The following is a 922,746-nucleotide window of genomic DNA, read 5'->3' on the forward strand; positions in this document are numbered from 1 at the left end:
CCAGTGTCTGTCCGGCCCGCACGCCGGTGGAGACGCCGCGCAGAACGGTCTTGGAGCGGCGGCCGTGCCCGAAGGCGACGGTCAGGTTCTCGACCGCGAGCTTGTACGTTTCCTGTGTCATACGGCTTCACCTCGTACGGTCACGGAGCCTCCCTCTGGGGGGACACTCGCGGGTCGGCGGCCCTCGTCGGTGTCCTCGGACACGACGTGGCACGCCACTCCGTCCCGCAGGCGGGGAACACGCATGGTGCACCGTTCCTCGGCGATGTCGCAGCGCACCGCGAACGCGCACCCGGCGGGGCGGTCGGCCGGCGTGGGCGGCCGCCCCGGGATCGTGGCCAGCGGTGCCCGTGCCTCCCACTCCAGGTCCAGGTCCAGGTCCATGGATTCGTTGGGCTTCAGGCGCGGGCCGGCCGCCAGGAGAGCCCGGGTGTACGGGTGCCGGGCCCGGCCGGCGCGCAGGGCGGCGACCGGCAGCTCCTCGACCACGCGGCCCGCGTACATCACGACGACGCGGTGGCAGAGGGCGCCGACCACGTCGATGTCGTGCGAGATGAACAGGATGCCCGTGGACTGTTCGCGGTTGATGTCCCGCAGGAGATCGAGGACTTCGGCCTGCACGGTCACGTCCAGGGCCGTGGTCGGCTCGTCGGCGACGAGCAGCTTCGGGCCCGGCAGCACGGCGGACGCGATCATCGCACGCTGCCGCATTCCGCCCGACAGCTCGTGCGGGTACTGGCGCACGACCGCCGCCGGGTCAGTGATGCGTACCTTTTCCAACGCCGCGACGGCCATCGCACGGGCCTTGGTCCGGCCCACGCCCTGGTGGACCCGAAGCGTCTCCGTCAGCTGGCCGCCCATCCGCAGGGCCGGGTTGAAGGATGCCGAGGGATCCTGGTGGACGATGCCGATCTCGGTGGCGAGGCGCCGGGGGTCGGCGTCGTCGGCGGCCAGGTCCAGGTCCAGGTCCAGGTCGCCGAGTGTGAGCCGGGCCGCGCGCGGGGCCAGGCCGTCCGGCAGGAGGCGTGCCGCCGCCATCGCCGTGAGGGACTTCCCGGACCCGGACTCGCCGACCAGGCCGACGATCTCGCCGGGCATCACGTGGAAGGTCACGTCCTCCACCAGGCTTGTCCCGTCCGGGAGTTCGATGGTGAGGGCATCGACCGTGAGCAGCGCGCCGCCAGGGGCCCGGCCGGAGGGCTCGGGCCGAGGCCGTTCGCGTGCCGCGGGCTTGCCCGATACGGTCGCGCGAGGGTCGGCGCCTGCCGCCAGTCCGTCGCCCACGAAGCCGGCGAGGACGCCGGTCAGCGTGATGGCGACGGCGGGGCCGACCGCCTCGGCCGGGTTCGTGTAGAGCGCCTCCAGGCCCGTGTTGAGCAGCGCGCCCCAGTCGTACTGCGGTGACTGCACACCGAGGCCCAGGAACGACAGACCGGAGAGCGCCGTGAGAATGCTCGCGAACGCGACCGAGAGCAAAACGAGCAGCGGGCCGGAGATGTTGGGCAGCAGATGGCGGGTGAGAAGTCTCGACGGAGGCACGCCCATCAGACGGGCCGTCGTCACGAAGTCCCGCTGGGCGACGGAGGCTGCCATGTTGGCGGTCAGACGGGCGAAGGGGGGCGCGCCGCCCAGGCCGATCGCGACCACGGATGCCAGCGGGCCGGCCCCGAGTACTGCGGCGACGACGAGGGCGAGGATGAGCGCCGGGTAGGAGATCATCACGTCGATCAGGCGCAGCCCCAGTTCCCGTACGCGCGGCGCGGCCACCCAGATCGCGGTTCCGGCCAGGACGCCCGCGACGGCCGCGACGGAGGTCGCGGCGAGAGTCATCAGCAGGGTCAGACGGGTGGCGACCAGGACACGGGCCAACAGGTCCCGTCCCAGCGCGTCCGTTCCGAGCCAGTGCTCGGCGGAGATTCCCTGGCGGGCCGCGCCGGTCAGCTCGGTCGCCGCATCGTCCCACAGGAGCGGGGCGACGATGCCGAGCAGCAGGATCAGGGCGAGCCCGGTGAGGCCGGCCGGCAAGCCGGGGGTTCGACATATCCGCATGTCAGTGGCCCCCCTTTCCGGTCAGGGCGCGCGGGTCGAGCAGGCCGAGCACCAGGTCGACGAGCAGGTTCAGCACAGCGGCCAGCAGGCCGAGTACGAGAACGCAGCCCTGGATGACGGGGTAGTCGCGGGCGAGGATCGCGTCGACGACGCGCGTGCCCATGCCCGGCCAGGCGAAGACCGATTCGACGATCACGGTGCCGCCGAGGAGTGAGGCGAGGATCAGACCACCGAGGGTCAGGGTCGCGGTGAGCAGGTTGGGCAGGGCATGCCTGGTGTACAGGCGCAGCGGCGGCAGACGTCGGCCGCGCGCGGTGCGCATGTAGTCCTGGGCGAGGACGTGCGCCGCCTCGCGGCGCACGATGCGCGCCATCACACAGGTGCCGGGCAGGGCGATCGCGGCGACGGGCAGAATCAGCGAGGGGAGCGCCTCGGCTCCGGCGGCGGGCAGGACGCCCAGCGTGATGGCGAACAGCAGGACGAGGAGGGTGCCGAGGACGTACTCGGGCACCGCTCCGACGAGACCAGTGGCGAAGGTGAACGTGTTGTCCGTGCGCCGACGGCCGCGGGCCGCGACCGCGAGGCCCAGCGGCACGGAGAGCGCCAGTACCACCAGGACGGCGAGGAAGGCGAGTTCGGCCGTGAACGGCAGACGCGTGGCGATGATGTCGCCGACCGGCTCCCTTGTTTGGAAGGACAGGCCCAGGTCACCTCGGAAGAGGCCGCCCACGTAGTCCGCGAACTGCGTCGGGAGGGTCTTGTCGAGCCCGAGTTCGCCGCGTGTGCGTGCGATGTCGGCGGACGACGCGTCCGCGCCCGCCAGCGCGCGGGCCGGGTCGCCGGGGATGAGCCGGACCATCAGGAACGTCAGCACGACGAGCGTCGCGGCGACAGCGGCCACCCCGGCGAGGCGGCGCAGCAGATAGCGGCTGCGCGGGCCCGGAAACGATCCCCGCGCGCCGGCCCGGGACACGGAAGCTTCCTGAGACACGTGCGTGGGTGAGGTGGCGGGCATCAGCCGGAGACCCGGAGCGTCGACGGGTCGAGGCTCCCTGCCGGTATGGCGGCACTGACACCCTTGCGGAAGACGTAGTGGACGTTGACGGTGGCCAGCGGCACCACGTCGTTCCTCTTCAGGAGTGCGTCCTGTGCCTGCTGCCAGGCCGCGCACTTGGCGTTCTGGTCGACGGTGGTGGTCGCCGCGGCATAGCCGGCGAGGAACTTCTTGTTGTCGACGGCGCCGAAGTTCCGCCCCTTGGCGGGCGATTCACCCACGAAGTAGACGCCGCCGTTCGCCAGGCGTCCCGAGATCAGCGGGAAGACCGTGACGTCCCAGTCGCCCTCGTTGCCGAGAACCTGCGTGGCCCAGGAGGCGTTGTCCGCGTTGGTGAGCTTCACCTCCGCGCCCGCGGCACGCAGCGCCTCCTGCACGTAGGTGTTGCCCGCGCCCTGACCCACCGCGTTCGACCCCACGAGCTTGATCCTGACGCCCTTGAGGATCTTCTCGGCAGCGACCGCGTCGGTCGTGGTGAGCAGCGACGTGTCGGTGGAGACACAGGCCGCCTGCGCATCGACGTACGAGGTCATCTCCTGTCCCGCGCCGCCGAACACCTGGTTGAACGCCTTCGGGTCGAGGGCCTGGGCCACCGCCTTGCGGATTTCGGCATCGGCGCCGGGGTGCCCCGCGCGCTGGTTGAAGGCGACGAAGTTGCGTATCAGGGGCGCCGCCCTGACGCTGTGATCGCCGTTGGCGAAACGGGCGGCGTCCGGTCCCGTGAACGGGGCTACGTCCAGCGCACCGGTCTGCAGCTGGTTGGCGAGCGTGGACTCATCCTTGACCACCGAGATCCTCAGCGTGCCGGCCGGAGCGCCCGGGGGCATCGAGGCGTACCGAGGCCAGGCGTCGAAACCCTTGCGCAGCGTGAGCTCGTACGACGAGCCGCGCGCCGTCTTCGTCATCTCGTACGCGCCGGTGCCCGCCCCCGGAACGGCTCCCGCACCGAGGCCGTCCGACCTCAGGCCCGGGGCGCAGACGATGCCGGTGGCAGTCGAGCTGAGGCCGGGCAGCAGCTCACCCCAGGGAGTGCCGAGTTCGACGGTGACTGTGCCGGCCTTGTCGTCGCCGGTGATCGTGGTCTTGGAACCCGTATTGCCGGGACCGAACGTGAGCGCGGTGCCCGCGGACGTGGTCTGGTAGCGCTTGAGCGAGGCAGCCACCTGGGATGCCGTCAGTGGCTTGCCGTCCGAGCAGGTCACGCCCTTCTTCAGGGTGAAGGTCGCTCCGGTGGCGGACTGCTCCCACTTCTCCGCGAGCCGCGGCACGATCTTGCCGCCGTCGTCCAGGCCCACGAGCGTGTCGTACATCAGGCGGTGGAGTACGTAGTCGCTCGCGGCCGGCCCTTGACCGGGTCGAACGTCGTGACGTCGGAGGTCAGGCCGACCTTGAGAGTGCCGCCAGGGCCGGCGGACCTGCTGCCCGCGCCTTCGGCGGACGTGCCGGCACCCGTCGTGCAGGCGGACGCCAGGAGTGAGGTGGCGGCGACCACGAAGGCGCCGTGGAGGAACCGGGAACGGTGCATGTCGATACTCCCCGGGAACGGAGGGGCCACGGCGAGCCAGTTGGCCCGGCCGGACGGCGTGTGATGCGGGCTACAGAACAGCCCTCTTTCCCCCTGCTCTCCGAATTGCAAGAATCCGCTGACGGAGGCCCTCTTGATGCAAGAATCCGCAGCATCCCCCGCCCACCGGGGTGCAACCCCGCCGAGCGCGACACTCGACGAACTCGATCTCGCGTTGATCAACGCGCTCCAGCTGGCACCGCGCGCCCCCTGGTCCCAGCTCGCGGGGCCGCTGGGCGTCGACCCGGCCACCCTTTCGCGGCGCTGGGCCCGGCTGCGGGAATCCGGAGTCGCCTGGGTCACCTGCTACGCCGGACCCTCGCAGGTCGGCTACGGGGCGATGGCCTTCGTCGAGGTCAGCTGCCTGCCGCAGGCAAGGGCAGCACTCGCCGACCGGATCGCGGCCCAACCTCACGCGACCAGCGTCGAGCTCGTGGCGGGCTCATGCGATCTGCTGCTCACCGTTGCCGCGCCCTCCCTGGGAACCCTCAGCAACTATGTGCTGGCACTCGGCCGGATCCCCGAGGTGACCGCCACCCGCACCCACCTGGTGCAGCGGCTTCACCGCGAGGGCAGTGAGTGGCGCCTGGACTCACTCTCCCGGGGCCAGCGGCGCAGCCTCGAAGACGACAGCGGGGCGCGCCCCGGCACCGGCACCCTCTCCGCCGAGGAGCGGCGCCTGGTTCTCGCCCTCGCGGAGGACGGACGCCGCTCCGTCGCCGCACTGGCCGGGATCCTGGACCGCCCCGAATCCACGGTCCGCCGGCTGCTCTCGGGCGCCATCGGCAAGGGCAGGGCGGTGCTGCGCTGCGAGGCGGCGCATCTGTACGCGGGCTGGCGCACCACAGCCACCCTCTGGATGAGTGTTCCGCCCATGGAACTGGCTGCGGCTGCCGACGAGTTGGCCGCTCTGCGGAACACACGCCTGTCGGCGGCCGTCACTTCCGAGGCCAATCTGGCGGCCGTCGTGTGGGCGCATGGCATGGAGGACTTCGCCCGATTCGAGGCCCGGATCGCGACGCGGTTCCCGGCCCTGCGGGTCGTGAACCGGGCCGTCACCCTGCGCTGGGTGAAGCGGATGGGGCGCCTGCTGGAGGAGGACGGGCGCAGCGCGGGGTGTGTGCCGATGGAGGTCTGGGCGCCGGTGTGAGGGCGACGGCGGCGAAGCTGCGTATTCCCGCATCTGCGCACCGCGTCCGGAGGATCCGTGCAATACGAGCTCGCCGGTGTCCGCGCCTTTGATGCTGACGGCGCCACGCACCTCGCCGAGGAGTACGTGCACTCCACGCCAGACCGGAAGGACGCCCTCCCATGACCTCCAGCCCTCTCGGCACCGACCTGCCCTACCTCAGCGCCACGGACGCGCAGTCACTCTTCGCCAGCGGTGAGCTGTCCCCCGTCGAGCTGATGCGGGCCGTCATCGAGCGTACGGAGGAGGTCGAGCCGGTCATCAACGCCTTCACCGAGCGTCTCTTCGACGAGGCCCTCGCCCAGGCCCGGCACGCCGAGGACCGCTACCTCGGCAAGGGCGGCCTGGCCCCCCGCCCGCTGGAGGGCATCCCGGTCGCCGCGAAGGAGAAGCACGCCATCGCCGGCCGCTCACTCACCGAGGGCTCGCTCGTCCACCGGGACAACATCGCCACCGAGAACCATCCTGTCATCGACCGGGTCCTGGCCGCGGGCGGCATCGTGCACGCACGCACCGCCACCCCCGAGTTCTCCATCGCGACCTACACCCACAGCCGGCTGTGGGGCGTCACCCGCAACCCGTGGAACCCCGGCTTCACGCCGGGCGGCTCCTCCGGTGGCTCGGGCGCCGCACTCGCCGCCGGCACGGCGCTGCTCGCCACCGCCTCCGACATCGGCGGCTCGACCCGCGTGCCCGCCGCGTTCACGGGAACCGTCGGATTCAAGGCCCCTTACGGCCGCAACCCCGGCCTCGGCCCGCTGACCGCCGACCACTACCGCGGCGATGGCCCCATGGCCCGCACGGTCGACGACTGCGTCACCCTCCAGAACGTCCTGGCCGGCCCCGATCCGCGTGACCACGTCTCCCTGCGCCCGAAGCTGACCCTCCCCACGCGGTACCAGAATGCCGAGGGCTTGCGCCTCGCCCTCTGCGTCCGGCTCGGCGCCTACGACGTCCACCCCGAAGTCGAGGCCAACCTCCGCGCCACCGCCCAGGCCCTCGCCGACGCCGGGGCGCACGTCGAGGAGATCGAACTTCCCTGGACCCGTGAGGACCTGCTGACCGCGATCGCCGGGCACTTCTCCACGATCTTCGGCGCGGTCGTCACCGAGGTCGCCGACCGGCACCGCGGTCAACTCTCCTCGTACGCCGTGACATTCGCCGAAACGATGGCCCACGCCCGGACCCGTGTCACGTACCTGGACAGCCTGCGCGCCGAACAGCGCCTCCAGCGTCAGCTCTCCGAGGCCATGGCGCCGTTCGACTCCCTGCTCTGCCCGACGACGGCCGTACCGGGCTGGCACGCGGGCGACGACCTGGCCGACGAACGGCTCACCGTGAACGGCGAGGAACGGGGTGCCGCCCTCTGGTCCGCCATGACCGTCCCCTTCAACGTCAACAACCGCTGCCCGGTCCTCAACGTCCCGAGCGGTATGTCGAGTTGGGGAGTCCCCACAGGCGTCCAGATCGTGGGCCACACCTACGACGACCCAACCGTCTTCCGCGTAGGAATGGCCCTCGAACAGGCCCGCCCCTGGGCATTCACACCGGAACACCGCCCGATGCTGTAGCCGCGGCGGACCGCACTCTCGGCCACGTTCTGCTGACGTTTCATTTGGCGGTCGTGGGGGCGCCTCCCGAGGGGGTGAGCCGGCTCGTGCAGGCGCTGCCGGCAACGGAGACCGTGAAGGGTCGGCGCCGAGCTGAACCAATCCGGCATCGTCGGCCGGCGAGGCGCCGGCAGCAGACGAAGAACCTACTGGGCACTACGTACGTGTGGCTGAGTAAGACCGCTTGGCACCACGGAAATTCCCCGGCAACCTGCCACACCCGCGCAGCCAGAAGACCGTTTGAGCAGCGGCGCAAAGCGCCTGACGGCCCATAAGAACGAGCGTCGAATGAGCGCCAAGATGCCTCGGAGAGCGTCATTTCAGCGTCAGGACATCGCCCGCAACGCCCGCACCGCACACCACCCGAACCCGCGGTCAGGAGCCCTTGGCGGCGGGCCCCAGGATCGCCACGCACTCCACGTGATGCGTCATCGGAAAGGCGTCACGATGTGCCATCGAGAGAGAACGTGCAGGTCATCCCAGGTTTCGCAGTCCCGCCAGCGGGCTGTCGGACGTCCGGAGCGTCAAATGAGCGTCACAGCCGCAGAGCGGTCAGGCTGTACTCCGGACTGCCGGGAGGCAGTACACCAGTGCCGCGCTCGGCGGGGCCCAAGGCTAACTACGGCTCCCAAACGTGGGACAGGCACAGGTCGAGCGCAGCGTGCCGCCTTATCTTGATGGTCTGGTCGTAGGGAAGAGACAGTCGCTGCCCGAGCCGGGGCCGAAGCTGGCCGAGGGGCGGCCGCGAGTGCCGGACCGGCAGGCGGTTGTGCGGGATCCTGTTCGTGCTGCACACCTGCATCCAGTGGGAGTACCTGCCCCAGGAGCTGGGCTTCGGCTCGGGCATGCACCTGCTGGCGGCGCGTGGACGAGGCCGGGTTTGGGAGCAGTTGCATGTGCTGCTGTTGAAGAAGCTGCGGTCGGCGAAGCAGCTGGACCGGTCCAAGGGCGGATGGACTCCGCCCACGTGCGGGCGGCCCACAGGGGCCCAAAAGCGGTCCCAGGCCGGTCGACCGCGCACGGCCGGGCAGCAAGCACCACGTCCTCGTCAAAGGGCGGAGGCAATGCGGGCGAACTATCCGTGACGAGGCAGCCCCGCCGACGTGCGGCGGCAAGCAGAGACCGACGTGTTTGCTGCGGCAAGACCATGGTCAAGAAGTCCGAGCAGGCGCCCGGCGCGGGCCTGGTGGCCCTACGCTGAGCGGAGCCGTCCCGGTGGCGTGCCCCCGTGCCACCGGGACGGCTTTCGTGCAGTTCACGGAACACCATGACCACGAGCGGAACCGTGTCGCCATGGTGTTCCGTTGGCTGAGGTTACTTTGCAGAGTGATTGAGCTGCTTGCCGAAGAACTCAAGCAGCTTGGGCACCGCCTTGTTCACGTCCTTGTCGTACATGCTCATGTGAGTACCACCCGGGACGATGAAGAGTTCCTTTTCTGTCTTCGCCTCCTTGTACGCCCGATCGCTGTGCCACTTTGAGCCGGCCTCGCTACCAGCGATCAAGAGAAGCGGCTGAGTCAGCAAGGTATCGATCCCGTCGAAGGCGTCGAACGCGTAGATCTTGTCCATGCTGCTCTTCAGGAAACGGTTCGGCGAGTTTTCATGCTGCCACCTGTCCGCTTGCCTGTAGTACTCGCTGGCTTCCACCATATCGGGCTCGGTGACACCCTCAACCGAGTCGGGTACGTATGGAAGCATCGTGGGCTGAGCGCCGTTGGCCACCGCTGTGCGCTCCTGAGCGAGATCCTCAAGAGCGGCGCGCTGTTCCTCGGCAGTTCCCGTTCCCCTCCAGCCCTGACGGACACCGTCACCGTAATTGAACGTGGCCACGCCGGCGACAGCCTTGATGCGGTGGTCAGTCATCGTGGCGTTGATTGCGTATCCGCCGCCGGCGCAAATGCCGAGAGCTGCAATCTGCTCACGATCAACGGTGGGAAGCGTGGTGAGGTAGTCGACCGCGCTGCGTATGTCTTCTACCCGGTTCGCGGGGTCTTCGAGCAGACGTGGCTGCCCCTCGCTCTGCCCCTGATGGGACGCATCATAGGCCAGCGCGATGTAGCCCTGCTGCGCCATTCGGTAAGCGTAAAGACTTGCGGTCTGTTCCTTGATCCCGCCGGCGGGATGCACGACGACGATCGCCGGGTACTTCTTGCCCGGCTTCATCTTGGCCGGTGCGAACTGCACGCCAGCCATATCGAGTTCCCCGTTCTTGAACGTGACCTCCTTGCGCGTGATGGTGCGGTCTTCGCGGACCGCCCTTTCGAAGTCCGCCAAGCTGGTGATCGTAGCCTGGTTTGTGGTAGCGCCTGCATTGGCGTTTGCGGTAGCGCCCACGTTGGCAACCGTAACGCCCGAATTGGAACCCTCGCTGCTGGCGAATGCCAAGGGGGTTGCAAGGCTCGTCAGGGCGACACCAAGGGCCAAAACCCTCGTGGCCGTCAATATCCGCGTGCTGTGCGTCAGCCTGTTTGCCATCGTGTGACTCCTGAATCGCTGGGTTTAGTGGTCTTGGCCACTTCCAAGAAAACCGCTGGCAGGCAATGCGTGATTATCCTGCAGCGGTGGGATTGCTTTCCCAGGCCGGGGCTATGCTTTTCCCCCGCAAGCCATCCCGACATCCTGCTCGCCTTCTACTCAAGCAGCCGCAGACCCGGTATGGGCCGCTGGAAGGGGCCCCCTCCGTCCGGGGGTCTGTCAGTACCCCTTAGGTGTGGCACGAGGAGGGGCTGGCCTGGACGGCGCTGTCGGTGGACTACTAGCGCATGCCGTCCGCTCTCGCCGACAGGCCGGCGAACTGCCAGGAGACGGCAGCCCTGTTCGGCATGGACGTGGTGCCGGCCCGACGTTGACGGGGCGCTTCCCGAGGCCGACTGCCGACGGTCGCCTCCCGGGACGCCGCATCCCTCACGTCCGCTTCGGCGCGCCCGCATGCGCGTGCCGTCGTCGCAGATCAGGAGTTGTGACGCCATGTCGTCGTCCGTTGCTTTGCTCGTGACCGGTGCCAGTACCGGTCTGCTCGCCGGTTGTGCCTCGTGCGCTGCCGTCCAGGGGGCTGGCCGGGCCGCACCCGCCGCCGCACCGGCCCCTCGAAGACACCCACGGCGAACCCGCTCGCCCCTGTCGGGGCCTTCCTCGCGGAATCGGGAGTAGATGGCGTCGAACTCGCGGATTCGCTGGAGGACGGTCCTACGCGCGTGTCCGCTCAAAGGTTCGCCGGTCTCGATCTCCCAACGGGTACCGATGGCATCGAAGGCGAAGGTGAACCGGGTGCCGCCGCGCTCGGGCTGGGTGCGGTTCATCACGGCACCGTCAGAACGATCTGCCGCTGACGGCAGTGGCGATCGCCCACCATGGTGATGGGGACGATGTGGAATGCAATGGCTGCATCGGTCACTTAGTTTTCTGCCGGATTCGCCGCAACGATCTCGTCGGCAATGCCCCTGACGTGTATGGGCGGCAGGGGCGCCGGCGTGTCTGCCGGGGGCGGTACCGATCCCGCGGTGTGCGGTCGGTCAGCGCTCGATGGCGGCCATGTTCGCCTCGTCATGGCGGTCGCCGGCGGGTGGAGTGAGGTTGTTCAGTCGTTCGAGCTGCTCGGCGTTGAGCTCGATGCGGTCGGCGGTGGTGTTCTCCTCGACGCGGGCGGCGCGCTTGGTGCCGGGGATCGGGGCGATGTCGTCGCCCTGCGCGAGGAGCCAGGCCAGAGCGATCTGTGCCGGTGTGGCGTCGGCCTCGGCGGCGATGGCCTGGACTTCGTCGACGATGCGCAGGTTGAGCTGGAGGTTCTCGCCGGTGAAGCGTGGGTTGGTCTTGCGCCAGTCGTCGTCGGCGATGTCGTCGGTGGAGCGGAAGGTGCCGGTGAGGAAGCCGTGGCCGAGTGGCGAGTAGGGCACCAGGCCGATGCCGAGTTCGCGCAACAGTGGCAGCAGTTCGGCCTCGACGTCGCGCGTCCACAGGGAGTACTCGGTCTGCAGCGCGGCGACCGGGTGGATGGCGTTCGCGCGGCGGATCGTCTGGGTGCCGGCCTCGGACAGGCCGATGTGGCGCACCTTGCCCTCGGCGACCAGCTCGGCCAGAGCGCCGACGGTCTCCTCGATCGGGGTGTTGGGATCGACCCGGTGCTGGTAGAAGAGGTCGATGTAGTCCGTGCCGAGCCGCTTCAGGGAGCCTTCGACGGCGGTACGGATGTTCGCCGGGCTGCTGTCGAGGACGTAGGGTCCGCCGCCGGAGTGCGCGTACATGCCGAACTTCGTCGCCAGCACGACCTGGTCGCGGCGGCCCCGGAGGGCTTTGCCGACCAGTTCTTCATTGACGAAGGGGCCGTAGATCTCAGCGGTGTCGAGATGGGTGACGCCCAGGTCCAGTGCCCGGTGGATGGCGCGGATCGACTCGGTGTCATCGCTGCCAGCGCCGGCGTAGAAGGCGGACATGCCCATGGTGCCCAGGCCGATCCGGGAGACGTTCAGCTCACCCAGTGAGACGTGCTTCATCAGAGGACTCCGTTCTGTGCTTCCGTTTCAACGGGCGATCTCATGCCCGGTGTCGGGGCAGCGGCTCGCAGCCATCGCCTGCTGGGGGCCGCCTGTGACTGCCGTGATCAGAGCACTGGCTCAAGCCCCTCATCCAGGCAACCACCCACCGACCTCTGACGGGCCCGCATATGGGGTACGGCTCTTCCGGGGGTCCGCCAGTACCCCCCTCTCGGGGAGCAGGCCGGACAGGGCCGCCGCAAGCGGCGCCGGCCGCCCGCCGGGCCGGTTGCGTCCTGGATGTGGATGTGTTCAGTGCCTCAGCAGGTCCGCGGCGGCAAGGCTGAGGAGGCCGTCGTGCCACACAACCCCCGCGCAGATCGCGGACGACGAGCGAGGCGCCGGTGCCCAGGCCGCGCTGCCCGACGCCGATGACCGTCGCGCCCGCCGCCGCGCCGGCCTGCGCGCCCGCTGTGCTGTCCTCGAAGACGACGGTGCGGGCGGGGTCGACGCCCAGGTTCGCCGCGGCGGTCCGGTATCCGTCCGGAGCCGGTTTGCCTTGGCTGACGTCGTCGGCGGTGATGAGCACGGGCGGTGCCGGCAGTCCCGCTGCTGCGAGCCGTGCCCGAGCCAGGACCGTGACCCCGGAGGTCACGACCGCCCACCGGTCGCGTGACAGGCTCTCCAGCAGGGTGCCGGCGCCGCCCAGCGCGGTGGTGGTGGCCGCGGCCTCGACTTCGAGGCGGTCGATCTCGGCCAGGGCCGCCGGCCCTTCGTCGGGGTCGGTGACCGGCAGGGCGACGGTGTCGGCGGGCGGCGGCCGTGCACCATCGCGGTGACCCGCCCCGGGGCCAGGCCGCGTTCGCGGGCCCATCGGCTCCATGCCAGGTTGACGCCGTGATCGGAGTCGACGAGGACGCCGTCGTTGTCGAAGAGCAGGCCCTCGCATGGGATGTCGAGAGCGAGGCTGAGCGGTCATGTCGGGTCTCTCAGGTGGCGGGACGGTTGCGGTAGCGGCCGACGAGTTCACGGGCGGCCATCTGCATACGGGCCGGTGGGAGGCCCTGGGCGATGAGGGTCAGGTCATCGCCCGGCGGCAGCCAGGGGTCGTAAACCCGGAGCGTGGGCCGGAACGGTGCGAGGAGCCGGCGCAGGCTCCGGCCGAGGTTGCCGAAGCCGACCAGGCCGATGTCCGCGCCGTGCAGCAGTACGGCGTCGGCGTTGCCGTCGGAGACATACGGTTCCCGTCCGGCGCGGAAGGCGCGGTCCTCGCGGCTGATGCCCCGTGCCAGGTCGAGTGCGAGGCCGAGGGAGTACTCGGCTACGGCCTGGGCATAGGCGGGCCCGCAGCCCAGCACATGGATGCCGCGCTCGAAGCAGCCGGCGTAGTCGACGTTGGGGAAGAAGTTGCCCTCGACGTTCAGCAGGGCCCGCAACCGCGGGGCGCGCGAGAGGCGTTCGGCGGGCAGGTCGGGCTGCCCGATGATCGCGAAAGTCTCGGGAAGGGCGGCGTCGAGAGCCTGCTCGGAGGGGTCGTTCTCCAGATCGACGACGTGGAACCGGTCGTGGAGGCGGGCAAGGGCATCGGGAGTGAAGACGTGGTCTGCCCTCTGCGGCGCGGGCCGCAGGATGACGGTGCGCTTGGCCGTCTCCGAGCCGGCGTCGTTCATCGTGACTTTCTCCCGTTGAGGTGGGGGTCAGGGTGGTCGGTGGATGCGGCCGGTGCGGCCCGCCCGCAGCAGCGCACGTGCCTGCGCCGCAACGACCTGGTCCTCGCGCTCACCGCCCAGGGTTCCGTCGTACGGGCCCTCGCCAGGCAGGTGGAGAGTGCCGCCGAGGAGCCCTCTCGGACCGCCCACGACCTGGGCCACCGTGGCGGACCGACCCGCCACCACCTCGGCCAGGGCCGCGGTGCGATGGGGCTGCACCGCGGGATCCACCCGCTGTGTCAAGACCACGATCTCGCCACCGCAGGTCAGGCCCCAGCAAAGGCGTCGGAGTCCGAGCAGCCGAAACGCGTCAGTACCGGAGCACTGCCGGATTCGAGCGTCTCCTGGCACAGTTCGTAGACCGCTCCTCCACGCAGCCGCCGGAGACGCTGCCGATCACGTCGCCATCGGCGCTCACGGCGAGCGCGGTGCCGGGGGGCAGGGGTGCGCTGCCGCTGACGTCGACGACGGTGGCGAGGGCGAAGGGACGGGCTTCCCGGCACCAGGCGTACAGCGTTTCCGCGATGTTCAGCATGGACGGGTCTTCCTGAGAGGACGTGGTGAACGAGCCGCCGCCGCACCGCCGGGGGAACGGAGTTCGCGGCGGCGGCCCAGGTGTGCCCTGCGTGGCGGGGCGGCCCGCAGGGCAGTCGTGGCGAGCCCGAGTGTTCAGAGCAGGACTTCGGCCGTGATGGGCAGTTCGCGGATGCGGCGTCCGGTGGCGTGGAAGACCGCGTTGGCGAGGGCGGCGGCCACACCGAGCTGGACGACTTCGCCGATACCCTTGACGCCGAGGGGGTCGGCCTCGTAGTCCTCCCCGTCGAGGTAGATGGCCTTGAGGTCGGCGATGTCGGCGTTGACGGGGACGAGGTAGCCCGCGAGGTCGGCGTTCACGATCCGGCCGTCGCGGTGGTCCATGACCGTGTGCTCCAGAAGGGCCTGCCCGATGCCGCCGACCATGCCGCCGAGGGCCTGGCTGTCGGCGAGCTTGGGGCTGATGATGCGGCCCACGTCGTACACGCCGAGCATGCGCCGCACCCGGACCAGCCCGAGGCGGGCGTCGACGCCGACCTCGACGAAAACCGCGCCGTAGGAGTGCGCCGAGGACCGGTGGGACTCTTCGGGAGTGTAGGAGCCGAGCAGGTCGAGGTGGGTGCGGTGGTTGCGGGCCAGCAGCCGCTGGTAGGTCTCGCCGCGCGCGGGGTTGTCCTTCACCTGCAGCCGGCCGCCGCGTACGACAATGGTGTCGGCGTCGGCGCCGTACAGCGGCGAGTCCTCGTCCTCGACGGCGAGTTCGATCGCCTGCTTGCGCAGCTTGTCGCAGCCGTCCTGGACGGCGGAGCCGACCATGGCCATGGTCATGGAGCCGCCGTGCGGCGGGGTCAGCGGCATGCGGGAGTCGCCGAGCCGGAAGGTCACGTTGCGCATGGTCAGGCCGAGGGCGTCGGCGGTGAGCTGGCTCATGGAGGTGTAGGTGCCGGGGCCCATGTCGCTGGTCGCGGCCTCGACCAGGGCCGTGCCGTCGGCGTTAAGCCGGACCGACGCCTGGGCCGCCCAGTAAATGTGGTGGTAGACACCGGCGGCCATGCCGGTGCCGATCAGCCAGTCTCCGTCGCGGGTCGAGCGGGGCTTGGGGTTGCGGCGGTCCCAGCCGAACTCGCGGGCGCCGGTGGTGTAGCACTCGCGCAGCCGCCGGGTGGAGAACGGCAGTCCGTTCGACTCGTCCTCGGCCGGCTCGTTGCGCCGTCGCAGCTCGATCGGGTCGATGCCGAGTTCGTGGGCGAGTTCGTCCATCGCCGACTCGACGGCGAAGGAGCCGGTGGCGTAGCCGGGCCCGCGCATCCAGCACGGCGTGTTCACGTCGAGCGACAACTGCTTGCGCGACAGCACGAGCTTGACCGGGCGTCCCGTCTGACGGGCGGCGACGGCCGCGATGGTGACGTGCGGCCAGGAGCGGATCGCGCCGCCGAACCCGCCGCCGACGAACGGCGAGATGACCCGGATCGACCCCTGCGGGATGCCGAATACGGCGGCCAGCTCGGCCTGCGTGCCGGGCACCCACTGGGTCTTGTCCCACAGGGTCAGCCGGTTGCCCTCCCGGCGGGCGATGGTGGCGTGCGGCTCCATCGGGTTGTGGTGGTTGCGGCCCATCCGGTACGTCACGTCCAGCCGTACGGCCGCGGAGCCGAGCGCCTTGTCCGCGTCGCCGCGCGCGTAGGTGATGGGCTTCCAGGCCGGGCGGTCGGCCGGGTCGGCCAGCACGGTGCCGACACCTACGGCGGCCACCTTCGCCTCCTGGATCCGCCCGCCGCGTACGTGCAGGGCGACGGCGGCCGAGGTGAGGGCGAACTCGTACGACTGCCGGTCGCGGACCTTCAGATAGCCGGACTTGAGGGGGTGGGAGTGGGCCGGGGTCTCCACTGCTGTGACCAACTCTCCCTGCTTCAGGGCCTGTTCGAGGTTGCGGGTGCTGCCCGGCCGCAGCAGGAAGTCGGCGAAGGGGACGGTGCGTTCTCCGTCCGGGCCGAGCAGGTGGACGGTCGCGTCCGGCGCGGCGAATGCGACGGCCACGTCGGAGGGGTGGGTGGCCACGCAGTCCTCGGAGGTGCCGAGGATCGCGTGGGTGCGGTTGAAGCCTTCCAGCGCCGCGCAGCCTGAGCCGTTTGTTGCAGGCGGCGGTCACGTCGCGGAAGTAGGTGCAGCGGGTGCGCTGCATGATGTTGCCGCCGATGGTGGCCATGTTGCGCAGCTGGGCGGAAGCGCTCAGCTCCAGCGCCTGTGAGATCACGGGGTAGAGGTTGCGCACCTTGGGGCGGGCGGCGGCCTCGGCCATCCGCATCAGGGCGCCGATGCGCAGTCCGCCGCGCTCGGTCACCGTGACGTCCCGAAGGGGCAGGGCGGTGATGTCGACCAGTGTTCTGGGGCGTTCGACGGTCTCGCGCATCAGGTCGACCAGGGTGGTGCCGCCGGCGATGTAGCGCCCGCCGCGCCGGCCCGCGTCCAGGGCCTCGCGGGTGTCGGGGACTTTGGTGAAGGCGAAGGGGTGCATGGTGGCCTGCCCTACTTCCGGTGTGCGGTCTGCTGGACCGCGCGCACGATCTTGACGTAGCAGCCGCAGCGGCAGATGTTGCCGCTCATCGACTCCCGGATCTCCTCCGGCGAGCCGGTGTGACCCTCCTGGACGCAGCCGATGCCGGACATGATTTGGCCGGGGGTGCAGTAGCCGCACTGGAAGGCGTCCTGGTCGATGAAAGCCTGCTGCAGCGGGTGCAGTTCGTCACCGTCGGCCAGGCCCTCGATGGTGGTGACATCGGCGCCCTCCAGCCGGACCGCCAGCGTCAGGCAGGAGTTGACCCGGCGGCCGTCCACCAGGACCGTGCAGGCCCCGCAGGCACCGGCGTTGCAGCCCTTCTTGCTGCCGGTCAGATCCAGATGCTCGCGCAGCAGATCCAGCAGCGAAGTCCGGTTGTCGACTGTGACGGTGTGCCGCTCACGGTTGACGGTCAGGGACACCCGGCTGCTGGGCAGCGCGTCAGCGGCGGCCGCCTCCTCGGCGCCGAGCTCGAACGGTCCAGGGACCAGACCACCCACCACCACAGCACCCCCGACAGCGGCGGTCGTGGCGACGAACGTACGACGGGACGGACCCTGGGAGAGGAGGAAGAGGCGTATCACTCAGCTCACTAGACATGCGTACGCTTTCTGCTCGGTGGAAGGTCGATCGCCTTACTCATCGGCGCGCTGCAGGAGAACCGGCGTCGCCCACGACGCCTGGTGAAGGGCCGGCCCGCCCCGTCGTTCGGCGCCGACGGATGCGGCGTCGGCCTTTGAGGCTTTGTGCCGGCTGGGCCGCCGCACCGACCAGGCGCAGACCATCGTTGCCGGTCCGGTCCGGAAGCAGCCCGACGCTCGCGTCGCGGGTGTCAGCCGGCCGGCTTGTGTGTCTGTTCGGAGGTGCGCGGGCCGGTGGTGGAGGTGCCGGTCCAGCTGGCGAGGATACTCAGGGCTTCTGCGGAGGGGGAGGCGGGTTCCGGGGTGTAGATGACCAGGGTCTGGTCGGGGTCGCCTTCGACGGCCAGGGCCACGAAGTCGAGGGTGAGGTCGCCGACGAGCGGGTGGTGGAGGCGTTTGATGCCGGAGGTGTGGGCGATGACGTTGTGGTCGGCCCACAGGCGGCGGAAGGTGGCGCTGTGCAGGGACAGTTCGCCGATCAGCTCGGTGAGCTGCGGGTCGTCGGGGTGGCGTCCGGCGTACAGGCGCAGCGCGGCCAAGCAGTCGCTGGCGACCTGATCCCAGTCGGCGTACAGCGTGCGGGCGGCCTCGTCGAGGAAGACGAAGCGGGCGAAGTTGCGCTCGCGGCGGGGCCGGGCTTCGAAGTCGGTGTAGAGGGCGTAGGCGAGCCGGTTGGCGGCCAGGACGTCCGTGCGGCGCCCCTGGACCACCGCGGGGACGCTGAGAGAGTCCAGGGTCCGGTACAGGACCGGGTGGACCCTCTGCGGGGCGAGGGGGCGCTTGCGGCGGGTCCGGGCGGTGGTGGGCTGGGTGAGGTCGAAGAGGTGGGCGCGTTCGGCCTCGTCCAGCTGCAGGGCGCGGGCGACGGCCTCCAGGACGGTTTCGGAGACGCCCTGGGTGCGGCCCCGCTCCAGGCGGACGTAGTAGTCGACGCTGACCCCGGCGAGCTGGGCGACTTCCTCGCGGCGCAGTCCCGGCACGCGGCGGGCGCCGCCATGTGGGGCGAGGCCGGCCTGTTCGGGGGTGATCCGGGCCCGGCGGGTGCGCAGGAACTCACGGATCTCGCTGCTGCGGTCCATGGATCCACCGTACGGCGGCCTCCCGCCGCCGGGGCCCTTCAAAGGGGTACTGGCAGACCCCCTGAAGGGCCGTACCCCATACGCGGGCCCGCAGGCGGTCGACGGGTGGTTGTCTGGATAGCGGGCCGACGGTACGGCTCACGGCATCCGCAAGATGATCTCGATTTGCGAAGCGTGTGCGACACAGGCACACAGGAGATCGGCGGTGCCCCCGTTTCCCCTCACACCATCCGTCTGGAGAAGAGGACCATGCCCAAGGCATCGACACTGACCGGCACCGTCGCACTCATCACCGGCGCGAGCAGCGGGATCGGCGCCGCCACCGCCCGTCGGCTCGCCGAGGACGGGGCCTCGGTGGCGCTCGTGGCCCGCCGCAAGGACCGTCTGGAAGCTCTTGCCGCCGAGATCGTCAAGGCGGGCGGCACAGCGATGGTGGTGGGAGCGGACATCACCGACCGTAACCAGGCTGAGGGGGCCGTCGAACAGGTCATCGAGCGGTTCGGCCGACTGGACACGCTGGTCAACAATGCCGGTCTGATGCTCCTGGGCCCCGTCGTCGGCGCGGACGCCGAGGAGTGGGACCGCATGATCGCCATCAACGTCAAGGGCCTGCTCTACACCACCCGCGCCGCCCTGCCGCACCTGCTGAAGGCCGCAGAACAGGACCCGCGCCAGGTCGCCGACATCGTCAACATCGGCTCGTACGCCGGCCGCGTGGCGAGCAAGGGCTTCGGCGTCTACAACGCCACCAAGTTCGGCGTGCACGCCTTCACCGAGTCCCTGCGCCAGGAAGTCACCCAGCGCCGCGTGCGCGTCGGTGTCCTCGAGCCAGGCGCCGTGGAGAGCGAACTGGGCACGCACAACAAGCCCGAAGTCCGCGGCGAACTGATCGACCCCTACTTCGAGGGGACCGAGGTCCTCGCCCCCGAGGACATCGCCGACGGCGTCGCCTACATGGTCACCCGCCCCCGCCACGCCGCCGTCGGCGAGCTGTGGATCATGCCCACCGAACAGGCTTGAGCACCTCCACCGCCTAGCCGCCACAGCCGGCCTCCCTGGCCAACGCAACCCGTCAACCACCCCCCATACCCACCGGGCACCGCATGCGGCACCCGAGAAGGAATCCCTCATGAGCAAGGTCATTGTCGTCACCGGTGCCGGACGGGGTCTCGGCACGGACATCGTCCGCGAGGCCCTCGCGGCCGGGCATCAGGTCGTCGCCACCGGCCGCCGCCCCGAGGAGGTCGAGAAGACCCTGGGCGGGCCGCAGGACAACCTGCTGGTCACCAAGCTGGACGTCACCAGCCTGGACGACGCGCACGCGGCCGCGCAGGCTGCGGTCGACCGGTTCGGCCGCATCGATGTCCTGATCAACAACGCCGGGAACTTCTTCGCCGGGTACTTCGAGGAGATCTCGCCGGAGCACATGCGCCGGCAGATCGAGACCAACCTCTTCGGCCCGATGAACGTCACCCGCGCCGTCCTGCCCGTCATGCGCGCTCAGCGCGACGGCCACGTCATCACCATCTCCTCGCTCGCCGGCCTGGTCGGCACGGAGTTCACCTCCGCCTACGCCGCCTCCAAGTTCGCCGTCGAGGGCTGGATGGAAGCCCTGCACCACGACATCAAGCCGTACGGCATCCGCACCACGATCGTGGAACCCGGCTACTTCCGCACCGAGCTGCTCGTGGACGCCTCCACCACCTGGCCCGAGCCGACCATCGACGACTACGCCGAGCGCACCACCGCGACGGTCGAAGCCTGGAAGAGCATCAACGGGCAGCAGCCCGGCGACCCCGCCAAGCTCGCCCACGCCCTGCTGACCCTCGCCGGCCAGGACCAGCCGCCGCTGCGCTTCGTCGCCGGCGCCGACGCCATCGAGGGCGTCACGGCCAAGGCCCAGGAGCTTCTCGCGCAGGTCGAAGCCTCTCGTGAGCTGGGCGGCAACCTCGGCCACGACGACGCTGCCTGAGCGGCAGCCCGACCAGCGTGTGACCTCTTCCCCGAGCAGTGATCAAGGACAGGTGCCATGGAACACGTCACCGAGACTCCCACCATGCAGGCCCCGGCCGAGCGGTTCACCGGCGACGTCTACCTCAACATGATCGAGCCGCCTTCTGAACCGTCCCGCCTGGTCGCCGCCCTGGTGCGCTTCACCCCGGGCGCCCGCACCAACTGGCACTCCCACGTCCTGGGCCAGGTCCTGTACATCACCGACGCGTCGGCCTGGTCGGCACCCGCGGCGGCGATGTCGTACGCGTCAGCGCCGGCGAGACCGTCAAGTGCCCCGTCGGCTAGGAACACTGGCACGGCGCCACCGACACCAACCTCATGGCGCACATCGCCCTCGTGGTCGGTGACGGCAACGGCGACGGCACCACCTGGCTGGAGCCCGTCACCGACCAGCAACGCGGAAGCCCTTGCCGGCCGCCGCTGACCAGCCGGCCTGCCCGTCCCTCTCTCGCAGCTCGGCGCGCCGGGAGGGGGAGGGCAGTCCCGTCTAGACCACCGCAGTCGTGACCGCAGCCCTGGCCGAAGCCTTCGGCCAGGAACGAGTGATCACGCTCCCCCAGCCTCTGAACGCCGGCAAGACTTCGGGACCTTCGAACCGTGCTCGGGGCCCCCTCCGTCTTCTGGCACCTCGGTGGCACGAACCCGGCCCTCCACGAACTACTCGACGACACACCCGGCGCCACCCCGTCCCACAGCGCGCCCGTCAACCACTCCCCCCACTTCGCTCTTCTGCCCGAGCCGACCAACGTGGCCGGTACCACGGCACTGCTCGCCGCAGCAGCACACTGGCTCCGGCGGCGGGGTGCTGAAGGGATCGCCGAAACACGGACGGCAGGCTGGAAACGCCCCCGCGAGTGCGCCCCGGCCTGGACCGTCGTCACACAGTGTCACGCCTGCTCATGTGGGTGACCCGGGCCACCGCCCCATCGAAGCGTTAGGGCAGATCCCACACAGCAGGGCTCGCCCACAATCACGCACAGACCCCGACGCAGCTAACGGCTGTTCAGAACGTGCGTCATTCGTGCGTCAAGAACACGCCGAAGCACGGCGACTCGGCGCGCAACCCGCCGCCGAAGCACCGGAAACCGCAGCTCAGGCAGTGTGCTCCACGTCCACCTGTTGCACCCACCGGAAACAGGTGGAATCGACGGCCATTTCAGAGAAACCGCAGGTCAGGCGCCCTCTCGGACCGGCTCCAGGATCGCCACGCACTCCACGTGATGCGTCATCGGAAACAGGTCGAACGCCCGCAGCGTGCGCGGCTTGTAGCCGCCCTCGCGGAAGTACGCCAGGTCCCGCGCCAGCGCCGCCGGGTCGCAGGCCACGTACGCGATGCGGCGGGCGCCCAGGGACGCGAGGTGCCTGACCGTCTGCTTGCCGGCGCCCGCGCGCGGCGGGTCGAGGACGATCAGGTCCACCTCGGTGATCCGGGTACGCGGCAGGACCTGCTCCACCTTGCCCTGTTCGATGCGGACGCGGTCGAAGTCCTGGAGGTTGTGGCGGGCGTCCTCCACAGCGCGCTTGCCGGACTCGATGCCGAGCACCGCGCCCTTCTCGCCCACCCGGTCCGCGAGGGCCCCGGCGAACAGGCCCACGCCGCAGTAGAGGTCGAGCGCCATGTCGCCCTTGCGGGGCAGCAGGCCCTGCATCACGGCCTTCACCAGCACGTCCGCTGCCTGCGGGTGCACCTGCCAGAAGCCGCCCATGCCGACGCGGTACGTGCGCTCGTCCGCGCGCTCGCGGACGAAGGCGCGGCCGTGGACGCGGTGCACTCCCCCGTCCTTCTCGTCCACGCGCAGCACGGAGACCGGCTTGTCCAGTTCGACCAGGGGCAGCCGGCCGCCGGGGCGCGGGGTGAGGACGACCTGGCGGTCGTTCGAACCGGTCGCCGCGATCGCCTCGACCGTGGCCATCTGCGGCCACTCCCGCTTCTCGACGCCCAGTTCGCTGACGCCCGGCGCCGCGATCATGCAGTGCTCGATGGGCTGGACGTCGTGCGAGCGGTGCTTGCGCAGTCCGGCCCGGCCTTCGGCGTCGATCGCGTACTGCACGCGCGTGCGCCACGCGGGCACCTCGCCGGCCGGGACCTTGTCGCCCGGCGCCGGCATCACGGTGCCGTCCCAGCCGGCCTCCTCGGGCGTCAGGCCCGCGAGGCGCTTCAGCTGTTCGGCGATGACCTCGCCCTTGAGGCGCCGCTGCGCACCCGGCTTGGCGTGCTGCCAGTCGCAGCCCCCGCACTTGCCGGGTCCGGCATAGGGGCACGGGGCCTCGACGCGGTCCTTGGACGCCTCCAGGACGCGCACCGCGTCGGCGCGCAGGAAGCGGGAGTCCTCCTCGCCCTCCGTGACCCGGGCGACGATCCTCTCGCCGGGGAGCGCGTGCCGGACGAACAGCACGCGGCCCTCGTCGGTGCGGGCGATGCAGTGGCCGCCGTGCGCCACGGGACCGACCTCGACCTCGTACTCCTCCCCGATCAGCGAAGAATCAGGTGCGTTCTGCATGACGAGGTGACTCCAGAGGTGAGACGGGGGCTGCCGGAGCGGCAGCCCACCAGTCTACGTGGCCCGCAGCTCAGCTCTTGGCGGCCGGCTGCTTGGGGCGCTCGTCGACCGGACCGCGGCGCACCGAGCCGGGCGCGTTCCACTCCTGGCGCTTCCTGGCCCGCTTCTTCGCGACCTCGGAGGACTGGAGCTGGTACGGCACCGAGGTCACCATCACGCCGGGCGTGAACAGCAGCCGGCCCTTGAGGCGCAGGGCGCTCTGGTTGTGCAGCAGGTGCTCGTACCAGTGGCCGACCACGTACTCCGGGATGATCACGCTGACCGCGTCCCGCGGGCTTTCGCGGCGGAGGCTCTTGACGTAGTCGATGACCGGGCGGGTGACCTCGCGGTACGGGGAGTCGAGGATCTTCAGCGGGACGTTGATGCCGCGCCGCTCCCACTCGGCCTGCAGCGCCTTGGTCTCGGCCGGGTCGACGTTGATGCTCAGCGCCTCCAGCTTGTCGGAGCGCATCAGCTTGGCGTACGCGACGGCGCGCAGCGTCGGCCGGTGGACCTTGGAGACCAGGACGATCGAGTGCACACGGGAGGGGCGCACGCTGTCGTCGCTCGGCTCGTCGGGTGCGGCGATCTCCTCGGCGACCCGGTCGTAGTGCTTGCGGATCGCGGTCATCGTTCCGTAGAAGATCACCATGCCGAGCAGGGCGACCCAGGCGCCGTGCGTGAACTTGGTGGCGAGGACGACCACCAGCACCAGGCCCGTGAAGAAGGCGCCGAAGGTGTTGATCGCGCGGGAGCGGATCATGTGGCGGCGCTTGGCCTTGTTCCGCTCCGTCCTCAGGTGCCGGTTCCAGTGCCGGACCATGCCGGTCTGGCTGAGCGTGAAGGAGACGAAGACGCCGACGATGTAGAGCTGGATCAGCTTGGTGGAGTCGGCCCCGTAGATCCAGACGAGCAGTATCGCCGCGCCGGCCAGCAGCACGATGCCGTTGGAGAAGGCGAGTCGGTCGCCGCGGGTGTGCAACTGACGCGGCAGGTAGCGGTCCTGGGCGAGGATCGAGCCGAGGAGCGGGAAGCCGTTGTACGCGGTGTTCGCGGCCAGGAACAGCACGAGCGCGGTGGCGGCGGCGAGCAGGACGAAGAAGAACGTGCCGTCGCCGAAGACGGCGGCGGCGACCTGCGAGATCACCGGGTGCTGGACGTAGTCGGCGCCGACCGGGGCGCCGTCGACGATCAGGTCCGTGGCGGGGTTCTCGGCCATCTTGACGTCGGTGGCCATCGCGAGGCCGATGATGCCGCAGAACATGGTGACGGCCAGGCCGCCCATCAGCAGCAGCGTGGTCGCGGCGTTCCTGCTCTTGGGCTTGCGGAAGGCGGGGACGCCGTTGCTGATCGCCTCGACGCCGGTGAGCGCCGCACAGCCGGAGGAGAAGGCGCGCAGCAGGAGGAAGACGAGCGCGAAGCCGGCGAGGCCCTGGTGCTCGGGCTTGATCTCGTAGTCGGCGGTCGGTGCGCGCATGGTGTCGTCGAGGACGATGCCCTTGAAGGCACCCCAGAGGATCATGATGAAGACGCCGGTGACGAAGACGTACGTCGGGATCGCGAAGAGCTTGCCCGACTCCTTCACGCCGCGCAGGTTCATCAGCGTCAGCAGCACGATGATGACGATGGCGCTGAGCACCTTGTGCTCGACGACGAACGGGATGGCCGAGCCGAGGTTCTCCACGCCGGAGGAGATGGAGACGGCGACGGTCAGGACGTAGTCGACGAGCAGCGCGCTGGCGACGGTGAGGCCGGCCTTCGGGCCGAGGTTGGTGTTGGCGACCTCGTAGTCGCCGCCGCCGCTGGGGTAGGCGTGGACGTTCTGCCGGTAGGAGGCGACGACCGTGAACATCAGCACCACGACCGCCGCGGCGATCCAGGGGCTGAAGTGGTACGCCGACACACCCGCGATGGACAGGACCAGCAGGACTTCGCCAGGGGCGTACGCCACAGAGGAGAGCGGGTCGGAGGCGAAGACGGGGAGTGCAACGCGCTTGGGGAGGAGTGTTTCCCCCAGCCTGTCGCTGCGCAGCGCCCGGCCGATCAGGATCCGTTTGGGCACGTCGGTCAGTTTGGACACGGGGAGGATCGTAAGCGTTCGAAATGAGTCATGCCCACTTCCCACCCGGGCCTTAACGGAATCCTGTCTCCCCGTGACGCCCGGGTCCAAGGGGCGACCGCGCGTGTTTAGCTAGGGCGGCGGTCTGAGACCCTGGAGGGCCTTGACAGCGAGACAGGATCAGTGACAGCCGGAAGGACGGTCGTGCACATCGTCATCATGGGGTGCGGGCGAGTGGGAGCCGCCCTCGCGCAGACCCTGGAGCAGCAGGGGCACACGGTCGCCGTCGTCGACCAGGACCCCACGGCCTTCCGTCGCCTGGGATCGGGATTCGGCGGCCGCCGCGTCACCGGAGTCGGCTTCGACCAGGACACCCTGCGCGAGGCGGGGATCGAGGAAGCGGGCGCGTTCGCCGCGGTCAGCAGCGGCGACAACTCGAACATCATCGCGGCCCGGGTGGCGCGGGAGATGTTCGGCATCGAGAACGTGGCCGCGCGAATCTACGACCCGCGCCGCGCGGAGGTCTACCAGCGCCTGGGCATTCCGACGGTCGCGACGGTCCGCTGGACCGCCGACCAGATGCTGCGGCGGCTGCTGCCGTCGGGCGCGGAGCCGCTGTGGCGCGATCCGAGCGGCGGAGTGCAGCTGGCGGAGGTCCACACGTCGCCGGCGTGGATCGGCCACAAGGTCAGCAGGCTGCAGGAGGAGACGGGCGTACGTGTCGCGTTCCTCACCCGGCTGGGCGAAGCGGTGCTGCCGACGTCGCAGACCGTCTTGCAGGAGGGCGACCTCGTGCACGTGATGATGCGTACGGACGAGATCGCGAAGGTCGAGGCGGCCTTCGCGGAAGGTCCCGAGGAGGGCGGTCACTGATGCGGGTGGCTATTGCGGGTGCCGGCGCGGTGGGGCGTTCCATCGCGGGCGAGCTGCTGGAGAACGGGCACGAGGTCCTCCTGGTCGACAAGGCCCCGACCGCCATCTCGGTGGAGCGGGTGCCGCAGGCGGAGTGGCTGCTGGCCGACGCGTGCGAGATCACGTCGCTGGACGAGGCGGCGCTGCAGCGCTGCAACGTGGTGATCGCGGCGACGGGCGACGACAAGGTGAACCTGGTCGTGTCGCTGCTCGCGAAGACGGAGTACGGGGTGCCGCGGGTCGTCGCCCGGGTGAACAACCCCAAGAACGAGTGGCTCTTCAACGAGTCCTGGGGCGTGGACGTGGCCGTGTCCACCCCCCGCCTGATGTCGGCGCTGGTGGAGGAGGCGGTGAGCGTGGGCGACCTGGTGCGTCTCCTGCGCTTCAGCCACGGCGACGCGAACCTGGTCGAGCTGACGCTGCCGCCGGAGTCGGCGCTGGCGGGTACGCAGGTGGGCGACGTGGCATGGCCGGAGGACACGTCCCTGGTCACGATCATCCGCGGCCCCCGGGTCCTGACCCCGAGCACGGAGGAGACGCTGGAGGCGGGCGACGAACTGCTGTTCGTGGCGGCCCAGGCGCGCGAGGAGCAACTGGAGGACCTGCTCTCCGTCCGCCGCGAGTCCTGACGACCCGGCGGCACCCTCGCGCATACGGGACGGCCCGGAACCGATCGGTTCCGGGCCGTCCCGTATGCGCGAGCCGTTGAGGCTACGCGTCGCCGCCGTGGGTCTGTGCTGCCGCCTTGCGGGCCTTCTCCGCGCGTTCCTCCGCCTCCATCTCCGCGAAGACGTCGATCGGCGGCGGCGCCTTCGCCAGGAACAGCCAGGTCAGGTACACGGCCAGCAGGAACGGCGGGATCTTGAGAGTGACCAGGACCCAGCCCAGCTGCGTCGTGTCCGCCCACCAGTACAGCGGGAACAGGATCGCGCACTTGGCGAGCAGGATCAGGCCCCAGGCCCAGCTGGCCTTCGCGTACGCCTTCTTGCGGCCGGGGTTGCGGGTGCGCCAGGAGAGGTTCTCCTTGAACACCGGGCCGAGGATCAGGCCGATCAGCGGCACGCCCGCCAGCGTCGTGATGATGTACGCCAGCGCGAGCCCGAGCGTGTAGAGCATGCCCGGCAGGTAGAAGTCCTTCGCGTTGCCGGTCATCATCGCGAAGACGACACCGAAGGCCACGCCGAAGACGCCGCTGAAGGCGTGCTTCACGGTGTCCTTGCGCACCAGCCGGACGGCCACCAGCACCAGCGAGACCGCGAGCGCCGCGATCGCCGAGATGTGCAGGTCCTTGTTGATCGTGTAGATCGTGACGAAGAGCAGGCCCGGCAGGACCGTCTCCACCATGCCGCGCACGCCGCCGAACGCCTCGAACAGCGCCGCCTCGGTGACCGCCTTCGCGTCGGCGGGGCTCTGCGCGCTGTCCTGCTGCTGGTCGTTCGTCGTGGGGGTCGGCTTGTCGACAGACGTCACCGGCTACTCCTGTCCGAGCGGTCGGAGTTCGTATTTGGGATTGAACAGCACCCGGCGGCCGTGGCTCATGGAAATCCGGCCGGACGCGATCAGCCTGCGGCCCGGCTCGATGCCCACGATGGACCGGCGGCCGAGCCAGACGACGTCGAGCGGGGCCGTGCCGTCGAAGAGCTCCGCCTCCAGCGCGGGCACACCGGCCCGCGGACGAAGGGTGACGGTGCGCAAGGTACCAGTGACCCGGACTATCTGGCGGTCACCGCAGTCGCTGATACGGGTGCACCCCGACGCCTGGGCGTCCTCCTGGAGCTCCTCCGACTCGAGATCCTGCTGTGAGCTGGAGAGCCGGTCGAGCATGCGGCGGAAGCGGCCGGCGGGTTTCGACGCCCTGTTGTCCTTCGCCGCGTTCTCGGGACGGGGTACAGCACTCATACAGAAAGCCTACCGGCCCCCCACAGGGGCCGGATCAACGTTCGAAGCGGTACCCCATGCCGGGCTCGGTGACGAAGTGCTTCGGGTGCGAGGGGTCGGCCTCCAGCTTGCGGCGCAGCTGCGCCATGTAGACCCGGAGGTAGTTGGTCTCCGTCCCGTACGAAGGGCCCCATACCTCCTGGAGCAGCTGCTTCTGGCTGACCAGGCGGCCGGTGTTGCGGACGAGGACCTCCAGCAGATGCCACTCGGTGGGCGTGAGGCGTACGTCGCGTCCGTCGCGGTTCACCTTCTTCGCCGCGAGGTCGACGGTGAAGGTCGCGGTCTCGACGGTGACCACCTCCTCGCCGCTGCCGACGGGCTCGGCCCTGCGGACGGCGGCGCGCAGCCGGGCCAGCAGTTCGTCCATGCCGAAGGGTTTGGTGACGTAGTCGTCGGCGCCCGCGTCGAGCGCCTCGACCTTCTCGTCCGAGGAGTGGCGCGCGGAGAGCACCAGGATCGGCACCCTGGTCCAGCCGCGCAGCCCCTTGATGACCTCGACGCCGTCCATGTCGGGCAGGCCGAGGTCGAGAACGACGACATCGGGGTGACGGGCGGCGGCGATGTCGAGCGCGGTCGCGCCGTCGGGGGCCGAGTCCACCTCGTACTTGCGCGCCTTCAGGTTGATGACGAGGGCGCGGACGATCTGCGGCTCGTCGTCGACCACGAGCACCCGGGTCATACCGGTCCGCCTTTCTGCTGAGTGGGCTGGGAGGACTGCGACTGCTGTGCGCGCCGAGGGGCCTTGCCGGGCAGGCGGGCGCCGCGCGCGCCGCGCGGCGTCATGTCGCCGCCCGCGCAGGCAGTCCGGCGGTGCCCTTGCGGCCGTGTCCCGGCGCGGCGCACAGGGTGAGCACCATGGTCATGCCGCCGCCGGGGGTGTCCTCGGCGGTGAGCGTGCCGCCCATGGACTCGACGAAACCCCGGGCGACGGCGAGGCCGAGGCCGACGCCGGCGCCGCGCGGGGCGTCGCCGTAGCGCTGGAACGGCTCGAAGATGCGTTCCTTCTCCTCGTCGGGCACTCCGCTGCCGCGGTCGGCGACCCGCAGTTCGACCCGTTCCCCGAGAGCGCTGGCCGCGACGGTGACGGGGGTGCCGGCGGGGCTGTACTTGACGGCGTTCTCGACGATGTTGGCCACCGCCCGCTCCAGCAGTCCGCGGTCGACGGCCACCATGGGCAGCGACTCGGGGATGTCGAGGACGACGCTCTCCGGCGGTACGCCGGCCAGGGCGAGCGGGATCACCTCGTCGAGACTCGTCTCGCGGATCAGCGGGGTGACGGTGCCGGTCTGCAGACGCGACATGTCGAGCAGGTTGCCGACCAGGTGGTCGAGCCGGTCCGCGCCGTCCTCGATGCCGGCGAGCAGCTCGGCCTCGTCGTCCTCGGACCAGGCGACGTCGTCGGACCGGAGCGAGGAGACCGCCGCCTTGATCCCAGCGAGCGGGGTGCGCAGGTCGTGGCTGACGGCGGCGAGCAGTGCGGTGCGGATGCGGTTGCCCTCGGCGAGCGCCCGGGCCGCCTCCGCCTCCCCCACCAGGCGCTGGCGGTCGAGGACGACCGCGGCCTGGGTGGCGAACGCGGCGAGCACCCGGCGGTCCTCGGCGGGCAGTACGCGGCCGGAGAGAGCCAGCGCCATGTGGTCGCCGACGGGCATGTCCACGTCCGCGTCCTCGGGGCGGGCCGCGGGATCGGGTCCAGCGCTCGCCGTGCACGTCCACGGCTCGATGTCGCCGGCGCGCTCCAGGAGGGCCACGGACTCCATCGCGAAGGTCTCCCGGACCCGTTCGAGGAGTGCGTCGAGCGCGGTCTCGCCGCGCAGCACGCTGCCGGCGAGGAAGGAGAGGATCTCCGACTCGGCCCGCAGCCGGGCCGCCTGATGGGTGCGGCGGGCGGCGAGGTCCACGACGGAGGCGACCGCCACGGCCACCGCGAAGAAGATCACGATGGCGACGAGGTTGTGCGGCTCGGCGATGTCGAGGGTGTGGGTGGGCGGCGTGAAGTAGTAGTTGAGCAGCAGTGATCCGACGGCGGCGGAGGCGAGCGCGGGCAGCAGTCCGCCGATCAGTGCCGCCGCGACCGTGAGGAAGAGGAACAGCAGGACGTCGTTGGCGAGACCGGGGCCGTTCTCCATGCCCGTCAGCACCAGGGCCAGCAGCACGGGCGCGACGACGCCGGCGGCCCAGCCCGCCGCGATCCGGGAGCGGCCGAGCCGGGCGCCACGGGCACCGGGCAGGCCGCGCCCCTTGCCGGCCTCGTCGTGGGTGACGATGTGGACGTCGAGGTCGGGCCAGGAGTCGCGGGCCACGGTCGCCCCGACGCCGGGGCCGAAGAGGTACTGCCAGGACTTGCGGCGGCTGGAGCCGAGGACGACCTGGGTGGCGTTGACCCCGCGTGCGAACTCCAGCAGCGCGGAGGGCACGTCGTCGCCGATCACGTGGTGGAAGGTGCCGCCGAGGTCCTCGACCAGCGTGCGCTGGACGGCGAGTTCCTTGGGGGAGGCGGAGGTCAGCCCGTCGCTGCGGGCGATGTAGACGGCGAGGATCTCGCTGCCCGAGCCCTTGGCCGCCATCCGGGACGCGCGGCGGATCAGGGTGCGGCCCTCGGGTCCGCCGGTGAGACCGACGACGATGCGTTCGCGTGCCTGCCAGGTGGAGCGGATGTTGTGCTCGCCCCGGTACTGCTGGAGGTATTCGTCGACCCGGTCGGCGAGCCAGAGCAGGGCCAGCTCGCGCAGTGCGGTGAGGTTGCCGGGGCGGAAGTAGTTGGACAGGGCGGCGTCCACCCGGTCCGGCTTGTAGATGTTGCCGTGCGCCATCCGGCGGCGCAGCGCCTGAGGCGCCATGTCGACGAGTTCGATCTGGTCGGCTCTGCGGACCACCTCGTCGGGGACCGTCTCCGGCTGCCGTACGCCGGTGATCGATTCGACGACGTCGCCGAGCGATTCGAGGTGCTGGATGTTGACGGTCGATATGACGTCTATGCCGGCGGCGAGCAGCTCCTCGACGTCCTGCCAGCGCTTGGCGTTGCGGGAGCCCGGCACGTTGGTGTGGGCGAGTTCGTCGACGAGGGCGACCGCGGGGCGGCGCTCCAGCACGGCGTCGACGTCCATCTCGCTGAAGGCGGCGCCGGGGTGGGTGATCTCGCGGCGTGGCACCTGCTCCAGTCCGTGGAGCAGCTCCTCGGAGCGCGGCCGGTCGTAGTGCTCCACGAACGCGACGACGCAGTCCGTGCCGCGTTCCACGCGGCGGTGCGCCTCGGAGAGCATCGCGTACGTCTTGCCGACTCCGGGTGCCGCACCCAGGTAGATCCGAAGCTTGCCGCGTCCCATGGCCCCATTGTCTTCTCTGTGCCGCGTCACGCGGCGGCGTCGGCCGCTGCCCGCGCAGCGTCGACCTTACGTCGAACCGAGGGGGTGAAAGGGACGCCGGAGGACTCCCCGGTGCGTATTGACGCGATTCTGACGCGCCCGGCCCGTGCCGGCCGCGGCCCGTCAGTGCTCGACGATCTCCCCGTCGCGCAGTTCCAGCACCCGGTCCGCGAGGTCGAGCAGCTGGGCGTCGTGCGTGGCGACCAGGGCGGTGACCCCCTCGCTGCGCACGACGGCGCGCAGGAGCTCCATCACCGACAGCCCCGTCTCGGCGTCCAGCTGGCCCGTCGGTTCGTCGGCGATCAGCAGGGCGGGGCGATTGGCGAGGGCCCTCGCGATGGCGACGCGCTGCTGCTGGCCGCCGGAGAGCTCGCCGGGGCGCTGGGCCGCGTGGTCGGCGAGGCCGACGAGGGCGAGCATCAGCTGCACCCGCTCCTCCCGCTCGCGCGGATCCGCCTTGCGCAGGCGCAGGGGCACGCCCACGTTCTCGGCCGCGCTCAGGATCGGGATCAGACCGAAGGACTGGAAGATGAAGCCGATCCGGTCCCGGCGCAGCTCCAGGAGGCCGTTCTCGCCGAGCCCCGACAGGTCGATGCCGTCGACGGTGATCCGGCCCTCGTCCGGGGAGTCGAGTCCGCCGACGAGGTTGAGGAGCGTGGTCTTGCCGGAGCCCGAACGGCCCTTGAGGGCGACGAGTTCGCCGCGGGGGATCTGGAAGGAGACGCCGCGGAGCGCGTGCACGGCCGCGGCGCCGGTGCCGTACGACCGGCGCAGGTTCTCCACCCGCACCATCGGTGCGCCGGCCCGGTCACCGATGACGGCGGTGCCGCCGTGCGCGCTGCTGCTCTCGGTCATGCGTTCCCCCGTACGTCCTGAGCCTCCGGGCCACAGTATGTGCAGGGGCCATGCGGACGGGCAACGGCCGTGCGCGGAAAGGCGCGTGGGCCGCGGTTCCCTCGGAGGGGAATCGCGGCCCGCGCGCCCTTGTACGTCTGTCAGCGGACCTCGGTGATCTCGGGTCCGCGCTGGAGCTGGCCCATGCCTCCGGAGAAGCGGGATCCTTCCTGCGCCTCCTGCTGGACGCCCTCGGGCACCATCTGGGCGTCGTCCGGCAGCTTGAGGACGATCGGGTCGCGGGGCGCCATCGGGCCGTCGCCGCGCACGACGACGGTGTCCCGGAAGATCTGCTCCAGCAGACCGGCGGCCTGCGGCTGCACCGCGGCCTGCCCGGAGATCACGCCGCGCAGGAACCAGCGGGGGCCGTCGACACCGACGAAGCGGACGAGCTGTACGCCGCCCGTGCCGTCGGGCAGCTGCACGGGCACCTGCGCCCGCAGCTCCCAGCCGAGCGGACCCTCGACCTCGTCGATGATCCCGCCCTGCTGCGTGATGCCGGAGGCGATCTCCTCCCGGACCTCGCCCCAGATGCCTTCCTTCTTGGGCGCCGCGAAGGCCTGCAGCTGGATGGCGCTGTCGCGCAGCACGACCGTGGCGGCGACGATCGCGTCGCCGGCGACCTCGACGCGCAGCTCCATGCCCTCGACCCCGGGCACGAAAAGTCCGCCCAGGTCGACCCGGCCGTCGCCGGGCCTGGAGACCTCGGAGACGTCCCAGGGGCCGTCGGGCCGGGGCGCCGGCGGGAGGTTCACCCTGCGGGGCGCGCTCTCCTCGGCATCGGTGCCGAGCTCGTCCGACTGGTCGGCGACTCGCTCGGCCTCGCCCGCCGCCGTGTCCCCGGCGGAACCACTCTTCTTGCGACGTCCGAACACGTCACTGTCCTTCCCGGTCGGATACGACCGAAGCGTATCGATTCCCACCCGTAGTGCCGTCCACGGCGGCGTGACCGCCGGTGGACCCGAAGCCCCCCTCGGCCCGCGCCGAGCCGGGAAGCTCCGCCACCTCGTGGAAGCGCACCTTCTCGACCTGCTGGACGACCAGTTGGGCAATCCGGTCGAACCTTTCGAACCGCACGCTCTCGCGCGGGTCCAGATTGACCACGATCACCTTGATCTCCCCACGGTACCCGGCATCCACCGTCCCCGGGGCATTCACGAGGGCCACTCCGCAGCGCGCGGCGAGACCCGAGCGCGGATGCACGAAGGCCGCGTACCCGTCGGGCAGCGCGATGGACACTCCCGTGGGCACAACGGCGCGTTCGCCGGGGGCCAGCTCGATTGCCTCGCAGGTCACGAGATCGGCGCCGGCGTCGCCGGGGTGCCCGTACGCCGGGAGCGGGACCTCGGGGTCCACACGGCGGATCAGTACGTCGACGGGTTCACGCATCAGGGGTTCACCTCGAAGGCGCGGGCGCGCCTGATCTGGTCGGGGTCGGCCATGGCGGCCCGGATCTCCTCGGCACGGCCGTTGTCGATGAAGTGGTCGACCTTGACCTCGATGAACAGCGCACCCGCGCGGACGGCCACCGGTCCGTCCGGGCCGCCGATCCGGCCGGTGGCACGCGAGTAGATCTTGCGCCCGGCGACGGCGGTGACCTCGGCGTCGAGGTGCAGCACGGTGCCGACGGGCACGGGGCGCACGAAGTCGGTCTCCAGCTTGCCGGTCACGGCGATCACGCGCAGCAGCCAGTTCAGCGAGCCCAGCGTCTCGTCCAGCGCGGTGGCGAGGACCCCGCCGTGGGCGAGGCCCGGTGCGCCCTGGTGTGCGGGCCTGACGGTGAACTCGGCGGTGACGCGTACGCCCTCCTGGGCCCGGGCGGCCAGGTGCAGCCCGTGGGGCTGGGCACCGCCGCAGCCGAAGCAGTGGTCGTAGTGCGCGCCGAGGAGCTCGCCGGGGGCCGGGGCGTCGGGGTGCCGGACCGGTGCCGCGGCGTCGGCGGGCGGGGTCAGCGCCGTGGAGCCGGCCGGGGGGCCGGGCGTCGCCGCCTGGGGGTTCGCGTTACTCACAGGCGCAGACCTTACCCGCGCGGATACCCGCCGGTCGCGCCGTGCCAAGCTTGGATTCATGCAGCCTTCCGCCCCGCAGTACTCAGAACGCCTGACCGTGCCCCGTTCGTGGTGGGTCGTCACCGCTCTCGCCGGCGTCAGCGGCGGTCTGGTCGCGCTGCCGCTGGGGACGCTGCCGATGCTCGGCGGTCTGATCGGGGCGGCGGCACTCGCGGGGGCTCTGGTCAGCTCGTACGGCTCGGCCCGCATTCGCGTGGTGGCCGGCTCGCTGGTCGCCGGTGACGCGCGGATCCCGGTGTCGGCGCTCGGCACGCCCGAGGTGCTGGATCCGCAGGAGGCGCGTGCCTGGCGGTCGCACAAGGCGGATCCGCGGGCGTTCATGCTGCTGCGCAGCTATGTGCCGACGGCGCTGCGCATCGAGGTCACCGACCCGGCTGACCCGACGCCGTACGTCTACCTGTCGACGCGGCACCCGCAGGAGCTGGCGGCGGCTGTGACAGCCGTCCGCGCGGCCTGAACGGGCCTCCGAGCGGGTCGCTCAGCGCTCCGACGAGGGCGGGAGTCGCCGGGTCTCCCCCAGTACCTCCCCGGGCAGCGCGTCCTTCGGCTGCTCGAGCGGCGGGAGCTGCGGCAGGGCATCCCAGGGCACCTGCCTCCTGCGCAGGTCCGCGCGGATGTGGTCGGCGAGCTTCCGGGTGTCGCGGCGGTTCATCACCGCGCCGACGGCGGCTCCGACCAGGAACGGCGTGAGGCTGGGCAGGTTGCGCACCATGCGCTTCATGATCTGCTGGCGCAGCTGGCGCTTGAGCTGGCTGCCCATGGACGCGTTGTACGTCGACGGCTTGGTCACGTCGATCCCGCGCTCGGACGACCAGGAGTTCAGATACGCGGTGCTGCGGGCCTTGAGGCCGCCCGGCGGGCGCAGCCCGTAGACCTCGTGGAGCTCGGCGACGAGCTTGAGCTCGATCGCTCCGACGCCCAGGACCTCCGCGGCCAGCTCGGTCGGCATGGCGGGCGGCACGGGCAGCATCGCGGCGGCGCCGACACCGGCGCCGACGGTGGACGTCGCGTTGGCCGCGCCCATGACGAGCTTGTCGGCGAGCTCCTCGGGGCCGAGCCCGGGGAACTGCCTGCGCAGCGTGTAGAGGTCACGGACCGGGACGCGCGGCGCGTTCTCGATGAAGCGGTCGGTGAGGCGGGCCAGCGCCGCCTTGGCGCCCTGTCGTGTCTTCACCAGCGAGACCCTGGCGGTCGCACCGCCCCAGGCGACGCCCTGCCGCACCGCGGCCAGGCGACGCCCCGCCCGGCCCGCCGCTTCGAGCGAGGCCGAGCGGCCTCGCTCCACGTCGTGACCTGCGCCGTGCGGCAGCAGGGCGGCATCGTGCTCGGTGGACGCCGTGGCGTCCTGCGCCGGGCCCGAACCGCCCTGGTGCGCCTCCGGCGGCTTCTGACGCCGAAAGCGCCGCTTCCTGGACGGTGTCTCGCCTGCCACTGGCGACCTGCCCTCAGTCGCAGTCGCGGCAGATCGGCTGGCCGTTCTTCTCACGCGCCAGCTGGCTGCGGTGGTGCACGAGGAAGCAGCTCATGCAGGTGAACTCGTCGGCCTGCTTCGGCAGGACCCGTACAGCCAGCTCCTCGTTGGACAGGTCGGCTCCGGGGAGCTCCATGCCCTCCGCGGCGTCGAACTCGTCGACGTCGACGGTGGAGGTGGACTTGTCGTTCCGCCGGGCCTTCAGTTCCTCAAGGCTGTCCGAATCGACGTCGTCGTCGGTCTTGCGTGGGGTGTCGTAATCCGTTGCCATGTCGCTCTCCCCCTCTGGGTGTCTGCGGTGTCTCCAGCGCACGTAACGCGTGAGAGGCCGGACTTGTGCCCGACCTGAGGCGGAGATTTTGCCTCACATCAAGGTCTGTTACTCAATCGACACCCAACCGGACCCCTCAAGAGTGATCGGGTTGGACGGCGATGGGGACCGTACACGGTCCGCGGGACGCGCTGCACAGGCGCCACCCCGTGTACTTCCCGTGATCCCACCCCCCGGAAACTCAGACTTTGTCCGGCTTTCCGGCAGGATGTGCGGTCACGGAGAGTATATGGCCTGAAAATCGCTTCTGTGATCGATCGCACAACAGCGCCTTCGGGAGTGGGTCCCGAAAATTCCGCTTAAAGCGAACGTCCTTCAGCAGGTCAGACCGGCAGGGTGACACGCATCACAAGCCCACCACCCTCCCGGGGCTCCGCGATGATACGGCCCCCGTGGGCGCGCGCGACGGAGCGGGCGATGGAAAGGCCCAGGCCGACGCCCTTGTCGCTGCCCGTCCGCTCCTGCCGCAGCCTTCTGAACGGCTCGAAGAGGTTGTCGATCTCGTACGCGGGAACCACCGGGCCCGTGTTCGACACGACCAGGACGGCCTGGCCCTGCTGGACCTCCGTCGAGACCTCCACCCAGCCGCCGTCCTCCACGTTGTAGCGAACGCCGTTCTGCACGAGGTTCAGCGCGATCCGCTCCAGCAGCACGCCGTTGCCCTGCACCACGGCGGGGGCCCGCTCCCCGCGGATCTCCACGCCCTGCGCGTCGGCCTCGGCCCGCACCTGGTCGATGGCGCGCGCGGCGACCTCGGCCAGGTCGACCGGCTTGCGCTCGACGATCTGGTTGTCGCTGCGGGCGAGCAGCAACAGGCCCTCCACGAGCTGCTCGCTGCGCTCGTTGGTGGCCAGCAGCGTCTTGCCGAGCTGCTGGAGCTCCACGGGCGCTCCAGGGTCCGAGAGGTGGACCTCCAGGAGGGTGCGGTTGATCGCCAGCGGGGTGCGCAGCTCGTGCGAGGCGTTGGCGACGAACCGCTGCTGGGCGGTGAAGGCCCGCTCCAGACGGTCCAGCATCTCGTCGAAGGTGTCGGCGAGCTCCTTCAGCTCGTCGTCCGGTCCGTCCAGCTCGATCCGGCGGGTCAGGTCCGAGCCGGCCACCTGGCGGGCGGTACGGGTGATGCGGCCGAGCGGCGACAGGACCCGCCCCGCCATTGCGTAGCCGAAGGCGAAGGCGATGATGCTCAGCCCGAGCAGGGCGAACAGCGAGCGGCGCAGCAGGTCGTCCAGGGCCAGCTCGCGCTGGTGCGCGAAGCACGACTTCAGGGCGGCGTTGGCCTCGTCGGCCGACAGGCCCGTGGTCAGCGCCTCGCAGGAGTTGTCGGTCAGCTGGATCTTGCTCTCCGGCAGCAGCTTGAACGGAAGCCCGCTCCCGTCGTGCAGCGCCTGCGCGGTGAACAGATAGATGATCGACAGCAGCAGGATGCCCGCGATCAGGAACATCCCGCCGTACAGCAGGGTGAGCCGTATCCGGATGGTCGGGCGCAGCCACGGCCGCACCGGCTCCCTGGGGTCCCAGGTCGGTTTCGGTGGCGCCTCGGGGGGCGCGGGGACGGAGGCCATGCGGATCAGATCCGGTAGCCGGAGCCGGGCACGGTGACAATCACCGGCGGCTCGCCGAGCTTGCGGCGCAAGGTCATCACGGTCACGCGCACGACGTTGGTGAACGGGTCGGTGTTCTCGTCCCAGGCCTTCTCCAGCAGCTGCTCGGCCGAGACCACGGCGCCCTCGCTGCGCATCAGGACCTCCAGCACGGCGAACTCCTTCGGCGCGAGCTGGATCTCCTTCCCGTCCCGGAACACCTCACGGCGGTTCGGGTCGAGCTTGATCCCGGCGCGCTCCAGCACCGGGGGCAGCGGCACGGTCGTCCGCCGGCCGAGCGCGCGGACGCGGGCCGTGAGCTCGCTGAACGCGAACGGCTTGGGCAGGTAGTCGTCGGCGCCCAGCTCCAGGCCCTCCACGCGGTCGCTGACGTCCCCCGACGCGGTGAGCATCAGCACACGGGTCGGCATGCCCAGCTCGACGATCTTGCGGCAGACATCGTCGCCGTGCACGAGCGGGAGGTCACGGTCGAGGACCACCACGTCGTAGTCGTTGACCTCGATGCGCTCCAGGGCCGCCGCGCCGTCGTACACGACGTCGACGGCCATGGCCTCCCGGCGCAGCCCGGTGGCCACCGCATCGGCGAGCAGCTGCTCGTCCTCGACGACGAGTACGCGCACGTCGCTGTTCCTTCCTCCGAGCCCGTCCGGCGACGGGCAGGCCTTTGCACTGGCTGTGCGCATACATCCTGCCCGTTACGCGCGTAAACCGGCTGTAAGGCGGAATCCCGTTGCAAGAGCATCGGCGAATGAACCCGATTCCCGGGACAGTTGAGGTTTCCCTGAGGAAACGGGTGGGGAAGACGTCTGCACACCCACGATCACGCCTTGTAGTGGCGCAGCACGACCTGTTCCAGGGTTGATCACCCGCCTCTCGCCCCGGCGAGGGGGACCCCAGCCAGGCACACCCCCGTGCCACCGACCTAGCCGAGGGGGCGCATCATGGACGCTTTCACCGCGGGACTTCTGCAGCGCATAAAGGCTGCGGAGACCGACCTGACGATGGCGCGCGAGACGGGCGACGACTTCCTCGCCGACGTCGAGCTGGCCGAGCTGGAGGACCTGCGCCGGCTCGCCGCCGAGCACGGCGTCGAGGTCAGCGCGGCGTAGCACCGCTCCGAGCAGCACAAGGAACCCCGGCACCGCAGGACGGCGCCGGGGTTCTGTTTTTTCGTGGCTCGGCTCACCTCCGGGGCGCCTAAGACGGCGTCGACGATCGATCGTGCTCGGTCCTCGTTCCTCGGACCTCCGCGCTCCCCCAGCTACCGCTGGGAGGTGCCCCCATCCCTTTCGACGCCGCCGCGCCCCTTCGGCTCACTCGCCTCACCAGGCAGCCACGAGGCGGGCGAACCGAGCCACCAACAATTCAGTCGTGCCAGGCGCCCAGGTCCTCCAGGAGGGTCTGGAGCGGCTCGAAGACGCCCGGGGTCGCCGCGACCGTCAGGTCGCCGGAGGGGAGCTCGCCGGGGCGGCCGCCCGTGCGCGCGCCCGCCTCACGGGCGATCAGGTCGCCCGCCGCCAGGTCCCAGGGGCTGAGCCCGCGCTCGTAGTAGCCGTCGAGACGGCCCGCGGCCACGTCGCACAGGTCGATGGCCGCCGAGCCGCCGCGACGGATGTCACGCAGTTGGGGGATCAGCCGGTGCGCCACCTCCGCCTGGTGCGTGCGGACGGTCTGGACGTAGTTGAAGCCCGTGGACACCAGCGCCTGGTCCAGCGGCGGCGCCGGCCGGCAGCTCAGCCGCCGCTCGCCCAGGTACGCCCCGTTCCCCAAGGCCGCCTGGAACGTCTCCCCGCGCATCGGCGCCTCGACGACTCCCACGACCGTCTCGCCGTCGCGTTCGGCGGCGATCGACACGGCCCATGTGGGCAGCCCGTACAGGTAGTTGACGGTGCCGTCGAGCGGGTCGATCACCCAGCGCACGCCGCTGGTGCCGCTGCTCGACGCGCCCTCCTCGCCGAGGAAGCCGTCGTCGGGCCGGTGCTCCGACAGATAGCCGGTGATCAGCTTTTCCGCGGCGATGTCCATCTCGGTGACCACGTCGATGGGGCTGGACTTGGTCCGGGCGACCGCCAGGTCGTCCGGCCTGCCGTCCCGCAGCAGCGCGCCCGCCCTGCGGGCGGCTTCGAGGGCGAGGGTGAGCAGTTCGGACGTCAGAGGGTCGGTCACAGGGGTCTCCTTACGCGTAGGGACTGTCGGCGCCGGCGGCCGCGGGCTTCGGCGTCCGCGCCGGACAGCAGCCGACCGGGCAGAGGTCATGGCTCGCGCCGAGCGCCCCGAGGGCGCAGCGCTCGGCGGCGATGCCGCGCTCGGTGGCGGCGCGCTCCAGCACGAGGTCGCGTACGGCGGCGGCGAACCGCGGGTCGGCGCCCACGGTGGCGGACCGGCGCACGGGCAGCCCCAGCTCGGCGGCCTTGGCGGTGGCCTCGGTGTCGAGGTCGTAGAGGACCTCCATGTGATCGGAGACGAAGCCGATGGGGACCATGACGGCCGCGGGCGCGCCGGACGCGTGCAGCGCTTCGAGGTGGTCGCAGATGTCCGGCTCCAGCCACGGGATGTGCGGGGCGCCGCTGCGGGACTGGTAGACGAGCTTCCAGGGATGCTCGATGCCCGTCTCGTCCCGTACCGCGGCGGCGATCAGGGCCGCCACGTCCAGGTGCTGGGCCACGTAGGCGCCGCCCTCCCCGTGCTCCGGCTCGGGGCCCGAGGTGTCCGCGGCGGACGTGGGGATGGAGTGGGTGGTGAAGGCGAGGTGGGCGCCGGCCCTGACGTCCTCGGGCAGGTCGGCCAGCGAGGCGAGCACGCCGTCGATCATGGGACGGACGAAGCCCGGGTGGTTGAAGTAGTGGCGCAGCTTGTCCACCCGGGGCGCCTCGAGGCCCTCGGCGCGGAGGGTGTCCAGCGCGTCGGCCAGGTTCTCCCGGTACTGGCGGCAGCCGGAGTAGGAGGCGTACGCGCTGGTCGCGAGCACCGCGACACGGCGGTGTCCGGCGGCCGTCATCTCGCGCAGGGTGTCGGTGAGGTACGGCGCCCAGTTGCGGTTGCCCCAGTACACCGGCAGGTCGAGGCCGTGTCCGGCGAAGTCCTTGCGCAGGGCGTCGAGCAGGGCGCGGTTCTGGTCGTTGATGGGGCTGACGCCGCCGAACAGGAAGTAGTGCTGACCCACCTCCTTGAGCCGCTCTTTGGGGATGCCCCGGCCGCGGGTGACGTTCTCGAGGAACGGGACCACGTCGTCCGGGCCTTCGGGGCCACCGAAGGAGAGCAGCAGAAGGGCGTCGTAAGGAGCTGGATCACGCAGATCGGACATGGGATCGATCCTGCCACCCTCTGCCCGGCTCCGGCCGGGAGGCCCCCGCCACCGGGCGGGGATAAACCGCGGTGCGCGGACACCCGTTCGGCCGTAATCTGTGAAGGCTGCCCATACGCCTTACCGGAGTGCTCCTTGCCCAGTCCCTACCGCGCGATCTTCGCCGCCCCCGGCACCCTGGGGTTCTCCACGGCCGGCCTCCTCGGCCGGATGCCGCTGTCCATGATGGGCATCGGCATCGTCACGATGATCTCGCAGATCACCGGCCGTTACGGACTGGCCGGTGCCCTCTCGGCGACGCTCGCGATGTCCGCCGCCGTGCTGGGGCCGCAGATCTCGCGCCTCGTCGACCGGCACGGCCAGCGGCGGGTGCTGCGCCCGGCCACGCTGGCCGCCGTCGCGGCCGTCGCGGGTCTGCTGGTCTGCGCGCAGCAGGGCATGCCGGACTGGACGCTGTTCGTCTTCTCGGCCGCGGCGGGCTGCGTGCCGAGCGTCGGCGCCATGACGAGGGCGCGCTGGGCCGAGATCTACCAGGGCTCGGCGCGCCAACTGCACACCGCGTACTCCTTCGAGTCGATCATCGACGAGGTCTGCTTCATCTTCGGGCCGATCGTCTCGATCGGTCTGTCGACGGTGTGGTTCCCGGAGGCCGGTCCGCTGCTCGCCGCACTCTTCCTGCTCGTCGGCGTCTGGTGGCTCACCGCCCAGCGCGCCACCGAGCCGAAGCCGCATCCCGTCGAGCAGCACACGGGCGGCAGCGCCCTGCGCTCGCCCGGGCTGCAGGTGCTGGTGGCCGCGTTCGTCGCCACGGGTGCGATCTTCGGCGCGGTGGACGTGGTGACCGTGGCGTTCGCCGAGGAGGAGGGCCACAAGGCGGCCGCCAGCCTGGTGCTGGCCGTGTACGCGCTGGGCTCCTGCCTCGCCGGCGCCGTGTTCGGACTGCTGCACCTCAAGGGCGAGCCGTCGCGCAGGTGGGTGCTCGGCGTGTGTGCGATGGCCGTGAGTATGATCCCCCTCCAACTGGCCGGGAACCTGCCGTTCCTGGCCGTGGCGCTCTTTGTCGCGGGCCTTGCCATCGCACCGACGATGGTGACGACCATGGCCCTCGTCGAAGCCCACGTACCGCGCAGCAAACTGACCGAGGGCATGTCCTGGACCAGTACGGGGCTCGCGGTCGGTGTGGCACTCGGTTCGTCGGCCGCCGGCTGGGTGGTCGACGCGCACGGCGCTGCCGCGGGGTACGGGGTGCCCGGCATTGCGGGAGTGCTCGCGGCCGTGGTGGCGTTCCTGGGGTACCGCCGGCTGCGCAGGCCGGTGCCGACGCGGGAGGGACAGCGTGAGCGGGACTCGCAACAGTCCGAAGAGCGTGAAGAGCACGTGGCGTAACTGGGCGGGGACCGTCGCCTCGACACCGCAGCGCGAGGCCCGTCCGGCATCGGCGGACGAGCTCGCCGACGCGGTGCGCCGCGCGGCCGAGGACGGGCTGCGGGTCAAGACGGTGGGCAGCGGCCACTCGTTCACCGCCATCGCCGCCACCGACGGGCTGCTGATCCGTCCCGACCTGCTGACCGGGATCCGGCGGATCGACCGGTCGGAGATGACCGTGACGGTGGAGGCGGGCACTCCGCTCAGGCGGCTGAACGCGGCCCTGGCACGGGAGGGCCTGTCGCTCACCAACATGGGCGACATCATGGAGCAGACCGTCGCCGGCGCCACCTCGACCGGCACCCACGGCACCGGCCGGGAATCGGCCTCGCTCGCCGCGCAGATCAAGAGCCTCGAACTGGTGACGGCGGACGGCTCGCTGCTCACGTGCTCCGAGAAGGGGACCGCCGAAGAACGAGCGGTCTTCGCGGCGGCCCGCATCGGGCTCGGCGCCCTGGGTGTGGTCACCGCGATCACGTTCGCCGTGGAACCGGTCTTCCTGCTGACCGCCCGCGAGGAACCGATGCCCCTCGACCGGGTGCTCGCGGACTTCGACGCGCTCCACGCGGAGAACGAGCACTTCGAGTTCTACTGGTTCCCGCACACCGGCAACTGCAACACCAAGCGCAACAACCGCAGTGCCGGCCCCGCCGCCCCGGCCGGTGCCGTGCGCGGCTGGATCGACGACGAGCTGCTGTCCAACGGGGTGTTCCAGGTCGCCTGTTCGGTCGGTCGCGCGTTCCCGGCGGCGGTCCCCGCCATCGCCCGTATCTCCAGCAGAGCCCTGTCCGCCCGCACGTACACGGACATTCCCTACAAGGTCTTCACATCTCCGCGCCGGGTGCGGTTCGTGGAGATGGAGTACGCGGTGCCGCGCGAGGCGGTGGTCGACGTGCTGCGCGAGTTGCGGGCCATGGTGGACCGCTCGCCGCTGCGCATCAGCTTCCCCGTGGAGGTCCGCACCGCCCCGGCGGACGACATCACGCTCTCGACGGCGTCGGGCCGGGAGAGCGCGTACGTCGCCGTCCACATGTACCGGGGGACGCCGTACCGCTCCTACTTCACCGCCGTCGAGCGGATCATGACCGCGCACGCCGGACGGCCGCACTGGGGCAAGATCCACACGCGGGACGCCGCGTACCTCGCCGAGGTGTACCCCGGATTCGGCGAGTTCACGGCCCTCAGGGACCGACTGGATCCGGACCGGATGTTCCAGAACCCCTATCTGCGGCGGGTCCTGGGCGACTGACCGGAGCAGGGTCGGGGCCGCGGCGGCGGGCCGCTTCCCGCCGCGTCCGCGGGTGCCGTACGTGCTCGCTTCCCCGAACTCGCCCTCGGGCGGCGCGCTTCGCCCCCTCCGGCGGGCAGCCTGCGGATGTCCGGCCGTCGGCGCCGACAGGGGCTCGGCGGCCCTTCGGTCTCGCCTGGACGGTGGCTTCGCGCAGCCGCCCGCCGGTTCCGCCGAAGACGCACTGGACTCAGCGGACCGCCGCAGATGGCCACCACACCGACGACTCGGGCGCGATGACGGTCCCTTAGCTTCTGCCGCCCGCCTCTGTCCACCTGTCCGTCAGGTCGTGCACCAAGGAGTGACAGTTGGGCGTAGCGGATAGTTCCGCTTCTGCCGTTTCTGTGAAGCACAACACCTGGTCACCCCCGGTTCGGCAACCCAACTCCCACGGGCGGCGAGAAGTTCGGCGGCGCGGCAGTCCACCCCGATGGCCCGAATGGAGTACTGTGGCGAGCCCTGGGCCCAAGCACCCTCACGGTGTTCGGACCCCAGGTAGGGGGCCGAAAGCGGCGCTCGATCCGGCGGCGCCGCGGCACCGCACGGGAATCTATTGCTCAGAGTGAGCTCCGATCACTCTGAGTGGCAAATAGATAACCGTGCCATAACGGCGATCAAGGGCCTGTGCCCGACACGCCGGGCAACTCGGCAAGGTTGTGGCAGGCTGCACCCGGGCAGGCCACACTCGACTAGCGGAAGCAGCGACGCAGGTGACGTCGGCAGGCACCACCCGGGAGGTCCCCATGCCCGAACTGCGTGTCGTGGCCGTCTCCAACGACGGCACACGACTGGTGCTCAAGGCTGCGGACAGCACGGAATACACGCTTCCGATCGATGAGCGGCTGCGCGCCGCCGTACGCAACGACCGCGCCCGTCTCGGTCAGATCGAGATCGAGGTGGAGAGCCATCTCCGCCCCCGCGACATCCAGGCGCGCATACGCGCGGGCGCCTCGGCCGAAGAGGTCGCGCAGCTCGCCGGCATCCCCGTCGACCGGGTGCGCCGCTTCGAGGGCCCTGTGCTGGCCGAGCGCGCGTTCATGGCGGAACGGGCCCGGAAGACGCCCGTACGCCGCCCCGGCGAGAACACCGGCCCGCAGCTCGGTGAAGCGGTGCAGGAGCGGCTGCTGCTGCGCGGCGCCGAGAAGGACACCGTGCAGTGGGACTCGTGGCGCCGTGACGACGGCACCTGGGAAGTCCTGCTGGTCTATCTCGTGGCGGGCGAACCCCACTCGGCGAGCTGGACCTACGACCCGCCGCGGCGGCTCGTGCAGGCCGTCGACGACGAGGCGCGCGCGCTGATCGGCGAGACGGACGACACGATCGCGCAGGAGCCGAGCTTCCCGTTCGTCCCGCGCATCGCACGGCTGCCGAGGGACCGGCCGCTGGACCGTGCCCTGGACCGCCAGATCGACCGGCCTGCCGTGGGCCCCGTCGCCGATCCGGAGGAAAACGGCGAACGGGACTCGCTGACCAGCCTGTTGGAGGCCGTGCCGAACTTCCGCGGCGACATGGTCGTCCCGGAGCGCACGGCACAGCCGGAGCCCGCCGCGCTCGACCCGGTGCAGGAGCCCGAGGCCGAGGAGGAGCCGGTGGCTCCCGCGGCGTCGGCCGGCGCGGGGTCCGCGTACGCGGACGTGCTCATGCCGCGCTCGGTGGCGGGCCACCGCGACCGGCTGACCGGCACGACGGACCGTCAGGCCGAGGCGGACGGCGTCCGCCCCGGCCGCCGGGCGGCGGTGCCGAGCTGGGACGAGATCGTCTTCGGCACGCGCCGCAAGAAGCAGGAGTAGCGACAGAGGTTCGCCGAAGGGCCGGCACCGGTACGGTGCCGGCCCTTCGGCGCGCGCGGACGACCGCGCAGCGGCGGCGACCAGCCCAGCGCGGCCGCTTGCGGCGGACCCGGTCTCGTGACGAGCGGAGTTCAGGTCGGGCCCGGCCCATGGCCACCGAGCGCTCCCGTGCGGAGAGCGCCCGTTCCGAGCGGTGCCGGGGCTCGCGCCGCCGTACCGCGGCGGGCGTCAGGACGGGTTCGGGCCCGTGGCGACCGGGCGGGACGGGTCGCGTGACCACTCCGACCAGGAGCCCGCGTACAGCGCCGGGACGAAGCCCGCCAGCTCCAGCGCGACCGCCTGCTGCGCCGCGGAGACGCCCGAGCCGCAGTAGACGCCGACGGTCTTCGCGTCCTCGCCCGCACCGAGGCCGACGAAGCGCGCGACCAGCTGCTCGCGCGGCAGGAAGCGGCCCGCCTCGTCCACGTTCTCCGTGGTCGGGGCCGAGACCGCGCCGGGGATGTGACCCGCCACGGCGTCGATGGGCTCCACCTCGCCCCGGTACCGCTCCCCCGCCCTCGCGTCCAACAGCAGCCCCTCGCGGGCGATGTGTGCGGCGCCGTCGGCGTCCAGGAGCGGCAGCGCGCCCGGCGCCGGGACGAAGTCGCCCTCCGCGGGCTCGGGCACCTTCGTCTCCAGCGGCCCCGTCCAGGCGGCGAGTCCGCCGTCGAGGACCCGTACATCGGAATGCCCCGCCCAGCGCAGCAGCCACCAGGCGCGGGCCGCGCCCCAGCCCTTGTCGCCGTCGTACGTCACGACCGGCGTGCCGGCGCCGACGCCCGCGCGGCGCATCGCCGCGCCGAAGGCGTCGACGTCGGGCAGCGGGTGGCGCCCGCCCGCTCCGGGCGCCCCCGCCAGCTCCGCGTCGAGGTCGACGAAGACGGCGCCGGGGATGTGTCCGGCCTCGTACGCGGGCCTGCCGTGCGGTCCGCCGAGCTGGTAGCGGACGTCGAGCAGCACCGGCGGCGTCGGGCCGGCGAGTTCGGTCGCGAGATCAGCCGCGGAGATGATGGGTGTCATACAAGCCATCCTCGCGCACCGGGTCGCCGGACCGCACCGATCGCCGGACCGTCAACGCACTCCGACGCGGATGACCGGCGGCAGAACGGGCATGCTCCGGCGGGAACCCGCCACATCCGGCGCGGCCGGGACACAGTGGGCGCCCGGTGGTGAAAGCATCTGCTCGGGCGCACAGTCCTTCCGCACAACGGCGCGCCCGTCCCCGCACGGCCACCACGATGGTCCGAGGAGAGAGTGACGATGACCGAGGCGACTCGGCGCGCGCCCGGCACACCCTGCTGGGTGAGCCTGATGGTGCACGACCTTGACGCGACGCAGGAGTTCTACGCGTCGCTGTTCGGATGGGAGTTCACGCCCGGCCCGCAGCAGTTGGGCCCGTACGTCCGAGGGCTGCTCGACGGCAAGGTGGTGGCGGGGATCGGTCGCCTGCCCGCCGACCGTCACCTGCCGGTGGCCTGGACTCCGTATCTGGCGACGGACGACGCGGACGCGACGGCCGAGGCGATCAGGAGCGCCTGCGGCACCGTGGGCGTGGGCCCGCTGGTCGCCGGGGACGAGGGACGGCTGGCCATCGCCTCCGACCCGGTCGGTACGGTCTTCGGCGTCTGGCAGGCGGCGGCGCACACCGGCACCGCCGTCCACGGCGCGCACGGCACCCCGGTGTGGAACGAGCTGGTCGCCCGGGACACCTCGGTGAGCAAGTTCTACCAGGTGGTCTTCGGCCACGAGGCGCGGGCGAGCGTCCCCTCCGGCGCGGACGACTCCGCGGAGAAGGACCGTCTGACGCTGCTCGTCGGCGGCAGGCCGGTGGCGTCGGTGCACGGCGTCGGCAACGCGCTGCCGCGTGACCGCGGCCCGCACTGGATGACGTACTTCGAGGTCGAGGATCCCGACGCGGCGGCGCGGCGGGTCGTCGAGCTGGGCGGGCGGGTGATCCGGCCGCCCGGTCCGGGGACCGCCGGGCGCGAGGCGACCGTCGCGGACCCCGAGGGCGCGGTGTTCACGGTCGTCCGGACGGAACGCGGCTGAGGCGGATTCAGACGGCGGACGCGCCGGCGGCTCGTGGTCAGGCGCCACCGACGGGCAGGACGTCCGGGGACAGGGCTGCCGCGCGGGCCGTGGCCGCCGTCATCCGGCGCCGGTGGTGGCGCCGGCACAGCACCTCGTAACCGATCTCGTCCGGCGACTGGTTGACGTCGCCGACCACGACCTGCGCGCCCTCGACGACCATCTCGCCGCCGACGGTGCGGGCGTTGTGCGTGGCGCGCGCACCGCACCAGCACAGGGCCTCGACCTGCAACACCTCGACGCGGTCGGCCAGTTCGACGAGCCGCTGGGAGCCCGGGAAGAGCTTGGAGCGGAAGTCGGTGGTGATGCCGAAGGCGAAGACGTCCAGCTCCAGGTCGTCGACGATGCGCGCCAGTTGGTCGACCTGCTCGGGCGCGAGGAACTGCGCCTCGTCGGCGATCACGTAATCGCAGCGGCCGCCCTTGGAGAGCCGGTCGACGAGGTACGCGTAGAAGTCGAAGCCCACGGCCGCCTCGACGGCGTCCGTGACCAGCCCGAGGCGTGAGGACAGCTTGCCCTCGCCCGCACGGTCGTCCCGCGTGAAGATCATGCCCTGCAGGCCGCGCGCCGACCGGTTGTGCTCGATCTGAAGAGCGAGGGTGCTCTTTCCGCAGTCCATCGTTCCGGAGAAGAACACCAGCTCGGGCATGGGAGGTCGAGGACCTTTCGGGTCGTGGGAAGCGGTCGGCGTACGGAGGCTACGAGCGTACTTCGAGGAGAGGGACGAGCTGCTCGACGGGGGTCATGGACCCGTGCATGCCGACCATGGCCGACTCGTTCGGCTCGTTGACCGACGCGATGATCACCACGTCGTCGTGGGCCGCGGCCACGACGTCGCCGATCCGTCCGTACACCCGCTCGTCGACGCGGTCGCCGAACCAGCCCGCGGCGATCGCCTCGTCGCGCCCGGCCACCCAGAACTGCTCGCCGAGCACCTCCCGCCAGACCGCGAGCACATCGGACTCGGCACCCGGCACGGCGTAGACATGGCGGGCCCGGCCCTCGCCGCCCAGCAGGGCGACACCGGCGCGCAGTTCCCAGTCCTCGTCGAAGTCGATACGGGACTGCGCGCCCGAAGGGAATGTCGATCATGCCGTGGTCGGCGGTGACGTACAGTGCGGCCCGCGGCGGCAGTTGCTCGGCGAGGCGCTGCACCAGCCGGTCCACGTACATCAACTGGCCGCGCCAGGCGTCGGAGTCGACGCCGAAGCGGTGGCCCTTGCCGTCGACCTCGCTGTAGTAGGTATAGACGAGGGAGCGGTCGGCGGCGGCGAGCTGCTCGGCCGCCAGGTCCATGCGCTCCTCGCCGGAGAGGCGCCCGTGAAACGTTCCGCCGCTGAGCGCGATCTTGGTGAGGGGCGTCTGCTCGAACGTCGGCGAGGACACCTGGGCCGTGTGCACGCCCGCCTCGTCGGCGAGCTGGAAGACGGTCGGGTACGGCTGCCAGATGCGCGGCGGGGTCCAGGGCTTCCAGCGCAGCTGGTTCATCAGCTCGCCGGTCTCCGGATTGCGCGCGGTGTAACCGGGCAGACCGTGCACGCCGGGCGGCAGGCCGGTGCCGACGGAGGCGAGCGAGGTCGCGGTCGTCGCGGGGAACCCGGCGGTGATCGGACGCCCCGTGCCACCGCGCGAGGTGCCCAGCAGGGAGGTCAGGTACGGGGCCTCGTCCGGGTGCGCCAGGATCTGCTCCCAGCCGAGACCGTCGATGAGGAACACGCAGTTGCGGTCGGCGGGGGTCAGTTCCGGGATGCCCCGGCCGAGCCCGGGGACGCCCTGGCCTGCCGCCAGGGTGGGCAGCAGATCCGCGAGCGAGCCGCTGCCGTACTCGGGAACGGGCGCGGTGTCGAGTGCGAGCGGAGTGGGCTCGTCCGGCCAGACAGCACTCTGTGCGGGCTGGACCATCAGCGGGTGGCCGCCGTGGCTTCGGAGAGCGCCTGGGCGAAGGCGAGCGTCTGGCGCACGGTGTCGGGGCCGTCCCCCGCCTCGCTCACCCGCAGGCTGAGGTCGTCGGCGGTGGAGGTGCCGGTGTAGCCGTGGTCGGCGTCGCAGTTCGGGTCGCCGCAGGCGGCGGGCTCCAGGTCGATGCGGGAGACGGCGCCCCAGCCGATGGTGAGCACGACCTCACGGGGCAGTGTGCCGGGGGTGTACGACTCCGGGTTGGCGACGACCCGGCTGACCACGACGGACGAGATGCGGTCCAGCTTGACCGACTCGGTGGACGTGGTGGCGTACGGCGTCGGGGAGCTGTCGTCGGCGGCCTGCTCGTCGGTGTGGCTGACGATGAACCGGTTCGCCGTCAGGACGAGGACCGTGACATGGCGGCGGACCTCGTTGGCGTCGAACGTGGTCTCCTGGTGCACGACGTACGACGAGATCGGCTCGCCACCGACGGCGGCCTCCACCGCCTCGGCCACGAGGGCCGGGTAGTAGCCGCTGCGCTCGATCGCCGCGCGCAGCCCCTGGGTCGTCGTACCGGTCTTCGCCATGCCGTCCATCCTACGGGGCCTCGGGGGCTCCGAGCGCTCAGTAGCTGGGGAGCCGGCGGGGGCCCAGGTCGGTGCGCGGGGGTGGGGGTGCGAGGCGTACGGACGCGTCGAGCACGGAGAGGCCCTGCGGTGCGACGACGACCGGTTCGAGTCCGATCGACACTACTTCGGGGTGGTCGTCGACCAGCCGGGAGACCCGCAGCAGCAGCTCCTCCAGCGCGGCGGTGTCGACGGGCGCGGAGCCGCGCCAGCCGAACAGGAGAGGGGCGGTGCGGATGCTGCGGACCAGCTCGGCGGCGTCGCGGTCGGTGGCGGGGACCAGGCGGTGCGCGGTGTCGCCGAGCAGCTCGGAGGGCGGGCCCGCGAGTCCGAAGGACAGCACGGCACCGGCGGCGGGGTCGATGGCGGCGCGCACGACGGTGTCGACCCCGCGCGGGACCATCGCCTGGACGACGGGCTGGAGCTCGGCGGGCTTGCCGAGGGAGCCGGTCAACTCCTCGTACGCCTGTCGCAGTTGTGTCTCGTCGGCGAGATCGAGGCGTACGCCGCCGAGGTCGGCGCGGTGGCGCAGGTGGGGGGCGGTGGTCTTGAGGGCGACCGGGTAGCCGAGGCGCCGCGCGGCCTCGACGGCGGAATCCGTGTCCGAGGCGGGCAGCGCGGGCCGGACGCGGATGCCGTAGCGGGCGAGCAGCTCATGGGTGTCGGCCTGGCCGAGGGTGAAGCCGCGGGCGTCGCCGTCGTCGCCGAGCAACCGCTCGATCTGGGCGGCGGCACCCGTCTCGTCGATGTCGTCGTACTCGGGCACCCTGCCCGGCTCGGCTGCCTGCCGCCGCCACTGCGCGTACCTGACGGCCTCGGCCAGCGCCCGCACGGCACGCTCCGCGGCGGGATAGGCGGGGATGCGCCGCGTGTCGTCGCCGGGGGCGGATGTGCCAACGGTGCCGTGCGCGGCCGGGGCGGGGGTGCCCGACGGGTCGGCTGCGGGCCCCCGCGTGCCAGGGGCGGAGCCGCCGGCCGCGGCCTCTGCCGGGCCGCTGCCCGGACCGGGGGCGCGGGAGGGAGTGCCACTGGGGGCGGGCGTGCCCTGGTCACCGGCCGGGCGGCTGCCCGAGCCGTGGGGCGCGTCGGCCGATCGCGTCCCCCGTTCGCCTGGGGACGTGTGCCCGTCCGCGCCGGGCCGGCGTCCCGCGCCGGCGGAGCCGGACGGCCTGCCCGACACGCGGCCCCGCAGACCGAACCATGACCTGGAGCCGCCGGAGCGGGACGTCGCCTCGGCCGCGCGTCCGCCTCCGGCCGGCGACGCGCCCCCGTCCCCGTGCGCGTCCACCGGGGCGGAAACCCCCGCCCGCGGCTGCGCCGAGGCCGGTACCGAGCCACCGCCGGCGCCGGTCGCGCCGGCCTCCGCCGGCTGCGAGGCGCCCTCGTCACCCGGGGCGCTCTCCACGCTCCGGGCCTGCCGGTCCCCCGGCGCCGCGGCGGCAGCGGCAGCCGATGCGGCTCCCGGATCGGGCTGCCGGTCGTCCGGCACCGACGCGTCCTCGCCCCCGCGGTCCGCCCGCACCGACGGGCCACCGGCGCCCGTCTCGGCGGCGGCGGACGGCGGCGCGTCCGCGCGAGCGCGGGGGGCTGTGCTCGACGCCGCCGAGAGCGCGTCCGCCAGCGCGCCCATCTCGACGTGGACCACCGCCACCGGCTTCGCCGGGCTCGTGGCCGCCGCGTCGCGCAGGGCGACGGCCAGCACCTCGCCGTCGCCCGACTCCGTGACGCCGTTCTCACCGACCCACGGGATCGCCGTGACGACGACGGCGTCGCACGCGTCGTCCTCCAGCGCCCGGGCCAGCGCTGTGCGGAAGTCCGCCGGCGTGGCCTCGGTCGTGAGGTCGAGCGGCGGCAGCGGGCGCAGCCCCTCGGTGAGGCAGGCGTCGTACGCGAGGAGCCCGAGAGACTCGGAGTTGCCGAGGATCGCGACTCTCGGCCCGGCCGGCAGGGGCTGGCCCGCGAGCAGCAGCCCCGCGTCGATCAGCTCGGTCACGGTGTCGACGCGGATCACGCCCGCCTGACGCATCAGCGCGCCGACCGTCGCGTCCGGCATCCGCGTCACCGGCACCGCGTGCCCGGGCGGCGCGCTGCCGCTGTGCCGCGCGCCCTTGACGACGACGACCGGCTTGACCGCCGCCGTGCGCCGGGCGAGCCGGGTGAATTTGCGCGGATTGCCGAGGGACTCGAGGTAGAGCAGGGCGACGTCGGTGCCCGGGTCCTCGTACCAGTACTGGAGGAAGTCGTTGCCCGAGACGTCCGCGCGGTTGCCGGACGAGATGAACGACGACAGCCCCGCGCCGCGCCGGTGCAGACCCGCGAGCAGCGCGATGCCGATCGCGCCGGACTGGGTGAACAGGCCGATGCGCCCGGGCGCGGGGGACTCGGGGGCGAGGGAGGCGTTGAGCCGGACGGTGTCCGCGGTGTTGATGATGCCGAAGGCGTTCGGCCCGATGATCCGCATGCCGTACGAGCGGGCCTGGCGCACCAGTTCGCGCTGGCGCTCCCGGCCGGCCGCGCCGCTCTCGGCGTATCCGGCGCTCAGGACCACCAGGCCCTGGACGCCGTGCTCGCCGCAGTCGGCGACCACCTCGGTCACCCGCTCGGCGGGGACGGCGACGATCGCGAGGTCGACGGGCTCCCCGACCTCGCCGACCGAGCGGACGGCCGGAACGCCCTCCACCTCGGTGCGCCCCTCGGGGAAGGCGCGGTTCACCGCGTACACCCGGCCGGTGAAGCCGGCGCCCAGGAGGTTGCGCAGGGTGGTGCGGCCGACGCCGCCGGGCCGGCGGCCCACGCCGATCACCGCGATCGAGCCCGGCGCGAGGAGGCGCTGCACGGAACGGGCCTCGGCCCGCTGCTCGCGACCGCGCTGCACGGCGAGGGACTCCTCGGTCGGCTCGAGGTCGAGGGTGAGGTGGACGGAGCCGTCCTCGAAGCTGCGCTTCTGGGTGTACCCGGCGTCCCTGAACACCTTGATCATCTTGTTGTTGGCGGGCAGGACCTCGGCCGCGAACCGCCGGATGCCGCGCTCCCGCGCCACGGCGGCGATGTGCTCCAGCAGGGCGGAGGCGATCCCGCGCCCCTGGTGGGCGTCCTGGACGAGGAAGGCGACCTCGGCCTCGTCGGCGGGAGCGCTGGCCGGGCGGCCCTGTGCGTTGATCCGGTCGTAGCGGACGGTCGCGACGAACTCGCCCCCGACCGTCATCGCGAGCCCCACCCGGTCCACGTAGTCGTGGTGGGTGAAACGGTGGACGTCCTTGTCGGACAGGCGGGGGTAGGGCGCGAAGAAGCGGTAGTACTTCGACTCGTCGGAGACCTGCTCGTAGAAGCTGACGAGCCGGTCGGCGTCCTCGGTGGTGATGGGCCTGATGCGCGCGGTGCCGCCGTCGCGCAGCACCACGTCTGCTTCCCAGTGATCGGGGTAGGCGTGCTCCGACGAGGTCTGCATGGGCCAAGCGTACGGCCCAGTCACGGGTCGCGTGGGTGGTTGTGGACAGGCACCCTGAGAGGGCTCCGCGGGGCCCGTGACCACCATCCGGACGCCGACGGAAGCACGCCGGAGCGCATGAGAGACTGGTCTAGACAACTCGTTGAGACTCGAAGGGCAACACCATGGCTGAGCGTCGCGTCAATGTCGGCTGGGCCGAGGGCCTTCACGCCCGCCCCGCTTCCATCTTCGTTCGTGCCGCGACGGCCGCCGGCGTTCCGGTGACGATCGCCAAGGCCGATGGCAATCCCGTCAACGCCGCCTCCATGCTGGCCGTGCTGGGCCTCGGCGCGCAGGGCGGCGAGGAGATCGTGCTGGCTTCCGACGCGGACGGCGCCGACGCCGCGCTGGACCGCCTGGCCAAGCTTGTGGCCGAGGGCCTCGACGAGCTGCCCGAGACGGTCTGACCCTCCGACGCGATTCCGGCACTCCGGCCCGTCCGGCGGGCGCGCGAGAACCACGGCGAAGCCGCGGCGTTCCACGACTGAGGAACCCGCGGCTTTATCCGTTCCTGCTCCGTCTCGGCACAAAAGAATTCCGGCGAGCCGAAAGCAGGGCCCCGAGAAGACTCTCGAATAAACCCTTCTTGTATACGGCTCGATTGTTAATTACGGACGCTCGCAATGTTTACGGAATGTTGCGAAGTCCTCACCCGGTCCGGGCGTCGCAGCCGGTGCGCGGCCGCCGCCTTTTCCACGTGGAGTGCCGTGAGGGCCCGAGCCCTTTCCACGTCCCCGCGCGCCACCGCGTCCACGATCGCGCCGTGCTCGGCCCAGGACTCGACGGGCACGGCCGGCTGGTCGACGGCGTACATCCAGGCGATCTTGTGCCGCAGCTGGGTCAGCAGGGCCGTCAGCCCCGGACTGCCGCAGGCCTGCGCGAGCGTCTCGTGGAACCAGGCGCCCAGGGAGCGCAGGTCCTCGCCCTGCCCGCGGCGTGCTCTCTCCTGACCGAGCCTCACCAGGCCGCGCAGCACCTTGAGATGGGCCTCGGTGCGCCGCTGGGCGGCACGCGCGGCGCCGAGCGGCTCCAGCAGCATGCGGATCTCCAGCAGGTCGGCCGCCTCCTGCTCGGTGGGCTCGGCGACGTGCGCGCCGGCATGGCGGCGGGTGACGACGAAGCCCTCCGACTCCAGGGTCCGCAGGGCCTCGCGGACCGGGACGCGGGAGACCCCGTAGCGGCGCGCGAGGTTCTCCTCGGTGAGCCGGCTGCCCCGCTCGAACACACCGGAGACGATGTCGTCGCGGATCGCTGTGCATACAGAGTGCGCGGGAATGCGCATGTCCGAACCTCCGCTTTGATCCGCGCGAAACGCAGCCGATTGACTCGTGTCCGGTGACTCTATTCCAGTCCACGGGATTTTCCGATGGCCGACCGGAATCCATGGATATCTTTTGGCCGGAAACGACGTAATACGATCCCCGCGTCGCGCGTCGCCGGACCGCCGGAGACGGCCCGCGGCGCGAGAAACCTGCCGTCGGACACACCCGAGGCCCACGGCTCACATCCGGCCACAGGCAGAGGGACGGCCGCGGAGACCGCAGCACAGCCGCCCCCGGCAGCGCCAGAAACCGGCCGTGGGACACAGCCAGGGCCGCCAGGGATCCCGCCGACCGGGCCGGCGGGACCGCCTCGCGGTCGGGACGAGCGGTGCCGGACGCCGAGCGCGGTCGGCGGCAGGGGCGTCCGCCGAGCGGTACGCGGCGTGCAGCCGAACGCACCGGCGGCGGACGGTGAGGCTGCCGGGCGTCGGAGGCACCGTCGCCGAAGCGCGAAGACCCCCGGCGTACGCCGGGGGTCTTCGCGAGGACGCCGGGTCAGACGCTTACGCCGCGGGCGCGCAGATACGCGATCGGGTTCATGTCGGAGCCGTACTCCGGCGAGGTCCGGGCCTCGAAGTGGAGGTGCGGTCCGGTCGAGTTGCCGGTCGAGCCCGCGAGGCCGATCTGCTGGCCGGGCATCACCCGCTGGCCGACCGAGACATTGATCGACGACAGGTGGCCGTACTGGGTGTACGTGCCGTCGTTCATGCGCAGCACGATGTTGTTGCCGTACGCGCCGCCCCAGCCGGCCTCGACGACGGTGCCGGCGCCCACGGCCACGACCGACGTGCCGGACGCGGCGCGGAAGTCGACGCCGGAGTGGCTGCCGGAGGACCACAGGGACCCGCCGGCCTGGTAACCGGTGGTCACGAACGAGCCGGCGACGGGCAGCCGGAAGGAGTTCAGGCGGCGGCGCTCGGCCTCACGGGCGGCGCGCTCCTTGGCCTCGCGGGCCTCCTTCGCGCGCGCCTCGGCCTTGCGCTTCGCCTCGGCCTCGGCCTTCGCCTTCGCCCGGGCCTTGGCGGCCGCCTCGGCGGCCTCCTGCTTCTGGGCGGCGGCCTGGTCGGCGATCTCGTCGGCGATGGACCCCATGGAGACGATCTGGGTGAGGCCGGTGTCCTCGACCGAGGGCTCGGCGTCGGCGGCGAGCGCCGGGGAGGCGAGGCTTCCGATGACGCCGGTGGTGGCCAGAGTCGCGACGCCGGCGATGTTCCGGCTCCTGCGCGTCAGACGGCTCGGGGCACGGTGCTTCCCGGTGGCACGGGTGAACGCCATGAAAAGGCTGGTCCTTTCCTTCCTTCTCGCCTACCGGGTTAGCTGACGGGTTCGGAGCAGGAAGGTCTCCTACGGGCCCCTCCGCGCGGGCGAAGGCGTCCGATTCACCCCAGGGGACTGGGTCCCCGGCTCCCCGGGCTCGCGCCTGAAGGGGACTCGGCGATGACTGTCCGATGCCGCGGGTGCGGCGTGATCCAGGCGGACAGCCGGACCGACGCTAGGCAGGTCATCCGTCGATCACCAAACGGACAGCGCCTTTTGTAGCGCATGCCACAGGGCAGACAGGCCATCTCCCCAACAAGCCGGACATAGCACGGAACCCCGGCATACGACTCGAAGCCGGGGTTCCGTTTGGATGCATCGCACCCGTTCTGTGCGCCTCTTCTGATGCGCGGCTTTCGATCAGCCGCTGACGACGGTCACTTCACCGATCCCGAGCGCCCTGACCGGGGCCTCGATCTGCGCCGCGTCGCCGACCAGCACCGTGACCAGACGGTCCACGGGGAACGCGCTGACCACAGCCGCGGTCGCCTCCACCGTGCCCGTCGCGGCCAGGCGGGCGTACAACTGCGCCTGGTAGTCGTCCGGGAGGTGCTGCTCGACCTGGTCGGCGAGCGTGGCCGCGACCGACGCCGCGGTCTCGTACTTCAGGGGGGCGACGCCGACCAGGTTCTGCACGGCGACGTCGCGCTCGGCGTCGGTGAGCCCCTCCGCCGCCAGCGTGCGCAGCACCGTCCACAGGTCCTGCAGCGCGGGGCCGGTGTTCGGCGTGTCCACGGAACCGCTGATGGCCAGCATCGAAGCACCCGAGCCGTCCGGGGCGGACAGCAGCACCTGGCCGAAGGCCCGTACGCCGTAGGTGTAGCCCTTCTCCTCGCGCAGGACGCGGTCGAGCCGGGAGGTCAGCGTGCCGCCCAGGCAGTACGTGCCGAGCACCTGGGCGGGCCAGACGCTGTCGTGGCGGTCGGGGCCGGTACGGCCGATCAGCAGCTGCGTCTGAACGGCGCCGGGGCGGTCGACGATGAACACCCGGCCGGTGTCGTCGGCCGTGATCGCCGGCACGGGCCGGGTGGGCGCCTTGTCGCCCGTCCAGGCCCCGAGGGTCTCGGCGAGGACCGCGTCCACATCGATCCCGGAGAGGTCGCCGACGATCACGACGGTCGACGTGGACGGCCGAACGTGCGCCTCGTAGAAGGCCCGTACGGCCGCGGAGTCGATCCTCGCCACCGTCTCCTCGGTGCCCTGGCGCGGCCGGGACACCCGCAGGGACGACGGGAAGAGCTCCTTGGAGAGCTGCTTGGCCGCGCGGCGGGCCGGGTTGGCCATCTCGTGCGGGATCTCGTCGAGGCGGTTGCGGACGAGCCGGTCGACCTCGCCCGCCGCGAAGGCGGGGGCGCGCAGGGCGTCGGCGAGCAGACCGAGCCCCTTGGGCAGCCGGGATGCGGGGACCTCCAGCGAGACACGGACACCGGGGTGGTCGGCGAGCGAGTCGAGCGTGGCGCCGCAGCGCTCCAGCTCGGCGGCGAAGTCCTCGGCGCTGTGCTTGTCAGTGCCCTCCGAAAAGGCGCGGGCCATGATCGTGGCGACGCCGTCGAGGCCCTCGGGCTCCGCCTCCAGGGGCGCGCCGAGGAGGATCTCCACGGCAACGACCTTCTGGCCGGGGCGGTCGCAGCGCAGCACGGTCAGCCCGTTGTCCAGGGTGCCGCGCTCGGGGGCCGGGAAGGCCCAGGGCCGGGCGGTGCCGGGGGTGGGCTGCGAGTGGAAGTCCATGGTCACGGCAGCGTCGCTCACTGGTCCGCCCCCTTGTGCTCGTCGTTCTCGTCGGCCGCCGCGGCCTCGTCGCTGATGTCGCTGTCGTCGGCGGAGATGGGCTCGTAGACCAGGACGGCCCTGTTGCGCGGGTGCAGCCTGGCCTCGGCGACCGCCTGCACCTCCTCGGCGGTGACGTCGAGGACGCGCTGTACGGCGGTCAGCGCCAGCTGCGGGTCGCCGAACAGGACGGCGTAACGGCACAGTTCGTCGGCACGGCCGGCAACGGTGCCGAGGCGGTCGAGCCATTCGCGCTCGAGCTGGGCCTGGGCGCGCTCCATCTCCTCGGGCGTCGGGCCCTCGGCCGCGAACCGCGCGAGCTCCTCGTCGACGGCGGCCTCGATCTGCGGAACCTCGACGCCGCCGGAGGTCTTGACGTCCAGCCAGCCGAGCGACGGGGCACCGGCCAGGCGCAGCAGCCCGAACCCGGCGGCCACGGCCGTCTGGTCGCGGCGCACCAGGCGGTTGTGCAGCCGCGAGGACTCGCCGCCGCCGAGGACGGTGAGCGCCAGGTCGGCGGCGTCGCACTCGCGGGTGCCGTCGTGCGGGAGGCGGTAGGCGGCCATCAGGGCGCGGGCGGGGACCTCCTCGACGATCTCCTCGCGCAGCTGCTCGCCGATGACGTCCGGCAGGGTGCCGTCGCGCGGGGGCTGCTTGCCGTCGTGGGACGGGATGGAGCCGAAGTACTTCTCGATCCATGCGAGCGTCTGCTGCGGATCGATGTCCCCGACGACCGACAGCACCGCGTTGTTCGGCGCGTAGTAGGTGCGGAAGAAGGCGCGGGCGTCCTCGAGGGTCGCCGCGTCGAGGTCGGCCATCGAGCCGATCGGCGTGTGGTGGTACGGGTGGCCCTCGGGGTAGGCGAGGGCGGTCAGCCTCTCGAACGCCGTGCCGTACGGCACGTTGTCGTAGCGCTGGCGGCGCTCGTTCTTGACGACGTCGCGCTGGTTCTCCATCGACTCGTCGTCGAGCGCGGCCAGCAGCGAGCCCATGCGGTCGGCCTCCAGCCAGAGCGCCAGCTCCAGCTGGTGGGCGGGCATGGTCTCGAAGTAGTTGGTGCGCTCGAAGCTGGTCGTGCCGTTCAGCGAGCCGCCGGCGCCCTGGACGAGCTCGAAGTGGCCGTTCCCCTTCACCTGGGCCGAGCCCTGGAACATGAGGTGCTCGAAGAGGTGGGCGAGTCCTGTACGGCCCTTGACCTCGTGACGGGAGCCGACGTCGTACCAGAGGCAGACCGCGGCGACCGGGGTCAGGTGGTCCTCCGAGAGCACGACGCGCAGGCCGTTGGCCAGGCGGTGCTCGGTCGCTGTCAGGCCGCCGGAGTCGGCCTGAGCTGTGGCCGTGTGACCCATGGGCATGTACGTCCCTTCGATCGCGATGCTGAATGTGCTGCCAGACCTGCCACTGTATGCAAGCGTGCTGACACCTGGCGAAGTTCCCGGCCGCCGGTCGGCGTTGTTCGCCCGCTCGTGGGGGACGCGGCCGCGGGGCCGCGGCGGCCCCCGTACCCGGGTCGCGGTCCACGTTGTCAGCGGGACGGTCCACAATGGTCGGCGTCAGATCCAGCCTGGTACGTGAAGGAGCAGCAGCCGCGATGGCCCGCCGCAGCACGAAGACCCCACCGCCGGACGATTTCGAGGAGAGGATCCTCGACATCGACGTCGTGGACGAAATGCAGGGCTCCTTCCTCGAGTACGCGTACTCGGTGATCTACTCCCGCGCCCTGCCCGACGCCCGCGACGGCATGAAGCCGGTGCACCGCCGCATCGTCTACCAGATGAACGAGATGGGCCTGCGCCCCGACCGCGGCTACGTGAAGTGCGCCCGCGTCGTCGGCGAGGTGATGGGCAAGCTGCACCCGCACGGCGACGCGTCGATCTACGACGCCCTGGTGCGCATGGCGCAGCCGTTCTCGATGCGCCTGCCGCTCGTCGACGGCCACGGGAACTTCGGCTCGCTGGGCAACGACGACCCGCCGGCCGCCATGCGGTACACCGAGTGCCGCATGGCGGACGCCACCAGTCTGATGACGGAGTCGATCGACGAGGACACGGTCGACTTCCAGTCGAACTACGACGGCCAGGAGCGGGAGCCGGTCGCCCTCCCCGCCGCCTACCCGAACCTTCTGGTCAACGGGGCCTCCGGCATCGCGGTCGGCATGGCGACCAACATGCCCCCGCACAATCTGGGCGAGGTCATCGCCGCGGCGCGGCACCTGATCAGATACCCCCACGCCGACCTCGAAGCGCTGATGCGCCATGTGCCCGGCCCCGACCTGCCGACCGGCGGCCGGATCGTCGGCCTCGGCGGGATCAAGGACGCCTACGAGACCGGCCGCGGCACGTTCAAGATCCGCGCCACCGTGTCCGTCGAGACGGTCACCGCCCGCCGCAAGGGCCTGGTCGTCACCGAACTGCCCTTCTCGGTCGGTCCCGAGAAGGTGATCTCCAAGATCAAGGACCTGGTCTCGGCGAAGAAGCTGCAGGGCATCGCCGACGTCAAGGACCTCACGGACCGGCAGCACGGCCTGCGCCTGGTCATCGAGATCAAGAACGGCTTCATCCCCGAGGCCGTCCTGGAGCAGCTGTACAAGCTGACCCCCATGGAGGAGTCCTTCGGCATCAACAACGTGGCGCTGGTGGACGGCCAGCCGCTCACGCTGGGGCTGAAGGAACTGCTGGAGGTCTACCTGGACCACCGGTTCGACGTGGTGCGCCGGCGCAGCGAGTTCCGCCGCACCAAGCGCCGCGACCGGCTCCACCTGGTCGAGGGACTTCTCGTCGCCCTGCTCGACATCGACGAGGTCATCCGCCTGATCCGCTCCAGCGACAACTCCGCCCAGGCCAAGGAACGCCTGATCGAGCACTTCTCGCTGAGCGAGATCCAGACGCAGTACATCCTCGACACTCCGCTGCGGCGCCTGACCCGGTTCGACCGGATCGAGCTCGAGAGCGAGCGCGACCGGCTCAACAGCGAGATCGAGGAGCTCACCCGGATCCTGGAGTCGGACTCCGAGCTGCGCAAGCTGGTCTCCGCCGAACTCGCCGCGGTGGCCAAGAAGTTCGGGACCCCGCGGCGCACGGTGCTGCTGGAGTCCGCGGGCGTGCCCGCGCCCGCCGCGTCGCTCCAGGTCGCGGACGACCCGTGCCGCGTACTGCTGTCCTCGACGGGCCTGCTGGCGCGCACCGCCACCGGTGAGCCGCTGGAGGACCACGGCACCAAGCGCACCAAGCACGACGTGATCGTCTCGGCGGTGCTCACGACGCAGCGCGGCGAGGTGGGTGCGGTGACGTCGGCCGGGCGGCTGCTGCGCCTGTCCGTGATCGAGCTCCCGCAACTGCCGGACACGGCGTCCGACCCCAACCTGGCGGGCGGTGCTCCGGTCGCGGAGTTCCTGACGCTGGAGGCGGACGAGCAGGTCATCTGTCTCACCACGCTGGACGAGTCCTCGCCGGGCCTCGCGCTCGGCACCGCGCAGGGCGTGGTCAAGAGGGTGGTCCCCGACTATCCGTCGAACAAGGACGAGTTGGAGGTCTTCGCGCTCAAGGACGGGGACCGGATCGTGGGCGGCACGGAGCTGCGTACGGGCGAGGAGGACCTGGTCTTCATCACCTCCGACGCGCAGTTGCTGCGCTTCCCCGCCGCGCAGGTGCGGCCGCAGGGCCGGGCGGCAGGCGGTATGGCCGGTATCAAGCTGGCGGAGGGTGCGGAGGTGATCTCGTTCACCGCGGTCGACCCGGCCGGGGACGCGGTGGTGTTCACGGTGGCCGGCTCGCAGGGCACGCTGGACGAGGCTCCGACGACGGCGAAGCTCACGCCGTTCGACCAGTACCCGCGCAAGGGGCGCGCCACCGGGGGTGTGCGCTGCCAGCGCTTCCTGAAGGGCGAGGACATGCTGGTCCTGGCCTGGGCCGGCGCAACCCCGGCGCGCGCGGCGCAGAAGAACGGCGCACCGGCGCAGTTGCCGGAGCTCGACCCGCGCCGTGACGGCTCGGGCACGCCGCTGACGTCACCGGTCGCGGTCCTGGCGGGTCCCGCGAGCTAGAGCTCCTGGTCGGGGGTGCCGGTCCCGTCCGGCTCCCCCGGCTCGTCCACCCCGTCCGGCTGAGTGGGCACGTAGCGCAGGACGCCCCACATGCTGCGCTCGTCGGGGCGGTCCCCGGGTCCGCTCAGCGCGCAGGCCTCGATCTCCTTGCGGAGCCCTGCGGCGTCGATGCCGGAGCCGATGAGCACGAGCTGCGTCATGGGCGGCTCGCCGGCCGGCCAGGGCTGCGGGGAGAAGCGCAGGAAGCGCCCGACCGCGTGGACGGCGTACCGGTTGCGCGGATCCGCCGCGCCGAAGTCGACGAAGCCCTTGATCCGGTACAGCCCGGCGGGCCTGGAGTCGAGGAACGCCATGAGCCGTCGCGGGTGCACCGGTACGTCGAGGGCGACGCAGACACTGTCGTACGCGGCGTGCAGATGCCCCTCGTGCCCGTGGCCGTGCCCGCGGTCGTACGCCTCCGCGTACAGGTCCTCGAAGGAGAGCTGGCGGACCTTCTCCTCCTGTTCGGGCCGTACGGCAGGGTCCAGGAGCAGGGCGGGATCGACCCGTCCGTACTGCGCGGAGACGACGGGTGTGGCCCCGGCGAGCTCGGCGAGCGTGTCCCGCAGCCGCTCCTGTCCGGCTTCGTCCACGCGGTCGGTCTTGTTGAGGACGACGAGGTCGGCGACGGCGAGGTGCCGGTCGAGCTCGGGATGCCGGGCCCTGGTGTTGTCGAACTCGGCGGCGTCGACGACCTCGACGAGCCCTCCGTACACGATCCGGGGATTGTCGCTGGCGAGAATCATCCGCACGAGCTCCTGCGGCTCGGCCAGCCCGGAGGCCTCGACGACGATGACGTCGATCCGCGCCGAGGGGCGGGTGAGCTTGTCGAGATAGTCGTCCAGCTCGCTCGCGTCGACGGCGCAGCACAGGCAGCCGTTGCCGAGGGAGATCGTGGAACCGACCTGCCCGGCGACGGTCATGGCGTCGATCTCGATCGACCCGAAGTCGTTGACGACGACACCGATGCGGTTGCCGCCGTTGCGGCGCAGCAGGTGGTTGAGCAGCGTGGTCTTTCCTGATCCGAGGAAGCCCGCGAGGACGACGACGGGGATCTGCGACGTGCTCGGGCTCACTGCTGCACCTCGGACGGTTGGACTGCTCCGGCGGCCCAGGATAAGGGCGCACGTGAAGTGAACGATTGTTAGCAGCGCGTACCGGGCACACATTCGACACGGCCCCGGAGGGAGCGCCTCGGCGTTCCCTCCGTGCGCCGTCGTCTCCGCCTCCCCGCCGGTCAGAGCCGCTCGGCACTCTGGGAGTCAGCAGTCATGCAGTCGACGACCGCTCACCGGTGGGCTGCGCCCGCACTCCGCCCGGTCCGGTGCCCGGTCGCCTGTCTCGGGGGTTGACATGAGCACACAGGGAAATCGGCACCAGCGGGGGGTGGCGGCGGGTATCGCGCTGGTCATCGCCTCCGCGACCGGCGTGGTGGGACTGGTCGCCGCGCTCAGCCTCGCCATCAGTTCGACGATGGAGGCGCTCGCACCCGACACCGACGTCTCCGCCGCGAACGCCGTCTTCTCCGGCCTGGCCTTCGGCGCCGTCCTCGTCGCCCTGATCATCCAGCACGGCCAGCTCCGCCGGCAGAACTCCAGCCTCGCCACCCAGCTTCAGCACATGGAGGCCGCCAACGGCTACCAGCGGCGCGCCGACATCACGAGCCAGCACCGGCTCCAGTTCGAGCTGCTGTCCAAAGCGATGGACGATCCGGATCTCGCCGAGGTGCTCAACGCGTACGGTGACCACGTCCCGCCGGTGCGCCGGCGCCAGTATCTGTACGCCAACGCTCTCTACGGCAACCTGCTGCACGCCTACCGGATCGGCTCGACCAGCGAGCGGGACCTGAACGGTCATGTGAGGGTGATCTGCCGCAGCCCCCTCTTCCGCGAGTACTGGCGAGAGACCCGGCAGCATCGCGCCGAGCTGCCGTACGAGTCGGACGAGGCGAAACTGGGGCGGATGGTCGACCGGGTGATCGACGAACGCCCGGCGGGGTGACCGAGGAGCAAAGCCGTCGTTTCACCTGTGTGTAAACGGAGGCCGCAGTGGTCCGGTCGTGGCACACTGCGCCCCAGCCGTGTCACCCCTCTCCCACACACAAGGATCGGCGCCAGTGAAGATCGTTCGTAGGATCGGAGCGTCCCCTCGCGAGCGCGGAAGCCTGTCCGGGCAGACCTGCCCGGACATTTTCGAGCTCAGCGACGGCCGCTTCGCCGTGATCGGCACCGAGGCCACGGAAGACCTCGACAAGGAACTTCCCGCCGACGCCGCCCGCGCGGACTACGAGCGCATCGTGATCATCAGTCGCGAAACGCTCATCAGAGCCAAGGCCGACATCCCCGACGCGTAACGGCCGGCGGGGACCGCACGTGCTCGGCGCCGACCGGTGCCGAGCACGTCGTCGTTCCGGCCCCGTGAACCGCCTCGGCGTTCTGAACATGCCGAGTCCCCGGGGCGCTGAGAGGCCCGTGCGGGAATCGCCTCGTGCGGAGGCGTCGTGTGCGGGCCGGGTGCGGAATCGTCCATTTCGAAAAGCGGGCCGCGCCGTTTACCGTTCGTAGGCATGAGCCCCGTACCGACCGCCCCCGCCCGGCGACGGCGGTTCGGCTGGCCGCAGCGGGTCTTCTCCCAGGTCCTGCTCATGCAGCTGGCCATCGCCACCGGCGTCACCGCGCTGGCCACCGGCCTTTTCCTCGCGCCGCTCAGCTCCCAGCTCGACGACCAGGCGATGCGGCGCGCCCTGGCCATCGCGCAGACCACCGCCTCCCCCGAGCTCGCCGACGAGGTGACCGGCACGCGCCCGACCGCCGACGGCCCGGTGCAGAAGGAGGCCGAGCGGATCCGGGTCTCCACCGGCGCCGAGTACATCGTCGTCATGGACGACAACGGCGTGCGCTGGTCGCACACGTCACCCTCCGAGATCGGGCGCATCGTCTCGACCGACCCGAGCGAGGCTCTCGCCGGCCGAGAGGTGATGGAGATCGACAGCGGCACCCTGGGACGCTCCGCACGGGGCAAGGTGCCGCTCAAGGACGACGAGGGCCGGATCGTCGGGGCCGTGTCGGTCGGCATCGAGTACGACAGCGTCCGCGCCAGGCTGCTCGCCGCCATCCCGGGACTCATCGCGTACGCGGGCGGTGCGCTGGCCGTCGGCGCGCTGGCGGCCTACCTGATCTCCCGCAGGCTCCAGCGACAGACCCACGACCTCGCCTTCTCCGACATCTCCGCCCTGCTCGCCGAACGCGAGGCCATGCTCCACGGCATCCGTGAAGGCGTCGTGGCCCTCGACCGGACCGGCAGGATCCGGCTGCTCAACGACGAGGCACAGCGCCTGCTGGGGGTCGGCCCCGACGCCACCGGCCGGCCGCTGGACGAGGCGCTGGGCGAAGGCCGTACGACCGAGGTGCTCGCGGGCCGCGTCAGCGGCGAGGACTTGTTGACCGTACGGGGCAGCCGGGTACTGATCGCGAACCGGATGCCGACCGACGACGGAGGCGCCGTCGTCACTCTGCGCGACCGCACCGAACTGGAACAGCTGGGCCGGGAACTCGACTCGACCCGAGGCCTGATCGACGCCCTGCGCGCCCAGGACCACGAGCACGCGAACCGGATGCACACCCTCCTCGGTCTGCTCGAACTGGAGATGCACGAGGAGGCCGTGGAGTTCGTCACCGAGGTCGTCGGCGTGCACCGGGCCACCGCGGAGCAGGTCACGGAGAAGATCCACGACCCGCTGCTGGCGGCGTTGCTCGTGGGCAAGGCGACCGTGGCGGCCGAGCGCGGGGTGTCGCTGCGCATCGCGCCCGCGACGCTGCTGCCCGACCGGCTGGTCGATCCGCGCGGGCTCGTGACCGTCGTCGGCAATCTCGTCGACAACGCGCTGGACGCGGCAGCGGGCACGCCGGACGCGACGGTCGAGGTGGAGCTGCACGCGGAGGACCGCACCGTCGTCCTGCGCATCGCGGACAGCGGGCCCGGGGTCGCGCACGAGCGGCGTGAGCTGATCTTCACCGAGGGCTGGTCGACCAAGGAGCTGCCCGCGCACGGCAAGCGCGGGCTGGGGCTGGCGCTTGTGCGCAGGTTCGCCGAGCGGCAGGGCGGCGCGGCGGTGGTGAGCGAAGCCGCCGCGGGCGGCGCCGAGTTCACCGTCGTCCTGCCGGAGGCACTGACCGAGCAGCCGCTCGCGGCAATGGGGGCGGCGGAGATGCCGAGGGCCGCCGCCGAGACGATGCGAGAGACACGATGATCGACGTACTGGTCGTGGACGACGACGTCCGGGTCGCGGAGATCAACGCGGCCTACGTCGCCAAGGTGCCGGGCTTCCAGGTCGCCGCGATCGCCCACTCGGCCGCCGAGGCACTGACCCGTATCGCCGAGACGCCTGTGGATCTGATCCTGCTCGACCACTATCTGCCGGATGAGAACGGCCTCGCCGTGGTCCGGGAGCTGCGCCGTCTCGGCCATCAGACCGATGTGATCATGGTGACGGCGGCCCGTGACGTGGCGACGGTCCAGGACGCCATGCGTCACGGCGCCCTCCAGTACCTGGTGAAGCCGTTCAACTTCGCCGGGCTGCGCACCAAGCTGGAGGCGTATGCGACGCTGCGGCGCACCCTCGAGGGGGGCGGCGAGGCGGAGCAGGCCGAGGTGGACCGCATCTTCAGCACCCTGTCGGCGCGGTCGGTCGCGCCCGAACTGCCCAAGGGGCACTCACCGACGACGGCCGAAGTGGTGCGCCAGGTCCTGCTGACCGCCGAGGGCCCGCTCTCGGCCCAGGAAATCGCGGAACGGGCGGGGATGAGCCGGCAGACCGCACAGCGCTACCTGAAGCTGCTGGAACGGGCGGACCGCGTGCGGCTGAGCCTCAAGTACGGCGAGACGGGCCGTCCCGAACACCGCTACTCCTGGACGACCAGCGGCTGAACCTGCCTCCGGTGTGCGGTACGGGCAGGCTCGAACGCCACGTCACACCGCTTCCGACCGGAGGCCGGGCTGTCGACGGTCGGCTGCCGGCGGGACCGCTGCCGAGACCGCCGACAGGCCGCACCGGCGGCCCGCTACACGGCACCGGCCCCGGTCAGCGCCCGCACCTCGGTCTCGGCCTGCCGGGCCAAGTCCGGCGGCTCCGACGACGTGACAGTGCCGATCCAGCCCGCGAGGAAGCCGAGCGGGATCGAGACGAGCCCTGGGTTCTCCAGCGGGAAGACGTGGAAGTCCATGCCCGGGAAGAGCGCCTGCGGGCTCCCGGACACCACCGGCGACAGCACCACGAGCAGCACCGAAGGGATGAGACCTCCGTAGACCGACCACACCGCCCCGCGGGTGGTGAACTTCCGCCAGAACAGCGAGTAGAGCAGGACGGGCAGGTTCGCCGACGCGGCGACCGCGAACGCCAGCCCCACCAGGAAGGCCACGTTCAGGTCGCGGGCCAGCAGTCCGAGCCCGATGGCCACGGCGCCGATCCCGACCGCCGCGATCCTGGCGACCGCCACCTCGCTGTACCCTCCGCCCTCCCGGTCGGCCGGGCGTCGCAGGGTTGCGTACAGGTCGTGCGCGACCGAGGCAGAGGACGCCAGCGTGATGCCCGCGACGACCGCGAGGATCGTCGCGAAGGCCACGGCGGCGACCACCGCGAAGAGCACGGTGCCCCCGGTCGAGCCCGCTCCCCCGCCGAGGTCGAGGGCGAGCAGCGGCACGGCGGTGTTCCCGGCGGCGCTCGACGCCCGTACCTCGTCCGCGCCCACCACGGCCGCGGCACCGAAGCCGAGCACGATCGTCATCAGATAGAAGCTGCCGATGAGGCCGATGGCCCAGACGACCGAGTGGCGGGCGGCTCGCGCGGTCGGCACGGTGTAGAAGCGCGACAGGATGTGCGGCAGTCCTGCCGTGCCCAGCACCAGTGCCAGGCCGAGGCTGATGAAGTCGAGGCGCGCGGTCCAGTCGCCCCCGTACCGGAGCCCGGGTGAGAGGAACTCCCTGCCGCGTCCGCTGCGCTCGGCAGCGGAGTTGAGCAACTGGCCGATGTCACCGCCGAAACGCATCAGCACGAGCACGGTCATCGCGATCGCGCCCGCCATCAGCAGCACGGCCTTCACGATCTGGATCCAGGTGGTGGCTCGCATCCCTCCCATCGACACATAGATCACCATCAGGGCGCCCACGCCGACGACGGTCCACGAGCGCGCGGCTTCGCTCGTCCCGCCCAGCAGCAGCGCGACGAGGGACCCGGCTCCCACCATCTGCGCCACCAGATAGAGAACGGACACGGTGACCGAGGAAGTTCCCGACGCGATACGCACGCGTCGCTCCTTCATCCGGGAGGCGACGACATCGGCGAGAGTGAACCGGCCGCAGTTGCGTACCAGTTCCGCGACGAGGAAGAGAACGACGAGCCAGGCGACCAGGAACCCGACGGAGTAGAGCATTCCGTCGTAGCCGAACAGGGCGATGAGTCCGGAGATGCCGAGGAAGGAAGCGGCCGACATGTAGTCGCCCGCGATGGCGAAACCGTTCTCCATCGGGGAGAAGAGCCGCCCGCCCGCGTAGAACTCCTCGGCCGACCCGTGCCTGTGGCGGCTCACCCATGTCGTGATGCCGAGGGTGACGGCGACGAACGCGCTGAACAGCAGCAGCGCCAGTGCCTGGTGGTCGCCGCTCAACGCCCGGCCCCCCGAGTCATCTCCTGGGTGTCCCACCGCAGTTCGAGCGCCGCACCGTCGCGCCGCCGACCGGCATGGCAGGCATACGCCCAGGTCAGCAGAAACGTGGTGAGGAACTGGCCGAGTCCTGCCACCATCGCCACATTGACCGCGCCCGCGACCGGGCGGGCCATGAACTCCGGTGCGGTGGTCGCGGCCACCACGTAGGCGAGGTACCACAGGAGGAAGGCGAGGGAGGCAGGCACGACGAACCGCCGGTAGCGGCGGCGTACTTCCTGGAAAGCGGCGCTGCGCTGCACCTCAAGATAGATCTCGGCAGCGCTCGGGCCGGTCTCGCCCTGCTGCGCGGACGCCGGCGAGGTCACGGGGACCCGCCCACCGGTGCCGTCCACATCGCCCCAGCCGGAGGCCGGCGTGTCGTACCACGGGTCCTCGACCCGAACCGCCGACGCGCCTTGCCCTTCCTTCTCGTCCACGCTCAACTCTCCTTGTCAGCGAACCGTTTCGGCCCGCATGCACAAGAATGGACAAAGCGAGAAGATCTCGGACTCTTCTCCCAGGGCTCTTCACTCCATCAGGTGATGCCCGTCCCCGGTGGCTGAGCGAGCCCTTCCCGATAGGCGTACCGCACCGCCTGCGCGCGGTCGTGCAGACCGGCCTTCGCGAAGAGATTGTTGATGTGCGTCTTCACCGTCGCCGTGGAGATGCCGAGCCGACCCGCGATGTCCGCGTTCGCCAGGCCTTCGGCGATCAGGGTGAGCACCTCGCCCTCACGGGTCGTCAGACCGTCCGGCAGGCGGGGCCCGGCCGCCGGTGGCTCGGCGGTGACCTGTTCCAGCAGCCGCTGCTGCACGACCGGTGAGAGGCCCGCTCCACCCGCCATGACGTCCTGGACGGCCCGGACGATCTCGTCCCCGTCCGCGTCCTTGGTGAGATAGCCGCGCGCCCCTGCCCGCAGTGCCGGGAAGAGCGAGTCGTCGTCCGCGTAGGTGGTGAGCACGACGGCCTGTGTCGCTGGGTGCCCGGCGCGGATCCGGCGGGTCGCCTCCACTCCGTCGCAGCGCGGCATCCTCAGGTCCATCAGCACGATGTCGAGGGCCAGTTCGGCTACGAGCCGGACCGCTTACTCCCCGTCCCTGGCCGAGCCGACGACCTCGATGCCGGGCAGCAGACCCAGCAGCATCACGATGCCCTCGCGCACCACGGCCTGGTCGTCGGCGACGACCACTCTGGCGATCCGCCCGCTCATACCGGCACTCGCAGCCGCACCACGAACCCCTCCCCGTCCGGTCCCGCGTCCAGGGTGCCGCCGGCCAGTTCCGCCCGCTCGCGCATCCCCAGCAGACCGTATCCGGCGCCTGATGCCATGAGGTCACCGGTCTTCTGCCGTGCCCCGAAGTCACGCACCTCCAGGGCTATTTCCCCCTCCAGATAGGCCAGCGCGATGCGTACCTCGGCTCCGGGCGCGTGCTTGCGCACGTTGGTCAGGGCTTCCTGGGCGACTCTCCGCACGGCCTGCGACGCCTCGGCGGGAAGCTGCCGCCGCTCCCCCGTGACCTCGGTCCGTGCCCCGTCGGCGGCTGCCAGCTCGCGCAGGTAGTCCTCCACCGGCGCCATCTCGCCCCGCAGCGCCGACAGGGCCTGCCGGGTCTCGGCCAGCCCCTCCCGGGCCATGGCGCGCGCCGCGACCACCCGCTCAAGGAGCTTGTCCCGGAAGGGGCGCTCGGGGCCTCGCTCGATCTGCAGCCTGGCCGCCTTTCAGGTGCACGTGCTGCGCGGAGAGGCTGTGCGCGAGCACGTCGTGGATCTCCCGGGCGATACGGGCCCGCTCGGCGAGGCCCGCCGACGTCGCTTCGGCCTCGCGAGCCGCCCGCTCCTGCGGGAGAAGCCGGTACCCGGTGCCCTTGGCGTGGGCGTCGAGCCGCAGGGAGTAACCGGCGAGGACCACCGCCGCGGTGGTGACCCATGCGCCCCACCGGCTGTCGTCGGTGAGGGCGAACCCGACGCACTGCACGGCGACCGTGCCCAGCGCCGCGGCGAGCGGCATACGCGCCATGGCCATGACGCAGCAACTGATCCACAGCACCACCGCGGGAAACGTCGGCCCCGGCGGCGTAGGCTCCGGCCCCCACCGCGCACAGGACTGCCAGCAGCCCCAGCGAGGGAAGCAGCCGGTTGGCCAGCGTCGTCAGGTGGAAGCGCATGACGGCCGCTGCGCAGCCGGCGAGCCCGAGCGGCGGCAGCACAGCGCCCCAGCCGTGGAACGCACCCGATGCGTAGGAGCTGTACACGGCCCAGCCGGCCAGGCCGAGGAGCATGGCCATGTCCAGCGCGATACGCGCCTTCGGGATCCCGATCCGGGACAGCGCCTCGCGCGTCGGCCACTCGGTCCATCTGCTGCCGGGCACCCCTGTCCTCCTCCGTCCGCGCCGATGCTACGGAGGCGGGGGCCCGCGCCGGATCGGACCGGGGGAGGAAGCGGGGGTGGAGCCTGCCTCCACCCCCGGGTGGGCGTCAGGCGTCGATGCGGGAGCGGTCGAGGGTGGCCGCCGAGCTGGTGATGAACTCCTTGCGGGGTGCGACCTCGTTGCCCATCAGCAGGTCGAAGATCTGCTCGGAGGCCTCGAGGTCGCCGATGTTGATCCGGCGCAGAGTACGGTGACGCGGGTCCATCGTGGTCTCCGCGAGCTGGTCCGCGTCCATCTCTCCGAGGCCCTTGTAGCGCTGGATGGAGTCCTTGAAACGGACGCCCTTGCGCTGGAACTCGAGCAGCGTCTGCCGCAGCTCGTTGTCCGAGTACGTGTAGACGTACTTGTCCTGGCCCTTCTTCGGCTGGATCAGCTCGATCCGGTGCAGCGGCGGAACAGCGGCGAACACCCGGCCGGCCTCCACCATCGGCCGCATGTACCGCTGGAAGAGCGTGAGCAGCAGGGTCCGGATGTGGGAACCGTCGACGTCGGCGTCCGTCATCATGATGACCTTGCCGTAGCGCGCCGCGTCGATGTCGAAGGTGCGGCCGGAGCCCGCCCCTATGACCTGGATGATCGCACCGCACTCGGCGTTCTTCAGCATGTCCGAGACGGACGACTTCTGGACGTTGAGGATCTTGCCGCGGATCGGCAGGAGCGCCTGGAACTCGCTGTTGCGTGCCAGCTTGGCCGTGCCGAGCGCGGAGTCTCCCTCGACGATGAAGAGCTCGCTGCGCTCCACGTCGTCACTGCGGCAGTCGGCGAGCTTGGCGGGCAGCGACGAGGACTCCAGGGCCGTCTTACGGCGCTGCGCCTCCTTGTGCTGGCGGGCCGCGATGCGCGTACGGGCGGCGGCGACGGCCTTCTCCAGGACGGCGCGGGCCTGGGCCTTCGCGTCCCGCTTGGTGGAGGTCAGGAAGGCCTTGAGCTCCTTGGCGACCACGTTCGCGACGATCCGGTTGGCGGCCGAGGTGCCGAGGACCTCCTTGGTCTGGCCCTCGAACTGGGGCTCGGCGAGCCGAACGGTCACGACCGCTGTGAGGCCCTCCAGGGCGTCGTCCTTGACGATGTCGTCCTCGGCGACGCGCAGCAGCTTGGTGGAGCGCAGGACCTCGTTGACCGTCCTGGTCACCGAGCGCTCGAAGCCCGTGACATGGGTGCCGCCCTTGGGGGTGGCGATGATGTTGACGAACGACCTGACCGTGGTGTCGTAGCCCGTGCCCCAGCGCAGGGCGACGTCGACACCGAGCTCGCGGGTGACCTCGGTCGGGGTCATGTGACCGCGGTCGTCGAGGACGGGCACGGTCTCCTTGAAGGTGCCCTGGCCGTTCAGCCGCAGCACGTCGCAGACCGCCTTGTCCTGCGCCAGATACTCGCAGAACTCGCTGATCCCGCCGTCGAAGCGGAACGTCTCCACGCTCTTGCCTTCGCCGTCGCCACCCGCCGGGCCGCGCTCGTCGTGCACGACGATGGTGAGCCCGGGGACGAGGAAGGCGGTCTGCCGGGCACGCTGGTGGAGCGTCTCCAGGGAGAGCCTGGCGTCCTTGAGGAAGATCTGGCGGTCCGCCCAGTACCGCACGCGGGTGCCGGTCCGGGCCTTCGGCACGCGCTTGCCCTTCAGGAGCCCGTTGGCCGGGTCGAAGGGGGCGTCGGGGCCCGACTCGGTGAAGATGCCGGGCACGCCGCGCCGGAAGCTGATCATGTGGGTGGCGCCGCCGCGGTCCACCTCGACGTCGAGCCGCGCGGAGAGCGCGTTCACCACAGAGGCGCCGACGCCGTGCAGACCGCCGGAGGCCGCGTAGGACCCGCCGCCGAACTTGCCGCCGGCGTGCAGCTTGGTCATCACGACCTCGACGCCCGACAGGCCGGTCTTGGGCTCGACGTCGACCGGGATGCCGCGGCCGTTGTCCCGGACCTCGACAGACCCGTCCTCGTGGAGGATGACCTCGATGTGGTCGCAGTGGCCGCCGAGTGCCTCGTCCACGGAGTTGTCGATGATCTCCCACAGGCAGTGCATCAGGCCACGGCTGTCGGTGGACCCGATGTACATGCCGGGCCGCTTGCGGACCGCTTCGAGGCCCTCCAGGACGAGCAGGTGCCGCGCGGTGTAGTTGGAACCGTCACGGTCTGCGGTCAGCAGCGCTGTGGACGGCACGGACGTTTCGGCGGTCACGCGGTTCGCTCCTCGCTGAATTTCAGATGTGGCCAAGTGGGGTAAGGCCGGGGCGTCGGTCGCCGCTCAGAGCCTACCGAGGCCTGGTAGAGCCGATGTAACGCCACCCTCTTGATTTCTCATGCTAGTCCAGCATCGCATACGTGTTCGATCCCTCGATGGGGTGACGTGCACATCACGTTCCCTTCCAGGCATGAACCATTTAGGCTCCGGGCACGTCCTCATGAACAACCGGCAACCCAGCCGGGAGGGCCAAACGAGACAAGCAACGCGAAATCCGTAGAGCGAAGCAATACGGCTCATTCGCCGCCAACCGGCAGCAGACAGCCGCCTCGGAAAAAAATTCGAGGGAAAGCCCCGAGCGGGAACGTTTTCGGGCTGGTTGGATGTTGCACCTGGTACGACAGCTCGTCGAGCTAGAGAAGAGGCGACGTGACTACTGTTCTGACCCCCGCGAGCCCGCTGACGGCCGCTGACCGCTGCGACCGTTGCGGCGCCCAGGCGTATCTGCGCGTCGTCCTGATCAGCGGCGGTGAACTGCTCTTCTGCGCCCACCACGGCCGCAAGTTCGAGCCGGAACTCAAGAAGATCGCCGCGGAGATACAGGATGAGACGGACCGGCTGACGGCCGTTCCGGCCGGAGCCGGCGAAGAGGACCACTGAGACCTCGCATCCACGACGAGCCATGAGCCGGTCGAGGACCGGCGTCGGGCGGCTGCCCCCTGGACACAGGGAGCAGCCGCCCGCTCTCATACAGGGACCGCGGGGATGAACGCGGCAGCGGTCAGTGGCCGACCAGGACGTTCCCCCCGGTGACCAAGGGGGCGACCGTCGACACCCGGGTGTAGACCCCAGGTGCTTCCGGGCGGCCGCAGCCGCTGCCCCACGAGACGAGGCCGATGAGCCGCCCGCGTGCGATCAGCGGGCCCCCGCTGTCCCCCTGGCAGGCGTCCCGCCCGCCCTGCGGAGCCCCGGCGCAGAGCATGGTTGTCTTCATGTACCGGCTGCCCAGTCCGCCCGGGTAGGCCCGCTCACAGGTCGCGTCCGGCAGGACCGAGACGCGCGCCGCACGCAGCGTGGGCGCGTAGCCGCCCCCGCCCGTGGTGTCGCCCCAGCCGTACACGGTGGCCTCGGTGCCGGGCGCGTACACGTCCTCGCCCGCCTTCGCGACCGGGAGCACATTGGCACCCGGCAGAGCCTCCGAGAGCGTCAGGACCGCCATGTCGGCCGTGTTCGTGGCGGGGTCGTACGCCGACGAGACCTGGCTCGAGCGGACGGCGATCTCCCGTCCGCCCTGCCCGTCCAGCGCGGAGCGGCCGGAGATGACGCGCAGATCCCGCACGGCGCTCACCTCCTTGCCCAGCACGGCCCGGCTGAGGCAGTGAGCGGCGGTCATCACCTTCGTGGGCGCCACGACGACGCCCCCGCAGAACTGCCCGGCCCGCTTTGGGCCGAACCGGTCACGGCTGGACAGGGCGACGACCCAGGGACTCTCTCCGGCCTTCACCTCGAAGCCGCCGACGACCACGCGGTCGGCGGCTGCGGGCGAGGGCATCGCCAGTGGCGCCAGGACTGCGGCGGCGATGAGGGCCGGAACCCCGGCCAGTCCTCGGGCTGTGGGACGACGCATACGGCCTCCTGACTCTGCGTGAATGGTGTGCACCCAGAGTGGTGCAGGGTGCCCCCGACCGCACCCGCGAGAGAACCTGGACACGACAAAGGGCCCGGTCCCCCATGGGGGACCGGGCCCTTTCGCGGCATGGGCCGCAGGCGCGCCGACGACCTAGTCGAGGTAGTCCCGCAGCACCTGGGAGCGCGACGGGTGACGCAGCTTCGACATCGTCTTGGACTCGATCTGACGGATGCGCTCACGCGTCACGCCGTAGACCTTGCCGATCTCGTCGAGGGTCTTCGGCTGACCGTCGGTGAGACCGAAGCGCATCGAGACGACGCCCGCCTCACGCTCGGACAGCGTGTCCAGGACCGAGTGCAGCTGTTCCTGGAGGAGCGTGAAACTGACCGCGTCGGCCGGCACGACCGCCTCGGAGTCCTCGATGAGGTCACCGAACTCGCTGTCGCCGTCCTCGCCGAGCGGCGTGTGCAGCGAGATGGGCTCGCGGCCGTACTTCTGGACCTCGATGACCTTCTCGGGGGTCATGTCGAGCTCCTTGGCCAGCTCCTCCGGGGTGGGCTCGCGGCCCAGGTCCTGGAGCATCTGGCGCTGCACCCGCGCGAGCTTGTTGATGACCTCGACCATGTGCACCGGGATACGGATGGTGCGGGCCTGGTCGGCCATGGCGCGGGTGATCGCCTGACGGATCCACCAGGTGGCGTACGTGGAGAACTTGTAGCCCTTGGTGTAGTCGAACTTCTCGACGGCACGGATCAGACCGAGGTTGCCCTCCTGGATCAGGTCCAGGAAGAGCATGCCGCGGCCGGTGTAGCGCTTGGCCAACGAGACGACCAGTCGGAGGTTGGCCTCCAGCAGGTGGTTCTTGGCGCGGCGGCCGTCCTCGGCGATGATCTCCAGCTCGCGCTTGAGCTTGGGGGCGAGCTTGTCCGAGTTCGCCAGCTTGTCCTCGGCGAACAGGCCCGCCTCGATGCGCTTGGCGAGCTCGACCTCCTGCTCGGCGTTGAGGAGCGGGACCTTGCCGATCTGCTTGAGGTAGTCCTTGACCGGGTCGGCGGTGGCACCGGCGACGGCGACCTGCTGTGCGGGCGCGTCGTCCTCGTCGTCGTCGGAGAGGACAAAGCCCTTGCTCTCGCCTTCGGGCTCCTCTTCGTCACCCTTGGCGCCGGGCTGGACCTCGTCGAGCAGCTCTTCGCCCTCGACGATCTCGTCGTCCTTCTTGCCCGCGGTCTTCTTCGCCGCGGTCTTCTTGGCGACCGTCTTCTTCGCCGCGGTCTTCTTCGTCGCCGCCTTCTTGGCGGCGGTCTTCTTGGCGGGCGCGGCGGCCGCCGACTCGTCCGCCGTGACGTCGACGGTCTCGGGCGACGACGCCGCGGTGGCGGCGACGGTCTTGGCCGGAGCCGTCTTGGCGGCGACGGTCTTGGTGGCGGTGCGCTTTGCCGGGCTCTTCGCTGCGACGCTCTTGCGGGCGCGCTTCGGCGACTCCGCTGCACTGACCATCAGCGTCACACCCTCTTCCTCGAGGATCTGGTTGAGGCTGCGCAGAACATTCTTCCACTGGGTTGGCGGAATCTGGTCAGCCTCGAAGGCCCGACGCACGTCATCGCCGGCGATCTGCCCATCAGCCTTTCCCCGCTCGATGAGCGCCATCACAGACTCGGACTCGGCGATCTCCGGCGGGAGCGTACGGGATGTGCTGGCCGACACGAACAACCTCTCGGAACGATGGAAAACAGCTTCCGGCCCCACCCATGATCGGGCCGGAGCCGACGACCACCGGGCTGCGGATGTACCGGTGGCGCGGGCGGAACCTCGGAGCTGTCACAGCGCCGTCCCCGGCAGCTGTATTCCCTCCTCGGCTGTCACCTCTTAGGTCATCGCACGGTTTCGAGGAGCGTTACGCCCAATCCGCGTGGCCCGAGTCACACCGCATATGCCATGAAACGGCCAGATGGGGGCGTTCGTCGCACAGCGTGTCGCCGGATCCCGGCGGAATCCGGCGACACGCTGTGCGTACACCTCCGCACTCCCGACCGCCCTGGCGGTCAGTGCTCGCGCGGGGCGGGGACTACTCGTTCCGCTTCCGGGTGAACCGTGAGCAGTTGCCGCATGGCCGATTCGGCGGCCTGCGAGTCGCCCGAGGCGAGCGCTTCGGCGATACGGGCGTGCTGGGCCACGGCGGCTTCGTTCGGCCGTTCACAGCCCGTGACCGGCCCGCCGGACACCTGGAGTGCTGCGGACACGATCCCCGACAGGTGCTCCAGCATGCGGTTGCCGGCGAGCTGGATGAGCAGGGAGTGGAACTCGGCATCCGCCCGCGAAAAGGTGAGCCCGTCACCCTGGCTCAGGGCGTGCCCCATGATCTCGACCATGTCGGCCAGCCGCTGCTGGGCGTCGTCACGGCCGTGCCCGGCGGCGAGGCGGGCGGCGAGCGGCTCGATGGTCCAGCGCAGCTCGTTCAGCTCCCGGCGCTGGTCGTCACGCTGGGGGCCGAAGGCGCGCCACTCGATGATGTCGGGGTCGAGCAGATTCCAGTCGCTCACGGGGCGTACGCGAGTGCCGACATTGGGGCGGGCACTGACCAGGCCCTTGGCCTCGAGGACGCGCAGGGACTCCCGGACGACGGTGCGGGAGACCTCGAAACGCTGGCCGATCTCCTCGGGGACGAGCGGACGATCGGCGCCGAGGTCGCCGGAGACGATCATCTGGCCGAGCTGCTGGACGAGTTGACCGTGCAGACCTCGGCCGCGGCTGCCTGCCGCGCGGCGGGCGACCCGGCCCAGCTCCGCGTCCGCGCCTTCCCAGGAGGGAGGGCCGACGCGGTCGACGCCCGGCGACTCCGCGAAGGGGTATCGGTCGAGTTCGCCCGGGCCTGCGAGGCCGGTCTCGGAGGGGCGGGCGGCGGTCATCATGGTGTGCGCAAGGGTACTCACGCATCCTTTGTCGGCTCCGTTTCCGAGCCCCTTGAGGTCTTTGGTGAAAAGCACACGAAAGGGTGATCGGCGCTCACGCCGCAATTGACGCCTTATCGTAAGGAATCGGGCAGCCTCTAGGGAGATGCGGGCAGTTGGCGCCCGAGCGATCGGCCTTGATCACCAAGGCGCACTGCGTCGAACCACCATGGGCAGATACGCGCAGATCAGGGCCGACAACGACAACGCCAGTGCCGCTCCGCCAGGTTGTCCGATCACCTGAAGGGCCGCTGTCGGCCACCACTCCACTTCTCGCAAGGCAGCCGCAGCCAGGCCAGGTCGTGGAACCTGCCGGGAAGTCCGGCGATCGAACGGGCGGGCGGAGCCGGCAACGCGTGCTCGACGAGCGGCGCGATCAGCACCGGTACCGCGAGACCGCCGCGACGCCGGCGGCTGTGACGCGGAAGAGGCCCGCTGCGAGCAGCCCGGCCCAGGCGCAGCCCACGCACAGACCCACCCAACGCACCCCGAGGGACGGCAGTTTCGCGGGCTCGACTCCCAAGTCGGCTCCATAAACGAGACGCAGGGCCTGCATGTCGGCCGCCACCACTGCCGTCGCGATCACCAGGGCAGCGGCTGCGGTCACCGCGAGCTTCGCCAACAGCAGTCCCGCCCGCGGGCACCCGGTGACCCGGAGCGCGGCCAGAGCGGGGTGGCGGAACTCCTCGCCGTGGCAGGGCCGGCTTGTCGTCCGGACGCGTTGCCCGTGAGCCGGTGGTGCGGGCGGCGGGCGGCGACCCGCGAACGGAGGCGGGTGCGGGTGCGGGTGCGGGAGAAGTCACCCACGTCCTGCTCCGCGATCAGGCAGCCGGCGTCAATGGTGACTCGGTCGGCGATGCGGGCGGCCTCGTTGGAGTCGGCGGTGGTGCACAGGACCGTGCCGCCGCGTGCCGCGTGCGTGCGCGGCTGCTCGAAGATCCATCTGCCGTCACGTGACGAGAGGTCGCGGCAGGGCTCGTCGAGGACCAGGTCTGCGGGGCTCCCAACAGAGCGGCGGCGAGCCCGAGTCCCGGTCATTCCCCGGGAGAGCAGGCCCAGCTGCTCGTCGCGCAGGCCGCCGAGGCCCAGCGTGTCGATCAACTCGTCCGCACGCGATGCGGCCCCCACGGCGGCGCTCAGCATCCGCAGCCGGCTGCGCGCGGTCCACGCGGGATGCCCGGGCACGTCCCCGAGCAGCACGCCGACCTCGCGTGCGGGATCCGCGATGCGGTGCAGGGTGTTGCCCCTTGTCCGGCGCAGCCGCCGCACTCAGGGTGTCAGGCTGCCGCGTCCAGGGATCAGACCTCGGGGCGCAGCATGGGCGGGTTGAGCAGAGTGGCCCCGCCGGCCCGGAACAGCTGGGCGGGGCGGCCTCCCTGCCGGGTCGTCGTGCCGCCCGCGGGCACCAGGAAGCCCGGCGTACCGGTCACCTTGCGGTGGAAGTTGCGCGGGTCGAGGGCTACACCCCATACCGCCTCGTACACCCGGCGCAGCTCCCCCACCGTGAACTCCGGCGGGCAGAAGGCCGTGGCCAGCGAGGAGTACTCGATCTTGGAACGGGCGCGCTCCACACCGTCCGCCAGGATCAGCGCGTGATCGAAGGCGAGGGCGCCCTGCTGCTCGTCCTCGCGCGCGAAACCGTTCTCCTGGCCGAGCAGGTCCTCCACGGGGGCCCAGCGGGCGCTGTTCGCGTCGCCGCCGGCGCGGGGAGCCGGCAGGTCGGGTGCGAGAACGAGGTGCGCGACGCTGACCACACGCATCCGCGGGTCGCGCTTGGGGTCTCCATAGGTGGCGAGCTGCTCCAGGTGGGCCCCGTTGGCAGGCGCCGGGGACGCGGGGTCATGGGCGCACAGCCCTGTCTCCTCGGAGAGCTCACGCGCCGCCGCGGCCGCCAGGTCCTCGTCCGCCCGTACGAATCCTCCGGGCAGCGCCCATCGCCCCTGGAACGGCGGCTCACCTCGACGCACGACCAGCGCGCAGAGGGCGTGGCGACGCACGGTGAGCACGACCAGGTCGACGGTGACGGCAAAGGGCGGAAAGGCCGACGGGTCGTAGGGAGACATGCCGCGATCATAGTCGTCTGCCTGACGATAAACACACCCTTCCTGAGGTGCGACACCGGTTTCTTCGCCCCGTCCCGGGTGGTTGCCCAAGGCCGGTCACACCGCCAACTGAAGATCCTTCGCGGCCTCCTCGACCATGCCGAGACCGCTTGTTGACGCGGACGGCGAACGGTGCGCCCAGCCACGTTCGGACCGGAGATACGCAGCGCTCTGAGTGTCACGCTCCGCATCGGCACAGCACGGCTGTCCCCCTTGGTGCATCGGCCCGGATCCCGGCCGGGACGGGCGGGCGATACCGAGGGCTCGGCGCCCTGGTGTGCCGGACGTCCTCGTTCACGGCGTCATCGCCCGCTCCTGCTGCCGCGCTGCCCGCTACGCCTGCCGACGCGCACCCGGGCACCTTCGGAGTGGGGGCGGTGACGGGAGACGGCACCCGGCCCACGGGCGGCACGGGCGGCACGGGCGGCACGGGCGGCACGGGCGGCACGGGCGGCACGGGCGGCAGAACGAACCTGGGCGCGGCGCCGACGGTGACGGGGCCCCTCCTGGCCGGCGGCCGTCGCCCCCGTCGGGCGATCGGCCGATGACTGCTCGTCGCAGATGTCCCGCCGATCAGCGGCTGGACGGTCTCCAGCTGCTACGGCGACGGCCGCCGGAGCACCGCTCTGCGCCGGCCAGTCCTGTTCCTGACGCAAACAGTGCCGCAACGTCTCGGGGTCGAGACCCTCGTTGCAGGCCTGGTGGAGCAGGCGCGCGAAGACGTACTCGGGGTCTGCGCGGAGCGCGAGGCCGAGGGCGACCCTGGCCGCGGGCTCGTCGCCGAGGGACCACGACACCCATCCGGCGAGAGTCAGAGGCGCGGCGGCATGGCTGTCGTAGCTTCCGACACAGCGCCGGGACAGAGCACGCCACAGCCGAAGCGCGGGAGCGGCGTCGGGGCCCTCCATCCACTGAGCCGCGCGGTCCCGGGTCCGGCGGTCCTGAAGGCCGAGGATCAGCTCGGCTGCCTCCTGGTGGGAGATGAGCCGGTCGTCCACCGCGTCGGCCTCGCCCGAGGCGGCAGCCTGCGGTGTCCGGGGAGTCTGTGCCAGCCGGTCCAGCACGCGCCGGGCCAGCTCCAGGGTGTCCGCCGCCAGGCCACGCCGGCCCTGATCGTCCAGAATCCGGGGCACGAGGGCTGTGCCGGCCTGGTCGAGGGCCCGCTGCTGCTCCGCTGCCTCCTCGTCGGTCCAGGGCATCAGCCGAGCCTCCATCTCCCGCAGACTGCCCCGCACTTGGATGCCTGCGTAAGCGGCGGCCGCGGCCATCACCGAGGTGCCGGGGAGTGCGAGCGGCGTCCCGTCGGGCGGGCAACAGCGCGCGTCGGGACAGCAATAGGACCAGAAGCGGCCGTCGGAGATGCACAGCGCCTCGTACACGGGCACGTCGAGTGCCCCGCAGGCAGTGCGCAGCCGCTGGGCGAGCGGGCGGAGCCGCTCCATCACTCGCAGTCCGCTCTCGTCGTGGGCCGGTTCCTGGCAGAGGAAGACGACGATCCCGTCGGGGCGGGGCCCGCGGCGCTCGCTGCCGTGGATCAGACACTCGGCGAGCTGCTGCGCCACCGGCTCCCATTCGCGGGCCGAGCGGGGAATGCCGAGCCTGAGCCGGCCGCCGAACCGTCCCCGCCCTCCGTGCAGGGCGACCAGCACGATCGAGTCGCTCGGGTGGAAGCCCATCATGTACGGGAGGGCATCGGCCAGTTCGGCCGGGCTGCGCAGGGTGATCTGCTGGTCGTCGGCGGATCCGGCGGCGAAGTCGTGGTGCTTGTTCATGGCACGAAGGTCTCGCGGACGGGCGCCCGGCCGCGACCCCTGTGGATAACGTTATCCACAGACTGCCGGGCTCGTTCGCGCTTTGTCGGTGCCATCGGGTTGCATGGGGGCATGACCAACGCAGACCGTGCGGAGCTCAGGGCCGCCGCCGATGCCGTACTCGCACGACTCGTCAGTGACCCCTCGGGCTCCGCTCGCCTGCGCGAGGACCAGTGGCGGGCGATCGAGGCGCTCGTTGCCGACAAGCGCCGGGCCCTGGTTGTCCAGCGCACCGGCTGGGGCAAGTCCGCGGTCTACTTCGTCGCCACGTCGCTGCTGAGGGCGGCCGGGAGCGGACCCACCGTGATCGTCTCACCGCTGCTGGCGCTCATGCGCAACCAGGTCGAGGCCGCGGCCCGGGCAGGCATCCGGGCCCGCACGATCAATTCCTCGAACACGGAGGAGTGGGAGTCCGTCCAGACCGAGATCGCGGCGGGCGAGGTGGACGTGCTGCTGGTGAGTCCTGAGCGGCTGAACAATCCGGACTTCCGTGATCAGGTCCTGCCCCGGCTCGCGGCGGCGACCGGTCTGCTGGTGGTGGACGAGGCGCACTGCATCTCCGACTGGGGCCACGACTTCCGGCCGGACTACCGCCGGCTGCGCACGATGCTCGCGGACCTGCCGACGGGCGTTCCGGTGCTCGCGACGACCGCCACGGCCAATGCCCGCGTGACGGCGGATGTCGCCGAGCAGCTGGGCACCGGCGCGGGCACGGACGCTCTGGTGCTGCGGGGCCCTCTCGACCGGGAGAGCCTCAGCCTGAGCGTGCTGCAGCTTCCCGACGCCGCCCACCGTCTCGGCTGGCTCGCCGATCACCTCGGTGAGCTGCCAGGATCCGGGATCATCTACACGCTGACGGTGGCGGCGGCCGAGGAAGTGACGGCGTATCTGCGTCAGTGCGGTCACACCGTGGCCTCCTACACCGGCCGCACGGAGAACGCCGATCGCCAGCAGGCCGAGGACGACCTCCTCACCAACCGCGTGAAGGCACTCGTCGCGACGTCGGCGCTGGGTATGGGCTTCGACAAGCCCGACCTCGGGTTCGTCGTGCACCTGGGTTCCCCCTCCTCCCCCATCGCCTACTACCAGCAGGTGGGCCGGGCAGGCCGGGGGGTGGACCACGCAGAGGTGCTGCTGCTGCCGGGCAAGGAGGACGAGGCGATCTGGCAGTACTTCGCCTCTGTCGCGTTCCCGCCCGAGGAGCTGGTGCGGCGCACGCTGGATGTGCTCGCCCGGGCCGACCGGCCGCTCTCGCTGCCCGCCCTGGAACCGCTGGTCGAGCTCCGGCGCACGCGGCTGGAGACGATGCTGAAGGTGCTGGACGTGGACGGGGCCGTGCGCCGGGTCAAGGGCGGCTGGACGACGACCGGTCAGCCGTGGTCCTACGATGCGGAGAGGTACGCCTGGGTGGCCCGGCAGCGTGAGGCGGAGCAGCAGGCGATGCGGGACTACGTCCGTTCCACCGGCTGCCGGATGGAGTTCCTGAGGACGACGCTGGACGACGAGGAAGCCTCGCGGTGCGGCCGCTGCGACAACTGCTCCGGCGCGCGGTTCAGCGACAAGGTGTCCGCGGCGGCGCTGGACACGGCGCGTGGGGAGCTGGGCCGGCCCGGCGTCGACCTGGAGCCGCGGAAGATGTGGCCCACGGGGCTGACGGCTGTGGGCGTGAACCTCAAGGGCCGTATCCCCGAAGGCGAACAGGCCTTCACGGGACGGGCGCTCGGGCGCCTCTCGGACATCGGCTGGGGCAATCGCCTGCGTCCTATGGTCTCGCCTCAGGCGCCGGACTCCCCGGTCCCCGACGACATGGTCGGCGCGGTGGTGACCGTGCTCGCCGACTGGGCCAAGGGGCCGGGCGGCTGGGCTTCCGGTGCCGACGACGCGCCTGCGCGGCCGGCGGGGGTCGTGACCGTCGCCTCTCGTTCACGGCCCAGGCTGATCGGCTCGCTCGGCAGCCGCATCGCCGAGGTCGGACGGATGCCCCTGCTCGGTTCCGTCGAGTACGCGCCGGAAGCTCTGGAGTCGCGCTTCTCCCGTACGAACAGTGCCCAGAGGGTCCGCGCCCTGCATGAGGCGTTCGTGGTGCCACCGGAGCTCGCACAGGCCGTGTCAGGCGTCGACGGCCCCGTGCTGCTGATCGACGACTACTCGGACAGCGGCTGGACTCTGGCGGTGGCCACGCGGCTGCTGCGCCGTGCGGGCGCAAAGGGCGTGTTTCCGCTGGTCCTTGCTGTTCAGTCCTGACGAGGCCGGGGCAAGGGCGCGTGGAAGTCAGGAAGAAGGGAAGGATATGAGTCTCATACCCGTCGATTCCCGTCGGTCACGCCAAATTGCTCGTTGCCGCAACCTCACGCGCCAGGAAGAATTGAACTGCTCCCCGCGCAGGCCTGTTCGGCTCTGAGCGACCTGTTGCGGTGCGCCCTCACCCGACCCTGCCCGCACTGTGGGCGCGTATGCGAAGGGAGGACCGTGACCTTCGGATTCGCTTCGTCCGCAGCCACCTCGATCACCACTTCGGCCAACTCGGCCAGCCGCCTCGCTCGGCTGCTGGAGCCCGCCGAGTGGGCGGCGGCAGGAATACCGCTGCTGCGCAATCCGCGCGAAGTGGTCAGTGGGTTGCACACCCGGCACCGCCCGGCGCCTGCGACCGCTGTCGTCGCCGTGCTCGATCACGAGGAGCGACTGGCCGCGAGCGCCTCGTTCTCCCGGTGTTCGGTTCCGGTGGACGGCTGGGAGTTCCGCAATGCGCTGCTCGCCCATCTGCGTCGCGTCATCCCGCACGACCTGCGCCGCCGCACCCCGGTGCGCACCGCCGTCCTGCTCTACTGCCGTGAGGGCGACGAGCGCTGGACGGAGGAGGACGGGGCGTGGATGTGGGGGCTGCGTGACGCCTGCACGCTGCACGGGCTGCGCTGCGGCGCGTACATCACTCTGACGCGCGGCGGCTGGCAGGTCCTGGGCGAGGGACGTGGCGGCCGACAGCCCAACTCGACTTCGACGCCGGGCCGTCTGGCCGATGCCGGGGTCGAGGCCGACCCCGTTCCGCTGCGCACGGCCGGCGGAGCAGTGGACGCGCTGCGGCGCACCGCTGCTCGCTGACCGGGTCATCCACCGGCTGCCCGTCGTGGACAGGGCAGCCGGGTCACGACCGGACCTTCGGTCCGCGACCGCTGAGCGGTGTCAAACGCCTGCGCCCAGGGCGCTGTTGATCCTCTTCGGGTCACCGCACACGATCAGGAGTGCGGAGGCCTTGGCCATGGCCGCGGGCAGCGCTCGGGCGGCGGAGTCGTCGCCCCCGTTCACCGCGACGACCACGACGGGGCGGGCGGATGCCCGATCCATGGAGGCCGCGGCCGCGTAGAACACGTCGTCACGGGCGTCGTGCTGGGCCCAGTAGGCGGGCTCGCCGAAGGACAGCTCGTGAGCCGCCCATGGATGCAGGTCGCCCGTGGTGAGGACCAGGATGTCGCCGGGCACGCGACCGGAGTCGAGCAGCAGGTCGACCGCCTCGTCGGCGGCGTCCAGGGCGCCGTCCGCCGGAGCGGGGATGAGCTGGATCTGCGGTCCGGAACGATTCTCCTTCCGGGGAGGCTGGGGCTTCCCCGCAGCCGCCGACGGGCGCTGGGCGGGGGGCGCGGGCCTGGCCGGACCAGGTCCCGGGTGTCCGGGACGCGGCGAGGCCGCGGAACGCGGACCGGGTACGGGACGAGGGGTCGGCGCGGGGCGGCCTACGGCCGGTGTCACGCGGGGACCCTGGGCGCTCTCGTGAATCTGAGGCTCCTCGGGAATGAGAGGCATGGGTGGATGTCTATCAAATGCCGGTGTCGACGGCATCGGCGGGTGGGCACAAAAGTGCGACCCGGCTGTTGGCAGGGCGGGGTCAGAAGTCGAAGCCGAGCTGGCCCCCGTCTTCCAGTGCGGCCGCCTCCGGGGAGAGACGGACCTTCTTGAGGTGCCGCCACTGGGGCAGCGCGTCCAGGTAGGCCCAGGAGAGCCGGTGGTACGGGGTGGGCCCCAGCTCCCTCAGAGCCGCCTTGTGCACGGGCGAGGGATATCCGGCATTCTCGGCGAAGCCGAAAAGGGCGAACTCCTCCTGAAGCGCAGCCATCATGGCGTCCCTGCGCACCTTGGCTATCACCGATGCCGCGGCCACGGAGACGCACGACTGATCACCCTTGATCACCGTACGCACTCGCCAGGGCACTCCCAGGTAGTCGTGCTTGCCGTCGAGGATGACGGCGTCGGGGCGCACCGGCAGACCGTCGAGAGCCCGGACCGCGGCGAGCCGCAGAGCAGCGGTCATCCCGAGGTCGTCGATCTCCTCCGGCGCCGCATGGCCGAGAGCGTGGGCCGTGACCCAGGACTCCAAGTCACCCGCCAGCTCCGTGCGGCGCTTCGGGGGGATGAGCTTGGAGTCGGTCAGCCCGGCGGGCGGTCTGCGCAGTCCGGTGATCGCCGCACAGACGGTCACCGGCCCTGCCCATGCCCCACGGCCGACCTCGTCGATGCCTGCGACGATCTTGGCGCCTGTGGTCGCCCGGATCGAGCGCTCGACTGAGTGAGTAGGTGGTTCGTACGGCATGGCGCCAGCAAGGGTACGCCGCCGGAGGGGCCCTGCGACACCCGGATTCCCGTCGGAGCCTGCGCACTCCCCGTCAGCGGGTGGCCGGCCGCAGCAGCGGCACCATGACCTGGTCGATCATCTGGGCGATGTCCTCGTCCGGCCATTCGCTCCCGCACACTTTGGAGCGGTACATCAGCAAGCCGGGGATGACGTCGAACACCAGGTCACACGTGGCATCGGCTCGCACGTCTCCCCGAGCGACCCCGCGGCGGACCACCTCCCGGAAGAGGCGGTTGGACGGTTCGACGACGCGGTTCACGATCACTCCGTGGAAGCGTTCGGCGGAAGCGGAGTCGCATTCGTGAAGCACCGACCGCAGCGCGATGCCCGAGCGGGAGAACATGGCATCCCGCACCCGGCGGCAGAGTTGGTAGAGATCCTCGCGAATACCGCCGTGATCAGCGGCCTCGTCCAGCGTCGGCAGCCCCGCCTCCAGCGCGTCCGCGACCAGGTCCTCCTTCGACGGCCAGCGGCGGTAGACGGCAGCCTTGCCGGTCTGGGCGCCTGCGGCGACGCCTTCCATCGTGAGCCCGCCCCAGCCGACCGTGCTGAGCTGCTCCAGCGCGGCTTCCAGGATCGCTCGTTCCAGCACGAGCCCTCGCCGGCGCAGCGGGACCGGCGGGGCCTGCGCACCAGGGGCCCAGCGCGAAGTGGCCATGTTTTTCTCTCCGTTGGGGACTGGAGGTCTAGTGAACGCTTGCGTTCACTGACGGGGTCTCTCTACGGTTGACGGCAAAGTGAACGACTTCGTTCACTAACTCATGTGTGGGGGACTTGAAGTGACAACCTCTCAGTTGACGGCTCCAGACATACCGGGAGCGGCCCGACGGCAGGGTCGCCCCGGGATCGCTCTCGCGGTGATCGCGGCTCTCCAGCTCATGGTGGTCCTCGACACCACGATTGTGAACATCGCGCTCCCGCACATCCAAGGAGCGCTCGAGTTCACCACGACCCAGCTCTCATGGGTGGTGAACGCCTACACGCTCACCTTCGGCGGCCTGCTGCTTCTCGGTGGCAGGGCAGGTGACATCCTCGGCCGTCGCCGTGTCTTCGTGTCCGGCGTACTCCTGTTCACCGTCGCCTCGCTGTTGTGCGGAATCGCCCAGGAGCCGTGGCAGATGCTGGCCGCACGCGCCCTTCAGGGTGTGGGTGGCGCCATCGCCTCACCGACCGCGCTCGCCCTCATCACCACCACTTTCCGGGAAGGCCCGGAACGCAACCGCGCGTTCGGCATCTTCGCGGCTGTGTCGGCCAGCGGCGCCGCCATCGGCCTGCTGGCGGGCGGCACGCTCACCGAGTGGCTCGACTGGCGCTGGGTGTTCTATGTGAACCTGCCCATCGGTGTCCTGATCGCGCTGCTCGCTCCCGTCTTCATCAACGAGTCCGAACGCCATTCCGGCCGGTTCGACGTCTCCGGCGCGCTCACTTCGACGGTGGGCATGGCGTCCCTGGTCTACGGCTTCATCCGGGCGTCCGAGGACGGGTGGCGCGACGGGCTGACCCTGGGCGCGTTCGGCGTGGCCGCCGTCCTGCTCACCGCGTTCGTCCTGATCGAGCGCAGGGCCAGGGAGCCGATCACGCCCCTGCGCATGTTCGCCGACCGCAACCGCTCGGGCACCTACCTGATCATGATGAGCCTCTCGGCTGCCATGTTCGGGATGTTCTTCTTCATCGTGCTCTTCGTCCAGAACGTCCTCGGATACAGCCCCATCACCTCCGGACTGGCCTTCCTGCCGGTCACCGTGATGATCGTGACCGCCGCCGGGATCTCCTCGAAGCTGCTGCCCGTCCTCGGCCCCAAGCCCTTCCTCGTCGTGGGCGCCGTGCTCACCGGCGGCGGTATGGCGTGGCTGACCGCCATCAGCCCGGAGGCCTCCTACCTCGGAGGGATCCTGGGGCCGATGCTGCTGTTCGGCTTCGGCATGGGTCTCGTCTTCGTCACCGCAACGCTGACGGCCGTGTCGGGCGTGGCGCAGCACGAGTCGGGCGCTGCCTCAAGTCTGCTCAACGCGACGCAGATGGTCGGTGGTTCCCTCGGGCTGTCGATCCTCATGACCGTCTTCGGGACAGCCGGCCGGGCCGAGGGCGAGCGGCAGCTTCCCTCGTTCCTCGCCGAGTCGACTCCCGCCCAAAAGGAGGCGTTCGCCAAGACGCACGAGCTTCCGCCGCCGTGGGGGCACCAGGTGCTCGCCGAGGGGATCTCCACTGCCTTCTGGGCCGGGGTGGGACTGGTCGGGCTCGCGGTCCTGGCCGCGGTCGTCGTCATCCGCGTCCGCAAGAGCGACCTCGAAGCCCTGAGCGGCGCGGCAGGCCCGGGCGCGCACGCGGGCTAGACCCGGCCACCCGGACCGGTCCTGGTCGCCAGGTACGGCCGTGCGGACGGCCGGTACCGACAGGTGCGACCGGGTCCGGTCAGCCCGGCCCTTCGGGCAACCAGTCCGGAAGCGCTTCCGTCCGCTCCAGCCAGTGCGCGGGCGGCCGGCCCGCCTTGCCCGCCGCGACGACTCCGCAGGCGATCGCGCAGGTGGTGTCGACGTCCCCGCCGACCTGGGCGGTCGTCCAGAAGGTCTGCTCGAAGTCACCGAGGGACCTGGCGGCGGACCACAGCGCGAACGGCACGGTGTCATGGGCGCTGGTACGCCGGCCGCTGCCGAGCACGGCCGCCACGGTGCCTGCGTCGTCGTAGTCGAGCATGTCCCGCGCCCGTCGCAGCCCCGCGCCGACAGCACTGCGGGGAACCAGCGCGATCACACCGTCCAGAAGCTCCGTCGGCTCCGGCGGTCCGCCCGGATGAGCGGCCAGCGCGGCCGCTGCCGCGACCGCCATGGCGCCGACGACCGCCTCGCGGTGCTGGTGGGTGGTGTAGGAGGAGATCTCGGCCTGATGGGTCGCCTGCTCGGGATCGTCCGCGTACCAGGCTCCGAGCGGAGCGATCCGCATCGCCGAGCCGTTGCCCCATGAGCCCTGGCCCTTGAAGAGAGCGGCGGCCAGCTCCCGCCAGTCGCCTCCCTCCCTGATCAGCCGGAGCATCCGGTTGACGGCCGGGCCGTAACCGCGGTCGAAGTCGTGGTGTTCCGCGAACGAGCGGGCCAGTGCGTCCTGGTCCACGCGATGGTGCTCGACGAGCACCGCCAGCACGGAACAGGCCATCTCGGTGTCGTCGGTCCACTGCCAGACGGCGGGCGGCAGCTCGCGCCGCTTCAGCAGGGGATAGTTGGAAGGTACGAAGAACTGGGAGCCCAGGGCGTCTCCCACAGACAGTCCACGCAGGCTGTCCAGGGCGCGTGCGAAGCGCCGGTCGCGAGGGGAATCAGCGGTCATCTTCCTGCCACTCTATCCCGGTGACCCCGTACGGCTCCGGGGTCCGCCAGCGCTCGAACGGGCGGTCCAGCGCGTAGCGCCCGTCCTCGCACAGCTGCAGTATCCGGGTCTCCCCGTTGCCCGGATTGGAGAGTGACTCGAATTCCGCCACCGACCAGTGGAACCAGCGCATGCAGAACAGCCGCATGGTCAGCCCGTGGGTGACCAGCAGGACGTTGGGCGGATGGTCGGGCGCTTCGAAGCTGCGGTGCAGGCTCTCCAGGAACGCCCCGACACGGTCGTACACATCTGCACCGGACTCGCCTTGCGCGAAGCGGTAGAAGAAGTGGCCGTACGCGTCGCGGTACGCCTTCTGCAGCCGGACGTCCTCCCTGTCCTGCCAGTTGCCCCAGTCCTGCTCCCTGAGTCTCGGCTCCTCCCGGACCCGCACAAGCTCCGGATCGAGTCCGAACGCCTGGAAGGTCTCGTGTGTCCGGCGGTAGGGAGAGACGTAGACGCTGACCCGCTCGCGACCGAAGAGCTCCCGAAGCCGCGCCCCGGTCTCCTCCGCCTGCGCCAGCCCGAGCGCCGTGAGAGGAAGCGCATGATCGGGCTCGCGCTCATAGACCGTGTCGTCGGCGTTGCCCACCGATTCTCCGTGCCGGACAAGGACGATGCGTCGCGGTCGTGCCATGGGACGACCCTAGGCCCGCCCGTCAGCGGCCGAGGAGCCGGCCCGAGTCCATCCGGCGTATCCGCCCGTCGAAGCGCCGCCGCAGCTGCCGGTCGTGGGACACCACGACCAGCGCCCCCGACCACTGGGCCAGCGCCTCTTCCAGCTCTTCGACCAGGCCGAGGGCCAAATGGTTGGCCGGCTCGTCGAGCAGCAGAAGGTCCGCGGGCCTCGCGAGAAGCCGGGCCAGGGCGAGCCGTCGTCGCTGTCCCGCGGAAAGAGAGCCGACACGGACACGGAGATCGCGCGGGCGGAGCAGACCGAACGACAGCAGCAGCTCCGCCTGCTCCTCCTCGGTGGCGAGCGACAGGCCCCGCGCGAAGGTGCGCAGGACGGGCTCGTCGGGGCGGCTCACCGGTATCTCCTGAGCGAGGTACCCGATGGCTCCCTTCCGGGTCACCGAGCCGGTGTCGGGCCGCTGAACACCTGCCATCACCCGCAGAAGTGTCGACTTGCCCGCTCCGTTGCCCCCGTGGACCAGGACCTTCTCTCCCGCCGCCACCGCCAGCCGGTCGACGACAAGGCGGTCCGCCACCCTTACGTCCGTCAGCGTGACCACGTCGCCCTCCACGGCTCCCGCCTCCGGGCGGGCCGAGAAGCGCAGCGGCTCCGGAGGCTTGGCCACCGACGTCTCACGCAGTCTGCGCAGACGCTCCTGGGCGTTGCGGATCCGCCCCGAGACCGACGCCTGGACACGGCCACCGGCCCGGTCGTACGCCATCTTGTTGTTGTCTTTGATGGACCGGCCAGCGGCGACACCATGGGCAGTGGTTCTTGTGAACGCCTCCAGCCGTTCCGTCTCCTCGCGCCATTGCACGTACGCCTGCTCCCAGCGGCGCCGGGCCGCCGACTGCTCGGCGCGGAATCCCTCGTATCCCCCGCCGTATCGGACGAGCGCCCGCTGGTCGGCGTCGACCTCGATGAGGGAAGTCGCCACCCTCTCCAGGAAGGTGCGGTCGTGCGAGACGGCGACCACAGTGCCTCCGTGCGCGACCAGGGCGCCCTCCAGCCAGTCCAGAGCGGACTCGTCCAAGTGGTTCGTGGGCTCGTCGAGGAACATGACCTCCGGTCCCGCCGCGATGAGGCAGGCGATTCCCAGACGCGCCTGCTCACCGCCGGACAGGCTGCCCAGCCGCCGGCCGCGGTCGATGTACGCGAGGCCCAACCCGTGCATCGCCTTGTCGACACGAGCGTCCGCCTCGTAGCCACCGCGCAGCTCGAACGCGGTCAGGAGGTCGCCGTACTCGCGCAAGGCCGTGTCCTCTCCTGAGCCGAACGATGCCTCCAACTCGCGGAGCCGCGCCTCCATGGCCCGCACTTCGGCCAGCGCGGCGTCTATCGCGTCTCCCACGCTCTGCTCGGGAGGCAATTGCGGAGTCTGGGCCAGCAGTCCCGCGCCACGCTCGGCGACGACGACCACATCACCGACGTCCGGCGGCTCGACACCGGCGAGCAGGCGCAGCAGGGTCGACTTTCCCGCTCCGTTCTCACCGACCACACCGATCCGCTCCCCGGGGCGAACGGTCAGCGATGCACCGTCCAGTAACAACCGGTCGCCGCGGGCCACGGTCACGTCGCGCAAGGAGATCTGAGTCGGCAAGAGCACCCCCGTGAAGAAGCGGCAGGAGGCCGCATCGACTAATGCAACTCTTGTCGCATTACAGAGATTGTGCCACGATGAAGACAGCTAACGCAACAGGAGTAGCAATTGAATGACAAGACACCGGCTCCCGGCACCCAGCGCCCCGGCGGCCGCACCGCCAGGACCAGGGCGGCCGTCCGGGATGCCGTCCTGACCGGCCTCGGCGAGCACGGCTACCCGGGCCTCACCGTCGAATACGTCGCAGAGCATTCGGGAGTGCACAAGACAACGCTCTATCGCCGGTGGGGAGGCGTCGAAGGGCTGGTGGCCGATGCGCTCGACCTCGCCGGTGAGGACAGTTGGACCCCGCCCGACACGGGCAGCCTGGAAGGAGATCTTCATGCGCTGGCACGGGAGGTCGCCGAATCCTTCGACGACCCGGCAGCGGCGGCAGCGCCTGCCGCGTTCATCGCGGCGGCCTTCCAGTCCCGGCGCGCGGCCGACGCCCTGCGCGCTTTCTACACGGAGCGATTCAGACGGTCGGCGGCCGTCGTCGAGAGAGCGGTCGCCCGGGGTGAGGCACCTGCGGACACCGATGCGGGCGACGTCGTGCGCGCCGTGTCCGCACCGTTGTTCTTCCGGCTCTTCATCACCCGCGAGCCAATCGACCGGGCTCTCGCCGACCGGTCGGCCGCAGCGGCGATCGCGGCACTTCGCGCCGGTGTCTTCTCGGCACGCCGATCGACACAGGCATCGGCATCCACCGGAGCGCCGGCAGACGCCGGAGCCTGATCAGACGGTCCAGGACCGCTCCAGGTCCACGACGTCCCCGGCCAGTGCGGAGACGTCGGCCTCGGTCTGTGCGCGCAGGAGCAGCCGCTCGATGCGCTCCCTGCGGTACTTGCCGTGCTCCGCTGCGGCCAACCACATGGACAGCACCAGAAATTCGTTCTCCGGCGCCTCGCCAAACAGCCCCCGCACCATCCCCGGCGACCCGGCCATCGCGGGATTCCACACCTTCTCCTGCATGAGCGAGAAGTGCTCGACCCGGTCCTCGCGGACACGGCAGTGCGCGACCCGCACCACGTCCGCGTCCGTGAAGCGCGGCTCGAAGCCTGTCTTCACGTCGAAGCGGTAGTCGAAGAGCTTGGCCTGGATGTCCTTGTACGTGCCCGACTGCCCGGCCGCCAGCCGGTCGTGGGACCGCGCCATGAACGAGTCGTAGAAGGGGCGGCTCTCCCAGAAGGCGAACACATGGGCAACGTTGGGCCGTATCCGGCTCCAACCGCCGCCCTGCCCCCGGAATCCCGGCTCACCCAGCAGCCCCGCCCATTTCCGCTGCCCCCGCTCGAACCCTCGACGGTCCACCACGGTGCAGCGAATCCACTTGACCAGCACCGCGCCATCGTACGGCCCGGACCAGGAGGCCGTTCCCTGTCGACAGGAGTGCGTCCACCCGTGCGACAGTGCGCTGGGCATGCACCAGGCCGCCATTCCGTACCGTGCGCCCGCACCGCCCCGACACAATGATCACCATGACAGCGCTGCGCACCAACCCGCTCTTCGCCCGACTCGAATCCGCCGAGCGCGTTCTCGTCGCGGGCGCCGGCGGCGGTTTCGACGTCCACGCCGGGCTGCCGATCGCGCTGTCCCTCATCCATCAGGGAAAACGGTCCACCTGGCCAACCTCACGTTCAACGCCGTGGAAGGTCTTCCACAGGATGCCTGGCTCGCGCCCGACGTCGCCGCGACTCGAGGAGTTCCGCGAGGAGGTCGTACGGCAGCGGCCGCCTCGCCGCATCCCCCACTGAGCGACTACGGTCAACACCCGTAGGAGCGATGGACGTTACGGGGAGGGGAGATCCGGTGAGCAGCATCAACAAGGGGGTCCGGAAGGCCGAGGTGGCACTCAAGTGGGATCCGAGTCCGATGGGCGAGCCGCCCCACGACCTCGACCTGGTGGCCGCGACGTACCGGGCCGATGCCGCAGGTGAGCCGGCGTACGTCGTCCATTTCGACAGCAGGTCACCGGACGGGACGATCATCCTGGCCCGGGACAGCAAGACGGGCCAGGGATTCGGCTCCGACGAGGTGATGACGCTGGAGTTCGACCGGCTGGCGCCGGTGTACGAGCGTGTCGTCGTGGGGGTCGTCATACAGCAGCGCGCCGGCCGGAAGGTGTTCGGCGACGTCGCCAACACGCGGGTGCGGGTCCTGGAAGGCCATGAAGAGCTGGCGACGTGCGACTTCGCCGCGGTCGCGCAGTCCACGGCGGCCGTCGTCTGCGAGTTCACCCGCGGTGCGGCCGGGAACTGGCAGTTCCACGACTCGGTGCGCGGCTTCGACACGGACCCGCAGTCCTTCATCGGCCTGATGAGCGGCTGACGGCGGATCCCGTCGCCGCCCGAGCCCGGGCAAGCCGCGGACATACGGAGGCGGGGAGACCTCCTGGGAGATCTCCCCGCCCTCAGCGGATCGGCTGATCCGCTGCCCGTCGTGTCACACCGGCCGCATCACGGCACGTGTCGTACCGGCGCGTCAGCTGCAGCCGCTGGTGGAGCCGCAGCCCTCGCAGATGTAGCAGGAGCCCGCCCGCTGCATCTTCGTTCCGCACGAGAAGCAGAGCGGTGCGTCGGCGCTGATGCCGAGCTGCATCTCGACCAGCTCGGCCGAGGTGTGCGCCTGCTTCGGAGCCGGAACCTCCGCCTCAGGGGCGGCAACGGCCTTCAGCTCCTGCTGACGCGGAGCGGACTGCGCGAGACCCTCGACGTCGACCTCGTCGTCGGCCGGCTCGTAGGAGCCGGTCTCCAGGTGACGCTGGCGCTCCTCCGCCGAGTGGATGCCAAGCGCCGATCGCGTCTCGAAGGGCAGGAAGTCCAGCGCCAGGCGGCGGAAGATGTAGTCGACGATCGACTGCGCCATCCGCACATCCGGGTCGTCCGTCATGCCGGCCGGCTCGAAGCGCATGTTGGTGAACTTCGAGACGTACGTCTCCAGCGGAACGCCGTACTGCAGACCCACCGAGACGGCGATCGAGAAGGCGTCCATCATGCCCGCGAGGGTGGAGCCCTGCTTCGACATCTTCAGGAAGACCTCGCCGAGACCGTCGTCCGGGTAGGAGTTTGCGGTCATGTAGCCCTCGGCGCCACCGACGGTGAAGGAGGTGGTGATGCCGGGACGGCCCTTGGGGAGGCGCTTGCGGACCGGGCGGTACTCGACGACCTTCTCGACCGCGGCGCGGATCGTCTCCTCGGCCTTCTCGGTGACCTCCGCCTTCTCCTTCTCCTTCTTCTTCGCGGAGAGGGGCTGGCCGACCTTGCAGTTGTCGCGGTAGATCGCGAGCGCCTTGACGCCCATCTTCCACGCCTCGAAGTAGATCTCCTCGACCTCCTCGACGGTCGCCGACTCCGGCATGTTGACCGTCTTGGAGAGCGCGCCGGAGATCCACGGCTGGATGGCCGCCATCATGCGGACGTGACCCATCGCGGAGATGGAGCGCTCGCCCATCGCGCAGTCGAAGACCTCGTAGTGCTCGGTCTTCAGACCGGGCGCGTCGATCACGTTGCCGTGATCGGCGATGTGGGCGACGATCGCCTCGATCTGCTCCGGCTGGTAGCCGAGGCGGCGCAGCGCCTGCGGCACGGTGCCGTTGACGATCTGCATCGAACCGCCGCCGACCAGCTTCTTGAACTTGACCAGCGCCAGGTCCGGCTCGAGGCCGGTCGTGTCGCAGGACATCGCGAGACCGATGGTGCCGGTCGGGGCGATCACGGACGCCTGGGAGTTGCGGAAGCCGTTCTTCTCGCCGAGACGGATCACGTCCTGCCAGGCCTCGGTGGCCGCGGCCCAGATCGGCGTGTCGAGGTCGTCCATGCGGACGGCCGTGGCGTTGGCGTCGGCGTGCTGCTTCATGACGCGCTTGTGCGGCTCGGCGTTGCGCGCGTAGCCGTCGTAGGGGCCGACGACCGCGGCGAGTTCGGCGGAGCGCTTGTAGGACGTGCCGGTCATCAGGGACGTGATGGCGCCGGCGAGGGCGCGGCCGCCGTCCGAGTCGTACGCGTGGCCGGTCGCCATGAGCAGGGCGCCGAGGTTGGCGTAACCGATGCCGAGCTGGCGGAAGGCGCGGGTGTTCTCACCGATCTTCTGCGTCGGGAAGTCCGCGAAGCAGATCGAGATGTCCATCGCGGTGATGACCAGCTCGACGACCTTGGAGAAGCGCTCGACGTCGAAGGACTGGTGGCCCTCGCCGTTGTCCTTGAGGAACTTCATGAGGTTCAGCGAGGCGAGGTTGCACGAGGTGTTGTCCAGGTGCATGTACTCGCTGCACGGGTTCGAGCCGTTGATGCGGCCGGACTCGGGGCAGGTGTGCCAGTGGTTGATCGTGTCGTCGTACTGGATGCCCGGGTCGGCGCAGGCCCAGGCGGCCTCGGCCATCTTGCGGAAGAGCTCCTTGGCGTCGACCTCCTCGATGACCTCACCGGTCATCCGGGCACGCAGACCGAACTTGCCGCCGGACTCCACGGCCCTCATGAACTCGTCGTTCACGCGCACCGAGTTGTTGGCGTTCTGGTACTGGACCGACGTGATGTCGTCGCCGCCCAGGTCCATGTCGAAGCCCGCGTCACGCAGCGCGCGGATCTTCTCCTCTTCCTTGACCTTGGTCTCGATGAAGTTCTCGATGTCGGGGTGGTCGACGTCGAGGATGACCATCTTGGCCGCGCGGCGGGTGGCACCGCCGGACTTGATCGTTCCTGCAGAGGCGTCGGCACCCCGCATGAACGAGACCGGGCCGGAGGCGTTGCCGCCCGAGGACAGCAGCTCCTTGGAGGAGCGGATACGGGAGAGGTTCAGGCCGGCGCCGGAGCCGCCCTTGAAGATCATGCCCTCTTCCTTGTACCAGTCGAGGATCGACTCCATGGAGTCGTCGACGGACAGGATGAAGCAGGCGGAGACCTGCTGCGGCTGGGGCGTGCCGACGTTGAACCACACCGGCGAGTTGAAGCTGAAGATCTGGTGCAGCAGGGCGTACGCGAGCTCGTGCTCGAAGATCTCGGCGTCGGCGGGCGAGGCGAAGTAGTTGTAGTCCTCGCCGGCCTTGCGGTACGTCTTCACGATCCGGTCGATGAGCTGCTTGAGACCGGTCTCGCGCTGGGGGGTGCCGACCGCCCCGCGGAAGTACTTGCTGGTGACGATGTTGACCGCGTTCACCGACCAGAAGTCGGGGAACTCGACGCCACGCTGCTCGAAGTTCACCGAGCCGTCACGCCAGTTGGTCATGACGACGTCACGGCGCTCCCAGACCACCTCGTCGTACGGGTGCACGCCGGGGGTGGTGTGGATCCGCTCGATACGCAGTCCCTTGCTCGCCTTGGCTCCCTTGGTGCGGGACCCTCGTGCCGGGCCGCTCGTCGTCTCGGTCATGCCGCCTCCCATACATGGGCAAAAACGCCCTGAAGTGCCCAGATCTTCCCGTGGCACTGCTTGTGTCTGTTGTCCCGGAGCGCTGCGCAGCGCCCGTGACAGGTCATGTGCCGCCCGGAAGCGGGTGGAGATCCGTGACGCACGGCTCCGCCCGCTCGGCGGGTGCCGCTCAGTCGGCGGCGGTGGCGGGAACGGGGACCTCGACAGCCCCGTCGCTCCGCTCCTGTGCAGGGGGCCGTTCGTCGCGCAGCTCGGCGATGGCGGCCTCGAAGTCCTCGAGTGAGTCGAACGCCCGGTAGACGGACGCGAACCGCAGGTACGCGACGAGGTCGAGTTCCTGCAGGGGGCCGAGTATGGCCAGACCCACGTCATGGGTGGTCAGCTCGGCGCTGCCGGTGGCGCGCACCGCTTCCTCGACCCGCTGGCCGAGCTGAGCGAGGGCGTCCTCGGTGACCGGCCGCCCCTGGCATGCCTTGCGCACGCCGGAGATGACCTTGGTACGGCTGAAGGGTTCCGTCACACCGCTGCGCTTGATCACCATCAGCGACGCGGTCTCCACCGTCGTGAAGCGGCGGGAGCAGTCGGGGCACTGCCGGCGGCGTCGGATCGACGTTCCGTCGTCGGTGGTCCGACTGTCGACGACGCGGCTGTCAGGGTGCCTGCAGAAGGGACAGTGCATGGCTCCCAACCCCTCCTTCACAGCACGACCGAATAGCCTCAACTGGCTCGCTGAGCCCCCCGAAGCAGCCACAAGCATAGGCGATGCCCCGAGCTCCGACGGACCAGGGACCACAACTTCTGGGTGGCGGTCACAATCCAACCACTAGATCTGGGGTCTGAGTGCCTTCTCGGCCCGTAGAGCGTGTCGCGCGTCCCCCTGGAGGAAGCCGCCGCGCACGGGGCGTATGGCGGCAGTTCACGGAGCGCACACGACGCATCGAGCGCCGCCGTCGCGGGTGCGGCGGCGGGCGTCACCCACGAGCGAGTGCCAGACTGGGGCGGGCCCGGTCCCCTCGCCTCCAGCGGCGGAGGCTACCGTAGGTCTTCTCGTCGGCCCACCTTCCGGCGTTCGCACATACACCCAGCTGAGCGGCCACGTCAGGCAATCTGCGATTTTTCACTCGAACGTGTGTTTGGCGCAACCTTTCGAAACCAACTACCGTTGTCCAGCTAGGGAGACCATTCGAGAGGGGCCGACGTGACCACCACCGCTGACAGTGCCGCCATCACTGCCCAGGACCGCTCCCAGAACCGATTCGAGCCGGTGCATGCCATGAATGACGCAGCCAAGACCCCGGAGGGGCCCAAGCCCACCCGCTCGCTGCCCGGCCGACCTCCAGGGATCCGTGCGGACAGCTCCGGCCTCACGGACCGGCAGCGGCGTGTCATCGAGGTGATCCGCGACTCCGTGCAGCGGCGGGGTTACCCGCCGTCCATGCGCGAGATCGGCCAGGCCGTCGGCCTGTCCAGCACCTCCTCCGTCGCCCACCAGCTCATGGCACTGGAGCGCAAGGGCTTCCTGCGGCGGGACCCGCACCGCCCCCGCGCCTACGAGGTCCGCGGCTCCGACCAGCCCAGCACCCAGCCGACGGACACCACGGGCAAGCCCGCAGCCTCCTACGTGCCGCTGGTCGGCCGGATCGCCGCCGGTGGCCCGATCCTCGCCGAGGAGTCCGTCGAGGACGTCTTCCCCCTCCCCCGCCAGCTGGTCGGCGACGGCGAGCTGTTCGTGCTCAAGGTCGTCGGTGACTCGATGATCGAGGCCGCCATCTGCGACGGCGACTGGGTGACGGTGCGCCGCCAGCCCGTCGCGGAGAACGGGGACATCGTCGCCGCCATGCTGGAGGGCGAGGCCACCGTCAAGCGCTTCAAGCGGGAGAACGGCCACGTCTGGCTGCTTCCCCACAACGCGGCGTACCAGCCCATCCCCGGCGACGAGGCGACCATCCTCGGCAAGGTGGTGGCAGTGCTTCGGCGGGTCTGACGGACTCGCCGGCTCGGACCGGGCCCCGGGACCCACTGCGCCGGTCCCGGGGCCCTGCTGTGTCTCTACCGAACGGGAACGGTCCTCCAGTGTGGTGTGCCGCCCCCTGGGGGACCTCTGTGCCTCTCCCCGGTCGAGCCTGGGCCGTCGGGCTATTTGCCGTCGGCCTTGGCCGCCGCATCGATGGCAGCCAGCGACCGGCGCACCTGATTGCGGTCCGTCGTGTACCAGAAGTCGGGCAGGGAAGCCCGCAGGTAGCTGCCGTACCGGGCGTTGGCCAGCCTGGGATCCAGTACGGCCACCACTCCGCGATCCCCCGTGGCACGCACCAGACGGCCGGCGCCCTGCGCCATCAGGAGGGCGGCATGCGTGGCGGCGACGGCCATGAATCCATTGCCTCCGGCCTCCTCCACCGCCTTCTGCCGCGCGCTCATCAACGGGTCGTCCGGCCGCGGGAACGGAATCCGGTCCATGACCACCAGCTGGCAACCGGGGCCCGGGACATCGACGCCCTGCCACAAGGAGAGCGTGCCGAACAGGCACGTCTCGGGATCGCCGGCAAAGGTCTTGATCAGCTCGCCGAGCGTTTCCTCGCCCTGCAGCAGAATCGGCTTGTCGAGCCGCCCTCTCAACTCCTCCGCGGCCGCCTTGGCTGCCCGCATGGAGGAGAACAGCCCCAAAGTGCGCCCGCCCGCAGCCTCCACCAGCTCGGCCAGCTCGTCCATCATGTCGCCGCGCGAGCCTTCACGGCCGGGTGTCGCCAGGTGCCGGGCGACGTAGAGGATGCCCTGCTTGGGATAGTCGAAGGGCGAGCCGACATCGAGCCCCTTCCACTGCGGCACCTCCTCTCCTCCGGTGCCCTCCGGGGCGAGCCCCAGGGATGCCCCCACGCCGTTGAAGTCGCCGCCGAGCTTGAGCGTCGCGGACGTGAGCACGACCGACCGCTCCGCGAACAGCTTCTCGCGCAGCAGTCCCGAGACCGACAGCGGCGCCACCCGCAGGGACGCGCCGAAGCGGTCGTGCCGCTCGTACCAGACGACGTCGTACTCCGAACCGAGCGTGATGCGCTCGGCAACAGCGTGGATGTTCTCGACGGAGGCAAGCGCCTGCTTGCGCACCGCGTCCTCGTCCTGGACCGACTTGTCCCGGGTGGAGCCCAGCGCGCTGATCACCGTCCGCGAGGCGTCCCGCAGAGCCAGGAGTGCGTAGCCCAGATCCTCGGGGATCTCCTCGAGGCGGCCCGGCAGCGCCAGCTCCATCACACGCTCGAACGTCTCCGAAGCGGTCTGGAGCGCGTCCGCCGCCTTCTCGTTGACCAGTTTCGCCGCGCGGCGCACAGCCCGGTTGACCTGGCCGGGAGTGAGCTCGCCGGTGGCGACTCCGGTCACGCGCGAGACCAGTTCATGGGCCTCGTCGACGATCAGGACCTCGTGCTGCGGCAGGACCGGCGCCCCCTCGATGGCGTCGATCGCGAGCAGCGCATGATTGGTGACCACCACGTCGGCGAGCTTCGCCCGCTCCCTGGCCATCTCGGCGAAGCACTCCGCACCGTACGCGCACTTGGAAGCCCCGAGGCATTCGCGGGACGAGACGGAGACCTGACTCCAGGCACGGTCGGAGACACCGGGCGTGAGATCGTCGCGGTCACCCGTCTCGGTCTCGTCCGCCCAGTCCCGCATGCGCAGGAGGTCCTGGCCCAGCTTGCTCGTCGGCGCGGCGGCCTCGAACTGGTCGAAGAGACCCTCCTCCTCGTCCTGCGGAGCGCCCTCGTGCAGTCGGTGCAGACAGAGGTAGTTGGAGCGGCCCTTGAGCATGGCGAACTCGGGCCGCCTGCGCAGCAGGGGATGCAGCGCGTCGACCGTGCGCGGAAGATCGCGCTCCACCAGCTGGCGCTGCAGCGCGAGCGTGGCCGTGGCAACGACCACCCGCTCCCCGTGCGCGAGCGCCGGCACGAGATAGCCCAGCGACTTTCCGGTGCCGGTGCCGGCCTGCACCAGAAGGTGGGAATTGTCGTCGATGGCCTCGGCCACGGCCTCGGCCATGGTGACCTGGCCTGGCCGTTCCACTCCGCCGACAGCGGTGACGGCGGCGTGGAGGAGCTCGGGGAGGGATGACTTCGTCATAGCTCGACCAGCCTACGGGGCACCACTGACAACAGGATCACGCATCGGGCCCATCAGGCCATGCCAGCGGGTTCGGTACGGTGCCGTGCACGGCCGCGTGGGGGCGTTCGGGCCGGTCACGGTAGCCGTCGAGATGGAGCCTGTTGCGGTTCAGACACAGCCGGTCGATACGCTCCGTGAGCAGATCGAACAGCTCGTAACGCTCCTTGAGCTGGGGAAAGCGGGCCTGATACCTCAGGACCTCCGCCCGTACGAGTGAGAAGAAGCGGTCCTCGGCGATTCCCAGTTGCTCCTCGAAAAGCGGCGCGAGGTAGCGGAAGACACCCACGAACAGGCCCGCATGAATGAACTGGGTGAGGAACCCGGGCTCCTCGGTCAGCAGGATCCGGCGGACGTCGTCCGGCATCGAGGCGTGCTCCGGCAGCGGCCGGGCGCTGATGTTGACGTCGTCGACGAAATCCTTGATCGCCAGCCGCACCGGGACGTCGTGCTCGTCGTAGACGACGATCGCGTTCTCGCCGTGGGGGGAGAAGACGGTGCCGTAGCGGTAGAGGAAATGCAGCAGCGGAGGCAGGAGCGCGGCGAACAACCGCTGGAGCCAGACCTCCGGGGCGAGCCCCGACCGCTCGACGAGCTCCGCGGCGAATGCGCGGCCCCGCGGGTCGATGTGGAGCAGCGCTGCCAGGGTGCGGGCCCGTTCACCGGGGTCCAGGCGGGGCTGGAGCGGCTCGCGCCAGATCGCGCCGAGAAGTTCCTTGTACTGATAGGGCACGTCGTCGAGGCGGTCGTACAGAGGATGCTCGACGGTGACCGAGGCGACCTCGCCCAGGAGGATCACCCGGCACTCGTCGCGGAGGAACGGGTCGCCGTCGCGCAGGCCGTGCACCCAGGCGGTGACGGCCGGCGCGGCCAGGGTCCGTTCGGTGGGCAGACCGCGCCACACCAGAGTGTTCAGAACCGACAGCGGCAGTTTGACCATGTGCCGGTCGGGACGGTCGATGTTCACGAACGTGCGGATGGACTGCTGGGGCAACCGGAGGTCGCCGTCCTCCGGCAGCGGCACGATCTGCCGGCGCGCGATGGCCGCTGCGTACAGGGGCAGCAGCACCTCGTCCCACTGCCACGGGTGTACGGGGAGGAGGAGGTACGCCGCCGGATCCAGCCCTCCGGCGCGCAGAGCGGCCTCGAAACCCGCACGCACAAAGTCGTCGAGCTCGTGGCGGTAGAGGTCGTCCGGGGAGGCGAGGTGGGCGACGCCCCGGTAACGGGCGAGCGCGGAGCTGACGGCGATCCAGGGCAGTGCGGTGGGGCGGCGCGCCTCGGGGGCCCAGCGGGCGGCGTCAGCCGCGGAGAAGCCGATGCGGCCCTTGTTCAGGACGAGCCACGGATGTCCGGTCTGGTGCCCTTCGAGTTCGGCGTAGCCGAGGTCGGCCAGCTCGGCGGCGGTGACAGTGGTGTGGTCGAGCGCGGTGTCGGCGGTGAGCGTCAGGGAGAGTTCGCGCAGCAAGTGGCCGAGGGTGGCTCCGTCGAGGGCGAGGGTCTCCTTCGCTCGGGCGAGGAAGGCGAGCGGGTCCGAGAAGGGCTGCCCGTCCCATTCGACGGAGGCGGCATCCACGCGCCAGCTTCCGTAGGCACCGCGCCGCGCCAGAAAAGTCAGGTCCCCCGTGTCCCCGACGGTGAGGGCATAGCGACGGCGCGGTGCGGGGCGGCCGGAGACGGCGGAACGAGCGTCGTCGTGGCGGCCGCCCGGGCCGGCAGGCGATTCCGCGATCATCGGCTCGATGATCTCCTCGTAAGCGAACTCGCCGAGCATCTTCGCCAGGAGACGGCCGCCGGCCCGTTCCCAGCTCTCGCGGTCGAGGCCGGGCGGCAGGTGCAGCCGGGTCGACAGCGCATCCGGTCCGGCGGCTTCGGCGCATGCGGAGCCGGGCGGATCTATCGAGGCGGTGGGTTCGGTCGACGCGGTGGAGTCGTGGCTGGCAGGCGACTTCGGCACGGGGACTCCTCGAGGGGAACCGATGCGGTTCGAGCGGTGTAAGTAAGGCAGCGAGCTGTTCACAGCAGGTCCCGCAGACCGCGATCGCGGACCATGAGCGCGGCTCGCTTGTCGGGCAGGTCGACTTCGGCGAAGAAGCGGAAGCCGGCCCTGAGGAACGCGGATACGGAAGGGGTGTTGCGCAGGTCCGGTTCGGCGATGACGCGTGCACAGCGGGGGCGGCGGTCGAGTACGAGGTCGGCAACGGCTCTGAGGAGCACGGAGCCCAGACCTCGCCCACGGTCGGCGACGCCGCCGAGGAGGAGGTGGATGCCTGTGTCGTGCGGTCGGGCCGGGTAGTGGCGGGCCAGAGGGTCGAGATCGGCACGGTAGATCTCGAAGTAGCTCATGGGTGTGCCGTCGAGCACACCGAGACAGGGGAAGCTCCGGCCGGCTCCGTCGCACTGGCCGCGCAGGTGGGCGGCCGTGACGGTCTCGGGCCCGGCCAGGCCCCAGTAGGCGGCGACGGCCGGGTCGTTCATCCAGCGGGTGATCACGGAGAGGTCTCGCTCCGGGACGACGGGGACGAGGTGGAAGTCACCGGCGGGGGTGTTCACCGGCCCCCAGTCCGCAGGGGCGTCCAGCAGGTCCGCTGAGGTGTCCCACGGCTCCTGCGCGGCCGCAGGGACCTCGTGCGCGGGAGGAGTGCCGTCGCCCTCCTCATGGAGGGTCTCGAGGAACTCCTCGGGCAGCCGCAGGTCGAGGGTCTGCTCGGGGCCCGAGCCGGGCGGGGACGCCTCGTCCGTACCGGGGTCGGTCGCGGCTTCGCGGTGAGGCACGGCGACGGTCTCCTCTCGTCGTTCGGACGTGGTCAGGTCTTCGGCGTTCGGTGATCCGCACGGTGTTCAGGAAAGGAGCGGGTTGGTGATGGTGACGTAGACGGACTGGGTGTCGACGGGACCGACGAGTTCGTCGAGGCCGTGGAGACGGGTGAGCAGGTTGGCCTTGGAACGAAGGGTCGGGGCTTCGAGAAGCAGAGCCGGCAGCGGCGAGCCGAGGGAGGAATTGGCCGCCAGGAATCGCCGGAACGCGGCGAGGAGTACGCGTTCGTCGGCGAGGTGCTGCGCTCCGAAGGCGCCGATCAGGCCGAGCACGTTGTTGATGCCGAGGTAGTACGCGAAGCGCTCGTCCGTCACGTCGTCGGAGACGAAGGTATCGCTTTCGGCGCCGATTCCCGGGAGGCGGCGCTCCAGTTCGTCCCGGTGGGACTCACGGAAGTAGTAGCCCTGATTGTCCCGGTAGCGGCCGCCTGTCGGCCAGCCTTCGGGGTCCAGGAGGACGAGGGTGTTCTGCTGGTGCGCTTCCAGTGCGATGCCCGCGGTGGCGTCGAGCCAGAGCACGGGGCGTACGACGTGGTCCAGGTAGCGCAGGAACCACTCCGTGGCGACGGCGGGAACGGGCCGGCCTGTCCGGGCGGCGAGACACTCGACCGTGTCGGAGAGGCGTGAACGCGTGCCGGTGCGCCCGGGCCAGGGCCGCGGTGAGGTCAGGGCTGCGATGCAGACGGCGTCGTCGCTGTGGTGGAAGGGGTTGTGGCGCAGCATGACGTCGAGTCCGGGGACAGGTTCACCGTCGGGCGTGTCGACCGCGAGCCATGCCGGATCGCGCACGATGTCGAATCCGGGGTGCGCCGCCCGCCACTGTTCGGCGAGTCCGGTGCGGAGCAGCCGATGCACCTCCACCCCCCGGTGGAGTTCCTTGCGGAGGTTCTCCCGGCGGGAGTTGGTGATGCGCAGGCCGAGGGACAGCTTGAGCATCGCGGATGCCCCGGGGCGGTGCACGGTGCGGACGGAGGAGGTGGGGTGCCAGGGGTCGCCGTGGGAACCGAGGTCGTGGAGCAGGCCGGCGTCCAGCAGCGCGGCCACGGTGGGCCGGTGCCGGAGGTCGCGTGCCTGCCACGGGTGCAGGGGCAGCGCGGCGCAGTTGGCGGGGAGCTGGATGTCGCCGGCGAGGCGGGAGGTGAGCTGCTCGGCGGCGAGCGTGCGTCCTTGCTCGGTCCAGGCCGAGTCGGCTGCGAGCACCGACCGGTCGACTGCCCACCAGTGCAGCGGGAAGGCACCGTACAACTCCGGTGAGTAGATCAGGGCTTCGGCGTCGGAGAGTCCCTCACGGCTCTTCGGTGTGGGGTGGAGCGGGTGGCCGAGCAGGAGGGACTGTTCGGCGTCGAGGAAGAGGTCCGCGTCCTCTGGTGCGACGGGGTGCCTGCGCCGGTGAGCGATGAACTGGGCTGTGCGCCGGACGGAATCGGCTACGCGGCCGACGAGGTCGGCTCCGTCCGTGCCGCCGGCTTCCCGGCCGAGGAGCGCGGCCACGGTCACCGCGTCGGCGGTGGTGGCGTCGTGCGGGCTGCTTTCAAGAGCCGGCGGGCCGAAGCGGTGCCATCCGGAGGGTGACCAGTAGTGGACGGGGACGAGCAGGGCGGTCCCGCTGCCGTGGAGCGGAACGCGCAGGGTGTCGCCCTCGGGCTCGGCGAGGTTGTTCTCGCGCACCCAGCAGCGGAGCAGGTTCTCGACGGCGGCGGCATCGGCGGCACGGCTGGGATCCGGATGGTCGAGCCGGTCCCCCGCTTCGGGGGCCGTGGACACGTGCCGGGCGGTGGTCGGGGTTTCGTCGTCGAATCCTCCGGTCTGCTGGCGCGGCACCGTCGCCGCCTCGGCCGTGAGCGGCCCGCTCATTGCTCCGTGGGCACGGTGAGCGGCGGTGGGGCGGCCGTGGGACTCGGGCACTTCGGGTGCGGGGCTGGTGTTCACGGAGGCTTCCTTGTGACGGGGATCCGGGGATCAGTACGACTGCCCGCTGTCGGCGCGGCGTGGAGTGGAGCGTTCTGCGGCGGCCAGGGCGTCCGCGAAGCGGTCGAGGACGGCCACGGCCTGTTCGTCGGTGAGCGTGAGAGGAGGCAGGAGGCGCACGACGGCGCAGTGGCGTCCGCCGAGTTCGACGATGAGGCCGCGGTTCAGGCATTCCCGCTGGACGGTCGCGGCGAGCGCGGGAGCGGGTGGGGGGACGAGCGCGTCGCGGGCCGTGGAGTCGGGGTCGACGAGCTCCACGCCGATCATCAGGCCCCGGCCCCGTACGTCTCCGATGCAGGAGTGAGCGGCGGCGAGACCCTGGAGCCGGGCCAGCATGCGTGCGCCGAGGGTTGCGGCCCGCGCGGCGAGGCGGTTCTCGCGCACGTACGCGAGGGTGGCCGCTCCGGCCGCCATCGCCAGCTGGTTGCCGCGGAACGTGCCGGCGTGTGCTCCCGGCTGCCACGTGTCGAGTTCGGACCGGTAGACGATGACCGCGAGCGGGAGGGAGCCGCCGATGGCCTTGGACATGACCATCACGTCGGGCACGATGTCGCTGTGCTCGACGGCCCAGAAGGTGCCGGTGCGGCCCACTCCGGTCTGCACCTCGTCGGCGATCAGAGGGATGGAGCGGGCGGCGGTGATCCGGCGCATCCGCCGCAGCCACTCGTCAGGTGCGGGGATCACCCCGCCCTCGCCCTGCACCGGTTCGAGGATCATTCCGGCGGGGGCCGGCGCACCGCCCTTGGGGTCGTCGAGGAGGTTCTCGGTCCAGCGTGCGGCGAGTTCGGCGCCGCGTTCGCCGCCGATGCCGAAGGGGCAGCGGTAGTCGTGCGGGTAGGGAAGTCGTGTCACCCGGACGTCGGTGGCGCCGCCCGATGCGTCGAGGGCGCCCGCAGTCATGCCGTGGTAGGCGCCGGTGAAGGCGAGGACTCCGTTGCGGCCGGTGGCGGTGCGGACCAGTTTGAGTGCCGCTTCCACGGCGTCGGTGCCCGCCGGACCGCAGAACTGGATCCGGGCGTCGGAGGCGAGCTGGGGCGGAAGCGTGGCGAACAGCTCCGTGGTGAACGCGTCCTTGACCGGTGTGGCCAGGTCCAGGATGTGCAACGGCGCCCCGGAGTCGAGGACCTTCTTGATGGCTTCGAGGACGACGGGGTGGTTGTGCCCGAGCGCGAGCGTTCCGGCTCCGGAGAGACAGTCGAGGTAACGGCGGCCGTCGGCGCCCTCGATCGTCAGTCCGCGAGCGCGTACGGGCACGATGGGCAGCGAGCGCGCATAGGTGCGGGCGGCCGATTCGCGGAGCGACTGCCGGCGCAGGATGCCCTCGTGGGCGGCGGCCGGGGCGATCGGAGCAGGTTCGGTCACGGCCACGGCTGTTGGTCCTTCCACTGTCACGGTTGCGTTTCGCATGGGTACGGCTTCGGCCCTGCGACCGCTCGCTGTTGAGCCGCCCCCGTGTTCCCGCCCCTACCAACGACGCGGCGGGCCGGGGATCACGGCCGGGAGGAAGATCCTTGCGGCGGCGGAACCGTGGACCTGGTGCACGCCGTCCCCATCGGCACCGGCATAGTTGGGGGGCCGCACCCGGCGGTGAACTCCACCGGGGCGGCGGCGGACTCGTCCGCCGCCGGAAGTACCGGCATTGCCGGGATGTGGCTCAGTTCAGACGGAACAGCAGCACCGAAGTCCCAGGGGGATCACGAGATGCGACCCATTCGCCCGACGCTGGCAGCGGCGTCCCTTGCCGCCGTGCTGGCGCTGGCTGCCACCGCCTGCGGTCCGAGCGAGGACACCGCGGGCGACAAGCCGAGTGCATCGGCCGGTCAGACCGCCGATGACAAGATCACCATTCCGGACGATCTCAAGGAGCGGCTCAAGGAGCGCGGGATCGACCTGGACAAGTGGAAGAACGGCGAGTGGAAGAACTGGGACAAGGACAAGTGGCTGCGTGAGGCCAAGGACTTCGTCAACCCGATCATCGAGGACCTGTGGGACCCGGACCGCATGCGCGACGCCGAGAAGCCGCCGGCGAAGCCCGTCGACCCGGACATCTCGGGTGACGAGGGTGTCACCGACCCGACGCCGGAGCCCGTCGACGCCGTGCCCGTGAAGGCGCCCTACCACACGAGCGCCGCCGAGGCGGGCAAGGTCTTCTTCGACGGCCCCCAGGGTTCGATGGTGTGCTCCGCGACCGTCGTGCAGGACCCGGCCAACCCCGGCAAGTCGAACATGGTGTGGACCGCCGGTCACTGCGTCCACGCGGGCAAGAGCGGCGGCTGGTACCGCAACATCGCCTTCGTCCCGTCGTACAACGACGGCGCGCTGCCCACCTCGGAGCTGGAGAAGGCTCCGAAGGAGAAGATCGCTCCCCACGGCGTGTGGTGGGGCGACTGGGCCCAGACGTCCGAGCAGTGGATCGCCCAGGGTGCGGCGACCGGCGGCCAGGGTGCGCCGTACGACTTCGCCGTCATCCACGTCACTCCGGAGAAGGGCAGCACGGGCAAGTCGCTCGAGGAGACGGTCGGCGCCGCTCTGCCGGTCGACTTCAAGGCCCCGGCCGTGCCGGACATCAAGAGCATGACCGCTACCGGCTACCCGGCGGCTCCGCCGTACGACGGTCAGAAGCTGTTCCAGTGCGCCGACAAGCCGGGCCGGCTCTCGCTGAAGGCCGAGGAGCCGACGATGTACCGCATCGGCTGCACGATGACCGGCGGTTCCTCCGGTGGCGGCTGGGTGGCCGAGGGCCAGGACGGCCGGCCCGCCCTGGTGTCCAACACCTCCATAGGCCCGGTGACGGCCGGCTGGCTTGCGGGCCCGCGGCTCGGCAAGGAGGCCGAGGGCGTCTACACGGCGGTCAGCAAGAAGTTCGCGGGCCAGTGACCTGACACGTGCCTCGCGTGGCAACAGCGTCACGTGACGGCACCGCAGTCCTCTGACAGCAAGGGGCGTTCGGCCGGACGGCCGGGCGCCCCTTGCTCGTCACGTGGAGACTCGGTGGAGTTGCCGACCGGCCTCAACTGCGCGTCCACGCACCGGCTTAGAGTGGTGCCGCACCTGCGGCGGCTCCGGAAGGCCGCCCCTTCGCATGACACGCTCATGGCAACCGCGCACAGCGCAGACGCCGCCCGTGTGTCGCATCAGGCGCTGGTGCACCCGCGTTCATGGCACATTTCGCAAGTACTTCAGGGGGAATCGTTTCCATGCGATCCATACGTCCGCTGCTGGCTGCCGCCGGCCTCGTCTCGGCCCTCGCGCTGACGGCGACCGCCTGCGGCCCCGGCGAGGACAAGGCTGCAGACAAGCCCGCCGCCTCCGCGGAAGGCGCAGACAACAGCGGCGCAGACGCCGCACTCCCCGCCGACCTGGCCGACCAGCTCAAGGAGCACGGTGTCGACCTGGACAAGTGGAAGAACGGCGAGTGGAAGAACTGGGAGAAGGACAAGTGGCTGCGTGAGGCCAAGGACTTCGTCAACCCGGTGATCGAGGGCCTGTGGAAGCCCGAGCGCATGACGACGGCCAAGGCGCCTGCGAAGACGCTCTCCGCCGGTGACATCTCCGGTGACCAGGACGTCACCGACCCGGAGCCGCGCCCGGTGCGGGCCGAGGAGGAGAAGAAGCCCTACCACCGGAACGCCGCACCGGTCGGCAAGGTGTTCTTCGACGCCCCCGAGGGCTCGATGGTCTGTTCGGCGACGGTCGTCAAGGACCCGAGGAACCCGGGCCGGTCCAACCTCGTCTGGACCGCCGGGCACTGCGTGCACGCCGGTCGGGCGGGAGGCTGGTACCGCAACATCGCCTTCGTCCCCGCCTACAACGACAAGGGCAAGTCCCCCGCCGCGCTGGAGCACGCCCAGCCGCAGGAGATCGCTCCGTACGGCGTCTACTGGGCGGACTGGGTCGCGACCTCGGGCGAGTGGATCGACCAGGGCGGTCCGACGGGGGGCACCGGCGCCGCCTACGACTACGCCGTGATGCACGTGAAGCCCGAGCAGGGCTCGAAGTCCCTGGAGGAGACGGTGGGCGCCGCGCTCGACGTCGACTTCGAGGCTCCCGACGCCAAGAGCATCGGCACGATGGGCGCGTGGGGTTACCCGGCGGCCCCGCCCTACAACGGCGCGATCATGCACAAGTGCCTGGACCAGCCGGGCCGGCTCTCCATCGCCCCCGGCACGCCCACGATGTGGCGTATCGGCTGCACGATGACGGGCGGATCCTCGGGTGGCGGCTGGTTCGTCCGGCAGCCCGGGGGCAAGACGGTGCTCGTCTCCAACACGTCGATCGGCCCGGTCACCTCGGGCTGGCTCGCCGGCCCGCGGCTGGACCGGGGAGCCCAGCAGATCTTCACGACGATGAGCGAGAAGTTCGCGGGGCAGTAGGCATCTTCGAGCCGGGCGGATCATGCGGAAGGCCCGCCTCCCCGAGGGGAGGCGGGCCTTCCGTCCGGTCGCGGGCGCTGTGCCGCGTCAGTGGGTCGCCGGGACGTACGGGGCCAGTGCGGCGGCCAGCTCCTCGTGGACCCGCGCATTGAGCAGGGTGCCCTCCGTGGTGTGCTCCTCGGAGACGACCTCGCCCTCGGCGTGCACGCGCGAGACGAGCCCGCCCTGGGTGTACGGGACGAGCGCCTCGATCTCCACCTCGGGCCGCGGCAGCTCGGTGTCGATCAGAGCCAGGAGCTCGCCGATGCCCGAGCCCGTGCGAGCCGAGACGGCGATCGCGTGCCGCTCGATGCGCAGCAGCCGCTGCAGCACCAGCGGGTCGGCCGCGTCCGCCTTGTTGATCACGACGATCTCGGGCACGTCCAGCGCGCCCACGTCGCGGATCACCTCGCGCACGGCGGCCAGCTGCTCCTCCGGAGCCGGGTGCGAACCGTCCACCACGTGCAGGATCAGGTCGGAGTCGCCGACCTCCTCCATCGTGGAGCGGAACGCCTCGACCAGGTGGTGCGGCAGGTGCCGTACGAATCCGACGGTGTCGGCGAGGGTGTAGATCCGGCCGCTCGGCGTCTCGGCCCGGCGGACGGTCGGGTCGAGGGTGGCGAACAGGGCGTTCTCCACCAGGACACCGGCGCCGGTGAGGCGGTTGAGCAGCGAGGACTTGCCGGCGTTGGTGTAGCCGGCGATCGCGACCGACGGCACCCTGTTGCGGCGGCGCTCCCGGCGCTTGATCTCGCGGCCCGTCTTCATCTCCGCGATCTCCCGGCGCATCTTCGCCATCTTCTCGCGGATCCGTCGCCGGTCCGTCTCGATCTTGGTCTCACCGGGACCACGGGTAGCCATGCCGCCACCACCGCCGCCGCCCATCTGACGGGACAGCGACTGACCCCAGCCGCGGAGCCTGGGCAGCATGTACTGCATCTGCGCCAGAGCGACCTGTGCCTTGCCCTCTCGGGACTTGGCGTGCTGAGCGAAGATGTCGAGGATCAGCGCGGTGCGGTCGACCACCTTGACCTTGACGACGTCCTCGAGGTGGATGAGCTGGCCGGGGCTGAGCTCACCGTCGCAGACGACGGTGTCGGCTCCGGTCTCGAGCACGATGTCGCGCAGCTCGGTCGCCTTGCCCGACCCGATGTAGGTGGCCGGGTCCGGCTTGTCGCGCCGCTGGATGACTCCGTCGAGCACCAGGGCGCCCGCGGTCTCGGCGAGCGCCGCGAGCTCCGCGAGGGAGTTCTCGGCGTCCTGCACGGTCCCCGAGGTCCAGACGCCGACCAGCACGACGCGCTCCAGGCGCAGCTGTCGGTACTCGACCTCGGTGACGTCTTCGAGCTCGGTGGAGAGGCCCGCCACGCGCCGCAGAGCGGCACGCTCGGAGCGGTCGAACTGATCGCCGTCCCGCTCGGTGTCGATCTCGTAGCTCCAGGCGACGTCCTCTTCCATCAGGGCATCGGCCCGAAGGCTCTCGGTGCGCGTCTCCGCGAAGCTCTGCTCGTCCTGGGAAGGGGATGAAGAGGAGGTCATTGGATCCTTACGTCGATGGAAAGAGCGGTTGCGGGCGGGACGCCCGCAAGGGCATTGTGCCCCCGTACGCCAGTCACAACGTGTGACAGCCCCGGAAGATTCCCCCAGGGAGTCCCGCGGCCGGCCCTGTCGTCGGCCCGTCGATCGTCCCACGGGGCCGCCGGGGCCGTCACCCCGGTTTTCAGCGGGCGGCGCGGGCCTTCGGGGCCTCGCTGCGCCAGTCCGCGTGGCCGGGCATGGGCGGGGTCTTCTTCCCGTACAGCCATTCCTGGAAGAAGTCGCCGAGGTCACGCCCCGCGACATGGGATGCGAGCTGCGTGAAGTCCTCCGTGCTCGCCGTGGAGTCGCGGTGCTCGGTGACCCACTCGCGCTCCAGCCGTTCGAAGGCGGCCTCGCCGATCGTCTGCCGCAAGGCGTACAGGACGAGGGCGCTGCCGTCGTAGACCACCGGCCGGAAGAGACTGAGCTTCTGTCCGGGTGCCGGTGCCTGCGGGGCCGCGGGCGGCCCGCCGGCCGCTCGCCAGCCGTCGGAGAGGCGGTAGGCCTTCCTCATCCGTTCGACCAGTGGCTGCTTGGCCTTCTCCTCGGCGTACAGGGCCTCGTACCAGCTGGCGTGGCCCTCGTTCAGCCACAGGTCGGACCATGTGCGGGGGGAGACACTGTTGCCGAACCACTGGTGGGCCAGTTCGTGGACCATCACCGAGTCGACGTACCACTTCGGGTGGGCGGCGTTGGTGAACAGGGAGCGCTCGAAGAGCGACAGCGTCTGCGTCTCCAGCTGGAATCCGGTGTCGGCGTCGGCGACCAGCACCCCGTACGTCTCGAAGGGGTAGGCGCCGACCTTGTCCTCCATCCACCGGACATGGCCGGGCGTCTTCTTCAGCCACGGTTCGAGCTTCGCCTTGTCGGCGACGGGGACGACGTCGCGGAGGGGCAGTCCGTGCGGGCCCTGCCGCTTGACGACGGCGGACCGTCCGATGGCGACCTGGGCGAGTTCGGTGGCCATGGGGTGGCCGGTGCGGTAGATCCAGGAGGCCCTGGTGTCATTCCGGGAATGTGCGATCTGCCGTCCGTTGGCGACGGCCGTCAGATTCCTGGGGGTGGTGACGCGGAAGGTGAAGAACGCCTTGTCCGCGGGGTGGTCGTTGCAGGGGAAGACACGGTGCGCCGCGTCGGCCTGGTTGGCCATCACCAGACCGTCACCGGTGGGCACCCATCCGCCGGCGGCCTTGGCCCCGCGCGGGTCGCTGGTGTGCGTGACGGTGATCTGCATGCGCGATCCGGCGGCGACGGCGATGGAGGGCTCGACGACGAGGTCCTCGCCCGTGGACGCGAACTCTGCGGTGCTGCCGTTGACTTCGACAGAGTGGACCGTGCCACGGGCGAAGTCGAGGTTGATCCGGCCGAGCCGCCGGTTCGCCCAGGCGTCGATCTTGGTGACAGCGTCCAGGGGCTTGGTGTTGCTGCCCTCGTAGGTCAGGGCGATGTCGTATCCGATGACGTCGTAGCCGGGGTTGCCCAGCCGAGGGAAGAGGGGGTCGCCGATCCCTAGGGCGGTCGGTTCGGGCAGCGTCGCGGCGACGAGGGTGGCCGATGCTGCGGCCAGCAGTGCGGCACCCAGTCGGCGTCGGGGAGTGAGCAGCATGTCCTACCGCTACCAGCACGCCACGAGACGGCCGCGGCGGCGCGCGACAGCGGACCGCGCCCCCACCCGAACGAGGTCAGGCGGTCGAGGCCGGATACTGCGTCCTGCTCACGTCGTACACGCCGGGGACGTCGCGCATGGCGCGCATCAGGGCGGGAAGCCCGGCGGCGTCGGGAAGTTGGAGGGTGTACGTGTGGCGTACCCGCTGCTGGCTCGGCGGTTCGACGGTGGCCGAGACGATGGCCGCTCCCTCACCGGCGATGACCTCGGTGAGGTCGGCGAGCAGACGGGGCCGGCCGAACGATTCGGCGACCAGAGTGACCCGGCACTCGGCGGCGTCGCCCCAGCGCACGGCCACCGGAGCACGGCCGAGGCTCTCCATGCGCGCCACCGCGGCGCATTCGACGCGATGGACGGTCACGGCGCCCCCGCGCACCGCGAAGCCCGTGACGGTGTCGGGCGGTACGGGCGTACAGCAGCCGGCGAGCCGGACGGTCGCCTCCGGAAGACCGACGACGGCGTTCGCCGAGGCCGGCCGGTCGGCCGCGCGCGGAGTGGGGTGCCGGGGAGCGGCCGCCTGGGCGCTCGCACCCTCCGGGTGGCTCTCGAGCCAGCTGCTGATGGCGATCCGTGCGGCCGGGGTGCGGGCGTGGTCGAGCCAGTCCGGCGACGGTCCGGAGGAGGCGTCCTGGGCGAGCAGCACGTGCACGGTGTCGCCGTCGTTGAGCTGGGTGCTCAGCGTGGCCAGCCGGCCGTTGACCCGGGCGCCGATGCACGCGTGGGCCTCCTCGCCGTACTGGGCGTAGGCCGCGTCGACGCAGGTGGCCCCGGCGGGCAGGCCGAGCGCCCGGCCGTCGGCCCGGAAGACGGTGATCTCCTTGTCCTGCGCCAGGTCCGCGCGCAGGGAGGTCCAGAAGGTGTCCGGGTCCGGGGTGGACTGCTGCCATTCGAGGAGACGGGACAGCCAGCCGGGTCTGGTGGGGTCGGCGCGCTCGCCGTCGAGCGGCTCGGCGCTCTCGGTCGGCACGTACGGGTTGCCGAGCGCGACCACCCCGGCCTCGGCGACCCGGTGCATCTGGTGGGTGCGGATGAGGACTTCGGCGACGGCGCCGTCGGAGCCCGCGACGGCGGTGTGCAGCGACTGGTACAGGTTGAACTTGGGGGCGGCGATGAAGTCCTTGAACTCGGAGATCACCGGGGTGAAGCAGGTGTGCAGCTCGCCGAGCACCGCGTAGCAGTCGGCGTCGTCGGTGACCAGGACGAGCAGGCGCCCGAAGTCAGTGCTGCGCAGCTCGGAGCGTTTGAGGCAGACGCGGTGCACGGAGACGAAGTGCCGGGGCCTGATGAGCACTTCGGCGGTGATGCCGGCGTCGCGCAGCACGGTCCGGAAGTCCTCCGCGATAGCGGCGAGAGCGTTGCACGCGGTGGCGTTCTCGGCGATGAGGGCGCGGGTGCGCTCGTACTCCTCGGGGTGCAGGATCGCGAAGACCAGATCCTCCAGTTCGGTCTTCAGCGCCTGCACGCCGAGACGCTCGGCGAGGGGGATGAGGACGTCGCGGGTGACCTTGGCGATACGTGCCTGCTTCTCGGGGCGCATGACGCCGAGCGTGCGCATGTTGTGCAGCCGGTCGGCGAGTTTGATCGACATGACGCGGACGTCGTTGCCGGTGGCGACGAGCATCTTGCGGAAGGTCTCCGGTTCGGCGGCGGCGCCGTAGTCGACCTTCTCCAGCTTGGTGACGCCGTCGACGAGATAGGCCACCTCGGCACCGAACTCCGCCTTCACCTGGTCCAGCGTCACCTCGGTGTCCTCCACGGTGTCGTGGAGCAGGGACGCGGTCAAGGTCGTGGTTTCCGCGCCCAGTTCGGCGAGGATGAGCGTGACGGCCAGCGGATGGGTGATGTACGGCTCGCCGCTCTTGCGGAACTGGCCGCGGTGGGACGACTCCGCCAGCACGTACGCCTTGTGCAGTTGGGCGAGGTCGGCGTCCGGGTGGTGCGCGCGGTGCGCGTCGACGACGTGGCCGATCGCGTCGGGGAGGCGGTCGCGCCCGGTGGGGCCCAGCAGAGCGGCGCGCCCGATCCGGCGGAGGTCGATCCTGGGTCGGCCGCGCCTGCGACTGTGGGCACCAGGGTTGGCGGCCTCTGCACTCATGGGGCACCTCCGGCTGCTTCGACCGGCGGTGGAAGGTCAGATCGTGCCTCCGGGCCGGTGCTTGATGCTACCGAGCCCACCACGTGGCGCAGTGCCGCTCTCGCTCAGCGTGAAACGGATCACCCATTCGAGCGAAGCTCTACGCACTCACGGTTTCGAGGAGAGCGGGCTCGATGTACCCCTCGGCGACGATCACGGCCGGGCCCGTCATCTCGATCTCCCCGTCGGGACGTTCCGTGATGACGAGGCGGCCGCCGGGCAGGTCAACGGTGTACGCGACGGGGGTGCCGGTGACGGACGGGTCCACGCCGTCCCTGCGGGCAGCCGCGACGGCGACGGCGCACGCGCCCGTACCGCACGAGCGGGTCTCGCCGGACCCGCGCTCGTGCACGCGCATGGCAACATGGCGCTCGCCCCGGTCGGCGACGAACTCCACGTTCACCCCGTCCGGGTAGACCGATGCCGGGCTGAACGGTGGAGCCGAGAACAGGTTCCCCGCGTGGGCCAAGTCGTCGACGAACGCGACCGCGTGGGGATTGCCCATGTTCACGTTCCTCGCAGGCCAGCTGCGGCCGTCGATCGTGACCGTCACGCCGTCCTCGGGAAGCAGTGCGCGCCCCATCGAGACGGTGATGTCACCCGTGTCCGCGCCGGCGCCGGCGGCCTCCTTGGCGATGTGGACCCTCTTGACGCCGCCCCGGGTCGCCACGGCGATGTCTCCGGCCTCGACGTGGCCGACGCGCTGGAGGTAGCGGGCGAAGACCCGGACGCCGTTTCCGCACATCTCGGCGATCGAGCCGTCCGCGTTGCGGTAGTCCATGAACCACTCGGCCTCGTCCGCCATGTCCCTGGCCTCGGGGTGGGCCGCCGAGCGGACGACGTGCAGCAGACCGTCACCGCCGATGCCGGCGCGGCGGTCGCACAGCCTGGCGACGGCGGCCGCGGGCAGGTCGATGCCGTTGTCCGGGTCCGGGACGATCACGAAGTCGTTCTCGGTGCCGTGGCCCTTGAGGAAGGGGACGGGCGAGGTCTGCGAGGTGCTCACGTCCACCATCGTACGAGGCCGGTCCGACAGCGGGGCGCCCGGTGGGATCCGGACCGAGGGCCGTCGCCGGGCTGAAGCGGACGGGGCTGGGCTGGGCGCGCGTGGCGGTGCGGGGCGCGCGGGCCGGCGCTCAGCGCAGGCGCGCGACCCGCCAGACCGCGAGGGCGACGAGCACCGTGCCCACGCCGACGTAGAGCGCGATGACACGCCAGTCGGGGCGCTCGCCGGAGCCCCGGACGGGCAGGCCGGGCCAGGTGTGCCCGACGCGGCGGGCCGCCATCACACCCCAGCCGGCCGCACAACAGCTGATCAGCAGCCCGAGCATGGCGACGACCGCGCCGCCGTCCCCCGTACCGAAGGCGAGGGGAAAGGCGAACATGAGCGAGCCGATGGCGGCGAGCGCCACGATCGGGGCAAGCTGCCAGATGCGCAGGCGCCGCTGCGGACGGAGCTCCACCTCGACCTCGTCGGTGAGCACTTCCTGCTCGTCGGGACCGTCCGGGCTCAGCCCCGAGGTGCCTTCGGCGGCATCTCGGCGCTCCCGCTCGGTGTCGCGAGGGCCGGCCTCCATCGCCACGCGCCCTCCCAACTCGGACTCAGCTGTCGATCGATGCTCGATGATGGCACGCTCCAGGTGGCCGAACTGACGGGCGGAGCGTCCCGATGCCATCACGTGATCAGGCTGTGACCGCTCGTTCGATCAACGCCAGCGCATGCTGCGGAAGTTCCGCGCGGTCCTGGGCCGCGCCGCTGAGCCAGTGCACCCTCGGGTCGCGCCGGAACCAGGAGTCCTGGCGGCGGGCGAAGCGTTTGGTGGCGCGCACCGTCTCCTCGCGCGCCTGGGTTTCGGTGCACTCCCCCGCGAGCGCGGAGAGCACCTGCTGGTAGCCCAGGGCGCGGGACGCGGTGCGCCCTTCGCGCAGCCCCTGAACCTCCAGGGCGCGTACCTCGGCGACGAGCCCCGCCTCCCACATGCGGTCCACACGCAGGGCGATCCGTTCGTCCAGCTCGGGCCTCTCGACGTCGACGCCGATCTGCACGGTGTCGTAGACGGAGTCGTGGCCGGGGAGGTTGGCGGTGAATGGCCTGCCCGTGATCTCGATGACCTCGAGGGCCCTGACGATGCGCCGCCCGTTGCTCGGCAGGATCGCGCGGCCCGCCTCCGGGTCGGCGGCGGCGAGACGGGCGTGGAGCGCCCCGGAGCCGCGCACGGTCAGCTCCTCCTCCAGCCGGGCGCGCACCTCAGGGTCGGTTCCGGGGAATTCGAGGGCGTCGATCGCCCCGCGTACGTACAGCCCGGAGCCGCCCACGAGAACGGGGGTGCGGCCCTCGGCGAGCAGCCGGTCGATCTCCGCCCTGGCGAGCCGCTGGTACTCGGCGACGCTCGCCGTCTCGGTGACGTCCCAGATGTCGAGCAGGCGGTGGGGGACGCCTCCGCGCTCCTCGGCCGTCAGCTTGGCGGTGCCGATGTCCATCCCCCGGTAGAGCTGCATGGAGTCGGCGTTGACGACTTCGCCGTCCAGCCGCTGGGCCAGGAAGACCCCCAGATCGGACTTTCCGGCCGCGGTGGGACCGACGACGGCGATGACCCGCGGTGCGGGAGCTGCACTTCTCACCGCCCCAGTCTCGCAAACGCGGGCACCGCTCCCCGAACGAGCGAGGTGACGGCGGGTAGCCGGGGTCGTTGCCTGTTGCGAGGTTCCGGACGCCGGTTTCGGACCGGTACCCGCGAGCGGCGCAATGGGACGCTCCGGGTGGCGCGGAACTTCGCCCCCACGAGTACGCTATGGAGCAGATATGGGCGTTTTTTCATGGTTCCGCGGTAAGCCTGTGGCGACCGCCGAGGCGTCGGACCAAGAGGCCCCCCTCGCCACCGTGGCGACGGACCCCTCGGCCGGCGCCCCGTCCGACTCCGATGCCGGTGCCGACGGCACGCTCGGTGAGGGCACGGCCGCCACCGGGGTCGACATCCCCAAGCAGCAGTCCGCCGAGGGGGCGGCGGACAGCGAGGCCGGCGAAGGCGCCCGTAAGTAATCCCCGACAAGGGATGACGAGGGAAGGTGCACCATGGGCTTCCTGGACACCCTGAAGGCCAAGCTCGCCCCGGCCAAGGACAAGGTCACCCACCTGGCCCAGCAGCACGAGGGCAGGATCGGGCAGGGTCTCGACAGGGCCGCCAAGACGGTCGACGACAAGACCAAGGGCAAGTACAGCAGCAAGATCGAGACGGGCACAGGCAAGGCCAAGGAGGCCCTGGGCCGCATCGCGCACCGGGACGAGAAGGGCCACGGCACCACGCCGCCGACTCCCTGACGCGAACGACCGACGGCCGCGGAGCGTGTGCTCCGCGGCCGTCGGCGCTTGTTCGGGTCAGGACCAGGTCGCGACGAAGTAGCCCACCCCGTACGGCGCGTCCTCGTAGAGCAGACGCCCTTCCAGCCCAGCGCCCTCGGCTGCCCCCGCGAGCACCTGCCAGGAGGCACGGCCGGCGGCCTTGAGTTCCCGGGCCAGCGCCGCGTCCAAGGCCGTCAGCGCCTCGGTGTCCGCCGCGCCCAGCGCCCGCGCGGCCTCGCGGTCGAAGCCCTCCGCGCGGGCGTCGAGATAGCCCGGGGCCTTGAGCGTCCGGCAGGCGCTCCCGTCGCCCATCACCAGCATCGCCACCCGCTCGCTCCGTGCGGCGCCCTCGCGGCCGGCGGCGGCGCAGCGGTCACCGGCGAGCCGGTCGTCGACGCCGAGGCCCTCGACCGGAGAGGCGGCCCAGTGCGCATGTTCCAGCAGCCATGCCGCCACGGAGAGCGAGGGGGGCAGCTGCCGCTCCTGGCCGGGGCCCTCCCCCAGGCGTACGGACAGGTCCTCGCCGAAGCTCCGGAAGGAGCCGTGCGCGCCGGCCCGGTACGTGCCGCTTTCGGACCCGGCTGCCGGTCCCACCACGAGGAGCAGGCCGGGCCTGGCGGCGGCGAGCACTCCCAAGGCGTCGGAGCACGCGTCGCGGGCTGCGTCGAGTTCGGGCGCGGCTCCGGCAGCGATGTCGGGCACCAGGAGGGGCGGACAGGGGCACACGGCGGCGGCGACAAGCATGATCGGCAGCCTAGTGCGTGGGCACGCCACGGGTCGCCGACCCGGCGCGCCCCCTCGTGGGAGGCGCCGGTCCGCCGGCCTCCTCCCCTCGGCTGCACCCACCGCCCTTCCGTACGCGGGGCGCACCAGCCCCTCTGCCTGCGCCCGCGGATCGCTGCCGGCCGGCACGCGCGCGTCGTGCGTGTACCGGACACGCGCGAGGCGGCCAGCGGGTCGGCCCGCGGCCGCGGACGCGTCCGGCTCATGGAGTCGCTCCGCGGCACACGCGCGTGCCGAAGGCGACGTCCGCCGGAGGCCCGGCGAGCGGGTCAGTCGCAGCCGCAGCCCGGCGCAGCCGCGGCCGGCAGCGGTTCCGGAGCGCCGATCTTCGGCAGGCCGAGCATGACACCGGCCGGCTTCGCGGCCTCGGCCGCGTTGCGCTTGGCCCACGCGTCGCCCGCGCGGGTGCGGCGCACGGCCGTCACCGCGCCCTCCGCGAGCAGGTGGTGCGGAGCGGCGTAGGTGATCTCCACCGTGACGACGTCACCGGGGCGCACCTCGGTGTCCGGCTTGGTGAAGTGCACGAGGCGGTTGTCGGGGGCGCGGCCGGAGAGCCGGTGCGTGGCGCCGTCCTTGCGGCCCTCGCCCTCGGCCACCATGACCTCGAACGTGCGGCCGACCTGCTTCTTGTTCTCCTCCCAGGAGATCTCCTCCTGGAGGGCGACCAGGCGCATGTAGCGCTCCTGGACGACCTCCTTGGGGATCTGGCCCTCCATGGTCGCCGCGGGTGTGCCGGGGCGCTTGGAGTACTGGAAGGTGAAGGCGTTGGCGAACCGGGCCTCGCGCACGGTGTGCATCGTCTGCTCGAAGTCCTCCTCGGTCTCGCCGGGGAAGCCCACGATGATGTCGGTGGAGATGGCAGCGTGCGGAATGGCGGCGCGCACCTTCTCGATGATCCCGAGGAAGCGCTCCTGCCGGTACGAGCGGCGCATCGCCTTGAGGATCGTGTCCGAGCCCGACTGCAGCGGCATGTGGAGCTGCGGCATCACGTTCGGCGTTTCCGCCATGGCCGCGATGACGTCGTCCGTGAAGTCGCGCGGGTGCGGTGAGGTGAACCGGACGCGCTCCAGGCCCTCGATCGTGCCGCAGGCACGCAGCAGCTTGCTGAACGCCTCGCGGTCACCGATGTCGGAGCCGTAGGCGTTGACGTTCTGGCCGAGCAGGGTGATCTCGGAGACGCCCTCTGCGACGAGTGCCTCGATCTCGGCCAGGATGTCGCCTGGCCTGCGGTCCTTCTCCTTGCCGCGCAGCGCGGGGACGATGCAGAACGTGCAGGTGTTGTTGCAGCCGACCGAGATCGAGACCCAGGCGGCGTACGCGGACTCGCGGCGGGTCGGCAGCGTCGAGGGGAACGCCTCCAGCGACTCGGCGATCTCGACCTGCGCCTCTTCCTGGACGCGGGCGCGCTCGAGCAGCACGGGGAGCTTGCCGATGTTGTGCGTGCCGAAGACGACGTCGACCCATGGCGCCTTCGTGACGATGGTGTCGCGGTCCTTCTGCGCGAGGCAGCCGCCGACGGCGATCTGCATCCCGGGGCGCCTGGCCTTCATCGGCGCGAGGCGGCCGAGATTGCCGTAGAGCTTGTTGTCGGCGTTCTCCCGCACCGCGCAGGTGTTGAAGACGACGACATCGGCATCACCGTCGGCGCCCTCGGGCGCGCGGACGTAACCGGCGTCCTCCAGCAGGCCCGACAGCCGCTCGGAGTCGTGGACGTTCATCTGGCACCCGTAGGTGCGCACCTCGTAAGTTTTCGCACTCATCGCGCCAACCAGGGTACGGGGTCCCCGGGCCGCCCCGCCCCTGCCTTTGACGGCCCCTGACGCACGGCCCCCGTCCGCCGCCGGACCGCCCCGGCACACGGGCGCCGTCCGCACCGGACCGCCTGGGACGCACGGCCCCTGTCCGCACACGGACCGCCCGGGCGTGCGGGACCTGTCCGCGGCGGAGAGGCCTGGCCAGCACGGCCGGTGAGCTGGCAGGATCGCGCCATGTTCCCGGCCGGCCTCCGCATCAGCCGCCGTCGTGCCCTCGCGGGCTCGGCGGCCGCCCTCGTCGCCTTCGGGCTGCTGCTGTGGTGGCTGCTGCCGATCGGGCGGACGTCGCCGAGCGGGGAGCTCACCTTCAGCACGGGGTCGCGCAGCGGCGTCTACCAGCGCTACGGCGTGCTGCTGGAGCAGGCGCTGGCCAAGGACATGCCCGATGTGGAGGTCGACCTGATCACCAGTGAGGGCTCGCAGCAGAACCTCGCGCGCGTGGCGTCAGGCGAGGCGGACTTCACCATCGCCACGGCCGACGCGGTCGCCAAGTACAAGCAAGAGGGTCTGCCCGGCGCCGACAGGCTGCGCGGCTGCGCACGGCTCTACGACGACTACGTGCATCTGATCGTGCCGCAGCAGTCGCCGGTCTCGTCGGTGGGAGACCTGCGGGGCAAGGTGGTGGGCGTCGGCCAGCAGGGGTCGGGTGTCCGGCTCGTCGCCGACCGGTTGATGACCGCGGCGGGTCTCGATCCGGAGCGGGACATCACGCCCGTCCCCGCCGGGATCGACACCATGCCCGGGCGGCTGGAGAACGGCAGCCTCGACGCGTTCTTCTGGTCGGGCGGCCTGCCCACGAACACCATCCAGGAACTGTCCGAGCGGTTCGACGTCCGGCTGGTCCCGCTGGAACCGGAGCTCGTCGACAAGCTGCACGCCACGGGCGACACGACCAGCTACTACCGCTCCGCGGTGATGCCGGCGGACGCGTACATGCAGGCGCAGGGCGGGACGCCCGTGTCCACCGTGGCGGTCGCGAACCTCCTCGTGACCACGGAACGGACCGACGCGGCGATGACGGAGGGCTTCACGCGGACGGTGATCGACAGCCGCGATCACATCGGCAACACGGTGCACCCGGCCCAGCTGGTGGATCTGCGCACGGCGGTCTACACGGCCCCGTTGCCTCTCCACGAGGGCGCCAGGCGCTACTACCGGTCGGCCAAGCCGTAGCCGTCCGGGTGCCGGGAGGCGGGCATCACCGCCGGCCTCAGCCGCCCGGCGGCGTGCGCGGCACCCTCACCGTCACGCTCAGGCCGTGCGGCTCGTGGTGGGCGTAGTCGATCGAGCCGCCGCCCGCCGTCAGCAGCGCGCGGGCGATGGAGAGCCCGAGGCCCGACCCCTTCACGTTCTGGTGGCGGCCACTGCGCCAGAAGCGGTCGCCGATACGGGACAGTTCCTCGTCCGTCAGCCCCGGGCCGCCGTCCGTCACCACGATCGTGGACGCGGCGCCGTTCGACGCGACGTCGACGGCGACCGACTCCCCGCGCGGAGTGAACTTCAGAGCGTTGTCGATCACCGCGTCCAGGGCGCTGGAGAGCGCGACCGGGTCCACCCACGCGGTGACGGGCGCCGTGTCCCCGCCCAGCAGGACTCCCTTCCCCTCCGCGAGCGGCCGCCATGCCGCGACCCGCTCGGCGGCCAGCTCGCCGATGTCGGTCAGCTGGAGGTCGGCGGCGGCGTGCTCGGCCAGCGCCAGGTCCAGGAGATCGTCGAGCACCTGGGCGAGGCGCTTCCCCTCGGTGCGCACCGAGGCGATCTCCTCGTTGCCCTCGGGCAGCTCCAGCGCCAGCAGCTCGATGCGCAGCAGGAGGGCGGCCAGGGGGTTGCGCAGCTGATGGGAGGCGTCGGCGACGAAGGCCCTCTGCTGTTCGAGGACTTCCTCGACGTTGTCGGCCATCTCGTTGAAGGAGCGCGCCAGCCGCCTGAGTTCCGGCGGACCGCCCGCGGCGGCGACCCGCGAGTTCATCCGGCCCGTGGCGATGTCGTGCGTGGCCGCGTCCAGGACGCGTACGGGCCGCAGCACCCAGCCGGTGAGCCGGAACGCGGCGCCCACGGCGAGCAGCATCGCCGCGGACTCACCGGCCGCGATGAGCAGCCAGCCCCGCAGCACGCGTGAACGCAGCTGGCCGGTCGGCGAGTCGGTGAACACGACCGCGACGACGTCCCCGTCCCGGACGACCGGTGAGGCGACGACCAGCCGCTCGCCCCGCTGCCAGGGCCAGACCTGCGGCGGGTCCTGGCTGCGCCGGCCGGTGAGCGCCTCCTCGAAGGCCTCGTGCCCCTCGCCCTCCCCCGGCAGCGTCCAGGTCTGCGGCGCGCGCGCCATGGAGTCCATCTCGCGTTCGAAGACGCCCGCCCGTATGCCGTACGTGTCGTAATAGCGGTCGAGCTGCTCCTGGAGGGTGGAGCGGCGCTCGTCCGTCACCGACGGCCCCTTCGTGACGAACTGGGCCAGCGCCGCGAAGCGCACGGTGTCGTCGATCCGGTCGACGACGACGCGCTGCTGCTGGGCGGCCGCGATGCTCACGGCCAGCGGGAAGCCGAGCGCGAGCAGCACACCGGCCATGAGCACGATGAGCAGCGGAAGCAGTCGGGTACGCACCGGAACGGCCGGCCTTACGCCCCGGCGGGCGCGACGAGCCGGTAGCCGACGCCGCGCACGGTCTCGATCAGCGCCGGCATGCGCAGCTTGGAGCGCAGGGACGCGACGTGCACCTCCAGCGTGCGGCCGGTCCCTTCCCAGCTGGTGCGCCACACCTCGCTGATGATCTGCTCGCGACGGAAGACGACCCCGGGCCGCTGCGCGAGCAGCGCCAGCAGGTCGAACTCCTTGCGCGTGAGCTGGACATCTGAGCCGTCGACGCTGACGCGCCGGGTGGGCAGCTCGATGACGACCGCGCCGAGCCGCAGGGCGTCGTCCGTCGATCCCTGCGAGGCGTCATCGCCCGCTCCGGTGCGCCGGCTGACGGCATGGATACGGGCCAGCAGCTCGCCGGTGTCGTACGGCTTGACCACGTAGTCGTCGGCGCCGAGGTTGAGCCCGTGGATACGGGACCGGACGTCCGAACGCGCGGTCACCATGATCACGGGCGTGGAGGTGAGCTTCCGCAGCTTGCCGCAGACCTGGTAGCCGTCCTGGTCGGGCAGGCCGAGATCGAGGAGCACGACACCGAACGGCGGCTTGTCGGGGTGGCTGTCGGGGAGCACGGCCCGCAGCGCCTCCTCGCCGTTGCGGGCGTGGACGACCTGGAACCCGTGCCGCGCGAGCACCGCGGACAGGGCAGCGGCGACGTGGTCGTCGTCCTCGACGAGCAGCAGCCTCATGGGCCCCCTATGTTCATGCGTCATGGTCGTACGGTCGGCGACGCGGGATCTTGTGGACGTGAGCGTGACAGGGCAATGGCCCGGCACCTAACAGGGCATGAACGCCGATGCCCCCGCACCGAGTCAAGGGGCATCCTGTTACACAGGGGTTTCCGTTACCCACCCGGTACCCTGATCACCGCCCTGTTCACGCAGAGTGTCCGATTGCGGCCGGATCGTTATGCTCAATTTCCCCTCAGATGTAATGACTGTCGTCGCAGTGCGTGATTAGGGTCCTCTGCAACCGAGGAGGACGGAGCAAGAAGCCGATGAGCGGAGTGTCAGTGACCAAGGGCGACGAAGCCGTACCCGCTGCGGGCGACCTGGTCGTACTGAGCGACGTGAACAAGCACTTCGGCGCGCTGCATGTGCTCCAGGACATCGACCTGACGATCACCCGCGGCGAAGTCGTGGTCGTGATCGGACCGTCCGGGTCCGGAAAGTCCACGCTGTGCCGCACCATCAACCGACTGGAGACCATCGACTCCGGCTCGATCACGATCGACGGCAAGCCGCTGCCCCAGGAAGGCAAGGAGCTCGCACGGCTCCGCGCCGACGTGGGCATGGTGTTCCAGTCGTTCAATCTCTTCGCGCACAAGACCGTGCTGGAGAACGTGACGCTCGGCCAGGTCAAGGTGCGCAAGACGGACAAGAAGGCCGCCGAGGAGAAGGCGCGGGCGCTGCTCGACCGGGTGGGGGTCGGCGCGCAGGCCGACAAGTACCCCGCCCAGCTCTCCGGCGGTCAGCAGCAGCGCGTCGCGATCGCACGGGCGCTGGCGATGGGTCCGAAGGTCATGCTCTTCGACGAGCCGACGTCGGCTCTCGACCCCGAGATGATCAACGAGGTTCTCGAGGTCATGCAGCAGCTGGCGCGGGACGGGATGACAATGGTGGTCGTCACCCACGAGATGGGCTTCGCCCGATCCGCCGCCAACCGGGTCGTGTTCATGGCGGACGGCAAGATCGTCGAAGAGGCAACGCCCGAGGAGTTCTTCAGCAACCCGCGCAGCGACCGGGCCAAGGACTTCCTGTCGAAGATCCTTCACCACTGAGTCCTGGATCAGCTGATCCACTACTTCGCGTCAACATAGGGAAGTCACATCATGAAGCTTCGCAAGGTCACCGCCGCTTCGGCCACCGTGCTCGCGCTCGCCCTGTCTGCCACGGCCTGCGGCTCCGACAACGGCAAGGACAGCGGCAGCACCGGCACCTCCGGCGGCGACAAAATCACGGTCGGTATCAAGTACGACCAGCCCGGCCTCGGCCTGAAGACGCCGGACGGCAAGTTCACCGGCTTCGACGTCGACGTCGCGAAGTACGTCGCCAAGGAGCTCGGCTACGACGAGAAGGACATCGAGTTCAAGGAGACGAAGAGCGCCGACCGCGAGACCGCGCTGGCCCGCGGCGACGTGGACTTCATCGCCGCCACGTACTCGATCACCGACGAGCGCAAGCAGAAGGTCGACTTCGCCGGCCCGTACCTGCTCGCCCACCAGGACCTGCTGATCCGCGCCGACGACAACATCAGCAAGGGTGACGACCTCAACGGCAAGAAGCTCTGCTCGGTCACCGGCTCCACCTCCGCGCAGAACGTGAAGAAGGACTTCGCGCCGAAGGCCCAGCTGAAGCAGTACGGCACCTACTCCCAGTGCCTCGGCGCCCTCCAGAGCGGCGCCGTCGACGCGCTCACCACCGACGACTCGATCCTCGCCGGCTACGCCTCCCAGGACCAGTACAAGGGCAAGTTCAAGATCGCCGGCCTCAAGCTGAGCAACGAGAACTACGGCATCGGCGTCAAGAAGGGCGACGCCGAAATGGTCAAGAAGATCAACGCCGCCCTCGAGAAGATGGTCCAGGACAAGTCCTGGGACGCGGCCGTGACGGCCAACTTCGGCCCGGCCAACTACCAGAACGAGCCCGCCCCGAAGATCGGCAACATCGTTAAGTGAAGCAGGGCTGACGAGGCGCGCCGCCGCTGACGGCGGCGCGCCGCGCCCTCCTACACGCGGAAGCGCGGGAGATCGTGTTCGACTTTCTTGAAGGTTACGACTTGCTCGGGGCGTTCTGGATGACGGTGAAACTCACCGTCATCTCCGGAATCGGCTCCCTGGTGCTCGGCACCGTCCTCGCCGCGATGCGAGTGAGCCCGGTGCCTCTGATGCGCGCGTTCGGCACCGTCTATGTGAACGTGGTCCGGAACATCCCCCTGACGGTGATCATCGTCTTCTCCTCGGTCGGTCTCGCCGACACCCTCGGCATGACCCTGGGGGTTCCCGACGACTTCGAGGCTCTGCCGTTCCGGCTGGCTGTCCTCGGGCTCTCGGTCTACACCGCGGCCTTCGTCTGCGAAGCCGTGCGGTCCGGCATCAACACCGTGCCGGTCGGACAGGCGGAGGCGGCACGCGCTCTCGGTCTGAGCTTCACCCAGGTCCTGACGACCATCGTGCTCCCGCAGGCCTTCCGCTCGGTCATTGGTCCACTCACGAACGTGCTGATCGCGCTCACCAAGAACACCACCGTCGCAGCGGCCATCGGCGTCGCGGAGGCGGCTCTCCTGATGAAGGAGATGATCGAGAACGAGGCACAGCTGGTCCTCATCTCGGCGGTCTTCGCCTTCGGCTTCGTGGTTCTCACCCTTCCCACCGGACTCATCCTCGGCTGGGTCGGCAAGCGCATGGCGGTGAAGCGATGACGTCCGTCCTCTACGACGCTCCGGGCCCCCGGGCCAAGCGCCGCAACATCGTCTACACGGTCGCCTTCCTCGCCGCGCTCGTGCTGGGCATCTGGTGGGTCCTGAGCGTCCTGGGCGACAACGGGCAGCTCGAGTCGTCCCTGTGGAAGCCGTTCACCGAGGCTCAGGCCTGGACGACCTATCTCCTGCCCGGCCTCGGCAATACGCTGAAGGCAGCAGCCCTCGCCATGGTCATCGCGCTTCCGCTGGGTGCGGTCTTCGGCATCGCCCGGCTCTCCGACCACCGCTGGGTCCGCATCCCCGCCGGGGTCGTCGTGGAGTTCTTCCGCGCCATCCCGGTCCTCCTCCTGATGCTGTTCGCGAACCAGCTCTACGCGAACTCCGACGCCATCAGCAGCGACATCCGCCCCCTGTACGCCGTGGTCACCGGCCTCGTGCTGTACAACGCGTCGGTCCTCGCAGAGGTCGTCCGCGCAGGCATCCTGTCGCTGCCCAAGGGCCAGACGGAGGCTGCCAAGGCGATCGGCCTGCGCAAGGGCCAGACGATGACGAGCGTCCTGCTCCCCCAGTCCGTCACCGCGATGCTGCCCGCACTGGTCTCCCAGCTCGTCGTGATCGTCAAGGACACCGCGCTCGGCGGCGCACTGCTGGCCTTCACCGAGCTGCTCAGCGCTCAGGGCACGCTGGCCGCGAACTACGCGAACACCATCCCGAGCTTCATCGTCGTCGCGGTGATCTTCATCCTCCTCAACCTCCTGCTCACGAGCTTCGCCTCCTGGCTGGAGGGCAGGCTGCGACGGGCCAAGAAGAGCACGGGCGCGGTCCTGACCGCACCCGGCGGCGCGGAGGAGCCCGTCGGGGAGCCCGGAGTCGCCAAGACCGACAACGGGCGGGCCGTCTGACGGTTCATCGGATGTCCGACCGCTGAAGGGCGGTGGCCATATGGCCGCCGCCCCTCGCCGCACCCCGGTGTCGCTTGACGCAGGCAGCGGCAGTGAGTTGCATACGTTCTGTGATCGCGCACCGGGCTCCCTCCGCACTTCTTCGCACGACCCTTCGCGCCCGAGGAGTCACCTCGTGGACCCGGTGATCGTGGTCGGGGCGGGCCCGGTCGGCCTGGCCCTGTCCCTGGCCCTCGCGTCCCAGGGCGTCCCCTCCGTCGTGCTCGACGAGAGCAACGGAAAGGACGAGCCGCGCCCCGCCCGCACCGTCGTCCTGCGCGCGGACACGGCCGCCCTGGTGGAACGGCTCGGCTGCGGCACCCTGCGTGACGACGGCGTCCGTTGGACGGGCTGGCGGTCGATGCGGCGCAGGCAGGAGGTGCGGCACCTGCCTCTCGGCGACGGCCTCACGCCCGCTCCGCTGCATATCCCGCAGCACGCGCTCACCCGCGGCCTGCGGGACGCGGTCACCGAGCAGCGCCTCGTACGGCTCGTCACCGACAGCCGCCTCGACTCGCTGGAGCAGGACGGCGGCGGCGTCACCGCGCACAGCCGCGGCCCCTCGGGCACCTGGTGGCGGGGCAGCCATCTCGTCGGCTGCGACGGCGCCAGGTCGACGGTCCGCAAGCTCCTCGGCATCCGCTTCCCCGGCCGTACGGCGGTGGAACGCCATGCGGTGGCCGCCCTGCGCACCGAACTCCCGTGGTCCGGCGAGGCGTTGCTGCACCGCCGTCCGCCGTGGTCGTCGGGGGGCGACGAGGTCGTCGCGCGCCCCCTGCCGGACGGCGTGTGGCGCCTGGACTGGCTGCTGCCGCCGCGCGGCGAACTGGTCACCCCGGAGGCGCTGGTGGCCCGGGTGCGGGACACCCTGGCGGGCTGGTGCGGCAACACCCCGCCGTACGAGCTGATCGACACCGGCGTCTACACCCTTCACCACCGGCTGGCCCGCCGCTGGCGCGTCGACCGGGCCTTCCTCGCCGGCGATGCCGCGCATCTGCTCGGTGCCCTCGGCACGCAGGGGGTCGACGAGGGGCTGCGGGACATCGGCAACCTGGCCTGGAAGCTGGCGCAGGCCTGGCACCACGGGGCCTCCGACACCCTGTTGGACAGCTACCAGGACGAGCGCCGCACCGCCGTCGCCGCACGGCTTCGCGCCGCCGACCAGTCGCTGCCGATACTGCGCAGCGGCAGCGGTCTGCGGACCTACCTGCCCGGAGCGGCGCGTGGCCACGACACGATGCTCACCGACGGCCACCTCGGTCAGGGCGCGCTCGGCGCGCCCCCCGTCTACGGCCACTCGGTGCTCACGCCCGAGCCGGTGGCCCCGTCGGCCGCGGTCGCCACCGAGGCGGGTGCCCCCGTCGAGGACGTGCGGGTGACGGCTCCTGACGGCATGGCCGCACGTCTGTGGGACCGGCTGGGGCGAGGCCGCCTCCTCGTCGTCCTCGTCGCGCCGGGCACCGGCGTGTGGGACCGGCGGCACTGGGTGAGCGCCGGAGTGATGCCGAGGCTGGCGAAGGCCGTCGCCGGGCTTCCGGTCCCGGCGGAGTTGCTGGTGACGGAGAGCTATCCGGGCGCGGCGGCGCACACGGTGCTGCTCGTCCGGCCGGACGGGCATCTGGCGGCCGCGTTCGCCGGTGTACGGCCCGCCGAGCTGTACGCGGCGGCGGACACGGTCCGCGGCGGCGCACCGTCCACGGCTCGCACCGGCCGCACTGCGGACATCAATTGACCCTCGCGGGTGCACATGGTGTACTCCGGAGCGTGACCGACACCGATGTGCGCCTGTGGCGGAGGGTCCATATGGACCTCGTCCGCTACGCGGGCTGCGTGTGTCGCCCGTCCTGCTGAATCGCCTTCCCCGCGCCGTGGCCTGCTGTGCCCGCGCGCTCTCCAGCGAACTTCCAGGACGGTATCCGTGTCCCACCCTGTTCCCGCATCCACTGTCACCTCGTCTCCGCGCCCGGCCGACGCCCTCGAGCCGGGCGGGCCGACCGCCGCCGAGCTGCTCGACTTCGTACAGCGCGCCGCCGCCGACAAGGAACTGATCGCCTCCCTTCCGCGCGACCCCGAGGGCCGCACCTGGCTGCGGCTGGACGGTCCGCGCGGGAGTGAGGCCTGGTTGATCGGCTGGCCGCCCGGCACCGGTACCGGCTGGCACGACCACGCCGAGTCCGTGGGTGCGTTCGCCACCGCCGAGGGGCAGCTGACGGAGCACTCCCTGGCCGTCCGGCTTCCGGCGAGCGGCTGGAAGACCCTCGAACTGAACGACGGCGTGGACCGCGTGCGCCACCTGGGGGCGGGCCGGGCACGCGCCTTCGGACAGCACCACGTGCACGAAGTGCTCAACGAGTCGTCCACCCTCCACGCCGTCTCCGTGCACGCGTACTATCCGCCGCTCCCGCTGATGCGGCGTTTCAGCCGGTCGGGCGCGGTGCTGCGGCTGGAGCAGGTCGAGCGTCCGGAGGACTGGCAGTGAGTGAACACCCTGGCATCGACGAGCTGTTGGAGCGCATACGGGAAGGGCTGGTGCGCGTCGGGCCGCGGGAGGCGTACGAGGCGGCCGAGCACGGAGCGCTCCTCGTGGACATCCGCTACCAGGCGCTGCGCGAGCGGGACGGGCTGATCCCCGGCGCGCTGGTCGTGGAACGCAACGAGCTGGAGTGGCGGCTCGACCCGCAGGGCAGCCACCGCGCGCCGGAGGCGACGGGGCACGACCTGCGGATTGTGGTGATCTGCAACGAGGGCTACGCGTCCTCCCTCGCCGCGGCCTCACTGCACCAGCTCGGCCTGCACCGCGCCACGGACCTGATCGGAGGCTTCCAGGCGTGGCGTGCGGCCGGCCTGCCGGTCACGACGTAGGTCCGGACGCCGCCGGCTAGAACGCCGCCTCGTCCAGGTCCTCGGTGTCCTCGCCCTCCTCCTCGAGGGCGCGCTTGACCACCCTGAGCGCCATGCCCTCGGGATATCCCTTGCGGGCGAGCATCCCGGCGAGGCGCCGGAGGCGGCGGTCGCGGTCGAGGCCACGGGTGGCGCGCAGTTTGCGCTCGACCAGCTCCCGTGCCGTCGCCTCCTCCTGGTCCGCGTCGAGCCGGTCCACCGCCTCCTCGATCAGCGTGGCGTCGACGCCCTTGGTCCGCAGCTCACGGGCCAGCGCCCGGCGGGCGAGGCCACGGCCGTGGTGCCGCGACTCCACCCAGGCGCCGGCGAAGGCGGCGTCGTCGATCAGCCCCACGTCCTCAAAACGCGAGAGGACCTCCTCGGCCACCTCCGCGGGAATCTCCCGCTTGTGCAGCGCGTCCGCCAGCTGCTTGCGGGTGCGGGGCGTCCCGGTGAGCAGGCGCAGGCAGATCGCCCGCGCCCGCTCCCCCGGATCCTGGGGCGGCAGCGCCTGCTCGGCCCTCGACGAGTCGGCGCTGTCGCCCGGCCATTCGGTACGCCGGGCCATGGATCAGCCCTTGGCCGCCGCCGTCTTGGCCGACTTCGCCTTGGAAGCCGGTGCGGGGACCGACTTCGCCGCGTCCTCGGGCGTCGCCGCGCCTGCCGCGTCGGCGCCGGGCTCGGCCTCCGGCGCCTCTGGGCGGACACCGACGCCCAGCTTTTCCTTGATCTTCTTCTCGATCTCGTTGGCGAGGTCGGGGTTGTCCTTCAGGAAGTTGCGCGCGTTCTCCTTGCCCTGTCCGAGCTGGTCGCCCTCGTACGTGTACCAGGCGCCCGCCTTGCGGACGAAGCCGTGCTCCACGCCCATGTCGATCAGGCCGCCCTCGCGGCTGATGCCCTGGCCGTAGAGGATGTCGAACTCGGCCTGCTTGAAGGGCGGCGCGACCTTGTTCTTGACGACCTTGCAGCGGGTGCGGTTGCCGACGGCCTCGGTGCCGTCCTTGAGCGTCTCGATACGGCGGATGTCGATACGCACCGACGCGTAGAACTTGAGCGCGCGGCCACCGGTCGTGGTCTCCGGCGAGCCGAACATGACGCCGATCTTCTCGCGGAGCTGGTTGATGAAGATGGCCGTCGTCTTGGACTGGTTGAGCGCGCTGGTGATCTTCCGGAGCGCCTGGCTCATCAGACGCGCCTGCAGACCGACGTGCGAGTCGCCCATCTCGCCCTCGATCTCCGCCCGGGGCACCAGGGCGGCCACCGAGTCAATGACGATCAGGTCGAGCGCGCCGGAGCGCACGAGCATGTCGACGATCTCCAGCGCCTGCTCGCCGTTGTCCGGCTGGGACAGGATCAGGTTGTCGATGTCGACGCCGAGCTTCTTCGCGTACTCCGGGTCGAGGGCGTGCTCCGCGTCCACGAAGGCCACGGTGCCGCCGGCCTTCTGGGCGTTGGCCACCGCGTGGAGGGTCAGGGTCGTCTTACCGGAGGACTCGGGGCCGTAGACCTCCACCACACGGCCGCGGGGAAGGCCGCCGACGCCGAGGGCGACGTCGAGCGCGGTCGACCCGGTGGGGATGACCTCGATGGGCTCGTTCGGCCGCTCGCCCAGACGCATCACGGCGCCCTTGCCGAATTGCCGTTCAATCTGTGCGAGCGCGGCGTCGAGCGCCTTCTCGCGGTCGGTTCCTGCCATGGGTTCCACCCGATTTGCTTGAGTCGATCGCTTCACGTCAAAGACGCTAACCCCTGCCACTGACAATGGGCCCCGCCGTCCCTCCAGCCTGTGGATAACTCACGGGATTCCGCCGAGATCCGGGCCGGAACCCCATGAGAATGGATGTTCGATTTTGGTGTCAAGCGCACCACGCCGGTCGGCGCGACCCGCCCGGCGGCACAGCTCCAGGGTCCTCCGGTCATCCGGCGTGGCCAAGGACGCCGGTGGAAGAGGCCGTGCCACGGCCGGGCCGGTACCGGCGGGGCCGTCCGGCCGACGGCCCCGCGGCAGGTCACGCCTCCGGCGAGCTTCCCGGGCCGGACGCATCCGTGTCCCGTGCCCCCGGGCCGCGCCGCAGCGCGCCCCGGATCTGGGCGAGTGCCCGGCTCGCGCGTGGCCGGTGGTGTCCGTGCACACGCGGGTCGTCGGTCACGTCGTACCGCCGCACGTAGGCACCGAGGAACGCCTGGAGCGTCGCGATCGCAGGGATCGCGATCAGCGCGCCGACCGCCCCCAGCAGCGCCGTCCCCGCCACCACCGAACCGAAGGCGACCGCCGGATGGATGTCCACCGTCTTGGCCGTCAGCTTGGGCTGCAGCACGTAGTTCTCGAACTGCTGGTACACCACGACGAAGCCGAGCACCCACAGGGCGTACCAGGGGTTCTCGGTGAACGCGATCAGCATCGGCAGCGCGCCCGCGAGGTAGGTGCCGATGGTCGGGATGAACTGCGAGACGAGGCCGACCCACACTGCGAGCGCGGGAGCGTACGGCACCCCCAGGATCTCCAGGAGGACGAAGTGGGCGGCGCCGGAGATCAGCGCCATCAGTCCGCGCGAGTAGAGGTAACCGCCGGTCTTGTCGACCGCGATCTCCCAGGCGCGCAGCACCTCGGCCTGCTTGGCCGGCGGCAGGACCGAGCACAGCGCGCGGCGCAGCCGCGGTCCGTCGGCCGCGAAGTAGAACGAGAACAGGAAGATCGTCAGCAGCTTGAACAGCCCGCCCAGCACGGTCGCCGAGACGTCGAGCACTCCGCTGGCGCTGTTCTGCACGTATTTCCGCAGCCAGTCTGAGCGCAGCAGACTGTCCTGCACCTCGACCCGGGACAGCTCGGTGTGGAAGATGCCGTTGATCCAGCGGATGACGGAGTCGAGGTACTTGGGGAAGTCCTCGACCATGTCGATGATCTGCCCGGCCAGCATCGAGCCGAGCAGAACGACGAAACCGACTCCCACCACCAGCACCGCGATGAAGACCAGGAACGTGGCGAGCCCGCGGCGCATACCGCGCGCGGCCATGCGTCCCACGGCCGGCTCCACGGCGAGCGCCAGGAAGAACGCGATCAGGATGTTGATCAGCAGCCCGATGAGCTGGTGGAAGGCCCAGCTGCCGAGCTGGAAGCAGGCGTAGAGCGCGAGCGCCAGCACCATGGCGCGGGGCAGCCAGCGCGGCATGCGGACGGGACCGCCGTTCCCGCCGGCCGCGGTCGGCGGGGGCGTGCCCGGCGGTGTGGCGGCGGCGGTGGTGTCCCGCGCGGTCGCGTCCGCGGCGGTCTCGTTCTGGGGCTTCCTGTCGGTCCGGTCCACCAAACAAGTGTCCCGTACGCCCGTGACAGGGGGTGGTCCGCCCGGTGTCTCAGCGCTTGTCGGCGGGGATGTCCATCGCGGCGCAGACCCCGCGCCACACGTCCTTCGCCTCCCAGCCCGCGGCCAGCGCCTCATGGACCGTGCGGCCGCCGAGTTCGGCCATCACATGATCGCGTGCGAAGGAGTCGGCGTAGGCCGCGCCGAAGTGGTCGGCCATCCGCTCCCAGAAAATCGTCAACCGCATGCCCCCAGTATCCCGCCCCTGAGAGTGCAGCCCCGCCCGTCGGGCTTGCCTGAAGCCCTTTCCGCCCTACCGTCGGAACATGGCTGGAACCGGAGCAACCCATGAGGCCCCTCTCGCGTCTCCTCTCGCCCGCGCCGAGCACTTCATCTGGCTGACCGCCCGTGTCCTCGAACAGCGGCGGTTCGCGTACCACTTCCTCGGCGGCGGCTCGGACGCCGTCGAGACGGCTCTCGCCGCGTACCTCAACGAGGACGGCGGCTACGGCCACGCGCTCGAACCCGATCTGCGCGGCCCTGTCAGCCAGCCCCTGCACACGGCGCACGCCCTTCGGGTGCTGGACTCCATCGGCCGCTGCGGCGGTCTGCGCGTGGAGCGGATCTGCCGCTACTTCACGCAGGTCTCGACATCGGACGGCGCGCTGCCTGCCATCCACCCGTCCCAGCGCGGATATCCGGCCGCGCCGTTCCTCCCGATCGTCGACGACCCGCCGAGCGAACTGCTGGCGACCGGCCCGGTCGTGGGCCTGCTGCACCGCAATCAGGTGTGGCACGCCTGGCTGTTCCGGGCCACGGACTTCTGCTGGGCGGCCGTCGACGCCCTGGACAAGTCCCATCCGTACGAGATCGAGGCGGCGGTCGCCTTCCTGGACAGCGCCCCGGACCGCTCGCGCGCCGAGGCCGCCGCCGACCGGCTCGGCCGGATGGTCCGCGAACAGCGACTGGTCGCCCTCGATCCCCGCCGGCTCGACGACCAGCCGGTGGCGCCGGGCTACGCGCCCGGCGAGCACCACTTCCCGCACCACTACGCGCCCACGCCGGCCTCCCTGGCCCGCCGCTGGTTCACGGACGAGGAGATGGCCCTCTCGCTGGAGCACCTGGCGGCGCAGCAGGAGCCGGACGGCGGATGGCCGATCACCTACCGCGCGTGGGCGCCTGGGACGGCGCTGGAGGCCCGGCCGCTGGCGACCGTCGAGGCGTTGCGCACCCTCCAGGCGTACAGCCGTCCCATCGGATGATCCACCGGCCGGGCCCCGGCGCGCACGCGCGGATGACGACGACGGCCACGCGCGCGTGGCCGCTCAGCCCCCGAGCGCCCGTGCGCCCGCCGTGACCGCCACGGCCGCTCCGACGACGACCAGGAAGGGGGCACGCAGTACGAGGGCGACGGCTGCGGCGCCGAGGCCGGCCGCCCGTGCGTCGAGCACGAGGGTGTCCCCGACACTGAAGGTCTGCTGTGCGGTGAGTGCGGCCAGCAGGGCTACGGGCAGCAGCGCGGCCAGCCGCTGCACGAGCGGACGTTCCAGGGCGTCGGCGGGCACCAGCAGGCCGACGAGTTTGACGAGGTAGCAGCCGACGGCGGTCGCCGCGATCGCGATCCAGACGCTCAACGGTCCTCTCCCTTCCCACGGGCCGTACGCGCCGTCCCGTCGGTCTTTCCTCCGTCGTGTCCGCGGCCGGCGACCCGGTCCGCCCGACCGATCGCACGGCCCTTGAGCCACAGCACGGCGGGCGCGGCCAGCGCCGCCACCAGCACCGGCACTCCGGCGGGCAGGACAGGCAGGAATCCGAGTCCGAGCACGACCGCGAGCCCGGCCACCGCGCGCTCGGTGGCCGTGCGCAGCATGGGTGCGAGCAGGGCGAGGAAGACGGCGGGCCCGGCCGCGTCCAGTCCCCACGCGTCGGTGTCGCCGATGGCCTCGGCGCCCAGCGCCCCGAGAAGCGTGGTCAGGTTCCACAGCACGTAGAGGGTGAGCCCGGTGACCGTGAAGCCGATGCGCACACTGCGCCGTGTGGGCTGTGCGAGGGCGACGGCGGTGGTCTCGTCGATGACCCAGTGGGCCGCCAGCGGCCGCAGGAAGCTGGGCAGGGCGAGCAGCTGCGACAGCCTCAGCCCGTAGAAGGCGTTGCGCACGCCGAGGAAGAACGCGCCCGCGGCGGCGGCGAACGGGTTGCCGCCCGCTGCGATGGCGCCGACGAGCGCGAACTGCGAGGCGCCGGTGAACACCAGCAGACTGAGCGCGCAGGTCTGCAGAAGAGTGAGACCGGATCCCGCCGACGTCACGCCGAAGGCGAATCCGGACAGGCCGACGGCGATCCCGACGCCGAGTGCGTCCCGGACGACGGCCGAGTCCGGTTTGGTCACTCCCTGCGGCCCGGATCCCGGTGCCGCGGTCGCGGATATCTCTGGGTGAGCTGTCTGTTCTGCCACGTCAGGGACGTTACGCAAGCCTTCGGTGAGGCGTCTTGTACGTTCTTGCGCGTTCGCGCCGGTAGGCCCCGGGAGGCACGCCCACGATCCGGGTGAAGTGACGGTTGAGATGCGGCTGGTCGGTGAAGCCGACGGCGACGGCCGCCTCGGCCGGCGCCGTCCCGGCGTCCAGCAGGCGGCGGGCGCGGCGCACGCGCGCGTCCGTCAGCCAGGTGTGCGGCGGCAGCCCGTACGCGGACTTGAACGCGCGCAGGAGCGCGAAGGGACTGGTGCCGAGTTCCTGCGCGAGCTCCTCCAAGGACGGCGGCTCGGCCATCCGCTCCTCCAGGAGCTGTCGGGCGAGCTCCGCGGTGCGGGCCCCGGAGGCGAGCGGCGCGCGAGCGGGCAGCGCCCGGCCGTGGCGCCGCAGCAGCCGCGCGACCGCGATGCGCAGCACGCTGTCGGCCGCGAGCGCGTTGCCCTGTTCGGCGGCGCAGTGCACCTCGTGCACCAGGCGGGCGGTGTCCGGGTCCTCGACGATCGTCTCCGCGAAGCCGGCCGTGCCGCGCAGGGTGGTCACCTCCTCGGCGATCGTCGCGACCAGCTCGGACGACGGGTAGAGGGTCGAGTACACCCAGCCCTCGGGGACCCCCGCCTTCGCCGAGTGCGGCACCTCAGGGTTGATCATCACCACGGTGCCCGGCCTGGCACTGACCGTGCCGTCCGGCATGAGCACGTCCTCGATGCCGCGGCGAACGGCGCCGAGGACGAAGCCCTGGTGCGTGTGCCGGGTGAAGGAGTGACGCACATAGCGGGCCTGGAGCAGGTCCAGACCCGGTACGCCGGGGTACTGCCAGTGCCGCGCCCACTCGTCCTTCCGGTCCGGTGCCGCGTCGCTCTCCATACGGCAATTCTGCGCCGCCGGCCCGGCCCCTGACCTGCCCGTCCATGTCCTGGACACGGTTGTCAGTGGTCGGGTGCACGATGGGGGGCATGGCCAGGACTGCGCTCGACTCCTTCTCCCCCGCGACCCGAGGCTGGTTCACGGGGGCGTTCAGCGCGCCCACCGCCGCGCAGGAAGGGGCCTGGCGGGCCATCGGGGAGGGCTCGGACGTCCTGGTCGTGGCGCCGACCGGCTCGGGCAAGACGCTGGCCGCCTTCCTCGCCGCCCTCGACCGGCTCACGTCCACACCGCCGCCCGCGGAGACGAAGAAGCGCTGCCGCGTGCTGTACGTGTCTCCGCTCAAGGCGCTCGCGGTCGACGTCGAGCGCAATCTGCGCAGTCCGCTCACGGGAATCCGGCACGAGGCGGTGCGGCTGGGCCTGCCGGAGCCCGAGGTGCGGGTCGGCATCCGTTCCGGTGACACCCCGGCCGCCGAGCGCCGGTCGCTGGTCTCACGGCCGCCGGACATCCTCATCACCACGCCGGAGTCGCTGTTCCTGATGCTCACGTCCTCCGCGCGGGAGGCCTTGTCGGGTGTCGAGACGGTCATCCTGGACGAGGTCCACGCCGTGGCGGGCACCAAGCGCGGCGCGCACCTCTCCGTGTCCCTGGAGCGTCTCGACGCTCTGCTGCCGCGCCCCGCGCGCAGGATCGGCCTGTCCGCGACGGTGCGCCCGGTCGACGAGGTCGCCCGTTACCTGTCGCCGCAGCGCAGGGTCGAGATCGTCCAGCCGCCCTCCGGCAAGGAGTTCGACCTCTCGGTCGTCGTCCCCGTCGAGGACCTCGGCGAGCTCGGGGGCTCGCCCGCGGCCGACGCGTCCGAGGGGCCCGGGGAGAGGCCCTCGATCTGGCCGCACGTCGAGGAGCGGATCGCCGACCTCGTCCAGGCCCACCGCTCGACGATCGTCTTCGCCAACTCCCGCCGCCTCGCGGAGCGTCTGTGCAACCGGCTCAACGAGATCGCCTACGAGCGTGCGACGGGTGCTCCTCTGCCGGAGGACGGGCCTCCTCCGGCAGAGATCATGGCGCAGTCCGGGGCAGCCCAGGGCGCCCCGCCGCTCCTGGCCCGCGCCCACCACGGCTCGGTCTCCAAGGAGCAGCGGGCCCTGGTCGAGGAGGACCTCAAGGCGGGGCGGCTGCCCGCCGTCGTCGCCACCTCCAGTCTGGAGCTGGGCATCGACATGGGCGCGGTCGACCTGGTCGTCCAGGTCGAGTCACCGCCCTCGGTCGCCTCCGGCCTCCAGCGCGTCGGCCGCGCGGGACACCAGGTGGGCGCCGTCTCCACGGGTGTCGTCTTCCCCAAGTACCGCGGCGACCTGGTGCAGGCGGCCGTGGTCACGGAGCGGATGCGGACGGGCTCCATCGAATCGCTGCGCGTCCCGGCCAATCCGCTGGACGTGCTGGCCCAGCAGCTCGTGGCCATGGTCGCCATGGACACGTGGCAGTTCGACGACCTGCTGGCACTGGTCCGCCGTGCCGCGCCGTTCGCCTCGCTGCCCGAGTCGGCGTTCACCGCGGTCCTCGACATGCTCGCCGGGCGCTATCCGTCGGACGCGTTCGCCGAGTTGCGTCCGCGCGTGGTGTGGGACCGCGTGGCGGGCACGGTGACCGGCCGGCCGGGCGCGCAGCGGCTCGCCGTCACCTCCGGCGGCACCATCCCCGACCGTGGCCTCTTCGGGGTCTTCCTCGCCGGTGCCGACCCCAAGAAGGGCGGCGGCAGAGTGGGAGAGCTCGACGAGGAGATGGTGTACGAGTCCCGAGTGGGTGACGTCTTCACCCTGGGCACCACGTCGTGGCGGATCGAGGACATCACCCGGGACCGGGTGCTGGTCTCGCCCGCCCCCGGCGTCCCCGGCCGCCTCCCCTTCTGGAAAGGCGACCAGCTCGGCCGGCCGCTGGAGCTGGGCCGCGCGGTCGGCGCGTTCCTGCGCGAGGTCGGCGGGCTGGCGCCCGACGACGCCCGACTGCGCCTGGTGGCGGCGGGTCTGGACGCCTGGGCGGCGGACAATGTGCTGGCGTATCTCGACGAGCAGCGCCGGGCCTGCGGCCATGTCCCCGACGACCGCACGATCCTCGTGGAGCGTTTTCGGGACGAGCTGGGCGACTGGCGCGTGGTGATCCACTCGCCGTTCGGCGCGCAGGTCCACGCGCCCTGGGCGCTGGCGCTGGGGGCCCGCCTCGCCGAGCGGTACGGCATGGACGCACAGGTCATGCACGCGGACGACGGCATCGTGCTGCGGCTGCCCGATGCCGACCTGATGGGACTCGACCTGCTCGATCAGGACCCGGTCCACGTGGACACGGCGTACGACAGCGAGCAGGCACCGGTGGGAGCCGCGGACACGGTCTTCGACAAGGGCGAGATCAGTCAGATCGTGACCGACCAGGTCGGCGGCTCGGCCCTGTTCGCCTCGCGGTTCCGGGAGTGCGCGGCCCGCGCGCTGCTTCTGCCGCGGCGCAATCCCGGCAAGCGCACGCCGCTGTGGCAGCAGCGCCAGCGTGCGGCTCAACTGCTCCAGGTCGCGAGCGAGTTCGGCTCGTTCCCGATCGTCCTCGAAGCGGTCCGCGAATGCCTCCAGGACGTGTTCGACGTCCCCGGGCTCACCGAGCTCATGGGCGACATCGAGTCGCGCCGGGTCCGCCTGGTCGAGGTCACCACCCCCGAGCCCTCGCCGTTCGCCCGCTCCCTGCTCTTCGGCTACGTGGCCCAGTTCCTCTACGAGGGCGACTCGCCGCTCGCCGAGAGGCGCGCGGCCGCCCTTTCACTGGACTCCCGGCTCCTGGCCGAGCTGCTGGGGCAGGCCGAGCTCCGGGAGCTGCTCGACGCGGACGTCCTGACGGAGCTGGAGCGGGAGCTGCAGTGGCTGACGGACGACCGGCGGGTCAAGGACGCCGAGGGCGTCGCCGATCTCCTGCGCGTTCTCGGGCCCCTCACCGATGCGGAGCTGGTCGAGCGCGGTGGCGACCCGGCCTGGCCGCAGGAGTTGGCGGCCGCACGCCGCGCCATCCGCGTCCGTATCGCGGGCGCCGACCACTGGGCCGCGGTCGAGGACGCGGGCCGGCTGCGCGACGCCCTGGGCACCGCGCTGCCCGTGGGTGTCCCCGAGGCTTTCACGGAGCCGGTCAAGGACCCCCTCGGCGACCTCCTCGCCCGTTTCGCGCGGACGCACGGACCGTTCACATCGGCCCAGGCGGCGGCCCGCTTCGGAATGGGGCCGTCCGTCACGGAGGGTGGCCTGGCCCGTCTCGCCGCGTCGGGGCGCGTCGTCCAGGGCGAGTTCCATCCCGCGGGCATCGGACAGGAATGGTGCGACGCGGCCGTGCTGCGCCGTCTGCGCCGCCGCTCCCTGGCCGCGCTCCGGCACGAGCTGGAGCCGGTCCCGCCCGCCGCGCTCGCCGCGTTCCTCCCCCAGTGGCAGCACATGGGCAGCAACCGGCTGCGCGGCATCGACGGGCTGGCCCGCGCCGTCGAGCAGCTGCAGGGCGCCGCCGTCCCCGCCTCCGCGCTGGAGAAGCTCGTCCTCCCGTCCCGCGTCTCCCACTACAGCACCACGCTCCTCGACGAACTGACCACCACGGGCGAGGTGGTGTGGGCGGGCGCCGGCGCCCTGCCCGGCAAGGACGGCTGGGTCTCCCTCTACCTCGCGGACGCCGCCCCGCTCCTGCTTCCGCCGCCGCACCCCCTGGAGTTGACGGCCCTGCACGAGTCGGTGCTCGGCGCCCTGTCCGGAGGGTACGGACTGTTCTTCCGCCAGATCGCCGACCAGGTCCGCGCCACCACCCACCCCGACGCCACCGATCCACAACTCGCCGACGCTGTCTGGGACCTGACCTGGTCCGGCCGGCTCACCAACGACACCCTCGCGCCCCTGCGCGCCCTGCTGGGCTCGGGCCGCACGGCCGGTTCGACGGCCCACCGCGCCAAGCGCACGGTCCCCCGCGGCCGCTACGGCACCCTGACGGCGACAGCCCGCCCCACCTCTCGCTCCGGTCCGCCGACCGTGAGCGGCCGCTGGTCCCTGCTGCCGGCCGCCGAGCCCGAGCCGACCCACCGGGCGCACGCTCTCGCCCGCACCCTGCTCGACCGCCATGGAGTGGTGACCCGCGGCGCGGTGGCCGCCGAGGGCGTGGAGGGCGGCTTCTCCGCGACGTACCGCATCCTGTCGGCCTTCGAGGACAGCGGGCAGGCCCGCCGGGGCTACGTCGTCGAGGGCCTCGGAGCCGCCCAGTTCGCGATGGACGGCGCGGTCGACCGGCTGCGCGCCGCCTCCAGCGCCCGGGACCGGGAAGAGGGTCAGGCGGCACCCCACGCGGTCGTCCTGGCCGCCGCCGACCCGGCGAACGCGTACGGGGCGGCGCTGCCCTGGCCCGAGCCGCCCGAGGGCGCCGGGCACAAGCCGGGCCGCAAGGCCGGCTCCCTCGTCGTCCTGGTGGACGGCGAGCTGACGCTGTACATGGAGCGCGGCGGGAAGACGCTGCTCTCCTGGGTGACGGACCCGGAGGCTCCGGCTCTGCACGCTGCGGCCGCCGCCCTGGCCTCCGCGGCCCGCGAGGGCGCGCTGGGCACGGTGACCGTGGAGCGGGCCAACGGCTCTCCGGCCCTCACCTCATCCCTGGGCCGCGTCCTGGAGACCGCCGGGTTCCACGCCACACCGAGGGGGCTGCGCCTGCGCCCGTGACCCACGCACCGGCGTACGTCGGCACCGGCGCCCGTGGCCCACGCACCCGCCTCCCCACCCGACCGGCGCCCGTGCCCCACGCACCGGCGTACCTCCAGGCAGGCCCGGCGGCGACGGCCCACTCCCCGCCGTCGCGCATCATGGATGCCATGCCCGAAGGAGACACCGTCTGGCTGGCCGCCCACCGCCTGCACAGCGCGCTGGCCGACCGCGTGCTGACAAGATCCGATCTGCGGGTGCCCCGGTTCGCCACGGCGGACCTCACCGGCCGGACCGTCCTGGACGTCACCCCGCGCGGCAAACACCTCCTCACCCGCATCGAGGGCGGCCTCACGCTGCACTCGCATCTGCGGATGGACGGTTCCTGGCAGGTCTACGGGACCGGTGAGCGCTGGCGCGGCGGCCCCGCACACCAGATCCGTGCCGTCCTCGGCAACGAGGCGTACACGGCGGTCGGTTACCGCCTGCCCGTCCTTGAGCTGCTCCGCACCACCGACGAGGAGCAGGCCGTGGGCCATCTCGGCCCCGATCTCCTCGGCCCCGACTGGGACCCGGACACAGCGGTGGCCAACCTCCTCGCCGACCCGGCCCGCCCCCTCGGCGAAGCCCTTCTCGACCAGCGCAATCTCGCCGGCATCGGCAATGTCTACAAGTCCGAGCTGGCTTTCCTGGCCCGCGTGACGCCCTGGCTCCCTGTCGGCGAGCTGCCCGCCGACACGCTCGCCCGTCTCGTGGCCACCGCCCAGCGACTCCTCGATGCCAACAAGTCCCGTCCCGAACGGGTCACCACCGGCCGCCACGGCCCTGGGCAACGGCTGTACGTCTACGGCCGTGAGGGCCGGCCGTGTCCGCGCTGCGGCGCCCCGGTGCGCAAGGCCGACCAGGGAGACGGCAGCCGCGAGCGCCCCACCTACTGGTGTCCGCGCTGTCAGGCGGGTCCACCTGATTGACGGTCCGTCAGATATGGCCGTACGGTCCGCTCATGGGCCTCTCGGCGTACGACCTCAGCGGCCGGACCGCGTTCGTCACCGGAGCCGCGGGCGGCATCGGCCGCGCCTCGGCCATCCTGCTCGCCGAGGCGGGGGCCGTCGTGCACTGCGCCGACATCGACGAGAAGGGCCTCGCCGAGACCGCGTCCCTGATCCGCGGCACCGGCGGCACCGCCGTCACCCACACCGTCGACGTCACCGACCGGTCGCAGGTCAGGTCCGCGGTCGACAGCACGGGAGGACTCGACATCGTGGCCGCGATCGCGGGGATCATGCACACCAGCACAGTGCTCGACACCCGGGACGAGGACCTCGACCGTATCCTGGCGGTCAACTTCAAGGGCGTGCTGTACACCTGCCAGGAGGCGGCCCGCGCCATGATCGCCTCGACCGGTCGGCCGGCCAATGGTCCGCGGCCACGCGACACCGGCGAAAGCCGCAGCCGCGGCTCGATCATCACCATGGCGTCCGGAGCCGTCGACGCGGCCCAGGCAGGGCTCCTCTGTTACAGCGTGGCCAAGGCGGCAGTCGTCCAGCTCACCAGGACCCTCGCGACCGAGCTCGGGCCGCACGCCGTCCGCGTCAACGCGGTGGCCCCCGGGTGGGTCCGCACCCCCATGACGAACCGTCACGAGGCAAGGATCCAGGAGCAGGTCGAGGCGGCGCTCATCCGGATGTCGCCGCTGCGCCGCGTCGGCGAACCGGAGGACATCGCGCACATGGTGCTCCACGTGGCGGTCGGACGCCTCGTCGTTCACGACGGGTCAGATATTCCGTCCGAACGGCGGCGTCGCGATGCCCTGGTGACGCCGCCGCGGGCCGCCGAGACATGGACGGGCAGCAGGCTCAACCCCCAACCACCCGCCGCCACCGCCCCCTCGATGACCCCCGCGTGCTCCGGCACCAGAGCCAGCCGAAGGACGGCCCACCACCACACCGCGCCCGCCACGAGCCCGAGCAGCGCGACGGGCACGAGAACCGCTGTGCGTATCGCCATGCCGCCTCCTCCGGGCCACGCTAGCGGGGCGGGCACGATCGCCGGGAGGGCGCACGGGTGGCGGCGCCCGGCGCTCGAACGGCCGCGTCCGCCCGGCCGACCGGCACCGGCAGCCGCCGGAACCCCTCACCCAATGCCCTCATCCGCGAGCACCGCAGGCTCGGCATCGCGAACTCTCCGAGCCCCGCCGCCCGTTACACGGACTCCGCCTGGAACATCCAGGCATGCTTCTCCAGGTCGGCCGTCAGACCGATCAGGATGTCCTGGCTCACGGGGTCCGGCTTCTCCGTCGCGTCGATGCGTTCCCGCATCCGGCCGATGACCGCGCCCAGCGCGTCGACCAGGGTCCGCACCGCGTCCACGTCCTTGATCCAGCCGTCCGGCACGGATCCGATCGCGCTCTGCGCGGCCACCGTCGAGGCCCGCCCGTCCGGCGTCACACCGATCGCCGACGAGCGCTCGGCCACCGTGTCGGAGTGCTGACGCGCCGTGTCGACGACCTCGTCGAGCTGCAGGTGGACCGACCTGAAGCGCGGACCGACCACGTTCCAGTGGACCTGCTTGGCCACCAGGGCCAGATCGACCAGATCGACCAGCGCACCTTTCAGCGCGTCGCCGACCGTCTTGAGATCGGCCTCGGACAGAGGGCTCTTCACGACAGACATGCGTGTCCTCCCTTGGGGTACGCGACTACGCTCCACGATCGCACAACTACACAAAAGGGTCATTCGGGGGCAAGAAGAAGGCCCCGACCGGTACTCGCGTACCACTCGGGGCCTGCCTCAAACCCAGTCGTGCAGTGCCTTACGGATCAGGCGGCGACGACGTCGACCGCTTCCGTGGGCGCCTTGATCGTCACCCGCTCCGTCGGCACTCCTGCCACCGACGTCACGGGGACGGAATTGAGCATCGGGCGTACCGGTGCGGGCACCGGCTCGGTGGCGGCTGCCGACTCGGCCAGTTCGGCCAGAGACAGCTCGTCGCTCACCTCACGCATCAGCTCGGACATCCGTACGTCAAGCGCGTCGCAGATGGCGGAGAGCAGCTCGGAGGATGCCTCCTTCTGCCCCCGCTCCACCTCGGAAAGATAGCCGAGCGAGACTCGGGCGGACGAGGAGACTTCGCGCAGAGTACGGCCCTGGCGTTGGCGCTGCCGACGCAGCACGTCACCAAGCAGGCGACGGAGCAGAATCATCGGTGGCTCCCTCCTCGGACCGCGTAGCCGCATCCTTCTCGCCCCACCGTACCGCCTCGCGCCGCGGCCGTGCGGGGAGCGATGTCGTGTTCACTCAGGGCTGCAAACATCAAGTCCCCCCGTTCTGTTCCGTATCCTGTGTCCGCGCATTCCCGTGAAGTTCGTCAGAGAGCAGGTCGAGCACTCTGCGTACACTCTCTCTACGGATTTCCTCCCGGTCGCCGTTCAACCGCAATGCGGCCACTTTCCCGGCTCCGGAAGGTCCCGAAACGGCAACATAGACCGTGCCGACCGGCTGTCCGTCCTGCGGTTCGGGGCCGGCGACACCGGTGGTCGCGATGCCCCAGACGGCGTCCAGACGACCCCGTACACCGGCCGCCATCTGCGCCGCCACCTCCGCGTCGACCGCGCCGCGCTCGGCCAGAAGGGTCCCGTCCACGCCCAGCAGATCCCTCTTCAGGGGGGTCGCATAGGCCGTCACGGATCCTCGGAAGGACTGGGAGGCTCCTGGCACCTCCGTCAGCTGCGCGGCCACCAGACCGCCCGTGAGGGACTCGGCGACGGCCAGCGTCTCACCACGCTCCGCAAGCAGCGCCAGCACGCGAGCCGCCGTGTTCACCGGTCCGCGCCCTCGGCCCCGGTCCGCGCCGCCCGGGCCGCGCGCTCCTCCGCGAGCCCCTTGCGCCTCAGGACGATCGCCTGTCGCACGTAGTCGAGACCGGTGAGCACCGTCAGAACGACCGCGAGCGCCATCACCCAGAAGCGCAGGGTCGCCAGCGGACCGGTCAGCGCCAGGACGTACATGCCGACCGCGGTGCCCTGCGCGAGCGTCTTCATCTTGCCGCCGCGACTGGCCGGAATGACCCCGTGCCGGATCACCCAGAACCGCATGAGCGTGATTCCGAGCTCGCGGAAGAGGATGACGCCGGTCACCCACCACGGCAGGTCACCGAGAGCCGACAGACAGATCAGCCCGGCCGCCATGATCGCCTTGTCGGCGATGGGGTCGGCGATCTTCCCGAAGTCGGTGACCAGGTTGTACGTCCGTGCCAGATGGCCGTCGAAGATGTCCGTGATCATGGCGACGGCGAACGCCGCCCAGGCCCACGCACGCCAGGCGGGGTCGTAGCCGCCGTCCTGGAGCATCAGCACCACGAAGCCCGGCACCAGCACCAGGCGCACCATGGTCAGGATGTTGGCGATGTTCCACAGGCTGGCCTGGTTGACGGCCGCAGCGCCCAGCTTGCCGCCGGGCGCCGGCCTCCCGGTGCCGCCCGCAGCGGATGCCGGCACGCCGGTCATCTGCCCGCCTCCTCGCCGAGACACTGCGCGACCAGATCGACGCCCTCCGTACCCACGACCTTCGCCTCGACCATCCGGCCGGGCACTAGGCCCTCGGGGGAGGTGAACATCACCTGGCCGTCCGTCTCCGGCGCCTGGTGCGCGGCGCGCCCCACGGCGCCGTCCTCGTCGTCCACGCTTTCGACGAGTACTTCGAGGGTCTCACCCATGCGCTCCTCGGCGCGCTGCGCCGTGAGCTCCTCCGCGAGTCTCGACAGGTGCCCGAGGCGCTCGGCGATGACGTCCGCGTCGAGCTTGTTGTCGTAGGAGACGGCCTCGGTGCCCTCCTCGTCGCTGTAGCCGAAGACGCCGATGGCGTCGAGGCGGGCAGCACCCAGGAAGCGTTCCAGCTCGGCGAAGTCGGCCTCGCTCTCGCCGGGGAAGCCGACGATGAAGTTGGACCGCACACCTGCCTGGGGCGCCTTGGACCGGATGGTCTCCAAAAGCTCCCAGAAGCGCTCCGTGTCGCCGAACCGGCGCATGGCGCGCAGCACGCCGGGGGCGGAGTGCTGGAAGGACAGGTCGAAGTACGGGGCGACCTTGGGCGTCGAGGTGAGCACGTCGATCAGGCCGGGGCGCATCTCCGCGGGCTGCAGGTAGCTCACGCGGACGCGCTCGATGCCGTCGACGTCGGCCAGCTCGGGCAGGAGCGTCTCGAGGAGACGGATGTCGCCGAGGTCCTTGCCGTACGAGGTGTTGTTCTCGGAGACCAGCATGATCTCCTTGACGCCCTGCTCGGCCAGCCAGCGCGTCTCGCCGAGCACATCGCTCGGGCGGCGCGAGATGAAGGAGCCGCGGAAGGACGGGATGGCGCAGAAGGTGCACCGGCGGTCGCAGCCGGAGGCCAGCTTCACGGAGGCGACGGGGCTGGTGCCGAGGCGGCGGCGCAGCGGCGCACGCGGGCCGGACACCGGCGCGACGCCGTCGGGGAGGTCCTCGGGCGCCGGGGCGGCGTCACCGTGGCCGGGCAGGGCCACCTCGGTGGCCTGCTGGCGCTCCACGGGGCTCAGCGGCAGCAGTTTGCGCCGGTCGCGCGGAGTGTGGGCCTCCACGCTGCCGCCGCTCAGGATGGTCTGGAGGCGGCTGGAGATGTCGGCGTAGTCGTCGAAGCCGAGGACGCCGTCGGCCTCGGGCAGTGCCTCGGCGAGCTCCTTGCCGTACCGCTCGGCCATACAGCCGACCGCGACGACGGCCTGGGTGCGGCCATGATCCTTGAGATCGTTGGCCTCCAGCAGGGCGTCGACGGAGTCCTTCTTGGCGGCCTCGACGAATCCGCAGGTGTTGACGACGGCGACATCTGCGTCGGAGGCTTCCTCGACGAGCTCCCAGCCGTCCGCTGCCAAGCGGCCTGCGAGCTCCTCCGAGTCCACCTCGTTACGGGCGCAGCCAAGAGTGACGAGGGCGACGGTACGGCGTTCGGGCATGGACTCAAGACTACTTTGTCCCGGCCCGCGCCCCTGCCCCGAGGGTTCTCCGTACCGTCGGCCCCCGTCGTCCGCCCGTGGGCCGGGCGCTCCCGGGCCGGTCAGCCGGCCGCGGGGTCGCCCTTGGTGTAGGACAGCCGCTCGACGCCGCCCATCTCGAAGTCGCCCTCGACCTTCTTGCCGTTGACGAACAGCTCGATCGCGCCCGCGTTGCCGAGGATCAGATCGACGCGCTCGTCGTCCTGGAAGGTCTTGGACTCGCCCTTGAGCAGGGTGCCGTCGAAGAGCAGCTTGCCGTTGTGCGACTTGGCGGAGATCCAGCTCTTGGCGTGGGTGGCGGAGAGCTTCACCGTGACCTTGTCCTTGGGCACCGCCGCGATGGCGCTGTCCGAGGGGTCCGGCTTGGGGTCGGCCGGCTTGGTCCCGCCCGCCTTCGTCGGGGTGGGCTTGGCCTCGGGCGCCGGACCCTCCGCGACCTGGGTGCCCTGGCCGTTGCCGTCGCTGAAGAGCGTGAAGCCGGCGAAGCCGACCACGACGACGATGGCGGCGACCATGGCCGCGGTCCAGTTGGGCCGTCGTCGCTCGGGACGGATGCGTTCGGCTTCGAACAGCGGTGCGGCGGACGTCGGCGAAGGGCGCCCGCCGTGCTCGGCGTCGTACTGCTCGACCAGCGGTTCCGGATCGAGCCCGACGGCGCGCGCGAGCGTGCGGATATGGCCGCGCGCGTACACGTCGCCGCCGCAGCGGGAGAAGTCGTCCTCCTCGATCGCGTGCACGATGGGGATGCGCACCCGGGTGGAGGAGCTGACCTCGTCGACGGTCAGGCCGGCGCCGACACGCGCCTGCTGCAGGATGTGACCGATCGACGGCCGGGCGTCTTCGACGGAAGGCCGGTTGTCTTCGGGGGAGTTGCCGATGGACACGGGGGCGCCTTTCGAGCGTGTAGCCACCTGCTGGAGGTTCAGTCTATGGGTGGTACGAAAGGGTGGGGCAACCGGGCGGCGGGACTTTGTACGCCATCGGAATGGCCGCAGTTCCCAGGGGCGGAACACCGTTCTGTCCCTCCCTCCAACTTGACGTACGACCAAGGGAGACGGTTGCTCCCGAAACCCTTACGAGTGAGTCTCTCCCCGGATCACGGCGAGCACTCCATCCAATTCGTCCGGTTTCACGAGAACGTCACGCGCCTTGGACCCCTCACTGGGGCCGACGATGTTGCGCGACTCCATGAGGTCCATCAGCCGGCCGGCCTTCGCGAAGCCCACGCGCAGCTTGCGCTGGAGCATCGACGTGGAGCCGAACTGCGTGGAGACGACCAGCTCAGCGGCCTGGCACAGCAGGTCGAGGTCGTCGCCGATGTCCTCGTCGATCTCCTTCTTCTGCTTCGTGCCGACCACGACGTCGTCGCGGAAGACGGGGGCCATCTGGTCCTTGCAGTGCTGTACAACGGCCGCGACCTCTTCCTCTGTGACGAAGGCGCCCTGCATACGCGTCGGCTTGTTGGCCCCCATCGGCAGGAACAGCCCGTCGCCCTTGCCGATGAGCTTCTCCGCTCCCGGCTGGTCGAGGATGACCCGGCTGTCCGCGAGCGAGGAGGTCGCGAACGCGAGCCGTGAGGGCACGTTCGCCTTGATGAGGCCGGTGACGACGTCGACCGAGGGCCGCTGGGTCGCCAGTACCAGATGGATGCCGGCCGCGCGCGCCAGCTGGGTGATGCGCACGATGGCGTCCTCGACGTCCCTCGGGGCGACCATCATCAGGTCCGCGAGCTCGTCGACGATGACCAGCAGGTACGGGTACGGCTGGAGCTCTCGCTCGCTGCCCTCGGGCGGCTTGACCTTGCCGTTGCGCACGGCCTGGTTGAAGTCGTCGATGTGCCGGTACCCGTAGGCCGCGAGGTCGTCGTAGCGCAGATCCATCTCGCGCACCACCCACTGCAGGGCCTCGGCGGCCCGCTTGGGGTTGGTGATGATCGGCGTGATCAGGTGAGGGATGCCCTCGTACGCGGTGAGCTCGACCCGCTTGGGATCGACGAGCACCATCCGGACGTCCTCCGGGGTCGCTCTTATCATCACCGAGGTGATCAGGCAGTTGATGCACGACGACTTGCCGGAGCCGGTGGCGCCGGCGACCAGGACGTGCGGCATCTTGGCGAGGTTGGCCATCACGTAGCCGCCCTCGACGTCCTTGCCGAGCGCCACGAGCATCGGGTGGTCGTCCTCGGCAGCGTCCGCGAGGCGCAGCACGTCGCCGAGGTTGACCATCTCGCGGTCGGTGTTGGGGATCTCGATGCCGACCGCGGACTTGCCGGGGATCGGCGAGATGATCCGCACGTCGGGGCTCGCCACCGCGTACGCGATGTTCTTGGTCAGGGCCGTGATGCGCTCGACCTTCACGGCCGGGCCGAGCTCCACCTCGTAGCGGGTGACCGTCGGGCCACGGGTGAAGCCGGTGACGGCCGCGTCGACCTTGAACTCCATGAAGACGTTGGTCAGCGAGGCGACGATCGCGTCGTTGGCGGCACTGCGCGTCTTGCCCGGGCCGCCGCGCTCCAGCAGATCCAGCGAGGGCAGCGCGTACGTGATGTCGCCCGACAACTGCAGCTGCTCGGCGCGGGCCGGCAGGGGCTGGGACTCCTCGGGCGCCGGCTTCGTCAGATCGGGTACGGAGCCCTTGGCCGCGGGCTTCTGCGGCTCCGGCCCCACCTCCTCGGGCTCGCGCGCGGTGGGTACCTGCGAGGCCGCCCGCCGGCGCTCGGCGGTGACGTCGCGCGTGAGGTCGGCGACGAGCGGGGAGGGCGGCATGCCGTTCAGCACGGCTCCGTCGAGAGCTGCCGCCGCTGCCGCGGCGACGTCCACGGCGTCCATCTCGCGCCCCATGGCGGGCTGCACCGACGGCCGGCGCGGTCGTCTGCGCCGTTGGAGCGCCTCCTGCTCGGCGTGATCGGGGTCGTATGCGTCGGCCTCGTCCGGGCGGCGCGCGGCGGAGCGGCGCTGACGGCCGGGCAGGGACTCGCGCCACTGCTCGTCGTAGCGCTGGTCGTCGCGGGTGCCCTCATCTGGCTCGGGCGCGGCGTCCACCAGGCCGAGCTTGGAGCCGAGCAGGCGCAGGCGCTGGGGGATGGCGTTGACGGGAGTCGCGGTCACGACGAGCAGGCCGAAGACGGTGAGCAGCACCAGCAGCGGGACCGCCAGCACCTCACCCATCATGAAGATCAGCGGCTTGGACGCGGCCCAGCCGATCAGGCCGCCGGCGTCCTGCATGGCCTCGGTGCCGTCCCCGCGGCCGGGCGATCCACAGGCGATGTGGACCTGGCCGAGCACGCCGACGACGAGCGCGGACAGACCGATCACGATCCGGCCGTTGGCGTCGGGCTTCTCGGGATAGAGGATCAGACGTACGCCGATCGCGCCGAGCAGCAGGGGGACGAGCAGATCGAGGCGTCCGAAAGCGCCCGTCACCAGCATCTCGACGAGATCGCCGACCGGTCCGCGCAGATTCGACCAGGTACCCGCCGCGACGATGAGCGCGAGGCCCAGGAGCAGCAGCGCGAGGCCGTCCTTGCGGTGCGCCGGGTCAAGTCCCTTGGCACCGCGCCCTATCCCGCGGAACATCGCGCCCACCGCGTGCGCGAGGCCGAGCCACAGGGCGCGCGCGAGCCGGTACACGCCCCCGGTGGGGGACGGTGCGGGCTTGGGCGCAGTCGTCTTGCGGGCCGCGGCCTTCTTCGCCGGTGCCCTTTTCGCGGGTGCGGACTTCTTTGCAGCGGTCTTCTTGGCGGGCGCCGCCTTCTTCGCCGCGCCGGTCGTACGGCCGGCGCGCGGCTTCGCGGTGCCCGCCGTGCCCTGGGAACCCTTGCCGGACGTACGTGAGGCCATGGTGGTGAGGTTACCGGTGTTGACGGCAGCGGACACGTGTGCCCACTGCTTCACCCGTTCGTGTCGTGCCTGCAGCGGCGGTGAACTGACGCTCCCTCAGGGGCTGATGGCCTCTGAGGCGCCGCCCGCGATGAATCAGCTCTGGGACGGCAGCGTCGGCGTGCCCCCGCCGGTGCCGGGCTCCAGCGCGTCGAGCGCGCGGCGCAGACCGGTGAGCTTGCGCTCGAGATGGGCGGCGGTCGCCACCGCTGCGGCGTCGGCGGAGTCGTCGTCGAGCTGCTTGGACAGCGCCTCGGCCTGCTCCTCAACTGCCGCGAGCCTCGCCGAGAGTTCCGCGAGGAGGCCGGCGGGCTCGCGGCTGCCGCCCGATTCGGCCTGGCCGGCGCCCTCCAGCTGGAGCCGCAGCAGTGCCGCCTGCTCGCGCAGTTGGCAGTTCTTCATGTAGAGCTCGACGAACACCGACACCTTGGCGCGCAGCACCCAGGGGTCGAACGGCTTGGAGATGTAGTCGACGGCGCCTGCGGCGTAGCCACGGAAGGTGTGGTGGGGGCCGTGGTTGATCGCGGTGAGGAAGATGATCGGGATGTCACGGGTCCGCTCACGCCGCTTGATGTGCGCGGCGGTCTCGAAGCCGTCCATTCCCGGCATCTGAACATCCAGCAGAATGACCGCGAAGTCGTCCGTCAGCAGCGCCTTGAGCGCTTCCTCCCCTGACGATGCCCGCACCAGTGTCTGATCGAGCGCGGAGAGGATGGCCTCCAGCGCGAGCAGATTCTCCGGCCGGTCATCGACCAGGAGGATCTTGGCCTTCTGCACCATGCCCCGTCCTCCTCGCCCCGGCATGGGGTCTCTCCGGCTCGAAGAGCCGGAGGACGCACCGGGCGCCGCCCCAGGGGACGACTCCCTTGCGTCGCCCGTCCTTGTGCCGGTCATCGTAGCCGCACCCTGCCCGTCGCCACACCCTGTCACCGTGATGTCACTGTGCACGCACCAAAAACGTGGGGGGAGACCGAATAGTTCCCCGTAAGTCTCAGGCCCACACGCTTTCGAACGCGATCGATCAGCAACAACCTGCGGTTCGGGCGAGACCCGCTCACTTGGCGTTCATCCAGTGCTCCATCACAGAGAGGAGATGGTCGGGATCGACCGGCTTCGTCACATAATCCGACGCTCCGCACTCGATCGCCTTCTCCCGGTCCCCCTTCATCGCCTTCGCCGTCAGGGCGATGATCGGCAGACCCGCGAACTGCGGCATCCTGCGGATCGCCGTCGTCGTCGCGTACCCGTCCATCTCCGGCATCATGATGTCCATCAGTACGACCGTCACATCATCGTGCTGCTCCAGGACTTCGATGCCCTCACGGCCGTTCTCCGCGTACAGCACGGACAGGCCGTGCTGCTCGAGCACGCTCGTCAGAGCGAACACGTTGCGGATGTCGTCATCGACGATCAGCACCTTCTCGCCGTCGAACGCGAACACCCGCCGCTCCTCGGCCCCCTCCTGACCGGCCGTCGCATCGCCCCACGACTGCGCCTCCCCGGACTGCGCCTGCCGCCCGCTCATCGCGTTCAGAGCCTTGCGGCGCCGGCGCAGCAGCGCCGCCGGGCCCACGGGGGGCTCGGCCGGACGCGAGGGAGCGGTCCGCACCTGTGCGCCCACCTCCTCCGCGTCCATCTCCTCGTCCTGCGCGCCGCCCGTCCCGGGCTCGAGCTGCGGGTACCCGTGCGGCGGCAACTCGGTCGGCTGCAGCGGCAGGTACAGCGTGAACGTGGAGCCCCGGCCCGGCTCGCTCGCCGCATGGATCTCGCCGCCGAGCAGCCGCGCGATCTCCCGGCTGATCGACAGACCCAGACCCGTACCGCCGTACTTCCGGCTGGTCGTGCCGTCCGCCTGCTTGAACGCCTCGAAGATCACCCGCATCTTGCCGGCCGCGATCCCGATGCCCGTGTCCGTCACCGAGAAGGCGATCAGATCCGCGTCCGAGTCCCGCAGCGAGCCCGCCTCCAGCAACTGCTCCCTGATCGACTGCGGCACATCGGCGCCGGCCGGCCGGATCACCAGCTCTACGGCGCCGCTGTCGGTGAACTTCACCGCGTTCGACAGGAGATTGCGCAGTACCTGGAGCAGCCGCTGCTCGTCGGTGTGCAGCGTCGCCGGCAGCTCCGGGGAGACCCTGACCGAGAAGTCGAGCCCCTTCTCCGCCGTCAGCGGCCGGAACGTCGCCTCGACGTAGTCGACGAGCTGCACCAGTGCGATACGCGTCGGGCTGACGTCCATCTTGCCCGCCTCGACCTTGGACAGGTCGAGGATGTCGTTGATCAGCTGCAGCAGATCGGAACCGGCGCCGTGGATCGTCTCCGCGAACTCCACCTGCTTCGGCGAGAGATTGGCGTCCGCGTTGTCCGCGAGCAGCTTCGCGAGGATGAGCAGCGAGTTGAGCGGCGTCCGCAGCTCGTGCGACATGTTCGCGAGGAACTCCGACTTGTAGCGCATGGAGACCGCGAGCTGCTCCGCCCGCTCCTCCAGCACCTGCCGCGCCTCCTCGATCTCGGTGTTCTTCACCTCGATGTCGCGGTTCTGCTGCGCCAGCAGCTCGGCCTTCTCCTCCAGCTCGGCGTTGGACGCCTGGAGCGCCTTCTGCCGGTTCTCCAGCTCGGCGGAGCGCTCGCGCAGCTGCTCAGTGAGTTCCTGCGACTGCTTCAGCAACACCTCGGTCTTGGTATTGACGCTGATCGTGTTGACGCTCGTGGCGATCATCTCGGCGATCTGGTTCAGGAAGTCCCGCTGGATCTGCGTGAACGGCTGGAACGACGCCAGCTCGATGACGCCGAGGACCATCCCCTCGAACAGCACCGGAAGGACGATCACATACGCCGGCGACGCCTCACCGAGCCCCGATGAGATCTTCAGATAACCCGGCGGCACATTGACCTGGATCGTCCGCTTCTCCTCCGCCGCCGTACCGATCAGAGTCTCCCCCGGCCGGAACGACGTCGGCATCAGCCCCGCCGAGTAGCCGTAACTGCCGCGCATGACCAGCTCGTACGACTCCCCGCCGTCCGGCACCTCCTGGCCGCTGCCGGTCGGCATCGCCAGGAAGAAGGCGCCGTGCTGCGCCGAGACGACCGGGGTGAGCTCGCTCATGATCAGCGAGGCCACGTCGTCCAGATCGCGCCGGCCCTGCATCAGACCGGAGATACGGGCCAGGTTGCCCTTCAGCCAGTCCTGCTCCTCGTTGGCGAGGGTGGTGTCGCGCAGATTCGCGATCATCGTGTTGATGTTGTCCTGGAGGACCTGGATCTCGCCCGCCGCGTCCACGTCGATCTTCAGGTTCAGATCGCCGCGGGTCACCGCCGTGGCGACGGCCGCGATGGCGCGCACCTGCCGGGTCAGGTTCCCGGCCATCTCGTTCACCGACTCGGTCAGGTCGCGCCAGGTGCCGTCGACGTCCCGCACGCGCGCCTGACCGCCCAACTGCCCGTCGGTACCCACCTCACGGGCCACGCGCGTGACCTCCTCGGCGAACGACGACAGCTGGTCGACCATCGTGTTGATCGTCGTCTTCAGCTCCAGGATCTCGCCCCGCGCATCGATGTCGATCTTGCGCGTGAGATCGCCCTTCGCGATGGCGGTGGTGACCGTGGCGATCTGCCGCACCTGGCCGGTGAGGTTGGAGGCCATGGAGTTCACCGACTCGGTGAGGTCCTTCCAGGTGCCGGAGACGCCCGGCACGTGCGCCTGACCGCCCAGCCGCCCGTCGGTGCCCACCTCACGGGCCACGCGGGTCACCTCGTCGGCGAAGGACGACAGCGTCCGCACCATCGTGTTGACCGTGTCCGCGAGCTCGGCCACCTCGCCGCGCGCCTCGACCGTCACCTTCTTGGTCAGGTCACCGTTGGCGACCGCCGAGGAGACCCGCGCGATGTTGCGCACCTGGTTGGTCAGGTTGTTGGCCATCAGGTTCACGTTGTCGCTGAGGTCCTTCCAGATGCCGGTGACGCCGCGCACCCGCGCCTGACCGCCCAGCACACCTTCCGTACCCACCTCGCGGGCGACCCGCGTCACCTCGTCCGCGAAGTCCGACAGCTGGTCGACCATCGTGTTGACCGTCGTCACGAGCTCCAGGATCTCGCCCTTGGCGTCGACGGTGATCTTCTTCGACAGGTCGCCCTTGGCGACCGCCGTCGTGACCTCGGCGATGTTGCGCACCTGGCTCGTCAGGTTGTTCGCCATGAAGTTGACGGACTGCGTGAGGTCCTTCCAGGTGCCGGAGACGCCCTGCACCTCCGCCTGGCCGCCGAGGATGCCCTCGGTGCCCACCTCGCGGGCCACCCGGGTCACCTGCTCCGCGAAGTTGGAGAGCTGGTCGACCATCGTGTTGAGCGTGTTCTTCAGCTCCAGGATCTCGCCGCGCGCATCCACGTCGATCTTCTGCGACAGATCACCGCGCGCCACCGCCGTCGCGACCTGGGCGATGTTGCGCACCTGGCCGGTGAGGTTCTCGGCCATGCCGTTCACCGAGTCCGTCAGATCGCGCCACACTCCGGCCACGCCGGGTACCTGCGCCTGACCGCCCAGCCGCCCGTCTGTGCCCACCTCGCGGGCCACCCGGGTCACCTGCTCCGCGAACGCGGAGAGCTGGTCGACCATCGTGTTGATGGTGTTCTTCAGCTCCAGGATCTCGCCGCGCGCGTCCACGTCGATCTTCTGCGACAGATCACCGCGCGCCACCGCCGTCGTCACCTGGGCGATCTGGCGCACCTGGGACGTCAGATTGCCGGCCATGAAGTTGACGGAGTCCGTCAGCTCCTTCCACGTACCGCTGACGCCGTCCACGCGGGCCTGACCGCCGAGCCGGCCCTCGGTGCCCACGTCCCGGGCCATCCGCGTGACCTGGTCGGCGAACGAGGACAGCTGCGCCACCATCGTGTTGACGGTGTTCTTCAGTTCGAGCATCTCGCCCGCGACGTCGACCGTGACCTTCTGCGACAGGTCACCGTTGGCCACCGCCGTCGTCACCTGCGCGATGTCCCTCACCTGCCCGGTGAGGTTACGGAACGCGGTGTTCACCGAATCGGTGAGGTCCTTCCACGTGCCCGCCGCGCCCGGCACCTCGGCCTGCCCGCCCAGCCGGCCCTCGACGCCGACCTCCCGGGCCACCCGGGTCACCTCGGAACCGAACGACTGGAGCTGGTCCACCATGGTGTTCACGGTGTTCTTCAGCTCGAGCATCTCGCCCGCGACGTCGACCGTGACCTTCTGCGACAGGTCACCGTTGGCCACCGCCGTCGTCACCTGAGCGATGTCCCTCACCTGGGTGGTCAGGTTCCGGAAGACGGTGTTCACCGAATCGGTGAGATCCTTCCACGTACCCGCCGCACCCGGCACCTGCGCCTGACCGCCCAGCAGTCCCTCCGCGCCGACCTCGCTGGCCACACGCGTGACCTCGTCCGCGAACGTCCGCAGCGTCTCGGTCATCTGGTTGATCGTCTCGGCGAGCTGCGCCACCTCGCCGCGCGCACTGACCGTGACCTTCTGCGACAGGTCACCGTTGGCCACCGCCGTCGTCACCTCGGCGATGCCCCGCACCTGGGACGTCAGGTTGCCGGCCATCGTGTTCACCGAATCGGTGAGGTCCTTCCACACGCCGGCCACACCCGGAACGGTCGCCTGACCGCCCAGCTCACCCTCCGTGCCCACCTCGCGGGCAACCCTCGTCACCTCGGAGGAGAAGGACTGGAGCTGGTCCACCATCGTGTTGACGGTGTTCTTCAACTCCAGCATCTCGCCCGCCACATGGACGGTCACCTTCTGCGACAGGTCGCCCTTGGCGACGGCCGTCGTGACCAGCGCGATGTCCCGCACCTGCGCGGTCAGCCGGTACGCCATGGTGTTGACGGAATCCGTGAGATCCTTCCACGAACCGGACATTCCGCGCACCTGTGCCTGGCCGCCGAGCTTGCCCTCGGTACCCACCTCCAGTGCGACCCGCGTCACTTCGTCGGTGAACGCCGACAGCTGGTCCACCAGGCTGTTCACCGTGCGAGCGACCTTCAGGAACTCGCCCCGCAGCGGCCGCACCGTGCCGTCCTGGCCGTCGGTCGACTGCGAACGCAGCTCCATGCGCTGGTCCAGATCGCCCTCGGCGACCGCCGACAGCACACGGCCGACCTCGGAGACGGGCCGCGCAAGGTCGTCCACCAGCTCGTTGGAGGCGTCGATGGCGGCGGCCCACGAGCCCTCGCAGGCCCCGGTCTCCAGCCGTTCTGTGAGTTTTCCCTCGCGACCGACCATTCTGCGGACGCGCGCGATCTCCCCGGTGAGATGCAGATTACGGTCCGCGACCTCGTTGAAGACCGCCGCGATCTCGGCCATGACGCCGTCGCCGGACACCGTCAGGCGACGGCGGAAGTTCCCGTCGCGCATCGCCACCAGAGCCGACATCAGTCGGTTCAGAGCCGCTGTGTCGACTTCGGTTGTCCCATTGTTCCGGGACCGTCCGCCTTTCGCGCGCGCATCCTTGCCACGCGCCGCCACGCCAGACTCCACCGTGTCCCTCCCGCAGGGGTTGACCGTACTGCCCGGGCCTACTCAAGAAGCCTGCCCAGTGTTTCACCATGCCGGAACCAGGCCATAACAGTTCGGCAGCTTCGCATAGCGTCCCCACCCCCGGAGGGCGGAAACAGCCGTAACCGGCATCCGCTCGGACAGCGAAGGTAAGTAACCTGGCATCCGGCTGTCCAACCGCCCCGGTCCGCCCGGCGGGGGCGGTGCGGTGCATCTACGACCACCGGGCACGGGGAGGGGCAAGCCGATCATGGCAGAGCCGGGCGTCGAGACGCGTACGAGGAGTTCTGTGATCACCGCGCGGGCGGCCGCCAGCTTCGACCCCGTCGGGCGGTCCGTCGCGACCGCCCGTGCCTTTGTTCGCGACACCCTCCAGGGCTGGGGGTACTCGGACGTCGTCGACGACGCCGTGGTCCTCACCAGTGAGCTCGTCACCAACGCCGTCGTCCACGCGGGCACCTCGGCCGACGTCCTGTGCCTGCGCAGCGAGGACGGCGTCCGGATCGAGGTCGCCGACCGCTACCCGGAACGCGAGATCCCGATCCAGGGCAGCGGCCGTCACTTCGGCAGCCCCGACCGGGAGAACGGCCGCGGCCTGCTGCTGTGCGCGGCACTCGCCTCCCGATGGGGGGTCGAGTACACGCCCACCCACAAACGAGTCTGGTTCCAACTCGACCTGCCGCAGCGCATGGTGGGCACGCGGTCCGCCGGCCCCGCCCTCCCCACGGCCGTGCTCCCGGTCGCGGACGAACGGGTGCGCGTGGCCGTGACCCAGATCGACCGCAGCGGGTCTATCGTCGTATGGAACGAGGACGCCGAGCGCCTCTTCGGCTACCCGTCGGAACAGGTCATCGGCAAACCGCTCACCGACTTCGCCGCCTGGCCGCACACCCCCGGCATCGGCACCGGCATCGCCGAGGCACTGCGACTCTCCCGCTGGGAAGGCAGTTACGGCATCCGCGGAACGGACGGCCGCGTCGTTCCCGTTTACGCCTCCCACCTGCGGGTACGCGACACGAAGGGTGAGCCGTCCACGGTCTGTCTCCTCGTACGCGACGACGAGCGAGCCATTCTGCAGACCCCTCACCGCACTCCGGGCTCCGACCATGGCTCCGAGAACCGCGCGACCGACCCGTTCGAGGTCTTCATCGGCTCGCCCGCCCCGGACGATCTCGACGGCCTGCTCCAGCGCACCGTCGAACGAGCCCGGGACATGCTCGACGGCGACGCCGCCTTCCTGCTCCTCGCCACCGACGACGAGACCGAGCTGGAAGTACGCGCCACCACCGGACTCCCTTCGGCACGCCAGCGCTTCGCCCGCGTCCCGGTCGAGGCCGGCACGGGCCGCTACGGCTCGGCGCGCATGCCCGCCGTCCACGAGGACCTCACCGCCGTTCCCGGCGCCGTACCTCTCCTCAACTCCACCGGCATGCGCTCGGTCGTCACCGTCCCGCTCAAGGTCGAGGGCCGGCTCACCGGCTCCCTCGGCGTCGCCGCCGAATCCGCGGGCCGCTACACCAACGAGGAGGCGCTGCGGCTGCAGTTCGCCGCCGACCGCATCGCCCTGGCCGTCGAGTCGGCCCGCCTCGGCGAACTGGAACGGCTGCGACGCGGCTCCCTGTCCTTCCTCGTCGAGGCGTCCGACCTGCTCGCCGGCACTCTGGACCGCGACCAGACCCTGGCCCTGATGGCCCAGATGACGGTCCCCACCCTCGCCACCTGGTGCGCGGTCTACACGATCGCCGACCAGTCGTCGGAGCCGTACCTCAGCTATGTGCTCCACGAGGACGAGGACCGCATCGACGGTCTCAAGGCCCTCCTGTCCAGGATCGATCCCCCGGACCCCGTACCGACACCGGGCGCCCGCGTGTGGAACGCGCCGGCAGAGACCGCACAGCGCGCCGCTCTGCTCGCCTCCAAGCGCGAACTGGGCCTCGGTTCCTCTCCGCCGGTCTCCTCCGGCATCGGCACGACGCTGGCGACGGCCGCGGCCGTCGGCGGCGAGACCGTCGTTCTCCCGCTCGTCGCGAGGAACCGCGTCATCGGCATGCTCACGCTCGGCAAGCCGTCCGACGACCACTTCCGCCAGGAGATCCTGGAACTCGCCGAGGACCTCTCACGCCGGGCCGCTCTCGCCCTCGACAACGCCCGCCTCTACTCCGAGCGCATGGCGATCAGCCAGTCCCTGCAGCGCAGTCTGCTGCCGCCCGAACTGCCGCAGATTCCGGGCGTCGAGGTCGAGGTCATCTACCGCGCCGCCGGCGAGGGCAACGAGGTGGGCGGTGATTTCTACGACCTCTTCCCTATCCGCGACGGCGTCTACGGCTTCGCCATCGGCGACGTCTGCGGCACGGGCCCGGAGGCCGCGGCCGTCACCGGCCTCGCACGCCACGCCCTGCGGCTGCTGGCCCGTGAGGGCTTCGGCGGCCCCGCGGTGCTGGAGCGGCTCAACGCCGCCATCCTCGACGAGGGCGCCCGCAGCCGATTCCTCACGCTGTTGTACGGGGAGTTGTGGCCGCAGGAGGACGGCAGCGCCGTCCTCAAGGTCGTGTGTGCCGGCCACCCGCTGCCGCTGCGCCTGCGCCAGGACGGCACCGTGGAGCCGGCGGCCGACCCTCAGCCGCTGCTCGGCGTGATGGACGACCTGGAGCTGTACGAGCAGGTCGTGACCTTGGATCCGGGCGATGTCCTGCTGTGCGTCACGGACGGTGTGACCGAGCGCCGCGAGGGCACGCGCATGCTGGGCGACGACGGCCTCTCCGACGTCTTCACCACGTGCACGGGCCTGACGGCGGGGGCGGTGGCGGCCCGCGTGCTCAGGGCGGTCGAACGCTTCGCCGCGGAACCGGCATCGGACGACATGGCGATCCTGGCGATGCGCGTCCACGAACCGCACCAGGACTGACCGAACGCGGAAGGCCCCCCGCCGTGATGGCGGGGGGCCTTCTTGATTGCGGAGCCCCCAAACGGAATCGAACCGTTGACCTTCTCCTTACCATGGAGACGCTCTGCCGACTGAGCTATAGGGGCCTGTTGCTTTCGGGGTGTTCCCCGCGGCAACGAGATGAAGCATAGCCCATCCGTACGGGCGTTTCCAAAACGTGTGAGCGCCTTCGTGCCGAGCCGGCGAGCGGGACGCCAGGGCAGCAGCGGAACGCAGAAAAGCCTCAACCCCCGGACTGTATCCGGGGGTTGAGGCTCAATGATTGTTCGGCGGCGTCCTACTCTCCCACAGGGTCCCCCCTGCAGTACCATCGGCGCTGAAAGGCTTAGCTTCCGGGTTCGGAATGTAACCGGGCGTTTCCCTAACGCAATGACCACCGAAACTCTATGAAGATGTCCGAACTACCAGCCGGCAAGGCGAGTTCGTTACTTCAGAACTAACACAGTGGACGCGAGCAACTGAGGACAAGCCCTCGGCCTATTAGTACCGGTCAACTCCACCAGTTACCTGGCTTCCATATCCGGCCTATCAACCCAGTCGTCTACTGGGAGCCTTACCCTCTCAAGGAGGTGGGAGTCCTCATCTCGAAGCAGGCTTCCCGCTTAGATGCTTTCAGCGGTTATCCTTTCCGAACGTAGCCAACCAGCCATGCCCTTGGCAGGACAACTGGCACACCAGAGGTTCGTCCGTCCCGGTCCTCTCGTACTAGGGACAGCCCTTCTCAAGACTCCTACGCGCACAGCGGATAGGGACCGAACTGTCTCACGACGTTCTAAACCCAGCTCGCGTACCGCTTTAATGGGCGAACAGCCCAACCCTTGGGACCGACTCCAGCCCCAGGATGCGACGAGCCGACATCGAGGTGCCAAACCATCCCGTCGATATGGACTCTTGGGGAAGATCAGCCTGTTATCCCCGGGGTACCTTTTATCCGTTGAGCGACGGCGCTTCCACAAGCCACCGCCGGATCACTAGTCCCGACTTTCGTCCCTGCTCGACCCGTCGGTCTCACAGTCAAGCTCCCTTGTGCACTTACACTCAACACCTGATTGCCAACCAGGCTGAGGGAACCTTTGGGCGCCTCCGTTACCCTTTGGGAGGCAACCGCCCCAGTTAAACTACCCATCAGACACTGTCCCTGATCCGGATCACGGACCCAGGTTAGACATCCAGCACGACCAGAGTGGTATTTCAACGACGACTCCACCTGAACTGGCGTCCAAGCTTCACAGTCTCCCACCTATCCTACACAAGCCGAACCGAACACCAATATCAAACTGTAGTAAAGGTCCCGGGGTCTTTCCGTCCTGCTGCGCGAAACGAGCATCTTTACTCGTAGTGCAATTTCACCGGGCCTATGGTTGAGACAGTCGAGAAGTCGTTACGCCATTCGTGCAGGTCGGAACTTACCCGACAAGGAATTTCGCTACCTTAGGATGGTTATAGTTACCACCGCCGTTTACTGGCGCTTAAGTTCTCAGCTTCGCCGACCCGAAAGTCAGCTAACCGGTCCCCTTAACGTTCCAGCACCGGGCAGGCGTCAGTCCGTATACATCGCCTTACGGCTTCGCACGGACCTGTGTTTTTAGTAAACAGTCGCTTCTCGCTGGTCTCTGCGGCCACCCCCAGCTCACCGAGTAAATCGGATCACCGGTGATGGCCCCCCTTCTCCCGAAGTTACGGGGGCATTTTGCCGAGTTCCTTAACCATAGTTCACCCGAACGCCTCGGTATTCTCTACCTGACCACCTGAGTCGGTTTAGGGTACGGGCCGCCATGAAACTCGCTAGAGGCTTTTCTCGACAGCATAGGATCATCCACTTCACCACAATCGGCTCGGCATCAGGTCTCAGCCTTAATGTTGTGCGGATTTGCCTACACAACGGCCTACACCCTTACCCCGGGACAACCACCGCCCGGGCTGGACTACCTTCCTGCGTCACCCCATCACTTACCTACTACCGCCTTGGGTCAGCGGCTCCACCACTCCGACCTCGTCCGAAGACTCAGCCGGCGGCTTCACGGCCTTAGCATTAACGGGTTCAGTACTGGGCGTTTCAAAGCGGGTACCGGAATATCAACCGGTTGTCCATCGACTACGCCTGTCGGCCTCGCCTTAGGTCCCGACTTACCCTGGGCAGATCAGCTTGACCCAGGAACCCTTAGTCAATCGGCGCACACGTTTCTCACGTGTGTATCGCTACTCATGCCTGCATTCTCACTCGTGAACCGTCCACAACTCGCTTCCGCGGCTGCTTCACCCGGCACACGACGCTCCCCTACCCATCACAGTCCCCGTTGGGGGTATGTACTGCAATGACACGACTTCGGCGGTACGCTTGAGCCCCGCTACATTGTCGGCGCGGAATCACTTGACCAGTGAGCTATTACGCACTCTTTCAAGGGTGGCTGCTTCTAAGCCAACCTCCTGGTTGTCTCTGCGACTCCACATCCTTTCCCACTTAGCGTACGCTTAGGGGCCTTAGTCGATGCTCTGGGCTGTTTCCCTCTCGACCATGGAGCTTATCCCCCACAGTCTCACTGCCGCGCTCTCACTTACCGGCATTCGGAGTTTGGCTAAGGTCAGTAACCCGGTAGGGCCCATCGCCTATCCAGTGCTCTACCTCCGGCAAGAAACACACGACGCTGCACCTAAATGCATTTCGGGGAGAACCAGCTATCACGGAGTTTGATTGGCCTTTCACCCCTAACCACAGGTCATCCCCCAGGTTTTCAACCCTGGTGGGTTCGGTCCTCCACGAAGTCTTACCTCCGCTTCAACCTGCCCATGGCTAGATCACTCCGCTTCGGGTCTTGAGCGCGCTACTATGTCGCCCTGTTCGGACTCGCTTTCGCTACGGCTTCCCCACACGGGTTAACCTCGCAACACACCGCAAACTCGCAGGCTCATTCTTCAAAAGGCACGCAGTCACGAGATACAAGCAAGCTTGCATCCGACGCTCCCACGGCTTGTAGGCACACGGTTTCAGGTACTATTTCACTCCGCTCCCGCGGTACTTTTCACCATTCCCTCACGGTACTATCCGCTATCGGTCACCAGGGAATATTTAGGCTTAGCGGGTGGTCCCGCCAGATTCACACGGGATTTCTCGGGCCCCGTGCTACTTGGGTGTTCTCCAAACGAGCCGCTGATGTTTCAGCTACGGGGGTCTTACCCTCTACGCCGGACCTTTCGCATGTCCTTCGCCTACATCAACGGTTTCTGACTCGTCTCACGGCCGGCAGACCGTGAAAGGAAAATCCCACAACCCCGTATGCGCAACCCCTGCCGGGTATCACACGCATACGGTTTGGCCTCATCCGGTTTCGCTCGCCACTACTCCCGGAATCACGGTTGTTTTCTCTTCCTGAGGGTACTGAGATGTTTCACTTCCCCTCGTTCCCTCCACACTGCCTATGTGTTCAGCAGTGGGTGACAGCCCATGACGACTGCCGGGTTTCCCCATTCGGAAACCCCCGGATCAAAGCCTGGTTGACGACTCCCCGGGGACTATCGTGGCCTCCCACGTCCTTCATCGGTTCCTGGTGCCAAGGCATCCACCGTGCGCCCTTAAAAACTTGGCCACAGATGCTCGCGTCCACTGTGCAGTTCTCAAGCAACGACCAGCCACCCATCACCCCACCCCGATACAGGGTGAGTTCACTGGGGCCGGCATCCCGAAGGGCGAGCAACGCTCGCACCCTCAGACACCCAACAGCGTGCCCGGCACAGCCGATCCCTGGATGGTCGCGTTCCACGCTCCGAGGAGCAGTACTAGCGGTCACCAGTGACCGAGTGCGCCGAATAATCAACGTTCCACCCATGAGCTGACCGTGCAGAACGTTTGTCTGCAATCGGTGCTGTGCTCCTTAGAAAGGAGGTGATCCAGCCGCACCTTCCGGTACGGCTACCTTGTTACGACTTCGTCCCAATCGCCAGTCCCACCTTCGACAGCTCCCTCCCCGAGGGGTTGGGCCACCGGCTTCGGGTGTTACCGACTTTCGTGACGTGACGGGCGGTGTGTACAAGGCCCGGGAACGTATTCACCGCAGCAATGCTGATCTGCGATTACTAGCAACTCCGACTTCATGGGGTCGAGTTGCAGACCCCAATCCGAACTGAGACCGGCTTTTTGAGATTCGCTCCGCCTCGCGGCTTCGCAGCTCTTTGTACCGGCCATTGTAGCACGTGTGCAGCCCAAGACATAAGGGGCATGATGACTTGACGTCGTCCCCACCTTCCTCCGAGTTGACCCCGGCAGTCTCCTGTGAGTCCCCATCACCCCGAAGGGCATGCTGGCAACACAGAACAAGGGTTGCGCTCGTTGCGGGACTTAACCCAACATCTCACGACACGAGCTGACGACAGCCATGCACCACCTGTATACCGACCACAAGGGGGCGACCATCTCTGGCCGTTTCCGGTATATGTCAAGCCTTGGTAAGGTTCTTCGCGTTGCGTCGAATTAAGCCACATGCTCCGCTGCTTGTGCGGGCCCCCGTCAATTCCTTTGAGTTTTAGCCTTGCGGCCGTACTCCCCAGGCGGGGAACTTAATGCGTTAGCTGCGGCACCGACGACGTGGAATGTCGCCAACACCTAGTTCCCAACGTTTACGGCGTGGACTACCAGGGTATCTAATCCTGTTCGCTCCCCACGCTTTCGCTCCTCAGCGTCAGTAATGGCCCAGAGATCCGCCTTCGCCACCGGTGTTCCTCCTGATATCTGCGCATTTCACCGCTACACCAGGAATTCCGATCTCCCCTACCACACTCTAGCCTGCCCGTATCGAATGCAGACCCGGGGTTAAGCCCCGGGCTTTCACATCCGACGTGACAAGCCGCCTACGAGCTCTTTACGCCCAATAATTCCGGACAACGCTTGCGCCCTACGTATTACCGCGGCTGCTGGCACGTAGTTAGCCGGCGCTTCTTCTGCAGGTACCGTCACTTTCGCTTCTTCCCTGCTGAAAGAGGTTTACAACCCGAAGGCCGTCATCCCTCACGCGGCGTCGCTGCATCAGGCTTTCGCCCATTGTGCAATATTCCCCACTGCTGCCTCCCGTAGGAGTCTGGGCCGTGTCTCAGTCCCAGTGTGGCCGGTCGCCCTCTCAGGCCGGCTACCCGTCGTCGCCTTGGTAGGCCATCACCCCACCAACAAGCTGATAGGCCGCGGGCTCATCCTGCACCGCCGGAGCTTTCAACCGCAGACCATGCGATCCGCAGTGTTATCCGGTATTAGACCCCGTTTCCAGGGCTTGTCCCAGAGTGCAGGGCAGATTGCCCACGTGTTACTCACCCGTTCGCCACTAATCCCCTCCCGAAGGAGGTTCATCGTTCGACTTGCATGTGTTAAGCACGCCGCCAGCGTTCGTCCTGAGCCAGGATCAAACTCTCCATGAATGTTTACCCGTGATCGGGTGACACATCCGAGAGCGGAACAACCGGTCGGAATAAGACCGGTCGTTCACAGCGTCCTCGCTGTGATTGCCATTCCGCAAGCGGGATGGACTTTTTCAAAGGAACCTCGACCATCCGGAGATGGACGGGGTATCAACATATCTGGCGTTGATTTTTGGCACGCTGTTGAGTTCTCAAGGAACGGACGCTTCCTTTGTACTCACCCGCAGAACATCGTCTGGGGCTTTCCTTCGGGCGCTTCCCTTCGGTCTTGCGTTTCCGACTCTATCAGATCTTTCCGATCCGATTTCCTCGGCGCTTTCCAGTTCTTCGCTTTCGCGCTTCCCTTTCCGGCGGACCCGACTTTATCAGAGATTCTGAGTCGGAATTCCCCGCCCCCTTCGGGCACCGATATGCGCACATGAGTGTGCTGGGGTCCCGTTCAGGCGGAGATGTAAACGTACTGGAGCGGAGCGCCCCGATGCAAATCGGGGGCCCCGCTCCGGAGTGACGACGTGCCCTGGCGTCAGACCTCGACGACGACGGGCAGGATCATCGGGCGCCGGCGGTAGGTGTCGGACACCCACTTGCCGACCGATCGGCGGACCAGTTGCTGCAGTTGGTGCGGCTCGGCGACACCGTCGGCAGCCGCCTTGGCGATCGCCTCCTCGATCTTCGGCGCGACGCCGATGAACACGGAGTCGTCGATGCCGGAGCCCCTCGCGTGGATGTTGGGGCCTCCCACGACCTTGCCCGTCGTGCTGTCGACGACGACGAAGACCGAGATGATGCCCTCTTCGCCGAGGATGCGACGGTCCTTGAGCGCCGGCTCGGTGACGTCGCCGACGGACAGGCCGTCCACGTACACGTACCCGGCCTGGACCTTGCCGACGATCTTGGCCTTGCCGTCGATCAGGTCGACGACCACGCCGTCCTCGGCGATGACGATGCGGTCCTTCGGGACACCCGTGAGCGCGCCCAGCTCGGCGTTGGCGCGCAGGTGGCGCCACTCCCCGTGGACGGGCATCAGGTTCTTCGGCTTGCAGATGTTGTAGAAGTACAGCAGCTCGCCGGCCGAGGCGTGGCCCGAGACGTGGACCTTGGCGTTGCCCTTGTGGACCACGTTCGCGCCCCAGCGGCTCAGGCCGTTGATCACGCGGTAGACCGCGTTCTCGTTGCCCGGGATGAGCGACGACGCCAGGATCACCGTGTCGCCCTGGACGATGCGGATCTGGTGGTCGCGGTTGGCCATCCGGGACAGCGCCGCCATGGGCTCGCCCTGGGAACCGGTGCAGACGAGCACGACCTCGTGGTCGGGCAGGTCGTCGAGCGTCTTGACGTCCACGACGAGCCCGGCCGGGACGCGCAGGTAGCCCAGGTCCCGGGCGATGCCCATGTTCCGGACCATCGAGCGTCCGACGAAGGCGACCCGGCGTCCGTATTCGTGCGCCGCGTCGAGGATCTGCTGGATGCGGTGGACGTGGCTCGCGAAGCTGGCGACGATGATCCGCTTCTGGGCGTTCGCGAAGACCGTGCGCAGGACGTTCGAGATGTCGCGCTCGGGCGGGACGAAGCCCGGGACCTCGGCGTTCGTCGAGTCCGACAGCAGGAGGTCGATGCCCTCCTCGCTGAGCCGCGCGAAGGCGTGCAGGTCGGTGAGCCGACGGTCCAGCGGCAGCTGGTCCATCTTGAAGTCGCCGGTGTGCACGGCCATGCCCGCGGGTGTGCGGATGGCGACGGCCAGGGCGTCGGGGATGGAGTGGTTGACCGCGATGAACTCGCAGTCGAAGGGGCCGATGCGCTCTCGGTTGCCCTCGGCCACCTCGAGCGTGTACGGGCGGATGCGGTGCTCCTGGAGCTTGGCCTCGATGAGGGCGAGGGTCAGCTTGGAGCCGATCAGCGGGATGTCCGGCTTAAGCCGGAGCAGGTACGGGACACCGCCGATGTGGTCCTCGTGGCCGTGCGTGAGCACGATGCCTTCGACGTCGTCGAGACGGTCCCGGATGGTGGTGAAATCCGGAAGGATCAGGTCGATCCCGGGCTGCTCCTCCTCGGGGAAGAGGACGCCGCAGTCGACGATGAGCAGTCGGCCGTCGTACTCGAAGACCGTCATGTTCCGGCCGATCTCGCCGAGACCGCCGAGGGGCGTGACGCGCAGGCCGCCCTTGGGCAGCTTCGGGGGCGCGCCGAGTTCAGGATGCGGATGACTCAAAAGACTCTCCTCACCATGCACGCCACGCGCCCGCCTGGGCACGTGGCGTACATGACATTGATGCCACTTGCTGGTGTGTGTGACGGCCGGTCCGATCGGGGTCGTGGCTCACCGATTCCGCGGGTGTGTCGACCTCATCGATCACGTCGGCCGGTACTGCGTCTATTCAGTTGTGAAGTCCGTGCTCAGAGCTGTACCCCGCCGGCGGCCAGGTCGATCTTGAGCTGTGCGGTTTCCTCCGGCGAGAGCTCCACGAGCGGCAGCCGCAGCGGGCCTGCGGGCAGGCCCTGGAGGGCCAGGGCCGCCTTGGTGGTGATCACGCCCTGGGTACGGAACATGCCGGTGAAGACCGGCAGCAGCTTCTGGTGGATCTCCGTCGCCTTCTCGACGTCGCCGCCGCGGTGGGCGTCGAGGAGGGCGCGCAGCTCCGGGGTGACGACATGGCCGACCACGGAGACGAAGCCGACCGCGCCGACGGACAGGAGCGGCAGGTTGAGCATGTCGTCGCCGGAGTACCAGGCGAGGCCGCTGCGGGCGATGGCCCAGCTGGCGCGGCCGAGGTCGCCCTTGGCGTCCTTGTTGGCGACGATGCGCGGGTGCGCGGCGAGGCGGACGATCGTCTCGGTGTCGATCGGGACGCCGCTGCGGCCCGGGATGTCGTACAGCATGACCGGCAGTTCCGTCGCGTCGGCGATGGCCGAAAAGTGCCGGTACAGGCCCTCCTGGGGAGGCTTGTTGTAGTACGGCGTGACGGCGAGCAGGCCGTGTGCGCCGGCGCGCTCGGCGGCGCGGGCGAGCTCGATGGAGTGGTGGGTGTCGTTCGTCCCGATGCCGGCGACGACGTGGGCACGGTCTCCGACCGCTTCCAGGACGGCCCGTACGAGCTGGTCTTTCTCCGCGTCGCTGGTGGTGGGCGACTCGCCGGTGGTGCCGTTGACGACCAGGCCGTCGTTGCCTGCGTCCACCAGGTGGGCGGCCAGTCGCTGCGCGCCTGCGATGTCGAGTGCGCCGTCCGCCGTGAAAGGCGTGACCATGGCGGTGAGGACCCGCCCGAAGGGGGTCTGCGGAGTGGAGATCGGAGCCATGGGTAACACGCTACTCGCTGCTCAGCGCCCGGTGTCCCCTCGGGGGACGTGACGTACGACGTGGCATGTGGAACCCGGCACTGCCTGCTCGGGGGTTCAAGCAGTGCCGGGTCCGTTTGATCAGCCTAGATGAACTTCTCGAAACGCCGCAATACGGACACTTCGCCGGGCTGACCGCACATCTGTGCCCGCGGCAGCCGTCAGGGGGCGACGCGCCCGTTGGCATTGAAGGCGGCGTACGTGAGCGGCATCAGCTTGGCCCAGTGCTGCTCCATCTTCTCGCCGACCATTTCGATCTCACGCTGCGGGAAGGACGGGACCTTCGCGTCGTCGTGCTGGGTGCGCAGGCCGAGGAAGTGCATGAGCGAGCGGGCATTGCACGTGGCGTACATCGAGGAGTAGAGGCCGACCGGCAGGACCGAACGGGCCACCTCGCGCGCCACGCCTGCGTCGAGCATCTCCTGGTACGCCTCGTACGCGTGGAGGTACGCGTCCGACATGACCCGGCCGGTGAGCTCCTGCTGCGCCTGGGTGCCCTCGACGAACACGTACTTCCCGGGGCGGCCCTCCTGGACGAGCTTGCGCTCCTCGTCCGGGATGTAGAAGACAGGCTCCAGACGGCGGTAGCGGCCGGACTCCTCGTTGTACGACCAGCCGACGCGGTGGCGCATGAACTCGCGGAAGACGAAGATCGGGGCGCTGATGAAGAAGGTCATCGAGTTGTGCTCGAAGGGGCTGCCGTGGCGGTCCCTCATCAGGTAGTTGATGAGGCCCTTGGAGCGCTCGGGGTCCTTCGAGAGCTCGTCGAGGGACTGCTCGCCCGCGGTGGAGACGCGGGCGGCCCACAGCACGTCGGAGTCACCGGCGGTGTGCTTCACCAGCTCGACCGTGACATCGCTGCGGAAGCTGGGCTTGACGTTCTCTGCGGGGGTGTCGCTCACCGGCGGGTCCTTCCAGTTGCATCGCTCGGGCGGCGCCCACTCTACGGCGGACCGCCGACAGTCGCGGAAACGGCGGGCGGGAGGTGTCGTCTGGTCAATTCGGGGAATTCGGGCACCGAACGACCGCGTTGCTCGTCTGTATGAGCAGCGGCTGCACGAGCAGCCGGCACCACCCCGCAAGCCCACGAGTTTTCAAGGAGAGTCCCTGATGTTCCGGCGAGAGGCCGTCCCGTTCTCGTTCGTCGCCGAGGCCGACGCCTTCCGCAGTAACGTCACTCCCCCGCCTCGGGAGCGGCCGACCAGGTCCCAGCTGCTGGGGCGGGCGATGATCGGGCTCACCATCGTCGGCGGTCTCGTCGGTTCCCTGCTGCTGGGGATGCCCGCGCTCGAATCTGACCAGGCGCCCAGCCATTCGCAGAAGTCCGAGGCATCGGAAGGGCGCTGACCCGCATGACCGGTCGGGGGACGACCACCCCCTTGGCCCCCGGGGGTGGTCGTCCCCCGACCGCCTCGATAGCCTCACCGGGCACAGCCCAACCGAGTGTGCTGGTGAGTGAGGATCTGTCGTGCCCCTGCCCTTCCTGACGGCCGACCGCGCTTTCGACGTGCAAGCGGACGACGTCGCGCTGCCCTTCGACGACCACGACCACGACCGCTGGCGGCGTCCCTACCGCCCGGGTCCGTGGCGGGTGGGGGCCGCGGCGCTCCTGCTGCTGTTCGCCTCGTTCGTGCTCATCGCCGGAATGATCATCGCGTTCGCGGGCGCGCTCTCCGGGGCCGCCGTGTGCATGGTCCTCGGCCCCGCCGTGATCGTCGCCGCGCTGCGACTGCTGCGCATCGGCACGTGGGTGAGCCGGCACGGCATACGGCGCGTGGCGTTCTTCTCGACCACCACGGTCCCCTGGAACCGCACCACCGCGCTGCGGACCGTGCAGCAGCCGGTGCGCTGGCTCGGGATGCCGAGGACCGTGCAGGGGCAGGCGCTGATGCTCGAGCACCGGGGCGGTGCGCAGCTCGCCCTGCTCACCGATCACGACGGCGACTTCCTGTCGCGGCTCGAGGCCTTCGACCGGGCCGCGGACAGCATCGAGGCGTGGGGCGCCGAGTACCGCACCGCCTGACGGCGGCGGGGGGCCTGACGGCCCGGGGCCCCGGGCCGTCAGCCGCCCGGCGTCAGGGGGTGACGGGCGCCGTCAGTCGGTGACGGGCTTGCCGTCGTGCAGGGCGATCGCGCGCTGCATGGCCTTGCGGGCGCGCGGGGTGTCGCGCGCGTCGTGGTACGCGACGGCGAGCCGGAACCAGCAGCGCCAGTCGTCCGGCGAGTCCTCCGTCTCCGCCCGTCGCCGGGCGAACACCGCGTCGGCGGAGTCCCGGTCGATACGGCCGCCCGGCGTACGCACGAGCTCGTCGACAGGCAGACCGCCCTCGGCGTCCAGTTCGGCCGCGAGCTGGTTGGCCCTCGTGACGAACTGGGTGTTCTTCCACAGGAACCACAGGCCGATCACCGGCAGGATCAGCACCGCGACACCGAAGGTGACGGTGAGCGCGGTGCCCTGCCGGATCAGCATCAGGCCCCGGCTGCCGACCAGGACGAAGTAGACGACCAGGACGGCTGCCGTGACGAAGTACGTGATCTTTGCGCGCATCCGATGTCCCGGTCAGGCCAGGTCGAGGAAGTTTTCCAGCCCGAAGGTGAGGCCGGGGGCGGACACCACGCGGCGGACGCCGAGCAGGATGCCGGGCATGAAGCTGCTGTGGTGCAGCGAGTCGTGCCGGATGGTCAGCGTCTCGCCCTCGCCGCCGAGCAGCACCTCCTGGTGGGCCAGGAGGCCGCGCAGGCGGACCGCGTGCACCGGGACACCGTCGACATCGGCGCCGCGGGCGCCGTCGAGGGCGGTGACGGTGGCGTCGGGCTGCGGGGCGCAGCCGGCCTCGGCGCGGGCCGCGGCGATCAGCTGGGCGGTGCGGGTGGCGGTGCCGGACGGGGCGTCGGCCTTGTTCGGGTGGTGCAGCTCGACGACCTCGACGGACTCGAAGAAGCGCGCCGCCTGCTCGGCGAACTTCATGGTGAGCACCGCGCCGATGGAGAAGTTGGGGGCGATGAGCACGCCGGTCTCCGGAGAGGCGGCGAGCCAGGTGTTCAGCTGCGCGAGGCGGTCGTCGGTCCATCCGGTGGTGCCGACGACCGCGTGCATGCCGTGGCGTACGCAGAAGTCGAGGTTGCCCATCACGGAGTCGGGGGTGGTCAGTTCGACCACGACCTGCGCACCGGATTCCACGAGGGTCTCCAGCGTGTCACCGCGGCCGAGGGCCGCGACCAGCTCCATGTCTTCGGCGGCCTCGACGGCTCGTACGGCCTCGGAGCCGATACGGCCCTTGGCACCGAGAACAGCCACGCGCAGCTTGCTCATTGCACTCTTCCTTCAGGGGATTACGAGACCGCTTCGTGCAGGCGGTCGGCCTGCTTGTCCTTGAGCGGGCCGATGACCGAAAGCGACGGACGCTGCCCCAGGATGTCACCGGCCACCGCCCGCACCTCGTCGGGGGTGACGGCCGATATCCGGGCGAGCATCTCGTCGACCGACATCTGGGAACCCCAGCACAGCTCGCTCTTGCCGATGCGGTTCATGAGCGCGCCCGTGTCCTCCAGGCCGAGGACCGTCGAACCGGCGAGCTGCCCGATGGCGCGGCCGATCTCCTCGTCGGACAGGCCCTCCACCGCGACCCGGTCGAGTTCGTCCCGGCAGATCTTGAGGACGTCGTGGATCTGGCTCGGCCGGCAGCCCGCGTAGACACCGAACAGTCCCGTGTCGGCGAAGCCCGACGTGTACGAGTACACGCTGTAGGCCAGGCCGCGCTTCTCGCGGACCTCCTGGAAGAGGCGCGAGGACATGCCGCCGCCGAGCGCGGTGTTCAGGACGCCGAGGGCCCAGCGGCGGTCGTCGGTGCGGGCGAGGCCCGGCATGCCGAGGACGATGTGGGCCTGCTCGGTCTTGCGGTTCAGGTGCTCGACCCTGCCGGCGGTGCGCAGGGCGCGGCTTCCGTCGCGGGGCGGCGTGGGGACCGCGTCCGTACGGGAGAGGGCGCCGGCCCTCTCGAAGGCGCGGCGGACCTGGCGTACGACCGTGGCGTGGTCGACGTTGCCCGCGGCGGCGACGATCAGGTGGGTGGGGTCGTAGTGCTTCTTGTAGAAGCGCCGGATGCGGTCCGCCGTGAGCGCGTTGACGGTGTCGACGGTGCCGAGGACCGGCCGGCCGAGCGGGGAGTCGCCGAACATGGTGTGCGCGAACAGGTCGTGCACGCAGTCGCCCGGGTCGTCCTCGGTCATCGCGATCTCTTCGAGGATCGCGCCGCGCTCGATGTCGACGTCCTCTTCGAGGATGAGCGAGCCCGTGAGCATGTCGCACACGACGTCGATGGCGAGCGGCAGGTCCGTGTCGAGCACCCGCGCGTAGTAGCAGGTGTACTCCTTGGCCGTGAAGGCGTTCATCTCGCCGCCCACCGCGTCGATGGCGGCGGAGATGTCGAGGGCGGAACGCCGGCTCGTGCCCTTGAACAGGAGGTGCTCGAGGTAGTGGGTGGCGCCGCCGAGTGACGGCGTCTCGTCACGTGAGCCGACGTTCGCCCAGATCCCGAAGGTGGCGGAGCGTACGGACGGCAGCGTCTCGGTGACGACGCGCAGACCGCCGGGCAGGGTGGTGCGCCGGACCGTGCCGATGCCGTCCTTGCCCTTGAGCAGGGTTTGGGTACGGGCGACGGCCCGCGCCTCCGAGGAGGTGCGGGCCGTCGTCCTGGAACTACGGGACGTCACTTGTCGGTGTCGTCCTTGTTCTCGTCGCTCTCTTCGCCGCCCTCGATCACGGGGATCAGGGAGAGCTTGCCGCGCGAGTCGATCTCGGCGATCTCGACCTGGACCTTCGAGCCCACGGCGACGACGTCCTCGACGTTCTCCACGCGCTTGCCGCCGGCGAGCTTGCGGATCTGCGAGATGTGCAGCAGGCCGTCCTTGCCCGGGAGCAGGGACACGAACGCACCGAAGGTGGTCGTCTTGACGACGGTGCCCAGGTAGCGCTCGCCGACCTCCGGCATGGTCGGGTTGGCGATGCCGTTGATCGTGGCGCGGGCGGCCTCGGCGGCCGGGCCGTCGGCGGCACCGATGTAGATGGTGCCGTCGTCCTCGATCGTGATCTCGGCGCCGGTGTCCTCCTGGATCTGGTTGATCATCTTGCCCTTGGGGCCGATGACCTCGCCGATCTTGTCCACGGGGATCTTGACGGTGATGATCCGCGGGGCGTTCGGGGACATCTCGTCCGGGGTGTCGATCGCTTCCATCATCACGTCGAGGATGTGGAGGCGGGCGTCGCGGGCCTGCTTGAGGGCCGCGGCCAGGACGGAGGCCGGGATGCCGTCCAGCTTGGTGTCGAGCTGGAGGGCGGTGACGAACTCCTTGGTGCCGGCGACCTTGAAGTCCATGTCACCGAAGGCGTCCTCCGCACCGAGGATGTCGGTGAGGGTGACGTAGTGGGTCTCGCCGTCGATCTCCTGGGAGATCAGACCCATGGCGATACCGGCGACGGGGGCCTTCAGCGGCACACCGGCGTTCAGCAGCGACATGGTGGAGGCGCAGACCGAGCCCATGGACGTCGAGCCGTTGGAGCCGAGGGCCTCGGACACCTGACGGATCGCGTACGGGAACTCCTCGCGCGTCGGCAGCACCGGCACGAGAGCGCGCTCGGCGAGCGCGCCGTGGCCGATCTCGCGGCGCTTCGGGGAACCGACGCGGCCGGTCTCACCGGTGGAGTACGGCGGGAAGTTGTAGTTGTGCATGTAGCGCTTGCGGGTCACCGGGGAGAGGGTGTCCAGCTGCTGCTCCATGCGGAGCATGTTCAGGGTGGTGACGCCCAGGATCTGGGTCTCGCCACGCTCGAACAGCGCCGAGCCGTGCACGCGCGGGATCGCCTCGACCTCGGCTGCGAGCGTACGGATGTCCGTGACGCCACGGCCGTCGATGCGGACCTTGTCCTTGATGACGCGCTCGCGCACCAGGGCCTTGGTCAGCGAGCGGTACGCGGCCGAGATCTCCTTCTCGCGGCCCTCGAAGGCCGGGAGCAGCTTCTCGGCGGCGACCGCCTTGACGCGGTCCAGCTCGGTCTCGCGCTCCTGCTTGCCGGCGATGGTGAGCGCCTGGGCGAGCTCGTCCTTGACCGCGTCGGACAGGGCGGCGTAGACGTCGTCCTCGTAGTCGAGGAAGACCGGGAACTCGCCCTCGGGCTTGGCGGCCTTGGCGGCGAGGTCCGCCTGCGCCTTGCACAGGACCTTGATGAACGGCTTCGCGGCCTCGAGACCGGCGGCGACGATCTCCTCGGTCGGCGCCTCGGCACCGCCCTTGACGAGCTCGATCGTCTTCTCGGTGGCCTCGGCCTCGACCATCATGATCGCGACGTCGCCGTCCTCCAGGACGCGGCCGGCGACCACCATGTCGAAGACGGCGTCCTCGAGCTCGGTGTGCGTCGGGAACGCGACCCACTGGCCCTTGATCAGCGCGACACGGGTGCCGCCGATGGGGCCGGAGAAGGGCAGGCCGGCGAGCTGCGTGGAGCAGGAGGCGGCGTTGATCGCGATCACGTCGTAGAGGTGATCGGGGTTGAGCGCCATGATCGTCTCGACGATCTGGATCTCGTTGCGCAGGCCCTTCTTGAAGGACGGGCGCAGCGGGCGGTCGATCAGGCGGCAGGTGAGGATCGCGTCCTCGGAGGGCCGGCCCTCCCGGCGGAAGAAGGAGCCGGGGATCTTGCCGGCCGAGTACATCCGCTCCTCGACGTCCACCGTGAGGGGGAAGAAGTCGAGCTGGTCCTTGGGCTTCTTCGAAGCGGTGGTGGCCGACAGCACCATGGTGTCGTCGTCCAGGTACGCCACGGCGGAACCGGCGGCCTGCTTGGCCAGGCGGCCCGTCTCGAAGCGGATGGTGCGGGTGCCGAAGGCGCCGTTGTCGATGACGGCCTCGGCGTAGTGGGTCTCGTTCTCCACTAGCGATTTCTCCTACGTGTCGTCTTTTCGTCCGGCACCCGTGTGGTGGCGGAACGGTGGCGGAGAAGCACGCCTTGGGTGCGGGCCGGTCTTCGATCGAAGCACCCGGAATGTGTCCGGGGGCCACTACCGAGGACCGGCGGCGAGGAGGCGTCTTCTCGCGCTCGATGAGTGTGTCGTTGTGCGACCAGACTAATTGCCGTCCGGTCCGTCGCGCACGTACAGCGCGACGACAGCCGTGCGTACAGCAAAGGGAGCGGCCCCCCGTCGGTGGGAACCGCTCCCTTCACGGCGTCTTACTTGGCGCCGGCCGCACCACGGCGGATGCCGAGCCGGTCGACCAGCGTACGGAAGCGCTGGATGTCCTTCTTGGCCAGGTACTGCAGCAGACGGCGGCGCTGGCCGACAAGGATCAGCAGACCACGACGGGAGTGGTGGTCGTGCTTGTGCGTCTTGAGGTGCTCGGTCAGGTCCGAGATGCGGCGGGAGAGCATCGCGACCTGGACCTCGGGGGAACCGGTGTCGCCCTCCTTGGTGCCGAACTCGGCGATGATCTGCTTCTTCGTAGCGGCGTCGAGAGACACTCGGTACTCCTCTGGGTGTTCGATGCGCCCACGAGTGCCCCTGGTCTTGGTCTCAGGGGAGCTTCCGTGACTCGGAGGCGAAGGTCCGATGAGCGCTGTTCCAGAGCCCGAGGGGGCTCCGGGGATCGCGTACACAAACGGCCGTTACACAGGGTACCAGGGTGTTCAGGACGCTTGGACCGGTGGGCTACTTGCCGGTCATGGAACGGGCGGCGTCGAAGACCTCGAGCACCGCCAGGCAGAGCGGCACCAGCGAGAGCAGGACGGCACCCTCGGTGATGTCGAGCAAGCGGCCCCAGAAGGGCGAGAGGCCCTTCTTCGGGATGATCAGGCCGATCGCGGTGGTCAGTGCGGCGCCGGCCGCCACCGCCGCGGTGAGCCAGATCGTACGGATGTCCAGGCCGCCTCGGTCCCCGTACATCATCAGCTCCCTGACCAGGTCCACGGGCGGGTTCAGGGAGAGGCCGAGCACCAGCAGCGCGATGGCGGCGATGCCGGCGGCGAGCGCGCAGGTGACCTGTGACGTGTACCGGAAGAGCCGGGCGCGCAGCAGCATGGCGAGACCGGCGCCCAGGGCGAGGAACTGGCCCCAGATGTTGCTGGAGAAACCGAGCACGGCGGCGCTGCCGACCACGACCGCTGCACAGCCACCGACCAGTCCGAGAAGCATCTCGTGGCCGCGGCGGGCCTGGGCGGCGATCCGCTCCGCGTCGACGGGCTGCGCCGCGGGGGCTTCGTGCTGGTCTCCGTAGGCACCTGCGTCGTAGTCGTCGTCGGTGGAACTGCGCGGCGAGGCGTAGCCGATGGGCAGGCGGGCGAACCGCGCCGACAGGCCGGGGAGGAAGGCGACGAGACCGATGGCGACGGGTGCGACGACGGCGGCCGTGCCGGTGGCCGATGCCTCGGTCAGGATCGCGGCGAAGGTGGCCACCGTCCCGGTGACCGACAGGAAGGTGGCGGCCACGAACGGGGCGTCGCCGCTCGGCGCCAGCACGACCAGGGTGACGGAGGCGACGAGCACGGTCACACAGCCGAGGAGGAACTGCAGGCGCCCGGGGCCTTCACCGGTTGCCGGGCCGACGATCCCCGAGCCGGCGATGAGCAGCAGCGGCAGAGCGCCGAGCCCCAGGGCGACTGCGGTGGCCCGGTCGCCGTAGACCCGCGCCCGTACGCCCGCGAAGGCGGTGAGGAGCACACCGGCCGAGCCCGCGACGATGCCGGGCAGGCTGTGCATGTCGTGCCGGACCGGGTCGGCGAACCAAAGCACGAAGCCCATCAGGACGAGCAGCAGGACACCGCCGACGAGGCCCGCGACGCGCAGAAGTTCGTCGCCCCACAGATGACGGTCGCGGACGACGGCGGAGGCGACGGCGTCGGAGACGTCGTCGAAGACGGCCGGCGGGAGCGACTCCGCGAAGGGACGCAGGCTGAGGACCTCGCCGTCGAGCACCTGCTGGGCGGAGAGCGAGCGAGCGCCATCGAGCACCGTGCCGTCGCGGCGCACCAGGTGATACCCCGTCGGGGTCCCCGGTGCCTGCGTCTGACCGGTGAGCCGCAGAATCTCCGGGTAGACGTCGGCGACGGCGATGTCCTCGGGGAGTGCGACATCGATGCGACTGTCCGGCGCCACGACGGTCACGCGGCAGAAGCCGGTCGCTGCGGTCGTACTCACGTGTGTGGACCCCCTGATTCGCGGTTGCGCACGATGCGCGCGCCACCCTACCGGGACACCGGGGATGGGTCTGCAAGTAGGATCACCGTCGCGCGGAGGGAAGTCCGCAGCAAAGGCAGTCACGGGGGCGCCGGAGCGGAAGGTGCCCGTCCGTCTTCCGTCCGTATCGAGGGATTGATGCTCCGGTGAGCCAGATCGTCGTGAAACGCCCGCCGAGGTCGCTGCCGCCCGAAGTACCCACGGAGGAGCTGACGCTGGAGGCCCCGCCGGAGCTGCCGCGGGGACAGCAGGAGGGCATGCTGATGCAGGTCCTGCCGGTCCTCGGCATGGGCTCGTCGGTGGTCTTCTTCTTCTCGCCGCAGGCGCCGCCGTTCATGCGCATCATGGGCGTGCTGATGCTGGTGTCGACGGTGGCGATGGTGGTCGCGCAGGTCGTCAGGTACCGCCGTGGTACGCAGGGGCAAATGGCAGATGTCCGGCGCGACTACCTCAAATACCTCGCGCAGACGCGCCGCACGGTGCGCAGGACCGCGCGCAGGCAGCGCGACGCGCAGCTCTACCTGCACCCTGCTCCCGAGCAGCTCTGGTCCGTGGTGGCCGAGGGGTCGCGCGTGTGGGAACGCCGGGTGGGCGACAAGGACTTCGGCCAGGTACGTGTCGGGCTCGGTGCTCAGCAGCTCGCGACGCCCCTTGTGGCCCCCGACACCGCGCCCGTCGACGAGTTGGAGCCGCTGGCGGCCGGCGCCATGCAGCAGTTCCTGGCGGTGCACGGGTCGCTGGACGGTCTGCCGATGGCTGTCTCGATGCGTGCCTTCTACCACGTGACGGTCTCCGGCGAGCCCGAGTCCGCCCAGTCGACGGCGCGGGCGCTGGTTTCGCAGTTGGTGACGCTGCACTCGCCCGACGACCTCGTGCTCGCCGTGGTGGCCGCACCGGGGGCCGTTTCGCGCTGGGACTGGACGAAGTGGCTTCCGCACACCCAGGTTCCGGGCCAGGTGGACGGTGCCGGAAGCAAGCGGCTGTTCGGCGACGACCTCGGCGAACTGGAGCAGTTGCTGCACAACCGGCTCGACGGCAGGCCGCGGTTCAGCCGGGAGAGTCAGCCGGTGCTGGACCAGCCGCACATCGTCGTGGTCCTGGACGGCGGCATGGTGCCGCCCGACTCCCTGTTCGCGGCGCCCGAAGGCCTTCAGGGCGTCACCATCGTCGAGCTCGTCCCGGGAAACCTCGACGAGCCCCGCGGCGGACTGTCGGTGGTTGTTCGGCCCGGCCGCCTGCGGCTGGAGTCGGGCAGCCGGGTGGCGTACGAGGGGGTCCCGGACGGAATCTCGCTTCCTGCCGCCGAGGCACTCGCCCGTCAGCTCGCGCCCTTGCGCATGGGCGGCGGGGACGACGACGAACCGCTGCTGGCCAACCTCGACTTCACCGACCTGCTGAACCTCGGGGACGCGGCCGGGATCGACGTCGCCCGCACCTGGCGGCCGCGGTCGGTGGCCGAGCGGCTGCGGGTGCCGATCGGTGTCGGCGAGGACGGCCAGCCGGTCATGCTGGACCTCAAGGAGGCCGCGCAGGACGGCATGGGCCCGCACGGACTGTGCGTGGGCGCCACCGGTTCCGGAAAGTCGGAGCTGCTGCGGACGCTGGTCCTCGGACTCGCCGTCACCCACTCCTCCGAAACCCTGAACTTCGTCCTCGCCGACTTCAAGGGCGGCGCCACCTTCGCCGGCATGTCCCAGATGCCGCACGTCGCCGCCGTGATCACCAACCTCTCCGACGACCTCACCCTGGTCGACCGCATGGGCGACGCGATCCGTGGTGAACTCCAGCGCCGTCAGGAGCTGTTGCACAAGTCGGGCAACTACGCCAACATCCACGACTACGAGAAGGCGCGCGCGGCCGGAGCCGCGCTCGAGCCGCTGGCCTCACTGGTGCTGGTGCTCGACGAGTTCTCCGAACTGCTCACCGCCAAGCCGGACTTCATCGACATGTTCATCCAGATCGGCCGCATCGGCCGTTCGCTGGGTGTGCATCTGCTGCTGGCCTCGCAGCGCCTGGAAGAGGGCAAGCTGCGCGGTCTCGACACGTACCTCTCGTACCGCATCGGTCTGCGGACCTTCTCGGCCGCCGAATCGCGTACGGCCATCGGCGTGCCCGACGCCTACCACCTGCCGTCGGTCCCCGGATCGGGCTACCTCAAGTTCGGCACCGACGAGATGACCCGGTTCAAGGCCGCCTACGTCTCGGGCACGTACCGCACCGGCGGGCCGGACCTGCCGGTCGGCCAGCTGCCCATCGAGCGCCGGCCGGCGCTCTTCACGGCGGCTCCGGTCCCCGTGGTCTACGCAGCACCCGATCCCTCGCAGACTGCCGCCGCGGCGACCGCCGAGGACGACGCACTCGCGGACACGGTGCTGGACGTCATCGTGCGCCGGCTGGAGGGTCAGGGCGTCCCCGCGCATCAGGTGTGGCTGCCCCCGCTGGACCAGGCCCCCACCCTGGACCAGTTGCTGCCCAGCATCGCGCCGACGGCGGACCGCGGCCTGACCGCGACCGAGTACACGCGGCCGGGCGGCCTGATCGTGCCGCTGGGCCTGATCGACAAGCCGTTCGAACAGCGCCGCGAGGTGCTGTACCGGGACTTCTCCGGCGCCGCGGGCCACATGATGGTGGTCGGTGGTCCCCAGTCCGGCAAGTCGACGATGATGCGCACGCTCATCTCGTCGTTCGCTCTCACGCACACGCCGAGCGAAGTGCAGTTCTACGGCCTCGACTTCGGTGGTGGCGGTCTGTCGGCCCTCGCGGACCTTCCGCATGTGGGTGGCATCGCCTCGCGCCTCGACCCGGAGCGCGTGCGGCGGACGGTGGCCGAGGTGCTCGGTGTGCTCAACCGGCGCGAGGAGTTCTTCCGCGCCAACGGCATCGACTCGATCGCGACCTACCGGCGCAAGCGAGCCGCGGGCGAACTGCCGGGCGAGGCATGGGGAGACGTCTTCCTCGTCATCGACGGCTGGGGCGGCTTCAAGAACGACTACGAGATGCTGGAGCCGATCGTCGCCGATCTCGCCGCGCGAGGTCTGGGTTACGGAATTCATGTCGTGATCACCGCAGCGCGTTATATGGAGGTGCGTGCGGCGCTCAAGGACCAGATGCTCGGCCGCCTGGAGCTGCGCCTCGGTGACGTCATGGACTCCGAGTTCGACCGCAAGGTCGCCGCGAACGTCCCGACGGGCGTCCCGGGCCGCGGTCAGGTGCCCGAGAAGCTCCACTTCATGACCGCCCTGCCGCGTATCGACTCGATCAGCAGCTCGGGCGATCTGTCGGAGGGCACAGCGGCGTTCGTACGGTCGGTCAGGAGCAACTGGCAGGGGCCTGCGGCCCCTTCGGTCCGCCTGCTGCCGCGGAAGCTGCCGGCCGAGCAGCTGCCCAAGGGCTTCGAGTTCCCGCAGCACGGCGTCGCCATCGGCATCGACGAGACGAACTTGGAGCCGGTGTTCGTCGACTTCGAGTCCGACCCGTTCTTCATGATTTTCGGCGAGAGCGAGTCGGGCAAGACGAACCTGCTGAGGCTGATCGCGAAGCAGATCTCCGAGCGGTACGGCGCCGACGAGGCGAAGCTCGTCGTGGGCGACTACCGCCGGACGCTGCTGGGCGCTCTTCCGGAACAGCATCTGCTCGAATACGCGCCGATGGCCAGTTCGATGCAGATGCACATGGAGGCCCTGGCCGGCGTCTTCGAACGACGCCAGCCGCCCGCCGACGTCACGCCTCAGCAACTGAGGGACCGCAGCTGGTGGACGGGACCGCAGATCTTCATCATGATCGACGACTTCGACCTGGTGGCCACGAGCTCGGGGAACCCCCTGGCGCCGCTCGCGGAATACCTTCCGTTCGCCCGTGACACCGGCATCCGCTTCGTGATCGCACGGAACTCGGCAGGCGCTTCGCGTGCCATGTACGAGCCGTTCATGCAGCGCATCATGGAACTGGGCGCGCAGGGCGTGGTGCTGTCCGGCGACCCGACCGAGGGTGATCTGATCGGCAGGGTCCGGCCTCAGCCGATGCCGCAGGGCCGGGGGTACTTCGCGTCGCGCAGGCGAGGCAACCCGCTGATCCAGGTCGGGCAGCTGGCGCAGATGTAGCCGAGGTCGGGCCGTTCAGCCCCTGCCGCCGGATGCCGGCGCCGATACTGGTCCGGAGTCACTGTTCCACCACCGCGTGAAGGGCGAACGTCTCATGGGAACTCAGCAGGAGAAGGACGAGCTGTACGCGCTCGACATCAGTGGGGTGGAGTGGCAGGGCGCACCCGGAACGAGCCCGGAGGAGGAACGCGTCGAGATCGCGCATCTGCCGGGCGGTGGTGTCGCCATGCGGTCCTCGCTGGACCGGGACACCGTGCTGCGTTACACCGAGGCCGAGTGGCGTGCTTTCGTACTCGGGGCGCGGGACGGTGAGTTCGACCTGAAGTAGGCCCGACGGTCTGCCGGACGCGACGAGGGGCACGCTCGATGCCGAGCGTGCCCCTCTGTTCGTGACTCGTGGTCAGAACCCCTCGGTGAACAGCGAAGAGGCCTTCTTGTCCGTGTGGCGGTAACCGTCCTTGCCCTGCTCGATCAGCTGGGCGATCTTGTCGAGACGGTCACGCATGTCGATCGCCTTGCCCTTGTACTTCTTCTGCAGGGCGACGTACTCCCGGTGGGCTTCACCGTCCCAGGTACCGGTGACGACGGTGAGCGCGGCGTCCATCTCCTCGAGGTCCTTGATGATGTTCCGCGACACCGTACGGATGCGGTTCGCCATCTCCTGGACGCTCTCGTACCGTACCCGGGTGTTCGGGTCTGCTCCAGCCATCGTTTCTCCTCCGTACGTGTTGGTGGGTCTGTGCCGGTCGGCGGAAGCGGTCAGACGCCGTTCAGGCCGGACGTGTTGGACTGGGCCTTGGCGGCGTTGAATGCGGCCAGGACCTCGTCGTCGTTCGCGTTGCTGAGGTTCTTGGTCTCGCCCACCGCGTTGTGCAGGATGTTGAGCAGACGACGGATGGCGTCGTGATCCTCGTTGATGAGGTTCTGTGCCGAGACGAAGCCCGAGGCGCCGACACCGGTCCAGCCGGCGCTGACCGTCGCGATGATGTCGGCCAGCTCCCTCGCCTGCTTCGTCACCTCTCCAGCGGTCTGGTTGATCTTGTTCTTGGCCTTGACGATCGGGTCATCGGCAAGTCCGAAACCACCAGCGCCCTCGGTCATGTGGAGCTCCTCGCTCTTGGGTCCCGAACCCCGGCACACGCGTCCCGGGGTGTCTGATTCCTGTTCACGGTCACGCTCTCCTGATGCGCACCCGCACTGCCACGGCCTCGGTCACGGCGGAGCCCCCAGGGCTCCGCGTGGTCCTTGCCGCTCGCCCCCGTGGTGTCAGGAGAGGGCGAAGTACTGGGGTCGGACGGAGGGGGAAGGCACAGGCACTCGGGCAGCTCCTCGACGCGTCGGCCGCGAACTGCCTTCCGTCCGGCGTGGGTTCGCCCGGATCGGCGGGCGCCGTCATGCCGTACGGGGCATGGGGAGACCTGTCCCCCGCCTGCTCGCGCCCGGCGGCATCAGCCACAGCGCCCCTCCCCCGGTCACACAAGTGTGAAAGTCTCCGTCACTCTAACCTCTGCCTACGACAGTTCCAACTGCAAAGCCAGGCAAGGAGATCGGGCTCACGGGACCCTTTTGCCCCGCGCGTCCCGGATGACCGTTGCCGTACCGCCGATCACGGCCACCAGTACGACGCCGATCCCCAGCGCGTAGGTTGCATAGCGCTCATTGCGTTCCTGAACCGTTTCCGACATGGCCAGATGCGCGGGCTCGGGGGCCGGCGGCTTCGGAGGGCCGGGGTCGGGGCGGGCGGCCTCCTGCGGTTCGTCGTCCCCGCTCAGCGCCCGGACCGGGTCGATGACCCCCCAGCCGACGAAGTTGTCCCGGCCGTTGACGCTGCGCGTGGCCGTCTGCTCGATCTCCGCGATGATCTGCGCCGGTTCCCACTTGGGGTGCTTGGCCTTCAGCAGGGCGGCGACACCGGCGACGTACGGGGCGGAGAAGCTCGTTCCGTTGTCGACGCACTGACCGTTGCCGGGAACCGTCGAGACGACGTCGACACCCGGGGCGGCGACGCCCACGAATTCGCCCGCCTGGGAAAAGGCGGCCCGCTCGTTGTTGCGATCCGAGGAGGCGACGGCGAGCACGCCCGGGAAAGCCGCCGGGTACGTGTTCCTGATCTTGCCGTCCATTCCGTCGTTGCCTGCCGAGGCGACGACGACGATTCCCGCGTCGATGGCACGCTGCACGGCTCTGTTGAGGTCGGAGTCCAGCGACAGAGGCTTGGTGGTGTCCTGCGAGATGTTGATGACGTCGGCGCCCTTGTCGATGGCGTGGCCGATCGCCACGGCCATCGTGCGGTCGTCACCGCTGTTGTTCTCGTCGTTCTGGCGGATCGGGATGATCGTCGCCTCGGGTGCTATGCCGACGAAGCCCGTCCCCTTGCGCGGCCGTGCCGCGATGATGCCCGCGACCTTGGTGCCATGGCCCACCAGGTCGACCGTGCCGTCGGTCTTGCCGCGCTTGTCGTCAGTGTTGTTCTTGTCCGGCTTCAGCAGGTCCTTGCCGGACGAGGCGTCGACGGCCGACTTGAGCTGGACGTTGTCGTTGTCCACGCCGGTGTCGATGACGGCGACCTGTACGCCCTTGCCCTTGGTGTCCTGCCACAGCTCGTCGAACAGGATCCGCTGAAGCGGCCAGGGGATGCCCGCGATCTGCTGCTTCATCGGGAACGTGCACTCGCCGCTGCCGTTGATGCCGAGTCCGTGCGGCAACTCGGCGGCGTACGCGGCCGGCGTCGCCGCGGCGAGGCCGGTCAGCGCCGCGGCGGCCGCGAGCAGGACGGTCTTGCGGAACGGAGATGGCATGGGCACCCCTTACGAACCCTGCGGCTGGCGGGCGCTGTTGGTGTCGAGGCGGGGGCCCTTGGACAGGAACTCCGACCAGACGATCGGCACGGACGACGGCGAGATCTTGCCGTAGCCGAGCCGGATCTGTGCCTGGCTGGGCTCGGGACGGCCGTCCTGCTGCTTGTCCTGACCGCCGGTGCCGATCTCCGACCGGTCGGCGTCGCTGTCGCCGTTCGCCTGGACGGCATAGCGCAGTCCGGTGTCGGTCACGAGGAAGAGGGAACCGTCCGGCTTGGTCTGCCGACCCTGGACCTGCGTGTACAGCAGTCCGGAACCGGGGGTGACGTACGTGCTGGTGCCACCCGCGGTGATCTCCGCCGGGTAGGCGGAACCGGCCCAGGTGGACAGGGTCGTGCGCCCCTTGTCGTCGACTTTCCGCAGCACGCTGCAGACCGTGTCACGGCCACCGCTCGGGGAGTTCACCTGGGTGGCCCGCAGGGAGGGCCAGCGCTTCTCCGCGGCGAAGAAATCCGGCTCCGGAGCGATCGACTGGGCGTCGACCCCTGTCGCCTCGCCCCGCATGTCGAGCTTGTCGGTCTGCGGCGAGTTGATGAGCAGCCAGGCGGTGAAGTCGGAGACCGGCTGGACCTTCCCGGGGAGCACGACGTAGTGCTGCCACCCTGTGCCCGTCTGGGCCTTCAGGACCATGCCGACCTTGTCCTGCTCCGGCGTCAGTCCGCCGCCCGCGCCTGCCGGAGTCGCGACCTGGCCGCTGACGACGGGAAAGTCGATGGGGCTGCCGTCGTGCAGGGTGGCGAGCCAGTCGTCGGTGACGCGCTGGGGCTTGTTGCTGGCCACGAGAGCGCGGGTGAGCTTCTCGGCTTCCGGCTCGGCGCCGCGTACCAGGTACTTCGTTCCGCTCGCGTCCACCAGATAGCGCCGTCCGTCGTCGCCCTCGACGTAGAGGACCTGGCCGCCGCTCAGCTTGTACCTGCCCTCGGTCCGGGCGGCATCACGGTCGCCGAAGATGAACGTGGCCTTCTGCACGGACGCCCCCTTGCCCGCGCCCGGCTGCTCGCACACGGCCCAGCGCTTGGCCTTGCCCGCCTCCTTCTCGCTGGGCAGCCGGTCGGGGGCGTACGGAATGCCGAGGATCGGGCCGCGCGGCGGCTTGCCGGCGTCGAGGATGTCGTCGCTCACCTGGATCACCTTGAACTGGTCCGGGGTGAGCAGCAGTCGGGCGGAGGCAAGATTCAGCACAGGGTGCAGGAGCGTCTTCTTCTCCTTGCCCTTACCGGTCTGCAGCACCACGTACCGGGTGGTGGAGTCCTTGCCCACGATGACCTGAGTCCCGGGCGCGGCCCAGTTGTTGGGCGCCTTCGGCTTGAACATGCCGAAGGCGCCGAATCCAGCGACGATCAGGGCCCCGACGATCAGCCCGGGGACGATGGCCCGCAGCGGCCGGGGAGCGCCTTCCTCCGTGCCGGACGGCGAGGGTTGGAGGAATGCCGCCACCGTGCGCTTCTTCGCGAAGGTGTACGCGTTGAGCTCATCCCGCCGTGATGCCATGAGTCCCCATTGGTAAAGAAGGCACTGTTCCTCGCGCGGGGCCCGGTGGTGAGCACGGTCCCCCGGCCCTGTATGCCGGACCGGCCCCCTACTATGCCTGTTGATCGACGGTGCTTGTGGGGCGGGTAGGGTGATCCAGCCGCCGGAGGCCCTGCTGGGACAGGGCCGGACAGGGGTGATCGGGATGAATTGGGGCCTAATGAACTGGGGGGTGCCCGAATAATGGCTTCCGCGACGCGGGCGCGCTCGGCAGCCCGCAGGCGCGCTCCCGAACGGGCCGCCGCTCCGACACCGGGACAGGCCGCACCCCGGCTGAAGGCCAGGCCCGGACACTTCGGTTCGTTCCGACTGCAACAACTCGTACTGATCGAGGTCGCCGCCGCCCTGCTCCTCGTGGCCTGGGTCGTCGAGCCGCTGCTGCTGGTTCCGGCAGGCGTGGTGGCGGCACTGCTGGTGCTGCTCGCGGTCGTACGGCGGCACAAGCGTTCGCTGCCTGAGTGGCTCTCAACCGTCTTCGCGCTGCGCTCGCGTAGCCGCCGGGCGAACTCCTTCGTCCCGGCGCCTGGTACGGAGCCCGGTCTCGCGCCGGTCGTGGAATGCGACCCTGCCCTGCGTACGTACACCCACAGCGACCGAGACCGCCGCCCGGTGGGGATGATCGGCGACGGCACGTTCCTGACGGCCGTACTGCAGGTCGAAGCGGATGCGACGGCCCTGCGTCCCGACCGGACCTCGCGGCCGCTGCCCATGACGCTCGTGCGCGACGTGATGAACGTGGACGGCATCCGGCTGGAGTCCGCGCAGATCGTCCAGCACACGCAGCCCGCGCCCGCACCGCACCTTCCTCAGCAGTCGATCGCCTCCCGCAATTACGCCCCGTTGCAGGCACAGACGGGATCCCCGGCGCTGCGCATCACCTGGGTCGCGCTCAAGCTGGACCCGGAGCTGTGCCCGGAGGCCGTGGCTGCCCGCGGTGGCGGCCTGGAGGGTGCCCAGAAGTGTCTCGTGCGCGCCGCGGACCAGCTGGCGAGCCGGCTGACCGGCGCCGGCTTCCGGGCGACCGTACTGACCGAGCAGGAACTGACCGCTGCTATCGCCACCTCGTCGTGCGCCAGTCCGATGGCGATCGCCCAGGCCGGCCGGGCGGAGATCCCGACCCGCCGGACGAAGGAGACCTCGCGCACCTGGCGTGTGGACGACCGCCGGCACACGACGTACTGGGTGGGCCGCTGGCCGCAGTTGGGCGCGGGCGGAACCTCGATGCCTCAGCTGGTCGCCCTGCTGACCTCGATCCCGGCGCTGGCCACCACCTTCAGTCTCACGCTCGGCCAAGGCGACCGGCAGGGCGTCACCGTCACCGGCCATGTCCGCATCACGGGGCGCAGCGACGAGGAACTGGTCGCCGCACGACATGAACTCGAGCGCGCCGCACGCGGGGTGAAGACCGGGCTGGTGCGACTCGACCGTGAGCAACTGCCCGGCATGCTCGCCACACTGCCGCTCGGGGGAGCCCGCTGATGTCTGCACCCGCCGCCAAGCCACGCCTCGGCTTCGGACTGATCGGACCACGCCGCGACCGCCATGCGATGTCGGTGGACCAACTGGCCTCGGTGTCGCTCCCCGTGGGCGATGACGGCGTCGTCATCGGCGTGGACGCCGAAGGCAGGCCGGCCGTCCTCGGCATCAACCGCCCCACGGCCTACGACGTCACGCTGATCGGCGGCCTGTGGACGGCGCAGGTGCTCGCGCTGCGCGCCGCTGCTACGGGTGCGCGGGTCACCGTCGAGACCGGTCGGGCGCACGTGTGGACGGCGCTCGCTCAGGCGGCCGGCGGCGGTCAGCAGTGCATCTCCCTGCACGACGTGGGCCGGGTCCCGCCGCAGGGTGCGTCGGCCGGAAGCCCCGTCGTCGTGGTGCGCGACTGCGGAATGCGCCCTCCGCGCGGCCGGGTCGTGTCGGCCCCCTGGCAGTCGGTGGTGACTCTTCTGCCGTATCTGAGCCCTGTGGCCCCGCGGTTGATGGAGAAGTCCGGTCTTGTCGGAATCCAACGGGTCTCCCCCGACGAAGCCGTACAGATCGGTCGGATCATGCACCTCCCGCGCCCCGAGACGGAGGCGCTGTCGACCCTCGCGGACGGCGTGACCCTCTGGTGCACTCAGCGGGATCGCCAATTCGTCATGACTCAGGCCACCGACGCCGAGACCGGATTGTTGGGCAGCGCCCGGCGGATGGACTGAGTGGCTCCGGATCTCGGTGCAGTTGTACCGGTTTGCCCCACGAGATTCTTCACCCTCCGGCGTACCGGCGTCACATGTGGCCAGTGCGTGACGCACAGGACAGCGGCCGGGGGCGGGCGGGCCTGACGGAGTGGTGTTGTTGGCGATTAGGGTGGGTCAGGGCGCGGCAGAAGAACCCTCGGGCATGTTCACCGCGTCCTCAGGGGGAGAGCCGGGCCGATCGGAAGTCAACGGTGGCCCCCACCCACGACGGCACAAGGGTGCTCGACCACACCAGGAGGCAAAGTGAACGGCGATCGGGACGACATCCACGGGGGCTGGAACCTTCCCGTCGACGAGTCCGACGCGGAGCCCGCCGAGCTGACGGGTGAGTTCACCATCGACTACACCCCGCCTGCCTGGTACACGCAGAACGCGTCGGGCGACACCTCGGGCGGGAGCACCGGTCAGCACACCCCGCCTCCGCCGCAGGGTGCTCCGGTCGCCGTGCCGGGGCTGCCCGCGGGCAGCGGTTTCGAGCCGAACTGGGCGCCGGCGCCGCCTGCCCCGCCGACGGCCCAGGAGCCCGGCCCCGCCATACCGCCGCCTGCTCTGGCTCCTGCCCCTGCTCCGGCTCCGGCTCCGGCTCCGGCTCCGGCCGAGCAGGCGCCGCCGGCCGCTGCGGTCGCGCCCGCGGCGGACGACGCCTCGTCGCAGCCCTTCGGGGGCGGCGATCTGGAGAGCGGTGCCACCATGCGTTTCTCCCCCGCCGCGCTCAAGCGCGAGATGGCCGAACTCGCCGCCGTCAAGGACACCGAGGACTCCCCGGGCTCCGCCGCCACGGAAGACGCCGAGGCCACCGACAGCACCGAAGGCACCGAAGGCACCGAGGGTGCGGCCGAACCCGCGGGCGGCGCCGAAGCGGTTGAGCCCGTCGACGCACCCCTGGCCGTCGCGGACACGGACGACGCCCCCGCCGAGCCGGCGGACGCCTCGGACGGCGCCCCGGCCGACGCCTCGGCCCGCGACGCGGCTGCCGAGGACGCACCGGCAGATGACACGGACGGCGAGGCCGCTGCCGACGACGTCCAGGACTCCGTGCCCCAGGGCGCTCCCCCCGCCGCCGAGGCCCAGCCGTGGGCCGCCGCTCCGCCCGCCGCCGCTCCGCAGGGCGAACTGCCGCCGCTGCCGCCCGCGTACCAGCCCGCCGCACCGGCGCCCGCCCAGCAGTGGCCCGCGCCCACCGCCGACCAGTCGGCGCCCTGGCCCGCGCCCGGCCAGCACGGCGGCTACGGATTCCCGCAGCCCGGGCAGCAGCCGCAGCCGCAGCCCGCTGCCAACGCTCCGGCTCCGCAGGGCGGTTACGGCTTCCCGCAGCAGGAACAGCCGGCACAGCCCGCCACTCCGGCGCAGCCTCTCCCGGCCCCGGCTCCCACGCCTGCCCCGCACGGTGGTTACGGCTTCCCGCAGGCAGCGCAGCCGGGACAGCCCGCCCAGCCGGCGCAGCCCGCCCCCGCCCCGCAAAGCGGCTACGGCTTCCCGCAGCAGCCCCAGCAGCCGGGCGGCTACGGCTTCCCCCAGCACGGGCAGCCGCCGCAGCCGCAGCCCGCTCCCAACCCCCCTGCCCCGCAGGGTGGTTACGGCTTCCCTCAGGCGGCGCAGCCCGGGCAGCCCGCCCCGAGCGCCCCCCTGCCCATTCCGGCCCAGGGGCAGCAGCCCCAGCCCGGCCAGTCGCTCCCGCCGGCGGCCCACCCGGGACAGCTGCCTCCCCAGGCGCCCGCCCCGCAGGCCCCCGGCGCGTCCGTCGACCCGCGTACCGGTGGCGCGTGGCCCACGCCCGTCACGCACGATCAGCGCGAGCGGTCCGTGCCCGGTGCTCCCCTCGGGTACACGGCCGCCGTCGAGCTCTCCTCCGACCGGCTGCTGCGCAACAACAAGCAGAAGCCCAAGTCGAGCCGTAATCCCTCCAGCGCCGCCCGCTTCAAGCTCGGTGGCAAGAAGGAGGAGGCGGAGCGCCAGCGCAAGCTGGACCTGATCCGGACCCCGGTGCTCTCCTGCTACCGGATAGCGGTCATCAGCCTCAAGGGCGGCGTGGGCAAGACGACCACGACCACCGCGCTCGGCGCGACCCTCGCCACCGAGCGCCAGGACAAGATCCTCGCGATCGACGCCAACCCCGACGCCGGTACGCTCGGGCGCCGGGTGCGCCGTGAGACCGGGGCCACCATCCGTGACCTCGTCCAGGCGATCCCGTACCTCAACTCGTACATGGACATCCGCCGGTTCACCTCGCAGGCGCCCTCCGGGCTGGAGATCATCGCCAACGACGTGGACCCGGCCGTCTCCACGACGTTCAACGACGAGGACTACCGGCGTGCGATCGACGTGCTCGGCAAGCAGTACCCGATCATCCTCACGGACTCCGGCACGGGTCTGCTCTACAGCGCGATGCGCGGAGTGCTGGACCTCGCCGACCAGTTGATCATCATCTCCACGCCGTCCGTCGACGGCGCGAGCAGTGCGTCGACGACGCTGGACTGGCTGTCCGCACACGGGTACGCCGAGCTGGTGCAGCGTTCGGTGACCGTCATCTCCGGGGTGCGCGAGACCGGAAAGATGATCAAGGTCGACGACATCGTGCAGCACTTCCAGACGCGCTGCCGCGGTGTCGTCGTGGTGCCCTTCGACGAGCACCTGGCCGCCGGCGCCGAGGTCGACCTCGACATGATGCGCCCGAAGACGCGTGAGGCGTACTTCAACCTCTCGGCGCTGATCGCCGAGGACTTCGTGCGGGCGCAGCAGCAGCAGGGGCTGTGGACGGCCGACGGCACCAGTCATCCGCCGCAGGCCGCCCCGCCGATGCCCGGCCACCAGGGCCAGGGGCAGCCGCAGTGGCAGGGCCAGCCCCCGGGGCAGCCGATGCCCGGGCAGCCCTATCCGCCGCAGCCGCACCACCCCCAGCAGCAGCAGCCACCGTACGGAGGCCCGCAGCAGGGGTACCCGCCGCAGGGCTGGCAGCAGTCGCCGCCGTCGCAGGCACAGTCCCCCGCGACGCCGGCCGGGCCGCCGCCCGGCGCGGCCGGACACCCCGGCACACCCGGCGTTCCGGGTCAGCCGGGCGTTCCCGGTCAGCCCGATCCGCAGGCGCCCGTACCGCCGGCCGGATGGCCGCCTCAGCAGCCGCCCCAGGCGCCGCCAGCCCCTCAGCAGTAAGGCGACAGAGGTCTGAACCAATGAGGGCCCGCACCGACTCGCCGGTGCGGGCCCTCAGCGCATTCCCGCAGCCCACACGCGGTTTGAGCCACCGTTGACGCGGCATGACCACCCTGATAAACCTTCGCTTCACCAGCTGGCGAACCCATGATCACCAACCCGCCTTCTCCGAGCGAGACATGACGCGAGGTCACCGTCCATGGTCACAAAGGCTCTACTCCGCACCGTCCGGCAACGCCCCCGCAACCGACTGGTCCTCGCCGCATCGGCCGCCGCATCCGCGCTGGTGATGTCCGGCGCGATCGTCCCGTACGCCCACGCGCAGCCCGAGGGCCGCGCTCTGGCCCCGGCCCTGTCGAAGGCGGCCGGCGAGGACGACGGCAAGGACGGCAAGCAGGTCCTCACCGTCGCCGTCTCGCAGAGCGTGGACTCGCTGAGTCCGTTCCTCGCCGCCCGGCTGGTGAGCACCTCGATCCACCGGCTGGCGTACGAGTACCTGACGAATTACGACCCCAAGGACGGCCGGACCGTCCCCGGTTTCGCCACGGCGTGGAAGCCGTCCGCGGACAAGCTCACGTGGACGTACACCGTCCGTGACGACTCGAAGTGGTCGGACGGCAGGCAGGCCACCGCGGAGGACGCGGCCTGGACCTTCAACAAGATGATGACGGACGAGAACGCCGCCACCGCCAACGGCAGCTTCACGGCCAACTTCGAGAAGGTCACCGCGCCCGACCCGAAGACGCTCGTCATCGAGCTGAAGAAGCCGCAGGCCACCATGACGGCCCTCGACGTGCCGATCGTGCCGAAGCACGTCTGGGAGAAGGTCGGCGACTTCTCGAAGTTCAACAACGACAAGCAGTTCCCGATCGTCGGCAACGGCCCGTTCGTCATCACGGACTTCAAGGTCGACCAGTACGTGAGGCTCCGGCCGAACAAGGACTTCTGGCGAGGTGCTCCGAAGTTCGACGAGCTGGTATTCAAGTACTACAAGGACGGTGACGCCGCTGTCGCCGCACTGCAGAAGGGCGAGGTCTCCTTCGTCCAGGGCCTGACCCCGGCCCAGGCCGCCGCGCTGAAGAACGCGAAGAACATCAAGGTCAACGACGCCCCGGGCCGCCGCTTCTTCGCGCTGGCGACCAACCCGGGCGCGCAGTCCAAGAACGGCGAGAAGTTCGGCAGCGGCCACAAGGCGCTGCTCGACCCGGCCGTGCGCAAGGCGCTGTTCCACGCGACGGACCGCAAGACGATCGTCGACAAGGTCTTCCAGGGCCACGCCGTCGAGGGCGAGGGCTACATCCCGCCGCGATTCACCTCGTACTTCTGGAAGCCCGAGGCCGGCCAGAAGATCGGCTACGACCCGGCGCGCGCGGCGAAGCTGCTGGACGACGCCGGTTACCGGAAGAACGCCGCCGGCAAGCGCACCGGCAAGGACGGCAAGCCGCTCGACTTCCGCATCCTGTGCCACGCCACCGACCCGAACGACAAGGCGATCGGCAAGTACCTCCAGGAATGGTGGGGCGAGCTGGGCATCGGGCTGAAGGTCGAGTGCCTGGACAACGTCTCCGACCCCTGGCTCAAGGGCGACTACGACCTGGCCTTCGACGGCTGGTCCGTCAACCCCGACCCGGACTTCGTCCTGTCGATCCACACCTGCGCCGCGCTGCCCGCCACGCCCAAGGACACCGGCGCGACCGACAACTTCATCTGCGACAAGCAGTTCGACGAGCTGTACGCCCAGCAGGCCGCCGAGTACGACCCCGCCAAGCGCGCCGATCTGGTCCGTCAGATGCAGTCGCGGCTGTACGACACGGGATACATGAATGTCCTCGCGTATCCGAACGCGGTCGAGGCGTACCGTACCGACCAGATCAAGTCCATCAAGACGATGCCCGAGGCCGCAGGCAACATCTACGGCCAGGACGGCTACTGGAGTTGGTGGTCGGCCGAGCCGGCGGCCGGTGACGGCGGCGGGTCCGAGGGCGGCTCCTCGACAGGTGTCGTGATCGGCGTCGGCGCGGTCGTCGTGCTGGTCGCCGCCGTCGGGCTCGTCGTCGCGATGCGGCGCCGTTCCACCGCGGAAGACCGTGAATAGTCGATGAGCACCACGAGCACGACCGGCACGACCGCTGTGGCGCGGGTCCCCGAGGCCCGCGCCGCGAGCGGCCACGTACGCGCCTATCTCTTCCATGCGGCGGGCAAGCTCGGCGGTGCGGCGGTCTCGCTGTTCGCCGTGCTCGTCACGAGCTTCTTCCTCTTCCGCATCATCCCGGGCGACCCGGTGAAGGCCATGACCCATGGCATGCCGACCTCGGCGGAGCAACTGGCCACGTTGCGGCGCCAGTTCGGACTGGACCAGCCGCTGTGGCAGCAGTTCACCGACTACTGCGGCAAGGCGCTGTCGGGTGACCTCGGCATGTCGTACCAGTTCCACGCGCCCGTCGGCGATCTGATCGCCCAGAAAGTCCCGGCGACGCTGCTGCTGACCGGTGTCGCCGTGGTGATCTACTCGGCGATCGGGCTCTGGCTGGGCACGCGCTCGGCATGGCGGCACGGCAGTCTCGGCGACAAGCTCAACACGGGTGTGGCGCTGACGCTGTGGTCGGTGCCCTCGTTCTGGCTGGGCCTGCTGCTGATCATCGTCTTCGCGGTGGGCATCGGCCCGATTCCCGGCATGTTCCCGACCGGTGGCATGGAGTCGGGCAGCGAGAGCGGCTTCGCGTACGTCGCCGACGTCGCGCACCACATGGTGCTGCCGGTGATCACGCTGGTCGCGGTCGGCTACGCGCAGACGCTGCTCGTGATGCGTTCCTCGCTGCTCGACGAGATGGGCAGCGACTATCTGACGACGGCCCGCGCCAAGGGGCTGCGGGACGACTCGGTGCGCCGCAGGCACGCCGTGCCGAACGCGCTGCTGCCCACGGTGACGATGGTCTTCATCAACCTCGGTCATGTGGCGGCCGGTTCGATCCTCGTGGAGACGGTGTTCTCCTGGCCGGGCCTCGGCGGCCTGTTCTACCAGGCGCTGAGCGTGCCGGATCTCCCGCTGGTGCAGGGCCTGTTCGTCGTGTTCGCCGGCGCGATGATCGTGATGAACCTCCTCGCAGACCTCCTGTATCCGCTGCTCGATCCCCGGGTGGGCCGATGACGACCACACCGACCGCTCCGGTCACCGACAGCCCGCGGTCCGCGCGCTCGCTGGCCTGGGCACGCCGCCGGCACTCTCTCGCCCGCTTCTGGAAGGCGTACCGCACGCACCGGGCCGGGCTGTTCGGGCTCGGCGCGCTCGCGCTGATCGCCCTCGTGGCGCTCGCAGCTCCGCTGCTCGTCGGCTCGGGCGTTCAGAGCGTGACGAACGCGCCCGGCACGGCACTGGAGGATCCGAGCGGCGAGTTCCCGCTGGGCACGGACCAGTTCGGTCGTTCGCTGCTCGATCTGCTGGTGTGGGGTGCGCGGGTCTCGCTCACCGTCGGGCTGCTCGCCGCGGCCCTTTCGGTGGCCATCGGCACCCTCGTCGGCATCATCGCCGGTCACTACGGCGGCTGGTTCTCCACCGTCCTGATGCGGATCACGGACTGGTTCCTGGTGATGCCGGCGCTGGTGCTCGCGATCGTCCTGGCGACCGTCATGTCGAGGAGCATGTGGACCGTCATCGTCGCCATCGGCGTCACCAGCTGGCCCACCACGGCCCGGCTCGTGCGCGCCCAGACCATCGCCGTCGAGTCCCGCCCGTACATCGAGCGCGCCAAGGCGCTCGGCGGCGGGCACGGGCACATCATGAACCGCCACGTCCTGCCCAATGTGATGCCGCTGGTCCTGGCGCAGACCACCCTCGGCATCTCCAGCGCCATCCTCACCGAGGCGACGCTGGCCTTCCTGGGGCTCGGCGACCCGACGGTCGTCTCCTGGGGCGGGATGCTCCAGGACGCCCGTGAGGCGGGCGCCGTGTCGTCGGGCCACTGGTGGTACCTGGCGCCGCCCGGTATCTCCATCGCCGTCGTGGCCCTCGCCTTCACCCTGTGCGGGCGTGCCATCGAATCCGTACTCAACCCGAAGCTGGGGGCCGCGCGTTGAGCCTGCTGGAGGTCAAGGACTTGTATGTGACGTACGGCAGCGGCACGACGGCCGTGCCCGCCGTACGCGGTGTCGACCTCACGCTCGCGGCCGGCCGCAAGCTGGGGGTCGCGGGCGAGTCCGGCTGCGGCAAGTCGACGCTCGCGCTCGCCCTGCTGCGGCTGCTGCCCGCGTCCGCGCGCCTCACCGGGGAGATCCTGCTCGACGGCGAGGACGTGCTGGCCATGAAGTGGGGACGGCTGCGGGCCGTCCGCTGGGCGGGGGCGTCGATCGTCTTCCAGGGCGCGATGCACTCGCTCAACGCGGTGCACCGCGTCGGCGACCAGATCGCCGAGCCGATCCTGCTGCACCGCAGGGCCACCCCGGCCGAGGCGAGGACGCGCGTCGGTGAACTGCTCCAGCACGTGGGCCTGCCGGTCTCCCGCGCCGACGCGTATCCGCACGAGCTGTCCGGCGGGCAGCGCCAGCGGGTGATGATCGCGATGGCCCTGGCCTGCGATCCCCGGCTCATCGTGGCCGACGAACCGACCACCGCGCTCGATGTGATGATCCAGGCGCAGATCCTGCGGCTCATCGAGCAGCTGGTAGCCGAGAAGGACATCGCCCTGTTGATGATCAGCCACGATCTGGGCGTCCTCGCCGACACCTGCGACGAGCTGGCCGTGATGTACGCGGGCCGGATCGTCGAGGAGGGCCCCGCACGGGAGGTGTACGGGGCGGCCCGGCACCCCTACGGGCAGGCCCTCTCCGCGGCGTTCCCGCGCATCGGCGACCCCGCGTCGCGCCGTGCGCCGCGCGGCCTGCCGGGCGACCCGCCCGACCCGGCGTCGCTGCCGGACGGCTGTACGTTCCACCCGCGCTGTCCCGTCGCCGTGGACGCCTGCGCGAGCGAGGACCAGGTGCTGGTCGCGGCCGGCGAGGAGCGCCGGGCGGCCTGTCTGCATGTGGGGGCGAAGCAGCTGTGAGCCGTACCGAGGAGCCGAGCATGACCACCACTCCCCTGCTGTCTGCGGCCGGACTGCACGTCGCCTTCCCTGGGCGGCGAGGTCGCCCCACCGCGCGGGCGGTCGACGGAGTCGATCTCGACATCGGTGCGGGCGAGATCGTCGCGCTGGTCGGCGAGTCCGGCTGCGGCAAGACCACCCTCGCCCGCTCGCTGCTCGGTCTTCTCCCGCCGACGTCGGGGCGGGTGACGTTCGGGGGGCAGCCGCTGGACTACGCCTCACGCGCGCTGAAGCGGTACCGCAAGCGGGTGCAGCTGGTGCTCCAGGACCCGAGCGGTTCGCTCAACCCGCGGCACACCGTGTACGACGCGGTCGCCGAGGGCCTGCGCATCCACGGGTACGCGGGCGACGAGCGGGCGGCCGTCGCCGAGGCGCTGTCGCGGGCGGGCCTGCGCCCGCCGGAGCGGTTCTTCCTGCGCTACCCGCACGAACTGTCCGGCGGTCAGCGCCAGCGCGTGGTGATCGCCGGCGCGCTGGCGCTGGAGCCCGAACTGATCGTCGCCGACGAGCCGGTGGCGTCGCTGGACGCCTCCGTACGCGGCGAGATCCTCGCGCTGCTGCTGCGCCTGCGGGACGAACTGGGCCTGTCCGCGCTGGTGGTGACGCACGACCTCGGGCTCGCGTGGAACATCGCGGACCGGGTGGCGGTGATGTACCTGGGCCGGATCGTGGAGGCGGGCCCGGTGGAGGAGGTGCTGACGGCGCCCCGGCACCCGTACACCCAGGCACTGCTGTCGGTGCTCCCGGAGTCGGGGAACGTCCCGGTGGTCCTGACGGGCGAACCCCCGGACCCGTCCAGGATCCCCACCGGGTGCCGTTTCCACGCCCGCTGCCAGATCCTGTCCTCTGGCGAGGCGGCGCGGGCGGGGGTGGCGGACCTGTGCCGCACCCGGGACCTGCCGGTGCTGGGGAGCGCGGGGGCGGGGGTGGCCTGCCACTGGGCGGGAGCGTCGGGCTGAGGCCGGGGCCCACGAGACCGGGGCTCCGCCCCGACGCCCCGCGCGCCCGCTTCACGGCGCGATGCGGTTCGGCCGGCCCCTGGCCTGATGCGCGCGCCGCGCGTACGGAGGGGGTCCTCTCCCAGAGAGCTGGTCCTCCCCGTAAGACGGCCACGCCCGAGAGTGTGCCTACGCCGCCGTCAGTTCGCGGCAGCGCTTCACGTCGTCCGCCATCGCCACCAGCAGCGCGTCGATCGAGTCGAACTTCTGCTGGCCCCTCACGAACGCCAGGAAGTCCACCGTCACGTGCAGTCCGTACAGGTCCAGGCCGACGCGGTCGATCGCGTACGCCTCGACCGTGCGCTCCGTGCCGTCGAACTGCGGGTTCGTGCCGACGGAGATCGCCGCCGGCATGCGCTCCCCGTTCGCCGTCAGCCAGCCCGCGTACACGCCGTCCGCCGGGATCGCGGTGTGGGGCAGGGTCTCCACGTTCGCCGTGGGGAAGCCGAGCTCGCGCCCGCGCTGCGCGCCGCGGACCACGACGCCCTCGACGCGGTGCGGACGGCCGAGGATCTCCGCGGCGCCCGTCACGTCGCCCTCGGCGACCAGGCGGCGGGTCAGGGTCGAGGAGAACGGCTCGCCGCCGCCCGCCTCGCCGGACACGAACAGGTCGACGACCTCGACCTCGTAGTCGTACGTGGCGCCGAGCTCGGTGAGGAAGGCGACGTTCCCGGCGGCCTTGTGGCCGAAGCGGAAGTTCGGGCCCTCGATGACCGCGCGTGCGTGCAGCTTGTCGACGAGCACCTTCACGATGAAGTCGGCGGGCGACAGCTTCGAGAACTCGACGGTGAACGGCAGGATGAGCACCGCGTCGACGCCCAGCTCCGCCATCAGCTCCGCGCGGCGGTGGTGAGGCGCCAGCAGCGGCGGGTGGCTGCCGGGGCGCACGACCTCGCTGGGGTGCGGGTCGAAGGTGACGACGACCGACGGCACGCCCAGCTCGCGCGCCTTCTCCACGGCACGACCGATGATCAGCTGGTGTCCGCGGTGCACCCCGTCGTAGGAGCCGATGGTGACGACGCTGCGTCCCCAGTCCTCGGGGATGTCCTCCAAGCCACGCCAGCGCTGCACTGTGACCGCTCCTCGCCCGAACCCGTGTACGTCATTAACGATTACGCAGGTCTAAGACTGCCATGCCCGGGACTCCCGCTTCGCATCGGCACCTGGCTGCCGGGCCTCCAGAGCGTCCCCCACGTGTGCGGACCGGCCACGAGGGCCCATTCCTCCGGGTCCTCGGCGAGCCATCCGGTGAGCGCGACGGCGAAGCGCGGCGCGGTCCCGGCGAGTTCCACGAGACGGCGGTCGAGGCAGGCCGCGCCGCCGGGGCTGCGGACCAGCAGCAGGCCGGTGCGGTGCACGAGGGCTCTGGTCGTGGACTCGTCGACGGCCCCGCAGCCGAGGGCCGCGGCCCGCAGCACGGCGTCGAGCACCTCCAGGTCGCGGGCCTCGTACTGCTCGTAACGCAGCAGTACGTCGAGGAGCTCGGCGCGCAGCGAGCGGGAGGCGGGGCTGCCGGGCGCGGCGAGTACGGGTGCGAGCGCGCTGCGTACGCGGGCGGGCCGGCCGCGCAGCAGGCGGGTGACGAGGGGGAAGAGGACGGCGCGGTCGACGGGCCGGTGCTCCAGGCGGTGCTCGACGTAGGCCGCGGCGTGCGGCGCTCCGCCGGGCCGGTGGTCGACGTACTCGCAGACGAGGGCGGCGACCGGCCGGGCCGTGGCGGGGGTGGTCGCCCGGGCGAGCACGTCCAGCAGGGCGCCCGTGTCGGTGGCCTCGGGCCGCAGGAGCCGGGTCCGGAAGGCGGCGAGCACGGGGGCCGGGTGGGTGGAGAGGGCACCGGTGAAGGCGGCCGGGGGCAGCTGCGGGTCGCCGTCCGCGAAGCGGGCCAGCGCCCGGTCCAGGTGGTGGCCCCGGCTGACGGGGTCGCGGACGAGCAGGGCCAGCGCCGGGCCGCCCAGCGGTCCGGGGCGTGCGAGCAGCGCGCCCGCCGCGCGGCGCAGCAGTTCGCGGTCGGCGTCGGCGGTGATCGTGGCGTCGGCGGCCCGGGCGTGGGCGGCGGCCGCGGCCCGTCGGGCCGGACGCGGATCGCGGGCCCAGCGGTGGACGGCACGGCAGTAGGCGGCGGGCTCGTCGTGCGCGAGGACGGCGAGCAGCTCGGCGGCCCGCGGGTGGGCCGTGTCGACGAGGGCGTCGGCGAGGCCGTCGGGGTCCTGGCAGCGTCGGGCGTACAGGAGGGCCTGCGCGGCCGCGGAGACGGTGGGCCGCACGGCCTCGTCCGGCCCGGCGGCGAGCGGTGTGTCGTCGGTGAACCACCGGCACACCAGTGGCTGCACGGCCCGGGGATCGGCGGCCAGTCGCTCCGCGGCCAGGTCGAGGAAGCGCGGCGCGGCTCCGCCCGTGCCCGGTACGCGGTCGGCGGGGACGAGGCGGCGCAGCAGGTCGAGGCGGGACGCCTCACCGAGCGGCAGCCGTGCCCAGAACGCGGGCCCGAAGTCCTTCCGGTCGGCGGGCACGGCGACGACGCGCCGGGCGAGCAGCCGCAGCACGCCGACGTACGGCTCGGCGTCCGGCACGCGGTGCAGCACCTCGGTGAGCAGGCGCACCGCCCACCAGCGGGCGTCCCGGTCCTCCTGCGACGCGTCGGTGCGGTCCAGCGCGCCGACGAGGGCGGTCAGTTCGGTGACGAGCCGGCCGTGGCCGCGCTGCCGGGCGAGGAGCAGCAGGGCCTGCACGAGGGGGCCGCTGCGGTGGCGCGGCACGGCCGGCGCCGCCTCGGCGGGCAGGGCGCGGCCGTGCACGAGCGTGCGGAGCGCGGTGCCGAAGTCCAGATGGGCGCCCTGGATCCAGTCGGCGAACTCCTCGTGGGCGAAACGGTAGCCCCCGCCGGCCGGGACGAGCAGCCCCTCGGTGAGCACGGCCGGTGCCCAGCCGGACGCCCAGGGGAAGAGTTCCTCGAAGGACCGGCGGTCCAGTTCGCCCTGCCCGGGGCCCAGGCAGCGCCGTGCCGCCTCGTGCACGCGGCCGGCCACCCGGGCGGCGAGCCGCCGCACGGCGGTGACGCGCTGGGGCGGTGCGGTCGCCGCGGCGACCCGGACCGCGATGCGCAGGCAGAGCAGGTCCAGCCAGGCGGCGAAGACGTCCTCGCGCCCCGGGCTGCCGGCCGCCCCGTCGGGCAGGGCCTTGCGTACCTCGGCGAGCAGCCGCAGTGCGAGCGGATGGCCTGCGTCGCGGTCGGCGAGGGCGTGCTCGGGCAGGCCGTACCGCTCCCGCATCAGGCGTGCCTGTTCCGGTCCGAGGTCCCCGATCCGTACGACGGGACGCGCCGTGCGGGCGTGGGCGGCGGACGGCCGGTACAGCTCCGCGGCCTGTTCCCAGTGTTCGGGGCCGCAGCCGACGACCAGGTGCACCAAGTGGTCGGCCAGCCAGTCGGCGGTGGCCGGGGCCCAGTGCGCGAGCCGGTGCGCCAGGGAGGGCGGCATCTCCTCGGGGCCGTCGAGGACGACGAGGAGCGGGCGGCCGGCCGTGCGGGACAGGTGCGCCACCCGTCGCGGGGTGACGCCCGCGAGATCGTCGGTCCCCTCGGCGGCGGCCCGGATGCGTGCCGCGCGGCACAGCGCGCGGGCCATCGCGTCGGCGACGGACGTGTCGTCGGGGTGCAGGTCCGCGCCGCGCAGCCACAGGGTGGGAGCGGGGTGGGGGCCGTCCGCGCGCCGTGCGGCGAGCGCCGACAGTTCCGTGGTGCGTCCCGTGCCGGGTGCGCCGACGAGCCCCAGCACCCCGGGCGCGGACCGGTTGAAGGCGGCCAACTCGGCGGCCGCTTCGGGCCGTTCGACCGGATCGGGCCAGGCGCCGGGGCCTGCGGTCGGTCCGCAGGAGACGGCGGTGAGTTCGAGGACGGCTGCGAGGTTGAGGTCGTCGCCGTAGGCGGGCACGGTGGCGGCGTTGCGCCGCAGCAGCGCGGCGAGCGGTCCGTCCGGGTGGCCGGGGCGCAGGGGCCGGACGACCACCGCCGCGCGCTGTCCGGGCGGCGGGGGCGCGCCGAGGACACCGAGGACGGCGCCGGTGGCCGCGTCGAGCACCGGTCCTCCGACGGCCGACCGGCCGCGGCGGAGCGCATCGCCGGCGTCCGTCCCCATGGCCAGCTCCACGGCTCCGGGGTCCGGGACGTCGTGGGCACCGCCGAGGACCCTGGCCTCGCGCCAGCCGTCGGCGAGCAGTCGTACGTACGTCCCGCGCGCGACGTGGTCCCGTGCGCCGATGGGCAGCGGGGGCACGGCGAGTCCGCGGGTGCGGATCAGGGCGACGCCGAGGCCCGGGAGGCGGATGACGGCATCCGCCCCTGCGGTGCTCTCGCGGCCGCCGGGTGCCCTGACGAGCAGGGCGTCGTGTCCGTCGACGGACTCCTGGCCGGTGACGACGGTGCCCGAGTCGTCGGCGACGAAGCCGGTGCCCAGCGGCCGCCCGGCCCGATCGCAGATCCGTACCAACGTTGCCGTACTGCCGCATTCCATGCGTTCGACGCTAGATCGCCGATGATCAGCGCAGGGTCCCGCGTCACGAAAGCGCCCCCGAGTGCGCCGCCAGATACTCCGAGCGCCTGCACGATGAGGTGAATTCCGGCGTTACAGCGGACAGCCTGTGGGTGGGGGAAGCGAGGGGGGTCGTGGCACGGGCGGAGTCACCGCCCGTGCCACGAGGCGTCCCGGGTCCTCGGGGTCAGGCGAAGACGGCGAGGCTCTTGGCCTTGCCCTTCTGCTCCTCGACCAGCGCCAGGAAGCGCCCGCCGGGGCCGAAGACCGCGACCGGTGACCGGTCGTGGGCCGGCATGTCCAGCCGCACCCCGTTGGCCAGCAGCTTCGCCCGCCGCTCGTCCACGTCCCAGCGGGGGAAGGCGGCCGCGGCGGCCTCGGCGATCGGCATCACCGTCAGCTCCTGCTGGAGCTGGTCGAGCGTCTTCGCCGCGTCGATCCCGTAGGGGCCGACCCGGGTCCGGCGCAGCGCGGTGAGGTGCCCGCCGACCCCGAGCGAGGCGCCGAGGTCGCGGGCGAGCGCCCGGATGTAGGTGCCGGAGGAGCAGACCACGGAGACGACGAGGTCGACGACGGTCAGGCCGTCCTCGGTGGTCGCCTCCCGCACGTCGTACACCTGGAACGAGGAGACGGTCACCGGCCGGGCCGGGATGTCGAACTCCTCGCCGCCGCGCACGCGCGCGTACGACCGCTTGCCGTCGATCTTGATGGCGCTCACCTTGGACGGCACCTGCATGATGTCGCCGGTCAGTTCGGCGACGCCCGCGTCGATCGCCTCCCGGGCGATCCCGGAGGCGTCGGCGGTGGACGTGATCTCGCCCTCCGCGTCGTCCGTGACGGTGTTCTGCCCGAGCCGGATGGTGCCGAGGTACTCCTTCTCCGTCAGCGCGAGGTGGCCGAGGAGCTTGGTGGCCTTCTCGACGCCGAGGACGAGCACCCCGGTGGCCATGGGGTCGAGCGTCCCCGCGTGTCCGACGCGGCGGGTTCTGGCGATCCCGCGCATCTTGGCGACGACGTCGTGCGAAGTGAAGCCCGACGGCTTGTCGACGATGACAAGTCCGTCGGGCGTCCTGATGTGCTGTGTCATTCCGAGGCTTCGTCCTCGGGCTTGCGGTACGGGTCGGCCTCGCCGGCGTACGTGGCGCCCGAGGACGCCTCGCGCACCTTGGCGTCCGAGGCCCGCGCCTTGTCGAGGAGGTCCTCGATCGTCTTCGCGTTCTCCGGGAGGGCGTCGGCCACGAACGTCAGGGTCGGCGTGAACTTCGTCCCCGCCGCCGCGCCGACCGCCGAGCGCAGGATGCCCTTGGCACTCTGCAGTCCGGCCGCGGCGCTGGCCCTGTCCTCGTCGTCGCCGTAGACCGTGTAGAAGACCGTGGCCTCCCGGAGGTCACCGGTGACGCGGGTGTCCGTGATGGTCACGTTCGATCCCAGCCGGGGGTCCTTGATGCCGCGCTGCAGCTTCTCGGCGACCACCTCCCGGATGAGGTCTGCCAGTTTCTTCGCCCGCGCGTTGTCGGCCACTGGTCCTTCTCCCTTTCCTGCTGTGCCTTGCTCATTCAGTCTTCGTCGCTGTGGAGCCTGCGTCTAACCGACAGCAGCTCCACCTCGGGCCGGGCGGCGACGAGGCGCTCGCACCGGTCCAGTACGTCTGTGAGATGTCCCGTGTCGCCGGACACCACCGCGAGGCCGATCTCGGCCCGCCGGTGGAGGTCCTGACCGCCGACCTCGGCCACGCTCACCGGGTACTTCCGCTGGAGTTCGGCGACGATCGGGCGGACCACGGAGCGCTTCTCCTTCAGCGAACGTACGTCGCCGAGAAGCAGATCGAAGGACAGCGTCCCCACATACATGTGTGTGACCGGATGTCCCGCCGGTTCGGGTTCATGACGCCTGCCAGCGCTTGGCAGGGACCTCCAAACCGTACACGCAACGGCCGGGGCCGATCGACGGAGTTTGTTCCGCCGACCGGCCCCGGAAAGGCTGCGCAGTCGAGCTGTGTCAGCCGCGCGGCTTCTCGCGCATCTCGTACGTCGCGATGACGTCGTCGACCTTGATGTCGTTGAAGTTTCCGAGGTTGATACCGCCCTCGAAGCCTTCGCGGATCTCGGTGACGTCGTCCTTGAAGCGACGCAGACCCTCGATGTTGAGGTTCTCCGCGATGACCTTGCCGTCGCGGATGAGCCGGGCCTTGGTGTTGCGCTTGACCTCGCCGGAGCGGATGAGCACACCCGCGATGTTGCCCAGCTTGGACGAGCGGAAGACCTCGCGGATCTCCGCCGTACCGAGCTCGACCTCTTCGTACTCCGGCTTGAGCATGCCCTTGAGGGCCGCCTCGATCTCCTCGATGGCCTGGTAGATCACCGAGTAGTACCGGACGTCGACGCCCTCGCGCTCCGCCATCTGCGAGGCACGGCCGGCCGCGCGGACGTTGAAGCCGATGACGATGGCGTCGGAGCCCATCGCCAGGTCGATGTCCGACTCGGTGACCGCACCCACGCCGCGGTGCAGCACGCGGATGTCGACCTCTTCGCCGACGTCGAGCTGGAGCAGGGAGGACTCGAGAGCCTCCACCGAACCGGACGCGTCGCCCTTGATGATGAGGTTGAGCTGCTGGACCTCGCCCGCCTTGAGCACCTTGTCGAGGTCCTCGAGGGACACCCGGCGGGTGCGCTTGGCGAACGCGGCGTTGCGCTCACGGGCGGCACGCTTCTCGGCGATCTGACGGGCCGTACGGTCCTCGTCGACCACCAGGAAGTTGTCGCCGGCGCCCGGGACGTTGGTGAGACCGAGGACGAGGACCGGGGTCGAGGGACCCGCCTCTTCCACGTTCTCGCCCTTGTCGTCGAGCATCGCCCGGACACGGCCGTACGCGTCACCGGCGACCATCGTGTCACCGACGCGCAGCGTGCCTCGCTGGACCAGGACGGTCGCGACGGCGCCGCGGCCCTTGTCCAGGTGGGCCTCGATCGCGATGCCCTGCGCGTCCTGGACGGGGTTGGCCCGCAGGTCGAGCGAGGCGTCCGCGGTGAGGACCACGGCCTCCAGCAGGGAGTCGATGTGCAGACCCTGCTTGGCGGAGATGTCGACGAACATGGTGTCGCCGCCGTACTCCTCGGCCACCAGACCGAACTCGGTGAGCTGGCCGCGCACCTTCGTCGGGTCGGCGCCCTCGACGTCGATCTTGTTGACCGCGACCACGATCGGCACGTCGGCCGCCTTGGCGTGGTTCAGCGCCTCGATCGTCTGGGGCATCACACCGTCGTTGGCCGCGACCACGAGGATCGCGATGTCGGTGGACTTCGCACCACGGGCACGCATGGCGGTGAACGCCTCGTGACCCGGGGTGTCGATGAAGGTGATCGCACGCTCTTCGCCGTTGACCTCGGTGGCGACCTGGTAAGCACCGATGTGCTGCGTGATACCGCCGGCCTCGCCCGCGACGACGTTCGTCTTGCGGATCGCGTCCAGCAGTCGGGTCTTACCGTGGTCGACGTGACCCATGACGGTCACCACCGGCGGACGCGAGACCAGAGCCTCGTCGCCACCCTCGTCCTCGCCGAACTCGATGTCGAAGGACTCGAGCAGCTCACGGTCCTCCTCCTCCGGGCTGACGATCTGAACGGTGTAGTTCATCTCGTCACCGAGGAGCTGCAGCGTCTCGTCGGAGACGGACTGCGTGGCCGTGACCATCTCGCCGAGGTTCATCATGACCGCGACGAGCGACGCCGGGTTGGCGTTGATCTTCTCCGCGAAGTCGGTGAGCGACGCACCGCGCGACAGGCGAATGGTCTCGCCGTTGCCGCGAGGCAGCATCACGCCGCCGACCGACGGGGCCTGCATGGCCTCGTACTCCTGGCGCCTCTGCCGCTTCGACTTGCGGCCACGGCGCGCCGGGCCGCCGGGACGGCCGAAGGCGCCCTGCGTGCCACCACGGCCGCCGGGACCGCCCGGACGTCCGCCGAAGCCGGGACGACCGCCGCCGAAGCCGCCGCCGCCACCACCGGGGCCACCGCCACCGGGACGACCGGCGAAACCGCCGCCGCCACCGGGACGACCGCCGCCACCGCCGCCACCAGGACGGCCGGCGAAGCCGCCGCCTGCCGGACGGCCGGCGCCGCCGGGACGACCGGCACCGCCGGGACCACGACCGCCGCCGCCAGGGCCGGGACGCGGGCCGGCAGCGGGACGCTGCGGCATCATGCCCGGGTTGGGACGGTTGCCGGCAGGGCCGCCGCCGGGGCGGGGAGCCTGCGGACGCGGCATGCCGCCCGGAGTCGGACGCGCACCACCCTGACCCTGCGGACGCGGAGCGCCGCCGGGGCCGCCCTGCGGACGCGGAGCGCCCGGAACGGCACCGCCGCCAGGACGCGGGGCACCACCCGGACGGGGCGCCTGCGGGCGCGCCATGCCGGTGGAGCCACCGGAGGTGAAGGGGTTGTTGCCCGGACGGGGACCGGCCGGACGGCCACCCGGGCGCGGGGCGCCGGCGCCGCCGGCGGGACGCGCCGGACGCTCGCCGCCGCGGCCGCCGTCACGCTGGCCGCCGGCCGGAGCCGGGCGGGCAGGACGGGGCCCGGGGGTCGCACCCGCGGGGCGCGGGGCCTGCGGGGTGCTGGGCTGTGCCGGGGCCGGAGCCGAGAACTCGGCAGCGGGCACCGGAGCCGCCGGAGCGGGCTTGGCCGGTGCGGGCTTGGGACCCGGAGTCGGACGCGGGCCCGGGGTCGGGGCCGCGGAGGGGGTGCTGCTCGCCGGGGCCGGCTTGGGGGCCGGTGCGCCGGGCTTCGGGGCAGCAGGACGTGACGCCTGCGCCGGGGACGGCGCGGACGGCTTGGAAGGCGTCGCCTTGCGGGGCGCGCCAGGCTTTGCTGCGGTCTTGCCGGCGTTGCCACCGGGACCCTGCAGCGCGTCAGTCAACTTGCGTACAACCGGCGCCTCGATCGTCGAGGACGCCGAACGGACGAATTCACCGAGTTCTTGGAGCTTGGCCATGACGACCTTGCTCTCCACGCCGAACTCCTTGGCGAGTTCGTATACCCGGACCTTAGCCACTTCGCTCCTTTTAGGTCCGGGTTACCGCCGGACCGTCGCTACTTCATGGGCGTACTCATCGCGTACTCATCGAGTGCTCATCGCAATCTCGACCTACTTCCAACTCGCGAGGTACCTGACCGCACGGTGTTCCGTGCCGTACTTCTTTCTTCTTACGGTGCTGCCTGCTCGACATACCGCCGGACGTCGGCGGTCTCAAGCGGTCCCTTGACCCGGAAGGCCCTCGGGAACGCCCGGCGGCGAACCGCCAGGTCGAGACAGACCAAGGCGGGGTGCACGTACGCACCCCGGCCGGGCAGCGTACCGCGATCATCGGGGACGCACTCGTCCTCGATCACCACGATGCGCAGCAGATCGCTCTTGGCCGCTCGCTCCCGGCATCCCACACAGGTTCGCTCAGGGCACACGCGGGCATGCGTCCGGCCAGACACGCTTCAGTCTACCTCCCCGCACCGACCTCACCCCTTTGGGGCAAAAATCGAACGGATGTTGTCCTGATCCGCGTGACCCCCGACTCATGCCAACGGGGCCCCACGCCGATTGATTCCTCAGCCCTGGTCGGCGGTGTGCTCCGTGTCGGGGCGGATGTCGATGCGCCAGCCGGTCAGGCGCGCGGCGAGGCGGGCGTTCTGCCCTTCCTTGCCGATCGCCAGCGACAGCTGGTAGTCCGGAACGGTGACGCGGGCGGAGCGGGCGCCGAGGTCGACGATCTCCACCTTGCTCACCCGGGCGGGCGACAGCGCGTTCGCCACCATCTCGGCCGGGTCGTCCGACCAGTCCACGATGTCGATCTTCTCGCCGTGCAGCTCGGCCATCACATTGCGCACCCGGCCGCCCATCGGGCCGATGCAGGCGCCCTTGGCGTTCAGACCGGAGCGGGTGGAGCGGACCGCGATCTTGGTGCGGTGACCGGCCTCACGGGCGATCGCCGCGATCTCGACGCTGCCGTCGGCGATCTCCGGGACCTCCAGCGCGAACAGCTTCTTCACCAGGTTGGGGTGGGTGCGCGACAGCGTCACGGACGGGCCGCGCACACCCTTGGCCACCCGGACCACGTAGGTGCGCAGGCGCAGGCCGTGGGTGTACTCCTCGCCCGGCACCTGCTCCTGCACGGGCAGGATCGCCTCGAGCTTGTCGTCCAGCTTGACGAGGACGTTCTTCGGGTCCTTGCCCTGCTGCACCTGGCCCGCGACGACATCGCCCTCACGGCGGGCGTACTCGCCGAAGGTGACGTCGTTCTCCGCGTCCCGCAGCCGCTGCTGGATGACCTGGCGGGCGGTGCTCGCGGCGATCCGGCCGAAGTCCGACGGGGTGTCGTCGAACTCCTTGGGCTCCTGGCCCTCCTCCAGATCGGACGGGTCCTCCTTCGCCCACACCGTCACATGGCCGGTGTCCCGGCTGAGCACCACACGGGCGTGCCTGCGGCTGCCCTCGGTGCGGTGGTACGCGATGAGGAGGGCCGATTCGATGGCCTCGACCAGCAGGTCGAAGGCGATCTCCTTCTCCTGTGCCAAGCCCCTCAGGAGCTTCACGTCGATGTCCACGGCTACGCCTCCTCTTCCTTCTCGTCCTTCACGTCCTGCTTGTCCTTGCGGCTGAACTCGATCTCGACGCGCGCCTTGGCGATCTCGTCGAACGCGACCCGGCGGGCGGTGGGCTTGCGCCCCTTCACGCCCGGGATCTCGAGGTCGAGTCCTTCGTCGTCCACGGTGAGGATGCGGGCGACCAGTTCCCCGGCTTCGTGCAGCTGCAGCTTGACCAGGCGGCCGGTGGCGCGCACGTAGTGGCGGTGCTGTGTCAGGGGGCGGTCGGCGCCGGGAGAGCTGACTTCGAGGACGTACTCGCCCTCGCCCATCGCGTCCGTCTCGTCGAGCTTCTCGGAGAGGGAGCGGCTCAGCTCGGCGCAGGCGTCCAGTTCCACGCCGTCGTCGGAGTCGACGATGATCCTCAGTGTGCGGCGCCGGCCGGCCCGGGAGACCTCGATCTCTTCCAGATCCAGGCCGGCGGCGGTGACGAGCGGCTCCAGCAGCCCGCGCAGCCGCTCGCTCTGGGTGGTGCTCATCCGGGTGACTCCTCGGCCGCGTGTGCTGTTGTGGGATCGTCGCGTGTCGAAGGAAAGGGTATCCGGTCCCGGAGGGTGTTGCCGTCCACGGGCGCCGGACCCACCGGTACGCTCGCCTGCGGCGATGATCACCAAGAGGGCCGAGGAGACAGGCGTGGGGCGCACCGGGACGACGCGGCGACGTGCGCTGCTGGCGACGGGTGCGGCCGCCGCCGCGATGGTGACCGGCTGTTCGGGCGATGCGGCCCAGGAGCGGCCTCCCCGCCCCCGCGCCGCCGATCCGGCACAGGCCGAGAAGGCCCTGCGCCGGCGGCTCGCGGCCCGGAGCCAGGCTCTGTTGGACGAGTACGACGCCGTGATCGCCCGCCATCCCGCGCTCGCCGGGCGGCTGACGCCGCTGCGCGCGGACGTGGCCGCGCATGTGGCGGCCCTCGCCGACCGGAAGCCGGCGCCCGCCGCGCCGGTGTCGCCGTCGCCCTCGGGGACCGGGTCCGTCGTGGCCGGCGGGCCGACCCCGGACGATCCCGCCTCCGCTCTCAAGGCGCTCGCCGCGGCCGAGCGGCGCACGTCCGACGCGCACACGGCGTCACTGACGGACGCGGAACCGGAGCTCGCCCGGCTGCTGGCCTCGGTCGCCGCCGCCGGAGCGGCCCATGCGTACTTGCTGACGAAGGGGGACGCGCGATGAGCGCGGTGGACGCCGTACAGGCCGCGCTCGCGGCGGAGCACGCGGCGGTCTACGGCTACGGGGTCGTCGGCGGCCGCATCGACGACGACCGCGCCCACGAGGCCGCCGCCGCCCATGCGGCGCACCGGGCCCGCCGGGACGCGCTCACGCGCACGGCAGGCGACCTCGGCGCCGAACCGGTCGCCGCCGCGGCCGCCTACGCCCTGCCCTTCGCCGTGCCGGACTCCGCGGCGGCGGTCCGGCTCGCGGCCGAACTGGAGGAGCGGGTCGCGGGCGTGTGCTCCGACCTCGTGCGGGCGGCGGACGGACCGCTGCGGCTGGAGGCCGCGGCGGCGCTGCGCGAGGCGGCGGTCCGTGCCGTGCGCTGGCGCGGCAGCGGCGTAGCCTTTCCTGGGCTCGCCGAGCGGGCCGCCGGCCGAAGCGGCTGACCTCGCCTGCAATCGGCTGAACTGGAAAGGGAACGCACCACGTATGGCTCTCGAACCGCCGCAGCGGCTGGTCCGGGCACTCGGGGAGAACGACGAGTGGCTCGCGGGCCTGCACCGGACCGCCCAGGAGGCGGTGGACCGGCGGAAGCTGGACGTCGAACGGGTGGTGGTGCCGGGCGGCCGGAGCGGTCTCGTCCTTCTCGTGCGCCGTTCCGACGACACGCCCGCCGCGCTGAAGCTGGCCCCGCCCGCCGCCGCGCCGGCGCTGGAGCGGGCGGCGCTGGAGCACTGGAACGGGTGGGGAGCGGTGCGCCTGCTGGACGAGGCCGGGGACGGCCTGCTCATGGAGCGGCTGCAGCCCGATGTCTCCCTGCGGTCCCTGCCCGAGGCGAAGGCGCTGCTGGAGGCTGCCGGAACGGTTCGGCGGCTGTGGGTCGAGCCGCCCGCGGGACACGGTTTCGAGACGGTGGCGGAGCGCACGGAGTGGCAGGCGGAGGCGATGCGGGCGCGCGCGGGCGACGAGCCGCTGGTCGCGGCGGCGCTCGCGGTGCGTGAGGAACTGGTGGCGTCGGCGCCCGAACTCCTGCTGCTGCACGGCAACTTCCGTCAGGGCAAGGTGCTGGCGGGTGACCGGGTGCCGTGGCTCGCGGTGGGGCCGGAGCCGGTGGTGGGCGAACGCGCCTACGACCTGGCGCGCCTGGTCCGCGACCGGGTCGAGGACCTGGTGGCCACGGCCGCGGGGGCGTCGTCGGCCCGTCGCCGGGTGAACAGGCTGGCGGACTCGCTGGAGGTGGACCGAGACCGGCTGCGGGGCTGGACGCTGTTCCGCGCGGTCGAGTCGGGCACCCGCGCGGTGGCGTCGGGCCGCCGGGCGGAGGGTGAGCTGGCGCTGGAGTTCGCGAGCTGGTTGTAGCGGCGGCGGCTTCCCACCACCCCGCCCTTCCCCGAAACCGGGGCTCCGCCCCGGCCCCCGGACGGGCTGATGTCGCGCAGCGAAATCCGGCCTCGCCGGCGATTGAGGCGAGGGGCCGGGGGCGGAGCCCCCACGGAGACGCCGGGGCACATCCAGCCCCGCCCGCGACAGAGGCGCGGGGGCTTGCGACGCAGCCCCGACGGGCGCGCTGCGTCGCACAGAGCCCTGCCCGCTGCAGAGGCAGGGCTCGCGGCGCAGCCCCAACCGACGCGCCGCGCACAAGACGCCCGTCGGCGATCGAAGCGCGGAGCTTGCGCGCAACCCCAACGGGCGGCGCTGCGTCGCACGGAGCCCCGCCGGCGATCGAAGCGCCGGGCTTGCGGCGCAGCCCAACCGACGCGCCGCGCGCACGGAGCCCCGCCCGCGATCGAAGGGCGGGACTTGCGGCGGCACATCCAGCCCCGCCCGCGACAGAGATGCAGGGCTCGCGGCGCAGCCCCAATGGGCGCGCCACGTCGCAGGGAGACCCCGTCGGCGATCGAAGCGCCGGGCTTGCGGCGCAGCCCAACCGACACGCCGCGCACAAACGCCCCGCAGGCGGAGGCCCCGGGGGCAGAAGCCCCCGGGACACGCGTCACGCCCGCAGGCGCGCCACCGCTTCCGCGACCGGGAGTTCCTCGCGCTCGCCCGTGCGGCGGTCCTTCAGTTCCACCACGCCCTCGCCGGCACGGCGGCCCGCCACGAGGATCTTCGGGACGCCGATCAGCTCCGCGTCCGTGAACTTCACGCCCGGCGACACGCCCGCCCGGTCGTCGACCAGCACGCGCAGGCCGGCGTCGCCCAGCTGCTGGGCGACGTCCAGGGCCAGCTCCGTCTGCAGTGCCTTGCCGGCGGCGACGACGTGCACGTCGGCGGGCGCGATCTCGCGGGGCCAGCACAGGCCCTGCTCGTCGGCCGTCTGCTCGGCGAGCGCCGCCACCGCGCGCGAGACGCCGATGCCGTACGAGCCCATGGTCACGCGGACCGGCTTGCCGTTCTGGCCGAGCACGTCGAGCTGGAAGGCGTCGGCGTACTTGCGGCCCAGCTGGAAGATGTGACCGATCTCGATCGCGCGGTCCAGCTTCAGGCCGGCGGAGCACTTCGGGCAGGGGTCGCCCTCCTCGACCACGACGACGTCCAGGTACTCGTCGACCTCGAAGTCGCGGCCGGCGACGACGTTCTTCGCGTGGAAGCCGTGCTTGTTCGCCCCGGTGATCCAGGCGGTGCCGGGCGCGACGCGCGGGTCGGCGATGTAGCGGACCTTCTCCAGGCCCTGCGGGCCGACGTAGCCGCGGACCAGGTCCGGGCGGCCCACGAAGTCGTCGGCGGTGACCAGCTCGACGGTCGCGGGCGCCAGGTGGTCGCCGAGCTTGCCGAGGTCGACCTCGCGGTCGCCGGGGACGCCGACCGCGACGATCTCGCCGTCGACCTTGACGAGGAGGTTCTTGAGGGTGGCCGACGCCGGGACGCCCAGGTACTCGGCGAGCGTCTCGATCGTCGGGGTGTCGGGGGTGTCCAGCTCCTCGACCGGGCCGTGGTCCGAACCGTCGGCGGGCGCCGGCACGAAGGTGACGGCCTCGGTGTTGGCGGCGTAGTCGCAGGACGGGCAGTAGACGAAGGTGTCCTCACCGGCCGCGGCGGGTGCGAGGAACTCCTCGGACGCCGAGCCGCCCATCGCTCCCGAGACCGCGGAGACGATCTTGTGCTCCAGGCCGAGCCGCTCGAAGATCTTCACGTACGCCTCGCGGTGCAGGGCGTAGGACTCGGCGAGGCCCTCGTCGGAGGTGTCGAAGGAGTACGAGTCCTTCATCTGGAACTCGCGGCCGCGCAGGATGCCCGAGCGGGGACGCGCCTCGTCGCGGTACTTCGTCTGGATCTGGTAGAGGATCACCGGCAGGTCCTTGTAGGACGTGCACTGGTCCTTGACCAGCTGGGTGAAGATCTCCTCGTGGGTGGGGCCGAGGAGGTAGTCGGCGCCCTTGCGGTCCTTGAGGCGGAACAGTTCGGCGCCGTACTCCTCCCAGCGGCCCGTCGCCTCGTACGGCTCCTTGGGCAGCACGGCCGGCAGCAGGACCTCCTGGGCGCCGATGGCGTCCATCTCCTCGCGCACGACGCGGGCGACGTTCTCCAGGACGCGCTTGCCGAGGGGCAGCCAGGACCAGATGCCCGCGGCGTTGCGGCGGACGTAACCGGCACGGACGAGGAGCTTGTGGCTGAGCGTCTCGGCGTCCGCCGGGTCGTCGCGCAGTGTCTTGATCATCAGACGGGACATGCGCTGGACCTGGGCCATGGTGAACTCCTGCTCGGAACGTGTGATGTGCAGGAGGTTAGCCGGGCGGCACCGACAGGCGGAAATCAGTTGCCGCGCAGCAGCGGCAGCGGGGCGCCCATCACCACGTACGGACTGGGCGCGCTCGGGAACAGGACGCGTTCGGCGAGGTCCCGGTAGCCGAGCCTGCGGTAGAGGCGGCGGGCGGGGCTCTCGGTGTCGATGGCGGACAGGATGGAGCGCGGCTGGTCGGCTCCGTCCGTGAGGGTGGTGATCAGCGCGCGGCCGATCCCGCGGGCCTGGAAGCCCGGGTGGACGTGCAGTTCGGTGATGACGAAGGCGTCGTCGAGCCAGTCCTCGCTGCCGTTGCGGCGCAGGTACGGCTCGACGACGGTGGACCACCAGTGGCTGCGGTCGTTCGGCATGCCGTAGACGAAGCCGACGAGCCGGTCGTCCGCGGTGGTGGCGCCGAGGGCGTGCGCGCCCGGGCTGGTCAGATGCCGCAGCACGATGTAGCGGCGGATGTCGATCTCTTCGTCGCTGAGCCCGAAGGCCAGTGCCTGGACGGCGAGTGCCTCGTCGACCCGTGCCGTCAGGTCGAGCGGGCCGATGACGACGCCGGGATCTGCTGCCATGGCCGCACCCTACTGGCCGCGCACGCCGTTCAGAACAGCACGCTCATGAAGGCGCCGACCTCGCGGAAGCCGACCCTGCGGTAGGCCGCCCGGGCGGCGGTGTTGTAGTCGTTGACGTACAGGCTCACGATCGGCGAGACATCCGCGAGGGCGTAGCGCAGGACGGCCGCCATGCCCGTCTCGGACAGTCCGCGTCCGCGGTATTCCGGCGCGACCCAGACGCCCTGGATCTGGCAGGCCTTGGCGGTCGCGGCGCCGATCTCGGCCTTGAAGACGACCTTGCCGTCCTCGATGCGCGCGAAAGCCCGTCCCGTGCTGACGAGTTCGGCGACGCGGGCCTGGTAGAGCAGGCCGCCGTCACCGGCGAGCGGGGAGACGCCGACCTCCTCGGTGAACATCGCCACGCACGCCGGCATGATCACGTCCATCTCGTCCTTGCGGATGCGGCGGACGTACGGGTCGGGCTCGATGTCGTCGGGGACCGTCTCGGTGACCATCAGCGGCTGGTGGGCGCGTACGTCCCTGGCGGGGCCCCAGCTCGGTTCGAGCAGGCGCCACAGCGCGGCGGCTGGTTCGGCGGGGCCCACGATGGACGAGCAGCGGCGTCCGGTCCTGCGGGCCCGGTCGGCGAAGGCGCGCACGGCTTCGGGCGTGGCGCAGACCGGGACGAGGTTGGCGCCGGAGTAGCAGAGGGAGCGCAGCTGCCCGTCCGCGTACCAGCCCCACATCTCGCCGCCGAGGCGCCAGGGATCGAGACCGGCTACCTGGACCCGGGCAGTGACGAAAGCATTCGTCACGGGATCGCTCTCGAGGATGGCGAGCGCTGCGCCGAGTTCGCCGGGGTCGAGGACCCGGGTGGTGGTCTGCGTCAACACAAGGGCCTCACCATGCGGTTTGCTGATCCTGGCACTGTACCTGCCGCTTCGGCGTCGTGTCCGGTTCGGGGAAACGGACCGGCCTGCGCGGGCGGGTTCCGGGGACGGGCCAGGACGGCGCGAGGCCCCGCGTCCCGGCGGGAGCGGGGCCTTCGGACGCGTGGACGCGTCAGCCGGCGACGGAGATCTGGGGCTCGCCGGAGGCGACGCCGTCCTTCTCCATCTGCTCGGCGATCTTCATCGCCTCGTCGATCAGCGTCTCGACGATCTTCGACTCGGGCACGGTCTTGATGACCTCGCCCTTGACGAAGATCTGGCCCTTGCCGTTGCCGGAGGCGACACCGAGGTCGGCCTCACGGGCCTCGCCGGGACCGTTCACCACGCAGCCCATGACGGCGACGCGCAGGGGGACCTCCATGCCCTCGAGGCCCGCCGAGACCTCGTCCGCCAGCTTGTAGACGTCGACCTGGGCGCGGCCGCAGGACGGGCAGGAGACGATCTCCAGGCGGCGCTGGCGCAGGTTCAGCGACTCCAGGATCTGGATGCCGACCTTGACCTCCTCCGCCGGCGGGGCGGAGAGGGAGACGCGGATGGTGTCGCCGATGCCCTCCGACAGCAGCGCGCCGAACGCGACCGCGGACTTGATCGTGCCCTGGAAGGCGGGGCCGGCCTCGGTGACGCCGAGGTGCAGCGGGTAGTCGCACTGGGCGGCGAGCTGGCGGTAGGCGTTGACCATCACGACCGGGTCGTTGTGCTTGACCGAGATCTTGATGTCGCGGAAACCGTGCTCCTCGAAGAGCGATGCCTCCCACAGAGCGGACTCGACGAGCGCCTCGGGGGTCGCCTTGCCGTACTTCTCCAGCAGGCGGCGGTCCAGCGAGCCCGCGTTGACGCCGATGCGGATGGGGGTGCCCGTCTCCCCCGCCGCCTTCGCGATCTCCCTGACCTTGTCGTCGAACTGCTTGATGTTGCCCGGGTTGACCCGCACCGCCGCGCAGCCGGCGTCGATCGCCGCGAAGACGTACTTCGGCTGGAAGTGGATGTCGGCGATGACCGGGATCTGCGACTTCTTGGCGATGGTCGCGAGGGCGTCCGCGTCGTCCTGCGTGGGGCACGCGACCCGGACGATCTGGCAGCCCGACGCCGTCAGCTCGGCGATCTGCTGCAGCGTCGCGCCGATGTCGGAGGTCCGGGTCGTCGTCATGGACTGCACCGAGACGGGTGCGTCGCCGCCGACCGCGACGGAACCGACCTGGATCTTCCGGCTGACCCTCCGGTCGGCGAGCTTCGTCGGAACGGACGGAATTCCGAGAGAAATTGCAGTCATCTGCTGTGCAACCCCAAGGTATGGATCGAGGTCCCGAGATCGGCGGGCTCCAGCACCCGAGATTACGGCACTGGCGTTCGGCCGGGCACATCCGCCGCCCGGAGTCCACCCAAAGAGGACGGCCGGACACGCAGGGTGTCCGGCCGCCGCGGGGATGATCCCCTCACCTTTCCGTCAGCTGATCCTCACCGGGTTCACGATGTCGGCGACCAGCACGAGCAGGGTGAAGCAGATGAAGATTCCGGCCACCACATAGGCGACGGGCATCAGCTTCGCCACGTCGAACGGCCCCGGGTCCGGGCGCCGGAACAGCTTGGCGATCCCCCGCCGCACGGACTCCCACAGGGCGCCCGCGATGTGTCCGCCGTCGAGGGGCAGCAGCGGCAGCATGTTGAACAGGAACAGCGAGAGGTTGAAGCCGGCGAGCAGCATCAGGAACGTGGCGACGATGTTGGTCGTCGGCATGTCGAGGTTGAGGACCTCGCCGCTGAGCCGGGCCGCGCCGACCACGCCCACCGGGGAGTCGTCCTTGCGCTCTCCGTCGCCGAAGGCCGCGTCCCACAGGTCCGGGACCTTGGAGGGCAGGGCGATGATCGACTCGGCGCCGTTCTCGATCATGCCGCCCATGCGGTCGACGGACTCGCCGAACGACAGCGGCAGGATCTCGGTCCTGGCGGCGAAGCCGAGGTAGCCCGCGGGCTCGTAGCCGGAGACGACCTCGCCGTCCTCGTCCTTCTTGACCACCATGTTCTCGATGAGCGTCGCCTGGAGCACCTGCTCCCGGCCGTCGCGCTCCACGGTGATCTCGGCCGGGCCGATCGTGTCGCGGATGCGCTCGGAGAGCGTGGGCCAGTCGTCGATGCGCTCTCCGTCGAAGGCGACGATCCTGTCGCCCTCCTTGAGCCCCGCGAGCGCGGCGGGCGAGTCGGGGTCGCCCTTTGCGCACGTGTCGCGCTTCTCGCTCTGCTCGATGACGCACTTCTGGACGCCCGCCACCTCCGTGGTCTGCGTCGGCGTGCCGAAGGTCATCATCACGCCGACGAAGATCGCCACCGCGAGCACGAGGTTCATGAACGGCCCCGCGAACATCACGATGACGCGCTTCCACGGCTTGCGCGTGTAGAACAGCCGTGTCTCGTCGCCGGGTTGCAGCTCCTCGTACGCGGCGGTGCGGGCGTCCTCGATCATTCCGCGCCACGGGGACGTGGAGCGGGCCTCGATCCGGCCGTCGTCCCCGGGCGGGAACATCCCGATCATGCGGATGTAGCCGCCCATCGGGATGGCCTTGATGCCGTACTCGGTCTCCCCCTTGTGCCGGGAGAACAGGGTCGGGCCGAAGCCGACCATGTACTGCGGCACCCGGATGCCGAACAGCTTCGCCGTCGACAGATGGCCCAGCTCGTGCCACGCGATGGAGAACAGCAGCCCCACGCCGAACAGCACTATGCCGAGAACCGTCAACACCATCGTCATGCGCGAGCCTCCGCAGGCCGTTCTTCGCCGCTGTGTGTGTACGTCGCCGCCGTCTCACGGGCCCTCGCCCGGGCCCAGGCGTCCGCTTCGAGGACGTCCGTCACGGTGAGCGAGGTTCCCGCCGCGGGTGTCCCGTGCTCGGCGACCACATGGGTGACCGTATCCATGATGCCGTTGAACGGCAGCCGTCCGGCGAGGAACGCCTCGACGCACTCCTCGTTCGCCGCATTGAACACCGCCGGGGCCGTGCCGCCCAGCTCCCCCACGTGCCGGGCGAGTCCCACGGACGGGAACGCCTCGTTGTCGAGAGGGAAGAACTCCCAGGTCGACGCCGTGGACCAGTCGAACGCGGGCGCCGCGTCGGGGACGCGCTCGGGCCAGCCGATGCCGATCGCGATCGGGCCGCGCATGTCCGGCGGGGTGGCCTGGGCGAGCGTCGAGCCGTCGGAGAACTCCACCATCGAGTGGACGTACGACTGCGGGTGGACGACGACCTCGATGCGGTCGAAGGGGATGTCGTAGAGGAGGTGGGCCTCGATGACCTCGAGGCCCTTGTTGACGAGCGTCGCGCTGTTGACCGTGATCACCGGGCCCATGGCCCAGGTGGGGTGTGCGAGGGCGTCCTCGGGCCTGACGCTTGCGAGCTCCGCCTTCGTGCGGCCCCGGAAAGGGCCGCCGGACGCGGTGACCACGAGCTTGCGCACGTCGGCGCGGGTACCGCAGGCCAGCGCCTGGAACAGTGCGGCGTGCTCCGAGTCGACCGGGATGATCTGGCCCGGCTTGGCGACCGCCTTGACGAGGGGCCCGCCGACGATGAGCGACTCCTTGTTGGCCAGTGCGAGCGTGCGGCCGGCCTCGAGTGCGGCGAGGGTGGGCGCCAGACCGATGGAGCCCGTGATGCCGTTGAGCACCGTGTGGCACGGCGAGGCGGCGAGTTCGGTGGCCGCGTCCGGGCCGGCCAGGATCGTCGGCAGGGGCTCGGTGCCGTACTGGGCCGCCAGCGCCTCGCGCAGCGCGGGAACGACGTCCTCGCGGGCCACGGCGACGGTCTCGACGCGCAGCCGGTGCGCCTGCTCGGCGAGCAGGCCGACCCGTCCGCCGGCGGCGGACAGCGCGGTGACGCGGAAACGGTCGGGGTTGCGCAGGACCAGGTCGATGGCCTGCGTGCCGATGGACCCGGTCGAGCCGAGGACGACGATGTCCCGGCGCCCCTGAGAGGCGTCGAAGATCAGATGCGGGTCGGCGAGGGGTGATGGGCTGTCGCTCATCCCCCCATTGTGGCCGTTCGGCCCGTGCGCCCGGACAGGGCGTCCCCGTGCGCCTCCTCGGCTGGTGGAACTACGCGCCGCTTCCGTGGGCGGCCGAGAACTTCTTCCACTGGGCGTCGACGATCTCCCGGGGCACGGCCCCGATGTCCTTCGTGCCGAGGAAGTCGGCACGGAAGGAGAGCGTGACCGCACCGGAGCGGACGACGGTCAGGTACTCGTACAGCTTCAGCTCGCCCTTCACGTCGAGGACGGTGAAGCGGAACGCCTCGGCCTCGTCGCCGATGGCGGGCGCCTCGACAGGTTCGGCCTTCAGCACCCGGGCGCGCGCGATGGCCCGCACCTCGGTGTAGCCGCCGGCGCAGGCGTCGCCCGCGGCGGAGAGGTCCTTCATCACGGCAGAGGCCCCGTCCCCCGCGTAGGAGCGCAGCTGCACCAGGACGCCGATGCCGGCCACCTCGTCCGCGACGTCGACCTCGCGGTGGACCTCGGCGGCCGGGTCGTGCGCGGTCGCGCCCCGGGCGAGGCTGACGAGAGGCCCGCACCGGGCCGGATCGGCGGTGTAGTCCTCGCCGAGCGGGGCCCCGTCGGTCTCGCTCGCGGTGTACGGGCCGATCCGCTCGCCGTCCGCGAAGGCGACGGCCTTCAGGGCGGCCTCGGTGGGCACGCTGCCGCCGGCGGGCTGTGCGGAGGCGGAGGCGGAGGCGGAGGCGGACCGGCCGGCGCCGTTCCTGTCCGCCGTATCCGAGCCGCCGTCACCGCCGCCGCTGCCGCACCCGGCCGTGACGGCCATCAGTCCCGCCAGCGCGAAGCCGCGGAGCCGCGGCAGCCCGCGGGTGTGCCGGTCGCCGCCGTTGACGTGTCCCGCCCCGAACATCCGTGCCCCGTTCCCCTGTTGACCGTGACCGAAGGTCGATTGTGAGTCACCGGGGCACCGCGCGCCACCTTCCCGCGCCCTGCAAGGGCGGGCGCGGGGTGCGGCCGACGACGTCCGGCCGCACCCCGGTGCCGCTCAGCGGATCGGCCGGTGCACGTTCTCCCGCCGGGAGGGGCCGGGAGTGGCGTCCGCGATCCAGGGGCCGTCGTCGCTCGCGTCGATGACGCCCTCCTCCAGCCAGGTGTACGTGCCGGCCAGGACGCCCTTGACCACCGTGCGGTCCAGGTCGTCGGTGTTGTTCCAGAGCCGGCCGAAGAGCTCCTCGACGCGGATGCGGGACTGCCGGCAGAAGGCGTCGGCGAGCTGGTACGCCTCGCGGCCGTGGTCGCCGGTGGTCCGCAGCAGCTCCGCCCGTACGCAGGAGGCACTCATCGCGAACAGTTCGGCGCCGATGTCGACGATGCGGCCGAGGAAGCCCTGTTTGGTCTCCATCCGGCCCTGCCACCGGGACATGGCGTAGAACGTGGACCGGGCGAGCTTGCGCGCGGCCCGTTCGACGTAGCGCAGATGGGCCGACAGGTCCGCGTGGCCGCGCGGGTGGAACTCGGCGTACGAGCGCGGGAGCTGGCCCGGGCCCGCGACCAGCTTGGGCAGCCAGCGGGCGTAGAAGGCGGTGGCGTGCGCCCCGGCCCTGGCCTTGTCGCCGAGGGACTTGTCGGGGTCGATGATGTCGCCGGCGACCGCGAGGTGGGCGTCGACCGCCTCGCGGGCGATCAGCAGGTGCATGATCTCCGTCGATCCCTCGAAGATGCGGTTGATGCGCAGGTCGCGCAGCAACTGCTCGGCGGGGACGGCCCGTTCGCCGCGGGCGGCGAGGGAGTCGGCGGTCTCGAAGCCGCGGCCGCCGCGGATCTGGACCAGTTCGTCCGCCATCAGCCAGGCCATCTCGGAGCCGTACAGCTTGGCGAGGGCGGCCTCGATGCGGATGTCGTTGCGGTTCTCGTCCGCCATCTGGCTGGCCAGGTCGAGGACGGCTTCGAGGGCGAAGGTGGTCGCGGCGATGAAGGAGACCTTGGCGCCGACGGCCTCGTGGTGGGCGACCGGCTTGCCCCACTGCTCGCGGACGGAGGTCCACTCGCGGGCGATCTTCAGGCACCACTTGCCCGCGCCGGCGCACATCGCGGGCAGGGAGAGCCGGCCGGTGTTGAGGGTGGTCAGGGCGATCTTGAGGCCGGAGCCCTCGGGGCCGATGCGGTTCGCCGCCGGGACGCGGACCTGGTGGAAGCGGGTGACGCCGTTCTCGAGGCCACGCAGGCCCATGAAGGCGTTGCGGTTCTCGACGGTGATGCCGGGCGAGCTCGACTCGACGACGAACGCGGTGATGCCGCCCTTGTGTCCCTCGCTCCTCGGCACCCGTGCCATGACGACGAGGAGGTCGGCGACGACGCCGTTGGTCGTCCAGAGCTTGACCCCGTCGAGGATGTAGTCGTCCCCGTCGGGGACGGCGATGGTGGCCAGGCGCGCCGGGTCGGAGCCGACGTCCGGCTCGGTGAGCAGGAACGCGGAGATGTCGGTGCGGGCCAGCCGCGGGAGGAAGGTGTCCTTCTGCTCCTGCGTGCCGAAAAGTTTCAGCGGCTGGGGTACGCCGATCGACTGATGGGCGGAGAGCAGCGCTCCGATCGCCGGGCTCGCCGAGCCGGCCAGGGCCAGGGCCTTGTTGTAGTACACCTGGGTGAGTCCGAGGCCGCCGTACTTGGTGTCGATCTTCATCCCGAGGGCGCCGAGCTCCTTGAGGCCGTCGATCACCGCGTCGGGGATCCTGGCGTCGCGCTCGATCTGCGCGCCGTCGACCTTCGTCTCGCAGAAGTCGCGGAGTTTGGCGAGGAACTCCTCGCCGCGCTGCGCGTCCTCCGTGGCCGGCAGGGGGTGGGGGTGGATGAGATCCAGCCGGAAGCGGCCGAGGAACAGTTCCTTGGCGAAGCTGGGCTTCCGCCAGTCCTGCTCGCGCGCCGCCTCGGCGACCTGGCGGGCTTCACGCTCGGAGACTTTGGGCTTGGTCGGTGCGGACATGAAGGAAGTCACCTCGCCGCGGTGTGGTGGAGTCCTGGAATCACTCGAATCCGTGGGGAACTACCGGTCGGTGCTACTTGTGAGTCTCTACCCGATCCGGCCGACTCTCACCAGACTTCGCGCGCCCTGTGGGCCGCGCTCGGCGCTTATACAGCACCGCGGCCCGCTCAGCCCGGGCGGGAAGTGACCAGGCCGGTGGCGTGGGCGAGGACCACGGCCTGGAGGACGCCGCTCCGGGGGCGGTCCGCCGGGTCCGCGCTGCCGTGAGGGATGCAGCGAGGGACGCCCGCACAGGGGCAGTTGCGGCCCACGTGTCCGCCGCCGTCCGGGAACCGGCGCCCGGCACGGACAACGGCCGGAGCCCCCGCACAGTGGGCTCCGGCCGTTGGTTCGGTGACGTACTAGAGGGCCAGGCCCGTGAGGACCAGCACTCGCTCGTACGTGTAGTCGTCCATCGCGAAGGCCACGCCCTCGCGGCCGACGCCGGACTGCTTCGCGCCGCCGTAGGGCATCTGGTCGGCGCGGTAGGACGGGACGTCGCCGACGATCACGCCGCCGACCTCCAGAGCGCGGTGGGCGCGGAAGGCGGTCTGCAGGTCGTGCGTGAACACGCCTGCCTGCAGGCCGTACTTGGAGTCGTTGACGGCGGCGAACGCCTCGTCCTCGCCGTCGACCTTCGTCACCGTCAGGACGGGGCCGAAGACCTCCTCGCAGGCGAGGGTGACGTCGGCGGGGACATCGGTGAGGACGGTGGGCGCGTAGCTCGCGCCGTCGCGCTTGCCGCCGGTCAGCAGCTTCGCGCCGCCCTGGACGGCCTCGTCGACCCAGGACTCCACGCGCTTGGCGGCGTCCTCGCTGACGAGCGGGCCGACGTCGGTCGCCGAGTCGGACGGGTCACCGGTGACCTGGGCCTCGACCGCTGCGACGATCTTCGGCAGCAGCCGGTCGTAGACGGACGCGTCGGCGATCACGCGCTGCACGGAGATGCAGGACTGGCCGCCCTGGTAGTTGGAGAAGGTGGCGATACGGGTCGCCGCCCAGTCCAGGTCCTGCTCGCTCGCGAAGTCGGCGAGGACGACCGCCGCTCCGTTGCCGCCGAGCTCCAGCGTGCAGTGCTTGCGCGGGACCGAGTCCATGATCGCGTAGCCGACCTTGTCGGAGCCCGTGAAGGAGATGACCGGCAGGCGCTCGTCCTTCACGAGGGCGGGCATCTGCTCGTTCGGGACGGTCAGCACGGACCAGGAGCCGGCGGGCAGGTCGGTCTCGGCGAGCAGCTCACCGAGGATCAGCCCGGACAGCGGGGTGGCCGGGGCGGGCTTGAGGATGATCGGCGCGCCGACCGCGATCGCCGGAGCGATCTTGTGGGCGCACAGGTTCAGCGGGAAGTTGAACGGCGCGATGCCGAGGACGACGCCCTTGGGGAAGCGGCGGGTGAGCGCGAGGCGGCCCTGGCCGCCGGCGTCGGTGTCGAGCCGCTGGGCCTCGCCGCCGTTGAACCGGCGGGCCTCCTCGGCGGCGAAGCGGAAGACGGAGACGGCACGGCCGACCTCACCGCGTGCCCACTTGATCGGCTTGCCGTTCTCGGCAGAGATCAGCTGGGCGATCTCCTCGGTGCGCTCGACGAGGCGCTTCGAGACGTGGTCCAGGGCCGCGGCGCGTACGTGGGCCGGGGTCGCGGCGAACTCGTCGATCACGGCGTGCGCCGCGGCGACGGCCTCCTCGACCTGCGCCTCGGTGGGCACGGAGACCCGGCCGACGACCCGGCCGTCCCAGGGGGAGGTTACGTCGAAGGCTGCCTCGCCGGTGGCCTGGCGGCCGGCGAGCCAGAAGGCGTGGGTGGAAGTCATGTCCGGGTCCCGGCCCTTCCGAAGTAGATGGCGTTGGTCTGTGCCCACCGTAGGACCGCGAACCGGCGGATGTGTTTGTCCGGGGTGTACTGGTCGCCGGGTGATCTGCGACGCTTTGGCGAGAGAGCGGGACGCTGTCGCCGAGACGTGGGCCGAAGGCCGGGTTTCAGCGGCGCCGTTCGGTGCTGACGATGAGGCACACACCGGCCACGACGACCGCCCCGCCGACGGCGATCGGCCAGGACAGCCGCTCGTCCAGGACGAGCGCGCCCAGCAGCACGGCGACGACCGGGTTGACGTAGGCGTACGTCGCCACGAGGGACAGCGGAGCGGAGTGCAGCAGCCAGGCGTACGCGGTGAACGCCATCAGTGAACCGAAGACGATCAGGTAGGCGAGGGCGGTCCAGGACCGGGCGGACACGTCCTCCGGGCGGAAGCCGTGCTGCTCGCCGCGGGAGAGGGCGACGGCGGCGCAGCCGAGGCCGCCCGCGACCATCTCGTACGCGCTGGCCGCGAACGGGTTGGCCGGCATCGGGATACGCGACGAGGAGAACGAGCCGACCGCCCACAGGACGGTCGCGACGACCACCGTGAGCACGCCGCCGATCCGCACGTCGCCGCTGAGCCCGGGCAGGGTGAGGACGGCGAGTCCGGCGAGACCCAGCAGCACGCCGAGGTAGGCGCCGGGGCCGGGACGTTCGCCGAAGGACCTGCGCAGGACGACGACCCACGCGGGGACGACGGCGATGAGCAGGGCGGTCAGTCCGGAGGGCACCGAGGTCTCGGCGAGGACGACGAGCCCGTTGCCGCCGAGGAGCAGCAGCAGGCCGACGAGAGCGGCGGAGCCGAGCTGGGCCCGCGTGACCTTCAGCGCCGAGGGACCGTAGCGCCAGGCGACGAGCGCGCCGAGGACGATGCCCGCGACGACGAACCGGGCGGCGGCCGACAGGAAGGGCGGCATGGTCTCGACCGCGACGCGGATGCCGAGGTAGGTGGACCCCCAGACGACGTACACGATGACGAGGGCGGCCCAGACGGCACCGCTGATCCGCCGCCCCTGGGGAACAGCGGGCTCGACGCCCTCGACGGTCACGTCCTTGCCGGTAACGCGTGGGGGCATCGATGCTCCTCGTCTCCTCCGTACGCGGGCCTGCCGTCGGCCGGCGCGCGCGATCACAAGCCAGGAAGATAGGAAGTCACCGAGCGAACTGCAATGATTCTGCCCGGGATCGGGCAGGCGGGCGGCAAATTCTTCGCTGCGGATGAGGGTTTTCCGTCACCGGTGGAGTTTTCGCCTCTCTGGACACCCCGACGGCACGGGCGCGCGGGCGGCGCGGCCCGGCAGCCCACGCGCGCCGTGGGGGCACGGCGGAGCGTGGTCACCCGGCCCGGAGCGCCGGCCCTGCGCAGCCGGTGCCGTCGGGATGCCCAAGTCCCGGGCGCCACGGGGCACATGTGCGGCGACGTCAGTCGGACGCGGGTGCCGACGTCGTCTTCAGGGACAGCCACAGCTCCATCCGGACGTCCGGGTCGTCCAGGGAGCGGCCGAGGATCTCCTCGACGCGGCGCATCCGGTAGCGCAGCGTGTGGCGGTGCACGCCGAGGTCCGCCGCCGCCGCGTCCCACTGGCCGTGGCGGGACAGCCAGGCGCGCAGCGACGCGACGAGGTCGCCGCGGCCGGTGGCGTCGTGCTCGTGGAGGGCGCGCAGCATGCCGTCGGCGAAGGCGCGCACGGCGTCGTCCGCGAGCAGTGGCAGGATCGAACCGGCCGCGAGCTCCTCGTGCTCGACCAGCGCGCGGCCCCGCCGCCGGGCCACCGACAGCGCCTGCTCGGCCTGCTTGTACGCCCCGGCGGCCGCTATCGGCCCCGTCGGCGCGGAGAGCCCGACGACGGTCTCCGCGTCCTCGGCCTCCTTGGCCGCGTACGCCGCCGTGCAGGAGGCGACCACCGCGCCGCCGTCCGCGGCCAGCACCACCAGTCGGCCGTCGCCTTCCGGCACGACGAGCACCGCCTCGCCGGCCCGGGCCGCCGACGACTCCAGTGATTCGGCGAACGCGGCGAGCGGGTCTCCGCCGGCGTCGGTGTCCGGCTCTCCCGAGAGCTCGGCGATCAGCAGCCGGAAGGGTGCGTCGAGCAGCCCGCCGTACAGGTCGCCCGCGACTGCGCGGGCGTGGTCCGGCTGACCGGCCAGCAGCATCCGCAGCACCGCGGCGCCGAGGCGCTGTTCCGCGGCCTGGAGCGAGCGGGACCGTTCCGTGGCGAGCGTGAGCAGGGCGACGGCCGAGTGGACCGCGTAGCGCTCGGCCGTGCCGAGGGGCGCCCCGGTGCCGACGGCGAGCGCGCCGCGCACACGGCGGCCGGAGCCGAGGGACTGCAGCTCGACCCGGTCGTCGCCCTGCGCACCGCCGACGACCGCGCTCGCGGGCGCGGACCGCTCCCGCAGCCGTTCCACGTCGCCCGTGAAGCGGGTGGCCCGGCGGGCCGCCCACTCGGGGGCGGCGGCCACGACCGCGCCGGAGGCGTCGTACAGGGCGGCCCATCCGTCGACGTGCGCGGCGAGCCGGGCCACGACCGCGGCCGGCCCCTCGGCGAGCGCCGCACGGGTCATCTCGCGCTGTGCCTCGAAGCCGGCGGTCACGGCCCGGTACTGGTCGGCGGCGATCGCGGCCGAGACCGCCTTGGAGATGGCGATGAACGGTGTGCGGCGCGGCACCGCGAGCAGCGGCAGCCGCTCCTCCTTCGCCGCCTCGACCAGCGCGTCGGGCACGTCCTCGTAGTTGACGCCGACCGCGAAGCCGAGGCCGACCACGCCCGCCGCGACCAGCCTGCGCACATAGCGCCGCATCGCCTCGGGGTCCTCGGCGTCCAGGGTCATGGCGGTGACGAGCAGCAGCTCGCCGCCCTCCAGGTACGGCACGGGGTCGGCGAGCTCGCTGACATGGGCCCAGCGCACGGGCGTCTCGAGGCGGTCCTCACCGGCGCGCACGGTGAGCTTGAGCGCCGAGTGCTGGACGAGCGAGGCGAGGGTGGGCGGCATGGACCTGGGGCCCTTCGAGCAGAGGTGTGGTTTTCGCCGTCCCGTACGAACGGCCTACCTCGATTCTGCCAGGGCGTAGCAGTCCGGGAATCCGCTCAGGTCCGCAGGTCGACCAGGAGCGGCGGTGCGTGCTCTCCCCGGACACTGGTCAGCGACAGTACCGCGTGGCCGGCGGGCAGCCCGTGCGCCAGGTCGGACGCCGACCAGCGAGGGCGTTCTACCTCGCGCACGGTCACCGCCTCGGCCGTAGCCGCCTTGCCGGTGGCCAGGCGGCGGATCATGTGCAGCGCCTTGGTGAGCGGTTCGTCGGAGACAATCTGCCGGTTGGTGATATCCCGGGTCTGCACCCACTCGGTGCCCCAGGTCTCGGCGAAGTGCCCGCCGTCCCAGGGGGCGAGCCCGGCGAACGCCATGCGGCAGCCGACCGCGCCGAGCAGCGGTCCGCGCAGCGGCTCCGGCACGTCCTCCAGCGTCCGCAGCGCGAAGACGACGCCCGCGTTGGCGCTGCGCAGCCGCTGCACGGCGCGCACCGAGTCGCCGGTGACCGTGTACGAGGCGTCGTCGAGGACCAGGCAGGCGAACAGCGAGCGGTCGGTGCGGGTCAGCGCGGCCTCGGTGAACTGGGCCAGCACCAGCCGCGCGATGATCCGGGACGCCTCGGCGTGGCCGCGCTCGGGAAGGTCGACACGGACCCGCAGCGGGTGCTCGATCGAGCGCAGCGAGAACTGCCGGCCGTCGCCGTCGGTACGGAAGAAGTCCGCGAAGGCGGGCCGGTCCAGGAACGCGATCCGCTCGGCAAGCAGGACGCCGATGTCGTCGCCGCGCGCCGACTGCCGTTCGCGGGCGTCGAGTTCGCGCAGCTGCGAGGCCTCTCCCGCGGCCTCCAGCGCCGAGCGCAGGCCGTCCAGGGCCGCGGGCGCGCCGCCGAGGAGTTCACGCAGCTCCGGGACCGCCGGGAAGCGGCCGTGGACGCACTGGAAGGGACCGATGAGCTGGGCGAGGGCGGTGGCGGCGCGGCGGCTGTCCCCGCCGGTCAGGCCTGCCGCGAGATCGCCGACGAGCGCCTCGGCGAGCATGCGGGCGGCCTCGTCGGGGTCGTCGGCGCCGCCGTACAGATCGAGGTCGTGGGTGGATCCGGGCCGGCCCACGGAGACGACCAGGTCGAAGTCACCGTCCGGGGCGACGGCGGAGCCGTGGGCGGTGACGGCGACGACGGCGGCGCGATTGGCGAGCGCGAGCAGGCACAGCGACTCGACGACGGGCCGGACGAGCCGCACGCTCTTGCCGGACCCCGAGGGACCGACGGCGAGCAGCGAGGTCCCGAGCAGCGCGGGCTCCAGGGCCACGCCGGTGGTGCGCCGGGCGTAGGGATTGCGGGCGTCGTCGACGACAGTGCCGATCTTGACCTGGCCGGTGACCAGATCGTGGGTGGCGGTGCGTACGGGCAGGTCCCGTAGGCCCGAGGGGTGGGCGCAGGCGGCGGGCCCGTGCCTGCGGACGGTGTCCGCGAAGGCGGCGAGCCGTTCGGGCCGGGCGTGGACGCCCTGCCAGGCGCGCCGGATGCGGGCGTAGTCGACGTCGCCGAGCGCCCCGGAACGGGCGGCCTCGCCGAGGCGCGCGGCGGCGTCGGAGAGCCCGGCGCCGCGCAGCTCGGGCCAGTCGGCGAGGTCGGCCTCGGGCGTGGGCGGGGCCGGGCGGGCGGGTTTGCGGCGGCGGACGACGTAGCGCTGCCAGATCTCGGGCACGTGGCCGACGCGGGCGAAGAACACCAGCATTCCGCCGCCGACCACGGCGTAGTAGACGTAGCTGGCGTTGGCCCAGGTGGTGGCGTCGGCGCGCCAGGAGTCGGGGGTGAGCACGAGGAGGGGCCACAGCCAGTAGCGGCCGAGGTAGCCGTTCCAGAGCAGGGACCACAGCAGCCAGCCGCTGAGCAGCGAGACGAGCGCGCCGGAGAACAGGCGCCTGGCCGGGACGAGTTCGGGCTCCTCCTGAGGGCGCGGGCGGTGCCCGAGCCGCCACACCCCGGGCTCGGCCTGGGGCCGCGGGGTGCGCAGCCACTCCAGCACGGCGGGGCGGGTCGTGGGGGCGTGCCCCGGCACGGCGGGGGTGCCCGGCGGCATGGGCGGTGAGGGCGCCTCGGGCGGCGGTCCGGCCGGACGGGGCATGGGATTGGCGCGTGTGCCGCGTGCGTCGAATGTGCCTTCGGATTCCATTGAACCGCTGCCCCCTGACCAGCCAGGCCCGCTCTGTGCACCGTCAATCTAGTGCCCCTGCGCGGGTAGTTCAGCGACTCGCACAGGTGTGGTCGTGCCCGCGGGCGCCGTACGGGGCCGCCGCCCCGCCGGGTGACGCGCCGCTCCGGCGCCGGGCCGCACGGCAGGCTGGGGCCGTGGCCCGTCCGCCGAGCGCAACCAGGAGACCGACAGCCGCCACGGGCAGCACCCGCGCCCGCGGCCGGCCGGGTGCACCTCCGCACGGGACCGGGGGGCAGCACCCGCCCCCGTGCGTCCAGCGCGAGCCGGGAGTCGATCCGCCCGCAGGGGGAGCAGCCGGGCCGCCCCGGCCCTCGCGCGCCCCGGCCTATGGCCGTCGAGGACAACGACACACCCCCAATACTCCCGAACGGCGCATGCCCGCATCCCCTCCTCGCCCCTAGCCTGCGGAGAAAGACAAGAAGCGTCCGGATACACCCCCAGGAGCCCCGCATGACCGCAATCCCGCAGGAGCGCCGCGTCGTCACCGCCATCCCCGGCCCGAAGTCGCAGGAGCTTCAGGCCCGCCGTACGGCCACGGTCGCCGGCGGTGTGGGGTCCGTGCTGCCCGTCTTCACGGCCCGTGCGGGCGGCGGGATCATCGAGGACATCGACGGCAACCGCCTGATCGACTTCGGCTCCGGCATCGCCGTGACCTCGGTCGGCGCGTCCGCCGAGGCCGTGGTGCGCCGCGCCTCCGCGCAGCTCGCCGACTTCACCCACACCTGTTTCATGGTCACCCCGTACGAGGGCTACGTGGAGGTCTGCGAGGCGCTCGCCGAGCTGACCCCGGGCGACCACGCCAAGAAGTCCGCGCTGTTCAACTCGGGTGCCGAGGCCGTCGAGAACGCCGTCAAGATCGCCCGCGCGTACACCAAGCGCCAGGCCGTCGTCGTCTTCGACCACGGCTACCACGGCCGCACCAACCTCACGATGGCGCTGACCGCCAAGAACATGCCGTACAAGCACGGCTTCGGCCCGTTCGCCCCCGAGGTCTACCGCGTCCCGGTCGCCTACGGCTACCGCTGGCCCACCGGCCCGGAGAACTGCGGCCCCGAGGCCGCCGCCCAGGCCATCGACCAGATCACCAAGCAGGTCGGCGCCGAGAACGTCGCCGCGATCATCATCGAGCCGGTCCTCGGCGAGGGCGGCTTCATCGAGCCGGCCAAGGGCTTCCTGCCGGCGATCGTGAAGTTCGCCAACGACAACGGCATCGTCTTCGTCGCCGACGAGATCCAGTCCGGCTTCTGCCGCACCGGCCAGTGGTTCGCCTGCGAAGACGAGGGCATCGTCCCGGACCTGATCACCACCGCCAAGGGCATCGCGGGCGGCCTGCCGCTCGCCGCCGTCACCGGCCGCGCCGAGATCATGGACGCCCCGCACGCGGGCGGCCTCGGCGGCACCTACGGCGGCAACCCGGTGGCCTGCGCCGGTGCGCTCGGCTCCATCGAGACGATGAAGGAGCTCGACCTCAACGGCAAGGCCAAGCGCATCGAGGAGGTCATGAAGGGCCGCCTCGCCGCGATGCAGGAGAAGTACGAGATCATCGGCGACATCCGCGGCCGCGGCGCCATGATCGCGATCGAGCTCGTGAAGGACCCGGCGACCAAGGAGCCGAACGCGGAGGCCGCCGGCGCGCTCGCCAAGGCGTGCCACGCCGAGGGCCTGATCGTCCTCACCTGCGGCACCTACGGCAACGTGCTGCGCTTCCTGCCTCCGCTGGTCATCGGCGAGGACCTCCTGAACGAGGGCCTGGACATCATCGAGCAGGCGTTCGCAGGCATCTGACCGGGGACGACGCAGCCGCTCTGTGAAGAGAGTGTGGGGGGCCGATGGCGGGATGGGAATCCGTCTGTCGGTCCCCCCGGCCTCTGCCGTACGGTTTCTGCAGATGAGAGAAACACCCAGCTCGCGGGCAACCGCGGGCGACCCCGGGCCGGAGCCCCCCCAGCCCCGATCCGGTCGTGCCACAGCGCACACCACTGGAGCCTCACGCTCCGGAACTCCTCACCGATCGGATGGCCGCCCGCCCCAAACCCCCCGGGGCGCGCGGCGAACCGGTCCGGCCGGCCGCATCGGAACCACCCCCCCTGTTCCGATGCGGCCGGCCTCTCGGCGTCTGCGGGCCGCCGCGCTCGCGGTGTGCTGCACGCTCTTCGCACTGATCACCTGGCAGGTCGCCGCGCACGGACCGCTGCGGAGGGCGGACGAACGCCTCGGGCGCGCCGTCTTCCGCGACGTCCCCGACGCGCTGACCGAACCGCTCGCCGACCTCGGCAGCATGCCCGTCGCCCTGCCCGTGCTCGCCGCCGCCCTCGTGTGGACGCTGTGGCGCGGCGGGCGGTTGCGGCCCGTGTCGGCCACCGTGTTCGCCATGGCGGCGGTGCCCGCGCTGGTCATCCCGCTCAAGGCGTGGATCGCCCGCCCGGGTCCGCTGGAGCCGGGCACGGGCTGGTACCCGTCGGGGCACACCGCGACCGCGATGGTCGCCTACTGCGGCGCCGCACTGCTCCTCGCCCCGTACACACGCCGCCGGTGGCCGATGCCCGTCGCCGCGGTGCTCACGGTGGCGACGGGCATCGGGCTCGTGCTGCGCGGCTACCACTGGCCGCTGGACGTGGCGGGCAGTTGGTGCCTGTTCGGCGCGGTGCTGCTGGTGCTCAGCTCCATCCGGTCGGACCGGCCTCGAAGCCGCCGTCGCGGGTGAGTTCGGCGTCGGCGTCCGTCGCACGCTCTCCGCGCGAGCGCGAAGGGGCTCCTCGCCTACGCGACTTCGGTCACGTGTCACCCCGAGAGGCCGCGGCGGCTCAGCTGTCGAACCCGAGACCGAGCCGGTCCAGCGTCCGCAGCCACACATTGCGCCGCCCGCCGTTGGCGTCCGACCTGGCCAGCGACCACTTGGTGAGCCCGATGCCGGCCCAGGCGAAAGGCTCGGGCGGGAACGGCAGCGGCTTGCTGCGCACCATCGTCAACGCGGTGCGTTCGGTGCGCTCGCCGCCCAGGAGGTCGAGCATCACATCGGCGCCGAACCGGGTCGCGCCGACGCCGAGGCCGGTGAACCCGGCGGCGTAGGCGACCCTGCCGCGGTGCGCGGTGCCGAAGAACGCGGCGAACCGCGAGCACGTGTCGATGGCCCCGCCCCAGGCATGGCTGAACCGGAGCCCCTCCAGCTGCGGGAAGCAGCGGAAGAAGTGCCCGGCCAGCCTCAGGTACGTCTCGGGCCGGTGATCCAGCTCGGGGCTGAGCCGGCCGCCGAACGGATAGACCGCGTCGTAACCGCCCCACAGGATGCGGTGATCGGCGGTGATGCGGAAGTAGTGGAACTGGTTGGCGCTGTCTCCCAGTCCCTGCCTGCGCTTCCAGCCCACGGAGGCGAGCTGTTCGCTGCTGAGCGGTTCGGTCATCAGGGCGTAGTCGTAGACCGGGACGGTGTACGGACGCACCCGCTTGACCAGCGAAGGGAACACGTTGGTGCCGAGCGCGACCCGCCGGGCCAGGACACGGCCGTACGGGGTGCGTACGGCCATGCCCGGTCCGCCGGCCGCGAGTTCGAGCCCGCGGGTGTTCTCGTAGACGCGGACACCGAGGCCGAGGCACGCCTGCTTGAGTCCCCAGGCGAGCTTGGCGGGGTGCAGCATGGCGACGCCGTCGCGGTCCCACAGACCTCCGAGGAAGGTCGGCGAGTCGACCTCGGCGCGCACGGCGTCCCGGTCCAGCATCTCCAGTCCGCCGAAGCCGAGCCGGGTCGCCTCCTCGTGCAGTTCGTGCAGTTCGGCGAGCTGGTGGGGCTCGGTGGCCACGTCGATCTCGCCGGTGCGCTCGAAGTCGCAGTCGATCCCGTAGCGGGCGACGGTGTCCTCGATCGCGTCCAGGTTGCGCGCCCCGAGCTCCTCCAGCTTCGTGAGCTCGTCCGGCCAGCGGGCGAAGCCGTTGCCGAGGCCATGGGTGAGGGAGGCGGCACAGAACCCGCCGTTGCGCCCGGAGGCGGCCCAGCCCGCCTCCCGGTCCTCGATCAGGACGACGTCCCGCCCGGGGTCGCGCTCCTTGGCGAGGAGCGCGGTCCACAGGCCGCTGTAGCCGCCGCCGACGACGAGGAGGTCGCAGCGTTCGGTGCCGGTGAGGGCGGGAAGCGCGCCCGGTCTGCCGGGGTCGTCCAGCCAGAAGGGGACGGGCTGGGCGTCGGCGAGCGACGAGGCGAAGGGCATGGCGGCGGGGGCCATGGTTTCCACTCCTTAGCGGCCCGGGGGCCTACTGGGGCAGCACGGCTTTGTTGCGCCGGTTGCTGACGACCTGGCCCGCGACCACGATCAGCACGGCGACGACGAACATGGCCGTGCCGATGACGTTGATCTGCACGGGCGTACCCCGCTGGGCCGAACCCCACACGAACATGGGGAAGGTGACGGTGTTTCCGGAGTTGAAGTTGGTGATGATGAAGTCGTCGAAGGACAGCGCGAAGGCGAGCATCGCACCGGCCGCGATTCCGGGGGCGGCGATCGGCAGGGTGACCCGCAGGAACGTCTGCACGGGTCCCGCGTACAGGTCGCGGGCGGCCTCCTCCAGACGCGGGTCCATCGACATCACGCGTGCCTTGACGGCGACCACCACGAAGCTGAGGCAGAACATGGTGTGGGCGATGAGGATGGTCCAGAAGCCCAGCTGCACGCCCAGGTTGAGGAAGAGCGTGAGCAGCGAGGCGGCCATGACCACCTCGGGCATCGCCATCGGCAGGAAGATCAGCGAGTTGATCGTGCCGCGTGCGCGGAAGCGGTACCGCACGAGCGCGAACGCGATCATCGTGCCGAGGAGGGTCGCTCCGATGGTCGCCCACAGCGCGATCTGCAGGGACAGCGCGAGCGAGCCGCACAGGTCGGCGACACCGCACGGGTCCTTCCAGGCGTCGGTGGAGAACTCCTGCCAGGAGTAGTTGAACCGCCCTGCCGGCTTGTTGAACGAGAACACCGTCACGATGATGTTCGGCACGATCAGATAGGCGAGCGTGAGCAGGCCCACGACCACCACGAGGTTGCGCCTTATCCAACGCATCAGACCAGGTCCTCCGTTCCGGCCCGGCGGATGTAGACGGTGACCATGATCAGCACGATCGCCATCAGGATGAACGACAGCGCGGCGGCCGTCGGGTAGTCGAGCACCCGCAGGAACTGCGACTGGATGACGTTGCCGATCATGCGCGTGTCGGTGGAACCCAGCAGTTCGGCGTTGACGTAGTCGCCGCTCGCGGGGATGAACGTGAGCAGCGTTCCGGAGACGACGCCCGGCATGGACAGCGGGAACGTCACCTTGCGGAAGACCGTGGCGGGCGTCGCGTACAGGTCGCCGGCCGCCTCGTGCAGCCGCGGATCGATCCGTTCCAGCGACGTGTACAGCGGCAGGATCATGAACGGCAGGAAGTTGTACGTCAGACCGGTGACGACGGCGAGCGGGGTGGCGAGGACGCGGTCGCCCTCGGTCATCCCGAGCCAGCTGGTGACGTCGAGGAACCCGACGGTGTTCAGAACCTCCACCACCGGTCCGCCGTCCGCGAGGATCGTCTTCCAGGCGAGCGTACGGATCAGGAAGCTGGTGAAGAACGGGGCGATGACCAGCACCAGCAGGAGATTGCGCCAGCGGCCCGCCCGGAAGGCGATCAGGTAGGCGAGCGGGTAGCCGAGCAGCAGACACAGGACCGTGGCGGTGCCCGCGTACAGCAGCGACCGCAGGAAGTGCGGGTAGTACTCGGTCAGCGCGTCCCAGTAGGTCGCGAAGTGCCAGGTGACCTCGAAGCCCTGCTCCAGGGAGCCGGTCTGCACGGAGGTCGACGCCTGGTAGACGAGCGGGAGCGCGAAGAACACGAGCAGCCACAGGATGCCCGGCAGCAGCAGCCAGTACGGGACGAGCCGGCGGCGCACGGAGGTCTTGTGGGCCGGTGGTCCGGCGGGGGCCGGGGCGGCCGGCGGCGCCTCGGTGACGGTCATGGCGTCTCCTCCACCGTCTCCACACCCGCGACATCCACTGTCCCTGCAAGCATGGACTGGGCTGCGTCGAGACCGAAGGTGTGCTCGGGATTCCAGTGCAGGACGACCTCGGCGCCCGGTACGAGCCCTGCCCGGTGCTCCACGTTCTGTGCGTAGACCTCGAGCGCCCTGCCCGCGGGGCTCTCCACGACGTACTGCGTGGAGACGCCGATGAAGGAGGAGTCCACGATCCGGCCGGTGACGGCGTTCCGGCCGGCGGCGACGGAGTCGGCCTCGTCGGCGGCGGTGAGGGAGATCTTTTCGGGGCGGACGCCCACCAGCAGCCTGCCGCCGGTGCGCACCGCGTCGGGACAGCGGTCCGCGGGCAGGCGCAGCTTGCCGCCGCCCGCAGTGACGACGACCTCGTCGCCGCTGCTGTCCACGACTTCCGCCTCGATGAGGTTGGAGGTGCCGAGGAAGTTGGCGACGAAGGTGGTGCGGGGGTTCTCGTAGAGCTCGGCGGGTGCGCCGAGCTGCTCGACCCGGCCGCCGTTCATGACCGCGACCGTGTCGGCCATGGTCATGGCCTCCTCCTGGTCGTGGGTGACATGGACGAAGGTGATGCCGACCTCGGTCTGGATGCGCTTGAGCTCCAGCTGCATCTGGCGGCGCAGCTTCAGGTCGAGCGCGCCGAGCGGCTCGTCGAGCAGGAGGACCTGAGGGTGGTTGATCAGCGCGCGGGCGACGGCGACGCGCTGCTGCTGGCCGCCGGAGAGCTGGTGCGGCTTGCGGTGGGCGAAGTCGCCGAGCTGGACGAGGTCGAGCATGTCGCCGACCTGTTTCTTCACGGATTTCACGCCGCGGCGGCGCAGTCCGAAGGCGACGTTCTCGTAGATGCTCAGGTGCGGGAAGAGCGCGTAGCTCTGGAAGACGGTGTTGACCGGGCGCTTGTGCGGCGGCAGGGCCGTGACGTCGCGCGCGCCGAGCGAGACGGTTCCGGTGGAGGGGTCCTCCAGGCCGGCGATCATGCGCAGGGTGGTGGTCTTGCCGCAGCCGGACGCGCCGAGCAGGGCGAAGAACGACCCCTGCGGGACGGTCAGGTCGAGCGGGTGGACGGCGGTGAAGGAGCCGTAGGTCTTGCTGATCCCGGAGAGGCGGACGTCGCCGCCCTCTGTCTTCTCAGTCATGGGTCGCGGTCCCAGGTGTGTCGGGTCGTCAGGGCAGGGGCGGTCAGGCGCCGATGAGCTTGGCGAACTTCTCTTCGTACGCCGTCTCTTCCTCGCTGCTGAGCGAACGGAAGGAGTGGGACTTGGCCGCCATGGCCTCGTCCGGGATGATCAGCGGGTTCTCGGCCAGCGCGGGATCGATCTTCGCCAGTTCCGGGCCGACTCCGGCGACCGGGGTGACGTAGTTGATGTACGCGGCGAGCTTCGCGGCCACCGGCAGCTCGTAGTAGTAGTCGATCAGCCGCGTGGCGTTCTTCCGGTGCCGCGCCTGGGCGGGGACCAGCAGGTTGTCGGTGGCCGTCATGTAACCGGCGGCGGGGATCGCGTAGCGGATGTCGGGGTTGTCGACCTGGAGCTGGATCAGGTCGCCGGCCCAGGCGATGCAGGCGGCGATGTCGCCCTTGTCGAGGTCCGATGTGTAGTCGTTGCCGGTGAAGCGGCGGATCTGCTTCTTGTCGACGGCCTTCTGGAGCCTGCCGAGCGCGGCGTCGTAGTCGGCGTCGGTGACCTTGACCGGGTCCTTGCCCATGTCGAGGAGGGTCATGCCGACCGTGTCGCGCATCTCGGTGAGGAAGCTGACCCGGCCCTTGAGCCTCGGGTCGTCCAGCAGCTGGGTGACGGAGTCCACCTTGCGGCCGCCGGTGGCCTTGATGTTGTAGGCGATGACGGTGGGGATGCCCGTCCAGGGGTAGCTGTAGGCGCGGCCCGGGTCCCAGTCGGGACTGCGGAACTGCTGGGAGAGGTTGGCGTAGGCGTTCGGCAGCAGTGAGGGGTCGAGCTTCTGCGCCCAGCCGAGGCGGATGATCCGCGCGGCCAGCCAGTCGGTGACGTTGATCAGGTCGCGGCCGGTGTCCTGCCCGGCCGCGAGCTGCGGCTGGATCTTGCCGAAGAACTCGACGTTGTCGTTGATGTCCTCGGTGTACTTGACCGTGATCCCGGTGCGCCGGGTGAACTCCTGCAGCGTCGGACGGCTCTTCTCGTCCTCGCTGATGTCCATGTACTCGGTCCAGTTGGAGAAGGTCAGCCGCTTCTCCTTGTCCGAGAAGTCGTCGGAGCCCTCGGCCCCGGCCTCGCGCTTGGCCGGCGGGATGCCGCAGGCGCTCAGCAGGCCGGCGCCGCCGGCCGTGAGTGCGCCGATGCCGGACGCGCGCAGCAGTGAACGGCGGGAGAGGGCACCCCGCCCGTTGGTCAGGCTGCGCCGCATCGCGGCGATCTGCGCCGCCGAGAGGCGCTCGGACTCGTACTGCTCCATGACGCTCTGCCCTTTCGGGTGGGTTCGGCCGCTTGTCACGCGGCCTGACACCACGCGGCGGTAGCCGCATGTCGTTACGGACGGTCCCCGAAGATCGTGCGGTGCCAGTCCTTCCTGGCGATCGCGGTGTTGTCGTACATGACGTGTTTGACCTGCGTGTACTCCTCGAAGGAGTACGCCGACATGTCCTTGCCGAAGCCGGATGCCTTGTATCCGCCGTGCGGCATCTCGCTGATGATCGGAATGTGGTCGTTGACCCAGACGCAGCCCGCCTTGATCTCCCGGGTGGCCCGACCGGCCCGGTAGACGTCGCGGCTCCAGGCGGAGGCGGCGAGTCCGTAGGGAGTGTCGTTGGCTAGGGCGATGCCCTCGTCGTCGGTGTCGAAGGGGAGCACGACCAGGACGGGGCCGAAGATCTCGGACTGGACGATCTCGCTGTCCTGAGCGGCCCCTGTGATCAGCGTAGGCCGGTAGTACGCACCGCGCTTGAGGTCGCCCTGGGGCGCTTCGCCGCCGGTGACGACGGTGGCGTAGGCGCGCGCCCGGTCGACGAAACCGGCGACGCGGTCGCGCTGGAGGTGCGACACGAGCGGGCCGAGGTCGGTCGCGGGATCGAGGGGGTCCCCGAGCCGGACCGTGGCCATCAGGTCGGCGACGGCGGCGACGAAGGCGTCGTACAGCGGCCGCTGCACATAGGCGCGGGTGGCCGCCGTGCAGTCCTGGCCCGAGTTGATGAGGGAGCCCGCGACCGCGCCGTGGGCGGCGGCCTCGACGTCGGCGTCGTCGAAGACCACGAAGGGGGCCTTGCCGCCGAGTTCGAGGTGCAGCCGCTTGACGCTCGCGGTGGCGATCTCCGCGACGCGCTTGCCGACGGCGGTGGAGCCGGTGAACGAGGTCATGGCGATGTCCGCGTGGCCGACCAGGTGCTCGCCCGCGTCCCTGCCCGCCCCGTTGACGATGTTGACGACGCCGTCGGGGATGCCCGCCTCCGCGGCGGCCTCGGCGAACATCAGCGAGGTGAGCGGGGTGATCTCGGCCGGCTTGAGGACGATGGTGTTACCCGCCGCGATCGCCGGGAGGATCTTCCAGGCCGCCATCTGGAGCGGGTAGTTCCAGGGCGCGATCGAGCCGACCGTCCCGATGGGCTCGCGCCGTACGTACGAGGTGTGGTCGCCGCTGTACTCACCGGCCGACTGGCCCTGGAGGTGGCGGGCGGCCCCGGCGAAGAAGGCGGTGTTGTCCACGGTTCCGGGGACGTCGAACTCGGTGGTGAGCTTGATCGGCTTGCCGCACTGGACGGACTCCGTGTGCGCCAGGTCCTCTGCCCGGTCGGCGAGCACGCCCGCGAACCGGTGCAGCGCGTCCGAGCGTTCGCCCGGGGTGGCGCCGGCCCAGCCGGGCAGCGCCTCACGCGCGGCGGCGACGGCGGCGTCGACGTCCGCGGCCGACGCGAGCTCGTAGGTGTGGACGGTCTCGCCCGTCGCCGGGTTCACCACGTCCTGCGTACGGCCCGAGGTGCCGGATCGAAGCCGTCCGCCGATGTACTGCGTGCCGGCCGCGAAGCGGTCCCGCATCGGGTGGCCGTTGCCCATGATGCTCTCCGTTGTTCCAGCTCGAAGTGAGTGCTGATCCTGGCAGAGCGTGACCCATGCAACAAGGGATTCCGTTGTTGCCTTTTGATTACGCGACGGAATCGGTCGACCAAGTGTCGCGTCAGCGAGGCCGTCCCCCGACGGACTGTCGGGGGCGGCTGACAGACTCGCGTGTATGGGGAGAGACGAACTGATCAAGCTGGCCGCCGAGGGACAGCGAATCAAGTACCTGCACTTCTGGGGGCATGCGCCGCGCCGCGACGGCCGGATCGGAGCGAGCTGCCTGAGTCAGTGGTGGCCCTCGCCGTTCGAGGTCGACGGCGTGCGGTACGCGACCGCGGAGCACTGGATGATGGCGGCCAAGGCCCGGCTCTTCGGGGACGCGGAGGCGGAACACCGGGCACTGGAGGCGAAGAGCCCCGCCGAGGCGAAGAAGGCGGGGCGGCTGGTGCGCGGCTTCGACGAGGCGATATGGCGGCGCGAGCGGTTCACGATCGTGCGCGCCGGCAGCGTCCAGAAGTTCGGCCAGGACGCCGCGCTGCGGGACTTCCTGCTGGGCACCGGCGACCGGGTGCTCGTGGAGGCCAGCCCGGTCGACCGCATCTGGGGCATCGGGCTGGCCGCGGACGACGAGCGGGCGCAGGACCCGGCGCGCTGGCGCGGGCTCAACCTGCTCGGATTCGCGCTGATGGAGGCGCGTGAGGAGCTGCGGGGCCAGGGTTAGGCCCCGGTGCGGCGGGCCCTCGCGGGCGAGGGCCCGCCGGCGTCACGGGCGGGCGACGTCAGCGAGTGACGTCGACGACCAGGTGGTTCGAGTAGCTGTCGTAGTCGTAGTCGTCCTGCCTCTTCTTCTCCTCGTTGATCGCCGTGGTGATGCCCCAGGCGACGAGGGCGATGAAGATGAGGCCGAGAACGATGCCGATGGAACCGAGGATGATGCCGGACAGCGCCATGCCGCCGTTGGTGGCCTCGCCCCGCTGGGCCCGCTTGCGCCCGAGGATGCCGAAGATCAGCGCGAGCACGCCGAGGATGATGCCGACGATCCCGTACAGGCAGAACAGGCACACGGACAGGATGCCGAGCACCATCGCGGTGATGCCCATGCCGTTCGCCGGGCTCGGCGTCCAGCCCGGGTTCGGTCCGGCGTACGGCGCGTAGCCCGGGTAGGCGGCGCCGTACGGGTCGGAGGGTGCGCCGAAGCCCTCCGTGGGTGCGCCGAAGCCGCCCGCGGCGCCGGAGGCGGGGGGCTGGGGCAGGCTCGCGGCGGCCGGGTAGCCGTAGCCGGGCGCGGGCCCGCCCGGCGCGACCGGGGGCGGCGGCACGGAGCCGGTGTCGCCGGGCATCCCGATGACCGTCGGCTGGTCGTGCACGCTCGGCTGCGTGGGTGCGGACTGCGGCTTGTCCAGCGGCACCCTGTCCTGCGGAGCCCCGCCGGCCGGCGGGGCCCACGGGTCGTTCGGCTGGGGCGCGCCCGCCGGCCCGCCCTGGTTGCCGTGGTTGTCAGACATGGATCTCCCCCATAGGTGGTCCGGTCATGCTACGACCTCGGTCCCGGCCCCGACCGGCCGCCTACGATGATCCCCTCACCAGGCGCGGCGCATCGCACACGGAGGTACCCGATGACCGATCTGCACCCCTTCATCGCAGGGCTGCCCAAGGCCGAACTGCATGTGCACCACGTCGGATCGGCCTCGCCCCGCATCGTCGCCGAACTGGCCGCGAACCACCCCGACTCCAAGGTGCCGACCGACCCCGAGGCCCTGGCCGACTACTTCACCTTCACCGACTTCGCGCACTTCGTCGAGGTCTACCTCTCGGTCGTGGACCTGGTCCGCACCCCGGACGACGTACGGCTCCTCACCTTCGAGGTGGCCCGCGACATGGCCCGGCAGAACATCCGCTACGCGGAGCTGACGATCACTCCGTTCTCCTCGACCCGCCGCGGCATCGAGGAAAAGGCGTTCATGGCGGCGATCGAGGACGCCCGCAAGGCGGCCGAGAGCGAGCTCGGGGTCGTGCTGCGCTGGTGCTTCGACATCCCGGGCGAGGCGGGCCTGGAGGCGGCCGAGGAGACGGCGCGGCTCGCGGTGGACCTGCGCCCGGAGGGCCTCGTGTCGTTCGGGCTCGGCGGTCCCGAGATCGGCGTGCCGCGCCCGCAGTTCAAGCCGTACTTCGACCGCGCGATCGCCGCGGGCCTGCACTCCGTGCCGCACGCGGGCGAGACGACGGGACCGCAGACGGTCTGGGACGCGCTGAACGACCTGCGTGCCGAGCGCATCGGCCACGGCACCAGTTCCCCGCGGGACGCGCGGCTGCTGGCGCACCTCGCCGAGCGGCGCATCCCGCTGGAGGTCTGCCCCACCTCCAACATCGCCACCCGGGCGGTCGTCGACCTCGACGAGCACCCGGTCAAGGAGATGGTCGCGGCGGGTGTGCTGGTGACGATCAACAGCGACGACCCTCCGATGTTCGGCACCGACCTCAACAACGAGTACGCGGTCGCCGCCCGCCTGCTCGGCCTCGACGAGCGCGGTCTGGCCGACCTCGCGAAGAACGCGGTCGAGGCGTCGTTCCTGGACGCGGCGGGCAAGTCCCGTATCGCCGCCGAGATCGACGAGTACACCGCCGCATGGCTCGCCCGCTGAGCGGACTGACCCGGGCCGTGGCTCAGCAGGCCAGGGGGCGTTGGGGATTTCTGTCCGGTGGTGGGTTTGCCCGGGGCCGGCCACAAGGGCGGGACGGGGACCTTCCCGGGGACCCGCGTCCGGTCACCGTCGTCGCCCACCGCGGCGACCCCTACCGGGCGCGGGAGAACACCCTGCCCTCGCTGCGGTCGGCGATCGAGCACGGGGCGGACGCGGTCGAGATCGACGTACGGCTGACCCGGGACGGCGTGCCCGTGCTGCTGCACGACGACTCGCTGAAGCGGCTGTGGGGGCGCGACGTGCCGCTCGCGCGGCTGACGCACGCCGAGATCGAGTCCCTGACCGGCGGCGGTGTGCCGACGCTGCGGCAGGCGCTGGCCGAGGCGGGCGAGCACCGTCTGATGATCGATCTGCCCGGCGCCACGGCGGAGTCGGTGCGCACCGTGGTGGGCGCCGTGCGCGCATGCGGCGCCGGTGAGCGGGTGTACTACTGCGCGGGACCGGCGGCCATGCTCGCCGTCCGGTCCGCGGACCCGTCGGCCGAGCTCGCGATGACCTGGACGACGCTCGCCCCGCCGCGCCCGGTGCTGCTGGACGCGGTGCGGCCGCGCTGGCTGAACTACCGGTTCGGTCTGATCGGGCGGGAGTTGACCGACCGGGTGCACCGGCAGGGCATGCTGGTGTCGGCATGGACCGCGGACACCCGGCGCACGATGCGCCGGCTGGTCGCCTGCGGTGTGGACTCGATCACCACCAACCGTGTGGACGCGCTCGGCGCCGTACTGCGCGAGGCGCGGCTCTCGCAGGGACTCCGCAGGTGACCGGACGGCTCGTCACCGGCACACGCCGCCGGACGCCACGCCGTCCGGCAGCCCTCTCGTGCTGACGCGTCCGACGCCGGAGCCGGGCGGCGAGGGAAGTGACGGACCGCCCGAGCCGTCGGTGCCCCTGGGGGCCGTACCGGCGGCGCGTCAGGCGCCCGCCGGGGCCGGTACGGTGGCCGGCCCCGCGGCGCCCAGTGCCTCGAGTCGCTTGATCCTGCGGCGCACGGCGTACAGCGGGATCATGCCGAAGACCCCGAAGGACATGTCGATGACGGACCACCAGAAGGGGATCCCGCGGACCGGACCGCAGATCAGCGCGAGCGGGATGATCCCGGCGCACGCGATCATGCCGAACTCGACCACCCAGATGTTGCGCACCGGATCGCGGTAGGGCCCGTAGAAGGCGACCGCGATCACCAGGTGCGCGAAGGCCAGCCAGTCGGTGCCGTACAGCACGAAGGGATAGGCCTCTTCGGTGGCGTCGAGCCCCTCGCGCACCCGGCCGATCCACTCCGCGAGGCCGGGCAGGTGCTCCGGGACGGGCGAGGCGGCGGAGTTCAGCAGCCCCTCCAGCCAGCGGAGTTCGGTGACGAGCGGAAAGGCGGTCGCGCCGCTGAGCACCAGGCACACGACGAAGAAGACCAGCCACACGCGTATCCCCCGCAGGAGGGCTTGTCGCTCACTCATGGCGTCACACTACGCGAGAAGTGAACGTGTTCAAAAGCGGGTCACGCGGTGACTCTCCTGGCGATCAGGTGCGAGACGGCGGTGGCGCCCGCGGCCAGGGCGAGACCGAGCGCCGCGTCCCGCGCCCGAGCGGGCCGCAGCACCCCGGCGCTCCGCAGCCGGCCCCGCGCCCAGAGGGTGAACGGCACTACGATCAACGGTGAGGTCACCGAGCCCGGGGTGTAGCCGCGGACGGCGGCCGCCTGGGCGAGATGGACCAGCCCGTGCAGCCCGAAGCCGTCCAACGCGCCCTGGTAGAAGCCGGACCGGCCGCCCGAGCGGTGACCGGCGACGGCGGCGGAGCCGACGATCGCGGCCATCACGCCCACGGCGGCCGCGAACTCGCGCTCGTCGACCGCCTCCATCGCGCGCCACACGCACTCCGGCACCTGCGGGAACCGCTCGCGCAGCGCGGGCACGTTCTCGCGCAGCCAGCGCGGTCCGGTCGCCAGCTCCTCGGCGTCGTGGAGGGCCCAGGCGGCCAACAGGCCATATGTGACAAGGGGGTTCAGGCGGCCATCGCTCATGATCGCCAGTCTGCCGCACCCGGGCGCCTCGGGTACGGAGAAGGGGCGGAGCGGGGAAACCTCCCCGCTCCGCCCCTCGCGACCGGGCGCGATCAGCCGTCCAGCGACGTCATCACGTGCTTGATCCGCGTGTAGTCGTCGAACCCGTACGCCGACAGGTCCTTGCCGTAGCCCGACTTCTTGAAGCCGCCGTGCGGCATCTCCGCCACCAGCGGGATGTGCGTGTTGATCCAGACGCAGCCGAAGTCCAGCGACTTCGACATGCGCATCGCGCGCGCGTGGTCCTTGGTCCACACCGACGACGCCAGCGCGTACTCCACGCCGTTCGCCCACTCCAGCGCCTGCGCCTCGTCCGAGAAGGACTGGACGGTGATCACCGGGCCGAAGACCTCGTTCTGGATGATCTCGTCGTCCTGCTTGAGGCCGGAGACGACGGTCGGGGCGTAGAAGTAGCCCTTGTCGCCCACGCGGTGGCCGCCCGCCTCGACCTTGGCGTGCGCCGGCAGGCGGTCGATGAAGCCGGTGACCTGTGCCAGCTGGTTGGCGTTGTTGAGCGGGCCGAAGAGCACGTCGTCGTCGTCCGGCGCACCCGTCTTCGTCTCCGACGCGGCCTTCGCCAGCGCCGCCACGAACTCGTCGTGGATCGACTCCTGCACGAGCACGCGCGTGGCCGCCGTACAGTCCTGGCCGGCGTTGAAGAAGCCCGCGACCGAGATGTCCTCGACGGCCTTGGCGATGTCGGTGTCCTCGAAGACCACGACCGGCGCCTTGCCGCCGAGCTCCAGGTGGACGCGCTTGACGTCCTTGGCGGCGGATGCGGCGACCTGGATGCCGGCGCGGACGGAGCCGGTGATGGAGGCCATCGCCGGCGTCGGGTGCTCGACCATCGCGCGGCCGGTCTCGCGGTCGCCGCAGATGACGTTGAAGACGCCCTTGGGCACCACGGAGCCGATGATCTCGGCGATCAGCACGGTCGACGCCGGGGTGGTGTCGGACGGCTTGAGCACCACGGTGTTGCCCGCGGCGAGCGCCGGGGCGAACTTCCAGACGGCCATCATCATCGGGTAGTTCCACGGCGCGACCTGGGCGCAGACGCCGACCGGCTCGCGGCGGACGATGGAGGTCATGCCCTCCATGTACTCGCCCGCGGAGCGGCCTTCCAGCATGCGCGCGGCGCCCGCGAAGAAGCGGATCTGGTCCACCATCGGCGGGACCTCTTCGGTACGGGTCAGCCCGAGCGGCTTGCCCGTGTTCTCCGACTCGGCCGCGATCAGGTCCTCGGCCCGCTCCTCGAAGGCGTCCGCGATCTTCAGGAGCACCTTCTGGCGCTCGGCGGGCGTGGTGTCACGCCAGGCGGGGAACGCGGCGGCGGCGGCCTCCATGGCGGCGTCGACGTCAGCCTGTCCGGAGAGCGGCGACGTGGCGTACACCTCGCCTGTGACGGGGTTGACGACGTCGATGGTCCGGCCGTCGGCGGCGTCCCTGAACTCCCCGTTGATGTAGTTGCGCAGACGACGCAGCTCGGTGGTCACTGTTGCCACCCCTCCTGTCAGATGTCCGATGGGTGAGACACCCCACCCTAATCGCTTCTGCGACGTTTTCAACAGGCCTGACCGCCCCCAACTTCGGATTCAGTGAGATTCGATCGCCTGAACAACGAATTTCATCACTCAGGGCTTGCCAGATCGACGGGTACCGGTGCAGAGTGAGCTCGTGGCCAGTCGTAGCGCAGACTCCAGGAACCAGGTCGGCAGCGGTTCGTCGTCCCCGACGATCGACGCTGTCTCCCTCGCGATCATCGAACAGCTTCAAGAGGACGGGCGCCGTCCGTACGCGGCGATCGGCAAGGCCGTGGGCCTTTCCGAGGCGGCCGTGCGACAGCGCGTCCAGAAGCTGCTCGATCAAGGCGTGATGCAGATCGTCGCCGTCACGGACCCGCTCACCGTGGGCCTGCGACGCCAGGCGATGGTCGGCATCAAGGTCGAGGGAGACCTCGACCCCGTGGCGGATGCGCTCACGGCCATGGCCGAGTGCGAGTACGTGGTGATGACCGCGGGCTCCTTCGACCTGATGGTGGAGATCGTCTGCGAGGACGACGACCACCTGCTCGAAGTGATCAACAAGCGGATCCGTGCGCTCCCCGGCGTGCGCTCCACCGAGAGCTTCGTCTACCTCAAGCTCAAGAAGCAGACCTATATGTGGGGAACCCGATAGCCGTGAGCAAGGACCTCTCCAAGACCGCCTACGACCACCTGTGGATGCACTTCACCCGCATGTCGTCGTACGAGAACGCACCCGTGCCCACCATCGTTCGTGGTGAGGGCACCTACATCTTCGACGACAAGGGCAAGCGCTACCTGGACGGCCTCGCCGGCCTCTTCGTGGTCCAGGCGGGCCACGGCCGCAAGGAGCTCGCCGAGGTCGCTGCCAAGCAGGCACAGGAGCTGGCGTTCTTCCCGGTGTGGTCCTACGCCCACCCGAAGGCCGTAGAGCTCGCCGAGCGCCTCGCGCACCACGCCCCCGGCGACCTCAACAAGGTCTTCTTCACCACCGGAGGCGGCGAGGCCGTCGAGACCGCCTGGAAGCTCGCCAAGCAGTACTTCAAGCTCCAGGGCAAGCCGACCAAGTACAAGGTCATCTCCCGTGCGGTCGCCTACCACGGCACCCCGCAGGGCGCCCTGTCCATCACCGGCCTGCCGGCCCTCAAGGCCCCCTTCGAGCCGCTGGTCCCCGGCGCGCACAAGGTGCCGAACACCAACATCTACCGCGCCCCGATCCACGGCGACGACCCCGAGGCCTTCGGCCGCTGGGCCGCCGACCAGATCGAGCAGCAGATCCTCTTCGAGGGCCCCGAGACCGTCGCCGCGGTCTTCCTGGAGCCCGTGCAGAACGCGGGCGGCTGCTTCCCGCCCCCGCCCGGGTACTTCCGGCGCGTCCGCGAGATCTGCGACCAGTACGACGTGCTGCTGGTCTCCGACGAGGTCATCTGCGCCTTCGGCCGCCTCGGCACGACGTTCGCCTGTGACAAGTTCGGCTACGTGCCGGACATGATCACCTGCGCCAAGGGCATGACCTCGGGCTACTCCCCGATCGGCGCCTGCATCGTCTCGGACCGCCTCGCGGAGCCGTTCTACAAGGGCGACAACACCTTCCTGCACGGCTACACCTTCGGCGGCCACCCGGTCTCCGCGGCCGTGGGTCTCGCCAACCTCGACCTCTTCGAGAACGAGAAGCTCAACCAGCACGTACTCGACAACGAGGGCAACTTCCTGTCGACGCTGCAGAAGCTGCACGACCTGCCGATCGTCGGCGACGTCCGCGGCAACGGCTTCTTCTACGGCATCGAGCTGGTGAAGGACAAGGTCACCAAGCAGTCCTTCAACGACGAGGAGACCGAGCGCGTCCTGTACGGCTTCCTCTCCAAGGCGCTGTTCGACGCCGGTCTGTACTGCCGGGCCGACGACCGCGGCGACCCGGTCATCCAGCTGGCGCCGCCGCTGATCTCCGACCAGTCGACCTTCGACGAGATCGAGCAGATCCTGCGCTCGGTCCTCACCGAGGCCTGGACGAAGCTCTAGCCTCCCCGGCTCCGCACGAACGGCCCGTGTACCCCCATCCGAGTGAGATGGGCGGTGCCCGGGCCGCGTGCTTCCCCGGACCCCGGCAGTGACTCCCTAGCGTGCCCAGTGACCGATCGGCCCTGTCTTCGTTCCCCCGTAAGGGGGGCCGGAAATCTGATCAGAACCGAGGTGTACGCGATGGTGGTCCCGCCGGACAACGACGTGATCTGGGCTCGTTCCCTGCACCACTCCCACCGCGGCTCCCCGGCGCTCGTCGGGGTGTCGCTCGGAGTACGCGAGGGCGAGATCCTCGCCGTGCACGGAGCGCGCGGCAGCGGAAAGACCACGCTCCTGCGGTGCCTGTCCGGCCAGCTCGTACCGCAGGAGGGCGAGGTGTGGTTCAACAGCACCCCCATCCACACGATGCCCCCGCTCCGGCGTGAGCGGCTGCGGCGCGACCGCTTCGGCTGGATCGACCCCGAACCGACCCTCGTTCCCGAGCTGCGCGCGTGGGAGAACGTCGCCCTGCCGCTGCTGCTGTGCGGCGCCTCCCACCGCTCGGCCAGGAGGACCGCTCTGGAGTGGATGGACCGCCTGGACGTCGGGGCCGCGGCGGACAAGCGGTCGCACGTCCTCGTCCGGGCCGAGCAGCAGCGCGTCGCCGTCGCCCGCGCACTCGTCACCACGCCGTCCGTGCTCTTCGCCGACGAGCCGACCGCGACGCTGCACAGCGCCGACCGCGCCCATGTGCTGCGTACGGTGGCGGCCGCCGCCAGGTCCCACCGCATGACCATGGTCCTCGCCACGCACGATGCCGACGTGGCCGCCCTCGCGGACCGCGTGATCGTGCTCGCCGACGGCCGCCGGGCCGGCTCCCCGCAGGCGGCCGAGGCGGAAGGCCGGGCCGCGTGCTCGCTCTCCGTCTGACCCGCGGCGCCCACGCCCTCGTCCAACTGCGGCGGCTCCTGGTCGCCGCGGCGTCCGCGGGCGTCGGCTTCCTGATGCTCTGGACTCTCACGTACGCGCTGTCCCATCCCGCCGACTCCCGCACCGCGATCCAGCAACTGCTGTGGTGCGCGATCCCGCTCGCGGCGACCGTGTACTTCGCCGTCGCCGTCGCCCGCACCGACCCGGGCACCCGGCCGCGGTCCGGCCTGTCGGCCGTCGGTCTCGGACCGGCCGGGCTCACGGTGGTCGCCGCGGCGACGACGGCCGTCGCGGCGACGCTGGGGAGCGTGGTCGCGCTGCTGTTCTTCCTGCATCTGCGGGGCGATCTGAGCGGGCTGCCGTTCGACGGAGCGGCCGCCGACCTGCTCGCGGCCGACCACCCGTTGCCGCCCGGCGCCGTGCTGACGCTGCTGTCGCTCGTCCCGGTGACCGCGACGGCGGCCGCCGCGATCGCGCTGCGCCCCCGGCCCGCCGCCGAGGACGAGGCGCCCACCTCGGCGCCCACCGGGCTGCCGTGGGGAGTCGCCATGATCGCCGGCGGCCTCGCCGTCGAGACGTACGCGAGCGGACGGCCCCCCGGGCATGCGCTCGCCCTGCCCGGCCCGATCGGCGGTCACCCGGCCGGGGTCCTCGCCGGCTGGGTGCTGGCCGCGGCCGGCCTGTGGCTTGCGGGACCGGCCCTGACGCATGTGTGCGGCCGTCTCCTGCAGGCAGTGCGGCCCGGTGCGACCCGTCTGCTCGCGGGCCGCATCCTCATGGCGGAGGCCCGCTGTGTCGGCCGCCCGCTCGGCGTGGTGTGCGCGGTGGCCTCGGGGGCGCTCGCGGTGACCGCACTCCACGGGGACGCGTCCCGCCCCTGGGGCCCGATGACCGCACTGGGCGCGACGCTCGTCGTCGCCTGCACGACGGCCTCGCTGCTCACCGCAGCGCTGGAGGTCCGGCAGTCGCGCACCGACACGACCGAGGCCCTGCTGCGTCTGGGTGCGCACCCGGCGGCGCTGCGCCGGGCCGCGTGGCTGCGCGCGGGGGCCCTGCTGCTGCTGTTCGCGCCGCTGACCCTGACGTTCGCCACAGTGGCGGCCGCGCCGCTGAAGGGCTGACGGCCCCTTCGTTCCGTCCCTCGGAGCCTTGCGGGCCCGCCCCTCCCCGCGGCGTGGTACGCACCACGCGCGGCCTATCGTGGGCCCATGACGCACCCCGAGCCGCAGGCGGAGCACCGCGAGATCGAGTCACTCGAGGAATTCGACCGGCTGGTCTCCCGCGGCTCGCTCGCCGGATTCCGCGTCCAGTCCGTCGACCTCACCCAGCGCACGTCCGTGCTGTTGTCCGCGGACACCGACCGGGCCGTGTTCCTCGGCTGCCCGATGGAGCCCGCGGCCGCGGCGAAGGTGCGTGCCGACGGGGCGCTCGTCTTCCCACCCGTGCCGGACCTGCCGTTCGACCCGTACCGCGGCCGTCTCTACACCGCGGATGAGCTCTTCGCCGGGCTCGACGGCGGATACGCGGCCACTCCGGACGCCCTCGCCTACGACTGGTTCCAGCGCACCAGGGCCGACGGCGACGTCTTCGCCTCGATGCTCCGCTCGATCCACGACGACGCCCTCTCGGACGCCCTCGACGAACTCCTCGCCGACGCCCGCGTGGTGGGGGTGATGGGCGGCCACGCGATGGGCCGGGGCACCGAGGCGTACGCCGGCGCGGCACGGCTCGGCCGCGCTCTCACCCGCTCAGGGTTCACGGTGGCGACCGGGGGCGGACCGGGTGCGATGGAGGCCGCCAACCTCGGCGCGTACGCCGCTCCGCACTCCGACGAGATGCTGGAGGACGCCCTCCAGTTGCTGGCGAAGGCACCCTCCTTCATGCCCTCGGTGACCGACTGGGCGCAGGCCGCCTTCGAGGTGCGTGCCCGCTGGCCGCAGGGCGCCGGCTCGGTCGGCATCCCCACCTGGTTCTACGGGCACGAGCCGCCGAACGCGTTCGCGGAGCACATCGCCAAGTACTTCGCCAACGCCACACGCGAGGACGGTCTGCTGGCCCGCTGCGACGCGGGGGTGGTCTTCCTGCCGGGCGCGGCCGGAACGGTGCAGGAGATCTTCGACAACGCGACCCCGAACTACTACGGGTCGCGCGGCGAACCGACCCCCATGGTGCTCGTCGACCGCGCCCACTGGACCGGCCATCTGCCCACCTGGCCACTGCTGCGCTCGCTCGCCCGGGGGCGGGCCATGGAATCGCGGATCGCTCTCGTGGACTCGGTGGAGGAGGTACCCCAGGCGCTGCTGCGGCTGGGGGCCGGCGCGTAGGCGACGGCGCCGGAACCTGTGGATCAGTCGCCGGGCTCCAGGACCACCACGTCGTCCGCGGCGAACACGACGCCCACGCGCGCCCCTTCGCCCGGCGCGTCCCGCAGGGAGCACTCGGCCTCCAGCACGGGCCCTTCGGCGGGCCGCAGGCGCAGGGCGACGTGGTTGCCGCGGAAGGTCCGCGCGACGACCGTGGCCGCCGTGCCCTCGCCCGGCTCCACGACGTGCACGCCGGACGGCCGTACGAGCAGGGTGCGTTCACCCTGCGGCGAGCAGTCCGGGACGGGGATCTTGCCCCAGGGAGTGTCGGCGGCCGCGCCGCCGATCGTGGCCGGCACGACGTTGTCGAAGCCGAGGAAGCGTGCGACGAACTCCGACGCCGGGCGCTGCCACACCTCCAGCGGCGTACCCGTCTGGGCGATGCGCCCCTCCTGCATGACCACGACACGGTCTGCGAGCGCGAAGGCCTCCCCCTGGTCGTGGGTGACGGCGAGGACCGTGGTCCCCAACCGGCCGAACAATCCGCGCAGTTCGACGACGAGCCGCTCGCGCAGCCCGCGGTCCAGCTGGCCGAGCGGCTCGTCGAGCATCAGCAGCTTGGGCTCCGGCGCCAGCGCCCGGGCGAGCGCGACCCTCTGCTGCTCACCGCCGGAGAGCGCGGCCACGGACCGCCGCTGCGCCCCCGGCAGCCCGACGAGCTCCAGCAACTCATCCACCCGGCGGCCCTGTTCCCCCCGGCCCGCGCGAGGCGTCTCCCCGGCCCCGGAAGGACGCATGCGCAGCCCGAAGGCGACGTTGCCCGCCACGTCGCGGTGCGGGAAGAGCTGATGGTCCTGGAACATCAGCCCCACGCCCCGACGGTGGACCGGCACCCCTGCCTGGTCGGCGCCCGCGAGCAGCACCCGGCCCGTGTCGGCGCGCTGGAGTCCGGCGACCACCCTGAGCAGCGTGGACTTGCCGCTGCCGCTCGGTCCCAGCACGCAGACGATCTCGTGTTCGGCGACCTTCAGGTCCACCGCGTCGAGGGCGGTCCGCGAACCGAACCGTACGGTGACGCCCTCGAGTTCCAGCAGCGCCATCAGAACTCCTCGGAGGTGGTGTCGGTACGGATGCGTTCGAGGAGGAGCAGCGCGGCGGCGCACACCACCATCAGGATCGTGCCGAGGGCCATCGCCTGCCCGTAGTTGAGCTCGCCGGGCCTGCCCAGCAGCCGGGCGACGGCGACGGGCAGCGTCGGCTGGTCGGGCCGGGCGATGAAGACGGTCGCCCCGAACTCGCCGAGCGAGACGGCGAACGCGAACCCCGCCGCCACCAGCAGCGCCCGGCTCACCAGCGGCAGATCGACCTCGCGCCAGGCGCGCAGCGGCGACGCGCCGAGCACGGCCGCCGCCTCGCGCAGCCGGACGTCGACGGCGCGCAGGACGGGCAGCATGGTCCGTACGACGAAGGGCACCCCGACCAGCGCCTGCGCGAGCGGCACCAGCATCCACGAGCCGCGCAGATCGAGCGGCGGCTCGTCGAGCGTGATCAGGAACCCGAAGCCGACGGTCACCGCGGAGACTCCGAGGGGCAGCATCAGCAGCGCGTCGAATCCGCGGACCAGACGGCCGGCCCGCCGGGTGAGGGCGGCCGCCGCGAGCCCCCCGACCAGCACCGAGACGGCGGTCGCGACGAGCGCGTACTCCAGTGAGTTGGCCACGGCGTCGATCGGCGGGACGAGGAAGGCGCCGCCCGTCTCGTCGAGCACGGTGAGCGCGCGGTAGTAGTCGAGTCCGTAGCCGCGGGGGGTGTCGAAGGACCGCTCGACCAGCACGCCGAGCGGCGTGATCAGGAGCAGGGCGACGGTGACGAGCACCCCGCACAGCACGGTCCACTGGGCGGCTCCGCGCGGACGGCGGGCGGTACCGGCCGGATCCACGAGCCTCAGCGCGCCCTCGCGGCGCCGCACGGCCCGGGCGTGGACGGCGAGGACGACGCCGACGGCCACGAACTGCAGCATGGTGAGCACGGCCGCCGTCGGCAGGTCGAGCATCTCGGCCGTCTGCCGGTAGATCTCCACCTCGAGGGTGGAGAAGGCCGGGCCGCCGAGGATCTGCACGACGCCGAAGGAGCTGAAGGTGAACAGGAAGACCAACAGTGCCGCCGCGCCGACGGACGGCGCGAGCGCGGGGAGCGTCACCCGCCGCCAGGCCGTCAGCCGGCCCGCGCCGAGCACCCGCGCGGCCTCCTCCTGACGCGGGTCGAGCTGCGACCACAGGCCGCCGACGGTGCGGACGACCACCGCGTAGTTGAAGAAGACGTGCGCGAGCAGGATGGCCCAGACCGTGGTGTCCAGGCGCACGCCCCACAGCTCGTCGAGCAGTCCCCCGCGTCCCAGCAGGGCGAGGAAGGCCGTGCCGACGACGACCGTCGGAAGCACGAACGGCACCGTGACCACGGCGCGCAGGAGGCGCTTGCCGGGGAAGTCGAGCCGGGCGAACACGTAGGCGCCGGGCAGGGCCACGAGCAGGGTGAGTGCGGTGGAGGCGAGCGCCTGCCAGGTGGTGAACCACAGGACGTGCAGGATGTCCGGACGTCCGAGGACCTCGCCGAACCGCCCGAACTGCCAGGCGCCCTCGACGCGCAGGCCGCGGCCGACGATCGCGGTGACCGGGTAGGCGAAGAAGACGGCGAAGAACGCGACGGGGCCGGCCATCAGGGCGAGCCGCGCCGCGTTCCCCCGCAGGGACTGCCTTACTTCAGGACGAGCGAGGACCACGACCGGACCCACTGCTCACGGTTCTCGGCGATGGTGCCGGGAGCGACGGTCTCGGGCTTGTCGACGACCACACCGTGCTCGGTGAACAGCTCGGGCAACTTCGCGCCCTCGACCACGGGGTTGACGAACATGGTGAGCGGCATGTCCTCCTGGAACGTCCTGGTGATCAGGAAGTCCAGCAGCGCCTTGCCTCCCGCCTCGTTCTTCGCGCCCTTGAGCAGACCGGCGAACTCGATCTGGCGGAAGCAGGTGCCGGTCGCGACACCTGTGGGCGCCTCGGCGGGCCGCGGGTCGGCGTAGAGGACCTCGACCGGCGGGCTCGAGGCGTACGAGACGACGAGGGGACGGTCGGCGCCCGCCTTCTTGCCGCCGGCGGAGCCGGAGAAATCCTCGTTGTACGCCTGCTCCCAGCCGTCGACGACCTTGACGCCGTTGGCCTTGAGCTTCTTCCAGTAGTCCTGCCAGCCGGACTCGCCGAACGCGCCGACGCTGCCGAGCAGGAAGCCGAGGCCGGGCGAGGACGTCGCCGGGTTCTCGACGACGAGCAGGTTCTTGTACTCGGGCTTCGCGAGGTCGGCGAAGGTCTTCGGGGGCGCGAGCTTCTTGTCGGCGAAGAACTTCTTGTCGTAGTTCACGCAGATGTCGCCGGTGTCGACGGGCGTGACCCGGTGCTTGTCCGCGTCGAGCCGCGCCTCGTCCGCCACCTGGTCGAGCCCCTTGGCCTCGTACGGCGTGAACAGGTCGTTGTCGAGGGCGCGGGAGAGCAGGGTGTTGTCGACGCCGAAGAAGACGTCGCCCTGCGGGGAGCCCTTGGTGAGGATCTCCTTGTTGAGCGCGGCGCCCGCGTCCCCGCTCTTGAGGACCTTGACGGTGTACCCGGTCTGCCGGGTGAACTCCTTGAGGACGGCGTCGGACGCCGCGAAGGAGTCGTGGCTGACGAGGGTGACGGTCTTTGAGGCGCCGCCGGTGCCGGACCCGGAGTCCTCGGACTGCCCGCCGCAGGCCGCGAGGGCGGTGACGCCGAGGGCGGCGGCGAGCGCCGTGCCGGTGGCACGCCGAAGCTGGCTGTTCATGATGGTGCTGACTCCCTACGCCGGTATGACCCGGATCAGGTCCGAGGGTCTGCGGCCCCGGGGCGTCCTGCGCCCTGCCGCACTCTCAGCGCTGCTGCGCTCCCCTGTCGGAATGTTTCGTTGTTCATTTGTGCGAACGCACAGGGCACAGTATCAGCCGCCCGGCCGACGGCCCTTGGTCACCGCTCCTGCGCCGCCAGCTGCCCGCACGCGCCGTCGATCTCCTGCCCTCGGGTGTCCCGGACGGTGACCGGCACACCATGGGCCGCGATGGCCTCGACGAACGCCTTCTCGTCCTCCGGCCGCGATGCCGTCCACTTGGAGCCGGGCGTCGGGTTCAGCGGGATCAGGTTGACATGGACCCTCTTGCCCTTGAGGAGCCGGCCGAGCAGATCGCCGCGCCACGCCTGGTCGTTGATGTCGCGGATCAGCGCGTACTCGATGGAGATCCGGCGCCCGGACTTCTCCGCGTACTCCCATGCGGCGTCGAGGACCTCGCGGACCTTCCAGCGGGTGTTGACCGGGACGAGGGTGTCGCGCAGCTCGTCGTCCGGCGCGTGCAGGGAGACGGCGAGGCGGCACTTGAAGCCCTCGTCGGCGAAGCGCAGCATCGCGGGGACGAGGCCCACCGTGGAGACGGTGATGCCCCGCTGCGAGAGGCCGAGGCCGTCCGGCTCGGCGTCGGTCAGCCGGCGGATGGCGCCGACGACCCGCTTGTAGTTGGCGAGCGGCTCGCCCATGCCCATGAACACGATGTTGGACAGCCGGGCGGGGCCCCCGGGTACCTCTCCGTCCCGCAGGGCCCGCATGCCGTCGACGATCTGGTGCACGATCTCGGCGGTGGACAGATTGCGGTCGAGACCGGCCTGCCCGGTCGCGCAGAACGGGCAGTTCATCCCGCAGCCCGCCTGCGAGGAGATGCACATCGTGACGCGGTCCGGATAGCGCATGAGGACGGACTCGACGAGCGTGCCGTCGTGGAGGCGCCACAGCGTCTTGCGGGTGGTGTCGTCGTCGCAGGAGATGTGCCGCACGACCGACATCAGGTCGGGCAGCAGCTCCGTGGCGAGCTTCTCCCGCGCGGAGGCGGGGATGTCGGTCCACTGCGCCGGGTCGTGCGCGTACCGCGCGAAATAGTGCTGGGACAGCTGCTTGGCGCGGAACGGCTTCTCGCCGATCGCGGCGACGGCGTCCTTGCGCTCGGCGGGTGAGAGGTCGGCAAGGTGCCGCGGGGGCTTCTTGGCTCCGCGGGGCGCGACGAAAGTGAGTTCTCCGGGCTTGGGCATGGTGCTACCAGTGTCGCAGACCCCGTAGCTATCACCGGCCCGGCCGGGGGGCGCCCGCCGGTGCGGAGCCGTACGACTCCGCACGCGAGCACGGGATGCACGCGCTGCGGCAGTTCTACGCGTCCGTGCTGCTGGACGCCGGGGAGGACATCAAGGCCCTGAGCGAGTACCTGGGAGACTCGGAGCCTGGCCTCACGCTGCGGGTGTACGCACACCTCATGCCTACAAGCCGAGAGCGGACCCGCCGAGCCGTCGACGCTGTGTTCCTACCGGGCACCACACCCCACAGGGATGTGAGCCGGGCTCGTCAGCGCGCCTGATCCAAGCGCGAAAAGCGCCGGGGCTGGATCTCCCAGCCTCGGCCGACCATGCCGAGCGTCAGCGCCCCTCGGGCCCATGTCCCGCGCACCTTGATCTCCTCTTCGCGGTAATGTCCGCGCGTCGTGAACGCGACCTGTTCGCCGTCAAGGACGTACCGCGCCACATACACGCCGGGCTTGCTGTCTTCTCTGCGGAGCCAACCCTCCAGAGCCGCGGCACTCGTGGGCTGAGGTGCGGGTCGTACGAGCGCGTCCAGAACTGTGCCGTCCGGATAGAAGCGGAACACCTGCGTATCCGCAGCGAAAATCCCGTTCAGTGGCGGTGCCCCGCGGCGGCGCCTTCGCCTGGCCAAGCAGCCTGCCCTCCTGTGTCTCACGGCCCACACACGGCCCAGCGACCTGCTCAGGGCCGCCATCCCCTCCGTACTGGGCATGGTGCTGCCCAGTGTCGCAGCCACCGCCAGGTGGCCTGCGGCCGCTGACTCGGGCCGTGGTCGCCCGGATACGACGGTCCGGGCGGGGGCACCGTTCGGGCAGCGCCGCGCCAGACGTCGGGCACGTGGAGGCCGTCGCCGGCGAACCAGCCGGCGTGCAGCGCCGAGCCGTCCGGAGACGGGCTCCGGGGCAACGGGTCGCCCGGATACGACGGAGGGCTCGCCGTCCAGGGAGTACCCCCACGCCCCGAAGGGACCGTGGGGGAGGACAGCGAGCCCTCACGCGGAGAACCGCAGGTCAGCCGGAGCCGACGAACAGCACCAGCAACAGCCACACCACCGGGGCCGTCGGCAGCAGCGAGTCCAGCCGGTCCATGATGCCGCCGTGGCCGGGGAGCAGGGTGCCCATGTCCTTGATGCCGAGATCCCGCTTGATCATCGACTCCCCGAGGTCGCCCAGCGTCGCGCTGGCCGCGACCCCGAGGCCGAGCAGCAGGCCCTGCCACCAGGTGCCGTCGTCGACGAGGAACTGCATGCACAGTGCACCCGCCGCCATCGCGAAGGCCACCGCTCCGAGCAGTCCTTCGCGGGTCTTTCCGGGGCTGATGCGCGGCGCGAGCTTGTGCTTGCCGAAGCGCCAGCCGACCGCGTACGCACCGGTGTCGCTGACGACCGTGAGCACCAGGAAGGTGATCACCCGTTCCGGCCCGTCGTCCGCGCTGAGCATCAGCGCGACGAACGTGGCGAGGAAAGGAACGTAGAAGGCGGCGAAGACACCCGCCGTGACGTCCCTGAGGTAGCCCTCGGGCGGCTCGGTCATACGCCAGACGAACACCGCGAGCGAGGTCAGCGCCATGGCCACCCAGGCGCCCTCGGCCCCGCGCACATAGCCGGCCACGACCATGGCGGCGCCGCCGACCGCGAGCGGTACCAGCGGCGCCTTGATCTGCTTGCGCTCCTGGAGGCGGGTGGTCAGCTCCCACAGGCCGACGACGACGGCGACCGCCACCACGCCGACGAACACGGCCTTGACGATGAAGAGCGACGCGACGATCACCGCGCCGAGCCCGACACCGACCCCTATGGCCGCCCGCAGATCGCGGCCGGCCCGCTTCTTCTGCGGCGGCTGCGGCTGCTGAGGCGCTGCCGACGGCGGGCTGGGCATGGGCTCCTGCGTGTTCTCGTCGCGGAACGGGGGGCCACCGAGCCGTGCGGCCCCCCGGTCGCGGTCCTCGCGGCCGGTCCGGCCGCTGGGCCCCTCGGGGGATTCGGCGTCTCTACCTGCGTCGGGAAAGTCCGGCACGATGGGCATGGGCTGCGTCTCTGATGTATACCGCGCCTCGTGCCCATCGTAGGCGGGACCCGCCGGGAGGGGCCCCTGGTCGGGCGGTGGCCATGCACCGGCGTATCCGGCGCCGTGCGAGGCCCCCCAGGAAGAGTCGTTCATCAGACCTCGAGCAGCTCGGCTTCCTTGTGCTTGAGCAGCTCGTCCACCTGCGCGACATACTTCGCGGTGGTGTCGTCGAGCTCCTTCTCCGCACGCCGGCCCTCGTCCTCGCCGACCTCGCCGTCCTTGATGAACTTGTCGATGGTCTCCTTCGCCTTGCGGCGGACGGAGCGGATCGAGATCTTGGAGTCCTCGGCCTTCGACTTGGCGACCTTGATGAACTCCTTGCGGCGGTCCTGCGTGAGCTCCGGGAAGACCACGCGGATGATGTTGCCGTCGTTGCTCGGGTTGACACCGAGGTCCGAGTCGCGGATCGCCTGCTCGATGTTGCGCAGAGCGGTCTTGTCGAACGGCGTCACAACGGCCATCCGCGGCTCCGGGACCGAGAACGACGCCAGCTGGTTGATCGGGGTCAGGGCACCGTAGTAGTCCGCCACGATCTTGTTGAACATCGCCGGGTGCGCACGTCCGGTGCGGATCGCGGCGAAGTCATCCTTGGCGACCAGGACGGCCTTCTCCATCTTCTCCTCGGCCTCGAGGAGGGTCTCTTCGATCACCACTTGCTCCTGCGTGTCTTGAGTTGGGCCCGGCATCGGACTGGGCCGGCGGAACCTGCGTCGCGTGTTCCCTGCACGGTGTACGACCGGCAGGGCTTTGTCCATCCCCCGAGGGCGCCCCCCGAGGCCCTCGGGTCAGGCCCGGGTGTCCCGGTCGCTCACGAGCGTGCCGATCTTCTCACCCCGGACCGCCCGAGCGATATTGCCCTCGGTGAGGAGTTCGAAGACGAGGATCGGGAGCGCGTTGTCGCGGCAGAGGGTGATGGCGGTGGCGTCGGCGACCTTGAGGTTGCGGGACAGCACCTCGCCGTACTCCAGCGCGTCGAACTTCACCGCGTCGGGATTGGCCTTGGGGTCGGAGTCGTAGACGCCGTCGACACCGTTCTTGCCCATCAGCAGTGCTTCGGCGTCGATCTCCAGGGCGCGCTGGGCGGCGGTGGTGTCGGTGGAGAAGTAGGGCATGCCCATACCGGCGCCGAAGATGACGACGCGGCCCTTCTCCAGGTGCCGTACGGCGCGCAGCGGGATGTACGGCTCCGCGACCTGTCCCATCGTGATGGCGGTCTGCACACGTGAGTCGATGCCCTCCTTCTCCAGGAAGTCCTGGAGAGCGAGGCAGTTCATGACGGTGCCGAGCATGCCCATGTAGTCGGAGCGTGCCCGGTCCATGCCGCGCTGCTGGAGTTCGGCTCCGCGGAAGAAGTTTCCGCCGCCGATCACGACGGCGATCTCTGCGCCGTCGCGGACGACCGCTGCGATCTCCCGCGCGATGGCGTGTACGACGTCGGGGTCGACGCCGAGACCTGTGCCGCCGGAGAAAGCCTCTCCCGACAGCTTCAGCATGAAGCGGCCGGCCTTTTTGTCGTGCTTGTCGTCGCCTTGTGCGGCGCCCTGGTTCATGGAGATCTCCTCGTGCACATACGAAGAAGGCCATTGCCGTTGGGGTCGTGCTGTCCCTGCCGGCAATGGCCTCCTCGTCAGATCTGCGGTCGTCCGGCGCGAACGCGGACGACTGCTTCAGACCCTACCGGGGTCCGGGGTCCGTTGCGTACGGACTCAGATGCCGACCTTGATGCGGCTGAAGCGCTTCAGGGTGACACCGGCCTCGTCCAGGATCTGCTGGACCGACTTCTTGTTGTCGAGCGCGTACGGCTGGCCCAGGAGGGTGGCCTCCTTGAAGAAGCCGTTGACGCGACCCTCGACGATCTTCGGGAGAGCGGCCTCGGGCTTGCCCTCGGCGCGCGTGGTCTCCTCGGCGACGCGGCGCTCGGCCTCGACGACCTCGGCCGGGACGTCCTCGCGGGAGAGGTACTTCGGGGCGAAGGCGGCGATGTGCTGCGCGACACCCTTGGCGATCTCGGCGTTCTCCTTGTCGAGCTCGACGAGAACACCGATCTGCGGAGGCAGGTCGGGCATGGTGCGGTGCATGTACGCCGTGACGTAGCCACCGGAGAACTGCGCGAAGCGGTCCAGGACGATCTTCTCGCCGAGGTTGGCGTTGGCCTCGTCGACGTACGCCTGCACGGTCTTGCCGGGCTCGATCTCGGAGGCGAGCAGCGCCTCGATGTCCGCCGGGGAGGTGGCGGCGACGTGCGCGGCGAGCGCGTTCGCCACGGCCTGGAACTTGTCGCCCTTGGCGACGAAGTCCGTCTCGCACTTCAGCTCGACGATGACACCGGAGGTGTTGTCGTCCGCGATCAGGGAGACGACGGCACCGTTCTCGGCGGAGCGGCCCTCGCGCTTGGCGACGCCCTTCTGGCCCTTGATACGCAGGGCCTCGACGGCCTTGTCGACGTTGCCGTCCGACTCGTCCAGCGCCTTCTTGCAGTCCATCATGCCGGCGCCGGTGAGCTCGCGGAGCTTCTTGACGTCAGCGGCGGTGTAGTTCGCCATGAGTCTGAGTTTCTCTCTCGAAGTCTGAAAGATCTACGAAGATCTGGAAGATCTACGGGTGGACGGCGGGGGCTGCACGCCCCCGCCGTCGTCAACCGAACCTGTGAAGGTCAGGCCGTAGGTCAGGCCTGCTCGGCCTCGGCGGCCGGAGCCTCGGCGGCCGGAGCCTCGGCAGCCGGAGCCTCAGCAGCCGGAGCCTCGGCAGCGGCCTCGGCAGCGGCCTCGGCCGGCTTGGCCTCGGCGTCGTCGGCCTTCTTCTCGCCCTCGAGCAGGTCGCGCTCCCACTCGGCCAGCGGCTCGCCGGCGGCCTTGTCGCCCGGCTTCTGGTCGCCGGTCGCGGCGCCGGAGCGGGCGATGAGGCCCTCGGCGACGGCGTCGGCGATCACGCGGGTGAGCAGGGTGACGGAGCGGATCGCGTCGTCGTTGCCCGGGATCTTGTAGTCGACCTCGTCGGGGTCGCAGTTGGTGTCGAGGATCGCGACGACCGGGATGTGGAGCTTGCGCGCCTCACCGACGGCGATGTGCTCCTTCTTGGTGTCGACGATCCAGACGGCGCTCGGCACCTTCTGCATCTCGCGGATACCACCGAGGGTCTTCTCCAGCTTGGCCTTCTCGCGGGAGAGGACCAGGAGCTCCTTCTTGGTGAGGCCCGAGGCGGCCACGTCCTCGAAGTCGATCTGCTCGAGCTCCTTGAGGCGCTGCAGACGCTTGTAGACGGTGGAGAAGTTGGTGAGCATGCCGCCCAGCCAGCGCTGGTTGACGTAGGGCATGCCGACGCGCGTCGCCTGCTCGGCGATGGCCTCCTGGGCCTGCTTCTTCGTACCGACGAACATGATGGAGCCGCCGTGTGCGACGGTCTCCTTGACGAACTCGTAGGCGCGGTCGATGTACGACAGCGACTGGAGCAGGTCGATGATGTAGATGCCGTTGCGCTCGGTGAAGATGAAGCGCTTCATCTTCGGGTTCCAACGACGGGTCTGGTGACCGAAGTGGACGCCGCTCTCCAGCAGCTCCCGCATCGTGACGACGGCCATGGCCGTATCTCCTTGGGTTCTCGGTTGTGTCCTGACGCCCCGACGCGCCGTGCCGCAAGGGACCGAGGAGCGCGGCCACCGACCGCTGAGGGGTGGGTGGCGGGGCGTGCGAAGTCGACCCGGTGACCCGGATCGCCAGAAGAAGTGTACGGGACCCATGACGTCCCGGGTGACGGCGTTGTCCACAACCACCCGGTTGTCCACAGATCAGAGCCAAGATCACCGCGGCTGGGGCGGCCCGCGGAACGGTGTCCCCCATGAACCGCGCACTTCCCGCGAGGCACCCGCGCCGCGCCCTGCCTGTCCTGCTCCTGCTCCTGCCGGCGCTGCTCGCGTCGTCGTCCCCACGGGGGCCGGGGGCGACGGCGGGGACGGGGGCTCCGGCGGCGGAGGTGCGCCCGGTTGCGGGTGCGGCAGGGGCGGCGGCCCTGCGACGCCCCGTGGCGACGCCTCGGGAACCGGCTCTCGGAGGCGGGGCGCCGGCGAGTCCACGGTCGGAGGAAGCCGGCGGGAACGGCTCGGCCCGGAGCTGGCCCGTCGGGCCGCCCCGGCCCGCCGTCGTGCGGGGCTGGGCGCCGCCCGCTTCGCCCTACGGCGCCGGGCATCGCGGCGTCGACCTCGCCGCCCGGCCCGGCACCCCCGTCCGCGCCGCGGCGGCCAGCCGGGTCACCTTCGCCGGCCGGGTCGCGAACCGCGGCGTGCTGGTCATCAGCCTCACTGATACGGGTGACCCGCCGCTGAGGACCACGTACGAACCGGTCCGCCCCCTGGTGGACAAGGGCGAAGAGGTCGCCGCGGGGCAGGTCGTGGCGACGATCGAAGCGGGGCCGGCGCACTGCGCCGCGGGGTGCCTGCACTGGGGCCTGCTGCGGGGTACGGAGTACCTGAATCCGCTGAGCCTGCTGCCGCCGTCGATACTGCGCCGCCCGCCGTCCAGGCTGCTCCCGGTCTTCGGCGTACCGCTCCCGTAGCCCGCCGACTCCCGAGCCCGCGGTCCCGCCTCAGCCCCGGACGCCGCGCAGCGCCATGGCGACCGCCGCGTCGGCGACGGTGGCCGGGTCCTCGGCCGCGCCGAGCTCGATACGGCGGACCGCCGCGTCCACGACGCCCTGCAGCAGCATCGCCCCGAGCCGGGGTTGCTCCTGGCCCAGCTCCCCCAGTGCCTCGACGATCATCGCGATCAGCCCGCCGTGGGCGGCGCGGATCTTCTCGCGCGCTCCGGCGTCCAGCTCGCTCGCGGAGATCGCGACGACCGCCCGGTGGCGCCGGTCGCCGACCAGGTCGAGCTGCCGGCGCACATACGCCTCGACCTTGCCCTCGGGCGTGTCCGCGCGGTCCATCGCGGCCTCGACCTCCGCCGCCCACACGGGGAAGTCCACGGCGCACAGCTCTTCGACGACCGCGGCGCGCGAGCGGAAGTACTCGTAGACGGAGGACCTCGCGAGACCCGTGCGCTCGGCGAGTGCGGGGAAGGTCAGCGCCTCCGTACCGCCTTCGGACAGGAGGGAGCGCGCGGCGTCCAGCAGGGCGCCTCGCTGCATCGTCCGGTGCTCGGCCACGGAGGCCGCTCGAATCCTGGGCACGCCTCCACTGTACGGATGCGGCCCGGACGACTCGGCGTCAACGTCCTACGTCGGCCAGCTTCGCCCGCAGTTGCAGGACCGACTTCGTGTGGATCTGGCTGACGCGGCTCTCGGTGACCCCGAGGACGTGGCCGATCTCAGCCAGGGTGAGTCCTTCGTAGTAATAGAGCGTGACGACGGTCTTCTCCCGCTCGGGCAGTGTGTTGATGGCCCGGGCGAGCAGCCGGCGCAGCTCCCGGTCCTCGGCGACCTCGACCGGATTGTCCGCCGCCGTGTCCTCCAGCGTGTCCATGAGGCTGAGCCGGTCGCCCCCCTCGCCTCCCGCGTGCAGCAACTCTTCCAGCGCCACGACGTTGGCCAGGGACAACTGGCTGAAAACCGCGTGCAGTTCCTCGACCGGGACGCCCATCTCGGCGGCGACCTCGGCCTCCGAGGGCGTGCGCCGCAGCTGGGCCTCCAGCGTGGCGTAGGCGCGTTCGACGGCACGGGCCTTCTGCCGCACCGAGCGGGGGATCCAGTCCAGCGCCCGCAGTTCGTCGATCATCGCGCCCCGGATACGGGTGATCGCGTACGTCTCGAACTTGATCGACCGGTCGAGGTCGAACTTCTCGATGGCGTCGATGAGCCCGAAGACGCCGGAGGAGACGAAATCGGCCTGCTCGACGTTGGACGGCAGCCCCACGCTGACGCGGCCCGCCACGTACTTGACCAGCGGCGAGTAGTGCAGGATCAACTGCTCCCGCAACCGCTCGTCACCCGTGGCCTTGTACGACCGCCACAGCTCCTCGACCGACGAGGGAGCCGAGGGCCGCACGGTGCCACGTGCAGCGGGTGGCACTGCCGCGCGGTCAGACCCGGACGTGTGCTGGGGCATGCGTTGTCTTGAGCCGTTCTGCTGTGAGGGGGCGGGAGGGGGCGGCCGAGGCCGGAACCCGGTGAGCGTAGCGTGACTACGCCGTCGCGGTGGGCGAGGGAAGCGGAAGGAACCTGCCCGGGTATTCGCCCTCGCCCACACCTTCGATTCGGGGCCGATGCCCTGCGCACCGGCCCCTCAGGCGTCACGCACGGGACTCCGAAGGTCATCGCCTTCACCTTTTCACCCGAATGCTCCAGGTCAAGCATCGCCTCGCCGCGCGTTCGAACCGCGAATGGCGCGAGACGTCAACCTCCACCCTTCCGTGCACCGCTCGACGAAGCCGAGCGAGTGCAGTTCGTACAGCCTGCCGAGCGCCTCGTCGTCCGTCGTACCGGCGCACCGAGCGGCCTCACCACAGGAGACCGCACGCCGCGCGGGCAGCGCCTCGAGGACCCGCCTGCTGCGGGGATCCAGCAGATCCCTGGGCAGGACGGGACCGGTGCGCTCGGGCGCGAGGTCGCCCATGTCACCCACGAGCTCGACCACTTCGGCGGCGTCGGTGACGAGCATGGCCCCGCCGCGCAGCAGTTCGTGCACCCCGGCCGAAAGACCGCTGGTCACGGTCCCGGGAACGCCTATCGTGAAGCGTCCGAGCTGCTGCGCCCTGCGGGCGGTGACGAGGGAGCCGCTGCGGTACTCGGCCTCGACGACGACGGTGCCCCGGGTGAGCGCGGCGATCACCCGGTTCCTGAGGACGAACCGGCTCGGGGTGGGATGGTCTCCGGGCGGCAACTCGCCGACGACGAGCCCCTGTTGCACGATGCGCTTGATCAGTTCCGTGTGACCGGGCGGATAGACGACGTCGACCCCGCAGGCCAGGACGGCGACGGTGGCGCCACCGGCGGCGAGCGCGCCCCGGTGCGCCGCGCCGTCGACGCCGAAGGCCGCCCCGGACACCACCACCCAGCCCCGCTCGGCGAGCCCGGTGGCGAGCACGGCCGACATGTGCGCCCCGTACGGCGTGCAGGCCCGGGCTCCGACCACGGCCACCGACCGCAGTGCCCAGGTGCGCAAGTCGGGCCGGCCCCGCACCCACAGGCCGAGGGGGCGGGCGTCACCGAGGTCGTCGAGCTGGGTCGGCCACTCCGTGTCCCCCGGCATGACGAACCTGCCCCCGAGCCTGCGGATCGCCGCCAGCCGCTGACCCGGCACGACCCCGGCGGCACGGGCACGCAGCCCGGCCACCCGGCGCTCCGTCGCCCCCGGCAGGGCCCCCTTCTCGCACGCGTCCGACATCAGCAGCGCCAGCAGCCCCTGCGCGCCGAACTCCCTCAGCCAGCGGCCGCCCTTCTCGTCGCCCGGCTCAAGGATCTGCGTCAGCGCCGAACGCGCCACCCGCTCCGCTTCGTCCTTCGGCCCCGGCCCACTCAGCGGAGCGTCCTGGCCCGGGATGCCCGCGGTGCCGTCTCGTCGCACCGCCCCCGTCACCGCGCCGCCCCCGCGACGGCCGGGACGCCCCTGGCGATGCCGGTGCGCAGTTCGAGAGCGAGGGCGACGTCCTGCGCCTCCGGCCGGTCGTGTCCCGCGAGGTCGGCGATCGTCCACGCGACGCGCAGCACCCGGTCGAGGCCGCGCGCCGTGAGCAGTCCGCGCTCCACGTCCCGCTCGGCCGCGCCCAGGGCCCCGGGCGCGACGGTCCAGCGGGTGCGCAGCTCATGGCCGGGCACCTCGCTGTTGACCGTCCACGGCGTGCCCTCGAGACGGGCGGCGGCCCGCTGTCTGGCCTCCTGTACTCGGTCGGCGACCAGCGCCGTGGACTCGCCGCGCCCGCCGTGGGCGAGGAGGTCGGAGCGGCTCACCGGCTCGACCTGGATCCGCAGGTCGACCCGGTCGAGCAGAGGCCCCGACAGCCGCGCCTGGTACCGCCTGATCACGGACGAGGGGCATTCGCAGCCCGCGCCGTGCAGGGTGTGCCTCCCGCACGGGCAGGGATTGGCGGCGAGCACCATGAGGAACCGGGCGGGCAGCCGCACCACTCCCCCGCTCCTGGCGACCACGACATGGCCCGACTCCAGCGGCTGGCGCAGAGCGTCCAGCGCCTTTCCCGAGAACTCGGGCGCTTCGTCGAGAAAGAGCACCCCTCGGTGGGCCAGCGAGACCGCGCCCGGCTTCGGCAGCCCGTTGCCCCCGCCGACCAGGGCCTGCATGGTGGCCGAGTGGTGCGGCGCGCAGTACGGCGGGGTCCTGACAAGCGGCTCGCCCGGCGGCAGGATGCCGGCCACCGAGTGGACCGCCGTCACCTCCAGGGACTCCCGCCGGGTCAGCGGCGGCAGGACGGCGGGCAGCCGCTCGGCCAGCATCGTCTTGCCCGCGCCGGGCGGTCCCGAGAGCAGGAGATGGTGCCCGCCGGCCGCCGCGACCTCCAGCCCGGTGCGTGCCGCGTGCTGGCCCGCCACGTCGGCCAGGTCGGGCCCGTCGCTGTCCGGCCGGTCGACCGCGACTCCGGTGCCGACGCCCGCGCCGGGGACCAGGAGGCCCGCGAGCATGGCGTCGGGGCGGCCCGGCTCGACGGGCTCCTCGTCCGGGACCGGCTCGTCGGCCAGGACGGCGATGAGCTGACGCAGGCTGCGCACCCCGAGGACCGAGATCCCCGGCACGAGCGCGGCCTCCCCGGCCGTCTGCTCGGGGACGACCACGTGCTCGTACCCCGCCTCGGCCGCGGCGAGCACCGCCGGGAGCACCCCGCGCACGGGCCGTACCCGACCGTCGAGCCCGAGCTCCCCGATCAGCACGAGATCGGCGATCTGCCGCGGGTCGACGCGCTCGGCGGCGCCCAGGACGGCACACGCCACCGCCAGGTCGAATCCGCTTCCGCCCTTGGGCACGGAGGCCGGGCTCAGCCCCACCGTGAGCTTTTTCTGCGGCCATTCGCCGCCCGAGTTGACCACGGCCGCGCGCACCCGGTCCCGGCTCTCCACCAGGCTCTTGTCCGGCAGACCGACCAGGGTGAACGCGGCGACCCCCGGCTCCAGGTCCGCCTGGACCTCGACGACCACGCCCTCGACGCCCACGAGCGCCACGGAACAGGCACGGGCGAACCCCATCTAGGCCACCCCCCGGGCGTGCTCGACGACGGCAGCCCCGCGGCGGGGCAGCGTCACGCCCACGAGATCGATGCGCACTCCGCCCGGCGGCGGGCCTCCGTACCGCTCCAGCCAGCAGTCGGCGAGACGCCGGAGCCGTCTCGCCTTGGCCGGGGTGACGGCGGCCATCGGATGCTCGTAGCAGCCGGCTCTGCGGGTCTTGACCTCGCAGACCACCACCGTGTCGCCGTCGCGGGCGACGATGTCGATCTCACCGGCGCGTCCACAGCGCCAGTTCCTCGCCAGCAGGCGCATTCCGGACCCGACCAGCAGCCGTGCCGCCAGGTCCTCGCCGTACCGTCCCAGTGCCCGCGTCGCGTTCATTTCGGCACCACCTCCGGCACCGACTCTGATACGCCCGCCCCGAAGTTGTGGATCTTGGGGGAAAACCGTGGACAACTGCCCGGTTGTGGAAAACTCCGTCACCCGGACGGGGACAGCGGTCAGCTGCCGGGCAGCTCCAGGTCGCTCTTGTTGAGCTCCTCGATGTTCACGTCCTTGAAGGTGAGCACCCGGACCTGCTTGACGAAGCGGGCCGGGCGGTACATGTCCCAGACCCAGGCGTCGGCCATCGAGACCTCGAAGAAGACCTCACCCTGTACCGAGTGCACCTGCATCTCGTAGTCGTTGGTGAGGTAGAAGCGGCGCTCGGTCTCGATCACGTATTTGAACAGCCCGACGACATCTCGGTACTCCCGGTAGAGCTTCAGCTCCATCTCGGTCTCGTACTTCTCGAGGTCCTCGGCGCTCATGGCATGTTCCCCTTCAGCCTTGCGTCCCCCTATTGTGCGCCAGCGTCCTGGGCCCCTAGACGATTTCCGGGGCCAGTACCACCGGCACACGTGGAGGTCCTTCGTCGAGCAGCGTACGCAGCAACTCGGCGAGCCTGGTCGGGTACACCGTCTCATGGGCCGCCGACAGTTCGGCGGAGGTCCACCACCTCAGGCCCCTGACGCTTCGGCGCTCCAGGTCCGTGAGCGCCTGCGGGGCCGCATCGGTGCAGGTGGTACGCGCCAGGAAGTACCACTCGTCCTGGTCCCAGCGCCGCCCGGCGAACGGGAACGAGCAGTGCCGCTGCCACAGGACGGGCCCCAGTTCCACCTCGGTGATACCGGTTTCCTCAGCCAGCTCGCGCAGAGCCGCCTCCTCGCGGCTCTCCTCCCCCTCGAGACCGCCGCCGGGGGTGAACCACCAGTCGTCCGCCGGATCATCCGGCTCGAAGCCGTGCATCAGCAGGATCCGGTCCTCCGGGTCAAGCAGCACGACCCGGGCGACCTTCCGCGATCCGGCCGCGGCCGGCACCTCATGCGGCACCCGCGGTCACCGCCTGCCCGCGCCGTCCCCCGCCGATCCGGGCGGCCACCGGCCCGTACGCCGCGCCGCCCACGATGAGGACGGCTCCGGCCACGACGGCCGCGACCATGAGCCCCACCGGCCCCGGCTGGGACACCCCGCCGGGCAGTGCGGCGAATCCTTCGGGGCGGTCCACCACCCCGCCGCTCAGCGGCCAGGCCACGGCGTCCACTCGCGCCTCCACGGCCGAGCGGGGCACCGATCCCTGGCCCGCCTCCTGGAGGTGGGACCGGGAGTCCAGGGAGCCCTTGCGCTCGTCACCGAGCAGGAACAGCTGTCCCTCGGGCACCTCCGCGGTGAACTTCTCCGCGGCCGGCCCCGAGCCGTGCAGATAGGGTTCGTCGACGGCCTTGCCGTTGACGGTCAGGCGCCCCTCGTCGCAGCAGGTGATCTCGTCGCCGCCGATCCCGACCACGCGCTTGACCATGGGCATGTCGCCCCAGGTGCTGTCGCGGAAGACGACGACGTCACCGCGCCGCACCTCGTCGCCGGATATGCGCTCGGCGAGGACCCGGTCGCCCGCCTGCACGGTCGGCGACATCGAGTCCGTGGGGACCGTGTACGGCTGGTAGACCAGGGCGCCCCAGACGAATCCCCCCAGGAAGAGCACACAGCCCACGGCCACGGCTATGCCCGACAAGGCCGCCCCGAGCCTGCCCTCACCGTCGCCCTCACGTCGTGCACCGCTCATTCCAGCGCTCCCGCCTCGGAGATCCCGTCCCCGGATACCGGTACCGGGTCTGCTGTCCGGGACCGCACACTACCCGGCGGTACGCACGCGTGGTGTGCCGTCCTGCCGCCTCCTGCGCCACAGCACGATCGGCACGGCACCGGCCAGGCCAACGGCCGCGGGCGCCGAGGAGAGCGCGGCGGCCACTCCCGGCTGCTCGAAGGTGTCCGGCACCGGGAGCGTGGACCAGCGGTTCAGCGGCCAGGCCACGACGACCGCACGGCCGACGACCTTTTCGACGGGGACGAAGCCGCCGTTGACGTCCTCCATGTGGTACCGGGAGTCCTGGGAGTTCTGGCGGTTGTCGCCCATCACCCAGATACGGTCCTTCGGCACGGTCAGCGGCCCGAAGGAGGACTGCTCGTCGCACGGAGTGCTGCCCGGGTAGATGTACGGCTCGTCCAGCGGCTTGCCGTTGACCTTGAGCGGACCGTCCTTCTTGCACTCCACGGTGTCGCCGGCGACCGCGATCGTCCGCTTGATGAGGTCCTTCTCCTCGGAGGACGGCATCAGCCCGATGAAGCTGAGGACCTCCTGGAGCGCGTTCGGCTCCGGCGTGGGCTCGCCGTCCAGCCAGCCGCCCGGGTCGTGGAAGACGACGACCTCGCCGCGCTCGGGCTCGGAGCCGAACCACGGCGAGAGCTTGTCGACGAGCACCCGGTCGCCGCGCTGCAGCGTGTTCATCATCGAGTCCGACGGGATGGAGAACGCCTGCACCAGGAAGGTCTTGATCAGAAGCGCGAGCAGCAGCGCGATACCGATCAGGAGCGGCAGTTCCTTCCAGAAGGATCGCTGCTTCTTCTGTCCCGTACCGCTGCCCTCCGGCGCCTCGTCGTCCCCGGTCGTCGGCACCGCCCCGTCCGTCACGTCCGAAGGCTGCTCGGGGGGTCGCCCCTGCCGGTCCTCGGGATCATCGTGTCCGGACCGTGCGCCGACCGCCACGTCCCCCACATCCACTCCTCACGCTGCGCCAACCGCCTGCCCCGTACAAGGAGCAGGCCCACCACTCCCATAACGAGCGGGAGTTCCGCAGGGCTCGGGAGCAGGACCATTCCGTTCAGATCCTGAGAGGACACACTATTCGACCTCGGTGCCGCCGCGGTCTCTCCGGCGCGCGCGTTCGGGACGGATGCGTAGGTCTCCGGTTCCTCCAGTCTGCGCCAGTGGTCCAGCGGCCAGGCGATGACGACGGCGCGTCCGACGACCTGGTCCTCGGCCACGGTGCCCTCGCCCTCCTCGTCGAGGTGGAAGCGGGAGTCGGCGGAGTTGGAACGGTGGTCGCCCATCACGAACAGCCGCCCGGCGGGCACTTTCACGTCGAACTTCATGGTCGACGGAACGTTTCCGGGGTGCAGATAGGGCTCGTTCAGCGGCACGCCGTTGACGGTGACGAGGCCGTTCGCGTCGCAGCACTTGACGGTGTCCCCGCCGACCGCCACGACCCGCTTGATCAGGTCGCGCTCGTCGTCGGACGGCAGCAGCCCGATGAACGTCAGCCCCTGTTTGACCTGCTTGACCACGACCGGATCGTCGGCCTTCGGCTTCTCGTCCTGCGGCAGCCAGCCGCCGGGGTCCTTGAAGACGACGACGTCACCGCGCTGCGGCTTCGAGCCGAACCACGGCGTGAGCTTGTCGACCAGGACCCGGTCCTGGATGCGGATCGTCTGCTCCATCGAGCCGGACGGGATGACAAAGGCCTGCACCAGGAACGTCTTCAGCACCAGGGCTATCAGCAGCGCCACGGTGATCAGGAGGGGTATCTCCTTGACGGCCGAGCGGCGGCGTTTGCGCCGGACCTTCTGCGCGAGCCTGCGCCGCTCCGCCCGGCCCGGAAGGGGCCGCCCGCCGTCCGTGGGCCGCGTCCCGGTGGGCAGCCGGGTGTCGGCCCGGTGGCTGGCACGGCGTCCGCGGTTACCCATGGCCACCGCCGGACAGCGGGCCGGGGTCCGGGACGCCGGCGAAGGCGTCGGTGGGCTCCAGGCCGGACCAGCGCCCCGCGGGCCAGCCGATCCAGTCGGCGCGGCCGATCACCCTGTCCACGGGCACCATTCCGCCGCCCGGCTCACCGAGGTGGTCCCGGGAGTCGCGTGACGCGCTGCGGTGGTCGCCCATGACCCACAGTTTCCCCTCGGGGACGACGATGTCGAAGGCCACCTCCGAGGGCACGCCGTCGGGGTGGAGGTATCTCTCCTCGACCGGTGCACCGTTCACCTCGATCCTGCCCTCCGTGTCGCAGCAGACCACCCGGTCCCCGCCCGTGCCCACCACGCGTTTGACGAAATCCGTCTCGGCAGGCTCCGCGAGCCCGAGCATGGCGAGCCCCTCTCGTACTACGGAACTGACGGGGTTTTCCGTCAGTTCCTCGGGTACGAAGGAACCTCTGCCGTCGAAGACGACGACGTCTCCGCGTGCCGGCCCGGAGCCGGACCGGTAGGCCAGCTTGTTCACCAGCACCCGGTCGCCGACCTGCAGGGCGGGTTCCATGGAGCTGCTCGGGATCTGGAAGGGCTGCACCACGAAGTGGCTGAACAGCAGGACGAAGACGGTGCAGGCGACACCGGTCAGCGCCGCGGTGCGCAGGGACATCCAGGAGAGGCCGGAACGACGCGCGGAGCGCGACCCCTCTCCCTGCACCCCGTCGTCGGGTGCGGAAGAGCGGTCGCGCTCCGTGTGCTGTGCTTCGGTGTCCATCGGTGGCAGAGCCTATCCGGCCGCCCTGTGACACCGGGCGCGCGTATGAGCCGGAGCTCAGTTGTCGCGCTTCTCCTTGATCTTGGCGGCCTTGCCGCGCAGGTCGCGCAGGTAGTACAGCTTGGCGCGACGGACGTCACCGCGGGTGACGAGCTCGATCTTCTCGAAGATCGGGCTGTGCACCGGGAAGGTGCGCTCGACGCCGACGGAGAAGGAGACCTTGCGGACCGTGAAGGTCTCGCTCACGCCCGCGCCCTGGCGGCGGATGACGACGCCCTTGAACTGCTGGATACGGGAGCGGTTGCCCTCGATGACGCGAACGTGGACGTTCACGGTGTCACCGGGACGGAAGGCCGGGACGTCGGTGCGCAGCGAAGCCGCGTTGACGCTGTCGAGCAGGTGAGCCATGGTGGTCTGCTTCCTCGCCGATGCCACAGGTCATCGACGGAATGTCGTGATGAGAAGGGGTGCCTCCGCCGGGCGGGCGTCGTTCCCCCTGTGGCAGGGGCGCCGGCCGGACGTACAGCAGCGGCTCATTCTTCCATGGCCTCGGGCCTGCGCCAAAATCGGCCGCCGGGCTCCGGGGCCCAGCCGAGCAGGGAGAGGATCTCCCTGTCCTTCTTGTCGAAGGCCGCGGGGTCGCAACGCTCGATGAGGTCGGGCCTGTTGAGGGCGGTACGGCGGAACGCCTCGTCCCGCCGCCAGCGCGCGATCTTCCCGTGATGGCCGCTGATCAGCACGTCCGGGATCGCGCGTCCGCGCCAGACGGGGGGCTTGGTGTAGACGGGCCCCTCCAGCAGATTGGCCATGGCGCCGGGCGCGAAGGAGTCGTCCCGGTGCGACTCGGCGTTGCCGAGGACGCCGGGGAGCAGCCGGGCCACGGCCTCCGTGATGACCAGGACGGCCGCCTCGCCGCCCGCCAGCACGTAGTCGCCGATGGAGACCTCGTACACCGGCATACGCGTCGCGTACTCGTCGACGACCCTGCGGTCGATGCCCTCGTAGCGGGCGGGCGTGAAGATGAGCCAGGGCCGCTCGGAGAGCTCGACGGCGAGCTCCTGGGTGAAGGGGCGGCCGCTGGGCGTCGGGACGACCAGGACGGGGCCGTGGGCGCCCGACTCGTAGCCGCTCGCGAGGACCTCGTCCAGGGCGTCGCCCCACGGATCGGTCTTCATGACCATGCCGGGGCCGCCGCCGTACGGGGTGTCGTCGACCGTGTTGTGGCGGTCGTACGTCCAGTCGCGCAGGTCGTGCACGTGCACGCCGAGCTGTCCCCGGGCGCGCGCCTTGCCGACGAGAGAGACGTTCAGCGGCTCCAGGTACTCGGGGAAGATCGTGACGACGTCGAGCCGCATCAGGACTCTTCCTCGCGGCTGGACACGATCTCGGCCTGGCTGTCGTCGATGAGGCCGGGCGGCGGGTCGATGACGGCCTTCTGCTCGGCCAGGTCGATCTCGGTGACGATCTCCTCGACGAACGGGATCATCACCTCGCTGCCGTCGGGCCGCTCGACGATGAACAGGTCCTGCGAGGGCAGATGGCTGATCTCGGTGATCCGCCCGATCTCCGTGCCGTCCGCGAGCACCACGTCGAGGTCCATCAGCTGGTGGTCGTAGTACTCGTCGGGGTCCTCGGGAAGCTCCTCGGGGTCCACCTCGGCGATGAGCAGGGTGTTGCGCAGGGCCTCGGCGGCGTTGCGGTCGCGTACGCCCTCGAAGCGCAGCAGGAGCCGGCTGCTGTGCACCCGGCCCGACTCGATGGTCAGCGGCCCCGCGGCGGGCGGGTCGGTGGCCAGTACGGCGCCGGGGCCGAGCCGCAGTTCCGGCTCGTCCGTGCGCACCTCGACGGTGACCTCGCCCTTGATGCCATGGGCGCGGCCGATCCGTCCCACTACCAGCTGCACGCTTGTGTCTCCTTCGATACGACGACGGGCCGGGGCGGGCCCGTAGGCCCTCCCCGGCCCGAGCCGGTGCTGCGGGGATCCGGGGGAACCGGATCCACATTCACCTTCGATCAGCGGACCTGGTCCACATCGACGAGGTCGACGCGGATGCCACGGCCGCCGATGGCGCCCACGACGGTACGCAGGGCGCGCGCGGTGCGGCCGTTGCGGCCGATCACCTTACCGAGGTCGTCGGGGTGCACCCGGACCTCCAGCACGCGGCCGCGGCGCAGGTTGCGCGAGGCGACCTGCACATCGTCCGGGTTGTCGACGATGCCCTTCACGAGGTGCTCGAGAGCCTCCTCGAGCATGCTCAGGCCTCGGTCGACTCGGCGGGAGCGGCCTCGGCCTCGTCCGCCTTCTTGTCGGCCTTCTTCACCTTCGGGGTGATGGCCTCACCCTTGGCGTCGTCGCCCTCCAGAGCCTTGGCGAAGGCGTCGAAGGAGGCACGCTTGTCCTCCTTGGCCGCCGGGGCCAGCAGCGGCTTCTCCGGAGCCGGCAGGCCCTTGACCTTCTGCCAGTCGCCGGTGAGCTTCAGGATGGCGAGGACCGGCTCGGTCGGCTGGGCGCCGACGGACAGCCAGTACTGCGCACGCTCCGAGTCGACCTCGATGCGCGACGGGTTGTACGTCGGGTGGTAGAGGCCGATCTCCTCGATGGCCCGGCCGTCACGGCGGGTACGGGAGTCGGCGACGACGATGCGGTAGTGGGGCTGGCGAATCTTGCCGAGACGCTTCAGCTTGATCTTGACTGCCACGGGAGTGGTGTCTCCTGGTCTTGACGTGGTTGGGCACAACGAGATGCCACGTGGGGTTGCGGTACTCGGGTGCCCGATGGACGCGTCAGCCGGAGGCGAGAGGGTTCCTGTGCGGCTGTCGAGTACAGCTAGCCATTGTGCCATACGCACGCCGCGGCATCTCACCCGCCCGGCACGCCGTGACCAGCCCCGGCACGCCGCCCCGAAGGCAGGAGAAAGAGAGCCGGCGGGTGGACGCGCCCGCTCACGCAGGCGCCGCCGCGCCGCCGGCGCCGGTACGCCGGTCAGCTCGCGGCGCCGACCGCTTCCGGGATACGGAACGGCTTCCCGCATCCTCCGCAGACGATGGGCGCCTGGGCGAGGACCGACGGCACCACTCTCACGTTGCGGCCGCAGTCGCAGACGGCCTTCACCCGCACGCCTCCGCCCGAGGAGCCGTGCCGGGCGGCCGGCCCGCGGAAGGAGCGCTTGGTGTCGGAGGCCGTCGCTGCTGTGTGCGCCTTCAGGGCGCGCTGCAGCCGCTCGATCGTCGGGCGGTATCGCCGCTTGGCCTCGGGGTTGAGCACGACCAGGGAGAAACCGCTGCTCGGGTGCGGCTCCTCCACATGGTCCAGGCCCATCTCCTCGGCGATCGCGAGGAACCGTCGGTTGTGGTAGCGGCCGGCGCGGGAGGTGTCACGGACGCCTCGCGCGGCGGCGATGCCGTGGACTGCCTCGTGAAGCAGTCGCTCGAAGGAGAGCTCGGCGCCGCAGGCGGACGAGGACTCTCCGATCAGGGACTCGGGCGCGGCAAGATCCGGCAGCTCGGGGTGGTGCCGCTGAATGTCGGCCCACGCCTGTGCCAGCTCTGCGGCGAGAACAGGTGGTGTCGTGCTCACGTCGTGATAACGAGCCGGGAGCCCGCCGGGTTCCATTCCGGGGCATCACAAATAATTTGCACGTACCCGTCAGTTGCCGTTGATGCATCAAGACGAGGGCGGGTGCGCTGATCTGCGGAGAAGCCTCGCAGCTCGTAACAAGCCGGTACGTAGCGCGCGTCGGCGGAATGCCACCGCAGGCGTACGCCCCGGCGCGCGGGCAGGCCCGTCGCGCCGGGGCGCGCTGCCACAGGGCGGCGCTGTCAGTAGGCGCGGGCCACGATGGCGACAGTACCGGGCGCGTCGTCGGACTCGGGCACCGACCCATCCTCCGCGACCAGGCAGCGTACCGACACCGCCTGTTCCGCGAGCGCGGCCTCGCCCTCCTCGCCCAGGGTCGCCCAGGGGATGCGGGCCCAGCCGCCCGCCGCCGCGGCCTCGGCGGCCTCGGCGACGGTCGAGACGTCGGTGGTGCGGTCCTCGCGCCGCCGGCGGGACTGCTCCAGCAGCAGCGCCTGGTCGTCGTCCAGGACCTTGGGCAGCAGCGCGGTGAGCGACTCGATGCTCACCGGCTCCTTGCCTCCCGGAATCCGGCGCACCAGCATCGCGGTGCCCGCCGCCAGGTCCCGGGGGCCGATCTCGATCCGTACGGGCACGCCCTTGAGCTCCCAGTCCACCGCCCGGCGACCGAAGGGGGTGTCCACGCGGTCGTCGACGTGCACGCGCAGGCCCGCCGCCTTGAGCGTCTCGCCGACCTCGCGGACCTTGGCGACCGCCTCGTCGCCCTTGATCGCCATGACGACGATCTGGACCGCGGCGAGCCGGGGCGGGACGCGCAGTCCGTTGTCGTCACCGTGCGACATGATCAGCCCGCCGACCATCCGGGTCGAGGTGCCCCAGGAGGTCTGCCAGACGAACTCCTGATGTCCCTCGGCCGAGAGATAGGTGGTGTTGAAGGCCTTGGCGAAATTGGTGCCGAGCTCGTGGCTCGTACCCATCTGCAGGGCCTTGCCGTCGCCCATCATCCCTTCCAGGGTGAGCGTGTTGATGGCTCCGGCGAACCGCTCCCTGGGCGTCTTGCGGCCGAGCACGACGTCGATGCCGAGCACATCGACCATGAAGTCCGCGTAGACGTCCCGGTGGATGTACGCCGCGTAGTCGCGGGCGTCCTCGTAGGTGGCGTGCGCGGTGTGGCCCTCCTGCCAGAGGAACTCCGTGGTGCGCAGGAACACCCGCGGGCGCATCTCCCAACGGACCACGTTCGCCCACTGGTTGATCAGCAGCGGCAGATCCCGGTAGCTCTGGACCCACTTCGAGAAGTAGTCGTTGATGATCGTCTCGGAGGTCGGCCGCACCACCACGGGCTCCTCGAGGTCCTTGCCCCCGCCGTGGGTGACCACGGCGAGTTCGGGGGCGAAGCCCTCGACGTGCTCAGCCTCGCGAGTCAGGTAAGACTGGGGGATGAAGAGCGGGAAGTAGGCGTTCTGAGCGCCCGCGGCCTTGATGCGGGTGTCCATCTCCTGCTGCATCCGCTCCCACAGGCCGTAGCCGTACGGCCGGATGACCATGGTGCCGCGGACGGGGCCGTTGTCCGCCAGTTCGGCTTTGCTGATCAGATCCTGGTACCAGCGCGGGAAGTCCTCCGCCTGAGGCGTCAGGACAGGTGTCTTGGCCATGGCGCGCATGGTACGGCGGTGCGGGACCGGATCGGGAATCGGCCAGGCGGGCAGGGGCGCACGCCTCTGGCGCGCAAGCAGTGCGGCACGACCCCTGGACGTGGGGACGCACGCGCAGTTCCCTGGCATACGGGGGGCGCGGCGAAAGCACACGGGGGCTGTCCTTCAGGGCACAACCGACTCTCTCGGCGGAATGGGGCGCACAGATGACATCCACGCTCGTCCGGCACCGACCCCACGCGGCGTCGGCGTCCTCTGCTCAGGCGTGCGAACGGGCCCGTGACTGGGCCGAGATCCAGGAACGGATGCTGGTGCCGCTGTACGAAGCCGTCTACGAGCGTCTGGAGGTCGGTGCGGGCTCCAGGCTGCTGGGCCTCGGCTGCGGCTCCGGTCTCGCGCTGCTGATCGCCGCCGGACGCGGCGCCGCGGTGAGCGGGACGGACACGGACCGCGAGCGGCTGGCCCTCGCGCGCGAGCGGATGAGCGCCCACGACTCCCCCGCGCAGGCCGCGCGCCTGTTCGACGGCGAGGCCGGGGCCGCGGCCGATCCGGGCCGTCCCCCGTACAACCTGATCACCGTCTTCCAGCCGATCGGCTGCCGGGCCGGTGACGCGGACGGGCTCGGCGCCGCCCTGCGGAGCGCCGTCGCGCTGGCGGAGCGCGGCAGTGCCGTGGTGCTCACCGGCTGGGGCCCGCCGGAGCGGTGCGCCAGTTCGGGTGTGCTCCGCGTGGCGGAGGGGCATTCCGGCCGGGCGCGCACCGATGGGGGCACCTCCCACGGCCGCCAGGCCGTAGGGGGAGGGCGCTGGCGGCCGGCGCTGCGCGACGACCTGGAGGACGTGGCGGCACGGGCCGGACTGCGGCCGGACGGCTCGGGGCGGGTGGCGTGCCCCTTCGGATACGCGGACGTGGACAGTGCCGTGCGCGGCCTGCTGTCGACCGGACTGTACGACGCCGCGGTCAGGGACAGCGACCAGGCGCAGGTGGAGAAGGAGATCACCGAGGCGCTGCACCCGCATGTGCGGCCCGACGGGACGGTCTGGATGCCGAACGTCTTCCGCTACCTGATCACCCGCACGCCCTGACCCCGGCACGCGAGAGGGGCCCGCGACCGGATCGGTCGCGGGCCCCTCTCGCATACGGGACCGGTGGGCGTCAGCCCATGAACTTCTTGAACTCGTCCGGCAGTTCGAAGTCCTGACCGGGCCGGCCGTCCGGCAGGCCGAACGCGCCGCCCTGGGCGGCCTGCTCGCGCCGGGCCGCGGCCGCGGCCTCCTCGGCCTTGCGCTTCATCGGGTTGCCGCTCTTGCGCTTGCCCTTGGCCTGCTTCTGCTGCTTCTTCTGCCGGCCGGGGCCGCCGCCCATGCCCGGGATGCCGGGCATGCCGGGCATCCCGCCGCCCTGTGCCATGCGGGACATCATCTTGCGGGCCTCGAAGAACCGCTCGACCAGCGACTTGACCGCGCTGACCTCCACGCCCGAGCCCTTGGCGATACGGGCGCGCCGCGAACCGTTGATGATCGTGGGGTCATGGCGCTCGCCCGGGGTCATCGACTTGATGATCGCGGCCGTGCGGTCCACGTCGCGCTCGTCGATGTTGTTGATCTGCTCCTTCATCTGCGCCATGCCGGGCAGCATGCCGAGCAGCTTGGAGATGGAGCCCATCTTGCGGACCTGCTCCATCTGGGCCAGGAAGTCGTCGAGCGTGAACTCCTTGCCCTTGCTGCTCGCCAGCTTGGAGGCCATCTTGGCGGCCTCTTCCTGGCTGAAGGTCTGCTCGGCCTTCTCGATGAGCGAGAGCATGTCGCCCATGCCGAGAATGCGGGACGCCATGCGGTCCGGGTGGAACGCGTCGAAGTCGTCCAGCTTCTCGCCGTTGGAGGCGAACATGATCTGCTTGCCGGTGACCTGCGCGATGGAGAGCGCGGCACCGCCTCGGGCGTCGCCGTCCAGCTTGGACAGCACCACGCCGTCGAAGCCGACGCCGTCGCGGAACGCCTCCGCCGTGTTGACGGCGTCCTGACCGATCATCGCGTCGACGACGAAGAGGATCTCGTCGGGGCTGACGGCGTCGCGGATGTCCGCGGCCTGCTGCATCAGCTCCTCGTCGATGCCGAGGCGGCCGGCGGTGTCGACGATGACGATGTCGTACTGCTTGGTGCGCGCGTACTCGATCGAGTCCTTGGCGACCTGGACCGGGTCGCCGACGCCGTTGCCCGGCTGGGGCGCGTACACGCCGACGCTGGCGCGCTCGGCGACGACCGCGAGCTGGTTGACGGCGTTGGGCCGCTGGAGGTCACAGGCGACGAGGAGCGGGGAGTGGCCCTGCCCCTGGAGCCAGAGGCCGAGCTTTCCGGCGAGGGTGGTCTTACCGGCACCCTGCAGACCGGCGAGCATGATCACGGTCGGGGAGGTCTTGGCGAACCGCAGGCGGCGGGTCTCGCCGCCGAGGATGCCGATGAGCTCCTCGTTGACGATCTTGATGACCTGCTGGGCGGGGTTCAGCGCCTGGGAGACCTCGGCGCCGGTCGCCCGCTCCTTGATCTGCTTGATGAAGGAGCGGACCACGGGGAGCGCGACGTCAGCCTCGAGCAGCGCGATACGGATCTCACGTGCCGTGGCGTCGATGTCGGCCTCGCTGAGGCGGCCCTTGCCCCGGAGGTTCTTGAATGTCGCTGCAAGGCGGTCGGAGAGGGTATCGAACACGGCGGTCGCGGATCCTCGGAGGTCGGAAGCGGGCGGTCGGTCGCCCCCCAGGGTATCGGTCCGGGCAAGTACACAGCAGACACGGGCACTGCCGGCCGGACACCCTCTAGGCGCGCAGAGCGCTCTCCAGCGCCTGCGCCACGTCGGCGGCGTCGGACGGGGACAGCGGCGAGCCCTGCGGATCGGTGACGTAGAAGGCGTCGACCGCGTTCGCGCCGAGCGTCGAGACGTGTGCGCTGCGCACCCGGACCGCCGCGCCGTCCAGGGCCCGGCCGATGCGGTGGAGCAGGCCCGGGGCGTCCTGGGCGCGGACCTCGATGACCGTCGCGCGGCGCGAACCGGCCGGGGCGAGGGTCACCCGCGGCGGCGGCGCCGTGAGGCCGCGCCGCCGGGGGTAGGCGGCCTCGCGCTCGGCCAGGCGGCTCCGGATGTCCAGGGAGCCGTCCAGGGCGCGGACGAGGTCGGCACGCAGCCTGGTGGCCTGAGGGAGCGATCCGTACTCGGCCGCCACCCGCCAGTCGAGGACGAGGACCGCGCCGCCGCCCAGTTCGTCCGGCAGCTCGATGGCACGCAGGTCGGCCGCGCGGACGGTGAGACGGTGCAGCGCGAGGACGCCGGCGACGGCGGGCAGAACGCCGGGCTGGTCGGGCAGGGCGATCAGCAGCTCGACGCCGACCGGTTCCGTCTCGCCCTCCTCCTGCGGTGCGGTGGCCTGGGTGTGCAGGGCGAGGACGGGCTCCTTGGTGCGCAGGGCCTCGACGGCGAGGCGTTCCTGCTCGGCGCTGGGGGCCTGCTCCTCCGGCTCGGGCGGCGCGTCGCCCGCGAGGACGGCGGCCACGCGCCGCACCAGGTCCGCGACGAGCGAGCCGCGCCAGGACGACCAGGCCGCCGGTCCGGTCGCGAGGGCGTCGGCCTCGGTGAGGGCGTGCAGCAGCTCCAGCGTGCCGGTGGAGCCGACGACGGAGGCGACGGACGCGACGGTGGCCGGATCGTCCAGGTCGCGCCGGGTCGCGGTCTCGACGAGCAGCAGATGGTGGCGTACGAGGGTGGCGACGACCTCGACGTCGGCGCGGTCGAAGCCGATCCTGGTGGCGACGTCGCGCGCGATGGTCTCGCCCGCCACGGAGTGGTCGCCGGGCCAGCCCTTGCCGATGTCGTGGAGCAGCGCGGCGACCAACAGCAGGTCGGGGCGGCCGACGCGTCGGGTCAGCGCGGAGGCCTTGACGGCGGTCTCGACGAGATGGCGGTCGACGGTCCAGGTGTGCACGGCGTTGCGCTGCGGCCGGCAGCGCACCCGCTCCCAGTCGGGCAGGAGCTTGGTGATCAGGCCCTCGGCCTCCAGCGCCTCCCAGACGGGGACGGTCGGCTCCCCCGCGCCGAGCAGGGTGACGAGTTCCTCGCGGGCCTCGGCGGGCCAGGGCACGGGCAGCGGGTGCGGGCCCGCCGCCTGGCCCAGGCGGCGCACCGCGTGCCGGGAGATGGTCAGGCCGGCCTGCGCCGCCGCCGCGGCGGCGCGCAGCGCCAGGACCGGGTCGCGGTCGGGCCGTGCGGTGCGGGCGAGTACGACCTCGCCGTCCTGCTCGACGACGCCTTCGGCGAGCGGGGTGCGTTCGGGCTGGACACTCCGCCCGCCGCTGAGCATGGCGCGCAGCCGGGGGCGCACGGCGCGCGACCGCAGCACGCGGCCGACCTCGCGCCAGGTGACGTCACTGGCGTACGAGACCGTCCGCGCGGCCTCGTACACCTGGCGCAGCAGGGCGTCGGCGTCGAGGAGGCCCAGCTCGGCGGCGACCTGGTCCTGTTCCTGGAGGGCGAGGCGGTCGGTGGCGCGTCCGGTGGTCCGGTGGAGCGCGTCGCGGACGTCGAGGAGGGTGCGGCGGGCCTCGGCGAGGCCCTCGCGGGGGGCGTCGGCGAGCCACGAGGCGGCGACGGCGCGCAGGGCGGTGACGTCGCGCAGGCCGCCGCGGGCCTCCTTGAGGTCGGGTTCGAGCAGGTACTGGAGTTCGCCCTGGCGGGCAGCCCGCTCGCGGCACAGTTCGTCGAGTTCGGGCAGGCGCTTGGGGGCCTGGTTGCGCCAGTCGGCGAGTACGGCGGTACGCAGGGAGGCCACCAGCCCCAGGTCGCCGGCGACGGCGCGTGCGTCGAGGAGGCCGAGCTGCACCTTGAGGTCCTCGCCCGCGGTCTTGCGGGCCTCGGCCGGGGTGCGTACGGAGTGGTCGAGGGCGAGGCCCAGGTCCCAGACGGGGTACCAGATCCGGTCGGCGACCGCGGCGACGGCCGCCGGGTCCGCGCTGCCGTCGTGCAGGAGGAGCAGGTCGAGGTCGCTGCGCGGCGAGAGTTCGCCGCGTCCGTAGCCGCCGACGGCGACGAGCGCCGCGCCCCGCACCCCGGTCTCCAGGACCGCGGCGGCGAACAGGGCGGCCAGCCAGTCGTCGGTCAGTGCGGCGAGCGCCGCACGGCGCGGCGGCCCGGGCTGCGCCTTCTCCCCGAGAAGGCGCAGCCGGGCCGCCGCGTAGCCGCTGGGGTCCGAGCTTTCCGATTCACCGATCACGTCGAGACTCACCCAGCAGCTCCTTTTCGTCGTGTGGTCAGAGGGCGTCCGGGCCGCGTTCGCCCGTGCGGACCCTGACCGCGGTGTCGACCGGAACGCTCCAGACCTTGCCGTCACCGATCTTGCCGGTGCGTGCGGCCTTGACGATCACGTCCAGGAGCTGTTCGGCGTCGTCGTCCTCGACCAGCACCTCGATGCGGATCTTGGGGACGAGGTCGACGGTGTACTCGGCGCCCCGGTAGACCTCGGTGTGGCCGCGCTGCCGGCCGTAGCCGCTGGCCTCGGTGACCGTGAGCCCCTGGACGCCGAAGGCCTGCAGGGCCTCCTTGATCTCGTCCAGCCGGTGCGGCTTCACGACTGCGGTGATGAGCTTCATGCGTCCACCTTCTTGTTCTCGGCTGCGGCTGCGACGGCGTCCGCGGGTACGGGTGCGGCCTTGCGGGAGCCCGTACCGCCGCCCGCGCCGCTGAAGTCGTACGCGGTCTCGGCGTGCTCGACCTGGTCGATGCCGGAGACCTCGTCGTCCTCGTCGACCCTCATGCCGATCGTCCTGTCGAGGAGGAAGGCGAGGATCGCGGAGACCACCAGAGAGTAGGCGAGGACCGCGAAGACACCGATGGCCTGCTTGCCCAGCTGGTCGAAGCCGCCGCCGTAGAAGAGGCCCTTGACGTCGGACTGGACGCCGCCGGTGGCGAAGAAGCCCACGAGCAGGGAGCCGATGACACCGCCGACGAGGTGGACGCCGACGACGTCGAGGGAGTCGTCGTAGCCGAACTTGAACTTCAGGCCGACGGCCATGGCGCACAGCAGACCGGCGATGGCGCCGACCGCGATCGCACCGAGCGGGGAGACGGCGCCGCCGGACGGGGTGATGGCGACGAGGCCGGCGACGGCGCCGGACGCGGCACCGAGGGTGGTGAAGGCGCCGTGGCGGATCTTCTCGTAGATGAGCCAGGCGAGCATCGCGGCGGCGGTGGCGACCTGGGTGTTGACGAACATCACCGCGCCGACGCCGTCGTCGTTGCCGAGCCAGGAGCCGGCGTTGAAGCCGAACCAGCCGAACCACAGGAGCCCGGCGCCGAGCATGACGAGCGGGAGGCTGTGCGGGCGCATCGGGTCCTTCTTGAATCCGACGCGCTTGCCGATGACGAGGATGACGCCGAGGGCGGCCGCACCGGCGTTGATGTGCACGGCCGTGCCGCCGGCGAAGTCGATGACGCCCATCTCGAACAGCCAGCCGCCGGCACCCCACACCCAGTGCGCGACCGGGAAGTAGACGACGGTGACCCACAGCGTGATGAACAGCGCCCAGGCGGTGAACTTGACGCGGTCGGCGAGAGCACCGCTGATCAGCGCCGGTGTAATGATCGCGAACATCAGCTGGAAGACGGCGAAGACGTACACCGGGATGGTGTAGCCGTCCCAGAGCTCGGTCACGCCGATGTTGCCGAGGCCGACGTAGTCGGAACTCCAGCCGACGATCGAGCCGATGTCGGTACCGAAGGCCATGCTGAAGCCGTAGAGCACCCACAGGATGGTGACGATCCCGAGGCTGATGAAGCTCATCATCAGCATGTTCAGGGTGCTCTTGACCCGGACCATGCCTCCGTAGAAGAAGGCGAGGCCAGGCGTCATGAGCATCACCAGGGCGGAACAGATGAGCATGAACCCTGTGTTGGCGGCAGACAGCTCGGGAGCGTCTGCGGCAAGGGTCGAGATGCCTGGGGGCATCGGCGTCTCCTCGTCGTCGTGCGGCCGCGTGCGGGCGGAGCCAGTGCGGTAAGAGCGGGCCGGTTATGCGCCACGAGGTTGGCGCAGCGCGGTTTCCGCCGATGCCGCTCGATGTTTCGCGGCCGTGACGAAGGGGTCCGGCGTGTTACGTCGCCATGAACTGACTGATCGCCGAGGGGGGCCCGGCGTACCCTCTGGCCCATCGCGGGACCGGCCGCGACACCCACCCGGAAGACCTGGCACAAGGGGGAGCCGAGTCGGACAGTCCGGGGTGAGCGCCGCGGCCGGGGTGTGCGGCCCGCCCGTCAGACCGCTTCGGCGGTTTCGGGCAGCTGGGCGGTGAGGCGGTCGGTGAACCAGGCGACCTCGGGGACGTCCCCGAAGTCCCTGGCGGCCGTGTCGACGGTCTTGCGGAGCCGGTTGTTGACCCGCTCGGAGCGGACCTTCCTGGCGATCCCGAGGGCCTGGTCGGCCAGGGCTGTGGCCTGCTCCGGTTCCCTCTTCAGCAGGTGCACGGTGGCCATGCCGATCAGGTTGAGTGCGTACGACCGCTGGTGCTCCGCGTCCCGGCCGAAGAGCTCGACGGCGCGCCGCATGACCGGCTCGGACAGGGAGGCGTAGGTGGGGCTGCGTCCGGCGACGTAGGCGAGGTCGCGGAAGGAGTGGGCGTTCTCGCCGTTGAGCTCGGCCTCGGAGAAGAAGCGGATCCAGTCGGGCTCGGGCTCGTCGTCGAGGCCGACGTCGGCGAAGGTGTCCTCGGCCATCCGCACGGCCCGCTTGCACTTGCTGGGCTGGCCCATGTTGGCGTACGCGCGGGCCTCCATCGCATACAGCATGGCCTGGGTGCGGGCGGTGGCACAGTCACGGCTTCCGTACTGCGCGAGGTGGATGAGCTCAAGGGCGTCGTCGGGCCGGCCGAGATGGATCATCTGCCGGCTCATCGAGGACAGGATGTACGAGCCCAGCGGCTTGTCACCGGCCTCCTTGGAGGCGTGCAGGGCGAGGACGAAGTACTTCTGCGCGGTGGGCTGGAGTCCCACGTCGTAGCTCATCCAGCCGGCGAGCTGGGCCAGTTCGGCGGCGACCTTGAAGAGCCGGCGCTCGGTGGCGGCGGGATGGGACTCCTGGAGGAGGTCGGTGACCTCGTGGAGCTGTCCGACGACCGCCTTGCGCCGGAGTCCGCCGCCGCACTGGGCGTCCCACTTGCGGAACATGGCGGTGGTGGACTCCAGCAGGTCCAGCTCGGGGCCGGACAGCCGGGCCGATCTGCGCAGCGGGGTGGGCGACTCCTGGCGCGCCGCGCCCTCGCCGGGGGTGGGCACGAGCCAGCGCTGCATCGGCTCGACGAGTGCGGGACCCGCGGCGAGGGCGAGCGAGGTGCCGAGGAAACCGCGACGGGCCAGCATCAGGTCGCTGCGGGAGTATTCGCTGAGCAGGGCGACGGTCTGCTCGCCCGCCCAGGGCAGGTCGACCCCGGACACTGAGGGGGCTTGGTGCGCGGTGCGCAGTCCGAGGTCCTCGATGGCGACGACGCTGCCGAAGCGCTCGGAGAAGAGCTCGGACAGGATGCGCGGGATGGGCTCGCGGGGTTGTTCGCCGTCGAGCCAGCGGCGCACGCGGGAGGTGTCCGTGCTGATGTGGTGTGCGCCGATCTGGCGTGCCCTGCGGTTCACCTGGCGCGCGAGCTCGCCCTTCGACCAGCCGCTGCGCACGAACCATGAGCTCAGCTGCTCGTTCGGGCGCTTACCGGTGCTCGTCCCGTCCGCGCCGCTGCCGCTCACTCTGGGTGCCCCCGTCCGCCGATGCCGTGTCGCCCGAACCCCTACCAGGATGCCGTGGGTCACGGCCTCCGGTGAGCCGCTTGCACGCGGTCGTCGGGGACGCTGTGTTGCCCCGGGCATACCCGCCGGTCCGATGCAATTGCAGGTTCGTGCACCGAAAGTAATCCGCCGGTCACGTGCTCAGCGAGTGCGATGGCAGAAACGCCACCATTCGCCACCCCTCCGAGTGAACTCACATACGGTCAGGCGCGATTGACTTGACACAGCACGATCCAGGGGTGGTGCAGTGTCACACGGGCAGGCGCGTGTCGCACGCCGCACTCTCCCCGACGCCACTGCGCGCCGTCGGGAGCCGGACGTCGGCAACGCAGCGTCACCGGAGAGGTCCGGCTCGTAACCACCGGCGCGTCCGACCCGTTGGAGGGGGCATGGGCTTCACGATCGGCGGCACCCGGGGAATCGGTCAGATCCGGCCCGGCTCCCGGCGCCGCGGACGCACGACGGAGGCCACCGCGGTGGCCGAGTACACCGGCCTGTGGGGCTGGTCCGTGATTCCGGGAGCGCGCGCGGCCGCGGGCCGCTGTTCCTGCGGTGATCCGGCGTGCGCCGCGCCGGGCGCCCATCCCCTCGACTTCGCGCTCGAGGTCCCGCCCGGGGCCACGCTCGACGAGGCCGCGAAGGCGTGGTCGGAGGTGCCGGGCGCGGCGCTGATGCTGCCCGTGGGCCGCACCTTCGACGTCCTCGACGTGGCGGCCCCGACCGGGCGCCGTGCGATGGTGCGCATGGAGCGCATGGGCCTGCGGCTCGGCCCGGTGTCCCAGACGCCTGACGGCCGCTGCCAGTTCCTCGTGGCGCCGGGCGCCGCGGCAGGGCTGCCGCGCCTGCTGTACCGGATGGGCTGGGACGACGCCGACCTGGACCTGCGCTGCCTGGGCCCCGGCGACCACATCACCGCCCCGCCGTCCGACCGCGGCGGCCTCGGCCCGGTGCGCTGGCTGCGCGCGCCGTCCCCGGACACGGCGGTGACGCCGCCCGAGGCCCGGCTGCTGCTCGGCACGCTGGCGTACGTCTGCCACCGCAGTCCGTGAGTCCCCGCCCGGACACGCACAGGGGCCCGGCCGCGTCGTACGCGGCCGGGCCCCTGTGACGTGAGCGGGTCAGTCGCCGATGAGCGCGTCGACGAACGCCTCCGGCTCGAACGGAGCCAGGTCGTCCGCGCCCTCGCCCAGACCGACGAGCTTCACCGGGACGCCCAGCTCGCGCTGGACCGCGACGACGATGCCGCCCTTGGCCGTGCCGTCCAGCTTGGTGAGCACGATGCCGGTGATGTCCACGACCTCGGCGAAGACGCGCGCCTGCACCAGACCGTTCTGACCGGTCGTGGCGTCCAGGACCAGCAGGACCTCGTCCAGCGGGCCGTGCTTCTCCACGACGCGCTTGACCTTGCCGAGCTCGTCCATCAGGCCCGTCTTGGTGTGCAGCCGGCCCGCGGTGTCGATGAGCACGACGTCCGCGCCCTCGGCGATGCCCTCCTTGACCGCGTCGAACGCGATCGAGGCCGGGTCGCCGCCCTCGGGGCCGCGGATGGTGCGGGCGCCGACGCGCTCGCCCCAGGTCTGCAGCTGATCGGCCGCCGCGGCGCGGAAGGTGTCGGCGGCGCCGAGGACCACGGAGCGGCCGTCGGCCACGAGCACGCGGGCGAGCTTGCCGGTGGTGGTGGTCTTCCCGGTGCCGTTGACACCGACGACCATGACGACGCCGGGGGTGTCGAGGCCGCTCTCGGTCTTGACCGCGCGGTCCAGGTCGGTGCCGACGAGGGTGAGCAGCTCCTCGCGGAGCAGGGTGCGCAACTGCTCGGGCGTACGGGTGCCCAGCACTCTCACGCGCTCGCGCAGCCGCTCGACGAGTTCCTGGGTCGGGGCGACGCCCACGTCCGCCGTGAGGAGGGTGTCCTCGATCTCCTCCCACGTGTCCTCGTCGAGGTGCTCGCGCGACAGCAGCGTGAGCAGTCCCTTTCCGAGGGAGTTCTGGGAGCGGGCGAGGCGCGCGCGCAGCCGGACGAGCCGGCCGGCGGTCGGCTCGGGGATCTCGATCTCCGGCGCGACGGGCTCGGCGACGAGGGGGTCCTCGACGGCGACCGGGGTCTGGACGGCCTCCTCGGCCGACGGGAGGTCGACCTCCTCGATGGTGCGGCGGGGTTCGTCCCGCGGCGTCTCCGCCTCGTCGCCGACGTGCGGTTCGGCGGGCGGAGCAGTGATGGTCGGCGTGCTCGACGGTGCCGGGGGCGGCAGCTTCTTCTTCTTGCGGCTGCTGACCACGAGCCCGCTGATGGCGCCGATCGCGACCAGGGCGATGACTACAGCAAGGATGACGAATTCCATAACCCACTCAGTATGCGTGACCCGTGGCACCACGGTTCGTTCTCCGGACAGGGGTGTTTACCCCTGCGGGCCGGGCTGGCGCGTCGTCCGGCCTGGCGTCGGCGAGAAGCCCCTTGTGGGCGGAGTCACAACGCGTCCAGTATGCGGTCGGGCGGTCGCGTCCGGTGTGCACGTGTGCACCCAGGGTTGGCGCAGCCCATGTCGTGGGCTGCGCCAACCGCTGCCGGTTTCCATCTGACGCTATGTCAGCTACCGTCCCCTTCGCCATGCCCACATCCGGCGGAGGGGGACTTCCCATGGCCTTCACGGTGGCCCGGTTCAACCTGGTGGAGCCGGACGCGACGCCCGGCACACTCGCCGCCCGCTACCGCGCGGCCCTGGAGATGGCCGCGTACGCCGACGACCGCGGCATCGACACCGTCCAGACCGAGGAGCACCACGGGGCCACCGACAACTGGCTGCCCTCGCCCTTCGTCTTCGCGGGCGCGGTCCTCGGCGCCACTCGCCGTATCGCCGTCACCGTCTCCGCGGTCATCGGGCCGCTGCACGATCCGCTGCGCATGGCCGAGGACATCGCCGTGCTCGACCTCGTCGGCCGGGGCCGGCTCGTCACGGTCGCGGGCATCGGCTACCGGCCCGAGGAGTACGAGCGGGCGGGCGTGGAATGGGGGAGGCGGGGCGCGCTCCAGGACGAGCTGCTCGAGACGCTGATCGCCGCGTGGACGGGCGAGGAGTTCGTGTACCGGGGGCGCAGCGTGCGCGTCACGCCCCGCCCGTACACCCAGCCGCATCCGCTGCTGCTGGTCGGCGGTTCGTCTCGGGCGGCCGCCCGGCGGGCGGCGCGCCTCGGCCTGCCCTTCTTCCCGAGCGCGCACCTGCCGGAGCTGGAGGCGTACTACCACGAGCGTCGCGCCGAGTACGGCACCGAGGGCTTCTGCATGATGCCCGCCCCCGAGACACCGCTGCTGCACATCGCCGAGGACCCGGACCGGGCGTGGGCTCTGTACGGCCACCACTTCCTCCACGAGGCGCGCACCTACGCGTCGTGGCAGTCGAAGGACATCCGCTCGGCGGTGCGCTCCGCCGCGGACACGGTGGAGGAGCTGCGTGCGGAGGGCGTGTACCGGATCGTCACGCCGGACGAGTGCGTGGACCTGGGCGCGGAGAGCCTGGTGCTGCATCCGCTGTGCGGCGGCATGCCGGTGGACGAGGGCTGGCGCAGTCTGCACCTGCTGTGCGAAGACGTACTGCCCCGGCTCACGCGCTGAGCCGGGGCAGTTTCCGTGGTGAGGAGAGGGGCAGCGGGGATTAGCCCATCTCCTCCAACGCCTTGCCCTTCGTCTCCCTGACGTACCTGAGCACGAAGGGGATCGAGAGCACGGCGAAGACCGTGTAGATGATGTAGGTGCCCGAGAGGTTCCAGTCGGCGAGGCTCGGGAAGCTCGCGGTGATGGCCCAGTTGGCGATCCACTGCGCGGACGCGGCGACGCCGAGCGCGGCGGCGCGGATCCTGTTCGGGAACATCTCGCCGAGGAAGACCCAGACCACGACGCCCCAGGACAGGGCGAAGAAGAGCACGAAGACGTGCGCGGCGATCAGGGCGACGACGCCCTGGGTCTCGGGCAGCTTGCCGTCGACGAGGTCGGCGGAGAAGGCCCACGCCTCGAAGGCCAGCGCGATCGCCATGCCGGCGGAGCCGATGAGCGCGAGCGGCCGGCGGCCGATGCGGTCGACGAGGACCATGGCGATCACGGTGCCGACGATGTTGATGATCGACGTGGTGAACGAGTAGAAGAACGAGCCGGCCGGGTCGACGCCCACCGACTGCCACAGGGTCGCCGAGTAGTAGAAGGCGACGTTGATGCCGACGAGCTGCTGGAAGACCGAGAGCCCGATGCCGATCCAGACGATGGGCAGGAAGCCGAAGCGGCTGCCGAGCAGGTCCTTGAAGGTCGACTTGTGCTCGCGGCGCATCGCGAGGTCGATCTCCTCGATACGGGCGTCGAGGTCGACGGTCTTGCCCTCGACCTCGGCGAGGACCGCCCTGGCCTTGTCGGTCCTGCCGACGGAGATGAGGAAGCGCGGCGACTCGGGGATCGCGAAGGAGAGCAGGCCGTAGAGGACGGCCGGGACGACCATGACGCCGAGCATCCACTGCCAGGCCTCGAGCCCGCCGATCTCACCGCGCTGCTCACCGTCGGCGAGCTGGAGGATGCCGTAGTTGACCAGCTGGGAGACGGCGATGCCGATGACGATCGCGGCCTGCTGGAAGGAGGCGAGCCGGCCGCGGTAGGCGGGCGGAGAGACCTCGGCGATGTAGGCGGGGCCGATGACGGACGCCATGCCGATGGCGAAGCCGCCGACGATGCGCCACAGGGCCAGGTCCCAGAGCGCGAACGGGACGGCGGAGCCGACGGCGCTGATGGTGAAGAGCGCGGCCGCGATCTGCATGCAGCGGATGCGTCCGATGCGGTCGGCGATACGGCCGGCGGTCGCGGCGCCGATGGCGCAGCCGATCAGGGCGATGGCGATGACCTGGGCGAGCGTGCCCGACCCGATGTCGTAGCGGTCCCGGATCGCCTCGACGGCGCCGTTGATGACGGAACTGTCGTACCCGAAGAGGAAACCGCCCATGGCGGCGGCCGCCGTGATGAAGACGACATGCCCGAGGTGTTCGGGGTGGGCCTCGCGGGCGCCCGATGCCGGCGGGGGCTGCGCAGTGCTGGTCACGTGTACTCCTGGGGCCGTCCGGCAGGCGTCGCCGGGCGTGTGGGGCGAGCCCTTCAAGTGGCGCACAAGTTCTCGCCGCCCACCACTTGAAGGTAAAAGCAACGTTGCAGAGACTATGCCTTCAAGTTTCGAAGTCAAGGGGTCGAACTGAATCCGTGATGGACGCCGACATGTAGCAACGGGTTCAAGTATTGAAGATTCAGTGAAGTGCCGGCCAAGTGTCCGCACACCCATGGGCGCGCACCGCGGCAGCCGTCGGTTCAGCGCAGCCGCTGGCTGATGACCTTGGAGACGCCGTCCCCCTGCATGGACACGCCGTAGAGCGCGTCCGCGACCTCCATCGTCCGCTTCTGGTGCGTGATCACGATCAGCTGGGAGCTCTCCTGGAGCTCCTGCATGATGCGGATCAGTCGCTGCAGGTTCGTGTCGTCGAGCGCGGCCTCGACCTCGTCCATGACATAGAACGGGCTCGGTCTGGCCTTGAAGATCGACACCAGCATCGCCACGGCCGTCAGCGACCGCTCGCCGCCGGACAGCAGCGACAGCCGCTTGACCTTCTTGCCGGGCGGCCGGGCCTCGACGTCCACGCCGGTGGTCAGCATGTTGTCGGGATCCGTCAGCACGAGCCGACCCTCACCGCCGGGGAAGAGCCGGGAGAAGACCCCTTCGAACTCGCGGGCGGTGTCCCGGTACGCCTCGGTGAAGACCTGCTCGACGCGTTCGTCGACCTCCTTGACCACCTGGAGCAGGTCGGCCCGGGTCTTCTTCAGGTCTTCCAGCTGCTCGGAGAGGAACTTGTGCCGCTCCTCCAACGCCGAGAACTCCTCGAGCGCCAGCGGATTCACCTTTCCGAGCTGCTGGTACGCCCTCTCGGCAGCCTTGAGCCGCTTCTCCTGCTCCGCACGGACGAACGGCCGCGGCTGATTGCGCGGATGCTCCGGGTCCTCGGGCAGCTCCTCGCCCTCGGCGGGCGGGGAAGGCGGAACGAGCTGGTCGGGGCCGTAGTCGGCGACGAGCCCGGCCGGTTCCACGCCGAGCTCCTCCAGGGCCCTGGTCTCCAGCTGCTCCATGCGCAACCGCTTCTCCGCGCCCAGCACCTCGCCCCGGTGCACCGAGTCGGTCAGCTTGTCCAGCTCGCTCTTGAGGTCGCGCCCCTGGTTACGGGCGGCCGCCAGCTCCTGCTCGCGCTCCGCCTTGGCCGCCTCCGCGGCCACGCGCTCCGCCTCCGCCCGCACCAGCGACACCTCGACATGCGCCAGCAACTGCCGGGCGCCACTCGCCACGGCCGCGGCGACCTCGGCCTCATGGCGCATGCGGGCGCGACGCTGTTCGGCGCGCGCCCGTGCCTCGCGCTCGGCGCGCGCGCCCCGGTCGAGGGCGTCGGCGCGGCCCGCGAGGCCCTTGACCCGCTCCTCGTGCGTACGGACCTGGAGCCGTGCCTCCATCTCGGTCTGGCGCGCGTTGGCCCCGTCGGCGGCGAGCCGGTCGCGCACACGGGTGTCGGGCTCCTCCTCGACCGGGGTCTCCTCCGCGACGAGCAGCCGTTCGGCCAGCTCCTCGGCCTCCTGTGCCGCCCGCTCCAGCGCCTCCTGGGCCCGGGCGGCCGCCGCGCCGGCGCGCTCGGCCTCGCCCGCGGCGCCGCGGGCCTGCCCGGCGAGGCGGCCGAGCTGCCCGGAGACGGCCGACTTCTCCCGCTCGGCGGCGCGCCTGCGCTCCCCCAACTCCTCGACGAGAGCGGCGCAGGCGCCACGGCGGGCGGCGGCCTGCTGCTGGGCGGCGGACAGCTCCTCGCACCGTGCGTCGAGCTGTTCGAGCTCAGCGGCGGCCTCGTCGACGGATGCCTGCACTTCCAGGAGACTCGGCGCCCCGGCGGACCCGCCCTGCGCGAGGTGCGCGCCGAGCACGTCGCCTTCGCCGGTGACGGCGGTCAGCCCGGGGTGCGCGTACACGACGTCCTCGGCGTCCTCCAAGGTGCCGACGACCACGACATCGCGCAGCAGCCGCCGTACGGCGGGCATCAGTTCCTCGGGCCCGCGCACCAGTCCGGCGGCGTACGGGTGGCCGGAGGGGCCGTTGCCCAGGGAGCTTGGGGCCTCGGCCGCTGCCGTCGCGCCCGCCAGGAGCAGGGTCGCGCGCCCGCCGTCCTCCTTGCGCAGCAGCCGGATCGCCTCCGCGGCCGTGGCCGGGTCCGCGACGGCGACCGCGTCGGCGGCGGCGCCCAGCGCCGCGGCCACCGGAACCTCGTAGCCGGGCGTCACCGTGAGCAGCTGGGCGGCCGGCCCCAGGAGGCCCGTGAGCCGGTCGCGCGCGGCGAGCAGTATGCCCGTACCGTCCTTGCGGCGCAGGCCGAGGGCGAGTGCCTCGCGCCGGGCGGCGACCGCGGCGCGGCGGCGCTCCGCCCCGGTCAGGGCCTCACGGGCGGCGCCCAGCGCGCTGTCCGCGCCGGCCAGTTCACGCTTGGCGGCCTCGTGCTGGTCGGCGAGGGCCGAGTCGTCCGCGTCCAGCCCTTCGACCTCGGCCTTGAGCTGCTCGTACTCCTCCTGCGCGGCGGCAGCCCGCTCCTGGGCCTCGTCGCGGGCGGCGGCGAGCCTCTCGATCTCGGCCTGGGCCGACGCCGCGCGGGAACGCGCCGCGTTGACCTGTCCGCTCAGCCGGGCGAGCCCTTCGCGCCTGTCGGCGATCGCGCGGGCGACGTCCTTGAGCCGGCGCTCCTCGACGGTGAGCTGCCGCTCCAGTTCGGCGCGGTGCGCGACCGTGTCCTCCAGCGCCCGCTCGGCCGCCTCCAGCGCTGCCTCCAGTTCCGCCTCCTGCTGACGGATGCGGGCCGCCTCGCGCTCCATGTCCTCGGGGTCACGTCCGCGCCGTTCCTCCGCGGGCTGGGCGGTGGCGCTCTTGACCCGGGCGTCGGCGAGCGAGATCGTGCCGCGGACCCGTTCGGCGAGCTGGGAGAGCTCGTACCAGGTCTGCTGGGCGCTCTGGAGGTGCGGCGCGAGGCGCCGTACCTCGTCCTCCAGTTCCGCCTCCCGGACGAGGGCCGCCTTCAGCTGCGCCTCGGTCGCTTCCTTGCGCTGCTTGAGGGCGGCCTCGTCGGCGATCTCGGCGTGCAGCGCCTCGCGGAGGGTGACGAGGTCGTCCGCGAGCAGCCGCAGGCGGGCGTCGCGGAGGTCGGCCTGGATGACGGCGGCGCGGCGGGCGACGGCTGCCTGGCGGCCGAGGGGCTTGAGCTGGCGGCGCAGTTCGTCGGTGAGGTCCTGCACGCGCGCGAGATTGGCCTGCATGGCATCGAGCTTCCGCAGCGCCTTCTCTTTGCGCTTGCGGTGCTTGAGGACGCCCGCGGCCTCCTCGATGAAGGCGCGGCGGCCCATCGGGTCGGCGTGCAGGACCGAGTCGAGCTGCCCCTGGCCGACGATGACGTGCATCTCGCGGCCGATGCCGGAGTCGGACAGCAGCTCCTGGATGTCGAGCAGCCGGCAGGTGTCCCCGTTGATCTGGTACTCGCTGCCGCCGTTGCGGAACATGATCCGCGTGATGGTGACCTCGGCGTACTCGATGGGCAGGGCGCCGTCGGAGTTGTCGATCGTGAGGGAGACCTCGGCGCGGCCGAGGGGCGGCCGGCCGGTCGTCCCGGCGAAGATGACGTCCTCCATCTTGCCGCCGCGCAGCGACTTGGCCCCCTGCTCCCCCATGACCCAGGACAACGCGTCCACGACGTTGGACTTCCCGGAGCCGTTCGGGCCGACGACGCAGGTGATCCCCGGCTCGAAGCGCAGCGTCGTGGCGGACGCGAAGGATTTGAACCCGCGGAGGGTCATGGCCTTGAGGTGCACGCCGCCGGACTCTACCTTTCGCTCGCGGTTTCGCCTCTGAAGGCGCAGGGCACATCAGACGGTAAAGAAAGCATGTACGGGGCGGGCACGGGGAGAGGCGGGGGAAAGAAAGAAGGGACGCCTGGGCGTCCCTTGCATATCTTGGTGCGCGACGGAGTCCGTGCTCAGGTGAGCGCAGGCTCCCCCTGGTGTACGTCGATGTCGATGCCGTTGAGAAGCGGCTCGCCAGGGTGCTGAGCGGCGGCAGCCGTGAGCGCGTCGTTCTCGGACTGAATGCGTACGAGCTCGGACTCGAGGTCCTGGACGCGCTGCTGTAGCCGTCGCATCTCGGCGAGGAGTCGCGGGTCGGAACCGCCGACGTAACCGAGAAGCGCCTTTGCCATGATGGATGGTCCTCCACAATGAGTGACCGACCGATGCGGTGTGGGTCGTGAGGGATTCGCACCCGCGGTGCTGACAGTTCTTCTTGTACTGCTGAGGTCTTGCTGCGGTTCTTACTGCCAAACAGCTAAGGTGCGCGGGGCTTCCAGAGTCTCACCAAAAAGTTTGACGGTCAACACGATCACACCCCGTATCGGCGGGCAGCCCGGGGGCATACGGCCGCTTCATCGAGCGGCGTGCCTGACCTGCGGGGCCCTGGGGGCGTGGCGATCATCCTTCTCTCCGCAGCCTGGCACGGGGAGCCTCTCCTTGGCAACCACCAGGCGGTTTCCTCCCCGGACCGATGCCTGTGGCACATGCCGGAAGGTGCTCGCGACGTAACTGCGGGCACCCGGACGGAGGACACTCAGCGGACGGCGAAGTCGGCGTAGATGCCTCTGGGCGTGTCCCAGATCTCAGTGACGCCGTCGACGCGGCCGGGAGTGTCGCCGGACCGCAGCCAGTCCAGCAGACGGTGGCAATTCTCACGCGGCCCCTCTGCGACCACTTGCACCCTGCCGTCCTCCAGGTTGAGGGCGAAGCCCTTGAGGTCTCCGATCTCGAGTGCGTTCGCCCTGGTGAACCAGCGGAAGCCCACTCCCTGTACCCGGCCGCGTACCCACGCGGTGAGGCGCGCATCGTCGTTCATGAGGGCACCGTAACCGGCCGAATGGGCACAGATCACATCGCCCCCCGCGTGCCATGGCGTACAGTCCGGACGCAATGAGCGTCACCCGTTCGGGTGCACCCATTGACGTTCGACGCCGAGCAGGACGGCGTCGGGAACCAGGAAGGCACACCAGATGGGTCGCCATCGGAAGAAGCGCGCGGGTCTGCCCGTACGCACCGGGCTGCTCGGCGCCTCCGCTGCCATGGCGGTAGGCGCCGTGGCCGTCACCACCGGCATCCTGCCGGTCGGTGACACGTACACGATCGGCTCCTCCAGCAACGAGTCCCCGGTGCAGATACGCACCGGAGGACCTGCCCTGCTCCAGCCACAGGGAGAGGCGAGCACCACGCCGTCCCCGTCGGCGACGCCGAGCCGGACCCCCCAGCCGTCGAAGTCCCCCGCGAAGCCGTCGCCCACGAAGCCGGCCGCGAAGGCCAAGCCCTCTGCGAAGCCGTCGCCGACCAAGCGGGTCGAGAAGGCCAAGCCCTCTGCGAAGCCGTCGCCGACCAAGCGGGTCGAGAAGGCCAAGCCGTCCGCGACGCCTTCCAAGAAGCCCGTGGGGAAGAAGACCCAGGCCGCCCCCGAGCCGGAGAAGACCACGTCGGCGCCGGTGCCTGAGCCGTCCCGTGAGGCGGACCGGCCCGAGTCGCGCCCGTCCTCCCCGGCCGCTGTCCCCACGTCCGGTGCGTCGGCGACCGAGGCCGCCGTGCTCAACCTGGTCAACGAGGAGCGCGCGAAGGTGGGCTGCTCCCCCTTCAAGGCGAGCACCTCGCTGGCGGAGCTGGCGCGGGTCCACTCCAAGGACATGGCGGTACGCGGGTTCTTCGACCACACGAACCCCGACGGTCAGACCCCGTGGGACCGCGCGGCCGCGGCCGGTGTCGCGAACCTCGGCGGCGAGAACATCGCGCGCGGCCAGGCCGACGCCGGTGCGGTGATGAACGCCTGGATGCAGAGCGAGGGCCACCGCGCCAACATGCTGAACTGCGACTTCACGACGATGGGCGTCGGCGTGTACATGGGCGACGGCGGCCCGTGGTGGACGCAGAACTTCGGCTATTGAGATATCCGCAGGTCAGTGACCTGTCAGCTTCCCTGGGCCGTCTCGGCGCCGTTAGCGGCAACCGAGGCGGCCCAGACTTTCTCCACGGCGGCCCCGTTGCCGCATACGCCCTGGGCGCTGTCTTTTCGAAAGGGCAATCTCTGGGGCAGCGCTGCCCGGCGTAGGCTGGCGGGCATGGGCGACGACCTTGGATTCGACGTGTTCTCCCGGCAGTGCCCCTCGCGCGGAACGCTGGAGCATGTGACGGGTCGCTGGGGCAGCCTGACGATGGGCGCCCTGTACGGGGAGCGGCTGCGGTTCAACGAACTGCGCCGCCGGGTCGACGGCGTGAGCGAGAAGATGCTGTCCCAGACGCTGCACGCGCTGGAGCGCGACGGGCTCGTGCACCGCGAGGCGCAGCCGACCAATCCGCCGCGCGTGGACTACGAACTCACCCCGCTCGGTCGGGCCGTCACCGAGCAGCTGCTCGGCCTGATCCGCCTGGTCGAGGGCCGGATGCCCGAGGTGCTCGAGGCGCGGCAGCGGTACGACGCCGGCCGTGAGGAAGCCGGCGACCGGGCGGCGGTCCGCTAGAGGACGACGGCGTCAGGCCGTGGTGCGCGGGACCCGCTGGCAGCGGGGGCAGAAGTAGCTGGACCTGTTCATCCAGGGGCGGCGCCGCATGACCGTGCCGCAGCGGTTGCAGGGCTCGCCCTCGCGGCCGTACGCGTCCAGGGAACGCTCGAAGTACCCCGATTCGCCGTTGACGTTCACGTACAGGCTGTCGAAGGTGGTGCCGCCTACCGCGAGGGCGGCCGTCATCACCTCGCGTATGTGGCCCAGCAGTTCCACCGAGCGCGGCCGGGTGAGCGTCGCGGTCGGGCGGTCGTAGTGCAGCCGGGAGCGCCAGAGCGCCTCGTCCGCGTAGATGTTGCCGACGCCGCTGACCAGTGACTGGTCGAGCAGGGCGCGCTTGACCGTGGTGCGGCGCGCGCGGAGCGCGGCGTGGAAGACGGCGTCGTCGAAGAGCGGGTCCAGCGGGTCGCGGGCGATGTGCGCGATGACGTCGGGCAGTCCCTCGGGGGTGTTGTCGTGCAGCGACAGGCCGCCGAAGGTGCGCTGGTCGACGAAGCGGAGCTCGGTGCCGAGGGAGTCGTCGAAGCGGAGCCGGATGCGCAGGTGCTTCTCGTCCGGGGCGTCGTGCGGCTGCACCAGCAGCTGTCCGCTCATCCCGAGGTGACCGAGGACCGAGGTGTCCGTGTCGGTGAGCGGCAGCCACAGGTACTTGCCGCGCCGGCGGGCGTCCCCGACGGCCTGCCCCTGCAGCCGGGCCGCGAAGTCCTCGCCGCCCGCGACGTGCCGACGCACGGCGCGAGGGTGCAGCACCTCCACCTCGGCGATGGTGCGTCCGCCAACCCAGGTGGCCAGGCCGCGGCGTACGACTTCGACCTCGGGCAGCTCGGGCACGGGGCTCCTTCCGCGGTGGTCGGGGCGATGCCCGCAGCGTATCGCGCGACGCGGGGCGTGCAGCGCTGAGGCCCCTCACCGCAACTTCCGTTCTAGTGGTCGTCGCAACACCCCAGTTCAGGGGATGCGATGGACTTCAAGATCCGGAAGAGCCGCAAGGAGCAAGGGCCCCGCAAGCTGCAACGGGAGCGGGAGGAATACTTCCGGCTCATGCAGCTCGGGTTCGGCAATCTTGAGGCGTCCAGACGAGTCGGGGTCAACCCTCGGACCGGTCGTGAGTGGCGCAACGGCCGGCCCGAGGGCCGGAAGAAGCGTCCGAGGCCACCCGCGAATGCCGTGCGGGTGGCCTCAGGGCCGTCCCGGTACCTGACGGAAGACGAGCGGATCCACATCGCCGACCGGTTCCGGGAGAAGGCGACAGTCCGTGCCATCGCCGCCGAGCTGGGCCGCAGCCCGTCCACCGTCAGCCGGGAGATACGCCGAAACGGCATGCCCCTGCGCGGCGACCGCTTCCGCTGGGCCTACCGGCCCGCCCTCTACGTCCAAGGCCGCGGAGAGCTCCGCCGGGAACTGACCCTGGCCCTGCGGACAGGACGCGCCATGCGCCGCCCTCAACGCCAGGCCCACAGCCGCCAGCAGCGGTTCACACACCCCATGGTGCTGATCAGCGACCGCCCGGCCGAGGCCAACGACCGGGCCGTGCCCGGCCACTGGGAGGGCGACCTCATCGTCGGCAAGGACCACCGCTCGGCCATCGCCACGCTGGTGGAGCGCAGCACGCGCTACCTCATGCTGGTACACCTGCCCCAGGGCAGCGGCGCAGTCGCTGTCGGCGACGCCCTGGCGGATACTGTCCAGACCTTGCCGGAGCACCTGAAGAGGTCCCTGACCTGGGACCAGGGCTCCGAAATGGCCGGTCACCACACGTTCAGCGTCACCACCGGCATTCCGGTCTACTTCTGCAACCCCGGCAGCCCTTGGCAGCGTGGGACACCGTTGCTGCCGAACTCAACAGCCGCCCACGCAAGACGCTCGGCTGGGAAACCCCAGCCGAGCGTCTGTCTAAACTGCTCGCCGCCACACGTCAGTGATCACGTGTTGCGACGACCACTGGAAACCGCCCAAGCGGCGAGGGGCCTCACAGGAACTGCTGGGGAAGCGGAGCCCGGGGAAGGACCGGCTCAGGCCGAGGCCCGGTCCGTCGGCGCCGGGGCGGGAGGGGTGTCGGCGGCCCCTTCGCCACTTCCCGCGTCCGGTTCGGCCGCGGCCTGGGCCGCCGCCTTGGCGCGCTCGTCCGCGGCGGCGCGGATCTCCCGCCACGCGGATTCCGCCGCCTGCTGCTCCGCTTCCTTCTTGCTGCGGCCGGTGCCGGTGCCGTACGAGACACCACCGACGCGGGCGGCAGCAGTGAAGATCTTCTCGTGGTCGGGTCCGGTCTCGGTGACGAGGTACTCCGGCACACCGAGCCCCTCGGCCGCGGTGAGCTCCTGGAGACTGGTCTTCCAGTCCAGGCCCGCACCGAGGTTCGAGGACTTCTCGATCAGCGGGTCGAAGAGCCGGTGCACCAGCTCGGACGCCGCTTCGAGACCCTGGTCGAGATAGACGGCGCCGATCACCGCTTCAAGGGTGTCGGCGAGAATGGAGGCCTTGTCCCGGCCACCCGTGCCCTCTTCACCCCGGCCCAGCCGGATGAAGGAGCCCAGTTCGAGGCCGCGGCCGACCTCCGCCAGCGCACGCGAATTGACCACCGCGGCCCGCAGCTTGGCCAGTTGGCCTTCGGGCAGGTCGGGGTGGGTGCGGTAGAGCGTGTCGGTGACCACCAGGCCGAGCACCGAGTCCCCGAGGAACTCCAGACGCTCGTTGGTGGGCAGACCGCCGTTCTCGTACGCGTACGAACGGTGGGTCAGCGCGCGCACCAGAAGGGCGGACTCGAGGTGATACCCGAGCCGCCCTTCCAGAAGCGTGTGGGACGAGGCTGCGTTGACTGTGTTCGTTGCGTCTGCCTGCTTCTTGGCAGGGGACACCTCAGACATCGGGCCTCTCACCAGCCGCTCAGACCTCGAGGACCTGGCGCTTGTTGTAGGTGCCGCAGCTCGGGCACGCGATGTGCTGCTGCTTCGGCTCCTGGCAACGCTCACACGAAACCAGGGTGGGGACCGCAGCCTTCCACTGCGACCGGCGGTGGCGCGTGTTGCTGCGCGACATCTTCCGCTTCGGAACAGCCACGGCTACTTCTCCTGCTTCTCGTCGACGCCCGCTTCGGCGCCGCCCATGTTGTCCTTCTCACCGGTTCCGAGTGAATCGGCGAGTCCCTGCAGTGCCGCCCAACGGATGTCGACGGCGTCATGGTGGTGGTCCGGGTCGTCGTCCAGCCTGATCCCGCACTCGGGACACAGGCCGGAACAGTCCTCCCGGCACACCGGCTGCATCGGCAGTGCGAGCACCACCGCATCACGCAGCACGGATTCGAGGTCGAACATGCCGTCCTCGAGATAGAGAATGTCCTCGTCCTCGTCGTCGACAGGCTCCGCGGGGCGGCCCCGGTCGTCGGCGTCGGGATACGTGAACATCTCCTGGAAGTCCGCGGCGACCTCTTGGCGCAGCGGCTCCAGACACCTTACGCACTCCCCCTCGGCGCTCGCACGGGCGGTGCCTGTGACGAGCACCCCTTCCATGACGGACTCGAGGCGCAGCTCCAGCTCCACCGGCTTGCCCTCGGGCACTCCGATGACGCCTTCGATACCCAGGTCCTTCGGCGCGTCCACCGTGCGGGACAGCCGCTGCAGCGCACCGGGCCGCCGTCCCAGCTCGTGCGTGTCGAACACGAGGGGGTTGCGGTGGTCGAGGCGCGTGCTCACGGCTCTTCCTGCTTTCGGATCGTGGGGAGGGGCCGTCCCGATTCGTGGGGCGAAGCGGGCAGCCGGGATCGCGGAACTACGCGCGACCGAAGAGCCAGGATACTGGACCGGCCGCCGTAGACCCAATCCGGGCTGTTCGGCGGCCTCCCGGGCCTAGCGGCCCTGCTCGTAGCGACGCAGCTGCTCCATGTCGATCATGCTCGTGTCGAACAGGCTGGTCTCGTCGAGCGCGGCGCCCTGCTGGGCCTGCGGCTGGTGCTGCTGGTAGGCGTAGGGGTTCTGCTGCGCGTAGTGCTGCGGGTCGTAGGCCTGCTCCTGGTACGCGGCGTACGGGTCGGTGCCCTGGGCGCCGTAGCCGGCGGGGGAGACGCCCTCGGGGGCGTACGCCTCCTGTGCCTGGTAGCCGTACACGTCCTGCTGGGCCGGGATCTGCGGCGCGGGCGGCGGCTGGTACGCCGCGTACGTCTGCTGCCGCTCGGGCTCCGGGGCGGCGTCGGTCAGCTCGGCGAGGCCCGCCAGGTAGTCCGCGTCGCTCGTGGGCTGGTGGCCGCCCGCGGCGTCCTGCGCGGCCATGTGGGCGCCCAGATCGTCGGTGGCGATCCGGCCGTGCAGCTTCTGACGGCCGCGGCCGACCGCGTCGAGGGTCTTCGACAGCACGGCCTCGAAGGCGCCCAGCTTGGCGTCGACGTACTCGTCCGCGCGCCGGATGAGCGTCTGCGGGTCGCTGCTGTGCTCGGGGGCGTCCTCGTCGGCGAAGCCGTGCTCGTCGAGGCCGGGACCGCGGCCGAGCAGCTTCTCGCGCCCGCGGTCGACCGAGCCGATGGTCTTGGTGAGGACGACCTCGAAGTTGGCGAGCTTGGAGTCGACGTAGTCGTCGGCCTCCGCGCGGATCTCCTCCGCCTCCTTGCGCGCCTCGGCGAGGATCCGGTCCGCCCGCTCCTGGGACTCGCGGGCGACCTGGGTGTCGGAGATGAGCGACCCGCGCTCGGCGTGGGCGGACTCGATGATCCGCTCGGCCTCCTTGCGGGCCTGCTCGACGAGCTGTTCCCGGCCTCCGATGAGCTCCTGGGCCTGGGCGAGGGAGCCGGGCAGCGCCTGGCGGACCTCGTCGAGCATGGCGAGCAGCTCGGCGCGGTTGACCACGCAGGAGGCCGACATGGGCATGGACCGGGCGTTCCCGACCGCCTCGACGATCTCGTCGAGCTTCTTCTGCACGTCCACCGTGTGTTTGCCACTCTCTACAGCCGGATTGGAGACGGACGGGTCGACTGTACGGCCAGTCGGTGCCCTCCCGACACCGGGTGACGGACTGTCAGCGGCTCACTTCTCGGCGAGCCGCCGGACGAGGGCCTCGTGGACCACCGGCGGCAGCAGGTGGGAGACGTCGCCGCCCCAGGCCGCGACCTCCTTGACGAGGCTGGAGGAGAGGAAGCTGTAGGTGGGGTTGGTCGGGACGAACAGGGTCTCGACGCCCGAGAGGCCGTTGTTCATCTGGGCCATCTGCAGCTCGTAGTCGAAGTCGCTGACGGCGCGCAGCCCCTTGACGATCGCGGGGATGTCGCGTTCCTTGCAGAAGTCCACGAGGAGACCGTGGTGGGACTCCACCACGACGTTCCCGTACTCGGTGGTGACCTGACGGATCAGCTCGATCCGCTCCTCCACCGTGAACAGTCCCTTCTTGGACTGGTTGATCATCACCGCGACGTGTACGACGTCGTACAGCTTGGAGGCGCGGGCGATGATGTCGAGGTGTCCATTGGTGATGGGGTCGAACGACCCCGGACAGACTGCTCGGCGCAACTGAAGTCCCTCGCTCTCCGGTCCGGTCATGGTGCGTCTTCGCACGTAGAGGCGGCGCGACCGTACCAAAGCGTCCCTTCGCCGTAGCGACGGGCCCGCAGCGGCTCGAAACCTTCGGGCCAGTTGAATTCTCCGCCTCTGGTGCTGCGCTCCACGGTGGCGAGCGCAGCGTCCGCGAGCCAGCCCTCGCGGCGGAGTGTGAGCAGAATCTCGCGAAGATCGTCGTCGGTGACGGCGTACGGCGGGTCGAGGAAAACCACGTCGTAGGGGTGCTCGGGAGCCGGGCCCGTGACGATCTGCTCGGCCTTGCCGGTACGGACCTCGGCACCGGGCAGGCCCAGCGCGCGGACGTTCTCCCGGACGGTGCGGACGGCGCGGGCGTCGGCCTCGACCAGCAGGGCGTGGGCCGCGCCGCGGGACAGGGCCTCCAGACCGACGGCGCCCGAGCCCGCGTAGAGATCGGCGACGCGGATGCCGTGGAGGCTGCCGAGCTGGGACTCCCAGCTGGAGAAGAGTCCCTCCCGGGCACGGTCGGACGTGGGGCGGGTGCCGTTGCCGGGCGGAACGGCGAGGCGGCGTCCGCCGGCCACGCCGGCGATCACGCGGGTCATCTCGGGCCTCTCTGTACGGGCTGACCTCCCAAGTCTCTCAGCCCTTGTCGAGGTACTGCTCCCGCTCCTTGTCCAGCAGGGCGTCCAGCGCCATCCGCAGACCGGGCAGGTGCTCCAGCTCCGGATCGGCCCGCACGACGGCGGCGGCCTCCTCGCGGGCGGCGGCGATGACCTCCTCGTCCTCGATGACGGCGAGCATCCGCAGCGAGGAGCGCACCCCGGACTGGGCCTGGCCGAGCACGTCGCCCTCGCGGCGCTGCTCCAGGTCGATCCGGGAGAGCTCGAACCCGTCCAGCGTGGCCGCGACCGCGCCGAGCCGGGCGCGGGCGGGGCTCGCCTCGGGCATCTCGGTGACCAGCAGGCACAGTCCGGGCGCGGAGCCCCGGCCGACCCGGCCACGGAGCTGGTGGAGCTGGGAGACGCCGAAGCGGTCCGCGTCCATGATCACCATGGCCGTGGCGTTCGGGACGTTCACGCCGACCTCGATGACCGTGGTGGCGACCAGCACGTCGATGTCGCCCGCGGCGAAGCGGCGCATCACGTCGTCCTTGTCGTCGGGCGCCATCCGCCCGTGCAGGACCTCCACGCGCAGTCCCGCGAGGGGGCCGCGGACCAGCTGCTCGGCGACCTCCAGGACCGCGAGCGGCGGCCGCTTCTCCGCCTCGTCCTCGGCCGACTTCTTCTTGGCCTTCTCGTCCTCGGCATCGCCGATCCGAGGGCAGACCACATACGCCTGGTGGCGGCCCTCGACCTCCTCGCGCACCCGCTCCCAGGCGCGCGCCAGGAAGTGCGGCTTGTCGGCGGCCGGGACCACATGGCTGGCGATCGGCGACCGCCCGGCCGGCAACTGGTCGAGCACGGAGGTCTCCAGGTCGCCGAAGACCGTCATCGCGACCGTGCGCGGAATGGGGGTGGCGGTCATCACCAGCAGGTGCGGCGGCTGCTTCCCCTTCGAGCGCAGGGCGTCGCGCTGCTCCACGCCGAAGCGGTGCTGCTCGTCGACGACGACGAGGCCGAGGTCGTGGAACTGCACCTTGTCCTCGATCAGGGCATGCGTGCCGATGACGATGCCCGCTTCACCGGTCACCAGGTCGAGCAGCGCCTGGCGGCGCGCCGGCGCGCCCATCGAACCGGTCAGCAGCACGACCTTGGTGCCGTGGTCCGAGCCTCCGGGCGCCCGCCCGTCGCCCGACCCCCGCCCCTTCTGCGGAGACTCCCCCGGAGCCTTCGGCGCGGGGGGACCCCCCTCGCGCCAAAGGCCCCAATTCTCGGCGAGGTCGCCCATCATCTCGGTGATCGAGCGGTGGTGCTGCTGGGCCAGGACCTCGGTGGGCGCGAGCATCGCGGCCTGACCGCCCGCGTCGACGACCGCGAGCATCGCCCGCAGTGCCACCAGCGTCTTGCCGCTGCCCACCTCGCCCTGCAGGAGGCGGTGCATGGGGTGCTCGGTCGCCAGGTCGTCGAAGATCTCCTTGCTGACCGAGCGCTGGCCCTCGGTGAGGGTGAAGGGCAGCTTGGCGTCGAAGGCGTCGAGCAGTCCGCCGGGCACGGGCCTGCGGGCGACGGCGGGCAGCTGGGTGTCCGCGAACCTGCGGCGGGCGAGCGCGACCTGGAGGACGAACGCCTCGTCCCACTTCAGCCGCTGCCGCGCGGCCTCGATGTCGGCCTTGGTGCGCGGCCGGTGGATCTTGTGCAGGGCGTCGGGCAGGTCGGTCAGCCCGCGGCCCTCGCGCAGGGCGGGCGGCAGCGGGTCGACGGCGTCCCGCGCGCTGGGCAGGACGGCGTCGACCGCCTTGGCGATCTTCCAGGACTCCAGCTTGGTGGTGGCCGGGTAGATCGGGATGAGCGCCCCGGCCCAGCTGTCCACGGCCTCCTCGCCGTCCTCGCCGCGCAGCAGCTCGTAGGCGGGGTGGGCGAGCTGGAGCCTGCGGTTGAACATGGAGACCTTGCCGGCGAACATCGCGCGGGTGCCCGGCAGCAGGTCCTTGTGCGGCTTGTGCACGCCCTTGCCGAAGAAGACCAGCTGGAGCCGGCCGCTGCCGTCGGTGATGGTCACCTCGAGCCGCCGTCCGCGGCCCTGATTGAAGGTCAGGACGCGCGCGTCGGCGACGCGGGCCACCACCGTGACGTGCTCGTCCAGCGGCAGCTCGGACAGCGACGTCAGCTCGCCGCGCTCCGCGTACCGCCGGGGGTAGTGGTGCAGCAGGTCACCGAGGGTGTGCAGGTCGAGGTGCTCGGCCATCACCTTCGCGGTGGCGGCTCCGAGCGCGTTCTTGAGAGGTTCGTCGAGCGCGGGCACGCCACCCATTGCACACCACACCACCGACAGTCGTCGCGCACCTGTGGACAGCGCGCCCCACGGGCCGTGCGCCTACTCCACGCCGATGAGCAGCGGCGTCCCGCGGCCGCCGCCGTCGTAGACGAGGGTGTCGACGGCGAGGTACCCCTCGCGGACGTGGGCCTCCAGGTGCGCGGCGAGGCCGGTGGGGACGCCGTCGCCGAGCACGAGGGTCACCAGTTCGCCGCCGGAGGAGAGCATCCGGTCCAGGACCGTGAGCGCCGTGTCGGTCAGGTCCTTGCCGATGACGGCGACGTCGCCGTCGATCAGGCCCAGCACGTCACCGGCCTGGCACACGCCCGCCGAGGTCCACGACTGCCTCTCCGCCACGGCGAGTTCGGCGTACCGGGTCGCGCCCGCGGCCGCCGACATGGCGACCACGTCCTCGTCGAAACGGCGGTCCGGCTCGTGGACGGCGAGGGCCGCGATGCCCTGGACCGCGGAACGGGTCGGGATGAGCGCGACGCGGACGCCTTCCGCGCGGGCCTGTTCCGCCGCGGCCGCGGCCGTGTGCCGCAGGGACGCGTCGTTGGGCAGCAGGACGACCTCGCGGGCGTGCGCCCGTCGGATCGCGTCGACCAGTTCGCCGCTGGCCGGCGGCTCCCCCGGCCGCATGGGCACGGTCGTGGCGCCCGCCTGGTCGCACAGGTCGGCCAAGCCGTCGCCGGGGACGACCGCGACGACCGCGCGCTGCACCCGCTCGCGGGGTTCCGCGGCCGACTGGGCGGCCTCGGCGCCGAAGTGGGTGATCCGGATCCGGTACGGCCGCCCCGCCTCGACGCCGGCCTCGACGGCGGCGCCCGCGTCGTCCACGTGGACATGGACGTTCCACAGGCCGTCGCCGCCCACGACGACGAGCGAGTCGCCGAGCCCGTCCAGCCGGGTGCGCAGCCGGGCGACGGCCTCGTCGTCCGCCTCCAGCAGGTAGATCACCTCGAAGGCGGGTCCGCCGCCTTCGCACGGCTCGACCGCACGGGCCTGGAGCGCCGGCCGGGCCGACGAGAGTCCCGGGGCCGCCGGCGCCTCGCCGGAGACGGCCTCCACCAGGGCGCCGAGCACCGCGAGCAGACCGCGCCCGCCCGCGTCGACGACGCCGGCCCGGTCGAGGACAGCCAGCTGGCGGGGAGTGTTGTCGAGGGCGGTCCGGGCGCCGGCGTAGGCCGCGTGGAGCGCGTCGGTCGGTGCGTTCTCGGCCGCCTCGGCGGCGGCCGAGGCCACGGTGAGGATGGTGCCCTCGACAGGGTGGGCGACGGCCTCGCGCGCCATCTCGGCGGCCCGCCGCAGCGCTCCGGCCAGCTGGCCGCCCGCGCCGATGCGCTCGGCCATGCCCCGCAGCAGCTGGGCGAGGATCGTGCCGGAGTTGCCCCGGGCGCCTATCAGCGCGCCATGGGCCATCGCGTGCATCACATCGGCGAGCGAGGGCTGCGACCGCCCGGTCTCGTGGGCGGCGAAGACGGCTTCCACGGCCTGGGCGGCGGACTCCGCCGTCAGATAGAGGTTCGTGCCGGTGTCCCCGTCCGCGACGGGGTAGACGTTGATCGCGTCGATCTCCTCGCGCTCCCGGCCGAGGGCCTCCAGCGCCAGCGAGCACCAGGCGCGTACCACTTCGGCGTCCATCGTCTGCGGCACCTGGTGGTCCTCCTCGGTCGGCCGTCCGGGCCGTGGGCGGCGGGGTGCCTCGCAGCGTAGACCCCGGCTCCGACCAGGCACGGGGGCGGGTGCGCAGCAAGCCATGGTAGTTTCGTATCTCGGACGCAGTCGTTGTATGCTGCTCCGGTTGCCCGATGAGAATCGGGCCATTCCCCCGGCAGGCCACTTCAGATCACTGATTCCGGCACGCCGGATTTCACTGTAAGTGCATCTGAAGTCTTTGGAGTGACCCGTGGCTGCCAACTGCGACGTCTGCGGCAAGGGGCCGGGCTTCGGCAACAACATTTCGCACTCGCACCGCCGTACGTCCCGTCGCTGGAACCCGAACATCCAGCGCGTGCGTGCCGTGGTCGGTCGGACGCCGAAGCGGCTCAACGTCTGCACCTCGTGCATCAAGGCCGGCAAGGTCTCGCGCTAACCGCGACGTTTCGTCGTAGCGCAGCCCCTGCGGTTGCCTTGAAAGCCGGTCCACCTCGGTGGACCGGCTTTCGCCTTTTCCGCTAGCGGAGACGCCAGCCGTGGTCGACCGGGCCGATGCCCGCGCCCAGGGCGAAGCCGGCCGCGATCGCGCCGGTGACGTACTCCTTGGCCGCCCGTACGGCATCTGGCACGGACATCCCCTTGGCCAGCCCCGACGCGACCGCCGACGCCAGCGTGCAGCCGGTGCCGTGCGTGTGCCGGTTGTCGTGACGCCCGGCGCGCAGCCAGTGCTCCTCGGTTCCGTCGGTCAGCAGGTCGACGGCGTCCCCGGCGAGATGACCGCCCTTGATGAGCGCCCAGCGCGGCCCGAATCCGAGCACGGCGTCGGCGGCCCGGCGCATGTCCGGCTCGTCGTGCACCTCGATGCCCGTGAGCTGGGCGACCTCGTCGAGGTTGGGGGTGGCGACGGTGGCCGTGGGCAACAGCTCGGTACGTACGGAGTCGAGCGCGGAGGCCGCCAACAGCGGGTCCCCGTGCTTGGAGACGCCGACCGGGTCGACGACCACGGGCACCTCGGTGCCGGCGAGCAGTTCGGCGACGGTCCCGACGAGCTCTGCGGAGGCCAGCATGCCGGTCTTCACGGCCTGCACGCCGATGTCGTCGACGACGCTGCGGTACTGGGCCCGTACGGCCTCCACGGGCAGCTCCCACGCGCCCTGCACACCGGTCGAGTTCTGGGCGGTGACGGCGGTCAGCACGCTCATGCCGTGGACGCCGAGGGCCAGCATGGTCTTGAGGTCGGCCTGAATGCCGGCACCGCCGCCGGAGTCGGACCCGGCGACGGTGAGCACGCGAGGGGGTATGGGCATGTCCTCGAATCTACTGGGCGCGCCCCGATCCACCGGGCGCCGGGACCTGCTGAGCCTGTGGACCTACTGGGCGTCCGGCTGACTGCCGTCCTCGATGCCCCCGAAGTGGTCCCATCCGCCCTTGCTGGTCCACGGTGCGCCGTCGACCGTCACCTGGGGCAGCGCCGAGGGGTTGAGCACCTCTCCGATCACCTTCCAGCGGGCGGGCAGCTTGGCGTCCGGCGGGAACGTCGCGACGATCGCGTGGTCCTCTCCCCCGGTCAGCACCCACTGGAGCGGGTCGACGCCGACGGCCTGGCCGATGTCGTTCATCTGCGAGGGGATGTCGATCAGCCCCGAGCGCAGATCGATGCGGACCTTGCTGGCCTCGGCGATGTGCCCGAGGTCGGCCACGAGACCGTCGCTGACGTCGCACATGGCGGTGGCGCCGAGCCCGGCGGCCGCGGGGCCGGCGTGGTACGGCGGCTCGGGCCGGCGGTGCGCCTCGACGAAGGCGCGCGGCGAGCGGAAGCCGCGGGAGAGCACCGCGTGCCCGGCGGCTGACCAGCCCAGCCAGCCGGTGTAGGCGACGACGTCGCCGGGCTGGGCGCCCGCGCGGGTCACCGGCTCGTGGTTGCGCAGGTCCCCGAGTGCGGTGATCGCGATGGTGATCACGTCGCCGCGCACGATGTCGCCCCCGACGACGGCCGCCCCGGCCACCTGACACTCGTCCCGGATGCCGTCCATCAGCTCGGTGGCCCAGGTGACGGGAAGCTCGGCGGGCACCACGAGGCCGAGGAGCAGAGCGGTCGGGACCGCGCCCATGGCCGCGATGTCGGCCAGGTTCTGGGCGGCGGCCTTGCGCCCGACGTCGTACGCCGTCGACCAGTCACGGCGGAAGTGCCGGCCCTCCAGCAGCAGGTCCGTGCTCGCCACGACCCGCCGGTCCGGTGCGGCCACGACCGCGGCGTCGTCGCCGGGTCCCAGCCGCACCGCGGGGGTGGAGGTGAGCCGGGAGGTGAGCTCCCTGATGAGCCCGAACTCCCCCAACTCGCCCACAGTGCCCTTCACCGAGGTTCACCTCTCCGTTTGTGATGTGTCCGATGTATCCGACGTACCGGCGGCCCCGGCCGGCGACCCCGCACTGCGGTCGCAGGCCGTCCCCGCCGTCGGTACCGTCAAGAGATACGTCAACTTCTGCTCTGTGCACGCCACGCTGCGGGCGCCGTAAGCCGCGCAGGTCTCCCCGTGGCCCGCGACGACGCGATACCGTGGCGACCCTTCTCCTTGGGATCTCCCCACCGACGGTAGGGGACATGATCCTGCTGCCGCCCTGGAGGTTCCGTGGTACAGGCGTACATCCTCATTCAGACCGAGGTGGGCAAGGCGTCGACGGTCGCCGAGACCATCGGCAAGATCGCAGGCGTGATCCAGGCCGAGGATGTGACCGGCCCCTACGACGTCATTGTGCGCGCACAGGCCGACACGGTCGACGAGCTGGGCCGCATGGTGGTCGCCAAGATCCAGCAGGTCGACGGCATCACTCGCACCCTCACCTGCCCGGTCGTCCACCTGTAGCCCCCGTCTACCCTTGGCCGGTGACGTCTTTCGACCGCCGGCCCCTTGTCCTGTCCGCCGCCGCGCTCCTTGTCGCCGCCGCCGGCTGCTCCTCCAGCGACGCGTCGGCGTCGGCGGCGGTTCCCAGCCCCCCGGCCGGAGAAGCCGCCCTGTGCCGTGCGCTCGACCGAGCGCTGCCGCAGTCGGTCGCGGGGCAGGAACGGAAGGATCCCGAGCCCGCGTCCGAACTCACCGCCGGCTGGGGCGATGCCGCGATCGTACTGCGCTGCGGTGTGCCGCGGCCGGAGAGGATGTCCGATCCGCAGGCGCAGGGCGTCGAGGTGAACGGGGTCAACTGGCTGCTGGAGGAGAGCGACGACGGTCCGCGGTTCACCACGACGTACCGCAGGACCTATGTCGAGGTCACGCTCGCGAAGCAGTACACGCACGACGCGAGCCCGCTCACCGATCTGGCCGGGCCCGTCGAGAAGACGGTCCCTGCCACACTCTGACCCGGTTCGGAACTACCGCAGTCCGGTGGAACGGTTCAGCGCCGCCTGGATGAGCCGGTCCACCAGCTCGGTGTACGTCACGCCGCTCTCCTGCCACATCCGCGGGTACATGGAGATCGGGGTGAAGCCCGGCATGGTGTTGATCTCGTTGATGACGAACTCGCCGTCCTCGGTGAGGAAGAAGTCCGCGCGCACGAGGCCCTCGCAGGAGACGGCGTCGAACGCCTTGACCGCCAGACTCTGCACCTCGGCCGTCTGCTCGTCGGTCAGCGGCGCGGGCACCAGGCCGGCCGCCGAGTCGATGTACTTGGCCTCGAAGTCGTAGAACTCGTGCGACGAGACCGGCGGGATCTCGGCGGGCACGCTGGCGCGCGGGCCGTCCTCGAATTCGAGCACGCCGCACTCGATCTCGCGCCCCCGCAGCAGCGACTCCACCAGGATCTTGGGGTCGTGGCGGTGGGCCTCGGCGATCGCGTCGTCGAGTCCGGCGAGGCCGTCGACCTTGGTGATGCCCATCGAGGAACCGCCGCGTGCGGGCTTGATGAACAGCGGCCAGCCGTGCTCGCCCGCGAAGTCCACGATCTTCTTGCGGGCCGCGGACGGATCGGCCGCCCACTCGCGCGGGCGGATCACCTCGTAGGGACCGACGGGCAGGCCGAAGGAGATGAAGACGCGCTTCATGTACTCCTTGTCCTGGCCGACCGCCGAGGCGAGCACGCCCGAGCCGACGTACGGGACGCCGGAGAGCTCCAGGAGACCCTGCAGCGTGCCGTCCTCGCCGTACGGGCCGTGCAGCATCGGGAAGACGACGTCGACCTCGCCGAGCACCTTGGGCACGGAGCCCGGCTCGCTGTAGACGACCTCACGGCTCCCGGGGTCGACGGAGAGCACCACGCCGCCCTCGTCGGACTCGGCCAGCTCGTCGACGCTGGGGGTCCGGCGTTCGATGATCGCCATCCGCTCCGGCTCGTCGGCGGTCAGAGCCCACCGGCCGTCGCTGGTGATGCCGATCGGCAGCACGTCGTACTTGGTGCGGTCGATGGCCCGCAGCACCGCGCCCGCGGTGACCACGGAGATCCCGTGTTCGGAGCTGCGGCCGCCGAAGACGACGGCTACGCGCGGCTTGCGGAGCTGCTGCTCGGGGCTCTGGGGGAGGTTCTCGGTGCTCATATCGCGATGAGACTACCCGCTGGTTCGTGACGCGTCAGCGCCGCTCGGACTTGGCGGCGCGGGACATGAGTTCCTTGAGCGCGACAACCGGCGGCTTCCCCTCGTGGACGATCCCGACGACCGTCTCCGTGATCGGCATGTCGACATCGTGCCGGCGTGCCAGATCGAGAACCGACTCGCAGGACTTGACGCCCTCCGCGGTCTGCTTGGTGACGGCGATCGTCTCCTGGAGCGTCATGCCACGGCCGAGGTTGGTGCCGAAGGTGTGGTTCCGCGACAGGGGCGACGAGCAGGTGGCGACGAGGTCGCCGAGGCCCGCGAGTCCGGAGAAGGTGAGCGGGTCGGCGCCCATGGCGAGGCCGAGGCGGGTGGTCTCGGCGAGGCCGCGGGTGATCAGCGATCCCTTGGCGTTGTCGCCGAGTCCCATGCCGTCGGCGATGCCTACGGCGAGCCCGATGACGTTCTTGACGGCGCCGCCCAGTTCGCAGCCGACGACGTCGGTGTTGGTGTACGGGCGGAAGTAGGGCGTGTGGCAGGCGGACTGCAGCCGCCGGGCCACGGCCTCGTCGCGGCAGGCCACCACGGCGGCGGCCGGCATGCGGGAGGCGATCTCCTTGGCCAGGTTGGGGCCGGTGACCACGGCGACGCGGTCGGCGGGCACCCCGGCCACCTCCTCGATGACCTCGCTCATCCGCTTCGCGGTGCCGAGTTCGACGCCCTTCATCAGCGAGACGAGGACGGTGTCGGGGGCCAGTTCGGGGGCCCAGGCGGCGAGGTTGCCGCGCAGCGTCTGGGAGGGGACGGCGAGGACGGTGAAGTCTGCGCCGTGCAGGGCCTCGGCCGCATCCGTGGTCGCCCGCAGGTTCACCGGGAGCTCGATGCCGGGCAGGTAGTCCGGGTTGGTGCGGGTGGTGTTGATGGCGTCGGCGAGTTCGGCACGGCGGCCCCAGAGGGTGACGTCGCACCCCGCGTCGGCGAGGACCATGCCGAACGCGGTGCCCCACGAGCCCGTTCCGAAGACGGCTGCCTTGACGGGCTGGGTCACTTCACTTCCTCCCCGGCGGCCTTGCGGCGCTGCTCGGAACGCGCTTCGCGCAGATCGTACGGCTTCTCGGGCGCCTTCTCGCCGCGGATCTCCTCCAGGAGCACGGTGATCGCGGCCATAATCTCCTCTGTCGCGGCCCTGAGCACCTCGGGCGTGGGGTCCTGGTCGTAGAAACGCGTGAGATCGACGGGCGGGCCGGCCAGCACCTGGAGCGTCTTGCGCGGGAAGAGGCGGATCTTGTTCTCCTTGGCGTACGGCGGCATCGCCAAGTTGGCGCCCCACTGGGCGACCGGGATGACCGGCGCCTTGGTCTGCAGGGCGGCGCGGGCAACTCCCGTCTTCGCGGTCATCGGCCACTGGCCGGGCTCGCGGGTGAGCGTGCCCTCGGGATAGAAGGCCACGCATTCGCCGCGCTGTACGGCCTCGACGGCGGCACGGAAGGCGCCGACCGCGTTCGAGGATTCGCGGAAGACGGGGATCTGGCCCGTCCCGCGCAGCATCAGCCCCACACCGGGCGCCTTGAAGAGCGCCGCCTTGGCCAGGAAGCGGGGCACTCGTCCGGTGTTGTACTGGAAGTGCCCGTAGGAGAACATGTCGAGATACGAGTTGTGATTGATGGCGGTGATGAATCCGCCCTCGGCCGGAATGTGTTCCATTCCCCGCCAGTCCCGCTTGAACAGAAGCAACAGCGGCGGCTTGGCGATGACCGCCGCCAGGCGGTACCAGAAGCCGATTCTACGGCGGGACACTCGGACACCTTCCTCTACGACCGGGCTACTGCCTGGCTGCTGGGGGTCAAGTGTCGCCCCAGGCCCCTGGTCTGTCGAGGACACGGTACGCCCCGCCCTCGCACCCGGCCCTCGGGCCCTTCGCCGCCCCGGGCGACAATGAGGCCCCGACGCGCACGGACGGAGAGCCCGCCACGGACACGAAGCCGACCCTCCTGTGGTCCTTGATCGTCCCGCTGAAGCCTCTTGCCCTCGCCAAGAGCAGGCTGGCGGAAGTGGCGGACGACGTGCTGCGGCCGCGGCTCGCGCTGGCCTTCGCCCAGGACACCGTGGCCGCGGCGCTGGCCTGCACGGCGGTGCGCGATGTGGTGGTCGTCACGGACGACCCGGCGGCCGGGGCGTCGCTGGCGGCGCTCGGGGCGCGGACGGTGCCGGACGCGCCCGCGGCGGGGCTCAACGCGGCCCTGGCGCACGGTGCGCACGCGGTGCGCGCGCGACGCCCGGGTGCGGCGGTCGCCGCGCTCAACGCCGATCTGCCGGCATTGCGGCCACGCGAATTGGCCCGGGTACTGAGTGCGGCTTCGGTATTTACCCGGGCATTTCTGGCAGATGCCGCCGGAATCGGTACGACATTGCTCAGTGCGTTGCCGGGAGTGGAATTGCGTCCGGCTTTCGGCGGCCCTTCACGCCGTCGGCATTTGGCATCCGGCGCCGCGGAAATCCTTGTCGGCGGGGTCGATTCCGTGCGCCGCGACGTGGACACGGCGGCGGATCTGTCGGTGGCGCTGACGCTCGGGGTCGGCCCTCGGACCAGTCGGCGGCTCATGACGGGCGCACCCGCGCCGGACAGCCCCTAGCCTGCCCGCCCTGATCCGCCGGGCGGCTCCCGGCCCCGTAGGCTGGGCGCATGCAGGCGACCTCGTACACGTACGACCCCGAGACCCGCAGCGGGAGTGTGCTGCTCGACGACGGCACCCCGGTGGAGTTCGACACCGCCGCCTTCGACGCGGGCGGCCTGCGGCTGCTGCGTCCCGGCCAGAGGGTGCGGATCGAGACCGAGGGAGAGGGCGACGCCCGCCGCATCACCCTGGTGACGCTGCAGACGTTCTGACGCCGGGCGCGCATACGCCGCGGGCCGGTCTCCCCAGGGGGAGACCGGCCCGGCGCGTGAGTGGCCCTGTGTGACCTCGTACCGCTTGCTTCCGCCTACTTCTTGCGGGCGGTGGTCTTCTTGGCGGTGGTCTTGCGCGCCGTCGCCTTCTTGGCGGGCGCCTTCTTGGCGGTGGCCTTCTTGGCGGGAGCGGTCTTCTTCGCCGCCGCCTTCTTGGCCGTGGTCTTCGCCGGTGCGGCCTTCTTGGCCGCTGCCGTGGTCTTCTTGGCGGCCGGAGTGGTCTTCTTCGCGGTCGTCTTCTTCGCCGTGGTCTTCTTGGCGGCCGCGGTGGTCTTCTTCGCGGTCGTCTTCTTCGCCGTGGCCTTCTTGGCGGTGGCCTTCTTGGCCGCGGCCTTGGCGGTCGTACGGGTCGGGGCACCGCCGGAGAGGCTGCCCTTGGGGGCCTTCTTGACGGAGACCTCGCCTCCCTTGGGGAGCTTCTTCGTGCCGCTGACCAGGTCCTTGAAGCCCTGGCCCGCGCGGAACCGCGGGACGGACGTCTTCTTGACCCGCACCCGCTCACCCGTCTGCGGGTTGCGGGCGTAACGGGCGGGACGGTCGACCTTCTCGAACGAGCCGAAGCCGGTGACCGAAACCCGGTCTCCGGCGACTGTTGCGCGGACGATCGCGTCAAGCACCGCGTCGACAGCGTCAGCGGCCTGCTGGCGGCCGCCGAGCTTGTCGGCAATCGCTTCTACGAGCTGCGCCTTGTTCACGTCTTCCCCTTCGGAGACATTTGGCCGGAACGATTGCGTCCAGGCTTTTTCGCACGTTAGGCAGATATATACCGCAAATCAAACACGAAACGGGCTAATCACCCTAGTGCCGCAACGAAGTCGACCTCGGCGGAGTTCTGAGGTCAGTCACCTTCAGGGAATCGGCCCTCGTCGAGGTCCTTCATCAACCGGTCCAGACGCCTTGCCGCGTCCGGGAGATCGTGCTTCGCCGCTGCCGTGACGACCAGCAGCTTCCGGGACAGCGCCATCCTTACGCCCTCCGGGACTTGCAGTGCGCGCACTCTTGTGTGCGCTTCCTTCAATCGGGCCGCGACCGCCTCGTAGAGCTCGAGTTGGCTGTCACGTTCCATGCACCGATTGTGCCATCTGGGGCGAGTTGTCGCCCGATGGGGTCTCAACATGCGACTGCGCCCCCCACCGGGAGGTGGAGGGCGCAGATCGGGAAAAGCGCTGCTCAGGCGTCAATCGTACGGGGTTTGAAGGACGGTCGGCCCGCCTCGTACGCCGCGATGTCCGCTTCGTTCTGAAGGGTGAGGCTGATGTCGTCGAGGCCGTTCAGCAGTCGCCAGCGGGCGTTCTCGTCGAGTTCGAAGTCGGCGTCGATTCCCGGCGCGAGGACCTTTCGCTGCTCCAGGTCCACCGTGATCTCCACGGTGGGGTCCGCCTCGGTCAGCGCCCAGAGCGCGTCCACGGTCTCCTGGTCGAGTACGACGGTCAGCAGACCGTTCTTGAGGGAGTTGCCGCGGAAGATGTCGGCGAAGCGGGACGAGATGACGGTCTTGAAGCCGTAGTTCTGCAGGGCCCACACGGCGTGCTCGCGCGAGGAGCCGGTGCCGAAGTCGGGGCCGGCGACCAGGACCGTGGCGCCGCTGCGCTCCGGCCGGTTGAGCACGAACTCGGGGTCCTTGCGCCAGGCCTCGAACAGGCCGTCCTCGAACCCGTCGCGGGTGACCTTCTTCAGCCAGTGCGCGGGGATGATCTGGTCGGTGTCGACGTTGCTTCGGCGCAGCGGAACGGCGCGGCCGGTGTGCGTGGTGAAAGCTTCCATGGTTCCTCAGACCCCCGCGGGCGTAGAGACGACGACGTCGGACAGGTCGGCCGGGGAGGCCAGATGGCCGAGCACCGCGGTGGCGGCGGCGACCTGCGGCGAGACCAGGTGCGTACGGCCGCCCTTGCCCTGCCTGCCCTCGAAGTTGCGGTTGGAGGTGGACGCGGAACGCTCGCCCGGAGCCAGCTGGTCGGGGTTCATGCCCAGGCACATGGAGCACCCCGCGTGGCGCCATTCGGCCCCCGCGGCGGTGAAGACCTTGTCCAGGCCCTCCTCGACCGCCTGCAGGGCGACCCGGACGGAGCCCGGGACGACCAGCATCCGTACGCCGTCGGCGACTTTGCGGCCGTCCAGGATCTCGGCGGCCGAGCGCAGGTCCTCGATACGGCCGTTGGTGCACGAGCCTACGAAGACGGTGTCGACCTTGATGTCGCGCAGCGGCTGTCCGGCGGTCAACCCCATGTACTCCAGGGCCTTTTCGGCCGCCAGGCGCTCCGAAGCGTCCTCGTACGAAGCCGGGTCGGGGACGTTCGCCGACAGGGGCGCGCCCTGGCCGGGGTTGGTGCCCCAGGTGACGAACGGGGCCAGTTCGGCGGCGTCGATGAACACCTCGGCGTCGAAGACGGCGTCGTCGTCCGTGCGCAGCGTCTTCCAGTACGCGACGGCGGCGTCCCAGTCCTCGCCCTTGGGAGCGTGGTCGCGACCCTGCAGGTAGTCGAACGTGGTCTGGTCCGGGGCGATCATGCCCGCCCGGGCGCCGGCCTCGATCGACATGTTGCAGATGGTCATCCGGGCCTCCATCGAGAGTTTCTCGATGGCGGAGCCGCGGTACTCGATGACGTAGCCCTGGCCGCCGCCGGTGCCGATCTTCGCGATGATGGCGAGGATCAGGTCCTTGGCGGTGACGCCGTCGGGCAGCTCGCCCTCGATCGTGATGGCCATGGTCTTGGGGCGGGCCATCGGCAGGGTCTGGGTGGCCAGCACGTGCTCCACCTGGGAGGTGCCGATACCGAAGGCCAGCGCGCCGAAGGCGCCGTGGGTGGAGGTGTGCGAGTCACCGCAGACGACCGTGGTGCCGGGCTGGGTCAGACCCAGCTGCGGGCCGACGACGTGCACGACGCCCTGCTCGACGTCGCCGAGCGGGTGCAGCCGGACACCGAACTCCGCCGCGTTCTTCCGCAGGGTCTCCAGCTGTGCGCGGGAGACCGGGTCGGCGATCGGCTTGTCGATGTCGAGGGTCGGGGTGTTGTGGTCCTCGGTGGCGATGGTGAGGTCGAGCCGCCGCACCCGGCGACCGGTCTTCCGCAGCCCGTCGAAGGCCTGGGGGCTGGTCACCTCGTGCAGCAGGTGCAGATCGATGAAGAGGAGGTCGGGCTCGCCTTCGGCGCGCCGGACGACATGGTCGTCCCAGACCTTCTCCGCGAGTGTCCTACCCATCGCTTTCCCTCCGGCCGGCTGTGCCGCCGACACAACTAGAGATCTTGGTGCAATGCCCGTTGGTCCGCGGGCCGCCACTACAGCGTGACAAGTTCCATGGAAAATTGAACTTGCGTTTCACAGAGTGAGACGTGAGTATCGTTGCATGGACAACTCTAGCGGCGTCGGTGTTCTCGACAAGGCGGCCCTTGTCTTGAGCGCCCTGGAGTCCGGTCCGGCCACCCTCGCGGGTCTGGTCGCGGCCACGGGACTCGCACGACCCACGGCCCATCGCCTGGCCGTGGCACTGGAACACCACCGTATGGTGGCGAGGGACATGCAGGGCCGGTTCATCCTCGGACCGCGGCTGGCGGAGCTCGCCGCCGCCGCCGGCGAGGACCGGCTGCTGGCCACGGCCGGACCTGTGCTCACCCACCTGCGCGACGTGACCGGCGAGAGCGCCCAGCTCTACCGCCGGCAGGGAGACATGCGCATCTGCGTGGCGGCGGCCGAGCGGCTGTCCGGACTGCGGGACACCGTGCCCGTCGGCTCCACGCTCACGATGAAGGCCGGCTCCTCGGCGCAGATCCTGATGGCCTGGGAGGAGCCCGAGCGGCTGCACCGCGGCCTGCAGGGCGCGCGCTTCACGGCGACGGCCCTGTCGGGCGTACGGCGCCGGGGCTGGGCCCAGTCGATCGGCGAGCGCGAGCCGGGCGTGGCCTCCGTCTCCGCTCCCGTGCGGGGCCCGTCGAACCGCGTGGTGGCCGCCGTGTCGGTCTCCGGCCCCATCGAGCGCCTGACCCGCCATCCCGGGCGTATGCACGCTCAGGCCGTCATCGACGCCGCCGCGCGTCTGAGCGAGGCGCTGCGCCGCTCCGGCTGACCTTCCTTACGGCAGCGCCACATCGCCCTGCCGGCCCCTTCAACGCCGCAGGGGCCGGCCGGAGGTGTTTCCGGGGCGTGCCGGGTGCAGCATGGAAATACCTGCCGAGCGACGGAGGTGCAGGACCATGGCCGAGTTCATGGACGTACACCACGGGATGAAGGGCATCACGAGCGACCAGCTCATGGAGGCACACCGCGCGGATCTCGCGATCGAGGGCGAGGAGGGCGTGCACTTCAAGCAGGCGTGGGCGGATCCTGATTCGGGGACCGTGTACTGCCTGTCGGAGGGGCCGTCCGCGGACGCCGTGCAGCGCGTTCACGAGCGCACGGGCCACCCGGCGGACGAGATCCACGCGGTGCCCCTGACCGTTTGAGCCTTTCCGTGGAGCCTCCGTCACGTGCGGTGACGGAGGCTCCACCATGTCCGGCCTCAGACGCGCAGCCGGTCCTGGGCCTGGACGCCGTCGCGAAGCGAGGCCGTGCCGTACGCCCGGCCGAGGCCGTAGGGCGGCATGTCGCCGTACATGGTCTCGTACGACCCCTTCGGCACGATGTACGTCTCGTGCCAGATGCCGACGTGCCTCCCGCCCTTGCGGGCCAGCCGGTTGTAACGACCCCACCACGGGCGGTGGCGCCTGTCGGGGGCGCTCGCGTAGGCGAGGAGCTTCTCCTTCGACTCCCAGTACTGGACGACGTAGTACGTGCGGGGCGAGCCCGTCAGCAGGATGTGGTGCAGGAGACCGAGCGAGCGGTCGCTGCCCAGCTCCCTCAGCATCATCGGCATCGCGAGCAACACCGGCAGCCAACGGTGCACTGCCCAGAGGTGGTTGACCCGCATGCCGATCAGGAAGACGACGACGTCGCCGGATGCCGCGGCCGTGGTACGGCCGGGCAGCGTCTTGCTGCTCATGGTGACCCCCAGACTGTGTTGGATAGTGGCACTACCCATGATTGGATAGTGCCACTCTCCAAAGAAGGGTGCAAGGGGAATGCGGCTCTCGGAACTGAGCGAGCGGAGCGGGGTCTCCACCGCGACGATCAAGTACTACCTGCGCGAGCGGCTGCTGCCGCCCGGCCGGCGCGTCACCGCCACGCAGTCCGAGTACGACGAGAACCATCTGCGCCGGCTGCGACTGGTGCGGGCGATGATCCAGGTCGGCGGCGTGCCCGTGGCCACGGCCCGCGAGGTGCTCGCCCACGTCGACGACGAGTCACTCGGACTCACGATGCGCCTGGGCGCGGCGACATGGGCACTGCCCCAGCTGCCGGAGGCGCCCGTGGACGACGCGGCCACGGCGGACGCCCGGCAGGAGGTCGAGCGGCTGCTGGAGGAACTGGGCTGGGACAGCGCGCGCGAGATCGGCGACCTCTCCCCCGTCTACCGCGCACTGGTGACGTCGCTCGCCACGCTGAGCAGCCTCGGGTACGCGGTCTCGGCCGCCGAACTGCTGCCGTACGCACGCCAGATGGAGCAGATCGCCCGATACGACATGGACCAGCTGGAGAACTACCCGGCGGGCGCCGAGCAGGTGGAGATGGCGGTGGCGGCGCAGGTGCTGTACGACCCGCTGTTGCTGAGCCTGCGACGGCTCGCCCTGGAGGCGGAGACGGCCCGCCGGTACGGCATCGTCTAGCCCCCGCGAAACGCCGAAGGGGTCCTCCACCTCGGTGGAGGACCCCTTCGGTCTCGTACCCCCGACCGGATTCGAACCGGCGCTACCGCCTTGAGAGGGCGGCGTGCTAGGCCGCTACACAACGGGGGCAAGATCGTGATCCATGGGCTGGATCCGCTGGGCTACCAGGACTCGAACCTAGACTAAATGAACCAGAATCACTCGTGCTGCCAATTACACCATAGCCCATGGTGGTTTAGACCAGTACCCCCGACCGGATTCGAACCGGCGCTACCGCCTTGAGAGGGCGGCGTGCTAGGCCGCTACACAACGGGGGCCCTAGCGATCCTGCATCGAGAGCGACCGGGTGCGACCCAGGTGATCTCGCGGGAAGGATCTGTACCCCCGACCGGATTCGAACCGGCGCTACTGCCTTGAGAGGGCAGCGTGCTAGGCCGCTACACAACGGGGGCTTTGCAGATGAGCTCTGCGAGCTGGCCTACCAGGACTCGAACCTAGACTAACTGAACCAGAATCAGTCGTGCTGCCAATTACACCATAGGCCACCAAAACGCAACCCCCTGTGGGGATCTTGTTCGGGTTTGCGCTTCCGGTTCCGGGCTTTCGGCCCGCTCCCCTTGGCGCAGGAAGAACATTACCCGAAGGTGGACGGCGCTCCAAAACGGGTATCGCCACGCAGCAGTGCGGGCAGCTGGCCGAGACCGGTGATCCGGGTGAGCTCCGGTCTGCCGCCGAGACCGGCGCGGTCGAGCCAGATGCCGGTGAGTCCCGCCTCGACGGCGCCGCGGGCGTCGATGTCGGGCTGGTCACCGACGTACGCGACCTCGCACGGCGCGAGGCCCATGACCTCGCAGGCGCCGAGGAAGGCGGCGGCTTCGGGCTTGGAGACGCCGAGTTCCACGGCGCACACGACGGCTTCGAAGCGGTCCCGCACGCCGAGGACGCGGAGTTTGCGGTCCTGGTTGTGGATGCTGGAGTTCGACAGGACGGCGTGACGGTAGTCACGGGCGAGAAGGTCGAGAACGGGCACGGCGTCGGGGAACAGCGCCCAGGCGGCCTCGTAGTGGTCGACGTGCCGGCCGAACCAGGCGTCGGCCTCGTCGTCGCTCATCCCCGGCGCAGCGAGGAACTGCCGGACCCTGTCGCGCCGCTGCCCCGTGAACGTGGTCTCCCCGGCGGCGAAGCGGGCCCACTGGACGTCGGTGATCTCCCGCCATGCGACGAGGGCCTGCTCGACGGAGTCGTATCCGCCGGGCAGGCCCTCGTTCCGCAGGTGCTCGCGCATGCCGGCGCGGTCGGCGCTCGCGTAGTCGAAGATCGTGTCGTCGATGTCCCAGAGGACGGCGCGGATCGGCATGCCCCGACCGTACCGCCACGCCGCCGCCCGGCCGGCGGTTCGGGGGTCATCCCCCGATGAACGCAGTGTCGATGTCCCAGAGGACGGCGCGGATCGGCATGTCCCGACCGTACCGCCGCGACGTCGCCCGGCCGGCGGTTCGCATACGGCCGAAGCCGGCGCTCAGGCCATGGCCTCGGCCGGGACCACGAAGAAGTCCGTCACGAAGCAGACGACCTCGCCGGAGGCGTCGCGGCCGACCCAGGTCGGGTAGGCGCCGTCGCCCCAGCCGGACATGAAGGCGATCAGGTTGTGGCCGGTGTCGGGGGCGGTGACCGTGTGGGGGCCCAGGTACGCGCCGCCGCCCGCGTCGAAGGCGTCCCACAGCGGCCCTTCGTCGCCCACGCAGTCGGGGAAGGACTCGTCACAGGCCGCGTCGTAGAAGCAGCCCGTGCCCGCGTCCACGCCGTAGGCGAAGAACTCGTCGTCGGCCAGTTCCGCCGGGTCCTGGCCCGCCTGGTGGGCGATCTCCCAGGTGACCGGTTCGGTGTCCCTGATCAGCAGGCGGGCGGCGGCGATCCGCAGGTGGGGCTCGTCGGCCGGCGGCTCGTCGGGCTCCGCGAGCGTGGCGACGGCGCAGTCCACCGGGTAGCGGCCCGGGGCGACCTCGGCGGTGAACGGCTCGGACTCGCCCGTGCCCAGCGAGACGAAGGGGTCGCAGGCCACTACCCTGCCGGTGGGCAGCCACAGTTCGCCGCCCTTGACCACGGACATCGTGCCGACGAGCGATCCCATGTCCTGGAAGCGGTTGCCGGGCGTGAAGTGCCAGGAGAAGTCGGGCGCGGGCATGGGCATGCTGGTCCCCCAGGAAGCCGAGACGATCGTGATCGCCCCGAACACTAGTCCCGCGCTCCGACAACGCCGAAGGGGCGGCGGCCTCTTCGGCCACCGCCCCTTCCGCACACCGATTACGCCGCGAGCTTCGCCAGCGCCGCGTCGATACGGGCCAGGGTCCGGTCCTTGCCCAGGATCTCCAGGGACTCGAACAGCGGCAGGCCCACCGTGCGGCCGGTGACCGCGACGCGGACCGGGGCCTGGGCCTTGCCGAGCTTGAGGCCGTGGGCCTCGCCGGCGGCCAGGACGGCCTCCTTGAGGGAGTCCGCGCTGGACCAGTCGGCCCCCTCCAGCTTCTCGCGGGCGGTGGTCAGCAGCGCGGCCGGATCGCCCTTCATCGCCTTGGTCCAGGACGCCTCGTCCTCGACCGGCTCGTCGAGGAAGAGGAAGTCGACGTTGGCGGTGATGTCGGAGAGGACCGTCAGGCGGGTCTGCGCGTGCGGCGCGATGGCCTCCCACTTCGCCGGGTCGAAGTTCTCCGGCGCCCAGTTGGCGTGCGGCGCCCGGAGCCAGGGCTCGCACGCCTCGGTGAACGCCTTCACGTCGAGCATGCGGATGTGGTCGGCGTTGATGGCCTCGGCCTTCTTCAGGTCGAAGCGGGCCGGGTTGGCGTTGACGTCCGCGAGGTCGAACTTCGCGACCATCTCCGGGATGGTGAAGATGTCCTGGTCGGCGGAGAAGGACCAGCCGAGCAGGGAAAGGTAGTTGAGCAGGCCCTCGGGGAGGAAGCCGCGCTCCCGGTAGAGGTTGAGGGACGCCTGCGGGTCGCGCTTGGACAGCTTCTTGTTGCCCTCGCCCATGACGTACGGCAGGTGACCGAAGGAGGGGATCTCCTTGGCGATGCCGAGCTCGATCAGGGCCTTGTACAGCGCGATCTGGCGCGGGGTGGAGGACAGCAGGTCCTCGCCGCGCAGCACGTGGGTGATCTCCATCAGCGCGTCGTCGACCGGGTTGACGAGCGTGTAGAGCGGGGCGCCGTTCGCGCGGACGATGCCGTAGTCCGGGACGTTGTCCGGCGTGAACGTCAGCTCGCCGCGCACCAGGTCGGTGAAGGTGATCGGCTCGTCGGGCATCTTGAAGCGCACGATGGACTCGCGGCCCTCGGCGTCGTACGCGGCCCGCTGCTCGGCGGTCAGCGTGCGGCACTTGCCGTCGTAGCCGGACGGGCGGCCGGCGGCGCGGGCGGCGTCGCGGCGCGCCTCCAGCTCGAGCGCGGTGCAGTAGCAGTGGTACGCGTAACCGCCGGCGATCAGCTTCTCGGCGACGTCCTTGTAGGTGTCCATCCGCTGCGACTGGCGGTAGGGGCCGTGGGGGCCGCCCACTTCGGGGCCCTCGTCCCAGTCGAGCCCGAGCCAGCGCAGCGAGTCGAGCAGCTGGTTGTACGACTCCTCGGAGTCGCGGGCCGCGTCGGTGTCCTCGATGCGGAAGACCATGGTGCCGCCGTTGTGCCGGGCGTAAGCCCAGTTGAACAGGGCGGTGCGGACCAGGCCCACATGGGGGTTGCCGGTCGGGGACGGACAGAAACGTACGCGGACGTTCGCGTTAGCCACGCTTGATCACCTTGTTGGTGAGAGTGCCGATGCCTTCGATGGTGACGGCGACCTCGTCGCCGACGTTCAGGGGGCCGACCCCCGCGGGGGTGCCCGTGAGGACGACGTCGCCCGGGAGCAGCGTCATGGCCTCGGTGATGTGCACGATCAGGTCCTCGACGGACCGGACCATGTCGCTCGTACGCCCCAGTTGGCGCTGTTCGCCGTTGACCGTGCACTGGATCGTCAGGTCGGCGGGGTCGAGGTCGGTCTCCACCCAGGGGCCGAGCGGGCAGGAGGTGTCGAAGCCCTTGGCCCTGGCCCACTGCTTCTCGCGCTTCTGGGCGTCGCGTGCGGTGATGTCGTTGGCGCAGGTGTAGCCGAAGATCACGTCCTTGACGCGTTCGCGCGGGACTTCGCGGCACATGCGGCCGATGACGACGGCGAGCTCGGCCTCGTGGTGGAGCTCGTTCGAGAACGAGGGGTACTCGATGGCGTCGCCGGGGCCGATCACGGAGGTGGTGGGCTTGAAGAAGGCGACGGGGACCTCCGGGACCTCGTTGCCGAGCTCCGCCGCGTGCTCCGCGTAGTTGCGGCCGATGGCCACGACCTTGTTGGGGAGCACCGGGGGCAGCAGCCTGACCTTGCTCAGCGGCACCTTGGTGCCCGAGAGCTCGAAGTCGGTGTACGGAATGCCCTTGATGATGTCGAGGAGGAGGCCGTCGGGGCCTTCCTCGACCGCGCCGAAGGCGACATTGCCGTCGATGGAGAACCTGGCGATGCGCACGGGTTGCTGTCGCCCCTCACTACTCACTCGCTGACCGGCCCGGCTCGCTGACCGGAGACTGACGCTCCAGGCTAACGCGGCGGGGCCTGCCCGACGTGCCGATCACGGCGTGGGCAGGCAGGCGTCCGGCTCCACCCAGGGCCTGGGGGTCCCCCGGCGAAGCCCAGGGGGAGAGCCGAAGGGGCGCGGCGGCGTCCCGAAAGGGAGAACGTACGGGGGAGAACCGATCTCAAGAAACGGGCGCGCGGGTGAGCGGAAGGGGCGCCGCGGCCGTACTACTGCGTGGGCGCGTCCATGAGGATGGTGCGGCGGGGGTTGGCCGTCTGCGTGGGAAGATCGACCGCGTGCTCCGGCCGCTCCGGCGTCTGCAGCTCGTCCGCGTCCTCGAGGTGCGCGAGCGTCGTGCGACGGGGGTTGGCTATGTTGCGGAACATCATCGTCGTCTTCATCGGTGGTTTCAGACCTTGTCGGAGTAGGGATGCTGCGGGAAGCCCGGTTGACCGAACACCCGTCCTTGTAAAGCGTCAGGCTAAACATTCCATTCCCACGGAAAGCCAGGGGGAGGCGCTGATCTCTGTGTGAGTTTGCTCACGAAGACAGTGTCATTTCGGGCAATCCGGGCTGTGGATCTCCCTTGCAGGATCGGACATTCCGCCACTGAAGGCGCCATTCCGCTCCTGATCATCGCGACTGGGACACCCCCCACCCCTAAGCGACTCATCCCATAAAGTCCGTTTCCTCCGTAAACACTTTCTACGACTTGTGACATAACACTTACACCGTGTCACGGAGGTCACAGGCCGGTACGCGGCCCTTGTTGGAGATCCGGCACTGTGCTGGAATTCCACGCACCGCCGCGGTTTCAGGCCGGCGCGCAAGGGGCGCAACGCAGCGCCGAGTGGCGGCGGGGAAGGGGGAGCAGCGCCGGTCAATCACGACCACCATGGGGCAGCGATCGATGCCCCGAGACGCCGACACCGTCCCGCCGTGCAAGCGGAGGGACGCCTGGTCCAGAGGTTGCGACGCTAGTGCAGGGACGTTTCAAGAGGGATGGCCTGGGGTCCCCCCAGGCCCGCCAGGGCCGCGGGGAAGCTGCGGCGGAACAGGAGTCGCGCGGCGGGACCGACCGCGGCTCCTCGCCCCAGCACGCCCACAACCAGGGACCGGCCGCGCCCGGTGACGGCGGCGAGCGAGGCGCGCGCCCCGGCACGTCGGCACCCTCCGCGGACGGCGCCAAGGGCCCGTCCACGGGGAAGGGACCCACGGACACCGGCTCGCGAATAGCACTGCGGAACTGGCGCATCAGCACGCGCCTGGTCTCCCTGCTCACCCTGCCGGTCGTCGCGGCGACCACGCTGGGCGGACTCCGTATCCAGGAGTCCATGGACGACATGAAGCAGCTGGACCACATGCAGCTGCTCACGGAGATGACCCGGGCGGCGACCGACCTGGCGCAGGCGCTGCAGTCCGAGCGCGACCTGTCCGCCGGCCCGCTCGCCAACGGCTCCCCCGTCACGGACTTCAAGGTCTCCGGCCCGCGCAACCAGACCGACCTGGTCAAGAAGGCGTTCCTCGACGCCACCCGCAACATCCCCAACACGGACGACGACGAGGCGCTGGAGAGCATCCGCGCCAACGCGAACCAGATCGCCGTCCAGGTCAACGGCCTCAACAAGATCCGTTCCACGGCGTACGAGGGCGACGTCCCGAACTCCCAGACGGTGGAGGCGTACAGCCGGCTCATCGAGTCGCTGCTGAGCCTGTCGCAGGACATGGCGCAGGCGACCAGCAACCCGGAGATGATCAAGCGCACGCGTGCGCTGGCGGCGTTCTCGTCCGCCAAGGAGTACGCGTCCATCCAGCGCGCGATCATCGCCGCCGCCCTGCCCGGCGGTGACGACGCCAAGGCCCCCGGTCTGTCGGAGAACGACCGCCTGTACGGCAAGGCCGCCGTGGAGAACGGCGAGACCGAGCTCAAGGCGTTCAAGGCGATCTACGAGTCCACCGGCGGCGACGCCGAGGAGCTCACCGCCACGCTGGACAACGGCAACCCGACCATCGCGGCCTCCGAGCTGTACGCCAAGCGCGTCCTGGACACCGAGGGCCAGATCAGCCGCCTGCCCGAGCGGTCGCACCTGGACTGGACCGACGACTACTCGGTCCGCGTCAACGCGATGAAGCAGATCGAGGCCACCCTCCTCGGCCAGATGGAGACCAAGGCCCGTGAGCTGCGCGAGGAGTCGCAGCGCGACGCCATCATCAACGGTGCGCTGATCCTCGTCGTCCTCGGCGTCTCGCTCGTCGGCGCGTTCGTCGTGGCGCGATCCATGATCCGCTCGCTGCGCCGCCTGCAGGACACCGCCACGAGGGTCGCCCAGGACCGGCTGCCCGAGCTCGTCAAGCAGCTGTCGGAGGCCGACCCGCAGGACGTCGACACCTCCGTCGAGTCCGTCGGTGTCCACTCCCGGGACGAGATCGGCCAGGTGGCCGCGGCCTTCGACGACGTGCACCGCGAGGCGGTCCGCCTCGCCGCCGAGCAGGCCCTGCTGCGGGGCAACGTCAACGCGATGTTCACCAACCTCTCGCGCCGCTCCCAGGGCCTCATCCAGCGTCAGCTCTCGCTCATCTCCGAGCTGGAGTCCCGCGAGGCCGACCCGGACCAGCTGTCCTCGCTGTTCAAGCTCGACCACCTCGCGACCCGTATGCGCCGGAACGGCGAGAACCTCCTCGTCCTCGCGGGCGAGGAGCCGGGCCGCCGGTGGACGCGGCCGGTCCCGCTGGTCGACGTCCTGCGTGCCGCCGCGTCCGAGGTGGAGCAGTACGAGCGCATCGAGCTGGCGGCGGTGCCCGCGACCGAGGTCGCCGGCCGCGTCGTCAACGACCTCGTGCACCTGCTCGCCGAGCTGCTGGAGAACGCGACGTCGTTCTCCTCCCCGCAGACCAAGGTCCGGGTCACCGGTCACGCGCTGCCCGACGGACGGGTCCTCGTCGAGATCCACGACACCGGCATCGGCCTCTCCCCCGAGGACCTCGCCGCGATCAACGAGCGGCTGGCTTCGCCGCCCACCGTGGACGTCTCGGTCTCCCGCCGCATGGGTCTGTTCGTGGTCGGCCGCCTGTCCCTGCGGCACGGCATCCGTATCCAGCTGCGCCCGTCGGACTCCGGCGGCACCACCGCGCTCGTCATGCTGCCCGTCGATGTCGCCCACGGCAAGAAGGTCCCGGGCAAGCCCGGTGCGGGCGGCCCCGGCGCGGCGGCGCAGGGCCCCGGCGGCGACGCTCCCGGTCTGGCGGGCCGTCCCGGCGCCCCGGCCGGCGGCAGCCGTCCGGGCCTCGGCGGCGGTCCCGGTGCGGGCGGTCCCGGTGCGGGCGGTGCGCCCTCGGGCGGCCGTCTCGGTGCCGGTGCGCCGCGCGGCCAGGTCGGCGCCCCGTCGGCTCCCCGTGCCGCACTGCCGGGACGTGACGGTTCCTCCCGACCGGCCCAGGGCGGTCAGCACGCGGCCCCGCACGACCCTCAGCGTCAGGGCGGCGCCTTCGGCGCGGCCCGTGGCAGGCAGGGCACTCCGGCTCCCGCCCGTAACGAGGCCCCTCAGGGCGGCTTCCGTCAGGGTGCGCCGGGAGCGGACGACCGCGGCCGGCAGCTCCCGCCGACCGGCGGACCGCGTGCCGAGCTGCCGGGCGGCTCCCCCGCACGCCGCGAGGAGCAGCGTCCGCAGCGTCCGCAGACCACGAGCTGGGGCAGCGGCCAGGCCCCCACTGCGCAGCAGCGCCCGGCGGCCGACGCGCCGCGCGGCCACGAGGACCACGACGCCTCGCGCGGCCTCGGTGCCACGGCCGAGTTCGCCCGGCCCGACTTCAACGCGCCCGCGGGTCCCGGTTCCACGGGCCAGTTCGTGCGCTCCGACGTGTACGGCGGCCAGAACGGCGCGCAGCCGCAGGACCCGGCGCAGACCGCGCAGTTCGCCCGCCCGGACTTCCAGGCGCCGCAGCAGCCGGCCCCGCGCCGCCGGGACGAGGGCTTCCCGCCGGCACGGCCGGCCGCCTCTCTGCCCGCTCCGTACCAGCCCGAGGCGCTGCCTCCGGCGTCCGGCCCGGGGGACGGCCGTACGCCTCTGTACGACACGCTGGAGACGAACTGGTTCCACGGGGCACAGGGCGGTCAGCAGGCCGAGCAGCCGCAGCAGCCGCAGAGTTCCGCTCCGCGGATGCCGCTGCGCTCCCCCGCGCCGAACCCGGGGAACCCGGGCAACGCGCCCTCGGCGAACGGTGCGGCCTGGCGCACCTCGCCCAACGACGAGCTGGTGCGTCAGGCCGAACGGGTGCGCAAGCCCGCGGCCGGCGGCATCACCACCTCGGGGCTGCCCCGTCGCGTCCCGCGAGCGAACCTCGTCCCGGGGACCGCGCAGGAGCAGAACCACAACTCCGGTCCGCAGGTCTCACGCGCGCCCGACGACGTACGGGGCCGGCTGACCAATCTGCGCCGGGGTATTCAGCAGGGCCGGCAACAGAACAACTCGACGACCGGCAGCTTCAACCTCGGCCCCACTCACCAGCAGGAGCGATAGTTGAGTCCGATGAGCCAGGCGGCGCAGAACCTGAACTGGTTGATCACCAACTTCGTGGACAACACCCCCGGGGTGTCGCACACGGTGGTGGTCTCCGCCGACGGTCTTCTGCTGGCGATGTCCGAAGGTTTTCCGCGCGACCGCGCCGACCAGCTCGCGGCCGTGGCGTCCGGGCTCACCTCGCTGACCGCGGGAGCCTCCCGGATCTTCGAGGGCGGTCCGGTCAGCCAGACCGTCGTCGAGATGGAACGCGGCTTCCTGTTCCTGATGTCCGTCTCCGACGGATCGTCGCTGGCCGTGCTCGCGCACCCCGACTGCGACATCGGCCTGGTGGGCTACGAGATGGCCCTCCTGGTCGACCGCGCGGGCAGCGTCCTGACCCCTGATCTGCGCGCCGAACTCCAGGGAAGTCTCCTGCACTGACGTTCCGGCGGCCGCGGCGACCCCACTCGCCGGCAGGCCGCCGCCACCGCACCGACAACCCGAACGGCCGCCCCGAGGCCCCCCACCGGCCCCATCAGACGGCACAGCCGACCACTTGCTGTCACGCCCGGAGGATTCATGACCCCGCCACCCGCCTCTCACGATCCGTACGGCACGTCACTCGACGCGTACGGGGACGAGGGCGACCAGCCGCTGGTGCGTCCGTACGCGATGACCGGCGGCCGGACCCGGCCGCGCTATCAGCTCGCGATAGAGGCACTGGTCAGCACCACCGCGGACCCGGCACTGCTCGCCGGGCTGCTCCCGGAGCACCAGCGGATCTGCCACCTGTGCCGGGAGGTCAAGTCGGTCGCCGAGATCTCGGCGCTGCTGTCGATGCCGCTCGGTGTCGCGCGCATTCTCGTCGCCGACCTGGCGGAGGCCGGCATGGTGGCGATTCACCAGCCGGGCAACGGAGAGGCCGGCGGTACGCCGGATGTGACACTGCTCGAAAGGGTGCTCAGTGGACTTCGCAAGCTCTAGCGGCGGTTCGGCCCGGTCGACGACCTCCGCGAAGATCGTGGTGGCGGGCGGATTCGGCGTGGGCAAGACCACGTTCGTCGGCGCCGTCTCGGAGATCAACCCGCTGCGTACCGAGGCCGTCATGACGTCAGCGTCGGCGGGCATCGACGACCTCACGCACACCGGCGACAAGACGACAACAACCGTCGCCATGGATTTCGGCCGCATCACCCTCGACCAGGACCTGATCCTGTACCTCTTCGGTACCCCCGGACAGGACCGCTTCTGGTTCATGTGGGACGACCTCGTCCGCGGCGCCATCGGCGCCGTCGTCCTCGTCGACACCCGGCGGCTCGCCGACTGCTTCCCGGCCGTCGACTACTTCGAGAACAGCGGACTGCCGTTCGTCATCGCCCTCAACGGCTTCGACGGACACCAGCCCTACAACCCCGAAGAGGTACGCGAGGCCCTCCAGATCGGACCCGACACCCCGATCATCACCACCGACGCCCGCCACCGCGCGGACGCCAAGAGCGCCCTCATCACCCTCGTCGAACACGCCCTCATGGCGCGGCTCAAGTAGACGACGTCATACGGCAGTTGTCGTAGTTGTCGGGTAGCGGGCTGTGTCATTTGACACGGCCCGCCCCGCTGTTCATAACGTTTCGACAGAGAATTGCGGCAGAGCTGCCACCCCTTGCACACGTTCGGTGTCACTGTGCTCACATGAGCCTCGCCTTTTGACGGGGCTCGTTCTTTATGCCCGTTTTATCTGAGGGTTGGACCACTCGGAATCTCAGATTCCAGGTGTTTGGAATGGGACGGCTCGGCGTGCTGGAATTCGTCGAACTGCCGAGTAGTACGGCTATGAACGAACCACGGCACAGCGTAGGTGCCGACGCCGAGAGGTTGTTGGTCGAGTGAGGCGAAGCAAGACGAGCTCCGCAGAGCAGCAGGCGCGGGGCAACTTCACCCCGCCGCCGCGCACAGCGGTGACGCCTGCGGACACGTCGGGTGGTTCGAGCACGTCCCCGGCCGCCGGCAGCTCCAGCAAGCTGTCCCCGCGCAACTGGCGGGTGCCCACCCGCCTGAACGCGATCCTCTTCATACCCGTCCTCGTCGGACTGGTCATGGGCAGTTTCCAGGTGAAGCAGTCCATAGACACCTGGAGCGAGGCGCAGGACGCCGAGAAGACGGCGCTGATCGTGCGCGCCGCCTCGGAGTACGGCCAGGCCCTGCTCAACGAGCGCGACCTCACCGCCTCCACGCTGCTGCTGGCCACCAGCGAGGCCGACCGCAAGAGCCCCGCCGTCACCGAGGCGTACGAGACCACCGACGCCGCCGCGGCCAAGTTCCGCGAGGCCGTCGAGGACATGCCCGACGGGCAGGGTCTGGAGCGCCGTCTCGAGCTCTTCGACAAGGAGGAGCCGAACCTCGCCAAGCTGCGCCAGGCCGCCTACTCCAAGGCGCTCGACCCGGTGCAGACCGAAGAGGGCTACGTCAAGGTCCAGCACGTGCTCATGGAGTTCTCCAACGAGCTCGGCCTCGGCACCGGCAACGTCACCAGCTACGGCCGTACCGTCTACGCGGTCCAGCTCGCCAAGGCCGCCGCGTCGCTGCAGCGCTCGATCGGCATGCACCTGCTGATCCGGCCCAGCCAGGACGAGACCGTCTTCGCCAGGCAGACCGTCGCGTTCAACTCGTACAACTACCTCGAGCAGATCGCCATCGGCGAGTACGTCTCCGGCGGCACCGAGGCCGACACCGCCAAGCTCAAGCAGATCATGACGGGCAAGGCGGCGGACGGCGCGAAGCGGCTGCAGGCCGCGGGCCTCAACCCGCCGAAGGGCCCCGACGGCTCGTTCTTCACCGGCATGGCCGGTGCGATCGGCTCGGGCCTGACCCCGAAGCAGCTCAAGGCCAAGGACGTCACGCCCGAGACCTGGATGGGCGCGGCCACCGCCAAGTTCGACGGCTACACCGAGATCGAGCAGGACCTCGTCGACCGCGCCGTGACCGAGGCCTCCGAGATCTCCGACGACGCCCGCAACGACGCGGTCACCAACGGCGCCATCGTCGTCATCGCCCTGCTGGCCGCCTTCATCCTGGCCGGCCTCATGGCCCGCCAGATGAGCCGCTCGATGCGCCAGCTGCGCACCGCCGCCTTCGGCATCGCCGAGCAGCGGCTGCCGATGCTCGTCGACCAGCTCTCGCGCACCGAGCCCGGCCGCGTCGACACCCGCGTCCAGCCCATCCCGATCGACTCCCAGGACGAGATCGGCGAGGTCGCCCGTGCCTTCGACCAGGTCCACCGCGAGGCCGTCCGGCTCGCCGCCGAGCAGGCCATGCTCCGCGGCAACGTCAACGCGATCTTCACGAACCTCTCGCGCCGCAACCAGTCCCTGATCGAGGGCCAGCTGACGCTGATCACCGACCTGGAGAACAACGAGGCCGACCCGGACCAGCTGGAGAACCTCTTCAAGCTGGACCACCTGGCGACCCGTATGCGCCGCAACGGCGAGAACCTCCTCGTCCTCGCCGGCGAGGAGCCCGGCCGCCGCTGGAACCAGCCGGTGCCGCTGGTCGACGTGCTGCGCGCCGCCTCCTCCGAGGTGGAGTCCTACGAGCGCATCGAGCTCACCGGTGTCCCGGAGACGGAGATCCACGGCCAGGCCGTGACCGACCTCGTGCACCTGCTGGCCGAGCTGCTGGAGAACGCCACCACGTTCTCCTCCCCGCAGACCAAGGTCCGTGTCACCGCGACCCGTCTCCCCGACGGCCGCGTGATGATCGAGATCCACGACAAGGGCATCGGCCTGACCGCCGAGGACTTCGCGGACATCAACCACAAGCTGGCCAACCCGCCGACCGTGGACGCCGCCGTCTCGCAGCGCATGGGCCTGTTCGTGGTCGGCCGCCTCGCCGACCGGCACGGCATCCGCGTCCAGCTGCGTCCCTCGGGCGAGCAGGCCGGCACCACCTCGCTGGTCATGCTTCCCGACGCCATCACGCACGGTGGCGGCGGCGAGGCACTGCCGCAGGACGACTTCACCGTCTCGCAGATCATCCCGGAGCAGCAGTCCTACGAGGCCGCCCCGATGCGGACCGCGGCGGAGCTCGGCTTCGACGACTCCCGCTACGAGCAGACCGGCGACAAGGCGCAGCTCGACCCGGTGGGCCGCTCGCTCATGCGCGAGGAGCGCCGTGCGGCGCTGGAGGCGCAGGCACAGGGCGGTGACCGCCCGCTGTTCCGCGACGAGACGGCCCCCTACGCGCAGGAGCGGCAGCAGGAGTACGGCTCCGAGTACGGCCAGGAGTTCTCCCCCCAGGGCTACGCACAGGAGCAGCAGGGCTACGACCAGCAGCCGTACGGGGAGCAGTCGTACGACGAGCAGGGCTACGGCGACCAGGGTTACGGCGAGCAGGGCTACACCGACCACCAGGGAACGGCTGGGGGCTACCCCGAGCACCAGGCCCCGCAGGAGCACCTGCAGGACGCATATGCGGAAGCTGACTACCATGCTTCGCAGGGTTCCCGGCAGCAGTACGACGGCACCTACGAGACCCAGTCCCACCAGGCAGAGTGGTCGGATCAGGACAGCTACCAGGCCGCCTATGAGCCGGATTACCGCGCGGAATCGGAATCTGCCCCCAGCGCTCCCGCGAACGGCTCCGAGCGCGTAGGCTTCGAGCGTCCGGGACCCTCTCCGAGCAGCGGTCATGAGATGACCGCGTCCGGTCTCCCCCGGCGCGGCAGCGGTCAGCCGTCACAGCCTCAGCAGGAGGCCCAGCGGCAGTGGCAGCAGCCGGCCGAGCAGGCCCCGCAGGCTCCCCGGAGCGGGCAGGCCGGGGAGAACGGCACCGGCGGCGGGTCCTCCTCCGACGAGTGGCGTTCGACGAACGACGAGCGCTGGCAGCGGGCGGAGAAGCTCCGCGAGCCGAAGGCGGGCGGAGTCACCTCGTCCGGTCTCCCCCGGCGGGTGCCCAAGGCGAACCTGATCGAGGGCACCGCGGAGCAGACCCCGCAGGGCGGCCCACAGGTCTCCCGCGCCCCTGAGGACGTGCGTGGCAGGTTGAGCAACCTGCGGCGCGGTGTCCAGCAGGGACGCAACGCGGGAACGGACACGAACGGACCGGCCACTTACGATCGACCCAGTGGCCCGGGTAGTACCTACAACCAGGAGCGTTAGTGTGAGCCCGATGAGCCAGGCGGCGCAGAATCTGAACTGGTTGATCACCAACTTCGTGGACAACACCCCCGGGGTGTCCCACACCGTGGTGGTCTCCGCCGACGGACTCCTGCTGGCGATGTCCGAGGGTTTCCCGCGTGATCGTGCCGATCAGCTGGCGGCGGTCGCCTCCGGGCTGACCTCGCTGACCGCGGGAGCGTCCCGGATCTTCGAAGGCGGTGCCGTCAACCAGACGGTCGTGGAGATGGAGCGCGGCTTCCTCTTCATCATGTCCATCTCCGACGGGTCCTCGCTGGCCGTCCTCGCCCACCCGGAGGCCGACATCGGTCTGGTGGGCTACGAGATGGCCCTCCTGGTCGACCGTGCGGGCAGCGTCCTCACCCCCGACCTGCGTGCAGAGCTCCAGGGAAGTCTTCTCAACTGAGAAACGGACAGTGCATTTCCCGCCACCGCACCATAAGGTGCGGTGGCGCGGCTCCACAGGGACAGGGACCGGCGACCGGCAGTCGGAGGAGGAAACGTGGCAACACCCCCAGGCGGACACCCATTTGACGGTGCTCAACAGTCCCAGGGTGAGCACACTCACAACCGCTTCAACTTTCCTTCGACGCCGAGCAGACAGGACGGCGCCCAGCCGTACCAGCAGCCGCAGCCGCCGTCGGCCTACGACCCGTCGTACGACCGCTCTTACGACACCTCGTACGACCCGTCGTACGGACAGCAGCAGCCCCGTATCCAGCCGGTGGCGCCGCGACGGTCCCCCGAGCCCCGGACGGCCTCGGGGGCCGGCCCGGCTGCCGGGCCGGCCAAGCACAACCCCCTGGTCCGGCCGTACGCGATGACCGGCGGACGGACCCGCCCGCGCTACCAGCTCGCCATCGAGGCACTGGTCAGCACCACGGCCGATCCGGCCCGGCTGCAAGGGCAGTTGCCCGAGCACCAGCGGATCTGCCGGCTGTGCTTCGAGATCAAGTCTGTTGCCGAGATCTCGGCACTTCTCTCCATCCCCCTCGGCGTTGCCCGGATCCTCGTCGCCGACCTGGCCGAGGCCGGACTTGTCGCCATCCACCAGCCCGGCGGCGACGCGGCCGCCGGCGGCCAGCCAGACGTGACACTGCTCGAAAGGGTGCTCAGTGGACTTCGCAAGCTCTAGCGGCGGTGCAGCCCGCTCAACCACCAGCGCGAAGATCGTGGTGGCGGGCGGATTCGGCGTGGGCAAGACCACGTTCGTCGGCGCCGTCTCGGAGATCAACCCGCTGCGTACCGAGGCCGTCATGACGTCAGCGTCGGCGGGCATCGACGACCTCACGCACACCGGCGACAAGACGACAACAACCGTCGCCATGGACTTCGGCCGCATCACCCTCGACCAGGACCTGATCCTGTACCTCTTCGGTACCCCCGGACAGGACCGCTTCTGGTTCATGTGGGACGACCTCGTCCGCGGCGCCATCGGCGCCGTCGTCCTCGTCGACACCCGGCGGCTCGCCGACTGCTTCCCGGCCGTCGACTACTTCGAGAACAGCGGACTGCCGTTCGTCATCGCCCTCAACGGCTTCGACGGACACCAGCCCTACAACCCCGAAGAGGTACGCGAGGCCCTCCAGATCGGACCCGACACCCCGATCATCACCACCGACGCCCGCCACCGCGCGGACGCCAAGAGCGCCCTCATCACCCTCGTCGAACACGCCCTCATGGCGCGGCTGCGCTAGCCGGTCGGGCGGTCCCTGTACGCCCTGTGGAACGGCCCCCGAGGGCTCCGTCCGGAGCTCTCGGGGGCCGTTGCCGTTCCCGGGCGGCGGGGACGCCTGCGGCGGGCACTGTTCCCCACCCCGCCCCTTCCCGAACCGGGGCAAGCCCCGGACCCCGTACCGCGCTTCGCGCGGTGTCCTCAAACTCCCCCTACGGCCTGGCGGCCGTGGGAGGGACCCCCGGACGGAGTCTGGGGGAGATTGAGGCGCGGGGGTCCGGGGGCGGAGCCCCCGGTTCCGGGAAGGGGCGGGGTGGGGAAACGGCCCCCGCGCAGCGGGTCCACGCCCCCGGAACGGGGAAGGCCCCGCACACCAACGGTGTGCGGGGCCTTCCGGGTCAGGGCGTCAGCCCTGCCAGCTGTGGGACGGCTGGAAGCCGCGCTGGCGCTCCAGACGGCGCCAGCCCGCCGTCGTGCGGCCGCGGTGCGGCTGCGACGCGTCGGCGCGGGACGCCGCACGCGCCATCAGGACCGCGGTGATGGCCGCCAGCTCCTCGGGCTCGGCGTGGCCCTTCTCGACGCGGACGACGGACGAGGGGTCGGTAGGAGTGCTCATGGGTCGGGCTCCAGTCCTGTCGCAGGGTTACTGCGGGGGGTTGCCGTGCTTGCGGGACGGCAGGTCGGCGTGCTTCGTGCGGAGCATGGCGAGGGAGCGGATGAGCACCTCGCGCGTCTCGGCCGGGTCGATCACGTCGTCGACCAGGCCGCGCTCCGCGGCGTAGTAGGGATGCATCAGCTCGGCCTTGTACTCCTTGACCATGCGCGTGCGCATGGCCTCGGGGTCCTCGGCCTCGGCGATCTGCTTGCGGAAGATGACGTTCGCCGCGCCCTCGGCGCCCATGACCGCGATCTCGTTGGTCGGCCAGGCGTAGGTCAGGTCGGCTCCGATGGACTGCGAGTCCATGACGATGTAGGCGCCGCCGTACGCCTTGCGCAGGATGAGGGAGATCCGCGGGACGGTCGCGTTGCAGTACGCGTACAGCAGTTTCGCGCCGTGGCGGATGATGCCGCCGTGCTCCTGGTCGACGCCGGGCAGGAAGCCCGGCACGTCCAGCAGCGTGACGATCGGGATGTTGAACGCGTCGCACATCTGCACGAAGCGGGCCGCCTTCTCCGACGCCTCGATGTCGAGGACGCCGGCCAGCGACTGCGGCTGGTTGGCCACGATGCCGACGACCTGACCGTCCAGGCGGGCCAGGGCGCAGATGATGTTGCGCGCCCAGCGCTCGTGGATCTCCAGGTAGTCGCCCTCGTCGACGAGCTCCTCGATGACCTTGTGCATGTCGTACGGCCGGTTGCCGTCGGCGGGGACCAGGTCCAGCAGCACGTCCGAGCGGCGGTCGGCCGGGTCCTCGCAGGCGACGGCCGGCGGGTTCTCGCGGTTGTTCTGCGGGAGCAGGGACAGCAGGTAGCGGACCTCCGCGATGCAGGTCTCCTCGTCGTCGTACGCGAAGTGCGCGACGCCCGAGGTCTCCGCGTGGACGTCCGCGCCGCCCAGGCCGTTCTGGGTGATCTCCTCGCCGGTGACCGCCTTGACGACGTCCGGACCGGTGATGAACATCTGCGAGGTCTCGCGGACCATGAACACGAAGTCGGTCAGCGCGGGCGAGTACGCCGCACCGCCGGCGCACGGGCCGAGCATCACCGAGATCTGCGGGATCACGCCGGAGGCCCTGGTGTTGCGCTGGAAGATGCCGCCGTATCCGGCCAGCGCCGAGACGCCCTCCTGGATACGCGCTCCGGCCCCGTCGTTCAGCGACACCAGCGGAGCGCCCGCCGAGATGGCCATGTCCATGATCTTGTGGATCTTGGTGGCGTGGGCCTCGCCCAGCGCACCGCCGAAGATCCGGAAGTCGTGCGCGTAGACGAAGACCGTCCGGCCCTCGACCGTTCCCCAGCCGGTGACGACACCGTCCGTGTACGGCTTCTTGGCCTCCAGGCCGAAGCCCTGGGCGCGGTGCCGGCGCAGCTGCTCGACCTCCTTGAACGAACCCTCGTCCAGCAGCAGCTCGATGCGCTCCCGGGCGGTCAGCTTGCCCTTGGCGTGCTGCGCCTCGGTCGCCCGGTCACTGGGGCCGCGCTGCGCCTGCTCGCGCAGGGCGTGCAGCTCGGCCACACGGCCGCGCGCGTCGGCCGGCTCCCCGGCCTCGGTCGGCTCGCTGGTGGTCTGGTCCAAAACGGTCATGCATCGACCCTACGGAGAGACCCAAGAAAAGCATGCCGTCGACTCCGTACAGTCTCGTGACCGTTCTCCTGTCGGCCTCTGACAGAAGCCTTCCGTATGGAGCGCCAACCACCAGCCCAGGCCGGTCCTTCTTTGTGCGGGTCCAACAACAGGGCCGGGTGAGAGCCGGCTCACAGCCAGGTGTCGCGGCTGGGCCGGTCGGGTTAATTCCCGGGGACGCGAGGCGGGCCGGACCCACCGTACCGGGCCCGGAAACCTCCGTCCCGCCCGGCCGCGCGAGTGCGGTCCGGACGGGACGGAGGGAGAGGGGCCGGGGCGTCAGGCGCCGCAGTGGAAGCGGGCGGCTCCCCAGTCGGCGTGGTCGTTGCCGTTTCCGTCGCCGCCGTCACCGACGACGAGCTCGACGTAGTCGGCTCCGGTCACGTCCGCGGTCAGGGACCAGGCCGGGTCGCCGGCCTTCAGCACGGGCGAGGTCACCTTCTCGGCGCCGTCCGCGAGCACGCCGAACCGGACGGTGCCGCGTGTGGTCTGGACGTCGTCCACGCCCACCGAGGCGGTGAAGGAGGTGCACCGGCCGCCCAGGTAGTAGCGGATCTTCGCGGGGGCGTGGGTGCCGAGGCCCTTCTCGTAGGTCACTCCCCCGATCGTCAGGGGCTTGCCGTCGCCGGCGCCGGTCTCGCCGTTGGACAGGTCGCGCTCGACGGGTCCCCAGCCGTTCTGCGCGGACGTCCAGTCGAGGTCGCTCGCCCAGGCGTCGGCGGAGGGCGGTGGCGGCAGAGTGCGCACGGACGTGGACGCGGTGAGCTTCCGGGGCGTGCCGCCGACCGTGTACGCGGCCGTCGAACCGATCGGGTACGTCCGGTACGGAGCGTCCGCCGGCGGGGTCACCTGCCACGTGCCCGTGGCCTTGGCGCCCGGCGCGACCGACGCGAAGCTCACCGGGCCCACGGGCTCGGCCGTCCAGCCGTCGGGCAGCGCAAGTGCCAGCGTCACTTGGCCCGCCGCCGTCGTCTCGTCGTTGCTGAACGCGGCCTTGACCTCGTTCGGCCTGCCCGGCACCAGGGTCTCCGGCGCGGTCACGGCGAGTGTGCCGCAGGCGGCCTGCTCGGCCGCGGGGCCGAGGTCGGTGACCGTGAAGCCGTCCATCACGAAGTCCGCGCCGTCGGGGGCGTCACCGCGCTTGCGCAGACCGGTCCACGTATCGCCGCAGCCCGCGGTGACCGTCTCGGAGAAGTGGCCCGTGCTTCTCCCCCAGCTACCGCTGGGAGGTGCCCCCACCGCGCCGATGGGGGTGCGGCGGCGCTCCACGGACCCGCCGGCGGCCCGGTCGTAGCCGGTGACCCACTCGTAGGCCCCGGCGTGGCTGGACTGGTAGTCGTACTCGACGCGGTAGGTGTGGCCGTTCCTCATCGGCACCGTCCACGGCGCGGTCCGGTAGACGAGACCGGTGTTCTCGTCGTGCGACTTGAGGGACTCCTCGCCCCCGAGCACGTCGTCGATCAGCTTCCCGTTCCATCCGGCCTGCGTGTAGGGGGCGTGCAACTGGCTGATGTGGGTGCGCGGGTCGGTGACGCCGCCGGCGTCGCCCTTGAGGAACGGACCCCAGCCCTGGTCGACGTCCTCGAAGTCGTCGTGGACGAGTGCGCCCTCCTTGCCGGCGGGGGCGCCCGCGACGACGCGCACGTCGTCGACGCGGACGCGTGCCGTGCCGCCCGCCGCGGCTTCGACGCGCAGGGTGGTGGCGTCGGCGGGCGCGGTGAAGTTGACCTTGGCGCGCTGGAAGTAGGTGCCGTGCCGGTCGGACGCGGCGACCATGTCCTTGGCCGTGGAGCGCTCGACGACGGCGGACTTCCCGCCGGCGGACAGCGTCGTGCGGCGGGAGCTGCCCGGCTCCACCTCGATCCAGGCGGATGCGGTGTACCGCTTGCCTGCCTCGAGGCCCGTGATCCTCTGGGAGACGGACGCCGTGGCATCACCGGTCAGGGCGGCGCTGTTGCGGCCGTGGTCGTCGGTGTCGCGGGTGACCGTGCCGCGCCGGGTCCAGGCGTCGAGCGAGGCGTCGTTGAAGCCGGGGTCGGCGACATGACCGCCCTCGCCCCAGTGGGCCTCGCGCTGCTCGGGGGCGCGGTCCGGGTAGAGCACGTACGGCTGCCCGGCCTCGGCGGCGAGCGTGATCCTCCCGCCCTCGGGCCGTACGGTCCCGGTCCTCACCCGGCCGTTGTCGGTCAGCTTGTAGACGGTGTAGGCGCCCTGACCGGGAACGGCCCAACTGCTGGTGCCGCCCGCCGCGTTGTAGTGGTACAGCTTGGCGCCGCCGTCCCACGGCAGCAGGTAGCGGTCGCCGTCGAGGACCTTGCGGCCGTGGTCGTAGAAGGCGCGCCGACCGTCCTCGAGGGTGCCGCGCAGGCCGCCGGTGAAGGTGATGTCGTTGCCGTTCCAGCGGGTGATCCGCTCCTGCTGGAGGTACTTGGCGGGCAGGTTGCGCTGCCAGACGTTGTCGTAGAAGGCGTTCCAGTCGGTCTCGCCGGTCCAGCCCTCGAAGTCCTCCAGGACGCTCTGGCCGAGGACCGGGTGGTTGTTCCAGACGTCCTTCTCACCGTTGCGGATGAAGCGGATGATCTGGGAGTTGAGGCCCTTGTTGGTGGCTCCGCCGTAGTTCAGGTCGTTGGCCCAGTGCGACCAGAGCGAGGCCCGCTCGAACTTGTCCGCCCATTCGGTGCCGACGTTCCAGCCCTGCTTCTGCACGGCCTGCATGGTCTTGTCGGCGATCCAGCCGTGCGTGTAATAGACGTCGATGTAGAGGAAGTTGAGATTGGGGTCGGTCTCGTCGCGCAGTTGCTGGAAACGGCGGGCGAGATCACCGCTGTTGATGTCGCGGCGCTGGTTGATGTAGTAGCTCTGGTTGAGCCAGTTCCAGCCGGGCTTCGTCCTGTCGACGAGGGTCTCACTGAAGTTGTTCGCCTCGGGGTAGGACTCGGTGGCGTTCACGTGCACGCCGAAGGTCGCCCCCCACTTCTTGCCCGACTTCAGGAGCGTGTTGAGGTCGGCCAGGCCGCCCGCGCGCTTGTTGTAGTTGCCGCCGTAGTCGGGGTGCGCGGAGTCGTGGCCCTCGGATCCGTACCCCTTGAGCACGGCGAGCTGGCCGAGGCCGTCGGTGGCCAGCGAGATGCGCTTGACGTCGTCGAGGGTGCGCAGGAACGGGTGGGTGGCCTGGCTCGCGAAGTTGAACGGGATGTGGGTGATCACGCGGTCGGGAGTGCCCTTGCCGCCAGGCGCCTTGATGCCGATCGAGCGGAAGGCGACCGCGCCGTCCTGCCAGTCGACCTTCCTGTCGGCGTTGGCGTCCGGGGTGACGACGACCTTCGCCCAGGGCAGGTTCTCGCCGCTCTCCGGCTGCGGTGCGCCGTCGCCCCGGTAGGTCCACTGGCCGGAGGAGACGCCGACGCGCACCGTGCCGTCACCGGCCTTGCGGGCCTGGTGCCACAGGCGCGCGTCGTCGCCGCCGGTGGCGCCGCTCGGCTTGTCGTACGAGGAGTTGGACTCGACGGCGGCGGCGAGCGAGGCGGTGTTGACTATGGCGTACGTGGCGCCGACGGGGGCGGCCTCGGCGGGAGTCTCCGCTGTGACCTTGCCGAACACGTCCGCGGTCCGGGTGGAGTCGGGGTCGAGCTTGGTGAACGCGGTGGCCGCGCCCTCCTCCGTGCTGCCGACGGACACGAGGTCGTGCCCGGGTATGTCGAGGGTGCCGACGCGGAAGGCGTCGGTGTCGCGCACGGCGGTGACCTTGAAGGTCACGGCCCGGCCGGACACCGACACCAGGGTGTCGATCTCGACGCCGGGCAGGTCGGGGAAGACGAGGGTGTGGCGCGCGGAAGCGGCGTCGACGCGGGGGGCGCCCGCCGGCCGGACCGCGTACGGCTTGCCGTTGAGGGTGACCTCGGTGACCGGACGGGTGCTGCCGAGCAGCGACGCGCCGGAAGCGCGGTCGGTGTACGAGAGCACCCGGGGGAAGTCGTCGGCGACGGTGACCGAGAGAGTGCCGGAGGTGATGACGGGCCCGCCGCCGGCCGCGGTCACGGCGGCGGGCCCGTCGGCTTCGGCGGCGGCCGGCTGTACGGTCCCGGCCAGGACGAGCACGGCACAGGAGGCGGCGGCCATCGCACAGGCCGCGCGGTGTCTTTGAGGCATGGGGACTGAGTAGTCCCCGGCTTTCGGGGGCGTCAACGAACCGGGACCCGGACGGACGCCGCAGTCCAACAACCCCCGTCGGTCAGTCCAAGTCGGCTCGCGGCACCCGTGCGGGCGCCCGGTCCCCGGGGACGGGCGCCCGCACGTTTCTTCCGCGCCGCCGCGCCGTCAGCAGCCGTACGTGCCGCCCGCGTGGCCGGTCTCCGTACCCCCGGCGATGTTCCCTCCTGCTACCGGAGGTGTACGCGCGTCCGCCAGAGGGCGCCGGCGTCTGTCCGGGACGCCCCACTCCGGAGATGTTGAAAATTGAACGGAATGGGTTTACAGTCGATTTCGTTGAAGCTTAAACAACATGCCAGGAGCCCCTCCGGCATCCGTCCCCAAGGAGCAGTCATGGGCCTCTTCAACCGCAGGAACAACGAGTCCGCCGCGGCCACCGCGGTCGCCACCGCCACCGTCGACCCCCAGCTCGCGGCCCTGAGCGGCGACTACACGATCGACCCCGCCCACAGCAGCATCGGCTTCACCGTGCGGCACGCGATGGTGACCAACGTGCGCGGCAGCTTCGGCTCCCACCAGGGCACCCTGAGCCTCGACGGGACCGACCCGTCCCGCTCGTCGGCAGTCATCGACGTCGACATCGCGAGCATCGACACCGGCATCGCCGACCGCGACGGCCACCTGCGCAGCGGCGACTTCTTCGACGCCGAGAACTTCCCGAGGATGAGCTTCCGCTCCACCGGCGCGGAGCAGGTGGACGGCGACCGGTACCGGATCACGGGCGACCTGACGATCAAGGACGTGACGCGCCCCCTCTCCATCGACCTGGAGTTCCAGGGTTCCGCCACCGACGTCTACGGCAACGAGCGCGTCGGCTTCGAGGGCTCCACCGAGATCCTGCGCTCCGACTGGGGCCTGACGTGGAACGCGGCCCTGGAGGCCGGCGGCGTGATGGTCAGCGACAAGGTCAAGCTGACGTTCGACATCTCCGCGATCAAGCTCGCCCCGCAGGCCGCCTGACCCCGCCCGCCCCTGGCGCGACCCACGAGCGCGCCCGCCCTGCCGATCCCTCGGCATGGCGGGCGCTCGGTCGTGCGCGGGCTGCCTCACAGGCCGCCGGTGTACAGCAGACGGCTGGGCGACCCCGCGGTGGTGCCGGTCACCACGTTCGTCGTGGAGGTGCCCTTGAGCCAGTCCGCGACCTTGCCGGGGGAAGCCGTGGAGTGCTCCGCCAGATAGAGCGCCGCCACACCCGCGACATGCGGGGACGCCATCGAAGTGCCGTCGTGCGCGATACTGCCGCCGCCCATCCGGGCCGAGACGATCGAGGCCCCGGGGGCGTACAGCTCCAGGCACTCCCCGTAGTTGGAGAAGTGGGTCTCCCGGTCCGAACGGTCGGTCGCGCCGACCGTGACCACGTCGTCCGCGGACGCCGGGGAGACGTTGCATGCGTCCTGCGCGTCGTTGCCGGCCGCTACGACCGGCAGGACACCGCTCTCCGCGAGGGCCTCGGCCGCGTTGTTCACCGCCGTGGACCTGACGCCGCCGAGGGAGGCGTTGAGCACGGCCGGCTTCTCGGCGTTGGCGGCCACCCAGTCGAATCCGGCGATGACGCCGGACCAGGCACCGCTGCCCGTACAGTCGAGAACCCGGACGCTGACGAGCGAGGCATCGCGTGCCACACCGTGCGTGGCGCCGCCCACGATGCCCGCGACGTGCGTCCCGTGCCCCTGGCAGTCCTGCCCGCGCCGGCCGTCGCCGATGGCGTCGTAACCGAACCTGGCACGCCCGCCGAACTCGGTGTGCCCGTAGTCGATGCCGGTGTCGAGGATGTACGCCGTGACGCCCTTGCCGTCGCCCGCCGCGGTGAAGTCGCTGTCGAGCGGCAGAGCGCGCTGGTCGATCCGGTCGAGCCCCCACGACGAGGCCGGCGCACCCGTCCCCGCGCCCGACGCGCCGAACGCGGTGACCTTGGCGTCCTCCTCGACGGACACGACGCCGGGTGTCAGCCGCACCTTCTCCAGCTGGGCGGCGCTGAGGTTCGCGGCGAAGCCGCGCATGGCCGCGCTGTACGTGTACAGCGCCTTCGCTCCTACCGTCCCCATCATGTCGGTGGCGTCGGCGGTGTCGCCGAGGGTCACGATGTACCGGCCCGGCAGGGCGTTCGCCGAGCGGATCAGCGGGGCGGGGGTCCGAGCGGTGGACGAATGGGACGGTGAGGGATCGGACGGATCGGCGGCGGTCGGCGGCCCGGCCGCCAGCAGGACCGCGGCAGCCGCGGTGACCGCTGTCGCGAGGGCACGAAGCCTTGTTCTGGTTGACATGCGGCAGAGGGAAACACGCACCAAGATCGTGAGCAATCACCTGGCGTAGCGATTTGCCACTTTCGGTAGTCGATCCGACAGGTACCGCCGCCGTTTGCCGTACTCGGTGCCGCTGCTCGTGCTCCGGGCCGACCGGCCGCCCGCGTGGCTCACGGTTCGTGACGAGAAGCGTCCGCTAGAAGCCTCCACCTCCGTCGAAGCCGCCGCCGAAGCCGCCGCCGCCCCAGTCACCGCCGCCGCCGAAGTCACCGCCGCCGCCGAAGTCCGAGGTGTCGAAGTCGGCGCCGGAGACGTCGCCGCCGCCGTACTCGCCGCCGCTGAACTCGCCGGCACCGTAGTCCGCCGCGTACGCGGGGGTGGCGAGCATGCTGCCGAGCATCGTGCCCATCAGCAGGCCGGGGAGGATGCCACCGCCGAAGTAGCCGCCGACCCAGGGACCGTAGGCCGGGCCCGCCTCCCAATAGGGGCGGCGGCCGTAGCCGGTCTCCACGGTGCGGGACACGGGCTCCATGCCCTCCTCCAGGCGGGCCGCGTCGGCGGCGCACACCGGGACGTCACGGGCCGCCGCGCCGCTGGCCGGCATCCACGAGATGTCCGTGACCGAGGGGCCGTGGCGGGGGTCGAAGAAGCACGGCGCGCGGCGTTCGGGCACGGGCCGGCCCTCGCGGCGGGCCGCGAGAACGGCCAGCGAGTGGCGGCCGTCGTCCAGCGCCTCGGTGACCCCCCGGACGTCACGCGGGTGCTCGGCCGCGCCCATGCGCGACTTGGCCGTGTCGTACGCGTCGAGGGCACGCTCGTATTCGGCGCGCATGGCGTCGTCCGCGCCCTTCTCGGAGGGGTGGAAGTCCAGACGGTCGAGCTCCTCGCCGAAGGCGGTGATGTCCTCGTCGACGACCACGCGCAGCTTGTCGAGCGCGGCGCGCTCCTCCTCCGCCTTGCGGCGGCGCTTGTTGCGCACGACCGCGTAGGCTCCGGCACCGCCTGCCGCGACGACCGCGCCGAGGGCGATCAGCGCGCCGGTGTCGACGCCCTCGTCACCGGCTCCGGCGTCCCAGGAGACCGGGGCGCTTCCTCGGACCTGGGTCAGGGCCTGGTCGACGAAGCTCTCCAGCTGGGTGGCGGCGTCGACGGATCCGCTGCCCCGCACCGCCTGGGCGAGGTTGTCGACGGCCTGGTTGGACATGACGCTGCGGTCGGCGCCCGCGTCGAAGCCGTCGCCGAGCCGGACGCCGTACAGGCCGGTGATCCCGGTCTCGGTGCGCAGGTTGACCAGCAGGTTGTCCGGCGGGAACTCCGCGGTGGCGGGCAGGACCGCGACGAACACCGGCTTGTCGGCCTGCTCGATCCTCTCGGCGAGCGCGTCGGCCTCGGACTGCGAGACCTGTCCGGTCATGGCGGGGTGGACGTACACCGGCCCCTGCTTCAGGGCGGCGGCGGCGTCGGACAGACCCGTGGCCCTGGCGGCGGAGGCCGGGGCCAGGATCAGGAGCAGCATGAGCGTCAGCCCCGCGAGGGCCGACACAAGCGTGAACGGCCGTGTCCTCATACATCGACGCTACCCGAACAGGAGCAAAGGGGACATAGCCATCCGATGTCGCTCCGCGGCGGTTCCGGGCGTCTCGGCGCGTCCCGACGGTCCCGGGTCCTCGGCGGCAGCATCCGGCAGGACGAATGCTGCCGCCGAGGTCCGCGGTCAGGCGGCCCGGTTGGCGCCGGTCGGCGCGGCGACCGGCGCCCGTCAGGTCGCCGGGTGAGCAGCAGGTGGTCCGCCTCGGCGCGGACCGGACACGACGCCAAGCCGCTGTTCGGCGGACCGGACGACTATGCGTACGTCGGCGTCGCCCGCTTCCGCGCCGCGCACCCGGAGGCGCGGGAACCCGGCGAGGTCTGGCCGGACGAACGGGCCGCGTCCCGCGAGGAGTTCGAGGAACGCGCCGACGACGCCTGCCGAGCCGGCCGCCTCACTCCGGCGGCTCGACCCCGGCGCGCAGCAGGCCGTAGGTGTAGGCGTCCTCCAGGGCCTGCCAGGAGGCGGCGATGATGTTGTCCGCGACGCCGACGGTCGACCATTCGCCCGCGCCGTCGCCGGTCGTGATCAGCACGCGGGTCGTCGAGCCGGTGCCGTGGCGGCCTTCGAGGATGCGGACCTTGTAGTCGATCAGCTCCAGCTTCGCGAGCTGCGGGTAGATCTTCTCCAGCCCGACCCGCATCGCGCGGTCCAGGGCGTTGACCGGGCCGTTGCCCTCCGCGGTGGCGACGATGCGCTCGCCCTTGGCCCACAGCTTCACCGTGGCTTCGTTGGCGTGCGTGCCGTCGGGGCGGTCCTCGACGATCGCGCGCCAGGACTCCGTGCGGTAGTAGCGACGGGCCCTGCCCTCCGCCTCCTCGCGCAGCAGCAGCTCGAAGGACGCGTCGGCGGCCTCGTACGTGTAGCCCTGGAGCTCGCGCTCCTTGACCCGCTCGACGACCCGGCCCACCAGCTCGCGGTCGCCGCCGAGGTCGATGCCGAGCTCCTTGCCCTTGAGCTCGATCGAGGCGCGTCCGGCCATGTCGGAGACCAGCATGCGCATGGTGTTGCCGACCAGTTCGGGGTCGATGTGCTGGTACAGGTCCGGGTCGACCTTGATCGCGGAGGCGTGCAACCCGGCCTTGTGCGCGAAGGCCGAGACACCCACGTAGGGCTGGTGGGTCGAGGGCGTCAGGTTGACGACCTCGGCGATCGCGTGCGAGACGCGGGTCATGTCCGCGAGCGCGCCCTCGGGCAGGACCTTCTTGCCGTACTTGAGCTCCAGCGCGGCCACGACCGGGAACAGGTTGGCGTTGCCCACGCGCTCGCCGTAGCCGTTGGCCGTGCACTGCACGTGGGTGGCGCCCGCGTCGACGGCGGCGAGCGTGTTGGCCACGGCGCAGCCCGTGTCGTCCTGGGCGTGGATGCCGAGCCGGGCCCCGGTGTCCGCGATGACGGTGGAGACGACGGCCTGGACCTGGGCGGGCAGCATGCCGCCGTTGGTGTCGCACAGGACGACGACGTCGGCACCGGCCTCGTGCGCGGTGCGCACGACCGACTTGGCGTACTCGGCGTTCGCGCGGTAGCCGTCGAAGAAGTGCTCGCAGTCCACGAAGACCCGGCGGCCCTGCTCGCGCAGGTACGAGACGGTGTCGCGGACCATCTCCAGGTTCTCGTCCAGCGTGGTGCGCAGGGCGAGCTCGACGTGGCGGTCGTGCGACTTGGCGACGAGGGTGATCACCGGCGCGCCGGAGTCGAGCAGCGCCTTGACCTGCGGGTCCTCGGCCGCCGTCGACCCGGCGCGGCGGGTGGCGCCGAAGGCGACGAGCTGGGCGTGCCGGAAGGTGATCTCCTTCTGCGCGCGGGAGAAGAACTCGGTGTCGCGGGGGTTGGCACCCGGCCAGCCGCCCTCGATGAAGCCCACGCCGAAGTCGTCCAGGTGCCGGGCGATGGTCAGCTTGTCCGCGACCGTGAGGTTGATGCCCTCGCGCTGGGCGCCGTCGCGCAGCGTCGTGTCGAAGACGTGGAAACTGTCGTCGACGTGGGTGTCCTGGGCGTTGGTGGTCATGCTGTCCTGACTCCTGTCGGATGAGTGGCTCCGGAATGTCTGGCTCCACTTGCCCCCATCATCGCGTGCGTCTCGCTCCCGGCCGTGGGTGAGGCCGGAAAACGAAAAAACCTCTCGCGGGTGCGAGAGGTTTGCGCGCGGGTCTGGGGCACGGTGCCGCCTGCCGCGGGATTGCTGTCCACGGGTCAGCGGTCACTGCGGACCGGCGCGCTGCTGCCGATAATCATGGCGAACGAGAGCACGGGGGCAGTCTGCCACAGCCGGCGGCGCCACTGGACACGCATCTCACGATGCGGTCGCCCCCTTTCCGGGGCGGGCCCCGGGCCCCGTCCCTCACTCGCCGGCGGGGCTGAACGAGCCTCCCCACCCGCCCTGTCGGCAGGGCACCCGGGCGTCGGGTGAAACGACCGAGGCCGTAGCGGAGGTGGGCCCGAAGCGGGCGAAGCCCGGCGGACGCCGTCCGTCCGCCGGACGGCTACCGGGCCCGCATGGTGCCGCCCCCGGCGCGGCCCCAGGTTCGAGGGCGAGCCCCCGATAATGGACGCCTCCGCCGGACGGCTACGGCCCCGCCCGGAAGTCGCCTGGCAAGGGCACCGGTTCGAGGGCAAGCCCCAACAATGGACGCCGCCCGCCGGACGGCTACAGGCCCCACATGGGCCACAGGCGCGGCACCGGTTCGAAGGCGAGCCGCGACGGTCGTCCGCCGGCCGCTACAGGCCCTGCACGGTGACCACCCCGGGCGCGGCACCGGTTCGAAGGTGAACCCGACAATGGACGCCGTCCGCTACAGGCCCCGCACGGTGACCACCCCGGGCGGGGCACCGGCTCGAAGGCGAGCCGCGACGGTCGTCCGCCGGCCGCTGCAGGCCCGCAATGGGACCGCCCACGGCGGCGGAGCCGCGCCGTGGGGCGGAGCCCCGGCAGTGCGCGCCGTTCGCAGGGTGGCTACGGGGGTCCGGGGCGGAGCCCCGGTTTCGGGAAGGGGCGGGGTGGGGGAACACCCCCCGGGACGGGGCCGTCACGGCAGCAGCGTGTCCTCGATGAAGTCCCGGACGTGGGCGAGCACCTGCTCGCGTCCCGTGCCCGGTATCCCCACCGCGACGTGGACGCTGAAACCGTCGAGCAGCGCCCGCAGCCGCGCCGCGAACCGGTCGGCGTCGACCGCCCGGAACTCGCCGCGCGAGACGCCCTCCGCGAGCAGCGCCACCAGGTCCCGGTGCCAGGCGCCCTCGATCGCGGCCTGCCGGCCGCGGGCGTCGGCGTCGGCGCTCTGCGAGCGGTTCCAGACCTCCAGCCACAGCGTCCAGTGGGGGTCGCGCGGCCCGTCGGGCACGTAGAGGTCGACGTACGCGTCGAGCCGCTCGCGTGCGGACCCCTGCCGGGACAGCAGCGCGCTGCGCTCGGCGCCGAGCCGGCCCTCGCTCCACTCCAGGGTCTGCAGCAGGAGCTCGTCCTTGGTACGGAAGTAGTAGAGCAGGTGCCCGCTGCTCATCCCGACCTCGCGGCCGAGCCCGGCCATGGTGAGCCCTTCGAGGCCGCGCTCGGCGATCGTGTCCATGGCCGCGGCGAGCAGCGCCTCGCGCGGCGGCGCGACATTGCGGCGACGGGATGCGGGGGTCATGCGGCGACCACCGGGAAGGATGCGTTCACTCGTACGTTCTACCTGATCGTCCACCCGTCCTCCGCCATCCGTTCCTTCAGGGCCCGGACCACCTCGGGCGAGGCGCTGCCCGCGTCCGCGGCCAGGTCCGCGAGGCCGGTCCCGGAGGCGGCCTCCACCACGGTGCCGAGCGACTCCTCGTCCACCAGCTCGCGCAGTACGACGAGCTGGGTGGCACGGCCGCGGGCGGACACGCGGCCCGCGGCGGCCACCAGCGGATATCAGACCTGCGGCTGCTGCTGCGTGATGCAGTGGATGCCTCCGCCGCCCGCGAAGATCGTCCGCGCGTCCACGAGCGTGACCGTACGGCCGGGGTAGAGCCGGCGGAAGATGCCCGCCGCGATCTCGTCCCGCGGGTCGTCGAAGGCGCACAGCACCACGCCGCCGTTGCAGACGTAGTGGTTGATGTACGAGTAGTCGACCCACTCGCCGTCCTCGTCGCGCAGCACCGTCGGCGCCGGGACCTCGACGACCTCGATCCGGCGGCCCCTGGCGTCCGTCTGCGACCTCAGGAGCTCGACGTTCGCCTTGCAGATCTCGTGGTCGGGGTGGGCCGGGTCGGGCTGGGTGTGGGTGACGACGACACCGGGACCGGCGAAAGCGGCGACGATGTCGACGTGGCCGCGTGTGCCATACATGCCGTAGTCGCCGGTGAGGCCGCGCGGCAGCCAGATCGCCTTCGTGGTGCCGAGGCGGGCGTGGATCTCGTTCTCCACCTGCTGCCGGGTCCAGCCGGGGTTGCGCTCGGGCCCGAGCTGGACGGTGTCCGTGAGGAGGACCGTGCCCTCGCCGTCGACGTGGATCGCGCCGCCCTCGTTGACCAGCGGGGAGGCGTGGACGGGTACGTCCGCGAGGTCGGCGACATGACGGGCGATCTTGGAGTCGTGCTCCCACCGGGCCCAGTCCGCCGCGCCCCAGCCGTTGAACACCCAGTCCACCGCGGCCAGTCGGCTGCCGTCGGTGACGAAGGTGGGGCCGATGTCGCGCATCCACGCGTCGTCCAGGTCCCGTTCGACGACCTCGATGTCCGGGCCGAGCAGATCACGGGCCGAGGCCGACTGGCCGGTGCCCGCGATCACGGTGACCGGTTCGAAGCGGCGTACGGCGCGGGCCACCGCGGCCCAGGCGGCGCGGGCCTCGGCCAGCTCCCCGTCGTCGGCGAACGTGGGGTTGGGGCCGGGCCAGGCCATCCAGGTGCGCTCGTGCGGGGCCCATTCGGCCGGCATGCGGAAGGTCACGTCACGTCCTAAAGGAAGTAGAGGCGGTTGAGGGAGACGGACTCTGCGGGCTCGGAGCGGATCGGGTCACCGTCGAGCGTGACCAGCCCGGTCCTGCCGTCCACACAGACGTCTCCGACACGGGAGTTGAGGAGCAGGTCGCCGGGGCCGATACCGCGGGTGCCGCGCACGGCGACGCGGCGCCGGCGGGTCGGCATGCGGTCGGCGCCGAGGTCGACGGCCGCCTGGGCGACGAACGCGACCGAGATGTCGGCGGGGGTGGCCCCGTAAGCGCCGAACTGAGGGCCGAGCACGAGCGGTTCGCACGTGTCGGTGGCGGCGTTGGGGTCGCCGACGACGCCGTAGGCGGGGAAGCCCGACTTCAGCACGAGCTGCGGCTTCGCGCCGAAGAACTCCGGCCGCCACAGCACGATGTCGGCCATCTTGCCGACCTCGATGGAGCCGATCTCGTGCGCGAGGCCGTGGGCGATCGCGGGGTTGATGGTCAGCTTGGCCATGTAGCGCAGGACGCGCGCGTTGTCGTCGTGCGCGCCGTCGCCGTCCATGGGCCCCAGCTCGGCCTTCATCTTCCCGGCCATGGCGAAGGTGCGGCGCACGGTCTCGCCCGCACGGCCCATGCCCTGCGCGTCGGACGACGTGATGCCGATCGCGCCGAGGTCGTGCAGGACGTCCTCCGCGCCCATCGTCCCGGCCCGGATCCGGTCGCGGGCCATCGCCGCGTCGCCGGGCAGGTCGGTCTTCAGGTCGTGGACGGAGACGATCATGCCGTAGTGCTCGGCGACCGCGTCCCGGCCGAAGGGCAGGGTGGGGTTGGTGGAGGAGCCGATGACGTTCGGCACGCCCGCCATCTTGAGGACGTTGGGCACGTGTCCGCCGCCGCAGCCCTCGATGTGGAAGGCGTGGATCGTACGGCCCTCCAGGACGCGCAGCGTGTCCTCGACGGACAGGCACTCGTTCAGGCCGTCGCTGTGCAGGGCGACCTGGACGTCGTGCTCCTCGGCCACGCGCAGCGCGGTGTCGAGCGCCCGGGTGTGGGCGCCCATGTCCTCGTGGACCTTGAAGCCGGACGCGCCGCCCTCCGCGAGGGCCTCGACGAGCGGGGCGGGATCGGAGGAGGAACCGCGGCCGAGGAAGCCGATGTTGACGGGCCAGGCGTCGAAGGCGTTGAACGCGTGCTTCAGCGCCCACGGAGAGTTGACGCCCACGCCCCACACCGGGCCGAACTCCTGGCCGATGACGGTCGTGACGCCGGAGGCGAGCGAGGCCTCCATGATCCGCGGGGAGAGCAGGTGGACGTGGGTGTCGACGGCGCCCGCGGTCGCGATCAGCCCCTCGCCGGAGACGATCGACGTGCCGGTGCCGACGACGACGTCCACGCCATCGAGGGTGTCCGGATTGCCGGCCCGGCCGATCGCGTGGATCCGGCCGTCGCGGATGCCGATGGAGACCTTGCGGATGCCCTGCACGGCGTCGATCACCAGCACGTTGCTCACCACGACGTCGCAGGTCTCGCGTACGGCCGCGGCCTTGAGGTGCAGCCCGTCGCGGGCGGTCTTGCCGAAGCCGGCCAGGAACTCGTCGCCGGGCTTCTGGGCGTCCGACTCGACGCGCACGACCAGTCCCGAGTCGCCGAGGACGACCCGGTCCCCGGCGCGCGGCCCGTGCACGGACGCGTATTCGTAGGGGTCCATCAGTGGGCCTCCGTTCCCAGGTAGCCGCAGGCCGCCGCGCGCCGCAGGGCCTCCTCCTTCGCGCCGGGCGCGTCCAGCGGGCCGTCGACCAGGCCGGCGAAGCCGATGGCGATGCGGTCGCCGCCGATGGGCACCAGGCCCACTTCGGCCTCGCCACCGGGGTCGAAGCGGACCGACGAGCCGGCGGGGACGGCGAGCCGCATGCCGTAGGCGGCGGCCCGGTCGAAGCGCAGGCGCGGGTTCGCCTCGAAGAAGTGGAAGTGCGAGGTGACGCTGACGGGCACGGTCGCGGTGTTGCGGACGGTCAGCCGCAGCGCCGGCTCGGGCTCGTCGTACGCCGGGCCGGGCAGCAGCGCACCGGGCGCGTCCGCTCCGGACCCGCCGCCCCCGATGGGGTCGGAGACGACGGCGAGGCGTGAGCCGTCCTCGAAGACGGCCTCGACGTGGACCTCGGTGACGACGTCCGCGACGCCGGGGAGGACGTCGTCGGGGCCGAGCACCGAGCGGGCCGCCTCGATCGCCTCCGCGAGCCGCCGCCCGTCGCGGGCGGCCTCGCAGACGGTGTCGGCGATGAGCGCGGTCGCCTCCGGAACGTTGAGCCGCAGCCCGCGGGCGCGGCGGGCCCGCGCCAGCTCGGCGGCGCCGAACAGCAGCAGCCGGTCGCGCTCGGTCGGGGTCAGTCTCACGTCACCACTCCTCCAGATTTGAGTGTCACTCTAACAAGCCCATGCCATCGAACGGAAGCATTGACTTACACCCCGGTATCACTCACATTGAGCAGCACTCAATTAGAGCACCACTCAAACGTCGAGCGACAGGGGAACCTCATGCCGGTGGAGCAGCGCGGAGTCGACACGATTCCCGAGTCGGAGCGCACCAGCACTCCCAGGGATCTCATATCGATCCTGCTGGGGTCCAACCTCTGCCTGGGGGTGATCGTGTTCGGCTGGCTGCCGGTCTCCTTCGGCCTCGGCCTGTGGCCCGCGGTCACCTCCGTGATGGCGGGCACCGTCGTGGGCGTCGCCGTCACCGCCCCGCTCGCGCTCATCTCCCTGCGGACCGCGACCAATCTGTCGACCTCCAGCGGCGCGGCCTTCGGCGTGCGCGGCCGTCTCGTCGGCTCGGTCGTCGGCCTGCTGCTCTCGCTCGGCTACACGGCACTGACCCTGTGGATCGGCGGGGACGTGATGCTCGGCACGCTGGCCCGCATCGCCGGCGTGCCCACAGGCGGCGTCGCGCACACCGTGGTCTACGCGCTGCTCGCCGCCTGCACGGTGGTCGGCGCGGTCTACGGCTACCGGCTGCTGCTGCGGCTGAGCCGGATCCTCGCGGTCGGCATGACGGTGCTGCTGCTGCTCGGCCTCATCGCGTACGCGCCCGATCTGACCACCGCCGCCCCGCCGGACACCCCGTACCTGCTCGGCTCGTTCTGGCCGACCTGGCTGCTGTCCGCCGTCGCCGCCGGTCTGAGCGGTCCCATCGCCTTCATCACCCTGCTCGGCGACTACACCCGCTACATCTCGCCCGAGCGGCACAGCCCGCGTCAGGTCCTGCGGGCGACCTGTGTGGGTCTGACGGCCGGCCTCCTCGTGCCGCAGCTCTTCGGGACGTACACGGCGCTGGCCGCCCGCGCGGGGCTGGACTACGCCGGCCCGCTGGTCGCCGCCTCCCCCGCCTGGTACGTGATCCCGCTGCTGGTCGCCGCGGCGGCCGGCTCGGTCGGCAACGCCGGTCTGATGCTGTACTCGATGGGCCTCGACCTCGACGCGATCCTGCCGAAGGCGACGCGCACCCGGGCCACGCTCGTCGTCGCCGTCGTGGCGACCGGATTCGTCTTCGCCGGCCACTTCGTGTGGGACGCGCAGTCCGCGATGACGTCGTTCGTGCTGCTGCTGACCGCGATCGGCACGCCGTGGGCGGTCATCACACTGATGGCCCACGTCCGCCTGGGCGGCGAGTACGACGCGGAGGCGCTGCAGGTCTACAACCGCCGTGCGCGCGGCGGCGCGTACTGGTTCCGCGCCGGCTGGCACCCGCGCGCCACGGCGTCCTGGGCGCTGGGTGCGGTGGTCGGCCTGGCGGCCGTGTCCACCCCCGTCTACGAGGGCCCGCTGCTGGCCCTGACCGGCGGCGTCGACTGCAGCTTCATCCTGTCCGGAGTGGTGGGCGGGGTCGCCTACGCGGCACTCGGCGCCCGTACGCAACAGGCCCCGCAGCCTGCGGTGCAGGGTGCGGGGCCCGGGGCCTGAGCCGGTTCAGCCGAGCTGGTGGGTCCAGCCGTGGACGTCCTCGGCCCTGCCGGTCTGGATGTCCAGCAGCGCCTCGCGGAGCTTCATCGTGACCTCGCCCGGCTCGCCGCCGGACTGCGTCCACTCGCCGCCCGCGGACTTCACCCGGCCGACCGGGGTGATGACCGCGGCGGTGCCGCAGGCGAAGACCTCCGTGAGAGTGCCGTTCTCGGTGTCGGCCCGCCACCGGTCGATCGAGACGCGGCCCTCCTCGGAGGTGTAGCCGAGGTCCTTGGCCAGCTGGAGGAGCGAGTCACGCGTGATGCCCGCGAGCAGCGAACCGGTGAGCTCGGGCGTGACGATGCGGTCGCCGTACACGAAGTACAGGTTCATTCCGCCCAGTTCCTCGACCCACTTGTGCTCGACGGCGTCGAGGTAGGCGACCTGGTCGCAGCCCTTGGCGGCCGCCTCGGCCTGGGCGAGCAGGGAAGCCGCGTAGTTGCCGCCGGTCTTCGCGTCGCCCATGCCGCCGGGGACGGCGCGGACGCGGTCCTCGGAGAGCCAGATCGAGACGGGCTTGACGCCGCCGGGGAAGTACGCGCCGGCGGGCGAGGCGATGACGAGGAAGAGGTACTCGTTGGCCGGGCGCACGCCGAGCCCGACCTCAGTCGCGATCATGAACGGACGCAGGTAGAGCGACTCCTCGCCACCGTGCGCGGGCACCCACGCCTTGTCCTGCTCGACGAGCGCGTCGCAGGCGGCGATGAACAGGTCCACGGGCAGCTCGGGCATGGCCAGACGGCGGGCCGAGGCCTGGAAGCGCCTGGCGTTCGCCTCGGGGCGGAAGGTGACGACCGAGCCGTCGGGGCGGCGGTAGGCCTTGAGCCCCTCGAAGATCTCCTGCGCGTAGTGCAGGGTCATGTTGGCCGGGTCGATCGACAGCGGCGCGTACGGGACGAGCTCGGCGTCGTGCCAGCCGCGGCCCTCGGTCCACTTGATCGTCACCATGTGATCGGTGAAGTGCCGGCCGAATCCGGGGTTGGCCAGGATCGCCTCACGCTCCGCGTCGGACAGCGGATGCGAGGAGGGCTTGAGCTCGATCGTGGGCGTCGTCATGAGTGCAGTGTCCTTCACCGGTTGTCAGTGGCGGACCGCGCTCACGCCGACTGCTTGGACGTCCGAGCATTGCCGGCCGACACGGCCCACGCCCGATTATCGCGCGCGGGTGACCGGTCAGGGAGGCGTGGGTGCGGCCCAGGGTTCGATGGTGGCACCCGGTGGCCGTACAGGAAAAGCCGCCGGGCGCTGTGGGAATGCGACCCGGCGGCTTCTGGGGGGTCCGGGGGACACCCCCGGAAAGTCGGTCCGGCGGGTCAGCTCGCTACTCGTACCGCGAGCGCGTCGCCGATCACGTCCGTCGTGCGGACGGTCTCCGGGGTGCGCTCCGCCAGGTCGGCGGCGACCGCGTCCTCGATGCGGACGGCCTCGGTCTCGTAGCCCAGGTGTCGCAGGAGCAGGGCGACGGACAGGATGGCGGCCGTCGGGTCCGCCTTGCCGGTGCCCGCGATGTCGGGCGCCGAGCCGTGGACGGGCTCGAACATCGACGGGAACGCGCCCGTCGGGTTGATGTTGCCGGAGGCCGCCAGGCCGATGCCACCGGTCACGGCAGCGGCGAGGTCGGTGATGATGTCGCCGAAGAGGTTGTCGGTGACGATGACGTCGAAGCGCTCCGGCTGGGTGACGAAGAAGATCGTCGCGGCGTCGACGTGCAGGTAGTCGGTCGTGACCTCGGGGTACTCCTGGCCGACCTTGTCGAAGATGTTCTTCCACATGTGGCCCGCGTACACGAGGACGTTGTTCTTGTGGACGAGCGTCAGCTTCTTGCGGGGGCGGGCCTTGGCCCGCTCGTAGGCGTCGCGGACGACGCGCTCCACGCCGTACGCCGTGTTGAGGCTGACCTCGGTCGCGACCTCGTGCTCCGTGCCGGTGCGCAGGGAGCCGCCGTTGCCCGTGTACGGGCCCTCGGTGCCTTCGCGGACGACGACGAAGTCGATGTCCGGACGGCCGGCGAGCGGGGTCGCGGTGTTCGGGAAGAGCTTCGACGGGCGCAGGTTGACGTAGTGGTCGAAGGCGAACCGCAGCTTCAGCAGCAGGCCGCGCTCCAGCACGCCGGACGGCACCGACGGGTCGCCGATGGCGCCGAGCAGGATCGCGTCGTGGCCCTTGAGGGAGTCGAGCTCCGCGTCGGGGAGGGTCTCCCCCGTGCGGTGCCAGCGGCTGGCGCCGAGGTCGTACTCCTTGGTCTCCAGCTTCACATCCTGCGGGAGGACGGCGGCAAGGACCTTCAGGCCCTGCGCCACGACCTCCTGGCCGATGCCGTCACCGGGGACTACTGCGAGATTGATGCTGCGAGACATGTCGGCACCCTACTCCCCGTCCCATTCATTGACACGGCATGTCCGCCATATGGACACGCGCGTCGGCACGGGGTCTCGGCGATCAGTGACCGGTCGAGCCGCCGTTGTCGCGGCGGTCGAGGGCGCGCTGCAGGGCCGCGGCGGCGTTCTTGCGGTCGGCTTCGCTCATGCGGGAGGAGTGACGGACGCGGCGGACGGTCTCAGCGGGCATGATGATCGACTCCTTGGAATCAGAAGAGATTTCGAAGGCGCCGGAAGGGGCGGGGAGCGGTGCCGCAGGGGTTGCCTGCCTCAGGCACGGACTCACGGCCGCCATTCGCTGGATCGAGCGAGACGTTCGGCTCCTACAAAGCTAGGCCAGCCACGCTCTCCTGTCTCCACAATTACTCGGACTTCCTACTATCTGAGACGCCACCGCCTTCGCGCACGGTCGGCCCCGCCCTGACCCGCGCACCGGGGACACCGTCCACAAAGGGGACCGTCGTGACGGCGACGGGCCGAGGCACCCCCCTGCCGGGCCGGAGCAATCCTGACTACCGTCACGATCATGACGACTGACACCGCGCTGACCGTGCACCAGATCGCCCGGCCGACCGGCTTCCCCACCGCGTCCGATTTCGCCTTCACCGAGGCGCCCGTGCCCTCGCCGGGGCCCGGCCAGGCACTGGTCGAGAACCTGTACTGGTCCGTGGACCCGTACCACCGCGAGGAGATGGACGGCGGATGGACGCTGAACAGCCCGCTGGAGGGGCGGACGACAGGCCGGGTCGTGGCGTCCCGGGACTCCGGCCTGACCGAGGGCGATCTCGTCTTCCACCGGGCGGGGTGGCGCACCCACGCACTGGTGACGGCCGGCGCCGACGGCGCCCGCGGGCTCCGGGAGCACCAAGGCGTCCCGCTCGTCGCGTACTTGAGCATCCTGGGCGGCACGGGGCTGACCGCGTACGCGGCGCTGACCCGCACGCTGCGTCTGCAGGCGGGCGAGGACCTGTTCGTCTCGGCCGCCGCGGGCGGGGTCGGCACGGCGGCGCGCCGCATCGCCCGACTGCTCGGCGCCGGCCGGATCGTAGGAAGTGCGGGGTCCGCGGAGAAGGTCAGGTACCTGACCGAACGGGTCGGGTACGACGCGGCGTTCGACTACCACGACGGACCGGTGGCCGAACTGCTGGCGAAGGCGGCGCCGACCGGCATCGACGCGTACGTGGACAACGTGGGAGGCGGCCACCTGGAGGGCGCGATCGCCTCGTTGCGCGAGTCGGGCCGGATCGCGTGGGTCGGCGCGATCGCGCAGTACAACACGGCCGAGCCGCCGCCCGCGCCCCGCAACCTCTTCGACGTGGTGGGCAAGGCGCTGCGCCTGGAAGGCGTGCTGGTGCGCAAACACACCTCCCTGCAGGGCGAGTTCGAGGACTTCCTCGTCCCGCACCTGCAGAGCGGCGCCGTCGCCGCCGACGTGACGGTGGTCGAGGGCTTCGAGCGGATCGTGGAGGCGTTCCTCGGGATGCTGCGCGGCGAGAACACGGGGAAGATGCTCGTCGCCCGGTCGGGCACGGCGACGGCGGCGCCGTAGCGGGAGACGCTGTCGGAGCACGCCGCCGTAGCGTGCGGCCGCCGTCAGAGCACGTCGCCGTCGCGCCAGTCGAAGACGAGTGCGCCCGCGGCCGGTTCGGGCAGCGGGGCGGCGCCTGCCGGGCGGAGGTAGGCGGAGTCCTCCTCGTCCGGGAGGTGCTCGGGCCCGGCGGGGCCGAGCGTCTCGATCCGCCCCCGCCACAGCCGCCAGCCGCGGGCCCGGTAGAGCCCGGCGCCGTCGTCCGAGGCGGACAGCGCGCCCAGGTCGTACGCCCCGTCGATCACGGCCTCCAGTGCCGCCATCACCTGCCCGCCGAGCCCTTGCCGTCGGCGGTCGGCCCGGACCGCGACGGCCTCGACGTAGCCGACTCGGTACGAACGGCCCGCGTGCAGCGCCCTGCGCATGATCACGCTCCCGTGCGCGGCGATGCCGTGCCGGTCGCGGACGAAGGCATGCATGCCGCCGAGTCCGTGCGCCCAGTCCTCGGCGCCGAAGTCGCCGTCGAACGCGGTGCCCAGCATCGCCCTGATCTCGCCGAGCACGGCCGGCGGGAGCTGACAGGTGTGCGCGGTGCGCAGCGGGTCGGGCAGGTCCGTCGCTCGGTCGGTCATGACCGCCAGTCTCGTACAGCACGCCCTCACGATGCGGCGGTTCCCGCCCCTCCGGCCACACCGCCGCCACTCTAACTATTCAATTTCATTTGACAGGTTAGGCATCCAAGCGTCCAATGGTCGTCTTGGACCGTCCACGGCATCGCAGGGTGAGGGGCCAGTCATGGCTGAGCAGCGCGTACACCACCGCACGACCACCGTCCGGGGTCACCGGATCGCCTACCGGGAGGCCGGGCCGGCCGATGCGCCCGTCATCCTCCTGCTGCACGGCTTCCCCACCAGCTCGCACATGTTCCGCGACCTGATCCCGCTGCTCGCGGACCGCTACCGGCTCGTCGCCCCCGACCACCTCGGCTTCGGCCGCAGTGCGACCCCCTCCGCGCAGGAGGTGGACTACAGCTTCGCCGAACTGGCCGAAATCACGGCAGAGTTCACCGAGCGGCTCGGCCTGCACCGGTTCGCGGTCTACGTCCAGGACTACGGCGCACCCATCGGCCTGCGCCTCGCCCTCGCCCACCCCGACCGCATCACCGCGATCGTCACGCAGAACGGCAACGCGTACCTCGAGGGCCTCGGCGCCGAGGCCTGGGAACCGGTCCTGGCGCTGATCGCCGACAGGAACCCGGACACCGAGGAGCCGGTGCGGGCGATCCGCTCGCTCGACGGCATCCGATGGCAGTACGAAACCGGCGTGCCGGCCGAGTACCGCTCGCTGCTCAGCCCCGACGCCTGGCACCACGACGCCGCGCTGATGGCCCGGGAGGGCCAGGACCTCATCCAGCTCGATCTCATAGCCGACTACGGCGCGAACTTCGCCCTCTACCCGGCCTTCCAGGAGTTCTTCCGCACCCGTCAGGTGCCCCTGCTCGCCGTCTGGGGCCGCTACGACGAGATCTTCGTCCCGGCGGGGGCCGAGGCGTTCCGACGGGACCTCCCCGACGCGGAGATCCATCTGCTCCCGACGGGCCACTTCGCGCTGGAGACCCACGCCCCCGAGATCGCCGCCCTGATCGACGACTTCCTGACCAGGAGCGTGAGGGCATGAGAACCGCCCCCGTCCTGGCTCGGGGGGCCAGGACGGGGGCGGTGTCCTACGGGCGCCGGGCGTCAGCCCATGTGCGGGTAGGAGTAGTCGGTCGGCGGGACCAGCGTCTCCTTGATCGCGCGGGTCAGCGTCCAGCGCATCAGGTTCTGCGGGGCGCCGGCCTTGTCGTTGGTGCCGGAGGCGCGGCCGCCGCCGAAGGGCTGCTGGCCGACGACGGCGCCGGTCGACTTGTCGTTGATGTAGAAGTTGCCCGCGGCGTACCGCAGCTTCTCCATCGTGTGCGCGGCCGCGGCGCGGTCGTTCGCGATGACCGAGCCGGTCAGCGCGTAGTCCGACACCGACTCCATCTGCTCCAGCATGGCGTCGTACCGGTCGTCCTCGTAGACGTGGACGGCGAGGATGGGGCCGAAGTACTCGGTCGTGAAGACCTCGCTCGAAGGGTCCGTGCACTCGATGACCGTCGGACGGACGAAGTAGCCGACCGAGTCGTCGTAGCTGCCGCCCGCGACGATCGTGCAGGCCGGGTCGGACTTGGCGCGGTCGATCGCGGCCTTGTTCTTGGCGAAGGCACGCTCGTCGATCACGGCGCCGATGAAGTTCGTCAGGTCGGTGACGTCACCCATCTTGATGCCGTCGACCTCGGCCGCGAACTCCTCCTTGAAGCCGGAGTTCCAGATGGAGGCCGGGATGTAGGCACGCGAGGAAGCGGAACACTTCTGGCCCTGGAACTCGAACGAGCCGCGGGTCAGCGCGGTCTTCAGCACGGCGCGGTCGGCGCTCGGGTGCGCGACGACGAAGTCCTTGCCGCCCGTCTCGCCGACGATGCGCGGGTAGGAGCGGTACTTCTCGATGTTGTTGCCGACCGTCTTCCACAGGTGCTGGAAGGTCTTGGTCGAGCCGGTGAAGTGGATACCGGCGAGCATCGGGTGGTTGAGCGCCACCTCGGAGACCGCGATGCCGTCGCCCGTCACCAGGTTGATGACGCCCTTCGGCAGACCGGCCTCCTCCAGCAGCTGCATCAGCAGCACGGCGGCATGGGTCTGGGTCGGGGACGGCTTCCAGACGACGACGTTGCCCATCAGCGCGGGCGCGGTCGGCAGGTTACCGGCGATGGCCGTGAAGTTGAACGGCGTGATCGCGTAGACGAAGCCCTCGAGCGGGCGGTGGTCGAGGCGGTTCCACACGCCCGGCGAGTTGGCCGGGGGCTGCTCGGCGAGCAGGTCGCGGGCGTACTTGACGTTGAAGCGCCAGAAGTCGACGAGCTCGCAGGGGGTGTCGATCTCGGCCTGCTGGGCCGTCTTGGACTGGCCGAGCATGGTGGAGGCGGCCAGGGTCTCGCGCCAGGGGCCGGCCAGCAGCTCGGCGGCGCGCAGGATGATCGCGGCGCGGTCGTCGAAGGACATCGCGCGCCAGGCCGGGGCGGCGGCGAGCGCGGCGTCGATCGCGTCCTGCGCGTCCTGCTGGGTGGCACCGGCGAAGGTGCCGATGACGGCCTTGTGGTTGTGCGGCTGCACGACGTCGACCCGCTCGCCGCCGCCCATCCGCTTGACGCCGCCGATGGTCATCGGCAGCTCGATCGGGTTCTCGGCCAGCTCCTTGAGCTTTGCCTCGAGGCGGGCGCGCTCGGCGGAACCGGGGGCGTAGCCGTTCACCGGCTCATTGACCGGTGCGGGGACCTGGGTGACAGCGTCCATGAGTTCCGTGACTCCTTTGCGAGGGTGGGGAGGGGCTCGGCCCTGGAATCGGTTCTGGGGGTCTGTGCCTGGTTCAGTTCTTGGTGATCATCGAGCGCACGAAGAACAGGAGGTTGGCGGGCTTCTCCGCGAGGCGGCGCATGAAGTAGCCGTACCAGTCGGTGCCGTATGCGGTGTAGACGCGCATCCGGTGTCCTTCGGCGGCGAGGCGGACGTGCTCGTCGGTGCGGATCCCGTACAGCATCTGGAACTCGTACTCGTCCAGTTTGCGCCCGGCGCTGCGCGCGAGCTCCTGACCGATCGCGATCAGGCGCGGGTCGTGCGACCCGATCATCGGGTAGCCGTCGCCCTCCATCAGGATCCTGAGGATGCGGACGTACGCCTTGTCGATCTCGGCCTTGTCCTGGATCGCGACGGAGGCGGGCTCCTTGTACGCGCCCTTCACCAGACGGACACGGCTGCCGTTCGCGGCCAGGCGCCGGGCGTCCTCCTCGGTGCGGAAGAGGTACGCCTGGATCACGCAGCCGGTCTGCGGGAAGTCCTTCCGCAGCTCCTCGTGGATGGCGAACATCGAGTCGAGGGTGGTGTGGTCCTCCGCGTCCAGCGTGACCGTGGTGCCGATCGCGGCCGCGGCCTCGACGACCGGACGGACGTTGGCGAGGGCCAGCTCGTGACCGCCCTCCAGGGACTGGCCGAACATCGACAGCTTGACGGACATCTCGGCACGGGGGCCGAGCTCCAGCGGCTCGAGGTGCTCGACGAGCTCCAGGTAGGCGTCGCGCGCGGCGGCCGCCTGCTCCGGGGTGGTGATGTCCTCGCCGACCACGTCGAGGGTGACCTCGAGGCCCTTGGCAGCGGCGTCCTGGACCACCGGGATGACCTGGTCGACGGTCTCACCGGCGATGAACCGGGCGACGACCTGCTTCGTCCCCGGGGCGGCCGACACGAAGCGGCGCATCTTGTCGCTGCGCGACGCGGCGAGGATCACGGGACCCAGCACGGGGCACCTCCACGGAACAGGTGTTGAAGGGGGCCGAGGCCGACCGCTTTGCGGACGTGTCGGGAACGGCACGAAGAACCACCGTGAAACTTAAGGATCGCTCTGTTCGCGGGCCATCGACAGCTGTCACGCATCCGTGTCCCGGATCTCAGACATATGTCTGAAGGGTGCGAGAATGGCGAAATGAAAGGCGATTACCAGGACCTGGTCGACGAGATCTCCGCGCTGCTCGCCATGCCGGCGACGCTGGAGAACCGGGACTTCGGGCTGATCGCCTTCGGCGCCCACGACAGCGACAGCGCCTTCGACGAGGCCACGCTCGACCCGGTGCGCACCCGGTCGATCCTGACCAGGAAGTCCACGCCTGCGGTACGCGCGTGGTTCGAGGGCTTCGGCATCGCCCGCGCGACGGGTCCGGTCCGCATCCCCGCCGCCCCGGACGCGGGCGTCTTCCGTGACCGCATCTGCCTGCCGGTGCGGCACCGGGGCGTCGTCCTCGGATACGTGTGGCTGCTCGACGCCGACCCGGGCCCGACCGTGGAACAGCTCGCCGCGGCCATGGAGGTGACCGAGCGGATCGGCACGCTCATGGCCGACGAGGAGCGCGCGGGCGCCGACCTGTCGCGTGAGCTGCGGGCGGTGCTGGCCGCCGAGCGCGGCTGGCAGTACGACATGGCGGTGGCCGCGCTGCGTACGGCGCTGGGTGCGGACGCCGACGGGACGCACGCCGTGGTGTGCGTGACGCCGTGGCCCGCGGACGACGCACCGTCGGCCCGCGCACTGCCCGGGGCGGCGGCGCTGTGCACGGTGCCGCTGCGGGCGGGTGCCGCCTCGGGTGCGGTTCCCCGCGGGAGCGAGAGGCCGGCGGCCGTCCGGGCCGTCGCCGCGCTGGTGCGGCTGCGTTCGGCGGACAATGCGGCCCCCGCGCTGACGGTCGCCGCACGGCTGCGTGAGGCGGCGGGGCCGCCCTCCGGCCACGGTCCTGCGGGGGCGGAGGCGGGAACCGGCGTCGCGGCCGGTGTCGCTGCGGCGCGGCGCGGGCTCGGCGAGCTCGACGGGGCGTGGCGGGAGGCCGCGTCCGCCGCACGGGCGGTGCTGGCCGAGCCCGCGCTCGGCCCGGTCGCCCAGTGGTCGGACCTCGGCCCGTACCGGATGCTGACGGCCCTGCCCGAGGGAGCGGCGGACGACCCGGCCGTCCGGGAACTGCTCGCTCCCGCCCACGCGGAACTGGCCCGGACCGCCGAGGTGTTCCTCGACTGCGCGGGCCAGGCCGGCCGCACGGCCGCGGCCCTCGGCATCCACCGGCAGACGCTCTACTACCGCCTGTCGCGCGTGGAGGCCCTGACCGGCCTGGACCTGGACGACGGCGAGCACCGGCTGCTGCTGCACATGGCGCTGAAGGGCGTGCGGCTGTGAGCGGCAGGCCTAGGTGTATTGCCCTGTGAGTTCGTCGGCGCGGGTGGCCGTCTGCGGGTCGAACGTTCCACGGGCAATGAGGCTCAGGCGGCCCCACGGGCCGGGTTCTCCCCGGGCACCTGCCCGAGGCTGTTGATCTTCGTGCAGCGGAATCCAGCCCCGCCGGGGGCACCCCCCACGGCCGCCAGGCCGTAGGGGGAGATTGAGGCGCGGGGTTCGGGGGCCGAGCCCCCGGTTCCGGGAGCGGCGGGTACGCGAAAGGGCCCGGGGAAGCCCCGGGCCCTTTCGTACGCGTGCGTGCGGACGCGTCAGTCCGTGAGGTTCACGGAGCGGGCCGACGTCGCGCCGATCTCCTCCGCGATCTCCGAGAGGACGGCCTGCGGCACGGTGTCGTCCACGGTCAGGACGACGAGCGCCTCGCCGCCCTCCTCCGCGCGGGAGACCTGCATGCCCGCGATGTTCAGACCCGCCTCGCCGAGGATGCGGCCGACCGTGCCGACGACGCCCGGACGGTCCTCGTACCGCAGGACGACCATGTGGTCCGCGAGCGCGAGGTCCACGTCGTAGTCGCCGACGGCGACGATCTTCTGGAGGTGCTTGGGGCCGGCCAGCGTGCCGGAGACCGCGACCTCCTCGCCGCCGGAGAGCGTGCCGCGCACGGTGACGACATTGCGGTGGTCCGGGGACTCGGAGCCCGTCGTCAGGCGGACCTCGACACCGCGCTCCTGCGCGAACAGCGGGGCGTTGACGTAGGACACGGTCTCGTCGACGACGTCCTCGAACACGCCCTTGAGCGCGGACAGTTCGAGCACCTTGACGTCGTGCTGGGTGATCTCGCCGTAGACCTCGACGTCGAGACGGACCGCGACCTCGCCCGCGAGCGCGGTGAAGATGCGGCCGAGCTTCTCGGCGAGCGGCAGGCCCGGGCGCACGTCCTCGGCGATGACACCGCCCTGCACGTTGACCGCGTCCGGCACGAGCTCACCGGCGAGCGCGAGGCGCACGGAACGGGCGACGGCGATGCCGGCCTTCTCCTGCGCCTCGTCCGTGGACGCGCCGAGGTGCGGGGTGCAGACGACCTGGTCGAGCTCGAACAGCGGGGAGTCGGTGCACGGCTCCTTGGCGTACACGTCGAGGCCCGCGCCGGCGACCCGGCCCTCCTTCAGCGCCGAGTACAGCGCCTCCTCGTCGACGATGCCGCCACGGGCCGCGTTGACGATCCGGACCGTCGGCTTGACCTTGTGCAGGGCCTCGTTGCCGATCAGGCCGAGCGTCTCGGGCGTCTTGGGGAGGTGGACGGTGATGAAGTCGGAGACCTCGAGCAGCTCGTCGAGCGTGAGGAGCTTGACGCCCATCTGCGCGGCGCGCGCGGGCTGCACGTAGGGGTCGTACGCGACGATCTTCATGCCGAAGGCGGACATGCGCTGGGCGACCAGCACGCCGATGCGTCCGAGGCCGACGACGCCGAGGGTCTTCTCGCTGAGCTCGACGCCCGTGTACTTCGAGCGCTTCCACTCGCCGTTCTTCAGGGCGGTGTTGGCCTGGGGGATGTTGCGCGCGGTGGCGACGATCAGACCGCAGGCCAGTTCGGCGGCCGTGACGATGTTGGACGTCGGGGCGTTGACGACCATCACGCCGGCCTTGGTGGCGGCGGAGACGTCCACGTTGTCCAGGCCGACGCCGGCGCGGGCGACGACCCGCAGCTTCCTGGCGGCGGCGATGGCCTCGGCGTCGACCTTGGTGGCCGAGCGGACCAGGATGGCGTCGACATCGGCGATCGCGGGGATGAGCTCCGCACGGTCGGCGCCGTTGCAGTGCCGGATCTCGAAGTCCGGACCGAGCGCGTCGACGGTCGCGGGCGACAGCTCTTCAGCGATGAGTACGACAGGTTTCGAGCTCACGTGAGTCCTCACATGTCCAGTGCGGACGGCCGTCCCGACGGCCGCAGGCGGTGGAGGGGGCTAGCCGCGTGGAAGACGCACGACACTGTGGGCCTGACGCGTATGTAGTGATGAGTGTAGTGGTGCACCAGGGTGCGTCTTACGCCTCGGTGGAAGGATCACTCGTCCGTGGCTGGACGAAGTGGCGGGGGCGAGGGGGCCGGAATGCGGCCCCCTCGCCCACCCGGTCACGCCTCGTCGTTGTCGACCCAGCTCATGAGCTTGCGCAGCTCCTTGCCCGTGGTCTCCAGCAGGTGGTTCTCGTCCTGCGTCTTGTACTCGTTGTACTTCTTCAGACCGCCGTGGTACTCGTCCATCCAGTTCTTGGCGAACGTGCCGTCCTGGATCTCGGCGAGGACCTTCTTCATCTCGGCCTTGGTGGCGTCCGTGATGATGCGCGGGCCGGTGACGTAGTCGCCCCACTCGGCGGTCTCGGAGACCGACCAGCGCATCTTCTCCAGGCCGCCCTCGTACATGAGGTCCACGATCAGCTTCAGCTCGTGGAGGCACTCGAAGTAGGCGATCTCCGGCTGGTAGCCGGCCTCGGTCAGGGTCTCGAAGCCCGCCTTGACCAGCGCCGCGGTGCCACCGCAGAGGACGGCCTGCTCGCCGAACAGGTCGGTCTCGGTCTCTTCCTTGAAGGTCGTCTTGATGACGCCCGCGCGGGTGCCGCCGATGCCCTTGGCGTACGACAGCGCCAGGTCGAAGGCCTTGCCGGTGGCGTCCTGCTCGACGGCGGCGATGCAGGGAACGCCGCGGCCCTCCTCGTACTGGCGGCGGACCAGGTGGCCCGGGCCCTTGGGGGCGACCATGGCGACGTCGACACCGGCCGGCGGCTTGATGAAGCCGTAGCGGACGTTGAGGCCGTGGCCGAAGAACAGGGCGTCGCCGTCCTTCAGGTTCGGAGCGATGGACTCCTCGTAGACCTGGGCCTGGATCGGGTCCGGGACGAGGATCATGATGACGTCGGCCTCGGCGGCGGCCTCGGCGGGCGTCACCACGCGCAGGCCCTGCTCCTCGGCCTTCGCCTTGGACTTGGAGCCCTCGTGCAGACCGACGCGGACGTCGACACCGGAGTCACGCAGCGACAGCGCGTGGGCGTGGCCCTGGCTGCCGTAGCCGATCACGGCGACCTTGCGGTTCTGGATGATGGACAGGTCGGCGTCGTCGTCGTAGAACAGCTCGGCCACTGGGATTCTCCTTGGAGTGCTGGTGTTGCGTCCCACCGTACGGCGGGAGGGGATGGGGAGGTCTGCGGGTCTCGCCAGGCGAGAAGGTGCGTCAGGCGGAACGGTCCAGGGCGCGCAGCGAACGGTCCGTGATGGACCGGGCGCCGCGCCCTATGGCGATCGTGCCGGACTGGACGAGCTCCTTGATGCCGAACTGCTCCAGCATCTTGAGCATCGCCTCCAGCTTGTCACTCGAACCGGTGGCCTCGATGGTGACGGCCTCGGGCGAGACGTCGACGGTCTTGGCGCGGAACAGCTGGACGATCTCGACGATCTGCGAGCGGGTCTCGTTGTCCGCGCGGACCTTCACGAGCACGAGCTCGCGCTGGATGGCGCCGCCGGGCTCGAGCTCGACGATCTTCAGGACGTTGACGAGCTTGTTGAGCTGCTTGGTCACCTGCTCCAGCGGCAGGTCCTCGACATTGACCACGATCGTGATGCGGGAGATGTCGGGGTGCTCGGTGACACCGACGGCGAGCGAGTCGATGTTGAAGCCGCGGCGGGAGAACAGGGCGGCGATTCTGGCCAGGATGCCGGGGGTGTTCTCCACCAGGACGGAGAGCGTGTGCTTGGACATGTGCGTCGTACCTCTTCCTACGGCTCTCAGTCGTCTTCGTTGTCGCCGAAGTCGGGGCGGACGCCACGGGCGGCCATGACCTCGTCGTTGGAGGTGCCGGCGGCGACCATCGGCCACACCTGGGCGTCCTCGTGGACGATGAAGTCGATGACGACCGGGCGGTCGTTGATCGCGTTGGCCTCGGCGATGACCTTGTCCAGGTCCTCCGGGGACTCGCAGCGGATCGCGTAGCAGCCCATGGCCTCGGACAGCTTGACGAAGTCCGGGACGCGGGTGCCGGCGCTCTTCTCCGTGCCGGTGGCGTCGGGGCCCGAGTGCAGCACGGTGTTGGAGTAGCGCTGGTTGTAGAACAGGGTCTGCCACTGGCGGACCATTCCGAGGGCGCCGTTGTTGATGATGGCGACCTTGATCGGGATGTTGTTCAGGGCGCAGGTGGTGAGCTCCTGGTTGGTCATCTGGAAGCAGCCGTCGCCGTCGATCGCCCAGACCGTGCGCTCCGGCTGTCCGGCCTTGGCGCCCATCGCGGCCGGGACCGCGTAGCCCATCGTCCCGGCGCCGCCCGAGTTGAGCCAGGTGGCGGGCTGCTCGTAGTCGATGAAGTGGGCGGCCCACATCTGGTGCTGTCCGACGCCGGCGGCGAAGATCGTGCCCTCGGGCGCGAGTTCGCCGATGCGCTGGATGACCTGCTGGGGGGCGAGGCTGCCGTCGTCGGGCTGCTCGTAGCCCAGCGGGTAGGTCTCGCGCCAGCGGTTGAGGTCCTTCCACCAGGCGGTGTAGTCGCCGGTGTTGCCCTCGCTGTGCTCGGCCTGGACGGCCTGGACCAGGTCGGCGATGACCTCGCGGGCGTCGCCGACGATCGGGACGTCGGCGGTGCGGTTCTTGCCGATCTCGGCCGGGTCGATGTCGGCGTGGACGATCTTGGCGTACGGGGCGAAGCTGTCCAGCTTGCCGGTGACGCGGTCGTCGAAGCGGGCTCCGAGGGCGACGATCAGGTCGGCCTTCTGCAGCGCGGTGACGGCGGTGACCGCACCGTGCATGCCCGGCATTCCCACGTGCAGGGGGTGGCTGTCGGGGAATGCGCCCAGCGCCATCAGGGTGGTGGTGACGGGGGCTCCGGTGAGCTCGGCGAGGACCTTCAGCTCGGCGGTCGCGCCGGCCTTGATGACGCCGCCGCCGACGTACAGCACCGGGCGCTTGGCGGCGGTGATGAGCTTGGCGGCCTCGCGGATCTGCTTGGCGTGCGGCTTGGTGACCGGTCGGTAGCCGGGCAGGTCGGTCTGCGGCGGCCAGCTGAAGGTGGTCCGCGCCTGGAGGGCGTCCTTGGCGATGTCGACGAGGACGGGGCCCGGGCGGCCGGTCGAGGCGATGTGGAACGCCTCGGCGATGGTGCGCGGGATGTCCTCGGCCTTGGTCACCAGGAAGTTGTGCTTGGTGATCGGCATCGTGATGCCGCAGATGTCCGCCTCCTGGAAGGCGTCCGTGCCGATCGCCTTGGAGGAGACCTGGCCGGTGATCGCGACGAGCGGCACGGAGTCCATGTGCGCGTCGGCGATCGGGGTGACCAGGTTGGTGGCGCCCGGACCCGAGGTGGCCATGCAGACGCCGACCTTGCCGGTGGCCTGCGCGTATCCGGTGGCAGCGTGGCCGGCGCCCTGCTCGTGGCGGACCAGGACGTGGCGGACCTTGGAGGAGTCCATCATCGGGTCGTACGCGGGGAGGATGGCGCCGCCCGGAATGCCGAAGACCGTCTCGGCCCCTACTTCCTCGAGAGAGCGGATGAGGGACTGCGCACCCGTGACGTGTTCGACGGTGGCGGACGGCTGTCCGCCGCTACGGGCCCGCGGCTGAGGATGGTGGGCCCCAGTGGCCTGCTCGGTCATCGGCTTCTCTTCTCGATGCTGAGGGTTTTTGCGAGGGTTTGGTACGTGCCGGTGCAACAAAAAACCCCTCGTGCCGTGAGGCAAGCGAGGGGAGCGCGTCGGGAGGTGTCCGCAGAGCCTGATCGGTGCGGCTCTGCTCAGCCGACGCGCTTTCCAAGTACGAGAATTCGGGTGCGCATGGCACTGACCCTCTCCCCGCCGCGCCATCACTGTCAAGTGGGTGGGACGCGCGTCTCAGCATTTGAGCCATTTCGCGCCGGTGGAATTCCACCGGTCAGCACCGGCAGAGCCATCCCGGCCGGGACCGGGTACTCCTCCCTGACCAGGGCCCGACGCAGCCGGTACTCGTCCAGCGGTCCCGAGAAGGCCATTCCCTGGCCGTGCGTGCAGCCCATGGCCCGCAGCGCGAGAACCTGCTCCGGGACGTCGACGCCGTCCGCCACGGACTGCATGCCGAGATCGCGGGCGATGCGGAGCAGCCCGCTGGTGATCTTGTGCAGCCGCGCGGACTCGACGACGCCTTCGACCAGGCCCCGGTCGAGCTTGAGCACGTCGACAGGGAGCCGGCGCAGGGCGTTGATGGCCGCGTAGCCGCTGCCGAATCCGTCCAGGGCGATCCGTACGCCGAGTCTGCGCAGGGCGACCAGCCGCTGCTCCAGCTCGTCGAACGAGATCCGCGGGTCGCTGTCGGCCAGCTCGATGATCAACGCTCCGGACGGCAGCTGGTGGCGGGTGAGCAGCGCCTCGATCGAGCCGAGCGGCAGGGACCTGTCCAGCAGGAGCCGGGCCGACAGCCGTACGGAGACCGGGGTGGGATGCCCCAGCCCGCCCCGCTCGGCGGCCTGCTCCACGGCCTCTTCGAGGAGCCAGCGGCCGAGCTCGGCGCTGCGGTGGCCGTCGTCGGCGACCCGCAGGAATTCGGCCGGGGTGAACAGGATGCCCTGCGCGGACCGCCATCGGGCCTGCGCGGACACGGCGACGATCCGGCCGGTGCTCAGGCTCACCACGGGCTGGTGCAGGAGGGCGAACTCCCCGTCGTGAAGGGCGCTGTGCAGGCGGGCGGCCAGCTCGGTCCGGCGCACCACGTCGGCCTGCATCTGGGGCGCGTACAGCTCGACGCGGTTCTTCCCGGCGGCCTTGGCCCGGTACATGGCGAGGTCGGCGTTGCGCATGAGGTCGGTGGGGCTCATGGCCGGCTCAGCGAAGGCCACCCCGATGGAGGCGGCCACCCGCACCTCGGTGCCGTCGACGCGGTACGGCTGGGAGAGCATGAGCCGCAGCCGGTCGGCGATCTCGTGGACCTGGAGCTCGCGTGCGGTCCCGTCGTGGGTGCCGTCGCCGATGATGAGGGCCGCGAACTCGTCGCCGCCGAGCCGGGCGGCCGTGTCCCCCGCCCGTACGGAATCGGCCAGCCTCCGGGCCGCCTGGATCAGCAGCTCGTCGCCCGCCTGGTGGCCGAGACGGTCGTTGACGCCCTTGAAACCGTCGAGGTCGATGAAGAGCACGGCGGTACCCGGATCGCCCGCCCTGCGCCCGCTGAGGGCGCGGCGGACCCGCTCGGTGAACAGGGCGCGGTTGGGCAGATCGGTCAGCGGGTCGTGTTCGGCGTTGTGCTGGAGCTGGGCCTGCAGGCGCACCCGCTCGGTGACGTCACGGCTGTTGAGGATCAGGCCGCCCTGGTGGCGGCTGACCGTGGACTCCACGTTGAGCCAGTCGCCCGCGCCCGACCGGAAGCGGCACTCGATGCGGGTCGTCGGCTCGTCGGCGGGCGCCGCGGCGAGGAACCGGCGCAGCTCGTGGACCACGCGGCCGAGGTCGTCGGGGTGGATCAGCGAGGCCAGCTCGGAGCCGACGAGCTCCTCGGCGTCGCGCCCGTAGACCTTGGTGGCCGCGGGCGAGACGTAGCGCAGGACGCCGGTGGGAGCGGCGATCATGATGACGTCGCTGGAGCCCTGGACCAGGGAGCGGAAGTGGTTCTCCTTCTGGGCCAGTTCGTGGGTGAGCGCGATGTTGTCCAGGAGCATGATCCCCTGGCGCACGACGAGTGCGAGCACGACGGTGCAGCCGGTGATCACGACGACGCGGTCGACCCGGCGGTCCTCGGTGACGCTGTACAGGATCCCGAGCGTGCACACCGCCGCGGCGAGGTAGGGCGTGAGGGCGGTCAGCGAACTCGCGAGGGGCCGGCCGGTCTGCCGGGGTCCGCGCGGCGGTCCCCCGGTCTCGGCGGAGCGGCGTGCGCCCCAGGGCGCGTACGCCAGCAGGAGCGAGCCGGCGAACCAGCCCGCGTCGAGAAGTTGGCCCGACCGGTAGCTCTCCCGCAGCAGCGGCGAGGTGAACAGGGCGTCGCACAGCACGGTCAGCGCGAGGCCGGCGATCGCCGTGTTGACGGCGGACCGGCTGGTCGGCGAACGCCGGAAATGGAGCGCGAGCACCATGCTGACCAGCACGATGTCCAGCAGCGGGTACGCGAGGGCCAGTGCGGCCGGGGCCACGCTCTCGCCCTGGGCGTGCGCGGTGTGGGCGAGGGCGAGGCTCCACGAAAGGGTGAGCAGCGAGCCGCCGATCAGCCACGCGTCGAGGACGAGGCACACCCAGCCGGCCCTGGTCGCCGGACGCTTGGCGAGCACCAGGAGTCCGACGATGGCCGGGGGCGCGAAGCACAGGAAGAACAGGTCGGCGAGGGAGGGGCTCGGCACCTCGCGCCCGAGCACCACCTCGTACCAGCCCCATACGCCGTTCCCCGCCGACGCCATGAGCGACGAGATCGAGAAGAGCAGCCAGGCGGGCCGGAAGCGGCACTCGGGTGTGCGCGCGTAGACCAGGCACGAGACGGCGGCGACGAGCGCGGCGGCGCTGAGGCCGAAGTCGCCCATGATCAACGCCACGTGGCGCGATCCCCAGCCCAGGGCCGCGCCGACGCCGTAGGCGGCGCAGACGGCGGCCAGGGTCAGTTGCGGAAGCAGCGCGGCGGCGCCGGCCGGGACGGGGTCCCGGGCCATCATCGCCCCCGGGGCGCTCACCGGACCGCCCTCGGGTGCGTGGTCGGCGGCTGGGGCCGCGCCGGGTGGGTGAGCGGTGGATGCGCCGACCGCGGCCGGCACATCGGCATGCGCGGCGCCCGGTCGGTCCTGCGCGCCGCAGCGCACAGCAGTCGCCGTCGACGGCCCTGCCGCGTCGGATGGTCGGTCCATCGGCCCTGCATCGCCCGTCGCCCCCCTCAGGTCTGATCGGCAGTCAGCTCGCGCCACAGCACCGCTCCCCGCGTCCGGTGCAGCCCCCAGGTCGGGACGATACACCAATATCGTCACTCAGGGACATAGCCCCTCTACTCTCCGTGACGACCTGCGACGATGTGGGCACGCCACGCATTCGAGTGACTTCAAAGCGTGATTATGCGCCCGACTGGCAACCTTCAGGCGCCGGTGGTCGTCACCACGTTGCGCAGAGGCTCCCCGGCGGCGAACCGGGTGAGCTGATCGGCCAGCAACCTCTTGGCACGGGGCATGAACGCCGAGGTCGAGCCGCCGACATGGGGACTGATCAGTACGCCCGGCGCGTGCCACAGCGGATGGCCCGCCGGCAGCGGCTCGGGGTCGGTGACATCGAGCGCCGCGGTGAGCCGCCCGCTCTCCACCTCCGCGAGCAGGGCCTTTGTGTCGACGACGGGGCCGCGCGCGACGTTCACCAGCAGCGCGCCGCCCTTCATCCGGGCCAGGAAGTCGGCCCCCACCAGGCCCTTCGTCTGCTCCGTGAGCGGCGTCGCGACGATCACGACGTCCGCGTCGGGCAGCAGTTCCGGCAGATCGGCGAGTGCGCGCACTTCGCCGCGCTCCGTTGCCCGGGCGGAGCGCGCGACGCGCGCCACCCGCGCGCATTCGAAGGGCGCGAGCCGGTCCTCGATGGCCGCGCCGATGGAGCCGTAACCGACGATGAGCACCGACTTGTCGGCGAGCGCCGGATAGAAGCCGGCCCGCCACTCCTCGGCATCCTGCCCGCGCACGAAGCCGGGGATGCCGCGGAGCGAGGAGAGGATCAGCGCGAGCGTCAGCTCGGCGGTCGACGCCTCGTGAACGCCCCGGGCGTTGCACAGGCGTACGCCCCCGGGCAGCAACGGAAGGCCCGGCTCCACATGGTCGATACCGGCGGAGAGGGTCTGCACGACGCGGACGGACCGCATGGCAGGCAGGGGCCGTATGGCGACCTCCATGCCCTTCATGTACGGGACGACGTAGTACACGCAGTCGGCGGGGTCGGCCGGGAAGTCCGGTCCGCCGTCCCAGAATCGGTACGTGAGGCCCGACTCGGCGGGCGCGGGCAGGCCGTCGATCTCGTCGGCCGGGATGGGCAGCCACACATCAGCAGTCATGGTCAGGAGGCTATGCGAAGGGCTCCGCGGGCCATTGGTTAGTTTTGACGACGGCCAGGGGGCCCGACGGGAAGGTACGGGGAGTTGGAGCGCAGGACAATCGGTGCGGCGGCCCTCGAAGTGGGCGCCGTCGGGCTCGGCTGCATGCCGATGAGCTGGGCCTACACGAGCTCCGAGCAACGCGGGGAGCGCTCGCTGCGCGCCGTCCACGCCGCGCTGGACGCCGGTTCGACCCTGCTCGACACCGCCGACATGTACGGCCCGTTCACCAACGAACTGCTGATCGGCAGGGCGCTGAAGGAGCGGCGCGCGGAGGCCTTCGTGTCGACCAAGGCGGGGCTCCTCGTCGGGGACCAGCACATCGTCGCCAACGGCCGCCCCGGGTACGTGAAGCGCGCCTGCGACGCGTCGCTGCGCCGCCTGCAGACCGATGTGATCGACCTCTACCAGCTGCACCGGGCCGACCCCGAGGTGCCCGTCGAGGAGACCTGGGGCGCGATGGCCGAGCTGGTGACGGCGGGCAAGGTGCGGGCGCTCGGGCTGTGTGCCGTCGGAGCGCGCGCCGGACGGCGCTCCGGCGCGGACGTGCATGCGCAAACGATCCGGCAGCTGGAGCGGGTCCAGCAGGTGTTCCCGGTGAGTGCGGTGGAGGCGGAGCTCTCGGTGTGGTCGCCGGAGGCGCTGGAGCGGCTGCTGCCGTGGTGCGAGGCGCGCGGGATCGGGTTCCTGGCGGCGATGCCGCTGGGGAACGGGTTCCTCACGGGGACGCTGACGCCCGGGCAGGGCTTCGAGGCGGACGACGTGCGGGCGCGCCATCCGCGGTTCACGGCGGAGATGATGGCCGCCAACCAGCCGGTGGTGGCGGGGCTGCGGCGGATCGCGGAGCGGCACGGGCCGGGGACGACGCCGGCGCGGGTGGCGCTGGCATGGGTGCTCGGGCAGGGGCGGCACGTGGTGCCGCTGCCGGGGACGAAGCGGCCCGAGTGGGCGGTGGAGAACGCGGGCGCCGCGGATCTGGAGCTGACGCCGCGGGACCTCACCGAGATCGCGTCGCTCCCGCCGGCGCAGGGGTCCTGGGACTGAGGACGGGATGCGGGAGGCGGCGCGGCCGGTCCGGGCGGGGCGGGGGCGTCAGGGGATGCCCGGCCGCTTCCGTGCCGGGTCGCGCGAACGTACGGCCGAACGTTCTGGCGAATGTTCTGGGGAAGATCGGGAACCTCCGGGCGGGCCGCGGTGTAAGAACAGTAGTCAGGCAGTTCACCCGGCTCGCCGGGCAGCGCAAGCAGCCGTCGAAGGGATCACCACCGTGCACCGTCCTGCATTGACGGCCGTCGTGGCCGCCGCCGTGCTCTTTCTCACGGCAGGGTGCTCCTCCGGCGACGGGAGGCATCCGGCGGGCAGTGCCGGGCCGTCGTCGGACCGGACCGCCTCCCCCACCGGCGGCTCGCCCAGCGCCTCCCCCGCCCCCTCCGGGCCTCCGGCGAAGGGTTCGGTGAAGGTGGTCTCGACCCTGACGGAAGGGCTGCAGTCCCCTTGGGGCGTGGCGGCCCTGCCCGGCGGGGATCTGCTGGTGGCCTCGCGCGACGAGGGCACGATCACCCGCGTGTCGGCGGACGGGGGCAAGCAGACCGAGATCGGTTCCGTGCCGGGCGTCGCCCCCGGTGGGGAGGGCGGTCTGCTGGGCCTCGCGGTCTCCCCCTCGTTCGCCTCGGACCAGCAGGTCTACGCGTACTTCACCACCGCGTCCGACAACCGCATCGCCCGCATGCTGTACGACGAGCGGAAGCCCCCCGGCCAGCAGCTGGGCGCGCCGGACACGGTGCTCCGCGGCATCCCCAAGGGGGTCATCCACAACGGCGGGCGGATCGCCTTCGGCCCGGACAAGATGCTCTACGCGGGCACGGGCGAGACGGGTGAGACGGGTCTCGCGCAGGACAAGGAGTCGCTGGGCGGCAAGATCCTGCGGATGACCCCGGACGGTCAGCCGGTCCACGGCAATCCGGAGGCCGACTCGGTCGTCTACTCGTACGGGCACCGCAATGTGCAGGGCCTCGCCTGGGACTCCGAGAAGCGGCTGTGGGCGGCCGAGTTCGGGCAGAACACCTGGGACGAGCTCAATCTGGTCGAGCCGGGGAAGAACTACGGCTGGCCCGCGGCGGAGGGCAAGGCGGGCAAGGCGGGCTTCGTCGACCCGGTGGCGCAGTGGCGGACGGCGGACGCCTCGCCGAGCGGTATCGCCTATGCCGAGGGGTCGATCTGGATGGCCGGTCTGCGGGGCGAGCGGCTGTGGCGGATCCCCCTGTCCGGCGCGGAACCTTCCGCCGAGCCCCAGCCGTTCCTCGAGGAGGAGTACGGCCGTCTGCGCACTGTGCTGTCGGCAGGCGGGAACCAGGTCTGGCTGGTCACCAGCGAGACGGACACCCGGGGCACACCCGAGCCGGGTGACGACAGGATCCTCCGGCTGGAGGTGGGATAGGAGGCGGCCGGTCCGTGTTCCACACCTTCGACGAGTTCTTCGCCCCGGGCCGCAGACATACCGACGAGGAGCGGCAGCGCCTGGCGCTGACCCGGGCCGACGTCGGGGACAGCGACCCGGGCAGCGGCCCCATAGACCTGGCGTCGGGGCGCGTCACGATCCGGGTTCCGCAGGAACCGCTGTCCCCTGCCGACGAGGCTCCGTCCCGCCCGGAAGACCCGGACCCGTGACCCGCCACAGGCGGTGCGCCATGGCCGCCGCTTCACCCCCGCCCGGAGTGGGTGGTTCACGGCTTCTGCCGTTGCCCTCGACGTGAGCGGCGGCGCGGCGGGCGTGTCTGAGGTACCCCCGGGCCCGGCCGCCGAGCACCCCGCAGCAGCCGGGGCCTACGGCTCGTACACGTACGGCGTCGTCGTCGCCAGGGCGGCGAAGCCGAGGCGTTCGAGGATGGGGCGGCTGTCGTCGGACGCGTCGACCTGCAGGTACCGGACGCCCCGGCGCGCCGCGACCGCGGCCCGGTGGGCGACCAGGGCACGGTAGATGCCGCGGCCGCGCCACTCGGGGTGGGTCCCGCCGCCCCACAGACCGGCGAAGTCGGTGCCGGGCGTGAACTCGATCCGGGCCGCGCACACCGGCAGGTCGCCCGCCATCGCGACGGTCATGAGGACCGTGTCCGGCGTCTGGGCGAGCTGGGCGAGGAGCTGCTGCCGCAGCCGGGTGCCGTCCGTGCCGAACGCCCTGTCGTGGACCCGCATCGTCAGCTCGACGCCCGCGGGTCCGGTGACCGCCTCCAGCCGTACGCCGTCCGGCAGTTCGGGGACGGCGGGCAGCCCGGACGTCTCGGCGACGAGCAGAGTCTCCTCGGGCTCGGGCCTGAAGCCGGCCGCGAGGAGCCGGCCGGCGAGGTCGCGCGGTGCGTCGTGGCTGTAGAGCTTCCATTCGAAGGCGAGGCCGCGCCCGGCGAAGTACCGCACCTGTTCCGCGATCTCGGCGTCCGCGGTGTCCGCCGTCAGGTCCGACCAGAGGACGCCGCTCCAGTCGCCGCCGGCACCGACCTGCCGGACGACGCGGCCGGAGCGTTCGGTCAGGGGCCCGGCGGCACCGGGCGTGGTGGTACGGCGGCGCATCTGGCGGTCGAAGAGCGCGAGCACGGCTGTGTGATCCATGCGCGCATTGGAGCAGTCGGCCGTCTGCGGCGGCCAGCGCTTTTGCGGCGCCACGGGGCTCGGCATCACTCGGCGTGGCGCGGGACGGGGCGGGTCGGGGTCACACGGCGTGGCACGAGGCAGGGCGGGCCGTGGCGCGGGACGGGGCGGACCGCCCTCACGAGGCCCGCCGGAAGGCCGCTCGGCCGCTACGCGGCGGAAGCCCGCCGCTCACGCCATTCCGGCGCCAGGATCGACCAGGTCTCCATGTCGTGCCGGGCGCCGCGGTAGGCGTAACTCTCGCGCAGCACGCCCTCGTCGGTCATCCCCAGCCGCTGGGCGACGGCGATGCTGGGCTTGTTGGCGGAGGAGACCTGCCATTCGACGCGGTGCATGCCGCGCTGCTCGACCGCCCAGTCGATGATCACCCGCACCGCGCGGGTGACGAGCCCGCGGCCCGCCGCCGACGGCTCCAGCCAGCAGCCCGCCTCGCAACTGCCCATGGCCAGGTCGAAGGTGCGGAAGAGCACGCCGCCGACGAGGGTGCCGTCCAGCCAGATGCCGTAGATGCGCCCGGCGTCGGCCGCCGCCTTGTCCGCGTAGGACTGGAGGAACGCGCGGGCGGATGCCGGGTCCGCAGCGGCGTCGGGCAGTCCGACGTACCGGCCGATGAACTCGCGGCCCCGTTCTATGTGCGCGAAGAACTCCTCGGCCTGCCACGGCTCCAGGGGGCGCAGTTCGGCTCCGTCATCGCCCAGGCTTACCGCGAACACTGTGCTCCTCGGGGATTAGGGCACGAGTTCGCCTTGATCGCCCGTGCGCTGCACGGGGATCTTCGCACGCGCGGCGTCGCGGCACTCCGGCTTTTCGATGCTGATGCGCGGCAGCCGGCGGTCCATCCAGCGGGGCAGCCACCAGTTCGCCCCGCCGAGCATGTGCATGAGGGCGGGGACGAGCAGGGTGCGCAGGACGAAGGCGTCCAGGGCGACGGCGGCGGCGAGGCCGATGCCGAACATCGCGATGACGCGGTCGCCGCTGAGGACGAAGGCGAGGAAGACCGAGATCATGATCACGGCAGCGGAGTTGATGACGCGGCTGGTCTCGGCGAGGCCGACCCGTACGGCGCGCCGGTTGTCCCCGGTCTCCAGCCACTCCTCGTACATCCGGCTGACCAGGAACACCTGGTAGTCCATGGAGAGCCCGAAGAGCACCGACACCATGATCACGGGAAGGAACGGCTCGATCGGGCCGGCGCTGCCGAGGCCGAGCAGTTCGCTGCCCCAGCCCCATTGGAAGATCGCGACGACGACGCCGAAGGCGGAGGCGACGGCGGCGACGTTCATCGCGGCGGCCTTGAGCGGGATGCCGAGGGAGCGGAAGGCGAGCAGCAGGAGCAGGCAGCCGAGTGCGATGACGACGCCGACGAACAGGGGCAGCTTGCCGATGATGATCTCCGCGAAGTCGTCGTAGCTCGCGGTCACTCCGCCGACGTGGGCCGTCAGGGAGCTGCCCTGTTCGGCGGCCGGGAGGATGTCGTCGCGCAGCCGGTCGACGAGTTCGCTGGTCTCCCGGGACTGCGGCGAGGTGTCCGGCACGAGGGTGAGGAGCGCGGTGTCGCCGCTGCCGTTGTACGCGACGGGGCCGGCGGACGCGATGCCGTCGGTGGCGCGCAGGGTCTGGGCCAGCCGGTCCATGGCGAGTTCGTCGTCGGCGCCGTCGAGGGAGGCGACGACGGTGAGGGGCCCGTTGACGCCCGGCCCGAAGCCGTCGGCGAGCAGGTCGTACGCCTGGCGTGTGGTGGCCGTCGCAGGACCGTTGCCCTGGTCCGAGGTGCCGAGGCGGAGCGAGAGGGTCGGCAGGGCGAGCACGAGCATCACGACGGCGGCGACGGCGCCCAGCAGCTTGGGGTGGCGTTCGACGAACGCGGACCAGCGGGAGGCGAGGCCGGTGGGCAGTTCGGGCCGGGGGCCCCGCCTGGCGAGCCGGCGGCGCTCGCGGCGGCTCAGGGCGCGCGTTCCGATGAACGAGAGCAGGGCGGGCAGCAGGGTCACCGCCGCGGCGACGGTGAGGACGACGGTCAGGGACGCGGCGATCGCGACACCGGTGAGGAAGCCCAGGCGCAGTGTCAGCATGCCGAGCAGGGCGATGCAGACGGTGGCTCCGGCGAAGACGACGGCACGGCCGGTGGTGGCAACGGCCTCGCGCGCCGCCTCGGCGACCGGGAGCCCTCTTTTGAGGCCCTTGCGGTGTCTGGTGACGATGAACAGCGCGTAGTCGATACCGACGCCGAGGCCGATGAGCAGGCCGAGCATGGGCGCGAAGTCGGCCACCGACATCACGTGGCCGAGGAGCACGATGCCCGCGTACGCGGTCCCGACCGAGACGAGCGCGGTGGCGATGGGGAGCAGGCTGGCGGCGAGTGAGCCGAACGCGAGCAGGAGGACCACGGCGGCGACGGCCACGCCGACGATCTCGGCGGTGTGGCCGCCGGGCGCCTCGGTCAGGGCGACGGCGCCGCCGCCGAGCTCCACCCGCAGGTCGCCCTCCTCGGCCGCCTTCGCGGTGTCGACGAGTGCGCGCGCCTGGGACTCGGGGATGTCGTCGGCCTGTGCGTCGAAGGTGACGACGGCGTACGCGGTGCGCCCGTCGGCGCTGATCTGTGCCACGCCCCGGCTGCCGTAGGGGCCGGTGACGGAGGCTATGCCGTCGAGGCCGGCGACGCGGTCGAGCATCGCGGACACGCGCTGCTCGACGGCCGGGGAGCGGACGCTGCCTTCCTCGGTGTGCCACACGACGGTGTCGGTGTCACCGACGCGGCCGTGGAAGCCCTCCTCCAGCAGGTCGGCGGCGCGGCCGGACTCCGTGCCCGGGACGTCGTAGTCGTTGGAGTACGCGGACCCCGCGATGGTCGCGCCCGTTGCGGTGCCCCCGAGGGCGAGGAGCCAGAGCAGGACGACGACGAGTCGGTGCCCGACGCACCACCGGGCGATAGCTGACACCGACCTGCTCCCGTTCGTGAATCTTTGACCGGGAACAGCCCGCAAAGAACTCATGATCTGCGAGGAATACTCTCGCAGGCAATCGTGATCCTTTGCCCGTTTCGTGGCGTTGCTCACACAGGTGCGCGGAAGCGGGATGATCTTCCCTTCCCACTTCCGCGCACCGCATCCGCGTGCCGCCTCCGCGTACCGCGCGAGGGGCGGCCCGAGGCCGCGTGGGTCAGCCGGAGACGCTGGCGCGCCCGTTCTCTATGTGACCCATCAGCCTGCGGCGGAAGCCCTCGTCGCCGTCGGCGGTCACCTCGATGTCGTACCAGCCGTGCGCGTCGGCGGCGGAGTGCACCACCGTGCGGCTGCGGCCCGCCTTGACCGTGACGCTGCGGGTCCACGTGCGCAGGTCGGCCTCGTCGACGTAACCGAGCGGGCGGACGGTGAAGGTGACGGGCTCGCTGCCGTGGTTGCGGAGCGTGAGGTGCACATCGCGGTCGTGGTGGTCGATGTGCGAGGTGACCTCGGCGGCTCCCCGGGCCCGCCCGGCGAACTCCCGACGGAAGCCGTTGGGGCCGGTGACGGTGAAGCGGTAGTGGCCGCCGGTGAGGGGCACGCTCCACTGCGCCTCACCCTTCACGTCCGTGTGCTGCGGGACGTCGAACTCGCCGGCGTACGGGTAGAGCGCGAAGTGCGCGCTCGCGCGCCCGGTGTTGCGCAGCGCCACCGTGACCGTCTCGCCGTCCGCCGTCCCGTGCGCGTCGGGCTGGTAGGGCAGCGGGCGGGCCGGGCGGGTGCCGGGCTCCTGGACCGGCATGTGCTGCTCCGCCGGCGGCACCGGACGCCAGCGCCCCGTGAAGGGCGGGACCGGTCCCGGCTGCTCGACCTCCGGCTGCGGCCTGCCGCGCCCGAAGTCGAACGCCGAGGTGAGGTCGCCGGTGACCGTGCGCCGCCAGCGCGTGATGTTGGGCTCCTCGATGCCGGTCCACTTCTCCAGCAGCCTGATCACCGAGGTGTGGTCGAAGACCTCGGAGCAGACGTAGCCGCCGACCGACCAGGGCGAGACGACGAGCATCGGCACCCGGATGCCGAGACCCGTGGGCAGCCCCTGCCAGCGCTCCTCGGTGTTGTCGGCCGGCGGCACGGGCGGCGGGACATGGTCGAAGAATCCGTCGTTCTCGTCGTAGTTGATCAGGAGGACGGTGTGCCGCCACACCTCGGGGTGCGAGGCGAGCGCGTCGAGCACCTTGTAGACGAGCGACGCGGAGGCGATCGGCGAGGACGAACCGGGGTGCTCGGAGTCGACGGCGGACGGCACGAGGTAGGAGACCTCGGGCAGCGTGCCCGCGGCGACGTCGGCCCGGAAGGCGTCGGCGAGCCGGCCCGTCTCCACCCGGCGCAGGCCGCGCTCGAAGAGGGAGCGCTCGGCGTCGGTGAGGGTCTTGACGCCGTCCTCGAGCGCGGCGAGCAGCCGGTCGCGCTCGGCGGCGTCCGCGGTCCCGCGCACCTTCGCGTAGAAGGCCTCCATGTACGTGAAGTCGCCGGCCTTCGCCAGCGCCTTGCGCGCGATCCTCTTGAACGTGGTGAAGAACTCGATGTTGTTGTCGGTGAAGTTCTCCCACTCCGTGTACGTCTTCCAGGTGCGGCCCGCCTTCTCCAGCCGTTCCGCGTACGTAGGCCACGGGTAGCCGGGGTGGGTGCCCTCGGCGTACGCGGCGTTCGTCACGGCGCGGCGGCCGTCGGCCTCGTAACCGGTCCAGCCGCTCCACAGGTGGTTGCGGTTGGGGCTCGTCGAGGTGTGGGTGGAGGAGTGGTAGGCGTCGCAGATGGTGAACGTGTCCGCGAGTTCGTAGTGCAGCGGCAGGTCGCGGCGGTCGTAGTACGCCATGGTGGCCGCCGTCTTGGCCGTGATCCAGCCGTCCATCCAGCCGCTCCGCCAGGCCTTCGCGCCACCGGTCCACGAGTGGTCGAGGTCGCCGATGTACTGGAGGTCCTTCTTCTGGGCCTCGGCCGCGTCGCGGACGGGGAAGGGCAGGACCGAGCCCTTCGGTCCCGGCTGCTCGAAGACCGCCTTGCCGGAGGGCAGTTGGACGGCGTTGCGGTCACCGAAGCCGCGAACGCCGCGCAGGGTGCCGAAGTAATGGTCGAAGGAACGGTTCTCCTGCATCAGGATCACCACGTGCTTCACAGCGCGCAGGCCGCCCGTGGGCGGTTCGGCGGCCAGTGCGGCCTGGAGGGACGGCGGCAGCAACGAGCCGACGGCGGCGGTGCCGACGACTCCTCCCCCGAGCGCGAGCATCCTTCTGCGTGAGATTTCCGGTGACATGCCCGACCTCTTCGTCGACGACCAATGGTTCTGCTGCGATCCATTGAATGGTTACGGCCGGGACGGTAGTGAGAGGGGATGTCGAGGAGAAGGCCTGGTGACGACCCTGTGGTGAATGTCCAAGAAGCCGCGCCGGGAGTCCAAGCGAGATCCGGCCAGCGGGACCGGGCCCGAGAGGAACCGCCCAGGTGCCCGGGGACCGGCCTGCGGCAAAAATCGGCCTCGGTCGGCAAGACCGCCGGAATTGTCGTTGGGCCCTGGCACCATGGCCGACATGGACTACAGGGGGATCGATCAGACGGCACTGACGCCCGCGGACGCGGCGGAGTTCGCCCGCATGCTCCACGACGCGCCCGGCCCTCATCTGGGCCGCGCCCCCGTCCCGGTGCTCGTGCACGGCCCCGGCGCCCTGCTCGCCGAGCGCCGCGAGGCGTTCCGCGGGGTGTACGAGGCGATCACGGCCCGGATAGGTCAGCCGACGCTCTACGGCGGGTCGTCACAGGGGCCCAGCGTACGCTGGCGGGACGGCCACCGGCTGGTGCTCCTGGCGGGTGACCACCGGCAGGTGGGGCTGTCGGTTTACGAGACGGAGGCCCTGGAGGACGAGGAGCACCGCGCCTTCGAGTGGGGCGGGGCCTGGTCGGGCGACGAGCCGCACGGGCCCGACGTCCTGCCGTATGTATGGCAGTTGGACCGCAGCGGCCCGGGCGAGAGCCCCCTCGCGCGGCCCGGCGGCCGGCTCGCCCCGACCCTGGAGCACTTCCGGACCGGGCTCGAACTGCTCCTCGCGGCATGGGTGGAGCAGCTGCCCGTGCAGGTGGGCACCGACTGGGCCAGCTTCTGCGTGACGAGCTCCGCCGACCGCGGCCGCCGGATCCTCGTGTCGTACAGCATCGAGGACGGGCTGTACGCGTCGGTCGACGACCGCGACGGGGAGGACGGCGAGGAGCGGGCCCACCTGATGCTGGCCCGCGGCTGGCAGTCACGCGACCGGGGCTGGTGGCAGACGGAGTTCACCGAACCGGAGCGGGAACACGCGGCCGCGCTCGCCCACTTGGTGGTGGCCGAGCTGCGGGCCCGCGGCACGACGGAGCCGGAGGAGCTGCGGGCCCGGGACGTCAGTTGCAAGGACCGTGGCGAGATGTGGCTGCCCGGCCTCGGTATACGTCACTGACGCTCCCCGCTGCCCTCAGGCGCCGAGAAGCCCGCTGGCCGGGTCGAGCCGGCCCGTCAGCGGCTGGAGGTCGTTCGGCACGCCGGCGAGGCGGTTGAGCCCGGTGAGCTGCTCGGAGGGGGCGGGCAGCTCCTCGCGGTGCTCGGGTGCGACCGATTCGGTGGAGAGGGCGTCGAGCTCGTCCATCACCGAGAGGGACGTCGGGCCGTCGAGGGGAGCGGCGCTCGCGGCGGGTGCGGCGAGCGCGGAGGCGCCGGTGGCGAGGGCGAGGGCGGCGAGTACGCGGTGTGCGGTGGTCATGCCGTGAGCAACGCGGCGCGCAATCATGGGTCACGGCCCGGCCCGGCCGCTCACCCGTGCGGCACGGCTCCCACCGGGGCCCAGGACGGTGCCACGGCCACCGGGGCACAGGTGGCTCGCCGCCGGACCCGGCCCACGGCCGGGCCCGCGCCGCGGGTTGGCTCCGGACGTGCGGGGAGGGCGGCACGTCGTGCGTGCCGCCCTCCGACCGGACAGGTGCGTCAGCCCTCGACGCCCAGCTTCTCCAGGATCAGCTCCTTGACGCGCGCCGCGTCCGCCTGGCCGCGGGTCGTCTTCATGACCGCGCCCACCAGCGCGCCCACCGCCGCGACCTTGCCGCCGCGGATCTTGTCCGCGATCGCCGCGTTGCCCGCGATCGCCTCGTCGACGGCCGCGCCGAGCGCGCCCTCGTCCGAGACGACCTTCAGACCGCGCTTCTCGACGACCTGGTCCGGGTCGCCCTCGCCGGCGAGGACGCCCTCGATGACCTGGCGGGCCAGCTTGTCGTTGAGGTCACCGGCCGCGACCAGCGCCGTCACGCGGGCGACCTGCGCCGGCGTGATGGGGAGCGCGGACAGGTCCACACCCTGCTCGTTGGCGTTGCGCGCCAGCTCGCCCATCCACCACTTGCGCGCCGCGGCCGCGTCGGCGCCCGCGTCGGTCGTGGCGACGATCAGGTCGACCGCGCCCGCGTTGAGGATGGACTGCATGTCGTGCTCGGAGATGCCCCACTCCTCGCGCAGCCGGTTGCGGCGCACGCGCGGCAGCTCGGGGAGCCCGGCACGCAGTTCCTCGACCCACTCGCGGGCCGGGGCCACCGGCACGAGGTCCGGCTCGGGGAAGTAGCGGTAGTCCTCCGCCTCCTCCTTCACACGGCCCGACGTGGTGGAGCCGTCGTCCTCGTGGAAGTGGCGGGTCTCCTGGACGATCGTGCCGCCGGACGAGAGCACCGCGGCGTGCCGCTGGATCTCGTACCGGGCCGCACGCTCGACGCTGCGCAGCGAGTTGACGTTCTTCGTCTCGGAGCGCGTACCGAACGCGGACGAACCCTTCGGCATCAGCGAGAGGTTCACGTCGCACCGCATCTGGCCCATCTCCATGCGCGCCTCGGAGACGTCCAGCGCCCTGATGAGCTCGCGCAGCTCGCCGACGTACGCCTTGGCGACCTCGGGAGCGCGTTCACCGGCGCCGACGATCGGCTTGGTGACGATCTCGATCAGCGGAATGCCGGCGCGGTTGTAGTCGAGCAGGGAGTGGGACGCGCCGTGGATACGGCCCGTGGCACCGCCGACGTGCGTCGACTTGCCGGTGTCCTCCTCCATGTGCGCGCGCTCGATCTCGACGCGGAAGACCTCGCCGTCCTCCAGCTGGACGTCCAGATAGCCGTTGAAGGCGATCGGCTCGTCGTACTGGGAGGTCTGGAAGTTCTTCGGCATGTCCGGATAGAAGTAGTTCTTCCGGGCGAAGCGGCACCACTCGGCGATCTCGCAGTGCAGCGCGAGGCCGATCTTGACGGCCGACTCGACGGCGGTCGCGTTGACGACCGGCAGGGAGCCGGGCATGCCGAGGCAGGTGGGACAGGTCTGCGAGTTGGGCTCGGCGCCCAGCTCCGTGGAGCACCCGCAGAACATCTTGGTCTTGGTGCCGAGCTCGACATGGACCTCCAGGCCCATGACGGGGTCGTAGGACGCGAGGGCGTCCTCGTACGACACCAGTTCAGTGACGGTCACGATGAAACTTTCCCTCTCAGCCCAGCAGAACGTCGTCGTCGCCGAGCCGCTTCAGCTCGCGGTAGAGGATGGCCAGACCGGTGACGATGGCGGCGGCGGAAACGGCGGCGTCGACGAGCCGCAGGAGGTCACCGTCCTCGCGGGCCAGCTTGGCCTGCTTGGCGACGCTGATCGCACCGAAGGCGGTGGTGCCCAGCGACACGTACAGCCCGGTCTTGGACTTCTTGAAGTTCTTGGCCTTCTTTGCCATGGCACTCACAGCATGTCTCCGTTCTCCCCCAGAGCTGACGCCTGGGTGGGGCCCCCTTCTCCGCCCACGCGGCGCAGAGGTGCGGGCATCGTCGCTGCCTGCGGCCCGGCGGCCGCGCGTGCGTCGCTCACAGTGAAGGAGCCTCCTCCAGCAGCGGGTGACCCCAGCGTTCCACGAAAGCGGCCTCGACGGCGGCACCGACCTTGTACAGCCGGTCGTCCTTCATGGCGGGGGCGATGATCTGCAGGCCGACGGGCAGGCCGTCCTCCGGTGCGAGACCGCACGGCAGGGACATGGCCGCGTTGCCGGCCAGGTTGGTCGGAATGGTGCACAGGTCCGCGAGGTACATCGCCATCGGGTCGTCGGCGCGCTCGCCGATCGGGAAGGCCGTGGTCGGCGTCGTCGGGGAGACGATGACGTCGACGCTCTCGAACGCCTTCTCGAAGTCGCGCGTGATGAGCGTGCGGACCTTCTGCGCGGAGCCGTAGTACGCGTCGTAGTAGCCGGAGCTGAGCGCGTACGTGCCGAGCATGATGCGGCGCTTGACCTCGGGGCCGAAACCGGCCTCGCGGGTGAGCGCGGTGACGTCCTCCGCGGACTTCGTGCCGTCGTCGCCGACGCGCAGGCCGTAGCGCATCGCGTCGAAACGGGCGAGGTTCGAGGAGCACTCGGACGGCGCGATCAGGTAGTACGCGGCGAGTGCCAGGTCGAAGGACGGGCAGTCCAGCTCGACGATCTCGGCCCCGAGCTCCTTCAGCAGCTCGACGGACTCGTCGAAGCGCTGCAGGACACCGGCCTGGTAGCCCTCGCCGCGGAACTGCTTGACGATGCCGACGCGCATGCCCTGGACGGAGCCGTTGCGGGCGGCCTCGACGACCGGCGGGACCGGGGCGTCGATGGACGTCGAGTCGAGCGGGTCGTGACCGGCGATGACCTCGTGCAGCAGGGCCGCGTCCAGGACCGTACGGGCGCAGGGGCCGCCCTGGTCGAGGGACGAGGAGAAGGCCACCATCCCGTAGCGGGACACGCCGCCGTAGGTCGGCTTGACGCCGACGGTCGCGGTGACGGCGGCGGGCTGACGGATCGATCCGCCGGTGTCCGTGCCGATGGCGAGCGGGGCCTGGAAGGCGGCCAGCGCGGCGGCCGAACCGCCGCCCGAGCCGCCCGGGATACGGGTCAGGTCCCAGGGGTTGCCCGTCGGGCCGTACGCGCTGTTCTCGGTCGAGGACCCCATGGCGAACTCGTCCATGTTGGTCTTGCCGAGGATGACGACGTCGGCGGCCTTGAGCTTCTTGGTCAGGGTCGCGTCGTACGGCGGGATCCAGCCCTCGAGGATCTTGGACCCGACGGTGGTCGGGATGCCCTCGGTGGTGAAGATGTCCTTGAGCGCGAGCGGCACGCCGGCGAGCGGGCCGAGCTTCTCGCCCCTGGCCCGCTTCTCGTCGACGGCGCGGGCCTGCGCGAGGGCGCCCTCGCGGTCGACGTACAGGAAGGCGTTGACCTTCTCGTCGACTGCGTCGATACGGGCCAGGTGGGCCTCGGTGACCTCGACGGCCGTGAGCTCGCCCGCGGCGATCTTCTCGGCGGTCTCGGCGGCGGTGAGCCTGATGCAGCTCTCGATCGTGTTCTTGGCCGTCATGTGATTAGTCCTCCCCCAGGATCTGCGGCACCTTGAAACGCTGCTGCTCCTGGGCCGGGGCGCCGGAGAGCGCCTGCTCGGGGGTGAGCGACGGACGGACCTCGTCCGCGCGCATGACGTTGGTCAGCGGCAGCGGGTGGGAGGTCGGGGGTACGTCTTGGTCGGCGACCTCGGAGACGCGGGCGACCGCGCCGATGATGTCGTCGAGCTGTCCGGCGAAGTGGTCGAGCTCTTCGTCCTTCAACTCGAGACGCGCCAGCCGGGCGAGGTGGGCGACCTCCTCGCGCGTGATGCCAGGCATGCAGCGATCCTCAGGGGTGAGTGTGATGGTTTTGGCCCAATCCTATGGGGCGGGGCGGGGTGACCGTGAAACGGTTTGCCTCCGGGACGCCCGGCCCCCGGCTCCCGGGTCCGCATCACGCCGCCGCTGACGCGTGGGCCCGGGGTGCGGGGCAGGGGCCGGCCGGGCGGGCCACGCCGCGCGACCCGGCCCCGTTCCCCTCGCCCCGCGCCCGCCCGCGCACCTGAGCCCCGGAAGAACAGCACCCCGCCGGGCCGGCCTCCGGGGACACCAGACCGCCACGTCGTGCGGCCCCGGCCTACGGGACCGCGTGGCCCGGTGTGCGGTTCGCGCCGTTCGGCGACGGGGGGCGTTCGCCCGCCGGCAGCGCCGGGCGGTGCCAGCCACGCTCGCCCCTGGCCAGCAGCCACGCCGTCGTCTCCTGGGGCGGCATCGCCGCCGCCACCAGCCACCCCTGCACCGCGTCGCAGCCCAGGTCCCGCAGCCGCTCCCACGTCTCGTCGTCCTCGACGCCCTCCGCGACGACGAGCAGGCCGAGCGAGTGGGCGAGGTCCACGGTGCACCGGACGATCTCCGCGTCCTCGGTGTCCACGGCGAGCCGCGCCACGAAGGACCGGTCGATCTTCAGCTCGCTGACCGGGAGCCGGCGCAGGTGCACCAGCGAGGAGTAGCCCGTGCCGAAGTCGTCGAGGGACATCTTCACGCCGTGGTCGGCGAGCCCGGCCAGCGTGTCGGCGGCCCGCTGCGGGTCCTCCAGGAGTACGTGCTCCGTTATCTCCAGCTGGAGGGCCGCCGGCGGGACCCCGTGCCGCGCGAGCCGCGCGGCGACCGCGCCGGCGAAGCCGGGGGTGTGGACGTCGCGGGGGGAGACGTTGACGGCGACAGGGACCGTGAGCCCCTGGGCCCGCCACTGCGCGACCTGCGCGAGCGCCGTCTCCAGGACGTACTCCGTCAGGTGGGGCATCAGGCCCGAGGACTCGGCGATGGCGATGAACTCGTCCGGCGGGACCCGCCCGCGCTCCGGGTGCACCCAGCGCACCAGGGCCTCCAGCCCCGAGACGTGCCCGTCGAAGCGGACCTTGGGCTGGTAGTGCAGCTCGACATCGCCCGCGTCCAGCGCCCGGCGCAGATCGCCGAGGAGGCCGAGCCGGTCGGGAGTGTTGCTGTCCCGCTTCGACTCGTACACCTCGACGCCCGTGCGGTCCCGCTTCGCCTGGTACATCGCGACGTCCGCGCGGCGCAGCAGTCCCTCGGCGTCGAGGGCGTGGTCGGGGAAGACGGCGAGTCCGGCGCTCGCCTCCAGCACGAGGGTGAGCCCGTCCAGGTCGAGCGGCGAGGACAGTTCGGCGACGAGATGACGGGCGACGCGCTGCGCGCTGGTCGTGGAGTCGGCCGTGGGCAGCAGGACGGCGAACTCGTCGCCGCCGAGCCGCGCCGCCTCGGCCCCGCGCGGCAGCGCGAGCCGCAGCCTCTCGGCGATCTGGAGCAACAGCCTGTCGCCCGCGAGATGGCCGAGGGTGTCGTTGACCGCCCGGAAGCGGTCGAGGTCGATGAGGACGAGGGCGGAGCGCGCGCCGGAGCTCTCGGCGTCCTCCAGCGCGGACCAGGTGCGCTCCAGCAGCCACTGACGGTTGGGCAGCCCGGTGAGCGGGTCGCGCAGTTGCTCCTCGGCCCGGGCCCTGGCGATCCACAGGGTGGAGTCGAGCGCGATCAGCGGTACGGCGAACAGCGGCAGGAGCACGGGCATGGCCACGGTGACGACGCTGATGAGCGGGGCGATGCCGACGAGGGCGAGGGCGACCAGGCCCTGCCGGAGCAGGGCGGTGCGGGCGACGGTGGGCAGTCCGCCGCCCTGCGGGGCGAGGACGTACCACAACAGGAGCCGGGTGACGGCGAGATAGGCGGTGGCGACGAGCATGACCTCGGGCGCCGCCTCGACTTCCCAGCCCAGCGGATCCCACGGCTCCTCGACGCTGGGGACGACTCCGAAGGCGGCGAGCGCGAGCGCCGCGGCGCCGATCCCCAGGATGTCGACGGCGCCGTGCAACAGGCCCTGGCGCCATCTGCCCCGGCACGCGGCGCCGACGAGGGCGACGACCGAGAGACTGACGAGCCCGGCGGGCACCCAGCCGAACAGCAGCAGGACGGCCAGGGTGAGCGCGGCCCCCGAGCCCGTCCCGCCCCACCAGCGGTCGCGGCCGAGTGCGACGAGATGGCCGACGATGATCCCGGTGAGCAGCGCGAGGGACCAGCCCTCGGTGGAACCGGGGAACAGGGCGTGTCCTTCGCGTACGGTGGTGACGACTCCGGTCACGAGCACGAGTGCGGCGCCCGCGACAACGGCCGCGGGCAGCCCGGGGGTCTGGCCCACCAGGGCCGCGAATGCACGCGGCCGTGGGGCCGGGGCGGCGCTCTCGGTCGGTTTCATTCCCGTCCCTCTCACAGCCGGCGGTGCCGATGCGGTCCTGTCCCGTCGATCCTGCCGGGCCTGATCGAACGGGACGGGGCCGGGCGATGGCTCCCGTTGTCATGCCACCACGACTGAAATCCCACCACGCAGCCGTGCACGACAGGCGCACATCTCAACAGTAGGCCGCAGGAGGCTCGGACGGGCAGCGCTCTACAGCTCTTGCCCGAATGCGACCCGACCATCCTTATCCATCTGGTATGCGCTGAACGGGTGACCTGTACTGGCCGTTCCACCGGCGCTCCACGCGTCGCTTTCCGGCCCTGTGCGCCCCTTCGGGGCTCCCCCGTGCGCCCCCGGGATGAACCGCCCATTTCCCTGCGTGTCATGCCTCTTCGGTCACAGCGGCCTCACGGGCCGCATCCGGGCCCTGCTCCAGCAGGACCGCGAAGCCCGCTTCGTCCAGCACGGGCACCTTCAGCTGCACGGCCTTGTCGTACTTCGACCCGGGGTTGTCACCGACCACCACGAAGCTGGTCTTCTTGGAAACGGAACCGGCCACTTTCGCACCGAGGCTCTGGAGCGCCTCTTTTGCGCCATCCCTCGTGTGGTGCTCCAGAGTGCCGGTGACGACGACCGTCAACCCCTCCAGCGGGCGCGGGCCTTCGTCCTCGCCGGTCGTCTCCGCCTCCAGCGGGACGCCCGCCGCACGCCACTTGCGCAGGATCTCGCGGTGCCAGTCCTCCGCGAACCACTCCTTGAGGGAGGCGGCGATGATCGGTCCCACGCCCTCGGTCGCCGCGAGCTCGGCCTCGGTGGCCTGCTCGATCCGCTCGATGGACGGGAACTCGCGGGCCAGGGCGGCGGCGGCGACCGGACCGACATGGCGGATGGACAGCCCGTTGAGGAAGCGGGCGAACGGGCGCCTCTTGGCGGCCTCGATGTTCTCCAGCATCGCCAGGGCGTTCTTCCTCGGGCCGCCCTCCTTGGTCGCGAAGACGGTGACGACCTTGTCCTCTCCCGTCTTCGGATCGCGCTTGGGCAGTCCGCTGTCCTGGTCGAGGACGTACGCCTTGATGGGCAGCAGTTGCTCCACCGTGAGGTCGAACAGGTCGCCCTCGTCCTTCAGCGGCGGGTCGGCAGGCTCCAGCGGACGCGTCAGCGCGGCGGCGGCCACCTTGCCGAAGGCCTCGATGTCCAGGCACTCGCGGCCGGCGAGGTAGAAAAGGCGCTCGCGCAACTGGGCCGGGCAGGAACGGGCGTTGGGACAGCGGATGTCGACGTCGCCCTCCTTCATGGCCCGCAGCGGCGTCCCGCACTCGGGGCACTCGGCCGGCATGACGAACGCGCGCTCGGTGCCGTCCCGCAGGTCCACGACGGGCCCGAGGATCTCCGGGATGACGTCGCCCGCCTTGCGCAGCACCACGGTGTCGCCGATGAGGACGCCCTTGGCCTTGACCACGTCCTGGTTGTGCAGGGTCGCGAACTCGACCTCGGAGCCGGCCACCGTGACCGGCTCCACCTGCGCGTACGGCGTGACCCGGCCGGTGCGGCCCACGCCCACGCGGATGTTGACCAGCTTGGTGTTGACCTCCTCCGGCGCGTACTTCCAGGCGATGGCCCAGCGCGGGGCGCGTGCGGTCGAGCCCAGCCTGCCCTGGAGCCGGATCTCGTCGAGCTTGACCACGACGCCGTCGATCTCGTGCTCCACGGAGTGGCGGTGCTCGCCGAAGTAGGCGATGAACTCCCGCACCTCGTCGAGGGAGCCCACGACCTTGTTGTGCCGGGCGACGGGCAGTCCCCATTCGCGCAGCAGGCCGTACGCCTCGGACAGCCGGTCGATGTCGAAGCCCTCGCGGGCCCCGATGCCGTGCACCACCATGTGGAGCGGCAGCTTGGCGGTGACCCTGGGGTCCTTCTGGCGCAGCGAACCCGAGGCGGAGTTGCGCGGGTTGGCGTACGGCTGTTCGCCCGCCGCCACACGGCGCTCGTTGAGCTCCTGGAACTTCTCCATCGGGAAGTAGACCTCGCCGCGGATCTCCACGAGGTCGGGGATGCGGTCGCCGCGCAGCCGCTCCGGGATCTCGGCGATGGTGCGCACGTTCGGTGTGATGTCCTCGCCGATGCGGCCGTCGCCCCGGGTCGCCGCGCGGGTGAGGCGGCCCTTCTCGTACGTGAGGTTGACCGCGAGGCCGTCGACCTTGAGCTCGCACAGGAAGTGGTAGCCGGGCGCGCCGACGTCGCGGGCGACGCGCTCGGCCCAGGCGGCCAGCCCGGCGTCGTCGAAGGCGTTGTCCAGGGAGAGCATGCGCTCGCGGTGCTCGACCTTGCTGAGCTCGGTCTCGTAGTCCCCGGAGACCTTCTGGGTCGGCGACTCGGGGGTGCGCAGTGCCGGGTACTCCTCCTCGATCGCCTCCAGCGCGCGCATGAGCCGGTCGAACTCGGCGTCGGAGACGATCGGGGCGTCCTTCACGTAGTACCGGAAGCGGTGCTCCTCGACCTGCTCGGCGAGTTGGGCATGCTGCTCCCGCACATCGGCGGGCAGTGCCGTCTGCTGTTCGCCAGCCACCGTTTCGTCCTTCCGTCTGCCGTGCACCCGTTACTCAGGGTTGTCCGCGAGTGATCTCGCGGCCCGGACGCAGTGGGCGAGCGCCGCGCGTGCGTACGCGGGGGACGCGCCTGCGAGGCCGCAGGAGGGGGTGATCACGACCGACTCGGAGAGACTCCCCGGATTCAGCCCCAGCCTGCGCCACAGTGTCCGTACACCCTTGACGATATCGGCGCCCACCGACAATCCGGCCGATGCGGTGTCGGTGGAGGGGACGACGCCCGCGAAGAGCTTGGTACCGCCTTCGACGGCCTCGCCGATCGTCTCCTCCTCACGCTCGGTGAGCAGGCCGAAATCGAACGAGACCCCGTGCGCCCCGGCGCGGCGCAGCAGCGCGAACGGCACCTCGGGGGCACACGAGTGCACGACCACCGGACCGTCCGTGACCGCGACGACGTCGCGCAGCGCGCTCTCGACGATCTGGCGGTCCACGGCGCGGTGGGTGCGGTAGCCGCTGGCCGTGCGGATCTGCCCGCGCAGCACGGCGGTCAGGGACGGCTCGTCGAGCTGGAGCACGACCTGCGCGCCGGGCACCCTGCGGCGGACGTCGGCCAGGTGGCCGCGCAGTCCCTCGGCGAGCGACGCGGCGAGGTCCCGGCAGGCGCCGGGGTCGCCCAGCGCGGCCTCGCCGCCGCGCAGTTCGAGGGACGCGGCGAGCGTCCAGGGGCCGACCGCCTGCACCTTGAGCGGGCCTTCGTACCCCTGCGTGAACTCCTCCAGCGCGTCCAGGTCCTCGCGCAGCCAGGAGTGCGCCCGGCGGGTGTCGCGGCCGGGCCGGTCGCTGACCCGCCAGCCGCTGGGCTCGACATGGGCGTACATCTCGACGAGCAGCCCGATGGTCCGCCCGATCATGTCGGCGCCGGGCCCGCGGGCGGGCAGCTCGGCGAGGTACGGGAAGTCCTCGCAGGACCCGGTGACGGTCCGCGCGCTCTCGCGGGCGTCCGAGCCGGGCATGGACCCGATGCCGGTCGCCGCTCCCCAGGTGAAGTCCTGTTTCTCGCTCACTCGGGAAGCGTACGTGGCCCGTGCGGCTCCGGCGCGGGCCCGGTCCCCTCAGCGGCCCGGCCGCACGGTCAGGTCGTTGATCTCGGCGTCGCGCGGCAGGTCGAGGGCCGTGAGGATCGTCGTGGCGACCGACTCGGGGTCGATCCAGCGCTCCGGGTCGTACTCCTTGCCCTCCTGGGCGTGGACCTTGGCCTGCATCGGGCTCGCGGTGCGGCCCGGGTACACCGAGGTCACCCGCACCCCGGCCGCGTGCTCCTCATGCCGCAGCGAGTCGGCCAGCGCCTTGAGGCCGTGCTTGGAGGCCGCGTAGGCGCCCCATTCGGCGTGGGCGTTCAGTCCGGCGCCGGAGTTGACGAAGACGACGTGGCCCCGGGCCACACGCAACTGGGGCAGGAAGAGGCGGGTCAGCTCGGCGGGCGCGATCAGGTTGACGTTCAGCTGGTGGCGCCACGTCTTGGGGGTCAGCTCGCCGACCGGGCCGAGGTCGACGATGCCGGCGCTGTGCAGCAGCGAGTCGATGCGGTCGGGCAGGGTCTGGTGGCCGAGCGCCCAGGAGATGCGGTCGGGCTCGGCCAGGTCGGCGACGAGGGTGCGGGCGCCGGGGTAGCGCGCCGCGAACTCCTTGGCGCGGCCCGCGTCCCGTGCCACGAGGACGAGTTCGTCGCCCCGCTCGTGCAGCCTGCGGGCGACCGCCGCGCCGATGCCGGATCCCGCGCCGGTGATCAGATGTGTAGCCATGCCCGCCATGCTCGCACTAGCGGACGCCGAGGCTCTCCTCCAGGTAGGCCATGGCGGCCACTCCGTCCTCGGCGAAGAACACCAGGTCGGTCAGGGGAAGCGGCAGGAACCCCTCGTCGTCCATCCGCTGGAACTGCTCCTTCAGCCCGTCGTAGAAACCGGCCGCGTTCAGCAGGACCACGGGCTTCGTGTGGTGGCCGTGCTTCTTGAGCTCCAGGATCTCGGTGGCCTCGTCCAGCGTCCCGGTGCCGCCGACCATGATGACGACCGCGTCGGACTTGGCCAGCAGCAGCGCCTTGCGCTCGGCGAGGTCCTTGGCGATGACCATCTCGTCGGCGGTGGCCCGCGCCTTGGACTGCAGGAACTCCACCGACACGCCGACCAGCCGGCCGCCCGCCTCCTCGACCCCGTCCGCGACGACCTTCATCAGCCCGACGTCGGAGCCGCCCCACACCAGGGTGTGGCCGCCCTTGCCGATGAGTTCGGCGAACTCGCGCGCGGGGCGGGTGTAGCGCTCGTCGAGCTCGGCGGCGGAGAGGAAGACGCAGATGTTCATGCGCCCACCGTACGGGCGCCCGGAAGGTCTCCGGAAATTATTTCGCCGCCACCGATGAGTTGCCCCCGGCGGCCCCGTCTGCCTCTCATGGAGAACTCGAGCAGGACGCTCAACGGGACCGAATCGGCGGACGGTACGCGCATCGTCTGCGAACAGCGCGGCGAGGGACCGGCGTTGGTCCTGGTCGGCGGGGCGCTGTGCACCGCCGCGTCGGACGCGTCGCTCACGGAGCTGCTCGCGGAGCGCTTCACCGTGTTCACCTACGACCGGCGCGGCCGGGGAAGCAGCGGTGACACCGCTCCGTACGCGGTGGAGCGGGAGGTCGAGGACCTCACCGCCGTGATCGCGCAGGCGGGCGGGAGCGCCCTGGTCCACGGCATGCCCTCGGGCGCCGCACTGGCGCTGCGGGCGGCGTCCGACGGGCTGCCGATCACCATGCTGTCGGTCTACGAGCCGCCGTTCGAGACGGACCCCGGGCTGCGGGAGGCGGGCCGGGGCTACGAGCCCGGATGCGCGCCCTGTCGGCCGAGGGCCGCCCGGGCGATGCGCTGGCGGAGTTCCTGGGCGCCGTGGGGATGCCGTCCGAGGCGCTGTCGGGCCTGCGGCAGCTGCCGGTCTGGGCGGACATGGAGGCGCTGGCGCACACGCTCGCGTACGACCACGAGGTGCTGGGGGACGGCAGCGTTCCGGCGGCGGTGACCGAGCGCGTGCTGGTCGTCGACGGCGGGTCGAGCCCTGCCGGGATGCGGGAGGCGGCACGCGCGGTCGCGGCGGCGCTCCCCCGCGGCCGGCACCGGACCCTGACGGGCCAGACGCACGAAGTGGCGCCGCACGTGCTGGCGCCGGCGCTGATCGACTTCTTCTTGAGGTAGGGCCGAGAGGCCGCGGCAATGACCACCGACCTCACAGAGTGGTACCGTAACGCTGTACCATACGCTTTCCCGGACCTATCTCGGAGCGGTCATGTCGATAACTGCCAGCGAGGCCCGCAAGCGCCTGTTCCCTCTCATCGAGGAAGTCAGCAACAACCGGACCACCGTGGAAATCGTCTCGAAGGCGGGCAGCGTCACTCTGGTCGCCACCGACGAGTACCGCTCCATGGAGGAGACCATCCACCTGTTGCGCTCCCCGGCCAACGCCGCCCGGCTGCTGGCCGCCGTTGCCGACATCCGTGAGGGCCGGGCGCTCATCGAGAAGCCCGTGGACGATCTCCACCGCCTCGCCGAGGAAAACGGGGCGAACGGCACGTGAGAAAGCTCGTCCTCCACCCCCAGGGCTGGGAAGACATGCAGCACTGGGCTTTCACCGACAAACGGATCTTCCGGCGCCTCGTCAAGGTCATCGACGACACCCTGCGCAACCCCTTCGAGGGCATCGGCAAACCGGAGCCGCTGAAGGGGGATCTGTCCGGTTTCTGGTCGCGGCGAATCGATGGCGAGCACCGACTGGTCTACGCGGTGACCTCTGACGAGATCATCGTCGCGCAGGCCCGCTACCACTATTAGTGGCTCCCATCTCCGCTTCCCTCACTCGGGGTAGGGCGGGGCGGCCATACTCTGTCTCGCACGACCACCCCGAATGCCTCAGCCTGAGGCGCCGGTTCCGTCGGCTCGAATCGGGTCACGACCTCGTGGGCGTACGCGACGGACGGGCCGTGGCCCCCTTCGGGGGGCGCCACCCCATCGGCATGAGTGCGGTTACGGAGCTTCGGTCAGTACCGGCTTCTGAGGCAGCCCGCCATTGCCCTCACACTTCAGCTCCTCGGCCACGGCGAGGGACGCGGCATGGACGACGGTCAGGCCGGCCTCACGGTGCTCCTTGGAGTCGTTGTTGAGGGCGGAACCGAGACTGAGGCGCCCCTGGATCCTGAGAGGGTTGTCCGCCGACGTTTCCAGGTCGGGGCTCGCGCAGGTGAAGTAGATCTCCGCCATAGCGGGTCCCGCAACAGCCTCTTTCCCCATCGCGTAGAACCGGGCACCAGCGGGCAGTTTCCCAGTCCCTACATCGGAAGGGTCATAGATCGAGAACGCAATTGACCCTTGATCCAGGGTCCGCGACCGCTTCGGCGCAAGCGGGCACAGCTCGGTGGCACTGCTCCAGGACCGACCGGACGCGAAAGCGTCCCGAAGGGCATCGGCAACCCGCTCGACGGCATCACGGCCAGCGCTTGCGTACGGTCCGGGACCAAGGATGCGCTCGACTGCTTCGGAGGCCCTCTTCTCCTGGAACGCGCCGCCACACACATCGGACGCAACCACGTAGGGCGGCGGATCGTCGGGCTCCTCGCCTCCGCAGGCCGCAGTCGCGGCCACCAGTAGCAGTGCCACGCCAACAGCAAAGGCCCTGCTCATCCATGCGAATCTCACGTGCCCTCTCCTTCTTCACCCGCGGCATGTCAGCCCGTCTCGGGGTCTGCTCCCTGCTGATCCTCACGGTCGTTACCGGTGCCGTAGCTGTACTCGGCCGGCACGTTGGTGACACGTGGCCGTCGGTAGTCGGCATCACGCGCATCGAGCGGGTCATGACCGACAACGCCAAGAACTACCGGCTTTCGCACGACTTCCAGATCGCCTGCCAAGCACTTGGCGCACGGTAGAAGTTCACCCGCCCGCACTGCCCGTGGACCAACGGAAAGGTCGAACGCTTTACCGAACCATGCAGACCGAATGGGCCTACCGGAAGGTCTTCACCAGCAACGCCCAACGCGCCCGAGCACTCGCGCCCTGGCTCGACTTCTACAACACTGGCCGCCGACACACCGCGCTCGGCGGCCAGCCACCGATCAGCCGGCTGTCACACCAAGGTCATGACCGAGTACACCTAGCCCGCGCGCGTCGGCGGGCGGCCTGCGGTTTCTGCACTCCTGCCGGGCCGACGTCTGGGCGGGTCTAATCGGCCTCGACCAGCACCGGTTTCTCAGGCAGCCCGCCCCTGTCCTCACACTCCAGTTCCTCGGCCACGGCGAGCGAGGCGGCATGCACGACAGTCAGCCCCGCCTCACGGTGCTCCTTCGAGTCCTCCTTGAGGTCGGACGCAAGGCTCAACCCGCCGAACACGCGCGCAGGGCGCTCGCTCGAGCCCTTCAGGCGATGGCTGACACACTCGAAGTAAAGCCTGGCTCCCCCCGGGCCCGCCTCGGCCTCCGTGCCCATACGGTAGGCCCGCTCGCCCTCGGCAAGCCCGCCCGTGCCGATGTCGCCCGGCGCGTAGATCGAGAATCTGAGTGATGCGTGCTCCCCGATCCCTGTGCCCTTCGGCTCCAGCGAGCACAGCCGAGTCGCACGGGTCCAGGAACGGCCGGATTCATATCCGTCACGAAGAGCATCAGCCACACGCTCGACGGCACCGCGGCCGGTGTTTCCGTACGGCCCGACACCCATAAGGCGTTCAACGGCGGCTGCAGCCCTCGCCCGGAACACGCCGTCGCACACCTCGGACGCAGCCACATAGCGAGGCGACTCCTGGGACTCCCCACCGCCACAGGCAGTGGTCCCGGCCCCCAGCAGCACCGCGCCGAGAACCGGGGCCCAACTCCTTCTCGTCCATACGGATCCCACGTGCCTTCTCCCTACTCTGCCCGCGACGTTCTCAGCCGGTTACGGGGTCGGCGCCCTGTTGGTTCTCACGATCATTTCCCTGGCCATACCCGATGATCATGGACTCCCTCAGGTCCTGGCCAAAATTACTGTTGAATTCGACGCCGTGGTACTGCATAAACTTCTTCCACGGAGCCTCAGCCATGGCCTCTCCCCCCGAGAACACCTTGGTCTTCTCTTCTCGGGTGAGATCCTCGAACTTCTGCTTGTTTTCGTCGATCGACTTGTCCGAGACGTCTCCGATGACCTGACCGAGGACCTGCCCGACTGCACCGCTCGCCGTGTCCGTAGCCAGCGGAATGAGCACGGCCGCGGCACCGACAGCGGCGGTTACCGGGAGGAAGGCGACACCTGCGGCAAGGGCGGTCGTAGCACCAAACTGGACCCAGCCGGCACGCTTCTGCACCTCCTTCTGATACTCCTCGTGGGTCTTCAGATTGGTCGCCTCGACCTGATCGGCGCGCGACTGGTCGAGCATTCCCTGCACCTCGGCTCCGGTGCCCACCGCGGAGCGGGCCCTGCCTGTGTCGATCTTCCCGTTCTCGTCGACCTGCGCCTCGAGCACGCTGGTCGTATAGATCTCATTGGCTTTGGAGACCGTGGCGTACGCGTCGGGGTGCTGGCCGAGCACGCTGAGAAGGTCCCGAGCCATGTCCCTGCCCAGGTCGACATGGCTCTCTTCGTTCCCGATCGGTGCGAAGACGCTTTCCCTTCTGCCTTCTTGAAGAGCCCAGTTGATATCGTCGATATAACCTGCAGTCATGTTGCCCAAGCTGTCCGAGAGCGCCTCGTGTCGCTTCAACAGACCGGCGTCGGGTGCGTACTTCTCGACCACCTGGTTCATGACTTTAGCCGTGTCCTCATCGCGAACCGGGTTCGGGTTCGGGTCGTCCCATGCGTACCCGAGCGCCGCCGCCTCCAGGGCATGTCCCAGTGCATCCGGCAGGTCGTTGAGTGATCCCTTGATTTCTTTGGGGTCGAGGGAATCGACATCGCCGAAGGACTTCCAGTCCTTGTCCGTGAAGAAGTCGAGATAACTCGCAAACGGCTTCCCGCCCTTATCCTTCCCCAGGTCGGCAGTAGCGCCCTTGTTGACCGTCCCGTCCTCGTTGTAGGCCGTCGGCGGATCCGTGAAGAAGTGCTTGGCCGCGCCCGGACTGTGTCCCAGGGCTTCCAGCATCGCGACAGTCGGATCGTAACCGGATCCGTTGACGCCGGAGGGGTTGAAGGGGTTCTTGAAGGGGCCGTTCACCATCTTGTTCTCGGCGAACATGTACGGGTCCTTGGCGTGCAGCTGCGCCACGTGCTCGGCGATCGGATTGAGGAACTTCGCGTCGTAGTTCCCGTACCGCATGATGCCGCCGAGCAGCTGGTAGCCGAAGGGGCCGTTGTAGTCGTGCTTGGCCAGCGGGATGCGCTCGGTGCCGAGCTTGCGCAGTTCCGGACCCCACTCGGCGGTGAAGGTCTTGTCGTGGGAGGCGGTGGCGAGGGTGAGGCCGAGATTCTTCTGCAGTGCCTGGACGTCCTTCAGGCGCTCCTTGTCGAGCTTTCCGTATTCGTAGGTGTCCATGGAGAGCTGCCCGAAGAAGGCCAGCGACTTCTCAGGTCCCAGCTTCTCGTAGAAGTTCTTCGAGAACTCCGGCGACTTGCTGTTGTCGTGCAGCAGTTCATTGAGCGCTTGGAGCTCGGTGTGCGTGATATCACGCCCCTTGGCCGCAAGAGCGGCGGCATGGGCGGCCTCTTCCTGGTCGAGGCTCTTGTACTTGGGTGCGGTGAAGTTGTGGTCGTCCGTCACGTTTGCCGCGAGGGCGCGCTTCAGCGACTCGTCGGCGTCGGAACAGTCATCGACGATCTGATCAATCTTCTTCTGCCAGGAGGCGACGGCTTCCTTCTGCTTTCGCACGGCTTCCTGGTACAGGGCGCGATCCGTGTCGTGGCGAGCCGCCTCGTCCTTCTCCACATCGTGCCGAGGTGTGACCTTGCCGTTGGCGTCCACATGGATGCCCGCGGCTGGACCCTCCTCGTCCCTGATCCTGACCAATGCGTCCTTGGCCGTCTTGAACGAGGTGTGCGCGTCATCGAGCAGCAGTTTGATGCCCTTGGCCTGTGCGGCGGCGTCGTCGAACTCCTTGGCTGTCTTGGCGATGAAGGGCCTGGTGACGTCGGAGTTGGCGCCCTGCCATTGGGCCTTGTCGGATTTCGCCTTCATGCCCTGCCGGGCGTCGTCGGCGAGCTTCTCCAACTTGGTCACCATGTCCGACCAGTCGTCCGCAGCTTCCTTCAGCTTGCCGACAGGCGCGTTGACGACTTCGTCGAATGTCAGCATGGCGTTCCCCCCACGGACTACTTGAAGTATTCGTTGATCTTGGACACAGAGAGGAGATTGCCGCCGATGTCTGCATCGTTCTTGGCATGGGTGGACTTGGTGTAGTCGAGGTGGTTCGAGATCCGAGCGCAGGCGTCCAGGAGCGTCCGCAGCTGCTTGTTCCAGCGATCGTGCACCTTCAGCAGCTCCGACCCGCTGGTGAAGCCGCCGTTGGTCAGGGCGATCGCTGCATTGAAGGTTGAAGGACGGGCGTGATCACCGTCCCGAGAGAGCCGACCGTAGAGCACGTAGGCTTCGTGCCCGACTGCTCCGAGGTCGTCTTTGTTCACCACTAGATCAGCCGGACCGCCGGAGGCTCCGGGGCCTTGATCAACTCGATTCAGTTGCATCTGTGCCGGTTGCCGCTCAGTAGCCTCGGTCTTGATCTGTTCCCACTCGTCCCAAGCCATCATGTGCCCCCGTTCGACCTGTTCCGGTTGTGTGGTGCGGTGTTAGGCGGGAGTGGCGGCTGCACGTCGTAGGGCTGCCCCACTCCGTACGGGTGCGGCGCGGCGGCGGCCGGTGTCGGTGGTGCTGTGCGGCGGCGGTTGCGGATCACCGGGATCGCGACCGTCGTGCCGAGGACGACAGCCGCACCGATGCCGGCGGCGATCCAGAGCGGAGTCGCGCTGCTGTCGTCGTCCGAGGCGACCGGCGCGGTCGACGGCCGGGCGTCGGCGTCCGAGGCCTTGGGGGACTCCGGGGACGGGGCCTTGGCGCCCTCGTATGTGAAGTCGGGGAGCGGGTACTTGTCCGCGGGGCCCGGGTTGCCCGGATTCTTCAGGGCGATCCGAGGGTGGACGACGCCGTAGCCGACCACGTCGTCCCGGCTGAGGCCCTTCTCGTTGCCGCTTGCGGTCTGCATCAGCACGCGGAGGACCTGGTTGTTGGTCCAGTCCGGGTGCCGGGACCAGATGAGGGCGGCGGAGGCGGAGGCGATGGCGGTGGCGGAACTTGTCCCGGTGCCGCTGCAGATCTGCGTTCCGCCTGCGCACGCGTTCACAATGTCCTTGGCCGGTGCGGCGAGGTCTACTTGTGGGCCGAACTGAGAGTTCTTGACGGGCTTGGCCTTCTGGTCGACTCCTGCCACACCCACGACGCCCGGAGTTGCCGCCGGATACTCGATTGCGTTCGTCACGTCACCGCTGTTGCCGGCCGCGGCGAAAATGAGCTTGTCCTTGCCGAGGGCGTACTTCACAGCAGCCGTAAGTTCCGGAGTGCTGACGTCTTTTCTTCTCGGCGTGTTCGCGCTCCCCATGGAGACGTTGATCACCTGGGCTTCGGAGTCAGCCGCAAACCGGATGGCCTTGACCAGATTCTCCGAGTAGCGAGTCTTCAAGCCAAAACCGCCGGTGGCATACGGCATCTTGATGGGGAGGATCTTCACTCCCGGCGCGAGCCCGTAGGACCCGTTGGTCTTGCCGCGAGCCCCCGTCGCAGCGATCAGTGCGGCCATGCTGGTGCCGTGGCCTTCCTGGTCCGTGTGTTCGTCGCCCTCCAGGCCGGAGTAGTCCACGCCGTCCAGAACTTGTCCCCGTAGGTCCGCGATGTTCTTGTCGACGCCGGAATCGATCACAGCGACCGTGATGCCACGCCCGGTGGTGGTCTCCCACATCTCCTCGGCATGCATCGCGTCCAGGTGCCACTGCTGCTCCCTGACGGTCTCCGCATGCGCCGGGACCGTCGCGATGCCCCACAGCAGCAGGCCCATGGCTGCCGACAGGGTATGGCGGAGCCTGGCGGGTCGCCTGCTGCTGGTGCGCATCTCGTACCTCTTACGGATTCCGTGGGTGATCACTCGATGACCGGGGGGACGACACGGCGGCCATTCTGCCTCCAGGTCTCTTCGTCCTCGGCGAGGTAGTCGGGCCGAATGCCGCCCTGCTCGTCGCGATGGCGTGCTGAGGAGTTCGAGGCCGGAGATGGCGCTGCCGCTCCTCCGCGGGCCGCTGCGGCACCTTGCACACCCGCCCCGGGAGTGGTTCCGGGTACGAGGCCGGAGCCGCCAGGCGTGAATGGGCGGGCACTGGGTCGGCCTGCCTGCTGAGGGCTGCCCCCAACAATTCCGCCCGCCTCGCTCGCATAGCGGCGCCCACCGGGTGCAACGCCCGATCGTGAGCCTCCACCTCCCGTACCGGCCGCAGGGCCGTACCCCATCGGCCCCCGGGCAGCCGGCGTTCCCTCCTCGCCGATCACCGTGGCGCGCGGGATCCCGCGCGCAGGAGCTGCCGGCGGCAGAGGGCGTCCGCCGATGATGCCGCTGTCGCGAGGCAGACGTCCCGCGCCGCCGGGACCCAACGGCCCCTGGCCGAGCAGCGCCGGAGGCCGGACAGCGTCCGGTCCACAGCATCCCGCTGCTCCGACGGCTTGCGCCATTCCTTCGCGTCCATGTACATCGCCGGCGGCGGGAACGTCGGTGGCGTCGCCGCGTTCACCTGCTGTGCCGTGAACTCGTACGTCTGCGCCAGCTTCCGCAGCCGCTGCGCCGCCTCGAACCGGGCCGCGTCCAGCCGGCCCTGGGCCGCCGCCGCGTCGGACTGCGCCGACTGTGCAGCGCCGCGCGCGTCCGGGTCGTTGCGGTTGGCCGGGTCGGTGGCGACCCCATACGCCGACTCCGCCTTGCGCAGGTCCGCCTGCGCCCGCGTCGTCTCCGAGATCGGAGGCATCGCTGCCTTCGCCTCGCTGATCGCCTGCGCGACCAGCTCCATCCAGCGCGACGCACCCTTGCTGTACTCCCCCAGCCACAGCGTCGCGCTCGCCGTCTGGGCGCCCCACTCGCGGAACGCGTCGCCGCCCTCGCCGTGCCAGGGCAGGCCCGTCACGTACTCCTTCAGGTCCTCGCCGATCTTCGTGATCGCCGAGGAGGCCTGGGCCAGCTTCGTCGACAGGTTCGACGCGCCCGCCGGGCTTGCTGACGCGATCAGCGCGACGAGCTGCTGGTGCGTCATCGACTCGAAGTCCGTGTGCCGGAGCTGCGGCTTCTTCCCGCCCATCAGAAGCTCGTCTCCTTGGCCACGTCCTTCTTCTCCGGCCCCTGCTCGACGAACGGGTCCCTCTCCCGGTCGTAGTACGACTCCACCTCGGCGTTGACCGCCTTCATGCGGTCACGGATGTCCTGGTCGACGTTCTCGTAGCCCACCTGGGAGGAGTGCACCGCAAGGCCCATACCTTCGATCTGCGCACCCAGGGCCTTCGACAGCTTCTCCAACTCGTCGTGGACGATCGTGTACGACTCGAACAGGAACTGCGCCTCACCGAAGTCCGCGGAACCCAGCTGGCCGCGTGACACACGGTCCTCACCCATCCTGCCGGGAGCGGCCTCCGACCCGTCGAGCACGATCAGCAAATCGTCGACCCGCTTCTTGAAGCCCCTCATCTTCTGGGCCTCGATCGCCAAGGCCTGCTGCGGATTCACCGCGTACAAACTGTCGAACGACGTCCCCGTGTCCGGCGACGCCTCTGTCCCATCGCCCCCGCGCGCCACCGCGCCCCTCCCCCGTCCGGCCGATACGCCGACGGCCATTCTAGGCCGAGACCAGGAAGGGATTCACAGCAGCAACGACGCCAAAACATAGGCAGATTGAGCCAGATGGGCCGGGAGAGCCCAGACCTTGGACGCCCCTCCCCGGCCAGGACAGGGAGATGCCTCCGCCGGTGGCGATACAAGGCCAGGTACTCAGGTCACCAGCGTGGCCGGTGTCGGCGGGGCTGCATCGAGACGCAGCTCGAACCAGATAACCCCGCCGCCCCCGCCGAACAGCGTCTCGTCCAGGCAGCAGCCACCTCAGTGGTCGGCGACCAGGTCGCGGATCACGAGCCCGCGCCCACCATCGTCCTCGGGCCCTGGCGGCGTCATTTGCGTCGCCCGCTGACGCAGCCCCAGCCCGGTAGCGCGGCCTCAGGCCACCGCCGTCGCCCGCCGCGTCGTCGCGATCGTCGCCGAGCCGACCACACGCGTCCCGTCGTAGAGCACGATCGCCTGGCCGGGGGCCACCGCGCGGACCGGCTCGGTGAAGGTGACGTGCAGCTCTCCGTCCACCAGCTCCGCCGTCGCCTCCGTCTCGCCGCCGTGGGCGCGCAGCTGCGCGGTGTACGTCGCCGGGCCCTCGGGGGCCGCGCCGCACCAGCGGGGCTTGATCGCCGTCAGGGCGGTGACGTCCAGGGCCTCGGCCGGACCGACCGTCACCGTGTTGTTCACCGGGGAGATGTCGAGCACGTAGCGCGGCTTGCCGTCCGGGGCGGGATGGCCGATGCGCAGGCCCTTGCGCTGGCCGATCGTGAAGCCGAACGCGCCGTCGTGGCTGCCCACCCTGTTGCCCGCCTCGTCGACGATGTCGCCCTCCGCCTTGCCGAGGCGGTTCGCCAGGAAGCCCTGGGTGTCGCCGTCGGCGATGAAGCAGATGTCGTGGCTGTCGGGCTTCTTCGCGACCGCGAGCCCGCGCCGCTCGGCCTCGGCCCGGATCTCGTCCTTGGTGGTGAGCGTGTCGCCGAGCGGGAACATCGCGTGGGCGAGCTGCTTCTCGTCGAGGACACCGAGCACGTACGACTGGTCCTTGGCCATGTCGCTGGCGCGGTGCAGCTCGCGCGTGCCGTCCTCCTTGAGGACCACGGTCGCGTAGTGCCCGGTGCACACGGCGTCGAAGCCGAGTGCGAGCGCCTTGTCGAGCAGCGCGGCGAACTTGATCTTCTCGTTGCACCGCAGGCACGGGTTGGGCGTCCGGCCCGCCTCGTACTCGGCGATGAAGTCCTCGACCACGTCCTCACGGAAGCGCTCGGCGAGGTCCCACACGTAGAAGGGGATGCCGATCACGTCCGCGGCGCGGCGGGCGTCGCGCGAGTCCTCGATGGTGCAGCAGCCGCGGGCGCCCGTACGGAACGACTGCGGGTTTGCGGAGAGCGCCAGGTGGACCCCGGTGACGTCGTGCCCGGCCTCGGCGGCGCGGGCGGCGGCAACAGCGGAGTCCACGCCACCGGACATGGCGGCGAGCACGCGGAGGGGGCGCGGGAAGGTCTTTGTCCGCGGGGAAGTCTCAGTCATAGCCCTACCAGGGTACGGGCCCCGGGAACCGATGACTCCTGAGTAAGCGTTGTGGTCGTCATGGGGAGCGAGAAGAAGCACGGCAAGCGCAGGAGTGGCGTGAGCCGGCGGGCCGTGCTGATCGGGGGCGGGGCCGCGGTCGTCGGCGGCGGCGTGGTGGCCGGCGAGGAGATACGCCGTGTCTGGCGCGGTATGCCGTGGGTGCGCACGCCGCGCAAGCCGGGCGAGATCGACCATGCCGGGGCGCAGTGGATCGCGGCGAACGCCGCGAACTGGCGGCTGGCCGACCGCCCCGACGACTACACGATCGACCGCGTGATCATCCACGTCGTCCAGGGCAGCTATCCGACGGCGCTGAAGGTCTTCAAGGATCCGCTCCACGGGGCGGCGACGCACTACGTGGTCCGCAAGGACGGTCATGTGGCGCAGATGATCCGGGAGCTGGACGTCGCCTACCACGCGGGCAACCGCTCGTTCAACGAACGCAGCATCGGCATCGAGCACGAGGGTTTCGTGGACCGCCCGCAGGATTTCACGGACGCGATGTACCGCGCGTCGGCGAAGCTGACGGCGGGCATCTGCGCGCGGTACGGGATACCCGTCGACCGCGAGCACATCATCGGCCACATCGAGGTCCCGGGGACCGACCACACGGACCCGGGACCGCACTGGGACTGGAAGCGCTACATGAAGCTGGTGCGGGAGGCGGCGGCCGAGCAGGGCACGGCCCGAGGACACGCCCCCGCGGAGGCCCGCTAGCTGAGTCCCGCCGTACGGGCCCGTTCGACCGCTGGTCCGATGGCCTGGGCCACCGCGTCCACGTCGGCCTTCGTGGAGGTGTGGCCGAGGCTGAAGCGCAGCGTCCCGCGGGCCAGGTCCGGATCGGTGCCGGTGGCGAGCAGTACGTGGCTGGGCTGGGCGACCCCCGCCGTGCAGGCGGAGCCCGTGGAGCATGCGATGCCCTGCGCGTCCAGCAGCAGGAGCAGGGAGTCGCCCTCGCAGCCGGGGAAGGTGAAGTGGGCGTTGGCGGGCAGCCGGTCGACCGGGTCGCCGCCGAGGATCGCGTCCGGCACGGCCGCGCGCACCACGCGCACGAGCTCGTCGCGCAGCGCACCGATGTCCCGGGCGAAGTCCTCGCGGCGTTCGGCGGCCAGCCGCCCGGCGACGGCGAAGGAGGCGATGGCGGGGGCGTCGAGCGTGCCGGAGCGCACGTGCCGCTCCTGGCCGCCGCCGTGCAGGACGGGAACGGGGCTGTACTCGCGGCCGAGCAGCAGCGCGCCGATGCCGTACGGGCCGCCGATCTTGTGGGCGGAGACGGTCATCGCGGCGAGCCCCGAGGCGGCGAAGTCGACGTCGAGCTGACCGACGGCCTGTACGGCGTCGGCGTGCAGCGGAATGCCGAACTCCCGGGCGACCTCGGCCAGTTCGGCGACGGGGAAGACCGTGCCGATCTCGTTGTTGGCCCACATCACGGTGGCCAGCGCGACGTCGTCGGGGTTGCGCGCGATCGCCTCGCGCAGCGCGTCGGGGTGGACCCTGCCATACGTGTCGACCGGCAGGTACTCGACGGACGCGCCCTCGTGCTCGGCGAGCCAGTCGACGGCGTCGAGGACGGCGTGGTGCTCGACGGGGCTGGCCAGGACGCGGGTCCGCGCCGGGTCGGCGTCGCGCCTCGACCAGTACAGGCCCTTGACGGCGAGGTTGTCGGCCTCGGTGCCGCCGGAGGTGAAGACGACTTCGCTGGGCCGTGCGCCGAGGGCTTCGGCGAGCGTCTCGCGGGCCTCCTCGACGGTACGGCGGGCGCGTCGCCCGGCGGCGTGCAGCGCGGAGGCGTTGCCGGTGACGGCGAGGTGGGCGGTCATCGCCTCGACCGCCTCCGGAAGCATCGGAGTGGTCGCGGCGTGGTCGAGGTATGCCATGGTGGCCTCGATTCTACGAGGCGCTGCGGGGGCGCGGCTGCGGCGCAGGGGTGCACGGTCCTCCTGCGCGCGTCCCTGGCGGGGGCGGGGGCGCTCTCCCCGGGCGCGGGCCCGGACGGCGCCCGGTGGCGGCTCAGGCGCCGAAGCCCCAGACGACCGAGCCGTTCACCGTCACGAGGACGGCGAGGACCACGAGGTCGGCGATGCCGAGGGCGAGCCCGAGGAGGGCGCGACGGCGGCGTCCGGTGCCGCGCCGCAGGGCCAGCGCGGCGAGTACGACGGCCGTGGGGCCGAGCACGATGTTCATCACGAGGAGCCCGACGAGACCGAGTACGAAGGCGGCGACGGCCATGCTGTCGGCGTCCCTGCGCCGCTCGTCCGTGCGTCGGGGCCTGGCGAGTTGCACGACGTTCTTCCCCTTCCGGGGCGCTTGTGGGGTCAGTTGCGGCGGCCGCGGCGCTCGCGCACCGCGAAGACGAGCAGCCAGCAGCCGATGACGGCGGCGGCCACGAGGGAGACGGAGGTGGGGAGTTGGACCACGGCGCCCAGCATCACGCCCATGAGGAGGAGTGCTGCGACGAGGACTATCACGGTCGTCCTTTCGGTGAACTTTCAGAGTACGAGTGTTCACTGACTCTCCAGTCTATTGTTCGGCTTCCCGGAGAACGGTTGTTTACTGAATGTCATGAGTCACACCGTCGGCATCCGGCAGGCACAGAAGCAGAAGACCCGTCAGGCGCTCCTCGACGCGGCGCTGCGGCTGCTCGAGGAGCAGAGCCTGAACAGCCTGGGCCTGCGGGAGGTGACCCGGGCCGTGGGTGTCGCGCCGACCGCGTTCTACCGGCACTTCCGGGACATGGCCGACCTCGGCGTCGCGCTCGTCGAGGAGACGCTCGGCAGCCTCCACGCGACGATCGCGGAGGCCCTGACCGAGCCCGCCCACTCGGCGCGCATCGACCGCACGGTGGCGCTGATCGCCGACCTGGTGCGGACCTCGCCGGCACATGTGCGCTTCGTCGCGCGCGAACGCCATGGCGGTGTGGCGCCGGTACGGGAAGCGATAGCCGAGCAGCTGCGGCGGTTCACCGACGAAGTGGCGGCGGTGTTCGCGCACGACGCGGGGGCGCAGGGATGGAGTGAGGACGATCTGCACATGCTGGCGGGGATGTACGTCGACCACATGATGATGACGGCGTCGTCGTTCCTGGAGGCGGGGCCTGAGGGCGAGGAACGGGTGAGCGGGCTGGCGCGGAGGCGGTTGAGGCTGGTGAACCTGGGGCGGGAACACTGGCTGGACTGAGGGGGTGACCCTCTGGGGAGCGCCCGTGAACGGCGCGGCGCCCGCGAGGACAGCCTCACGGGCGCGGGCGAGGGATGCGCGCGGGCGCATCACGGCAAGGGGCAGCGCCCCGGGCGTCAGCCGCGGGGAGCCTTGGCGAGCTGGCGGGACTGGGCCACCAGGCGGTCCGCCGAGTCCCAGACCTCCGCGTCCTCCTCCAGGAACCCGCCCGCCAGGTTGCGCGTCGTGATCGAGACACGCAGCGGGCCCGGTGCCGGGCGGCAGCGCACGTGCGTCGTCAGTTCCACGGTCGGCGTCCAGCCCGTCAGGCCCAGCTCGAACGACGTCGGCGGCAGCGCGTCCACCGTCAGCAGCAGCGACAGCGGGTCCGCGTCACGCCCGTCCGCCAGCGCGAACCAGCCCCGCATCTCGCCCTTGCCCGAGGGCGCGCCGATCGCCCAGCCGACCGTCGCCGGGTCCAGCTTGATGTCCAGGCGCTCGGTGATCGCCGAGCTGCCGGGGATGGGCGCCGGACCGTCCGAGGGGCCGAGGCAGTGCTCCACCGGCGGGATCGCCGGCGGCTTCGCCGAGGTGCGCACATCGTCCGGGAGCGCGTCCAGGTCGCCGTACGAGGCGAGCACCCGGATGCGTTCCACCTCCGTGCCGTCCTCCGCGAACTGGAGGAGCGACGCCTGACCGGTGGAGAGCGTGCGGCCGGTGCGGATCACCTCGGTACGGATCACCGCCGGGCCCGGCTGGGACGCCGTCAGGTAGTGCGCGGAGACCGTGAACGGGTCCGGGTGCGGCAGCGCGTCCCCGAGCGCCCGGCCCAGCATCGCGAGCAGGTAGCCGCCGTTCACCGCGTGGATGATCGTCCAGCCGGCCGAGAGCTCGGCGTCGTAGACACCGGTCTCGCGCAGGGTGACCGCGGTGTCGCGGTCGAACTCACTGTCCCCGACGGTCGCGCGCGCCGTCTGTGCTGCCTCAGCCATGCCGATACCGTACAACAAACAATTACTGAGCGGTAGCTTTTTCCTCGGTCGCCTCCGACCGCCGGTTCCAGGCGCGCGGCGCGCGCCAGTGGTAGCGCATCGCCAGCAGTCGCAGCACGAACGCGGTCACCGCCGCCAGTCCGCTCGTCACCGCGTTCAGGGCGTCGAAACGAATGCACAGGACGACCATCGTCGCGCCCACCATGGCGGGCACGGCGTACAGGTCACGGTCCCAGCGCAGCAGCGACGGAATCTCGTTGGCCAGCACGTCGCGCAGCACACCGCCGCCGACCGCCGTGGCCAGTCCGAGCGCCGCCGAGAACGTGAGGCCGAGACCGTACTCGTACGCCTTGGTCGTGCCGGCCACGCAGAACAGCCCGAGACCCGCCGCGTCGAAGACGTTGACGCCGGCCTGGATGCGCTCCACGTGCGGATGGAGGAAGAAGACGATGACAGTGGCCACCAGGGGCATCAGGAAGTACCCGAGGTCGGTGAAGGCCGCGGGCGGCACGGCCCCGATGATCAGGTCACGCAGCAGCCCTCCGCCCAGCGCCGTGACCTCGGCGAGCACGGCGATGCCGAACACGTCGAAGTTCTTGCGTACGGCGAGCAGCGCCCCGGAGATCGCGAAGACGAAGATCCCGACGAGGTCGAGCGCATGCTGGACGGAGGGCGTGAACAGTTCTTGGAACACCGGACGATTGTGCCGTGTCCGGTGGCCCCGCCCGTCACTCGGACGCGGTGGCCCCCTTGGCTGCGGTCTCGGCGGGCGCGGCCGCATCGTCTGCCCCGGGCTGTTCCGGGATCGCCGCCGTGTCCGCGGGCGCCTCCTCTGCGGAGTCCTCTGCTTCTGCGCCGTCCGTGGCGTCCGTGGCGTCCGGCTCGTCGCTCGGCTCCTCAGCCACCGGCTCGGTACCGGCCGCCTCGTCGGACGCGTCGCCGTCGGCAACGGCGACGGCGACGGCACCCGACGTCGTCACCGGCTTCTCCGCCTCCGCCGGCTCCGGCGCACCGTCCTCCTCGGAGGCCACCGCGCCGGGGCCCTCGGCGGCGACCGACTCCGTGCCCACGACCGCCTCGATCCCGGTCGCCCGGGTCTGCGCGACCGTTCCCTCCTCGATCTCCTTCGCGAAGTGGCAGGCCACCTTGTGCCCGTCGCCCAGGTCCGTCAGCTTCGGCCGGTCCGTGGCGCACAGCGTGTCCTGCGCCCAGGGGCACCGCGTGTGGAAGCGGCAGCCGGCCGGCGGGTTGGCGGGCGAGGGCAGGTCGCCGTGGAGCAGGATCCGCTCCCGCCGGTCCTCGACCTCCGGGTCCGGCACCGGCACCGCGGACATCAGCGCCTTGGTGTACGGGTGCTTGGGCCCCGCGTAGAGGGCGTCGCTCGGCGCCTCCTCCACCAGGCCGCCCAGGTACATGACCCCGATGACGTCGGAGATGTGCCGGACGACGGCGAGGTCGTGGGCGATGACGAGGTACGTGAGCCCGAGGGACTCCTGCAGTTCCTCCAGGAGGTTGATGACCTGCGCCTGGATGGAGACGTCCAGCGCCGACACCGGCTCGTCGCAGATGATCAGGTCCGGTTCGAGGACCAGCGCACGCGCGATGCCGATGCGCTGGCGCTGCCCGCCCGAGAACTCGTGCGGGTAACGGGACAGCGCGTTCGCCGGAAGGCCGACCTTGGACAGGATCTCCTTGATCTTCTCGCGGCGTTCCTTCTGGTCCTTGCCGATGCCGTGCGCGGCCATGCCCTCGCTCAGGATCGACTCGATGTTCTGCCGCGGGTTGAGGCTGCCCAGCGGGTCCTGGAAGACCATCTGCAGCCGGCGGCGGAAGCCGCGCATCTCCTCGTTCGGCAGCTTCGCCAGGTCCGTGCCGTCGAAGACGACCTCGCCGCCGGTGATGTCCACCAGCCGCAGGACCGCCCTGCCCAGAGTCGTCTTGCCGCAGCCCGACTCGCCCACCAGGCCGTACGTCTGCCCCGCCTCGACCTTGAGCGAGACACCGTCGACGGCGTACACGTGGCCCACGGTGCGGTCGAAGAAGATGCCCTTCCTGACCGGGAAATGGACCTTCACATCGTCGAGTTCGAGCAAGCTCATGCCGAGACCTCCGCCTTGGGCTTGGGAAGGACCGGGTTGACGCAGCGCACCTGGTGGCCGGCCGCGCGTGGTTCGGTCAGTTCGGGTGTGCCGGTCAGGCACTCCATCGTGTAGAAGTCGCAACGGGGCGCGAAGGCGCAGCCGTCGGCCCAGGCGATCTTGTCGTTGATGGATCCGCGGATCGGGTTGAGCGGCTCGCCGCGCGGCGCGTCGAGCCGCGGGATGGAGCCGAGCAGACCGTGCGCGTACGGGTGGGTGGGGTGCGCGAACAGCTCGCGGCGGCCCGCCGACTCCACCGCCCGGCCCGCGTACAGCACGTTGACCTGGTCGCACAGGCCGGCGACGACACCCAGGTCGTGGGTGATCATCAGCAGGGCGGTGCCCTCCTGGTCGACCAGTTCCTTGAGCAGTTCGAGGATCTGCGCCTGGATGGTCACGTCCAGCGCGGTCGTCGGCTCGTCGGCGATGAGCAGCCGAGGCGCGCAGGCCACCGCCATGGCGATGAGCGCGCGCTGGCGCATGCCTCCGGAGAGCTGGTGCGGGTACTCCTTCAGCCGCCGGTTCGGGTCGGGGATGCCGACCCTGTCCAGCAGGTGAGCGGCCTCCTTGCGGGCGGCCTCCCCCTTCAGTCCGCGGTGGCGCTGGAGGATCTCGGTGACCTGGACGCCGATGGGCACCACCGGGTTCAGCGAGGACAACGGGTCCTGGAAGATCATCGCCAGCTGGCTGCCGCGCATGTCCCGCAGCTTGCGCGGGCTCATGGTGAGCAGGTTCCGACCGTCGAAGTCGGCACGTCCGCCGATCTTCACGCCCTTGGCCGGCAGCAGGCCCATCAGCGCGAGCGAGGTCACGGACTTGCCGCAGCCCGACTCGCCGACCAGTCCCACCACCTGGCCCTGGTCGACGTCGAAGGAGACGCCGTCGACCGCCGTGGACTCCTTGCGGCCACGGCCGCCGAAGGTGACGCTGAGTTCGTCAACAGTAAGCAGTGCCATGGGACTTCAGCCTCGCAGCTTCGGGTCGAGGGCTTCGCGCATGGCCTCGCCGAGCAGGGTGAAGCCAAGGGCGGTGATGATGATGCCGACCGCCGGATAGACCGCCATCATCGGCTCGTTGTCGAAGAACCGCTGTGCCTGCGAGAGCATGACGCCCCACTCCGGGATCGCCGGGTCGGGATTGCCGAGGCCCAGGTAGGACAGGGCGGCCGCCTCGATGATCGCGGTGGCGAGGCTGAGCGTCGCCTGGACGATGACCGGACTCAGCGAGTTCGGCAGGATCTGGGTGAGAACGATCCGCTTCCGGCGTACGCCGAGCGCCTTCGCCGCCAGTACGTAGTCGGCGCCGCCCTGGGCGAGCATCGAACCGCGCAGCAGACGGGCGAAGATGGGGATCTGGACGACACCCACGGCGATCATCACGGTCGTCAGGGACTGGCCCATCACCGCGGCGATGGAGACCGCGAGCAGCAGCGACGGCAGCGACAGCATGATGTCGGTGATCCGCATGATCACCGTGTCGAGCCGCTGGCCGGGCCGGCCGCCGAGGGTGGCGGCGGCTCCGGACACCACGCCCACGACCGCGCCGACGACCAGGCCGATGAGCATCGAGACGACGCCGACGAGCAGGGTCTGCCGGGCTCCGACGAGCATGCGGGAGAACATGTCACGGCCGAGGTGGTCCAGGCCGAACCAGTTCTCGCCGCGCATGCCGACGAACTTGCCCTGGTTGGCCAGGACTTCGTCGCGCCAGGTCTGTGCGGTGGGGGCGTGCGGGGCGATCCAGGGGCCGATGACCGCAAGGACGACGAACGCGGCGATGATGACCACGCCGATGACGGCCATCTTGCTGGACTTCAGGCGCCGCATCGCCTCGCGCCACAGACTGGCGCCCGAGGTCACCTCGGTCTGCTGCATCAACTCGGCGAGCCGGTCGATCCTGTCAGCTTTCTTGGTCATGGTCGTCACGTCAGTGCACCCGCACTCTCGGGTCGATGATGCTGTACGCGAGGTCGACCAGCAGGTTGATGAGGACGTACACCATCGCGATGAAGAGGATGAACCCGACGAGCACCGGGTAGTCCCGGGCGTCGATCGAGGTGCGGATGAAGGAGCCGATGCCGCCGAAGGAGAACACCGACTCGGTCAGCACCGCACCCGACAGCAGGCTGCCGGTCAGCAGACCGACGGCGGTGACCACCGGCAGCATCGCGTTGCGCAGGACGTGCCGGCCTCGCACGACGCGCTTGTCCAGACCCTTGGACTCGGCGGTGCGGATGTAGTCCTCGCCGAGGACCTCGAGAACGCTGGCGCGGGTCATGCGCACGATGACCGCGAGCGGGATGGAGGCGAGCGCGACGGCGGGGAGCACCAGGTGCATGATCGCGTCCCAGCTGGCGTCGAGTTCGCCGGTCAGGAGACCGTCCAGCACCGCGAATCCGGTGACGTCCGTGGCGTTCAGACCGGTCGACAGCCGCCCGTAGCTCGGGAAGATGCCCAGCTCGACGGCGAAAATGCCCTTGAGGAGCAGGGCGAGGAAGAACACCGGGATACAGATGCCGATCAGCGATCCCGACACCGAGGCGACGTCGAGCCAGCCTCCGCGGCGCTTGGCGGCCAGGTAGCCGAGCGGGATGCCGACGGCGACCGCGATGAGGATCGCGGCGATGCTGAGTTCCACCGTGGCCGGGAAGCGCAGGGTGAATTCCTCCCACACCGGCTGGCCGGTCTGGGTGGAGGTGCCGAGGTCCAGTTCGAAGATGCGCTTGAGGAAGCGCCAGTACTGGACGTGGACGGGCTCGTCCAGTCCCAGCGCTCGGTTGATGCGTGCCACTTCGGCTTCGGTCGCCCGCTCGCCCAGGATCGCTGAGGCGGGTCCGCCGGGCAGCCGGTTCAGCCACAGGAAGAGGAGAACCGACAGGCCGAGCAGGGTGGGAATGAGCTGTAGCAGTCGTCGTATGACAAGTCGCAGCACCCCGCATGCCCCTTTCTCACGTGCGTCGATGCGGGTCCGCCCGGCCACCTGGAGCAGTGGCCGGGCGGACCCGCTGGTGTGCGATTACTTGAAGGAGGTCTCGGCGAAGTTCTCCTGCGTCAGCGGAGAGACGTTCGGCGGGTTGATGTTCTTGCCGAAGGCGATGGCCGGCGGGGAGGACGAGATCGGGATGCCCGGGACGTACTCCATGATCGCCTCGTTGGCCTTCTTGTAGGCCTCGGTGCGGCCGGCGGGGTCGGTGACCTTCGAGGCGGCGTTGACCGCGTCGAAGACCTTCTTGTCCTTGAAGCCCCACTGCTTGTCCGGCCCGGCGAACCAGGTGCCGATGAAGTTGTAGCCGTCGTTGAAGTCACCGGTCCAGCCGAGCATGTGCAGGGCGCAGGAGCCCGCCTCGGTGGCGTCCAGGTAGTCCGGGGCCCACTTCATGGCCTTCGGGGTGACGGTGATGCCGGCCTTCTCCAGGTCGGCCTTCATCAGCTCGAACATGTCCTGCGGGGCGGGCATGTACGGGCGGGTGACCTCGGTCGGGTAGCAGAACTCGATCTTGAGGTTCTCCTCACCCGCCTTCTTGAGGAGCTCCTTGGCCTTGTTGGTGTCGAACGGGTAGGTCTTCACCTTGTCCGAGAAGCCGGCGACCGTGTCGGGCATGAACTGGGACGCGGCCTTGCCGCCCTCGGGCAGCTGGGTCTTGACCAGGTGCTCGCGGTCGATGGCGTGCGTGATGGCCTGGCGGACCTCGGGCTTCTTCAGCGCCGGGTTCTTCGACTGCGTCATGCCGACGTAGAAGATGTTGAAGACGTCACGGGTCGGGACCTGGTAGCCCTCGCCCTCCAGGGTCTTCACATCGGCCGGGGCGACGAGGTCGTAGCCGTTGATGTCACCGGCCTGCAGGGCCTGGCGACGGCCCTCCTCGGTGTCGATCGTGCGGAAGACCAGGTTCTTGATCTTGGCCTTCTCGCCCCAGTAGTCGTCGAAGCGCTCGAGGGAGACTTCCTTGTTGCCCTTGTTCCACTTCACGATCTTGTACGGGCCGGTGCCGGCGACCGTGCCGGCCTCCTGGCTGTACTTGGGATACGTGATCGCGTCGCCCTTGGCGGTCGCGTCCTGCTTCGCGTACTCCTTGATCGCCTTCGGCGAGTGGATCGCCAGGGCCTGCAGGGAGAAGCCTCCGGGCAGATTGGCAGAGGGCTCGTTGACCTCGATGACGGCGGTGTTCTCGTCCTTGGCGGTGCAGGACTTGTAGTTCGCCTTCGGGGCCTCGGGGTCCTCGTTCTTCGCGAACCCGCCCATGATGGTCTGCCAGTAGTAGGAGACCGCGCTGGACTGGTACGTGCCCTTCCAGTTGAACCAGTGGTCGTAGTTCGCGCAGACGGCGGCGGCGTTGAGCGCCTCGCCGTCGTGGAACTTCACGTTCTTGCGGAGGTTGAACGTCCACACGGTGCCGGCCGGGTTGCTGGACCACTTCTCCGCGAGCCCGCCGACGAGCTTGCTGCCACCGGACTCGTGCTCGAGCAGCGCCTCGAAGGCCTGGCGCGTGACGCGGAAGGTCTCACCGTCGCTCGCGAGAGCGGGGTCCAGAGAACCGGGGTCACCGGCGCCGGCGAAGACGAAGGTGTCCTTCGCCGCCTTGTCACCGCCCTTGTCCCGCTCGCTGGCGCAACCTGTCGCGATCAGGCCGACGGCTATCACCGCCGTGATCGCCCGGACAGGCCCGGACTTGAAAATTCGCATGGGTCCACCCCTGGTTCACCATGTGGAAGTCTTGACCGGCCGAACACTACAGACGGGAGTCACCTGGGAGAACGGTCCGGATAACGGTGATACCTAGTCGAGACCCGGACGCCCAACAAACCGGCCGGATACGGGACATCCCTGCACGGGGGACGAACATTCCCGGTATCCGCAAGAGTTCGAGGACCGGTCAGCGAGCGCCCACGGGCGGGTAACCGTAACCGCCGGCCGGCTGGGCCCCGCCGTGCGCCTCGCGGTCGTAGAAGGGCCGGGCGTTCGCCCGCATCCACATCGTCACCGGGTCGTACTCATCGGACAGCGCGACCGTGGAGACCGGCAGCCCGTCCGGGACCGCGCCGATCGACTGCTGCATCATCGCCCGCGCCGCGTCGACCGCCTGCGGTCCGGCGTCGTACAGATCGAGCCCGATGGCGAGGTACGCGGGCCCGACGGCCGGCTGCACCCAGGCGCGGCGCAGCGAGCGCACGGCCGGCGTGCGGTGCGCGTTCTGTGTGAGCAGCGCGTAGAACTGGGGGATCTCGACGGCCGGGTCCGACAGTCGCAGCGGGCCCGCGGGCATCCGGTCGAGTCCGGTGGCGATGCGGCGCAGATCCAGCCACGGGATGCCGACGCCGCCGCCCTGCGCGTGCGGGTTGAGCCAGATGCCCCAGCGCTCGGGGTACAGGGCACGGGCGATGTCCCGGCCGGTGACGACCTCGTGCGCGCGGCTCCAGCCGGAGACGGCGAGCTCCTGCGCGGAGGTGACGCACGGCGCGTAGCCGACGCCGTCGACCTCCATGTTCCCGTACTGCGCATCGGGGGAACCGGGCTGTCCGTGCCACAGCAGCATCCAGATCCGGCCACCGGCGGGATCGGCGAGGGCGTGCAGAAGTGCCTCGTACGCGTCGTAGCGCCCGGGAGTCACCTGGCGCAGCATGTGCTCGACCTGCCCGGTCGCCGCGGTGCCTGACGCGCTCACCCTGGATTCCGCCCCTCTTCGATCCGTACCCGTGCCCGAGTGGTCCGTCCCTGTGTCAGGGGACCTCCGGCCAGGTCATCAAACCAGCTTAAGCGGCAGTCCTGGCACCGGCTTGACTTCTACACGTGATGTCGTTGGTAGAAGGGGCGTACACGCTCCAGCATCCAGTCGCCCACCGGGTCCTGCGCGACATCCAGAAGGACGAGATTCACCGGCCAGGGGACCTGGACGCGGCCGAGCGCGCGGCCGAGCGCGTCCATGGGCGCGTTCCGGTCGGCGCCTTCCCAGGAGGAGAGCTGGACTCCCACGAAGAGGGCCGGCGCCTCGCCCTCGACAGAGGCGAGCACCCGGCGGGCGGTCAGCACGACGCCGGCGGCCTCGAACTCGCCGGCCGCGGCGGCGAGGAAGTCGACGGGCTCCTCCTGCCAGTCCGGCTCGAAGAGCCGCACCCGCCCGCCGGACGCGGGGCCGTCGAGCGGGGTGCGCCCCGCGCGGCACAACTCGGCGACGGCGGGCGGCGGCAGGGGGACGCCGACGGTGCCGCCCGGGTTCACGGCGATGCCGAGCTGCGGAGGCAGGCCACGGGCGAACTCGCGGGCGGGGGCGACGGTGAACGACATGGGGGAACCCACGACGGCGAGGAACTGCTGCTCGGAGCTGAAGACGGGGACGTAGGCGGCGCCCTCGATCTCCATGGTGGGCAGGTCGAGACCGATGCTGTCGGGCCCGCCCCCGTTGGGCAGGGGGACCCAGAGGCTGCTGCGGCCGAGCACCTCGACGAGGCGGGCTCCGGCGGAGGGACTGCCGACGGAGGCGGCGAGGACCTCCTCCAGCTCGTTCCCGGGCCAGCCGCGGTACGGATTCTCCATGCGCTCGTCTCTTCCTCCCCGGGGCACGCACCCCGGCCGTGCGTGTTCGCGGCGTCGACGATAATCCAGCCCTGCCGCTGTGTGAGGCGCGGGGCTCGGGGCGGAGCCCCGACGAGAGAGCCGAGCCGGGTCGGCGAGGCGCGGGGGCGGAGCCCCGACCACATCACCCCTCGGGGTCAGTCCGCCGTGAAGCCGATGACGCGCAGCCTTCCCGCCGCCTCCCGGTCCAGCAGGACCGCCGCCGCGCAGCCCCGCGGCAGACGGCCCGATTCCGCGTCGGCGATCAGGCGGCCCACCGCCCGGCGGTGGCGGGCGAAGGCGTACCCCGACACCCCGCGGCCCCGCTCGCGCTGGCCCTCCCGCGCCACCCGCGGCGGCACGTCAAGCAGCACGAGATGCAGCGACGTCCCGCGCCGCCGCGCCTCCCGACCGAGCCAGCGCCGCACCCACGCCTGCGTACCGCAGTCGTGGACGACGACGCTCTCGCCGGAGCGCAGGGCCCGCCACAGACCCGCGTAGTGCGCGAGGCGCACGAGGGGCCGGTAGACGGCGTACGGCAGGAAGCGGGGCGCGCGCGCGTCCCACCGGTCGCGGGTGTCCTGCGAGTCGATTCCGCGCCCGGTCACCGCACGCTTCATCAGCGTCGTCTTGCCGCTCCCGGGCAGCCCGGAGACGACCACCACGTCACCGGCCGCGAAGACCAGGGCGCGCGGACTGCGGCCCGCACGGGCCCGCAGGTCGCGCAGGACGGGCGCGGGCGCCCCGAGCAGGCCGCTGACGGAGGCGCCCTGCTGGACGGGCATCCCCGCGGCCGTGGCGGCGTATGCGCCGGACCGCTGCAACATCATCACGCTCCCCCAAGTCGGGTCACCCCACCCTTGCCCATGAAGTGTAAAGAACTGGTAATACAGGACAACCGACTTTGCCATGGTCCGCGCGCCCCACTCCCGCCGCAGGCATGCAATGATGTGCGCGCCAACTGCATACCGGCCGCTTGAATCCGCGCGGGAGAGTCCCGGCCACCTGGTGTGGCGGGGCGCCGAAGGAGCAAGTTCCTCCCTTGAATCTCTCAGGCCCCGTACCGCGTGCGATGAGGCAGATCTGAAAAGCGAGCCGTCCGGACGGCTCCACCCAAGGTGCAAGCCACGACCATCCAAACGCAGGGTCGCGGCGAACCTCTCAGGTTCCGATGACAGATGGGGAGGATTGTCCTCGCAGCCATGCCCTGGGAGCCATACCTATGAGCAACGCCCCCCGTCGTACATCCCTCCCGTCGCCCGCCACCGCCCTATCCGAAGGCGCTTCGCGCCGCACTCCTCTCCTGGCCCTGCATCGATCTCTGGGCGCGACCATGACCGACTTCGCCGGCTGGGACATGCCGCTGCGTTACGCCAGTGAGCGCGACGAGCACAACGCCGTCCGCACGACGGCCGGCCTCTTCGACCTGTCGCACATGGGCGAGATCACCGTCACGGGCCCGCAGGCCGTCGACCTGCTGAACTACGCGCTCGTCGGCAACATCGGCACGGTGGGCCCCGGCCGGGCCCGCTACACGATGATCTGCCAGGAGGACGGCGGGATCGTCGACGACCTGATCGTCTACCGCCTCGGCGAGACCGAGTACATGGTCGTCGCCAACGCCGGCAACGCCCAGATCGTCCTCGACGCGCTCACCGAGCGTGCGGCCGGTTTCGACGCGCAGGTACGCGACGACCGTGACGCCTACGCGCTGATCGCGGTCCAGGGCCCGCGGTCCCCCGGCATCCTCGCGTCGCTCACCGACGCCGACCTCGACGGCCTGAAGTACTACGCGGGCCTCCCCGGCACCGTCGCGGGCGTCCCGGCCCTTATCGCCCGTACGGGCTACACCGGCGAGGACGGCTTCGAACTGTTCGTCGAGCCGCAGCACGCCGAGAAGCTGTGGCAGGCACTGACCGAGGCGGGCGCGTCGGCCGGTCTGATCCCCTGCGGCCTGTCCTGCCGCGACACGCTGCGCCTGGAGGCGGGCATGCCGCTGTACGGGCACGAGCTGACCACGGCGCTCACCCCGTTCGACGCGGGCCTCGGCCGGGTCGTGAAGTTCGAGAAGGACGGCGACTTCGTCGGCCGCGAGGCGCTCACGGCCGCCGCCGAGCGCGCCGAGACGGCGCCGCCGCGCAAGCTCGTCGGCCTGATCGCCGAGGGCCGCCGGGTCCCGCGCGCCGGCATGGACGTGGTCGCCGACGGCAAGGTCATCGGCACGGTCACCTCGGGCGCGCCGAGCCCGACCCTCGGCAAGCCGATCGCCATGGCGTACGTGGACGCCGCCCACGCCGCGCCGGGCACGCCGGGCGTCGGTGTCGACATCCGCGGCACGCACGAGCCGTACGAGGTCGTGGCGCTGCCGTTCTACAAGCGCCAGACGTGATCGTCCGCACCCTCTCTTCGTTCACCACCACTCCCCCGCGTACAGGAGAATTCAGGTCATGAGCAACCCCCAGCAGCTGCGCTACAGCAAGGAGCACGAGTGGCTGTCGGCCGCCGAGGACGGCGTGTCGACGGTCGGCATCACGGAGCACGCGGCCAACGCGCTCGGCGACGTGGTGTACGTCCAGCTTCCCGAGGTGGGTGACACGGTGACCGCGGGCGAGACCTGCGGCGAGCTGGAGTCCACCAAGTCGGTCAGCGACCTGTACTCGCCGGTCAGCGGTGAGGTCACCGAGACCAACGAGGACGTCGCAGGCGACCCGTCGCTGGTGAACTCGGCGCCCTTCGAGGGCGGTTGGCTCTTCAAGGTGCGCGTCAGCGAGGAGCCGAAGGACCTGCTCTCCGCCGACGAGTACACCGATTTCGCGGGCTGACCCAAGACCTTAGGGACCGAGTGATGTCGCTTCTCAACACCCCTCTTCACGAGCTGGACCCGGATGTCGCCGCCGCCGTCGACGCCGAGCTCCACCGTCAGCAGTCCACCCTGGAAATGATCGCGTCGGAGAACTTCGCCCCGGTCGCGGTCATGGAGGCCCAGGGCTCCGTCCTGACCAACAAGTACGCCGAGGGCTACCCCGGCCGCCGCTACTACGGCGGCTGCGAGCACGTCGACGTGGTCGAGCAGATCGCGATCGACCGCATCAAGGAGCTGTTCGGCGCCGAGCACGCCAACGTGCAGCCCCACTCCGGCGCGCAGGCCAACGCCGCCGCCATGTTCGCACTGCTCAAGCCGGGCGACACGATCATGGGCCTCAACCTGGCCCACGGCGGTCACCTGACCCACGGCATGAAGATCAACTTCTCCGGCAAGCTCTACAACGTCGTCGCCTACCACGTCGACGACGCCACCGGCCAGGTCGACATGGCCGAGGTCGAGCGCCTGGCCAAGGAGTCCAAGCCGAAGCTCATCGTCGCCGGCTGGTCCGCCTACCCGCGCCAGCTGGACTTCGCGGCGTTCCGCCGGATCGCGGACGAGGTCGGCGCCTACCTGATGGTCGACATGGCCCACTTCGCGGGCCTGGTCGCCGCGGGCCTGCACCCCAACCCGGTCCCGCACGCCCACGTCGTGACCACCACCACGCACAAGACCCTCGGCGGTCCGCGCGGCGGTGTGATCCTGTCCACGGCCGAGCTCGCCAAGAAGATCAACTCCGCGGTCTTCCCCGGCCAGCAGGGCGGCCCGCTGGAGCACGTCATCGCGGCCAAGGCGGTGTCCTTCAAGGTCGCCGCGAGCGACGAGTTCAAGGAGCGCCAGCAGCGCACGCTGGACGGCGCCCGCATCCTCGCCGAACGCCTGACCCAGGCCGACGTCACCGAGCACGGCGTCTCCGTCCTGTCCGGCGGCACCGACGTGCACCTGGTCCTGGTGGACCTGCGCAACAGCGAGCTGGACGGGCAGCAGGCCGAGGACCGCCTCCACGAGGTCGGCATCACGGTCAACCGCAACGCCATCCCGAACGACCCGAGGCCCCCGATGGTCACCTCCGGCCTGCGGATCGGCACCCCGGCACTGGCCACCCGCGGCTTCACGGCCGACGACTTCCGCGAGGTCGCCGACATCATCGCCGAGGCCCTGAAGCCCGCCTACGACGCGCAGGCCCTGCGCGCCCGGGTCACCGCCCTCACCGAGAAGTACCCGCTCTACCCCGGACTGTGACGGATCTCCCGTAACATCCCGGAGCGAAACAAAAGGGGCACCGCGCACACTGGACCGTGAGCGCGGTGCCCCGCACCACGTAAGCACCACGTTTGCACGCATTGCCTCTGCACCACCCGGCAGACAACGGCGTCTACCACCCACAAGGAGTTCCCCGTGGCCCTCTCGGTCTTCGACCTGTTCTCGATCGGCATCGGCCCGTCCAGCTCCCACACGGTGGGCCCCATGCGCGCGGCCCGGATGTTCGCCCGGCGGCTGAAGAACGAGGGCCTGCTGGCCCACACCGCCTCCATACGGGCCGAGCTGTACGGCTCGCTCGGCGCGACCGGCCACGGCCACGGCACCCCCAAGGCCGTCCTGCTGGGCCTCGAGGGCAACTCTCCGCGCACGGTCGACGTCGAAAGCGCCGACGACCAGGTCGAGCAGATCAAGGCGGAGAAGCGCATCAGCCTGCTCGGCGTGCACGAGATCGGCTTCGACTTCGACAAGGACCTGGTCCTGCACCGCCGCAAGGCGCTGCCCTACCACGCCAACGGCATGACGCTGTGGGCGTACGACGCCGACGGCACGGCCCTGCTGGAGAAGACGTACTACTCGGTCGGCGGCGGCTTCGTCGTCGACGAGGACGCGGTCGGCGAGGACCGGATCAAGCTCGACGACACCGTGCTGAAGCACCCCTTCCGCACCGGTGACGAGCTGCTGCGCCTCACCCGGGAGACCGGCCTGTCGATCTCCGCGCTGATGCTGGAGAACGAGAAGGCCTGGCGCACCGAGGACGAGATCCGCGAGGGCCTGCTGGACATCTGGCGGGTCATGCAGGCGTGCGTCGCGCGCGGCATGTCCCGCGAGGGCATCCTGCCCGGCGGTCTCAAGGTCCGCCGCCGCGCGGCCACCACGGCCCGCAAGCTGCGCTCCGAGGGCGACCCGCAGGCGCTCGCGATGGAGTGGATCACGCTCTACGCGATGGCCGTGAACGAGGAGAACGCGGCCGGCGGCCGGGTCGTCACCGCCCCCACCAACGGCGCGGCCGGCATCATCCCGGCGGTCCTGCACTACTACATGAACTTCGTCCCCGGCGCCGACGAGGAAGGTGTCGTGCGCTTCCTGCTCGCGGCGGGTGCGATCGGCATGCTCTTCAAGGAGAACGCCTCCATCTCCGGCGCCGAGGTGGGCTGCCAGGGCGAGGTCGGCTCCGCCTGCTCGATGGCCGCGGGCGCGCTCGCGGAGGTGCTCGGCGGTTCCCCGGAGCAGGTCGAGAACGCCGCCGAGATCGGCATGGAGCACAACCTGGGCCTGACCTGCGACCCCGTCGGCGGCCTCGTCCAGATCCCGTGCATCGAGCGCAACGGCATGGCGGCGGTCAAGGCCGTCACCGCCGCACGTATGGCCATGCGCGGCGACGGCACCCACAAGGTGTCCCTGGACAAGGTCATCAAGACCATGAAGGACACCGGCGCGGACATGTCGGTGAAGTACAAGGAGACCGCGCGCGGCGGTCTCGCGGTGAACATCATCGAGTGCTGAGCGCCTGACGCGGACGAGGCGCCCCCGGATCCCCGGGGGCGCCTCGTCGTCGTTGCGGGCTCACTCGCACGTCCCGGCGGAGGTCTCGCGCGTCACCACGTCCGTCGCGGCGGCCGCGGTGTCCAGCCGGGCGATGCGCTGACGGCCGCCGGCGGACGGCGCCGAGGTCTCAGCGCTCAGGCCTTGTTCAGGTGGGTCCAGAACTCGTCGAACGACAGGAGCTTGTCCTTGTCGGTGTCCTGCGAGGCGATCACGGCCTCGGCGACGGACTCGGTGACGTTCCAGTCACCCATCTGAGCCATCGCCGTCTTGTACTCGGCCGCAGTGATGAAGCCGTCGCCGTCCGCGTCGTAACGGTCGAACGCCTTGCGTGCTTCCTCGATGTCCGCCACAGTCCACCCCTTCTTGGTGCATTACTGACGGGGGTCAGATTATCGGCCCGCCTGAGTGATCATGGAGGGGAGCCCGGGACCACGGGCGAGGGGAGGCGTGCGATGAGCGGGAAACTGGCGGAGATTCTCGGAGCTGCGGCGGAGGGACGGTTTCCGCCGCCGGACGGATCGGTGACGGTGGTCGGGCAGCCGGACGCCCGGGACGCGGGCGTAGTGGCCTTCACCGCCCACTCGGTGGTCTTCACGGACGAGGATCCGGCGTGGGTGGGGGAGCAGTTGGCCGCGACGGCGGCCGATCCGCTCGCGGCGGCGATGAACCCGGAGTTCCTGTGTGCCCTGATGGCCCGCACGGGCCGCCGTATGGACACCATCGACCTGGTGACCGTCGCCGGCTCGCTGCCCGGTGCCCCCGGTCTCCGGCTGCGTGAGCTGGTGGACCCGGAGCATCCCCGCGTGGCTCGTGCGCTCAAGCACCGCCAGGACGTGCGGGTGTGGGCCGCCGACGCAGGGGTGCTGATCCTCGGCCGCGGGGTGGCGGGCCGTTGGGAGGCGTCGGTCGAGGTCGACGAGGAGGCGCGCGGAAAGGGCCTCGGCCAGGCACTGGCGCGTGCCGCCCCTTGCCCGGTTCGTGACTGACCAGGGCAGGGGCCGTTGGTGGTTTCTGAGGCTGGTGGGTTTACCCAGAGCAGCCCCGGCATCTGGTGCCGGGGCCGGTGGTGTGGTCGCAGCAGGCGCCGGGCAACGCCCGCAGCGTACGGGCGTTCCAGGCGGCCGGGTACAGGCCTGTCGGCTCGGAGGCGGTCCTCACGGCGCACTGAGCGGGTACGCGGCCGCCCGCCGGCGCGTTGTCCGGGACTACCGGAAGACGCCGGTGTGGCCGAGGGAGTAGCGGCCGGGCTGCGGGTAGACGGCGAGCCCGTGCGGGCCGCTGCCGACGGGGATGCGGGCGAGCTGCTTGCCGGTCTTCGTGTCGATGGCGTACACCTCGGAGTCGTAGCGCCCCGAGAGCCACAGCACCTTGCCGTCGGCGGAGACGCCGCCCATGTCCGGGCTGCCGCCGTCCGGCAGCCACCACTTCTTCGTCAGTTTGTTGCGGGCGAAGTCGAAGACGGAGATCGAGCCCTCGCCGCGGTTGGGGATGTACATCTCCTTGGAGTCGCGGCTGATGTAGAGGCCGTGGGCGCCCTTGCCGGTGGGGATCAGCGCGGGCTCGGTGAACTTCTCCCCGTCGAGGACCCATACGCCGTGCGCGATCATGTCGGCGATGTAGAAGGTCTTGCCGTCCGGGGAGAGCTTGACGTCCTGGGGCATGGCGCCCTCGAAGGGCAGCCGCTGCCGGCCGACGACCTTCACCTTCTCCGTGTCGACCTTGAGCAGTTCGGCGGAGAACTCGCAGGAGACGATGAAGTACCGGCCGTCGGCGGAGAAGTCCGCGTGGTTGACGCCGTAGCAGGAGACGGGCTCGGTGTGCCTGGTCTCCATGGTGTGCGGGTCGCGGAAGACGAGCTCGCGGTCGAGGGAGGCCATGACGACGGCGTACTTGCCGTTGGGCGTGAAGTAGAGGTTGTACGGGTCGTGGACGTCGACCGGCTCGCCCGCCTTCCCCGTAGCGGGGTCGATCGGCGTGAGCGTGTGGCCGCGGTTGTTGTTGACCCACAGCGTCTTCAGGTCCCAGGAGGGAACGACGTGCTGCGGCTGCACGCCGACCGGGATGGTGTCGACGACCTTGTACGTCGCGGGGTCGATGACCGAGACCGTGTTGGAGTTGGTGTTGGGGACGTACACCCGGGAGGGGAAGTTCTTGACGGCCGGTGAGAGCATGCCCGGCCGGTCGGCCGCGTAGATGTCCTGGGGATCCTGGACCGGCGGCATGCCGGGCAGCCCGGCGGGGGCGGCCGCGGTCTTCCTGGGCTCGACGGGCGGGGCGGCCTGCTTGGTGCCGCGTGCCTCGTTCTGCTCGCCGCCCGAGCCGCAGCCGGTGAGCAGAACGAGGAGGGCGCCCACGAGGAGCACCGTGGTCCGCTGGGTGAGGGAGGTCGTCGGATGCATCAGCTCAGCAGCTCCGTGGTGGTCACCGCACGCAGTCCGCGGCGGTTCGGGGTGACGGATGCACAGTAGGGGCGGACAGGGCGAAAGGTAATGATTGACCCAATTCATCCGCACTACGGGTCGCCGGATCCGCACCCACACCCAGGACCACTGACCGACGAAACACTCACACAGGCCGATACTTGTACGGCGATTACAAGGGCGATGCTCCCCTTCACCTACGATTCACCCTCAAGGTGTCCGATTCATTCGACTTTGCCATCATCTGGAGTCTTGGCGATGAGGCGCCCGTCTGTCATAGTCGAGAGCGCGACCCCCCATTGACCCGGGCCAGGTCGTCATCGGCCGCCGTGGATACCCCCCCCCCGATCCACGGCGCTCCCCACAGAAGCCCCCGACGCGCCGACGGCGCACGGGGGCTTCTGCGGGTCCTCACGGCCGGTACGGCCGACGCGTCTCAGCGGTCGACGACCCGCATCTCGAACCAGGTGGTCTTGCCGCGCGGCAGCAGGTCGACGCCCCAGCGGTCGGAGAGGGTGTCGACGAGGAAGAGACCGCGGCCGCTGGTGTCCATGTCGTGCACCGGCATCAGGCAGGGCAGTCCGCGCGACGGGTCGCGCACCTCGACCCGGATCCAGCCGCGGCGGCGCAGCATCCGCAGACCGAAGACGCGCGCCCCGGTGTGACGCACCGCGTTGCCCACCAACTCGGAGACGAGCAGGACCGCGTGCTCGCAGGTCTGGGCCGGCAGCGCCCACTGGCGCAGCGCCACGCACTGCGTGAGCCGCCGCGCGGTGCCCGCGGATTCGGGGCGCGACGGCAGCCGGACCTCCTCCTCCGTCGGATTGCCGTACAACTCCAGCGCCTTCAGCGCCTGTTCGTCGTCCACGGCCGGGATCCACCGCGCGGCAGCCGCGCCGACGCGCTGCCGCGGTTGTCCCACGCCCTCCAGGCCCGCCATGTCTCCATCATGGCCACAAACAGCCGCCCTCGTGGCCGTTCCCAGGGAATAGGCCCCCGGAATGCTTGATTCCAAGGGAGCCTTCCAGCATATGCCACTGGCCTCATCCGCCCTCAATGCCCGCCCTGACCTGCGCCGATGCCACCTCTGTGGACGTCCTCGGCGCACGCGGGGCCGGGTCGCACGTATTCCCTCCCCTGGCCGGGACGATCCGGGCACGCGATTGACGCGGGCCGCGGACCGTCAACTCGCGGTGGTTCAGAGGAACTTGGCCTTGCCCGGGCCCTCCTCGACGAAGCTGGCGCATGCCGCGCTCGCGGTCCTCGGTGGCGAACAGGCCCGCGAACCAGCTCCGTTCGACGGCGAGGCCCGTCTCGATGTCCGTCTCCAGGCCCGCGTCGACCGACTCCTTCGCGGCCCGCAGGGCCAGCGCCGGGCCCTTGGCCAGCTTCGCCGCCCATGCGCGGGCCTGTTCGTAGACCTCGGCGGCCGGGACGACACGGTCGACCAGGCCGAGCGTGAGCGCCTCGTCGGCCGCGACCATCCGGCCGGTGAAGATCAGGTCCTTGGCCCGGGACGGGCCGATCAGCCGGGACAGCCGCTGGGTGCCGCCCGCGCCCGGGATCAGGCCGAGCAGGATCTCGGGCTGGCCGAGCTTGGCGTTGTCGGCCGCGATCCGGTAGTCGGCGCAGAGCGCGAGTTCGCAGCCGCCGCCGAGCGCGTAACCGGTGACCGCGGCGACGACGGGCTTGGGGATGCGGGCGACGGCGGTGAAGGACTCCTGCAGGGCACGGGAGCGCACGACCATCGCCGTGTGGTCCATCGCCTGCATCTCCTTGATGTCCGCGCCGGCCGCGAACACCTTCTCGCCGCCGTAGAGGATCACGGCGCGTACGTCCTCGCGCCGGGTCGCCTCTTCGGCGAGCTCGCGCAGCCGGTCCTGCACGGCGATGTCGAGGGCGTTCATCGGGGGCCGGTCCAGGCGGATGGTGCCGACGCCTTCGGAGACTTCGAGGGAAACGGTCATGGGGGGAAGGTTAGCCGCGGTTAACGGCACGGGGCCCGGCGCATGGGGGGTTTGGGGGGATCCCCCAAAAAAGCACAGCCTCACAGCGCCGGGCCCCCTCGGACGCCTGTTACGCGATCCACTCCGACCACGGCATGTTCCAGCCGTTCAGGCCGTTCTCCGGGGCGATCTGCTTGTCCTTGGAGTTCTTCACGATCACCACGTCGCCGATGATCGAGTTGTTGTAGAGCCAGGCCGCCGGGGTGCCGTTGTCGTACGCGCCGCGCACGTCGCGCAGGCCGACGCAGCCGTGGCTGACGTTCGCGGAGCCGAACGTGCCCGCCGAGGCCCAGTAGTTGCCGTGGATGAACGTGCCCGACGTCGACAGGCGCATCGCGTGCGGCACGTCCTTGATGTCGTACTCGCCGCCGAAGCCGACGGTGGCGCCGTTCATCCGGGTCACCTTGTACTTCTCGCTGATGACCATCTGCCCGTTGTACGTGGTGGTCGACGGCGCGCCCGCGGTGATCGGGATGTTCCTGATCTCCTTGCCGTCGCGCACGACCCTCATGGTGTGCGCGGACGCGTCGACCGTGGAGACCTGGGAGCGGCCGATGGTGAACGAGAAGGTCTTCGCCTGCTTGCCGTAGACGCCGGGGCGGCCCTCGACACCGTCCAGGTTCAGCTTGACCGTGACCTTGGTGCCTGCGGCCCAGTACTTCTCGGGGCGGAAGTCGAGGCGGTCGTTGCCGAACCAGTGGCCCTCGATCGGCACGGACGGCTCGGCGGTGACCTTGATGGCCTTCTCCACGGCCTCGGGGTTGGTGATGCCCCGGGTGAAGTTGACGGACACCGGCATGCCCACGCCGACCGTCGAACCGTCCTCGGGCGTGTAGTGGCCGATGAAGGTGTTCTGCGGAACGAGTGTGGTGAACGTGGTGTCCTTGGCCGACTCACGGCCGTCGGAGTCCTTCGCGACCGCGTGCACCTTGTACTTGGTGGAGCCCGCCAGGTGCTGCAGCGGCTCCCACGAGGCGCCGTCGCCGGAGATCCGGCCGTCTATCCTCGTGCCCTTGTCGTCCTGGACGGTGACCGTGGTCAGCTTCCCGCCCGGCCGCGGTGACCTTCAGGGCACCGCTCGTGGCGACGGCGTCGGCGCCGTCCTTGGGCGCGATCGTCACCACGGCCCGGGAGGCCGTGTTCTCGACCTTCCCACCGTCCTTCCTGCCGGCGCCGTCGTCGCCCTTGCCGGATCCCCCGCCCCCGCAGGCCGTCAGCACCAGCAATGCCCCCAGCGCCAGCGCGGACACCCGGGCGCCCCCGCGCCCGCGACCGCTTCGTCCGGCTCCGGCCGATGCCCCCGATATCGGCTGCCCGTTCACTGTTGTGTTCTCCCCTCAGCACGGCCTGGCCACGCCACGGCCCCGCACCCCCGCGTGCCTCACGCACGCACGCAGACAGAAAAGCACACCGCAGGTCATCGGAAGTCCCCACGAATGTCACCGTTCAGTCCCAACCCGTCCATCGGGCGGGCACCGAAAACTGCTGCCAGGGGTCGGCGGGGCGGCGGAGGCGATCCGGGGGCGGGGCCATCGGCCGCGGGAGGGGCGCCGCGTCACTCCAGGGCCGAACCCTCCTTCCACTGCGGCCAGTCCATGTTCCAGCCGCCGAGCCCGTTGTCGGGTGCGACCGTCCTGTCCTTGGAGTTGACCACCTCGACCACGTCGCCGATCAGGGTGCGGTCGAAGAACCACCCCGCCGGGGACTCGCTGCTGCCGCCCTTCTCGTCGCGCAGCCCCACACAGCCGTGGCTGACGTTCGCCGTGCCGAACGTCTCGGCCGCGGCCCAGTAGTTCCCGTGCAGGAAGGTGCCCGAGGTCGTCAGTCGGATCGCGTGCGGCACGTCCTTGATGTCGTACTCGCCCTTGCCGTCCTTCTTCTTGAAGCCGACCGTCGCACCGTTCATCCGGGTCACGTCGAACATCTCGGTCACGACCATCTTGCCGTTGTACGTCGTCGTCTTGGGCGCCCCTGCCGTGATCGGCACCGTCGCCAGCAACTGCCCGTCCCGTACGACCCGCATGGTGTGCGCCGCCGCGTCGACCGTGGAGACCTGGGAGCGGCCCACGGTGAAGGCGATCGTCTTCTGCTGGATGCCGTACGCCCCGGGCGCGGCCTCCACGTCCCGCAGGCGCATGTCGATGGTGACCCGCGTGCCCGGCTTCCAGTACGTCTGCGGCCGGAAGTCGAGCCGCCCGTAGCCGAACCAGTGGCCCGCGATCTCGACCGGGGGCGAGGAGGTGACGCGGATGGCGCGCTCGACGGCGGCGCGGTTCTCGATCGGCCGGTTGAAGGTGAAGGAGACGATCATTCCGGTGCCGACGGTCGAACGGTTCTCCGGTTTGAAGTAGGCGGTGAAGTGGTGCTCGGGGACCGCCGTGGTGAAGGTGGTGTGGCGTGCCGTGCGGCGCCCGTGGCTGTCGAGGGCGACGACGTCGACGCTGTACTTCGCGGCGAGCTCCAGCCGCGTCCCCTCGGCAGGGGTCCAGCGCAGTCCGTCGTCCGAGAAGGAACCCGGCACATCCGTGCGGCCCGCCGCCTCGACCCGGGTCACCTTCACCCGCTCCAGCCGGCCGCTGGGCAGCTTGACCAGCAGCGGCGCTTCGGGACCGACGCCCTTGGCGCCGTCTTCGGGGGTCACCCGGATCGTGTCCTCGGGTGCCCGTGGCTTGCTGCCGATGTCCAGCGTCCCGCCGGTGCAGCCGGCGAGCCCCACGACGAGTCCTGCCCCGGCCACGGCGAGGGCCGCGCACCGCCCTGCCCGCTTCAGTACATGTCTCACGTACCGACCAACGACTGCCCCCCTCTGCGGGCAACGTGGGGGCGGGGCGATGTTGGGACGAGTGCCGCGCGGGCAGAAATGGTGAAAGACCGTACGAGGGCCGCCGCGGAAGGGACGCCGGGGCGGCCCGTGGGGCTGTCCGGCCGTGGCGGCCGGACGGCCTCGTGCCGGGAGGGGGCCCTCCCGGCAGGCCCGACGAGCCGCGGGAGGCCGACAGGTGTCGAGCGCAGCCGAGCAGGAGACGGTGGACGAAGGAGTACGGGGCGGGCCGCCGCGTGCGCCTTCGGCGGCGGCCGGCGCGGAGGGCCGCCGGGCGGCCGTGCGCGCCGCGCCGGCCTGGCCGGGGGCCCCGACCCCGCTGGGGGCGCGGTACCGGGTCGGGCCCGACGGGGTCGCGGGCACCAACTTCGCGCTGTGGGCGGGCGGGGCGGAGGCCGTCGAGCTGTGCCTGTTCGACGGGCCCGGGCCGTCGGCCACCGAGACGCGGGTGCCGCTGACGGAGCTGACGCACGGGATCTGGCACGGTTTCGTGCCCGGTGTGGGACCCGGTCAGCGGTACGGCTACCGCGTGCACGGCCGCTGGGACCCGTGGACGGGGGCCCGCTGGAACCCGGCGAAGCTGCTGCTCGATCCGTACGCCCGCGCGGTCGACGGGGACTACGCCGACTTCGGGCTGCCGCCGGAGGTCTACGGGCACGTGCGGGACTGGCCGCAGCAGCATGTCGCCGACACCGTGCGCGACGACCGGGACTCGGCGCCGTTCGTGCCCAAGGGCGTCGTGGTCCACGACGACGCCGACGGCGACGAGTGGATGGACGACCGCAGGCCCAAGACGCCGTGGGCCGACTCGGTCATCTACGAGCTGCACGTGCGCGGCTTCACCAAGCTGCACCCCGGCATCCCCGAGGAGCTGCGGGGCACGTACGCGGGGCTCGCGCACCCGGCGGCGATCGAGCACCTGGTGGACCTCGGGGTGACGGCGGTGGAACTGCTGCCCGTGCACCAGTTCGCGCACGAGGACCATCTGCTGCGGCGGGGGCTCGTCAACTACTGGGGCTACAACTCCATCGGCTACTTCGCCCCGCACGCCGCGTACGCGGCCTCCGGCACGGCCGGGCAGCAGGTCGGCGAGTTCAAGCGGATGGTGCGGGCGCTGCACGCCGCCGGGATCGAGGTCATCCTCGACGTGGTCTACAACCACACGGCGGAGGCGGGCGAGCTGGGCCCCATGCTGTCCCTGCGCGGCATCGACAACCGCGGCTACTACCGCCTCCAGGCGGACGCCCGGCGGTACGCCGACTACACGGGCTGCGGCAACACCCTGCACGTGGTGCAGCCCCATGTGCTGCGGCTGATCACCGACTCTCTGCGGTACTGGGTCACCGAGATGGGCGTGGACGGCTTCCGCTTCGACCTGGCGGCGGCGCTCGCCCGCTCGATGCACGACGTCGACATGCTCTCCCCGTTCCTCGCCGTCATCGCCCAGGACCCGGTGCTGCGGCGGGTGAAGCTGATCGCCGAGCCGTGGGACGTCGGCAACGGCGGATACCAGGTGGGCGCGTTCCCTCCGCTGTGGACGGAGTGGAACGACCGGTACCGCGACTCCGTGCGGGACTTCTGGCGCGGTGCGCTGCACGACGTGCGGGATCTGGGCTACCGGCTGTCGGGCTCCAGCGATCTGTACGCGTGGGGCGGGCGCCGCCCGTACGCGTCGATCAACTTCGTCACCGCGCACGACGGTTTCACCCTGCGCGACCTGGTCAGCTACGGGCACAAGCACAACGAGGCCAACGGCGAGGGCAATCGGGACGGGACGAACGACAACAGGTCCTGGAACTGCGGCGCCGAGGGCGAGACCGACGACCCGCGGATCAACGCGCTGCGCCGCAGGCAGCTGCGGAACCTGCTGACCACGCTGCTGCTGTCGACCGGTGTGCCGATGCTGGTGGCGGGCGACGAGATGGGCCGCACCCAGGGCGGCAGCAACAACGCGTACTGCCAGGACAACGAGGTCAGCTGGGTGGACTGGACGCTGCCGGCGCAGCCGGCCGGGCGCGGACTGCTGGAGCTGACGCGTCGGCTGCTCGCCCTGCGGCACGCCCATCCGGTGCTGCGCCGCCGTGCGTTCTTCTCGGGCCGTCCGCAGGCGCCGGACGGGCTGCGGGACCTGGCGTGGTTCACCCCGCAGGGCACGGAGATGACCGAGGGCGACTGGTACGCGCCCTCGGCGACGCTGGCGCTCTACCTGTCCGGACGCGACATCCCGGGGCGGGACGCGCGCGGGGCGCAGGTGACGGACGACAGCTTCCTGACGGTCCTGCACGCCGCCGGCGAGCCGGTGGACTTCCGGCTGCCGGGACCGCCGTGGGCCGAGGCGTACGAGGTGGTGGTGGACACCTCGCTGGAGGAGCAGGCGCAGGCGCTGGGGACGGTGCACGAGGGGGGTGCGGTGGTACGGGTGCCCGCCCGCTGCGTGCTGCTGCTGCGCGTGCGGACGTAGGCCTGCCGGGTGAACGTCTTCGGGTGAACGTCCGCACAGGCCCCGCGTCGCCGGAAAACCACATGAGGGCTGTCAGTGGTGACTCGTAGGCTCGCACCTGATGCCCACGACACCTTCGGCCCCCCAGGACCGCTCCGCCGTGCGGTCGCTCCTGCGCCTGTGGCCCTACGTACGTCCGGTGCGCGCCCGGCTGTTCGGCGCGGCGTTCGTCGCGATAGTGGCCTCCTGTCTGAGCCTGGTCATCCCCCTGGTCCTGAAGTGGATCGTGGACGGCCCGGTGGCCGGCGGCGATCCGGGCGGGGTGTGGCTCGGGGCGCTGACGCTGCTGCTGCTCGGCCTCGCGGAGGCCGCGCTGTTCGGCTTCCGGCGGTGGCTGGTCGCCCGGCCGCTGGCCGGGGTGGAGGCGGCGATGCGGGCCGATCTCTTCCGGCACCTGCAGCGCCTGCCCGTCGCCTTCCACGACCGGTGGGCCTCGGGGCAGCTGCTCTCGCGGGGCACCACGGATCTGATGCTGCTGCGGATGTTCCTCGCCTTCCCGCTCACGTTCCTCCTCGTCAACGGGACGACGATCCTGGTCGGTTTCGTGATCCTGCTCCAGCAGGAGTGGACGCTGGGGCTGGTGCTGCTCGCGCCGATCGTGCCGCTCGTCGTCGCGTGCTCCGCCTTCGAGAGGCGGTACGCGCTGGTGGCGCGCCGCGCGCAGGACCAGGTCGGCGATCTGACCACGGTGGTCGAGGAGAGCGTCCTCGGCATCCGCATCGTCAAGGGCTTCGGCCGGCACCGCAGCCAGGCGGAGGCGTTCCGCGCCCTGTCGGAGCGGCTGCGCGGCACGGAGCTGGGCAAGGCACGGCTGCTCGGTGGCGTCTGGGCGCTCATCACGGTCGTCCCCGAGCTGGCGATCGGCGCGGCGCTCGTGCTGGGCACCGTGCAGGTCGCGGACGGCGGGCTGTCGGCGGGCACGCTGGTGGCGTTCCTGTCGACCGCGCTGGCGCTGCGCTGGCCGGTGGAGTCGATCGGCTTCCTGCTGGCGATGAGCCAGGAGGCGGCCACGGCGGCCGACCGGTACTTCGAGGTGCTGGACGCTCCCGAGGAGCGGGAGACGTCCGGGGACGCCCCGGCAAAGGCTCCGGCCGAAGGCGGCGGACTGCGCTTCGAGGGCGTCGAGTTCCGCTACCCGGACGCCCCCGAGGACGCTCCGCCCGTCCTCGCCCGTATCGACCTGCACGTGCGCCCCGGCGAGACGATGGCGCTCGTCGGCGGCACCGGCAGCGGCAAGACCACGCTCACGGCACTGGTGCCGCGGCTGTACGACGTGACGGCCGGGCGCATCACGCTCGACGGGCAGGACATCACCGCGCTGCGCCGCGAGCGGCTGCGCGAGCTGGTGTCCGTGGCCTTCGAGGAGCCGACGCTGTTCTCGGCGAGCGTCGGCGAGAACGTGCTGATGGGCGCGCAGGACGCGACGGACGCGGACCTGCGGCGCTCGCTGGACGTCGCGCAGGCGGGCTTCGTGGACGACCTGCCGCAGGGCGCGGACACGCAGGTCGGCGAACAGGGCCTGAGCCTGTCCGGTGGTCAGCGCCAGCGGCTGGCGCTCGCCCGCGCGGTCGTCGGGCAGCCGCGCTTCCTGGTGCTCGACGACCCCCTCTCGGCGCTCGACATGCACACCGAGGCGCTGGTGGAGGCGGCGCTGCGCCGCGTCCTGGAGGGCACGACGGCCCTGGTGGTGGCGCACCGCCCCTCGACGGTCATGCTCGCCGACCGCGTCGCCCTGCTGTCCGGCGGCCGGATCACGGCGGTGGGCACGCACCACGAACTGCTGCGGACCAATGGGGAGTACGCCTGGCTGATGTCGGGCGCGCAGGGGCCTGACGGCCCGGGAACCACCGGCGCACCGGAGCCGGCCGTGAGGAGCGCCACGGGCGCGGAAGGGAGGGCCCGGTGACGACGGGTTCGACGACGGGCTCACCGGCCGGCGCGACGCCGGGTCCGGGCCCGGACGGCACACCGGAGCCGCCCCCGGACGCCGCGGGGGTGGCGGCACGTCCGGATCTCACCGCGACGACGCATGCGGACACGGCCGCCGGCCCGGCGCCCCGCCCGGGCCCCGCCGCGGGCGGCCCGGCCGTCCCGAACGAGGCCGGCCCACGCGGCGCCGCGCCGACGCACTCGGGCCCGGCCGACGGCCCGTCAGCCGACGCCGCCGGGGCGGCGGCACGTCCGGGCGCCGGGACTCGCGCCGCGGTCCAGGGCGGGACCGGCCGGGCAGGGGGGCCACCCGGCGCCGGCGCCGGAGCCGACGGGAAGCCGGCGCGGCCCGGGGCCGCGGACGACCCCTTCGACCGGGACGCGCTGCCCGCGCCCAAGGGCGCGACCGGCGCCCTGCTGCGCTCGCTGCTCGCGCCGCGCCGCGCGCGCGTGGTGCTCGCGGCCGTGCTTCTGCTGCTCCAGCAGGCGACGGTCCAGGCGGGTCCCCTGCTCGTCGCGTACGCCATCGACCGCGGCGTGCCCGCCTTCCGGGCGGACGACCACGGCCCCCTGATCGCCGTCGGCGCCGGATACGCGTTGTGCGCGCTCGCGGCGGGCTTCCTCCAGTACGCCTTCATCCGCGCCTCCGCCCGCGTCAACCAGGACGTGCTGCTCGACCTGCGGGGACGGATCTTCCGCCATGCCCAGGCGCTGAGCGTGGACTTCCACGAGCGCTACACCTCGGGCCGCCTGATCTCCCGGTCGACCACGGACGTCGAGTCCCTGCGGGAGCTGCTGAGCGAGGGGCTGCAGGAGCTGATCGGCGTCGTCCTCGCGTTCGTCTACATCTCGGCCATGCTGCTCTGGCTCGACGTGGGTCTCGGCGGTCTCGCGGTGCTGTCCTTCGTGCCGCTGTATCTGCTGGTGCGGCTCTACCAGCGGCGTGCGAAGTCGGTGTTCATGAGGCGGTCCACGGCGATCGCCGCCGTGATCGTGAAGTTCGCGGAGACGATGAACGGCATCCGGCCGGTGCGCGCCTTCCGCCGCGAGCGGGCCAACGACGCCGCCTTCCGCGTGCTGAACGAGCGCCACGCGCGCAGCAACGGCGACGCGCTGCTGGAGATGGCGCGCTACGTGGTCGGTTCCCGGCTGGTGGCCAACACGGCGGTGGCCGGGATCGTGCTGTGGGGCGCCTACCGGGTCGCGTCGGGGACGCTGGCGCTGGGTGTGCTGGCGGCGGCCGTGCTGTACCTGCGGCGGCTGTACGACCCGATCGACCGGCTGGGCATGTTCCTCAACTCCTATCAGTCGGCGGCCGCGTCGCTGGAGAAGATCGCCGGTCTGCTGGCCCAGGTCCCGTCCGTGCCGGAGGCCGCGCGGCCGCGCGAGCTGCCGGTGCGCGACGGCGACCGGCCCGGGCGCGAGGTGGTCTTCGAGCGGGTCGGCTTCGGGTACCGCACGGGCGGTGAGGTCCTGCCGCGCTTCGACCTGACGATCCCGGCCGGGCAGACGGTCGCCGTCGTCGGCTCGACGGGCGCGGGCAAGTCGACCCTGGCCAAGCTGCTGGCCCGTTTCTACGACCCGACCGAGGGCCGCGTGCTGCTCGACGGGACGGATCTGCGCGAGCTGTCCACGCGGGAACTGCGCCGGGGTGTGGTGATGGTGACGCAGGAGGCGTTCCTGTTCTCCGGCACGGTCGCGGAGAACATCGCGATCGGCCGCCCGGAGGCGACCCGCGCGGAGATCGAGCAGGCGGCGAAGGCGATCGGGGCGCACGACTTCATCGCCTCGCTGCCCGAGGGCTACGACACGGACGTGCGCAAGCGGGGCGGGCGCATCTCCGCGGGACAGCGCCAACTGGTGGCCTTCGCGCGTGCGCTGCTCGCCGACCCGGCGGTGCTGATCCTCGACGAGGCGACGAGCTCGCTGGACATCCCCGGTGAGCGGGCGGTGCAGCGTGCGATGGACACCGTCCTGGAGGGGCGTACGGCCGTGGTGATCGCGCACCGGCTCTCCACGGTGGAGATCGCGGACCGCGTGCTGGTGATGGAGCGGGGACGGATCGTCGAGGACGGGCCGCCCGCCGAACTGATCGGCGGCGAGGGCCGGTTCGCCGGTCTGCACAAGGCATGGCGGGAGAGCGTGGTGGGCTGACCGGGCCTCGGCGCCCTTCGGGGCGCGCGCCCGGGAGAAGCCGCCGGCGCGGCGCCACCGTGCCCGGTGAACGTTCGCTCAACGAACACGACCTTTCGAGCAACGGACGAATTCCGGCCAAGTTCTTGTCGCGCTCCTGACAGGAACCGTGCGCGGCTGCCACTCTTCCCCCGTTCCGCGCAATCACGTTCGAACGCACCACCGTTCGACCGCTCCACTGCATCGCTGCTCTGCCCGGCCGTCCCACCCAGCCGGCCGGTACCCCCCTCGCAGAAGGAGTCCGCGTGAGACCCACGCATCGCCGTCGCGCCACAGCGACGGGAGCCCTCATCGCCACGGCCGCGCTTCTCGCGGTCGGTTTCCAGACCGGCACATCGGCCGCCCAGCCCGTGGCGGCGCCCGCCGCGGCGAAGGCGGGCAAGGCCGACCCGGGCGCCCTGCCCAAGAACCTCTCGCCCGCCCAGCGCGCGGAGCTGATCCGTGAGGCGACCGCCACCACGGCCGCCACCGCGAAGGAACTCGGCCTCGGGGCCCAGGAGAAGCTCGTCGTCCGGGACGTGGTCCAGGACCGCGACGGCACCACCCACACCCGCTACGAGCGCACCTACGCGGGCCTGCCCGTCCTCGGCGGCGACCTCGTGGTGTCCCGGACGGCGGCGGGAGCCACCGAGTCCGTCAGCAAGGCGTCGAGGGCCGCCCTGAAGAACGTCGACACCAGCGCCGGCATCGCTCCGGCCACGGCCGAGAAGCAGGCGGTGAGCGCGGCCAAGGCGGAGGGTTCCGCCGAGACCGAGGCCGAGCGCGCGCCGCGCAAGGTCATCTGGCTGACGGACGGCAGGCCCACGCTGGCGTACGAGACGGTCGTCGGCGGACTCCAGCACGACGGGACGCCCAACGAGCTGCACGTCATCACCGACGCCACCACGGGCGAGAAGCTCTTCGAACGCCAGGCCGTCCACAACGGCACGGGCAACACCCAGTACAGCGGCCAGGTCACGCTCGGCACGGCCCCGTCGTACACGCTGACGGACACCGGGCGCGGCAACCACAAGACGTACAACCTGAACCGGGGTACGTCGGGCACCGGCACCCTGTTCTCGGGCGCGGACGACATCTGGGGCGACGGCACCCCGCAGAACGCCGAGACCGCGGGCGCCGACGCCCACTACGGCGCCGCCCTCACCTGGGACTACTACAAGAACGTGCACGGCCGCAGCGGCATCCGCGGCGACGGCGTCGGCGCGTACTCCCGGGTCCACTACGGCAACGCGTACGTCAACGCCTTCTGGTCGGACTCCTGCTTCTGCATGACCTACGGCGACGGTGCGAACAACACCAAGCCGCTCACGTCCATCGACGTGGCCGCGCACGAGATGACCCACGGCCTCACGTCCAACACGGCGGGCCTGGTCTACAGCGGCGAGTCCGGCGGCCTGAACGAGGCCACCTCCGACATCCTCGCCGCGGCCGTGGAGTTCTACGCCAACAACACCAAGGACGTCGGCGACTACCTGGTCGGCGAGAAGATCGACATCCGCGGCAACGGCACCCCGCTGCGCTACATGGACAAGCCCAGCAAGGACGGCTCGTCCAAGGACTACTGGTACTCCGGCATCGGCAACATCGACGTCCACTACTCCTCGGGCCCGGCGAACCACTGGTTCTACCTGCTCTCCGAGGGCAGCGGCGCCAAGACCGTCAATGGCGTCGCCTACGACTCGCCGACCTCCGACGGCCTGCCGGTGACCGGCATCGGCCGTGACAAGGCCGCGCTGATCTGGTTCAAGGCGCTCACCACGAAGTTCAGCTCCCGCACGGACTACGCGGGCGCCCGCACCGGCACCATCGCCGTGGCGACGGAGCTGTACGGAGCGACCAGCACCGAGGTCAAGGCGGTCACCGACGCCTGGGCCGGCATCAACGTCGGCTCCCGGCCGGGCGGCGGCGACCCGGACCCGGGCACGGTCTTCGAGAACACGGCCGACGTGTCCATCCCGGACTCCCCGGGTGCGGCCGTGACCTCCTCGATCAACGTCACCGGCCGCACGGGCAACGCGCCCTCGACCCTCAAGGTCGGCGTGGACATCGTCCACACCTGGCGCGGTGACCTGGTCATCGACCTGCTGGCCCCGGACGGGACCGCGTACCGCCTGAAGAACTCCAGCGGTTCGGACTCGGCGGACAACGTCCAGACCACGTACACGGTCAACGCCTCCAGCGAGGTGGCGAACGGCACCTGGAAGCTGCGCGTGCAGGACGTGGCGCGCTACGACACGGGCTACATCAACAGCTGGAAGCTCACCTTCTGAGCGCAGTGGCTTCCTGAGCACACGTCAGCCGAGCCGCCCGGGGTGCGTCGCACCCCGGGCGGCTCCGGTTAGGCGGGGTTGTTCGCGTGGGTCAGGGTCTCCCACGCCACGAACAGGTTGTTGGAGCCCGCGGGCCGCTGCTGCTCCGTCAGGCGCAGGGTGTTGGTCATCCCGTACCCCATGCGGTTGGCCAGGGCGTTGTAGCCGACCTCGGTGATCGGGCCGAGCCCGTCCTTGAGGGCGCCGCCGCACAGGCTGCCGGGCACCGGCTCGACGCCGAGCTGGTACTTGGCGTGCAGGCCGAGGGCGTGCCGCAGCCGGTCGGCGATCTCCGGGTAGAGGTCCTGGCCCTGGATGCGGCTGGTCTCGGCGATGTGGGAGATGGCCGAGAAGCCGTAGCCGGCGTGGGTGAGGTCGCGGCAGGTCTCCTGGCTGATCCCGTTCATCGTGAAGGACGACTGGCCCTGCCAGTAGCGGACGATCTCGTCCCGGGTGTCGAGGCCGGAGCCGGGCGCGGTCTTCGGCAGCGAGCCGTCGCTCGTCAGGTAGATGTACGCGGGGACCCGGCCGCGGAACATGGCGACGGCCCTGTCGTACGCGGCCCGGTCCTCCAGGAAGACCGCGATGCCGATGGCGGCCTCGGTCATGCTCAGTTCCCAGTTGCCGTTGGAGTGGGAGCCGCCCGCTACCTCGGGGAGGTAGACGTTGCGCAGCATGGTGGCGAAGCGGCCGGCGTTCGGCCAGCCGCCCGAGTACGTGTACTTGATGATCTCCGCCGCGCGCGGCCAGGAGGAGCCGGCCCAGCCGGTCTGGAGCGGGGCGTTGCTGTTGGTGTGGTCCTTGATCACGGCCGACCAGGCGTCCATGAGCTCGATGGACTTCTTCGCGTAGCGGCTGTCGCCGGTGATGTACCAGGCGAGCGCGGTGGTGTACGCGGCGATGGCGTCCTCCCGCTCGTCCGTGCAGCCGTGGTTGGGGTTGGAGTACGAGCCGCACTCGACGACGGCGCGCGGCTTCGGGACACGGGAGAGCGCGGCGTACCTGCTCGCCGCCATCTGGTCCCAGGCGCCCTTCCAGGGCTGCGCACCGGCCTGCACCCGGGACTTCACGAAGTCGAGCTGGGGCCTGCTGACGAGGACGCCGGGGTGGGTGAAGGCCGCAGGCGCTGCGGCGACGACGGGCCGCGCGTCGGCCGGAGCCTTCCCGGCGGACGCGGGAGCGACGAGGGCCCCGGCGAGAATGCCGGCGACGACGGTGGACAGGGCGAGGAGGAGTGCTCTCGGCCGGCGCAGGGCGTGCCTGCGGGTTCCGGTGCGCATGGGGGGTGCCTTCCGGTCGGGGGGAACACCAACTGCGTTCAGGTGAATGAACATTGAGCTGCATGGTGAACGCCGTGATGCGTGAGGAAAGTAAAGGCATCCCATGGACACGTCAAGACTGTGGGTTCACGGCGTGAGGACAGCGCCCCCTCACCGGCCGGGCAGCGAAGAGGGCACGGCCCCTCCGGATTCCGGAAGGGCCGTGCCCCGTACGGCGGAACGGCTCAGCGCAGCAGCACGCCCGCCTCCTGCCCCGCGGCCTCCGGGGGCAGCGCCACCAGTCCCATGTCCGCGCCCGCCGGGATCAGCCGGTGGGCGGGCAGCACCCGCACCGTGTAGCCGAACGGTCCCGTGCGGTCCAGCGCCATCGGCCCCTCGTACACCCAGCGGCCCTCCAGATCCGGCCCGCTCGACGGCTTCAGCGGGAAGGTCTGGGCGTCGCGGATCGCGTCGTCGGAGTCGACCCGGCCCGCCACCGCCTGCACCTCCACGTCGTCCGGCCGCAGGTCACCGAGCCGGGCCTGCACCCGCAGCGTCAGCGTGGACCCGAGACCCGCCGTCGCCGCGGCACCCGCACCCGCGTCCTGGTCCACGGCCTCCACATGGTCGACCGCGACCCGCGGCCAGCCCGCCCGTACCCGCGCCTTCCAGTCCGCGAGCTCCTCGGCGGCGGACGCATCCAGGGCCCGGTGGGCCTTCGCCGCGGGGGCGTAGAGCCGCTCGACGTACTCGCGCACCATGCGGCCCGCGAGCACCTTGGGGCCGAGCGTGCTCAGGGTGCGGCGCACCATCGCGATCCAGCGGTCGGGCAGGCCGCCCGAGCCCTGCTCGTAGAAGCGGGGCGCGACCCGCTCCTCGATCAGCGAGTACAGCGCCGCGGCCTCCAGTTCGTCGCGGCGGTCCTCGTCGGTGGCCGCGCCGTCGGCGGTGGGGATCGCCCAGCCGAAGTCCGGCTCGTACCACTCGTCCCACCAGCCGTCGAGCACCGACAGGTTGAGGGATCCGTTCAGCGCGGCCTTCATCCCGCTCGTGCCGCACGCCTCCAGCGGACGCAGCGGATTGTTGAGCCACACGTCGCAGCCCGGGTAGAGCTTCTTCGCCATCGCCATGCCGTAGTCGGGCAGGAAGACGATGCGGTGGCGCACCTTCGGGTCGTCGGCGAAGCGCACCAGTTCGCGTACGAGACGCTTGCCTCCGTCGTCGGCCGGGTGGGCCTTGCCCGCGACGACGATCTGGATCGGGTGTGTGGGGTGCAGCAGCAGCTCGGTGAGTTTGCGGCGGTCGCGCAGCATCAGCGTGAGCCGCTTGTACGACGGCACCCGCCGGGCGAACCCGATGGTGAGCACACCGGGGTCGAGCACCCCGTCGATCCACCCCAGTTCGGCGGCGCCCGCGCCGCGCTGACGCCAGGACGCGCGCAGCCTCTCCCTCACCTCCTGCACCAGCTGCTCGCGCAGCGAGCGGCGCAGCTCCCAGATGTCGGCGTCGGGGATGTTCGCGACGGCGTCCCAGCGCGAGGACCCGCCGACCGACAGGGCGTCCTCCGCGCGGCCCGCGCCGATCTGACGCGCCCCCAGCCGGAAGACCTCGGGCGCGACCCACGTCGGCGCGTGCACGCCGTTGGTGATCGAGGTGATGGGCACCTCGGCCGCGTCGAAGCCCGGCCACAGGCCGGAGAACATCTCGCGGCTGACGGCTCCGTGGAGCCGGGAGACGCCGTTGGCGCGCTGGGCGAGCCGCAGGCCCATCACCGCCATGTTGAACAGGCCCGGCTCACCGCCGGGGTAGCTCTCGGTGCCCAGCTGGAGCACCCGGTCGACGGGCACCCCGGGCAGCTCGGCCCCCTCCGCGAAATGGCGGGCGACGAGCTCGCGGTCGAAACGGTCGATGCCCGCGGGCACCGGTGTGTGGGTGGTGAACACCGTGCCCGCGCGCACGGCTTCGAGGGCCGCGTCGAATCCGAGGCCGGCGCTCTCGCCCAGTTCACGGATGCGCTCCAGGCCGAGGAAGCCGGCGTGGCCCTCGTTGGTGTGGAACACCTCGGGCGCCTCGTGCCCGGTGATCCTGCAGTACGCGCGGACCGCCCGGACGCCGCCGATGCCGAGCAGCATCTCCTGGAGCAGGCGGTGCTCGCTGCCGCCGCCGTAGAGCCGGTCGGTGACGTCGCGGGCGCCCGGTCCGTTGCCCTCGACGTCGGAGTCGAGCATCAGCAGGGGGACGCGGCCGACCCGGGCGACCCAGATGTGGGCGTGCAGCAGGCGGCCGCCGGGCAGGGCCAGGGACACTCCGGCCGGGGTCCCGTCGGTCTCCCGCAGCAGGGTGAGCGGCAGCTCGTTCGGGTCGAGCACGGGATAGTGCTCCTGCTGCCAGCCGTCGCGGGACAGCGACTGGCGGAAGTAGCCGTGCCGGTAGAGCAGGCCGACTCCGATCAGGGGCACGCCGAGGTCGCTGGCGGCCTTGAGGTGGTCGCCGGCGAGGATGCCGAGGCCGCCCGAATACTGGGGCAGGGCGGCGGTGACACCGAACTCCGGCGAGAAGTAGGCGATGGCGGCGGGGAATTCGCCGTCGCCGGGGTCGCCGTCCGCGGACTGGTACCACCTGCGTCCGTGCAGGTAGTCGTCCAGGTCGTCGGCGGCCGCGGCGAGCCGGCGCAGGAAGCGCCGGTCCTTGGCCAGTTCCGCCATCCGGGCGGCGGACACGTTCCCGAGGAGCCGCACGGGATCGCCGGCGACGGCCTGCCACCCCTCGGGATCGACGGAGCGGAACAGCTCTTGGGTCTCGGCGTGCCAGGACCAGCGCAGATTGCGCGCCAGGCCGCTGAGCGGTTGCAGTGGTTCGGGGAGGACGGGGCGGACGGTGAATCGACGAATGGCCTTCACAGGTCCCACCTTCGCAGGGGATGTACGCATCCGAGCGGACGCACGACGGTGTGCGCCCTTTTCCGTCGTTCCCGACGGTAGTCGCACCCCGTCCTCCCCGACCACGGCGCACGGCCCCCTCCTGGGGGCTCGCTTCTCCCCCTGGCTGCGCCGGGGGGACCCCATGCGGCTGTAACCGCTGCTACCGATGGGCGTGCAAAGTTCCTCCGTACGGGGAACCCTGATTCACGCTCCGCGGGTCGAACGCGCCGGTGGCCGCGTACCGTCCCGCGATCTCGGCGAGTTCGCACTCCGGGATCACGTCGCGGATGTCCGTGAATCCGCCGGGCGCACGCCGGTGCGCCAGATCGATGACCACCTCGGGCCCCTGCTGCCGGTTGGACAGCTGAAGCCGCGTCATGGCCGGCCGGCGGTCCGCCTCGTAGGCGGCGAGTGCGGTCACGGGGTCGCGGTGGCGGGCCAGCGCGTGGGCCAGCGCGCGGCCGTCGACGATGGACTGGGTCGCCCCGTTGGAGCCGATCGGGTACATCGCGTGGGCCGCGTCGCCGATCAGCGTCGTACGGCCCAGGGACCAGGCGGGCAGCGGGTCGCGGTCCACCATCGGGTACTCGTACGCGGCGTCGGCGGCGGCGAGGACCACGGGGACGCTGACCCCGTCGAACTCCCAGCCCTCGAAGCGGCCCGCGAAGGTCTCCACGGGGACGGCCCGGTTCCAGTCGCCGCGGAAGGTGCCCCCGGCCGTCTCGGAGGGCGCGGCGAGCGCCCAGTTGACGAGGACGTCGCCGCCGTCGGCGGGCTCGGAGATCGGGTAGACGACCGCCCGCAGCCGGTCGTCCCCGGCGATGAGCATGAAGCGGCCCGCGCGGGCGGCCGGCACCCGGGAGATGCCGCGCCAGACGAGCATCCCGTTCCACGGCGGCTCCCCCTCGCCGGGGTGGAGCGCTGCGCGTACGGCGGAGCGGATGCCGTCAGCGCCGATGAGCAGGTCCGGCTCCAGCGAGGCCCGGCCGCGCCGGGTGCCCTCGCTGTGCTCCAGCATGACGCGCGGGCGGCCGTCGGGGAGAGGGTCGACGCCGGTCACGCGTACACCGCTGAGCAGGGCGCACTCGCCGAGCCTGGCCCGCACGGCCTCGGCCAGCACGAGCTGCAGGTCGCCGCGGTGGACGGACAGCTGGGGCCAGTGGTAGCCGGCGCCCAGCCCGCGCGGATCGCGGGAGATGAGGCCGCCGCTGCGGTGGTAGTAGCGCAGCTCCCGGGTGCGTACGGCGCGTTCCTCGACGCGGTCGAGCACGCCGAGCGCGTCGAGTTCACGCACTGCGTTGGGCATGATGTTCAGGCCGGCGCCGACGGGGCGGAACTCCTGGGTCGCCTCGACGACCGTGATCCGCTCGAACCCGGCCGTGTGCAGGGCGAGTGCCGCGGTCAGACCGGCGATGCCGCCGCCGGCGATCAAGATGTGGGTCATGGGGACGGTCTCCTCCTACTCTCCTGTGGCTCTCCTTCGGCGGTCAGCGGGCGGCCCGGGCGGGCGGCTCCACGGAGCGGCGCACCAGAGTCTCGTTGTCCCGGGTCAGGTCGAGCACGGAGCGCAGGAGGGCGACGGGAGCTCCGCCGCTGCCCGCGTCGTAGAGCCGTACCTCCTCGCTGTAGGCCTTGCGCGCGATGGTGAGGTGGCGCGCGCGGAAGGTCTTGAGGATGCGCAGGACGCGGGTGAGGGAGACGGCCGACGCGGTGAGCGTGGCGGGGACGCGGCCGCCTCCCTCCCAGCTGAAGGCGGCGGAGAGCTTGGAGACCGCCGAGACGCCGCCGCGGTGGGCCGCGTAGTGGGCGCGCCAGGACGGCAGGCTGTACTGGACGGAGTCGTCGAGGAAGGCGTCGTAGCGCTCGTTTCCGCGATCGCACTGCCACAGCGTCAGGTCGACCAGCCAGAGCGGGACCTGGGCGGCGGCGGGGCCGAGGTAGTCGCGGCCGGCGACGTCGATCTCCTCGAAGTAGGAGCGCATCTCGCGGGCGAAGAAGACGGGCGAGACGCGGGCGACGGTCAGGTCGATGGCGTCGACCATGGCCTGCACCTGCTGGGCGATGCGGTCGAGGACGAGGGCGAAGCAGGGATCGTAGGGCTCCAGGCGGGCGAGCTCCGCGCAGGTGTCGAGCGAGGCGACGAGACTGGGGAAGACCATGCGGACGGCGTCCTGGAGGTTGCCCTCCATCGGGTCGCCCGTGTACATCCGCCGGCGCTTCCCCAACGGGTTCCAGGTCGTGTAGTGGTGCACGGTGTCACGCGGGACCATGTCGGTGCGGCGGCCCAGTTCCTCGAGGACGGGAAGCGCCTCCGGCACGGCCGCGAGCGGCTGCGTGCCGTGACGTTTGAGCGAGCCGAGGAGGATGCCGAGGTCGCGCATGGCGGCGAGCGCGTCGACGACGCCGAGCGAGGCCACCCGGTCCTCGTCGGGTACGAGGGTGCGCAGGGCGACGGTGAGCGCGGGCACGTCCGCCTCCGCGTTCATCGCGGGGAGCGCGGCGAGGAGCGCGTCCGCGCCGAGCGGGTCCGCCGCGCGTATCTCCGCTATCCGGTAACGCGGTTCGCCAAGCACATCGAGACCGGGCGCGACAAGGTCGTACAGGGTCAACGGAACGTCCCTTCGGACAGAACGGTTCACTGGTGGGATGTGGGGCGGGCGGTGCGCGGGCGCCGCGGTGCCGCAGGGCCGCACGGCTCCCGCCGGGGCACCGTCCCGCCCCCGGTCACTCCACGGCGCCGCCGACCCGGTCCTGGCGTGGCGGCGCCATGGCGGGCGCGGGCAGCCGCAGCCGGGAGGAGAGCAGGGCGGCCAGGGCCGCGAACACGGCCCCGGCCAGAAGGGCGGACCTGAAGCCCGCGGTCTCGGCCGCGGCGTCGCCGGCCGCCGTGGTCCCCGCGGTCGCGACGGCGACCAGGACGGCGAGCCCGAGGACCGAGCCGAACTGCTGGCTGGTGTTGACGAGTCCGGAAGCGAGCCCGGTCTCGTCGGGCGACGCGTCGGCGGTCGCCGCCACGTTGGTGGTGACCATGACGAGCGGCAGGGCGACGCCCAGGACGAGGCTCGGGGCCAGGACGGTGGTCGGGAACGTGCCGCCGGCGTCGAGCGCGAGCGCGAGCCAGACCATGCCGAAAAGCAGCAGGCCGAAGCCGAGCGTCATGGTGCGGCCCAGCCCGAGCCGGCCGATGAGCCGGCCGGTCTGCGGTGCGACCGCGACGACGACCAGGGACAGCGGCAGCAGGCCGAGGCCGCCGACGAGCGGGGACTGGCCGAGCACGCTCTGCAGGAAGAGGCTGACCAGGAAGAACATCGGGAACAGCGCCATCTGGGCCAGTGCGGCCAGGAGGTTGGCGAGCCGCAGGGCGGGGCGGCGCAGCACGGCGGGCGGCACGAGCGGCCGGGCGACCTGCCGCTCCAGCAGGGCGAACGCGGCGAGCAGGGCGAGTCCCGCCGCCCCGCTCGCGAGCGTCCGCACCGCGGTCCAGCCCGCCTCGCCCGCGCCGACGAGGGCGTACGCCAGGAGCCCGAGCCCGCCGGTCGCGGTGAGGGCGCCGCCGATGTCGAAGCCTCGTTCACGGCGGCGTTCGCCCGGTGCGAGCAGCCGCGGGGCCGCGGCGGCGAGCACGAGCGCGACGAGGACGTTGAGCCAGAACGTGGCGCGCCAGCCCAGGAGATCGGTGAGCACGCCGCCGAGCACCGTGCCGAGCACCCCGCCGAGTCCGCCCATGGCGGCGAACACCCCGAGCGCCCTGTGCCGGCCGGGTCCGTCGGGGAAGAGGGTGAGCAGCAGGGCGAAGGCGGCGGCAGCGGCGAGCGCCGCGCCCACGCCCTGCGCGGCGCGCGCGGCGATCAGGTGCCCGGCGCTGCCGGCGACGCCGCCCGCGGCGGACGCGGCGGCGAGCAGCCCCAGTCCGGTCAGGTAGAGCCTGCGGTGCCCGAACAGGTCGGCGGTCCGCCCGCCGAGCAGCAGCAGTCCCCCGAAGGTGATGAGGTACGCGTTGGCCACCCACGACAGCCCGGCGGAGCCGGACCCGAGGTCGTCACCCACGGAGGGCAGGGCGACGTTGACGATCGCGGTGTCCATGATGAGGAGCAGCTGGGTGGCCGCGAGCAGCAGGAGCGCGGGGCCGGCCCCGGACGCGGCGCGGTCGGCGTGGGCCGCGTCCGCGGTGCGGTCGGGGGTCACCGTTGCGGGGTCCTCTCGTCGAGCGCGTACCCCGACAGGCACGCCCGCGCCAGCGCCTCGCAGCTGTCCGTGTCGCCCTCCCACACCTGCTGCATCAGGTAGACGTGCGGTGCGCCGTGGTAGAAGCGCTCGTACTGCTCGTGGCGGGAGGCGAACTCCGAACCGAGCGCGTCCCACGCCAGCTTCAGCAGCTTGACGCGGTCCTCGGCCGGGTGGCCGGGCGAGCGGATGTACTTGCGCACCAGCGGCCCCAGTTCCGGGTGGAGCAGATCCTCGGCGGAGGCGGGAAGCTGGATGACTCCGCCGCCCGCCAGCGTCTTGATCTCCTGGACCGCAGCCGGGTACAGCTCCCCCGCCATGATCCGCTGCGCGAACGAGATCTCCTTTCCGGGCATCACGCCCCCGCGTCCGCCGTCGACCTGCTCGTACGACGCCTCGGCCGCCAGCACGAACGCCTTGGCCTGCGCCACCCTGCCCATCAGCCGGCCGATCGCCTGGGTGACGGGCGGCAGCTGGTAGGTGTTGTTCGCCTTGGTCAGCAGGATGGCGATGCCGGTCAGGAACTCCAGCTTGGTCCAGAAGCGCGTGGCGGCCTGGTGCACGAAGTTCACGTACGCCGGGGTGCGCCACCACATCCCGAACGTCGCGTCGACGTTCCGGTACGTCAGCACCCGCTCCCACGGCACGAACACGTCGTCGCACACGAGCAGCGCGTCGTTCTCGTCGAACCGCGAGGAGAGCGGGTTGTCGAAGACGCTGCGGGCCTGCGCCTCGTAGGAGGTACGGGAGAGGAACTTCAGGCCGGGCGTGCCGATCGGCACCGAGAAGCACAGGGCGTGGTCGACGTCCTGCGGTGCGAGCGGCTCGATGGTGCCGACGATGACCTCGTTGCCGAAGACGGCCGCCGTGCCGATCATCTTGGCACCGCGCACCACGACGCCGCCGTCCTTCTCGGCGACGACCCGCACGACCAGGTCGTCCTCCTCCTGCTCCGACGCCGCCTTCGTACGGTCGATCTGCGGGTTGGTGATGGTGAACGTGGGGTAGAGGTCGCCCTCGGCCAGCCTGCGGTGGTAGGCGACCGCGTTGTCCGCGCCGTCGAAGCCGTCGGTGGTGAACAGCTCCGGCGCCGCCGCGAACCCGGCCGCCCCGCCCGCCATGTAGTCCGGCGTGCGCCCGAGGAAGCCGAAGCTCGACTCGGCCCACACCTTGTACGCGCGGCGCCGCTCGACGAGGTCCTCGTACGAGCGCGGGACCTTGAACGCGCGATGCGCACCGTCCGCGGTGAGCACGGACGCGTACCGCGGGTCGCGTGCCAGGTCGTAGAGCCGCGCGATCGATGCCGCGGTGTTGCGGAAGGCGGCATGGCGGGTGACATCGGCGACGCGCTCGCCGTCGAGCCACACCTCGCGCCCGTCCCGCAGCGATGCGAGGTATTCCTGGCCGGACCTGGTCAACGTCTCTCCTCGAAGGGACTGCGGCTGGACGGACCTCCGCCTGGCCGCGCTCGGGGCGGGCCGGCGGCGGCCGGTTTCAGCCGAGCCTGTCCCCCGCCGGGACACCGGGCAATGAACGACCGTCCAGCGGTCCTTAAGAACCGGCCAATCATGCGGCTGACGCACCCTTGCTGCGGTATTCGCCGGGCGTCATCCCGTACCACTTGCGGAAGGCCAGGTGAAAGCCGACCGTGCTCTGGTAGCCGACCCGTTCGGGCACGGCCGACTGCGGCAGCGAGGTCTCGCCGAGCAGCCGGGCGGCCTCCTGCATCCGGCGGCCCGTCAGATGGCGGGCGGGTGCCTCGCCGACGAGGTCCCGGAACGCCGCGGTGAACGCGGAGCGGGACATGCCGACCTCGCGGGCGAGCGACTCGATGGTCCAGGGCTCGGCGAACCGGGTCGCGATGATCACCATGGCCCTGCTGATGCCGGGGTGCCCGAGGACGGGCAGCGCGGACGGATTGCCGGCCAGGTCGCGCAGCAGCGGCCGCAGCGCGAGCACGAGCGCCATCTCGAAGGCACGCAGGGTGATGAGCCGGTCGCCCGGGCCCACCGGCCGGTCCGTCGTGGCGAGCAGCCGCAGGGTGTCGCGCAGCAGCGGCTCCTGGTCGACCTGGGAGCCGTCGAGCACCAGGGCCCAGGGCAGCGCCTTGTACAGGCCGGTCGCCGCGCTCGCGTCGTAGTGCAGTCCGGCGCACAGTATCCGGCTGACAGGTCCCTCCCCCTCGATGCGGATCTCGCCGGACGTGCCGGGCCGGCGCTCGGGCAGCATCGCGGCGAGTGAGACGCCCCGCCGGTCGGGGCGGTCGGCGAGCCGGTGCGCGGTCCCGGTGGGGAAGACGGCGAGGTCGCCGGCGCGCAGCTCGATCGGCGTCTGGTCCTCGCCGGTGATCCAGCAGCCCCCTTCGGTGATGAAGTGCAGTACGGCACAGCTCTGCTCGGCATCCCCCTCGATGGCCCACGGCGCGCGCAGATGCCACCGGCTGTCGAACACCCCGGTGAGCCGCAGTGGTTTCAGCAGCTCGCTCAGGAGGTCGTCACGCTCACTATGGGTCGGTTCCAGTGGTCGGTCCATTGGACGATCCTTCAACCCCCGCCCCGGATTGTTAATTGATCGGCCGAAGCCGCCGCCGCGAGCCTGGACGTGCCGTTCACGGCAGCAGCCACACCCTATCGAAGGGCCCTTCTGAGACATGTCCGATCACATTCCGATGCGCGTAGCCGTGGTGGGGGCGACCGGTTTCCAGGGCGGCGCCACGGCCCGTCTGCTGGCCGAGCGGGGCCACCGGGTGCGCACCCTGAGCCGCAAGCCCGAGGAGGACCGCCCCAAGCTGCCCGGGGTCTCGGTCGCGAGCGGCGACCTGGGCCGGCAGGAGGACGTGCGGCAGCTCTTCGAGGGCGCGACCCATGCCGCGGTGACGATCCCTCTGGTGTACGAGGCCGAGAAGGTCATGCGCTACGCCCAGCACATCGCGAGGGCGGCCCGGGACAGCAAGGTGCACCGGATCGTCTACAACGCCAACACCCGTGTCCCGCAGCAGACGACGAACGTCGCGGCCTTCGAGACGCGCCGCCTGGTGGAGACGGTGCTGCGCGAGGGCCTCGCCGAGAGCGGCGTGGAACTGGTCGTCGTGCGCCCTCCCGTGTATCTGGACAACCTCTTCAGCCCCTGGAACGGACCGGCGCTGGTGAACGAGGGCGTGCTCGCCTATCCGCTGCCCGCCGACGTCCGTACCGCCTGGATCTCCCATCGCGACCTGGCGCAGGCGGTTGTCGGGGCCCTCGCCGCGGAGGGGATGGGCGGCCGGGTCTTCGACATCGGCGGCGCGCAGACCCTGACCGGCCCCGAGCTGGCCGAGGCGTTCGCCCGGGGGCTCGGGCGTCCGGTGCGCTACACGGCACTCGAGCCGCACGTCTTCGAGCAGGGACTCGCGCAGATCCTGGGCCCCCGGACGGCGGCCGGGGTGGCGGGGATCTACCACTTCATGGCGAGCGGCGCCGAGCCGGGCCTGATGGCGGGCGACGGCGGCCGAGCGGCGCGGGAGCTGGCGTTCACGGCGGCGGCGGTGGACGAGTGGGTGACCCGGCAGCCGTGGCAGATGTGGTCGGGCCGTACAGCGGAGTCCGCCGAGACGGCCTGACGGCACGTCGGGAGCGACCGTATACAAGGGCAGACAGGAAGGACCGGTTCCGTTCACGTGACGGGTCCGGTCCTTTTTCGTCCGTCTTGCGCGCCCCGCTACGTCCTAGTAGTTAACACATCGCCGGATTGGCCTCCCCCGGGGCGGGGGAAGGCTCATCCGGTACGTACGCGAGCGCGCCCTGAAGATCGCATCCTTTCCCGCCACCCGAGTGAACGCGGACAGGAGCCGACATGCCCGCACCCGGCCAGTCACCGACCGAGCAGTTACAAAGAAGACAAACACTGCCTCTACGTGCTCGACCCGCCCTGCCCGAACAGCCCTCAGGTGATGTCGTGAACTCGCTCATTGGTCGCATTCCCGTCCTGGACGTACGCCCGCTCGTCGACTGCGGCAGAAGGCCGGCGAAAGCCGTGGCGGGTGAGACCTTCCGGGTCACCGCCACGGTCTTCCGCGAGGGCCACGACGCGGTCGCCGCCAATGTCGTGCTGCACGACCCGAAGGGCCGCCCGGGGCCCTTCACCCCGATGCGGGAGCTGGCTCCGGGCACCGACCGCTGGGGCGCCGACGTCACCCCCGACTGCGAGGGTGCGTGGACCTACACGGTGGAGGCGTGGAGCGACCCGGTCGCCACCTGGCGGCACCACGCCGGGATCAAGATCCCGGCCGGCATCGACACCGAACTGGTCCTCGCGGAGGGCGCCGAGCTGTACGAGCGCGCCGCGGCCGGGGTGCCCAAGAAGGACGGCCGTGAGGCGGTCCTCGCGGTCGCCGACGCGCTCCGTGACACGGAGCGGCCCGCGGCGGCACGGCTCGCCGCCGCCCTCGCCGCCGACGCCGCCGCAGCGCTCGCCCGTCACCCCCTGCGCGAACTGGTCAGCTCGTCACCGCCGCTGCCGCTCAAGGTCGAGCGCCGGCGCGCGCTGTACGGCTCCTGGTACGAGCTGTTCCCGCGTTCGGAGGGCGCGGTGGTCAAGGAGGGCGAGCCGCCCGTCTCCGGCACGCTGCGCACCGCGGCCGAGCGGCTTCCGGCCATCGCGGCGATGGGCTTCGACGTGGTGTACCTGCCGCCCGTCCACCCCATCGGCACCACCCACCGCAAGGGCCGCGACAACTCCCTGACGCCGGGCCCCCATGACGTCGGCGTGCCCTGGGCGATCGGCTCGGCCGAGGGCGGTCACGACGCGATCCATCCCGACCTCGGCACGCTCACGGACTTCGACCACTTCGTGCGGGCGGCCCGCTCGCTGCGCATGGAGGTCGCGCTGGATTTCGCGCTCCAGTGCTCGCCCGACCACCCCTGGGTCAAGGAGCACCCGGAGTGGTTCCGCCACCGCCCCGACGGCTCCATCGCGTACGCCGAGAACCCGCCGAAGAAGTACCAGGACATCTACCCCATCGCGTTCGACGCCGACATGCCGGGACTGGTCCGCGAGACGGTGCGGCTGCTGCGCTTCTGGATGGACCGGGGGGTGCGCATCTTCCGCGTCGACAACCCGCACACCAAGCCCGTCGTCTTCTGGGAACAGGTGATCGCCGAGATCAACGGCGCGGACCCCGACGTGGTCTTCCTCGCGGAGGCGTTCACCAGACCGGCCATGATGCACACCCTGGCCGAGATCGGCTTCCAGCAGTCGTACACCTACTTCACCTGGCGCAACGGCAAGCACGAACTCACCGAGTACATCCGGGAACTGTCCGGTGAGGCCGCCTCGTACATGCGGCCGAACTTCTTCGTGAACACCCCCGACATCCTGCACGCCTACCTCCAGGAGGGCGGCCGGCCCGCGTTCGAGGTGCGGGCGGTGCTGGCCGCGACGCTGTCGCCGTCGTGGGGCATGTACGCCGGGTACGAGCTGTGCGAGAACGTCCCGCTGCGCGTCGGAAGCGAGGAGTACCGCTGCTCGGAGAAGTACCAACTGCGGCCGCGCGACTGGGAGTCGGCCGAGCGGGAGGGCCGCACCATCACTCCTCTCATCACCCTTCTCAACCGGCTCAGGCGCCGCCACCCGGCACTTCAGCAGCTGCGCGACGTCCACTTCCACCACGCCGACAACGAGGCGGTGATCGCCTACTCCAAGCGCTCGGGCCAGGACGTCGTGCTCGTCGTCGCCAACCTCGACCCCCACCACACCCAGGAGGCCACGGTCTCGTTGGACATGCCGCGACTCGGACTCGAAGAACACGAGACCGTACCGGTGCGCGACGAGCTCACCGGCGAGACCTATCACTGGGGCAGGGCCAACTATGTGCGCCTCGAGCCAGGCATCACGCCCGCGCACATCGTCACCCTGCGACCGTCCCCGCAGACCGGAGGGTCACCCACATCATGATCGTCAATGAACCCGTTCCCGACACGTTCGAGGACACTCCCGCCCGCGACCGCGACCCCGACTGGTTCAAGCGGGCCGTCTTCTACGAGGTCCTCGTCCGCTCCTTCCAGGACAGCAACGGCGACGGCATCGGCGACCTCAAGGGAATCACCGCCAAACTGGACTATCTGCAGTGGCTGGGCGTCGACTGCCTGTGGCTGCCGCCGTTCTTCAAGTCACCCTTGAAGGACGGCGGTTACGACGTCGCCGACTACACCTCGGTGCTGCCCGACTTCGGTGACCTGGCCGACTTCGTGGAGTTCGTGGACGCCGCCCACCAGCGCGGCATGCGCGTCATCATCGACTTCGTGGTGAACCACACCAGCGACCAGCACCCGTGGTTCCAGGAGTCCCGGACCAACCCCGACGGCCCGTACGGCGACTACTACGTCTGGGCCGACGACGACAAGCAGTACCAGGACGCCCGCATCATCTTCGTCGACACGGAGTCGTCGAACTGGACCTTCGACCCGGTACGGAAGCAGTACTACTGGCACCGGTTCTTCTCCCACCAGCCCGACCTCAACTACGAGAACCCCGCCGTGCAGGAGGAGATCATCTCCGCGCTGCGGTTCTGGCTGGACCTGGGCATCGACGGATTCCGGCTCGACGCCGTGCCGTACCTGTACCAGGAGGAGGGCACCAACTGCGAGAACCTGCCGCGCACGCACTCCTTCCTGAAGCGGGTGCGCAAGGAGATCGACGCGCACTACCCGGACACGGTGCTCCTCGCCGAGGCCAACCAGTGGCCCGAGGACGTCGTCGACTACTTCGGCGACTACGCGGCCGGCGGCGACGAGTGCCACATGGCGTTCCACTTCCCGGTGATGCCGCGGATCTTCATGGCGGTACGGCGTGAGTCCCGCTACCCGGTCTCGGAGATCCTGGCCAAGACCCCCGCCATCCCGAAGAACTGCCAGTGGGGCATCTTCCTGCGCAACCACGACGAGCTCACCCTCGAGATGGTCACGGACGAAGAACGCGACTACATGTACGCGGAGTACGCCAAGGACCCGCGGATGCGCGCCAACATCGGCATCCGCCGCCGTCTCGCCCCGCTGCTGGACAACGACCGCAACCAGATCGAGCTGTTCACCGCGCTGCTGCTGTCCCTGCCCGGCTCACCGATCCTCTACTACGGCGACGAGATCGGCATGGGCGACAACATCTGGCTCGGCGACCGTGACGCGGTGCGCACACCGATGCAGTGGACCCCCGACCGCAACGCGGGCTTCTCCTCCTGCGACCCGGGCCGGCTGTACCTGCCGACCATCATGGACCCGGTCTACGGCTACCAGGTCACCAACGTCGAGGCGTCGATGTCCTCTCCGTCGTCGCTGCTGCACTGGACGCGCCGGATGATCGAGATCCGCAAGCAGAACCCGGCCTTCGGACTCGGTTCGTACACCGAGCTGCCGTCGTCGAATCCCGCGGTGCTCGCCTTCCTGCGCGAGTACAAGGACGATCTCGTGCTCTGTGTGCACAACTTCTCGCGGTTCGCACAGCCGACCGAGCTCGATCTGCAGACGTTCAACGGACGGCACCCGGTGGAACTGATCGGCGGGGTGCGGTTCCCGGCCATCGGTCAGTGGCCGTATCTGCTGACGCTCGCGGGCCACGGCTTCTACTGGTTCCGGCTGCGGAAGGAGGCCGCACCGGTGCCGGCACCGACCGTGATGCCCGGCCCCGGAACGGGGGGAACCACCCCGGCCTGACGGCCCCCGGGGGGGAGTCACGGGTCCGAAAGGCGCCCCCTGCGCCGGCGGGGCGGTTTCCGCCGCCCCGCACCGGGCACTCTCCCCCTCATCCCCGCGCGCCGCCGGACAGCCACAGCTGTAATCCGGGACACTTTGCGCATTCGTGGTGTACCCGGGGAAAGGACGCGATGCCCATGTCGGAGGCTGCATCCACCCGGATCCCGCTCGCTCTGCTTCCGTCGCTCGCCCCCCTGCTCCACCAATGGCTGCCCCGGCAGCGCTGGTTCGCGGGCAAGGGAACGCCGGTCACCGGCTTCTCCCTCGTGTCGGCGACCGAACTGCTGCCTCTGCGGGGCCCGGGACCGGGTCTGCTGCACCTGCTCGTACGGGTCGAGCAGCCCGGGGCGCCGGGCGACTGCTATCAACTGCTGATCGGGGTACGGGAAACCCTGCCGCCCGCTCTCGCGCCCGCGCTCATCGGCCATCTCACCGACGGCCCGCTCGCCGGGCGCACCGTGTACGAGGGCACCCACGACCCACGGCTCGCCGCCCTGCTCCTGGAGCGGCTGCGTACGCCGGGCTCGCTGGGGCCGCTGCGCTTCCAGCGCTACGCCGGCTCGCCCGCGATCCCCCACGGACTCGCGCCCCGTCCGCTCGGCGCGGAGCAGTCCAACTCCTCGCTCGTGTACGGCGACACGTACATCCTCAAGCTCTTCCGCCGCCTGCACCCCGGCCCCAACCCGGATCTGGAGCTGCCGCTCGCGCTGGCCCGCGCGGGATGCGAGCGGGTGCCCACGCCTGTCGCCTGGTACGAGTCGGCCGCGCCGGAACCTTTCACCCTGGGCGTGCTCCAGCCGTTCCTGCGCGGCTCGCGCGACGGATGGGTGCTCGCGCTCGAGGCCCTCGCCGAGGGCCGCTCCTTCCGGACCGAGGCCGGTGAACTCGGGCGCGTGACCGCCGAGGTGCACACGGCGCTGGCCCGCGCGCTGCCGAGCGTGAAGCTGAGCGGAGCGCAGAGCGAGGAGCTGGCCACCGCGATGACCCGGCGGCTGGAGGCCGCCGTGGGCGCGGTTCCCGCGCTGGAGCCGTACGCGCCCCGGCTGCGGACGGCGTTCGAGGCGGTGGCGGTGCTCGGGCGGCGCGGCCGCATCTGGGCCGCGCAGCGCGTGCACGGCGATCTGCACCTCGGCCAGATACTGCGCGGCCCCGTGGCGACGCCCTGGTCGGTCATCGACTTCGAGGGCGAGCCGGCCAGGCCGCTCACCGAGCGCTGCCGCCCGCAGCCGGCGGTGCGCGACGTCGCCGGAATGCTCCGTTCCTTCGACTACGCGGCCCGCACGTACCGCCCGTCGAACCCGGCCTGGGCGGACGCGTGCCGCGACGCGTACTGCACGGGCTACGCGGAAGCCTGTGGCAGCGACCCGCGCGCCGAGCCCGAACTGCTGCGCGCCTACGAGACCGACAAGGCCGTCTACGAGGTCGTGTACGAGGCCAGGCACCGGCCGGACTGGCTGCCGGTTCCGATGGCCGCGATCGACCGCCTCGCGACGCTCGACTGACTCTCCCCGCTCCCTTTACTCGCGCCCAGGAGGCCGACCCCCGTGACCCCCCGCCGCTCCTCACGCCCCGCCGCCGCCCCGACCCCTGCCCCGCCCCCACCCGGCCACGACGGCGCGACCCCGCCCGAGGCCCCCGCGCCGGGCGCCGAGACCGCTCGGGCGGGCGGGGACGACACGTCGGCGTCTTCGGGGGCTTCGTCCGGCACCGGCCGGGCCGCGGCCGGTGCGGCTGCCGCGCCGGAGCCCGCGCCCGCGGAGCCCGGCACGGCAGACGGGCCCGTGTCCGGCGCCCCGCAGCAGCCGGGCGGTACCTCCACGCCGACGGGGGCCGAGCCGGGCGGGGACAGTGCGTCGGGGTCGTCGCCCGGGACCGGGTCCGGTACCGCCGGGGCCGACGACGCGGAGGCCGCGCCGGCCGCGGCGCCCAGGGCCGCGGACGGGGACGCGGCCGGGACGGAGCCCACGGCCCGGCGCACGGCCGCGGACGGCAGGACCGGGGCCGACGCCCCCGCGCCCACGGCACGACGCGTCGCCTCCGCCCGCGACGCCGGAGCCGACGAACAGGCAGCGGCCAACAGCCCCGCCCCCACCGCACGACGCGTCGTCTCCGCCCGCGACGCCGCGGCGGACGAGCACACCGCGGACGACGCCCCCGCGCCCACGGTGAACCCTGTGCCCGAGGCCGGCGGCGAGGCATCCGCCCGGCGGCGCGTCACCGCGGCGCGCAAGGCCGATCCCGTGGAGGACGGCCCGGCGCGCGAGCCGTTGGCCGTGAGCGGGTCCACGGCAGGCGCGGCGCGCGCGGCACGGACCGGCACGGCGGACGCGGCCGGCGGGTCCGCGCCCGCGAAGCGTTCCGGCGGCGGCCGCACGGGCACGGCGGGCGCGCCCGCCAAAGGCTCCGGCGGCGGCCGGGGCGCGCCGCGCCCCCGTACCGGCGGCGTACGGGCGGCCAAGCCGCTCGGGGACGACGACCGCGGACGGCTCCTGTCCGGCAGCCACCACGACCCGCACGCCGTGCTCGGCGCGCACTCGGTCCGCGGCGGCATCCAGATCCGCGTCCTGCGTCCGCACGCGCTCTCCGTGACCGTCCTCGCCAAGGGGCTGCGCGCCGAGCTGAACGACGACGGCGACGGCTTCTTCTCCGGCGTGCTCCCCCAGCGGACCGTCCCCGACTACCGGCTCCTGGTCGCCTACGAGGGCCACGAGGACGGCTTCGAGGTCGAGGACCCGTACCGCCTGCTGCCCGCGCTGGGCGACCTCGACCTGTATCTCATCGGCGAGGGCCGGCACGAGGAGCTGTGGAAGGCGCTCGGCGCGCATCCCATGACGCACCAGGGCGTGACCGGCACCCGGTTCACGGTCTGGGCGCCCGACGCCCGCGGCGTCAGGGTGGTCGGTGACTTCAACTTCTGGGACGGCACCGGCCACCCCATGCGGTCGCTCGGCGCGACGGGCGTGTGGGAGCTGTTCCTGCCGGGCGTCGCCGAGGGCACCCTGTACAAGTTCGAGATCACGCGCCCGGACGGCTCGCGCACGCAGCGGGCCGACCCGATGGCCCGGCGCACCGAGGTGCCGCCCGCGAACGCGTCGATCGTGACCGAGTCCCACCATGTGTGGCAGGACGGCGAGTGGATGGCGCACCGCGCCGACCGCCCCGTCCACGAGGCGCCGTTCTCCGTGTACGAGGTGCATCTGCCGTCATGGCGTCCCGGCCTGACGTACCGCCAGCTCGCCGAGCAGCTGCCGCGGTACGTGAAGGACCTCGGCTTCACGCACGTGGAGTTCATGCCGGTCGCCGAGCATCCCTTCGGCGGCTCCTGGGGCTACCAGGTCACCGGCTTCTACGCGCCGACCTCCCGGATGGGCACCCCGGACGACTTCCGCTTCCTCGTCGACAGCCTGCACCGGGCGGGCATCGGCGTGCTGGTGGACTGGGTGCCCGCGCACTTCCCGCGCGACGACTGGGCGCTGGCGCAGTTCGACGGGCGGCCGCTGTACGAGCACAGCGATCCGGCACGGGCGGCCCACCCGGACTGGGGCACGCTGGAGTTCGACTACGGCCGCAAGGAGGTGCGCAACTTCCTGGTCGCGAACGCCACGTACTGGTGCGAGGAGTTCCATGTCGACGGGCTGCGCGTGGACGCCGTCGCGTCGATGCTCTACCTCGACTACTCGCGCGAGGACGGCCAGTGGTCGCCGAACGAGCACGGCGGCCGGGAGAACCTGGACGCGGTCTCCTTCCTCCAGGAGATGAACGCCACCGTCTACCGGCGCAACCCGGGCGTCGTCACGATCGCCGAGGAGTCGACGGCGTGGAACGGCGTGACCCGGCCCACGCACCACGGCGGCCTCGGCTTCGGTCTGAAGTGGAACATGGGCTGGATGCACGACTCGCTTCAGTACGTGGCGAAGGAGCCGGTGCACCGCAAGTTCCACCACAACGAGATGACGTTCTCGATGGTGTACGCGTACAGCGAGAACTATGTGCTGCCCATCTCGCACGACGAGGTGGTGCACGGCAAGCGTGCGCTGGTGAGCAAGATGCCCGGCGACTGGTGGCAGCAGCGGGCGAACCACCGCGCGTACCTGGGCTTCATGTGGGCCCATCCCGGCAAGCAACTGCTGTTCATGGGGCAGGAGTTCGCCCAGGGCGCGGAGTGGTCCGAGGGCCACGGCCCCGACTGGTGGCTTTTGGACCCGTCGTACTCGGCGGAACCCGACCACCGGGGTGTCCGGGACCTCGTGCGCGAGCTGAACGCGGTCTACGGCGACGCGCCCGAGCTGTGGCAGCTCGACACCGTGCCGGAGGGCTTCGTCTGGGTGGACGGCGGGGCGGCCGAGGACAACGTCTTCGCCTTCCTGCGGTTCGACAGGCAGGGCACGCCGCTGCTCGCCGTGAGCAACTTCTCGCCGGTGGTGCGTCACGACTTCCGGCTCGGGGTGCCGGGGTCGGTGTCCGCCTGGGTGGAGGTCCTGAACACGGACGAGGAGCGGTTCGGCGGCTCGGGCGTGCGCAACGCGGAGCCGATGAAGCCGGAGCAGGTGGAGTCGCACGGCAGGCGGACGTCGATCGCGCCGACGCTGCCGCCGCTGGCGACGATCTGGCTGCGCCCGGCCTGACGGACGGGCCGTGCCCCGCTGCCGGTGCGGCAGCGGGGCGCTTCGGCTACGCCCCTCTCTTTCGGATCTTGCCGGTCTCAGGAGCCCCGGGAGGACCTACGCGCCCGTGCTCACCAGGCCGAGCCGCTGGGTGGCGCGGGTGCAGGCGACGTAGAGGTCGTTCACGCCGCGCGTGGAGCCCGAGCGGATGAGGCCGGGCTCGACCACGATCACCGTGTCGAACTCCAGCCCCTTCGCCGCCTTCGGGTCGAGCAGCACGACGGGCCGGGTCAGGTCCGGCTCCTCGCCCGCGGTCACATCCGGCAGTTCGGCGGCGAGCACGGTGTGCAGCGCGGCGGGTGCGATCACCGCGAGCCGCCCCTCGTGCGGCGCCCGGGCGACGTACGCGGCCACCGTGCGGGCGAGTTCCTCCGGGGCGACGACGACCTGCCAGGGGTCGACGCCGGTGGAGCGCACCGAGCGCGGCGGCTCGAAGGCCGGGTCCTCGGCGCGCCGCACCTCGGCCGCGAGCGCCATGACCTCGGCAGGGGTGCGGTAGTTGACGCCCAGCCAGGCGTGCTCGAAACGGTCGCCGACATAAGGCTCCAGGATCTCCCGCCACGATCCGCAGCCCGCCGCGTCGCCGGTCTGCGCCGGGTCGCCGACCAGGGTCATCGACCGGGTGGGGCAGCGGCGCATCAGCAGCCGCCACGCCATCGCGGACAGCTCCTGCGCCTCGTCGACGATGATGTGCCCGAACGCCCAGGTGCGGTCGGCGGCGGCGCGGGCGGCCGCGCTGCGGTGGTCGGCCTCCTCGTGGCGCTCGGCCATGCGCTCGGCGTCGATGATGTCGTGCGCGGCGAGCACCTCGGACTCCTCGTCCTCGAACTCGTACGTCTGCGAGCCGTGCGACAGCTCCAGCACGCCCTGCGCGTAGGCGATCCGGTCCTGGCGCTCGGCCTCGGCCGCGGCCCGCTCCGCGCTGTCGTCGACGCCGAGGAGCTCGGCTGCCTCGTCGAGGAGCGGCACGTCGGCGGGCGTCCAGGGACCTCCGGCGCGCCGGACGGCGGCCGCGTCCTCGGGGTCCAGGTACAACTCCGGCTCGGCGAGGAAGCCGGCGACCAGTTGCTGCGGCGTGAGCGGGGGCCACAGCGTGTCGATGGCCGCGTGGACCTCGGCGCTGGTGGCGATCTCCTTGCCGAGCTGGGCGATGTCGTCGGGTCCCAGCAGGTTCTCGCCGCCGTACGGGTCCGCGCCGAGCCGGTCGGCGAGCTGCTCGGTCAGCGCGTCGATGACGCGGAAGGCGAAGTGGGGGCGGGCCAGGTTGTGCGGGAGTCCGGTGTCCCGCGCCCGGTCGCGGGCCTCGTACGCCATCTCCCGGTGCAGCAGCAGCGTCCCGTACTCGGCGTGGTCGATCTCCAGGGCGGGTTCGGGCAGGGCGCCGCCGTCCTCGCCGGTGGCCGTCGGCAGGGTCTCGGGCAGCGTCTGCCGGCCGGCGACGACGCGGGCGAGGACGTCCGCCATCCGGGCCGCGCCCTTGACGGCGGCGGCCTCGGGGGTGTCGGTGCCGGTGGCGTGCACGCCGGGGAACAGCTCGCCCATCGTGGACAGCAGGACGCCGGTCTCGCCGAGGGAGGGCAGCACCTCGCCGATGTAGCCGAGGAAGGCGGGGTTGGGGCCGACGATCAGGACGGCGCGGCGGGCGAGCTGCTCGCGGTGGGCGTAGAGGAGGTACGCGGCGCGGTGCAGCGCGACCGCGGTCTTCCCCGTGCCGGGTCCTCCCTCGACGACGAGCACGCCGTGGCGCGGGGCACGGATGATGCGGTCCTGCTCGGCCTGGATGGTCTGCACGATGTCGGCCATGCGCCCGGTGCGTGCGGCGCCGAGCGCGGCGAGCAGCACCTCGTCGGCGTCGTGCGCCTCGTAGCCGGTGCGGGTGGTGTCCGCGAGGTCGAGGATCTCGTCGTGCAGCGCGGTGACGGTCCGGCCCCGGGTGCTGATGTGCCGCCGCCTGCTGAGCCCCATCGCCTCGTGGCCGGTGGCGAGGTAAAAGGGCCGGGCGACGGGCGCGCGCCAGTCGATGAGCATCGGAGTGCGCTGCGGATCGTCCTTGCGCATTCCGATTCTGCCGATGTGATGACGTGTGCCGTCCTTGAGATCGATGCGGCCGAAACACAGACCGTTGTCGACCGCATTGAGTGCGGAGAGGTGCGCACCGTGTTCGGCGACGCTCACGTCCCGTTCCACGCGGGACTGGGCGAGGCCGGTGCTGGCCTGCCTCAACGTGGTCGCGATGGCCCCTTCCGCCTCCTCGCGCAGCGCGTCGAGACGCTCGTAGAGCCCGGTGATGAATTGCTGCTCGTTCTGCAATTCCTCGGTTGACAATTCAGCTCCTGACGCGATATGGTGTCACCAGTGAACTTCTCCGCGTTTATCGCTGCGCCCTGCGGCAGGCAAACTCGGAAACATTCAATATACGCAGAGAAAGCCCCCGGCCGTCAATTGGGTCGGGGTATTTTTCTGCGCATGGACACACCGACGGACATATCGGCGGGCATCACCGCGGCGACAGCGCTGCTGCGACGGCACGGCGCGGCGGACCTCGGCCACCCGGGAGGCACCCTCCTGGCTCATCTGGAGCGGGTCGAGCAGCGCCTCGCCGGCTGGGGTGCGCGCCCCGCGCTGCGGCTGGCGGGACTGTGCCACGCCTTCTACGGCACCGACGGCTTCGCCGCGTCGCTGCTGCCACGGGAGCGGCGCGGGGAACTGGCCGCCGTGATCGGCGCCGAGGCGGAGGAGCTCGTGCACTTCTACGCGAGCTGCGACCGCGAGGCGTCCTACGGGACCCTGGCGCAGCCCGGCGCGCTTTTCCGCGACCGGTTCACGGGCCGCACGTCCGCACCCGCGCCCGCGCGGCTGCGGGACTTCGCCGAACTGACGGCGGCGAACGAACTGGACCTCGCGGTGGTGAACGACGCGATACGGGCCGAGCACGGCGGCGCACTGCTGCGGCTGTTCACGGCGTGGCGTCCACTGCTGTCGGAAGCGGCGTACGAGGACGCCCAAAGCGTCCTCACCCCTCGCGGCGAGGAGCGCCGCACCGGCTTCCCCGCCGAGGGCGTCCCCACGGACCGGGAACCCACCCGTCACGATGCCGGGCGTGGAGACGGATGACGGCAACGGCCGGGACCTGCGTCCCGGCCCGCCGCGGTTTCCGGACGGGGCGGCGAGACCGTCGCCCCGCAGGCGCTCGTCAGCGCGTGAGCACGTCCTCCAGTTCCTCGAGGAGCCGGCGCCTGGGGCGGGCGCCGACCATCGAGCGGACCGGTTCGCCGTTGCGGAACACCAGCAGCGTCGGCAGCGAGAGCACCCCGTAGCGGGTCACCGTCTCCGGGTTGGCGTCCGCGTCGATCTGCACGACCTTCAGGCGGTCGGCCTCCTCCCGGGACACCGCGCTCAGCACGGGCGCGAGCTGCCGGCACGGACCGCACCAGTCCGCGCCGAACTCCACCAGGACCGGGCGGTCGGCGCCCAGCACCTCGGCGTCGAAATCCGCGTCCGTCACCACGGCCACGTCCTTGGCCGGAATCATCGATCAGCCTCCGAATTCGCATCTGGGTTCCGGGCCGGCCTGTTGCTGCGCCTCGGCGCGCAGCAACTGCGCGCCGACCTGCGCGCGCACCGAGCTCAACTGGTCGATGAGCGCGTCCAGCTCGGCGAGCTTGGCCCGGTAGACGGCGAGCGAGGCGGGGCAGGAGTCCCCCGCCGGGTGCCCGGCGCGCAGGCATTCGACGAACGGCCGGGTCTCCTCCAGGTCGAACCCGAAGTCCTGCAGGGTCCGGATCTGCCGGAGCAGCCTCAGGTCGTCCTCGTCGTACGTGCGGTAGCCGTTCACCGCGCGCCGGGCGGGCAGGAGCCCGCGGGACTCGTAGTAGCGCAGAGTGCGGGTGGTCGTGCCGGCCCGATCCGCAAGCTCGCCGATTCGCATGTCCCCGACCGTAATCCTTGACGCCGACGTCAAGGCAACGGCCGATGGCGGCTCAACCGCCGTGCGGCAGCAGCGGCTTGCGCTCCAGCGGGGAGGTCAGCACGATCGACGTCGTCGTGCGGCCGAGTGCCGAGACCTGTTCCAGCACGTCCTCCAGGTGGACCGTGTCGGTGACGGCGACCTTGAGGATCCAGCAGTCCTCGCCGACGACGTGGTGCGCCTCGATCACCTCCGGGCGCTCCAGCAGCTCCAGCGTCCTCGGGTGCTTGAAGTTGTGGCCGCCGTGGGGATTCACGCGGATGAACGCCTGGATGCCGTGTCCGAGCCGGGCGGGCGAGACGTGCGCCCCGTAGCCCGTGATCACTCCGGACGCCTCCAGTCTGCGGACCCGCTCGGTGACCGCCGCCGGGCTCAGCCGGACCCGGCGTCCGAGCTCGCTGAGCTTGACGCGACCGTCCCGCTGGAGGATCTCCAGGATGTGCCGGTCGACGGCATCCAGAGCGGCCACCGACGTTTCCTTGGCGACGGCCCTCGGATGCCGTGGTTCTTTCGGCGCGGCGGCCGGATCTCCCATGTCTCCCCCTTCATGACGCGGCCCGCAAACATAACACTGGTGTCCCACAAGGAAATCGGGGACAGGAAAAGAGGATCCGGGTCGGATGAGGGACGTACTGGCCATCGGGGGAAATCGGTATTTCGGAAAGCGGCTGATATCCCGGCTGCTGAATTCCGGTGACCGGGTCACCGTTCTGAATCGCGGTTCGTCCGCACCGCCCGCGGGCGTGACGGCGTTGCGGGCCGACCGTGACGACGAGCACGCTCTGCGGACCGCGGTCGGCCCGCGCGAATTCGACGTGGTGGTCGACCAGGTCTGCTACACCCCGCGCCAGGCGGATGTCGCCCGCCGGGTGTTCGCGGGCCGCACCGGGCGCTATGTCATGACGTCCACCGTGGAGGTCTACGAGTACGAGGACTCGGCCGCGCCGGTCGGCGAGGACGCCGTCGACCCGCTGAGCGTGCCCGTCGACCTCACGGCCCCGTGGGACGACGCGGATTTCCGGGACGGGCACTACGGCGAGGGGAAGCGGCAGGCGGAGGCCGTCTTCGCGGCCGGCGCCGGGTTCGACTGGGTGTCCGTGCGGACCGCCCATGTGCTGGGCGGGGCAGACGACTTCACGGGGAGACTGGAGCACTACGCGTCCCTGATGCGCGCGGGCAGGCCCGTCGCGGTGCCCGCGCGGAACCATCCGGCGACCTACATTCACGTCGAGGAGATCGCCGACTTCCTCTTCTGGGCGGCCGGCCGGGACTTCACGGGCCCCGTGAACGCGAATTCCCACGGACCGCTCACGACCGCCGGCATCTGCGCGGCGATCGGCCGTCTCACGGGCGCCGAGGCGCAATTCACGACGGTGGAGGTCGGCGAGACGTCGCCGTTCTCCTTCGCCCGCGCCTACGCAATGGACAACGCCCGCGCCACCGCACTGGGCTTCGCGTTCGGCCACACCTCCGACTGGCTCGACCGCGCCGTCACCGAGACGCTCGGCGCGCGTGGGGGCGACGGGGAGGTCCGGCGATGAGGCACCGCATGCTCGGTGATCTCCGGGTCGGCGCCATCGGGTACGGGGCCATGCCCCTGTCCATCGAGGGGCACCCCGACGAGCGGCGGGCCGTCGCCACCGTCCACGCGGCGCTCGACGCGGGCGTCACCCTGATCGACACGGCCGACTCGTACCACGTGCCCGGAGGCGAACCGGGGGCCGGCGAACGGCTCGTGGCCCGCGCGCTCGCCTCGTACGGTGGGGACACCGGCGACGTGCTCGTCGCCACCAAGGGCGGCCGGGGGCGTACGGCCGACGGGGGCTGGACGGTCGACGGGGATCCCCGGCACATCAAGCGGGCCGCGCGGGCCTCGCTCGCCCGGCTGGGCGGCCCCGCGGTCGGGCTGTACCAGCTGCACAAGCCGGACCCGGCGGTCCCGTACGCCGAATCCGTCGGCGCACTGCGGGACCTGCTGGAGGAGGGGACGATCCGGTACGCGGGCATCTCCAACGCCGACTCCGAGCAGATCGCGCTCGCGCACGACATGCTGGGCGACCGCCTGGTGTCCGTGCAGAACCGCTACTCGCCCGAGGTGCGCGACAGCGAACCCGAGCTGCGCCTGTGCGCGGAACGGGGGCTGGCGTTCCTGCCCTGGAGCCCGCTCGGCGGGATCTCGCGCAGCTCCCTGGACGGCCCGTCGGCACTCGCGGCGGCGAGCCCGTACGCGGCCTTCCACGCCGTGGCGCGCGAGCGCGGGGTCAGCCCGCAACGGGTCGCGCTGGCCTGGCTGCTGGCGAAGTCGCCCACGGTCGTGCCCATCCCCGGGGCGAGCCGCCCGGCCACTGTCACGGACTCCGCGGCGGCGGCCGGACTGGAGCTGACGGAGGAGGAGCTGGCGGCGCTGGACGCGTGAACGCGGAACGGCGGCGGCTCCGGCCGGATCAACGGCGTTCGGGGGCGGCTCCGCGAAGGCGGGTCACGTCAGAGGCGGTGCCGCCAGGGCCGGTCACGTTCGGCCGGTCACGTTCGGCCGGTTCCGCGAGAGCCGGTCAGCGGTGTGCGCCGGGCCCGAGGGGGTGGGGCCCGGCGCACTCCGGTGGCGGTGGCGGGAGCGGAGCTCCGCCGGTGGCGGTGGCGACGGTCGTCACCTCCGCCGATGGGTGGTGAGGATCAGACCTTCACCGGCTCGCGCTCGTCGTCGCGCGGCTCCGGCACCCCGGCCTTCTCCACGACCACGTGGTCGTCCAGCAGGGTCTTCTCGTCGAACGGCAGACGTCCCGAGAGGACCTCGCGCACCTGTCCCTTGTCGATCTCCTTGGTCCAGGTGCCGATGAGCACCGTCGCCACGGCGTTGCCCGCGAAGTTCGTCAGGGCGCGGGCCTCGCTCATGAAGCGGTCGATGCCGACGATCAGACCCACACCGTCGACCAGCTCCGGCCGGTGCGACTGCAGACCGCCCGCCAGCGTCGCCAGACCGGCGCCCGTGACACCCGCCGCTCCCTTCGACGCGACGAAGAGGAACAGCAGGAGCGCGATCTGCTCCCCGATCGACATCGGGTTGCCCATGGCGTCGGCGATGAAGAGCGAGGCCATGGTCATGTAGATCATGGTGCCGTCGAGGTTGAAGGAGTATCCGGTCGGGACGGTGATGCCGACGACCGGCTTGCTCACGCCCAAGTGCTCCATCTTCGCGATGAGCCGCGGGAGGGCGGACTCGGAGGAGGAGGTGGAGAGGATCAGCAGGAACTCGCGGCCCAGGTACTTGAAGAGCGAGAGGATGTTGAGGCCCGCGACGACCCGCAGCAGCGCGCCGAGCACGATGACGACGAACAGGAAACAGGTCACGTAGAAGCCGAGCATCAGCACGGCGAGACTCTTGAGCGCGTCGAGACCGGCCGAACCGGTCACCGCGGCGATGGCGCCGAACGCACCGATGGGCGCGGCCCACATGACCATCGCAAGGATGCGGAAGACGAGCCGCTGGATGTGCTCGATGCCGCGCAGCACCGGGGCGCCGGCCGGGCCCATGGCCTGGAGCGCGAAGCCCGCGAGCAGGGCGACGAGGAGGGTCTGCAGGACCTCACCACCCGTGAAGGCGGAGACGATCGTGGTCGGGATGATCCCGAGCAGGAACTCGGTCGTGTCCTTGGCCTCGGCGGAGACCTGCTCCTGGCCCACTTCCTTGACCGCGTCGGTCACCGCGAGGCTCGAACCGGGGTCCAGGACGTTGCCGACGACCAGGCCGATCCCCAGGGCGACCAGCGACATCACCACGAAGTAGCCGAGCGCGATGCCGCCGACCGCGCCGACCTTGGCGGCCTTGCGCACGGAGCCGATGCCCAGCACGATGGTGCAGAAGATGATCGGCGAGATCATCATCTTGATCAGGTTCACGAACCCGGTGCCGATCGGCTTGAGTTCCACGGCGAAGTCGGGAGCGACCAGGCCGACGGCGATGCCGAGCGCCACCGCGATGATCACGGCGATGTAGAGATAGTGGGTGCGGTCCCGCCTGACGGCTCCTGTGGCCACGGCGTCCTCCTCGATTTCCTGTGCGTCCATGTCCCGATGGATGCCGTGAATATCCACCAGCCCTGTGACCCCGGTCACCCTTGCGTTCGTTTCGTTCACACAATTCCGGCCAGGCAGACTTAACCCATGCGCATTCCCCTCCCCCGCAGCCTCGCGGGCCAGCTCTTCGCGATGCAGGTCGTGCTGGTCGCCGCGATTGTCGCGGGCTGCGCGCTCTTCGCGTACTTCACCGACCGCTCCCAGGCCGAGGAGTCGGCCCGGCTGCAGACCAGCGCGACCGCCGCGGCCGCGGCGCGGTCCCCTTCGGTCGTCCAGGCGGTCCGCTCGGACGACCCGTCGGCGGCGCTCCAGCCGTACGCGGAGGCCCTGCGCAAGGACGCGGGCATGGACTTCGTCGTGATCATGGACCCGCGGGGGCGGCGCTGGACCCACCCGGAGCCGGGCGAGATAGGGCGGACGTACCTCGGCCACATCGAGCCGACCCTGCGCGGCGAGATCTACAGCGAGCGGTACACGGGCACACTGGGGCTCTCCGTACGCACCGTGGCGCCGGTCCGTGACGACGGGAAGGTCGTCGCGCTCGTCAGCGCCGGCATCACGATCGAGGAGATCAGCGAGCAGGTGGCCAAGCAGGTCACGGCGCTGCTCGTGATGGCGGGCGGGGCGCTCGCGCTCGGCGGCGTCGGCACGTACGTGATCAACGCCAGGCTGCGCCGGCACACGCACGGCATGAACGCGGCGGAGCTGGGGCGGATGCACGACTACCACCAGGCCGCGCTGCACGCGGTGCGCGAGGGCCTGATCATGCTCGACGGCTCCCGGCGCATCGCACTCGTCAACGACGGGGCGCGGGAGCTGCTGGGGCTCGGCGACGACGCCGTGGGCCGCCCGGTGGCGGACCTCGGCCTGCCCGCCCCGCTCACGGGTGCGCTGCTGGCGTCCGAGCCGCGGGTCGACGAGGTGCACCTCACGGCGGACCGGGTGGTCGTGGTGAACACCCAGCCGGTCGTCGGCGGCGAGAAGCGCGGCACGGTGGTGACTCTGCGCGACCACACGGAGCTCCAGGCGCTCTCGGGCGAGCTCGACTCGGAGCGCGGCTTCTCGCAGGCCCTGCGCTCACAGGCCCACGAGGCGGCGAACCGGCTGCACACGGTGGTGTCGCTGATCGAGCTGGGCCGCGCGGACGAGGCGGTCGACTTCGCGACGGCGGAACTGGAGCTGGCGCAGGCCCTGACCGACCGCGTGGTGGGCGCTGTCGGCGAACCGGTCCTCGCGGCGCTGCTGCTCGGCAAGGCGGCGCAGGCGAACGAGCGGGGTGTGGAGCTGGTCCTCACCGAGGACAGCCGCATCGACGACGGCGTCCTGCCGGCGTCGCTGCCGTCGAGGGACCTGGTGACGATCCTGGGCAACCTGGTCGACAACGCGGTCGACGCGGCGGCCGGCGTCGGCGCCCTGGTGCCGGCCGGCCCCGCCCCGCCCGGCGACGACCTGCGGGTCGCGTCGCCCCCGCCGGGCGGCGTCCGCGCACGCGTCACCGTGACGGCGCGGGCCGAACGGGACGAACTGCTGCTGCGCGTCGCCGACACCGGTCCCGGTGTCGAACCGGAGTCCGTCGAGGACGTCTTCCGCCGCGGCTGGTCCACGCACGGCCCCGGCCGGGGCATCGGTCTGGCGCTGGTCCGCCAGGCGGTCCACCGCGGCCATGGCACGATCACGCTCACGCGCGCTCCGGAAGGCGGAGCGGAATTCACGGTCCGTCTTCCCCTGACCCCGGAGCCCCGCCCATGACGCCTCTGTACGCCCCGGCGACGCCGCCCGCCCCATGGCCACGGTCCACGAGCACCCGCCCCGACCGCGCACCCCGGGCGCGCGCAGCCTTCCCGCGCCACAGCGCCCCTCGGGCGCGGACCGAGGCCACCCGCCCCGGCCGAAGGCCGGACGCCCGCAACCCACAGGTGACCGTGGACGTCTCACGCGGGCGCAGGACCGCGGTCGGCCGGGGGACGCGGTCCGGCCCGTACGCCCCGTCGGCGGGGCGCCTGCCCCTGGCCGGCCACCCCGGCGCCCCCGCGGGGCGCGGCGGCGCCGGGGTGGCCCGAGCCCGGGAGGTGCGTCCGTGACCATCCGGGTGCTGGTCGTCGAAGACGACCCCGTCGCCGCCGACGCGCACGCGCTCTACGTCGGGCGCGTGCCCGGGTTCGTCGTCGTGGGGGTCGCGCACTCCCGCGCCGAGGCCGTGCGCGCGCTGGAGCGGGCCGAGGTCGACCTCCTGCTGCTCGACCTCTACCTCCCCGACGGGCACGGCCTCCATCTCGTACGGTCCCTGCGCGCCGCCGGACACTCCACCGACGTCATCGCCGTGACGTCCGCCCGCGACCTCGCCATCGTCCGGGAGGGCGTGGCGCTCGGGGTCGTGCAGTACGTGCTGAAGCCGTTCACGTTCGCCACCCTCCGCGACCGCCTCGGCCGCTACGCCGAGTTCCGGGCCGCCGCCGGAGAGGCCAGCGGCCAGGAGGAGGTCGACCGCGCTCTCTCCGCACTGCGCGCGCCGCGCAACGCGACAACGCTCCCCAAGGGCCTGAGCGCGCCCACCCTGGAGGCGGTCACCCGCACTCTGCGCGACTCCGGCGAGGGGCTGACCGCCACCGAGGCCGCCGCGGCCGTCGGCATCTCGCGGATCACGGCTCGCCGTTACCTGGAGCATCTGGTCACGGCCGGGCGCGCCGTCCGCAGCCCTCAGTACGGCCAGATCGGCCGCCCGGAGCTCCAGTACCGCTGGGTCAGCGCCCGGCGCTGAGCACCGCCACGGGCCTCAACCGCCGTGCTCTGCACGGGGATTGATTTTGTCAACTGACCGGTCATACCGTCACGGACAGCAGCCCGCAGCCCCGCGCCGCCCGCCCGGCGCCCGGCTCCCCCGGCTCAGAGGAGGTCGTGCCCGTGCGCCCCACCGCCCCACTGATCCTCATCACCGCCGTCACCGCCCTCGCGGCGAGCCTCACCGCATGCGGCAGCGGCTCCGGCGGCGATCCGGACACCGTCGAGGTCGCCTACAACCGGTCCACCGACAACAAGATCCGCTTCAAGGACGCCTATCTGGAGGCGGCCAAGCAGCAGTTCGAGAAGGAGCATCCGGGCAAGAAGGTCAAGCTGATCCCGATCCAGGCCCCGGACAACGACTACGCCACCAAGGCGCAGCAGATGATGCGCTCCCCCAAGACCGCGCCCGACCTGGTCTACGAGGACACCTTCCGCATCAACTCCGACATCAAGGCCGGCTACTTGAAGCCGCTGGACGACTATCTGGCCGAGTGGGACCAGTGGGACCGCTTCGTGGACACCGCGAAGGCCGCGGCGAAGGCGGAGGACGGCAAGACGTACGGGGTGCCGGACGGCACCGACACCCGCGGGCTGTGGTTCAACAAGGAGATCTTCGCCAAGGCCGGGCTGCCGGCCGACTGGGCGCCGAAGAACTGGGCGGAGGTCCTGGACGCGGCCCGTACGGTCAAGAAGAAGGTCCCCGGCGTCATCCCGATCAACGTCTACACCGGCAAGGGCCCCGGCGAGGCGGCGGTCATGCAGGGCTTCGAGATGCTGCTCTACGGCACGGGCGAGGACCCTCTCTACGACTCGTCGGCCAAGAAGTGGGTGGCGGGCGGCAAGGGGTTCGAGGACGCCCTCGGCTTCGTGAGCACGGTGTACAAGGAGAAGCTCGGTCCGGACGTGTCCGACGCACTCGACCCGAACATCGGCACGCGGGTCGCCACCGAGTTCTTCCCCGAGGGGAAGCTGGCGATCTCCCTCGACGGCTCGTGGATGGGCCAGAACTGGGTGAACGAGGGCCCCAAGGAGTGGCCGGAGTGGAGCGAGAAGCTGGCACAGGCGCCCATGCCGACGCAGAACGGCCGGGCGCCCGGCAAGGTCTCCATGTCCGGCGGCTGGGCCTGGTCGATCCCGGCGAAGGCCCAGAACCCTGATCTTGCCTTCGAGTTCATCAGGACCCTGCAGTCGAAGGAGAACGCGACCGAGTGGTGCGTGGTCGGCGCCCAGATCGCGGTGCGCGAGGACGTCGCCGCCGATCCCCGGTATCTGAAGTCCATGCCGGGCATCGACTTCTTCACCGGCCTGGTGCGCTACACCCACTACCGGCCGGCGCTGCCCGTCTACCCGCAGGTGTCGACGGCGATCGGCGAGGCCATGGAGAAGGTGACCACGGGTGACGCGTCGCCGGCCGACGCCGCGAAGGCCTACGACGAGCAGCTGAGGACCATCGCCGACGGCGCGGTCGTCTCCCGGTGAGCGGCCGGTGAGCGCGTCCCGGACGGGACGGTGGCGGTGGGCCCCGCTCGCCCCCGCCACCGTCCTCCTGCTCCTGTTCCTCGCGGGCCCCATCGGCTACTGCGTGTGGATCGCCTTCACGAACACGCAGCTCACGGGCCAGTCGGGCGCGGACTTCGTGGGCCTCGCGAACTTCCGGCGGGCCTTCGCCGACGACGACTTCCGCAACGCGGTGTGGCTCACGCTCGTCTTCACCTTCGTCTCGGCGATCGTGGGCCAGAACACGCTGGGCCTGGCGCTGGCCGGTCTGATGCGCGTCGCGTCGCGTCCGGTGCGCACGCTCACGGGCGTTCTGGTGATCACGGCATGGGTGCTGCCGGAGATCGTCGCGGCGTTCCTGCTGTACACCTTCTTCCGGCGCGAGGGCACGCTCAACGCGATTCTGGACTGGCTCCAGCTCCCCTCGCAGAACTGGCTGTTCACACTGCCGATCCTGGCCGTGTCGTTCGCCAACGTCTGGCGGGGCACCGCCTTCTCGATGCTGATCTACTCCGCCGCCTTGGCCGAGATCCCGCGTGACATCACGGAGGCGGCCGAGGTCGACGGGGCGAGCGGCCCGCGCCGCGTCTGGCACGTCACGCTGCCGATGATCCGCCGCTCCATCGGCACCAACCTGATGCTCAACACCCTCTCCACACTGTCCGTCTTCGGTCTGATCTGGGCCATGACCCGCGGCGGCCCGGGCAACCGCAGCCAGACGCTGCCGGTGTTCATGTACGACCAGGCATTCCTGAAGTCCCTGATCGGCTACGGCACGGCGGTGGCGCTGCTGCTTCTGCTGGTCGGGTCGCTGTTCTCGGTGGTGTACCTGCGTCTGATGAAGGTGGAGGTGTGATGCGGGCCGTGATGCGCCGTGCCACCCGCGCCCGCCTCGCGGCGAACGGCGCCCTGCTGCTGACAGCGGCGGCGTTCGCCCTGCCGCTGGTGTGGCTGCTGCTGGCGTCGGTGGACGCGGACGCCGACCTGCGCGTACGCATTCCGGCGTCGCCGACGGCGGAGAACTTCGACGCGGTGCTCACGGACGAGATCACGTTCACGCCGATGCTCAACAGCCTGGTGCTGTGCGGCGGGGCGACCGTGGTGTCGGTGGTGTGCGCGGCGCTCGCCGCGTATCCGCTCTCGCGGCACCGTTCGCGGTTCACCCGCCCGTATCTGCTCACGATCCTCTTCACGACGTGCCTGCCGATCACCGCGATCATGGTCCCGGTGTACGGGCTGTTCGTGCAGGTGAACCTGATCGACACGACGTACGGTACGGCGCTCTTCCTCGCCGCGTCCCAACTCCCCTTCGCCATCTGGCTGATGAAGAACTTCATGGACGGCGTGCCGGTGGTGCTGGAGGAGGCGGCCTGGACGGACGGCGCGTCGCACCTGCAGACCCTGACCCGGGTGGTGCTGCCGCTGATGGGGCCCGGCGTGACGGTGGTGACGATCTACACGTTCATCATGCTGTGGGGGAACTTCTTCGTCCCCTTCATGCTGATCCTGTCCCCCGACCAACTGCCCGCGTCCGTTTCGATCTTCACGTTCTTCGGCAACTACGGCTCCGTGGTCTACGGTCAGCTGGCGGCGTTCTCACTGCTGTACTCGGCGCCGGTGCTGGTGCTGTACGTGCTGATCGCGCGCAGGCTCGGCGGCGGGTTCGCCCTCGGCGGCGCGGTCAAGGGGTGACGCCGGGCCCGGGGCCACACGGGCACGCCGGTACCCTTCGGTAGCTCCGGCGTACGTCCACCGCTGTGGATCAGCTCGGAGATTCCTACGACATGTAGCTTGAGGGGAACGCACCGTAGTCGCCGGCGTACGCTTCCCCGTACGTTGTGCCCGTGCAGCACACCCCTTCCCCTCCCTTCAACGCCCCCGCCGCGCGCCGACTCCGCGAGGCCCTGGGGATGGCGCCCGGTCACGTCGCCTACGGACTGCGGGCCCAGTACGGACTCCACGTCTCGCCGGACACGGTCATGGCCTGGGAACGCGGGCTCGCGACGCCCGGCACCCGTGAACTGACCGCCCTCGCGGGCGTCCTGTGGTGCTCCCCCGGCGAACTGCTCGCCGACGCGACGACCCTGCGCGAGCACCGCATCGCGCGCGGCATGGCGCCCGACGACCTCGCCCGCCGGGTCGGTCTCGACACGGCCGTGTACCAGAGGATGGAGGAATCGGGCCGCTGGCGCGGCAACGAGCGCCAGACCGCCGCGCTCGCCGAGACCCTGCGTCTGACCCCGCGCGCGCTGCTGGCTGCCACGGGCCGCGACGAGGAGCTGGCGGAGCTCCTGCGCAGCGCGGTGACCGCGCGCTGGCAGGCGTACGTCCGTCCGGTCGGCAAGATGCTCCCGCTGGACCGCGGCCATCTGGAGGCGGTGCTCCAACGGCTGCACGCCGACTACCAGTCCCGGATGATGGCGACTTTGAGCTGGGGCGAGACGTCGAGGGACACGGGCGAGCCCGGCCGTGACTTCCTGGAGAGCATCGTGGACCACTTCTGGGCCCTGTCCGGCGGCTGACCACGGCCGGCGCGGGCGGGGGTCACAGCCAGCCGCGGCGGGCTGCCAGGGCACCGGCCTGGAACCGGCTCGTGGCGCCCAGCCGTTCGAGCACCGTCTTGATCCGGCGTTCGACCGTGCGCGACGAGACACCGAAGTGGCGGGCGATGCGCAGATCGGTCGAGCCCGCCGCCATCAGGTACAGCAACTCCCGCTCGTCGTCGCCCAGATCGGTGTCGACCGTGCCCTCGACACCCAGCGGCATCGCCATCTCCCAGACGGTCTCGAAGAGGCTGAGGAACCCGTCGAGCAGGTCGGAGCGGCCGATCACCAGGGACTCGGCGGTCCGGGTCCGCGACACCACCGGCACCAGGGCGAGATCCTCGTCGAAGACGACGAGTTTCATCGGGGTCCTGGCGATGAAACGCCCCTCCTCGCCGTGCGCGAGCATGTGGAGCATGCTCGTGCGGGCGGCCGGGTTGTTCAGCGCCTCGGCCGCGTAGACCGTCCGGTACGAAATGCCCTGGCTCATCCGCCGCAGCTGACGTTCGTCGTTGGTGCCGATCACCGCCGCGAAGGGCGGCGCCGCTATCCCCCGCACGCTGCTGCGGCAGTTCTCCTGGCCGGTCTCGAAGAGGTGCAGCATCTCCTCGGCGGACACGGCCCGTATCCGCGACGCGCTGCCCGCGCCACGGGCGGCGAGGTATTCCTGCGTGAGCGTCTCGACGGCCTGGTGCGACTGGATCACCTGGTCCTCCAGCCGGCGCACCCACTCGGCGGCGACCGCGCTCGGCGGCAGGACGACCACCTTCAGCGGCACCCCGGCGGCGTGCTCCGCGGCCCCCATGTCCACCAGGCGGCCGAGCGCCTCCTGGGTCTCGTACTCGGTGAGGGAGGTCAGGGCGGCCAGCTCCGCGATCTCCAGCCAGGGCGACCGGGCGAGCTCGGCGTAGACCTCCTCCGCGACGGGGTCGTCGACCGGGAGGACGCGGCCCTTGCCTCTTACCCGCTCCGCCATGACAGTCAGCTCCCCTCGGCCCGTTAGCGTTCGGCGCAAGGGATGATCTCAGAGGCCCGGCCGGAGCGCGGTGGGGGGAACCACAGTTTTTTGCGGGCGCCTTGCCAAAGACGCGCGAAGCCGTGCCGCACCGCCGGTGGAGCGGCGGTACGGCACGGCCCGGGGCGACGGTGTCGCCCCGCTCGATCAGCGGGTGGTCACTTGACGTTGACCGCGGCCCAGGCTGCGTTCACTGCCTGGTACTCGGCGCTGCTCGCGCCGTACAGGTCGGTCGCGGCCGACAGGGTGGCGGTGCGGGCGCCCGCGTAGTCCGTCGTGGAGGTCATGTACGCGGTGAGCGCCTTGTACCAGATCCGCTCGGCCTTGTCGCGGCCGATGCCGCTGACGGCCTTGCCGTCGTAGGTCGGGCTGTCGTAGCTCACGCCGTTGATCGTCTTGGCGCCGCTGCCCTCGGACAGCAGGTAGAAGAAGTGGTTGGCGGGGCCGGACGAGTAGTGGACGTCGATCCGGTTGATGCCCCGGTACCAGTAGTCCTTGGAGTTGCCGTCCTTGCTGGGCTTGTCCATGTAGCGCAGCGGGGTGCCGTTGCCGCGGATGTCGATCTTCTCGCCGATGAGGTAGTCGCCCGCGTCGGCGGTGTTCGACGCGGCGAACTCGGCGGCGGCGCCGAAGATGTCGGAGGTGGCCTCGTTCAGGCCGCCCGACTCGCCGCGGTAGACGAGCCTGGCGGTGTTGGAGGTGACGCCGTGGGTCATCTCGTGGGCGGCGACGTCGAGGGAGGTCAGCGGCTTGGTGTTGTTCGCGCCGTCGCCGTAGGTCATGCAGAAGCAGGAGTCCGACCAGAAGGCGTTGACATACGCGTTGCCGTAGTGGACGCGGGAGTACGCGGCGACCCCGTCGTTCCTGATGCCGCTGCGGCCGTGCACGTTCTTGTAGTAGTCCCAGGTGACCGCGGCGCCGTAGTGCGCGTCGACCGCGGCGTTCTGCCGGCCGCCGCCCCAGACGTCGTCGGCGTCGTTGAACAGGGTGCCGGTGCCCGAGGTGCCGCCGTTGAGGTCGAAGGTGCGGTGGCCGCCGCGCTGGCCGTCCTTCAGGTCGAAGGTGCTGCCGTTGGGCGTGGTGGTCAGCGGGACGGTGCCGTTGTAGTCGCCGGTACCGGTGCCGGTGTGGACCGTCTCGTAGGAGAACAGCTCGGCTCCGCTGGTCGCGTCGGTCACGACGTGCCGCTCGCTCGGCGTGCCGTCGTGCTGCACGCCGGTGACGACGGTCTCCCAGGCCAGTACGGGCTTGCCGGACGCCGCCCAGACGACCTTGCGCGACGCGCCCTCGGCGGCGACCTCGTCGGTGTCCCCGGCCGCGGCGGCCTTCAGCGCGGACTTCTCCGCGGCCGACGCGGAGACCTTCGCGTCCGTGCCGGGCACGGATATGCGGGCTGTGGTCGCCTTGGTGACCGAGCGCTTGCCGTTCTTCTTCTCGTGGACGACGAGGTCGCCGCCGAGGACCGGCAGTCCGGCGTACGTGCGCTCGTACCGCGTGTGCACAGTGCCGTCGGCGTCCTCGACGACATCCCGGACGACAAGCTTCTCCTTGTCACCGAGACCGAGGGCATGCGCCTCGGCGCCGGCCCCGGCCTGCGCCGCCTTGAGGGCGAAGACGCGGTCGGCGGGCGCCTGGGCGGTGGCCGTCGCGTCGTCGGCCCGGTCCGCCTGGGCGGTCGCCGAACCGGTCTGCATACCGACGACGACCATCGCGGCCGACGCCACGAGAACCGCGGCTCGGGTGGTCGCCCTGCGGGTGGTGCTGCGTGTCACTCAGGTCTCCTCGGCAAGGAGCCGCGCGGGGTCCGCGGCCCGGTGGGGGGTGAGCGGCGGGGGTGGCGCCGCTCTGATGGGGTGTCAGGAGCTGGCGGGCAGACCGGTACCGCGGCCCGGAGCACGACGTGGGGAGGAAGTGCGCGATGGGGGCGCGGTGTTCGGCCTGCCTGGTGGAACCCGGCCGAGACTGCCAGCAACCGGCGGTCGAATGACAGTGGTCAGACAAATGAACGGCTGTCGTATACCCGACATGCCGAATCGCGTCAGCGGCGATTTCCGTTTTGCCCGCCCGAGGTGCCCGCCGACGGGCTGCTCAAGCCCGTTCTGGGTGAATTGACGGCGACAGCGGGAAGGCGCGGTTCACCCGGAACGTGCGTCAGGCGGAACACGCGGCACGCGGAACGTGCGCGCGCCGGTGGGCGGCCTCTCACCCCGTCGTCGTCGAGGACCTGCGGTCGAAGGCGAAGAGCTGGCCCTTCGCGTCAGCGGCACAGGCGAGCTGCCGCAGCGGCGCCCCCGCCCGCTTCGTGCCCTCCTCCACGCCGACGCACAGGTCGCTGTGGAGCGGCCGCAGCCGGTATCCGCGGACGGGGCTGCCGACCGGCTCCAGACGGAACGCCTCGGCCGGGCCGCGCTTGCCGCACTCCTGGTCCTCGACGGGGGCGCCGTCCCACACCGACTTGTCCTGCACGCCCGTGCAGCCTTCACCGAACTCCTGGTGGAACGTCACCAGCCGCCAGCCGCCCTCGATCCGCTTGAGCGAGAAGCGCGGGACCGAGTCCGGTGCGCAGGCGCGCTGGTACAACTGGCCGTTCTGGCCACCGTCCTCGGCGAGGCAGAGACCCGAGTGCACGGCTCGGATCGTCACGGCCCCGGGAGCGGGCGCGGGCCCAGGCCCGGACGCGGCGGCGACGGGCCGGCCGTTCCCCCGCCCCTGACCGCGTCCCTCCTCGTCGCCGTCGCCGTCACCGGGAAGCACGACGGCCGCGGCCACCGCCGCTGCCGCGACCAGGAACCCGGCGACGGGCAGCAGGAGCCGTGCCCGGCGGCGCGGCCGGGGCGCGGAGGGGCCGGATGCCGACTCGGGCGCGGCGGGTGCGCTGTCGGGTGCCTGGGCGGCCCCGCCCACGGCCTCGCGGCCCGCCGCGTCGGAGGCGGGCGGGGCGGCGTCCGTTGTCTCCGAGGCCTGCCGCTCCCCGCGGGCCAGCTCCTTGCGCACCCGCAGCCAGGTGTCCACGTCGCCCGGGCCGCACCCGCACGCCCGCACGAAGGCGGCGACCAGCTCCTCGCGCGGCACCGTGGCGCGGCCGAGCATGTTGGCGAGTGTGGAGCGCGGCAGTACGTCGCCCACCGCGTCGGCGCGGGACGTCAGTTCGCGATACGTCAGCCCCGACCAGTCCTTCAGCGCCTGCAGAGCGGCCACGAACTCGGCCGCGTCGGTGGCCCGTTCCGGATCCGGAGCACCGCTCCTGGTCCCCGCCATCCGCTCTCCTTCTGCCGACTCACCAGCTGGGACAGGGTGGGACATGTCCCGGACAGGAAACAGCCTTGCGACGAGGGCCGCGGAACTCAAGAGTGATCTGCGCCAACCGGATTCCGCGCCGACCGCGCGGGCCACCCGGGGCGTACGGGGGAAGCACGGGGGATCACGGGGGAAACGGGGGAATCACGGGGGAAGCACGAGCGGCCCCGAGCGTCCGCGGAAGGACGTTCGGGGCCGCTCGTCGGAGAACAGCGGGGGCGGACCGCTCAGAAGACGGACTCCGCCTCGAACACCCGGTCCTCCGGCACGGTCTTCAGCCGCGTGACCGCGTCGGCCAGCGGCACCATCACCACGTCCGTGCCGCGCAGCGCCGTCATCTTGCCGAAGTCGCCACGGTGCGCCGCCTCCACCGCGTGCCAGCCGAAGCGGGTGGCGAGGACCCGGTCGTACGCGGTCGGTGTGCCGCCGCGCTGCACATGGCCCAGGATGACCGGCTTGGCCTCCTTGCCCAGGCGCCGCTCCAGCTCCGCGGCCAGCCGGTTGCCGATGCCCTGGAAGCGCTCATGACCGAACTGGTCGATCTCGCCCTTGGCGTACTCCATCGACCCCTCGGCGGGATGCGCGCCCTCGGCGACGCAGACGACCGCGAACTTCTTGCCGCGCGCGAAGCGCTCCTCCACCATCTTCACCAGGTCGTCGACCTCGAAGGGCCGCTCGGGCAGGCAGATGCCGTGCGCACCGCCCGCCATGCCCGACTCCAGGGCGATCCAGCCCGCGTGCCGGCCCATGACCTCGACGACCATCACGCGCTGGTGCGACTCGGCCGTCGTCTTGAGGCGGTCGATGGCCTCGGTGGCGACCATGACGGCGGTGTCGAAGCCGAAGGTGCGGTCGGTGGACGAGATGTCGTTGTCGATCGTCTTGGGGACGCCCACGACGGGCATCCCGGCATCCGACAGCAGGCGGGACGCGGTGAGCGTGCCCTCGCCGCCGATGGGGATGAGCGCGTCGATGCCGTACTGCTTCGCCAAGTCGGCCGCGTTCTCGGCGGCTTCGCGCAGGCGGCCGCGTTCCAGGCGGGTGGAGCCGAGGATGGTGCCGCCGCGGGCGAGGATGCCGCCCACCGCATTGAGATCGAGGGGGCGGTAGTGGCCGTCGAGCAGACCACGGAAGCCGTCCTCGAAGCCGATGACCTCGTCGCCGTGGCCGGTCAGGGCGCGGTGCACGACCGACCGGATCACTGCGTTCAGGCCAGGACAGTCGCCGCCTGCGGTGAGAACTCCGATACGCATCGTGCCGTGTCTCCTGCTCGTCGTGGTACGTGTGAGCCCGGTCCGATTGTCCCACGGTGCCCGAACCGCCCGCGCGCTCCCAGCCGCCCCCGGAGGCCGGGCCGTACGGTGCCCGACGGGCGCTCTATCCATCCTCAGGGGTATTGTCAAGAGGGCAATGCCGCCCCGGGCGGTTTTTCTGCACGCCCGCATCCGGTCGGCCGCCCGCGGCACGGCCGGAACGACGTACCGGAACGACGCTATGGACGGGAGAGCACGCGTGACGCGCAGCGTGTACGTGACCGGGATCGACCGCGGAGACGGACGGCAGGTGGTCGAGCTGGGGGTCATGGAGCTCCTGACCCGCCAGGTGGACCGGGTCGGCGTCTTCCGCCCGCTCGTCCACGACGGCCCCGACCGGCTCTTCGAGCTGCTGCGGGCGCGCTACCGGCTCTCCCAGGACCCGGCGTCGGTGTACGGCATCGACTACCACGAGGCGGCGGCGCTGCAGGCCGAGAAGGGCACCGACGAGCTGGTCTCCGCCCTGGTCGAGCGCTTCCTGCGGGTGGCCAGGGACTACGAGGTGGTCCTGGTCCTCGGCACGGACTACGCGGGCACCCAGCTCCCGGACGAGCTGGCGCTCAACGCACGGCTGGCGAACGAGTTCGGCGCCTCGGTGATCGCCGTGGTCGGCGGCAAGGGCCAGACCCCGGAGTCCGTACGGGCGGAGACACGCAACGCCTACCGCGCCTACGAGGGCCTGGGCTGCAACGTCCTCGCCATGGTCGCGAACCGGGTCGTGCCCGGCGACCGCGCCGCGATAGCCGAGCGGCTCGCCGCGCGCCTCCCGGTCCCCTGCTACGTGCTGCCCGACGAGCCCGCGCTCGCCGCCCCCACGGTCTCCCAGATCACGCACGCCCTCGGCGGCACCGTGCTGCTCGGCGACGACGCCGGCCTCGCGCGCGACGCCCTGGACTTCGTCTTCGGCGGCGCGATGCTGCCGAACTTCCTCGGCGCCCTGACGCCCGGCTGCATGGTGGTCACGCCGGGCGACCGCGCCGACCTGGTGGTGGGCGCGCTCGCCGCCCACTCCGCGGGCACCCCGCCCATCGCCGGCGTGCTGCTGACCCTGAACGAGCGCCCGAGCGAGGAGATCCTCACCCTCGCCTCCCGCCTCGCCCCCGGCACGCCGGTGGTGTCGGTCGCGGGCAACAGCTTCCCGACGGCCGGCGAACTGTTCGCTCTCGAGGGCAAGTTGAGCGCCGCCACGCCCCGCAAGGCGGAGACCGCGCTGGGCCTGTTCGAGCGCCACGCGGACACGGCGGACCTGCTGGCCCGGCTCGCGGTCGCGCGCAGCGGCCGGGTGACGCCGATGATGTTCGAGCACGAGCTGCTGGAGCAGGCCCGTGCCGACCGCCGCCGCGTCGTACTGCCCGAGGGCACGGAGGAGCGGGTGCTGCGCGCCGCCGACGTGCTGATCCGCCGCGACGTGTGCGACCTGACGCTGCTCGGCGACACCGAGCAGATCCGCAAGAAGGCCGCCGACCTCGGCATCGACCTCGCGCCGGCCCAGCTGATCGACCCGCAGACCTCGGAGCTGCGCCAGACCTTCGCCGAGCAGTACGCGGCGCTGCGCGCCCACAAGGGCGTGACGGTGGAGCTGGCGTACGACGTGGTCGCGGACGTCAACTACTTCGGCACGCTCATGGTCGACGAGGGCCTCGCCGACGGCATGGTGTCGGGTTCGGTCCACTCCACCGCGGCGACGATCCGCCCGGCCTTCGAGATCATCAAGACCAAGCCCGAAGCGTCGATCGTCTCGTCCGTGTTCTTCATGTGCCTGGCCGACCGGGTGCTCGTGTACGGCGACTGCGCGGTCAACCCCGATCCGGACGCCGAGCAGCTCGCGGACATCGCGATCCAGTCGGCGGCGACGGCCGCCCGCTTCGGCGTGGAGCCGCGCATCGCGATGCTGTCGTACTCCACGGGCACGTCGGGCACGGGCGCGGACGTGGACAAGGTCCGCGAGGCGACCAAGCTGGTCCGGGAGTCCCGGCCCGACCTGCGGATCGAGGGCCCGATCCAGTACGACGCGGCGGTCGAGCCGTCCGTCGCGGCGACGAAGCTGCCCGACTCGGAGGTGGCGGGGCAGGCGACGGTCCTGATCTTCCCCGACCTGAACACGGGCAACAACACGTACAAGGCCGTCCAGCGCTCGGCCGGCGCCGTGGCGGTCGGCCCGGTGCTGCAGGGTCTGCGCAAGCCGGTCAACGACCTGTCACGCGGCGCGCTCGTCAGCGACATCGTCAACACGGTCGCGATCACCGCGATCCAGTCCCAGGACCCGTCGAAGGCTCAGGAGCTTCCCGCATGACCCGCACCGCGACCCGCGTTCTCGTCCTCAACTCCGGCTCGTCGTCGGTGAAGTACCAGCTGCTGGACATGCGCGACAGCACCCGGCTGGCGGTCGGCCTGGTCGAGCGGATCGGCGAGTCCACCTCGCGCCTGGTGCACACCCCCCTGGCCGGCGGCGAGAAGCGGGAGCGCACGGGCGCGATCGCCGACCACTCGGCCGCGCTGAAGGCGGTCGCCGACGAGCTGGCGCACGACGGCCTCGGCCTGGACTCCCCCGAGCTGGCGGCGATCGGCCACCGGGTGGTGCACGGCGGCCTGCGGTTCACCGAGCCGACCGTGATCACGGACGAGGTGATGGCGGAGATCGGGCGCCTGGTCCCGGTCGCCCCGCTGCACAACCCGGCGAACATCACCGGCATCCGTACCGCGCAGGCGCTGCGGCCCGACCTGCCGCAGGTCGCGGTGTTCGACACCGCGTTCCACACGACGATGCCCGAGCCGGCCGCCCGGTACGCCATCGACGTCGAGACGGCCGACGCCCACCGCATCCGCCGCTACGGCTTCCACGGCACCTCGCACGCGTACGTGTCGCGGGCGACGGCGGCGCTGCTGGGCAAGGACCCGTCCGAGGTGAACGTCATCGTGCTGCACCTCGGCAACGGCGCGTCCGCCTCCGCGGTGGCGGGCGGCCGCTGCGTGGACACCTCGATGGGGCTGACCCCCTTGGAAGGGCTCGTGATGGGTACGCGCTCCGGGGACATCGACCCGGCGGTGACGTTCCACCTCATGCGGGTGGCGGGAATGTCGGCCGACGAGATCGACGTCCTGCTCAACAAGAAGAGCGGCCTGGTGGGCCTTTGCGGGGACAACGACATGCGGGAGATCCGCCGCCGTGTCGACGCGGGCGACGAGCGGGCGAAGCTGGCGTTCGACATTTACGTCCACCGGCTGAAGAAGTACATAGGGGCGTACTACGCGGTACTCGGCCGGGTGGACGCGGTCGCTTTCACGGCCGGCGTCGGTGAGAACGCCGCGCCGGTGCGGGAGGCTGCGATCGCCGGCCTGGAGCAGCTGGGCCTCGCGGTGGACGCCGGGCTGAACGCCGTGCGCTCGGACGAGGCGCGGCTGATCTCGCCGCACGGCGCACGGGTCGCGGTGGCCGTGGTCCCGACCGACGAGGAGCTGGAGATCGCCCGACAGACCTTCGAACTGGTGCGGGAAAGGGTGAACGCCTGAGCGGCATGGCGCCCATTTGTACATTCCACCAGCCGGAATATTCCGCAGGGAAACAAACCGATAGGATCCGCCTTATGCGCCGTTCCAAAATCGTCTGCACACTGGGCCCCGCCGTCGACTCCTACGAGCAGCTGAAAGCGCTCATCGAGGCCGGCATGAACGTGGCCCGTTTCAACATGAGCCACGGGACCCACGCTGAGCACGAGGAGCGGTATCACCGCCTGCGTCAGGCGTGCGAGGAGACGGGGCACGCCGTCGGCGTGCTGGCCGACCTCCAGGGTCCCAAGATCCGCCTGGAAACCTTCGCCGAGGGACCGGTCGAGCTGGTCCGCGGCGACGAGTTCACCATCACCACCGAGGACGTCCCCGGCGACAAGTCGATCTGCGGTACCACGTACAAGGGCCTGCCCGGAGACGTCTCCAAGGGCGACCAGGTCCTGATCAACGACGGCAACGTCGAGCTGCGCGTCGTCGAGGTCGACGGGCAGCGGGTCAAGACGATCGTCGTCGAGGGCGGCGTGATCTCCGACCACAAGGGCATCAACCTGCCCGGCGCGGCGGTCAACGTCCCCGCCCTGTCCGAGAAGGACGTCGAGGACCTGCGCTTCGCGCTCCGCATGGGCTGCGACCTGGTGGCGCTCTCGTTCGTCCGCGACGCGAGCGACGTCAAGGACGTCCACAAGGTGATGGACGAGGAGGGCCGCCGGGTCCCGGTCATCGCCAAGGTGGAGAAGCCGCAGGCCGTCGCCAACATGCAGGACGTCGTGATGGCGTTCGACGGCGTGATGGTGGCGCGCGGCGACCTGGCCGTCGAGTACCCCCTCGAGCGGGTGCCGATGGTGCAGAAGCGGCTCATCGAGATGTGCCGCCGCAACGCCAAGCCGGTGATCGTGGCGACCCAGATGATGGAGTCGATGATCACCAACTCCCGTCCCACCCGGGCCGAGGCGTCCGACGTCGCCAACGCGATCCTGGACGGCGCGGACGCGGTCATGCTCTCCGCGGAGTCCTCGGTCGGCGCGTACCCGATCGAGACGGTCCGGACGATGTCGAAGATCGTCGTTGCCGCGGAGGAGGAGCTGATCTCCAAGGGCCTCCAGCCGCTGGTCCCGGGCAAGAAGCCGCGCACCCAGGGCGGTTCGGTGGCCCGCGCGGCCTGCGAGATCGCGGACTTCCTGGACGGCAAGGCGCTGGTGGCCTTCACCAAGTCCGGCGACACGGCCCGCCGTCTGTCCCGCTACCGCGCGTCCCAGCCGATCCTGGCCTTCACGACGGACGAGTCCACCCGCAACCAGCTGTCGCTGAGCTGGGGCGTGGAGTCCTTCCTGGCACCGTTCGTGGAGACGACGGACGCGATGGTGGACCTGGTGGACGCGGCACTGCTGAAGCTCCAGCGCTACAACGAGGGCGACACCATGATCATCACCGCGGGCTCCCCTCCGGGCGTCCCGGGCACGACGAACATGGTCCGGGTGCACCACCTGGGCGGTCAGTCGAAGTCCTGACACCACATGACTGCGGGCCGCACCCCCCGAAGGGGTGCGGCCCGCAGTTCTTTTCGCGGCTCCCGGTGGTTCCGGTCCTCTCGGGTCGCTCTACGAGCCCGTGAAGTAGTTGTGCAGTCCGGGAACCGTCAGCGTGCCGCCGAACTGGCCGGCCTGCGTGACCTTCACGTCGGTGAAGACGGCGAACGGGACATTCAGCGGCGGCGGTGTCTCCGGGCTGAACGTCACCGGGATGAGGCCGAAGAGGTTGCCCTTCAGCTCCTCGGTGTACATCGTGACCTCGCCGTCGCGGATCGTCGAGGTGGAGCCCTTGTCGGCCTCGACGTGCGCGATCGTGCCGTTCGGGCCTTGCACCAGCTGGTGCAGGTCCTTGATGTCAACGCCCGTCGCCGTGAACTTCAGGACCTTCTTGATCTTTCCGCTGCCCGTCTTGACCTCGACGATGCCGTGGTAGTCCAGGCCGTTCAGGGTGAGCCGGGTGCTCTCCAGGATCCACGGCTCGTCCGGGAGCAGCGGGCGGCCCGGTTCCAGTTCCGCGGCGGCGAGCGCCTCCGGGTCCGGGGTCGGGCACGGGAAGCGCGGCTTGGCGCCGTCCGGGATGTCCTCGTCCGCCTTCGGGTCGAGCCCCTTGACGTCCTCGTCCAGCTCCTCGACCGTCGCGCCCACCTTGTCGGCGGCGTCCTTGATCGCTTCCTTGGACGTGTCGACCGTGTCGTCCACCACGTCGCCCACGGCATCGGCGGGCTTCTCCGTCGGCGTCTCGGACGGCTTCTCGGACGGCGTCTCGGAGGGCTCGTCGGCCGGCTCGGTGCTCGCGCTCTCGCTCGGCGTCGGCGTCGGGCTGGTCTCCGGCTCCTTGTCGGGGCCGTCGAACAGGTCCTTGAGCGCGTCGCCCACGCCCAGCGGGTCCAGCGGGTTCCTGGTCTCGCTCGGAGCCGGCTCCGGTGACGCGGCCTCCGCGGTCTTGTCGGCCGTGTCCGCGGACGGGCTCTCGGACGGCTTCGGCTTCAGGACGTCCGTGAGGGACGTGTCGCTCGGCGTCGGCTCCGGCTTCGCGCTGTCGGAAGGCGACGGCGTCTCTGACGGCTTCGCCGACTCGGAGGGCGACGGGGACTCGGACTCCGCCGGCTCGTCCGAGCGGGTCACGCACGGACCGGGAGCGAACGGGATGTCCTTGTCGTCGGCGAGCGCCAGCTTGGGGGTGAGGCCAATGCCCACGAACACGGCGGTGGGCATCGCGGCCAGGGCTATGGCCTTGCTCGCGGGCAGCTGCATCCTGGTCAGCAGCGACTTCTTGGGGGCGGCGTGCCGCGGCCCTTTCCTCTCGCGCGAACCGTCGCCGCCCGCGCCCGCGGTCAGCGGTGGTGTCACGTCACCCGGCACTGTTCCTCCCGCCGTTGCCTTCGATGGTTGTCTCGTGGCGGTCCGCGCCGTAGCCGTCCCACTGCTCCGGTACGGCGAGGGTCTCCGGTTCACTCACCGAGGTCGGCGCTTCTTCGGCCAGGACATTCGTGGGCTTGCCCGGCACCCACGACAGTGAGAGTGCACCGCCGATGAGCGAGAACAGGAAGCCGATAACGAACCCGCCCAAATTGGCGATCGGGATCGAGATCAGCGCCAGGAGAATCGTGGCGACACCTGCGAATACCCGCACGATGTGGTGGAACCACATCGTCAGGCCGAGCGTGACGAGCAGTACGCCGATGATCAGAGAGCCGGCACCCGCCGTCGTTGCCATCGAGAGCGTCATGTGGCCGAGCTTGAGGCTCGCGTAAGGGAAGTAGGCGATCGGGAATCCGCCGAGAATGGTGAACAGACCTGCCCAAAACGGCCGTTGCCCCCGCCAGCTACGGAAGTTCCGCCGAATGACGCGGATGACGTGCTCGTCCCGCCCCTGTGACACTGCAGACTCGGCGCTCATGGAAAACAGCTCCCTGGTACTGGCGTTGCTGTGTGAAGAGAGTGGCGGGCGGGCGAAGCTGCCAGAGTTTCACCCGCCCGCCCGGACGGGATCACCGTCAGTAGCACTCGACCTTGGGCCCGTCGCCCTTGTGCAGGCGCATGCTCAGACCGCTCAGTTCGAAAGTGCCGGCAGTCGTCGCCCACGCCTTCTGCTTGACGCCCGTCAACTGGGCGCGTTCGGCCTGCTGGGCGAATCCGTTCTCAAGGATCGACTTGTCCTTGATCGCGGGGCCCTTGCCCACGCCGGGGTTGTCCGTGTCCTTGGCCGCGACACCGATGTCGATGTTCGTGAACTTGGCATTCGCGTCCAGTTCGGACACGTCCAGGTAGAGGTTCTCTGCCCGGACCGGTTCCTTGCCCTCGCCAGCCTTCAGCCTGAGCGTGACCTTGCCGACGAACGGCACGTCGGTGACGACCGACTGGCACATGTCCTCGATCGTGGCGTTCTTGAAGGTCGAGATCGCGACGGGACGCGCGACCTTCTCGTCACCCTTGAGGTCCTTGTACCCCATGTCGACGCCGCCGTACTGGGCGAACCCAGTGCCGTCGAGGTATCCGGCCTTGACCTTGAACTCCTGGCCGGACACAGCGAACGACGCGGCGAGCGCGCCCTGTGCCAGGCCGATGCCTATCGCGGCCGTCGCGGCCACACTCGGCACCATGACCAGGGCGAACCGCTTCCATCTGGTTCCGCCACGAGCCACAGACTCCATGACTTTCCTCCTTCTCGGACGTACATCTCCGGTCCGGGCCCTCGGGCCCGTCCTGGGATGGGAGAAGTGCTACGTCCTCGGGAAGGAGAGCGCCTGTACTTTCAGGCGCTGCTGCGTCCGAAACACCGGCGATCACCCCCGAGCGACAACCACTGGCCGCACTCTCGCGCAACCGGTCGGACAGGCCCTGCCGGTCAGCAGGAACCCCCCTGTCCGCGGCCGGCGCCACTGCCGCCGACCGGCCCGGTGGGGACCCAACGGACCGCGGCACGGCTGGAAGCCGGGCGGGTGCGGTATTGGACCGAGCGTCGCCGATCGTGGTCCATTCCAAGCGCGGATACAAGGGGGTTCGTTACTCACTAGTAACGGCCTGATAACCACGTCACGACCGCGCGGCGTCGACCGAGCACACAGGGTGCCACCCGGCGAGGGAGCAGAGGGGAGATTGCCGTCAATAAACGGACAGAACCAGCGGGCTGTTGTACTCGGAGTAACAGCCGTTCCCATTGCCAAGTTTTGGTAAAGCGCGGCTGCGTTTTGTCACTGTGTCGCCAAATCGGCGGTGGTGCCGCGCCCGGCACCACCGCCGCAAAACCCTTCAGACAGGGCGCATTCGGGCGCCGTTGTCAGAAGGTCTGTCAACGTGCGGTCAGAAGAGCACCCGTGCCAGCGCCTGACGCGACGCCGTCACCCGCGGGTCCTCGGGACCGACCACCTCGAAGAGTTCGAGCAGCCGCACCCGCGCCGCGTCGCGGTCCGCACCGGCCGTGCGCCGCACGGCCTCCACGAGCCGGCCGAAGGCGTCCTCCACGTGACCGCCGACCAGGTCGAGGTCGGCCGCGGCGATCTGGGCCTGCACGTCGCCCGGGTTGTCGGCGGCGTCCCGGCGGACCTTCTGCGGGTCCATGTCCCGTACGCGGCCGAGCAGTTCGGCCTGGGCGAGGCCCAGCTTGGCCTCGCTGTTGGCCGGGTCGTCCGCCAGCACGTTCTTGTACGCCTGGATCGCGCCGCCGAAGTCGCCGGCGTCGAGCGCGTCCATGGCCGCGCTCAACAGCGCGTCGTACGGGCCCGCCGGAACGGGGGCCTCGGCCGCCTCACCCGACGCGTCCGGGTCCACGGTGATGCCGGTGAGCCCGAAGCGCTCCTCGGCCACCTGGATCAGCTGGTCCAGCGTCTGGCGGATCTGCGCCTCGGGGGCCGCGCCCTGGAAGAGGGGCAGCGCCTGGCCCGCCACCACGGCGAAGACCGCCGGGATGCCCTGGACACCGAACTGCTGCATCAGCATCTGGTTGGCGTCGACGTCGATCTTGGCGAGAACGAACCGGCCGTTGTACTCCTTCGCGAGGCGGTCCAGGAGCGGGCTGAGCTGCTTGCACGGCTCACACCACTCGGCCCAGAAGTCGATGACGACCGGGACCTCGGTGGAACGCTGCAGGACGTCGCGCTCGAAGCGCGCCTCGTCGGTGTCGATCACCAGCGCGGCGGGCGACACGGCACCGCCGCCACCCTGCCGGGCGGACTCCGCGCGGGCCTGCTCCGCCTTCGCCTTGGCCTCTCCGGCCGCCTTCACCGCGGCGAGGTCGACGACGCCGCTCATGGACATGTTCCTAGGCTGCATGGCTACATCCTCCCCCTTCCGCGCGCACATGTGAAAAACCGGCCCTACGATCAGCCGGAACGGCACCGGGTCCCCACCTCGGCGCCTGTGGTCGTCGCTCCGGGCCCGGCCGCTGGGACCAGGCTTTCGCTACGGGTCGTAGCGTATCTGCATCCTGTTCGACGCGTGTGAGATTTCCCCGGTGAACTGCCTCACAGCAATCTGCTTACCGGCCGGTATGGTCTCGGGCATGCCCAGCACCGCCCACCCCGAACCCGTGCGTAAGGGTCGTACGGGACGGCCCCGCAGCGCCGAGACCGACGCCGCGATCCTGGCCGCGACCCGTGCCGCGCTCGTCCAGCTCGGCTGGTCGAGGCTGACGATGGGGGATGTGGCCTCCCGGGCCAAAGTCGCCAAGACCACGCTCTACCGCCGCTGGACCAACAAGAACGAGCTCGTGGTCGACGCCGTCGCCGTGCTCTTCGACGAACTCGAACTCCCCGACCGGGGCAGCCTCGCCGCCGATGTGGAGGGTGTGGTCCTCCAGTTCGGGAACCTGCTCGCCCAGCCGGAGACCAAGACCGCGCTCATGGGCGTCGTCGCGGAGTCCACGTGCGACGACGCGCTGCGCGGCCGGATCCGCGAGGCGATCGTCGAGCGGCAGAAGCGGCTGGTGGTGGAGGGCCGAGAACGCGCACAGGCCCGCGGCGAGCTTCCGTACGACGACGACCCCGAGGCGGAGGCCCGCGCCACGGACCTGATCTTCGACGTGGTGGCGGGCGCCGTGGTCCACCGGGCGCTGGTGAGCGCGGAGCCGGTGGACGAGGAGTGGGCGCGCCGGTTCACCTCCCTGCTGGTCTCCGGCCTCGGCGCGCTCTCGGCCTGACGGCCGCGTGACCGGATGCCCGGGCCTCCCGGCTGCCCCGCCGGCCGGGGGCACCTCCGGCCCCGCTGGTCCGAGGACCGGGTGACCCGCGACCGGGCCGGCCCGAGGTCAGGTGACCGTTGACCCACCCGCCCGAGGCCGGGCGGCCGGAGCCGGTACCCGGCCCCGGCCGGTGCATGCGGCGGGAGCCGGCCGTCAGAAGCCCGGCGGCTCCGTGTAGACGCCCCACTCGTCGCGCAGCACCCCGCAGATCTCGCCGAGAGTCGCCTCCGCGCGGACGGCGTCGAGCATCGGGCCGATCATGTTGGAGCCGTCGCGCGCGGCGACGAGCATCGCGTCCAGCGCGGCCCGCACCGCCGCGTCGTCGCGCCGGCCCTTGCGCTCGCCGAGCACGCGGACCTGCTCCCACTCGACCTCGTGGCTCACCCGGAGGATCTCCAGGTCGCCCGTGACCGAGCCGGTGGCGGTGTTGACGCCGACGACCTTCTTCTCGCCCTTCTCCAGCGCCTGCTGGTAGCGGAAGGCGGACTCGGCGATCTCGCCGGTGAACCAGCCGTCCTCGATCCCGCGCAGGATGCCGGACGTCATCGGGCCGATGGGGTGCTTGCCGTCCGGGTGGGCGCGCAGTCCGCGCTCCCTGATCTGCTCGAAGATCTTCTCGGCGTCGGCCTCGATCCGGTCGGTGAGCTGCTCGACGTACCACGAACCGCCCAGCGGGTCCGCGACATTGGCGACGCCGGTCTCCTCCATGAGCACCTGCTGGGTGCGCAGCGCGATCTCGGCGGCCTGCTCGGAGGGCAGCGCGAGGGTCTCGTCGAGGGCGTTGGTGTGCAGCGAGTTGGTGCCGCCGAGGACGGCGGACAGGGCCTCGACGGCGGTGCGCACCACGTTGTTGTACGGCTGCTGGGCGGTGAGCGAGACGCCGGCGGTCTGGGTGTGGAACCGCAGCCACTGCGCCTTGTCCGTCTTCGCTCCGTACACCTCCTTCATCCAGCGGGCCCAGATCCGGCGCGCGGCACGGAACTTGGCGATCTCCTCGAAGAAGTCGAGGTGCGCGTCGAAGAAGAAGGACAGGCCGGGCGCGAAGGTGTCCACGTCCAGACCGCGGGACAGCCCGAGCTCGACGTAGCCGAAGCCGTCGGCGAGGGTGTACGCGAGCTCCTGGGCGGCCGTCGCGCCGGCCTCGCGGATGTGGTAGCCGGAGACGGACAGCGGCTTGTAGGCGGGGATGCCCTGCGCGCAGTGCTCCATCAGGTCGCCGATCAGGCGCAGATGGGGCTCGGGCTGGAACAGCCACTCCTTCTGCGCGATGTACTCCTTGAAGATGTCCGTCTGCAGGGTGCCGTTGAGCACGGCCGGGTCGACGCCCTGGCGTTCGGCGGCGACCAGGTACATGCAGAAGACCGGGACGGCCGGGCCGGAGATCGTCATCGACGTCGTCACGTCGCCGAGGGGGATGTCCTTGAACAGGACCTCCATGTCGGAGGCCGAGTCGATGGCCACACCGCAGTGGCCGACCTCGCCGAGCGAGCGCGGGTCGTCGGAGTCGCGGCCCATCAGCGTCGGCATGTCGAAGGCGACGGAGAGCCCGCCGCCGCCGGCGGCCAGGATCATCTTGTAGCGCTCGTTGGTCTGCTCGGCGTTCCCGAAGCCGGCGAACTGGCGGATGGTCCAGGTGCGGCCCCGGTAGCCGGTGGGGTGCAGCCCGCGGGTGAAGGGGTACTCACCGGGCCAGCCGATGCGCTCGAATCCTTCGTAGGTGTCCCCGGGCCGTGGCCCGTAGACCGGCTCGACCGGGTCCCCGGAGAGCGTGGTGAAGTCGGCGTCCCGCTTGCGGGCCTTGTCGTAACGGGCCTGCCAGCGTCGGCGGCCTTCCTCGATCGCGTCAGCGTCCATGCTTCAAATTTACTAGGACGTCCTAGTAAATGTCGACGCCTGACGGCCGCGAGCCCTGCTCGCGGCCGTCACCAGGTATTACGCCTCGGCCTCGACCGGGGTCGCGCCGTCCGTGACCAGGGCGCGGGCCTCGCGGGTCACCTTCGGCTCGACGAAGAAGGAGGCGAACGGGATGCAGCCGGCGGCCAGCACCCACAGCAGCTTGCCGAACGGCCACTTCGCCTTGGAGCCGAGGTCGAAGGCGAAGATCACGTAGATGATGAACAGCACACCGTGGATCTGCGAGATCAGCATGGTGTCGCCGGTGTGGAACCCGTACTTCAGGACGATGGCGCCGGTGAACACGAGCAGCCACACGGCGGTGATGTAGGCCATCACCCGGTAGCGGGTCAGCACATTCGCTTTCATGGCATCGAGCGTAACGGGGCGCAAGGGGCGATCTTCGCCCGGGTTGCCCGGGGCTACTTCTCCTCGAAGTCGTGCGCCGCCACCCGCAGCGGACGCAGCATCGCGAAGATCTCGGCGCACTCCTCGTCGTCGTACACGCCGAGCCCGAAGTCCATCGCCATCAGCTCGCGGGTGGCCGCCTCGACGACCTCGCGGCCCTTGTCGGTGATGGAGGCGAGCGTGCCGCGTCCGTCGTTGGGGTTGGGACGCTTGTCGACCAGACCGGACCGCACCAGGCGGTCGACGGTGTTCGTCACGGACGTCGGGTGCACCATCAGACGCTCGCCGATCTTGGACATGGGCAGCTCGCCGGCCTTGGAGAAGGTCAGCAGCACCAGCGCCTCGTAACGGGCGAAGGTCAGTCCGTACGGCTTGACCACGGCGTCGACCTCGGCGAGCAGGATCTGGTGCGCGCGCATGATGGAGGTGATCGCCGCCATCGACGGCACGGGGCCCCATCGCTGCTGCCAGAGTTCGTCGGCGCGGGCGATCGGGTCGAAGGGGAGGCTGAGCGGCTTCGGCACGGCAGAGACCTTACCGACTGGTCATATCGTGGTCAGCCCTGTCTCGCCCTTCGGTCCCAGTTGCCGGTGCGGTTGCCGCTCCGGCGGCGGTCCGGCCGGATTCCCGGCCCGTCCGGCGCAGCTCCCGTACCAGGACGAGCGAGCACGAGGACCCCCCGGCCGCACCGGCCGGGGGTTCGCAGGGCGAGCGGGGTTCAGCCCCTCAGATGCCGCTCGACGGTGTCGACCTTGGAGGTGAGGCCGTCGGTGACGCCGGGACGGATGTCGGCCTTCAGGACGACCGAGACGCGGGGAGCGCGGGCCTCGACCGCGGCGACGGCGCGCCTGACCACGTCCATCACCTCGTCCCACTCGCCTTCGATCGAGGTGAACATCGCGTCCGTACGGTTGGGCAGTCCGGACTCGCGCACCACGCGGACGGCGTCGGCGACGTACTCGCCGACGTCCTCACCGACGCCCAGGGGCGTGACGGAGAAGGCGACGATCATGCCTTGACCGTGCCTTCCCGGCGGGCGCGGGAGGCGATGACGGCGGCCTCGGCCTCGCGCTTGAGCTTGCGCTCGGCGAAGAAGCCGCCGAACGGCAGGACGGAGAGCACGAAGTAGAGCGCCGCCGTCTTCAGGTTCCACTTGGTGCGGTTCCAGGCGTCCAGCCAGAACAGGACGTAGAGGATGAAGAGCACACCGTGGATCGCACCCATGACCGGGACCGCGTTGAACTCCGTCGTCCGCTTGAGCACCGAGCAGACGAGCAGCAGCAGGAACGACACGGCCTCCGGCGCGGAGACCAGGCGGAGGCGGTGGAGGGAGGAGGCGGTCTTGATGTCCACGGAAGGCACCTTCGACGTCGGGCGGGCATGACGGGCGGGCGATCTTGTGAACGAATGCACAAGCGCCGCCCCCATTGTGGCAGCTCTCTTTGCCAAGCCTTTATCAGGGTCCGAGTCCTCCCCGAGAATGCTGTCCGGAGCACGGATCACCGGTTAACGTCAGCCCGTGGCAACGTTCCGACTCCAAGGCAGCAAAGTGCTCGCCGTCGACATGACCGGCGACGCCGTCAAAGCGAAGAACGGCTCGATGGTCGCGTACGACGGCCAGATGGCGTTCAAGAAGATGTCCGGCGGCGGTGAGGGCATCCGCGGGATGGTGACCCGCCGGCTCACCGGCGAGCAGATGGAGATGATGGAGGTGAAGGGGCAGGGCACCTGCTACTTCGCCGACCGCGCCAGTGAGATCAACCTGGTGCACCTGCACGGGGACAAGCTCTACGTCGAGTCGAGCAACCTGCTGTGCACCGACGGCGGACTGCGCACCGGCACCACCTTCACCGGCCTGCGGGGCGCCTCGCAGGGCAACGGCCTGTTCACGACGACCGTCGAGGGCAGCGGCCAGGTCGCCGTCATGTCGGACGGCCCGGCCGTCGTCCTGCGGGTGGCGCCCGCCTACCCGCTCTCCGTCGACCCCGGCGCCTACATCGCCCACCAGGGGAACCTGCGCCAGGACTTCCAGTCCGGTGTGACGTTCCGCACCTTCCTGGGCGAGGGCGGCGGCGAGGCGTTCCAGATCCGCTTCGAGGGCGACGGGCTGGTCTACGTCCAGCCCAGCGAGCGCAACACGGTGGGAGGGGACGTCTGACATGCCGTTCCGCGAGATCAACTCGAAGATGGTCGAGGCGACGATCGCTCCCGGCCAGAAGATGTTCAGCCAGCGGGGCGCGATGCTCGCCTACAAGGGCGAGGTGTCCTTCACCCCGAACATCCAGGGCGGCCAGGGCGGGCTGGCGTCGATGATCGGCCGCCGCGTGGCGAACGAGGCGACGCCGCTGATGACCGTCGACGGCAGCGGCACGGTGCTGTTCGGCCACGGCGGCCACCACATCCAGGTGATCCAGTTGACCGGCGACACGCTCTACGTGGAGGCCGACCGGCTGCTCGCCTTCGACGGGACGCTGCAGCAGGGCACGATGTTCATGGGCTCGCAGGGCGGGGTCATGGGCATGGTGCGCGGGCAGGTCACCGGCCAGGGCCTGTTCACCACGACCCTCAAGGGCCACGGCGCGGTCGCCGTGATGGCGCACGGAGGAGTGATCGAACTGCCGATCACCCCGGGCCGGGCTGTCCATGTCGACCCCCAGGCGTACGTCGCGCACCACGGCGACGTACGCAACAAGCTCTCCACGGCGCTCGGCTGGCGCGACATGGTGGGGCGCGGCTCGGGCGAGGCGTTCCAGCTGGAGCTCAGCGGCAGTGGTGCTGTGTATGTCCAGGCGTCGGAGGAGAAGCTGTGAGCACGCCCGTCATTCTCGACCCGACGACCCTGCCGAGCGACGACAACGTCAACGCGCACACCTTCTGCGTGGAACTCAAGGGCAGCCAGTGGTTCCTGCAGAAGGGCAAGATGATCGCCTACTACGGGCGCATCGAGTTCAACGGAATCGGCCACGGCCGGCTCGACCGGCTGATGCGTACGTCGTTCCACTCGCCGCTGCACGCGGGCGACTGGGTGGTCGCCGAGGGCAGCGGCAAGATGCTGCTCGCCGACCGCGCCTTCGACGTCAACTCCTACGACCTCGAGGACGGGAACCTCACGATCCGGTCGGGGAACCTGCTCGCCTACCAGCCGACGCTGGCGCTCAAGCAGTCGATCGTGCCGGGCTTCCTGACCCTGATCGGCACGGGCAAGTTCGTGGCCGGCTCCAACGGGCCGGTGGTGTTCATGGAGCCGCCGATCAGGGTGGATCCGCAGGCCCTGGTGGGCTGGGCGGACTGCCCCTCCCCGTGCCACCACTACGACCACGGGTACATGAAGGGCGTGATGGGCGGGCTGCGGGCCCTGACCGGCATCGGCGGGGCGTCCGGCGAGGAGCACCAGTTCGAGTTCGTGGGGGCGGGTACGGTGCTGCTGCAGTCGAGCGAGGCGCTGATGCCGGAGCCGGCGACGGGCGCCGTGACGCCGGAACCGGGCGTTCCGGGGAGCGGCGGGCCCATGGGCGGCGCGAGTCAGCACGGTTCGTCACCGCGCCTTCCCGGCCAGCTCGGTGACCTCCAGCGTCGCTTCGGCCTGTGAGCGGTAGTCTGCGGAGTGTGACGTCGAACGTCTGCGCACCTTGTGCGGCCTTCGGGTTGCGGCGGGTGCCGGACGTCACACCCCCCAACTTCGTCCGCTTTTCAACTTCTTAGGTAGAATCCATATATGGAGACCGAGACGGCCACTCGCTGGCTGACCGATGACGAGCAGTGCACCTGGCGCACGCATCTGGAGGTCAACAAGCTTCTGATGCACCAGCTCGAGAAGGACCTCCAGCCGTTCGGCCTGACCAACAACGACTACGAGATCCTGGTCAACCTCTCCGAGTCGGCGGACCAGCGCATGCGCATGAGCGACCTCGCCGCGGCCACGCTGCAGTCCAAGAGCCGCCTCTCGCACCAGATCACCCGCATGGAGAACGCCGGCCTCGTCCGGCGGGAGAACTGCGAGTCGGACCGGCGCGGTCTGTACGCGGTCCTGACCGACGAGGGCATCGCGACGATGCAGAAGGTCGCGCCGCACCACGTCGCCTCCGTGCGCAAGCACTTCATCGATCTGCTGACGCCTGAGGCCCTCGCCGACCTGCGGGAGTCCCTGACTCCGGTCGCCGAGCACCTGCGCGGACGGCGCGGCAAGCTCTGAGCGACCGAGCCGAGTGCCCCGGGGCCGCCACCCCGGCCCGCGCCCGCCCTACGACGGCTCGGCGGCACGCGGCAGGCTCAGCTCGAACAGCGCTCCTCCCGCCGGGGAACGGCTCACCGTGAGCGTTCCCCCGTGGCGCTGCGCCACGTCCCGGGCGATGGCCAGGCCCAGCCCCGCACCGCCCTCGTCCCGGCTGCGGGCGTCGTCCAGGCGGACGAACCGCTCGAAGATCCGCTCCCGCTGGTCCTCGGGCACGCCCGCCCCGTCGTCACCGACCGCGAACACGACCCGGCCGCGTTCCCCCCGTACGGACGCGGTGACCGAGGCGGCCGCGTGGCGCTGCGCGTTGTCCAGCAGATTGCCCAGCACCCGGACCAGCTGACCGCGCGATCCGGCCACGTCGAGCCCCTCCTCGGCGCTCACGGAGACCGATACCCGGTCGCCCGCCCTCTGCGCCACCTCCTCGCGCAGCAGCCGCGCCGCGTCGAGGCGCGTCTCCCCCGGCCGCTCCCCCGCGTCGAGGCGCGCCAGCAGCAACAGATCCGCGGCGAGCTGCTGGAGCCGTACGGTGTCCTCCACCGCTCCCGGCACGTCCAGCAACTCGGGGTGCGCCGCGCCCACTTCGAGCTGGGTGCGCAGCGAGGCGATGGGGCTGCGCAGTTCGTGCGAGGCGTCGGCGACGAACCGGCGCTGCCGTTCGACCGACGCCTCCAGCGCGGCCAGGGTCTCGTTGGTCGTGCGTGCCAGGCGGGCCACCTCGTCCCGCGAGCCGGGCTCCGGGACGCGGCGGGAGAGGTCCTCGGAGGCGGTGATGGCCGCCATCTCGCTCCTGATGTCCTCCACGGGCCTCAGGGCCCGGCGGGTCACCAGCCAGGTCACCGAGCCGACGACCGCGAGGAGCAGCGGCAGGCCGGCCAGCAGCGCGTCGCGGACGGTGCCCACGGCCTCCTGCTCTGTCGCCAGCGGGGCCCCGGCGTACACGGTGTAGGTCCGCTGCTCCCGGCCGGAGGTCACCTCGACGGCCGCGAACCGGTAGTCGGCGGCATCGCCGTCGACGGTGGCGGTGCCCGAGGTGAACCGCGGGGCGCCGTTCGCCACCTCCCCACGAGCCGGGTCGTCGTCGTCATCGTCGTCGTCATCGCCGCCGGGCGACGCCGGCGCCGACGGCTGGGGCGCGACACCGGTGCTCGACGTCCCGGAGACGGCGTCCAGGCCCTCGCTGACGGCGGCCACCCGCCCGCCCTCCTCGACGACCTGCACGGGCCGTTCCTCGTCGTCCGGCAGCTCCAGCCGGTCCGGCGGCGTGTCGAGGGCGATCTGGGAGGCCACCTCCCGGGCCACGACCTCGGCCTGCAGGTCCGTCCGGTCGATGAGGTTGGAGCGCAGCGCCAGCAGCACGGCCGCCCCGGCGGCGATCAGCGCGACGGCGACGACGAGGGTGGCGCCGAGCGCGGCGCGTGCCCGTACGGACCTCATGACGCCGCCACCAGGCGGTAGCCGGCGCCGCGCACGGTCTGGATGCGGGCGGCGCCGAGCTTGCGGCGCAGGGAGCTGATGTACACCTCGACGATGTTGGGATCGCCCTCGTAGGCGAAGTCCCAGACGTGTTCGAGGATGTCGGGCTTGCCGACGACCTCTCCGGCGCGGCTCGCCAGCTGCTCCAGCACCGCGAACTCCTTGGCTGTCAGGGCCGCTTCGTCCTCCCCGCAGAACACCCGTCGGGCGGCCGTGTCCACGCGCAGGTCGCCGACGGCCAGCACGGGCGAGCCGCCGGCCCGGCCGCGGCGGCGCAGCAGGGCCTTCACGCGGGCGACGAGAACGACGTACGAGAAGGGCTTGGTCAGGTAGTCGTCGGCGCCGGTGTCGAGCCCCTCGGCCTCGTCGTACTCGCCGTCCTTGGCGGTGAGCATCAGGATGGGCACGTCGTGACCGGCGGCGCGCAGGGCGGCGCAGACCCGGTAGCCGTTCATGCCGGGGAGCATGATGTCGAGCACCACGAGGTCGTGCACACCCTCGGCGGCGCGGTGCAGCCCCTCCAGGCCGTCGTGGACGACGTCCACGGCGTACCCCTCGGCCGTCAGCCCGGCGGCGAGGGACAGGGCGAGCCGCTTCTCGTCCTCCACGATCAACAACCTCATGCGCTCAGGGTCGCAAACCGTGGCTGAAGATCTCTTCAGGTGGCTTCAGGCCCGGTTCAGCATCGCGCGGCGAGATTGGTTCCTGTCGCGACCGGCGACGAACACGACTCGGGAGGAACCTCATGAAGCGCAACCTGGTGATCGCGACCGTCGCGGCGGCCGTGCTGGTGGGCGGCGGCGCGTACACGGCGGTGGCGGTGTCGGCCGACGACAGCCCGTCGGCGTCCGCGCCGGCGTCGCGCTCGGTCCAAAACCGCAACGACGACCGGGACGACGACCGCGCCGAGCGGCCCGCGGGCGGGTTCGGTGCCGCCGAGGCCGTGGCGGCGGCTCTGAAGCACACACCGGGGACGGTGGCCTCCGTGGACCTCGACGACGACGGAGCGGGCCACTGGGAGGTGGAGGTCGTCGGCAGGGACGACGACCGCGAGCACGAGCTGAAGGTCGACGCGAGGACTGGCGCGGTGCGGGCCGACGACCGGAACGACGACGACCGCGACGACCGCGACGACGACCGTGCCGCGCTGCGCGCCGCGTCGGTGGACGCCCGCGAGGCGCTGGAGGCCGCGCTGAGGTCCCACCCGGGCGCGACGGTGACGTCGGTCGACTTCGACGACGACGGGGGCGACCACTGGGAGGTCGAACTCCACGAGGGCAAGGGCTCGGACGACGAGGCCGAGGTGATGGTCGACGCCAGGACTGGCGACGTGTCGCGGGAGAAGGCTGCGGCAGACGACGACGGCGCGGACGACTGACGCGAGGCTTCACCCCGCCCGTTCCCGTAACCGGGGGCTCCGCCCCCGACCCGCGCCTCAATCGCCGGCGGGGCTGACTTTGTCAGCCCGTCCGGCGATCGAGGACACCGCGCGAAGCGCGGTACGGGCCCGGGCGGAGCCCGGTTCGGGAAGGGGCGGGGCGGGAGGCCCGCCCCCGGCTACGACTGCGTCAGGCCCGCCACCAGTTCGTCCGCCGCCCGGTACGGGTCCAGCTCGCCCGCCACGATGCGCGCCGCCAGCGCGCCCAGGCGGCGGTCGCCGTGGAGGTCGCCGATGCGTTCGCGCAGGGCCGTGACCGCGATCGTCTCGACCTCCGTCGCCGCCCGGCGCGCGCGGCGCTCCGCGAGGACGCCGTGCTCCTCCATCCACGCCCGGTGCTTCTCCAGCGCCTCGACGACCTCGTCCACGCCTTCGCCCCGCGACGCGACCGTCTTGACGATCGGCGGCCGCCAGTCACCGGGGCCGCGGGCCTCGCCGAGGCCCAGCATGTGGTTCAGCTCCCGGGCCGTCGCGTCCGCGCCGTCCCGGTCCGCCTTGTTGACGACGTACACGTCGCCGATCTCGAGGATTCCCGCCTTCGCCGCCTGGATGCCGTCGCCCATGCCGGGCGCGAGCAGCACCACGGAGGTGTCGGCCTGGGAGGCGATCTCCACCTCCGACTGGCCGACGCCCACCGTCTCGACGAGGACCACGTCGCAGCCGGCCGCGTCCAGGACACGGATCGCCTGAGGCGCCGCCCAGGCCAGGCCGCCCAGATGGCCGCGGGTGGCCATCGAGCGGATGTAGACGCCCGGATCGGAGGCGTGGTCCGACATCCGGACGCGGTCGCCCAGCAGCGCCCCGCCCGAGAACGGCGACGACGGGTCGACGGCCAGGACGCCGACCCGCTTCCCGGCCCGCCGGTAGGCGGAGACCAGCGCCGAGGTGGAGGTGGACTTGCCGACGCCCGGAGAGCCCGTCAGCCCGACGACGTACGCCCCGCCGGTCAGCGGCGCCAACGCCGCCATGACCTCACGGAGTTGCGGCGCCGCACCCTCCACGAGTGAGATCAGCCGGGCCACGGCCCGCGGCCGGCCCTCCCTCGCCTGGGCGACCAGCTCGGGGACGTCCACCATGGTGCTGCTCCGATCCTCGTCGGGTACCGACTGTCCTACTTGGCCGGGACGCGGACGATCAGCGCGTCGCCCTGACCGCCGCCGCCGCACAGCGCGGCCGCACCGACACCGCCGCCGCGGCGCTTGAGCTCGAGCGCCAAGTGGAGCACCACCCGCGCGCCGGACATGCCGATGGGGTGGCCGAGCGCGATCGCGCCGCCGTTCACGTTCACCTTTTCCGGCGAAACGCCCAGGTCCTTCATTGACTGGTGGGCAACCGCGGCGAAGGCCTCGTTGATCTCGATGAGGTCGAGGTCGGAGACCTCCAGGCCCTCCTTCTTCAGGGCGTGCCGGATGGCGTTGGACGGCTGCGACTGCAGCGAGTTGTCGGGGCCGGCCACGTTGCCGTGGGCGCCGATCTCGGCGATCCACTCCAGGCCCAGCTCCTCGGCCTTGGCCTTGCTCATCACGACGACGGCGGCGGCGCCGTCCGAGATCTGCGAGGAGGTGCCCGCGGTGATCGTGCCGTCCTTCGCGAACGCGGGGCGCAGCTTGCCCAGCGACTCGGCGGTGGTCTCGGCGCGGATGCCCTCGTCCTTGGAGAACAGGATCGGGTCACCCTTGCGCTGCGGGATCTCGACGGGCGTGATCTCCGCCTCGAAGAGGCCGTTCTTCTGCGCCGCGGCGGCCCGCTGGTGGGAGAGCGCCGCGATCTCGTCCTGCACGTCGCGCGGGATGCCGAGGCGGGTGTTGTGCTTCTCCGTCGACTCGCCCATGGCGATGTTCTCGAAGGCGTCGGTCAGGCCGTCGTACGCCATGGCGTCGAGCATCTCGATCGCGCCGTACTTGAAGCCCTCGCGGGACTTGGGCAGCAGGTGCGGCGCGTTCGTCATGGACTCCTGGCCGCCGGCCACGATCACGTCGAACTCGCCGGCACGGATCAGCTGGTCGGCGAGCGCGATGGCGTCCAGACCGGACAGACACACCTTGTTGACGGTCAGGGCCGGGACGTTCATCGGGATTCCGGCCTTGACCGCGGCCTGACGGGCGGGGATCTGGCCGGCGCCCGCCTGGAGCACCTGCCCCATGATCACGTACTGCACCTGGTCACCGCCGATGCCCGCACGGTCGAGGGCGGCCTTGATGGCGAAGCCGCCGAGGTCGGCGCCGGAGAAGGACTTGAGCGAGCCGAGCAGACGGCCCATGGGCGTACGGGCACCCGCGACGATCACGGAAGTGGTACCGGTCGTTCCAGACATGTGCACGATCCCCTTTCAGCCGCAGCTGAGGAGTGAACGAGGGTTTACTCAAATGTACTGAGCGGTACCGTCGCCGGTCACCGGTCGGCCGGTGTGATCGCGCGCACGTTGCGTAACCGGCCGCCGGGGCGCTGCACTGGAGCAATGCTGACGCGAATCGACCACATCGGGATCGCCTGTTTCGACCTCGACAAGACTGTCGAGTTCTACCGTGCGACCTACGGCTTCGAGGTCTTCCACTCCGAGGTCAACGAAGAGCAGGGCGTGCGGGAGGCCATGCTCAAGATCAACGAGACGTCCGACGGCGGCGCCTCCTACCTCCAGCTCCTGGAGCCCACCCGCGAGGACTCCGCGGTGGGCAAGTGGCTGGCCAAGAACGGCGAGGGTGTGCACCACATCGCCTTCGGGACGGCGGACGTCGACGGCGATGCCGCGGACATCCGCGGCAAGGGCGTACGCGTCCTCTACGACGAACCGCGTATCGGCTCCATGGGGTCGCGCATCACCTTCCTGCACCCGAAGGACTGCCACGGCGTTCTCACCGAACTCGTCACCTCGGCAACGGAGCACTGACCGACACGATTCCCGGCCCGGTAGAGTGGGCCGTTCCGGGCCGGGGCCGGGTCGGGGCCGTGCCGCGTCTCCGTCGTTGATCTGTCACCATTCCCCGGGGGGCCGTTCGCCGGCGAACGGTGCTCGTGTGGAGACAGTTGCGACCAGGGGACGGATGGGACCGCGCAGTGCGGGGCTACGAACGCCAGGAGAGCCACCGAGCTGACGACGACCACCTCTCGCGGTTCGAGGCCGAGATGGACCGGCTGAAGACCGAGCGGGAGAAGGCCGTCCAGCATGCCGAGGACCTCGGCTACCAGGTCGAGGTGTTGCGCGCCAAACTCCATGAGGCGCGCCGGACCATCGCCTCCCGCCCCGCGTATGACAGCGCCGACCTCGGCTACCAGGCCGAGCAATTGCTCCGTAATGCCCAGATCCAGGCGGACCAGCTGCGCTCGGACGCCGAGCGGGAGCTGCGCGAGGCGCGCGCCCAGACCCAGCGCATCCTGCAGGAGCACGCCGAGCACCAGGCGCGCCTGCAGGCCGAGCTGCACGCCGAGGCGGTGCAGCGCAGGCAGCGTCTCGACCAGGAGCTGGCCGAGCGCCGCCAGACCGTCGAGTCGCACGTCAACGAGAACGTCGCCTGGGCCGAGCAGCTGCGCGCCCGCACCGAGTCGCAGGCGCAGCGTCTGCTGGACCAGTCCCGCGCCGAGGCCGAGCAGTCCCTCGCCGCGGCACGCGCCGAGGCCGCCAGGATCGCCGAGGAGGCCCGTCGCCGGCTCGGCAGCGAGGCCGAGGCGGCCCGCGCCGAGGCCGAGGCGATCCTGCTGCGTGCCCGCAAGGACGCCGAGCGGCTGCTGACCGCCGCCTCCAACCAGGCGCAGGAGGCGACCTCCCACGCCGAGCGGCTGCGGTCGTCGACCACGGCCGAGTCCGACCAGGCCCGCCAGCAGGCCACCGAGCTCAGCCGTGCCGCCGAGGCGCGGATGCAGGAAGCGGAGGAGAAGCTCCGCGAGGCGCGGGCCGAGGCCGAGAAGCTGGTCACCGAGGCCAAGGAGTCCGCGGCCAAGCAGCTTTCGTCGGCCGAGTCGGTCAACGAGCAGCGCACGCGCACGGCCAAGGCGGAGATCGCCCGTCTCGTCGCCGAGGCGACCAAGGAGTCCGAGGCGCTGAAGGCGGACGCCGAGCAGGCGCTCGCGGACGCCCGCGCCGAGGCGGAGAAGCTGGTCGCCGACGCCACCGAGAAGGCCCGTACGGCCGCGGCCGAGGATTCGGCCGCCCAGCTCGCGAAGGCTGCCCGCACCGCGGAGGAGGTGCTGACCAAGGCGTCCGAGGACGCCAAGGCGACCACCCGTGCGGCGAGCGAGGAGGCCGAGCGGATCCGGCGCGAGGCCGAGGCCGAGGCGGACCGGCTGCGCGGCGAGGCGGCCGAGCAGGCCGACCAGCTCAAGGGCGCGGCGAAGGACGACACCAAGGAGTACCGCGCCAAGACGGTCGAGCTGCAGGAGGAGGCGCGCCGGCTGCGCGGCGAGGCCGAGCAGCTGCGGGCCGAGGCGGTCGCCGAGGGCGAGCGGATCCGCGGCGAGGCGCGGCGCGAGGCCGTCCAGCAGATCGAGGAGGCGGCGAAGACCGCCGAGGAGCTGCTGACCAAGGCGCGTACGGACGCGGACGAGCTGCGGACGAAGGCGGCGGCCGACTCCGAGAAGGTGCGCACCGAGGCGATCGAGCGCGCCACCACGCTGCGCAAGCAGGCCGAGGAGACGCTGGAGCGCACCCGCGCGGAGGCCGACCGGCTGCGTGCGGAGGCCGAGGAGCAGGCGGACGGCATGCGCGCGGCGGCCGAGGCCGCCGCGGACCGGCTGCGCGAGGAGACCGAGCGCGGCGTCGCGGCCCGGCAGGCGGAGGCGGCCGAGGAGCTGACGCGGCTGCACAGCGAGGCCGAGGCCCGGCTCGCGAGCGCCGAGGAGAACCTGACCGAGGCCCGCGCGGAGGGCGAGCGGATCCGCCGCGAGGCGGCGGAGGAGACAGAGCGGCTGCGGGCCGAGGCCGCGGAGCGGCTGCGTACGCTCCAGGCGCAGGCCGAGCAGGAGGCGGAGCGGCTGCGCGACGAGGCCGCGGCCGACGCGTCGGCGGCCCGTGCGGAGGCCGAGTCCGTCGCCGTACGGCTCACCAGCGACGCGGCGGCCGAGGCGGAGCGGCTGCGCACCGAGGCGCAGGACACCGCCGACCGGGTACGGGCGGAGGCCGCGGCGGCCGCCGAGCGGGTCGGTGCGGAGGCCGCCGAGGCGCTCGCCGCCGCACAGGAGGAGGCGGCCCGCCGGCGGCGGGCGGCCGAGGAGACCCTCGAGTCCGCGCGCGCCGAGGCGGGCCAGGAGCGCGAACACGCCCGCGAGCAGAGCGAGGAGCTGCTGGCGTCGGCCCGCAAGCGGGTCGAGGAGGCCCAGGCCGAGGCGCAGCGGCTCGTGGAGGAGGCCGACCGGCGGGCCACCGAGATGGTCTCGGCCGCCGAGCAGACCGCCCAGCAGGTCCGGGACTCCGTCAGCGGGCTGCAGGAGCAGGCCGAGCAGGAGATCGCCGGACTGCGCAGCGCCGCCGAGCACGCGGCGGAGCGCACCCGCAGCGAGGCGCAGGAGGAGGCGGACCGGGTCCGCGCCGACGCGTACGCGGAGCGGGAGCGGGCCTCCGAGGACGCGGCCAGGCTGCGGCAGCGGGCCCAGGAGGAGACGGAGGCGGCGCAGGCGCTGTCCGAGCGGACCGTCGCCGAGGCGATCGCGGAGGCGGAGCGGCTGCGGGCGGAGTCCTCGGAGTACGCGCAGCGGATGCGTACGGAGGCGTCGGACTCGCTGGCATCCGCCGAGCAGGACGCGTCGCGGGCGCGGGCGGAGGCGCGCGAGGACGCCAACCGGATCCGTTCCGAGGCGGCGGCGCAGGCGGACCTGCTGGTCGGCGAGGCGACCAGCGAGAGCGAGCGGCTGCGCACGGAGGCCGCCGGGGTGCTGGCCGCCGCGGAGGCGGACGCGACACGGCTGCTCACCGAGGCCGAGCAGATCAAGGTGGACGGCGAGGCCGAGGTCGAGCAGATGCGCGCGGCCGTGCGCGCCGACCGGGAGCAGGTGCTCGACGAGGCGCGGAAGGCCGCGGACAAGCGGCGTGCCGACGCCGCGGCGCAGGCCGACCAGCTGATCGCCGAGGCGACGAGCGAGGCCGAGCGGATCGCGGCCGAGTCGGCCGCCGACGCGGAGCGGATGCGGGCGGAGGCCGCCGAGACGGTGGGTTCCGCGCAGCAGGCCGCCGAGCGGATGCGGGCGGAGGCGGAGCGGCACCGCGCCGAGACGCAGGCCGCTGCCGAGCAGCTGCGCAACGAGGCGCGCGCCGAGGTGGACCGGCTGCTGGACGAGGCGCGCACGGAGGCGGCGAAGCGCCGCGCGGACGCGGCCCAGCAGGTCGACCAATTGATGGCCAAGGCGCAGGAGGAGGCGCTGCGCGCGGCCACCGAGGCGGAGGAGCAGGCCGACACGATGGTCGGCGCCGCCCGCAAGGAGGCCGAGCGGATCGTCGCCGAGGCCACCGTCGAGGGCAACGCCCGGGTGGAGAAGGCGCGTACGGACGCCGATGAGCTGCTGATCGGCGCGCGCCGGGACGCGACGGCGATAAGGGAACGCGGCGAGGAGCTGCGGGCCCGGGTCGAGAGCGAGATCGAGGAGCTGCACGAGCGGGCCCGCCGGGAGACGGCGGAGCAGCTGAAGACGGCCGGCGAGCGTGTCGACAAGCTGGTCAAGGCCGCCGAGCAGCAGCGGGCCGAGGCGGAGGCCAAGGCCGAGGCGCTGGTGTCGGACGCCGATTCCGAGGCCGGCAAGGTCAGGATCGCCGCCGTGAAGAAGGCGGAGGCGCTCCTGAAGGAGGCCGAGACCAAGAAGGCCGAACTGATCCGCGAGGCCGAGCGCGTGAAGGCCGAGGCCGATCGCGAGGCCGAGCGCACGATCGCCGAGGGCCGGCGGGAACTCGACGTGCTGGTGCGCAGGCGTGAGGACATCCAGGCCGAGATCTCGCGAGTCCAGGACGTACTCGAGGCGTTGGAGTCCTTCGAGGCGCCGACGGGGGGTAAGACTTCGGCCAATGGCGGCTCGGGAGCGGGAGCCGTCAAGGCGGGAGCGTCAGCAGGAGGTACACGTTCGAGTGGCAAGTCGTCCGACGACTAGCCACTCAAAAGGCTGGACATTCTCCAGATCAAACCGGCATCCGCTCGATGACACGCCGCTTCGGCCCCTAGGATTCCCTCTAACACCTCACCGGTCTCATTGACAGGAACCCCATGAGCGACACTTCCTCCCCCTTCGGCTTCGAGCTCGTGCGGCGTGGTTACGACCGCGGTCAGGTGGATGACCGCATTACCAAGCTCGTCGCCGACCGTGATAGTGCTCTGGCCCGAATCACCTCTCTGGAAAAGCGCATCGAGGAGCTCCACCTCGAGACGCAGAACGCCCAGGCCCAGGTCAACGACGCCGAGCCGTCGTACGCGGGTCTCGGCGCGCGTGTCGAGAAGATCCTCCGTCTCGCCGAGGAGGAGGCGAAGGACCTGCGAGAGGAGGCCCGTCGCGCGGCCGAGCAGCACCGTGAGCTCGCCGAGTCCGCCGCCCAGCAGGTGCGCAACGACGCCGAGGCGTTCGCTGCGGAGCGCAAGGCGAAGGCCGAGGACGAAGGCGTTCGGATCGTCGAGAAGGCGCAGGGCGAGGCCAACTCGCTGCGTGCCGACGCGCAGAAGGACGCGCAGTCCAAGCGCGAGGAGGCGGACGCCCTCTTCGAGGAGACCCGCGCCAAGGCCGCCCAGGCCGCCGCGGACTTCGAGACCAACCTGGCCAAGCGCCGTGAGCAGTCGGAGCGCGACCTGGCCTCGCGTCAGGCCAAGGCCGAGAAGCGCCTCGCCGAGATCGAGCACCGCGCCGAGCAGCTGCGCCTGGAGGCCGAGAAGCTGCGCACGGACGCGGAGCGCCGGGCCCGCCAGACGGTGGAGACCGCTCAGCGTCAGGCGGAGGACATCGTGGCCGACGCGAACGCCAAGGCCGACCGCATCCGCAGCGAATCGGAGCGCGAGCTGGCGGCGCTGACGAACCGCCGCGACTCGATCAACGCCCAGCTCACCAACGTCCGCGAGATGCTGGCGACGCTGACCGGTGCGGCCGTCGCCGCGGCGGGTACGCCGGCGGACGACGAGCCGATCTCCCGCGGGGTTCCGGCGCAGCAGTCCCGCTGACGCCCTCGCAGGCCTGATCCGACGAGTGCCCGGTGCCGAAGCGGCACCGGGCACTCGCGCGTCACCGGCCCTATGCGGAATGGCCCTCGTCCGTTGGGCGAACCCGGTGGCGGACGCCATGACGCGCCCGTAGCGTGAAACGCATGATCGAGCTCGAGGGCCTCACCAAGCACTTCGGCACGAAGGTCGCCGTCGACCATCTGTCCTTCACGGTCCGCCCGGGCATGGTGACCGGTTTCCTCGGTCCCAACGGCGCGGGCAAGTCGACGACGATGCGCATGATGCTCGACCTGGACAACCCCACGAGCGGCACGGTCAGGATCGACGGCAAGCACTACAGGGACCTCGACGAGCCGCTCAAGTACATCGGCGCCCTGCTGGACGCCAAGGCGATGCACGGCGGCCGCAGCGCCTACCACAACCTGCTGTGTCTGGCCCAGGCGAACCGGATCCCGGCGAGCCGCGTGGCCGAGGTCCTGGACGTGGTCGGACTGACGGCGGTGGCACGCAAGAAGGTCAAGGGCTTCTCCCTCGGCATGGGCCAACGGCTCGGAATCGCTTCGGCGCTGCTCGGCGATCCGGAGATTCTCATGTTCGACGAGCCCGTCAACGGTCTGGACCCCGAGGGAATTCACTGGATCCGCAATCTGATGAAGGCCCTTGCCGCAGAAGGCCGGACGATCTTCGTCTCGTCCCATCTGATGAGCGAAATGGCGCTCACCGCCGACCACTTGATCGTGATCGGCCAGGGCAGACTGCTCGCCGACACATCGATGGCCGATTTCATTCACGAGAACTCCCGCGGTTATGTCCGGCTGCGCACTCCGCAGCGGGAGAGGCTGCTCGACGTCCTGCACGCCGCCGGTCTGATCGCCGTCGAATCGGGCAACGGCACGCTGGAGATCGACGGGGCGTCCACCGAGCAGCTGGGCGAGCTGGCGGCGGAGCACCGGATCGTTCTGCACGAGCTCAGCGCCCAACGCGCCTCGCTGGAGGAGGCGTTCATGCAGATGACGGCCGGCGCGGTGGAGTACCACGCGCATGCGACCGGCCCCGCCGCACCGCCCTCCGCACCTGCCGCCACCGGCACCGCCGCCCCGCAGTGGGCCCCGCGCAGCAAGGGAGCCTGACCGATGGCATCCGTACCCGCCGTCCTCCAGTCCGAGTGGACCAAGATCCGTACGGTCTCCTCGACGCGCTGGACCCTGATCTGCGCGCTCGCGGTCACGGTCGCCATGAGCGCCGCGCTCTGCGCCCTGATGAACTCCACCTTCGACGACCTGCCGGAGGCCGAGCGCCTCACCTTCGACCCGACGCTGATCAGCTTCTCGGGAATGGTGCTGGGTCAGCTGGCGATGGTCGTCTTCGGCGTCCTCGTGGTCGGCACGGAGTACAGCTCCGGCATGATCCGCACGTCGCTCGCGGCCGTTCCGCAGCGCGCCACCTTCCTGTTCGGCAAGATCACGGTGGCCGGGCTGCTGGCCCTGGCGGTCGGGATGGCGACGAGCTTTCTGACCTTCTTCCTCGGCCAGGCGCTGCTGGGCGAGTACCGCACCACGATCGGCGAGGAGAACGTGCTGCGCGCGGTGGTCGGCGGCGGCCTCTACATGGGCCTGATGGCGATCTTCTCGATGGGCGTCGCGGCGATGCTGCGGAGCTCGATGCTGTCGCTCGGCATCCTGATGCCGTTCTTCTTCCTGGTGTCCCAGATCCTCTCCGCGGTCCCGGGCGCGAAGGACGTGGCCCGCTACTTCCCCGACCAGGCCGGCTCCAAGATCATGCAGGTCGTCCCGGGCGCGATGAACAGCGGCGACTCCGCCTACGGGCCGTGGGGCGGCCTGGGCATCATGCTGCTGTGGGTGGCGGCGGCGCTGATCGGCGGCGTCCTGGTGCTCAAGAAGCGGGACGCGTAGGCGTCCTGGACGCGGCGCCCGGGAGCGGGAGGCGGCCGCCGCGGAATCCGGGACTCACGGCGCGCGGGCTTGATGGGAACCGTCAAGGCCCGGATATCCTCCTAACTCTTACGGGGGCGTACGGCATGCATGGCCTGTGCCCCGACGACCTGAAAGTCGATGGGGCTGGAGAATGATCGAGGCAGTCGGCCTGACGAAGCGCTACGGCGCCAAGACGGCCGTGTACAACCTTTCCTTCCAGGTGCGGCCCGGGGCCGTCACCGGGTTCCTCGGGCCCAACGGAGCCGGCAAGTCCACGACCATGCGCATGATCCTCGGGCTCGACAAGCCGACGGAGGGGCAGGTCACCATCAGCGGCCGGCCGTACCGGCAGCTGCCGAACGCGCCGCGGCAGGTCGGTGCGCTGCTGGACGCCAAGGCCGTGCACGGCGGGCGCAGTGCGCGCAGCCACCTGCTGTCGCTGGCGCAGCTGTCCGGCATCCCGGCCCGCCGGGTCGACGAGGTGCTGGGCGTCGTCGGTCTCCAGGACGTCGCCAAGCGCCGTTCCAAGGGCTTCTCCCTCGGTATGGGGCAGCGGCTCGGCATCGCGGCCGCGCTGCTCGGCGACCCGCAGGTGCTGCTCTTCGACGAGCCGGTCAACGGTCTCGACCCCGAGGGCATCCTGTGGGTGCGCAACCTGATGAAACAGCTGGCCGCCGAGGGCCGTACCGTCTTCGTCTCCTCCCACCTGATGAGCGAAATGGCGCTCACCGCCGACCACTTGATCGTCATCGGCCGGGGGCAGCTGCTCGCGGACATGAGCGTCAAGGAATTCATCTCGCACAACTCGGCCGATTTCGCGCGTGTGCGCACGCCGCAGACCGACCCGCAGCAGCGCGAGAAGCTTCTCGCTGCGCTCACCGAGGCGGGCGGGCAGGTCATGTCCGAGCCGGACGGCGCGCTGCGCGTCACCGGGCTCGCCCTGCCGAGGATCAGCGACGTGGCCCACGAGGCCGACGTCCGGCTGTGGGAGCTGTCGCCGCACCAGGCCTCCCTGGAGGAGGCGTACATGCGGATGACGCAGGGCGCCGTCGACTACCGCTCCACCGACGACCAGAAGGCGGGGCTGATGCAGCAGCCGCCGATGGGCTACATGCCGCCGCAGCAGCCGCAGATCCCCGAGGTCCCGCAGCAGGGCTGGTACGCCCCGCCGCCGCCCGGAGCAGGCCAGAACCCGTACGCGGCCGTGGCGCCGGGCGCCCCCGCTCGGCCCGCGCCGCCCGCCGCTCCCCCTGCCGCCGCCCCCGCCGACCTGACCAAGCCCGAGGACACCCGATGACCACCCCCTACCAGCACCCGGGCGCCGCGTCCCCGACGTACGCCTCCCCGATCCCGGTCCGCAGCGCCCACCTCGGGGACGCCCTCGCCTCGGAGTGGACCAAGATCCGTTCGGTGCGCTCCACGATGTGGACGCTCGGCGTGATGATCGTGCTCATGGTGGGCATCGGCCTCGGCACTGCGGCGATCGTGGCCGCCAGCGACGTCGACCTCCAGGGCGAGTCGGCGCTCGGCTTCGGCTTCTTCGGCGTTCTGCTCGGCACGATCTGCGTGATCACGCTGGGCGTGCTGACGATCGCCTCCGAGTACGGCACGGGCATGATCCGTACAACCCTGACCGCCTGCCCCAGCCGTTCGCGCGTGCTGGCCGCCAAGGCGATCGTCTTCTTCGGCCTCGTCTTCACCATCACGGCGGTCTTCGCGGCGCTCGTCGCCGTCGTCCAGACGGGCATGGTCGAGGCCACCGAGCCCACCGGCGACGAGTGGCTGCGCGCGACGGTCGGCGTGGCGCTCTTCGTCGCCTCGATCGGTCTGCTGTCGCTGGCCGTCGGCACCATGATCCGGCACTCCGCCGGCGCGATCACGATCATGATCGGCGTGATGCTGCTGCCGCTCGTCGCGGCCATGTTCATGTTCTCGGAATCGCTCGCCGACGTGCAGGAGTTCCTGCTCGACTACGCCATCCCGAGCCAGCTCATCGGCATCTACGGCGAGGCCGCGGCCGGCGGCTCCTCGGGCCCGGTCGGCTGGGAGCCGGTGTGGATCATGCTCGGCATCACCGCGGCGGCGATGGGCGGCGCGTTCGCCGTGCTCAACAGCCGCGACGTCTGAGACGTCAGTAGCGAGGCGCGTTCCGGGACCGCTGCACCCTCGTGGTGCGGCGGTCCTTCGCGTTCCAGCACGCCTTGTGCCAGTGGCGTCGTTCGTCAAGGCCGCCGTGCTGGGGCCAGGCCACCACGTGCGCGAGGCCGGAGGGGATCTCCTGGTCGCAGCCCGGGCAGCGGTACGTCTTGCCGGCGGCACTTGCGCCCGCGACATGGCGCACCGACCAGTCCTCGCCCTGCCAGGTCTCGCTGCTCCCGAACCCGCCGTACCGGTCGCCGCTCCCCGCTGCTCGCTCGGTCGGCTTCTCGCCGCCTCGGGGGCGGTTGCGGCGCGGGGACACGTGGACACCTCACAGAGAGTCGGAACAGTTCCTTTCCAGCGTACGGGCCGAGAAGTGGGGCACTCGCCCTTCCGGCCGCGGGACCGTGGTCGCCGGTTACCGGACAATCGCAACAACTTCCCGTCCGGCCGTGCCTTTGGCACGTGTCAGACGTTGTTGCCGGTAGGGGGAGTGACGCGTCGGCCGCAAGGAGGCTACAGGCGATGCGCGTGGGGACTTTCGTACTGGCCGCCCAGTTCCCGGGCCAGGGGCAGGGGGAGGCGCTGCACCGCGCGGTGCGGACCGCCGAGGTCACGGAGGAATCCGGGCTGGATTCCGTCTGGTTGGCGGAGCACCATTTCGTACCGTACGGGGTGTGCCCGTCGGCCGTGACGCTTTCGGCGCTGCTCCTCGGCCGCACGCGCCGGATCGGGGTCGGCACGGCCGTGAGCGTGCTGCCGACCGCCCATCCCGTGGCGCTCGGCGAGCAGGCGGCGCTGCTCCATCTCACCTCGGGCGGGCGGTTCACGCTCGGCGTGGGGCGCGGGGGGCCGTGGGTCGACCTGGAGGTGTTCGGCGCCGGACCGGCCGCCTACGAGAACGGATTCCCCGAGTCGCTCGACCTGCTGATGCGTTGGCTTCGCGAGCCGCGCGTCGGCGCGGACGGCGAGCGGTACGCCTTCCGCGAGGTCGCGGTCGTCCCGCGGCCGGACGAGCTGATCGGCGGTCCGCCCGGGGGCCCCGAGGTCGTCGTCGCCTGTACGTCCCCGAAAAGCGTGAAGCTCGCCGCGGAGCGCGGGCTGCCCATGCTGCTCGGGATGCACTGCGGGGACGAGGAGAAGGCGGAGATGGTCGCCCTGTGGCGTACACATGCGCGGGCCTGCGGCCGGTCCCCCGACGAGATCGCGGCGGCCGGGCATGTGTCGGCGGGCGTCGTCCAGATCGCCGACCGGGCCGCCGACGCGACCGAGACCTTGGTGAAGGCGATGCCCGGCTGGCTCAAGCGGGGCCTGGAGGCGCATGTCACGGTCGACGGCCGGCCCCGCACGATGCGCGACCCCCTGGCCTACACGGAACTGCTGTGCGCGCTGCATCCGGTGGGCCCGCCCCGGCTGGCGGCCGACCGGCTCGCGGCGACGGCGGAGCGGACCGGCATCACGCGCTTCGCGCTGCTGGCCGAAGGCTCGGGCGATCTGGCGGCGACCGAGGAGAACGTACGGCGCCTGGGCGCGGAAGTGCTGCCGCAGCTCGCCTGAGCGCCCCCGGCCGTACGGCCCCGGCCGGTCCCGTCGAACCCGGCCGGGGGCGTACACGCTCAGTGAAACGCGCACAGTGCCGCCGCCCCGGCCATCCGGAGCGGTTTCCTCCCGCGAGGCTGAGCGGCAGCGGAAGTTCTCAGCAGTCGCGCAGTTCGGGCGACTGGTTGAGCAGCTGGGCCCGTACGGAAGTGAAGCGGGCGAGCCGCTCGTCCACCGAGGAGTCCAGCGGGAACACCGCGACGCGGTGGCAGTTCTGGAATGCCAGACGCACACCGAAGTGCCGCTGGAGCGCACCGCGAATGGCGTCACTCGCGAGTGCGCGCAGCAGCTGACCACGTGCCTGCTCGTCCGGCGGAGGCGTCTGGTTGTCGGCGAAGTCGCCGCCGTCCACCTTCAGCTGAGCCACCAGAGAACTGATCATCTCCCATGCGTAGGGCAGGGAGGTCCGGACGCAGTCGACGAAGGCTGCTTCGTCGACCTCGCCTCGCTCGGCCTGTTCCAACAGCGCCGGTGAGACGTCGAGCGACATGGGTTCTCCTCTCGCGGCCCCGGGCGAACGGGGCCTTACGGGCAGGGAGGGAGGTAGCGGACGAAACGACGGCATACGAACGACGTAAGACGACGCAGAGTGCACGAGCGGCAACCTCCCGCTTCCACGGTAAGTGCGGTGTCTTGAGCGCACCAGGAGATTGGGAGCACAACCGGCCAAATAAGAAGGGGGCTTCCGGGGCGAATCGCGCGGGGCGGTGTCGGTCGAGTAGCGTTGCCGACCATGCGTCTCGTCATCGCCCGCTGCTCCGTGGACTACGCGGGCAGGCTCACCGCCCATCTGCCCTCCGCTCCCCGATTGATCCTGGTCAAGGCGGACGGCAGTGTGTCCATCCACGCCGACGACAGGGCGTACAAACCGCTGAACTGGATGTCGCCTCCCTGCACCTTGAAGGAGGGCGACGACAGTGTGTGGACCGTGGTGAACAAAGCGGGCGAGAAACTGATCATCACGATGGAAGAAATCCTCCACGACTCGTCGCACGAGCTCGGGGTGGACCCGGGCCTCATCAAGGACGGCGTGGAAGCGCACCTGCAGGAGCTTCTGGCCGACAGGATCGAGACACTCGGCGACGGATACAGCCTGATCCGCCGCGAATACCCCACGGCCATCGGCCCGGTGGACATCCTGTGCCGCGACGCGGACGGCGGGACGGTGGCGGTGGAGATCAAACGCCGCGGCGAGATCGACGGCGTGGAACAGCTGACCCGCTACCTCGAACTCCTCAACCGCGACCCGCACTTGGCCCCGGTGAAGGGCGTGTTCGCGGCCCAGGAGATCAAGCCCCAGGCCAGGGTGCTGGCGACGGACAGGGGAATCGGCTGCGTGGTGCTGGACTACGACGCGCTGCGGGGCATCGAGGACGACAAACTCCGCCTGTTCTGACGGGTCTGCGCCCCGTTGCCCCCCGCGGGCGGAGGCCGCTGCGCGGGTGAGGCGGTGAAGGCGGTGCGGGCTGCGCCCGCGGGACGAGTGCGAGGTTGCGCCGGGGCGGGCCGCCGCGGGCACCTCAGCCCGGGCACGCGTAGGGCTGCGCCTGCAGGGCAGACGGTCCTGCCGACGGGGCGGCTGCGGGGTGCGCCGGCAGGCGCGAGTGCGTGCACCCGCGGTACTGGTCGCGCGCCGAAGCTCGGCCTGCGGCCGACGGCGACAACGGCCGCTCCGCGAAAGCCGAGCAAGGCCGCGCCCACAAGACGGAGGGCCAACAGCGCGGGCGGCTGCGCCATGGCCGACGCGGCCCGCAGAGCGAGTGTGGGCTGCGTCTGCATGCCGGGAGGCAGGGAGGCGCGGGCCGGGCGCATGCCGACGCCCGCTGCGGAGAAGGCCCTGCCGACGGGGGCGTGAGGGTGCGCCCGCTGTACCGGTCGCGCGCAGCGGGCGACGGCGTCAACGGCCACGCCCGCAAGGCGGGGGCCGACAGCGCAGGCGGGCTCGTCGGCCATGCCGGCCAGGGCGCCCCGGCGCGGCCCGCGGCCGAAAGCCGCGTCGCGCAGAGGCTGCGTCCCCGCCGGGGACGCGGCACGGCGTCGGAGACGTCGGTCCCCTACATCACCGGCGCGGACGAGCTCTCCGGGGCCGACGGGCCGCTTGCCGATGTTTCGCCGCCGGGGGACGACGACGTCTCGGTGTCGGACGGCGACGGCGTACCCGTGGGCGCAGTCTCCGTCGGGGACGGCTTCGGCGGCGTCGACGGCGGGTTCGGCGTGGAGCGCGTCGGTGTCGGACGCGGCGCCTGCGCCGTCTCCGACGGGCTGCCCGGCTGCGACGGCGTCGACGACGGGGTCTCGCCCGGCGCCGCCGGCGCGTCGGGGGCCGTGGACGTGCCCGGCACCGCCGACGACGTCGGACTCTTCGTCGCGCCCTTGTCGTCCGGCTTCTGCGACCCGTCGTCCGCCGGGTCCTGGGGCGTCTCCCAGTCCTCCGTGAAGTCGTCCCCGTCCGTCTGCTGCCCGTTCTTGACGTTGTCCGCCGGGGCCTCCTCCTTGTCGGAGGCCGCCCCGAGCGTCACCACCGTGCCGAGGACGACCGCGAGCAGCGCACCCGCTCCCGCCGCGACCACGTTGCGCCGGGCGCCGAGGAGGGCGAGACCGCGCCGGGACGGCGGCGCGGTGGCGGTCGCCGGCGTCACGGGCTCGTCCTCCGGTCCCGTACGAGGCAGCTGCGACGTCGTGGCCGTGAGCCCGGACAGCGGGGACACGGGCTGCGCCGGGGTCTCCGTACGTATCGTCGGCGCCTCGGGCTTGGGCGTCAGCCCCGACGCACGGTCCTCGACGAGCGCCAGCGCCCGCCGCCCCGCCACCGTGCCGCGCTTGTCCGCGAGCGCGCCGCGCATCCCGATGGAGGCCTCGAGCTCGGCCCTGGCGCGCTCGAGGTTGCCGGTGCAGAGCGCGAGAACGCCCAACTCGTGGTGGAAGTAGGCGTCTTCGGCGACCTCGCCCGCGATCCTGGCGGCCTCCGAGCCGGCCCGGAGGGCCTTCTCCCAGGCGGTCCAGTGCAGCCCCGCGGCGAACACGGGCGCGGCAGCGCGGGCCAGCCGCACGGCCGCGCCCGCGTGCCCGGCGTCCCGGCCGCCCGAGACCAGCGCGCCCAGCGCGGCGAGCACGGCGTCCGACTCGGCCATCGCGCGCTCGGGCGTGACCGACGGGTGGCCCGACCACCAGGCGTAATGCTGGGCGGCGGTGTGCGCGTGGGCGACGGAGTCCTTGTCGTAGCCCTTCTCCCGCAGTTGCGCGAGCACTCCGGCCGCCAGCCGGTAGCGCGTGCCGACCGGGGAGAGGAGCCCGCAGCCCATGAGTTCGCCGAGCGCCGCGTCCGCGTGGGTGTCGCCGACGAGCGCCGGCAGGTGTGCCTGGTGCGGTACCTCGCCGCCGAGGGCGACGGCGATCCGCAGGGTCTGCCGCGCGGACTCGCTGAGCCGCGAGGCGAGCAGCGGCGCGGGCGCCGCCCCCTCCCCCAGCGTCGGCAGCGGTACGTCCCGGCCCTGCGCGGCGTCGAACGCCGCGAACTCGTCCACAGCCTCCGGATCCCCGCGCAGCTCGTCGCCCTGCCTCAGCAGCCCACCGGCCTGCACGAAGCGCAGTGGCAGGCCCTCGGACTCGAACCAGAGGTCGCCCGCCCAGTTCGACTCGTCCTCGGTGAGCGGCCGCTCCACGATGTGCGAGAGCAGCTCCAGCGCCGTCGCGCGGCCGAGGCCGCCGAGGAAGACCTCTTCGAGAGGCGAGTCCGCGGAGGGCGCGGGCACGTCGGGCGTTGTGGCGAGCAGGAAGGCGCACTCGGGAGCGGCGTCGAGCAGCTCGTCGAGCGCGGCGCCGCCGAACTCCAGGTCGTCGAGGACGACGACGGCCCCGATGTCGCGGACGAATCCCGCGAGCGCGTTCCGGTCGGGCCGGTGGCCGGGCGCGGAGAAGACGATGGTGAAGAGCTCCTGGAGGAGCTCCCCGGGGGTGCGGTGGTGGCCGTTGAGGCGTATGACACCGTCGGGCGCGAGGTCCGCGCAGTCCTCTGCCACCGCGTCGAGGAGGGTGCTGCGTCCGGAGCCCGCGGGGCCGGTGAGCCGTACGGATCGGCCCTGGCCGAGCAGGCGGACGAGCCGCTCCCGCTCCTCGCCCCGTTCCAGCAGCGGCAGCCGCGGGGACGCGGGCCCCGGCGGCACGGGAGGCAGCGCGGCGCGCTGCCGCTCCACGCGTTCGGCGGCGGTGCGCCGGACCGGCCGCGCGGGCTGCTCCCCGGGCGGGCAGGGCTCGATCTCGCTGCCGTCGACGGGGTTGACGGTGAGCAGGAAGTCGCCCGAGACGACCTTGACGGTGCGCGCGTGCGCCGGTGCGGCCTTCGCGGCCGGAGTGACGGCGTCGCGCGGCGGCCGTGCCGCGCCGTTGCCGAAGCTGCCGCCGTCGCCGAAGCCGCCCTCGCCGAAGCTGTCGTTGTCCATGGTGAAAGCCCCCAGATACGGTTCGCCTGGCCTCGCGCCGCCGGGATCTGCCGATCCCGGGGCCCGAGCCGCGTGCGGATGCCCTCCCGGCCTTTCTGCACGCTCGCCGTCGCTTCGGTCCGGTGCCCACCTGATGGGTCCTTCACAAGGGTGGGCGCCTGAACCCTAGACGCTCTGTCGGCGTGGCGGAACCGGCGGGGTCCCGCGCCGCCTGGGACGTCACGGTCTCGGGAGATTTGCGCGACTCATGCCGTCCCGTGGGGCTCATGCCGTCACGTGAGTCTCGTGCCGTCCCGGGCGGCTCGTACCGTCGTGCCCGATCGGACCCGCGTCAGACCCGGGGCAGGGATTCGGCCGCGAGGCCGCCTTCGATCGCGAGGATGCGGTGCAGCCGGGTCGCGACGAGGAGCCTCTGCATCTGCGGCGGGACACCGCGCAGCACCAGGCGGCGGCCGCACCGGCCGGCCCGCCTGTGCGCGCCCATGATGACCCCGAGCCCGGTGGCGTCCCAGGAGTCGAGATGGGTCAGGTCGAGCACCAGGTCGCCGACTCCGTCGTCGACGGCCGAGTGCAGGACCGTACGGGCGTCCGCCGCGCTGCGGACGTCGAGGCGGCCCCCGACGACCAGCTCGGCGTGGTCGCCCCTGATGTGCATATGCGCTCCCCGAGAACTCTTCGCTACCCCGTAACCGATACTTCTTCGTCTAGCAACAACTGACTGCCCGGCACCTGGAGGGGTTGCTGTTTGTAAGCGAACCGATACCGAATTCACCCCGGCGGGCGATACCGAATCGGTCGATATGGTCAGTGCTTGTAGAAGCCCTGCCCGCTCTTGCGCCCGATGTCACCGGCATCCACCATCCGGCGCATCAGCTCCGGCGGCGCGAACTTCTCGTCCTGCGACTCGGTGTAGATGTTGCTGGTCGCGTGCAGCAGGATGTCGACGCCCGTCAGGTCGGCGGTGGCCAGCGGCCCCATGGCGTGACCGAAGCCGAGCTTGCAGGCGATGTCGATGTCCTCGGCGCTGGCGACGCCCGACTCGTACAGCTTCGCGGCCTCGACCACGAGCGCCGAGATGAGGCGGGTGGTGACGAAACCGGCGACGTCGCGGTTGACGACGATGCAGGTCTTGCCGACCGACTCGGCGAACTCCCGGGCGGTGGCGAGCGTTTCGTCGCTCGTCTTGTAGCCGCGGACCAGCTCGCACAGCTGCATCATGGGCACCGGCGAGAAGAAGTGGGTGCCGACGACGCGCTCCGGACGCTCCGTCACGGCCGCGATCTTGGTGATCGGGATGGCGGAGGTGTTGGAGGCGAGGACGGCGTCGTCCCGTACGAGCTTGTCGAGCGCACGGAAGATCTCGTGCTTGACCTCGAGCTTCTCGAAGACGGCCTCGACGACGATGTCCGCGTCGGCGACGGCGTCCAGATCGGTCGTGGTGGTGATGCGGGCCAACGCGGCCTCGGCGTCGGCGGCTTCGAGCTTGCCCTTGGAGACGAACTTGTCGTACGACGCCTTGATGCCGTCCCGGCCGCGGGTCACAGCCTCGTCGGTGACATCGCGGAGTACGACGTCCCAGCCGGCCTGGGCCGAGACCTGCGCGATTCCGGACCCCATGAGTCCGGCCCCGATGACGGCGAGCTTCCTGGCCACTGCGGCACCCCTTAACAGCTGTTTACATGTTCGCTCTCTGGCGGAGGTTAGCGCCCGTGAGGTGCCCTGTGACCATGAAGAGATGCGCGTCACGTCCCACATGGCGGACATCACACCGCCGGACGGCGTGTCCACCCGGAAGGGTGCCCGTTCGTCCCCCTGCGCCGTGACGGCGGGCACACGTGTGCCCCGCGGGGCTCGCGCGTAACTACGCTGGCCGTATGGTCAATCTGACGCGTATCTACACCCGTACCGGCGACCGGGGCACCACCGCTCTGGGCGACATGAGCCGCACCGCCAAGACCGATCTGCGCATCGCCGCGTACGCCGACGCCAACGAGGCCAATGCCGTCATCGGCACGGCCATCGCCCTCGGGCAGCTCGGCGAGGACGTCGTGAAGGTCCTCGTCCGCGTGCAGAACGACCTGTTCGACGTGGGCGCGGACCTGTCGACCCCGGTGATCGAGAACCCGAAGTACCCGCCGCTGCGGGTCGAGCAGTCGTACATCGACAAGCTGGAGGCGGACTGCGACCGCTTCCTGGAGGAGCTGGAGAAGCTGCGCAGCTTCATCCTGCCCGGCGGCACGCCGGGGGCGGCGCTGCTGCACCAGGCGTGCACGGTCGTGCGGCGGGCGGAGCGCTCGACGTGGGCGGCGCTGGAGGTGCACGGCGAGACGATGAACGCGCTGACGGCGACGTACCTGAACCGCCTGTCCGACCTCCTGTTCATCCTCGCGAGGACGGCGAACAAGGAGGTCGGCGACGTTCTGTGGGTCCCGGGCGGAGACCGCTGACCCCGGACACCGCGGCCAGGGTCCGGGGCGGTGAACGCCAGTCGCGTCCGGCGGGGACCGGTTCGGGCTCCGGCTCGGCCTTGGGGGCCTTCTTCGGCCACAGCGCGTACGACAGCGCGATCAGGCCGTGGATCGCGGCCGCCTGCCATGCGACGGTCATCCAGCTCTCCAGGGAAACCGTCCGGCTCGCGTCACCCACGTACCAGATCGCGATCTGCAGCAGCACGGTGGTGACGCCGGCGGCGATCAGGGTGCCCAGCCAGACGCGTCCCTCGTGCTTGGCACGGGCCATGCCGTAGCGCGGCGGCTTCGCGGGCGGCGGCGCGCCGCCGAAGCGGTGCGCGGCGTGTCCGTCGAGCCACTTGACCGTGCGGTGGCCGTGGCCGACCGTGTAGCCGATGTAGAGCGCGGCCAGGCCGTGCTTCCAGCTCGGTTCGGCGCCGCTCTCGAGGTCGACGGCCGTGGCGACGAGCAGCACGACCTCCAGCAGCGGTTCGCACAGCAGCAGCGCAGCCCCCGTGCGCGGCATCTTGAGCAGGTAGCGGGTGGCGAGTCCTGCGGCCAGCAGCACCCAGAAGCCGACCTCGCAGACCACGATCAGTGTGACGATCACGACGGCTCTCCTTTCGTACGGTTCCAGCGTGTCGGCACGGGACCGCGGTTTCGTCGTCGTGAGTGACGAGCTGCGACTGCATCGTTCGATGTAGTCGCGGCTCCGCCCGTACGGTGGGGCAGCGGGCGGCCGCCAGCGTGTTGGATGGGGACGTGTCCTTCCCCCGCCCGCACCGCGACGACGTCCTCATCGCGGCCGTGTGCCTGTTCGGCGGCCTGCTGCTGTGGTCGCTGGGGGTCCACACCAACGGCCCGTACGCCCCGCTGCCGTCGTGGGTGACGCTGGTTCCGCTGGTGGCGCTGGCCGGACTGGAGCTGCTGCGCCGGACCATGCCGCGCACGGCCCTGATCGCCGGTACGGCCGCGGTGGTGGTGGACCCGTTCACCCCGGGCAGCATCGTGTCGCTGCTGATGTTCGCGGACATCGTGTACGCGGCCGTGGTGTACGGGCCCCCCGCCTCCGCGCGCCGCATCCCGGTCACCACCGGGATGATCACGCTCGCGGTGACGATCGGTTTCCTCGCCTGGCTCAGGGAGCCGAGCGCCCTGCTGATCGGCCTCGTCACGGGGCTCGTCTCGTTCGGCCCCGCCACCACCGGCGCGATCGTGCGCAACCACCGGGAGGCCGCGGAGGCGGCCCGCCTGCGCGCCGAGCAGACCGCGCTGCTGGCCGAGATGGACCGGACGCAGGCCGTCGTCGCCGAGCGCGCCCGGATGGCGCGGGAGCTGCACGACATGGTCGCCAACCATCTCTCGGCGATCGCCATCCACTCCACCGCCGCGCTCTCGCTGGACGACGCGGCGACCACCCGGCAGGCGCTGACGGTCATCCGTGAGAACAGCGTCGAGGGGCTGGCCGAGATGCGCCGGCTCATCGGGCTGCTGCGGGACAGCAGCGGTGACGCGGAACCGGCCGCCGCCCCCACTCTGGCGGGCCTCGACGCCCTGGTGGACCAGGCCCGGACGAACGGGGCGTCGAGCGGCCTCACGTTCACGCTGCACGACGTACGGGAGCAGGCCGCGCGGCTGCCCGCGCCGGTGGAGATGGCCGCCTACCGGATCGTGCAGGAGTCGCTGACCAACGCGATCAAGCACGCGGAGGAGGGCGAGGTCCTGGTGGAGGTGTCGAACGACGGGGGGCGCGCGCTGACCGTGACGGTGACGAGCCCGTTCGGCCGACGGCCGGGACCGCGGGCGCCGGGATCCGGCGCCGGTCTCGTCGGGATGCAGGAGCGGGTGGCCCTGCTGGACGGGACGTTCGAGGCGGGGCCGGCGGCTCGGCCCGGTCCGGGGACCGGAAAGATCTGGCGGGTACGGGCGGAGCTGCCCGTACCGGACGACAAGGAGCCTTCGGGATGACGTGCGCAGCGGGACCGTCGGACGCACCGGGCGGGCAGACGCCGGTGGGCGCAACGGGCGCACAGGCGCCGGCGGACGCACAGGCGCCCATGGACGCACACGCGCCGGCGGGCGCACAGGCGCCGATGGACGCACCCGGCGGGCAGGCGCCGCCCCGGGTCATTCGGGTGCTCGTCGCCGAGGACCAGAGCGCCGTGCGCGCCGGGCTGGTGCTGATCCTGGGCAGTGCCCCGGACATCGAGGTGGCGGGCGAGGCCGCGGACGGGGAGGAGGCGGTCCGGCTGGCCCGCGAGCTGCGGCCCGACCTCGTGCTGATGGACGTGCAGATGCCGAAGCTGGACGGCGTCTCGGCGACCCGGCAGGTGGTCGCCGAGGGCCTGGCCGACGTGCTCGTGCTGACGACGTTCGATCTCGACGAGTACGTCTTCGGTGCGCTGCGGGCCGGGGCCGCGGGATTCCTGCTGAAGAACACGGACGCCAAGGACCTGATAGGAGCGGTGCGCACGGTGGCACGCGGCGAGGGCCTGATCGCTCCCGCGGTGACGCGCCGCCTGATCGCGGAGTTCGCCGCGCCGCGCGTCGCCCGCCCCGCCCAGGCGCCCGGCCTCTCGGCCATCGAGGCACTGACCCGCCGCGAGCGTGAGGTGCTGTCGTGCCTGGGCGAGGGGCTGTCGAACGCCGAGATCGCCGGCCGTCTGTCGATGGCGGAGGCGACGGTGAAGACGCACGTCAGCAGGCTGCTCGGGAAGCTGGAGCTGCGCAGCCGGGTCCAAGCGGCGGTGCTGGCACAGGAATTGGGGCATCTGATGCGGCCCGCTTGACAGGGCGTCACCTATGGTCTGGACCTATTGACGATTGGTCCAGACCTTCCTACTCTCACGGCACATACGCCGTGCGAGCCTCACGGCGCGCGCAGTGCACGGACCACCCCGACTTTTCCGTCCGCAACTCGAGGAGCTTCCTTGAGCACTCCCGTCACCGGGGCGCCCCGCCCCAGAAGCAGCTTCAGAGCCAGAACCACCGCGGGCCTGACCGCGCTTCTCCTCCCCCTCGCCGCCATGGTCGGCCTGGCCTCCCCCGCGGAGGCCGCTGCGTCGGCCACGGCCTCCTACACCAAGGTCTCCGACTGGGGATCCGGATTCGAGGGCAAGTGGACGGTGAAGAACACCGGCACCACCGCCCTCAGCTCCTGGACCGTCGAGTGGGACTTCCCCACCGGCACCGCCGTCACCTCCGCCTGGGACGCGGACGTCACGAACTCCGGCACCCACTGGACCGCGAAGAACAAGAGCTGGAACGGGTCACTCGCACCCGGCGCCTCCGTGTCCTTCGGCTTCAACGGCACGGGCTCCGGCTCCCCCTCCGGCTGCAAGCTCAACGGCGCGTCCTGCGACGGCGGCTCCGTCCCCGGCGACGCGCCGCCCTCCGCCCCCGGCACCCCGGCCGCGAGCAACATCACGAACACCTCGGTCACGCTCAGCTGGAGCGCGGCTACCGACGACAAGGGCATCAAGAACTACGACGTGCTGCGCGACGGCGCCAAGGTCGCCACGGTCACCGGCACCACGTGGACCAACACCGGGCTGACCGCCGGCACGGACTACTCGTACACCGTCCAGGCCCGTGACACCGCCGACCAGACCGGTCCCGTCAGCGGCGCCCGCGCGGTGCGCACCACCGGCGGCGGCACCGACCCGGGCCCCGGCCCCGGCGGCAAGGTCAAGCTGGGCTACTTCACCGAATGGGGCGTCTACGGGCGCAACTACCACGTGAAGAACCTGGTCACCTCGGGGTCGGCGTCGAAGATCACGCACATCAACTACGCCTTCGGCAACGTGACCGGCGGCAAGTGCGCCATTGGTGACGCCTACGCCGACTACGACAAGGCCTACACCGCCGACCAGAGCGTCGACGGCGTCGCCGACACGTGGGACCAGCCGCTGCGCGGCAACTTCAACCAGCTGCGCAAGCTGAAGGCGAAGTACCCGCACATCAAGGTGCTGTGGTCGTTCGGCGGCTGGACCTGGTCCGGCGGCTTCGGCCAGGCCGCGGCGAACCCGGCCGCCTTCGCCCAGTCCTGCTACGACCTGGTCGAGGACCCGCGCTGGGCCGACGTCTTCGACGGCATCGACCTGGACTGGGAGTACCCGAACGCCTGCGGTCTGTCGTGCGACACCAGCGGCCCCGCGGCCTTCAGGAACATGATGCAGGCCATGCGCGCGAAGTTCGGCGCGAACAACCTGGTCACCGCGGCCGTCACGGCCGACGCCTCCTCCGGCGGCAAGATCGACGCGGCCGACTACGGCGGCGCCGCGCAGTACGTCGACTGGTACAACGTGATGACGTACGACTTCTTCGGCGCCTGGGCCGCCCAGGGCCCGACCGCCCCGCACTCCCCCCTCACCTCGTACGCGGGCATCCCCCAGGCGGGCTTCAACTCCGCCGAGGCGATCGCCAAGTTCAAGGCCAAGGGTGTCCCCTCGTCGAAGCTGCTGCTGGGCATCGGCTTCTACGGGCGGGGCTGGACGGGCGTGACGCAGTCGGCGCCCGGCGGTTCGGCCACCGGACCGGCGGCCGGCACGTACGAGCAGGGCATCGAGGACTACAAGGTCCTGAAGAACACCTGCCCGGCGACCGGCACGATCGCCGGCACGGCCTACGCCCACTGCGGGAGCAACTGGTGGAGCTACGACACCCCGGCCACCGTCACGTCCAAGATGGGCTGGGCGAAGAACCAGGGGCTCGGCGGAGCCTTCTTCTGGGAGTTCAGCGGTGACACCGCGAACGGCGAGCTCGTGAGCGCGATCAACAGCGGCCTCGGGTAGTCCCGGGAGCCGGGCACGAGAGCGGGGGCGGTGCATGCGCACCGCCCCCGCGTCACAGCCGATTCAGGCGACAAAGAATTCAGGCAACATTTACCCTCCCCCAGACTTCGTCCGGGGGGACCCCCATTCAACGGGCAAGGAATTCAGGCGACATTCACCCGTTGCCCGGGCGGAGCCGCCTCCAGCCAGGCGAGGAAGCCGGTGAGCGCGTCCTCGCTCATCGCCAGCTCCAGACGGGTCCCACGGTGCAGGCAGCCGAGCACGATCGAGTCCGACAGCAGCGCGAGCTCCTCCTCGCTGTCCGGCGTACGCCGGGCGAGCACCTCGATCGCCGAGCGCTCCAGGGTGCGCCGGGGCCGGGGGGCGTACGAGAAGACCCTGAACCACTCGATGCGGTCACCGCTGTACCGGGCGACGCCGTACACCCAGCCCTTGCTGGACGGGTCGCCCTGCTCGGGGACGTTCCACCGCAGACTGCAGTCGAATGTGCCGCCGGAGCGCTGGATCAGGCGCCTGCGCAGACCGAAGACCAAGAGCGCGACCACTACCAGTAGGACGACCAGGCCGCTCACAAGAAGAGCGAGGAACATCTCCACCGACCTCCTCGCATCGTCCCGTAAAACCGAATACCACGTGCACCTGCATCGCCTCAGCCGCGGCACGGTCTGGAGTAGCTCCAGCCCGGGCCGCGGCTGAGGGACAAAACTGTGGGCGGGGTGTCAGTGCACCGCCACCGCACGCAGCCGGACATCGGCACGACGCTCGGCGGCGGCGTCCGCGTCCGACTTGGCGCGCTCCAGCGCACGCTCGGCGCGCTGGACATCGATCTCGTCCGCCAGCTCGGCGATCTCCGCCAGCAGCGACAGCTTGTCGTCGGCGAAGGAGATGAATCCACCGTGAACGGCGGCGACGACGGTGCCGCCCTCGCTCGTGCGGATGGTCACCGGGCCCGACTCCAGCACACCGAGCAGCGGCTGGTGACCGGGCATGACGCCGATGTCGCCGGACGTGGTGCGCGCGACGACCAGGGTGGCCTCGCCGGACCAGACACTGCGGTCCGCGGCGACCAGCTCGACGTGCAGCTCAGCAGCCAAGGTTGGCTCCTCGGGTCACCACCCGGCGGTACTGCCGGGTGTTGGGTCATAAGTCTAGTAGGGCTCGGGATGCCGAAGCGTCCCGGCCCGCCCCCGGCTCAGAGGCCGGGCTTGCGGGGTCTCCCCCGGACCGTGCAGCGCACGGCGTGGCGAAGGGGGCGGGACGCGCCCGCCCCCTTCAGCGAGTCACGGGACTCAGGAGACGCCGAGCTCCTTGGCGTTCTTCTTGAGGTCCTCGAGGCCACCGCACATGAAGAAGGCCTGCTCGGGGAAGTGGTCGTACTCACCGTCGCAGATCGCGTTGAACGCGGCGATCGACTCGTCCAGCGGCACGTCCGAACCGTCCACGCCGGTGAACTGCTTCGCCGCGTGGGTGTTCTGGGACAGGAAGCGCTCGACACGACGGGCACGGTGGACAACGAGCTTGTCCTCCTCGCCCAGCTCGTCGATACCGAGGATCGCGATGATGTCCTGGAGGTCCTTGTACTTCTGCAGGATGCCCTTGACGCGCATGGCGGCGTCGTAGTGGTCCTGCGCGATGTAGCGCGGGTCCAGGATGCGGGACGTGGAGTCCAGCGGGTCCACCGCGGGGTAGATGCCCTTCTCGGAGATCGGACGGGAGAGAACCGTCGTCGCGTCGAGGTGGGCGAAGGTGGTCGCCGGCGCCGGGTCGGTCAGGTCGTCCGCGGGGACGTAGATCGCCTGCATCGAGGTGATCGAGTGACCGCGGGTCGAGGTGATGCGCTCCTGCAGCAGACCCATCTCGTCCGCCAGGTTCGGCTGGTAACCCACCGCGGACGGCATACGGCCGAGCAGGGTGGACACCTCGGAACCGGCCTGGGTGAACCGGAAGATGTTGTCGATGAAGAAGAGCACGTCCTGCTTCTGCACATCGCGGAAGTACTCCGCCATGGTCAGACCGGCCAGGGCGACGCGCAGACGGGTGCCCGGGGGCTCGTCCATCTGACCGAAGACCAGCGCGGTCTTGTCGAGGACGCCGGACTCCTCCATCTCCGCGATCAGGTCGTTGCCCTCACGCGTACGCTCGCCGACACCCGCGAAGACGGAAACGCCCTCGTGGAGGTTGGCGACACGCATGATCATTTCCTGGATCAGAACGGTCTTGCCGACACCGGCACCACCGAACAGACCGATCTTTCCACCCTTGACGTACGGGGTGAGAAGGTCGACGACCTTCAGGCCGGTCTCGAACATCTCGGTCTTGGACTCGAGCTGGTCGAAGGCGGGGGCCTTGCGGTGGATCGGCCAGCGCTCACCGACGTTGGCGTTCTCCTCCGGGAGGTTCAGCACCTCACCGAGGGTGTTGAACACCTTGCCCTTGGTGAAGTCGCCGACGGGGACGCTGATGCCCGCGCCCGTGTCGGTCACCGCGGCCTGGCGGACCAGACCGTCGGTGGGCTGCATCGAGATGGTGCGGACGATGCCCTCACCGAGGTGCTGGGCGACCTCGAGCGTCAGGGTCTTCTTGGCGCCCTCGAGGGCCGGGTCGGCAACCTCGACGTGCAGCGCGTTGTAGATCTCCGGCATCGCGTCGACGGGGAACTCCACGTCGACGACCGGGCCGATGACCCGGGCGACGCGGCCCGTGGCGGCGGCCGTCTCAACAGTGGTCGTCATTACTTGTCACTCCCCGCGGTCGCGTCGGCCAGGGCGCTGGCGCCACCGACGATCTCGCTGATTTCCTGGGTGATTTCGGCCTGGCGGGCCGCGTTGGCAAGTCGGGAGAGCGAGTTAATCAGCTCACCCGCGTTGTCGGTCGCCGACTTCATCGCCCGGCGGCGGGCCGCGTGCTCGGAGGCGGCGGCCTGCAGCAGGGCGTTGTAGATACGGCTCTCGACGTAGCGCGGCAGGAGGGCGTCGAGGACGTCCTCCGCCGACGGCTCGAAGTCGAACAGCGGAAGGATCTCGCCCTTCCCCGTCGTCTCCTCCGCGGCCTCATCGAGGCTGAGCGGCAGCATCCGGCGGTCGACGGGCGTCTGCGTCAGCATCGACACGAATTCCGTGAAGACGATGTGCAGCTCGTCCACGCCGCCCTCGGCGGTGTCCAGCTGGACGGCCTCGATGAGCGGAGCCGCGACCTTCTTGGCGTCCGCGTAGGACGGGCTGTCCGTGAAGCCGGTCCACGAGTCCGTGACCTTGCGCTCACGGAAGCCGTAGTAGGCGACACCCTTGCGGCCGACGATGTACGTGTCGACCTCCTTGCCCTCGCCGCGGAGCCGCTCGACGAGCCGGTCCGCCGCCTTGATGGCGTTGGAGGAGTAGCCGCCGGCCAGACCGCGGTCGCTCGTGACGAGCAGAACCGCGGCACGGGTCGGGTTGTCCGCCTCCGTGGTCAGAGGGTGCTTGGTGTTCGATCCGGTCGCCACCGCCGTGACCGCGCGGGTGAGCTCGGTCGCGTACGGCGTGGAGGCCGCCACCTTGCGCTGTGCCTTGACGATGCGCGAGGCGGCGATCATCTCCATCGCCTTGGTGATCTTCTTCGTCGCGGTGACGGACCGGATGCGACGCTTGTAGACCCGGAGCTGCGCTCCCATGAGTCAGGTCCCTTCCGTCGTCACTTGGAGACGTTGACGGCCGCCGGAGCGTCCTCGCCGAGCAGCTTGCCGTCGAAGGTCTCGAACTGCTTCTTGAAGTCCGCGATGGAGTCCGCGACCTTGGTCAGGGTGTCGTCCGACATCTTCGCGCCCTCGCGGATCGACGTCATCAGACCGCCCTCCTCACGGTGGAGGTAGTCCAGCAGCTCGCGCTCGAAGCGGCGGATGTCCTGCACCGGGACGTCGTCCATCCTGCCGGTGGTGCCGGCCCAGATGGAGACGACCTGGTCCTCGGTCGCCATCGGCTGGTACTGCGGCTGCTTGAGCAGCTCGACCATGCGCTTACCGCGCTCCAGCGAGGCCTTGGACGCGGCGTCCAGGTCGGAACCGAAGGCGGCGAACGCCTCGAGCTCACGGAACTGGGCGAGGTCCACGCGCAGACGGCCGGAGACCTGGCGCATCGCCTTGTGCTGGGCGGAGCCACCGACACGGGAGACCGAGATACCGACGTTCAGGGCCGGACGCTGGCCGGCGTTGAACAGGTCGGACTCCAGGAAGCACTGGCCGTCGGTGATGGAGATGACGTTGGTCGGGATGAACGCCGAGACGTCGTTGGCCTTGGTCTCGACGATCGGCAGACCGGTCATCGAACCGGCGCCCATGTCGTCGGAGAGCTTGGCGCAGCGCTCCAGCAGACGCGAGTGCAGGTAGAAGACGTCACCCGGGTAGGCCTCACGGCCCGGCGGGCGGCGCAGCAGCAGGGACACGGCGCGGTAGGCGTCGGCCTGCTTCGAGAGGTCGTCGAAGATGATGAGGACGTGCTTGCCCTCGTACATCCACTGCTGACCGATGGCCGAACCGGTGTAGGGGGCGAGGTACTTGAAGCCCGCCGGGTCGGACGCCGGGGCGGCGACGATCGTCGTGTACTCGAGCGCGCCGGCCTCTTCCAGGGCGCCGCGCACGGACGCGATGGTCGAGCCCTTCTGGCCGATGGCGACGTAGATGCAGCGGACCTGCTTCTTCGGGTCGCCGGTGCGCCAGTTGTCGCGCTGGTTGATGATCGTGTCGACGGCCAGGGCGGTCTTGCCCGTCTGGCGGTCGCCGATGATCAGCTGACGCTGGCCACGGCCGATCGGGGTCATCGCGTCGACGGCCTTGTAGCCCGTCTCCATCGGCTCGTGGACCGACTTGCGCTGCATGACCGTGGGGGCCTGCAGCTCGAGGGCACGGCGGCCCGAGGTCGCGATCTCGCCGAGACCGTCGATCGGGGTGCCGAGCGGGTCGACCACACGGCCGAGGTAGCCCTCGCCGACGGCGACGGACAGCACCTCGCCGGTGCGGGTGACCGACTGGCCTTCCTCGATACCGCTGAACTCACCGAGGATGATCGCACCGATCTCGCGCTCCTCGAGGTTGAGGGCGAGACCGAGGGTGCCGTCCTCGAACTTCAGCAGCTCGTTCGCCATGGCCGAGGGAAGACCCTCGACCTTCGCGATACCGTCGCCGGCCAGGCTGACCGTGCCGACCTCCTCGCGCGAGGCCGCGTCCGGCTGGTACGACTGGACAAAGTTCTCCAGCGCGTCCCGGATCTCCTCCGGCCGGATCGTGAGCTCCGCCATCTGGGTTCCCTGCTCTCCTTGTTGGGCCCGAAGTTTCTTTGGGGGTCTGGGGGCCGACCCCCAGGAATCTTCTGCAATCTCTGCACGGCCCAACCGGGCCGCTGGTCTTGCCAATTCAGTTGTGGCTGAGCCGTGTCAGCCGGCGATCCGACGCTTGGCGTCGTCGAGCCGCTCCGAGATGGTGCCGTTGATGACCTCGTCACCGACGCGCACCGAGATCCCGCCGAGGACCTCGGGGTCCACCTCGAGATTCAGGTGCATCTCGCGGCCGTACATCCGCGCCAGACCCGCGCCGAGGCGCTGCTTCTGCGCGTCGGTCAGCGGCACCGCGGAGGTGACGACGGCGACCATCCGGTTCCGGCGCCCCGCGGCCAGCTTGGAGAGGGACTCGAGTCCCGCTTCCAGGCTACGTCCCCGCGGGTGCGTGACGAGACGCACGACCAGACGCTCGGTGACCTGCTCGGCCTTGCCGCCGAGCAGGCTGCTCAGCAGCTCGCTCTTGGCGGCGGCGGTGGCGGACCGGTCGGTCAGCGCGGACCGCAGCTCGGTGCTGGACGAAAGGATCCGGCCGAACCGGAACAGCTCGTCCTCGACGTTGTCGAGCGCACCGGCCCGCTGGGCCGCCGTGAGGTCTGCGGTGTTCGCCAGCTCCTCGAGCGCGTCGACCAGGTCGCGCGACTGCGACCAGCGGGCGCGGACCATGCCCTTGATCAGGTCGACGGTCTCGCCGCCCACCTGGCCGCCGAACACACGGCCCGCCAGCTCGGCCTTGGCCGCGCCGGCCTGCGCCGGGTCGGTCAGGACCCGACGCAGCGACACCTCACGGTCGAGCAGCGCGGTGACGGCGGCCAGCTCGCCGGCGAGCTTCGCCGCGTCGACCGACGTGTTGTCGGTCAGCGCGTCGAGGGACTCGTGCGCGGCGGCCAGCGCCTCGCGGCTGGCTCCGTTCATCGTGCGACCTCGGCCTTCGCCTCGAGCTCGTCGAGGAAGCGGTCGATGGTGCGGCTCTGCCGTGCGTGGTCCTCGAGGGACTCACCGACGAGCTTGCCGGCCAGGTCGGTGGCGAGCTTGCCCACGTCCTGACGCAGCGCCGCGGCCGCGGCCTTGCGGTCGGCCTCGATCTGGGCGTGGCCGGCCGCGATGATCTCCTCACGCTGCCGCTGGCCTTCCGCCTTCATCTCAGCGATGATCGCGGTGCCCTGCTCGGTGGCTTCCTGGCGCAGCCGTGCGGCCTCGTGGCGGGCCTCGGCGAGCTGGGCCTTGTACTGCTCCAGGACGCTTTCGGCCTCGATCTTGGCCGCGTCCGCCTTCTCCATGCCGCCTTCGATGGCTTCGCGACGCTCTTCGAGAACACGGTTGATGTTCGGGAGGAGCTTCTTCGCGAAGAAGAAGAAGACGATGGCGAAGGCGATCGTGCCGACGAGCAGCTCGGGGCCCGGCGGAAGGAGCGGGTTCTGCTCCTCCGTGGCCGCCAGCTGAACGATGTTGGCGATCACATCAGTGCCTTTCGTCGAAAAGTGTCGTCAGTGAGAAGTGATTACTGACCGAACACGAACGGCATAACGATGCCGATCAGGGCGAGCGCCTCACAGAAGGCGAAGCCCAGGATCTGGTTGGCACGGATCAGACCGGCAGCCTCGGGCTGACGGGCCAGTGCCTGGGTGCCGTTGCCGAAGACGATGCCGACGCCGATGCCGGGGCCGATCGCGGCGAGGCCGTAGCCGATGGAGCCGAGCGAACCGGTGACCTGGGCGAGGGTCTCAGTGGCAGCCATGCTGATTCTTCCTTTTCATGTACGGACCGGTGGGGGTTGACCACCGGACGTTTTCGGGGTCCGTGCTGAGGCTCAGTGGTGCTCGGCGAGAGCGCCCTGAATGTAGGTGCAGGCCAGGAGGACGAAGACGTACGCCTGGACGGCCTGCACGAAGAGCTCGAAGACGATCATGGCCATGGTCATCACGAACGAGACACCGGCGGCCGGGATCATGTAGCTGTTCAGCAGGTACCAGGAGGCGACGGTGAACATCACCAGCATCAGGTGACCGGCGAACATGTTGGCGAAGAGTCGCACCGCGTGCGTGAACGGGCGGACGAGCAGGTTCGAGAAGAACTCGATGAACGAGACCAGCCACTTGATCGGGCCGAGCGAGTTGTCGTAGCCGGTGATGTTCTTCCAGCCGCCGACGAAGCCGTGACGCTTGAAGGTCAGCGACACCCAGATCACGTACACCAGCAGGGCGAGCACGGCCGGGTAGGCGATGATCGACGACACCGGGAACTGCGCCAGCGGGACCACGGACCAGACGTTCATGATCCAGACGAAGAAGAAGATCGAGACCATGAGCGGGACGTACTTCTCGCCCTCGCGCTTGCCGAGGGTCTCGTAGACGATGCCGCGGCGTACGAAGTCGTAGCCGGCCTCGCCGATCATCTGCAGCTTGCCCGGCACGACCTTCGCCTTGCCGAACGCCATCGTGAAGAACGTGACGATCAGCAGCGTGGTGATCAGCGCGAGCAGCATCACCTTGTTGAACTCGAAGCCGCCTACGTGGAACATCGGCTTGAAGAGGAAGGAGTGCAGGCCCGGCGCCGGAAAGCCACAGCCGTTGTCGGCCAGGATGCGGCAGCTCCAGTCAAAGGCGAGCGTGGTCTGTTCAGCACTCACCGCGGGCTCCTTCGGCGTGACGCATGGGTTCGGCAACCTCGTTGTGTCGGAGCGGCGCGCAGCCGCGAGTCGGCACCGGACTGGTGTTTCGGATGTGGGGGCGGCTCTCAGGCATCAAAGCCTCGCGATCGAGCAGGCGTCAGCTCGGATGCCCGCGCCCGCAGTGCCGCAGTTGGCACCGGACGATAGCAGGGTCTCGAACGGGTATTTATCCCGGCCCTACCTGTCACGTCGAGGACCCCGTCTTCTCGCCCTGACGGGAATCAGACGGTTCGGGCTCAACGTAGAGGATCTTGGCCTTCATGTGGGCGCGAGCCTGAGCCGCCACCCAGACGACCGTGGCCGCGACCAGTGTCACAGCGAAGGCCTTGGGGTTGAACAGCGTCGTGTCCTTGAAGACGGCGACGAAGACGAACAGCACGAGCAGCTGCGTCGTGTAGAGCATCAGGCCCATCGCCTGGAAAAGCTGCGGGAACTGCTTTGCGGTCCGCTGCAGGACGAGAACGCCGATCCCCATGAAGAGGATGACCACCAGCGCGGCCACGACCGCACCCAGCGCACCCTTTCCACCGGCGACCACCCCACTGATCACGGCGGCGATCACGCCGGCGGCAGCGGTGGGTACGACGGTGGGAAGAAGTGAGCGTGCGTCGTTGGACGGCATGGCGGCAGCTCCGCTTGCTGGTGGGGGCAGTGGTGTCGTCATGGACGAGCGTAGGCCCGGTCCCGAGATGGGCCTCGGGGGCCAACGGACCGTCGCACTACGGTCCTTCGGCGCTGTCTCCGGGTCTCGTGAACGGTATCACAAACTATTTGATGAGGTCTTTACCCAGAGGTGTGCCAACTCTCACACATGAGAGTGACGCCGCGCGTGTGTGCACGACAAAACGCCGCATTGCCTGCTATACCGAACGCCCGCTCGGCACGTCGGTCGGCTTTCACCGGAACGAGGGGTGTCGCGCATGCCCGGATCCATGAGGCGGCAGGCCGGATAGCGACGCACCGGCCGCGTGGGAGCTCAGCGCGCAGAGCCCGCGTTGTCCCGTTCACGGAAGCGGGAGCGGCCGCCGATCGCCGTCGCCCCGTTCACACCGCTCACACCCACGCCCACCGGGACTCTCGGCTCGTCCTCGTACGACGAGGGCGAGGCACCCGGCGACGTCGTGAGGGAGGGCGTCTTTGCCGGCCTGCGGCGGCGGTAGCGCGGCGGGACGAAGGCCTCCGCCCACCGCGGCGCCCTCGGTGTGAAGCGGGGCAGCAGCAACAGCACCAGGCCCACCGCGCTCAGCGCCACGATCACCAGCACGATCCACATCGACGCCGAATGCACCGAATAGGCCACCGTGCCGAAGGCGATGAGGGCCGACCAGAAGTACATGATCAGCACCGCGCGGCTGTGTGAGTGGCCGATTTCCAGCAGGCGGTGGTGGAGGTGTCCGCGGTCCGCCGCGAACGGCGACTGGCCTCGCCAGGTACGGCGCACGATCGCCAGCAGCAGATCCGCCACCGGCAGCGCGGTGATCGTCAGCGGCAGCAGCAGCGGGATGAAGACCGGGAGCATCGCGTGCGTCGCCGCGCGCTCACCGCCCACGAAGATGCCCAGCCGGTCGGGGTCGACCTGGCCCGTGATGGAGATCGCGCCGGCCGCGAGCACCAGACCGATGAGCATCGAGCCCGAGTCGCCCATGAAGATCCGCGCCGGATGCATGTTGTGCGGCAGGAAGCCGAGGCACATGCCCATCAGGATCGCGGCGAACAGGGTCGCGGGGGCGGCGGACTCGATCCCGTAGCCGTACCAGAGGCGATAGGCGTACATGAAGAACGCGCCGGAGGTGATGCACACCATCCCGGCCGCGAGCCCGTCGAGGCCGTCCACGAAGTTGACGGCGTTGATGGTGAGGACCACCAGCGCGACCGTCAGGAGATTGCCCTGCCAGGCGGTCAGCGAGACGGTGCCGACGCCGGGCACCGGGATCCACAGGATGGTCAGGCCCTGCACGACCATCACCCCGGCGGCGATCATCTGCCCGCCGAGCTTGATCAGCGCGTCGATCTCGAACTTGTCGTCGAGGACACCGATCAGCCAGATCAGGGCGGCGCCCGACAGCAGGGCACGCGGTTCGTTCGACAACTCGAAGACGTCGTTGAGGTTCGCCAGGTGGTCCGCGAAGAGCAGACCCGCGCACAGACCGCCGAACATGGCGATACCGCCGAGCCGCGGTGTCGGTTCCCGGTGCACGTCACGCGCACGGATCTCCGGCATCGCTCCGGCGGCGATGGCGAACTTCCGCACCGGTCCGGTCAGCAGATAAGTCACTGCGACCGTGACACAGAGCGTCAGCAGGTACTCGCGCACTGATTCCCCATGTGTTGGACGACGCGCCGCTCCACACCTTAAGACATGGGACGGGTGAGGACGGCCGACAGTTGCACGGCCTCCACAGCCTCCGCCCGCCTCAGCGCGGATACGGCGGGAAGCTCCCGGTGAGCTCCCGTACCCGGTCGAGTACCCGCCCGTCCTCGTGAACCGCCGCCCCGAACAGCGTCGCGATCCGCGCCATCTCCGGCCGGCCCATGCCCTGCGTGGTGATCGCGGCCGTCCCGAGCCGGATGCCGCGGCCGTCCCCGTACGGGAGCGCACATGTGTCGAGCACCATGCCGGCGGCGGCCAGCCGGCCCCGCGCGGTGCGGCCGTCGACGCCGAGACCGGCCGGGTCCGCGCCGATGATGTGCGTGTCCGTGCCGCCCGTCAGGACCGTGAAGCCCTCGGCCGCGAGGCCCTCGGCGAGCGCCCTGGCGTTGGCGACCACCTGATGGGCGTACGCCCGGTACGCGGGCGTCGCCGCCTCGCCGAAGGCGACGGCCTTGGCAGCGATGGTGTGCATCTGCGCACCGCCCTGCGTGAACGGGAACACCGCGCGGTCGATGCGGTCCGCCAGTTCGGCCCCGCACAGGATCATGCCGCCGCGCGGGCCGCGCAGGACCTTGTGCGTGGTGGCGCAGACCACGTCGGCGTACGGGACGGGACTGGGCGCCGCGCCGCCCGCCACCAGCCCGATGGGGTGCGCCGCGTCGGCGATCAGATACGCGCCCACCTCGTCGGCGATCTCGCGGAAGGCCGCGTAGTCGGGGTGGCGCGGGTAGGAGATCGAGCCGCAGACGATCGCCTTCGGCCGGTGCTGGCGGGCCAGGTGGCGTACCTGGTCGTAGTCGATGAGGCCGGTCTCGGCGTCGACGCCGTACGCGACGAAGTCGAACCAGCGCCCCGAGAAGTTCGCCCGCGAGCCGTGCGTGAGGTGCCCGCCGTACGGCAGCCCCATCGCGAGGACGGTGTCGCCGGGCCGCAGCAGTGCCGCGTACGCCGCGAGAACCGCCGAGGACCCCGAGTGCGGCTGCACATTGGCGTGTTCGGCACCGAACAGGGTCATCGCCCGCTCGACGGCGAGCCGTTCGGCCGCGTCCACCAGCTCGCAGCCGCCGTGGTGGCGGACGCCCGGATAGCCCTCGGCGTACTTGTTCGCGAGGGGCGAGCCGAGGGCCGCGAGGACCGCGGGCGAGGTGAAGTTCTCCGCCGCGATGAGCTGCAGCGAGGCGGCCTGTCGCTGCGCCTCGGCGAAGAGGATGTCGGCAGCCTGCGGGTCCTGGCGGCGCAGCGCCTCGAAGGACGGGCTGTCGTAGACGGCCGGTACGGAACGCACTTCAGGAGTGACGGACATGGCGACTCCGGTCGTCGTCGAGGTGCTGGCGGCACCTCCAATGTAGGACCGGGGCGGGGTGCGCGCGCGGTGTACGGCCGGAACGGTTCGGACGGCCGCCGAGGGCCGCCCGCTGCCGCGGCGCACCGGACGTCAGCCCCGCGGCTCCACACCCGTGAGCGCGGTGACCACGGGGTCCAGCGCCTGGTGGATCTCGTCGCCGATCGAACGGAAGAACGTGATCGGGGCGCCGTACGGGTCGAACACCTCGTCCGCGTCCGGGCTCGGCGCCAGCAGCCACCCGCGTAGAGCCGCGGCCGCGCGCACCAGCGCACGCGCGCGCTCGACCACGCCGTCCTCCCGCGGGTCGGGCAGCGTGGCCGGGTCGATGGCCCGCACGAGCCGGGTGAACTCCTTGAGCGTGAAGGTCCGCAGGCCCGCCGAGTGCCCCATCGAGATCACCTGGGCGCGGTGGTCGCGGGTCGCGGTGAGGACCAGGTCCGCGCGGATGACGTGCTCGTCGAGCAGTTCGCGGCCGACGAAGCCGGTGGCGTCGGCACCGAAGTCCGCGAGGACGATCTCCGCGTTGGCCTCCATCGGGGCGCCCTCATGGCCCCAGGTGCCGGCGCTCTCCACGATGAGGCCGCCCGTGAGGGGATCGCCGAGGCGGTCTCTCAGGGCATGGCGGGTCAGCCGCTCGGTGATGGGCGAGCGGCAGACGTTGCCGGTGCTGACGTGGAGGATGCGGAAGGTCGACGCCGTTCTGCCGGATTCCGCTATGCCACGCCCCTCAGGGGCGGTCACTGGGCCCGCCCCCGGATGTTCGCTCGCCTCACGGAGCCACCTCGAGGTCGGGTACGACCTTGCGCAGCTCGTCCGCCGAGAGTGCTCCCTCGCGCAGCAGGACCGGGACCTTGCCGGTGACGTCGACGATGGAGGACGGCACGATGCCCGGGGTCGGGCCGCCGTCGAGGTAGACGGAGACCGAGTCGCCGAGCATCTCCTGCGCGGCGTCGCAGTCCTCGGGCGAGGGGTGTCCCGTGAGGTTGGCGCTGGAGACCGCCATCGGGCCCACCTCGGTGAGCAGTTCGATGGCGACCGGGTGCAGCGGCATACGGATCGCGACGGTCCCCCGGGTGTCGCCGAGGTCCCACTGCAGCGACGGCTGGTGCTTGGCGACGAGCGTCAGCGCGCCCGGCCAGAAGGCGTCGACGAGCTCCCACGCCTGCTCGGAGAAGTCCGTGACGAGCCCGTGCAGGGTGTTCGGGGAGCCGATGAGGACGGGCGTGGGCATGTTGCGGCCGCGCCCCTTGGCCGCCAGCAGGTCGGCCACGGCCTCGGAGGTGAAGGCGTCGGCCCCGATCCCGTACACGGTGTCGGTGGGCAGCACGACGAGCTCGCCGCGGCGGACCGCGGAGGCTGCTTCGCGCAGCCCGGTGGTGCGGTCCGTCGCGTCGTTGCAGTCGTATCGCCGAGCCATCAGCGGGCCTCCCTTTTCATGGTCACTCGGTTCTCCCCCAGCTTGCGGCGCGGGCACCCCCACGGGGCGCCGAAGACCCCGCCGACGGTCGACCGTGCTCGGTCGCTGACGCGGCGGCAGCCGCACGTGCGGCACAGCCCTCGCGCTCTCCGCCCTCCCCCGGTTGCCGCCGCTGGGTGGCGGGCGTGGAGGGCGTGCCCCCACGCCCTTTCGGCGGCGCCGCGCCTCTTCGATTCACTCGCTCCTGGCGCCTTCGGCGCCCTCGGGGTCGACGCCGTCATGGCATCGCCTTGCGTGCGGTCGCGAACCGCGGCCGGTTGTTCAGGTCGGGGTGGTCGGCGGCGTCGGCCCAGCCGGATTCCTCGTTGAAGATCCACGGCACCTGGCCGCCCTGGGTGTCGGCGTGCTCGACGACGACGAGACCGCCCGGCCGCAGCAACCGGTGCGCGGTGCGCTCGATGCCGCGGATGGTGTCGAGGCCGTCCTCGCCGGAGAACAACGCCATCTGCGGGTCGTGGTCACGCGCCTCCGGGGCGACGTACTCCCACTCGGTGAGCGGGATGTACGGCGGGTTGGAGATCACCAGGTCCACCTGGCCGTCGAGCTCGGGCAGGGCTCTCAGGGCGTCGCCCTGATGGACGGTGACACGAGACCCCTCGGCGTTCTTGCGCGTCCACGTGAGGGCGTCCTCGGACAGCTCCACGGCGTGCACCCGCGAGCGCGGCACCTCCTGCGCCATGGCCAGCGCGATCGCGCCCGATCCCGTGCACAGGTCGACGATGAGCGGCTCGACGACGTCCATGGCCCGTACGGCCTCTATGGCCCAGCCGACCACGGACTCGGTCTCGGGCCGCGGCACGAAGACGCCGGGTCCGACCTGGAGCTCCAGGAAGCGGAAGAAGGCCCGTCCGGTGATGTGCTGCAGCGGCTCGCGCGCCTCACGGCGCGCGACGGCCTCCCAGTAACGGGCGTCGAAGTCCGCGTCCTTGACGGCGTGGAGCTCTCCGCGCTTCACACCGTGGACGTAAGCGGCCAGCTCCTCCGCGTCGAAGCGCGGCGACGGCACGCCGGCGTCGGCCAGCCGCTGGGTGGCCTGGGCCACCTCGGCAAGCAGCAGGTTCACGCGCCCACCCTTCCTGTGACGCTCGTGGGGACTGATCGCGGGCTACTGCGCGGCCGCGAGCTTCGCCGCGGAGTCCGCGTCGACGCACGCCTGGATCACGGCGTCGAGGTCCCCGTCGAGCACCTGGTCCAAGTTGTACGCCTTGAACCCGACGCGGTGGTCCGAGATCCGGTTTTCCGGGAAGTTGTACGTCCGGATCTTCTCGGACCGGTCGACGGTGCGGACCTGGCTGCGACGGGCGTCCGCCGCCTCCTTCTCCGCCTCCTCCTGCGCGGCCGCGAGCAGCCTGGAGCGCAGGATACGCATTGCCTGCTCCTTGTTCTGGAGCTGGCTCTTCTCGTTCTGGCAGGAGGCGACGATGCCGGTCGGCAGGTGCGTGATGCGCACGGCGGAGTCGGTCGTGTTGACGGACTGGCCACCGGGGCCGGAGGAACGGTAGACGTCGATCCGCAGGTCGTTGGCGTGGATCTCGACGTCGATCTCCTCGGCCTCGGGCGTGACGAGCACACCGGCCGCGGAGGTGTGGATACGGCCCTGGGACTCGGTGGCGGGCACGCGCTGCACGCGGTGCACGCCGCCCTCGTACTTCAGCCGCGCCCACACGCCCTGGCCGGGCTCGGTCGCGCCCTGGCCGCCCTTGGTCTTCACGGCGACCTGGACGTCCTTGTAGCCGCCCAGCTCGGACTCGGTGGCGTCGATGATCTCGGTCTTCCAGCCGACGCGCTCGGCGTAGCGCAGGTACATGCGCAGCAGGTCGCCGGCGAACAGGGCGGACTCGTCGCCGCCCGCGCCCGCCTTGACCTCGAGGATGACGTCCTTGTCGTCGCTGGGGTCGCGCGGGACGAGCAGCAGCCGCAGCTTCTCGGTGAGCTCCTCGCGCTGCTTCTCCAGCTCCTTCACCTCGGCCGCGAAGTCGGAGTCCTGCTGGGCGAACTCACGAGCCGTCTCGATGTCCTCACCGGCCTGCTTCCAGGAGCGGTACGTGCCGACGATGGGCGTCAGCTCGGCGTAGCGCTTGTTGAGCCGGCGCGCGTTCGCCTGGTCCGCGTGGACCGAAGGGTCGGCGAGCTTCTTCTCGAGGTCGGCGTGCTCGCCGACCAGTTCCTCGACCGCTTCGAACATCTCCGGGTTCCTGCTTCCGTACACGTGGGTGGCTGCTGCTCAGAACGGACAAAGCGCCGGTCCCGGCCGCCCCCGAGAGGACGGCCGACGACCGGCGCAGTGGCTCGCTACTTCTTGGCGGAGCCGGCAGCCTTGCCGAAACGGGCCTCGAAGCGGGCCACACGGCCACCGGTGTCGAGGATCTTCTGCTTGCCCGTGTAGAACGGGTGGCACTCGGAGCAGACCTCGGCACGGATGTTGCCGCTCTGGATCGTGCTACGGGTGGTGAACGACGCACCGCAGGTGCAGCTGACCTGGGTCTCGACGTACTCGGGGTGGATGTCGCGCTTCAAGGTGTCTCCTAGATTCGGGAGGGCACCGGGTCGTACGCGCGGATTGCTCGTACGTGAACCGGGGCCGACGTACCAGTCTGCCAGGACCGGCCGTATCTCCCAAAACCGGGGTGGAGCCCGCAGTATTCCGGGCGCCTTCGGCGGGTACGGACGGCGCTTGCGGCCACATGCCGTGCCGGAACGGCTACGGTCCGGCAGCCGTCACCCGCCGCTGACCACGCCGGCGGCCTCGCCCTTGTCGCCGGCGGAGTCCTCGAGCGCGGCGACGGGGATCGGCCTGTCCTGCTTGAGCGCCCGCCACACCTGTGTGGTGCCGGTCTCCACCGGGACGACGCGGTTGGGATCGAGCGGGTCGTACCGGACCGGCATCGTGACCATGCGGACGTCCTCGGCGCCGAGCGCGCTCAGCCCGCGGGCGAAGCCGACGAGCTCGTTGACGGAGTCGAGCTCGGAGTCCGGGGTGATCGCCTTGCTGCCGGTGTCGGCGAGGTCCAGGAGCTTCTTCGGGTTGCTGAAGACTCCGACGTTCCTGACCTGGTCGATGAAGGCCTTCATGAACGCCTGCTGGAGCTGGATGCGCCCCAGGTCGCTGCCGTCGCCGACGCTCTTGCGGGTGCGGACGAGGCCGAGGGACTGCTCGCCGTCGAGCGTGTGGGTGCCGGGCGGGAGGCTGAGGTGGCTCTTGGGGTCGTCGATGGGGCGCGTCGTGGTGATCTCCACGCCGCCGAGTTCGTCGATGAGCTTCGTGAAGCCGGTGAAGTCGACCTCGATGTAGTGGTCCATGCGGATGCCGGACATGGCCTCGACGGTCTTGACGGCGCAGGCCGGGCCGCCGACCTCGTACGCCGTGTTGAACATCGCGCGGGGTGCTCCGGCGTGGACGGCGCCCTCCGTGTCGGTGCACTCGGGCCGCTCGACGAGGGTGTCGCGGGGTATGGAGACCACGCTGGCCTTCTTGTGGCCCTGGTAGACGTGCACGACCATCGCGGTGTCGGAGCGGGCGGCGCCTTCGTCGGTGCCGTACGCGCCGTTCGCGCCGGCGCGGGAGTCGGAGCCCAGGACCAGGATGTCCATGGAGCCGTTGTCGATGTTCTTCGGGCGTTCGGTGCCGAGGGCCTGATTGATGTCGACGCCCTCGAGATTTCCGTCGACCTTGATGTACACGTATCCGAGGCCGGAGCCGCCGACGAGGACGAGGGCGGCCGCCGACCATGCCGCGGCGGTCCACAGCCCGCGGCGTACGCCGCCTGGGGGTCCCCCCACGCCCCCCTGGGCGTAGGGGGAGTATTCGGCCGCCGCCGCTGCTGTCGGTCATGGTCTCCTCGGCTCTGTCGGACCGCTGCCCTTGGGATGACAGACGGTGAAGCGCCCGAAAGGGTTGCACGGCCTTCTGAGAAGTCCCTGAGAACGACGTGTGCCCACCGTGCGTCGCACGGTGGGCACAGTGGCCGGCGGCGGCGCCGGGACCCGTGACCGGGCCCCGGCTGCCGTGGCGAAGATCTCTCAGTCGTTGCCGTTGGCGATGCCGGGAGTGGTCTTCTGGATCTGGAGCAGGAACTCGGCGTTCGACTTCGTCTGCTTCATCTTGTCCAGCAGCAGCTCGATCGCCTGCTGCTGGTCCAGCGCGTGCAGCACGCGGCGCAGCTTCCAGGTGATCGCGAGCTCGTCGCTGCCGAGCAGGATCTCCTCCTTGCGGGTGCCGGACGCGTCGACGTCCACCGCCGGGAAGATGCGCTTGTCGGCGAGCTTGCGGTCGAGCTTCAGCTCCGCGTTGCCCGTGCCCTTGAACTCCTCGAAGATCACCTCGTCCATGCGCGAACCGGTGTCCACCAGAGCGGTCGCGAGGATGGTCAGGGATCCGCCGTCCTCGATGTTGCGCGCGGCGCCGAAGAAGCGCTTCGGCGGGTACAGCGCGGTCGAGTCGACACCACCGGACAGGATGCGCCCGGAGGCCGGGGCCGCCAGGTTGTACGCACGGCCCAGGCGGGTGATCGAGTCGAGCAGGACGACCACGTCGTGACCCAGCTCGACGAGACGCTTGGCGCGCTCGATGGCCAGCTCGGCGACGGTGGTGTGGTCCTCGGCGGGGCGGTCGAAGGTCGAGGAGATGACCTCGCCCTTGACCGACCGCTGCATGTCGGTGACCTCTTCCGGACGCTCGTCTACGAGGACGACCATCAGGTGGCACTCGGGGTTGTTGTGGGTGATCGCGTTGGCGATCGCCTGCATGATCATGGTCTTGCCGGTCTTCGGCGGGGCCACGATCAGGCCGCGCTGGCCCTTGCCGATCGGCGACACGAGGTCGATGATCCGCGTGGTCAGCACACCCGGGTCGGTCTCCAGGCGGAGGCGGTCCTGCGGGTACAGCGGGGTCAGCTTGTTGAACTCGGGGCGGCCGCGGCCCGATTCGGGCGCCATGCCGTTGACCGAGTCGAGGCGGACCAGCGCGTTGAACTTCTCGCGGCGCTCGCCCTCCTTGGGCTGGCGCACGGCGCCGGTGACGTGGTCGCCCTTGCGCAGGCCGTTCTTGCGGACCTGGGCGAGGGAGACGTACACGTCGTTCGGGCCGGGCAGGTAGCCGGAGGTCCGGATGAACGCGTAGTTGTCGAGGATGTCCAGGATGCCCGCGACGGGGATCAGGACGTCGTCCTCGGAGACCTGCGGCTCGCTGCTCGCGAAGTCGTCACGGCCGCGGCGGCCGCGACGGTCGCGGTAGCGGCCGCGGCGTCCGCGCCGGCCGCCGCCGTCCTCGTCGAAGTCGTCCTGCGGGCCGCCGCCCTGCTGGCCCTGCTGGCCGCCCTGGCGCTGCTGGCGCTGGCCGCCCTGCTGGTCGTCGCCCTTGCCGCGGCGGTCGCGCTGACGCTCACCACGGTCGCGGCGCTCGCCACGCTGACCGCGCTCCTGACGGTCGCGGCGGCCCTCGCCCTCCTGGGCGCCGATGGCGGTCTCGGCCTTGGCGTCGCCCTGCGGCTCGGTCCTGACGTCGGTCTTGACGTCGACGGCCGTGTCGGTGCGCGCCTCGGTACGGGTCTCGGGGCTGCCCGCCTGGGCGGTCGCGCGGCGACGGCGGCGCTCACCGGCCGGCTGTTCGTCGCTGGCCGGCTGTCCCGGGATCTCGATCTGCTGCTGGGCGACGGCCTTCTCGGCCTTGTCCGCCTTCTCCTCGGCCGGGGCGGCGGACTCCTCGCCCGTACGCGCCTTGGAGGTGGTGCGGCGCTTCGGCTTCGCCGGCGCCTCGCCGGCCGCCTCCGCGCTCTTCGCCGGAGAGGCCCCGGTGCCGGCCTGCGCCTCCTTGATGACCTCGATCAGCTGGCTCTTGCGCATGCGCGCAGTGCCCCTGATGCCGAGGCCGGACGCGACCTGCTGCAGCTCGGCCAGGACCATGCCCTCGAGGCCGGTGCCGGAGCGGCGGCGCCGTGCGGTGGTGCCGGAGGCAGCACCTGCGGCGGGCGCGGCGGTGTCGACGTTGTTGTCGGCAGTCACGCCCATCAGATCGGTGGTGTCGCTCACGAAGGGTCCTTCCCTGGAGCGGACGTCGGCCTTCTGGCTCGGCGACCGGTTGTGCTGTCCGGCATCGGCCCGTCGCAGCGGACCGTGTCGGAGCGGTGGTCCCGCCGGTGCAAATCAACGGCGGAGAGATATACATGCATACGTGCAAGCCCGGCCCGAGGTCCCCCTGCTCGGCCCACTCCTGGGAAAAGCGAGGGGTGTCGTGCCGGTTCCGGAGCGTGCTCGAACTGCTCAGGCAGGCTGCTCAGGCAGTGTGGGAGGCTCTCGGAAGAATGGTGGTCCCGATGAGGGACACGCAGCACCGCGTCGTGATGACGACGGTTGCAGACTTGAGGTTAACACTACCGGCTCCAACAAACATTCCCCCTCTCACTCACCGGCAATCGCGTGTCACTGGGGAGCGAGCGGCAGGACGCTCGCGCCCGCGGCGTCGAAGGCGAGCCGGTTGGCCGCCCATCCCTCGCCCGCCAGCCGTGCGACCTTGTCGGCCACACCGTCCTCGGCCAGCGCGAGCACCGTGGGGCCCGCACCGGAGATGACTGCGGGGACGCCGTCGGCGCGCAGTCGGTTGACCAGCTCGATACTCTCCGGCATGGCGGGGGCCCGGTACTCCTGGTGCAGCCGGTCCTCGGTGGCGGGCAGCAGCAGCTCGGGGCGCCTGGTCAGAGCCTCGACCAGCAGCGCCGCGCGGCCCGCGTTCGCCGCGGCGTCGACGTGCGGGACGGTGCGCGGCAGCAGTCCGCGGGCCGTCTCGGTCAGCACCGGCTTCGCGGGGACGAAAACCACCGGAACGACGGAATCGGTGGGGTCCATCCTGATCGCGCGCGCCGCTCCGGCCTCGGTCCACGCCAGAGTGAAGCCGCCGAGCAGACAGGCGGCCACGTTGTCGGGGTGCCCCTCGATCTCGGTGGCGAGCTCCAGCAGCGCCGCGTCGTCGAGCTTCGCGTCGCCGCCTATGGTCACCGCCCGCGCGGCGACGATGCCGGCGCAGATGGCCGCCGAGGAGGAACCGAGGCCGCGGCCGTGCGGGATGCGGTTGGCGCAGACGACCTCGAGGCCGCGCGGCTGCCCGCCGAGCAGGTCGAAGGCCGTGCGCAGGGAGCGCACGAGCAGGTGGCTTTCGTCGCGGGGCAGCGTCTCGGCGCCCTCGCCCGCGATGTCGATGTGCAGACCGGCATCCGCGACCCGGACGACGACGTCGTCGTACAGACCGAGCGACAGCCCGAGGGCGTCGAAGCCCGGACCGAGGTTGGCGCTGGTGGCGGGGACGCGCACCCGGACGGCGGCGGCACGGAACGCTGGACCGGCCATCGCTCGACGACTCTCCTTGGTTCTGAACTGTGAGATGTACGAGATTTGCTCGAGAGGACGAACACCCGATGGCCTCAATGGCAACAACACCGCGGCATATGCGGCGGGGCGGGTTCGGGTACAGCCTATCGAAGGAAGGTTCACCTGCGACATAGGGCGCACGGGAGGCGCACGATGCGTGTCGCGGGCCCCCTGTGCCCCTACCTGTGCCGTTGTCCCGGTTGCCCTACTTTCCAGTAGGACAACCGGGCGGCCGCAAGGGGGCTTTGAGCCGGACCCCGGTCTGCGGGACCCGGCCCGCGGGGCGCCTGCCCGGCCGGTCGGGGCCGGGCAGGGCCGAAGGCTCTAGGCGAGGCCGAGGCGCTCGGCCGCGGCCGCGGCGTCCACCGGGACGGTGACCGGCTGGGGTGCTCCGGCGACGGCCCAGTCGGGGTCCTTGAGGCCGTTGCCGGTGACCGTGCACACGATCTTCTGGCCCGGGTCGACCTTGCCCTGCTCCGCGGCCTTCAGCAGACCGGCGACGGAGGCGGCCGACGCCGGCTCGACGAAGACGCCCTCCTGCGAGGCCAACAGGCGGTAGGCGCGCAGGATCTCACGGTCCGTCACCTCGTCGATGAAGCCGCCCGACTCGTCGCGCGCGGCGAGCGCCTGCTTCCAGGAAGCCGGGTTGCCGATCCGGATCGCGGTGGCGATCGTCGACGGGTCCTTGACGACCTCGCCGCGCACGATCGGCGCGGAGCCGGAGGCCTGGAAGCCCCACATGCGGGGCGTCCGGGACGCCATCTCGTCGCCGGCGTACTCGGTGTAGCCCTTCCAGTACGCCGTGATGTTGCCGGCGTTGCCCACAGGCAGCACATGGATGTCGGGGGCGTCGCCGAGCGCGTCGACGATCTCGAAGGAGGCGGTCTTCTGGCCCTCGATGCGGTACGGGTTGACCGAGTTGACCAGCGCCACCGGATAGTTCTCGGAAAGGCTGCGGGCCAGGTTCAGGCAGTCGTCGAAGTTGCCGTCGACCTGGAGGATCTTCGAGCCGTAGACCAGCGCCTGGCCCATCTTGCCGAGCGCGATCTTCCCCTGCGGGACGAGCACCGCGCAGACCATGCCGGCGCGCACCGCGTAGGCGGCGGCCGACGCGGAGGTGTTGCCGGTGGAGGCGCAGATGACGGCCTGCGCGCCCTCCTCCTTGGCCCGGGTGATGGCCATCGTCATACCGCGGTCCTTGAAGGACCCGGTCGGGTTGGCGCCCTCGACCTTGAGGTGCACCTCGCAGCCCGTGCGCTCGGAGAGGACCTGCGCCGGGACGAGCGGCGTGCCACCCTCACGGAGCGTGACGACGGGCGTCGCGTCCGTGACCGGAAGGCGGTCCCGGTACTCCTCGATGATGCCGCGCCACTGGTGGGTGCCGTTGGTGGTCATGGGTCCCTTACTCCCCTTCAACACGCATGATGCTGGCGACACCGCGCACGGTGTCGAGCTTGCGCAGCGCCTCGACGGTCCCTGACAGGGCGGCGTCGGGCGCGCGGTGGGTGACGACGACGAGCGATGCCTCGCCGTCCTTGCCCTGCTGGCGCACCGTATCGATGGATACGCCGTGCTCGGCGAAGACCGTCGCGACCTGGGCGAGGACGCCCGGCTTGTCGGCCACGTCGAGGCTGATGTGGTACCGCGTCACCACGTCGCCCATGGGGCTCACGGGCAGCTGGGTGTACACGGATTCGCCGGGCCCCGTTGCCTCGGCGAGCTTGTTGCGGCAGACGGCGACGAGGTCGCCGAGGACCGCGGAAGCAGTCGGCGAGCCGCCGGCGCCGGGGCCGTAGAACATCAGCCGGCCGGCGGCCTCGGCCTCGACGAACACCGCGTTGTACGCCTCGCGGACCGATGCCAGCGGGTGGCTGAGCGGGATCATCGCGGGGTGCACGCGCGCGGTGACGGACTGCCCGTCGGCGGCGCGCTCGCAGATGGCGAGCAGCTTGATGGTGCAGCCCATGCGCTTGGCGGAGGCGAAGTCGGCGGCGGTGACCTCGGTCATGCCCTCGCGGTAGACGTCGTCGAGCCGTACGCGGGTGTGGAAGGCGATGCCGGCCAGGATGGCGGCCTTGGCGGCCGCGTCGAACCCTTCGACGTCGGCGGTGGGATCCGCCTCCGCGTACCCCAGGGCCGTCGCCTCGTCCAGCGCCTCGGAGTAGCCGGCCCCGGACGTGTCCATCTTGTCCAGGATGAAGTTCGTCGTGCCGTTGACGATGCCGAGGACGCGGTTGACCTTGTCGCCCGCGAGGGACTCCCGCAGCGGCCTGATCAGCGGGATCGCGCCCGCGACGGCCGCCTCGAAGTACAGGTCGCGGCCGTGCTGCTCGGCGGCGGCGTAGAGCGTCGCCCCGTCCTCGGCGAGGAGCGCCTTGTTGGCGGAGACGACGGACGCGCCGTGCTCGAACGCCGTGGTGATCAGGGCGCGCGCCGGCTCGATGCCGCCGATGACCTCGATGACGACGTCGATGTCGCCGCGTTTGACCAGCGCGGTGGCATCGGTGGTGACGAGCTCGTCGGGGATCCCGGCGCGCGCCTTCCCGGGGCGGCGCACGGCGACCCCGGCGAGCTCCACCGGGGCGCCGATGCGCGCGGCGAGGTCGTCGGCGTGCGTCGTCATGATGCGCGCCACCTCTGAGCCGACCACACCACAGCCCAGCAGCGCCACCTTCAGCGGACGCGTACGCATCATCCGACCTCGTTTCTCTTACTTCTACGGTTGGACCAGTCTCACCCACCGGACCGGAGTTTCTATCCCTCGTCCGGCATGCGAGACATCTATCTCAATTAACCGACGTCGAGACGCAGGAGATCTTCCTCCGTCTCACGCCGGACGATCACCCGCGCCTCGCCGTCCCTGACGGCGACGACGGGCGGGCGAAGTGCGTGGTTGTAGTTGCTGGCCATGGAACGGCAGTACGCGCCGGTGGCCGGCACGGCGATCAGGTCGCCGGGCGCCAGGTCGGCCGGCAGGAACGCGTCCCTGACCACGATGTCGCCGCTCTCACAGTGCTTGCCGACGACACGGCTCAGCATCGGCGCCGCGTCCGACGTCCGCGACACGAGCGCGACGCTGTACTCGGCGTCGTACAGCGCGGTGCGGATGTTGTCCGACATGCCGCCGTCGACGCTGACGTACGTCCGCAGGCCCTCCAGCGGCTTGACCGTACCGACCTCGTACAGCGTGAAGGCCGTCGGCCCGACGATGGCGCGGCCCGGCTCGACGGAGATGCGCGGGGTGCGCAGCCCGGCGGCCTCGCACTCGCGGGTGACGATCTCGCCGAGGGCCTTCGCGATCTCGTGCGGCTCGCGCGGGTCGTCCTCGGGGGTGTACGCGATGCCGAGACCGCCGCCGAGGTCGATCTCGGGCAGTTCCACGCCGTGCTCGTCACGCACCTCGGCCAGCAGCTGCACGACGCGGCGGGCGGAGACCTCGAAGCCGGCCATGTCGAAGATCTGGGACCCGATGTGGGAGTGGATGCCGATGAGCTCGAGACCGTCGAGCCTCAGCGCGCGGCGTACGGCCTCGGCGGCCTGCCCGCCCGCGAGCGCGATGCCGAACTTCTGGTCCTCGTGAGCCGTGGCGATGAACTCGTGCGTGTGCGCCTCGACGCCGACGGTCACCCGGATCTGGACCCGCTGCCGCTTGCCGAGGCCCTGCGCGATGTGCGCGACGCGGACGATCTCCTGGAAGGAGTCGAGCACGATGCGCCCGACGCCCGCGCGCACGGCGCGCTCGATCTCGGCCTCCGACTTGTTGTTGCCGTGGAAGGCGATGCGCTCGGCGGGCATCCCGGCGTCGAGGGCGGTCGTGAGCTCGCCGCCGGAGCACACGTCGAGATGGAGCCCTTCCTCCTTCAGCCACCGGACGACGGCGCGCGAGAGGAACGCCTTCCCCGCGTAGAACACGTCGGCGTCCTTGCCGAACGCCTCGGCCCAGGCACGGCACCGGGCGCGGAAGTCGGTCTCGTCGAGGAAGTACGCGGGCGTGCCGAACTCCTCCGCGAGCCGGGTGACTTCGATCCCGCCGACGGTCACGACACCGTCCGTGTTCCGGGTGACGGTGGTGGACCAGACCTTGCCGTCGAGGGCGTTGAGGTCGGTGGGCGGAGCGGTGTAGTGGCCCTCGGGAAGGACGTCGGCGTGACGGGGCCCGGCGGGGTGGGCGGATCGGCTCATCTGTCTCTCACATCTCACAAGTATTCGGGTGCGCTGATGCCGAGCAGGGACAGGCCACCGGCGAGCACCGTCCCGGCGGCCTCGGCGAGGGCGAGCCGGGAGCGATGGGCGGCCGAGGGTTTCTCGTCCCCGACGGGCAGCACCGTGTGCTGGAAGGCGAGGAGCGCGTCGGCGGTGACGTCCAGGTGCCGCGCGAGCCGGTCGGGCGCGCGCAGCCGGGCCGCGTCGGCGACGACCGCGGGGTGGTCGGCGACGGCAGTGGTCAGGGCGGGGGCGTCGACGTACGCGTCGGGGGCGGCGCCGAAGCCGAGCACGGCGGCGCTCCGGCTGAGGGCCCTGGCGCGGGCGTGGGCGAAGCGCACCCGGTACAGCGGATTGCGCTCGTGCTGCACGAGGAGTCCGTCGGTCCGCGGCCGGTCGTGCGCGGCGGCGGCGAGGAGCGCCCAGCGGGCGGCGTCGCTGCCGAGGGACTCGGGGAGGCCGCCGTGGGGGGCGGGGACGACCGTGACGGTCTCGCCGTCGAGGGGCCGGGCCCCGAGGCGCAGCAGGGTCTGGGCCCAGATGCGGGCGCGCAGCTCGTCGGCGTGCGGGAAGGCGCCCTCGCCGGGGCCGTCGGGCAGGTCGACGCTGCCGGGCATTCCGTACCGCTCGCCCTGGTCGCGCACTGTCGCGAGGAGCCGCTGCTGGGCGCTGCCCGCGAGGGTGAAGTTGAGGAACCCGGGCCCGGTGATCTCGATGCGCTCGATGCCGCCGGTGCGGCCGATCCGCTCCTTGAGGAGCGTGGCGACGTCACCGGCCGGCTGCCCGGCGGGTCCCGCGAGCCGGAGGGCGACGTTGGTGGCGTAGTCCCCGCGCCCGCCGGGCCGGGGCCGCTCGATCCGCACGCTCTCGGGCACGGGCGCCCGCAGCACACCGTCCTCCACCGCACGGCACACGGCGTGCAGGACGGTACGGGAGAGCTCTGCGGGAGTCACGGGACAAGCGTATGGGAGGGAGGGGGTGGCTTTGCGAACCGGTTTCGCCATGCGGTCAGCGGGGGCACCGAGGTCCGGCCCGGGCAGGTGATCAGAGGCAGCTGCGCCGAGCTCTGATCCGGGGCGGTGATCAGCCGCCGGGGGGTCAGCCGCGGGTGCTGCCGGCCCGCCCGGCCTCATGCCTGCCGTCTACGGACGGCGGACCCTCCCGGCGCTCGCGGTGCATCAGCTGCCGCACGATCCGGACGAGCTCGGCGGGCTCGAAGGGCTTGGCGAGAAAGGCGTCCACGCCCGCGGTGATCCCGGACTCGACCTCGTACTGTGTGCACGCACTGATGATCGCGAGCGGGACGTGCCGGATCGCGGGGTCGGCCCGCAGCCGCGCGGCGGTCCGCAGGCCGTCGAGCCGGGGCATGACGACGTCGAGGGTGATCACGTCCGGCCGTACCCGGTGGACGACGTCCAGACACTCGGCACCATCGGCCGCGGTCACGACCTCGAAGCCCTCCAGCTCGAGGTTGACCCTGATCAGCTGCCGAATCACCCGGTTGTCATCGACAACGAGGACTCGGCCGGACGCGTCGCCGGACACAACTCGAGAGTAGGTGCGCGAGCACGGCTGCGTCCGGCTTTTCCCCACTTCCGCCCCGTGCGGGGGACGCGGGGTCACGAGGGGGCGCAGAGGGCGCGTATCAAGGGGGCGTCACGGGCTGGAAATACCTGTTCACAGCGACCCTTCAGGAGCTGGTAGGGTTCTACCCGTCGCCACGCAGCAGCGCGGCGCACGCCCCCGTAGCTCAGGGGATAGAGCAACGGCCTCCGGAGCCGTGTGCGCAGGTTCGAATCCTGCCGGGGGCACTTCGCTTCAACCAGCTAGATCATGCGGTTGACCAGCGTAGATGCCAAGCATGAAGAGCGGGAACCAGTCTCACTGGGTCCCGCTCTTTGTCGTTGTTGCGCGCTGGGCGCGATAGACCTGCGATAGACGCACTCGTATGCAGTCAGAAGCGGCGCCACAGAGGACAGACGGCCAGTCCAAGCGGCGCCCCTCACCGTGGGCTCCCGCGCAGGGCTCACGCAGCCATCAGACGCCCAGGCCGGTGTCAGACCGACCCGCTAGCGTTCGCTTGACTGGCAACTGACAGGGAGAAGCGATGCTGGACTTCACCGAACTGTCCCAGAACGGCGAAGACCTTGAGCTGCTCGTTCGCGAGATAGCCGTGTCCTTGGGCTTCAAAGCGCTCTGGTCTGGAAGAGGTCCAGATGGCGGGCGAGATTTGATTTTGGAAGAGCCGGGAAACCCACATCTCGGCGCAAAGGTCCGCCGCTGGCTCGTTTCCTGCAAACATACGGCCCACGCAAACCAAGGGAAAGGCCGGTCCGTCGGAATCGACGACGTCGGAGCAGATGGCGGAATCGTCGATGCAGTACATCAACACCAGGCACATGCATATCTTCTAGTGTGCTCCACTCAGCCGTCCAGTGCCGTTGTCAGCCGCCTAGAGGCCATTGAGAGAAATAGGGGCATTTCGACGCGAATTTGGGACGGCGTCGACCTGGAAAGACTACTGGACACCGCTAAGGGCTGGGCAATCGCCCAGAGATTCATGCCTCAGAGTGCAGAAGAATGGAAGATCATCAGCACCAGTCAACCTAACCAATACATTGGGCTGACCAGAGGCTACTACATTCGAATCGCCAATCGAATTGGCAGTTTCCTGTACACGGGCATGATGAACGCGTGCCTCGACGCGATGAAAGAGACAACACTCCCTCCGGGGCACGAACTGCGACCACGCGCCGTCTACCATGACGACAAGGGGTCACACATGCACTGGCGAGTCGATTACCTGTATCAGGGTCCAGAAACCCGAGAGGTTCTTCTCGCCATATCACCACCAACACTTATGCAACTTCAGGAAGATCTGACACGACGAGCCGAGAAATCTGAAAACTACTGGGGACTCTCGGCATATTTCGAACTGAGGCCGCAGCGGGTCAGCCGTGGCCATGACCACTTCGATCCGGACCATTATGATTTCTACGAACGAATCCCCTGGAATTTTCACGTATATTACTAGGAATCCTGGATATGACCGCGGCCTGAACACCCCAAACCGCGGCCCCGACAAACGAATCCTGCGTGACGCGCACCGGATCAGAGAAGCTGCCGTTATTCCAAATCAAGTTCCTTTTCGATCTTCCTGTTCATCGCCTCTTCCTGGCCATACAGGCACCCCTCGTAAACGCGGTGGATCACTTCAGGTGAATTGCCGACCCTGCGCGCAACTTCGGCCGCCAGCACGCCAGCGTTCAGCCAGGTGCTGATACAGGTGTGCCGAAGGTCGTACGGACGCCCTCCGAGGGCAGGTCCACAGACCGCCCGACGCGCCGGAAGCTTACGGGGCCATGATCACTCGCGCCAAAGCAGCTCCAGCCCAAAGCCGCTCCACCGACCTCGCAGAATCAGCCTGCACGAAGCCTTACAGCAGGAAGATCATCGAATATCATGACCCTATGTCGCCAAGCCTTTCCTATGCCATCCGCACCATGTCGGGCGCCTCGGACGCGAACTCTTTGATCTCCGCAAGCCGCCGAGCCATGCGTATGGGAGGCTTGTCACTCGACCTAGGGAATACTCATCGAATATACCCGAACGGTGCCGTGCCCATGGCAGCGGCTTTGGAGTATTTTCGCGCAGACGGGCTTCGAATATCGACCAGTCGCCTCAATGCATCAGTCATAAGTACTCGATTCCTGCACCCACTTTCAGCAACACCAGAGAACATTCGGGATCACCCCGCGGGAAATATTGTATGGAAGTACAACGAGGAACAGTCCACCGGTCTATGCAACGCGTTCATCGACATGCTCGAAGAGAACGCACGCTGCGAAACCGGCGTCATCGAGTCTCTCAATTGGTGCCTTTTCGAAGTATTGGACAACGTTTTCCAGCACAGCAAGGCCCCTTACGGATATGCCATGATGCAGATACACGCGAAGCGTCGATGGTGTACGGTCGCGGTCGCGGATTGCGGTATCGGCATCCACAGATCCTTCAAGGAAAGCAACGTCTACGCGGCACAAAATGCATACGAGGCAATAATGCTTTCCGTGCAAGAAAAGGTGACCAGCAAAACCAAGAATATGGGCAATGGCCTCTACGGCCTCATGCGCGTTGTGGGCCTCAACAAGGGTGAGCTGCAGATCCGCTCCGGCAGAGGATGGCTTGAATACCGGGATGGAGAGATAAAAGGAGATTACTCGATGTCGATCCCTCTGGTTGATTTGAATGACCATCATGGCACCACTGTCGACTGGCAACTCGACCTGAGCAAGCGCGTGAGCCTTGCCGAGGCTCTTAACTTCCCCGAGCCGAATCTATTGCTCGAGCGCATAGAAGATCAGACAGGAGAGCACTGCCTTCAGGTTGCTGACTTCGAAGAAGGGCTGGGTACCCGTCGATCAGCAGAGCAGATCCGCAATAAGCTTGTGAATCTACTGAACCTGGGCGCTCCTCGATTGACACTCGACTTCTCAGGAGTTTATGTAGTTTCTTCAAGTTTCGCCGACGAGGTCCTTGGAAAGCTAGCGCTTGAAATGGGAATCGTTGGATTCATGGGTCGCTTCGACCTGAAGGGGATGACGCCCACCGTTTCCGCTATCGTAAATCGAGCGATTTCCCAAAGGATCGCGGAAGGTGACGACCGAACTCCCGGACAAGGCACGCGACATTAGGGGATCTTCTACCCCTCACTACCTGGCGTAGTGCTTCCAGCACGGGTGCCCGATTGTTGGATCCCGGTGGTGTGATGGGTCGTTGGACAAACAGCGGGCCGTGGCTGTGCCGTCGGTGGGAGGGCTCGGTTCGAGGGGATGGAGGGCCGGCCGGTGAGTGACCGCAGTGCAATCAAGAACGCCCCTCAATCTGATCGCACAGAGCGCTAGCGGTCCAAGGCGCGCCCTCTCCCTAGCGAAAATGGGGCACGAGCGTAGGTTGGGTAGCCGTTGGTGGGGCGGCGCCTTCACGGTCGGGCTGTGCGCACAGCGGCCCGAGCGAGCCGGGAATGATGATCTGATTCAGGTGGAAGTTGGGTCGAACTCGGTCCCGATGCACGAGACTGACCCCCTGTGCTGCTAGACATGCATCCGTGCACTCAGCTCTCTCCCCTTCGCAGCTCCAGCTTCTGCAACATCTCGTGCTCGCCGAGGTTCCACGCCCCGATTCGGATCCCGTCTCGGTAGCGGTCCGAGACCTCGAAGAAGCGAGCATCCCGGACGACGTGCAAACTCTCAGCTGGATGGGACTGTTGGAGGTCAGAGGGGAGCGCCTGGCCATCACGCCGCGCGGAAGGGCAGTGCACTTCGAAGCCGAGTGCGCCGTGCTCTCGACGCGCCTGGCCGAGGTGAGCGCCTTCGCCGACGACCTCCAGCGACGCACACCCTCACTCAGTGCAGAACTGCACGCGCTACGCCAGCTCGCCGACGGGGCATGGAACGTGACGGAGGCGATGGCGTACGTGGAGCGTTGGGCGCACTGACCAGGCCCTACGCTTCCTCGCCGGCAGCCGTGGGGAGCACGACTCGGCGGCGTGGTTTGCGGGTCTTGTCGGGGACTGGCAGGATGCCAACCTTCTCAAGGTCAACTGTAGTGATTGTGGGAGCGGCGAGGACGCGGTCCAGCAGGTCCTGCTGGGCGGGCGCGAGGTCAACAAGTCGGCGCAGCACGGAGAGCAGTTCCATGAGCTCCCGCGACCAGTCGGCTGGCCAAGACTCGACATGCAGGTCGTCCAAAGGGCTGGTCTTGCGGCTATTGGGGTTAGCCTTTCGGTATCCGAACCATTTCTTAATGATCTGCATGCCGCCGACGTCGTAGTTCCACACTTCGGCGGGGACAGGGCTGACGTGCCCGCCGCCCAAGTGCAGGGTGCCGGTCATCTCGGCGTACCGGATTTCAGCGGGGACTTCCGCCCCTATGTGTTGGTCGTAACGGAGCCGGCGCGCATCGCCTAGCGGAAAGAGGACGTCTCCGGCCGGTCGGCCATCTTCCGGATCGGCATAGCGCTCCCCGAACGTCGAGACCCACAAGAGGCACTTGCCCAGTTGCACCGCTTCGTGCCACAGGGCGGAATCGCGGGTGAGCGGCAGCCGCACGCCTGGAGTGAGGAGCTCCTCGGTGAACCGCTTGGTGAATCCGGCGTGACCGGCAACAGTCGCCACATATGCAGCCAAATCGTGCACCGTGACGTCGGCGATGCCAAGTTCGGCGGCGAGGTACGCGAGAAGGCGCGGATGCACGTTGGGAGTGCCGTCCGGATGGAGGATCGGCATGATCTTGCCACCGCGGCCGTTGAAATGGTGGGTGTCGGGGAGCAGGGAGGTGGCGACGATCGCCGGCCCGGTTTCGATCTCGTGCGAGGACTGTTGGTTCAGGAAGAGCTGATCTGGCTGCATGGCTTCCCACAACGCCGGCCGGGCGAAGTCGATGACACGGCTATCGGAGATCAGCCACTGCCGGTCGAAGCTCCGCATAGCGATGCGTACCAGGTCAGGCGCCAGGTTTGTTTCGACTGCGAGTTCCTGGGTGTGCTCAGGCTGCCCGGGCAAAGGATCCCTACTGGCGTGCAGCGAACGGTCTCTTGTCTCCTTGAGCAGCTCCGCCTTCTTGGCCAGATCGTTCTCGTGGATCAAACGCGCCCATCGCTTCTCAAGCACCTGCCTGCTGGGGCCGTTGACCCAGGAGCGGTTGGCCTTAATACCCGGGCTTCCCCAGCGGAAGAGATCGTCGAGAGCGGGGTAGTCCTCCCACCCCGTCTCGGTGGTTGGGCGGAAGGGGCGAATAGCATCCGCGTGCGTGTCCTGCCAGCCGTCGTCGTCCAGTCGAATCTCTTTGAGCTGGCGGTACTTGGCGCCTCGCTTGCCGTGGACGGCGCGGTAATGGACACGGGCGGGCCGCTCAGGGTCGGTGTCTTTACTGCGGACGAAGAGGCAGATGGCCAGAGGCTGGGCGACACCCGGGAAGATCCGGCTGGCCACATCCGGGCGGTGCCCCTCCGGAGACAGGTCGATAATCCAGCCCTCGTCACAGGTGCGCCGCAGGTACTCCCGCATGCCACGCCCGCCAGGCCCAGTAGTGAACCCCGAGGGCGTGATGAAGCAGACGACTCCCTGCTGATCCTGAGGATGGGCGTCGAAGACCTTCCACGTCGCCCAGCGCCAGAAGTAGACGTAGAGGTTCTTCAGCACGTGCTCATAGCGACCGTTGCCAGGCCACTTGAAGGCCTGGATAGGCGCCACGCCCTGCGCGGGTGTGCCCTTCTCGACCCAGCCGCCGCGACCCCTGGCCTTGTCGTCGTAGGGCGGGTTGCCGATCGCAACGGTGACCGGAGTGCTGGCCTTCACCTGGTTCGCCCGTTTACGAGACTCCGAGATCACTCCGTACGTCGATGCGAGGGTTTCCTCGGCCAGATACGGGTCGTCCAACGTATCGGTGACGAAAAGCTTCATCCCGTCTGGCGGTGCGACCGCTTGATGCCGCTTAAGCAGATCCGAGGTCCGCAGCTCCGCGACAGCGAAGGGCCCCATCTGCAGCTCGAAACCGATCAGGCGCTTCGCCAGATCACCTATCGCATCCGGCGTTGCTCCGGGGCCGATGTTCTCCGCCGCCCAGGCGGCGACATGTTCAATGACCGCGTGAAGGTACGTGCCTGTTCCCATCGCGGGATCGACGATGCGCACGCTCTCGTCCGCATATCCGTCCGAGCGGCCCAAGCGGGTACGCAGCACGTCCTCGGTGAGGCGCACCATCTCCTCGACCACTTCGCGCGGGGTGTAATACGAGCCGCTCTTCTGCCGTAGCTTCTCGTCGTACACCTCCAGGAACGACTCGTATAGGTGCAGATATGCATCCCGCCGGCCCTTACGAATCGCCGCCCAGTCAACCGCGTCAATCACCTGAATGAGCAGATCGAGGCTGACCTCGAAGCTCACCGTGATGTTGTCGGTGAGGAGTTGAAGGGCCTTGCCCATCAAGGCATGCCCGGCATCCAGCCGCCGACCGACCTCATGCAGCCCCACCCCCTTCAAGGAGATGTCCTCGGTGCGCGCCAGCAACAGCGCGAAAGTCACTGTCTGGGCGTAGCCGTCGGCGAAGGTGGCATCATCGGCCGTCGGAAAGAGCAGCCTGCGCCAGTCGTTCTTCAGCCCTGTGAAGCGCAACTCCTCAGGACGCGCGCCCTCCGCCGCATACCTGCCCTCGAACTCCAATTGCTCCAGGACCGCCGCGCGCAACAGGCGGCACAGCGGCGCAGTGCGCCGAACCAGAGCCGATGCATGGCGGATTGGCTCGGGTACCCAATGCAGGAAAGTCCTCAGGAGACTGTTGAACGCTGCAGGCTCACGCGCGGTTAACGACCGTCCTGCACTGGCCAAATCGCCCTCGAAGACGACCGGAGTGCCAATCTGCTCCCCGGTGCGAAAAAGCCGCCACTCCGTGCCGTTGGTGTAGAGCACGTTCGGCAGGTCACGCAGTCGCTCCCACTGCTTCTTGTTACGCCCCGTGAACTTTTCCGGATCAACAGAATGACCGGGACGCTTGACTTCGATGTAACCGACGATGTCGCCGTGTACCTCAACTGCATAGTCGGGGCGCACACCCACATCACGCAGAGGAGTTTCGGAGTGCCACAGAACGCCGTCCAAGGCCTCGTGACTGCCCACAGTCTCTAGAAGCTTCTGCATCGGCGGGCGGATGGACGCCTCGGGGTCACCCGGCCCGTTCACCATGTCCTTGCACGACGCGCCGAAGGTTGATATGGCCTCCGAGAGCCAGCCGAACTGCTCCTGCGTCACTGCCGCACCCCCACGCACTGCCGATCACGACTTGAGGGTATGTCAGGTCAGCAAGAAAGATCCAGACGAAGTCTCAGCTCGGCCTGTGGAGTTGGGGGCGAGCGTGGAGTATGGCTCGGGTCGACGCTCCGCGCAGCGTAGAGGAGAGGATCAGACGAGGTGGCGCCAGAACGGAACCGTTGCTCTTAGGTCCCAGCTCTCGCCGACGTCACCCCGTGCCTCATCGAATCTTGGTGCATGTGTTGCCAGGGCAAGGACTCAGCCTGCTGTCCACAGACTGCCCAACCGTTAGGAGCCGTGGACCACTCGTGGACGGATCTACGGTGCTCAGCCGATTGCAGGGCGCTGAACAGGAAGGATACTGCGAGGTGCAAGGCCCTCCGGAGCCGTGTGCGCAGGTTCGAATCCTGCCGGGGGCACAGAAGCCGGACCAGCGTGACCATCCCGCTGACCTGCAGAAGTGCCAGACTTCGAGAGCCGGACCCACTCCCGCTGGGTCCGGCTCTTTGTCATGGTTACTCGCTGGTTCCGTACCGACCAGAGCCGTGGAAGGGTGGCCACGTGTCCGTCGATGTCGCGTACCCCGTCCTCCGCACGACCGACCCTGCGCGCGCTTTGCGCGTCGCGCGGCAGTTGCTTGCCCTCGGGGATCTCGCCGACGCGGTGGTCGACGTGGGCGTCGAGCTGGTCACCGTCGAGGGGGTGCTGCGGGTACGCAATGCACTGCCTGACACGTGGTTCGAGCAGCGGCATCCTGGGCAGGCGGGTGGCCGCGGAGGTCTCCTCGGCCTGCACGAGAGCGTGCGGGCGAGCGAACTTCCCACCGGTCCCGCCGCTCTCGCCCCGCATCTACCGCTCTGGGCCTCGGCGTTGGACCAACCGCTCGGCAGCATCGAGGACGCCTTCACTGCCGTAGTGGGCGACAACGTGGGGGAAATCCGCTGGTGGGGCCTGAGCTGGCCGGAGGTCGCCGAGCACGGGATCTACAGGGATCTCCACAACGCCGAGGTCAGATTGCTGTTCAACACCCCGACGCGCGAACTGGACGAACGGGCCGACGAGCACACCGTCCTCGTCCACGTCCGCCGGCAAGGACTCGACGGCTACGAGGAGCACGCGAACTGGCTTGCCCGACAGGTGGGCCAATCCGTCGTCGGCCCTCCCCAGCCGGCTTAGGTCTCCCCCTCCACCATCGCCTCCCCGCCAGCACTCGCTCCGGTCGATCCGCCCCGAGGCCCACTCACGGACGCCCACGCGTCCGTGATCCACGTCACAGCAATGACCGCCACCTCGGGTTACGGGCAGCTCCGGGGTGAGTGGCGGAAAAGAGCCCTCCCCCAGCTCGCCGCGTGACGGAAAAGAAACCTGCACCTACCTAGCGGTAACAAGACGCGACGTGCCAGATTCCGCATGCCACCGGCCGGAGGCTCCCTCATCCGTACGCCACACCCTCGTCGAGAACGACCGGAAAATCGCTCTCTTCCGTGGCCAGCAGCAGGAGTTCGCCGTGTCTGGATTCCGTCTGTTCAGAGTGATGCCACTGACCGCCCGCGGGCAGCGGTGGCTTCGGGCCGCCGTCGCCGGGCCGCTCGCCTTCTGTGGCCTCGTGGCCGCCGGCGCCGGGACCGCGCAGGCCGGGCCCGGGAGCGGGGCGAGTGCGATCGTGGCGCTCGGGGACAGTTACATCTCCGGTGAGGCCGGGCGGTGGCAGGGCAACAGCCTCACCAACGCCGGCAGCAGGGACGGCACCGACCGGGCCTGGACCGGGACCGCGTACGACCCGACGCGGGTGTACGGGACGACCGCCGTGAACGGGTGCCACCGGTCGGACTCCGCGGAGGTGCGCAGCGCCACCGGGACGACCCAGGCGCTGGTGAACCTCGCCTGTTCCGGGGCGACGACGCAGAACGTCTTCCGGGCGTCCAGCGGGGGCATGTGGTTCAAGGGCGAGGCGCCGCAGGCGGACCAACTCGCCGCCGTGGCCGCGACGTACGACGTCAAGGTGATCGCGCTGTCGATCGGCGGCAACGACCTCGGGTTCGCCGACATCATCACGACCTGCGCGAAGGACTACATCCTCTACTACTCGTACTGCCACGACGATCAGCAGGACGTCGTGGACGCGAAGATCGACACCGTGATGGCGAACGTCGGCAAGGCCGTCGACGAGGTCCGCGCGGTGATGTCCGGGGCCGGATACGCGGCCTCCTCGTACCGGATCGTGCTCCAGTCGTACCCGTCGCCGACCCCCCGCGGCAGCGAGAACCGGTACGCGGAGAGCGGCTGGTCGCGGGTGAACACCGGCGGGTGCCCCTTCTGGAATCTGGACGCCGACTGGGCGCGCGACTCGCTCGTGCCGCAGCTCGCCGACCGGTTGAAGGCGCTGGCGGCGGCGAAGGGCACGCAGTTCCTGGATCTGCGGGACATGCTCCAGGGCCGCGAGGTCTGTGCGAAGGCGAGCCGTCCGGTGAGCGCGACGCAGCCGCCGTCGGCCTCGGCCAGCGAGTGGACGCGGTGGATCGACAGCGACGGCACGCAGGGGCCGGTGCAGGAGTCCGCGCACCCCAACTACTACGGGCAGCTGGCCCAGGGGCGCTGCCTTTCGCTGGTCTACGCGAAGCCGACGGGCGACTACAGCTGCCGCAACACGGCCGGGACCGGGGCCTCGGGCATGTATCTGACGGCCCTCTCCGGGACGTCCTGACAGTCAGGAGCCGACCCGGAGCCCGGCGCGGACCGTCCGGGTCGGCTCGCCGGTACCAGGCGACGGGTCGATGAGGTGGGTGCGCGATACGCCATCGGCGTCACCCGTGACCAGGCGGATCCGGTCGAGACCGGCCCAAGCGGCCTCGGTCAGGTCATGGCCGGAGCGTCGCCATTGAAGTGGCCGTCCGGCCGGCGGCGGGTGGCCGGCCCCGTACCCGTGTCCACGTGGACCAGCCAGTACGGGTCATCTGTGCCATACGGTCCCCCCGACCTCAAGCGTCGGCAGACGTATGGGAGTCGGTCAGGATCAGGCGTTGGGCCGCTTGCCGTGGTTCGCGCCCTTCTTCTTGCGGGCGCGTCGCTTGTTGCCTCGCTTGGACATGGCACATCTCCCTCTTTCGGGGCATATCGGGCGCTCGCCAGTCTAGGTTCGGGCCGTGGCTGCCGCATCAGCGCCCGCAGCGCCGGCCTGCGCCTCCCGCGCCAGGCGCACCGGTGCCGGCGGCGCCGCGTAGGCCAGGCGGCGGTGGGTGCGGCTGAGCATCAGGCGGGCCATGAAGGGGTGGAGGCGGCGCACGACGGCCCAGTAGAGCCTGCCGCGCAGGTTGTGGATCCGGACGACGGTGGTGAGGGTGACCGTGTCGTCCTCGATCAGCACCGAGGCGCGGAAGTCGAGATGACTCGCGTCCTCACCGAGCAGCAGTTCGTCCGGGGCGCTCGCCCTGACCTCGTACGGAAGGACATCGCGCCAGGCGGCGGGGGCCTTGGGCATACCGGGGTCGAGCGGGAGCTGCCAGGAGTCGGTGAAATCCGGTGCGTCGAAGGCCCGTCGGGCGAGGACGGCCGCCGCCGGGAACGCCACGACCTTCGGCCGGTACCAGACGGCCCGCCGCATCAGGCGCGTCCAGCGGCTCCAGCGCGCGGGCCGCAGGGGCGCCTCGGGGGTGGCGGCGCGGACGACGTTGTCGAGCAGTTCCTCGATCATCATGTCGTGCATCGGGCGGATGGCGAGCGACCAGAGCAGTGCCTGCCGGAGGTTCTGCTTCTGCTCCAGGACGTGGGTGACGCGGCAGCGGCCGGCGTCGAGGGGCTCCACGGTGAGGGCGTGGTGGCCGCTGTCCGGCGGCGGGAAGTCGAAGCGGATGCCGCGGCCCGGCTCGTAGGCGGCGACCCGGTACTTCACGAAGCCGTGGCCGCCGTCGGCGCCGACACCGAGCGGGCGGTCGAAGCGGATCGGCGGCCAGACGGGGCTCGGGCTCATCGGGTCGTCCGGCGACGAGAGGCGATCGAGCAGGGTGCCGACCACGTCGGCGGGGGCTTCGACGACGCGCTCGTGGACATTGCGTTCCGCGCGCATGGCGCACCTCCATACGGTGGCGTACGTTCAACCGTACGGTAGCGTATGGACATGCCGCACGCAGAGAAAAAGAGCAAGCGGGAGCAGGGACGCCAGCGGCTCACCGCGCGCGACTGGGCCGACGCCGCGCTCGCCGCGATGGCCGAGCGCGGGCTCGCCGCCGTCGCCGTCGAGCCCCTCGCCGCGCGGCTCGGCACCACCAAGGGCAGCTTCTACTGGCACTTCACCAACCGTGAGGCGCTGATCGAGGCAGCCCTGGAGCGCTGGGAGGAGATCTGTACCGAGGAGATCATCACCGCCGTCGAGACCGAGCCCGACCCGGAGCGGCGGCTGCGCACCCTGCTGCGGCAGGCGACGACCTCGGCCGCCGACGACCCGCTGGAGGTGTCGCTGCTCGCGACCGCCGCCCACCCCCAAGTGGCCGCCGTCCTCGGCCGGGTGACGGAGCGCCGGGTCGGGTACGTGGCGCGGCTCTTCGAGGAGTTCGGCTTTCCGGCCGCGGAGGCGCGCACCCGCGGCCTGCTGGCGTACAGCACCTACCTCGGGCACACGCAGCTGGCCCACGCGGTGCCCCACGCCCTGCCGCAGGGCGCGGAGAGGGACGCGTACCTGGAGTCCGTCCTGGACACCCTGCTGAGGCCCTGAGAGCCGTCAGGCCGAACTGCGCCTGCGGGACGCCGTCTTCTTCGCCGCGGGCTCGGACGCCGCCTTGGACGCCGCCTTCTTGGTGGTCGTCTTCGCCGTGGACTTGGCCGTGGACTTCGCCGTGGACTTGGCCGACGCCGTCTTCTTAGCGGTCTTCGCCGTGGACTTGGCCGCCGTCTTCTTGGCCGCTGTCTTCTTCGCTGCCTGCGACGTCGACTTCCTCGCGCCGGACGGCTTGGGCTCCCGCCGGCCCTTGATCGGCGTGACCTCGGCGACCTCGCCCTCCCCGCCCCGCGCCTCCTTCGCCGCGCGCACGCTGTTCTCCAGCGCCGCCATCAGGTCGATGACCTTTCCGCCGGCCCGCTCCTCGGACGGCTCCGCCTCCGGCGCCGTGACCCCGCCCTCCACCTTCGCGGCGATCATGGCCTCGACGGCCTCGCGGTAGTCGTCGTGCAAGGACTCGATGTCGACCTCGCCGAGGGTGTCCATCAGGGCGTCGGCCAGGTCGAGTTCGGCTTCCCGTACGGTCACGTCCGCCTGGGGCGCCACGCTCTCGGGGGCGCGGATCTCGTCGGGCCACAGCAGACCGTGCATGGTGATGACGTCGTCGACGACACGCAGCATGCCGAGCCGTTCCCGGCCGCGCAGCGCGAACTTGGCGACGGCGACCTTGTCGCTGCGCTTGAGCGCCTCGCGCAGCAGCGTGTACGGCTTGGCGGCCGGCACCCCGTTGGCCGAGAGGTAGTAGGCCGCGTCCATCTGCAGCGGATCGATCTCGGAGGACGGCACGAAGGCGACGATCTCGATCGTCTTCGCCGTGGGCAGCGGCAGGGAGGCGAGGTCCTCGTCCGTGATCGGGATCATGGCCCCGTCCGCGTCCTCGTACGCCTTGCCGATCTCGTCGTTCGTCACCTCCTTCTCCTCCAGCTCGCACACCTTGCGGTATCGGATCCGGCCGCCGTCGGCCTCGTGGATCTGCCGGAAGGACACCGAGTGGTTCTCGGTCGCGTTCACGAGCTTGACCGGGATGCTGACCAACCCGAAGGAGATCGCACCGTTCCAGATGGATCGCACGTTTCGTCCCTTCCATCCGGAATTCATGGGATTCTCATCGTATGACGCCGATCACGGAGGTGGATGGGCGGCGGCTGGCGCTCACCAATCTGGAGAAGGTCATCCATCCCGCCACCGGGACGACCAAGGGCGAGATCCTGCACTACTACGCCGTCACGGCCGAGGCGATACTCCCCCACCTCCAGGACCGTCCCGTCTCCTTCCTGCGGTATCCGGACGGCCCCGACGGCCAGGTGTTCTTCACCAAGAACCCGCCGCCCGGCACGCCCGACTGGGTGCGTACGGCCCCCGTCCCCCGGTCGGACGACCCCGGCGCCCGCCAGGTGGTCGTGGACGATCTGGCCTCGCTGGTGTGGGCGGGCAATCTCGTCGTGGAGTTCCACACGCCGCAGTGGCGGGCCGACCGGCCGGCCGTCGCCGACCGCATGGTGTTCGACCTCGACCCCGGCACACCCGCCGGTGTCGCCGAGTGCTGCGAGGTGGCGCTGTGGCTGCGCGAGCGGCTGGCGGCGGACGGACTGGACGCGTACGCCAAGACCTCGGGTTCCAAGGGCCTGCACCTGCTCGTGCCGCTCGTGCCGACGCCGTCCGAGAAGGTGTCGGCCTACGCGAAGGCCCTGGCCAAGGAGGGCGAGGCCGCGATGCCGAAGCTGGTGCTGCACCGGATGACGCGCGCGCTGCGGCCGGGCAAGGTGTTCGTCGACCACAGCCAGAACGCCGCCGCCAAGACGACCGCCACCCCCTACACGCTGCGCGCCCGCGCCGAGCCCACGGTGTCGGCGCCCGTGACGTGGGAGGAGGTGGAGGCGCGGCAGGGGCTCGTCTTCCGCCTCGGGGACATCGCGGCTCGGCTCGACCGGTACGGGGAACTGCTCGGCCCGCTCACCGACCCGGACAGCGCCGGGCAGCTGCCGTGAGCGTTCCCAGGCCGCCGCTGAAGGTCGCGGCGGCGGAGTCGGTGACCGTTCTGCCGCGCGGGGCGGGCCTGGCGTACGAGCCCAAGTTCGACGGTCACCGGATGGTCATCTTCCGGGTGGGCGGGGAGGTGTTGCTGCAGGCCCGTTCGGGACGGATCGTCACGGCCGCCTTCCCCGATCTCGCCGAGGCGGCAGCGCGGCTGCCGGACGGCACGGTGCTCGACGGCGAGGTGGTCGTGTGGCGGGACGGGCGTACGGACTTCGCCGCCGTGCAGAAGCGGGCCGCGGCCACCGCGGGGCGGGCGCCGGGGCTCGCGCGCAGCCTGCCCGCCTCGTACGCCGCCTTCGACCTGCTCGCCGAGGGCGGCGAGGACCTGCGGCGGCTCTCGTACGCCGAGCGGCGGGAGCGGCTGGTCGCGCTGGTGGGCCCGCTCGGACCGCCGCTCCAGCCCGTGCCGATGACGCTGGACGTGGCGGAGGCGGTGACCTGGTTCCGGACGCTGCCCTCGATCGGCGTCGAGGGGCTGGTGGTCAAGCGGCTCGACCAGACGTACCGCAGCGGCGCGCGGGCCTGGCGGAAGCTGCGGCACACGAGCAGCCGGGACGCGGCCGTGGTGGGCTTCACGGGCGGGGCGGCGCGTCCGGCGTCGCTGGTGCTCGTGCTGCCGGACGACGACACGCCGGTGGTGTCGAGCCCGCTGTCCCCGGCGCTGCGGTCCCAGGCGGGGGTGGCCCTGGCCGGGCGGGTGGGCGCCTGTACGGGCACGGCGGTCGCGGTGGGGGTGGGCGAGGTCGGCTACCGGACCGTCGAGGCGGGGCTGACCGCGGAGGTGGAACAGCGCACGACGCGGCACACGGTCACGACGGTGGTGCGGCTGCGGCTTCCCGAGGAATTGGATTAATCAAGTTTGACTAGCATCCCGGCAGGGCAGTACCTTCGGGACGGATCACATAGTCAAGTTTGAACAGTTGACAGGTGAGGAGACAGAGTGACGCGACTGCCCGAGACCGGATACACCCCGACCGCCGAGGAGCTGGCGAGCATCCAGGAGTGGTTCGCCGCCTACGACGAGGCGAGCGCCGAGCGCGACGTCGAACGGATGGCGGACATGGCCGTCTTCCCGCTCAACCTGGTCAGCGACGACTCGGCGGGCGACGGCGCCTCGGCACAGTGGGACCGGCAGCAGTTCGTACGGACGATGACGCACGTGATGGGCGACGGCGGCGACGACATCGCCTTCGAGTCGGTACGGACGCCGGTCCTCCTCTCCCCCGCCATGGCCGTGGTCCTCACGGACTCGACCATGACCACGGACGGTCACACGCAGCAGCTGCGGTACGCGGACGTCCTGATCCGGCGGGACGGCCGGTGGGCGTTCCAGACGATGATGCAGGGCGGCTGGGGCGACAACCTGCGCTGAGACGGTGCCGCGCGGCGGGCGCGCGTTTCAGACGGCCAGCCAGGTGCGCCGGTCCCGTGCCGCCGCGTACAGCGCCTCGATGTCGGCCGGTTTCAGCACGCCGCCGAGCCGGGCCAGTGCGGGCACCTCGTCGTCCCGCAGGACGCGGATGTCCTGCGGGACGGACCGCGTCTCCAGCCGCGCGGCGCCCACCACGGCCAGCACCGGGCGCACCGCCTTGGCCAGCGCGTGGGCGGCGCGCTCGGCCCGGCGGCGCACCGCGCCCGCGTACCCGTCCCCCGGTCCGCGGCCGACCCGCACCACGGGGCCGAGGACACGGACCCGTGCGCGCCGCGCGGCGAGGACCTGCACCGCGAGGACCCCGCCGGGGCCGACGGCGAGGTGGTCGATGCGGTCGGCGCCCGGCAGCGGTACGCAGTGCACGGTCCGCCAGCCGGCGGACTCCAGCCGGTCCAGCGCCTCGCCCAGTCGCTGCTGTGCGGCGAGGTCGGCCCGGCGCGGGTCCCGGCGCAGCCGGCACAGGGCCGGCACGGGCCTCAGGTCCAGCTCGGCGTGCAGGGCCTCGCCGGGGCGGTTGGGCGCGAGGTCGTCGTCGGGATGAAGGGCGAGCCGGGCGAGGTCCGCCGGGGAGGGGACGGGCGGCGGGCCGACGGTGAAGTCGCCGGTGACATAGGGGGCCAGGGCCGCGAGCGCGGCATCCCTGTACTCCTCCAGAACCACACTGATCCGGCCGTTGTCAGGGTCGTACAAGGCGACCGTACGGCCGTCCGGAAGATTCACGTACAGCCTGTTACGGCCCCCTGCCCGCGCGAACGTCACCCGCATTCCCCGCATGGCACCACCACCCCTGACCATGGGATCAGCCATGGCGGCCGGGGGCAACATCCCGGCGTCCGGCAAGCGGCGTGATACCGGTCGCTTCGGCGGGGTCGTGGGGCACACTCTCCCCAGACAAGGACGGACGCAGGGTTCCGGGAGGGGGCAACGGTGTTCGCGGGGATCGAAGAGGTCGACTGGGCCTCTCTGGCGCACGCCTACGGCCCGGCAGTCGATGTGCCGGAGTTACTGCGCGGACTGGCCTCAGCGGATCCCGAGGAGCGTGAGCACGCGCTCGACGCGATGTACGGGTCCGTGCACCACCAGGGAGACGTCTACGACTCGACGCTCGCGTGCATCCCGTTCCTGATGGAGCTGGTGGCCGACCCCACGGTCGAGGACCGGGGCGGCATCCTGGAGCTGCTGACCAGCATCGGCGGCATCGACCTGGACGGCGACGACGAACTGGATCCGGAGGACGAGGAGTTCGAGGGGGCGGCGAACTACGCGATGGCGGCGTCGGCCGTGACGGCGGGCGCCGACGTGTTCCTGGCGCTGGCCGGGGACCACGACCGGGGGGTGCGGCTCGCGGCGCCGCTCGCGCTGGCGACGCTGCACAGCGATCCGGTGCGGGTGCTGGATCTGCTGCGGGAGAGGTTCGACCGGGAGACGGACAACGAGGTACGGCTGGCCTGCATCGACGCGGCGGGCCGGATAGCGATGCGGCACCAGTGCCTGACGCCCGACGTCGTCGCCTGGCTGATGACGATCGGCGGCCCGGCCTACTGCGCGGGCCTGCGGCTGGGCGCGATCGCGCAGGTCGCCCGCTGCGCGTCGGCGGACCTGCCCGCCGACGTGGTGCCGTGGGTGACCGGCTTGCTGCGCGAACTGCGGGCGGGGCCCGTCGTGGTGGCCGCGGCGGCCGACACGACGGCGCCGCCGGTGCTGGGACAGCCGCGCGAGATGCGGGCGGCGGCCGCCGCGGGCCGGGTGGCGCCGTGGACCGCGGACCTGCTGCGGACGCTCCACGCCGGCCTGGGCGACCGCGTGGACGACCGGATCGCGCTGCTGGCGGACCAGCTGTGCAGCCCCGACCGGGGCCAGCGCATCGACGCCGTACGGATGAGCGAGGCGCTGCTGCGGACCCTGCGCGGCGCCTACGAGGAGCTGGTGGGCCTGATCGGCGAGCAGCTCGCCGACCCCGAGCCGCGGCTCGGGGACGCGGCGGCCTACGTGCTCAAGGGCCTGTTCCAGCTGGCGGAGCCGGCGGCGGACGCGCTGCTGGAGCGGGTGGCGGCCGATCCGCACGGCTGGGTGCGCGAGTGGGACGCCGGGCCGCCGACGCTCGGCTCGGCCGTCATGGCACTGGTGCGGGCGGGCGACGCACGCATCGTGCCCGTGCTGGCACGGATCCTGGAGCGGGGGGAGGCACCGGGAGACCTGGGACGGTCGCTGGGCCGGCTCGGGACGGCGGCGGCGCCGCTCGGACCGGCGCTGTGCGACCGGCTCGCGCGCGTGGCGCTCGACAACACGCTCCACGAACAGGCCGGGCCGCTGCTGCACGGGCTGTCCGTCCTCCGGGCGGCCGACACGCTGCCCGAGGCGGTGCCCGCCGTGCTGCGGGTGCTGCGGGACGCTCCGGCGCACCGGCGGGAGGGGGTGGTCGAGTCGGCGCTGCGGGCGCTGACCGCCTTCGGCCCCGCCGCGCGCGAGGCCGTGCCGGAGCTGCGCCGGCTGGTGGCGGGACCGCACGCAGGTCGGGCCGGCGACGCGGGACTGCCCGCGGTGCTGACCGCGAGGGCCGCCGGTGCGCTGTGGGCGGTCGAGGGCGACGCTGACGCGGTGCTGCCGGTGCTGAGCGCGGTGCTGAGCGGGCCCGACCCGGGGGCCCGGCGCACGGCCGCCGCCGTGCTCGGCAGGCTGGGCCCGGCCGGGGCGCCGGCCGCCCATCTGCTCGGCGGGCTGCTGTGGTCTGCGGAACCGTGGACCCGGGTCGAGTCGGCCGCGGCGCTGTGGCGGGTGACCGGGGACCCGGTCCGGGCATGGCCGGTGCTGCGCCGGGCCTGGGGCGAACTCCCGCACGCCCGGGTGCCGGTCGCGGCGGCTCTCGCGGAGATGACGACGCGGGGCGCCGAGGGCGCGGACCGGCTGGTCGACCGCGAACTGCTGTCCGTACGGCGGCACAACGCGACCGACGCGGGCGCGGACGGCCATGACATCTTCACGGACGAGAGGCTGCTGGGCCTGTGCCGGCAGGCGGTCACGGGCGGGTCGTGACCGTCCGTGACCCGGCCGCCCGCGTACGCCGTGGCCCGGGGCGCGCCCTTCGTGGCGCGTGCGCGATCCTGGACCATGACGGAGGGAAAGAGAACATGATCATTTTTGGCACCAAGGGCTACCTGTACCAACTGGCCGTACTGACGCTCGTCTGCGGCCACTGCGGCAACCCGTCGGCGCACACGCTCCGCAAGCGGGTCACGAAGTTCACGCTGTTCTTCGTGCCGCTGTTCCCGGTCTCGACGAAGTACGCGACACAGTGCACGTTCTGCGGTGCGGAGCAGCGGCTGACGGCCCCGCAGGCGGAGCAGCTCCAGCTCCAGGCCGCCTCCGCCCCGTCCGCCGGGCACCAGGTACGCCCGGGCGAATGAGGCCTGCGGGCCGGTGATCGTCCCGGCGCGGCGGCCCGGCCGACCGGCGGCCGCCGCCCTGGTGGCGGGCCTGCGCCGGCGAGGGCGAGCTGCGGTTCCCGAACGCCGTGGACGGGGGGCGCCGTCGCGCGGTGACCGTGCCCGCGTACGTACGGTTCACGGACGACGGCCCGCCGGACTGCCCGCCGAAGATGTTCCATGACATAAAGGGGCAAATACTCTTACGGCTTGCTACGTTGCGTGGCATGACCGCAACGGCGGCGGTGCCGCCCCCGCCCGCGCCACGCCCCGCCAAGCGGCGGGGCGTGGAACTGTCGCTCCTCGTCGGCGCCGTCCTCGTCTCCGTCTACGGCTACGTCGCCGTCGGCCTCGGCCGGCAGGGGGCCGTACCCCCGGACACCCTGCGGTACGGCGCCGGGCTCGGGCTCCTCTCCCTCCTCGCCCACCTCGCCGTCCGCCTGCGGGCTCCCTACGCCGACCCGCTGCTCCTCCCCATCGCCGTCCTGCTCAACGGCATCGGGCTCGTGCTGATCTACCGGCTCGACCTGGAGACACCCGGCGACGTCGCCGCGCCCGCCCAGCTCGTGTGGTCCGCGCTCGGCGTCGCCCTGTTCATCGCCTCCGTCATCACCCTGCACGACCACCGGGTGCTGCAGCGCTACGCGTACGTCAGCGTCGTCGCCGCCCTCGCCCTGCTCTGCGCGCCGATCCTCTTCCCCGCCGTCAACGGCGCCCGCATCTGGATCCGCGTCGGCGGACTGTCCATCCAGCCGGGCGAGTTCGCCAAGGTGCTGCTCGCCGTGTTCTTCGCCGCGTATCTCGCGGCCAACCGGGGTGCGCTCGCCCGCTCGGGGCGGTGGTTCTCCGGACTCCAGCTGCCCGCGGGGCGCGTTCTCGGTCCGGTGCTCGCGATCTGGCTGGTGAGCGTGGGCGTGCTGGTCCTCGAACGGGACCTCGGCACCTCGCTGCTGTTCTTCGGGCTGTTCGTCGTGATGCTCTACGTGGCGACCGGCCGGACCGGCTGGATCGCGGTCGGCCTGCTGCTCGCCGCGGCCGGCGCGTACGCGGTCGGCTCGCTCGAACCCCACGTCCACGGCCGCGTCCAGGACTGGCTCGACCCGTTCGCGAGCATCGAGGCCGGGCAGGGCCCGGACCAGCTCGCCCAGTCGCTGTTCGCCTTCGCCACCGGCGGAATGCTCGGCACCGGCCTCGGGCTCGGCCACTCCGTGCTCATCGGCTTCGCCGCCAAGTCCGACTTCATCCTCGCCACCGCGGGCGAGGAGCTCGGCCTCGTCGGCCTGACCGCGCTCTTCCTGCTGTACGCGCTGCTCGTCGCCCGGGGCTACGGCGCCGCGCTCGCGCTGCCCGACGCGTTCGGCGGGCTGCTCGCCGTCGGGCTGTCGTCGATCATCGCGCTCCAGGCGTTCGTCATCGCGGGCGGCGTGACGGGGCTGATCCCGCTCACCGGCATGGCGATGCCCTTCCTGGCCCAGGGCGGCTCCTCCGTCGTCACCAACTGGGTGATCGTCGCCCTGCTCGTCCGCCTGAGCCACTCGGCGAGGGCGCCGCGGCCCGAGGCGGCCGAGCCGGAGGCCGTCGCCGCACTGCCGGTGGCCGGCCGGTGACCCGGTACATGCGGCACGCGGCCGCCTTCTGCGTGCTCCTGCTGGCCGCACTCCTCGTCAACGCCGCACGGGTGCACGTCGTCGAGGCGCCCTCCCTGGTCGACAACCCGGCCAACCACCGCACCGCCATCGCCCGTTACGCACAACCGCGCGGCGACATCCTCGTCGACGGCGGGCCGGTCACCGGCTCCCGGGACACGGGCGGCCGGATGCGGTACGAACGGACCTACCGCCACGGACCGCTGTTCGCCCCGGTCACGGGCTACGCCTCGCAGACGTACGGCACCTCCCTGCTGGAGAACATCGAGGACGGCATCCTCTCGGGCACCGACCCGCTGCTCTCCCCGCTGCCGTTCTGGAACGACCTCAGCCGCGGCCGCCCGCCCGGCGGCAGGGTCCACACCACGATCCGGGAGGCGGTGCAGCGCGCCGCGTACGAGGGACTGAACGGCCGGCGCGGCGCCGTCGCCGCCGTCGAACCCGCGACGGGCCGCATCCTGGCCCTGGTCAGCAGCCCCTCGTACGATCCCGGCGAGCTGGCCGGCTCCGGCGAGGACACGGCGGACGCGTGGGCGCGGCTGAACGGCGCCCACGCCCGGCCGATGCTCAACCGGGCCATCCGGCAGACGTATCCGCCCGGATCCGCTTTCAAGATCGTGACGGCTGCGGCGGCGCTGGACTCGGGTGTCGTCGACGACGTGGACGCGCCGACCCGCACACCGGACCCGTACGTCCTGCCCGGTACCGGCACCACGCTGCCCGATGCGACCGAGGGCTGTGAGAACGCCTCGCTCGCGTACGCGATCCAGTGGTCGTGCAACTCCGTGATGGCCGGGCTCGGCACGCGGGTCGGACTCTCCGGGATGGTGGAGGCGGCCGCCGGGTTCGGCTTCAACGACGCGGGGCTGCGCATCCCGGCGGCGGTCTCGCGGTCGAACTTCGACACCGACATGTCCGTGGACCAGCTCGCGCTCTCCTCGATCGGGCAGTTCAACACGACCGCCACGCCCCTGCAGATGGCGATGGTCTCCGCGGCCGTCGCCGGCGGCGGCCCCGTCCGGTACCCGTACCTGGTGGAGCGGGTGACCCGGGCGGACGGCGACCCCGTGGCCCAGTACGGCCCCCGGTCCTACCGGCAGGCGATGAACCCGGCGACGGCGATGCACATGCGCCGGCTGATGGTGCGGGCCGTCGAGGAGGGCACCGGGAGCAACGCGGCGATCGAGGGGGCGGTCGTGGGCGGCAAGACCGGCACGGCCCAGCACGGCCTCGGCAACGCCGGTATCCCCTACGCCTGGTTCATCGCCTGGGCCCAGGCCGCGAACGCGGCGCAGCCCGGGGTCGCGGTGGCGGTGGTCGTGGAGGACGCCGCCGCGGACCGGGAGGAGATCAGCGGCGGGGGCAGCGCGGCGCCGATCGCCCGCGCGGTCATGGAGGCGGCACTGCGAGACTGACGGCATGGACGTGGCGCGGGCACTGGAGACCATCGGACGGCTCGATCCCGGGCTGAGCGCCTTCGTCGAGGTGTGGGGCGACCGTGCGCTGGAGCTGGAGCGCGCGGTGGATCCCGCACTGCCGCTCGCGGGGGTGCCGTTCGCGGTGAAGGGGCGGTCGGGCCTCGGTTCGTACGCGGCCCGGCGGCTGATCGCGGCGGGCGCGGTCCCGGTCGGGTCGACGTCGGTGCCCGGCCCCGGCACGTACTGGCAGACCTGGGGCCTCGGCGCGCACGGTCCCACCCGCAATCCCTGGCGCGCGGACCGCACCCCGGGCGGCTCGTCGGCCGGTTCGGCGGTGGCGGTGGCCGCGGGGATGGCGGCGCTGGCGACCGGCAGCGACGGGGCGGGCTCGGTGCGCATCCCGGCGGCGTGGTGCGGGGTGTTCGGCCTGAAGACGACGAACGGGCTGCTGCCGTCGCCGGACCGCACCGGGCTCGCGTCGGCCGGTGTGCTGACGCGGACGGCGGCGGACGCGCGGGCGTACCTGCGCTGTGTGGGGGCCGGGGAGGCGGAGTCCGCCCCGGATCTGCCGCTGCGGGCGGTGTGGTCGCCGGACCTCGGTTTCGCGGACGTGGACCACGAGGTGCTTGCCGTCGCGCGGGCGGCTGTGGAGCGTCTCGTGTCGGCGGGCGTCGTACTCATGCGGGCCCTTGACACGTCCCTGCTGGACCCGGCGGAGGCGTGGACGGCGGTGCGGGCCGGGCGGGCGGCGGAGGGCGCGGCGGTACGGGAGGAGAACGACCGGCGGCTCGACGCGCTGTTCGCCGGGGCGGACGTCCTGATCACCCCGGCCACGCCCAACCGCCCGCACGGCCACGACGGCCCCGGCCCCGACGTCTACTCCACGGCGCTGACGTGGGTGTTCAACCTGAGCGGCCATCCGGCGGCCAGCGTTCCGGCGGGCTTCACGAGCGACGGCTGCCCGGTCGGACTCCAACTGGTGGCGGCGCGCGGGGCGGACGTCCCACTGCTCGAAATGTCGGTCGCGGCGGAAAGGCATCTGATTACTGTGCGGCCATGACCGCATACGAACTCGCACAGGTGAACACAGCCCGGCTCAAACACCCTCTGGACTCTGCCGAGTTGAAGGACTTCGTCGACAACCTGGACCCCGTGAACGCCGTCGCCGACGCGGCCGACGGGTTCGTGTGGCGCCTCCAGGACACGACGGGCAACGCGACGGACCTGCGGGTGTTCGGCGACGACACGTTGATGGTGAACATGTCGGTGTGGCGGGACACGAACGCGCTGACGGCGTTCATGTACCAGGGGACGCACCGCGAACTGCTGGCGCGCCGCTACGAGTTCTTCGAGCGCGTCAAGGAGGTCATGACCACGATGTGGTGGGTCCCGGCGGGCCACCGCCCGACGGTCCGGGAGGCGGAGGAGCGCCTGCTCCATGTGCGCGAGCACGGGCCGACGGAGTACGCGTTCACGCTGCGCACGTCGTTCCCGCCGCCGGTGGCAGGGTGATCAGCGGCGCCGTTTGACCGCGGTGAGGTGACCGCCTGGGTTCTTCAGCCGTCGGAGAGCCGAGCGCCCTCCGCGATCGCGTCCGTCACCTCGGACACACGCTCCTGCTCCTCGGCGGCGAACCGTTCCCGGTCGAGCTGTTCGGCCAGTTCCTCGTCCTGGCTCATCAGCAGGTCGAGGCTGGCGTCGCCCATCTCGAAGACGCCCATGTCCAGGTAGGCCTTCTGGAGCCGTTCGCCCCACAGCCCGATGTCCTTGACGCACGGCACGATGCGGCTGAACAGCAGCTTGCGGAACAGGTGGAGGAACTCGGACTGCTCCGAGTACTCCTCCGCCTCCTTGCGCGAGATGCCGAAGTTCTCCAGGACCTCGACACCGCGCAGGCGGTCACGCATGAGGTAGCAGCCCTCGATCACGAACTCCTCGCGTTCGCGCAGTTCGGCGTCGGTGAGCTGCTGGTAGTAGTCGCGCAGGGCCATCCGCCCGAAGGCCACGTGGCGGGCCTCGTCCTGCATCACGTACGCGAGGATCTGCTTCGGCAACGGCTTGGTCGTCGTGTCGCGGATCATGCCGAAGGCGGCGAGCGCCAGGCCCTCGATGAGGACCTGCATGCCGAGGTAGGGCATGTCCCAGCGGGAGTCGCGCAGGGTGTCGCCGAGCAGGCTCTGCAGGTTGTCGTTGATCGGATAGAGCATGCCGATCTTCTCGTGCAGGAAGCGCCCGTAGATCTCGGCGTGCCGGGCCTCGTCCATGGTCTGGGTCGCCGAGTAGAACTTGGCGTCGAGGTCGGGGACGGACTCCACGATCCGCGCGGCGCAGATCATGGCGCCCTGCTCGCCGTGGAGGAACTGGCTGAACTGCCAGGCCGTGTAGTGCCTGCGCAGCTCGCCCTTGTCCTTGGCGGTCATCTTCGCCCAGTGCCGGGTGCCGTACAGGGTCAGCGCCTCGTCGGGGGTGCCGAGCGCGTCGTACGGGTCGACCTCCAGGTCCCAGTCGATGCGCCTGGTGCCGTCCCACTGCTTGTCCTTGCCCTTCTGGTACAGGGCCAGCAGCCGTTCGCGGCCGTGGTCGTACTCCCAGCTGAAGCGCGCAGCGCCGGAGGCGGGGACCTGCCAGAGCGGGTTCCCGGGTGCGTGCGTGTAGTGCTCGTACGTCGACACTGGCGGCTCCTTCGCCTCGTATCCAGTTTCGTACTCACCGATGTGCAAGGACAGTTGGCAGGCTCACACGGTGGTAGACGCGCAGTCAACAAGTCGTGCGCGAGGGATTGACGGGCTTGCTGACGGGCAGTCTCATAACGGGTGACGACCGGTAACCCCACGCGCGAGGTGTCCTCAGCCATGACAACCGTGAGCGAACGCGAGGTGCAGGTGCTCCGCGACGCCCTGGGCCCCCTTCGGGACCGCGAGCAGGTCGCCGCCCGCCTGCTCGAGTCCTCCGCCAAGCACTCCTTCGACCCCGACAAGGAGCTCGACTGGGAGGCGCCGATCGAGGACGGCAAGTGGTTCTGGCCGCCGGAGCTCGTGTCGCTCTACGGCACTCCGCTCTGGCACCGGATGTCCGAGGAGCAGCGGATGGACCTGGCCCGGCACGAGGCGGCGTCGCTCGCCTCGCTCGGGATCTGGTTCGAGATCATCCTGATGCAGCTGCTGGTCCGCCACATCTACGACAAGTCCCTGACCAGCAACCACGTCCGCTACGCCCTCACCGAGATCGCGGACGAGTGCCGGCACTCGATGATGTTCGCCAGGATGATCGAAAAAGGCGGGGCGCCTGCCTACCCGGTGCCGCGGATCTACCACAACCTGGCGCGCGTGCTGAAGACCGTCTCGACCACGCCCGGGTCCTTCGCGGCGACGCTGCTCGGCGAGGAGATCCTCGACTGGATGCAGCGTCTCACCTTCCCGGACGAGCGGGTGCAGACCCTGGTGCGCGGAGTGACCCGTATTCACGTGGTGGAGGAGGCCCGCCATGTGCGGTACGCCCGCGAGGAGTTGCGCCGCCAGATGGTGACGGCGCCGCGCTGGGAGCAGGAGTTCACGCGCCTCAGCTGCGGCGAGGCCGCCCGCGTCTTCAGCGTCTGCTTCATCAACCCGAAGGTGTACGAGAACGTGGGGCTCGACCGGCGCGAGGCCGTCGCCCAGGTGCGGGCGAGCGGTCACCGGCGCGAGGTGATGCAGTCGGGGGCCCGGCGGCTCACCGACTTCCTGGACGACATCGGCGTGCTGCGCGGAGCGGGCCGCAGGCTGTGGAAGAGCTCCGGCCTTCTCGCGTAGCGCGACGGGGCTGCGGTTACGCTGCGAAGCATGACCAGTCCTGCTCCCGCGGCCCGCGCATACCGACGGCTCAGCGTCGAGGAGCGCCGCGCGCAGCTGCTCGCGGCGGCCCTCTCCCTCTTCGCGCACCAGCCGCCGGACGAGATCTCGCTCGACGACGTGGCGGAGGCCGCCGGTGTCTCCCGGCCCCTCGTCTACCGCTACTTCCCGGGCGGCAAGCAGCAGCTGTACGAGGCGGCGCTGCGCTCGGCCGCCGACCGGCTGGAGGACTGCTTCGCCGAGCCGGCCGCCGGGCCGCCGACCGCCCGGCTGGCCCGGGTCCTGGACCGCTACCTGGTCTTCGTCGACGAGCACGACACCGGGTTCAGCGCGCTGCTGCGCGGCGGGAGCGTCGTCGAGACCTCGCGTACGACGTCGATCGTCGACGAGGTGCGGCGGTCCGCGGCGGAGCAGATCCTGCTGCACCTCGGCGCCGAGGGCGCGGGGCCCCGGCTGCGGATGATGGTGCGCACCTGGATCGCGGCCGTCGAGGCGGCGTCGCTGATCTGGATCGACGAGGGCAAGCAGCCGCCGGCCGCCGAGATGCGGGACTGGCTGGTCGACCATCTGATCGCCCTGCTCGTGGCGACGGCGGCGACCGACGAGGAGACGGCGGGAGCGGTCGCGGACCTGGTGGCCCAGGAGACGTCGGCCGGCGCGGTCGGCACGCTGGCCCGCCGCCTGGTACCGGTCGTCGGCGGGGCGTCGCATCTGCTGTGACACTGGAGCCGTGAGAAGCGAGAACACCCCCTTCGTCGGCGGCCCGATGGACGGACGCGTCCTGCCGGTTCTGGTGGGCCCCACGGGCCACCCCCCGAAGTGGTACAGGATCCCGGTCCCGCAGGGCGACGGCAGCCCGCCCATGGTCCACGCCTACCGCCGTGTCCCGGCCGGCCACACGAAGCGGCTGGGCCTGCAGCGCGGCTGGAAGTACGAGTACGCACCCGAGGGCGTGGAACGGCGTGAGGTCAGGTGGCCCTGGTCGAAGCCGAAGGGCACGCCATAGGATCACGGGACCGTGTCACCAGGGGGGATGTCGCGATGGAGCCGCTGCAGCCGGACGATCCGGGCCTGATCGGCCCGTACCGCACGCTGGCCCGCGTGCGGGAGTCGGCCAGTTCGGTCCGCTTTCTGGCCGTCGGTCCGGACGGGGCGGCATCCGTGGTCGCGCTCGTACGGCCCCGGCTGGCCGCCTCGCGCGTGTTCCGGCGCCGCTTCCGGCACGAGACCCGCAGGACGGAACAGCTCGCCGGGGGCTGGGTGCAGCCGGTCGTGGCGGACGTGGACGGTCCCCTGCTGTGGACGGCGAGTGCGTACGTCCCCGCGCTCACCCTGCGGGAGGCGATCGCGCTCGCCGGCCCGCTGCCGGGGCGCGCGGTGCGGATCCTGGGCGCCGCGCTCGCCGAGACCCTGTCCCGTGTGCACGCCACGGGCACGGTGCTGCACGGCCTCTCGCCCGACACCGTGCTGCTGGCGGCGGACGGCCCGCGGGTGACGGCGCTCGGCGCACTGGGCGCGGCGGCCGTCGCCGAGGCGGACGCGGACGGTCAGCTGACGGTGAAGCTGAGCTACCTGACTCCCGAACAGGCCACGGGCGCTCAACCGGGCCCCGCCTCGGACATGTTCGTCCTCGGCCAACTGCTCGCGTACGCGGCGACGGGGACGACCCCACTCGCGGATGCGGACCGGATCGCCCACGGCGAACCGGAACTCGGCGGCGTCCTGGAGGAGTTGCGCCCGGTCGTGGCGTCCTGCCTGGCGAAGGCCCCCGGCGAACGCCCGCCCGCCGGAACGGTGGCGGCGGACCTGGCCCTGGAGGGCGCGTCCGCGCTGGCTCGTGACGGCTGGCTCCCGGACGCACTGCTCTCGGCCCTGGCGGCGCAGGAGTGGGAGACGGCGACGCTGGTGTCGGGCGGCGGGGCGCTGCGCGCGGGAGCGGCGGGGGGCGCCGTGGTGCCGGCTGCGGGCGCCCAGGCGAGCGCCGTCGTCCCGGCAGCGGGCGCGGTGCACGGCGCCGCGGGCGCGGGCGGCACGGGCACCGGTGACGCGGGTACCCCGGGCACGGCTGTGGCCGACGCCGCCCAAGCCGCCGGCGCGACCGGCGGCACGGCGTACGCGGCGGGCAGCGCCGTGGAACCGGCTGCACGCAGCTCGGTCGCCCCCGGCGCGAGCCCGGCGGCGAGTGCCGACGGCAGGGGCGGCGGGGCCGCACCCGCGACCCTCGGGAACGGGCACGTCGAGGACCGGGACACCATGCTCGTGCGGCTGGCCGGTGGCGCGGGGCAGGACGCCACGCCCCTCCTCGGGAGGGAACCCGCCGCACCGGCCGCCCTCCCCGTTCCCGCACCGGCCGCCCTTCCCGTTCCGGCACCGGCCGCCCTCCCCGCCGTCGTCCCACCGGTCCTGCCCGTCGTCACCACCGCGCCCGCACAGGACCCCGGCATCGCGCGCCGCGGGCTGCTCGTCGCGGCCGCCGCCGGTGTCGCCGGGCTCGTCGTCGGCGGCGGGGCGGTGTACGCCCTCGCCGGGGACGGCGAGGACACGGCCAAGCCGGCCAGGCCGGCGCCCGCCCCGCGGCCGAGCCGCATGGCCGGCCTCGCGCCCGAACCGACGTGGCGGTACGCGCACCCGGCCACCGGCGACCAGCCGGTCGGGGCGACCGTGTGGCGCGACCGGCTGCTGCTGGTGACGGACGGCGAGCGGATGACCGGCGTCGATCTGCGCACCGGCAGGCGCCGGTGGGAGCTCCCGGACGCCGCGTCCACCTCCCGGGCGGTGCCCGTCGACGCCACGTTCTGCCTCGTCGACACCGCCGACGCACTGCTGTGGGTGTCGGCCGAGGACGGCCGGCCCGGCCACCGCGTGGCCAAGGAGACGCTGGCGCAGCCGGGCGAGAGCCTCACGATCGGGAACGTCATGGGGGCCGACGGCCCCACCGCCTGGTTCACCGCCCACGTGCGCAGGACGGTGGAGAAGACCGTCAAGAAGCGCAAGCGGAAGGTGGAGGTACGCGAGACGTACGTCATCGCCTACGACCTCGCCGGACGCAAGCAGCTGTGGCGGGCCCGCGTTCCCGACGGGCGTGCCCCCTACACACCGCGGTACCAGCTGGTGGCGGCCCGCCCCGGGGAAGTGCTCGTGCGGCAGGACGGCCACACCCTCACCCCCGCGCAGCGCAGGGCCGCCAGGAACGGCACCGTGCTCCTCGGCTTCGACCGCGGTACGGGCAAGGCGCTCGCGTCCGTTCCGCTCAGCGCGGTGGCGCCCACCGCCGCCGTCACCGGTGACGCGGCGGGCAGGCTGTACGCCGCGTCGGGCGGCGAGCTGCACGCGTACTCCGGGCCGGACGGCAAGCGGCAGTGGCGGGTCGCCGCGGCCGACGCGCGCGGCGAGAGCGGCGTGTTCGCCTTCGGCACGGCCGCCTTCCACGGCCCGACCCTGTATGTCGCCAACCGCTACCAGCAGGTGTGCGCCGTCGACACGGCGACCGGTCGCCCGCTGTGGCGCCGCTCCACCGAGGCACCGGTGTGGCGCGAAACCCCCTCGACCGCCCTGAGCACGAGCGGCCGCACCGTCCTCGCGGGCGACGCCGCGCAGCTCACCGCCTTCTCCGCACGCGACGGCCGGCGGCTGTGGAAGTTCCAGGAGGCGGGCACCACCGACGCCGAGGAACAGGCCGCGCCGCGCTACACGGCGATGCCGGCCGGGGACCGCGGGGTTCTCGTCCGCCGCGGCCCGGTGTTCTACGCCCTGCCCGTGGACTGACGGGTCGCCGCAGGGCCCGTAGCCACACCGCCCCTCGCGCGCGGGCGAGCCGGCCGGCGCCGTCGACCAGGTGCTCGGCGATCTCGGGGACGGGGTCGTCGAGGCGCGCCCCACGGGAGCCCGTCCTGCGGGCCGGGGAGGCGCCCCGTCGCGTGAACCGGCGGCGCCGTCAGGCGCCCTGGGCGACCTCCGCCAGGTAGGCGCCCGCCTTCTCGGGGTCGTAGAAGAAGTTCTCGAAGTCGGCCGGGTTGTTGAAGCCGTTCGCGAACCGGTTCGCGACCGGCTGGAGCTGGCCGGCCGCGCCGATCAGGTTCAGCACGTGCTCCGGCGGGACGCCCAGCATCGCGTTGGTCCACTTGGTGACGTGCTGCGCCGTCTCCCAGTACCGGTCGAACGTCGCCTGCATCCACGCCTCGTCGAACGGCTTGTCGCCGTGCTCGGTGATCGAGGCCAGGTACGAGGCCGCGCACTTGGACGCCGAGTTGGAGCCCTGGCCGGTGATCGGGTCGTTGGCCACGACCACGTCCGCGACGCCGAGGACCAGGCCGCCGCCGGGGAGACGGCCGATGGGGTTGCGCACGGTGGGCGCGTAACGGCCGGCCAGCGTGCCGGCCGCGTCGGTCAGCTCGACCTTCGTGGCCCGCGCGTACTCCCAGGGCGTGTACTTCTCCATCAGCTCCAGCGTCAGGGAGAGGTGCTCGGAGGGGTCCTTGACGCCCTGGAAGACGTCGAGCGGTCCGCCGGGGGTGCCCTCCCAGAACAGGATGTCGGCGCGGCCGGACGTGGTGAGGGTCGGCATCACGAACAGCTCGCCGACGCCCGGCACCAGGTTGCAGCGCACCGCGTCGTAGTCCGGGTGCTCGGGGCGCGGGCCGAGGCCGTGGACGTAGGCGACGGCGAGCGCGCGCTGCGGCTCGGCGTACGGGGAACGGGAGGCGTCCCGGCCGAACATGGAGACCAGCTCGCCCTTGCCGGCGGACACCAGCACCAGGTCGTACGTGCGGGAGAAGTAGTCCAGGTCGGACACGGCCGCGCCGTGGATGACCAGCTGTCCGCCGCGCTGGGCGAACGTCTCCATCCAGCCCGCCATCTTGACGCGCTGGTCGACGGACTGGGCGTAGCCGTCGAGCCTGCCGACCCAGTCGACGGCGCGGCTCGCGTCGGGCGCGGCGACCGAGACGCCGAGGCCCTCGATCTTCGGGGCCTGCGTCTCCCAGAAGTTGATGCCCAGGTCGCGCTCGTGCTGGAGGGCGGTGTGGAACATGCACTGCGTGGACATGACCCGGCCGGACCGGATCTCGTCCGCCGTGCGGTTGGACATCAGGGTGACCTCGTAGCCCTGGGACTGGAGGCCGAGGGCGAGCTGCAGTCCGGACTGGCCGGCGCCGACTATGAGAATCTTCCGCATGACAGGGGTGCTCCGTAGATGTTCGGGAGGCTATTCGGGGGTGGCTTCGAGGGCGTGGGCGACGAGCGCGAGCAGCGACTCGATGACCGTGACGCGATTGCGGGCGTCCATGATCACCACCGGCACGTGGGGCGGCACGGTGAGGGCCTCCCGTACGTCCTCGGCCTCGTAGGCGGTCGTTCCCTCGAAGTGGTTGACCGCGACGATGTAGGGCAGCCCGCAGCTCTCGAAGTAGTCGAGGGCCGGGAAGCAGTCCGCCAGCCGCCGCGTGTCGGCCATCACGACTGCCCCGATCGCCCCGCGCACCAGGTCGTCCCACATGAACCAGAAACGCTGCTGGCCGGGTGTGCCGAAGACGTAGAGCACCAGGTCGTCGTCGAGCGTGATGCGGCCGAAGTCCATCGCCACGGTCGTGGTGGTCTTCTCCGGCGTGGCGGTGAGGTCGTCGGTCTCCTCGCTGGCCCGGGTCATCAGTGCCTCGGTCTGCAGCGGGGTGATTTCCGAGACCGACCCGACGAAGGTCGTCTTGCCCACGCCGAAACCGCCCGCCACGACGATCTTGGTGGCGATGGGGGCACGGGTGGTGTCCAGCTCCCACGCCTGCAGATTCTCTTCGGGCCGCACGGTGTCCTCGGGGCGCGCGTCCGCCGCGGCCGGGGCGCTCGACGCGTCCTGGTCGTGCGGGGCGTGCGGTCGGGCGAGGAGCGTGTCAGAGGCGGCGGAGTCCACTCAGCACCCTTTCGAGCAGCGCGCGGTCGGGCTGTCCGGTGCCGTGCCCGGTCCCGTACACACGGATCTTTCCCTGGTCGGCCAGGTCGCTGAGGAGCACCCGGACGACACCCAGCGGCATCTTCAGCAGCGCCGATATCTCGGCGACGGTACGCATACGGCGGCACAGCTCGACGATCGCCCGCAGCTCGGGCATGACGCGTGTCGAGAGGTCGCCGCCGGGCAGCTCGCGGCGCTCGGGCGGGGCCTCGAGCGCGGCGACGAAGGTCTCGACGAGGAGCACGTGGCCGAAGCGGGTGCGGCCGCCGGTGAGCGAGTACGGGCGTACGCGGGCGGGCCTGCGTCCCTGGCCGCGTACGGGGAGTGTGGAGGACGAGGCGGCGGCTGTCATCGGGCGCTCTCCATCGATTTGCGCAGCTCGCTGCGGACTTCGGGGGTGAGTACGTGTCCGGCGCGGCCGACGAACAGAGCCATGTGGTACGCCACGATGCTCATGTCGCAGTCGGGGACGGCATGCACGCCGAGCAGGGAGCCGTCGCTGATCGACATCACGAAGACGCTGCCCTCGTCCATGGCGACCATGGTCTGCTTCACCTTGCCGCCGTCCATCAGCCCGGCGGCGCCGATGGTGAGGCTGCCGATGCCGGAGACGATGGTGGCGAGGTCGGCGCTGGAGCCGCGGGGGCCGTCACGGCGTGCCGGATCCGCTGGGGCCGTGTTCTGCGCGGGGTCGGAGGAGAGCAGGAGCAGGCCGTCGGACGAGACGACGGCGACCGAGCGGACTCCTGGCACCTCCTCCACCAGATTGCCCAACAACCACTGCAGATTGCGGGCTTCGCTGCTCAGCCCGAATGTGCCGGTCGCAGTCAACTGCGTGCCTCCTCGACTGTGTCCCCCGTCTCTGTGTCGGTGTTCTGCTCGTCGGTTGCCCGAGTGGCCTGCTGCGCGCCGCTCTGCGCGATCTCGGCCTCGGCGTCGCGCCGGCCTTCCTGCGCGCCACGATGGAAGCCGCCGAGCCGGCGCCGCAGCGCCTCGGCGTCGACGCTCCCGGTGCGCCCGGCGGGCGCGGTGGACGGTGCGACGATCTTCGGGGTCCGTTTGGGCAGGCCCTTGTCGGTGACCCGGTCCGAGGTGACGTCGTCGGCGGGCTGCTCGGGCAGCCGCATGGAGAACGTCTCCTCCTCGATGTCCTGGGGCTCCCCGTCGGCGGTCCGCTCGTGCGCCTCCCGCTCCTCCTCGGCGGCCCGCACGGCCCGCTCGGCGGCCTCGACGAACGGGTCGGCCGGGAGGAAGGGCTCCACGGGGGCGCCATGCCCGGCGTCGGCCACGGGCTCGGCGTGAGCGCCGGGGGCGGTGGTGCCGTGTGCCACGGCGGACGCGTGGTCGGCGTCGGCCCCCCGGTCCGCGTGCGGCGCAAGGTCGGAATGAGCGCCGAGGTCGACGGGAGCGGCCTGGCCCGCGCCGGACGCACGCTCCGCGTCGGCCGCGTCAACGGCGGCGAACGGGTCGGCGTGCGACGCCAGATCGGGCGAGGACGCGTGATCCGCATCCGCCGCACCGACGGCGAACCCGTCCGCATCGGGCGCACGGTCCACGTGAGCGCCGAGCGACGCAGAGTCGGCCGGAGCCGCCTGACCCGTGGCAAACGGGTCGGCGTGCGACGCCAGCCCGGACGATGACGCGTCAGCGCCCCGGTCCGCGTACGGCGCGGGGGTGGCGTCGGCAGGCGCAGCGTCCGCAGGCGCAGCCGGGTCGGCGTCGGCCATGGGGGCGCCGTGAGCGCCGAGCGACGTGGAGCCGGCGGGAGCGGCCTGACCCGCGCCGGACGCCCGCTCGGCGTCGGAAGCGGGCGCGTCGGTGTCGGCCGGCCGCTCCGCGTGCGACGCATGGTCGCCGTCCGCCGCGGACGTACCCTCCGGCTGGGCGGGGCGGCGGGCGCTCGGGGGCAGGGTGTTGGAGTTCGCCTCCGCCGCCGAGCCCGGCAGGGTCAGCGCCGGGCCCGCGCCCGGGACCGGCGTCTGCCGGGACGCCGTCGCCGGCGGGCCGTCCGGCAGCAGCGCCGCCGGGACGACGACCACCGCCGTGATCCCGCCCTGTTTGTGCTCGCGCAGCTGGATCCGTACCCGGTGACGCGCCGCCAGCAGCGCGGCCACCCGCAGGCCGAGCCCCTCGGTCTCGCGGCCGGTGTCGCTCTCGTACGTCTCCGGGTGCTTCAGCCGGTCGTTGAGCTCCTCGATGCGCGCCTCGGTCATGCCGATGCCCGCGTCCTGGACGGAGAGCATCACCTCGCCGCTCTCCAGCAGCCAGCCCGACATCTCGACCTGCGCGTCCGGCGGGGAGAACGACGTGGCGTTCTCCAGCAGTTCGGCGACCAGGTGGCTGAGGTCGTCGGCGGCGAAGCCCGCGACCTGGGCGTGCGGCGGCAGGGATTGGATGACGACCCGGTCGTAGCGCTCGATCTCGCTGACCGCGGCGCGCAGGACGTCGACGAGCGGGACGGGGCCGACGTGGCCCTGGCCGTGCTCGGCGCCCGCGAGGACCAGCAGGTTCTCGCTGTGCCGGCGCATGACCGTGGCCATGTGGTCGAGCTTGAAGAGGGTGGCGAGCCGCTCGGGGTCCTGCTCGCGCTCCTCCAGGTTCTCGATGACGCCCAACTGGCGTTCGACGAGGCCGAGCGTGCGCAGCGAGAGGTTGACGAAGGTGTGGTGGACGGTGTGGCGCAGGCGCTGCAGCTCGGTGGTGAGCTCCTCGGTGCGCTCGCCGAGCTCGGCGCGGACCTCGGCCAACTCGGTGGCGAGCGCCTCGCGCGAGCCGGTGAGGCCGCCGCGTTCGGCGTCGAGGTGCCGGACACGCGCACCGAGGTCCCGCAGCGTGCCGTGCAGGCTGTTGAGGGACCGTACGACCTGGGCGAACTCGTCGTTGCGGCCGGTGAAGCGGACCGGCTCCTCCGTCTCGGGCGACTCCGCGAGCCGGGCGGCGCCGATGCGCAGGACGGCGAGCGGGCGGGTGAGCGTGCGCGAGACGGCCGCCAGCACGCCGATGGTGACGACGAGCAGCCCGCCGAGGAGCGCGATGCGTACTTCGAGCGCGGTGACGTCGTCGTCGCGCAGGTGCTCGATGCGCACCAGCCGGTCGGCGGCGAGTGCCGTCTCGGCGCCGCGCATCTGCTCGATGCGGGCGGTGAGCGCGGCCTCCAGCTCGGACCGGTCGGTGCCGCGCTCGGACGGGGAGAGGCGGGGCTGGTCGGTGAGGCGGGCGAGAAGGCTCTCGGCGGCCTTGACCTCGGGGCCGGTGACGGTGGCGGCCAGGTTGTCGCGGGCGTCCTTGCCCGCGGCCTGGTCGAAGTCGGCGAGGGCGGCGAGTTCGCGGACGCGGGCCTGCTGGGCCGCGGCGGTGAGCTCGTTGCGGGTGCGGGCGTCGGCGCCGGAGTCCTCGGCGGCGGTCTGTACGGGCAGGCCGGTGGCCGGGTCGTACGTCAGCCGGGTCTCGGGCTGCGGCACGGACAGCGCGGCAAGCAGCAGTCCGCGGGCGGCGGACGCCTGCTCCACGGCGAGCCCGAGCGCGGCGGGCGCGCGGGTGGCCTCGGCGGCGCGCGGCGGGGTCTTCTCGGCGAGCTCGTCGGCGAGGGCCTGGAGCTGGTTGATGACCGCGGTGTAGGCGCGGTGCACCTCCAGGGGGGCACCCGTGCCGGTGAGGGCGGTGCGGCGCACGCCGGGCAGGGAGGCGAGTGCGCGGCGCAGGTCGGTGTGGTCGTCCGGCACGGCGGCGCGGATCTCGCGGATCTGGCGGTCGACGCGGGCGCTGAGGGTCGCGGAGAGCTTCGGCGCGTCCGCGGCCTCGCCGTCCCCGCCCCCGTCCGCGCCGTCGTTCCCGGAGTCGCGGCCGGCGGCGACGTAGGCGGTGACCTCGTCGCGTTCGTCGGCGAGGGAGTGCGCGAGGGTGACGGCCTGGCGGTCGAGCTCCGCGAGGGTCACCAGGCGCTGGGCCTCGGTCAGTTCCGAGGAGGTCGCGAGGACGCCGGGTGCTCCGGCGCCGACGACGACGAGGCCGACGACCGCCACTCCGGCGACGAGCCGGCTGCGTACGCGCGCGCGGCGCCCGGAGGGGGTCATGGTGTCCTGCGCGGGGCCGGTGCTCGGCGCGGGTGCCGTGGACGGCCCGGGACCGGTGCTCGGCGCGGGTCCCGCGGATGGCCCGGGACCGGTGCTCGGCGCGGGACCGGTGGTGTGCGCGGGTCCCGTGGACTGCGCCGGGAACACGGAGGCCCCGGCGGGGGTCCGGACGGCTTCGCCCTGTCCCTGCGGAGGCAGGGGGGCCGCAGGGGCCGGGACCTGGAGCTCGCCTGCCGTTCCAGTGGGCCTGTCGCCCTTGCCCCGAGGCCGCTTCTTCTGCACCGGTGCTCGCAATCTTGCTTGACTCGTCCACCCATGAAGCAGAGATGACGACCGGTCACACGCGAGAGCCCCACCCCTGGTACGGCTTCCGACCATTCCAGTGCCTTTGGGAGGGAGGCGCGCATCGGCCGCTCCGCCACCCGAACGAGTGAACAACATCCCTGAGTTGGCGAACAACTTTCCCGAACGCCGACACGCCCGGCTCCCGGCGTGTGGGTTGGACCTGGGAGCCGCCCTTTGGCAGGATGCGCGCCCGCAGCTTCGCACAGCGGTCCATTTGGGTCGAAGCAACCCCTCTGACCTGCTAGTACGAGCCAGTCCCTGCGATGTGAGGGTGATGCGGAGGAGTCATGCAGACTGAGGACATGCGCATCGAACTCGCCACTGCCCCCGGTGCCCCGGAACGCCTCAACGAGGACTGGGCCTCGGTGGCTCTGCCCGCATCGGGACAGGGCGGAACGCTCGTGGTCCTGGACGGAGTGACTCCACCTCAGGGCGACGCGGGATGCGTGCACGGGGTTCCGTGGTTCACCGCCCGACTGGGCGGCGCCCTGGTCGAACTGTCCGGTTCGCGGCGTGATCTGCCCCTGACCGGCGTCCTCTCGGAGGCGATCCGGCGCACCGCGGACGCCCACCGGGGCACCTGTGACCTTTCTCACGTGCGAACGCCCCAGGCGACGGTGGTCCTCGCCCGGTGGGGCGGAGCGGCCGACGAGGTGGAGTACCTGGTGCTCTCCGACTCGACGCTGCTGCTGGAGTCGGCCGACGGCTCGGTCCGGGCGGTGCTGGACGACCGGCTCGACCGGCTGCCCCGGGACGCGCTGCGCACGCACGCGTCGGCCGACGCCCTGCGCAACGCCGAGGGCGGGTTCTTCACGGCGGCGGCCGACCCGGCGGTGGCGGAACGGGCGGTGACGGGCGGCGTCGCGCGCGAGGACGTACGGGCGGTGGCGGCGCTGACCGACGGCGCGTCGCGCTGGGTGGACATGTTCGCGGAGGGCGACTGGGCCGCGTGCGTGGGCGTGCTGCGCAAGGAGGGCGCCCAGGCGCTGATCCACCGGGTACGGGCCCTGGAGACGGCGCGGCAGCGTACGGGCGCGGTCCGCCACAAGCTCCACGACGACGCCACGGCGGCTCTCGTGGAGCTGTGAGGCGCCCGGGCGTTCGTCGCCGCCCGGGTGCTCAGCCCTCCGCGCGCGCGTTCAGCTGGTGCAGGAGCCGGGCCAGTTCCGCGACCTCGCGCCGGTCCCAGCCGGCCAGCTTGCTCCGGTAGCGGTCGCGGCGGGCATCGCGCACATGACGGAATCGCGCCACCCCTTCCTGTGTGAGCCGTACGAGGGAGGCACGGCCGTCGGCGGGATCGGGCTCACGGGTGACCAGCCCCAGTTCCTCGAGGGCCCGCAGCTGCCGGCTCATGGTCGCCTTGCCGACGCCGAAGTACCCGGCGAGTTCGGTGGCGCGCTGCTGTCCGGCCTCCTCCAGGCGTACGAGCAGGCCGTAGGCGGCGGGTTCCAGGTCGGGGTGGACCTCGCGCGCCATCTCTCCGGACGAGGCCCTCGCGCGGCGCAGGAAGACCGACAACTCCCGCTCCAGCGCGAGGAACTCGCGGTCCACACCACTGCTGTCATTGGGGCCGGCTTCACTCGCCGTACCGCTTTCGTACACGTCAGCACCCCTCGTGCGCTTTCCCGGTGATGAAAGTTTCTTCCGGCGGCTCGCGTCGCCGCAGCTCGGCAAGTATTTCGCAGGCGTAGACCAACGGCGGCGGCCCGGCCCCCTTCCTCGGCGCGTTCTACGTGCGTAGCGTCCTGCATGGCATGTCCACACCATGCAGATCCGCCACGACATGTCGACACATCGTCAGATCTCCCCCACCGAGGTCTTCGGAGGCACGCCATGCCCGTGCACAGATCCGGAACGACCGGACGCAAGCGACTCGCTGCGGCCGGCACTCTCCTCGCAGTCCTCTCCCTCCTCCTCGTCGCCCCCGGCTCCGCCACCGCGGACCCCAAGCCAAGGCCCGAGCGCGGCTCGGCGCACATGGGCATGGGCGTCATCGCCCATGACGGCCAGGGCGGCCTCCCCCCGGACACCCGCGCCGTCCAGACGGAAGGCGTCGACGTCTCCAGCCACCAGGGCAACGTCGACTGGGCCGCGCTGTGGAACAGCGGCGTCAAGTGGGCCTACGTCAAGGCCACCGAAGGCACGTACTACAAGAACACGTACTTCACGCAGCAGTACAACGGCTCGTACAACATCGGCATGATCCGGGGCTCGTACCACTTCGCCACCCCGGACACGGCCTCCGGCGCGGCCCAGGCCGACTACTTCGTGAACAACGGCGGCGGCTGGTCGCGGGACGGCAAGACCCTTCCGGGCGCGCTCGACATCGAGTGGAACCCCTACGGCCCGGCCTGCTACGGCAAGTCGCAGGCCGGGATGGTCACCTGGATCCGCGACTTCCTGAACCGGTACAAGTACCGCACCGGCCGTGACGCGGTCATCTACACGGCGACCAGCTGGTGGAAGCAGTGCACCGGCAACTACTCCGGCTTCGCCGCGTACAACCCGCTCTGGATCGCCCGCTACAACACGACGCCCGGCGAGCTCCCGGCGGGCTGGGTCTACTACACGATGTGGCAGTACACGTCGTCCGGGCCGATCGTCGGTGACCACAACAAGTTCAACGGCGCGTACGACCGTCTTCAGGCGCTCGCCAACGGCTGAGCCCCGCGTCGCGCCCCACCGGCCCGTCCGCTGATCCCGTCCCCGCTGCCCCGTCCCGTATCGCGCCGGCCGTCACGACCAGTGCGCGGGGCGGGTCAGCCCCTCCGGCAGGCGGGTGGCGCCGTCGCCGCGGGCCGCGTTCACCTGCGGCTGGGTGAGGAAGATGCTGCCGGTCAGGTCGGCGCCCGACAGGTCGGCGTCCCTGAGATCGGCCCCGATCAGGTCGGCCTGCCGCAGATCGGCGCCGCTGAGGTCGGCGGCGATGAGATACGCGCCCCGCAGACTCGCACCGCGCAGATCCGCGCCGCACAGCCGGGCGCCCATCAGGTCCGCGCCCCTGCGGTCCTTCTTCTTGCGCCCGCTCCCCGCGCGGACCAGTTCACTGGTGCGCAGCAGCAGGACGTTCACTTCCTGGCGGTGGGCCGCGACGTCCAGCTTCAGCAGGGCGTCGGCGTCGAGGCCGGTCAGCCGCTCGATCGTCTCCCGCTGCCGGCGCAGAGCGTCGTGGACCTCGCGGGCGGCGTCGAGCCGCAGCGCCTCGTTCACGTACCAGAGCAGTTCGTGCAGGTGCCGGACGACGGGGAAGACCCGGAACATCTGCTGGGCGGTCTCCGGGGCCCGGCGCCAGTCCGTACCGCCGTAGGTGACCTGCGAGACCTGCTGACCGGCGCCGAAGCAGTCGTAGACGGTGCATCCCTGGAAACCGCTCGCGCGCAGCCGGCTGTGGATGCCGCAGCCGAAGTCGGTCCGGAGATGGGCGCACGGTGTCCCCGCGTCCTTGTTCACGGCGAAGTCGGCGGAGGCGGTGAAGGGCAGCGCCACACAGCACAGCCCGAAGCAGTTCGCGCAATCGGCCTGCAGGGATCTCATCCGTCCATTGTGCGGGACCGCGAGCACGGGACGGGCCCGGCCATGGTGCGGGACCGCTCACAGGCGAGGACCCGGCCGATACGGAACCGCTTGCACGGGACGGGCCCGGCGGTGGATCACCACCGCCGGGCCCGTGCGCCGTCGTACCGTCAGGCCGCGGCCGTCACCGGCACCTCGGCCGGGGAGAGCGCGAGCTCCAGCACCTGCCGGACGTCCGTGACCGGGTGGACCTCCAGCTTGTCGAGGATCTCGGCCGGCACGTCGTCCAGATCGGCCTCGTTCCGCTTGGGGATCACGACCGTCGTGATGCCCGCGCGGTGCGCCGCCAGCAGCTTCTGCTTCACGCCGCCGATGGGCAGCACCCGGCCGGTCAGCGACACCTCGCCGGTCATCGCCACATCCGTGCGCACCTGGCGTCCGGAGAGCAGCGACGCGAGCGCCGTGGTCATCGTGATGCCCGCGCTCGGGCCGTCCTTGGGCACCGCGCCCGCCGGGAAGTGGATGTGCACGCCCCGGTCCTTGAGGTCGGCGACCGGCAGTTCGAGCTCGGCTCCGTGCGAGCGCAGGAAGCTCAGCGCGATCTGCGCGGACTCCTTCATCACGTCGCCGAGCTGCCCGGTCAGGGTCAGCCCCGCGCCGCCGGTCTCCGGATCGGCGAGCGACGCCTCGACGAACAGCACGTCGCCGCCCGCGCCGGTGACCGCCAGTCCGGTGGCCACACCGGGCACCGCGGTGCGGCGCTCGGCCGGGTCCTGGGCGGACTCGGGCACGTGGTGCGGCCGTCCGATGAGCCCGCGCAGCTCACCGTCGGTGACGGTGAACGGCAGCTCACGGTCGCCCAGTTCGTGCTCGGCCGCCACCTTGCGCAGCAGCCGCGCGATGGACCGCTCCAGGTTCCGCACGCCCGCCTCACGGGTGTACTCCCCCGCCAGCTTGCGCAGCGCCGAGTCGTCCAGCGTGACCTCGCCCGGCTCCAGGCCCGCCCGCTCCAGCTGGCGCGGCACGAGGTGGTCACGGGCGATGACGATCTTCTCGTCCTCGGTGTAGCCGTCGAGCCGTACGAGCTCCATCCGGTCGAGCAGGGCCTCGGGGATGGCCTCCAGCACGTTGGCGGTGGCGAGGAAGACGACGTCGCTGAGGTCGAGTTCGACCTCCAGGTAGTGGTCGCGGAAGGTGTGGTTCTGCGCGGGGTCGAGGACTTCGAGCAGAGCCGCCGCCGGGTCGCCGCGGAAGTCGGAGCCGACCTTGTCGATCTCGTCGAGCAGGACGACCGGGTTCATGGAACCGGCCTCCTTGATCGCGCGGACGATACGGCCGGGCAGGGCGCCGACGTAGGTGCGCCGGTGGCCCCGGATCTCCGCCTCGTCCCGTACGCCGCCGAGGGCGACGCGCACGAACTTGCGGCCCATCGCGTGCGCCACGGACTCGCCGAGCGACGTCTTGCCGACACCGGGCGGGCCGACGAGGGCCAGCACCGCGCCGCCCCTGCGGCCGCCCACGACCCCGAGACCGCGCTCGGCACGCCGCTTGCGCACCGCCAGGTACTCGGTGATCCGCTCCTTCACGTCCTGCAGGCCCGCGTGCTCGGCGTCCAGGGTCGCCTTGGCGCCCTGGATGTCGTAGGAGTCCTCGGTGCGCTCGTTCCAGGGCAGTTCGAGGACGGTGTCGAGCCAGGTGCGGATCCAGGAGCCCTCGGGCGACTGGTCGCTCGCGCGCTCCAGCTTCTCGACCTCCTTGAGGGCGGCCTCCCGCACCTTCTCGGGCAGGTCGGCGGCCTCGACGCGGGCCCGGTAGTCGTCCGACTCGTCCTCGCCCTCCTGGCCGTTGAGCTCGCGCAGCTCCTTGCGCACGGCGTCCAGCTGGCGGCGCAGCAGGAACTCGCGCTGCTGCTTGTCCACGCCTTCCTGGACGTCCTTGGCGATCGACTCGGCCACCTCCTGCTCGGCCAGGTGGTCGCGCAGCTGCTCGGTGGCGAGCTTGAGCCGGGCCACCGGGTCGGTGGTCTCCAGCAGCTCGATCTTCTGGGGAGTGGTCAGGAACGGCGAGTACCCGGAGTTGTCGGCGAGCTGCGAGATCCCCTCGATCTGCTGCACGCGGTCGACGACCTGCCAGGCACCGCGCCTCTTCAGCCAGTCGGTGGCCAGCGCCTTGTACTCCTTGACCAGCTCCGTGACGGCGCCGGGCAGCGGATCGGGAACGGTCTCCTCGACGACGGCGCCCTCGACCCACAGAGCCGCGCCGGGACCGGTGGTCCCGGCGCCGATGCGGACGCGGCCGACACCGCGGATGAGCGCGCCGGGATCGCCGTCGGACAGCCGGCCGACCTGCTCGACCGTGCCGAGGACACCCGTCGCGGCGTATGTGCCGTCCACGCGGGGAACGAGCAGCACCTTCGGCTTGTTGCCGGAGGGTCGGGCGGCAGCCTGGGCGGCCTCGACCGCGGCCCGTACTTCGTTGTCGGACAGGTCGAGCGGCACGACCATGCCGGGCAGTACGACCTCGTCGTCCAGCGGCAGGACGGGCAGGGTGAGCGGTGAGTGAGCCGTGATATCGGCAGCCATGATCTCCCCTTAGGCAGTCAAGTTGAGCTGTACCGACTCAATGCATATGAGCCCCTGGATGTTCCCCGGGTGATGTTCGCTCTGAGCGATCACTCTCTCGCTGTCCTGTGACGCCGGTCTCTTCGTTTCGCAGCTTTACTCTTCGCGTGATCGTTCGCCTTGCAGAGTGACCTTTCGTCGCGGGGCGGGGTTAGCGAGTCGTGGCACGTGCGTTAGGGGTTCTGCCGGGTGGTGTCTCGGGGCCGCCGGCGGAGGGGTTCGATGTCGCGTACGCCGACCGGTGCGGGTCGGAGTTCCGCCTGCCGCTGGCCGACGCCCGGGCGGTGCGGTTCGAGGACGTAGCGCCGGTACGCGCGTTCAAGTCGTACAAGGGACAGCGCCATCTACCGGGCCTGTGGTGGTCGGCGACAGTCGGCGGTCACATCGGGTACGAGTCCTGGCTGGAGCGCGATCATGTGATGCTGCTGGACTTCGATCCGTTGGTCGTGGGGATCTCCTCGCAGCCGTTCTGGCTGTTCTGGCAGTCGGAGGCGGGCAGGGGCGTCTCTCACGCGCCGGACTACTTCGCCCGCCGGGAGGACGGCACTGCGGTGGTGGTCGACTGCCGACCGGCGGACCGTCGCAGGCCGAGGGACGTGGCGAAGTTCGAGGCGACGCGAGCGGCCTGCACGCAGGTGGGGTGGGAGTTCCGGCTGGTGGGGAACCCGGACGCGATCTTCGTGCGCAATGTGCGCTGGCTGGCCGGATACCGGCACCCCCGATATCGGCTGGAGCCGGTGGTCTGCGAGTTGCTGGTGGCATTCACGGAACCGCGGCCGCTGATGGGCGGGGTGTTGTCGGTGGGTGATGAGATCGCGGTGCTGCCCGTGCTGTTCCATCTGCTGTGGACACACGAGCTGAACGTGGACATGTCGGTTCCGCTGCATGCGGCGGCGGTGGTTTCCACGGGGGTGACCGGTGGCTGCTGAGCGTGGGGCCGTGCTGCGGCCTGGCGACTGGATCACCTACGACAACGAGGACCACCAGGTGGTGGGGCTCGCCGGTACGTCCGTGCGCCTGCGGTCACAAGGCGGGGCGGAATCGGTGGTGCTGGCCTCGCATCTGATGGCGGCGCCGGACTTCGCCGTCACCGGCACGGAGCCGCTGCCCGCGCTGGAGCCGTCGGGGCTCCTGGGAACGTTGCCGGAGTCGGTCCGGGAGGCGGCACGGGAATGGGAACGGCACATGGTGGAGGTCGAGACCGGGCTGCCGCCGGATGCCGTGACGGGCACCGGGCCGCGCCCTGGGTATGACCCGGCTGCCTACTCCCTGATGGAACGGATGGCCGCGAAGGCGAGCGAGCTGGGGGTCACCGTTCGGACGGTGCAAAACCGACGGTCGCGCTACGTCCAGCAGGGGCTCTGGGGGCTGGTGGACCAGCGGGCGACCCGGACCTGGGAGGCTACGGGGCGGGCGGACGCCCGGCTGGTCGCGGCCGTCCAGGAGGTCCTGGACGGGGAGACGCACACTTCGACGGGGACCCGGTCACGGCTGATCCGCCGGGTGGTCAAGCTGGTGGAGGCCACCCACGGCGAGGGAGTGGTTCCGCTGCCGAGCCAGCGGACCCTCTACAAGCTGGTCGACGCGCTCTCCACCGGTCGGCACACCTTCGGTTCGGCGGTCACGCGGCGGCAGATGGCAAACCGGCCTCAGGGGCCGTTCACGCCGACGTTCGCGGACCGGCCCGGGGAACAGGTGCAGATCGACTCGACCCCGCTGGACGTGATGGTGGTGCTCGACTCCGGGCTGACGGTCCGCGCGGATCTGACGATCGCGGTCGACGTTGCGACCCGCACGGTCTGCGCCGCGGTGCTGCGGCCGATGGGCACCAAGGCGGTGGACGCCTCACTGCTGCTGGCGCGGATGCTGGTGCCGGAGCCGATGCGGCCGGGCTGGTCCGCGTCGCTGCGCATGGCGGCGTCGCGGATGCCGCATCTGCGGCTGCTGGACGTGGACGCGCGCATGGAACAGGCTGCGGCGAAACCGGTGATCGTGCCGGACACGGTCGTCATCGACGGCGGGAAGGTTTTCGTCTCCGACACGTTCCTGCGGGCCTGCGAACGACTCGGCATCTCAGTGCAGCGGGCGCGTCCGCGCACGCCGACCGACAAGGCGATCGTGGAGGCCACGTTCTCCTCGATCAACACGCTGTTCACCCAGCACTTGGTCGGTTACACCGGGCGGGATGTCTCCCGCCGCGGCGAGAAGGTCGAGGACCAGGCCGTCTGGACGGTTCCGGAGCTTCAGGACCTGCTGGATGAGTGGTTGCTGGCCGGCTGGCAGGCGAGGCCGCACAGCGCTCTGCGCGACCCGTTCCGCCCGAAGAGGGCGATGTCGCCGAACGACAAGTACGCCTCGCTGGTGGCGGCCTGCGGCTATCTGCCGCTCGTGCTCCGCGGCGAGGACTACCTGGAGTTGCTGCCGGTGGCCTGGCGGGCGATCAACGACTACGGCATCCAGATCAGCTACCGCACCTACGACTGCCCCGACCTGGGGCCGCACCGGCGCGAGCACTCCGGGATCGCCGCCAAGCGCGGTCTTTGGGAAGTGCACTACGACCCCTACGACCTGTCCCAGGTGTTCGTCCGCACGACGGACGGCTGGATCACCGTGCCCTGGACGCAGTGGCCGCTGGTGAACGCGCCGTTCGCGGACTTCACCTGGCAACACGCGCGCCGCTTGGCAGCCGGGTCCGGACTGGACAACACCAACGAAAGGACCGTCGCCCGTGTCCTGGACGGTCTGCTCAACCGCGCCGAGCACGGCCCTGACACCCGGTCGGCCAAGGTGGCCGCCCGAACCCGCACGGCCCGCACCGTCCCCGCGCCCGCAGCGGGGCCCGAGACCGAACGCCGCACGGAGCTGGCGCCCGAGGTCCAGCCGCCTGTGACCACAGTGGAGTTCGGGATCTTCGACGCTCACGCAGAAGCCGAGAGGTGGCTATGAGCACGTTCTCCCCGGTCACGGACCCGGCCTCACAGGTTCCGCCGGACAACCCGCTGACCACCAAGGAGGGATGGCACCATTTCGTCGGCCATGAGCCTGTTCCGCCCCGTCTGCTGACGGCTGGCGAACGAGCGGCGCTGATCCCGCAGGAACAGATACACGTGGATGAACGTCGTCGCGAGTATCACGCCGCTCTACCGATGGTGAACACCCCGGTCATCCGCAAGGTCACTGCCACCTCCCGGTTGCTGATCCAGCTCAACCGCAACCAGATCTCCGCCCGCCGCGGTGTGATCCTCTCCGGTGCCTCCGGCACCGGTAAGACGACCGCCCTGACCCAGCTGGGGCGAGCGCACGAGTTGGCCGTCCGCAAGCGACACCCCCACGACCGCAACCGGCTCCCGGTCGTCTACGTCACCGTTCCGCCCGCGGCCACACCGAAGATGCTCGCGATGGAGTTCGCCCGCTTCTTCGGGCTGGCCTTCCCTTCCCGGGCCAACATCACCGACGTCGTCGACGCGGTCTGCGCCACTGCCGCCCACGTCCACGTCGACCTGGTCCTCGTCGACGAGATCCACAACCTGACCCTCACCACCCGCTCCGGCGCCGAAGCCTCCGACCAGCTGAAGTACTTCGCCGAACGGCTGCCCGCGACGTTCGCCTACGCAGGCATGGACGTCGAGTCCAACGGCTTGTTCGCCGGCACCCGGGGACGGCAGATCGCCGGACGCTTCGTCGTCGCCCCTGCCATCCCGTTCGCACACGTCACCGCCGAGGACCAGGAAACCTGGCGGGCCCTGGTGGGCACTCTGGAATCCCACGCTCCGGCTGCACAACCACACCTCCGGCACACTGACCGGTCTGAGCGAGTACCTCTTCCACCGCACCGGCGGCATGATCGGCAGCCTCTCCCAGCTCGTCCGAGGCGCCGCCGTCCTCGCCATCCAGGACGAGAGCGAACGCATCACCGAGGGCCTCCTGGAGATCGTCCCCGTCGACTACGCGGCCGAGCAGTCCGAGAAGCGCACCGCACCCGCCAAACCTTCTGCCCGGCGGAGGCGCGTGGCCTGATGCTCATCCGCCGACTTCCCGATCCTGTCCCGCCCGCCCGGCACGAGATCCCCGCCTCCTACATCAGCCGTCTGGCCACGCTCCACGGCCTCGACATCAACGACCTCTGGACCCAGGTCACCGAACGCGAGAAGTCCGGCGGCATGCGCCGCGTCGTCGTCCCCGAACGCCTCGCCGCGCTCACCGGCCGCACCGCCCATGCCCTCGCCGGCGCGATGCCCGAACTCCGGAGCCCCCCGCCCGACTGGGCAATGTTCCGGCACCAGCCACAGACCGGCTGCCACCGCTGCGACGCCCGGCACCCCGGCGGCAAGGTGACCCGGCTCCTGCCCCACCACCGCTACGTCTGCGTGCGCCACCGCACGTGGATCGGCCCGCCCGACATCGACCACCCCGCCGTCGACCTCACCCGGCTCCCCGAAATCGTCGACGCCCAGCGCAAGCACTTGCGCCTCCTCAGCCGCTACGGCTGGGCAGCCACCTACGACGCCGTGCTCAGCGCCCTCATGCTCTGCGCACACATCTGGTCCGTGGACGGACGTCCCTCCAGCGCCGTGTTCGGCACCTGGGACACCTGGGAAGACCGCATCGACCTCCTCATCCCGTTCAACCGGGAGACGCGCACCCACCCCAGCTACAGCACCTCGCGGTTGTTCGCGGCGATCTACCCCGAGGCTGTCGCCATGGCACCGCTGATCGCCTCACCACACTGGCGGCAATTGGCCGACGGCACCGAGGCAGAGCAAGCCCGGTTCTTCGCGGAGATCGGCGACCGCGTCACCTACCCCTACAAGCCCGTCGATCGCCGCGGCGACGCCATCGCACACTGGTCCCTCGCCGACTCATGGCGCCCACCGAGCCGCCCCTTGACGACCTACACACCCGGCCGGATGCGCGGCACCCTCCCCGGCCTCGCAGCGAACCGCCTCGCCCGGCACGAAAAGAGCGCAACGTGGTTCAACCGCACCCGGCGGGAACAGGGCCGCGCACTGCTCTTCCACGGCCACCTCAAGTCCGTCCTCCTACGTGACCCCGATCCCCAGTACGAAAAGTGGGAAGGAACCATCTGGCACAGCACACGCACCGACGACCTCATGCGCGAAGAAGTCGCGAAGAAGCGCCGAGCCTCCGAAGCAGCAACCCTTCCCCACTACAGTTCCGGCTCGTGACCGATGCCACCCACCGCACTGCTGCGGACGACGACGCGCTTCTGGAGAAACTGCACGCACTCGCATGGGGCGCCGGAGGCGCAATCCCCTCCCGCGGCAGCCTCCCCGACAAGCCCTTCCCGCCTGTCACGTTCGCCGAGGTCGAGCACGCGGAACAGAAGCTCGGGTATCCGCTGCCCGAGTTGCTTCGGCGCATCTACACCGAGATCGGTGACGGAGGATTCGGGCCGGATGGCGGCCTCGCATCACTGATACCGCGCAGCATTCCGCACTGGCACGTCCAGGACTGGCACTGCGCAACCACCGTCCACGACCAGCGGCCAGGATGGGGGCCACCGGCGTCGTGGTTCTTCCTGACGGGTGGCGGCTGCACCATGGAGTGGCACGTCTCCCTGATAGCGATCGACAACCCGGTGCTTCTCTGGGACGCCGACGGTTGGGAACCAGACTGGGGCCAGAACCCTCACGATGGCCTGCGCTACGCAGCACCGTCTCTGCGCCAATGGCTGTGGACCTGGGCGGATGGAGGGGACGTGTGGGACGAGGCGCTGGTGCAGATCAAGCAGGACGTCAGCAACTGAACGTGACCCATGCGGCGATCCCCATGGACAAGGAAAACGCAGGGTAAGTCTGCACAGAGCGCCCTCCTCACAGGTCGAATCACTTTGCGTTCCCGAGGTCGCAGCCCCTTCTGAATCCAGAGATCAATCTCACAGGACACTCGCACTGCGAGAGGGTGCCCGAGCCGCCGCTCCCGCCCTCCAGGGCCTGGCACCCGGGCCACTCAACCTGTGTAATAGCCCCATGCATACTTCAGTCATTACATCGGCCTGGGTCCGCGGCTGGGTCGTGTCCCGGGGCGCGGCCGATCCCGTGGTCAGACCGTGGGGTTTCACCGTCGACGTCGGCCAGGTCACGCACGCCACCCGGCACGTCCTGACGGCCGACGACGAGGCCACCGTGCGCAAGGTCGCCGCCGAGGTCGCCGCACCGACCGTGTGGCTCAAGGTCTTCGCCGAGCCCGAGGACGTCGTCGCATGGGCGGGACCGGACTGGCGGATCGACGAGCCGGGCTGGCTGATGCGGACACGGCTGCGCCGCACACCGGCGCCCGAGGTGCCGGAGGGCTACACGCTCAAGCGCTGGACGCGCGGAGGCGTGACCCGGCTGCTGGTGGTCGCCGCGGACGGTTCGTTCGCCGCGCGCGGCCAGATCGCGCCCACCGGGGACACCGCCGTCGTCGACCAGATCGAGACGGCGCCCGAGCACCGCCGCAAGGGCCTCGGGCGGCTCGTCATGCACACGCTCCACAACGCCGCGCTGGAGCAGGGAGCGACGACCGGCGTGCTCGGCGGTACCTCCGACGGCCGGGCGCTGTACGAATCGCTGGGCTGGCAGGTACAGGCCCCGCTGGTCAGCCTGTTCCACGCCCCCGCCACCGGCTGAGGGCGGGGCGGGCGGAGCCCGAGGGTTCCGGCTGCCCCGCCCGGCTCCCCCCGCGATACTGCGGCGACGACGCCCGTGACCGCCGCGCTCGGCCCCTGTACGTACAGGAGCACCGACGCGCCGCCGGCTGGTCCGGCAGGGCGTGAACCGGCGGCCCGCGCCGGAGCGATAGGGAAGACGTGAGACCGATGAGCCCCTCGGGGGGAGAGCGGGACGACGCGGCGCTGCTGCGCGCGGTCGCCCGCGGGGACACGGAGGGGCGGTGGCGCTCGCCGCCTTCGCACTCGGCACCGCTCTCCACGCCTGGCGCGGCCCGGCCCGCGGCCCGGCCTGACGGCGCGAGGAAGACGGCCGACGCCCGCCCCGAACCGGGCCCGAAACGGGTTTGTCCGGCCGCTCGCCCGCCCGACACAATGGCGCACGATCCCTGTCGTCATCCCGCCTGCCGCCCGGAGGTCACCCGATGCCGTTCCCCGCGAGCGACGCCCCCGTCACCCTCGACCGGCGCGAGGGACCTTTCGGTGAGGTCGTCCTGCGCAGACGCGGGGACGGGGACGCGACGGTGCACGAGATCATCGCCAACGGGTGCTTCCTGATGGACACCTCCGACGGGCGGTCCGAGCGGCTGCTGGTCGACGCCGCTCACGACGCCCTGGAGACGGGGAACGTCGCGCCGAGCGTGCTCATCGGCGGACTCGGGGCCGGGTTCTCCCTGGCACACGCCGCCGCCGGAAAGCAGTGGCGGCGGATCACGGTCGTCGAGCGCGAGCAGGCGATCATCGACTGGCACCGCTCGGGTCCGCTCGCGGCGATCTCCGGCGAGGCCCTCGCCGATCCACGCTGCGTGATCCTTCACACGGATCTCGTCGCGTATCTGCGGACGACGGACGACCGCTACGACGCCCTGTGTCTGGACATCGACAACGGGCCCGACTGGACGGTCACCGAGGACAACGGCGATCTGTACTCACCGGCCGGACTCGCCGCCTGTCAGGGGGCGTTGAGGCCCGGCGGCGTACTCGCCGTGTGGTCCGCCCAGCCCTCCGCCGCATTCGAGGACGCGTTGCGGAATGCCGGATTCACCGGGGTAAGGACCGAAGAGATCCGCCTTGCCCGGGGAGTACCCGACGTGGTCCACCTCGGGGTTAGCCCTGCGTAGCCGGGACGCGGTCGATGCCCTTACGCTGCTGGGACACACACGGGATCTACCTCGATCCGGATCCACGTGCAGCTAGCGGTGAAACAGGTACAGGGGCGGGGCGATGGAGCAGACACACACCACGCACAACGGGGTCGCGGCCACCCCCGGGGCCCAGCGCCGGGTGCTGGTCGTCGAGGACGACGCCACGATCGTCGACGCCATCGCCGCCCGGCTGCGGGCGGAGGGCTTCCTGGTCCAGACGGCCCTCGACGGCCCCGCGGCCGTGGACGCGGCCGAGGCGTGGCAGCCGGACCTGATGGTCCTCGACGTGATGCTGCCCGGCTTCGACGGCCTGGAGGTCTGCCGCCGCGTCCAGGCGCAGCGGCCGGTCCCGGTGCTGATGCTCACCGCCCGTGACGACGAGACGGACATGCTGGTCGGTCTCGGCGTCGGCGCGGACGACTACATGACCAAGCCGTTCTCGATGCGCGAGCTCGCCGCCCGGGTGCACGTGCTGCTGCGCCGCGTGGAGCGCGCCGCGCTGGCCGCCGTCACACCGCGCAGCGGCATACTGCGCCTCGGCGAGCTGGAGATCGACCACGCCCAGCGCCGGGTGCGGGTGCGGGCCGAGGACGTGCATCTGACGCCCACCGAGTTCGACCTGCTGGTGTGCCTGGCGAACACCCCGCGCGCGGTGCTCTCCCGTGAGCAGCTGCTGGCCGAGGTGTGGGACTGGGCGGACGCCTCCGGCACCCGTACGGTCGACAGCCACATCAAGGCGCTCCGCCGGAAGATCGGAGCCGAGCGCATCCGCACGGTCCACGGCGTCGGCTATGCCCTGGAGACGCCGACGCCATGACCCGGCGTCCCCGCGGCCGAGTGCGCAGGCGGCTGGGCGCCGCCTCCATCGCGATCTCGATCAAGACCAAGCTCAGCACGCTCGTCGTCGTCTCGGTCTTCATCACGACCGGTCTGATGCTGATGGCCTTCCACAGCAAGACCGAGATCCGCTTCATCACCGTCTTCACGATCATCGCCACACTGCTGATCACCCAGTTCGTGGCGCACGGCCTGACCGCGCCGCTGGACGAGATGAACACGGTCGCCAAGGGGATCTCGCACGGGGACTACACGCGCCGGGTGCGCGGCGCGGACCGCCGCGACGAGCTGGGCGACCTCGCCTCGACGATCAACCGCATGGCCGACGACCTGGAGGCCGTGGACCAGAACCGCAAGGAGCTGGTCGCCAACGTCTCGCACGAGCTGCGCACGCCGATCGCCGCGCTGCGCGCCGTGCTGGAGAACGTGGTCGACGGGGTCTCGGCCGCCGACCCGGAGACGATGCGCACGGCGCTGAAGCAGACCGAGCGTCTCGGCCGGCTCGTGGAGACGCTGCTGGACCTGTCCCGGCTCGACAACGGCGTGCTGCCGCTGAAGGCCCGCCGCTTCGAGGTGTGGCCCTATCTGTCGGGCGTGCTGAAGGAGGCCAATCTCGCCTCCTCCCAGCGCGGCCTCGCCTCCGGCTCCGGCCATCACACCCGTACCGACGTCCACCTGCACCTGGACGTGTCCCCGCCGGAGCTGACCGCGCACGCGGACGCGGAGCGGCTGCACCAGGTGGTGGCGAACCTCATCGACAACGCGGTCAAGCACTCGCCGCCGCACGGCCGCGTGACGGTACGGGCCAGGCGCGGCCAGGGCCGGGAGTCGCTGGACCTGGAAGTGGTCGACGAGGGTCCCGGCATCCCGGAGCAGGAGCGTCACCGGGTCTTCGAACGGTTCAACCGCGGCCAGGTCGCCTCGCCGCACGGTCCGGGCAGCGACGGCGGCACGGGGCTGGGCCTCGCGATCGCCCGGTGGGCGGTGGATCTGCACGGTGGCCATATCGGAGTGGCCGAATCGGCCCGCGGCTGCCGGATCCGCGTCACCCTTCCCGGTCTACGGTCACCGAGAGGTTGACGTAGGGTTCGAACCGGAGCGGCTTGTTCTGCGTGCAAGAGGGCAGGACTCGTCCGGGGCGAGGGAAAGACTGCAGGCCACAGGGCTGCAGCCGCGATGACGCGTACCCTCACAGAACCGGAACTTCGCTTGTTTCCCGCCATTCACAACCCCGAAACTCGCCTTTCGGTGTGACTTGCGCGACGATGCCCCGCCCGGCCTGCACCTCCCGGCCAGGGAGGCGTAGCCTTTATTTCCGCTGTCCATCACCTTGTGAAGCGGAAGAGGGCGGTTCTCGCCGTGTCGTCTCAGTCCCCCAGTAACTCGAGTCTCTCGACCGACCAAGGCGGGCAGGGTCAGAACCCTGCCGCCGCGTTCGGAGCCAATGAGTGGCTCGTCGACGAGATCTACCAGCAGTACCTCCAGGACCCGAATTCGGTCGATCGCGCCTGGTGGGACTTCTTCGCCGACTACAAGCCGGGCGCTGCCGGCACGGCGGACAAGGACAAGGCGGCGCCCGCCGCCGCGGCCCCCACCACGACCGCGAGCGCGCCCGCGGCGCAGGAGGCGGCACCCGCACAGGCCGCCTCCGCCGCCCCGGCGAAGCCCGCGGCCCAGCCGGCCGCCCCCGCGCAGGCCGCCCCGGCTCCGGCCGCTCCGGCCAAGGCCGCGGCCCCTGCGCCGAAGGCCGCGCCGGCCCCCGCGCCCGCGCCCGCCGCGAAGCCCGCGGCCAAGCCGGAGACCGAGGCGCCCGCCGGTCCCGAGTTCGTGACGCTGCGCGGCCCGGCCGCCGCGGTCGCGAAGAACATGAACGCCTCGCTGGAGCTGCCCACGGCCACGTCCGTGCGCGCGGTCCCGGTGAAGCTGCTCTTCGACAACCGCATCGTCATCAACAACCACCTCAAGCGGGCCCGTGGCGGGAAGATCTCCTTCACGCACCTCATCGGCTACGCGATGGTGCAGGCCATCAAGGCCATGCCGTCGATGAACTGGTCCTTCGCGGAGAAGGACGGCAAGCCGACCCTGGTCAAGCCGGACCACGTCAACTTCGGTCTGGCCATCGACCTGGTGAAGCCCAACGGCGACCGCCAGCTGGTCGTCGCGGGCATCAAGAAGGCCGAGACGCTGAACTTCTTCGAGTTCTGGCAGGCCTACGAGGACATCGTCCGCCGCGCCCGCAACAACAAGCTGACGATGGACGACTTCACCGGCGTCACCGTCTCGCTGACCAACCCCGGCGGCCTCGGCACCGTCCACTCCGTGCCGCGTCTGATGCCCGGACAGTCGGTCATCATGGGCGTCGGTTCCATGGACTACCCCGCCGAGTTCCAGGGCACCTCGCAGGACACCCTGAACAAGCTGGGCATCTCCAAGGTGATGACCCTCACGAGCACGTACGACCACCGCGTCATCCAGGGCGCCGCGTCGGGCGAGTTCCTGCGGATCGTCGCGGGCCTCCTCCTGGGCGAGGAGAACTTCTACGACGAGATCTTCGAGTCGCTGCGCATCCCCTACGAGCCGGTCCGCTGGCTCAAGGACATCGACGCCTCGCACGACGACGACGTCACCAAGGCCGCGCGCGTCTTCGAGCTGATCCACTCCTACCGGGTCCGCGGTCATGTCATGGCCGACACCGACCCGCTGGAGTACCGCCAGCGCAAGCACCCCGACCTGGACATCACCGAGCACGGCCTCACCCTGTGGGACCTGGAGCGGGAGTTCGCGGTCGGCGGGTTCGCCGGCAAGTCGATGATGAAGCTGCGCGACATCCTGGGCGTGCTGCGCGAGTCGTACTGCCGCACCACCGGCATCGAGTTCATGCACATCCAGGACCCGAAGCAGCGCAAGTGGCTGCAGGACCGGGTGGAGCGCCCGCACCACAAGCCGGAGCGCGAGGAGCAGCTGCGCATCCTGCGCCGGCTGAACGCGGCGGAGGCCTTCGAGACCTTCCTGCAGACCAAGTACGTCGGCCAGAAGCGGTTCTCGCTGGAGGGCGGCGAGTCCGTCATCCCGCTGCTCGACGCGGTCATCGACTCCGCTGCGGAGTCGCGCCTCGACGAGGTCGTCATCGGCATGGCCCACCGCGGCCGCCTGAACGTGCTGGCGAACATCGTCGGCAAGTCGTACGCGCAGATCTTCCGCGAGTTCGAGGGCAACCTCGACCCGAAGTCGATGCACGGCTCGGGCGACGTGAAGTACCACCTGGGCGCCGAGGGCACGTTCACCGGACTCGACGGCGAGCAGATCAAGGTGTCGCTGGTCGCCAACCCCTCCCACCTGGAGGCCGTCGACCCGGTCCTGGAGGGTGTGGCCCGCGCCAAGCAGGACGTCATCAACAAGGGCGGCACGGACTTCACCGTCCTGCCCGTCGCCCTGCACGGCGACGCCGCCTTCGCCGGCCAGGGTGTCGTGGCCGAGACGCTGAACATGTCTCAGCTGCGCGGCTACCGCACCGGCGGCACGGTCCACATCGTCATCAACAACCAGGTCGGCTTCACCGCCGCCCCGGAGTCGTCGCGTTCGTCGATGTACGCGACCGACGTGGCCCGCATGATCGAGGCGCCGATCTTCCACGTGAACGGCGACGACCCGGAGGCCGTGGTCCGCGTCGCGCGGCTCGCCTTCGAGTTCCGCCAGGCGTTCAACAAGGACGTCGTGATCGACCTCATCTGCTACCGCCGCCGCGGTCACAACGAGGGCGACAACCCGCAGTTCACCAACCCGCAGATGTACAACCTGATCGACAAGAAGCGCTCGGTGCGCAAGCTCTACACCGAGTCGCTGATCGGTCGCGGCGACATCACGCTGGAGGAGGCCGAGCAGGCGCTCCAGGACTTCCAGGGCCAGCTGGAGAAGGTGTTCGCGGAGGTCCGCGAGGCCACCTCCGCCCCGGCCCCGGTGCATGTCCCGGACACCCGGGCCGAGTTCCCGGTCGCGGTGAGCACGGCGGTCTCCCAGGAGGTCGTCAAGCGGATCGCCGAGTCCCAGGTCAGCATCCCGGACCACATCAAGGTGCACCCGCGGCTCATGCCGCAGATGCAGCGCCGCGCCGCCTCCGTCGAGGACGGCACGATCGACTGGGGCATGGGCGAGACGCTGGCCATCGGCTCGCTGCTGATGGAGGGCACCCCGGTCCGGCTGTCCGGCCAGGACACCCGCCGCGGCACTTTCGGCCAGCGCCACGCGGTGCTGGTCGACCAGGAGACCGGCGAGGACTACACCCCGCTGCTCTACCTGGCCGAGGACCAGGCCCGCTACAACGTCTACGACTCGCTGCTCAGCGAGTATGCGGCGATGGGCTTCGAGTACGGCTACTCGCTGGCCCGCCCGGACGCGCTGGTCATGTGGGAGGCCCAGTTCGGTGACTTCGTCAACGGCGCGCAGACCGTCGTCGACGAGTTCATCTCCTCGGCCGAGCAGAAGTGGGGCCAGCACTCCGGCGTCACGCTGCTGCTGCCGCACGGCTACGAGGGCCAGGGCCCGGACCACAGCTCCGCGCGCCCCGAGCGCTTCCTGCAGCTGTGCGCGCAGAACAACATGACGGTCGCGATGCCGACCCTGCCGTCGAACTACTTCCACCTGCTGCGCTGGCAGGTCCACAACCCGCACCACAAGCCTCTCATCGTCTTCACCCCGAAGTCGATGCTGCGTCTGAAGGCTGCGGCGTCGAAGGCGGAGGAGTTCACCACCGGCGGCTTCCGCCCGGTGATCGGCGACACTGGGGTCGATTCAGGCGTGGTCGACCCGGCCGCGGTCCGCAAGGTCGTCTTCACGTCCGGCAAGGTCTACTACGACCTCGACGCCGAGCGTAAGAAGCGCGGCACGACGGACACGGCGATCATCCGCCTGGAGCGCCTGTACCCGCTGCCGGGTGCGGAGCTGCAGGCCGAGATCGCCAAGTTCCCGAACGCCGAGAAGTACCTGTGGGCGCAGGAGGAGCCGGCGAACCAGGGTGCCTGGCCGTTCATCGCGCTCAACCTGATCGACCACCTGGACCTGGCGGTCGGCGCCGACATCCCGCACGGCGAGCGCCTGCGCCGCATCTCGCGGCCGCACTCCTCGTCCCCGGCCGTGGGCTCGAAGAAGCGCCACGAGCAGGAGCAGGAGCAGCTGGTCAACGAGGTGTTCGACGCCTGACCGGCCCCGCACGAAGGGAACGGCCCGCCACCGATGCGATCGGTGGCGGGCCGTTCCCGTGCCGGCGGGGGAAGAGGGGCGCCCCGTGGCGAGCGAGGGGGCGGACGGTCGATTGTCCGGCCGCGTCGCCGACGCCATACCCTGGAGCCGGAACACCCTTCCCCACCAGGAGCATGTCTTGTACTTCACCGACCGCGGCATCGAGGAACTGGAGAAGCGGCGCGGCGAGGAGGAGGTCACGTTCGAGTGGCTGGCCGAGCAGCTGCGCACGTTCGTGGACCTCAACCCGGACTTCGAGGTCCCGGTCGAACGCCTCGCGACGTGGCTGGCCCGCCTGGACGACGAGGACGACGACGAGTAAGCCGCCGCCCGCCGGTGGTGCATCCGCTGCGCGGGGGCGCGCGCCCGTTACCGGAGCACCGGACGCGCCGCCGCCCCGAGTGCGCGCCGGCTTTCCGCCTCCATGACGTCGGTACCTCACGAGGCCTGGCATCCGGGCCTGTCTCCTCCGCGTCGTGGGAGCAGTAACTGCCGGTGGCTCCCACCACGGCCCGGCAGGTTGCGTCGTCCCCCCTGCCCCCTCACTCCTGACAGGGGGCCCGGCGCCGTGCCCCGTGCGGGCGCGAAGCCTCCGCCCCTCCCCCGGGGGTCTGGGGCGGAGCCCCAGTTACGGGAAGGGGCGGGCGGGGAAAGCTTCCGCAGCGCGAAGCCGGCGCCGGGCGGGGGCTCCCCGGCGCCGAGCCGCCGGACACCGGGGGCGTCAACCCCGATGCACCCCTCCCCTCAGGCCCATGGAAGCGCGGCCCTTGACAACCCGTAACCGCGATATATCGTGTCACCAGGAGACGCGATATGTTGCGTCGCGCCCCGGACCGGGAGGTCATCGCCATGGCAGAGACGACATGGGACGTCGCCGAGCCGAAAAAGCTCACCTTCGACGAACCGGTCACGACGGTCAACGTGCGCATCGTCAACGGAACCGTCAACGTCGTCGGGACCGACGAAGGTTCCACCCGGTTGGAGGTCTCCGAGATCGAGGGCCCGCCGCTCGTCGTCACCCGGAACGGGGCCACGCTCACCGTCGCCTACCCGGACCTGCCCTGGAAGGGCTTCCTCACGTGGCTCGACCGCAAGGGCCGGCACCGCAGCGCGGTCGTCTCCCTCGCCGTCCCCGCCGAGGCCACCGTCGAGGTCGGCGTCGTCGGGGCGAACGCGGTCGTCTCCGGCGTCCGGGGCCCCGCCGTCGTACGCGGCGTCACCGGTGACACCACCCTCGTCGGGCTCTCCGGTGCCGTCCGCGCCGAGACCGTCTCCGGCGACCTCGAGGCGCAGTCGCTCAGCGGCGACCTGCGCTACCACTCCGTCTCCGGCGACCTCACCGTCATCGCGTGCTCCGGCCGCTCCGTGCGGGCCGACTCCGTCAGCGGCGACATGGTCGTCGACATCGACGCGGCCTGCGGCCCGACCGACATCGCGCTGAACACCGTCTCGGGCGAGGTGGCCATCCGGCTGCCCCACCCCGCCGACGCCCGCGTCGAGGCGAACACCGCGAGCGGCGCCGTCTCCAACGCCTTCGAGGATTTGCGCGTCGCGGGCCGGTGGGGGGCGAAGCAGATCACCGGCACCCTGGGCGCGGGCACCGGCAGGCTCAAGGCCACGACCGTCTCCGGCTCGATCGCGCTGCTGCGCAGGCCACCGGCCGACGAGGACGAGGCGTACGCCGACGCCCCGACCGGGAAGGTTCTCTGACATGCCCCCCGTATTCGCCCACGGCCGCCTGCGGCTCTACCTGTTGAAGCTGCTGGACGAGGCTCCGCGCCACGGCTACGAGGTGATCCGCCTCCTGGAGGAGCGTTTCCACGGCCTGTACGCGCCGAGCGCCGGCACCGTCTACCCGCGGCTGGCCAAGCTGGAGGCCGAGGGCCTGGTCACACACGCCACCGAGGGCGGCCGCAAGGTGTACTCGATCACCGACGCGGGCCGCGCCGAGCTCGCCGGACGCAGCGGGGAACTGGCCGATCTGGAGCTGGAGATCCGCGAGTCCGTCTCCGAACTCGCCGCGGAGATCCGCGACGACGTGCGCGGCGCGGCGGGCAAGCTGCGCAGCGAGATGCGGGCCGCGGCGAGCGAGACCCGCCGGGAGTCGGCGGGCCCGCGCAGCGGCGGAGGCGACTTCGCCGACAAGGAGTCCTGGCGGGCGGCGAAGGAGGAACTGCGCCGCGCCAAGCAGGAGTGGAAGGAGCAGGCGCAGCGCGCCAAGGACGAGTCGCGCCGGGCGCGCGAGGACGCCAAGCAGGCGCGCCGCCAGGCGCAGGAGGCGGCCGACGCCGCCCGAGCGGAGATGCAGCGCATCGCCCAGCAGGTGCAGGACCAGGTCCAGGACCACTTCGCGCGGGGCGACTGGCCGACCGGCGTGCGCGAGGGCCTGTCGGAGCTGGCCGGTCAGCTCGGCGGGCTGGCGCGGGGCACCACCTGGCCGCCGTATCCGAAACCGGACGCGGCCGGCACCGACCCCGACTGGGTGAAGGACACCGTGGACGTCAAGGGTTCGGCCGACCCGGCACGTGATCTCGAACGGCTCCTGGACCGCTTCCGGGACGACGTGCGGGACGCGGCGCGCGACCACGGCGTGACACAGGAGCAGCTGGGCGAGGCCCGTCGGCACCTGTCGACGGCGGCCGCGCACATCGTGGCCCTGCTGCGCGGGCCCAAGGAGTAGTGCGGCAGGCGGGGCCGGACGGCCGTCCGGCCCCGCGCGCCGTCACGGGCAGGGATGCCGCTCCGGTCCCCAGGTCCGGCGTACGTCACCGCGCCCGACCGTCCCGCACAGCAGCACTGTCTGCGCCCCTTTCGGGCCGCCCCGCTCGACCGCTATGAGCTTCTTCTCGCTGACCCGGCCGCCGCCCGCCGCCCCGTGCGCGTCGATCCGACCGGTGGCGCCGTCGAAGCCCCCGCCGCCGAGCCCCTGGTAGAGCACCGCCTGGAGCAGCCTGCGGTCGAGGCGCTCGTCGTGGCCGCCGGTGCCCCGCCAGGCCTGGTCCACGCCCTCCGCGAGGTAGCGCATCGCGTCCCAGGCGAGCGCCACATGGGCGTCCTGCCGCATCGCGCCCGTACGGGTGCCGTGGTCCTCCGCGTACGTGCGGTCGTACGCCGAGAGGAAGGCCGCCGCCTCGCCGCTGACCTCGGCCAGTGCCGGGGCGCGACCGTGCGAGACGTAGAAGAGGGTCAGTCCGGCGAAGACCTCCCAGGGGCGCCGCTCCTCCGTGAGGGCGTTGGTGACGTCGTCGCCGCCGAGCACGCTCACCTTCGGGCAGTCGCGCGCGGCACGGCTCAACTCGCCGAGGAACAGCTGGAAGTGGCTGCCCCGGCCGGCCCACACCACGGCCGTACGCGGCTCCTCGGCCACCGCCCGGCACACCTCGCGCGCCAGGTCCTCCACCGCCGCGATCGGGGTCCCCGCCGGGGCCCCGGGCAGCGGCGTGGGTTCGGGGGCGTCCGTCGGCGTGTACAGGAGCGACTCGGTCCGCTCCTCGTCGTACGCCGCCCGGAACGCCGCCGCGAGGCTCGCGCTGTACGCGTCCGAGGGGTCTGCGATCAGCCGTACCCGCACGGCGGGCTTACCGTCCACCATGGGGGCGTGCTCGGCGAAGGCCGCCATCACCTGCCCGGCTCGCGTGTCGGTCGGCGCGGTCTGGTAGTAGTGCCCGCCCTGGCGCAGCAGTTCGTCGGCGGTGCCCGAGGTGCCGACCATCGGCAGGCCGGCCTCGTCGAAGATGCGCATCGCCTCGTACGTACGGCGGCGGCTCTGGCCGAAGCCGACGACGCCGACGATCGAGCGGTCCTTGTCGGCGAGTTCGACGATCCGGTGGGCGACGGCCGGGGCGTCCTTGAAGCGGTCGCCGGCGTTCGCGGCGAGGACGCGCAGCGGGACGCGTTCCCCGGAGCGCAGTGCCTGCCCGTTCGCGTACGCCTGGGCGAGGGCGAGACCGCGCAGTTCGGCGAGGGTGCCGCCGCGGACGGGGTCCTCGGCGTCCTTGCCGCCGCTGAGCGGGCCGAAGTAGACGACGGTGCGCGCGTCCGGCCGCGGGTCGTCGGCGTCCCGGCCCGTGAGTTCCTTCTCGACCTCCTTGTTCTGCCGCTCGATGCGCTGCAGGACGTCCCGGACGGCCCGCTCGCTGTCTCCCGTGCCGAAGGACGCCGCGCCTTCCGCGACGCCGACGCACTGCCCGTCCGTGCCGAGGAACGTGGAGCCGAGGCACGGGTCGGGGCCCATCCTGGTGAAGGGGACCCCGGCGACAAGGCCGGCGGCGACCGCGAGGGCGAGCACGCCCGCGGTGGCGGCCACGGCCACGTCGGTGCCGGGCCCCCAGCGCGTCGCGGGCGGGGCGAGGGTGGGCCAGCGGCCCAGCCAGTACGTCGCGGCCTGGTCGTCCGCGGGCCCTTCGGAGACCGGCACCACCATTCCGGAGGGCCGCCCCGGCGGGGTGCCGCGCTGGGCGATGTTGGCCAGGTCGGCGCCGGCGGCGGACAGGCCGGGGACCTCGATGTCGGGGATACGGCTGGCGAGCGTGCGCACGCCTGCGGCGACGGCGACCACGGAGGTGCACCGCAGGTCCTCCATGGCGGCGCGCAGTTCGCGCAGGAAGCGCTGGACACGCGACTCGGCGGGGCCCGCCTCCTCCACCAGGAGCACGAAGCGGCTGACGCGCCGGCGCCGCCAGGGGTTGAACATCCGCTTGCGGGCCGCGCCTTCCAGGTCGGCGAGCAGAGCGTGCACCAGGATCCGGTCGAGCTGCTCGGGGTCGCCGTCCGGGCCGCCGCCCACCAGGTCGAGGGCCGAGCGGAAGAAGTCGGTGGGCGGCGTGCCCTGCTGCTGGCGCACCCACTCGGCGTACCAGCGGCGGCCTCCGTGCCGGCTCCTGCCCAGCATCGTGCGGCCCGCCCGCCTGCCGTACAGGGCGCGTGGCAGCCGCTGGAAGAGCGGACCCGCGACGAAGTTCCACAGCAGTTCGAGCAGGGTGCCGCCGTTGGCCTGGTCCCGGCCGCCCAGCCACCACAGCCCCCGGGCGAGCGCGGAGACCTCCCGGTGCTCGGCGTAGCAGTGGTCGCGCAGTTCGCCGGGGCGGCGCTCCATGAGGCCGCCGACGGCGGGCGCGGTGACGACGGCGCGCAGCAGCCGGTAGGACGGCAGGCGCAGCCGTCCCGTGCCCGGCGGCATCGTCGCGTCCAGCTGGAAGGCGATCTGCTCGAAGAGGTCGAGCGGCGGCGCGGCCGGGTCCGCCGTGGCCCCGTCCAGGCAGGCGTGCGGGGCGAGTCGGCCCTCCCGCCCGCGCAGCCGCGACCGTAAGCCGGCGACGATCCGGCGGCCCGCCTGTCCGTCCCCCGGTTCGCTCAGCAGCACCACCGGGACACGGCTGCGGCTGCGGCGCGGCTGCACCACGAGTTTGTCGAAGGCGTCCACGAATTTCTCGACGCCCGGATAGGCCGGGACACGGCTCTGCTGATCCCCCGTCGACATGTTCTCCTCCCCCTTCACGCGCGATCACGTGAGTGTCAAGGCTCGTGCCCCGCACGGCCGGTGCGCAATCGTCACCCGGCGCACCCGACCGGCGCGGGGGTTCATCGTGGGGCGCGCGGAGTGACCAGAACCGTGACGTGCGCGCCGGGCCGTGCGTGCACGCGCGCGGTCGCCGCGCGGTCCGCGGGCAGCACGGGCGTGGCGGTCCGGGCGGGCCCGGTCAGCTCGATGCGCCAGCCGCCGGGCCGGGGCGGCACGGAGATCTCGGTGACGCCGCCCGCGGCCCGGTACGCGAGCCGGTAGGCCGCGGTGTCCGGCTCGAACGCCTCGGCGGTGATCCGGCCGGCGACCGCGGGGGCGTACGGGGCCGCGGTCTGCTCCTTGTTGGTGCGGAACCGCCCCTCGGCGTCGACGGCGCAGTACCCGCCGCCGTAGCACCAGACGTAGCCCGCCCAGCCGGAGCCGTAGCGGTTCAGGGACCGCAGGGCGTCGCGGTAGAAACGGCCCATGTTCGGCAGCGCGTTGTTGAGCGGGCCCCACTCCCCCACGACGACCGGGACGCGGTACTGCCGCGGGTAGACGGTCACGGCCGACTCGTACGCCTCGATCCAGCCGGCCGACGGGTCGTAGTCGGCGCCCGCCTCCATGGCCGTGTTGTAGAAGTGGGGTGCGTAGACGGCCCTGGGGTCGTCGATACGGCCGAGGCCGGTGGGGACGCCCTCCCCCACGACGGGCGTCGGTTCGAAGAAGACCCAGGTGTCCTCGTCGACGGAACGGACGGCGTCCGCGAGGCGGTTGTACATGGGGGTGAGCTGCTCGCGCTCGATACGGCGGGCGGCCGCCGGAAGGTCCTCACCCTGCGCGATCTCGCCCATGGGCTCGTTGATCAGGTCGTAGCCGACGACGGCAGGGTGTTCCGCGAGACGGCCGGCGAGCACCCGCCACATGTCCGCCTGGGCGCGCCGCAGGTCCGGGTCCTCGTAGAGATGGGTGAACGCGCGCTGCACGGCCGGTTCGAAGTACTCGGCGAACCAGTCGTCGGGGTGCGGGGTGAACGGCAGCCCGTCGGTCCTCGTCGCCCACTCCGGGATGCCGCGGTGGCCGAAAGCGGGCCCGAAGACGTCCTGGTGGGCGTCGATCAGGACCTGGACACGGTGCTTGTGCGCCCAGCCGAGGACGCGCTCGATCCTGCGGAGGTACGCCTCGCTGTAGCGGCTCCGCTCGGGCTCCAGGTCGTCCCAGAAGACGAGCAGCCGCGCGAAGCCGAAGCCCTGGGCGCGCAGGTCGCGGAAGTGGCGCTCGGTGATCGCGGACAGGGCGGCCTCGCCGCGATGGGTCTTGTCCTCGACGTTCCAGCCGCGCAGGGTGAGGACGCGGCCCCTGGCGTCCGTGAGGCGGGGTATGTCCGGAGGTGTCTCCCGGCCGTCGGCGCTCTTCGCGTGAGCGGCTGACGCGGACAGGACGGCGGCGCAGACGAGGGCGACGAGCAGACGGCGGTACATGGGACCTCCGGCACGGTCGGTCGACAGTGCCGGAGATCCCATCAGCAGAACTGACGGTCCATCAAGAGTCCGTCACGGGTTGGTCAGGACGATCTTCCCGAACAGGTCGCCGGAGGCCAGCTTCTCGAAGCCCTCCCTGGCCCGGTCGAGCGGCAGCACCTGGTCGATCACCGGCCGCACACCGGTCGCCGCGCAGAACGACAGCAGGTCCTCCAGCTCGTCCTTGGAGCCCATCGTCGAGCCCACGACCTTCAGCTCCAGGAAGAAGATGCGGGTCAGCTCGGCGTGCGAGGGCCGGTCGCCGCTCGTCGCGCCCGAGATCACCAGCGTGCCGCCGGGCCGCAGCGACTTGACCGAGTGGGACCAGGTGGCCGCGCCGACGGTCTCGATGACGGCGTCCACGCGCCGGGGCAGCCGCGCGCCCGGCTCGTACGCCTCCTCGGCGCCGAGGTCGACCGCCCGCTTGCGCTTGGCCTCGTCCCGGCTGGTGGCGTACACCCGCAGTCCGGCCGCCCTGCCGAGCACGATCGCGGCGGTGGCGACGCCACCGCCCGCGCCCTGCACGAGGACGGAGTCACCCGGCCGGACGCCCGCGTTGGTGAACAGCATCCGGTACGCGGTCAGCCAGGCGGTCGGCAGGCAGGCGGCCTCCTCGAAGGTGAGCTCCTTCGGCTTGGGCAGCACGTTCCAGGACGGCACGGTGACCTGCTCGGCGAAGGTGCCCTGGTAGCGCTCGGTGAGGATGGAGCGGGGCTCGTCGGGGCCGACGCCGTGGCCGCTCTGGCCGATGACGGAGTGGAGGACCACCTCGTTGCCGTCCTGGTCGACGCCGGCGGCGTCGCAGCCGAGGATCATCGGCAGCTTGTCCTCGCCGAGACCCACGCCGCGCAGCGACCACAGGTCGTGGTGGTTGAGGGAGGCGGCCTTGACGTTCACGGTCGTCCAGCCGGGACGGACCTCAGGAGCGGGGCGCTCGCCCAGTTCGAGTCCGTTCAGCGGCTGGTCGCGGTCGATGCGGGCGGCGTAGGCGGCGAACATGACCTTGAGACTAGGACGGCCCGGTGCGTGGCGGAACCACACATCGGTGTGACGCGCGCTGCTTTCTGCGTGGCTCGGTTCTCCCCTGTGCGGTACGCGGCCGGAGCGGCAGCCCCCGCACCACCCGTTCGACCCAGCGCGCCCCCGGAAATGCGCGACGGGCCGCGGCCCACCCCCGCACGGGATGGCCGCGGCCCGTCGCGGCGCGTCAGCGCCGGGCGACACCCTCCGCACGCGCGGCGGCGGCGACCGCCGCGGTGACCGCGGGGGCGACCCGCTCGTCGAACGGGGACGGGATCACGTAGTCGGCCGACAGTGCGTCACCGACGACGTCCGCCAGCGCGTTCGCAGCGGCGATCTTCATGCCCTCGGTGATGCGGGAGGCCCGCACCTGGAGCGCGCCCGCGAAGATGCCCGGGAACGCGAGGACGTTGTTGATCTGGTTCGGGTAGTCCGAACGGCCGGTGGCCACGACCGCCGCGTACTTGTGCGCGACGTCCGGGTGGACCTCCGGGTTGGGGTTGGCCATGGCGAAAACGAACGCGTTCGGAGCCATCGACGCGACCGCTTCCTCCGGCACCGTGCCGCCCGAGACGCCGATGAAGACGTCCGCGCCGGCGAGCGCGGTCTCCAGGGAGCCCGACAGGCCCGCCCGGTTGGTGAGCTCGGCGAGCTCGCGCTTGACCGGGGTCAGGTCCTCGCGGTCACGGCTGACGATGCCCTTGCGGTCGGCGACCGCCACGTCCCCGAGCCCCGCCTCCAGCAGGAACTTCGCGATGGCCACACCGGCAGCGCCGGCGCCCGAGATGACCGCGCGCAGGTCACCGAGCCCGCGTCCGGTCAGCTTGGCCGCGTTGCGCAGGGCCGCGAGAGTGACCACCGCGGTGCCGTGCTGGTCGTCGTGGAAGACGGGGATGTCGAGGCGCTCCTGGAGCTTGCGCTCGATCTCGAAGCACCGCGGCGCCGAGATGTCCTCGAGGTTCACTCCGCCGAAGGACGGCGCGAGGCGCACGACGGTCTCGACGATCTCGTCCGTGTCCGTGGTGGCGAGGGCGATCGGAACCGCGTCCACGCCGCCGAACTGCTTGAAGAGGATCGCTTTGCCCTCCATGACCGGGAGGGACGCCTCCGGGCCGATGTCGCCGAGGCCGAGCACCGCGGTCCCGTCCGTCACGACGGCGACGACCTGGGACTTCCAGGTGTAGTCGTGAACGAGCTCGGGCTTCTCGGCGATAGCCGTGCACACCTTGGCGACACCAGGCGTGTACGCGAGGGACAGGTCGTCCTTGTTCCGCACCGGCACGGTGGCCTGGATGGCCATCTTGCCGCCGCGGTGCAGCGCGAACGCCGGATCGAAGGGCTCGTCGGAACTCTCCGTGCCGGTGTTGTCGCTGCGAGGATTGACGATCTCCGCTGCCATTGTGGTTGACCCCTTAAGTCTTCATCAGTTGAGGGTGGCCGCTCCTGGTTGAGGAGGGGTGGGCGGGCACCGCGTCCGTCCCCTGCACCGGGCGGTTGGCCCGCCCCGGCAGAGGGTTCTCACGCACGCGCGGGCGCGCCGCACAACGCGCCCGTAGCCCCGGATGAGGGGTGTAAGGATCCTTCATACCGGACAGACCGCACCGCGGACGAGTCGGTATCGGCGCGGTGACGTGGCTCATAGCGCCAAAACGGACAACTCAACCCTCTGTCATGCACCCGTCCAGATCATGGGACGACGGGAGATCTTCCGGCCGGAGGGCGGTATTCCAGCGAATGGTCCGGCCTTGATGTACCGGCCCGCTGAGGTTCGGGGGTTTCCCGTTATCCGATTTTGACATGCGCGGCCCCCTGAATGGGCCAGTCCGAATGGCAAGATGCCGAAAACACACAAGCTGGTGACACTCGAAGGTGAGTGCACAGCTGCTCGTAACGCCCCTCTACACATGCCGGAGGACCCCGATCATGACCGCAAGCTTCACCCGTCGTACGACTGCCGCCAGGTCCCGGATCGCCGCAGTCAGTGCGCTCGCGGTCGCCGGCGCGCTGGTGCTCACCGCCTGCGGTGACCAGACGAACTCCGGATCCGAGACCGCCCAGACCGAGGGCACCAAGTCCACGAGCGCCCCGCTCTTCGACAAGCTTCCGAAGAAGTACCAGGACTCCGGCGTGATCAAGGTCGGCACGGACGCCGCCTACGCCCCGATGGAGTACGAGGAGGGCGGCAAGATCGTCGGCATCGACCCCGACATCGCCGCCGCCATGGGCAAGGAGCTCGGCGTCCGGTTCGAGTTCACCAGCGGTACCTTCGACGGCCTGATCTCCTCGCTCAACACCGGCCGCCAGGACATCGTCATGTCCGCCATGAGCGACACGAAGGCCCGCCAGCAGGGTCTGGACGACAAGGGCAAGAAGACCGGCGAGGGCGTCGACTTCGTCGACTACTTCAACTCCGGTGTCTCACTGCTCGTCAAGAAGGGCAACCCGGAGAACATCAAGTCCCTCGACGACCTGTGCGGCAAGAAGGTGGCCGTCCAGCGCGGCACGACCTACCACGACACGTTCAAGAAGCAGGCCACCAAGTGTGAGCAGGACGGCAAGGGCAAGCTCACCATCGAGGCGTTCGACACCGACGCCGAGGCCCAGACCCGTGTGAAGTCCGGTGGCGCCGTCGCCGACCTCAACGACTACCCCGTCGCCGCGCACATCGCGAAGACCGCGGGCGGCGGCAACGACTTCGAGGTCACGGGCGACCAGACCGAGGCCGGCCCCTTCGGCATCGCCGTCGACAAGGACAACACCCAGCTGCGCGACGCGCTCAAGGACGCCCTGAACGCGATCATCGAGAACGGCGAGTACGCGAAGGTCCTGGAGAAGTGGGACGTCAAGGACAGCGCCGTGACCGAGGCGACCATCAACGCCGGCCAGTGATCCGACGTACCAGCCTCAAGCGTTCCACTGAAGGGCAGTCACTGTGACTGACAAGTTCGACAAGACACCCGCCGACGGGCCACCGGCGACGACGGCGGTCGACAAGGGGGACTTCACGCCCCCTGAGCAGATCAAGGCCATCCCGGTCCGGCACTGGGGCCGCTGGATCAGCGGTGTGGTCGTCGTGGCCCTGCTGGGCACGCTCGCCTACTCGTTCTCCCAGGGCGACGTCACCTGGGGGACGGTCGGCGACCTCATCTTCGACGACCGGATCGTCACCGGCATGGGCCGCACGCTGCTGATCAGCGTGCTGTCGATGCTGATCGGTCTGTTCCTGGGCGTCCTCTTCGCGGTCATGCGGCTGTCGAAGAACCCGGTGACCGGTGCGGTGGCCTGGCTGTACATCTGGTTCTTCCGCGGCACGCCCGTGTATGTACAGCTCCTGCTGTGGTTCAACCTCGCGCTGATCTTCCCCGTCCTCAACCTTGGGTTCTACAAGGACGAGATGGTCGACGTGATGACCCCGTTCATGGTCGCGCTGCTCGGCCTGGGCCTGAACGAGGGCGCGTACATGGCCGAGATCGTCCGGGCCGGCATCCAGTCGGTCGACGAGGGCCAGACCGAGGCCTCGCACGCGCTCGGCATGTCCAGCGGCAAGACCATGCGGCGCATCGTTCTCCCGCAGGCGATGCGGGTGATCGTGCCGCCGACCGGCAACGAGTTCATCAACCTGCTGAAGACCTCGTCCCTGGTCTCCGCGGTCCAGTACACGGAGCTGCTGCGCGCCGCGCAGAACATCGGCTCCACGTCGTTCGCCATCATGGAGACCCTGCTGGTGGCCTCCGTCTGGTACCTGGCCCTGACCAGCGTGTTCAGCGTCGGCCAGTACTACGTCGAGCGGTACTACGCCCGCGGCTCGCTGCGGCAGCTGCCGCCGACACCCTGGCAGAGGGTCAAGGCCAATCTGCTGTCCCGCAACAGCCCCAGGGGGGTGTGACACATGACCCCCATGGTGAAGGCCGAGGGCGTCCACAAGTCCTACGGTTCCGCCCACATCCTGCGCGGCATCGATCTCGAGGTCGCACCGCGTGAGGTGTTCTGCCTGGTCGGCCCGTCCGGCTCCGGCAAGTCCACCTTCCTGCGGTGCATCAACCACCTGGAGAAGATCAACGCGGGCCGGCTGTCGGTCGACGGCCACCTGGTCGGCTACCGGCAGAAGGGCGACAAGCTCTACGAGCTGAAGGACAGCGAGGTCGCGGCCCAGCGCCGGGACATCGGCATGGTCTTCCAGCGCTTCAACCTGTTCCCCCACATGACGGCGCTCGCCAACGTCATGGAGGCGCCGATCCAGGTCAAGGGCGAGACCAAGGCCGTCGCCCGGGAGCGGGCCGAGCGGCTGCTCGACCGGGTCGGGCTCGCCGACAAGGCCGGGAACTACCCCTCGCAGCTCTCCGGCGGCCAGCAGCAGCGCGTCGCCATCGCCCGTGCGCTGGCGATGGAGCCGAAGCTGATGCTCTTCGACGAGCCGACCTCGGCCCTCGACCCGGAGCTGGTGGGTGACGTCCTCGACGTCATGCGCGGCCTCGCCGAGGACGGCATGACGATGATCGTCGTGACGCACGAGATGGGCTTCGCGCGCGAGGTCGGCGACTCGCTGGTCTTCATGGACGGCGGCGTGGTGGTCGAGTCCGGCCACCCGCGCGACGTCCTGACGAACCCGCAGCACGACCGCACGAAGTCGTTCCTGTCGAAGGTCCTGTAGGGCGAAGATCCTGGAGAGCGGGCAAGTGGGGCGGTACGGACGCGAGGTCCGTACCGCCCCTTTCTCTTGATGCGGGGCGTCGACTCGTCCTCACGTGGCCGGCGGACCGGAACCCTCTCGTCCGTAATACCCTCGAAGCAACTGCAGCTGTTACGCCGACACCAGACCGTCGCGGTAAGGACTACAAGTGGAACTGGCCTTTTACTCGGACTACGCCGTACGCCTGGTCAACACCGAGGAGCCGGGCCGCAACAAGGACTCGCTCACCTCCGTCGAGGCCGTCCGGGACCTGTTCGGCCCCTCGACGCAGGCCGCGCGCCGCGCCACGGACTCGGACGTCACCCGCTTCCGGTCGGTACGCGCCCGGCTGCGCGCCGTCTTCGCCGCGGCGGACGCGGGCGAGGAGACCCAGGCGGTCGACCTGCTCAACTCGCTGCTGCTGGAGTTCCCGGTCAGCCCGCAGATCTCCGGACACGACTACCGGGACGAGGACGGCCGGCCCAAGTGGCACATGCACCTCGCCGACCACCCGTCGAACGCGACTGCGGGATACGCGGCCATCGCGGCGATGGGCCTCGCCTTCCACCTGACCGAGTACGGGGTGGACCGCCTCGGCCTGTGCCAGGCGGCTCCTTGCCGCAACGCCTACCTGGACACCTCGACCAACCGCTCGCGCCGCTACTGCTCCGACCGCTGCGCCACCCGCGCCAACGTGGCGGCCTACCGCGCCCGCAAGCGCCTGGAGACCGAGCGGTCGGCGAGCACGAGCCGCAGCGCGGAGACGGCCCAGGACCCCACATAGAAGGGGGTGCGCCGACGCCCGGGCAGCATGGGCCGGTACCGGGCGTACACCCGCGCGAGAACCAACTCGTCCGGCACGGCGCCGAACGCGCGGCTGTCCACGACCTCGGCGTCCGGATTGTCCCCGAGGACCCACCAGCCGCCGTCACGCCGCTCGATCAGCCGCTTCACGATGAGCAGGTCCTGCTGCAGGGGATGACGCAGTACGGCCACGTGCCCCGGGCGCACCTCGGCGCCGTTGTGCACGAGGAGCTGGTCGCCGTGCCACAGCGTCGGATACATCGAACGACCGGTCACCTCGGCGATGCCGAACGGCGCTCTCGCCTCATGCCCCTGCTCACTCATCGGCCACCTCCGGCTCCACCGTACGTTCCGCCACCGGTCCCATGGTGGCGCCGGACTTTTGTCCTAAGCCCCTGGGGGCACTCGCGAAAACCCGACCGTCACGGAGTAATCTCCCACCTGAGAAGACGATCACGAGGAAGGACAGCTCCATGCTCTCCCGCCTGTTTGCCCCCAAGGTGAAGGTCAGCGCCCACTGCGACCTGCCCTGCGGTGTCTACGACCCGGCCCAGGCCCGCATCGAGGCGGAGTCGGTCAAGGCCGTCCAGGAGAAGTACCAGGCCAACGAGGACCCGCACTTCCGCGCCCGCGCCACCGTCATCAAGGAGCAGCGCGCGGAGCTCGCCAAGCACCACGTGTCGGTGCTGTGGAGCGACTACTTCAAGCCCCCGCACTTCGAGAAGTACCCGGAGCTGCACCAGCTGGTGAACGACGCGCTGAAGGCCCTGTCGGCCGCGAAGGCGTCGACCGACCCGGCGACGGGCCAGAAGGCCCTGGACTACATCGCCCAGATCGACAAGATCTTCTGGGAGACCAAGAAGGCCTGACCCCTGGCCCGGGCTGCCCGGCCCGCCCGTCCGCGGGTCCCGTCGCCCAACCGACCGCACCCGGTCCGCAGGCCGCCGAGCACGGCGTCCATGCCGGACCGGGTGCGGTCGTTTTCCTCGCACCGCCGCCCATGTGCGCTCCGCCAGCAAGTGGCCGAGGTCGCGGAACTGTCGGGGCGACAGGAGGACGAGCCCGAGCGTCGCGAGCTGCCGTGACCGACCTGTCGGGTGGGCACGCCCCGTTCCGGGCGGCATCGACTCGGCGCACGTCGCGTTCCGGCCGGACGGAAGTGCGCCCTCGCACGCCCCGGCCCGGACATCGCCTCGGGGACCCGCGCCCCACCCCCGCGCTGGGGGCTGGGAGGCGCTGCGCTGACGCGGCAGGGCAGTCCGAAAGGCCTGTCCGGCGCTCAGGCCTGGGCCGGCTCGCGGCTGCCGAGCGCGGCGCCCGGCGGCAACTGGCCCCGGATCCGCCCGAGCGCGTCGTCGAAATCGCCGTCCGCGACGCACGCTTCGTACGCGGCGCCGCCGCAGTGGAGCGTCAGGTTGAGCTCCGCCCGGTCGGGCCCGGCCCCGTCCCGCGCGGGCTCCCCCAGGGTCAGCAGGCAGCTCAGCGTCGCCTGCTGCACGCCCCCGTCGACGTGGACGGGCAGCGGCATGTCCCATTCCAGTACGCAGGAGGACAGCACGCCGCCCCCGCCCTCCGCCCGCAGCGCGGCGAACGTCGCGCCCTCGTACTCAACACCTCTGATGCGCGTGCGCACTTGGCCGCCGGCCGCGGTTATCTTGACCGCTTCCGCGCCGGCCCGGTCGCGGTACCAGCCCGCGCAGACCTCAGTCGACTCCGATGACATGCGCGGACTGTAGCGCTAGGCCGTCCTCCGGCGCGCAACAGGTGCCCCTTCACGCCCTGGGCGTGCGCCGTGGACGGCGCGGGTCAGGTCTGACCGACCTCTTCGCCGGATGCGTCGCCGTCCTTCTCGACGCTCAGGGGACAGTCGGGGTTGTGGCAGGGCCCGGGCTCCCAGACCGGTACGAACGCCCCGAGCGTCTTGTGCCGTTTGACGACCGTGCCGACAGGCCGGCCACAGGCAGGGCAGACGCGCTCCTCCTGCGGATGCCTCGGGACGCGGTGCGAACCATGTCCTTCACTGTCCATATGGCCAGAATATTCCGCTACGGGCGCCTCGGACAGCGGGACCGAGCCGTCCGGAACTCCCTCACACACGGGACCGGCCCCGCCACCGGCGAAGCCGGCGCGCTCAGCGTGTGCGCCGGGTGACGAACTCCGCCAGCGCCAGCAGATCACCCGCCGCCGCCAGGTCCGGCACGGCGCGCGACAGCTCCCCCACCGCCCGCGACATCCGCTCGGCCGCCTGCGTCTGCCCCCCAGTCACGACCCTGACCCGCGCACAGCTCGATGACACAGGCCGCGAGCCGTGCCGAGGCGGCGACCGAGCAGGGGGCCGGGTCCTCGGCCAGCAGCCGCAGCGCGAGGGCGAGCATGGCGTCACCGGCCACGATGGCGTCCGCCGTGCCGAACACCGTCCAGGCGGTGGGGCGGTGCCTGCGGGTGGCGTCCTTGTCGATCACATCGCCGTGCAGGCGTGAAGTTGTGCGCGAGCTCCACGGCCGCCGCGGCCCGCACGGCCCGGTCGGGGTCGCCGCCGAGTGCCCGGCAGGCGGCGAGCACGAGCGCGGACCTGATGACCTTGCCGCCCGCGCCCGCGGCCGGACTGCCGTCGGCCTGCTCCCAGCCGACGTGGTACCGCGCCACACGGCGCACGGCGCTCGGCAGGGTGTCGACGGCGGAACGGAGCTCGGGCTGGACAGCACCGCTGGTGCGCTCCAGCAGCGCGACGGCCTCACGGCCCTCGACGGTGTCCGGCATGGTCAAGGGGCGGTCCTCTTCCTCGGGAACGGTCGGCGGTGCGGGCCGGGGGCGCGGCAGGGGCGCGCCCCCGGTGCGGCACAAGGTCAGCGCCAGCGGCTCACCTCGACGTTCTCCAGGACTCCGAGGGCGTCGGGGACGAGGACGGCCGCGGAGTAGTAGGCCGTGACCAGGTACGAGATGATCGCCTGCTCGTCGATGCCCATGAAGCGCACGGACAGGCTGGGCTCGATCTCGTCCGGGATGCCGGTCTGGTGCAGCCCGATGACGCCCTGGTCGGCCTCGCCCGTACGCATGCAGATGATGGACGTCGTGCGGGCGTCCGAGATCGGGATCTTGTTGCACGGGAAGATCGGCACGCCCCGCCAGGCCGGCACCTGGTGACCGCCGATCTCGACGCTGTCGGGGACCAGCCCCCGCTTGTTGCACTCGCGGCCGAAGGCTGCGATCGCGCGCGGGTGGGCGAGGAACAGCTTCGAACCGCGCCGCCGCGACAGCAGCTCGTCCATGTCGTCCGGGCCCGGCACACCGTCGTGCGGCTGCAGTCGCTGGCCGTAGTCGCAGTTGTTCAGGAGGCCGAACTCGCGGTTGTTGACGAGCTCGTGCTCCTGGCGCTCGCGCAGCGCCTCGACGGTCAGCCGCAACTGCTGCTCGGTCTGGTTCATCGGCTGGTTGTAGAGGTCGGCAACGCGGCTGTGCACCTTCAGCACGGTCTGCGCGACGCTCAGTTCGTACTCGCGCGGGGCCGCGTCGTAGTCGACGTAGGTGTGCGGGACGACGGCCTCGCCGACATGTCCGGCGGACAGGTCGATCGCCGCCTCGCCGTACTTGTTGGTCCGCTGCCGGGGCAGTGCGGCGAGGCTCGCCAGGTGCGTGCGCAGCGACTCCGCGCGGTCGGCGAGGTTGAGCACGTCGTACCTGGTCAGCACGAGCACGGTGCAGGCCGTGGCCGCGCGCGCCGTGTACCGCCAGACGGCCTCGCGGTCCGTGAGGGAGTGATCGCCGAAGTACGCCCCGTCCGCGAGGACTTCGACGACGGCCTCGTCCCCGTAGGGGCCCTCGCCGAGCTGCTCGACGCGGCCGTGCGCCAGCAGGTAGACCCGGTCCGCCGCCTCCCCGCCGGTGGCCAGCACCTCTCCGGGCGCGAACTCCCGCTGCTGGCACCGCCGTGCCAGCTCCGTGAGGGCGGTCTCGTCGCCGAAGTCGCGCAGCGCCGGCAGCTCGCCCAGCTCGGCGGGGATGACCGTGACCTGGTCGCCGGTCTGCACGAACGTCACCCTGCCGTCGCCGACCGAGTAGGTCAGGCGGCGGTTCACGCGGTATGTGCCGCCCTGAACCTGCACCCAGGGCAGCATGCGCAGCAGCCACCGCGAGGTGATCTCCTGCATCTGCGGGGCGGACTTGGTGGTGGTCGCGAGATTCCGCGCGGCGGCGGTGCCGAGACTCTGCTGGGACCCCTGCTCATGGACGTCCTCGCCGACGGAACCTGCCGAACCGACCGTCATGTGACTCCCTCCCGATCATGCCTCTGACCTGTGAGGAAAGCCTTTCAGCACAGTGCGTCGTCGCACCATTACACAAATGAGTGGGACTGCATCACCGCGACCGGGGCAGTGGCCGGATCGGCTCGTACACCCGGCGACAATGAGGAGATGAACCGGGAGAAGTCCGACCTCGCCGCCGCGCTGCGGCCCCGGCTGCCCTCGCCGCTGCAGCCCGTCGGGGACGAGCGTTTCGAGAGGCACGGAGTGCGGCTGCTGCTCAAGCGCGACGACCTGATCCACCCCGACCTGCCCGGCAACAAGTGGCGCAAGCTCGCTCCCAATCTGCGCGCCGCCGCCGGCCGGCCGGTGCTCACCTTCGGCGGCGCGTACTCCAACCACCTGCGGGCCACGGCCGCGGCGGGACGCCTGCTCGGCTTCCCCACGATCGGTGTCGTACGGGGTGACGAGCTGGCCACGCGCCCGCTGAACCCGTCCCTCAGCCGTTGCGCGGCCGACGGCATGCGCCTGCTGTTCGCCGACCGCGCCGCCTATCGCGCCAAGGGCGACGCCGACGTGCTCGCGCGGTTCCTCCGGGCCGCCGGCGTCGGGGCCGACGACGTGTACGTGGTCCCCGAGGGCGGCAGCAACGCCCTCGCCGCGCAAGGCTGCGCGGAGCTCGGCCGCGAGCTGCGCGACCACGACGAGGACGTCGATGTCGTGGCCGTCGCCTGCGGCACGGGCGGCACGCTCGCCGGTCTCGCCGCCGGCCTCGGGCAGGGCCCGCGCGCCATCGGCTTCCCCGTCCTGCGCGGCGGCTTCCTCGGCGAGGCGATACGCGCCCTGCAGCAGGAGGCGTTCGGCGGCCCGGCCGGTGACTGGTCGCTCGACGACCGCTTCCACTTCGGCGGGTACGCCCGCACGAGCCCGGTACTCGACGCGTTCGCCCGGGACTTCGGGGAGCGGCACGGGCTGCCCGTGGAACGTGTCTATGTCGCCAAGGCGCTCTACGGACTGAGCGTGCTCGCCGCCGAGGGCGCCTTCCCGGCCGGCAGCACGGTCGTCGCCGTGGTCACCGGCCGGGATGACGGGTCGGATCAGGCCTCCTCGCGGTAGGCCGCGGCCTCCTCCAGGTCCAGCCGGCGCAGCAGCGTGCGCATCATCTCGTCGTCGATCCGGCGCCGGTTGCGCAGCTCGACGAAGACGTCCCGCTCCGCGGCGATCATCTCCCGCGCGAGGCGGCGGTAGGTGTCGTCGGCCGACTCCCCTGTGACCTCGTTGACCGTGCCGAGCCGCTCCCACACGGCGTTGCGCCGGCGCTCCAGCACGGTGCGCAGCCGGTCGGCCAGCGGCTGGGGCAGCGCGTTGCGCTCGTCGGCCAGCAGCTCCTCCAGTCGCCGTTCGGCGGCCGCGGACGCCTCGCTCTGCGCCTGGGCCTCGGCCAGCGTCTCGGCGTACGTGTCCCGTCCGGGCAGCTTCACCGCGCGGATCAGCGTGGGGAGGGTCAGGCCCTGCACCACGAGGGTGCCGATGACGGTGGTGAAGGTGAGGAACAGGACGAGGTTGCGGGCGGGGAACGCCTCGCCGTCCGCGGTCGTCAGCGGGATGGAGAACGCGATCGCGAGCGACACCACCCCGCGCATGCCGGCCCAGCCGACGATCAGCGGGGCGGTCCAGGTGGTGTCCGGCTCCCGCTCCCTGATCCGCCTGGACGCCATGCGGGGCAGGAAGGTCGCCGGGTAGACCCAGACGAACCGCACGACCACGACGGTGACGAACACCCCGGCGGCGTACCAGAGCGCCTCCCCGACGCCGTATTCCCCGAGGCCCTCCACCACGATCGCCAGTTGCAGCCCGATCAGCGCGAAGACGACGGACTCCAGGACGAAGGAGACCATCTTCCACACCGCCTCCTCCTGGAGCCTGGTCGCGAAGTCGACCTGCGAGGAGTGGTGGCCCAGGTAGAGCGCGACGACGACGACCGCGAGCACGCCGGAGGCGTGGACCTGCTCGGCGGCGGCGTAGGCGATGAACGGGATGAGCAGCGACAGCGTGTTCTGGATGAGCGCTTCCCTGAGGTGCGTGCGCAGCCAGTGGATGGGGATCATCAGGACCAGTCCCACGCCGATGCCGCCGAGCGCGGCGAGCGCGAACTCTCCCAGGCCCCCGGCCCAGCTCGCGCCCTCGCCGATCGCGGCGGCGAGGGCCACCTTGTACGCGGTGATCGCGGTCGCGTCGTTCACCAGGGACTCCCCCTGGAGGATCGTGGTGATGCGGCTGGGCAGTCCGAGCCTGCGGGCGATGGCCGTGGCGGCGACCGCGTCCGGCGGTGCGACGACCGCGCCGAGCACGAGCGCGGCGGTCAGCGGCAGGTCGGGCACGAAGAGGTAGGCGAGGTAGCCCACGGCCAGCGTCGCGAAGAGGACGTAGCCGACGGAGAGCAGCGCGACCGGGCGGATGTTGGCGCGCAGGTCGAGGTAGGAGCTGTCCAGGGCGGCGGTGTGCAGCAGCGGGGGCAGCAGCAGCGGCAGCACGATGTCCGGGTCGAGGTGGAAGTCGGGGACGCCCGGCACGTACGAGGCGATCAGTCCCACCGCGACCAGCAGCAGTGGTGCCGCGACCGGTGTCCGGCGGGCGGCGCCCGCGACCGCGGCACTCGCCGCGATGAGTCCCACCAGTGGCAATGCGTCCATCACACCGACCTCGTATCGTCGTCTGCGTCGTAACCTGGCAATCATGAGCGAGTGTTCCCATGTAGCAGAACTGCCACGGCCCGAGCCGGTGCCGCTGAGCGAGACCTGCCCGGAGTGCCTGGCGGTGGGAAGCCACCCGGTCCAGCTGCGCCTGTGCCTGGTGTGCGGCCACGTGGGCTGCTGCGACTCGTCGCCGCTGAAACACGCGAGCTCGCACTTCCGCGAGACGGCGCACGCGGTGATGCGCAGTTTCGAGCCGGGGCAGGCGTGGCGGTGGTGTTTTGTCGACGGTTCGATCGTCTGACGCCTGGGTACGTCAACCATCCCCCGGTTCTGCGCAATTGGGCGGCGCAGACCTCTAGCCACTGTCCGTGCTCATGTGCTTACCATGAGTGACAGTTATCAGCTCGGGGGTCCCGGCGACACGGCACCATGGATCGCGATAGCGTCGCCAGGCCAGTACCGGCTGCGTAATCGACTACGTACCGCATGGCCGCGGGTGCTTTCGCCCACGGCCCAGAAAGAGCTTGTGCCACCTTGGAGGTGAGGGTGTCCCAGATCGCAGGCGAGCCCGGGACTCAGGACTTCGTGGAAGTCCGGCTGCCGGCTGCGGGTGCCTACCTGTCCGTGTTGCGTACGGCCACGGCCGGTCTCGCAGCGCGCTTGGACTTCACCCTCGACGAGATCGAGGATCTGCGGATCGCGGTCGACGAGGCGTGCGCGATCCTGCTCCAGCAGGCCGTTCCCGGGTCAGTCCTGAGCTGCGTGTTCCGGCTCGTCGACGACTCGCTGGAGGTGACGGTCTCGGCGCCCACGACCGACGGCCGCGCCCCGGAGCGCGACACGTTCGCCTGGACAGTGCTCTCGGCACTGGCCGGCAAGGTCGACTCCTCGGTCGCCGACGACCGTACTGTCTCCATCAGCCTGTACAAACAGCGCGGCGCGGGACCCGGGCCGGCGTGAGCAACGGAAACGGGGATGGTCCGATGCGGGAGGACGAGGAGCGTGCCCCCCGGGTGCTGAGCGCGTCGGCCGGCATCCCGGAGCAGCACGCACGGCCGCACCCGGTGGTGGACGAGCCCGACGGCCGGACGGCCTCGGCGGAGCAGGCGCGGGCAGATCAGGCGGACCGTATGAGCGAGCACGAGCACGGCCACGAGCGGCATCACCACGACGCCCACGACCGCAGCGGGGCACGGGCGATGTTCGTAGAGCTGCGCAAACTGCCCGAGGGAGCGCCTGAGCGGGCGGAGCTGCGCAACCAGCTCGTGCGGATGCACCTGCCGCTCGTCGAGCATCTCGCGCGGCGCTTCCGCAACCGCGGCGAGCCGCTGGACGATCTCACGCAGGTCGCCACGATCGGGCTGATCAAGTCGGTGGACCGGTTCGACCCGGAGCGCGGCGTCGAGTTCTCGACGTACGCGACACCGACGGTGGTGGGCGAGATCAAGCGCCACTTCCGCGACAAGGGCTGGGCGGTGCGGGTGCCGCGCCGGCTCCAGGAGCTGCGGCTCGCCCTGACCACGGCGACGGCGGAGCTCTCCCAGCAGCACGGCCGCTCGCCGACGGTCCACGAGCTGGCCGAGCGCCTGGGCATCTCGGAGGAGGAGGTCCTGGAGGGCCTGGAGTCCGCGAACGCGTACTCCACGCTGTCCCTGGACGTCCCCGACACGGACGACGAGTCGCCCGCGGTGGCGGACACGCTCGGCGCGGAGGACGAGGCGCTGGAGGGTGTCGAGTACCGCGAGTCACTGAAGCCGCTGCTGGAGGACCTGCCGCCGCGGGAGAAGCGCATCCTGCTGCTCCGCTTCTTCGGCAACATGACGCAGTCGCAGATCGCGCAGGAGGTCGGCATCTCGCAGATGCACGTCTCGCGGCTGCTGGCCCGGACGCTGGCGCAGCTGCGGGAGAAACTGCTCGTCGAGGAGTAGCGGAGCGGGCCGTGCCCACGGGCGCGGCCCGCGCGGTACGCGTCAGTCGCGGGCCACGCCGATGCCCAGTGCCCGGGCCGTGGTCGGGTTGACCAGCAGCACCAGGCCCGTCACGGCCACCGCCGCCAGCACGATGCCCAGCGGGATCAGGGCGCCTGAGGCGCGCAGCAGGGTCCAGGCAGGGATGAGGGCGATCAGCTGGGTGATGATCGCGGGGCCGCGGCTCCACGAGCGTCGGCGCAGCAGCCCGCGGGCCGCCAGCAGCGGGATCACGGCGAGCGCGATCAGTGTCACACCGCCCGTCTCGGCCTGCGAGGGGCTGTCGGGCCGGCCCAGCAGGCCCATCACGAGCATGTAGACGCCTCCGGCGGCGAGCGCCAGCCCCTCGGCGGCGCACACGGCGGCTGCGGCCGTCAGGCGGGCGGGGCGGGGGGTGGTGTCGTCACTGCTCACCCCTGCAGGGTAGCCGTCGCCCCGCACCCGGGGCTGGGCCAGGTACCCCCCGGTAGGTACGCTGCATCGCATGCGCGCACTTCTCGTGGTCAATCCGGCAGCAACCACCACCAGTGCCCGCACACGCGACGTGCTGATCCACGCGCTCGCGAGCGAGATGAAGCTCGAGGCGGTGTCCACCGAGTACCGCGGGCACGCCCGTGACCTCGGCCGCCGGGCCGCGGAGTCCGACGACATCGATCTCGTCGTGGCGCTCGGCGGCGACGGCACGGTCAACGAGGTCGTGAACGGCCTGCTGCACAACGGCCCCCATCCCGAGGGCCTGCCCCGCCTCGCCGTCGTGCCCGGCGGCTCCACGAACGTCTTCGCCCGGGCCCTCGGCCTGCCGAACGACGCGGTCGAGGCGACGGGCGCGATCCTGGACGCCCTGCGCGACCGGACCGAGCGGACGGTCGGTCTGGGCCTGGCCGCCGGCACGCCGGGGACCGAGGACGAGGGGGTGCCGCAGCGCTGGTTCACCTTCTGCGCCGGGTTCGGGTTCGACGCGGGTGTCGTCGGCCGGGTCGAACAGCAGAGGGAACGCGGCAGACGCTCCACGCACGCGCTCTACATCCGCCAGGTGCTGCGCCAGTTCCTCGACGAGCCGCACCGCCGGCACGGCACGATCACGCTGGAGCAGCCCGGGACGGACCCGGTGACGGACCTGGTGCTGTCCATAGTCTGCAACACCTCCCCCTGGACCTACCTGGGCAATCGTCCGGTGTACGCGTCCCCGAAGGCCTCCTTCGACACCGCTCTGGACGTGCTCGGGCTCTCGAAGCTCTCGACGCCGGCCGTGGCCCGTTACGCGACCCAGCTGCTGACGTCGAGCCCCGAGCGCGGCCCGCACGGCAAGCATGCCGTCACGCTCCATGATCAAACCGACTTCACCTTGCATTCCAAGGTCCCGCTGCCCTTCCAGATGGACGGTGACCACCTGGGGCTGCGCACGAGCGTGACGTTCACAGGCGTACGCCGTGCACTGCGTGTGATTGTGTGAGCGGAACGCGCAAAAGTCCTTTATCTCGAACGTATGGGCTGCCATCCACCCCATAGAAGTACGGCTGTGACCTAGTCGACACCGAGGAATCAAAAAAAACTTTCCGGAAGGGGTTGTATCCGCCGCCGAGGTTTGCGAATCTCTACATGGCGATCGGGACGGCCCGCAACAACGGCCCCACAGACCGCCGGAACCCCTCCACGAATCCAGGACCCAACGCCGGGCAACTGGCGATCGGCCCTTCCCTTGCGGGGGGATTCGTGAAAGCGTTCACATTCACAAGCAACCCGCATGTCATATCAAGGAGAGGTAGCAGCCATGGACTGGCGTCACAACGCCGTTTGCCGCGAGGAAGACCCCGAGCTCTTCTTCCCCATCGGCAACACCGGTCCTGCGCTGCTGCAGATCGAGGAAGCCAAGGCCGTCTGCCGCCGCTGCCCCGTCATGGAGCAGTGTCTGCAGTGGGCGCTCGAGTCCGGCCAGGACTCCGGCGTCTGGGGTGGCCTCAGCGAGGACGAGCGTCGCGCCATGAAGCGCCGTGCCGCTCGCAACCGGGCGCGTAACGCCAGCGCCTGACGCCCCCTGCTACGAGCCTGAGCCGGCGGCGCGTGCAGCGAGCACGCACTCACCGCCTTCGAGCCGCAGCGCGCAGTACCCCCGATGCGCATCGCGAATGCGAGCAACGAGCTTCGAGCCCCGGACCGTGTGACACGGTCCGGGGCTCTTCGCTGTGCACAGCGCTAGCGCTTGTCGGGTACGGGGATGTCGAGGACGACGCGGGTGCCGCGGGACGGCTCGGGGACCGGCACCATGTCGAAGCTGCCGCCCAGCTCGCCCTCGACCAGGGTCCGCACGATCTGCAGCCCCAGATTGCCCGCGCTCTTGGGGTCGAAGCCCTCGGGCAGCCCCCGGCCGTCGTCCTGGACGGTGATCAGCAGTCGGGCCTTCTCCGCGCGGCTGTCCCCGCGGACCGCCGACACCTCGACCGAGCCGTGCTCGCCCGGCGCGAAGGCGTGCTCCAGGGCGTTCTGCAGGACCTCGGTGAGCACCATGGACAGCGGGGTCGCGGTCTCGGCGTCGAGGATGCCGAAGCGGCCGGTGCGCCGGCAGTCGACCTTGCCCGGGGAGATCTCGGCGACCATCGCGATCACCCGGTCGGCGATCTCGTCGAACTGGACGCGCTCATCCAGATTCTGGGACAGCGTCTCATGGACGATGGCGATCGAACCGACGCGCCGGACCGCCTCGTTGAGTGCCTCGCGGCCCCGCACGGAGTCCATGCGCCGGGCCTGGAGGCGCAGCAGGGCGGCCACCGTCTGGAGGTTGTTCTTCACCCGGTGGTGGATCTCCCGGATGGTCGCGTCCTTGGTGATCAACTCCCGCTCGCGGCGCCGCAGTTCCGTGACGTCCCGAAGGAGGACCAGGGAACCGATGCGTACGCCCTTGGGCTTGAGCGGGATGGCGCGCAGCTGGATGACGCCGCCGTTGCCCTCGATCTCGAACTCCCGGGGCGCGTAGCCGCTGGCCAGTTTGACCAGCGCCTCGTCGACGGGGCCGCGGGAGGGGGCCAGTTCGGCGGTGATCTGGCCGAGGTGCTGCCCGACGAGGTCGGAGGCGAGACCGAGCCGGTGGTAGGCGGACAGGCCGTTGGGGCTCGCGTACTGGACGACTCCGTCGGCGTCGAGGCGGATCAGACCGTCGCCCACGCGCGGCGAGGCGTCCATCTCGACCTGCTCCCCGGGGTAGGGGAAGGCACCGGCCGCGATCATCTGGGCGAGGTCGGAGGCGGACTGGAGGTAGGTGAGCTCCAGGCGCGAGGGCGTGCGCACGGTGAGCAGGTTGGTGTTGCGGGCGATGACGCCGAGGACGCGGCCCTCCCGGCGCACCGGGATCGACTCGACCCGTACGGGCACCTCCTCGCGCCACTCCGGGTCGCCCTCGCGCACGATCCGGCCCTCGTCGAGCGCGGCGTCGAGCAGGGGCCGGCGGCCGCGGGGCACGAGGTGGCCGACCATGTCGTCCTGGTAGGAGGTCGGGCCCGTGTTGGGCCGCATCTGGGCGACGGACACGTAGCGGGTGCCGTCGCGGGTCGGTACCCACAGGACGAGGTCGGCGAAGGACAGGTCGGAGAGCAGCTGCCACTCCGAGACCAGCAGATGGAGCCACTCGAGGTCGGACTCACTCAGAGCGGTGTGCTGGCGGACGAGATCGTTCATGGAGGGCACGTCTGCGAGGGTACCCGCGGGCCGCGGCGCCGTGACGGGACCCTCAACCCGTCCGGCACCGCAGCCCGGAGTTGCCCGGCCGGCAGGTGTGCGGTCCCGCTCGGCCGTGTGGAGGTCTCGGCGCAGTCAGGGCAGAGAGCGCCGGGGACCTCGTTCCACCCTCCTGTGCGGGAAGGGCGGACGCTTGTGTCGGTTCATTCTGGACTAGACCACTAGGGCTGTCCATGCATCAGCCGAGTTTAGTTCCCGCGCCATACTTATGCACCGGTCAAAAGGGACGGCCTGCGGATCAGCGCGTTTCCGTGAGCTTCGCCAGCGCCCGGGGCGCGTCCGGGTCCTGCCCTCGGGCGATCGTCACCTCGTACGCCATCAGCTGGAGCGGCAGGATCTCCAGGATCGGCTGCAACTCCTCAGGGACTCCCTCCGTGGGCAGCACGAACCCCGCGGACGCCGCCTCCACCTGGGGCGCCGGGCCCACCACGAAGAGGTCCGCGCCGCGGCCGCGCAGCCGGTCGAGCACCGGCTGGAGCGCCTCGCCGCCCTTGCCGCTGGTGACCACGGCGATGACCGGTGAGACGTTGTCGACCATCGCCAGCGGTCCGTGCAGCAGGTCGGCGCCGGAGTACGCCAGCGCCGGGATGTAGCTCGTCTCCATGAGCTTGAGCGCCGCCTCCTTGGCCGTGGGGTAGCCGTATCCCCGGGACGTGATCACCATGCGCTCGGCGAAGCGGTAGCGGGCCGCCAGGGCGCGGATCTCGTCCTGGCGGCCGAGGATCTGCGCGGCGAGTTCCGGCAGCGCCCCGGCCGCCGAGGCTCCCCCGGCCTCCGGCAGGGGGCGCCCCTCGCCTCCGCGCAGGCCCTCGACGAAACAGGTAGAGGGCCAGCAGCGAGGCGGTGTACGTCTTGGTGGCCGGCAGCGCCCTCTCCGGGCCCGCCATGATGTCGATGTGGTACTCGGAGACCGCCGCGAGCGGCGAGTGAGGGTTGTTGGTCACGGCGAGCGTGATGGCGCCCGCCTCCCGGGCCGCCTTGGTGGACGCCACCAGGTCCGGCGAGCCGCCGGACTGGCTGACGGTGACGACCAGCACGTCGGTGAGGTCGGGCCGGGCCCCGTAGGCGGTCGTGGTGGACATGGAGGTCAGCCCGCACGGCAGGCCGAGCCGGATCTCCAGCAGGTACTTGGCGTACAGCGCCGCGTTGTCGGACGTGCCGCGGGCGGTCAGCAGCACGAAGCGCGGCTTGCGGGCCGCGACCTGTGCCGCCACCTCGCCGATCCGCGGCGCGCCCTCGTCGAGGATGCGCCGCAGGACCGCGGGCTGCTGTGCCATCTCGCCGGACATGATCCGGCCCGGGTGCTCGTGCTCGCTGTGCTCGGCCGAAGTCGTGGCGGACATTGCCGGGTGCCTCCATCAGGGCGGTCCAGGTGCCGGGCGCCGGAGCTCCCGGCGCTCGCCCGGCACAGCACGGTCCCGCTGCGGTCAGATCCCGGCGATCTTGCCGGTGATGACCTCAGCGGCGGCGCGTCCGCAGACGCGGGCCGCGCCATGGGTCGCGATGTGCACGGCCCCCCTCGGCGGTGCCGCGTCGACGCCCATCTCGACCACGACCGTGTCGGGGCGGGCCTCGATCAGGGCGTCCAGGGCGGCGGCCATCCAGGGATGGCGGTGGACGTCGCGCACCACAGCGACGATCCTACGGTCCGCCGCAGCGGCCAGCACATCTGCTACCAAAGCGGATGTTCCGGCCTCGCTCGTGCAGGTACCGGTCGTGGTGCCGGGCAGCAGCGCGGACAGTTCGGCCGCGACGCCCCAGGGCGTGTCGTCTCCGACGGCGATGTTGGCGACCGGCGTGAAGGCGGCGATGTGGGGGGCGGCGGTGACCGGCCCGCAGGGCCGCTCCCCGACGGTGACCCGCACCGCGCGCCGCGCGGCGACGAGGCCGATCTCCTTGCCGGAGCCGGGCGCGGTCCCCTCCTGTGAAGCCGCGCCCGGCTCTGCTGCAGCCCCCCTGGCCCGGCGCGTCCAGTCGGCGAGGGCGCGCACGCGCGCCGCCGCGTCGGCCAGCCGTTCCTCGGGCAGGTCGCCGTCCCGTACCGCCGTGACGAGCGCGTCGCGCAGTCGCAGTACGGTCTCCTCGTCGGCCAGGCCGCCGCCGACGCAGATCGCGTCGGCTCCGGCGGCGATCGCGAGGACCGAGCCGCGCTCGATGCCGTACGTGGACGAGATGGCCTGCATCTCCATGCCGTCCGTGACGATCAGGCCCTGGTAGCCCAGCTCTTCGCGCAGCAGACCGGTGAGGATCTGCGGGCTCAGGGTCGCGGGACGATCGGGGTCGAGCGCGGGCAGCAGGATATGCGCGCTCATCACCGCTTTGGAACCCGCCGCGATCGCCGCGCGGAAAGGCACCAGCTCACGGGCGTGCACTGTGGCGAGGTCCACATCGATCCGGGGCAGCGCGTGGTGCGAATCGACGTTGGTGTCGCCGTGTCCGGGGAAGTGCTTCGTGCACGCGGCGACTCCGGCGGACTGGAGTCCCTCGATGTACGCCACGGTGTGCCGGGCGGCGAGCTCCGTCCCGGCGCCGAAGGACCGTACGCCGATGACCGGGTTGTCCGGGTTCGAGTTGATGTCGGCGGACGGCGCCCAGTTGAGGTCGACGCCGCACTCGGCGAGCCGCCGGCCCAGCTCACGGGCCACGGCCCGGGTGAGGTCCACGTCGTCCACCGAGCCGAGCGCGTAGTTGCCGGGGAAGGAGGAACCGGTGCGGACCTCCAGCCGGGTGACGTCACCGCCCTCCTCGTCGATGGCGACGAGGACGTCGTCGCGTTCGGCCCGCAACCGGGCGGTGAGGGCGGCCAGCTGACCGGGCGTCGCGATGTTGCGGCCGAACAGTCCGACGGAGGACAGCCCTTCGCCGATCCGGCGCAGCAGCCAGTCCGGCGCGGTGGTGCCGGTGAAGCCCGGCTGGAGGACGGTGAGGGCGTCGCGGGTGAGGGTGTCGGATGATCCCCGTACGAGAGTCGTCATGAGGCGGCGTTATCCCTTCACTGCGCCCGAGGTGAGTCCCGCCGCCATCTTCTTCTGGATGACCATGAAGAAGGCCACGACGGGAATGGCGATGAGCGTCGAGGCGGCCATCAGCGCGCCGTAGTCCACACCGCGCGAGGTGGTGAAGTTCGCCAGCCACACGTTGAGGGTGTACTTGTCGTTGTCCTGCAGCACGATGTAGGCGAGCAGGTACTCGTTCCAGGCATTGATCAGCGAGTAGATGGACGCGGCGGCCAGTCCCGGCGCGAGCAGCGGGAAGACGACCCGCCAGAAGGCGCCCATCTGGCTGCAGCCGTCGACCATCGCAGACTCCTCCAGCTCCTTGGGGATGTTGATCACGAAGCCGCGGATCATCCAGGTCGCGAACGGCAGCGTGGAGACGAGGTAGATGACGATGACGCCCCAGTACTCGTTCAGCGCGCCCAGGTCGTTGAGCTGGAGGTAGATCGGGATGAGCATGGCCGTCGGCGGCAGCAGCTGGACCAGGATCAGCACGATCATGAAGAGTCTGCGGCCGGCGAACCGGAAGCGGCCGATGGCGTACGCCGCGATGGTCGCCATCACCATCGCGCCGACGACCGCGGTGACGCAGATGATGAGGCTGGACTGGACGGCGGTGCCGAAGTTGGCCTGGTCCATGGCGCGGCCGAAGTTGTCGAAGGTGACCGACGACGGCCACAGGGTCTGGTCGTAGCTGCGGATCTCGGCGTTCGGGCGCAGGGCACTGATGATCAGCCAGTACACCGGGAAGATCATGACCACGAAGGTCAGCAGCCCGACGGCGTTGTAGACGTGCCTGCTCTTCTTCTTGCGGTCGGGGCGGATGGCCTTCGGGGCGGAGCTGAGGGCGCTCACTCGACCTCTCCGATCTTGAGCAGCTGGCGCAGGTAGTAGACGGCCACGCCGGACAGCAGGAGCACCGTGATCAGGGAGATCGCGGCGCCCTGGCTGAAGGAGTTGGACTCGAAGGCCTTGTTGAAGGCGTAGAGGCCGAGTACCTCGTACTCGGGCTCGGGCTTGGTGCCGCGCATCAGCCAGACCTGGCCTAGGACGTTGAAGTCCCAGATGACGGACAGCGTGGCCACCATCTGGAACACCGGCTTGATGACCGGGAAGATCACGTAGCGGAAGTTGCCGAACGCGCCCACGCCGTCGATGGACGCGGCCTCCTCCAGCTCCCTGGGGACCTGGGTGAGCGCGGCGTACAGCGTGATGGCGACGAAGGGGACTGCGCCCCAGACCACCACGGCGCCGATGACGAGGAAGCCCTGCTTGTGGTCGAGGAACCAGTTGTGGCCCTGGAAGTCCAGTCCCAGGTACTTCGACAGGACCATGTTGGCGACGCCGTAGTCCGAGTCGGCGAACCAGCGGAAGATCGAGGCCGCCACCATCAGCGGGATGGACCAGGCGGCGATCAGCGCCGCGGTCAGCAGCAGCCGCGCCCAGGTGGACATGCGCTGCATCATCAGCGAGATCGCGAGGCCGGCCGCGAGCGTGGTGACGACACAGGCGGCCATGAACACGACGGTGAGGACGACCGAGTCCCAGAAGGCGCCGTCCCGGAAGATGTCGGTGAACTGCTGGAAGCCGACCCAGGGGGCCGGTTCGCCGGTCCACAGCTCCTTTCGGCCGACGTCCTGGAAGGACATGACCGCCGTCTTGACCAGCGGCCACACGAAGACCGCGGCGATCGCGAGGATGGTCGGGCCGATGAGCAGGTACGGCAGCAGCGCACCGGCCTTGCGGGGCCCGGGCGCCTGCCCCTTCGGCTGCTGGGCGCCGGGCCCCTCGGGGTGCCGCGCTACGGGCACCACCGGGTCGGCTGCTTTCATGTCGGCGGCACTCATGGGTGCTGAGCCTTCCGTTCGGACGTACGGGCCGGGAGGTACCGGAGTGCGGGGGCGGCGCCCCGTGCCGAGGCACGGTCCGCCGCCCCCGCCGCTGGTCGACGCGGTGAGAAGTCCGGGGTCAGGACTGCTCGTTGATCAGCTTGTCGATCTCCTCGTCGGCCTTCTTGGTGGCTTCCTCGACCGGCGTGCCCTTGATGATGTCCAGCAGCATCAGCTCCAGGACCTCCTTCTTCTCGATCGCGGCCCAGCCCGGCGCGATCGGGGTGAACCAGGCGTCCGGCACCGCGCCCGCGATCGCCGCGGTCTCCGGCTTGGCCTTCAGCGGCTCCAGCTGCTTGGTGTTGTTCGGCAGGATGTTCTTGGAGGCCAGCACCTCCTGCGACTTGGCGCTGGTGAACATCGAGATCCATTCCTCGCCGAGGTCCTGGACCTTGGACTTGGAGATGGTGGCGAGGTCGGAGCCGCCGATGAAGGAGGGAAGCGCCTTGCCGTTCGGGCCGGGCATGCCCGCGGTGAGGATCTTGTCCTTGAGCTTGGCGTTGCCGTTGCCCGCCGGGTCGGTGACGCTGCCGGCCTCCCAGCCGTTGCCGTACAGCAGCGCGGCCTTCTCGTTGGCCATGACGTTGGCGTGGTCCTGCTCGTCCTTCGTCTTGTCGCCGTGGTTGTACTTCTCGACCAGGTCGACGAAGTGCTTGATGCCCTTCTGCGCCTCGGGCGTGGACAGAGCGGACTTCCACTCCTTCGTGCCCTCGTCGTAGGTGGCGATCTCGCCGCCGTACGCGGCGACGTAGGACATGGCGGCGTACCAGTAGCGGCCGGGCAGGTAGAGCGGCGAGAACGCCTTGTCCTTGCCGTACTTCTCCTGGACCTTGTCGAGGGCGGCGGTCAGCTCGGCCTCGGTGGTGGGCAGGGTCTCGGCGCCCGCGCCCGCCTTGAACATGTCCTTGTTGTAGATGGCGACGCGCGCACCGGCGTAGTACGGCACGCAGTACTGCTTGCCCTCATAGGAGCAGGTGTCCTTGAGGCCGCCGATCCAGGTGTCCGAGTTCTCGTACTTCTTCGGGTCGATCTCGCCGAGCGCTCCGTTGAGGATGTACGTCATGGTCTCGGTGTTGCCGAGCTCGACGACGTCCGGGAACTTGTCGCCGGAGAGCGCCGCGTCGAGCTTCTTGGTCTTGTCCGCCCACTGCTGGTACTGGACGTTGACCTTCACGCCCGGGTACTTGGCATTGAACTGAGCGTTGACGTCCTTCACCAGCTCGGGCCACGTGGACTGCGCGTCGACCATCAGCCAGACGGTCAGCGTCTCCTTGCGGTCCTTCGGGTCCTTGGCCGCCTCGCCGCCGCCGTCCGAACCGCACGCCGCGACCGAGGCCATCATGGCCGCCACACCCACCGCTGCTACGAGATTGCGCTTCACGCCACCCTCCTCAAGGGATGCAAGAGTCCCCCCCACCACCCGGGAGTCGCGCAGCACTTGACAATGGCGCGCCGGATTCTGCCCTGGGGCCGGGATCTGATCTTTAATGGTTTAGACCAGTACCGGGAGCTTGGCCTAGACCTTTGGGGGTGTCAAGGGTGTATAAGAAGGGCAGTCGCGTCCGTTATCGGACCGACACCTGAGGGAGGGCGACGACCCGCGAGCGGTCCGTGCCACCATGTGAGCCGCTACAGACGGAGGAGCCGGTGACGGCAGGAGCGCAGCAGTCGGGAAGGCGGGTCATGACCACGGACGGGGCCGGCACCGAAGCCGAGAGCGGGGCAGCAGGCGCCCGTACCGCGCGCGTGCCCAAGTACTACCGGCTGAAGCGGCACTTGCTCGACATGACCGAGACACTGCCGCCCGGGACTCCGGTGCCGCCGGAGCGCACGCTCGCCGCCGAGTTCGACACCTCGCGCACGACCGTGCGGCAGGCGCTCCAGGAACTCGTCGTGGAGGGCCGGCTGGAGCGCATCCAGGGCAAGGGCACGTTCGTCGCCAAGCCCAAGGTCTCCCAGGCGCTGCAGCTCACCTCGTACACGGAGGACATGCGGGCACAGGGCCTGGAGCCCACGTCCCAGCTTCTGGACATCGGATACGTCACAGCCGACGACACTCTGGCGGAGCTGCTCGACATCTCGACGGGCGGGCGGGTCTTGCGGATCGAGCGCCTGCGGCTGGCCAGCGGCGAGCCCATGGCCATCGAGACCACGCACCTCTCGGCCAAGCGCTTCCCCGCGCTGCGGCGCTCGCTCGTCAAGTACACCTCGCTCTACACCGCCCTCGCGGAGGTGTACGACGTCCATCTCGCCGAGGCCGAGGAGACGATCGAGACGTCTCTCGCCACCCCGCGCGAGGCGGGGCTGCTCGGCACGGACGTCGGCCTCCCGATGCTGATGCTCTCGCGCCACTCGCTCGACGCCCAGGGCGAACCGGTGGAGTGGGTCCGCTCGGTGTACCGCGGGGACCGCTACAAGTTCGTCGCTCGGCTCCAGCGGCCGAAGGACTGAGACACGCGGCCCCGGGCCGTACCTCCCCCACCTGACAGGGTGTCCGGCATGGCGTCGCAGCGTGTTGCGACGCCATGTCATGTTTTGCGCAGCCGTGGCGCGAAGTCGTTGCCGTACCGATATGCGGACGGGGGGTGACGGGACTCGAACGGCTCGCCTAGATTTCCTGCGCACTACAACAGGTGACCAGTGAGGGGACGGAGCCGCATGTCAGCAGTGCCCGAGGCACCGGACGCGCCTGAAGCGCCCGAAGCGAAACAACCGGTCGTCACACCGGTGCGCGTGATCATCGCCCTCTGTCTCTTCGCACCCTTCGTGGCGATGCTCTGGGTCGGTTCCTACGCGAAGGTCGAGCCGACGTTCATCGGCATGCCGTTCTTCTACTGGTACCAGATGCTCTGGGTCGTGGTGTCGACGGCGCTGACGATGATCGCCTACAAGCTGTGGCAGCGTGACCAGCGCGCCCGCAAGGGAGGTGCCTCCCGATGAAGGACGGCGTGAACGGCGTCGCACTCGGCGTCTTCATCTTCTTCTTCCTGGCCGTGACGGTCATGGGCTTCCTGGCCGCCCGCTGGCGCAAGGCCGAGAACGAGCACAGCCTCGACGAATGGGGTCTGGGCGGCAGATCGTTCGGCACCTGGGTGACCTGGTTCCTGCTGGGCGGCGACCTGTACACCGCGTACACCTTCGTCGCCGTCCCGGCGGCCATCTACGCCGCGGGCGCGGCCGGCTTCTTCGCCGTGCCGTACACGATCCTCGTCTACCCGCTGATCTTCACCTTCCTGCCGCGCCTGTGGTCGGTGTCGCACAAGCACGGGTACGTGACGACTGCCGACTTCGTCCGCGGACGTTTCGGTTCCAAGGGCCTGTCCCTGGCGGTCGCGTTCACCGGCCTCCTCGCCACGATGCCGTACATCGCGCTGCAGTTGGTCGGCATCCAGGCCGTGCTCGACGTCATGGGCGTCGGCGGTGGCGAGAACACCAACTGGTTCATCAAGGACCTGCCGCTGCTGATCGCCTTCGGTGTGCTCGCGGCCTACACGTACTCCTCCGGACTGCGTGCGCCGGCGCTGATCGCCTTCGTCAAAGACACCCTGATCTACATCGTCATCGCGGTGGCGATCATCTACATCCCGATCAAGCTCGGCGGCTTCGACGCGATCTTCTCCGCCGCCGGCGAGAAGTTCTCGCAGATCAACCCGGCCACGGACAAGCCCGTCGGCGCCCTGGTACCCGGCGAGATGGGCCAATGGGGCTACGCCACCCTGGCCCTGGGCTCGGCGCTCGCGCTCTTCATGTACCCGCACTCCATCACGGCGACGCTGTCCTCGCGCAGCCGTGAGGTGATCCGCCGCAACACCACGATCCTGCCGCTGTACTCGCTGATGCTGGGCCTGCTGGCCCTGCTCGGCTTCATGGCCATCGCGGCGGGCGTGAAGGTCACCAACGGTCAGCTGGCCATCCCGCAGCTGTTCGAGAACATGTTCCCGGACTGGTTCGCGGGCGTCGCCTTCGCCGCGATCGGCATCGGCGCGCTGGTCCCGGCGGCCATCATGTCCATCGCCGCGGCCAACCTGTTCACCCGGAACATCTACAAGGACTTCCTCAAGCCCGACGCGACCCCGGCGCAGGAGACCAAGGTCTCCAAGCTGGTCTCGCTGCTGGTGAAGGTCGGCGCCCTGGTCTTCGTCCTCACCATGGACAAGACCGTGGCGATCAACTTCCAGCTGCTGGGCGGCATCTGGATCCTGCAGACGTTCCCGGCCCTGGTGGGCGGCCTGTTCACCCGCTGGTTCCACCGCTGGGCGCTCATCGCCGGCTGGGCGGTCGGCATGATCTACGGCACGGTGGCCGCCTACGGCGTGGCGAGCCCGACACAGAAGCACTTCGGCGGCTCGTCGGCCGAGATCCCCGGCATCGGCGAGATCGGCTACATCGGCCTCACCGCGTTCGTGCTGAACCTCGTCGTCACCGTGGTGCTCACCTTCGTCCTGAAGGCGGCCAAGGCCCCCGACGGCGTCGACGAGACCAGCCCGTCCGACTACACGGCGGACGCGGGGGACCCGGGCGTCAAGGTGGAACTGCCGCCGGCCACGGCGGGCGCCCCCGGCGGCCACTGACGGATCGCGTACGCAAGGGCCGTCGTATCTCCCCCAGGGAAATGCGGCGGCCCTTCGTCGTGCTCTGATGCACACTGCCGGGCATGGACATCACCATCAGGCGGATCGAATCCGGGGAGTACGGGGCGCTGGGGGAGCTGACCGCACAGGCGTATCTGCGCGGCGGAATGCTCGACTTCGGCGAGGAGGACCCGTATCTGGAGGTGCTGCGGGACGTCGCGGGACGCGCCGCGCACACGGAGGTGTACGTCGCCGTGGACGGGCGGGGAACCGTGCTCGGCGGGGTGGCCTTCGTTCCCGCCGGCGGCCCGTACGCCGACCTCGCGGGTCCCGGCGAGGCCGAGTTCCGGACGCTGGCCGTGGCCGAGGAGGCCCGGGGACGGGCGGTGGGCGAGGCGCTGGTGCGGACCTGTGTCGACCGGGCCCGGGCGGTGCCCGGGTGCGTGCGCGTGGTGCTGTCGACGCAGCCGATGATGCACGCGGCGCACCGGATATACGCCCGCCTGGGCTTCGTACGCACCCCCGAGCGGGACTGGGCGCCGGTCGAGAACGTTCCCCTGCTGACGTACGCCCTGGAGCTCTGAGCCCGCGAGACACAACATGTGGGGGCATGCGCAGCACCCCGCCCCCACATGTATGCTCATCTGGCTGTCGCCGCAGGGGAATCCGGTGCGAATCCGGAACTGTCCCGCAACGGTGTGATCCGGTGCGCTGTGCGTACCCGACAAGTCCGAGGACCTGCCGACGGTGCATCCGGCTCGACCGAACCGGGTGCCGAGACGTCCGGGCCTCGCGGTAGGGCCGGTGGACGCCGTGCCTCGTGCTGCCCGTCCGCGGGCCCGCGCCGGCATGGTCCCCGCCTCCCCCGCCGGCCCAGAGCCGAGCGAGGGAGAGCATCACATGACCATCGCGCCAGCCGATCCGGCTTCAGGCACCGCGGAGCAGACCACGGCCGGTCCCGGGGCCGGCCTGCTGCGGACCCTCACGGATCTGACGGCCGATCTGCCCGACACCGACCCCGGCAGGGTCGCCGCCGCCGCGCTGCGCGGGCGGCACGCCGGATCGGACGAGGCCGAACTGCGCTCCCTCGCCACCGATGCCGCCGCCGGTCTGATCTCCGAGGACCCGGCCTACTCCCGTCTCGCCGCCCGGCTGCTGACCCGCACGATCGCGGACGAGGCCGCAGGCCAGGGGGCGGTGTCGTTCTCGGCCTCCGTCGCGGTCGGGCACCGCGAGGGCCTGATCGCGGACCGCACCGCCGCGTTCGTGGCGCTGCACGCGGCCCGGCTCGACGCGCTCGTCGACCCGGCCGCCGACGACCGCTTCGGCTACTTCGGCCTGCGCACGCTCTACAGCCGCTACCTGCTGCGTCACCCCATCAGCCGTCAGGTCGTCGAGGCGCCGCAGCACTTCATGCTGCGCGTCGCCTGCGGCCTCGCCGAGGACGACAGCGTCCGCTCGGTGGACGAGGTCGCCGACCTGTACGGCCTGATGAGCCGGCTCGACTACCTCCCCTCCTCCCCCACGCTCTTCAACTCCGGCACCCGCCACCCGCAGATGTCGTCCTGCTACCTGCTGGACTCGCCGCTCGACGAGCTCGACTCGATCTACGACCGCTACCACCAGGTCGCGCGCCTGTCCAAGCACGCGGGCGGCATCGGGCTCTCGTACTCGCGCGTCCGCGCCCGCGGTTCGCTGATCCGCGGCACCAACGGGCACTCCAACGGCATCGTCCCGTTCCTGAAGACGCTCGACGCCTCGGTCGCCGCCGTGAACCAGGGCGGCCGGCGCAAGGGCGCCGCCGCGATCTACCTGGAGACCTGGCACGCCGACGTCGAGGAGTTCCTGGAGCTGCGCGACAACACCGGCGAGGACGCCCGGCGTACGCACAACCTCAACCTCGCGCACTGGATCCCCGACGAGTTCATGCGGCGCGTCGAGGCGGGCTCCGACTGGTCGCTGTTCTCGCCGGCCGACGTGCCCGAGCTCGTCGACCTGTGGGGCGAGGAGTTCGACGCCGCGTACCGCGCCGCCGAGGCCAAGGGCCTGGCCCGCAAGACCATCCCGGCGCGCGACCTGTACGGCCGCATGATGCGCACGCTCGCGCAGACCGGCAACGGCTGGATGACCTTCAAGGACGCCTCCAACCGCACCGCCAACCAGACCGCCGAGCCCGGCCACACGGTCCACTCGTCCAACCTGTGCACCGAGATCCTGGAGGTCACCGACGACGGCGAGACGGCCGTCTGCAACCTCGGCTCGGTGAACCTGGGGGCCTTCGTCGAGCAGGGAGCCGACGGTGGGGACATCGACTGGGAGCGGCTGGACGCCACCGTCCGCACCGCGGTCACCTTCCTCGACCGGGTCGTCGACATCAACTTCTACCCGACCGAGCAGGCCGGGCGCTCCAACGCCAAGTGGCGGCCCGTGGGCCTGGGCGCGATGGGCCTCCAGGACGTCTTCTTCAAGCTGCGGCTGCCCTTCGACTCACCCGAGGCACGCGCCCTGTCCACCCGCATCGCCGAGCGCATCATGCTCGCCGCGTACGAGGCGTCCGCCGGCCTCGCCGAGCGCAGCGGCCCGCTGCCGGCCTGGGACAAGACGCGCACCGCGCGCGGCGTTCTGCACCCGGATCACTACGGCGTGGAGCTGAACTGGCCCGAGCGCTGGGCCGCCCTGCGCGAGCGGATCGCCGCCGTCGGCATGCGCAACTCGCTGCTCCTCGCCATCGCGCCCACGGCGACGATCGCCTCGATCGCGGGCGTCTACGAGTGCATCGAGCCGCAGGTCTCCAACCTCTTCAAGCGCGAGACGCTGTCCGGCGAGTTCCTCCAGGTCAACTCCTACCTGGTGGACGAGCTGAAGAAGCTCGGCGTGTGGGACGCCCAGACCCGCGAGGCGCTGCGCGAGTCCAGCGGCTCGGTGCAGGGCTTCACCTGGATCCCGGCCGAGGTACGCGAGCTGTACCGGACGGCCTGGGAGATCCCGCAGCGCGGCCTGATCGACATGGCGGCGGCCCGTACGCCGTTCCTCGACCAGTCGCAGTCGCTGAACCTGTTCCTGGAGACGCCGACCATCGGCAAGCTGTCGTCGATGTACGCGTACGCCTGGAAGCAGGGCCTGAAGACGACGTACTACCTGCGCTCGCGCCCGGCGACGAGGATCGCCCGCGCCGCCCAGGCGACGATCATCCCCCAGCCTTCGGCGGAGGTGCCCCCGGTCCAGGCGGCCGCAGACCCCGACGCCGTCGCCTGTTCCCTCGAAAACCCCGAGTCCTGCGAGGCCTGCCAGTAATGACCGTGGAGAACAAGAACCTGCTCGACCCGGGCTTCGAACTGACCCTGCGTCCCATGCGCTACCCGGACTTCTACGAGCGCTACCGGGACGCCATCAAGAACACCTGGACGGTGGAGGAGGTCGACCTCCACTCCGACGTCGCCGACCTCGCCAAGCTGACGCCGGGCGAGCAGCACATGATCGGCCGGCTGGTCGCTTTCTTCGCGACGGGCGACTCGATCGTGGCCAACAACCTGGTGCTGACGCTCTACAAGCACATCAACTCCCCCGAGGCGCGGCTGTACCTGAGCCGTCAGCTCTTCGAGGAGGCCGTGCACGTCCAGTTCTATCTGACGCTGCTCGACACCTACCTGCCCGACCCGGACGACCGCGCCGCCGCGTTCGCCGCCGTCGAGAACATCCCCTCCATCCGCGAGAAGGCGCAGTTCTGCTTCAAGTGGATGGACTCGGTCGAGAAGATCGACCGCCTGGAGACGCGGGCCGACCGCCGCCGTTTCCTGCTCAACCTGATCTGCTTCGCCGCCTGCATCGAGGGCCTGTTCTTCTACGGCGCCTTCGCCTACGTCTACTGGTTCCGCTCGCGCGGACTGCTGCACGGACTGGCGACGGGCACCAACTGGGTGTTCCGCGACGAGACGATGCACATGAACTTCGCCTTCGAGGTCGTGGACACCGTCCGCAAGGAGGAGCCGGAGCTGTTCGACGACGAGCTGCGGCAGCAGGTCACGGACATGCTGCACGAGGCGGTCGAGGCGGAGCTCCAGTTCGGCCGTGACCTGTGCGGCGACGGGCTGCCGGGCATGAACACCGAGTCGATGCGCGAGTACCTGCAGTGCGTCGCCGACCAGCGCCTGACACGACTGGGCTTCGCCCCGGTGTACGGCTCCCAGAACCCGTTCTCCTTCATGGAGTTGCAGGGCGTCCAGGAGCTGACGAACTTCTTCGAGCGGCGCCCGTCGGCGTACCAGGTCGCGGTGGAGGGCTCGGTCTCCTTCGACGACGACTTCTGATCCGCACGGAAACAGGCCGCGGCCCGCACCTCGCACGGGGGAGGTGCGGGCCGCTTCCGTGGTCAGATGCCGCAGCTGGGAGCCGACCAGTAGCGGCTGCTGCGGTGGTCGACGTGCGTGTGGTCGTTGTGGCCCGGGTAGCCGGGGCCGAGGATGCCGTTGAAGCCGTGGTAACGGGCCTGCTGGGCCAGCTTGCACAGGGAATGCGGTCCCGCGCCCAGGTCCGCGGCGTCACCGTAGAGGTGGCGGCTGCTCGACGCGCCGCCGACCGCCTCGTTGCAGGCGTACGACCGGAAGCCGCTGGTCACGGTGATGGGCTGGTCGCCGAGCGCGTGCCGCATGGCCTCCAGCTTCCACATGGTGCGCAGGGCGTTGGACTTGGCGGTCGCGGCGCTGACCGCGCCGCCGGACCAGGTGGAGTTGCAGTCGTTGAGTTCGGCGTAGCTGAAGTGGGCGGGGGTGCAGTCGCTGTCCTGGAGCGCGTAGATCTTGCTGTACGTCGCGGGTCCGGCGACGCCGTCGGCGGCGAGGCCGTAGGCGGACTGGAAGCGCTTGACGGCGGCGGTGGTCGCCGGGCCGTAGTCGCCGTCGACGGCGAGGACGCCGCCGTAGCCGGGGTAGCCCGCCACCCTGATCTGGAGCTGGGTGACGTCCGCGCCGGACGCGCCCTGCGAGAGGGTGCGCGACCAGGTGTAGCAGTCGTCGGCCTGGGCGGTGCCGGCGGTGGCGACGACCCCCGTGAGCCCGGCAACCATGAGCATGACAATGGACAGCAGAAGCCGTGCCGTACGTCTCAGCATGAAGTCTCCCTGCGATGAGAGCCGTGAGAGCGGTCCACAGCAGAGACTGGCGGGACGGTCGACGCGCGTCAACAGCCCCCGGACTGCCGTCATTTGTCGGTCCAATGACGGGCGGGTGACGCACGGGGGCCCCGCTCGCACGGAGCGGGGCCCGCCGTGGGTCGCGCGGATCAGTCGTTGGCGACGACGGGGTAGCGCGGGGTGCCCTCCGCCATCTGCTGCAGCGCGTCCTTGCGCTCGCGCTTGGAGAGCCGGTCGATGTAGAGGTACCCGTACAGGTGGTCCGTCTCGTGCTGGAGGCACCGGGCGAAGTAGCCCGTGCCGCGCACCCGGATCGGGTTGCCCTGGGCGTCCTGCCCGCGCACCACCGCGTAGTCGGGGCGGGCGAGTGAGGCGTACGCCGTCGGAACGGAGAGGCAGCCCTCGTTGGAGTCGTCGAGGTTGCGCAGCTCCGGGGGCAGCTCCTCCAGCACCGGGTTGCACACGACGCCGACGTGGCGCACGCCCTCGTCGTCGGGGCAGTCGTAGACGAAGACCTTCAGGTCCACGCCGATCTGGTTCGCGGCGAGGCCGACGCCCTCCGCCGTGCGCTGGCTGGCGAACATGTCGTCGATGAGAGCGGCGAGCTTGTCGTCGAACTCGGTGACGTCCTTGCACTCCTTGTGCAGCACGGGGTTGCCCACGACCGTGATCGGGCGGGAGGTGCCGCGCTCGCGGTAGGCGCGCTCGCGCTCCTCACAGTTCTCCGTGTCCACGACGAAACCGTCGTCGACCTGCTGGTCCGTCTCGTGCTGCGACGCCATGTCAGCCGTACGCCCTTCTCAGTACCCGTCCCCGGCCCGATGCCCGGTCACCTGCGTGTCCGTACAGCCTACGGGCAGGGGCTGCCCGACGGATCAGGACCGGACAGGACGCGGCGTCCGGTGCATGGGGTCTCCCCGGGCCCGCAGGCCTGGGGGACGCATCGCAAGGCGCCGGGATGCCCTCATAGCGGAGCTACAAGGGCATTTCGGCAACCGGCGAGGTGCCGTCGCCTGGGGGTGCCCCCAGGCGAAGCCCTGGCGGAGCCCTGGCGGAGCGTCGTGGCCCCGGCCAAGATCCGCCGGGGAGCCCCTGGTCAGCAGACTTCCTCGAGATCCCGCCATTCCCGGCTGTCCGGACTGTCCGCGACCCAGCCGTCCAGCAGTCCGCGCACGAGCCCGGCCGGCGCGGCGATTCCGCATTCGCGCTCCGGCGACCACAGGTCGCCCGCCGTGCGGTGGCCCAGCGGGCCCGGGTGGCCCGGTTCGCTGTGGTCGTGCGGGTCCAGGTGCTCGCCCTCGCCCTCGGCGCTCGGCATCCGGCCCTCCGAACAGGCCCGGCACAGCAGCCGCACCGAGGACGACCAGTCCTCGGCGGCGAACCCCGCGTCGGCCGCCAGCTTCTCCAGCGCGTCCCGGTCGGTCTCGGTCGCCGCCTCCAGCAGCACCACCCAGGTCGGCACGGGCGAGGGCGCCCACAGCTCGATCTCGTCGAAGACGGGGTAGGAGGGCCCCGCGCTGGTCGTGCGCTCGCCGTGCGGCACACCGTCGTGCAGGACCACCTCGCCCCAGCGCCGCCCGGACGAGGGCAGCGGGATGGAGAGCACTTCTATCCGGGCCGGGTCGAGCCTGCGGCCCCAGACCACCTCGGCCTCGCCCTCGGGCGACAGCCGTACGGCGGCGCTGCCGAGATCCATGCCGACGGGCTCACCGTTCGGCGCGGCGGCTCCCGGCACCTTCAGCCCGTACGCCTGCCAGGCGCGGCGGGCCAGCGGCCAGTCCTGCAGGGCGGTGGCGGCGATGCCCACGTTCCACCAGTCCGGGGCGCCGGTCTCCTTGTCCAGCAGGGCGACGGCACGCAGCCCCGCGGCCCGGGCCTGCTCCCAGTCGTGCCGGAACTTGTGCAGCAGCGCCAGGTTGAACCAGGACTCCGAGAGCCAGGGCTCGAGATCCGCCGCCCTGGTCAGCAACGCCCCCGCGTCCTCGTACCGGCCGTCGCCGATCAGCGTGAACGCGCGGTCGGTGGCCTGCCGCCACGAGGCGGACGGCCGATGCCGTACCTTCCCGAAGATCCTCACGATTCCCGCCTGCCGGTCGCTCGGGTGTCTGTCCCGGACGCATGCCTGAGTGCCCGCTTCTGTGCCTTCTTTCGCATCCAACCATGCCCGGTCGCAGGCTCGCTCATTACCCATGGGTTACCCAGGTGGGACCGGGCCGAGACCGCCTCGGGCAAGGACTCTGGCAAGGGATTCCACGACCTCGGGCTCGTAGTCGTGGCCCGTGCCGAGGCGCAGCCGCTCCAGTGCCGCGAGGGCTCCGCCCGCACTTCCTCCGCTTCCCTGTGCCAGGTCCTCGTACGCGTTCACGGTGCGGACGATCCGCGCGGGCAGGGACTGCTCCCGGTAGGGATCGGCCTGCTGCTCCACTACGGCCGCGACGGCGGGCGGCACCCCGGTCCGGCGCACGACCGCACCGCCGAGCAGCGCGATACGGCGCTGCTCGGCGGCCGGGAGCACGGCGGTGGCCCCGTCGGGCACGGGGTCGACCAGGGACAGCTGGCCGATGTCGTGCATCAGGGCCGCGTACTCCAGCACCGTCAGCTCGGGGCCCGACAGCCGCATCTCCCGGCCCACGGCCGTGCTGAGCGCGGCCACCCGCCGGGCGTGGCCGGGCGGGGTGTAGCCCGCGATCTCGGTGGCACGGGCGAGGGAGGCGATGGTCTGGCGGTAGGTCGTGCGGACCGCGGCGTACCTGCGGAACGACAACTGGGTCAGCAGCAGCGGCACGCAGAAGACGGGCAGCGCCCACAGGCCCGCGACCGCGACCGCGAGGGCCATCACGGCACCGGTCGCGCACACGGCGGACCCTATGCCGGGCAGCGCGCGCAGCTCGTCGCGCAGCAGCGGCCCGTACGGGTACCCGGGACGGGCCGCCAGGAGGACCGCCGACAGCACCGCGTCGCACAGGAGGGTGAGCACGAGGAGCACCAGGAGGAAGAGGGCGTAGAAGGGACCGTGTCCGATGCGGTGCTCCAACGCGCCGGAGTTGTACAGCGGCTGGAAGCACACCGCGGCGAACCCGACGGTCAGCACCCGCCGGGCCACATGGTCCGGCCCGGGTCCGCGCCCGCGCGCGACGTGCGGCACGGCCCCGGCGAGCGTGCCCGCGACGACGACCGCGACGACCTGGAGGGGGCCGTGGGCAGTGGGCCGCCCGGCGCACTCGCCGAGGAGCGCGTACGCGAGGGCGCCGGCGGCCGCGAGCGGGGCGGGCTCCCTGCCCCAGGCCCCCTCCGGCGCAGGCGGCGCCCCCGCCCCCGGCACGGCCCCCCAACGCGCAAGCTCCCCCACCGCGATGAAGATTCCGAAACCGAGCGCGTTCGCGGGCTCGGCCAGGCCGTTCCAGGCGACCCCGCCGAGGGCTGCGGCGGCGAGACAGGCGGCGGCCGCGTACACGGCGACGACGGCCCGGTCCGGCAGGGCCGCCGTCATCCGGTCCACACCCGGTGCGGCCCGCTCGGCGCCTCCTGCCGCGGCGGACCCACCGGTGCCGCCTCGTCCGAGGTGACGGCCGTCTCCCAGCCCTCGCGTTCCAGCGCGCGCACCAGCGCGTCCACCATCCGCGGGTCGAACTGCGTCCCCGCGCAGCGCTCCAACTCCTCGAGCGCCGCTGCCACCGGGCGGGCCCGCCGGTAGGAGCGGGTCGAGGTCATCGCGTCGAACGCGTCCGCGACCGCCACCACCCGCGCGAACTCGGGGATCTGCTCACCGGCGAGCCCGTACGGGTAGCCGCTGCCGTCCAGCCGCTCGTGGTGGTGCAGGATCGCCGCCCGCGCCTCGCCCAGGAAGCCGATGCCGCGCACCATCTCGTGCCCGTACTCCGGATGCAGCTCGATCACGCGCCGCTCCTCGGGCGTCAGCGGCCCGTCCTTGCGCAGCACGCGCGTCGGCACACCGAGCTTGCCCACGTCGTGCAGGATCCCGGCGAACCGGAGGAGTTCCAGCCGCTCGTCCGCCATGCGCAGCTCGCGCGCGATCAGCACGGAGGCCCGGCCGACCCGCTCGCTGTGACCGCGGGTGTAGCGGTCCTTGAGGTCGACGGCCTGGACGAGCGCGCGGATGGTCGCCTGGTGGGCCGCCCGCTCACGGTGGTACTGGGCGTACATCCAGCTGGAGACGTACATGGGCAGCAGGACGAACAGCGCGGACACCGGCCCGTAGGGGCTGCGCCACAGGACGGCCGTCATCAGCCCGGCGAGGCCGTGCACGCAGTACGGGGCGGGTGACACGGACAGCAGCGCCCGCCCGGCCCGGCGCAGCGGCACATGCTCGGCCGCCGCGCGGATGGCGCCGTCGAGGACGGAGAGCACCAGGCAGAAGGCGAGCGCCCCGGCGAGCGCGTGCACCAGCACGGAGGGGAAGTCGGGGGCGGTCAGGCCGCGTTCGCCGCCGGCGAGGCGGTACGCCCGCGCCGCGGCCCAGGTCGACAGCGCCAGCTGCGCGGCGCGCCAGACGCGGCGGGCCCCCGGCGCGGGCCGGCCGGCCCGGCCGACGAGGGCGCCCGGCACAGGGACGAGCGCGGCGGCCGCGGCCGGCAGCAGGAAGGCGGCCGCCAGCAGCACGGGGAAGTACGGGCAGGCCCCGACCCGCTGCGAGTGGCCGGGACGGAGGCGGGCGGGCATCTCGCACACCGCGTAGAGCCCGGCGAGCAGCGCGACCGCGGTCCAGGGCACATCGGCGGCCGTCACGGCCGGGGCCGCACAGACCACGGCGCCGAGGACGGCACCCGCGATGAAGGCGTGTGCCGCCTTCGGTATGGCCGTCACTGCCCCGCCCCCTCCTCGATCCAGCGCACACGCTAGCGAGATGAGAGGTGAGGGGCGGCCGTACGGCACCCGTTCGCACGTACGGGTGAACATCACGGCATCACGTGAGGCGCGCCACGAGTCGTGACGCGCCTCAGGGTCCTGCGTATGTCTCCGGCGGAGCTACTCCTGTGCCGTCGCCACGTCCTGGTCGGGAACGGCCTGGCCCGAACGGATCAGGTCGATACGGCCCATGACCTTGGCGCGCAGGTCGCTGGGCACGTCGTCCTGCCCGCAGCACCGCTTGACCAGCTTCTTCACCGCCTGCTCCAGGCCGTACTTCTCCAGGCACGGGGAGCACTCCTCGAAGTGCACCTCGAACTTGGTGCAGTCACTGTCGGGCATCTCATGATCGAGGAACTCGTAGAGATGGTCCAGGACCTCAGAGCAGTCCGTCTCGTGCGGCTCTCCGCAGCTCATGAGCCCGAGCCTTTCGCGTCGTTCGACTCCCCCGCACCGGCCGGGACGAGCCCGCGCTCGCGGGCGTAGTCCTCGAGCATGCCGCGCAACTGACGGCGGCCCCGGTGCAGGCGGGACATCACCGTACCGATGGGTGTTCCCATGATGTCCGCGATCTCCTTGTACGCAAAGCCCTCTACGTCGGCGAGATAGACCGCGATCCGGAACTCCTCGGGGATCGCCTGAAGAGCTTCCTTGACGTCCGAATCCGGCAGATGGTCGAGGGCCTGCGACTCCGCGGAACGCAGCCCCGTCGACATGTGCGACTCGGCGCGCGCGAGCTGCCAGTCCTCGATCTCCTCCGCCGCGCTGCGCTGGGGCTCGCGCTGCTTCTTGCGGTAGGAGTTGATGAAGGTGTTCGTGAGGATCCGGTACATCCACGCCTTGAGGTTGGTGCCCTCGCGGAACTGGTGGAACGAGCCGTACGCCTTGGCGTACGTCTCCTGTACGAGGTCCTCGGCATCGGCGGGATTGCGCGTCATGCGCAGCGCGGCCGAGTACATCTGGTCGAGGTAGCCGAGGGCGTCCCGCTCGAAACGGGCATTGCGCTCGGCGGCCGTCTCCTCGGACTGCTCCGCCCGGCCGTCGTCGGTCCCTGCGTCGGTCCCAGTGACCGCACCCACCTCCTCCAACGCTGTGACGGATCCCAGAGCGGACCCGCTCGAATCGGAGAATAGTCGACCATGCTGCGACGGGGCCTGCCGATTCCCACCGCCCGCCGCCGGAACCGGCCCGCTCTTGCCCTGCGAGAGCACCGTCCACTCCAGCCCGGTGGAGCGCTCGGCTGTCGGGCAGAAGGTCGTACCCATGCGGTGGACTCCCTACTCATGCTCTGTACTGACATCCGCCACAACAGTGCGCACCCGCGTCTCATTCCCGGAGCGCGGCTGTCCAACGGGTCACAGCACCGGTGATCGTTCCGAGGGTCTCGGCCTCCGGGATCCCGGCCTTCTTGGGCACGGCGAACCCGTGGTCCCCGAACGGCACTTCGACGAGTTCGTAGGGACCGTCGGGGAACTCCTCGGGCCTGCCGAAGGGGTCGCTGCCGCCCTGCACGACGAGGGTGGGCACGCCCGCGTCCAGGAGTTCGTCCGCGCGGGACTTCTCGGGGCGGCCGGGAGGATGCAGCGGGAAGCTCAGCGCGAGCACGCCGACGGCGCCGAGCTCGACGGCCGTGCGGCAGGCGACGCGCGCCCCGGCGCTGCGGCCGCCGGCGACGACGGGCGGCCCCGCCTTCGCCAGGGCGGGCCACACGCCGCGCCATCCGGTGTCGAGCGTCTTCGGCGCGGGGGCGACCTTCTTGCCGGCGACGCGCCAGGGCTGCTCGACGAGGGCGACGGTGACGCCGTGCGCGGGCAGGCCACCGGCGATCGCCTTCAGGTCGCGCGCCTCGATCCCGCCCCCGGCGCCGTGCCCGAGCGCCAGCACGAGGCGCGCCCGTCTCGCGGGGAACCAGGTGATCCGGGCGTCACCGCCGGGGACCTCGACGATCTCTTTCCGCTCCATGCGGCCATTGTGACGCGGAGCACGCCGAGGGCGGCGTCAGAACAGCACCGGCTCCTCGGGGCCCGCCAGTTCCTCCAGCAGTTCCGGCCCGTTGTTGCGCACGTTGCTGACCGCCGTCGTGACCGGGTACGCCCTCATCAGTCCCTCCAGAGGCGGCGCGAGCAGGGAACGGACCTCGTCGGGGTCGGTCGTCGACGGGTCGAGCCAGGCGTCCCAGCGGTCGGGCACCAGCATCAGGGGCATCCGGGGGTGGATGTCGGACAGCGACCGCGGCCCCTCGGCCGGCGCGACGCCGAGCGGCCCCTTCTCCGCATCCGTGGTGATCACCGAGCAGGTCACCCACCAGGCCTGGGGATGACCGTCCGGGAGCGTGCGGTCGCGCCAGAACTCGTACAGGCCGGCCATCGCGAACACCGAGCCGTCCGCGGGAGTGACGAAATACGGCTGCTTCCGCGGGCGCTTCTTCTTCCCCTCGACCTCCAGCTCCCGCTCCCCGGTCCCGGTCACCCACTCGTAATAGCCGTCGGCCGGCAGGATGCAGCGGCGGGTCAGGAAGGGCCTGCGGAACGACGGCTTCTCGTGCACCGTCTCGGCGCGCGCGTTGATCATCCGGGCCGCGCCCTCGGGCGTCTTGGCGAACGACGGCACGAGGCCCCACTTCAGCGTCCGCATCTGCCGAACCGGACGCTTGTCCGCCGCGTCCTTCACAGGACGCTCGAGAATCGCGTAGACCTCCTTGGTCGGGGCCACGTTCCAGTCGGGGGCCAGGGTCTCCTCCGGCTCCCACTTCTCGACCCGGAACAGCCCGACCAGATCCTCGGGCCTACGACTTGCTGCATACCGTCCGCACATAGGTGCCACACTGCCACTTCCGTACGCCGTCCGAGGGAGCCGCCCGCGAAATGCACACGACACACACCGCCACGGTCCTCGCCGGGGCCTCCGCGCAGAACCTGTGGGACCGGCTCACCGGGACCCAGGACGCCCCCGAGCCCTGGCTCGTCGTCGTCACCGGCCTCGTAGCCCTCGCCGCCGTCATACCGACCGCCCTGTGGCGGGTGACCCGCAACGCGGTCACCATCGCGCACGAGGGCGGCCACGGCCTGATCGCCCTCGTCACCGGCCGCTCGCTCCAGGGCATCAGGCTGCACTCGGACACCAGCGGCCTCACCGTCAGCCGGGGCAAACCGACCGGGCTCGGCATGGTCCTGACGGCGGCCGCCGGATACACCGCCACCCCGCTGCTCGGCCTCGGCGGCGCCTGGCTGCTGGCCGCGCACCACATCACGCTGCTGCTCTGGGTGGCCACGGCGCTGCTGCTGGCGCTGCTGGTCATGGTCCGCAACGCGTACGGCGCCCTCACCGTGACCGTGACCGGCGCCGCGTTCGTCCTCGTGTCCTGGCTGACAGAACCCGGCGTACAGTCCCTCTTCGCCTACACGGCCGTGTGGTTCATGCTGCTCGGCGGCGTGCGGCCGGTGTTCGAGCTGCAGTCCAAGCGCCGCCACGGAGGGGCGCCGGACTCGGACGCGGACCAGCTCGGGCGGCTCACCCATGTGCCGCCCGTCGTGTGGCTGGCGTTCTTCCATCTGGTGGCGTTCTGTTCGCTGATCGGCGGAGGCCGGTGGCTGCTCGGGCTCTGACCTCGAAGGCGGTCGGCGCCGAGCCACTAAAGTGATGGCCATGACCGACAGCACCGTGCACCCCGCCCTCTGGCCCGCCCCCTACGCGACCGGAGCCGTCGAAGCGACCGTCACCGTGCCCGGATCGAAATCGGTCACGAACCGCGCGCTCGTGCTGGCCGCCCTCGCCGCCGAGCCGGGCTGGCTGCGCCGCCCGCTGCGCTCCCGTGACACCCTCCTGATGTCGGCCGCGCTCCAGGCGATGGGCGTCGGCATCGAGGAGACCGTCTCCTCCAGCACGACGGGCGGCGCCGGCGAGGCGTGGCGCGTCATCCCCTCGGGTCTGCACGGCCCGGCCACGGTTGACGTCGGCAACGCGGGCACGGTCATGCGGTTCCTGCCGCCCGTCGCCGCGCTCGCCGACGGCCCGATCCGCTTCGACGGCGACCCGCGTTCCTACGAGCGCCCCCTCGGCGGCGTGATCGGTGCGCTGCGCACCCTCGGCGCCCGTATCGACGACGACGACCGCGGGGCGCTGCCCATGACGGTGCACGGCGGCGGTGCGCTGGACGGCGGTCCGGTGCGGATCGACGCCTCGTCGTCGTCCCAGTTCGTGTCCGCGCTGCTGCTCTCGGCACCGCGTTTCAACCAGGGCGTCGAGGTACGTCACGTGGGCGGCCGGCTGCCCTCGATGCCGCACATCCGGATGACCGTCGACATGCTCCGCGCGGTCGGCGCCCAGGTCGACGAGCCGGAGACCGGCGGTGAGCCGGACGTCTGGCGTGTCTCGCACAGCGCCCTGCTGGGCCGCGACCTGACGATCGAGCCCGACCTGTCCAACGCCCAGCCGTTCCTGGCGGCCGCGCTCGTCACCGGCGGCCGGGTCACGATCCCGGACTGGCCCGAGCGCACCACCCAGCCCGGTGACGCGCTGCGCGAGATCTTCACCGAGATGGGCGGCTCCTGCGAGCTGACGACGACGCCGGACGGTACGGCGCTGGTGTTCACCGGCAGCGGCCGCATCCACGGCATCGACGTGGACCTGGGCGAGGTCGGCGAGCTCACGCCGGGCATCGCGGCGGTGGCGGCGCTGGCCGACTCCCCCTCGACGCTCCGCGGTGTGGCGCACCTGCGGCTCCACGAGACCGACCGGCTGGCGGCGCTCACCAAGGAGATCAACGAGCTCGGCGGCGACGTCACCGAGACCGAGGACGGCCTGCACATCCGCCCGCGCCCCCTGCACGGCGGCGTGTTCCACACCTACGACGACCACCGGATGGCGACGGCCGGATCGATCATCGGTCTCGCCGTGAAGGACGTGCAGATCGAGAACGTGGCGACCACGGCCAAGACCTTGCCCGACTTCCCTCGGATGTGGGCCGAAATGCTCGGGGCCTGAGATCATGCGCCGCTACGGCAAGCACACCGACGAGGACGACATCCGCTCGCGCCCCAACCGCAAGGGGAACCGCCCGCGCACCAGCATCCGGCCCAAACACGAGGACGCGGCGGAGGGGATGGTCCTCACCGTCGACCGGGGCCGGCTCACGTGTCTGGTCGAGGACCGGGTCGTGATGGCGATGAAGGCCCGCGAGCTGGGCCGCAAGGCGGCGGTCGTCGGCGACCGGGTCGGCATCGTCGGTGACCTGTCGGGCGCCAAGGACACCCTGGCCCGGATCGTACGGATCGAGCCGCGCAGCTCGGTGCTGCGGCGTACGGCCGACGACGACGATCCCTTCGAGCGCGTGGTCGTCGCCAACGCGGACCAGCTCGCGATCGTGACCGCGCTCGCCGATCCCGAGCCGCGCCCCCGGCTGATCGACCGCTGTTTGGTCGCGGCGTACGACGGCGGTCTGGAGCCGCTGCTCGTGCTGACCAAGTCGGACCTCGCCCCGCCGGACGAGCTGCTGGAGAGGTACGGCGCGCTCGGTGTGCCCCATGTGGTCACCACACGCGAGGAGTTCGTGGACGGCCTCGCGGCGGAGCGCGTGCGCGAGTACCTGGTGGGCCGGACGACGGCGTTCGTCGGGCACTCGGGTGTCGGAAAGACGACCCTGGTGAACGCGCTGGTGCCGCAGGAGCGGCGGCGCAGCACCGGGCTTGTCAACGCGGTCACGGGCCGGGGCCGGCACACGACCACGTCGGCGCTCGCCCTGCCGCTCGCGGACGAGAAGGGGGGCTGGGTGATCGACACGCCCGGCGTGCGGTCGTTCGGCCTGCACCATGTCGATCCGTCCCGCGTCATCCACGCCTTCCCCGATCTGGAGCCCGGTACGGAAGGCTGCCCGAGGGCCTGTTCGCACGACGAGAAGGACTGCGCGCTCGACGCCTGGGTGGCCGAGGGCCACGCGGATCCCGCCCGGCTGTACTCCCTGCGGCGCCTGCTGGCGACGCGGGAGCGACGCGAAGGTGACTGAGTCGTCCACGTTTGCGATCTGCGACAGCCGGTAAGTGCATAATCGCACCAAGTCGGACCAAGCAGTCCCGGGCCCGAGCAGTCACCGAATGACGCGGGAGGCGCAAGACCGATGGCGTGGCTGCTGGTGGTGGTCGCCGGGTTGCTGGAGACGGGCTTCGCCGTCTGCCTCAAGCTGTCTCACGGGTTCACCCGGTTGTGGCCGACGATCGCCTTCGCGGCTTTCGCCCTCGGCAGTTTCGGCCTGCTGACCATCGCGCTGAGAAAGCTCGACGTCGGACCCGCGTACGCGGTGTGGACCGGGATCGGCGCGGCCGGCACGGCCGTCTACGGCATGCTCTTCCTCGGCGACCTGGTCTCCACCCTCAAGATCGTCTCGATCACGATGGTGATCGTCGGCGTCATCGGTCTGCAGCTCTCGGGCTCGGCGCACTGACCGCGGCCCCGACCCCGCCGACAGAGTCCCGCACCAGCTGGGCGACGCCCTCTCCCATGGGCGCGATCACATAGGACAGCGCGAGGCGTACGGCGAGTTCGCAGCGCTGCGGGAGATCCGCCGGGTCGTCGGTGGAGCGACCCTCCAGCGACCGCCGCGCCTGCCTGACCGCGGTACGCGACCGGTCCCGTACGGCCGCGAGCAGCTCGGCCGGTGCCGGAAGCCCGGCGTCCGCGCGGCGCTGGGCCGGCACGGCGGGCAGGGCCGCGCCTTCGCGCACCGGACGCGGGACGGGCAGCCTCTCGCCCCAGCAGCCGGTGAGCAGGGCGCGCAGCAGCGGCCGGGCGCGGGCCTCGCCGACGGTCCACTCGGCGAGGGAGACCAGCCGTTCGGAGGGTTCGGTCCGCTGGGCCAGCAGCCGTTCCACACCGCGCAGATAGCGGTCGGCCTCGCGCCGCACCAGAGCGCGGGCGAGACCGTCCTTGCTGCCGAACTCGTTGTAGAGCGTCTGACGGGAGACACCCGCGGCTCCGGCGACATCGGCCATCCGCACCCGGGGCCAGGGAAGGTCGCCGAGCGCCACGAGCGCGGCGTTCAGCAGGGACTCTCGAGCTGCGGGCATCGTCGCCTCCCCGACCAGGCATGTGTGGGCACAGGGTTGACGGGCCCACCGGGGCTGTCAAGGGACACGGCAGCCTGCTCGGCAGCCGCCCCCACCACCAGGAACACCCCGTTCCTGCACCGATAGAGTGGCGACCATGCCGGACTACCACGATGATCTGCGCCTCGCCCATGTCCTCGCGGACGCCGCCGACGCCACCACGATGGAGCGGTTCAAGGCCCTGGACCTCAAGGTCGAGACCAAGCCGGACATGACGCCGGTGAGCGAGGCCGACAAGGCAGCCGAGGAGCTGATCCGCGGGCATCTCCAGCGGGCACGGCCGCGCGACGCGATCCTCGGCGAGGAGTTCGGCATCGAGGGCACGGGCCCGCGGCGCTGGGTCGTCGATCCGATCGACGGCACCAAGAACTACGTGCGCGGCGTTCCGGTGTGGGCGACGCTCATCTCGCTGATGGAGGCGGGAGAGGGCGGCTTCGAGCCGGTGGTGGGCGTGGTGTCCGCCCCGGCGCTGGGCCGCCGCTGGTGGGCGGCGAAGGGTGCGGGCGCGTACACCGGCCGCAGCCTGACGTCGGCGACGCGGCTCCAGGTCTCGAAGGTGGAGCGGATGCAGGACGCGTCGTTCGCGTACTCCTCACTGAGCGGCTGGGAGGAGCAGGGGCGCCTCGACGGGTTCCTGGATCTGACGCGGGCCTGCTGGCGCACCCGGGGCTACGGCGATTTCTGGTCGTACATGATGGTCGCCGAGGGGGCGGTGGACGTCTGCGCCGAGCCCGAGCTGTCCCTGTGGGACATGGCGGCCCCCGCGATCGTGGTGCAGGAGGCGGGCGGGTCGTTCACCGGCCTCGACGGCACTCCGGGCCCGCACAGCGGCAACGCCGCCGCGTCGAACGGGCTGCTCCACCGCGAACTCCTGGGCTATCTGAACCAGCGGTACTGACCCGCCCGGCGCACGCCCGCGCCATCGGAGGCTTTCGTGCGCGGCTCAACACGCCGCGCATGCCCCCTTGCTGCCCGGGTGGGGGACTGCGACTCTGAGAGTCCCCACTCTTGTGAACTTGTGAATCGGTTCTCTAGCGACCGGTACACCAAGGAGGTGGCTCCGTCCATGCTCGTTCGTGACGCCATGAGCACGGTGGTCCTCACCATCGGACCCGCACACACACTCCGCCAGGCGGCCAGTCTGATGGCCGCACGACGTGTCGGCGCGGCCGTCGTCCTCGACGGCGACCTCGGCCTCGGGATCCTCACCGAGCGCGACATCCTGAACTCGATCGGCTCGGGTCAGAACCCCGACCTGGAGACCGCCGGAACCCACACCACCACCGACGTCGTGTTCGCCGCACCTTCCTGGACCCTGGAGGAGGCGGCCGGAGCAATGGCGCACGGCGGCTTCCGCCATCTGATCGTGACGGACGACGGCGGCCCGGTGGGCATCGTCTCCGTCCGCGACATCATCCGCTGCTGGGCTCCGGCCAGGCGGCACGCGGGATCGGTCGCGGGCTGACCGGAGTTCACCCGCACGAGCGAACGGGCGCATCCACACACGGACACCGGGAGGGCCGGATCCCTGTCCAGGGATCCGGCCCTCCGGGCTACGACAAGCGGGTCAGCCGCGCAGGGCCTGGACCGCGGCGTCGAGCCGCTTGCCGAAGTCGCCGTCCGCCTGGCGGAAGTTGTTGATCGCGCGCTCGGCGATGTCGTCGCGCGACACCTTGGCGATGAAGCCGGCGAGGTTGTCGATCAGACGGCCCTTCTCGTCCTCGGACATCAGGCGGTAGAGGTTGCCCGCCTGCACGAAGTCGTTGTCCTCGGCGTGGACGGGCGCCGGGTGGTCGCCGGTGACGCCGGTGACCGCGGAGCCGACCCACAGCGGGCGGTCGATCTGGTGCGGGCCGCCGAAGCTGTTGGGCTCGTAGTTCTTCGCGCCCTTGTGGCGGCCGTCGTACAGGAAGCCGTCCCGGCTGTTCGTGCGCGCCTCGGTGGCGTGCGGGCGGTTCACCGGCAGGTGGTCGGCGTTGATGCCGACGCGGTAGCGGTGGGCGTCGCCGTAGGCGAACAGGCGGCCCTGGAGCATCTTGTCCGGCGAGGGACCGATGCCCGGCACGAAGTGGGCGGGACTGAAGACGGACTGCTCGACCTCGGCGAAGATGTTCTCCGGGTTGCGGTTGAGCTCCAGCTTGCCGATCTCGATCGGCGGGTAGTCCTCGTGCGGCCACACCTTGGTGAGGTCGAACGGGTTGAAGCGGTAGGTCGCCGCCTCGGCCGCCGGCATGATCTGCACCTGCACGGTCCACGTCGGGAAGTCACCGCGCTCGATGGCCTCGCGCAGGTCGCGCTGGTGGGAGTCGGGGTCCTCACCGGCGAGCTTGTTGGCCTCGTCCTGGGCGAGGTTCTTGATGCCCTGGTCGGTCTTGAAGTGGTACTTGACCCAGAAGACCTCGCCGGCCTCGTTGTTCCACTGGTAGGTGTGGGAGCCGTAGCCGTTCATGTGGCGGTACGAGGCGGGGATGCCGCGGTCGCCGAACAGCCAGGTCACCTGGTGGGTGGACTCGGGCGACAGGCCCCAGAAGTCCCAGACGTTGTCCGCCTCCTGGCTGCCGGTGTACGGGTCGCGCTTCTGGGTGTGGATGAAGTCGGGGAACTTGATGGCGTCCTTGATGAAGAACACCGGGGTGTTGTTGCCGACGAGGTCGTAGTTGCCCTCCTCGGTGTAGAACTTCAGCGCCCAGCCGCGCGGGTCGCGGACCGCGTCCGCCGCGCCCAGGTTGCCCGCGACGGTCGAGAAGCGCAGGAACGTCTCCGTCTGCTTGCCGACCTCGGACAGGAACTTCGCGCGCGTCCACTGCGATACGTCACGGGTGAGCGTGAAGGTGCCGTACGCGCCGGCGCCACGGGCGTGGACCACGCGCTCCGGGATGCGCTCACGGTTGAAGTGCGCGAGCTTCTCCAGCAGCAGCTGGTCCTGGACCAGAACAGGACCGCCGACGCCCGCCGTCTCGCTGTTCTGGTTGTCGGCGACCGGTGCCCCGGCCTCCGTGGTGAGCGGTCCCTGCGTCACGTGCGCCTCCTGCGTCGTTCTGCCCATTGATCGAAATCAGCACTACCTGCCCTTGGTACGCGCTGGTCTCGATCCTACAATGGACTTTGTCTAAGTCAAGTGAGCATCCAAAGTCACACCCGTTCGGGACCTGGGTCCCTTCACTGTTAGGCTGGCCCTATGAGTGACCTGTTGGAACGACTCCGCGGACGCGGCTGGCGCATGACCGCGCAGCGGCGCGTCGTCGCCGAGGTCCTCGACGGCGACCATGTCCACCTGACGGCCGACGAGGTCCACGCGCGCGCGGTGGAGCGCCTGCCCGAGATCTCCCGGGCCACCGTCTACAACACGCTGGGTGAGCTGGTCAGCCTCGGCGAGGTGCTCGAGGTGTCGACCGACCGCCGCGCCAAGCGCTACGACCCGAATGCCCACCGGCCCCACCAGCACCTGGTGTGTGCCCGCTGCGGCGCGATCCGTGACGTCCACCCGTCGGGCAACCCCCTGGCCGACCTCCCCGACTCGGAGCGCTTCGGCTTCACGATCTCGGACGTCGAGGTGACCTACCGCGGCACCTGCCCGAACTGCGCTGCCGCGTAGCACCAAACCACCGAGAAGGGCCCCGACGGAAACGTCGGGGCCCTTCTTCGTCAGGTCGCGGGGCCGGACCGGTCGCCAGGCCGGATCCCGGGTGATCGGCGGTCCGGTGAGACTGTCGACCGGCCGGACATGACCGAAGGCCCGGATCTCAAGGATCCGGGCCTTCGTTTCAGTAGCGGGGACAGGATTTGAACCTGCGACCTCTGGGTTATGAGCCCAGCGAGCTACCGAGCTGCTCCACCCCGCGTCGGTGAACACCACCTTACGGGACCCCCTGGACCAGAGCAAATCCCTTCCCGGGGCCCCGCCGCTACGCGGTCAGCTCCTGGATCAGCGCCTCGCGCAGCTTCGCCGCACGCTCCGCGACCTCGGCCGGCCCCAGTTCGACCGCTCTGGCGCACCAGCGCTGCCCCTCGGCGAGCTCGCCCCTGCGAGCGGCGAGCAGCGCGAGCCGCAGGGCGGCCCTGCCGTGGCCGGCCCGCGCCGCGCGGGTCCACCACAGGGCGGCCTCCCGCTCACTGCCCTCGCGGGCGAGGAGCAGTCCGAGGTTGAACGCGCCGCTGCGACTGCCGGCCTCCGCGGCCTCGCGGTACCAGCGGGCCGCCTCGGCCGTGTCCCCGCGGGCGGCGGCGAGCATGCCGACCCGCACCTGGGCGCGACGGTGCCCCTGCTCCGCGGCACGCTCGTACCACTCCTCGCACTCGCTCTTCTCCGCCATCGGCTCGCCGAGGGCCGGCGGACCCGGCGGCGGCCGGCGCGCGTCCAGCACCGTCGCGAGCCGGAACGCGGCCTCTGCGCTCCCGCCGCCCGCCGCGCACCGCAGGTGGCGCTCCGCAGCCTGTTCGTCGCCCTCCTTGAGCCGGGCGATGCCGACCTGGAGCGCGGCCTCGGTGTGACCGGCCGCCGCGGCCCGCTCGTACCAGGACAGCGCGGTGCGGTCGTCGTCCCGGCCGACGTGGAGGATGCCCAGGTTGAACGCCGCGTCGACGCTGCCCGCCTCGGCCGCCTTGGAGAACCAGGGCTCGGCCCCGGCGTGGTCCCCTGCCTGCAGGAGCAGGACGGCGAGCGCGTTGGCGGCCTCGCGGTGCCCGGCGTAGGCGGCGCGGCGGTACCACTGCTCGGCCTGGGCCGTACGGTCCTGGGCGGCGCACAGCAGTCCGAGGTTGTACGCGCCGTTGACGTCGCCCGCGTCCATGGCGGCGCGGTACCAGCGCTCGGCGCTCTGCGCCTCGCCACGCGCGGCGTGCAGCGCGCCGAGGGCGTTCGCCGCGTTGCCGTCGCCGTCCTGGGCGGCGCGCAGCCACCACACGGCGGCGCTCTCCTCGTCGCCCGCGTCCCGCAGCAGGAACCCCAGCGCGCAGGCGGCCCGGGCCTCGCCGTCCTTCGCGGCCGTCAGGTACCAGCGGCCGGCCTCCCTCAGCTCGCCGCGCTTCTCGAGGATGGCGCCGAGATGCAGGGCGGCGCGCCGGTGCCCGCGGGCGGCGGCCTGCCGGTGCCACTGAACGGCCTCGTCGAGCAGACCCGGCTCACGCGCGCCGCCCGGACGGGCGGCCTCGGCCTCGGCGAGCACGCGCAGCCCGGCATCCGTCTGCCAGACGGCCCCGCCGCCCCCGGCCACGTCGCCGCCCCGCGCACCACGGTCCGCACGGACGCCGACGCCCGGCGTCCGGTCGGCCTGCGTTCCGCCGGGAGGCATGCCGTCCCCGCGCGTCCCGCCCGCCGTGCGGGCGCCCCCTTCGGCACCCGTGGCGGGAACGCGGCGGCCGCCTCGCGTACTGTCCATGGCTGCGCCCTCGTCCCGGCGCCCGGCCGGTACGGGTGCGGGACAAGACGGTGTGCCGGCCGGACCGAGCGGGCCGATGCCCTCGCCCTTGCGTGCCTCCTCCGCTGCCCGGCGCTCCAGCGCCCTGGCGAGGCGGTAGGCGGCCTCGCGGTGGCCCTGCTCGGCCGCCGTGCGCAGCCAGCGCTCCGCGCCGTCCTCGCCGCGGTGCTCCAGCAGGTCGGCCAGCGCGTACGCCCCGAGGGCATGGCCCTGTTCGGCGGACTGGCGCAGCCAGTACTCGGCGGCCGGTTCGTCGCCGCGTTCGCGGAAGTGCCGCCCGAGTGCGTGCGCGGCGGCCGCCGAACCGGCGACCGCGGCGATACGCCACCAGCCGGCCGCCTCGTCCGCGTAGCCGCGCTGGTGCAGCAGGACGCCCAGGTTGTTGGCGGCCGCGCGGTCGCCGTCGGCGGTCGCGCCGCGCAGATAGGGCTCGGCGCCGTCCAGATCCCCCCGGCGCAGCAGGAGTGCGCCGAGCACACTCATCGAGGCCGTGTCGCCGTGGTCAGCGGCACTGCGGTGGCGTGCTTCGACGCCGGCGGTCTCCTCGGCGTCGACGTTCTCCGTGGCGCCGAGGCCACCGGTCCTGACGACGTTGTCGCCGCGGCCGTCCACCGCGTCCACCGCCTCGACGGCGTCGACCGAATGCATCGCGTCCCCCGCGCTTCCGGCATGCGGCTGCACAAACCGCCCTGTCTCCAACAGAGTTGCCCTGTCCCCCATAAATTCCATCGTCGCACCACCTGCAACCCGCGTACACCTGGTATACAGCAGCCAGTGAGGTCACTTCAGCGTTTTGTCGACATGCCCACAGAGAGATAAGTCAAACACGCCAACCCCCAACTCGCGCACTCCGGCACGCACTTCGGGGAAGAACCCCCCGAAGGTGTCGGGTCAGCACGAAGAGGGCCCGGATCCTCAAGGATCCGGGCCCTCTTCTTTCCAGTAGCGGGGACAGGATTTGAACCTGCGACCTCTGGGTTATGAGCCCAGCGAGCTACCGAGCTGCTCCACCCCGCGTCGTTGTTCCGTAAAGGTATCACGACGCGGGGCGGATCCCGTCATCCGCCCTGGTCGGGCTCCTTCAGCCGGGCCTCGGCGTCAGCGGCCCGCTGGAGCGCCTCCTGGAGCGCGTCCTGCGCCTTGCCGTAGGCCGTCCAGTCGCCCCGCTTGATGGCCGCCTGGCCGTCCGAGTACGCCCTCTGCGCGTCCTGGATGGCGTCCTTGAGCGCCGCGTCGCCCGTGGCGGGCGGCTCGGTGGGCTGCGTCGGCGGCTCGTCGGGCTCGGTCGGCGGGGTGGTGGTCCCGTCGTCCGGTGCGCCCTCGCCGAAGACCTGCGACAGCGCGCCGCCGAGATCGTCGGCGAAGCCGATCCGCTGGCCGTACACCACGGCCACCTTGCTCAGCAGCGGGAACTCCGAGCCGCGGCCCTGGGCGTAGATCGGCTCGACGTACAGGAAGCCGCTGTCCAGAGGAACGGTCAGCAAGTTGCCGTACTTGATGGTCGAGTCGGCGCCCTTGAGGTCGCGGACGAAGGTGGCGATGGGGTCGTGCCTGTTGAGCCGGCTCTGCACCTGCTCCGGGCCGTCGACCTTGTCGTCCGTCACGCGCATCAGTCTGATCTTGCCGTAGTCGCGGCTCATGGCGTCGGCGTCGACCGCCATGAACGCCCGCAGGTTGGGCCGTCCACTGGGGGTGAAGGTCGTCGTCAGCGCGAACTGCTGCTTCTCCTGCCCCGGCAGCTTGAGGGACAGGTAGTACGGCGGGACCGCGTTGCTGTCGGCCTTGGTGGGGTCGTTCGGCACCTGCCAGGCGTCACTCGCGTTGTAGAACGGAGCGGGCTCGGTGACGTGGTAGAGCGACAGCAGCTCACGCTGGACCTTGAACATGTCCTGCGGGTACCGCAGATGGGCCTTCAGCTCGTCCGGGACCTCGGCCTTCGGCTTGACCGTGCCGGGGAACGCCTTCTTCCACGTCTTGAGGACCGGGTCGTTCTCGTCCCACTCGTACAGGGTCACGGTGCCGTCATAGGCGTCGACCGTGGCCTTCACCGAGTTCCGGATGTAGTTGACCTGGTTCTGCTGGGCGACCACCGCGCGCTGCCGGTCGGTCAGCGAGTCGGAGGTGGTCTCCCCAAGCGTCGTGCGGGACGCGTACGGATAGCCGTTGGTCGTGGTGTAGGCGTCGACGACCCACTGGATCCGCTTGCCCACGACCGCCGGGTAGGCGTCGCCGTCGATGGTCAGCCACGGGGCGACCGCTTCGACGCGCTCCTTGGGCGTGCGGTTGTAGAGGATCTTCGAACCCTCGCCGATCGCACCCGAGTACAGGATCTGCGGCTCGCTGAACGCGACGGCGTACGCGGCGCGGTTGAGCGCACCGGAGAGGTCGATGCCGCCCTTGCCCGCGTAGCTCGTGGTGACCTGGCCGCCGCCGTCCTTCTCGTAGTCGAGCTCCTTCTGGGGCCCGCCCACGATCGAGTACTGGGTGGTCTTCTCGCCGTAGTAGATCCGCTGCTCGTAGTCGCCGAGGCTGCCCTTGGAGGGGAGGCCGGACTCGGTGAACTCCGGGGCCCCGCCGGTGCCCTTGGCCGTGTCCGTGCCCTTGGCGGCGACGGCGCCGTAGCCGTGGGTGTACGTGAAGTGGTCGTTGATCCAGTTACGCTTGTCGACGCCCTGGAGGTTGATCTCACGCAGACCGATGACCGTGTCCTGGCCCTTGTACCGGTCGATGTCCAGCGTGGAGGGGAACTGGTAGTACTTCCGCCCCTGCTCCAGCTGCTGGAACGTCGGCGAGACGATGTTGGGGTCGTTGATGCGGTAGCTGGCCGCCGAGTCGGCGTCCTCGCGCTGCTTCTCCGCGTCCTTGATCTGCCCGCGGCCCGAGTAGTCCGTCGGCTTCACGCCGTCGATGCCGTACGCCTTGCGCGTCGCCTCGATGTTCTTGCGGATGTACTCGGCTTCCTTGGCCTGCTCGTTCGGCTGGACCTGGAACTTCTGCACGATCGCCGGGTAGAGCCCGCCGATCAGGATCGCGGAGAGCACCATGAGCCCGAAGCCGATCATCGGCAGCTGCCAGGTCCGGCGCCACAGCGTGGCGAAGAACAGGACCGCGCAGATCACCGCGATGCAGAACAGGATCGTCTTGGCCGGCAGATACGCGTTGGCGTCGACGTAGCGCAGGCCGGTCCAGTTGCTCGTGGCCTTGAAGTCGCTGGACTTCACCGCGAGCCCGTACCGGTCGAGCCAGTACGCCACGGCCTTGAGCGCCACGAACAGTCCCAGCAGCACCGACAGGTGGCCGGTGGCGGCGCCCGTCGCCCGCGCGCCCGGGCTGGTGATCCGCAGCCCGCCGTACAGGTAGTGGGTCAGGGCGGCGGCGATCAGGGACAGCACGACGGCCGCGAAGCCGAAGCCGAGCAGGAAGCGGTACCACGGCAGGTCGAACGCGTAGAACGCCACGTCCATCTTGAACTGCGGGTCCTTCTGACCGAAGGGCACGCCGTTCACCCACATCAGCCACGTCCGCCACTGGCTGGTGGCGGAGGCGCCGGCGATCAGCCCGACAAGAGCGGTGATCGCGAGGAGCACCCACTTCTTGTACGGGGCGATGCCCATGCGGTACCGGTCGAGGCTCTGCTGCTCCAGCGACATCGCGCTGAGCGGCGGCCGCAGCCGGTGGGCCAGCCAGATGTTCACGCCGACGGCCGCTGCCATGAGCAGGCCGAAGACGGCGAACAGTCCGATCTTGGTCCACAGAGTGGTCGTGAAGACGGAGGAGTACCTGACGGAGCGGTACCACAGCCAGTCGGTCCAGAACCCGGAGAACATGACGAACACCATGGCCAGAACGGCCAGGACGCCCATGGTCATGAGCAGGGTGCGGACACGCCGGGACGGCCGGCCCACTCTCATCCGTGGCCCGGTCGGGCCTCCGCCGCGGTCCGGCATCTGGAAAGCCAACGTGCGCACCTCGAAGTTCGCGGTCGTGTGATTCGGGCCCCGCGATCGTAGAGCCCCACTGATGCAACTTACTGAGGCTTTACCTAGTTCCCGCCGCGGGGCAGGAAGGAGGCAGGATATTGGCCATGTCCAACGCTTCTTCCCCCGCCCCCGACAACCAGCCCCCTTCGGGCCCGATCGCCGCGAGCCCGCTCACCCGGGCCGTCCTCGAGATCGACGAGTACGCCGCCACGCTCGGCTGGGACCAGCCGGCCCGGCTGTTCGCCCTCGTCGACACCGCTCAGCTGCGTTCCCAGGAGCCGGGTCTCGCCGCCCAGCTCGGCCTCGACGAGGGCGACTCGGCCGCCCCGCTCACCCCGATCGAGCAGGACGAGATCCCCGCCGGCACCCCGCTCGACGAGTTCCTCGGCACGATCGCCTGGCCCGACGCGGTCGCGGGCTGCGCGCTGACGGTGGAGCGCCTGATGCTGCCGCCGTCCGCCGAGGCCTCCGTTCCGGACGGCCTCGACGAGGCGGCCCTGACCAAGTGGGTCGCCTCGCACCCGGACCGCCAGGAGGTCCGGATGACGGTGGCCGTGCTCCGCGACGGGGCCCGGGAGTCGGCCCTGCGTCTGCGCGAGAAGGACTCGCCGAACGAGGTGCTCACGGGCGGCGGCCTGGTGCCGGGCCTCGCCGAGGCCCTGTCGGCGACGTTCGAGGACTGACCGAGCCGAAGGGCTCGGACGCGGCGAGGGCGCCGCTGACGCGCGGATCGCTCTGCGCGTCGGCGGCGCCCTCGCGCCGTGTGTCCCGCCCCGCCGTATCGCGGCCGGCGGCCCCCGTCTGCCCGGCTCAGCCCTTCGTGCAGCTCGGCAGGTCCTCGGTGTCGCCCGAGCGGATCTTCGCCAGGGACTTCGTCGCGTCGGCGATCGTGTCGACCTTGACCAGCGTCAGGCCGTCCGGGGTGTCGGAGGCGGCGGAGGCGCAGTTGTCGGCGGGGGTCATGAAGAACTGGGCGCCGGCCTTGCGGGCGCCGACGAGCTTCATGTCGATTCCGCCGATCGGGCCGACCTTGCCCTCGTCGTCGATCGTGCCCGTCCCCGCGACGAACCTTCCGCCGGTGAGGTCCTCCTCCGTCAGCTTGTCGACGATGCCGAGGGCGAACATCAGGCCGGCGCTCGGGCCGCCGACATCGGCGAGGTGGATGTCGATGGTGAACGGGAAGGTGTGGTCGGTCCCGGCCTGGATGCCGACGATCGCGCGGTTGTCGTCCTGGGCCCTCACCGTGGTGATCGTGACCTTCCGGGTGCCCTGGGGCTCCTTGTTGCCCGCCTTCTCGGCAGCGGCGGCCGCCTTGGCCGGGACGACGGTGAAGACGACGTCCTCGCCCGGCTTGTGCTTCACGACCTGCTCGGCGACGTCCCCGGGCTCCTTGATCTCGGTGCCGTCCACCGCGCGGATGACGTCACCGGCGTGCAGCCTGCCCTCCGAGGGGGAGCCCTTGACGACGGTGGAGACGACCACCCGCGACGTCACCGGGATCTTCAGCTCCCGCAGGGCCGCCACCTTGGCGCTCTCCTGGGACTGGCTGAACTCCTCGGCGTTCTCCTGCGTCGACTGCTCCTCGGTCTTCCCGTCGGGGTAGAGGGTGTCGTGCGGCACCACCACGTTGTCGTGGGCCAGCCAGCCGTAAAGTGCCTCGACGAGGCTCATCTCGTAGTCCGCCCCGGTCACCCTGACGGTCGTCATGTTGAGGTGCCCGCTGGTCGGGAAGGTCTTGCGGCCGGAGATCTTGAGCACCGGCTCGCCGTCGGCGGAGCCCAGCGTGTTCACCGTCGGGCCGGGCGACATCTCCGCGTACGGGACCTTGAAGAAGACGCCTGCGCAGAGAAGCGCGATGAAGACGAGGGTGGAGGCGAGCATCGTCGCAGTGCGGCGTGGCATGGAACGACAGTACGGGACGAGCCTGTGCGAGTACGGCCGGGGCCGCTCCGTACGAGGGCCTCCCGGCACCTTCGTACGCTCGGGTTCACTGTCGGACGACATCCGTACCGGAGGCAGCCTTCTCCATCGCGTCACGGAAGCGCGCGTACCCGGCGAGCTCGGCGATGTCCCCGCTCGTGCGATTCCGCTGAGCCCAGCCGGCCCATATCGCCGCACCGACAGCAGCGAAAAGCGGAATCAGCAACCAGGCCAGAACTGCCATCGCGACCTCCCTACCCCATGAGTGAACGCAACTGAGTGATCAGCAGATTAGTCTCATCCGCGAGATCAACGCTCATGGCAGGGGTGCGGTTACGCAAATCGGGGCGGATGAGCGCGGACCGGGTTTCAGGGGCGGAAACGCACTGACGGCTCGTCAGGGAACTGCCACGAAGGCGGCGCCGGCGCTCAGCAGGCTCCCACCCTCCCCTGCCTTCGGCGGGGGGACCCCCAGTCCTGCGCTCGGGGCTCAACAGGCTCCGACCCACTCCTCGGTGCCGTCCGAGAATTTCTGGTGCTTCCAGATCGGCACCTCGTGCTTGAGGTCGTCGATCAGCTTCCGGCACGCCTCGAACGCCTCCCCCCGGTGCGGGCACGAAACCGCGACCACCACCGCGAGATCCCCGACCGCCAGGTCACCCACACGGTGGACGGCAGCGAGCGCCCGGACGGGGTACTCGGCGGCCACCTTCTCGGCGATACGGCGCATCTCCGCCTCCGCCGTCGGATGGCAGGAGTAGCCCAGCGTGTCGACGTCGGCACCGCCGTCGTGGTTGCGCACGGTGCCGACGAACAGCGCGGTGCCGCCCGCGGCGTCGTCGCCCACGGCCGCGAAGACCTCGTCGAGGGAGAGCGGAGTGTCACGGATCGCGAGCAGCCGGATGGGGTCCTGCGCCGCCTGCTCGCCGGGGTGGTCGTACGTGCGTGCCATGGGGACATCGTGCCCCATGGCACCGACGGGGCGGAACAGCCTCTCGCACGGATCGGACCGTCCGGGCTTGGAGCCTCCTACAGGGACGACGCGCTCCGGCTAGATCCGGCGGCGCGCCTTGCGGGCGCGCCGCACCAGCGCCGCCGTGCCCAGCAGCGCGACCGTCGCGCCCGCGGCGCCGGCGGCCGTGGCGTCCTTGCGGCCGAGGCGGCGGCCCGCGACGGTGTGCCGGCCCTCGACCTCCTCCAGCAGGGCGGCCAGCACCTCCTCGTTCGTCCACCGCGGACGCCAGCCCGCGTCGTGCAGCCGGCTCACGCTCACCACCCAGGGGTGCATGGTGTACGCGAGGTCGCCCGCCGGGGACGGCGTGAGGCCGATGCGGTGCAGACGGGCGGCCGCGCCCAGCGCCACCGCCGAGGGCAGCTCCATCCGGCGGATGCCGCTGAGCTCCTCGACGTCCTCCTGCTCCAGCCATCCGTCGCAGCCGACGGCGAGCTCCCCCTCGACCTTCTCCAGCGCCGCGTACTCCAGAGCGCCCACGAGGTCCTCGACATGGCAGAACTGCCAGGTGGGCCGGGATCCGGCGACCACGAGCAGCCGGGGCGACTCGAAGTAGCGGGTCAGCGCGGTGTCGGTGCCGCCGACGAGAACGGCCGGCCTGACCACGGTGACGTTCAGCCCGGGATGGGCACGGGGAGCGCGGCGGCCGAGGCGTTCGATCTCCAGCAGGTCGCCGACGCCGGTCGCCTCGGCGGTCGCGCGCAGCTCGGCGTCCTCGGAGAGCGGGATGTCGTTGTCGGGCAGCGCCCCGTAGACCATGGCGGAGGTGCACAGGACGACCCGGTGGACGCCGGCCGCGGCGGCGGCGGTCAGGACGGTCTGCGTACCGCGCACGTTGTACGCGGTACGGGCGGCCGAGTCGGTCTCCAGGTCGAGGTCCAGCGCGAGGTGCACCACCACGTCGGCGCCCCGCAGCTTCTCCGCGATCGCCGGGTCACGGACGTCGAGCACGTGCCAGTGCGCTTCGGGGACCTCGCCGCGGCGCTCGTCGATCGCGATGACCTGCTTGATCTCGTCGGACGCGGCAAGGCGCCTGGTGAGCAGGTCACCGACGCCCGTGGCGGCACCGGTGACGGCCACGACGGGGCCACGCCCCTCGGGCACGCGGCCGGCGGCCGCGGTTGAGTGGTTTCGCGCTGCGCGAACCTGCGGATCTGGGGAACTCACCAGGCGTCTCCAGCGGTTGTCTTCAGTACGCAAGCGAATGACGCATACGCACCAGGTGGCGTCCATCCTGCCGCAGGCCACGTGCCAGCGGGGCACCGAGCCCGCAAGCGGCCCGGATGTCGAAGCCGCACGGCCCCCCGGCCGCATAGGCTGGGTGGTGTTGTCGGGCAGTCGCCGCCGGCGGAAAGCCGGCGGCCCTACGAGCCGAGGAAACCCGTGAGTGACACCCCATTCGGATTCGGCCTTCCGCCGGAGGAGCCGGAGAACGGCGACGAGGGCAAGAAGAGGAATCCCGCCGGAGGTGGCCAGGGCTCCGGCGGGTCCCCGTCCAATCCCTTCGGCTTCGGCGAGGGCGGCGGGGACAACCCCTTCGCCGCCATGTTCGGCTCGCTGAACCCCAACGATCTCGGCGCGGCGTTCCAGCAGCTCGGCCAGATGCTGAGCTACGAGGGCGGCCCGGTGAACTGGGACATGGCCAAGCAGATCGCCCGCCAGACGGTCGCCCAGGGCACGCCCGACGGCACCAAGGACGCGAGCGTCGGCCCGGTGGACCGCACCGCGGTCGAGGAGGCCGTGCGGCTGGCCGACCTGTGGCTGGACGGCGCGACCTCGCTGCCCTCGGGCGCGAGCACGGCCGTGGCGTGGAGCCGCGCGGAGTGGGTCGAGGCGACCCTTCCGGCGTGGCAGCAGCTCGTCGACCCGGTCGCCGAGCGCGTCGGTCTCGCCATGGGCGACGTGCTGCCCGAGGAGATGCAGGCCATGGCGGGCCCGCTGATCGGCATGATGCGCTCCATGGGCGGGGCGATGTTCGGCCAGCAGATCGGGCAGGCGGTCGGCGTCCTGGCCGGCGAGGTGGTCGGCTCGACCGACATCGGTCTCCCGCTGGGCCCGGCCGGCAAGGCCGCGCTCCTCCCGTTGAACGTGGACGCCCTCGGCAAGGACCTCGGCGTGCCGAAGGAGGAGGTGCGGCTGTACCTCGCCCTGCGCGAGGCGGCCCACCAGCGGCTCTTCGCCCATGTGCCGTGGCTGCGCTCGCACCTGTTCGGCGCGGTCGAGGGGTACGCCCGCGGGATCAAGGTGGACACGTCCAAGCTCGAGGACGTGGTCGGCCAGTTCGACCCCTCGCACCCCGAGCAGCTGCAGGAGGCGCTGCAGCAGGGCATGTTCCAGCCGGAGGACACCCTGGAGCAGAAGGCGGCCCTGGCGCGCCTGGAGACGGCCCTCGCGCTGGTCGAGGGCTGGGTCGACGCGGTGGTCCACGAGGCCGCCTCGACCCGTCTCACGTCCGCGGGCGCGCTGCGCGAGACGCTGCGCAGGCGCCGCGCGTCCGGCGGCCCGGCGGAGCAGACGTTCGCCACACTGATCGGGCTGCAGCTGCGTCCGCGCAGGCTGCGGGACGCCTCGCGGCTGTGGGCCTCGCTCACGGACGCGCGCGGTATCGACGGGCGTGACGCCCTGTGGGCGCACCCGGACATGCTGCCGACCGCGACCGACCTGGACGACCCGGACGGCTTCGTGCACCGCGAGCAGCTGGACTTCTCCGAGCTGGACAAGATGCTCGGCGAGGCCGCCGGCGGCCGCACGTCGCCGAACCTCGACAAGCCGGACGCCGCCCAGGGGAAGCCGGGAGAGTCCGGCGAGAAGCCCGAAGGACCGGCCGGCGGCGAGGGCGACACCGACAAGTGAGCCTCCACGACGACGCCGTCCTCGTGCTGAAGGGCTACGAGGCCCGCGAGGACGGCCAGGCCGCACTGCGGCAGACGTATCTGGACCATCTGGCGGGGCATCCGGACGGGATGTGGAAGTCCTGCGGTGCGGGGCATCTCACCGCGAGCGCCCTGGTCGTCGACCCGGAGCGCGGGCGGGTGCTGCTGACTCTGCACCGGAAGCTCGGCATGTGGCTGCAGATGGGCGGCCACTGCGAGCCGCAGGACACGACCCTGGCCGCGGCGGCGCTGCGCGAGGCCACGGAGGAGTCCGGGATCCCGGGGCTGTCGCTGCTGCCCGGCGGCCCGGTCACCCTCGACCGGCACGCGATCCCCGCGCCGTGCCACTGGCACCTGGACGTGCAGTACGCGGCACTGGCCCCGGCCGGTGCCGCCCCCGCGATCAGCGACGAGTCGCTGGACCTGCGCTGGTTCGCCTACGACGAGGTGGCGGGTGTCGCCGACGCCTCGGTCGTGCGGCTCCTGGAGCGCACGCGGGCCGCGCTGTAGCACCTGCGCGTAAGGGGCGGTCCACTTGGGGTCTCCGTGCCGAAGGCAGGGGACGGCGACCGCCCCTTACGCATGTCCTCGTCAGTTCCAGGCGTTGTTCTGGTTCTGCGCCTGGGCGCCGTGCTGGCCCACGCCGTACTGGGCGCGCAGGCCCTGCCCGAGATCCGCGTTCTGCGGGGGCATGACCTCGCTGGGCTGGACGAGGGCGAAGCCCTGCCCGAGGAAGCTCAGCTCCCAGCCCTCACCGGTGTTGCCGCGGCGGCGGCGCACGTTCGAGGAGTGCGTCTGGGCCTGCATCTGCACGCGCAGCGCGGAGGACCAGGCCACGATGGCGTCGGCGTCCACGTTCACGTACTTGTCCGGCGTCACCTGCATCATCAGGGGCTGGCCCGACGTCATCAGCGCGACCTTGCCCCGTCCGGAGACGTTGAGCTGGTACTTGCCGGATCCGGAGATGCCGTACTGGCTGTCCACCGCGATGACCTCGGTGTGCAGCGTGGAGTCGAGCGCCAGCACATAGGCGCTGTCGACGGTCATGCCCTCCTGGTCCACGTCGACGACGTGGACGTACTGGGCGAGATTGGCGAAGTAGACGGTGCCCTGGCCCGAGCAGCGCATCAGGTCGAGGCCCTCACCGGTGTTGGCGCGGGCCCTGCGCTGGCTGCTCGTCTGGTACTCGCCGTCGAAGTCGACCAGTCCCTGGTAGGCGACCATCGCGCCCTTGCGGGCGAGGATGTCGTCGTGCCCGGTCAGGGTGACCCGCAGCAGCTGCGGGTTCTGCACGACGTAGCGGTCCTGGGACTGCTGCTCGGCGTAGCCGAAAAGCGGACTCTGCATGGTGTGTTCTCGCTCCCCCTCAGCCCCGGATCCGCAGGCGGTCGGTGCTGTCCTCACTCGGCTGTACGACGACGATGCCCTGGCCCGAGAAGGCCATCTGGTACGCCTCTCCGCTGCCCCGCCCGATCAGCGAGGAGGCCTTGAAGCTGCGCTTGCCCTTCACCTTGAGGTTCGGGGACCAGGCGACGAGGGCGTCCGGGTCGACGTACGTCTCGTCCTCACCGCGGCCGCAGTCGACGACGATGGGCGTGCCGCGGGAGGTGAGGGCGACCCAGCCGGTGCCGGCGACCTCCACGTTCCACAGGCCCTGTCCGGCGAACTTGGCGAGGCCCTTGACCTTCTCGACGCCCCACTGGAGGTGGGCGTCGAAGGCCAGGAGGTTGGTGCCGTTGACCGAGAGCGAGTCGTTGTTGAGGTTGATCACGACGACGTCGGCGCCATAGTCGGCGAGGTAGAGCAGCCCGTCGCCGGAGCACTTCATGAGGGGCGCGCCTTCGCCGGTCACCCACTGGGAGGCGATCTGGCGGACGGCGGGCGGGTTGGGCTCGTACTGGACGAAGCCTTCGTAGGCGACCATCGAGCCGGTGCGTGCGTACAGGTCCTGGCCGGTGGCCATGGCGACCTTGAGCATGGTGCGGCCGTGGTTCTCCATCCGGGCCGCGACGGGGGTCGGGGCGAAGCCCGCGAGTTGCTGGTTCATGATCCGGGCTCCCTCAGACCTCGTAGGGCTGGACGACGATGAAGTTGCCGGGGGCACCCCGGAACTGGAGGTTCACGGTCTCACCGCTGTGTCCCGGGTAGGCGTTGCGGCGCAGCCGGACCTGGCTGGAGAGGATGACCTGCGAGGCCGCCGACCACGCGACGATCGCGTTGCTGTCCGCGAACGTCGTGGGCGTGACCGGCAGGACGACGGGGACGCCGTGCGTCTTGACGACGACGGTGCCTGTGCCCTGGAACATCATCGTGAACAGCGCGCCGCCGGGGATGCCGTGGCCCTCGATGCGCCGGACCTCGTGCTGCAGCGACTCGTCGAAGGCGAGCACGTTCTCGGCGGAGACGCAGATGCCGTCGCCCTGCAGCTCGATCGAGTGCAGGTGTGCGCCGTTCTCCGCGAGGAAGACCTGGCCGCGTCCGCTGCAGCGCATCAGCTGCATCTCCTGGCCCGTGGCGTTACCGACGATACGGCCGGCGAAACCGGCGCCCTTGTAGCTGAAGTCGACCTTGCCCTGGTACATGACCATGCTGCCCTGACGGGCGAGCACGGGCGTACCGCCCATGGTGAGGTCGACCCGCATCATCTGCTGGTTCTGCGGGGTCCAGCGCTGGCCGGTGGGCGTCTCGCGGTAGGGCTGGAGGGCCGACTGGAGGCCGGCGCCGGTCTGCGGCACGCCCTGGGGGACTCCCTGCGGGGCGCCCTGGGGCATGCCGGGCTGCTGGCCGTACGGACCGGGGGCGGGCTGGCCGTACGGCATTGCGGGCGGCGGGACCTGTCCGGGAATCTGGCCGGGGACCTGCCCCGGAACCTGCCCGTACTGCGGCTGCTGGGGCTGCGGCTGGCCGTACGGGGACGGCGCCGGCGGCGGCACGGTGCCGGCCGGGGGCGCCATGGGGGCCGCCATGGTCGGAGCGGCGTGCACCTGCGGTCCCGGTGCGGGGGCGTGTGGTGCGGGAGCCGGGGCCGCGGGGGCCCCGAAGGCGGGGGCGGGCTGCGGGGGCTGGGGAGCCTGCGGGGCCTGAGGAGCACCGAAGGCGGGCGCGGGCGCGGCAGGCGCCGCGGGCGGGGCGAAGGAGGGCGCGGCGGCCTGCGGCTGCTGCGGTGCGGGCTCCTCCTCGGCGACCTCTCCCCCGAAGTTCTTCAGCAGCGCCTCGAGGCCGCCGTCGAAGCCCTGGCCGACGGCGGCGAACCGCCACACGTCCTTGAGGTAGAAGTCGCCCAGCATCACCGCGCGCTCGGTGCTGAACTCGGAGCCGTTGAAGGCGTACTTGACGACCTCTTCGCCGCCCGCGACGATCCGGATGTAACCCGGACCGATCTGCGACATCTGCCCGGCGCCGTCGATCGTGGCGGTGAAGGACAGCTTGTGGATGCTCGCCGGGATGCGGTCCAGAGTGACGCGGAACGACTCGGTGTCACCGGCCTGCGCGCCGAGAAGCTGAATGGACTCCTCGGGCGACTTCGGCTGGTTGAAGAAGATGAAGTAGCGGTCGTCGGAGAGCTGCTCGTTCGCGTCGAGGCCGAAGCAGCTGATGTCGAAGGTCAGTCCAGGAGCAGCGATCTGCACACCTACGTACAGATCCGTTCCCGGCGTCAGATCACTGATCTTGGCCTTGTGGCCCCGTTGGAATTCCCTGGCCATGCGTTACGACCGTCCCCCATCCCGAAATACGAATGCGTCGCGCCAGGCTAACCGCTTGCGGCGACATTGAGCCAAGCCGGTACACATTCGGTACAGGACCGTCGACACCCGGTCCGGAACGGGACGTTGACGGCCTCACATCGCCCCGGGCCGCCGCTCCGCGCGCCCCGGCGGCGCTCACTCCTCGCGTGCGGCGGGGAGGTGCGGCAGCCGGCCTGCGGCGACGACGCCTTCGAGGTAGCCGCGGGCCCTTTCGGTACGGGGATAGGCCTCCAGCAGCCGCCAGAAGCGCGGCCCGTGCCCGGGGACCAGCAGATGGGCGAGTTCGTGGACGAGCACGTAGTCGACGACGTACTCGGGCATGCCCTGCAACCGGTGCGAGAGCCGGATGCTGCCCTCGGCCGGAGTGCACGAGCCCCAACGGGTGTTCTGATTCGTCACCCATCGCACGGAGGTCGGCCTTGCCCGTCCGTCGAAGTACTGCTCCGACAACCGCTCGGCACGCTCGTACAGTTCGCTGTCGCCGAGGACGCGCTTGCTCTCCTGCGCCGCGAGTTTGTCCAGCATCACGCCGACCCACCGGCGCTCCTCGGCCTCGGACATCCGGGCGGGAATCAGCACGATGGTGCGGTCGCCCTCGCGGTACGCGGAGACCGTTCTGCTGCGCCGGGCGCTCCTGCGGACCTCGACCGCACTCGTGACGGGCCCGCGGTGCGGGTGACGACCGGCGTTTCGCGTGGTTCCCGCGCCGCGCGCTGAGTTCTCCCCGGTGAGTGGCGGGGAAGGGTCGACGGGCACGCCCCGACGTTACCCGCTGCCAGTACGGGAAGTCCCGACTCGGGGACGGTTCTCGCCTGATCCACTCCATGGCTGCACGATTTGAACGACTAATACCCCGCACCTGTGGACAACTTTTCACACGCCTCGGCGCGGACGGGCATTCTGACAGCGGTCCGAAGAGGGAAGACCAGGAAATTCAACGGGGGAACGGGGACGGATATGCATCCGATGATGAAGCCTGCCCTGCGGCGGGCATGGCGCGACCGCCAGTCCGTGCAGGTCGGGGTGACACGCGCCCATGCGGTGACGGTGGGGCCGCTGGACACCGCGACCGGCTCGCTCATCGACCTGCTGGACGGCACCCGGGGACTGGATCTCCTGCGTGCCGAGGCGCGCACGAGAGGACTGCCGGACGGGCGGGCCGACGCGCTGGTCGGCCGGCTGGCGGCCGCGGGGCTCCTGGACGACCCGAAAGCCGGCGGACCGGCCGCGGACTCGCTGCGCAGGAGGCCGGACGCCGTCGACCGGCTGCGTCCGGACCTGGCCTCCCTGTCCGTGGTCCACCCCGAGCCGGGCGGTGCGATGCGGAGGCTGGCGGCGCGGCGGGCCATAGGGATCCAGGTGCGCGGCGCCGGACGCGTCGGCGCCCTGATCGCGGCGACGCTGTCGGCGGCGGGAGTGGGGCGGGTCGAGGTCCTGGACGGCGGGTTCACCGAGCCGGCGGACGTCGTGCCCGGCGGACTGACCGCCGAGGACATCGGGCAGCGGCGGGACGCGGCGGCCCGGCGTCTGGTCCGCCGCTCGGCGCCCGACCGCGCTCCGCGCAGGGCGGAGGTGGCGGAGCCGGGCGGCGGAGAGCCGGCGCTCTGTCTCGTCGTGGTGGCCCCGCGCGACGGGCTCGGCGCCTACGCACCGGACCCGTTGCCCGCCGAGGACTGGGTCTCCGCCGGTATTCCCCATCTCTACGCGGGGGTTGTGGAGGCGACGGGTGTGGTCGGCCCGCTGGTGGTGCCGGGGAGCACGGCTTGCGCCACCTGCCTGGAGCGGGACCGGACCGAGCGGGATCCGGCCCGGTCGATACTGCTCGCGCAGTGGCGTTCGGGGCGGCGCAGGGTGGTGTCTTCGGCCTGTGACGCCGCGCTGGCCACCGTGGTCGCCGGGCTCGCAGCCTGTCACGCACTGTCCTTCCTCGACGGTGACCTGCCGGCGAGCGCCGACGCCCGCTGGGAGGTGTCGCTGCCGTCGGTGCAGTGGCGGTCCGAGCGGATCGCGCCCCACGCCGACTGCCCGTGCGGTGCCGCGGGCAGGACTGAGAGCAGAGACACCTCGGGGATCGGTCCGACACACGAGACAATGGCCGGGTAACCGCCGTCAACGGCGCGACGCCGTAAGGCCGATGCGGCACGCCGGCTGGGATTTGGAGGGGCGTATGTCTGATCTTCCCCGGAAGGCGGTCACTCGTACCGCGAAGTTGGCCGCACTGCCGCTGGGCTTCGCCGGCCGTGCCACGTGGGGACTCGGCAAGCGGATCGGCGGCAAGTCCGCGGAGATCGTGGCCCGTGAACTGCAACAGCGCACGGCGGAGCAGCTGTTCAAGGTGCTCGGCGAGCTTAAGGGAGGCGCAATGAAGTTCGGGCAGGCGATGTCCGTCTTCGAATCGGCGCTGCCCGAGGAGGTCGCCGGCCCCTACCGCGCGGCACTGACCAAGCTGCAGGACGCCGCTCCCCCGATGCCGACGCGCACTGTCCACGCCGTGCTCGCGCAGCAGATGGGCGAGGAGTGGCGCGAACTCTTCCTGAGCTTCGAGGACAAACCCTCGGCCGCCGCCTCCATCGGCCAGGTGCACCGGGCGGTGTGGCACGACGGGCGCGAGATCGCGGTCAAGGTGCAGTACCCGGGCGCGGGTGACGCCCTGCTGTCGGATCTCACCCAGCTGAGCCGTTTCGCCAAGCTCCTGGGCCCCCTCGTCCCGGGGATGGACATCAAGCCCCTGATCGCCGAACTGCGCGACCGGGTCTCGGAGGAGCTGGACTACGAGCTGGAGGCTCAGGCACAGCGCGAGCACGCGGCGGAGTTCGCGGGCGATCCCGATGTGGTCGTGCCGGACGTGGTCCACCAGTGCGACCAGGTGCTGGTGACCGAGTGGATCGACGGCATACCGCTGGCCGAGGTGATCGCCGACGGCACACCTGAGCAGCGCGACCGCGCCGGCCAGCTGCTGTCCCGGTTCCTCTTCTCGGGCCCCGCCCGTACGGGACTGCTGCACGCCGACCCCCACCCGGGAAACTTCCGGCTCCTTCCGGGAGAGGAGGGCGAGCCCCTGCGGCTTGGCGTGCTGGACTTCGGCACGGTGGACCGGCTGCCGGGCGGGCTCCCGCGCCCCATCGGCGAATGTCTGCGGATGACGCTGGCGGGCGAGGCCGAGGCCGTCTACCGGATGCTGTGCGAAGAGGGCTTCGTCAAGGAGACGATCGAGCTCGACCCGGAGGCGGTGCTCGAGTACCTGCTGCCGATCATCGAGCCCGCCGAGGCGGAGGAGTTCACCTTCACCCGCGGCTGGATGCGCACGCAGGCGGCGCGGATCGCCGACATCCGCTCCCCGGCACACCAGTTGGGCAAGCAGCTCAACCTGCCGCCCGCGTATTTGCTGATACACCGTGTGACGTTGAGCACCATCGGCGTGCTCTGCCAGCTGAACGCGTCGGTGCGGCTGCGGGAGGAGCTGGAGGACTGGCTGCCCGGGTTCCTCGAACCGGAGGAGGGTGGCGGCGCCCACGAGGCGGTCGGGGAGCAGGAGGGACCCGGCGCGGACGTGGCGCTCGAGGCACAGGGCTGACCGGAGGACTGGCCGGCGCGTGGCGGTCGGGGGGCCGGCGTGCGGTCACCACCAGGCCGAGTCGAGCCTGCCCTCGATCGCCCTGATGTTGGCCCGTGCGCAGTCCTCGCACAGGTAGAGGCGGACCCCGTTCTCCACGGAAAAGGTCCAAGTCGCGGGCGTCCCCTCGGCGGTCGTACCGCATCTGGAGCACACGGTGCTCTCCGCGCCCGGTGCCTGCGCGCCCTGCTGTCCGGGCTGCGGCGTCTTGTCCTGGTCCACCTCGCGACGATACCGCCGCCCCTGGCCGTCCGCGCGGGCAACGCACCGCGGGGGCCGGTCCGAACGGACCGGCCCCCGCGGGGACAGCGTGTGCCGTCAGTTCATGACGGCCATGGCCAGTGCGCGGCGGGCGCGCATCGACACGCGCTCGGCACGGCGCTGCATCCGCCGGGCGGCGACCAGGCGCACGGCCTGACGTTCCGCATCGGCTTCGCGCCGGCGCTCGTGCATATGCGCACGAGCCAGGGCTTCTGGGATGAGTTGCATTTCGCGAGTCCTGTTCTGACGCGAGGCGTTCGCGCCGATGGTGGTGACAGCTGGAGTGGCGGAGCCTGACGGCTCGCTGGCGGAAGAGGTCATCGGGGCCTGCTTATGGGGATCGTGCGTGAGGGGTCGGTCGATGGTTCCTGCGGTGCTCATGCCGCGACCGGGTTCTTGCGCGGGCGACCACGCGGCCGCTTCCGGGCGACGACGACACCCTGGACGAAGAGCTCTCCGCCCCAGACGCCCCACGGCTCACGCCGCTCCTTGGCGCCGGCGAGGCAGGCCTCCATCAGCGGGCAGGTACGGCAGAGGGACTTGGCGTACTCGACGTCGGCCGGCGACTCGGCGAAGAAGACCTCCGGGTCGTAGGAGCGGCAGGGGACGGGTACGCCGAGGTTCTCGATGGCGTCGTCGAGCGCGGTCAGCGCGGTGAGGGGAGTCAAGGTGGAGTCCTCGGGAAGGGCGGGCGGGGAGATCGGCTGGGAAGGCGGTACGGACGGGGCGTGCGCTTCGAGTTGCACGGTGTGTTGTTCCTCGTCTGTCGTGCCGGCCGGTCGGCCGGTTGGCTGTTGGTACCGGGTGCTTCTGGTCCCGAGGCCCCTTCGCTCTGTCATCCCGCTGGGGAAAACAGAAGGGCCGCGGATCCCGGGTGGGGTTCCGCGGCCCTGAAGGCGCCGGCCTGATGCTGGATCAGGCTGGATCACTCCAGGGTTCGAGCCCACGGAAGGCCCACATCGAGTGGTGGTGCGTCGTCTGCTGCTGGGTCTCGGCACTGGCCGCCGCAAAGGCATAGGCCTGAGCCTCTGCCGCTGCTACTCCTGCTTCCAGTGCCTTGGTCGGTCGCTCATTGCGCTCCAGGACGGGGAGGCCGCCCAGGCCGGACACGGGAAGCACGGCGAAGTCGCCGGACATACCGGTGCGGATGAACGCCGAGGAGAAGCCGAGCGAGCAGGCGGAGGCGGCCGAGCGATCGGTCATTTTGGCGGTGCTGACGAAGCTGGTCTTGATGCTGATCACTGGAATCGCCTCCTCTCGGCGTCTCGGGGACCGGGCGAGCCGGTCGCGGTATTCGGATAAGTACAGCACGAGGACAGGGCTTCAGAGAAGCCGCCGTTCGCGTGGTTAAGAACCTATGGGGCTTGCCTGGGCGGGCGCAAACTATTTTTTCGACGAGTTTGCATCAGTCCTCCTCGTCGGCCCCCATCGGCTCCTCACCTGCGCAGATGGCCAGAACATCGGTGCCGAAGCGCTCCAGCTTGCGGCCGCCGACCCCGGAGATGCCGGCCAACTCGCCCTCGGTGCCCGGCACCGCCTCCGCGATCGCCATCAGTGTCTTGTCGGTGAACACGCAGTACGCGGGCTGGCCAAGCTCCTTGGCGCGGTCGGAACGCCACTCGCGCAGCCGCTCGTACAGGGCCTCGTCCATGTCCGAGGGGCAGTCCTCGCAGCGCATCAGCTTCATCTCACCGGCATCGGTGAGGGTCTTGCCGCAGACCCGGCACAGCACCGGCCCGCGCCGCTTGCGCTTGCCGCCGCTGCCGCGCTCGACACCGCCCGTGCCACCGGTCCCGCGGCTGCCGGGCCCGGCCGATCCGGGACGCAGGCCGTTCAGGAAGCGGCTCGGGCGGCGGGAGGCGCGGCCGCCCGGAGCGCGGGACAACGCCCAGGACAGGCACAGGTGGAGCCGGGCGCGCGTGACGCCCACGTAGAGCAGCCGGCGCTCCTCCTCGACCTGCTCGTCGGTCTTGGCGTAGGTGATCGGCATCATGCCCTCGGTCAGGCCGACCAGGAACACCGCGTCCCACTCCAGGCCCTTGGCCGAGTGCAGGGAGGCGAGGGTGACGCCCTGGACCGTGGGGGCGTGCTGCGCGGCGGCGCGCTCGTCGAGCTCGGTGACGAGATCCGCGAGCGTGGCGCCGGGCTTGGCGCGGGCGAAGTCCTCGGCGAGGCGGACCAGTGCCGCGAGGGACTCCCAGCGGTCGCGCACCGCGCCCGATCCCGCGGGCGGCTCGGTCGTCCAGCCCTTCGTGGAGAGTACGGCCCGGACCTGGGAGGGCAGGTCCTCCGCGTCGTCGAGCAAGGAGTCGTTGGCCCCCGCCCGGGCGGCGCCGCGCAGGGCGACCCCGGCCTCGCGGACCTCCTGGCGCTCGAAGAAGCGCTCCGCGCCGCGCAGCTGGTACGGGACGCCCGCGTCGGCCAGGGCCTGCTCGTAGACCTCGGACTGGGCGTTGATCCGGTAGAGAACGGCGATCTCGCCGGCCGGGACGCCCGCGGCGATCAGATCGCGGATGCGGCGGGCGGTGCCTTCGGCCTCGGCGGGCTCGTCCCCGTACTCGACGTAGGCGGGCTCGGGGCCGGGATCGCGCTGGGAGACCAGCTCGAGACGGTGCTCGGCGGCGCGGCCGCGGGCCTGGCCGAGCAGACCGTTGGCCAGGTGCACGACCTGGGGTGTGGAGCGGTAGTCGCGGACCAGCTTGACCACGGTCGCGTCGGGGTGGCGGGTGCGGAAGTTCAGCAGGTGGTCAGGGGTGGCGCCGGTGAACGAGTAGATCGTCTGGCTGGCGTCGCCGACCACGCACAGGCTGTCCCGGTCCCCGAGCCACAGATCCAGCAGGCGCTGCTGGAGCGGGCTCACGTCCTGGTACTCGTCGACCACGAAGTGCTGGTACTGGCGGCGGACCTGCTCGGCGATGTCGTGCCGGTCCTGGAGGATGCCGACCGTGAGCAGCAGCACGTCCTCGAAGTCGATGGCCGCGCGGTCGCGCTTGAGCTGCTCGTACATCGCGTAGATCTGGCTGATTTCCGCCGGGTCGCGCGGAGCCTCCCGCAGGGACTTGGCGACTGCGGCTGGGTAGTCGGCGGGCACGGTCTGGGTGACCTTGGCCCACTCGATCTCGCTGGTCACGTCCCGCAGCTCGTTCCGGTCGAGGCGGACGCGACAGCGAGCGGCGGCCTCGGCGACCAGCTGGATCTTGCGCTCCAGGAGCCGGGGCAGATCGCCGCCGACGGCTTTCGGCCAGAAGTACTGCAGCTGGCGCAGGGCCGCGGAGTGGAAGGTGCGGGCCTGGACGCCGCCGGCGCCGAGCTGGCGCAGCCGGCCCCGCATCTCACCGGCCGCCCGGTTGGTGAAGGTGACCGCGAGCACGCTGGCGGGCTGGAGTATCCCCGCGCGGACGCCGTACGCGATGCGGTGGGTGATCGCGCGCGTCTTGCCCGTGCCGGCGCCTGCCAGCACGCACACCGGGCCGTGCAGGGCGGTCGCCACCTCGCGCTGCTCGGGGTCGAGCCCGTCGAGCACCGCGTCGGCCGACTCGGGGACCTGCGGGAAAAGAGAGGAGTGCGTTGCTGCTGTCACCCCGCCATGCTGCCAGGTCGCGGGAGGCGGGTGCGGCGGTTGTCCACAGGGACCCGGTATTCGTCGTACGAACCGGCACAGGCCTGCGTGCCCGCCGGCACCGGCCTCCCGAACCCGGCACCCGCGCCCCCTGCACCCGTCGTCCGCAGGCTCGGGAATCGCCGGGCCGGTCGCCTACGTTCTAGGGCGAGGTGAACACGCACCCGCGAGCTGAGGAGCACGAGAGACGATGCAGGGCACTGTGACGATGTACAGCACCACCTGGTGCGGCTACTGCCGCCGCCTGAAGAGCCAGATGGACCGCGAGGGCATCGCGTACACCGAGGTCAACATCGAGCTGGACCCGGAGTCGGCGGCCTTCGTCGAGAAGGCCAACGGCGGCAACCAGACCGTTCCCACTGTTCAGGTAGTTCCCTCCAATGGTGGCGCTGAAGTCGTGATGACGAACCCGAGCCTTGCCCAGGTGAAGCAGGCGCTCGGCGTCTGACCGCCACGACACGCAACCCCTGATCGGCTTGGAGCTGATCGGGGGTTTTGTGTTCTCAGGGCACTTTCCCGTTTTGGAAAGCCGGGGATCTTGACCGTGCTGGCCGCAGGCCAGAAGCATCGAACGCGACAAGAACTGTCGACGTAAGGGGGAAGCCGTGGGCGCACCGCTGCGGAAACTGTCGGGAGACCCGGAGTGCAAGAACGGCACGTGCCCCACGCTGTGGGGTACGGACGACGGCAAGGACTACGTGGTGCAGGGTTACGTGATCACCGATCCTGAGCGGCTGGCACAGCTCGATCTCCCCGAGGGGGAGACGGCCGTCATGGTCCCGGCCGCCGTACTTGAGGAGTTCTTCCGTGCTCAGCGGTGAGGAGTTCGGCCGTCTCTTCGAGACCTTCGAGCGGACTGCGTTCCGGCTGGAGACGCTCGACGTGTATGACGTGGAGGAGGAGCGGGAGGAGATCTCTCGGTTCCTCGCGGGTGAGGACATGGGCCCGGAGTGGAGCGACAACCCATGGGTGCGCTCGATGACCGACAAGGGCAAGAGCGTGTCCCGCGTCCACGTCCTGCGCTCCCCTCTGACTGACTACCTGCGTTACGAGCTCTCGGCTTACCTCGGCAACATCAAGGCCGGGGAGTCCATCGGGATCATCGACCTTGCCGAGCAGAAGGTGACCGGCCTGCCCGATCACGACTTCTGGCTCTTCGACGACCGTGACGTGTACCGCATGCACTACACCCCCGAGGGCAAGTTCATCGGCGGTGAACTCCTGCCTACCGACCGACTGAGGGAGTACCAGGGTTACCGCGACCTGGCGCTCACCCGCGCCGTGCCGTTCGCGGCCTACTGGGAGCGGCATCACTGACCACGGAGTCGATCGGGAGAGCCCTGCGGGCACTGCGGGAAGCATCGGGACTGACCGGTGACGCTGTAGCCCGCAGGGCTTCCATGTCCGCAGGGAAGCTCTCGAAGATCGAGAACGGCCGGACCCTGCCCACCGTTCAGGACGTCGACCTGATCCTGTCCGCGCTCGGCGTCTCGGCCGCAGTGAAGGAACAGTTCCTCGCAACTGCCCGAGCCGAGGTCACCGAGGCCACAGCGTGGCGCCTGCTACGCCGTATGGGCCCGTGGAAGCACCAGAACACCATCAAGGCCATCGAGGCCAACACAGCCGCTCTCAGGCTGTTTCAGGGGCAACTCATCCCCGGGCTCCTCCAGACACCGGAGTACGCCACGGCGGTGTTCTCCCTGCCCCCAGCTTTGCCGGACGAGACCAGGGCTCGGACGGTGGCAGCGAGGATGGAGCGGCAGGCGACGCTCTACGAAGAAGGCCGGTCGTTCTACTTCGTGATCTGTGAGCACGTCCTACGGTGGCTGATCTGTGAGCCAGTCGTGATGGCGGTACAACTTGATCGGCTCGTGTCCCTGTCCCGCCTTCCCAACGTGACCGTTGGGGTGGTTCCCCTGACTGGTCGGATGCCGGACTTCCCCATGACGTGCTTCAGCATCCACGATGACCGGCTTGTGATCGTCGAGACGTTCCACTCGGAGATCACGACACGGGACCCCAGGGACATACAGACGTACGTCGACACCTTCGAGCGGTTCGCCGACGTGGCGCTCTTCGGCGATGACATGCGCGCCCTGGTCGAGAGCATCCGAGACGAGTTCTTGCCTCAACAGGAAAGAACGTAGGGCCGCTTCGCTGGAGCCCCAAGGATGGATCGCAGCGAGATCCAGGCGGGGAGGCCGTACAGGATGAGCACACCGAAGACGACGATGGCGGAGCCAGTGCACGTGACAGCTCCAGCCCGGGAGCCGGACCCCGTGGCAGGCTGCCGCGAGTGCCTCGGTATCGCGGTGACTCGAACCAACGCCCGATCGGCTGGCGACTACTCGAAGGCGTCAGATGCGAACGTCGTACTCCGTACACACCTGCGGGAAGACCACGGGGCCGAGTGATGGTGCGCTCCGTCATGCGGTACGTGAAGCACAGGATCACGCAGCACCCGGACACTGACGTGACCTTCGAAGCGGAGTGCCTTCACTGCAAGTGGATGGCCACGCCCTCGACGGATGGCGCTGCGGTCGACGTGGAGTGCATGAGCCACACAGGCCGGAGCGGGCACAGGGGCTTCCGACGGATCTGCACATCGTTCGCGATGGTGGTCCGGGAAGAGTGAGGGACAGGCCCCCGGCGCGCTGAGGGACGGCGAGCATCACGACCGAGGTGCGCCGGAGGGGGGAGCGGTTCGAGCGACCTGCACCCCCTGTGCCTGCCTCTGTCGACTCCCCCCGTGGTCGGCAGGGGCAGGCATCATTACGCCTGTCAGACGGCGTCAGACGCCCACGTATGACAGCGACCCCCGGCGTGAGCCGAGGGCCTGCCGGAAGGCGCTGTGCGCCTGTCTCAGGCGCTCTCTCCAAGGTGGCGGTAGAGGGTGGCTCGGGAGATCCCGAGAGCCTTGGCGATGGCGCTCACGCTCTCGCCCTTCGCCTTCCTGGCACGGGCCACGGTGAGCACGTCCTCATCGACCACGGTCGGCCGTCCGCCAGTACGCCCCTGTGCCTTTGCTGCGTCCAGTCCTGCGCGGGTGCGCTCCTTGATGAGGCTGCGCTCGAACTCCGCCATGGCTCCGACCACCTGAAGCATGAGACGGCCATCGGCCGTACCAGGGTCGATGTTGGCCAGTGCACCCGTGAGCACCTTGAACCCGATGCCGCGCTCTCGAAGGGTGTCGACCATGGTCACCAGGTCGATGAGGGAACGGGCGAAGCGGTCAAGCTTCCACACGCACAGGGTGTCCCCGGGGCGGGCGTAGTCGAGCGCTGCCCGCAGCTCTGCCCGGTCGGTGTTCTTGCCCGATGCCTTGTCCTCGAAGATCCGGGCGCAGCCTGTGGCCGTCAGTGCGTCGCGCTGCAACTGCGCTTCCTGGTCATCGGTAGAGACGCGGGCGTAACCGATGAGCTGACCAGTGATCGTGTTCGTCGTCACGATCGGGACTGTCTCAGAACTCGTCTCAATACATCAAGCCCGAGACGGAAGTTTCGAGACGGGTTTTGAACAGGGCTGCGCCCCCTTCTGGGGCGCTTGCCGTCTCGTCTCACAAACCTTGGTTTTCGAGACGCCCGTTACTGGTCACGCTGCGCCACGGTCGTGCGCCTGCCTGCCTGTCCTTGTGCTCTCGCCCGCCTCGCTCGCCCTGGCTCAGCCTGTCGACGGCGGAGGGAGGCAGGGGCGACGTGAGAGGCAACGGCGGAAGGGGGGTATGACCCCTTGAAGGGGCCTTGCTCGACCGCCGTGTCTTGGCGGCCCAAATCCTGCCACGGTTCTGGGGTCCGCCTGAGAGGCGCCTCACATGCGATGACCTGCGCTTTTGTTCCTGGAGACCTGTAGATTTCGGAGTCCTTGTTGAGTCTTCGGAGAAGGGAAGCCCGCGATACAGGAGCACGTATGGCGTCGTGCGCTGGTGCGCTCGAACATGAAGCACGCAGAGAAGCTGGTCGGCGTCGCCATGGCGTTGTACGCGGACTACGAGACAGGCGAGAACGTGTGCCCGTCGAACGGGACGATCGCCAAGGAACTCGGCTACGGCGGGAAGGCCCCGGAGCAGACGGTCAACAAGATCGTGGGCAGACTGCGTAAGGCTGGCTGGCTCACGAAGACCGGCAAGGTGCCGGATGGTCCAGTGATCTACCGACTCACCTTGCCGAAGCAGGGGGGTATGGCTGAGGAGCCATACAACCTACATACCTTCAAGAGCGACGGCGGCAGGAGTGAGGAGCCAGCGGCGAAGAGCAAGCCGGTAGGCGAAGAGCGGCCCCCCGTAGGGGGCCGACAGGGCGAAGACGAAGGACGCAAGCAGCCGGCGAAGGTGGGCCGCGTGAGCGGCCCCCAGCAGGAAGACGAAGGGGCTGGCTCCCTTGGGGGGCCTTCGGCCCCCACCTTGTCCTTCGTAGATCTTGGCAAGGCCAGGCAAGAGGAACAGCGTCGACGCTGGTTCGGAGACGCGTACGCAGCTCCCTCGCCGGTGGACTTCGACTACGACGGCTTGACCGACCGGCTTCAAGAAGCAGGGCACGAGCCGCCGCCCTTCTGATCGCAAGACAGAAGGCCCCCAGGTCGGGGGCCTTCCTCGGTTACTCAGCCTGCATCAGGCAGAGGGAACCATCTCGATTCCCTCTGCTCCCTTGGCTTCCTCCCCGGCCTTCGCCCGCTGCGCTTCCCGTTCCGCTTCGAAGTCCTCCCAGCGGCTGACGATCTCCCACTCCACACACGTAAGCGCCTTCGGCTTCTCGTACGGCTTGCCCGGCAAAGAGATCGGCGTGATCGGTGAGAGCACCTGAGAAGACTTGGAGGGCACATCCCAGTACGTGATGCCCTGCTGCTTGATGTTCTCGATCAGGTCGCCGGGATCGATGGCCAGGACGTCATGTCCGAAGTACGCCTTGACCTTGTGCTTCTTCAGCCACTCGCGCCGTTCGTCGACGCTCGACCGCTCCCACCACTCCGCGTAGCCCTCGCCCGTACCCGTCCATACGGTCACTGGCTTCGGCCCCTCCTGGCTCGTGACCTTCTCCCGATCCTGGGCAAGGCTGGCGACTTGCGAGGCGTACGCGACGGCGCTGAGCTCGTCCTGCTGGAGTTCCTTCAGGAGCTGGTTCATCTTGCCGTCGATCACGGCGAGCTTCGCCGCACGGCTGTCGTCGATGGTCGTCTTCGACTCCATCCGTTCCAAGTGGCCGATCTCGCCCAACAGGGTCGACTCCAGCCAGGGGTACAGGTCTTCGGCCCAGAACCTCTGCTTCGGGCATGCCTGGATGCCCTTGCTCTTGTTGCCGTGACAGCGGTACCGCTCGCGCTTGCCCTTGGCCGGGTCGCCCTTCACGAAGTAGAGGGCGCTCCCGCACAACAGGCAGAACGTCACGCCCACCGTCGGCGACGTAGAGCCCTTCTGCTTCTTGTACTTGACCGAGGCGACGGCTTCCGACAGCTTCGTCCACTCCTCCTCGTTCAGTACCGGCTCAGAGCGCATGACAGGTGTGCCGTCGTCGTTGCGGGCTACGGCGCCACTGGCGCGTACGTACTCCCCGAGCAGGGAGCGGCTGATCAGTACGGCTTGCACTGTGGTCGGCGTCCACCTGGCTCCCCGAGGCTTCGGATCGGCCAGCCGAGTTGTGCTCTCGCCTGCCGCCGCGCGGATGCGAGCGATGTCCTGAGCCGTGGGTACGCCTTGCTCGTTCAACCAGTCGGCGACGGCCGAGAAGCTCGGCTTCTCGATGAAGCGCCGGATCATCTCGATCAGCGTCGGGCCGTACTCGGGGTCGAGTTCCAGAGTGAAGCCTGCGTCGCCCTTCACTGCTCTACGTCCGAACGGGACAAGGCCACCCGGCCAGCGGCCGGTCTTCCGCATGGTCTCCCGGGAAGCCTTGTTGCGGGCCTTGATGGCGTCCAGCTCGGCCTCTGCGACCACAGCCAGGATCTTGGCGATGGTCTTGCCCCACGGCTTCGAGAGGTCGAATCCCTCCTCGCAGGAGATGAGGCCCTTACCGTTCGCCTCGCACCACTCGATGATGTCCGAGAGGTGGCGGACCGACCGCGCGATGCGGTCGATCTTCAGGATGATGATGTGGTCGAACTGGTCCTTCTTGTTGTTGAGCCAGTCGCCCAGGGACGGGCGTACCCACGGCGAGATGGACGCCGACACGTCGATGTCGACGGCGAAGTCGACCAACTCCATTTCCTCCGCGTCCGCACGCTTGCTGATGCGGGTGCGTTGCGTCTCCTCCCCCGTCTGGTTCTCGTTGCCGACGGACAGACGGACCACGCCAAGAGCCCTGGGCTTCTCGCTCACGCTCTTCCCTCCCCCACAAGGGGCGGCCCTCCCTGGCCGCCCTCACGTAGCGGGAAGTCTACAGACCGTGCCGACCGTCCTGTTCCCGGACGGTTCCACGCTGACGAACCCGTCGCTGGCCCAGGTCAAGCAGAAGATCGGCGCCTAGCACGTCCCCGTGCCCGGCCCCGCGCGACAGCGGGGTCCGGACCGTCAGAGCACATCCCCGGGCCTGGGCAGCGGCTTGCCGTACCAGAGCTCGATGAGGCGGGCCGCGATCGAGATCCCGTACGGAGGCAGCACCTCCCCGGACTCGAACGCGGCCCGCAGGTCCTCCCGGGAGAACCAGCGCGCCTCGTGGATCTCCTCGCCGTCCACGGTGATCTCCGACGAGGTCGCCTGTGCGGTGAAACCGAGCATCAGGCTGGAGGGGAAGGGCCAGGGCTGGCTGGCGACGTACTGCACGTCACCGACGGTGACGCCCACCTCCTCGCGCACCTCGCGCCGCACGGACTGCTCGATCGACTCGCCGGGCTCCACGAAGCCCGCGAGCGTCGAGAAACGGCCCTCGGGCCAGTGCACCTGGCGGCCGAGCAGGGCACGGTCCTCGTCGTCCGTGACGAGCATGATCACGGCAGGGTCGGTCCTCGGGTAGTGCTCGGCGCCGCACGCCTGGCAGCGGCGGATGTGCCCCGCTGCCGCGATGACCGTGCGCTCGCCGCAGCGCGAGCAGAAGCGGTGCAGCCGCTGCCAGTTCTCCAGCGCCACCGCGTGCACCAGCAGCCCCGCGTCCCGCGGGCTGAGCAGCAGACCCGCCTCGCGCAGCCCCGCGGGCCGGGCCGACTGGTCCATGCGGCCGGGCAGCGAGTCCTTCTGGAGGGCGAAGTAGCGCACCCCGTCCTCGTCCGTGCCGAGGAAGTAGCGGTGGGTCTCGGTGACCGGTGCCTCGAAGGCGGGGGTCATGACCAGCTCGGTGCGGCCGTCCGGTGTGTCGTCGATCAGCGCCTGGCCGCCGGAGACGACGAAGACCCGGGTCGTGGGGTGGCTCCATGCCGCAGCGAGCCATGCCTCGTCGAGACGGTTGTGCGCTTCGCGGTCGATGCCGCTCGGCGCGGTCAGGGCGATGGGGCGGTCTGCGGCGGCGTAGCTGTCGGTGCTCACGGTGTTCTTCCAACTCCCCCGGGTGATCGGTGTCGGTTCAGCGAAGTGCGGCGGCCAGGTCGCCCCACAGGTGGGCGGAGGCTTCCACGCCCTTGACGAGGAGGTCCAGCTCGACCTTCTCGTCGGGTGCGTGCCAGCCGTCGGACGGTACGGAGATACCGAGGAACAGGACGGGGGCGTCGAGAACGTCCTGGAGGTCGGCGGCCGGGCCGGAACCTCCCTCGCGGGTGAAGCGGATCTTCTCGCCGTCGAAGGCGCGGCCCATGGCGCGGACGACCGCCCGCAGGGCCGGGTGGTCCAGCGGTGTCAGGCACGGGCGGGTGGCGGCGCCGAAAACGATCTCGTGGCGGATCCCGGCGGGGACGCGGGCGGCGACCCAGTCGGCGACGGCCCGCTCGATCTTGTCCGGCTGCTGCCCGGCCACCAGCCGGAACGACAGCTTCACGAAGGCCGACGACGGGACGATCGTCTTGCCGCCGGCGCCCTGGTAGCCGCCGCCGATGCCGTTGACCTCGGCGGTCGGGCGGGCCCAGATGCGCTCCAGCGTGGTGTACCCGGCCTCGCCGAGCGTTCCGTGGGACTTGGCGGTGCGCAGCCAGGACTCCTCGTCGAAGGGGAGCTCGGCGAACAGCTCCCGCTCGGCGTCGCCCAGCGGCGCGACGCCGTCGTAGAAGCCGGGGACCGTGACCCGCTCGTCCTCGTCGTGCAGGGCGGCGACGATGCGGGCGGCGACCGTGGCCGGGTTGGGGACGGCGCCGCCGAACGAACCGGAGTGGATGTCCTGGTCGGGGCCGTACAGGGTGATCTCGCAGTCGGCGAGGCCGCGCATGCCGGTGCAGACCGTGGGCGTCGTCTCGGACCACATGCCGGTGTCGGAGACGATCACGGCGTCGGCCGCGAGGCGGTGCGCGTGCTCCTCGACCAGGGCACGGAAGTGGGGAGAGCCCGACTCCTCCTCACCCTCGACGATGAGCTTGAGGTTGACGGCCGGTGCCGTGCGGCCGGTGGCGGCGAGGTGCGCGCGTACGCCGAGGGTGTGGAAGAACACCTGGCCCTTGTCGTCGGCGGCGCCGCGCGCGTACAGGCGGCCGTCCTCGATCACCGGCTCGAACGGGTCGGTGCGCCAGCCGTCCTCGCGGGCCGCGGGCTGCACGTCGTGGTGTCCGTAGACCAGCACGGTGGGCGCGTCCGGGTCGCTGGACGGCCACTCGGCGAACACGGCGGGAGCACCCGGCGTCGGCCAGACCTCGGTGACGGGGAAGCCGGTCTCCGCGAGCTTGGCCGCGAGCCAGTCGGCGCTGCGCCGTACATCGTCGTCGTGGTCGGGCTGCGCCGACACGGACGGGATCCGCAGCCACTCGACGAGGTCGTCGACGAAGGCGGTGCGGTGCTGCTCGATGTACGTACGGACAGCGCTGTCCGGGGTCTCGCTCATGCTCCTGAGCCTAACGGGCCACCGGCTCCGGCTCGTCGGCCGTCCCACCCAGCAGGATGCGCTCCAGCCCCGAGCGGTCCGGGAGCGTGCCGGGTCGGACGACTTCCCCGCTGCGGACGAAGACGAACGCGGCGGAGACGGCGTCCAGCGGGACGCCCTGCTGCTCGGCCCAGGCGAGGCGGTAGACCGCGAGCTGGAGGGGGTCGGCGGCGCCGTCGCGGGCGGTCTTCCAGTCGACGATCTCGTACGTGTGCTCTCCGGTGCGGTACACCGCGTCGATACGGCCCCGTACGACGCGGCCCGCGAGGGTGATCTGGAACGACGCCTCGACGCGGTACGGGGTGTGGCGGGCGTACTCGGTGCGCTCGAACGCGTCCTTGAGCGCGGCGAGGTCCTGCTCGTCGGCAATGTCGTGGACGTCGGCGGCGGCTCCGGGGACGCCCGGGGCCCCGGGGAGGTCGTCCGGGTCGAGCATGGGCAGCGGCAGCTCCTCGAACCGCGACTCCACCCATGCGTGGAACCGGGTGCCGCGCCGCGCGGCGGGCTGCGGCGGCCGGGGCATGGGGCGGGCGAGGTCGTGGGCGAAGCCGTCGGGGTCGGCGGCGAGACGCAGGAGCTGCGAGGCCGACAGGGACCGCGGCAGCAGGACGTCACGGGTGGAGGCGCGGGTGCGGCGGAGCTCGCCGGTGAGCGCGTCGAGGTCGCGGTCCCACGAGGCGACGGTGCGGGCGTCCTCGGGGGTGAGGTCCCCCACGGGCGGCGCGGTGGCCCCGTCGCCGGGATCCTGGGGCGCGGGCATGTGCTCGGGCGACCGGTTCTGTTGGCGGGGGACGAGCGGCGCGGTGTCCATGTCGTCGTAGGAGGGCTCGTCGTAGGGGGGCTCGTCGTAGGGGGGCTCGTCGTAAGGGGGCTCCTCCTCGTCGGCCGGGGGCTCCTCGGGCCACTCCCCGTCGTCGGGCGCGTCCGGACCGGCCGGGTCAGCCGCAGGCATGGGCGGTGCCGCCGCGAGGGACGCCATGTGGGTCAGCACCGTCTCCGCCGCCTCGCGGCGGCGGGACAGGGAGGCCGGGTCCAGGGGCAGCGGCCAGGCGTGGTCCGCGTCCGCCGCCCGCAGCGCCGGGTTCTCCGCGTCCTCCTCGGGCTCCTCCGCCCAGACCTCGATCTCGCCGTGGCCCTGCACGCAGTGCTCGTACAGCGCCTGGAGGAACGCCGAAGGGCCCCGGCGGCGCTTCTGGCTGGGGCCCCACCAGTGCGCCGAGCCGAGGAGGAGGGAGCGGGGCCGGGTGAAGGTCACGTACCCCAGGCGCAGTTCCTCCGTGTACTGGTGGTCCTTCATCGACTCCTTGAACGCCTTCAGGCCCCGCGCGTCCCACGACCGCACGTCCGGGAGCGTGTCCGCGTCACCCCGCAGCGCGTGCGGGAGCACCTTGGCCTGCGAGGTCCAGGACTCGCGCGCCTGATCGTTCGGGAAGTGCTTGGCGACGAGGCCCGGCACGGCGACGACGTCCCATTCGAGGCCCTTCGACTTGTGGGCGGTCAGCACCTTGACGGTGTTCTCGCCGCCCGGGAGGGCGTTGTCCAGGCCCTTCTCGTACTGCGCGGCGGTCCGCAGGAAGCCGAGGAAGGCCAGCAGCGTCGCCTCGCCGTCCAGCGCGGCGAACCCGGCCGCGACGTCCATGAAGTTGGCGAGGGTCTCGCGCCGGCGGGCCGCGAGTGCGTGCGGGGAGGCGGACAGCTCCACCTCGAGTCCGGTGGCGGACAGCACCCGGTGCAGGACGTCCATCAGCGGATCGGCCAGCGCCCTCCGCAGATCACGCAGCTCGGCCGCGAGACGGGCGAACCGCACCCGCGCGTCGGCCGAGAAGGGCAGGCCGTCGTCCTCCCCGCCGCCCGGCTCCAGGAAGGTGTCCAGGGCGTCGGCCAACGAGACGACCTCGGCCGGGTCGGTGCCCTCGACCGCCGCCGCGAGGCGCTGGTCGGGGTCGTCGTCGGCGCCGGTCCGGTGCACCAGCAGCCGTGCCCGGCGGCCCAGCAGCGCCAGGTCGCGCGGCCCGATCCGCCAGCGCGGACCGGTCAGGAGGCGTACGAGCGAGGCGTTGGCGCCCGGGTCCTGGAGGACTTCGCACACGGCGACCAGGTCGGCGACCTCCGGCAGGTGCAGCAGCCCGGACAGGCCCACCACCTCGACGGGGACGTCACGGGCGACGAGTGCCGCCTGGATCTCGGGGAAGTCGCCGGCCGTACGGCACAGGACCGCGATCTCGCCGGGCTCCTTGCCGGTGCGCACCAGGTGGGCGATCGAGTCGGCGAGCCAGTCGATCTCCTCGGCGTGCGTGGGCAGCAGGGCACAGCGGACGAGGCCGTCCCGCTCGGCGCCGGGCGCGGGCCGCAGCGCCTCCACCCCCTCGTGCATCGCGCGCAGCGGAGCCGCCAGGTCGTTGGCCAGGTGCAGCAGCCGGCCTCCGCTGCGGCGGTTCTCGCTGAGCGAGAAGCGGGCGGCGGGGCTGCCGTCGGAGAACGGGAAGTGGAGCGGGAAGTCGTCCAGGTTGGCCACGGACGCGCCGCGCCAGCCGTAGATCGCCTGGCAGGGGTCGCCGACCGCGGTGACGGCGTGCCCCGTGCCCTGCCCGAACAGCCCGGACAGCAGCAGTCGCTGCGCCACCGACGTGTCCTGGTACTCGTCGAGCAGGACGACCCGGAACTGATCCCGCAGGATCGTGCCGACCTCGGGACGGGTGAGCGCCAGCTCGGCGGAGAGCGCGATCTGGTCGCCGAAGTCGAGCAGGTCGCGCTCACGCTTGGAAGCCCGGTAACGGACGGTCAGATCGAGCAGCTCGCGGCGGGCCGCTGCCGCTTCGGGGACCTTGCGGAGGTCGGCGTTGCTCAGCTTGGCAGTCTCCAGGATGCCCAGCAGCTCGGTGTCGTACGCCGCGAGCCGCTCGGGGCGCACCAGATGCTCGGCGAGCTCCGCGTCGAGCGCGAGGACGTCGCTGACGAGCGAGGGGAAGGACCGGGTGAGCGCCGGGTACGGGCCCGGTGCTTCACGCAGCACGCGCGCGGCGAGCTGGTAGCGCGTGGCGTCGGCGAGGAGCCGCGCCGACGGCTCGAGCCCTATGCGCAGCCCGTGGTCGGTCAGCAGCTGTCCGGCGAAGGCGTGGTACGTCGAGATGCGGGGCTCGCCCGGAGGGTTGTCGGGGTCGATCGCGTCCGGGTCCGTCACCCCCGCCCGTACGAGCGCGGTCCGGACGCGCTCGGCGAGCTCGCCCGCCGCCTTGTTGGTGAACGTGAGGCCGAGGACCTGCTCGGGCGCGACCTGGCCGGTGCCGACCAGCCACACCACGCGCGCCGCCATCACCGTCGTCTTCCCCGAGCCGGCGCCGGCCACGATGACCTGCGGGGCGGGCGGCGCGGTGATGCAGGCCGTCTGCTCCGGGGTGAACGGGATGCCGAGGAGCTCCTTGAGCTGCTCGGGGTCGGTGATGCGTGCGGTCACCTCAAAGAGGCTAATGGGGACCACCGACAGCGGCGGTCCCCCTGGGCCGGGAGCGGAGGCGAGGGTCAAGGCGTGGTCGCACCGACACCGTCGCCCTCACCGGCGCCGTCCCTACCGGTCGCCGCGCCCGGTCCCGCCGACTCGACGTCCGCGCCCGTTCCCGTCCCCGTGCCGAACTGTGTGTTGCCGAGCTGCCCCAGGTCGAGGACCTCGTCCGCAGGAGGCGCCTTGACCTTCACGGGCCTGTCGAAGTCGGACAGCGCGACTGTGCCCGGTTCGCTGCCGCCCGTCTTGACGACCTTCAGCAGATACGGCTTGCCCTCCTTCGCCACGTACACGGTCGTCGTCTCCCGGCCCTTCTTCTTCACGAGGGTCACCACGGGTACGCCGTCGATCTCGCTGTCCTGGCCGAGCGTCATGCCCGTACGGTCCGCCTGTTCCTCGTCCAGCTCGGCGAGCATCTCGTCGAGGTCGCACACGCCCCGCATCTCCTCGACGGCGCTGGCTGGCATCTTGATCCAGCGGCCCTTCATCAGCTCGATCACGGTGTCGGTGTTGCCCCCGTCCGGCGAGGCGGAGGCGCGGCGGCTCAACGAGGCGCGCCAGAACGCCTCGTCGCCCTTCATGTACAGCACCTCGCCGAGCCTGCGGATGTCGGCGCGACCGCTCTCGATGCCCAGATGGCCCGTGCAGTTGGCCTTCGCGTCCATCGCGAGGTCGACCGACACCCGTTCCCCGTCGTCGGTCCCGATCGCGCCTTTCATGCGCAGCGACTTGGCCGCCTTCGTCGTCCTCACCGCCTTCTCGGCGATCTGATCGGCACTCAGGCCCTTCAGGGAGTCACCCGTCGCACCCGTCGTCGCGGCGGCGGGCACCCGGCCTTCGCCCGCCGCGTGCCCGGCCTTGACGCCGCTGTCCTGGGAACATCCCGCCAGTGCGGCGATCGCGCTCACGCACGCGATCGCCGTGCTCAGGGACTTTCTCGTGCCCGCCATGTGTCGCTCCTCGAAGATCCGCCTGCCGCAGCCCGTACCGGCTGCCGTGGACCTTCATTGGATGCAGGCAAAGGGAGTCAATGCTGACAAAAACACCGATCATTCCACTATTTGGCGGCCCTCCGGCTGAGCGCTGCACGAGGCGCGGAACGCGCAGTGCGTGCAGTGCTGGCCGGTCGACGGCGTGAAACGCTCGTCGAGCACCCGGCCGGCGGCGGTGGCCAGCAGTTCGCCGACCCACTCTCCCGAGAGTGCCTCCTGCGCCTGCACCTTGGGCAGTGCGTCGCCGCCCTCCTTCTTGGCGGCGGGCTGGCGCAGCTGGACGAGTTCGGCGCCGCCGGGCTCCGGTCTGCGCCCGTCGAAGACCTCGTCGACGGCGCCCTCGCGGACGGCCAGCTGGTACACGGCGAGCTGAGGGTGACGGGCGACCTCGTCCCGGGTGGGCGACTGCTTGCCGGTCTTGAAGTCCACGACGTAGGCGCGGCCCTGGGCATCCTGTTCGACGCGGTCCATGGAGCCGCGGATGCGCACCTCGTACTCCCCCGCCTCCAGGGCCACGTCGAAGTCGTGCTCGGTCGCCGCGGGGGTCCGTCCGCCACGGTCCATGACGTGCCAGCTCAGGAAGCGTTCGAGCGCCACGCGCGCGTGCTCCTTCTCCTGCTTCGACTTCCAGGGCGCGTCGAAGACCAGGGCGTCCCAGACGGAGTCGAGCCGTTCCATGAGGACGGCGAGGTCGGCGGGGCTGCGGCCGGACGCGACCTCGTCGGCGAGGACGTGGACGACGTTGCCGAAGCCCTGGGCGGCGGTGGCCGGGGCGTCCGCCTTGACCTCGCGCCCCAGGAACCACTGGAGCGCGCAGGTGTTGGCGAGCTGGTCCAGGGCGCTGCCCGAGAGGGTGACGGGCCGGTCCCGGTCGCGCAGCGGTACGGCGCTGTGCGTGGGGTCGAGCATGCCCCACCAGCGGTACGGGTGCGCCGACGGCACCAGGGGCTGGCCCTCGTCGTCGGTGAGCGCCGCGAGCCGGGCGAGACGGCGGGCGGCGGCGTCACGCAGCTCCGGGGAGGCGTCCGGGTCCACGGTGGTGGCCCGCAGCTCGGCGACGAGCGGGGCGACGGCGAGGGGGCGGCGGGGGCGGCCGGTGACGTCGCGGGGCTCGGTGCCGAGCTCCGCGAGGAAGCGGGAGGGCTGGTCGCCGTCGTCGGCGGGGGCCTTGACGGCGGTGACGACGAGCCGGTCGCGGGCGCGGGTGGCGGCGACGTAGAAGAGACGGCGCTCCTCGGCGAGGAGCGCGCCGGGGGTGAGAGGCTCGGCGAGGCCGTCGCGTCCGATGCGGTCGGCCTCCAGGAGCGAACCGCGGCGGCGCAGGTCCGGCCACAGGCCCTCCTGTACGCCGGCGACGACGACGAGACTCCACTCGAGGCCCTTGGAACGGTGCGCGGTCATCAGCCGTACGGCGTCGGGGCGGACCTGCCTGCGGGAGAGGGTGTCGGCGGCGATGTCCTGGGCGTCGAGCTCCTCGATGAAGTTGAGCGCGCCGCGACCGCCGGTGCGTTCCTCGGCGCGTGCGGCGGTCTCGAAGAGGGCGCAGACGGCGTCGAGATCGCGGTCGGCGTTGCGGCCGGCCGCGCCGCCGCGGAAGGCCGCGCGCTCCAGGCGCTGCGGCCAGGAGGTGCCGTCCCACAGAAGCCACAGCGCCTCTTCGGCGGTGCCGCCGCCTTCGAGCAGTTCCCGGGCCTTGCGCAGCAGTGCGCCGAGCCGCTGGGCGCCGCGGGCGTAGGCGGGGTCGTGCGCGACGAGGCGCTCCGGCTCGGCCAGCGCGCGGGCGATGAGCTGGTCGGAGGGAGGCGGCAGGCGGTTGCCCCCGGCCCGCTCCTCGTCGCGCAGGGCGCGGCCGAGGCGCCGGAGGTCGGCGGAGTCCATGCCGCCGAGGGGTGAGGTGAGAAGGCTGAGCGCGGTCTCGGTGTCGAGCCACGAGTCGCCTTCGCCGGGGCCGCCGTCGCCCTCGGCGTCGGGGCCGTCACCGGCCGCAGCGCCGTCGCGCGCACCCTCCGCGTGCGGGACGTCACCGCCGGGGGCGGGTGCTTCCTCGGCGCGTACGGGCTCACTCGCGTCCGCCGCGGTGGCGCCGACCGTCTCCGGACCACCGGAACCGCCCACCACCGCTTCCGGGCGCGGCGTACCGCCGCCGACGGCGGGCACATCACCGCCCGCGCCCCCGGCCCCCCCGGCCTCCGGTCCGGGCGCGTCCCCGCCAGGAACCTGCACGCCCTCGGCGACGGCGCCCAGCGCATCTGCGTCCGGCACCGGCACGTCCTCGGCCCCCTCGGCCCCCGCGGCCCCCGCGTCCGGCACGTCCTCGGCAGGGGCGGGCGACGGTGCAGCCTCGTCCGTGTCGGCCGGTGCAGGGCCGACGGCCGGGCCGCGAGCCGCCGCCGTCGCCGCCGCTCGGAGCGCCGTCAGGAGCGGGGCCACCGCCGGTTCGTGGCGCAGCGGGATGTCGTCGCCGTCGACCTCCAGAGGGACGCCCGCCGACGTCAGGGCCCGCCGCAGGGACGGGATCGTGCGGCCGCCCGCGCGGACCAGGACTGCCATCTCGCGCCAGGGCACCCCGTCCTCGAGGTGGGCGCGGCGCAGGATGTCCGCGATGTTGTCGAGCTCCGTGGACGCCGTCGGGTAGGTGTACGCCTCCACCCGGCCGCCCTCCCGGACCGCCGCCAGGTCGCGGTGCGCCCGGACCTTGTCCGCCGGGAGCCTGGTCAGCGGCATGCGGCGGGTCAGCAGGCGCGTCGCCTCCAGGAGCGCGGCCCCGCTGCGCCGGGACGTCGTGAGCACGGCGACGTCCGACGGCCTGCCGTCCGCGTGCCGGAAGGCGTCGGGGAAGTCGAGGATGCCGTTCACATCGGCCCCGCGGAAGGCGTAGATGGACTGGTCCGGGTCGCCGAAGGCGACCAGCGTGCGGCCCCCGCCCGCCAGCGCCCGCAGCAGCCGCACCTGCGCCGGGTCGGTGTCCTGGTACTCGTCCACGAACACCGCGTCGTACGGAAGGTCCCTGGGCGACAGCACGCTCTCCGCCAGCAGCACCGCGCGGTGGACCAGCTCCGCGTAGTCGAGTACGCCCTGCATGTCGAGCACGTCCAGGTACTCGGCCAGGAAGGCCGCCGCCGCGCCCCAGTCGGGCCGGCCGGTACGGGCCGCGAAGCGCGACAGGGCGTCCGGGCCCAGTCCGAGCTCGCGGCTGCGCGCCAGCACCGCCCGCACTTCGTCGGCGAAACCGCGCGTGGTGAGGCAGGCCCGCAGCTCGTCGGGCCAGCGCACCCCGGCCATCCCGTGGCACTCCAGGTCGATCTGGCCGGCGAGCAGTTCGCGTACGGCGAGGTCCTGCTCCGGTCCGGACAGCAGCCGCAACGGCTCGGAGAACAGGTCGGCGTCCTGGTGGGCCCGCACGAGGGCATAGCAGAAGGAGTGGAACGTGGTCGCCTGCGGCCCGTGCACCCCTTTGAGCCGCAGCGCCATGCGGTCGCGCAGTTCGACCGCGGCCTTGCGGCTGAAGGTGAGCACGAGGAGGCGCGCCGGGTCCGCGCCCCGGGCGATCCGCGCGGCGACCGCCTCCACCAGCGTGGTCGTCTTTCCCGTGCCCGGCCCGGCCAGGACCAGCAGCGGCCCGTGGCCGTGGTCAACCACGGCGCGCTGCGCCGCGTCCAGGTGAGGGGGTTCCACGGGGACCGGCGGGGTGCGCACCAGTCGGTACGCGCCCGGGGACCTCCGGCGCACCTGGTGCGGGTACGCCGGACGCCCGGTTGTGGAGGAGGAACTCACGTGGATCGCCGGTCCTGGTGGGTGTGCTGATGAGGAGAGTGCGGCGCGTGCCGCGCGCAAGGGACGCTACGCCCTGCCACGCCGCGCGGGCAGCGGTCGCGTCACGTACCCCGTACGGTCGTCGGACCGCCCGCAGCGCCGCCATTTGGCGGAAGCTGTCCTATGTGAGCCCCGTTGTGAGCCCCTTCGCTGTGAGGCACATCTCCCGGAACGGCGCCGCCCGGGCCGGCGTCGCGCCGCTCCACGCCGTCCCACCGCGCCCGCTTCATGTCGAGACGCGGCAGATGTCCCTCGGCGACGCGCGACGCGTCCCGCAGCGGTGTGCCCTCCGCGCGATAGTGGTCCAGAGCGCGCAGCTCGTGGCCGGGCAGCAGGACTCCGTCGGCCCGCACGACGCGCCACCACGGCACGGGGCCGCCGTAGAGCGCCATCACGCGGCCGACCTGGCGGGGTCCGCCCTCACCGAGCCACTCCGCGACGTCCCCGTACGTCATCACGCGGCCCGGCGGGATCAGCTCGGCGACCTCCAGAACCCGCTCCGCGTATGCGGGGTACTGCGGCAACTCGTCCATCCGGTCGTCCATCCGACCCATCCTGCCGCATGCCACCGACAGCGTCCCGGAGAGGGGGCGAACCGGCACACAGGCGGCAAAGAGGAGCATCTCGCGGACCCGACGCCCCCGCGATACACCCTGATGCCCCTCTCTGTCGTCCGGTCGTGCCACCATCGTGCGGGCGGTGACTGGTGATACGAGATCAAGAAGAGACCGAGACGGCGAAGGAGCAGGGCGTGCAGCCTTCGAAGGCGGCAGGCGGCCCTGAGCGCGAGCCGCATCCGGAATTGCCTGCTCCGCCGACCGACCAGGACGCCGCAAAGCCCGCGGCGGACGGGGAACCCACGGCCGGCGCGGACTCCGCCACGCCCGCGAACGCCCCAGGCACCACCCCGCCCGCGGACGCGCGAGCCGACGCCACCCCGCCCGCGGACGCGCGAGCCGACGAGCCCGTCGGCGGACCCCAGGGCTCGACGCGTGCCGACGTGAGCCGGGCCGACCGGGTCTCCGGCGACGAGCCGCTGCTCGCCGCCCGGGTCCACCGCCCCTCGGACCTGATGCGGCTGCTGGTCGGCATCCTGGCGATCGCCGTCGTCCTGGCGGTCGCGGCCTTCGCCCAGGGCACCACCACCGGTCTCGAGTCGGACATCAGCAAGGGCACCGGCCAGGCCCCGGACCTGCTGGTCAAGCTCGCGGGCCTGGTGTCCAGCATCGCCGTGCTGCTCGTCCCGGTCGCCTTCGCCATCGAACGCCTGGTCAAACGGGACGGCCTGCGGATCGCGGACGGCGTGCTCGCCGCGGTCCTGGCCCACGGCGTGACGCTCGCCACCGACCTGTGGGTCTCCCGCAGCGCCCCCGGCAGCCTCCAGGACGCGCTGACCCAGCCGCAGACGGACGGGCTGACGGACCCGGTGCACGGCTACCTCGCGCCCGTCATCGCGTACATGACCGCCGTGGGCATGGCCCGCAGGCCGCGCTGGCGCGTGGTGCTGTGGGTCGTCCTGCTGCTGGACGCGTTCGCCATGCTGGTCGCCGGGTACACCACACCCTTCTCGATCATCCTGACCGTCCTCCTCGGCTGGACCGTCGCGTACGGCACGCTCTACGCGGTCGGCTCCCCGAACGTCCGCCCCACCGGCCAGAACCTGCTCGCCGGCCTGCGCCACGTCGGCTTCCGCCCGGTGTCCGCGATGCGCGCCGAGGACACCCCGGAGAACGCCGACCAGGACCGCGGCCGGCGCTATCTGGTCTCGCTGGAGGACGGCCCCCCGCTCGACGTGACCGTCGTCGACCGCGAGCAGCAGGCGCACGGCTTCTTCTACCGGGTGTGGCGGCGTCTGACCCTGCGCTCGATCACCACGCGCCGCTCCATCCAGTCGCTGCGCCAGGCCCTGGAGCAGGAGGCGCTGCTGGCGTACGCGGCGATCGCCGCCGGGGCCAACGCGCCCAAGCTCATCGCCACCTCCGAGCTCGGTCCCGACGCCGTGATGCTCGTGTACGAGCACCAGGGCGGGCGGGTGCTCGACGCGCTGGAGGACAAGGAGATCACCGACGAGGTGGTCCTGGGCGCCTGGCGTCAGGTGAAGGCGCTCCAGTCCCGGCGCATCGCACACCGCCGGCTCGCCGGGGACGCGATCCTGGTGGACCAGGCGGGCCGGGTGGTCCTGACGGACCTGCGGGGCGGCGAGATCGCGGCCGGGGACGTGGTCCTGCGCATGGACATCGCCCAGCTGCTGACCACGCTCGGTCTGCGGGTGGGCGCCGAGCGGGCGGTCGCCGCGGCCGTGGAGGTGCTCGGGCCCGACAAGGTCGCCGACTGTCTGCCGCTGCTCCAGCCGATCGCGCTCACCCGCTCCACCCGTGCCACGTTGCGCCAGCAGGCGCGCGAGCGGGCGCAGCGCGAGCGCGAGGCGGTGCTGGAGGCGTCGGCGGCGGCCCGGAAAGCCCGTACGTCCCAGGCGGCGGCCGACGACCGCAAGGCCGTCCGCAGGGTCGAGCGCGCGGAGAAGCAGGCCGACAAACGGGCCCTGGACGAGGCGATGGAGGAGGCCCGCGAGGAGGACCTGCTCTCCCAGATCCGCCGCCAGGTGCTGCTGATCCGCCCGCAGGCCCCCGTGGAGCCGGTCCGGCTCGAGCGGATCAGGCCCCGTACGCTCGTCAGCTGCATCGCCGGTGCCGTCGCCGCGTACTTCCTGCTGTCGCAGATCGCGGGGATCAACTTCGGCACGGTCTTCGACAAGGCGCACTGGGGCTGGGTCGCCGCCGCCCTCGGATTCTCGGCGCTCAGCTACGTGGCGGCGGCGATGAGCCTGCTGGGCTTCGTCCCCGAGCGGGTCGGGTTCGGGCGGACCGTGCTCGCGCAGGTCGCCGGGTCGTTCGTCAAGATCGTGGCACCGGCCGCTGTCGGCGGTGTCGCGCTCAACACGCGCTTCCTCCAGCGCTCGGGGGTGCGGCCGGGACTGGCGGTGGCGAGCGTGGGCGCCTCGCAGCTCTTCGGGCTGGGCGCGCACATCCTGCTCCTGCTGTCCTTCGGCTACCTGACCGGGACGGAGCGGACGGCCTCGTTCACACCGTCGAGGACCGTGATCGCGGGCCTGCTGACGGTCGCCGTGCTGGTGCTGGTCGTGACGGCGATCCCGTTCATGCGCAAATTCGTCGCCACGCGGCTGCGGTCGCTGTTCGCCGGAGTGGTGCCGCGCATGCTCGACGTGCTCCAGCGGCCCGTGAAACTGCTCACCGGCATCGGCGGGATGCTGCTGCTGACCGGCGTTTTCGTGCTCTGTCTGGACGCGTCGATCCGGGCCTTCGACGGCGGGAACCAGCCTCTCAGCTACGCGAGCATCGCCGTGGTGTTCCTCGCGGGCAACGCCCTCGGGTCGGCCGCGCCGACACCGGGCGGTGTGGGCGCCGTGGAAGGCGCACTCGTGGGCGGCCTGCTGCTGGTGGGCGTGCCCACGGAGGTCGCCGCGCCCGCCGTGCTGCTGTACCGCACGATGACGCTTTGGCTTCCGGTGCTGCCCGGGTGGTTCGCCTTCAACCACCTCACGCGCAAGGGCGCGCTCTGACAGCGACCCTCCGCCGGACGGCCCGGGAATCACCCGTAGGGAGCAGTGGGGCCACCCGTACGGTGCCTTGACCGGTCCGCCACCCGCATGGACCGTTCGCCCGTGCGGAGCAAGCGGCGCCGTCGCACGATGGCCACATGCCGACCACTCGTACAGCGGCTCGTACGGCCGCCGTCGCCACCGCCGTCGCCGTCCTGCTGACTGCCGCCGGCTGCGGGGACGGCGGGGGGAACGACGAGGACCGCCCCAAGGATCTCGCCGCCCAGGTGCTGGAGTGGCAGCCGTGCCCGGCGCCCTCCGAGGCCGAGGGCGGCGGCACGAAGCCGTCTCCGCTGCCCGGGGGCACCGTCTGGGAGTGCTCGTTCCTGGACACGCCGCTCGACTGGGACGAGCCGGACGGCGAGACCATCGAACTGGCGCTCATCCGCGCACGCGCCCGGGACCAGGCGAACCGCATCGGCTCCCTCGTCTTCAACTTCGGCGGCCCCGGCGGCTCGGGCGTGGCCACCCTGCCCGCCGCCGCCAAGGACTACGGCACCCTGCACACCCGCTACGACCTGGTGAGCTTCGATCCGCGCGGGGTCGGCCGCAGCGTGCCCGTGGAGTGCCTGGACGACCGCGAGATGGACGCGTACGTGGCCGAGGACTCGACGCCCGACGACGCGTCCGAGGAGAAGACGTTCGTCGAGGGCGTCCAGTCGTTCACCGAGTCCTGCGAGGAGAACTCGGGCAACGAGCTTCCCCATGTCGCCACCGTCGACGCCGCGCGCGACATGGACCTGATCCGCCAGGTCCTCGGCGACGACAAGCTGCACTACTTCGGGATCTCCTACGGCACCGAACTCGGCGGCGTGTACGCACACCTGTTCCCGCAGCGGGTGGGGCGAGCGGTGTTCGACGCGGTGGTCGACCCGAGCGAGAACTCCGAGCAGGGCTCCCTCGGCCAGGCCGAGGGCTTCCAGCTGGCACTGACCAACTTCCTGAAGGACTGCGTGAGCCGCGGCGACGACTGCCGGCTCCCCGGCTCCACCGTCGGGGAGATGCAGGACTGGATCACCGGGTTCCTCAACGGCCTGGACAGGAAGCCGATCGCCGGCATCGGGGAACGCAAGCTGACGCAGAGCCAGGCGCTGAACGGCATCGCGCAGGCGCTGTACTCCCGCGAGTACTGGGAGCTGCTGGAGCAGGGCCTCGACGAGGCGGAGGGCGGCAGCGGCGCGCTGCTGCTCGCGTTCTCCGACGCGTTGACCGGCCGCTCGGAGACCGGCACCTACAGCAACATCCAGGCGGCCGGCACGGCCATCGGCTGCGCCGACTCCAAGGAGCGGTACACGCTGGAGCAGACCAAGGCGAAGCTGCCCGCGTTCCGCAAGGCGTCGCCCGTGTTCGGCGACTTCCTGGGCTGGGCCCTGATGAGCTGCACCGACTGGCCGGTGCCGGGCATGTGGTCGCACCCGGACGTCTCCGCCCCGGGCGCCCCGCCGATCGTCGTCATCGGCAACACGGGCGACCCGGCCACCCCTTACGAAGGGGCGAAGGCGATGAAGGAGGCCCTCGGCAAGGGCGTGGGCGTCCAGATCACCTACCGGGGCCAGGGGCACGGCGCGTACGGCAACAGCACGTGCGTGGACCGCGCCGTTGACGCCTATCTGCTGAACGGCCGGGTCCCGAAGGACGGGACGGTCTGCCGGTAGGCCGGCCCCGACGCCCCCCTAGGATGTCGAAACTGTCTTCGAACGCCTTGGGGGGCCGGAATGAGGAACCGAGTCCGTGCGGGGGCCGCGGCGGCCGCGATCCTGCTGCTGGCCGGTGCGGTCGCGGGATGCGGCAGCCCGGACCAGGACACGCAGGACGGCAGGAACAACGCCGCACCGTCCTCACCCGCCTCGGCCTCCGCCTCCGCGGACAGCGGCCCGCAGGCCGTGACGCTGCCCGCGTCGCTCACCGGTCAGCGGCTGGACTGGGGCGCCTGCCAGGCGCCGGTCAAGGCCTACGGAAGCTACGCCGAGCGGCCCGGCCGGGAGTGGCAGTGCGCCACGCTCGAGGCGCCGCTCGACTACGGCGACCCCAGCGGGGAGACCATCGGCATCGCCCTGATCCGCTCCGTGGCGAAGGATCCGGGCCGGCGCATCGGCTCGCTGCTGTTCAACTTCGGCGGTCCCGGCGGCTCCGGTGTCGCCGCGCTGCCGAACGCCGCCAAGGGCTACGGCACCCTGCACCAGCGATACGACCTGGTCGGCTTCGACCCGCGCGGCGTCGCCGAGAGCTCTGCGGTGGTGTGCCGCGGCGACAAGGAGACCGCGACGTCGCTGGCGCTGGACTCCACCCCGGACACGCCTGCCGAGGAGAAGGCGTACCTCGCGGACTCGGCTGCCTTCGGCGCGGGCTGCGCGGCGCGGTCCGGCCGCGTACTGCCCCATGTCGGCACGGTGAGCGCCGCCCGCGACATGGACCTGATCCGCCAGGTCCTCGGCGACGAGAAGCTGCACTACTTCGGGTTCTCCTACGGCACCGAACTCGGCGGCGTGTACGCCCACTTGTTCCCCCGGAACACCGGGCGGCTCGCGCTGGACGCGGTCGTCGACCCCTCGGCCGACTACGTGGCGCACTCGCGCAACCAGGCCCGCGGTTTCCAGCGCGCGCTGGACAACTACTTCCGCAGCCGCGGCATCGGCGCCGCCGAGGGCACCGCGCGCGTGGTGAAGCTCCTGCGCCGACTGGACCGTGAGCCGCTGCCCGCGGACAGCGGCCGCGAGCTCACCCAGAGCCTCGCGGTGTCCGGCATCATCATGCCGCTGTACTCCGAGGACAGCTGGAAGTACCTGACGTCCGCGCTGAACTCGGCGGAGAACGGGGACGGCACGCAGCTGCTGCTGATGGCCGACTCGTTCAACAACCGCGACGAGAACGGGCGGTACGGCACGCAGGACCATTCGCAGCGCGCCATATCGTGCGCGGACGCCAAGGGCCGTGTGACGGGGGACGAGGTCCGCTCCCGTCATCTCGCCGAGTTCACCGAGGTCTCCCCCGTCTTCGGGCCCTACCTCGCCTGGGACCTGGCGGGCTGGTGCGCCGACTGGCCGGTCCCCGGCGCGTCCGACACCCCCGAGGTCTCGGCGAAGGGCGCCGCGCCGGTCCTGGTCGTCGGCACGACGGGCGACCCGGCGACACCGTACGAGGGCGCGCGCCGGATGGCGGACGAGCTCGGCGCGGGCGTCGGTGTGCTGGTCACCAACAAGGGCGAGGGGCACGGGGCCTACGGCGGCGGATCCTGTGCGAAGCGCACGGTGGACGCGTACCTGCTCGACGGCAAGGTCCCCGCGGACGGCACGACCTGCACGTCGTGAGGCCGCGCCCGCGCCTCCGGCGAGAGGCATGAGGCATGAGGCGCGGCCCGGCGCGTCTTCCCGAGCGGACAACGGCAGGGGCCCCGGACCGCACACGCGGTCCGGGGCCCCTGCACCGTCCTGGTCAGTAGACCGGCTTCTCCGGCTCGATCTGGTTGACCCAGCCGATCACGCCGCCGCCGACGTGCACCGCGTCGGCGAAGCCCGCCGACTTGAGCACCGCGAGGACTTCCGCACTGCGGACACCCGTCTTGCAATGCAGGACGATCTTCTTGTCCTGCGGCAGGTCCTGGAGGGCGCTGCCCATCAGGAACTCGTTCTTCGGGATCAGACGCGCACCCGGGATCGAGACGATCTCGTACTCGTTGATCTCGCGGACGTCGATGATGTCGATGTTCTCGCCGTCGTCGATCCACTCCTTGAGCTGCTTGGGAGTGATCGTCGAACCGGCCGCCGCCTCCTGGGCCTCCTCGGACACGACGCCGCAGAAGGCCTCGTAGTCGATGAGCTCGGTGACGGTCGGGTTCTCGCCGCAGACCGCGCAGTTCGGGTCCTTGCGGACCTTGACCTGGCGGTACTGCATCTCCAGGGCGTCGTAGATCATCAGCCGGCCGACCAGCGGCTCACCGATGCCGGCGAGCAGCTTGATCGCCTCGTTGACCTGGATGGAGCCGATGGACGCGCACAGCACGCCCAGCACGCCGCCCTCGGCGCAGGAGGGGACCATGCCCGGCGGCGGGGGCTCCGGGTAGAGGCAGCGGTAGCAGGGGCCGTGCTCGGACCAGAAGACGGAGGCCTGACCGTCGAAGCGGTAGATCGAGCCCCAGACGTAGGGCTTGTTCAGCAGCACGCACGCGTCGTTGACCAGGTAGCGCGTCGCGAAGTTGTCCGTGCCGTCGACGATCAGGTCGTACTGGCTGAAGATGTCCATCACGTTCTCGGCCTCGAGCCGCTGTTCGTGGAGGACGACGTTCACGTACGGGTTGATGCCCTTGACGCTGTCGCGGGCGGACTCGGCCTTGGAGCGGCCGATGTCCGCCTGGCTGTGGATGATCTGACGCTGCAGGTTCGACTCGTCGACCTCGTCGAACTCCACGATGCCGAGCGTGCCGACACCGGCCGCGGCGAGGTACATGAGGGCCGGCGAACCCAGGCCGCCGGCGCCCACACAGAGCACCTTGGCGTTCTTCAGCCGCTTCTGCCCGTCCATCCCCACGTCGGGGATGATCAGGTGGCGGGAGTACCTGCGGACCTCGTCGACGGTGAGCTCAGCAGCTGGCTCGACCAGGGGTGGCAGCGACACGGGGACTCCGTAGATCGGTATCAGTACGGTTGTTCTTCCGGTAACACTGCCACGGCCCTTCTCATTCCGAGATACCCGGTCCGATCTGCGAGACGATTTCGTCCCAGTAGCCGGGCAGCGCCTCGTATGGACCGCTTTGCCCCTTTCCTGCGTCCGGGGATCCCCGGTCGGTGAAGAAGATCGTCCCGGCACCCTGCCAGCGTGCGATCCGGGTGGCCTCCTCCAGGTGCGTGCGCGGCACCCCGTGGACGAAGTGAGCGAACCGCTCCGGCGGGTAGTCCGCCGTCCACTCCGCCACCTGCGACCAGCGGTAATCCGTCCACGGCCCGGAGAACGTGACCAACTGGTCCGCCGCCTCCGCGTAGCCGGGATACGGGTGCGTGCCGTGCCCCAGGACCAGGTGCCCGCCGCCCGTCATGGCGTCCAGCGTGGCCGTGGTGCGCCGCACCTGCGCCAGGTCCGCGCGCTCGACCGGACAGCGGTCCAGGAAGAAGCCGTCGACCCGGTACCAGTCGGCGAAGTGCTGAGCGTCACAGACGATGTCGCCGAACGAGCGCTCCCCGTGGGCGAGGTCGAGATGCCCGAGGACGCGCACCCCGGCGTTCCTCAGCCGGCCCGCCGCCTCCAGGCAGTGCGGGTCGGGCAGAGCGCCGGGACCGTCCGCGACATTGAGGACCACCCAGTGCAGCGGGGCCCCCGGACGGGTCAGTTCGGCCCATTCGACGGGGGCGAGCAGCGGATGGGCGTAGCCCGGGATGCCGAAGCCCAGCCTGTCCGCGCCGGTGGCCGAGAGCGTGGTTCCGGAACTCGTCAGATGCGGCATGCCGCCTCCATCCAGATGTCGGCGAGGGACTCCTCGAGGTTGATACGGGGCCGCCAGCCGAGCCGGTCCCGCGCGGTGCGCACGTCGGCCTGCTGCCAGCCGCCGCACCCGTCGGGGTACGGGGAGGGTGTGGCGGCCAGGTGCTCGACGACGGACTCGGTGCGCGGGGCGCCGATACCGGGGCGGATCGAGGGAGCGTCCAGTTCGTGCAGCGCGCCCGCGTAGCCGGCGACGCGGGCGAGGGTCGCCGTAGCGTCCCTGAGCTTCACGGCACGGCCGGTGCCGATGTTGACGACGCCCTGCGCGGCGGACAGGGAGGCGGCGTGCACGGCGCGCGCCACGTCCCGCACGTCGACGAAGTCGCGCTGCACGCCGAGGCCGCTGAGCTTCAGCTCCCCGTCGCCCTGCTGCATCGCCCGGCGCATCGCCTCGGCGAGGCGGCCGAGCGGGGAGCCGGCCGGGGTGCCGGGCCCGACGGGCGAGAAGACCCGCAGGACGACGGCGTCGAGTCCTGAGCCGAGCACCAGCTCGGTGGCGGCGAGCTTGCTGACCCCGTAGGGGCCGCCGGGGCGCGGCACGGCGTCCTCCGCCGTCGACGAGCCGTGCTGGGACGGGCCGTACTCCGAGGCGCAGCCGATCTGCACGAGCCGTGCCCCGCAGCCGCTGCGGCGCAGCGCCTCGCAGACGGTGGCGACGGCGACGGTGTTGTGCCGGGTCAGTTCGCGGGCACCGCCGCGGGTGGCGCCCGCGCAGTTGATGACGACACCGGGGTGGACGGCGCCGAGGAAGCGCGTGAGCGCGCCGGGACTGCCGCCGGAGAGGTCGAAGCGCACATCGGCGTCGTCGCCGCGGCCGAGCGTCGTGAGGTGCACGGCCGGATCGGCGAGAAGCCGGTCGGCGACGAACCGGCCGAGGAATCCGTTGGCACCGAGCAGAAGCACCCTCATCGTGCGGCTCCTCGGTGCCGACGGGCCGTGTTCGGGTGGTTCGGGGTCATGCGCAGTCTCCTTCGGGTGTTGCCGTTCGATGCCATGGACGCCGGGTGTCCGCGGTGTCGGCTCCGTGGGACACGTCGGCCTCTTCCACCGGTGTGCGGGTGTTCAGCGGGTGTGGGCCGAGGCCCGGGCGAGCACCGCGAACGCGTGGGCGGCGAGGCCCAGCGCGGCGGCCCCGCAGGCCAGTACGGGTACGGCGGCCGCTCCCCAGGCCCCGATGAGCGCCTCCACGGGACGTGCGACGAGGTCGAGGCCGGGCAGCCTGCCCGACAGCAGCAGGGCGGGCGCCGCGGCCTCGACGGCGCAGGCGGCGGCCAGGGCGGCCGAGGCGGGCTCCGGGAAGCCGTGGACGACGAGCAGCCGGGCGAGGAAGAGCAGCGTGCCGAGGACCGCGGCGGGCCCGAGCGTCCCCGCGCCGGGCAGGACGAGCCCGGTCAGTGCGACGAGTGCGCCGAGCGCCGCGACGTACAGCAGGAGGACGGCGAGCAGCAGGGGGCGTGTCCCGGCGGCGAAGTCGTCCAGTCCGCGGCTGGTGCCGAGCCTGCGGCGCGCCCGTGCGGCGAAGAGGTCCGCGCACCAGGCGGCCGGGGCGACGGCGAGGGCGAGTGCGACGACGGGGGCGGGGGTCAGGGGCCACAGGCCGTCGGGGCCGCCGGCGAGGATCTCGGCCGCCAGTCCTTGGCCGCCTGCCGCGTAGAGGAGCAGCCAGAGTGTCCACAGGCGTGCGGCGGGGAGCGTACGGCCGCGGGCGCGCAGCGGGCCGCTGCGCAGCGCGAACAGGAGCGCGAGGCCCGTGGCGAGTGCGCCGATCGCGCCGGACACGAGCCGGGCGGCGCCCTCGGTGGCGGCGGTGCCCGCGACCGCGAGGGCGCACACCACGCCCGGCAGCAGCGGCGTCAGGTACGGCCCGGCCCGCCCGGCGCGCGAATCGGCGGCGCGCGCCGGGCGGTCGTCCGTGGTGGCGGGGACGCGCTCGGCCCGCGCGAACATCTCCTCTGCGAGCGAGAACACGTCCCGGTGCCGGAAGCGGGCGGCGGTGCGGTCGGTCAGCCCGTGGGCCTCGAGTCCGGCGGCGATCTCGAGCGGGTCGACGGCCTGTTCGCACAGTTCGCGGTGCCGGTGGATGAGCCCTTTGACGGGATCGGCGCCGCCGCGCCGCACGGCGCCGCTCGTGGACCCGCCCCGTACGGGGGCGCCGGCACTGCGGAAACGGTCCCGCACGGCCGCGCCGCGGGTGGCCGCGCCGTCCGGCGCGGAGCCGCCGGTGCTCGCGGCACCGTCGTCACCAGGAGCCTGGCGGGGACCGTCCGCCCCCGGCCCCCCGGCGACGGCCGGGTCGGCGCCAGGGGGCGTGCCTGACTCGCCCCGTCCCGGGCTGTCCCCGGCGGCCTCCGAAAGCGTGCCGGTCGATGCCGGACGACTGACGGGCTCCACAGGACGGGTGCCGTCGAGGGCCTCGCCCCCCACGCTCGCCCGGTCCCGCGCGGAGGAGGGCTCCGGGCCGGCCTCCGGGACGCCGCCCGGCGCGGACTCGGCGCGGATGTCGTCGAGTGCCGTCAGGGCCGCCCGGGCCCGCACCGCGTGGGCGTGGTCGTCGCCGGCCGCGGCCTCCAGGCCGACGCCGAGGTCCTGGTGCAGGGCGGCCAGCTCCTCGGCGGCCGTGCTCCCCGTGACGCGTGACGCGTTCACCGGCCTGCCTCCTTCCCGGTCTCGGGTGCCGAGCCTGCGCCGACGAGCCCCGGTCCGGGGGCCGCCGCCCAGCTCGGCGTGTGGGTGCCCGCGCCGCCCGTCCAGCCGCCCGGCACGTGCGCTTCGGCGGGGTGCGAAAAGGGCAGCGGCTCCCCGTCGGCGTCGACGGCCTCCCGCTGCACCGGCGAGTGCGAGATCAGCTCCAGGTAAATGCCGCGAAATGCCGTCAGGTTCTGTTCCACGGTGAAGAGTTCGAGCGCACGGGCACGCGCGGCAGCGCCCAGTCGCGCCCGGCGCTCCGGGTCGCGAAGCAGCGCGAGGCACGCGTCCGCGAGCGCCCGCGGGTTGCGCGGGGGCACGACCAGCCCCGTGCCGCCGATGACTTCGACGACCGCGCCGACGTCCGTGGACACCGTGGCCCGGCCGCAGAACATCGCCTCGACCAGGCTGACCGGGAAGCCTTCGACCACGCTGGAGAGGACGACGACCGCGCCGGCGGCGTAGGCGTCGGCCAGTTCGGGCGTCTCCGGGCCGCCGACCTCCTCGAAGGAGACCGGATTCTCCCCGACCGCGTGCGCGCCCTCGGCCTCGTCGGGGAAGAGCTGTGCGGCCAGGGCCCGGCAGTGGGCGCGGTAGGTCGCGGCCTCCTCTCCCTGCGCCGGTGCGCCGAAGAGCCGCAGGCGGGCGGCCGGCTCCTCCTTGCGGACCTCCGCGAAGGCGTGCAGCAGGGCGATGAGGTCCTTGGCCGGTTCGATCCTGCCGACCCAGACGAGGGTGTGTCCGTCCCCGGCGTCGTCGCTCTCACCGACGGCCGCGAATCGGTCCGCCTCCATGCCGGGGTGAACCGTGCGCAGCCTGGCGCGGTCGGCACCGCTTTTCTCCTGCCAGCGCCGGGTGTGACCGTTGCCCGGGGTGATGACGGCGGCCTGCCGGTAGAGCTCGGCGGCGAGCTGCCCGTGGAACCCGGCGAGCATGGCCCGTACGGGACCGCTCAGCCCGGCCTCGCGCCCGGCGAGGTACCGCGCGCGCAGGTGGACGCCGTACTCGGTGACCAGCAGCGGGACTCCGCAGAAGCGTTTGGCCACAAGGCCGGGCAGCGCTGCCGGTCCCCCGGACGCGGCGTGGCAGAGGTCGGCCGAGGCGAGGGCGTCGTCCTCGTACCAGTCGAGCGACAGGGGGCGCAGGGCGTGCTCCAGGCGGTCGGCGACACGGAGCAGGTCGGCGGCGGTCACCCCCCGGAGGGCACGGTGCGCGCCGGGTGCGCGGCAGGCGGACTCCAGGGCGCACAGGGCAGCTTCGGACCGCAGGGCCGCGTGAAGTCCGCCGTGGTCGCGGGCCAGGTCCGCGAGATCGTACAGGCTGTCGGCGAAGCCGTCGCCGTCGGCGCATACCGCGGCCGCCAGGTCCCCGAAGTGCCCGGCGAAACGCCGCCGTTCGCGCCGCCCGTAACGCACGCCGTCGTCCGCGGGCGCCCACAGTCGCGCCGTGCGCACCTGGCGCACCTGGGGCGGCAGAGCGGGCGGCCCCTCCTGAGGGGCGCTGCTGCTGAGCGCGTAGACGTCGAACTCGTGCTGCGCGAGGCCGCGCACCAGCCGGTCGCACCAGAGCCCGGTCTCACCCGCCGCATACGGATAGGCACCGTCCGTAAGCAATCCGATCCGCACGCGTGCACCCCGATCTCCCTTGTGGGCGGCCGCCGTTGGTTTCCGGCGGCTCTCGGCGGGACGACGTTATGCGGATGTGGCGGTGGCGCGACGGACGGTTGTCCATCGCGCCACCAGAAGGGGTGAACGCCCGTAACTTTCGCACCCAGATAGCGTTCTGTCGCGCTACAGTGCGTTTTCGTCACGCAGAGTCATGCTGCGGCCGGCTCCGCGCGCCCTCATTCCCCGGGATGCACCCAGGGGTTCGGCTTGCACGCGACCCCGCCGATGTCCAGCGACTTCGTCTGCTGCTGCATAACCGGCGCCAGCGCCCCGGGCGTCTGGCAGTTCACGTGGTTGTAGCCGAGCCGGTGCCCGACCTCGTGGTTGATGAGCATCTGCCGGTAGGCGAGCATCGCGCCCGGCCCGAACGTCTCGGCGCCCTGCGCCCACCGGTACGCGTTGATCATCACACGCTCCGTCGACGCGGAGTCGCACGAGACGTTGTCGACGGTCGTGTCCAGACCGGACTTGGCGCACCAGGTGGCGGTCGTGCCGGGGCTCGCCAGAGTGATGACGAAGTCGGGCCGGCCCGACGAGATGCGCTCGAAGGTCATGGCCCCGCCGTGCGCCCAGCTCCGCTCGTCGTTCAGCGTCTCCTGGACGGCCCGGGCGAACAGGCCCCTGTCCAGGCCGAGCCCCTTCTCGACGTCGATCCGATAGCGGATCTTGCGCCCCTTGCCGGGCGCCCTGTCCAGGCCGGGCACCGCCTCGAAGTCCCCGGACGCCCGCAGTTCGGGGTCGATGGGGAACTGCCGGGTCATCAGCTGCGCGTACGTCGGGGACGCGGGCGGCCGGGCCGCCTCCTGGGCGGGTGCCCGCCTGCCGTCGGACCGGCCCGGGCGCTCCTGCACGACCCCGCGGTCCTGCGCCGACGACTGCGCGCCGGAGCTGTCGTGCCGGTCGGCGGCCACCTGGCCGGCGACGACGACCGCGAGGACCGTGGTCACGGCGGCGGCCGCGACGCCGGTGAACGTGCGTCCCTTGCCGCCCTTGGCCGGAGGCTCCCCGGCCTCGTCGGCGCCGTGCGCCTCGGCTTCGGGGGCCGGATCACTGTCGGGCCCGTACGGGTCAGGGGCCGGGCCGGCCGCCGGCGCGTCGAAGGCCTCGACGAACTCCCGGCGCGGGCCCGGTATGCGCGGCCGGCCCACCGCCGCGGGCGGCGGCGCGGTCCGTACCTGCTGCTGCGTACCGGTCTGCCAGTCACCCCAGCCGCCGCCGGACTCGTGGTGCTCGGGGTGCCCGCCCCTGGCCGGACCGGCGAAGGGTCCGGTCCCGGCGGAGGTGTGCTGCTCGGGGCCGGAGCCCGCCGACCGCCTGCGCCGACCGCTGCCGGTCGAGGCCACGGCGGCCTCCCGCTCCCCGGAGGCCGGACCGGGTGCGCCCCCGGACCCGGCGCCCTTGGGTGCGGGGCCCTTGCGACTGTGTCGTCCCACGCCCCGGATCAGCTCCCACTGCAGTCGTCGAGCAGTTCCCGGAATGCCTGGGCGACCGTTTCCGGGTACTCCATCATCGCAACGTGCCCGGCGTCCGGGAGCGTCAGCAGCCGGGAGTCCCGGAACGCCGCTGCCGCCTTGCGCGCCATACGGTACGAGACGAGCTGGTCCTTGCGCCCGTAGACGAGCAGGGTCGGCGCGAGGACGCGCTCCGCCTGACGCCACAGCCCGTGCTGTCCGCCGAGCGTGTACGCGTCAACAATGCCACGTGCCGACCTGGTCATCGCGTCCCAGAAGTACGGAAGGCGCAGGCGCCGCTCCATCTCCTCGACCGCGTTGCGCAGCGCATCCTCCGTCACCCGTGCGGGGTCCCCGTAGCAGAGCGCGAGTACCCCGCGGGTGCGCTGTTCGGCGCTCCACTCCTTCGTCAGCCGCGCGAAGAGCAGGGCCACTCCGGGCAGAGCGAGCAGCCCGGTGGGAAGCGCGGCGCGCTGCACGCGCAGCTCGGGCAGCGCGGGCGAGACGAGGGTGAGCGTGCGCACCAGGTCGGGGCGGACGGCCGCGACCCGGGTGCACACGGCGCCGCCGAGCGAGTTGGCGAGCAGGTGGACGGGTCCGCGGTCGCTCGCGTCCAGGAAGCGGATGACCGCGCGGGCGTGCCCGGTGACCGAGTAGTTCCCGTCGTCCGGCGGCGGCGAGTCACCGAAACCGGGCAGGTCGACGGCCTCGCCGTCCACCACGTCCTCGAGGTGCGCCATCAGCGCCGACCAGTTCTGCGACGAGCCGCCGAGGCCGTGCACGTACAGCGCGGGCGGCAGCCCGGCGGTGGCCGGCGGGCGGGAACGGACGGTCAGGGTGAGGCCCGGCAGGGTGACGGAGCGCAGCTTCTCGCCCTCGGCGACACGGACGGTCGCGACCTTGGGGGCCACCGCGGCGTTCGCGGCGGCGGTGCCCGGCAGCTCGGTCGAAGACATGCGGGCAATGTTACGAGACGATCACGCCATGGCTCGTGTGTTCGGTGTCACAGATGCGGCACGTACCGCGTAGCGCCCGCCATCAGGAACTCCTAGGCTCGTACTAAAGGGCGCATTCCAGGGAAAGCGGTGCGGTATGACAGTCGATCCCACTGAACCGGAAACCTTCACCGAGGACGACGACACCGCCACGACCGACGACACGGAGGTCCCCGAGGCCGACGCCGCCGAGCAGCACACCGACGTACGCCCGGAACGGGACGATCCGGTGAACCGCGCCGATCCGGACGCCGCGAACGAGGCGGACGCCGCCGAACAGGCGCGCGTGGTGACGCTCGACGAGGACGACTACCGGTGACCTGCCGCGCTTGTCGCCGGTATGTCCGCGTATCGCCCGCGAACAGACAGCTTCCGTGACTGTCCGGTCCGTGAAATTCTGCGTCCGCACCACGCGCTCCGTCGTTACCCAAAAGTACGATGGCGGCGCGGCGCACAGCGCGTACGGAAGAACTGTGCTTGTTCACCACATTGGGAGGCGGCGTGACAGCCATCGAGCAGACAGAGGCGGCGCGCCCGCGGGGCACACGCCTGCCACGCCGAGCCCGCAGAAACCAGCTCCTGGGTGCGGCCCAGGAAGTTTTCGTGGCTCAGGGGTACCACTCGGCAGCCATGGACGACATCGCCGAGCGGGCCGGCGTCAGCAAGCCCGTGCTCTACCAGCACTTTCCCGGAAAGCTGGAGCTCTACCTCGCGCTCCTGGACCAGCACTGCGAGTCGCTGCTCCAGGCGGTCCGCACGGCGCTCGCGTCGACCACGGACAACAAGCTGCGTGTGGCGGCGACCATGGACGCCTACTTCGCCTACGTCGAGGACGAGGGCGGCGCGTTCCGGCTCGTCTTCGAGTCCGATCTGACGAACGAGCCCGCGGTCCGCGAGCGGGTGGAGCGGGTCTCGTTGCAGTGCGCGGAGGCCATCTCGGACGTGATCGCCGAGGACACCGGCCTGTCCAAGGAGGAGTCGATGCTGCTGGCCGTGGGCCTCGGCGGTGTCTCCCAGGTCGTCGCGCGCTACTGGCTCTCCAGCGGCTCGGGCATCCCGCGGAACACGGCCGTGCAGTTGCTCACGTCCCTGGCGTGGCGCGGTATCGCGGGCTTCCCGCTGCACGGCAGCGAGCAGCACCCGGCCGAACAGCACTGAAGCTGTTCGCTCCTGGCGTTTCCCACCCGCGCCTGCCCTGTCCGGTGTCCGGGCTAATGTGTGCTGCGTACGGCGCGTTGATCGCGCAACGCAACTGACCGTTCGGAGGGACATAGCCGTGGAGGTCAAGATCGGCGTGCAGCACGCGCCCCGGGAGATCGTTCTGGAGAGCGGGCAGTCCGCCGAGGAGGTCGAGCGCGCGGTGGGCGATGCGCTGGCCGGCAAGGCGCAGCTGCTCAGCCTGACGGACGAGAAGGGCCGCAAGATCCTGGTGCCGGCCGACCGTCTCGCCTACGTGGAGATCGGCGAGACGACGACGCGACGTGTGGGATTCGGCGCCCTGTAGGCACGGGGTCGATCACATCGAAGGAGGGCCCGGCGGTTTCCCGCCGGGCCCTCACCCATTTCTTCCCCGATGCCGGATTCCCCTGTTCAGGGCCCTTTTTCGCCTACTCGGGGGAGGGTTGTGATCCGTTGCCCCGGGGTAGTACGGGCTGTGACCGTTCCTGCCGCGCCGGTGTCCGTGAGGTGATCAGAAGTGCTCCTGGAAGCGCTCGGTTCCGTCCTGATCGGCTTGGCCCTCTCCTGGGCCGCGACGCGCCACCTCGCCGAACGGCTCCCGTCCCGCCGGGTGGTGTTCACGACGGGCACGCTGGGCGCACTGTTCGGCGCCTATGTGACGCATGTGGCGCTCGGTCCCGGCCATGAGCTGGTGACCCTGATCGGCTCCGCGGCGATCGGCGCCGTGCTGCTGTCGCTGCTGCTGCGCCCCTCGACACGCAGACTGCACCGCGCGTTCCCTTTCTGAAGGACGACGACGACCGGCCGCGCGAGGAAGGGCGGCCGGGCAGGAAGCCCGGCCGCTTCAGGCGGCACTGAGGTACGACCGCGCCGAGCGTGACGCAGAAGCATCCGGCCGGCCGGATGCGTGCGTGTGAGGCCGGACGGTCAGGCGGCCAGCCCCAGGGCGGCCATCCGCTTGGTGTGCGCCTTGGTGATCCGGGAGAACATCTCGCCGACCGCGGCCAGGTCGAAGCCGTCCGCCACACCGCCCACGAGCATCGTCGAGAGCGCGTCGCGTTCGGCGACGACCCGCTGCGCCTGGGACAGCGCCTCGCCCATCAGCCGCCGCGCCCACAGGGCGAGCCGGCCGCCGACGCGCGGGTCGGCCTCGATCGCGGCGCGCACCTTCTCGACGGCGAAGTTGCCGTGACCGGTGTCGTCGAGGACGGCCAGCACCAGGGCCCGGGTGTCGCTGTCCAGACGGGCCGCGACCTCGCGGTAGAAGTCGCTGGCGATCGAGTCGCCGACATACGCCTTGACCAGGCCCTCCAGCCAGTCCGACGGAGCGGTCTGGCGGTGGAAGTCGTCCAGTGCCTGGGCGAACGGCTCCATCGACGTCGTCGGCTCCGCCTCGATGGCCGTCAGCCGGTCCCGCAGCCGCTCGAAGTGGTGGAACTCCGCCGAGGCCATCTTCGCCAGCTCCGCCTTGTCGCCGAGCGTGGGCGCGAGCTTCGCGTCCTCGGCGAGGCGCTCGAAGGCCGCCAGCTCGCCGTACGCGAGCGCGCCCAGCAGGTCCACGACAGCGGCGCGGTACTGGGGGTCTGCGGAGGCCGCGGCCCAGTCCTGGGCGGCGATCCCGGTGTGTTCAGTGGCGTTGTCAGGCGTCTCCATGAAGCGCACAATAGCCCGCCCGCCGATCGGGGGAAGGGCCTGGTCAGCCGTGCCCCGAAGACGTTTCCCAGGAATTGCCCCAACACACATGCGCGATTCCGGGGTACAGTGGTAAGGCGCCTGCTGAGCATCAGCTTTTTTGTCTGCTCGGTGGGCCGTCTGATGAATGAGGATGCCCGGTCGGTGGCCCGATCGGCTCCGACCCGACCGCCCTCCACGCGGACAGTGCGCACACAGGTGCGTGCGACCGCAGATGAGGGTCCCTCCAGCGGCTCGACGCTCGAGCGACGGCAGTGGTCCCGCGCCATCCGGTCAATCCACGGCCGGCCCAGTACCCAGGTGCGGTACGACCCCCAGCGTTCGCCTCGCGCCGCGTCTCACAGAAGAGGCAACACCCTGACTACGCAGCCCAAGACTTTCCGGGATCTCGGGATCCTCCCCGAGACCGCCGAGGCCCTCGAGGCCGTCGGCATCGTTTCCCCCTTCCCCATCCAGGAGATGACGCTCCCCGTCGCGCTCTCCGGCACCGACATCATCGGCCAGGCCAAGACCGGCACCGGCAAGACGCTGGGTTTCGGCCTGCCGCTGCTGGAGCGCGTCACCGTCCCCGCGGACGTCGAGGCGGGCCGCGCCCGGCCCGAGGAGCTGACCGACGCCCCGCAGGCGCTGGTGGTCGTCCCCACCCGCGAGCTGTGCACCCAGGTCACCAACGACCTGCTGACCGCCGGCAAGGTGCGTAACGTCCGTGTGCTCGCCATCTACGGCGGCCGGGCGTACGAGCCCCAGGTCGAGGCGCTCAAGAAGGGGGTCGACGTGATCGTCGGCACCCCCGGGCGCCTGCTCGACCTGGCGGGCCAGAAGAAGCTGAACCTCTCGCACGTGCGCGCGCTCGTCCTCGACGAGGCCGACGAGATGCTCGACCTGGGCTTCCTGCCCGACGTCGAGAAGATCATCCAGCTGCTGCCCGCGCGCCGCCAGACCATGCTGTTCTCGGCGACCATGCCGGGCGCGGTCATCGGCCTCGCCCGCCGCTACATGTCGCAGCCCACGCACATCCGCGCCACCGCGCCGGACGACGAGGGCGCGACCGTCGCCAACATCACGCAGCGCGTCTACCGCGCGCACTCCATGGACAAGCCGGAGATGGTCTCCCGCATCCTGCAGGCCGAGGGCCGCGGGCTGGCGATGATCTTCTGCCGTACGAAGCGGACCGCCGCGGACATCGCCGACCAGCTGGCCCAGCGCGGCTTCGCCTCGGGCGCGGTCCACGGCGACCTCGGCCAGGGCGCGCGCGAGCAGGCGCTGCGGGCCTTCCGCAACGGCAAGGTGGACGTGCTGGTGTGCACCGACGTCGCCGCGCGCGGCATCGACGTCGAGGGCGTCACGCACGTCATCAACTACCAGTCGCCCGAGGACGAGAAGACCTACCTCCACCGCATCGGCCGCACCGGCCGCGCGGGCGCGAGCGGCACCGCCGTGACGCTGGTGGACTGGGACGACATCCCGCGCTGGCAGCTGATCAACAAGGCGCTGGACCTGAAGTTCCCCGACCCGGTCGAGACGTACTCCACGTCCACGCACCTGTTCGAGGAGCTGAGCATCCCGGCGGGCACCAAGGGCGTCCTCCCCCGCGCCGAGCGCACCCGCGCCGGTCTCGCGGCGGAGAAGCTCGAGGACCTGGGCGAGACGGGTGGCCGCGGCCGCCGGTCCGCGCCGACGGCCGTGCGCGAGGAGCGCCCGGAGCGTACGCGTACGCCGCGTCAGCGGCGGCGTACGCGCGGCGGGGCCGAGGTGGAAGCGCCGTCCGTGCCGGAGCAGTCCGTCGGCCCCGCCGAGGAGCCGACGCAGCCGCGCACGCCGCGCCGCCGTCGCCGCACCCGGGTGAGCGCGCAGGCGTCGCCGGAGGCGACGGCCGCGGTGGAGACGGTCGAGGCCGCCGTCACCGTTGCCGAGCCCGCCGTCGAGGCGGAGGAGGCACCCCGTCCGGTGCGCCGCCGCACCCGTGTGTCGCAAGCGGTCGAGGCGTCGGCGTCCACCGTGGTCGCGCAGACCGTGGCCGTCGCGGAGACGGCGGAGCCCGCGGAGGACAAGCCGCGCCGCCGCCGCACGCGGGCCGCGACGCCCGAGGCCGAGGTCGAGCAGGCGGCTGCCGCGGTGGCCGTCCAGGAGCCGGAGGCGGAGCCCACGCCGCGCCGCCGCACGCGCGCGACGAAGGCGGTCGACACCGCCGAGGGCGCGGAGCCGGAGGCCAAGCCGCGCCGCACTCGTGCGACGAAGGCGGTCGAGGAGGCGGAGGGCACGGAGTCCAAGCCCCGCCGCACCCGCGCCACCAAGGCCGTCGACACAGCCGAGGCCGCGGAGCCGGAGGCCAAGCCCCGCCGCACCCGCGCCGCCAAGGCGGTCGAGACGGCGGAAGGCACCGAGCCCGAGGCGAAGCCCCGTCGCACGCGTACGCGCAAGGCGGCGGAGCCGAAGGCCACGGCGGCCGCAGGTACGGCGGCCGAGGCGGAGGCGGAGCCCAAGCCGCGCCGCACCCGCACGCGCAAGGCCGTGGCGCAGCCCGAGAGCTGACGCCACCCGCACGACGAGACGGCCCGGCCCCCGGAAGGGGTCCGGGCCGTCGGCCTTTCCCCACCCCGCCCCTTCCGGTGACGGGGGCCTCAGGTGGGCTCCGCCCCGGAGCCCGCCGTACGGCCCCGTCCCGCGGGCGCCACCTCCTCGACCCCGCGCTAGCCTCGGGACCATGAGCCGGCCGCCCACCTTCGTACCGCCCGCCTGTGCCCGGTCCCTCCTCCTGCCGACCGTGCGCGGTGACTTCGCCGTGCTCGACGCACGGCCGCGCTCCGGGAGCGTGCGCGGCACCGTGCTGATGCTGCCCGGGTACACGGGGAGCAAGGAGGACTTCATCGCCCTGCTCGAACCGCTCGCCGACGCCGGTTACCGGGCCGTCGCGGTCGACGGGCGCGGCCAGTACGAGACCGACGGCCCCCGGGACCAGAAGGCTTACGCCCAGGGCGAGTTGGCCCGTGATGTGCTGGCACAGGCCGCGGCAGCCGGCGGAAGCGTGCATCTCGTCGGGCATTCGCTCGGCGGGCAGATCGCTCGCGCCGCCGTGCTCCTGGACGCCTCGCCGTTCCTGACGTTCACCCTGATGTCCTCCGGCCCCGCCGAGATCAGTCCGGCTCAGCGGCAGCGGGTGGAGCTGCTCGCCGACGCGCTCGGCGTGATGACGATGGACGAGGTCTGGTCGGCCATGCAGGCCATGGAAGCCGTCGCTCCGGAGGATCTCGACGCGTCACGGAACGGCGACCGGGAGGATCTGCGGCGGCGCTGGCTGCGCCACAACCCCGCCCAACTGCTCGCCACGGGACGGCAGCTGGCCTCCGAGCCGGACCGGATCGACGAGCTCGCCGCGGTGCGGCCGCTGCCCAAGCACGTGCTGTCCGGGGAACGCGACGACACCTGGCCCGTCCCGCTGCTGGACGAGATGGCGCGCCGGCTCGGCGCGCACCGGACCGTCGTCGCGGGCGCCGAGCACTCCCCGAACACCGACCGCCCCCGGGAGACCGCGGAGGCCCTGCTGCGGTTCTGGGACCGGCAGTGACCGATCTCTCAGAACTGGGACTGCAGGTGCTGCCAGAAGCCGTCCCGCAGCGCACGCCGCAGGACCGCGTGTCCGCGCAGTGACCGCTGGAGGAGCTGTTCCGCCTCGATCAGCAGGTCCTGGTCCACAGGACCCGGCAGGTAGGGGTGACCGGGCAGCAGCTCGGCCATCGCGGCACGCCCCCGCTCCCCCAGCCAGTTCGCCGCGATCCGGGCGCCGATGAAGCGCACCTCGTCACGGGAGGGCGGTGGCGCCCCCTCGTTCTCGTACGTCGTGACGGGCCGGCGGGTGATGTAGGGGCGGCAGAAGTCGAGGTCGAACGTCCGCCTGCTGTCGACCTCCCAGAGCAGCGGCTCCGCCTGGTTGCCGCCCTCGGCGGCCTCGATGCCCCACAGGTGGACGCGTGCGCCGTAGCCCTGCGCCGCCTCGACCGCCGAGACGAGGTCCTCGTCGCCGCCGATGAGGGCCGCGTCGCTGATGGCGCGGTGCCGGGCGAGCGACTCCAGGTCGGAACGGATCAGGGAGTCGACGCCCTTCTGCTGGTTGTTCGCGTTGAGGTTGCCGAGGCGCACCTTGACGTCCGGCAGTTCCGCGATGGACTGCTGCTCGGGGGTGTGGATACGGCGCCGGGCCCCGTCGTACCAGTACACGCGCAGCAGGCGGCTGTCGGCGAAGATCGTGCGCGCCTTGTCGATGAAGGCCTCGATCAGCCCCTCGGCGTCGAGGTCGAAGGCCCTGCGGTCCTCGGTGCCCGCCACCAGCAACCCGGCCGCAGCATAGACGTAACCGGCGTCGACGAAGATGGCATGGGTCGAAGGGGTCGTGGCGACCTCGGCGAGCATCCGCTCCAGGAGCTCATTGGTGCGCTCCAGGCGGGCGGCGATGCGGGCGATTTCGGCGTCGTTCATACGAGGCTCATTGTCCGTGTCCAGAGCACTACCCGCCAGTAGTTAGGCATCCGAAAAATTTCCTTAGCGTAGGGAATGTTTGCAGGATGCACTGCGTTGTGGACCTGTGTACGCAGACGGAGAATTCCGTCTGTCAGCAGTTCTCCTTCAGGAGGATCAGACGAAGGGAGAAGCCGTGCGCTTCGAGATCATGCGACTGGACGACGTCGACGGCACCGCCGTGGACAGCACCGTCGTGGACGCCGCCTCCGTCAACCGGATCGTGCAGCAAGCCGCTTCCATCGGCCAGCGCATCCTCATCCGGCCTGCCGAAACCTCGGCTTCGTAACCCTTACGAGCCTTACGCGCCGCGCCCCCGTACGGAGATCCGTACGGGGGCGCGGCGTGTCGTGGGTCTCGGCGTCAGGCGCCCTGGATCACCTGCCGGACGCCGTTGATGATCTGCTGCACGGCGATCGCGGAGAGCATCATGCCCGCGAGCCGGGTCACCAGCACGACACCGCCGTCCTTGATCACGCGGATGATCACCAGCGAGTAGCGCATGGTCAGCCAGAGCACGACGTGCATCGCGGCGATCGCCGCCCACACCGACAGCTGTTCGCCGGCGGTGTCCGCGTGCTGGACCGCCAGGATGACCGAGACGATCGCGCCCGGGCCGGCGAGCAGCGGCATGCCGAGCGGCACCAGGGCGACGTTGACATCCTTGGTCTGCTTGGGCTCGTCGGTCTTGCCCGTGAGCAGGTCGAGCGCGATCAGCAGCAGGAGCAGTCCACCGGCGATCATCAGCGCCGGCACGGAGACGTGCAGGTAGTCCAGGATCTGCTGGCCGAGGATGCCGAAGACGGTGATCACGCCGAAGGCGACGGCGACAGCCTGCCAGGCCATCCGGCGCTGCACCTTGGTGGCGCGTCCGGAGGTCAGGGCGAGGAAGATCGGGGTGATCCCGGGGGGATCCATGATGACGAAGAGGGTGAGGAAGAGGGAGCCGAAGACGGCGGCGTCGAACACGGTGAAGGGCCTTGCGGGAGAGGGGTGTACGAAGGGCGGCGGGTCCTACGGGCGCGTTCCGCCCGTGCCCGGCACCGGGAACGCGCCCGTGGCGCGGCGGGTGATCTCGCCGTAGATCTCCGGGTCGGTGGTGTACTCGCCGAGCCGGCAGGTCTTGCGGCTGCCGTGGTAGTCGCTGGAGCCGGTCGTCAGCAGACCGAGCTCCCCGGCGAGGCCGCGCAGCCGTGTGCGTGCGGCCTCGTCGTGGTCCATGTGGTCGACCTCTATGCCGTCGAGCCCGTGCACGGCCAGTTCGGCGATGACGCTCTCGGGCACCGTGCGGCCGCGCTTGACCGCGAGCGGATGTGCGAAGACGGTGACCCCGCCGGCGGCCTTGACGAGGCGGATGGCCGTGAACGGGTCGAGTTCGTGCTTCTCGACGTACGCCCGGCCGCCGTCCGCGAGCCAGGCGGGCGTGAAGGCGTCGGACACGGAGTCCACGACGCCGAGTTCGACGAGGGCCTCCGCGATGTGCGGGCGGCCGACGGAGCCGTCACCGGCGATACGGGCGACCTGCGTCCACTCGACGGGGACGCCGAGTTCCTGGAGCTTGCCGACCATGGCCCGGGCGCGCGGCACGCGGTCGTCGCGTACGAGCTCGCGCTCGCGCAGCAGTTCGGGCTCCTCCGGGTCGAAGAGGTACGCCAGCATGTGCAGCCCGACGCCGTCGAGGCGGCAGGACAGCTCGGCGCCCGTGACGAGGGTGAGCCCCTCGGGGAGGGCGGCGGCGGCCTCGGCGTGGCCGCGGGTGGTGTCGTGGTCGGTGAGGGCGACGACGTCCAGGCCGGCAGCGGCGGCGCCGTGCACCAGCTCGGCCGGGCTGTCCGTACCGTCCGAGGCCGTGGAGTGGGTGTGCAGGTCGATGCGCACGCGTGGCTCCGGGGCTCGGGACGGACAAGGGGACGATCCAGGATAACCGGCCCGGACGCCCTGTCCGCGCCATGCACCGGCTCCAGGCGTAAGGCGACCCATCGGCTCCGGCCCCTTACCCGATCGAGGCGAACGCGGCGTGCGTCGCGCCTACGACAGCAACCGCGGCGACAGTGCCCCGCAGGGCAGCAGCTCCACTTCGGCGCCCGCGTCCCGCAGGTCCGTCAGCACCAGCTCGTCGTACATCAGCAGCCCCGACTGCTCGGGCCACACGACGGCCCACAGCCACAGCCCCCGCGCCTCACCGGCGAACACGGCGCGGTCCTCCGGCGCGCCCGCCACATGCCACAGCGGGGTCGGACGGCCGGCGGCCAGCATCTTGACCTGCGGTGAGCTGTCCACGCGGATGTGCGAGCCGGGGTCGGGGCCGTTGATGCCCGCGTACCGGGCGCCGAGTCCGACGCCCAGCTCCTCGGCGATGAGCAGGAGTTCGCCGAGGCCGCCGAGAGGCCCGGGGCCCGAGCACGCCACGGCGGTGGCCCGGCCGCCGCTGCGGTCGTCGCCCGCGTAGGCGACGCCCGTGAACAGCCACCCGACCGGCAGCGGCCAGGGCATCCACACGGGAACCCGTGCGCGGTGCACCACGACACCGAGGGCCTCGACACTGGGCGGGATCACCGGCTGCAGCGGGTGCACGGCGCCGTGCACATCGCACTGCCAGGAGTCGGCAAAGAGACCGGGCGCCCTCACCCGGCCACCGCACTTCGGGCAACTGGGTTCGCCCCTCATAGGGGTCAACGGTCCTCCCCGGCAGACGCCGCGTCAAGGACGATCACCCGTCCGGAGTGTGCCTCCGGGCGACGGAAATAGGCGCAACATACATTAATGAGCGTGACTAAATTACTGTTGCAGGGAGCGCGCCTCCGGATGGAGAAGCAGCCTCCCCGTCCGGGAGCTCCGACTCCGTCGGGGCGGTGACCGAGCCCGCGCCCGGCACACCTCACTCACCCGTGAGGCCGAGGAGTCGGCACCCCGCCGAGGACGGCGTCACCGCCTTCGCCAACTGGCCTCAGGCAGGCCCGGTTTGGGGCCGTCAGTCCAGGGCCGCGGACCTGCGCAGCGGATCGCGCAGATCCGTGCCGCGCGCCAGCCAGCGCTCCTGGAGCTCCGCGGCTCCGTGCACACGCTTCCACGCGGCCTCGTTGGACGTCATCGGCAGCAGCGGGAGGAATCGCACGGGGTCCATCGGCTCGTCGAGCTCCAGGTCCTCCACCAGACCGCCCGGCTCCGCCACCAGCACCGAGCTGAACGGCGCGCCCGGCCACAGCGGTTCGCCGACGTCGAGCGAGGCACCCGGGGCCACGACGACGCCCTCGACCTGGGGGGAGGCGGCCAGTACGACGAGGGGCCGCAGCACCTTGTCCGTGTCGGCGAGCCCGGCCCGCACCGAGAGGATCAGCTCCGCGCGCGGACCCGCGACCGGGTCGGCGAAGGCCGCGGTGGGGTCCGTCATCGGCTGGGCGGACATGCCGAGGGTGACATACCTCACGACGTCCTCGCCGTCGCCACGGAAGCGCAGGACCTCGATGCGGTCCGTACCGAGGAAGGTGACCGCGGCGCGCGCGTCCGGTTCACCGAGGGCGCTGTGCAGCCGGGCCTCGACCAGAGCAAGAACATCGTTCATCTCGCGAGCATAAAACGCGTAGGGAACGGGCAAACACAGGGATTGACCCGTAGTCGGCTGATAGGCTTGGCCGCTGGTCGGGCAGTACGCCGGGGGATCACCCTCCGACAGCAGCCGGAGGCGCGCTCTCCGGTCCCGACGACACGTCATCCCCCAAGGGGGACCGGCCGGAGGAGGTGAGGCTGCGGTGGATCGAAGTCGATCGTGCAGTACCAGCAGCTCTTCCGCACGGCACCGCTCCTCACGCCACGTCTGATCAGGCGATCCGCGGACCGGTGAGCTGAGGCCTTCCCGCACGGGCCCACGGCAATTCGCACACGGAAGAGCACTTCGTTTTTGCCTGTCTGTAGCGAACGCCGTCACCGCGACCCTGCGGTGCCGCCCGCTTTGCGGACGTATGTCTCACGTCCCCATTCCGGGCTGTGCCACGCCATTCGCCGACGGCCTCTCCGTGAAGGAGCCAGCCATGTCGATGATCCGTGACCTGCGTGCAGCGGTCCGCCCGGCCCTGCGCAAGAGCAACACCCCGTACAGCACGTACGACGCGACGCGCGACCCGTCCGCCTCCAGCGCGGTGGTCGACTGCGCCGTCTACCGCGACGGCAAGCGGCTGGAGAGCGACGCCTGCCAGACGCCGCACGAGGCGATGCTCCGGGTGCGCGAGGGCGGCGGCTTCGCGTGGATCGGGCTGCACGAGCCGACGGAGGCCGAATTCGCGGGCATCGCCGCCGAGTTCGGGCTCCACCCGCTCGCCGTCGAGGACGCGGTCCACGCCCACCAGCGGCCCAAGCTGGAGCGGTACGACGACACCCTGTTCACCGTCTTCAAGACCATCCACTACGTCGAGCACGCCGAACTGACCGCGACCAGCGAGGTCGTGGAGACCGGCGAGGTGATGGTCTTCACCGGACGGGACTTCGTCATCACGGTCCGGCACGGCGGCAAGGGCTCGCTGCGCGCGCTGCGGCACGGTCTGCAGAAGGACGCCGAGCTGCTGGCCAAGGGCCCGTCGGCGGTGCTGCACGCCATCGCCGACCATGTCGTCGACGGCTACATCGCAGTCGCCGCGGCGGTGCAGGACGACATCGACGAGGTCGAGATCGACGTGTTCTCCGCACCCTCGAAGGGCAGCCCGCGCGGCAGCGACGCCGGGCGGATCTACCAGCTCAAGCGGGAGGTGCTGGAGTTCAAGCGGGCCGTGTCGCCGCTGCTGCGGCCGATGCAGCTGCTGAGCGAGCGGCCGATGCGGCTGGTCGACCCGGACATCCAGAAGTACTTCCGCGACGTCGCGGACCACCTCGCCCGGGTGCAGGAAGAGGTCATCGGCTTCGACGAGTTGCTGAACTCCATCCTCCAGGCCAACCTGGCGCAGGCGACCGTCGCGCAGAACGAGGACATGCGCAAGATCACTTCCTGGGCGGCCATCATCGCCGTGCCCACGGCGGTCTGCGGGATCTACGGCATGAACTTCGACCACATGCCGGAGCTGCACTGGCAGTACGGCTACCCCATGGTGCTCACCGGGATCGCCGGCGTCTGTCTCATGATCCACCGCACTCTGAAGCGCAACGGCTGGCTGTGACCGGCCGGCCGGTCGATAGGCTGCGGGTATGACATCCCATCTCGGCCAGGCGCTCGTCGAGGAGGCCACCAAGAAGTCCGGCCTCATCTGGGTGCGCGGCGAAGGCCCGGCGCGCGCCCTGTGGCACGTGTGGCACGAGGGCGCCGCGCACGTCGTCGGCGACGGCCCCGGTGAGCAGCCGCTGCCCGGCCTGACCGACGGCGGGACCGCCGAGGTCACCGTCCGCAGCAAGGACAAGGGCGGCCGTCTGGTCGCGTGGACGGCCGCCGTACGCGAACTCGCACCGGGCACGGATGCGTGGGAGGGGGCCGTGGGCGAGCTCAAGGGCAAGCGACTGAACGCGCCCGACGCGGAGCGGATGACGGAGCGCTGGGCCCGCGAGTGCCGTGTCCTGCGACTGGAGCCGCGCGGCACGACGACCGAGTTCCCGGACGACTCCCTGTCGGCGCCGCCGCTCCCGAGTCCCGCCGTCACCCGCCGCCCCATCCCGGCGGCCCTGCCGAGGCTCCTCCTGAAGCGCCGCGCCCACCGCGGCTAGCCCGGCCCTGGGACCTGCACACGACGCCGGGCCGCGATGTGTGCGGGCGAGCCGCACATGATCCGCCGCGGGGAGCACGGGACCGCGGCGCCGCCTCGTACTCCTTCGCGCGGCCGAGCAGCCTTTCGGTGCCCGGCCCGGCACCATGGAAGGGAGCGGACGAGGAGGGCAGCATGGTCACGCTGCACATCGAGCACGCGATCACCGACCTCACCACCTGGAAGGCCGCGTTCGACCGGTACGCCGCCTTCCGCCGGAAGCACGGTGTGCGCGCGTACCGCGTCCAGCAGCCCGTCGACAATCCGGCGTACATCGTCGTCGATCTCGAGTTCGCCACCGCCGGTGAGGCCGAGCGCTTCCGTGACGCGCTCGTCACGGACGTCTGGCCGTCGCGCGAAAAGGCGCCCGCGCTGATCGGCACGCCCGTGACGAGGGTCCTCGACCTCGTCGAGGAGGGCTAGTCGCCCGAGGTCTTCGGCAGCTGGCCGCCGTAGTCCAGCATCTCGTCCTCCGAGGGCTCGGCCAGCTCGAAGTCCTTGTCCCAGTCCCCGAGCGTGAGCACCCCCGCGCCGCCCGCCCGCGTGAACTGCAGCGGGTACGGCTTGCCTGTCAGCGAGACGGCCAGCACGCCCCCCTCGCCCTTGGCGGCGAGGACCTTGATGGCCCGTATGCCCCCCACCTGGCTCCGGTCCCCCTTGCTCAGCTCGCCCTGCATGCCGAGCAGCCCGTCGAGCAGCACGTCCATGTCCGTGAAGCCGCGGAACTGCTTGTACGAGGGGTCCCCCTGCGGCACCTTCACGTACTTGTCCTCGAGCTTGTCCGCGACCTCCTCGTCGGAGCTGCTCGGCTCGTCGCCGTCCTTGCCGTCCGCGCCGCTCCAGAAGCCGGCGTCGGCCTTCAGGAAGAGGGTGTCGCCGATACGCAGCAGTTCGAAGGCGTTCTCCTTCGACGTCACCGACCCGGTGCCGCCGTCCTGCTTGAGCCGCATGTTCAGCTTGTACGTGCCGCCCTTGCTGACCAGCGTGCCCGACAGCCGCACCGCGGTGGCCCCGTCGGCGGCCACCCGCGCCTTGTTCTCAATCTCCTGAGCCGTCAGCTTGCCGATCCCGTTGGTGCCCGCGTCCGGATCCTCGCCGCACGCCGTGACCCCGGTGGTCAGCCCGGCACACAGCACGACGGCAAGCAGGGCACGACGGGCCCGGCCGGCCGAAAGGAGGGGAGTCACCAGCGCCCTGCCTCTCATCTTTGGGGGGATGGCAGACCGCAGCGTACCTGTGCCGGGAACGGGGTCTTGCAGGGAGCCGGACGGACGTGAGACGGGGCGACGACGAACGGGACGGGCTAGCCTGAACCAGTCGAACAGCGGCATTCCCGGTAAAGGAGGGGCCATGGCAGCAGGCGCCCCCCGGGTCTTCGTCTCGCACCTCGCGGGCGTACCCGTCTTCGACCCCAACGGCGACCAGGTCGGCCGCGTGCGCGACCTGGTGGCCATGCTGCGCGTCGGGCGGCGTCCGCCCCGGCTGCTGGGCCTCGTCGTCGAAGTGATCAGCCGCCGCCGTATCTTCCTGCCCATGACCCGGGTCACCGGCGTGGAATCGGGCCAGGTCATCACCACCGGCGTGCTGAACATGCGCCGCTTCGAGCAGCGCCCGACCGAACGCCTGGTGCTGGGCGAACTGCTCGACCGGCGGGTGCGCCTCGTGGAGACCGGCGAGGAGGCCACGGTCCTCGACGTGTCGATCCAGCAGCTGCCCGCCCGCCGCGACTGGGAGATCGACAAGGTCTTCGTACGCAAGGGCAGGGGCGGCGCGCTGCGCCGCAAGGGAGAGACCCTGACGCTCGAATGGTCCGCCGTCACCGGCTTCTCGCTGGAGGAGCACGGGCAGGGCGCCGAGAGCCTGCTCGCCACCTTCGAGCAGCTGCGCCCCGCCGACCTGGCCAACGTGCTGCACCACCTCTCCCCCAAGCGGCGCGCCGAGGTGGCCGCCGCGCTCGACGACGACCGGCTCGCCGACGTGCTGGAGGAACTCCCCGACGACGACCAGGTGGAGATCCTCGGCAAGCTCAAGGAGGAGCGCGCGGCCGACGTGCTGGAGGCCATGGACCCGGACGACGCCGCCGACCTGCTCTCCGAACTGCCCGAGGAGGACAAGGAACGGCTGCTCACGCTGATGCGCCCGGACGACGCCGCCGACGTGCGCCGGCTGCTGTCGTACGAGGAGCGCACGGCGGGCGGCCTGATGACGACCGAGCCGATCGTGCTGCGCCCGGACGCGACGGTCGCCGACGCGCTCGCCCGCGTCCGCCAGGCGGACCTCTCCCCCGCACTCGCCGCGCAGGTGTACGTGTGCCGGCCGCCGGACGAGACGCCCACGGGCAAGTTCCTGGGCACCGTGCACTTCCAGCGGCTGCTGCGGGACCCGCCGTTCACCCTCGTCAGCTCGATCGTCGACAGCGACCTGCCGCCGCTGTCGCCAGGCACCCCGCTGCCCGCCGTCACCAGCTATCTCGCCGCGTACAACATGGTCGCCGCGCCCGTCGTCGACGAGAGCGGCTCGCTGCTCGGTGCCGTCACCGTCGACGACGTGCTCGACCACCTGCTGCCGGAGGACTGGCGCGAGACCGAGTTCGAGGAGTCCGCCCATGGGTAGCGGCGGCGAGCTCGGATCGAGCGAGCGAGGCGAGGCGCGCGAGCGCATGCCGGCGGGCGCGAGCGCCGCGTCGCGTAGCCGCGCACGGCTCGACCTGCCGCGAGCGCCGCGTCGCAGCCTGCTGCCCGAGTACGACCCCGAGGCGTTCGGGCGGCTGTCGGAGAAGATCGCGCGCTTCCTCGGGACGGGCCGGTTCCTCGTCTGGATGACGCTGACGATCATCGCGTGGGTGGTCTGGAACATCGGCGCGCCGAAGGACCTGCGCTTCGACGAGTATCCGTTCATCTTCCTCACGCTGATGCTGTCCCTGCAGGCCTCGTACGCGGCGCCGCTGATCCTCCTGGCGCAGAACCGGCAGGACGACCGCGACCGGGTCAACCTGGAGCAGGACCGCAAGCAGAACGAGCGGTCGATCGCCGACACCGAGTACCTGACCCGGGAGATCGCGGCGCTGCGCATGGGCCTCGGCGAGGTCGCGACGCGGGACTGGATCCGCTCCGAGTTCGAGGATCTGATCAAGGAGCTGGAGGAGCGGCGCACCGTATTCCCGTCCGAGCGTCCCGGGCACCGTGACGAAGGCGACCGCTGACAGGGCTTTCCCGAGGCGGGAGGCAGCGCCGTACCATCGTCCGTATGGTTACGGAAGACGCGGTGCTCGAGGCACTGGCGACAGTGAACGACCCCGAGATCAACCGACCGATCACCGACTTGGGCATGGTGAAATCGGTCGACATCGGGGACGACGGCACGGTCGCCGTCACGGTGTATCTCACCGTCTCGGGCTGCCCCATGCGCGAGACGATCACCAAGAACGTGACCGACGCGGTCGCCCGCGTCGACGGCGTCAGCCGTGTCGACGTCTCGCTCGACGTCATGAGCGACGAGCAGCGCAAGGACCTGGCGGCGTCGCTGCGGGGCACGACCGCCGAGCGCGAGGTGCCGTTCGCGAAGCCCGGCTCGCTGACCCGCGTGTACGCGGTGGCCTCCGGCAAGGGCGGCGTCGGCAAGTCCTCGGTGACCGTGAACCTGGCGGCCGCGATGGCGGCCGACGGGCTGAAGGTCGGTGTCGTGGACGCCGACATCTACGGCCACAGCGTGCCGCGGATGCTGGGTGCGGACGGCCGTCCCACCCAGGTCGAGAACATGATCATGCCGCCGTCGGCGAACGGCGTGAAGGTCATCTCCATCGGCATGTTCACCCCGGGCAACGCGCCCGTGGTGTGGCGTGGTCCGATGCTGCACCGCGCGCTCCAGCAGTTCCTCGCGGACGTGTACTGGGGCGACCTCGACGTACTGCTGCTCGACCTGCCGCCGGGCACGGGTGACATCGCGATCTCGGTCGCCCAGCTCGTGCCGAACGCCGAGATCCTCGTCGTCACCACGCCGCAGCAGGCGGCCGCCGAGGTCGCCGAGCGCGCCGGTTCCATCGCGGTGCAGACGCACCAGAAGATCGTGGGCGTCGTCGAGAACATGTCGGGCCTGCCGTGCCCGCACTGCGACGAGATGGTCGACGTCTTCGGCACCGGCGGCGGGCAGAAGGTCGCCGAGGGCCTGTCGCGGACGACCGGCACGACGGTGCCGGTGCTGGGCTCGATCCCGATCGACGTACGCCTGCGCGAGGGCGGCGACGAGGGCAAGCCGGTCGTGCTGACCGACCCCGACTCCCCCGCGGGCTCGGCGCTGCGCACGATCGCGGGCAAGCTGGGCGGCCGCCAGCGCGGTCTGTCGGGCATGAGCCTGGGCATCACGCCGCGCAACAAGTTCTGATTCGCCGCGCCTCCGCGCGACGCATGGCGGGCTGATTCCCGGAAGGGAATCAGCCCGTCGGCGCATGCCCCGGGGCAGCCTCGCCACGTCCGGTGAGCGGACGCAAAGGCACCGGCCCCGGTCAGTCCACGTACGCGGACACGTCCATCACCGAGAACCCGAGCCCGTACGCACTCATGCCGCGCCCGTACGCCCCGATGTGCACCCCGTTGTCCGTCGTCCCGGCGAGCACCCAGCCGAACTCCGACTCGCGGTAGTGGAACGGCGTCGGCACCCCGTCCACCGGCAGCGAGAGCATCGACCACGCCGGACCCGCCAGATCGTCCGCGAGCTCGAACGCCGTCTCCGTCTGCTGTTCCAGCCAGTCGTCGCGCAGCGAGTGGTCCAGCTGCGGCGGCCAGGTGTGCGCCAGCAGGCCCGAGCCCGCCAGCCAGGCCGCGGAGGAGGCCGTCGTGGCGTCCAGGACGCCCGTACCGTCGCCGCTGTGCCGGAGCGGACTCGCCGCGACCGTCACGACGACGGCGAAGCGCTCCTTCTCCCCTCCGGCCGCCTCGGACCGTATCGACGGCTCGTCACCGTGACCGATCGCGCCGTGCTGAACGGTTCCGTCCGCCGCGGTGCCCACCTGCATCAGCCGACGCGGGCCGGTGAAGACCTCGTCCAGCCCGTACCAGGGGAAGCTGGCGCTCATGAAGCCGTCGGCCGTACGCCGGGCAGCCGCCGCAGCCGTTCCCCCCTGCGTCGCACGGGGGCCGCTGCCGCCCTGGGCCGACTCATCGCCGGCCGCGTCCTGCGCCGTCACCCGACTCGTCGTCGCCATCTATCCGGCCGCCTCCTCTGTCGCTCGTTCCTTCAGCGGACCCGCCCCCCTCGGGCGTCCTCACTGCCGGACAGATGGAGAGAATAGCCACCCCGCCCCCGCGCGCAGGGGATGACGGTGCGCTCGGGCGTGCTCAGGTGGCGTCCGCGTCGAACGGCGGCCGCTCCTCCCGATCGGCGCCGTCGCGCTTCTTCAGCAGGTCGGGGCCGCCTGAGGGCGAGCCGTTCACCGCAGCCGGGACGGAGCCCTCGGACACGCCGGACGGCTCCTTGCCGTTGACGGCGTCCGTGACGTCGTTGATCTCCTTCTTGAGATCGAAGCTGCTGCGGAGCTCCTTCAGTTCCTTGAGATCCTCGTTCTCCGCGAGCTGCTTGCGCAGATACGTCTTGGGGTTGAGGTCCTCGAACTCGAAGTCCTTGAACTCCGGCCCCAGTTCGCTGCGGATGTCCTCCTTCGCGCTCTCGGAGAACGCGCGGACCTTCCGGATGAAGCGGGCGGCGTCCTGGATCACCTTCGGCAGCTTGTCGGGGCCGAAGACGAGCACGGCGAGGATCACGAGAGCCACCAGCTCCAGTCCGCCTATGTCATTGAACACCCTGCTGCTCCTCGTGTTCTGTGGCCCGCAGGTCGGATGGGGTCCGGACCCGAACCACGGTACCTGGCGAAACTGTCGCCCCGGTACCGTCCGGACACCGCGCAGATGGTCATGAGCTGTCCGCCGAACCGAGGGTCAGCGCCATCGTCCGCTCCTCGCCGCCGCGCCTGATCGTGAGCTCCAGCCGGTCGCCCGGCCGGTGGGCGCGGATCTTGACGATGAGCTCCTCGCCGCTGTGCACGCGCTGGCCGTCCACCTTGGTGATGACGTCGCCCGGCTTGATGCCGGCCTTGTCGGCCGGGCCGCCGGGGGTGATCGACGGGGTGTCGTCCTTGCCCCGCTCACCGACGCGGGCCCCGTCGCCGGTGAACTTCATGTCGAGGCTGACCCCGATCACCGGGTGCGTGGCCTTGCCGGTGTTGATCAGCTCCTCCGCGACGCGCTTGCCCTGGTTGATCGGGATCGCGAAGCCGAGTCCGATCGAGCCTGCCTGGCCGCCCTCGGCACCCGCCCCGGTGTCCGCTGCCCTGATCGCGCTGTTGATGCCGATGACCCGCGCCTTGCTGTCGACGAGAGGGCCACCCGAGTTGCCCGGGTTTATCGGGGCGTCGGTCTGCAGAGCGTCGACATAGCTGACGTCGCTGCCGTCGCCCTTCTCGCCGCCGGCCGTGATCGGGCGCTCCTTGGCGCTGATGATCCCGGAGGTGACGGTGTTCTGGAGGTCGAACGGGGCGCCGATGGCGACGACAGGGTCGCCGACCCGGACGTTGTCGGAGTTGCCGAGCGGCAGCGGCTTCAGTCCGGAGACGCCCGTGACCTTGACGACCGCGAGGTCGTACCCGCTGTCCTTGCCGACGAGGGTGGCCTCGGCCGTCTCCCCGCCGCTGAACGTGATCGTGATGTCGCCGGAGGTCCCGGCCGGGTCGACGACGTGGTTGTTGGTGAGGATGTGGCCCTGCCGGTCGAGGACGAAGCCGGTGCCCGTGCCCTGTTCGCCGCCGCCGCTGACGTGCAGCGTGACGACACTGGGCAGGGCGCTGGCCGCGATGCCGGCGACGCTGTCGGGCGCGCGGTCCCCGCTCTCGCGGTCCGCCTGGGGGAGCTCCACCTGGGCGATGCCGCCGTTGCGCTCGACGTACGCGCCGATGGCGCCGCCCGCGCCGCCCGCGACGAGGGCGATGACGAGCGCGCCGATGAGCAGTGGACCGCGCCTGCGCTTCTTGGCGACCGGCTCGCCGGGCTCGGTGAGCGGCCGGCCCGGTGCGCTCCAGGGGTCGTACTGGAGCCACACGGAGTTCAGCGGCTGCGGCCGCTCGCCGGCGGCCGGCTGCGGGTGGTGGTGCATCTGCTGCTGCGGGTGCGGGGCGGCCGGCTCGGGCTGCGCCGGCGGCAGCGGGGCGGAGGGGGCGGCATGCGGGGCCTGCGGTGCCGGGTGCGCCGGGTGCGGGACGGTCTGCGGCGCCGCGTACTGCGGCGGCACGGGCGTGCCCTGCGCCGGGGTGGGGACCGGCCGCTGCACGGGGGGCGCGGGGGCCCAGGGGCCCGGGCCGCCGTAGGGCGGGGTGCTGTACGGGTCGGGCTCGTGCAGCGGAGTCGGCCTGGACGGAGCCGTCGCGACGGGCGTGGCGGGGGCGACGGCCGTGTCGGCGACGGAGGGTGCGGGGACGACGACCGGCTCGGCGGTCACCGGCTCGACGGGCGGTGCCGGGGCGACGGCCGTGTCCGCGGTGACGGGCTCTGCGGACTGCGGCGCGACCACCGTGTCCGACAAGGGCGGCTCGGCGGACTGCGGCGGAACCGCTGTCGTGGGGGCCGTGGCGTCCACCGCCGCTTCCCGGCCCGCCTCGGGCGCGGGGGCCGACGGCTGCGCGTCGGCCGGCTCGGACTGCTCCGGCCCGGAAGGTGTCACCCGCACCGCGCTGGGGCGGCTCCACCACTTCGCCTTCGATCCGGTGGGCTTCCCGTCGTCCATGTTCTCCCCGCAAACTGCCGGCCTCTGCGGTACCCCCGCGGGGCACGCACCCAGGATTCAACCAGGTTTGCGAATCCCCGCGCAGGGGGCCGGTGCGTGCTGCGGTCAGCGCGGGGGCGCCATCGACGAGCCGGGGGCCGTCGGAGCCGCGAGATGCGTGGGGGCCGGGGTGGCGCTCGGTGGCGCGACCGACCCGACGGCCAGCGGGTACGCCGACACCGTCGGCTGTATCAGCGGCGGCAGGGCGGCGGAGTTGTACATCAGCAGCGCTGCCGTGTACGGGTGCGCCTGCTGCGGACTCGGCGGTGCGGTGGGCGGGACGGCGTGGAACGGGCCGGTGTCCGGCTTGGCCGGCGTACCCGTCGTGCTCCGCCGACGGTCGCTCTCCACGCCGCGCAGGGAGAACGCGCCGCCGGTCGTCGTGGCTCCGGAGGAGGCACCGGTGGGCCCGGCGGACGCCGTGCGCACGGGGGTCACCTTGCTGCCACCGCTCTGGCCGCGGGCGCTCGTCTCACCGGAGACGTCCAGGGGGACGGCTCCGCCGAGCGCGATGGCGGCGAAGGACACGGCGCTGGCCGCGGCGAACGCGAAGCGTCGGCCGCGCCACGGGGAACGCTCAGCGTCCGCGCGGCCGACCTCGTGAATACGAAAGCCGCTGCCGGCACCCGGCAGGACCGCCGCGTGGGCGCCCCCGGGGACGTACGCGAAGGTCTCCCCGCGGGGTTCGCGGGTATGTCCCGCGGACGGGTTCAGAGCTCCGAGGACGCCGTCGGAGGGGCGGCCGCCGAACGGACTGCCGCGGTCGTCGTCGACGCCCGTGTCGGCGGGCAGCCCCTGGAGCCGGGCGAGCAGCCCCGCGGACAGCGGCGGCGGCGCGGACTGCGCGAACACGCTCTTGAGGCGGCGCTGGGCGTCCGCCTCCGCCTTGCACTTGGGGCAGGTCGCCAGATGTGCGAGGACGCGGTCGCGCACGTCGTGTTTCAGCTCGCCGTCGACCAGTGCGGCGAGCCGGTCCCCCAGATGCTGCTCCGCGGGGGTCGGACTGGTACCACTCACGCCGGTCCGACCTCCACGGCAAGGCCGACGACACCCGCCAGGGACCGCTGCTGCTCGGCACGGGCCTCGGGGGACCGGTGCTGCAGGGCCTTGCGCAGATGCGAGCGGCCGCGGTGGATACGGCTGCGGACGGTGCCGAGCTTCACGCCCAGGGTCGCGGCGATCTCCTCGTACGACAGCCCCTCGATGTCGCAGAGCACCACGGCGGCGCGGAACTCCGGGGCGAGAGTGTCCAGCGCGTGCTGCACATCGGCGTCGAAGTGGGTGTCGTTGAAAACCTGCTGGGGGGACGGCTCACGGCTGGGCAGGCGCTCGGCCGCGTCGTCGCCGAGGGCGTCGAAACGGATGCGCTGCTTGCGGCGGACCATGTCCAGGAAGAGGTTGGTCGTGATGCGGTGGAGCCAGCCCTCGAACGTGCCGGGGGTGTACGTCGACAGCGAACGGAAGACGCGGACGAACACCTCCTGGGTGAGGTCCTCGGCGTCGTGCTGGTTGCCCGTGAGGCGGTAGGCCAGGCGGTAGACCCGAGCGCTGTGCGTGCTGACGATCTCCTCCCAGGTGGGAGGGGTCCACGCCTGCGATTCCGCATCCGATGCGAAGGTCGCGGTGGCTACGGAGTCGGCGGGCACGGAACGGTCAGCGGTGTTGGTCACGGATTTGGGCTCACCCACCGACCTGAGGAAGCGCCTGAGCACTCCTCCCCGATCCGCAGGTGCAGCCGCACCTCCCCTGTCAGCTCTGGTGGTGTCCAGCGGAGCCCCTACCATAGCCACCTCGCCCGTTAGCTCCGGATAAGAATCTTTACGTGGATTTGGGTCCGTGGATCCGGCTCCTGCGTCCGGCCCCGATCCACGTACTCTCCACGTCCTTCCTCAACGTCCGGTCCCATCTGCGGGTTCCCGGGTGCAGCGGATACAGTCAGCGTCGCGCCAACTACGGGGACAGGAGAGGGTCATTACCGCCAACCGGCAGACGAGCTGGGCGTTCGCCGACGCCTTTGTCGCCGAGGACGACGCTCTGCGCTGGGCCCGCGAACGGGCCCGGGAGGCAGGGCTGCCCTCGGTGTCGCCCGGCACCGGCTCCGCGCTGCGCCTGCTGGCCGCCACCGCCGACGCCAAGGCCGTGGCCGAGATCGGGACCGGGACCGGTGTCTCGGGGATCTACCTGTTGCAGGGCATGCGGCCCGACGGCGTGCTGACCACGGTCGACCTGGAGCCGGAGCGCCAGCAGTTCGCGCGCGAGGCGTTCCGCGCGGCCGGCTTCGCGGGGAACCGCGCGCGCTTCATCCCCGGCGGCGCGCTGGACGTCCTGCCACGGCTGGCCGACGGCGGATACGACCTCGTCTTCTGCGACGGGGATCGTACGGAGTCGCTGGACTATCTCGCTGAATCGTTGCGCCTGCTCCGTCCGGGCGGGCTGGTCTGCTTCGAGGGCGTGTTCGCGGACGGCCGCACCGTGGATTCGGCGGCGCAGCCGTCGGAGGTGCTGAGGGTCCGGGAGCTGCTGCGTACGGTGCGGGAGAGTCCCGAGTTGCTGCCGACACTGCTGCCGGTGGGCGACGGCCTGCTCTGCGCGGTCCGCCGCGGCTGACCGCTGTGCGGGGGCCGCTGCACGCCCCGGCGGGGGCCTGCGACGGGGCCGCCGCCTGGTGACCGGTGCGCGCCCCAGGCGGCCGCGCCCCGGGGCGGCCCAGGCCCGCGCCCCCTCCGCGCGGCACACGACCCGGGTGGAGAAAGCGCGCTGCCCCGGCACTTGCGTACCGGGGCAGGCGAAGAATCAGGACGCGTCAGCCGACGACCTTCTTCAGGGCGTCGCCCAGTGCGTCGGCTTCGTCCGGAGTCAGCTCGACGACAAGCCGACCGCCGCCTTCGAGCGGAACGCGCATGACGATGCCCCGCCCCTCCTTGGTCACCTCGAGCGGGCCGTCGCCCGTCCGCGGCTTCATGGCCGCCATGCTCGTTCCCCTTCCTGAAACCAGCTCATCGCAGCCGGCGGCCCCATCACAGGTGCTGTGTCACCGGCATCGAACACATTGCTTCCAGGCCATTATCCCGCATGGCGGGACCCAAAGACCAACATCAGTCGGCATCGCTTACGCAACGCGCTCTCGCAAAACCACCCAATTCGGCGATCGGCCTGCGATACTTCGCCGCGCTCCGAAGCCGCCGCGACAAGGTTTCTTTGACGCAGGTCACATGTCCCCGTCCGGCGATCTCCGCCATGCTGGGCCCCGACATTGCCGTCAGAACCGCAAAGGGGACCCACCATGGCCGACGCCGTGCTGTACGACGTGAGCGACGGACTCGCGACGATCACGATCAACCGGCCCGAGGCCATGAACGCCATGAACGTCGAGGCGAAGGTCGCGCTGCGGGACGCCGCTTTGGCCGCCGCCGCCGACCCTGGCGTAAGGGCGGTCCTGCTCACGGCGACGGGCAAGGCGTTCTGCGTGGGGCAGGACCTCAAGGAGCACGTGGAGCTGCTGGCCGCCGACCGGGAGTCGGGCAGCGGCGGCACCATGAGCACGGTGCGGGAGCACTACAACCCGATCGTCCGCGCGCTGACCGAGATGCCGAAGCCGGTCGTCGCGGGCGTGAACGGCGTCGCGGCCGGCGCCGGCCTGGGCTTCGCCCTCGCCGCCGACTACCGGATCGTGGCGGACACGGCGAAGTTCACGACGTCGTTCGCGGGTGTGGCGCTGACCGCGGACTCGGGGGTGTCGTGGACGCTGCCCCGGCTGATCGGCCAGAGCCGTGCGGCCGACCTGCTGCTGTTCCCGCGGTCGTTCTCCGCGCAGGAGGCGTACGACTGGGGCATCGCGAACCGGCTGGTCCCGGCGGACGAGCTGGCCTCGGAGGCGGCAGCCGTGGCCCGTGGGCTGGCCGAGGGGCCCACAGTGGCGTACGCGGCGCTCAAGGAGTCGCTGGCGTACGGCGCGAGCCGTTCGCTGAGCGAGGCGCTGGACAAGGAGGAGGAGCTGCAGTCGAAGGCGGGCGCCTCCGAGGACCACGCGATCGCCGTGCAGGCCTTCCTGGCGAAGGAGAAGCCGAAGTACCTCGGGCGCTAGGCCCGCGGGCCGCGGGCCACGCAGTCGGCGAGGTGGTCGTCGACCAGGCCGCACGCCTGCATGAGGGCGTAGGCGGTCGTCGGTCCGATGAAGCGCAGGCCGCGCTTCTTGAGGGCCTTGGACAGCGCGGTCGACTCGTCGCTGACGGGCGGGACGTCGGCCAGGGTCCGCGGGGCCGCGCGCCGGGCGGGATCGGGGGCGTGGGACCAGATGAGTGCGTCGAGCTCGCCGGCGGGCCAGTCGGCGAGCACGCGCGCGTTGGCCACGGTCGCCTCGATCTTGGCGCGGTTGCGGATGATGCCGGCGTCGGCGAGGAGGCGCTCCTTGTCGGCGTCGGTGAACGCCGCGACCGAGGCGATCTTGAAGCCGTCGAAGGCGCTGCGGAAGCCCTCCCGGCGGCGCAGGATCGTGATCCACGACAGACCGGACTGGAAGGCCTCCAGGCAGAGCCGCTCGAACAGGGCGTCGTCGCCGTGGACGGGGCGGCCCCACTCCTCGTCGTGGTAGGCCACGTAGTCCTCGGTCGACAGGCCCCAGGGGCAGCGCAGAGCGCCGTCGGGGCCGGGCACGGCGCCGACGGTCATCGGTCCGTCTCCTCGTCCGGCTTGCCGAACAGGTCGCGGCGGCCGGCCGCCGTCGCCTGTGCGCCGGCCAGCGCCGACTCCAGGTCCGCGATACGCGCGTCCCGCTCGGCGAGCTCGGCGCCGAGCCGGTCGAGGACCTCGTCGACGTCGTCCATCCGGTAGCCCCGCGGGGACACGGGCAGGCGCAGGGCCTCCACGTCCGCGCGACCCAGCGGGCGGTTCAGCGGGAGGGGGTCGGTCAGCTGCTCGGGCGCCACCTCGGGCAGGGCCGCGCTGTCGCCGCCGCCGACAACGGCGAGCGTGACCGCGGCGACGACCACGACCATCGCGATCAGCAAGAACAAGAACACGAGCGACCCTCTCCCCTGACGACCTGGGAACACCCCGAGCGGAAACACTCCCGTGCCGATCGTGCCACGGGACACTGACAGTAGGGTCGCAGGGCGGACGATCTGAGGAGGAAACTGCGGATGCTGCGGCTGGGACGGCGCGAGTTCGACGCGCACGAGCCGGTGATCATGGCGATCGTGAACCGGACGCCCGACTCCTTCTACGACCAGGGCGCCACGTTCCGCGACGAGCCCGCGCTGTCCCGGGTCGAGCAGGCGGTGGCCGAGGGCGCGGCGATCATCGACATCGGCGGGGTGAAGGCGGGCCCCGGCGAGGAGGTGAGCGCCGAGGAGGAGGCGCGGCGCACGGTGGGGTTCGTGGCGGAGGTCCGCCGTCGGCACCCGGACGTGGTGATCAGCGTCGACACCTGGCGGCACGACGTGGGCGAGGCCGTGTGCGAGGCGGGCGCCGACGTGCTGAACGATGCGTGGGGCGGGGTGGACCCCGGGCTGGCCGAGGTCGCCGCGCGGTACGGCGCCGGCCTGGTGTGCACGCACGCGGGCGGCTCCGAGCCCCGTACGCGCCCGCACCGGGTGGCGTACGACGACGTGATGGCGGACATCCTGCGGGTCACGGTCTCTCTCGCCGAGCGGGCCGTCGAGCTGGGCGTACGCCAGGACGGGATCATGATCGACCCCGGTCACGACTTCGGGAAGAACACCCGGCACAGTCTCGAGGCGACCCGCAGGCTGGGTGAGATGACGGCGACCGGCTGGCCGGTGCTGGTCTCGCTGTCCAACAAGGACTTCGTCGGCGAGACGCTCGACAAGCCGGTCAAGGAGCGGGTGCTCGGCACGCTGGCGACGACCGCCGTCTCGGCCTGGCTCGGGGCGCAGGTGTACCGGGTGCACGAGGTGGCCGAGACCAAGCAGGTGCTGGACATGGTGGCGTCGATCGCGGGCCACCGCCCTCCGGCGGTGGCCCGGCGGGGACTGGCCTGACGGCAGGCCGCCGGTGCGCTCCGGGGACGTCCGGGGCACACCGGCGACAGGCGGGGGCTACCTGCCGGTCTCCTTGGTGACCATGGCGACGGCCTCCTCCACGTCGTCCGTGACGTGGAAGAGCAGCAGGTCACGCTCCGACGCCTTGCCCTGGGCGACCACGGTGCCGCGCAGCCAGTCGACCAGGCCGCCCCAGTACTGGCTGCCGAAGAGGACGATCGGGAAGCGGGTCACCTTGCGGGTCTGGACGAGGGTGAGGGCCTCGAACAGCTCGTCCAGGGTGCCGAGGCCTCCGGGCAGTACGACGAAGCCCTGCGCGTACTTCACGAACATCGTCTTGCGGACGAAGAAGTAGCGGAAGTTCACGCCGATGTCGACGTGCTGGTTGATGCCCTGCTCGAAGGGCAGCTCGATGCCGAGGCCGACGGAGATGCCCTTGGCCTCCCGCGCGCCCTTGTTTGCGGCCTCCATGGCGCCCGGCCCGCCGCCGGTGATCACGGCGAAGCCGGCGTCGACCAGCGCCCGGCCGAGCTGCACCCCGACCTCGTACTCCGCCGTGCCGGGGCGGGTACGGGCGGAGCCGAAGACGCTGATGGCGCTGGGAAGTTCGGCGAGCGCGCCGAAGCCCTCGACGAACTCCGACTGGATGCGCATGACCCGCCAGGGGTCGGTGTGCACCCACTGGGAGTCGCCTTCGGTGTCCAGCAGCCGCTGGTCCGTGGTCGTCGGCTGGACCTGCTCCCTGCGGCGCAGTACCGGTCCCAGTCGCTGCTCCTCCAGCGCGCGCAAACCCTCGGAGTTGCTGCTCATGACCTGCTCCCTCCGCCGAACATCATTTTTCTTCGGGCCAGGGTAGGTCGGCGGACGTTACGAAGGGCGAAATGAGAGCGATCCGCCGGTCTTCGATGTCGGGAAGCACGGCCGCCGCGCAGGGCGGACGGCCGCCGCGCAGGGCCGCGGACGGCTGCCGGGGCGGTCAGACGGTGAGCCACTCCCGCAGCCGCTCCTCGCAGTGCGTGATCTTGGCGACGGCCACATGCTCGTCCCGCTTGTGGGCGAGGAGCGCGTTGCCCGGTCCGTAGTTGACGGCCGGGACGCCGAGAGCGCTGAACCGTGAGACGTCGGTCCAGCCGAACTTGGGCTGCGCGGTGCCGCCCACGGCGGCCATGAACGCGGCCGCGGCGGGGTGCGAGAGTCCGGGCAGCGCACCGCCTGTGTGGTCGTCCACCACGAATTCGCTCACTCCGCAGTCGGCGAACACCTCACGGACGTGGGCTTCGGCCTCCTCCATGCTGCGGTCGGGGGCGTAGCGGTAGTTGACGACCACGGTGCACGCGTCGGGGATGACATTGGTGGCCACACCGCCCTCGATGCCGACGGCGTTGAGGCCCTCGCGGTACTCGAGCCCGTCGATCACCGGCCGGCGGGGCTCGTACGCGGCGAGGCGGGCGAGGATCGGGGCGACGGCGTGAATGGCGTTGGACCCCATCCAGCTGCGCGCGGAGTGGGCGCGCTCGCCCTCCGTGCGGAGGTGGACCCGCAGTGTGCCCTGGCAGCCGCCCTCGACCTGGGCGTCGGAGGGCTCCAGCAGGACCGCGAAGTCACCCGTGAGCCAGTCGGGATGGGCGTCTGCCACATGCCCCAGGCCGTTCAGGTGTGCTGCGACCTCCTCGTTGTCGTAGAAGACGAACGTGAGGTCACGGTTGGGTTCGGGGACGGTGGCCGCGATACGCAGCTGGACGGCAACGCCCGACTTCATGTCGCTGGTGCCGCAGCCCCACAGGATGCCGTTCTCGTCGAGACGCGAGGGCAGGTTCTCCGCGACCGGAACCGTGTCGATGTGCCCGGCGAGCACCACGCGCTCGGGCCGCCCCAGGTGCGTACGGGCCACGACGTTGTTGCCGTGCCGGTCGACGGTGAGGTGCGGCAGGAGGCGCAGGGCCTGCTCGATGGCGTCGGCGAGGGGCTTCTCCTCCCCGCTGACCGAGCGGTGGTCGACCAGCGCGGCGGTGAGCGCCGGGCCGTCCAGGGTGAGGTCAAGCACGGTTTCGGGCATGGCTCAGACCCTAACGCCACCTCCAGTACCGTGGGCGTCGTGTCCGAGACCGCCTCCCCCGTCCGGCGCGGCCGCCTCCTTCGCTTCGCGGCCGCGCTCCTTGTGCTGCTGGCTCTCATCGGCTACGTCGTCGTGCAGTACGTCAACGGCGGCGGCCCGCCACGCTGCGTCGTGCGCACGGCGGAGGACAGCGGCACGTCGTACGAACTCTCGGCGGAGCAGGCGGACAACGCGGCGACGATCTCCGCGGTCGGCACCACGCGGGGCATGCCCCAGCGCGCGGTCACGATCGCGCTGGCCACCGCGCTCCAGGAGTCGGCGCTGCGCAACATCGAGCACGGCGACCGGGACTCGCTCGGCCTGTTCCAGCAGCGTCCCTCGCAGGGCTGGGGCACGCCGGAGCAGATCCTCGACCCGGTGTACGCGGCCGGGAAGTTCTACGACCATCTCGCCGAGGTGCCCGGATACTCGCGTCTGCCGCTGACCGTGGCCGCTCAGCGCGTCCAGCGCAGCGGCTTCCCGCAGGCGTACGCGAAGCACGAGCCGAACGCCACGCTGCTGGCGGCGGCGCTCACGGGCCGTGCGGCGGCCACGCTGACCTGCGAGTCCCGGGAGGGCGGGCTGTCCGGCGATCCGGCGAAGCTTCGGTCGGAGCTGGTGCGCGCCTTCGGGTCCGACGTGCTCCCGCGCGGTGGTGCGGGGCGTGGGAGCGACGCCGGCGCGCAGGACATGACCGAGCTTGCCGTTCCGGTGCCGTCCACGGCGGCGGCGGACGACGACGCCGCGTCCCGGCGGGGCTGGGAGCTGGCGCACTGGGCGGTGGCCCGTGCGGACGCGCTGCGCATCGCGGAGGTCTCGTACGGGGGCCGGGTGTGGAGCACGGCACAGCCCGGGAAGGGCTGGCGCGAGGAGCCGTCCCGCGCGGGCGGCAGGGCCGGCGCGGGCGCGTCCGGCGGCGGCACCGCCGATCAGGGCACGGGCGACGTCCGCATTCGGCTCGTACAGTAGTCCGCCGCCTCCCTCGAACGAGGCATTCCACTCCCTTCGCACGGAGGGCTCACAGCCCCCGTCGCGCCCCACCGGGAATAGGGTGAAATCCCTTTCACGCCAAGGGAAGTGACGGTTCGCCAGCGTACCGGACATGGCAATGTTTGCCCGTTTTCCCGCGAAACCGATTATGCGACGCGTTACCAATTCTTTACCCGGGGGCACCGCAACTTCCCCCGCCCTCCCCGCGGTTGTCAGGACGTCCGTACGCCGGACAGCACCATCACGCACCACGCACAGTCCGAACGTCCTCTCGCTTCAAGGAGCATCATGTCCCTCCCCCTGACCCGTCGGATCGCCCGTGCCGCGCTGCTCATCGCGGCGGGAGCAGCTCCCGTGGTCGGTGCGGCCGGCTCCGCAGGCGCCGTGGAACTCCCCCAGGCCCCGGTCGGCGGTCTGACGGCCCTCGACTCGGACAACGTCGACGGCACGGTCGGCGGCGTCTCGAAGGAGACCACCAAGGTGACCCGCCAGGTCGGCGGCAAGCCGGTCGAGAAGGCCGCCCCCGCCGCGGCGAAGACCGTCGCCAAGGCCGTCACCAAGACTGCCAAGACGGCCGCTCCGGTCGCCAGGAAGGCCGCCGCCGACACCGCCGGCGAGGCGGGCGGCCTGATCGGCGGCGCCACCAAGGGCGGTCTGCCGGCCGACTCGCTCGGCGGTGGCGGGCTGCCCACCGGCACGCTCGGCGGTCTGCCGCTGGGCGGCTGATCCGCCGCCGGCCGGTCGACACGTCGGCGCATCGAAGCGCCGGCCCGTCGGCAGGCCGGCGCTTCGGCAGGCCGGCAGGTGAACGCGAAGGCCCGGGAGCCACTGCTCCCGGGCCCTTCCGCAGATCCGGTGCGCCGGCGGCGCACCGGCACGGTGAGGGCTCAGCCCAGACGCTTCACAGCCGCCTCGACCCGCTCGTCGGTGGCCGTGAACGCCACCCGTACGAACCGCTCGCCCGCCTCTCCGTAGAAGTCGCCGGGCGCGACCAGGATGCCGAGGTCCGCCAGGTAACCGACGGTCTCCCAGCACGGCTCGTCGCGCGTCGCCCACAGGTACAGGCTGGCCTCGCTGTGCTCGATGCGGAAGCCGTGCGCCTCGAGCGCCGAGCGCAGCGCCGTGCGGCGGGCCGCGTACCTGGCGCGCTGTTCGAAGACGTGCGCGTCGTCGCCGAGGGCGGCGACGGTCGCCGCCTGCACGGGGGCCGGGGTCATCATCCCGCCGTGCTTGCGGATCCGGAGCAGTTCGCCGAGCACGTCCGCGTCACCGGCGATGAACGCGGCACGGTACCCGGCCAGGTTGGAGCGCTTGGAGAGCGAGTGGACGGCGACGACGCCCTCGTACGAGCCGCCGCAGACGTCCGGGTGCAGCACGGACACCGGCTCGGCCTCCCAGCCGAGCTCCAGGTAGCACTCGTCGCTGAAGACCAGCACGCCGTTCTCGCGCGCCCAGGCGACGATCCGCGTCAGCTCGTCCTTGGCCAGCACCTTGCCCGTGGGGTTGGACGGCGAGTTCAGCCACAGCAGCTTGAGGCCGGCCGGGTCGAGCTCCGTGGGGTCGTCGTAGACGACGGGCTCCGCGCCGCACAGGCGCGCGCCCACCTCGTACGTCGGGTAGGCGAGCCGCGGGTAGGCGACCGTGTCCCCCGCGCCGAGGCCGAGCTGTGTGGGCAGCCAGGCCACCAGTTCCTTGGAGCCGACGACGGGCAGGACGTTGGTGTGCTCGACGTCCACCGCGCCGAGCCGGCGCTCCACCCAGCCCACCAGCGCGTCCCGCAGCGCGGGCGTGCCCCACACCGTGGGGTAGCCGGGTGAGTCGGCGGCGGCCACGAGGGCCTGCTGGATCAGCGGGGGCACCGGGTCGACGGGCGTGCCGACGGAGAGGTCGACGATCCCGTCGGGGTGGCCGGCGGCCGTCGCCTTGTACGGCTCGAGCTTGTCCCAGGGGAAGACGGGGAGGCGCGAAGAGACTGAGGCCACGACGGCGCTCGCTTTCTGGTACGTGGGCGTCAAACGCCTCGGTCCCGTACGGACGACGAGCCGTACGGGACCGGGGATGCGGATCGGATCTGCCGTCCCGCGGCGGATCAGCGGCTCAGCGGCCGATCCGCCGGCGGGGGCGGATCAGTCCTGGCGGCTGATCAGCCGTTCTGCGGGGGCAGCGCGGCGATGAAGGGGTGGTCACGCTCGATCAGGCCGAGCTTGGAGGCACCACCGGGCGAACCGAGCTCGTCGAAGAACTCGACGTTCGCCTTGTAGTAGTCCTTCCACTCCTCCGGCGTGTCGTCCTCGTAGAAGATGGCCTCCACGGGGCAGACCGGCTCACAAGCACCGCAGTCGACGCATTCGTCCGGGTGGATGTACAAGGACCGGGAGCCCTCGTAGATGCAGTCGACGGGGCACTCCTCGATGCACGCCTTGTCCTTGACGTCGACACAAGGCTGCGCGATGACGTAGGTCACGCTGTCGTTCCTCCTCGGTAAGGGCTGGCTTGCGCGGGAGCGCGGCGTCGTCGATGCCCGCCCCTAGTATCTCCGTTCTTGGCAACGATCCGAACAGGAGGGGCTCGCACAGCTGTGGAATTCACTGCCGGCGGACGACTTGAAGTCCGTATTACACCCGATGACGTGGGGAAACGAGTCTCCGTCCGGACCGTGGACGCGCCCGGCGGCCCGGGACACGAGTTCACCGACACGGTAGGTGTTCTCACATCATGGACCGGCGGTGTGCTGGTGATCACACGGCGGACCGGCGAGACCGTCCACATCGCGGAATCGTCCCTGGTCGCGGGCAAGGTCGTGCCCCCGGCTCCGGCCCGGCGGCGAGGTCCGGCGGCCCGCTTCGAGGAGCTCGCGCGGGTGATGGCCCGGGCCTGGCAGCCGGTGGAGAGCGAGCGGCTCGGCGACTGGGAGCTGCGGGCGTCGTCCGGCTTCACCCGGCGCGCCAATTCGGTGCTGCCCCTCGGTGACCCCGGAATGGAGCTCGAGGCGGCGCTGGAGCGGGTGCGCGACTGGTACGGACGGCGCGGTCTCCCGGCGTACGTGCAGACCGCGACCGGCGCGGCGGGCACACAGGAGGAGCTGTGCGCCGAGCTGGAGGCGCGCGGGTGGCGGCGCGAGGTGTCGGCACAGGTGCAGGTCGGCGGCCTCGCGCCGGTCGGCGACCTGGACGCGGACGTCACGCGGGTGGAGCTGGCCCGCACCGTCGACGAGACCTGGCTGCGGCGCTACCAGCGGTCGGGTGTACCGGGCCCCCATGTGCTCCAGGTCCTGGGCAGCGGCCCTTCGGTGTGGTTCGCCACCGTACCCGGCACCGGGGAGGTGCCCGCGGCGATCGGCCGGTGTGTGGTCGACGGACGCTGGGCGGGCTTCATGGCGGTGGAGGTCGACCCCGAGTACCGCCGTCAGGGGCTTGCCAGGGCGGTCATGGCGGCCTTGGCCCGCCGGGCGCTGGAGGAGGGCGCGTCGGCCGCCTGGCTGCAGGTGGAGACGGACAACGGGGCGGCCCGCGCGCTGTACGGAGGCATGGGTTTCGCGGTCCACCACCACTACCACCACTTCCGAGCGGCGTAGACGGGTACGAGAGGCGTATGCAGCACGATTCCCGGCGGCAGTCCTGGCGGGAGCGGTTCGCCGAGGAGGCCCGCGCCGAACGCCCCGACCTCGCCCTGCTGTGCCTGCTCATCGGCACGCAGGCGGACCCCGCGCTGGACGAGGCGGGCATCGACGAGGCCCAGATCGAGCTGGACCGTCTCGCGGGGATGCTGCCGTACGGGCTCACCACGCCCCACGCCTGGGCGCGGGCGCTGACGGACCTGCTCGGCGGCCGCGAGGGCTTCCACGGCAGCCCGGCGGACTACGAGAACCTGGAGTCCTCGCTGCTGCACGAGGTGCTGCGGCGCCGCCGTGGCCTGCCGATCCTGCTCTCGGTCGTCTGGACGGAGGTCGCCCGACGGGCGGGCGGGCATGTGTACGGCGTGGCCCTGCCCGGCCATTTCGTGGTCGGCTTCGGCGAGGCCGACGCGCAAATCCTCGCGGACCCTTTCGCCGCGGGCCGGCTGCTGACGGCACAGGACACGGAACTCCTCGTCACGAGCACGACGGGCGCGCCCCTGACCCCGTCGATGCTGACGCCCGCGGACCCGCTCTCGGTGGTGTCGCGCGTCCTGAACAACATCCGCGCCTGGGCGGCGCCCCGCCCGGAACGCTCGGAGGTGGCCCTCTGGGCGCTCGACCTGCTCCTGCTGCTCCCCGCCCACCCGGCCCGGCTCCGCTACGAACGGGCCCGTCTGCTGGTCCAGCGCGGCGAGTTCACGACGGGCGCGGCGGAGCTTGAGGCGTACGCGGACGTGGTGTCCGCGGTGGACCCCACGACCGCGGAGGCGGTCAGGGCCCGGGCCCGGGCGGCACGGGCGATGCTGAACTGACGGGGCGGCCCGTCCTCCCGGGGCGCGGGACCGCCCTTCCGGCCGGCCCGGTCGTGGTGGGCCGGGCCGGTCGGGGCGCGGGAGTGCGGTCAGAGGGTGTTCTTGTAGAGCAGCAGGTTCGGGGTGCCCGCCGGGTTGTTCTTGATCGCGCCCTTGGTGGCGTTGGTGGTGATCCAGTTGTTCACCGTGGAGGAGGCGGCGTCGCCCATGGCGCCCTTGTAGAGCGCTCCGACGCCGGCGACGTGCGGGCTGGCCATCGAGGTTCCGCTGATGGTGTTGGTGCCGCCGAGGAGCCAGGCGGAGGTGATGCCCACACCGGGTGCGTAGGTCTCGACGCAGGAGCCGTGGTTGGTGAAGGAGGCCGCGGTGTCCGTCTTGTCGGATGCGGCGACCGTCATCACGCCGGAGGCGCTCGCCGGCGAGGTCGCGCAGGCGTCCTCCCCGTCGTTGCCCGCCGCGACGGCGAGGAAGACGCCCGCGTTGTTGAGGCTGGTGGCGGCGCTGTTGACGGTGGCGGAGAAGCCGCCGCCGAGCGACATGTTGGCGACGGCCGGCTTGACCGCGTGCGTGCGGACCCAGTCCATGCCCTCGATCACGTCCGCGTTGGTGCCGATGCCGGCGCAGTTGAGAACGCGTACGCCGCGCAGCTTGACGCCCTTGGCCACGCCGTAGGCGGAGCCGCCGATGGTACCGGCGACGTGGGTGCCGTGGCCGTTGCAGTCCAGGCCGGTGCCTTCGAGGGTGGCGTCGTAGGCGATCGCGGCCCGGCCGCCGAAGTCCGGGTGGCCCGGGTCGATGCCGGTGTCGATGACGTACGCCGTCACGTTCGAGGCGGTGGTGGTGTAGCCGTAGGTGGTGGACAGCGGCAGGGTGCGCTGGTCGATGCGGTCCAGCCCCCAGGTGGCGTTGTTCTGGGTGGCGCCGGCACGGACCTCCTGATCCTCCTCGATGCGCGTCACCGAGGGGTGCTTGCGCAGGGCGGTCAGCTGACCGGGGGTGAGTGCGGCGGCGAAGCCGTCGATGACGGCGTCGTAGGTGTGCTGTGGCCGCACACCCGCGAGGCGGGCCAGACCGGCGGCGCTCGTGCCGGACTCGAGGGTGACGATGTAGTGGCCGGGTACGGCCTTGCCGGTGGCCCGGACCACCTCGACCAGCGGGCCGTCCGAGGGGGTCGCGGCCTCCGCGGTAGCGGGCAGGGCGGCCACGGCGAGGGGGATCGCCATCAGGGCGGCGGCAGTTCGTGTCTTCACGGGGTGCCAGTCCTCCTTGTCGACGTCCGCCGGGGGGTCACCACGGCGGACGTTCCATGTGGGGGGCGCGACAGGGAACGTATGAGCGACGCATGCCGGCGGCAAGGGGCGGGACAAGCTTTTCTTCACGAGTGGAGGGCTGTGCCTCACTTCACTGCCCCCCTGCCGCACCCGGTCAACCACCTTGCCGGCGCGGGGAGTTCACAACGGCGTCGACTGAGGCGCAGTCCCCCGCGAGTGACGGTCGCTCAGCACGACAAAGCCCCTGCCCGACGCGGGCAGGGGCTTTGACCGGCGGTTTCGCTCAGGTCGCTCAGCTCGGGTCGAGCGAGATCACGGCCGTGCGCTCCGCGGGGGTCTTGCCGCGCAGGGCCGGCCCCATCGCCTGGGCCACGTCGTCTGCGGACAGCTGGTGCTGCTTGCCGTCGCCCTTGGTGATCATGATCCCGTCGAAGACACCGTCCAGCAGCTCCTCGATGGCCTGCTTGTCGTAGACCTCGACCAGCTTCCCGTCGATCGGCTTCATGGAGAGGATCTTCGGCAGGGACTTCGCCGGCCCGAACTGGATCGACTTGTCACCTGCCTTGATCGTGATCAGGCCGGACATCGCGGGCTGGGCGAACTCCTTCATCGCCCGGTCCAGTTCCGCCTTCGTGATCGTCGGCTCCCGGGTGGTCACCGGGACTTCGACCACGTTCGGCTTGCCGGTCTCCACCTGGGCGCGGTACGCGTCCTTCACCGAGATCATCGAGCGCCCGACGTCCAGGGACTGGCCCGCCTTGCCCGGTACGGCGACCGCCTTGCCCGGCTCGAAACGGATCGTGCCGTCGGTGGCCGAACCGGACGTGCCCGCGAGGTCCGCGAGCGCCACGCTCAGCTTCTCCTCGTCGACGAGGATCACCGGCTCGGCGACGCGCTCGCCGCCGAAGAGGGATCCGATCACCGACACGGGGTTGTAGTCGCTGCCCGCGGCGGCGCGCACCGTCGCCTGGCTGTCCAGGGAGAGCCCGGCCTTGTCCGGGGCGAGTTCGGCCTTCTTGCCGCCGACCGAGAGCTGGAGCGGCGTGCCGGCCCGCTCGCCGAGCGCCGCGTCGAGCTTGTTGACGGCCTCGTCCCGCGTGCCGCCGCCGATGTCGACCCCGAGGACCGTCGTGCTCTTCGGCACGTCCGAGTGGTTGAGCAGCAGACCGGCGCCGTACGCGATGCCGAGCAGGGCGATGACGCCGACGCCCGCGAGCATCAGCTTGGAGCGGCCCTTCTTCGCGGGCGCGGGCCGGGGCGCCGGCCGCGGCTCCGCGGTGGACACGGGTCCGGCCGGGCCCGCCGGGCCGCCGCCGGGGCCGGCCGGGAACTCCGGCGCGGAGAACTCGGCCTCCGGCCCGTGCGGGCCGCCCAGCGTCGGGAACGGGGAGCGGTGCTCCTCGGGGACGACGGGAATGCCGCTGGTCAGCGTGTCGCCGGAGACGTGGCCGCCGCCCGGTCCGGGCGCGGGCTTCTGCGGGGTGAGCACCGCGGTGTCGTCGGACATGCGGGGCGCGACGCCGGGGCCGCTGGGCATTCCGCCGGGCGTCATCGCGCCGGTGGCGGGGCCGGACGTGGGGCCCGCAGGGCCGGAACGACCCGGTCCGACTGGCGGACGCACGCCCAGCGGGGGCGTGTTGCGGCCGGGGGCGAAGCTGTTGCCGCCCTGACCGGGGCCTGCCTGGCCGCGACCGCCGCTGAGACCGTCCGGGCCGGGCGCGCCGCCGGGGCCGGGCCGGGGGCCGTCGGAGAAGTACGGGGTGCCCGTGCCGGGAGGCGTGCCGGTGCCGGGAGGCGTGCCGGTGCCGCCGCGCGGGCGCGTGGGGAGGGGAGGCGCACCGGCGTCCTCGGCGAGCGCCGCGAGTCCCGACTTGCGGGGTGCGCCGTCGCCAGCGCCCGGCCCCTGGGGCCCGCCGTCGGCGGAACCCGGACCGCCGGCCGCCGGAGCACCCTGCGGCGCCGGGGACGGAGCCGGGGACGGAGCCGATGCCGGGGCCGATGCCGGTGCCGCGGACTTGCGCGGCGCGAACCAGTCGCTCGCCGCCGGCTTCTCCTCGGCCGCCGGAGCCTCCGCCGTCTCCTGGGAGGCGGCGGGCCACGGGACGCTCCCGGTGCGCTCGCTCTCGCGCTCGCCCGCGCCGGTGCCGGCATCGGCGTCGGCCGCCGATCCGTTCCGCGCGGCGGCGTCGGCGTCGCCCATCGGTGTACGCATCACGACGGGCGGGATCGGCCGCGACCCCGGGATGTTGATCCGGATCCGCGTCGTCAGCGTGGTCTCGGTCTTCTTCTCCTCCGGCTGCCGCGGGGAAGCGGCACCCTCGTCCGGAGCGTCCTGCGTCGGATGCAGCGACGGATACTGGCGGGATCCGTACGGCGGTGTTCCCGAGGGGTACGCGGCTCCACCGCGCCCCTGGGGGCCGGAGGACGAACTGTCAGTTTCACGACTCAAAGCAGGTTCTCCCGGTTGGCTTCGCCGCCCGTTCTTACTGGATAGCTACTGCTGCGGGCGGCTCGGCGGCGCGCACCACCATACTGGCCACCGCCGACGCACACCCGGGGACTGCGGGAAGCGGCCCCCGGCGGCCCTTCTGCGGGCCATACGGGCATGGCCGGTTCAGGGGCTCCCCGGCCCGTCGGTCGACCTACCCTAGGGGGCCGCCGAATCGGCTGCGTGCTGGGGGTACGGGCTACGGCTGCCCGCCAAGTCGGTCCGGACCGCCGCCCGGTGGCGACAGGCGCGACATGGTGGCGCAGATCACAGCCGTGGCCATACCGCCGAGCATGTAGACGAGCGGCCCGATCCCGGAGGTGAACATGGCGTCGCCCTCGGGGCGCCCGACGCTGAGGACGACGATGGACAGCAGCCAGCCGACGGCGGACGCGGCCACCCCGAGCTGGCCCCCGGTCGCGCGCAGCGAGCCGTAGAACAAAGCGGCCGTGGCGGCCAGCGCGAGCGCCAAACCGCCCGGGAACCAGGCGCCTTGGAGAAGCGATCCCGCGATGCCGACGGCCGCGCCGAGGAGCACGAGACCGAGGTACGCGACGGCACGGCCGGGCCGCGGGGGTCGGGCAAGGAAGGAGCCGGCGGCGCCGCCGCCCGGCCCGTGCGCACCGCCCTGACCGGTCGCACCGCCGGAACCGGCCCTCCCGCTCTGTCCCTTCGTTCCGCTTTTTCCGGTCGTGTCGGCGCGCCCGCGCGTTCCGCCCTTTCCGGTCGTTCCGCTCATGTGGTCACCCCCGAAGTCCCCTCAGGATCCTCACCTCGTGAGACTTTCCCAAATGCCGCGTTCTCCGCGAGCCCTTCCTGGTCACCGGACTCTTCGATGCCCGCGAAGAGGTCGTGCTCGCGCTCGCCGGCCGGCGCTCCGGAAGTGCCGGCGGCCAACTGGTAGTACTCGGTGGTGAACAGCGGCTGCCCCAGGTCGTTGGAGAGCGCGAAGAACGTGCCGTCCACGGCGATCTGGGTGGCGTGTGCGCGCATCGCGGCCGCCTTGCGCTCCGCGTACGCGGTGCCGTCGATCTCCGTGGTGATCTCGGAGTCCTCCACCACGCCCGGAATGTCGCCGATATCCGCGATGCCGGGGAAGTCCGCCCCCGCGGCGCGCAGCCGGGCGAAGCCCTCCTCGGCGGCCGACCTCGGCACCCGGTTCCAGTAGATCTTGGCGATGGTGTGCGGGGCTCCGAGGTCGCGCCGGTAGGCGGGCTCGGTGGCCAGCTCGGCGGCGCGCATCGCGACGCGGTGGGTCTGGATGTGGTCGGGGTGGCCGTAACCTCCGTCGGGGTCGTACGTGACCATCACCTGGGGGCGCACGGAGCGGATGATCTCCACGAGGTGTGCGGCGGCCTCGTCGACCTCGGTGTTCCAGAACGCGCCCTCGCGGTGGTTCTGCTCGACACCCATCATTCCCGAGTCGCGGAACCGGCCCTGTCCTCCCAGGAAGCGGTGGTCGGTGACGCCCAGCTCCTTCATCGCGGCGGCCAGTTCACCGACGCGGTAGGGGCCCAGCCGGTCCTCCCGGTCGGGCGCGAGATGGGCGAGATCGGCCGGGATGACCTCGCCCTCCTCGCCGAGGGTGCAGGTCACCAGGGTGACCTGGGCGCCGGCGGCCGCGTACAGGGCCATCGTGGCGCCGTTGTTGATCGACTCGTCGTCCGGGTGCGCGTGCACCAGGAGCAGACGACGGGCGGGGAGATCCTTCATACCGGACAGATTAGGCCCCCGCCGTCGAAGGCCCGCTCAGAACTTGATGCCCCCGATCATTCCCGCCACGTTCGTGGTCAGCTCCGTGATCGTCGGAGCCACCGAGGAGCTGGCGAGGTAGAACCCGAGCAACACGCAGACCGCCGCATGTCCGCCCTTCAACCCGGCTTTCCGGATCAGCAGGAAGACGACGATCGCCAGCAGCACCACCGCCGAAATCGAGAGTGCCACGGCGGTTCACCTCCACAGATATTCGGTCGGGACGGGCCAGTTGCATGTGCCGGGGAGTTCATACCCACCTTGCGCTACGGATCATAACTATCCGTGCCCACGCATCGATCGGTGCATGGCAGCACATGGGGGCGCACACGCGCGGCCCCGGTGCCATAGGTTCGGTGCCATGACAGCGACGCAGCAGCTCTCCTTTCCGCGTCAGTCGGCGCGGACCCAGCGCTTCACGCTCGGCGCTCCCCGGTCCTTCACCGTTTCGCCGGACGGCTCGCGGGTGGTCTTCCTGCGGTCGGCGTCCGGCACGGACCGGACCGGCCTGCTCTGGGTGCTCGACCTCGACGGCGCCGCCCCCGCGGAACGGCCGGCCGCCGACCCGCGCGACCTTCTCGGCGGCTCCGCCGAGCACCTGTCGCCCGAGGAGCGGGCGCGGCGGGAACGCAGCCGTGAGGGGTCGGCGGGCATCGTCGGTTACGCGGTGGACCAAGCGGTCGAGTTGGCGGCGTTCGCCCTGTCCGGGCGGCTGTTCACGGCAGAGCTGCGGGCCGGGACCGCGCGCGAACTGACCACTCCGGGGCCGGTGATCGACCCCAGGCCCTCCCCCGACGGACGGCACATCGCCTATGTCGCGCGGGGCGCGCTGCGGGTGACGGGCGCCGAGGGCGAGGGGGACCGCGCGCTGGCCGAACCGGAGGACCGGAATGTCACCTGGGGTCTGGCCGAGTTCATCGCCGCCGAGGAGATGGGGCGTTCACGCGGCTTCTGGTGGTCGCCCGAGTCCGACCGGCTGCTCGTGGCCCGCGCCGACGACCGGGAGGTGCGGCGCTGGTGGATCGCGGACCCGGCGCATCCGGACCGGGAACCGGCGAAGGTCGCGTACCCGGCGGCCGGGACGCCCAACGCCGAGGTCCGGCTGTACTTCGTCACCTTGGACGGCGTGCGCACCGAGGTCTCGTGGGACCGGGTCCGCTATCCGTACCTCGCGCGCGTGCACTGGTCGGCCTCCGGCCCGCCGCTGCTGCTCGTGCAGTCGCGCGACCAGTGCACGCAGCTGTACCTGGCGGTCGACCCGGAGACGGGAGGCACGCGGACAGTGCACGTGGACGAGGATCCGGCGTGGCTGGAACTGTCCCCCGGGGTGCCCGCGTGGGCGCCCGAGTCGTCGTACGCGCACGGTTTCGGCGGCGGAAGGCTGGTGCGGATCGCCGACGAGGGCGGCGCGCGGGTGCTCGCGGTGGGCGACCGGGTGCTGACCGGGGCCCAGTTGCAGCTGCGCGCCGTGCTCGACATCGACGAGAACGATGTCCTCGTGTCGGCGGCGGCGGGCGAGGAGGCCGCGGATCCGGAGATCGGCGAGATCCACGTGTACCGGGTCAACGAGCTGGGGGTGGAGCGCGTCTCGGACGGGCCGGGCGTGCATGCGGCCGTCCGCTCGGGCGGGGTCACGGTCCTCGCGTCCTCGGTCACCGGGGCGAGCGGCACGAGAGTGCGCGTGCTGCGGGACGGCAAGCAGGTCGCGGAGGTCGCGTCGTACGCGGAGCGGCCGGTGCTCACGGCCCGCCCGCGGCTCGTCGAGGCGGGCGAGCACCGGATTCCGTGCGCGGTGCTGCTGCCGTCCGGCTACCGGGAGTCGGACGGTCCGCTGCCGGTGCTGCTCGATCCGTACGGCGGGCCGCACGGCCAGCGGGTGCTGGCCGCGCACAACCCGTACCTGACCTCGCAGTGGTTCGCCGATCACGGCTTCGCGGTGATCGTCGCGGACGGGCGGGGCGCGCCGGGCCGCTCCCCCGCCTGGGAGAAGGCGGTCAAGAACGCGTTCACGCTGACGCTCGACGACCAGATCGAGGCGCTGCACGCGCTGGCCGGATCACATCCGCTGGACCTGGACCGGGTGGCGATCCGCGGCTGGTCGTACGGCGGTTACCTGGCGGCGATGGCGGTGCTGCGCCGCCCGGACGTCTTCCACGCGGCGGTGTCGGGCGCGCCGGTGACGGACCTGCGGCTGTACGACACGCACTACACGGAGCGCTACCTGGGCGACCCGGCCGCACAGCCCGAGGTGTACGGCGCCAACTCCCTGGTCGGCGACGACGGTCTGACGGTGGCCGAGACGCCGCACCGCCCGCTGATGATCATCCATGGTCTGGCGGACGACAACGTGGTGGTGGCCCACAGCCTGCGGTTGTCGTCGGCGCTGCTGGCGGCGGGCCGCCCGCACGAGGTGCTGCCCCTCACGGGCGTGACGCACATGACCCCGCAGGAGCAGATCGCGGAGAACCTGCTGCTGCTCCAGGTGGACTTCCTGAAGCGGTCGCTGGGCCTCGCCTGACGGCGTTCTGCCGCGGCCGCCGGCCCCGTCTACCGGTCCGGGGGCGGGGACGGCGGCCGGGTCGGCGCGTGCGGTCCCGCGGGGCCGGGAGCGGCGCCGCCGGGGTGCGGGTAGCCGTAGCCGCCGGGAGGTGGCGGCGGGTACGCGGGCGGCACGGCGGGGCCCGCGAACGCCTCCTCCTCGCCGCGCCGCAGCAGCGCCACGAGCAGCACGACGCCCGCTGCCGGCTCGAACAGCCAGGTGAGGACGAGCAGTTGGTTCTCCAGGCCGAGGGCACCGAACCGGTCGAACAGCTCCTGCCGCAGGATGAAATCCAGCCCCACCGCGCCGTCGGCCACGAGCAGGACGGCCGCGACCGCACCCAGCGTCCTGGTGTGCACGGCCTGGACGAGCCCGCCCGCGCCCGCGACCAGCGCGAGGGCGGCGACCAGGACGGCCAGCCATGCCGACGGTGTCTCCAGCAGCCGTACCGGCGTCCCTTCACTGCCGGTGAAGCGGTCGAGGTAGGCGTCGGCACCCGCCCTGTACGCCCAGCGGACCTGCCATGCGGCCGTCACCGCGCCGGCCGTGCCCAGCAGGAGGAAGGCGAGAACCGCGACCGCCTGCGCGGGCCTGGCAGGGGTGCGCTGGCGGACAAGGGCACGCGGGGCCCACGCGGGACATGGCCGGAAACGGGCGGGTGGCCGGCCGGGGCCACATGAGACCCCGGCCGGCCCAACGGCACCCGCACGGCCGTACGCTGTTCAGCGTGACGCGTTCGTATATCGGAGTTGCGACAGTCAAGTTGCCTGCGCGTTAACGAATTTCGTGGGTATTCCTCATGCTTTGCGCCTCGTTCTGACGCTCTGTCAAGAACTGTGGCGGGAGCTGGGTATCGCCTTCCCGTGCCGGATGCGGATCTCGGAGGGAGTCAGGGGGACGTGTAGAGCGTCGCCCCGCCGCCGTCCGGCTGGTCCCCGCCCGGCACCACATGCCGTTCCTCCGCGAAGTGGCACGCCGACGGATGCTGTACGGGCCCCTGGGCGGTCCGCAGGTGGGCGGGCACGGCGAGCAGCGGCACCTCCCGTGCGCAGCGCTCCTGTGCCTTCCAGCACCGGGTGCGGAACCGGCAGCCCGAGGGGATGTTCGTCGGTGACGGCACGTCCCCGGTCAGGATGATCCTCTCCCGGTGCTCGCGCGCCTCGGGGTCCGGGACGGGGACGGCCGAGAGCAACGCCTGGGTGTACGGGTGGGTGGGGTGGTCGTAGATCTCGGCGTCCTTGCCGAGCTCCACCACGCGCCCGAGGTACATCACGCCGACCCGGTCGGAGATGTGGCGCACGATCGACAGGTCGTGGGCGATGAAGACGTAGCTCAGCGAGAACTCGCTCTGCAGCCTGTCCAGCAGGTTGATGACCTGCGCCTGCACCGACACGTCCAGGGCGGAGACCGGCTCGTCGGCCACGATGATCTCGGGCCGGAGCGCGAGCCCGCGGGCGATGCCGATGCGCTGGCGCTGGCCGCCGGAGAACTGGTGCGGGTAGCGGTTGACGAACTCCGGATTGAGCCCGACGACGTCCAGCAGTTCCTGCACCTTCTGCCGGCGCGAGCCCTTCGGCGCGACCTCGGGGTGGATCTCGTACGGCTCGCCGATGATGTCGCCGACCGTCATCCGCGGGTTCAGCGAGGTGTACGGGTCCTGGAACACCATCTGGATGTTGCGCCGCACGGCCTTGAGCGCGCGCCCCGACAGCCTGGTGACGTCCTCGCCCCTGTACCGGATCGAACCGGCCGTGGGCCGCTCCAGGTGGACGAGCATCCTGGCGAGCGTGGACTTGCCGCAGCCCGACTCCCCCACGATGCCGAGCGTCTCGCCCGCCATCAGGTCCAGATCGACGCCGTCGACCGCCTTGACCGCGCCGACCTGCTTCTTGAAGAGGACACCGCGCGTGAGCGGGTAGTGCTTGTACAGGTCGCGGACCTCCAGGATCGCCTCAGCCATGCAGGGCCTCCTCCCAGAAGTGGCACGCGCTCCCGCGTTCCTCGTTCACCTCGTACAGCGGCGGCTCGTCGGTGCGGCACACGTCCCGGGCGAGCGGGCATCGCGGGTGGAAGGCGCAGCCGGGCGGGATGTGCATCAGGTTCGGCGGCAGCCCCTTGATCGCGTAGAGCTCCTGGCCCTTCCGGTCCAGTCGGGGGATCGACTCCAGCAGACCCCTCGTGTACGGGTGGGCGGGCGCCTTGTAGATGTCGTGCACGGGGGCGGTCTCGACGATCCGGCCCGCGTACATGACCGCGATCCTGTCGGCGACGTCGGCGACGACGCCGAGGTCGTGGGTGATCAGGATCAGCCCCATGTCGAGCTCGCGCTGGAGTTCGGCGAGCAGGTCCATCACCTGGGCCTGCACGGTGACGTCGAGGGCGGTGGTCGGCTCGTCGGCGATGATCAGGTCGGGCTCCAGGGAGAGCGCCATCGCGATCATGATGCGCTGGCGCATGCCGCCGGAGAACTGGTGGGGGTACTGGCCGACGCGCTCCTTCGCGGCCGGGATGCGCACCCGCTCCATCAGCTCGATCGCCTTGGCCTTCGCGTCCTTGCGGGACATGCCCCGGTGCACGACGAACATCTCGCCGAGCTGGTCGCCGACGCTGAGGACGGGATTCAGCGAGGAGAGCGCGTCCTGGAAGATCATGGCCATCTCGGCGCCCCTGACCGTCCGCCGCTCGTCCTCCCCCAGCTTCAGCAGGTCCCGCCCCTTGAAGAGGATCTCGCCGCCCGCGATCCTGCCGGGCGGCGTGTCGAGGATCCCCATGACGGCCTGGGCGGTGACCGACTTGCCGGAGCCGGACTCGCCGAGGACGGCGAGCGTCTCACCGGCAAAGACCGTGCAGTCGACGCCGTTGACGGCCTTGGCGACCCCGTCGCGGGTGCGGAACTCGACGTGCAGGCCCCGTACGTCGAGCAGCGGCCCCGACTCGGCCGGCGCGGCTGATGTGACGGACACGGCGGACACCTCCTAACGCAGCTTGGGGTCGAGGGCGTCGCGCACCGCGTCGCCGAGCATGATGAACGCCAGCACGGTGACCGCCAGCGCCCCGGCGGGCCAGAGCATCATGTGCGGGGCGTTGCGGATGTAGGGGGACGCCGAGGAGATGTCGATGCCCCAGGAGACGGTCGGCGGCTTCAGTCCGGCGCCGAGGTAGGAGAGCGTCGCCTCCAGGGCGATGTAGGTGCCGAGGGCGATCGTGGCGACGACGATGACCGGCGCGACGGCGTTCGGCGCGATGTGCCGCAGCAGCATGCGGGTGTTGGACGCGCCGAGGGCCCTCGCGGCCTGGACGTAGTCGTTCTGCTTGGCGGTGATGACCGAGCCGCGGGCGATACGGGAGATCTGCGGCCAGCCGAGCAGCACCATGAAGCCGACGACGGGCCACACGGTGGTCGAGCGGACGACGGACAGCAGGACGAGGCCGCCGAGCACGACGGGGATGCCGAAGAAGATGTCGGTGAGCCGGGACAGGATCGCGTCCCAGAACCCGCCGAAGAACCCGGCGAGCGCTCCCAGCACGGAGCCGAGCAGCGCGACCCCGAGCGTGGCGCAGACGCCGACGGTGACCGAGGTCCGCGCGCCGTAGACGGTCCGCGTGTACACGTCGCAGCCCTGCCCGTTGAAGCCGAAGGGGTGGCCGGGCTGGGAGCCCTCCTGGGCCTTGGCGAGATCGCATGTGAGCGGATTGCCGGAGGCGATCAGCGAGGGCCACAGGGAGATGACGACCAGGAAGAGGATCACCAGGGCGGAGACGACGAAGACCGGGTTGCGCCGCAGGTCGCGCCAGGCGTCGGACCACAGGCTGCGCGGCTTGCCGGACGGCCCGGCGCCGAGCGGGCCGCCCGGTGTCCTCTCCAGGGTCTCGCCCTCGCTCATCGCGAGGTCGGTCCCGCCGCCCGCTCCGGTGGACGCGATGGCGTTGTCGTCGAAGCGCTGCTGCTCAGGCATACCGGATCCTCGGGTCGAGAACGGCGTACAGGAGGTCGACGAGCAGGTTCGCCAGCAGGAAGACGATGACGAGCACGGTCACGAAGCCGACGACGGTCTGCGTGTTCTGGCGGAGGATCCCCTGGTAGAGCTGGTAGCCGACGCCGTGGATGTTGAAGATGCGCTCGGTGACGATGGCACCGCCCATCAGGGCGCCGACGTCCGTGCCGATGAAGGTGACGACCGGGATCAGCGAGTTGCGCAGCAGATGACGGCGGATGACCCGCCCCCGGGGAAGGCCCTTCGCCTTGGCGGTACGGACGTAGTCGGAGCGCGAGTTCTCGGCGATCGAGGTCCGGGTGAGACGGGTGACGTACGCGAGGGAGACCGAGGCGAGCACCAGGCCGGGCACGATCAGTTCGTCGAGGCGTGCGTCGGAGGACACGGACGGGTCGATGACGGCCCATTTGATGCCGAGCACCAGCTGGACGATCAGACCGGTGACGAAGGTGGGCACGGCGATGACCACCAGGGTGGTCAGCAGGACGCCGGTGTCCACGGGGCGGCCGCGGCGCAGCCCGGTGACGACGCCGAGGGTGATGCCGATGAGGATCTCGAAGAAGATGGCCACGAGGGTCAGCCGGATGGTGACCGGGAAGGCGTCGCCCATCAGCTCGGTGACCTTCTGCCCGTTGAACGCGGTGCCGAAGTCTCCGGTGAAGACGTTGCCCATGTAGGTCAGGTATTGCTGCCACACGGGCTTGTCGAGACCGAACTCCTTGCGCAGCCGGGCGGCCGTGGCGGGGTCGCACTGACGGTCGCCGCAGAGGCCGGCGACGGGGTCGCCCATGATGTTGACCATCAGGAAGATCAGCAGCGTGGTGCCGAAGAAGACCGGGATCATCTGCAGCAGACGCCGGATCACATAGCGTCCCATGAGGCGCTCCTGGGGTCGTCGTGGGAAGGGGGACGGCCCGGCGCGCGCGGTGCGCGCGGTGCGCGCGGTGCGCCGGGCCGGATGGCTTCCGCCGTCAGTTGACCGTGATCTCTTCGTAGACGGGAACGCTGAACGGGTTCAGGGCGACATGGGAGAGCCGCTCCGAGTAGCCGGCGCTGCCGTTCTGGTACCAGAGCGGGATGGCGGCCATCTCATCCCGCACGACCTTCTCGGCCTCCTTGAAGGTCTCGACGGCCTTGGCCTGGTCGCTCTCGGCGTTGGCCCGGTCGACGAGGTCGTCGAACTTCTCGTTGGTCCACTTGCCGTCGTTGGAGGAGGCGTTGGTGTAGTAGAGCGGCTGCAGGAAGTTCTGGATCAGCGGGTAGTCCATCTGCCAGCCGGCCCGGAAGGGGCCGGGCATCTTCCGGTCGCCGATCTGGTTGCGGAAGTCGGCGAAGGTGCCGACCGGTGCGCCGACGCACGCCCTGTCGTTCCCGAGGGCGTTGTTGACGGAGTTGCACACGGCGTCGACCCAGTCCTTGTGGGAGCCGGTGTCCGCGTTGTACGTGATCTTCACCTGGCCGCCGGGGATGCCGCCGCCCTCCTGGATCAGCCTCTTCGCCGCCGCGGGGTCGTACTCGCAGGCCTCGCCGCACAGGGTGTCGTCGTAGCCGCCCTCGGCGCCCAGCACCGGGGAGGTCCAGTCCTTGGCGGGGGTGCGGGTCTTCTGGAAGATCGTGTCGGTGATCTGCTCGCGGTTGATCGCCCTCGACAGGCCGGTGCGCACCTTGGCCCCGTCAGGGGTGTTCCACGCCTTGTCGTAGAAGGGGAAGGCGAGGGTCTGGAGGATGCCCGCCGGTGTGTTGATGTACCGGTCCCCGAGGTCGGCCCGGACGTTCTTGAGCTGGGCGGCCGGGACGTCGTCGACGAGGTCGATGTTGCCCGCGATCAGGTCCGTGTAGGCGGTGTTGTTGTCGGTGTAGACCATGAGGTCGATGCCGCCGTTCTTCGCCTTGTCCGGACCCTTGTAGCCGTCCCAGCGGCGCAGCTCCGCCATCGATCCCTTCTTGTAGGAGTTCAGGGTGTACGGTCCGTTGCCGATCGGCTTGGAGACCCAGGCGTCGTGGTCGTCGAAGAAGGCGCGGGGCAGTGGGGCGAAGGCCGCGTAGCCGAGGGTGTCGGGCCAGGTGGAGAACTTCTGGCTCAGCTCGACCGTGAAGCGGAGGTCGTCGACGACCTTCAGCCCGGACATCGTCTCGGCGGTGGCCTCGCCCTTCTCGGGGTGGACCTGTTCGTAGCCCTCGATGTAGCCGAAGAAGTAGGCGTTCTTCTGGTTGTTCCTGATGTGGGCGCCGTAGTTCCAGGCGTCGACGTACGACCTGGCGGTGACCTTCTCGCCGTTGCTGAAGGTCCAGCCGTCCTTGAGGGTGACCGTGAAGTTCCTCGAGTCGGTGCTCTCGATCGTCTCGGCCATCATGTCCGTGGCCGCGCCGGTCTTCGGGTCGTATCTCTTCAGGCCGCGGAAGATCATGTCGAGGACCTTGCCGCCCTGCACCTCGTTGGTGTTGGCGGGCTCCAGCGGGTTCTGCGGGTCGGTCCAGGAGGACTTCACGATCCCGTCGGCGCCGCTGCCTCCGCTGTCGCTCCCACCGCCGCAGCCCGTCGCCGCCAGGGCGACGGCGACCGCGCATGCGGCCCACTTGGCGTGCGTGGCTCGACGCATGGGGTTCCTCCCGTGTCCTCAGCATGGCTTAGGACCGAATATCACCCCATAGCGGATCTAACGCACTTTCAGGGCGTCCGGGTGGTCGGTGCGGTCACCGGGAGAGTGACCTCCCAGGTGTCGACGGCGTAGTGCAGGGTCATCCCGTGCGCCTCGTACAGGGAGAGCGCCCTCGACTCGTTCTGCGTGTCCACGCCCAGACCGATGGTGTCCCGGCCGCGGGCCGCGTAGGTGCCGAACACGTGGCGCAGCAGATGGCCGGCGATGCCCCGGCCGCGGACCCGTTCGCATACGCCGAGGTTGCGGATCCAGCCCATGGCCTCACGGTCGTCCCGGGTGAGGACGACCGCCACGTCGCCCTCGCCGGCGAGCGAGGCGATCCACACGAGCGACCAGTCCAGGCGTGCGCCGCCAATGTCCTCCAGCCACTGGGCGTACGTCCGGGGGTGGTGGTCGAAGTGGTCCGCGAAGGTCGCCTCCACCAGCGCGTGCGCGAGCCGGCGGTCGTCCTCGGACCGGCAGTCCCGCAGCGTCAGCCCGGCGGGCGGCTCGGGCACGGCGTCGGCGGCCGGCGACAGGGGACGGGTCATGATCTGGTGGTGCCGCACGGTGCGCCAGCCGCGGGCGCCGAGGAGCGCGGTGTCGACGGCGGGCCGCGCGTTGAGGTGCAGGTGGAGCACGGCCCGCGCGGCGCCGGCGGCCGCCGCCTTCTCCGCCGCCCTCGCCTCGATCAGCTCCAGCAGCAGGACCGCCGCGGCGGACCGGCCCGGCAGGACGTAGTGGTCGACGCCGATGTCGCCCTCGCCCGAGTCGCTCCACAGCATGCCGAACGCCACGAGCTCGCCGTCCTCGCTCACCAGCCAGGTGTCACGGGCGAGATCGACGTCGGCGTGGGCCAGGTCGGCCTCGACGCTGTGCAGGTCGGTCTCGGTGCGGCCGATCTCGACGAGGTCGACGGCGTTCATGAGCGCGCAGACGGCGGGGGCGTCCGCGAGGACGGCGGGCCGGACGGTGAGATGCATGCGGCCACTGTTGGGCCCGCGGCACGCGCCCGGCAATCGGTTTTCCGTACGAGAGGACCCCGCCCGCCGCGGTGCGGCAGACGGGGCCCTGGTGTGCGCGGATGACTACTGCACCACGTGGACGACGTCCTTCTCCTCGGCGAAGTGGCACGCCGACTCGTGCGCAGCCGGGGAGTCCGAGCCCTGGAAGCGCTCGGGGATCGCCAGCAGCGGCACCTCGGTGGCGCACTTGTCCTGGGCCTTCCAGCAGCGGGTGCGGAAGCGGCAGCCCGACGGCGGGTTGGCCGGCGAGGGGACGTCGCCGGTGAGGATGATCCGCTCGCGGCCCTCGCGGGCCTCGGGGTCGGGCACCGGGACGGCCGACAGCAGCGCCTGGGTGTAGGGGTGCGTCGGGTGGTCGTAGATCTGCACGTCGGTGCCGATCTCGGCCATCTTGCCGAGGTACATGACGCCGACGCGGTCCGAGATGTGACGGACGATCGACAGGTCGTGCGCGATGAAGAGGTAGGACAGGTTGAACTCGTCCTGCAGCTTCTCCATCAGGTTGACCACCTGCGCCTGCACCGACACGTCCAGCGCCGAGACCGGCTCGTCGCAGATGATGATCTCGGGGTTGAGCGCGAGACCGCGGGCGATGCCGATGCGCTGGCGCTGGCCGCCGGAGAACTGGTGCGGGTAGCGGTTGATGTACTCGGGGTTGAGACCCACGACGTCCAGCAGCTCCTGCACCCTGCGGCGCCGGTCGCCCTTCGGGGCCACCTCGGGGTGGATCTCGAAGGGCTCGCCGATGATGTCACCGACCGTCATCCGCGGGTTCAGCGAGGTGTACGGGTCCTGGAACACCATCTGGATGTTGCGGCGCACGGCCTTGAGCGCGCGCCCCGACAGCCTGGTGATGTCCTGGCCCTTGTAGAACACCTCGCCCGCGGTGGCGGTCTCCAGCGTCATCAGCAGCTTGGCGACCGTGGACTTGCCGCAGCCGGACTCGCCGACGATGCCGAGCGTCTCGCCCTGGTAGAGGTCGAAGGAGACCCCGTCCACGGCCTTGACCGCGCCGACCTGCTTCTTGAAGAGGATGCCCTGGGTCAGCGGGAAGTGCTTGACCAGGTTGCGCACCTGGAGGATCGGCTCACCGCGCCCGACCGGGGCCTCGATCGCCGCCACCGCCTCCTGGGTGGTGCCGGCGTCGACCATCTCGACCTCGGTGACGTTGGGAGTCGCGTCCACGGCCTCGTCCGTCTTCCTGAGCTCAGCCATGGATCGTCTCCTTCCAGAAGTGGCACGCGCTGCCGCGGCCGGGCAGCTCGGTGCCGTCCTGCTCGGTCACCGGCGCGAGGGCCGGGATCTCGGTGCGGCAGATGTCGTCCGCCTTGGGGCAGCGCGGGTTGAAGGCGCAGCCCGCCGGGATCTTGAGCAGGTTGGGCGGCAGGCCCTTGATCGCGTACAGCTCCTGGCCCTTCTGGTCCAGGCGCGGGATCGAGTCGAGCAGACCCCGGGTGTAGGGGTGCGCCGGACGCTTGTAGAGCTCGTGCACGGGGGCGGTCTCGACGATCCGGCCCGCGTACATGACCGCGATCTTGTCCGCGACGTCGGCGACGACGCCGAGGTCGTGGGTGATCAGGATCAGCCCCATGTTGTACTCGCGCTGGAGCTCGGCGAGCAGGTCCATGACCTGCGCCTGCACGGTGACGTCCAGGGCGGTCGTCGGCTCGTCGGCGATGATCAGGTCCGGCTCCAGGGCCAGGGCCATGGCGATCATGATGCGCTGGCGCATACCGCCGGAGAACTGGTGCGGGTAGTCGCCCACCCGGGCCTTGGCCGCCGGGATCTTCACCCGGTCCATCAGCTCGATGGCCTTGGCCTTGGCCGCCTTCTTGGACAGGCCCTGGTGCACCCGGAACATCTCGCCGAGCTGGTAGCCGACGGACAGCACCGGGTTCAGCGAGGACAGCGCGTCCTGGAAGATCATGGCGATCTTCCGGCCGCGGATCTTCCGGCGCTCCTCGGCGGACATGGTGAGCATGTCCTGGCCGCGGAAGAAGATCTGCCCCTGCGGGATGCGGCCGGGCGGCATGTCGAGGATGCCCATGACGGCCTGGGCCGTCACGGACTTGCCGGAGCCGGACTCACCGAGGACGGCGAGCGTCTCGCCCGCGTCCACGCTGTAGTTGACGCCGTTCACGGCCTTGGCGACACCGTCACGGGTGTGGAACTCCACGTGCAGGTCGCGCACTTCGAGCAGATGACCCTCGTGGTCCCCGGAACTCCGGGGCTCGGGGACGGCTGTCGTCTTGTCCAGCGGACTGTCGATACTGGTCACGTACGCCTCCCTCAGCGCATCTTCGGGTCGAGGGCGTTGCGTACCGCATCGCCGAACATGAGGAACGAGAGCACCGTGATCGAGACCATCACCGACGGGACGATCAGCACGAACGGCGCGTTGCGCAGCTGCTCACGGCCGCTGGAGACGTCCACGCCCCACGAGACCGTCGGATCGGCGAGGCCGACACCGAGGTAGGACAGCGTGGCCTCCGCCGCGATGTAGCCGCCGAGCGCGATCGTCGCGACGACGATGATCGGGGCGAGTGCGTTGGGCAGCACGTGCTTGAACAGGATGCGGGTGGTCGAGGCGCCGAGCGCCTTGGCCGCCACCACGTAGTCGGCCTGCTTGACGGTGATGACCGCACCGCGGGCGACACGGGCGATCTGGGTCCAGCCGAGGAAGACCAGGGCGAGGATGACGACCCAGATGGCACGCTCCTCGAAGCTGGTGAGGACCACGAGGGCACCGAGCATGAACGGGATGCCCATGAAGATGTCGGTGAGCCGCGACAGCAGGGTGTCGGTGATGCCGCCGAAGTAGCCGGCCAGCATGCCGACGATCGTGCCGAGGACCGCCACCAGGGCGGTGACGCCGACACCGACGACGATCGAGGCGCGGGCACCGTAGATGACACGCGCGTAGATGGAGCGGCCCTGGCCGTCGTAGCCGAACCAGTCCGGGGCGAAGAAGTGGCTCCAGTTCGGCTGCTGCAGGAAGTGGTTGGCGAGGTCGGCGTCACGCGGCGAGGCCGACGTGAACAGACCCGGGAACGCCGCGATGACCAGCAGCAGCAGGATCATCCCGGCGGAGACCAGGAACAGGGGGTTGCGGCGCAGGTCGCGCCAGGCGTCGGACCACAGGCTGCGCGCCTTGTCCGGCTTGGGAGCCTGGACGGTGAGCGCGGTGTCCGGCGCGGCGGCGGTCGTGTCCTCGGCGGTCGCGGTGGACGCCGCGGTGGCGGCGGTCTTCTCAGGCATACCGGATCCTCGGGTCCAGGACCGCGTAGAGCAGGTCGACGAGCAGGCTGGCGAGCAGGTAGACGAGGACGATCAGCGAGGCGATGCCGACGACCGTGGCACCCTCGCGGCGGAACAGCGCCTCGTAGATGGCGTCACCGACGCCCTGCACGTTGAAGATGCCCTCGGTGACGATCGCGCCCGTCATCAGGTTGCCGATGTCGGTGCCGAGGAAAGTGACCACCGGCACAAGGGAGTTGCGCATCAGGTGGACGCCGACGATGCGGCGGCGCGGCAGACCCTTGGCGACGGCGGTGCGCATGTAGTCCGCGCGCAGGTTCTCCGCCATCGAGGTACGGGTCAGACGTGCCACGTACGCGAGGGAGAGCGAGCCGAGGACGATGGCCGGCAGCAGCAGGTCGCCGAAGCTCTCGGAGTCCTGCACGGTCGGCGTGGTCAGCCCCCACTGGAAGGCGAACAGGTACTGCATCAGGTAGCCCAGCACGAAGGAGGGCATCGAGATGAGCACGAGGGTCAGGCCGAGAAGGCCGCGGTCGCGCACCGATTCGGGCTTCAGGCCCGCGACGATGCCGAGGGCGATGCCGACGATCACGGTGAAGCTGAACGCGAAGAGGGTCAGCCGGATGGTGATGGGGAATGCCTGGCCGATGATGTCGGCGATGGGGCGCTGGCTGGCGATCTCCGTACCGAAGTCGCCCTGCAGCAGGCCCCCGAGGTAGTTCAGGTACTGCTGCCACAGGGGCAGGTCGAGACCGAGATCCTTGCGGATCGAGGCGACGATCGCGGGATCGAACGCCTGGTCTCCCATGAGCGCTCTTACGGGGTCGCCGGGGAGCGCGAACATCATGGCGAAGATCAGAAAGGTTGACCCGATGAACACCGGGATCATCTGGAGCAGTCGTCGTGCGACGTAGCGCCCCATAGGTGCCTCCGTGAGGGGTTGACACGCCCGGAGGCGTCCCTGAGTGCAGCAGGGCACCCCCGGACAACCGCCGCCGCCGGATGACCGACGGCGGCGGGTTATGGCCGAGTGGGGATAAGGCCCGTCAAGCGCGTGGCGCTTACTTGACGGTGACTCCGGTCAGCTCGAGGTCGCCGTGGAAGTCGACCTGGACGTTGTCGACGCCCTTGCCGTGGCCACCGTTGATGCGGTAGTACCACAGCGGGATCGCCGGCATCTTCTCGAGCAGCTTCTTCTCGACCTCCTGGTAGCCCTTCACGGACTCTTCCAGGGAGTTGGCCTTGTCGGCATCCGCCATCATCTTGTCGATCTCGGCGTCCTTGAAGCGACCGTTGTTCGCCTCGGCCTTGGAGTTGTAGAGCTCCTTGATGAAGTTCACGTTGACCGGGTAGTCGGCCACCCAGCCACCGCGGTACATCGACTTCACCTGGTCGTTGTCACGGGCCTCGAGGTCCGTGGCGAAGTCCGGCTTGGCGTCGCCGACGCAGTCGACGCCGGTCGCCTTGCGGATGGACTCGCAGACCGCGGTCACCCACTCCTTGTGGCCACCGTCGGCGTTGTACTGGACCATGATCTTGTTGCCGGGGACGCCGCCGCCCTCGGTCACCAGCTGCTTCGCCTTGGCGGGGTTGTACGTGAAGACGTCCGTGCCCAGGTCCTGGTTGCCCTTGACCTGCGGCGGCGTGAAGCTCGTCGCGGGGGTACGGGTGTTGTTCAGGACCGTCTTGGTGATCGTCTCACGGTCGATCGCCATGGACAGACCCTGGCGGACCTTGGGGTCCATCTCCTTGAACGTCGCGGTGTAGAACGCCGGGACGAGCGTCTGGATCGCCGCGTACGGCTGCTCGATGGCGCCGTCGCCCAGGTCCTGCTTGTACTTCGGCAGGTCGGTCGGGCCGACCTGGCGGATGATGTCCAGGTTGCCGGAGACGACGTCCTGGTACGCGGCCTCGACGGTCGCGTAGTTCTTGAACTGGATGCCCTTGTTCTGCGCCTTGTTCGGGCCCTGGTAGTCAGGGTTCGCGGCGACCTGGATGAGCTTCTTGTGGGTCCACTTCTCGAACTTGTACGGGCCGTTGCCGATCGGCTTCTGGCCGAACGCCTTCGGGTCGTCGTAGAAGACCTTGGGCAGCGGCGCGAACGTCGCGTAGCCGAGCTTGTAGTTGAAGTACGGGACCTTCTCGGTCAGCTCGATCGTGAAGGTGGTGTCGTCGACGACCTTCAGACCCGACATCTTGTCGGACTTCGGGTCGCCCTTCTCGGGGTGCACGTCGGCGTAGCCGGCGATGTCGCTGAACCAGAAGCTGTTCTGCTGCTGGTTCTTGACGTTGGCGTACCAGTTCCACGCGTCCACGTAAGACTGCGCGGTGACGGCCTCGCCGTTGTGGAACTTCCAGCCGGACTTGAGCTTCACGGTCCAGGTCTTGGAGTCCTTCGTCTCCACGGACTCGGCGTTCGTGTAGACGATGTTGCCCTTGGCGTCGAAGTCCAGCAGCTGGGTGAAGAGCGACTGAATCACGTACGAGCCGAGGCTCTCGTTGGTGTCCGCCGGGATCAGCGGCTTCTGCGGCTCACCGACGTCGATCGAGACGTAGCCCGCGGGCTTGCCCGAGGCGTTGTTCTTGTCCGAGCCACTGTCGCCGCCGCCACAGGCAGTTGCCGACAGGGCGACGACGATCGCACCCGCGACCCACTTGGCGCTCTTGGCACCGCGCATGGGTTCCTCCTCATGAGTCCACTTGTCACTACAAGAAGGGCACTGGAAGTTGCGCCGACACCCCTGACGACGCTGTGTCAATGCCCCGAGTGTGCTCGTGAGTCGGCGCTCCCCACAGCGCGTGACCCATTGACCCGAGCTCAATGGAGCCAACTATTAAGTACGTCCGGGCGGTAAACCACACTCAAAGGGTCTCGTTTTGACAACATCAGCTGGCGTTCACAGATCGAAATCCGGACAAAGCGAGCACAGACAGACACCCGCGAAACGGACCGTTAACACATGTTCCGGAGAGCGACGGCCGATATGCGGACACTCGGACCGTTAAAAAGAGTTGACGAAACGGCCCGGCCCCCCACAGTGTCTGCGGGGGGCCGGGCCGTCGGTCAAGGGCTGCTGCGTCAGCCGTGCTTGGCGCGCGAGGCGGCGCGACCGCGCTCCTTCTGGTCGAGCACGACCTTGCGGATGCGCACGGCCTCCGGGGTCACCTCGACACACTCGTCGTCGCGGCAGAACTCCAGGGACTGCTCCAGCGACAGCTTGCGCGGCGGGACGATCGCCTCGAACGAGTCGGCCGAGGACGACCGCATGTTCGTGAGCTTCTTCTCCTTGGTGATGTTCACGTCCATGTCGTCGGAGCGCGAGTTCTCGCCGACGATCATGCCCTCGTAGACCTCGGTGCCCGGGTCGACGAAGAGCACGCCGCGCTCCTGAAGGTTCGTCATCGCGAAGGCGGTGACGGAGCCGGACCGGTCGGCGACCAGCGAGCCGTTGTTACGGGTCGTCAGCGTGCCGAACCACGGCTCGTGGCCCTCGTGGATGGAGTGCGCGATACCCGTGCCACGGGTGTTCGTCAGGAACTCCGTACGGAAGCCGATCAGACCGCGGGACGGGACGACGAACTCCATGCGGACCCAGCCGGAGCCGTGGTTGGACATGTTGTCCATGCGGCCCTTGCGGACGCCCATGAGCTGCGTGACGGCGCCCATGTGCTCCTCGGGCACGTCGATCGTCATGCGCTCGACCGGCTCGTGGACCTTGCCGTCGACCTCCTTGGTGACGACCTGCGGCTTGCCGATGGTCAGCTCGAAGCCCTCACGGCGCATCTGCTCGACCAGGATGGCCAGCGCCAGCTCACCGCGGCCCTGCACCTCCCAGGCGTCCGGGCGCTCGGTGTCCAGCACGCGCAGCGAGACGTTACCGATCAGCTCGCGGTCCAGGCGGTCCTTGACCTGACGGGCCGTGACCTTGCGGTCCTTGACGGCGGCCTTGGCGTCCGCGCCCTTGCCGGTGCCGCCCCGGCCGACCAGCGGCGAGGTGTTGGTGCCGATGACCATGGAGATGGCGGGCTCGTCGACGGTGATCAGCGGCAGCGCGATCGGGTTCTCCGGGTCGGCCAGCGTCTCGCCGATCATGATGTCCGGGATACCGGCGACGGCGCAGATGTCACCGGGGCCGGCCACCTCGGCCGGCTTGCGGGTGAGCGCCTCGGTCATCATCAGCTCGCTGATGCGGACGTTGGAGATCGTGCCGTCCCGCTTGATCCAGGCCACGGTCTGGCCCTTGCGCAGCTCGCCCTGCTCGACACGGAGCAGAGCGATGCGGCCGAGGAAGTTGTCGGCGTCGAGGTTGGTGACGTGCGCCTGCAGCGGGGCGGCCTCGTCGTACTCGGGGGCCGGGACGTGCGACAGGATCGTGGTGAAGAACGGCTCGAGGTTCTCGCTGTCGGCCGGGACGGTGCCGTCCACCGGCTTGGTCAGCGAGGCGACGCCGTCACGGGCGCAGGCGTAGACGATCGGGAACTCGATCTGGTCCTCGTCGGCGTCCAGGTCCAGGAACAGGTCGTACGTCTCGTTGACGACCTCGTCGATCCGGGAGTCCGGGCGGTCCGTCTTGTTGATGCAGAGGATGACCGGCATCCGGGCCTGGAGCGCCTTGCGCAGCACGAAGCGGGTCTGCGGGAGCGGGCCCTCGGACGCGTCGACGAGGAGCACGACCGCGTCCACCATCGACAGGCCGCGCTCGACCTCGCCACCGAAGTCGGCGTGGCCGGGGGTGTCGATGATGTTGATGGTGATCGGGTCGCCGCCGTCCTTGGGGTGGTACTTGACGGCGGTGTTCTTGGCCAGGATCGTGATGCCCTTCTCACGCTCCAGGTCGTTCGAGTCCATCATCCGGTCGTCGAGGTGCTCGGCGGCGTGCGCGGCGAAGGCACCGGCCTGCTTCAGCATGGCGTCGACCAGGGTGGTCTTGCCATGGTCGACGTGGGCGACGATGGCGACGTTACGGATGTCGTGGCGCGTGGGCATGCTGGCTGGCGCTTCTCTCGATCGTGGGATGCGGCGTCTTTCCTCGTACGCCCGCCGGGCGGACACGCCACGGCTCCTCCCATGGTACGGGCACGCCGGACGAACAGGCTTCCGGGACGGATGGGGGGAGGCCGAAGGAGGCGGGGATCACGCCGAGGAGCGGCGCGCGGGGTGTGACCGGCAACAGCCGGAGAAACGGGAGGCGTCGTACGGGTGCCGGGCGGCCGGCGCGCTGTTCGGGGAGCACGCGGGCTGCTGTCGGCGCCGGGCGGAGCTGGGTCGGGAGGCGGCACGAGCTTGCCCGCCGGGGCGACCGGCGGGCAAGGGAATTGAGGGACTTCTGAGGTTGGCGGGACGAGGGGTGCCCGGCGGCCGAGGGGCGGACGGCCCGGGGGCCGGGCCCTACTGCCGGGCGGCGCCCTCGGCCCCGGTCTTCTTGTAGCCGATGTCCTGGTAGACGGGGGTCGCGAAGCCGAAGGCGCCGACGTTGACCAGCCCGGAGCGCACCGCGACCAGCTCGGGGCGCTGGTAGAGGGGAATCGACCCGGCCGCGGCCCAGATGCGGGCGTCGGCCCGGCGCATCAGATCACGGGCGGCGTCCTCGTCCAGCTCGCCGGCCGCCTGGTCGAAGAGCTGGTCGATGTGGTCCGTGCCGACGCGGGTGTAGTTCTGCTCGACCAGCAGCGAGCCGTCCGACGCCGGACGGGGCTTGGCGTAGATCGGGCGGGCGTCGGTCGCCGGATAGGCGCTCGCGGGCCAGGAGTAGAGGGCGAGGTCGAAGTCGCCGGACGCGATGTGGTCCTTGAAGTAGCTGTCGTCGGAGACCTTGGTGATCTCGGTGCGGACGCCGATGCGGCGCAGCATCTCGGAGATCTTCTCGCCCACCGTGCGCACCACCTCCGAGCCGGGGCCCGACGGGAGCACGAAGCGCAGGCTCAGCGGCTTGCCGTCCTTGCCGACGGCCCCTCCGGCGGACGCCGGATCGGGGGCGGCCGTGCCGCGCGGGGCGTAGGCCCCGGGAGTGCCGTCGTCCTCCCGTGCCGCGATGTCCGTGCGGCGGCCGCCGGTCCCGTCGCCTTCGGCGAGCGACCGCGCCTGGCGCTCGATGACGAGGCTCTGGAGGGCGGCGGCCGGGGCGGGGGCCAGGACGTTCGTGCCGGAGGCGGCGGAGTCGCGCAGGCGGGCGTCGGCCGGCGGCTTGTCGTCCCCGACGATGTAGAGACCCTCGTCGGAGGCGCTGTCGCCCGCGCCGGAGGGCTTCTGGCCGGGCTTCCGCGCGTCCTTGTTCTTCTCCGACCCGGTGGCCTCGCCGCCCGCCTTGGCCGGCCCGGAGGTCTTCAGGGCGCCGCCGGGCGTCCAGCCGGCGTCGGCGAGCAGGGCCTGCGCCTCCTGCGTGTTCTGGTCGCCGAGCGCACCGCTGTTGTCGCTGTACGCGCGCTGCCCGGCCAGCGCGACATGGCTGCCGGGCGGGTCGGCGGGCAGTCCGAGCGGTGTCAGCACGGTTTCGGCCAGTTCCTTGCGGTCGATGGCACGGGCGACGGCGCGCCGGACACGGTCGTCGGACAGCGGCCCGGACTCGCCGTTCATCGCGAGCTGGGTGTAGGCGGGCTCCAGCGACTTGCGGACCTGGTAGCGGCGCAGCACCGACTGCTCCGCGGCGTACTGCGCCTGCGCCTTCGCGGTGCGCTCGCGGGCCGCCCGCGCCGTCTCCGCCAGGTTCTCGTCGGAGCCGTACGCCTGCGCCCAGGACCTGAGCGCGGCGGAGGGGGTGATGTCGGAGCCGGGGCCGTGCGCGAGCGGCCGGCCGCCGCGGCCGGCGTCCTTCGCGGCGTAGGAGATACGTTCCGCCGCGGCCCTGTCGACGTCGGCCACGTCGAGCGTGCCGGAGGTGAGCGCGGCGACGCGCCCCTCGCGCGGCACGGCGGCGAACACCAGGGTGTCGAGCTTGGCCTGCCGCCCCCACCAGCGCGGATTGCGGACAAGGGTCGTGGTGGCGGCCTTGCGGTCGATCTGCTTGACCATGAAGGGTCCGGCCGTCCTCGCGAGCCTGGCACGGGCGCCGTCGTTGAAGGCGGCCGGCGTCGCCGTCACCTCCTTCGGGTACAGCGGCGTGAACAGCGCCCGCCAGTCCGCGTAGGGCTTGCCGAAGGTGACCTTGACCTCGAGGTCGTCCTTGCCGCGCTCGATCCGCTCGATCCGCTCGTAGCCGGCGTTGCGGGCCGTCCAGTACGCGGAGTCCTTGCCGCTCAGTGCGCGCCACTGGGCGAGGAAGTCGGGTGCGCCGATCTCGCGGCCGTCGCTCCACACGGCTTGCTGGTTGAGCTTGTAGAGGACGACCTGCTTGGGCTCGCGCTCGACGATCTCGGCCGATTCCAGATAGTCGGGGTTGCGCTCGGGGCGGCCGTTCTCGTCGAGGACGAACAGTGCGGGCAGCACGGCTCCGGCGATCCGGCTCGTGGTGGCGTCGGCGTCGGCCTGGAACGCGTTCAGCGTGGCGGGCACGCTGTCGACGGCCCACCGCACCGCCCCGCCGTCGGCCGTCTTGTCCCGTGCGGCCGGAGCGATGTCCTGGGCCACGGGCTTGCCCGTGTCCTCGTCGTCGCCCGAGCCGCAGCCGGCGAGGACGGGCAGGGCGAGCACACCGCTGGTGAGCAGCGCGACGGAGCGGAGCTTTCGGGAGCATGTCCGCCCGCGGAGGGCCTCGACCTGGGACATGGCTTATACCTCTTAGTCCTGGTTTGTCGATTTTGGAGATGATCACACCGATTCCCCCCCACTGAAGTGGAGGAGGGCGGCGGGCCGCCGCCGACACGACGGAGGTTCGCGGAAGGTCACCCGCGCGGGTCAACCGCGAATGCCGCACCGACGTGCATAAAGGAACAAAATGGGGGGAGCGAGACACCAACCACGAGGGGCGCGCCGACAGCGCGTGCGCCGGGAATCCCCTGCACGTCCCTTCACAAGCGGGGATGTGACGCGCGACACTCTCAGGCGCATGAGCGATGCCACCGCACCCTGCGGAAGTGAGGACACGTCATGTCCCAGCAGGAAGAGATGACGGCGATGCGGCAGCGCATCGACGAGCTGGTCCAGCGCGTCGGGCAGCTGGAGCGGACCGTCGATCAGCTGCGGGTGTCGGGCCGGGCCGAGCCCGGCGGCCGACCGAAGGAGCCGAGCCGCCCCGAGCTGGTCACCATCCCGGACACCCCGTACAACCACGCTCTGTGGACGGACACGGACGACGAGGGGCTGGGCGCGCGAGACCGGCACGCGCCCTGACAGGCACGCACCCCCCGGACCTCACCCGATCCCACTCCACCCGGAGTCCTCGTTGGCCACAGGTACCGAACCACCACAAATCCACAAGGGCGTGCACGGGCGGACGCGTGCCGCCATCGGCCCCCGCCATCTGCGGACGGACCGGTGGTGGCTCGCCCCGGCCCTCACCGCCGCCGGGCTGCTCGCCTTCATCGTCTACTCGACCTGGCGCGCGTTCGCGAACGCCGACTACTACGCGGCACCGTATGTCTCGCCGTTCTACTCGCCCTGTCTGGCCGAGAACTGCGTGCCGATGCGGGCCGGACCCAACTGGGAGATCTTCGGCAGCTGGTGGGGGCTGTCTCCCGCCCTGCTGATCCTGATCTTCCCGCTCGGCTTCCGGCTGACCTGCTACTACTACCGCAAGGCCTACTACCGGGGCTTCTGGGCCTCGCCGCCGGCCTGCGCGGTCGCCGAGCCGCACACGAAGTACACCGGCGAGACGCGCTTCCCGCTGATCCTGCAGAACATCCACCGGTACTTCTTCTACGCGGCGCTGCCCGTCGCCGGGATCCTCACCTACGACACCGTGCTCGCCTTCCGCGACGAGCACTACGCCTGGGGACACATGGGCCTCGGCACGCTCGTCTTCCTGGTGAACATCGTGCTGATCTGGGCGTACACCCTCTCCTGCCACTCCTGCCGGCACATCGTCGGCGGCCGGCTGCGGCACTTCTCCAAGCACCCGGTGCGCTATCGCCTGTGGAGCTGGGTCGGCACGCTGAACGCCCGGCACATGCAGCTCGCCTGGGCCTCGCTGTTCAGCGTCGCGTTCGCCGACCTCTACGTCTACCTCGTCGCGTCCGGCGCCTTCGACGATCCGCGCTTCTTCTAGGGGAAGGTGCCAACCGACATGACACAGCTCGAACGGCAGGAGTGGGACGTCGTCGTGGTCGGCGCGGGCGGCGCCGGTCTGCGCGCCGCCATCGAGGCGCGCGAGCGGGGGGCGCGTACGGCCGTCGTGTGCAAGTCCCTGTTCGGCAAGGCGCACACCGTCATGGCCGAGGGCGGCATCGCCGCCTCCATGGCCAACGTCAACGAACACGACAACTGGCAGGTCCACTTCCGCGACACGATGCGCGGCGGCAAGTTCCTCAACCAGTGGCGGATGGCCGAGCTGCACGCCCAGGAGGCGCCGGAGCGGGTGTGGGAGCTGGAGACCTGGGGCGCGCTCTTCGACCGCACGAAGGACGGCCGGATCTCCCAGCGCAACTTCGGCGGCCACGAGTACCCGCGCCTCGCGCACGTCGGCGACCGGACCGGCCTGGAGCTGATCCGCACGCTCCAGCAGAAGATCGTCTCGTTGCAGCAGGAGGACAAGGAGGAGTTCGGGGAGTACGAGGCCCGGCTCAAGGTCTTCCAGGAGTGCACGGTCACCCGAATCCTGAAAGAACACAGCCGGAAGGAGGGCGACAGGGCCGCCGGGGCCTTCTGCTACGAGCGCGAGACCGGCCGCTTCTTCACCCTCGAAGCGCCCTCCGTGGTGTTGGCCACCGGCGGCATCGGCAAGTCCTTCAAGGTCACGTCGAACTCGTGGGAGTACACCGGCGACGGACACGCGCTGGCCCTCCTGGCGGGGGCCCCGCTGATCAACATGGAGTTCGTGCAGTTCCATCCGACCGGCATGGTCTGGCCGCCGTCGGTGAAGGGCATCCTCGTCACCGAATCGGTGCGCGGCGACGGCGGGGTGCTGCGCAACTCCGAGGGCAAGCGGTTCATGTTCGACTACATCCCCGACGTGTTCAAGGAGAAGTACGCCGAGTCCGAGGACGAGGGCGACCGCTGGTACGACGACCCGGACAACAACCGTCGCCCGCCCGAGCTGCTGCCCCGCGACGAGGTGGCCCGCGCCATCAACGCCGAGGTGAAGGCCGGCCGCGGCTCCCCGCACGGCGGCGTCTTCCTCGACGTGTCGACCCGGATGCCGGCCGAGGTCATCCGGCGCCGGCTCCCGTCGATGTACCACCAGTTCAAGGAGCTCGCGGACGTCGACATCACCGCCGAGGCGATGGAGGTCGGGCCCACCTGCCACTACGTGATGGGCGGGATCGCCGTCGAGTCCGACACCGCCGCCGCGGTGGGCGTCCCCGGCCTGTTCGCCGCCGGAGAGGTGGCGGGCGGGATGCACGGCTCCAACCGGCTCGGCGGGAACTCCCTCTCCGACCTGCTGGTCTTCGGCAGGCGGGCCGGGCTGTACGCGGCCGAGTACGCCGAGGGCCAGGCGGTCCGCCCGGTCGTGGACGAGGCCCAGATCGACGCCGCGGCGGCCGAGGCACTGCGCCCGTTCAGCGCGGAGGGGGCCGAGCCCAGGGCGACGCCGGAGAACCCGTACACGCTCCACCAGGAGCTCCAGCAGACGATGAACGACCTGGTCGGGATCATCCGGCGCGCGGGCGAGATGGAGCAGGCGCTCGACAAGCTCGCCGAGCTGCGGGCGCGGGCGCGCCGGGCCGGGGTCGAGGGGCACCGGCAGTTCAATCCCGGCTGGCACCTGTCCCTGGACCTGCGGAACATGCTGCTCGTCAGCGAGTGCATCGCACGGGCCGCGCTGGAGCGCACCGAGAGCCGCGGCGGCCACACCCGCGAGGACTGCCCCGCGATGGAGCGCTCCTGGCGCCGGGTGAACCTGGTGTGCCGGCTCGCCGATCCGGGCGGTGACGTCACGGCCACCGACCCCGAGCGCGGCCGGATCGTCCTGGAACGCACGACGACCGAGCCCATCCGACCCGACCTGCTCGGCCTCTTCGAGAAGGAGGAGCTGGTCAAGTACCTCGCCGAAGAGGAGCTGACCGAATGAGCACGTACGACGCCCGCTTCAGGGTGTGGCGGGGCGACCAGGACGGCGGGGCGCTCACGGACTTCACCGTCGCGGTGAACGACGGCGAGGTCGTCCTCGACATCATCCACCGCCTCCAGGCCACCCAGGCCCCCGATCTCGCGGTCCGATGGAACTGCAAGGCGGGCAAGTGCGGATCGTGCAGCGCGGAGATCAACGGCCGGCCGCGGCTGCTGTGCATGACCCGGATGTCGGTGTTCTCGCGCGAGGAGACGATCACGGTCACCCCGCTGCGGGCGTTTCCCGTCGTACGGGACCTGGTGACCGACGTGTCCTTCAACTACGAGAAGGCGCGCGAGGTCCCCGCCTTCGTGCCGCCGCCGGGCGTGGCGGCGGGCGAGTACCGGATGCAGCAGATCGACGTGGAGCGCTCGCAGGAGTTCCGCAAGTGCATCGAGTGCTTCCTGTGCCAGGACACCTGCCACGTGGTGCGCGATCACGAGGAGAACAAGGCGGCGTTCGCCGGCCCCCGCTTTTTGATGCGGGTCGCCGAACTGGACATGCACCCGCTGGACGCGGCGTCCACCGCGGGCCTCGACCGGAAGACGACGGCCCAGGACGACCACGGCCTCGGCTACTGCAACATCACCAAATGCTGTACGGAGGTGTGCCCGGAGGGCATCAAGATCACCGACAACGCGCTGATCCCGCTGAAGGAGCGCGCGGCGGACCGCAAGTACGACCCGCTGGTGTGGCTGGGGAGCAGGATCAAGCGGCGGAAGGATGATGCGATCGAGTGATATCGATCGATGCGCCGATTGATATCACGGGCTCACTCTTCAGCGCCGGGCAGCGTGCGTCCTTCTTCGCGTGGCTCGAAGAAGGCGGGCTACCGGGACTGAGGGGGCCCGCCGCAAGCGCCGGCGGCCCCGACGAATCTCCGGCGGCCTGACGGCCGAGCGGTCGCGGGCGTTCCGTACCGGGCATAGCCTCCCGAATGTGACACGAAGAGCCACCCGGGCCGCCCTCGCCGTGCTGGTGGCGGCGTGGTGGCTGGTCGTGCCCGCCGCCCCCGGCGTCCGTGCCGATGACCCCGTCGAACTGTCGCGGCAGGGGCAGATCACCGACCGGGTGGGCGCGCTGGGCGACCGTGAGCCGCAGGTCGTACAGGCACTGGACCGGCTCTACGACGAGCAGCGGATCCAGCTGTTCGTGGTGTACGTCCGCGACTTCTCGGCCCTCGGCGCACAGCAGTGGGCCGGCGAGACGGCCGGCCGGAACGGCCTCGGACAGAGCGACGTCCTGCTCGCCGTCGCCACCCACGACCGGCAGTACGCGTACTGGGTCGACGACGCCTCGCGCCTGACCGACCCCCAGCTCGCCGAGGTCGCCGCCAGGGGCGTCGAGCCCGCGCTGCGGCAGAACGACTGGGCGGGCGCGGCGATCGGCGCGGCCGAGGGCTACGGCGCCGTACTGGCCGGCCGGCCGGTGCCCGAGGTCGCCGTCACCCCGGGCGTCGCGGATCCCGGCGCGGACCAGGGCGCCGGGACGGGCGCGGGCGACCTGGTGCTGCCGGTCGCGGTGCTCGGCGGGGCCGCCGCGCTGGCCGCCTACACGTACGCGAGGCGCCGGCGGCGCACGGCGACCCGTACGACACCGCGGGGCGGCCAGGAGGGCTGGGGGGAACCTCGGCAGAGACCGCTTCCCGAACTCGACGCCGCGGCGAAGCGGGCCCTCGTGGACACCGACGACGCGCTGCGCACCAGCCAGGAGGAACTGGGCTTCGCCGTCGCGCAGTTCGGTGCGGGGGCGGCCGGTCCGTTCACGGCGGCCGTCGAGCACGCGAGGAACGAACTCACTGCGGCGTTCCGGCTGCGGCAGCAGCTCGACGACGCCTACCCCGAGGACGACGCGATCCGGCGCCGGATGCTGGACGAGATCCTCGCCAGGTGCGCGGAGGCCAACCGCCGCCTGGACGCGGAGTCCGAGGACTTCGACCGGCTGCGCGCCCTCGAACAGAACGCCCCCCAGGCGCTCGCCGCGGCCGAGGCCGCCCTCGACGACGTCAGCGGGCGCATGGTGAGCGCGGAGGCCGCCCTGGGCGTGATGCGCGAGCGGTACGCGCCGACGGCGTCCGCTCCGGTCTCCGACGACGTGGAGCAGGCGAAGGACCGCCTGGAGTTCGCGACGAACGGTCTCGGACAGGCGCGCAAGGCCGTCGAGGGCGGCGACAACGGCACGGCAGCCGTCCACGTACGCGCCGTCGAAGGCGCGGTCGCCCAGGCCGTACGGCTCGTCGACGCGGTCGACCGGCGGGCGCAGGAGCTGGCGGAGGCGGCCGGGAAACTCCCCGGGGCGCTCACCGAGACCGAGGCCGACCTGGCGGAGGCGCGCGGGCTGCTGGAGGGGACCGCGGACGGCGTGTCCACCGCCGCGCTGCGGGGGCGGGTCGCCCGCGCGGAGACGGTGTCGGCCGAGGTGCGGCAGGAGTTCGATGCGGGGCCGTTCGACCCCATCGACGCACTGCGGCGGGTCGAGGAGGCCGACGCCGCGCTCGACGAGGCTCTGGCGGAGGCCCGGAAGAGCGAACAGGGGACGCTGCGCGCCCGCGCCCTGCTGGACCGGACCGTGCTCGGCGCGCGCGCGGTGACCGATGCTGCGGCCGACTACATCGCCACCCACCGCGGCGCGGTCGGCAGCGAGGCCCGCACCCGGCTCGCGGAGGCGCAGCGTCGGCTGGAACGGGCCCGGGCGCTGGGCGAGGGCGACGCCCGCACGGCGCTGGCTGAAGCCCAGAACGCGGACGCGCTGGCGCGGCAGGCGCAGTCGCTGGCGGAGAACGACGTACGGGGTTACCGGGGTCACGGGGACTTCGGGGGCGCCTTCGGAGGCGGGGGCGGACTGGGCGGTGCCGTGCTGGGCGGGATCATCCTCGGCGGAATGCTGGGCGGCGGGGGCAGGGGCGGGGGCGGTGGGGGCTTCGGGGGCGGTTTCGGAGGCGGGGCGCCCGGGAGCTTCGGTGGCGGGGGCACGCGGGGACGGATGGGCGGTGGCCGTTTCTGACCCTGCTCCGATACCGACCGTACGGCGTTCAAGGAGAGTGCGATGACCAAGCAGACCGTCCTCGGACGGGTCGCCCGGTTGGCCAAGGCGAACCTCAATGCGCTGCTGGACCAGGCGGAGGACCCGCAGAAGATGCTCGACCAGCTGATCCGCGACTACACGGACAACATCGCCGAGGCGGAGCAGGCGATCGCGGCCACCATCGGCAACCTGCGGCTGATGGAACAGGACCACCGGGAGGACGTGGAGGCCGCCAAGGAGTGGGGCGGGAAGGCGCTCGCGGCGAGCCGGAAGGCGGACGAGCTGCGCGCCGCGGGGCAGTCGGCGGACGCGGACAGGTTCGACAACCTGGCGAAGGTGGCGCTCGGCAGGCAGCTCCGGTCCGAGGGGGAGGCGAGTGCGGCGGAGCCGACGATCGCCGCGCAGACGGAGGTCGTGGACAGGCTGAGGTCCGGACTGGAGCAGATGAAGTCGAAGCTGACCCAGCTTCGGGCGAAGCGGGACGAGCTGGTGGCGCGGGCGGCGTCGGCGCAGGCGCAGAACCGGATGACGGACGCGGTGAAGAGCATCGACGTGCTGGACCCGACGAGCGAACTGAGCCGCTTCGAGGACAAGGTCCGCCGCGAGGAGGCGCGGGCGCTGGGCAAGCAGGAACTGGCGGCGTCGTCGCTGGACGCGCAGTTCGAGGAGCTGGAGGCGATGAGCGACAGCGCGGAGATCGAGGCGAGGCTGGCGGCGCTGAAGTCACGGTAGGGGGCGGGGCCACTGCGCGGACCGCCGGACGGCTGCACTGCAGCCCCGCTCGGGGCACTCCCCGTGGCTTCGCCGGGCCCCCACACACGGCCGCCAGGCCGTAGGGGGAGGTTGAGGCGATGGGGCCCCGCCTTAAGGCGTAGCTGGAGGTACCCCACGCCCGCAGGGCCTAGTCTGCGGGTCCCCCCATATCCGCAGGGCCTAGCTGCGGCTCCCCCACGCCCGCAGTGTGAAGCTGGGGCCCCACACCCGCAGGCCGTAGCTGCGGCTCCCCCACACCCGCAGGGCGTAGGGGTCGTGTCCGAGGCAGCGCCCCGGGTTACGGGAGGGGCACCTCCCACGGCCGCCACGCCGTAGGGGAGGGCCGGGTGGGGAAACGGCGCCCGCCCCTGTCAGAACATGCTCAGCAGCTGCTCCACCGTGGGCTCCGCCGACCCCCCGCCGTCCGGGAGCGGGAGTTCGAACCAGACCGTCTTGCCCCGGGGCGTCCGCCGGGAGCCCCACGACGCGCTCAGCAGGCCCACCAGTTGCAGGCCACGGCCGCCCTCGTCCGTGTCACGGGCGCGCCGGCGGCGGGGCTGGACCAGGCCCGCGTCCCAGACCTCGCAGACCAGCGTCCGGTCGCGCAGCAGGCGCAGCCTGATCTCGCCCTCTCCATAGCGCAGCGCGTTGGTGACCAGTTCGCTGACGAGCAGCTCGACGGTGTCGACCAGCGCCTCGAGGTCCCAGGCCACGAGCTGCCCCCGCGCCAGCTCGCGGGCCCGGCCCACCGAGCGGGGTTCGCGCGGCAGGCGCCAGTCGCCGACGGACTCGGCCGGCAGGCCCTGGACACGGGCCATGAGGAGCGCGATGTCGTCCTCGCCGTGCCGCGTGTCCAGCGTGCTCAGCACGTGGTCGCAGACGTCCTCCAGCGGACGCCCCGGATCGGTGAGCGCCGTGCGGAAGGCGTGCATGCCCTCGTCGAGGGGGTGGTCGCGGGACTCGACGAGGCCGTCGGTGTAGAGCGCGAGGAGGGCGCCTTCGGGGAGTTCGACCTCCACCTCCTCGAAGGGCTCGCCGCCCACTCCCAGCGGCATCCCGGGCGGTACGTCGAGCAGCAGCGCCTCCTCGCCCGGTTCGACGAGGACGGGTGGCAGATGGCCGGCGTTGGCGAAGGTGCAGCGCCGGGTGACCGGGTCGTAGACGGCGTACACGCACGTGGCGAGGTAGACCTCGGAGAGGTCCGCCTCGCGCGACTTGGGCGAGGCCTGGTGCGGGACCTGGGCGCCTCCCGTGGAGCGGCGGAGCTGGGAGGGGCTGCCCGGGCTGCCGAGGCCGCGGGCGATCTCGTCGAGCGCGGAGAGCACCTCGGCCGGCTCCAGGTCGAGCAGCGCCAACGTCCGTACGGCCGTGCGCAGTTCGCCCATGGCGACCGCGGCCCGCAGCCCGCGGCCCATCACGTCGCCGACGACGAGCGCGGTGCGGTGCCCGGGGAGTTCGATGACGTCGAACCAGTCCCCGCCCACCTCGGTGGCCGTGGTGCCGGGCAGGTAGCGGCAGGCGATGTCGAGGCCGGCGGCCTCGGGGTCGCCGGGCGGGAGCAGGCTGCGCTGCAGGATGAGCGCGCGCTCGTGCTCCCTGCGGTAGAGGCGGGCGTTGTCGATGCAGACGGCCGCGCGCGCCGCGAGCTCGACGGCGAGCGCCCGGTCCCGGTCCCCGAAGGGTTCGCTGCCCTTGGCGCGGGCGAACTGCACCAGGCCGACGACCGTGTCGTGCGCCACCATCGGGACGGCGAGCGTGGACTGGACGAGGCTGCCGTCGCGCCCGGGGATGGTCTGTGGGCTCGCGGTCCGAAGGGCGCTGGCACAGGGCGAGTTGAACGGGTAGCGGTGGACCTCGCCGACCTCGGTGGGCCCGCCGCCCTCGGGCACGCAGTCCGGTGTGGTCATCAGGGGCGCGTCGGACACGGCGCTGGCGAAGGCGACCCGGCGCAGTTCGGCGCTGCCGCCGCCGAAGCTCTCGGCGTGCACGGCGGCGAACTGCCCGGGCGGTGCCTCGTCCCCGGTGAGCAGGCCCTGGTAGAGGTCGACGGAGGCGAGATCGCAGAAGCCGGGGACGGCGACGTCGAGCAGCTCCCGGGCGGTGGTCTCCAGGTCGAGGGAGTTGCCTATCCGCGCGCTCGCGTCGTTGAGCAGGGCGAGGTTGCGCCGGGCGTTCGCCGCCTCGCGTGCGGCCATGTGACGCCGTGTGACATCGGTGCCGAGTCCGGCGACCCCGACGGGCCGGCCCGATCCGCCGTGGACCCGGTAGAGATTGATCGACCAGTGCCTGCGGTCGGTGCTGCCGGGTGCCGTGCCCACGATCTGGAGGTCGGTGACGGACTCGCCGGTCTCCAGGACGCGGCGCAGGGCGGCGTTCATCCGGTCGGCCTCGGGGCGGGAGAGGTAGTCGTCGACGGTGCGTCCGCGGTGCTCCTCGGCCGCACCGCCGAAGACGGTGGCGAAGCGCTGGTTGGCACGCTGCACGGTGAGGTCCGTGCCGAAGAGCAGGAAGCCGAAGGGGGATTGACCGAAAATGGCCTGCGATGCGGCGAGATCGCTCTCGATCCGGCGCAGCGCCCGCACGTCGACGACGATGCACAGCGCGGCCTGTTCGCCGCGCTCGGTCTCGCTCGGCATCACATAGATCTCGGCGAGCCCGTGGGCGCGGTCCTGGCCCGGCACACGGAAGGGGACGAGGCCCGTCCACTCCTTGCCGTCCAGGATCTCGGCGACCTTGCGGTGACCTCGTGGTCTGAGGTCGGCCGGCATGAACACATCGACCGGGTCCTTGCCCCTGACCTCCTCGGCAGTGATGCCGAAGAGTTCCGCGGCGCGTTTGCTCCACTGATCGACGAGCCCATCGGGGCCGATCGAGAACGATGCGACCTTGATGTAGTCATAGATCGAGCCAGGCGCGCTGCTCTGCCACATGGCACCGCTCGCCGTCCCAGGTATCTCGCTCACGCGACCGTCCCCTCCAGCTCACCGCACCGGACCGGCCATGACCGCAGTATTCAGCACTACGGCTCCGACCGGCACGGCGTTCACGATCACAGAGAGGTCTCGTTCATTTTCGGCCGAGCCCCCGTGATCGTCGTCCCTCCCAGACTCCTAACCCGTCAGGGCCAGCTCGAACCACACCGTCTTGCCGGTCCTGCCCCGCCGGGTACCCCAGCGACGAGCCGTGCAGGCCACCAGTTGCAGACCTCGGCCGCCCTCGTCGTCGGGGTGGGCGGCCCGCTCGGTGGGGGGATCCGGCAGCGGGTCCGACACCTCCACCCGCAGGGTCGGCGCGTTGCCGTTGCCGCTGGGGCGGACCATCCGCAGGCCGATCGGGCCCGAGGTGTAGCGCTGGGAATTGGTCACCAGCTCGCTGACCAGCAGCACGGTCACATCGCCGACGGCGGTGTCCAGGCCCCACGCCCTGAGGGTCTCGCGGACGGCGTGGCGCGCGGCCCGCACGGCGTTCGGCTGCGCCGGGAAGGTCCACTCGGCGCTGTCGCCTGCGCTGCCGGTCACGCCGATCACTTCCCCAGACCGAACACGGGAGCAATGCCCCTTTTGATGGGGTTAATCAGGACATACCCGATATTCGATGCCGAGTATCGCGGCACGAGTGGGAACCAGAGCGCGGTGGCCCGTACGGCGCACTCGTCGCGCCGCGCACAGTCCGACGCGACCCACACCCCTCCGCACACGCCGGCCCGACCGGCGAAAATGTCATGCTCCAGTCACCCACCGGCCGCCTGCACCTCGCACTCCGGGCACCTGCGCCCGTGCCGGACATCCCACCCGCGACGGACACAAACGACTCGTCCCCTCTTATCGGGGCGCAGAATTCCGGCCCGCCGCAGAAGAAAGCATCCATGTAAATACAGAGTAAAGACGGCGGTGTGACCTGGATCACAGTATGCCGTTCGGAACTTGTGCGCTGGATCACTTGCTGCCTAGGGTTGTGGCCATCGCCGACCGGTATAGCCGGACGATTGCAGGACCTGAAGCAATACGGGGAACAGGACAGCAAGAATGGCACGGGGGATTCACAGGGGACGCGCTTCGATCGCGCCCGGCATGCCCGGATCGGGCATGCGACCATTTCAGCCGCATTCGCGGCATCTCTGACGACGCACGACCTTCCCGGCCGCCGGCCGCGGCATGGCCGATCATGCCGCTTCCGATCGCGCCGTCATTCCGCGACACCCTGTCGCGCATTCACGTCGGCTGACACCGGCCGACGAGAATCCTTTATGCGGCCTGCAAAGCCGCACCTGGACACGTGTGTGTCCCAACGGGGATTCAGCCATGCTTCGAGGGGAAATGCAGATGGCTGTCATGCAAAAAGAAGTGGCGCACATTGATCTGGACGCCACTCCGGAGGTCGACAGACTGCTCGTCGGTCTCGGTCTCGGCACCATGGTGCGGGAGTCGGTGACGTCTCCGATCGGCAGGAACGACGCCTGGGCCGGAATCACCACCGGCGGCAGGGACGTGTTCGTCAAACGCCTCACGGGCGCCGAGCCCGATGTCAGGGCGCGGATGCGGCGGATGCTCGCCTTCGAGGAGTACGCGGGTGCCGCCCGCCCGCCGGAGCTCTTCCGGCCGGCGCTGCTGGGGACCGACACCGAGCATCACATCGTGGCGTTCGAGCGGGTCATGGACGCGCAGAACGGCGCCCAGCTGATGGTGGACGAGGTCTTCACCGGTGACCACGCGTACCAGGTGGGACGCATCATCGGCCGGCTGCACGGCACCCCGCCGCCCACGGCGATGGAGGTGGACAGCGTGCCGCCGCCGTTCCCCCCGGTGGCCTTCCTGCGCGGACTGCCCATGTCCGTGTACACCCGCTCCAGCGCCGGGGAGCTGGAGGCCTGGCGCCTGCTGCAGAACGACGCGGTACTCGTCCGCGCCCTCGAGCGGCTGCGCGACATGGAGGCGGACTCGCCGCGCGTGCCGTCGCACTGCGACTTCCGCGTGGACCAGCTGCTGGTGCGCCCGGAGGCCGTCTACGTCGCCGACTGGGAGGAATTCCGGCTGGCGGACCCGGCACGCGACGTCGGTGCTTTCGCGGGTGAATGGATCTACCGGTCCGTCCTGGACGTCGTCACGAACAGGGGAGACGACGTCTTCACCGACGTCGAATTCACCCACGACATGATCATCCAGCGCGGCGTGGCGAAGATGCAGCGCCTTCTCCCGCTCGTGGGGGAATTCTGGCGGGGTTACCGCGATGTACTGCCCGTGGTCGACGAGGGCCTGGCCGTGCGCGCGACCGCATTCGCCGGATGGCATTTGCTCGACCGACTTGTCGCCGGCGCGCTTTCCTCTTCGCGCCTCACTGGAATTCAGCGTGCCGCGGCCGGCGTCGGACGAGCAGCCGTGGTGAATCCGGAGAAGTTCGCGTTGACGCTCGGGTTCGAGGATGTAAAGTGACCGCGGGAATTCGGGGGACCAACGAGTTGCTGTCGTCAGACGTACGCGCGGTCATGCAGCGGATCAGTGTGTCCGCGGACCGTTCGAAGGCCGTTGTCGGCGAGCGGGAGATCGATGCGGAAACCCCTCGGGAACTGCGACGACTGCTCGCCGAGGCCATTTACGACGTATTCCATTCGGGTCAAGGACACGGAAAGGTGCCCACCCGGCTGAGGGACGACGAACTGGAGGTGCGGCTGGCCGCCGCCGTGCCGCACAAGGAAATCGCCACCCTCGCACTGGCCCGCTCATCGGCCGAGGCGGACGACAAAGGGAACGTCCGAGTCCTCGTGGAGCGCGAGGGCGTCAGGTTCTGGGCGCCGGAAGCGGCGCTGCGGGGCACGGAGGTGAGGGAGGGGGAGGTCGTCGAACTGACCATGCCCTCCGTCCGCGCCGGCCTCTCCCCCGGCTTCTTCCTGGTCGACGGCTCGGTCCCGCGCAAGGGCGGCCGGGACGTCCTGCGGATGTACGTGAACGTCAGGACCGTCGACGACGCCGTACGGGTGTGGGGTGCCACGCTGACGTTCCTGGAGGACCGCGCGCTCCCCTACCGCGCGAAGGTGCTCTCCGCGCCGGAGCTGTACCCGCGGCGCGACGCGGTCGTGGTCTACCTGGACGCGGAGTACGCCCATGCCGCGCCGGAACTGGCCCAACGGGTCCGGGAGCTTCCCGGTCTCGGCACCGATGTCTCCTGTTTCACCGAGGAGTTGTGCCCGGGCGTGGCCATCGCCTGGGAGCCCACCGATCCCCATTCGGGCAGGCAGGGGCTCAGCTTCGGGCAGCACCGCGCCAGCGTGCTGGCGAGCGCGCTCGTGGACAGTGCCGACGTCCGCGAAGCAGTAGAGCGCACCGTGGCCGAGCAGTTCACGCAGGCCGGGATCGATCCGGCCCACCCCGCGCGCAATCTGCCACACGCCTGAGCGGCGCACGCAAGCCGCACCGAAGGCACGGCAACGTCCTGCGGCCGCCCGGAGCGTGGCCGGCACCACTCTCCGGGCGTTCGGCACCGGGCGTTGAACCCATCACTGGGAGCGTCACCGACGCTCCCAGCCTTGAGTTCAACGACTCGGAAACGAAAGGACAGTCATGAACAGCACCGACAGCATCATGGACCTCGTCGCCGGATACGAGACCTACATGGACGCGAGCGAGCTCGACGTCACCGCGGTCGCCGACGCCCCGGCCACCACCTGGTACTGCGCGTCCGCCGCGGTCAGCTTCCTCAGCGCCATCACCTACGAGGCCACCTGCTGACACGGCCTGCGCCGACGCGCCCGCGAACGCGAACAGGCCGACGACGGGCGCACACACGCACCACAGCACATCGATCCCATTCATCCGCTCACCCCTGAGGGAGAGAAAGAGCATGGAGAAGGCATCTTCCATCGTCGAGCTGCTGTCCGGCTACGAGGCCTACAGCTCGCCCGAGGACATCAACCTGTCGGCGGCCTCGGACGCCCCCGCCACCACCTGGGGCTGTGCCGCCGTGACGGCCAGCATCAGCTGGATGAGCGGCCAGGTCGTCTCCAAGACCATCGACGACGGCTGCTGATCGCCGTCCATCCCGAGTGAAACGGCGTGTGTGGGCCACGGACCGGCCCACACGCGCCGCCCAACCGTAATTTCTACCCCGAGGCGGCGAAAGATGGCAGAGCCCCAGCCCTACGAGAAACTGTTGTCCCTGGCGGATCTGCTGACACCTGCCGCCATCCGCGCCGCCGCCACGCTCGGCCTCGCGGACCACATCCGCGCCGGCGCGACCACCTCCGGCGCCGTCGCCGAGAAGGCGGGCACCCAACCGGACGTCACGGACTCGCTGCTGCGCCACCTCGTCGACACCGGCCTGCTGACCAGCACGGCCAAGGACGGCGACCAGCACTTCGCACTGACCCCGCTCGGCGAGCCGCTGCTGAGCGACCACCCCACCAGCCTGCGCCAAGTGCTCCGCAACGACAGCATGATCGGCCGCGGCACCCAGGCCCTGCTCCATCTCGACCACACCGTGCGCACCGGCGAGCCCGCGCACGCCGCGGGCCCCGGCGGCGGCTACTGGGAAACCGTCAACAACGACCCCGCCTTCGCCGCGGAATGGGCCGAGCAGGCCCGCGCCGTGGACGCCACCCAGGACCAGCCGCTGGGCTGGGGCGCGCAGCACATCGTCGCCGACTACGACTGGAGCGGCGTCACCAGCGTCGTGGACGTCGGCGGCCACCTCGGCGCCATCCTGATGGAGCTGCTGCGGGCGCACCCGCACCTGCGGGGCACGCTCGTCGACCTCAAGAACGTCTCCGAGCAGGCCGGCGCCCGGTTCGCACGCAGCGACGTGGCCGACCGCGCGACCGCCGTCGTCGGCAGCTTCTTCGACCCGCTGCCCAAGGGCTCCGACGTCTATCTGCTCTCCGCGATCCTCGCCGACTGGGCCGACGACGACGCCGTTCGGATCCTGGCACGCTGCCGCGAGGCGGCCGGCACGGGCGGAAAGGTGCTGCTCGCCGACGTGGCCATGCCGACCCACGGACCCGCCACCGAGCTCCAGTACCGCTCGATGATGCCCGCACCCTCTCGGTCCGTCGCGGACCTGGAGAGGCTCTGCGACCGAGCCGGGCTCGACATCACCTGGCGGGGCCCGACCACCGGCCTGCGGTCCCTGCTGGAGCTGACACCCCGTCCGGGCCCGGTCACCACCGGGGATGCGGACGCGTACCGGGAGAGGAGCGGCGACCGTGGCTGACCGGACGACGACACACAAGGCGGGCACGCCCGCGCCCGACCGGGACTTCCGCATCATGCGGGAGCTGGCCGCGGACCGGGGCGGCCAGATCGCCCTGATCGCCCTGCTGGCACTGCTGTCCACCGCCTCCACGCTGGCGCTGCCCTGGGCCGTCGGCAAGCTGATCTCCTCCCTCGACGAGAACGGACTGAGCGCCTACACCTGGCTGCTGGTCGGGCTCGGACTCGGCTCCGCGCTCGCCGGCGCCGGGGCGACGTTCCTGCTGTCCCGGCTCGGCCAGCAGATGATCTGCCGGCTGCGGGTGCGGACCATGCGGCACACCCTGGGGATGCGGGTGCCCGACATCCGGCAGGAGGGCAGCGGCAACCTGGTGGCCCGCATCACCGCGGACACCGCCCGGGTGAAGAAGCTCATCGACGCCGGCCCCATCCAGCTGCCGATGGCCGCGCTGACCACCGCGGGCACGCTGGTGATCATGGGGTTCATCGACTGGATGCTGCTCCTCGTCACGCTCGGCGCCTTCCTGGTCGCCGCGGTGCTGATCTTCGCCGTGGTCAAGGGGCTCCGGCACAGCTACGTCGCCGTGCAGGAGGCCACGAGCGGCCTGGCCCAGCGCTACATCGCCGCCACCGACGCCGTGAAGGTGATCAAGGCGTACCGGGCGGAGCAGCAGGTCGGCGACGACCTGGCCGAGCACGCCGAGGGCGTCGCGCGGCGAGAGATCGCCGCGGCGCGGATGGAAGCGCTGATGATGCCGACGATCACGCTGGGGCAGCAGATTGCGCTGGTCGCGGTCATCACCGGCGGCGGCGCGCGGATGCTCGACGGCAGGCTGTCGCTGGCCGACTTCGTGGCGTTCCTGCTCTATCTGCTCCAGCTCACCGGACCGTTGATGATGATCGCCTCCGCCGTGACCGCGCTGAAGATGGGCGTCGTCGCCCGCGAGCGGTTCACCGGTCTGTTCGCCAGGAACACGGAGCACGACGGCGACGGCGACGCCGCCCCGGCCCCGGCCCCCGCGCGCGCCGGATCCGCCGTGCCGGCCGTCCGGTTCGACCAGGTGCACTTCAGCTACGGCGCCAACCCGGTGCTGCGCGGCGCCGACTTCCACGTACCGGCGCAGGGCCTGACCGCGATGGTCGGCCTGTCCGGCTCGGGCAAGACGACCAGCCTGGAGCTGATGCAGCGGTTCGCCACCGCCGACAGCGGCAGCGTCGAGGTCTTCGGGCGGGACACGTCGCAGTGGCCGCTGTCGGAACTGCGCGGCCGGATGGCGTATGTCGACCAGTCCTCGACCCTCGTCCAGGACACCATCCGCGCCAACCTCACCCTCGGCCGCGATCCGTCGGCGATATCCGACGAGGAGTTGCTGCGGGTCCTCGACCGCGTGGGGCTCGCCACCGAGCTCGACCGCACGCCGCAGGGCCTGGACACCGTCCTCGCGGGCAACGTCGACCTGTCCGGCGGCCAGCGCCAGCGCCTCGCCATCGCACGCGCGATGCTCACCGACGCGGACCTGGTGCTCCTCGACGAGCCGTCGTCGCAGCTGGACAGCATCAACGAGCAGAAGCTCCGCGATCTCGTGGACGAGCTCTCCCGGGAGCGTGCCCTGCTCGTCGTCGCCCACCGGATCTCGACCGTGCAGCACGCCGACCACGTGATCGTCTTCGAGGCCGGCCGCACGGTGGGCGAGGGCGACCACGCCACCCTGATGCACGAGTGCCCGGCGTACGCCCAGCTGGTGCACGGCCAGATGCTGACCGCCGAGGACGGCGGCCGAACGACTGCGAAGGCGGGAATGCCGGCATGACAGACCACTCGTTTCTCGTTCCGTTCGTCCCGACCCGGCCCGAGCAGCTGCTGCCGTTCGCCGCGCTCGCGCAGTGGAGCAGGGCCGTCCGGCTCTGGCAGGGCCAGGGCACGGCCAGCGACACGCACCAGGCGTTCAGCTACGCCGCCGCCACCGGCTTCCGGGTCCCCGTCGGCACCTCGGTGTCGCTGATGCCCTTCTGTCATCCGTACGACGCGGCCCTGCGCGCCCAGAGCCTGGCGGCCGCGATGGGGCACTCGGTGGTGGCCGGCTACGGTCCCGGCGCCAAGGTGCTGCAGCGCAGCATTCTCGGCTCGCCGTACCGGAGCCAGCTCGGCGCGGTGCGCGACTACGTCACGATCCTGCGCGGGCTGCTCACGGACGGGAAGGCTGACCACGAGGGCGAGTTCTACAGCTGCAGCGCCGTGCTGCCGCGGCTGCCGCTGCCCTCGGTCGAGATCGGTCTCGGGGTGCTGCGCCCCCGGATGGCGGAGCTCGCCGGGGAGGTGGCCGACGTGGCCATCACCTGGCTGACCCCGGCCGCCTATCTCAAGGACACGGTCGTCCCCGCCCTGCGCGCAGGTGCGGAGCGAGCGGGACGTGCGATGCCGCGGGTCGTGGCGATGGTGCCGGTCGCGCTGGACGGGCCGGAGCGTGACGCGACGAAGCTGGCGCTGGCGGGCAACTCCGGCCACATGAGCCTGCCGCACTACACCGACATGCTCAGCCGGTCCGGCATCGACGTCGACATGAGGGCCGACCCGGAGGCCAGCGGCAAGGCGCTGGTCGGCGGAGACGCGTTCCTGTTCGGCAACGAGAGCGAACTGCGCGACAAACTCCGGGAGTTCGCCGACGCCGGGGCCGACGAGATCGTGTTCAACGTCACGGGTGTCGCGTTGACGCAGGGCGGCACGGCGGCACTGCGGGAACTGGAGCAGCTGCTGCGACTGGTGGACGCGGCATGACCGTGCCCGCGACGCCCGGCGGGCACGGGCCGCACCCGGGACCTGCCGGGCGGGGCGGTCCGCAGGCGTCCCGACCGGGCGTCGGCGGCCCGGAGGCGACCGCCGATGCGCTGACCGTGCCGCCCTTCGGCATCCGCCGGCTGCTGCTGGTGGTCACCGGCTCGACGACGGCGGCCGGACTGCCCCAGTGGCTGACCTGGCTGCGCCAGGGCTACCCCGAGCTGACCGTGCGGGTGGTGATGAGCCGCAGCGCGCAGCGCTTCGTCACCCCGCTCTCGCTCGGCCTGCGGGTCGACGGCGGGGTGGACACCGACGCGTGGGAGGAATGCGACGACGCCCGTCATGTGGAGTACGCGCAGTGGGCGGAGGCGGTCCTCGTCTATCCGTCGACGTTCCACTTCACGGCACGGCTCGCGCTCGGCCTGGCCGACACCCCGGCGCTGCTGGCGCTCCAGTGCACCGACGCGCTGGTGGCCGTCGCGCCGTCGCTGCCGCCCGGCGGTTTCGACAGCCCCGCGTTCCGCGCACACTGGGCGGCGCTGGCGGCGCGCCCCAACGCGGTGCTGGTGCCGCCCGTCCCGGGCTACAGCCTGACCACCGGGCGCGAGGACGGCTGGGTCCCCCCGCCGATCAGCGATGTGGTGCGGCGGATCGAGGACCGCAGAACGGCCCGGGAGAGGGAGCGCGCCGCCGCGGCGGACGGCACGGGCACGACCCCGTACGCGGCCCTGCTGGCCGACGGTGCCGACGCGGCGGTGCACGGGGCCCGGACGGCGTCCGGCCGCACGCCGGCAGCGGCGAGCGGAGCCGGGGCTGAGGCCGGGGCCGGAGCCGAGGTCGAGGTCGAGGCCGGGTCGACAGCAGGAGCGGGGGCAGGGGCATGAACAGCACGGCAGCGGGTCCGACAGCGACGGAGACCGCCGCCGCGGCACCCGAATCGACCGCGTACAGCAGGGACTTCGGCACCGGACTGCTGCGCACCCGGGTGACCGGCGGCACGGAGGGCGACGGCGACGGCTACACATGGGTGCGCCGCCCCGGCCCGCAGGCGCCCGCGCCGTTCGCCGGCCCCGTCCCGGACCTCAACGCACTGATCGCGGCGGGGGACGGATACCGGCACGTCCTGTGGGCGCCCGGCACGGTCACCGGTGACGGCGCCGGACGCGTCTACCGGGTGCGCGGTCCCGAGTCGGCCGCAGGCCGGCTGCTCCATCACGGCCCGGACGACGGCCTGGCGGACGTGCTGCGGGGCCTCGGCCGTGCGCTGCGCGCCCTGCACGACACCCCCGTCCCGCCCTCGGCCGCCGGTGCGCTCCAGGCCGCGCCCCGCGGCCTGGTCCGGTTCACCGACTGGCTGGCGGGGCGCTCACCCGAACCGCGCGCGGCCTACGCCGAGTCGCTGCTGCGGCCCCGGCTGGGCGAGGTGCGCATGGCGGCGCTCCACGAGCTGTGCGAGCGCATCGCCGCGGACGGGGACCGGGTGCTGTGCCACGGCGCACCGGCCCTCGGCTCCCTCGTCCCCGTGGAGGGCACGTCGCCGGGTTCCGCCGACATGCTGATCGGCGAGGACGTCTGCCTGGCCCCGTGGTACCTGGACCTCGGCTGGACCCTGGGCGAACTCGTCGAACTCAAGTGGTACCGCGGCGACAGCGGCCCCGCCTGGCCCCGCCTGCTGAGCGCACTGTTCGAGGGCTACGGCCGCGACCTCGGCGACACCTGGCCGCGCCTGGCGGCCCTGCGCGTCCTGCTGCATCTGCACGACTACACCGCCTATGTCGGCTGGGACGAGAAGAACTTCGAGAAGTACACGGGGTTCGTGATGTTCCTGCTGGACCTCTGACCGCTGTCAGGAGCACGTACATGACCAGCCCTCACCCGACACCGGACGCCGGCGCGGCGGGCGGCCTGCACCGGCGCACGCTGGCCAACGGGCTGCGGATCGTCCTGGCCCCGCACTGGCCCACGCCTCGCACCGCCGTCGCCGTGCACTACGGAGCGGGCTTCCGTTCCGAGCGTCCGGGCCAGGAGGGCATGGCCCACCTCTTCGAGCATCTGATGTTCCGGGGCAGCGAAAGCCTCCCGGACGGCGCCTTCTACGACGCGCTGCACCCGCTCGCGGGCGCGGCCAACGGCACGACGCACCAGGACTACACGGACTACTTCCAGACGGTGCCCGCGCAGGCGCTGGAGCAGGCGCTGTTCCGCGAGGCCGACCGGATGCGGGCGCCCCGCTTCACCCACGGCCAGCTCGCCGCCCAACTCACCGAGGTGGCACGGGAGATCGAGCACATGCGGGACGGCCGGCCGTACGGCGGGCTGCCGTGGCCGCTGCTGCCGCAGGTGATGTTCCGCGACTTCGCCAGCGCGCACGACGGCTACGGCGACGCGCGGGAGCTGGACCGGGTCACGGTCGAGGACTGTGCGCGCTTCTTCGAGGCGTACTACACCCCGTCCAACGCCGTGGTGACGGTCGTCGGTCCGCACCGGCCCGAGGACGTCTGGCCGCTGGTGGAACGGCACTTCGGCGACATCCCCCGCCGTGCGACGGCCGAGCCGCCGCCGCTCGACGAGCCGCTGCCCACCAGGGAACGGCGGCTGCGCCGCACAGTCGCGGGGGTGACCCGTACGGCGGTCGCGGTCGGCCACCGGCTGCCGGACCCGGCGGCACGACCCGGCGCGTACGTGGCCCACATGGTGCTCGCGGAGCTGGCACAGCGCTCGGCCGCCGAGGAACTCGCTGCACCCGTGAGCGCGGGCTGCGGCTTCTTCGGTCCGCTCGACGCGCGGGGGCCCGACGCGCTGGTGGTCACGTCGCTGCTGCCGCGGGGACTGACGGCCAACGAGTTCTCCGGTCGGCTCACCGCGTGGTGGGCCCGGCACGGCGACCCGCGGACGGTGGCCCGTGCGGCCGAGGGGGCGGTCCGCTCCCTCGCCTCGCGCCTGCGGCGCGAGCACGCGGACCTCCAGCAGCGCTGCCGTGCGCTGGGCCGGCTGGAGCTGCTGTTCGGACGCGCGGAACTCGTCGACGAGCTGCCGGGACTGGTCGAGGCGATCGCCCCCGACGACCTCGCGCAAGCGGCCACCGCACTGGCCGCCGCGCCCCGGGCGGTCCTGGTGCTGGAGCCGGAGACCGTACCGGCGGAGGGGGCGGAGCCGCCGACGCGGACGGCCGCCGCGCTTGTGCGGGCCGCGGCGACGTCGGCCTCACCTGCCGCGGGCGCGCCGAGGCCCGGAACGCCTGCGGTGTTGACCCAGAGCGCGCCACCGCCCGAGGCCGCCGCCGCACCGGCGCAGGACGCACCCGTACAGGACACACCGATGCGCACAGCGCCCGCCGCACCAACAGCACAAAGCGCAACCCCACTCGCCACACCGGCGCAGGACGCACCCGCGCCGGGCGCGTCAACACAGGCGGAACCCGCAGCACCGGCGCAGGACGCACCCGCGCCAGCGCACGCGGCACCCGCAGCACGACACACAACCGCCGTCCGGACACAAGGGAAACCGGGCCAGGACGCACCCGCACCAGGCCGACCGGCGCCCGCCGTGCCGGCCGTCGACGCACCCGCGCGCAGCGCATCAGCGCGGGCGGCTCAGGTCGGCAGCGTGCTGACTGCCGTGCTCCATCCCTCACTCGGAACGAGCGCCGCCGAGGCCCTCGCCTCGCGCGGCGCCGTCGAGCTGGGGCGCACGTCCCTCGGGCCGCGGCCTCTGCCGCCGTTGGGCGAGCCCGTCGGGCCGCGCTTCACCGGGGCCAAGGAGACCGTACTGGCGGGCGGACCGCGGGTGCTGGCCGTGCCGGACCGGCGCGCCGGCCTGGTGGAGGTGCGGCTGAGGGTGCCGCTCGGCCCCGACGGCTGGCGCAGGCCGGCCGAGTCCGCGTGGCTGCTGCGCTGCGCCGACGCCGTCACCGGGGCGTCCGCCCGCGCCCGGCGCCTCGGCGGCGAGCTGCGGGTGTCCACCGGCGGCCAGTGGGCGGACATCGGCGGATGGGCACCGCGTGAGGCGTACAGCGGTCTACTGCGTATCGTCGCGGACCTGCTCGAACCACCGCCGCTGCCCGACGTCTTCCCTCCGGCCGCTGCCGTCGCACCCCGCCTGTCGCCGGAGCAGCGGATGGACCAGGCGCTGCGACTCCACTGGCTCGGCGGCGACGCGGACGACGTTCTTCCGCCCACCGCCCTGTATCGCCGGATGCTGGCGCCCAAGGGCACGGTGTTCGTCGTGGTCGGTGACCTGGAGCCGGAGCGGGCGGCGGAGGAGGCCGCGCGGCTGCTCGGCCCCTGGGCCTCGTCGGCCGCGGCGGAGCGGGCCGACGCGCCGACCACCGAGACCGGGCCCCCCGGCACGGCGGACGCGCCTGTGGTGCTGGTCGTGCGCGAGCCGTCGGCGGGCGGTGCCGTGGGCATGACCCTGTGCGCACCGGAACCGGCCCACAGCGACGACGTCCCCGCCCGCTATCTGGCCACCGCCCTGCTCGGCGGCCACTACGGGGCGCGGCTGGCCGAGCGCTGCCGACGGCTGGGCCGTGCCGGGCACGTGATGTTCGCGGCGCGGGACGTCGTCGCCGACCGGGCGCGGGCCCTGGTCCGGGTGACCGCGCCGCGCGCCGAGGTGGCACAGGCCCTGCACGACGTACGGGAGGAGGCGGCCGCTCTGGCGGCCGTACCGCCGACGCGGGACGAGCTGGATGTCGTCCGGCGGTACTGCGGCGCCCAGTTGCTGACGGCCTTCGACTCACCGGGGCTGCTGGCGGACGCGTTGCGGCACACCATGATCTCCGGCCGAGGGCTGGAGTGGGTGATCAGCCGGCCCCAGCTCCTCGGCGTGACAACGGGCGAGGAGGTGGCGTCGGCGGTCAAGGCCCTGTTCGTACCGGTCACGGACACCGTCGTCGCCCTGGGAGACGTCGAACAGCAGGTGTTGGCACGGGAGTTGCAGGCGGACCGGTGACACACCGGGCGTTCCGTCCAGGGCCACGGAAAGCATGCTCCGCCACTTGCCACTCTGGAAAGAGAAGGCTACTGTTTCCACTATGGAAAGTGGCGGATCGCCGAAAGGGGCCACCGCCGGACGGAAGGGGACGCGATGAATTCGGAGGAGGCGCGAGAAGCGCTCACGCAGGCCGGGGCCGCCAGGGCGGGAGTCGCCGCCCGAGCCGCCGCCCCGCGGTGGTACTACCCGGCGGTCGGCGGCTGCTTCCTGTTCGCCTTCGCCTCGGTCAGCATCGACTGGGACCTCATCCCCTTCGGCGTCGTGCTCGGCATCTCGCTGGGGCCGACGCTGCTGACGATGGCCGCGGGCCACGCCACGGGCATGTCGTTCAACCGCTACTACGCCACGCCCGGCGCACGCCGGATCACCTCCGTCCTCGGCCCTCTCCTGGTGGCACTCATCGCCCTTGGCCTCGTCCTGGAATGGGGCGCGGACCTGCGGTGGTCCATGGCGGCGTGCGGAGTGGTCGCCCTGGTCGCCACGGTGGTCGCCGGCCGCAGGCTGGACCGGGCCGTGACCGAGGAGCTGCGGGCGTGATCCAGCCGGTGTTCGACGAGGTGATCCACCCGATCAACCGGCTGCGGATCTGCTCCATGCTCGCGCCGGTGGACTCGCTCGCCTTCTCCGCCGTGCGGGACGAGCTGGGTCTGAGCGACTCCGTGCTCAGCAAGCAGGTGAAGATCCTTCAGACGGCCGGGTACGTGACGCTGCGCAAGGAACCGCTCAACTCCCGCGTGCGGGCCTGGCTGAGCCTCACGCCCCAGGGTCGTACCGCCCTGGCCGCCCATCTGGCACATCTGCGGATCATCGCGGAGGCCGCGACCGCTCCGGGCGGCACGGAGAGCTGAGGACCGCGCCGCACGCACCGCACACGAGGGAAGAGCTGTCCATGCAAGAAGCCCCGGGCGCGCACATCGCCCTGATGTCCGTGCCGCTGCACGGCCATGTGAACCCGATGCTCGGCCTCTCGGCCGAACTGACCGCCCGCGGCCACCGGGTCACCTTCGCCACCGGCGACGACTTCGTCCCGCTGGTCGAGGAGACCGGCGCCGAGCCCGTCGGCTACCGCTCCACCTTCCCCTCCCTCCGCGGGGCCTCCGGCGACTGGCTGCCCGCCGAGGACGACGGCACACTCGCCGTGGCCGCCTTCGACCGTGAGTGCGAGGCGGCACTTCCCCAGCTGGCCGAGGCGTACGCACACGACGTCCCCGACCTCGTCGTGTACGACACGGTGACCGGCCACGCCCCGCTGCTGGCCCGCCGCTGGGGCGCGGGCGAGGTCCAGTTCTCGCCGACCCACGCCTTCCCCGACGCGGTCGCGGGACCCGCGGTGGGCACGGGCGCGGCGGCACTGGCACAGGAGGTGCCGTGCGTGGTGGCCATGCCGCGGTCGCTTCAGTTCCGGGCGGAGGAGATCAGCGCCCGGCACGTCTTCGTCGGGCCGGTCGCCGGACAGCGGCGGGCGCACGGCGACTGGTCCCCGCCGCCGGTTGCGCGGAAGACCGCGCTGGTCTCGCTCGGGACGACGTACAACCGGCGCACGGACATCTTCCGCGCATGCGTCCGGGCCCTGCGCGGCCTCGGTGACGGCAGGCACGTGGTCGTCGCCACCGGCCACGCCTCCACGACGGACGAACTGCGGGACCTGGCCCATGAGAACGGCGTCGAGGTCCATACCTGGGTGCCGCAGATGAGGGTGCTCGGCCACGCCGACGTGTTCGTCACCGCGGGCGGCACCGGCAGCGTGCTCGAGGGCCTCGCGCACGGTGTTCCGCTCGTCGTCCTGCCGCAGGCCGTGGAGCAGTTCGTGACCGCGGAACGGGTCGCGGCCCTCGGCGTCGGCCGCGTCCTCGCGCCCGGGACCGTCGACACGGCGTCCCTCACCGCGGCGGTGCGGGACCTCCTGGCCGATGCGTCGGCCGCCGCCCGCCTGTCGGACATCCGGGCGGAGATGGCCGCCGCGGGCGGCGCCCGCGCCGCCGCCGACGTCGTCGAAGCGGCGCTCAAGGACGGACCGGGCTCGCGGAGACAACGGACCGTCACGGCCCGCTGACACATCCGAAGAGAACGACAACAAGCACGGAACAGGGGGACATCCGGTGAAGGAGACCGTCGAGCCGGCCGCCCCGGCGACCGGAAGCACCACACCACTCGTCATCGATGTGCGTGACCTGCACATGCGATACGGCAGCCACGAGGTGCTGCGCGGTGTGGACTTCCAGGTCCGCCGCGGCGAGGTCGTCGCGCTGCTGGGACCCAACGGCGCGGGCAAGAGCACCACCATCGAGATCCTGGAAGGCTTCCGGGACCGGTCCGCCGGGGCCGTTCGGGTCCTCGGCAGCGATCCGGCCGAAGGAGACGAGCGCTGGCGCTCCCGCCTCGGGATCGTCCTCCAGTCGTGGCGCGACCACGGCAAGTGGCGCGTCCGGGAACTGCTGCGCCACTTCGCCGCGTTCTACGTCCCGTACTCCGCTCCCGGGCACCCCGGGCCGTGGGACGCCGACGAGCTGCTCGCCCTCGTCGGACTGACGGAGCAGGCGGGCCGGCGCATCACGAGCCTGTCCGGCGGGCAGCGTCGCCGCCTCGACATCGCGATCGGCGTCGTCGGCCGCCCCGAGGTGCTCTTCCTCGACGAGCCCACCGTCGGCTTCGATCCCGAGGCACGCCAGGAGTTCCACGCCCTGGTGCGGTCACTGGCCCGGGCACGGAACACGATCCTGCTCACGACGCACGACCTCCAGGAAGCGCAGAAGCTGGCCGACCGCGTCCTGATCCTCGTCGGCGGCCGGATCATCGCGCAGGGCACCGTCGGCGAACTCGCCCACCGCGTCGGCGCGGACGCCGAGGTGACCTGGACCAGCGGCGGCACCGCCCACCGCCACAGCACATCCGACGTCACCGGCTTCGTCCGGCGGCTCTTCGAGGAGTACGGAGACGACGTGAGCGATCTCGACGTGCGGCGCGTCGGCCTGGAGGACGTCTACCTGGCCATGGTCAGGGAGGCCGAAGCCGGTCGCGAGGACGAGGCGGCCCGGCACTTCGAGGGAGCGGTGCGATGAGCCCGACGACCCGTACGCGTCCTGCCGAGTACGCCCGCCCCGCCGGCTCCGCGCCCGCCGCCGCTCCGGGGCCCACCGCGCCCGTGAGCCCGCTGCGGAACACGCTGCGCGAGGGGCTGCGCCGCGGCGGCCGCGAACTGCACCAGATGGCCACGACCAGGCAGGATCTGATCAGCAACCTCGTCTGGCTAGTCGGCCTGCTCGCGCCGCTGCACATGCTCCGGGACAACGAACTGGCGGGCACCGGCATGTCCGTCGCCGGATTCCTGCTGCCCAGCCTGATGAGCATGTGCGTCGCCTTCAACGGCATGCTCGGCCTGACCCAGCAGCTGATCGTGGAGCGCCAGGACGGCACCCTGCTGCGGCTCAAGGCCCTGCCCAGCGGCATGCCGAGCTATCTCGTCGGCAAGCTGGTCGCCGTCTCCGGGACCGTCCTGTTCGCCTGCGCCGTCGTCACCCTGACCGGCATCGTCATGCTGCCGGACGTCTCGGCCTCCGACCCCGGGGTCTGGACCGCGCTCGCCTGGGTGCTGCCTCTCGGACTGCTCGCCATGCTGCCGGTCGGCGCGATCCTGGGCTCGCTGATCGAGAGCCCCCGCAACCTCGGCCTGGTGATGCTGCCGCTGTTCGGACTCGCGTCGGTCTCCGGCATCTTCTACCCGGCGTCCCACCTGCCCGTCTGGCTCCAGCACGTGGCCGAGGTCTTCCCGCTGTACTGGCTCGGGTTGGCCGCCCGCGCCGCGCTCCTGCCCGACTCGGCCGTCACGGCGGAGATCGGCGACTCGTGGCGGCACTGGGAGACCGTCGGCGTACTCGGCGCCTGGGCGGTCGTGGGCCTGCTCGTCGCGCCGATGGTGCTGCGCCGGATGGCCCGCCGCGAGTCCGGGTCGGTCATGGCCAGCCGGCGCGAGCACGCGATGAAGCGGCCCGTCTGAACCCGGCGCCCCTGTCTCGTTCACCCTCCACCCAACGGAAAGAGGCACCCATGTCCGTCCTCGCCCAGGACCTCGCCCTGCTGCTCCTCGACAACGAATCCGGCCGGAGCACGGTCGACCTCGGCCGCCGCCACCGCGCGGTGGGCAGCGCGATCCTGCTGGACCTGATCCGTATCGGCAAGGTCACCGTCGACGTCCCCGCCGGTGACCCGAAGGCCGCCCGGCCCGTCGTGCGCGACACCGCGGCCACCGGTGACGCCGTGCTCGACAAGGCCCTGTCCCTCCTCGCCGACAAGGACAGGAAGCTGGGCTGGGCCGCGGAGAACATCGGCCACGCGTGCTGGCGCGCGCAGCTCGACGCGCTGACCGACCGCGGCCTGGTACGGCACGAGGAGGGACGCTTCCTCGGGGTGATTCACACCAACTCGTGGCCCTCCGGCGACCCTTCGCACGAGGAGGCCGTCGTGGACCGCATCCGCGACGCCGTCGTCGGCGGCCGGCAGCCCGACGAGCCGACCCTTCTGCTCGTGATGATCCTGAACGGGATCGGCGCCCTTCCCGCGCTGCTGCCGGACGAGGACAAGAAGGCCGTCACCGAGCAGGCTGCCCGGCTGGTGCGGGAGCACACGGAGAACGGCCCCTGGGGCGAGGTGTTCAAGGGCCTGGACGCCGCCCTGTTCACCGTGCTGCTGGCAGGCTGAGCGCCGATGAGCGACGCGCACCGGGCACCCGGCGCGGCCGGCGTGGTACTCGTGGTCGACCAGCAACTTCCCTCACCGGACCAGGACTCGGGATCCGTACGGATGTCCCGGATGATCGAGGAACTGGTACGGCTCGGGCGCCAGGTGATCGTCTTCCCGCTGGACGGCCACACCGACGCGCCGTACGCCACACGGCTGAAGGAGCTGGGAGTCGCGGTACTCGGCGGGAGGGCGCGGCAGGTGCGGTTCCTGAGCGAGCAGGGACACCGCATCGGTCTGGCGCTGCTGTGCCGCCCGCAGCCCGCGATCCAGCTCCTCGGGGAGATACGGGACGCGGTGCCGCACTGCACGGTGGTGTACGACACCGTGGACCTCCACTTCCGCCGCCTCGGCCGCGCCGCGGACCTCGCCGAACGCGAAGGCCGCACCGACCGCTTCGCGCTGCGGGCCCAGGCCGAGTCCACGCGGGCGCTGGAGCTGTTCCTCGCCCGGACGTGCGACGTCACCCTCGTCGTGTCCGGCGAGGAGCGCGCGGCACTGCGCGCGCTGGTCCCGGAGGCGGACGTACGGGTGCTCTCCAACATCCATGTCCCGGTCGCGGACGGCGCACCGGGCACGGCGGCCGGCTCCCGGGTGCTGTTCGTCGGCCACTATCTTCACGAGCCGAACGTGGACGCCGCGCAGTGGCTGGCCCGCGACATCATGCCTTTGGTCCGCCGGGAGATCCCGGAGGCGGAGCTGGACCTGGTGGGCGGCGCGGCGCCGGAGTCCGTCCTCTCGCTGGCGGGGGACGGGGTCACCGTGCACGGCTGGGTGGAGGACCTGTCCCCGCTGTACGCGGCCGCCCGCGTGGCGGTCGCCCCGCTGCGGTACGGGGCCGGGGTCAAGGGCAAGGTCGGCGAGGCACTGGAACACGGCCGGCCGGTCGCCGGGACGTCCCTCGCCTTCGAGGGCATGGGCCTGCGGCACGACGCCCAGGTGCTGATCGGCGACACCGCGCAGGAGCTCGCCGCGCAGATCGTCCGGCTGATGGGGGACGACGCGCTGTGCGAGCGGCTGGTCCGGTCGGCGCTGCCGCACCTGACCGCGGAGTTCGGCCCGGCCCGGGCGCGCGGGACGCTGCTCGGCCTGCTGGCGTGACCACCGCCCCGGCCGGGCTCCGCGCCGCGGGCGCGCGCCGGCCCTCCGGTATCCGTGGCCGGGGCCCGGTCGCGTGTCAGGTCCGTGTCGTGCCGTTCCTCGATCGCGAGAGCAGCAGGCGCGCGGCCTCCGCCACCGCGGGCCGGTCCTGGTCGAGCCAGTCGACGTCGTCGCTCTCGTGGGGCGCGAGCCAGCGCAGCTCGTCATGGTCCTGCAGGGCGCGAGGGCGGCCGGAGACCAGCCGCACCGTCCAGACCTGGAGCACATAGCCGGGCTTCAGCGGCCACTCGCCGGGGATGCGCTCCATCGGCTCGGTCTCCACGCCCAGCTCCTCGCGCAGCTCGCGCACCAGCGCCTGCTCGGGGCTCTCCCCCGGCTCCAGCTTGCCGCCGGGCAGCTCCCAGCGGCCCGCCAGCTCCTCGGGGGCGCTGCGCCGGGCGGCGAGGAGCCGCCCTCGGTCGTACACGGCTCCGGCCACCACCACGCGATCACTCATGTGCCGGAGCGTACTGCGCCCGCACGCCCCGGACTCGGGACGATCTCTCCTCCCGCTCACCGGGCACTCGCGGGCGGCCCGCTGTCAGGGGCCCGTCTGCCCGACGCGTTCCACCGAGTAGAGCTGCTTGTGGCCTCGGCCGTCGAGGGTGTCCGCTATCTGCTGGGCCTCGTCGCGCGTGGCGTAGCGGCCGACGCGATAGCGGTTGCCGTTGTCGTCCTGGCGGACGACCTGCCAGGGGAGCGCGGCGCCGCCGTCGTTCATCGCGACCCTCCTCGACTCGCCCTGCCTGCCCGTAAGTTGATGCTTGAAACCCCACTCAGCATATGCCTAAGCGTACGCCTGACCTTCACTGAGCGGATACGGGTTTTTACAAAGAGGTACGCGAGGGGGCGCATCCGGCTGGATACGCCCCCTGTACCGCCCGAAAGGCCCGGTAGCGCGCTGCCCCGCCCGGGCCCTTGCTCAGCCGGCCCGCACCGTGGGCAGGGGCATCAGGACCGGTTCCAGGGCCGGTTCCTTGCGGCACGCGTCACCGCATGCGGCGTCCAGGGAACAGCACAGCGAACAGATCGGGCCGCAGTGGACGGGGCAGTCGGCGATGTCGGGGAGCTCGTACGCCGTCGCGCAGACCGTGCAGTCGTGCGTGGCGGTGAGCTCGGCGACGGGGGCGTCGGGGCTGCACACCGTGTTCGGGCGGGCCAGGTAGTACCTGCCCTTCGTGGCCCGGGCGATCAACGGGCAGAGCACCAGGGCGAGTCCGGCGGCGATGAAGGTCGAGAACGCCTCCGCGTACCGGCCGAAGAGCCCGAAGAAGGCGAGGATCGAGACGGTCGACGCGATGACCATGGCGCCGAAGCCGGCCGGGTTCACCGCGTACAGGTACGCCCGCTTGAACTCGATGTGCTTCGGACTCAGTCCGAGACGCTTGTTGATGACGAGGTCGGCGGCGACCGCGGCGATCCAGGCGATTCCCACGTTCGAGTAGAAGCCCAGCAGTTTGCCGAGGGCGGCGAACATGTTGAGTTCCATCAGCGTCAGGGCGATGGCGAGGTTGAGGAAGATGTACCAGACGCGGCCGGGGTGGCGGTGGGTCACGCGGGAGAAGAAGTTGGACCACGACAGCGAGCCGCTGTAGGCGTTGGTCACGTTGATCTTGATCTGCGACACGATGACGAACACGGCCGCGGCGGGCAGCGCCACCGAACCGAGCCAGGGCTTCAGCGCCTCGACCTGCGGGGCGATCGGCTCCAGGGCGTGCGTCGTGCCGACCGCCTCCAGTGCCACGAAGGCGAGGAACGCACCGCCCAGCTGCTTGGCCGCGCCGATGACCACCCAGCCGGGCCCCGCGGCCAGGACCGCGAGGTTCCAACGGCGCTTGTTCCGTTCGGTCTTCGCCGGCATGAAGCGCAGGTAGTCGGCCTGCTCGCCGATCTGCGCGATCAGGGACAGCGCCACGCCGGTGCCGAGCCCGAAGCCGATCCAGGAGAATCCGGAGCCCGCGCCTTCCGTGCCGCCGAACGAGGCGAACGCGCCCCAGGCATCGGGTGCTTCGAAGGCGAGCACGAGGAAGGGCAGCACCATGCCGACGATCCAGATCGGCTGGGTCCACGCCTGCAGCCGGGCGAGCGCGCCCATCCCGCGGAAGACGATCGGGATGACGATGAGCGTGGTGACGAGATAGCCGATCTCGACGGGCAGGCCGACGGCCTGGTGCATGGCCTGCGCCATGATCGAGCCTTCGAGCGCGAAGAAGATGAAGGTGAACGAGGCGTAGATCAGCGAGGTCAGCGTCGAGCCGAAGTAGCCGAATCCGGCGCCCCGGGTGACCAGGTCCATGTCGAGGCCGTAGGTGGCGCAGGCCCTGGCGATCGGTATGCCGGTCAGGAAGATGATCGCCGCCGCCGTCAGGATCGACGCGAGTCCGCTGGTGAATCCGTACGTGAAGACGATCGAGGCGCCGATCGCGAAGTCCGCGAGATAGGCGATGCCGCCGAGCGCCGTGCCCGCCACCGTGCCGGGCGACCAGCGGCGGAAGGAATGGGGCGCATAGCGCAGGGAGTAGTCCTCGCGGCTCTCGTCGGCGGCGAGTGCGGCATAGGTGCGGGAGGGCGGCGGCTGCTCGCCCTCCGGCGCCCGGGTGACAGATGTGGCGGTGTCCGCCATGGGACCTCCCGTTCGTCGGCCCGTGCGGGTGGCACGTACGACGGAAGGTAGGAGCGGGACATGACAATCTGTTGCAGCTGACCGTTGCCCCGGTGTTACGGGAGCCGGGCCGCGATGAACGCGTCGTCACAGACCCTGGGCCGACGCCCTCACTTCACGGGAAGGTGGTACGCGACCCGGTAGCGGTCTGCCGGCACGACCACGTCCGCCGTCTCGACCGCACGCCCCGACGCGTAGTACGTCCGCTCGATTACCATCACCACATGGCCCGGCACACCGCCGAGCGCGAGCAGCTCCTCCGCGAGGCCGGGCCGCGCGCCGACCTCCTCCACCACGTTGTCCACGACGACGTCGATGGCGGCCATGCGCTCGACCACACCGCATCCGCCGAGCGGTCCTTCCTCGGGGAGCATCACCGGCGTCCGGCCCGTGATCTCCAGGGGCTCCCAGGAGGTGGAGATCATCATGGCCTCACCCGCGTCCCGGTACAGATAGCGGGTGCGCATGACCCGGTCGCCGCGCTGGATGCCGAGCCGGGCGGCGATCTCCGGGCTCGCGCCCTCCTGCTCGCTGCTGGACTCCCAGGTGCCCCGGGTCCCGCCCTCCGCCTGCTCCTGGCGGAACGGACTCGCGCCCGACGGCGGCCGGAACCCGGAACGGGCCACCCGCCGCGGAACGGGTCGCTCGCGCACGTACGTCCCGGAGCCGGAACGGCCCTCGACGAGCCCCTCCGCCATGAGCACCTTGCGGGCCTCGAGGGCGACGGTGTCCGAGACTCCGTACTCCTCGCGGATGCGCGCCTGCGAGGGAAGCCTGGTGTGCGGCGGCAGCGAGCCGTTCACGATCTTCTCCCGCAGATCGCTCGCAACGCGCAAGTAGGCGGGCTGCTCACCGAATGTCACTGGCCACTCCCAACAGGTTGACAGACAGCAACAGACTGGCAACCGTGGGTCGTTGACCGCAAGTGTGGGCCAAGGTTTCACTCGATGTGATGATTTGCCGGTCGGCAGCGGTTTACCGCCGGTACGTCCGGGTCTCGAACGCGCTCAGACGCCGGCCCCGTCGCCCTCCGGCTCGTCGGCGGCCGCGCGGCCTTGCAGGCTGCCCGTCAGCTTGCCCTCGGTCGCCGCGTAGGCGCAGGTCACCGTGCGGTCACCGATCCGCCAACTGTCCTCGGTGGGGACGTCGTAGTACAGCTCGGCGTTCGACGGGACCGCGGCGGGGTCGACGTACGCGTCGTTGATCGCCTGGCAGCGTTCCTGGACCTCCGCGTCGGCCTCCTCCGAGCCGGGGTAGCCGTCCGCTCCGTCCAGGGTGAAGACGCCGGTGACCTCGGCGTCGTGCGCCGTCGCAGTCGACGGTCCGGACGCTCGCGGTCTTGAGCTCCTCCTCGACCTCGGGGCCGGGGATGTCGACATCCGGGACAATCTGACACGGAGAAAGGGGCGGCCGCGAACGGCCGCCCCTCCCGTTTGTCAGGTCCCTGCGAGGGCTGAGCTCAGAACTGCAGCGCCCAGGCGTCGATCCTGCCCGTGTCGTAGCGCGCGTTGTCGCTCACCCGCAGCTTCCAGGTGCCGTTGGCCGGCTCGGACGACGCGTTCACCGTGTAGGTGGTGATCACGTTGTCCGCACTGCCGCCGGACCCGTAGGCCTTCAGGTTGTAGAGCGAGCCGTCGGGGGCGACGAGGTCGATCTTCAGGTCACCGATGTAGGTGTGCTTGATGTCGACCGAGACGGCGAGGTTCGAGGGCGCGTTGCCCGTGACACCGCTGACGGTGATCGGCGACTCGACGGTGGCGTTGTCGTTGATCGCGTAGTCGCCGGTGTTCTCGAACTTCGGTCCGGGCGGGGTGGTGCTGCCGCCGCCGACGTACAGCAGGCGGTTGGGCGAGCCGGTGCCCGGGTTGCCCACCACGCCGGAGGTGGCGGCGGTGGTCAGGGCCGAGGAGACCTGGGCCGGGGTCGCGGTCCTGTTGGCGGCCAGGTACAGCGCGGCCGCACCCGCGACGTGCGGCGTCGCCATCGAGGTGCCGGAGATGGTGCTCGTCGCCGTGTCGCTGGTGTTCCAGGCCGACTTGATCGACGAGCCCGGGGCGAAGATGTCCAGCACGCTGCCGTAGTTGGAGAAGCTGGAACGGGCGTCGGAGCTGGTGGTGGAGCCGACGGTGATGGCCTCGGTGACCCGCGCGGGCGAGTAGTTGGAGGCGTTGGACCCGTCGTTGCCCGCCGCGACCGCGTAGGTGATGCCGGAGGCGATGGAGTTGCGCACGGCCGTGTCGAGGGCGGTGTCGACGCCGCCGCCGAGGCTCATGTTGGCGACGGCCGGCTTGACGGCGTTCTGCGTCACCCAGTCGATGCCGGCGACGACCTGCTCGGTCGTACCCGAGCCGGAGTTGTCGAGCACGCGGACGCCGACGATCTTGGCCTTCTTGGCCACACCGTGGGAGGACCCGGCGACGGTGCCGGCGACGTGCGTGCCGTGACCGTGGCCGTCCTGTGCCGTGTTGTCGTTGTCGATGGCGTCGTAGCCGTAGGACGCGCGGCCGCCGAAGTCGCTGTGGGAGATGCGCACGCCGGTGTCGATGACGTACGCCGTCACACCCTCACCCGCGGTGTCGGGGTAGGTGTAGCTCTGGTTGAGCGGGAGCGCCCTCTGGTCGACCCGGTCGAGGCCCCAGGACGGCGGGCTCGGCTGCGTGCCGGAGATCTTGAAGACGCGGTTCTGCACGACGGACTCGACGGCCGGGTCCGCCGCGAACTTCTTGGCCTGCGCCTCGGTGAGCTGCACGGAGTAGCCGTTGAGCGCGGCGTCGTACGTCCGCTTGATCTTCGCGCCGTACTCGGCCGCGAGAGCCTTGCCCGCCTTCGAGCCCGCGTCTGCCTCGGACTCGTCGAGCGTGACGATGTAGCTGCCCTTGATGGCGCCGGGGGCACCGGCGTTCTCGATGACGCCTTCCGGCGCAGCGGCGGCCGCGACGGCCGGAAGGGCGGAGACCGTGCCGAGCGAGAGCGCGGCGACGGCTATGGCGCTGGCCGCGGCGAGTCTTCGCCGCGAGTCACGCATCACAGACATGTGAGGGGTCCTCCTCATAGGTGGTGCGTTGCTGTGGGGGTCATGACAGAAGGACGACAGGGGCATGCCAACGATTCGGTCTCAATGCGACTACCCCCCTTGTCCGTCCGCCGAGCGAAAGATTGACGGATCCATAGGAATCGCACAAGAGGACGGGCGGCAGTGAAACGCAACCGCCACACAGCCGCCATCAGGCACCACACGGCTGCCATGCTGGCGGCCCATGACGTCCTACCGCTGTCCCGATTGCACGAGTTATTGGCCGGTCGATTCTGACATCTGGTGCTGCCCGGACTGCCGGAGCCCCCTCGACCTGGACTTCCACGCCTCGGCCGTTCCCCGTTCCGCGCTGGCGGGCCGCGTGAATTCGCTGTGGCGTTACGAAGAGGCGCTTCCGCTGTCCGCGCCCGCGGCCACCCTCGGCGAGGGCCGCACCCCGCTCGTTCCCCTCACGGCGAACGTGTCGGCGAAGCTCGACTTCGTCATGCCGACGCTGTCCTTCAAGGACCGGGGCGCGGTCATGCTGGCGGAGCTGGCCCGCCGGCTGGGGCCGCGCCGGGTGATCGCCGACAGCAGCGGGAACGCGGGCACGTCCGTCGCCGCGTACTGCGCGCGGGCGGGCCTGCGGTGCACCGTGTACGTCCCCGAGGGCACGTCCGCGAAGAAGACCGAGCAGATCCGGGCGCACGGCGCCCGCCTGGAGGTGGTCCGCGGCGACCGCGAGGCCACGGCGTCCGCCGCGCGGGCCGCGGCCGGCGAACCCGGTGTCTTCTACGCGAGCCACGTCTACAACCCGTACTTCCTGCACGGCACCAAGACCTATGTCTACGAGCTCTGGGAGGACTTGGGCGGCCGGCTCCCCGAGGCGGTCGTCGTGCCCGTCGGCAACGGCACCCTGCTGCTCGGCGCCGCGCTCGCGCTCGACGAACTGCTCGCCCACGGGCTGATCGACGCCCGCCCCGCGCTGGTCGCCGTGCAGGCGGAGGCGGTCTCCCCGCTGGCGGCGGCGTTCCGCGCGGGCGCGGAGGACCTGCTCGCTCCGGCCCGTGCGACGCCCACGCTCGCGGAGGGCATCGCGATCTCCCGCCCGCCGCGCGCCCGTCAGATCCTGCGGGCCGTACGGGAGTCGGGCGGCGAGTTCCTGACGGTGACGGAGCCCGAGATCCGCGCGGCGCAGAAGGACCTGGCGGCACGGGGCCTGTTCGTGGAGTCGACGGGCGTGGCGTGCTGGGCGGCGGCCGGTTCGTGGACCGACCGCACGGCGGTGGTCCCCCTGTGCGGCGCGGGCCTGAAGACGGGGTTCGTCGGCGACGACTGAGGCCTGGGTACGTGTGAAGCCCCGGCGGCGGCGCGACCGAGGCGTACGGCGGGGGCCGCACGGCAGCCCCGCCGGCGCGACGGAGGCGCGGCCCATCAAAGGCGCAGGCCCACCGAGGGAAGCCCCCGGTGGGCCCGCCATGCCCACGCCGCATCAGATGCGTTCGAGCACCGTCGCGTTGGCCATACCCCCCGCCTCGCACATCGTCTGGAGGCCGAAGCGGGCGCCCCGGTCCTCCATGGCGTGCAGCATCGTCGTCATGATGCGGGCCCCGCTGGCGCCCAGCGGGTGCCCCATGGCGATCGCGCCCCCGCGCACGTTCACCTTCGCGTGGTCCGCACCCGTCTCGCGCAGCCAGGCGAGCACCACCGACGCGAACGCCTCGTTGACCTCGAACAGATCGATGTCCCCGATCGACAGCCCGACCCGCGCGAGCACCTTCTCCGTCGCCGGGACGATCGCCGTGAGCATCAGCAGCGGATCGTCGCCTGCGACGGCGAAGGAGTGGAAGCGGGCACGCGGCCGCAGCCCCAGCCGCTCCGCCACGTCCGCGCCCATGACGAGCACGGCCGCGGCTCCATCGTTGATCGGTGAGCTGTTGCCCGCCGTGACCTGCCATCCGATCTCCGGGAAGCGCTCGGCGACGGCGGCGTCGTGGTACGCGGACCCGAGCCCCGCCAGCGCCTCGGCCGACGTCGTGGGCCGTACGCTCTCGTCCCGCTGCCCGGTCCAGGCCACCTCCCGGTCGAACTCCCCCCGCTCCCAGGCCTCGGCGGCACGGCGATGCGACTCCAGGGCGTACGCGTCCTGTTCCTCGCGGGAGATCTTCCAGCGGGCAGCGATGAGTTCGGCGCTGACGCCCTGTCCGACGAGCCCGCCCGGGTAGCGCTCCGCGAGCCGCAGCCCGAACGGATCGCTGCCCGGCAGCACGGCGGACCCCATCGGGACCCGGGACATCGACTCGACGCCGCAGGCGATGGCGATGTCGTACGCCCCGCTGATGACGCCCTGCGCGGCGATGTGCGCGGCCTGCTGCGAGGAACCGCACTGCCGGTCGACGGTCATGCCCGGCACGCTCTCGGGGAACCCGGCGGCGAGCACGGCGTTGCGCGTGATGTTGTACGACTGGTCCCCCACCTGTGTCACGCACCCGCCGATGACGTCGTCGACGAGCCCCGGGTCGATCCCGGCCCGCTCGACGAGCGCGACGAGGGTGCGCGCGAGCAGATCGACGGGCCGCTCCTCGTGCAGCGCACCTCCTGGCTTCCCCCTGCCGACGGGCGTACGCACCGCCTCGACGATCACCGCGTCCCGCACGACAACCTCCTGAGTTGGAATTCCGAACCGTCCATGACAGAGACTATTCCGGGGTCGGTTGGAATTCACAACCCACTCGCGGAAGCGCATCACGTGGGCCCGGTCACAACTCGCTCGCTTCCCGCCCCGGGACCGGCGTCGGCTGCGTTCGCGGAACGGCACGGGTGCCGAAGGTTCGCGGCGGCTCACCGCCGAGGGCGTCGACGACCGCCGGCGCGTGCGACCGCCCGATCTACGCCCAGGGCCTGTGCTGGTCGCCGCTGCCTGATGGCCGCGACGGACCGGCCGGCCGCCCGGCCAACCGGACGGGCCGCCCCGCGGCTCCCTTACTGCCTGCCGAGGTGGCAGTCCCGATCCGCCTCATGCGGGCGTACGGCTGGACGCCCGCGGCACCGGGTCCCCCTTCCGCCTCGACCGGCCGGGGGCTTCACCCCGGGATTCGCCCTGACCCCCGCGGTCCCTCTCCCGACCGCACCGGCACCGAGCGGCTCCCGCCGTCAGCCACGCTCCGGCTCCCACTCCGGCGAAGCCGAGCGCCTCGGCGTGCTTGCGGCATCCCGCAGCCGTTCGCGCGGCAGCCGCTCGCGGCCCGGGCGCGCCAGTGCCGGTTGCGGTCACTCTCCGCGCGGGCGACCTCCGCGTCGTACGCGGGGGCGCGAGGGCCACGGTCGAACTCCGAAACGCTGAGGGACGCGACAACGTTGTTGATCACCATGCCGCCGCCCTGGAACTCGGGGACGAACACGGCTGGTTGCTCCCAACGTGTGCCGGGCGCGCGACGCATGGTCGGGATCGTGGGGACGCGGCCGAGCAGCCGCGGGCCGGGATGCTCTCGTCCGGACGCAGCGCGTACGCGCAGAACAGCAAAACGGGCGCAGCGGCCGGGTGAATTCTGCGTGCTCGCCCAGGACGCGGTGCGCCTGCTGACAGACCACGGCCGGCGGACTCTCCGGCTGAACCACGGGATGCTGGACTGGCGCCTTTTTGAACTTCCGGTCACAGCACAGCACTTGGAGTGAGCCTGCCGCGCTCCATCGGCGCACGAGCGGCACCGGGTTCCATGCAGTCCGCCGCATTGACAACCAACCCCCATCCCACCGGAGGTGCCTGACATGCAGGTGAGCATCGACCAGGACCGGTGCTGCGGCTCCGGCCAGTGCGTCATGGCAGCCCCCGACGTCTTCGACCAGAGCGAGGACGACGGCCTGGCCCTGCTGCGCCCGGGTCGTGCCCGGCAGGCCGCCCGCGCCGACCTGGAGCTGGCCGCCGCCCTGTGCCCGGCCGGTGCCATCACCGTGCACGAAGGCCACGGCACCGTGCCCGGGGACGCCGACGGCACCGGTGCCGTCGGTGCCTGACCGTCCCGCCCCGGCCCCCTTCGTCTCACCTCGTCCGTGCAAGGAGCCCGTCGCATGACTCCCGCCCACTCCGCCGTCGCCGACCAGGAACTGACTCTGCCGGCCCCTCGGGGCGCCTGCCCCTTCTCCCCGCCGCCCGCCTACACCGAAGCGCACCGTGCCGCCCCGCTGACGAAGGTGAGCCTGTGGGACGGTGAGCCGTGCTGGCTGGTGACGGGCCATCAGCAGATGCGTACGGTCCTGCAGGACAAGCGGTTCAGCGCCGATGCCCGGGTGCCGGGCTTCCCCTTCCTCTCCCCCGGCCGCCGCCAGCTGCTCACCAAGGCGCAGCCCAGCTTCCTGCGGCTGGACGACCCCGAGCACGCCCGGCTGCGCCGGATGCTCACCGGCGATTTCATCGTCAAGCGCGCCGAGGCCCAGCGCCCGCAGATCCAGAAGATCGTCGACGAACTCCTGGACCGCATGATCACCAAGGGCGACTCCGCGGACCTGGTGCGCGACTTCGCACTGCCGGTGCCCTCCAGCGTGATCTGCCTGCTGCTCGGCATCCCTTACACCGACCACGAGTTCTTCGAGAGCCACACCAGCATGCTGGTGGACCTGAGCACCCCGCCGGAGCAGATCAAAGCGGCGATGGGCACGCTGAACGGGTATCTGGCCGAACTGGCCGAGCGCAAGCGCCGCGAGCCGGACGACAGCCTGCTCAGCCGACTGGTGGCGCGCGGCGAGCTGAACGAGGTCGAGTGCGCGGCCATGGGCATGGTGCTGCTCGTGGCGGGCCACGAGACCACCGCCAACATGATCTCCTTCGGCGCGCTGGCGCTTCTGCGCAACCCCGCCCAGCTGGCCCGGCTGCGGGCCGAGCCGGAGCTGATCAAGAGCGCGGTCGAGGAGCTGCTGCGCTATCTGTCCGTCGTGCACTTCGGGCTGCCGCGCGCCGCTCTGGAGGACGTGGAGATCGACGGCACGCTGATCAGGGCGGGTGAGGGTGTGCTGTGCATGTTGTCCGCCGGCAACCGGGACGAGCTGACGTTCCCGGACGGCGACGAGCTGGACATCACCCGCGACGCACGCCGCCACCTGGCCTTCGGCTTCGGCGTCCACCAGTGCATCGGCCAGCCGCTGGCCCGCGCCGAGCTGCAGATCGCGCTGGGCACGCTGCTGCGCCGGCTGCCGGACCTGCGCCTGGCGGTGCCGTACGAGGAGTTGGAGTACCGCACGGACAAGGCGGTCTACGGCGTGCGGTCGCTGCCCGTGACCTGGTGAACCGGCAGCACCGGGTGGTAGGGCACGGGGCCGGCGGATCGGATCCGCCGGCCCCGTGCCCTACGACCGCCCCGCCGGAGCCCGCGCCGGGACATGCACGAAGACCGGGCCCAGCCCCCTCGTGAAGGGCTGGGCCCGGCCGGCGTACGGGCACGCGACGGGATCAGTACGGGCCGATGAATCCCGCCGTGACGTCCGCCAGCTTGCGTACCCGGGACGGGGCGCCGTCGACCATCTCCAGGCAGGCCGCCGCGATCCGGTCGGCGTTGGGGTGGAACGCCTCCTCCAGCGGGTGCGACACCGGTGCCGGGCAGTCCGGCAGGGTGACCCGCCGCACCGGCCTGCGCAGCGAGTCGAACGCGTGCTCCGCGACGACCGCCGCGACCTCGGCGGCGAGGCCGTACCGTGCCCAGCTCGTGTCCGCGACCACCAGCCGGCCCGTACGCGCGACCGAGGCGCAGATCAGCTCCTCGTCCAGCGGGCGGATACTGCGGATGTCGACGACCTCGACGCTGATGCCCTGCTCGGCCAGCAGTCCGGCGGCGCGCTCGGCCTCGTGCACCATCAGCGAGGCGGCGACCACGGTCACGTCCGTGCCGGGCCTGGCGATCCGCCCGCGCCCGAAGGGGACGGCCACGGGCTCCTCGGGCACCTCGCCCTCCATGCCGTACAGGCCTCGGTTCTCCAGCAGCACGGTGGGAGTCTGTGCGCGCAGTGCCTGTACGAGCAGGCCCTTGGCGTCGGCGGGGGACGCGGGCATCGCGACGTGCAGTCCGGGGAAGTGCCCGAAGACGGACTGCGGGCTCTGGGAGTGGGTGGCGCCCTGGCCCCAGCCGCGGCCCACGACGGCGCGGGTGACCACAGGGACGCCGCCCCGGTTGCCGTACATGTAGCGCCACTTGGCCGCGAGGTTCACCAGCGCGTCCATGGCGAGGAACATGAAGTCCGCGCGGGAGTGCACGATCAGGGGACGGCGGCCCATGGCCGCGGCCCCGACTGCCATGCCGGCGGTGGCGTTCTCGGAGTTGGGCACGTCGATGACGCGGGTGGGGCCGAAGCGTTCGAAGGCCGCGCGGGTCGTGCCGTGGATCCCCTTGTCGTCGTCGACGCCCTCGCCCGCGACGAAGACGGCCGGGTCGTCGGCCATGCACTGCACGGTGGCTTCGCTGATGGCCTGCCAGTAGGTGAGTTTGCGCATCGGTTCAGTTCCTCCCGGCGGGCGCGGCGATCGGCTGCGGCTCACAGGCGCCCAGGAGCAGGTCCGTCACGTCGGGGAAGGCGCCGGCGCGGGCGAAGTCCACGGCCCGGCCGACCTCGTCGGTGAACTCGGCCCGCCATGTGTCGATACGGTCGTCGATGGTGGGGTCCTCGCCGCGCAGCGCCTCGGCGGCGGAGTGGATCGGGCAGCGCTCGATCCAGGACGCGACCTCGGCGTGGGTGCGGTAGGCGCCGTCCTCGTCCCAGTTGGGGCCGACGTGCTCGCGCCAGCGGTAGGTGTCCAGCTCCAGCAGATGGGGGCCGTGCCGCGCGCGGGCGGACTCGACGGCCGTACGGGCGGCATCGTGGACGGCGAAGACGTCGTTGCCGTCGATCCGGCTCGCCCGCATGCCGTAGCCGAGTGCCCGCCGCCAGATGCTGGTGCCCGGGGGCTGGCGGGCGGAGAGCGGCGAGGCGATGGAGTACTGGTTGTTCTCACACACGAAGACCACCGGCAGGCGATGCAGCGCGGCGAAGTTCAACGACTCGTGGAAGGCGCCCTCCTCGGAGGCGCCGTCCCCGAAGAAGGTGAGCGCCACCCGCGGCGTGCCCTCCATCGCGAACGCCCAGGCCGCGCCGACCGCGACCGGGATCATCTCGCCGAGGATCGCCGCCGATCCGCCGAAGCCCGCGGCGTGGTCCACCAGGTGCACCGAGCCGCCGCGCCCGCCCGCGCAGCCGGTCTCCTTGCCGTACAGCTCGGCGACCAGGGCGGGCAGGTCGCCGCCCTTGGCGAGGTAGGGCGCGTGCGAGCGGTGGGCGCTGTAGACGACATCGGTGCGCCGGCTCGCCGCGCACACGCCGACCGAGGTGGCTTCCTGGCCGATGGAGAAGTGTGTGGGGGTGCGCATCAGCTGTTCGTCGCGGTACAGGTCCGCGAGCGTCTCCTCGACACAGCGGATGCGCACCATGTCGCGTACCAGCCGCAGCCGGTCCAGGATCGTCATCGGTCTCTTCCTTTCAGGGGGAGCACCAGCCGGGCCGGGCGCCGCCCGCCCAGCGCCCGGCGGCCGGTGCGGGCTCGGCGCCGCGCGGCCAGCGCGGGCCGGCGGCGATCGGCTCGCCGGCGGGTGCCGCGGCCCGGCGGGCCAGCGTGAGCAGGGCGAGGGTGAGGACGGCGACTTCCTCGGGTGTCGGGTCGCCGCGCAGGACGCGCAGCGCCTGGGGGTCGTGGCCGGTCACTGGGGCTGGTTCCCGTGCTTGCGGCTGGGCAGCGCGGTGTACTTGGCACGCAGCATCTTCAGCGCGGCGATGAGCTTGATACGGGTCTCGCCCGGGTGGATGACATCGTCGACGAGCCCCTGCTCGGCCGCGTAGTAGGGGTGCATCAGCTTGTCCTGGTACTCCTCGATCAGCCGGGCGCGGGTGCCCTCGGGGTCGTCGGACGCGGCGATCTCGCGGCGGAAGATGACGTTGGCCGCGCCCTCGGCGCCCATGACGGCGATCTCGTTGGTGGGCCAGGCCAGCGTCACGTCGGCGCCGATGGACTGGGAGTCCATGACGATGTACGCGCCGCCGTACGCCTTGCGCAGCACGACGGAGATCCGGGGCACGGTGGCGTTGCAGTACGCGTACAGCAGCTTTGCGCCGTGCCGGATGACGCCGCCGTGCTCCTGGTCGACGCCCGGCAGGAAGCCCGGCACGTCGACGAGGGTGACCAGCGGAATGTTGAACGCGTCGCAGAACTGCACGAAGCGCGCGGCCTTCTCGGACGAGGAGATGTCGAGCACGCCCGCGAGGTCGCTCGGCTGGTTGGCGACGATGCCGACGACCTGGCCGCCCATCCGGGCCAGCGCGCAGACGACGTTGCCGGCCCATCGCTCGTGCACCTGGAAGTACTCGCCGTCGTCGGCGATCTCCTCGATGACCCGGCGCATGTCGTAGGAGCGGCCCCGCTCGGCGGGGACCAGGTCCACCAGGGAGTCAGTGCGCCGGTCCTCGGGGTCGTCCACGCCCGTGCGGGGCGGCAGTTCACGGTTGTTGGCGGGCAGCAACGACAGCAGGTAGCGCACCTCCTGGAGGCACTCCTCCTCGTTGTCGTACGCGAACTGGGCGACTCCGGAGACGCCGGTGTGCACATCAGCGCCGCCCAGCTCGTTCTGGGTGATCCGCTCGCCGGTGACCGCTTGGACCACGTCGGGTCCGGTGATGAACATCTGCGAGGTCTCGCGCACCATGAACACGAAGTCGGTGAGCGCCGGCGAGTAGGCCGCGCCGCCCGCACACGGGCCCATGATCACGCTGATCTGCGGGATCACCCCGGAGTTGCGGACGTTGCGCTGGAAGATGCCGCCGTATCCGGCGAGCGCGGTGACGCCCTCCTGGATGCGGGCGCCGGCGCCGTCGCACAGGCCGACGACGGGCGCCCCGGCCGCCGCGGCCATGTCCATAATCTTGTGGATCTTGGTGGCGTGGGCCTCGCCGAGCGCCCCGCCGAAGATCCGGAAGTCATGGGCGTAGACGAAGACCTCGCGGCCGTCGACCAGGCCCCAACCGGTGATCACGCCGTCGGAGTGCGGCCGCTTGGCCTCCATGCCGAAGCCGGTTGCCCGGTGCCTGCGCAGCCCCTCCACCTCGGTGAAGGTGCCCTCGTCGAAGAGGAGATCGATGCGCTCGCGGGCGGTCAGCTTGCCCTTGGTGTGCTGGGCCTCGGTGGCCTTGGGGTCGGGACCGCGCCGCACCTTCTCCTGGAGTTCCACCAGGTCCGCGACGCGGTCCGCGGTGGCCCTGACCGGCTTGTCGCCGGTGGGATAGGGCGGGGCGGCGGGGGCCGGGGCGGACGGTTGCCCGGTCACCTCCGCCGGCAGCTGTGCCACAGGGGAGTCCTCGACAATGGTCATCTGCGTCCTTCCGCTGCATACGGTGTGGGGTCGTCGACGGCGGCCTTCGGAGCCGTGCCGGGCCGCTGCGGCGATGCCGAGCGGCGCACCGCGTCCAGGAGGTCTGCCTGTTGCAGACAGGCGCGCGCGTCGGGGAGACCGGCCGGGCCGGCGTCCGGGTCGTTTGCGGCCCGGCAGGCGGTCGCGAAGGCCCGTACGGTCAGGGCGGCCTGGTCCGCGGGCGGCAGCTCGATCTCCTCGGTGGTTCCGCGCCGCTCCAGGCGGATCACCGGGCGGTGGTCGGGCGGCGGGGTGAAGGCACAGTCCAGGGTGATCCGCCCCTCGCTGCCCCACAGTTCGTAGGCCGAACGGTAGGAGTGGTCCATGCCGAAGGTCAGCTGGGCGCTGACCCCGTGCTCGTCGCGCAGCAGGGCGGCGCCCGCGGTCTCCACGGCGCTGTCGGGGCCGGCGTGCAGGGTCGCGGCGACGGTGTGCAGCCGCTCGCCGAGGAAGTGGGCGGCGGCCCTGACCGGGTAGACGCCGATGTCGAGCAGCGCGCCGCCGCCGAGTTCGGGCGCGTGCCGGATGTCGTCGGCGGGCAGCCGGGGCACGGCGAACGCGGCGCTGAAGGCATGCAGTTCACCGATCGCGCCGTCGGCGACCAGTTCGCGTACGGCCTCATGCTGGGGGTGGTGGACGAACATGACGTTCTCCATCAGGGCGAGCGACCGCTCCCCCGCCAGCGCCAGCAGCTCGCGGGTGCGATCCGGCTCGCAGGTCAGCGGTTTCTCGGCGAGGACGTGCTTGCCGGCCAGCAGCGCAGCTTCCACCCAGGTGGCATGCAGCGCGGCGGGCAGCGGCACGTACACCGCGTCCACGTCGTCAAGGCCGAGCAGGTGCGCATAGCCGGTGACGGGGCGCGCGCCGTGACGGCCCGCGAGTTCGGCGGCCCGCGCCGCGTCACGACCGGCGACGGCGGCGACCTCGATGCCGTCGGCGGTCGCGAAGGCGGGCAGCATCCGCCGCCGGGCGATGTCCGCACACCCCAGTACCCCTATGCGCAGGGGACGTGGGGAGGTGGCGCGGGCGGCCTCAGCCATGGTCGCCGAGCTCCGCCGCGGCCAGGCAGGCGGCCAGGGTACGGGCCTGGACGTTGACGCAGTGTCCCTGCTGGATGAGCCGCGACAGCTGCCCCGGTGTCACCCAGCGGTAGCCGGGCGGTTCGTCCAGCGGTGCCTCTCCCTCGTCGGCGTCGATCAGCATGTAGCGGCTGACGGCGTCGAGGAAGCGCCCGCCCTCCTCGGAGTGCAGCGCCTCGTACCGGACACGAGAGGCGTCGGTGTGCAGCGCCAGGTCCAGGAACGGCGGCCGGTCGGCGCCGAACAGGCCCGCGTAGTTGTCCGGCGTGTACATCACGGTGGGCGACAGCTCGACGGCCTCCCGCAGCCCGGCCTCCATCCTGGCGTGCGCGAGCAGATGCGGCACGCCGTTGATCCGGCGGGTCAGCATGGCCACCACGCCCTGCCCGCGCGGGCGGATCAGCGGCTGGGTCCAGTGGGCGACCTCGCGGCTGCCGGCCTGTACGGACGCGGCGACCACGTCGAAGTAGCGGCCGTGCACATGGTGGACGGTGTCCGCGTCGCGCTCCCAGTCCGGCAGCCCCGCGAGCGGCACCCAGTCGGTGCGCACATCGTGCCGGGAGCGCATCTCGGTGAGCCAGCAGGCGAGTTCGGTGTCGGTGTGCAGCGCGGCGGTCCCGGCCTCGGCGTCCGTCATGGGCGCGCACGAAAGGACCGTACGGGCGTCCATGTTCACCACGTGGTCCAGCCGCAGCAGCTGCGCGATCTGCCCGAAGGTGAGCCAGCAGAAGTCGTCGTCCAGCGGCACGTCGTCCGTGGTCTCCACGATCATGTTGCGGTTGTGCTTGCGGTGGAACCAGGAGCCGTGCTCGGACTGGAGCACATCGGCCAGTACTCGACCATGCCCCGGCCGGGTGAAGTACGCGAGGTACTTCACGTCCGAACCGCCGTGCACCTTGGTGTAGTTGGAGCGGGTGGCCTGGACGGTGGGCGAAAGCTGGAGCAGGTTGGGGTTGCCCGGCTCCATCTTGGCCTGCATCAGGCAGTGCAGCACCCCGCCGAACTCCTTGACGAGGATCCCGAGGATGCCGATTTCCGGCTGCCGGATGATGGGCTGATGCCAGCCGCCGGGGCCGCCGTCCACGGTCACCCGCAGCCCTTCGACGCTGAAGAAGCGCCCGCTGCGGTGCACGAGGTTCCCCGTGCCCTCCTCGGTGTACCAGCCCTCCAGTTCGGCGAACGGGATGGTGCCGACCCGGAAGGGGTGGGCCGCGCGGCGCCCCGCGAACCAGTGGTGCAACTGCCCGAGGTCCAGGTGCGCGCCCTGTACGGCGGCCGCCGACCGGGCGATCCGGGTGGCCGGGACCACGTCGTGCCGCGGCCGCAGCACGGTGGGCACCGCGAGCTTGGGTGACATAACGGGTGACTCCTCGAAGTCGTACGGACGGACGGGGTACGGGCGGGACGCGCAGAAGAGGGCCGGCCGTGGCGGCGGGCGTGGACATGCGGGCGGGTGTGTCCGTGCTCAGCGGCCGCCTGCCACGGTCAGCGACTCGCCGGTGATGTTGCCGTTGGCCGCCGAGCACAGGAACAGCACGGCCCCGGCCACGTCCTCGGGGTCGCTCAGCCGTCCGGTGGGCGTCGCGCCGATCTCCCGGACCCGTACCTGTTCCGGCAGTCCCTTGAGCATTCGCTCGGTCACGGTCAGCCCCGGGCATACGACGTTGACCAGCAGCCCGTCGCCGCCGAGGTCCCACATCAGGCTTCGGGCCAGGCCGTGCAGCCCGGCCTTGGCGGCCCCGTAAAACTCCTGGCCGCGGTTGCCGCCCAGCGCGTTGTGCGAGGAGATCAGCGCGATCCGGCCCCAGCCGCGCCTGCGCATGCCCGGCACCGCGTGCTGGACCGTGCGGATCACGGGGGCGAGGTTGCCGTCCACCACCGGCAGCCAGTCCTCCTCCGGCACGCCCTCGAAGGGGGTGCCGGGTTGCCTGCGCACCCCCCAGCGCACCGCGTTGGCCACCAGGACGTCCAGCGATCCCCAGCGCTCCTCGACGGCGCCCACCACGCGCTTGGGCGAGGCGGGGTCGTCCAGGGCGTATGCGACCGGGAAGGCCCGGTCCTCGTCGGCGCCCAGCTCACGCGCCAACTCCTCAGCCGCCGCACGGTCGTTGCGGTACGAGACTGCGACTTTGGCACCTTCCTGGGAGAAGGCGCGGGCCACCGCCCGGCCGATTCCGCTGGTGGCTCCCGTGACCAGCACGGTGCGTCCGTTCAGGCCGAGGTCCATGTCCGATCCTTTGCGTCCATCTCGTGTTTCCCGTGCTTCGCGTGGGGTGCGCGATGCGAGGGGTGGGGGCGGCGGGCGGGCCGGGTCATCCGCGGGCCGCCACGAATTCCTTGATCGTGCCGGTGACGTAGTCGAGCATTTCGTCGGTGAGGGCCGGGTAGACGCCGATCCAGAAGGTGTGTTCGGTGATGATGTCGCTGTTCGTGAGGTCGCCGACGACGCGGTGGGGCTGGTTGACATAGGCGGGCTGGCGGGTGAGGTTGCCGGCGAAGAGGCGGCGGGTGCCGATCTTGCGGTCCTCGAGGTGGGCGACGAGTTCGGCGCGGGTGAAGGGGGCGTCGGGCTGGACGGTGAGGACGAAGCCGAACCAGCTGGGGTCGCTGCCCGGGGTGGGCTCGGGGAGCAGGAGGTGGGGCAGGCCGTCGAGGCCCTCGCGCAGCCGGCGCCAGTTGCGCTTGCGGGCGGCGGTGAATTCCTCCAGGCGGGCCAGCTGTGTCAGCCCGAGGGCGGCCTGGAGGTCGGTGGCCTTCAGGTTGTAACCGATGTGGGAGAAGATGTACTTGTGGTCGTACCCGTGGGGGAGGGCACCCATTTGGTAGTCGAACCGTTTGAAGCAGGTGTTGTTCCTGCCGGGTTCGCACCAGCAGTCGCGACCCCAGTCGCGCAGGGATTCCACGATCCGGGCGAGCCTGAGGTCGGAGGTCAGCACGCAGCCGCCCTCGCCCATGGTGAGGTGGTGGGCGGGGTAGAAGCTGACGGTGGTCACATCGCCGAAGGTGCCGGTGATCTGACCGTTGTAGGTGGTGCCGACCGCGTCGCAGTTGTCCTCGACGAAGTAGAGGTCGTGTTCGCGGGCGAGTTGGGCGATCTCGGCGGCCTCGAAGGGGTTGCCGAGGGCGTGGGCGATCATGACGGCGCGGGTCCTGGGGCCGATGGCCTGGGCGACACGGTCGGCGGTGGTGTTGTAGGTGCCGAGTTCCACGTCGATGAAGACGGGGACGAGCCCGTTCTGGACGATGGGGTTGACGGTGGTGGGGAAGCCGGCCGCGACGGTGATGACCTCGTCGCCGGGCTTGAGGCGCCGGTCGCCCAGGGTGTGGGAGGTGAGGGCGGTCAGGGCGAGGAGGTTGGCGGAGGAGCCGGAGTTCGTCAGGTGGGCCTTGCGGCGTTCGAGGGTCTTGGCGAAGCGCGATTCGAAGGTGCGGGAGCTGGGCCCGGACGCGATGCGCAGGTCGAGGGCGGCCTCCACCAGCGCGGCCCGGTCCTCCGCGTCCAGCGTCGCCCCGGACGGCCAGATCTCCGTCACCCCCGGCTCGAAGGGCCGGTCGTCCTTGAGGTCCTCGTGGTACTTGCGGACCTGATCGAGAATGAGCGCCTTGTCGCCGCGCATCCCTGCCTCCTCCACTATCGGCCTCGGCGCATCCCCGCACCTGTTGTGAGCACTGGTCAGTACGCTTCGATGCTGCACCCCCCGCCTCGAACCCGGCTCGACACGGGACGGACGGCGAATGGACCGGCCGCGCGCCCCCGTCACCGTGGCCGTCCAGGGCTGGCCCTTGCGGTACCGGGTCGTCCCGGCCGGCCGCACGAGCGCCGTTCGAGCGCGGGCGCCTAGCGTGCGCGCCGATGGACATCCACGACACGGCCGTGCCCGACGCCTACCGGATCGTTCCGCGCGTGCTCACCGACGCCCGCGGCAGCTTCCACGAGTCGTTCCGCCACGAGGAGTTGGCGCGCGCGACCGGGCATGTCCTCATTCCCCAGCAAATCAACTACTCCTCGTCCAGGCGCGATACGGTGCGCGGTCTGCACTCGGTGCTGCTGCCGCCGGGGCAGGCGAAATACGTCACCTGTGTGCGCGGCGCGGTACGCGACTTCGTCGCCGACGTACGCCTGGGCTCGCCCGCCTTCGGCGCGTACACCACGGCGGTCCTCGACGCGCGGGACGGCGGCGGCATGTACGTGGCCGAGGGGCTGGCCCATGGGTTTGTGGCACTGACGGAGGACGCGTGTGTGAGCTACCTGTGCTCCACCGAGTACGTGCCCGGCACCCAGGTCGACATCTGCCCCTTCGACACGGAGCTCGACCTGCCCTGGCATCTGGGGCTGACCGGGGAGCCGCTGCTGTCGGAGAAGGACGCCGCGGCCCCCACGCTGGCCCGCGCCGCCGATCTGGGGCTGCTCGCCACGTACGACCAGTGCCTGGCCCACTACGCGGACCGGCGGCGCGCGGCGCGCTACGCGCGTGCGGCGGCGGCGAGCTCGGTGAGCTCGGCGACCACGCGGGCCGGAGAGGGCAGGGCCTGAACCCCGTCCCGCAGAGCCTCCGCCGCGGCCCGCACGGGCCTGGTCAGCAGTTCGAGGGCCGCGTCCCGCACCCGGGCCGCGGCCTTCTCGTCGTCCGCCAGATCACCGCCGGGCAGGTGACGCCCCGCGCCCACGGCACGCAGCCGCTCGCCGGTGAGCATCTGCTCGGGGCGCGGTGACACCACGAGCTGCGGCACTCCGGCGGCCGCCGCGGTCATGGCCGTCCCGCCGCTGCCCTGGTGCGCGATCGCCGCGCAGGTGGGCAGCAGCAGATGCAGCGCGGAGGCGTCCACCGCCCGTACGCCCTCGGGGAATCGGGAGAGCGCGGCTCGCTGGGCCGGGCCGAGGGTCAGCACCACGTCCAGGCCGCCGGCGGCCAGCAGCCCGGCCGCGGCGAGCAGCGGATCGGGCCCGCCCGCAGACGCGTCGGACGGGCGTGCGCCGGCCTCCCAGGTGACGCACAGCCGCGGCCGCGCGGGGGTCCCGAGCAGTCCGACGGGCAGCTCGCCGGGGCCGCTGTACGGGACGTGCCGCACCGGCAACCGGCGTTCGGGTGTGGGAAGCCAGAGCATCGGCGGGCAGGGGTCGAGCCAGCCGAGGGGTGCGTGCGCGGGGTCCGCGCCGTAGCGCTCGAACAGCTCGCGGTAGCCGGGCAACGGACCGCCGCCCGGGCCGCTGTGCTCCAGCCTGAGAACGGCGGCACCGCCCCACAGGTGGGCGGCCAGCGGCACTCCCAGCAGCTGGGACACGACCGTGCCCGCGTAGGTGGAGCCGTCGGCGACGATCAGATCGGGGCGCCAGATAGGGGCGAAGTCCAGCAAGCCGGGCAGCATGTCGCCCGCGATCCGTACCTGCCGGTCCACCAGGGACCCCAGCATCCGCCGCCGCCCCTCGTCCAGTTCGCCGAGCCGCAGCGGCCAGTCGGGGGGCCAGCCGCGGAGCACGGCGCGGTCCTTGGGGCCGCCCATCGCGGGCGGCTCGGCAGGCGGCGAGGAGGCGCCGACGGGCACCGCGGTCAGCCCGGCGGCGCCGACCGCCAGAGCGCAGTCGGACGGTACGGCGACGAGCACCTCGTGCCCCGCGGCCCGGCAGGCCCAGGCGAGCGGCACCATCGGGAAGAGGTGCGCGGACGCGGACCAGGTGGTGAAGAGAATGCGCACGGTGCTCCTTCAGGGAGTCGAAGTGGCGCGCGGCTCACCCCACGAGGTGGTCGGCGCCATCGGGCAGGTCCTGCGCCGCGCGCCCGCCCAGCCACGCCAGCAGCTCGCCGCGGCGCTCGCCTGCGGGGTCGAGCGCTTCGGGGCGGGCGACGGCGAGCCGCTGGGCGGTGACGCGTACGCCGTCCGTCTCCTGGGCGAGCCGCCACGAGCGCCGGTACAGCGCGAACTCGCGGGGCGGGTCGAGGTGCTTGAGGACGATGGTGTGCGGGGCCCGGCCGATGTGCACGGTGCGGCCGCTGCCCGTGGAGCCGTCGGGGTACTCCTCGACGGCGGTGCCGAACACGGCGGTCTCCTCGGCTGATCCGTCCTGACCGAGGCCGGCGGACAGGCGCCCGTAGACGTCCTCGACGGTGCCGGGCAGCAGCGCGCTGCGCTCGGCGCGCAGCACCAGTGGCCCGTCCTGCTCGCGGCCCTCGACGGCGGCCTTGAGCGTACGCATCTGCAGGGCGCCATGCCGGTCCAGTTCCTCGGCGACGACCGCCGGGTCCTGATCGGTGGTGAACCAGTGGTGCGACTCGACGCGGCAGCCGCCGCCCTCCAGGGCGGTGAACCGCCACGCGCCGCCGAGCCTGCGGATGGCGCCGACAGTGCCCTGCTGCTCGAAGACCATGCACAGCGTGTCGTCGTGCAGGCTGCGCCGGGACTGCCAGATCCGCAGCCCGCCCTCGGGTCCCGGGCGCACCGCCCAGAACTTGGACAGGTCATCGATGCCGCGCTGCTCGACGATCTCGGTGTGCACGATCCACGGGTACAGCAGCGGCCAGTCGGCCACGTCGGTGAGCGTGCGGTAGACCAGCTCGGCGGGCGCGTCGATGGTGATCCCGGCGGTGGTGCGGTGGATCTCCTCCGCCGCGGGGCCCGTCCGCCGCGCGGCCTCGGTCGTGGTCTCGGTCATGGTCTCCGGTGCTCCTCGCAGAGGGGTGGCAGTCAATTCAGGAGGTGGCGCGGGCTTCGAGGTACCCGACCAGTTCGCCGGGCAGCGGCATGGCCTCGATCTCCTGGCGGACCTGCTGGGCGCGCTCGGTGTACCGGGGCTCACCCAGCGCGTCCTCGATCGCGGTGCGCAGCGCGCCGGGCGTGGACTGGCGGTCGGGCTCCACGACGATCCCGGCCTCGGCCTGCTCGACCAGTTCGCCCCACAGCCACTGGGTGGACCCGTTGTTGTCGGGCAGCAGGACCTGCGGGACGCCGTGGGCGAAACCCGTCATGCCAGTTCCGGCGCCGCCGTGGTGCACGAGCAGGTCGCACGTGGGCATCAGGGCGCCAAGCGGCAGCCAGCCGGTGGTGCGTACGTTGGCGGGCAGCGGGCCTAGGGCGTCCTCGGCGCCGGCCACGGCCAGGACGACCTCGGCGTCCAGGTCGGCCACCTCGTCGAGGAGTTGCCGGCGGCGGCCGGCGAAGTTGCTGGTGGTGATGCCGCCGGACAGGCACACCCGCGGCCGGGCGGGCCGGTCGAGCAGCCGACCGGGGATCTCGCCGGGGCCGTTGTAGGGGATGTGGCGCATGCGGACGCGCGGGACGCGTGAGGGGCGGCGCAGCGCGGGCGGGCAGGTGTCGATCCAGGTGTCGGTCCCGATGCGGGGCTCGACGCCGAAGCGCTCGAACATCCGGACGTAGGCGGGCGGCACTTCCTTTTCGTCGAGGAAGTAGATGCCGACCGGCTGGCACCAGTTGTAGCCGACGGCCGGTACACCGACCGCCGCGGCGGCGACCAGGCCCACGACCGCGCCGATGTCGTACACGACCAGGTCGGGACGCCAGGCACAGGCGAAGGCGACCAGGTCGTCGGCGAGCGAGTCGGCGAGCCCGATGAGCTGGGCCGCCCAGCTCAGCCGGCGCTCCTCCGGCCAGGGCAGCGGGCCCATCGGCCAGTCCGCGGGCACTCTTTCGGGGCGCTCGGCGCTGTCGGGTATGCGCCACGAGGCGAAGGCGTCGCCGGCCGCGCGGTCGCCGATGGGGACGGCGATCAGGCCGGCGGCCTTGACGTGGTCGACGGACTGCGGCCGGGCCGCGACCCGAACGTCGTGGCCGGCCAGTCGAGTGGCCCAGGCCAGGGGTACGGCCCAGGGGACATGGCTGGCCCCGTGGGCGACGAAGAGGACACGCATGCTGTCTTCACCTGCCTGAGATCGAGGGAACGTGGGGTACGTGCGGTTCCGGAGGGGCGGCAGCGCCTCCGCTGCGGACCCGGGTCAGTCGCGGGCCCGTCCGGGCAGTGCAAGCGCCGGGATCAGGGTCAGCACGCTGATGGCCAGGGCCCACCAGAAGGCCGTACCGAAGGAGTCGGCGACGCTGCCACCGGAGTGCTGCCGGGCGATCTGGTGCTGCAGGACGATGACCAGGGTGGCGGTGCCCAGCGAGCCGCCGATGCGGTGCACGACGTTGTTGATGCCGGCGGCCTGCGGCATCTGGTGCGGCTCGACGCTCTGGAAGACTGCGGTGATCATCGGGGACATCGCCGCGCCCAGACCCAGACCGCGTACGAACAGGCCGATGGCGAGCAGGAGTTCACTGGGCGCCTCGCCGGCCTGGGTGTACGCGAGGGTGCCCGCCATGGACAGCGCGACGCCCACCAGGATGACCGTACGCAGACCGAGGCGGCCCGTGAGCCTGCCCGCGAAGAACATGGCGACCGCGATGCCGAGGTCCTGCGGGATCAGCAGCAGTCCTGCGTGCAGCGCGTCCTGGCCGCGGGCCTGCTGGTAGTACAGCGGCAGCATGAACATCGAGCTGAACAGGGCGGCACCGACCAGGAACGAGGTGAGGACTGCGTTGGAGAAGGCGCGCCGGGCGAACAGCCGCAGGTCCAGTACGGGCGCGGCGCCGGGGCGCAGCGCGTGCACCGCGTAGGCGATGAGCAGCAGCGCGCCGATGGCGACGGGGGCGTGCACGACGGTGTCGGCGAAGCCGTGGCCGTTGCCGGTCTCGGCGAATCCGTAGACCAGCGCGGCGAGTCCGGGCGAGATCAGCAGCAGCCCGAGCACATCGAGCTTCTGGCCGCCCTCGGGGGTGCTCCTGGGCAGCACCCAGGCTGCCAGCAGCAGGGTGAGGGCGCCGAGCGGCACATTGACGTAGAAGATCCACTGCCAGCTGAGCAGGCCGATGAGCACGCCGCCGATCCCCGGGCCGAGCGCGGGTGCGAAGGTCAGCGGGATGATCAGCAGGCTCATCACCCGGCCGATCCGCTGGGGTCCGGCGGCCTGGGCGATCATCGACTGGCCGATGGGCTGGATGAGCCCGCCGCCGAGGCCCTGGAGCACGCGGAAGACGATCAGTGAGGTGGCCGACCAGGCCAGGCCGCACAGCGCGGAGGCGAGGACGAAGCAGGCCACCGAGGCCATCCAGACCTGCTTGGCGCCGAAGCGGTTGGTGGCCCAGCCGCTGATCGGGGCGACCAGCGCGAACGCCAGCAGGTAGCCGGTGCTGATCCACTGCACCGTGGCCAGCGAGCTGCCGAAGTCGCTGCGGATGGCCTCGATGCCGACGTTGACGACGGTGGAGTCGAGCACGGCGAGGATCGTGCCGAGCACCAGGACGACGCCGATTCTGATAACCGCGGGTTCGAGACGATCGCTCGGTTGCGCCGCCGTGGCACGCACGGTCGTGGACATGGCTGTATTCCCTCGGGTAGGTGGGAAAGGCAACTGGCAGGTGGGGAAAAGGGAGCTGCGGCCCGCCGGGGGAGAACGGGCCGCAGCGGTTCAGGCGGCACGCGACCGGACCGGGCCGCCTGGCGTGCGGGCGGGTCAGGGGACGAGGACGACCCGGCCCAGCTGGACGCGGTCCTCCATCAGCCGGTGGGCCTTGGCGGCTTCCTCCAGCGGGAGTTCGGTGTGGACCACGGGCCGCACCTTGCCGCTCAGCACCATGTCGCACACCTCGCCGACGATCTTGTCGAAGTTGTCGACCTGGCCGTCCATGACGCCCATGGAGAAGTGGGTGACGTACTTCCCCGCCAGGTCCTCCAGCGGGATCCTGGGCAGTTCCAGGCCGCCGCCGGCCGAGCCGTAGAAGACCAGCCGGCCGAACGGCTTGAGCAGGCCGATGCTCTTGGGGGTGATGTCGGCACCGACGCTGTCGAGGACGACGTCAACGCCGACGCCGCCGGTGACCGCGCGGACCTCCTCCTCCCAGCCCTCGTGGCTGTAGTCGACGGTGTGGTCCGCGCCCATCTCCTTGGCGAACGCCAGCTTGGCCGGGTCCTTGGCGGTGGCGATGACGGTGCCGGCACCGAGCGCCTTGACCATCTGGACCACGAGGTGGCCGATCGCGCCCGCCGCGGCGTGCACCAGGACGCTCTCGCCCTTCTTCAGGTACGCGGCCTGGATGACTTCGAGGCCGACCTGGGCGGGCGAGCTGAGCATGGTGGCCTCGGCGGCGTCCATCTGCGCGGGGATGCGCACCAGGTCCTTGACGCGGGCCAGGGAGTACTCGGCGAAGGCGTCCTTGAAGATGACGCTGGCCACCCGGTCGCCCACCTGCCAGCCCTCGACGCCGGGGCCGAGGGCGTCGATGAAGCCGACGGCGTCACCGCCGGGGCAGGCGGGCAGCTGGAGGCGTTCGCCGTAATAGAACTCTCCGGCGCGCTCCTGGATCCCGGCGAAGTTGACGCCGACTGCCTCGGCCCGGATCCGTACCTGACCGAGTCCCGGCTCGGGCCGGGCGACGTCGTCGACCTGCAGTACCTCCGGCGTGCCGTGCTGGTGGTAACGGACGATGCGCATGGGTCTCTCTTTCTCTGGCTCCAGGGACCGCGGCGGCCGGCTCCCGCACGGGTGGGCTCCCCTGCCCGGCCGCGGTACGGGGCCCGCGGCCGGTGAGGGGGCCGCGCCGCTCGATGCGGTGTCGGTGCGGCCAGCCTGACGCGCCCCGCTGGAGTCCGCGCCGAACGCCGGTGGACCCTCCGGGCCACGCGGCCGGATTCACGCCTCGGGGGTGATACCCGCGAACAGGTCGTCCTCGGGCAGTTCGGTGTCCACGAGGTTGCGCGCGAGGTGGTAGTCCTCGGTGGGCCACGCCTGCTGTTCGATCTCCAGCGGGCAGGACCGCTCGGGCCCGTTGGGGTTGACCTGGGTCTCGTGGGCGAGCAGCGCCCGCAGCCGGGTCGGGAACCACTCGGCGCACTGCACCTGTGTGGTGATCTCCCACTTCTCCTCGACGCCTTCGAGTTCCTGGAGCACCTCGCCGTGCGGCGAGTCGAGCCCGGCGGCCGTCATGGCCTCGTAGACGGCCCTGAAGTACGCCTTGCTGAAGGCGAGCGTGTAGTAGAGCTTCAGCGGCTGCCAGGGCTCGCCGGTGCCGGGGTAGCGGCCGGGGTCGCCGGCCGCGTCGAACGCCTCCATCGAGACCTGGTGGGTCTTGATGTGGTCGGGGTGCGGGTAGCCGCCGTTCTCGTCGTACGTGACGACCACGTGCGGGCGGAACGCGCGCATCGCGGCGACCAGCGGCCGGGATGCGGTCTCCAGGGGCTGGACGGCGAAGCAGTCCGCGGGCAGCGGCTCGCCGTTCATGGGCAGTCCGGAGTCGGTGAAGCCGAGGAACTCCTGCCGTACGCCCAGGATTTCGCGGGCCCGCTCCATCTCCAGGCGGCGCAGCCGTGGCAGGTCGGCCCACACCTCGGGGCGGTCCATGGCCGGGTTGAGCACGTCTCCGCGCTCGCCGCCGGTCATGGTGGCGACCAGGACGTCGGCGCCCTCGGCGCGGTAGCGGGCCAGGGTCGCCGCGCCCTTGCTCGACTCGTCGTCCGGATGGGCGTGCACGGCCATGAGGCGCAGCCCGGAGCGCAGTCGCGGGGTGGACTTGGTCATGTGGCATCTCCTGTACGGCTGGTTCGTTCGGTTGAGGTGTGCGGGACGGGAAAGGGAGTGCGGCGGTTCACCCCTTGCCGGGGGCGTGCCTGGGGTACAGGGCGGCCGGCAGGAGAGTCAGGGCGCTGAAGGCCAGGGCCCACCAGAAGGTGTGGGCGTAGGCGCTCGCGGCACCGGCGCCGTGCCTCTCGGCGTCGGCGAGGGCACTCTGCAGGATGACGGCGAGCGCGGCGGTGCCCACCGAGCCGCCGATGCGGTTGAGGACGGTACGGGCGCTGGTGGCTGCGGGTGCCTGGTTGCGGTCGACGGAGGTGTAGGTCGCGGCGACGTTGGGCGGTACCACGGCCCCGAGTCCGATGCCGCGGACGAACAGGGCTGCTACCAGCAGGAGTTCGCCGGGTTCGCCGGTGGCCAGGGTGAAGGGGAGGGTGCCGAGGACGGTGAGCGCAATGCCCGCGAGGACGGTGTTGCGCGGCCCGTACCGGTCGGTGAGCCTGCCCGCGAGCGGCGTGATCAGTGCGCTGCCGAGCGCCTGAGGGGCGAGCATCAGCCCGGCCTGGAAGGCGCCAACGCCCTTCACCTGCATGAAGTACAGCGGCAGCAGCATCATCGACGAGTACAGGGCGGCGCCCAGCAGGAAGGTGTTGATGCCGGCCAGCGCGAAGCCGCGGCCCGCGAACAGCCTCAGGTCGAGCAGCGGTGTACGGGTGGTGCGCAGCGCGTGCAGGACGTATCCGGACAGGAAGGCGACGCCGACGGCCAGGGCCACGGCCTGGCCGAGGCCGTCGCTCGGCCCGTACTGGGACAGGCCGTAGACCAGCGCGGCGAGCCCGGTGGGCAGCAGCGTCAGGCCGATGCCGTCGGGCCGTACGGACGTGTCGCGTTCGGCGGTGTCGGCCGGGACGATGCGGGCCGCGAGCGCCAGCGCGATCAGCGCGACGGGGATGTTGACGAGGAACAGCCAGCGCCAGCCCGCCCATTGGACGAGGACGCCCCCGACGACGGGGCCGAGGATCGGTGCGACGGAGACCGGCACGGTGATGATGCCGACCAGCCGGCCGATGCGCTTGGGGCCCGCGTGCCGGGCGACCAGGGACTGGCCGACGGGCTGCATGAGCCCGCCGCCGACGCCCTGCAGGAGCCGGAAGGCGATCAGCGAGCTGCCGGACCAGGCCAGGCCGCTGAGCGCGGAGGCGGCGATGAACAGGGCGACCGCCGCGAGCCAGACGCGCTTGCCGCCGTACCTCTTCTGCAGCCAGCCGGAGAGCGGAGCGACGAAGGCGACGGTAAGCAGGTAGCCGGCGCTCACCCACTGGACGGTCGTCATCGACGTGTCCAGTCCCTCGGCCACCGGGCCGAGGCCGACGTTGACGATCGTCGCGTCGAGCTGGGCGAGCACGGCGCCCAGGATCAGCACCGAGCCGAGCCTGATCAGGGCCGGGTCCAAACGCTCCGCCTGCGGACGGGACGCGGTGTCGCGGTTGGCTGCCGTGGGGTCCAAGGAGTCTCCTGTGCATCGCGGTGCGGGGTTCCTGGCCAAGCAAAATTATGATGCACCAATTTTTTTGTCAAACATATTTTTATGTCTGGCCAAAATTGCCGGGTAGGATGGGGGCATGCCCGAGGTGACAGCGACCCCGGCGGCTGCCCCGGAAGAGGGCCGACGCGGGCGCAAGAAGCGCGAGACCCGCGAACGGCTGGCCCATGTCGCGACGTTGATGTTCATCGAGCGCGGCTTCGAGAACGTGACGATCACGGAGATCGCCGCGGCCGCCGACGTCTCCAAGATGACGGTCAGCAACTACTTTCCCCTCAAGGAGGACCTCGTCTTCGACGCCTACGAAGGCGTCGTGGACAGCCTCGCCCGAGTGGTGCGTGAGCGCGCCGTGGGAGAGTCCGCGCTGCACGCGCTGCACCGCGTCTTCGTCTCCTCCCTCGACCGGCAGCACCCGGTCAACGGCCGCTGCACCCCCGGCTTCGCCCGGCTCGTGTACGACAGCCCGCGGCTGCGCGCCCGCGAGCGCGAGATCGACGAGCAGCGCGAAGCGGCGCTCGCCGAGGCCCTGGCCGAGGCGACGCAGTCCGGATCGGAGGATTTCCTCACGCACTTGAGCGCGGCTCAGCTCGCGGCCGTCGTGCGTGCGCTGCACCGCCGCGTACGGGCCCTGTGCCGCGCCTCGACTTCTGTTCCACAGCTGCGCGAGGAGATGACCGAACTGGCCGATGCTGCCTTCGGCATGCTGGAGCCCGCGCTCGGCGACTACTGCGTACGGGCGCGGTAACACGCCCCCGACCAGGTGCTGCCCGCAGCGCCGGGGTACACCCCGGTCGAGCGGGGCTCCACCACTCCGCGGCAGGCTCGCCGCCACAAGCGCCCGCCGGGCGTACCGGCGGCTGGCACGAGAGGAGTGGGCGTTGTCCGCGACGAGCGCCACGACACTGCCCGGCACCACGCCGGCTCCCCCGGCGGGAGCCACCGCCCCCGGCCCGGGCAACAACCTCACCGGATTCACCGTCACGCACGACCTGATCCGCCGGGTGATCCCGGAGCTGGGCCGGCGACTGGCCGGCGCGGCGGCGGCCGGTTCCCTGGACACCGCCGCCGTCGAGCGCCTGACCATCTGGTGGCACATGTTCACCGCCATCCTGGAAGGGCACCACACCAGCGAGGACTCCCACGTCTGGCCGGTCGTCCTGGACACCGAGCCGGGCCTGGCAGGAGTCGCGCGCACGCTGGAGGAACAGCACGAGTCGCTGGACGGCCACCTCGCCGGCATCGACGACGGCCTGCGCGGGCTCGCCGCCGGGCAGACCGAGCGCGAGGTGGTGCTCACCGGTCTGCTGGCCCGTATTGCCGAGTTCGACGCGCTGATGCACGACCACCTCGCACTCGAGGAGCGCACGATGGTGCCGGTCCTGCGCGAGAAGGTGCCCGCCGAGGCGTACCGGGCGATGCTCGCCTCCCTCGCCTCCGGGCACGACCCGATGGACTTCGTACCGACGATGCCGCTGCTGCTGGAGAAAGCGGCCCCCGAGGCCAGGGAGTTCATGCTCGGCGGCATGCCGCCCGCGCTGCGCGCCCGCTACGAGGCCGAGTTCGAGCCCGCCTACCGGGCGCTTGCCGCGTCGCTGCCCGCGGCCTGAACCCCCTCCCCCAAGGCTCCCTCACAGCCTTCCGACAGGAAACGGTGCATCTGGCATGAGACTTCTGGTGATCGGCGGAACGGTCTTCCTGGGCAGGGCCTTCGTGGCCGACGCCCTTGCCCGCGGCTGGGAGGTCATCACCTTCCACCGCGGCCGCTCCGGCGACGACCTGCCGGGCGTCGAGCCGATCAGGGGCGACCGCGAGAACGAGGCCGACCTCGCGCGGCTGGCCGCCGCAGGGCCCTGGGACGCGGTCGTCGACGTGTGCGGCTATGTGCCGCGCACGGTCGGCGCCTCCGCACGGGCGCTGAGCCCGCAGGCCGGTACGTACCTGTACGTCTCCTCCATCAACGCCCTTCGGCCCTGGCCCGCGGCGCCCGTCGACGAGTCCTCGCCGCGCTTCGAGTGCTCCCCCGACGCCGGGCCCGACGACGGCCAGTACCCCGCGCTGAAGGCGGGCTGCGAGCGCGCCGTCGAGCGGGACTTCGACGGCAGGGTGCTGGTGCTGCGTCCCGGCGTGGTCATCGGGCCCGGCGACCGCATGCGGCGCATCCCGTACTGGCTGCGGCGGGCCGCGCAGGGCGGGCGGATGCTCGCCGCGGGCTCCCCCGGCCGTACGATGCAGCTGATCGACGTCCGGGACATCGCGGCCTTCGGCCTGGACCGGATCGCGGCCGGCGGCTCCGGTACCTACCTGACCACCGGCGAGCCCGACAACGCCACCCTGGGCGAACTCATGGAGCAGGTGGTGAAGTTGACGGACAAGGGCACCGAGCCGGTGTGGGTGGAGGACGCGTTCCTCGCCACGCAGCAGATCCCGCCGTTCGTGACCGTGCCGTTCTGGGCGCCCCCCATGGAACAGCTCGCCGCCGTATGGGACTTCTCCTCGAAGAAGGCGCTGGAGGACGGGCTGCGCTGCCGCCCCTTCGCCGAGTCCGTGCGCGACACCTGGACCTGGATGACGGAACAGGGCGGCATGGAGGAGGCGTTCGCCGAGTACCGCTACCCGGACCAGACGCTGACCCGCGAGCGGGAGGCGGAGATCCTGGCGGCCTGGGACGCGCGCGGGCGCGGCTGACCACAGCCGTACGGGAAACGCCGTGGGGCGCCGGGCAAAATCACTGCCCGGCGCCCCACGGCGTCGGTGTGATGTCAGCGGTCGCCGGTCACGGACGGCCGCGGCAGGGCGAGGACGCGGTCCAGCACCCCGGGCAGCTCCCGCGCGGTCCCCGTGTCCCAGGCGTGTGCCCGCCAGGCGATGAAGCCGTCCGGCCGCACGAGCACCGCGCCGCCGCTGCCCACGCCGTGCGCCGCGGCCCACTGCCCGCAGGAGTCGGACAGCCTCCGGCCGATGCGCAGCACCTCCAGCCGCCCGTCCCCCGCCGCGGGCCGGTCCGGTGCCGCGTCGGGGCCGAGGACGAGGGTGAAGCCCGGCCCGTACGCATCGATGCTGGAGTACGCGCGGCCGGCCCGCTCCACTGCCAGGTGCGGGGCCCGGGTGCCCGGCCGCCCCGCCTCGCCGAGCCGCTCGTCGCCGTCCGCCTCCATCACAGCGTCCGAGACATACCGGTAGCCCAGGCCCAGTGCGACCCGGCCGACCTGGGCGGCCGCGTCGCCGCCGCCGGCACCCGCCCGCTCCTCCTGGAGACGGGTGGACAGGGCGCAGGTCAGCTCGGCGACCGGGCGGCGCTCGGGCTCGTAGGTGTCCAGGAGCTCGGCCCCGGCCCGCCCCTGGAGGACCGCGGCCAGCTTCCAGGCGAGGTTGTGCACGTCCTGGATGCCGGTGTTGGCGCCGAGCCCGCCGGACGGCGGCATCACGTGGACCGCGTCCCCGGCCAGCAGGATGCGGCCGCGGCGGTACTCCTCGGCGACCCAGGAGGCCAGCTCCCAGGTGTGTACGGCGCGGCTGGTGCCGGGCACCGCGGGCAGCACCCGCACCTCGAGGTGCTCGTCACCGACCGCAGCCCGTACGTCCGCCACACAGCGCTCGGGCGTGAAGTCCTGCGGTCCCTCGCCGCGTTCGGGGTCGTACGGCACCATCAGCACCCAGCGGCCGGCGCCGTCCAGCCGGGCCAGCAACGTGCCGGGTACCGGGCGGGCGAGGTAGCCGAGACCGACGGGGCGGCCGCGCAGCGCGGCGGTGAGGTCGGCCTCGAAGGCCATGTTGACGACGTGCGCCAGCCGCTTGCCCCGGGTGCGGATGCCCAGCGCGCCGCGCAGCGGGGAGCGGTGGCCGTCCGCGGCGATCACATAGCGCGCCCGTACCGTGTACCGGCGGCCGGTCGCGCGGTCGGTGACCTGTGCGGTGACGCCGTCGGCGTCCTGGGTGACCTCGCCCAGCTCGGTGTGGAACCTGACGTCGGCGCCCAGTTCTTCGGCGCGGGCGCGCACCAGCGGCTCGACGGTGCTCTGCTCGACCAGGGCCGGCGGGCACGGGCCGGCCCAGGCGACCGACTCGCCCGGCGGCCTGCTGCCGCGGTGCTCCTCGGGCCCGGCGAGGGTGGTGGCCCGTACGACGTCGGTGGCGTCCAGGAACACCGAGGGCGGTGCGGCGCGCACCGCCTCCTCCAGGCCGTGTCCGCGGTACAGCTCCATCGTGCGAGGGCTGAGGACCCGCGCCTTGGCGAGCATGGACGTACCGGGGTGGCGCTCCACCAGCAGTACGGGCACTCCCTGGCGACGCAGGAACACCGCCGCCGACAGGCCGACGATGCCGCCACCCGCGATCAGTACCGCGGTGTTTTCTTCGCTCATCAACTTCCCTCCGCCGTACGGGGCTTACCGGCCCGGGACCACGTCTCCCGGAGGCGGCCAGCATGCGGGCGGGGCATCGTGCGGCACTTGAAGGCAGCCTGAACCGGGGCCTTTCCGGGCATGGCGCGGGCGTCGCTCCGGCGGAACTGCAGCGCGGACGGTCAGGCTCGCCCTCCGGGCCCGGTACGGACCGGGCAGGGGCACGGGCACCGGCTCGTGTCGCACCGGCACAAACACGGCACGGAAGTGGAGAAGGTGGACGTGGATACGTTGAGCACGGCGCCCCGAGCGACGACGGAGGCCGGGCCCGCCCCGGCCTCGCCCCTCGCCCTGCTGGTCCTGGGCCTGCTGCTGGAGCGGCCGATGACACCGCGCGAGCTGGCACGGACCGCGGCCGAGCGAGCCGCCGACAGCCCCGTGGAGAGCCTGCCCACGCCGGTGGACGAGGAGTTCGCGGCGGTGGCGGGGGCGCTGCGCGAGGCGGGCCTGACCGATGCCGCGGCACACTCCGACGGGCTGTCGTACGGGCTGACCGACCGCGGCAGGGCCGAGTTCGCGCGGCACGTCGTCGCGCTCCTTGACACCCCCGACCGGCAGCCGCCCGCCTTTGTGACGGCGGTCGGCTACCTGGGCGCGCTCGACCGCGACCGCGCGACCGCGGCGCTGCGGGAGCGCGTGGGGCGGCTGCGCGAGCGGGCCGGGCGGATCGAGCAGGCGCTGGCCGCGGGCGGCGGCATCCCCCGGCTGTTCCTGATCGAGAACGAGTACGCGCTGCGCATGTGCCGGGCCGAACTCGGCTGGATCGAAGAGGTGCTGGCCGAGATCGGCGCGGGGGCGCTGGCCTGGCCCGAGGTCCGGGTCACGGAGAACGGCTGGGAGTGGGAGCCGCAGGACGGCGCCGCCGCCCGCTGACCGCACCCGCTCCTGCGCTCCTCAAGTCCCGTTCAGGCGCGTCTTCCTAGCGTCGGCGGCATGACTGAACTCACCCTCAAGGGCAGGACCGCGCTGGTCACCGGCGCCAGCCGCGGCATCGGCGCTGCCATCGCCGCCGAGCTGGGCCGCCGTGGCGCGGCGGTCGCCGTGAACTACCTCAGCTCCGAGGACGCCGCGCAGAAGGTCGTCGCGGACATCGAGGAGCACGGCGGCCGCGCCGTCACCGCACAGGCCGACATCTCCGACGGCGAGAGCACCAAGGCCATGGTCGATCGGGTCGAGCAGCAGCTCGGCCCGATCGACATCCTCGTCCTCAACTCCAGCGGCTACCGCGACGTCCTGCGTGGCCCGGCCCTCAACCACCCCGTCGAGGCACTGGTCGACAAGATGGCCACCCAGGCGCGTGCCACCCTCGGCCCGGCCTATGCCGTGCTGCCCGGCATGATCGAGCGCGAGCAGGGCACCGTCATCCTCATCTCCGACAGCTTCTCGCGCCAGGCCGCGGCCGGCGCCATCGGCCATGCGGTGGCCAAGGCCCCGATGGAGGCCGCGATGAAGCACCTGGCGATCGAGCTCGGCCCGAAGAACATCCGCCTCAACACCGTCATCCCGGGCGCCACCCGCAGCGAGAACCTGATGAAGAAGTGGAACACCAAGGACGAGTGGGGCCGCACCCTCGCCTCCGTCGTCGACCAGACCCCGCTGCGCCGCATCGGCGAGCCGGAGGACGTGGCACGCGCCGTCGCCGTCCTCGCGGGCGACGAACTCTCGTATGTGACCGGTGCGTTTCTGCCGGTCAGCGGTGGCCACCTCATCATCTGACCTTTCTCGGTCCCGTCTCCTTCCGACGGGTCCCCGATCCGCCTTCCGTGCCGTAAGGCCGCCCGCACCCCCGCGGGCGGCCTTACGGCACGAGCCGTCGCAACGCGCCGCGAGGCGCCCATGAGAAATGAAGGAAACACCAATGAATGTTGTGCCATCGGCCGAACACCCGGGGCCGACGCCCGGGTGGACCGTGGCGGTGGTGGCCTGTGCCGCCCAGTTCATGGTGGTGCTGGACACCACCATCGTGAACGTCGCACTGCCCTCGATGCGCGAGGACCTCGGGCTCGGCGCCGAGGGCCAGCAGTGGGTGGTCAACGCCTACCTGCTGACCTTCGCCGGCTTCCTGATGCTGGGCGGCCGGGCCGCCGACCTCTTCGGGCGGCGCCGGATGTTCACCGCCGGACTCGTCCTGTTCACCGCCGCCAGCCTGCTGGGCGGCCTGGCCACCGGCGGGGGGCTGCTGATCGCCGCCCGTACGCTGCAGGGCCTGGGCGCGGCGTTCCTCGCCCCGGCCCCGCTGGCCCTGATCAATGCCACCTACCGGGACGTGCAGGCGCGCACCAAGGCGATCGCGGCCTGGGGCGCCACCGCGACCGCGGCCGGCAGCTGCGGCATTCTGCTCGGCGGGGTGCTGACGGACGCGCTGGGCTGGCGCTGGGTGCTGTTCGTCAATGTGCCCATCGGCGCGGTGCTGGTCGCGGTCGCGCTGCGTGCGCTGCCGGCCTCCGGCGGGCGGGCACGCGGCCGGGCCCTGGACGTGCCCGGTGCCGTCCTGGTCACCGCGGCCCTCGCCGGTGCCGCGTACGGCCTGTCCGAGCTGGAGACCCGCCCGCTCAGCTCCCTGCCGACCGGCGGGGTCCTGGCGGTCGCCGTGGTGCTGCTGGCGGCGTTCGTCACGGTGGAGGCGCGCAGCGCGCAGCCGCTGATGCCGCTGCGGATACTCCGCAGCCGGGCCCTGGTGCTGGGCAATGCGGCCGCGCTGGTCATCGGTGCCGTCACCACCTCGGTGATGTTCTTCGTCACGCTCTACCTCCAGCGCGTGCTCGGCTACGAGCCGCTCCAAGCGGGCCTGGCCATGCTGCCGTTGACGCTCGCGATCGCCGTGGCCTCGCTGCTGGTGCGGCGCGTGGTGCAGGCGATGGGGCCGCGGCTGCCGCTGGCGCTGGGCTGGCTGCTGACGGCGGGCGGGCTGCTGTGGCAGTCGCGCTTCGCGCCCGACGGCTCGTTCGGCGTCGACATCCTCGGCCCCGGCATCCTGCTGGGCCTGGGCCTCGGGACGGTCGTGCTGCCGATGACGGCGGCCGCCACCTCCGGCGTCGCGGCCGAGGACGCGGGACTGGCCTCCGCCCTGATGAACACCGCCCGCCAGATGGGCGGCGGCCTCGGTCTCGCCGTCCTCAGCGCGGTCGCCGGGACCGCGACGGGGACGGCCGCGCTCACCCACGGCTACGCCAAGGCCCTCCTCGTGGCCACCGTGCTGTCGCTGGTGGCGGGCGCGCTCGCGCTGTTCATGCCGCGCCGCGCCGCCGCTGCCGCCCCGGCCGCGGTGCCCGGGGACGAGCCCGGGCAGCGCCCGGCCCCGGTGGCCGCCGAACCGGCGGAGTGAACCCGTTCCCGGGCAGCCCCGGCCCCTGAGACCCGAAGAACGTCTCCCCTCCCGGCGGGAAGGGAGACGTTCGCGCGTATCAGGCTGCCGCCGCCCGCTTCGCCCGCAGCATCCGGCTCAGTGTCAGCTGAGGATCGCGTACCACCGCATCGCCCAGCACCTCGTCGATCCGGGACATCAGCCCGGGCTCCAGCACGGCGTCCACGGCGCGCAGGTTCCGCTCGATCTGCCCGGGTGCGGAGGCGCCGATGACGGCCGAGACGACGTGCGGCTGGTGCAGCACCCACGCCAGCGCGAGCTGTGGCAACGCCAATCCCGCCTCGCGCGCCAGCGGTTGGAGCCCCACCACCCGCTCCAGCACATCTTCCTCCAGGAAGCGCCAGCGGCGCAGCGAGACGTCACCGCCCTTGGCGGCCACCGCCCGCGACCCCTCGGGGAGTTCGGCGCCCGGCCGGTACTTCCCGGTCAGTACGCCGCCGGCCAGCGGTGACCACACCATCTGCCCGATGCCCAGCGGCACGCAGGCGGGGACCACCTCCTCTTCAATGACCCGCCACAACAGGTTGTACTGCGGCTGATTGGAGACCAGCGGTACGCCCGCCTCACGGGCCAGCCGCCCGGCCTCGGCCAGTTCAGGCGCGGCCCACTCCGAGACGCCCACGCAGCGCACCTTGCCGGCGGCGACCGCGTCGCCGAAGGCCGCCATGGTCTCCTCCAGCGGGGTGGCATCGTCGTACAGGTGCGCCTGGTACACGTCGATGTGGCCGGTGCCCAGCCGCCGCAGCGACCGGTCGAGGCAGGCGGTGATCCGCGCGCGGCTCAGGCCGCCGGGCCCGTTGGAGTCGCCGCCCGCACCCCGGCCGACCTTGGTGCAGATCACCACCCGGTCGCGGGGGACGGCCGCCAGGGCCCGGCCGAGTACCTCCTCGGCCCGGCCATCGGCGTAGACGTCCGCGGTGTCGAAGGTCGTGATGCCCGCGTCCAGCGCCGCGCGTACGCAGGCGATGGCCGCGGAGTCGTCCAACTGGTTGCCCGCGGTCAGCGAGTTGCCGAAGGCGACCCGGCTCACGACGGGCCCGTTGTCACCCAGCCGCCGGTACTGCATGGTCTCGTCCCTCCTCGGCCTGCGTGCCCGGGCCCTCACTCGTGTCCTGCCGGTCCGCGGGCCTGATGCCGAGCGCGGCCAGCGCCCGCTCCGGGTTGTCAGCCCGCCCGCCGCTCGCGGCCGCGTAGCCGTCCGGGCGGATCAGCAGCCAGCCGCCCGCTGCGAGCCCGAGGTCGGCGCAGAGAAGCCCGTCGGGGTCGGGCAGCGGGCTGACGGGCCCGTCCGCGCCCCGCGGCTGCGGTTCGACGCCGCGGACGTGTACGACACCCTCATACGTGCGCGCCAGCTCGGCGAGCGCCGTGGCCTGGCCGGAGTGCGGCCGGGCCAGCAACGTCCATCCGGGGCGGCGCAGTTCCTCGATCATCCGGCGCCAGCCGGCCGACTCGGCGGCGCGGCGGGCGGTGACCCGGCTCGTCCGGCCCCCGGCCGAGATCGTGGTCCCCGCGCCCTTGCCCGTGCCCTCGTCCGCTCCGAGCGCCAGGGGCCCGTCCCCGTACCCCAGGTCGAGCGCCGACATCCCACCCATGATCTTCTGCTCGATCCGGGACTTGAGCGGCCGCACCGACTTGACGAAGGTGAACAGCGCGCGCAGCGCCGCGGCCGCGCAACGGCTGCGCAGCTGCACCAGCAGCGTGGCGAACCTGGTGGACTTCAGCAGGTCGGCGCCCACCGGGACGCGCTCGACGCTGTAGCTGTCGAGCAGGCTCTCCTCGGCCGAGCCGTGGATGACGGACGCCAGCTTCCAGGACAGGTTGACGGCGTCCTGGACTCCGGTGTTCATGCCCTGACCCGACGCGGGGCTGTGGACATGGGCAGCGTCGCCGGCCAGCAGGCAGCGGCCCTTGCGCATGCTGGGAATCATGCGCTGCTGGATGGTGAAGACGGACACCCACGTGGGGTTCTCGACCCGCACCTCACCGCCCGTACCAGTGCGGATTTTACGCTCGAAGCGGCTCGCCAGCGCCGCGTCGTCGCCGTCGTAGGACACCTCGGCGGTGTCCAGCAGCCGCCATTTGCCCGGGTCCGGGAAGGGCACCATCATCACTGTGCCGGTCGGGGTGCGCATCCAGTGGATGCTGTCCCTGCGCAGGTCACAGTGCACGACGGCGTCCGAGATCAGCCAGGTCTCGCTGCTCTCGCCGACCAGCTTGAGGCCCAGCCGCCTGCGCACGGTGCTGTGCCCGCCGTCGCAGCCCACCAGCCAGCCCGCCTCGAAGGTCTCGGTGCGGCCGTCCGCGTGCTCCAGCTCGGCGCGCACGCCCGCGCCGTGGTCGGTGAAGCCGGTGAGCCGCACCCCCCACTCCACCTCGACGCCCTGGCGGGCGGCCGCGGCGCGCAGTGCCTCCTCCGTGATGACCTGGTCGACCATCAACGTGAAGGGATAGCGGGTGGGCAGCCTGCTGTAGTCGGTGTCGAAGCGGATCAGCCTGCGGCCGTTCTGGTGCAGGGTGAAGTGCTCCACCCGTTGGCCGCGCGGCAGCACGTCGTCCAGCACGCCCATCTGGTCGTAGGTCTCCAGGGTGCGGGCGTGGGTGGCCAGCGCACGGCTGGTGGTGGCCGGCCCCTGCGCCGCGTCCACCAGCCGTACGCGCACGCCGCGGCGGGCGAGTTCGTGGGCCGCGGTCAGCCCGACCGGTCCCGCGCCCACCACCAGGACCGGTTCACCGGCCGGCTGCGGGCGTCCTTCGGCGGTCATCGGTTCTTCTCCTCGGTCTCCTTGAGGGGCTTCCACCAGCCCGGGTTGTCGCGGTACCAGGCGGCGGTGTCCGCGAGGCCGCGCTCGAAGGGGATACGCGGCGCGTAGCCCAGTTCCTCGCGGATCTTCGTGTCGTCGATGCAGTAGCGGCGGTCGTGGCCCTTGCGGTCGGCGACGCGCTCGACCATCTCGGGCCCCGCGCCGCACAGTTGCAGCAGCTGATCGGTCAGAGCGGCGTTGGTGCGGTCGTCGCCGCCGCCGACGTTGTAGATCTCGCCGGCCCTGCCGCCGGTGAGCACCAGCTGGACGGCGCGGCAGTGGTCGTCCACGTGCAGCCACTCGCGGACGTTCAGCCCGTCCCCGTACAGCGGCACCCTGCGGCCCTCCATGAGGTGGGTGACGAAGCGCGGGATGAGCTTTTCGGGGTGCTGGTAGGGGCCGTAGTTGTTGGAGCAGCGGGTGATCGACAGGTCGATCCGGTGGGTGCTCCAGTAGGCGCGGGCGATCAGGTCGGACGCGGCCTTCGACGCCGCGTAGGGCGTGTTGGGCAGCAGCGGGCTCCGCTCGGTCCAGGACCCCTCGTCGATGGAGCCGTACACCTCGTCGGTGGAGACGTGCACCACCCGCTCGACGCCCGTGTGCAGCACGGCGTCCAGCAGCGTCTGGGTGCCGCCGGCGTTGGTGCGGACGAACTCCGAGGCCGACTGCAGCGAGCGGTCGACGTGCGACTCGGCGGCGAAGTGCACCACCGCGTCATGGCCGGGCAGCAGGTCCAGCAGCAGCGGCAGATCGCACACGTCGCCGTGTACGAACGTCAGCCGCGGGTGCCGCCCGGGCAGGTTGTCGCGGTTGCCCGCGTAGGTGAGCTTGTCCAGGACGGTGACCTCGGCGTCCTCGTGGCCGGGGTGGCGTCCTTCGAGCAGGCTGCGTACGTAGTGCGAGCCGATGAAGCCCGCACCGCCGGTGACCAGGAGCTTCATGCCGCCACCTCCACATGGGTGTGATCGCCGACCACCAGGCGGTGGTGCGACGAGCCGGTGTCCGCCGATGTGACGGCGGCGGAGCGGCCGATGAGGGAGCCACGCAGCGCGGGCACCTGGGAGACGGACGCGCCGTCCAGCACGATGGAGTCCTCCACCGCGGTGTCGCGCAGCCGGCAGTCCCGGCCGACGGAGGTGTACGGGCCGACGCGGGAGTCGACCACATGGCTGCCCGCGCCCACGATGGCCGGGCCCACGATCCGCGAACGCACCACGCGCGCGCCGGGTTCGACGACGACATGGCCGATCAGCACGCTGTCGCCGTCCACCAGTCCGCCCACCGACCGCTGCACGCCGCCCAGGAGTTCGCGGTTGCACTCCAGGACGTCCTCGGCACGCCCGGTGTCCTTCCAGTACCCGGTGTACTCCCCGGCCCGGACGGTGGCCCCGTACGAGACCAGCCACTGGACGGCGTCGGTGATCTCCAGTTCGCCCCGCGCACTCGGGCTGATCTTGTCGATGGCCTGGTGGATGGCCGGGGTGAAGAAGTAGACGCCGGTCAGGGCGAGGTCGCTGAGCGGCTGCTCGGGCTTCTCCACCAGCCGCGTCACCCGGCCGTCCGGCGCGACCTCGGCCACGCCGAACGACCGCGGGTCGGCGACCCGGTGCACCACGACCTGCGCGGTGGGGCGGCGCTCGGCGAACTCCTCCGCGAACTGCTTGACGCCCTGTGGCAGCATGCTGTCGCCCAGGTACATCACGAAGTCGTCGTCGCCCAGGAACTGCCTGGCGATCTTGACGCAGTGGGCCAGCCCGAGCGGCCGGTCCTGCCGGATGTAGGTGAGTTCGAGGCCGAGCCGGGCGCCGTCGCCCAGCACCGCGGCGATCTCCGGCTCGCGGTCGCCGACGACGACGGCGACCTCGCTGACGCCCAGCTCCCGGATGTTCTCCAGGACGTGCTCCAGCACCGGCCGGTTGGCGATGGGCATGAGCTGCTTGGGCATGGAGTAGGTGAACGGGCGCAGTCGGGTTCCCGACCCGCCGGACAGCACCAGGGCCTTCACCGGTTCCTCCTTCCGGGAGTTTGGGGCACGAAGCACTCCTCGGCGATGCGTACCGAGGGGTTGCCGAAAGCGATGCGGTCGAGCACCTTGCGGTAGGCCGGGGTGTGCTTGAGCAGTTGGGCCAGCTTGGGCCGCACGCGGGTGGCGAAGGTGCCGTGCGAGAGCATCGCCTTGCTCTGCAGCCGCTGCAGCCGCATGACCTGCTCGATGTCGGCAGACCGCGTCCGCTCGAACGCCGACAGGAACCGTGCGCTCGCGTCGCCGGCGCGGTGCGAGGCGACGAGCAGCGGGTGCAGCAGCACCGCGTCCTGGATGGCCAGGTTGATGCCCTGCGCGCCGATGGGGCTGTGGGTGTGGGCCGCGTCGCCGATCAGGACCAGGCCGTCGTCCGCCCAGCGCTCGGCCCGCCCGGAAAAGACGTCCAGCAGGCTGAGGTCGCGCGGCGAGCGGATCTGCTCGCGGATCAGTTCGGCGTACGGCGGGACCGCCAGTGCCAGCTGTTCCTTGACGTGGTCGAGGCCCTTGGCCGCCACGTCCTTGTAGCCCTTGTGCGGCAGCGTCCAGCCGATCTGGACCCGGTCGGGCCAGGAGTCGTAGACCAGGACGGGGCTCGCGCCCGCCCGGAACACCTGGACGTCTCTCATGGCCTTGCGGCCGCGGGCACCGGATCGGTCGTCGGCCAGCTTGAACCACAGCACGTCCAGGTCGAACGCCTCGCTGCGGCCCGCCTCGATGCCCGCCAGGCGGCGCACCTTGGAGAAGCGGCCGTCCGCGCCCACCACGACGTGCGCACGGACCGTGCATGCCCCGCCGGTCCCGTCGGCAGCGACCCCGGCGATCCGGCCGTCGGCGTCGCGCAGCAGCTCGCCGACCCGCCGCCCGTCCAGGTGGGCGAAGCCCTCGTACTTCTCGCAGTGCAGCAGCAGCTCGTCCAGGACGTGGGCCTGGGGGATGCTCAGCAGGTAGTCGTACGGGGCGGGCAGCGCCCGGTAGTCGATGTCGAGCAGCGCCCGGCCCCGGTCCACCAGCCGGAAGCGGGTGTGCTCATGGGCGCCGCGTGCCCGGGCGCCGCCGAGCACGCCGAGGCGGTCCAGCAGCCTGAGCGCGCCCGGCTGCAGGATCTCGCCGCGGAACTCCCGCTGGTGGGCGCGGGCGCGCTCCACGACCGCGACCCGCAGCCCGGACTTCAGCAGCAGCAGTGCCAGCACCAGGCCGGCGGGCCCGGCGCCGACGACACAGATGTCGGCCGTGAACTCCTCCGCGGGACCAGCCCCTTCGGCTCCCGTCACGTGAATGGTCTCTTGGCTCTCCACAGTCGCGCTCCTCCCGCTAACCCCGCAGGCCCAGGCCGCCGTCGGCCGTGATCACCTGTCCGTGGATCCAGCCGGCCTCCGGCGTGCACAGCAGGGCCACCGCATCGGCGATGTCCTCCGGTGTGGTGAGCCGCCCCGCGGGGGTACGCGCCGCGAGGGCGGCGGCCACCTCCGGTTGCGGCGTACCGGCCCCTTTGTCGATCTTCGATGTGGAGACGGCATTGACGGCGATGCCCCGCCCCGCCAGCTCCACCGCGAGATAGCGCACCAGGCTCTCCAGCGCCGCCTTGGCCACGCCGAGGCCCACATAGCGCGGGACGACCGAGTGCGCGCCGCTGCTGGAGATCGCGACGATCCGGCCGGGGCCGCCTGCCATCAACTCGGCGATCGCGGGCGCGCCGTGCAACAGCGGGTCCAGGGCGGCCGAGAGGTCGGCGCGTACCCCGGCAGGGTCCGCGCCCACGGCGGGCGCCGGGTTCCAGGAGGCCGCGTTGTGCACCAGCACATCGAGCCGCCCGTACCGCTCGCGGACCTGCCGGAGCAGCCGGTCCAGCTCCTCGGGCCGGGTCACGTCGGCACGCAGGGCCACCGCGCCGCCCTTGAGAGCGGCCAGTTCCTCGACGGCGCGGCGGGCGTCGTCCTCGGAACGGGCGTAGTTCAGGACCACGGTGGCGCCCGCGGCACACAGCTTGCGGGCGACGGCCAGCCCCACCCCGCGGGTCGCCCCGGTGACCAGGGCGACCTTCGTGTCCAGGCCCAGGTCAGCCATGGCGTGTCACCTCGGGCGCGCGGTTGCCCGCGACCGGGGTGGCGGCAACCGTCGCGACCTCGGCGTGCTTCAGAACGGCCGTGTACTCGGGGGTGTGCCGTGCGGTCTCGTACGCGCCCGGTCCGCTCCAGCGGGTGGCGGCGGTGTACTGTCCGGGCCGCACCACGGACTTGACGAGATCGGTGTGACCGAAGCCGTCCAGGCCGGCGACCGCCTCGGCGTAGGCGCGGTAGGCGGCCTCGAAAGCCTCCGCGTCGCCGGTGACGGTGAACCGCTCGACCAGTACGACCGACCCGTCCCCCGCCGCCTGACCGCCCTCGGCGTCGATGCGCAGTATGCCCAGCGACGGGTCGGCCTCGACGTCGACGATGCGGTGGAACTCCTTGGCGTGCTCCTGGAACGTCTCGCTCGCCATGACCTGCTTGAAGAGGTCGGGCGCCGCCCACCAGCCGAGGTTCACATAGACCTCGGGCCGCTCGGTGGCGCGGACCGCCTGGTGGGCCCTGAACCCCTCCTGTGCCCGCATCCACCGGACATGGTCGAGGAAGCGCCGCTCGAAGTCCTCGGCGCCTGCGGGGTCCTTCAGGGTGAAGGTGTTGATCACGGTGAACAGCGGAGCGGGCATGGGTGCCGCCTCTCTGGTGCACTGGTGGGAAAGGGCTGGTGGGCCGGTAAAGGTGTCCCGGGCCGGGGAACGGCGTCTCGGGCCCGGGAAGGGCGTTTCAGACGCCGGCCAGCAGGCCGATCAGCTGCTCGCGCAGCACCCGGCGCTGGATCTTGCCGTTGCCCGAGCGGGGGATCGCCCCGACGGCTCGGGCCTGCCGGATGTGCTGGTAGTACGGGAGCTGTTCGTTGACGAAGGCCACGGCCTCGGAGACGGCCTGCTCGGCGGCGCCGTCCGCGGCGGCCGAGGGGTCGAGTACGATCAGGGCGCCGGCCACCGCGCCGCTGAACTCGTCCGGCAGGTCGACGACCACCGACTCGCGCACCAGCGGGTGCCTGCCGAGGACCAGCTCGACCTCGGAGGGCGCGACGAGGAAGTTGTCGCACTTGAAGACGTCCTTGAGGCGGTCGATGAGGAACAGCCGCCCCTCGTCGTCGATCCGCCCGACGTCCCCGGTGGTCAGCCAGCCGTCCGGCTCGAGCCCGGTGCCGTCGGGGCCTCCGAGGTAGCCCTTCATCACCTGGGGGCCGCGCAGCTGCACCTCGCCCACCGAGCCGGCGGGCAGCACGGCGCGGCTCTCCACGTCCACCACCCGGCACTCGGTGCCCTCGACCGGCCTGCCGACCGAGCCGTGCACCGGGTGGTCGGGATCGTCGCTGTGGGTCAGCGGCGAGGTCTCGGCCAGCCCGTACCCCTGGAAGACGGGGATGCCGAAGCGTTCGGTGAGCCGCGCGGCGGCCGCGACCGACAGGCCCGAGCCGCCCGAGGCGATCCGCGTGACGGTGCGCAGCCCCAGCTCGTCCAGGGACGGGTCGGCGGCCAGTCGGGCCAGCCGTACGGGCAGGCTGTACAGATGCGTCGCCCCGTGCTCGTTGGCTGCGGCGACGGCGTGGACCGGCTTCGGACCCGGGCACAGCACCTGCGTGGCGGTGGCGCGCACCGCGGAGTTGAGGTGCATGGGGTGGAACGTGGGCAAGTGGTTGACGGTCACCGACGTGCCGTCGAGGCGGTGGGCCACGGCGATCTGGTCGGCGTTGACGGTCAGGTTGCGATGGGTGAGCCGCACCGCCTTGGGCCGTCCGGTGGTGCCACTGGTGAACTGCACGCAGGCCACGTCGTCGGGGCCCGCCGTCACGTCGTCCGGAAGGCCACAGTCCGGCACGTCGTCCGCCAACTCGCCCAGGCTGGCCAGCCCTTCGCGCGTACCGTCGCCGATCAGCACGACCCGCTCCAGCTCCGGCAGCCGGTCCGTGACCTCGGCCAGCCGCTCGTACAGGCCGGCGTCCACGAACGCCAGCCGGGCCCGGCTGAGGGTGAGGACGTGCAGCAGGTCCTCCTCGCGCAGCAGCGGGTTGACCACCGCGGCGACGTGTCCGGCGCGGGCAGCCGCGTAGTACGCGACGGCGAAGTCCGGGTGCAGCACCGAGGCGACGGCGACGGTCGCGCCGGGCTCGGGCAGCAGCGTACCGAGCGATACGGCCGCCGCCGTCACCCGTCGGTCCAGCTCGCCGTAGGTGACCGGGTCCGCGCCGCACACCAGGGCGGTACGGTCCGGGGCCGCGGCGGCGGCCTCGGCGATCAGCCCGTCCAGCCGCCGGGGCACCTCGGGCGCGCAGTACTGCGGCCGGTCAGCCACGGCGGGCCTCCGCGTACGCGCGGGCGTGATTGAGGGTATTGGTGCTGTTGGTGCTGAGGGCCTTGTGGACGTAGGCGCGGGCGTCGGCGACGGTCCTGCCCTCGCCGAGCACCTTCTCGACCGCCGCCGCCTTGATGATGACGGTGTGACGGGAGGTCACGTCCACGCCGCCGCCCTCGGCCGGCACGATCGTCCAGCGGCCGGTGTGGGCCGTCATCAGCGCGGGCACGGTCGTCTGCTTGTAGACGATGCGGTCCACGCCGAAGGCCACCCGGATCGACTCGGTGGTGTGCGTGCTGCCGTCGGCGGTACGGGTGTCCATGGCCATGACCTGGAGGCCGGGGGTCTCCTCGGTCAGCTCAAGGCGGGCGACGTGCGGCAGGCGCTCGGGCCACAGGTCGGCGCGGTTGAGGAAGTCGAAGACGTCCTTGCCGGCCCCGTCGATGTGCACCGTGTCGTCGAAGGTGAACATCAACTCGACGAGCTGGTCCGAGAGTTCGGCGATGCGCTTGATGCCCTCGAGCTCCGCGGCGCTGTTGCGGTCGAGCGCGGCGCGGATCCACTCCTCGCCGTCCGCCGAGCCGTCCACGGCGGTGAAGTCGTGGTACAGCTCCAGTAGGGAGCTGGTCGGGGTGACCGGGGTGACCACCCAGGTACCGCCCATGGAGGCGACCGGCGGCTGGGAGACCTCCTGGCGGAAGCCTACCGACAGGTTCGCGCGGTCCAGCTCGCGGCGCGAGATCCAGTGCTTGACCTCGCCGTTGGCGGTGGCCCAGATGTGGATGCGCTCACTCTTGTCGTCCCGCTCCAGGTGCTCGACATGGACGTTGGGGGTGAAGAACTGCGGCCAGCGTGTGACATCGGCGATGATGTCGTACACGACCTCGGCCGGCGCCTCGATGGTGGTGCTGTGCAGGGTCCGGTGCTCCTGGGGCGCTGCGGCCGGGGCGGACACGTCGACGGACACGGGTTTCTCCCTCTCTTCGAACGTGGATCTCAGTAGTTGCCGAGGCCGCCGCAGACGTTGAGCGCCTGCGCGGTGATGGAGGCGGCGGTGTCGGTGGTCAGGTAGCCGACCAGGCCCGCGACCTCTTCGGGAGTCGAGTAGCGGCCGAGCGGGATCTTCGCCTCGAACTGCTTCTGGATGTCGTCGACGGTGGTGTCGAACGCGGCCGCGTAGCCCTCGCGGACCCGCTGAGCCATCGGCGTCTCGACGTAGCCGGGGCAGACCGCATTGACGGTGATGCCGGTGGGTGCCAGCTCCTTGCCGAGCGCCTTGCTGAAGCCGATCACGCCGTGCTTGGAGGCCGAGTACGGGGCGGCCAGTACGACGCCCTGCTTGCCGCCGGTGGAGGCGATGTTGATGATCCGGCCCCAGCCGCGCTCCTGCAGACCGCCCTGCTTGAGGACCTCGCGGGTGGTCAGGAAGACGCTGTTGAGGTTGGTGTCGATTACGTCGTACCACAGCTCGTCGGTCAGGTCGGCGGTGGCGCCGCCGCCGTTGCGGCCGGCGTTGTTGACCAGTACGTCGATCCGGCCGTACCGCTCGACGGCGGCGGCGACCAGCGTCCTGACCGACTCCGGGCTGCGCACGTCGGCGGTGGCACCGTCCACCTCCAGACCCTCGGCCCGCAGTTCCTTGACGGTCAGCCGCACCGCTTCCTCGCTGCGGGCGCAGATGAAGACCGCGAAGCCCTTGGCCGCCAGGTCCTTGGCCGTCGAAAGGCCGATGCCGCTGGTGCCGCCGGTGACCAGCGCGACCCGCCGCTCCTCGTTCGCCATGTTGCACGCTCCATTCGGACGTCGATGGGGGAACAGCCTGCGGGGGCGCTCTCGAAGGGGGGTCGAGCGGAGGTAGACGGGGCCCCACTGCCGCTGTTCCAGCGACTTTCCATCGGACCCCGAGCCCGACCACCAAGACTCGCGACCAACGAGAGCCCGACGCGTCCACGAGAAGGGACCAGCATGACCACCACGGACACCGCCGTCGCCGAGGCCGTCCTCCACGCGCAGATCCAGCAGTTCTACGCGACCCAGATGCAGCTGCTCGACAGCGGCAGGGCCGAGGACTGGGCCGAGACCTTCACCGAGGACGGTGCCTTCGCCGCCAACGCGCACCCCGAGCCGGCCGAGGGCCGCGCGGTCATCGCCGCCGCGGCCCGCAAGGCCACCGACGAGTACGCCGCCAAGGGCATCCAGCGCCGCCACTGGCTCGGCATGGTCAACGTCGAACCGCGCGGCGCCGACGAGGTGTTCGCGCAGTGCTACGCCATCGTCATCGAAACCCCGCGCGGCGGCCAGGCCAAGCTGCACGTCAGCACCCGCTGCGACGACGTGCTGGTACGTACGGAGGGCAGCTGGCAGGTCAAGCACCGCGAGGTCCACCGCGACGACCTGTCCTGACGCTCATCACCCGCGCCGCGCCTCGGGCCGTGTCCCCCAACGGCCCGGGGCGCGGCGCTCTCGTATGCCCTGCGGGCAAGAGACGCACGAGGGCTTTCGGCAATGCCGTCCGCCCGGGGCGCGGGCCCGGGCGGACGGCGGATGTGCTGTTGGGTGCGACAGTGGATCAGGCCGCGGTGGCCTCCGACAGGCTCTCGTTGATGAAGGCCAGCAGCAGCCGCGGCGTGTGCGCCTCGGCGGCGGCGTCGTCGGAGATCCGGATGCCGTAGTCGAGCTCGATGCGGCCGGTGGTCTGCAGAACCGCCAGCGAGTCGTAGCCCAGCTCGACGAACGGGACGTCCATGACGTCACCGTCCAGATTCACCCCCTCCTCCTCGCCGGCGCACTCGCGCAGCAGCGCGGTGAGTTCGTTGAGCGTCATTTCAGCCATGGGAAACACCTTTCGGTACGGAGCCTGGTTGTCGGCAACCAGTGATGCGGAACGTCCAGCCGGAAAAGCTGTCTTGGGGCGGAGGCGACCGTCCGGTCACTCCGCGGCGGTCACCACAGCGGCGGCGTTGAAGCCACTGAAGCCACGGGCGAGCACCAGCGCGCTGCGCACCGGGCGGCCCCGGCGCGGTTCGGTGACCAGGTCGAGCGAGAGGTCATCGGCGGGCTCGGTGACATTGACCGTGGGCGGGATCACCGAGTCCCGGATGGACAGCAGCGCCGCCGCGAGATCGAGCGAGGCACCGCCCGCGGCGAGCCTGCCGGTCATGGTCTTGGGGGCGGTGACGGGCACCCTGCCCGGCCCGAAGACCGCGTTGAGGGCCTCGGCCTCCAGCCGGTCCAGCTCGGCGACGCCGGAGGCGTCGGCAAAGACCACGTCCACGTCCGCGGGCGTCAATCCCGCTTCAGCCAGGGCGAGTTCGGCGGCCCTGCGCAGCCCCGGCTCACCCTGGCGGCCGGGCCCCGGGTCGAAGGTGGCGGCGTAGCCCGCGAACCTGCCGTAGATGCGGGCGCCGCGCTCGCGGGCGGCCTCAGCGTCCTCCAGGACCAGGATGGCGCCGCCCTCGCCGGGCACATGGCCGTCGGCGCGGGTGTCGAAGGGCAGATACGCCTGCCGGGGGTCGTCCCGGGTGCTCAGGCGCCCGCTGGTGAGCTGCGCGGTCCAGCCCCACGGGCAGATCGCGCCGTCTACGCCGCCGGTGACCATCATGCGGCTGCCCCTGCGCAGCTGGCGGCGCGCCTGGGCGACCGCGTCCAGGCCGCCCGCCTGCTCGGTGACCAGGACGCCGCTGGGGCCGCGCAGCCCGTGCCGGATGGAGATCTGGCCGGTGTTGACTGCGTAGAACCATGCGAAGGACTGGTACGCACTGACGTGCTGGCCGCCCTTGCCCCACAGGGCTTCCAGCTCGCGCTGGCCGAACTCGAAGCCTCCCGCGGAGGCGGCGGTGACCACACCGGCCGCGTACTCCGGCAGCTCCTCCAGATCCACCCCGCTGTCCTCGACGGCCTCGGCCGCCGCGGTCAGAGCGAGCCGCGTCATGTGGTCGGTCTGAGGGATCAACCGACTGGGAATGTGCTCCTTGGCCTCGAAGCCGGGCACCTCGCCGGCGAGCTTGGCCGGATACTGGGAGGCGTCGAAGCGGCTGACCGGGCGGATGCCGCTCTCGCCCGCGAGGGTGGCGCCCCACCAGTCCTCGGTGCCGAGGCCGTTGGGCGCGGTGACGCCGATGCCGGTGAACACCGGGGCCGCGGTGCGCTGCTGCCCGGTCTCCCGCGTCGTGTGCTGTGTCGGTGCCACGGTGGTCATGCCGCCTCCCTCTTCTCCGGCCGGGTGAGAACCATGGCGCTCTGGAATCCGCCGAACCCGCTGCCGACGCTGAGCACCGTGTCGATGCGCGCCTCGCGGGCCGTGATCGGCGTGTAGTCCAGGTCGCACTCGGGGTCCGGCTCCTGCAGGTTGGCCGTCGGTGGGACGACGCCGTGCTCGATGGCCAGGGCCGAGGCGGCGATCTCCAGGGAGCCGATGGCGCCCAGCGAGTGGCCGACCATCGACTTGATGGAGCTGACCGGTACCTCGTAGGCGTGCCGGCCGAGGCTGCGCTTGAACGCGGTGGTCTCGTGCCGGTCGTTCTGCTTGGTGCCCGAGCCGTGGGCGTTGATGTAGTCGACCGCGGTCCTGTCAAGCCGGGCCTCGTCCAGACAGATGCGGATGGCCTCGGCCATCTCCTTGCCGTCCGCCCGCAGACCCGTCATGTGGTACGCGTTGGAGCGGGAGGCGAAGCCGGCGATCTCGGCGTAGACGCGGGCGCCGCGGGCGCGCGCCACCTGGAGCTCCTCCAGGACGAAGACGGCCGAGCCCTCGCCCAGCACAAAGCCGTTGCGGGTGCGGTCGAAGGGCCGCGAGGCGTGCTCGGGGTCGTCGTTGCGGGGCGTGGTGGCCTTGATCGCGTCGAAGCACGCCACCGAGATCGGCGAGATCGGGGCGTCGGTCGCCCCCGCGATCATCACGTCGGCGCTGCCCTCCCTGATCAGCTCGACGGCATGGCCGACCGAGTCCAGTCCCGAGGTGCAGCCGGTGGAGACCACCGCCGCCGGACCCTGCGCGCCCACGGCCCAGGCCACCTCGGTGGCGAAGGAGCTGGGCACGAAGTGGTTGAACAGGTGAGAGACGGCGTGCTCGTGGTCGACGTGCCAAGTGGAGCCGCTGTCACTGACCACCGCGTACTCGGTGTCCAGACCGGTGGTCGCGCCCACCGCGCTGCCGATGGTGACGCCCATGCGGAACGGGTCCTGCGCATCCAGGTCGAGTCCGCTGTCGGCGACCGCCTCGCGTGCGCTGACCACGGCGAACTGCGCGGCCCTGTCCATGCGGCGGATCTCGCGGGGGGTGAGCCCCGACCTGGCCGGGTCGAAGTCGGCCTCGGCCGCGATCCTGGACCGGAAGGAGGACGCGTCGAACAGGGAGATCGGACGGGTCGCGGTGCGCCCCTCGGTCAACAGCGACCAGAACTGCCGCGTCCCCCCGCTCCCGCCGGGGGCGACGACACCGATCCCGGTGATGACCACTCGACGGCTCATCGCTGCCCGCCCTTCCGGGGCCGCTCGGCCCGGATGTGGTGCCGGGTGCGCTCTGTCTTCACGACCGCATCCTCCCTCTCTGCTCGGTTCTTGGGGTTCCCGAAGGTGTTCGTGATCCCGAAGGTGCTTTCGACGGTGCGCCACGGCCCTCAAAAGGTGCTCGACTTCGGGCGGACGACCGCTGGGGACGCGTACGCCGACGCGTGCAGCTCCTCGCTCAGCAGTCTGGGCAGCTCCGCGTCGCGTACGAAGAAGTGGCCGCCCGCGACCGTGCGCAGCGCGAACCCGGCGGTGGTGTGCGCACGCCACTGCTCTGCCTTGTGCGCGGGCGCGATGGCGTCCTCGCGGCCCGCGACGGCGAGCACCGGCACGTGCAGCGGCTCACCCGCGGCCGTGCGCAGGGCGGCGGCCAGCCTCAGGTCGTCGCGGATCACCGGCAACGCCCTGCGGTGCCAGATGCCGTCCTCGTCCTCCTCGAGTGCCTCACGGGGCAGCTGGCCCTGGGCCACCAGCCGACACAGCAGCTCGTGGTCGGGCGCAGCCGTGGCGGGCAGCAGCGGGGAGGGCAGGTGCGGGGGAAGTACGGCGCCCAGCACCACGAGGTCGGGCTCCCGCAGGCCGAGCCGGGCAACGGCGCGGGCGAGGGTGTGGGCGACGAGTCCGCCCAGGCTGTGCCCGTACAGCGCGTACGGGCGGTCCAGCAACCGTCCGAGGGTGTCCAGCAGTTCCGCGGTCAGCCGGTCGGGTCCGGTGATCCTGGGCTCCGCGGCGCGGGCGTCGCGGCCGGGCAGCAGGACGGGCACCACCTCACGGCTCTCGCCGAACACCCGCTGCCAGCGCGCGAAGGAGCTGACTCCGGCACCCGCGTGGTGGAAGCAGAACAGGCGCGGGCGCGCGTCCCCGCTCATTCCTCCACCAGGGCCACGGCCCGCGTCCAGCCGGCTCCGGCGCCCGCGATCTTCACCGGGAAGCAGGCGACCTTGAAGCCGAACGGCTGTTCAAGCGAACCGAGTTGGGTCAGCCGCTCGATCTGGCAGTACTCGCGGCGGCGACCTGCGAAGTGCGCGGGCCACAGCACCGACCTGTCGCCGGTCTTCCGGTACCGCTCGATCATGTCGGTGAAGGGCGCGTCAAGGCTCCAGGCATCGGTGCCGATGACGCGCACACCGAGGTCGAGGAGGTAGTCGACGGCCGGTCCGTCCAGCCCGGCGAAGTCGGTGAAGTAGCGCGGGGTTCCGGCGTGCCGGGCGGCGCCGGTATGCAGCAGCACGATGTCCAGAGGGCGCGGCCGGTATCCGATCCGGTCGAGCTCCGCCTGGATCCGGTCCACGCCGATCACGCCGATGCCGGCGTCGGTCAGGTCCAGCACGACCGCGGGGCACAGGAACCAGTCCAGCGGCATCTGGTCGATGTGCCGCGGTACGCCGTACTCGCCGGCCGATCCGTAGTGCGAAGGCGCGTCCACGTGCGTGCCGGTGTGACTGGTGAGCGTGAGCGTGTCCAAGGAGAGCAGCTCGCCGCCGGGCAGCTCGGCCGGGTCGAATTCCAGGCCGAAGTGCTTGTGCATCTCCTCGCTCATATGGCGGGCGCCCTCGGCGGGCGTCATGATCTCGTGCGTGATCGGGTCCGGCTCCCAGCCGGAGGCGTCGATCGGCTGCGACAGGTCGATGATGCGCAAGTTGCCCCCACGTCCGGTGCGTCGAGTTCCGGCCGCGGGATACGGCGGAACGCCTTGCGAGCACTGTGGGAGCCGTAGCTGGAGTACGGATCGAGGCCCGGCCGCGGCCCCGTCCCCGGCGCACGGGCGCACGGGGAGCGGGGACCGGGGCCTCGGGGCTGCACCGGGTCAGGCGGCGTGCAGGTCGCCCAGGGGCCGGCACCCGGTGCCCGGCGCGTCCAGGGACGGATCGGCAGCAAGGATCGCCTGGTGCAGGCTCCGTACGTGCGCCGAGGGCTCCAGACCGAGCTCCTCCACCAGGCGCCCCCGCAGCCCCTGGTAGACCTCCAGCGCCCGCCAGCGGCGGCCCGAGCGGTAGAGGGCGGTCATGCACTGCGCGTGCAGGTTCTCGTGCAGCGGGTGCCGGCCGATGAGCGTGGTCAGCTCGGCCAGCAGTTGGCTGTGCCGGCCCAGCCGCAGGTCGGACTCGATGCGCCGCTCCAGCGCGCCGAGCCGGCTCTCCTCCAGCCGCGCCAGCTCGATCTCCAGGATCGGGCCGATGCGCACGTCGACCAGCGCGGGGCCGTGCCACATCGACAGCGCCTCGTCGTACGCGGCCGAGGCGGCCTCGTCCTCGCCGTTGTCGAACGCCTGACGGCCCGCGGCGACAAGTCGTTCGTACTCGTGCACGTCCACCGAGCCCTGCGGAACCCGGAGCAGATAGCCTCCGTGCCGGGTCACCAGGACGTCCTTGGCGCCGGCCGGCGCCTCGGGGCCCAGCGCCGCGGTGAGCAGCCTGCGCAGCTGGAGGATGTAGGTCTGCAGTGTGGTGAGCGCACTACGGGGCATCTCGGTGCCCCAGATCTCCTCCATCAGCGTCGGTACGGGCAGCACCTGATTCGCGTTCATCGCCAGCAGGGACAGGAGCTGGCGGGGCTTGCCGGCGTTGGGGGCGATGGAGACCGAGTTCAGCTCTGCGCTCAGCGGGCCCAGAAGTTTGATGTCCAAAGAGATCCTCCGAGATGCGGTCCGCGGGTGACTCCGCCGACGTCGTGGACGGCCGGTTCCAGCCGGACTTCATGACCGCTTGAGCATTTCGCGGGGCGCGGCCGGTTCCCAGTGCCGCAGTCCCGAACAGGGCACGCATGGTGCAGATGGCACCCATGAACTTTTCACCCCCGGCGCATGAGGCCGGCACTGGCCCAGGGCCGTGCGGCGCCAGCAGACTTCTTCCTGTCACCGCAGCTCACGGACCCAACCGGCCCGCGAGCAGCATCGGTTGACCGTTGACCGCTCACCGCCTTTGAGGAGAAGAAGATGGCTCTGCAGACCCTGTGCGCGACGGACGACTGCGACGACCTGGTGATCGAGGACCTCCTCCACGGCTCACACTGGGAGCCGCCCACCGACGCCTTCGTGTGCTGGGCGGACGCGCCGTCCTCAGCCCCCGCCGGGCAGGTCGGCCCGCTCGCCCACCGTGTGGCCTGATGACCGCGCCCGCGCCTTCCGCCACCGGGACCTACCTGGGCTTCAAGCCGCATCTGCGGGTCGAGGCGGTCCCGGGTGAGGCCGTGTATCTGATCTCGGACCAGCGCGTGACCGCCCTGCGCGGCGAACAGGTCGCGCAGCTGGCCCCGCTGCTGGACGGCACCCGCCGCCGGGACTCGGTCCTGCGGGAGGCCGCGGGCACCATGCCCACCGAACAGGCCGACAGGCTGGTGGCCCGGCTCACCCGGGCCGGCCTGCTGGCCGAGCGCCCCGCCTGCCCGGCCCCCGAGGCGGCCCCCGAGCACGTGTACTGGGAGGCCGCGGGCCTGGCAGGGGCCGCTGCGGCGGACCGGCTGCGGACCTCGACCGTGCACGTCACGGCCGTGGGCCGCGCCGACGCCGGCGAGCTGCGGCGCGCGGCCGAGGCCGCGGGCCTGCGCACCGCGCCCGCCGCCCAGTCCGGCGATGCGGACCTCACGCTCGTGCACTGCGAGGACTACCTGGACCCCGCTCTCAAGGCCCTCGACGCCGAACACCGGGCGGCGGGCCGGCGTTGGCTGCCGGTGAAGTCCGGCGGCACGCAGACCTGGATCGGCCCGTTCTTCGGCGCCGCCGACGGGCCCTGCTGGTCCTGCCTGGCTGACCGGCTATGGCGGGGCCGCTGGGTCGAGGCACACGTGCAGCGCATGCTGCACCGCTCGGGGCCGCTGCCGCGGCCCTCCTGCGCGCTGTCCGCCAGTCGGCTGGCCGGGCTGCACCTGGCGGTCCTGGAGGCAGTCAAGTGGCTGGGCGGCCACCGCCATGCGGGCCAGCGGCAGCTGTGGACGCTGGACGGCCTGGAGCTCGCCGGCGAACGCCACCCCGTACAGCGCCGCCCGCAGTGCCCCGCCTGCGGCGACCCCGAACTGATGCACCGTCAGGTCCACTCCCCCGTCACCCTCGCCCCGCGGCCCAAGCAGGACGTCGGCGGGGGCGGCCACCGGGCACTGACAGCCCAACAGATGCTGGAGCGGTACAGGCACCTGGTCGACCCGCTCACCGGGCTGATCAAGGAGATCCGCCGGGACCCGCGCGGCCCCGCCTTCCTCAACTCCTTCCACGCCGGCCACAACCCGGCATCCGGCACGCGCGGCCTGACCTCCTTGCGGTCCGGGCTGCGCAGCACCAGCTCCGGCAAGGGCACAACACCCTTGCAGGCCAGGGTGGGCGCGCTCGGCGAGGCGATGGAGCGGCACTGCGGCCACCTCCAGGGCGACGAGCCGGTCTGCCGGGCGTCCCTGCGCGAGCTGGGCGACGAGGCCGTCCACCCGGACAGCGTGCAGCTGTACGACCCGCGCCAGTACCGCGACCGGCACCGCTGGAACGCGGAGCACAGCCATTTCCACCACGTCGGCGACCCCTTCGACGAGAACGCCGAGATCGAGTGGACGCCGGTGTGGTCGCTCACCTCCCGCCGCCACCGGCTGCTGCCCACCTCCCTGCTCTACTACGGCTCCGCGCAGCTGGCCGCGGGCCGCTACTGCCACGCCAACTCCAATGGCACCGCCGCCGGCGGCAGCCTGGAGGAGGCGGTGCTCCAGGGGTTCCTGGAACTCGTGGAGCGGGACGCGGTGGCGCTGTGGTGGTACAACCGCACAGCGCAGCCGGGCCTCGACCTGGACTCCTTCGCCGACCCCTGGATTGCCGAACTGCGTACCGTGCACGCCTCGTTGCACCGTGAGATCTGGGCCTTGGACCTCACACCGGACCTCGGCATCCCTGTCTTCGCCGCGCTGTCCCGGCGCACCGACAAGCCCGCCGAGGACATCGTGCTGGGCTTCGGCGCCCACTTCGACCCCCGCATCGCGCTGCGCCGGGCCCTGGCCGAGACCAACCAGCTCCTGCCGCCGGTGCTCGGCGCCCGCCCCGACGGCAACGGTTACGCCATCACCGACCCCGAGACGCTGAGCTGGATGCGCACCGCCCGCACGGACAACCAGCCCTATCTGCTGCCCGACCCCGCCGCGCGCGCCGTACGCCCGGCCGACCATCCCTACGTGCCGCGGTCCGACCTGCTGGAGGACATCGCGGCCGCCGAGGACGTCGTCGCCCGGGCTGGTCTGGAACTCCTCGTCCTCGACCAGACCCGCCCCGACGTGGGGCTGCCCGTGGTCCGGGTGATCGTGCCGGGCCTGCGCCCCCACTGGGCCCGCTTCGCCCCCGGCCGGCTCTTCGACGTCCCCGTGCGGCTGGGCAGGCTCTGTGCCCCCACGCCGTACGAGGACCTCAACCCCGTCCCCCTCTTCCTCTGACCCCGACCGCCCCGGCCCCGACCGGCCCCGCTCCGGGCGTCGTACGAGAACTGAAAGCGGAATCGACCCTTGCTGATCGGCCACCTTGCCGGGCCCCAGCTCAGCGAGCTGTGGTCCCTGCGCGACGACACCTTCCTCGACTTCGACTTCGACTGCGACGCGTCCGATCCGCCGGGCCCCGTCGTGCTCGACACGCGCTGGGGCGAGCTGCGGCTCGCGACCCCGGGTACGGCGGTCAGGGAAGCGCTGCGCCGGATGCTCATCGGCCCCGTCTCGCTGCGCAACGTCGTCGCGGACTTCCCCGAGAGCGGGATCGTCGCCCCCGGTACGGCGATCAGCGCGGAGGCGATCGAACTGCTGGGGGTGCTGCGCAAGATCCAGCAGGTAGTGGTGCGCACCATCGCCGTCGGCTCGCTTCCGCTGCTGTCGGTCGTGCCCCTGTCCCCGCGGGCCAGGTTCGCGCCGCTGCCGTTGCCCGGGGACCTGCCGGCGCGGCTGTCCCGTTTCACCGTGCTCCGCTGTGCCCAGGGCGGGCTGTACCTGGAGTCCCCGCGGTCCCACCACCGCGCCGAGCTGATGCGCCCCGAGGCGGCCGTGCTGCTGAGCAAGCTCGTCAGTACGCCCCAGGACGCGGCCGTACCCGAGGAGTTGCACGTCCCCGCCCTGCCCGACGCCGTCGTGGACACCGCCCTGTCCTACCTGGCCGCGGCCGGCCTGGTCGTCTTCACCGCCCCCGGCCACGGCGGCGGCCCCGATACGCCGCCCGGGTTCAGCAAAGACCACGACCCGGCGCTCTCGGTCGACGACCAGGCCCGGGCCGGGTCCGGGCCGACGGACCCGCCCGAGCTGCTGATCACCGTCATCGCGCGACGCTTCCGCCGTGTGTCCTGCACGTTCAGCGGCGCCGCCCACGCCAAACTCCTCAAAGCATGGGCGAGTTACTGATCGATTCGCCCGCCCTTACCGAGGGTCGGGTCATGTCAAACACCGAACCGTGCCAATCCTTCACCATGCTTCGACCATGAAGATGTCTCGGCATGGCGAGTCGGTGCTGCACGTGGATAGCCTGCACCACGAGTCAGCAGTTACTCGGCGGCCGCCCTCCGGCCGGCCGCCGGACATGTCACGGGGGAGCGACGCACATCATGGAATCCGGCTTTCTGCCGAAGACTGCACCCATCACCTCTCGAGTCAACAACGTCAAGAGCCTGGCCCCGAAACTCGCCATCACCATCACGACGGTGGTGCTGGGCGCTTTCTGCTTCGTCGCGGTCACCTACGAATTGAGCGCCCGCCCCTCCCTTGGCGCATGCGTCGAAGCCATGGTGCTGCTGCTGCTGATATTCGTGATCCAGCTGCAGATCTCTTTTCCCCGGTTCCTACCGGGACTCGGCCGGCACCGGCTGATTCTGGTGTTCCTGCAAGCCCTGCTGACCTATGTGCCCTTCCTCACCTTCAAGCAGGCGTGGCTGCCGCTGCCGGGGCTGCTGTCCGGCTCCGTGCTGCTGGTGCTGCCCGATGTCCTCGCCTGGCCGTTCTTCGTGCTGATCGTGGCCGGCACCGACGTGCTGCAGTTCTTCGTGGGACTCGGCTGGCGCGAAGTGTCCTACACCACCGTCTCCACCGTCCTGACGGGCCTGGTGGTCTTCGGACTGTCCCGCCTGACCGACATGGTCGCCGAGGTCCACCGGTCCCGCGCGGACCTGGCGCGGCTGGCCGTGGACCAGGAGCGGCTGCGCTTCGCCCGCGATCTGCACGATCTGCTCGGCTACAGCCTGTCCACCATCACCCTCAAGTGCGAGCTGGCCTACCGCCTGCTGCCCGGGCAGACCGGGCGCGTGCAGCAGGAGCTCACCGAGATCCTGCACACCTCCCGCCAGGCGCTGTCCGACGTGCGGGCGGTGGCCTCCGGATACCGCGACATGAACCTGTCCACGGAGGTGGCCGACGCCGAGTCCATGCTCGCCGCCCTGGACATCGCCACCACCGCCCGCATCGAGTCCGGGCCCCTGCCGCGCGACGTGGACACCGTACTGGCCACCGTCCTGCGCGAGGGCCTGACCAACATGCTGCGGCACAGCAACGCCTCGCGCTGCTCGATCACTTCGCTGCGCCGCGGCCGCACCGTCACCTTCCGGCTGGCCAACGACGGCGTGGACGGGCGTACGGTGCGCCTTCAGCCAATGGCGTCCGAGGAGGGCAACGGCAACAGCGGTATCCGCAACCTCTCCACCCGCGTCGAGGCGCTCCGGGGCACCCTCACCGCAGGGAGCCGCTACGACGGCTGGTTCGAGCTGCAGGCCGTTGTCGAACTCCCCCATCAGGACCTGGAAAAGGGCGGCCCCGACGATCGCGTCGAGGCCGGTGATCCCCGACCCGGCGCCGGTGTGCACAGCGGCTGACCGGGTGCCCCGCGGGTCACAGCCAGCCGGCCTCACGGGCGATGCGGATGGCGTCCACGCGGTTGCGGGCGTTGAGCTTGTTGACCGCGGCCGTCAGGTAGTTGCGTACGGTGCCCGGCGACAGGAACAGCGTCGCCGCGATCTGCCGCGCCTCCTCGCCCTGCGCCGCCAGTCGCAGCACCTCCAGCTCCCGGCTGGTCAGCGTGGTGCCCTCAGGCTCCAGCGCGGCCAGCGCCAGCGACGGGTCCACCACGCGCTCACCGGCCGCCACCGAGCGGATCGCGGCGATGAGCCGCTCCGGTTCCGTGTCCTTGAGCAGGAAGCCGAAGGCGTGCGCGGCCACCGCGCGGCGCAGGTTGCCGGGGCGGCCGAGGCTGGTGAGGATGAGGGTGCGGCAGTCGGGGACCGCGGTGTGCAGCTCGTCCGCCGCGGTGATCCCGTCGGTACCCGGCAGGTCGATGTCCAGCACGGCGACGTCCGGCCGCACCTCCTTGGCCCGCGCCACGATGTCGCTGCCATTGGAGAGTTCGGCGACCACCGCGATGTCGGACTCCAGTTCGATGAGCGCCACCAGGGCCCTACGGAGCATGTGCAAGTCTTCGGCTATCAGAACCCTGATCATTCTTCTCCCCCATGGTGCGGAGTTCCGCGGCGTTACGGTCGGCCATTATGATCACTTCCGATCACCGTGGAGCAACGTCGCTCGCCCCAACCCCTTCCCTGCCCAGCAGATCCACCACCTGCCCCAGGAAGCCCTCGTCCAGCATCGTGCCGACCGAGGTGTCCTCCCCCCCTCCGTGGCCCGCGTCCTGACACGCGATGCTCACCAGATACCGGTCGTCGGACGTGAGCCCGCCGTTCAGCTCCACTCCGTACGTGCCGAACGACCACTCCCCGTACGATGCCGCTTCCCCGTCCGGCGTCTGCAGCTCGCGCCCTCCCGGGCCGAAGCCGAACTGGGTGAATCCCATCCGCATCCCCTGCCCCAGCGCCTTGGTGTACGCCTCCTTCAGCGTCCACGTCCGCAGCAGCTCCGCCTCCTGCTCGGGCCCCGGCAACCCGGCGAGCATCCTTTGCTCCGCCGCCGTGCACATCTGCCGGTGCACCTCCGAGTACCGCAGCCTGCGCCCCGCCAGCTCGGTGTCCACCCCGATCCTGCCGAGCCTGTTGAGGCCCACCACGACCAGGTCCAGGGTGTGGCTGAGGCTGACGTCGATCTGGTCGCAGCCGCGCAGATACGGCCTGCCGCCGGGCTTGTACGCCAGTTCCACAGCGTCGGGCGGCACCTGGAGCGCGGTGCTCGCGGCATGCCGTACGAGCATCCTGGAGACCGCGAAGCGGTATCTGACCTCGGGTCCGGCCAGGGCGTTGAAGCGCTGCCAGTCGCGGTTGCCCAGCAGCGAGCGCAGTTCGGGCCCGGCGGCCACCGCGGACTGCCACTGCCGCCAGTTCGCGCACACCACCGCGTTGCCGAAGAACGCCACGGATTCGCGCACCCGCAGCCAGGGGCCGTCCGGGCCCTCCATGAGGATCGGCGCGGTGACCGAGCCGCGCGCTGCCATCAGGCCGCACTCCGTGTCCGTCCGTGCCCGTCCGGCGCCAGGCCGTGCAGGTCGTAGGCACGTCCGGTACGGCAGCGGGCCACCGCCTCGCCGTACACGCGCTCGACACAGTCCGGCGGTGCCTCGGGGATCCTGAGGCCCAGCCGGCCGGCGAGCCTGCCGAGCGCCAGGACCAGCCACGCCGGGTCGGCGAGGAAGGGGTCCGTGCCGTCCAGGCGTACCCAGTGGCCGAGCGCGGCCCCGGCCGCCGCCACCAGGATGTAGCGGTCCGCGAGCGCGGCCCACTGCGCACTGGCCGCGAGCGCCCGGCTGTCCGGCGGCGCCGTACGGAACCGGCCGCGCAGCACAGCCAGTTCGGCCTCGAACGCCTCGGCGACGGTGACCAGGGCCGCACGGGTCGCGTCGTCCCCGTGGCGCGTGTGCGTATCGCCGCCGTCTCGCAGCCGGCGCACCGCGCCGAGCAGCGCCGCGACGAGTTGGTCCTCGCCCCCGGCCACCGCCAGCGACTCCGGTGCGAGCGGCGCCAGCGGCTGCCGGTCCGCGAAGAGCAGGTCCGGCGGGTCCTGCGTGACCCCCCACGACCGCCGTGCGAGCAGCGGGAGCTGGGGTATGAGCACCGCCTGACAGGCCGCCGTGCCCATGTGCCCGAGCCCGGCGGCGGGCAGATCGCGCAGCAGCTTCTGCAGGAATCCCTGCGCGCTGTCGCGGCGGTAGCCCGAGGAGCCGATCACCGTGCCCAGCTCCTCCAGGTCCTCCCGTACGAGATCGGGCACGAGGTACTTCACCGCGGCGGCCCCCAGGTGGCCGCTGTCCGGGACGAGGTGCAGCGAGCGCAGCACCGCCGTCGCCATCGTGTCGCACAGCAGGAGGTCGGCGAACACCGATGCCAGCACGGCCCGTTGGCGCCTACCCGCGCCGCCCTCTTGGTCCGAGGCGCGTACAGCGGCCCGCAGTACGGTGTCGGCGGCGCCGAGCACCACCGAGGAGACCAGCGAGCGGTTGAGCTGGAAGGTACGCAGCGCCAGCCGCATGCCCTCGCCCAGCTCCCCCACCAGGGCACCGGCCGGCAGCCGGCAGTCCTGGAGCTCCAGTCCGGCGAACCGACAGCCACGCATCCCGGTGCTCAACTGCCGTGGAAGCACGCGCAGTCCGCCGCGTGCCACCTCGTCGGGCTCCAGCAGAAGCACGGAATGACTGGCCGGCCCCCTTCCCTCTCCCGTTCTCGCGTACACGACGAACGCCCCCGCCCGCTCGGCGTTGACCACGCCGTCCTTGCGGCCGCTGAGCACGAATCCGCGCTCGTCGCGGCGGGCCGCGAGTTCGCCCTGCCACATGATGTTGCCGTGCGCGAGACTGTGGTGCACGATCCCCGCCCGGCCGCCACGTCGCATCAGTTCCGCGAGCCGCGCCCGCTGCCCTTCCGAACCCGCGGCCCAGACCGCCGACGCGGCGAACAGGGACGTGATCCCGTATCCGAATCCCAGCGCCACATCGCGGCGGAACACCGGGCGCAGCACCCGGGCGAGCACATCGGCCCGTGCCAGCCGCCCGCCGAGCGCCACGGGTACGAACTCGGCGCCGAACCCGACGGCGTCCAGCCGCCGTTCGGCCTCGGCCGGCAGCTCGCCTCTCTCGTCCGCCGCCAGCAGGGCGGCGAATCCGACCGGGTTCGCGGCGTCGTCCGGATCCCCGAATGCGTTCTCCACTTCCGTGATCCTGCGCCGCACGCCGGCTTCGGCTTCCGTCATTCTCCCGCTCACCAGACATTCCTCGTCGGAAGCCAATCGCAGCACCTCGCCAATTCCCGCCCGATTTCCCGCTCCCATTCGCTCAGCGGGACATCGGACCGCAGTCTCTCCGGATGCCCGGGCAGCGGCCCGGCCCCCGGCTCACCGCCCCCGGGAATTGGGCCCACCAGCGCCTCCCCGAACACCACCAGTCCGCGCCACACGCCCTTCGCGCCGCGTGCGATCCCGAGCGCCACCAGTCGCCCGATGCACTTGACGACCAACCGACTCACCCCCAACCCGAAACGACCCCGCCACCCTCCCTCCCTCCACTGGACCCCCACTCGACCCGGGCAGCCTTCCAGTGCCAGGGGCACAGCCTCCGCACGTACCCTGCGCGCGTGCTCTGATCGAAGGTGACAACAGCGGCGTCGCCGCTGCGCCGCTGGTGGGACTCGTCGAGGCCATGGGGATCGACGCCGAGTGGACCGGGGACGACCGTGTGCCGGTCGCCGAGGTGATCACCGCCGAGCCCGGGCGAGGCGCTCACCGAGCTGCCCGGAACGCTGGTGCTCGCCATCGGCGCACGCGGGGACGAGCTCGTCACCGTTGTGGAGGCGGCCGCACGGGCGGGGGCCGTGGCCGTCGCGGTACCCCCTCGGCACCGGTCTTCACCCGCCCCGCCGAACTCCTGACCGGCCCGATGCCACGGCACGCGACCTCTTCGTGCAGCCCGACGGGAGCACCTCAGCGCCCCAGGTGCGCTTCCCCGTCACGCCGCCGCGCCTGGACCACCCACCGCTGGGACGACCGCTCCACCAGGCGACCATGACGAGACGGCGGTCGACGAAGCGGCGTAGCCGCTCCCCCGCGTGCCGGACTCATCCAGCACGCTGCGGACTCTGCGCGGACCGCAAAGGCCGCCCAACCCACTCCGCCGCAGGTCAGACGGCCTTTCGCCAGACGTATTAGACGTTGAAGCGGAACGTGGACCATTCCTCGCGTGCGCCTCCCCCGCCATCCGACCGGAGGCCCGGTGACCATTCCTGTGCCTCGCCGCTGAGGTCAATCCCACCAGAAGTCCCAGCAATTCATGCCGACGATGCTCTCGGCGTAGGCGGCCAGGGTGTAGGGACGGGAGCCCTGCCAAATGTTGTCCGGGCAGAAGGCGAAGTGCTCGGCGGCGACCAAGAGGGCATCCTCGGTAGTCATCGGGGGTGCCGCGACACTGAGATGGAGGGTGCTGAAGCCGATGGCCACGACGCGCGCGCCGAAGCGGCGCTCCCAGTCGCGTACGACGGCGGAGAACTTGGCCGTGTCGTTGTCGTAGTTGGCGGGACCGTTCCAGCCGACGGCGGTAAGTGCGTCCGCACCGCAGGCAGCGGCGACGAGCCCAAGCCTCGACCGAGGATGCTGATCGGCGAAGACCCGCGCGTACTCTGCGGCCATCTCATCAGCACCTGTCACGGGCTCTTGGCTGCGGGCGCGACTTGGCCAGGCCTGGCCGAACGGTGCGGTGACGGCGAGACGCTTCTCGGGCATGAGGAGGTCATCGTCGTCGTCGGTACTCGTGTACACCTTCCACCACTGCGCCAGGAGAACCGTCGGGTCGTACTCGTCGGGTGACGACATCCGCTCGGGAGACAGCTCGCCGGACGCCCAGGGCCGGAATGCGCCGTCGTTCGGGTCCTCGGCGTCAAGAAGGAGAGGCCACAGGCCCGAGGCGCTGTGCTCGGCGCACAGGTGAGCCCACAACTCAGCGGAAGCCGGGGTATCACTCAGCCACAGCGGTTGCATGTCGCCGTCACCCTCATCAGAGGTAATCATCGGCCCTTCAGGAGCGGGACAGCTACGGAGGCGAGGAGTTCAGGATTCACAGGCGGATGCTAGTTCGAGGGTCTGACATCTGGGGGGCACACCCGTTGGTGATCGTTCACTCCTGTTCAGGTGAGGTACTGGGTGAACACGCCGGCAACGGCAGTGGCGAGGGTGATCACAGCGGCGAAAGCGGCGGCTGCACGCATCACAGCGGCCGGGTATGTGGCGCCATCGAGGCGGGCCAGTGTGCCCGTGGCAGCGGCGGCCAAGAGTGCGAACACAACGGTCACGGCGGCGGTCAGTAGGACGACGGCGACATGGGTCACGACATTCTCCCTGCACACGGTGGGATGTTGATGTGACCGAAGTTCGCCGAAGCGATGTTCGCCGTGGTTTGGCCGGACGATGATGAACATCGGCGAACACATGCGACTGGGGGCCTGATGCCTAGCGAGAAGCCCGGTGGAGGGGAAAGCCCGCTGACCAAGCTGCGTGACAAGCTCAGCGATGGACTGGCTCGCAAAAGGCTGACCAAGACACAGCTCGCTGCCCAGTCAGGGCTGAGTCGCACGACCATTCAGGAAGCGTTCCGGGAGGATGGGGCTGTCCCGTCGGCTGAAACAGTCGTGGCGCTGGCGCGAGCGCTCGGGGTGTCAGAAGCGGAGCTGCTGGATCTGCGACGTAGGGCTGCCGCTTACCCGATCGGTTCGGTGCTCGGGCACGGCAAGGGACCTGGCAGGCCGATCGGACAGTGGGATCCGCACGACCTGGAGGTTCATCCATCCGGGTCCGCCGCAGCGGCCAGCTCGGTGCGGGCGTTGTCCGGCTACGTCCGCCGTGCGCACGACCAGGTATTGGCTGAGGCGGTGAGCGAGGCCATGGAAGGCCGCAGCCGGATGTTGGTCCTGGTCGGCTCGTCGTCCACAGGCAAGACACGGGCCTGCTGGGAGGCTGCTCAGCCGCTTGCTGACGAGGGGTGGCAGCTCTGGCACCCCTACGACCCAACCCGCGCAGAAGCGGCGCTCGCCGACCTCGAACGTGTCGTGCCTCAAACGGTCGTGTGGCTTAACGAAGCCCAGCACTACCTCGGTAACCCTCAAGTAGGCGAGCGCATCGCAGCCGCCCTACACACCCTCCTCACCGACTCCAGCCGCGGACCGGTCCTCATCCTCGGAACCCTCTGGCCCGAATACGAAGGCCAATACAGCGCCCTGCCCAGACCTGGCAGCCCAGACCCGCACAGCCGAGCCCGCGAGCTGCTCGCTGGCCGCACAGTGGCTGTCCCCGACACCTTCAGCCAGGACGCACTCCGAACAGCCACGATCCTCGCCCAGAACGGTGACCGGCTGCTAGCGGATGCTCTTTCCCGCGCTGGCACTCACGGCCGCGTCGCCCAAGACCTCGCTGGCGCCCCCGAACTCCTGCGTCGCTACGAGCATGGCGCCCCGGCCGTTCGGGCACTGCTGGAAACCGCGATGGATGCCCGCCGTCTCGGGGTGGGGCTCCACCTTCCCCAAGCGTTCCTCACTGACGCCGCCGCCGACTATCTCACTGACGACGACTGGGACCGACTCACCAACGACTGGGCAGAAGCCGCCTACGCGGACCTCGCCCGCCCCGTCCACGGCAAGCAGGTCCCGCTCGGCCGGACAAACCCCCGACCCGCGCGTCGTCCTCCGATTGATCCGACGCCGGCAAGTGCTGCGCCCCCACCAACGGGTCCTATGCTCCGCCTCGCTGACTATCTCGAACAGCACGGGAGGACGGCCCGCCGTCTACTGTGCCCACCAGCATCCTTCTGGCACGCGGCTCACGCCCATCTCACTCACCCTGACGACCTCAACAACCTCGCTGAAGCCTCCGAGGACATGGGCCGTGCACAATGGGCCCACCACCTCCGCCTCCGAGCTGCCGAAGCCGGACACTCCGGCGCCATGATCAAAGTGGCCTGGGCGCGGGAGCGCGCCGGGGACCCGGAGGGTGCCGAATCCCTGTTCTGGCGAGCTGCGGACGCGGGGAACCCCAGGGGCCTGAAGTTCTTGGGCCAGAGGCTGGAGATGGCCGGGGATCGGGAGGGTGCCGAGCCCTTTTACCGACAGGCCGCCGACGCAGGTGATCCAGATGCGATGCGCGGTCTGGCCCGGCTGCGGGAACGGGTTGGAGACTTGAAGGGAGCCGAGGCTCTTTACCGGCGAGCCGCTGCTGCCGGTGACCCCAATTCCCTGTCCACCCTGATGATGATGCGGGAGCACGCCGGAGACCGGGAAGATGCCGAAGCCATCGCCCGGGAAGCCACCGACGCTGGCGATACCTTGTGCTTCGAGATCCTCGCGGAAATGCGGGATGAAGCCGGGGACTGGGAAAGCGCCGAAGCCATCGCCCGGGAAGCCGCCGACGCCGGGAACATTCTCCCTCTGTTGCAGCTTTGGCGATCGCGGCTTGACGGTGGCGACTTGGAGGGCGCCGAATCTGCCTTCCGGCAGGCCGCTGAGGCCAACGGCGGACACACCCCGGCCCACTTGGCACGAACGCGGGAGCAGGCCGGGGACCGAGAAGGCGCCGAATCCCTTGCTTTGAAGGCTGCCGATGCCGGAGATTTCTACATCCTGCGCGACCTGGAGCGAATGCGGGACGAGGCCGGGGACGAGAAGGGCCTTGACGCCCTCTACCGACACGCCGCCGACGCCGGCCACATCCGCTCACTGTTGGGCCACGGAAGGTGGCAGTACGGGCTGGACCCGGACGGTTCACCCTCATCTCCGCGGATCTCGGAATAGGGACAGCAGTTCGACCATCGGGGATCCGTGATGGCTCACTCGGTCCGCACCACCAACGCGAACGATGTACACATGCGTCGGAAGCTCCCATGCCCCGTCCGGCCGGTGTGGCTCATGCACTCGACGTCCACGGTCGCGCCCTCCATCGACGGCTGCGCCGACCATCCGCACTCGTAGGCCAGGCATTCCGCCTCGAACGTCACGTCCGTGCCAGGGTGCTGAGTAATCTGGTGCTCTACGTAGCGCAGGACAGAGCGGCTCATGGCCTCCTCCGACCACGTGTTCGGTGCGGGTGGTTGCGGATCTCCACGTCCGCGTCCGTCGCTGCTGACAGGTCGCCCCTGTCGCGCGCCGCCTGGCGCTGCGAGACCAACGCCGCGCACACCCCGCAGCCGGGCGCAGGATCAGGCGGAGTCCGGGGCAGAGACAAATGCACCGGGCCACTCATCGTCGTTTTCGGATTACTCACGCTTGCCGCCTCCCCGACCGAATGTCCCGAGCGAGCAACCAGTTTCATCGGGCGAGCCGGAGGGGCCCAGGTTTATTGGCGTTGTCGGGTAAAGATCACGGCCCAGTCGTTCAGAAGTGAACGGCAATCGTCACCCCACACGGCGTATCCCTCGTACCGCTCGAAGTCCTCCCGGTACACGTTCACGTCCCGATGGTCCCGAAGTATCAGGGCCCCTGTTCCTGTCTCCACGGTGGCCAGGCGACGGTCATAAACGGTGAACGTGTTGAGGGGCCGCTCTGGAATGTGTCCACCCAAGGGGATCACACCCAACCGCACATTCGGGATACGGGACACAGAGACGAGCCGGTCCATCTGCATGGCCATTTCCAGGGGAGGAAGCAGCGGCCATCTGACGGCCTGTTCCGTCAGCAGGAACGTGAACCGCTTCTCCGGATTGACCAGGACGCTCTGCCGCTCCAGCTTCTTCGCGATGGTCTTGGTCTGGTCTCCAGGAACATCAGCGATGCTCGCGCGCACGTACTCAGGCGTGGCGAGCAGGCCGGTAATCATGGAGAGCAGGAAATAGCGGAACTCTGTGGAGACCGCCTCAAGCCTGGCCAGTTCGTTCTGCTTCTTGTCCAGGCCCCTGCGGCGTGAGCTCCAGTGGTCCTGCCACTCCGTGTTCGCGGAGCGGGCGAGAGCAAGGATCTCAGCCGCCAGAGGCCCTTCCGCTCCGAGGGCATCAAGGATCAGCTCTACGTCGACTATGGCGGGGGTGAGTTTCCCGCTCTCGATATTGCTGATCTTTGTCTGGCTCATGTTGCAGCGCTTCGCGAGCCGGACTTGAGTCCAGCCGGCCCGCTTGCGCTCGTTCTTCAGGACCGCCGCTAGGTCTGACCTGGATTGACCTAGGGTTTCTGGCTCAAAGCTCAAGGCCCTTCACGTACTCCTCAAAGGGAACCGACTTGGCTACCGCGATCCTCTGGTATTCGACGAACGGCGCCGTATCGCCCTCGTACACTTCGCGGCTGATCTGCCTACCGTCCGGGTGGTAGTTCATAAGAACCACTTCGGAGTGATCGAACATCCAGAAGTCCTGTGCGCCCTCAAGGGGATTGAGTCTGTCCGTCACATCGAGGATGCGGATCTGCTCACCGGCCAAGGCATGGGCCTTGTAGTAGTGGTGGAACTCGAATCGCAGGTATTCAGAGAGAGGGCGGGTCACGACGTGGACGCGGCCCTGCGTACGCCCCTCTGCCGCCTGTCGGCGTAGCCGATCCGTGTACTCGTTCGCCACGGTCTCCGGGTCGATACGGGCCCCGGAACGGAACGCCGCGAACTCCTCTTTCTCCTGCGGCATGAGGTACTGCGGCAACGTCTCAAGACGCCACGCCTCTCGCGTGAAGCGCTCGAACCGCGCCGCCCACGCCTCACCAGCCAAGAGCACGGAAAGCCTCCCTCAACGTCTGCTCCGGGATCTCCACGAGCCCTTCCCCTTCGGGAGCGGTGAACGCATTGGACACGTCGCCCTGGACGACGAACGAGCCGGACGCGGTCTGGTAGACGTTCGGGCAGTCGTCCTTGCCGCACTCGCCGTTCCCGTTGCCGGTCAGCCGGGTCAGTTCCTCACGAGCCATGGTGAAACCCCCTGTCCCGCGCCCCTCGTGGGGCGGCATCACGACCGTACGGAGGGGGCGCTGTCGCCGTCCATGCGGTCACACGAATATTCGCGTTGTCGCATAAAGAGGGGCCATTCCCGGAGGCCCGAAGCAACATCGTCAGGACGCGGATGGCTCCGCCAACAGCACAACACGATCGCTCTGGACCTCGAATCCAAGTACGGGATGGCTGCCGTCGCCGCCCTCGGCATCCATCAGCACCGGCTTCCCCAACCGCCGTCCGATGGCAGTGAGGAACCCGCAGAACAAGTCGAGTCGCTCCTGCCCCTGGAGTTCCCGCAGGTCGACATCAAAGTCGATCTCGTCTGCCGAGTAGAAGCGGAAGATCACCAGCACCTCGGGGGCCAGCCAGACCACCAGTTGCGGACACTCCGCGTCAGCCTGGCGGGACAGAACTACCTCCGCCCGAGGCACAGGAAGCACTGACTCTCCTTCGGAGTACTGGCACTTCCATCCGCTCACGTCAACAAGGTCGAGGACAGCCTGCCAGTCCGCGACCGAGGCCCCAGGAACGAGCACGTCCGGCAGCGCACCCATCAGATCAGGGTCGAAGAACCCTCTGACGTCATCCCACACCAGGTCAGCCACTCCCCCATCCTGCCCGGCGCCCCTTCCCCATGCGTACCGGGTTTCCCGTGCCCCTCCCCAGGTGCGCCCCTCGTTCTGTCCGGCCTCACACGGCACCCCGGAAACCCCAGCTCAAAGCACGTACAGACCCGCCCCGAGAGTCAGCACCACGTCAGCACACGGCCAGGAAACAGGCTGATCCAGCCGGAGAAAGCAGGAAGGGGCCAGACCCTAAGATCTGGCCCCTGACCTGGGGTTTTATTGTCTGACCAGCACCTCAGCCGATCATGGCGTCAGCCCGTCACACGTTGAAGCGGAACTCCACCACGTCGCCGTCCTGCATCACGTACTCCTTGCCCTCCATGCGCGCCTTGCCCTTCGCGCGGGCCTCCGCGACCGAGCCCGTCTCCACCAGGTCCGCGAAGGAGATGACCTCCGCCTTGATGAAGCCCTTCTGGAAGTCGGTGTGGATCACGCCGGCCGCCTCGGGGGCCGTGGCGCCCTTCTTGATCGTCCAGGCGCGGGACTCCTTGGGGCCTGCGGTGAGGTAGGTCTGCAGGCCGAGAGTGCGGAAGCCGACGTGGGCCAGGGTCGCCAGGCCCGGCTCCTCCTGGCCGACGGACTGGAGGAGTTCCAGGGCCTCGTCCTCGTCGAGCTCGGCGAGGTCCGCCTCCAGCTTGGCGTTCAGGAAGATCGCCTCGGCCGGGGCGACCAGGGCGCGCTGCTCCTCCTTGAAGGCGTCGTCCGTCAGCTCGTCCTCGTCGACGTTGAAGACGTAGAGGAACGGCTTCGTCGTGAGCAGGTGCAGGTCGTGCAGCAGCTCGGCCTTCTCGGAGCCCTGGAGGATGCCCTGCGAGAAGAGGGTGTCGCCCCGCTCCAGGATCTCCTTCGCCGCCTCGACGGCCGCGACCTTCGGCGCCACGTCCTTCTTGATGCGCGCTTCCTTGGCCAGCCGCGGCAGGACCTTCTCGATCGTCTGCAGGTCCGCGAGGATCAGCTCGGTGTTGATGGTCTCGATGTCGTCCTTCGGCGAGACCTTGCCGTCGACGTGCACGACGTTCTCGTCCTTGAAGGCGCGGATGACCTGGCAGATCGCGTCCGACTCGCGGATGTTCGCCAGGAACTTGTTTCCCAGGCCCTCGCCCTCGCTCGCACCGCGCACGATGCCCGCGATGTCGACGAAGTCGACCGTCGCCGGGAGGATCCGCTGCGAGGAGAAGATTTCGGCCAGCTTCGTGAGGCGGGGGTCCGGGACGCCGACGACGCCCACGTTCGGCTCGATCGTGGCGAACGGGTAGTTGGCCGCCAGCACGTCGTTCTTGGTCAGGGCGTTGAACAGGGTCGACTTGCCGACATTCGGCAGACCGACGATTCCGATCGTGAGCGACACGTTGGCGACTTCCTGAGTGGAGAGTGAGGACTGGCGGGGGCCGTACGGCCCGGCATGGGCGGGCCGATCCACCAGTTTACGGGCGGGCCACGCCGGACAGCGACGGCCGCCGGGGGTCGAACGGAGGGCCAAGGTCGCCCAAAGGGCGTGTCTGGTACCTCCCTACCGGCTCCCGGCAACCTACGTTGGTCGATGTGGAGCAGCCCAGAACTCGTCGCCCCCAGCCCCGGCAGCGTCCGCAGGGCACCCTTCCCGCCCGGGGTGCGCTCGCCGACGGCACCGTCTACCCGGTGCCCGCCCGGCCCCCGCGGCCGGTGCCGCCGGTCGTGCTCGCGCTGCGCCGACTGCCGAATCCCCGGCTGACGGGGCTCGGCGCCGGGCTCTTCGGGGCCGCGGTGATGCTGGCGCTCGGCAGCCTGGACTGGCTGCTCCTGGACGGCTCGGCGGTGGCGTACGGGCTGCTGTTCCTTCCTGTGAGCGCGCTGACCGCGCTGTGGGTGCGCGAGGCCGACCTGGTGATGGCCCCGGTCATCGTGCCGATCGCCTTCGCCGTGGGGATCGTGCCGATCTCCGGCGGCGACGGCGGCTTCGGCGGGCAGACCATGGCGGTCGTCACCGCCCTCGCCGTGCACGCCGGCTGGCTGTACGGCGGGACGCTGATCGCCGGGCTGATCACCTGCGTGCGCAAGGTACGGGCGATGGGGCGGCGACGGCGCCGGACCCGTCCCGGCGGGCCGGGGCAGCCGGGCGGGGCCGCCCGCCAGGACTGACCCCCGGCGCCGACGGGCGGTGTCGCCTCAGCGCCCCGCAGCCGCCATCGCCGCCCCCACGATGCCCGCGTTGTTCTGCAGCTCCGCGGGGACGATCTCCGCCCGCACGCCCTCGATCAGCGGCAGGAACTTCTCCGCCTTGCGGCTCACCCCGCCGCCGATGACGAACAGCTCCGGCGAGAACAGCATCTCCACGTGCGCCAGGTACTTCTGGACCCGGCGCGCCCAGTGCGCCCAGCTCAGGTCCTCGTCCTCCTTGGCCTTCGTGGAGGCGCGCTTCTCGGCGTCGTGCCCGTCCAGTTCGAGATGGCCGAGCTCGGTGTTCGGGACCAGACGGCCGTCGACGAAGAGGGCGCTGCCGATGCCCGTACCGAACGTCAGCAGGATCACCGCGCCCTTGCGGCCGCGGCCCGCGCCGAACGTCATCTCCGCCACACCCGCCGCGTCCGCGTCGTTGAGCACGGTCACCGGCAGCCCGCCGAGGCGGTCGCCGAGGAGGCGTGCCGCGTCCTGGTCGATCCAGCCCTTGTCGACGTTGGCCGCGGTGCGGGTGACGCCGCCGGTGACGACGCCGGGGAACGTGATGCCGACCGGCCCTTCCCAGCCGAAGTGGGTGACCACCTCGGCGACGCCGTCGGCCACCGCGTCCGGTGTCGCGGGGTGGGGCGTCAGCACCTTGTGGCGCTCCGCGGCCAGGTCGCCCCTCTCCAGATCCACGGGAGCGCCCTTGATCCCGGAACCGCCGATGTCCACTCCGAAGACGTTCATGGACACCACGTTAAGGGGGCGAGCGGAGCGTGACGAGCGTGTCGGGGCGACGGCCGGCGGCTACTGGCCCGACAGCTCTGCCGCCTCCGCGCGCAGGTCGCGGCGCAGCTCCTTGGGGAGCGAGAACGTGATCGACTCCTCCGCGGCCTTGACGATCTCGACGTCCTCGAAGCCGCGCTTCGACAGCCACTCCAGGACGCCCTCGACGAGCACCTCGGGCACGGAGGCGCCGGAGGTGACTCCGACCGTGGAGACGCCCTCGAGCCACGCCTCGTCGATCTCCTCGGCGAAGTCGACCAGGTGCGCGTCACGGGCGCCGGCGCCGAGCGCCACCTCGACGAGCCGCACCGAGTTCGACGAGTTCTTGGAGCCGACGACGATGACGAGGTCGGCCTCGGCGCCCATCTGCTTGACGGCGGTCTGGCGGTTCTGCGTCGCGTAGCAGATGTCGTCGCTCGGCGGGGAGATCAGGCCGGGGAACTTCGTCTTCAGGGCGTCGACCGTCTCCATCGTCTCGTCGACCGAGAGCGTGGTCTGGGAGAGCCAGACGACCTTGTCGGGGTTGCGGACCTCGACGTTCGCCACGTCGTCGGGGCCGTCGACGAGCGTGATGTGGTCGGGCGCCTCGCCGGAGGTGCCGATGACCTCCTCGTGGCCCTCGTGGCCGATCAGGAGGATGTCGTAGTCCTCCTTGGCGAACCGCACGGCCTCCTTGTGGACCTTGGTGACCAGCGGGCAGGTCGCGTCGATGGTCGCGAGCTTCCGCTCGGCGGCCTCCTCGTGCACGATCGGCGCCACGCCGTGGGCGGAGAACATGACGATCGATCCCTCGGGGACCTCCGCCGTCTCGTCGACGAAGATCGCGCCCTTCTTCTCGAGGGTCTGTACGACGTACTTGTTGTGGACGATCTCGTGGCGTACGTAGATGGGCGCCCCGTACTGCTCCAGGGCCTTCTCCACGGCGATCACGGCACGGTCCACGCCCGCGCAGTAGCCGCGGGGGGCGGCGAGGAGGACGCGTCGGGCAGGCGGCGTAGCAGTCATGCGTCCCATCGTAAGGCCGCCCCCACAGGCGGGTGATCGCCTGTGGACAGCTCACCGGCGGGACATCGGGGCCCTGACGGCGTTCGTCCCGCTGCACACGCGCGTGATCGGCACAGGATCCCCCCGAACCGGGCCGGGCAAGGGCACAGGCCGGGGCGCCGGGCAGGCCGCCTGCGGGCGAGGCGGCCGGTTCGGGTCGCCGGAGTTGTCGTACCCGGCCGTTACGCTCGCCCGTATGGCTCTCAACACGTCCGCGGAAGCTCCCCTGCCCGTCGGCGAGGTGTCGCGGCTCATCGGGGGGTGGATCGACCGGCTCGGGGCGGTCTGGGTGGAGGGACAGATCACTCAGCTGTCGCGTCGGCCGGGCGCCGGGGTCGTCTTCCTGACCCTGCGCGATCCGTCGTACGACATCTCGGTGAGCGTCACCTGCTTCCGGCAGGTGTTCGACGCGGTCGCGGACGTGGTGTCCGAGGGCGCCCGGGTCGTGGTGCTCGCCAAGCCGGAGTGGTACGCGCCCCGGGGGCAGCTGTCGCTACGGGCGTCGGAGATAAAGCCGGTCGGCATCGGTGAACTGCTCGCGCGGCTGGAGCAGTTGAAGCGCTCGCTGGGAGCCGAGGGGCTGTTCGCGCCGGACCGCAAGCGGGCGCTCCCGTTCCTGCCGCACCGGGTGGGCCTGGTGTGCGGGCGGGCGTCGGCGGCCGAGCGGGACGTCCTGGAGAACGCGCGCCGGCGCTGGCCGCACGTCCGTTTCGAGGTGCGCAACGTCGCGGTGCAGGGCGTGCACGCGGTGACCCAGGTCGTCCAGGCGGTGAAGGAGCTGGACGCGCTGGACGACGTGGACGTGATCATCGTGGCGCGCGGCGGCGGCAGCGTGGAGGACCTGCTGCCCTTCTCCGACGAGCAGCTGGTGCGCGCGGTGGCCGCGTGCACGACGCCTGTCGTGTCGGCCATCGGGCACGAGCCGGACTCGCCGCTGCTGGACCTCGTGGCCGACCTGCGGGCGTCCACGCCGACGGACGCCGCGAAGAAGGTCGTCCCGGACGTGGGCGAGGAGCTCCAGCGGGTGCGCCAGCTGCGGGAGCGCGCGCTACGGACGGTCCAGGGGCTGCTGGACCGCGAGGAGCGCGGCCTGGCGCACTGTCTGGCCCGGCCCTGCATGGAGCATCCACAGCGCATGGTCGACGAGCGCGAGGACGAGGTGGACGCGTTGCTGGCGCGCAGCCGGCGGGTGCTCGGCCACCTTCTGGACCGCGCGGACTCGGAGCTCGCGCACACCCGCGCGCGCGTGGTCTCGCTCTCCCCGGCGGCGACGATGGAGCGGGGCTACGCGGTGCTGCAGCGCGCCGACGGCGCGGTGGTGCGCTCGCCGGAGGACGTGAGCGCGGGCGAGGGGCTGCGGGCGCGGGTCGCCCGGGGCGAGTTCGCGGTGCGGGTCGAGGAGTGAGGGCTCCGGCCGCCTCGGGAAGTGCGTACGTTTCTCACACATAGGGTGGATGGCATGGCTGCCAAGACGGAAGAGGCCGCGCTCGGTTACGAGCAGGCGCGGGACGAGCTCATCGAGGTCGTGCGCCGCCTGGAAGCGGGCGGTACGACGCTCGAGGAGTCGCTCGCCCTGTGGGAGCGCGGCGAGGAGCTGGCGAAGGTGTGCCGCCACTGGCTGGAGGGCGCCCGGGCGCGCCTGGACGCGGCTCTGGCGGAGTCCGAGCCGGGCGGGGACGACGGCGAGAGCTAGTCACGGGCGGGGAGCCGGCGCAGCGGTCGGCGGGGCGGGACGGGCAGCCGACCCAGCGGGGGCGGACCGACGTCTGTGACTCGGCTCACGACACCCAGGATTTTGTTGAAACTTGAACGTCATGCCTTGTACGGTGAATTCATTGGTTGACCCATGATCCGTTTCGGAAGGTATGCCCGTTATGCCGCTCGTTCTCGACCCCGCCGCCCAGGACCTCCTCTTCCGCGAGGCCCGCACCGCCAACACGTTCACCGACGAGCCGGTGACCGACGAGCAGGTCCAGGCGATCTACGACCTGGTCAAGTACGGACCGACCGCCTTCAACCAGACCCCGCTGCGCGTCGTGCTGGTCCGCTCCGCCGAGGCCCGTGAGCGTCTGGTCACGCACATGGCCGAGGGCAACCAGGCCAAGACCGCGGCCGCCCCGCTGGTCGCGATCCTGGCCGCCGACAACGAGTTCCACGAGGAGCTCCCGAGCCTGCTGCCGCACTTCCCGCAGGCCAAGGACCTCTTCTTCAGCGAGCGCCCGGCCCGCGAGTCGGCCGCCTCCCTCAACGCCGCGCTCCAGGCCGCGTACTTCATCGTCGGCGTCCGCGCCGCCGGTCTGGCCGCCGGCCCGATGACCGGCTACGACGCCGCGGGCATCCAGAAGGAGTTCCTGGACGACGACCACACCCCGCTGATGGTCGTCAACATCGGCAAGCCGGGTGAGGACGCCTGGTTCCCGCGCTCCCCGCGCCTGTCCTACGAGGACGTCGTCACCACCGTCTGAGCCGCCGCCGCACGGCACGCGAAAAGGCCGCCGCACCCGACCGGGTGCGGCGGCCTTCGCCGTACGCATCGCAGCGACGGCTACGGCTACGGCTACGGCTACGGCTTCGCGGACGCGGCCGCCGGGGCCGAGGACTGCGCGGCCTCCTTGGGCTCGCCCGGCCGGGGGCTGAGCGCGGCGGCCATCTCCGCCAGCCGCGCCGGCGGGGCCGTCCCCGTGACGACCGTCGTCGCGCCGCCGGCCGTCAGCACCAGGGCGTCGTACTTGGGCCCCTCCCACAGCTGCCAGGTCTCCCCCGCCACCTGCCGCGTCCTGTCGGTCCTGGCCGCCTGACGGGTGACCTCACGCACGTACTTGTCGGCGGCCTTCGCCGTGGACTGCTCCACCGCCACGTACTGGTTGTCCGGGTCGAGGAAGCCGAGGTGCCAGGAGTAGGCGTCCGCGCGGTCGAAGGTGACCGACGTCGCCCGCCACTCCTTGCCCAGCCCCTCCGGCACGGCCACAGGGTAGGGTGCTGCCCGCTGCGCCGTCACCAGCTCGACGCGGTAGTCGACCGTCCTGATCGGGTCCGCGTTCTCGTCGTGCGGAACGAGCATGTAGATGCCCGCCACGACGACGCCGATCACCGCCATGGACTGGAACATGCCCCGGATCGTCTGCTTGCCTCGCATACCTGCCACGCCCCCCATGGTCGCATCATGGTGTTGTGCTCATACGTGGGCCCCTCTGCTCAATTTGTCGATGTACCGATAGAGTCGCAGCACCCTCCCTATTCCCGGCCGTCGCCGTACAGAAAGGTGCGCTCCGATGACCGAGCATCATCTGCCGTCCGAGCTCGAGGTCTCCCCCGAGGCCCCCGACCGCAACCTCGCCCTCGAGCTGGTGCGGGTCACCGAGGCCGCCGCCATGGCCGCCGGCCGCTGGGTAGGCCGCGGCGACAAGATCGGTGCCGACGGCGCGGCGGTCAACGCCATGCGAACCCTCGTCTCCACCGTCTCGATGAACGGCGTCGTCGTCATCGGCGAGGGCGAGAAGGACGAAGCGCCCATGCTCTACAACGGTGAGCGGATCGGCGACGGCACCGGCGCCGAGGTCGACATCGCCGTCGACCCGATCGACGGCACCACGCTCAACGCCAAGGGCATGCCGAACGCCATCGCCGTCCTGGCCGCCGCCGATCGCGGCACCATGTTCGACCCGTCCGCGGTCTTCTACATGGACAAGCTGGTGACCGGCCCCGAGGCTGCCGACTTCGTCGACATCAACGCCCCCGTCTCGGTCAACATCCGCCGGGTCGCCAAGGCCAAGAGCATGTCCCCCGAGGACGTCACCGTCGTGATCCTGGACCGCCCCCGCCACGAGGGCATCGTCAAGGAGATCCGCGAGACCGGCGCCCGGATCAAGTTCATCTCGGACGGCGACGTCGCCGGTTCGATCATGGCCGTCCGCGAGGGTACGGGCGTGGACATGCTGCTCGGCATCGGCGGTACGCCCGAGGGCATCATCTCGGCCTGCGCCATCAAGTGCCTCGGAGGAGTCATCCAGGGCAAGCTGTGGCCCAAGGACGACGCGGAGCGCCAGAAGGCGATCGACGCCGGGCACGACCTGGACCGGGTGCTGTCCACGAACGACCTGGTCAGCGGCGAAAACGTGTTCTTCGTCGCCACCGGCATCACGGACGGCGAGCTGCTGCGCGGCGTCCGCTACCGCTCGGAGACCGCGACCACGTCGTCGCTGGTGATGCGCTCGAAGTCAGGCACGATCCGCCAGATCGACTCCACGCACCGGCTCTCGAAGCTGCGCGCGTACAGCAAGATCGACTTCGACCGCGCGAAGTAGCGGCCGCCGACGTGTGACGAACGGGAAGGGGCGCCCCTCATGCGGGGGCGCCCCTTCCCGTATGTCGCGTGCGGCCGCTGTCGTGCGCTCAGGCCGCCGAGGGGGACTTCTTCAGCTCCACCTCGCGCCTGCGGCGCCGGGCCAGCACCACGCGGCGCTCGGCCGCCGTGAGGCCGCCCCACACCCCGTACGGCTCGGGCTGGAGAAGGGCGTGCTCGCGGCACTCGACCATCACGGGGCAGCGGGCGCAGACCCGCTTGGCAGCCTCTTCGCGCGACAGGCGCGCGGCCGTCGGTTCCTTCGAGGGGGCGAAGAAGAGCCCGGCCTCGTCGCGGCGGCACACCGCCTCCGCGTGCCAGGGACCGGCTTGATCCTCCCGAGCAGGGATGCGCTGAGGCGGAACGGCGGCTACCTGCAAGGACTGATGCGGCAGTTGCAGCACGGTCTACTCCTGACGACGGATTCGCGAGCGAGAGACGATGCAGCAGTCCCTACCCGCTGTGCGCACTCCTAAGCACTGAGTGGCACTGAGTTCCGACGTACGGAATTGCGTATCGGCGCGCGTGGCGGAAATGCTCCGGTGCGCGCGGCCGTCAGCCCAGGTGTTTGCGCAGACGGTCGTGGAGGTCGGAGATTCGGCGGCCCCGCTTGGGCTTGGCCTCGACATTGCCGAAAACCGCGTAGCCGTTGACCACGACCACCGGCGCCTCGGGGTCGGCGGCCTCCAGCGTGACGACGTCGAAGTTCCCGAAGAAGCCGGTGCCGCTTCCGCGCAGCGTGATGTTCTCGGGAACGCGGACCTCCACGTTGCCGAAAATCGACGTCGCGTTGATCACGGTGAGGCGCTGCCCGAACAGGGCCTCGGTGAGGTCGATCTCGACGCTGCCGCAGAGGGAGAACGCGTTGGTCCGGCGACTGACGCGCCAGCGCCCCTTGCGGGTGGAGCTGGAGAAGACGGCGACCAGGTTCTCGGCGGGGCCGGTGGGCTCGTCGGTCTCCGGGGCGTACGGAGCGGCGCCGGTGCGCCGGCCTGTCGCGGGCAAGTCCGCGACGAGCGGCTCCAGTTCGCCGAGGGTCTTGGCGCGGTAGACGGCGTCGATGCGCTCGGAGTGCTCCTCGGCGTCCAGCCGGCCTTCGGCCAGGGCGTCCCTGAGGATGTCCGCGATCCGGTCACGGTCGGCGTCCGAGGCGCGGAGAGCATGGTCGGCGCGGCGGGTCTCCACGGGCACGGCCGGCTTCTGGGGCTGCTTCTCGAGGTCCACGTCATCAGCCTAGCGAAACGCGATAGATCGCGACCAGGGGCGGCAGGGACGGAACCGGCCGAATCGGCCGATTCCCCGCCTGGGTCCTGCACGCCGGCGCCACAACCCTGGCGCGCCCGGCCATTGACCCGAGGAACCCGCCACCGGCAGAAACCACCAACGCCCCCGGCCTGGTCAGCCACCACCCCGCCACATCCGGGAAGTGAGCCTTACCTCACACAATCGGGGCAGCGGGGGCGTTCTACGCTGGAGGGCGCTGCCGATGGAGGCCAGCCGCGTCTGTGAAGTGAGGAATGGGCGAAATGCCGGAGTTCGCGTATACGGATCTGCTCCCCCTGGGAGAGGACACCACCCCGTACCGGCTGGTGACCTCCGAGGGTGTCTCCACCTTCGAGGCCGACGGGCGCACGTTCCTCAAGGTCGAGCCCGAGGCGCTGCGCAAGCTCGCGGCCGAGGCCGTCCACGACATCCAGCACTACCTGCGCCCCGCCCACCTCGCGCAGCTGCGGCGCATCATCGACGACCCCGAGGCGTCGTCGAACGACAAGTTCGTCGCCCTGGACCTGCTGAAGAACGCGAACATCGCGGCCGCCGGCGTGCTCCCCATGTGCCAGGACACCGGCACCGCGATCGTCATGGGCAAGCGCGGCCAGAACGTGCTGACTGAGGGCGGGGACGAGGAAGCCCTCTCGCGCGGCATCTACGACGCGTACACCGAGCTCAACCTGCGCTACTCGCAGATGGCTCCGCTCACCATGTGGGAGGAGAAGAACACCGGCTCCAACCTGCCCGCGCAGATCGAGCTGTACGCGACCGACGGCGGCGCGTACAAGTTCCTCTTCATGGCCAAGGGCGGCGGCAGCGCCAACAAGTCCTTCCTCTACCAGGAGACGAAGGCCGTGCTCAACGAGGTGAGCATGATGAAGTTCCTGGAGGAGAAGATCCGTTCGCTCGGTACGGCCGCCTGCCCGCCGTACCACCTGGCGATCGTCGTCGGCGGCACGAGCGCGGAGTTCGCGCTCAAGACCGCCAAGTACGCCTCCGCGCACTACCTCGACGAGCTGCCGTCCGAGGGGTCGGAGCTCGGCCACGGCTTCCGCGACGAGGAGCTGGAGAAGAAGGTATTCGAGCTCACCCAGAAGATCGGCATCGGCGCGCAGTTCGGCGGCAAGTACTTCTGTCACGACGTGCGGGTGGTGCGTCTGCCGCGGCACGGCGCCTCGCTGCCCGTCGCGATCGCCGTCTCCTGCTCGGCCGACCGCCAGGCCGTCGCGAAGATCACGGCCGAGGGCGTCTTCCTGGAGCAGCTGGAGACCGACCCGGCGCGCTTCCTGCCGGACACGACCGACGAGCAGCTCGCCGAGGACGGCGACGTCGTGAAGATCGACCTCAACCGGCCGATGGACGAGATGCTCGCCGAGCTGACGAAGTATCCGGTCAAGACCCGGCTCTCGCTGACCGGCCCGCTGGTCGTCGCGCGCGACATCGCGCACGCGAAGATCAAGGAGCGGCTGGACGCGGGCGAGGAGATGCCGCAGTACCTGAAGGACCACCCGGTCTACTACGCCGGCCCGGCGAAGACCCCCGAGGGTTACGCCTCCGGTTCCTTCGGTCCGACGACGGCCGGCCGGATGGACTCCTACGTCGAGCAGTTCCAGGCGGCCGGCGGCTCGAAGATCATGCTGGCCAAGGGGAACCGGTCCAAGCAGGTCACCGACGCGTGCGGCACGCACGGCGGCTTCTACCTCGGCTCGATCGGCGGCCCGGCCGCGCGCCTCGCGCAGGACTGCATCAAGAAGGTCGACGTCGTCGAGTACGAGGAGCTCGGCATGGAGGCGGTGTGGAAGATCGAGGTGGAGGACTTCCCGGCGTTCATCGTGGTCGACGACAAGGGCAACGACTTCTTCCAGGATCCGGCGCCGGCACCGACGTTCACGTCGATTCCGGTGCGGGGGCCGGGGCTGGCGTAGCTTTTCCCCACCCCGCCCCTTCCCGTAACTGGAGGCAGGCCCCCAGACTCCCGTGACCCTGCGCCCTGCCGGACGCGGGGCTCGGGGCTCCGCCCCGGACGCCGTACCGCGCTTCGCGCGGTGTCCTCGAACTCCCCCTACGGCCTGGCGGCCGTGGGGGCCCGGACGCGCTGATTTCGCGCAGCGAAATCAGCCCGTCGGCGCTTGAGGCGCGGGGGTCCCGGGGCAGAGCCCCCAGTTGCCCGGCGCAGAGGCCCGGGAGGGAGCTCCCGGCTGCGCGCAGCGCAGCACACCGGGGCAGGGCCCCATTGCGCGCAGCGCAGGGAGCCCGGGCGAAACCCCAACCCCCGCAGCCCAGAGGCTCGGGCAGGGGCGGAGCCCCGGTTCCGTGAAACGCCGGGGCCCTGGGGCGGAGCCCCCAGTTGCCTGGCGCAGAGGCCCGGGACGGAGCCCCGGGGGCGGAGCCCCCACTTGCGCGCAGCGCAGGAGCCCGGGCGAAGCCCCAACTCCCGCAGCCCACAGGCCCGGGACGAAGCCCGGTTCCGCCAAGCGCAGGAACCTTGGGGCGGAGCCCCTGGCTGCGCGCAGCCAGGGGCCCGGGGCTACGCGAAGCGTTGGTCCGGGCCGTCGTTGCACGGGTGCAGCGCCGCCCTGGAACCCGACGGCAGCGTCACGCACAACGACTGCGCCGCCGACGGGCGGATCGTCCCCGAGGTGCGGACGAACTGCTGGTTCGCGCCCCCGTGGCAGTCCCACACGATCAGCTCCGTGCCCGGCCGGTACGCGCCGTCCGGGACGTCCACGCACCGGTCCTGGGTCAGTTCCGTGTGCAGGGAGCGGCGCGCCGGGTCGTACCACCAGCCCTGGTTACGGCCGCCGTGGCAGTCCCAGGCCAGCAGGGCCGTGCCGTTGCGGGTGACCGCCCCGGACACGTCCAGGCACGCCCCGGACGCCGCCTTCAGCGGGCGGTACGCGTCGTCCCACGCCAGTGGGAGCAGCACCGGCCTGCCCGTGGACGCCGCGTCCGCGCAGCTCGCCTCGCGCGCGTTCGAGGCGTAGAGCTGCGTCAGACACGACGCGAAGGCCGCGTGGCCGCGGACGTTCGGGTGGAAGGACTGGCGGACCGAGTTCGCGTCCGGCGGGAAGGGGTTGGAGACGTCCACGTACAGCCCCCGCGCCCACGGGTCCTGGTAGCAGACCTCGTGGCCGTGGAAGAGGCGGGAGTTGTCCAGGTACACCGCGCCCGTGCTGCGCGCGGCCGCGCGCATGCCGCGTTCGAAGGCGGGGACGGCACTGTTGCGGCCCCACACGGTGTCGGAGTCGTGGCCCGTCCCTCCGCAGGCCAGCTTGCCCGGGAAGTGCGGGTTGTCGCGGAAGTCGGGGCCGATCGGGCTCGGGTAGCCCATCACGACGAGCTTGTAGTCGCCGTCCGCGTACCCGGCCTCCCTCATGACGGTCCGCAGATCGCGCACGGTCTGTTCGACCTTGGGGACGAGGCCGTCGACGCGGGCCTGCCATCCGGGTGCGTACTTCGGCTCGCACGGGCCCTGGAGGGTCAAGTACCGCACGACGCAGTCGGTCATCACGGGGCCGAACTGGAGGTCGTCGTTGGCGCCCGCGACCAGCACCACCATCTTGATGCGGGTGTTGCGCGCCTTGACGGCCAGGTTGTCGCTCTGGACGAGTTCGTCGGCGTACTGCTTCGATCCGCCGATGCGGATGTTGCCGGTGGACGCGCCGGAACAGGAGACGTTGTACGTCAGGTCGGCCGCGATGCCCGTGCGGTGGATGGCGGCTTCGGGCGAGCGGTGGCACCAGTTGTCGGGGCCGTTGGTGCCGGGCTCGTAGGTGCCGACGCCCTCGCCGGAGATCTCGCTGTCGCCCAGCGAGATCAGGCCGGTCTTGCGCTGTGCGAGCGGGCGTTCCTCCGGGCTGCCGTAGAGTGCGGTCGCCTCGGCCGCGCGGACGGCTTCGAGTTCGGGCGGCAGCGGTACCGCGGTCGGCGACGAGACAGCCGGGGTGCCGGCCGCGGCGGGGGCGGTGAGCGTCGTCCCGCCCAGGACGGTGGCGAGTACCGCAGCGGCGGCCACGGTACGAGTCAGTGTGCGAACCCTTCGGCCTGTTCCCTTCATTGCGCCTCCCGGAGTTGTGGTTACTCGGGGTATTTACTGGCGGGTAGCGCAGTTGGGAATAGACGGAACAAGACAACTGCTCAACTTTTCGAGACGTTCGGGAGGAAGGACAGCGATGAGCGACGCCGACGCGGACGGGTTCCGGATCGAGCACGACTCGATGGGTGAGGTGCGGGTGCCCGCGCACGCCAAGTGGCGGGCCCAGACCCAGCGCGCCGTGGAGAACTTCCCGGTGTCCGGTCAGCGCCTGGAGCGCGCGCACATCGCGGCCCTGGCCCGTATCAAGGCGGCCGCGGCGCAGGTCAACGCCCAACTGGGCGTGCTGGACGAGGACATGGCGCGGGCCATCGCCGAGGCGGCCGCCGAGGTCGCCGACGGCCGGTGGGACGACCACTTCCCGGTCGACGTGTTCCAGACCGGCTCCGGCACGTCGTCCAACATGAACGCCAACGAGGTCCTCGCGACGCTCGCCACCGAGCGGCTGGGGCGCGATGTGCACCCCAACGACCATGTGAACGCCTCCCAGTCGTCGAACGACGTCTTCCCCTCCTCCATCCACATCGCGGCGACGGCGGCGGTCACGGGCGACCTGATCCCGGCCCTGGAGTATCTGGCGACCTCGCTGGAGCGCAAGGCGACGGAGTTCGCGACGGTCGTGAAGTCCGGCCGTACGCACCTGATGGACGCGACGCCGGTGACGCTCGGCCAGGAGTTCGGCGGCTACGCGGCCCAGGTCAGGTACGGCGTCGAACGCCTTAAGGCGTCCCTGCCGCGGCTGGCCGAACTGCCGCTGGGCGGCACGGCCGTGGGCACCGGCATCAACACGCCGCCCGGCTTCCCGGCCGCGGTCATCGCCGAGGTCGCGCGCACGACCGGGCTGCCGCTGACCGAGGCCCGCGACCACTTCGAGGCGCAGGGCGCGCGCGACGGCCTGGTGGAGACGTCCGGTCAGCTCCGCACGATCGCCGTGTCGCTCACCAAGATCTCCAACGACCTGCGCTGGATGGCGTCCGGGCCGCGCACGGGGCTCGCCGAGATCGCCCTGCCCGACCTCCAGCCCGGTTCGTCCATCATGCCGGGCAAGGTCAACCCGGTGATCCCGGAGGCGGTTCTGATGGTGGCCGCCCAGGTGACCGGCAACGACGCCACGGTCGCCGCCGCGGGCGCCGCGGGGAACTTCGAGCTCAACGTGATGCTGCCGGTCATGGCCAAGAACCTGCTGGAGTCGGTCAGGCTGCTCGCCAACGCCTCCCGGCTGCTCGCGGACCGCACGGTCGACGGCATCACGGCGAACGTCGAGCGGGCGCGCGAGTACGCGGAGTCCTCCCCCTCCGTCGTCACCCCGCTCAACAAGTACATCGGCTACGAGGAGGCCGCGAAGGTCGCCAAGAAGTCGCTCGCCGAACGCAAGACGATCCGGGAGGTCGTCCTGGAGTCCGGCTACGTGGAGCGCGGCGCCCTGACCGTCGAGCAGTTGGACGAGGCACTGGACGTGCTGCGTATGACGCACCCGTGACCTGTGTCGCAGCAACGGGGGTGCCTACCTCCTAAGATCTGCTCATGACAGGCACGGAACGCATCGCACGCTGGGCGCCCGGGGACCACATCCTCTGGCGCTACCGCGGCCATGCCCCGGATCTGGACGGCTGCGGCGTGCACATCTGCCGGCCGGTGACGGTCGTCCAGGACACCGAGGAACTGCTCGCGGTCTGGATGGCGCCGGGGACGGAGTGCGTGAAGCCGGTCCTGGTGGACGGCACCCCCGTTCACCAGGAGCCGCTCGCGACCCGCTACACGGCCCCGCGCACGCTCACCCGGGGCCGCTGGTTCGGCTCGGGGGTCCTGAAGCTCGCCCGCCCCGGCGACCCGTGGTCGGTCTGGCTATTCTGGGAGACGGGCTGGCGGTTCAGGAGCTGGTACGTCAATCTTGAGGAACCTCGCACGCGTTGGCCGGGCGGGGTCGACTCCGAGGACCACTTCCTCGACATCTCCGTGTACCCGGACCGCAGTTGGCTGTGGCGCGACGAGGACGAGTTCGCGCAGGCGCAGCGGGTCGGGCTGATGGACGCCAGGAAGGCGGCGCGGGTGCGCGCGGCGGGCCGGGCGGCCGTGGAGTCGATCCGGGCCTGGGAGGCTCCCTTCTCCGCGGGCTGGGAGCACTGGCGGCCCGATCCGTCCTGGCCGGTTCCGGAGCTGCCCGCCGACTGGGCCCGTACTCCGGCCCGGCGGCTGGCCTCCTGACCGGCCCCGGCGGAACGGCGGCGCGCCGAGGAAGACCGACGCGGAGCGAAGCTGGCCGAAACTTTGCGTTTCGCCGACCGCTCCGCCCCGATCTCTCCGTTCCTGTCACCTCGCCGGTGACATCCAGGTGTCCGATTCCGAACAGTGAACGCGCTCCGGCGTATACGACCTCGTGAGACTCTTGATGCGCCCCCTGGGGGCAACCGTAGGATCGTCGTCCGCGAGGCTGCGCCGTACGAGGGAGAGCTGAGCGCAGACCGAGGACCGCACGTCAGCACGAGTCACCACGAGTCAGTACGAGTCATACAGGGGGTAGAGCCGTGCCGGATGCCCGCCACCCTGTCGACGCCGCCTCCAGAGCGGGTATACCGCCCCACGAGGCGGTTGCATCGCACAACCGGCCCGGACGGACGGAATCCCACGCGTGACGGAGCATCCCACCTCCCACGAAGGCCGGCAGCCCCTGGTTGCCCGGTCCCAGGAACGCACCCGGCCGCGGGCGGAGGCGGCCGGGGCCTCAGCCGTGCCTTCCGGACCGCCGCCGAAGCCGCAGCCCCAGACGCACTCCGTACAGGCCCAGGTCGCCCACGCCCAGGACATCGCCGGCACCGCGCGCCGCGAGGGCGACCGGCTGCGCTTCGTGGGGGCCGCGACCCGGCGGATCGCGCGCGGGATCGACCTGGACGAGATCGTGCTCGGCCTGTGCCGGGCGACCGTGCCGACGTTCTCCGACGCGATCCTGGTCTACCTGCGCGACCCGCTGCCCGTGGGCGACGAGCGGCCCGTGTCGCCGTTCGTGCTCCGGCTGCGCCGCAGCGACCGGCTGCGTCTGAACGCCGATGACGTCGACCAGGGCACCGGCCTCTCCATACCCCTGCTGGACCCGGGGGCCGACCTCGCGCCCGCCGCCGACCTGTGCGAGGTGCGCTCGGGCGGCGCCCTGTCCGAGGTGCTGCGCGGGGTGCGGCCGGTCTTCGGCGACTCCGCGGCGGCCCGCGCGGCGCTGCCCGAACTCCTCGGCGACGGGCGCAGCGTGCCGAGCGGCCATCGGGCGATACTCGCCCCGCTCCGCGGCCGTCGCCGCGTGATCGGTGCCGCCGTCTTCCTGCGCCGACCCGACCGTCCGGCCTTCGAGCCGAACGACCTGCTGGTCGCGGCCCAACTCGCCACCCACACCGCGCTCGGCATCGACAAAGCCGTGCTCTACGGGCGCGAGGCGTACATCGCCGACGAGTTGCAGCGCACGATGCTGCCCGACTCGCTGCCCCAGCCGACCGGCGTGAAGCTCGCCTCGCGCTACCTGCCGGCCGCGGAGACGGCCCGCGTCGGCGGCGACTGGTACGACGCGATCCCGCTGCCCGGCAGCCGGGTCGCGCTGGTCGTGGGCGACGTCATGGGCCACTCGATGAAGTCCGCGGCGATCATGGGTCAGCTGCGCACCACCGCGCAGACGCTCGCCGGTCTCGACCTGCCGCCGCAGGAGGTGCTGCACCACCTCGACGAGCAGGCCCAGCGGCTCGGCGCCGACCGGATGGCGACGTGCCTGTACGCGGTCTACGACCCGGTCTCGCACCGCATCACCATCGCCAACGCCGGACACCCGCCGCCCATCCTGCTGCACCTGGGCGGGCGGGCCGAGGTGCTGCGGGTGCCGCCCGGCGCGCCGATCGGCGTCGGCGGCGTGGACTTCGAGGCGGTGGAGCTCGACGCCCCCGCCGGCGCGACGCTGCTGCTCTACACCGACGGCCTCGTCGAGTCGCGGCTGCGCGACGTCTGGACGGGCATCGAGCAGCTGCGCGAGCGCCTGGCCGACACCGCCCAGCTGACCGGCCCCGACCACTCGCCTCCGCTGGAGGCGCTGTGCGACGACGTGCTCGACATGCTGGGCCCCGGCGACCGGGACGACGACATCGCGCTGCTGGCGGCCCGTTTCGACGGGATCGCGCCCAGTGACGTCGCGTACTGGTTCCTGGAGCCGGAGGACGCGGCGCCGAGCCGCGCCCGCCGCCTGGCGCGGCGCGCGCTCACCCGCTGGGGCCTGGAGGAGCTGTCCGACTCGGTGGAGCTGCTGGTCAGCGAGGTGGTGACCAACGCCGTGCGGTACGCGGAGCGTCCCGTCACTCTGCGGCTGCTGCGCACGGACGTGCTGCGCTGCGAGGTCGGCGACGACTCCCCGCAGCTGCCGAGGCAGCGCAGGGCCCGGGACACCGACGAGGGCGGCCGGGGCCTGTTTCTGGTGAACCGGATGGCGAGGCGGTGGGGGGCGACCCGGCTGTCGACCGGCAAGGTCGTCTGGTTCGAGCTGCCCGCCCGGCCCTGACAGTTCGTATACGGCTGCGCCCCGGGATCCGGCCGGATCCCGGGGCGCAGCCGTATACGACCGTGGCCGTCAGTCGTTCGGCCTCAGCTGGTCGTTGCTTCCGTCGTCGGTGCCGTCACCGGGCTCGACCGGCGGCGTGAACGTCGTGCCGTCCGTCGGGTCCGGGTCCACCGTCTCGGACTGGGTCGGCGTCGGGTCCGGGTCCTCGGTCTCGCTCCGGGTCGGCGTCGGGTCCGGGTCCAACGTCTCGGACTGGGTCGGCGTCGGATCCGGGTCCTCGGTCTCGGTCTGCGTCGGCGTCGGGTCCGGATCCGGGACCGCGATCTCCGCCAGGTCCAGGTCGAACCGCGCGTCCGAGCCGCCGCCGAGTGCGCCCAGCGTGTAGTCGGCCCAGATCCTGGCCGGGAAGCCGCCGCCGCTCGCGCGGCCGGAGTTCGCGGTGCCGGTCAGTGACACCTGACCGCCGCCGTCCTTGGGCGACTCCCCGAACAGGGCCACCACGGTGACGAGTTCGGGCGTGTAGCCGGCGAACCACGCCGAGCGGTTGTTCTCCGAGGTGCCGGTCTTGCCGGCCGCCTGGTAGGCGCTGCTGGCGGCCGCCTGGCCGGAGCCGTTCCTGACCACACCGGTCAGGCCGGCGGTCACGGTGTCGGCCGTCTCGCGACTGACCACCCGTTCGCCGATCGGGTCGGGCAGGTCGACCTGGCGGTCCTTGTGCTCGGCCTTGGCGACGATCGTGGGCGTGACCTTCCGGCCGTGGTTGTCGAGGGTGGCGTACACCCCGGCCATGTCCCACGTGGAGGCGCCCATGGTGCCGAGCGAGATCGCCGGCCGCAGCGGGAAGTTCTTGTCCGGCACGCCCAGGTCGAGCGCCGTCTCCTTGACCTTGTCGAGGCCGACGTCCACGGCCATCTGCGCGAAGGCGGAGTTGATCGACCTGTTCAGCGAGGTCTGGACGGTGACCGGGCCGTGGCTGCGGCCGAGGTCGTTCTGCGGGGCGAACGGGGTGTCGCTGCCGACGACCGGTCGCCTGCTGGTGCCGTCGTAGACGGTGTTGAGGCCGATCGGGATGCCGTCCTGGGTCTTCGAGCCGTTCTCCAGCGCGGAGGCGAAGACGACCGGCTTGAAGGTGGAGGCGGGCTGGTAGTCGGAGCGGGTGGCGTTCGACAGCCAGTGCTGCGTGGCGTCCACACCGCCGTAGAGCGCGAGGACCTTGCCCGTCTCGGGGTCGACCGAGGTCGCACCGGCCTGCACGGTGGCGTCGACCTTGTTGCCCTTGCGGTCCAGCTCGTCCTCGAGCTGATCCTTGACGGCCTTCTCCAGCTGCTTCTGCTTCTTGGAGTCGACGTTCAGGGTGATCGTCCAGCCGCCGGCGTCGAGGTCCTCCTCGTCGAGCCCCTGGCGGGCCAGTTCCTTCTTGGCGGCGTCGACGAGGTAACCGGCCTGACCCGCCATGCCGGGTGCGGCCTTGGGCGCCTTGGGGACGGGGAACTTCAGACCCGCGCGCTCGCCCGCGTCCAGCCAACCCTCCTCGACCATGTTGTCGAGGACGTAGTTCCAGCGCTCGGTCACCAGCTTCTTGCCGGTGTCCGAGGCCATCGCCCAGTCGTACTGGTTGGGCGCCTGGAGGAGGGCCGCGAGGTAAGCGCCCTGAGCGACGGTCAGCTTGTCGGCGTCGACGCCGTAGTACGCCTGGGACGCGGCCTGGATGCCATAGGTCCCCCGGCCGTAGAAGCTGGTGTTGATGTAGCCGGCGAGGATCTCGGGCTTGCTCTTCTTCTGGTCCACCTTCAGGGAGATCACCAGCTCCTTGAGCTTGCGGGTGACCGTCTGGTCCTGGTTCAGGTAGTAGTTCTTCACGTACTGCTGCGTGATCGTGGAACCACCCTGCTTGCCCTGCCCCGTGAGGGTGTTCTTCAGGCCGCGGAGGGTGCCCTTGAGGTCGACGCCCGAGTCCTCGAAGAAGGTCTTGTTCTCGGCGGCGACGAAGGTGTACTGCACGTCCCTGGGAATCTCGTCCAGGCCGACGATCTCCCGGTTGACCTCGCCGGTACGGGCGAGGATCTTGCCGTCGCTGTACTTGTAGACGTTGCTCTGCATCTTGGCCTGGGCGTTCGCCTCGGGCACCGGGACCATCAGGTAGATCACGAAGAACGCGCCCATGGCCACCAGGCATATGCCGAAGAAGGTGCCCAGCAGCTTCCTCCAGGTGAAGAAGCGGCGTATGCCCGTGGGTCTCGCCCTCCCGGCCCGGCGCGCACCGCGCTGCCGAGCCTGTCGCTCTTCCGCTCGGCCCATCGCTTCGTCGCTCCGCTTCTTCGGTCGTCGGTCGCCGGTCCCCGCCCGTGCCCGCGCAAGGGCGCGGGGGCGGGAATCAGCTCAGAAAGGTAACACCGGACGGACGGACAAAGAGGAACCGATCCGCCCTTTTCCTGACGTGAGAATGAGCACCCCGTCCGAAGGAACCGACTCATGAGAGGCCTGCAGGGTTGCCTGCGTACGTTAAAGTGATATCACTTTGCTAGACCATGGAAACGGGGAGTGGATCATGTCCGGAATGAGTGGGGCGAGGCCGCAGGGGACGCCGGCGACGAGCGGGGGACCGTCCGGGGCGGCGGACCGTGCCGGGGTCGAGGTACCGCGGATACCGGCGCCGCGGGTGCGCGAGTTCCCCGCACACAGCATCGGCGGCGGCCTCGCGCTGCTGCTGGGGCTGCTCGGGCTCGCCGGGGGCGTGGCCCTGATCGTCGCCGGGGCGGCGTACACGTCGGGCGGGACGAAGGCGCTGCTGATCGTGGGAGGCGTCCTGGTCGGACTCGCCGCCTTCCTCGGGATGTGCGGGCTGAACATGGTCGCACCCGGCGAGGCGCGGGTGGTCCAGCTGTTCGGCCGCTACCGGGGCACCATCCGCACGGACGGCCTGCGCTGGGTCAACCCGCTGACGTCGCGGGAGAAGATCTCGACCCGGGTGCGCAACCACGAGACCGCGGTCCTGAAGGTCAACGACGCGTACGGCAACCCGATCGAGCTCGCGGCCGTCGTGGTGTGGAAGGTCGAGGACACCGCGCAGGCGATGTTCGAGGTGGACGACTTCCTGGAGTTCGTCTCGACGCAGACGGAGGCGGCCGTACGGCACATCGCGATCGAGTACCCGTACGACGCCCACGACGAGGAGGGCCTGTCGCTCCGCGGCAACGCCGAGGAGATCACCGAGAAGCTCGCGGTCGAACTGCACGCGCGGGTGGAGGCGGCGGGTGTCCACATCATCGAGTCCCGCTTCACCCACCTCGCGTACGCTCCGGAGATCGCCTCCGCGATGCTGCAGCGCCAGCAGGCGGGTGCGGTGGTGGCGGCGCGGCGTCAGATCGTGGACGGCGCGGTGGGCATGGTCGAGGCGGCCCTGTCCCGGCTCACCGAACAGGACATCGTGGAACTGGACTCGGAGCGCAAGGCAGCGATGGTGTCGAACCTGATGGTGGTGCTCTGCGGCGACCGCGCGGCGCAGCCGGTCCTCAACACGGGCACGCTCTACCAGTGACGCCGCCGCCTCCGCCCGAGCGCAAGCAGGTACTGCTGCGGCTCGACCCCGCGGTGTACGAGGCGCTGGCACGCTGGGCCGGCGACGAGTTGCGCAGCACGAACGCGCAGATCGAGTTCGTGCTGCGCCGCGCGCTGGCGGAGGCGGGCCGCCTCCCGGGCGGCCTCGGCCCGATGGCCCGCCGCGGCCGCCCCCGCAAGACAGCGGAGCCACCGGGCGAGGGGTAGGGCGGTGTGGAACGGGTCCTCCTACGCCCCGCGGGTATGGGAGGACCGCAGCGCCTAGTGGTGGGGGAACGCCCGTGCGGCGGCCCACCCGCCTCCGCTATACACCCCGTGTACTGTGCCGCCCATGTCCATCGGCCACACCCTCCTCGCCCTCCTCGAATCCGGTCCCCGCCACGGGTACGACCTCAAGCACGCCTTCGACGAGCGGTTCGGGCAGGACCGGCCGCTGCACTTCGGGCAGGTGTACTCCACGATGTCGCGGCTGCTGCGGAACGGGCTCGTCGAGGTCGATGCCATCGAGACGGGCGGCGGACCCGAGCGCAAGCGGTACGCCATCACCGACGCGGGGACCGCGGATGTGTCCGAGTGGCTCGCGCGGCCCGAGAAGCCCGAGCCGTATCTGCAGTCGACCCTCTACACGAAGGTCGTCCTCGCGCTCCTGACCGGCCGCGACGCCGCCGGGCTGCTCGACGCCCAGCGCGCCGAGCACCTGCGGCTGACGCGTGACGTCACCGAGCGTAAGCGGCACGCCGACATCGCCGGCCAACTGATCTGCGACCACGCGCTGTTCCACATCGAGGCCGATCTGCGCTGGATCGAACTGACCGGCACCCGGCTCGACCAGCTCGCCACGACGGTCAACAGCGGTCACACGTTTACAGTTTGAGACACTGTCCGTTCAAGATCTATGCTGACGCCGGTTCCCCTGACCAGGGGATCGGCAAGAACCTCAGCAGGGGGACAAGTGAAGAAAACAGCCAAGGCTCTCGGTGTGGCGGGGGCGAGCTGCGCCCTCGTTCTCGGCATGCACGGCCAGGCGCTGGCCGCGGACCACACGATGCACACCGGCGACCCGTTCGGCAGCGTCTCGGGCTGGAGCGGCGAGGGCTACTTCAACGAGTACGGCGACGTCGTCACCATCTGTGACAAGGAGTCCGACGGCTACGCCGTCGTCATGCACGTCAGCCTCGACGACGCCTACGGGGCGGAGAAGTACAACTTCTACGTGGGCGGCGACGGCAGGTGCGCCACCCGCAAGGCGTCCATGGGCGGCGCCTACGACCTCCCGGAGAACCGCAACATCGGGTTCCTGTTCTGCCGGCACAAGAACGGGGTCTCGTCGGGCAACTGCAAGGCGTACAAGTTCTACAACGACAACTAGTCGTCCGAACGCCGGAGCCCCGCTGTCCTGGACAGCGGGGCTCCGGCGTTCCGGCGGCGGGCGGGACCCGGGATCAGGTCACGACGCGCACCGGCAGCTCGGCCAGCGCCCCTCTGAGCGCCTCGGCCAGTTCCTCGAACTCCTCGCTCCGCGCCGTGCCCGACCGCATCGCCAGGGCGATCCGGCGCGACGGGGCCGGGTCCGCGAAGTGGCCCGCCCGCAGGCCGCCGCGGGACGTCTCGACGTCGACGGCGGTGTGCGGGAGCAGCGTCACCCCGAGGCCCCCCGCCACGAGCTGCACCAGGGTCGACAGCCCGGCCGCCGTCGTGGTGACCGCGGCGCCCTCCGTGCGGCCTGCCTCGCGGCAGATGTCGAGCGCCTGGTCGCGCAGGCAGTGGCCCTCGTCCAAAAGCAGCAGATGGAGCTCGCGCAACGCCTCCCGGGGGATGTCCGACCGGTCGGCCAGCTCGTGGTCACGGGGGGTGACGAGCACGAAGTCCTCGTCGAACAGGGGGAGTTCGGTGACGCCCGGGACCCCCAGCGGCACCGCGAGCAGCAGCAGGTCCAGACGCCCCGCCGCCAGGCCGTCCAGCAGCGACGACGTCTGCTCCTCGTGGACCTGCAGGTCGAGTTCCGGGTAGCGCTGGTGCACCAGGCGCAGGACCGCCGGCAGCAGATAGGGCGCGACCGTGGGGATCACCCCGAGCCGGAGCACACCCGTGAACGGGGCGCGTACCGCCTCGGCCTCCTCCATCAGCTCGCCGACCGCGTCGAGCACGGCCTTGGCGCGCACCGCGACGCGCTCGCCGGCCGGGGAGAGCAGTACCTTGCGCGTCGTGCGCTCCAGGAGCTGGACACCGAGTGCCTCCTCCAGGGCCGAGACGGCCCCGGAGAGCGCGGGCTGACTCATCCCGATCGCTGCCGCGGCGTCCCGGAAGTGCAGATGCTCCGCCACGGCAGCGAAGGCGCGCAGTTGCGCGATGCTCGGCTGTTTGACCCTGTTCGCCGTGCCCACTGATAAGCACCTCCGATCGTTATGACCGAGTCTAGCTATTTCCGCGATCAATGCACTCTGTGCCACCATCAAGATCCGTCCAACCCCCAGGAAGAACCCCAAAAGGGAACTTCCTCCATGCAAGGAGAGCGCGTGCTCACTGTCGGTGACCACTTCCCCACGTTCGAGCTGACCGCCTGTGTCTCGCTGGAGAGCGGCAAGGAGTTCGAGACCATCACCCACAAGTCCTACGAGGGCAAGTGGAAGGTCGTCTTCGCGTGGCCGAAGGACTTCACCTTCGTCTGCCCGACCGAGATCGCCGCGTTCGGCAAGCTGAACGACGAGTTCGCCGACCGTGACGCCCAGATCCTCGGCTTCTCCGGCGACTCCGAGTTCGTCCACCACGCCTGGCGCAAGGACCACGCGGACCTGCGTGACCTGCCCTTCCCGATGATGGCCGACTCCAAGCACGAACTGATGCGCGACCTCGGCATCGAGGGCGAGGACGGCTTCGCGCAGCGTGCCGTCTTCATCGTCGACCCGAACAACGAGATCCAGTTCACCATGGTGACCGCCGGCTCCGTCGGCCGTAACCCCAAGGAGGTCCTGCGGGTGCTGGACGCCCTGCAGACCGACGAGCTGTGCCCGTGCAACTGGACCAAGGGCGAGAACACCCTCGACCCGGTCGCGCTCCTGGCCGGTGAGTGACCATGGCACTCGATGAACTCAAGTCCGCCCTGCCGGACTTCGCCAAGGACCTGAAGCTGAACCTCGGTTCGGTCATCGGCAACAGCGAGCTTCCGCAGCAGCAGCTGTGGGGCACCGTGCTGGCCTGCGCGATCGCGTCGCGTTCGCCCAGGGTGCTGAGCGAGCTGGAGCCGGAGGCCAAGGCGAACCTCTCCGCCGAGGCGTACACGGCCGCCAAGTCCGCCGCCGCGATCATGGCGATGAACAACGTCTTCTACCGGACCCGGCACCTGCTGTCGGACCCCGAGTACGGGACGCTGCGCGCCGGTCTGCGGATGAACGTCATCGGCAACCCCGGTGTGGAGAAGGTCGACTTCGAGCTGTGGTCGCTCGCCGTCTCCGCCATCAACGGCTGCGGCCAGTGCCTCGACTCCCACGAGCAGGTGCTGCGCAAGGCCGGCGTGGACCGCGAGACGGTCCAGGAAGCGGTCAAGATCGCCGCGGTGATCCAGGCCGTCGGCACGACGCTGGACGCCGAGGCCGTCCTGGCCGGCTGACGGCACCCGAATGCGGCGAAGGGCCCTGCCGAACCTTCCGGTTCGGCAGGGCCCTTCGTACGTCCCGCTCCCCCGCACAGCGGCCCGCGGCGCTCGGCTCAGCTCCGGAGCGTGGCCATCAGCTCCTGCATGTCCTGCACCAGAAGCCCTTCCAGCTCGGTCACGTCCGTGGCCGGGTCCCCGCTCTCCGGGTCCCAGTCACCGGTCACCGCGATGCTCAGCTCCGCCTGCCCGTCCAGCACGTCGAGCGTGATCGTCGAGCCGCCCTCGCCCCGCGCGACATGGGCCCGCTCGCCGATGCCGGTGATCGCGGCGGCCTCGGTCTCGGTGCCCCATGCCTTCTGCCGGGCGAGGACCGCGCCGTCGAACTCGGGTCCCGGGTCGGTCCTCTTGTGCAGGGTGTAGCTGATGTAGACGCTGGGCAGCGAGATCATCTCGTTGCCCTCCTCGTCGACCTCGGGCTTGTACCCGGTGGGCTTCAGCTCGACCGAGCACTGGGCATCGTCCATGGTCGCGTGCTCGAACTGCGTCGGCATCCCCTCGCCCTCGCGCTTGCCGAGCGCCGCCTGCAGGTTCTTCAGCTGTGCCGCCCTGCACAGATTGTCCGAGGCCCGGTACCCGCCGAGGTCCGGGTCCTGGTCGCCGAACGCGTACAGCCCGCCCGCCCACACCGCTGACGCGGCGACCGCGCCGCCGAGTGCCCACAGCCACGCCCGGAGCGGGCCGCGCGGGCCGGGAGAGGTCACGGCGTCGTCCGTTCCGGGAGCGGACACCGCGCCAAGGGTCTGCGGCGCGGCGAACGACTCCTCCCCCACCAGTTCCGGCTCGGAGATCACTGCTGCTCCTCGGTTTCGTCGGGGCGCTGCTCGGGCGGCTGCTCGGGTGCGGCGGGCGGAGTGGTGGGTGGGCTGGTGGGGGCGGGGCCCGCCGCGGGCGCCGCGTCCAGGGACGTCGAACCGTGCGGCGGCGGGGAGTGCCGCAGTGTCTGCTCCTTGCCGTACGCCCGCAGGTAGCCGACGACCGTATTGGTGACCGCGACCAGGGGCACGGCGACCACCGCGCCGCCGATGCCGGCGGTCAGGCCGCCCGCGGCGACGGACAGGACGACCGCCAGCGGATGCACGCGCACCGCACGGCCGAGGATGAAGGGCTGGAGCACGTGGCCCTCGATCTGCTGCACGGCGAGGACCACGAGGAGCACCATCAGCGCCGTGAACACGCCCTGGGTGACGAGCCCGACGACGACCGCGAGGGCGCCCGAGACGACCGCGCCGACGAGCGGGATGAAGGCGAAGAGGAAGATGAACACGGCCAGCGGCACGGCCAGCGGGACCTCGAGGAACCAGAGGCCGAGACCGATGAAGATCGCGTCGATCAGAGCGACCACGACCGTGCCGCGCACATACGCGGTGAGCGTGCGCCACGCGCGGGGCCCGGCGCCCGCCACTCCCGGACGGGCCTGCGCCGGGACGAGTTTGAGCGTCCACTCCCAGATGCGCTTGCCGTCGTAGAGCAGGAAGAGCGTCGAGAACATCGCCAGCAGTATCCCGGTCAGGACCTCGACCATCACGGTCACACCCTGGAGACCGGCGGAGGTGATCTCCTCGGTGTTGGTCCCGATCGTGTCGCTGAGGTTCTGCGCGATGTCGTTGATCTGGCTCTCGGTGACATGGAACGGGCTGTCCAGGAGCCAGCGTTTGAGTTCGTCGATACCGTCGCGGACGCGGTCGGACACGTTGTCGAGGTTGTCCATGACCTGCCAGACCACGAACCAGCCGACGAGCCCCATGATGACGAAGCCGAGGACGGCGGTGACGGCCGTGGCGAACCCGCGCGGCAGACCCAGCTTCCGCAGCCTGCGGACGGTGGGCTGGAGCATGGCGGTGACGAGCAGCGCGGCGACGAAGGCGAGCACCACGAGCTGTACGGCGCTGATGGCACGCATCAGCACCCAGAGCGTGCCGGCGAGGACGAGCAGCCGCCAGCCGGCCTCGGCCGCGACGCGGATGCCCCAGGGGATCGCGGCGACCGGATCGGGCCGCGCCGCGACGGCGGGCGCGTACGCGGGCGGTGGCGGGACGCTGTCCGGCGCCGGCACGACGGCGGGCAGGTCGTCGTCCGCCACGGCCTCCTTGCGGCGCTCGTCCAGGCGCTCTCCGATCCGGGTGAGCTCGGCGCCCACACGGCCGAACCACCCTGGAACCTTCGACATGATGCTCCCTCTTGTCCCCACCACTCTCTCCCCTGCGCCCTGAGAGCGCGGGCGGTGCCCCACCTGCGCCTGGGGACGCGGGCGGTGCCCCCGACCCGGGAGTGACGGACACCGACCGTACACGCACGGAGCCCCTCACCGTAGGACGGTGAGGGGCTCCGTGAAGTTGAGCGCCTGGCGAATCTAGTACCAGTGGTTCGCCTGCCAGAACGACCACGCGCCGCACGGGCTGCCGTAGCGGCCGTCCATGTAGCTCAGGCCCCACTTGATCTGGGTGGCCGGGTTCGTCTGCCAGTCGGCGCCGGCCGACGCCATCTTGGAGCCCGGGAGTGCCTGGACCAGGCCGTACGCACCCGAAGAGGGGTTGGACGCACGGTAGTTCCAGCTCGACTCGTGGTTCACGATGTTGCTGAAGCACTGGAACTGGTCGGCGGGGACCATCTGGCGTGCCATCGCCTGGACCTCGGCGACCGTGTACGAGGCCTGCGCGGAGAAGCTGGACGCCGAGCGGACCGCGGTGCGGTTGGCGCGCTCCTCCGCCTCCTTGCGCTCGCGCTCGCGCTCCGCCTGCTCGTCCGCCGCCGCCTTCTTGGCCTCGGCGGTCTTGGCAGCCTGGATGCGGGCCGATTCCTCGGCGGACCTCTTGGCAGCCGCGTCCGCGGCAGCGGCCTGTGCTTCGGCCTGCTGCGTCAGGGACGAGACCTGCACCTGGGCCTGCTCGCCCATGGGAATGTCCGCGAGGAGCGTCGTGTCGGCTGCCGTCGCCTCGAGGTTGTCCCCCGACGGCTGGGTGTTGCCCGACGCGACGCCGACGACGGCTCCGACGGTGGTGACCGCAGTTGCCGAGGCGACTGCGAATCCCCGGACCGAGATCCGGCTCACACGTTGTCCTTCCAGCATCGCCCGCATAGGTGACCTCGCGAGCGCAATCGTGCCCCTGGCGCTGGCCTCCCCACTGCTTGGGTCACGGGAGGCGCGGGCCCGGCGGGCAACTCCCCTGAGGAGATGCCTCGTGGTACTCGCGGGCGGCATGCGGCGGCATGTCTTGAGTTGTGTGTTGCTGTGCACCACGGAAGGTGCGGATGTGCCGCATGCGGGGCCTGACGGAAGCAAGACTCTGCCGGAAGCCGACGCCGCAAGGCAATTCTTCGTTGCGTGTGAAAGCTCACACCCCGTTCGCACCAGGGGTTTTGAAGGAAACGCCGGACAGCGCGACGCCGCCCGGCTAGGCTCTTGCGCTTCGCCGGGCGGCGTCAACTGGCTTGCCCCTTTTGCCGGACAGGTCCCCAGGGATGTGTCCCGCTAAATGTGCCCGTCCTCCAGCATTTCGGTCACGAGCGCCGCGATCTGCGAGCGCTCGGAGCGGTTGAGGGTGACGTGCGCGAAGAGCGGATGACCCTTCAGTTTCTCGACGACGGCGACGACTCCGTCGTACCGGCCGACGCGCAGATTGTCCCGCTGTGCCACGTCATGGGTGAGGACGACCCGGGAATTCGCCCCGACCCGGGACAGAACGGTCAACAGGACGTTCCGCTCCAGCGACTGGGCCTCGTCGACGATGACGAACGCGTCGTGCAGCGAGCGGCCCCGGATGTGCGTGAGCGGCAGCACCTCCAGCATGCCGCGGCCGAGCACCTCCTCGATCACCTCGCGTCCCGCCACGGCCGAGAGCGTGTCGAACACCGCCTGCGCCCACGGGCTCATCTTCTCGGCCTCGGTACCCGGCAGATAGCCGAGCTCCTGGCCGCCCACCGCGTACAGCGGCCGGAAGACCATCACCTTCTGGTGCTGCCTGCGCTCCAGAACGGCTTCCAGGCCGGCGCACAGCGCGAGCGCCGACTTGCCGGTGCCGGCACGCCCGCCCAGCGAGACGATGCCGACCTCCTGGTCGAGGAGGAGGTCGAGCGCGATGCGCTGCTCGGCGCTGCGGCCGTGGATGCCGAACGCCTCCCGGTCCCCGCGCACCAGCCGTACGTTGCCCTCGGCGGTGACGCGGCCGAGGGCCTTGCCGCGCTCGGACTGCAGCACGAGACCGGTGTGCACCGGCAGCTCGGCCGCTTCGGGGACGTACAGCGTCTCCTCCCCGTACAGCAGGTCCACCTGCTCGGCGGACAGGGACAGCTCCGCCATGCCGGTCCAGCCGGTGTCGGTGATGGCCAGCTCCGCGCGGTACTCCTCGGCGAGCAGACCGACGGAGGACGCCTTGATGCGCAGCGGCAGGTCCTTGGAGACGACTGTGACGTCGTACCCCTCGGCCTGGAGGTTGCGCGCCACGGCGAGGATGCGGGAGTCGTTGTCCCCCAGCCGGAAGCCGGCCGGAAGCACGCCGGGATCCTGGTGGTTGAGCTCCACCCGCAGCGAGCCGCCGAGGTCGCCGATCGGCAGGGGTGCGTCGAGACGGCCGTACCGGATGCGGAAGTCGTCCAGCAGGCGCAGGGCCTGACGGGCGAAGTAACCGAGCTCCGGATGGTGCCTCTTGGCCTCCAGCTCCGTGATCACCACGATCGGCAGTACGACCTCGTGCTCGTCGAAGCGGCTCATGGCGTGCGGGTCGGCCAGCAGGACGCTGGTGTCGAGAACGTAGGTGCGCCGGTCGGGCATGCGGCGCTTTGTGCTGTTCACCACGGAAGGACGTACCCCCTCGGACGAGGTCGGGGTGCGACGGCGTCGCGGACCATTGCGTCTTCCGCCGAAGCGGAAGACGGGCCGGGCCGGCCTGCTGCACAGGCCGAGCGCCGGCCCTCCGCGTGGTCCGCACCAAAGGTGCAGTCCTTCGTGTGCAAAGGGCCTCCCGGGTGAGCGGTGTCGGCCGCTCACTGAGATACGACGTTCGTGGATCGGACGTCGACCTGGAGTGGGTATTCCCTCGAACACGTGCGGCCATGCCAGGGCATATGTCGTCGGGGCGGTGAACACCCGGTGACACGCCCTGTGCCGGGCGGCTCCGGAGCCGCTGCCGTCGGACCCTCGCGCCTCGAACGCCGACGTGGCTGTTCCGCGCGATGCACCCGTTCGGACTCCGCCCCCTGACCCCGCGCCCCGAACGCCGACGGAGCTGCTCGTGCGCAACGCACCCGTTCGGGCTGCGCCCCGGACCCCGCCTCACACGCCGACGGGGCTGCAGCGACGCACCCGTTGGAGCTCCACCCCACGCCCCACGCCTCACACGCCGGCGAGGCCGCCTGTGCGCAACGCACCCGTTCGGGCCCCGCGCCCCGCGCCCCGTGCCCCGGACGCCGGCGGCGGGGTCCGATGCGGCCGTCCGGGGTGCCTCCCACGGCCGCCAGGCCGTAGGGGGAGTTCGAGGACACCGCGCGAAGCGCGGCACGGGGCCCGGGGCGGAGCCCCGAAGCATGCGCCCGCCAGGGCGCAGGGCCACGGGGGTCTGGGGGCCTGCCCCCAGTTACGGGAAGGGGCGGGGTGGGGAAACACCACGCGCCTGCCACAGGTCGGCCTCATCGGTGAGGGCTCGGGGCAGGAGCCGGCAGCAGCGGGGAAGGCGGCGGGAGAACAGCCGGCGCACGGGGCCGGGCGTGCGGGGACCCCGGGGCGGCGGCGCCCCGGGAGGTCAGGCGCCGTAGCGGCGGTGGCGAGCCGCGTAGTCGCGGAGCGCGCGCAGGAAGTCGACCTTCCGGAACGCCGGCCAGAAGACCTCGCAGAAGTAGTACTCCGAGTGCGCGCTCTGCCAGAGCATGAAGCCCGAGAGCCGCTGCTCCCCGCTCGTGCGGATCACCAGGTCCGGGTCCGGCTGCCCGCGCGTGTACAGGTGTTCCGAGATGTGCTCGACGTCCACGATCTCGGCGAGCTCCTCGAAGCTCGTCCCCTTCTCCGCGTGCTCCAGCAACAGCGAACGGACCGCGTCGGCGATCTCCTGCCGGCCTCCGTAGCCGACGGCGACGTTGACGAGTATTCCCTCGTTGCCGAGCGTCGCCTGCTCGGCCTCCTTCAGCACGGACTGCGTATGGGCCGGCAGCAGGTCCAGCGTGCCGACGTGGTGCACGCGCCAGCGGCCGTCGGCGGCCAGGTTGCGCACCGTGTTCTCGATGATGCGCAGGAGCGGGGTGAGCTCTTCCTCGGGGCGGTCGAAGTTGTCCGTGGACAGCAGCCAGAGGGTGACGACCTCGACGTCGGTCTCGGCACACCAGCCGAGCAGTTCGGAGATCTTGTCGGCGCCCGCCTGGTGCCCCTGTGCTGCCGTGCCTCCGGACGCCTTGGCCCAGCGGCGGTTGCCGTCGAGGATCACGCCGATGTGCTTGGGCACCTGGGCGTGGTCGAGGCGGCCCTCCACCCGGCGTGCGTAGAGCCCGTACACCAGGTCGCGCAGGTTCACTGTTCTTACACCCCTCCATGCGGCAGTCCCCGAAGGCGCCACACTACTGCGGACGGGCCAACGCGGCCCAACCCGGTATGTCACAAGTCCGTGATAAGGAGGGATGCGTGACTGATTCAATTTTCTACCGCGCCGCCGACGACCGTTACGCGTCCATGGAGTACCGGCGCACCGGCCGTTCCGGGCTCAAGCTCCCGGCGATCTCCCTCGGCCTGTGGCACAACTTCGGCGACGACCGCGCGCTCGACTCGCAGCGGGCGATCCTGCGCCGCGCCTTCGACCTGGGTGTGACGCACTTCGACCTGGCCAACAACTACGGTCCGCCGCCCGGTTCCGCGGAGCTGAATTTCGGCAAGATCTTCGCCCAGGATTTCGCTCCATACCGGGATGAGCTGGTCATTTCGACCAAGGCCGGTTATCTGATGCACCCCGGGCCGTACGGCGAGTGGGGTTCCCGCAAGTACCTGCTGTCGTCGCTGGACGCGTCCCTGAAGCGGATGGGCCTCGACTACGTCGACGTCTTCTACTCGCACCGCTTCGACAAGGACACCCCGCTCGAGGAGACGATGGGCGCCCTGGCCTCGGCGGTCCGGCAGGGCAAGGCGCTGTACGTGGGCGTGTCCTCGTACACCGCCGAGCAGACCGCGGAGGCGGCCGGGCTGCTGAAGGAGATGGGCGTCCCCGCCCTCATCCACCAGCCCTCGTACTCGATGATCAACCGCTGGATCGAGGACGACGCGCTGCTCGACACGCTGGAGGGCGCCGGCATGGGCTGCATCTCCTTCGTACCGCTCGCCCAGGGGCTGCTCACCGACAAGTACCTGAAGGGCATCCCGGAGGGTTCGCGCGCCACCCAGGGCAAGTCGCTCGACCCCGGCCTCCTGTCGGGCGAGGTGGTGCGCCGGCTGAACGGCCTGAACGACATCGCGGCCAAGCGCGGCCAGTCGCTCGCCCAGCTGGCGCTCGCCTGGGTGCTGCGCGACCCGCGGATGACGTCGGCGCTGATCGGCGCGTCCAGCGTGCGGCAGCTGGAGGAGAACGTGGCCGCTCTGGCGGGGCCGCCCCTGACCGACGAGGAGCTGAAGGACATCGACGCCTTCGCCGTGGACACGGCAGGGACGAACATCTGGGCCGCCCGGAGCTAGTCGCGAAGCCTCCGAGGGTCCCGGACCGGCGGCGCCGGCGGCCGGACACCGGCGGGCAGGAAAAAACGGGCCGGTCCGTGGGGGGGATACGGACCGGCCCGAGGGGGGGGTTCCACCATAACCCTTCGTAAGTGGTGCTGAGTGCCACGCCATGCCGCCACCGGGCACCGAATGCCCTGCCGGCGCAGGCGCCGGCCGCGCGGAGGCGCAAAGCCGGGGGTCAGGGGCCCGGCCGGGCCCGGTCCGCTACTCCCGACAGGTGACCCGGGACGGCGGGCGCCGCATTGACGAACACGTGACGTGACGTCAAGTGACCGATGTGCTCTGTTTGTTGGCGATGATCTCGCTCATGAACGTCGATCCCCAGGCGCCGAGCGGCTCCAGCGCGGTGTTGAGCGCCTTGCCCAGCTCGGTCAGCGAGTACTCCACGCGCGGGGGGACCTCCCCGTAGACCTCGCGGTGCACGATGCCGTCCGCCTCCAGCTCGCGCAGCTGCTGGATCAGCACCTTCTCGCTGACGCCTTCCACCTGCCGCTTCAGCTCGCCGAAGCGGCGCGTGCCGTCGTTCAGAGCCCACAGGATGTGCGGCTTCCACTTGCCGCCGACGACGTCCACGGCGGCGTCGATGCCGCAGTGGTAGGAGGTCCTGCCCTTGGCCATGCCCACTCCTCGCTGAAGGTTGCCGGTCCGCCGTCGGCACGCCGCCGACCCGCCGGTACGCCGGGCCGGATCCACCCTAGGCAACGGCTCCGACAGCGACGTGGGAGCGGACAGGTTCCGACCTGTATGCGCCCGGGTCGGCCATAGGACGACGAGCGCGCCCGGGTCGGCCATAGGACAACGAGCAACGTGACCTGGCGGCAGGCGCACGCGTGACGGCTCAGCCGAGGGCGTGCCCGGTCGTGCTGTCCACGTGGTCGGGAATCTCGCCCTCGTGCCGGTCACCGGTCGACTTCGTACCGGACGGTTCGAACATGAGGATGGACCCGCCCGGCGACGACGGCTTGTGCTCGGTGCCCTTCGGCACGACGTAGACGTCGCCCTTGTGCAGCTCCACGACGGACTCGCTGCCGTCGGCGGCGCGCAGGGCGATGTCGAAGCGTCCGTCCAGCACGAGGAAGAACTCGTCGGTGTCCTCGTGCACGTGCCACACGTGCTCGCCCTCCGCATGGGCTATGCGCACGTCGTAGTCGTTCATACGGGCCACGATGCGGGGACTGTAGACGTCGTCGAAGGACGCGAGGGCTTCGGTGAGGTTGACCGGCTTCATCGGCGAGGAGTCCATGACTCCGATTCTGTCGGCCCGTTGCCGCGATGTCCGGCGATCAAGCCCCCAGAGCCCCCAGCAGCACCCCCAGGAGCGCACCGACGATCATGAAGGGGCCGAAGGGGATCGCCGTCTTGCGGCCCGCGCGGCGAAGGAGCACCAGGGTCAGGCCGTACAGGGAGCCGAGCAGGAATCCGGCGAAGGCCCCCAGGAACAGCACCACCCAGCCGTACCAGCCGAGCACCAGGCCGAGCGAGAGCGCGAGCTTCACGTCGCCGAAGCCCATGCCGTTCGGGTTGATGAGGAAGAGCAGGAAGTAGACCGCGCCGAGCGCGAGGCCGCCCAGCAGGGCGGTCGGCCAGGACCCCCCGTCGTGCGGCAGCAGTTCGGCGAGACCGAGCAGGGCCGCCGATGCGACGGCGAGCGGCAGGGTGAGCTGGTCGGGCAGCCGGTGCACACGGCGGTCGACGAGCGCGAGCAGGACGGCAGCCGGGGTGGCGAGCAGCCAGACCGCCAGCTCGGGGCGCGGCCCCGTCGACGCCGCGAGCGTCAGGCAGACCAGGGCCGTGACGGCGGGGACGAGGACGGACGGGCGGTACGGGGCGGGCGGACGGACCTCGGCGGACGCGTCGGCCGGTGCGAGCGCCCCGTCCCGCGCCCCCGCGGCCACCACCGCAGGCGCCCCCGCGGCGCAGCTCGCGCACCGGGCCGCCCCCACCCAGCCGTGCAGCGGTCCGGTGATCGGATGCCCGGCGGGGCAGGCGGCGCGCCAGTCGTCCTCCGGCTCGACCGACAGACGGTACGCGGCGCGTGGCACGAGCGTCCCGGCTACGGCCCCCCACACGGCGGCTACGGCGATCAGCGTCACGTCCACGGTGCCGACCCTAGGCC

General features: G+C 71.1%; 790 protein-coding genes, 9 tRNA genes, 3 rRNA genes, 18 pseudogenes and 4 riboswitches (1 of these 824 running past the window's edge). Of the genes and pseudogenes, 305 read left to right on the forward strand and 515 right to left on the reverse strand.

What is annotated here, in order from left to right; genetic code table 11:
- The 5 genes in view from QFZ82_RS11165 to QFZ82_RS11185 are tightly spaced (at most 41 nt apart) and all read right to left on the reverse strand, a layout consistent with a single transcriptional unit that may run on beyond the window.
- On the reverse strand, nt 1-121 hold the beginning of the coding sequence (locus tag QFZ82_RS11165; protein ID WP_307713025.1) for an ATP-binding cassette domain-containing protein. 683 nt of this gene lie to the left of the window's left edge; 121 of the gene's 804 nt are visible here — the first part of the coding sequence; its start codon is at nt 119-121; its stop codon lies off the left edge, out of view.
- Entirely contained in the window at nt 118-2,049 is a 1,932-nt protein-coding gene (locus QFZ82_RS11170; RefSeq protein ID WP_307713026.1) for a dipeptide/oligopeptide/nickel ABC transporter permease/ATP-binding protein, read from the reverse strand. The genes QFZ82_RS11165 and QFZ82_RS11170 overlap by 4 nt, the downstream gene beginning before the upstream one ends.
- A 1-nt stretch (nt 2,050) precedes the next feature.
- Nucleotides 2,051-3,022, reverse strand: coding sequence for an ABC transporter permease (locus QFZ82_RS11175; protein ID WP_307713027.1), 972 nt, complete (start codon nt 3,020-3,022; stop codon nt 2,051-2,053).
- 41 nt (nt 3,023-3,063) lie between these two features.
- Nucleotides 3,064-4,413: an ABC transporter substrate-binding protein gene (locus QFZ82_RS11180; RefSeq protein WP_307713028.1), complete on the reverse strand. Its 1,350-nt coding sequence runs from the start codon at nt 4,411-4,413 to the stop codon at nt 3,064-3,066.
- Entirely contained in the window at nt 4,413-4,628 is a 216-nt protein-coding gene (locus tag QFZ82_RS11185) for a hypothetical protein (RefSeq protein WP_307713029.1), read from the reverse strand. The genes QFZ82_RS11180 and QFZ82_RS11185 overlap by 1 nt, the downstream gene beginning before the upstream one ends.
- A 136-nt stretch (nt 4,629-4,764) precedes the next feature.
- Here QFZ82_RS11185 and QFZ82_RS11190 point away from each other — a divergent pair, with 136 nt between their 5' ends.
- The 3 genes and pseudogenes from QFZ82_RS11190 to QFZ82_RS39745 all read left to right on the forward strand — a co-directional run.
- Entirely contained in the window at nt 4,765-5,817 is a 1,053-nt protein-coding gene (locus tag QFZ82_RS11190; RefSeq protein ID WP_307713030.1) for an Lrp/AsnC family transcriptional regulator, read from the forward strand.
- A 161-nt stretch (nt 5,818-5,978) separates the two neighbouring features.
- Entirely contained in the window at nt 5,979-7,427 is a 1,449-nt protein-coding gene (locus QFZ82_RS11195; protein ID WP_307713031.1) for an amidase, read from the forward strand.
- A gap of 721 nt (nt 7,428-8,148) precedes the next feature.
- Nucleotides 8,149-8,516, forward strand: a pseudogene (locus QFZ82_RS39745) (transposase); the annotation flags it as partial.
- Between the two features lie 264 nt (nt 8,517-8,780).
- Here the strand turns inward: QFZ82_RS39745 and QFZ82_RS11200 are convergent.
- The 10 genes and pseudogenes from QFZ82_RS11200 to QFZ82_RS11240 form a co-directional block, all read right to left on the reverse strand.
- Nucleotides 8,781-9,941, reverse strand: coding sequence for an alpha/beta hydrolase (locus QFZ82_RS11200; protein ID WP_307713032.1), 1,161 nt, complete (start codon nt 9,939-9,941; stop codon nt 8,781-8,783).
- A gap of 1,037 nt (nt 9,942-10,978) precedes the next feature.
- Nucleotides 10,979-11,956, reverse strand: a complete 978-nt coding sequence (locus QFZ82_RS11205) for an aldo/keto reductase (protein WP_307713033.1) — start codon at nt 11,954-11,956, stop codon at nt 10,979-10,981.
- 40 nt (nt 11,957-11,996) lie between these two features.
- Nucleotides 11,997-12,914: an HAD-IA family hydrolase gene (locus QFZ82_RS39750; RefSeq protein WP_373429270.1), complete on the reverse strand. Its 918-nt coding sequence runs from the start codon at nt 12,912-12,914 to the stop codon at nt 11,997-11,999.
- A gap of 10 nt (nt 12,915-12,924) precedes the next feature.
- Complete coding sequence (locus QFZ82_RS11210; RefSeq protein ID WP_307713034.1) at nt 12,925-13,605, reverse strand: NAD(P)-dependent oxidoreductase; 681 nt, start codon at nt 13,603-13,605, stop codon at nt 12,925-12,927.
- A 27-nt stretch (nt 13,606-13,632) separates the two neighbouring features.
- A complete protein-coding gene (locus QFZ82_RS11215) occupies nt 13,633-13,863 on the reverse strand; it encodes an XdhC family protein (RefSeq protein WP_307713035.1) in 231 nt (76 codons plus the stop codon).
- A gap of 91 nt (nt 13,864-13,954) precedes the next feature.
- Nucleotides 13,955-14,179, reverse strand: a complete 225-nt coding sequence (locus tag QFZ82_RS11220) for an XdhC family protein (RefSeq protein WP_307713036.1) — start codon at nt 14,177-14,179, stop codon at nt 13,955-13,957.
- A gap of 134 nt (nt 14,180-14,313) precedes the next feature.
- The gene (locus QFZ82_RS11225) at nt 14,314-16,236 is read right to left on the reverse strand and encodes a molybdopterin cofactor-binding domain-containing protein (RefSeq protein ID WP_307713037.1); all 1,923 of its coding nucleotides are present in this window, start codon (nt 16,234-16,236) and stop codon (nt 14,314-14,316) included.
- A 115-nt stretch (nt 16,237-16,351) separates the two neighbouring features.
- Nucleotides 16,352-16,693, reverse strand: a pseudogene (locus tag QFZ82_RS11230) (xanthine dehydrogenase family protein subunit M); the annotation flags it as partial.
- A gap of 11 nt (nt 16,694-16,704) precedes the next feature.
- Entirely contained in the window at nt 16,705-17,319 is a 615-nt protein-coding gene (locus QFZ82_RS11235) for a (2Fe-2S)-binding protein (RefSeq protein ID WP_307713038.1), read from the reverse strand.
- Nucleotides 17,320-17,567: 248 nt separating this feature from the next.
- Nucleotides 17,568-18,455, reverse strand: a complete 888-nt coding sequence (locus tag QFZ82_RS11240; protein ID WP_307713039.1) for a helix-turn-helix transcriptional regulator — start codon at nt 18,453-18,455, stop codon at nt 17,568-17,570.
- 249 nt (nt 18,456-18,704) lie between these two features.
- Here QFZ82_RS11240 and QFZ82_RS11245 point away from each other — a divergent pair, with 249 nt between their 5' ends.
- The 3 genes and pseudogenes from QFZ82_RS11245 to QFZ82_RS11255 form a co-directional block, all read left to right on the forward strand.
- The gene (locus QFZ82_RS11245; protein WP_307713040.1) at nt 18,705-19,475 is read left to right on the forward strand and encodes an SDR family NAD(P)-dependent oxidoreductase; all 771 of its coding nucleotides are present in this window, start codon (nt 18,705-18,707) and stop codon (nt 19,473-19,475) included.
- Between the two features lie 109 nt (nt 19,476-19,584).
- The gene (locus tag QFZ82_RS11250; protein WP_307713041.1) at nt 19,585-20,427 is read left to right on the forward strand and encodes an SDR family oxidoreductase; all 843 of its coding nucleotides are present in this window, start codon (nt 19,585-19,587) and stop codon (nt 20,425-20,427) included.
- 57 nt (nt 20,428-20,484) lie between these two features.
- Nucleotides 20,485-20,864: pseudogene (locus QFZ82_RS11255) on the forward strand (cupin domain-containing protein); the annotation flags it as partial.
- 776 nt (nt 20,865-21,640) lie between these two features.
- Here QFZ82_RS11255 and QFZ82_RS11260 read toward each other — a convergent pair.
- Nucleotides 21,641-22,969 (reverse strand): class I SAM-dependent RNA methyltransferase, encoded by a 1,329-nt coding sequence (locus QFZ82_RS11260; RefSeq protein ID WP_307713042.1) that lies wholly within the window; start codon nt 22,967-22,969, stop codon nt 21,641-21,643.
- 70 nt (nt 22,970-23,039) lie between these two features.
- On the reverse strand, nt 23,040-25,088 hold the full coding sequence (locus QFZ82_RS11265; protein WP_307713043.1) for an APC family permease: 2,049 nt from the start codon (nt 25,086-25,088) through the stop codon (nt 23,040-23,042).
- Nucleotides 25,089-25,271: 183 nt separating this feature from the next.
- Between QFZ82_RS11265 and QFZ82_RS11270 the strand changes: the two genes are divergently transcribed.
- Both QFZ82_RS11270 and QFZ82_RS11275 read left to right on the forward strand, forming a co-directional pair.
- On the forward strand, nt 25,272-25,940 hold the full coding sequence (locus QFZ82_RS11270; protein WP_177151612.1) for a TrkA family potassium uptake protein: 669 nt from the start codon (nt 25,272-25,274) through the stop codon (nt 25,938-25,940).
- The gene (locus QFZ82_RS11275) at nt 25,940-26,608 is read left to right on the forward strand and encodes a TrkA family potassium uptake protein (protein ID WP_177151613.1); all 669 of its coding nucleotides are present in this window, start codon (nt 25,940-25,942) and stop codon (nt 26,606-26,608) included. Before QFZ82_RS11270 ends, QFZ82_RS11275 begins: the two co-directional genes overlap by 1 nt.
- Nucleotides 26,609-26,690: 82 nt before the next feature.
- Here QFZ82_RS11275 and QFZ82_RS11280 read toward each other — a convergent pair whose 3' ends face one another.
- The 8 genes from QFZ82_RS11280 to QFZ82_RS11315 all read right to left on the reverse strand — a co-directional run bounded on the left by QFZ82_RS11280 (nt 26,691) and on the right by QFZ82_RS11315 (nt 34,185).
- Nucleotides 26,691-27,449 (reverse strand): DUF3159 domain-containing protein, encoded by a 759-nt coding sequence (locus QFZ82_RS11280; RefSeq protein WP_307713045.1) that lies wholly within the window; start codon nt 27,447-27,449, stop codon nt 26,691-26,693.
- Nucleotides 27,450-27,452: 3 nt separating this feature from the next.
- Nucleotides 27,453-27,878, reverse strand: coding sequence for an OB-fold nucleic acid binding domain-containing protein (locus QFZ82_RS11285; protein WP_177151615.1), 426 nt, complete (start codon nt 27,876-27,878; stop codon nt 27,453-27,455).
- Nucleotides 27,879-27,912: 34 nt separating this feature from the next.
- Nucleotides 27,913-28,596, reverse strand: a complete 684-nt coding sequence (locus QFZ82_RS11290) for a response regulator (RefSeq protein ID WP_307713046.1) — start codon at nt 28,594-28,596, stop codon at nt 27,913-27,915.
- Nucleotides 28,597-28,696: 100 nt separating this feature from the next.
- Nucleotides 28,697-31,243, reverse strand: a complete 2,547-nt coding sequence (locus QFZ82_RS11295; protein WP_307713047.1) for a sensor histidine kinase KdpD — start codon at nt 31,241-31,243, stop codon at nt 28,697-28,699.
- 162 nt (nt 31,244-31,405) lie between these two features.
- On the reverse strand, nt 31,406-32,137 hold the full coding sequence (locus tag QFZ82_RS11300; RefSeq protein ID WP_307713048.1) for an ABC transporter ATP-binding protein: 732 nt from the start codon (nt 32,135-32,137) through the stop codon (nt 31,406-31,408).
- Nucleotides 32,138-32,277: 140 nt separating this feature from the next.
- Entirely contained in the window at nt 32,278-33,051 is a 774-nt protein-coding gene (locus tag QFZ82_RS11305) for a DUF3710 domain-containing protein (RefSeq protein ID WP_307713049.1), read from the reverse strand.
- A 1-nt stretch (nt 33,052) separates the two neighbouring features.
- Nucleotides 33,053-33,565, reverse strand: a complete 513-nt coding sequence (gene dut, locus QFZ82_RS11310) for a dUTP diphosphatase (protein WP_307713050.1) — start codon at nt 33,563-33,565, stop codon at nt 33,053-33,055.
- The gene (locus tag QFZ82_RS11315) at nt 33,565-34,185 is read right to left on the reverse strand and encodes a PaaI family thioesterase (protein ID WP_307713051.1); all 621 of its coding nucleotides are present in this window, start codon (nt 34,183-34,185) and stop codon (nt 33,565-33,567) included. Before QFZ82_RS11315 ends, dut begins: the two co-directional genes overlap by 1 nt.
- Before the next feature lie 58 nt (nt 34,186-34,243).
- Between QFZ82_RS11315 and QFZ82_RS11320 the strand changes: the two genes are divergently transcribed.
- Nucleotides 34,244-34,702 (forward strand): DUF3093 domain-containing protein, encoded by a 459-nt coding sequence (locus tag QFZ82_RS11320; protein WP_307713052.1) that lies wholly within the window; start codon nt 34,244-34,246, stop codon nt 34,700-34,702.
- Nucleotides 34,703-34,723: 21 nt separating this feature from the next.
- On the opposite strand, the gene QFZ82_RS11325 is transcribed toward QFZ82_RS11320, so the two are convergent.
- The 4 genes from QFZ82_RS11325 to QFZ82_RS11340 all read right to left on the reverse strand — a co-directional run bounded on the left by QFZ82_RS11325 (nt 34,724) and on the right by QFZ82_RS11340 (nt 38,268).
- Complete coding sequence (locus QFZ82_RS11325) at nt 34,724-35,677, reverse strand: hypothetical protein (RefSeq protein WP_307713053.1); 954 nt, start codon at nt 35,675-35,677, stop codon at nt 34,724-34,726.
- 13 nt (nt 35,678-35,690) lie between these two features.
- Entirely contained in the window at nt 35,691-35,987 is a 297-nt protein-coding gene (locus QFZ82_RS11330; RefSeq protein WP_018848140.1) for a DUF4193 domain-containing protein, read from the reverse strand.
- 383 nt (nt 35,988-36,370) lie between these two features.
- The gene (locus tag QFZ82_RS11335; RefSeq protein WP_307713054.1) at nt 36,371-37,609 is read right to left on the reverse strand and encodes a cell wall metabolism sensor histidine kinase WalK; all 1,239 of its coding nucleotides are present in this window, start codon (nt 37,607-37,609) and stop codon (nt 36,371-36,373) included.
- Between the two features lie 5 nt (nt 37,610-37,614).
- Nucleotides 37,615-38,268 (reverse strand): response regulator transcription factor, encoded by a 654-nt coding sequence (locus tag QFZ82_RS11340; protein ID WP_307713055.1) that lies wholly within the window; start codon nt 38,266-38,268, stop codon nt 37,615-37,617.
- Nucleotides 38,269-38,589: 321 nt separating this feature from the next.
- On the opposite strand from QFZ82_RS11340, the gene QFZ82_RS11345 reads away from it, so the two are divergent.
- Nucleotides 38,590-38,757 (forward strand): hypothetical protein, encoded by a 168-nt coding sequence (locus QFZ82_RS11345; protein WP_307713056.1) that lies wholly within the window; start codon nt 38,590-38,592, stop codon nt 38,755-38,757.
- A gap of 256 nt (nt 38,758-39,013) precedes the next feature.
- Here QFZ82_RS11345 and QFZ82_RS11350 read toward each other — a convergent pair whose 3' ends face one another.
- Both QFZ82_RS11350 and QFZ82_RS11355 read right to left on the reverse strand, forming a co-directional pair.
- Nucleotides 39,014-39,814, reverse strand: coding sequence for an inositol monophosphatase family protein (locus tag QFZ82_RS11350; protein WP_307713057.1), 801 nt, complete (start codon nt 39,812-39,814; stop codon nt 39,014-39,016).
- A 10-nt stretch (nt 39,815-39,824) separates the two neighbouring features.
- Nucleotides 39,825-40,952, reverse strand: coding sequence for a ferrochelatase (locus tag QFZ82_RS11355; RefSeq protein ID WP_307713058.1), 1,128 nt, complete (start codon nt 40,950-40,952; stop codon nt 39,825-39,827).
- A 135-nt stretch (nt 40,953-41,087) separates the two neighbouring features.
- On the opposite strand from QFZ82_RS11355, the gene QFZ82_RS11360 reads away from it, so the two are divergent.
- The 3 genes from QFZ82_RS11360 (at nt 41,088) to sepH (ending at nt 45,455) form a co-directional block, all read left to right on the forward strand.
- The gene (locus tag QFZ82_RS11360; protein WP_307713059.1) at nt 41,088-42,338 is read left to right on the forward strand and encodes an MFS transporter; all 1,251 of its coding nucleotides are present in this window, start codon (nt 41,088-41,090) and stop codon (nt 42,336-42,338) included.
- Nucleotides 42,319-43,626, forward strand: coding sequence for a D-arabinono-1,4-lactone oxidase (locus QFZ82_RS11365; RefSeq protein WP_307713060.1), 1,308 nt, complete (start codon nt 42,319-42,321; stop codon nt 43,624-43,626). The genes QFZ82_RS11360 and QFZ82_RS11365 overlap by 20 nt, the downstream gene beginning before the upstream one ends.
- Before the next feature lie 782 nt (nt 43,627-44,408).
- A complete protein-coding gene (gene sepH / locus QFZ82_RS11370; protein WP_307713061.1) occupies nt 44,409-45,455 on the forward strand; it encodes a septation protein SepH in 1,047 nt (348 codons plus the stop codon).
- Nucleotides 45,456-45,683: 228 nt separating this feature from the next.
- On the opposite strand, the gene QFZ82_RS11375 is transcribed toward sepH, so the two are convergent.
- A complete protein-coding gene (locus QFZ82_RS11375) occupies nt 45,684-46,514 on the reverse strand; it encodes a sulfurtransferase (protein WP_307713062.1) in 831 nt (276 codons plus the stop codon).
- Nucleotides 46,515-46,754: 240 nt separating this feature from the next.
- Here QFZ82_RS11375 and QFZ82_RS11380 point away from each other — a divergent pair, with 240 nt between their 5' ends.
- Nucleotides 46,755-47,543, forward strand: coding sequence for a VOC family protein (locus tag QFZ82_RS11380; RefSeq protein ID WP_307713063.1), 789 nt, complete (start codon nt 46,755-46,757; stop codon nt 47,541-47,543).
- A gap of 37 nt (nt 47,544-47,580) precedes the next feature.
- On the opposite strand, the gene QFZ82_RS11385 is transcribed toward QFZ82_RS11380, so the two are convergent.
- The 4 genes and pseudogenes from QFZ82_RS11385 to QFZ82_RS11400 all read right to left on the reverse strand — a co-directional run bounded on the left by QFZ82_RS11385 (nt 47,581) and on the right by QFZ82_RS11400 (nt 53,555).
- Nucleotides 47,581-48,231, reverse strand: a complete 651-nt coding sequence (locus QFZ82_RS11385) for a thymidine kinase (RefSeq protein ID WP_307713064.1) — start codon at nt 48,229-48,231, stop codon at nt 47,581-47,583.
- A 49-nt stretch (nt 48,232-48,280) separates the two neighbouring features.
- A pseudogene (locus QFZ82_RS11390) lies at nt 48,281-49,484 on the reverse strand (alkaline phosphatase family protein).
- Nucleotides 49,484-50,068, reverse strand: coding sequence for a DUF5998 family protein (locus tag QFZ82_RS11395; protein WP_307713065.1), 585 nt, complete (start codon nt 50,066-50,068; stop codon nt 49,484-49,486). The pseudogene QFZ82_RS11390 and the gene QFZ82_RS11395 overlap by 1 nt, the downstream one beginning before the upstream one ends.
- 37 nt (nt 50,069-50,105) lie before the next feature.
- Complete coding sequence (locus QFZ82_RS11400) at nt 50,106-53,555, reverse strand: GNAT family N-acetyltransferase (RefSeq protein ID WP_307713066.1); 3,450 nt, start codon at nt 53,553-53,555, stop codon at nt 50,106-50,108.
- Between the two features lie 164 nt (nt 53,556-53,719).
- Between QFZ82_RS11400 and QFZ82_RS11405 the strand changes: the two genes are divergently transcribed.
- Complete coding sequence (locus tag QFZ82_RS11405; protein WP_177151638.1) at nt 53,720-54,001, forward strand: HPr family phosphocarrier protein; 282 nt, start codon at nt 53,720-53,722, stop codon at nt 53,999-54,001.
- A gap of 197 nt (nt 54,002-54,198) precedes the next feature.
- On the opposite strand, the gene QFZ82_RS11410 is transcribed toward QFZ82_RS11405, so the two are convergent.
- From QFZ82_RS11410 to QFZ82_RS11425, 4 genes are all read right to left on the reverse strand, one after another.
- A complete protein-coding gene (locus QFZ82_RS11410) occupies nt 54,199-54,876 on the reverse strand; it encodes a GntR family transcriptional regulator (RefSeq protein ID WP_307713067.1) in 678 nt (225 codons plus the stop codon).
- 535 nt (nt 54,877-55,411) lie between these two features.
- Entirely contained in the window at nt 55,412-56,191 is a 780-nt protein-coding gene (locus QFZ82_RS11415; protein WP_307713068.1) for a M23 family metallopeptidase, read from the reverse strand.
- 13 nt (nt 56,192-56,204) lie between these two features.
- A riboswitch (cyclic di-AMP (ydaO/yuaA leader) is annotated at nt 56,205-56,363 on the reverse strand.
- A 230-nt stretch (nt 56,364-56,593) separates the two neighbouring features.
- Nucleotides 56,594-57,961, reverse strand: a complete 1,368-nt coding sequence (locus QFZ82_RS11420; protein ID WP_373429412.1) for a M16 family metallopeptidase — start codon at nt 57,959-57,961, stop codon at nt 56,594-56,596.
- A gap of 17 nt (nt 57,962-57,978) precedes the next feature.
- Entirely contained in the window at nt 57,979-59,349 is a 1,371-nt protein-coding gene (locus tag QFZ82_RS11425; RefSeq protein WP_307717693.1) for a pitrilysin family protein, read from the reverse strand.
- Between the two features lie 242 nt (nt 59,350-59,591).
- On the opposite strand from QFZ82_RS11425, the gene QFZ82_RS11430 reads away from it, so the two are divergent.
- Nucleotides 59,592-62,042 (forward strand): DNA topoisomerase (ATP-hydrolyzing) subunit A, encoded by a 2,451-nt coding sequence (locus tag QFZ82_RS11430; RefSeq protein ID WP_307713070.1) that lies wholly within the window; start codon nt 59,592-59,594, stop codon nt 62,040-62,042.
- On the opposite strand, the gene QFZ82_RS11435 is transcribed toward QFZ82_RS11430, so the two are convergent.
- The gene (locus QFZ82_RS11435; protein WP_307713071.1) at nt 62,039-63,157 is read right to left on the reverse strand and encodes a GTP-binding protein; all 1,119 of its coding nucleotides are present in this window, start codon (nt 63,155-63,157) and stop codon (nt 62,039-62,041) included. The two genes, QFZ82_RS11430 and QFZ82_RS11435, sit on opposite strands and share 4 nt — an antisense overlap.
- Before the next feature lie 277 nt (nt 63,158-63,434).
- Between QFZ82_RS11435 and QFZ82_RS11440 the strand changes: the two genes are divergently transcribed.
- From QFZ82_RS11440 to QFZ82_RS11455, 4 genes are all read left to right on the forward strand, one after another.
- Entirely contained in the window at nt 63,435-64,082 is a 648-nt protein-coding gene (locus QFZ82_RS11440) for a DUF6082 family protein (RefSeq protein WP_307713072.1), read from the forward strand.
- Between the two features lie 115 nt (nt 64,083-64,197).
- Nucleotides 64,198-64,434, forward strand: a complete 237-nt coding sequence (locus QFZ82_RS11445) for a hypothetical protein (RefSeq protein WP_177151644.1) — start codon at nt 64,198-64,200, stop codon at nt 64,432-64,434.
- A 213-nt stretch (nt 64,435-64,647) separates the two neighbouring features.
- Entirely contained in the window at nt 64,648-66,330 is a 1,683-nt protein-coding gene (locus QFZ82_RS11450) for a sensor histidine kinase (RefSeq protein WP_307713073.1), read from the forward strand.
- Nucleotides 66,327-67,007 carry a response regulator gene (locus QFZ82_RS11455; RefSeq protein ID WP_307713074.1) on the forward strand — a complete coding sequence of 227 codons (681 nt, stop codon included), beginning with the start codon at nt 66,327-66,329 and terminating at the stop codon, nt 67,005-67,007. Before QFZ82_RS11450 ends, QFZ82_RS11455 begins: the two co-directional genes overlap by 4 nt.
- Nucleotides 67,008-67,141: 134 nt before the next feature.
- On the opposite strand, the gene QFZ82_RS11460 is transcribed toward QFZ82_RS11455, so the two are convergent.
- The 5 genes and pseudogenes from QFZ82_RS11460 to QFZ82_RS11480 all read right to left on the reverse strand — a co-directional run bounded on the left by QFZ82_RS11460 (nt 67,142) and on the right by QFZ82_RS11480 (nt 73,384).
- Complete coding sequence (locus QFZ82_RS11460) at nt 67,142-68,743, reverse strand: cation acetate symporter (RefSeq protein WP_307713075.1); 1,602 nt, start codon at nt 68,741-68,743, stop codon at nt 67,142-67,144.
- The gene (locus QFZ82_RS11465; protein WP_307713076.1) at nt 68,740-69,219 is read right to left on the reverse strand and encodes a DUF485 domain-containing protein; all 480 of its coding nucleotides are present in this window, start codon (nt 69,217-69,219) and stop codon (nt 68,740-68,742) included. Before QFZ82_RS11465 ends, QFZ82_RS11460 begins: the two co-directional genes overlap by 4 nt.
- A gap of 98 nt (nt 69,220-69,317) precedes the next feature.
- Nucleotides 69,318-69,992: pseudogene (locus tag QFZ82_RS11470) on the reverse strand (response regulator).
- A pseudogene (locus tag QFZ82_RS11475) lies at nt 69,989-71,151 on the reverse strand (sensor histidine kinase). Before QFZ82_RS11475 ends, QFZ82_RS11470 begins: the two co-directional pseudogenes overlap by 4 nt.
- Nucleotides 71,152-71,257: 106 nt before the next feature.
- On the reverse strand, nt 71,258-73,384 hold the full coding sequence (locus QFZ82_RS11480; RefSeq protein ID WP_307713077.1) for a type IIA DNA topoisomerase subunit B: 2,127 nt from the start codon (nt 73,382-73,384) through the stop codon (nt 71,258-71,260).
- A 432-nt stretch (nt 73,385-73,816) separates the two neighbouring features.
- Between QFZ82_RS11480 and QFZ82_RS11485 the strand changes: the two genes are divergently transcribed.
- Entirely contained in the window at nt 73,817-74,047 is a 231-nt protein-coding gene (locus QFZ82_RS11485; protein ID WP_100109587.1) for a hypothetical protein, read from the forward strand.
- A gap of 121 nt (nt 74,048-74,168) precedes the next feature.
- On the opposite strand, the gene QFZ82_RS11490 is transcribed toward QFZ82_RS11485, so the two are convergent.
- The 7 genes from QFZ82_RS11490 to QFZ82_RS11520 all read right to left on the reverse strand — a co-directional run bounded on the left by QFZ82_RS11490 (nt 74,169) and on the right by QFZ82_RS11520 (nt 81,839).
- Nucleotides 74,169-75,014 carry a trypsin-like serine protease gene (locus QFZ82_RS11490; RefSeq protein ID WP_307713078.1) on the reverse strand — a complete coding sequence of 282 codons (846 nt, stop codon included), beginning with the start codon at nt 75,012-75,014 and terminating at the stop codon, nt 74,169-74,171.
- A gap of 153 nt (nt 75,015-75,167) precedes the next feature.
- A complete protein-coding gene (locus QFZ82_RS11495) occupies nt 75,168-76,721 on the reverse strand; it encodes an RNA polymerase sigma factor (protein WP_307713079.1) in 1,554 nt (517 codons plus the stop codon).
- A gap of 338 nt (nt 76,722-77,059) precedes the next feature.
- The gene (locus QFZ82_RS11500) at nt 77,060-77,947 is read right to left on the reverse strand and encodes a FadR/GntR family transcriptional regulator (RefSeq protein ID WP_307713080.1); all 888 of its coding nucleotides are present in this window, start codon (nt 77,945-77,947) and stop codon (nt 77,060-77,062) included.
- A 394-nt stretch (nt 77,948-78,341) separates the two neighbouring features.
- Nucleotides 78,342-78,572, reverse strand: coding sequence for a hypothetical protein (locus QFZ82_RS11505; protein ID WP_307713081.1), 231 nt, complete (start codon nt 78,570-78,572; stop codon nt 78,342-78,344).
- On the reverse strand, nt 78,569-79,234 hold the full coding sequence (locus QFZ82_RS11510; protein ID WP_307713082.1) for a hypothetical protein: 666 nt from the start codon (nt 79,232-79,234) through the stop codon (nt 78,569-78,571). Before QFZ82_RS11510 ends, QFZ82_RS11505 begins: the two co-directional genes overlap by 4 nt.
- Nucleotides 79,235-79,263: 29 nt before the next feature.
- Nucleotides 79,264-80,028, reverse strand: coding sequence for an NUDIX domain-containing protein (locus QFZ82_RS11515; RefSeq protein ID WP_307713083.1), 765 nt, complete (start codon nt 80,026-80,028; stop codon nt 79,264-79,266).
- A gap of 341 nt (nt 80,029-80,369) precedes the next feature.
- On the reverse strand, nt 80,370-81,839 hold the full coding sequence (locus QFZ82_RS11520; RefSeq protein ID WP_307713084.1) for a DUF4192 domain-containing protein: 1,470 nt from the start codon (nt 81,837-81,839) through the stop codon (nt 80,370-80,372).
- 111 nt (nt 81,840-81,950) lie between these two features.
- On the opposite strand from QFZ82_RS11520, the gene QFZ82_RS11525 reads away from it, so the two are divergent.
- On the forward strand, nt 81,951-84,122 hold the full coding sequence (locus QFZ82_RS11525; RefSeq protein WP_307713085.1) for a RecQ family ATP-dependent DNA helicase: 2,172 nt from the start codon (nt 81,951-81,953) through the stop codon (nt 84,120-84,122).
- Between the two features lie 225 nt (nt 84,123-84,347).
- A complete protein-coding gene (locus tag QFZ82_RS11530; protein ID WP_307713086.1) occupies nt 84,348-84,977 on the forward strand; it encodes a hypothetical protein in 630 nt (209 codons plus the stop codon).
- Between the two features lie 81 nt (nt 84,978-85,058).
- Here the strand turns inward: QFZ82_RS11530 and QFZ82_RS11535 are convergent, their stop codons facing one another.
- The 3 genes from QFZ82_RS11535 to QFZ82_RS11545 all read right to left on the reverse strand — a co-directional run bounded on the left by QFZ82_RS11535 (nt 85,059) and on the right by QFZ82_RS11545 (nt 87,160).
- Nucleotides 85,059-85,676, reverse strand: coding sequence for a hypothetical protein (locus QFZ82_RS11535; RefSeq protein ID WP_307713087.1), 618 nt, complete (start codon nt 85,674-85,676; stop codon nt 85,059-85,061).
- An 82-nt stretch (nt 85,677-85,758) separates the two neighbouring features.
- Nucleotides 85,759-86,460, reverse strand: coding sequence for a ribonuclease HII (locus QFZ82_RS11540; protein WP_307713088.1), 702 nt, complete (start codon nt 86,458-86,460; stop codon nt 85,759-85,761).
- A 73-nt stretch (nt 86,461-86,533) separates the two neighbouring features.
- Nucleotides 86,534-87,160 (reverse strand): TetR/AcrR family transcriptional regulator, encoded by a 627-nt coding sequence (locus tag QFZ82_RS11545; RefSeq protein ID WP_307713089.1) that lies wholly within the window; start codon nt 87,158-87,160, stop codon nt 86,534-86,536.
- Between the two features lie 121 nt (nt 87,161-87,281).
- On the opposite strand from QFZ82_RS11545, the gene QFZ82_RS11550 reads away from it, so the two are divergent.
- A complete protein-coding gene (locus QFZ82_RS11550) occupies nt 87,282-88,835 on the forward strand; it encodes an MFS transporter (protein WP_373429271.1) in 1,554 nt (517 codons plus the stop codon).
- 79 nt (nt 88,836-88,914) lie between these two features.
- On the opposite strand, the gene QFZ82_RS11555 is transcribed toward QFZ82_RS11550, so the two are convergent.
- Genes QFZ82_RS11555 through QFZ82_RS11565 form a run of 3 tightly spaced genes read right to left on the reverse strand, consistent with a single transcriptional unit; the run spans nt 88,915 to nt 92,135 of the window.
- A complete protein-coding gene (locus tag QFZ82_RS11555; protein WP_307713091.1) occupies nt 88,915-89,823 on the reverse strand; it encodes an ADP-ribosylglycohydrolase family protein in 909 nt (302 codons plus the stop codon).
- The gene (locus QFZ82_RS11560; RefSeq protein ID WP_307713092.1) at nt 89,813-90,496 is read right to left on the reverse strand and encodes a histidine phosphatase family protein; all 684 of its coding nucleotides are present in this window, start codon (nt 90,494-90,496) and stop codon (nt 89,813-89,815) included. The genes QFZ82_RS11555 and QFZ82_RS11560 overlap by 11 nt, the downstream gene beginning before the upstream one ends.
- 22 nt (nt 90,497-90,518) lie before the next feature.
- Entirely contained in the window at nt 90,519-92,135 is a 1,617-nt protein-coding gene (locus tag QFZ82_RS11565; protein ID WP_307713093.1) for an ABC-F family ATP-binding cassette domain-containing protein, read from the reverse strand.
- A gap of 108 nt (nt 92,136-92,243) precedes the next feature.
- On the opposite strand from QFZ82_RS11565, the gene QFZ82_RS11570 reads away from it, so the two are divergent.
- Entirely contained in the window at nt 92,244-92,909 is a 666-nt protein-coding gene (locus tag QFZ82_RS11570; RefSeq protein ID WP_307713094.1) for a TetR/AcrR family transcriptional regulator, read from the forward strand.
- Here QFZ82_RS11570 and QFZ82_RS11575 read toward each other — a convergent pair whose 3' ends face one another.
- A complete protein-coding gene (locus QFZ82_RS11575) occupies nt 92,910-93,515 on the reverse strand; it encodes a YdbC family protein (protein ID WP_307713095.1) in 606 nt (201 codons plus the stop codon).
- A 137-nt stretch (nt 93,516-93,652) separates the two neighbouring features.
- On the opposite strand from QFZ82_RS11575, the pseudogene QFZ82_RS11580 reads away from it, so the two are divergent.
- Nucleotides 93,653-93,867 (forward strand): annotated as a pseudogene (locus tag QFZ82_RS11580) (hypothetical protein); the annotation flags it as partial.
- Between the two features lie 116 nt (nt 93,868-93,983).
- A complete protein-coding gene (locus tag QFZ82_RS11585) occupies nt 93,984-94,502 on the forward strand; it encodes a TerD family protein (protein WP_307713096.1) in 519 nt (172 codons plus the stop codon).
- Between the two features lie 153 nt (nt 94,503-94,655).
- On the opposite strand, the gene QFZ82_RS11590 is transcribed toward QFZ82_RS11585, so the two are convergent.
- A complete protein-coding gene (locus QFZ82_RS11590) occupies nt 94,656-97,538 on the reverse strand; it encodes a vitamin B12-dependent ribonucleotide reductase (protein ID WP_307713097.1) in 2,883 nt (960 codons plus the stop codon).
- A gap of 169 nt (nt 97,539-97,707) precedes the next feature.
- Nucleotides 97,708-98,217, reverse strand: coding sequence for a transcriptional regulator NrdR (nrdR, locus tag QFZ82_RS11595; RefSeq protein WP_307713098.1), 510 nt, complete (start codon nt 98,215-98,217; stop codon nt 97,708-97,710).
- A 519-nt stretch (nt 98,218-98,736) separates the two neighbouring features.
- Between nrdR and lexA the strand changes: the two genes are divergently transcribed.
- Nucleotides 98,737-99,522, forward strand: coding sequence for a transcriptional repressor LexA (lexA, locus tag QFZ82_RS11600; RefSeq protein ID WP_307713099.1), 786 nt, complete (start codon nt 98,737-98,739; stop codon nt 99,520-99,522).
- 152 nt (nt 99,523-99,674) lie between these two features.
- On the opposite strand, the gene QFZ82_RS11605 is transcribed toward lexA, so the two are convergent.
- The 5 genes from QFZ82_RS11605 to QFZ82_RS11625 all read right to left on the reverse strand — a co-directional run bounded on the left by QFZ82_RS11605 (nt 99,675) and on the right by QFZ82_RS11625 (nt 107,837).
- On the reverse strand, nt 99,675-101,645 hold the full coding sequence (locus QFZ82_RS11605) for an ATP-dependent DNA helicase (RefSeq protein ID WP_307713100.1): 1,971 nt from the start codon (nt 101,643-101,645) through the stop codon (nt 99,675-99,677).
- A gap of 37 nt (nt 101,646-101,682) precedes the next feature.
- Nucleotides 101,683-103,641, reverse strand: coding sequence for an IucA/IucC family siderophore biosynthesis protein (locus QFZ82_RS11610; protein WP_373429272.1), 1,959 nt, complete (start codon nt 103,639-103,641; stop codon nt 101,683-101,685).
- A gap of 59 nt (nt 103,642-103,700) precedes the next feature.
- On the reverse strand, nt 103,701-104,459 hold the full coding sequence (locus tag QFZ82_RS11615; protein ID WP_307713101.1) for a GNAT family N-acetyltransferase: 759 nt from the start codon (nt 104,457-104,459) through the stop codon (nt 103,701-103,703).
- Nucleotides 104,460-104,525: 66 nt separating this feature from the next.
- A complete protein-coding gene (locus QFZ82_RS11620; protein WP_307713102.1) occupies nt 104,526-106,430 on the reverse strand; it encodes an IucA/IucC family siderophore biosynthesis protein in 1,905 nt (634 codons plus the stop codon).
- 30 nt (nt 106,431-106,460) lie between these two features.
- Nucleotides 106,461-107,837, reverse strand: a complete 1,377-nt coding sequence (locus QFZ82_RS11625; RefSeq protein WP_307713103.1) for a diaminobutyrate--2-oxoglutarate transaminase family protein — start codon at nt 107,835-107,837, stop codon at nt 106,461-106,463.
- 333 nt (nt 107,838-108,170) lie between these two features.
- Here QFZ82_RS11625 and QFZ82_RS11630 point away from each other — a divergent pair, with 333 nt between their 5' ends.
- Together QFZ82_RS11630 and QFZ82_RS11635 are read left to right on the forward strand one after the other, a co-directional pair.
- Nucleotides 108,171-109,346, forward strand: coding sequence for a serine protease (locus QFZ82_RS11630; RefSeq protein WP_307713104.1), 1,176 nt, complete (start codon nt 108,171-108,173; stop codon nt 109,344-109,346).
- 320 nt (nt 109,347-109,666) lie between these two features.
- Nucleotides 109,667-110,842 (forward strand): serine protease, encoded by a 1,176-nt coding sequence (locus QFZ82_RS11635; protein ID WP_307713105.1) that lies wholly within the window; start codon nt 109,667-109,669, stop codon nt 110,840-110,842.
- Between the two features lie 87 nt (nt 110,843-110,929).
- Here QFZ82_RS11635 and hflX read toward each other — a convergent pair whose 3' ends face one another.
- The 6 genes from hflX to miaA all read right to left on the reverse strand — a co-directional run bounded on the left by hflX (nt 110,930) and on the right by miaA (nt 118,881).
- Nucleotides 110,930-112,420: a GTPase HflX gene (gene hflX / locus QFZ82_RS11640; RefSeq protein ID WP_307713106.1), complete on the reverse strand. Its 1,491-nt coding sequence runs from the start codon at nt 112,418-112,420 to the stop codon at nt 110,930-110,932.
- Nucleotides 112,421-112,601: 181 nt separating this feature from the next.
- On the reverse strand, nt 112,602-114,065 hold the full coding sequence (locus QFZ82_RS11645; RefSeq protein ID WP_307713107.1) for a M1 family metallopeptidase: 1,464 nt from the start codon (nt 114,063-114,065) through the stop codon (nt 112,602-112,604).
- A gap of 76 nt (nt 114,066-114,141) precedes the next feature.
- Nucleotides 114,142-116,220 (reverse strand): bifunctional (p)ppGpp synthetase/guanosine-3',5'-bis(diphosphate) 3'-pyrophosphohydrolase, encoded by a 2,079-nt coding sequence (locus QFZ82_RS11650; RefSeq protein ID WP_307713108.1) that lies wholly within the window; start codon nt 116,218-116,220, stop codon nt 114,142-114,144.
- A 139-nt stretch (nt 116,221-116,359) separates the two neighbouring features.
- The gene (gene dapF / locus QFZ82_RS11655) at nt 116,360-117,274 is read right to left on the reverse strand and encodes a diaminopimelate epimerase (protein ID WP_307713109.1); all 915 of its coding nucleotides are present in this window, start codon (nt 117,272-117,274) and stop codon (nt 116,360-116,362) included.
- 121 nt (nt 117,275-117,395) lie between these two features.
- Nucleotides 117,396-117,836: a hypothetical protein gene (locus tag QFZ82_RS11660; RefSeq protein WP_177151722.1), complete on the reverse strand. Its 441-nt coding sequence runs from the start codon at nt 117,834-117,836 to the stop codon at nt 117,396-117,398.
- A gap of 106 nt (nt 117,837-117,942) precedes the next feature.
- Complete coding sequence (gene miaA / locus QFZ82_RS11665; RefSeq protein ID WP_307713110.1) at nt 117,943-118,881, reverse strand: tRNA (adenosine(37)-N6)-dimethylallyltransferase MiaA; 939 nt, start codon at nt 118,879-118,881, stop codon at nt 117,943-117,945.
- A gap of 181 nt (nt 118,882-119,062) precedes the next feature.
- On the opposite strand from miaA, the gene QFZ82_RS11670 reads away from it, so the two are divergent.
- Both QFZ82_RS11670 and QFZ82_RS11675 read left to right on the forward strand, forming a co-directional pair.
- A complete protein-coding gene (locus QFZ82_RS11670) occupies nt 119,063-119,299 on the forward strand; it encodes a gliding motility protein (RefSeq protein WP_307713111.1) in 237 nt (78 codons plus the stop codon).
- 33 nt (nt 119,300-119,332) lie between these two features.
- Nucleotides 119,333-119,578 (forward strand): antitoxin, encoded by a 246-nt coding sequence (locus QFZ82_RS11675; protein WP_307713112.1) that lies wholly within the window; start codon nt 119,333-119,335, stop codon nt 119,576-119,578.
- A gap of 57 nt (nt 119,579-119,635) precedes the next feature.
- Here the strand turns inward: QFZ82_RS11675 and QFZ82_RS11680 are convergent, their stop codons facing one another.
- Both QFZ82_RS11680 and miaB read right to left on the reverse strand, forming a co-directional pair.
- A complete protein-coding gene (locus tag QFZ82_RS11680; protein ID WP_307713113.1) occupies nt 119,636-120,343 on the reverse strand; it encodes a class III extradiol dioxygenase subunit B-like domain-containing protein in 708 nt (235 codons plus the stop codon).
- A gap of 308 nt (nt 120,344-120,651) precedes the next feature.
- Nucleotides 120,652-122,142 (reverse strand): tRNA (N6-isopentenyl adenosine(37)-C2)-methylthiotransferase MiaB, encoded by a 1,491-nt coding sequence (miaB, locus tag QFZ82_RS11685; protein WP_307713114.1) that lies wholly within the window; start codon nt 122,140-122,142, stop codon nt 120,652-120,654.
- A gap of 228 nt (nt 122,143-122,370) precedes the next feature.
- On the opposite strand from miaB, the gene QFZ82_RS11690 reads away from it, so the two are divergent.
- Complete coding sequence (locus QFZ82_RS11690; RefSeq protein WP_307713115.1) at nt 122,371-123,369, forward strand: TAXI family TRAP transporter solute-binding subunit; 999 nt, start codon at nt 122,371-122,373, stop codon at nt 123,367-123,369.
- 37 nt (nt 123,370-123,406) lie between these two features.
- Here QFZ82_RS11690 and QFZ82_RS11695 read toward each other — a convergent pair whose 3' ends face one another.
- Both QFZ82_RS11695 and QFZ82_RS11700 read right to left on the reverse strand, forming a co-directional pair.
- Nucleotides 123,407-124,801, reverse strand: a complete 1,395-nt coding sequence (locus QFZ82_RS11695) for a HAMP domain-containing sensor histidine kinase (RefSeq protein WP_307713116.1) — start codon at nt 124,799-124,801, stop codon at nt 123,407-123,409.
- Between the two features lie 14 nt (nt 124,802-124,815).
- Complete coding sequence (locus QFZ82_RS11700) at nt 124,816-125,523, reverse strand: response regulator transcription factor (RefSeq protein WP_307717695.1); 708 nt, start codon at nt 125,521-125,523, stop codon at nt 124,816-124,818.
- A 308-nt stretch (nt 125,524-125,831) separates the two neighbouring features.
- Between QFZ82_RS11700 and QFZ82_RS11705 the strand changes: the two genes are divergently transcribed.
- From QFZ82_RS11705 to QFZ82_RS11735, 8 genes are all read left to right on the forward strand, one after another.
- On the forward strand, nt 125,832-126,614 hold the full coding sequence (locus QFZ82_RS11705) for an amino acid ABC transporter ATP-binding protein (RefSeq protein WP_307711226.1): 783 nt from the start codon (nt 125,832-125,834) through the stop codon (nt 126,612-126,614).
- A 51-nt stretch (nt 126,615-126,665) separates the two neighbouring features.
- A complete protein-coding gene (locus QFZ82_RS11710; protein ID WP_307711227.1) occupies nt 126,666-127,511 on the forward strand; it encodes a glutamate ABC transporter substrate-binding protein in 846 nt (281 codons plus the stop codon).
- A gap of 74 nt (nt 127,512-127,585) precedes the next feature.
- Nucleotides 127,586-128,254 (forward strand): amino acid ABC transporter permease, encoded by a 669-nt coding sequence (locus QFZ82_RS11715; protein WP_307711228.1) that lies wholly within the window; start codon nt 127,586-127,588, stop codon nt 128,252-128,254.
- Nucleotides 128,251-129,156 carry an amino acid ABC transporter permease gene (locus QFZ82_RS11720; RefSeq protein ID WP_307711229.1) on the forward strand — a complete coding sequence of 302 codons (906 nt, stop codon included), beginning with the start codon at nt 128,251-128,253 and terminating at the stop codon, nt 129,154-129,156. Before QFZ82_RS11715 ends, QFZ82_RS11720 begins: the two co-directional genes overlap by 4 nt.
- A gap of 175 nt (nt 129,157-129,331) precedes the next feature.
- Nucleotides 129,332-130,927, forward strand: a complete 1,596-nt coding sequence (locus QFZ82_RS11725) for an FAD-dependent monooxygenase (protein WP_307713117.1) — start codon at nt 129,332-129,334, stop codon at nt 130,925-130,927.
- Nucleotides 130,928-130,974: 47 nt separating this feature from the next.
- Nucleotides 130,975-131,046: a putative leader peptide gene (locus tag QFZ82_RS39755; protein ID WP_309544753.1), complete on the forward strand. Its 72-nt coding sequence runs from the start codon at nt 130,975-130,977 to the stop codon at nt 131,044-131,046.
- 67 nt (nt 131,047-131,113) lie between these two features.
- Nucleotides 131,114-131,674, forward strand: coding sequence for a cysteine dioxygenase (locus tag QFZ82_RS11730; protein ID WP_307713118.1), 561 nt, complete (start codon nt 131,114-131,116; stop codon nt 131,672-131,674).
- Nucleotides 131,671-132,057 carry a rhodanese-like domain-containing protein gene (locus QFZ82_RS11735; RefSeq protein ID WP_307713119.1) on the forward strand — a complete coding sequence of 129 codons (387 nt, stop codon included), beginning with the start codon at nt 131,671-131,673 and terminating at the stop codon, nt 132,055-132,057. Before QFZ82_RS11730 ends, QFZ82_RS11735 begins: the two co-directional genes overlap by 4 nt.
- Before the next feature lie 16 nt (nt 132,058-132,073).
- Here the strand turns inward: QFZ82_RS11735 and recX are convergent, their stop codons facing one another.
- From recX to QFZ82_RS11755, 4 genes are all read right to left on the reverse strand, one after another.
- Nucleotides 132,074-132,643: a recombination regulator RecX gene (gene recX, locus QFZ82_RS11740; RefSeq protein WP_307713120.1), complete on the reverse strand. Its 570-nt coding sequence runs from the start codon at nt 132,641-132,643 to the stop codon at nt 132,074-132,076.
- 3 nt (nt 132,644-132,646) lie between these two features.
- Nucleotides 132,647-133,771, reverse strand: coding sequence for a recombinase RecA (gene recA / locus QFZ82_RS11745; protein WP_307713121.1), 1,125 nt, complete (start codon nt 133,769-133,771; stop codon nt 132,647-132,649).
- A gap of 313 nt (nt 133,772-134,084) precedes the next feature.
- Nucleotides 134,085-135,245, reverse strand: coding sequence for an AI-2E family transporter (locus QFZ82_RS11750; RefSeq protein WP_307717696.1), 1,161 nt, complete (start codon nt 135,243-135,245; stop codon nt 134,085-134,087).
- Between the two features lie 181 nt (nt 135,246-135,426).
- Entirely contained in the window at nt 135,427-135,621 is a 195-nt protein-coding gene (locus tag QFZ82_RS11755; RefSeq protein ID WP_177151701.1) for a DUF3046 domain-containing protein, read from the reverse strand.
- 79 nt (nt 135,622-135,700) lie between these two features.
- Here QFZ82_RS11755 and QFZ82_RS11760 point away from each other — a divergent pair, with 79 nt between their 5' ends.
- Nucleotides 135,701-136,636: a hypothetical protein gene (locus QFZ82_RS11760; protein ID WP_307713122.1), complete on the forward strand. Its 936-nt coding sequence runs from the start codon at nt 135,701-135,703 to the stop codon at nt 136,634-136,636.
- Nucleotides 136,637-136,699: 63 nt separating this feature from the next.
- Here QFZ82_RS11760 and QFZ82_RS11765 read toward each other — a convergent pair whose 3' ends face one another.
- Genes QFZ82_RS11765 through QFZ82_RS11775 form a run of 3 tightly spaced genes read right to left on the reverse strand, consistent with a single transcriptional unit; the run spans nt 136,700 to nt 138,712 of the window.
- A complete protein-coding gene (locus QFZ82_RS11765; RefSeq protein ID WP_307713123.1) occupies nt 136,700-137,008 on the reverse strand; it encodes an AzlD domain-containing protein in 309 nt (102 codons plus the stop codon).
- Nucleotides 137,005-137,829 (reverse strand): AzlC family ABC transporter permease, encoded by an 825-nt coding sequence (locus QFZ82_RS11770; RefSeq protein ID WP_307713124.1) that lies wholly within the window; start codon nt 137,827-137,829, stop codon nt 137,005-137,007. Before QFZ82_RS11770 ends, QFZ82_RS11765 begins: the two co-directional genes overlap by 4 nt.
- A gap of 10 nt (nt 137,830-137,839) precedes the next feature.
- Nucleotides 137,840-138,712: an AraC family transcriptional regulator gene (locus tag QFZ82_RS11775; RefSeq protein ID WP_307713125.1), complete on the reverse strand. Its 873-nt coding sequence runs from the start codon at nt 138,710-138,712 to the stop codon at nt 137,840-137,842.
- Nucleotides 138,713-138,801: 89 nt separating this feature from the next.
- Here QFZ82_RS11775 and QFZ82_RS11780 point away from each other — a divergent pair, with 89 nt between their 5' ends.
- From QFZ82_RS11780 to QFZ82_RS11790, 3 genes and pseudogenes are all read left to right on the forward strand, one after another.
- Entirely contained in the window at nt 138,802-143,430 is a 4,629-nt protein-coding gene (locus QFZ82_RS11780; RefSeq protein ID WP_307713126.1) for an ATP-dependent helicase, read from the forward strand.
- A 149-nt stretch (nt 143,431-143,579) separates the two neighbouring features.
- Entirely contained in the window at nt 143,580-144,380 is an 801-nt protein-coding gene (locus QFZ82_RS11785; protein WP_307713127.1) for an Fpg/Nei family DNA glycosylase, read from the forward strand.
- A gap of 32 nt (nt 144,381-144,412) precedes the next feature.
- Nucleotides 144,413-145,226: pseudogene (locus QFZ82_RS11790) on the forward strand (SDR family NAD(P)-dependent oxidoreductase).
- Here QFZ82_RS11790 and QFZ82_RS11795 read toward each other — a convergent pair.
- The 10 genes from QFZ82_RS11795 to QFZ82_RS11840 form a co-directional block, all read right to left on the reverse strand.
- A complete protein-coding gene (locus QFZ82_RS11795; RefSeq protein WP_307713128.1) occupies nt 145,174-145,416 on the reverse strand; it encodes a hypothetical protein in 243 nt (80 codons plus the stop codon). The pseudogene QFZ82_RS11790 and the gene QFZ82_RS11795 sit on opposite strands and share 53 nt — an antisense overlap.
- Nucleotides 145,417-145,610: 194 nt before the next feature.
- The gene (locus QFZ82_RS11800; protein WP_177151708.1) at nt 145,611-146,081 is read right to left on the reverse strand and encodes a Dps family protein; all 471 of its coding nucleotides are present in this window, start codon (nt 146,079-146,081) and stop codon (nt 145,611-145,613) included.
- A gap of 146 nt (nt 146,082-146,227) precedes the next feature.
- A complete protein-coding gene (locus QFZ82_RS11805) occupies nt 146,228-146,611 on the reverse strand; it encodes a helix-turn-helix domain-containing protein (RefSeq protein ID WP_307713129.1) in 384 nt (127 codons plus the stop codon).
- Between the two features lie 109 nt (nt 146,612-146,720).
- Nucleotides 146,721-147,230 carry a CinA family protein gene (locus tag QFZ82_RS11810; protein ID WP_307713130.1) on the reverse strand — a complete coding sequence of 170 codons (510 nt, stop codon included), beginning with the start codon at nt 147,228-147,230 and terminating at the stop codon, nt 146,721-146,723.
- Nucleotides 147,227-147,913, reverse strand: a complete 687-nt coding sequence (pgsA, locus tag QFZ82_RS11815) for a CDP-diacylglycerol--glycerol-3-phosphate 3-phosphatidyltransferase (protein ID WP_307713131.1) — start codon at nt 147,911-147,913, stop codon at nt 147,227-147,229. The genes QFZ82_RS11810 and pgsA overlap by 4 nt, the downstream gene beginning before the upstream one ends.
- Nucleotides 147,910-149,376, reverse strand: a complete 1,467-nt coding sequence (rimO, locus tag QFZ82_RS11820) for a 30S ribosomal protein S12 methylthiotransferase RimO (RefSeq protein WP_307713132.1) — start codon at nt 149,374-149,376, stop codon at nt 147,910-147,912. Before rimO ends, pgsA begins: the two co-directional genes overlap by 4 nt.
- Before the next feature lie 101 nt (nt 149,377-149,477).
- A complete protein-coding gene (locus tag QFZ82_RS11825; protein ID WP_307713133.1) occupies nt 149,478-150,299 on the reverse strand; it encodes a helix-turn-helix domain-containing protein in 822 nt (273 codons plus the stop codon).
- A gap of 189 nt (nt 150,300-150,488) precedes the next feature.
- Entirely contained in the window at nt 150,489-153,254 is a 2,766-nt protein-coding gene (locus QFZ82_RS11830; protein WP_307713134.1) for a DNA translocase FtsK, read from the reverse strand.
- Nucleotides 153,255-153,389: 135 nt separating this feature from the next.
- A complete protein-coding gene (locus QFZ82_RS11835; RefSeq protein WP_307713135.1) occupies nt 153,390-154,073 on the reverse strand; it encodes a two-component system response regulator in 684 nt (227 codons plus the stop codon).
- A 274-nt stretch (nt 154,074-154,347) separates the two neighbouring features.
- Nucleotides 154,348-159,804 carry a HAMP domain-containing protein gene (locus tag QFZ82_RS11840; protein WP_307713136.1) on the reverse strand — a complete coding sequence of 1,819 codons (5,457 nt, stop codon included), beginning with the start codon at nt 159,802-159,804 and terminating at the stop codon, nt 154,348-154,350.
- Nucleotides 159,805-160,072: 268 nt separating this feature from the next.
- Here QFZ82_RS11840 and QFZ82_RS11845 point away from each other — a divergent pair, with 268 nt between their 5' ends.
- Nucleotides 160,073-162,727, forward strand: coding sequence for a SpoIIE family protein phosphatase (locus QFZ82_RS11845; protein ID WP_307713137.1), 2,655 nt, complete (start codon nt 160,073-160,075; stop codon nt 162,725-162,727).
- A gap of 52 nt (nt 162,728-162,779) precedes the next feature.
- Here the strand turns inward: QFZ82_RS11845 and QFZ82_RS11850 are convergent.
- From QFZ82_RS11850 to thyX, 7 genes are all read right to left on the reverse strand, one after another.
- Nucleotides 162,780-162,852 (reverse strand) — tRNA-Thr (locus QFZ82_RS11850).
- 178 nt (nt 162,853-163,030) lie between these two features.
- Nucleotides 163,031-163,147, reverse strand: a 5S ribosomal RNA gene (gene rrf, locus QFZ82_RS11855).
- 79 nt (nt 163,148-163,226) lie between these two features.
- A 23S ribosomal RNA gene (locus tag QFZ82_RS11860) occupies nt 163,227-166,350 on the reverse strand.
- Nucleotides 166,351-166,639: 289 nt separating this feature from the next.
- A 16S ribosomal RNA gene (locus QFZ82_RS11865) occupies nt 166,640-168,166 on the reverse strand.
- The 16S, 23S and 5S rRNA genes sit together here with 1 tRNA gene alongside, the layout of an rRNA operon.
- A gap of 523 nt (nt 168,167-168,689) precedes the next feature.
- The gene (locus QFZ82_RS11870; protein ID WP_307713138.1) at nt 168,690-170,375 is read right to left on the reverse strand and encodes a ribonuclease J; all 1,686 of its coding nucleotides are present in this window, start codon (nt 170,373-170,375) and stop codon (nt 168,690-168,692) included.
- A 185-nt stretch (nt 170,376-170,560) separates the two neighbouring features.
- Nucleotides 170,561-171,460 (reverse strand): 4-hydroxy-tetrahydrodipicolinate synthase, encoded by a 900-nt coding sequence (gene dapA, locus QFZ82_RS11875; protein ID WP_307713139.1) that lies wholly within the window; start codon nt 171,458-171,460, stop codon nt 170,561-170,563.
- A 200-nt stretch (nt 171,461-171,660) separates the two neighbouring features.
- On the reverse strand, nt 171,661-172,401 hold the full coding sequence (thyX, locus tag QFZ82_RS11880) for an FAD-dependent thymidylate synthase (RefSeq protein ID WP_307713140.1): 741 nt from the start codon (nt 172,399-172,401) through the stop codon (nt 171,661-171,663).
- A gap of 208 nt (nt 172,402-172,609) precedes the next feature.
- Here thyX and QFZ82_RS11885 point away from each other — a divergent pair, with 208 nt between their 5' ends.
- Together QFZ82_RS11885 and QFZ82_RS11890 are read left to right on the forward strand one after the other, a co-directional pair.
- Entirely contained in the window at nt 172,610-172,846 is a 237-nt protein-coding gene (locus QFZ82_RS11885) for a hypothetical protein (protein WP_307713141.1), read from the forward strand.
- Nucleotides 172,847-172,967: 121 nt separating this feature from the next.
- Complete coding sequence (locus QFZ82_RS11890) at nt 172,968-173,522, forward strand: hypothetical protein (protein WP_307713142.1); 555 nt, start codon at nt 172,968-172,970, stop codon at nt 173,520-173,522.
- Between the two features lie 72 nt (nt 173,523-173,594).
- Here the strand turns inward: QFZ82_RS11890 and QFZ82_RS11895 are convergent, their stop codons facing one another.
- The 6 genes from QFZ82_RS11895 to eccD all read right to left on the reverse strand — a co-directional run bounded on the left by QFZ82_RS11895 (nt 173,595) and on the right by eccD (nt 180,684).
- A complete protein-coding gene (locus tag QFZ82_RS11895; RefSeq protein ID WP_177151308.1) occupies nt 173,595-174,047 on the reverse strand; it encodes a tetratricopeptide repeat protein in 453 nt (150 codons plus the stop codon).
- A 12-nt stretch (nt 174,048-174,059) separates the two neighbouring features.
- Complete coding sequence (gene dapB, locus QFZ82_RS11900; protein ID WP_307713143.1) at nt 174,060-174,812, reverse strand: 4-hydroxy-tetrahydrodipicolinate reductase; 753 nt, start codon at nt 174,810-174,812, stop codon at nt 174,060-174,062.
- A 20-nt stretch (nt 174,813-174,832) separates the two neighbouring features.
- Complete coding sequence (locus tag QFZ82_RS11905; RefSeq protein WP_307713144.1) at nt 174,833-176,212, reverse strand: pitrilysin family protein; 1,380 nt, start codon at nt 176,210-176,212, stop codon at nt 174,833-174,835.
- On the reverse strand, nt 176,209-178,428 hold the full coding sequence (locus QFZ82_RS11910; RefSeq protein WP_307713145.1) for a polyribonucleotide nucleotidyltransferase: 2,220 nt from the start codon (nt 178,426-178,428) through the stop codon (nt 176,209-176,211). The genes QFZ82_RS11905 and QFZ82_RS11910 overlap by 4 nt, the downstream gene beginning before the upstream one ends.
- 296 nt (nt 178,429-178,724) lie before the next feature.
- A complete protein-coding gene (rpsO, locus tag QFZ82_RS11915; RefSeq protein WP_030583699.1) occupies nt 178,725-179,012 on the reverse strand; it encodes a 30S ribosomal protein S15 in 288 nt (95 codons plus the stop codon).
- Between the two features lie 187 nt (nt 179,013-179,199).
- Nucleotides 179,200-180,684, reverse strand: a complete 1,485-nt coding sequence (gene eccD / locus QFZ82_RS11920) for a type VII secretion integral membrane protein EccD (protein WP_307713146.1) — start codon at nt 180,682-180,684, stop codon at nt 179,200-179,202.
- A 185-nt stretch (nt 180,685-180,869) separates the two neighbouring features.
- On the opposite strand from eccD, the gene eccCa reads away from it, so the two are divergent.
- Both eccCa and QFZ82_RS11930 read left to right on the forward strand, forming a co-directional pair.
- Complete coding sequence (gene eccCa, locus QFZ82_RS11925) at nt 180,870-184,823, forward strand: type VII secretion protein EccCa (protein ID WP_307713147.1); 3,954 nt, start codon at nt 180,870-180,872, stop codon at nt 184,821-184,823.
- Between the two features lie 94 nt (nt 184,824-184,917).
- A complete protein-coding gene (locus tag QFZ82_RS11930; protein ID WP_307713148.1) occupies nt 184,918-185,151 on the forward strand; it encodes a DUF397 domain-containing protein in 234 nt (77 codons plus the stop codon).
- 72 nt (nt 185,152-185,223) lie between these two features.
- Here the strand turns inward: QFZ82_RS11930 and QFZ82_RS11935 are convergent, their stop codons facing one another.
- The 4 genes from QFZ82_RS11935 to eccB all read right to left on the reverse strand — a co-directional run bounded on the left by QFZ82_RS11935 (nt 185,224) and on the right by eccB (nt 189,172).
- Entirely contained in the window at nt 185,224-185,532 is a 309-nt protein-coding gene (locus QFZ82_RS11935; RefSeq protein WP_307713149.1) for a WXG100 family type VII secretion target, read from the reverse strand.
- A 50-nt stretch (nt 185,533-185,582) separates the two neighbouring features.
- Nucleotides 185,583-185,924 (reverse strand): WXG100 family type VII secretion target, encoded by a 342-nt coding sequence (locus QFZ82_RS11940; protein WP_307713150.1) that lies wholly within the window; start codon nt 185,922-185,924, stop codon nt 185,583-185,585.
- A gap of 452 nt (nt 185,925-186,376) precedes the next feature.
- Entirely contained in the window at nt 186,377-187,621 is a 1,245-nt protein-coding gene (gene mycP / locus QFZ82_RS11945) for a type VII secretion-associated serine protease mycosin (protein ID WP_307713151.1), read from the reverse strand.
- Nucleotides 187,622-187,630: 9 nt separating this feature from the next.
- Nucleotides 187,631-189,172 (reverse strand): type VII secretion protein EccB, encoded by a 1,542-nt coding sequence (eccB, locus tag QFZ82_RS11950; RefSeq protein ID WP_307713152.1) that lies wholly within the window; start codon nt 189,170-189,172, stop codon nt 187,631-187,633.
- 222 nt (nt 189,173-189,394) lie between these two features.
- Here eccB and eccE point away from each other — a divergent pair, with 222 nt between their 5' ends.
- The 8 genes from eccE (at nt 189,395) to QFZ82_RS11990 (ending at nt 200,638) form a co-directional block, all read left to right on the forward strand.
- Nucleotides 189,395-190,690 (forward strand): type VII secretion protein EccE, encoded by a 1,296-nt coding sequence (eccE, locus tag QFZ82_RS11955; protein ID WP_307713153.1) that lies wholly within the window; start codon nt 189,395-189,397, stop codon nt 190,688-190,690.
- Complete coding sequence (locus QFZ82_RS11960; RefSeq protein WP_307713154.1) at nt 190,690-191,409, forward strand: hypothetical protein; 720 nt, start codon at nt 190,690-190,692, stop codon at nt 191,407-191,409. Before eccE ends, QFZ82_RS11960 begins: the two co-directional genes overlap by 1 nt.
- A gap of 285 nt (nt 191,410-191,694) precedes the next feature.
- A complete protein-coding gene (locus QFZ82_RS11965; RefSeq protein ID WP_307713155.1) occupies nt 191,695-194,601 on the forward strand; it encodes an SCO5717 family growth-regulating ATPase in 2,907 nt (968 codons plus the stop codon).
- Between the two features lie 199 nt (nt 194,602-194,800).
- Nucleotides 194,801-196,696 (forward strand): ABC transporter substrate-binding protein, encoded by a 1,896-nt coding sequence (locus QFZ82_RS11970; protein WP_307713156.1) that lies wholly within the window; start codon nt 194,801-194,803, stop codon nt 196,694-196,696.
- 3 nt (nt 196,697-196,699) lie between these two features.
- Nucleotides 196,700-197,749, forward strand: a complete 1,050-nt coding sequence (locus tag QFZ82_RS11975) for an ABC transporter permease (RefSeq protein WP_307713157.1) — start codon at nt 196,700-196,702, stop codon at nt 197,747-197,749.
- Entirely contained in the window at nt 197,746-198,675 is a 930-nt protein-coding gene (locus QFZ82_RS11980) for an ABC transporter permease (RefSeq protein ID WP_307713158.1), read from the forward strand. The genes QFZ82_RS11975 and QFZ82_RS11980 overlap by 4 nt, the downstream gene beginning before the upstream one ends.
- Complete coding sequence (locus QFZ82_RS11985) at nt 198,672-199,640, forward strand: ABC transporter ATP-binding protein (RefSeq protein ID WP_307713159.1); 969 nt, start codon at nt 198,672-198,674, stop codon at nt 199,638-199,640. Before QFZ82_RS11980 ends, QFZ82_RS11985 begins: the two co-directional genes overlap by 4 nt.
- 20 nt (nt 199,641-199,660) lie before the next feature.
- Entirely contained in the window at nt 199,661-200,638 is a 978-nt protein-coding gene (locus tag QFZ82_RS11990) for an ABC transporter ATP-binding protein (RefSeq protein WP_307713160.1), read from the forward strand.
- A gap of 168 nt (nt 200,639-200,806) precedes the next feature.
- Here QFZ82_RS11990 and QFZ82_RS11995 read toward each other — a convergent pair whose 3' ends face one another.
- From QFZ82_RS11995 to rimP, 9 genes are all read right to left on the reverse strand, one after another.
- Entirely contained in the window at nt 200,807-201,748 is a 942-nt protein-coding gene (locus QFZ82_RS11995; RefSeq protein WP_307713161.1) for a bifunctional riboflavin kinase/FAD synthetase, read from the reverse strand.
- Between the two features lie 41 nt (nt 201,749-201,789).
- Nucleotides 201,790-205,185: a serine protease gene (locus QFZ82_RS12000; protein ID WP_307713162.1), complete on the reverse strand. Its 3,396-nt coding sequence runs from the start codon at nt 205,183-205,185 to the stop codon at nt 201,790-201,792.
- Nucleotides 205,186-205,390: 205 nt separating this feature from the next.
- Nucleotides 205,391-206,290, reverse strand: coding sequence for a tRNA pseudouridine(55) synthase TruB (gene truB / locus QFZ82_RS12005; protein WP_307713163.1), 900 nt, complete (start codon nt 206,288-206,290; stop codon nt 205,391-205,393).
- A complete protein-coding gene (gene rbfA / locus QFZ82_RS12010; RefSeq protein WP_307713164.1) occupies nt 206,287-206,724 on the reverse strand; it encodes a 30S ribosome-binding factor RbfA in 438 nt (145 codons plus the stop codon). The genes truB and rbfA overlap by 4 nt, the downstream gene beginning before the upstream one ends.
- A 35-nt stretch (nt 206,725-206,759) precedes the next feature.
- Nucleotides 206,760-207,053 (reverse strand): DUF503 domain-containing protein, encoded by a 294-nt coding sequence (locus tag QFZ82_RS12015; RefSeq protein WP_307713165.1) that lies wholly within the window; start codon nt 207,051-207,053, stop codon nt 206,760-206,762.
- A gap of 148 nt (nt 207,054-207,201) precedes the next feature.
- Nucleotides 207,202-210,252, reverse strand: a complete 3,051-nt coding sequence (gene infB / locus QFZ82_RS12020) for a translation initiation factor IF-2 (RefSeq protein WP_307713166.1) — start codon at nt 210,250-210,252, stop codon at nt 207,202-207,204.
- A gap of 152 nt (nt 210,253-210,404) precedes the next feature.
- Complete coding sequence (locus QFZ82_RS12025) at nt 210,405-210,683, reverse strand: YlxR family protein (protein WP_307713167.1); 279 nt, start codon at nt 210,681-210,683, stop codon at nt 210,405-210,407.
- A 117-nt stretch (nt 210,684-210,800) separates the two neighbouring features.
- The gene (gene nusA, locus QFZ82_RS12030; RefSeq protein WP_307713168.1) at nt 210,801-211,796 is read right to left on the reverse strand and encodes a transcription termination factor NusA; all 996 of its coding nucleotides are present in this window, start codon (nt 211,794-211,796) and stop codon (nt 210,801-210,803) included.
- Between the two features lie 2 nt (nt 211,797-211,798).
- Entirely contained in the window at nt 211,799-212,314 is a 516-nt protein-coding gene (rimP, locus tag QFZ82_RS12035; RefSeq protein WP_307713169.1) for a ribosome maturation factor RimP, read from the reverse strand.
- A gap of 124 nt (nt 212,315-212,438) precedes the next feature.
- Between rimP and QFZ82_RS12040 the strand changes: the two genes are divergently transcribed.
- From QFZ82_RS12040 to QFZ82_RS12050, 3 genes are read left to right on the forward strand one after another with little or no spacing between them, the layout of a single operon-like run.
- Complete coding sequence (locus QFZ82_RS12040; protein WP_307713170.1) at nt 212,439-213,002, forward strand: hypothetical protein; 564 nt, start codon at nt 212,439-212,441, stop codon at nt 213,000-213,002.
- A complete protein-coding gene (locus tag QFZ82_RS12045; RefSeq protein WP_307713171.1) occupies nt 212,999-213,430 on the forward strand; it encodes a DUF4439 domain-containing protein in 432 nt (143 codons plus the stop codon). Before QFZ82_RS12040 ends, QFZ82_RS12045 begins: the two co-directional genes overlap by 4 nt.
- Nucleotides 213,431-213,473: 43 nt before the next feature.
- A complete protein-coding gene (locus QFZ82_RS12050) occupies nt 213,474-214,343 on the forward strand; it encodes an aminoglycoside phosphotransferase family protein (RefSeq protein WP_307713172.1) in 870 nt (289 codons plus the stop codon).
- Between the two features lie 634 nt (nt 214,344-214,977).
- Here the strand turns inward: QFZ82_RS12050 and QFZ82_RS12055 are convergent.
- The 12 genes from QFZ82_RS12055 to QFZ82_RS12110 all read right to left on the reverse strand — a co-directional run bounded on the left by QFZ82_RS12055 (nt 214,978) and on the right by QFZ82_RS12110 (nt 232,271).
- Nucleotides 214,978-216,672, reverse strand: a complete 1,695-nt coding sequence (locus QFZ82_RS12055) for a proline--tRNA ligase (protein ID WP_307713173.1) — start codon at nt 216,670-216,672, stop codon at nt 214,978-214,980.
- 65 nt (nt 216,673-216,737) lie between these two features.
- Nucleotides 216,738-217,286 carry a GNAT family N-acetyltransferase gene (locus QFZ82_RS12060; RefSeq protein WP_307713174.1) on the reverse strand — a complete coding sequence of 183 codons (549 nt, stop codon included), beginning with the start codon at nt 217,284-217,286 and terminating at the stop codon, nt 216,738-216,740.
- Nucleotides 217,287-217,315: 29 nt separating this feature from the next.
- Nucleotides 217,316-218,161, reverse strand: a complete 846-nt coding sequence (locus tag QFZ82_RS12065) for a GNAT family N-acetyltransferase (protein ID WP_307713175.1) — start codon at nt 218,159-218,161, stop codon at nt 217,316-217,318.
- A 169-nt stretch (nt 218,162-218,330) separates the two neighbouring features.
- Complete coding sequence (gene ispG / locus QFZ82_RS12070) at nt 218,331-219,488, reverse strand: flavodoxin-dependent (E)-4-hydroxy-3-methylbut-2-enyl-diphosphate synthase (RefSeq protein ID WP_307713176.1); 1,158 nt, start codon at nt 219,486-219,488, stop codon at nt 218,331-218,333.
- A gap of 174 nt (nt 219,489-219,662) precedes the next feature.
- Nucleotides 219,663-220,961, reverse strand: a complete 1,299-nt coding sequence (locus QFZ82_RS12075) for an RIP metalloprotease (RefSeq protein ID WP_307713177.1) — start codon at nt 220,959-220,961, stop codon at nt 219,663-219,665.
- Entirely contained in the window at nt 220,958-222,229 is a 1,272-nt protein-coding gene (dxr, locus tag QFZ82_RS12080) for a 1-deoxy-D-xylulose-5-phosphate reductoisomerase (protein ID WP_307713178.1), read from the reverse strand. The genes QFZ82_RS12075 and dxr overlap by 4 nt, the downstream gene beginning before the upstream one ends.
- A 70-nt stretch (nt 222,230-222,299) precedes the next feature.
- Complete coding sequence (locus QFZ82_RS12085; protein ID WP_307713179.1) at nt 222,300-223,103, reverse strand: hypothetical protein; 804 nt, start codon at nt 223,101-223,103, stop codon at nt 222,300-222,302.
- A gap of 135 nt (nt 223,104-223,238) precedes the next feature.
- Nucleotides 223,239-225,173 (reverse strand): acyl-CoA dehydrogenase family protein, encoded by a 1,935-nt coding sequence (locus tag QFZ82_RS12090; protein ID WP_307713180.1) that lies wholly within the window; start codon nt 225,171-225,173, stop codon nt 223,239-223,241.
- 401 nt (nt 225,174-225,574) lie between these two features.
- Complete coding sequence (locus tag QFZ82_RS12095; RefSeq protein ID WP_307713181.1) at nt 225,575-227,020, reverse strand: aldehyde dehydrogenase family protein; 1,446 nt, start codon at nt 227,018-227,020, stop codon at nt 225,575-225,577.
- A gap of 166 nt (nt 227,021-227,186) precedes the next feature.
- Nucleotides 227,187-228,140, reverse strand: coding sequence for an EamA family transporter (locus QFZ82_RS12100; protein WP_307713182.1), 954 nt, complete (start codon nt 228,138-228,140; stop codon nt 227,187-227,189).
- 346 nt (nt 228,141-228,486) lie between these two features.
- Complete coding sequence (locus tag QFZ82_RS12105) at nt 228,487-230,058, reverse strand: PucR family transcriptional regulator (RefSeq protein ID WP_307713183.1); 1,572 nt, start codon at nt 230,056-230,058, stop codon at nt 228,487-228,489.
- A gap of 95 nt (nt 230,059-230,153) precedes the next feature.
- Nucleotides 230,154-232,271 carry an ATP-binding protein gene (locus QFZ82_RS12110; protein WP_307713184.1) on the reverse strand — a complete coding sequence of 706 codons (2,118 nt, stop codon included), beginning with the start codon at nt 232,269-232,271 and terminating at the stop codon, nt 230,154-230,156.
- A 492-nt stretch (nt 232,272-232,763) separates the two neighbouring features.
- On the opposite strand from QFZ82_RS12110, the gene gabT reads away from it, so the two are divergent.
- The gene (gene gabT, locus QFZ82_RS12115; protein ID WP_307713185.1) at nt 232,764-234,098 is read left to right on the forward strand and encodes a 4-aminobutyrate--2-oxoglutarate transaminase; all 1,335 of its coding nucleotides are present in this window, start codon (nt 232,764-232,766) and stop codon (nt 234,096-234,098) included.
- Nucleotides 234,099-234,201: 103 nt separating this feature from the next.
- Nucleotides 234,202-235,017 (forward strand): phosphatase PAP2 family protein, encoded by an 816-nt coding sequence (locus tag QFZ82_RS12120; RefSeq protein WP_307713186.1) that lies wholly within the window; start codon nt 234,202-234,204, stop codon nt 235,015-235,017.
- A 100-nt stretch (nt 235,018-235,117) separates the two neighbouring features.
- Here QFZ82_RS12120 and QFZ82_RS12125 read toward each other — a convergent pair whose 3' ends face one another.
- The 6 genes from QFZ82_RS12125 to QFZ82_RS12150 form a co-directional block, all read right to left on the reverse strand.
- Complete coding sequence (locus QFZ82_RS12125; RefSeq protein WP_307713187.1) at nt 235,118-236,530, reverse strand: FAD-binding oxidoreductase; 1,413 nt, start codon at nt 236,528-236,530, stop codon at nt 235,118-235,120.
- Between the two features lie 28 nt (nt 236,531-236,558).
- Nucleotides 236,559-237,356, reverse strand: a complete 798-nt coding sequence (locus QFZ82_RS12130; RefSeq protein WP_307713188.1) for an ABC transporter permease — start codon at nt 237,354-237,356, stop codon at nt 236,559-236,561.
- Nucleotides 237,356-238,285, reverse strand: a complete 930-nt coding sequence (locus QFZ82_RS12135; RefSeq protein ID WP_307713189.1) for an ABC transporter permease — start codon at nt 238,283-238,285, stop codon at nt 237,356-237,358. The genes QFZ82_RS12130 and QFZ82_RS12135 overlap by 1 nt, the downstream gene beginning before the upstream one ends.
- The gene (locus QFZ82_RS12140) at nt 238,282-239,451 is read right to left on the reverse strand and encodes an ABC transporter ATP-binding protein (RefSeq protein ID WP_307713190.1); all 1,170 of its coding nucleotides are present in this window, start codon (nt 239,449-239,451) and stop codon (nt 238,282-238,284) included. The genes QFZ82_RS12135 and QFZ82_RS12140 overlap by 4 nt, the downstream gene beginning before the upstream one ends.
- Nucleotides 239,452-239,494: 43 nt before the next feature.
- Nucleotides 239,495-240,742 (reverse strand): PotD/PotF family extracellular solute-binding protein, encoded by a 1,248-nt coding sequence (locus QFZ82_RS12145; RefSeq protein WP_307713191.1) that lies wholly within the window; start codon nt 240,740-240,742, stop codon nt 239,495-239,497.
- 74 nt (nt 240,743-240,816) lie between these two features.
- Nucleotides 240,817-242,334, reverse strand: coding sequence for a gamma-aminobutyraldehyde dehydrogenase (locus tag QFZ82_RS12150; RefSeq protein ID WP_307713192.1), 1,518 nt, complete (start codon nt 242,332-242,334; stop codon nt 240,817-240,819).
- A 175-nt stretch (nt 242,335-242,509) separates the two neighbouring features.
- Here QFZ82_RS12150 and QFZ82_RS12155 point away from each other — a divergent pair, with 175 nt between their 5' ends.
- Nucleotides 242,510-243,058 (forward strand): NADAR family protein, encoded by a 549-nt coding sequence (locus QFZ82_RS12155; protein ID WP_307713193.1) that lies wholly within the window; start codon nt 242,510-242,512, stop codon nt 243,056-243,058.
- A gap of 58 nt (nt 243,059-243,116) precedes the next feature.
- On the opposite strand, the gene QFZ82_RS12160 is transcribed toward QFZ82_RS12155, so the two are convergent.
- Nucleotides 243,117-243,842 (reverse strand): DUF4190 domain-containing protein, encoded by a 726-nt coding sequence (locus QFZ82_RS12160; protein WP_307713194.1) that lies wholly within the window; start codon nt 243,840-243,842, stop codon nt 243,117-243,119.
- Between the two features lie 66 nt (nt 243,843-243,908).
- Here QFZ82_RS12160 and QFZ82_RS12165 point away from each other — a divergent pair, with 66 nt between their 5' ends.
- Both QFZ82_RS12165 and QFZ82_RS12170 read left to right on the forward strand, forming a co-directional pair.
- Entirely contained in the window at nt 243,909-244,979 is a 1,071-nt protein-coding gene (locus QFZ82_RS12165) for an adenosine deaminase (RefSeq protein WP_373429273.1), read from the forward strand.
- Entirely contained in the window at nt 244,964-245,800 is an 837-nt protein-coding gene (locus tag QFZ82_RS12170) for a glycerophosphodiester phosphodiesterase (RefSeq protein WP_307713196.1), read from the forward strand. Before QFZ82_RS12165 ends, QFZ82_RS12170 begins: the two co-directional genes overlap by 16 nt.
- Nucleotides 245,801-245,950: 150 nt before the next feature.
- Here QFZ82_RS12170 and QFZ82_RS12175 read toward each other — a convergent pair whose 3' ends face one another.
- From QFZ82_RS12175 to QFZ82_RS12185, 3 genes are all read right to left on the reverse strand, one after another.
- Nucleotides 245,951-246,490, reverse strand: a complete 540-nt coding sequence (locus QFZ82_RS12175) for a hypothetical protein (protein ID WP_307713197.1) — start codon at nt 246,488-246,490, stop codon at nt 245,951-245,953.
- A gap of 41 nt (nt 246,491-246,531) precedes the next feature.
- A complete protein-coding gene (locus QFZ82_RS12180; protein WP_307713198.1) occupies nt 246,532-247,056 on the reverse strand; it encodes an HXXEE domain-containing protein in 525 nt (174 codons plus the stop codon).
- A 92-nt stretch (nt 247,057-247,148) separates the two neighbouring features.
- Entirely contained in the window at nt 247,149-248,588 is a 1,440-nt protein-coding gene (locus QFZ82_RS12185; RefSeq protein ID WP_307717697.1) for a gamma-aminobutyraldehyde dehydrogenase, read from the reverse strand.
- Between the two features lie 166 nt (nt 248,589-248,754).
- Between QFZ82_RS12185 and QFZ82_RS12190 the strand changes: the two genes are divergently transcribed.
- The 5 genes from QFZ82_RS12190 (at nt 248,755) to QFZ82_RS12210 (ending at nt 253,867) form a co-directional block, all read left to right on the forward strand.
- The gene (locus QFZ82_RS12190; RefSeq protein ID WP_177151376.1) at nt 248,755-249,270 is read left to right on the forward strand and encodes an Lrp/AsnC family transcriptional regulator; all 516 of its coding nucleotides are present in this window, start codon (nt 248,755-248,757) and stop codon (nt 249,268-249,270) included.
- The gene (locus QFZ82_RS12195) at nt 249,255-250,634 is read left to right on the forward strand and encodes an aspartate aminotransferase family protein (RefSeq protein WP_307713199.1); all 1,380 of its coding nucleotides are present in this window, start codon (nt 249,255-249,257) and stop codon (nt 250,632-250,634) included. The genes QFZ82_RS12190 and QFZ82_RS12195 overlap by 16 nt, the downstream gene beginning before the upstream one ends.
- A 180-nt stretch (nt 250,635-250,814) precedes the next feature.
- Nucleotides 250,815-251,543 (forward strand): ABC transporter ATP-binding protein, encoded by a 729-nt coding sequence (locus QFZ82_RS12200; RefSeq protein WP_307713200.1) that lies wholly within the window; start codon nt 250,815-250,817, stop codon nt 251,541-251,543.
- Nucleotides 251,525-252,664 carry a hypothetical protein gene (locus QFZ82_RS12205; RefSeq protein ID WP_307713201.1) on the forward strand — a complete coding sequence of 380 codons (1,140 nt, stop codon included), beginning with the start codon at nt 251,525-251,527 and terminating at the stop codon, nt 252,662-252,664. Before QFZ82_RS12200 ends, QFZ82_RS12205 begins: the two co-directional genes overlap by 19 nt.
- Nucleotides 252,665-252,751: 87 nt before the next feature.
- Entirely contained in the window at nt 252,752-253,867 is a 1,116-nt protein-coding gene (locus QFZ82_RS12210) for an LOG family protein (protein WP_307713202.1), read from the forward strand.
- A gap of 23 nt (nt 253,868-253,890) precedes the next feature.
- On the opposite strand, the gene QFZ82_RS12215 is transcribed toward QFZ82_RS12210, so the two are convergent.
- From QFZ82_RS12215 to rlmN, 4 genes are all read right to left on the reverse strand, one after another.
- A complete protein-coding gene (locus QFZ82_RS12215; protein ID WP_307713203.1) occupies nt 253,891-254,946 on the reverse strand; it encodes an ABC transporter ATP-binding protein in 1,056 nt (351 codons plus the stop codon).
- Nucleotides 254,946-256,562: an iron ABC transporter permease gene (locus QFZ82_RS12220; protein WP_307713204.1), complete on the reverse strand. Its 1,617-nt coding sequence runs from the start codon at nt 256,560-256,562 to the stop codon at nt 254,946-254,948. The genes QFZ82_RS12215 and QFZ82_RS12220 overlap by 1 nt, the downstream gene beginning before the upstream one ends.
- A gap of 38 nt (nt 256,563-256,600) precedes the next feature.
- Complete coding sequence (locus tag QFZ82_RS12225) at nt 256,601-257,698, reverse strand: thiamine ABC transporter substrate binding subunit (protein WP_307713205.1); 1,098 nt, start codon at nt 257,696-257,698, stop codon at nt 256,601-256,603.
- Nucleotides 257,694-257,814: riboswitch (TPP riboswitch) on the reverse strand. (Overlaps the previous gene by 5 nt.)
- Before the next feature lie 63 nt (nt 257,815-257,877).
- Nucleotides 257,878-258,984, reverse strand: coding sequence for a 23S rRNA (adenine(2503)-C(2))-methyltransferase RlmN (gene rlmN / locus QFZ82_RS12230; protein WP_307713206.1), 1,107 nt, complete (start codon nt 258,982-258,984; stop codon nt 257,878-257,880).
- Nucleotides 258,985-259,052: 68 nt separating this feature from the next.
- Here rlmN and QFZ82_RS12235 point away from each other — a divergent pair.
- Nucleotides 259,053-259,304: pseudogene (locus QFZ82_RS12235) on the forward strand (hypothetical protein); the annotation flags it as partial.
- On the opposite strand, the gene QFZ82_RS12240 reads toward QFZ82_RS12235, so the two are convergent.
- The 6 genes from QFZ82_RS12240 to rpsB all read right to left on the reverse strand — a co-directional run bounded on the left by QFZ82_RS12240 (nt 259,292) and on the right by rpsB (nt 264,669).
- Entirely contained in the window at nt 259,292-259,591 is a 300-nt protein-coding gene (locus QFZ82_RS12240) for a hypothetical protein (RefSeq protein ID WP_307713207.1), read from the reverse strand. The pseudogene QFZ82_RS12235 and the gene QFZ82_RS12240 sit on opposite strands and share 13 nt — an antisense overlap.
- A 445-nt stretch (nt 259,592-260,036) precedes the next feature.
- The gene (locus QFZ82_RS12245) at nt 260,037-261,185 is read right to left on the reverse strand and encodes a phosphatidate cytidylyltransferase (protein ID WP_307713208.1); all 1,149 of its coding nucleotides are present in this window, start codon (nt 261,183-261,185) and stop codon (nt 260,037-260,039) included.
- Nucleotides 261,185-261,742, reverse strand: a complete 558-nt coding sequence (gene frr / locus QFZ82_RS12250; RefSeq protein WP_177151386.1) for a ribosome recycling factor — start codon at nt 261,740-261,742, stop codon at nt 261,185-261,187. The genes QFZ82_RS12245 and frr overlap by 1 nt, the downstream gene beginning before the upstream one ends.
- 135 nt (nt 261,743-261,877) lie before the next feature.
- Nucleotides 261,878-262,642 carry a UMP kinase gene (pyrH, locus tag QFZ82_RS12255; RefSeq protein WP_307713209.1) on the reverse strand — a complete coding sequence of 255 codons (765 nt, stop codon included), beginning with the start codon at nt 262,640-262,642 and terminating at the stop codon, nt 261,878-261,880.
- Between the two features lie 156 nt (nt 262,643-262,798).
- Nucleotides 262,799-263,635 (reverse strand): translation elongation factor Ts, encoded by an 837-nt coding sequence (gene tsf / locus QFZ82_RS12260; protein WP_307713210.1) that lies wholly within the window; start codon nt 263,633-263,635, stop codon nt 262,799-262,801.
- 122 nt (nt 263,636-263,757) lie between these two features.
- Nucleotides 263,758-264,669 (reverse strand): 30S ribosomal protein S2, encoded by a 912-nt coding sequence (rpsB, locus tag QFZ82_RS12265; RefSeq protein ID WP_307713211.1) that lies wholly within the window; start codon nt 264,667-264,669, stop codon nt 263,758-263,760.
- Nucleotides 264,670-264,926: 257 nt separating this feature from the next.
- On the opposite strand from rpsB, the gene QFZ82_RS12270 reads away from it, so the two are divergent.
- Nucleotides 264,927-265,640: a M23 family metallopeptidase gene (locus QFZ82_RS12270; protein ID WP_307713212.1), complete on the forward strand. Its 714-nt coding sequence runs from the start codon at nt 264,927-264,929 to the stop codon at nt 265,638-265,640.
- Nucleotides 265,641-265,670: 30 nt separating this feature from the next.
- Here QFZ82_RS12270 and QFZ82_RS12275 read toward each other — a convergent pair whose 3' ends face one another.
- From QFZ82_RS12275 to proS, 18 genes and pseudogenes are all read right to left on the reverse strand, one after another.
- The gene (locus QFZ82_RS12275; RefSeq protein ID WP_307717698.1) at nt 265,671-266,228 is read right to left on the reverse strand and encodes a TetR/AcrR family transcriptional regulator; all 558 of its coding nucleotides are present in this window, start codon (nt 266,226-266,228) and stop codon (nt 265,671-265,673) included.
- A gap of 61 nt (nt 266,229-266,289) precedes the next feature.
- Nucleotides 266,290-267,126, reverse strand: coding sequence for an RNA polymerase sigma factor WhiG (gene whiG / locus QFZ82_RS12280; protein WP_177151391.1), 837 nt, complete (start codon nt 267,124-267,126; stop codon nt 266,290-266,292).
- Between the two features lie 240 nt (nt 267,127-267,366).
- A complete protein-coding gene (gene dprA / locus QFZ82_RS12285) occupies nt 267,367-268,584 on the reverse strand; it encodes a DNA-processing protein DprA (protein ID WP_373429274.1) in 1,218 nt (405 codons plus the stop codon).
- Between the two features lie 8 nt (nt 268,585-268,592).
- Entirely contained in the window at nt 268,593-270,212 is a 1,620-nt protein-coding gene (locus QFZ82_RS12290; protein ID WP_307713213.1) for a YifB family Mg chelatase-like AAA ATPase, read from the reverse strand.
- Complete coding sequence (locus QFZ82_RS12295) at nt 270,213-270,575, reverse strand: YraN family protein (protein ID WP_307713214.1); 363 nt, start codon at nt 270,573-270,575, stop codon at nt 270,213-270,215.
- Between the two features lie 119 nt (nt 270,576-270,694).
- A complete protein-coding gene (locus QFZ82_RS12300) occupies nt 270,695-271,003 on the reverse strand; it encodes a DUF2469 domain-containing protein (protein ID WP_005311352.1) in 309 nt (102 codons plus the stop codon).
- A 55-nt stretch (nt 271,004-271,058) separates the two neighbouring features.
- On the reverse strand, nt 271,059-271,565 hold the full coding sequence (locus QFZ82_RS12305) for an NUDIX hydrolase (RefSeq protein ID WP_307713215.1): 507 nt from the start codon (nt 271,563-271,565) through the stop codon (nt 271,059-271,061).
- Nucleotides 271,555-272,295 (reverse strand): signal peptidase I, encoded by a 741-nt coding sequence (gene lepB / locus QFZ82_RS12310; RefSeq protein ID WP_307713216.1) that lies wholly within the window; start codon nt 272,293-272,295, stop codon nt 271,555-271,557. The genes QFZ82_RS12305 and lepB (QFZ82_RS12310) overlap by 11 nt, the downstream gene beginning before the upstream one ends.
- A 69-nt stretch (nt 272,296-272,364) precedes the next feature.
- Nucleotides 272,365-273,276: a signal peptidase I gene (lepB, locus tag QFZ82_RS12315; RefSeq protein ID WP_307717700.1), complete on the reverse strand. Its 912-nt coding sequence runs from the start codon at nt 273,274-273,276 to the stop codon at nt 272,365-272,367.
- Nucleotides 273,248-274,253: pseudogene (gene lepB / locus QFZ82_RS12320) on the reverse strand (signal peptidase I); the annotation flags it as partial. The pseudogene lepB (QFZ82_RS12320) and the gene lepB (QFZ82_RS12315), both read right to left, overlap by 29 nt.
- Nucleotides 274,246-275,025 carry a signal peptidase I gene (gene lepB / locus QFZ82_RS12325; RefSeq protein ID WP_307713217.1) on the reverse strand — a complete coding sequence of 260 codons (780 nt, stop codon included), beginning with the start codon at nt 275,023-275,025 and terminating at the stop codon, nt 274,246-274,248. The gene lepB (QFZ82_RS12325) and the pseudogene lepB (QFZ82_RS12320), both read right to left, overlap by 8 nt.
- A gap of 57 nt (nt 275,026-275,082) precedes the next feature.
- Complete coding sequence (gene rplS / locus QFZ82_RS12330) at nt 275,083-275,433, reverse strand: 50S ribosomal protein L19 (protein ID WP_307713218.1); 351 nt, start codon at nt 275,431-275,433, stop codon at nt 275,083-275,085.
- A gap of 125 nt (nt 275,434-275,558) precedes the next feature.
- Nucleotides 275,559-276,380: a tRNA (guanosine(37)-N1)-methyltransferase TrmD gene (gene trmD, locus QFZ82_RS12335; RefSeq protein ID WP_307713219.1), complete on the reverse strand. Its 822-nt coding sequence runs from the start codon at nt 276,378-276,380 to the stop codon at nt 275,559-275,561.
- On the reverse strand, nt 276,380-276,928 hold the full coding sequence (rimM, locus tag QFZ82_RS12340; protein WP_307713220.1) for a ribosome maturation factor RimM: 549 nt from the start codon (nt 276,926-276,928) through the stop codon (nt 276,380-276,382). The genes trmD and rimM overlap by 1 nt, the downstream gene beginning before the upstream one ends.
- 110 nt (nt 276,929-277,038) lie before the next feature.
- Nucleotides 277,039-277,278 carry an RNA-binding protein gene (locus QFZ82_RS12345; RefSeq protein ID WP_005311361.1) on the reverse strand — a complete coding sequence of 80 codons (240 nt, stop codon included), beginning with the start codon at nt 277,276-277,278 and terminating at the stop codon, nt 277,039-277,041.
- A gap of 2 nt (nt 277,279-277,280) precedes the next feature.
- Complete coding sequence (rpsP, locus tag QFZ82_RS12350; protein WP_307713221.1) at nt 277,281-277,724, reverse strand: 30S ribosomal protein S16; 444 nt, start codon at nt 277,722-277,724, stop codon at nt 277,281-277,283.
- Between the two features lie 284 nt (nt 277,725-278,008).
- Nucleotides 278,009-278,602 carry a hypothetical protein gene (locus QFZ82_RS12355; protein WP_177151401.1) on the reverse strand — a complete coding sequence of 198 codons (594 nt, stop codon included), beginning with the start codon at nt 278,600-278,602 and terminating at the stop codon, nt 278,009-278,011.
- Between the two features lie 242 nt (nt 278,603-278,844).
- Nucleotides 278,845-280,257: a proline--tRNA ligase gene (proS, locus tag QFZ82_RS12360; RefSeq protein ID WP_307713222.1), complete on the reverse strand. Its 1,413-nt coding sequence runs from the start codon at nt 280,255-280,257 to the stop codon at nt 278,845-278,847.
- A gap of 206 nt (nt 280,258-280,463) precedes the next feature.
- On the opposite strand from proS, the gene QFZ82_RS12365 reads away from it, so the two are divergent.
- A complete protein-coding gene (locus tag QFZ82_RS12365) occupies nt 280,464-281,342 on the forward strand; it encodes an SAM-dependent methyltransferase (RefSeq protein ID WP_307713223.1) in 879 nt (292 codons plus the stop codon).
- A 70-nt stretch (nt 281,343-281,412) separates the two neighbouring features.
- Here the strand turns inward: QFZ82_RS12365 and ffh are convergent, their stop codons facing one another.
- From ffh to QFZ82_RS12390, 5 genes are all read right to left on the reverse strand, one after another.
- Nucleotides 281,413-282,963, reverse strand: a complete 1,551-nt coding sequence (gene ffh, locus QFZ82_RS12370) for a signal recognition particle protein (RefSeq protein ID WP_307713224.1) — start codon at nt 282,961-282,963, stop codon at nt 281,413-281,415.
- A 106-nt stretch (nt 282,964-283,069) separates the two neighbouring features.
- On the reverse strand, nt 283,070-285,526 hold the full coding sequence (locus tag QFZ82_RS12375) for a [protein-PII] uridylyltransferase (RefSeq protein ID WP_307713225.1): 2,457 nt from the start codon (nt 285,524-285,526) through the stop codon (nt 283,070-283,072).
- Nucleotides 285,527-285,551: 25 nt separating this feature from the next.
- Nucleotides 285,552-285,890 (reverse strand): P-II family nitrogen regulator, encoded by a 339-nt coding sequence (locus QFZ82_RS12380; protein ID WP_177151405.1) that lies wholly within the window; start codon nt 285,888-285,890, stop codon nt 285,552-285,554.
- The gene (locus QFZ82_RS12385; RefSeq protein WP_307713226.1) at nt 285,887-287,245 is read right to left on the reverse strand and encodes an ammonium transporter; all 1,359 of its coding nucleotides are present in this window, start codon (nt 287,243-287,245) and stop codon (nt 285,887-285,889) included. Before QFZ82_RS12385 ends, QFZ82_RS12380 begins: the two co-directional genes overlap by 4 nt.
- Before the next feature lie 305 nt (nt 287,246-287,550).
- Nucleotides 287,551-289,026, reverse strand: coding sequence for a hypothetical protein (locus tag QFZ82_RS12390; RefSeq protein WP_307713227.1), 1,476 nt, complete (start codon nt 289,024-289,026; stop codon nt 287,551-287,553).
- 428 nt (nt 289,027-289,454) lie between these two features.
- On the opposite strand from QFZ82_RS12390, the gene QFZ82_RS12395 reads away from it, so the two are divergent.
- A complete protein-coding gene (locus tag QFZ82_RS12395) occupies nt 289,455-290,114 on the forward strand; it encodes a bifunctional DNA primase/polymerase (protein WP_307713228.1) in 660 nt (219 codons plus the stop codon).
- Nucleotides 290,115-290,183: 69 nt separating this feature from the next.
- Here QFZ82_RS12395 and ftsY read toward each other — a convergent pair whose 3' ends face one another.
- Nucleotides 290,184-291,407 carry a signal recognition particle-docking protein FtsY gene (gene ftsY / locus QFZ82_RS12400; protein WP_307713229.1) on the reverse strand — a complete coding sequence of 408 codons (1,224 nt, stop codon included), beginning with the start codon at nt 291,405-291,407 and terminating at the stop codon, nt 290,184-290,186.
- Between the two features lie 296 nt (nt 291,408-291,703).
- On the opposite strand from ftsY, the gene QFZ82_RS12405 reads away from it, so the two are divergent.
- Entirely contained in the window at nt 291,704-292,675 is a 972-nt protein-coding gene (locus tag QFZ82_RS12405) for an LLM class flavin-dependent oxidoreductase (RefSeq protein WP_307713230.1), read from the forward strand.
- A gap of 40 nt (nt 292,676-292,715) precedes the next feature.
- Here the strand turns inward: QFZ82_RS12405 and QFZ82_RS12410 are convergent, their stop codons facing one another.
- The 4 genes from QFZ82_RS12410 to QFZ82_RS12425 form a co-directional block, all read right to left on the reverse strand.
- Nucleotides 292,716-294,137, reverse strand: a complete 1,422-nt coding sequence (locus tag QFZ82_RS12410; protein ID WP_307713231.1) for a sugar porter family MFS transporter — start codon at nt 294,135-294,137, stop codon at nt 292,716-292,718.
- A gap of 260 nt (nt 294,138-294,397) precedes the next feature.
- Nucleotides 294,398-297,964, reverse strand: coding sequence for a chromosome segregation protein SMC (gene smc / locus QFZ82_RS12415; protein ID WP_307713232.1), 3,567 nt, complete (start codon nt 297,962-297,964; stop codon nt 294,398-294,400).
- A 164-nt stretch (nt 297,965-298,128) separates the two neighbouring features.
- Entirely contained in the window at nt 298,129-298,347 is a 219-nt protein-coding gene (locus QFZ82_RS12420; RefSeq protein ID WP_177151413.1) for a hypothetical protein, read from the reverse strand.
- Nucleotides 298,348-298,751: 404 nt separating this feature from the next.
- Complete coding sequence (locus tag QFZ82_RS12425) at nt 298,752-299,033, reverse strand: acylphosphatase (RefSeq protein ID WP_177151414.1); 282 nt, start codon at nt 299,031-299,033, stop codon at nt 298,752-298,754.
- Nucleotides 299,034-299,187: 154 nt separating this feature from the next.
- On the opposite strand from QFZ82_RS12425, the gene QFZ82_RS12430 reads away from it, so the two are divergent.
- The gene (locus tag QFZ82_RS12430; RefSeq protein ID WP_307713233.1) at nt 299,188-300,117 is read left to right on the forward strand and encodes a CAP domain-containing protein; all 930 of its coding nucleotides are present in this window, start codon (nt 299,188-299,190) and stop codon (nt 300,115-300,117) included.
- 174 nt (nt 300,118-300,291) lie between these two features.
- Nucleotides 300,292-300,690, forward strand: a complete 399-nt coding sequence (locus tag QFZ82_RS12435; RefSeq protein WP_307713234.1) for a helix-turn-helix domain-containing protein — start codon at nt 300,292-300,294, stop codon at nt 300,688-300,690.
- 12 nt (nt 300,691-300,702) lie between these two features.
- Here QFZ82_RS12435 and mutM read toward each other — a convergent pair whose 3' ends face one another.
- The gene (gene mutM / locus QFZ82_RS12440; protein ID WP_307713235.1) at nt 300,703-301,563 is read right to left on the reverse strand and encodes a bifunctional DNA-formamidopyrimidine glycosylase/DNA-(apurinic or apyrimidinic site) lyase; all 861 of its coding nucleotides are present in this window, start codon (nt 301,561-301,563) and stop codon (nt 300,703-300,705) included.
- 210 nt (nt 301,564-301,773) lie between these two features.
- Here mutM and QFZ82_RS12445 point away from each other — a divergent pair.
- A pseudogene (locus QFZ82_RS12445) lies at nt 301,774-302,654 on the forward strand (IS30 family transposase).
- Nucleotides 302,655-302,744: 90 nt separating this feature from the next.
- Here the strand turns inward: QFZ82_RS12445 and rnc are convergent.
- The 8 genes from rnc to QFZ82_RS12485 form a co-directional block, all read right to left on the reverse strand.
- The gene (gene rnc / locus QFZ82_RS12450; protein WP_307713236.1) at nt 302,745-303,596 is read right to left on the reverse strand and encodes a ribonuclease III; all 852 of its coding nucleotides are present in this window, start codon (nt 303,594-303,596) and stop codon (nt 302,745-302,747) included.
- Nucleotides 303,597-303,615: 19 nt separating this feature from the next.
- Nucleotides 303,616-303,789: a 50S ribosomal protein L32 gene (rpmF, locus tag QFZ82_RS12455; RefSeq protein WP_026165248.1), complete on the reverse strand. Its 174-nt coding sequence runs from the start codon at nt 303,787-303,789 to the stop codon at nt 303,616-303,618.
- Nucleotides 303,790-303,791: 2 nt separating this feature from the next.
- The gene (locus tag QFZ82_RS12460) at nt 303,792-304,421 is read right to left on the reverse strand and encodes a DUF177 domain-containing protein (protein ID WP_307713237.1); all 630 of its coding nucleotides are present in this window, start codon (nt 304,419-304,421) and stop codon (nt 303,792-303,794) included.
- A gap of 153 nt (nt 304,422-304,574) precedes the next feature.
- Nucleotides 304,575-305,642, reverse strand: a complete 1,068-nt coding sequence (locus tag QFZ82_RS12465; protein ID WP_307713238.1) for an ATP synthase F0 subunit B — start codon at nt 305,640-305,642, stop codon at nt 304,575-304,577.
- Between the two features lie 99 nt (nt 305,643-305,741).
- Nucleotides 305,742-306,221, reverse strand: a complete 480-nt coding sequence (coaD, locus tag QFZ82_RS12470; protein WP_218183855.1) for a pantetheine-phosphate adenylyltransferase — start codon at nt 306,219-306,221, stop codon at nt 305,742-305,744.
- A 26-nt stretch (nt 306,222-306,247) separates the two neighbouring features.
- Nucleotides 306,248-306,832, reverse strand: coding sequence for a 16S rRNA (guanine(966)-N(2))-methyltransferase RsmD (gene rsmD / locus QFZ82_RS12475; protein ID WP_307713239.1), 585 nt, complete (start codon nt 306,830-306,832; stop codon nt 306,248-306,250).
- Nucleotides 306,833-306,869: 37 nt separating this feature from the next.
- Nucleotides 306,870-309,140 carry an ATP-dependent DNA helicase RecG gene (locus QFZ82_RS12480; protein WP_307713240.1) on the reverse strand — a complete coding sequence of 757 codons (2,271 nt, stop codon included), beginning with the start codon at nt 309,138-309,140 and terminating at the stop codon, nt 306,870-306,872.
- A 63-nt stretch (nt 309,141-309,203) separates the two neighbouring features.
- Nucleotides 309,204-310,787, reverse strand: coding sequence for a DAK2 domain-containing protein (locus QFZ82_RS12485; protein WP_307717701.1), 1,584 nt, complete (start codon nt 310,785-310,787; stop codon nt 309,204-309,206).
- A 265-nt stretch (nt 310,788-311,052) separates the two neighbouring features.
- On the opposite strand from QFZ82_RS12485, the gene rpmB reads away from it, so the two are divergent.
- Nucleotides 311,053-311,238 (forward strand): 50S ribosomal protein L28, encoded by a 186-nt coding sequence (gene rpmB, locus QFZ82_RS12490; protein ID WP_003957616.1) that lies wholly within the window; start codon nt 311,053-311,055, stop codon nt 311,236-311,238.
- 82 nt (nt 311,239-311,320) lie between these two features.
- Here the strand turns inward: rpmB and thiD are convergent, their stop codons facing one another.
- Nucleotides 311,321-312,109, reverse strand: a complete 789-nt coding sequence (gene thiD, locus QFZ82_RS12495; RefSeq protein ID WP_307713241.1) for a bifunctional hydroxymethylpyrimidine kinase/phosphomethylpyrimidine kinase — start codon at nt 312,107-312,109, stop codon at nt 311,321-311,323.
- A 63-nt stretch (nt 312,110-312,172) separates the two neighbouring features.
- Nucleotides 312,173-313,159, reverse strand: a complete 987-nt coding sequence (locus QFZ82_RS12500; protein ID WP_307713242.1) for a thiamine-phosphate kinase — start codon at nt 313,157-313,159, stop codon at nt 312,173-312,175.
- 25 nt (nt 313,160-313,184) lie between these two features.
- Between QFZ82_RS12500 and QFZ82_RS12505 the strand changes: the two genes are divergently transcribed.
- From QFZ82_RS12505 to QFZ82_RS12515, 3 genes are all read left to right on the forward strand, one after another.
- Nucleotides 313,185-313,319, forward strand: coding sequence for a hypothetical protein (locus QFZ82_RS12505; RefSeq protein WP_307713243.1), 135 nt, complete (start codon nt 313,185-313,187; stop codon nt 313,317-313,319).
- A gap of 113 nt (nt 313,320-313,432) precedes the next feature.
- On the forward strand, nt 313,433-313,666 hold the full coding sequence (locus QFZ82_RS12510; RefSeq protein WP_307713244.1) for an Lrp/AsnC family transcriptional regulator: 234 nt from the start codon (nt 313,433-313,435) through the stop codon (nt 313,664-313,666).
- 20 nt (nt 313,667-313,686) lie between these two features.
- Nucleotides 313,687-314,157, forward strand: coding sequence for a DUF3515 domain-containing protein (locus QFZ82_RS12515; protein WP_307713245.1), 471 nt, complete (start codon nt 313,687-313,689; stop codon nt 314,155-314,157).
- A gap of 12 nt (nt 314,158-314,169) precedes the next feature.
- Here the strand turns inward: QFZ82_RS12515 and QFZ82_RS12520 are convergent, their stop codons facing one another.
- From QFZ82_RS12520 to QFZ82_RS12530, 3 genes are read right to left on the reverse strand one after another with little or no spacing between them, the layout of a single operon-like run.
- Complete coding sequence (locus tag QFZ82_RS12520) at nt 314,170-315,327, reverse strand: D-alanine--D-alanine ligase family protein (protein ID WP_307713246.1); 1,158 nt, start codon at nt 315,325-315,327, stop codon at nt 314,170-314,172.
- 34 nt (nt 315,328-315,361) lie between these two features.
- Complete coding sequence (locus QFZ82_RS12525; RefSeq protein ID WP_307713247.1) at nt 315,362-316,372, reverse strand: NAD(P)H-dependent glycerol-3-phosphate dehydrogenase; 1,011 nt, start codon at nt 316,370-316,372, stop codon at nt 315,362-315,364.
- Complete coding sequence (locus QFZ82_RS12530; RefSeq protein ID WP_307713248.1) at nt 316,369-317,121, reverse strand: 1-acyl-sn-glycerol-3-phosphate acyltransferase; 753 nt, start codon at nt 317,119-317,121, stop codon at nt 316,369-316,371. The genes QFZ82_RS12525 and QFZ82_RS12530 overlap by 4 nt, the downstream gene beginning before the upstream one ends.
- A 203-nt stretch (nt 317,122-317,324) precedes the next feature.
- Between QFZ82_RS12530 and cofC the strand changes: the two genes are divergently transcribed.
- Both cofC and QFZ82_RS12540 read left to right on the forward strand, forming a co-directional pair.
- On the forward strand, nt 317,325-317,957 hold the full coding sequence (cofC, locus tag QFZ82_RS12535; protein ID WP_373429275.1) for a 2-phospho-L-lactate guanylyltransferase: 633 nt from the start codon (nt 317,325-317,327) through the stop codon (nt 317,955-317,957).
- Between the two features lie 50 nt (nt 317,958-318,007).
- Nucleotides 318,008-318,211 (forward strand): hypothetical protein, encoded by a 204-nt coding sequence (locus tag QFZ82_RS12540; protein WP_307713249.1) that lies wholly within the window; start codon nt 318,008-318,010, stop codon nt 318,209-318,211.
- 95 nt (nt 318,212-318,306) lie between these two features.
- Here QFZ82_RS12540 and QFZ82_RS12545 read toward each other — a convergent pair whose 3' ends face one another.
- From QFZ82_RS12545 to leuC, 4 genes are all read right to left on the reverse strand, one after another.
- On the reverse strand, nt 318,307-318,966 hold the full coding sequence (locus QFZ82_RS12545) for an HU family DNA-binding protein (RefSeq protein ID WP_307713250.1): 660 nt from the start codon (nt 318,964-318,966) through the stop codon (nt 318,307-318,309).
- Between the two features lie 143 nt (nt 318,967-319,109).
- Nucleotides 319,110-319,337: a hypothetical protein gene (locus QFZ82_RS12550; protein WP_142213448.1), complete on the reverse strand. Its 228-nt coding sequence runs from the start codon at nt 319,335-319,337 to the stop codon at nt 319,110-319,112.
- Between the two features lie 104 nt (nt 319,338-319,441).
- Nucleotides 319,442-320,035, reverse strand: a complete 594-nt coding sequence (gene leuD, locus QFZ82_RS12555) for a 3-isopropylmalate dehydratase small subunit (RefSeq protein WP_307713251.1) — start codon at nt 320,033-320,035, stop codon at nt 319,442-319,444.
- A gap of 6 nt (nt 320,036-320,041) precedes the next feature.
- A complete protein-coding gene (gene leuC / locus QFZ82_RS12560; RefSeq protein WP_307713252.1) occupies nt 320,042-321,472 on the reverse strand; it encodes a 3-isopropylmalate dehydratase large subunit in 1,431 nt (476 codons plus the stop codon).
- A gap of 145 nt (nt 321,473-321,617) precedes the next feature.
- Between leuC and ndgR the strand changes: the two genes are divergently transcribed.
- The gene (gene ndgR / locus QFZ82_RS12565) at nt 321,618-322,334 is read left to right on the forward strand and encodes an IclR family transcriptional regulator NdgR (RefSeq protein ID WP_026278050.1); all 717 of its coding nucleotides are present in this window, start codon (nt 321,618-321,620) and stop codon (nt 322,332-322,334) included.
- Nucleotides 322,335-322,461: 127 nt separating this feature from the next.
- Complete coding sequence (locus QFZ82_RS12570) at nt 322,462-322,710, forward strand: SCO4226 family nickel-binding protein (RefSeq protein WP_307713253.1); 249 nt, start codon at nt 322,462-322,464, stop codon at nt 322,708-322,710.
- Nucleotides 322,711-322,766: 56 nt separating this feature from the next.
- Here the strand turns inward: QFZ82_RS12570 and QFZ82_RS12575 are convergent, their stop codons facing one another.
- A complete protein-coding gene (locus tag QFZ82_RS12575; protein WP_307713254.1) occupies nt 322,767-323,246 on the reverse strand; it encodes a DUF4188 domain-containing protein in 480 nt (159 codons plus the stop codon).
- Between the two features lie 79 nt (nt 323,247-323,325).
- On the opposite strand from QFZ82_RS12575, the gene QFZ82_RS12580 reads away from it, so the two are divergent.
- On the forward strand, nt 323,326-323,970 hold the full coding sequence (locus QFZ82_RS12580) for a MerR family transcriptional regulator (RefSeq protein WP_307713255.1): 645 nt from the start codon (nt 323,326-323,328) through the stop codon (nt 323,968-323,970).
- Between the two features lie 56 nt (nt 323,971-324,026).
- Here the strand turns inward: QFZ82_RS12580 and QFZ82_RS12585 are convergent.
- From QFZ82_RS12585 to QFZ82_RS12630, 10 genes are all read right to left on the reverse strand, one after another.
- Nucleotides 324,027-324,099, reverse strand: a tRNA-Glu gene (locus QFZ82_RS12585).
- A gap of 27 nt (nt 324,100-324,126) precedes the next feature.
- Nucleotides 324,127-324,198 (reverse strand) — tRNA-Gln (locus tag QFZ82_RS12590).
- A gap of 16 nt (nt 324,199-324,214) precedes the next feature.
- A tRNA-Glu gene (locus QFZ82_RS12595) sits at nt 324,215-324,287 on the reverse strand.
- Nucleotides 324,288-324,349: 62 nt separating this feature from the next.
- A tRNA-Glu gene (locus tag QFZ82_RS12600) sits at nt 324,350-324,422 on the reverse strand.
- A 21-nt stretch (nt 324,423-324,443) separates the two neighbouring features.
- Nucleotides 324,444-324,515, reverse strand: a tRNA-Gln gene (locus QFZ82_RS12605).
- An 89-nt stretch (nt 324,516-324,604) separates the two neighbouring features.
- Nucleotides 324,605-325,327, reverse strand: coding sequence for an HAD family hydrolase (locus tag QFZ82_RS12610; protein WP_307713256.1), 723 nt, complete (start codon nt 325,325-325,327; stop codon nt 324,605-324,607).
- Between the two features lie 162 nt (nt 325,328-325,489).
- On the reverse strand, nt 325,490-326,161 hold the full coding sequence (locus QFZ82_RS12615) for a DUF4241 domain-containing protein (protein WP_307713257.1): 672 nt from the start codon (nt 326,159-326,161) through the stop codon (nt 325,490-325,492).
- A gap of 113 nt (nt 326,162-326,274) precedes the next feature.
- On the reverse strand, nt 326,275-327,750 hold the full coding sequence (gltX, locus tag QFZ82_RS12620; RefSeq protein WP_307713258.1) for a glutamate--tRNA ligase: 1,476 nt from the start codon (nt 327,748-327,750) through the stop codon (nt 326,275-326,277).
- Nucleotides 327,743-328,516, reverse strand: a complete 774-nt coding sequence (locus QFZ82_RS12625) for a fumarylacetoacetate hydrolase family protein (RefSeq protein ID WP_307713259.1) — start codon at nt 328,514-328,516, stop codon at nt 327,743-327,745. The genes gltX and QFZ82_RS12625 overlap by 8 nt, the downstream gene beginning before the upstream one ends.
- Before the next feature lie 275 nt (nt 328,517-328,791).
- Complete coding sequence (locus QFZ82_RS12630; RefSeq protein WP_307713260.1) at nt 328,792-328,965, reverse strand: hypothetical protein; 174 nt, start codon at nt 328,963-328,965, stop codon at nt 328,792-328,794.
- A 579-nt stretch (nt 328,966-329,544) separates the two neighbouring features.
- Between QFZ82_RS12630 and QFZ82_RS12635 the strand changes: the two genes are divergently transcribed.
- The 8 genes from QFZ82_RS12635 (at nt 329,545) to QFZ82_RS12670 (ending at nt 339,931) form a co-directional block, all read left to right on the forward strand.
- On the forward strand, nt 329,545-333,081 hold the full coding sequence (locus tag QFZ82_RS12635) for a nitrate- and nitrite sensing domain-containing protein (RefSeq protein WP_307713261.1): 3,537 nt from the start codon (nt 329,545-329,547) through the stop codon (nt 333,079-333,081).
- A gap of 9 nt (nt 333,082-333,090) precedes the next feature.
- Nucleotides 333,091-333,504 carry a roadblock/LC7 domain-containing protein gene (locus tag QFZ82_RS12640; RefSeq protein WP_005311457.1) on the forward strand — a complete coding sequence of 138 codons (414 nt, stop codon included), beginning with the start codon at nt 333,091-333,093 and terminating at the stop codon, nt 333,502-333,504.
- 138 nt (nt 333,505-333,642) lie between these two features.
- Complete coding sequence (locus QFZ82_RS12645) at nt 333,643-334,047, forward strand: DUF742 domain-containing protein (RefSeq protein ID WP_177151452.1); 405 nt, start codon at nt 333,643-333,645, stop codon at nt 334,045-334,047.
- Entirely contained in the window at nt 334,028-334,609 is a 582-nt protein-coding gene (locus QFZ82_RS12650; protein WP_307713262.1) for an ATP/GTP-binding protein, read from the forward strand. The genes QFZ82_RS12645 and QFZ82_RS12650 overlap by 20 nt, the downstream gene beginning before the upstream one ends.
- Nucleotides 334,610-334,946: 337 nt before the next feature.
- Nucleotides 334,947-338,216: a nitrate- and nitrite sensing domain-containing protein gene (locus QFZ82_RS12655; RefSeq protein ID WP_307713263.1), complete on the forward strand. Its 3,270-nt coding sequence runs from the start codon at nt 334,947-334,949 to the stop codon at nt 338,214-338,216.
- Between the two features lie 10 nt (nt 338,217-338,226).
- Complete coding sequence (locus QFZ82_RS12660) at nt 338,227-338,640, forward strand: roadblock/LC7 domain-containing protein (protein WP_005311461.1); 414 nt, start codon at nt 338,227-338,229, stop codon at nt 338,638-338,640.
- A gap of 96 nt (nt 338,641-338,736) precedes the next feature.
- On the forward strand, nt 338,737-339,369 hold the full coding sequence (locus QFZ82_RS12665) for a DUF742 domain-containing protein (protein WP_307713264.1): 633 nt from the start codon (nt 338,737-338,739) through the stop codon (nt 339,367-339,369).
- On the forward strand, nt 339,350-339,931 hold the full coding sequence (locus QFZ82_RS12670) for an ATP/GTP-binding protein (protein WP_050791473.1): 582 nt from the start codon (nt 339,350-339,352) through the stop codon (nt 339,929-339,931). Before QFZ82_RS12665 ends, QFZ82_RS12670 begins: the two co-directional genes overlap by 20 nt.
- Nucleotides 339,932-340,315: 384 nt before the next feature.
- On the opposite strand, the gene QFZ82_RS12675 is transcribed toward QFZ82_RS12670, so the two are convergent.
- The 3 genes from QFZ82_RS12675 to QFZ82_RS12685 all read right to left on the reverse strand — a co-directional run bounded on the left by QFZ82_RS12675 (nt 340,316) and on the right by QFZ82_RS12685 (nt 346,342).
- Nucleotides 340,316-340,525: an acyl-CoA carboxylase subunit epsilon gene (locus tag QFZ82_RS12675; protein WP_177147836.1), complete on the reverse strand. Its 210-nt coding sequence runs from the start codon at nt 340,523-340,525 to the stop codon at nt 340,316-340,318.
- A gap of 27 nt (nt 340,526-340,552) precedes the next feature.
- Nucleotides 340,553-342,154, reverse strand: a complete 1,602-nt coding sequence (locus QFZ82_RS12680; protein WP_307713265.1) for an acyl-CoA carboxylase subunit beta — start codon at nt 342,152-342,154, stop codon at nt 340,553-340,555.
- Between the two features lie 318 nt (nt 342,155-342,472).
- On the reverse strand, nt 342,473-346,342 hold the full coding sequence (locus QFZ82_RS12685) for an endo-alpha-N-acetylgalactosaminidase family protein (RefSeq protein ID WP_307713266.1): 3,870 nt from the start codon (nt 346,340-346,342) through the stop codon (nt 342,473-342,475).
- A gap of 393 nt (nt 346,343-346,735) precedes the next feature.
- On the opposite strand from QFZ82_RS12685, the gene QFZ82_RS12690 reads away from it, so the two are divergent.
- Nucleotides 346,736-347,362 carry a YceI family protein gene (locus tag QFZ82_RS12690; RefSeq protein ID WP_307713267.1) on the forward strand — a complete coding sequence of 209 codons (627 nt, stop codon included), beginning with the start codon at nt 346,736-346,738 and terminating at the stop codon, nt 347,360-347,362.
- A gap of 86 nt (nt 347,363-347,448) precedes the next feature.
- Here the strand turns inward: QFZ82_RS12690 and QFZ82_RS12695 are convergent, their stop codons facing one another.
- From QFZ82_RS12695 to ureA, 8 genes are all read right to left on the reverse strand, one after another.
- Nucleotides 347,449-348,666: a S8 family peptidase gene (locus QFZ82_RS12695; protein WP_307713268.1), complete on the reverse strand. Its 1,218-nt coding sequence runs from the start codon at nt 348,664-348,666 to the stop codon at nt 347,449-347,451.
- Between the two features lie 175 nt (nt 348,667-348,841).
- Nucleotides 348,842-350,212: a hypothetical protein gene (locus tag QFZ82_RS12700; RefSeq protein ID WP_307713269.1), complete on the reverse strand. Its 1,371-nt coding sequence runs from the start codon at nt 350,210-350,212 to the stop codon at nt 348,842-348,844.
- A 415-nt stretch (nt 350,213-350,627) separates the two neighbouring features.
- Nucleotides 350,628-352,241 carry a citramalate synthase gene (gene cimA / locus QFZ82_RS12705; protein WP_307713270.1) on the reverse strand — a complete coding sequence of 538 codons (1,614 nt, stop codon included), beginning with the start codon at nt 352,239-352,241 and terminating at the stop codon, nt 350,628-350,630.
- 1,018 nt (nt 352,242-353,259) lie between these two features.
- Nucleotides 353,260-353,862: a TetR/AcrR family transcriptional regulator gene (locus QFZ82_RS12710; protein ID WP_307713271.1), complete on the reverse strand. Its 603-nt coding sequence runs from the start codon at nt 353,860-353,862 to the stop codon at nt 353,260-353,262.
- Nucleotides 353,863-353,900: 38 nt separating this feature from the next.
- Nucleotides 353,901-354,113: a hypothetical protein gene (locus QFZ82_RS12715; protein WP_307713272.1), complete on the reverse strand. Its 213-nt coding sequence runs from the start codon at nt 354,111-354,113 to the stop codon at nt 353,901-353,903.
- Nucleotides 354,114-354,122: 9 nt separating this feature from the next.
- Nucleotides 354,123-355,139, reverse strand: a complete 1,017-nt coding sequence (locus QFZ82_RS12720; RefSeq protein ID WP_307713273.1) for an agmatine/peptidylarginine deiminase — start codon at nt 355,137-355,139, stop codon at nt 354,123-354,125.
- An 8-nt stretch (nt 355,140-355,147) separates the two neighbouring features.
- On the reverse strand, nt 355,148-356,830 hold the full coding sequence (locus QFZ82_RS12725) for an urease subunit alpha (protein ID WP_307713274.1): 1,683 nt from the start codon (nt 356,828-356,830) through the stop codon (nt 355,148-355,150).
- Entirely contained in the window at nt 356,830-357,516 is a 687-nt protein-coding gene (ureA, locus tag QFZ82_RS12730; RefSeq protein ID WP_307713275.1) for an urease subunit gamma, read from the reverse strand. The genes QFZ82_RS12725 and ureA overlap by 1 nt, the downstream gene beginning before the upstream one ends.
- Nucleotides 357,517-357,657: 141 nt before the next feature.
- Here ureA and QFZ82_RS12735 point away from each other — a divergent pair, with 141 nt between their 5' ends.
- On the forward strand, nt 357,658-359,079 hold the full coding sequence (locus QFZ82_RS12735; RefSeq protein WP_307713276.1) for a cytosine permease: 1,422 nt from the start codon (nt 357,658-357,660) through the stop codon (nt 359,077-359,079).
- Nucleotides 359,080-359,085: 6 nt separating this feature from the next.
- Here the strand turns inward: QFZ82_RS12735 and QFZ82_RS12740 are convergent, their stop codons facing one another.
- The 3 genes from QFZ82_RS12740 to QFZ82_RS12750 all read right to left on the reverse strand — a co-directional run bounded on the left by QFZ82_RS12740 (nt 359,086) and on the right by QFZ82_RS12750 (nt 361,686).
- Nucleotides 359,086-360,174, reverse strand: a complete 1,089-nt coding sequence (locus QFZ82_RS12740; protein WP_307713277.1) for a branched-chain amino acid aminotransferase — start codon at nt 360,172-360,174, stop codon at nt 359,086-359,088.
- Nucleotides 360,175-360,431: 257 nt separating this feature from the next.
- Entirely contained in the window at nt 360,432-361,475 is a 1,044-nt protein-coding gene (locus QFZ82_RS12745) for a 3-isopropylmalate dehydrogenase (RefSeq protein ID WP_307713278.1), read from the reverse strand.
- An 82-nt stretch (nt 361,476-361,557) separates the two neighbouring features.
- The gene (locus QFZ82_RS12750) at nt 361,558-361,686 is read right to left on the reverse strand and encodes a hypothetical protein (protein ID WP_256355792.1); all 129 of its coding nucleotides are present in this window, start codon (nt 361,684-361,686) and stop codon (nt 361,558-361,560) included.
- Between the two features lie 336 nt (nt 361,687-362,022).
- Here QFZ82_RS12750 and QFZ82_RS12755 point away from each other — a divergent pair, with 336 nt between their 5' ends.
- Nucleotides 362,023-363,045, forward strand: a complete 1,023-nt coding sequence (locus tag QFZ82_RS12755; RefSeq protein ID WP_307713279.1) for an NADP-dependent oxidoreductase — start codon at nt 362,023-362,025, stop codon at nt 363,043-363,045.
- Between the two features lie 44 nt (nt 363,046-363,089).
- On the opposite strand, the gene QFZ82_RS12760 is transcribed toward QFZ82_RS12755, so the two are convergent.
- Nucleotides 363,090-363,656 carry a GNAT family N-acetyltransferase gene (locus QFZ82_RS12760; RefSeq protein ID WP_307713280.1) on the reverse strand — a complete coding sequence of 189 codons (567 nt, stop codon included), beginning with the start codon at nt 363,654-363,656 and terminating at the stop codon, nt 363,090-363,092.
- A 163-nt stretch (nt 363,657-363,819) separates the two neighbouring features.
- Here QFZ82_RS12760 and QFZ82_RS12765 point away from each other — a divergent pair, with 163 nt between their 5' ends.
- Complete coding sequence (locus tag QFZ82_RS12765) at nt 363,820-364,701, forward strand: alpha/beta fold hydrolase (protein WP_307713281.1); 882 nt, start codon at nt 363,820-363,822, stop codon at nt 364,699-364,701.
- A gap of 62 nt (nt 364,702-364,763) precedes the next feature.
- On the opposite strand, the gene pruA is transcribed toward QFZ82_RS12765, so the two are convergent.
- Complete coding sequence (pruA, locus tag QFZ82_RS12770) at nt 364,764-366,395, reverse strand: L-glutamate gamma-semialdehyde dehydrogenase (RefSeq protein ID WP_307713282.1); 1,632 nt, start codon at nt 366,393-366,395, stop codon at nt 364,764-364,766.
- Nucleotides 366,396-366,468: 73 nt separating this feature from the next.
- On the reverse strand, nt 366,469-367,395 hold the full coding sequence (locus tag QFZ82_RS12775; protein ID WP_307713283.1) for a proline dehydrogenase family protein: 927 nt from the start codon (nt 367,393-367,395) through the stop codon (nt 366,469-366,471).
- Nucleotides 367,396-367,578: 183 nt separating this feature from the next.
- Between QFZ82_RS12775 and QFZ82_RS12780 the strand changes: the two genes are divergently transcribed.
- The gene (locus QFZ82_RS12780; RefSeq protein ID WP_307713284.1) at nt 367,579-368,811 is read left to right on the forward strand and encodes a CdaR family transcriptional regulator; all 1,233 of its coding nucleotides are present in this window, start codon (nt 367,579-367,581) and stop codon (nt 368,809-368,811) included.
- A gap of 308 nt (nt 368,812-369,119) precedes the next feature.
- Here QFZ82_RS12780 and serA read toward each other — a convergent pair whose 3' ends face one another.
- The 6 genes from serA to QFZ82_RS12810 all read right to left on the reverse strand — a co-directional run bounded on the left by serA (nt 369,120) and on the right by QFZ82_RS12810 (nt 378,806).
- Nucleotides 369,120-370,712, reverse strand: coding sequence for a phosphoglycerate dehydrogenase (gene serA / locus QFZ82_RS12785; RefSeq protein WP_307713285.1), 1,593 nt, complete (start codon nt 370,710-370,712; stop codon nt 369,120-369,122).
- A 227-nt stretch (nt 370,713-370,939) separates the two neighbouring features.
- A complete protein-coding gene (gene ilvC, locus QFZ82_RS12790; RefSeq protein ID WP_307713286.1) occupies nt 370,940-371,941 on the reverse strand; it encodes a ketol-acid reductoisomerase in 1,002 nt (333 codons plus the stop codon).
- A 91-nt stretch (nt 371,942-372,032) separates the two neighbouring features.
- A complete protein-coding gene (ilvN, locus tag QFZ82_RS12795; RefSeq protein ID WP_005311534.1) occupies nt 372,033-372,557 on the reverse strand; it encodes an acetolactate synthase small subunit in 525 nt (174 codons plus the stop codon).
- Between the two features lie 26 nt (nt 372,558-372,583).
- Entirely contained in the window at nt 372,584-374,437 is a 1,854-nt protein-coding gene (locus tag QFZ82_RS12800) for an acetolactate synthase large subunit (protein WP_307713287.1), read from the reverse strand.
- Between the two features lie 212 nt (nt 374,438-374,649).
- Entirely contained in the window at nt 374,650-377,460 is a 2,811-nt protein-coding gene (locus QFZ82_RS12805; protein WP_373429413.1) for a putative bifunctional diguanylate cyclase/phosphodiesterase, read from the reverse strand.
- 392 nt (nt 377,461-377,852) lie between these two features.
- Complete coding sequence (locus QFZ82_RS12810) at nt 377,853-378,806, reverse strand: 2-hydroxyacid dehydrogenase (RefSeq protein ID WP_307713288.1); 954 nt, start codon at nt 378,804-378,806, stop codon at nt 377,853-377,855.
- Between the two features lie 84 nt (nt 378,807-378,890).
- On the opposite strand from QFZ82_RS12810, the gene QFZ82_RS12815 reads away from it, so the two are divergent.
- The 3 genes from QFZ82_RS12815 (at nt 378,891) to QFZ82_RS12825 (ending at nt 381,512) form a co-directional block, all read left to right on the forward strand.
- Nucleotides 378,891-379,889, forward strand: a complete 999-nt coding sequence (locus QFZ82_RS12815) for an aldo/keto reductase (protein WP_307713289.1) — start codon at nt 378,891-378,893, stop codon at nt 379,887-379,889.
- A gap of 238 nt (nt 379,890-380,127) precedes the next feature.
- Complete coding sequence (locus QFZ82_RS12820) at nt 380,128-381,282, forward strand: sorbosone dehydrogenase family protein (RefSeq protein WP_307717704.1); 1,155 nt, start codon at nt 380,128-380,130, stop codon at nt 381,280-381,282.
- Between the two features lie 14 nt (nt 381,283-381,296).
- Nucleotides 381,297-381,512, forward strand: coding sequence for a DUF6191 domain-containing protein (locus QFZ82_RS12825; RefSeq protein WP_307713290.1), 216 nt, complete (start codon nt 381,297-381,299; stop codon nt 381,510-381,512).
- 156 nt (nt 381,513-381,668) lie between these two features.
- Here the strand turns inward: QFZ82_RS12825 and QFZ82_RS12830 are convergent, their stop codons facing one another.
- The 4 genes from QFZ82_RS12830 to QFZ82_RS12845 all read right to left on the reverse strand — a co-directional run bounded on the left by QFZ82_RS12830 (nt 381,669) and on the right by QFZ82_RS12845 (nt 387,740).
- Nucleotides 381,669-382,448 carry a GNAT family N-acetyltransferase gene (locus tag QFZ82_RS12830; protein ID WP_307713291.1) on the reverse strand — a complete coding sequence of 260 codons (780 nt, stop codon included), beginning with the start codon at nt 382,446-382,448 and terminating at the stop codon, nt 381,669-381,671.
- Nucleotides 382,449-382,636: 188 nt separating this feature from the next.
- Nucleotides 382,637-383,200, reverse strand: a complete 564-nt coding sequence (locus QFZ82_RS12835) for a GNAT family N-acetyltransferase (protein WP_307713292.1) — start codon at nt 383,198-383,200, stop codon at nt 382,637-382,639.
- A 15-nt stretch (nt 383,201-383,215) separates the two neighbouring features.
- Complete coding sequence (locus QFZ82_RS12840; protein ID WP_307713293.1) at nt 383,216-385,426, reverse strand: MMPL family transporter; 2,211 nt, start codon at nt 385,424-385,426, stop codon at nt 383,216-383,218.
- A gap of 220 nt (nt 385,427-385,646) precedes the next feature.
- Entirely contained in the window at nt 385,647-387,740 is a 2,094-nt protein-coding gene (locus QFZ82_RS12845; protein ID WP_307713294.1) for a phosphocholine-specific phospholipase C, read from the reverse strand.
- Nucleotides 387,741-388,014: 274 nt separating this feature from the next.
- Between QFZ82_RS12845 and QFZ82_RS12850 the strand changes: the two genes are divergently transcribed.
- Nucleotides 388,015-388,914: a hypothetical protein gene (locus QFZ82_RS12850; protein ID WP_307713295.1), complete on the forward strand. Its 900-nt coding sequence runs from the start codon at nt 388,015-388,017 to the stop codon at nt 388,912-388,914.
- Nucleotides 388,915-388,929: 15 nt separating this feature from the next.
- Here the strand turns inward: QFZ82_RS12850 and QFZ82_RS12855 are convergent, their stop codons facing one another.
- The 10 genes from QFZ82_RS12855 to QFZ82_RS12900 all read right to left on the reverse strand — a co-directional run bounded on the left by QFZ82_RS12855 (nt 388,930) and on the right by QFZ82_RS12900 (nt 400,448).
- A complete protein-coding gene (locus QFZ82_RS12855; RefSeq protein ID WP_307713296.1) occupies nt 388,930-389,214 on the reverse strand; it encodes a hypothetical protein in 285 nt (94 codons plus the stop codon).
- A gap of 221 nt (nt 389,215-389,435) precedes the next feature.
- Complete coding sequence (gene gatB / locus QFZ82_RS12860) at nt 389,436-390,944, reverse strand: Asp-tRNA(Asn)/Glu-tRNA(Gln) amidotransferase subunit GatB (RefSeq protein ID WP_307713297.1); 1,509 nt, start codon at nt 390,942-390,944, stop codon at nt 389,436-389,438.
- A gap of 16 nt (nt 390,945-390,960) precedes the next feature.
- Nucleotides 390,961-391,194: a hypothetical protein gene (locus tag QFZ82_RS12865; RefSeq protein WP_215185071.1), complete on the reverse strand. Its 234-nt coding sequence runs from the start codon at nt 391,192-391,194 to the stop codon at nt 390,961-390,963.
- A gap of 127 nt (nt 391,195-391,321) precedes the next feature.
- Nucleotides 391,322-392,833: an Asp-tRNA(Asn)/Glu-tRNA(Gln) amidotransferase subunit GatA gene (gene gatA / locus QFZ82_RS12870; RefSeq protein ID WP_307713298.1), complete on the reverse strand. Its 1,512-nt coding sequence runs from the start codon at nt 392,831-392,833 to the stop codon at nt 391,322-391,324.
- A 4-nt stretch (nt 392,834-392,837) separates the two neighbouring features.
- Nucleotides 392,838-393,134 carry an Asp-tRNA(Asn)/Glu-tRNA(Gln) amidotransferase subunit GatC gene (gene gatC, locus QFZ82_RS12875; protein ID WP_016642027.1) on the reverse strand — a complete coding sequence of 99 codons (297 nt, stop codon included), beginning with the start codon at nt 393,132-393,134 and terminating at the stop codon, nt 392,838-392,840.
- Between the two features lie 298 nt (nt 393,135-393,432).
- The gene (locus QFZ82_RS12880; RefSeq protein WP_307713299.1) at nt 393,433-395,562 is read right to left on the reverse strand and encodes a bifunctional diguanylate cyclase/phosphodiesterase; all 2,130 of its coding nucleotides are present in this window, start codon (nt 395,560-395,562) and stop codon (nt 393,433-393,435) included.
- Between the two features lie 364 nt (nt 395,563-395,926).
- Nucleotides 395,927-398,110, reverse strand: coding sequence for an NAD-dependent DNA ligase LigA (ligA, locus tag QFZ82_RS12885; protein WP_307713300.1), 2,184 nt, complete (start codon nt 398,108-398,110; stop codon nt 395,927-395,929).
- A gap of 30 nt (nt 398,111-398,140) precedes the next feature.
- A complete protein-coding gene (locus tag QFZ82_RS12890; protein WP_307713301.1) occupies nt 398,141-399,154 on the reverse strand; it encodes a methionine synthase in 1,014 nt (337 codons plus the stop codon).
- Between the two features lie 48 nt (nt 399,155-399,202).
- The gene (locus QFZ82_RS12895; protein WP_307713302.1) at nt 399,203-399,901 is read right to left on the reverse strand and encodes an SDR family oxidoreductase; all 699 of its coding nucleotides are present in this window, start codon (nt 399,899-399,901) and stop codon (nt 399,203-399,205) included.
- 7 nt (nt 399,902-399,908) lie between these two features.
- Nucleotides 399,909-400,448 carry a TIGR00730 family Rossman fold protein gene (locus QFZ82_RS12900; protein ID WP_307713303.1) on the reverse strand — a complete coding sequence of 180 codons (540 nt, stop codon included), beginning with the start codon at nt 400,446-400,448 and terminating at the stop codon, nt 399,909-399,911.
- 87 nt (nt 400,449-400,535) lie between these two features.
- On the opposite strand from QFZ82_RS12900, the gene QFZ82_RS39760 reads away from it, so the two are divergent.
- From QFZ82_RS39760 to QFZ82_RS12920, 4 genes are all read left to right on the forward strand, one after another.
- The gene (locus QFZ82_RS39760) at nt 400,536-401,147 is read left to right on the forward strand and encodes an alpha/beta fold hydrolase (protein WP_373429276.1); all 612 of its coding nucleotides are present in this window, start codon (nt 400,536-400,538) and stop codon (nt 401,145-401,147) included.
- Nucleotides 401,144-401,320, forward strand: a complete 177-nt coding sequence (locus tag QFZ82_RS39765) for a hypothetical protein (RefSeq protein WP_373429277.1) — start codon at nt 401,144-401,146, stop codon at nt 401,318-401,320. The genes QFZ82_RS39760 and QFZ82_RS39765 overlap by 4 nt, the downstream gene beginning before the upstream one ends.
- A gap of 91 nt (nt 401,321-401,411) precedes the next feature.
- Complete coding sequence (locus QFZ82_RS12915) at nt 401,412-401,699, forward strand: type II toxin-antitoxin system Phd/YefM family antitoxin (RefSeq protein WP_307713306.1); 288 nt, start codon at nt 401,412-401,414, stop codon at nt 401,697-401,699.
- The gene (locus tag QFZ82_RS12920; protein WP_307713307.1) at nt 401,696-401,953 is read left to right on the forward strand and encodes a Txe/YoeB family addiction module toxin; all 258 of its coding nucleotides are present in this window, start codon (nt 401,696-401,698) and stop codon (nt 401,951-401,953) included. Before QFZ82_RS12915 ends, QFZ82_RS12920 begins: the two co-directional genes overlap by 4 nt.
- A 192-nt stretch (nt 401,954-402,145) precedes the next feature.
- On the opposite strand, the gene QFZ82_RS12925 is transcribed toward QFZ82_RS12920, so the two are convergent.
- Nucleotides 402,146-402,814, reverse strand: coding sequence for a hypothetical protein (locus QFZ82_RS12925; protein WP_307713308.1), 669 nt, complete (start codon nt 402,812-402,814; stop codon nt 402,146-402,148).
- Between the two features lie 131 nt (nt 402,815-402,945).
- On the opposite strand from QFZ82_RS12925, the pseudogene QFZ82_RS12930 reads away from it, so the two are divergent.
- Nucleotides 402,946-403,241: pseudogene (locus QFZ82_RS12930) on the forward strand (integrase core domain-containing protein); the annotation flags it as partial.
- A 95-nt stretch (nt 403,242-403,336) separates the two neighbouring features.
- Here the strand turns inward: QFZ82_RS12930 and QFZ82_RS12935 are convergent.
- From QFZ82_RS12935 to mnmA, 7 genes are all read right to left on the reverse strand, one after another.
- Nucleotides 403,337-403,894: a hypothetical protein gene (locus QFZ82_RS12935; protein WP_307713309.1), complete on the reverse strand. Its 558-nt coding sequence runs from the start codon at nt 403,892-403,894 to the stop codon at nt 403,337-403,339.
- Nucleotides 403,895-404,036: 142 nt separating this feature from the next.
- The gene (locus QFZ82_RS12940; protein WP_307713310.1) at nt 404,037-406,370 is read right to left on the reverse strand and encodes a hypothetical protein; all 2,334 of its coding nucleotides are present in this window, start codon (nt 406,368-406,370) and stop codon (nt 404,037-404,039) included.
- 17 nt (nt 406,371-406,387) lie between these two features.
- Nucleotides 406,388-406,819, reverse strand: coding sequence for a hypothetical protein (locus QFZ82_RS12945; protein WP_307717705.1), 432 nt, complete (start codon nt 406,817-406,819; stop codon nt 406,388-406,390).
- A complete protein-coding gene (gene mycP / locus QFZ82_RS12950) occupies nt 406,819-408,174 on the reverse strand; it encodes a type VII secretion-associated serine protease mycosin (protein WP_307713311.1) in 1,356 nt (451 codons plus the stop codon). Before mycP (QFZ82_RS12950) ends, QFZ82_RS12945 begins: the two co-directional genes overlap by 1 nt.
- Before the next feature lie 427 nt (nt 408,175-408,601).
- Complete coding sequence (locus QFZ82_RS12955) at nt 408,602-409,402, reverse strand: hypothetical protein (protein ID WP_307713312.1); 801 nt, start codon at nt 409,400-409,402, stop codon at nt 408,602-408,604.
- Nucleotides 409,402-409,824, reverse strand: a complete 423-nt coding sequence (locus QFZ82_RS12960; RefSeq protein ID WP_307713313.1) for a hypothetical protein — start codon at nt 409,822-409,824, stop codon at nt 409,402-409,404. The genes QFZ82_RS12955 and QFZ82_RS12960 overlap by 1 nt, the downstream gene beginning before the upstream one ends.
- A 483-nt stretch (nt 409,825-410,307) precedes the next feature.
- Entirely contained in the window at nt 410,308-411,447 is a 1,140-nt protein-coding gene (gene mnmA, locus QFZ82_RS12965) for a tRNA 2-thiouridine(34) synthase MnmA (protein WP_307713314.1), read from the reverse strand.
- A gap of 60 nt (nt 411,448-411,507) precedes the next feature.
- Here mnmA and QFZ82_RS12970 point away from each other — a divergent pair, with 60 nt between their 5' ends.
- Nucleotides 411,508-412,206, forward strand: a complete 699-nt coding sequence (locus QFZ82_RS12970; RefSeq protein WP_307713315.1) for an N-acetylmuramoyl-L-alanine amidase — start codon at nt 411,508-411,510, stop codon at nt 412,204-412,206.
- Here QFZ82_RS12970 and QFZ82_RS12975 read toward each other — a convergent pair.
- The 3 genes from QFZ82_RS12975 to QFZ82_RS12985 form a co-directional block, all read right to left on the reverse strand.
- The gene (locus tag QFZ82_RS12975) at nt 412,203-413,366 is read right to left on the reverse strand and encodes a cysteine desulfurase family protein (protein WP_307713316.1); all 1,164 of its coding nucleotides are present in this window, start codon (nt 413,364-413,366) and stop codon (nt 412,203-412,205) included. The two genes, QFZ82_RS12970 and QFZ82_RS12975, sit on opposite strands and share 4 nt — an antisense overlap.
- Before the next feature lie 133 nt (nt 413,367-413,499).
- Nucleotides 413,500-413,772 carry a DUF4190 domain-containing protein gene (locus QFZ82_RS12980; RefSeq protein WP_307713317.1) on the reverse strand — a complete coding sequence of 91 codons (273 nt, stop codon included), beginning with the start codon at nt 413,770-413,772 and terminating at the stop codon, nt 413,500-413,502.
- Between the two features lie 32 nt (nt 413,773-413,804).
- On the reverse strand, nt 413,805-413,957 hold the full coding sequence (locus QFZ82_RS12985) for a hypothetical protein (RefSeq protein WP_307713318.1): 153 nt from the start codon (nt 413,955-413,957) through the stop codon (nt 413,805-413,807).
- A 94-nt stretch (nt 413,958-414,051) separates the two neighbouring features.
- On the opposite strand from QFZ82_RS12985, the gene QFZ82_RS12990 reads away from it, so the two are divergent.
- Entirely contained in the window at nt 414,052-414,666 is a 615-nt protein-coding gene (locus QFZ82_RS12990) for a TetR family transcriptional regulator (protein WP_307713319.1), read from the forward strand.
- A gap of 116 nt (nt 414,667-414,782) precedes the next feature.
- Here the strand turns inward: QFZ82_RS12990 and QFZ82_RS12995 are convergent, their stop codons facing one another.
- The 10 genes from QFZ82_RS12995 to QFZ82_RS13040 form a co-directional block, all read right to left on the reverse strand.
- Nucleotides 414,783-415,637 carry a thioesterase family protein gene (locus QFZ82_RS12995; RefSeq protein WP_307713320.1) on the reverse strand — a complete coding sequence of 285 codons (855 nt, stop codon included), beginning with the start codon at nt 415,635-415,637 and terminating at the stop codon, nt 414,783-414,785.
- Between the two features lie 22 nt (nt 415,638-415,659).
- Entirely contained in the window at nt 415,660-416,331 is a 672-nt protein-coding gene (locus QFZ82_RS13000) for a trimeric intracellular cation channel family protein (protein ID WP_307713321.1), read from the reverse strand.
- Between the two features lie 34 nt (nt 416,332-416,365).
- On the reverse strand, nt 416,366-417,736 hold the full coding sequence (locus tag QFZ82_RS13005; RefSeq protein ID WP_307713322.1) for an ABC transporter ATP-binding protein: 1,371 nt from the start codon (nt 417,734-417,736) through the stop codon (nt 416,366-416,368).
- The gene (locus tag QFZ82_RS13010; protein ID WP_307713323.1) at nt 417,733-418,731 is read right to left on the reverse strand and encodes an ABC transporter ATP-binding protein; all 999 of its coding nucleotides are present in this window, start codon (nt 418,729-418,731) and stop codon (nt 417,733-417,735) included. Before QFZ82_RS13010 ends, QFZ82_RS13005 begins: the two co-directional genes overlap by 4 nt.
- Nucleotides 418,732-418,737: 6 nt before the next feature.
- Nucleotides 418,738-419,691 carry an ABC transporter permease gene (locus QFZ82_RS13015; protein ID WP_177147692.1) on the reverse strand — a complete coding sequence of 318 codons (954 nt, stop codon included), beginning with the start codon at nt 419,689-419,691 and terminating at the stop codon, nt 418,738-418,740.
- A 10-nt stretch (nt 419,692-419,701) separates the two neighbouring features.
- Nucleotides 419,702-420,706 carry an ABC transporter permease gene (locus QFZ82_RS13020; RefSeq protein ID WP_177147691.1) on the reverse strand — a complete coding sequence of 335 codons (1,005 nt, stop codon included), beginning with the start codon at nt 420,704-420,706 and terminating at the stop codon, nt 419,702-419,704.
- A gap of 84 nt (nt 420,707-420,790) precedes the next feature.
- The gene (locus QFZ82_RS13025; RefSeq protein ID WP_307713324.1) at nt 420,791-422,458 is read right to left on the reverse strand and encodes an ABC transporter substrate-binding protein; all 1,668 of its coding nucleotides are present in this window, start codon (nt 422,456-422,458) and stop codon (nt 420,791-420,793) included.
- 190 nt (nt 422,459-422,648) lie between these two features.
- Nucleotides 422,649-423,437 (reverse strand): enhanced serine sensitivity protein SseB C-terminal domain-containing protein, encoded by a 789-nt coding sequence (locus tag QFZ82_RS13030; protein WP_307713325.1) that lies wholly within the window; start codon nt 423,435-423,437, stop codon nt 422,649-422,651.
- A 119-nt stretch (nt 423,438-423,556) separates the two neighbouring features.
- Nucleotides 423,557-424,306, reverse strand: a complete 750-nt coding sequence (locus tag QFZ82_RS13035; RefSeq protein ID WP_307713326.1) for an enhanced serine sensitivity protein SseB — start codon at nt 424,304-424,306, stop codon at nt 423,557-423,559.
- 176 nt (nt 424,307-424,482) lie between these two features.
- Nucleotides 424,483-425,154, reverse strand: a complete 672-nt coding sequence (locus QFZ82_RS13040; protein WP_307713327.1) for an AAA family ATPase — start codon at nt 425,152-425,154, stop codon at nt 424,483-424,485.
- Between the two features lie 147 nt (nt 425,155-425,301).
- A riboswitch (glycine riboswitch) is annotated at nt 425,302-425,400 on the forward strand.
- Between the two features lie 146 nt (nt 425,401-425,546).
- Between QFZ82_RS13040 and gcvT the strand changes: the two genes are divergently transcribed.
- The 4 genes from gcvT (at nt 425,547) to QFZ82_RS13060 (ending at nt 429,953) form a co-directional block, all read left to right on the forward strand.
- The gene (gene gcvT, locus QFZ82_RS13045; RefSeq protein ID WP_307713328.1) at nt 425,547-426,713 is read left to right on the forward strand and encodes a glycine cleavage system aminomethyltransferase GcvT; all 1,167 of its coding nucleotides are present in this window, start codon (nt 425,547-425,549) and stop codon (nt 426,711-426,713) included.
- 58 nt (nt 426,714-426,771) lie between these two features.
- Entirely contained in the window at nt 426,772-427,146 is a 375-nt protein-coding gene (gene gcvH / locus QFZ82_RS13050; protein WP_307713329.1) for a glycine cleavage system protein GcvH, read from the forward strand.
- A 23-nt stretch (nt 427,147-427,169) separates the two neighbouring features.
- A complete protein-coding gene (gene glyA / locus QFZ82_RS13055; RefSeq protein WP_307713330.1) occupies nt 427,170-428,429 on the forward strand; it encodes a serine hydroxymethyltransferase in 1,260 nt (419 codons plus the stop codon).
- A 156-nt stretch (nt 428,430-428,585) separates the two neighbouring features.
- The gene (locus tag QFZ82_RS13060) at nt 428,586-429,953 is read left to right on the forward strand and encodes an L-serine ammonia-lyase (protein ID WP_307713331.1); all 1,368 of its coding nucleotides are present in this window, start codon (nt 428,586-428,588) and stop codon (nt 429,951-429,953) included.
- 176 nt (nt 429,954-430,129) lie between these two features.
- Here QFZ82_RS13060 and QFZ82_RS13065 read toward each other — a convergent pair whose 3' ends face one another.
- Nucleotides 430,130-430,345, reverse strand: coding sequence for an EF-hand domain-containing protein (locus QFZ82_RS13065; protein WP_307713332.1), 216 nt, complete (start codon nt 430,343-430,345; stop codon nt 430,130-430,132).
- 102 nt (nt 430,346-430,447) lie between these two features.
- Here QFZ82_RS13065 and QFZ82_RS13070 point away from each other — a divergent pair.
- Nucleotides 430,448-431,163 (forward strand): annotated as a pseudogene (locus tag QFZ82_RS13070) (GNAT family N-acetyltransferase).
- Between the two features lie 37 nt (nt 431,164-431,200).
- Here the strand turns inward: QFZ82_RS13070 and QFZ82_RS13075 are convergent.
- From QFZ82_RS13075 to QFZ82_RS13095, 5 genes and pseudogenes are all read right to left on the reverse strand, one after another.
- Nucleotides 431,201-432,394: a YncE family protein gene (locus QFZ82_RS13075; RefSeq protein ID WP_307713333.1), complete on the reverse strand. Its 1,194-nt coding sequence runs from the start codon at nt 432,392-432,394 to the stop codon at nt 431,201-431,203.
- 457 nt (nt 432,395-432,851) lie between these two features.
- A complete protein-coding gene (locus QFZ82_RS13080) occupies nt 432,852-433,355 on the reverse strand; it encodes an anti-sigma regulatory factor (RefSeq protein ID WP_307713334.1) in 504 nt (167 codons plus the stop codon).
- 258 nt (nt 433,356-433,613) lie between these two features.
- Nucleotides 433,614-434,382, reverse strand: a pseudogene (locus QFZ82_RS13085) (enoyl-CoA hydratase/isomerase family protein).
- A gap of 109 nt (nt 434,383-434,491) precedes the next feature.
- Nucleotides 434,492-435,743 (reverse strand): annotated as a pseudogene (locus QFZ82_RS13090) (Ig-like domain-containing protein).
- A gap of 233 nt (nt 435,744-435,976) precedes the next feature.
- Nucleotides 435,977-437,203: an Ig-like domain-containing protein gene (locus QFZ82_RS13095; RefSeq protein WP_307713335.1), complete on the reverse strand. Its 1,227-nt coding sequence runs from the start codon at nt 437,201-437,203 to the stop codon at nt 435,977-435,979.
- Nucleotides 437,204-437,420: 217 nt separating this feature from the next.
- Between QFZ82_RS13095 and glgX the strand changes: the two genes are divergently transcribed.
- The 4 genes from glgX to QFZ82_RS13115 all read left to right on the forward strand — a co-directional run bounded on the left by glgX (nt 437,421) and on the right by QFZ82_RS13115 (nt 446,134).
- Entirely contained in the window at nt 437,421-439,703 is a 2,283-nt protein-coding gene (gene glgX / locus QFZ82_RS13100; RefSeq protein ID WP_307713336.1) for a glycogen debranching protein GlgX, read from the forward strand.
- Between the two features lie 100 nt (nt 439,704-439,803).
- The gene (locus QFZ82_RS13105; RefSeq protein WP_307713337.1) at nt 439,804-441,648 is read left to right on the forward strand and encodes an ABC transporter ATP-binding protein; all 1,845 of its coding nucleotides are present in this window, start codon (nt 439,804-439,806) and stop codon (nt 441,646-441,648) included.
- Complete coding sequence (locus QFZ82_RS13110) at nt 441,645-443,825, forward strand: ABC transporter ATP-binding protein (RefSeq protein ID WP_307713338.1); 2,181 nt, start codon at nt 441,645-441,647, stop codon at nt 443,823-443,825. The genes QFZ82_RS13105 and QFZ82_RS13110 overlap by 4 nt, the downstream gene beginning before the upstream one ends.
- Nucleotides 443,826-444,109: 284 nt before the next feature.
- Nucleotides 444,110-446,134, forward strand: a complete 2,025-nt coding sequence (locus tag QFZ82_RS13115) for a M4 family metallopeptidase (protein ID WP_307713339.1) — start codon at nt 444,110-444,112, stop codon at nt 446,132-446,134.
- Between the two features lie 68 nt (nt 446,135-446,202).
- Here the strand turns inward: QFZ82_RS13115 and QFZ82_RS13120 are convergent, their stop codons facing one another.
- From QFZ82_RS13120 to QFZ82_RS13150, 7 genes are all read right to left on the reverse strand, one after another.
- Nucleotides 446,203-447,453: an alginate lyase family protein gene (locus tag QFZ82_RS13120; protein WP_307713340.1), complete on the reverse strand. Its 1,251-nt coding sequence runs from the start codon at nt 447,451-447,453 to the stop codon at nt 446,203-446,205.
- A gap of 224 nt (nt 447,454-447,677) precedes the next feature.
- Entirely contained in the window at nt 447,678-450,332 is a 2,655-nt protein-coding gene (gene glgP / locus QFZ82_RS13125) for an alpha-glucan family phosphorylase (RefSeq protein WP_307713341.1), read from the reverse strand.
- A gap of 181 nt (nt 450,333-450,513) precedes the next feature.
- Nucleotides 450,514-451,797 carry a flavin-dependent oxidoreductase gene (locus QFZ82_RS13130; RefSeq protein ID WP_307713342.1) on the reverse strand — a complete coding sequence of 428 codons (1,284 nt, stop codon included), beginning with the start codon at nt 451,795-451,797 and terminating at the stop codon, nt 450,514-450,516.
- A 43-nt stretch (nt 451,798-451,840) separates the two neighbouring features.
- Nucleotides 451,841-452,962: a monodechloroaminopyrrolnitrin synthase PrnB family protein gene (locus tag QFZ82_RS13135; protein WP_307713343.1), complete on the reverse strand. Its 1,122-nt coding sequence runs from the start codon at nt 452,960-452,962 to the stop codon at nt 451,841-451,843.
- 115 nt (nt 452,963-453,077) lie between these two features.
- The gene (locus tag QFZ82_RS13140; protein WP_307713344.1) at nt 453,078-454,538 is read right to left on the reverse strand and encodes an MFS transporter; all 1,461 of its coding nucleotides are present in this window, start codon (nt 454,536-454,538) and stop codon (nt 453,078-453,080) included.
- Nucleotides 454,535-455,995 carry a 4-hydroxyphenylacetate 3-hydroxylase family protein gene (locus QFZ82_RS13145; RefSeq protein ID WP_307713345.1) on the reverse strand — a complete coding sequence of 487 codons (1,461 nt, stop codon included), beginning with the start codon at nt 455,993-455,995 and terminating at the stop codon, nt 454,535-454,537. The genes QFZ82_RS13140 and QFZ82_RS13145 overlap by 4 nt, the downstream gene beginning before the upstream one ends.
- A 148-nt stretch (nt 455,996-456,143) precedes the next feature.
- Entirely contained in the window at nt 456,144-457,109 is a 966-nt protein-coding gene (locus tag QFZ82_RS13150; RefSeq protein WP_307713346.1) for an AraC family transcriptional regulator, read from the reverse strand.
- 118 nt (nt 457,110-457,227) lie between these two features.
- Here QFZ82_RS13150 and QFZ82_RS13155 point away from each other — a divergent pair, with 118 nt between their 5' ends.
- The 5 genes from QFZ82_RS13155 (at nt 457,228) to glgB (ending at nt 466,926) form a co-directional block, all read left to right on the forward strand.
- Nucleotides 457,228-458,175, forward strand: coding sequence for an SDR family oxidoreductase (locus tag QFZ82_RS13155; RefSeq protein WP_307713347.1), 948 nt, complete (start codon nt 457,228-457,230; stop codon nt 458,173-458,175).
- Between the two features lie 233 nt (nt 458,176-458,408).
- The gene (locus QFZ82_RS13160) at nt 458,409-460,508 is read left to right on the forward strand and encodes an alpha-1,4-glucan--maltose-1-phosphate maltosyltransferase (protein ID WP_373429278.1); all 2,100 of its coding nucleotides are present in this window, start codon (nt 458,409-458,411) and stop codon (nt 460,506-460,508) included.
- Nucleotides 460,505-462,262, forward strand: coding sequence for a maltose alpha-D-glucosyltransferase (gene treS, locus QFZ82_RS13165; RefSeq protein WP_307713349.1), 1,758 nt, complete (start codon nt 460,505-460,507; stop codon nt 462,260-462,262). The genes QFZ82_RS13160 and treS overlap by 4 nt, the downstream gene beginning before the upstream one ends.
- 176 nt (nt 462,263-462,438) lie before the next feature.
- Nucleotides 462,439-463,803 carry a phosphotransferase gene (locus QFZ82_RS13170; RefSeq protein ID WP_307713350.1) on the forward strand — a complete coding sequence of 455 codons (1,365 nt, stop codon included), beginning with the start codon at nt 462,439-462,441 and terminating at the stop codon, nt 463,801-463,803.
- A 42-nt stretch (nt 463,804-463,845) separates the two neighbouring features.
- Nucleotides 463,846-466,926 (forward strand): 1,4-alpha-glucan branching enzyme, encoded by a 3,081-nt coding sequence (gene glgB / locus QFZ82_RS13175; protein ID WP_307713351.1) that lies wholly within the window; start codon nt 463,846-463,848, stop codon nt 466,924-466,926.
- Nucleotides 466,927-467,022: 96 nt separating this feature from the next.
- On the opposite strand, the gene QFZ82_RS13180 is transcribed toward glgB, so the two are convergent.
- A complete protein-coding gene (locus tag QFZ82_RS13180; RefSeq protein WP_307713352.1) occupies nt 467,023-469,290 on the reverse strand; it encodes an ATP-binding domain-containing protein in 2,268 nt (755 codons plus the stop codon).
- Nucleotides 469,291-469,431: 141 nt separating this feature from the next.
- Between QFZ82_RS13180 and QFZ82_RS13185 the strand changes: the two genes are divergently transcribed.
- The gene (locus QFZ82_RS13185) at nt 469,432-470,079 is read left to right on the forward strand and encodes a DUF6817 domain-containing protein (protein ID WP_307713353.1); all 648 of its coding nucleotides are present in this window, start codon (nt 469,432-469,434) and stop codon (nt 470,077-470,079) included.
- A gap of 79 nt (nt 470,080-470,158) precedes the next feature.
- Here QFZ82_RS13185 and trxA read toward each other — a convergent pair whose 3' ends face one another.
- From trxA to QFZ82_RS13200, 3 genes are read right to left on the reverse strand one after another with little or no spacing between them, the layout of a single operon-like run.
- Complete coding sequence (trxA, locus tag QFZ82_RS13190; RefSeq protein ID WP_307713354.1) at nt 470,159-470,497, reverse strand: thioredoxin; 339 nt, start codon at nt 470,495-470,497, stop codon at nt 470,159-470,161.
- A gap of 3 nt (nt 470,498-470,500) precedes the next feature.
- Nucleotides 470,501-470,893: a MerR family transcriptional regulator gene (locus QFZ82_RS13195; RefSeq protein ID WP_307713355.1), complete on the reverse strand. Its 393-nt coding sequence runs from the start codon at nt 470,891-470,893 to the stop codon at nt 470,501-470,503.
- 52 nt (nt 470,894-470,945) lie between these two features.
- Nucleotides 470,946-471,467 (reverse strand): Lrp/AsnC family transcriptional regulator, encoded by a 522-nt coding sequence (locus QFZ82_RS13200; RefSeq protein WP_307713356.1) that lies wholly within the window; start codon nt 471,465-471,467, stop codon nt 470,946-470,948.
- An 85-nt stretch (nt 471,468-471,552) separates the two neighbouring features.
- Between QFZ82_RS13200 and QFZ82_RS13205 the strand changes: the two genes are divergently transcribed.
- Together QFZ82_RS13205 and QFZ82_RS13210 are read left to right on the forward strand one after the other, a co-directional pair.
- Complete coding sequence (locus QFZ82_RS13205) at nt 471,553-472,473, forward strand: NAD-dependent epimerase/dehydratase family protein (RefSeq protein ID WP_307713357.1); 921 nt, start codon at nt 471,553-471,555, stop codon at nt 472,471-472,473.
- Nucleotides 472,470-473,348, forward strand: coding sequence for an aldo/keto reductase (locus tag QFZ82_RS13210; protein WP_307713358.1), 879 nt, complete (start codon nt 472,470-472,472; stop codon nt 473,346-473,348). Before QFZ82_RS13205 ends, QFZ82_RS13210 begins: the two co-directional genes overlap by 4 nt.
- 257 nt (nt 473,349-473,605) lie before the next feature.
- On the opposite strand, the gene QFZ82_RS13215 is transcribed toward QFZ82_RS13210, so the two are convergent.
- Complete coding sequence (locus QFZ82_RS13215) at nt 473,606-474,997, reverse strand: cation:dicarboxylate symporter family transporter (RefSeq protein ID WP_307713359.1); 1,392 nt, start codon at nt 474,995-474,997, stop codon at nt 473,606-473,608.
- Nucleotides 474,998-475,093: 96 nt separating this feature from the next.
- Between QFZ82_RS13215 and QFZ82_RS13220 the strand changes: the two genes are divergently transcribed.
- The 6 genes from QFZ82_RS13220 (at nt 475,094) to QFZ82_RS13245 (ending at nt 481,806) form a co-directional block, all read left to right on the forward strand.
- On the forward strand, nt 475,094-476,755 hold the full coding sequence (locus QFZ82_RS13220; RefSeq protein ID WP_307713360.1) for an ATP-binding protein: 1,662 nt from the start codon (nt 475,094-475,096) through the stop codon (nt 476,753-476,755).
- Between the two features lie 328 nt (nt 476,756-477,083).
- Nucleotides 477,084-477,764, forward strand: a complete 681-nt coding sequence (locus QFZ82_RS13225; protein ID WP_307713361.1) for a response regulator — start codon at nt 477,084-477,086, stop codon at nt 477,762-477,764.
- Nucleotides 477,765-477,907: 143 nt separating this feature from the next.
- Nucleotides 477,908-479,266: an ABC transporter substrate-binding protein gene (locus QFZ82_RS13230; protein ID WP_307713362.1), complete on the forward strand. Its 1,359-nt coding sequence runs from the start codon at nt 477,908-477,910 to the stop codon at nt 479,264-479,266.
- 7 nt (nt 479,267-479,273) lie between these two features.
- Nucleotides 479,274-480,140, forward strand: coding sequence for a carbohydrate ABC transporter permease (locus QFZ82_RS13235; RefSeq protein WP_307713363.1), 867 nt, complete (start codon nt 479,274-479,276; stop codon nt 480,138-480,140).
- Nucleotides 480,140-480,976 carry a carbohydrate ABC transporter permease gene (locus tag QFZ82_RS13240; RefSeq protein ID WP_307713364.1) on the forward strand — a complete coding sequence of 279 codons (837 nt, stop codon included), beginning with the start codon at nt 480,140-480,142 and terminating at the stop codon, nt 480,974-480,976. Before QFZ82_RS13235 ends, QFZ82_RS13240 begins: the two co-directional genes overlap by 1 nt.
- Before the next feature lie 218 nt (nt 480,977-481,194).
- A complete protein-coding gene (locus tag QFZ82_RS13245) occupies nt 481,195-481,806 on the forward strand; it encodes a helix-turn-helix transcriptional regulator (protein WP_307717706.1) in 612 nt (203 codons plus the stop codon).
- A 22-nt stretch (nt 481,807-481,828) separates the two neighbouring features.
- Here the strand turns inward: QFZ82_RS13245 and QFZ82_RS13250 are convergent, their stop codons facing one another.
- The 4 genes from QFZ82_RS13250 to QFZ82_RS13265 form a co-directional block, all read right to left on the reverse strand.
- Nucleotides 481,829-482,803 (reverse strand): helix-turn-helix transcriptional regulator, encoded by a 975-nt coding sequence (locus QFZ82_RS13250; RefSeq protein WP_307713365.1) that lies wholly within the window; start codon nt 482,801-482,803, stop codon nt 481,829-481,831.
- A 197-nt stretch (nt 482,804-483,000) separates the two neighbouring features.
- On the reverse strand, nt 483,001-484,551 hold the full coding sequence (locus QFZ82_RS13255) for a M4 family metallopeptidase (protein ID WP_307717707.1): 1,551 nt from the start codon (nt 484,549-484,551) through the stop codon (nt 483,001-483,003).
- A 493-nt stretch (nt 484,552-485,044) separates the two neighbouring features.
- The gene (locus QFZ82_RS13260) at nt 485,045-486,100 is read right to left on the reverse strand and encodes a helix-turn-helix domain-containing protein (protein ID WP_307713366.1); all 1,056 of its coding nucleotides are present in this window, start codon (nt 486,098-486,100) and stop codon (nt 485,045-485,047) included.
- 266 nt (nt 486,101-486,366) lie between these two features.
- Nucleotides 486,367-487,392 (reverse strand): ATP-dependent 6-phosphofructokinase, encoded by a 1,026-nt coding sequence (locus QFZ82_RS13265; RefSeq protein WP_307713367.1) that lies wholly within the window; start codon nt 487,390-487,392, stop codon nt 486,367-486,369.
- A 259-nt stretch (nt 487,393-487,651) separates the two neighbouring features.
- On the opposite strand from QFZ82_RS13265, the gene pta reads away from it, so the two are divergent.
- The 3 genes from pta (at nt 487,652) to pyk (ending at nt 492,467) form a co-directional block, all read left to right on the forward strand.
- Nucleotides 487,652-489,745 carry a phosphate acetyltransferase gene (pta, locus tag QFZ82_RS13270; RefSeq protein WP_307713368.1) on the forward strand — a complete coding sequence of 698 codons (2,094 nt, stop codon included), beginning with the start codon at nt 487,652-487,654 and terminating at the stop codon, nt 489,743-489,745.
- On the forward strand, nt 489,742-490,962 hold the full coding sequence (locus QFZ82_RS13275; protein WP_307713369.1) for an acetate kinase: 1,221 nt from the start codon (nt 489,742-489,744) through the stop codon (nt 490,960-490,962). The genes pta and QFZ82_RS13275 overlap by 4 nt, the downstream gene beginning before the upstream one ends.
- A 74-nt stretch (nt 490,963-491,036) precedes the next feature.
- On the forward strand, nt 491,037-492,467 hold the full coding sequence (pyk, locus tag QFZ82_RS13280) for a pyruvate kinase (RefSeq protein ID WP_307713370.1): 1,431 nt from the start codon (nt 491,037-491,039) through the stop codon (nt 492,465-492,467).
- Between the two features lie 90 nt (nt 492,468-492,557).
- Here the strand turns inward: pyk and QFZ82_RS13285 are convergent, their stop codons facing one another.
- The 4 genes from QFZ82_RS13285 to QFZ82_RS13300 form a co-directional block, all read right to left on the reverse strand.
- Entirely contained in the window at nt 492,558-493,838 is a 1,281-nt protein-coding gene (locus tag QFZ82_RS13285; RefSeq protein ID WP_307713371.1) for a hypothetical protein, read from the reverse strand.
- A 1-nt stretch (nt 493,839) separates the two neighbouring features.
- Complete coding sequence (locus tag QFZ82_RS13290; RefSeq protein WP_307713372.1) at nt 493,840-494,388, reverse strand: DUF6114 domain-containing protein; 549 nt, start codon at nt 494,386-494,388, stop codon at nt 493,840-493,842.
- A gap of 97 nt (nt 494,389-494,485) precedes the next feature.
- The gene (locus tag QFZ82_RS13295) at nt 494,486-495,142 is read right to left on the reverse strand and encodes a DUF6230 family protein (protein WP_307713373.1); all 657 of its coding nucleotides are present in this window, start codon (nt 495,140-495,142) and stop codon (nt 494,486-494,488) included.
- Nucleotides 495,143-495,791: 649 nt separating this feature from the next.
- Complete coding sequence (locus QFZ82_RS13300; protein ID WP_307713374.1) at nt 495,792-496,760, reverse strand: tetratricopeptide repeat protein; 969 nt, start codon at nt 496,758-496,760, stop codon at nt 495,792-495,794.
- A gap of 217 nt (nt 496,761-496,977) precedes the next feature.
- Between QFZ82_RS13300 and QFZ82_RS13305 the strand changes: the two genes are divergently transcribed.
- Complete coding sequence (locus tag QFZ82_RS13305; protein WP_373429414.1) at nt 496,978-497,625, forward strand: TetR/AcrR family transcriptional regulator; 648 nt, start codon at nt 496,978-496,980, stop codon at nt 497,623-497,625.
- Between the two features lie 195 nt (nt 497,626-497,820).
- Here QFZ82_RS13305 and QFZ82_RS13310 read toward each other — a convergent pair whose 3' ends face one another.
- From QFZ82_RS13310 to QFZ82_RS13330, 5 genes are all read right to left on the reverse strand, one after another.
- On the reverse strand, nt 497,821-499,521 hold the full coding sequence (locus QFZ82_RS13310) for a methylmalonyl-CoA mutase (protein ID WP_307713376.1): 1,701 nt from the start codon (nt 499,519-499,521) through the stop codon (nt 497,821-497,823).
- 78 nt (nt 499,522-499,599) lie between these two features.
- Nucleotides 499,600-499,929 (reverse strand): DUF3817 domain-containing protein, encoded by a 330-nt coding sequence (locus tag QFZ82_RS13315; protein ID WP_307713377.1) that lies wholly within the window; start codon nt 499,927-499,929, stop codon nt 499,600-499,602.
- A gap of 53 nt (nt 499,930-499,982) precedes the next feature.
- Nucleotides 499,983-500,492, reverse strand: coding sequence for a MarR family winged helix-turn-helix transcriptional regulator (locus QFZ82_RS13320; protein WP_177147632.1), 510 nt, complete (start codon nt 500,490-500,492; stop codon nt 499,983-499,985).
- A gap of 194 nt (nt 500,493-500,686) precedes the next feature.
- Complete coding sequence (locus QFZ82_RS13325; protein ID WP_307713378.1) at nt 500,687-500,980, reverse strand: MTH1187 family thiamine-binding protein; 294 nt, start codon at nt 500,978-500,980, stop codon at nt 500,687-500,689.
- Nucleotides 500,977-501,321 (reverse strand): DUF3817 domain-containing protein, encoded by a 345-nt coding sequence (locus QFZ82_RS13330; RefSeq protein WP_307713379.1) that lies wholly within the window; start codon nt 501,319-501,321, stop codon nt 500,977-500,979. The genes QFZ82_RS13325 and QFZ82_RS13330 overlap by 4 nt, the downstream gene beginning before the upstream one ends.
- Before the next feature lie 166 nt (nt 501,322-501,487).
- On the opposite strand from QFZ82_RS13330, the gene QFZ82_RS13335 reads away from it, so the two are divergent.
- From QFZ82_RS13335 to QFZ82_RS13350, 4 genes are all read left to right on the forward strand, one after another.
- Entirely contained in the window at nt 501,488-502,126 is a 639-nt protein-coding gene (locus QFZ82_RS13335) for an AIM24 family protein (protein WP_307713380.1), read from the forward strand.
- Nucleotide 502,127: 1 nt separating this feature from the next.
- Nucleotides 502,128-502,778, forward strand: a complete 651-nt coding sequence (locus QFZ82_RS13340; RefSeq protein ID WP_307713381.1) for an AIM24 family protein — start codon at nt 502,128-502,130, stop codon at nt 502,776-502,778.
- Entirely contained in the window at nt 502,775-503,557 is a 783-nt protein-coding gene (locus QFZ82_RS13345) for an AIM24 family protein (RefSeq protein WP_307713382.1), read from the forward strand. The genes QFZ82_RS13340 and QFZ82_RS13345 overlap by 4 nt, the downstream gene beginning before the upstream one ends.
- Nucleotides 503,558-503,683: 126 nt before the next feature.
- The gene (locus tag QFZ82_RS13350; protein ID WP_307713383.1) at nt 503,684-504,160 is read left to right on the forward strand and encodes a MarR family winged helix-turn-helix transcriptional regulator; all 477 of its coding nucleotides are present in this window, start codon (nt 503,684-503,686) and stop codon (nt 504,158-504,160) included.
- A gap of 48 nt (nt 504,161-504,208) precedes the next feature.
- On the opposite strand, the gene QFZ82_RS13355 is transcribed toward QFZ82_RS13350, so the two are convergent.
- Together QFZ82_RS13355 and QFZ82_RS13360 are read right to left on the reverse strand one after the other, a co-directional pair.
- Nucleotides 504,209-505,636, reverse strand: coding sequence for a HAMP domain-containing sensor histidine kinase (locus QFZ82_RS13355; RefSeq protein WP_307713384.1), 1,428 nt, complete (start codon nt 505,634-505,636; stop codon nt 504,209-504,211).
- Nucleotides 505,633-506,298, reverse strand: a complete 666-nt coding sequence (locus QFZ82_RS13360; RefSeq protein ID WP_307713385.1) for a response regulator transcription factor — start codon at nt 506,296-506,298, stop codon at nt 505,633-505,635. The genes QFZ82_RS13355 and QFZ82_RS13360 overlap by 4 nt, the downstream gene beginning before the upstream one ends.
- Nucleotides 506,299-506,420: 122 nt before the next feature.
- On the opposite strand from QFZ82_RS13360, the gene QFZ82_RS13365 reads away from it, so the two are divergent.
- Entirely contained in the window at nt 506,421-507,053 is a 633-nt protein-coding gene (locus QFZ82_RS13365) for a PepSY domain-containing protein (RefSeq protein ID WP_307713386.1), read from the forward strand.
- 179 nt (nt 507,054-507,232) lie between these two features.
- Here QFZ82_RS13365 and meaB read toward each other — a convergent pair whose 3' ends face one another.
- Both meaB and QFZ82_RS13375 read right to left on the reverse strand, forming a co-directional pair.
- Entirely contained in the window at nt 507,233-508,189 is a 957-nt protein-coding gene (meaB, locus tag QFZ82_RS13370) for a methylmalonyl Co-A mutase-associated GTPase MeaB (RefSeq protein ID WP_307713387.1), read from the reverse strand.
- A 35-nt stretch (nt 508,190-508,224) separates the two neighbouring features.
- Nucleotides 508,225-509,427 (reverse strand): acetyl-CoA C-acetyltransferase, encoded by a 1,203-nt coding sequence (locus QFZ82_RS13375; RefSeq protein ID WP_307713388.1) that lies wholly within the window; start codon nt 509,425-509,427, stop codon nt 508,225-508,227.
- A 144-nt stretch (nt 509,428-509,571) separates the two neighbouring features.
- On the opposite strand from QFZ82_RS13375, the gene mce reads away from it, so the two are divergent.
- From mce to QFZ82_RS13410, 7 genes are all read left to right on the forward strand, one after another.
- Nucleotides 509,572-510,000 (forward strand): methylmalonyl-CoA epimerase, encoded by a 429-nt coding sequence (mce, locus tag QFZ82_RS13380; protein WP_177147620.1) that lies wholly within the window; start codon nt 509,572-509,574, stop codon nt 509,998-510,000.
- Between the two features lie 167 nt (nt 510,001-510,167).
- A complete protein-coding gene (gene scy, locus QFZ82_RS13385; RefSeq protein ID WP_307713389.1) occupies nt 510,168-514,178 on the forward strand; it encodes a polarized growth protein Scy in 4,011 nt (1,336 codons plus the stop codon).
- Between the two features lie 113 nt (nt 514,179-514,291).
- Nucleotides 514,292-515,230 carry a cellulose-binding protein gene (locus QFZ82_RS13390; protein ID WP_177147618.1) on the forward strand — a complete coding sequence of 313 codons (939 nt, stop codon included), beginning with the start codon at nt 514,292-514,294 and terminating at the stop codon, nt 515,228-515,230.
- 143 nt (nt 515,231-515,373) lie between these two features.
- Nucleotides 515,374-516,360 (forward strand): ABC transporter ATP-binding protein, encoded by a 987-nt coding sequence (locus QFZ82_RS13395; protein WP_307713390.1) that lies wholly within the window; start codon nt 515,374-515,376, stop codon nt 516,358-516,360.
- A gap of 3 nt (nt 516,361-516,363) precedes the next feature.
- On the forward strand, nt 516,364-517,143 hold the full coding sequence (locus QFZ82_RS13400; protein WP_307713391.1) for an ABC transporter permease: 780 nt from the start codon (nt 516,364-516,366) through the stop codon (nt 517,141-517,143).
- A gap of 172 nt (nt 517,144-517,315) precedes the next feature.
- The gene (locus QFZ82_RS13405) at nt 517,316-518,461 is read left to right on the forward strand and encodes an ABC transporter ATP-binding protein (RefSeq protein ID WP_307713392.1); all 1,146 of its coding nucleotides are present in this window, start codon (nt 517,316-517,318) and stop codon (nt 518,459-518,461) included.
- Nucleotides 518,458-519,291, forward strand: a complete 834-nt coding sequence (locus QFZ82_RS13410; RefSeq protein WP_307713393.1) for an ABC transporter permease — start codon at nt 518,458-518,460, stop codon at nt 519,289-519,291. The genes QFZ82_RS13405 and QFZ82_RS13410 overlap by 4 nt, the downstream gene beginning before the upstream one ends.
- A gap of 4 nt (nt 519,292-519,295) precedes the next feature.
- Here QFZ82_RS13410 and QFZ82_RS13415 read toward each other — a convergent pair whose 3' ends face one another.
- The gene (locus tag QFZ82_RS13415) at nt 519,296-519,625 is read right to left on the reverse strand and encodes an ATP/GTP-binding protein (protein ID WP_307713394.1); all 330 of its coding nucleotides are present in this window, start codon (nt 519,623-519,625) and stop codon (nt 519,296-519,298) included.
- A gap of 203 nt (nt 519,626-519,828) precedes the next feature.
- Here QFZ82_RS13415 and QFZ82_RS13420 point away from each other — a divergent pair, with 203 nt between their 5' ends.
- A complete protein-coding gene (locus QFZ82_RS13420) occupies nt 519,829-520,860 on the forward strand; it encodes an LLM class flavin-dependent oxidoreductase (RefSeq protein WP_307713395.1) in 1,032 nt (343 codons plus the stop codon).
- A 139-nt stretch (nt 520,861-520,999) separates the two neighbouring features.
- Here QFZ82_RS13420 and QFZ82_RS13425 read toward each other — a convergent pair whose 3' ends face one another.
- Complete coding sequence (locus QFZ82_RS13425) at nt 521,000-521,392, reverse strand: SCO5389 family protein (protein WP_307713396.1); 393 nt, start codon at nt 521,390-521,392, stop codon at nt 521,000-521,002.
- A gap of 243 nt (nt 521,393-521,635) precedes the next feature.
- Between QFZ82_RS13425 and nucS the strand changes: the two genes are divergently transcribed.
- On the forward strand, nt 521,636-522,298 hold the full coding sequence (gene nucS, locus QFZ82_RS13430; protein WP_307713397.1) for an endonuclease NucS: 663 nt from the start codon (nt 521,636-521,638) through the stop codon (nt 522,296-522,298).
- Between the two features lie 658 nt (nt 522,299-522,956).
- Here nucS and QFZ82_RS13435 read toward each other — a convergent pair.
- The 3 genes from QFZ82_RS13435 to QFZ82_RS13445 form a co-directional block, all read right to left on the reverse strand.
- A complete protein-coding gene (locus QFZ82_RS13435) occupies nt 522,957-525,341 on the reverse strand; it encodes an ATP-binding protein (protein WP_307713398.1) in 2,385 nt (794 codons plus the stop codon).
- A 331-nt stretch (nt 525,342-525,672) separates the two neighbouring features.
- Entirely contained in the window at nt 525,673-525,996 is a 324-nt protein-coding gene (locus QFZ82_RS13440; protein ID WP_177147608.1) for an STAS domain-containing protein, read from the reverse strand.
- 149 nt (nt 525,997-526,145) lie between these two features.
- The gene (locus QFZ82_RS13445; protein ID WP_307713399.1) at nt 526,146-526,994 is read right to left on the reverse strand and encodes a 3-hydroxyacyl-CoA dehydrogenase family protein; all 849 of its coding nucleotides are present in this window, start codon (nt 526,992-526,994) and stop codon (nt 526,146-526,148) included.
- A gap of 221 nt (nt 526,995-527,215) precedes the next feature.
- Here QFZ82_RS13445 and QFZ82_RS13450 point away from each other — a divergent pair, with 221 nt between their 5' ends.
- On the forward strand, nt 527,216-527,788 hold the full coding sequence (locus tag QFZ82_RS13450; RefSeq protein WP_307713400.1) for a cob(I)yrinic acid a,c-diamide adenosyltransferase: 573 nt from the start codon (nt 527,216-527,218) through the stop codon (nt 527,786-527,788).
- On the opposite strand, the gene QFZ82_RS13455 is transcribed toward QFZ82_RS13450, so the two are convergent.
- The gene (locus tag QFZ82_RS13455) at nt 527,721-528,401 is read right to left on the reverse strand and encodes a hypothetical protein (protein WP_307713401.1); all 681 of its coding nucleotides are present in this window, start codon (nt 528,399-528,401) and stop codon (nt 527,721-527,723) included. The two genes, QFZ82_RS13450 and QFZ82_RS13455, sit on opposite strands and share 68 nt — an antisense overlap.
- A gap of 152 nt (nt 528,402-528,553) precedes the next feature.
- On the opposite strand from QFZ82_RS13455, the gene QFZ82_RS13460 reads away from it, so the two are divergent.
- From QFZ82_RS13460 to QFZ82_RS13470, 3 genes are all read left to right on the forward strand, one after another.
- Entirely contained in the window at nt 528,554-529,759 is a 1,206-nt protein-coding gene (locus QFZ82_RS13460) for a sensor histidine kinase (protein ID WP_307713402.1), read from the forward strand.
- Nucleotides 529,760-529,884: 125 nt separating this feature from the next.
- Complete coding sequence (locus tag QFZ82_RS13465) at nt 529,885-530,580, forward strand: response regulator transcription factor (protein WP_307717708.1); 696 nt, start codon at nt 529,885-529,887, stop codon at nt 530,578-530,580.
- Between the two features lie 237 nt (nt 530,581-530,817).
- Nucleotides 530,818-532,584 carry a glycoside hydrolase family 18 chitinase gene (locus tag QFZ82_RS13470; protein ID WP_307717709.1) on the forward strand — a complete coding sequence of 589 codons (1,767 nt, stop codon included), beginning with the start codon at nt 530,818-530,820 and terminating at the stop codon, nt 532,582-532,584.
- Nucleotides 532,585-532,727: 143 nt separating this feature from the next.
- Here the strand turns inward: QFZ82_RS13470 and QFZ82_RS13475 are convergent, their stop codons facing one another.
- The 25 genes from QFZ82_RS13475 to QFZ82_RS13595 all read right to left on the reverse strand — a co-directional run bounded on the left by QFZ82_RS13475 (nt 532,728) and on the right by QFZ82_RS13595 (nt 558,859).
- On the reverse strand, nt 532,728-533,174 hold the full coding sequence (locus QFZ82_RS13475; protein ID WP_307713403.1) for a DUF2550 domain-containing protein: 447 nt from the start codon (nt 533,172-533,174) through the stop codon (nt 532,728-532,730).
- Between the two features lie 129 nt (nt 533,175-533,303).
- Nucleotides 533,304-533,678, reverse strand: coding sequence for a F0F1 ATP synthase subunit epsilon (locus tag QFZ82_RS13480; protein WP_177147601.1), 375 nt, complete (start codon nt 533,676-533,678; stop codon nt 533,304-533,306).
- 195 nt (nt 533,679-533,873) lie between these two features.
- Nucleotides 533,874-535,316 carry a F0F1 ATP synthase subunit beta gene (gene atpD, locus QFZ82_RS13485; protein WP_307713404.1) on the reverse strand — a complete coding sequence of 481 codons (1,443 nt, stop codon included), beginning with the start codon at nt 535,314-535,316 and terminating at the stop codon, nt 533,874-533,876.
- The gene (locus tag QFZ82_RS13490) at nt 535,316-536,233 is read right to left on the reverse strand and encodes a F0F1 ATP synthase subunit gamma (protein WP_307713405.1); all 918 of its coding nucleotides are present in this window, start codon (nt 536,231-536,233) and stop codon (nt 535,316-535,318) included. The genes atpD and QFZ82_RS13490 overlap by 1 nt, the downstream gene beginning before the upstream one ends.
- Nucleotides 536,234-536,253: 20 nt before the next feature.
- On the reverse strand, nt 536,254-537,852 hold the full coding sequence (gene atpA, locus QFZ82_RS13495; RefSeq protein WP_307713406.1) for a F0F1 ATP synthase subunit alpha: 1,599 nt from the start codon (nt 537,850-537,852) through the stop codon (nt 536,254-536,256).
- A 135-nt stretch (nt 537,853-537,987) separates the two neighbouring features.
- Nucleotides 537,988-538,803 carry a F0F1 ATP synthase subunit delta gene (locus tag QFZ82_RS13500; protein ID WP_307713407.1) on the reverse strand — a complete coding sequence of 272 codons (816 nt, stop codon included), beginning with the start codon at nt 538,801-538,803 and terminating at the stop codon, nt 537,988-537,990.
- Complete coding sequence (locus QFZ82_RS13505) at nt 538,800-539,348, reverse strand: F0F1 ATP synthase subunit B (protein WP_177147596.1); 549 nt, start codon at nt 539,346-539,348, stop codon at nt 538,800-538,802. Before QFZ82_RS13505 ends, QFZ82_RS13500 begins: the two co-directional genes overlap by 4 nt.
- Before the next feature lie 41 nt (nt 539,349-539,389).
- Complete coding sequence (gene atpE / locus QFZ82_RS13510; RefSeq protein WP_147988146.1) at nt 539,390-539,626, reverse strand: ATP synthase F0 subunit C; 237 nt, start codon at nt 539,624-539,626, stop codon at nt 539,390-539,392.
- Nucleotides 539,627-539,698: 72 nt separating this feature from the next.
- Nucleotides 539,699-540,469 carry a F0F1 ATP synthase subunit A gene (gene atpB, locus QFZ82_RS13515; RefSeq protein WP_177147844.1) on the reverse strand — a complete coding sequence of 257 codons (771 nt, stop codon included), beginning with the start codon at nt 540,467-540,469 and terminating at the stop codon, nt 539,699-539,701.
- A 274-nt stretch (nt 540,470-540,743) separates the two neighbouring features.
- Complete coding sequence (locus tag QFZ82_RS13520; RefSeq protein ID WP_177147595.1) at nt 540,744-541,181, reverse strand: hypothetical protein; 438 nt, start codon at nt 541,179-541,181, stop codon at nt 540,744-540,746.
- A 354-nt stretch (nt 541,182-541,535) separates the two neighbouring features.
- On the reverse strand, nt 541,536-542,873 hold the full coding sequence (locus tag QFZ82_RS13525) for an MraY family glycosyltransferase (RefSeq protein ID WP_307713408.1): 1,338 nt from the start codon (nt 542,871-542,873) through the stop codon (nt 541,536-541,538).
- 100 nt (nt 542,874-542,973) lie between these two features.
- Nucleotides 542,974-544,233, reverse strand: coding sequence for a serine hydroxymethyltransferase (gene glyA, locus QFZ82_RS13530; protein ID WP_307713409.1), 1,260 nt, complete (start codon nt 544,231-544,233; stop codon nt 542,974-542,976).
- A gap of 132 nt (nt 544,234-544,365) precedes the next feature.
- On the reverse strand, nt 544,366-545,016 hold the full coding sequence (locus tag QFZ82_RS13535; RefSeq protein ID WP_307713410.1) for a protein-tyrosine-phosphatase: 651 nt from the start codon (nt 545,014-545,016) through the stop codon (nt 544,366-544,368).
- Between the two features lie 28 nt (nt 545,017-545,044).
- Nucleotides 545,045-545,692 (reverse strand): L-threonylcarbamoyladenylate synthase, encoded by a 648-nt coding sequence (locus QFZ82_RS13540; RefSeq protein ID WP_177147591.1) that lies wholly within the window; start codon nt 545,690-545,692, stop codon nt 545,045-545,047.
- A gap of 277 nt (nt 545,693-545,969) precedes the next feature.
- Nucleotides 545,970-546,815, reverse strand: a complete 846-nt coding sequence (prmC, locus tag QFZ82_RS13545; protein WP_307713411.1) for a peptide chain release factor N(5)-glutamine methyltransferase — start codon at nt 546,813-546,815, stop codon at nt 545,970-545,972.
- Between the two features lie 42 nt (nt 546,816-546,857).
- Nucleotides 546,858-547,937 (reverse strand): peptide chain release factor 1, encoded by a 1,080-nt coding sequence (gene prfA, locus QFZ82_RS13550; RefSeq protein WP_307713412.1) that lies wholly within the window; start codon nt 547,935-547,937, stop codon nt 546,858-546,860.
- A gap of 107 nt (nt 547,938-548,044) precedes the next feature.
- The gene (gene rpmE / locus QFZ82_RS13555; protein WP_005311879.1) at nt 548,045-548,269 is read right to left on the reverse strand and encodes a 50S ribosomal protein L31; all 225 of its coding nucleotides are present in this window, start codon (nt 548,267-548,269) and stop codon (nt 548,045-548,047) included.
- A gap of 201 nt (nt 548,270-548,470) precedes the next feature.
- Nucleotides 548,471-549,532 (reverse strand): LCP family protein, encoded by a 1,062-nt coding sequence (locus QFZ82_RS13560; protein WP_307713413.1) that lies wholly within the window; start codon nt 549,530-549,532, stop codon nt 548,471-548,473.
- Between the two features lie 240 nt (nt 549,533-549,772).
- On the reverse strand, nt 549,773-551,779 hold the full coding sequence (rho, locus tag QFZ82_RS13565; RefSeq protein WP_307713414.1) for a transcription termination factor Rho: 2,007 nt from the start codon (nt 551,777-551,779) through the stop codon (nt 549,773-549,775).
- A 390-nt stretch (nt 551,780-552,169) separates the two neighbouring features.
- Nucleotides 552,170-553,090: a homoserine kinase gene (gene thrB / locus QFZ82_RS13570; protein WP_177147586.1), complete on the reverse strand. Its 921-nt coding sequence runs from the start codon at nt 553,088-553,090 to the stop codon at nt 552,170-552,172.
- A gap of 345 nt (nt 553,091-553,435) precedes the next feature.
- Complete coding sequence (gene thrC / locus QFZ82_RS13575) at nt 553,436-554,506, reverse strand: threonine synthase (protein ID WP_307713415.1); 1,071 nt, start codon at nt 554,504-554,506, stop codon at nt 553,436-553,438.
- Nucleotides 554,507-554,513: 7 nt separating this feature from the next.
- Complete coding sequence (locus QFZ82_RS13580; protein WP_307713416.1) at nt 554,514-555,806, reverse strand: homoserine dehydrogenase; 1,293 nt, start codon at nt 555,804-555,806, stop codon at nt 554,514-554,516.
- Between the two features lie 95 nt (nt 555,807-555,901).
- Nucleotides 555,902-557,293 carry a diaminopimelate decarboxylase gene (gene lysA / locus QFZ82_RS13585; RefSeq protein ID WP_307713417.1) on the reverse strand — a complete coding sequence of 464 codons (1,392 nt, stop codon included), beginning with the start codon at nt 557,291-557,293 and terminating at the stop codon, nt 555,902-555,904.
- A gap of 14 nt (nt 557,294-557,307) precedes the next feature.
- Complete coding sequence (nrtL, locus tag QFZ82_RS13590; protein WP_307713418.1) at nt 557,308-558,267, reverse strand: ArgS-related anticodon-binding protein NrtL; 960 nt, start codon at nt 558,265-558,267, stop codon at nt 557,308-557,310.
- Between the two features lie 145 nt (nt 558,268-558,412).
- Nucleotides 558,413-558,859 carry a response regulator gene (locus QFZ82_RS13595; RefSeq protein ID WP_307713419.1) on the reverse strand — a complete coding sequence of 149 codons (447 nt, stop codon included), beginning with the start codon at nt 558,857-558,859 and terminating at the stop codon, nt 558,413-558,415.
- Nucleotides 558,860-559,053: 194 nt separating this feature from the next.
- On the opposite strand from QFZ82_RS13595, the gene QFZ82_RS13600 reads away from it, so the two are divergent.
- The 4 genes from QFZ82_RS13600 to QFZ82_RS13620 all read left to right on the forward strand — a co-directional run bounded on the left by QFZ82_RS13600 (nt 559,054) and on the right by QFZ82_RS13620 (nt 562,808).
- Nucleotides 559,054-559,125 (forward strand) — tRNA-Arg (locus QFZ82_RS13600).
- Nucleotides 559,126-559,421: 296 nt separating this feature from the next.
- Nucleotides 559,422-560,348 (forward strand): restriction endonuclease, encoded by a 927-nt coding sequence (locus QFZ82_RS13605; protein WP_307713420.1) that lies wholly within the window; start codon nt 559,422-559,424, stop codon nt 560,346-560,348.
- A gap of 328 nt (nt 560,349-560,676) precedes the next feature.
- Nucleotides 560,677-562,005, forward strand: coding sequence for an STAS-like domain-containing protein (locus QFZ82_RS13615; protein ID WP_307713421.1), 1,329 nt, complete (start codon nt 560,677-560,679; stop codon nt 562,003-562,005).
- 563 nt (nt 562,006-562,568) lie between these two features.
- Entirely contained in the window at nt 562,569-562,808 is a 240-nt protein-coding gene (locus QFZ82_RS13620; protein ID WP_307713422.1) for a hypothetical protein, read from the forward strand.
- 7 nt (nt 562,809-562,815) lie between these two features.
- Here the strand turns inward: QFZ82_RS13620 and QFZ82_RS13625 are convergent, their stop codons facing one another.
- Nucleotides 562,816-566,118: a type ISP restriction/modification enzyme gene (locus QFZ82_RS13625; protein ID WP_307713423.1), complete on the reverse strand. Its 3,303-nt coding sequence runs from the start codon at nt 566,116-566,118 to the stop codon at nt 562,816-562,818.
- Between the two features lie 561 nt (nt 566,119-566,679).
- On the opposite strand from QFZ82_RS13625, the gene QFZ82_RS13630 reads away from it, so the two are divergent.
- On the forward strand, nt 566,680-567,294 hold the full coding sequence (locus tag QFZ82_RS13630; protein ID WP_307713424.1) for a hypothetical protein: 615 nt from the start codon (nt 566,680-566,682) through the stop codon (nt 567,292-567,294).
- 331 nt (nt 567,295-567,625) lie between these two features.
- Nucleotides 567,626-568,822, forward strand: coding sequence for a GDSL-type esterase/lipase family protein (locus QFZ82_RS13635; protein WP_307713425.1), 1,197 nt, complete (start codon nt 567,626-567,628; stop codon nt 568,820-568,822).
- A gap of 309 nt (nt 568,823-569,131) precedes the next feature.
- On the opposite strand, the gene QFZ82_RS39770 is transcribed toward QFZ82_RS13635, so the two are convergent.
- Entirely contained in the window at nt 569,132-569,206 is a 75-nt protein-coding gene (locus tag QFZ82_RS39770; RefSeq protein ID WP_373297613.1) for a 50S ribosomal protein bL37, read from the reverse strand.
- Between the two features lie 42 nt (nt 569,207-569,248).
- Nucleotides 569,249-570,181 carry a DUF2867 domain-containing protein gene (locus QFZ82_RS13640; RefSeq protein WP_307713426.1) on the reverse strand — a complete coding sequence of 311 codons (933 nt, stop codon included), beginning with the start codon at nt 570,179-570,181 and terminating at the stop codon, nt 569,249-569,251.
- Nucleotides 570,182-570,232: 51 nt separating this feature from the next.
- Between QFZ82_RS13640 and QFZ82_RS13645 the strand changes: the two genes are divergently transcribed.
- Nucleotides 570,233-570,826 (forward strand): TetR/AcrR family transcriptional regulator, encoded by a 594-nt coding sequence (locus QFZ82_RS13645; protein WP_307713427.1) that lies wholly within the window; start codon nt 570,233-570,235, stop codon nt 570,824-570,826.
- Between the two features lie 6 nt (nt 570,827-570,832).
- Here QFZ82_RS13645 and QFZ82_RS13650 read toward each other — a convergent pair whose 3' ends face one another.
- Entirely contained in the window at nt 570,833-571,900 is a 1,068-nt protein-coding gene (locus tag QFZ82_RS13650; protein WP_307713428.1) for a Ku protein, read from the reverse strand.
- 41 nt (nt 571,901-571,941) lie between these two features.
- On the opposite strand from QFZ82_RS13650, the gene ligD reads away from it, so the two are divergent.
- From ligD to QFZ82_RS13665, 3 genes are all read left to right on the forward strand, one after another.
- Nucleotides 571,942-572,817 carry a non-homologous end-joining DNA ligase gene (gene ligD, locus QFZ82_RS13655; RefSeq protein ID WP_177147560.1) on the forward strand — a complete coding sequence of 292 codons (876 nt, stop codon included), beginning with the start codon at nt 571,942-571,944 and terminating at the stop codon, nt 572,815-572,817.
- Nucleotides 572,814-573,719 (forward strand): RNA ligase family protein, encoded by a 906-nt coding sequence (locus QFZ82_RS13660; protein ID WP_307713429.1) that lies wholly within the window; start codon nt 572,814-572,816, stop codon nt 573,717-573,719. Before ligD ends, QFZ82_RS13660 begins: the two co-directional genes overlap by 4 nt.
- A gap of 87 nt (nt 573,720-573,806) precedes the next feature.
- A complete protein-coding gene (locus tag QFZ82_RS13665) occupies nt 573,807-574,238 on the forward strand; it encodes a nuclear transport factor 2 family protein (protein ID WP_307713430.1) in 432 nt (143 codons plus the stop codon).
- A 27-nt stretch (nt 574,239-574,265) separates the two neighbouring features.
- Here QFZ82_RS13665 and QFZ82_RS13670 read toward each other — a convergent pair whose 3' ends face one another.
- Nucleotides 574,266-575,072 (reverse strand): nuclease-related domain-containing protein, encoded by an 807-nt coding sequence (locus QFZ82_RS13670; protein WP_307713431.1) that lies wholly within the window; start codon nt 575,070-575,072, stop codon nt 574,266-574,268.
- 153 nt (nt 575,073-575,225) lie between these two features.
- Between QFZ82_RS13670 and QFZ82_RS13675 the strand changes: the two genes are divergently transcribed.
- From QFZ82_RS13675 to QFZ82_RS13700, 6 genes are all read left to right on the forward strand, one after another.
- On the forward strand, nt 575,226-577,331 hold the full coding sequence (locus QFZ82_RS13675) for a PBS lyase (RefSeq protein WP_307713432.1): 2,106 nt from the start codon (nt 575,226-575,228) through the stop codon (nt 577,329-577,331).
- Between the two features lie 95 nt (nt 577,332-577,426).
- Nucleotides 577,427-577,702 (forward strand): zinc ribbon domain-containing protein, encoded by a 276-nt coding sequence (locus tag QFZ82_RS13680; RefSeq protein ID WP_307713433.1) that lies wholly within the window; start codon nt 577,427-577,429, stop codon nt 577,700-577,702.
- 245 nt (nt 577,703-577,947) lie between these two features.
- The gene (locus QFZ82_RS13685) at nt 577,948-579,327 is read left to right on the forward strand and encodes an FtsW/RodA/SpoVE family cell cycle protein (protein ID WP_307713434.1); all 1,380 of its coding nucleotides are present in this window, start codon (nt 577,948-577,950) and stop codon (nt 579,325-579,327) included.
- Nucleotides 579,324-580,781, forward strand: a complete 1,458-nt coding sequence (locus QFZ82_RS13690) for a penicillin-binding transpeptidase domain-containing protein (RefSeq protein WP_307713435.1) — start codon at nt 579,324-579,326, stop codon at nt 580,779-580,781. The genes QFZ82_RS13685 and QFZ82_RS13690 overlap by 4 nt, the downstream gene beginning before the upstream one ends.
- A 4-nt stretch (nt 580,782-580,785) precedes the next feature.
- Nucleotides 580,786-581,844 carry an amidase gene (locus QFZ82_RS13695; protein ID WP_307713436.1) on the forward strand — a complete coding sequence of 353 codons (1,059 nt, stop codon included), beginning with the start codon at nt 580,786-580,788 and terminating at the stop codon, nt 581,842-581,844.
- Nucleotides 581,841-582,296, forward strand: coding sequence for a DUF3291 domain-containing protein (locus QFZ82_RS13700; RefSeq protein WP_307713437.1), 456 nt, complete (start codon nt 581,841-581,843; stop codon nt 582,294-582,296). The genes QFZ82_RS13695 and QFZ82_RS13700 overlap by 4 nt, the downstream gene beginning before the upstream one ends.
- A 44-nt stretch (nt 582,297-582,340) precedes the next feature.
- Here QFZ82_RS13700 and QFZ82_RS13705 read toward each other — a convergent pair whose 3' ends face one another.
- Complete coding sequence (locus QFZ82_RS13705) at nt 582,341-583,456, reverse strand: ferritin-like domain-containing protein (protein WP_307713438.1); 1,116 nt, start codon at nt 583,454-583,456, stop codon at nt 582,341-582,343.
- A 180-nt stretch (nt 583,457-583,636) separates the two neighbouring features.
- Here QFZ82_RS13705 and QFZ82_RS13710 point away from each other — a divergent pair, with 180 nt between their 5' ends.
- Genes QFZ82_RS13710 through QFZ82_RS13725 form a run of 4 tightly spaced genes read left to right on the forward strand, consistent with a single transcriptional unit; the run spans nt 583,637 to nt 588,376 of the window.
- Entirely contained in the window at nt 583,637-584,572 is a 936-nt protein-coding gene (locus QFZ82_RS13710) for a diiron oxygenase (protein ID WP_307713439.1), read from the forward strand.
- Nucleotides 584,573-584,602: 30 nt separating this feature from the next.
- Nucleotides 584,603-585,331, forward strand: a complete 729-nt coding sequence (locus QFZ82_RS13715; RefSeq protein WP_307713440.1) for a TetR/AcrR family transcriptional regulator — start codon at nt 584,603-584,605, stop codon at nt 585,329-585,331.
- A 10-nt stretch (nt 585,332-585,341) separates the two neighbouring features.
- On the forward strand, nt 585,342-585,617 hold the full coding sequence (locus QFZ82_RS13720) for a hypothetical protein (RefSeq protein ID WP_307713441.1): 276 nt from the start codon (nt 585,342-585,344) through the stop codon (nt 585,615-585,617).
- A gap of 35 nt (nt 585,618-585,652) precedes the next feature.
- Nucleotides 585,653-588,376: a PQQ-binding-like beta-propeller repeat protein gene (locus tag QFZ82_RS13725; protein WP_307713442.1), complete on the forward strand. Its 2,724-nt coding sequence runs from the start codon at nt 585,653-585,655 to the stop codon at nt 588,374-588,376.
- A gap of 169 nt (nt 588,377-588,545) precedes the next feature.
- Here QFZ82_RS13725 and QFZ82_RS13730 read toward each other — a convergent pair whose 3' ends face one another.
- From QFZ82_RS13730 to QFZ82_RS13750, 5 genes are read right to left on the reverse strand one after another with little or no spacing between them, the layout of a single operon-like run.
- A complete protein-coding gene (locus QFZ82_RS13730) occupies nt 588,546-589,784 on the reverse strand; it encodes a styrene monooxygenase/indole monooxygenase family protein (protein WP_307713443.1) in 1,239 nt (412 codons plus the stop codon).
- 30 nt (nt 589,785-589,814) lie between these two features.
- Nucleotides 589,815-590,513, reverse strand: a complete 699-nt coding sequence (locus QFZ82_RS13735; RefSeq protein WP_373429279.1) for an ATP/GTP-binding protein — start codon at nt 590,511-590,513, stop codon at nt 589,815-589,817.
- Nucleotides 590,494-590,904, reverse strand: coding sequence for a DUF742 domain-containing protein (locus QFZ82_RS13740; protein WP_307713444.1), 411 nt, complete (start codon nt 590,902-590,904; stop codon nt 590,494-590,496). The genes QFZ82_RS13735 and QFZ82_RS13740 overlap by 20 nt, the downstream gene beginning before the upstream one ends.
- Nucleotides 590,901-591,383, reverse strand: coding sequence for a roadblock/LC7 domain-containing protein (locus tag QFZ82_RS13745; RefSeq protein ID WP_307713445.1), 483 nt, complete (start codon nt 591,381-591,383; stop codon nt 590,901-590,903). The genes QFZ82_RS13740 and QFZ82_RS13745 overlap by 4 nt, the downstream gene beginning before the upstream one ends.
- Entirely contained in the window at nt 591,380-594,625 is a 3,246-nt protein-coding gene (locus QFZ82_RS13750; RefSeq protein ID WP_307713446.1) for a nitrate- and nitrite sensing domain-containing protein, read from the reverse strand. The genes QFZ82_RS13745 and QFZ82_RS13750 overlap by 4 nt, the downstream gene beginning before the upstream one ends.
- Nucleotides 594,626-595,272: 647 nt before the next feature.
- On the opposite strand from QFZ82_RS13750, the gene QFZ82_RS13755 reads away from it, so the two are divergent.
- The gene (locus tag QFZ82_RS13755) at nt 595,273-596,058 is read left to right on the forward strand and encodes a hypothetical protein (RefSeq protein ID WP_307717711.1); all 786 of its coding nucleotides are present in this window, start codon (nt 595,273-595,275) and stop codon (nt 596,056-596,058) included.
- Nucleotides 596,059-596,089: 31 nt separating this feature from the next.
- Here QFZ82_RS13755 and QFZ82_RS13760 read toward each other — a convergent pair whose 3' ends face one another.
- On the reverse strand, nt 596,090-596,572 hold the full coding sequence (locus tag QFZ82_RS13760; RefSeq protein WP_307713447.1) for a MarR family winged helix-turn-helix transcriptional regulator: 483 nt from the start codon (nt 596,570-596,572) through the stop codon (nt 596,090-596,092).
- A gap of 231 nt (nt 596,573-596,803) precedes the next feature.
- Between QFZ82_RS13760 and QFZ82_RS13765 the strand changes: the two genes are divergently transcribed.
- Nucleotides 596,804-597,634 (forward strand): lysozyme, encoded by an 831-nt coding sequence (locus QFZ82_RS13765; RefSeq protein WP_307713448.1) that lies wholly within the window; start codon nt 596,804-596,806, stop codon nt 597,632-597,634.
- Nucleotides 597,635-597,706: 72 nt separating this feature from the next.
- Here the strand turns inward: QFZ82_RS13765 and QFZ82_RS13770 are convergent, their stop codons facing one another.
- Nucleotides 597,707-598,504 (reverse strand): pentapeptide repeat-containing protein, encoded by a 798-nt coding sequence (locus QFZ82_RS13770; protein WP_307713449.1) that lies wholly within the window; start codon nt 598,502-598,504, stop codon nt 597,707-597,709.
- Between the two features lie 149 nt (nt 598,505-598,653).
- A complete protein-coding gene (gene lon / locus QFZ82_RS13775) occupies nt 598,654-601,065 on the reverse strand; it encodes an endopeptidase La (RefSeq protein WP_307713450.1) in 2,412 nt (803 codons plus the stop codon).
- Nucleotides 601,066-601,265: 200 nt separating this feature from the next.
- On the opposite strand from lon, the gene QFZ82_RS13780 reads away from it, so the two are divergent.
- The 12 genes from QFZ82_RS13780 (at nt 601,266) to QFZ82_RS13835 (ending at nt 617,671) form a co-directional block, all read left to right on the forward strand.
- Entirely contained in the window at nt 601,266-602,033 is a 768-nt protein-coding gene (locus QFZ82_RS13780) for a TnsA-like heteromeric transposase endonuclease subunit (RefSeq protein ID WP_307713451.1), read from the forward strand.
- Nucleotides 602,023-604,050 carry a Mu transposase C-terminal domain-containing protein gene (locus QFZ82_RS13785; RefSeq protein ID WP_373429280.1) on the forward strand — a complete coding sequence of 676 codons (2,028 nt, stop codon included), beginning with the start codon at nt 602,023-602,025 and terminating at the stop codon, nt 604,048-604,050. Before QFZ82_RS13780 ends, QFZ82_RS13785 begins: the two co-directional genes overlap by 11 nt.
- On the forward strand, nt 604,047-606,290 hold the full coding sequence (locus QFZ82_RS13790; RefSeq protein ID WP_307713452.1) for an ATP-binding protein: 2,244 nt from the start codon (nt 604,047-604,049) through the stop codon (nt 606,288-606,290). Before QFZ82_RS13785 ends, QFZ82_RS13790 begins: the two co-directional genes overlap by 4 nt.
- Nucleotides 606,287-606,871, forward strand: a complete 585-nt coding sequence (locus QFZ82_RS13795) for an SMI1/KNR4 family protein (RefSeq protein WP_307713453.1) — start codon at nt 606,287-606,289, stop codon at nt 606,869-606,871. The genes QFZ82_RS13790 and QFZ82_RS13795 overlap by 4 nt, the downstream gene beginning before the upstream one ends.
- 223 nt (nt 606,872-607,094) lie before the next feature.
- Nucleotides 607,095-607,736 carry a GNAT family N-acetyltransferase gene (locus QFZ82_RS13800; RefSeq protein WP_307713454.1) on the forward strand — a complete coding sequence of 214 codons (642 nt, stop codon included), beginning with the start codon at nt 607,095-607,097 and terminating at the stop codon, nt 607,734-607,736.
- Between the two features lie 463 nt (nt 607,737-608,199).
- On the forward strand, nt 608,200-608,895 hold the full coding sequence (locus QFZ82_RS13805) for a spermidine synthase (RefSeq protein ID WP_307713455.1): 696 nt from the start codon (nt 608,200-608,202) through the stop codon (nt 608,893-608,895).
- Between the two features lie 103 nt (nt 608,896-608,998).
- Complete coding sequence (locus QFZ82_RS13810; protein WP_177147533.1) at nt 608,999-609,736, forward strand: response regulator transcription factor; 738 nt, start codon at nt 608,999-609,001, stop codon at nt 609,734-609,736.
- Complete coding sequence (locus QFZ82_RS13815) at nt 609,733-610,836, forward strand: ATP-binding protein (protein ID WP_307713456.1); 1,104 nt, start codon at nt 609,733-609,735, stop codon at nt 610,834-610,836. Before QFZ82_RS13810 ends, QFZ82_RS13815 begins: the two co-directional genes overlap by 4 nt.
- A gap of 279 nt (nt 610,837-611,115) precedes the next feature.
- Complete coding sequence (locus QFZ82_RS13820; RefSeq protein WP_307713457.1) at nt 611,116-614,952, forward strand: multifunctional oxoglutarate decarboxylase/oxoglutarate dehydrogenase thiamine pyrophosphate-binding subunit/dihydrolipoyllysine-residue succinyltransferase subunit; 3,837 nt, start codon at nt 611,116-611,118, stop codon at nt 614,950-614,952.
- Between the two features lie 178 nt (nt 614,953-615,130).
- The gene (locus QFZ82_RS13825) at nt 615,131-615,313 is read left to right on the forward strand and encodes a DUF6104 family protein (RefSeq protein WP_019075209.1); all 183 of its coding nucleotides are present in this window, start codon (nt 615,131-615,133) and stop codon (nt 615,311-615,313) included.
- 527 nt (nt 615,314-615,840) lie between these two features.
- Entirely contained in the window at nt 615,841-616,701 is an 861-nt protein-coding gene (locus QFZ82_RS13830) for a DUF4097 family beta strand repeat-containing protein (RefSeq protein WP_307713458.1), read from the forward strand.
- Nucleotide 616,702: 1 nt separating this feature from the next.
- Nucleotides 616,703-617,671, forward strand: a complete 969-nt coding sequence (locus QFZ82_RS13835; protein ID WP_307713459.1) for a PadR family transcriptional regulator — start codon at nt 616,703-616,705, stop codon at nt 617,669-617,671.
- A 42-nt stretch (nt 617,672-617,713) separates the two neighbouring features.
- On the opposite strand, the gene QFZ82_RS13840 is transcribed toward QFZ82_RS13835, so the two are convergent.
- The 4 genes from QFZ82_RS13840 to QFZ82_RS13855 all read right to left on the reverse strand — a co-directional run bounded on the left by QFZ82_RS13840 (nt 617,714) and on the right by QFZ82_RS13855 (nt 624,430).
- Nucleotides 617,714-620,470, reverse strand: coding sequence for an ABC transporter substrate-binding protein (locus QFZ82_RS13840; RefSeq protein ID WP_307713460.1), 2,757 nt, complete (start codon nt 620,468-620,470; stop codon nt 617,714-617,716).
- Nucleotides 620,471-620,571: 101 nt separating this feature from the next.
- Nucleotides 620,572-621,972: a glycoside hydrolase family 5 protein gene (locus QFZ82_RS13845; RefSeq protein WP_307713461.1), complete on the reverse strand. Its 1,401-nt coding sequence runs from the start codon at nt 621,970-621,972 to the stop codon at nt 620,572-620,574.
- Between the two features lie 72 nt (nt 621,973-622,044).
- A complete protein-coding gene (locus tag QFZ82_RS13850; protein ID WP_307713462.1) occupies nt 622,045-623,010 on the reverse strand; it encodes a zinc-binding dehydrogenase in 966 nt (321 codons plus the stop codon).
- Nucleotides 623,011-623,218: 208 nt separating this feature from the next.
- On the reverse strand, nt 623,219-624,430 hold the full coding sequence (locus QFZ82_RS13855; RefSeq protein WP_307713463.1) for an NADP-dependent malic enzyme: 1,212 nt from the start codon (nt 624,428-624,430) through the stop codon (nt 623,219-623,221).
- A gap of 524 nt (nt 624,431-624,954) precedes the next feature.
- Here QFZ82_RS13855 and QFZ82_RS13860 point away from each other — a divergent pair.
- The 4 genes from QFZ82_RS13860 (at nt 624,955) to QFZ82_RS13875 (ending at nt 628,484) form a co-directional block, all read left to right on the forward strand.
- Entirely contained in the window at nt 624,955-625,920 is a 966-nt protein-coding gene (locus QFZ82_RS13860; RefSeq protein WP_307713464.1) for an ABC transporter substrate-binding protein, read from the forward strand.
- Nucleotides 625,921-625,963: 43 nt separating this feature from the next.
- On the forward strand, nt 625,964-626,917 hold the full coding sequence (locus QFZ82_RS13865) for an amino acid ABC transporter permease (protein ID WP_307713465.1): 954 nt from the start codon (nt 625,964-625,966) through the stop codon (nt 626,915-626,917).
- Nucleotides 626,918-626,920: 3 nt separating this feature from the next.
- Nucleotides 626,921-627,682 (forward strand): amino acid ABC transporter ATP-binding protein, encoded by a 762-nt coding sequence (locus QFZ82_RS13870; RefSeq protein ID WP_305737814.1) that lies wholly within the window; start codon nt 626,921-626,923, stop codon nt 627,680-627,682.
- A gap of 187 nt (nt 627,683-627,869) precedes the next feature.
- On the forward strand, nt 627,870-628,484 hold the full coding sequence (locus QFZ82_RS13875; protein WP_307713466.1) for a CGNR zinc finger domain-containing protein: 615 nt from the start codon (nt 627,870-627,872) through the stop codon (nt 628,482-628,484).
- Here the strand turns inward: QFZ82_RS13875 and sodX are convergent.
- Nucleotides 628,403-628,828 (reverse strand): nickel-type superoxide dismutase maturation protease, encoded by a 426-nt coding sequence (gene sodX / locus QFZ82_RS13880; RefSeq protein WP_307713467.1) that lies wholly within the window; start codon nt 628,826-628,828, stop codon nt 628,403-628,405. The genes QFZ82_RS13875 and sodX overlap by 82 nt on opposite strands.
- A gap of 149 nt (nt 628,829-628,977) precedes the next feature.
- Here sodX and sodN point away from each other — a divergent pair, with 149 nt between their 5' ends.
- A complete protein-coding gene (sodN, locus tag QFZ82_RS13885; protein WP_089511141.1) occupies nt 628,978-629,373 on the forward strand; it encodes a superoxide dismutase, Ni in 396 nt (131 codons plus the stop codon).
- Nucleotides 629,374-629,783: 410 nt separating this feature from the next.
- On the opposite strand, the gene QFZ82_RS13890 is transcribed toward sodN, so the two are convergent.
- From QFZ82_RS13890 to QFZ82_RS13905, 5 genes and pseudogenes are all read right to left on the reverse strand, one after another.
- Nucleotides 629,784-630,227: a DUF6304 family protein gene (locus tag QFZ82_RS13890; protein ID WP_307713468.1), complete on the reverse strand. Its 444-nt coding sequence runs from the start codon at nt 630,225-630,227 to the stop codon at nt 629,784-629,786.
- A gap of 83 nt (nt 630,228-630,310) precedes the next feature.
- Nucleotides 630,311-630,532, reverse strand: coding sequence for a hypothetical protein (locus tag QFZ82_RS13895; RefSeq protein ID WP_307713469.1), 222 nt, complete (start codon nt 630,530-630,532; stop codon nt 630,311-630,313).
- Nucleotides 630,533-630,635: 103 nt separating this feature from the next.
- Nucleotides 630,636-630,770 carry a hypothetical protein gene (locus QFZ82_RS39775; protein ID WP_373429467.1) on the reverse strand — a complete coding sequence of 45 codons (135 nt, stop codon included), beginning with the start codon at nt 630,768-630,770 and terminating at the stop codon, nt 630,636-630,638.
- Nucleotides 630,733-631,264, reverse strand: a pseudogene (locus QFZ82_RS13900) (polyprenyl synthetase family protein); the annotation flags it as partial. The gene QFZ82_RS39775 and the pseudogene QFZ82_RS13900, both read right to left, overlap by 38 nt.
- An 86-nt stretch (nt 631,265-631,350) precedes the next feature.
- Nucleotides 631,351-632,769 carry a family 2B encapsulin nanocompartment shell protein gene (locus tag QFZ82_RS13905; RefSeq protein WP_307713470.1) on the reverse strand — a complete coding sequence of 473 codons (1,419 nt, stop codon included), beginning with the start codon at nt 632,767-632,769 and terminating at the stop codon, nt 631,351-631,353.
- Between the two features lie 147 nt (nt 632,770-632,916).
- On the opposite strand from QFZ82_RS13905, the gene QFZ82_RS13910 reads away from it, so the two are divergent.
- Nucleotides 632,917-633,861, forward strand: a complete 945-nt coding sequence (locus QFZ82_RS13910; protein ID WP_307713471.1) for a 1-aminocyclopropane-1-carboxylate deaminase/D-cysteine desulfhydrase — start codon at nt 632,917-632,919, stop codon at nt 633,859-633,861.
- Here the strand turns inward: QFZ82_RS13910 and QFZ82_RS13915 are convergent.
- On the reverse strand, nt 633,843-635,438 hold the full coding sequence (locus tag QFZ82_RS13915; RefSeq protein ID WP_307713472.1) for a Na+/H+ antiporter: 1,596 nt from the start codon (nt 635,436-635,438) through the stop codon (nt 633,843-633,845). The genes QFZ82_RS13910 and QFZ82_RS13915 overlap by 19 nt on opposite strands.
- Before the next feature lie 43 nt (nt 635,439-635,481).
- Here QFZ82_RS13915 and QFZ82_RS13920 point away from each other — a divergent pair, with 43 nt between their 5' ends.
- From QFZ82_RS13920 to QFZ82_RS13930, 3 genes are all read left to right on the forward strand, one after another.
- Nucleotides 635,482-635,742, forward strand: coding sequence for a UBP-type zinc finger domain-containing protein (locus tag QFZ82_RS13920; RefSeq protein ID WP_307713473.1), 261 nt, complete (start codon nt 635,482-635,484; stop codon nt 635,740-635,742).
- A 245-nt stretch (nt 635,743-635,987) separates the two neighbouring features.
- Nucleotides 635,988-636,401: an anti-sigma regulatory factor gene (locus QFZ82_RS13925; RefSeq protein WP_018845530.1), complete on the forward strand. Its 414-nt coding sequence runs from the start codon at nt 635,988-635,990 to the stop codon at nt 636,399-636,401.
- Nucleotides 636,290-637,369, forward strand: coding sequence for an RNA polymerase sigma factor SigF (locus QFZ82_RS13930; RefSeq protein ID WP_373429415.1), 1,080 nt, complete (start codon nt 636,290-636,292; stop codon nt 637,367-637,369). Before QFZ82_RS13925 ends, QFZ82_RS13930 begins: the two co-directional genes overlap by 112 nt.
- A 42-nt stretch (nt 637,370-637,411) precedes the next feature.
- Here QFZ82_RS13930 and QFZ82_RS13935 read toward each other — a convergent pair whose 3' ends face one another.
- Nucleotides 637,412-637,822 (reverse strand): hypothetical protein, encoded by a 411-nt coding sequence (locus QFZ82_RS13935; RefSeq protein ID WP_307713474.1) that lies wholly within the window; start codon nt 637,820-637,822, stop codon nt 637,412-637,414.
- A 70-nt stretch (nt 637,823-637,892) separates the two neighbouring features.
- Between QFZ82_RS13935 and QFZ82_RS13940 the strand changes: the two genes are divergently transcribed.
- Nucleotides 637,893-638,861: a diacylglycerol kinase family protein gene (locus QFZ82_RS13940; RefSeq protein WP_307713475.1), complete on the forward strand. Its 969-nt coding sequence runs from the start codon at nt 637,893-637,895 to the stop codon at nt 638,859-638,861.
- A gap of 318 nt (nt 638,862-639,179) precedes the next feature.
- A complete protein-coding gene (locus QFZ82_RS13945; protein WP_003953983.1) occupies nt 639,180-639,437 on the forward strand; it encodes a WhiB family transcriptional regulator in 258 nt (85 codons plus the stop codon).
- 164 nt (nt 639,438-639,601) lie between these two features.
- On the opposite strand, the gene QFZ82_RS13950 is transcribed toward QFZ82_RS13945, so the two are convergent.
- From QFZ82_RS13950 to QFZ82_RS13975, 6 genes and pseudogenes are all read right to left on the reverse strand, one after another.
- Entirely contained in the window at nt 639,602-641,077 is a 1,476-nt protein-coding gene (locus tag QFZ82_RS13950; protein WP_307717713.1) for a sensor histidine kinase, read from the reverse strand.
- Nucleotides 641,078-641,375: 298 nt separating this feature from the next.
- Nucleotides 641,376-642,480 (reverse strand): annotated as a pseudogene (locus QFZ82_RS13955) (SIS domain-containing protein).
- An 84-nt stretch (nt 642,481-642,564) separates the two neighbouring features.
- The gene (locus tag QFZ82_RS13960; protein ID WP_307713476.1) at nt 642,565-644,112 is read right to left on the reverse strand and encodes a glycoside hydrolase family 3 protein; all 1,548 of its coding nucleotides are present in this window, start codon (nt 644,110-644,112) and stop codon (nt 642,565-642,567) included.
- 9 nt (nt 644,113-644,121) lie between these two features.
- Complete coding sequence (locus QFZ82_RS13965; RefSeq protein WP_307713477.1) at nt 644,122-644,988, reverse strand: carbohydrate ABC transporter permease; 867 nt, start codon at nt 644,986-644,988, stop codon at nt 644,122-644,124.
- Nucleotides 644,985-645,980 (reverse strand): carbohydrate ABC transporter permease, encoded by a 996-nt coding sequence (locus tag QFZ82_RS13970; RefSeq protein ID WP_307713478.1) that lies wholly within the window; start codon nt 645,978-645,980, stop codon nt 644,985-644,987. The genes QFZ82_RS13965 and QFZ82_RS13970 overlap by 4 nt, the downstream gene beginning before the upstream one ends.
- Before the next feature lie 121 nt (nt 645,981-646,101).
- The gene (locus tag QFZ82_RS13975; RefSeq protein WP_307713479.1) at nt 646,102-647,403 is read right to left on the reverse strand and encodes a sugar ABC transporter substrate-binding protein; all 1,302 of its coding nucleotides are present in this window, start codon (nt 647,401-647,403) and stop codon (nt 646,102-646,104) included.
- 302 nt (nt 647,404-647,705) lie between these two features.
- On the opposite strand from QFZ82_RS13975, the gene QFZ82_RS13980 reads away from it, so the two are divergent.
- From QFZ82_RS13980 to QFZ82_RS14005, 6 genes are all read left to right on the forward strand, one after another.
- The gene (locus QFZ82_RS13980) at nt 647,706-648,473 is read left to right on the forward strand and encodes a GntR family transcriptional regulator (RefSeq protein ID WP_307713480.1); all 768 of its coding nucleotides are present in this window, start codon (nt 647,706-647,708) and stop codon (nt 648,471-648,473) included.
- A gap of 207 nt (nt 648,474-648,680) precedes the next feature.
- On the forward strand, nt 648,681-648,962 hold the full coding sequence (locus QFZ82_RS13985) for a DUF3311 domain-containing protein (protein ID WP_307713481.1): 282 nt from the start codon (nt 648,681-648,683) through the stop codon (nt 648,960-648,962).
- Complete coding sequence (gene mctP / locus QFZ82_RS13990; RefSeq protein WP_307713482.1) at nt 648,959-650,593, forward strand: monocarboxylate uptake permease MctP; 1,635 nt, start codon at nt 648,959-648,961, stop codon at nt 650,591-650,593. The genes QFZ82_RS13985 and mctP overlap by 4 nt, the downstream gene beginning before the upstream one ends.
- A gap of 83 nt (nt 650,594-650,676) precedes the next feature.
- Nucleotides 650,677-651,177, forward strand: a complete 501-nt coding sequence (locus QFZ82_RS13995) for a GNAT family N-acetyltransferase (RefSeq protein ID WP_307713483.1) — start codon at nt 650,677-650,679, stop codon at nt 651,175-651,177.
- A 44-nt stretch (nt 651,178-651,221) separates the two neighbouring features.
- A riboswitch (cobalamin riboswitch) is annotated at nt 651,222-651,354 on the forward strand.
- 139 nt (nt 651,355-651,493) lie between these two features.
- Nucleotides 651,494-653,887 carry a ribonucleoside-diphosphate reductase subunit alpha gene (locus QFZ82_RS14000; protein ID WP_307713484.1) on the forward strand — a complete coding sequence of 798 codons (2,394 nt, stop codon included), beginning with the start codon at nt 651,494-651,496 and terminating at the stop codon, nt 653,885-653,887.
- Nucleotides 653,887-654,900 carry a ribonucleotide-diphosphate reductase subunit beta gene (locus QFZ82_RS14005; RefSeq protein ID WP_307713485.1) on the forward strand — a complete coding sequence of 338 codons (1,014 nt, stop codon included), beginning with the start codon at nt 653,887-653,889 and terminating at the stop codon, nt 654,898-654,900. Before QFZ82_RS14000 ends, QFZ82_RS14005 begins: the two co-directional genes overlap by 1 nt.
- Nucleotides 654,901-654,962: 62 nt before the next feature.
- Here QFZ82_RS14005 and QFZ82_RS14010 read toward each other — a convergent pair whose 3' ends face one another.
- The 9 genes from QFZ82_RS14010 to QFZ82_RS14050 all read right to left on the reverse strand — a co-directional run bounded on the left by QFZ82_RS14010 (nt 654,963) and on the right by QFZ82_RS14050 (nt 663,401).
- Nucleotides 654,963-655,700, reverse strand: coding sequence for a D-Ala-D-Ala carboxypeptidase family metallohydrolase (locus QFZ82_RS14010; RefSeq protein WP_307713486.1), 738 nt, complete (start codon nt 655,698-655,700; stop codon nt 654,963-654,965).
- Between the two features lie 170 nt (nt 655,701-655,870).
- The gene (gene def, locus QFZ82_RS14015) at nt 655,871-656,503 is read right to left on the reverse strand and encodes a peptide deformylase (RefSeq protein WP_307713487.1); all 633 of its coding nucleotides are present in this window, start codon (nt 656,501-656,503) and stop codon (nt 655,871-655,873) included.
- Nucleotides 656,504-656,817: 314 nt separating this feature from the next.
- Entirely contained in the window at nt 656,818-657,798 is a 981-nt protein-coding gene (locus tag QFZ82_RS14020) for a hypothetical protein (RefSeq protein ID WP_307713488.1), read from the reverse strand.
- 117 nt (nt 657,799-657,915) lie between these two features.
- A complete protein-coding gene (locus QFZ82_RS14025) occupies nt 657,916-659,211 on the reverse strand; it encodes an HD-GYP domain-containing protein (RefSeq protein ID WP_307713489.1) in 1,296 nt (431 codons plus the stop codon).
- On the reverse strand, nt 659,208-660,545 hold the full coding sequence (locus QFZ82_RS14030) for an HD-GYP domain-containing protein (RefSeq protein WP_307713490.1): 1,338 nt from the start codon (nt 660,543-660,545) through the stop codon (nt 659,208-659,210). Before QFZ82_RS14030 ends, QFZ82_RS14025 begins: the two co-directional genes overlap by 4 nt.
- 162 nt (nt 660,546-660,707) lie before the next feature.
- The gene (rsrA, locus tag QFZ82_RS14035; RefSeq protein WP_307713491.1) at nt 660,708-661,004 is read right to left on the reverse strand and encodes a mycothiol system anti-sigma-R factor; all 297 of its coding nucleotides are present in this window, start codon (nt 661,002-661,004) and stop codon (nt 660,708-660,710) included.
- On the reverse strand, nt 661,001-661,666 hold the full coding sequence (locus QFZ82_RS14040) for a sigma-70 family RNA polymerase sigma factor (protein ID WP_177152923.1): 666 nt from the start codon (nt 661,664-661,666) through the stop codon (nt 661,001-661,003). The genes rsrA and QFZ82_RS14040 overlap by 4 nt, the downstream gene beginning before the upstream one ends.
- A 247-nt stretch (nt 661,667-661,913) precedes the next feature.
- Nucleotides 661,914-662,549 (reverse strand): alpha/beta family hydrolase, encoded by a 636-nt coding sequence (locus tag QFZ82_RS14045; protein ID WP_307713492.1) that lies wholly within the window; start codon nt 662,547-662,549, stop codon nt 661,914-661,916.
- Nucleotides 662,550-662,585: 36 nt separating this feature from the next.
- The gene (locus tag QFZ82_RS14050) at nt 662,586-663,401 is read right to left on the reverse strand and encodes an SOS response-associated peptidase (protein ID WP_307713493.1); all 816 of its coding nucleotides are present in this window, start codon (nt 663,399-663,401) and stop codon (nt 662,586-662,588) included.
- A 50-nt stretch (nt 663,402-663,451) separates the two neighbouring features.
- Between QFZ82_RS14050 and QFZ82_RS14055 the strand changes: the two genes are divergently transcribed.
- The 4 genes from QFZ82_RS14055 to QFZ82_RS14070 all read left to right on the forward strand — a co-directional run bounded on the left by QFZ82_RS14055 (nt 663,452) and on the right by QFZ82_RS14070 (nt 667,023).
- Entirely contained in the window at nt 663,452-664,192 is a 741-nt protein-coding gene (locus tag QFZ82_RS14055; RefSeq protein WP_307713494.1) for a M50 family metallopeptidase, read from the forward strand.
- Between the two features lie 40 nt (nt 664,193-664,232).
- Nucleotides 664,233-665,570 carry a 3-phosphoshikimate 1-carboxyvinyltransferase gene (gene aroA, locus QFZ82_RS14060; RefSeq protein ID WP_307713495.1) on the forward strand — a complete coding sequence of 446 codons (1,338 nt, stop codon included), beginning with the start codon at nt 664,233-664,235 and terminating at the stop codon, nt 665,568-665,570.
- 4 nt (nt 665,571-665,574) lie between these two features.
- Nucleotides 665,575-666,588 (forward strand): ribosome small subunit-dependent GTPase A, encoded by a 1,014-nt coding sequence (rsgA, locus tag QFZ82_RS14065; RefSeq protein ID WP_307713496.1) that lies wholly within the window; start codon nt 665,575-665,577, stop codon nt 666,586-666,588.
- Between the two features lie 111 nt (nt 666,589-666,699).
- Nucleotides 666,700-667,023, forward strand: coding sequence for a multidrug efflux SMR transporter (locus tag QFZ82_RS14070; protein ID WP_307713497.1), 324 nt, complete (start codon nt 666,700-666,702; stop codon nt 667,021-667,023).
- On the opposite strand, the gene QFZ82_RS14075 is transcribed toward QFZ82_RS14070, so the two are convergent.
- Nucleotides 666,989-667,645, reverse strand: coding sequence for a TetR/AcrR family transcriptional regulator (locus QFZ82_RS14075; protein WP_307713498.1), 657 nt, complete (start codon nt 667,643-667,645; stop codon nt 666,989-666,991). The genes QFZ82_RS14070 and QFZ82_RS14075 overlap by 35 nt on opposite strands.
- Nucleotides 667,646-667,781: 136 nt before the next feature.
- Here QFZ82_RS14075 and hisN point away from each other — a divergent pair, with 136 nt between their 5' ends.
- Both hisN and QFZ82_RS14085 read left to right on the forward strand, forming a co-directional pair.
- Nucleotides 667,782-668,582, forward strand: a complete 801-nt coding sequence (hisN, locus tag QFZ82_RS14080) for a histidinol-phosphatase (RefSeq protein WP_307713499.1) — start codon at nt 667,782-667,784, stop codon at nt 668,580-668,582.
- A 168-nt stretch (nt 668,583-668,750) separates the two neighbouring features.
- The gene (locus QFZ82_RS14085) at nt 668,751-669,149 is read left to right on the forward strand and encodes a cyclic nucleotide-binding/CBS domain-containing protein (RefSeq protein ID WP_307713500.1); all 399 of its coding nucleotides are present in this window, start codon (nt 668,751-668,753) and stop codon (nt 669,147-669,149) included.
- Between the two features lie 102 nt (nt 669,150-669,251).
- Here QFZ82_RS14085 and QFZ82_RS14090 read toward each other — a convergent pair whose 3' ends face one another.
- Nucleotides 669,252-670,730, reverse strand: coding sequence for a catalase (locus QFZ82_RS14090; RefSeq protein ID WP_307713501.1), 1,479 nt, complete (start codon nt 670,728-670,730; stop codon nt 669,252-669,254).
- Between the two features lie 132 nt (nt 670,731-670,862).
- On the opposite strand from QFZ82_RS14090, the gene QFZ82_RS14095 reads away from it, so the two are divergent.
- Nucleotides 670,863-671,279 carry a Fur family transcriptional regulator gene (locus QFZ82_RS14095; RefSeq protein ID WP_177152912.1) on the forward strand — a complete coding sequence of 139 codons (417 nt, stop codon included), beginning with the start codon at nt 670,863-670,865 and terminating at the stop codon, nt 671,277-671,279.
- A 173-nt stretch (nt 671,280-671,452) separates the two neighbouring features.
- On the opposite strand, the gene QFZ82_RS14100 is transcribed toward QFZ82_RS14095, so the two are convergent.
- From QFZ82_RS14100 to QFZ82_RS14115, 4 genes are all read right to left on the reverse strand, one after another.
- Nucleotides 671,453-671,526 (reverse strand) — tRNA-Met (locus QFZ82_RS14100).
- Between the two features lie 63 nt (nt 671,527-671,589).
- Complete coding sequence (locus QFZ82_RS14105; protein ID WP_307713502.1) at nt 671,590-673,830, reverse strand: sel1 repeat family protein; 2,241 nt, start codon at nt 673,828-673,830, stop codon at nt 671,590-671,592.
- 214 nt (nt 673,831-674,044) lie between these two features.
- A tRNA-Met gene (locus QFZ82_RS14110) sits at nt 674,045-674,118 on the reverse strand.
- Nucleotides 674,119-674,159: 41 nt separating this feature from the next.
- A complete protein-coding gene (locus QFZ82_RS14115; RefSeq protein ID WP_307717714.1) occupies nt 674,160-677,048 on the reverse strand; it encodes a UPF0182 family protein in 2,889 nt (962 codons plus the stop codon).
- A 137-nt stretch (nt 677,049-677,185) separates the two neighbouring features.
- On the opposite strand from QFZ82_RS14115, the gene QFZ82_RS14120 reads away from it, so the two are divergent.
- A complete protein-coding gene (locus QFZ82_RS14120) occupies nt 677,186-677,764 on the forward strand; it encodes a PPA1309 family protein (RefSeq protein ID WP_177153802.1) in 579 nt (192 codons plus the stop codon).
- Between the two features lie 127 nt (nt 677,765-677,891).
- Here the strand turns inward: QFZ82_RS14120 and QFZ82_RS14125 are convergent, their stop codons facing one another.
- From QFZ82_RS14125 to QFZ82_RS14140, 4 genes are all read right to left on the reverse strand, one after another.
- A complete protein-coding gene (locus tag QFZ82_RS14125) occupies nt 677,892-678,983 on the reverse strand; it encodes a PDZ domain-containing protein (protein ID WP_307713503.1) in 1,092 nt (363 codons plus the stop codon).
- Nucleotides 678,984-679,068: 85 nt separating this feature from the next.
- On the reverse strand, nt 679,069-679,245 hold the full coding sequence (locus tag QFZ82_RS14130) for a hypothetical protein (RefSeq protein WP_177153800.1): 177 nt from the start codon (nt 679,243-679,245) through the stop codon (nt 679,069-679,071).
- A 246-nt stretch (nt 679,246-679,491) separates the two neighbouring features.
- Entirely contained in the window at nt 679,492-679,953 is a 462-nt protein-coding gene (locus tag QFZ82_RS14135) for a molybdenum cofactor biosynthesis protein MoaE (RefSeq protein ID WP_307713504.1), read from the reverse strand.
- Between the two features lie 99 nt (nt 679,954-680,052).
- Nucleotides 680,053-681,180: an SDR family oxidoreductase gene (locus QFZ82_RS14140; RefSeq protein WP_307713505.1), complete on the reverse strand. Its 1,128-nt coding sequence runs from the start codon at nt 681,178-681,180 to the stop codon at nt 680,053-680,055.
- 216 nt (nt 681,181-681,396) lie between these two features.
- On the opposite strand from QFZ82_RS14140, the gene QFZ82_RS14145 reads away from it, so the two are divergent.
- Nucleotides 681,397-682,866, forward strand: coding sequence for a zinc-dependent metalloprotease (locus tag QFZ82_RS14145; protein ID WP_307713506.1), 1,470 nt, complete (start codon nt 681,397-681,399; stop codon nt 682,864-682,866).
- Entirely contained in the window at nt 682,863-683,396 is a 534-nt protein-coding gene (locus QFZ82_RS14150) for an NUDIX hydrolase (RefSeq protein WP_307713507.1), read from the forward strand. The genes QFZ82_RS14145 and QFZ82_RS14150 overlap by 4 nt, the downstream gene beginning before the upstream one ends.
- Before the next feature lie 81 nt (nt 683,397-683,477).
- On the opposite strand, the gene QFZ82_RS14155 is transcribed toward QFZ82_RS14150, so the two are convergent.
- From QFZ82_RS14155 to QFZ82_RS14170, 4 genes are all read right to left on the reverse strand, one after another.
- Nucleotides 683,478-684,233: an AIM24 family protein gene (locus QFZ82_RS14155; protein ID WP_307713508.1), complete on the reverse strand. Its 756-nt coding sequence runs from the start codon at nt 684,231-684,233 to the stop codon at nt 683,478-683,480.
- 19 nt (nt 684,234-684,252) lie between these two features.
- Nucleotides 684,253-684,933, reverse strand: coding sequence for an AIM24 family protein (locus QFZ82_RS14160; RefSeq protein ID WP_177153534.1), 681 nt, complete (start codon nt 684,931-684,933; stop codon nt 684,253-684,255).
- Nucleotides 684,934-684,946: 13 nt separating this feature from the next.
- The gene (locus tag QFZ82_RS14165; protein WP_307713509.1) at nt 684,947-686,590 is read right to left on the reverse strand and encodes a TerD family protein; all 1,644 of its coding nucleotides are present in this window, start codon (nt 686,588-686,590) and stop codon (nt 684,947-684,949) included.
- Nucleotides 686,591-686,767: 177 nt separating this feature from the next.
- The gene (locus QFZ82_RS14170; RefSeq protein WP_307713510.1) at nt 686,768-687,388 is read right to left on the reverse strand and encodes a M48 family metallopeptidase; all 621 of its coding nucleotides are present in this window, start codon (nt 687,386-687,388) and stop codon (nt 686,768-686,770) included.
- A gap of 201 nt (nt 687,389-687,589) precedes the next feature.
- On the opposite strand from QFZ82_RS14170, the gene QFZ82_RS14175 reads away from it, so the two are divergent.
- Both QFZ82_RS14175 and QFZ82_RS14180 read left to right on the forward strand, forming a co-directional pair.
- On the forward strand, nt 687,590-688,735 hold the full coding sequence (locus QFZ82_RS14175) for a TOMM precursor leader peptide-binding protein (protein ID WP_307713511.1): 1,146 nt from the start codon (nt 687,590-687,592) through the stop codon (nt 688,733-688,735).
- Between the two features lie 64 nt (nt 688,736-688,799).
- Nucleotides 688,800-690,206: an AarF/ABC1/UbiB kinase family protein gene (locus QFZ82_RS14180; RefSeq protein WP_307713512.1), complete on the forward strand. Its 1,407-nt coding sequence runs from the start codon at nt 688,800-688,802 to the stop codon at nt 690,204-690,206.
- A 45-nt stretch (nt 690,207-690,251) separates the two neighbouring features.
- Here QFZ82_RS14180 and QFZ82_RS14185 read toward each other — a convergent pair whose 3' ends face one another.
- The 5 genes from QFZ82_RS14185 to QFZ82_RS14205 form a co-directional block, all read right to left on the reverse strand.
- Nucleotides 690,252-690,467 carry a hypothetical protein gene (locus QFZ82_RS14185; RefSeq protein WP_307713513.1) on the reverse strand — a complete coding sequence of 72 codons (216 nt, stop codon included), beginning with the start codon at nt 690,465-690,467 and terminating at the stop codon, nt 690,252-690,254.
- Nucleotides 690,468-690,563: 96 nt separating this feature from the next.
- On the reverse strand, nt 690,564-690,887 hold the full coding sequence (locus tag QFZ82_RS14190) for a hypothetical protein (RefSeq protein ID WP_307713514.1): 324 nt from the start codon (nt 690,885-690,887) through the stop codon (nt 690,564-690,566).
- A complete protein-coding gene (locus tag QFZ82_RS14195; protein WP_177150607.1) occupies nt 690,884-691,252 on the reverse strand; it encodes a WhiB family transcriptional regulator in 369 nt (122 codons plus the stop codon). The genes QFZ82_RS14190 and QFZ82_RS14195 overlap by 4 nt, the downstream gene beginning before the upstream one ends.
- A gap of 169 nt (nt 691,253-691,421) precedes the next feature.
- The gene (locus QFZ82_RS14200; protein ID WP_307713515.1) at nt 691,422-691,748 is read right to left on the reverse strand and encodes a hypothetical protein; all 327 of its coding nucleotides are present in this window, start codon (nt 691,746-691,748) and stop codon (nt 691,422-691,424) included.
- 163 nt (nt 691,749-691,911) lie between these two features.
- Nucleotides 691,912-694,086, reverse strand: a complete 2,175-nt coding sequence (locus QFZ82_RS14205; protein ID WP_307713516.1) for an ATP-dependent DNA helicase UvrD2 — start codon at nt 694,084-694,086, stop codon at nt 691,912-691,914.
- 229 nt (nt 694,087-694,315) lie between these two features.
- Between QFZ82_RS14205 and QFZ82_RS14210 the strand changes: the two genes are divergently transcribed.
- The 4 genes from QFZ82_RS14210 to QFZ82_RS14225 all read left to right on the forward strand — a co-directional run bounded on the left by QFZ82_RS14210 (nt 694,316) and on the right by QFZ82_RS14225 (nt 696,272).
- Nucleotides 694,316-694,573, forward strand: coding sequence for a mycoredoxin (locus QFZ82_RS14210; protein WP_307713517.1), 258 nt, complete (start codon nt 694,316-694,318; stop codon nt 694,571-694,573).
- A gap of 157 nt (nt 694,574-694,730) precedes the next feature.
- The gene (locus QFZ82_RS14215) at nt 694,731-694,946 is read left to right on the forward strand and encodes a hypothetical protein (RefSeq protein ID WP_307713518.1); all 216 of its coding nucleotides are present in this window, start codon (nt 694,731-694,733) and stop codon (nt 694,944-694,946) included.
- Complete coding sequence (locus QFZ82_RS14220; RefSeq protein ID WP_307713519.1) at nt 694,933-695,442, forward strand: DUF6879 family protein; 510 nt, start codon at nt 694,933-694,935, stop codon at nt 695,440-695,442. The genes QFZ82_RS14215 and QFZ82_RS14220 overlap by 14 nt, the downstream gene beginning before the upstream one ends.
- A gap of 23 nt (nt 695,443-695,465) precedes the next feature.
- Entirely contained in the window at nt 695,466-696,272 is an 807-nt protein-coding gene (locus tag QFZ82_RS14225; protein ID WP_307717715.1) for a helix-turn-helix transcriptional regulator, read from the forward strand.
- Between the two features lie 715 nt (nt 696,273-696,987).
- Here the strand turns inward: QFZ82_RS14225 and QFZ82_RS14230 are convergent.
- Nucleotides 696,988-697,572, reverse strand: a complete 585-nt coding sequence (locus QFZ82_RS14230) for a recombinase family protein (RefSeq protein ID WP_307713520.1) — start codon at nt 697,570-697,572, stop codon at nt 696,988-696,990.
- A 487-nt stretch (nt 697,573-698,059) separates the two neighbouring features.
- Between QFZ82_RS14230 and QFZ82_RS14235 the strand changes: the two genes are divergently transcribed.
- Nucleotides 698,060-698,677, forward strand: a complete 618-nt coding sequence (locus QFZ82_RS14235; protein ID WP_307713521.1) for a helix-turn-helix domain-containing protein — start codon at nt 698,060-698,062, stop codon at nt 698,675-698,677.
- Between the two features lie 54 nt (nt 698,678-698,731).
- Here the strand turns inward: QFZ82_RS14235 and QFZ82_RS14240 are convergent, their stop codons facing one another.
- On the reverse strand, nt 698,732-700,432 hold the full coding sequence (locus QFZ82_RS14240) for a recombinase family protein (protein WP_307713522.1): 1,701 nt from the start codon (nt 700,430-700,432) through the stop codon (nt 698,732-698,734).
- A gap of 52 nt (nt 700,433-700,484) precedes the next feature.
- On the opposite strand from QFZ82_RS14240, the pseudogene QFZ82_RS14245 reads away from it, so the two are divergent.
- A pseudogene (locus tag QFZ82_RS14245) lies at nt 700,485-700,580 on the forward strand (NrdH-redoxin); the annotation flags it as partial.
- Between the two features lie 44 nt (nt 700,581-700,624).
- Here the strand turns inward: QFZ82_RS14245 and nudC are convergent.
- From nudC to QFZ82_RS14275, 6 genes are all read right to left on the reverse strand, one after another.
- Complete coding sequence (gene nudC / locus QFZ82_RS14250; RefSeq protein ID WP_307713523.1) at nt 700,625-701,572, reverse strand: NAD(+) diphosphatase; 948 nt, start codon at nt 701,570-701,572, stop codon at nt 700,625-700,627.
- 37 nt (nt 701,573-701,609) lie between these two features.
- The gene (locus tag QFZ82_RS14255) at nt 701,610-703,007 is read right to left on the reverse strand and encodes a dipeptidase (RefSeq protein ID WP_307713524.1); all 1,398 of its coding nucleotides are present in this window, start codon (nt 703,005-703,007) and stop codon (nt 701,610-701,612) included.
- A 10-nt stretch (nt 703,008-703,017) separates the two neighbouring features.
- Nucleotides 703,018-706,500, reverse strand: coding sequence for an ATP-dependent DNA helicase (locus tag QFZ82_RS14260; RefSeq protein ID WP_307713525.1), 3,483 nt, complete (start codon nt 706,498-706,500; stop codon nt 703,018-703,020).
- A gap of 65 nt (nt 706,501-706,565) precedes the next feature.
- Nucleotides 706,566-707,495 (reverse strand): hypothetical protein, encoded by a 930-nt coding sequence (locus tag QFZ82_RS14265; RefSeq protein ID WP_307713526.1) that lies wholly within the window; start codon nt 707,493-707,495, stop codon nt 706,566-706,568.
- A 99-nt stretch (nt 707,496-707,594) separates the two neighbouring features.
- On the reverse strand, nt 707,595-711,311 hold the full coding sequence (locus QFZ82_RS14270; RefSeq protein ID WP_307713527.1) for an ATP-dependent DNA helicase: 3,717 nt from the start codon (nt 711,309-711,311) through the stop codon (nt 707,595-707,597).
- 101 nt (nt 711,312-711,412) lie between these two features.
- On the reverse strand, nt 711,413-711,895 hold the full coding sequence (locus QFZ82_RS14275) for an MGMT family protein (protein ID WP_307713528.1): 483 nt from the start codon (nt 711,893-711,895) through the stop codon (nt 711,413-711,415).
- A 206-nt stretch (nt 711,896-712,101) separates the two neighbouring features.
- Between QFZ82_RS14275 and QFZ82_RS14280 the strand changes: the two genes are divergently transcribed.
- From QFZ82_RS14280 to QFZ82_RS14290, 3 genes are all read left to right on the forward strand, one after another.
- On the forward strand, nt 712,102-714,930 hold the full coding sequence (locus tag QFZ82_RS14280; protein ID WP_307713529.1) for a lysylphosphatidylglycerol synthase domain-containing protein: 2,829 nt from the start codon (nt 712,102-712,104) through the stop codon (nt 714,928-714,930).
- 137 nt (nt 714,931-715,067) lie between these two features.
- Nucleotides 715,068-716,624 carry an alpha/beta hydrolase gene (locus tag QFZ82_RS14285; RefSeq protein WP_307713530.1) on the forward strand — a complete coding sequence of 519 codons (1,557 nt, stop codon included), beginning with the start codon at nt 715,068-715,070 and terminating at the stop codon, nt 716,622-716,624.
- Nucleotides 716,625-716,684: 60 nt separating this feature from the next.
- Complete coding sequence (locus QFZ82_RS14290; RefSeq protein WP_307713531.1) at nt 716,685-718,277, forward strand: alpha/beta hydrolase; 1,593 nt, start codon at nt 716,685-716,687, stop codon at nt 718,275-718,277.
- Nucleotides 718,278-718,401: 124 nt separating this feature from the next.
- On the opposite strand, the gene moeZ is transcribed toward QFZ82_RS14290, so the two are convergent.
- From moeZ to QFZ82_RS14325, 7 genes are all read right to left on the reverse strand, one after another.
- On the reverse strand, nt 718,402-719,580 hold the full coding sequence (moeZ, locus tag QFZ82_RS14295; RefSeq protein WP_307713532.1) for an adenylyltransferase/sulfurtransferase MoeZ: 1,179 nt from the start codon (nt 719,578-719,580) through the stop codon (nt 718,402-718,404).
- Between the two features lie 61 nt (nt 719,581-719,641).
- Nucleotides 719,642-720,403, reverse strand: coding sequence for a spherulation-specific family 4 protein (locus tag QFZ82_RS14300; protein WP_307713533.1), 762 nt, complete (start codon nt 720,401-720,403; stop codon nt 719,642-719,644).
- Nucleotides 720,391-721,350 (reverse strand): NAD(P)-dependent oxidoreductase, encoded by a 960-nt coding sequence (locus tag QFZ82_RS14305; protein WP_307713534.1) that lies wholly within the window; start codon nt 721,348-721,350, stop codon nt 720,391-720,393. The genes QFZ82_RS14300 and QFZ82_RS14305 overlap by 13 nt, the downstream gene beginning before the upstream one ends.
- Nucleotides 721,351-721,503: 153 nt before the next feature.
- On the reverse strand, nt 721,504-723,087 hold the full coding sequence (locus QFZ82_RS14310; protein ID WP_307713535.1) for a hypothetical protein: 1,584 nt from the start codon (nt 723,085-723,087) through the stop codon (nt 721,504-721,506).
- The gene (locus QFZ82_RS14315) at nt 723,084-724,751 is read right to left on the reverse strand and encodes a DUF3492 domain-containing protein (protein WP_307713536.1); all 1,668 of its coding nucleotides are present in this window, start codon (nt 724,749-724,751) and stop codon (nt 723,084-723,086) included. Before QFZ82_RS14315 ends, QFZ82_RS14310 begins: the two co-directional genes overlap by 4 nt.
- Before the next feature lie 218 nt (nt 724,752-724,969).
- Nucleotides 724,970-726,226: a DUF3152 domain-containing protein gene (locus QFZ82_RS14320; protein WP_307713537.1), complete on the reverse strand. Its 1,257-nt coding sequence runs from the start codon at nt 726,224-726,226 to the stop codon at nt 724,970-724,972.
- 8 nt (nt 726,227-726,234) lie between these two features.
- A complete protein-coding gene (locus QFZ82_RS14325; protein ID WP_307713538.1) occupies nt 726,235-727,200 on the reverse strand; it encodes an alpha/beta fold hydrolase in 966 nt (321 codons plus the stop codon).
- A 136-nt stretch (nt 727,201-727,336) separates the two neighbouring features.
- Here QFZ82_RS14325 and QFZ82_RS14330 point away from each other — a divergent pair, with 136 nt between their 5' ends.
- The 4 genes from QFZ82_RS14330 to QFZ82_RS14345 all read left to right on the forward strand — a co-directional run bounded on the left by QFZ82_RS14330 (nt 727,337) and on the right by QFZ82_RS14345 (nt 729,205).
- Nucleotides 727,337-727,558, forward strand: a complete 222-nt coding sequence (locus QFZ82_RS14330) for a hypothetical protein (protein WP_307713539.1) — start codon at nt 727,337-727,339, stop codon at nt 727,556-727,558.
- A gap of 182 nt (nt 727,559-727,740) precedes the next feature.
- Nucleotides 727,741-728,397 carry a TetR/AcrR family transcriptional regulator gene (locus tag QFZ82_RS14335; RefSeq protein ID WP_307713540.1) on the forward strand — a complete coding sequence of 219 codons (657 nt, stop codon included), beginning with the start codon at nt 727,741-727,743 and terminating at the stop codon, nt 728,395-728,397.
- A gap of 118 nt (nt 728,398-728,515) precedes the next feature.
- Nucleotides 728,516-728,743 carry a DUF3107 domain-containing protein gene (locus tag QFZ82_RS14340; protein ID WP_307713541.1) on the forward strand — a complete coding sequence of 76 codons (228 nt, stop codon included), beginning with the start codon at nt 728,516-728,518 and terminating at the stop codon, nt 728,741-728,743.
- A 192-nt stretch (nt 728,744-728,935) separates the two neighbouring features.
- Entirely contained in the window at nt 728,936-729,205 is a 270-nt protein-coding gene (locus QFZ82_RS14345; RefSeq protein ID WP_307713542.1) for a hypothetical protein, read from the forward strand.
- Between the two features lie 140 nt (nt 729,206-729,345).
- Here the strand turns inward: QFZ82_RS14345 and QFZ82_RS14350 are convergent, their stop codons facing one another.
- The gene (locus QFZ82_RS14350; RefSeq protein WP_307713543.1) at nt 729,346-730,071 is read right to left on the reverse strand and encodes a ferritin-like fold-containing protein; all 726 of its coding nucleotides are present in this window, start codon (nt 730,069-730,071) and stop codon (nt 729,346-729,348) included.
- A gap of 498 nt (nt 730,072-730,569) precedes the next feature.
- Here QFZ82_RS14350 and QFZ82_RS14355 point away from each other — a divergent pair, with 498 nt between their 5' ends.
- Nucleotides 730,570-732,642, forward strand: a complete 2,073-nt coding sequence (locus QFZ82_RS14355; protein ID WP_307713544.1) for a DEAD/DEAH box helicase — start codon at nt 730,570-730,572, stop codon at nt 732,640-732,642.
- A gap of 172 nt (nt 732,643-732,814) precedes the next feature.
- A complete protein-coding gene (locus QFZ82_RS14360) occupies nt 732,815-733,675 on the forward strand; it encodes an alpha/beta fold hydrolase (RefSeq protein WP_307713545.1) in 861 nt (286 codons plus the stop codon).
- An 8-nt stretch (nt 733,676-733,683) separates the two neighbouring features.
- On the opposite strand, the gene QFZ82_RS14365 is transcribed toward QFZ82_RS14360, so the two are convergent.
- On the reverse strand, nt 733,684-734,583 hold the full coding sequence (locus tag QFZ82_RS14365) for an NYN domain-containing protein (protein ID WP_307713546.1): 900 nt from the start codon (nt 734,581-734,583) through the stop codon (nt 733,684-733,686).
- 175 nt (nt 734,584-734,758) lie between these two features.
- Between QFZ82_RS14365 and QFZ82_RS14370 the strand changes: the two genes are divergently transcribed.
- Entirely contained in the window at nt 734,759-734,911 is a 153-nt protein-coding gene (locus tag QFZ82_RS14370) for a hypothetical protein (protein WP_177150633.1), read from the forward strand.
- 74 nt (nt 734,912-734,985) lie between these two features.
- Here the strand turns inward: QFZ82_RS14370 and QFZ82_RS14375 are convergent, their stop codons facing one another.
- The 4 genes from QFZ82_RS14375 to QFZ82_RS14390 all read right to left on the reverse strand — a co-directional run bounded on the left by QFZ82_RS14375 (nt 734,986) and on the right by QFZ82_RS14390 (nt 738,184).
- Complete coding sequence (locus QFZ82_RS14375; RefSeq protein ID WP_307713547.1) at nt 734,986-735,591, reverse strand: MarC family protein; 606 nt, start codon at nt 735,589-735,591, stop codon at nt 734,986-734,988.
- Nucleotides 735,592-735,636: 45 nt separating this feature from the next.
- Nucleotides 735,637-736,500 carry a PHP domain-containing protein gene (locus tag QFZ82_RS14380; protein WP_307713548.1) on the reverse strand — a complete coding sequence of 288 codons (864 nt, stop codon included), beginning with the start codon at nt 736,498-736,500 and terminating at the stop codon, nt 735,637-735,639.
- Nucleotides 736,501-736,650: 150 nt separating this feature from the next.
- Entirely contained in the window at nt 736,651-737,289 is a 639-nt protein-coding gene (locus QFZ82_RS14385) for a DUF6758 family protein (protein WP_307713549.1), read from the reverse strand.
- A 304-nt stretch (nt 737,290-737,593) separates the two neighbouring features.
- Nucleotides 737,594-738,184 (reverse strand): suppressor of fused domain protein, encoded by a 591-nt coding sequence (locus tag QFZ82_RS14390; protein ID WP_307713550.1) that lies wholly within the window; start codon nt 738,182-738,184, stop codon nt 737,594-737,596.
- Between the two features lie 466 nt (nt 738,185-738,650).
- On the opposite strand from QFZ82_RS14390, the gene QFZ82_RS14395 reads away from it, so the two are divergent.
- The 3 genes from QFZ82_RS14395 (at nt 738,651) to QFZ82_RS14405 (ending at nt 740,765) form a co-directional block, all read left to right on the forward strand.
- Nucleotides 738,651-739,766 carry a magnesium and cobalt transport protein CorA gene (locus QFZ82_RS14395; RefSeq protein ID WP_307713551.1) on the forward strand — a complete coding sequence of 372 codons (1,116 nt, stop codon included), beginning with the start codon at nt 738,651-738,653 and terminating at the stop codon, nt 739,764-739,766.
- Nucleotides 739,767-739,794: 28 nt separating this feature from the next.
- The gene (locus tag QFZ82_RS14400) at nt 739,795-740,304 is read left to right on the forward strand and encodes a hypothetical protein (protein ID WP_307713552.1); all 510 of its coding nucleotides are present in this window, start codon (nt 739,795-739,797) and stop codon (nt 740,302-740,304) included.
- Between the two features lie 173 nt (nt 740,305-740,477).
- Complete coding sequence (locus QFZ82_RS14405) at nt 740,478-740,765, forward strand: hypothetical protein (protein ID WP_307713553.1); 288 nt, start codon at nt 740,478-740,480, stop codon at nt 740,763-740,765.
- Here the strand turns inward: QFZ82_RS14405 and QFZ82_RS14410 are convergent.
- Nucleotides 740,762-741,529, reverse strand: a complete 768-nt coding sequence (locus tag QFZ82_RS14410) for a hypothetical protein (protein ID WP_307713554.1) — start codon at nt 741,527-741,529, stop codon at nt 740,762-740,764. The genes QFZ82_RS14405 and QFZ82_RS14410 overlap by 4 nt on opposite strands.
- Nucleotides 741,530-741,692: 163 nt before the next feature.
- Between QFZ82_RS14410 and QFZ82_RS14415 the strand changes: the two genes are divergently transcribed.
- From QFZ82_RS14415 to QFZ82_RS14425, 3 genes are read left to right on the forward strand one after another with little or no spacing between them, the layout of a single operon-like run.
- Nucleotides 741,693-742,955: a magnesium transporter MgtE N-terminal domain-containing protein gene (locus QFZ82_RS14415; RefSeq protein WP_307713555.1), complete on the forward strand. Its 1,263-nt coding sequence runs from the start codon at nt 741,693-741,695 to the stop codon at nt 742,953-742,955.
- Nucleotides 742,948-743,544, forward strand: a complete 597-nt coding sequence (locus QFZ82_RS14420) for a DUF1003 domain-containing protein (protein WP_307713556.1) — start codon at nt 742,948-742,950, stop codon at nt 743,542-743,544. The genes QFZ82_RS14415 and QFZ82_RS14420 overlap by 8 nt, the downstream gene beginning before the upstream one ends.
- Before the next feature lie 44 nt (nt 743,545-743,588).
- Nucleotides 743,589-744,722, forward strand: coding sequence for an Mrp/NBP35 family ATP-binding protein (locus QFZ82_RS14425; RefSeq protein WP_307713557.1), 1,134 nt, complete (start codon nt 743,589-743,591; stop codon nt 744,720-744,722).
- A 121-nt stretch (nt 744,723-744,843) separates the two neighbouring features.
- Here QFZ82_RS14425 and QFZ82_RS14430 read toward each other — a convergent pair whose 3' ends face one another.
- From QFZ82_RS14430 to sigE, 5 genes are all read right to left on the reverse strand, one after another.
- The gene (locus QFZ82_RS14430) at nt 744,844-745,413 is read right to left on the reverse strand and encodes a hypothetical protein (RefSeq protein ID WP_307717716.1); all 570 of its coding nucleotides are present in this window, start codon (nt 745,411-745,413) and stop codon (nt 744,844-744,846) included.
- 262 nt (nt 745,414-745,675) lie between these two features.
- Nucleotides 745,676-746,137, reverse strand: a complete 462-nt coding sequence (locus QFZ82_RS14435) for a sec-independent translocase (RefSeq protein WP_307713558.1) — start codon at nt 746,135-746,137, stop codon at nt 745,676-745,678.
- Nucleotides 746,138-746,246: 109 nt separating this feature from the next.
- Nucleotides 746,247-748,109, reverse strand: coding sequence for a S1C family serine protease (locus tag QFZ82_RS14440; protein WP_307713559.1), 1,863 nt, complete (start codon nt 748,107-748,109; stop codon nt 746,247-746,249).
- Nucleotides 748,110-748,214: 105 nt separating this feature from the next.
- Entirely contained in the window at nt 748,215-749,165 is a 951-nt protein-coding gene (locus QFZ82_RS14445) for a zf-HC2 domain-containing protein (protein WP_307713560.1), read from the reverse strand.
- The gene (sigE, locus tag QFZ82_RS14450) at nt 749,162-749,932 is read right to left on the reverse strand and encodes an RNA polymerase sigma factor SigE (RefSeq protein ID WP_307717717.1); all 771 of its coding nucleotides are present in this window, start codon (nt 749,930-749,932) and stop codon (nt 749,162-749,164) included. The genes QFZ82_RS14445 and sigE overlap by 4 nt, the downstream gene beginning before the upstream one ends.
- Nucleotides 749,933-750,077: 145 nt before the next feature.
- Between sigE and QFZ82_RS14455 the strand changes: the two genes are divergently transcribed.
- Nucleotides 750,078-750,755, forward strand: a complete 678-nt coding sequence (locus QFZ82_RS14455; RefSeq protein ID WP_177150795.1) for an O-methyltransferase — start codon at nt 750,078-750,080, stop codon at nt 750,753-750,755.
- A gap of 196 nt (nt 750,756-750,951) precedes the next feature.
- Here QFZ82_RS14455 and QFZ82_RS14460 read toward each other — a convergent pair whose 3' ends face one another.
- Nucleotides 750,952-751,119 (reverse strand): DUF3117 domain-containing protein, encoded by a 168-nt coding sequence (locus QFZ82_RS14460; protein WP_003966491.1) that lies wholly within the window; start codon nt 751,117-751,119, stop codon nt 750,952-750,954.
- Nucleotides 751,120-751,431: 312 nt separating this feature from the next.
- Here QFZ82_RS14460 and QFZ82_RS14465 point away from each other — a divergent pair, with 312 nt between their 5' ends.
- Nucleotides 751,432-752,232 carry an enoyl-CoA hydratase/isomerase family protein gene (locus tag QFZ82_RS14465; RefSeq protein WP_307713561.1) on the forward strand — a complete coding sequence of 267 codons (801 nt, stop codon included), beginning with the start codon at nt 751,432-751,434 and terminating at the stop codon, nt 752,230-752,232.
- On the opposite strand, the gene QFZ82_RS14470 is transcribed toward QFZ82_RS14465, so the two are convergent.
- Both QFZ82_RS14470 and QFZ82_RS14475 read right to left on the reverse strand, forming a co-directional pair.
- Nucleotides 752,229-752,816: a DNA-3-methyladenine glycosylase I gene (locus tag QFZ82_RS14470; RefSeq protein WP_307713562.1), complete on the reverse strand. Its 588-nt coding sequence runs from the start codon at nt 752,814-752,816 to the stop codon at nt 752,229-752,231. The genes QFZ82_RS14465 and QFZ82_RS14470 overlap by 4 nt on opposite strands.
- Nucleotides 752,813-753,166, reverse strand: a complete 354-nt coding sequence (locus QFZ82_RS14475; protein ID WP_307713563.1) for a DivIVA domain-containing protein — start codon at nt 753,164-753,166, stop codon at nt 752,813-752,815. The genes QFZ82_RS14470 and QFZ82_RS14475 overlap by 4 nt, the downstream gene beginning before the upstream one ends.
- A gap of 120 nt (nt 753,167-753,286) precedes the next feature.
- On the opposite strand from QFZ82_RS14475, the gene folP reads away from it, so the two are divergent.
- A complete protein-coding gene (gene folP, locus QFZ82_RS14480; RefSeq protein ID WP_307713564.1) occupies nt 753,287-754,147 on the forward strand; it encodes a dihydropteroate synthase in 861 nt (286 codons plus the stop codon).
- 57 nt (nt 754,148-754,204) lie between these two features.
- Here the strand turns inward: folP and QFZ82_RS14485 are convergent, their stop codons facing one another.
- Nucleotides 754,205-754,957, reverse strand: coding sequence for a TIGR00730 family Rossman fold protein (locus tag QFZ82_RS14485; RefSeq protein WP_307713565.1), 753 nt, complete (start codon nt 754,955-754,957; stop codon nt 754,205-754,207).
- Nucleotides 754,958-755,123: 166 nt separating this feature from the next.
- Entirely contained in the window at nt 755,124-756,203 is a 1,080-nt protein-coding gene (gene dapE, locus QFZ82_RS14490) for a succinyl-diaminopimelate desuccinylase (protein ID WP_307713566.1), read from the reverse strand.
- A 39-nt stretch (nt 756,204-756,242) separates the two neighbouring features.
- Between dapE and QFZ82_RS14495 the strand changes: the two genes are divergently transcribed.
- Together QFZ82_RS14495 and QFZ82_RS14500 are read left to right on the forward strand one after the other, a co-directional pair.
- Nucleotides 756,243-757,211 (forward strand): hypothetical protein, encoded by a 969-nt coding sequence (locus QFZ82_RS14495; RefSeq protein WP_307713567.1) that lies wholly within the window; start codon nt 756,243-756,245, stop codon nt 757,209-757,211.
- A 309-nt stretch (nt 757,212-757,520) separates the two neighbouring features.
- Entirely contained in the window at nt 757,521-757,958 is a 438-nt protein-coding gene (locus tag QFZ82_RS14500) for an ATP-binding protein (protein ID WP_307713568.1), read from the forward strand.
- A 161-nt stretch (nt 757,959-758,119) separates the two neighbouring features.
- Here QFZ82_RS14500 and QFZ82_RS14505 read toward each other — a convergent pair whose 3' ends face one another.
- Both QFZ82_RS14505 and fdxA read right to left on the reverse strand, forming a co-directional pair.
- Nucleotides 758,120-759,214, reverse strand: coding sequence for a bifunctional succinyldiaminopimelate transaminase/glutamate-prephenate aminotransferase (locus QFZ82_RS14505; protein ID WP_307713569.1), 1,095 nt, complete (start codon nt 759,212-759,214; stop codon nt 758,120-758,122).
- Nucleotides 759,215-759,375: 161 nt separating this feature from the next.
- A complete protein-coding gene (gene fdxA / locus QFZ82_RS14510) occupies nt 759,376-759,696 on the reverse strand; it encodes a ferredoxin (RefSeq protein ID WP_003985062.1) in 321 nt (106 codons plus the stop codon).
- A 114-nt stretch (nt 759,697-759,810) separates the two neighbouring features.
- Here fdxA and QFZ82_RS14515 point away from each other — a divergent pair, with 114 nt between their 5' ends.
- Both QFZ82_RS14515 and QFZ82_RS14520 read left to right on the forward strand, forming a co-directional pair.
- Nucleotides 759,811-760,806 (forward strand): GNAT family N-acetyltransferase, encoded by a 996-nt coding sequence (locus QFZ82_RS14515; protein ID WP_307713570.1) that lies wholly within the window; start codon nt 759,811-759,813, stop codon nt 760,804-760,806.
- A 17-nt stretch (nt 760,807-760,823) separates the two neighbouring features.
- Nucleotides 760,824-761,660 carry a transglutaminase-like domain-containing protein gene (locus QFZ82_RS14520; protein ID WP_307713571.1) on the forward strand — a complete coding sequence of 279 codons (837 nt, stop codon included), beginning with the start codon at nt 760,824-760,826 and terminating at the stop codon, nt 761,658-761,660.
- An 89-nt stretch (nt 761,661-761,749) separates the two neighbouring features.
- Here the strand turns inward: QFZ82_RS14520 and QFZ82_RS14525 are convergent, their stop codons facing one another.
- The 5 genes from QFZ82_RS14525 to QFZ82_RS14545 all read right to left on the reverse strand — a co-directional run bounded on the left by QFZ82_RS14525 (nt 761,750) and on the right by QFZ82_RS14545 (nt 767,363).
- Nucleotides 761,750-762,883 carry a S8 family peptidase gene (locus tag QFZ82_RS14525; RefSeq protein ID WP_373429416.1) on the reverse strand — a complete coding sequence of 378 codons (1,134 nt, stop codon included), beginning with the start codon at nt 762,881-762,883 and terminating at the stop codon, nt 761,750-761,752.
- A gap of 340 nt (nt 762,884-763,223) precedes the next feature.
- Complete coding sequence (locus QFZ82_RS14530; RefSeq protein ID WP_307713573.1) at nt 763,224-765,380, reverse strand: hypothetical protein; 2,157 nt, start codon at nt 765,378-765,380, stop codon at nt 763,224-763,226.
- Between the two features lie 238 nt (nt 765,381-765,618).
- Complete coding sequence (locus QFZ82_RS14535) at nt 765,619-766,158, reverse strand: DUF6113 family protein (protein ID WP_307713574.1); 540 nt, start codon at nt 766,156-766,158, stop codon at nt 765,619-765,621.
- On the reverse strand, nt 766,155-767,132 hold the full coding sequence (mshB, locus tag QFZ82_RS14540) for an N-acetyl-1-D-myo-inositol-2-amino-2-deoxy-alpha-D-glucopyranoside deacetylase (RefSeq protein WP_307713575.1): 978 nt from the start codon (nt 767,130-767,132) through the stop codon (nt 766,155-766,157). Before mshB ends, QFZ82_RS14535 begins: the two co-directional genes overlap by 4 nt.
- 36 nt (nt 767,133-767,168) lie before the next feature.
- On the reverse strand, nt 767,169-767,363 hold the full coding sequence (locus tag QFZ82_RS14545) for a hypothetical protein (protein ID WP_177150662.1): 195 nt from the start codon (nt 767,361-767,363) through the stop codon (nt 767,169-767,171).
- A gap of 169 nt (nt 767,364-767,532) precedes the next feature.
- Between QFZ82_RS14545 and QFZ82_RS14550 the strand changes: the two genes are divergently transcribed.
- The gene (locus QFZ82_RS14550) at nt 767,533-769,689 is read left to right on the forward strand and encodes an alpha/beta fold hydrolase (protein ID WP_307713576.1); all 2,157 of its coding nucleotides are present in this window, start codon (nt 767,533-767,535) and stop codon (nt 769,687-769,689) included.
- Nucleotides 769,690-769,718: 29 nt separating this feature from the next.
- Here QFZ82_RS14550 and QFZ82_RS14555 read toward each other — a convergent pair whose 3' ends face one another.
- The 14 genes from QFZ82_RS14555 to QFZ82_RS14620 all read right to left on the reverse strand — a co-directional run bounded on the left by QFZ82_RS14555 (nt 769,719) and on the right by QFZ82_RS14620 (nt 788,329).
- Nucleotides 769,719-770,246, reverse strand: a complete 528-nt coding sequence (locus tag QFZ82_RS14555) for a hypothetical protein (protein WP_307713577.1) — start codon at nt 770,244-770,246, stop codon at nt 769,719-769,721.
- Nucleotides 770,247-770,599: 353 nt separating this feature from the next.
- Entirely contained in the window at nt 770,600-771,670 is a 1,071-nt protein-coding gene (locus QFZ82_RS14560) for an ABC transporter ATP-binding protein (protein ID WP_307713578.1), read from the reverse strand.
- A complete protein-coding gene (locus QFZ82_RS14565) occupies nt 771,663-772,634 on the reverse strand; it encodes an ABC transporter ATP-binding protein (protein WP_307717718.1) in 972 nt (323 codons plus the stop codon). The genes QFZ82_RS14560 and QFZ82_RS14565 overlap by 8 nt, the downstream gene beginning before the upstream one ends.
- Before the next feature lie 51 nt (nt 772,635-772,685).
- Nucleotides 772,686-773,666 (reverse strand): ABC transporter permease, encoded by a 981-nt coding sequence (locus QFZ82_RS14570; RefSeq protein ID WP_307713579.1) that lies wholly within the window; start codon nt 773,664-773,666, stop codon nt 772,686-772,688.
- Nucleotides 773,659-774,582 carry an ABC transporter permease gene (locus QFZ82_RS14575; protein WP_307713580.1) on the reverse strand — a complete coding sequence of 308 codons (924 nt, stop codon included), beginning with the start codon at nt 774,580-774,582 and terminating at the stop codon, nt 773,659-773,661. The genes QFZ82_RS14570 and QFZ82_RS14575 overlap by 8 nt, the downstream gene beginning before the upstream one ends.
- Before the next feature lie 94 nt (nt 774,583-774,676).
- Nucleotides 774,677-776,305, reverse strand: coding sequence for an ABC transporter substrate-binding protein (locus QFZ82_RS14580; RefSeq protein WP_307713581.1), 1,629 nt, complete (start codon nt 776,303-776,305; stop codon nt 774,677-774,679).
- A gap of 68 nt (nt 776,306-776,373) precedes the next feature.
- Nucleotides 776,374-777,327 carry a GNAT family N-acetyltransferase gene (locus QFZ82_RS14585; protein WP_307713582.1) on the reverse strand — a complete coding sequence of 318 codons (954 nt, stop codon included), beginning with the start codon at nt 777,325-777,327 and terminating at the stop codon, nt 776,374-776,376.
- A gap of 105 nt (nt 777,328-777,432) precedes the next feature.
- Complete coding sequence (locus QFZ82_RS14590) at nt 777,433-778,584, reverse strand: ABC transporter ATP-binding protein (RefSeq protein ID WP_307713583.1); 1,152 nt, start codon at nt 778,582-778,584, stop codon at nt 777,433-777,435.
- Entirely contained in the window at nt 778,577-779,626 is a 1,050-nt protein-coding gene (locus QFZ82_RS14595; protein ID WP_373429417.1) for an ABC transporter ATP-binding protein, read from the reverse strand. The genes QFZ82_RS14590 and QFZ82_RS14595 overlap by 8 nt, the downstream gene beginning before the upstream one ends.
- Nucleotides 779,627-779,658: 32 nt before the next feature.
- Entirely contained in the window at nt 779,659-780,627 is a 969-nt protein-coding gene (locus tag QFZ82_RS14600; protein ID WP_307713584.1) for an ABC transporter permease, read from the reverse strand.
- The gene (locus tag QFZ82_RS14605; RefSeq protein WP_307713585.1) at nt 780,620-781,549 is read right to left on the reverse strand and encodes an ABC transporter permease; all 930 of its coding nucleotides are present in this window, start codon (nt 781,547-781,549) and stop codon (nt 780,620-780,622) included. The genes QFZ82_RS14600 and QFZ82_RS14605 overlap by 8 nt, the downstream gene beginning before the upstream one ends.
- Before the next feature lie 139 nt (nt 781,550-781,688).
- Nucleotides 781,689-783,305, reverse strand: coding sequence for an ABC transporter substrate-binding protein (locus tag QFZ82_RS14610; RefSeq protein ID WP_307713586.1), 1,617 nt, complete (start codon nt 783,303-783,305; stop codon nt 781,689-781,691).
- Between the two features lie 401 nt (nt 783,306-783,706).
- Nucleotides 783,707-785,614, reverse strand: a complete 1,908-nt coding sequence (gene typA, locus QFZ82_RS14615) for a translational GTPase TypA (protein WP_307713587.1) — start codon at nt 785,612-785,614, stop codon at nt 783,707-783,709.
- Nucleotides 785,615-786,016: 402 nt separating this feature from the next.
- Entirely contained in the window at nt 786,017-788,329 is a 2,313-nt protein-coding gene (locus tag QFZ82_RS14620) for an ABC transporter family substrate-binding protein (protein ID WP_307713588.1), read from the reverse strand.
- A 321-nt stretch (nt 788,330-788,650) separates the two neighbouring features.
- Between QFZ82_RS14620 and QFZ82_RS14625 the strand changes: the two genes are divergently transcribed.
- The 6 genes from QFZ82_RS14625 to QFZ82_RS14650 all read left to right on the forward strand — a co-directional run bounded on the left by QFZ82_RS14625 (nt 788,651) and on the right by QFZ82_RS14650 (nt 795,524).
- Entirely contained in the window at nt 788,651-788,893 is a 243-nt protein-coding gene (locus QFZ82_RS14625; RefSeq protein ID WP_177150674.1) for a hypothetical protein, read from the forward strand.
- A gap of 52 nt (nt 788,894-788,945) precedes the next feature.
- Nucleotides 788,946-789,767, forward strand: coding sequence for a hypothetical protein (locus QFZ82_RS14630; RefSeq protein WP_307713589.1), 822 nt, complete (start codon nt 788,946-788,948; stop codon nt 789,765-789,767).
- Nucleotides 789,768-789,785: 18 nt separating this feature from the next.
- A complete protein-coding gene (locus tag QFZ82_RS14635; protein ID WP_307713590.1) occupies nt 789,786-791,729 on the forward strand; it encodes a fumarate reductase/succinate dehydrogenase flavoprotein subunit in 1,944 nt (647 codons plus the stop codon).
- Complete coding sequence (locus QFZ82_RS14640; protein WP_307713591.1) at nt 791,726-792,508, forward strand: succinate dehydrogenase/fumarate reductase iron-sulfur subunit; 783 nt, start codon at nt 791,726-791,728, stop codon at nt 792,506-792,508. The genes QFZ82_RS14635 and QFZ82_RS14640 overlap by 4 nt, the downstream gene beginning before the upstream one ends.
- Before the next feature lie 199 nt (nt 792,509-792,707).
- A complete protein-coding gene (locus QFZ82_RS14645; RefSeq protein WP_307713592.1) occupies nt 792,708-794,771 on the forward strand; it encodes a TPM domain-containing protein in 2,064 nt (687 codons plus the stop codon).
- 42 nt (nt 794,772-794,813) lie between these two features.
- A complete protein-coding gene (locus QFZ82_RS14650; RefSeq protein WP_307713593.1) occupies nt 794,814-795,524 on the forward strand; it encodes a PspA/IM30 family protein in 711 nt (236 codons plus the stop codon).
- Nucleotides 795,525-795,916: 392 nt separating this feature from the next.
- On the opposite strand, the gene QFZ82_RS14655 is transcribed toward QFZ82_RS14650, so the two are convergent.
- Both QFZ82_RS14655 and QFZ82_RS14660 read right to left on the reverse strand, forming a co-directional pair.
- Nucleotides 795,917-798,508, reverse strand: coding sequence for a SpoIIE family protein phosphatase (locus QFZ82_RS14655; protein ID WP_307713594.1), 2,592 nt, complete (start codon nt 798,506-798,508; stop codon nt 795,917-795,919).
- 147 nt (nt 798,509-798,655) lie between these two features.
- Complete coding sequence (locus QFZ82_RS14660) at nt 798,656-799,072, reverse strand: ATP-binding protein (protein WP_307713595.1); 417 nt, start codon at nt 799,070-799,072, stop codon at nt 798,656-798,658.
- Between the two features lie 795 nt (nt 799,073-799,867).
- Here QFZ82_RS14660 and lxmK point away from each other — a divergent pair.
- The 17 genes from lxmK to QFZ82_RS14745 all read left to right on the forward strand — a co-directional run bounded on the left by lxmK (nt 799,868) and on the right by QFZ82_RS14745 (nt 817,349).
- Nucleotides 799,868-800,974, forward strand: coding sequence for a class V lanthionine synthetase subunit LxmK (gene lxmK, locus QFZ82_RS14665; RefSeq protein WP_307713596.1), 1,107 nt, complete (start codon nt 799,868-799,870; stop codon nt 800,972-800,974).
- On the forward strand, nt 800,971-801,933 hold the full coding sequence (locus tag QFZ82_RS14670) for a T3SS effector HopA1 family protein (RefSeq protein WP_307713597.1): 963 nt from the start codon (nt 800,971-800,973) through the stop codon (nt 801,931-801,933). Before lxmK ends, QFZ82_RS14670 begins: the two co-directional genes overlap by 4 nt.
- A 166-nt stretch (nt 801,934-802,099) precedes the next feature.
- Nucleotides 802,100-802,267, forward strand: a complete 168-nt coding sequence (locus QFZ82_RS14675) for an LxmA leader domain family RiPP (RefSeq protein ID WP_177150682.1) — start codon at nt 802,100-802,102, stop codon at nt 802,265-802,267.
- Nucleotides 802,268-802,379: 112 nt separating this feature from the next.
- The gene (locus tag QFZ82_RS14680) at nt 802,380-802,565 is read left to right on the forward strand and encodes an LxmA leader domain family RiPP (RefSeq protein ID WP_177150683.1); all 186 of its coding nucleotides are present in this window, start codon (nt 802,380-802,382) and stop codon (nt 802,563-802,565) included.
- Between the two features lie 93 nt (nt 802,566-802,658).
- Nucleotides 802,659-803,744, forward strand: coding sequence for a methyltransferase (locus QFZ82_RS14685; protein ID WP_307713598.1), 1,086 nt, complete (start codon nt 802,659-802,661; stop codon nt 803,742-803,744).
- Nucleotides 803,737-805,554: an ABC transporter ATP-binding protein gene (locus QFZ82_RS14690; protein ID WP_307713599.1), complete on the forward strand. Its 1,818-nt coding sequence runs from the start codon at nt 803,737-803,739 to the stop codon at nt 805,552-805,554. The genes QFZ82_RS14685 and QFZ82_RS14690 overlap by 8 nt, the downstream gene beginning before the upstream one ends.
- Complete coding sequence (locus tag QFZ82_RS14695) at nt 805,551-806,519, forward strand: LLM class flavin-dependent oxidoreductase (protein WP_307713600.1); 969 nt, start codon at nt 805,551-805,553, stop codon at nt 806,517-806,519. Before QFZ82_RS14690 ends, QFZ82_RS14695 begins: the two co-directional genes overlap by 4 nt.
- Nucleotides 806,516-807,403, forward strand: coding sequence for a flavoprotein (locus tag QFZ82_RS14700; RefSeq protein WP_307713601.1), 888 nt, complete (start codon nt 806,516-806,518; stop codon nt 807,401-807,403). The genes QFZ82_RS14695 and QFZ82_RS14700 overlap by 4 nt, the downstream gene beginning before the upstream one ends.
- Nucleotides 807,400-808,359 (forward strand): hypothetical protein, encoded by a 960-nt coding sequence (locus QFZ82_RS14705; protein WP_307713602.1) that lies wholly within the window; start codon nt 807,400-807,402, stop codon nt 808,357-808,359. Before QFZ82_RS14700 ends, QFZ82_RS14705 begins: the two co-directional genes overlap by 4 nt.
- 20 nt (nt 808,360-808,379) lie before the next feature.
- Nucleotides 808,380-811,472, forward strand: a complete 3,093-nt coding sequence (locus QFZ82_RS14710; protein ID WP_307713603.1) for a M16 family metallopeptidase — start codon at nt 808,380-808,382, stop codon at nt 811,470-811,472.
- A gap of 135 nt (nt 811,473-811,607) precedes the next feature.
- A complete protein-coding gene (locus QFZ82_RS14715; RefSeq protein WP_307713604.1) occupies nt 811,608-812,051 on the forward strand; it encodes a hypothetical protein in 444 nt (147 codons plus the stop codon).
- Nucleotides 812,048-812,362, forward strand: coding sequence for a transcriptional regulator (locus QFZ82_RS14720; RefSeq protein WP_307713605.1), 315 nt, complete (start codon nt 812,048-812,050; stop codon nt 812,360-812,362). The genes QFZ82_RS14715 and QFZ82_RS14720 overlap by 4 nt, the downstream gene beginning before the upstream one ends.
- Before the next feature lie 41 nt (nt 812,363-812,403).
- Entirely contained in the window at nt 812,404-813,567 is a 1,164-nt protein-coding gene (locus QFZ82_RS14725; RefSeq protein ID WP_307713606.1) for a nucleotide disphospho-sugar-binding domain-containing protein, read from the forward strand.
- Nucleotides 813,568-813,691: 124 nt separating this feature from the next.
- On the forward strand, nt 813,692-814,573 hold the full coding sequence (locus tag QFZ82_RS14730; protein ID WP_307717720.1) for an ABC transporter ATP-binding protein: 882 nt from the start codon (nt 813,692-813,694) through the stop codon (nt 814,571-814,573).
- Entirely contained in the window at nt 814,570-815,508 is a 939-nt protein-coding gene (locus QFZ82_RS14735; protein ID WP_307713607.1) for an ABC transporter permease, read from the forward strand. Before QFZ82_RS14730 ends, QFZ82_RS14735 begins: the two co-directional genes overlap by 4 nt.
- Before the next feature lie 50 nt (nt 815,509-815,558).
- Entirely contained in the window at nt 815,559-816,209 is a 651-nt protein-coding gene (locus QFZ82_RS14740) for a GPP34 family phosphoprotein (RefSeq protein WP_307713608.1), read from the forward strand.
- A gap of 6 nt (nt 816,210-816,215) precedes the next feature.
- The gene (locus QFZ82_RS14745; protein WP_307713609.1) at nt 816,216-817,349 is read left to right on the forward strand and encodes a glycosyltransferase; all 1,134 of its coding nucleotides are present in this window, start codon (nt 816,216-816,218) and stop codon (nt 817,347-817,349) included.
- Between the two features lie 76 nt (nt 817,350-817,425).
- Here QFZ82_RS14745 and QFZ82_RS14750 read toward each other — a convergent pair whose 3' ends face one another.
- From QFZ82_RS14750 to QFZ82_RS14775, 6 genes are all read right to left on the reverse strand, one after another.
- Nucleotides 817,426-817,845, reverse strand: coding sequence for a (deoxy)nucleoside triphosphate pyrophosphohydrolase (locus tag QFZ82_RS14750; RefSeq protein WP_307713610.1), 420 nt, complete (start codon nt 817,843-817,845; stop codon nt 817,426-817,428).
- 84 nt (nt 817,846-817,929) lie between these two features.
- On the reverse strand, nt 817,930-818,109 hold the full coding sequence (locus QFZ82_RS14755) for an SPOR domain-containing protein (RefSeq protein WP_307713611.1): 180 nt from the start codon (nt 818,107-818,109) through the stop codon (nt 817,930-817,932).
- 201 nt (nt 818,110-818,310) lie between these two features.
- Nucleotides 818,311-820,011, reverse strand: coding sequence for a cytosine permease (locus QFZ82_RS14760; RefSeq protein ID WP_307713612.1), 1,701 nt, complete (start codon nt 820,009-820,011; stop codon nt 818,311-818,313).
- A 149-nt stretch (nt 820,012-820,160) separates the two neighbouring features.
- Nucleotides 820,161-820,913 carry a GntR family transcriptional regulator gene (locus QFZ82_RS14765; protein WP_307713613.1) on the reverse strand — a complete coding sequence of 251 codons (753 nt, stop codon included), beginning with the start codon at nt 820,911-820,913 and terminating at the stop codon, nt 820,161-820,163.
- Nucleotides 820,914-821,057: 144 nt separating this feature from the next.
- Nucleotides 821,058-821,429, reverse strand: coding sequence for a septum formation family protein (locus QFZ82_RS14770; protein ID WP_307713614.1), 372 nt, complete (start codon nt 821,427-821,429; stop codon nt 821,058-821,060).
- An 80-nt stretch (nt 821,430-821,509) separates the two neighbouring features.
- Nucleotides 821,510-823,084, reverse strand: coding sequence for a S8 family peptidase (locus QFZ82_RS14775; RefSeq protein WP_307713615.1), 1,575 nt, complete (start codon nt 823,082-823,084; stop codon nt 821,510-821,512).
- Between the two features lie 223 nt (nt 823,085-823,307).
- Here QFZ82_RS14775 and QFZ82_RS14780 point away from each other — a divergent pair, with 223 nt between their 5' ends.
- Nucleotides 823,308-824,402 (forward strand): threonine synthase, encoded by a 1,095-nt coding sequence (locus QFZ82_RS14780; RefSeq protein ID WP_307713616.1) that lies wholly within the window; start codon nt 823,308-823,310, stop codon nt 824,400-824,402.
- Nucleotides 824,403-824,555: 153 nt separating this feature from the next.
- Here the strand turns inward: QFZ82_RS14780 and QFZ82_RS14785 are convergent, their stop codons facing one another.
- Nucleotides 824,556-825,719, reverse strand: coding sequence for a thiolase family protein (locus QFZ82_RS14785; RefSeq protein ID WP_307713617.1), 1,164 nt, complete (start codon nt 825,717-825,719; stop codon nt 824,556-824,558).
- Between the two features lie 1,112 nt (nt 825,720-826,831).
- On the opposite strand from QFZ82_RS14785, the gene QFZ82_RS14790 reads away from it, so the two are divergent.
- Both QFZ82_RS14790 and QFZ82_RS14795 read left to right on the forward strand, forming a co-directional pair.
- Nucleotides 826,832-827,077, forward strand: coding sequence for a ferredoxin (locus QFZ82_RS14790; protein WP_307713618.1), 246 nt, complete (start codon nt 826,832-826,834; stop codon nt 827,075-827,077).
- Between the two features lie 54 nt (nt 827,078-827,131).
- Nucleotides 827,132-828,343: a cytochrome P450 gene (locus QFZ82_RS14795; RefSeq protein WP_307713619.1), complete on the forward strand. Its 1,212-nt coding sequence runs from the start codon at nt 827,132-827,134 to the stop codon at nt 828,341-828,343.
- A 163-nt stretch (nt 828,344-828,506) separates the two neighbouring features.
- On the opposite strand, the gene QFZ82_RS14800 is transcribed toward QFZ82_RS14795, so the two are convergent.
- From QFZ82_RS14800 to rfbH, 8 genes are all read right to left on the reverse strand, one after another.
- Nucleotides 828,507-829,541 (reverse strand): alpha-ketoacid dehydrogenase subunit beta, encoded by a 1,035-nt coding sequence (locus QFZ82_RS14800; protein WP_307713620.1) that lies wholly within the window; start codon nt 829,539-829,541, stop codon nt 828,507-828,509.
- Between the two features lie 4 nt (nt 829,542-829,545).
- The gene (locus tag QFZ82_RS14805) at nt 829,546-830,547 is read right to left on the reverse strand and encodes a thiamine pyrophosphate-dependent dehydrogenase E1 component subunit alpha (RefSeq protein WP_307713621.1); all 1,002 of its coding nucleotides are present in this window, start codon (nt 830,545-830,547) and stop codon (nt 829,546-829,548) included.
- A 13-nt stretch (nt 830,548-830,560) separates the two neighbouring features.
- Nucleotides 830,561-830,782, reverse strand: a complete 222-nt coding sequence (locus QFZ82_RS14810) for an acyl-CoA carboxylase epsilon subunit (protein WP_307713622.1) — start codon at nt 830,780-830,782, stop codon at nt 830,561-830,563.
- Complete coding sequence (locus QFZ82_RS14815; protein ID WP_307713623.1) at nt 830,779-832,440, reverse strand: acyl-CoA carboxylase subunit beta; 1,662 nt, start codon at nt 832,438-832,440, stop codon at nt 830,779-830,781. Before QFZ82_RS14815 ends, QFZ82_RS14810 begins: the two co-directional genes overlap by 4 nt.
- Nucleotides 832,437-833,519: a Gfo/Idh/MocA family protein gene (locus tag QFZ82_RS14820; protein ID WP_307713624.1), complete on the reverse strand. Its 1,083-nt coding sequence runs from the start codon at nt 833,517-833,519 to the stop codon at nt 832,437-832,439. Before QFZ82_RS14820 ends, QFZ82_RS14815 begins: the two co-directional genes overlap by 4 nt.
- Nucleotides 833,512-834,915, reverse strand: a complete 1,404-nt coding sequence (locus tag QFZ82_RS14825; RefSeq protein WP_307713625.1) for an NDP-hexose 2,3-dehydratase family protein — start codon at nt 834,913-834,915, stop codon at nt 833,512-833,514. The genes QFZ82_RS14820 and QFZ82_RS14825 overlap by 8 nt, the downstream gene beginning before the upstream one ends.
- A 108-nt stretch (nt 834,916-835,023) precedes the next feature.
- Nucleotides 835,024-835,785, reverse strand: a complete 762-nt coding sequence (locus tag QFZ82_RS14830; RefSeq protein WP_307713626.1) for an SDR family NAD(P)-dependent oxidoreductase — start codon at nt 835,783-835,785, stop codon at nt 835,024-835,026.
- An 85-nt stretch (nt 835,786-835,870) separates the two neighbouring features.
- Nucleotides 835,871-837,175, reverse strand: coding sequence for a lipopolysaccharide biosynthesis protein RfbH (gene rfbH, locus QFZ82_RS14835; protein ID WP_307713627.1), 1,305 nt, complete (start codon nt 837,173-837,175; stop codon nt 835,871-835,873).
- 236 nt (nt 837,176-837,411) lie between these two features.
- Here rfbH and QFZ82_RS14840 point away from each other — a divergent pair, with 236 nt between their 5' ends.
- Nucleotides 837,412-838,092: a dTDP-4-dehydrorhamnose 3,5-epimerase family protein gene (locus tag QFZ82_RS14840; protein WP_307713628.1), complete on the forward strand. Its 681-nt coding sequence runs from the start codon at nt 837,412-837,414 to the stop codon at nt 838,090-838,092.
- Here the strand turns inward: QFZ82_RS14840 and QFZ82_RS14845 are convergent.
- From QFZ82_RS14845 to QFZ82_RS14875, 7 genes are all read right to left on the reverse strand, one after another.
- On the reverse strand, nt 838,023-839,252 hold the full coding sequence (locus QFZ82_RS14845) for a nucleotide disphospho-sugar-binding domain-containing protein (protein ID WP_307713629.1): 1,230 nt from the start codon (nt 839,250-839,252) through the stop codon (nt 838,023-838,025). The genes QFZ82_RS14840 and QFZ82_RS14845 overlap by 70 nt on opposite strands.
- Before the next feature lie 34 nt (nt 839,253-839,286).
- A complete protein-coding gene (locus tag QFZ82_RS14850) occupies nt 839,287-840,207 on the reverse strand; it encodes an SRPBCC family protein (protein ID WP_307713630.1) in 921 nt (306 codons plus the stop codon).
- A gap of 37 nt (nt 840,208-840,244) precedes the next feature.
- The gene (locus QFZ82_RS14855; RefSeq protein ID WP_307713631.1) at nt 840,245-841,420 is read right to left on the reverse strand and encodes a nucleotide disphospho-sugar-binding domain-containing protein; all 1,176 of its coding nucleotides are present in this window, start codon (nt 841,418-841,420) and stop codon (nt 840,245-840,247) included.
- Between the two features lie 84 nt (nt 841,421-841,504).
- Entirely contained in the window at nt 841,505-842,923 is a 1,419-nt protein-coding gene (locus QFZ82_RS14860; protein WP_307713632.1) for a DHA2 family efflux MFS transporter permease subunit, read from the reverse strand.
- A gap of 135 nt (nt 842,924-843,058) precedes the next feature.
- Nucleotides 843,059-844,036, reverse strand: a complete 978-nt coding sequence (locus QFZ82_RS14865) for a zinc-binding dehydrogenase (protein ID WP_307713633.1) — start codon at nt 844,034-844,036, stop codon at nt 843,059-843,061.
- Between the two features lie 198 nt (nt 844,037-844,234).
- Nucleotides 844,235-845,119, reverse strand: a complete 885-nt coding sequence (gene mca, locus QFZ82_RS14870) for a mycothiol conjugate amidase Mca (protein ID WP_373429281.1) — start codon at nt 845,117-845,119, stop codon at nt 844,235-844,237.
- Nucleotides 845,120-845,186: 67 nt separating this feature from the next.
- Complete coding sequence (locus tag QFZ82_RS14875; RefSeq protein ID WP_307713634.1) at nt 845,187-846,620, reverse strand: MDR family MFS transporter; 1,434 nt, start codon at nt 846,618-846,620, stop codon at nt 845,187-845,189.
- 115 nt (nt 846,621-846,735) lie between these two features.
- On the opposite strand from QFZ82_RS14875, the gene QFZ82_RS14880 reads away from it, so the two are divergent.
- The 3 genes from QFZ82_RS14880 (at nt 846,736) to QFZ82_RS14890 (ending at nt 849,341) form a co-directional block, all read left to right on the forward strand.
- Complete coding sequence (locus QFZ82_RS14880; RefSeq protein WP_307713635.1) at nt 846,736-847,401, forward strand: TetR/AcrR family transcriptional regulator; 666 nt, start codon at nt 846,736-846,738, stop codon at nt 847,399-847,401.
- Nucleotides 847,402-847,534: 133 nt separating this feature from the next.
- Nucleotides 847,535-848,263, forward strand: a complete 729-nt coding sequence (locus QFZ82_RS14885) for a hemerythrin domain-containing protein (RefSeq protein ID WP_307713636.1) — start codon at nt 847,535-847,537, stop codon at nt 848,261-848,263.
- 55 nt (nt 848,264-848,318) lie between these two features.
- On the forward strand, nt 848,319-849,341 hold the full coding sequence (locus QFZ82_RS14890; RefSeq protein ID WP_307713637.1) for an NAD-dependent epimerase/dehydratase family protein: 1,023 nt from the start codon (nt 848,319-848,321) through the stop codon (nt 849,339-849,341).
- A 74-nt stretch (nt 849,342-849,415) separates the two neighbouring features.
- Here the strand turns inward: QFZ82_RS14890 and QFZ82_RS14895 are convergent, their stop codons facing one another.
- Complete coding sequence (locus tag QFZ82_RS14895) at nt 849,416-851,017, reverse strand: FAD-dependent oxidoreductase (RefSeq protein WP_307713638.1); 1,602 nt, start codon at nt 851,015-851,017, stop codon at nt 849,416-849,418.
- A gap of 261 nt (nt 851,018-851,278) precedes the next feature.
- Here QFZ82_RS14895 and QFZ82_RS14900 point away from each other — a divergent pair, with 261 nt between their 5' ends.
- From QFZ82_RS14900 to QFZ82_RS14910, 3 genes are all read left to right on the forward strand, one after another.
- Nucleotides 851,279-851,929 (forward strand): PadR family transcriptional regulator, encoded by a 651-nt coding sequence (locus tag QFZ82_RS14900; RefSeq protein ID WP_307713639.1) that lies wholly within the window; start codon nt 851,279-851,281, stop codon nt 851,927-851,929.
- Nucleotides 851,930-851,989: 60 nt separating this feature from the next.
- Nucleotides 851,990-852,772, forward strand: a complete 783-nt coding sequence (locus QFZ82_RS14905) for an SDR family NAD(P)-dependent oxidoreductase (RefSeq protein ID WP_307713640.1) — start codon at nt 851,990-851,992, stop codon at nt 852,770-852,772.
- A gap of 142 nt (nt 852,773-852,914) precedes the next feature.
- Complete coding sequence (locus QFZ82_RS14910; RefSeq protein WP_307713641.1) at nt 852,915-854,381, forward strand: MFS transporter; 1,467 nt, start codon at nt 852,915-852,917, stop codon at nt 854,379-854,381.
- A 79-nt stretch (nt 854,382-854,460) separates the two neighbouring features.
- Here the strand turns inward: QFZ82_RS14910 and QFZ82_RS14915 are convergent, their stop codons facing one another.
- The 10 genes from QFZ82_RS14915 to fabG form a co-directional block, all read right to left on the reverse strand.
- On the reverse strand, nt 854,461-855,486 hold the full coding sequence (locus QFZ82_RS14915; protein ID WP_307713642.1) for an aldo/keto reductase: 1,026 nt from the start codon (nt 855,484-855,486) through the stop codon (nt 854,461-854,463).
- Nucleotides 855,464-857,182: an FAD-dependent oxidoreductase gene (locus QFZ82_RS14920; RefSeq protein ID WP_307713643.1), complete on the reverse strand. Its 1,719-nt coding sequence runs from the start codon at nt 857,180-857,182 to the stop codon at nt 855,464-855,466. The genes QFZ82_RS14915 and QFZ82_RS14920 overlap by 23 nt, the downstream gene beginning before the upstream one ends.
- Nucleotides 857,179-858,162: a dTDP-glucose 4,6-dehydratase gene (gene rfbB / locus QFZ82_RS14925; protein ID WP_307713644.1), complete on the reverse strand. Its 984-nt coding sequence runs from the start codon at nt 858,160-858,162 to the stop codon at nt 857,179-857,181. Before rfbB ends, QFZ82_RS14920 begins: the two co-directional genes overlap by 4 nt.
- Nucleotides 858,159-859,226: a glucose-1-phosphate thymidylyltransferase gene (locus QFZ82_RS14930; RefSeq protein ID WP_307713645.1), complete on the reverse strand. Its 1,068-nt coding sequence runs from the start codon at nt 859,224-859,226 to the stop codon at nt 858,159-858,161. Before QFZ82_RS14930 ends, rfbB begins: the two co-directional genes overlap by 4 nt.
- Nucleotides 859,223-860,539 carry an FAD-dependent monooxygenase gene (locus QFZ82_RS14935; protein WP_307713646.1) on the reverse strand — a complete coding sequence of 439 codons (1,317 nt, stop codon included), beginning with the start codon at nt 860,537-860,539 and terminating at the stop codon, nt 859,223-859,225. Before QFZ82_RS14935 ends, QFZ82_RS14930 begins: the two co-directional genes overlap by 4 nt.
- 16 nt (nt 860,540-860,555) lie before the next feature.
- Complete coding sequence (locus QFZ82_RS14940) at nt 860,556-861,308, reverse strand: SDR family oxidoreductase (RefSeq protein WP_307713647.1); 753 nt, start codon at nt 861,306-861,308, stop codon at nt 860,556-860,558.
- A complete protein-coding gene (locus QFZ82_RS14945) occupies nt 861,301-861,933 on the reverse strand; it encodes an antibiotic biosynthesis monooxygenase (RefSeq protein WP_307713648.1) in 633 nt (210 codons plus the stop codon). Before QFZ82_RS14945 ends, QFZ82_RS14940 begins: the two co-directional genes overlap by 8 nt.
- 97 nt (nt 861,934-862,030) lie before the next feature.
- Entirely contained in the window at nt 862,031-863,608 is a 1,578-nt protein-coding gene (locus QFZ82_RS14950; RefSeq protein ID WP_307713649.1) for a class I adenylate-forming enzyme family protein, read from the reverse strand.
- Nucleotides 863,601-864,575, reverse strand: coding sequence for an aromatase/cyclase (locus QFZ82_RS14955; protein ID WP_307713650.1), 975 nt, complete (start codon nt 864,573-864,575; stop codon nt 863,601-863,603). Before QFZ82_RS14955 ends, QFZ82_RS14950 begins: the two co-directional genes overlap by 8 nt.
- A 29-nt stretch (nt 864,576-864,604) precedes the next feature.
- A complete protein-coding gene (gene fabG, locus QFZ82_RS14960; protein ID WP_307713651.1) occupies nt 864,605-865,390 on the reverse strand; it encodes a 3-oxoacyl-ACP reductase FabG in 786 nt (261 codons plus the stop codon).
- A gap of 183 nt (nt 865,391-865,573) precedes the next feature.
- Here fabG and QFZ82_RS14965 point away from each other — a divergent pair, with 183 nt between their 5' ends.
- Nucleotides 865,574-866,011 (forward strand): nuclear transport factor 2 family protein, encoded by a 438-nt coding sequence (locus QFZ82_RS14965; RefSeq protein ID WP_307713652.1) that lies wholly within the window; start codon nt 865,574-865,576, stop codon nt 866,009-866,011.
- Between the two features lie 166 nt (nt 866,012-866,177).
- Here the strand turns inward: QFZ82_RS14965 and QFZ82_RS14970 are convergent, their stop codons facing one another.
- From QFZ82_RS14970 to QFZ82_RS14995, 6 genes are all read right to left on the reverse strand, one after another.
- Nucleotides 866,178-866,441 carry an acyl carrier protein gene (locus tag QFZ82_RS14970; RefSeq protein ID WP_307713653.1) on the reverse strand — a complete coding sequence of 88 codons (264 nt, stop codon included), beginning with the start codon at nt 866,439-866,441 and terminating at the stop codon, nt 866,178-866,180.
- 96 nt (nt 866,442-866,537) lie between these two features.
- Nucleotides 866,538-867,806, reverse strand: a complete 1,269-nt coding sequence (locus tag QFZ82_RS14975; RefSeq protein WP_307713654.1) for a ketosynthase chain-length factor — start codon at nt 867,804-867,806, stop codon at nt 866,538-866,540.
- Nucleotides 867,803-869,077 (reverse strand): beta-ketoacyl synthase, encoded by a 1,275-nt coding sequence (locus QFZ82_RS14980; protein WP_307713655.1) that lies wholly within the window; start codon nt 869,075-869,077, stop codon nt 867,803-867,805. The genes QFZ82_RS14975 and QFZ82_RS14980 overlap by 4 nt, the downstream gene beginning before the upstream one ends.
- 149 nt (nt 869,078-869,226) lie before the next feature.
- On the reverse strand, nt 869,227-869,985 hold the full coding sequence (locus QFZ82_RS14985) for a thioesterase II family protein (RefSeq protein ID WP_307713656.1): 759 nt from the start codon (nt 869,983-869,985) through the stop codon (nt 869,227-869,229).
- Nucleotides 869,982-870,755, reverse strand: coding sequence for a cyclase family protein (locus QFZ82_RS14990; RefSeq protein ID WP_307713657.1), 774 nt, complete (start codon nt 870,753-870,755; stop codon nt 869,982-869,984). The genes QFZ82_RS14985 and QFZ82_RS14990 overlap by 4 nt, the downstream gene beginning before the upstream one ends.
- A 168-nt stretch (nt 870,756-870,923) precedes the next feature.
- Nucleotides 870,924-871,742, reverse strand: coding sequence for an AfsR/SARP family transcriptional regulator (locus QFZ82_RS14995; protein WP_307713658.1), 819 nt, complete (start codon nt 871,740-871,742; stop codon nt 870,924-870,926).
- A gap of 309 nt (nt 871,743-872,051) precedes the next feature.
- Here QFZ82_RS14995 and QFZ82_RS15000 point away from each other — a divergent pair, with 309 nt between their 5' ends.
- The 4 genes from QFZ82_RS15000 to QFZ82_RS15015 all read left to right on the forward strand — a co-directional run bounded on the left by QFZ82_RS15000 (nt 872,052) and on the right by QFZ82_RS15015 (nt 876,915).
- Complete coding sequence (locus QFZ82_RS15000) at nt 872,052-872,222, forward strand: hypothetical protein (protein ID WP_307713659.1); 171 nt, start codon at nt 872,052-872,054, stop codon at nt 872,220-872,222.
- On the forward strand, nt 872,222-874,513 hold the full coding sequence (locus tag QFZ82_RS15005; RefSeq protein WP_307713660.1) for a TOMM precursor leader peptide-binding protein: 2,292 nt from the start codon (nt 872,222-872,224) through the stop codon (nt 874,511-874,513). Before QFZ82_RS15000 ends, QFZ82_RS15005 begins: the two co-directional genes overlap by 1 nt.
- A gap of 69 nt (nt 874,514-874,582) precedes the next feature.
- Nucleotides 874,583-875,458, forward strand: coding sequence for a hypothetical protein (locus tag QFZ82_RS15010; RefSeq protein ID WP_307713661.1), 876 nt, complete (start codon nt 874,583-874,585; stop codon nt 875,456-875,458).
- A 200-nt stretch (nt 875,459-875,658) separates the two neighbouring features.
- A complete protein-coding gene (locus QFZ82_RS15015) occupies nt 875,659-876,915 on the forward strand; it encodes a sensor histidine kinase (protein WP_307713662.1) in 1,257 nt (418 codons plus the stop codon).
- A 16-nt stretch (nt 876,916-876,931) separates the two neighbouring features.
- Here the strand turns inward: QFZ82_RS15015 and QFZ82_RS15020 are convergent, their stop codons facing one another.
- The 6 genes from QFZ82_RS15020 to QFZ82_RS15040 form a co-directional block, all read right to left on the reverse strand.
- The gene (locus tag QFZ82_RS15020) at nt 876,932-877,537 is read right to left on the reverse strand and encodes a DNA-binding response regulator (protein ID WP_307713663.1); all 606 of its coding nucleotides are present in this window, start codon (nt 877,535-877,537) and stop codon (nt 876,932-876,934) included.
- 61 nt (nt 877,538-877,598) lie between these two features.
- Nucleotides 877,599-878,477 (reverse strand): 4'-phosphopantetheinyl transferase superfamily protein, encoded by an 879-nt coding sequence (locus QFZ82_RS15025; RefSeq protein WP_307713664.1) that lies wholly within the window; start codon nt 878,475-878,477, stop codon nt 877,599-877,601.
- A complete protein-coding gene (locus QFZ82_RS15030; protein ID WP_307713665.1) occupies nt 878,477-880,225 on the reverse strand; it encodes an acyl-CoA dehydrogenase family protein in 1,749 nt (582 codons plus the stop codon). Before QFZ82_RS15030 ends, QFZ82_RS15025 begins: the two co-directional genes overlap by 1 nt.
- 8 nt (nt 880,226-880,233) lie before the next feature.
- Nucleotides 880,234-880,581, reverse strand: coding sequence for a DUF6059 family protein (locus QFZ82_RS39780; protein ID WP_373429282.1), 348 nt, complete (start codon nt 880,579-880,581; stop codon nt 880,234-880,236).
- Nucleotides 880,582-881,269: 688 nt separating this feature from the next.
- Complete coding sequence (locus QFZ82_RS15035; protein WP_307713666.1) at nt 881,270-882,001, reverse strand: DUF4253 domain-containing protein; 732 nt, start codon at nt 881,999-882,001, stop codon at nt 881,270-881,272.
- A gap of 146 nt (nt 882,002-882,147) precedes the next feature.
- On the reverse strand, nt 882,148-882,438 hold the full coding sequence (locus QFZ82_RS15040) for a hypothetical protein (RefSeq protein WP_307713667.1): 291 nt from the start codon (nt 882,436-882,438) through the stop codon (nt 882,148-882,150).
- A gap of 27 nt (nt 882,439-882,465) precedes the next feature.
- Between QFZ82_RS15040 and QFZ82_RS15045 the strand changes: the two genes are divergently transcribed.
- Nucleotides 882,466-884,799, forward strand: coding sequence for a helix-turn-helix domain-containing protein (locus QFZ82_RS15045; protein WP_307713668.1), 2,334 nt, complete (start codon nt 882,466-882,468; stop codon nt 884,797-884,799).
- A 35-nt stretch (nt 884,800-884,834) separates the two neighbouring features.
- Here QFZ82_RS15045 and QFZ82_RS15050 read toward each other — a convergent pair whose 3' ends face one another.
- From QFZ82_RS15050 to ychF, 6 genes are all read right to left on the reverse strand, one after another.
- Complete coding sequence (locus QFZ82_RS15050; RefSeq protein WP_307713669.1) at nt 884,835-885,062, reverse strand: hypothetical protein; 228 nt, start codon at nt 885,060-885,062, stop codon at nt 884,835-884,837.
- Between the two features lie 278 nt (nt 885,063-885,340).
- Complete coding sequence (locus tag QFZ82_RS15055; RefSeq protein ID WP_307713670.1) at nt 885,341-886,183, reverse strand: helix-turn-helix transcriptional regulator; 843 nt, start codon at nt 886,181-886,183, stop codon at nt 885,341-885,343.
- Nucleotides 886,173-886,697, reverse strand: coding sequence for a DUF6879 family protein (locus tag QFZ82_RS15060; RefSeq protein WP_307713671.1), 525 nt, complete (start codon nt 886,695-886,697; stop codon nt 886,173-886,175). The genes QFZ82_RS15055 and QFZ82_RS15060 overlap by 11 nt, the downstream gene beginning before the upstream one ends.
- Entirely contained in the window at nt 886,681-886,887 is a 207-nt protein-coding gene (locus QFZ82_RS15065; RefSeq protein WP_307713672.1) for a hypothetical protein, read from the reverse strand. The genes QFZ82_RS15060 and QFZ82_RS15065 overlap by 17 nt, the downstream gene beginning before the upstream one ends.
- Before the next feature lie 141 nt (nt 886,888-887,028).
- On the reverse strand, nt 887,029-887,517 hold the full coding sequence (locus tag QFZ82_RS15070) for a hypothetical protein (protein WP_307713673.1): 489 nt from the start codon (nt 887,515-887,517) through the stop codon (nt 887,029-887,031).
- Nucleotides 887,518-887,797: 280 nt separating this feature from the next.
- Nucleotides 887,798-888,886, reverse strand: a complete 1,089-nt coding sequence (ychF, locus tag QFZ82_RS15075; RefSeq protein ID WP_307713674.1) for a redox-regulated ATPase YchF — start codon at nt 888,884-888,886, stop codon at nt 887,798-887,800.
- Between the two features lie 194 nt (nt 888,887-889,080).
- Between ychF and QFZ82_RS15080 the strand changes: the two genes are divergently transcribed.
- Nucleotides 889,081-889,656 carry a DUF6542 domain-containing protein gene (locus QFZ82_RS15080; protein ID WP_307713675.1) on the forward strand — a complete coding sequence of 192 codons (576 nt, stop codon included), beginning with the start codon at nt 889,081-889,083 and terminating at the stop codon, nt 889,654-889,656.
- 27 nt (nt 889,657-889,683) lie between these two features.
- On the opposite strand, the gene ppgK is transcribed toward QFZ82_RS15080, so the two are convergent.
- A complete protein-coding gene (gene ppgK, locus QFZ82_RS15085; protein WP_307713676.1) occupies nt 889,684-890,424 on the reverse strand; it encodes a polyphosphate--glucose phosphotransferase in 741 nt (246 codons plus the stop codon).
- 60 nt (nt 890,425-890,484) lie between these two features.
- Nucleotides 890,485-891,477 carry a 4-hydroxy-3-methylbut-2-enyl diphosphate reductase gene (locus QFZ82_RS15090; protein WP_373429283.1) on the reverse strand — a complete coding sequence of 331 codons (993 nt, stop codon included), beginning with the start codon at nt 891,475-891,477 and terminating at the stop codon, nt 890,485-890,487.
- Nucleotides 891,478-891,703: 226 nt separating this feature from the next.
- Between QFZ82_RS15090 and xseA the strand changes: the two genes are divergently transcribed.
- The 3 genes from xseA (at nt 891,704) to QFZ82_RS15105 (ending at nt 893,972) form a co-directional block, all read left to right on the forward strand.
- Entirely contained in the window at nt 891,704-892,912 is a 1,209-nt protein-coding gene (gene xseA, locus QFZ82_RS15095) for an exodeoxyribonuclease VII large subunit (protein WP_307713678.1), read from the forward strand.
- A 54-nt stretch (nt 892,913-892,966) separates the two neighbouring features.
- On the forward strand, nt 892,967-893,200 hold the full coding sequence (locus QFZ82_RS15100) for an exodeoxyribonuclease VII small subunit (protein ID WP_177150772.1): 234 nt from the start codon (nt 892,967-892,969) through the stop codon (nt 893,198-893,200).
- Nucleotides 893,201-893,381: 181 nt separating this feature from the next.
- Entirely contained in the window at nt 893,382-893,972 is a 591-nt protein-coding gene (locus tag QFZ82_RS15105; protein ID WP_307713679.1) for a malonic semialdehyde reductase, read from the forward strand.
- A gap of 98 nt (nt 893,973-894,070) precedes the next feature.
- Here QFZ82_RS15105 and QFZ82_RS15110 read toward each other — a convergent pair whose 3' ends face one another.
- Nucleotides 894,071-894,643 (reverse strand): DUF4245 domain-containing protein, encoded by a 573-nt coding sequence (locus QFZ82_RS15110; RefSeq protein ID WP_307717722.1) that lies wholly within the window; start codon nt 894,641-894,643, stop codon nt 894,071-894,073.
- Between the two features lie 136 nt (nt 894,644-894,779).
- Between QFZ82_RS15110 and glpX the strand changes: the two genes are divergently transcribed.
- A complete protein-coding gene (glpX, locus tag QFZ82_RS15115) occupies nt 894,780-895,811 on the forward strand; it encodes a class II fructose-bisphosphatase (RefSeq protein WP_307713680.1) in 1,032 nt (343 codons plus the stop codon).
- Between the two features lie 88 nt (nt 895,812-895,899).
- Here glpX and QFZ82_RS15120 read toward each other — a convergent pair whose 3' ends face one another.
- Together QFZ82_RS15120 and QFZ82_RS15125 are read right to left on the reverse strand one after the other, a co-directional pair.
- Complete coding sequence (locus QFZ82_RS15120; RefSeq protein WP_177150775.1) at nt 895,900-896,253, reverse strand: WhiB family transcriptional regulator; 354 nt, start codon at nt 896,251-896,253, stop codon at nt 895,900-895,902.
- A gap of 151 nt (nt 896,254-896,404) precedes the next feature.
- On the reverse strand, nt 896,405-897,073 hold the full coding sequence (locus QFZ82_RS15125; protein ID WP_307713681.1) for a DUF1707 domain-containing protein: 669 nt from the start codon (nt 897,071-897,073) through the stop codon (nt 896,405-896,407).
- Nucleotides 897,074-897,375: 302 nt separating this feature from the next.
- Between QFZ82_RS15125 and QFZ82_RS15130 the strand changes: the two genes are divergently transcribed.
- Entirely contained in the window at nt 897,376-899,043 is a 1,668-nt protein-coding gene (locus QFZ82_RS15130; RefSeq protein WP_307713682.1) for a fumarate hydratase, read from the forward strand.
- A gap of 602 nt (nt 899,044-899,645) precedes the next feature.
- On the opposite strand, the gene QFZ82_RS15135 is transcribed toward QFZ82_RS15130, so the two are convergent.
- On the reverse strand, nt 899,646-901,175 hold the full coding sequence (locus QFZ82_RS15135) for a ricin-type beta-trefoil lectin domain protein (protein WP_307713683.1): 1,530 nt from the start codon (nt 901,173-901,175) through the stop codon (nt 899,646-899,648).
- A 115-nt stretch (nt 901,176-901,290) separates the two neighbouring features.
- On the opposite strand from QFZ82_RS15135, the gene QFZ82_RS15140 reads away from it, so the two are divergent.
- From QFZ82_RS15140 to QFZ82_RS15150, 3 genes are all read left to right on the forward strand, one after another.
- Complete coding sequence (locus QFZ82_RS15140) at nt 901,291-902,691, forward strand: aspartate ammonia-lyase (RefSeq protein ID WP_307713684.1); 1,401 nt, start codon at nt 901,291-901,293, stop codon at nt 902,689-902,691.
- A gap of 44 nt (nt 902,692-902,735) precedes the next feature.
- Complete coding sequence (locus tag QFZ82_RS15145) at nt 902,736-903,416, forward strand: DUF402 domain-containing protein (protein ID WP_307713685.1); 681 nt, start codon at nt 902,736-902,738, stop codon at nt 903,414-903,416.
- 424 nt (nt 903,417-903,840) lie between these two features.
- On the forward strand, nt 903,841-905,736 hold the full coding sequence (locus tag QFZ82_RS15150) for a SpoIIE family protein phosphatase (RefSeq protein ID WP_307713686.1): 1,896 nt from the start codon (nt 903,841-903,843) through the stop codon (nt 905,734-905,736).
- Nucleotides 905,737-905,805: 69 nt separating this feature from the next.
- On the opposite strand, the gene QFZ82_RS15155 is transcribed toward QFZ82_RS15150, so the two are convergent.
- Nucleotides 905,806-908,034 carry a transglycosylase domain-containing protein gene (locus QFZ82_RS15155; RefSeq protein ID WP_307713687.1) on the reverse strand — a complete coding sequence of 743 codons (2,229 nt, stop codon included), beginning with the start codon at nt 908,032-908,034 and terminating at the stop codon, nt 905,806-905,808.
- Between the two features lie 259 nt (nt 908,035-908,293).
- On the opposite strand from QFZ82_RS15155, the gene QFZ82_RS15160 reads away from it, so the two are divergent.
- The 4 genes from QFZ82_RS15160 (at nt 908,294) to QFZ82_RS15175 (ending at nt 910,663) form a co-directional block, all read left to right on the forward strand.
- The gene (locus tag QFZ82_RS15160) at nt 908,294-909,274 is read left to right on the forward strand and encodes an SPFH domain-containing protein (protein ID WP_307717723.1); all 981 of its coding nucleotides are present in this window, start codon (nt 908,294-908,296) and stop codon (nt 909,272-909,274) included.
- Nucleotides 909,271-909,501: a hypothetical protein gene (locus QFZ82_RS15165; RefSeq protein WP_177150783.1), complete on the forward strand. Its 231-nt coding sequence runs from the start codon at nt 909,271-909,273 to the stop codon at nt 909,499-909,501. The genes QFZ82_RS15160 and QFZ82_RS15165 overlap by 4 nt, the downstream gene beginning before the upstream one ends.
- Before the next feature lie 124 nt (nt 909,502-909,625).
- Complete coding sequence (locus tag QFZ82_RS15170; RefSeq protein ID WP_307713688.1) at nt 909,626-910,168, forward strand: PadR family transcriptional regulator; 543 nt, start codon at nt 909,626-909,628, stop codon at nt 910,166-910,168.
- 78 nt (nt 910,169-910,246) lie between these two features.
- Entirely contained in the window at nt 910,247-910,663 is a 417-nt protein-coding gene (locus QFZ82_RS15175; RefSeq protein ID WP_307713689.1) for a hypothetical protein, read from the forward strand.
- A gap of 73 nt (nt 910,664-910,736) precedes the next feature.
- Here the strand turns inward: QFZ82_RS15175 and QFZ82_RS15180 are convergent, their stop codons facing one another.
- Complete coding sequence (locus QFZ82_RS15180; RefSeq protein WP_307713690.1) at nt 910,737-911,678, reverse strand: LysR substrate-binding domain-containing protein; 942 nt, start codon at nt 911,676-911,678, stop codon at nt 910,737-910,739.
- A 132-nt stretch (nt 911,679-911,810) separates the two neighbouring features.
- Here QFZ82_RS15180 and QFZ82_RS15185 point away from each other — a divergent pair, with 132 nt between their 5' ends.
- Entirely contained in the window at nt 911,811-912,365 is a 555-nt protein-coding gene (locus tag QFZ82_RS15185; protein WP_177150786.1) for a peroxiredoxin, read from the forward strand.
- A gap of 2 nt (nt 912,366-912,367) precedes the next feature.
- Nucleotides 912,368-912,901, forward strand: a complete 534-nt coding sequence (locus QFZ82_RS15190) for an alkyl hydroperoxide reductase (RefSeq protein WP_307713691.1) — start codon at nt 912,368-912,370, stop codon at nt 912,899-912,901.
- A gap of 98 nt (nt 912,902-912,999) precedes the next feature.
- On the opposite strand, the gene QFZ82_RS15195 is transcribed toward QFZ82_RS15190, so the two are convergent.
- From QFZ82_RS15195 to QFZ82_RS15215, 5 genes are all read right to left on the reverse strand, one after another.
- Nucleotides 913,000-913,737 carry a hypothetical protein gene (locus QFZ82_RS15195; protein WP_307713692.1) on the reverse strand — a complete coding sequence of 246 codons (738 nt, stop codon included), beginning with the start codon at nt 913,735-913,737 and terminating at the stop codon, nt 913,000-913,002.
- Complete coding sequence (locus QFZ82_RS15200) at nt 913,734-915,113, reverse strand: AI-2E family transporter (protein WP_307713693.1); 1,380 nt, start codon at nt 915,111-915,113, stop codon at nt 913,734-913,736. Before QFZ82_RS15200 ends, QFZ82_RS15195 begins: the two co-directional genes overlap by 4 nt.
- 183 nt (nt 915,114-915,296) lie before the next feature.
- Nucleotides 915,297-915,995, reverse strand: a complete 699-nt coding sequence (locus QFZ82_RS15205) for a lytic transglycosylase domain-containing protein (RefSeq protein ID WP_307713694.1) — start codon at nt 915,993-915,995, stop codon at nt 915,297-915,299.
- A 420-nt stretch (nt 915,996-916,415) separates the two neighbouring features.
- Entirely contained in the window at nt 916,416-917,738 is a 1,323-nt protein-coding gene (locus QFZ82_RS15210; protein WP_307713695.1) for a PhoH family protein, read from the reverse strand.
- Between the two features lie 943 nt (nt 917,739-918,681).
- On the reverse strand, nt 918,682-919,443 hold the full coding sequence (locus QFZ82_RS15215) for an isoprenyl transferase (RefSeq protein ID WP_177152183.1): 762 nt from the start codon (nt 919,441-919,443) through the stop codon (nt 918,682-918,684).
- A gap of 77 nt (nt 919,444-919,520) precedes the next feature.
- Between QFZ82_RS15215 and mgrA the strand changes: the two genes are divergently transcribed.
- Nucleotides 919,521-920,588 carry an L-glyceraldehyde 3-phosphate reductase gene (gene mgrA / locus QFZ82_RS15220; RefSeq protein WP_307713696.1) on the forward strand — a complete coding sequence of 356 codons (1,068 nt, stop codon included), beginning with the start codon at nt 919,521-919,523 and terminating at the stop codon, nt 920,586-920,588.
- Nucleotides 920,589-920,894: 306 nt separating this feature from the next.
- Here the strand turns inward: mgrA and QFZ82_RS15225 are convergent, their stop codons facing one another.
- The 3 genes from QFZ82_RS15225 to QFZ82_RS15235 all read right to left on the reverse strand — a co-directional run bounded on the left by QFZ82_RS15225 (nt 920,895) and on the right by QFZ82_RS15235 (nt 922,729).
- Complete coding sequence (locus tag QFZ82_RS15225) at nt 920,895-921,248, reverse strand: helix-turn-helix domain-containing protein (protein ID WP_307713697.1); 354 nt, start codon at nt 921,246-921,248, stop codon at nt 920,895-920,897.
- A gap of 220 nt (nt 921,249-921,468) precedes the next feature.
- Nucleotides 921,469-921,873 carry a cupin domain-containing protein gene (locus tag QFZ82_RS15230; RefSeq protein ID WP_307713698.1) on the reverse strand — a complete coding sequence of 135 codons (405 nt, stop codon included), beginning with the start codon at nt 921,871-921,873 and terminating at the stop codon, nt 921,469-921,471.
- 40 nt (nt 921,874-921,913) lie between these two features.
- Nucleotides 921,914-922,729, reverse strand: coding sequence for a prepilin peptidase (locus tag QFZ82_RS15235; RefSeq protein ID WP_307713699.1), 816 nt, complete (start codon nt 922,727-922,729; stop codon nt 921,914-921,916).
- Between the last annotated feature and the right edge of the window lie 17 nt (nt 922,730-922,746).

This window comes from Streptomyces sp. V4I23, assembly GCF_030817975.1.
Lineage (GTDB): Bacteria > Actinomycetota > Actinomycetes > Streptomycetales > Streptomycetaceae > Streptomyces.

Coding starts and splice junctions, on each gene's coding strand:
- QFZ82_RS12675 (WP_177147836.1), bottom strand. CDS start 340,525: ATGAGCACTCCTACCGACCCCTCGTCCGTCGTCCGCGTCGAGAAGGGC.
- QFZ82_RS12055 (WP_307713173.1), bottom strand. CDS start 216,672: ATGGCCCAGGTCCAGCGCATGTCCCGTCTGATGATCAAGACACTGCGC.
- QFZ82_RS12075 (WP_307713177.1), bottom strand. CDS start 220,961: ATGACGATGGTGTTGACGGTTCTCGGCATAGTGCTGTTCGGCGTGGGG.
- QFZ82_RS13290 (WP_307713372.1), bottom strand. CDS start 494,388: ATGAGCGCCGAGTCTGCAGTGTCACAGGGGCGGGACGAGCACGTCATC.
- QFZ82_RS13960 (WP_307713476.1), bottom strand. CDS start 644,112: ATGACGACTCTCGTACGGGGATCATCCGACACCCTCACCCGCGACGCC.
- rfbH (WP_307713627.1), bottom strand. CDS start 837,175: ATGCGCGGCGACAAGGCGCTCATTCTCGATCAGGTCCGCAAGTACCAC.
- QFZ82_RS14980 (WP_307713655.1), bottom strand. CDS start 869,077: ATGAGCCGTCGAGTGGTCATCACCGGGATCGGTGTCGTCGCCCCCGGC.
- QFZ82_RS14500 (WP_307713568.1), top strand. CDS start 757,521: ATGTCCCTCCCCCTGACCCGTCGGATCGCCCGTGCCGCGCTGCTCATC.
- QFZ82_RS14650 (WP_307713593.1), top strand. CDS start 794,814: ATGACCAAGCAGACCGTCCTCGGACGGGTCGCCCGGTTGGCCAAGGCG.
- fabG (WP_307713651.1), bottom strand. CDS start 865,390: ATGGCGAACGAGGAGCGGCGGGTCGCGCTGGTCACCGGCGGCACCAGC.
- lepB (WP_307713217.1), bottom strand. CDS start 275,025: ATGGACACCGAAGCACAGCACACGGAGCGCGACCGCTCTTCCGCACCC.
- QFZ82_RS14860 (WP_307713632.1), bottom strand. CDS start 842,923: ATGTCCACGACCGTGCGTGCCACGGCGGCGCAACCGAGCGATCGTCTC.
- QFZ82_RS12610 (WP_307713256.1), bottom strand. CDS start 325,327: ATGCCGATCCGCGCCGTCCTCTGGGACATCGACGACACGATCTTCGAC.
- QFZ82_RS11535 (WP_307713087.1), bottom strand. CDS start 85,676: ATGCCTCTCATTCCCGAGGAGCCTCAGATTCACGAGAGCGCCCAGGGT.
- QFZ82_RS12990 (WP_307713319.1), top strand. CDS start 414,052: ATGAGTCACACCGTCGGCATCCGGCAGGCACAGAAGCAGAAGACCCGT.
- QFZ82_RS11525 (WP_307713085.1), top strand. CDS start 81,951: ATGACCAACGCAGACCGTGCGGAGCTCAGGGCCGCCGCCGATGCCGTA.
- QFZ82_RS14905 (WP_307713640.1), top strand. CDS start 851,990: ATGACTGAACTCACCCTCAAGGGCAGGACCGCGCTGGTCACCGGCGCC.
- QFZ82_RS13075 (WP_307713333.1), bottom strand. CDS start 432,394: ATGCATCCGACGACCTCCCTCACCCAGCGGACCACGGTGCTCCTCGTG.
- miaB (WP_307713114.1), bottom strand. CDS start 122,142: ATGAGTGCGAAAACTTACGAGGTGCGCACCTACGGGTGCCAGATGAAC.
- QFZ82_RS13155 (WP_307713347.1), top strand. CDS start 457,228: ATGTCCGATCACATTCCGATGCGCGTAGCCGTGGTGGGGGCGACCGGT.
- QFZ82_RS12395 (WP_307713228.1), top strand. CDS start 289,455: ATGGGCTTCACGATCGGCGGCACCCGGGGAATCGGTCAGATCCGGCCC.
- leuC (WP_307713252.1), bottom strand. CDS start 321,472: ATGGGTAGGACACTCGCGGAGAAGGTCTGGGACGACCATGTCGTCCGG.
- nrdR (WP_307713098.1), bottom strand. CDS start 98,217: ATGCACTGTCCCTTCTGCAGGCACCCTGACAGCCGCGTCGTCGACAGT.
- QFZ82_RS14050 (WP_307713493.1), bottom strand. CDS start 663,401: ATGTGCGGACGGTATGCAGCAAGTCGTAGGCCCGAGGATCTGGTCGGG.
- mctP (WP_307713482.1), top strand. CDS start 648,959: ATGAAGGACGGCGTGAACGGCGTCGCACTCGGCGTCTTCATCTTCTTC.
- QFZ82_RS14790 (WP_307713618.1), top strand. CDS start 826,832: ATGCAGGTGAGCATCGACCAGGACCGGTGCTGCGGCTCCGGCCAGTGC.
- QFZ82_RS14605 (WP_307713585.1), bottom strand. CDS start 781,549: ATGGGGCGCTACGTCGCACGACGACTGCTCCAGATGATCCCGGTGTTC.
- rplS (WP_307713218.1), bottom strand. CDS start 275,433: ATGGCTCACCTGCTCGACAGCGTCAACGCGGCTTCGCTGCGCACCGAC.
- sigE (WP_307717717.1), bottom strand. CDS start 749,932: ATGGTAGGGGCTCCGCTGGACACCACCAGAGCTGACAGGGGAGGTGCG.
- QFZ82_RS13740 (WP_307713444.1), bottom strand. CDS start 590,904: ATGACAGCCGCCGCCTCGTCCTCCACACTCCCCGTACGCGGCCAGGGA.
- QFZ82_RS13915 (WP_307713472.1), bottom strand. CDS start 635,438: ATGGACGCATTGCCACTGGTGGGACTCATCGCGGCGAGTGCCGCGGTC.
- QFZ82_RS13725 (WP_307713442.1), top strand. CDS start 585,653: ATGGAGCCGCTGCAGCCGGACGATCCGGGCCTGATCGGCCCGTACCGC.
- QFZ82_RS14430 (WP_307717716.1), bottom strand. CDS start 745,413: ATGAGCGCCAGCTTCCCCTGGTACGGGCTGGACGAGGTCTTCACCGGC.
- QFZ82_RS13015 (WP_177147692.1), bottom strand. CDS start 419,691: ATGACCAAGAAAGCTGACAGGATCGACCGGCTCGCCGAGTTGATGCAG.
- QFZ82_RS14405 (WP_307713553.1), top strand. CDS start 740,478: ATGGTCACGCTGCACATCGAGCACGCGATCACCGACCTCACCACCTGG.
- QFZ82_RS11540 (WP_307713088.1), bottom strand. CDS start 86,460: ATGCCGTACGAACCACCTACTCACTCAGTCGAGCGCTCGATCCGGGCG.
- QFZ82_RS14820 (WP_307713624.1), bottom strand. CDS start 833,519: ATGGCTGAGGCCGCCCGCGCCACCTCCCCACGTCCCCTGCGCATAGGG.
- QFZ82_RS12760 (WP_307713280.1), bottom strand. CDS start 363,656: ATGACCGACCGAGCGACGGACCTGCCCGACCCGCTGCGCACCGCGCAC.
- QFZ82_RS14415 (WP_307713555.1), top strand. CDS start 741,693: ATGGCAGCAGGCGCCCCCCGGGTCTTCGTCTCGCACCTCGCGGGCGTA.
- QFZ82_RS12290 (WP_307713213.1), bottom strand. CDS start 270,212: ATGGGGTTCGCCCGTGCCTGTTCCGTGGCGCTCGTGGGCGTCGAGGGC.
- QFZ82_RS11520 (WP_307713084.1), bottom strand. CDS start 81,839: ATGAACAAGCACCACGACTTCGCCGCCGGATCCGCCGACGACCAGCAG.
- QFZ82_RS12215 (WP_307713203.1), bottom strand. CDS start 254,946: ATGGCGCTGCTGGAACTCGAGGGCGTCACCGTACGGTTCGGTTCGCGG.
- QFZ82_RS13210 (WP_307713358.1), top strand. CDS start 472,470: ATGAGGCACCGCATGCTCGGTGATCTCCGGGTCGGCGCCATCGGGTAC.
- QFZ82_RS15105 (WP_307713679.1), top strand. CDS start 893,382: ATGCCGCTCGTTCTCGACCCCGCCGCCCAGGACCTCCTCTTCCGCGAG.
- QFZ82_RS12015 (WP_307713165.1), bottom strand. CDS start 207,053: ATGTATGTGGGGACGCTGTCCTTCGATCTGCTTCTCGGCGACGTACGT.
- QFZ82_RS11720 (WP_307711229.1), top strand. CDS start 128,251: ATGACGTCCGTCCTCTACGACGCTCCGGGCCCCCGGGCCAAGCGCCGC.
- QFZ82_RS13010 (WP_307713323.1), bottom strand. CDS start 418,731: ATGGCACTGCTTACTGTTGACGAACTCAGCGTCACCTTCGGCGGCCGT.
- QFZ82_RS14940 (WP_307713647.1), bottom strand. CDS start 861,308: ATGGCTGACCTGGGCCTGGACACGAAGGTCGCCCTGGTCACCGGGGCG.
- QFZ82_RS11220 (WP_307713036.1), bottom strand. CDS start 14,179: ATGCTGAACATCGCGGAAACGCTGTACGCCTGGTGCCGGGAAGCCCGT.
- QFZ82_RS14400 (WP_307713552.1), top strand. CDS start 739,795: ATGACATCCCATCTCGGCCAGGCGCTCGTCGAGGAGGCCACCAAGAAG.
- QFZ82_RS14330 (WP_307713539.1), top strand. CDS start 727,337: ATGACAGTCGATCCCACTGAACCGGAAACCTTCACCGAGGACGACGAC.
- QFZ82_RS14465 (WP_307713561.1), top strand. CDS start 751,432: ATGGCCGACGCCGTGCTGTACGACGTGAGCGACGGACTCGCGACGATC.
- mnmA (WP_307713314.1), bottom strand. CDS start 411,447: ATGACTGAGACTTCCCCGCGGACAAAGACCTTCCCGCGCCCCCTCCGC.
- QFZ82_RS13840 (WP_307713460.1), bottom strand. CDS start 620,470: ATGTCGACGGGGGATCAGCAGAGCCGTGTCCCGGCCTATCCGGGCGTC.
- QFZ82_RS12810 (WP_307713288.1), bottom strand. CDS start 378,806: ATGACTGCTGATGTGTGGCTGCCCATCCCGGCCGACGAGATCGACGGC.
- QFZ82_RS12975 (WP_307713316.1), bottom strand. CDS start 413,366: ATGGCATACCTCGACCACGCCGCGACCACTCCGATGCTTCCGGAGGCG.
- QFZ82_RS12755 (WP_307713279.1), top strand. CDS start 362,023: ATGACGACTGACACCGCGCTGACCGTGCACCAGATCGCCCGGCCGACC.
- QFZ82_RS14090 (WP_307713501.1), bottom strand. CDS start 670,730: ATGGGCAGAACGACGCAGGAGGCGCACGTGACGCAGGGACCGCTCACC.
- QFZ82_RS14795 (WP_307713619.1), top strand. CDS start 827,132: ATGACTCCCGCCCACTCCGCCGTCGCCGACCAGGAACTGACTCTGCCG.
- QFZ82_RS11515 (WP_307713083.1), bottom strand. CDS start 80,028: ATGTCTCCCTACGACCCGTCGGCCTTTCCGCCCTTTGCCGTCACCGTC.
- QFZ82_RS14770 (WP_307713614.1), bottom strand. CDS start 821,429: ATGTCGACATCCCCGGCCCCGAGGTCGAGGAGGAGCTCAAGACCGCGA.
- QFZ82_RS14685 (WP_307713598.1), top strand. CDS start 802,659: ATGGCAGAGCCCCAGCCCTACGAGAAACTGTTGTCCCTGGCGGATCTG.
- QFZ82_RS14115 (WP_307717714.1), bottom strand. CDS start 677,048: ATGCCGGACCGCGGCGGAGGCCCGACCGGGCCACGGATGAGAGTGGGC.
- QFZ82_RS11555 (WP_307713091.1), bottom strand. CDS start 89,823: ATGACCGCTGATTCCCCTCGCGACCGGCGCTTCGCACGCGCCCTGGAC.
- QFZ82_RS14135 (WP_307713504.1), bottom strand. CDS start 679,953: ATGGCACGCACGTACGACCACCCCGGCGAGCAGGCGGCGCAGGACCCC.
- QFZ82_RS13120 (WP_307713340.1), bottom strand. CDS start 447,453: ATGCGCACCGGAACCCGCAGGCACGCCCTGCGCCGGCCGAGAGCACTC.
- QFZ82_RS13375 (WP_307713388.1), bottom strand. CDS start 509,427: ATGTCTGGAACGACCGGTACCACTTCCGTGATCGTCGCGGGTGCCCGT.
- QFZ82_RS12940 (WP_307713310.1), bottom strand. CDS start 406,370: ATGCTGACATTCGACGAAGTCGTCAACGCGCCTGTCGGCAAGCTGAAG.
- QFZ82_RS14805 (WP_307713621.1), bottom strand. CDS start 830,547: ATGACGATCCTGGACCGGCTGCGGCTGGTACGCGACATGGTGCGCATC.
- QFZ82_RS12130 (WP_307713188.1), bottom strand. CDS start 237,356: ATGCGTTGGATAAGGCGCAACCTCGTGGTGGTCGTGGGCCTGCTCACG.
- QFZ82_RS11330 (WP_018848140.1), bottom strand. CDS start 35,987: ATGGCAACGGATTACGACACCCCACGCAAGACCGACGACGACGTCGAT.
- QFZ82_RS13605 (WP_307713420.1), top strand. CDS start 559,422: ATGCTGGACTTCACCGAACTGTCCCAGAACGGCGAAGACCTTGAGCTG.
- QFZ82_RS12245 (WP_307713208.1), bottom strand. CDS start 261,185: ATGAACGACTCTTCCTGGGGGGCCTCGCACGGCGCCGGATACGCCGGT.
- QFZ82_RS12135 (WP_307713189.1), bottom strand. CDS start 238,285: ATGACCGTCACCGAGGCGCCGCCGGCCGCCCCGGCCCCCGCCGGACCA.
- QFZ82_RS15020 (WP_307713663.1), bottom strand. CDS start 877,537: ATGATCAGGGTTCTGATAGCCGAAGACTTGCACATGCTCCGTAGGGCC.
- QFZ82_RS13295 (WP_307713373.1), bottom strand. CDS start 495,142: ATGGAGTCTGTGGCTCGTGGCGGAACCAGATGGAAGCGGTTCGCCCTG.
- QFZ82_RS14360 (WP_307713545.1), top strand. CDS start 732,815: ATGAGCCGGCCGCCCACCTTCGTACCGCCCGCCTGTGCCCGGTCCCTC.
- QFZ82_RS13800 (WP_307713454.1), top strand. CDS start 607,095: ATGCATACTTCAGTCATTACATCGGCCTGGGTCCGCGGCTGGGTCGTG.
- QFZ82_RS11400 (WP_307713066.1), bottom strand. CDS start 53,555: ATGCAGACCTCGTCGGAGCACGCCTACCCCGATCACTGGGAAGCAGAC.
- QFZ82_RS13750 (WP_307713446.1), bottom strand. CDS start 594,625: ATGACCCCCTCCGGGCGCCGCGCGCGCGTACGCAGCCGGCTCGTCGCC.
- QFZ82_RS14365 (WP_307713546.1), bottom strand. CDS start 734,583: ATGAACGACGCCGAAATCGCCCGCATCGCCGCCCGCCTGGAGCGCACC.
- QFZ82_RS13195 (WP_307713355.1), bottom strand. CDS start 470,893: ATGCGAATCGGCGAGCTTGCGGATCGGGCCGGCACGACCACCCGCACT.
- QFZ82_RS39760 (WP_373429276.1), top strand. CDS start 400,536: ATGGAGAACTCGAGCAGGACGCTCAACGGGACCGAATCGGCGGACGGT.
- atpE (WP_147988146.1), bottom strand. CDS start 539,626: ATGGCTGCCACTGAGACCCTCGCCCAGGTCACCGGTTCGCTCGGCTCC.
- eccB (WP_307713152.1), bottom strand. CDS start 189,172: ATGGCATCACGGCGGGATGAGCTCAACGCGTACACCTTCGCGAAGAAG.
- QFZ82_RS13185 (WP_307713353.1), top strand. CDS start 469,432: ATGGACACACCGACGGACATATCGGCGGGCATCACCGCGGCGACAGCG.
- QFZ82_RS13855 (WP_307713463.1), bottom strand. CDS start 624,430: ATGGCAGCGGAGATCGTCAATCCTCGCAGCGACAACACCGGCACGGAG.
- QFZ82_RS14600 (WP_307713584.1), bottom strand. CDS start 780,627: ATGCCTGAGAAGACCGCCGCCACCGCGGCGTCCACCGCGACCGCCGAG.
- QFZ82_RS11700 (WP_307717695.1), bottom strand. CDS start 125,523: ATGAGGCTGCTGCTCGTCGAGGACGACGACCACGTCGCCGCTGCCCTG.
- QFZ82_RS14750 (WP_307713610.1), bottom strand. CDS start 817,845: ATGAGTGATCGCGTGGTGGTGGCCGGAGCCGTGTACGACCGAGGGCGG.
- QFZ82_RS12110 (WP_307713184.1), bottom strand. CDS start 232,271: ATGGAATCCGAAGGCACATTCGACGCACGCGGCACACGCGCCAATCCC.
- lysA (WP_307713417.1), bottom strand. CDS start 557,293: ATGAGCCGATCCGCCCACCCCGCCGGGCCCCGTCACGCCGACGTCCTT.
- QFZ82_RS13500 (WP_307713407.1), bottom strand. CDS start 538,803: ATGAACGGAGCCAGCCGCGAGGCGCTGGCCGCCGCGCACGAGTCCCTC.
- QFZ82_RS13810 (WP_177147533.1), top strand. CDS start 608,999: ATGGAGCAGACACACACCACGCACAACGGGGTCGCGGCCACCCCCGGG.
- QFZ82_RS13695 (WP_307713436.1), top strand. CDS start 580,786: ATGGACGTGGCGCGGGCACTGGAGACCATCGGACGGCTCGATCCCGGG.
- glpX (WP_307713680.1), top strand. CDS start 894,780: ATGACCGAGCATCATCTGCCGTCCGAGCTCGAGGTCTCCCCCGAGGCC.
- QFZ82_RS12220 (WP_307713204.1), bottom strand. CDS start 256,562: ATGGCCGGCCCCGTCGCGTTCTTCGCCGTCTTCTTCGCCTACCCGGTC.
- aroA (WP_307713495.1), top strand. CDS start 664,233: ATGACCGACAGCACCGTGCACCCCGCCCTCTGGCCCGCCCCCTACGCG.
- QFZ82_RS13315 (WP_307713377.1), bottom strand. CDS start 499,929: ATGAAAGCGAATGTGCTGACCCGCTACCGGGTGATGGCCTACATCACC.
- QFZ82_RS13160 (WP_373429278.1), top strand. CDS start 458,409: ATGCCCGCACCCGGCCAGTCACCGACCGAGCAGTTACAAAGAAGACAA.
- QFZ82_RS15170 (WP_307713688.1), top strand. CDS start 909,626: ATGTCCATCGGCCACACCCTCCTCGCCCTCCTCGAATCCGGTCCCCGC.
- QFZ82_RS14855 (WP_307713631.1), bottom strand. CDS start 841,420: ATGCGTGTCCTCTTCGTCGCCCACGGGGCCAGCCATGTCCCCTGGGCC.
- QFZ82_RS14325 (WP_307713538.1), bottom strand. CDS start 727,200: ATGTCTTCGACCGAGCTGCCGGGCACCGCCGCCGCGAACGCCGCGGTG.
- lon (WP_307713450.1), bottom strand. CDS start 601,065: ATGGCTGCCGATATCACGGCTCACTCACCGCTCACCCTGCCCGTCCTG.
- QFZ82_RS11960 (WP_307713154.1), top strand. CDS start 190,690: ATGTCTGCACCCGCCGCCAAGCCACGCCTCGGCTTCGGACTGATCGGA.
- QFZ82_RS14570 (WP_307713579.1), bottom strand. CDS start 773,666: ATGCCTGAGCAGCAGCGCTTCGACGACAACGCCATCGCGTCCACCGGA.
- QFZ82_RS11630 (WP_307713104.1), top strand. CDS start 108,171: ATGCGACCCATTCGCCCGACGCTGGCAGCGGCGTCCCTTGCCGCCGTG.
- lepB (WP_307713216.1), bottom strand. CDS start 272,295: ATGAGCGGTGCACGACGTGAGGGCGACGGTGAGGGCAGGCTCGGGGCG.
- thiD (WP_307713241.1), bottom strand. CDS start 312,109: ATGCCCATACCCCCTCGCGTGCTCACCGTCGCCGGGTCCGACTCCGGC.
- sodN (WP_089511141.1), top strand. CDS start 628,978: ATGCTCTCCCGCCTGTTTGCCCCCAAGGTGAAGGTCAGCGCCCACTGC.
- QFZ82_RS14265 (WP_307713526.1), bottom strand. CDS start 707,495: ATGGCGGGCACGAGAAAGTCCCTGAGCACGGCGATCGCGTGCGTGAGC.
- QFZ82_RS11710 (WP_307711227.1), top strand. CDS start 126,666: ATGAAGCTTCGCAAGGTCACCGCCGCTTCGGCCACCGTGCTCGCGCTC.
- QFZ82_RS14610 (WP_307713586.1), bottom strand. CDS start 783,305: ATGCGCGGTGCCAAGAGCGCCAAGTGGGTCGCGGGTGCGATCGTCGTC.
- QFZ82_RS14095 (WP_177152912.1), top strand. CDS start 670,863: ATGAGTGACCTGTTGGAACGACTCCGCGGACGCGGCTGGCGCATGACC.
- QFZ82_RS11490 (WP_307713078.1), bottom strand. CDS start 75,014: ATGCGTCGTCCCACAGCCCGAGGACTGGCCGGGGTTCCGGCCCTCATC.
- ppgK (WP_307713676.1), bottom strand. CDS start 890,424: ATGAACGTCTTCGGAGTGGACATCGGCGGTTCCGGGATCAAGGGCGCT.
- QFZ82_RS11705 (WP_307711226.1), top strand. CDS start 125,832: ATGAGCGGAGTGTCAGTGACCAAGGGCGACGAAGCCGTACCCGCTGCG.
- QFZ82_RS12045 (WP_307713171.1), top strand. CDS start 212,999: ATGAGCGCGGTGGACGCCGTACAGGCCGCGCTCGCGGCGGAGCACGCG.
- glyA (WP_307713330.1), top strand. CDS start 427,170: ATGTCGCTTCTCAACACCCCTCTTCACGAGCTGGACCCGGATGTCGCC.
- QFZ82_RS14390 (WP_307713550.1), bottom strand. CDS start 738,184: ATGAACGATGTTCTTGCTCTGGTCGAGGCCCGGCTGCACAGCGCCCTC.
- QFZ82_RS13645 (WP_307713427.1), top strand. CDS start 570,233: ATGCCGCACGCAGAGAAAAAGAGCAAGCGGGAGCAGGGACGCCAGCGG.
- QFZ82_RS11980 (WP_307713158.1), top strand. CDS start 197,746: ATGACGACCACACCGACCGCTCCGGTCACCGACAGCCCGCGGTCCGCG.
- QFZ82_RS11650 (WP_307713108.1), bottom strand. CDS start 116,220: ATGAGTGCAGAGGCCGCCAACCCTGGTGCCCACAGTCGCAGGCGCGGC.
- QFZ82_RS14210 (WP_307713517.1), top strand. CDS start 694,316: ATGCAGGGCACTGTGACGATGTACAGCACCACCTGGTGCGGCTACTGC.
- QFZ82_RS15015 (WP_307713662.1), top strand. CDS start 875,659: ATGGAATCCGGCTTTCTGCCGAAGACTGCACCCATCACCTCTCGAGTC.
- QFZ82_RS11200 (WP_307713032.1), bottom strand. CDS start 9,941: ATGGCAAACAGGCTGACGCACAGCACGCGGATATTGACGGCCACGAGG.
- QFZ82_RS14460 (WP_003966491.1), bottom strand. CDS start 751,119: ATGGCGGCCATGAAGCCGCGGACGGGCGACGGCCCGCTCGAGGTGACC.
- QFZ82_RS12145 (WP_307713191.1), bottom strand. CDS start 240,742: ATGGAGCAGTACGAGTCCGAGCGCCTCTCGGCGGCGCAGATCGCCGCG.
- QFZ82_RS13770 (WP_307713449.1), bottom strand. CDS start 598,504: ATGAGATCCCTGCAGGCCGATTGCGCGAACTGCTTCGGGCTGTGCTGT.
- QFZ82_RS15025 (WP_307713664.1), bottom strand. CDS start 878,477: ATGGCAGCGCGCGGCTCGGTCACCGCGCCGATCCTCATGGAGGGCCCG.
- QFZ82_RS13580 (WP_307713416.1), bottom strand. CDS start 555,806: ATGATGCGTACGCGTCCGCTGAAGGTGGCGCTGCTGGGCTGTGGTGTG.
- QFZ82_RS14055 (WP_307713494.1), top strand. CDS start 663,452: ATGCACACGACACACACCGCCACGGTCCTCGCCGGGGCCTCCGCGCAG.
- QFZ82_RS14635 (WP_307713590.1), top strand. CDS start 789,786: ATGACACAGCTCGAACGGCAGGAGTGGGACGTCGTCGTGGTCGGCGCG.
- QFZ82_RS12695 (WP_307713268.1), bottom strand. CDS start 348,666: ATGTCAACCAGAACAAGGCTTCGTGCCCTCGCGACAGCGGTCACCGCG.
- QFZ82_RS14300 (WP_307713533.1), bottom strand. CDS start 720,403: ATGCCGCATCTGACGAGTTCCGGAACCACGCTCTCGGCCACCGGCGCG.
- QFZ82_RS12140 (WP_307713190.1), bottom strand. CDS start 239,451: ATGACTGAGAAGACAGAGGGCGGCGACGTCCGCCTCTCCGGGATCAGC.
- QFZ82_RS14800 (WP_307713620.1), bottom strand. CDS start 829,541: ATGCGCAAACTCACCTACTGGCAGGCCATCAGCGAAGCCACCGTGCAG.
- QFZ82_RS12895 (WP_307713302.1), bottom strand. CDS start 399,901: ATGGCGGGCATGGCTACACATCTGATCACCGGCGCGGGATCCGGCATC.
- QFZ82_RS12385 (WP_307713226.1), bottom strand. CDS start 287,245: ATGCCCCCAGGCATCTCGACCCTTGCCGCAGACGCTCCCGAGCTGTCT.
- QFZ82_RS14155 (WP_307713508.1), bottom strand. CDS start 684,233: ATGCAGAGTCCGCTTTTCGGCTACGCCGAGCAGCAGTCCCAGGACCGC.
- QFZ82_RS12855 (WP_307713296.1), bottom strand. CDS start 389,214: ATGACCACCGCACACCGCGTACTCGCCGCCCTCGCCCTCGCCACCGGC.
- QFZ82_RS11285 (WP_177151615.1), bottom strand. CDS start 27,878: ATGAGTGCTGTACCCCGTCCCGAGAACGCGGCGAAGGACAACAGGGCG.
- truB (WP_307713163.1), bottom strand. CDS start 206,290: ATGACACAGCACATCAGGACGCCCGACGGACTTGTCATCGTCGACAAG.
- QFZ82_RS11450 (WP_307713073.1), top strand. CDS start 64,648: ATGAGCCCCGTACCGACCGCCCCCGCCCGGCGACGGCGGTTCGGCTGG.
- tsf (WP_307713210.1), bottom strand. CDS start 263,635: ATGGCGAACTACACCGCCGCTGACGTCAAGAAGCTCCGCGAGCTCACC.
- QFZ82_RS11785 (WP_307713127.1), top strand. CDS start 143,580: ATGCCCGAAGGAGACACCGTCTGGCTGGCCGCCCACCGCCTGCACAGC.
- eccE (WP_307713153.1), top strand. CDS start 189,395: ATGGCTTCCGCGACGCGGGCGCGCTCGGCAGCCCGCAGGCGCGCTCCC.
- QFZ82_RS14620 (WP_307713588.1), bottom strand. CDS start 788,329: ATGTCCCAGGTCGAGGCCCTCCGCGGGCGGACATGCTCCCGAAAGCTC.
- atpA (WP_307713406.1), bottom strand. CDS start 537,852: ATGGCGGAGCTCACGATCCGGCCGGAGGAGATCCGGGACGCGCTGGAG.
- QFZ82_RS13405 (WP_307713392.1), top strand. CDS start 517,316: ATGATCGAGGCAGTCGGCCTGACGAAGCGCTACGGCGCCAAGACGGCC.
- QFZ82_RS12710 (WP_307713271.1), bottom strand. CDS start 353,862: ATGACCCCCGCATCCCGTCGCCGCAATGTCGCGCCGCCGCGCGAGGCG.
- QFZ82_RS13275 (WP_307713369.1), top strand. CDS start 489,742: ATGACCCGCACCGCGACCCGCGTTCTCGTCCTCAACTCCGGCTCGTCG.
- QFZ82_RS15190 (WP_307713691.1), top strand. CDS start 912,368: ATGGCACTCGATGAACTCAAGTCCGCCCTGCCGGACTTCGCCAAGGAC.
- QFZ82_RS14850 (WP_307713630.1), bottom strand. CDS start 840,207: ATGACCGAGACCACGACCGAGGCCGCGCGGCGGACGGGCCCCGCGGCG.
- QFZ82_RS14575 (WP_307713580.1), bottom strand. CDS start 774,582: ATGGGACGCTATGTGATCCGGCGTCTGCTGCAGATGATCCCGGTCTTC.
- QFZ82_RS12540 (WP_307713249.1), top strand. CDS start 318,008: ATGCAGGCGACCTCGTACACGTACGACCCCGAGACCCGCAGCGGGAGT.
- QFZ82_RS12295 (WP_307713214.1), bottom strand. CDS start 270,575: ATGAACGCGACGCGGGCACTGGGACGGTACGGCGAGGACCTGGCGGCA.
- QFZ82_RS11830 (WP_307713134.1), bottom strand. CDS start 153,254: ATGGCCTCACGTACGTCCGGCAAGGGTTCCCAGGGCACGGCGGGCACC.
- QFZ82_RS12780 (WP_307713284.1), top strand. CDS start 367,579: ATGAAAGGCGATTACCAGGACCTGGTCGACGAGATCTCCGCGCTGCTC.
- thrB (WP_177147586.1), bottom strand. CDS start 553,090: ATGGCCGGTCCAGCGTTCCGTGCCGCCGCCGTCCGGGTGCGCGTCCCC.
- QFZ82_RS14740 (WP_307713608.1), top strand. CDS start 815,559: ATGTCCGTCCTCGCCCAGGACCTCGCCCTGCTGCTCCTCGACAACGAA.
- QFZ82_RS14815 (WP_307713623.1), bottom strand. CDS start 832,440: ATGACCATTGTCGAGGACTCCCCTGTGGCACAGCTGCCGGCGGAGGTG.
- QFZ82_RS13250 (WP_307713365.1), bottom strand. CDS start 482,803: ATGGCGGAGCGGGTAAGAGGCAAGGGCCGCGTCCTCCCGGTCGACGAC.
- QFZ82_RS15040 (WP_307713667.1), bottom strand. CDS start 882,438: ATGTTCATCATCGTCCGGCCAAACCACGGCGAACATCGCTTCGGCGAA.
- QFZ82_RS14275 (WP_307713528.1), bottom strand. CDS start 711,895: ATGGACGACCGGATGGACGAGTTGCCGCAGTACCCCGCATACGCGGAG.
- QFZ82_RS13700 (WP_307713437.1), top strand. CDS start 581,841: ATGACCGCATACGAACTCGCACAGGTGAACACAGCCCGGCTCAAACAC.
- QFZ82_RS11415 (WP_307713068.1), bottom strand. CDS start 56,191: ATGGCGTTCACCCGTGCCACCGGGAAGCACCGTGCCCCGAGCCGTCTG.
- QFZ82_RS13205 (WP_307713357.1), top strand. CDS start 471,553: ATGAGGGACGTACTGGCCATCGGGGGAAATCGGTATTTCGGAAAGCGG.
- sodX (WP_307713467.1), bottom strand. CDS start 628,828: ATGAGTGAGCAGGGGCATGAGGCGAGAGCGCCGTTCGGCATCGCCGAG.
- QFZ82_RS13150 (WP_307713346.1), bottom strand. CDS start 457,109: ATGGACCGACCACTGGAACCGACCCATAGTGAGCGTGACGACCTCCTG.
- QFZ82_RS14945 (WP_307713648.1), bottom strand. CDS start 861,933: ATGCCCGCTCCGCTGTTCACCGTGATCAACACCTTCACCCTGAAGGAC.
- typA (WP_307713587.1), bottom strand. CDS start 785,614: ATGCCCACGCGCCACGACATCCGTAACGTCGCCATCGTCGCCCACGTC.
- ligD (WP_177147560.1), top strand. CDS start 571,942: ATGACGCCGATCACGGAGGTGGATGGGCGGCGGCTGGCGCTCACCAAT.
- QFZ82_RS13640 (WP_307713426.1), bottom strand. CDS start 570,181: ATGCGCGCGGAACGCAATGTCCACGAGCGCGTCGTCGAAGCCCCCGCC.
- QFZ82_RS14710 (WP_307713603.1), top strand. CDS start 808,380: ATGACCAGCCCTCACCCGACACCGGACGCCGGCGCGGCGGGCGGCCTG.
- QFZ82_RS12425 (WP_177151414.1), bottom strand. CDS start 299,033: ATGAACGACGATGCGCGCCTCACCGCGTGGGTACGCGGCCGGGTACAG.
- QFZ82_RS11205 (WP_307713033.1), bottom strand. CDS start 11,956: ATGAAGCACGTCTCACTGGGTGAGCTGAACGTCTCCCGGATCGGCCTG.
- QFZ82_RS11345 (WP_307713056.1), top strand. CDS start 38,590: ATGGACGCTTTCACCGCGGGACTTCTGCAGCGCATAAAGGCTGCGGAG.
- QFZ82_RS13400 (WP_307713391.1), top strand. CDS start 516,364: ATGGCATCCGTACCCGCCGTCCTCCAGTCCGAGTGGACCAAGATCCGT.
- QFZ82_RS12995 (WP_307713320.1), bottom strand. CDS start 415,637: ATGGCTGAGGCAGCACAGACGGCGCGCGCGACCGTCGGGGACAGTGAG.
- QFZ82_RS12420 (WP_177151413.1), bottom strand. CDS start 298,347: ATGGCAAAGGCGCTTCTCGGTTACGTCGGCGGTTCCGACCCGCGACTC.
- QFZ82_RS13410 (WP_307713393.1), top strand. CDS start 518,458: ATGACCACCCCCTACCAGCACCCGGGCGCCGCGTCCCCGACGTACGCC.
- QFZ82_RS14550 (WP_307713576.1), top strand. CDS start 767,533: ATGACAGCGACGCAGCAGCTCTCCTTTCCGCGTCAGTCGGCGCGGACC.
- QFZ82_RS11590 (WP_307713097.1), bottom strand. CDS start 97,538: ATGACCGAGACGACGAGCGGCCCGGCACGAGGGTCCCGCACCAAGGGA.
- QFZ82_RS14005 (WP_307713485.1), top strand. CDS start 653,887: ATGACCGTGGAGAACAAGAACCTGCTCGACCCGGGCTTCGAACTGACC.
- ilvN (WP_005311534.1), bottom strand. CDS start 372,557: ATGTCCAAGCACACGCTCTCCGTCCTGGTGGAGAACACCCCCGGCATC.
- QFZ82_RS14830 (WP_307713626.1), bottom strand. CDS start 835,785: ATGGACCTCGGCCTGAACGGACGCACCGTGCTGGTCACGGGAGCCACC.
- QFZ82_RS14965 (WP_307713652.1), top strand. CDS start 865,574: ATGACCACCACGGACACCGCCGTCGCCGAGGCCGTCCTCCACGCGCAG.
- trxA (WP_307713354.1), bottom strand. CDS start 470,497: ATGATTCCGGCCAAGGACGTGGCCGTGGTGACGGACGCGGATTTCGAC.
- QFZ82_RS13860 (WP_307713464.1), top strand. CDS start 624,955: ATGACCGCAAGCTTCACCCGTCGTACGACTGCCGCCAGGTCCCGGATC.
- QFZ82_RS14180 (WP_307713512.1), top strand. CDS start 688,800: ATGTCTGATCTTCCCCGGAAGGCGGTCACTCGTACCGCGAAGTTGGCC.
- QFZ82_RS14725 (WP_307713606.1), top strand. CDS start 812,404: ATGCAAGAAGCCCCGGGCGCGCACATCGCCCTGATGTCCGTGCCGCTG.
- QFZ82_RS13390 (WP_177147618.1), top strand. CDS start 514,292: ATGAGCGACACTTCCTCCCCCTTCGGCTTCGAGCTCGTGCGGCGTGGT.
- QFZ82_RS39750 (WP_373429270.1), bottom strand. CDS start 12,914: ATGACCGCTCAGCCTCGCTCTCGACATCCCATGCGAGGGCCTGCTCTT.
- hflX (WP_307713106.1), bottom strand. CDS start 112,420: ATGACCTCCTCTTCATCCCCTTCCCAGGACGAGCAGAGCTTCGCGGAG.
- QFZ82_RS13260 (WP_307713366.1), bottom strand. CDS start 486,100: ATGGCGGGGACCAGGAGCGGTGCTCCGGATCCGGAACGGGCCACCGAC.
- QFZ82_RS11835 (WP_307713135.1), bottom strand. CDS start 154,073: ATGGTGCAGAAGGCCAAGATCCTCCTGGTCGATGACCGGCCGGAGAAT.
- mce (WP_177147620.1), top strand. CDS start 509,572: ATGCTGACGCGAATCGACCACATCGGGATCGCCTGTTTCGACCTCGAC.
- QFZ82_RS13355 (WP_307713384.1), bottom strand. CDS start 505,636: ATGAGGTCCGTACGGGCACGCGCCGCGCTCGGCGCCACCCTCGTCGTC.
- QFZ82_RS14285 (WP_307713530.1), top strand. CDS start 715,068: ATGCCGACCACTCGTACAGCGGCTCGTACGGCCGCCGTCGCCACCGCC.
- QFZ82_RS13420 (WP_307713395.1), top strand. CDS start 519,829: ATGCGCGTGGGGACTTTCGTACTGGCCGCCCAGTTCCCGGGCCAGGGG.
- QFZ82_RS13830 (WP_307713458.1), top strand. CDS start 615,841: ATGGCAGAGACGACATGGGACGTCGCCGAGCCGAAAAAGCTCACCTTC.
- QFZ82_RS15160 (WP_307717723.1), top strand. CDS start 908,294: ATGAGTGGGGCGAGGCCGCAGGGGACGCCGGCGACGAGCGGGGGACCG.
- QFZ82_RS12735 (WP_307713276.1), top strand. CDS start 357,658: ATGCCGGTGGAGCAGCGCGGAGTCGACACGATTCCCGAGTCGGAGCGC.
- QFZ82_RS13360 (WP_307713385.1), bottom strand. CDS start 506,298: ATGAGGTTGTTGATCGTGGAGGACGAGAAGCGGCTCGCCCTGTCCCTC.
- QFZ82_RS11395 (WP_307713065.1), bottom strand. CDS start 50,068: ATGGCGAAGACCGGTACGACGACCCAGGGGCTGCGCGCGGCGATCGAG.
- QFZ82_RS13850 (WP_307713462.1), bottom strand. CDS start 623,010: ATGTTCGCCGCCTACGCCGCCCGCATCGACCGCGACCAGCCGCTGAAC.
- QFZ82_RS11385 (WP_307713064.1), bottom strand. CDS start 48,231: ATGCCCGAGCTGGTGTTCTTCTCCGGAACGATGGACTGCGGAAAGAGC.
- QFZ82_RS14560 (WP_307713578.1), bottom strand. CDS start 771,670: ATGGCTGAGGCGATCCTGGAGGTCCGCGACCTGTACAAGCACTACCCG.
- QFZ82_RS11605 (WP_307713100.1), bottom strand. CDS start 101,645: ATGACGAAGTCATCCCTCCCCGAGCTCCTCCACGCCGCCGTCACCGCT.
- pgsA (WP_307713131.1), bottom strand. CDS start 147,913: ATGACCGGCGTGCCGGCATCCGCTGCGGGCGGCACCGGGAGGCCGGCG.
- QFZ82_RS15065 (WP_307713672.1), bottom strand. CDS start 886,887: ATGGCTCGTGAGGAACTGACCCGGCTGACCGGCAACGGGAACGGCGAG.
- QFZ82_RS11455 (WP_307713074.1), top strand. CDS start 66,327: ATGATCGACGTACTGGTCGTGGACGACGACGTCCGGGTCGCGGAGATC.
- QFZ82_RS12105 (WP_307713183.1), bottom strand. CDS start 230,058: ATGCCGCCCACCCTCGCCTCGCTCGTCCAGCACTCGGCGCTCAAGCTC.
- dut (WP_307713050.1), bottom strand. CDS start 33,565: ATGCGTGAACCCGTCGACGTACTGATCCGCCGTGTGGACCCCGAGGTC.
- gatC (WP_016642027.1), bottom strand. CDS start 393,134: ATGCCTGGCATCACGCGCGAGGAGGTCGCCCACCTCGCCCGGCTGGCG.
- QFZ82_RS14160 (WP_177153534.1), bottom strand. CDS start 684,933: ATGAACCAGCAACTCGCGGGCTTCGCCCCGACCCCCGTCGCGGCCCGG.
- QFZ82_RS14640 (WP_307713591.1), top strand. CDS start 791,726: ATGAGCACGTACGACGCCCGCTTCAGGGTGTGGCGGGGCGACCAGGAC.
- QFZ82_RS11195 (WP_307713031.1), top strand. CDS start 5,979: ATGACCTCCAGCCCTCTCGGCACCGACCTGCCCTACCTCAGCGCCACG.
- QFZ82_RS12660 (WP_005311461.1), top strand. CDS start 338,227: ATGAGCCAGGCGGCGCAGAATCTGAACTGGTTGATCACCAACTTCGTG.
- QFZ82_RS11405 (WP_177151638.1), top strand. CDS start 53,720: ATGGCTGAGCGTCGCGTCAATGTCGGCTGGGCCGAGGGCCTTCACGCC.
- QFZ82_RS14970 (WP_307713653.1), bottom strand. CDS start 866,441: ATGGCTGAAATGACGCTCAACGAACTCACCGCGCTGCTGCGCGAGTGC.
- QFZ82_RS14825 (WP_307713625.1), bottom strand. CDS start 834,915: ATGTCACCCAAGCTCGCGGTGCCCACCGTGCTGCGGCCGCGGCACGAC.
- QFZ82_RS13245 (WP_307717706.1), top strand. CDS start 481,195: ATGGCGCCCGGTCACGTCGCCTACGGACTGCGGGCCCAGTACGGACTC.
- QFZ82_RS12050 (WP_307713172.1), top strand. CDS start 213,474: ATGGCTCTCGAACCGCCGCAGCGGCTGGTCCGGGCACTCGGGGAGAAC.
- proS (WP_307713222.1), bottom strand. CDS start 280,257: ATGGCCAAGACACCTGTCCTGACGCCTCAGGCGGAGGACTTCCCGCGC.
- QFZ82_RS12060 (WP_307713174.1), bottom strand. CDS start 217,286: ATGGCAGCAGATCCCGGCGTCGTCATCGGCCCGCTCGACCTGACGGCA.
- QFZ82_RS11430 (WP_307713070.1), top strand. CDS start 59,592: ATGGCCCGCCGCAGCACGAAGACCCCACCGCCGGACGATTTCGAGGAG.
- QFZ82_RS14590 (WP_307713583.1), bottom strand. CDS start 778,584: ATGGCTGAGCTCAGGAAGACGGACGAGGCCGTGGACGCGACTCCCAAC.
- QFZ82_RS13985 (WP_307713481.1), top strand. CDS start 648,681: ATGTCAGCAGTGCCCGAGGCACCGGACGCGCCTGAAGCGCCCGAAGCG.
- QFZ82_RS12270 (WP_307713212.1), top strand. CDS start 264,927: ATGAACCGCGCACTTCCCGCGAGGCACCCGCGCCGCGCCCTGCCTGTC.
- QFZ82_RS14675 (WP_177150682.1), top strand. CDS start 802,100: ATGAACAGCACCGACAGCATCATGGACCTCGTCGCCGGATACGAGACC.
- QFZ82_RS13465 (WP_307717708.1), top strand. CDS start 529,885: ATGGACGCACCCGGCGGGCAGGCGCCGCCCCGGGTCATTCGGGTGCTC.
- QFZ82_RS13490 (WP_307713405.1), bottom strand. CDS start 536,233: ATGGGAGCGCAGCTCCGGGTCTACAAGCGTCGCATCCGGTCCGTCACC.
- QFZ82_RS13200 (WP_307713356.1), bottom strand. CDS start 471,467: ATGGGAGATCCGGCCGCCGCGCCGAAAGAACCACGGCATCCGAGGGCC.
- QFZ82_RS14865 (WP_307713633.1), bottom strand. CDS start 844,036: ATGCGCATCGTCCGTTACCACCAGCACGGCACGCCGGAGGTACTGCAG.
- QFZ82_RS12090 (WP_307713180.1), bottom strand. CDS start 225,173: ATGTCCGCACCGACCAAGCCCAAAGTCTCCGAGCGTGAAGCCCGCCAG.
- xseA (WP_307713678.1), top strand. CDS start 891,704: ATGGCTCTCAACACGTCCGCGGAAGCTCCCCTGCCCGTCGGCGAGGTG.
- rlmN (WP_307713206.1), bottom strand. CDS start 258,984: ATGCCCAAGCCCGGAGAACTCACTTTCGTCGCGCCCCGCGGAGCCAAG.
- QFZ82_RS14625 (WP_177150674.1), top strand. CDS start 788,651: ATGTCCCAGCAGGAAGAGATGACGGCGATGCGGCAGCGCATCGACGAG.
- QFZ82_RS12955 (WP_307713312.1), bottom strand. CDS start 409,402: ATGGGCGGGAAGAAGCCGCAGCTCCGGCACACGGACTTCGAGTCGATG.
- QFZ82_RS12630 (WP_307713260.1), bottom strand. CDS start 328,965: ATGAAGACGACGATGATGTTCCGCAACATAGCCAACCCCCGTCGCACG.
- QFZ82_RS12100 (WP_307713182.1), bottom strand. CDS start 228,140: ATGCCCCCACGCGTTACCGGCAAGGACGTGACCGTCGAGGGCGTCGAG.
- dxr (WP_307713178.1), bottom strand. CDS start 222,229: ATGAGCGACAGCCCATCACCCCTCGCCGACCCGCATCTGATCTTCGAC.
- QFZ82_RS11845 (WP_307713137.1), top strand. CDS start 160,073: ATGGCAGAGCCGGGCGTCGAGACGCGTACGAGGAGTTCTGTGATCACC.
- QFZ82_RS15045 (WP_307713668.1), top strand. CDS start 882,466: ATGCCTAGCGAGAAGCCCGGTGGAGGGGAAAGCCCGCTGACCAAGCTG.
- QFZ82_RS11210 (WP_307713034.1), bottom strand. CDS start 13,605: ATGAACGACGCCGGCTCGGAGACGGCCAAGCGCACCGTCATCCTGCGG.
- QFZ82_RS13325 (WP_307713378.1), bottom strand. CDS start 500,980: ATGATCGTCGCCTTCTCCGTCACGCCCCTGGGCGTCGGTGAGGACGTC.
- QFZ82_RS13265 (WP_307713367.1), bottom strand. CDS start 487,392: ATGCGTATCGGAGTTCTCACCGCAGGCGGCGACTGTCCTGGCCTGAAC.
- QFZ82_RS12645 (WP_177151452.1), top strand. CDS start 333,643: ATGACCCCGCCACCCGCCTCTCACGATCCGTACGGCACGTCACTCGAC.
- QFZ82_RS15135 (WP_307713683.1), bottom strand. CDS start 901,175: ATGAAGGGAACAGGCCGAAGGGTTCGCACACTGACTCGTACCGTGGCC.
- QFZ82_RS11670 (WP_307713111.1), top strand. CDS start 119,063: ATGGGCGTTTTTTCATGGTTCCGCGGTAAGCCTGTGGCGACCGCCGAG.
- gabT (WP_307713185.1), top strand. CDS start 232,764: ATGACCGCAATCCCGCAGGAGCGCCGCGTCGTCACCGCCATCCCCGGC.
- whiG (WP_177151391.1), bottom strand. CDS start 267,126: ATGCCCCAGCACACGTCCGGGTCTGACCGCGCGGCAGTGCCACCCGCT.
- QFZ82_RS11795 (WP_307713128.1), bottom strand. CDS start 145,416: ATGGCGATACGCACAGCGGTTCTCGTGCCCGTCGCGCTGCTCGGGCTC.
- QFZ82_RS11940 (WP_307713150.1), bottom strand. CDS start 185,924: ATGACCGAGGGCGCTGGTGGTTTCGGACTTGCCGATGACCCGATCGTC.
- QFZ82_RS11800 (WP_177151708.1), bottom strand. CDS start 146,081: ATGTCTGTCGTGAAGAGCCCTCTGTCCGAGGCCGATCTCAAGACGGTC.
- mycP (WP_307713151.1), bottom strand. CDS start 187,621: ATGCCATCTCCGTTCCGCAAGACCGTCCTGCTCGCGGCCGCCGCGGCG.
- QFZ82_RS13910 (WP_307713471.1), top strand. CDS start 632,917: ATGAACCGGGAGAAGTCCGACCTCGCCGCCGCGCTGCGGCCCCGGCTG.
- QFZ82_RS11805 (WP_307713129.1), bottom strand. CDS start 146,611: ATGATTCTGCTCCGTCGCCTGCTTGGTGACGTGCTGCGTCGGCAGCGC.
- dapE (WP_307713566.1), bottom strand. CDS start 756,203: ATGCCCGAAACCGTGCTTGACCTCACCCTGGACGGCCCGGCGCTCACC.
- pruA (WP_307713282.1), bottom strand. CDS start 366,395: ATGGACGCTGTCACCCAGGTCCCCGCACCGGTCAATGAGCCGGTGAAC.
- QFZ82_RS13540 (WP_177147591.1), bottom strand. CDS start 545,692: ATGGCTCGGCGATACGACTGCAACGACGCGACGGACCGCACCACCGGG.
- QFZ82_RS13080 (WP_307713334.1), bottom strand. CDS start 433,355: ATGGCGGGCCTGGAGGGCGTGGGACAACCGCGGCAGCGCGTCGGCGCG.
- rsrA (WP_307713491.1), bottom strand. CDS start 661,004: ATGAGCTGCGGAGAGCCGCACGAGACGGACTGCTCTGAGGTCCTGGAC.
- QFZ82_RS13365 (WP_307713386.1), top strand. CDS start 506,421: ATGAAGCGCAACCTGGTGATCGCGACCGTCGCGGCGGCCGTGCTGGTG.
- QFZ82_RS13130 (WP_307713342.1), bottom strand. CDS start 451,797: ATGACCCACATCTTGATCGCCGGCGGCGGCATCGCCGGTCTGACCGCG.
- QFZ82_RS11300 (WP_307713048.1), bottom strand. CDS start 32,137: ATGACCGAGAGCAGCAGCGCGCACGGCGGCACCGCCGTCATCGGTGAC.
- QFZ82_RS12200 (WP_307713200.1), top strand. CDS start 250,815: ATGGTGGTCCCGCCGGACAACGACGTGATCTGGGCTCGTTCCCTGCAC.
- QFZ82_RS11680 (WP_307713113.1), bottom strand. CDS start 120,343: ATGCTTGTCGCCGCCGCCGTGTGCCCCTGTCCGCCCCTCCTGGTGCCC.
- QFZ82_RS12880 (WP_307713299.1), bottom strand. CDS start 395,562: ATGAAACCGACCGAGAGCGCCGCCCCGGCCCCACGGCCGCGTGCATTC.
- QFZ82_RS12480 (WP_307713240.1), bottom strand. CDS start 309,140: ATGGGTGGCGTGCCCGCGCTCGACGAACCTCTCAAGAACGCGCTCGGA.
- QFZ82_RS14700 (WP_307713601.1), top strand. CDS start 806,516: ATGACCGTGCCCGCGACGCCCGGCGGGCACGGGCCGCACCCGGGACCT.
- atpD (WP_307713404.1), bottom strand. CDS start 535,316: ATGACGACCACTGTTGAGACGGCCGCCGCCACGGGCCGCGTCGCCCGG.
- QFZ82_RS15035 (WP_307713666.1), bottom strand. CDS start 882,001: ATGCAACCGCTGTGGCTGAGTGATACCCCGGCTTCCGCTGAGTTGTGG.
- QFZ82_RS14395 (WP_307713551.1), top strand. CDS start 738,651: ATGTCGATGATCCGTGACCTGCGTGCAGCGGTCCGCCCGGCCCTGCGC.
- prfA (WP_307713412.1), bottom strand. CDS start 547,937: ATGTTCGAAGCGGTCGAGGAACTGGTCGGCGAGCACGCCGACCTCGAG.
- QFZ82_RS15130 (WP_307713682.1), top strand. CDS start 897,376: ATGCCGGAGTTCGCGTATACGGATCTGCTCCCCCTGGGAGAGGACACC.
- QFZ82_RS12485 (WP_307717701.1), bottom strand. CDS start 310,787: ATGGACGCCGAAGTGGTACGCGCCTGGTGCTCGCTGGCGCTGGAGGCC.
- QFZ82_RS14425 (WP_307713557.1), top strand. CDS start 743,589: ATGGTTACGGAAGACGCGGTGCTCGAGGCACTGGCGACAGTGAACGAC.
- QFZ82_RS15030 (WP_307713665.1), bottom strand. CDS start 880,225: ATGACGGAAGCCGAAGCCGGCGTGCGGCGCAGGATCACGGAAGTGGAG.
- QFZ82_RS12700 (WP_307713269.1), bottom strand. CDS start 350,212: ATGAGGACACGGCCGTTCACGCTTGTGTCGGCCCTCGCGGGGCTGACG.
- QFZ82_RS14780 (WP_307713616.1), top strand. CDS start 823,308: ATGACGTCCTACCGCTGTCCCGATTGCACGAGTTATTGGCCGGTCGAT.
- QFZ82_RS14070 (WP_307713497.1), top strand. CDS start 666,700: ATGGCGTGGCTGCTGGTGGTGGTCGCCGGGTTGCTGGAGACGGGCTTC.
- dapB (WP_307713143.1), bottom strand. CDS start 174,812: ATGAGCAAGCTGCGCGTGGCTGTTCTCGGTGCCAAGGGCCGTATCGGC.
- QFZ82_RS13005 (WP_307713322.1), bottom strand. CDS start 417,736: ATGAGCTTGCTCGAACTCGACGATGTGAAGGTCCATTTCCCGGTCAGG.
- QFZ82_RS14010 (WP_307713486.1), bottom strand. CDS start 655,700: ATGCTGAGACGTACGGCACGGCTTCTGCTGTCCATTGTCATGCTCATG.
- QFZ82_RS11320 (WP_307713052.1), top strand. CDS start 34,244: ATGCAGCCTTCCGCCCCGCAGTACTCAGAACGCCTGACCGTGCCCCGT.
- QFZ82_RS13790 (WP_307713452.1), top strand. CDS start 604,047: ATGAGCACGTTCTCCCCGGTCACGGACCCGGCCTCACAGGTTCCGCCG.
- QFZ82_RS13620 (WP_307713422.1), top strand. CDS start 562,569: ATGGGACTGTTGGAGGTCAGAGGGGAGCGCCTGGCCATCACGCCGCGC.
- QFZ82_RS13905 (WP_307713470.1), bottom strand. CDS start 632,769: ATGACGGTCGGTTCGGCAGGTTCCGTCGGCGAGGACGTCCATGAGCAG.
- QFZ82_RS14165 (WP_307713509.1), bottom strand. CDS start 686,590: ATGGCCAGGGAATTCCAACGGGGCCACAAGGCCAAGATCAGTGATCTG.
- QFZ82_RS11780 (WP_307713126.1), top strand. CDS start 138,802: ATGGCCAGGACTGCGCTCGACTCCTTCTCCCCCGCGACCCGAGGCTGG.
- QFZ82_RS14775 (WP_307713615.1), bottom strand. CDS start 823,084: ATGTCTGTGATGCGTGACTCGCGGCGAAGACTCGCCGCGGCCAGCGCC.
- QFZ82_RS12570 (WP_307713253.1), top strand. CDS start 322,462: ATGGCCGAGTTCATGGACGTACACCACGGGATGAAGGGCATCACGAGC.
- QFZ82_RS11420 (WP_373429412.1), bottom strand. CDS start 57,961: ATGGACTTCCACTCGCAGCCCACCCCCGGCACCGCCCGGCCCTGGGCC.
- QFZ82_RS13945 (WP_003953983.1), top strand. CDS start 639,180: ATGGACTGGCGTCACAACGCCGTTTGCCGCGAGGAAGACCCCGAGCTC.
- QFZ82_RS14075 (WP_307713498.1), bottom strand. CDS start 667,645: ATGCCCGCAGCTCGAGAGTCCCTGCTGAACGCCGCGCTCGTGGCGCTC.
- QFZ82_RS14190 (WP_307713514.1), bottom strand. CDS start 690,887: ATGAGCACCGCAGGAACCATCGACCGACCCCTCACGCACGATCCCCAT.
- QFZ82_RS14130 (WP_177153800.1), bottom strand. CDS start 679,245: ATGGCAGTTCTGGCCTGGTTGCTGATTCCGCTTTTCGCTGCTGTCGGT.
- QFZ82_RS11660 (WP_177151722.1), bottom strand. CDS start 117,836: ATGGAGGCCGGCCCTCGCGACACCGAGCGGGAGCGCCGAGATGCCGCC.
- QFZ82_RS13710 (WP_307713439.1), top strand. CDS start 583,637: ATGACAACCGTGAGCGAACGCGAGGTGCAGGTGCTCCGCGACGCCCTG.
- QFZ82_RS11645 (WP_307713107.1), bottom strand. CDS start 114,065: ATGCTGCTCACTCCCCGACGCCGACTGGGTGCCGCACTGCTGGCCGCA.
- QFZ82_RS12405 (WP_307713230.1), top strand. CDS start 291,704: ATGGCCTTCACGGTGGCCCGGTTCAACCTGGTGGAGCCGGACGCGACG.
- QFZ82_RS12170 (WP_307713196.1), top strand. CDS start 244,964: ATGGCTCGCCCGCTGAGCGGACTGACCCGGGCCGTGGCTCAGCAGGCC.
- QFZ82_RS12690 (WP_307713267.1), top strand. CDS start 346,736: ATGGGCCTCTTCAACCGCAGGAACAACGAGTCCGCCGCGGCCACCGCG.
- ndgR (WP_026278050.1), top strand. CDS start 321,618: ATGGACAACTCTAGCGGCGTCGGTGTTCTCGACAAGGCGGCCCTTGTC.
- nucS (WP_307713397.1), top strand. CDS start 521,636: ATGCGTCTCGTCATCGCCCGCTGCTCCGTGGACTACGCGGGCAGGCTC.
- QFZ82_RS11895 (WP_177151308.1), bottom strand. CDS start 174,047: ATGCGCGCAAAGATCACGTACTTCGTCACGGCAGCCGTCCTGGTCGTC.
- recX (WP_307713120.1), bottom strand. CDS start 132,643: ATGGCCCGGCGTACCGAATGGCCGGGCGACAGCGCCGACTCGTCGAGG.
- QFZ82_RS12725 (WP_307713274.1), bottom strand. CDS start 356,830: ATGGACCCCTACGAATACGCGTCCGTGCACGGGCCGCGCGCCGGGGAC.
- QFZ82_RS13300 (WP_307713374.1), bottom strand. CDS start 496,760: ATGCAGCCTAGGAACATGTCCATGAGCGGCGTCGTCGACCTCGCCGCG.
- QFZ82_RS12915 (WP_307713306.1), top strand. CDS start 401,412: ATGTCGATAACTGCCAGCGAGGCCCGCAAGCGCCTGTTCCCTCTCATC.
- QFZ82_RS11990 (WP_307713160.1), top strand. CDS start 199,661: ATGACCACCACTCCCCTGCTGTCTGCGGCCGGACTGCACGTCGCCTTC.
- QFZ82_RS12120 (WP_307713186.1), top strand. CDS start 234,202: ATGAGAGAAACACCCAGCTCGCGGGCAACCGCGGGCGACCCCGGGCCG.
- mgrA (WP_307713696.1), top strand. CDS start 919,521: ATGTCACAAGTCCGTGATAAGGAGGGATGCGTGACTGATTCAATTTTC.
- gcvT (WP_307713328.1), top strand. CDS start 425,547: ATGAGCAACGCCCCCCGTCGTACATCCCTCCCGTCGCCCGCCACCGCC.
- QFZ82_RS13440 (WP_177147608.1), bottom strand. CDS start 525,996: ATGCACATCAGGGGCGACCACGCCGAGCTGGTCGTCGGGGGCCGCCTC.
- QFZ82_RS11190 (WP_307713030.1), top strand. CDS start 4,765: ATGCAAGAATCCGCAGCATCCCCCGCCCACCGGGGTGCAACCCCGCCG.
- QFZ82_RS12580 (WP_307713255.1), top strand. CDS start 323,326: ATGCGGCTCTCGGAACTGAGCGAGCGGAGCGGGGTCTCCACCGCGACG.
- QFZ82_RS12300 (WP_005311352.1), bottom strand. CDS start 271,003: ATGAGCGCCGAGGACCTCGAGAAGTACGAGACCGAGATGGAGCTGAAG.
- QFZ82_RS14290 (WP_307713531.1), top strand. CDS start 716,685: ATGAGGAACCGAGTCCGTGCGGGGGCCGCGGCGGCCGCGATCCTGCTG.
- QFZ82_RS15110 (WP_307717722.1), bottom strand. CDS start 894,643: ATGCGAGGCAAGCAGACGATCCGGGGCATGTTCCAGTCCATGGCGGTG.
- QFZ82_RS12745 (WP_307713278.1), bottom strand. CDS start 361,475: ATGTCTCGCAGCATCAATCTCGCAGTAGTCCCCGGTGACGGCATCGGC.
- QFZ82_RS14895 (WP_307713638.1), bottom strand. CDS start 851,017: ATGAGCGAAGAAAACACCGCGGTACTGATCGCGGGTGGCGGCATCGTC.
- QFZ82_RS14910 (WP_307713641.1), top strand. CDS start 852,915: ATGAATGTTGTGCCATCGGCCGAACACCCGGGGCCGACGCCCGGGTGG.
- QFZ82_RS13685 (WP_307713434.1), top strand. CDS start 577,948: ATGACCGCAACGGCGGCGGTGCCGCCCCCGCCCGCGCCACGCCCCGCC.
- QFZ82_RS14985 (WP_307713656.1), bottom strand. CDS start 869,985: ATGAGCGGGGACGCGCGCCCGCGCCTGTTCTGCTTCCACCACGCGGGT.
- QFZ82_RS13715 (WP_307713440.1), top strand. CDS start 584,603: ATGACCAGTCCTGCTCCCGCGGCCCGCGCATACCGACGGCTCAGCGTC.
- QFZ82_RS11775 (WP_307713125.1), bottom strand. CDS start 138,712: ATGGAGAGCGACGCGGCACCGGACCGGAAGGACGAGTGGGCGCGGCAC.
- QFZ82_RS14580 (WP_307713581.1), bottom strand. CDS start 776,305: ATGCGTCGAGCCACGCACGCCAAGTGGGCCGCATGCGCGGTCGCCGTC.
- rpsB (WP_307713211.1), bottom strand. CDS start 264,669: ATGGCCGTCGTCACGATGCGGGAGCTGCTGGAGAGCGGCGTCCACTTC.
- QFZ82_RS12830 (WP_307713291.1), bottom strand. CDS start 382,448: ATGGATCACACAGCCGTGCTCGCGCTCTTCGACCGCCAGATGCGCCGC.
- QFZ82_RS14745 (WP_307713609.1), top strand. CDS start 816,216: ATGAGCGACGCGCACCGGGCACCCGGCGCGGCCGGCGTGGTACTCGTG.
- QFZ82_RS13310 (WP_307713376.1), bottom strand. CDS start 499,521: ATGGACGCTGACGCGATCGAGGAAGGCCGCCGACGCTGGCAGGCCCGT.
- QFZ82_RS12040 (WP_307713170.1), top strand. CDS start 212,439: ATGATCACCAAGAGGGCCGAGGAGACAGGCGTGGGGCGCACCGGGACG.
- QFZ82_RS11260 (WP_307713042.1), bottom strand. CDS start 22,969: ATGCAGAACGCACCTGATTCTTCGCTGATCGGGGAGGAGTACGAGGTC.
- QFZ82_RS12345 (WP_005311361.1), bottom strand. CDS start 277,278: ATGCTCGAGGAGGCTCTCGAGCACCTCGTGAAGGGCATCGTCGACAAC.
- QFZ82_RS11675 (WP_307713112.1), top strand. CDS start 119,333: ATGGGCTTCCTGGACACCCTGAAGGCCAAGCTCGCCCCGGCCAAGGAC.
- QFZ82_RS14840 (WP_307713628.1), top strand. CDS start 837,412: ATGGACATCCACGACACGGCCGTGCCCGACGCCTACCGGATCGTTCCG.
- QFZ82_RS12095 (WP_307713181.1), bottom strand. CDS start 227,020: ATGACTTCCACCCACGCCTTCTGGCTCGCCGGCCGCCAGGCCACCGGC.
- recA (WP_307713121.1), bottom strand. CDS start 133,771: ATGGCAGGAACCGACCGCGAGAAGGCGCTCGACGCCGCGCTCGCACAG.
- QFZ82_RS12945 (WP_307717705.1), bottom strand. CDS start 406,819: ATGGCTTGGGACGAGTGGGAACAGATCAAGACCGAGGCTACTGAGCGG.
- QFZ82_RS13170 (WP_307713350.1), top strand. CDS start 462,439: ATGTCGGAGGCTGCATCCACCCGGATCCCGCTCGCTCTGCTTCCGTCG.
- QFZ82_RS15140 (WP_307713684.1), top strand. CDS start 901,291: ATGAGCGACGCCGACGCGGACGGGTTCCGGATCGAGCACGACTCGATG.
- QFZ82_RS14680 (WP_177150683.1), top strand. CDS start 802,380: ATGGAGAAGGCATCTTCCATCGTCGAGCTGCTGTCCGGCTACGAGGCC.
- def (WP_307713487.1), bottom strand. CDS start 656,503: ATGGCGTCGCAGCACGAGACGGACCAGCAGGTCGACGACGGTTTCGTC.
- rfbB (WP_307713644.1), bottom strand. CDS start 858,162: ATGAAGCTCCTGGTCACCGGCGGTGCGGGCTTCATCGGCTCGCACTAC.
- QFZ82_RS11375 (WP_307713062.1), bottom strand. CDS start 46,514: ATGACACCCATCATCTCCGCGGCTGATCTCGCGACCGAACTCGCCGGC.
- folP (WP_307713564.1), top strand. CDS start 753,287: ATGCTGCGGCTGGGACGGCGCGAGTTCGACGCGCACGAGCCGGTGATC.
- QFZ82_RS12970 (WP_307713315.1), top strand. CDS start 411,508: ATGGGGAGCGAGAAGAAGCACGGCAAGCGCAGGAGTGGCGTGAGCCGG.
- QFZ82_RS15000 (WP_307713659.1), top strand. CDS start 872,052: ATGGCTCTGCAGACCCTGTGCGCGACGGACGACTGCGACGACCTGGTG.
- cimA (WP_307713270.1), bottom strand. CDS start 352,241: ATGACCACCAACGCCCAGGACACCCACGTCGACGACAGTTTCCACGTC.
- QFZ82_RS15225 (WP_307713697.1), bottom strand. CDS start 921,248: ATGGCCAAGGGCAGGACCTCCTACCACTGCGGCATCGACGCCGCCGTG.
- rimO (WP_307713132.1), bottom strand. CDS start 149,376: ATGCCCGAACGCCGTACCGTCGCCCTCGTCACTCTTGGCTGCGCCCGT.
- ispG (WP_307713176.1), bottom strand. CDS start 219,488: ATGACTGCAATTTCTCTCGGAATTCCGTCCGTTCCGACGAAGCTCGCC.
- ftsY (WP_307713229.1), bottom strand. CDS start 291,407: ATGGAATTCGTCATCCTTGCTGTAGTCATCGCCCTGGTCGCGATCGGC.
- QFZ82_RS13995 (WP_307713483.1), top strand. CDS start 650,677: ATGGACATCACCATCAGGCGGATCGAATCCGGGGAGTACGGGGCGCTG.
- QFZ82_RS13765 (WP_307713448.1), top strand. CDS start 596,804: ATGCCCGTGCACAGATCCGGAACGACCGGACGCAAGCGACTCGCTGCG.
- QFZ82_RS14975 (WP_307713654.1), bottom strand. CDS start 867,806: ATGACCACCGTGGCACCGACACAGCACACGACGCGGGAGACCGGGCAG.
- QFZ82_RS14520 (WP_307713571.1), top strand. CDS start 760,824: ATGCAGCACGATTCCCGGCGGCAGTCCTGGCGGGAGCGGTTCGCCGAG.
- gatA (WP_307713298.1), bottom strand. CDS start 392,833: ATGACGGCCAAGAACACGATCGAGAGCTGCATCAGGCTCACCGCCGCC.
- QFZ82_RS14255 (WP_307713524.1), bottom strand. CDS start 703,007: ATGAGCGAGACCCCGGACAGCGCTGTCCGTACGTACATCGAGCAGCAC.
- QFZ82_RS11410 (WP_307713067.1), bottom strand. CDS start 54,876: ATGCGCATTCCCGCGCACTCTGTATGCACAGCGATCCGCGACGACATC.
- QFZ82_RS12550 (WP_142213448.1), bottom strand. CDS start 319,337: ATGGAACGTGACAGCCAACTCGAGCTCTACGAGGCGGTCGCGGCCCGA.
- QFZ82_RS12765 (WP_307713281.1), top strand. CDS start 363,820: ATGGCTGAGCAGCGCGTACACCACCGCACGACCACCGTCCGGGGTCAC.
- QFZ82_RS14715 (WP_307713604.1), top strand. CDS start 811,608: ATGAATTCGGAGGAGGCGCGAGAAGCGCTCACGCAGGCCGGGGCCGCC.
- QFZ82_RS12155 (WP_307713193.1), top strand. CDS start 242,510: ATGGGGAGAGACGAACTGATCAAGCTGGCCGCCGAGGGACAGCGAATC.
- QFZ82_RS14755 (WP_307713611.1), bottom strand. CDS start 818,109: ATGAACGACGGCGGCGCCGCGCTCCCCTGGCAGGTCGTCCGCCAGGAC.
- QFZ82_RS11935 (WP_307713149.1), bottom strand. CDS start 185,532: ATGGCTGGAGCAGACCCGAACACCCGGGTACGGTACGAGAGCGTCCAG.
- QFZ82_RS11335 (WP_307713054.1), bottom strand. CDS start 37,609: ATGGCCTCCGTCCCCGCGCCCCCCGAGGCGCCACCGAAACCGACCTGG.
- QFZ82_RS14175 (WP_307713511.1), top strand. CDS start 687,590: ATGCATCCGATGATGAAGCCTGCCCTGCGGCGGGCATGGCGCGACCGC.
- QFZ82_RS12845 (WP_307713294.1), bottom strand. CDS start 387,740: ATGTCACCGGAAATCTCACGCAGAAGGATGCTCGCGCTCGGGGGAGGA.
- QFZ82_RS11440 (WP_307713072.1), top strand. CDS start 63,435: ATGAGCACACAGGGAAATCGGCACCAGCGGGGGGTGGCGGCGGGTATC.
- QFZ82_RS12365 (WP_307713223.1), top strand. CDS start 280,464: ATGACATCCACGCTCGTCCGGCACCGACCCCACGCGGCGTCGGCGTCC.
- dapA (WP_307713139.1), bottom strand. CDS start 171,460: ATGGCTCCGATCTCCACTCCGCAGACCCCCTTCGGGCGGGTCCTCACC.
- QFZ82_RS12850 (WP_307713295.1), top strand. CDS start 388,015: ATGGACTACAGGGGGATCGATCAGACGGCACTGACGCCCGCGGACGCG.
- QFZ82_RS14305 (WP_307713534.1), bottom strand. CDS start 721,350: ATGAGGGTGCTTCTGCTCGGTGCCAACGGATTCCTCGGCCGGTTCGTC.
- QFZ82_RS12380 (WP_177151405.1), bottom strand. CDS start 285,890: ATGAAGCTCATCACCGCAGTCGTGAAGCCGCACCGGCTGGACGAGATC.
- QFZ82_RS11975 (WP_307713157.1), top strand. CDS start 196,700: ATGAGCACCACGAGCACGACCGGCACGACCGCTGTGGCGCGGGTCCCC.
- QFZ82_RS14385 (WP_307713549.1), bottom strand. CDS start 737,289: ATGAGGGGCGAACCCAGTTGCCCGAAGTGCGGTGGCCGGGTGAGGGCG.
- QFZ82_RS11755 (WP_177151701.1), bottom strand. CDS start 135,621: ATGCGGTTGACGATTTTCTGGGAGCGGATGGCCGACCACTTCGGCGCG.
- QFZ82_RS14890 (WP_307713637.1), top strand. CDS start 848,319: ATGAGACTTCTGGTGATCGGCGGAACGGTCTTCCTGGGCAGGGCCTTC.
- QFZ82_RS14525 (WP_373429416.1), bottom strand. CDS start 762,883: ATGGCGATCCCCCTCGCCGTGGCCGCCCTGCCCGCTACCGCGGAGGCC.
- QFZ82_RS14535 (WP_307713574.1), bottom strand. CDS start 766,158: ATGAGCGGAACGACCGGAAAGGGCGGAACGCGCGGGCGCGCCGACACG.
- QFZ82_RS13475 (WP_307713403.1), bottom strand. CDS start 533,174: ATGTTCCTCGCTCTTCTTGTGAGCGGCCTGGTCGTCCTACTGGTAGTG.
- QFZ82_RS11760 (WP_307713122.1), top strand. CDS start 135,701: ATGGCTGGAACCGGAGCAACCCATGAGGCCCCTCTCGCGTCTCCTCTC.
- QFZ82_RS12615 (WP_307713257.1), bottom strand. CDS start 326,161: ATGCCCATGCCCGCGCCCGACTTCTCCTGGCACTTCACGCCCGGCAAC.
- leuD (WP_307713251.1), bottom strand. CDS start 320,035: ATGGAAGCTTTCACCACGCACACCGGCCGCGCCGTTCCGCTGCGCCGA.
- QFZ82_RS15230 (WP_307713698.1), bottom strand. CDS start 921,873: ATGGACTCCTCGCCGATGAAGCCGGTCAACCTCACCGAAGCCCTCGCG.
- QFZ82_RS12000 (WP_307713162.1), bottom strand. CDS start 205,185: ATGGAATGCGGCAGTACGGCAACGTTGGTACGGATCTGCGATCGGGCC.
- QFZ82_RS13870 (WP_305737814.1), top strand. CDS start 626,921: ATGACCCCCATGGTGAAGGCCGAGGGCGTCCACAAGTCCTACGGTTCC.
- QFZ82_RS11275 (WP_177151613.1), top strand. CDS start 25,940: ATGCGGGTGGCTATTGCGGGTGCCGGCGCGGTGGGGCGTTCCATCGCG.
- gcvH (WP_307713329.1), top strand. CDS start 426,772: ATGAGCAACCCCCAGCAGCTGCGCTACAGCAAGGAGCACGAGTGGCTG.
- QFZ82_RS11355 (WP_307713058.1), bottom strand. CDS start 40,952: ATGTCCGATCTGCGTGATCCAGCTCCTTACGACGCCCTTCTGCTGCTC.
- mycP (WP_307713311.1), bottom strand. CDS start 408,174: ATGCGCACCAGCAGCAGGCGACCCGCCAGGCTCCGCCATACCCTGTCG.
- QFZ82_RS11245 (WP_307713040.1), top strand. CDS start 18,705: ATGCCCAAGGCATCGACACTGACCGGCACCGTCGCACTCATCACCGGC.
- rimP (WP_307713169.1), bottom strand. CDS start 212,314: ATGAGCACCACCCAGAGCGAGCGGCTGCGCGGGCTGCTGGAGCCGCTC.
- QFZ82_RS14355 (WP_307713544.1), top strand. CDS start 730,570: ATGACGCTCCCCGTCGCGCTCTCCGGCACCGACATCATCGGCCAGGCC.
- QFZ82_RS14920 (WP_307713643.1), bottom strand. CDS start 857,182: ATGACCGCCGAAGGACGCCCGCAGCCGGCCGGTGAACCGGTCCTGGTG.
- QFZ82_RS11635 (WP_307713105.1), top strand. CDS start 109,667: ATGCGATCCATACGTCCGCTGCTGGCTGCCGCCGGCCTCGTCTCGGCC.
- meaB (WP_307713387.1), bottom strand. CDS start 508,189: ATGGTGGACGTCCCCGAGCTGGTCGCCCAGGCGAGGGAGGGCCGGCCG.
- QFZ82_RS15100 (WP_177150772.1), top strand. CDS start 892,967: ATGGCTGCCAAGACGGAAGAGGCCGCGCTCGGTTACGAGCAGGCGCGG.
- QFZ82_RS11250 (WP_307713041.1), top strand. CDS start 19,585: ATGAGCAAGGTCATTGTCGTCACCGGTGCCGGACGGGGTCTCGGCACG.
- QFZ82_RS15145 (WP_307713685.1), top strand. CDS start 902,736: ATGACAGGCACGGAACGCATCGCACGCTGGGCGCCCGGGGACCACATC.
- QFZ82_RS13980 (WP_307713480.1), top strand. CDS start 647,706: ATGACCACGGACGGGGCCGGCACCGAAGCCGAGAGCGGGGCAGCAGGC.
- QFZ82_RS14350 (WP_307713543.1), bottom strand. CDS start 730,071: ATGGAGACGCCTGACAACGCCACTGAACACACCGGGATCGCCGCCCAG.
- QFZ82_RS12125 (WP_307713187.1), bottom strand. CDS start 236,530: ATGGCCCCCGCCGCCATGCCCTTCGCCTCGTCGCTCGCCGACGCCCAG.
- QFZ82_RS11970 (WP_307713156.1), top strand. CDS start 194,801: ATGGTCACAAAGGCTCTACTCCGCACCGTCCGGCAACGCCCCCGCAAC.
- QFZ82_RS14120 (WP_177153802.1), top strand. CDS start 677,186: ATGTCCAACGCTTCTTCCCCCGCCCCCGACAACCAGCCCCCTTCGGGC.
- QFZ82_RS14085 (WP_307713500.1), top strand. CDS start 668,751: ATGCTCGTTCGTGACGCCATGAGCACGGTGGTCCTCACCATCGGACCC.
- QFZ82_RS13845 (WP_307713461.1), bottom strand. CDS start 621,972: ATGTACCGCCGTCTGCTCGTCGCCCTCGTCTGCGCCGCCGTCCTGTCC.
- glyA (WP_307713409.1), bottom strand. CDS start 544,233: ATGTCCGTCACTCCTGAAGTGCGTTCCGTACCGGCCGTCTACGACAGC.
- QFZ82_RS13680 (WP_307713433.1), top strand. CDS start 577,427: ATGATCATTTTTGGCACCAAGGGCTACCTGTACCAACTGGCCGTACTG.
- QFZ82_RS13940 (WP_307713475.1), top strand. CDS start 637,893: ATGCGCGCACTTCTCGTGGTCAATCCGGCAGCAACCACCACCAGTGCC.
- QFZ82_RS14105 (WP_307713502.1), bottom strand. CDS start 673,830: ATGGAATTTATGGGGGACAGGGCAACTCTGTTGGAGACAGGGCGGTTT.
- QFZ82_RS12225 (WP_307713205.1), bottom strand. CDS start 257,698: ATGAACAGCCAGCTTCGGCGTGCCACCGGCACGGCGCTCGCCGCCGCC.
- QFZ82_RS14440 (WP_307713559.1), bottom strand. CDS start 748,109: ATGGACGACGGGAAGCCCACCGGATCGAAGGCGAAGTGGTGGAGCCGC.
- QFZ82_RS13105 (WP_307713337.1), top strand. CDS start 439,804: ATGCCCACGACACCTTCGGCCCCCCAGGACCGCTCCGCCGTGCGGTCG.
- QFZ82_RS14470 (WP_307713562.1), bottom strand. CDS start 752,816: ATGACCGTCGGCGCCGTGCCCGGCCCCGACGGCGCTCTGCGCTGCCCC.
- treS (WP_307713349.1), top strand. CDS start 460,505: ATGATCGTCAATGAACCCGTTCCCGACACGTTCGAGGACACTCCCGCC.
- QFZ82_RS14735 (WP_307713607.1), top strand. CDS start 814,570: ATGAGCCCGACGACCCGTACGCGTCCTGCCGAGTACGCCCGCCCCGCC.
- trmD (WP_307713219.1), bottom strand. CDS start 276,380: ATGCGGCTCGACGTCGTCACGATCTTCCCCGAGTACCTGGAGCCGCTG.
- QFZ82_RS14420 (WP_307713556.1), top strand. CDS start 742,948: ATGGGTAGCGGCGGCGAGCTCGGATCGAGCGAGCGAGGCGAGGCGCGC.
- QFZ82_RS13520 (WP_177147595.1), bottom strand. CDS start 541,181: ATGCCGTCCAACGACGCACGCTCACTTCTTCCCACCGTCGTACCCACC.
- QFZ82_RS13035 (WP_307713326.1), bottom strand. CDS start 424,306: ATGGAGAATCCGTACCGCGGCTGGCCCGGGAACGAGCTGGAGGAGGTC.
- QFZ82_RS15155 (WP_307713687.1), bottom strand. CDS start 908,034: ATGGGCCGAGCGGAAGAGCGACAGGCTCGGCAGCGCGGTGCGCGCCGG.
- QFZ82_RS13670 (WP_307713431.1), bottom strand. CDS start 575,072: ATGCGGGGAATGCGGGTGACGTTCGCGCGGGCAGGGGGCCGTAACAGG.
- QFZ82_RS13450 (WP_307713400.1), top strand. CDS start 527,216: ATGGTCAATCTGACGCGTATCTACACCCGTACCGGCGACCGGGGCACC.
- QFZ82_RS12430 (WP_307713233.1), top strand. CDS start 299,188: ATGGGTCGCCATCGGAAGAAGCGCGCGGGTCTGCCCGTACGCACCGGG.
- QFZ82_RS12750 (WP_256355792.1), bottom strand. CDS start 361,686: ATGCCCGCTGAGACCGTCCGCCGCGTCCGTCACTCCTCCCGCATGAGC.
- QFZ82_RS15050 (WP_307713669.1), bottom strand. CDS start 885,062: ATGAGCCGCTCTGTCCTGCGCTACGTAGAGCACCAGATTACTCAGCAC.
- QFZ82_RS13255 (WP_307717707.1), bottom strand. CDS start 484,551: ATGGTCGTCGTCGGTATGCAGACCGGTTCGGCGACCGCCCAGGCGGAC.
- QFZ82_RS15200 (WP_307713693.1), bottom strand. CDS start 915,113: ATGTCGAAGGTTCCAGGGTGGTTCGGCCGTGTGGGCGCCGAGCTCACC.
- QFZ82_RS12175 (WP_307713197.1), bottom strand. CDS start 246,490: ATGAGTGAGCGACAAGCCCTCCTGCGGGGGATACGCGTGTGGCTGGTC.
- QFZ82_RS12865 (WP_215185071.1), bottom strand. CDS start 391,194: ATGGCAAAGAAGGCCAAGAACTTCAAGAAGTCCAAGACCGGGCTGTAC.
- rnc (WP_307713236.1), bottom strand. CDS start 303,596: ATGTCTGAGGTGTCCCCTGCCAAGAAGCAGGCAGACGCAACGAACACA.
- QFZ82_RS11295 (WP_307713047.1), bottom strand. CDS start 31,243: ATGGGACGCGGCAAGCTTCGGATCTACCTGGGTGCGGCACCCGGAGTC.
- QFZ82_RS13805 (WP_307713455.1), top strand. CDS start 608,200: ATGCCGTTCCCCGCGAGCGACGCCCCCGTCACCCTCGACCGGCGCGAG.
- QFZ82_RS12740 (WP_307713277.1), bottom strand. CDS start 360,174: ATGACGACGCCCACGATCGAGCTCAAGCCCTCCTCGCATCCGCTGTCC.
- QFZ82_RS13340 (WP_307713381.1), top strand. CDS start 502,128: ATGCCGTTCCGCGAGATCAACTCGAAGATGGTCGAGGCGACGATCGCT.
- QFZ82_RS15090 (WP_373429283.1), bottom strand. CDS start 891,477: ATGGGACGCATGACTGCTACGCCGCCTGCCCGACGCGTCCTCCTCGCC.
- QFZ82_RS13895 (WP_307713469.1), bottom strand. CDS start 630,532: ATGGACAGTGAAGGACATGGTTCGCACCGCGTCCCGAGGCATCCGCAG.
- rsgA (WP_307713496.1), top strand. CDS start 665,575: ATGCGCCGCTACGGCAAGCACACCGACGAGGACGACATCCGCTCGCGC.
- QFZ82_RS13305 (WP_373429414.1), top strand. CDS start 496,978: ATGGTCTCGGGCATGCCCAGCACCGCCCACCCCGAACCCGTGCGTAAG.
- QFZ82_RS11690 (WP_307713115.1), top strand. CDS start 122,371: ATGTTCCCGGCCGGCCTCCGCATCAGCCGCCGTCGTGCCCTCGCGGGC.
- QFZ82_RS11380 (WP_307713063.1), top strand. CDS start 46,755: ATGACCGAGGCGACTCGGCGCGCGCCCGGCACACCCTGCTGGGTGAGC.
- QFZ82_RS13350 (WP_307713383.1), top strand. CDS start 503,684: ATGGAGACCGAGACGGCCACTCGCTGGCTGACCGATGACGAGCAGTGC.
- QFZ82_RS11240 (WP_307713039.1), bottom strand. CDS start 18,455: ATGGACCGCAGCAGCGAGATCCGTGAGTTCCTGCGCACCCGCCGGGCC.
- QFZ82_RS11545 (WP_307713089.1), bottom strand. CDS start 87,160: ATGGCCACTTCGCGCTGGGCCCCTGGTGCGCAGGCCCCGCCGGTCCCG.
- QFZ82_RS14235 (WP_307713521.1), top strand. CDS start 698,060: ATGAAGCACGCAGAGAAGCTGGTCGGCGTCGCCATGGCGTTGTACGCG.
- QFZ82_RS13040 (WP_307713327.1), bottom strand. CDS start 425,154: ATGATGTTGCAGCGGTCCGGCGCATACGCCGCCACGGCCGCGGGGATG.
- lxmK (WP_307713596.1), top strand. CDS start 799,868: ATGGCTGTCATGCAAAAAGAAGTGGCGCACATTGATCTGGACGCCACT.
- QFZ82_RS15005 (WP_307713660.1), top strand. CDS start 872,222: ATGACCGCGCCCGCGCCTTCCGCCACCGGGACCTACCTGGGCTTCAAG.
- thrC (WP_307713415.1), bottom strand. CDS start 554,506: ATGACCACCAACGGCACCCACCAGTGGCGCGGCATCATCGAGGAGTAC.
- QFZ82_RS13025 (WP_307713324.1), bottom strand. CDS start 422,458: ATGCGAATTTTCAAGTCCGGGCCTGTCCGGGCGATCACGGCGGTGATA.
- QFZ82_RS12210 (WP_307713202.1), top strand. CDS start 252,752: ATGACGCACCCCGAGCCGCAGGCGGAGCACCGCGAGATCGAGTCACTC.
- QFZ82_RS11425 (WP_307717693.1), bottom strand. CDS start 59,349: ATGGGTCACACGGCCACAGCTCAGGCCGACTCCGGCGGCCTGACAGCG.
- hisN (WP_307713499.1), top strand. CDS start 667,782: ATGCCGGACTACCACGATGATCTGCGCCTCGCCCATGTCCTCGCGGAC.
- mca (WP_373429281.1), bottom strand. CDS start 845,119: ATGACCAAGTCCACCCCGCGACTGCGCTCCGGGCTGCGCCTCATGGCC.
- sepH (WP_307713061.1), top strand. CDS start 44,409: ATGCCCGAACTGCGTGTCGTGGCCGTCTCCAACGACGGCACACGACTG.
- QFZ82_RS13970 (WP_307713478.1), bottom strand. CDS start 645,980: ATGAGTGCCGCCGACATGAAAGCAGCCGACCCGGTGGTGCCCGTAGCG.
- QFZ82_RS13395 (WP_307713390.1), top strand. CDS start 515,374: ATGATCGAGCTCGAGGGCCTCACCAAGCACTTCGGCACGAAGGTCGCC.
- QFZ82_RS11750 (WP_307717696.1), bottom strand. CDS start 135,245: ATGCCGCGCTGGCTGCCCCGCGCCATGGTGCTGGCGCTCGCGCTCTAC.
- QFZ82_RS13470 (WP_307717709.1), top strand. CDS start 530,818: ATGGTCGGCCTGGCCTCCCCCGCGGAGGCCGCTGCGTCGGCCACGGCC.
- QFZ82_RS13240 (WP_307713364.1), top strand. CDS start 480,140: ATGCGGGCCGTGATGCGCCGTGCCACCCGCGCCCGCCTCGCGGCGAAC.
- QFZ82_RS12165 (WP_373429273.1), top strand. CDS start 243,909: ATGATCCCCTCACCAGGCGCGGCGCATCGCACACGGAGGTACCCGATG.
- QFZ82_RS13615 (WP_307713421.1), top strand. CDS start 560,677: ATGATCACTCGCGCCAAAGCAGCTCCAGCCCAAAGCCGCTCCACCGAC.
- QFZ82_RS14730 (WP_307717720.1), top strand. CDS start 813,692: ATGCGATACGGCAGCCACGAGGTGCTGCGCGGTGTGGACTTCCAGGTC.
- QFZ82_RS12435 (WP_307713234.1), top strand. CDS start 300,292: ATGGGCGACGACCTTGGATTCGACGTGTTCTCCCGGCAGTGCCCCTCG.
- QFZ82_RS12180 (WP_307713198.1), bottom strand. CDS start 247,056: ATGAGCGATGGCCGCCTGAACCCCCTTGTCACATATGGCCTGTTGGCC.
- QFZ82_RS12800 (WP_307713287.1), bottom strand. CDS start 374,437: ATGACCGAGCAGGCCACTGGGGCCCACCATCCTCAGCCGCGGGCCCGT.
- QFZ82_RS14045 (WP_307713492.1), bottom strand. CDS start 662,549: ATGGAGCGGAAAGAGATCGTCGAGGTCCCCGGCGGTGACGCCCGGATC.
- QFZ82_RS13220 (WP_307713360.1), top strand. CDS start 475,094: ATGCGCATTCCCCTCCCCCGCAGCCTCGCGGGCCAGCTCTTCGCGATG.
- pyrH (WP_307713209.1), bottom strand. CDS start 262,642: ATGAACCAGGGCGCCGCACAAGGCGACGACAAGCACGACAAAAAGGCC.
- QFZ82_RS11560 (WP_307713092.1), bottom strand. CDS start 90,496: ATGGCACGACCGCGACGCATCGTCCTTGTCCGGCACGGAGAATCGGTG.
- QFZ82_RS13755 (WP_307717711.1), top strand. CDS start 595,273: ATGCGCATCGAACTCGCCACTGCCCCCGGTGCCCCGGAACGCCTCAAC.
- rsmD (WP_307713239.1), bottom strand. CDS start 306,832: ATGACCCGCGTGATCGCCGGCGTGGCCGGCGGACGCCGCCTCGCCGTT.
- QFZ82_RS11170 (WP_307713026.1), bottom strand. CDS start 2,049: ATGCGGATATGTCGAACCCCCGGCTTGCCGGCCGGCCTCACCGGGCTC.
- QFZ82_RS12160 (WP_307713194.1), bottom strand. CDS start 243,842: ATGTCTGACAACCACGGCAACCAGGGCGGGCCGGCGGGCGCGCCCCAG.
- QFZ82_RS14125 (WP_307713503.1), bottom strand. CDS start 678,983: ATGCCACGCCGCACTGCGACGATGCTCGCCTCCACCCTCGTCTTCATC.
- QFZ82_RS13425 (WP_307713396.1), bottom strand. CDS start 521,392: ATGTCGCTCGACGTCTCACCGGCGCTGTTGGAACAGGCCGAGCGAGGC.
- QFZ82_RS12685 (WP_307713266.1), bottom strand. CDS start 346,342: ATGCCTCAAAGACACCGCGCGGCCTGTGCGATGGCCGCCGCCTCCTGT.
- QFZ82_RS12900 (WP_307713303.1), bottom strand. CDS start 400,448: ATGAACATCTGCGTCTTCCTCTCCGCCGCCGAGCTCGACGAGCGCTAC.
- dapF (WP_307713109.1), bottom strand. CDS start 117,274: ATGGTGGACGTGAGCACCTCGCAGACCTCGCCCGTCCCCTTCCTCAAG.
- QFZ82_RS13435 (WP_307713398.1), bottom strand. CDS start 525,341: ATGGACAACGACAGCTTCGGCGAGGGCGGCTTCGGCGACGGCGGCAGC.
- QFZ82_RS13890 (WP_307713468.1), bottom strand. CDS start 630,227: ATGTCATCGGAGTCGACTGAGGTCTGCGCGGGCTGGTACCGCGACCGG.
- QFZ82_RS12575 (WP_307713254.1), bottom strand. CDS start 323,246: ATGAGCAGCAAGACGCTGCCCGGCCGTACCACGGCCGCGGCATCCGGC.
- QFZ82_RS13835 (WP_307713459.1), top strand. CDS start 616,703: ATGCCCCCCGTATTCGCCCACGGCCGCCTGCGGCTCTACCTGTTGAAG.
- QFZ82_RS13215 (WP_307713359.1), bottom strand. CDS start 474,997: ATGGACGCACAGGAAATCGAGGAGGACGCCGTGGCCACAGGAGCCGTC.
- QFZ82_RS11885 (WP_307713141.1), top strand. CDS start 172,610: ATGTTCCGGCGAGAGGCCGTCCCGTTCTCGTTCGTCGCCGAGGCCGAC.
- QFZ82_RS11180 (WP_307713028.1), bottom strand. CDS start 4,413: ATGTACGACACGCTCGTGGGCCTGGACGACGGCGGCAAGATCGTGCCG.
- QFZ82_RS14000 (WP_307713484.1), top strand. CDS start 651,494: ATGACCATCGCGCCAGCCGATCCGGCTTCAGGCACCGCGGAGCAGACC.
- QFZ82_RS13950 (WP_307717713.1), bottom strand. CDS start 641,077: ATGAACGATCTCGTCCGCCAGCACACCGCTCTGAGTGAGTCCGACCTC.
- QFZ82_RS11185 (WP_307713029.1), bottom strand. CDS start 4,628: ATGCACCGTTCCCGGTTCCTCCACGGCGCCTTCGTGGTCGCCGCCACC.
- QFZ82_RS12640 (WP_005311457.1), top strand. CDS start 333,091: ATGAGCCAGGCGGCGCAGAACCTGAACTGGTTGATCACCAACTTCGTG.
- pyk (WP_307713370.1), top strand. CDS start 491,037: ATGCGCCGTTCCAAAATCGTCTGCACACTGGGCCCCGCCGTCGACTCC.
- QFZ82_RS11930 (WP_307713148.1), top strand. CDS start 184,918: ATGGGAACTCAGCAGGAGAAGGACGAGCTGTACGCGCTCGACATCAGT.
- QFZ82_RS13730 (WP_307713443.1), bottom strand. CDS start 589,784: ATGCGGAAGATTCTCATAGTCGGCGCCGGCCAGTCCGGACTGCAGCTC.
- QFZ82_RS12150 (WP_307713192.1), bottom strand. CDS start 242,334: ATGGGCAACGGCCACCCGATGCGGGACCGCTTCGCGGCCGGCACGCAG.
- QFZ82_RS12085 (WP_307713179.1), bottom strand. CDS start 223,103: ATGTTCGGGGCGGGACACGTCAACGGCGGCGACCGGCACACCCGCGGG.
- QFZ82_RS12520 (WP_307713246.1), bottom strand. CDS start 315,327: ATGAGCACCGAGAACCTCCCCCAGAGCCCCGAGCAGCAGCTCCGCAAG.
- QFZ82_RS14880 (WP_307713635.1), top strand. CDS start 846,736: ATGCCCGAGGTGACAGCGACCCCGGCGGCTGCCCCGGAAGAGGGCCGA.
- QFZ82_RS13815 (WP_307713456.1), top strand. CDS start 609,733: ATGACCCGGCGTCCCCGCGGCCGAGTGCGCAGGCGGCTGGGCGCCGCC.
- mshB (WP_307713575.1), bottom strand. CDS start 767,132: ATGAAGGATCTCCCCGCCCGTCGTCTGCTCCTGGTGCACGCGCACCCG.
- QFZ82_RS14705 (WP_307713602.1), top strand. CDS start 807,400: ATGAACAGCACGGCAGCGGGTCCGACAGCGACGGAGACCGCCGCCGCG.
- QFZ82_RS14760 (WP_307713612.1), bottom strand. CDS start 820,011: ATGGCGGACACCGCCACATCTGTCACCCGGGCGCCGGAGGGCGAGCAG.
- QFZ82_RS14915 (WP_307713642.1), bottom strand. CDS start 855,486: ATGCAGTACCGGCGGCTGGGTGACAACGGGCCCGTCGTGAGCCGGGTC.
- QFZ82_RS14695 (WP_307713600.1), top strand. CDS start 805,551: ATGACAGACCACTCGTTTCTCGTTCCGTTCGTCCCGACCCGGCCCGAG.
- QFZ82_RS13920 (WP_307713473.1), top strand. CDS start 635,482: ATGAGCGAGTGTTCCCATGTAGCAGAACTGCCACGGCCCGAGCCGGTG.
- QFZ82_RS14585 (WP_307713582.1), bottom strand. CDS start 777,327: ATGCATCTCACCGTCCGGCCCGCCGTCCTCGCGGACGCCCCCGCCGTC.
- QFZ82_RS14025 (WP_307713489.1), bottom strand. CDS start 659,211: ATGACGGCGGCCCTGCCGGACCGGGCCGTCGTCGCCGTGTACGCGGCC.
- QFZ82_RS14485 (WP_307713565.1), bottom strand. CDS start 754,957: ATGAGCAGCAACTCCGAGGGTTTGCGCGCGCTGGAGGAGCAGCGACTG.
- QFZ82_RS12680 (WP_307713265.1), bottom strand. CDS start 342,154: ATGACCGTTTTGGACCAGACCACCAGCGAGCCGACCGAGGCCGGGGAG.
- QFZ82_RS11290 (WP_307713046.1), bottom strand. CDS start 28,596: ATGACCCGGGTGCTCGTGGTCGACGACGAGCCGCAGATCGTCCGCGCC.